Consider the following 861,864-nt stretch of genomic DNA (forward strand, 5'->3'; position numbering starts at 1 on the left):
TGCCCCTCGCTCATGGCCGCCCCGCTCCGCGGGTTGTTCTCGGTGTCCTCCGCCATCTGGCCTTCCAGCATCGTCGAGATACTGATCCGTTGTTCGTCGCGCGGGATGTCCCACGTGCGCTTGCAGGCGACGTAGCAACCGCCACAGTCGATACACGCCTCCACGTCCGGGAAGATTCGCGTCCCTTCGCCGGTGCTGAAGACGCTCTGTCTCATCACCTGTCGGTCCTGGGATTCTTGGTCAGTTGACATTGTTAATGGCTGTCGTTCGGGCGGTCCCTGACGTCGTACGTCTTCTGTCGGCCGAGACCGGTTTCGTCCTGCGGGAAGCCCTCGTTAAGCAGGTGCGTGTCCATGTTCAGTTCGTTCAGCAGGTCCTCGGTCGCCTGACGGACGTTCACCAGCGCGGGTTTCGTCTCCTGCATCTGGGTTTCGGAGTCGTACCCCGGAGACGTGATGATGTTGACACTGTCGCCGATAGCCAGCGGCGTGAGGCCGTCCGGGTAGCGGTCCGAGAGGTCCTGCCCCTTGTAGACGCCGCCCCAGTGGTACGGGAGGAACACCTCGCGGTCGTTCACCCGCCGGGTGACGCGAGCCTTGACGAGGACGGACCCTCGGTTTGTCGTCGAGACGACGACCAGGTCTCCGCCGTCGATGCCGTCGCCGATCTCCTCGGCGAGGTCCGGATGGATCTCCGCGTACATGTGCGGCTGCAGGTCGGCGGTGAAGACGTTGTTCCGCGTCTCCGCCCCGCCGCCCTGGTGTTCGACCTGCCGGCCCGTCGTCATGATCGTCTCGAACCCCTGATCCTGTGCCTCTTGTGTGGCCTGCTCCTGGACGGCGCGGTTGTCCTGGTCGAGGCGATAGAGGTTCGTCTGCGGGCCGAACGCCGGCCACTCGTCGGCCAGATCGGGACGCGGGCTTTCGATCGGTTCGCGGTGGATCGGAACGGGGTCGTAGAAGTTCCACGCGACGGCACGCGCCCGACCGCGGCCGGTCGGCGGGTCGGGCTGTCGGTTCTGGTACTCCTCGTAGTCGGCGGGGTCGAGGTCAGTGATGAACCGGTCCTGGAAGTCCTGTGCGGCGTCGTACGGCGACCGCGCCGGGTTCAGCGCGTACCGGACCGGACCGGCCATCTGGTCGGAGTTCGATGGGTCCGCCGGAAGCGTGTTCGCGAACCCGGGGTACTGCGGGACGCCCTCGACCTCGCTATCCCACCAGTCGGGCTGGTAGGAACTCCGGAGCATGTCCAGTCCCTCGTCGCCCTGCTGGTCGTACGTCTCGCTGAGCGGGTACTCCTCGGCCGGGAACCCGCTTTCGCCGCGGACGGTCTCCCAGTCGTCTGGACTGGGGGCTTCAGTTCCCCACCGTGAGCGGAAGTCGTGGCCCCCCTCTCGCGGGTCCAACCGGTCGCGCCAGATGATCGGGGTGCCGGGGTGGTCGGGGACGTTTTCGTTCGGGCTGGTCCCCCAGCACGGCCACGGCAGTTGCCAGAACTCGCCCTCGTACGGCCCGGCTTTCGCCTGCAGATCCTCGGTACTGAACACCTCGTCGTACTCCTGCTGGGCCTGCAACCGCTCGGGCGACATCTGGTAGCCGATGGTGCGGACACCCAGGTTGATCTCCCTGAGGACCTCCTCGTACGACTCGGTGCCGTTGTACAGTTCCGGCCCCGGACCCCAGTTGAAGTGTTCGCCGAACCCGAGACGGTCGGCGAGTTGCTGGATGATCTGGAGGTCGGGTCGGGTGTTGTGCCCCGGCGGCCGAACCGGCTCCTTCCACTGAACGGAGCGGTGGGAGTTGGTCACGCTACCGGCGTGTTCGTACGGACTGGCACAGGGCAGGAAGATGACGCCGTCGTCCCGCTCGGCCATCACGGACGCCACCGACGGGAACATGTCGATGACGACGAGGAGGTCGAGCGCCTCCATCGCCTGTTTCATCCGGTCCATCTCGGTCAGTGAGTTCGCCGAATGCCCCTGGAAGACGGCCATCTTCGTCTTCTCGGGCTGATAGAGCGTGGACTCGATCAGGCGGTCCTCCTGGTCCAGCGCGGACTCGTACCACCGCGAGACGGTCAGGCCGTTCTGGAACATCATCGAGGTGTCGTCCTCCTGATCGCCCGGGTCGCCGATGACGGCGTCGCCGCCGCCGGCCTGCTCCTGCCAGAGTTCCTCGGGCATGTGGTCGAACTTCTCGTACAGGTCCTCGAAGCTGACCTCCCCCTCCGTGTACGGGCTCTTCGTCCAGACGTTCGCCCAGTGCCGCCACGAGTCCACCGACGAGACGGAGTAGTACCCCGGCAGGATGTGAGCGTTCGGCCCGAGGTCGGTCGTCCCCTGGATGTTCGCGTGGCCCCGCATGACCTGCAATCCGCCGCCCGCACGGCCGATACCGCCCGTCGCCAGCGCAGTGATGGCGTGGGCGCGGATGTTCTGCGTGCCGTTGGTGTGTTGGGTGCCGCCCATCGCCCACTCTATCTGGACGTTGGGCATGTTCTCGATGATGAGATCGCCGACCTCCTCGATCGACTCCTCGCTGATCCAGGTGATGTCAGACACCGTTTCGAGGTCGTAGTTCTCCAGTTCGGCTTCGACGTCGGGCCACCCGTTGACCCGCCCCTCGATGTGGTTCCGGTCGAGCGCGTCGTTGTTGAGGAGGTAGTTGATCAGTCCGAGCATGAACGCCGTGTCAGTGCCGGACCGAAGCCGGTAGAACTGGTCGGCGTGGGCAGCGGTCTTGGTGAACCGCGGTTCCACGACGATCATCGTCCCGCCGCGCTTTTGCCCTTCGAGGATGTGCTGCATCGCGATCGGGTGGGCCTCGGCGGGGTTCTGTCCGATGATGATGTCCAGGTCGTAGTTGCGGTAGTCGTTGATCGTGTTCGTCATCGCGCCGTAGCCCCACGTGTTCGCGAGGCCGGCGACAGTCGGCGAGTGGCAGATCCGCGCCTGATGGTCGACGTTGTTCGTCCCCATAAAGGAGATCAGTTTGCGAAGCGCGTACGCCTCCTCGTTGGAGTGGTGAGCGCTGCCGAGCCAGTAGATGCTGTCTCGGCCGTACTCGTCCCAGATCCGCTCTATCTCGCCGACGATAGTGCTGTACGCCTGTTCCCACGTGATCTTCTGCCACTCGCCGTCGACGCGCTGTAGCGGGTGTTTGACCCGCTTGTCGGAGTGTTCGGTTTCGTAGATGCTCGCCCCTTTCGCACAGACCGACCCGTTGTTGATCGGGTTCTCGAACCAGGGCTCCTGACCGACGAACGCGTTCCCTCGTCGCTCGCCCTTGAAACCGCAGCCGACGGCGCAGTAGTTACACACCGAGTTAACGGTCTCGTTCTCGCCGAGTGCACCGTCCGGCGTCTCGTCTTCGCCCTCCTGAGCGAGAACGTGTCCCGCCGCTCCGCCACCGATGGCGACCGCTCCGGCGAGCGCGCTCGCCTTCATGAACGACCGTCGATCGAGGTCGAGTTGCACTGGTTCGTTGCTCACGGTACCGACCCCCGTCGCCCGGTCGTTCGGTTCGGCACGGTAACTATGGGCATGACTTAGAAGATCAACTGGAGCGCGTAAGAGTCTTCACCCATTTTGTCGAGAGAATACGTGTTTGACCTTATTTATGTACGCTTTCCCCGAGTTTATATAAAATAATATTAATTTATACCACTTCTCCCTTACCATTCTCATTTTTCAAATTCTGCCCGTTCGATCTATTGAGTTCTGGTTTTTGACCATTCGTAACATACTTGCCCTGAGAAGTAGTATCACTGTGGCACATGAACACGGGGGCTTTCGTCTGCACCTGCGGGGACGGGTGCGCCGTAGACCCGGAGGAAGCGCGGGACAGTGTCGAAGGCGTCGACGTAGTCGCGAGTTCGAGCCATCTCTGCGATGACGGCCTGCCCGCGATGTCACAGGTGATAGACGAACACGACCTGGACCAGTTGCTCGTCACCGCGGTCGACGACGGATGCAAGCGCCGGTTACGCGGCCTCGCTGACGAGCATGATCTCCACCCCGAAGCGGTCGACTTCGTCGACCACCGCGAGAGCGCCGGATGGGTACACGGGAGAGACGCGGCGACGGAGAAGACGGCGCGAATGCTGACCGCTCGTCACGCCGGCCTGCGGGAGGAACCGGTGTCCCGTTCGGTCTCTCGCGACGCCGGAAACGACGTGGTCGTCGTCGGCGACGCGGAAACCGCCAGCGCACTGGCGGGGGATACGGGGTCGACCGGGGACGCGGAGGTGACGCTGATCGCAAACGGCGGCGAGTACGCGGGAGTCGACGCAAACTTAGACGACGTGACGGTCGAACGAGGCCGGGTCACCCGCGTCGACGGCGAGTACGGCGAGTTCGAGGTGACCGTCGAATCCCGAGTCACCGAAGACTGCATCTCCTGTATGGACTGCGTCCGCGAAGGGCCGGACGGCATGGTCGCACGCGTTCCCGTCGATATCGCACCCGACGCCCCCGACGGAGAATGGACAGAGTGCTGTCCGACGAACGCCATCGAGATGGACGGCGTCGAACGCGCTATCGAAGCGGACCAGGTGATCTACCCCGCCGCGACGTCCGCCGACCGCGGCGGGCGTATCGGGTTTTATACTGGTCCCGTCGACGCCGGGACCGTCGCGGCGGTCGAACGGCTACTCGGCGGCCTAGAAAAACCGCAGCATCTGGACATCGACATGGACGTCTGCGCGTCCGGGGCGTCGAGCAAGCGCGGATGCAACGAGTGCGTAGAGGCCTGTCCGCACGGTGCGGTCGAACGACCCCGCATCGACGAGGTCGAGTTCGACCCCGTCGCCTGCCAGGACTGCGGGGCCTGCACCAGCTCCTGTCCCACCGGCGCGGTCCGGTTGCGGGACCCCTCGAACGAACGGATCGCCCGCGAAGTCGAGGCGCTCGTCCGGCCCCGCGAATCCGGCGGTCTGTTCGGCGGCGACGACCCCATCGACGAGCAGGTCGTCGCGTTCGTCTGCTCGGAACGCGCCGACGACGCCGTTCGGGAGTACGGCCGCCTTTCGGCGGCGGGACGGGACCTCTCGTATCCGCCGGTGTTGCCGGTCCGGGTCGACTGTACGGACACGGTCGGCGAGGCCCACGCGCTCCACGCGCTCGCGAGCGGGGCCGACGGGGTTGCCGTCGTCGGATGCGGCGGATCCTGTCTCCACTCCGGCCCCGATCCGAAGGCGACACTGGTCGACAGCGTCAACGCAGCGTGTCGCGACCTCGGGCTGGGCGAACGCGTCGACTTCTTCGCGCCCGACCCCCACGACCCAGACGGGTTCGTCGACGCCCTCTCCGCGTTCGTAAACGGGCTCGACGACTCCCCGGTTCCCGCGGGCGAACACGTCGCGACCGGCGACGTAGACGACGGACGAGAGACGCCGCCGTTCGACAACCACGGGTGGGCGCTGGAGAGCGTCCGGGCGATAGTCGACCACACCGATCCTGACCGCGACGTGATCCGAGGGCTATCGGATTTCGGCTGGATGGAGGTCTCCGACGACTGCGCGCTGACGCCTACGTGTACGAACATGTGTCCGACAGACGCGATCCGCAGAGAGGGGAGCGACCTGCAGTTCGACCACGAACGCTGCGTGAACTGCGGGCTCTGCGAGGACGGCTGTCCGGAGGGAGCCATCACGATGCGCGACGGACTGGACCTGTCGCTGTTGCCCGAGAATCGGGAGGCCGTCACAGACGCGGACGCCGAATCGAACGATCCGGCGTGGATCACGGTGTACGACGGTGAGATGCTGTCCTGTCGCCGCTGCGGTCGCGAGTTCACGAGCGTCGGCTCGGCCGAGAAGGTGAAGGCGGCGGTCGGCGAGCGAGTCGAGGGTATCGCGCCGGACTCGGAACACAGCGTGTTCGAGTACTGTAACGACTGCCGTGCCAGACTCCACTTCGATACATGAACACCGACGCCGTCTACGAGGCACGACTCGAACTGTTCGACTTCGCCGTCGACTCGCTCGGCGACGCGCCGAACGAGGCGTTCCTGACTGACCTGTTCTCGGGGGTGACGGTTCCCGACGACGAGGTCCACCCGTCGCTGGACGAGGGGTTCGCCGCGCTCGAGCGGTTCGTCGAGGACAACGAGGACCGACCGATACGCGACGTGGAGGACGACTTGACAACCGAGTACACGCGCCTGTTCGTCGGTCTCAGACCCGTCATCACCCCCCACGAGACGTACTACCGCGACGACACGGAGTACATCGGGGAGGGACTCGCCGAAGTCGAGGAGAGCTATCACGCCGTCGGGTGGGAACCGCCGGAGGACTACCCCGAGGAGAACGATTTCGTCGCGGTCGAACTCGCCTTTCTCAGACACCTGATCCGACGCCAGCGCCGCGGCGAGGCCGAGGCGTTCGGCTACGAACGGGTTTTCCTCGACGAACATCTACTGGAGTGGATAGACGAGTTCGCCGCTGACGTGCGCGAGGAGACGGAGTCGGACCTCTACCTCGCCGCGGCGGACATCGCCGAGGGCGTCGTCGCCTTCGAGGACGAACTCACCGCACAGATGGCACCGTAGCGACAGCGGCGCAGTCTGCGGAGCACCACTTCCGACCCGCGGCGGCGCGGAGGACACGCCCCAGACTGCCGGCCGCGAGACGAAACGGGAGTCGCTCATACGGACTGTTGTAACTGTGAACCGGTATGCGTCGTCCCCGTGTCGGTGCCCTCCGGAACGGACTTACAACAGTCCGTACCAAACGGCTCCGGACCTGGAGTGGGTTTCCTGACTGGACAGCCGTTTCGAAGTGCGGACCGGCGGTCAGACAACAGTTATCGACGCCGGTATCGAAAGAGAGCACAAATCCCGTTCTTCCACGGCCCTTATTCTACTCGATACCGAACCCCGTGGATATGAGTGTCATCGCGGAGTTCACCGTTCCTTCAGACGACTTTGCGCTCCATCACACCCTGACGGCGGCACCGGAGATGATAGTCGAGATAGAGCGCGTCGTCGCGACGATGCAGGACAAAGTCATGCCGTACTTCTGGGTCAGCGGCCTCGAACAATCGGAGTTCGAAGACGCGTTCCGGGAGGACGAGTCGGTGAAGAACGTCGCCAAAATCGACGAGATCGACGACGGGAGGCTCTACCGCGCGGAGTGGACGGAAAACGTCGAGACGATCGTCTACGCGTACGTCGAGATCGGTGCGACGATCCTGCAGGCCGTCGCGAGAGACGAAACCTGGGAACTGCGGATACGTTTCGACGACCGCAGTCGGCTCTCGGATTTCCAGGAGTACTGCGACGAGAACGACATCACCTTCGAACTCAACGAACTCAAGGAACAGGAACAGCCGATGGCGAGCGCCCAGTACGACCTGACGACGAAACAGCGCGAGACGCTGGTGACTGCGCTCGAAGAGGGGTACTACGAGGTGCCTCAACAGGTGACGATGAGCGAACTCGCGAACCGGATGGATATCTCGCAGCAGGCGTTGTCGAAGCGGTTTCACACCGGCCACCGGAACCTGATTTCGAGTACGTTAACTATCAACTACCCGTCGGAAGACAATCCAGAGTAGAGGGCGCTTTCGGACCGGTAAATGGGACGTATATACAACCCTAGTCCCCTTGGGTTACGAGGAATTACCCAGTGATATGACGAACGTCTATCAATCACACGGAGACGTAGACGCGGTCTTCGAGTGTCTCTCTCACACCCGCCGCCGGTACGCGATCCGTTGTTTGCGGGAGTACGAGGAACCGATGGCACTGGCCGACCTCGCTGACGAAATCGCCGTCCGGGAGAACGGGTCACCGATCACCGAGATCCCCGCGGACGACGTAAAGCGGATCTACCTCTCGCTGTACCACAATCATCTTCCGAAACTGGACAGTGCGGGAATAGCACGGTACGACCAAGAGGGCGATATGGTGCGACTCGCCGACGACGAGCGCCTGGAGCGGTTCACGGACCTCGTCGAAGGTCGGTAGCGCCGTCGAACGACTGATTTCTGGCGGATAAGAGGTGGATATCTATCCGTTCTCGTCTCTCGCCGTCGCCACGGTGCCGAACAGAAATACGAGCGACGAACCGAGCAGCCACATCGCGACGGGCGTCGCCGCCGAGATGGTCCGTTCCATGCGGAAGTACCAGGTCCACGTCGCGTGCATCTCCGCGACGAACGCGACGAGACCGACGAGGGCGACTACCAGCAACAGCGCCGTTGCCGAGAGAACGGTTCCCACCCGGCAGACTCGCGTCAGGCTACGCATCGTCGACCCACCACCGCGAGACGAGCAAGAGGCCGAAAAGCGGGACGAGGGCGGTCAACAGGTACGAGATGAACAGTCCGACGTAACTGACAGTCGACTGGAGGTGGATCGCCCAGTGCCAGGTCCCTTTCAGTTCCGCGATGATGGCGATGGTGCCGACGGTCAACAGCGATAGGGCAAGAAGCGTCGCGAGCACGTACACGGCGTATCCGAGGACCCTGACGACCCGCGTGCCGTCGAGACGCTCGCCGCGAGCAACGGTGCGCTCGGACATCTACGCCCCCCAGTGGTACCTGTAGGCATCGTACGCGATGATGCCCAGAACGACTGATCCCACGAGCAGTACCGTCACGGCGTCGTCGGCCGGCAGCGGGAGTTCGGCCGATGAAAGTCCACTGCTAGCGTGTAACATGCGTAGTTGCAAGCAGTGAATTCGCATAAACGCTTGCTACTCTCGGAAAACGTGATACACGACGGGCTTATACGCCGAGATCCAGTACTCTTGTCAAGCGATAGCATGGCAAGTCGACGCACACTCCTCGAACGGATCGCGGGTATCGCCGGAGCCGTCGGCCTGGCGGGGTGTTCGCAGTTCCTACGGCCGGCGCGGTCGGAGACCGACCTCGGATTAGACCCGAACCCGCACGCCGACGGACTGCCGAACCGTCAGCACGCGCAGTCGTCGTTCGTCCGGCGCGACCGCCACGGCAATCCGCTGTTGCCCCGGCATCACCGGGTCCTGTTGCTCGACCTGAGCGCGTCGCCGTCGAAAGAAACGGGCCGCACGATAGAGCGCGCGATGCGAACTCTCGAAGGCGCGTACGAGTGGGGATCCGACGGGCTCTTTCACCTGCTCGCCTGGGGGCCGAACTACTTCGAGCGAGTGGGTGCACTGGATGCGACACCGGTTCGCCGGCCCGAGGTACTCTCGCGTACGGACGACCCGGACCTCCTCGACTTCGACGCCGCGCTCGCCCTGTCGAGCGACGTTCCGTCGCACCTCGACGCCGCGGAGAACGCTCTGTTCGGTCCGAAGGACTCTCTCGGCGACGTTTCGGTCGACGACCGCCTCGGCGACGTGTTCTCGACCAGCGGTCGACGCACCGGGTTCATCGGCGAGGGGTTGCCGGTCGAGCACACGGACGCCGAAGGGCTCCCTGAGGACCCGCCGCTGTCCGACTCCGACCGGATGTTCATGGGCTTTCGCTCGGGAATGCGCGGCACGCAGGCCAGCGAGGACCGCGTCACCATCGACTCCGGGTCGTTCGAGGGGGGGACGACGATGCATCTGAGCCACCTGAGCCAGTCGCTCACTCGCTGGTTCGAGGGGTTCGACCGGAACGAGCGCGTCGCGCGGATGTTCTCCCCGGAGTTCTCCGACGAGGACGTAGACGAGTTCACCGACACCGTCCCGTTCAGCGACGCCGTCTCAGACCACGCGAGCGAACACGACGTCGTCGGCCACCACGAGAAAGTGGCTCGGGTCCGCGAGGACGGCGAACCGATCGTCCTTCGGCGGGACTTCAACACCGTCGACGGCAACCGGGCGGGCGTCCACTTCCTCTCATTCCAGGCGTCGCTCGACGACTTCGAGAAGACGCGAAAGGCGATGAACGGCTGGTACGTCCGCGACGACAGCACCGAAGTGCGCGACCGGCAGAACAACGGCATCCTGGAGTTCATCACCGTCGAGTCGCGGGCGAACTTCTACGTCCCGACCCGCGAGTACCGAGCGCTGCCGATGTTCTAACTCTGGCGGGCAGACCTTCGCGACGATATTCGACATCGCAGTGCGTCGAGGGTCTCCATCCGCCTCGCTCCGACAGCGTAACTCCGGCTGAGCGGGCGACGCTACGTCGGCGGCGCACCCGGCGGCCGCTTCTGGTCGTCGTCGAGGAAGACGCGGGCGAACAGGTCCACGTGGAGCTTCAGGACGCGCTCCGGCGGGAGGCCGCTCTCTTCGGCCTGGGCGTCGAGAAATTCGGCGAGTTCCTCACTCGGGTCGTGTCTGATCTCTGTCCCCTCGACCCCGAAGGCGATGTCGTCCGGGTCCTCGACGTCGCGGACCAGATGTTCGATCTCCAGCAACGCCTGTTCAGCCTTGGTCTCGATAGCCTGCTCGTGGTCCATCATCCGCTGGTCGCTCCAGTCATCGACGGCCTCCAGAAAGCGGTCGCCGGGTTCGAACGCCAGCGTCAAAACGACACCCCCGCGTCCTCGTCGACGAAGGACTCCTCCCAGCGGGTCACCTTGTCGCAGACCGGGCAGGGTCGCACCTGCTCGCTCTCACCCAGCAACGACGCCATCGTCCCGCACTCGGCGCACTCGTAGTACGTCACGTCCTTGACCCTCCTTCGTCGGCGGGACCGCTTTCCTCCGCAGGCACCCACTCAGTCTCCGCGTCGCAGACTTCGCAGTATCGCGCGTGCGGTTCAGCGACGGCTTCGTCGGACGCGGACACCGTTCCGCACTGGGTACACTTGTAGTACGTCTTCGGTTCGACGTGGTCAGTTCGGGCGGAGGCCATCCGCTCGGACCGGTCGGTGTGACGGTGCACCCTCCTCTGTCCGGCCCCGCCGCGCGCCGTCTCCGGCGGGAACGACTCGGGGAGCGGACCAGGCTCGCCCAGTTCCGAGTACAGGACGACGAGGAATCCGAGCAGCGCCACTATCACCGCCAGGCCGGCCCATCCGCTGGCCGGTGTGTGTCCGACGTACCCCTCGAACGGCCCGGTCTGACCCATCGAGACGAACACGTTCATCGCGGAGAGGAGCAGCCACGCACCAAGTAGCACCACGGCCGCCAGAAGCACCGGGTGCTGTCTGAGAGCGTATCGCTTCACCATGCGGTAGCGATCCACGCCGACTGTGAAAACGATTCACCAACCTCTCCGAACGGCGACGTTACTCCGTCAGTTCCCAGTTCGCCTTCGACGCCGCGTCTGCCACGGGGACGAACTCCCAGTCTGCCCGCTCGGCGATGTACTCGTCCTCGCCTTCGACGCCGACGACGACCATGCGCTCCGAGTAGAACATCGAGTGCACGTCGATCTCCGCCAGACGTTCGCCCGGGCCCGTTCCCGTGCCGTTGAAGAAGTCGGCGTCGACGCCGTGGTTGCGCTGGAAGGTGCCGATGACGTGGGATGGCACGTCGCCGACGATACCGATCCAGTCGGACCAGACCTTCGCGTCGGCGACGGCCGCGGCGGGGTTCGCCAGGCGCTTCGCGGCCTCGTAGGTCAGCGCAGTCACCATGTCGTCGACGCCGCCGCCGTGGGGGCCGCTCGCCTCCGCGTCCGGCGGTGCCGCGGCGGTCGCGTCAGACTTGCCCTCGCTCCCGGCACCCGCTCCGCCGGACCGCTTCGGGATCCCGACTGGATCGCCCCGGTTCTCCCGCGGGACGTGCGGGACGCGCGCCTCGCCGCTGGCGTCAGAGGCCTGACCGGCATCGCGGTCGGAACCGTCCGCGACGTCTCGGATCCTCGGCGACGGCACGCCGTCACCACCCGCTTCGGATATCGGTTGGTCGTCCGTCGAGTCGCTGCCGGCAGCGTCTACGGAAGAGTCGCCCGAGGACGACGGCCCGACCGGCGCGTCCTCGGCGGGCTGCGTCGAGACGGGGGCGTCGTCGTCACCGTCGTCCCGCCAGATCCAGTCGCCCGGGTTCGGTTCGCCGTCTTCGGTCCCGTCGTCGGCGTCGATGTCGTCGAGGTCGATGCGTTCTGTCATAGTTCTGGTGCCCCGGCAGGACCGTCCGCGAGGGGCGTGTCGTCGTCGACCGCGTCTGTGAGATCCAACCGTTCGCACAGCGCTCGTGTGGGACGCCCGTCGAACCCCCAGTCGCGGGCCGCGTAATACCGCGTGAGGAGTCGGTCGAACTCGTCCGGGTCGATACCGTCCGAGTCGTCGACTGGGCGCGTCAGTACCTCCGGGAGTTCGTCGTCCGAGCGGTCGAACCCCTCTCGCACGTTGAACAGGCGGACCAGAGTCCAGATCCGCTCGCCGGCGGTCCGCAGTTCGTCCGGCGTCCGGCTCTCGCCCGCGGCCCGGAACCACTCCGCGGCGAGGTCGTCGAGCACCTCGCCGGCGAAGTCGTCCCCCACGAGGCTCCAGACGAGCGACCGGCGGTCCTGTTCAGCGACGACGGCGCGGACGCGGTCGGCGTCGGACCAGTCACCGAACACCTCCTCCTCGACGGGGCGGGCGCGCCGGTGGCACGCGCCGCGGTCGCTGGTGGCGTACGCGAGCGCCATCGCTCTGGACCCGCGGGGGTCGTATCCCGGAAGTTCCATCGCTTTCACGGTCGGGACGAGTCCCTCACCGCCGAACCGCTCTGCGGCCGCCGCGACGCCGTCAGCGAGCGCGTCGCCGAGCGGCGTCGACCGCGACGCTATTTCCTCTATCAGCACGCGGGCACCGTCCTCGTCCCCGAACGAGAGGTCGCGGTCGAGGACGCCCTCCTCGCTGGCGCGGACCGCCCACGCTACCGCGCTGCCGGCGCTGATGACGTCGACGCCCAAGCGGTCACAGGTTTCACCGAGCGCGGCGACGGCGTCGAACTCGCCGACGCCGAGTCCCGCGCCGAGCGACATCGCGGTCCCGCCGCGCGGGACGTACTCGCCGGACTCCGTCTCGACGCGGAAGCCGCCGGGCACGTCGTCGTCCTCGCGTTCGCGCCCGCTCGAAGCCTCGCGGACGGCCGCGACCCCGACCGCGTCCGCGCTCTCGAACTCGCTCTCTTGCCACCCGCGCGTAGAGAGGACGCCGACCTCGTCGGCGAACTCGACCGATTCGACGGTGCCGCTGGCGCGCTGCCACCGGCCGACATCCGCGTTCAGGTAGTCGTCGGTGTATCGCTCGCGCAGGTCGCCGAACCCCTCGGGCGGGTCGCCCCGGGCGACGACGGCTTTCAGGCGCTTCGACCCCATGACTGCACCCGCGCCGCCCCTGCCCGCGTGGTGGTCGGCGTCGTCCGAAGCGATGGTCGCGTACTGGACTTCCTGTTCGCCCGCGGGGCCGACGCAGGCCACCGCGGCGTCCGGACGAGCGGTACACGTCTCGACCGCGTCTTCGCCCCACTGGTCGCTCCGGGCGACCGTCGCATCGCCGTCCGCCACTTCGACCCTGACGGGGTCGTCGGCCCGCCCGGTGACGAGCAGTCCGAGATGGTCCTCAAGGGCACCCGAGAGCCGTTCGGCGAAGCCGCCGCCGCTGTACGAGTCCAGAAACGTGCCGGTCAGCGGCGATTTCGTGACCGCCGCATAGCGCGGTTCGCCCGGCAACACCGCCGAGAGCGGGCCCTGCATGAACAGGAGCGCGTTCGCCGGACCGAGCGGGTCGGTTCCGGGGGCGAGTTCCTCGTAGAGGTAGCGGGCCCCGAGTCCTTTCCCGCCGACGTATCGGCGACGCCACTCCGCCGGCACCCGTTCGCTACTCACGGTAGCCGCGGTGAGATCCACCCGCAAGAGGCGGTCGGGTAGGTCGTACTCCATCTACGTCCGGTACGTTGACGCTGCGCATAAGGATTATCGTAATCGATAACGCACTTCGCGAGAAAGGACGGGAGAGATGCCGACCGGAGTGATAATCGCCGGCGGACGGTCGACCAGATTCGGCGAAGAAGACAAGGCCGTCGCGGAGCTGGACGGAAGGCCGATGATCCGCCGGGTCGCCGACCGGATCGCGGGCGTCGTCGAGTCGCTGGTCGTCAACTGCCGCGAGGACCAGGTCGAACCGATCCGCGAGGCGATGCGAGGCTACGATCACGACGTCTCCTTCGCCGTCGACCCGGATCCCAACCAGGGGCCGATGGCGGGTATCCGGAACGGCCTGCGCGCCGTCGACACCGAGTACGCCTTCGTCGTCGCCTGCGATATGCCCTTCGTCGACCCGGACATCGCGTCGTACCTGTTCGACCGCGCGGCGGACTACGACGCCGCCGTGGTGCAACTCGACGACCAGTGGTACCAGACCACGCAGGCCGTCTACCGCGCGGAAGCGATGGCCGACGCGTGCGACGACGCGCTCGCGGCGGGAAAGCACAAGATACTCGAACCGCTGTTCGACCTGAACTACGTCGTCGTGGAGGGAACCGAGATAGAGTCGGTCGGGTCGACCGAGACGTTCGAGAATCTGAACACCCGCGAGGAGTTCGAGGCGGCGGCCGAGCGGTTTGCGGACGGCGAGAGCGACTCGAACTACAGTGGCCACTGACAGTCATTGCACACCCGATCGCACGACGGTCGTGCGATCGGTGTGTGAATCGTTTCAGTTGTTACTACAACTCCGGAGACGGACCCCGAGCAGCGTTTCCCCTGACCGCGGTTGAACGGCCGCCGGGCGCTCCCGCCGGCTGGTAACTAACCGGGACGTACCTTGATTGGCGCGAACGTGGTACGGCAAGCGATGAGCACGGACGATACGCCCGTACCAGTGGAAGAAGGAGAGGAGTACACCGTGGAAATAGCGGACACCGGGGAGGAAGGCGACGGCGTCGCCACGGTTCAGGACTTCGTCGTTCTCGTCCCCGACGCTACCCTCGGCGAGCGGGTGACGGTCCGTATCGACGAGGTGCAGGAGGACTTCGCCCGCGGTGCGGCCGTCAAATCGGAGTCGGACGTGAGCTAGTCGACGGAAAAGCCCAATCGGCCGCGCGAACATGACGGAGAACCCGGGAACTGTCGGCCGCGACGCAAGTGAACGGTTCGCAACCCTTATCGGCGTTTCCGCGCCTATCACCGGGCATGAACGCAGACGACGTGCTCGACTTGCTGCGCGAGGTGGAGGACCCGGACCTCGGCGACGACATCGTCTCCCTGAACCTCGTCAACGACGTGACCGTCGAGGACGAGACGGCGCACGTCTCGCTGGCGCTCGGCGCGCCGTACTCGCCCAACGAGACGCGGATCGCGGAGCGCGTGCGCGAGGTGCTCGGCGATGCCGGCCTCGAAACGGACCTCTCGGCCGAGGTCGACTCGGGGCTCTCGCCAGAGGAGCAAGTGCTTCCCGACGTAGAGAACATCATCGCCGTCGCCAGCGGGAAAGGCGGCGTCGGCAAGAGCACCGTCGCGGTCAACCTCGCCGCCGGCCTCTCGCAGATGGGCGCGCGGGTCGGCCTGTTCGACGCGGACGTGTACGGGCCGAACGTCCCGCGGATGGTCGACGCCGAGGAGGTTCCGCAAGCCACCGCCGACGAGACTATCATCCCGCCCGAGCAGTTCGGGATGAAGCTGATGAGCATGGCCTTTCTCGTCGGCGAGGACGACCCCGTCATCTGGCGCGGCCCGATGGTCCACAAGATCCTCACCCAGCTCTGGGAGGACGTCGACTGGGGACACCTCGACTACATGGTCGTCGACCTGCCGCCGGGCACCGGTGACACGCAGTTGACCCTGCTCCAGAGCGTCCCCATCGCGGGGTCGGTCATCGTCACGACGCCCCAGGAGGTCGCGCTGGACGACGCCCGCAAAGGGCTGGAGATGTTCGGCAAGCACGACACGCCCGTCCTCGGCATCGCCGAGAACATGGCGACGTTCAAATGTCCCGACTGCGGCAGCGACCACCCCATCTTCGGCGAGGGCGGCGGCGAGCGCTTCGCCGAAGAACACCAGATGCCGTTTCTCGGCTCCGTCCCGCTCGACCCCGAGGTTCGGACCGGTGGCGACGAGGGCGAACCCGTCGTCCTCGACGAGGACAGCGAGACGGGGCAGGCGTTCCGCGACATGACCGAACGAGTCGCGAACAACGTCGGGATCGTCAAGCGGCGCACGCAGTAAACGGGTTGGCTTTCGCCTCGCGACCGCTGTAACGCGGGGGACTGCCGACCCCGACCGAACCGTTTTCCCGAGGCCCCGGAGTTTTCCGTTTCCGTTCCGCGAGATAGAGCATGGACATCGTCGACGCTCTCGACGCGGCAGGCGGGACGACCTGTCTCGTCGGCGCAGGCGGGAAGAAGACGACGCTGTACGCGCTCGCTGACCGGATCGACCGCGCCGTCGTGACGGCGACGGTCCGGATCCCCATCTTCGACCGACACGTCGCGGAGGTCGTCGTGACCGACGACCCGGCCGATGCGGTCCGAACGGCCGACCGCTGGCCGCTCGGACTCGTCCCCGAGCGAAAGCGCGAGGACCGGTACCCAGGCTACGATCCCGAGACAATCACGGCTATCGCGGCGGCGGACGCCGCTGACGCCGTTCTCGTCAAGGCCGACGGCGCGCGGACGAGGGAGTTCAAGGCTCCGAACGACCGGGAACCGCAGGTCCCGCCGTCGGCGGATACGGTCGTTCCCGTCGCGAGCGCCCACGCGGTCGGAAAGCCCCTGACGAGCGAGTACGTCCACCGACCCGAACGCGTCGCGGCGATCACCGGTCGCGACGAGGGCGACGAGATCCGGCCCGTCGACGTCGCGGCAGTGCTCGCCAGCGACGACGGCGGGATGCGGGGCGTTCCTGACGGAGCGACGGCGATACCGGTGATAAACAAGGTCGACGACGAGGAACTGGCGGCGGTCGCGGGTGACATCGCGGCGGAGGTACTCGCCCGGAGCGACGTGCCGAAGGTCGTGCTCGCACGGATGGCCGACCCCGACCCGCTCGTCGCCGTCGAGGAGTAGTCAGCGTTCGCGGCCGCAACCACTGGGAGTCCGCCCGCTGCCGACGAAACTGCTGTCGGACGGCGCGGTATCGGTCCCCCCGCGTTCCCTCCTGCGGCCCGCTCGTCCCCGTCGTAGTCCCGGAGGTCACCGGATCCGATACTCACGGTATCGCCGGACGGCTATCCGGCGTGCGATCACAGCGAGACCGACCGCGACGAGTACGGTGAGACAGAGCGATCCGATCCGGACGGCGACGGCCGGGACCCCGAGGGCTGACGCACCCCCATACACTGGCGGAATGTTCCCCAAAAACCCCGGAAGTGCGGCGAGCAACACGACCACGAAGATCCCCCCGAGCCTGAGAAACGGTGCCGATCCTATCTCCGCGTACACCGGTACGTCAGTGAAGAAAAAGGGGATGGGGACGTACTCAGTGCGGTCGACACCCATTCCGACGGCGACACAGACCGCCGCGGAACACGCACAGACGGCAACGCCGACGAGGACCATCAGGACGGCCTCTACGACGCCGACGGGGCCAACTACTCCGAGCGGAAGGACGACGACCGTAACGACCGGAACGCCGGCGACGAGCGCCGCCAGAACGAGTCCGTCGACGAACTGCCGCCCTCCGACCGTCGTTAACAGCGCGGGCAGGACGCGGTACTTGACTCCGATCGGATCCGTACCGAAAGCGACGCCACCCGCGAGTCCGAGGGAGAACGCGACAAGCAGCAGCATAGTGTTTGCCCCGCCGACGATAGCGACCGCCGGAAACAGGACCAGGGAGGCGAAGACGAGGACGTATCCCGTGGTCAGAACCCCCCGTGGGACCCGTCGCTCCACGAGCAATCGCCCTCTGGCAACGGTGCGGACGGGCCGTGAAACGCGCTCTCCGAGGAACCGTTCCAGCCACCAGTCGTCGACGAGTGAGTGCGAACCGCGGCCCTCCGCCGAACTTGCGGGGTCGGCCTCCCAGATACGGCGGGCCAGAACGGTCGTCACGCCCGCGAGAAGCGGGACCGAGAGGAGAACGACTCCGAGCGCACTCAGACCGCGACGCACTGCGACACCTGCTTGGTGGCTCGTACCCGAAAGTGCGAGGTCGATTACCCACGCCGCCGGCCGGAGTTCGCTCACCGCTATCGCCGGGACGACCGTCGCCAACGTGTCCTGAAAGATGATAAAGACGACTAGCAGTATCGTCCAGCCAAAGACGGTGAACAGGTCCTTGTAGAACCCAAGCCGAACGATCCGCAGTCCGACGAGATGCGCGGCGAGTCTCCCCGCGGTGCCGACCGCGACGGCGAGCGCCGTCAAACTCGCGACTGCGGCGACGACCGTGAGAGCGACCATCGGCGACTGGAGACCGAGCGCGGTCCCGACCGCAATGCCCAGCGACGGCAGGGCGAGCACGGTGATCAGCCGGGCGTACCCGAAGAGGAGGAGGCCCGACGTGACCGTTCGGGCTGGAACAGTAGTCAGAAGCAAGTCGGCGTTCAGACGCTCGAATCGCGCATGCGTCAACGAAGAACTCCGCCACACCATCCAGACAAACAGCGCAGTGACGGCGGTCCACAGACCGGCGGGCGGTGCCGTCTGTCCCGTAGCGAGGTCACGTCCGAGTCGGTAAGCGAACGCACCGAGCAAAACGCCGACACAGAGAAGCAAGCCGGAACGGACGCGTCGCCCGAACCACCGCCCGTCGAGTTCGCGCTGATGGCGCGTCAGTTCGGTCCGTGCGACTCGCGCGCTGTGGTGGATGCGAAATTCGACCATAGGCACTGTGGTCAGTGGTGAGTCCGTACGTCTGGCTGGCATTTATACTTTCCAATAGAGATATTGTATTTTCCATCGACGCCGCCGAACTCGGGCGGCGGAAAGCCGAGCGTTCCGGGACGGGATCACGGGCGGCATCCGCTCACCGACGCGAACAGCCGATATCCGAGATGTCCGCGATAGCTCCGTCCACACCGCACGTCTCTAACAGGCGCGCTACCGGTCGTCGCGTGACTGTCCAAGCGTTCACCGCGAGGTCGGACTCGTGGGCCCGTCGAACGGTGCGGGTCGTCAGGCAGAGGAGAGACGACGGATGAAGCGCGTCACAGCCGAGGTCCGTTGCCGTCCGCACCGGACGGTCGTACTCGTGCGTGCAGACGAACGCGGTCGACACGCTCGGGTCGACGTTCGCTACCTCTCGCAGGACGGCCGGCGAGAACGCGGAGACGAGCAGGTCGTTGTCGGCGGCGGTCGCGGCGGCGAGGGCGTCGGCCGCCAGACCGCCTTCCTTCAGTTCGATATTCACCGCGGTGTCGTCCGGGACCGTCTCCAGGACGGCATGGAGCGTCGGGATAGTCTCGCCGGACCGAAGCACGTCGAACCCGCGGAGTTGAGCCAGCGTCAGATCGCTGACGGCACCGCTCCCGTCCGTCACGCGGTCGACGGTCGCGTCGTGGACGACCACCAGTTCGCCGGACCCGCACCGGCGGACATCCGCCTCGATCATGTCCGCCCGGTCGGCCGCGCGACGCACCGCCGCGAGCGTGTTCTCGGGCGCTTCGGCGGCGAAGCCGCGATGAGCGATGAGGTCCATACCGCCCGTTCGCGTTCCCGGACAAAGTATCGTGGGCCTCTCGACACCGGAACTGCTCCCGTTCGGTCAGGTCCGGTCGCCGAGGATGTGCACGTCCTGTCCCGTCAGGACGAACCAACTATTTTGCCCGTAGATGTGGCAGTTCCAAACGATCACAATGCCCCGTGACGCTGACGAGTCCGCACCAGAGGTCCCGATAGTCTGTACCGTGTGCGAAACGGAGAGTCGAGTCCCGCTTTCGGACGTCGCCGACGTCATCGAAAAACACAACGAGCAGATACACGACGGCGAGGAGGCCGCCGAAGTCGACCCGGCCCTCGCGGACCATCTCGCCGACCTCGTCGCGGAGGAGATGGGTCTCTACGACGAACCGTCGGAGGAGTGACCGAGACGGTTACCCCCACTTGACGGGGCATCCGGGCGTCTCATACTGTCGGCTGTAATCCCTTGGAGAATATCGGACCCACGGGGTCCGAGTATCTTTACGAAGTTACAGCCGACAGTATCAGCGTCGCGTCGGTCGCAATGGCAGTGCGAGCAGTTCGCCACCGCGAAACACGGGTAACGGGACGGATGCGGGTCGACGAGGGCGGCCACGTGTTCGGAGTCAGCGCGTTCGGGACGCTCGACGGTCCCTGATCCTCCCGTTTTATTTCCGTCGCCGCCGTCGAACACGATATGTCTGTGAGTTTCGACTTCGACGGGAGCGTGGCGGTCGTCACCGGCGCGAGCGGCGCGCTCGGAAGCGCTATCGTCGACCGGTTTCGCGCCGCCGGTGCGACGGTGTGCGCCGTCGACATCGTCGCACCCCACGAGGACGGGTCACTGCTGGACCTCGACGAAGACACCCACTTCTACGAGGCGGACCTGACCGACGAGGGCGACGTCGCCGAAACCGTCGACGCCGTGGTCGACGACCACGGCCGCGTCGACCATCTGGCGAACATCGCCGGCACCTGGCGCGGCGGAACGCCCATCGAAGAGACCGATATCGCGGAGTTCGAGTTCCTGATGGACGTGAATCTGAAGTCGGCGTTTCTCACTTCGAAGCATCTCGTCCCGCATCTCCGCGAGGCGGACGGCGCTATTGTCAGCGTCAGCGCCCGCTCCTCGCTGGAGGGCGGCGAGGGCGACGGTCCGTACCGCATTTCCAAGGCCGGAATCCGCCTACTCACAGAGACCCTCGCGGAGGAAAACGAGGGCGACCTCCGGGCCAACGCAATCATGCCCAGCGTCATCGACACGCCGATGAACCGCGAGATGATGCCCGACGCGGACCACGACGAGTGGGTCGACCCGGCAGACATCGCTGACGTCGTTGTGTTCCTCTGTAGTGAGTGCGCGAGCGTGACGAGCGGGGCGGCGGTGCCCGTGTACGGCGAGGCGTGATTCTCGCGGGAGAGGCGTCTATTTTCCGTAGAGGATCACGGTGAATGCGATCTATGTCCTCGTAGAAAATGACGGCGAGGGGTAGACGTATCTCTCATCGCGTTATCCTGTGACATTACTTAACAATGTTGGAATGAAGGGCCAGATACTTTGGTGGCAACGGTGGTTTCACGCATAGATATGCCAGAAAGAGAAGTCTGGGGTACCCGGATCGGATTCATCCTTGCGGCGGTCGGCAGCGCCGTCGGGTTGGGTAACATCTGGCAGTTCCCCTTCAAGACGGCGACGTTCGGTGGGGCAGCGTTTCTGGTCGTGTACCTGCTCGCCGCAGTCGCGATCGGTCTCCCGGCGATGCTCGCGGAGTTCGTCATCGGCCGGCGGTCGAACCTGAACGTCGTGAGCGCGTTCCGAGGCCTGGGACGCCGAGAGTGGCGTTTCGTCGGGATATTCGGCTTGATAACCGGGTTCTGGATCCTATCGTACTACTCCGTCGTCGGCGGATGGGTGATCCGCTACATGGTCGGGAGCGTGACCGGCGCGTACTTCGGCGACCCCGCCGGATACTTCACCACTATCAACGCGGGACTCGCGACCGTTGGCTTCCACGCCGTCTTCATGGCAATTACCGTCGGTATCGTCGCGTTCGGCATCGAGGACGGCATCGAGAAGGCGACGAAGGTGATGGTGCCGAGCATCATCCTGTTGCTCGTCGGTCTGGCCGTCTGGGCGACGACGCTGTCCGGCGGCGGCGAGGGGTACCAGTTCTTCCTCTCGCCGGATTTCGGCGACCTGCGTTCCAACTGGACCGATATCGTTCCGTTCGCCGTGAGTCAGGCGTTCTTCTCGCTGTCGCTCGGGATGGGCGCGATGATCACCTACTCCTCGTATCTCGGCGCGGACGACAACCTCGGACAGGACGGCATCTCGATCGTCGTGCTCAACACGTTCGTCGGCGTGCTGGCGGGGCTGGTCGTCTTCCCCCTGCTGTTCGCACAGGGCGTCGAACCGGGCGAAGGGGGTGCCGGCGCGGTGTTCATCAGCATCGCACAGGCGTTCTCTGAGCTGCCGGCCGGCCGGGCACTCGGCGTCATCTTCTTCGGCGTCGTGCTCATCGCCGCGCTCTCGTCGGCCATCAGTCTGCTCGAAGTCGTCACCGCCTACGTCGTGGACAACTACGACATCTCGCGGCCGTCGACGGCGGTCGGACTCGGTCTCGTGCTGTTTCTCCTCGGCGTTCCGTCGGCGCTCGACATCGCGATGTTCACGTGGTTCGACGCTGTCGCGTACGGGGCGCTTCTGCCGCTTTCGGTCCTGTTGATCCTCGTCTTCGTCGGCTGGGTGCTCGCCGACGAGGCGCTCGACGAACTCCGCAAGGGGACGAACGGCATCCCCACGCTCGGCCCAGTCTGGCTGTGGACGGTGCGCGTCGTCGTGCTCGTCGCCGTGCTGGCGACGCTGATTCTCGGCGTGCAGGGACTCGCCGAAGACCCCGGAATACTGCCGCCGGTCTGAGTCGCCTCGGCCGCCGCTTTTCGACCGTCTCCGGGCGGGATCTGCGGTGATGTGATATCGATTTTCGGCTACCTGTTCTCGGTTCGCAACCCTCTTTTGCGCTCTCGTGAGACTGTTCCCCAGTGACGCGTGAATCCTGGACGACGCGAACCGGTTTCATCCTCGCCGCTGCGGGAAGCGCAGTGGGCCTCGGGAACGTCTGGCGGTTCCCCTGGATGACGGCCCAGAACGGCGGCAGCGCCTTCCTGATGCTGTACCTCGCACTGGTACTGATCGTGGGCGTCCCCGGACTCCTCGCGGAGTTCGTCATCGGACGCAGGGCGCGACGGAACCCGGTCGGCGCGCTCTCGTCGCTCTCCGAGTCGGACCGGTGGGGCGTCGTCGGTCTGATCCCGGTCGTTACGACGGTGTTTCTCCTCTCGTTCTACAGCGTCGTCGGCGGGTGGATACTCCGGTATCTCGTCGGAAGCGCGACCGGCGCGTATTTCGACGCGCCGGGGGCGTACTTCGATTCGATCGCCTTCGGCCCCGAGGCAGTCGCCTTTCAGGCCGTCTTCCTGGCGGCTACGGCGGCCATCGTCTTCGGCGGCGTCCGGCGGGGGATCGAAGCCGCGACGAAGGTGATGATGCCCGCGATAGTCGTGTTGCTCGTGGGACTCGCCGCCTGGGGAACGACGCTTTCTGGCGCGGGGGACGGCCTCAGTTTCTTCCTGTCGTTCGACGCGGCGTACCTGCGCGAGAACTTCTTCGACGTACTCGGAGCCGCCACGGGACAGGCGCTTTTTACCCTCTCGGTCGGTGCCGGAACGATGATCACCTACGCCTCCTACCTCGGCGAGGACCGGTCGCTGGCAGCGGACGGCGCGACCATCGCCGTGTTCAACACGCTCATCGGCGTCGTCGCTGGACTCGTCGTGTTCCCGTTGCTGTTCGCACAGGACCTGCCGGTCGGTGAGAGCGGGCCGGGCGCGCTGTTTGTCAGCCTCGCGGGCGCGTTCTCGACGCTCCCCGCCGGTCGCCTCGTCGGCGTGGTCTTTTTCGGCGTGATGACGCTCGCGGCCCTGTCGAGTTCGATCAGCATGCTCGAACTCCCCGTCGCCTTCCTGGTCGACGAGTACGACGTGGAACGGCGGCGGGCCACGGCCGGACTCGCCGGCCTCTTTCTCGTCTTCGGGGCGGTGAACGCGCTCCGACCGGCGGTGTTCGACTTCGTCGCGTCGACACTGGTCGACCTGCTGCTCTCTCTCGGTCTGCTCTGTTTCCTGCTGTTCACCGGCTGGGTGCTGGGGACGGACGCGACAGAGGAGTTCCGTAACGGCGCGGGGTCGCTCGGCCGGGTACTCGCGTTACCGTGGCTGTACGTCGTCGGCGTCGTCCTTCCGCTTGGCCTCACTTTCACCGTAACGACGGGAGTTCTCGGGGTAGCGAACGTTTCGTTACCGTCGGCCGCGGTCGCCGCGCTGTCTGTCACAGCGGCGGTCGCCGCGTTCGTCGGTCTCCGCCGGTCCCGGTCGGTGCTGTAGTCGAACGCCGGACGCGACCTCCGCCTTACAGGAAACCTTTTCCATCTTCTGGTAGTGGGATCGGTCAACGATGAGACACGGGTGGTTCCGACCATGACGATGGAGGACCGCATCGAGGAACTTAGCGAACTCCAGGAGGAGGCTCGAGAAGGCGGCGGCGAGGCCCGGATCGAGTCCCAGCACGAGAAGGGCAAGATGACGGCCCGCGAACGGATCGAGTACTTCCTCGACGACGGGACGTTCAACGAGTTCGACCAGTTCCGAACCCATCGCTCGCACAACTTCGGGATGGAGGAAAAGCAGATCCTCACCGACGGCGTTGTGACGGGCTACGGGGAGGTCAACGGCCGGAAGACGTTCGTTTTCGCGCACGACTTCACCGTCTTCGGCGGGTCGCTTGGTGAGGTGTTCGCCGAGAAGATATGTAAAGTCATGGACATGGCTATGGAGGTGGGCGCGCCTATCGTCGGTCTGAACGATTCGGCCGGCGCACGCATCCAGGAGGGCGTCGCCAGCCTCGGCGGGTTCACGGACATCTTCCACCGCAACCAGAAAGCCAGCGGCGTGATCCCCCAGATATCCGGCATCATGGGCCCGTGTGCGGGAGGTGCAGTCTACTCCCCGTCGATCACCGACTTCGTCTTCATGGTAAAAGACACGAGCCACATGTACATCACCGGGCCGGGCGTCACGAAGACGGTCACCGGCGAAGACGTGACCCACGAGGAACTCGGGGGTGCGATGACCCACTCGTCCGAGACCGGGATCGCCCAGTTCGCCTGCGAGGACGACGAGGACGCGCTCGACCGGATCCGTCAGCTGTTGTCGTATCTCCCGCAGAACAACGTCGAAGACCCTCCCCGGGTCGAACCGTGGGACGACCCCGAACGCCGCGACGATGACCTGAAAGACATCGTCCCCGACAGCCCGCAGAAGCCGTACGACATGACGAACGTCGTCGACTCGGTCGTCGACGAGGGGTCGTTCTTCGAGGTGAACGCGAACTTCGCGAAGAACATCGTCGTCGGCTTCGGCCGGCTAGACGGCCGCTCCGTCGGCGTCGTCGCCAACCAGCCCCGGGTCAACGCCGGCACGCTCACCGTCAACTCCTCGATGAAGGCCTCGCGGTTCGTGCGCTTTTGCGACTCGTTCAACGTCCCCATCGTCACGTTCGTCGACGTTCCGGGCTACATGCCCGGCACCGACCAGGAGCACCGCGGCATCATCCGCCACGGCGCGAAACTGCTGTACGCCTACAGCGAGGCGACGGTGCCGCTTCTGACCGTCATCACGCGGAAAGCCTACGGCGGCGCGTACTGCGTCATGGCATCGAAGAACCTCGGCGCGGACGTCAACTACGCCTGGCCCACGGCCGAGATCGCGGTCATGGGGCCACAGGGGGCCGTGAACCTGCTGTACGACGACGAACTCGCGGAGGCAGAGGACACCGAGGCACTCCGCCAGGAACTCATCGACGAGTACCGCGAGGAGTTCGCCAACCCGTACACCGCGGCGGACCGCGGGTTCCTAGACGACGTGATCGAACCGACCGAGACGCGGCCGCGACTCATCCAGGACTTAGAGATGCTCAGATCGAAACGCGAGGACCAACCCGACAAGAAACATGGTAACATCCCACTCTGAGGCGGCGACCGCGGAGGAGGCCAACGGGGAGGTACCGGACCTGCTCCCGGAGGACGTGTCGATAGACATCCCCGACGACGCCTCCGAACAGGAGGCCGCGGCCATCGTCGCGGCAGTGGGCGCACACATGCACGACCAGGAGCGTGCGGCCGCCGCCGCGGCCGAGAGCGAACCGACCTGGGAGGGCAAGCGCTGGACGTTCGCCGGACGTATCGAGGCGATGCAGGACCGAAACGTCCGCGTCCCGACCGAGGCCCCGACCGACGAGTGGACGGCCGCGGCGCGGGCCGACCGGTTCTGACCCGCGCCGTCGGTCGCCGTTACGTCTCGCGACGCCGAACGCGCAACCGAACCTCTTCGGGGCGAAGCGTCACGTTCAGCACCGGGTCGAGGGCCTCCGTGGCGCTCTCGACTGCTCGGAGGACACGGCATCCGTGCTGTTTCGCAAGCCCGGGCGGCGCTCGTCGACGCTGCGATCAGCGTGATGGGGCGGGCGACACGTCCGCCCATCTGATTCGTCATCGCCGCGAACGGGAAGTTGCGAAAAAGTAAGGTACCCGCCTATTGAGGTTTCGTGTAGGAATGTTCAGGAAGGTTCTGGTCGCGAACCGCGGCGAGATCGCGGTTCGAGTAATGCGAGCGTGCGAGGAACTGAACATCGGGACAGTCGCCATCTACAGCGACGCCGACAAGAACGGCGGTCACGTCCGCTACGCCGACGAGGCGTACAACGTGGGGCCGGCGAAGGCGAGCGAATCGTATCTGGACCAGGAGGCGATCCTGGATGCCGCCCGGAAAGCCGACGCCGACGCCGTTCACCCCGGCTACGGATTCCTGGCCGAGAACGCCGAGTTCGCGGCGCGCGTCGAGGAGAGCGAGTTCACCTGGATCGGCCCGTCGAGCGAAGCGATGGAGCGGATGGGCGAGAAGACGGAGGCGAGAAAGGCGATGCAGGCGGCCGACGTCCCGATCGTTCCGGGGACCACCGACCCGGTCGAGAGCGTCGATGAAGTCACGGACTTCGGCGACGAACACGGCTACCCCATCGCGATCAAGGCCGAAGGCGGCGGCGGCGGCCGCGGCATGAAAGTCGTTCAGAGCGAGAGCGAGGCCGAAGACCAACTGGAGAGCGCCAAACGCGAGGGCGAGGCATACTTCTCCAACGACTCCGTCTACCTGGAGCGCTATCTGGAGAACCCGCGCCACATCGAGGTGCAGATCATCGCGGACGAGGAGGGGAACGTCCGCCACCTCGGCGAACGCGACTGCTCGCTCCAGCGACGACACCAGAAAGTCATCGAGGAGGGACCGAGCCCCGCGCTCTCGGACGAACTCCGCGAGAAGATCGGCGAATCCGCCCGCCGCGGGGTTAGCGAAGCGGGATACACGAACGCCGGAACCGTCGAGTTCCTCGTCGAGGAGGAAGAGCGCCACCCCGACGAACCGCTCGGTCCGGACGCGAACTTCTACTTCCTCGAAGTGAACACGCGGATACAGGTCGAACACACCGTCACCGAGGAGATAACGAACATCGACATCGTCAAGTGGCAGATCCGGGTCGCCGCGGGCCAGGAACTCGGCTTCTCGCAGGACGACATCACCTTCGACGGCCACGCGATCGAGTTCCGCATCAACGCCGAGAACGCCGCGAACGACTTCGCGCCCGCCCAGGGCGGCGAACTTGAGACGTACGACCCGCCGGGCGGTATCGGCGTCCGGATGGACGACGCCCTGCGCCAAGGCGACGAGATCGTCACCGACTACGATTCGATGATCGCCAAACTGATCGTTCATGGGTCGGACCGTGACGAGTGCATCGCACGAAGCCTCCGGGCGCTCCGCGAGTACGAGATAGACGGCGTCGTGACGATCATCCCGTTCCACCGCCTGATGCTCACTGACGAGCGGTTCACGAACGGGACGCACACGACGAAGTATCTGGACGAGCATATCGACAAGAGTCGGATCGAGGACGCCCAGAATCAGTGGGGCCCCGAGGACATCAGCGGTGCCGGTGCCGAGGACGAAGAGGTCGTCGAACGCGAGTTCACCGTCGAGGTCAACGGCAAGCGGTTCGAGGTCAACCTCGAAGAGCGCGGTGCGCCGCCCATCGCCGCCTCCGGCGGCGGAGGCGCTGGCGGCGCGACCGCCGAACGCCCCGATTCGGCCGGGGGGAGCGACGGCGACTCCGGCGGCACCGAGATAACGGGCGAGGGCGAACAGGTCGCCGCGGAGATGCAGGGCACGATCCTCGAAGTGAACGTCGCCGAAGGGGACGAAGTCGCTGCCGGCGACGTGATCTGCGTGCTGGAAGCGATGAAGATGGAGAACGACGTCGTCGCCGAACGGGGCGGCACCGTCACGCAAGTCGCCATCAGCGAAGGCGAGAGCGTCGACATGGGCGACGTGCTGGTCGTGATGGACTGATAGAGAACGCCCGGCGACCGACCCCCACCCGACTGTGCCGTCACCTTCGGGAACCGTCAGCGCGGCGGGATCTCGGCATTCTCAACCAGGCCTGCTCGCGAGAACTTCGTCCGAGAGTATCCGAATCTACAAACCGGATTCAGATCGGCGATCGTCACGGGACGCGTCGCTACGCGAAGTTACGTCGACAGAAATGCTCCGGCAGGGGTTCGATAGCATCGATGCCATGAATGCCCAAATTGAGGAGTTGAATCAAGAGATGGGTTTGGATCCATATGCAGGTTTAGACTAGGGGTGGGCATTCAATTCAGATCCAGTTTGGTATCAGGGTGAAGACATTGATGCATCTCTTGATGAAGCCATCCGAGATGGAATTGAGGGTTTGAAGGTGTTGTCAAAAAAGACGAAGGAAGTAATTGCCAAGCTTCGAGATTAATGAGCGTACCTGCATATTACGAACAACTATATTGTACCATTGAGGGACATTAAGTGTAAGTGGGCACCCAACTCTGAAAACAGAGTGGATGATCCAGTGCTTGAGTAATTATTTATGGTCGAAATATTAACTATTATATATGAATGGCACTGCGTCACGGTCACTACTGCATGCTAAAGCCGGCAGAGTTTATATTCCGCCACTTGCCGTCCTCTATCTCTATTCGATCTCATCAAACGTTCTATATGGATATGTAGCTACATTTGGAATTGCTGCCGCCGTTGCCGCCCATGCTCACAATGTAGCTATTTTTGGAGCAGATGGTTCATTCACGAACATGGATGCACAGGATGAGAGATTTCAACGTTGGTTGATTGCGATATTCAAACAAGGAAGATTAGAGGATTATCCACGCTCTCGAATAGAATTTATTCGGAATATTGATACTCTCCCTGTCAAATGGAAACGTCTTCCCACGGTTGTACTGACCGTGTTTTCAGAGTGGATGACTTACTTGATGATCGGAACTGCCCTTTTTGGATTCTGGCACTACCGTTCTGGGTTAGATTTTGTAGGTCTGACTTTACTGTTTGCTCTGGCTGTATTCCTTCTCCAACCTCTCATTTGGCCTATGTATTGGGCAGTTAGTAATCAGCGAGATAAGGAACACCCTCCTGTTGACACACCTGATCATAGGAAACTCAATGACTTCACGAAAACCTTGGAATCCAACCAAGGTGTAAGAGTGACGAGGAATGAATATGCCCTTGAGAGTGGCGGTGAGGTTAATTTGGAATGTGAAATTGAGTTCTCAGAGAAAGACCTGATACAATTAGTAATTCAGTCGGTTTCTTTTGCCTACGTAGGATTGGTAGAAAGCACTTCTCTCCCTCAGTCAAAACTGAAGGCTACGTTAATCGATCCTGCTGGCAACAGAACACAGTTTACTATAGACCGCTCTCTGGTCCATCAATATACAGACCATCAAATAACAGAGACAAAATTCATTGAGGAGGTTATCAAGCAGTCAAGATTTCCTAATGAGTACAAATAAACTCTCCAAATATCTGATACAGAACTACTAATTGAGATATAAGAATTCGCTCATTGAGCCGAAATTTCATAATTTGTTTGTTAATAACGTGGAATCGTATTACTGCGTGCGCATCCTGAGAACCCGGCCCGCTTACTTGCCACAGACGGCAATCTATGTTTCAACTTGAGACGGAGCTAAAAGTGCATGACGGAAATAGGAAACGGATGCTCCGGCAGGGATTCGAACCCTGGTCCTTGCCGTGAGAGGGCAAGATGATTGGCCGGACTACACCACCAGAGCGCATTAAATTGTAGGAGGTGTGGGTATTTTAACGGTTGCGTTTTAGTCACGCCGTGAGGCGGTTTCTCGTATCACTCATCGTCGAACGGTGACCCGGCGGCTTCGGGTTCGTCGCCGTCGAGGCTGATGATGTTTTCCCTGCCGACGCGGAGTTTGCTGATAGTCCCTTCCTCTTCCATGTCGGAGAGAAGCATACTGACTTTCGATTTCGACCATCCCGTCCGTTCGACGATCTTGACCTGCTTCAACCGGCCGTCGTTCTCAGTGAGGAGTTTAATGACTCGGTCCTCGTCAGAGAGGAACTCCTCGTTGTCGACGGGAGCATCCGCCGCTCCCGTGGTTCGCGTCCTACCCGTTTCGTCGTCCTCGGACTGGTTCCCTTCTTGGTCGGACTCACCGAATAACGCGTCCCCGCGACGAAGCGCCACGACCGCGACGGCACCGACCAGAAGGACGGCGAGCGCGGCGGCGATAGTGAGGTCACTGCTCAGGACTGTGCTTTCGTCCTCGTCGGGCGAGTCGGTGTTGCCCCCATCATCGGCGACGTTCTCCGTCGTGGGTGTCGCTGTCGTTTTGACGGCGCTCGGAGGGGCAAGGACGACGCGCGGGCGGTTGTCCGTGAACCGCCGTTCGCCGCGCCAGGTCACCGAATCGCTTTCGGACGGCGCTCCGTCAGACAGTTCGCCGTCCGGCGAGACGGACTCGAAGGTCAGGTCATCGCTCGTCTCGATGACGAGCGCCTGCTCTGGGCCGATGTAGAGGCCGCTTTCGAACACGTCGCCGACGATAACGCGGTCACCGTCTCGCTCGGCAAACCCGCGCCAGGTGAACGACATTTCCACGACGCCCGTCGTGTCAGTCCCGAGTTCCTCGGCCACCTCGGCGCGCCGTGAAAACGCCGTGGCGTTCATCGACCGGCCGGTCGCGTTCGTGCCCTTGTCCGCTAGCGCCACACCTTGTTGGCGGAAGTCCGTGAACAGTTGCGTCTCGTTCTCTTCGAACTCCTCGGCGAACTCCCGGAATTGTCTTTCTTCTGAACTGTTAGCCAGTCGGCGCTCGAAGTGGAACGTCCACCGCGCTGACCCGTTCGACAGCATCTCGATCCGGAACTCCGTGTAATCGAACTGCTGGGTTCCGATCACGTTCGACTCTTCGGCCCGCGCAACGTCGGAACTGACGACGCCGCGTTCCTGCCCTCCGGAACCCGGATCGTACACGGCCGCTCCGGCGAGTGCGGCCACGCTGATCAGGAGAGCGATACCGAGCGCCCGATTCATTCGTGTAAGTGAAATCGGGGCGTTGTCAAAGGCTTTGCGACGTGCTTTGTATGAGAATTACTACATTTTAACCGTCTCTTTCCGACCGTGATCGCTCGGGGTTACGGTGCGAGACGGTTCTTCCGGTTTTTCATGTTCTCTTCGTAGTACTCGAACGTGATCGGACACCACTCCGCTGCGAGATCGAGGATGCGTTCTGTCATGTCTCGGATCTCCCACTGGCTATCGGCGGCGGCCCGCATATCAGCCACGTGCATCAACATCCTGGCGTTCATACTCATCACCATGTTCACCTCCGTCCCGATCGGGAGAACGAATCGTGCGTCCTCGGGCGGCATTCCCAGATCGAGCAGTTCCTGGTAATCCACGACTGACTGACGGACGGACCGCTGGAACAGTTCTTCGCGCTTCGCGACGGTGTCTTCGTCGACGGAACCCGACTGCTGATTCCGCCCGACCCAGTCCGGGTCCGACGCAGACGGCGGCGTGACCACCATCTCACCCTCCTCGACATCGGCGGGGTCGACATCGTCGAAGGAGACGTACCGCATCGACTGCACGTCGAAACTGACGTGGCGGTGCCGAGTGATCTGGGCCATGCAGGAACGGCTGATTCCCTTGATGGCGAACGTCACCTGCGGGTGCTCGAACGGACCGAAGTGACCGTGGTCGAGGAGGTGGCCGATGAGCGTCCGCTTTCGCTCGTCCATCGTCTCACCCTCGACGGTAGACATGATCGTTTCGAACGACTGATCGCCGACGAACTCGCCCATGTAGTCGTTTCGCGCCGCCGTACAGATCACGCGCTCCGGGTCCTCAGTCGCCTCGAGGAGTTCGACTTTCATTACAGGGTTTCCACTCGTACTCTGCTGGTAAATGTTTCCTTCGGCACTTCTGGCCCACGCTCGCCGTGCAGACTGCGGTCCGCGAGCGGACGGGAGGAATGGTCGCGGACGCATCTCTCGCGGACTGATGAAGTGGTCACGGATGGCCCCCGCGGATCGGCGAGCGATCCACAGCCGTCTCGGGCGAGGAGAACCGGTACGCAATAAGAAGTCCCAAGCATCGGTGACGAGTAGTGGTGGACATGATATCTAACCTGGCTGCCGACACGCAGGCGTTTACGAGCAACGCGTTTCTCGTCTCCGGCGACCGAACGGTACTCGTAGATACCGGGTCGAACTTCGATGTCGTTTCGAAGGTCAGAGAGCGCGTCGACGGACTGGATGCCGTCGTACTGACGCACACCCATCCCGACCACATCGGTAACCTCTCCGAGGTCGTCTCCGCCTTCGACGACGGTCCGGACGGTGACGGGATCGAGGTGTGGGGGTACGACGGTTCGCGGGACGACGTGGACCGCGCCATCGCCGACGAGGAAACGGTCCGTCTGGGCGACGACGAGTACGTCGCCTTGCACACGCCGGGGCACAAGGACGACCACCTGTGTTTCTACTCACCGGACGCCGACGTGCTGTTCGCCGGCGACCTGGTTTTCCAGAACGGGAGTTTCGGCCGCACGGATCTGGAGGAGGGAGACAGGGAAACCCTGATAGAAAGCATCGATCGTGTGGCCGACCGCGTGAACGGGACGCTTCGGGAGATGCACACCGGTCACGGGCCGAGCGTCAGCAACGACCCGTACTCGCACATCGAACTCGCGGCGAAGATGGCGAGACAGGCCTGATTCCCGTCGGAAACTGAGAACCGAACGAGACGACAGGAACGTCAAGATGCGAGCAAGCAGGTGATCGAGGAGCTATTGTGGGGCGTCTTCGACGACGACCGTCCCGTCGCCGTACACGGTGACGGCGTATCCGACGTGCGTGAACGAGATGTGATCTGGCCCGTCTCCGGTTGACGGACGAAACAGCGAGTCGAGCGTGTCAGGGTCGATAGTCTCGTAGAGCGGCGGTAGTTCGAGCGGTTGAACGCCGGCGCTATCAGCGACGGCGGAGATCACGGTAGTACTCAGTAACTGGTCGCCCCCGAAATCGTGTTCGACCGCGTAGTCGGGCGTGTCCTTCGAGGACAGTGAAAGTGAGTTGCTTTTCGACGTCATCAAACTGTATCCCAACCTTACCGATTATAAACCTACGTCACTGTTTTTCTTTCAGAAGGGAAGCTCCGGCAGATTTTACCGCCGCAAGGTATGCTTGAAGGAAGTGTTTCGAGGGCTCTCGGGTCAAACGTCGATCTGCGGTTGAACTGGTGTTCGACGCCGGTTTCGGTTGGTACAACAGTGCTTGAACGCTGATCGACCGCCGCTGACGCTGTGGGTATCTCATACCGGTGGCTGTAACTTGGTAAAGACAACCGGACCCCGAGGGTCCGATATTCTTCAAGGAATCACAGCCGACATTTCAGTCTTCAGTCTGTTTTAACCCGTAGTACCCCGGTTCCTCTTCCTCGCGCGGTTGCGCGACGACGAGATCGTCCGAATTGCGCATGATCCAGGGGATCGCCCAGTCGAGCAGGACGTTCTCGGTCTCCACGTCGATCTCTGCGTCCGGGTCGAGTTCCTGAAGCATTCGTGCGATCTCGTAGACGGTGTACATCTGCCCCGGTGCCAGCAGTTCGTCCGGCGTGTAGAAGTCACAGGGGTGTAACTGGTCGAACTCGTCTTTCGGAACGGGCATACGGTCGACTACGGCGGAGGCGGGGGTAAATCGCACGATGTCGAGAGGCGGGTATCGAGGGTCTTTCGCGCCGTCGTATTCCCTCTGCGCTGTCGGACGATTATCAGAACGGACCCATCGCTCCGGCGTACGGTCACGAACGCGATAAAAATTCGAAGGTGAACGACTCGTCGCTACGCGGCGACGGTTACTCGAACAGCTGAACGACGTCCTGGTAGTTCTCGGCGGCCGCGTCCCAGTCGACTACGTCGAAGAACCCGTCGATGAAGCTACCGCGGTCCGGACCGTAGTCGTAGTAGTAGGAGTGCTCCCAGACGTCGAGCGCGAGGATCGGGTGACTACCCCACAGCGCGCCCTGGTCGTGCTTATCGACCGCAATGTTGCGCAGTTGCTTGGCGACCGGGTCGTAGACGAGAAGGGCCCAGCCACCCGCGGCGCTCGCGGCGGCCTCAAACTCACCCTTCCAGCCTTCGTAGGAACCGAAGTCCTCCTCGATGCGGTCGGCGAGTTCGCCTTCCGGCTCGCCTCCGCCGTTCGGATCCATGTTCTCCCAGAAGAGCGTGTGGAGGTAATGTCCACAGCCGTTGTGCGTGACGTTGCCGAGCGCGCCCGCAGTGCCGTCGTAGTCGCCGGACTCGCGGTTCTCCGCGAGCGTCTCCTCGGCGCTGTTCAGGCCGTTGACGTAGCCCTGGTGGTGCGTGTCGTGGTGCCAGGTGAGTACCTGTTCGCTAAGAGCCGGTTCGAGCGCGTCGTAGTCGTACGGAAGTGGTGGGAGTTCGTGGTCTGCCATAGTAAATTCCTCCAGAGAGACGTTCGCTAGGATCGTAGTTAAAACCACACGAACCGGTCAACGAACCCGGAAGCAGATTAAAGTAAGGATTGTGATATTAACCGGACGGCGTACATCCACCCGTTACTCGCTCGATTCCGAGGTTTTCGATCGAAGTAACCGGGTCGCTACTCCGCCAGCGATACCAGTCCCCGCGACCAGCGCACCGAACCCGGGCAGGCCGTCGCCAGTATCGGTGTTCGTTCCGTTCTCGTCAGGTTCACCCTCGACCGTGGGGCCACTCCCGGTCGCTACCTCCCCGCGGTCCGGCGGGACCGTCTCTATCGTGAGGCGGATGAACTCGTCCGTGCAATCGCTCTTTCGAGTGATGATAAACGGCGTCCCCTGTTCGGACTCCCAGGTGGTCCCGTCAACGTACATTTCGACTTCCCGTCGCTGGGGGTCGTCCCGGATGCGGTCGACGAGCATACCGTTGTACCGCAGCGCCTCGTTTACCCCCCACTCCATCTCGCAGTCACCCACGGCCGCCGGGATCGACCCCTGATCGTCCGGACGGTACGTGGCGATCATGAACTGTCCGACGTAGTTTCCGGTCCAGGGATCGCCCTGCTCCTGCAAAACGATCTCCCGCGTCGCTTGGACTTCTCCCTCCTCCTCAGTTCCCTGCCCGTCGTCAGTCTCTTGACCGTCTTCCTCCGTTTCCTGTGCGGCGGCGCTGGTCCCCGTCCCGAAACTATACGCGATCCCGCTAACGCCGGCCAGAAACGTCCGCCGGCGGATCCGCAGTCGCCGTCGCTGGTGATGGTTCCCCGTCATTAGAATCCCCCAGTGGTAGTACGACAACGACCCCCCTAACCGTTCGCATTACTACGGTTTCGGAGAGGAACGCGACATCCGTTCACTCGCCGCGTGCGGCCTCGAACATCGCTACCGCGGCTTCGCGCCGTTCGCCGTGGTCGACGATAGGCTCGGGATAGCCCGGCGCGGTGCGGTGCCGTTCAGTCAGGGTCAGGTCGGGCCAGTCATGGATCTGTTCGGCGGTTGCGTTGCCGAGTTCGGGGACGTACTCGCGGACGTACTCGCCGTCGGGGTCGTACCGCTCGCCCTGCGTCATCGGGTTGAATATCCGGAAATATGGTTGTGCGTCAGTTCCGGTGGACGCGGCCCACTGCCAGCCGCCGTTGTCGTTTGCGGTGTCGTGGTCGACGAGTTTTTCGCGGAACCAGTCGTACCCCTCACGCCAGTCTATCAGCAGATCCTTCGTGAGGAAGGCGGCGACGAGCATTCGGACGCGGTTGTGCATCCACCCCTCCGCCCGCAACTGTCGCATCCCCGCGTCGACGATAGGGTACCCCGTCTCGCCGTCCTTCCAGGCGCGAAGCGCGTCCGGGTCGTCGCGCCAGGCGATGTCGTTCTCGTACGACTTGTAGTTCGACCGCACCACGTCCGGATGGAAATAGAGGACGTGCGTGTAGAACTCGCGCCAGGCGAGTTGCGACTGGAACTCCTCGACGGAGTCTCGTTCCGCCTCGGTCTCGGCTTCTGCGAGCGCGTCCGTCGTCGCGTCGTACACCTCGCGAACGCCGATGGTGCCCCACTTGAGATGGGGCGAGAGGCGGGACGTAGCCTCGTCCGCCGGGTAGTCACGGCGCTCCTCGTATCGGTAGATGTCTGACTCACAGAACGCCCGGAGACGTTCGCGGGCGGGGGCCGTACCCGCCGGTGAGATGTCGGCCTCCGGGTCGTCGAATCCGAGGTCGTCTAGCGTCGGCAGTGCGTCGCCCTCTACGTCGGCGAACGCGCCCGCATCCGGCACGTCGTACGGCGCTCCCTTCTCTCGGTCGAGCCACTTTCGTCCGAAGTACGTAAACACCGAGTACGGGTCGCCGTCCGCGGTGGTGATAGCCCCGGGCTCGTGGAAGATTCCGTCGCGTACTGCCTCGCAGGAGAACCCGGCCTCGTCGAGCGAGCGCCGGACGGCGGCATCGCGTTCCTGCGCCAGGCCCGAGTAGTCTTTCGCCCAGAACACCGCTTCCGCCTCGTACGTCTCGGCCAGTTCGGGGAGGACCACTTCGGGTTCGCCGTGTCGGACCAACAGGTCACTCCCGCGGTCGCGATATCGCTCGCGAAGCGACGACAACGCGTCCAGCAGAAACTCGACCCGTGGCGGCGACCCGTGTTCGAGCACGGCGGGATCGAACACGAACACCGGAACGACCGGACCGTCAGTGGTCGCCCGCGAAAGCGCCCGGTTGTCCGCCGTTCGGAGGTCCCGCCGGTGCCAGTGGAGCTGCATACGTTCCGTGAGGACGGTGGGGAGAAAAATCCCGGGCCGCCATTCATGTAACACATATAACATCCGCCGGTCCTGTGCGTCCGCTGTTGGTTCAAATTGTAGTTCTATACAAAGTTTTATGTCATATCCTCGTGAACAGAAATCGCGTTTCAGTGGCTGAAAAAATGTCGATAACAAGAGGTGTACTCTCGAACGCGAATTCACACACCGTGATACTGACCAGACGGTTGAACGCTGCTTCGCGGGAGACCTGTCTCGATATCGTCAGTGGACACCGTCCGACGGAGCGAAACGTGGTGGCAGTCACCTGTGACCTGTCTGCGGAACGCTTCGTCGATCGGTGGAGCGACTACGTCGGCGCGCCGCCTCTCACGTGTGGCATCGTCGACGTGGGAGAGCGGACGCGACCGACTGTTTCGGGAGTAGACCCAGACCGAGTCCGGACCGTCTCCGATCCGGGGAACCTGCAGCACCTCCACGATGCCGTCGAGACGCATCTCAGCGAACTGCCCGACGCGGATCGTACCGTCGTCTACCTCGATACGGTGAACGCCCTATTAGATCACGTTCCGATCCCGTCAGTAACCGGCTTTCTCGACAGACTCACGTCGTCACTGTCGGCGCTCGGAGCGGTCAGTTGTGCGTCGTTCGAAACTGGCGAACGCGGCGAGCGGACGATCCGACCCGTCACGGAGACGTTCGGCACGGTGTTCGAATTGGGGCGACTCGGCCGAAGCCTCGAACCGACTGACGACCAACTGTCCTCCGACGACGTGTTCGAGGTTCTTTCCTCCCGCTCACAACGGCTCGTACTGCGTAGTCTCCTGCGAGCGGAGGGAACGCTCCACGTGCGCGAACTCGCACAGCGTATCGCGGCCGCGCAGACGACCGAGCAACCGGATATCGAACAGATCGTCACCAGACTCCACCACATCGACCTGCCGAAACTCCGAGAGACCGGGCTTGTCGCCGTCGAGGACCGAGTCGTCTCCGCGACCGAGGTGGTCACCGAGGTGGAACCGTATCTCGCGCTGGCGCACCCGGACGAACGGAACTAAGCCGTGGCGGGCAGTCAGCGGTCGGTTCCCCGCCGAGACCGCCGGCGCATAAGCGGCACTCGGCCGCGCGTTTCCAGTCTGAACTGCGCGGCATCCGTACAACTTTATGAGAGTTGATCGTGTATTATCGGATATGCGCTCAGGAGAGGGTCAAACGTGACGGTCGAACAGTTCCACGTCGACGGCGAGGCGGCGGTAGTAACGGGGGCGTCAAGCGGCATCGGAAAGGCCATCGCCGAGCGGTTCGCGGACGACGGCGTCGACGTCGTCGTCTGCTCCCGCGACATCGACAACGTCGAACCGATCGCTGACGGGATCGCCGAGAGCGACCGTCCGGGCGATGCGCTGGCTGTCGAATGTGACGTGACAGAACGAGACGCCGTGGAGGCCCTGATAGCGGCGACCGTCGAGGAGTTCGGCGGGATAGACGTGCTGGTGAACAACGCCGGGGCGAGTTTCATGGCGAACTTCGACGACATCACGCCGAACGGGTGGGGGACTGTCGTCGACATCAACCTCACCGGAACGTATCACTGCACGCAGGTCGCCGGCGAACACCTGAAAGACGGCGGCGGAGTCGTCGTCAACCTCGCCAGCGTGGCCGGTGAGCAGGGCGCACCGTACATGAGTCACTACGGTGCGGCGAAAGCGGGCGTGATCAACCTCACTCGGACGCTCGCCTTCGAGTGGGCGAGCGAGAACGTCCGCGTCAACTGCATCTCGCCGGGATACGTCGCTACGCCCGGCGTCGAGGCGCAGATGGGCGTGTCCGCCGACGAGGTCGACAGGGAGACGGTCGAGCGGCGACTCGGCACTAGCGAGGAGATCGCCGACATCGCGCAGTTCCTCGCCAGTCCCGCCGCCTCGTACCTCGTCGGACAGTCGATCGCTCCGGCCGGCGTTCCCGACATCAAGGAGGATCCCGAGATATGACGGACGAACCGACGGCGGCCGACCGGACAGTCCACCTCCCCGTCGCGGCCCAGCCGAGCGTCGAGACGCTTGTCGACCTCACTCGACGGGCCGAAGACCTGGGGTACGAGCGGGCATGGCTCCCCGAAACCTGGGGCCGGGACGCCGTCACGACGCTTACGAGTATGGCACACGGCACTGAACGGATCGGCATCGGACCGAGCGTTCTCAACGTCTATTCGCGGTCGCCGGCGCTTATCGCCCAGAGCGCGGCGACGCTTCAGGAGGTCGCGGACGGACGACTCCGGGTGGCTGTCGGTCCGAGCGGCCCCGCCGTCATCGAAGGCTGGCACGGCGTCGACTTCGACCGTCCCCTCAGGCGGACCCGAGAGTACATCGACGTGTACCGCACCGTTCTCGACGGGGAGACGCTGAACTACGACGGCGACGTGTTCGATCTCGCCGGCTTTCGTCTGCGCTGTGACCCGCCGGAACAGGTGCCGCCCATCGACGCTGCGGGAATGGGGCCGAAGGCGGTGGAACTCTGCGGACGCTTCGCGGACGGGTGGCACGCGATCGTTTTCACTCCCGAGGGACTCCGGGACCGACTCGGGGACCTCCGTCGCGGCGTCGAACTGGGCGGTCGCGACATCGACGACGTGCGCGTGACGCTCTCTCTCCCTTGCTGTGCGCTTGACGACGGCGAGCGGGCGCGGGAACTCGGCGCTGAACACTGCGCGTTCTACATCGGCGGGATGGGGACGTACTACCGCGACTCGCTGGCCCGGCAGGGGTACGAGGACACCGCCCACGAAGTCGCCACGGCGTGGGCGAACGGCGACCGCGACCGTGCCGTGGAACTCGTCGACGACGCGCTCCTCGACGACCTCGCCGCGGTCGGGACACCTGACGAGGTTCGTGACCGGATCCGGACGTTCGAGAGCATAGACGGCGTCGATGCCGTCGCCGTTAGCTTCCCGCGCGCTGCGACGGTCGATGATGCGCGGCAGACGCTCGACGCGCTAGAACCGTAGGAAACGTCCGCTTTCGTCGTCGTTCGCCGGCAGTCCCGGAGAACGAACGGCAATCTACTCTGGACGGTGCTACGCTTCCGGTGAAACGGCGATACGGCCGCTTAGAGGTCTCGCCTCAGACGGATCTCGTCGTCAGTCACCGCGTCGACGTTCGCCTCCTGAAGGGGGTACGTGTCGTCGTTCGTGTCGCCCCAGCCGAGTTTCGATTTGATCTTGTCTGTGACCCCGGGGTCGGGGTCGACGTGGGCCGTCCCACCGCGTACCTCCGTGACCATTCCGACTTTCTCGCCGTCGGCGTTGACGACGTTTTTGCCCTCGTCGTCGTCCGTGATGTTCGATCTCATTCCGGTTTTACCGGCGACGGAAGGCGCAATAAGAGGACAGAATCGTTTCGTGAACTTGCCGGAGGAAATGACTACTTTCCGAAAACCCCATCCCCGCATCAACCCGGTTTTGCAAGTAACGCCGGCTTACGCCGCCAGGCTACTGAATATCAGTACAGATTCGGAGGGTCGCAGTTCGTAATTCCCGCTTACTGAAGGAAAGCAAGCGTTATCAACTTCCGGTCGTAGTCGGTGGTAGCGAATGGCTGCCCCGACCGACGACCCCCGCGTTCACGACGAATACGTCGAAACGATTCCCTCCGACGCGTCTGCAAACGACCAGGCCGGCGACATCACCCTCGTCGGCGTCGTTCACGACCATCCCGCGAGCGTCCACCGGGTTCGTTCGCTGATCGGATCGAACGACCCCGCGACAGTAGCCCTCGAACTGTCGCCGCTTGCGATCCCCCTCTTCGAGGCGTACGCGACCGGAGAGCGAGACGAGGCTCCGCCCGAGTTCGGCGGCGAGATGAGCGCGGCGATTCAGGCCGCAGACTGCGAGGTCGTCGGCGTAGACGCGCCGAACGCCGCGTTCGTCGTTCGCCTCGCGGCGCGGATACTGGACGAGCGGCCGGATCCCCGGACCGTCTACCGCGTCCTCCGCGGCACGCTCAGCGTGTCGCGTCACGCCCTACAGTGCCGCCTGGGTGCGGTCGTTGCCCGACTCACTGGACGGACTATCGAACTCGACCGCCCCCTCGACCACGAGTGCACTCGCCGGGATCCCCCCGCGGAGCAAGCGGCCGACGAGAAGCGACAGGCGAATCAGAGCCTCTCGCTCCTCCGAGCCTTCGAAACCCCGGAGCCGATGCATCTCCGGGACGCGACACGCGAAGAGTGCATGGCCGCTAAACTCGCTGACCTCCGGACGGCGGGAGACGTTCTCGCGGTCGTCGGCATCGACCACCTCGACGGTGTCACGGCTGCACTCGACAGCTGAGTCCCTTCCGTAGTCGGCTGACGCGCGGGCTGTCGAGCGCAACTCCTCCGCAGTTTGTCACCGTTTACCGCCATTTATCGGCGATCCCGCCCTAGCAGTAACATGGACGCTATTCAGGTCCAGGAGTTCGGGTCTAGTGACGTATTGAGTCTCGTCGAGCGGGAGCGTCCGGAACCCGACGAGGGCGAGGTGCGCGTCGCGGTCGAGGCGGCCGGGATCAACTTCGCCGACATCATGCAGCGTCGCGGACACTACCACGGCGGCCCGGAACCGCCGTTCGTCCCCGGAATGGAGGCGGCGGGCACCGTCGATGCCGTCGGCGAGGGCGTCGACCTGGACGAGGGACAGCGCGTGGTCGCTATGACTGACGGCGAGGCGTACGCCGAATACGTCACCACCGATGCGCAGTCGCTGTTTCCCGTTCCTGAGGGCATGTCGTTCGCGGAGGCCGCCGGCTTTCCGGTCCAGTTCCTCACCGCGCACAGTTGTCTGTTCGAGTGGGGCAGTCTGGACCCGGACGGCGGAGCGTCCGGCGACGGTTCGGACGAGCAGGCGGACCGCGTCCTGATCCACGCCGCCGCGGGCGGCGTGGGCACAGCGGCGGTACAGCTTGCACACCGCGCGGGTGCCGAGGTGTTCGGCACTGCCAGCACGCAGGAAAAACGGTCACTCGCGGAACGGCTGGGCTGTGACCACCCCATCGACTACACGTCAGAGGATTTCGTCGACCGGGTCAACGAGATAACGGACGGCGAGGGCGTCGGCCTGGTGTTAGACGGCGTGGGCGGTGACACGTTCCGAAAGAGCGTCGACGCAGTCCCGCAGTTCGGTCAGATCGTCGCCTACGGCGCTGCGAGCGGCGAACCGGGACAGGTCGACACGGCAACGCTCCTGTTCGGCAATAAGACCGTGACCGGTTTCCATCTCGGCCGGGCCATGGTCGAGGACCCCGACCGCGTGCTCCGCGCCGTTCCCGACCTACAGCGCGGGTTACAGGCCGGCGAACTCGAAGTGGTCGTCGGTGAGGAGTTCGCCCTCGAAAACGCCGCCGAGGCCCACGAGTTCATCGAGGGTCGGAACTCCACCGGAAAAGTCGTCCTGCGGACCTGAATCGGTCGTCACTCCGGGACCGGGTCGATCCCGTCCCGCCGCCCGTCGAGCACGTCGAATCGCTCCTCCCGCCGACGTTCTAACCAACGGAGCAGTCGCTCCGCCCAGTCGAGTTTCTTCGACTTTACGGGATCGACGGCGTCGTCGTCGAAGTCCCACCCCGGAAACCGGAGTTCGGCCGCACCGAAGTGGTCCGCGAGGAAAGCACCCCGGTCGCCGTCGGTGAACCCCCCGAAGTTCCGTACCGGACCGGCCGGTTTCGCCTGCGTCGTCGGGAGAAGGAAATCGGGGTCGAACGAGGGGACGAACGACCGGACCGCCGGGCCGTTGTCGCCGTGGGCGTGGACGGCCACGGGAACGCCGCGTTCGGAGAGGTCGACCGCCGTTCCGACGTTTTTGTCGAGGTCCGTCACCATCAGATCGACGGCTACATTATGCGCTCGGAGTACGTCCGCGGCCGTGGAAGCCGCCACGACCACGTCAGCCTCCCGCGCGACGGAGGTTTCCGCAGAGAGCGACGGCCCCGCACCGGCGACGGCGACAGTCGACCCATCGAACTCGGGGAGTCGGCCCGTATCGAACGGTGACACTAGTTCGGCGAGGCGGTCTCGGACGCGCTCGTCCGCCGACCGCTCGAAACCGAAATCGGCCAGGATCGCCTCGTAAACCGGGTTCCATTCGTCGAAATTCATAGCAGTAGCTGGACGTTAACCATCCTTAGGAACGCGTGATTTCGTGAGCCGGAATGGCTCCTCCAAGTACCCCTACCCGAGGGCCCTTCCGGCTACCAAGCGGGGCTACACATCCATCCGGCATAAGTTTTCTCTTACCCAAGGATGTCACGCAGTTGTCGTTCCGTCGGTCCGAACTCGGGGGCGCGCTCCGCAGTAACGGCCGCGATAGCTGATAGATCTGCGGGCTTACCGGCCAGAAGCACCCCGTCCCCGCCCGTTTCGAACACGGCGTTCCGGTCGGCCGCGGCCGACGCGAGGGCGCGCCGCGCATCGCGTGTCAGTCCTGTCAGTTCGAACACCCGCATCGTACACGCCGTTGCCGCGTCCGGGTCTCCGCCGAGACGTTCGATGTGTCGCCGCGCCTCGTCGGTCGTCGTCACGTCCAGTTCCTCGATGCGGATGCCGTCGCCGTCGCGGATGCGCTCGCGGGCGAACGTGTCACCGACGAGCGCGGCGTCGCGTGTCTCTGCCACGTCGTGGGTCCGGACGATGTGCGCGCCTCGCTCGACGGCCATCGACGTTGCGGCGAGGCTCACCGGTAACGCCTCCTCCGTCGAACGGTCGTTGATACTCCGCAGGAAGTTCTTCCGGTTGATCGAGACGAGCATCGGGCGGTCGAGTCCGCGGAACTCGCGGAGGCGGCGGAACGTCTCGCGGTCGTCCTCTAGCGTCTTCTCCTCGCTCCACCCGCCGAAGGCGGGGTCGACGATGGTCTTGTCCGTGAGACCGTTTTGCTTTAGCGCGTCGTAGATATAGTCCGCGTAGCTGGCGTTACGCTCCCATTCGGCGGACCGTCGCTCCGCCCAGTCTACGTCTTCGAGGGCACCGGGTCGTTCCAGATCCGGCGGGCTAGCCATCTTGGCGACGGCCACATCGTACTCCCGGCACACGTTCGGCATCTCGGGGTCGGCGAATCCGCAGATGTCGTTGACCATATCGAACCCGCGCGAGAGCGCTTCGTCGGCTACCTCGGCGTAGCGGGTTTCGATCGAGAAGACTGCGTCGCCGCTCACACTCTCGATGGCGTTGACGGCGGTGTCTAGACGGTCCAGTTCCTCCTCTGCGGAGAGTACACTGAAGCTCTTGTTCGCCGATTCCAGGCCCACGTCGACGATGTCCGCACCTTCGCCGATCAGGTCCTCGTCCACGTACGCGGCCGCTTCACCGGGGTCGTCGTAGACGCTCGGGTCGTACGGCGACTCCTCGCTGACGTTTAACACGCCCATGATCCGCGGCGGGTAGTCGTCGCCGATCCCCAGCCCCGCGGCGTCAACGTTTCGCATGGCTGTACTGCGGGACCACGGAACCAAAAGGAGTGCGTTCCGAGCGAACCGCTCCCCTGATGTGACCGTGAGTCCCGGTCTCTCCGAGTCGTTGGGGGATGACCGTCCCAGACCGAGAGAGGGTTCCAAGGGCCGGCGTGCGAAGCCGAAACGCGCATCGGTTGGCCGTAGGGTTAACACCGTGGTCATACGGAAAACGACGTATTCACCCGGGAAACGACGAATTCAGACGGGAAACATCGTATTTACGCGAACTCTTCTAGGTCGAGGTCGGTGAACTCGTATTTGAGACGCACCGTATCGTCGGACTGGCTGTATTCGACCACGCCCGCGTCGTCCATCTTCGGGACGTGCGAGTGATACAGGTCCATGTAGATCGATTTGACGGCTGATCCGGGGATCTGAGCGAGGTTCTGCTCGTCGTGTTCGATTCGAGCGACTTCGTCAGCCAGATCGGCGAGCGTCAGCGGGTTCCGGTACTGCTTGAGGCAGTAAAGAGCGTACCGACGGCGTTCGCGCGACAGGATTGAGAAGAGAACATCCGTTTCCACCGTTTCGATTCCACTGTCGCCTTCTTTCACGGGTTTCTGATTCATAGATAGCTGGAATATACGAGGCAGAGAATATCGGAGTGACGCCAAACCCTTTGGGTCTACCGAACCGCGGAACCGTTCTACGTCCGCGTACGAGCCGTTACTGACCCGACCGTCACGGTCCCACGACCGGCCGCTCAGTTGTTTCAATCGCTTTTTACGCCGCGGACGGATAGCATCACGTATGGCAAAGGTCAGCGTCGGACTCCGCGGATGGCGTTTCGAGGAGTCGGAAATATTCACCGAGGACGGCAACTGGCGGCCGTTCGACGAGATGCACGACGAGGACCGCGAACGTCTCCTTCGTCTGCGAACGCTCGTCACCAAGCCGTGTGACGCGTGCTTCCTGGTCCACGGCGAGGAGGATATCGAACGGTGTCGCGAGGCCGAGATAGTCTACGGCGAACCGAAGTCGGAAGTCGTGCTCTGTGACGAACACGAAGCCGATTTCCGCTACTGGTTCAGCGAGGCCGGCGGGGACGACTACCGCGGTGAGGACGAACTGCAGGACGCGTTCCACGGCTGGTTCGACGACGGCAATCGCGCGCCGGAGGCGTTCGGCGGCGTCGACCACGTCGACACCGACCCCGAGGCGCTGCCGGATCCGCCGAACCCCAACGACGACGAGGACCGCTATCGCATCACCCTCCGCGACGCAATGGAACCGGAAGAGACTGACCTCGACGAGGACGCTCTGGATGACATCGACCTCTCCGCGGACTACCCGTCGTGAGACGACGATGACTGCGCCCTCGATCGTGGTCGTGGACGCGGAGACGCCGGGCAACGTCGGAACTATCGCTCGCGCGATGAAGAATTTCGGGTTCTCGGACCTGAAACTGGTGAACCCGCCGGAACTCGACCGGGACGGCGAGGCGTACGGCTTCGCCGGTCAGGCGCGCGAAGACATCCTACCGAACGCCGACACCGTCACCTTCGACGAGGTGGTCGAGAACTACCACACCGTCGGAATGACCGCAACTACCAACGAAGACTGCCGAAAGCACACCCGGTTTCCGTTCTCGACGCCCGACGAACTGGCCGAGGACCTGATCACCGTCGAAACGGACACCGCCATCCTGTTCGGCCGCGAGGACAACGGGTTCACCAACGACGAACTCGAACGCGTCGACCAGATCGGATCGATCCCCGCCAGCGCCGACTACTCCTCGCTGAACCTCGGACAGGCGGCGACGGTGACGCTGTACGAGCTACGGGATCTAGCGATGGCGGAGACGCAGCTACCGGACCGCGAACGGGAGCGCGCCGCCCAACCGGCTATCGAGCGCCTGCACGACGAGTTCTCGGCGTTCCTCGTCGCTGTGGGCCATCCCGAGGTCAAACGGTCGAAAACCGAGCGGATGCTCCGTCGCCTCGTCGGCCGCGCCCACCCCACCGAGCGCGAGGCGTCGCGCCTGACAGGTATTTTCCGTCGCGCGACATCGAGCCTGAACGAGGAGTGATGGCGCGGTCGGCATTCATGGCAATTCAGTATAATTATATATTTCCAGGGCGTTCGTATATCGTATGGTTAACACGAACAGACGAACGGTTCTCAAGACGGTCGGCGCGAGCAGCGCTGCCCTTCTCAGTGGTTGTAGCGGAGTCCTAGACGGTGGAAGCGACGACGACAGTTCGTCGGGCGGTGCGCCCGACTACCGGGACTGGTTCCCGACCGCGTCCAAACTCGAAGGCGAAAGCGGAGGATATCTCTACGGCGTGTTCGACATGTCGGCGCTTGCCGAACTGGAAGACGATTCGGAGGACCAATCGGATTCGGACTCCAGCCAGCCGACGGACCCGCTCGTCGCGAACCCGCTCGGGATCTACCTCGCCGCCGCGTTCCTCTCGCTCAGTTACAGTCAGATGGGCCTCACCTCGGTCATGGAGGGGATAGACAAGAGTTCTAACCCGATAGACCGCTGGATACTCGTCGGCGGGTACAGCGTCTTCGAAGGGTCGTTCGACACGGAGAAACTCGAATCGAACTTCGACCAGATGGGCTACGACGACCCGAGCGAGGTTGGGGACTTCTCCCTGTACGAACACCCCGATAACCCCTACGCCGTTGGGATTCGGAGCGACACTATCGTCGCCGTCTCCGGAAACGACCTGGAGGACCCCGGAAGCGTCGCAACGGCCATCATCGACGCCGAGCGCGGCGAAGTAACCCGAGAGCACGAGGACAACGACACGTTCGACAAAGTAACGAAGGCCGTCACCGACGGCGATCTACTCTACGGCGTGTTGCCCGAGTCGGAGACGTTCGAGTCGGAGAGCGGGTCGGACGACCTCGGCGTCAACGTGAGGCCGTTCACCAACGCGGTCGGTCTCTCGCAGTCGCTAGCGATCGACTCGGACGCGAGCGAGGCGACTGCCCGGGCCGGCGTGGTGTACGACAGCGAGGACGACGTCGATACGGACAAGTTAGAGTCCGGACTCGGAGCCGAAGCGAGCGAGTTCGACCTCCAACAGGACGGCAGCGAAGTGTCTATCGAGGCGACGTACGAAGAAGACGACGTAAGCGGCTAGATCACGCCCGCTGCTGTATCTCTTCTCTAAGGACCTCGCTCACGAGGTCGCCGTCCGCCTTGCCGCGGAGCGCGCCCATTGCCTCGCCCATCAGTCCGGAGAACGCGCCCATACCCTCCGCTTCGACCTGGTCGGCGTTGCGTTCGACGACCTCGGCGACGGCCTCCCGGACCTCGCTCTCGTCGACGCCGCCCAGACCTTCCTCTTCGACGGCTTCCTCGGCGGTTAGCTCCGGGGTTTCCGCGAGTGCGGTCAGCAGGTCCTCTAACCCCTCGTTCGGAACGTCGCCGCCGTCGACGAGCGTAATCGCGTCGCGCAGGTGCGTCTCCGTGAGGTTCTCGACCGGCATGCCGTCCCGGTCGAGGGCAGTCAACGTGGATTCCAGCGTCCCGGCGGCCAGCGTCGGGTCGACGCCGTCCGACGATCCCCCGCTCGAATCACTCACAGCGACGCCGTCACCGACCAGATCCTCGAACAGGGGCATCCGGCGGCCGAACGCGACCTGTTCCGCGAGACCCTCGTCGAGGCCGTGTTCGTCCTGATAGCGCTCTACCTTCTCGGTGAGCAGTTCGGGCGTCTCGACCTCGGTGACGTCCGGTTCGACGGGCGGCACGTCCGTTTCGGGGTACATCCGGGCCGCGCCGGGCAGCGGACGAAGGTAACGGGAGGTGCCGTCGTCGTTCGCGCCGCGTGTCTCCTCCGGGACGTCCTCTATGGCGACCGCCGCGCGCTCCGCGGCGGCCTCGATGGCGGCGGCGGCCGTCTCCTCGTCGTCGGCGACGATGGCGACGGCGTCTTCGGGCCCGGCATCCACCGCGTCTCGGAGCGCGGACACCTCGTCCTCGGTGACGCCGTAGGCGGGGAGTTCGTCGGTGTGGAAGATGCCGCCAGCGCCGTGGCGCTTGGCGTGGTCCGACAGTTCGGTTCCGAGGCGGCGGTCGGGTTGGATCTCGCGGCCGACGAGGCCGTCGAAGCCGTACAGCGGGACGGCTGTGACCGCGCCGCCCGAACTGAGTGCGCCCTGAATGACGTCGCTGTCCGTGTCTGCTCGCGGGCTTTGCCCGCTCGCATGGTCCGAGGCGCTCTGCGCCTCGCTATCCTCGAACACGCTGGTCACGTCCTGCACGTCGCCGACGCTCGCGTCGCGCGCTTGCAGTTCCTCGGCGATGTCGAGCAGTTCGACCTGTCTCCGGACCTCGTTGCGGACGAGGTCGTCGATGTCGTCGAGGCTCTGGACGCCTTTCATCTCGACGCGGGCCCCCTCGGCGATGGAGACGTTCACGTCCTGGCGGATGGTGCCGAGGCCGCGCTTGACCGCGCCGGTCGAGCGCAGGAGCATCCCGATCCGTTCGGCCGCGGCGCGGGCCTGCTCCGGCGAGCGGATGTCGGGCTTGGTGCCTATCTCGACGAGCGGAATTCCCAGCCTGTCTAGCGAGTAGCGGACGCCGTCGTCGGTCTCCTCGACGCGCTGGGCGCTCTCCTCTTCGAGCATGAGATCCTCGATCCCGACGGTCCCGGCGTCGGTTTCGATCTCGCCCTCGCTCGCGACCTTGGTCGTCCGCTGGAATCCGGACGTGTTCGACCCGTCAACGACGATCTTCCGCATGACGTGGGCCTGGTCGACCACGTTCATGTCGAGCAGTTGCGCTATCTCGAGCGCGACTTCCGTCGCCTCGGCGTCGAGGCGGTGGGGCGGTTCGTCGTCCTCTTCGACGAGACAGGTAGTGTCGTAGGCCAGATACTCGAACTCCCGTTCGACCTGGCTCTCCTCCAGTGCGGCCTCGTCTATCTCGCCCAGTTCGCTCTTCGTCGGATGGAGATAGCGGGTGAACGACCGCACCGACTGGTCCGGTTCGCGTAGTTCCGTCGGACACTCGCAGAACAGCTTCGCCTCCGTATCGAGTTGCTGGTGGATTTCCAGCCCAGCCACGAGCCCCAGTTCCTCGTAGTCGTACTCGGTCATTGCTGATGACTCCGGGTGCGAGGGGTAAAAAACCGTTCAGTTCGGCCGCGACTCGTCGTCGCGCTCCGACGGTCCGTCGTCTGTGTCGGCATCGCGGTTCACTGTTTTCTCATCGGTGTCGTCGTCCCGACCCGGCGTTCCGTCGTCGTTCGCCGTCCCGATGCCGTCGGCGGCGTCGGTGTCGGTCCCGCGTTCGGCCACCCGTTCATCGGTCCGGCTATTGGGCTCCGTACGGTCCCGCAGACGCCGCTTCCGCAAGCTCTCCTGCAGACGGTCCCGGAGTACACCGCGGATCCGGGCGGCGTCGTCGGCGTCGATATCGATCGCCGTCGCGTCGCGCTGGCGGATGCTAAACGCCCCCGCGGTGTCGGCAGTGAGATTCGCCAGGTCCCGGCGACGCTGGAAGACGGTCCGCTGCCGGACTACAGTCTGAAGTCGGTAGTACGGCACGACCTTCGTCGTTCGGGTCCAGAACCCCGACCGGGTGAGGACGTGACCGTCCTGGGTCTGGTAGCCCCGGTGCCGCCAGGTCAGGTGTGCGGCGACCGGGACGACTGCGAGCAAGGCGAGCGCCGCGTACCATTGGTCCGGCCCGCCGAGCGTCAGGTCCGCCGCGTACAGCGTCGCGGTCAGCGCGCCGACGACGAGCGAGTACCGAACCGCGTACCGTTCCCGGGCGCGCTTCGGCGACCGGGTGAACGACGGGTCCTCGAACGTTTCCACGGACTGTGCCAGTTCGTAGACGCGCTCGCGAGCGGCGAGCGGTATCGCCGACTCCGTTCCGGCGGACTGGCCGGCGGTGTACCCCGCCGTCTCGACGACGAGGGTCGCGTAGCCCGCGGTGCGCGTGACCGGGTTGTCCGTGACCGTGATCGTTTGGACCTTTTCCAGCGGGATCGAACCGCTGTACCGCTGGATCAGGCCGCGCTCGTACTGGAGTTCGTCGCCGACGCGCGTGAGCTTGAAGCCGTAGTAGCGCGCGAGCGTCATGCCGGCGCTGATGATCCAGGCTCCGAGAACGAGCGCACCGAGTTTCGGAAGGACGAGAGTGATGTCAGGCCGAGCCCCGCCCGGAATGGCGAAGGCCAGAAGCGTCGACACGTCGATGAGTTCGACGTACGGGAAAAAGAGGACCGAGAGAACGAGCGCCCCGGGGTTGACGGACGCGATGCTGAGCAAAACGAGCTCGTAGGGTCGGATCGAAAACAGCAGTTCCTCCGTCGCATCGGTAGAGCGTCTTCGGTCCGTCGAGCCGGCGGTCGGTATCGGGTGTGAGGTCCCGTCTTCGGCGGCAGCGGTTCCATCCACGGCGGTTTCGGCGCTCGTCTCGCCTACCGTGGTGTCGGCGGCGCGGTCGGCCTCCACGCGGTCCGCTCTCCGGCGAAGTTCGTCCTGCAGTCGTTTCGCCTCGTCGTAGCCGACGTACTGCAGCGACGCCTCGGTTTCGCCCCCGCCCGCGGTTTCGATGGTCAGCGTCGCGATGTCGAACGCGCGCTGGACGAGGTTCTGGCTAATGTCGACGTTCTGGATCCGGTGGAGCGGGATCTCGCGTTCGCGGCGGCCGAACACGCCGGACCGGATGTCGAACGTGTCCCCCGTCAGTTCGTACTCGAAGCGTCGGTAGTACGCCAGTTCGTAAGCTCCGCCGAGCAAGGCACCGAGGACGAGCAGGGGGATGGTCAGGGCCGCACTCACCAGATCGAGCGTCCCAGACGCCATAACGCCGGCGAAAAACAGCATGGACGCGCCGGTGATGCCGCGAGAGAGCGCGCGGTACGGCAGCGAGATTGGATGGAGTTTCATACTGCGTCTTGCTGTTCGCTCTCTCTGGCGAGTTCGCGCAGTTCGGACTGTAGTCGCTGCGCGCGGTCCGGCGTCAGTCCCGGAATTGTCACGTCCGCGCCGCGGGACCCGGCGGTGTAGACGACGACGCTCGCGAGTCCCGTCGCGCGTTCGACCGGTCCCCGCTGTGTGTCGACGTGCTGGACGCGGACGAACGGGACTACGGTGTCGATCCGTGTGATGACCCCGCGTTCGAGATACAGCGCGTCCTCTTGGATCTCGAACTGCCAGATCCGGAAGCGGGCGAGTGCGTGGACGAGTCCGAGAACGAACACGACGACGCTGATTCCGAGCGGGAGTTCGATACCGGCGGATACCCCATCGACGACGGCGACACGCTCGCCGAGGACAGTTCCGACCGCGACGACGAGTGCGACCACTGCCGCCGTGACGGCCGCACCGATGCCCCAGACGAACCGCACGCGGGGATGAAGCTTCTCCATGCGGAGGTATGGCATCCGACGGGTCAAGAAACCGTCCCTTCCGACCGGGACATACGCGGTCGATCCGGAGCCGACACGCGGCGGGAGCGTGCGATGACGTGCAGTACTCAGCGTGTACGAACGCTGACACGGGCGTTTATTCGCCCGGACGGAATAACAACGGTGTATGAACGTACGCGAACCCGACTCCGTCGACGGGGAAGCCATTAGAGACATCGCAGGGAGGTCGCTGCGGGCGTCGTACGGTCTGAGCCCGGAGACTATCGAGGCGCTCGTCGAGGAGTACCACGCCGACGAGCGCCTCGACGAGTTAGCGAGCGACGACGACAGCGTCCTCATCGTCGCGGAGGACGACGACGAACCGATCGGGTTCGCTGAAGGGGAGGTCGGCGACGAGTACGGTGAGGTCCACTGGCATCACGTCGCGCCGGAGGGCAGGGGGCGAGGTGCCGGCACCTCGCTCTTCGAACGGATGGAGGAAACGCTCCAGGAGCGCGGCGCTGAGCGCGTCCAGGCGAACGTCCTCTCCGACAACATGGAGGGCGCACAGTTCTTCGAGAAGTTCGGCTACGGGGAGGCGGGAACGGACCAAGTCGAGATAAACGGCGAGGAACACGCGGTCAACGTGTTCGTTCCGGAGGCGGACGCGGAGACGGAGCGGACTGACCCGGGGTCGGTTCCGGAAACGGTCGAGGACGAGGGCGAGACGCTGTACGTCGCCAGAGACGAGGAGATGGGCGGCGAGAAGGGGCCGTTCTACCCGCTGTTTTCGGACAGGGAAGAAGAGAACCCCTACGCGTTCTGGTGTTCGCACTCCGAGACGGTCGTCGCGGCCGGCGACGACCTGGGGCGGCTAGAGTGCTCCGAGTGCGGCAACGTCCACCGCGCCGACGACTGGGACGCGGGCTACCTCTGATAGGGACTGCCGTGAGTCGTTTCTGTAGTTCGCCGACGCGTGGTCGGCGACATCCCGAGGCGGAGATACGACAGTCCCTCTGACGGCGTTTACTGGGTCAGTACTTTCGCGTCCTCGACGGCGAACAGGTCATCGTCTCGGCCCTCGCCGTCGCAGTCATCGTTCGGGCATCGATAGTGCCAGCCGTCCCGCGTGGCCGCGCCCTCCCGGAAGCGCTCGCCGCAAACCTGACAGAACAGGTCGGCGTCGGCGCAGGTGTCGCGGTGTAGGTCGAGGGCGAGTTCCGTTGTGAAGCTCTGATTACAGTTCCGACAGGTATGCATACCTGAAATCACTACGTCATCACTCAAAACTACACCTGTTCGTTTACGCTTCGTGAACGGCTAGCACGGGTCGTGTACGTCCCGATCTGAAAGGATCCGCGGTGGGGCCACCAGGACCTACTCGTCGTCGCCCAAGATACCGCGATGCGTCATTTTCTCGGGATCTAACACGTCGTCCGCTTCCGCCTCGCTGAGATAGCCTTTCTCGATCGCGACTTCGCGGACGGTCTTGCCCTCTTTCAGCGCCGTCTTGGCCGCGTCGCTGGCTTTGTCGTAGCCGATCTGGGGGTTCAGCGCGGTCGCGAGCGCCATGCTCTGTTCGACCTGGGTCTCGCAGTGTTGCTGGTTCGCTTCGAGTTCCCGGACGAACTTCTCCGCGAACGTCTCGCTCGCGTTCGCGAGCATCTCGGCGGACTGGAGGAAGTTGTAGGCGAGAACGGGCTTGTAGAGGTTCAGGTCGATCTGGCCCTCGGCAGCGCCGGCGGAGACGGCGGCGTCGTTGCCGACGACCTGCTTGTGGACCTGGTTGACCGCCTCGGCGACGACGGGGTTGATCTTGCCGGGCATGATCGAGGAACCGGGCTGGTTCTCCGGCTGTTCTATCTCGCCGAGGCCGTTTCGCGGGCCGGAGGCGAGCAGGCGGAGGTCGTTAGCGATCTTGTTGAGCGACCCGGCAACCGTCCGAAGCGCACCGTGGGCCTCGCTCATCGCGTCGTGGGCGGCCTGGGCTTCGAAGTGGTTGTCCGCCTCGCGGAACTGGACGCCGGTCTCTTTCGTGATGTACTCCGCGGCGACGCCGGGGAAGTCCTCGTGGGTGTTCAGCCCCGTGCCGACGGCGGTGCCGCCGAGTGCGAGTTCCGCCAGATGCTCGCGGGTCTTGTCCACTCGGGCGAGGCCCTTCGCGACCTGCGTTCGGTAGCCGCCGAACTCCTGGCCGAGGCGGACGGGCGTCGCGTCCTGCAAGTGGGTCCGACCGGTCTTGACGACGTCGTCGAACTCTTCTTCTTTCGCTTCGAGCGCCTCGCGGAGCGTATCGAGCGCCGGGATCAGGTCCTTTTCGACGGCTTCCAGCGCGGCGACGTGCATCGCCGTCGGGATCACGTCGTTGCTGGACTGGCCGAAGTTGACGTGGTCGTTAGGGTGGATATCGCGGGTCCCGACTTCACCGCCGTAGATCTCGGTCGCCCGGTTGGCGATGACCTCGTTGGCGTTCATGTTCGTCGAGGTGCCCGACCCGGTCTGGAACACGTCGACGGGGAACTGGTCGTCGTGCTTCCCGGCGATGACCTCGTCTGCGGCTTCGACGATGGCCTCGCCTTTGTCCGCCGGGATCAGGTCGAGGTCGAGGTTGGCCTGGGCGGCGGCTTTCTTCACGACCCCGAGCGCACGGACGAACCGCCGTCCGAACGTCAGGCCGCTGATCGGGAAGTTCTCGACCGCGCGCTGGGTCTGTGCGCCCCAGTAGGCGTCCGCGGGTACGCGCATTTCCCCGAGGCTGTCCTGCTCAGTGCGGTAATCATCGGACATACCTGAGTGAGGGACCGGTGAGCGGTAAAAGCCACCGAAACGGTACGGCCGACCAGCCGTTTTGGACGCCCCGTTCCGTGGGTCGCTCTCGTGGGGACCGCCTGTAATTCAGTTCGGTAGTTCGCCGGTTCGGGGTCGACGAGACCCGGTGAACAGCTACAACAGTCCCACTCAGGTCCAGCGGTCCAGACCCGCCTGCGTGACCGACTCCTCTATCCGCTCGAACCCGCGCTCGACCTCGGCGGCGGCGACGCCCCACTCTTCGGTGACGTACTCGCGAGCGGCCGTCAGGTCCGGGTCCAGAGCGGTGTCGAACTCGTACTCGTCGGTAACGGTCGGGTCCAGAAACAGCGTCCGCACCGCGTCGGCGTTTTCCACGTAGGCGTCCCTGGCCTCCAGTACGCCCCAGAGGTCGCCGTGTTCCTTGATAGCGGTGACGGCGGTTTTCGGGCCGATGCCCGTGACGCCGTCGTTGAAGTCAGTCCCGCAGAGGATCCCCACGTCGACGAGTTGCTCCCAGGTGAGGTCGTGGCGGTCGAGCGTCGCCTGAAAGTCCATTCGCTCGGGGTCGCCTTTGCTCGTTAGCTGCCGGAGCGTTACGGGGGCACCGAACAGCAACGCGTCGTAATCCTCGGTTCCCACCGCGTCTATCGCGCCCTGTCGAGCCATGTGGGCGGCCTGCGCCTCGCCCTCGGCGGGGGCCTCGACGACCGGTACGTCGAGACGGCGAAGCAACTCGCGCGTCGTCCGGTGGATGGTGTCGGTGAGACGCTGCGTCTGCGAGTCGAGGCGGGCCGTCTCGACCGCGTCACCCTGTTCTTTCGCCTCTTCCAGTTGCTCCTCCCGGTCCGACCTGGCCTCGCGGCGCTTCTCTATCTCGGCCTGCTTGAGTTCGGACGGCCCGCCGTCGAAGACGAACACCGGCGTTACGTCGTGCTCGAAGAACTTCGGCAGGCCCTGTACGACGCCGATGAGGTTCGCCACTTCGGTTCCCTCGGCGGTGGTGTACGCCTGGTCGTTCGTCCACCGCACCGTGGTCGTCAGATACCTGTACAGCCAGTTGTGCGCGTCGACGCCGACGACGTCCCCGGCCAGATCGTCGAACGGCACCTCCTCGATAGCGGCGAGGTCGCGTAGATCGGAGTTTCCCATTGGAGAGGTGTAGGGGACGGACCGCTTTGAAACGTGGCAATTCGGACCGGATCGCTCCCGGCGGCGATGGGTATATACGCTTGTGGCGAGAAGCCGTGAGTGAAGTTCACATGCCACAAGGAACGGTGGCCTTCTTCCACGACCGGAAGGGGTACGGGTTCATCGAGACGGACGAGGCGGACGACGATATTTTCTTTCACATGGAGGACGTCGGCGGCCCGGACCTGGAGGAGGGACAGGAGGTCGAGTTCGAAATCGAGCAGGCCGAAAAGGGGCCGCGAGCGATCAACCTGACGCGTCTCTGAGCGGACCGCGTAGACGGTCCGACGAGGTTGAACGGGGCAACTAACACGGGAGGGTGGCCGCGGTGAGCAGTGGGTACGGACGGCAGTGCGCCGAGAGTTCACGAACAGTTACGTTCGCATCGGCGCTCGATACAGTCGATCGCTCACAGCGTTTCCGGGGGTGCTTCAGCGTCCGCCAGAAACGCCCGCTCCGCGTCGCTCAGGTTCTCCCGGCCGCGGAACTCGGTCAAACCCGCACGGTAGCGCTCACCGCTCCGATCCCCCGGTCGTTCGAGCACCAACTCCGCGATGCCCGTCGTCTCGCCCGTGTAGCCGAATCCGGCTTTGTACAGCGCCTCGAAGGCGAACGGGTTGTTGACCGCGATTCGGACGCGCTCGTAGCCTCGCTCGCTCGCTCGCTCCGCGACGAATTCGGCCAGATGCGGGCCGAGTCCCTCGCCGCGGCGGTCGTTTCTCGCGGTGATGTAGCGGATCCAGAGCGCGCCGTCGTCCGTTCGGTCCTCGTTGAACGCCGCGGCGGCGACGATGTCGTCTCCCTCCCGGATCACCGCTTTCCCCGTGTTCGACATGACGAACTTCCCGGCGTAGCTGAACCGCTCGTGGTCGAGGCGGAGCGTCGGCCCGTCCAGCGGCCAGCCGAGGAGTTCGGGGTCCATAGGTCGACTTCGTTCGCCGGTCGTTTCACCTTGGCGCTACACCGTCGACGGTGCCGGTAGCCCGCGGAGCTGTTGGAAGAAAAACGTCGTCGCGAAGCCATAGATCGTCCGGTAGCGACCGCGTAACAATATCCAGTGATACCGACACTTTGTCCGAGATGGGACTTCGATTCACGACCGGTATCGAACGGCTGGACCGGGAACTCGACGGGGGGATCCAGGGGGGCAGTCTCGTCGCGCTGGCAGCGCCGCCGGCGAGTCAGTCCGAGCGGTTGCTGTACGAACTCGCGACGCAGCAGCGGACGCTGTACGTCACGACCGAGCGGACGACCGACGCCGTCGAAACGGCACTCCATGACGCTGCAGACCCGGGACGAGTCCGGGTTCACGAGGTAGGCGGGACCGACCCGCTCGACGACCTGCTGGAGATGGTCAGCGCGCTCGCCGAGGGGACGTTCGTCGTCGTCGACCCCGCGGCACCGCTGGAACGAAACGCCGACTACCGCGCGGGGCTGTCGGAACTCCGGTCGCGGCTCCGCGAGAAGGGAAGCGTCGCCGTCTTCCACTGCGTTGACGGCCGCACCGTTCCCGACAGACGCGACGTAACCGAGTACATGGCGGACGTCATCTTCGACCTCTCGGTCGACCTGCACCGGGACCGACTTCGAACCAGATTGACGGTTCCGAAGTGCCGGCGCGGCGACGCGCCCTGCGACGCGCTCAAACTGGACTTCAGTCCACGCATAACTGTCGATAACAGCCGCGATATCGCCTGAGTCGCCGATAAACGGGGTCCGGATTCGGACGCGTAGACACACTATAACAATGGGGAAAAGCGATGTCGACGCTCGTATGGGTGCCACGAATAACTCCCGAACAGATCTGACGTACGCAGCGGATCCCGCGGTGTCGATCTCAGTCGTCGTCGCGGGCGTACGCGTCGAGAAAACAGTCGTCACGGACGCGTTTCCGGTTCCGGCGGTGGCGCTATCCGTGGATTCGCTCCACGACGAACCCGTGACCGTTCGCATCGAGGACGAGGTCCCGGCGAGCGTACCGCTCGCGGACCTCGGCACCGACGGCTGGGAAACGGTCGACGACGAGCGGATCGCCTGGACCGGTCGCCTGGAAAGCGGCGCTGAGCGGGTGACGACGTACGGAATCGACGCCGACCCGAAGGCCGTCGAAGACCTGCAGACGCCGCCGACAGTCGAGACGGTCATGCCGGAATGAGCGGTCAGTCAGCCGGGGACTGGCCTCAGTCCAGCATGTCGCCCGTGATCGTGTTCGGCAGCAACTCACCGAGCGCGTACTCCGTCGCACCGTCGCCCTCGTCACAGACGACGGTCAGGTCGTCGCAGAACTCGGCGAGCGTCTGCCGGCACATCCCGCAGGGGGTAACGCCGTCCCGGCTGTCGGATGTGACAGCGAGGCGGTCGAACTCGCTGTGGCCGTCCCTGACCGCTGACCCGATAGCCACTTCCTCGGCGTGGAGGCTGTTGCTGTAGTTCGCGTTCTCGATGTTACAACCGGTGTACACCGTTCCGTCGCTCGTCCGGATCGCCGCGCCGACGCGGTACTCCGAGTACGGTGCGTACGCCTCCGCCATAGCCTCGCGTGCGGCTTCGACAAGTTCGTCCATGCACCGAGGTTCGAACCCGGGGGAAAAGTAAGCACCGGCGTCCGCGCTGCTTTCCTGCTGTCGTCAGGCGGGTTACCGCGCTCACTGACCGACGGCGTTCTCGACCGCTTCGACCGCTGTCTCCACGAGCGCGTCGACCTCGTCGCTCTCCGCGTAGACGCGAATGTACGGTTCCGTGCCGCTGGGTCGGACGAGCACCCAGGAGCTGTCAGGGAGTTCGACACGGACGCCGTAGTCCGTGTCGACATCTGCGTCGGGGTACTGCTCGGGTAGGCTGACAGAGAGATACTCCATGGCGTCGCTCTTTCGCTCGTCCGGGCACTCGACGCTGACTTTCCGGTACGGTCGTTCGGTGACCGGTTCACGGAGCGGTTCAGTGCCGCCCGCTTCGGCGACCAGCCCCGAGACGACTGCGGCGCTCGCCACGCCGTCTATCCATCCGCCGAAGTTCGTGTGGATGTGTTTCCACGGTTCGGCGGCGAAGACGATCTCCGTGTCGGCGTCGCCGGCCGCTCGTTCCCGGGCGATACCCTCGTGCAGCGACCCGAGGCGGACTCGTTCCACGCGCCCGCCCTCGGCCCGGACCCGCTCGTCGATGCGGGCCGAGGCGTTCGGCGTCGTCACGACGACGGGGTCGCCGGCGTCGCTCGCAGCGGTGTAGTGACTCGCCAGAACCGCCAGGATCGTGTCTTCGTGGATCACGTCGCCGTCCGGGCCGACGATCACGATACGGTCCGCGTCGCCGTCGTGGCCGATACCCAGGTCGGCGTCGCCCTGGACGAACTCGCGGAGGTCGGTGAGCGTTTCCGGCGTGGGCTTGCTCTCGCGGCCCGGGAAGTGGCCGTCGACGTTTGCGTTCAGCGCCACGACGTCGGCTCCGAGTCGCCGGAGAACCTGCGGTGTGGCGAGACTCGCCATCCCGTTGCCGCAGTCTACGGCGACCGACAGCCCCGAGAGCGGCCGCTCAGCCCCAGTTCCGGTTTCGCGGGCGTACGTCGCGACGGCGTCGCAGTAGGCCTCGGTCACGTCGAGTTCCTCGCCGTCTCCCCACTCGCCCCACGGCGCAGGAGAGATCCCGTCGTCGACGCGGCGTTCGACTGCCTTCTCCGCCTCGCGGTCGTACTCGACGCCGTCGTCGAACAGTTTGATCCCGTTGTCTTGCGGAGGGTTGTGGCTCGCGGTGATCATCGCTCCGCGTCGACCTCGGGACGCGAACGCGAGCGTCGGCGTCGGGACCTGGCCGACTCGCCTGACGTCCGCACCGGCGCTCTCAAGTCCCGCCTCCATCGCGGCAGCGAGCGCCGGACCCGTGACGCGGCCGTCGCGTCCGACCACGAACGTCTCGCCGTCCTGCCCGGCCGCCCGCCCGACTGCGAGTGCGAGTTCGGGCGTCACGTCGTCGCGGACGGGACCGCGGATACCTGCGGTTCCGAAGAGGGTCATACGGTGGCGTTTACCCTCCGAGCACTTATACTGCTGGTTGTAGCTGCCGGAGCGAATTCGCCGTCGTTATCCGGCGAATTCGCGCGGTGCGTTACGACCAGCAGTAGTACCGTTGGTTGTAGCTGCTGGAGCGAATTCGTCGACGTTATCCGGCGAATTCGGGCGGTGCGTTACAACTGAATCGGATTTCGGGAGAGTTTAACCGAAGGAGGTGTGAACAGGAGTAAACACAGACAACGGATCAAGTTGACGTAACACATGTATTCTATCGACACCGACTTTCCGGTCGATTCGATCCCATCCGGCACGAACCTGCTGATCACGGGTCCGCCGATGACGGGGAAGTACGACCTGCTCGTCGAACTCCTCGCCGACAGCTATCGATACGACGAGCGTGCCGTCTTCATCACGACCCAGAAGAGCCCGGACCAGATTCACGCCGATTTCGCCGCCGGGCTCGGAGTCGACTCTGTAACTGATCTCGGAATTGTCGACTGCGCGGGGCGGGAACGGTCGGGGAACCACGCCGACGACGAGCATATCCGCTCCGTCTCCTCGCCCGCGGACCTCACCGGCATCGGGATGGCGAGTTCGGAACTGATAGAAACGTTCGGCGACCGGGGCCACAGAGTTCGGACGGGACTGTCGTCGCTGTCGCAGTTGCTGATGTACGCCGACGTGAAGACGGTGTTTCGCTTCCTGCACATCCTCACTGGTCGGATAAGTTCGGCTGACGGGCTGGGACTGTGTACGTTAGACAGCGATGTCCACGACGACCAGACGGTCAACACGGTCAAACAGTTGTTCGACGGAGCGATCGAGACGAGAAACGAGGGGGACGATTCACGGGCGTTCCGCGTTCTCGGCCTCCCGGACGCCGACGACCGCTGGATCGACTTTTAAGTCGGAACCGTAACGCCGTTACAGTTCGACGCCGCTCGGAATGAGACTGTGCTGTCGGAGCAGGTTTCCTTCACTGTTGTACACGAGAAACGTCCGCTTGTCGTAGACGACGAGTTCCTCGCCGTCGACGTAGATGCGGACCTCGTAGCGGCCGTCCGAGTCTGACGCCTCCTCGCCGTACCGTCTGGCGGCCCGAATGAAGGCGAGTACGTTGTCTGCCTCCTCGTTGAGTTCGATGATGAAATCTCCCGTGACCCGGTTAGTGACGCTGACGACGCCCGTGGCGTCCGGGTCATCGAGCGCTGATTGAAGCCGGTACGCGACGTCAGTGCCCTCCGTTTCGAGGAAGTCGCCTTCCGGGCCTGTGAGGCGCTCTTTGAGCGTCGATGCAGGCCCCTCGAAGTCGATCTCGACGGTCGGTTTCGCGGGCTCGCCGTCCTCGTCCACCCAGTCTACGTTGCTCACGTCAAGCGTGAAATAGTCGCGCCTCATTCCCTATGATACGCTACGTTCTCACCGAGTATGAACGTAACGCCCGGGGCGGGAACGGCCCGAGTCGGGAGGAGAGCGTCAGTCTTCGATAGCTTTTAGACCTACCGCTTTCCCCACCAACCATGGACCTGGTTCGCTCCGAGTACGCCGAGGAGGCCGCCGTGCTTTTCGCCTGGCTATCGGCGCTACTCCCCTGGTCGCTGACGTACGGGACGCCCGCAGGCTCCCGGTATGTCGTCATCAGGTTCCCTTTCCTGATGTACGAAAACCTCGCCGGATTGGCGGAGGAACTGGACGGGACCCGACTCGTCACGCCCATCGACGCGCTCGAACGAAGCGTCTCGCTCGGCCTGACACAGACGTTTTCGAGCGCCGAACTGGAATCGCGCTACGGGACGACGGACGTTTCGCTCACTATCGAGACGGTCAGCGACGCGCTGGCCACGTCCAACGGGGGGCAGGTGCTGGCGTATCTCACCTGGACGTTCGGCGTCGTCGTCCTGTTCCTCGCCGTGGCACTCAGCGTTCTGATGTACGTCGAGGCGGACGTTCTCGACACCGCCCCGGTCGACGCCGTCAGACTGATGGGTCTGTTACTTGGCGTCGTCGCCGTCTCGTACGTCGCAGCGACAGTTCTGCTTTACCGGAACTTCCCCGGAACGTTGCTTAATCTCGACCAGTTGTTTCTCCCGCTCGGACCGATGATTTACGTCGTTTTCGCCGGCGTCTTGCTGACAGTCGACCGATAACCGAATCGGCCGCCTGATTTAAGTCCGGTCGACTGATATCCGGTAAGTGAAACGTACCGGTCCCGCTCGGGACCGGAGATACCAATGGTAGGAAACCCAGACAACCAGTCGGGCGATACGTCGCCGCGCGGGGAACCGACGCAGGCCGACCGAAACGACGCGCCCGACCAGTCGGACCCCGGCAGTCAAACGCGGGTCGAGGCCGTCAGACGACAGATCCGTCGGACGGTGGAAATGCTTCGGGGATCGACGATATCTCTGGAGAACTACGATCCGTCGCGCCACGAACGACTCGTCACGTTCGACGGTGTCGACGGCTGCGAAGAAGTCGATCGGTACTGGGTGAACGCCCCCTTTGCGTTCGTATCGATACAACGGGACCCGAAGGAGAACGACCACCAGTATCACGTGGTCGAACCTGAACTCGAAGACCAGGAGTACGCCCTGCTCGAAGCGCTGTTCGACGACATCCGTGACCCGCTCGTCTACCGGAAGGAGGTCGACGACGGTGACGTCGAATCCGTACTCAAAGAGGAACTCAGAGAACATCTGGAACGGTACGGTGCCGAGGTCGACATGCGGACGTTCTACAAGCTGTTTTACTATCTCTACCGGGCGTTCCGCGGCTTCAACAAGATAGACCCGATCATGCGTGACCCTCACATAGAGGACATCTCCTGTGACGGGTACGACCTGCCGATCTTCGTGTACCACGACGATTACACGGACATCGAGACGAACGTTTCGTTCAGCCAGGAAGCGCTGGACAACTTCGTCATCCGACTGGCCCAGCACTCCGGGCGACACATCTCTATCGGCGACCCGATGGTCGAGACGATACTCCCCGACGGGAGCCGCGCCGAACTCGCGCTGGGCGAGGAGGTGACGCCGCGGGGCTCCGCCTTCACGATCCGGAAATACGCTGACGAGCCGTTCACCCCCGTCGACCTGTTAGAGTACGGCACGTTCACCGTGGACCAGATGGCGTACCTGTGGCTCGCGATCGAGAACAACAAGAGCCTCATCTTCGCCGGCGGGACGGCGTCCGGAAAGACCACCTCGATGAACGCGGTTTCGATGTTCATCCCGCCGCGCTCGAAGGTACTCACCATCGAGGACACGCGCGAGTTAGCGCTGTATCACGACAACTGGCTCTCCAGCGTCACGCGGGACCGCATGACCGAAGGGAGCGACATCACGATGTACGACCTGCTCCGGTCGGCGCTCCGACATCGCCCCGAGTACATCGTCGTGGGCGAGGTCCGGGGCGAGGAGGCGATCACGCTGTTCCAGGCGATGAACACCGGCCACACGACGTACTCGACGATGCACGCCGACAGCGTCCGAACGGTGATAAACCGCCTCGAAAACGAGCCTATCAACGTCCCGCGGGCGATGGTCCAGAGCCTCGACATCCTCTGTGTCCAGACGCTCACCCGGTTCGAGGACGAACGCGTCCGCCGGAACAAAACTATCGCCGAGATCGAAGGGATCGACCAACGAACCGGCGAACTCGACTACTCGAACGCCTTCGTCTGGAACCCCGACGACGACTCCGTCTCGCGGGAGGACAGCGAAGTGCTCGACGATATCCGCGACGACAACGGGTGGAATCAGTCCGAACTGCTGCGGGAACTCCAGCGGAGACGCGACTTCCTCCGGTCACTGTGGGACAATGACGTGAACGACTACCGCCGGTTCACCGCCATGGTAAACGAGTATTACGCCGATCCGGAAGCGGCGATGGCGTCGATAGAGGACGGACCGGAACCGGCGACCACGGACTGATGGCAGAACACACGGTGAGTAACTGATGTCTCTCGCGAACTACGTCCCGCTCGTCGTCGCTGTTCTCGTCTTACTTCCGGTCGCCCTCGCGCCGGTTAGCAACCGGGCCGACCGGGTTGTCACGCGGTTCGCGATGTCCCTGTTCGGCGGCTACGTCAGCGATGTCGGACGACGGCGCGCCAAGCGCCGCCAACTGCTCCGCGCCGCACACCTGCCGACGACGTTTCGTATCTACGCGGCAAAGACGCTGCTGTACGCCGCTCTCATCGCTCTCGCGGGAAGCGTTCTCGCGACGTACGTCATCTGGGGGGGCCTCGAACTCCTCGCCATCGACCCGGAGACGATTCGCACAACCCTGCCGGACCAGCTATCGATACTCGCTACGTTCGGCGGCGTGACGGTGGTGTCGCTCGAAAAGTTGTTCGCTCTCCTGCTCGTTGCCGGGGGTACCCTGGGGACTGCGGGCGGGATCTTCACGTACTGGCTCCGCTGGTACTACCCGCGCCACATCGCGGACCAGCGCGCCGACCGGATCGACGTGAGCATGCCCCAGACCGTCGCGTTCATCTACGCCCTCTCCCGGAGCGGCATGGCGTTTCCAAAGGTGATGCGGACCCTCTCCGAAAACCGATCCGTGTACGGCGCTTCCGCCGACGAAGTGAGCGTCGCGGTCAGGAACATGGACATGTTCGGAATGGACATGATCTCCGCGATCAAGACGATGTCCCGCCGGACGCCCAGCGAGGGGTTCAAGGAGTTCAGCGAGAACCTGACGAGCGTCCTGCAGAGCGGACGTAACCTTTCGGAGTTCCTCCATCAGCAGTACGACCAGTATCAGGATGAAGCCGAGGCCCAACAGGAGCAGTTGCTCAACCTCCTTGCGACGATGGCGGAGGCGTACGTGACCGTCCTCGTCGCGGGGCCGCTCTTTCTCATTACGATTCTCGTCATTATCGGCATCACCGTCACCGACACGTTGCCGATGTTACAACTGATCGCGTACTTCGCGTTACCGATCATCAACATCGCTTTCATCCTCTATCTCAGTACGGTGATGGAATCGATGACGGGTACGAACATGTCGGACGACAACACGGAGGGGCCGTCGGAGCTAACGGGGATCCGTCGAACTGAGACGGTGAGACAAGACGGCGGAGGCCCCGAGAATCGTCACCCGAACGTCCAGCGCCTGTCGGCCCATCGGCGGTTTCAGTGGATCCGAACGAGGATCGGCCAACCGGTACAGACGATCCTCGACCGTCCCATCACCCTCCTGTGGGTCACCGTACCGATCGCTGTCGCCGTTACGCTCTGGCGACTGCCGGAGGCGACCACGGGCGGTCAACTGACGGCCGCCGGCGTGGACGACCTGTTTATTCAGGCGGGACTGTTCGTCGTGGGGACGTTCGCGATAGCCTACGAGATCCACGACCGCCGCATCGAAGCTATCGAGGCGTCGATACCCGACTTCCTCGACCGTCTCGCGAGCGTCAACGAGGCCGGGATGACCGTCGTCGAGAGCCTCGACCGCGTCCGCGGAAGCGAACTCGGCGCGCTCAATCAGGAACTCGACCGCGTCTGGGCCGACATTCAGTGGGGTTCGGACGTGGATACGGCGCTCCGGCGATTCGAGGCGCGGATGCGGACGCGAACCGTCTCGCGGATAGTCACGCTGGTGACGCAGGCGATGAACGCGAGCGGGGATCTGGCGACCGTCCTCCGCATCTCCGCCGCACAGGCGAAAGCAGACCGACGGCTCAAGCGTGAGCGGCGACAGGAGATGCTCACCTACGTCGTCGTGGTGTACGTCTCCTTCGGCGTGTTCCTGGTCATCGTGGCCGCGCTGAACAACGTGTTGATACCGAGTCTCCCCGAGGGGAGCGTCGTTCCAAACGCCACGAGCGAGGCGGCAGGTAGCATCGGTGCGATCGATACCGTCAGCAACCTCGGAACGATCAACGAGGAGGCGTACACGCTCGTGTTCTTCCACACGACGCTCATCCAGGGAGTCCTCTCCGGCCTGGTCGCCGGACAGATGAGCGGCGGTGACGTCCGCGCCGGCGCGAAACACGCGGCGATCCTGCTCGCACTGTCGTACGCCGGATTCATCATCATCCTCTGATAGGGAGACTCCGTCAGGTCTGATCGCTGGGGTTTACGGGTTGCGCGTCGAACGTCCGCCATGGACCGGCGTCCCGTCGACGTTCGAGACACTTACGACCGGATCGCGGGTCACTTCGCCGAGACGCGCGAATACCCCTGGCCAGAGGTCGAATCGTTCGTCGAGGACGCCCCTCGCAGCGAGGTCGCTCTGGACCTCGGATGCGGTAACGGACGCCACGCCGAACTCCTCGCCGCACATACCGATCGGGTCCTCGCCTGCGACATCAGTCGCGGACTCCTGGCTACGGCACGGAGCCGTCTTTCCGAGCGAAATATCGACGCCGACCTTCTTCAGGGAGACGCAGGCGCCGTACCGCTCGCCGACGACTCCGTCGGACTGGCGGTGTACGTCGCGACGCTCCATCACCTCCCTACCGGCGACGCTCGCCTGGCCAGTCTCGACGAACTCGCCCGCGTACTTTCCACGGGGGCTCCCGGACTCGTCAGCGCGTGGAGTACCGCTCACGACCGGTTCGACGCCGGCGAGGGGTTCGACACGACGGTCGACTGGACGCTTCCGGGCGGGGAGACGGTCCCGCGTTTTTACCACGTGTACTCGCCGGACGAGTTCGAGTCGGATCTGGCCGAAAGCGACCTCGGCGTTCGGAGCGCGTTCGTCTCCAGCGGGAACTGTTACGCCGTCGTCGAAGGAGCGTAACGCCGGGGGCGCTCACGGTCGTTCGCCTCGGTCGCACGACTGCTCTGAGTTTTTATCCGTCGACCGTCTACGATCTGGTACTTCATGACTGAACGACCCCCCGAGTACGAAGTAGCGGTCGTCGGGGGCGGTCCCGCGGGCCTCACGACGGCGCTGTACACGACCAGACTGGGCCACGACACCGTCCTGATCGACCGCGGCGGCGGCCGCGCCGCGATGATGAAAGACACTCACAACGTCATCGGTATCACCGAGGACGTGTCGGGCAACGACCTCCTCGGTCGCGCGAGGGATCAGGTCGAGGGGTACGGTGCGGATAGCCGTCAGGCGTTCGTCGAGGGCGTGACTGCCGTCGACGGGGACGACGCCCGGTTCAGACTCGAAGCGGGCGACGAGTCGTATCTCGCGGATCGCGTTGTCCTCGCCACGGGGTTTTCGGACGCTCGGCCGGATCCGCCGCTCCCCCGAACTGGGCGCGGCCTGCACTACTGTCTGCACTGCGACGCCTACATGTTCGTCGACGAATCCGTGTTCGTGATGGGCCGCGGCGAGAGCGCCGCACACGTCGCTATGATCATGCTGAACTTCACCGACCGGGTGGACCTGCTGCTCGACGGCGACGACCCGACCTGGGGCGACGAGACGGACGAACTGCTCCGCGCTCACCCCATCGATATCGTCGAGTCCGAGGTCACCGGCGCGTTTCAGGACGAGAACGACCCCGAATGGCTCGGTGGCTTCGAGTTCGCCGACGGTACCGTTCGCGAGTACCGTGGCGGGTTCCCGATGTACGGGTCGAACTACAACAACGAACTCGCCGCCGACCTCGACGCGGAGATCAACGACGACGGCACCGTCGCCGTGGACGACCACGGCCGCACCAGCGTCGACGGCCTGTACGCAGTCGGCGACCTCACGCCCGGCCACAACCAGATCCCCGTCGCCATGGGCCAGGGGGCGAAAGCAGGCATCGCGATCCACAAGAGCCTCCGGACGTTCCCCAAATCCCTCGACGAACTCGAAGACGGCACCGTCGACGAGACGGACGTTCCCGCTATCTCTCCCGGCCTCCGCGACGTCGCCCGTGCTCACGGTGACGACTAGAAAGGGTAACACCCTTATTGCAGGGCGATTTAGCGGTGGGTGAGCGCCGGTGGTCTAGTGGTAGGACCTGAGCCTTCCAAGCTCATGGCCCGGGTTCAAATCCCGGCCGGCGCACTTTCTGAACGGAACCAACAGGTAGCTGTCGGGCTACGAACGGCGTGGAGACGAAGGACGGAACGTGAGAATCCGGGCTATCGCAGTTCCTTTCTCATGCAAACCGCCGAAGCGGGACAGAGATCCGAGAACTCTGTCGTCGCCTGAATACTCGACGGCGCGGCCTCCCGGTCGATTACTTCGTACCCGCGCCGTCGGAAGAACTCGGATGCGGTCGTAGTCAGGAGATACAGCGTCTCTACTCCGTTTTGGCGCGCACGAGCCTCTAACGCGTCACAGAGCGCCGATCCGTACCCTCCGCCACGGTTCGCCTCGGTAATCACCACCGACCGGAGGAGCCCGTCTGAACCGTGTGTTTCGACGCCGCCGATGCCGATTCGCTCCGTATCAGCGTCGGCGACGAAGAAACACTCCGGCTTCGTTCGCACGTCCTGATACGGGAGGTCGTTCGCTCGCAACACGGCTTCGATGCGGTCTAAGTCCTCCGTATCCGCCTGCCGTACGGTTATCGAAGCGTCGGTCATACGGTCTCAGTGAAACCCCTTTCGCGAGGGCGGATTCTGGGGCCGTGCTGCGTTCGCCAGTGAACCATCGATGGGTGAACCGTTTTGGAGAGTCCTATCGTTCGGGTCATCGGTTTACGGCTGCGCGACGGTGATCCGGACTTTCCCACCGAGGTCGACGGTGAACCCCTGGCACTCGTAGAAGCAACGAACCAGGGCAACGGCGCGTCGCGCCCCGGTTATCAGGGTGACGGTGGTCAGGACGGTAACGGCCCCTGCCAGCGGGTTACTTATGACCCAAAGCAATAGCGGAAACGCAGCCACTACGGCGTAGGCCGCGAGGATACTCTGTAACGTGGGTTCGTCCGGAGCCAGGTGATATCGTGGATCGGGTGGCGGTGAGTTCATTGGTCTTCTGATAGCGGATGGTGGCTGTTGTGGTTGTGCCGGTCGACACGTACGGTAGCAGTCGCTCTCTTGAGGACTTCGGGTGTGAGTCCAGTACTCATGCTGTGATCAGGACCTCGTTTTCGGCTTCTCGCCTTCGATCGTTGCTGCGATGACGTAGTCGCTCAGATCGCGGTCGTCGCTCCAGTCGCGGATGAACTCTTCGCTGTCCCCCTTCGGCTCGATAGCGACGTCGGTAAAGCCGGCGTCGGACAGCATCGATTCGAGCGCGGGGATTGACGACGCGCCGCCGATGCAGGCGGCCACCGACGACGGATCCGCGCGGAGGTCGGTCGGGAGTTCGGTGGTCAACACGACATCAGAGATGGCGAGACGGCCGCCCGGCCGAAGGGCGCGAAACGCTTCGCGGAACACCTGTGACTTGTCCGCCGAGAGATTGATGACGCAGTTCGAGAGGATTACGTCGACTGACTCGTCGGCGACCGGAAGGTGTTCGATCTCGCCGAGTCGAAACTCAACGTTCGCCACGTCGTTCGTCTCGCGATTGTCGCGGGCCTTCTCGACCATCTCCGGCGTCATATCGACGCCGATGACGCGACCGGTCGGACCCACTTCCCGTGCCGCGAGGAAACAATCGAATCCAGCGCCGGACCCGAGGTCGAGAACGGTATCGCCCTCGTCAAGGCTGGCGATCGCGGTCGGGTTGCCACAGCCGAGGCCCAGATCCGCACCCGCGCCGACGGCGTCGCGGTCGTCGTCCGAATAGCCGAGTTTGCGCGACTGGGCCGTACCCGTATCGTCGCAACACGACGACGACTCCGTCGCGATGCGCGCGTATCGCTCTCGTACGGCGGTACGCTGTTCCGCGTCGTCGAGACGCGAACCGTCCGTCGGAGTCGGAGTGTCGTCAGTCATCGTCGAGTGACCTCGTGTCGTCGAGGACGCGTAGGATCCGCTCCGCGCGCGGCGTCGCGGTGTAGTAGCGCCATCGGCCTTCTTTTCGCCGTTCGACCAATCCATCGCTGAAAAGCCGTGACAGCGCCTGGCTGACCGCGCCTTGGCTCACTCCGAGCGACGGCTCTAGCTCGCAAACGCAGACGTCGTCGTCGGCCTCGGCGATGAACCGAAGCGCCTCGTATCGGGTGTCGGTTCCGAGGGTCGCGAGGATCTGAACGTCGGCGGCTACCTCTTCGTCCGTCAGGGAGTGGCCGACCGAACAACAGTCAGCCTCCTGTATCCCGTGCGAACCCGCTGTCTCGTTCCCTGTCTGTTGGCCCTTCATCTTAGTACATGCTAATATTAGGGAGAGCTAATATAATGGTTTCGGTGAGAACGACAGTACACGGAGACCAGGTGGATGTTTGAAACGGTGACCGCGCTCAGAGCGTTCGGGTACCAGTCAGATGTCGAGAACCGTCCAGTGGGGCCGAATACGCGCAACGACACTCACTTCCAGTTCGATCTCGATGACGTCTCCCCTGCGGAGAAGGCACAACTCGTCTCGGCGCTGGAAGAAGAGACTGCGGTGATACCGCAGGCGCAAGACTGTCCGAAAGCGGTATCGGCCACGATATAAGTCTGTTTAGGTAGTAGGAAGCACGTAGCAATGTCACGGCCAGACGTAGACGACATAGTCGACGTGGCGACGGCGGAGAAACAGGAGGTGCAACGGGACCTGAAACAGGTTTTCCTGTCTGGAGTGGCGCTCACTATCCCGTTTTTCATCACGATACTGATCCTGATCTGGGCCCTGAACGTCGTTTCGAACGCGCTCACGCCGCTTTCCGACCTTCTGGTCGTTCTGGGACCCGGCGACGGAATGAATCCGCTTATCGTGGAGAGCATGGCCGCAATGCTGGTGTTCGGGCTCATCTTCGTCGTCGGCCTCGCCGCACAGCACGGGCCGGACACCAATCTCGGGAAGCGGGTCGATACGCTCATGGCCGATCTCCCGGGAATCGGGTCGATCTACACGGGCGTCGAACGCATGAGCGACGTCATCGTCGAGGGCGACACCGAGAGCTTTCAGGCGGTCAAGATAGTCGAGTTCCCACGCGAAGGCAGCTTTTCGCTCGCCTTTTTGACCGCTGACACGCCGCCGGAGATCGAGGAAGCCACCGGGGAAGACGAGATGCTGACCGTCTTCGTTCCGATGGCTCCGAATCCGGTGATGGGCGGACACCTCCTGAATCTCCCGCGGGAACGTGTACACGATGTCGACCTTTCCGTCGAGGAGGGGATGCAGGCCATCATGACCACCGGTCTGTCACTCGACGAAAGCGTCCAGACGGAGACGACCTGACCGGCTTCCCGGCTATCAGAGCGAGACCCTCGTACCGGACTCGGCCGACTCGTACGCGCTCTCTATGATCCGGAGATCGGTCACTCCCTCGTTGCCGTCGGATTCGCACTCGCCGCCGTCGAGGATACAGTCGGCGAAGTAGTCGAACTCCTCGCACACTTCGTCGACGGCGGGACCGGTGTAACTCGTCTCGGACTCCCCGCTCGCGATGACGACTCCCTCCGAAACGTGTCCGCCGAACGGCGAATGTATCACTATTTGGCCGTCCGTGCCGAGGATCTGCAGACGGCTGTCGTGGTGAGCGTTGAAACTCGCCGTACACGATGCCGTCGTTCCGGACGGGAACGCGAGCAGAAACGAGACGTGTTCCTCGACCCGGTCGAACGGTGGGCCGGACGAGACGGTTTCTGCCCACACGGACACGGGGTCGGCGTTCAGGAGGAACCGACACGTGTTCAATGGATACACGCCCAGGTCGATCAGTGCGCCGCCGCCAGCGACGCCGGGATCGAGTCGCCACGAGTCAGCCCCGACGTTCGCGAGTAACTTCGACGAGAACCCGGCGTGGATCTGAACGGGGTCGCCGATGACCCCGTCACTGATCGCCTCTCGCATACGGCGGATCGCCGGTTCGGTTCGGAGGCGGTAGGCCGTCATCAGCACGACGCCGGCGTCGGCGCACGCGTCGACCATCTCACGTGCACCTTCTAACTCCGAAGCCAGCGGTTTCTCACACAGTACGTGCTTGCCGAATCTCGCCGCAGACACTGCGTATTCGCGGTGGTACGCCGGCGGGGTTGCGATGTACACCGCATCGTACATGTCGGTCTCCTCGCCGTCGTGAAACGCCTCGTATGAGATCGCTCGGTCGACACCGTACTCGCCGGCGAGAGCGGCCGCCTTGTCGGGCGACCCGCTGACGAGGACGGTTGCCTCGCAGAACTGCCCGTTCCGGATCGCGGGAAGCGCTCGGTTGCGCGCGAACCCCCCGAGTCCGACCACCGCGATACGGACGGTACCGTCGTCGAACGTCTGCCAATCGCGTCGAGTGAAATTCTCGAAGTACGGTCCTAGGTCCACCGCTCTACGTTGGACGTTCAGCGGCTAATGTGTTGGGCCTTGTCACACCGACCTGATACTACCGGGCTATGAACTACGGCCTGACCGAGAGGTGGATATCGGTGGATCGTCTCTGTCGTCGGCGCGGTACGGCGTCACGTTGTTCGTCGGTTTATCCCATATTCTGCCCGTACCGGGAATCAGAGGGGCTGTCAGCCGTCCCGTAAGAGGCGTCGTCGGATGCGAGATCTCGGGCGTACTCGGAGATCCATTCCCACGAGTAGTGGTCGTCGGCGTACACTGGGTCAGCGTCGTCGTCGACGATATCGTCGAGATACGTACCGACCGACCGCAGGAACTCCCCCGGGCCGCCGGTCACGTCGTCGGTTTGGACGATGCCTACGGTTTCGTACTCCGTGTTCAGGACGGCGTCGCCGTTCTCTCGGCTCAGAATGCGGTTTTTCTCCATGACCTCGATGCGGTCGCCGCGCCAGTAGTGAGCGTGATGGTAGGCGTCGATACCGAGAAGGCGTTTACCCTGGAATTCGGTGGGGTAATCGGGTGCCTGTTCTCTTACGGGAATAGGGTCCTCATCGAACATTTGAATACTGTCGGTTATACTCTGTCCGTAGAGTATATCCTCTGTTCATTGGAAGGGGTTGCTCACGGATAAACACCACGCTCGAACAGCCGTGAGAAACCAGCCCGTATTCGGAGGTTGATCGGGCGACTGCGTGACCGTTAGACCAGGCGTGCGTCATGGTCTTACGAGAAGTACTGGGAACGTGACGAAGAGCCGATCCGGTCCACTCCCACCGTGGATACCGTCGGACGCATCTGTTTCAGACTGGGGACGCTCCGCTATCGTGTTCGAGTTAGCCGCCAGTGTACAGTTCCGCTCGAGGCCACCGGGCTATTTGTCCGTCCCCTGCGAACCTCCGGGCGATGCCAGGAGACAGCGAGGACCCGAACGAGGACGTACAGTACCATCTGGAGGTCGGGCCGGACGACGTCGCGAACGCTGTATTGCTGCCCGGTAACCCCGAACGCGTCGACAAGGTCACGGCGCTGTGGGACGAGTCAGAAGAGAAGGGCTACCACCGCGAGTACCGCACCGCCACGGGCACCTACGAGGGCGCGCCGATAAGCGTCACCTCGACCGGTATCGGCAGTCCCTCCGCGGCCATCGCCGTCGAGGAACTGGCGCGCATCGGCGCGGACACGTTCCTCCGGGTCGGGTCCTGCGGGGCCATCCGGCCCGAAGCGGAGGTGGGCGACCTGATACTCACCACCGGCGCGGTCCGACAGGAGGGAACGAGCGACGAGTACGTCCGTGAGGACTACCCGGCCACCGCCGACCACGAAGTCGTCTCCGCGCTCGTCGCCGCCGCGGAGCGCCTCGGCTACGACTATCACACCGGGATCACCGCGAGCACCGACAGCTTCTACGCCGGGCAGGGCCGACCCGGGTTCGAAGGGTTCGAAGCCGCCGGCAGCGACGAACTCGTCGAAAATCTCAAGGACGCGAACGTGATGAACTTAGAGATGGAGGCGAGTTCCATCCTCACGCTCGCCAATCTCTACGGTCTCCGCGCCGGCGCGGTCTGTACCGTGTACGCCAACCGCGAGACCGGCGAGTTCCGAACCGAAGGCGAGTCCCGCGCTGCGGAAACCGCCTCGCTCGCGGTCAAACTGCTCGCGCAGATGGACGAGAAGAAGGCAGAGGCGGGCGTCGATAGCTGGCACGCCGGGATGAGTTTGGACGGCTAACTCCGACCAGAACTGTAATTTGCCTATTTGAATCCAACGTTATCTTTAATCTTATTTTATGGAGTAGCCTTATGTAGTGAATAGTTAATGAGGTCATTCTGGATCTTCAACCCCACAGGGGTTTTCCCTATATATCGGTCCAATTCCAATAGGGGCATTTGGAGTATCAGCGAGGCTCCCGATCTTGACAATAGCACCGATACACCCAGGGTCTTTGTGACTATCCTTGTAGTACATATCATAATCTTCTTTTGTAAATGTATATTCCCAACCAATAGATTCTCTATTTCCAGATTCGTCATAATGGATCGCACGAATAGTATACGGAGCCTGTGTTTTTGGCCACATCGGCTCAATAATCGACAAAGCCGCACTGTCGTCAACATCGATGGCAGTCAGCGTGACCTCGCGGTCAATGAGAAGATCCTCATCACGCTTTACCAGAAGACGAATTCGGTTTGCCACAAATGAGGAATTAATCACTTCTATTTTTCCAAGAACAGTCCCTGAGTTCCCCACGCTAAGAGTTGATATACACCCGGCAACTGAAAGACCCCCTGCTACTGACACACTTTTGAGTACGTCTCGACGCTTCATCAGGGGAAACAACCGGAACGGGACACATATAATTACTCATGTTCCGATTAGATTTAAATAATATACTATAATAATGCATATATGTGCCTTCGACGAGCGACACCAATTCGCCGAGCGCCGAATCGTCGTCCATACGCGCACGCAAGCGCTCGAACACGTTAGCGACCTCTGATCGATCCAATCTCGTAAGCAACTGTCTGCGTCGAAACCGGCGAGCCGGCCCGTGCCAAGTGGGATACTGCAAGCAGTCGACTGGCAACCCTACCGGTGCGGTCGAAATAATCGCTGATCGAGTGCCGTATTGGTAGTCGTCGGATCCAACTCGATACTGGCGATCCGTCAGAAACCGAAAGAGAGTGCGGAACGGGTCTCTCTTTACAGATCAGACCACGCCGTCATCGCACGCTTCCACGAGGTGATGTCGGCGATCCAGCGCGCGGCGATCAGCTTCTTCAGGTTCTCCGCGGGGAACGAGCCGAACGTGTTGATGGGCACGCCCATCACGTCGTGAGCGACGGCCTTGTCGCCGATCGAGATGACCGTTCCTTTGTCCTTGTGCGTCCAGCGCTTCATGGGCCGGTTTTCGATCGCTCGTGCGACGTTCTTGCCCGCAACTTCGGCGGCCTGCCAGGCGGCCTGGGCCGTCGGCGGAGCGGGGTTGTCGTTCTGCTCGATTATCGCCGAGTCACCGATGGCGAACACTCGGTCGTCGCTGGTCTGGAACGTCGCGTCGGCGTTAACGCGGTTGTGCTCTTTCTCCAGGTCAGCGCCGTCGAGCGCGTCGCGACCGGTGATCCCGCCGGTCCAGAGGAACACGTCGTAGGAAAGCGGGTCGCCCTCGTCGAAGTGGATGGCGTCCTCGGTGGCCTCGACGATGGGGTCGTCGGTCATGATCTCGATGTCCGCCTCCTGAAGCCGCTTGCGGAGCGCACCCTGCACTTCGGGGTCGTTCCCAGGGAAGATCTCGTCGAGCGCTTCGACGAGGTAGATGTCGATCGGCGCGCGGTGTTCGTCGCGGAACTTCGCTATCTCGCCGGCGCTCTGGATGCCGGAGAGACCGGCACCGCCGACGACGACCTTCGCGGGATCGTTCCGGGTAGCGTCCTTGGCGGCAGTTTTGACGGCCTGGTGGATCTCCAGAGCGTCGTCAAGACTCTTCAGCGTCAGGGAGTTCTCCCGCATGCCGTCGATACCGTAGTAGGCGGTCTGGCTGCCGAGCGTGACGAGTACGTAATCGTAGTCGATAGTGTCGCCGTCCGCCAGTTCGACCGTCTGGTCGTCGACGTGGAGGTCCACGACCTCGCTCTGAATGAAGCGGGTCGAGGGTGATTTTATCTCCTCGACGGGGATAGTGATGTTCTCCTGCACCGACGGATCGCGGATGCAGCGGTGTGATTCGTGGAGGACGAGGTGGTAGTCCGTATCCGAGACCCACGTTAGTTCTGTAGTGCTATCGAGTTCTTCCTCGAGTTGGTTGATAGCACCTGCACCGGCATAGCCTGCGCCGAGAACGACGACCTTCGCTGTCATGCGTCGAACTCGGGTATCCTCTGATACAAAGGCTTTGAAAGACGAATACCATTGATGCGTGGTACCATACGGCGGTTTTCCGGCGTAGCGCAGTCGCTACACCCCCCTCTCAGTGACGGGACAGAGGAGACGGGAGAAATCCGAGAGACGAGTTTCCGGCCTCAGAGGAACTTGTAATTCAGTTCTGTAATTCGCCGACGCGAGGCCAGCGAACACCGCCATACAGTTACAAGGGCCCTCAGTGTTCAGGGTCGCCAGCCGGAGCTTTCATGCCCTCGATACGCAGGATGAGAATGTTGCTGGTGTCGTCCTTTCCGTCGACGATACCGTCGACGACGAGTTTCGAAAGCGGCGTCGGGCCGACAGTCACGGCGTCGCCCTCGTGGAAGTCCCGGACGGAACCCTGAAGGTGGATCTCCGCGCGGCAGAGTTCGGGATGATGAACGCTGCTGAGATCGATCTCTTCGACGTTAGCGTCATCGACGGGTTCGCCCTCGTGCTGAAGCGGCACGGCCGCGGGCTCGTCCATCTGCTGGATCTCGAGCGCCTCGTACGCCGTCGCGGTGGGCTTGTAGCCGCCTTTCGGCCCGGGCACGCCCTCGACTAGCTGGAGCGCTTTGAGACTCTGCATCTGGTTCCGGATAGTCCCCGGGTTCCGGTCGACCTCCTCTGCGATGTCTTCGCCTTTGACGGCGTCTTCCGTCTCCCTGTGGAGATTAATAAGTGCGTTGAGAATTGTTTTCTGACTGGGCGTCAGTTCGATCGATGACATGCCGAAACCTTCGTAATTGATTTCCTTAAATCCGACGGAAAGCCCGTTCTTCGGGAAAATTGGCGGAGAACGATCATTGGATCCGACTGATCGGTACCGGGCGGTCGCGGTAGTCTCTCCAGTCATTTCCCAAAGCGACACGTTACCGAGGAAACGGGCCGAACGGGAGACCTATCAGTGCGGTTAGAGCGATAGCCATTTGGCGGTGGCCGTCGGTTCCGCGAACATGAAGGAGAAACGTGTCCTCGTCACCGGCGGCGCAGGGTTTATCGGATCGAACCTGGCGAACCACCTCTCCGAGGACAACGACGTGACCGTCGTCGACAATCTCCATCTGGGGACGCCGCAAAACCTCGATGACGACGTGACGTTTCACGAATCGAGCGTTATGGACGACGACCTACCGACGGAGGTGGACGTCGTCGTCCACCTGGCTGCACTGTCTTCGAGGGCGATGCTCGAAGACGAACCCCGAACCGGCGCGCGGGTCAACGTGGAAGGGTTCGTGAACGTGGTCGAACAGGCGTACGCCGACGGCTGTGACACATTCGTGTACGCCTCCACCTCTTCCATCTATGACGATGACCTGCCGTCCAGCGAGGACGAGGCAGTCGCGGCAGACACCGGATACGACGCGTCGATGCTCTCCCGGGAGCGGTACGCGGAGTACTACAACAACTTCTACGACGATATCGCCGTCGCGGGGACGCGTTTCTTCTCCGTCTATCAGGGGTACGGCGGCGCGGAGGAACACAAGGGAGAGTTCGCCAACACCGTCTCCCAGTTCGCGGACCGAATCGCGAACGGCGAGTCCCCAGTACTGTGGGGTGATGGGACGCAAACCCGTGATTTCGTCCACGTCAGCGACGTCGTTCGGGCGATCGTCCGCATCGCAGAAGAACGTCTCGACGGCGTGTACAACGTCGGCACCGGCGAAAACTACACGTTCAACGAAGTGATCGACCAGATAAACGAGGCCATAGGTACGAGTATCGATCCGGAGTACGAGCCCGTTCCGCTGAAGAATTACAACTACCAGCAGCGCGCTGACGCATCGAAACTCCGCGAAGCGACGGGATGGGAACCCGCCGTCGATTTCGAGGACGGCGTGAGGATGGTCTGCGAACCCTACCGATGAGACCGCCGGATTTACTTTCCCCGCTCGGGGAGAGATCTTCATGAACGATTCAGTACGTATCATCGGCGTCCCGGCCGATTACGGTGCGAACCGACGCGGCGTAGACATGGGTCCGTCTGCGATCCGATACGCGGGGTTGGCCGAGTCGGTGAAACGTATCAGAGGCGACTGCGTCGACGCCGGCGACCTCGCCGCACCGCGCGCGGAGGAACGAGACCCCGACCGGCGGGCCCCGGACACCGGCGACGCGAAGTTCCTCAACGAAGTCGAGGATATCAACCGTCGCCTCTCCGACGCGACGGCGGAGGCTATCGCCGACGGTGCAACGCCGCTGGTACTCGGCGGCGACCACTCCGTCGCTATCGGTTCGATCGGAGGCGCAGCGCGCGACGCAGAGGTCGGCGTCGTCTGGTTCGACGCCCACGGCGACTTCAATACGCCCGCGACCTCGCCCAGCGGCAACGTCCACGGGATGCCTCTGGCGGCCGCGCTCGGCCACGGCGAAATCGGTGAGATGGAGTGGGCACGCGCCGACGGACTGGCGGAGGAAAACGTCGCGATCGTCGGTCTCCGAAGCGTAGACGACGCGGAGAAGCGTGCGATCCGGGAGAGCGACGTCACCGCCTTCACGATGTCGGATATCGACGAACGCGGCGTCACCGACGTGGTAGAGGACGCCCTCGATGTCGCGACCGACGGCACGGACGGGATACACGTGAGCCTCGACCTCGACTGGCTCGACCCGAAGGAAGCGCCCGGCGTCGGCACACCGGTTAGAGGCGGAGTCAGTTACCGCGAGGCGCACTCCGCACTGGAGAAAGTCGCCGAACTCGACGAGACCGACGACGTGCTTCGCTCTCTCGAACTCGTCGAGGTCAACCCCATCCTCGACGAGCACAACGAGACGGCGGAACTCGCTGTCGAACTGGCGGCCAGCGCGCTGGGCGAGCGGATCCTGTAGCGGTTCGTCGTCGTATTCGTTGGCTCGTTGTCCCCGTTCGCCCGCCGTCGAACTCGGCTGGTTATCCGTCAGCCGCCGAACCGGGCGTATCGTGCCGTTCCAGTTCGAGCGTCGCCGGGTCCATCGTGTAGTAACTTTCCCACACCGGTTCCAGCCCTACGAGCCGCGTGTCTTCGAACCGCCCCTCGGCGTGGCGGTGGTGGTGACCGACGAGACAGAGTTCCGGGCGAAGCGCCCGCAGGATGTCATCGACGTGTGCGCACCCGCGCCCCATGAACCCCTGAGGTGGTTCGTGTGTGAGGAACACGTCGACGTCGGACAGTTCAATCGCCGACCTGACGTCCTCGTGGGTGAAGTGCCGCCGCCGGTCGCCGGAGAGTTCGTCGCGGGATTTGTCGTACCGCGTCGGCGCGTAGTTCCCGGAGAGGCCGGCGACGCGGAGACCCGATACTTCAACTGCCGTACTCGCAAGCAGACGAGCGTTTCGGTCGCCGAACGTCGCGTTTTGCCGCATCGATTCGACGACATCGAAATCCTCGTTGTTGCCGGCGACGAAGTACGTCGGGACCGGCAGGTCGTAATACTCCAGGTCGCCGACGTGGAGTGCGACATCAGCGTCCGCGGCGTCATAGGCCGAGCGCAGCGCCTCGCGGTTCTCCGGGTCGGCGGCGTGTGCGTCACCGAGGACGAGCATACGGCTCCTACGGCCGCAGGTGGGATAATCGTCCGGCAAGCGCGTGGAGTACTACCCCCAGTGCGGGGTCGTGGACGTGCGCGAGTTGAGTGTGGATGGCTCCGAGAAAAGCGGCCGAGACAGTCTATTCTTCGTTACCGCTCGACTCCTCGATACCGGATTCGTCGTCGCTACCGCCGGGAATGACGTCGACGCTAGCGACGCAGTCGCCCTCTTCTAAGTCCATCACCGTGACGCCCATCGTGTTGCGGCCGACCGATGACACGTCGGCTGCACGGATCCGCATTATCTGTCCCCGGTCGCTCATGGCGACCAGGTCGTCGGCTTCGCTGACGGACTTGGCCGAGACGACGCCGCCGTTCCGGCCGCCGGTCTTGATGTCGATGAGGCCCTTTCCGTAGCGGGACTGCGTCCGGTACTCGGAGAGGGGCGTGCGCTTGCCGAACCCGTTCTCCGTGACGGTCAACAGAGCGCGGCCGTCGCTCTCGTCGGTGGCGACGAGGCCGGCAACTTGGTCGTCGCTGTCGAGTTTGATCGCGCCGACGCCGCGGGCGTTCCGTCCCATCTCGCGGACCTCGGACTCGTCGAAGCGGATGGTCATGCCGTTGCGCGTGGCGACGACGAGATCGTTCGTGCCGTCGGTCACGGCGACGTCTACCAGTTCGTCGTCGCCGTCCAGGTCTGCGGCGATGATACCCGTCGAGAGGATGTTCTCGAACTCGTCGCAGGCGGTGCGCTTGATATACCCGTCGCGGGTGACGGTCGTGACGCACTCGTTGCCGCCGAACTCGTCCGTGGCGACGACGGCGGTGATCTCCTCACCGTCGTCGAAGTCGATGAGATTCACCGCCGATTTGCCCCGAGCGGTCCGGCTCATCTCGGGTATCTCGTAGGTTTTCAGGCGATACACCTGGCCGTGGTTTGTGAAACAGAGCAGGTAGTCGTGCGTGTTCGCGCGGAACACTTTCGAAACGCGGTCGCCCTCCTTCACGTCGACGCCGATGATCCCCTTCCCGCCGCGGTTCTGCGGGTCGAACCGGTCGACGGGCATCCGCTTGACGTAGTCGTCCTCCGTGACGACCACGACGACGTCTTCCTCGGGGATGAGGTCCTCGTGGGTGACGGTGCCGTGGTCCTCGACGATGCTCGTCCGACGGTCGTCGTCGTACTCGTCTTTGATCTCCTGCAGTTCCTCCTTGATGACGGCGAACAGTTCGCTCTCGTCGTTGAGGATCGTTTCGAGGCGCTCGATCCGCGCCTGCACCTCCTCGTACTCCGTCTCGATCTCCGTGGACTCCATCGAGGTGAGGCTGCCGAGTTGCATCCGGACGATGTGGTCGGCCTGGTCCTGCGAGAAGTCGTACGCCTCTATAAGCGCCTCCTTCGCGGCGTCTCGGTCCTCGGAGTTCTGGATTCGCTCGACGACGTCGTCGACGTTTTCGAGCGCTGTCAGTCGGCCTTCGAGGATGTGTGCGCGGTCCTCTGCCTCGGCGAGGTCGAACTCGCTGCGCCGGCGGACGACCTCCTTGCGGTGGGCGACGTACTCCTCTAAGGTCTCTTTCAGCGTCAGCACCTTCGGCTGGCCGTCGACCAGCGCGAGGTTGATGACGCCGAAGGTGGTTTCGAGGTGGTGTTCGAGGAGTTGGTTCTTCACGACGTCGGCGTTCGCCCCTCGCTTGAGTTCGATGACGATGCGGACGCCCTCGCGGTCGGACTCGTCGCGCAGGTCGCGGACGCCCTCAATCTTCCCCTCGTTGACGTCCTCGGCGATCCGCTCGACGATGCGCGCCTTGTTCGCCTGGTACGGCACTTCCGTGATGACGATCCGTTCGTCCTCCTCGACTTCGAACTCCGCACGGACGCGGAGTCGGCCGCGACCGGTCGCGTACGCCGAGTAGATGGCGTCGCGGCCGACGATGTTCGCGCCCGTCGGGAAGTCGGGGCCTTTGATGTGTTCCATCAGGTCCTCGACCTCGCAGTCGGGGTTGTCGATGAGGTGGACCGTCGCGTCGATCACCTCGCCGAGGTTGTGCGGCGGTATCTTCGTCGACATCCCGACCGCGATACCGGACGAACCGTTGACGAGCAGGTTCGGGAACGCCGAGGGGAGCACCTCGGGTTCAGTGAGGCGGTCGTCGTAGTTGGACTGGAAGTCGACGGTGTCTTTCTCGATGTCCTCCAGAAGCTCCTCCGAGATGGGGCTCATCCGGGCCTCGGTGTAACGCATGGCTGCCGCGGGGTCGCCGTCCATCGACCCGAAGTTCCCCTGGCCGTCGACCAGCGGGTACCGCATCGAGAAGTCCTGTGCCATCCGGGTCAGCGTGTCGTAGATGGGACCGTCACCGTGGGGGTGGTAGTCACCCATCGTCTCGCCCACCACGGACGAGGACTTACGGTGGCTGGACCCGCTGGTGACGCCCATCTCGTGCATGGCGTAGAGGATGCGCCGGTGGACGGGTTTGAGGCCGTCGCGGACGTCCGGCAACGCGCGTCCGGCGATGACGCTCATCGCGTAGTCGATGTAACTCTGCTCCATCTCGTCTTCGATGCGGACGCGGTCGACGCGCGCGGCGTCGGCGTCCACGTCCGTCGGGTCTGGCGCTTCAGAACTCATATTAGATATCCACCCACTCGGCTTCCGGCGAGTGCTCCTTGATGAACTGCTTTCGCGGTTCGACTGCATCGCCCATCAGCACGGAGAACATCTTGTCCGCGGCGGCGGCGTCTTCGATGTTTATCTGCTTGAGAACGCGGTTCTCCGGGTTCATCGTCGTCTCCCAGAGCTGATTGGGGTTCATCTCTCCGAGCCCCTTGAACCGCTGCACCTGCGTTGGGTTACCGTTGCATTTCTCCTCGATGATGCGGTCGCGCTCCGCCTCGGTCATCGCGTCGTACGTCTCGCCGCGGTAGCGGACGCGGTAGAGGGGCGGCTGGGCGGCGTACACGTACCCCGCTTCGATCAGGGGCTTCATGTGACGGTAGAGCAGCGTGAGCAGGAGCGTTCTGATGTGCGCCCCGTCGACGTCCGCGTCGGTCATCATGATGATCTTCTCGTAACGGGCGTCCTCGATGTCGAACTCGTCGCCGATTCCCGTCCCCATCGCCGTGATCATGTTCCGGATCTCGTCGTTTTCCAGGATGCGGTCGAGGCGGTGTTTCTCCACGTTGAGTATCTTCCCGCCGAGCGGGAGGATGGCCTGGTTCTCAGGGTTCCGCCCCTGCTTCGCGCTCCCGCCCGCTGAGTCGCCCTCGACGATGAACAGTTCGGAGTCGCTGGGGTCTTTGGTCTGACAGTCCGAGAGTTTGCCCGGCAGTGCCGTTGAGTCGAGCGCGCTCTTCCGACGGGTTAGCTCCTCGGCCTTCTTCGCTGCCTTTCGGGCCTTCGCGGCCTCGACGGCCTTCGCGACGATGGCCTCGGCGGTGTCGGGGTTCTCCTCGAAGAACGTCCCGAGACCGTCGTGGATCGCACCCTCGACGATACCTCTGACCTCGCTGTTGCCGAGTTTCGTCTTCGTCTGTCCCTCGAACTGCGGGTCGGGGTGTTTGATGGAGATGACAGCCGTCAGGCCTTCCCGGATGTCCTCGCCGGTGAGGTTCTCGTCGAGGTCCCCGAGCAGGCCGTTGTCGTTGGCGTAATCGTTGACGATCCGGGTCAGAGCGGTCTTGAACCCGGTGAGGTGTGTCCCCCCCTCGCGAGTGTTGATGTTGTTCGCGAAGGCGTGGAGCGAACCCTGCAGTTCGTCGGTGGCCTGCATCGCCGCCTCGACCTGAATCCCCTCCTCTTCGTCCTCGAAGTAGATGATGTCCTCGTGGAGGGCGGTCCGCGTCTCGTTGAGATACTCGACGAACTCCTTGATTCCGCCTTCGTACCGGAACGTGTCTTCGGTGTCGTCGCGGTCGTCGCGGAGCGTGATCGCGACGCCCGAGTTGAGGAAGGCGAGTTCTCGGAGACGGCTCTCGAGCGTCGAGTAGGTGAAGTCGGTGTGTTCGAAGATGTCGTCGTCGGGCCAGAAGCGGATCGTCGTCCCGGTGTCCTCGTCGGGATCCATGTCCCGGACACGTTCGATCCCCTGTTCGGGTTCCCCGTGGTCGAACCGCTGGTTCCAGACGGCGCCGTCGCGTTTGACCTCGACTTCGAGCCACTTCGAGAGGGCGTTAACCACGCTGACGCCGACGCCGTGGAGGCCGCCGGAGACCTGATAGGATTTGTTGTCGAACTTCCCGCCCGCGTGGAGGACGGTCATGATAACTTCCAGGGCAGGCTTGTCGTGCTCCTCGTGGGTGTCGACCGGGATCCCGCGTCCGTCGTCGTGGATGCTGACGGAGTCGTCGTCGTGGATAGTGACAGTGATCTCGTCACAGTGTCCTGCCAACGCTTCGTCTATCGAGTTGTCGACGACTTCGTAAACGAGATGGTGCAACCCGCGAGAGTCCGTAGAACCGATGTACATCGCCGGGCGCTTCTGAACGGCCTGAAGGCCCTCCAGTACCTGAATCTGCCCGGCGCCGTACTCTGACTCCTCACTCATAAAATCTGTTTCCGTCTATGCCTCCGGGGGTCTTAAAAGTCACGTACGCGCTCGCGCGTGCGTGAGTCAGCTATATATCACGTTCTCGACCGTTCGGGCGCATCGGGGGCACTCGGTGGCGCTCTGTTCGTTCGACCACCGGATCTGTCGTCGGAAAGCGGGCCGTCGTCCGCTCTGAACGCCAGAGGGAACTGCTTCAGAACTTCACTTTCACCCCGGTAGCACACAGGTTTTAAACTCCCCACGTCTAAGTGGGGGCACAGAATGACCTCGTTCCAGTCGACGCTCGGCGAGGAGTCGGAGATCGCAGAGGAGTTGGCCGAGAGCCAGCGCCAGATCTCCATCGCCGAGTTCTTCGAGAAGAACAAGCACATGCTCGGGTTCGACAGCGGGGCCCGAGGGTTGGTTACCGCCGTGAAAGAGGCCGTCGACAACGCTCTCGACGCGGCGGAGGAAGCGGGCGTCCTCCCCGACATCTACGTCGAGATCGAGGAGGTCGGCGACTACTACAAGCTCGTCGTCGAGGACAACGGGCCGGGGATCACGAAGGAGCAACTCCCCAAAGTGTTCGGGAAACTGCTGTACGGGAGCCGCTTCCACGCCCGGGAACAGAGTCGCGGACAGCAGGGTATCGGTATCTCCGCCGCCGTTCTCTACTCGCAGTTAACCAGCGGGAAGCCCGCGAAGATAACGAGTCGGACACAGGGTTCGAGCGAGGCCGAGTACTTCGAGCTGATCATCGACACGGACAACAACGAACCCGAGATCAGCGTCGAGGAGACCACCTCTTGGGACCGCCCGCACGGGACCCGGATCGAGATGGAGATGGAGGGGAACATGCGCGCCCGCCAGCAACTCCACGACTACATCAAGCACACTGCGGTCGTCAACCCCCACGCCCGCCTCGAACTCCGCGAACCGAAAGAGCACTTCAAGTTCGAGCGCGCGACCGACCAGCTACCGGACGAAACCGAGGAGATCCGCCCGCACCCTCATGGCGTCGAACTCGGCACCGTCCTGAAGATGCTGGAGGCGACGAACTCCCACTCTGTCTCCGGGTTCTTGCAGGAGGAGTTCACGCGAGTCGGCTCGAAAACCTCCGACAGCGTCATCGACAACTTCCGCGACCGCCACTTCGGTCGCGAGATGGCGTGGGAGCCGCCGCGTGACGGCGCGGATATCGCGGCCGCGGTCTCGGACGCCACCGCTAACAAGGGTGCCGACGCGACGGACGCCTTCGCCGAGGAGATAGCGGAGGCGCTCACCGACCGCGACCGCGTCGCATACCATCAGATAGTCGAGACGATTTCGGACGCCGCCGAGGCTGTCGGCGACGGGTTCGGCGTGACGTTCGGCTCGACGGTGCAGGAAAACGCCGTCGAGGCCGCCTGGGACGCGGTTCTTGGCGTGAGCGACGAAGCGGACGAGGACGTCCCCGACGGCCGGCGACGCGCCGACCTGTACGGACTCGTCGATGAAGCGACGAGCACGCGGAAAGACGACGCGACGGTCGAGTCGCTCGCCTCTCGGATCGCGAACCGCTTTCGTAACGACGAGGACGACCGCGACCGCCTGACGCACGACGAACTCGCCGAGTACGTCGACTGGGCGGCGGAGCGAACCGCCGAACGGGAGGACACAAGCATCGGCGACACCGCGCGCGAGAACGTCGTCGAGGCCGTCTGGTCGGTGATGGAGCGCGTCCCCGACGAGGTGCCGAAGGTCAGCGACCTCGCCGATAACCGCGACGCGTCGAGCGAACTGCTCGACGCGATGCGCGCGACCGACATCATGGCACCGCCGACGAACTGTCTCGCGCCGATCACCGACGAACTCGTCGAAGCCGGCTTGAAAAAGGAGTTCGACGCGGACTTCTACGCGGCGGCGACCCGCGACGCCGAAGTCACCGGCGGCGACCCGTTCATCGTCGAGGCGGGCATCGCCTACGGCGGCGAACTCCCGACCGACGGCAAGGCCCAAGTGATGCGCTTTGCGAACCGCGTGCCGCTGGTCTACCAGCGGGGAGCGTGTGCGACGACGGACGTGGTCAAGGATATCGGCTGGCGGAACTACAATCTGGACCAGCCGGGCGGCAGCGGCATCCCGAACGGGCCGGTCGTCATCATGGTCCACATTGCCTCCACGAACGTCCCGTTCACCAGCGAATCGAAAGACGCCGTCGCCAACATTCCCGAGATCGAGGACGAGATCGAACTGGCTATCCGGGAGGCCGCTCGCGACCTGAAGAGCTTCCTGAAAAAGCGCCGCTCGATGGAGAAACGCCGGAAGAAACAGGATGTGCTGACGAACATCCTGCCGGAGATGGCCGAGAAGGTGTCCGACGTGACGGGCAACGAGCAACCGGACATCAGCGACGCGATGGCCCGGATCATGAACAACGTCCGGGTCGGACGCGACCTGAAGGAAAACGGCGACGGCCAGAAGGTGTCCGTCACCGTCGAGAACCACTCGAACGCGAGCGAGTCGCTGGAAGTGACGGACATCGTCACTGCCGAACCAACCGACCTGTCGGACGGCGCGACCGCCGTCGAGATGGACGGCGAGTGGTTCGTCAAGTGGTCGGTCGACGTCGGCAGCGGGGACGACGCTACGCTCACCTACGAGACCGACACTGACGCATCGTTCGACCTCGACGTAGACGGGGTCGAGACGGAGAAACTGACTGTCAACAATGAGCACTGATACGAACGCCGACGCACGGGAACAACTGATCGAACTCGCCGCGGAGTTCTACGACCAGTTCGAGGAGGGCGACGTCCCGCAGATGACGCTGCCGACCCGGACGAAAAGCAACATCGAGTACGACGAGGACGAGAACGTCTGGGTGTACGGCGACCGCCAGAGCACGCGGTCGGCAAAGAGCGTCCGCGGCGCGCGCAAACTGCTGAAGGCGATCTACACGATCGACTTCCTCGCCGAGCAACTGGACGAGGACCGCTCGTCGACCCTGCGTGAGCTGTACTACCTCTCGGAGTCGTGGGAGACCGACGAAGCGCAGTTCAACAACCAAGACGAATCGAACCAGCTCATCGAGGACCTGGAGATCGTCTCAGAGGTAAAACGCGAGGACTTCCATATGCGCCCGGAGGAGTCCGGGGCCAAGGTGATGGGGCCGCTGCTCCTCCGCGAGCAGACGAACCGCGGCGACCGGGATATCCACTGCCAGAAAGACGTTGGCCAGGGCGGCTACCAGATCCCGAACAACCCGGACACCATCGAGTTCCTCGACAACGACGCGGAGTTCGTCCTCTGCGTGGAGACCGGCGGCATGCGCGATCGGCTGGTCGAGAACGGCTTCGACGACGAGTACAACGCGCTGGTCGTCCACCTCGGCGGTCAGCCCGCCCGAGCAACCCGACGGCTCATCAAGCGCCTGCACGACGAACTGGATCTCCCGGTCACGGTGTTCACTGACGGTGACCCCTGGTCGTACCGCATCTTCGGGTCTGTCTCCTACGGGTCGATCAAGAGCGCGCATCTCTCTGAGTATCTCGCCACGCCCGAGGCCCAGTTCATCGGCATCCAGCCGGAGGACATCGTGGAGTACGACCTGCCGACGGACCCGCTCGCGGACTCCGACATCAACGCGCTTGAGAGCGAACTCGAGGACCCCCGGTTCCAGACGGACTACTGGGAGGAGCAGATCGAACTGCAGCTAGATATCGGGAAGAAGGCAGAACAGCAGGCGCTCGCGTCACGTGGGTTGGATTTCGTGACGGAGACGTATCTGCCTGAACGACTCTCCGAGATGGGCGTTCTCTGAACGCGCATCGAGGCGTCGTTGAGGTAGAATGGAGGAACGACTCTCCGAGATGGGTGTCCTATAAGGAGACGCATCGAGCAGCGGTTTCGGAAGACTGTGAGCAACGACTGACCGAGCGAACGTTCTTCGAGCGCGTATCAACAGGAGACGGGACAGCCGCGGTCGATCCAGTTCTGAGTCGTTTCGATCACGTCGAACAGTTCCGCTTCGCTCTCGGTGTCGATGCTGACGAACACGCCCTCGTGCTCTCCTAAGGGGAACTGGATCGACATCGCATCGTCCGTATCGTAGATGATCCGCCGCAGTTCCCCCACGTGCGTGAAGTCGGTGAGCCTGTTTTTACCGAGCGCGAGGACGATGATCTCGCGCCGAAGACGCTCGATATCCGACTGGGAGTACTCGTTCCGAAGTTCCTCGTCGAGGTAGATGTGTTTGTACTGGGTTTCTTCGTACACGAGAGCCATACGAAGTCTATCGTCGAGCGTCTCTCGAAGGTCGTCTACCAGTTCGAACCCACCCATAGTGAGCCGATCAACGCCGCGCACAATGAATGTTAACGTACATCATAGTATACTTCTTAAACACGTCCGGAACGTGTTTATTCCGTCTCGTAATCGGCTCTCGCCGCCTCTTCGTCCCGGATCTCGTTCGCGGCGTTGGCCGTGTGGTCGTGAGTGCGCCCGGACACGCAGTCCCGGCAGTACTCGTTCGTACCGCTCTCGTAGGTGTAGACGGGGACCCCGAAGACGACGAACTCGTCGCGGTAATCCCGCTCGACTCCCTCTTCGACCGGGTCGAAACAGACCGAACAGGGTCGTTCTCCCCCGCGAAGTACCGTCTCTTCCACGCGCTGGTGGCGGCCGAAGGTAGTAATAGGGTGTTCGCTCCGGACCCGCTCACGTACAGGCGGAATGAAATACAGGCCGAGGAGGAGCACGATTATCGCGCCAAAGAGAGCGGTTACACCGCTAGCTTCCGTGGTCGCAGCGACGCCAACGAGCGTCAGAAACACGCCAAAGATCCACTGAAACGTCGACCCGCCGGAGTCACCGCCGACGTCCGCATCCGTTATCGACCGGTTGGTCGTCGAACCACTGGCGTTAACGGTTCGGACGCCGCAGTGCGGGCAGATATCGGCGCTGGCGTTTATCTCCGTCCCGCAGGACCGACAGAACAGTTCGTCGGAGATGGATCGCCCGCTCGAAGCCGTGTCGTCGTACACGACCTGTCGGTCGACATCGACGAAGTATTTGTAGGCGGCGTAGGCGGCGTTTCCGATCCCGCCGGTCCACCAGACGGTAAAGAGCGCGATCATGACGTGGGTACCGACCGACCCGACCGACCGCCTGACGAGCACCGCGCCGTCGCTGTATCGGTCCTCGACTTCCCACCCCTGGGCCTGGAGGTTCATCAGACGGTGTTGGGTCGCGGTGTCGGTCGTCCCCGCGCCCATGTTCCGTTCGACGCCGCAGTCCGGACAGATAACCGCCTCGGAGTGGACCACTGCACCGCAACTCTGGCAGAACTCCTCGTCGGGTCCTGGGTCGTCTGCGCGTTCGGCACCGCCGTTGGTCATGTCCAGACGGTGGGCCGACGCGGGCTTATTTGTTCCGACGGATCGGCGAGCCGAGATTAGTTCCCCGGCGACTCGTCGAGGGCGACCGGAACGCCGCGGCTCGCGACGTCGGCGGCGAACGCCCGCGAGTCCGTTTCGAGCGCCTCGAACGTGTCGTAGTGGATCGGGATAGTTAGTGTCGGACTGAGCGCCGCCGCCAGGTCAGCCGCGCTGTGGCGGTCCATGGTGAAACTGCCGCCGATAGGGGGGAGGAAGACGTCGACATCGAACTCCTCGTGGCCCGGGAGAACGTCCGTGTCGCCCGGCCAGAACACGCGAGTGTCGTCGATTGTGAGGTGGAATCCGACGCCGAACCCTTCGGGGTGGTACGGCTCCCCGTTCTCTCGGGTGTGCGGCCCGTCGGGATCGTTGTAGGCGGGGAGCGACCGGACGACCACGTCCGCGAACAGGTCGTCGTCGTGTTCCCCGACGCGGACCACCTCACCCGGCAGGTCGTCGAGTGACGCGACGTCGCGGTCTATCCCGGGGGGATACACCGCCTCGTACACCGCGACGGTCGTGTCGTCGTTCGCGACCCGTTCGATACCGGCGGAGTCGTAATGGTGGTCGTGGGTGACGCAGACGAGGTCGGCGTCGCCGGGCGCGTAGTCACGCGGTTCCGGGTGGGCGACCCCCGGCGTGTCCGGTTCCCACTCGCCCGTGAGCACGCCGTACCGACCAGGGTCCAGATACACTACCGTTCCGTCGCCGGACTCGATTCGGACGGTCGCGTAGCCGAGCCAGTCGATCGCGAGGCTCTCGACGGAGACTGTCATGTCCCTCGCTACTGCGGATCCGTGGAAAAGGGTTCGGCTATCGGACGGCGTTACTGTTGCTCGGCGAGGCGCTCGACGCGCTCCAGCGAGTCGGCGTCGGACGGGTCGACGTCGTCTCGGACGGCGACGAAACGGGGGAAACGCAGGGCGTAGCCCGAAGAGTAGGTCGGCGATTCCTGGATCTCCTCGTACCCAACCTCGAAGACGACTGCGGGTTCGAGGTCGATGTCCTGACCGTCCTCGGACAGAATGTGGGGTTCGAGCAGATCTGTCAGCTCCGCCAGTTCCTCGTCGGTGACCCCCGTCGCAACCTTTCCGAGCGTCTCGTAGCCGGCGTTCGGGACCGTTTCGCTGGCGTCAGCGCCGTTTTTACCCTCAGTCCGGGCGGAGAGCAAGAACGTGCCGAGGACGTTCGCGCGGCGGCCCTCCCCCCACTCCGCGCCGGTGACGACGAGATCCAGCGTCTCCACGTCGGGTTTGCGCTTCCGCCAGTTCCGCCCGCGACGGCCCGGGGAGTACGTCGATCCGGGGTTTTTCAGCATGATCCCCTCGTGGCCGGACTCCAGCGAGTCCGTCTCGACCTCGGCTATCTCGTCCGGGTCGTCAGTAGTCCACAGTTTCGAGAGCCCCTCGCTGCCGTCAAGCACGGATTCGAGGCGTTCGTGTCGCTCGGTCAGCGGCGCGTCGAGCAGATCGGTCCCGTCCGCGTGCAGGCAGTCGAAGAAGACCGGGCGTACCTTGACCGCCTCGCGGGCGGCGGCGACGTCGTGTTTGCGCCGGAAGCGCCGCAGAACCTCCTGAAACGGGAGCGGATCGCCCTCGTCGTCGACGGCGACGACTTCGCCGTCGAGGATGACCGACTCGTCTACGTATTCGTCGGCGAACTCGACGACTTCCGGGAGCGCGTCCGTCACGTCCTCCATGTTCCGGGAGTAGACGCTGGTCTCGTCGGCGTGCGGGTCATGATGTAACTGGACCCGCGCCCCGTCGAACTTCCACTCTACCGCCGCTTCCTCCCAGTCGTCTAGCGCGCCGCGGACGGTGCCCGTCTGGGCGAGCATCGACTGGACGGGCCGGCCGACCGCCAGGGTCATCGCGTCCAGTCCGTCGCGCCCTTCGTCCCGGGCGACGACAGCCACCTTGCCGAAGTCGTTGGACACCTGTAGCGCGCGTTCGACGGATTCCCCCGGGATGTCGAACGCGCCCGCGATAGCGTCGCGGACGGTCCCCTCCCCGACGCCGATGCGCATCTCCGAGAGAACGATCCGCGCGACGTAGCGTGCTTCCGCCGGGTCGCAGCGGTTGAACAGGCCGAACAGGCTGTCTATCTTCGTGTCCTGACTCCCGTCGCCCGAGACGGCGGCGAGCGACGCAAGTTCGTCGGCGACCTCGCCGACTGTCAGGCCGTCCCGCCCGCCGCCGCCGAACGCGTCGAGCCCCCGCTGGCCGCCGAAATCGTAGCTGGCGGCTACCTCGCCGATCTCTCCCCGTTCCGCGAGTCGGTCTTCCACGTCGTCAGCCGAGACATTCCGCCCGGCGGCGCGAGCGATGGCCTCGTAGCAGTAGTTCGGCCCGATGTCGAGCGTCGTCGATTCCCACGCCGGAAAGACCCGACCCTGTACGAAGCGAGCGACTATCGGTAGGTCGTCGTCGGCCGCTCGCAGGAGGTCGGTGACGTGGTCGACGATAGCCAGGTCGGCAGGTTCGTCCTCTATCACCGCCGCGTAGCGGGCGAACTCGTCGAACTCCATCACTTCCTCGTACGGGAGCGGGCACGTAAACGGCGTGGATCGGGAGAGCCGTTGGACCGAGAACGGATGAGAGACGACCGGTCTATCCGTGCGAAGGAAGCCCGAATTAGCCCGGGGTAGCCGCGGGTTTCAAGGAAGTCCGAAGCACATGGACTCCGTATGGTTGGCGACCTGGCGGGCGCGGTTGACGATATCCTCGATGTCGATGCCGAGGCGTTTCAGGCGCGCGTCGAAGACGATGTCGACGTGATCGTCGAGGAGTTACGCGACGGGACGTTCGACAACCCGCAGGCGATTTTGGGTCTGGAATACGAGTTCTACGCGGTGTCGGAACCGCGGCCGGACGCCCGGCGGACGAACCCGGAGACGGAACCGGTCGACACCTGCTCGCTGATGCGGGTTCCCCGGCGGATGCTCGAACTCATCGGATTCGAGAAGGAACTCGGACTGCACAACGCTGAGATGACGGTCAGTCCGCAGCCCATGAACTCACACGGCATCGCCGCACAGGAGTCGGAGGTGAAAGCGCGACTATCGACCGCGCTCTCGACCACCCGCGCCGAAGGGATGCGCCTGATCAGCGACGGTCTCTGGACCATCCCGCCCGAAGGCGAGACGGCCCGTTCGTATCTCACGGACAGCGTCGAGGACCGCGGAATTCGGATCGCGTCGAACATGAGCGACTCGGTGCGATACCACGCGATGGCGAACACCGACCGCGCCGACGCCGCGGGGATGCGTCTCGACGCGCCACACGTGACGCTCGACGCGGACACCGTGATGCCGGAGAGCCTGATCACCTCGATCCAGCCGCACTATCAGGTCCCGCAGGCGGTCGACCTGCCGGAGTATTTCCGGTACGCGCTCCGCATCGCGGGCCCGGTGCTCGCTCTCGGCGTCAACTCCCCGTTTTTCCCGCCGGACCTGTACGACGAGGACGCTGATCCCGAATCCATCCTCGCCGATGCGTGGATGGAACACCGTATCAACGCGTTCGAGACGGTGCTGAACGCCGAACACGACACGGCGGGGAAGGTGCGGTTCCCGCACGATATCGACAGCGTTGAGGGGGCCGTCAGACGCGTCGCCGAAGACGACACGTTCGTCCCGATGCCCGTCGCAGAGGGCGACCGGTTCGACGACAAGTTCGCGCACTTCCGACTGAAACACGGGACGTTCTGGCGGTGGGTCCGCCCGGTGTTCGGCGGCCCGGACCGGTCCTCGGCCAACGCTCGGATCGAGTTTCGGCCGGTCCCCGCCCAGCCGACGGTTCGGGACTCCATCTCCGTCCTCGCGATGTTCGCCGGACTCATGGAAAGCCTGCCGCGACTGGAACACCCCGTCTCGGACCAGGACTGGGCCATCGCCCGAGACAACTTCTACGCCGCGATGCGGGACGGTCTGGACGCCGACCTCCGCTGGATCACGAACGACGGTCACGAGACGCAGGCGTACGACGACATCTACGCCGACCTGTTCGACCACGCCGAAGCGGGCCTGCAGTCGCGCGGTCTCTCCGACGAAGAAGTCGCGAAGTACCTCTGGCCGCTCCGCCAACGCGCGCGCCACCGGCTGACGCCCGCCGGATGGAAACACGAACAGGTGCGCGAGCGGCTATCCGACGGATCGACGTTCGAGGAGGCCGTCTACGGGATGCAGCGCCGCTACATCGACCGCCAGCGCGACACGCTGATCGACGGGAGCTTCGCTGACTGGGTCGACGACCGCTGAACCGGAGGATACGCGGATGTGGCCGGAAACGATTAGGCACCTCCGTGAAATATCGGGACGTATGGTCACGTTTCTCTCCGGTGGCACTGGAACGCCGAAGCTCCTCGACGGTGCCGCGGCCGCGTTCTCCCCGGACGACACGACAGTTATCGCGAACACGGGTGACGACGTCGAACTCGGCGGTCTCATCGTCTGCCCTGACCTCGATACGCTCCTGTTTCAGGGCGCTGGCATTCTCGACAGGGAATCGTGGTGGGGTATCGGCGGCGACACCGAACGGACGAACTCGGCGCTCGACGACCTCGCGAGCGCGTTCGACCTCGAAACGGGGCCGCACTTCCTCGACGACGAGTTACAGACCGAGGGGCGGCCGCTCGCGGCGTGGCGACGGTTCTCCGGCGTCGCGGAGTTCATGACTATCGGCGACCGGGACCGCGCGTTCCACATCACCCGGACCAGTCTACTGGACCAGGGCCAGAGTCTCTCGGAGGTGACACAGACGTTTGCGGACGGCTTCGACCTCTCCGTCGACCTGCTGCCGATGAGCGACGACCCGGTCGCGAGCCTCATCCACACGCCCATGGGGAAGATGCACTTCCAGGAGTACTGGGTCGCCCACGGGGCCGAACCGGAGATCGAACAGGTCGAGTTCCGCGGCGCGTCCTCGGCGGAACCCGCGCCGGGCGTGCTCGACGCGCTCGAAGACGACGTCGTGATCGGCCCGTCGAACCCGGTGACCAGCATCGGCCCGATGCTATCGATCCAGGGTATCGGACAGAAGCTTCAGGAAGCGACCGTCGTTGCCGTCTCGCCGTTCGTCGGAGACGAACTGTTCTCCGGTCCGGCGGGGAAGCTCATGGAGGCGGTCGGCGGCGAGGCGTCGACTGCCGGTCTCGAAACGGCGTACCCCTTCGCCGACGCGTTCGTCCTCGACGAGGACGACGCGACGGAGTTCGAGCAACCGGTCGTCCGGACCGACACGGAGATGAACGATCCGGAAGATTCCGCCCGCGTCGCCAGGGCCGCCGCGGAGGCGCTGGAGGAAGCAAAGACCCTGGAGGAGGCACCGTAGTGTTCACCCCCCGTATCGCGCTGGCCAGCCTCAGCGGCGAGTCGGACGCCGCGTGGGCGCGGGCCGTCGAGGATCACGCCGGGGCGGCGTTTCTGGGCGGCATCGCACTGGACGACGCCGCCCGCGACGCCGCCCGCGAGATCGTGCGGGACCGCGACCGCAACGAGTTCCTGCCGACCGACCCGTACGCGTTCATGGACGAGCAGCTCGCGGCGCTCGACGACGCGCCGCTCCGGCCCGGGTTCAACGTCAGAAGCTCGACCGCCGAGCCCGTTCGAAGGGCCGCCGCGATCTGTGCCGACCACGACGCTGTCATCGAGATAAACGCCCACTGCCGGCAGGCGGAACTCTGCGACGCGGGCTGTGGCCAGACGCTCCTCCGGGACGCGGATAGGCTCTGTACGTACGTCCGGACCGCGTCCGAAACGGGCACAGCGGTGAGCGTGAAGGTGCGAACCGAAGTCGCTGGCGTCGACCTGCCGACGACCGCCCGACGCCTCGACGAGGCGGGCGCAGATATCGTCCACGTGGACGCGATGGACTCCGAGGGCGTCGTCGCGGACATCGCCGACGCGACCGACGCGTTCGTCGTCGCTAACAACGGCGTCCGCGACCGGGAGACGGCAGTCGAATATCTGGAGTACGGCGCGGACGCGGTGAGCGTCGGGCGGCCGAGCGACGACTCGGAAGTGCTGTCGCGGGTTCGGACGGCGGTGGAGGACTGGTTTTCAGCGAGCGCCGTTCAGTCGTGATTTCGGACGGGACGCGCGGCCGATAGTCGTCAGTGACAGTCATTGTACACTCGATCACCTGCTATCGGACGGTCAATATGAGCCGTTTCACTGGCTACTACGGTGTCGGCAGGATGGCTAGCCCAGTGTCTCTCTCAGGCCAGGACAACCCGACTCCGAATACCGTAGCAGTACGTTATACTTCCAGCCTCTCCGGCGGCACTGTTTCGCGGGGACAGCCGACAGTATAAGTAGTCGCACGGGAAAACGCTCATGCCATGAGAACGCCCGCACAGAACGCGGAACTCGCACTCTTGCTCGAAGTAGCGGGAACGCCGAAGCCCGGAAACGTCGACCGCGAGCGGGAGTACCCTGACCTCCGGTTCGAACATTTCCTTGCGGGTGCGGTCGGTGCCCGCCCCGGACTCGAAGACGCGGCCGACGGCGCGCCAGTCGGCGAGGCGTTCGAGCGGGCGGTCCGCGGGATGAGCGACCAGAGCGGCGGTAACACGCAGTTCGGCGCGCTCTTGCTTCTTACCCCCCTGGTCCGGACCGCCGACGCCCTGTCGCCCGAGAACGCCGCCGCCGTCGCCGGAGACACGACCGTCGAAGACGCCGCGAACTTCTACCGCGCGTTCGACCACGTGGACGTGTACGCCGGCGATCTGCCGGACGACGCGGACGCCCTCGACGTCCGCAGAGGAAGCGATGCCGTCCCCGATATCCGGGACCGCGGACTCACCCTCTACGACGTGATGGCGGAGAGCGCCGACTACGACGGTGTCGCCCGGGAGTGGGTCGACGGCTTCGAGCGCACGTTCCGCGCCGCAGACCGCATCGCCGACGCCGACGGACCCGTGTCGGCCCGCGCGGCAGACACGTTCCTGTGGATGCTCTCGCGGGAACCAGACACGTTCGTCGCCAAGCAACACGGCACGGAGGCGGCGCGGAGCGTCATGGTACGCGCACAGGAGGCCCGCGAGGACGGTCCCACGCTCGTCGACGCGTTCTCCGAATCGCTGGTCGAGTCCGGCGTCAACCCGGGGACGACCGCCGACCTCACCGCCGCGGCGCTGTTCGTCGCACTGGAACGCGACGAGGTCGAGGTATGAGCGACCCCTGGCCCGTCGAACTCCGGGGGGTCACGGAGTCGCTCGTGACTACGCTCGGACCGAACGACCGCTGGAACGTCGCGGCGCTCGGCCTTCACGCCGGCGACCCGGTAACGGCGACGACGTGGGGCGACACTCGAACGCGCCGGAACTTCCACCGGCAGGGCGGCGGCTACGTCCAGTTTTCCCGCGACCCCGAGACGTTCGTCGAGGCCGCGCTCTCGATTTACGAGGTCGACGGTCCCGTACTCGACAGTGCGGACGCGTGGGCCGAGGTGACAGCGAACCGATCGGACGCGGGCGACGACGGCGACACGCGCTGGGAGACGTGGGAACTCAGGCCGGCGGACTCCGGCGTCGAGCGCGAGACCGTTCCGACGACCAACCGCGGCTACTACGCCGTCATCGAGGCGACCGTCGCGGCGTCGCGACTGGACGTCGACGCCTATGATACCGCCGCCCTCCGGGACCGACTCGCGTACTTCGAGGAGGTCGTCGAAACCTGCGGCGGCGACCGCGAACGGGCCGCGTTCGAGCGCGTGACGGAACTCTCCGGGTGGAAATCGGAGAACGAATCCTTTTAGGGCCAGTCCGGGCAAGGACAGGGTATGCCGATCAAACCCGACTACGTCAAGAAGACCGGGACCATCCTCCTGGAGCGGTACCCGGACGCGTTCAACGACGACTTCGAGCAGAACAAAAAGAGCGTGCAGGAACTGACCAACATCGAGGCGAAGGGCGTCCGGAACCGCATCGCCGGCTACGTCACGAAGAAACAGAACACCGCCGAAGCGTAGTTCGGCCCGATTCTGGCTCGATAGGCAACGAACGACGGTCCGTAGCGACGCGTTTCTCTCTCCCGGACTCCGGGCCGTCGGCCACGCGAGATAGAACTGCCAGCAAATCGTGGCCTGACCCAAATGGTTTTGCGTCGCCGTTGCCGAAGGTACGTCAATGTCTGTACGCGTAGGCGTTTTAGGTGCAACCGGTGCGGTCGGGCAACGACTCATCCAACTACTCGACCCGCATCCCGAGTTCGAAATCGCAGCGCTCACCGCCAGTGAAAGCTCCGCCGGACGAACGTACCGCGACGCGGCCAAGTGGCGCGTCGACAGCCCGATCCCGGACGGCGTCGCCGACATCACTGTCGGCGCGACGGACCCCGACGAGGTTCCGGACGACGTCGATCTCCTCTTTTCCTCTCTCCCGTCGAGCGTCGGCGAGCAAGTCGAACCCGAGTTCGCCGACGCGGGCTACGTCGTCTCGTCGAACTCCTCGAACGCGCGACTGGCCGACGACGTGCCGCTCGTCATCCCGGAGGTTAACCACGACCACCTCGACCTGATCGAGGTCCAGCGCGACGAGCGCGGGTGGGACGGGGCGCTCATCAAGAACCCGAACTGCTCGACGATCACGATGGTCCCCTCCCTCGCGGTGCTCGACGGGTTCGGCCTCGAGCGCGTCACCGTCTCGACTCTGCAGGCCGTCTCGGGGGCCGGCTACGACGGCGTCTCGTCCATGGAGATCATCGACAACGTCCTCCCGCACATCGGCGGCGAGGAGGAGAAGATGGAGACCGAATCCCGGAAGCTCCTCGGCGAGTTCGACGGGAGCGAGGTGGAGTGGCACGGGATGGACGTCGCCGCCTCGTGTAACCGTGTGCCGACGCTCGACGGCCACCTCGAAAACGTCTGGGCCGAGACCGAGGAGTCGGCGTCGCCCGAAGCGGTCGAGGAGGCGTTCCGCGACGCGTCCGGCCTCGATCTTCCCTCCTCGCCCGACCGGCTCATTCACGTGTTCGACGACCCCAACCGCCCCCAGCCGCGTCTCGACCGCAACATCGACGACGGCCAGGGGATCGCCGTCGGACCCGTGCAGGAAACGTCCGACGGCGTCCAGTACGACTGTCTCGCGCACAACACCATTCGCGGTGCCGCCGGCGCGAGCGTACTGAACGGAGAGTTGCTGGTCGACCAGAACTACATCTGAAAGCCCCGACAGCAGCACGGTGGCCGCTGCTGCTTTTTCAACGTCCCCCGGAGCGGCGAGTTCACGAGCCGTCACTGGCGATGAAACGCACTTCGACCTCTGGGCAGTCAGACGATGCGGATGAATGCAAGCGTTTTTCGTCACGCCGCTCCTAGCCGAAACTATGGCCGAGCGACGGGTGACGTGGTCACTCGGATCCGGGAACTCGCGGATGGCCCGCGGGTTCTGCTACCTCCAGATCGCCGTCTTCGGTGGGATGGCGCTGGTGATCGCCGGCAGCATCGTGGGCCTGTTCGCGCTCACGCTCTGGAGCGGCAACTACCGGGTATTGGGCCTGCTCGTTCTCCTGACGCTCGTCGGCGGGCCGTTCTCGCTGCTGTATCTCCTGCCGCTTCTCACCGACCCGGAGCAGCGGCCGCCGATGCCCGAGACCTGGCGGGAGTTCCGGCGCTTGAGCGTCGGCGGGACGGTTGTCGCAGCCACACTGGGCGCGGTTGCGCTCGTCGCCGCGTTCGCCGTCGGTTCGCCGGCGCTGCTTGCGTCGATGTTCGTGGTTTTGCTCGCCGCCTTCGCCGCCGGGAAGTGGCTCACGAGCGACGGCGTGTTGGATCCGGACGTCGGGTCACTCACGTACGCTGACAGCGAGATAGACATCGACGCCATCACAGATGTCCGGCGGCGTGATATCGGCGTGTACGCTGTCGTGACCCTCTCTCACGATGCGGGTGTCGGGACGCCGCGGTGGCTAGTCCTCCCGGGTACAGTGGCCGACGAAGTGGTCCCCGTGCTCGACCGATCCGCCGAGGACGCGGAAGCGGCCGACACCCAGTCGCTCGCCGCCACCGCGGCGCTCGTCGCGCTGGGGCTGGGGACCATCGCCGGCGGCGCGGGGCTGGCGGTGCTTGGCAGAAACGCCGACAAGCCGGTCGCGCTCTACTGGATAGCTGCGTGGGTCGTCGCGGTCGGCTGTCTCTTCCTTTGGGTCGCGTGGATAGAGTGACTTCGGTGACGACACCGGCCAGATGAGCAAGACACGAACCGTCGTCAGATCACTCGGTTCTCCAGGTCCTCGTCGCCCGCGGCGTATCGCTCGGCGTTACCGGCGACTACGTCCGCCAGACGCTCGTAGTAGTTGGGGGTGTGACCCGCGTTGTGCGGCGTTATCTGGACGTTCTCGAGGTTCCACAGCGGATGGTCCTCGGGGAGCGGTTCGGGGTCCGTGACGTCCAGTGACGCCCCGCGGATCCACCCTTTCCGGAGCGCCGTCTCCATCGCTTCGGTGTCGACGACTGGCCCGCGAGCGACGTTGACGAGGACGGCACTCGGCGGAAGCGTGACGAACTCCTCGTGGCCGACGATACCGCGCGTCTCGTCGGTCAGCGGGCAGGCCAACACGAGGTAGTCCGTGCGGGCCGCAACCTCGCCCAGGTCGTCGAAGCCGAACACCTCGTCGGTCGGACCGCCTTTTTCGGGGCTGTAGCGGACGCCGACGGTGTCGACGCCGAACGGTTCCAACCGCTCGACGACGGCCCGGCCGATAGCGCCGAGGCCGACGACCGTGACCGTACTCCCGGCCAGTTCGTGAGTCTGGTAGTGACGCCACTCGCGGCGCTGTTGCCGACGCCACCCCTCGTGGAACCGTCGGGTGAACGAGAGTATCGCACCCAGAACGTGTTCGCCCATGTTCGGCCCGTGGACGCCCGAAGCGTTCGTCACGGCGACGCCTCGGTCAGCAAGGGCATCGAGCGGCAGGTGGCCCGTCCCGGCGTACGCGCAGGCGAACACGTCGAGTTCGTCAGCGCGTTCCAGCACGCGCTCGTCAAGTTCCATCCCGGTGACGTATCGGGCGTCCCGGATCAGTTCCCGTTCCTCGTCCGGCGTTCGAGCCAGCGTCACGGTTCCGTCCGGCAGTCGGTCACGGAGCGCGTCGGCGTACTGTTCGACCGGATCGCCGTGAGTTCCCTTCCGCAACACCAGAACCTCGGGAGCGTCGACCATACATCGACTCTCTGCGGGGAACCGCTTAATTGTTGAGAAGAGCGGCTCGCCGGCGGATACTCGACTTACTCGCCGGTGAAATCGGGGTCGTCAGCCCCGAAGAACGCGTCGTGACCTCGCGCGTAATCCGACGTTCTCGATAGATCGGAGATGGAGTCGGTTTCGGCGGCGAGCTGGGCCGGGAGGTCCCGCGCGTAGCTCTTGTTCAGCAGGCGTTTCGTCGCGCCGTATGCCCGCGTCGGCCCGTCGGCGAGCGTCGCTGCCAGTTCCGCGAGGCGGTCGTCGAACTCCTCTGCCGGGACGAGTTCCGTCGCGAGGCCCATCTCGACAGCCTCCGCCGGGGGGATCGGTTCGTCGAGCAGGGCGATCTCTCGCGCCCGGCGGTGACCCACCAATCGTGGGAGGAAGTACGTCGACCCGCCGTCGCCGGAGAGCGCGATCTCCGGGTAGGCGAACTCGAAGCGAGCGTCGTCTGCGACGAGGACCAGATCGCCGGACAGCGCGAGGCCGAACCCGCCGCCGGCCGCGACGCCGTTGACGCCCGTCACCGTCGGCATCTTCGCGGTGGCGACGTTCCGGACCGCGCCGTGTAGTCGGCTCGCGAGAGCGCGCAGGCGACGCCCGTCGGTCGCGTCGCCCTCGAACGTCGAGAGGTCGGCACCGGTGTTGAACGTGCCGCCGGATCCCGTGAGGGCGAGACAGCGAACCTCGTCGTCCTCGGCGAGGTCGTTCGTCGCGTCGCGGAGTTCGCCCGCCATCTGAACGGTGAGCGCGTTGTGGTGGTCGGCGCGTTCCATCGCGATCCGTCCGACGCCGTCGATGCGCTCGACTGAGAGATACTCGTACGTCGACATGCGTGCTACTGCGCGGGGGACCGGCAAAAGTCCCCCCGCCTGAGGACTGCCGCTCCGCGGCCGACCCGGACCGGACGAGCGTCGCGGAGTCAGGGGAATTTAATACCGCTCAACCAGTCGGGTTCGCGTATGGAACGGACAGACGTGGCCGTCGTCGGTGGGGGTCCGGCCGGCACCGCCGCGGCGTTGCAGGCGGCCCAACGCGGCGCGGACGTCGTCGTCTTCGAGAAGGGCGTCCCCCGAGAGGACAGGGACGGCCCGGGACCGGATTCGACGGACGCCGCGGGAATGCTGGACTACTGGGTCGACATCATGGACGTCGATTACCGGGAGATCCCGGACGAGGTTATCTTGCAGGAACTGGAGGACGTCGACTTCATCGGTCCGACCGCGTCGTGCACCCTCGGTCGGACGGGGATCGACTCCTCGTACCCGCACTTCGGATTCGCCTTCCACCGCGCCCGAATGGACGACTGGTGGCGCGAGAAAGCGGAGGACGCCGGGGCCGAGTACCGCGTTGGCACTAGCGTTGGGACCGTGGAAACGGACCTCTCGGGCCCCACACATCACCTCACGCTGGCTGACGGCGGCGAGGTCGAGGCGGATTACCTCGTTCTCGCGGACGGTCCACAACGGACCGTGACCAACCGCGTACTAGACCAGTTCACGCCCGAGGACCGGAGCATCACCGACGTGCTGGCGTCGACCGACGCGAACCACATCGCCTATCAGGAGTACCGACGCTTCCCGGAGGACGCCTTCGACGACGACACGCTGAAGTTCTGGTGGGGTGTGATGCCCGGCGAGACGGCCTACCCGTGGGTGTTCCCCAACGACGGCACGGTCGCCCGCGTCGGCCTGACCATGCCTATCGGCATGGACATCGACGACGTCGAGAATCCGGAGGAGTACGACCTGCTCCGGCCGGACGACGAGGAGATCCCCCGCGGCGGCGAGTACATCCGCCGCCTGCTCGAACGCGAGTACGGCGACGAGTACGACATCGAGGAGGACTTCCCGATCGTCGAGGACCGCGGAAAGACGAAGGGGACAGAGACGTACCCGATCTCTTCGACTCGCCCCATCGACTCGCCGACCGCGGCCAACGTCGCCGTCGCCGGCGGCGCGATGGGGACCACCTCGGCGTTCCATGAGGGCGGCTACCACGTCGCCATCCGCTCGGGCAAGATAGCTGGCGAACTCGCCGCGACGGATTCGCTCTCGCGGTACAACGACGCCTGGAAGGAAGCCATCGGCGACGAGATACTGCGAAACGTCACCTTCGCCGACATCGTCGCGGAGTACGAACCTGACGACTGGGACCGTACCTTCTCCGTAGCCACCGACATGCTCTCCGACGACCGTAGCGGTAGCCTTCTCAAGCCGCGGATCCGGAGCGGCGTCAGAGGCCTCAAACTCTACGGCAAGTACAAGTCGACGAAGCGGAAGTACCGAAACGGCAAGTACGTCCAGTTCGACGAATCCGAGTACACACTGTAACGGACTGACGGAGACGCAGTGACGGTTTTCGGCACGGTATAGCTGTTTAGGGCATTCGAAAGGGGTTAACCCGTTGCGCTCCTTGAGACATATGCGCGCCACAAGTCCCCGCCCGAGTTTTCCCGTCAGGGAGCGATGACAGTGCGGAGAACCCAGGCACGCGATAGATTCGGCGCTGCGGACGCCGTAGCGCTGGCCCGGCACGAGGGTTTCCCGACTGACCCGGCACGCCGCCAGGAGTGATGTCGGTCGTTAGTGTTCCGGGCCTACATTACGACCTTTTGCAGCGCTCGCTTCGTTGGACGAGTGACGCGCAAGTCGTCCGTTCGACCCGCGAGACGCGGCGCGTCCGGCGCTGCTCGCTTGCAAAAACTCGACCAAACGGACTCCTCGAGCAAGCGTGCAACCACATACAGAACGCATTGCTGTTTCCAAAGTTTCTAAATAAATGAAAGTTAATGTATTCTTCATGCGTAATTATCGGACCGGACAAGTCAGTGATCACAATGGCTGAAATCCCACAACCTGTCGTCGGCGCCGCAGCGCTCGCCCTCGTCGCCGTCGGCGCGTATATCACCTACCAAGCACTGGGGAACCTACAGAGTGGCTGGACCATCTGGCAGAGCGACCCGATCGATGCAGGGGACGTCGAGTACGAGGACGGTGTCGTCGAGGTACAGGGGAAAGTCGAGCAACTCGAAGCGGAGTTGCTCACCACGAAGTACACCGACACACCCGCCGTGGCCCACGAGTACAAACTCCAAAGGCACGAGGAGAACCGGAGCACCGAAAGCGGAGCCGAGTGGCAAACCGTCGATAGCGGCACAGAGACGCAACCGTTCTACGTGACCGACGAGACCGGGAGTGTCGCCGTCGATCCGGACGGGGCGACCGTCTCGCTGGACACGGAGAAGATCTCGGGGGGCTCCGAAATAGATATCGGACCAGTGGACGCCTCGACGGACAAGCGGTACGAGGGACGACTGGCACCCGGGGATCGTGTGCACGTGTTCGGCCAGAAGCGCCACGCCCAGGGAGATGGTCCGGACGGTGAACGGTTCTACATCGGTGACGGTGGTGAGACGGACACGTTCTCCGTCTCCGATACGACGGAGACCCGAACCATGGTGCGGTACATCGGCGGTGGCCTCACGTCTTTGCTATTGGGTCTGGCCGCACTCGCGGCGGGTGGGTTCCTGGCGCTCGTGCTGCTCGGGTACCTCGAATTTTCTGACATCGTCTTACAGTTGATCGCCCCTCTGGCGTAGCCAGGTCCGTACTGAGTAGCCGACAGACGTGTCCTCTATATTTAATATACGGCTCACGACAACGACTCACTGAGAATCTAATGGCTCGTACCTGTCGTACTCACACCATCACGGCAGCAGAGAGACACACTTCTGCAAGTATGCCTACTTAACGGGATGCAATATATAGCAGAGTCGATTTCGGTTTTACCGAGCCTACTAGTAGAAACTCGCCCGGTAGTGTTCCGGGCCTACATTTAACCCGTTAGTCGTGTCTTTTCAGCGTCCTGTTCTGGCAACGATTCATTACGCGCGGCGTTGTAGGGCTGACGTGACAGACGAAGAGCGACCCGATACCGACGACTCGGAGAATCAGGGCTCCGAACCGGACAGCGGCGTCCGTCGTCGCCAACTGTTACGGACCGGTGTCAACGTCGGCGTGGCGGGTGCGCTCGTCTTCGGTTTCGGTGCGAACTACGTGTCGTCGAACGACCTCGACAGCATCACCTACGCGATGGCCCGGCCGGAACCGGGGGCGACGGCGCTCGAACCCCGAACGAAGGAAGTGCCGGTCGCGTGGCACGAGAGCCTGCGGATAGCGTTACGGGTACAGGAGGAGATCCGGTCGTCGAGCCTGTCGCCGGTGAAGGGTTCGTTCATCGTCCCGGGCAGTTACGACGACCCCCAGGCATCGGTCTCCGTCGACGCGACGGAGGAGAACATCTCCGATTCGCTGGGGAACCTGACGGAGGAGGTCCCCGTCGAGGTGAGTCTCGTCGACGAGATCCCCCCGAAATCCGGAACGGACCACGACTCCGAGGACGCCTACCAGGTGTCCGAACTCGACCCGGCCCACGTTCCCGGTGGCGTCGTGTGTCAGGCTGGAGAGAACTTCGGCACTCTCACCCCGGCACTGTTCGACGCCGAAACCGGCTCTCGGTTTTTCGCCACGTCGAATCACGTGTTCGGCGCTTCGGGGGCGAAATCGACCGAACATCGGGGCGAGTCGCTGTTTCTCCTCCACGACGGGGAACAGCATCAGATCGGAACTGTGGAGCGAGGCTATCCTGAGGCAGATATCGGCCAGATCGCCCCGGCCGAGGAGTACCGTCCGTCGACGGAGATCGAACGGGCCTCGCCGTCGCAGGTCATCGGCCACTACACCAAGATGGGTCTGGCCGACCTGAGTGCACGGGGGGAATCACTCAGAAAAGTCGGTGCGCTGTCAGACGACTCCGCGGGCCGGATCAAGGGGATCGACGGCGTGACCTGTTACACTGGAGCGGTCTGTAAATCCGGACAGCTCAAGTGGGGCGACGAGGGCGATCTCGCCGACGGCGACAGCGGGTCGGTGAACTTCCATCAGGACCCCGAAAACCCGGACGACTACCTCCTCGTCGGCGGCATCAACAACGCCCGGACCTGGTGGCCCGGGTCGAACTTCGCCTGGGGAACCGCCGCGCACCACCTGTACTCCGAGTACGGCCTGCATTTCTAACCAGCGGATCAGCGACCGAGTTCGCCGGATCGACCGGTGACTGACGCACAAACAGTTACAGCCGGCAGTGTACTTTTACTACCGAGAACGTCCACAGAGTAACTATGGCGTTGACCGGGCTTTCGCGGCTACCGCGGCTCGTTCTCGGATCCCTTCCCTGGCGTGTACTGGTGCTGGATCTGGTGGTCATCGTCGCGTGGGTCGGCGTCGTAACGTTCGCCTTCGAGGGCGCGGGCTGGCCAATATGGCTGTACTACGCCGTGATATTCAGCGGCGTGATCATGTACTCGGTTGGTATCGGTCCGTTGCTGTCACGGCGTGGGTCGTGACACAGAGCCCCGGGAGCGGGCATCGCGGTTGTACTCCTTTAGGGACTGTTGTAACTGTGGACCGGTATTCGCCGACCCGTGACGGCGACAGGCCGAAATGACTTACAACAGTCCCTATCAGGGGGTCGGTCGAGGCACCGACGTTATAGCGACCCCTCGTGGAAGAGTTTCTCACAGAGTTTCCGCTGGGCCGCGCGGAGGTGATTGTTGAACGTCGGCTGAGAGATACCCATCGACTCGGCGACTTCGACTGCGGTGCGCTCGCGCGGCGTCTCGAAATACCCGCCGAAGTATGCAGTCTGAAACGCCTCTAGCTGGCGGTCAGTCAGCGCCTCGGTCAGCGATGCTCGCAGTCCAGTGGTCGACTGGTGGGGGCGTTCCTTGTTCCGCTGGGCGACCAGTTCCGAGTTCTGATACTTCGTCTGAAACATGTCGACGAACTCGCGGATGGCCGCATCGGCGGCTAGGTCGACCGTCACTGTGGCGACCCCGTCTTCAACGTACAGTTTGTGCATCCGTCCGCCGTGATCCAGCACGGTCGTTGCGAGGCTCTCGGCGGAGAGGTCAGCCTCGAACAAACTGATTCGAACGCCGTCTTCCTCGTACTCAGAGATCACAGTGAGGTCGAACGCCGGGAAGCGGTGTGTGTATTCGAGGACGTCGTCCGCCGGCACCCCGCGCGTCGAAAAGAAATACCGAACCCCGCCGGCCGACCGCGGGACCACGTTGTCGACAGTGATATCGCAGTCGAGGTCCCGAGCCAACTCAACGAAGGTGAGAGAAGAGTCAGTTACGGAGAACCGCAGTCTCGTGATCTCGTCGTTCACGAGCGCCTTCTTGCTCTCGACCGCGTTGATCGCGTACGCGATGGTGTCGGCCAACTCCGTCAGTACAGTCTGTTCCAGTTCGTTGAACACGCCGGATTCCCCTGCGTAGACGTTGAGGACACCGTACAGCGTGTTTTCGTAACTCAACGGCAGTGCAATGGTGGCGTGGTAGCCCCGTTCGAGCGCCTCCTGACGCCACGGACCCAGCGAACGGTCTACGACGACGTTGTTGACGACCTGAGGTTCGCGTGTCTTCACCGCCTCAGCGGTGGGGTTTTGCGTCTCAGGGAGGTCACCCACGTTTAAATTGACGTTTTCGAGGAACCCCCTCTCGTCGCCGGCGAACTCCCGGGGTGAGAGTTCTTCGGCCATCGCATCGCGTTCGCCGACCCAGGCGAGTTCGTACGGACCGACGTCCGCCAACTGTTCGCAGACGACCGTCTCTATCTCCTGTCTGGTGGACGCCTGAACGAGCGACTGAGCGATGGTCCGAATGATGTCGTTGACCCGGTTCAACCGTTCGAGCGTCTGGTTCTGCGCTTCGAGTGTTTGTTCTCTCTCGTACAGTTCCCGTTCGCGGTCCACCCGGTCGAGCGTGGCCGTAACGTTTCCGGCGACCGTTTCGCCGAACTCGAAATCGGTCGCATTGAACCCGCCGGACTCGGTCGCCCCCGTTATGAATACGCCGTGTTTCGAGAGGGGGAAGATAGCCAACTCGGTAGCCAACGGGTGATCCGAACTCTCCCCGTCGTCGGGCGGGACGGATACGCGGCGCGTGTCGTTCTCGATGAACGCCCCCCAGCCGGACCCCTCGCCGATGTCGAGTATCGAGGTGTCACGCAAGACCTCTGCGGCGTCGTCCGTCATCCTGGACGGGCGGAGGTCGCCTTCCTGGTCGTCGTAAAGCGCGATAGCCGTCACGGGGAGACCGAGCGTCTCCGCGGCCGCCTCGACTACGAACTCGCTCACCTCGTCCGCCGTCTCGGCGTCGGTGAGGGCGCGGTTTAGCGTGTTGAGCGCTTTCAGTTGCTCGTGTCGTCGCGTGCGGTCGCGTTCCTGACGGTTCCGTTCGATAGCGTGGTGGATCGACCGAACCAGCAGGTCACTCGTCACGTCGTCTTTCACGAGGTAATCCTGTGCGCCGTGCTGGATCGCCTCGATCCCGACCTGCTCGTCGCGGAGTCCCGTGAGGACGACTATCGGGACGAACTCCGTCGCATCGACCATCGTACTGAGCGTGTCCAGACCGGTACTTTCCGGCAGGCCGAGGTCGAGGAGGACCACGTCGATATCGGAGTCAGTCAACCGTGCGAGGCCGTCGGAAATGCGCTTTTCGTGGTAGATCCGCGAACCGATTGCAGTTGTCTGGCCGAAGTCGACACGCTGAAGCAGTTCCTCCGCGTTTCTGAGCATCTCTTCGAACAGTCGCGCGTCCCCGGGGTTGTCTTCGATCAGGAGGACGTTGAGCGCGTCGGAAGCGCTCACTCGTTCTCACCCGTAGACGGTGAAAGCTCGTTCTCGTCCGCATACGGCGGAAGGCGGATGACCGAGAGCCAAAACGTCTGCAACGTCTTCACGGTGTCTATGAACTTGTTCGGGTCGACTGGTTTCGTGAGATACGCGTTCGCGTCGAGTTCGTAGGACCTGACGATGTCTTCCTGTGCTTCCGAACTCGTCAGAACGACCACGGGGACGCGCGAGAGTTCGGGATCGCTGTTTATCTCTTCGAGGACCTCGTCGCCGTCTTTTCGCGGGAGATTGAGGTCGAGCAGGACGATATCCGGGCAGGGGGCGTCCGCGTGGTCCCCGCGCCTGTAGAGGAAGTCGAGCGCTTCGACCCCGTCGTTTACGACGTGGAGCGTGTTTGCGATCCTGCCGTCTTCGAACGCCTCCTTCGTCAGGCGGACGTCGCCCGGGTTGTCCTCGACGAGCAGGATGTCCGCCGGATCGCTCGAACTGGCCCGTTCACTCATCGTCGGGGTTTGTGGTGTCGGCAAGCGTTTCGTCCGGGATGGTTCGGTCCGTGGCACGCTGTTCGGTGTTACATTCGAGAGGAGAAACGCAGTCGTCGCGTGGAAGGTAACACATACCGAGAATATTCCCGCACCCGGCAATTACCTCGACGGCGTCGTTGGTCGTGCCGAAGCGATCGAGAGGTCCGGTTTCGCCCGCATCTCGACAGAGGACCCTCCCTGTGTCCCCGACCCGTTCAGTCATATATTCGGTACAGGGCCCCGAAAGGATAAGTTTCCCTATTACCATCCCTCTGACGGCCTGTTATGACAATTTTCACTGTATACTTGTATGATGTATTCCGCTGTTCCGACCGGTTACCGGAGGTCCGGCGACGCGAATAGCAGGGCACTTATCCGGGTAGTTCGCAGGGGAAGGTATGGAGATCAAGAGCCGGGATCGCGCCGAGGAGGGCCGAACGCGGATCACCCTCGTCCCGGAGAGCCTGGACGACCTCTGGCACCTGCAGTACGTGCTCGAACCCGGTGACTCCGTCTCGGGCGACACGACGCGGCGCATACAGCGCGACGACGACAAGATGCGCGATACCGGCGGACAGCGCGAACACATGTACGTCACCATCGAGGTGGACTCCGTCGAGTTCGCCAAGTTCGCCAACCGCCTGCGGGTCGGCGGGGAGATAGTCGACACCTCCCGCGAGGACCAACTCGGCTTCCATCACACGCTCAACGTCGAAGAACGCGACGAGATAACGATCACCAAGCGGTTTCAGCCGGACCAGTTAGAACGCTTAGAGGAGGCCGTCGAGGCGACGGACGCGCCGGACGTCGCCATCGCAACCGTCGAAGAGGGCGAAGCGCACATCCACACAGTCGCCCAGTACGGCACCGACGAGTACGGGTCGTTCACGGGGACAACTGGCAAAGGAGAGTACGCACGCTCCCGCGACGAACTGTTCGGCGAGGTCACCGCCGCGCTGAAGCGACTCGACGTCGACGCGATCATCCTCGCCGGTCCGGGGTTCACGAAGCGGGACCTGTTAGATTTCGTCGAAGAGGAAGCGCCCGACATGGCCGAGAGGGTCACGACCGTGGACACGAGCGCGGTCGGCGACCGGGGCGTCCACGAGGTGCTAAAACGCGGGGCCGTCGCGGACGTGCAACAGGAAACCCGTATCGCCGAGGAAGCGGAACTCATCGACGCCCTCACTCAGCGGATCGGCGAGGGCGCGAAAGCGGCATACGGTCCCGAACAGGTCGCGAAAGCCGCCGACTTCGGCGCGGTCGAACAGTTGCTCGTGCTGGACGAGCGCCTCCGAAAGGAGCGCGGCGCAGTGAGCGAGGACGAGGAGGGGGCCGAGTGGGATGTCGATGTCAACGAGATAGTCAGAGACGTCGAGCAACAGGGCGGCGACGTGACCGTCTTCTCATCGGACTTCGCGCCCGGCGAACAACTCGCGAACCTCGGCGGCATCGCGGCGCTGCTTCGATACCGCCTCGAGTGAGACGGGAGGTCCCGGCGAACGGTCACACCTTCCGGTCGAACGAGTCGAAACTGGAATTCATCAATTCGATCAGGGCGGACGCGAAGTTCGTCTCGACGCTCCAGAACGCCGTCTCCCGGTTGATGCCCGAAACGTCTTCTTCTCCGAGCACGGAGAGGAGGACGCCTTTCCCGTCAACGCGAACGACTCGACCGATGCTCGTGTCGCCGCTAAACGGCGGCGGCGGGACAGTAGTGAGGACCGCATCGTCGGCGAACCGGTTCCGGACCCCCTCGTCGACGCTGACGACGCCCACGTACAGGCCCGCTTTCTCCCGGTCACGAAGCGCCGTCTCGATAGTCTCGGTCATCAGGTCCGGGTCTGGCGTTCCGAAGATGACGCTCTCCTCTGCCTCGCGAATCAGTTCGACGATCCGGTCTTCCACGTGTTCCTGACCGCGGACGGTCCAGATGTCCTCCTGTTCCTCCCCGTCGTCGCTGTGTTCCTCCCGAACGTCCTCGACGTAGTCGAACGCCCGCTCCTGTTCGCGCTCGAAGCGCTCGCGCAGGATCGACCGGGCCGTCTCGATGCTGACCGGCCGGTATCGCATCGGGTTCGACTGTTGGACCTCGACGAGACCGCGCTCTTCGAGGTTCTCGGCGGCGCTGTACACCTGTGACCGGGGCACCTCAGCGACCCTGTGAACGTCGCGTGCGGTCCCGGAACCGAGTTTCTGTAAGGCGATGAACACTCTCGCCTCGTAGCCGGTGAGCCCAAGGCGTTCGAGCGACGACACCGCGTCGCTCTCGGCCATCAGTTCTCACCACCGTCGGGATGGACTGACGCGTCCGTGTCGCCGGTGCCGGCAGTACGGTCCTCGGGTGCGAGATACCTCGTCCAGACGACGAGCAGACTCGGCAGGACGACCACGGACGCGATGAACGCGTAGATGATCGTCAGCCCGGTGATGATACCGAACTGCTGGAGCGCCGGGAAGATGGCGAGGGAGAGGACGCCGAACCCGCCGACTGTCGTCGCGGCGCTGCCGAGCAACGCCCCGCCGGTGCCGGTGATGCTCGTGTCCATCGCCGCCCAGATGTTGTCCCGACGCTTGCGTTCGAGGTTGAACCGCTCGCTCAAGTGGATGCTGTAGGCGACGCCGAGTCCGATGGTCAGGCTGGTGATCATCCCAGTCAGGACGTTAAAGGGCATCCCGATCACGTGCATCGTCCCGAGGATCCACGAGACGGACAGCGCGACCGGCATGAGGGTGACGACGCCCAGCGAGGCGCTGCCGTGCGTGACCCGGTAGGCGATCATCAGGAACCCGAACACGGCGACGAGCGTGATCATCAGGCTCTCGATGACCGTGTCGAGCAGTTGGTCCTGGACGATCTCGTTGACGATCGGCGACCCGGTCGCGGTGGCCGTCCAGATATCGCTCTCGCCGTCGTCGTCGACAGCGCCCGCGGCGTCTCGCATCCGGTCGGTGGTCTCGGCCGTCGACAGACCGCCGCGAACGGACACCTCGACCTGGGCGGCGCGGTACTCGCCGTTATCGCGGTAGATCACCTGCCCGGCTTGGCTGGGTGCCACCTCGTACAGCGTATCGTACACGGCCGTCAGGTTCTCGTCGGGAATGCCGTCGCCGTCGGTGTCAGTCTCGTTGACGACCGCCGCCATCGTCCCGTTGCGATCGGCGACGGACCTGATCACCGAGTTGGGACTCGTCACCGACGGATTGCCGCCGGAGGTGACGAACGCCACGTCGTTTTCCTTGATGCGTTCCTCGGACCGATTGACGCGTTCGAGGGTGTCCGGGTGAGTGATATCACCCTCGACCAGCACCTGCGCGACCTGGTCCTCGCGCTGGAAGTTGTCGTTGATGTAATCGAGGTTCTTCTTCACGGAGTACTCGCCGGGACGGAACGGTTCCGGCAGGTCGTACATGTACTCCGGCGGGTCGTCAGCGATGAAGTCCTCGTTGGAGAAACTGGTGTCGACCTGCGTCGCACCGTACGCGCCCGCGACGCTGACAGTCAGGGCGAGAGCGATGACGACAAACGGCGCGACCTTCGCGGCCGTCGACCCGACCGAAAGCACTCGGCTAAACCGGCCTCCCCCGGTACCGAACGCACGTTTCCGGCGGTCGATGCCGCGCTTTTCCAGCGCACCGTCTATCTCTACTTTCAGCGCCGGAATGAACGCGCCGAACACGAGCAGCGCGACCGCGATGCCGAACGAACTCACGATCCCGAAGTCCTGGATCGGTCCGAGCGGGCTGATGAGATTCGACATGAATCCGATGACCGTCGTCGCCGTCACCCATATCAGGGCGACGCCGACGCCGACGAGCGCCGCTCGCATCGACCCGCGGACGCTTTCGCCGTCGCTGGCCCCGCGCTCCTGACGCTGTTCGCGGTGACGCATGAAGATGTGGATCGCGTAGTCGATAGAGAGCCCGATGAGCAACACGGGCACCGCGATCATGATCTGGTTGAACGTGATGTCGGCCCAGCCCATGAACCCGAACGTCCAGATGAGGACCGTGAAGATGCCGACGAATCCGAGAACGATATCCAGCAGGTCCCGGTAGGCGATCAGGAGGGTGAGGAGAACGAACAGCAGCGCGAGCGGCCCGACGATGGCGAGACTGTCGCCCATCGACTGGTCGGTCTCCTCGCCGATGATGCCGAAGCCGAAGACGATGTACTGTTCCCCGTTGCTCTGACGCTCGGCCTGGTCGCGGATGGCCAACTGAGTGTCGACTAGATCATCTGAAACCTCTCCCGCGTTCTGAACGTTCGACCCGGTGGACTGGAACACGACCATCATCCGCGCGTCCGCGGTGGTCGACCCGGGGTCGTAGTTCGACGCCATCAGTGCGAGCGGCCCGCCGTTCCCACCGTTGTCGCCGCTCAGAAGCGTCTCGACGACGGACTCGACCTGAGAGTCGTTCATCGACTCTACCTGGTCGATCTGCTCGTCGAGGGGCGGGAGAGCGCCCGCCTGAACCGCGGCCTGTCGCTCTTTGAGCTGTTGGCCTCGTTCGGTGAGGGTCTCGCGCCGCTGCTGGAGTTCGTCCGCTCGGTCCCGAACGGCCGCGTACTCCTCGCTGAGGACGCTCTCGTTGCCGGGACCGGCGTAGGTGGCGACGGCGTACGCCAGACGTTGCTCCTCGTCGGTCTCCGCGTTCCGAATCAACCGCGCCGCCCGCTCGAACGTCTCGGCGTCGTCGTCGCTCAGATTCACCGGCGTGTCCCGTCGGACCGATTCGAACACGGCTCGCGGGTCGGCGGACTCATTGCGTGCAACGCCTGCGAGTGCGGCTTCGAGGTCGCTAGCCGTCTGGTTCAGCTTCTCCTGTTGCCGCCCGAGCGCGGCGTAGTCGGCCTGTAAGCTCTCGTTCTCGGCCTCGATGGCGCGCTGTTCCTCCTGAATCCCACCGTACGCGGCGACGTAGTTCGAGACTCCCAGAACGGGGTCCTCGTCGTCGAGCGACTCGTTTATCGTTTCGTTCTCGCGGAACGACTGCTGGAGCCGCAATGAGCGAAGCAACGACTCCTTCGTGAGTACGTTCCCGGTCTCGTTTCGGACTATCACCTGTACCGATGTCGTGTTCTCCCGTCCGGAGGTGAAGTTCTGCTCGACGTAGCTCTGCTTTGCCTCCTCGACGGACCCGGTCTCGAACTGGGCTAGCGACGAAGACTGTTCCACCATCCCGGCACCGCCCCCGACGACAGCGGTGAGGACGATCATCACGGCGATCACGATACGAGTGTGCGTCGCGATCGCGTCCGTGACCGAGTCGGTCAGACCCACGTCGACCACGCTCCGTTCCCGTTGTAGCTGGTTATATCGTGCATTGTAAGCACTGTTGTTATGAGGCTACTAACAACACGTCGTCCTTAAGGGTGATGGTTTCGTTCGAACTGTCGGAAAATCATCGTTCTCGACCGCGGAACCTCATTCGATCCGTAACGTCGTGAGATCGCTTGCGACCCGAACGTCGCCGTCGAACCGCTCGCGAACCGAGGCGACCATCTCATCGTGTCTCCCTTCGGTGTGCGGGTAGAGGTGGGTGAGGTAGAGTCGCCCGATCTCGGTGCCGGCGAACGCGTCGCCGAGCTGTGACGGGGTGGGATGGTTCGACACGTCGACGTCGTCCGGAAACGAGCAGTCGTGCGCGAAGACGGCCACCCCGTCCGCGAAGGTCGCCAACCCTTCGAACGCCTCGGTGTCTCCGCTGAATCCGAACGCGTCCCCGAAGCGGTACGCGAGACAGGGAGTCGAATGGCGCGTCTCGTACCCCTCGATATCGAACCCCGCGACCGAGAACTCGTGCGGGCCGACCTCCCGTATCTGAAGGTCGACGCGGCCGTCGAGATAGTCGAACACGTCGATCAGATCGTCGACCAGCGCCTTCGTGCCGGCCGGACCGACGACCTCCAGATGCGTTTCGCCGGCCAGCCATCTGGCTTTCAACAGGGGAAGTAGGTCGGCGACGTGGTCGAGGTGGTGATGCGTCAGGAGCACCGACGAGATGCCCTCGTAGCCGGGGTCGGTCTGCGAGAGACGATTGAGAACGCCGCTCCCGCAGTCGACGAGGAGGCGTCGGCCGTCGTCTTCGAGGAGGATTCCGGTCTGGGACCTGTCGCCGGCCGGCATCGCGCTACCGGTGCCCAGGAAGGTGACGTCCATGCCTGTGCCTGCGGAGAGCGGAGCGAAAAGGGTTGTGTCGTCCGGCCGGCGTTGGACCCGACTCGCCGACCGCGGACCCGTCCTCCGCTTCACTTTCACTCCGCCTTCCAAACCCTCTTGCCGGGCGACCCCCTGGATCCGCTGATGGATGGGAACCGGCTGCCGGTCGAGAACGCGGACCTGCCGTTCGACCCCGACCGGGCCGAGATCACGGACGCGGACGTTCTCGAACTGCTGGAACCCGCGGTCAGGGAGTGGTGGGTCGAGGAGTTCGGCGAGTTCGTTCCCGAGAACGAGGGCTTTTTCACGCCGCCGCAGGAGGGCGCGATCCCCCTGGTCCACGAGGGGACGAACGCGCTGATCGCAGCGCCGACCGGGTCCGGCAAGACGCTGGCTAGCTTCACCGCGATCATCAACGAACTGTTCCGCCGAGAGAAGGAGGCGGGGTTGGAAAACTCCGTCTACTGCCTCTACGTTTCCCCGCTGAAATCGCTCGCTAACGACATTCACCGGAACCTGGAGGTCCCGCTGGACGGTATCACCGAAATCACGGAACGGCGCGACGAGTCACAGGACGTGGGGAAAGTGCGTCACGCCATCCGCCACGGCGACACCGACGACAGCGAGCGCCGGAAGATGCTGGAGGAGACGCCGCACATACTCAACACGACGCCCGAGACGCTCGCAATCTTGCTGAACTCGCCGAAGTTCCGCGAGAAGCTCCGCACCGTCGAATACGTCGTCGTCGACGAGATACACTCCATCGCGGGGGGGAAGCGCGGCACCCACCTGTCGGTCAGCCTCGAACGCTTAGAGCGACTCGCCCACACCTCGCCGACGCGGATCGGGTGTTCCGCGACCATCGAACCGCTGGAAGACGTCGCGGAGTTCCTAGTCGGGTGCGAGACGCAACGAGTCTCGGACGGAGCGAGTGAGCAACGCCCGCGGGCTGATTCGTCCGGCGGTGACACGCGCGACTACGAGATAGTCGACGCGCGCTTCGCCCGCGCGTTCGACATCGAACTGCACTGTCCGACCGACGACCTGATCAACACCCCGCCGGACGTCGTACAGGAGCGGTTCTACGACGAACTCCACGAGATGGTGCAGGATCACACGAACACGTTGGTGTTCGCAAACACCCGCTCCGGAGCCGAACGCATCCTCCAGAACCTCCGGGAGCGGTACGACGCGTACGACGAGAACAACTCCGGCTGCCACCACGGGAGCCTCTCGAAGGAGGCACGACAGGGGATCGAGGAGCGTCTGAAGGAGGGGTCGCTCGACGTTGTGACGTCCTCGACCTCGCTCGAACTCGGCATCGACATGCCCCACGTCGACCTCGTGGTGCAGGTCGGGTCCCCGAAAAGTGTCGCCTCGCTGCTCCAGCGCGTCGGCCGCGCCGGGCACCGCGTCGGACAGACGGTCACCGGGCGCGTCGTCGCGCTGGACCGCGACGAACTCGTCGAGTGCGCGGTGATGCTCAAGAAGGCCGAAGAGGGGTTCGTCGACAGCGTCTCGATCCCCGAAAACGCTCACGACGTCGCCGCACAGCACGTGTACGGGATGGCGATAGCGGAGGTCCGTCCGGAAGCCGAAATCAAAGCGGTCCTCCGGCGAACGTACCCCTACCGGAACTACGACGAGAGCGACTGGGACCGGCTCATGCGCTATCTCACGGCCGACTACGAGGGGCTAGAAGAGAAAAACGTCTACGCGAAGGTGTGGCGCGACGGCAACGACCCGCCGGACGGCGAGTACCACTACGACGAGTTCGAGGTCGGCGAAACGCTGATGGGCAAGCGCGGGCGACTGGCGCGGGTCATCTACATGACGAACATCGGGACGATACCGGACTCGTTCACCTGCGATGTCTACACTCGCGCCAGCAACGAGTGGGTCGGCAACTTGGACGAGAGCTATCTCGACACGCTGGAGAAAGGCGACGTGTTCGTCCTCGGCGGCCAGAACTTCGAGTTCAGCTACCGTCGCGGGTCGAAGGTGTACGTTGACCCGACGAGCGCTCGGCCGACGGTTCCGTCGTGGTTCTCCGAGCGCCTGCCGCTGTCGTACGACCTGGGCCGGGAGATACTCGCCTTTCAGGGAGAACTGCTCGACCGCCTCGATTCGGGCGGCCCGCCGGCGGTTCGGCAGTGGCTCAGGGAGTATCCGCTGGACGACGACAGCGTGCGGGCCGTCGCCCGGATGTTCGACCAGCAGGTCCGCTTCGCCGGGAGCGAGAGCGTCAGCACCGACCGCCGGATAGCCGTCGAGCAGGAGAAAGACCGCGACGAGTACGAACGCCACTACTACGTCCACTCCAACTACGGCCGGCGGTTCAACGACGGACTCTCCCGACTCCTCGCGTACCGCTGCGCACAGGAGGCAAACGCCAACGTCTCCGTCGCGGTGGCGGACAACGGGTTCACGCTCTCGATGCCGCTGAACCGCAAGGTCGACATCGCGGGGATCCTCCGCGACCTCGACCCGGACGAGGTGCGGGCGCTCCTACGGGAGAGCCTAGACGGCACCGAACTGCTCCAGCGGTACTTCCGGATCAACGCGACGCGGTCGCTGATGATCCTGAAGCGCTACAAGGGGTACGAGAAATCCGCACAGGAGCAACAGGTCTCCAGCGAGATGCTGCTCGGCTTCGCAGAGGACCTAGAGGAGTTCGCCGTCATAGAGGAGACCTACCGCGAGATACTGGAGGACAAACTGAACGTCGACGAGATCGAGGCGGTCGTCGCGGCGATAGCCGACGGCGACGTGACTGTCGCCGAGCAGACGGTCGCCTCGCCGACGCCCCGGTCGTTCGGTCTCGCCACGCTGATGGCGAGCGACGTCGTCCTCGCGGAGGACGAGAGCGCGGCACTCCAGGCGTTTCACGAGCGCGTCGTCGAAGAGATCGGCGACGGCGCCGATGCGGGCGGACCGCTGGCGGCCGACGAGTGAGGTGAGGACTCGCAGACGCTACTATAGTACGACCACCGGCATCACGTAGCCGACACCAGCACCGTGTTCAACGCGTCGGGCACGACCAGAACGTCGCTCCCCGGTTCGACCGCCTCGTCGATGGACGGGCGGGCGTTCATCAGACACTCTTCGACGACCGTCGGCGAGTCGCTGTTCGTCACGTACACGTCGTACTCGCGGAGCACCTGCGCTACCACGAACGCTCGTTGGGCACCGGGGGCGTACCCCTCGCGCATCTCCTCGAACAGCGCAGCAGCGCTCTCAGCCCCCGAAAGCCGGTTATAGAAGCGCCGTTCCCCGGTTCCCCGTCCCGCGCCCTCGGAGAGCGTCGCCGGAATCACGATCCGCCCGCCCTCGCGGAGCGGGTTCTGGTCGCCGAGCGCCACGTACGTCGCGGCCCGCGTCGTCTGGTAGAGGTTCGCGTCCTTCGGCGCGCCGACGCCCGCGATGACCGCGTCGTAGGAGTCGTCCACGGGGACAGAGAGCGCATCTCGGGCGGACGCCGAGAGGTCCCGGACGACTGCTCGGTGGTCGCCCGCGGCCGCGTCGAGGATACCGGTCGGGCCGCGGGTGACGTTGAGACAGAAGTCGAGGCCCGCGAGGTCCCCTGCGCGGTCTATCGCGTCCCTGAACGGGTTCCCCTCGGCTCGGCCGAGTCGGACGCCCTCGCGGGACAGCAGTTCCGGACCGTGCGTGTATCGGATGAGCGGTTCGCCGCCGGCGCCGATAACGGCCGTCTTCGCGCCGCCGGAAAAGCCCGCGTACTGATGCGGTTCGACCATGCCGGTCGAGACGACGCGGTCTGCCTCGACCACCGCGGGGTTCAGTTCGACGGGGCAGTCGTCGACAGTACCCACCTCGACCGCGGCGCTCGCGTCGTGGTTCTCGGCGAGGTCCGCGTGGACGCCGAGAGCATCGCGGAGTTCCGTCTCGTCCATCGGCCTGTGGAGACCGAGACCGACGATAACGGTCACGTCCTCGCGGGCAACGCCGCCGTCGCGGAGTTGGTCGAGCAGTACGTCCAGAAGCACGTCGTCGGGGGTGGCGCGAGTGACGTCAGTGACGACGACCGCAACCTCGTCACCGTGGTCGACGCGCTCGGCGAGCGCCGCGCCGTGCGGGTCCGCGACCGCGGCCTCGGCCGCCTCGCGTGGAGCGACGGCGGTTCCGCCGGACGGCTCGGCGACGGTCACGTCGCAGTCCGGGAGGTCGGCGGAAACGCGGCCCGTTCCCAGTGGGAGGTTCATACCGGGCGTTCGTGGCGGAAGCGGTAAAGGTTCACAGGCTACACTCGGAGTGCAACGACCATCGGGAACCGTCCGAAGCGTCTGCCCCCAGCGAGATATGGCTGGAGACCGTGCTAGCGGATATGACACCGTCGCTCCTGTCGATGCGGTGGCGGGACATCCTGTTCGCACACTATCCGGTCGCGCCGGACCGAGTCCGTTCGAGACTTCCGGACCGCGTCTCCGTCGACACCTACGAGGGGCAGGCGTGGCTCGGCGTCGTCTCGCTGACGATGGACGACGTGCGCCCCCGATTCGCGCCGTTCGGTCTCACATTTCCGCAGGTGAACCTCCGGACGTACGTCACCGTCGACGGCGACCCGGGCGTCTACTTCCTCAGCATGGACGCGGACGAGCGTCTGGCCGTCACCGCGGGCCGGCGGACGCTCGGGATACCCTACTACCGTGCTGAGGCGTCAGTACGCCGTGACGGCACCGACGTCCGCTTCGAAAGCGAGCGCATCCAGGCCGGGGAACCGGACGCGCGGTTCCGGGCGACGTACGGCCCGAACGGGTCACTCGAACCCGTCGAACCCGGTTCGTTCGAGGCGTTCGCCATCGACCGCTACCGGTTCTACCTCCCCGGCCGGTCCGCACTCTACACCGGCGTCGTTGACCACGAACCCTGGCGGCTCCGCACGGCTGCGGCGACCGTCGACGAGAACACGCTGTTCGCCGCTGCTGACATCGGGAGACCAGCCGTGGAACCGCATCTCCACGTTGCACCCCCACGGGCCGTGACGCTCGGAAACGTCGGACGACGGCCGATACGCGCCAGCCCGATCAACGAACCGGTCCGGGTCTGAGAATGGCTCACGCCGCCCCGACTGAACTACGCCCGCGCCCATTCGACCATCCGGGCGTACACGTCGTCGGTCGACAGGGCGTTCGCATCGCCGACGAGTATCAGCGACCGTTTGGCGCGCGTAAGCGCCACGTTCACCCGGCGGTAATCCTCGAAAATAGGGCTGTCGAGGTCGCCGCTGGCGACGAAGGAGACGAGAATGACCTCCTTGGACGAGCCCTGAAACCGGTCGACAGTGTCGACGGTGACGCCGTCCGGAACGCCACGGGATATCTCCGCGACCTGCGCGCGGAACGGGGCGATGACGCCTATATCGGCCAGTTCCACGCCCGCGTCCGCGAGAGTTTCGACGATCTCCGCCACCTCGTCGGCCTCCTCGGCGTCCGTGTGGCGCGCGCCGTCGCCCGGCACGTCGACCATCGTCACCGGGTCCTGCAGGTGGTCGGGGAGCGCGTCCACGTCGACGCCGGACAGGTCAGAGAGTCGCTGGCTCGCCACGTCGCCGGTCGCGGGACGCAACGCGCCGTCGTAGAACTCCCGTGACGCGTACGCCTGGATGCGCTGGGCCATCCGGTACTGGCGGTCGAGCATCACACCCGCATCCGGGTGGTCCTCGATGAGGCGCTCGAACAGCGACTTCGTCAGGTCGTTTTCGGTCCTGACGACCGGTGGTAACTGCTCGTGGTCGCCCACGAGAACGAACCGGTCCGCGAGGTTGATCGCCGCGAGCGTCTCGGGTTCGGTTAGCTGGGCCGCCTCGTCGACGACGGCCACGTCGAACGACTGCTCCCGCATGACGCGCGACCCGCAGGTCGATGTCGTCGCGGCGACGACCGGAGCCTCTCGGAGTTCGCGGGTACGTTCGCCGGGGTCGCCGCGCTCGGCGAGCCGGACGTCCTGCATGTCTTCGCGGATGCCGCTTTCCGTGCCGACGCGGAGGACGTCCTGAAATCCCTGATCCCGCACCGCCTCCAGGGCGTTGTCCACCGCGCGGTTGGTAAAGGCCGAGAGCAGCACGTGGTCGCCGCGCTCCACGAGCGCCCTGACGGTCCGGGCGATGGTGTAGGTCTTGCCCGTCCCCGGCGGACCGTGAACCAGTGCGAAGTCCTCGGCGGCGACGGAACGCGTCACCGCATCGTTCTGAGCCTCGTTGTTGTCGATGAACGTCTCCGTCTCCTCGCGGAATTCGGGGCCTTCGCGGCCGAAGAGCACGTCTTTGCGGCGTTCGCCGCCTTTGAGCAGGCCGTCGTGCAGCGCCGTCAGCATCCGATCGGCCGAAAGCTCAGAAGGATACACGTCGAGCCGTCGGAGTTCGACGGGTTCGTCCGCGGTGACGACCACTTCCTCGTCGAGGCGTTCGACGCGTGCAAGTTCCGCGTGGCCGGTAACGGGGTGGCCGTCGCTCGCCAGCACAACGTCGTCCTCGCGGATCTTCGACACCGCATCGTCAGTTCGGTCGGCGCGGAGTTCCCAGCGGCCGCCGTCGAGTTGCCGGCGGTCGGTCGGTTCGAGGTTGATCAGCGCCCGGTCGTCGTCCGCTCGCTCCTCGCCGGTCTGTTCCCATAGCTTCGCGTACTCTCGGTGTGTCGCGCGGCGCTCCTCCTCGATAGCCCGGTAGAACCGGTCGAAGTACTCGCGTTCCTCCTCGGGGATCGGCCGACCGATCTGGCCGGCTTTGGACTCCTGGTCGAGACGGCCCGAGACGACCTGGCAGGTGTCCTGTTCGAAGCAGTAATCGCAGACTGCGTCCGCCTCGTGCCCCGTCGGGACGCTCACGTCGTGTTCCATCGCCGCTATCTCGTTGCGCGTCCGGACGACGAACTTCAGCAGTCCGTCGCCGACCGAGAACTCCTTGGCGGGCGAGAGGTCGCCGGTCGCCTCGGAGCGGTCCAGCGCGGAGTTTTTGGTGTACAGCAGCGTTCCTGTGTCGACCGGGACGCCGCGCTCCTGCAGGATGAGCGCGTAGCAGGCGGCCTGGATCTTGTCGTGGAACCGCGGGTCGCGCTTGGTGTTTTTGCCCGTTTTGAGTTCGACGGGCATACCGCGCCTGATGGCGTCGGCACGGCCCTTGATGCCGAATCTCTGGCTGATGAGGGTCTGCTCGCTCCGCCACTCGTCCTGGTCGGTCAGGACGCCCTGTTTCAGCCACCCCTCTATTGCCATCGCGTTCTGGCGGACCTCCTCCTCGACCTCCTCGGCCGTCTTGCCCAGCAGTCCGAGTTCGAGCCCCGCCTCCTCGACGCGGTCAGCGATGGAGTCGTCGAGGTCGCGCCCGCGGAGGAGGTCGCCGAACACCTCGTGGACGATGGTCCCCTTGACGACGGGGTAGACCAGCGGAATGCCCGATAGCTTGTTCAGATAGTACATCCGCGGGCACTGCACCCACGAGCGGACGTCGGTGACGTCCACGAGGAAGTCCGGTTCGAGCACGACGTAGGAGTCGCCCGTCGTCGCGTAGCCGCCGTCGTAGTCGTCCTCCTCGGCGTCCGTGACGCGGAGCTCCATCCCCGGTTCGACGAGTTCGGCCGTCTCGGTCCACTTGCCCCATAGCGTCACCGGCACGGGGTCGGCGCCCTCTTCGAGTCGCAGGTCGACCTCCGCGAGGTCGCTCTCGCCGTACTGCGTGGAGACTGTCCGTACCTCCGCTTCGCCGACGGCGGTCCCCCGTATATTCACAGTACCGATACAGACGCGGCGGTCGAAAAACGCTGTCGGTTGGGGCGAGCGCCGCCCGAGATAGCGGCAAAACCGTACGAGGGCGGAAGGGAATGCTTTTCCGAACGACCGGCCTGACGACAGGTCGTGTCGCGTTCGCTCGTCGCGCTCGGACTGGCGTTGCTGGGAACCGCTGCCGTCGGACTGACCGCCGTCGGGGCAGTGAACGCGCTGACCGGCGCGACGCCGGTCGCCCTCGGCGGCGTCGCCGGTCTGACTGTGCTCGGACAGCTCCGCGTCGTTTCCGCGGAGGGAGGCCGGCTGTACCGATCGGGCACCCGGACGGAGTTCGACCGCGGCGGCGCGCTGACCGCCGGCGCGGTCGTCGCCGGCGCGCTCGTGACCTACCCCCTCAGCGTCGACGCGGGCCTCGGACCGGTCGTCGCCGCGGCGCTTGTCGGCGTCATCGCTCCCTTCGTCACCGAGTACGACGTGTCGGCGTACTGCGGCGCGTTCGTCGGAATGGCCTCGGGATCGCTCGTCGGCTACGGGGGACTGGCGCTCGCTGCGGTCGTCGCGGGCGTCGCGTACGTCGTCTCCGGCGACGCGTTCGGCGGGTTCGGCGGCAAGCTCGGTACCGTCGCGTTCGTCGGGTGCACCGCCGCCGTCGCGGCGACCGGCGCGGTGTACCCCGAGGTCGCGACCGACTGGCGCGTCGGCTGGCCGCTGCTGCTCGTCACGACCTTCGCCGCGGTCGCGACTTACCTGGCGCACGCTCGACTCGGCTACAGCGTCGTGCTGTCGTCGGGTGCGGTGGGACTCGCCGGCGGCATCTTGCTTCCCGCCGCCCCGGGGGGCAGACCGCTGGCGGCGGCCGCCTTCTGCGCCACGTTCGCCGGGATGTCGAGCGCCCGTCGCCTACCGACAGCCGTCCACGCCGCGACCGCCGGCCTCCTCTGCGGCGTGCTGTTCGCGGCCGTCGCCGCGCGGTTCCCGGGATCGGGCGGGAAGCTTGGCACCATCGCGTTCGCCGCCTGCCTCGGCGTGTACGGGGTCGACGACCTTCGCTCGGCCGTCCGGACGGGGGCGTAAGCGTCTCTCCGACCGATACGTTCTTTCCCGTCGGTTCGCAACGTCCTGCTATGCGGGTTCGAGAGTGGGACGACATCATGGAGGACGTCGTGGAACAGGACGTCGACCCCGAGGGCTGGCGCGCCGTCGCCGGCGACCGGGCCGGAGGCGTTGGCGAGGACCTCTACCTCGGCCACCCTTCGGGGGGCGTTTTTCACCTGAAGACGTACGCAAAGAACCCGTTCGACGTTCGCGGCGTCGGCGCGCGAGTCGCGCGGAACCTAGACGACGAGATCGGTTCCTACCTGCCCGAGGAGTCCGAGAACGGGCGGTTCGCCGTCCAGTCGCCGCCAGACGACGAGGACGAGGCCGAGGAGCAGGTCACGCATCTGGAAGAGGTGATCAAAGCGCATCAGGACGCCCCGACGACGCCGGGCGACCTGTTCGACGACGTGATGGAGGCGATAGACAGTCCCGCGTTCGGGCCGATGGATTACGACCAGTACGACCGCCCGGACGAACTAGAGGACCTCTCTACGACGTTCGAGGAGGCCGAGGACCTCCTCGAAACCGAGTTCGAGGAGCTAGTCGACGACGACGGCGTCGGCAGAGCGTTCCAGTGACTTCAAGCGGCCTCACGGCGTTCGTGTCCGTATGACTGCTGTCGACACCGTCCGCGAGTACTACGAGTCGCTCCGCCGGGGAGAACCGCTGTACACGTACTTCGCCGAGGACGCACAAACGGCGAAGTTCGGCGTCTCCGAGTCGCTGGTCGGCTACGACGACATCGCGGAGGCGCTGCGGGAACAGACCCGGACGACCGAGGAATGGACGGTCGACACCCGACGGCTCAGCGTGACAGAGCGGGGCGAGTACGCCTGGTTCAGCGACGAGGTCGACCTCGCCTGGACCGACGCCGAGAGCGGCAGACGCTTCGCGTTCCCGACTCGCTGGAGCGGGACGCTCGAACGACGGGACGAGGAGTGGGTGTTCGTCGAACTGCACGTCAGCGCACCTCACCCGGAGCTTTCGGGCGGTGAGGGCGGTGACGGGGACTGAGATGGTCGGGCCTTCTCTCTCCGACGAAGAAAGGGAGCAAAAGCGCAAGCGTCTGATGGCCGGGTTCGTCCTCCTCGTCGGCGGTTCGGCGGGTATGATCGCCGTCCAGGGCGGCGCTGACCTCGTCAGCGTCGCCGCCGTGACGGTCGCCGGACTCCTTCTCGGACTCGTGCTCGTGTACTATCTGGCGACTATCGCCCCGTAGCGAGCGGAGCAGGCGACTCCGCGGTGGACTCACTCGCCCAGTGCGGTCCGGTGCTTCTCGGTGTCGAGATTCCGGCCCGAGATCGGTAGGACGACCGTTTTGCCGCTGAGTTCGTCGCGCATTCCGCGCATCGCAGCGACGCTCGCGGCGGCCGCCCCCTCGGCGACCAGCGACTCCTCGACGAGCAGGTCCCGCACGGCCGTCCTGATAGCGTCCTCGCTAACCAGACAGAAGTCGTCGAGGCGGTCGCGCAGCAGGTCGATGGTCATCGCGAACGGGACGCGCGTCGCGATGCCTTCGGCGAACGTTCCCATTTCGTCGGCCGGGTCGAGATGCCCCTCGTCCCAGGCCCGGTACATCGCGGGGGCCGCCTCGGACTGCGCGCCGACTACGGTCGCGTCCGCGAGTTCGCCGACAGTGAGACAGTATCCGGCGGCGCTCGACCCGCCGCCGACCGGACTGAACAGGTAATCAACCTCGGGGAGGTCTTCCACGATTTCGAGGCCGGCCGTCCCCACGCCTGCGACGAGTTTCGGCTCGTTCGCGGAGTGGACGTACCGATACCCCTCCGCGGCGGCCAGTTCTTCGGCGTGTTCTCGGGCATCGTCGAAGTCGTCGCCGTGGTGGACCACGTCGGCACCGAGTCGCTCCATCGCGGTTACTTTCGACGGGTTCGCGTCTCTGGGGACGGCGACGGTGACCGGCACGTCGAACGTCCGGCCGGCGTACGCCACGGACTGACCGTGGTTTCCGGTACTCGCGGCGATCAGGCCGGGGTCGCGGAACGCGTCGTCGAGGTCTGCGGCCAGCGTGACGCCGCCGCGAACCTTGAACGCGCCCGTCGGGAGGGTGTCCTCGCGCTTCAGGTAGACGTCGGCGTCGAACTCGGCGGAGAGCGGTTCGCTCCGAACCAGGGGCGTCCGCGGAAGGGTACGGCGAACGACGCGCCGAGCGCGATAGACGTCGGCGGTTTTCGGGGGCGTGCGGTCGTGATACGGGAATAGCGTAGTCTCGTCCGGCGATTCGACCGGATCGTACTGCGACGGCATGGTCGTGACTGCGCGGGGACACCTTGTAACGATACCGCCCCGGCAGACCGAACTGTCGGCCCCTCAGCGCTCCGCCAGGAAGAAGGGCTTCTGGGCGCCCTCTTCCTCAGCGCACGTGTCGGCGACGGACCACTCGTCGAGGACGGTAAACCCGGCCTCCCGGAGCTGCTCGCGCGTCGCCTCGGCACCCGCGATGTGCCATTCCATCGCTGCGCCGCTGTCGAGCCAATCCGGGTTCGAACCCTCCCACTCGACGTGGCCCTCGGAGACCAGTAGCGGGCTCCCCGGCTTCAGCACGCGTGCGAACTCGTCGATAACGCGTTGGTGTTCGGAAAGCGGTACGTGAATCAGCGAGTGGTACGCCGTGACAGCGTCGAACGCGTCGTCCTCGAACGGGAGCGCTGCCATGTCGCCCTGAGCGAGCGCCGCGCGGGGAGCGTTCTCCGTCGCCAGGCGGAGCTGCTCGCCGGAGAAGTCGAGGCCGACCGCCGACACCCCCGCGCCGGCGAGAACCGGAGTCCCCTGGCCGCAGCCAGCATCGAGCAACCGCGCGTCGTCCGGGAGGTCAGCCAGCAGATCGTCGAACAGAGTCGTCCCCAGCGTCTCGTCATCGGAGCGCTGTTCGGCGTACGTCTGAGCCAGTGAGTCGTACCCGTCTCGAACGGCTTTCCTGCCAGTCATTCGTTGCTTCTTGTCCCGGTGTTCGCAAAGATATTGTGTTTCGGTCTGCCGCCAGCAACGTCCGCTACGGGCGAACCAAGCGAAAGCCGACCGGAACAGGAGACGAAAGCGGAAAACAGAACGCTGCGACTATTCCGTGGCAGCGAGAGACTCGGACTGTACGCTGGCAGGGTTGACCGGGGTCGCGACGACGCGTCCTGAAGCGTGGACTGCGATGTCGCAGTCGGCGTAGCGGAACTCGACGCGTCCGCGAACCGAGTCCGCGTGGTCATCGGCCGAGCGGAACAGTTGATCCAGCGCGTCCGGGTCCACGCAGTCGTGAAGCGGTTCGAGGGTTAGAGGGTCAGCGTCGACGGCGTCAGCGACGGCGAGTACGACGGCTTCGGTGAGCGTTTCGTCCTCGACATCGCGTTCGACTGGGGAGTGAAGTTCCGTGGTCACGTGTACTCTCCTCTTTGGGGCACACCCGTATGGCCTCCGTGGCTACAGTGATACAGCGGGGACGGCGGCGGGGGCTATATGTATTCAGGTCAGTGCGGCCGCGGTAGGGGATACCTCAGGGATCGACGCGCTGCATCCACGTGTGAGGTGCGTCGATCTCGTCGTTCGTCGGCAGGTTCTCCGGGCGCTCCCACACGGCACCGGCGGCGGCGACGCCGCGTTCCTCGGTGACTCTCTCGAAGAACGCTTTCCCGCGTTCGTACTGCCGGCGCTTCAGACCAAGACCGAGCGCGCGGCGGACGAGGCGGGCGAGGGGCCCCCGGCCCTTCCGTCGCTCGTCGAGTTTCCGGCGGAGGTCCGCGTACTCGTCGTCGAACGCGTGGTCCATCAGCAGTTCGGCGTACCCCTCGACGACGGTCATCGCGGCGTCGAGTTCCTTGAACGATTCGCGGTCCAGAGTGCCGTCGGTGACCGCGCCGATACCGCGTTCGAGTTGGTCTTCGAGGTGGTCGGAGAGCCAGGGTGCGGCCCCGAACTCGGCGGCGTGTGTCACCTCGTGGAAGGCGATCCAGCGGCGGAATCGGGGGTACTCGACGTTCAGACTCTCGGCGGTGCGGACGATGTTCGGGCGGACGAAATACAGCGCGTGGTCGTCCGGGTCGTCCGCGAGCAAGAGGGGGTCGTACTGGCCGAGGACGTTGCGACCCAGAAAACCGAGCATGAAGCTCATCGAACCGGTGTTGACGACGCGTGCGGCACCGGGGAAGAAATCCGCAGTTTCGTCCTCCAGCGGCCGCATGAGCCGGGAGAACGTCTCGACGTTCGCATCGATCCAGTGATGGCGGTGTTGCACCTCGACGGCGCGAGGGAGGTCGAAATTCAGGGCGGACACGTCGCGGACGCGCCGACGAGCGTCGCGGACGTCGTCGGCGTACCCGTCCCGTTCGGCGGCAGAGATATCGAGCGAGCCGGCGTCAGTCGACGCCTTCGCCGCCTCGGCGACTGCACTCCAGTCGATCGGACCGTCGCCCGACGCGGACGTAACGGCCCGGACGCTACGATAGAGACTCACAGTGAATTCACTTGCGTCCGAGAGGACAAAACCCTTCTCCCGGAACCGGGGACGGCCGGCGGTTCGAGATCCTCAGGCGGTCTCTTCGACGGTGTACTCCGGTTCCTCTTCGAACTCCTCGCTACCGTCATCGCCGCCGCGGAACTTCCTGACGACCGCGGCGGTCAAGACGAGCGCAACGAGACCGATCAGCACCTTCCCTCCGTTCCCGCTGCTTTCCTCCTCGACATCGACGGTCGTCCCGCCGTCACCCTCCAGCCTCTCGCTCGTGTCGCGTTCGCCGCTGATCCAACTGGGAGTGAACTGGGGGTCGCCGTCGACGTGTAGTTCGAACAGTGTTATGTCGACCATACTGTACCGTTCGATGGGGACGGACTTATACTGTCGGATGAAACCGGAGTGTGATCCGGCGTCCCGGTTCACCAGTACGACGGCGAACACGTCCGGTGATCGATGGGTGCCGAAGAGACAACGCGGTCGAAAGGACGGCGCGGTCGATGACTGCCGGAACGACAGCGCGTTCGATCACCGGTGATATCGCGTAGACGAGTGAACCTCAACCGGAACCACCGTGTCGAAACGAACAACGTTTCGTATCAGGGGTTCGAAACGACATTCATGAACGACGACCGGCGCGCGTTTCTAAACGACCTGCTCTCATCGGCGACTCCGTCGGGCTACGAGGCACCCGGTCAGCGAGTCTGGATAGACCGCGTGAGCGAGTACGCCGACGAGATACGCACGGACAGCTACGGCAATGCGGTCGCGGTGAGCGAGGGCGATGGACCCGCGGTAGCCGTCGCGGGTCACGCCGACCAGATCGGGTTTCTGGTCCGCGAGATAGACGACGATGGCCACGTCCACGTCGGGCGAGTCGGCGGCATCGACAAGACGGTCACGCGCGGCCAGCAGGTGACGATTCACGCCGCGGACGGACCGGTCCCCGGCGTCATCGGCCAGACGGCGATCCACGTCCGAGCGGACGACGACGAGGACGCCGGCGAGGAAGCTATCGCGGACCAGCACGTCGACATCGGCGCACCGGACGGCGAAACGGCCCGGGAACTCGTCACCGTCGGCGATCCGATCACGGTCGACGGCGCGGTGACGGACTTACAGGGGACGCGCGTCGCCGGCCCGGGGATGGACAACCGCACCGGGATGTGGGTCGCGGCCGAAACGTTCCGGAACGCGGCCCAGGCGGACGTGGACGCCACCGTCTACGCGGTCAGCACGGTTCAGGAGGAGGTCGGTCTTCACGGAGCCGAGATGGTCGGATTCGACCTCGACCTGGACGCGGTCGTCGTCGTCGACGTTGCGCACGCACTGGACTACCCCGACGCACCCAGTGACCGGGCGAGCGACGTGAGACTCGGCGACGGCCCGGTCGTCACCCGCGGGAACGCGAACCACCCCGCACTCGCGGACTCGCTCCGGGAGACGGCCGAAGCCGAAGGGATAAGCGTGCAGTTGCAGTCGTCCCCGACCACCACCGGCACCGACACGAACGCGTTCTTCACGGCCCGTGGCGGCGTGCCATCTGTCTATCTCGGTCTGCCAAACCGGTACATGCACACACCGGTCGAGGTGATCGACACGGACGATATGACGGCTGCAGTTACACTTCTAGAGGCATTTGTTGCCGGTGCAAGCGAGCGCGCACCGTTTAGCGTCCCTATTTGACCGCGCTTACCGGTACGTTTAAGCGTCCGTCGAAAGCCGTTTCCCGTATGAGCGAACGTCCACTCGACGTGCTCGAAGCGTCCGTCGGTGACCAGGTGACCGTCCGACTGAAAGGCGGCGAGGAGTACGACGGGTTTCTCACCGGGTACGACCAGCACATGAACCTCGTTCTGGAGGACGCGGAAGGCGAAGACACAACGATTATACGCGGCGATAACGTCGTAACCATTATCCCATGACTGGTGCAGGAACCCCGAGCCAGGGTAAGAAAAACACCACGACCCACGTCAAATGTCGTCGGTGTGGCGAAAAGTCGTATCACGTCAAGAAAGGTAAATGCTCGTCGTGCGGGTTCGGTAAGTCGAGCAAGCGGCGCGGTTACGAGTGGCAGTCGAAAGCCGGCGAGTAACCGCCGACTGATGAGTTTTCCTTTCTCTCGAAAACCACACGCGTAGCGGTAGCCCCGTGGTTTCGGTGTACGGACGCTTCATTTATATTGTCTGATATAATGCCAGTTCTGGTTTGCAGTGTCTCCCCCAGCAGGTTTCACCGCGCGCTAACGGCGTATGGGTGGAGAGAGGATTGCTGAGTGCAGACGGTCAAAGAGTTGTTCACGAACGTGTATATTTGTCACCGGAGAGACGGAGAATCAGACACGTTTGCGAGGATTTATCCCGGCCCGTTCTCTACAACCGTCCATGTCAAACGGGCGGGCCGAGAGGCGATCCCAGGACGGCATGACCGAAAAGTGCGGCGTCGTCGGTATCTCGCTCGACGGACGCGATGCCGCACGCCCGCTTTACTACTCCCTATACGCGCTTCAGCACCGCGGGCAGGAATCAGCCGGTATCGTCACGCACGACGGGTTCCAGCAACACAGTCACGTAGAGATGGGACTGGTCGGAGACGCGTTCTCGGAGGACGACATCGAGAGCCTGAACGGGCCGGCGGGGATCGGTCACGTCCGATATCCCACTTCGGGCAGCGTCGACTCCAGTTGTGCACAGCCCTTCTCCGTCTCGTTCAAGAGCGGGTCGCTCGGGCTCTCGCACAACGGCAACCTCGTCAACGCCGACGAGATACGCGACGAACTCGCGGACTCCGGCCACGCGTTCACGTCCGACGGCGACACCGAAGTCATCGCCCACGACCTCGCGCGGAACCTGTTAGAGGAGGACCTCGTCCGCGCCGTCAAACAGACGATGACTCGTATCCACGGGTCGTACTCGCTCACTATCACGCACGACGATACGGTGATGGGCGTACGCGACCCGCAGGGCAACCGACCGCTCTGCATCGGCGAACTCGACGACGGGTACATTCTCGCGAGCGAGAGTGCGGCCATCGACACGCTGGACGGAGAACTGGTCCGAGACGTCAAGCCCGGCGAACTCGTTATCCTCCGGGCGGACGGACAAGGGTTCGACAGCTACCAACTCGTCGAGCAGAAACAAACCGCACACTGCTTCTTCGAACACGTCTACTTCGCTCGCCCCGACAGCGTCATCGACGGGAAGCGCGTCTACGAAGTCCGGCGCGACCTGGGACGGAAGCTCTGGGAGGAAAGCGGCATCGACAGCGATGTTGTCCTCCCCGTTCCCGACTCCGGCCGAGCGTTCGCTTCGGGGTACGCCGAGGCCGCGGACGACGTCGAGTTCGCGGAAGGGCTGATGAAAAACCGCTACGTCGGCCGGACGTTCATCATGCCGACGCAGGACGAACGAGAGCGCGCGGTCCGCCTCAAGCTAAACCCCATCAAAAGCACCATCGAAGGGAAGACGGTCACGATCATCGACGACTCAATCGTCCGCGGCACGACGTCGACCCAACTCGTCAAACTCCTCAAGGACGTGGGTGCCGAGGAGGTCAACGTCCGCATCGGCGCACCGCCCATCGTCGCGCCGTGTTACATGGGCATCGACATGGCGAGCCGTGACGAACTCATCGCAAGCGACAAAAGCGTCGAGGAGGTCGCCGACGAGATCAATGCCGATAGCCTGGCGTACCTCTCGAAAGACGCCGTCGCCGAGGTGCTCGAACAGTCCCGCGACGACCTCTGTATGGGCTGTGTCACCGGGGAATATCCCTACGACATCGAGGGCGAAGAGGCGGACCGGGAGATCACCCGGACAGAGGTTCCGGCCGACGACTGAGCTAACTGATAGGGATCCTTATACTTCAGTTCGGTATTTCGCTGACGTGGAGCCGTCGAATACCGGTCTACAGGAACAACGAACACTGTGAATAGGTAGCATACAACCGCCATCCTTTTCGTCCGATCGGAACGACCGACAACTATGCCAGGCGCGACCTTTCTCCGCGGCGAGACTGTATCGCTCCGTACGGTCGAATCGGACGACATCGAGTTCCTCCGCGACGCCGTCAACCACCCCGACGTGTGGCGTTCCACGCTGATGTCGACTCCGAAAAACGCCGAGCAAGAGCGGGAGTTCTTCGAAGAAGTCGTCTCGGACGAGGACTCGGTCGACCTGCTCGTCACCGCGGACGACCGGTCGGTCGGCATGGTATCGCTAAACGCCGTCGACGAGGAGAACGGCGTCGGCGAACTCGGCTACTGGATCGTGCCGGACGAGTGGGGCAACGGCTACGCGACGGACGCCGCCCGGACGCTGACCGAGTATGCGTTCGACCAGCGTCGACTCCACCGCGTGCAGGCCCGCGTCGTGGCGTTCAACGACGCGTCGGCACGCGTCCTGGAGAAGGCTGGGTTCGAACGCGACGGAGTCCACCGCGAAGCCGTCTTCGTCGACGGCGAACATCGGGACGTCGTCTGGTACGCTCGGCTGGTGACTGACCAGTAGAGATCGGACGGCGTCGCGGATCAGTAGAAGAGATACAGCAGCGCGTACACTACCTCGCCGAGCGTGAACGAGATGAGCCACAGCGCGGCGGCGACTCGGCCGACCGTCGCGTGTCTCGTCGACGGAAGCTCCGCCACCGAGTGCGTCCACGCGAGCAGGAGGACGTAGTAGACGAGCGGAATCGTGAGAATTGCGAGCAGAACGTGGATAGCCAGTATCGGGAGGTAGACGTACGTGTAGACGGTCTCCGGCCCGGGAAACGCCGCAGGGCCTTCCAGCACGACCCGGTACAGATACAGCACGAGAAAGGTCGCGAACAGGCTGAACGTGATGAGCATCAGCGCTCGGTGGCGGCCGACTCGCCCGCGACGGATCGCGTGGATCCCGCCAGCGATGGTTCCGATAGCCAGGGCGCTGAGGACGGCGTTTACGTGCGGGATAGCGTCGACGAACCACCCCGGCGCGCGGGGAAGGACGGTTCCCGGTATCGCACCGAGAGCGGCACCGAACACGAGCGCCAGCGAAACGGCAGTGAGCAGGCCCGTCGTCGCCGGAATGTGTTCTCTGACCCGGTGTTGCATAGCCTATCCTTATTGCCGCGGTCCCAAAGACGTTCCTTTCACGACTGGCAGAGATCGCGTTCCGTAGTATAATAATGAGCAAGCGCTACAGAGTTAATTACTATAAGGATTCATAGCGAATACTTGAGACTAGCGCACTGATTTGTGGATCCAGGTGTACTGTCGTGGCGTGTACAGACTCGGAACGGTTCTGATGGTCGTCCTCGTCGTTCTCTCGGGATGCGTCGGTGCCACCGGCGGGGACGGCGGACCCACCGAGAGCAACGTGACCACTTCGGAACTGACACCAACGGCGTCACCCGACGGGTCTGGAAACGGGACGCTTGAACTGCACTTCATCAACGTCGGACAGGGCGCGGCGACGCTCGTGGTCGGGCCGTCGGGCGAGACGATGCTCGTCGACACGGGCCATTGGACGGACGACGGCGACCGCGTGCTTCGGTACCTGCGTCAGCGCGGGATCCACCGGATCGACTATCTGGTGACGACACACGCCGACGCCGACCACATCGGTGGACACGCTGCCGTCATCGAACACTACGAGACGAAAGCGAATGGGGTCGGAGCCGTCTACGACCCGGGGATCGCCGCCAGTACGGCGACGTACGACGAATACCTGTCCGCCGTGGAGAAACACGACGTGACGCTGTACGAGACGCGGGAAGGCGATTCGATACCGATGGAGGGTATCGCTATCGACGTGCTCGGCCCGCCAGAGAAGCGACTCGACGACGGCGCGCGTAACGAGAACAACGTCGTCCTTCGACTGCGACACGGTTCCGTCTCGGCGCTCCTCCCCGGCGACGCCGAACACGTACAGGAAGCGCATCTCGTCGACACGTACGGCGTCGAACTGAACGCGACCGTCCTCGCGGCGGGCCACCACGGGTCCAAGACGAGCACCGGCGACGAACTGCTGACCGCGGTCAGTCCGGAAATGGTGGTGGTATCGAGCGCGTACGATTCTCCCTACGGCCATCCGCACAACGAGACGCTCCGCCGCCTCGCCGACTCGCTGATCCCGACCTACTGGACGGGGGGACACGGCGACGTAGTGGTGATCAGCGGTGGCGACGCCGTCAGCGTCCGAACCCAACAGAGCGCGGTGACCCAACCGTTACGACTCCGCGACGTGTCGCCGGTCGCACCCGAAAACGGAACGGCTCCCGTCACGCGAGCGACGATCAGCGCCGGCGGTCCGGCGGACGACGCTCCGGCATCGACGGTAGTCGCGGACGGCGGTGCGGACCTGCGGATCGCCGCGGTCCACCAAGACGCCGCGGGCGACGATTACGAAAACTTGAACGGCGAGTACGTGACGCTCGAAAACGCCGGCGATGACGATGTCGAACTCTCGGGATGGACGCTCTCGGACGAGTCCGGCGAGACGTACACGGTCCCGGACGGCGTCTCGTTGGCACCCGGCGAGTCAGTGACTATCTACAGCGGCAACGGAACGGACACCGGTACCGATCTGTACTGGGAGGCCGGGCGACCGATCTGGAACAACGGCGGCGACACCGTCACCGTCAGAAACGACCGGGGAGAACTCGTTGTTCAGGAGACGTACGGATGAACGGAACGTACACTGGCGTAGTCGACCGGTTCGAAGACGACAGCGCTGTCCTGTTGCTCGAACGCGACGGAGACGTAGTCGGGCAAGCGACGCTCCCCCGCGATTCCCTGCCCGAAGCGGCGAACCACGCCGACGCCGTGCTCACGGTGACGGTCGAGGATAACGCAGTGGAACGTCTCGAATACCGCCCGGACGAGACGAACCACCGCCGAGAGAACGCACAGGACCGGTTCGACCGGTTGTCCGAGCGTCCGCCCGACGACGATAGTTGATATATTCATGTACCGTTACGGACCTAAAAATATTCTATAACTTCATCTATTAATTTATAAGAAAAATTCAGATAATTTGAAATTATTCTGTCTCGTTGTACCGAGTGCAATGTCAAATCAAGACGCACTCAAGTCGTTCCTCGCAGACCACCCACGAATGATCGGCGCGCTGTTCATGATCCTGCTGCTGACTGCCTCGGCAGGGACGGCCGCAGCAGGAGTGGCTACAGGAACAGGTGGCCCCTAACTAGTTTTCGTCGACGGTCAGATCTACAGGCGACGACAGGTCATTCCAACGGAGTTCTCCGTCGAGTTGGACTGGGCTGCTGTGTGAGGAGAAGTAATCACGAAGTTCGGCCTCCGTCAGTCCTGTAGCTTTGCTTGGGCCCGGTAACAGACAATTCTCCGAGGTCTGTTGCAACTTAAGTAGTACCGTGGATCCGATCTGAAATTCCCTGGTCGGATACATACGAACGGATAGATCATACAAACCGTCATCACGGGGTGTAACCTCGCAGACGCCTGGCGGTCCTCCTTCGGATTGAGCAATATCTGCACCGCCATCACCGACGATAAGATACTGATCACCGATGCGAGTGTGTTCCCGAACGAGGTCGACCGCCGCACGGAGCTTAAAGCCGAGGTTGATCAGATGGGCAAGGGCTTTCCCGATCTCGATAGCGTGTTCGTTCACTACGTCGCTTAGCGTTCCGACACCGCCGGTGGCACCGCGCTTTGCCATCGCTATCGCTTGGTTGTACGACCGACAGGCATTGAGCAGGAATACCTCGACATCGATCTCGTCGAGTTCCCGCACGTCGAGATCCCCATCCGAGCATTCGAGACCATCAGGAGTCGCGTGGCCGATGTAGTGAAGGAAATCTATGTTGCCGTCCAGAAGTAACGTTTCGAGTTCGTCGGTCGAGATCTGGACGTAGGACTCGACATTGTACGGAAGTTCGTCTCTGCGTCCGTACACGCTATCAAGGGAATCGTGTTCGGCTATCATCCGATCGTCATTGCAGACGACAGTGATATCTATTTGACTTGAGCGGTTTTCCCTCGACACCCGGTTCATGAACGCTTCAGTGGTTGCTTTCGTGGCTCCACGAGGAACGTGCTTTCCGAACCAAGAGTGTTCGAGCGACTCGTTCGTCGTTTCCGGTTGGACGAACGTAACGTCGTCGTCGCCCGTCGTCGCCCCGGAACGAACCAGCGGTTGCGAAGTCTCTGATTCAGCGGTGCCACCGCCGGGTGCCCGTGAGTAGTTTGCCGCAGTCGTTCTCGGTCGAGAGATTCGAGTACCGCGCGGTTCCCGCACGATACCTAGTTCGTTCACCACGAAGGGAGTCGGTATGATCCCCTCGGGACTCGACGGAATGTGTGCCGTGAGAGTCCACTGCGGGATGTACTCCGAGACGACTTCGTACGGTATCTGAAGATACTGTTCTAATTGTTCCCGCAGCGGTTTGTCGTACAGTTCCGCGATATCGAACGGAAGGTACTGTTCGACCATTCGCCGCTCTCGGAGGTCCATCTGGTAGATGCCCTCCGTGCGCACGATACAGTCGAGGAAAAACACCTGCCGGAGAAGACACGAGACTTCGTCCTCGAACCACCGTCGACTGGCGAGGTCACGCGTGAAGCCGTTGGTCGTTTCGATCCTCGGTACGTCGCCCGCGACGACCTCTGCACCGAGATAAAAGGCGAGCGAAGAGACCGTATAGATGTACCTGTACTCCGGGGGAACGACGATCCTGATTCCCGTGTCCGGTGGCTCGATATGACTCGGAATCTCCAGAGAATCACCTCGTTCGAACAGCGGGGGATGACCACGGAGGGTCGGGTACGAACGTTCGCACGATGTCGTTTTTAGTGCCGACGAGAGAGTCCCAACGGCAGTCATGAGGTCGTGCGGGTCGTCCGGGACGGTTATCGTCCCTGCCGGCTGTTTATGATACGACCGCATACCGAGGTACATCTCTGTGTTACCGTCGAACTCGATGTACAGATAGTTCCCACCAGTGTTGATCGTCATCCCGCTCGTCACCTGGAGATACACCTTGAGGGGGCCGTGAATATCGATACTGTAGGTAGCGGGTTCGAATTCCTTCGTTTCGTGAGATTTTATTTCAGTTTGGAATTCTCCTTTCCCGTCGTGAATATGGACTCCGTCTAATCTGTCGATATACAGTCCTTTAGTCTCGAAACGACATGCCCGACTTACTGGAAACCAGAATTGGTCTGAGTTTACTTCGTCGAGAGTGACCGGGTCCGGGGTCCGGATCGTAAACTGGCGTTGTTCCGTGAAGTCGACTAACTTGATGCCAGTCGGATTATCCGTAGGCGAGTATTTGATAGTCATTTCCCGGATACCTTCTGATGTAACTTCTATCGCAATGGAACGGTAAAAACGTGTTCCAAGATACTAAGTGTATTAACAATAACACGTTGCGTCGGTCAGCGCTGCATCTATCCAGTGCAGTGCTATTCCGGCAGAAGTTGTGCGTGGGTGATGTCCGCGAAGGGAGATCACCTGCATCGACTTCGATGGGCGCTCGCGGTTTGCTTGCGCCGTTGCGATGCGTGGGACCGGATTTGAACCGGCGGACCCCTACGGGACAGCGCCCTCAACGCTGCGCCGTTGGCCTAGCTTGGCTACCCACGCTCGCGGCGTCTTGCTGCATTCATCTCTATCCAGTGGACTGATTAAAGGACTTTCGTTTCGTTCGCCGTTCCGGCGGCGAATTCCCGCGAGTACGCCCGTCGGTATCAGGGAGCAGTGAAAATCGGGGTGTTAAAACCGGTTCCCCCGTTACGGGGTGTATGGCCAAGTACTCGACGGGCGGATCGTCGGGGTCGAGCGACGGCGACGCATGCGAACTCTGCGGGACCGAGAGCGACTCGCTCCGCGAAGCTAACGTCGCCGGCGCGCAGCTCCAGGTGTGTCAGGAGTGCGCACCCCACGACGATAACGCACACAAAGACGAGAAAAGCGAGACGAACCAGTCCCAGGGCGACGACCGACAGCGCAGGGCGGTACAGAACGCGGCGAAGTCCAGTCCCGCCTGGAACGACGACTCCGAACACTGGGAGGAGGAAGGCACGAACTACGACGACGACCAGTTGCCGTATCTGGTCTCTGACTACGGGAGCGTTCTGCAGGAGGCCAGGCAGGATGCCGGACTCCAGCGGGAGGAACTCGCTGAAGAACTCGACGCTGACGAGGCCGACCTGCTGGCGATAGAGCAGGGCCGAGCGACGCAAGCCGGCGTCGGCGGTAGTCTCGTCCGGGCGCTCGAACAGCGGCTAGACGTCGAACTGGCCGAGTCAACGTGAATTTCGGCACACCTAGGTTGCGGCAGCCGTTCGATAGACGGACCGTCGTTTGAATAGAGTCGGCGGTCAGCTTTTTGCCGGTCCGGCGTGACGGAACGTCTGATGAGCAGACAAGCCGCTGCCGAACCGTACACGACGAGGTTCGAGACGGGGATTTCGGCAGTAGACGGCAGGGACGTGACGCTGGAGACGACGTATTTCTACCCCCAGAGCGGCGGACAGCCCGCGGACCGAGGAAAGATAGACGGCAAGGAAGTGGTGGACGTACAGGTAACCGACGACGGCGTAGTCCACCGTCTGGCCGAGGAACCCGGGTGGCGGCCGGGCCACAGGGCACTCTGTGAGGTCGACTGGTCGTTCCGCATGTACTGCATGCGCGCTCACACAGCCAGTCACGCACTGTACGGTGCCGGCCGGAGGGTGTTAGACGACCTGGGATACGGCGGGTTCGGTATCGACGACAAGAAGATCCGGATCGATTTCCGGACCACGACGGACGTGACGGACGAGACGCTCGTCGAACTCGAACGCCTGGTCAACGAGGCGGTCTGGGACTCCCGGGACGTTTCCTGGGAAGAGGTTCCGGTCGAGGACGCACGCGAACGCGACGATGTCGCGTTCAACACGAAGACCGAGGAGGGAGTGTTCGGCGATAGCGACACCGTCCGCGTGGTCACTATCGAGGGATGGGACGCGGCCGCGTGCGGTGGCACACACGTCCGGAACACGCGGGAGATAGGTCCCGTAACCGTGATCGGCAGGTCGAACCCCGGTGAGGGGCTGACGCGCGTCGAGTTCGCAGTCGGAACGGCCGGTATCGACCGCCGGACGACCGAGAAGTCGGCCGCGTTCGAGGCAAGTACCGTTCTCGGGGCGAACGTGACGGAGGTCCCTCAAGCCGCCCGACGCCTTCAGGACGAGGTCGCCGAATTAGAGGCGGAAGTCGAGGAGTTGCGAGAAGACCTGCTCGACCGACGAGTCGCGGACCTGTGCGAGGATGTCGAAGAGCGCGGCGGACGAACCGTGGTCGCCGGAACGGTCGACGGAGTGGGGCCGAACGACGTCGACGACGTGGTTCGGGAACTGGCCGGAGACGTCGCTGACGTGGTCGCGCTGGTCGGGAGCGACCGTCCGCCGTTCGTGGTGGTGGGGTCGGAAACGGATGCTACAGACGTTATCGACGACGTTACCGCCGAGTTCGGAGGTGGTGGCGGCGGTTCGGACCGCGTCGCACAGGCGGGCGGACTCGACGGTGATCCGGACAGAGTCGTCGAGTACCTGAAGACCAGCGACTCGCCTTGAGAGTGAGGGCCGTTACGGTGGGACAAAACAGGGCGGCGTGAGAACCGCTCTCACGGATCCCCGCTGGCTGCAAGCCAACAGGACAGGCATGACCTGCCAGCGTTAGATTGGATGGGTTTCTTCAACCTAAATTTTTTTATTCCGGGGAGAGTAAAACAGTCCAGACTGGCTGGAAATCAACAATAGGACCGTTGAGGTCTCCGTTATGGAAAAGGAACCGACCACCATTGATATATCCGGAAACCCCCATTTATGAGCAAAGATAATGCACGGAACGCTTGATACGCTGGAGTTCGTCGTCGGGTCCTCGGCACGTCGCGAAGTGTTGTCGAGGTTGGCGTCGGGACCAGCAACCCGACAGACGGTGCTCGACGACACGCCGTCGAGCAAATCCTCGGTGTACGATTCACTGAACAAACTCGACGAACACGGGTTAGTGTACCAACAGGAAGACAACAGATGGGCGACGACGGCGGCAGGACAGGTACTGTCGGACGCGATAGCGCGATGCGAGCGGACTGGGTCGGTCCTCAGCGAGGACGGCGAGTATTGGGAGCGCCACGACGCATCTGGAGTTCCCGATAAGTTCAGAGCGGAGTTCTTCACGCTGGACGATCACGAGATAATTCGGTCGCCGGACTCGGACCCGTACCGGGCGTCCCGACGCGTGGCTGACGAGATCGCCGCCGCGGAATGTATCTCAGTTGTCACTCCCGTCTATCACGACCGGTACGCGGAAGCGCTTAACGAATCACCGGACAGTGACCGACGACTCGTCGTCACCCCGGAGATGATCCAGCGGATAGTCGTGGGCAGTTCCGAAGAGGTCGAGGGCGCAAAACACGTCGAGTCGAGGGTGTACGACGCGTCGTTCGCGATGGCAGTCTCCGACGAGACGCTGTTGCTGTCGCTGCCAAAACTCGACGGCTCGTACGACCCTCAGACCGAGGTAGTTGTAGAGACTGACGCTGCCGTCGATTGGGGGACCCGCCTGTTCGAACATCTCTGGGAGCGGGCGGAAGATACCGAGCAGTTCGTAGCGGACCGGTACGACGAGTCCGAACGGGACGCGTAACGTTCACCTTTTTTACTTCACCATCGAAGAGTATGGTATGGAGTTATCCGCCGAACAACGCGCCGTCCGCGACGTGGTCCGAGAGTTCGCCGAGGAGGAGATCCGTCCCGTGGCACGCGAGGCCGACGAACGCCAGTCGTTCCCGGAGGACGTGTGGGACGGCCTCGCTGAGCTCGATCTCACGGGGCTTACGGTTCCCGAAGAGTACGGTGGATACGACGCGGACCGCCTCACCTACAGCGTGGTCAACGAGCAGGTCGCTTACGGGACGCTCTCGGTCGCGACGGCCCTTTCGGTCCACTGCCTCGCGACCTCCTGCATCGCGACGTTCGGGAGCGAGGACCAGAAGGAGCGCTGGCTGCCGGAGATGGCCGACGGCCGACCGGTCGGCGCGTTCGCGCTCTCGGAGGCGGAGGCGGGGTCGAACCCGGCGGAGATGACCACCGAGGCGCGCAGGGAGGGCGACGAGTACGTCATCAACGGCGACAAGCAGTGGATCACGAACGGGGAGCGCTCCGGTGTCGTTATCCTCTTCGCCAAGACCGACCGGGACGACCCGAACAGTATCACGCAGTTTCTCGTTCCGAAAGACGCCGCTGAGGTTTCCTCGGCGAGTGGCCGGACGCAGTCCGGCGACACGGACGGTCTCGAAGTGGGCAAGAAAGAAGACAAACTCGGCCTGCGGGCGAGCGACACCACGTCTCTCACGTTCGACGACGTTCGGATCCCGGCGGAGAACCGCCTGACTGAGGAGGGGAACGGCCTGAGCGCCGCGCTCTCGATCCTCACCGGCGGCCGGATCGGCATCGCGTCGCAGTCGGTCGGCCTGGCACAGTCCGCACTGGACGAGGCGAAAGCGTACGCCGGGGAGCGCGAGCAGTTCGGCAAACCGATCGGTGACATCCAGACGATACGGCACAAACTCGCGGACATGGCGACGCAGGTTCGGGCCAGTCGCCTGTTGACGCGGGACGCCGCCGCGCGCGAGGACCGCGGCGAATCCGTCCGGATGGGCGCGAGCATGGCGAAGTACTTCGCCAGCGAGGCGGCGATGGACGTGACCAACGAGGCGGTCCAGATCCACGGCGGGTACGGCTACGTCACCGAGGGCGACGTCGAACGCCTCTACCGCGATGCGAAGATCACGACTATCTACGAGGGCACGAGCGAGATACAGAAGACGGTGATCGCCCGGGAGATGCTCGACTAGTCGGCCTGTGCTGTTTCGGACGTATCCTCCCGTTCGGACGTGGTCTGCTGTGTGATGGCTTCCAAGCGCTACTATACTTCGTCGACCGGGGTCGCGGGAACGCCGGTAACCGTCTGGTCAGGTTCGACATCGTCAACGACGACTGCACCGGCCCCGACGGCGGCGTTTTCACCGACGGTGATCGCGCCGAGAAGCGTCACGTTCGCCCCGAGAACCACCCCGTCCTCGACGGTCGGATGGCGTTTGACGGGCCGCGGATCGTTGCCGCCGAGGGTACAGCCGTGGTGCATGTGAACGTCGTCGCCGACCGTCGCCGTCTCGCCGATGACGACGCCCGCGCCGTGGTCGATGAACAGGCGGCGACCGACCGTCGCCGCCGGGTGAATCTCGATACCGGTCAGGAAGCGAGCGAACTGCGAGAGAAGCCGCGCGGTCAGGTGGAAGTTGCGGTTCCAGAGCGCGTGTGCGACCCTGTAGAACCAGACCGCGTGTAGCCCGGGGTAACAAAGCGCCACTTCGATCGCGCTTTTGGCCGCCGGGTCGCGTTCCAGCGCCGCCCGGACGTCTTCGCGAACGGACCTAAACATCGTCCCCCTTCGGAGACTGCGCCGTCCGGATTCGAGACTGGAGCGCAACCGAGAGTCGGGACCCGCAGCAACACCACTCCCGAGAGGCACGCAGTCGGTCGATAACGGTGCCGGTGGAGTGGATAGAAGACACCATGCGATACACTCGTCCGTTCGCCCCCAAAACGGGTTCGGTTCGGCTGTTCGGTTTCGGACCGGTTCGGTAACCCCAGCGGGACCCGGTTCGGATCGTTCCCAGCCGATAGTAACTTGCGAGGGGAGCGCGTACCGCCGCTCGTGCCGTACGAGGAGTACGATGCCGTCGTCTACGACATGGATGGGACCCTCGCCGAACTCGACGTCGATTGGCGGGTCGTCGAGGAGGACGTCGCGGCGGTGTACGAGGCCGCCGGCGTCGACCCCAAGGGGAGGGATCTCTGGGGCCTCCTGGAAGACGCGCGAGACCACGGTCTGTTCGAATCGGTGAACGCCGAGATAGCAGACCACGAGCAGGCGGGCGCACGCCGGTCCCGGCGGCTACCGCTCGCAGACGAGGTCGGGACCCTCGACCACCCGGTAGGAGTCTGTTCGCTGAACTGTTCCGACGCTTGCGACATCGCGCTGGAGCGTCACGGCCTGGCAAAGCACGTTTCGACCGTCGTCGGTCGGGACACGGTCGAGACGTGGAAACCAGACCCCGAACCGCTTCTGGCGGCAGTCGACGCGCTCGGCGTGGACCCGGCCGACGCCGTGTTCGTCGGCGACTCCGAACGGGACGAACTGACGGCCGAACGGGCCGGGACGGCGTTCGTCTTCGAGACGCGACGCTGACACCGTCGTCGCTCGCCTACTGCCGCTGTCGCTCCCGGAGAAACAGGCCCGTTCCAGTCACTAACCACAGTAATGCGCCGACCCTGATGACGAACTCGACTCGGTCGGCCCACGTCGGCAACGTCACGAACAGCGAGAGGACTACGACGAGCGGAACGCCGGCGAGGATAGTCGTGAGGAACGTGAGTTGCATCACGTACGTGTAATCGACGCCCTCCCGGTCGACCGGTTCGCCGTCGTCGACGCGCTCTGGCACTGATACGCTCTGGTCGCCGAGCGGTATAATACGTGACGGTTCGCGCCGGACGCGGTTCACAGCGGCCGTACGGCGATGTACGCGCCGACGCCGACCGCGATCAGGCCGATGGCTCGGACCGGAAGCGTGTACTTCGTGGGCGGACTCCAGTCGTCGCCGTACTGGCCCCTGTCTCTGGGGCCGCGTCCGACCATCTGTAACCGGACGAACGCGGCCGGAAATGCGATCAGGAACAGGCCGAAACCGATGGAGAGGACGACTGCGAGTAGTTCGCGGGTTCCGTACATATCCGAGCGCTCTCACCCACGGTACGAAAAACTATCCGTGATCGAGTCGGTGGCTTTTATCGCGCGGCGCGCCAAGGGAGCGTATGACTACCGTACCGGCGGTCCAGGAGAAAGCCGGAGCGAAGCCGATCACGATGATCACCGCGTACGACGCGCCGACCGCGTCGCTCGTCGACGAGGCCGACATCGACATCGTGCTCGTGGGAGACAGCGTCGGGAACGCGTCGCTCGGCTACGAGTCGACCCTCCCGGTGACAGTCGACGAGATGGCAAGCAGGACGGGCGCTGTCGTTCGCGGCACCGACGAGACGCTCGTCGTCGCCGACATGCCGTTTCTCTCCGTCGGCACCGGTCGAGAGACGAGCATCGAAAACGCCGGCCGGATGATCAAAGAGGAGGGCGCGGACGCGGTGAAACTGGAGTGTGGTCCGCACACGGTCGAACTGACCGAACGGCTGGTGCAACTGGGTATCCCAGTGATGGCGCATCTGGGGCTGACGCCGCAACACGTCAACCAGTTGGGCGGGTACACGCGCCAGGGGACGACGGACGACGCCGCACAGCGGATCATCGATCTCGCCGTCGACCACGAGCAGGCGGGGGCGTTCTCGCTCGTCCTCGAACACGTCCCGTCGAATCTCGCCGCGTCGGTGACGGACGCGCTCGACATCCCGACTATCGGCATCGGTGCGGGCCCGGAGACCGATGGACAGGTGCTCGTGTTCAACGACGTCGTCGGACTTGGCGAGCGGACGCCGCCGTTCGCGAAGCAGTTCGGCGACGTCAGAAGCGAGATCAAAGGGGCGGTCGGCGAGTACGTCGAGGCCGTCGAATCCGGGGAGTATCCGGCGGACGAACACAGTCACGAAACCGAGTACGACGATATCGACTGACTGCGACATTTACCGGGAGATATCGAACGGAACGGATATCGGCCGACGGCCGTCACCTCCGAAGCAACTGACTGGCCTACAGATACTCACAAACGACTCCAGCGGCCGGTCAGAGCCCCTCGAAGAACTGTTCGAGCGCGGAGTTGAACGCGCGAGGCTGTTCGAGCATCGCGAGGTGCGCAGCGTTCTCGACGACGGCGAGCGCCGCGTCCGGCAGTTCGTCGGCGAGATACTCGTGGAACCAGGGGGGCGTGAGGCGGTCGTTCGCGCCGACGACGGCGAGCGCGGGCACGTCTATCTCGTCGAGACGGTCGCGCACGTCGAACGTGTGACATGTCCGGAAGTCCCGTTCCGTCACCGCACGTCCGGACTCGCGCATGGCCTGTTCGGAGAGTTCCGCGAGGTCGCCGGTGGGGTCGTCGAACAGTCGTCCCGGGCCGTGGAGGAATTCCACGACGCGGTCCCAGTCGCTCGCCAGCCATTGCAGGAGGTCCTCGTTGACCGAGAGTCGAGCGCCGGTGCCCGCCAGAACGACCGCTTCGGGATCGAATTCCCGTTCGAGAACGACGTGCATGACGACGGCACCGCCGAGCGAGTTACCGACGAGGACCCCTGCGTCAGTCTCCTCCGCGACCGCGATGACGTCGTCCGCGTACGCCGAGAGCGTGCTGTACCCTGCTGTCGCGTCGATGTCGTCAGAGTCGCCGTGGCCGCTCAGATCCAGCGCGGCGACCGGCCGGTCGTCGGCCAGTCGAAACTGCGACTTCCACACCGCGTTCGTGCCTCCGCTCCCGTGGACGCAAAGCAGCGGCGTCCCGTCGCCGCCCCGGTCTGAGCGGCGGTAGGCCGTCTCACGGCCCTGATGGGTGATTGTTTCCATACGTGACGTTCGTCTGGAACGACCATAAAACTCAACATCGGCGGCGACCGAGTGACGTGTGAACCGCAATTCGGCCGAAGTCCCGAACAACCGGTACGTCGGGGGGACATTTAGCAAACACTTATATACTTTGAACGCTAACTTTTGGTTAGTACCAACATGAATATCACCCAACTTGCCGAGAGCGACGGACGGGTCGTCCGCGAATACGAGTACACCGACAACCTCGTGATCGCGGCCGATCTCGGGCCCTCGGTTGCCGACGCCAACGTCGACGTCGTTGCAGGCACCGCGATCGTCGTCACCGGCGACGGCGACGACGAGTCGCAGATCGAAATCGAACTTCCTGACGGGGACGCGGAAGTGTTTATGAAAAACGGCGTCCTCACTATCGAACTGGAGGAGGAACTATGAATCTCACTGTCAAGCCACTGAAACAGAAAGACGCGGGGCGTGGACTCGCGGCTATTGACCGGGCGACGATGCAGGAACTGGGCCTCGAAAACGGCGACTACATCCTCATCGGCACGGGCGAAGACCGCGCTGTTGCGCGCGTCTGGCCCGGCTACCCCGAAGACGAGGGCAAGGCGATCATCCGGATCGACGGTCGCCTCCGGCAGGAAGCCAACGTCGGCATCGACGACCACATCGAGGTCGAGAAGGCCGACGTCAACCCCGCAACGAGCGTGACGGTCGCACTCCCCCAGAACCTCCGTATCCGGGGCAACATCGGCCCGCTCGTCCGCGACAAGCTCTCCGGGCAGGCCGTAACCGAGGGTCAGACGGTCCCGTTCCCGCTTTCGTTCGGCCCCATGTCGAACAGCGGCCAGTCCGTCCCGCTCAAGATCGCCTCGACCGACCCGAGCGGAACGGTCGTCATCACCGACTCGACCGACATCCAGATCAGCGAGAAACCGGCCGAGCAGATCAGTGGTGCGGAGGCCGGCGCTGGCGGGAGCGACAGCCCCAACGTGACCTACGAGGACATCGGCGGGCTGGACAGGGAACTCGAACAGGTCCGCGAGATGATCGAGTTGCCGATGCGCCACCCCGAACTGTTCCAGCAACTCGGCATCGAACCGCCGAAAGGCGTCCTCCTGCACGGCCCGCCGGGGACCGGGAAGACGCTGATGGCGAAGGCCGTCGCCAACGAGATAGACGCCTACTTCGACACTATCTCCGGGCCGGAGATCATGTCGAAATACTACGGCGAGAGCGAGGAACAACTCCGCGAGGTGTTCGAGGAGGCCGAGGAGAACGCGCCTGCAATCGTGTTCATCGACGAACTCGATTCCATCGCGCCCAAGCGCGAGGAGGCTGGCGGTGACGTCGAACGCCGCGTCGTCGCACAGCTCCTCTCGCTGATGGACGGGCTCGACGAACGCGGGGAGATAATCGTCATCGGCGCGACGAACCGCGTCGACGCCATCGACCCCGCGCTCCGCCGCGGCGGTCGGTTCGACCGCGAGATCGAGATCGGCGTCCCGGACAAGGAGGGTCGCCGGGAGATCCTGCAGGTCCACACCCGCGGCATGCCGCTGGTAGACAGCATCGACCTGGATCAGTACGCGGAGAACACGCACGGCTTCGTCGGGGCCGACCTCGAATCGCTGACGAAAGAGGCAGCGATGAACGCGCTCCGGCGTATCCGCCCCGACCTCGACCTCGATTCCGATCAGATAGACGCCGACGTACTCGACAAACTGCAGGTGACCGAGGCCGACTTCAAGGAGGCGCTGAAGGGGATCGACCCATCCGCGCTCCGCGAGGTGTTCGTCGAGGTGCCAGACACCACGTGGGACGACGTCGGCGGTCTGGAAGACACCAAGGAACGGCTCCGCGAAACCGTCCAGTGGCCGCTCGACTACCCCGAAGTGTTCGACCAGATGGACATGGAAGCCGCGAAGGGCGTGCTGATGTACGGCCCGCCCGGGACCGGCAAGACGCTGATGGCGAAAGCCGTCGCCAACGAATCCCAGAGCAACTTCATCTCCGTCAAAGGGCCCGAACTGCTCAACAAGTTCGTGGGCGAGTCCGAGAAGGGCGTCCGCGAAGTGTTCAGCAAGGCCCGTGAGAACGCCCCGACCGTGGTGTTCTTCGACGAGATAGACTCCATCGCCGGCGAACGCGGTCGCGGGTCCGGCGGCGGGAGCGAGGTCAGCGAACGCGTCGTCTCCCAGTTGCTGACCGAACTCGACGGGCTCGAAGAACTGGAAGACGTCGTCGTCATCGCGACGACTAACCGTCCCGACCTCATCGACAACGCCCTGCTCCGGCCGGGCCGTCTCGACCGTCACGTCCACGTGCCGGTCCCCGAGGAGGAGGCGCGCCGCCGGATCTTCGAGGTCCACACGCGGGACAAACCGCTGGCCGACGACGTCGACCTCGAATGGTTGGCCGCGGAGACGGACGGATACGTCGGCGCTGACATCGAAGCGCTCGTCCGCGAGGCGTCGATGGCCGCGTCCCGCGAGTTCATCAACTCCGTCGACCCCGACGAGATCGGCGAAAGCGTCGGAAACGTTCGCGTGAACCGCGAACACTTCGAGCAGGCGCTCGACGAGGTTACTCCCAGCGTCACCGAGGAGATCCGCGAGCAGTACGAGGAGATAGAAGAGCAGTTCGACCGGACCGAAGTCGATTCCGAGGATCAGGTCACCCGGACGTTCCAGTAGAACGGGTTTGCGACGGGGGCTCCGCGACCTTCCCGCCGCAAAACCGTTCACGAGAACTGCCTCGACACGCGACGGTTACCCGCGTGACGTAACCGTCTCCGTCATTTCCGAGACGCGACAGAGGCGACGAACCTTTTTTGAGCCCTGCACGTAGAGAAACAGTATGAGCCGTTCGCTAAGCGGGGTCCTCCTCAAGGGGATCGGCGTCGTCGTGGTGCTGATGCTCGTTCTGAGCGTCGTCAGCACGATACTCAGCATACTGCTGGGGATAGTTGCCACGATCGTTTCGCTCGTGGTCACCGTTACGGTCCTCCTCGTCGTCGCGCTCGCCGCGTTCGGTCTGGTTTCGTTGCTCGGTGACGACGACCCGTCAGATCCCACGGACCGGCGAGTCCCTGATTCGCGTAGCGGCATGCGGGACGTGGAACAGTCGACCGGATGGCGGAAGTGGCTCCCCCAGGGGAACGGACACAGCGGCGACGCGGCCGAGCGTGACCCGGAGGACCGCCTCCGCGAACGGTACGTCGCCGGAGAGATTAACGAGGCCGAGTTCGAGCGCAAGATGGGCCTCCTCCTCGGGTCGGACGACACGGAAAAGCGTCTCGACGAGCGCAACACCGGAGAGTACGATACGTACGGCCGGGATAGCGACAGACTCTGGGAACGGTAATGTGACGCAGTTCGCGGTGGTTCTCTACTCCAGGTCGTCCAGGATTTCGTCGGCGTGGCCGTCCGGGTCGACGCCCTCGTAAGAGCGCTCTATCTCGCCAGTTTCGTCGATGACGTACGTGTTCCGGAACACGCCGTCGAAGGTGTTGCCGAACATCTGCTTCTCGCCGTACGAGTCGTACAGCGTCGCTACTTCGCCTCGCTCGTCAGAGAGCAGCGTGACGGGGAGGTCGTGGTCCTGCTCGAATTCCTTCAGGTCCTCGACGCTGTCATCGCTGATACCGATGACGGCGACGTCGCGGTCCTCGAATGCGGCCCAGTTGTCCCGAAAGCCACAGGCCTCAGTGGTACATCCGTCCGTGTTCGCGCGCGGGTAGAAATACAGGACGACTCGTTGGCCACGGAAGTCGGACAGCGAAACGGGATCGCCGTTCTGGTCGGGTAATTCGAACTCGGGAGCGGTCTGGCCGTCACAGAGCATAGACGCTTAGCGGGGTTGATATTATAAACTGTTTCCGCTTTCAGTCGAGGCGTTCGGCGGCGTCTCGCTGGACGAGCGGTTCGACGTTCTGTTCCGGGAGTTGCACTACGTCTTCCGCCGCCAGTTCGTACTCTCGCTCGTCGATACCGAGGATCTGACCGACGTCCTGCGTAATGCGGACGGTTGCGCGGTCCGTTTCCGGACCGGCGTCGGCCTCGGCGCCACCGGCGGAAGCGGCGCTGTCGTCCGATTCAGACCCGTCCATGCGTTCGTCGGATGTGGCGCGTCCGTCATCCGACGTACCGCCACTCGTCTTGGGTCCGATGTCACCGTCCACCTGCGTCTCACCGTCGCCTGTGTGCGCCTCAGTGGACTGCGCGCGTTCGCGCTCCGCTTCCGCAATGGCGTCGGGAACGCCGGATTCGGCGTCCACCGGGTGTTCGCTCGACGGTGAATCGGGGTCAGCCGAGGCCGTAGACGAATCCGGTTCGGCGTCCGGACCGTCGCCCATCAGGTCCGCGGCGCTGACGCCGTCGTCCGCGTCCGTCTTCGTTTCCGCGTCCGTCTCCGCTTCGGTGCGGTCGGCCGTCGGCGATTCGGCGGTCGCGTTGCCGGAGAGCACGTCTAACACGTGGTCCTTGTTCGCCTCGATCCGGTCGACGATGTCGCCGAACAGTTCCTTCTCCTCGGTTGTCAGCCCCTCCTCGTCGGCGGGCATGCCGGCGGCGGCGAGGCTTGCGCGCTTGACTATCTTGCCCATCCGGCGCTCATACACCGCTTCGACGACCTCCTCGGCGGTCTCTATCTCGTCGGTTAGTCGGCCGACATCGGGGTTCGAGAAGGGGTCGTCGGCCTCCGCCGCCGCGCTATCTCGCCGGTCTTTGAGTTCAGAAATGTACTCGCCGACGTCCCCGTAGAACGAGTCGCGGAGATGCTGCAGGCTGTCCTTCTGGCGCTCTTTGCTCTGGACAGACCGCAGTTCGTCGAGGTTCATTGTTCTTCACCTTTCTCGGCTTGGCCGCGGGCCATCAAGAAGACGCCCACGTGTTCCGATACGGTCTGTGCTCCCTCTGCGACCGTAAAAGTATCGCCGTTCAGAGACACCTCGCCGAAGTCGGGGTTACCGACCGGCGGAAGGTCGGACACGTCGGTCACATCGACCGCGATCGAGTGGCCGGTGAACGTCTCGGGGACAGCGTCGCGAAGCGGGTCGAAGTCCTCGATCGCCGGTCGGTCGATCCGTTTCACTTCGAGACCGCTTCCGCCGTGGAGGCTCCCGGGAAGGCGGATGAGGCGGTTGGTGTCGGTCGTTACGGGTTCGTCGATGGGTGCCGTCTCCGTTTCGAGTACGTCCTCCGCGAGCGTCCGGGCGATCTGGAAAAAGGCAGGATGGACGTCGACGTTGCCCGCGCGGATCTGGTCCGCGTTCGTCGTCGCGGCGGTGAGAAACGCTTCGGCCCGGCCGGAGCCGATCCGGTCGAACTCCTGTAGGCGGTCCAGAGCGTCGTCCTCGTCCATCGCGAGCAGTTCGTCTACGAACGCGCAGATCCGGTCGTGAACGCGCTTGCTCCACCCGCCGGTCGTATCGAGCGTGCGCTTTTGCGCCGGCGTCTCGCGGCCCATCCCGGCGACTGCCTCCGTGTCGACGAGGTCCTCGAACTCGACGTCGATCCCGCGGACGTAGTCGACGATCTCCCGGCGGCGGTCGCTGTCGAGAGCGCGAACGCCCTCGTCGCGTACGTGGACGTGATAGCCGCGCCCGCCGGAGAAGACGACCGTGAGGTCCTCGAATCCGAAATCCGTTTCGAGAAGGTCGAGTAGACGCAAAAGCGCGTCCTTGCAGGCATCGAGCATCTCGGGGTAGGCAGTCGTCTCGGGGTCGACGGCGGGGAGGTGGTCCGCGTCGAGGTCGAAGATCAGGTCGGCCGACCGCCACCCCTTTTCGCTCATCGAATTCGCGCTCGGGTCCTCGTAGCGCCCGGCCGAGAAGTAGACGTGTCGCGGGCGCTTTCGCTGGAGGAACTCGTCTATCGACCCGATGTCGAACAGCGATCGATGCCGGACCATCGTCGTTCCCGGCCCCTCTGTCCAGGGGATGAACCCCCACTCCCGGTCCGGGGCGTCCGGCGGGGGCGTTATCTCCGCGCGCCGGTAGTGATCGCGAAAGCGGCCGCGGAGGTACCCACGAGTGTGCTCCTCCATGTCGTCACCTCGGTTATCAGGGAGACGGTAAAACGTTGCCGGACCCGACTACGCTCTCGGTCGCCCATCGCGCCAGTCCGTCGACTTATCGGCGGATGATGTCGGAAAGCCGTTCCGTGATCCCGGCGTCGGAGCCGAGTTTCAGGTAGTACGCGTCGCCGCCGTCCTCGTAGTAGTTGTCGATGCGGCGTTTGATCTCGAAGCCGAGATGTTCGTAGAACTGGAGCGCGTTCTCGTTTGTCGTTCGCGCGTGACACGTCACCGTCGCGTGGTCCTCCGCGACACGGGCGACTAGCTGTTCGCCCAGTCCGCCGCCCCGATGTTCCGGATCGACCGCGAGAAAGAGGATATAGCCGTCGCGCCGCGCCGCCGCCAGCCCGATCAGGTCGTCGTCGACGAACGCGACGTGAACTGTCGACCGACGATAGGCATCCGTGAAAAAGCTCCGTCGCTGTTTCAACACGCCGTCCTCTTTCCGGATGCGCTCTTTCAGATCCCACGCCTCCTCGACGTGTTCGTCGCTGCCGGATCCGACGACTCGAATATCGACCTTGACGCTCACTGCTACAGAGTAGTGGTTTCGCGAATATAATTCCACCGGCCCCCCTCTCTCACCCGCTCTCAGTCGACCTCCAGTCTCGCGATCCGAACTCCCAAGCGGGCGGACCGAGAACGGGAACTATGTCCTACGAACTCCGCGACCACACGGCGGACGTCGCGGTGGCCGCCGCCGGCGACACGCTCGGGGAGACGTTCGCGGCCGTCGCCGACGGACTGACGGCGGCAATGTGCGAAACTGTTCCTGACGACGGCGAGCGGTTCGAACTGACGGTCACCGCGGAGAGCAGGGAGGCGCTGCTGTTCGACTTCCTCGACGAACTGATATTTCAGCGCGACGTGCGGAGCGTGCTCCCCGCCGACCACGAGGCGTCCGTCGAGAGCGATGGCGACAAGTGGACGGTGACCGCAAGCGCCCGTGGCGTCCCGTTCTCCTCGGTTCACGCCCGTGAGATCAAGGCCGTTACCTACTCGGAGATGGATCTTTCCCGAACTGGCGACGGGTGGGAGGCCTACGTCGTCTTCGACGTGTAGCGCGCTACCCGGTTCCGGATGCGCGGCAACGCGGTGTTTCGTCACCCGGATCGCGACCTGTCGGACGCGGAGACGAAACGTATTCCGGTCCGCCGGACCGATACTCGGATATGACCACCTACGACGCAGACGGCATCACGCTCGAAAAAGTGCGTGAGTACGTCTGGGAGATCCCGCAGGAAGGAGACATGCGAACCCCGGCACGAGTGCTGGCAAGCGAGGCTCTGCTGGACGAAATCAGCGACGACAAGACCCTCCAGCAGATCAAAAACGCGACGCATCTCCCCGGCATAACGAACCACGCCATCTGCATGCCCGACGGCCACCAGGGGTACGGCTTCCCCGTCGGTGGAGTCGGCGCGTTGGACGCCAAAAACGGCTGTATCTCGCCCGGAGCGGTCGGCTACGACATCAACTGCGGTGTCAGGATGATGACGACAAACCTGACGTACGACGACGTTCGGGGCAACGAGGAGGAACTCGTCGACGCCCTGTTCGCCAACGTTCCCTCGGGACTCGGCGGCGGCGGCATCGTCAAGGGCGACGCCGACGCCATCGAGGGGATCCTCGCCCGCGGCGTCGAGTGGGCCGTCGAAGAAGGGTACGGCGTCGAGGACGACCTGCGAGCGTGCGAGGACGAAGGACGGCGTCCCGACGCCGACCCATCCGCCGTCTCGCAGAAGGCGAAAGACCGGGGGCGAAACCAGATAGGAAGCCTCGGAAGCGGCAACCACTTCCTCGAGATCCAGCGCGTGACGGACGTGTTCCGCGAAGACGTGGGCGACGCGTTCGACCTCCGAGAGGACCAGATAGTCGTCCTGATCCACTGCGGAAGCCGCGGACTGGGCCACCAGGTCTGTAACGACTACCTGCGGAAGATAGAGAAACAACACGCCGACCTGCTCGACCGGCTACCGGACAAGGAACTGGCCGCCGCGCCCGCTGGATCCGAACTGGCCGAGGAGTACTACGGCGCGATGTGCGCCGCGATCAACTTCGCGTGGGTGAACCGCCAGTTGATCATGCACCGCACTCGCCGCGTGTTCGAACGCGTCTTCGACCGGACGTGGGAACAGATGGAGATGCAGTTGTTGTACGACGTCGCCCACAACATCGCGAAAAAGGAGTCCCACGACGTCGACGGTGAGAGCCGCGAATTGTACGTTCACCGCAAGGGCGCGACCCGCGCGTTCCCCGCGGGCCATCCGGAGGTACCCGCGGCGTACCGCGATGTCGGCCAACCGATCATTATCCCCGGGAGCATGGGCGCGGGGAGTTACGTCCTTCGCGGCGGCGACAAGTCGATGACGGAGACGTTCGGATCGACGGCCCACGGCGCTGGCCGACTGATGAGTCGCACGGAGGCCAAGGACACCTACTGGGGCGGTGACGTACAGGACGAACTGGAGCAAGATGGCGTCTACGTCAAGGCCCAGAGCGGCGCGACAGTCGCCGAGGAAGCGCCGGGCGTCTACAAGGACGTCGACGAAGTCGTCCGCGTCTCCGACGCCCTCGGTATCGGCGACAAGGTTGCGCGCACGTTCCCCGTCTGCAACATCAAAGGGTGATCAATTGATCCGGAACTCGCTCCCTTCGTCTTCGTCCACCTCGCTTTCGTCGTCCTCCGCGAACAGTTTCCGCGCGGTGAGCGTCACGGTCGCTTCCGGCGAATCGTCGTCCTCCCACGGGCTCTCGTAGACGGAGAGTTCCGCCTCCGTGACGTCCCAGCCGGCGTCTTCCAGTAACGATACGAGTTCTCGTTGTTCGTCGAGTACGTCCTCGTTCATGGGTTGAAATCGAACCGCGGCGTGTCTTCGAGCGACGGTCCCTCGTCTACCTCGCGCCCCTCGTCGTACTTGACGTAGTTGAGATAGAACGTCCGACCGCACCCGTCGTCCGCGTCCGCACTGCCGATGCAGACGAATTCGATACCGTCGGCGCTCTCGTAGTCACCGGTCGTACTGGCGTACTCGCGGTCGCCCTTCGGGTCTTTCGTGACGGACTTGTCCCGCAGGTAAGGATCGCGGTCTATCTCGACGACCGCGTCGCAGTACGGACAGGTGTAGGTGACGGAGACCACGTCGGCAAGTACGGCCCCCGTGAAGTTATCTCCAGCGGGAGTAGCCGCGGTGCGGGCGTCCCGTATCGGATAGCGAACAGACGGCCACGGATCTCGCGAGGGGGTTCGCCGTACACCCGCCTCGTCCGCCCTCGCGACGGTTCGTCAGGTCACGACGGGTCTGGTTCCGGTATCGGTTATAAACCCTCGGCCCACCAATGGGCCGAGCGCAGGGACGCGAGCGACAGTGAGCGTCCTGCGCTGCGGGGAAGGGCAGGCGCTCGGAGCGTGCCTCCGCGATCGCAGGCTCGCGCAAACTTGCGGGCCTGGGCCAACGCGCGAACGAAGTGAGCGCGTTGCGGAGGACATAGAAAGGGCGCAGCGACCCCTGCCAAGGGGTCGCAAGGGCTTTCCGGGACAAGGGCTTTGTCCGCGGCCGGTTTTGGACGATGTATGATCGACGAGACGGTCGAAGAGATAGAGGAGATGCAGACCCACAGCTCCTCCGTCGTCGCGGTGAACGCGACCCGCGCGTTAGAGGAGTTGCTCGACCGGGAGTTCGCGACCGTCGAGGAGTTCCACAGGGACCTGGAGCGAAACAGCAAGACCCTCCGCCGGGCCAACCACTCGCACGCGTCGCTCCAGAACGCGCTCCGCGAGGTCGAGCGCACGGTGTTGAACTCGGAGGATAGTTCCGTCGATGACGCGAAAGGACGGCTCAAACAGGTGATAGAGCGCGTCGTCGACGACGTGGAAACGGGGAAGGGTCGAGCGGCGGAACACGCCGTGTCGTATCTCGATGACGGGATGACGATCCTGACCCACGACTACTCCTCGACGGTGCTAGAGGCGATAGAGCGTGCCGTCCAGAACGGAACATATCTCGACGTTTATGTGACGGAGGGCCGCCCGCGCTATCTCGGTCGACGGACGGCCCGGACGCTCGCGGAGATGGACCGTGTGGAGACGACGCTGGTCACTGACGCCGCCAGCGGGCACGTGATGTCCGACGTGGACCGCGTCGTGACAGGCATGACCTGTATCGCCGAGGACACGCTGTACAACCGCGTCGGGACCTTTCCCATCGCAGCGACGGCGGACCAGGTCGGCGTCCCGATGACCGTGGTCGGGTCCGGCGCGAAGATAATCGAGGAGGGATTCGTCTTCGAGAACGAGTACCGGTCGGGGAGCGAGGTGATGCGCGAACCGACCGAAGGGTTCGGCATCGAGAACCCGAGTTACGATGCCACGCCAGTCGATCTACTGACCGACGTGGTCACGGACGAGGGTCGGCAGGACCTCTGAACGGCTTCCGCCCGGATTTCGCCCCTGACCTATTTTCTCGCTCGCCGTCGAACGTCCGGTGATGAGCGACGCACTCGCGCGGACCGATTGGACGCACGAACACGTGACCGTCAACGGCGTGCGCCTGCATTACGTCGCCGCAGGACCACGTGACGGAACGCCGGTCGTGCTGCTTCACGGCTTCCCGGAGTTCTGGTACTCTTGGCGGCGACAGATCCCCGCGCTCGCCGACGCGGGCTATCGCGTCGTGGCGGTCGACTTGCGGGGCTACAACGTCTCGGAGAAACCACGCGGCGTAGCGGCCTACCGCGTCGCGGAACTCGCCGCCGACGTGGCGGGACTGATCGACGCGCTGGCAGACGGCGCTGGACACGTCATCGGCCACGACTGGGGCGGTAACGTCGCGTGGGAGACGGCCGCCCGACACCCCGAAACGGTCGAATCGCTCGTCGTCATGAACGCGCCGCATCCGGGACCGCTTCTACGCGAACTGAAGCGCCCGGAACAGGCCCGCCGGATGTGGTATACGCTCCTGTTCCAACTACCGTGGCTTCCCGAACGGCTGTTTCGCGCTGACGACTTCGCACTCGTCGGGCGGATGTTCAGGGAAGCACCAGTACGTCCGAACGCCTTCACCGAGACAGACGTTCGTCGCTACAAGCAGGCGCTGGCCCGATCCGGGGCACTCACGTCGGCACTGAACTACTACCGTGCGCTTGGACGGGGGATGGTCAAGCAGACGGTGGGTGAGTCGGCCGGCGGCGCGACGCTATCGAGGACCCGGATCGATCAGGACACGCTGGTGCTGTGGGGGCTGGAAGACGCCGCGCTTTCCCCGCGCCTGCTTGACGGGATCGAACAGTGGGTGCCGAACGTCCGGATCCAGCGTCTGGTCGACACGAGTCACTGGGTCCAGGCCGACGCACCGGGGGAGGTAAACGCCCACTGTCTGGAGTTTCTCGACGGTGTAACCGTCGCGTGAGGCTGTAGCCGCGACCTACGCGACCTCGACCCATTCCCCGGACTCATCACTCCGTTCGACGGCGTCGAGCACTTTCTGTGCCGCGTATCCGTCCTCGAAGTTCGGTGCGAACTCGTCGCCCGCATCGACGGCAGAGAGGAACTCGTAGTTCTCGTGGACGAACGTGTGCTCCCAGCCGATGACGTGGCCGGGGGGCCACCAGTGGTCGATGTACGGGTCGTCCTCGTCCGTGACGAGGACCGTCTCGTATCCCCGGTTCCCCTCTCGGAGGACTTCGAGTTCGTTGAGCCGCTCCAACGAGAAGCGCACGCTCCCCTTCGAACCGTGGATCTCGATGCTGTGGTCGTTCTTGTGGCCGTTCGCGAACCGCGACGCTTCGAACGTTCCGATCGCACCGTTCGCGAACTCCGCCTGCGCCGAGTAAGCGTCGTCGACCGTTACCGGTCGCGTTTCGTTCCCATCCTCTAGGGGTCGTTCGTCGACGAACGTCTCTAAGTGTCCGCTGACGCGTTCGATCTCGCCGGCTCGGTCCCCGACGAGAAATCGAGCGAGGTCGACCGTGTGCGCGCCGAGGTCGCCGAGCGCGCCGCTTCCCGCCATCTCCTCGTCGTTGCGCCAGGACCAGGGCTCCTCGGGGTCGACCAACCAGTCCTGCAGGTACGTCCCCCGGAAGTGGTGGATGTCCCCGAGTTCGCCTGCCTCGATCATGTTCCGCGCGTACTGGATAGCGGGGACGAACCTGTAGTTGAACGCACAACCGGCCGTTACGCCGGCGTCTCGTGCGGCGTCGCGCATCTCTCGGGCGGATTCCAGCGTCGGAGCGAGCGGTTTCTCGCAGAAAACGGGCGTGCCGGCGTCGAGCGCCGCGATACTGGGTTCCGCGTGGACGTGATTCGGCCCGAGGTTGTAGAACACGTCGACTTCGTCGATAACGTCGCGCCAGTCGGTCGCTGTTCGGGAGAATCCGAGGCGGTCCGCGGCGTCAGCGAGGGCCGACTCGTCACGTCCGACGACCACCTCGCGTTCGATGTCCGGTGCGTCCGGAAAGAACATCGGTAACCGCGCTACCGCGTTCGCGTGGGCTTTTCCCATGAACCCGTACCCGAGAACGCCGACCTGTATGGTCATGGGGTAGTGTTCAATAGGACCGCGTTTCAGTGTTTCTTCAGCGGCGCTAGGTCACTGTTCGGATAGTGTAAGTCCGGGCGAATTACCAGCAATAACTGATATACGACTGGAAACCGTCTCCGCTATTATGGACAAGCGTCGCAGTCACACCGCCGGACGACTCACCCGCCGTCGGCTTCTCGTCGGGATGGGCGTGACTGCGACGGTCGTCGGTGGAGCGTCTATCACTACGGAAGCGTTCTCTTCCGTGACTGGCTCTCGACTGACGAATCTGAACGTCGCCGACGACCCCGACGCACTCATCAGCTTGCTGGTCAACGATACGGTCCGGAAGAACAATCGGGGGCTTCTCGTAGAGATCGAAAACAACACCACTGGAACTGTCAATTTTAGCGTTACGCTTGACGACCCGTCCCACGGAACACTGTACAACAACAATCCGACGCTCGGGGCCGGTAGCTCGCAGCGGGTCGAGATCACAGCCCAAGTCAAGGACGTCCAAGTCCCGTTTACTATCGTCGGTACGTCACCGAACTTTCAGTTCGAGGCGGCGCGAGAAACGACCGCAGTGTCCGGCAACACCAGCGGCGCAGTGACCATCGACAAGGTCAAAAAGTTCAGTGCGAACGACTGGGACGAGAACTGGACGATACAAACGATAAAAGTGAGTAGCCAAAACGAACTCGACCACGTCGAATACGAAGTGACCGACAGCAACGGCGAGACGCGGGCCACTCGAACTGACGCCGCCTCCGGGACGGGGTACGTGCGGAAAGGGCAAGGGAACACCCCCGCGATAACCCTCGAACCCGACGACGGCGGATACGACGTACAGGGAGGCACGACGTACGAACTGACCGTTACCGCGTTCGACGTCCAGAACAACTTCGATTCCGTTACGCGGACAGATACCGCTTGAACGTTTCGGGTCGGAAAGCAGTGTGACCGACAGTCAGATCCGGATCGCCGTCATCGCGGTCGGTCCATCTCTCCGAGGTGGTACTTGTTGCTCGTGTAGGTGTGTACGGCCGCGGAGACGGCGAACAGGGAGACAACCAGCAACCCCCATCCAATCGCCGGGACAGGGTCCGTCGGTAGCACCTCAACCCACACGCCGCCCAGGATCACCGCGCCGACGACGGACAGCCCCAGATAGTAGACGCCCCAGGGTATCGAGCCCTCCGGAACCACGTCCATGTACACGTCTAACTCGTCCGCTGCCTCTGTGAGTTCGATCTCGTGGTTCTCGTATTCGATCATGCCCGAGTCCGCGAGTGCTGGGAGGTGCGTCTGCTGAAGGGACGTGTACACGCGCTTTCGCTCCGCAGAGGTCAGTTCCGGGACGTCTTTCTCTTCTTCCCAGGCCGCGACCTGTTCGGCCAGGTCCGAAAGGGTCACTGGCCCGTCTTCCTGCTTGCAGAACTGGATCGTGTACCGCCGACGGTGGTTGCTGAGCAACGAGAACACCTCGTCTTTGTCCGAGAGGCCACCGTTCTGGGTCGCCATTCTTGTTTCTGGTCAATGAACTAATGTATGATATTGTTTTCGCACTGCCACATCGTTCGACGCGTCACTGAAAATCGGGTTGTATCCAGGTTGGACTGAAACGCTACGAACCGAAGGGAATAACCCCGGACTCTCAGTTGGATCTACAGTCGTACTGCACGTTCTCTGCAGTGACGGCCGCACCGTCAACTGCCACGGAATCGCCCTCCGCCGAAACCCTGACCGTCACGTCCGTCTGCCCGCTCTCCTCGACATCGCCCGTACAGCCGAGTTCGATCGTGTCCGATCCGTCCGGTGCGAGCGTCTCCGGCGTCGATCGAACCTCGAAAAGATCCCCTGTTCCACCGTCGACCGTCGCTTCGGTGACTGTGACATTCTGGTCGAACTGATTGTGAACCGTGACTACCTCCTGCGGTTGCTCGTCTGTGTAACAGAAGAACCACACGCACTCGTAATTGCGTATCTCCCCTCCGGCGTATCCGTCGTCGTGAAGCCCGAGAAACGCGTTTTCAGGAGCAGCGGCGTTCACGTTGACTCCTCGATCCGCCGCTGATGTCGTGAAGCCGCTGCTCTGTGCGGCGAGAATGAGCGCGCCAACCACCAGTAGCACCACTCCCAACCGCTTGAGCACCGTCATCGGTGTACGGAGGTATCTCCCTCGCTGTGAGTCGGTACTCGCTGTTTGCGTCTCGACCGAACGTCGTTGTATTGGAACGTAACCTGTGCAAGCATGTCTGGCTGAGCCACTGAGTCGTTCTCGCGCATGCGTGGTCTGGACGTGAACCGACGACAGTGGGTGGCCACGAGCGGAAAGAGGCAGTCCTTTCGAGCGGTACCACGTTGGAACGACATTTCAATCGTATTTAATTTATATCCCTCCCGCATTATTACTTTCGGGGCCGAAGCGTGTTTTTGGCGTTCAAGAGAGGCTTTCGCGGAGTTCAAGATCGACTTGCGGAACATTCAAGCTCACTAATACAAAGGGGGCGGGCTGTATTTGGAGAAATAAGCACGACCTACCGTGCGAACGGAAACTACAATCATGAGAATGAATCGTCGGAACGTACTAATCGGATTGGCAACGGCAACAGTCGGCGGCGGAGCTGCATTCAGCTCCGGTGCATTTAGCACAGTCGAAGCCGACCGCAGCGTGAACGTGAGCGTTGCGGGCGACAGCAGTGCTTTCTTACAACTGGACCCGACCCCCAGTGATTACGCCCAAGAGAACGGTGGAACGCTCCAGATCGATCTGGACGGGACGAACGCCGGCGGGTCCGGGATCAACACGAACGCGACGACGGCGATCGATCCGCTGTTTACTGCCGAGAATCAGGGCGATTCGGGCGGGATCGACCTCTATATAGACACTGACGACACTAACTCCACAGTCAATGCCGGAACTGCGATAGAAAACACCGTGAAAGACTCCAGCAGTAACACGCTCGGCACTATCGAATTTATCTTCAAGGACTCGAACGATAACGTGATCGTCGACAACAGTACGACCAACTCGGTCAACCTGGCCTCTCAGGGCGCGACCGAGAATATCTCTCTCGAGATCAACGTGCCCGACATCAACCCGAGTAACATTGCCAGCAGTTCGCTACTCAGTTCGATTACCGTAGTCGCCAAAGACGACGGAACGTAGCGACAGATAGTCGCTCTCGTGGGCAGTATCGGGCAGTGATTCGTTCGGCCGCGGTTCGCAATGACCGCGGTACGAAATCCGTCTTCTCTCTTCGAAACCAGCCGTTCAAGGGGACGAATACCGACTCGGGACTGTTCTCAAGCCGACCATTCGCTCCTTCACGCGAGTCAATACAAAGGTAATCTGTTTCTTAGGGTGGAGTAGACCCTCATGCGGCGGAACCTCCTCGTAGTCGGCGCGGTTCTCCTCCTCGGTTTCGCAGTTCCGACTGCGGCAGTAGCGTTCGACGGACCGAGAACTGACGAGGCCGGGGTCGTCTCCCTCGCACCCCACGACGGGGGGAACGGACAGTACGCAAGCGTCGACGACGGCGAACTCGTCGTTGAACTCGACTCCCTGAACGGCGACGCCGAGACGACCGTCGACGACGTGTTCACAGTCACGTTGACCGGTGACGAACCGCGGTACGTCGCGGTGCGACACGACGCCGACGGCGTGACCGTCTATCGCGACGGCGACCCGTCGAACTCCGTCGAGGGCCGTGTAAACGCCGTCAGGCTCTCGCCCGGCGAGACGCTATCGGTCGGGATCGCCGCTGACACCCACGGCCGCGACGGAGTTCTGATGAACGCAATCAGCGTTATGTCGTGGTCCCCTGACGAGGAAACGCCCGGCGGCCAGCATCCGGGAGAGACCAACGGCAGTGGCGATGGCACAGACTCCGGGAACTCTGATCCGGTGTCAGTCAGAACGAGCATCGACCGGACGGAGCTAACCGCCGGCGAGAGCGTGAACGTGACGGCAGTCGTTTCCAACGGCGGGAGCAACTCGGCCGAGGTGCCGGTTCGACTCTACGTCGACGGCGTCGTCGTCGATGAGCGCCGAGTTCTGGTGTCGGGCGGCGAGAACCGAACGGTGACCTTCACCCGGCAGTTCCAGCGGGCGGGCGAGTACACTGTCGGAACGGACGATGCCGATCCGACTATCGTCACCGTTTCACCGGCCCAAGGCCCCGCCCCCCGGTTCGCAGTAACGAACGCGACGGTAGACGACGAGAAGATCGCACCGGGCGACGATATGAGTGTCACAGCGAACGTATCGAACAACGGTAGCGCCGACGGGACGTTCGTCGCGGAACTCGAAGTGGACGGCGTCGTCGTCGCCACGCAGCGAGTCGCCGTTTCCGCCGGCGAAACCAGGACGGTGACGTTCGAGACCCCGGTCGATAGCACCGGTACGTTCGCAGTGAGCGTGAGCGGAACGGACGCGGGTTCGGTAACCGTCGCTTCCTCCGACGAGTCTCCCCTCGGCGACCTGACTGAATATCCCGGCTCCGTTCTCGCCGTGGTGCCGCCGCTCGCTTTCGGGGTGGTTTTTGTCCGATTCAAGCGCCAATGACAGGAGAGAAATAATTACGGTGTAGTAACATCATGGAGGACATGTGAGACTGCGAACCCTACTGAAGGGTACGCTGGAGGCGCTCGCCGTCGTCGTCATAGTGTCGATGCTGCTCGGGCAGGTACTCGGTCAGCCGATACTCCTCGGCTACGTCACGACGAGCAGCATGGAACCGACGGTCGACGCGGGTGACGGTTTCGTCGCAGTCCCGACCGCAGTCACTGGCGACGTGGAGAAAGGCGATGTCGTCGTGTTCGAAGCGAGCGAGATACAGGGCGGCGGTCTGACGACCCATCGGGTCGTCGACAGGACTCCGGAGGGGTACGTTACCAAGGGAGACGCGAACCCCTTCACGGACCAGGACGGGGATGAACCGCCGGTCAAAGACCGCCAGATTCGAGCGGAAGCGCTTCAGGTAGGTGGAACGGTCGTTACGGTCCCGCACCTCGGTACGGCTATCACGACTGTCCGAAGCGCGGTTGGGACGGTCGTAGGCCCGATCGCGGGCGGAAGCATCGGCGGGGTGTTCGTTGCCGTCGGTCTGGCGTTAGTCGCTCTCGCCTGGCTCACAGACGGCGGGGAACGCATCGTCTCCAGGGTGCGGTCCCGACCCAACGTTTTCGACCGACGGCTGCTGTTCGGGTTGCTGTTGCTGGTGGTTGTCGTTCCGACGACGGCGGCGATGGTCGTTCCGTCAGGAGCGACCGAGTACGGCCTTCTTGTCGCCGAGGAACCCGAGGACGAGCAGTTAGTCGTCGAGGCCGGCGGACAGACAAGCGTCGAATACGTCGTGGAAAACGACGGTATCGTTCCCGTCGTCGCGGTCGTTGAACCGAACAGTGAGGGCGTTACTGTCGACGAACGCCGGCAGTACACGTCGGCCAGGGGATCGAGTACCGCAACCCTGACGCTAGAGGGCGGTGAATCGACGGGTGTACACTACCGCGAGGTGACCGAACGACGGTATCTCGCCGTACTACCGATGTCAGTGCTAGTGACGCTGCACGACATCCACCCCCTCGTCGCGATGGCGACAGTCGATCTCATTACCGCGTTCCTCGTCGGGTCGCTCGTCGTCCTCGTCGCGGGAGCGAGAAACCAACGTATCCGGTCCGCCACGCGGGACCGGCCGTTGGCGGCGCGGCTGCGGCGGTGGTTGTTTTGAATGGAATTTCAGTTATAATTATGTATCTTCAGTCACATTCGCTTCGTATGACCGGAGTGTTGGCGCTGAACGGCGGCGAAATCCAGGGAGGTACGGGGTCGCCGTGAGCGACTTCGTCCCGCCACGCGTCCGACTGGTTGCTGCCAGACACGGACGGCAACTGGCTGTCGCGTTCGCTCTCCTGGGACTCGTGGCGCTGGCTCTCTCCGGGTCCGTTGTGACGAACTCGGCGGCGACGACAGTCACCGAACAGCGAAACGTTCAGTCCGTCGAATCGACAGTCGAGACGAGCGCAGTCGTAGCGTCGAACGATTCGCTCTGGGAGGCCGGGACGCGTCTGGAGAACAACCCGCGGTACCTGAAAAACGACACGCCAGTGTTGACGATCACGCCGACGACGACGGCACCAGACGGAACAAGCGTCACGCACGAGGTGCGTCTCGGAACGCGTGCGACGGCCGACGGGGAGGTGTTCTGGGAGGAGTCGGAGACGCTAGTATCAGAGACGACGACAGCGACGAACGGAACGGCGACGTCGAACGCGACGGTAGACATCCGCGAACTCGACCGCCGACTCAACCGGACCGCAACCAGGCTCTCGAACGTCGGGACGATGGAAGTGCGGCTTCACCTGGTGACTACGTACGACACCGGCGATTACGTCGGTGAGATAACTGCGACTGCACCGCTGGAAGTGACGCGGAACGCGTACTGGGTCGACGGCGATGTCGCGGCACAACAGACTCACCAGACGCCGGTGACACGCGAATCGAGTTCCTCGCCGGATTACGCGACCGCGATGTTGCTGTTTGCCGGTTCGACCGGCGCGTTCGCCGCCAGCGCGATCCTCTGGCTCAGACGCGAGGACGCCGTCGACGTGGACGCGATCAGACAGGAGATCCACGAACGTCGCCACGAGGAGTGGATATCGAAGGGTGCGATCCCGATGTGGATGGACAAGGACCACGTCCAACTTGACACGCTAGAGGACGTCGTCGACGTCGCCATCGACGCGAACCAGCGGGTGATTCACGACCCGCGCTGGGACCTGTTCGCCGTCATCGAGGGCGATATGATCTACTACTACTGCAAGAACGGCTCCTGGGAGCAGATGGCGTGGCCGAGCGTCGACTCGATGGAACCGAGCAACGTCGAAGGCATCGAATCGTCGGGCGTCGGGACCGAAAGTTCGCCCGGTGGCGGCCGAGGGGCTCCGCCCGACCCGGACGACGAGGACGCCTGGGAGCAGTTATAGCAAAGTCACCGGCCACCGCGATCAAGACCGTTATCACTCCGCCCAGTACGCTTCGCCGGGCGTCGTCTCGAAGACGGCGCGCTGGAGCACGTCGACGGCTTTCTCCAGGCCTTCGGAGGAACTAGTCAGGGAGTCCTCGTGTTCGATAGAGAGCGCGCCGTCGTAGTCCACCATCCGGAGTGTGGAGACGACGTCTTTCCAGTGATCTTCACCGTGACCGTAGCCGATAGAGCGGAACAGCCACGAACGGTTCGGCTCGTCGGTGTAGGAGGTGGTGTCGAGCACTCCTTTCTCGCGGGCGTTCGCGTCGTACACTTTCGTGTCTTTGGCGTGGAAGTGATGAATCGCGTCGTGGTCGCCGAGCAAGCGGATAGCCTCGGTCACGTCGATACCCTGCCAGTAGAGGTGTGAGGGGTCGAAGTTCGCGCCGATGCGTTCGTTGGTCGACTCCCGCAGGCGCAACAGGCCGTGCGGTTCGTACACCAGCATGTTGGGATGCATCTCGATAGCGACGTTCACACCGTGGTCAGTGGCGTGTTCGGCGATGTCTTGCCAGTACGGGATCGCGACCTCCTCCCACTGATACTCGTGTGCGTCGGCGTGTTCGCTCGGCCAGGGAGCGGTGATCCAGTTCGGCACCTCGTCGTTCGGCCCACCGGCGGGAAGTCCCGAGAAGGTGGTAACCGCGTTTACGTCTAACTGATCGGCCAACGCTATCGCCTCGCGGAGTTCGCGGTCGGCCCGGTTTGCGGTTCCCTCGTCCGGATGGATCGGATTGTTGTGGGTCGCAAGCGCGCTGATCCGCACGTCGTGTTCGTCGAGCACGTCCTGCAACTCGGCCTGGGCCTCTTCGTCGTCCAGATACTCGTCGCGCGGGAGGTGCGTGTCCCCGGGATGTCCGCCGACGCCGGGTTCCACGGCGTCGACGCCGATACCGTCGAGATACGCGAGCGCTTCTTCCAGCGACTTGCCGTAAAGCGGTGGTGTGTGGACGCCGATATCCATGTGTGACGGTGCGTCATCCCGAAGCAAAAAGACGGGGGAAAACAGGACTTCAGGGCCGCTCGCCGGGATCGGGTCGTTCGCCGAGCGTCACGTTCACCGACGTCCGGTTTCCGTCGCGTATCACTGTCAGTTCAACCTCGTCGCCGGGCGACGCCTCGGTCGCGAGGTAACTGCCGAGTTGCTCCTGCGAACTGACGTTCTGCCCGGCGACGGCGACGATCACGTCACCACCGACGGGAACCTCCTGGCCGTCGACGACCTCCGAGTCATCGCTCCCTTGCAACGTTCCGTCCGCGGGGCCGCCCTCGACCGTCTGATAGACGAGTACCCCCTCGCTCACGTTGAGCCCGTTCGCCTCCGCCACCGTCGGCGTCACCGGAACCGAACGGATTCCCAGGTAGGGATTGGCGTACGAGCCGTTCTCTGCGAGTTCCGGAACGACTCGGTTGACCAGTTCGGGCGAGATAGCGAACCCGACGTTGTCCCCGCCGCCGGCGCGGTTCACTCCGACGACGTCACCGTCGCACGTGACTAACGGACCGCCGCTGTTTCCGGGGTTTATCGGCGCGTCAGTCTGGAGCGTGTCGGGAATTCGGAACCCGGTTCCAGTCGCCATCGACCGGTTGACGCCGCTGATGATACCGTGGGTCATCGTCCCTTCCAGACCGAACGGGCTGCCGATCGCGGCCACCCGTTCGCCGACCGACGGACTTTCGTCGGCCACCGAGAGCGCGGCGGCGCTTTCCGGCGTTTCGTTCACGCGGAGCACCGCGAGGTCAGTGTACACGTCCGTCCCCGTCACGTTCGCCGTCACCGTCGTGCCGTCGCTGAACTTGACTTCGACGGTGTCGGGAATGGAACGCTCACCCCCGGCCTGGCCCTGTCTCGCGCCCGTTACGACGTGTTCGTTAGTTACGATCTGTCCCGCGCCGTCGTCCATCTCGTAGACGAACCCGGATCCCTCTCCGCGGTCAGTCATCACCTGGACGACGCCAGGTCTCGTCTCGTCGTACAGTTGCGTGTAATTACAGTCGCCCGTCGCCGTCGCGTTCTCTTCCTGTTGCGCGTACACGTCCTCGTCGGTGGGTATCTGAGCGAACGCGGGAACCGCAACGGCGACCGCGAGCGTGAGAAACACGACGCCGAGAGCGCCGATAGCGACTCCAACCGCCTTCTGAGACATACGACGGATGACGGTCGTGCGAGCGATAAACGGAGCCTATCGTTTAGCGATGTTTCGACTGTTCCATTCAGTAACCTGAACTTACGATTCGCCGGTGTCACGCGATTCCGAGTCAGGTGAGAGAATACGGACCGTTCGCGACCGTGTTTTGTGACCGAGAAGCCAGTCGGTTGTAGAAAACGGTCGTAGAGGATCGTTACGACACCGGATGAGTGAACTAGGTAGATCGGAGAAGTAGATAACTGATAGGTCAGGGAAGCGGCGAACGGTACTGAGAGAGCGGCGGCCGAAACCGCCGAGCTAGTCCACCTGGATCTCCGCGTCGTTGCTCGAACGGATCTCAACTGCTCGGTTTTCCTGGCTGGAACGGTAGATAGCGTCGATGACGCGCTGGACGGTCAGGGCCTGCTTCATCGTATTGCGGTCCGGAGCCTCGCCCGACTCGACCGCGTCGAGGAAGGCCCGCTGTTCGGACTTGTGTGCGTCGTTCGGCTGGGTGTCGACGGACGTGTCCGTCAGGTGGTCGGTACCGACGCCGCTCGATTCGTACAGCGTCAGGTCACCGGTAGCCTTGTCGAACTTCGCCCCGGCCTCGGTGCCCCGGATGATGAAGTCCTGGCTGTTCTCCCGGTTCGTCGCCCAGGCGGCTTCGAGAGAGATCGTTGACCCGTCAGCGCAGCGGATCAGCGCGCTCGCGGAGTCGTCGACGTTGAACCCCTCCGGACCGATGTCTTCGCCCCACATCTCGATGAACGAATACTCCTCGCGGTCGCCGAACTGCGCGCGGGTCTGGCCGGACACCTCGACGACTTCGGGGAAGTCGAGAAAGTAAAGCGCGAGGTCGATCGCGTGGACGCCGATGTCGATCAGCGATCCCCCGCCAGCGATCTCTTTCGAGGTGAACCAGGAACCGCGTCCCGGGATGCCGCGCCGACGGATGTAATTCGCCTCGATGTGGCGAATGTCGCCGAACCGGCCGTTCCGCTGATGCCCCTTTATCACTTCGACGGGGTTGGCGTACCGGTTGTTGAACCCCGCCATGCAGAACCCGTCCGCGGCGTTCGCGGCCTCGACGATGCGCTTCGCGCTCTCGATCGAGTGCGCGAGAGGTTTCTCCAGCAGTACGTCGAGGCCGGCATCCAGAGCGTCCGTGGCGTACTCTTCGTGAAACTTGTTCGGCGTCGTAATGACCACGGCGTCAGCGATGTCGAACAGTTCCGTGTGGTCGTCGTATGCCGCGATGCCGTACGTGCTAGTGAAGTGTGACCGGGCCTCGGCGTCGATATCCATCCCACCGACGACGTTCGCGCCGAGTTCCCGGAGTCGGTCGACGTGGTACTGGCCGATGTTCCCGAGTCCGATAAGCCCGACTCGGGGCGACGTGGTATCAGTCATTGTTTAGGGTTCGCTCGTACCCGCGTTTAACTCTTTCAGGATCAGTATCGGAACCTGTACGACTGTTCGATACGAGTGGCGCATCAGTACAGCTGTTTCTCCTGTTCTTCGGTTTCTTTTTCCTCCTCCGCTTCGCGTTTGAGTCGCCGCCGGCCCCGCCGATACTGGCGGATGCCCGGGATGATCTTGTGCTTTAGGTCGAGACCGAACGATACGATACCGTACACCCAGAAGAAAAACAGTATCGTCCCGCCACCGAAGTAAACGAGTTCGGCCGTACCGACCATCTCAGGCGTCACCTCCCGTTTCGCCGCGCTCGGCCCGCCCTTCGGTGACGGGCGTCGTCGTGATGTCGTGGGTGATCGCTTCGCCCGAGGTAGTGTCGAACAGGTGGACCTTCGAGCGGTCGAGAACGATATTCACCTCTTCGTCCTCCTGTATGTCGGAGTCGGGATCGACACTCATCAGTAGCTGACCGCTGCCGCGACTTTCGGTACCCATCGTCGCCTCCTGGGCACCCTCGAGCAGTAGGTAGACGAATATCTCGTCACCCATCGGCTCCATAACGTCGGTACGTGCGGGGATCCGATTCGTTGGGTACTGCAACCCCTCGTCGACGGAAACCGGGTAGATGTCCTCCGGTCGGATACCCATCGTCACCCGCTGTCCGACCGAGAGACCGTCTATCGTCCCCGGGTCGAGCGCCACGTCGAAATACTCGGTTTCGAGCCCGTTCTGCGTGACTTCCCCGTCGACGAAGTTCATCGACGGCGACCCGATAAATCCCGCGACGAACAGGTTTTCGGGCGAGTTGTAACAGGTCAGCGGCGGGTCGATCTGCTGGAGTTCGCCGGCGTCGATCACGGCGATCCGGTCCGACATTGTCATCGCCTCGGCCTGGTCGTGAGTGACGTACACGATAGTCGTGTCCAGTTCCTTGTGGAGCCGCTGAAGCTCCGTCCGCATGTGAACGCGGAGTTTCGCGTCGAGGTTGGCCAGCGGTTCGTCCATCAGGAACACCTCCGGTTCCCGGACGATCGCCCGAGCGATGGCGACGCGCTGTCGCTGTCCGCCCGACATCTCGTCCGGCATCCGGTCTAACATCCCCTCTAGCTGGACGATGTCGGCCGCGTTGTCGACGCGACGGTCTATCTCCTCCTTGTCGTAATCGCGGAGGCGAAGGCCGAAGCTGATGTTGTCGTACACGTCCATATGCGGGAACAGCGCGATGTTCTGGAACACCATCGCGACCCCGCGGTCTTTCGGCGGTAGTTTGGTAACGTTCCTGTCACCGATGTACACCTCGCCTTCAGTCGGTTTCGTCAGCCCGGCGATCATCTCCATCGTCGTCGACTTCCCACAGCCTGACGGGCCGACGAGACAGACGAACTCCCCGTCCCGGAGGTCGAGGTTCATGTCGTCGACGGCGGTGACGTCTTCGTACCGTTTCGTGATGTGTTCGAGTGTGACTTTTGCCATGGATTACTCCTTGAGCGCACCTGCGGTGAGTCCGCTAACTATCCGTTCCTGTGCAACGACGACGAGGATGACGACCGGCAACACGCCGATGACGCTCGCGGCCGCCATCAGATTGAACGACGTCGTGTACTGCGTCTGGTAGCTCAGTATCCCGCCGACAAGTGGCGACCACTGTTCGGGTTGGTTACTCAGCGCCATGATCGAACTGAAGAAGTACTCGTTGTACACGGCGATGAACGTCAGCACGGATGCGGTCGCGACGCCGGGGGCCGAAAGCGGGATGATGACCCGGAACAGGGCTCCGAGTCGCGTCGTCCCCTCCACGCGGGCGGCGTCCTCCAGCCCCTCGGGTATCTGCCCGTAGAACGTCGTGAGGATGAAGATAGAGAGCGGCAGGAACAGCGCACTGAACGGCAGCACCATAGCTCCGGGCGTGTTCACCAGTCGCGGCGGCTTGAACAGTTCCACGCCGACGAACGGTAGGACGACCACGTTCCCGGTAAACGCCTCGAACAGCGGCACCAGAAACGCCGCCGGAGGGAAATACGAGATCGCGAGGATCCCGAGCATCAACACGCCGCGTCCGGGGAACTCCAACCTGCCGAAGACGTAGCCCGCGAGGCTGGCGATGAACAGGACGATGACCGTGGTGATGAGCGCCAGCACGAAACTGTTGAACACGTAGAGGTGGAACGGTATCTGCTGGAACACCTCGACGAACGCCTCCCAGTTGAACCCCTGCGGACGCAGGAACGGCAGGTCCCAGTTGCCCTGGCGGATGAGGCTGTTCGGCGTCAGCGCCAGAACGAGCAGCCAGTAGAACGGGAACAGGGTCGTCACGAGGAAAAACAGCGTGACGACGTAAAACAGCGACCTGTAGAGCCGGTTCCGCTGCTCGGTGTCCTCGATCACGCCCTGCGTCCACCGTGCCAGCGGCCCGTCTGATGTTTCGGACGCCATGTCAGAACCCCTCCCTGTACTGCTGGTATATCACGCCGAGCACCGCTATCGCGATGACGCCGGCGGTGACGAACGCGACGGCGGACGAGAGGCCGCGCTGGGTTGTGAACGTCGAGACGACCATACAGGACAGCGACGGGACGACGGAGCAACTCGACGAGATGTCGATCAGCCCGTAGATCCGCATCGCGTCGATGGTCCGGAACAGGACCGCGACGCCGAGCGTCGGGAGTATCAACGGGAACGTGATCAACCGAAACTGCTGCCAGCGGGACGCTCCGGCGACTTTCGCCACGTCGTAGAGGCTCCGGTCGATGCTCTGGAGGCCCGCCAGGATCAGCAACGCCATGAACGCCGACGTCTTCCAGATGTCCGCGACGATAGCGAGCAACAGCCCGCTCGCCGGGTCGTTGAGCGTGTTCGTCTCGGCGACGATGCCGTACGGGGCGAGAATGTCCGTCGCGAACCCCGCGCTCGGGTGGAACATCAGGAAGAAGATCATCCCCTGAATGACGATCGGGATCGCCCAGGGAATGATGATCGCCACGCGGACCCACCGCCGGCCGTAGAAGTCCTGGTCGAGAACGAGCGCCTGCCCGAAGCCGATGAGGGTCTCGAAAAAGACGCTGACGACGGTGAAGATGAGCGTTACTGCGAGCGCGCTTCTGAGAAGCCGCTCGACGTGAACGAAGGGAAACTCACCGTTTACCGTCACGTCTCCCCACAGAAACTGCGTGGTTCCGGGGAAGTTGCTGTCGGCCTCGCCGGTGAACAGGTCGACGTAATGCTCGAAGCCGACCCACTCCGCGTCGCCGACTCCGATGACGTTCGTGTACAGCGACAGTTCGAACGTCCGCAGTAGCGGGTACAGTGCGATGGCCCCGAGCAGGATAAAGACGGGTGTCAGTAGTAGGTACGCGAAGCCGGTCTCGCCGAGGTTCTCCATCCAGCGGACGGCAGACACAAGCGCCCCTGATTTCCGCGATTCGCGGGCCGGGGCACTCTCTGGCTCTTCGGCGCTCATCAGTTACCCTTCTTCCGTGTCCTCCAGTGCACCCTGGAGGTCTTCCATCGCCTGGGAGGCGCTTTTCGACCCGGCGACGGCGCTGTTTGCCTCCTGTGCGATGACGCCGGACTGGTTCGGCCACACCTCAGTTACGGGCCGCGGCATCACGTTCTCGCCGGCGAGTCGCAGCGTGTCCATGTACTCGCCGATCGGTTCGATGCTCTCTGCCTCCTGGGACTCGAACAGTTCGGGTTTCGGCGGAAGCCAGCCCCAGATGTCGAGCATCCCGAGATACACCTCGTCCTGCATTGCCGTCCTGATGACCTCCATCGCGGCGTCCGTCCGATTGGAGTTGGGGTTGAGGACGACGTGCCATCCGCCGAGCGCCGCCGTCGTGCCGCCAGTACCGGGTTGTGCAGCCTCCCCCTCCGGGACGGAGTAGGGGATCGGCATTGCCCCGTACGCGTCGGTCCCCAGTTCGTCGGCGTTCAGGGTGATGGCGTACGGCCAGTTCCGCTGCATGACCGCTTCGCCGTTGAGGATCTCCTCGCGAGCGTCCTCCTCTTGCCACGACGTGATCTCGGTGGGGGCGATCCCCTCCGCGTAGTTGCCGAAGCTCTCGTCGACGCCGTCTACGAACGTCCGCATCATGCGGAGCGAGTTGATCGTCTCCTGTTCGTTGACGGTCACCGGCCGGTCACCGACGGGTCCAAAGAGGTTCTCCCGCCCGCCGAAGTACGCGCCGCCCCACGACGACATGACCTCGTTGAACGTACAGCAGGCCGTACCGCCGTAGTTCTCCCACTGCGTGGCGAGGCCGTAACTGGCATCGGATGCCTCCGTTATCTCCGCGGTGAGATGCGACCACTCCTCCCAGGTCATCGGTTCGGTTGCCCACTGCTCGAAGTCGGAGTCGTCGTAGCCGGCCTCCCGCGCGTAGTCCTTTCGGTACTGCATCGTTGGGAAGTCCGGAAAGTACGGGAGGCCGAAGAGGTCGCCGCTGTCGGGGTCGCGGGCGGTGGCCGTGAACCCCTCGAAGAACTCGTCCTCGATGGTCTGGAGTTCGCTATCGTCCAGTTCGTCGCTCATGTTCGCGACCAGACCGTTCTGGATGAACACGTTCAGCCAGCCGTTGTCCATCAGCATCAGGTCGGGTTCCGCTTCTCCGGCGTTGAGCAGTTCCACGTAATTGCTCCGGCGCTCACCGGTATCGTTCGCACCCTGCTGGAATTCGATGCTGATCTCGTCATCGAGCCCGTTCTCGTGGTAGAGATCCCGGATCTGGTCCGGGATCTCCTGTGCGGCGCTCGGGTCGTACCCCCACACGACGGTGTTTTCGCCACCGCCGGAGTCGCCGTAAATACAGCCCGCTAATCCGGTCGCAACCCCCGACGCTCCCGCCGCCTTTACGAACGTCCGACGGGACACCCCCCGTCCGCCGTTTCGCGGATCTTTGCCAGTCATTGCCAACCAGATTATCGGTTGTCTCGGCACTTATAAGTATGGGGGTAAGGTACAACTACTGTTGTTAATAGATCCGACCAGTCCGTGAACGAACCTGTCGGTGCTGAATGGCGCGCGGGAAGGCGGGAGAAGGACCTCGTTACTCGATGGCTGTGATCGTGATACGTTCCGCTTCGACCGATTCGATCATCGCTCCCCACCCGCCGACGGTGTACGTCTCAGTTCCAGTGTGTATCGTCAACTGGACCTGTCCAGCCAGCTGTGAGGGCAGGCGCTCGTCGCGGTCTGACGCCGAGGCGCTCGCGTAGCCGGTTTCGACGATGTTCCCCGAGAGTTCGACTCGTTCGCCGGTCTCCGTGTCGTATCCGTCGACGGTCGCCCGGACGGTCACACCGTCGTCGACGAGCGGGCCAACGTCCCGGACACACTGTCTGATCTCGACATACGTTATCGGCGGGTCCGTCCGTCCTTCGACGTACAGGGAGTCCCACTGTTCCCAGAGACAGGTCAGGAAAAACCAGTGGAAGACGTACGTGTGGGTCCGGTCGTCCACGAGGATGCCGTACTCGTTGACTGAACTTGCGTGCGGCGAGAAACACGTCCACGCGCGGTCGACGAGCGCGACGAACGGCGACGGTAGTTGCCGGTGGCGGGCCTCGGTGCAGGTCGTTTCGAGTTCCGATTCGTCTGGAAGCGCAGTCGCGTCTCCGGCCGGGGCGTACAGGGAGAGTTTGACATCGACGCCCGCCTCGCGGGCCGTCCGGAGCGCGGGAGCCAGACGCTCGTACCGGTTCGCAGGCACCGACAGTTGCACCTGGTTGTCGGCGGATTCGATGCGGGACTCGGCCCTCTCGATCACCGTTTCGAACCGCGTGACGATGCTCACCTTGTGGTCGTCTATCGCGGGACGGTTCCACCGCTCTTCGATCTCCTCGGCGGCGTCGGAGAACCGCTCGGCGAGCGTCTGCAGGTCCTGAAGCACCTCCGCCGGGTCGTGTGCGCGAGCGTGCAAACTATCCTGCTGATACGTTTCGACGTACCCCTTGTCCTCCAGATCGCGGAGAACGTCGTATATCCGCGGGTCAGGCACCGAACTCGCCTCGGCGATGTCGGTCGCCGAGGACGCGCCGAGTTCGAGGACCGCGACGTACGCCTCCGCCTGATACGGCGACAGGCCGGCGTCCTGCAGAGTCTCCGTCAGATCGCTGCTATCCATGCTTCCTCCAGCGTCCGATGGTCGCGTCGCATCTCTGTGTACCTCGTTTCCCACCCCCTCAGTCTTTCCCTTTTGCGGGCCAGGACGGCCGCTTCGGCGCTTCGATGCGCTCTGTCTCAGCCTCGGAGAGTGACACGCGTAGCGCGCCGACGTTTTCTTCGAGATGGTCGACCGAACGCGGGCCGATGATCGGCGCGTCGACAACGTCTTTGTGGAGGAGCCACGCCAGACTCACCTGTGCGGGCGACACGTCTTTCTCGTCTGCGAGATCGCGGATCTCGTCTAACACCTCCCAGTTCGCCTCCGTAAAGCGGTTCTGCGTGTACTCGTCCGCGTCGGCCCGCAGGCCCTCTTCGGGATCCGAACCGCGGTCGTACTTCCCGGTGAGGAACCCGCCCGCCAGCGGCGACCAGGGAATGACGCCGACCCCCTCCTGTTCGCAGACGGGCAGGAGGTTCGCCTCCTCGTGACGGTCCACGGCGTTGTACTCGGGTTGCATGCAGACGAACCGCTCGTAGTTCTCGATATCCGCGGTGTACAGCGCCCGCTGGAACTTCCAGTTCGGCATCGTCGAGGCACCCACGTATCGGACTTTCCCCTCGTTCACGAGGTGGTCGAGCGCCGACAGCGTCTCCTCGACCGGCGTACTGTCGTCCCAGCGGTGGATCTGGTACAGGTCGATGTACTCGGTTCCGAGGCGGTCGAGGCTCTTCTCCACCTGTTCGAGGACGTGTTTTCGCGACAGTCCCTGCCCGTTCGGACCCTCGCGCATCCGACCGTACACCTTCGTCGCGAGGACGAGTTCGTCCCGCCGACCGCTGATCGCGTCACCGACTATCTCCTCGCTCTCCCCTTGCGAGTAGACGTTGGCGGTGTCGAGGAAGTTGATCCCGAGGTCTATCGCCCGGTCGATTATCTCCTTGCTCTGTTCCCTGTCGCCGATCATCCACGGCTCGTCGGACCCGAAGTTCATGCACCCGAGGCAGAACCGCGACACTTCCAGGCCGGTTTCGCCGATCGACGTGTACTCCATCTCACTGTTCGTCATGTGAAGTGCTACCACAGCAGGCAGTAAAATAACTGGCGCGGCGGTGATCGGGAGTTCGGCTGCCGTACCGCTAACTCCATGTGAGAGATCTCCGAACGCTAAGTTATTTTGGCTGGCCCGAACGCTAAGCCAGTTTGGCGGGCCACCCGAACGCTAAGCCAGTTTGGCTGGCCACCCGAACGCTAAACCCGCTCGATGTCGGAGTTCGTGTACATGTCGTCGCCGCTCGGTTCCGTCCGACGACCGGAACACACCGGAGACCGTCGGTGTTGGCCCTGTACCGTCGCCAACGGTCTCGTTCTCGTCGCTGTCAGCGTCGCCGTCGCGTTCGTCAGCCGGGTCGCGGCGCTGGCCGTGCTCGTCCTCGGTGCCGTCGCCATCGCCGTCCGCGGCTATCTGGTGCCGTACACGCCCTATTTCGCGCCGGCACTCGACGCGGTGTTCTCGGTCGATTTCCACGAAGAACCCGGTCCGAGCGGTTCGCTCGGGCGTGAAGCCGACGGCGAGGACGTTCTCGCCGCGCTGGTGGCGGACGACGTGATCGTCGCGGACGGCGAGACGCTGTATCTCACCGACGAGTTCCGCGAGCGCTGGCGTAGGGAGGTGGCCGCCCTTCGTGAACTCGCCGACGGCCGGCTCGTCGCGGCTGTCGCCGACGCCGCGCCGCGGGCTTCCGGGGCGCGCGTCGAGCGGCGACGCGGACACACTACCGTCGTCGTCGAACCGGACACGGGGTCCGTTACCGACGAGCGACGGCTCGCCTATCCCGTCGCGCTCGCGGAGGTCGGTGCCGTGAGAGCGCTTGCGGGGCGAGTCTCCGACCCGGGGATCCGGGCAGCGGCGGCCGAACCACTCCGTCGGTTTCTGGAAACGTGCCCGTCCTGCGAGGGCCGAGTCGAGGAGACGACCGCACAGCAGTGTTGCGGCGCGCCGACGAATCCGCGGGAGGGACCGCAGGCGGTGCTTGCCTGTGCAGACTGCGGCGAACGGCTGGCCACCCTCTGACGCGTCAGATCGGGTGTGCGTCGTGACCGTATGTCGCCGACGCAGGGACAGCGATACCGGTACGCAGTTACAACCGCCACTATCAGGGCTCGAACTCCGGCGGTTCGTCGCGGCCGATCCGTATCTCGTAGGCCTCCAGGTCCTCGAAGGCGGCGACCTGACCGCCGATAGTGACCTCTTCGCCGTCTTGCGATTCAACGGTGAGTCCCGCGACTTCCTCGCTGGCCTCGAACGCGATGTCGACGACTTTCCCCCGGATCAGTCGCGACTCCCCGGTCGTGACGTCTCGCCCCTGGATCGTGGCGTAGAACTCGCCGCCGGCCTCGATCAGGTTCTTCACGCACCGGCGAATCGACGCGTATCGGCGGGGAAACGGCCGTTCCGTGCCGTCCGCGGCGAGCGTCCTCGCCGCGGTCGTCCACAGGACCGTCCCGAAGAATCCCGAGACGAGGAACCCGAGCGCCGACCGGTTGAAGATGACTCCGTAGCGGTCCTGGTCGTCCCGGAGGGCGTCCTGCGTGGCGTAGATGGAATACTCGCCGTCGGCTACGGCGACGACCGGCGTGGTGATACCTCGACGGGCTCGGGCGGTCGTACAGACGCGCATGTAGTCGAACTCGTCAGGGTCCGGCGCTTCCGCGGCGGGCGTTATCAGGAGTTCGACGCTCACGCCGTTTTGCTGGGCGGTCGCGAGTTTATCCTCGAACCGCTCTAGGAGTTCCGGCGTCAGTGAGAGCGCCAGTTCGTACTCCGCCGCCTCGATGACCTCCTCCAGATATCGAAGGATCGTCGACCGCGATTTGACCAGAGATACCGCCTCGGTGTCGCGCGCCGGTGCCGTGTACCGGGACTCCAGTTCGTCGATCATCTCGGTCAGCGACCCCTTGATCTCCGAGTACGCGTCGTCGGGGTCGACGGCGATTATCTTCATCGGTCTGGACTCCCGGAGTTCGACCAGACCCCGGTCGCTGAGGCTTCTGACCGTGTCGTACACGCGCGGTTGCGGTATCTCCGTTCGGTCCGCGATCTCGCTGGCGGTTAGCTGTCCGTGTTCGAGTACTGCCAGATACGCCTCTATCTCGTATTCGCCCAGATTGAACCGTTCGCCCACCCGTTCCATCGTCGAGCGAAGGTCGTCCGTCGTCATATGTCACTCACTGCACTCGCGGCGTAAATGATTTACCGAAAACCGAGTAGCACCTGGTTACGAAAACGAGTTTGTCGCGAACGACAGCGCTCACATGTACATCCGGTCTTCGGGCCGTTCCCCGTCGGGAGCCCGGTCGATGCGCTCGGAGAGGTTGGCGTAGTACTGCTGGACCTGTGTTGCGAACTCCCGGAGCGGGTCGGTATCTATCGGAACGTCGTGGATTGCGCTGACGGTGTCGAGCAATCGAAGGGCGGCCTCGACGTCCGGCGCTTGCGCGTGCACGGGCGTCACGAGGACGCCGACGCGGAGGTCCGTTTCCATCCCGCGCTCCATCAGCGCGGCGTTCGCACCGTCGAGGAAGCCGTTCTGCATCGGCGGTGCGTCGACATCGTCGAGATGGGCCTCCCGGTAGTCGTCAGTCGCCACGTAGAACGTCCGATGAGCGTCCGGCCCGTGAGCGAACGGGATTCCCGAGAGAACCGTCACGTCCGTAACGTCGTTTGCAACGGTCCAATCGACGACGGCCTCGCCGAACGAGTCCGCCGCCCAGACGGGGACGAACAGTTCCGACAGCAGGAGCGTCGCGTCCAGACCGTCGCGAGAGAGGATCTGAGTCGGATGGCGAGGTCTCCCTTCCTCGAACGGCGTGATAGAGGGGATCCCCTCCGCTCTGACGTGACCCTGCGGTTCGAGTTCGAGATGGTCGGCGAGGTAGTCGACTGCCGTCAGTCCCGCGAGACCGAACCCGGAAAATCCCGCGATGACGGTTTCGGACGGCGCACTCTCCTGACTGACGCGGAACGTTGGCTCGCCGCGATCACGTGCGGTCATACCGACTCATACGGGGGCTAGGCATGTCAAACAGGCGGCGAACGAACCACACACCTCTTTTATCCCGGTGCCGAGAGGGGAGACGTGCAACTGAACGGCGTGCTCCAGACGACCGCGCTCCGCTGGGTAGAGGAGAACGTTCCCGGCTATGTCGTCGATGCAGGGATGGCGGTCCTCATCGTCGTCGTCGGGTGGTACCTCTCGATCCTCGCGGTCCGACTGCTCGGTCGGCCGGTCGCGCGTCGGTTCCGGCGGCCGAGCATCACGCGGACCATCCTGCGAAGTATCCGAACCGCCGTTTTGTTACTCGCGGTCAGCGCCGCCGCGGTGCGGATCGGATGGTTCAGGCCGGGGGAAGTCCTCATCTCGGTGACGGTTCTGTCGGCTGTTCTCGGTATCATCCTCGCGCCCATCGCCGGCAGCATCATCAACGGCCTATTCGTTCTCGCGGACCAGCCGTTCGAGATCGGCGACATGATCGAACTGGCGGATAGAGGGGAGCGCGGCTACGTCGAGGAGATCACGCTTCGCTACACGAAGATGTTCACTCTCGACAACACCTTCATCGTCATCCCGAATTCGACCATCCGGGAGCGCGACGTGATAAACCACTCCGCGGAGGACGAGCGAACCCGTCTGTCGCTGTCGATCCTCGTGACGTACGAGAGCGACATCGACCTCGCCCGGACGATCACCGAGCGGGCGGCCCGCGACGTCGAGGAAATCATTTCCGGCGGGCCGAGCATCCGGATCGGCGGCGGTCGCTATCCGGCCGCACCGACCTGTTACGTCGACGAATACGCCGATGACGGAGTGCTTCTCACGTTACGGTACTGGGCGAAACAACCGTACAAACTGTTGACTGTCCGCTCGAAGGTGAACGAGCGGATCTGGTCGTCGCTGGAGGAAACGGACGATGTAACTATCGCTTATCCGCACAGACACCTCATGTTCGACGACACGAGCGGAACCGCGGACGTGACTCTCGGCGAATCGGAACCGAATCAGGAGCGGTCAACCAGTCGGTCGGGTTCCGAGGAGCGCGAGTGATGGTAGCAGTCACAGGAGAAATCGGATGTGCCGTCGCATCTCGACAAGACCACGTAATCGGTGACGAACGGGAATATAGGGCTTCAGTCGCCGCCGACAGTTACTATCTCGCACGAGAGCCGCGCCCTGAGGAATTTCTCGATATCCGGTTCGTTGTACAGTCTCCGGAATATCCGCCGCAGTCGACCGATCTGCTTGTGTCCGATAACCACTACGTCCGCTTCCTCGGCGACGGCTTCGTTCAGTATCGACTCCTCGATCAGAAAGCCCGATCGAACGATGAAACGAGTGTTCGAAAGCGCACCGAACTCCCGTTCGACGGCACGTCTCAGGCTCGCTCGCGTAACGTCTTTCCCGTTCTGATAGAGGTTAACGTGAAGGACGGTGAGTTCGGCGTCGTTTTCGTCCGCGATGCTGATAGCCTCGGCGAGCGTCTCCCGGGAATGCATAGAGAGCGGATAGCGAACAGGGACGACAATGCAGTCCATCAGATAGACTCTCCTCCCGGATCCCAGTAAGTCTTCACAAACGTCGGGCAGAGCGACATCACAGTTTCAGACCAGGTTACGACCGGGTAGGTACGTCGTCGGCGGCGATCAAGGGTTACTGTCGCGAGTCGGTTGACCAGCCACCGCGACGCACAGATAGGGCTTAAACCGCTGTATCTCCTAGTCGTCGGCTATGGAGACGCGTACGACGCCGGCAGGCGAGACGGTGTACGTCGACCGAAGCGACGGCGAACGCGGGTCGGACGGACCCTTCTTTGTCGCCTATCGAACGCCCGAGAGAGAGCAAAAGTACGGGTGGTTCTGCGCTAACTGCGAGACGTTCGACAACGCGATGGACGCGATGGGACGCATCGAGTGCAACGTCTGCGGTAACTTCCGGAAACCGACCGAGTGGGACGCCGCGCACGAGTAACTGAACGATTTCTGTCCTGTGAGAAAGCTTATTACCCGTCCCGTGGTACTCCGACGTGAATGGGACCTGTTAACACGAACCTCGACGAACAGGCCAGATCGATCTTCAGCGACCTTGGGTACACCGTCTCAGGCGACGGGGCGGAGTTCCGCGCCGAGCGAGAGTGGAAGTCCGTTCACGTAACAGTGACCGAAGAGCCCAACGAAACGCCGGACACCGGCCACTTGCGCTGTTTCGTTACCTCCGAGGACCAGGCACCGGGACTCCGACGAAGTCTCACGCGCGCCGACCCGGAGTACGAGTGGGCGATCATCTCCGTCGAGGACGACAACGACTACGAAGTCGTTCGCGCGCCGCCCTGTCGTAGCACCGCGCTTTAGCTGAGGCGGTCGCTCGTCGCCGAGAGACCGTCCTCCACGTCGACGGCCGCTCCCTTCTCGTCTAACACGTCTCCGAGCGCCGAGAGCAGGTAGGACACGTTCTTCGGCCGCGCCGAGTAGCCCATACAGCCGATGCGGAAGATGTCGCCCGACAGGTCGCCGAGGCCGCCGGCTATCTCCAGGTCGTACTGGTCGATCAGCGCCTGGATCACCTCGCCATCGGAAACCCCGTTAGGCACGCGAACGGCGTTGAGGCTGGGGAGCCAGTACTCGTCCGGCGCGTTCATTTCGAGACCCATCGCCTCGACGCCGGCTTTGAGCGCTCGGGCGACGTCGAGATGACGCTCCCAGCGGCTCTCGATCCCCTCCTCGGCGACGAGACGGAGCGCTTCGCGGAGGGCGTACACGTTCGTTATCGGCGCGGTGTGGTGGTACGCTCGCTCCTCCCCCCAGTAACCTTCGAGCAGTGAGAGGTCCAGATACCAGGAGCGCACCGGGTTCTCTCGCCCGAGTACTTTGTCCATTGCCCTGTCGTTCAGCGTGAGCGGACTCGCGCCGGGCGGACAGGAGAGACACTTCTGCGGGCCGGCGTACGCCACGTCGACGCCCCACTCGTCGACCCGCAACTCGACGCCGCCGAGTGACGTGACGCAGTCGGCGATCACGTAGGCGTCGTGTTCGTGTGCGATGCCGGTTAGTTCGGGGACATCGGGCTGTTTGACCCCGGTACTCGTCTCGGCGTGGACGAACCCGAACACGTCCGGCTGGTGCGCATCGAACGCCGCTTCGACGTCTGCCGGGTCGAGCGGTTCGCCCCACGGCGCGTCGACGCGAACCACCTCGCCGCCGGCGCGTTCCGCCATGCTCTCCATGCGGCCGCCGAAGTAGCCGTTCGTTGGCACGAGCATCGTATCGCCGGGTTCGACGACGTTGCCGATGGCCGCCTCCATCGCGGCCGATCCCGTTCCGGAAACCGGGATCGTCCACTGATTGTCGGTTCGAAACGTGTACCGCAACAGCTCCTGCACCTCGTTCATCAGTTCGATAAACGATGGGTCGAGATGCCCGACCAGCGGCGTACTCATTGCTCGGAGAACCCGCGGATGAACGTCGCTTGGGCCCGGCCCCATGAGTGTCCTATCCGGAGGCGTCAACTCGCCGACTTCGGGTGCGTCCTGGGCGTTGCGAACCATGGTCTCACTTGCGCCAGAATCCGTCAAAAAGCCTCGTCTCTCGGATCCCGGACGACACTTAACTTCCCGGACGCTGATAGGACCGTCATGGCACTCGCACAGACCGGCGAGGGCACCGCCAGTATCGTCGAACAGGTGCTCGAACGTTTCGTGGGCGATCTCGTCGCCGCCCTGCCGCAACTCATCGCCGGTGTGATATTTCTCCTCGTCGCGCTCGTCGGCATCAAGTTCGTCATGCTGGTGGTTCGGTGGGGCCTGAAGCGTGTGTTCGCGCGCGAAGAACCGGTGTATCGTCAGTTTCTCGCCCGGATCGTCGCCATCCTCCTGTGGTTCGCCGTCGCGCTCGCGTTTCTCTCCGTCGTCGGACTGGGCCGCATCGCGGCCGCGCTCGGGACGGCGAGCGGGTTCGTCGCGCTGGGCGTCTCCTACGCGCTCTCGGGGATGATCGAGGACGCCGTCGCCGGGATATACCTCCTGCGAGACCCCGACTTCATGCCCGGTGATACGGTTACCTCGGGCGACACGACCGGCGAGGTGAAAGCTATCGAACTGCGCAAGACCCGCCTGACGGTCGACGGCGATACGCTCGTCCGCGCGAACGGCGAGATAGAGTCCGAGTGGACGAAACACGAATCCGAGACATAGAGCGTCTGGCGTGCCACGATCTACCACGACGCCGAGGAACTTATGCGGAGTCGCTGCGTAATCTGGGTATCATGATGGTCGGCCACGCGCTGCTCGCGTTCGCCTTGGTTGCCGGGACACTCTCCCTGGCCGGGCGCTCCCGCGAGCGAGCGCTCTCAGTCGGCCTCATCGCCGCCGGATTCGCCGTCGTCCCTGACGCGGACATGGTGTACGCCCTAGCTGGCCTCCTCGACGCGAACTACGATAGCGTCTTCTCGGTCACAGAGGCCTTCTGGGAGACGAGCACGGTCGTCCATCGCTCAGTGACTCACTCGCTGGTCGTCGCGGTGCCAGCGGCGGTCGCGTTCGGCCTCTGGACGGCGGAGTCCCGTGTCGTGCGCGCCAGTGCCGCCGCGCTGGCCGTTGCGCTCGTCACCGCCGCACACCTGATCACGGGTCCGCTCGCGGCGCTCGTGATGGTCGCGTTTCTCGTCAGCGGATTCGTCGTCTCGTCGCTGGCGGATTCACAGGGGAAAGCTGGGCCGGTGACGGTCTTCGGGGCCGCAGTAGTCGGGATCTGGTCGCACCCCTGGGGAGACATGTTCACCGGGGAGCCGCCGCACCTGTTCTACCCTCTTACCGACAGCGCCGTGGTCGAGCGCGTCGCACTCTCACCGGATCCGACGTTGCACCTGCTCGGCGCGTTCGGCCTGGAGATAGCGACGCTGTGGCTGGCCGCGCTGGTTTACTGTCACATTTCTAATATCTCTATCTCCGAGAACGTTAACCGACGGGCCGCGCTGGGCGTCGTTTACGGCGTCGCCGTGCTGGCAATAGATCCGCCGACGCTCTCGGTGTCGTACCAGTTCGTATTCAGTATCGTCGCCGTCGGTATCCTCGCTGCGGTCCCGTTCAGTCGGGCGCGATTTCGAACGCGATTCCCCGGCGATCTGAGCCTCCCGGACCGGATGACGACGCCGGAAGGTGTACTGAGGGCGCTGTTGACCGGTCTCGCCGGCCTCACTGCGGCACTGCTCGCGTACACCGCTGCGTACGTACTTTTCGTCTGAGCGCCGTCTGTGCGCGTGCCGTTTCCGAACGACCGATACGCCTCGGTTTTTTAAACAGATATTCCGTACCGGTTTCAGCGATGGTCGTGGGTCCCGCCATGACTGGATAATTACAATACCGCAACACCAACCTTTTACCCGTGACGGGTCCACGCAATGCTATGGCAGACGCGGACATCGACATGCTGTTTCGCGACCGGCGAATCAACGCCGGTATCGCGTGGCTCCTCGTCGGGTTTCTGGGAGTGATAGCGGTCGTCGAACTAGTCGACGGCGAGTTCCTCTGGGCGGGGTTCGCGGCGACCGTCTGCGTGCTCTCGTTGCTCCCCATCGTCGCGTACAGGTCGGCTGAAGTGATGCTTCCCTGGGAGGTCGTCGCCGTCGCCGCGCTCCCGGTTCTCGGCCGCACGGTCGCGACAGTGCCGGTGACCGGGAACCTCGCAACGTACCTATCAGTCGCCGCTGTTGCACTCATCATCGCGGTCCAGTTGCAAGTGTTCACGTCGGTCGAGATGACGTACGGGTTCGCAATCCTCTTCGTCGTCGTGACGACGATGGCCGCGGCCGGGACGTGGGCAGTCGTCCGGTGGGCCGCGGATATCCAACTCGGAACCGGATTTCTCGTCGGCTACGAAGACCCCGAATACGCGCTGATGATCGAGTTCGTCTACTCGTTCGTGGTAGGTATCGTCGCCGGCGTCGTGTTCGAACTGTACTTCCGCCGGAGAGTTGACACGCACGAACGAGTTCCTGAAGAGGTCGCGGAGGGGGTACAATGAGACTACGCGACAGAGTCGGGATCTCGGAGAACCGGCAGACACAGATCACGTACGTCATGGAGATCGGTCTGGTCGTCCTCTTTTTCCTCGGGATGGAGCGCGGCAGTGTCGGCGTCATGGTCAACTGCGCGGTGGGTCTAGTCGTCATCCAGTTACCGCCCCTGCTCGAACGGGACTACGACGTTCCGATGGACCCCGCACTGACGCTCTGGATCACGAGCGCCGCGTTCCTGCACGCGCTCGGGACGGTCGGCATTCCCGGCACGGGCGCAACGTTCTACCGATCGACAGGGTGGTGGGACCACATGACCCACGCACTCTCCTCATCGCTGGTTGCGGGAGTCGGTTACGCAACCGTTCGTGCGGTCGAGGAACACAGCGACGACATCTACCTCCCCGACCGGTTCATCTTCGTGTTCATCCTGATGTTCGTGATGGCGTTCGGCGTGTTCTGGGAGGTCGTCGAGTTCGCCATCACTGAAGTCACGGATATCACCGGCGGCCCGCGCGTACTCACTCAGTACAGTCTCGAAGACACGATGAAGGACCTCCTGTTCAATCTGATCGGCGGTGTCATCGTCGCTATCTGGGGAACTGCCTACCTCACCGACATCGTCGGCGCTATCGAGGACCGTCTCGACGCCCGTTCGGGGGCCGAGTGAGCGTCGAATTCATTTCGGCCGTCAAGGAAACAATCAAATAGCGCCCGGTTTTTTGTTTCGGTCATGAACGGATGCGGGTCGAGCATTGGACGGCGGGAGTTGCTGGCTGGTCTCGGTACCGCGGCGGCCGCTGGTTCCGCCGGTTGCATCACGGACCTCTGGGCTAGCTCGGCTCGCGATGCTCCACAGCAGATCTCGCTGAACGTCAAGACTCTCCCCACCGACGCCGACACTCCCTCGATTATAATCGCCCGACAGTTCGCCGAGCGCCTGCAGGAGGTCGGGATCAATGCGACCATCGAACCGAAGTCCGAAGTGGAACTGCTCCGGGACGTTCTCCTCAATCGCGAGTTCGATATCTTTGTCACTCGGCACCCGGGGATAGAGAACCCGGACGAACTCTACTCGACGTTGCACTCCCTCTTCGTGGAAGAACAGGGGTGGCAGAATCCCTTCGGCCTCACGAACGTAACCCTTGACAAGCAGTTACAGCGACAACGCACCTCGTCGGGGCGGACACGGGACGCATCCATCAAAAACGCCCTCCGAACTACCGTCTCGGTCCAGCCGTTTTCCGTACTCACGTCTCCGGAGCATCTGACGGCAGTCGATATCGAACTCGCGACGACGTGGAACGTCACGAGTCTAAAGACGATGCTCGACTATCTCCGGATACGTCCCAAAGAGACCGCGTCTAACGACCTCGACACGCTTCGCGTCGCCCTTCTGAACTCCGAGGTGACCAAGAACCGGAATCCGATCGCCGTGGAGTATCACGACCGGAACAACGTTCTGGGGCTGATCTACGACCAGATCGGTCGTAGGATCGACGGCGATGTCGAACCGTGGCTCGCTCACTCCTGGATGTGGCTGGACAACCGCGACACGCCCACCGCCATCGTTAGACTCCGCGAGGACCTCACGTGGCACGACGGCGAATCGCTCACTGCCGACGATGTCGCGTTCACATTCGAGTTCCTCTCAGACACTTCGATGGGCGGTTCGAACGGCACGGTCCCAGCGCCGAAGTTCCGGTCCCAGTCGAGTCTCGTCGCCAACGCCGAGGCTCTCTCCGACACCCGCTGTCGGATCGAGTTCGAACCGAGCAGCCGCGAGGTAGCCGCTACCGCGTTTACCGTCCCGGTGTTGCCCCGCCACGTGTGGTCGGAAGAAACAGAACTGATTCAGGAGTACCTGACGCAGGCGATGGTCGACGAGAACCGCCAACCCGTCGGCAGCGGTATGTTTGCGTTCGACAGCGCCACGGCGGGTGAACAACTCACCCTCCAGTCGTTCGACGACCACTTCCTCCGTGAAAAGCGGGAATCGGACCTCGAACCCCCGGTCGAGCAGTTCGCCGGCGGACCGTCCTACGACACGCTCGAATACATTGTCACGCCGTCAGGTGCGGCGGCGATCGAACTCATCGAAAACGACGAGATGGACATCGTCGGATCGACGCTCGATCCCGAAGACGCGCCACGTGCCAACAAGTCTGACTCGGTCCGCTTACTCACCGACAGTTCGAGCGAGATGTACATTGCAGGGTTTAACGCCCGCAGGTCCCCCCTCACCAATCCGCATTTTAGACGGTGTCTCGCCCGACTGTTCGACCGCGAGCAGATCGCCGAAGACGTCTTCGACGGGTACGCCACCCCGGCTAATACGCCGCTCCACGGCACCGAATACGTCCCCTCGGATCTCGAATGGAACGGCGAGAGCGCGGTCGGCGCTTTCCCCAGTGAGAACGGAGACATGGACGTAGAGGCCGCAAAGCAACTGTTTCTCGACAAAGGATATCGGTACAGCGACGACGGCGAACTCCTCAGTCAGGGACAGTCCTAATATGTCACGGGCCTTCGTTAAGCGCGGAACCGCCGTTGTTAAATCGTTGAAGACGAACGTACAGGTATGGCACTAGCCGATGTAGTTTTGCGACTGACCGTCATGGTCGCTCTCCTGCTTAGTGTCGCCTCAGTCGCCCTCGTCGGTCCGCGGCGCATTTACCGTGCCCTCCGGGATTACCGCTGGCGTCTCGCCGACATCGGGCCATATCTGACGATACTGGTTCTCATCCTCGCTATCCGGAAATTAACTATGGATTATACGTCGGGGCTCTCCTGGTTGCTCGACCTGAACATCACGGCGTCTATCTACAGCCTCGAAGGCACGCTGGTCGCCGACGTCCAGTCGATACGATCGCCGATGCTAACTGATTACTTCGTGTTCATCTACCTCTACGGCTACGTCTTCCTGTTAGTGTTCCCGTTTATCGCTTACTTCGTGCGAAGCGACATGACCTCGATGAAAGAACTCATCGTGGCCTACGCGTTCAACTACGGCGTCGGTCTGATCTGCTACGTCCTCTTTATCGCATTCGGTCCTCGGAACCTGATTCCGGACATCGTCGACTCGCTCCTCTACGTCACGTATCCGCAGTCACAACTGCTCACCGGCGAGGTGAACCACAACACCAACGTCTTCCCCTCGCTTCACGCCTCGCTAGCGACGACGGTGTTCCTGTTGGCGTGGCGCACCCGCGACCAGTACCGGGCGTGGGTCCCCATCTCGTTCGTTCTCGCCATCAGCGTCTCGATAGCGACGATGTATCTCGGCATCCACTGGGGAACGGACGTCGTCGCCGGCACCATCCTCGCCGTAATAAGCATCTACGTGGCCGAGTACGTCGTCTCGCGGGACATGCTCGCCGGCTGGGGGCCGTTCGACGAGGAGTGGAACCTGTTCGACCGAGCGTAATCGGTCATACCTTTATCATTCCGCCGGATCTACTGGTGGACGCATTATGGTCTTCAAGAAGATCACGCTCATCGGTACGAGCCCGGAGAGTTTCGACGCCGCGGCGGACGACGCCATCGACCGCGCTGAGACGACGCTCGAAAACATCCAGTGGATCGAAGTAGACCAGCTCGGCGTCGAACTCGCCACCGCAGAGGACCGCGAGTATCAGGCCGAGGTGACGGTCGCGTTCGAACTCGAAGAGTAGGCTTCGACCACGTAATTCTTCCGCAACAGCCAGCTATATCCACCCATGTCGTTCGACGGTAACGGCGAAGACAGCGGAGCGACTGCTCGATACCTGCCTGACGCGGGCGAACAGCGTACACTGCGGCGGTGGACCTGATGAGCGACGGGTCACGTCCGGTCGTCTTCACCGTGATAGCCTGCACGTTTTTCGTCGGGTTCGGCGGGGGCGTCGTGTTTCCGATCCTCCCGAATCTGGAAGCGATTCTCGGTATCTCGCCGTTTCTCGTCGGCCTGATCCTGAGCGCGAACCGGTTCACCCGTCTGTTCGCGAACGCACCGTCCGGCGCGCTCGTCGACCGCATCGGAACCCGGACGCCGTTTATCGCCGGCCTGTTCGTCGAGGGGGTCGCCACGTTAGGGTACAACGTCGCCATCGCGTCGGCCGCCCCCGCGGCCTGGTTTCTCATCGCGCGGATCGCGTGGGGCGTCGGAAGCGCACTCGTGTTCGCGACGGCGTACACCATCACAGCAGACGTGAGCCAGGCAGAGTCCCGCGGGACTAGCATGGGCCTCGTCCGCGCGGGGATCACGTTCGGCTTTCCCGCCGGCCTCGTCCTCGGCGGCATCGTCAGTGACGAGTACAGCATCGCCGCGGCGTTCGCTATCGCGGCGGCGGTCGCACTGGTCGCAAGCGCCCTCGCGTATTTTACGGTCCCCGAGACGCACGTCGAGGAGAACCAGGCGGGCGTGAACCCCTGGAACGTCGATCGGAGCGTTCCCGCACTGACGGCCGGACTGGTCAACTTCGGCCTGTACTTCTCCTACGTCGGCGTCCTGTTCGCGACGCTCGTCCTCTTTCTGGACGCCCGGAGCGTGAGTATTCTGGGCTATTCGTCGCAGGGGACATCCGGGTTTCTGATGGGGATCACTGTCCTCGCTGGGTCAGTGTTCATGCTCGTCGGCGGGAAACTCAGTGACGTACTCGGCGCTCGCGTCCCGATCCTGATCGCGTTTCTCGTCACGGCCTGTGGCGGGTTCGCCCTGCTCGCGGACGCGCAGTCGGCGTCGACGCTGACGGTCGCCTGCTGCCTCATCGGCGCGGGACAGGGCGGCGTCGGCGGGCCGCTGCTGGCGCTCCTCGCTGACCTGACGCCACCCGACCGGATGGGCCGAGCGACGGGAACGAACAACGTGCTTGGCGACGTCGGCGGCGGCCTCGGCCCGATGGTCTCTCTGCCCGCCGTCAAAGCCGTCGGGTTTGCCCCGGTGTACGCCGCCTGTGCGATCATCCCGGCGGTAGCGGGGCTAGTGCTACTGGTCGGTGTCTACTCACACACCGGATCGCTGAATCCGCAGGTGAAAGCTGAGTCAGCGGACGAAGTCGGCGGGGCCGACTAAGTTCGGAACGACTCGCCGCAGCCGCACTCGCTGACGACGTTCGGGTTTTCGACGTTGAACCCCTCGCCCTGAAGACCCGTCTCGTAATCGAGAACGCTCCCCTCGATGTAGTTGAGACTGGCCGGGTCGACGAACACCTGAAGGCCGTGGTGTTCGTAGATGGTGTCTTCCTCGTCTGCCTCGTCGTCGAAGCGCATCCCGTAGGAGAGACCGGCACAGCCACCTTGCTGGACGAACAGGCGGAGACCCGCCTTGGTGACGTCCAGGTCCTCGCCCTCTAGCAGGTCCAGAGCCCGTTCCGCGGCCTGTTCCGTGACGGTGATTTCGGGTCGGGTTTCCCCGTTCCCGGCGGCGTCCGTACTCATAGTTCACACGACGTAGCCGAACGTGTTAACCCTGACGCTGATACTGTCGGACGTAACTGTTTCAGATATTTCGCGGGAACGTCCCCGCGAAGTTCTTCACTGACTTCCGTCAGTATGAAATCACTGCGGCAGGCCGGGTTCCGGGCGTCGCCTATCGTTCCGTCCAGCGGGTCGGCATAGTTCGACTCGCCACACGTCGTCAGATCGCCGTCGTGGAGCGCAGCGAAACGACGAGGTTCGTCGCGCTATCGCTCGTCGAACCGCCTCCGGACGCTCTCGGCGTGCGCTTCGAGCCCCTCGGCCTCCGCAAGCGTCGTGATGGTGTCGCGCAGGTCGCCGAGCGAATCCTCGGAGAGGCGCTGGACCGTCGTCGAGCGCAGGAACGTGTCCACTGAGAGGCCGCCGTTTCGCTTCGCACCGCCGTTCGTCGGGAGGATGTGGTTCGTACCGCTGGCGTAGTCGCCGGCCGCGACAGGCGTGTGTGGGCCGAGAAACACGCTGCCCGCGCTGTCGATGCGCTCCAGGATCGTCTCGTCGTCGTCGGCCTGGATCGAAAGGTGTTCGGCGGCGTACGCCTCGGCGAAGAGGATCACTTCGCTCATCGAGCGGGCGTGGAATATTCCGCTGGCGTCGTTTTCCAGCGCCGCGCGGATCGTCTCTTCGCGCTCCCGGCCGGCCGCCTGCGCTTCGACCGCGTCGGCGACTGCCTCGGCGGTCGGTTCGTCGTCAGTCACCGCGACGACGGAGGCGTTCTCGTCGTGTTCGGCCTGTGCGACAAGGTCGGCGGCGACGTACTCCGGGGTCGCGGTGTTGTCAGCGACGACGAGGATCTCGCTCGGCCCGGCGAGGAAGTCGATGTCGACGTCGCCCTGTACCTCGGCCTTGGCGGCCGTGACCCAGCGGTTGCCCGGGCCGACTATCTTCTGGACGCTGTGGACCGATTCGGTGCCGTAGGCGAGCGCCGAGATGGCCTGGGCCCCGCCGACGCTGTAGACGGTGTCAGCGCCGGCGGCGTGGATCGCGGCCAGCGTCACGGGGTTCATCTCCTCGGCAGGCGGCGTGGCGACGGCGACGTTCTCGACACCGGCCACCTTCGCGGGGACGATACCCATGATGGCGCTGGAGGGGTACGCCGCGGTGCCGCCTGGCGCGTACACGCCGACGTGTTCCAGTGGGCGGAACCGACGGCCGAGTTCCCGACCGTCGAACTCCTCGCGCCAGTCTTCGGGCATCTGCGCCTCGTGGAACTCGCGGACGTTACCCGCCGCGCGCTCGATGGTGTCTCGCATGTCGTCGTCTATCTCCTCGTAGGCGCGTTCCGCCTCGTCCGTGACGACGAGGTTTGCGACCTCGACGTCGTCGAACTCCCGGCAGAACTTCCGGACGGCGACATCTCCCTCGGTGCGGACGCGGTCGACGATATCTCTGACATCGCCGCGGACGGTTTCGACGCCGGCGTCGCGGTCGAACAACGCGGCGCGGTCGTCCGGAGCGAGGTCGGGTAGTGACCTGACGTTCATACCTCTGCGTTGGCGGGAGCGCGAAAAACGGTTTCCCATCTGTGCCCCGAGCGAGGCGTCGTATCTCCCCGCTCCCGAGCGGCCGATCCTCCGCCTCGGAGAACTCGAATTCAGGCTTCGCGGACGAGGCGGTCAACGATCCGGATGAGAGCGGACGAGAACGACGAGAGCGAGACTAGGCGCCACAGTATGCCGGCATAAGCCGCTCATATCGGTCTATTCTCGTTGTTTGATCCGTCAGGGCTTACCCACTGTTCTCACGCTCTATACCTCCGAGTTGCTTTCTGCCCGCAATCACCTCTGTTTCCGCGCGTTGTACGAACGGTTCCCGCTCCGAGTCGGTCAGGCAAGCGCGGAGGTCGCGTTCGAACGCTTCCTGCTCGTCGCCGAAGGTTTCGGGCGAACAGTACGACAGCGAGAAGACGTAGCCGACGACGCTATCGACATCCCACTCGCGTTCGGTTTCGAACGTCGCAACCTCGACGTCGTGGAAGCCGAACGCGTCGAGCTTTTCGTCCCACGGGTCGTCGTAATCGACCGGACCGGTTCTGGGAGGTAGGTCGTCGATATACTCGCCAGCGATCTCGTACACCTCGTCCTGCCACCGTTTCTCCCCTCGGGTGAACCACTCGGCGTCGTTGAGTATCGCGACGCCGCCGCCGGGTTCGGTCATCGAACGAAGACGTTCCAGCGTCCGCTCCTGGTCCATCCAGTGGAACGACCGACCCATCGTCGTCAGCCGGACTGGACCCAGGTCCTCGTCCAAATCCGAGTCCGAGCCGACGACCCACTCGATGTTGTCTCGACCGGCCTCGGCGGCTCTCGTTCGAGCCTCTCGGATCATCGCTTGGTTCGGATCCATTCCCACTACTTCGCCGACGAACGCCGCGATCGGGACGGTGATTTGACCGGCACCGCATCCGAGGTCGAGCACGCGAGACGACTCGTCTAAGTCGAATTTCTCTTGCAGATATTCGATAGCCCCGCCGCCGTATCCGGGCCGGTATCTGGCGTAGTACACCTCCGTGCTCGTGAACGGATCGACGTCTGTTGGCGCCATCGGTCGGCTCACTGAACGACTGATCGTTCTCCGGCCATAAGTGTTCCGTGAGCGTGGATCGGACTGAAACGATGACAGGGGGACAAAGCGTCATCTCCGACGGTCAGTCCATGGGTACGAATGATGAAGAACAATACCGCGCGAGTTATAGTATTTCTGTTATAAGTTGGTTTTTGATATTTACCGTTTTACGCATTTGGAATGGATCCGTTCGTGATCCACGGAACGGGTTTCGGCCACTGAAACCGTCCCGGAAACGCTTGCGGATCCGGTATATTAGAAACCGCATCGACACTCCGAATTTGTATCACTTCGTCCCCCTACCGCTACTGAGACGGGGAGGACACGGCGACAGCCGAATTTCTGTAACTGAGATCTCATATCCCCTTATTTGATAAACATACGCCATATAATTATTTCGTATCATCATTTGTCGTTATATATCCGAGAGTTCGTAGCGCGACCGCGCGTTCAGTAGTATCGGACTGTCGGGAGAGTAGACTCAGACGGGTGTACGCGTTGTCGTCCTAAGATCGAAGAATTACTCAGTGGATGGACGAGCATCAGTGAACGGAACTCGACAACAGACAAGGACACGGGAACTCGACGACGATGGTCCCGGCGGGCGAGGTGGACCCAGAATCTTTCGGGGAGTGAGTTCGCGTGGAAACGGTCAGGGGGCCACCAACGGACGGCAGAAAGCCTATCGGGGAGTTCCGCCGGCGGATGCCGGGAACGAGCGGTCGAAGCGGACGCCCACCGAGTTCTTTTCGATCAACTCGTTCGAGCCCAATGAGCGAGCAGTACGTGAATTAATTGATGGTTTGGGAGCGTTCCCTCATCGCGTCACCGGTACTTCGGGTCGCTCGCGATCGGCACGTTTCTTAACTTCACGGCGACAACATCCACAAAAATGGCGCCGGGGATAGTAGGGTCGGACGAGAGGCAGGGTGGTAGGGGAAGAGAGGAGGCCGGACATCCCATACGTCAGCTTCTTCTCGAATACGGATGGGGCTACAAAAAGCAGTTCATCGTCGGACTCTTCTCGGGCGTAGCTGCTCGTGCCATGGGGATCGTTCCACCGTTTATACTCGCGACGGCGATCGACACTATCCTGCTCGAGCAACGCCCGCAGGCGATTCCGCTCGTCTCGACCGGATGGGTGCCCGACCAACCGCTGCAGCAGTTGGTTTTTGCCGTACTCGTCGTTGCGGTCGCCTTCCTTACGGAGTCTCTGTTGCACGTACTCTGCGGTTGGGAGTTAAAATCGTTTGCGCAGAACGTTCAACACGACCTTCGAACGGACCTGTATGAGGGAGTACAGCGGGCAGATATGCGGTTTTTCACCGACGAGAACACCGGCGAACTGATGTCAGTTCTCAACAACGATATCAACAACGTCGAGAGCTTCCTCACCGACGCGCTGAGTGACACGATCCGAACCGCGGCGCTTATCGTCGGCGTCGTCTCCGTTCTCCTCTACACGAACTGGCAACTGGCACTCATCACGCTCCTTGTCGTCCCGCTCATCGCAGGATTTTCGTACAAATTCAGCGAGGCGATCGGGTCGCGGTACGAGCGGGTTCGTGCCAGCGTCGGCCAACTCAATGCTCGACTCGAAGACACTCTCAACGGCATTGAAGTCATTAAAACCCACACCGCTGAAGAGTACGAGTCCACCCGGTTTGCCGAGGCGTCACAGGATTACTACGACGCGAGGTGGGACGTGATCCGGACAGAAGTGACGATGCATCCGGGCATCAGGCTCCCTGCCGGGATCGGCTTCACACTCACCTTCCTCGTAGGGGGCGTATGGATGCTCACCGGTCCTCCGGGGCCACTTGCGGGGACCGTAACCGCCGGAGAGCTAGTTCTCTTTTTCTTTTACACGAGACAGCTCATCTGGCCACTCTCGACGGTCGGCCAGATCATCAACCTGTATCAGCAGGCCCGAGCGTCCAGCGAGCGGATCTTCGGGCTTCTCACGACGCCGAATCAGGTTTCGGAAAGAGACGACGCTGAAGAGTTGACGGTGACTGACGGTCGTGTCTCGTACGACGATGTCACCTTCGGGTACGAAGACACTGCAGTGCTTGAGAGCGTGGATTTCACTGCCGAGGGGGGTCAGTACATCGGTCTCGTCGGACCAACCGGGTCGGGAAAGACGACGCTGCTAAAACTGCTCCCTCGACTGTACGATCCGGACGGCGGAACAGTCAGCGTTGACGGGACCGACATATCTTCGGTAACGCTCGAGAGCCTTCGAAGTACCATCGGGTACGTCGGCCAAGAGACGTTCCTGTTTTCCGGCACTATCAAACAGAACATAGCGTATGGGACACCCGACGCGTCCGAATCGGAGGTTATCGAAGCCGCAAAGGCCGCGGAAGCCCATTCGTTCGTTCGAAAACTGCCCGACGGATACGAAACCCAGATCGGTGAACGGGGGGTGAAGCTGTCAGGCGGGCAGCGTCAGAGGGTCGCGATCGCTCGTACGCTGTTTAAAGATCCGGAGATACTACTCCTCGATGAAGCGACGTCGGACGTCGACACGGAAACGGAACTCCTGATCCAGCGGAGTATCAACCGCTTGGCCGAGAACCGCACGACGTTCGCGATCGCTCATCGGCTTTCGACTATCCGGGACGCGGATCGGATCCTGGTCTTGGAAGACGGGCAGATCGTAGAGCGAGGGACTCACGAGGAACTGCTTGCTCGCGACGGCCTCTACGCGAACCTGTGGGAGATTCAGGCGGGCAACGTGGGCGCTCTTCCGGAGGATTTCACCGAACGAGTACTCAAGCGCCGGTCGGAATCCAGTTGAGTTCGGAGCGAGATTATTCAGTACCCCATAGATAATATTTATATAAATCCTTGTTTAATACATTTTTTATGGATCAAGACGATAAAATTCAGCGGACAGTCAAGAAGTTAAGCGAAGACGGGTACTGCATTCTGAACGATGTTTTTGATACGGACGTAGTGGAGGCCAAACGCGGACTGATAAACGAGATCATTAGCCAGCAAGAAGACGGACTCGTCGACCCGTTCAGTTTACGAGACGAGTACTTACTCCCGCAACGAGATGCAGGCATCGTTCCAGATGCCTACAAGAAGTATCCCGGGTTCAGAGAACTGGCCGAGGACGAACGAATTATCGAAATCGTCGAACGACTACTCGGTGAGAACATCTGTACGAACAGTAACTACATCATATACAAACCATCAGGAACGGACAACGAAGTCAGCGTTCACCGAGAGGTGGATCCCCAGTACACCGGTTCGCCGAGATATATCGCCTGGATCCCGTTGTGCGATGTCACAGAGGAAAACGGCTGTCTGAAAGCGATCGAGGGGTCACATACGCCGGAAGAAGTCGCAACTTGGAGAGAAACGAGTACCGACCGGGGCGTCGAACGCTACGACCCCGAGGCGATGAGCTACATCGAAATGAACGCTGGAGACGTTCTACTGTTTCACCACCATCTCATACACGGTAGCGACGATGTGACAACCGCCCAGCCGCGATACGCGTATCGCGTAATGTATCAACGGCCGGTTCCGGCGGAGTTGCCCGACGTTGGGTGCCCGGTTATGATACGGAGAGGGAACGTTCGAGGGGTCTCCAAAGATGGGTGACTCTGCGACCTTCGCCGTGGATAATTACTTCCTCCACGAGGGCCACGACCATACCCCGAACCGCGATCCGTACAAGATCCATCGAGCGTTAACCGCGGCATCGCGAAGCGAGGTCGTTGATTCCCTCTGCCGGAAGTTGTCCCTCTCGAAACTGAACGACCGGCAGGAAACGGAATCGTCGTTGGAAGACGTACTCGACACGGGGTATACCTTTCGAGGCTACGGCCGGTACTTCACGATTCAACCGATGCAGGTCCGGGAGGAACTAAGGGAACTCGCCGTCCTTCTCGACGAACACGCCCCCGAAAGCATCGTAGAGATCGGTACTGCAACGGGCGGAACGTTCTACGTCTTGTGTCGATACCTCCAAACGACAGATCTGATCGTGAGTGTCGATGTCCCGGGCGGGGTTCCTGGCGACGGAATGGGCGGTGGGTACTCGACGGGGAGAGCGGAGTTCATGCGTTCGTTCGCGACCGACAAACGGCTGGAGTTCGTTCGACAGAACTCCCACAGTTACGATACGGTACGACAGATCGAAAACGTCCTCGGAGACCGGGACATCGATTTCCTATTTATCGACGGGGATCACACGTACGGGGGCGTGAAAGCCGATTTCGACCTGTACAAACGGGTCCTCGCGGACGACGCTATCGTCGCAGTACACGATATTAAGGGGCCGGAAACCCCGTACTGCGAGGTGAGCCGGTTCTGGGACGAAATCAAGGAGAGATACAGGACGAGAGAAATCGTCGGACGCCAGGAGCAAACGTGGGCCGGAATCGGGATCATCTACCTCTGATCTGTTTCTTGGAGTAGCTAACTGCGAGTCCGGTTCTGTCCGCCCGGATCGGCCTCAAGTTATTTGTTTCATTATATTCAATGTTATTTTACCACAGAAAACACGGCTAAACTGTGGGTAAGAACGCGAGCTACATTAATGACCACCGAAACAGTCCTTCTCATCGGCCCCAGCACGAACACCGCATCGGGCGTTCTCGACAGCCACGCAAAACGGCTCGGTCAGCGGAGTTTCGCTGACGAAGTGGACACCGCAACGTTCGAAACAGACCCAGTGCGCGAGCTACGAGGCCAATTCACGGATATCACGACGGAGCGAGTGTACGCGGTTCCAGTGATAACTGCCCACACCAGTACCACAATGGAGAGGCTTCCGACAGCCCTCTCGTACATCTCTGGAGACGTTCGATACTGTGAACCGGTGGGCCGAAGTCCCGCAGTCACCGAGATCATTGTTCGCCGAACGTCGGGGCTGGTCTCGGCTGACGAGGAAGCCTCTATGATACTTATCAGTTCGGGGTGTAGTTCGAAACCGTATCACCGTCAGGCGGCCGAGTACCACGCGGCCCGGATCCGGGATCAGTCCAGCTATGCTGACGTGGTAACGTGCCATCTCGTTCAGGATCCGGCTATCGAATGTGTCCGTTATGAGGTCTCCAACGGTCGTGTAGTCGCCGTTCCGCTGTTTCTCACACGGAACGAGAACACGTCTAAACTGTCGCGTAAGCTCGGATTCGAACGCGGAAACGTCGACTGGATCGACCCGTTCAGTAGCCATCCGCGCATAACAGACGCGATTAGAGCAGAAGTCGAGAAGCAACGGGCTCTCGACGACGGACCGCCATCAACTGCCCGTGAAGATGAGATGCTCCAGAACGGCTCCGTCGAAAGCCACTCAGTCAGATAGTCACCTCGCTACGAGGACAGCCCTATACAGGCCCAGTACCAAAGGGGCTAATACGCCAACCCACAACTGCTACAGCATCCGATGGACGCGCACGACAGAACCCGAAATCGTGCCGCTGCGGAGGGGAACAGTCCCGTAGCACCCCAAGATGAGGACGCACTACTCGCCCGGGCATCGTCATACGCCGCGACGGTCGACATCGCCGTCGACCTCGACGCGGTCTCGTGGGAGATATCCGACCGGGCGAAACGGCGGGCGGGGGTCTGTCTGTACGACGGCGACGGATCCGTAACGATACGGCTGACCTGGGACGCGTACCAGTCGTACGGGTGGACGGAGTTCACCGACGTGATCCGTCACGAACTGGTCCACGCGTGGGAGTTCCAGCAGTACGGTGAGTCGGATCACGGTGAACGCTTCCGCAGGAAAGCCGACGAAGTGGGTGCCTCCAGACACTGTCGGACCTTCGCCGAACCGCGGGTGCGACTCCGCTGTACGGACGACGACTGCAGTTGGACTGCAGACCGACACCGGGCCTCGACGGTCGTCACCGACCCGGCCGACAGGCGGTGCGGAACGTGCGGAGCGCGATATCTCGTCGAACACGTCGAAACCGGCGAACGATGGGAAACGGAGAGGGAGTACGAGAACGCTCGCGAACGGATCGGCGACGAGTGGTGACCGACACACGGCGAGGCCGACGAACTGGATGGCTCAGAATAGGACACAGCCATCCGCGACGGGCAGTCGTCACCGCCACCGTTTCCGAGTGGGAGGAGTCACCCCTCCATTCGGAGGGCGTAGAGTATGCATATCAACCCTGAAAGCTGGGCCGCTTGCGAGACGGCACCCGCGGCGAGTTCGCTCACGTCGAATACGACGTACACCCCGGCCGATATCGCCTGGACGCCGATAATAAGCGTGAAACCGACGGCGATGAACAGCATCGGTCTGCTCCGGTTGCGCCGATACCCCTGGAAAGCGATGTAGACGATAGTGAAACCGAGCAAGATGACCAGTATCTGGCTGGCCATGACGAGCGTCCGCGCGGTGAGTTCGATATCGGAGAGTTGTACGATCATGGTTACATGTCCTCGATGAGACGCGTGAAGCGGTCAGCCATCGATTCGCGACGACGGACCTGTACTTCGAACCCGTCGTCAGTGAGATCAACAGTCAACCGGTCGAGGTTCGTCCGGTACTCCTTGTAATGGTGACCGCCTTCGGCCGGTTTCGTTCGTTCGACGACGAGATCGTGCTCGCGGAGGGGCTCTAACCGTCGATAGATAGTCGCCTCGGACACGCCACACCGCTCGGACAGGTCGCTTGCTGACATAGGTTCGTTCCGGGCACGAAGAAGGATGCAACGGGCGCAGTCGTCCTCGAGAACGGTCGCGACCGCGGTTACATCCGGAGCTTCGCTCACGGACGAGATATGATGGGGAGCCAACTTAAAGTTACAGATGAAATCAGAACCCCTAGCGCGACAGCGGCCGGTAACGCATCCGCACGCGACGGGATGACGTTTTGTCGGGTGTCGCGGGCACTCGCGTCGGCAGGAACGGTCGCTTCGGCTGACGCCGTCCCATCCCGTACCGTTACGTGTTCGTGGGTTCGTTGCTCCGCTATGGACGAGACGGAGAACGGTTCGAAACGCGCCGAACGGTTTGCCTACGATTCGGGCGTGATCCGGTTCGGGCGAGGGTGCGTTGCCCGCCTCGACGACGAACTCGACGCGCAGGGACTCGACCGGGCGCTCGTGGTCTGTGGCGAGACTGTCGGAGCGACGCCGGCGGTGATCGACCCCGTGAAATCCGGGCTCGGCGACCGGTTGGCCGGTGTCTTCGCCGAGACGACGTCGGCCAAGCGCCTGGGGACCGCAGTCGAGGGCGTCGAAGCGATGCGTGCGGCGGACGCGGATGTCGTCGTGAGCCTCGGCGGAGGGAGTAGCCTCGACACGGCGAAAGTCATCGCCGTCCTCGCGGCGTCGGACCGTTCGGCCGCGGCGGTCGGCGAGGAGTTCGCGGAGCGAGGAACGGTTTCAGTTCCGGACGACATCCCGCCTATCGTGGCCGTTCCGACGACGCTTGCCGGCGCGGAGCTCTCGCAGGTCGCCGGTGTCACGGCGTCGCCGGAGAACAGTTTCGTCGAGAAACACGTAAGCGGCGGCGTCAGCGACCCCCAGTTGATGCCGACCGCCGTGTTTTCCGACCCGGAACTGTTCGAAACCACCCCTCGCGATATCCTCACCGGGTCCGCGATGAACGGCTTCGACAAGGGCATCGAGACGCTGTACTCGCAGCGGGCGACCCCCGTCACCGACGCGACAGCGGCCCGGGGTCTGTCGTTACTGCGCTCAGGGCTACCGTCCCTTGGGGGGACCTCCGACGAGAGCGACTCACTGGACCGGATCGTCGAGGGAGTGCTCCTCGTCCAGTACGGCATCTCGCGCCCCGACGGGACGACTCTCTCGCTGATCCACGCGTTCGGTCACGGTCTAACGGCGTACTCCGACGTGCAACAGGGGAAGGCTCACGCTATCGTCGCTCCCCACGCGCTCCGGTATCTGTTCGGAGAGGTCGACGGTCGCCGCGACCTGCTTGCCGAAGCACTCGGCGTCCCGCACGACGGGAAGTCCACAGAGGAGGTGGCGGCGGACGTCGTCGACGCCGTCACAGCGGTCCGGAACTCGCTCGGCTTGCCGTCGCGGCTTCGGACTATCGATGACCTCGACCGCGACGCGTTCCCCGACGTCGCCGAGGTCGTCCTGAACGACAGTTTCACGGCGAACGCCCCGACGGATCTCCACCTGACGCAGGCCGACATCGAGTCCGTACTTCGCGAGGCGTGGTGAGACAGTAGCCGGCCCCGATCCGTTTCACGCTGGATGTCGTATTTCCGTATAGAATGCCAGACGGCGACGTTCCGAACGAACGTGCTCGAACCGGATGGTGGGCGTTCGTCGCCTTGCTCGCCGTGGTGGCGGCGTTCATCGCTTACAACTTCGTAGGGATGATCGCGCTCGGCGCGTTTGGATATTACGCCACTCGCCCGATCAACAGACAGTTAGAACGGTTCATCGACTCGGACGGGGTCGCGGCGTGGGTGACGGTCCTTCTGATCGTCGTCCCGGTTTTTCTGCTGGTGTTTTACACCGGCTTCAGAGCGTTTCAGGAAGTTCAACAGTCTCTCAACGGATCGGCTACCGTCCCGGTTTTCGGAGAGTACCTGCAGTTACTGACGGAGTCGCAGCGACAGACGCTGTTCGCCATCGTCCAGAACCCGGGTCAGTCGATCCAAAATCCCGAGCAGGTACTCCGGACGATACTTCAAACGGGCCAGCGAGTGTTCTCGGCCGTGTTCGGAACGCTCGTGCTACTGGCGCTCTCCCTGACGTTAACGTACTTCCTCCTGGAAAACGACGACGGACTCAGCGAGGGATTCCTCGAGTTAGCGGGTGGTCGCGACACTACGGCCTACGCGTACGCCGCGGCCGTCGACCAGGACCTAGAGTCCGTCTTCTTCGGTAACCTCCTGTTCGTCGTCGCCATGACGATCATCTCGGGGGTCACCTACTGGGGGACGAACGTCCTCGCGCCGCAAGGCCTACACGTCCCCATGATATTCGTCCTCGCCGTCCTGACCGGTATCGCTAGTCTGATCCCGATCGTCGTCGGGAAGGTCGTGTACCTCCCGGTGGTCGCCTATCTCGCGGTCCGGGCGACGGGAACGGACGAGACGCATTTGGTGTTCGTCAGCGGGACCCTTCTCGTCTACTTTCTCCTCCTCGACATCCTCCCGCAGACGTTTCTCCAGCCGTACATCACGGGCAGACAACTCGACATGGTAGTGATGATGTTCGCCTACCTGCTCGGCCCGATCCTCTTCGGCTGGTACGGGTTTTTCCTCCTACCGATCGTCTTCGTGCTGATGATAGAGGCGGTCAGAATCGTCCTCCCGGAACTCGTCCATGGAGAGCGGATCACTCCGTCGACATCTATGGGAGACTCGGTCGGTACTGACCCCCAGTCCGCGGCCGAGGATATCGACAGCAGCGAGGCGGAACCGGATGACGACGGCACGTCAGACGACTAAGTCGTGGGTGTCCGTGGATCTACTGCAAACAACGGGTAGCGACGACATCTCAGGGAGCTATACGTCAGTACCTCACAGACCCAAGTGTTTAGGAGGATAGCTATTCAGTGTCCGTAGCTTCGCATCTGAATATGAAAGGTGTGATCACGATCATAAGGAACACGCTGAGGACGGAAGCACCCGCAGACACCGAGTCAGCGGACGAAGAGCCGAACATCAGTGATGCTCCTTCACAGACTGAGGACGCCTCGAACGCCGACCTGTACGAGTGTCCCTCCTGTGGCTCCGTCCTCATCGAACCCGCGAGCGACAAATGCTCGCAGTGTCCCTCCGAGACCTTAGTCGAAGTGTAACAAGCCCCATACCGGTGTTTTCCGGGTATCGGCGGTCAAGCGGCCTGTTCTCTCAGGAAGCGGGAACCGCTGACTCCGGGACTGAGTATAAATACGGAGTGCCGTGAACCGCCCGGATCCCTACTTTTGAAGCGGTTCGAGAACGTTCGTTCCGACGATGTATCTGGGCGCGGAAGCATGGCCGGACCTGGGCTCGTACTTCGACGACGAATCACTCGCCATAGTTCCGCTCGGTTCGACAGAGCAACACGGCCCCCATCTGCCCGAAGCGACGGACCATCTCATCGCCGAGGCGTTCGCCAGGGAAGCCGCGGAGCGGACCGGCTTTCTCTGCACACCGACAGTCAACATCGGCGTCAGTTCCCACCACCGACAGTTTCACGGTACGATGTGGGTCAGTCCGCCGGCCTTTCGCGAGTACGTCGAGTCGCTCACCCGGAATCTAACGTATCACGGCGTCGACCGCGTCGTCTACGTGAACGCGCACGGAGGAAACATTCCGCACCTGCGCGAAGTCGGACGGCGACTGCGCGAGGGTCACGACGCGTACGCTATCGAGTGGATGTGGAACGAGAGCATCCCGGATCTGGTCGACGAACTGTTCGAACAGAGCGGTCCCCACGGCGGGCCGAAGGAGACAGCGATGATACAGCACTTAGCCCCCGAACTGGTCCACGACGACCGACTCGCCGATGCACGAGACGGGGGCATCCCGAGCGTCGCCGACGCAGGGACGGTACGCCACGGGGCACGGACGTTTTACGACGCCGCGGACAACACGGAAAACGGCGTCCTCGGAGATCAAACTGACGCCACCGCAGCAAAGGGCGAGCGCATGTTTGAGGCGGCCACCGAGCAACTCGTCGCGCTCTGCGAGTGGCTCTCTCGTCAGGAGTTCAACGACCTCCTCCCGCGCGAGCACGTGTGAGAACGCGGCTACACGAAACTATAAAATTTTGGATACCATTATAGGCATTATACATAAAATAGAATTCATATATGCGGATATTATGGTTCCCCCGGTGAATGGAGAGATCCGATTCCTGATTGGAGTCGTGTCGACAGTTCTATGGATATCCGTCCGAACGCAGTCGTGAAGTCGCCGATTTTGGGCCCGCACACAAGGATATCTCTCCGGTAATATCGGATATTACTGTAGGACTACCACAGTGACCACCAATCTGTCTTTATCAACCTGTTTCGAGGCACGTTAATGAGATAATACACCCGATAATAACAGTTCCCTATTATGCCTCCTATATAGTCAAATATAAAGAACGAGATTTGAGATAGTGTAAAAATTATCTATCATTTCCGACCTCGGAGAAGATTACACAAATAGGTTCGTAAAGCAGTTCCCAGATGGGACAGCGGTTTACGACCCGACCTCGGCGACGCGGTGGTGGTCTATCTCCAGTGCATCCGCGTCTTCCGTGAGTAGCGCGACCACGAGGAAGTCGACGTACGTCTCGACGTACTCGACGAGCGCCGCGATGCGGTCGGAGTCGATCGGTTCGAGAGCGTCCACGAGCATGAACGGGACGTTCTCGTACACGTCGTGAACGAGGTATCCGGCCAGTGCGAACACGAGACCGGTGACCTCACGTTCGCTCTCACTCAGGTGGTTGACGGTGTCCTCGTACGCGACGCCGCTGTCGCTGCTGCGGACGACGTGGAGTTCGAAGGCGTTCTGCTGGACCGTTCGACGGCCCTCCCTGATCTCTTTCTCGACGATCTCGATCCATATCCGTTCGATGTTCTCGTAATCGAGGATAGTCAGCACTTCGTCCATATGCTCGTTGAACTGTTCGACTGCGTCCGCCTCGATCCGGTCGATCTTCGTCCTGAGGTCGACCAGTTCCTCTTTGATCTCCTCGCGCTGGTCCTCGAGGACGGATTTGCGCTCGAACTCGGACTCGATCTCGTCTATCTCGGCGGCCACTTCGTCGCGCTGGTTCTCCAGTTTCCCGAGTTCGTACTCCAGTTCGTTCGCGGTTCGGTGGAGGTCAAGCACCTCCTCGTAGGTTTCCGATTCGAGTTCCTCGACCTCGGTTTCGAGGCGTTCGACGTCGTCCATCAACGACTCCTTACGGCCGGTCAGGCGTTCGATATCCTTCTCGGTCTGCTCGATTTCGGTGTCCGTCCGTGCCAGGCGTTCCTGTACCCGGTCGAACTGCCGCTGCCGTTTTTCGAACTCGCTCTGTCGCTGCTTGTACTCTTCGAGTTCGGATTCGAGGTCGCCTTTGGTGTCGTGTTTCTGTCGCCGGAGGTCTCTGAGGTTTTCGAGCGTGTTCTCGATCCGTTCTATCTCCACTTGCGATCCGCACGTCCAGCAGACGGTCTCTTGCTCACCCTCCAGCAACTGATCGGTGAGTGCGCCCTTGTCGCCGCCGCCGTCCGGAACGGTTTCGATAGCAGGGTGTTTCCCCTCGTTGGCCTCGTCGATCATCTTTTCGTTGAAGCGGATCGTGTTCTGGAGTTCGCTGATCTCGGCGTTGACTGACTGCTTCCGCCGCCGGAGGTCCTCGACGTGGTCCTCTATGTTCTCTAGCTTCTCGTTGGGTACCGCTTCGATAGACTCCTCCCGCTCTTCCAGTTCGCGACGTTCCTCTTTCAACGAGGTCAGGCTCTCGCGTTTCGTTTCGATGTCGTATCGGACGTCCTCCAGTTCGGACCGGATGTCACTGAGCTCCGAGAGCTTTTCGTCGAGTTCGTCTTTCTCTTCGCGTTGGTCCTCGACCGACGCGTCGACCTCTTCGAGGTCGTTTTCGGCCGCCTGGAGTTCCTCGCGTTTCGCTTCGATGTCGTCCTCTATCGACTGTTTTCGTTGTTCCAGGTCGGGGAGTTTCCGTTTCAGCGATTCGACCTCGTCGAGTTCGTCGTCCAGTCGAACCTTCTCTTCTTGCAGGCGTTCGATATCGTTCTGGATCGCCGCCGTATCTACGGGACGCATGATGATTTCCCGCAGATCCGCATCCGTCTCGACGGCCCGGCGCGCCTCGTTCGACTTCAGCAGGAACGCAAAGAGGTCCGCGAGGTCGGGGTCGTCGAGATACTGGTCTCCCTCTGCGACGACATCCGATCCGGCGCGGGTGAAAGACCGTTCGTACGTTTCGCCCTGAAGTTCGAGTTCTACGCGCCCTTCGTCAGCGTCGCCCTTGAGCGATACTTCGTTGCTGCCGAGTCCGGCCATGATCGCCCGGAGGAATGATGTTTTATTCGATGCGTTAGGCCCCGCAAGAACCGTCACGCCAGGTGGTAGCTCCGCTTTCGCGGACTCGATGCCACCGATGTTTTCGATAACGATATTAGCCGTTCCCATACCTCGTTTAACGCATCTACGACACTAATAAATTCTGATTCGCCCTGCCCAGTTCGATAAACGGGTCGCTCGCACCGGTTATCCTGCGCTTTAGCCGCTATCGAACGGGTTCCTGTCTGGGTCGAAGGCGACGTACTTGGTGGATATCAGTCGCGTCTGCTCTCCGACGCGGAGACGGTGTCTATCGAAGCACTGCTAACGCACTTTTTGGTGACAGGCAGCGGGGCCCGAGATTTATACTGAACGAGACGGTACTTACGGCGATGAAATCCTGGATCGACGGATACGACGCGCGGGACTGGCAGACCGCGACTGAGGGAGAGATCCGATACGCGCTGCTCGGTCTCGGATGGTGGACGATAGACGTTGCACTCCCGGCGATAGAGTCATCGGACCTCGGAACGGCCACCGTACTGGTAAGTAGTTCGACTGACAAAGCGGAACGCCTTGCGGACGAAAACGACGTCTCCCGAGGCATTAGTTACGACGAGTTCCACGAGGGGGAGGCGAGCGAGGAGTACGACGCGGTTTACGTCGGGACGCCGAACGCGTACCACCTAGAGTACGTCGAGACGGCCGCGGACCTCGGCAAAGCGGTCCTCTGCGAGAAACCCATGGAGGCGTCGGTCGAGCGCGCCGAACGGATGGTGGAGGCCTGCGAATCGGCGGACGTGGCGCTCATGATCGCTTACCGGATGCAGACGGACCCGGCGGTTCGACGCGCCCGCGAGTTGATAGAGGACGGGTTCCTCGGCGATCCCGTCTCCGTCTACGGCCACAACAGCCAGCCGCTCTTGGAGATGATTCCCGACCCCGACCAGTGGCGGCTTGACCCAGACGTTAGCGGCTACGGTACTTCGGTGATGGATCTCGGGATCTACTCGATCAACACTGCGCGATACCTCCTGCGGCGGGAAGCAGTCGCCGTGGAATCCCGCATGGCGTCGCGTCACGAGGCGTTCTCCGAGGTGCCCGACGAGCGGGCATCGACGATGATCGCCTTCGAGGACGACGTTCAGATGGTCTCCACATCGAGTCAGAACGCCCACTCCGACACGCAACTGACGATCACCGGGACCGAGGGACAGGTCGAACTGCGTCCCGCGTTCCACGGCGATGCGACGTTGCACCTCTCCCGAGGGGACGTATCAGTCACGGTAGATCACGACGGGTTCGACGCCGAGCAGGAGATGGAGGCGGAGTTCGATTACTTCGCGGACCGCCTGCTTGGCGACGGCGATATCTACCCTGACGGCCGGCACGGGTTAGCGGATATGCACATAATCGAAGCCATCCACGACTCTGCCGACAGCGGGGAGACTATCGAGCCGTGACCTCAGTCCGGTAAACCCTGCGCCTATTAATTCTCGGATAGTGATAAGTGTGCGCTTTAGACAGGCAGGTAACCATCAATGCTTGCTCTACTCGCTCCAAGCTGTACGGGGTGATCCTCTACGAGCGGCCGTCGCAACTACTCACAGCAGGGAACCGCGAAACGCTACGATCGGTTCAGGCCTGGAGTTCGTCCTCCAGATCGCCTTGTTCGTCGAGTTCCGCCAGAATGTCACTTCCGCCGATGAACTCGCCGTCGACGTACGTCTGTGGGATCGTCTCCCACCCGCTGTGGTCTTCGAGTGCCGCGCGGTACTCGTCGAGCGCATCGAGCGTGTTCACCGTCTCCACGTCGTCCCGATACTGGTTGATCAGGCCGAGCGCGCGACGGGAGAAGCCACACTGGGGCATGAGTTCCGTCCCTTTCATGAACAGTACAACGTCGTTCTCTTCGATGGCGGCGTCGACGCGTTCGCTGACTTCTTCGGCCGAAAGATCGGCTTCTGGTTCGAATCCCATGCGCACTAGTGATGCGTACTCGAATAAATGGCTACCGGCAGAGGATCACTCCGGAGCGTCCGCAGGCGTGTACGTCTTCAGTTCTAGGGCGTGGATGTCCGTCGTCATGTGGTCATCGAGCGCGTCGTACACCATTTCGTGCTGGTCGACGAGCGACTGATCCTCGAAAGCCGGGGAGACGACGACGGCCGCCAGATGGTCGTCGTCCTCCGGTCCGCGCGGTTGAGTTACGTTCGCGTCCGCGTCAGGAACGTTCGATTCGATTATCCGTTCAATATCGTCGAGTTCCAGGTCCATGACAGAGCAGACGGGTCGGAGAGAAAAAACGTTGCCTATCGGGCCCGAGTCCCGCAAGCGTACTGCGGACGAGATCGAAAGGGCACGACGAGAAATCATCGACGAGGGCAGAGGCGGCGAAATATAAGGTATACAGATATAATTCGGGATCTGATTGGTGTGTCGAGACCGCCCGCGAGAGACACCGCGGCCGTGGGTGAAACGACAGCGAAAAGAACCGCGGGTTCAGTCGAAGTGCGGAGCGACTTCGGTACCGAGGCGTTCGATGCACTCCGTCATGGTCTCAGTGCCTATCCCGGGGTGGTACGTCCGGAAGATGAAGTGAACGTCGTCGCCGAGAGCGTCGCGGTACGTTTCGAGTTCGTCGATCACCTGCTCGGGGGTGCCGAAGATAGCCTGGTCTTTCAGTTCCTGTTTCCGCTCGTCGGATAGCTCGTCGACCGTCTCGCCGGAGAATATCTCCGCGTACCGACGCTGGATGAAGAAGTAACCGTCGCGCATCTGTTCCCAGGCGTCTTCCTTCGAGTCGCCGATGAACCCGTGTTGAAGCACGTAGACGGTGAAATCGTCGTCGAGGCCCTCCTCCTCTCGAACGCGTTCGAGGTCCTCTTTCCGCTTGCGGACCCCCTCGACCGAGAGCGAGGACGGTGCACACCAGCCGTCGGCGGTTCTCGCCGCTCGTCGGACTGCGGGTTTTGCGGCACCGCCCAGCATGATCGGGGCCTCCCGCTCCGGTTTCGGCGTGACAGTCACGTCCGGATCGATGTCGTGGAACTCCGATTCGTACTCCAGCGGTCCCTCCGACCACGCGTTCCGAACGACTTCGACGGTGTCAGCGAGGCGTTCCGCTCGTTCCTCGATCGGAACGCCGAACGCCTCGAACTCGTCCGGGTTCGACCCGATAGCGAGGCCGAGCGTCGACCTCCCTTCCGAGAGCAGGTCAACCGTCGCAGCGTCCTCCGCGAGGCGGACGGAGTCATAAAGCGGCGCGAGTCCGATACAGGTCCCGATCTCGATGTCAGTCGTCTCGGCGGCGAGCGCCCCGAGCGACGGCATGGTTCCGGAGAGATAGCCGTCCTCCATGAAGTGGTGTTCCGAGACCCAGGCGCTCGCGAGCCCGGCGTCTTCTATCTCTCGGGCGAGCGTCAACATTTCCTGATAGATCGTACCCATCGACCGGTCGTCGTCAGGCCGCTGCTGACAGGTGAACAACCCAGTGCCGATTTCCATACGTAATAGTGCAGATCGACCGTAATAATAGTTCTGAAGGCACACTTCGTGCAGAGACGGCGAAATTCGGCCCGCTCCGTCCGCCCCAGATCCGAAAGAACGACATCGCGAGATCGGACACAGTATTACAGAGATAATCCTGTAAACGAACCCGTACTCCGCGTGAAAATACGCCGTCTATCGCCCCGTACCGCAGGTATTCGGCTGTATCAAACGCAGTAGCCGACGACAGCCTGATTCGAAAATATCGAATAAAACGGAGACTCGATCGCCTGATTTCGAGTCCGTAACGCAGAGTGAGAAGGCGTCCTGACCGGATAATCGGGGTCGACAGCCCTGAGAGAGGCGTCGGCACAACGCCTTCCCCGGGACGATACATACAGATAACTACAATTTTTGTCCGAGTTATTCGAAGAATATACGAGTTAACATATACCACTGTTTGGGGCGTCGGCGTTCCCGCTCGAACAGGATCGGAACCTGCCGGAATAGGAAGGATATTCACGTCGGCGGCCGAACGCGTACCGTATGCGAATCGCGTTACTCGGAGGGACTGGTGACATCGGTAAAGGACTAGCGCTTCGGTTGGCGCGCGACACGGCCCACGAGGTCGTCATCGGATCGCGGAAAGCAGAGAAAGCCGCCGCGGCGTCGGAGGAGTACGTCGAGCGACTCGGCGACGACCTGACTGCCGACCTCGCAAGCGCGGCGAACGCGGAAGCCGCTTCCGGCGCGGACGTGGTCGTCGTCTGCGTCCCGCCGTATCACGTCTCGGACACCGTCGAAGCCGTCGCGGACGAACTGACCGGAGACACCGTCCTCGTCACGCCTGCAGTCGGCATCGACCGGGACGACGACGGCTTTCACTACGACCCGCCGTCCCACGGAAGCGTCGCCGAGTTGGTCGCCGACGCCGCGCCCGACGAGGTACCGGTAGTCGGTGCGTTTCAGAACCTCGCGGCCGGCGCGTTGACCGATCTCGACCACGAACTCGGGTTCGACGTCATCGTCACCGGCGACGACGACGACGCGAAGGCCACAGTCCTGACGCTGGCCGAGGAGATCGACGGCCTGCGAGCGCTTGACGGTGGTTCGTTGCGAAACAGCGCCGAGGTCGAATCGATGACCCCGCTACTGATCAACCTCGCGATGGAGAACGACGGAATGCACGACCTGGGCGTCTCGTTTCACTGATCCCAGACGGGGAGAGGGTATCGCCGCGTTAGCCGGCGTCGCCGACGGGGTCGTGATCTCTCACACGGTCCGACCCCCACTTGTTCGGAGCGCAAACATTATTGCCGGGATCCGAGAAGTAACCGTAGGATGGATTCGATCAACCCCGCTACCGGTGAGCATCTCGAAACGTACGAAGAAGATGGTCCCGACGCGGTCGAAGCGAAACTCGGGACCGCGGTGAAGACGTTCGAAGACTGGCGCGAGCGCCCCATGCGAGAGCGGGAGGAACTGCTCGCGGCGGCCGCCGACGTCCTTCGCGAGAACGAGGACAAGTACGCGAAACTGATGACCCGCGAGATGGGCAAGCCCATCTCGCAGGCACGCGGCGAGGTGCAAAAGTGCGCGTGGGTCTGTGATCACTACGCCCAACACGCGAGCGCTTACCTCGAAGCCGACCATCACCCGAGCCCGCCCGGGTCGAACGTCAGGACCGTTCACGACCCGCTCGGACCGGTACTTGCGGTGATGCCGTGGAACTACCCCTTCTGGCAGGTCATCCGGTTCGCTGCGCCGTATCTGACCGCCGGCAACGTCGGGCTTCTCAAGCACGCGTCGAACGTTCCCGGCTGTGCGCAGGCGCTCGAAGAGGTCTTCCTCGAAGCGGGCTACCCCGAGGGCGTCTTCCAGACGCTCATGATCGGGTCTGGTGCAGTAGACGACGTGCTCGAAGACGACCGCGTTCGCGCGGCCACGTTGACCGGCAGCGGTCCGGCGGGCCGGGCCGTCGCCGCGACCGCCGGCGAGTCGCTGAAAAAGACCGTGCTGGAACTCGGCGGAAACGACCCCTTCATCGTTCTTGACGACGCTGACATCGACGAGGCGGTGGAAGCGGGCGTCCTCGCCCGCAACAAGAACGGCGGACAGTCCTGCATCGCCGCGAAGCGGTTTATCGTGCACGAGGCCGTCTACGACGAGTACGTCGACCGGCTGATAGCGGCGTTCGAGAGCCAGACCGTCGGCGACCCGATGAACGAAGCGACCGACGTCGGCCCGCAAGCCGACCCGGACCTGATGGCCGAACTTCACGACCAGGTCGCGGCGAGCGTCGACGCCGGCGCGACGCTCCGGACCGGCGGCGAACCCCTCGACCGAGACGGCGCGTACTACCCGCCGACCGTCCTCACGGAGATCCCCGACGGCTGTCCCGTCGATACGGAGGAGACGTTCGGACCGGTCGCCGCCGTGTACGAGGTTTCCGACGAGGAGGAGGCCGTCTCGCTCGCGAACGACAGCCCCTTCGGACTCGGCGCGAGCCTCTGGACGGCGGACCGCGACCGCGGCCAGCGCCTCGCCCGCGATATCGAGGCCGGGTGCGTGTACATCAACCAGCTAACGAAGTCCGACCCGCGCGTGCCGTTCGGCGGTATCGGAGACTCGGGCTACGGCCGCGAACTCTCGGAGGCCGGTATCAAGGAGTTCGTCAACCGGAAGACGGTCTGGGTCGAGTAGTCTGTCAGCCGGGCGGGTGCGCACGGTCACAAGCCGCTGCGGCCGGTCTGCTTCGGCGGCGCACCCGCTGACGGTTCGACTGCCACAGAAGAGATAGACGACGAAACGGAAACGTCACCGAAACCGCAAAGCACCGGCCGCGTCGTCACTGCGTCTGCGAGTACTGGTCGACCCACTCCTGGAGACTGATCCCCATCGCAGCCTGCGTGATAGCGTTGGAAGACGCGGAGTTCGCGCTCTTGACGAGTTCCGCCTCCAGCGTTCGCGTCGGCACCTCGCCGATGAAATGCGGGATGGCGCGCTGGACCGACAGCGGACAGCCGACTTCGTGAGCCAGCGCGTACCCGGATATGGAATGCGGGATCTCCTCGGTCGCGTACTCCGGGTCCGTCCCATCGAGGACCTCCTCGTCGACGTGGTCGACGTACTCGTAGCATTTGCCGACGTCGTGAAGCAAGCACGCGGCCCGTACCACGTCCATGTCCGGGTCTGCGCCGTGGAAGTCCCGCTGCTGTTTCGCGGCGTCGACGGCGATGCGCGTGACGCCGCGGACGTGTTCGACGTTCGTTACCTCGTGGATGTTCCAGGCGTACGGAATGTCGAAGATATCCTGCCATCCGCCGCGTTCGAGACCGAGACGCCACGCTTCGACGACCTTGTCCCGGAGCACCTCGTCGTCGATGCCGTCTAGTTCCGGAAACGCCTCGCGGATCTGCGCCTCGTGATCCGTCATTTTACGACTCGTCTTTCTGGACTGTTTCTTGCCCGATAAACCGTGGGCGCTTCTCCAGAGCGAGGAAGTTGTCCACGTCTTCCCGTGCTTCCTTTGCCTTGCCGCGGTCGGGGTCGTAATCGCGCGACCCCTCGCTCCCTAACGCGTCGTAAAGCGCGTCCTTGTCCTCGAAGTACAGTTCGGCGATGCCGTCGAACTCGGCGTTCTCCGGGTCGGTCGGCAACACGGTCGCGTACCGAACGACGCCCTCTATCTCGCGGGCGATCGGCGTGTGGTTGTTCTGCCAGTAGTCGACGAACTCCTCGTGGCTCATTCCGTCCTGGCGCACGAGGAACGCGGAGTGTTTGTAGAGGTCGGTCGTATCGCCGTCAGTCTCGTCTTTCTGGATGATCTCCTCGCCGATGACTCGGGGTCGTTCCTGCACGTCGAGGAAGTTGTCCACGTCATCGCGGGCCTCGGCCGCCACCTCCTTCGTCGGGTCGTAATCCCGGCTTCCGGGACTCCCGAGCGCCTCGTGAAGGTCGTCGAGGTCATCGAAGTACAGTTCCGCGAGGCCGTCGAACTCGGCGTTTTCCGGATCCGTCGGGAGAACTGTTTGATACCGCGTGACGCCCTCGATGTCGCGGGCGATCGGCGTGTGATTGTTCTGCCAGTAGTCGACGAACTCGTCGTGGCTCATCCCGTCCTTGCGGACGAGCAGGGCTACGTGCTTGTACATGCGTTCACGATCTTAATCGCTACGCCGTATTATAAATCATGTGCCTTCCATCCCTTCGGATCCGTCGACAGACACCGAACAGCGCTTGTCGTCGCGAGTTCGCTAATGGGTGGATCGCTGGAGGGGTTCGCGAGACAGCCACGCGAGCTATCTGAACCAGTTACAGCAGAGATAGCTGCGAAACAGTTATGCTCGAAACAGCTACGGCAGAGAGCGTAACAGACCGCGCAGTTCAGCAGTCGATCTGTGTGATCTCCTCGACGGGCCACTGGCTGAGGATCTCGACGCCGTTCTCGCGGACGACGACCATTTCCTCGACGCGGACGCCCTGATTGTCCGCGGGCTGCATCGTCTCGACGGCCATCGTCATCCCTTCCTCGATCTCGATGGGATGGTCCGGCGAGAGACCGCGCCAGATGAGCGGCTGTTCGTAGAGCTGCAGGCCGAGCCCGTGGGCCCAGTGGTTGGTCGTCATCTGCCAGAACTCGTCGGCGTCGTACCAGTCCATGTGCTCGCCCTCCTCGTCGGGGAACCCTTTGCAGATCTCGTCGGTCGTCGCGCCGGGTTCGATTCGTTCGAGCACGTCGTAGAGGTCGTCACGCGCCTTCTCGTAGGCGTCTTTCTGCGCCTGCGACGGTTCGCCCATGGAGAACGTCCGGTAGTAACAGGAGCGGTAGCCGAGGTAGCCGATGTTGTAGAAGTCGGCGTAGACGATGTCGCCCGGGCGGATCATCCGGTCGGTCGTGTTCGCCTGGTGTTTCGGCCAGGTGTTGGGTCCCGAGGTGACGTAGCCGCCCTGTGCCATCGCGCCGTGTCGCCAGATCTCTCGGACGGCGTCGCCCCAGACTTCGGACTCGCGCTTGCCCGGCTTGGCGTTGTCGACGATCTGCTGGAACCCGGCCTCGCAGATGGCCGCGACCATCCGGAGACACTCGATCTCGTCCTCGGTCTTCACTTTCCGGGCGTCGTGCATCACGTCGACGCACTCCTTGGTCCGGACGTCGACGCCGTCGTTCTCGAACGCGGAGATGAGTCCCTGATTACCCACGTCGAGGCCCATCGGAGCCTTGTCGACGCCGTACTCTTCCATCGCCTCGTAGACGAGGTCGGCCATCTTCTGTTTGAGCCAGGTCCGCGCCGAGTCGCGCCCGGATGCTCGCGGGACGTTACCGAGACCGGGGCAGGCGTACCGGATGTCGTTCAGCCACGGGCAGTTGAACCGCTGGTTCGACGCGTGGTCTGCGGTGTCCCAGTGGACGACATCTCCGTCTTCGGTGAGGAGCGTGTAGTGGTCCGCCCCGGACCCGCCGGTCATCGCCAGACCCGTGACGTACCGGATGTTCGGGTCCGAGACGAGGAGCATCGACCCCATCTCGGAGTCCTGTAGCCGCGAGAGCGCCTTTTCGTATCGCTCCTCGCGGAGACGCTTGACGTCTATCCGTTCCTCCCAGTCGACCGCCTGCGTGCCGCGGGTGCCTTCCATGAAGTCCCGCTCGTACAACGACATGAGTGATACATCTCCGTTGCTCTACTAAGAACCATCGGTCTGGACAATTCCGCGGGACGATCCGTCGGTTCAGGGCGTCGAACGCGACAGTCGAAAACGGAGCCGAGAGTGCGTCAGTCGTCGTCAGACGCACGTTCGTCCGGCATCCGCCGCGACGAGACGCTGCCGCCGCGGGTCCGTCCGAGGTCCATGATCTCCTGGATGTCCGGATCGAGGTCCTCGTAGGTGTTCGTCGACGTCACGAGCGACACGGCGACGAACACGACGTATCCGATGACCATCGCAAGCTGACCGCCGAGGATGCCCATCGGGAGGCTCAGGCTGAGATACTCCACGCCGTAGGCCAGAACGAGCGTGAGGCCGAGACCGGTAAGGCTTCCCCAGAGAGCGCCTTCGGCGGTCGCGCCCTTCCAGTTGTAGGCGATCGCGACACAGGGGAAGATGACGGCGGCGAAGATAGCCCAGCCGGCTGCACCGAGCACGAAGATGAGCCCGGGGAACGTCGCCGCGAGGAGCCCGGCGGCGGCGAGGATGGCGATCGTCGTGACCCGACCGTACAGGACCTCCTGACCGTCGGTGAGGTCCCGGTCGAGGTGTTCGACAAAGTAGTCGTGGACGACTGCCGCCGAACTCATGTTGAGGAACCCGTTGCTCGTCGACATGATGGCGGCGATGACCGACGTAAGGACGAACGCGACGACGATGTCCGGCGCGAACTCGACGAGCGCGAGCGGCAGCGCCGCGTCGGGGTTCCCGGGATCAGGGATCTCCCCGCTGAGGATCCCCGCTCGGACGAACGGCGCAGCAATCCAGTACAGCGCGGTCAGCATGTAACTGAAGGCCGTGATCAGCGCGCCCCACTTGAGAAGCGAGACGTCCTTGATCATGTAGAACTTCGTCGTCGCGTGGGGCTGTCCGGCCACGGTCAACTGGATGACGATGACGGACAGCAAGAGTCCAATCCCGGCGATACCGTCCATCCCCAGGAGCGTGAAGTTGAAGAACTCGGGCTGTTGCGTCGAGATGGTGCTCACCATCGCGTCGGTCCCGCCCGGATAGTTCGTAATGATGAAATAGGCCGTCAGGATCGCTCCCATCACCATCATGGCCCCCTGGATCGCGTCGGACCAGATCGCCGCGAGCATACCGCCCACGACCGTGTAGAAACCGACGATGACGAGGCCGATCAGCAACGCTTCGAAGAAGTTGACCGGGAGGATGAGCGCCCCGATAATCCCTAACGCCGCGTACTGGGCCGCGAGGTAGCCCATACTACCGAGTATCACCGACGCGATACCGAGGAGACGCACCCGTTCGTCCTCGAACCGGTAGTACATCGCGTCCGGGGCGGTCATCGCGTTGCGGAGTTCGCCGAGCATCCGCATCTTCCGCCCGAGCAACCAGTACGAGAGGACGAACCCGAACGGCGTCCCCGCGGCGACGAGCATCAGGTATTCGGGTCCGAGCAGCGAACCGGTTCCGGTCACGCCGATCATCCCCCACCCGCTCTGGATCGACGCGAACATCGACAGCGCGATGACGATGAGGCCACCGCGGCGACCGGCCGCGAAGTACTCCTCCTGATTCGTCTGGTACCGGGAGGCAACGATGCCGATCCCGATCATCAGGAGCGAGAAGATGACGAGAAACAACACGGCGGTCTGGGAGTAGTATTCGACTCCTATCTCGCCGCCCCAGGTCTGAAGCGGCGCGAGCGACGAAGCCGTCATCCGCTCACCTCCGTAACCTGCTCGTCGTCCTCCGGGCCGTCCGTTCGGTCTGCCGTCTCAGTCCTGTCGACGTCTTCGAACGTGAGCGCGAAGTAGAGCGCGAAGGCGATCACCGACCCCGCGAGCAGCAGATAGATCTCCAGAACGGGAGTCGGAAATCCGAGCAGATACAGCATCTTCATCGACCTCCGAGCGAGCGCCGCGATTGTTTACTACGTCGTGCCGTATAGTGATGACAGTCAACGTGTCCCATACAGTTCGAGAGACATAATGTATCTTAATAAAACTTCCTCCGTTCTCAGGCCAGAGTATACGCCCATATGGAAAATTGGCCAAGTTTTTCCAACTCGATAGTGGTGTTAGTTCAACATTTCTCGAACAGCGCGTTCGCCCTCGTGGATCGCTTCCATGATCGTTCGCGGCGCGGCCGCGTCGCCGATAATCTCGACGCGGCGGTCGTCGAGTGCACGCCAGAGGTCGTCGTTCGCACGGTGAAAGCCCGCGAGGACGACGCTGTCGACCCCGTCGATCCGCACCGACTGCCCCTGTTCCTCTAACAGGACATCGGGCCACTCGATCTCGCTCACCGTCGCGAACGTGTGGAGGTCGACCGGGTTGTCCAGCGAGAACAGATCCGCGTGGAGTTTCGACTTGGTCGGCCCGGTCAGATCGCTCGCCGGTTCCGCGCCCGGCATGACGAAGTGGACGTCGCACCCGTCTTCGGCGAGCGTCTTCGCCGTCCCGATACCTTTCCAGTGGTGTTCGCCGTCGTCGACGACGACGACGCGGTCGCCGGGGTCGCTCGCAGCGCCGTCCCCTTCGCCGAGAACGTCGGGGCTGTGGAGGATCCTCGCGTCGTCCCACCCCGTAACGTCCGCTCGTCTAGTTCCGAAGCTCAGGTAGCCGCGGGGGAAATCAGGCGGGCTGGATCCCGTCGCGACGACGACTGCGTGAGGGTCCTGCTCCTCTACTAGCTCCGCTGTCACTTCGGTGCCGGTTTCGACCGTCACGTCCTCTCGCTCCAGCGCCGTCTCCAGCCACATGATCGGTTTCTCGAACTCCTCGCGGTTGGATATCTCCTTCGCCGACCGGACCTGCCCGCCGAGTTCGTCGTCGCGCTCGTACAGCGTCACCCGGTGTCCCATCCGCGCGGCGGCCTCCGCGGCTTTCATCCCGCCCGGACCGCCGCCGACGACGAGGACGGACTTCGGGTCATCGGTGTGTGAGAGCGTCCCCATTCCGAGTTCGTCCTCGAACCCCGTCGCCGGGTTGAGGACGCACCGACACTCCGCACCGTCGTAGATGCGTTCGATGCATCCCTGGTTGCATCCCATGCACTCGATGAGTTCGTCGAGTCGGCCCTCCTTCGCTTTGTTCGCGATAGCGGGGTCAGCGATGTGACCGCGGGTCATCGAGACGAGATCCACGCTCCCCTCCGCGAGGAGACGGTCCGCGTCTCGCGGGTCAGTGACTCGCCCGACCGTCGCGACAGTGACGTCCGGATAGTCGGACTGGACGGTCTCAGCGATCTGGTTCGCCAGCGGCGCGTACAACTCCTGTTCGTGTTGCATATCGGGGATGATGTAATCCTGTCTGAGATACGTCCCCGCTTTCACGACCAGATAGTCGACCTGTCCGGTGGCCGCGAGTCGGCGAGCGACTTCGGTGTACTCGTCGACATCCATCCCGCCAGGTGCGAAATCCTTCGCGTTGATCTGCAGTCCAACGACGAAGTCGTCACCGACGCGCTCCCGCGTCGCATCGAGCGTCTCGCGGACGACCCGAAGTCGGTTTTCGAGACTCCCGCCGTACTCGTCGTCGCGGTCGTTGGAGTACGGCGAGATGAACTGCGAGAGGAAGTAGCCGCCGTAGCCGGAGTGGATCTCCACGCCGTCGAAGCCACCCTGCTGAATCACTTCGGATGTACGTGCGTACGCGTCGACGATCTCACTGATCTCGTCGGAGGTCAGTTCGTGGGGCATCTCCCCGTTTACAGGGCCGGGGATGTCGCTCGCCGAGAGCACCGGTTGCTCGGACTGGAGACTCGTTATCTGTCTGCCGTAGTGGAGGTTCTGGCAGATGATCTTCGCACCCTCGTCGTGAACCGCGTCCGTCAGTTCCCGTAGCTGCGGGGCCATCGTCTCGCCGTCCCACCCGCAGATCGCGCTCCCGCTCATCGACGACGGATGGTTGGCGAGATAGGCCATCACGATGAGACCGATACCGCCTTTCGCGCGTTCGACGTAGTAATCGATCAGTTTGTCCGTTATCTCCGTGCCGCTGGCGTAGTTCGTCGTGTGTCCGGTCATCATCAACCGGTTCCGGAGATCGACGTTCCCGATAGACGTGGATTCGAAGAGTTCCTCGAACTCGTGTTCGTTGGGGGTATCGTCGGCTAATACCGCCTGATCACTGTCCATAATCGTTCGAGAGTCCGCGACGATCTTTAATAGTAGTTTGGGACACGGCAACAGTCAGCAATGAGACGGAGTCGGACAGAGAGACAAGGACACGGCACCAGTACATTCGAATAATACGGACGGACAGGGGCGGATGAGAGAACGGAAACGAAACAGATCAGACTACGAAAGGCGTCCGGACAGGAAAGTATACCGCTCGATACTGCTGATACAGCACCTGTCGGAGCGAACGAAGCAGAGTATACAGACGCGGAAGTCACATTCGAACACCCGAGACCGACCGGATCAAAGTTCAAGTAATTCGAATAGACTTATGCAAGAGGAAAACGATCGATTACCTATGACGACAGATTCGGGGACCGGTCAACGCCGCCCGGTCAAGACGGTCGAAACTGCTGTCGGGATCCTGGAACTCATCAAGGTACGGGACGGGGCGACGCTGCCCGAACTGACGGACGAACTCGACATGGCGAAAAGCACCGTCCACCGTCACCTCAAAACGCTGGAGAACCTGGATTTCGTAGTGGAAGGGGACGACGGATATCGTATCGGCCTCCGGACGCTTGATTTCGGGATCTACGCTCGGGACCAACAGTCGGTGTTTCACGAAGGGAAAGACAGAGTCGAGGAGTTAGCCGACGAGACAGGCGAGAAAGTGTGGCTGATAACCCACGAACGCGGTCGGAGCGTCCACCTGTTCAGCGCGACTGGGGCGCGCTCGGTGCGGACGCCCGCGCGCGAAGGTAATCAGGGGTATCTCCACCAACTCGCCGCAGGCAAGGCAATTCTGGCGTCCTTTTCGGAAGAGCGCGTGCGTTCGATCGCCGACGAGTACGGGCTCCCCGCTGAAACGGAAGCGACGATCACTGATAGGGACAAACTGTTCGACGAACTCGCGAGCATACGGGAGCGAGGAGTCGCGTTCAACCGCGGCGAGTCGATACCGAAACTCAACGCCGTCGGCGCACCGATAACCGATAGCGACGGGGAAGCGATCGCCGCGATCAGCGTTTCCGGACCCTCGAACCGTGTCAAGGGAACGTATCTCACCGAGGAACTCCCCGAACGGCTCCTCGGCGTGACCAACGAGATCGAGATCAACCTCAGCTACGCCGAATCGTAACGGTCAGGGACAGTTCGGCCATCACCTCTCTCGCCGGATTCTCCGCGGCGTCTCGACGGCGATTCAGGCTTCCAGAACTTCGACCATGTTACCCTCCGGATCGCGGAGGAACAGTATCCGGGTGCCGCTTTCCGTCGTCTGCGGTTCGCTCACCGTGTCGATGTGGTCCGGTAACTCGTCGTAGAACGAGTCCAGGTCCGAAACGGAGAGTCCCAGATGCTTCGCGCCGGCCTGGGTGACGTTCTCGGCGGTAGCGTTCTCGTCTGTCGGGCCGTACTCGACCAGTTCGACCCGAGTCTCGCCGGCATCGAGATGCACGAAATCCCCTGAAGCACCATCGACGCCGACGCCGGTCGCGAACGCTTCGCCCGACACGGAAAACCGGTCGACTTCGTCCAGTCCGACGGCGTCGCGGTAGAATTCGACAGCGCGGTCGAGGTCGGACACCGTAATGCCGTAATGGTTTGCGCTGAGTGCCATCGTATCTGGTTTTGAGGTCGTCACGGGCAAATACTCTTCGAACAGGCCGCCTTTCGCTCGCAGCCGGTTTTACAGAGGTAGAACTGTAACCTTCTCTCGGGATCGGACCGTTCGGTTACTTTTTATTCGAATCACTCGGACGGCAGTAGCTGCCGCTATGCCGTCGGACTGGCCGGGGTAGCCTCGAATACAGCCGGAATCGGTCTCTCCCGTGATATGTACCGAACACGCCCGGCAAAGGTTCTCCCCGCGTGTTCCAGGCCAGAACGATCGCGGTACGATTAGATCAGTAAAACGGATAGGCAGTTCTATTTGATTCGATCCTTTCGAATATATCCACGAACCCACGCGTACTGTTCCGCAATGGCCCTATAGCGCGGCGACGGCGAGCAGGGACCCTTCGTCGACTGTGTCACAACTTGTGATTTCGTCCCACACCGTCGAAAACCCCTTTTACGAGCGTGGTAACGTATGGCCTGATGAAATTCGACACTCCACCCGCGCTGTCGCCCGGAGATTCGGTGGCCGTTATCGCGCCCTCTAGCGGCGGCGCGCGGAACGCGCCGCACGTCTTCGAACTCGCGCTGGAACGACTCCGGTCAACGTTCGACCTTAACCCGGTCGTCTACCCGACGGCTCGTCAGAGCGACGAGTTTCTGGCTGCCAATCCGCGGGCCCGCGCAGCGGATGTCCACGCCGCGTTCCGGGACCCCGACATCCGGGCCGTCTTCGCGACTATCGGCGGCTGGGACCAGTTGCGGATACTGCGCCATCTGGACACGGCGGTCCTCCGCGAAAACCCGACCCGCTTCTTCGGGATGAGCGACAACACTAACCTCTCGCTCGCGCTGTGGAACGCCGGTATCGTCTCCTACAACGGGGCGCAACTGATGAACGAACTCGCCGTCCCCGGCGAACTCCCCGACTACACCGAGCGATACTGCCGACGGGCGTTCTTCGAGGACTCCCTCGGAAGCCTAGAGCCCTCCGCCGAGTGGACTGACGAACCGAGCACCTGGTGGACGAACCCCGACGAACTGGAGACGCCGCCCACGTACGAGTCGAACCCCGGATGGCGGTGGGCGGGCGGCACGGAACCGACCGAAGGACGGATCTGGGGTGGCTCTCGCGCGATCATCGAGTGGCAGCTCGCGACCGATCGGTATCTCCCCGACCCAGCGGACCTCGACGGTGCCGTTCTCGCGTTCGAGATGGCCGAGACGATCCCAAGTCCGTCCGAAATCGCCGCCACGCTGATGTGTCTGGGCGAACGCGGCCTCCTCGGTCGGTTCTCGGCCGTTCTCGTCGGTCGGCCGCCGGGCCGAAGCTACCTCGAAGAACCGCCGCGCGAGGAACGCGAGTCCTACCGACGGCGGGTGTACGACGCCATCGTCGACGAGGTCGGGCGATACAACCCCGACGCACCGGTCGTTCTGGGACTCGATTGGGGCCATACGAATCCCGTCGTCCCGCTCCCGGTCGGCGGCCAGGTAAGCGTCGACCCGCAGGCCGAGACCGTGACGTTCCCGGAACGGGACGGCTGAACCCAGCGGAATTTCCGGCCGCGAGCGCGCGGTGTCGAGACACGACACGAACCGCGTGACGTTCGGCAGGAAGATCGTTCGTCCGCCATATTAGTCTAATTTCAATAATATATTTTATTTTGAGAACAGTGAGTTTTGAACGTCCGTGTATTGCTCTCGCCGCTCCCTCGCGACGGCATAGGTCCCAGCGGCAGCGATGTTCGGGACGACCGTAGCCGCGTCGTCTCCGTGGATGATATCAGATATTTTGCGGCATCATCTGTGCCGGAGAGCTTCGCACATAAAGGCGGTTTTGAAACCACTATGGGCGCTTTAGCTTCTTTTCCGTCCACAACAACGATCGCTCTATCGGTAGAATATTCCGTGCTTTTCGGCGATGAATCGCCGTGGATGCTCTACTAGTACAGGCGGTTACTGCCGCGCTAGCCAGGTCCCTCTCGGGTTCGTTTCGAGACGCTGGTGTAGAGAAGACACGAGAATTCGAATACATACATACTGGTATTTCTACGTAATAGTAATAAATATTACTATTGAGTAAGCAGTCGGTCACTGGGTCGAAACTCGTCTCGCAGGCGTCGGTCGCTCCGTCGGAATCGAGGTGTCGATCAACTCGGTCGGTCGCAAACGAAATACCCGTAGTTTCAGTACGGTCGAGGATCGATCTGACGGTATGGCAGCCAAAATGGTCATTCTGGCACAACGCGAGGACGGTACGTCACACGAGGAGTGCATCGAGTACATGGAAACCGAACACGCGCCGCTCGTCGAGGAGATGGACGGCGTCCAGACGTACACGTACTCTATTCCCTTCGACCCCGACCGTAGCGGCGTCGACTACGTCGCTCAGCTTCACTTCGAAAGTCCGGCGGCCATGGACGAAGCGTTCGGCTCCGACGCCGGCAGCCGCGTCCAGGACGATGCCGCTTCGTTCCTCGACATGGACGCGACCGAAATGGTCGCCGTCGGCGAGGAAACGACGTATCTCGACCGGTCCGAGTGAACTTCCCGTAAGCGCTCATCGACAGCGGCGGGCGACGGTGGCGCTTCTGAGCCCGACACCCCAACGGACGTCGACGAGTGAGAGCGACAGGTGTCCGTCTCCGACCGGCGTCAGTCCTCCGAGATTCGACTGCCGCCAGGAGGGAGGAAATGCTGGATCCGGTCGGGACTGGCCACCTTGCGGACGAACGACGTGTCCTCGAAGCGTTCGCGGAACTCGCGGTACAGCTTCTTGCCCACGTCGGCCTGCGCGTACTGGCCGGGTTCCACCTCGATCCACGTCTCGGCCTGGTCGCGGATGGTCGACGGCGGCCCGCCGATAACCCGCGTCGAGGGCTCGCAGGTGATGCCGACCGCGACGCCGACCGCAACGTCACGGAAGTACGTGCGGTCGCCGCGAATGGCGAATCCGCCCTTCTCCAGGAACTCGCCGCTCTCCGGCGTCTTGCTCACTTGGTCCGGGGTGACCATGTACGCGTCCCCGGCGAAGCGCCCGTCTTTCCACACCGAGGAGTACGAAACCGCGAACTGGGCCGCCTCGTCTTTGCTCTGCTGGGGGATATCGACGTTTTTCCCGGACTCGCTCGGCCCCGTCGCCTTGATCACCGTAACGGGGCCGCCGTGGGCCTGCGCGTGGAAGAACAGGTCGCCGGGTTCGAGGTACTTCTTGACGAGTTCCTCGTTCTGGTCGGCGTCGCGGCCGCCGATGACGAGGAAGTCGTCGCTCGTGTAGAACCAGCGGAACCGCTCGTACCACTGTTCGGAGCGCCGGACCGGGATCGAGGGCCGCGAAAGCCAGTCGATGTCTTCCGTCTCTTCCTCGTCCTCGGTCCCCTCGTTGCCCTCGTCGTCGCTTTGCTCCCACTGCTTTTTGCGTTCGCGGACTTCCGCTAACGCCTCGCGGGTGTCCTCGATCGCGGCCTGCGCGCCCTCTTTTTTCTCCTCAATGCGTTTCGCCTCGGTGTAGAGGCGGTCGGCGTTGTGTTCGACGCCCTCGCTGGCGTCGAGTTCCACGTCGGTCCCGTCCAGGCGAACGGTCACCGTTCCCTCGTCGCCGTTTACGTCGACGACTGCCTCGGCGGCCTCGATGCCCCGGTCCGCACCGTCTTCGAAGGTGTCCGCGATCTCTTCCCACGAAGTGTCGCGCTCGCGGGCGTCCTGTACCGTCGAAAGCACGTCGTCCACGAGACCGTAGCGTTCGTAGAGGAGTTCGGCCCGTTGCCGTTCCTCCTGTGCCTGTTGCTCGAACCCTTGGATCGCGTTCTGTTGCTGTTCGATAATACGCTCGTTTTTCTCTATCTCGGACTCGAAGTCGGGCGAGTCGTCGACCGCGGGTTGGTCGTCGTCGTCCGAGCGGTCGAGTTCGTAGAAGTACTCGTCGACGGCCGCGTTGAACGTGTCGGCCGAACGGCTGTCGAGGCCTTCGTACTCGCTGAGCGGGAACGGCGTCACGTCGACGTCCTGTCCATCTTCCTCGTAGATCCGGGGGTCGAGTTCGGCGTTTTCGAGTTGTTCGCGGAGGCGATCCGCGGCGTCGAACAGCGCCTCGTACTGCTCCTCCGTCGCGTCGGCGATGTCCGTCCCCTTCTCGACGCCTGCGCGGGAGCAGAGCTCCTCCGCGTACAGGCCGCCGAGGTTCAACTGCGTCGCGAGCGTCCGCACGATGTCCGAATCCGACTGGTCCATCGACGCGGCGAACTGTTCGAAGTCCATCCGCAAGGGATTCCCCTGTGAATCGGGGAACTCGTACTGCGAACCCGGCGCGACGGTCCGGGACTTGAGACGGACGGTGTCGAGCGAATCCACGACTTCGTCGTTCGCGTCGAGAACGGCGACGTTGCCGGGGCCGAACAGTTCGGCGATTATCGTCGTGTTCTCGTCCCCGCGCTCGAAGTGAAACTCCAGAATCCGGTCGAACTCGAACTGCTCGACGCCCGCGAAATCAGCGCCGGACAACCGGTTTCGCAGCATCATCGCGAAGTTCGGCGGCCGCCCCGGCGCGTCCGGTACGTTGTCCGGATCCGCGACGTGTGCGCGCTTTACGTCTCCGACCTCCACCAGCAGCTCCACCCGCCCGCGGTCGAAATCCCGCATCTTGAGGCGCAAGAAATCGTCGCCGTAGAGGTAGGCCTTGTCGACTTTCGCCCCCTCGTAGCTCCCGAGTTCGCCGACGAGGGCCGCGAGGTCGACGCTCGTCAGTTCCCGCTTTTGCTCCATGTCCGTTCTTCTCGTGGCCGCGGGAAAAGGCTGACCGATCGGCTCTCCCGGTATCGCCTCGGATCACTGTCAGACCGGCCGCCACGCGGGTTTTTTACCGGGGCAATGCGTTGCCGTTCCCATGTCGTCGCTCGGCGAAGTCGTCACGGTCGCCCTTCTGGCGGGAAGCGCCACCGGCATCGGCGCGCTTCCGATCCTCGTCACTTCCCGCATCAGTCACAAAATGTACGACTCGGCGCTCGGGTTCGCCGCCGGGATCATGTTCGGTGCGGCGGTGTTTACCCTCGTCGTCCCGGGACTGGAACTCGGGTCGATGACGGAGGTACTTGTCGGCCTCGCCGGCGGTGGGCTGTTCCTCCTCGGCGCGAATCGACTCGTCCCGCACATCCACCTCCTGTTCGGGCGGGAACGCGGCGAAGGCAAGGGACAAGACGCGACCCCCATAGATGCCGAAGCGGTCGTCGACGTGCCGAAGGAACCGGACATCGACGACAAGATGCGGAAGGCGATGCTGGTCGGCAGCGCGATCACGATCCACAACATCCCAGAGGGCCTCGCCGTCGGCATCGCCTTCGCCAGCGGACAGGAAGGTATCGGGTTCGCTATCGCCGCCGCCATCGCCGTCCAGAACGTGCCCGACGGGTTCGCGATGGCTGTCCCCGCGAGTCAGGCGGGCGTCTCGAAGGCCAAGACCGTGCTGTTTACCACGCTGTCCGGCGGCGTTCCGGAACCAGTCGCCGCCGTCATCGGGTTTTTGCTCGTCGAGTTCGTCGTCGATGCGTTCCCACTTGCCGCGGGCGTCGCAGCGGGCGCGATGATGGCCGTCATCTTCCGCGAGATGATCCCTGAAAGCCACGCACACGGGTACGCAGACGCTGCGACGCTGACGTTTATCGCGGGGTTCGCCGTGATGACGTTTATCGATACGACGTTTACGGTATGAACGGCCCGCACGGACGCGATTTTTCCAGTTCAAATTAATTAGACATAATCCTTATCCGTATTCGCAACACCGTTCTGTACGTGTGGCTGCAAGAACCGGTCACCGATCGGATGGCACCCCGGAACGGTGAGGACGATGGCAGATGAGAGACTCGGATAGGGACACTCCCGACTCCGACGGAGACACCTACGTCGTCCATCACGACTGGGACGAAGACGATTCGCTCAGTTCGACAGTGGTCACTGCCGTCGCCGCCATCAGAAACGTCGAACCGACCGCTATAGATCCGTTGAACGAGGCGGTCGACCCTGACGCGTTAAACACCATCTTCGAGAACAGACACGGCGGGGCTGAGCGCTCGGGGGCGACCCTAACGCTCCGCTTGAACAAGTGTTCGGTGACGATACACGGCGACGGCCGCGTCGTCGTCGAAGCGCCGGGCGAGGCGGCCAGCGGGGGTAACAACGTGCGGTGAAAGACGGTCCCGCCGCTGCTTCTCGGCCTAGTCCGCGTGCCCGACCGCTCGGGTCGCTCTCGGACGCTACAGTCGTTTGCTAACGTACGGCCCGTCCTGATAGTAGCCCAACTTCTCGCGGTAGTACTCCCGCGCGCCGATACCGCTGATAACGCTTACCTTCTCGTAGCCGGCGTCGGCCGCGATGGCCTCGGCCCGTCGGAGGAGTTTCCGGCCGTACCCCTTGTGCTGCCAGTCGTAGCTCTCGTTTCCGACCTCCACCATCGGTCCGTACACGTGGAGTTCACGGACGAGCGCGGCGTCGTGCAGTTCTTCGCGCTGGGTGTTCCCGGGGAACCGTAGACGACAGAAACCGATCAATAAGTCGTTGTCGGGGTCCTCGTAGCTGATGAAGTGTTCCGTCCCGCCCCCGGCCTCGTACGTCGTCACGTCGAGTTCGACGTCCTCCGGGGCTTCGTCGTTCATGCCGACCTCGCGACAGCGGATGCAGTCGCAGGTCCAGCCGTGTTCGTCCATCTTCTTCCGGGCGAGTTGCCGGAGGTTGGATTTCCAGACGCCGGCGTCGATGAAGTCCGCGGGAATGTCCCGCTGGACCCGCTGGAGGCGCGTGTACTTGGGGATCATCGACTTGATCTCGGCGACCAGTTCCGCCGCCTGTTCGTTGCCGAGGGGGTCGTACTCGTCGTTGTGCCACATGTCGTACGTCTGGGTTCCGCGGACGACCAGAGTCGGGTAGATCTTCAGGTAGTCAGGCTTCCACTTCTCGTCCTCGAACAGTCGCCGGAAGTCCTCCAGACACATCTCCTCGGTCATGCCTGGCTGACCCGGCATCATGTGGAATCCGACCTTGAACGCGGCGTCGCGCAAGCGGCGGTTGGCGTCGATAGAGGCCTGTGCACCGTGGCCCCGGTGCATCTCGCGGTTGATCCGCTCGAAGGTGGTCTGGACACCGACCTCGACTTTCGTCCCGCCCAGGCGGAGCATCCGGTCTATCTGCTCCTGGTCGCACCAGTCGGGCTTCGTCTCGAACGTCGTCCCGATGTTGCGGACGTCGGCCGTCTCGTTGCGGGCGATCACGTCCTCGACGTACTCGAAGTCGTACTCCTCGGGCTCTTGAGCAAAGCTTTCGCCCTGGGCGGGTTCGGGCTGTTTGTCCACGTCATATTCGTTCATGGCCTGTAGCGCCCGCTTGACGAACCACTCCTGGTAGTCGTGGCTCCGGGCGGTCATCGTCCCGCCCATCAGGATTAGCTCCACTTTGTCGACAGGATGGCCGATCTCCCGTAACTGCTCCAAGCGGAGGCGGACCTGTCCGTACGGGTCGTAATCGTTCTGTACGCCGCGAGCGGCGGCGGGTTCGTTGCCGGTGTAGCTCTGCGAACTGGAGAACTCCGAGTCGGGACCGCCTGGACAGTAGAGGCATTTCCCGTGCGGGCAGTTGTGCGGGCTCGTCATGATGGCGACGGGCGAAACGCCTGACGCCGTCCGGACCGGCTTGCGCTGTAGCACCGATTCGAGTTCCTCGCGGCGCTCCTGGGGCGCGAAATCGAGGATCTCGGAGTTCTTCGGCACCTTCGGCGAAGAGTGCTCCGAGCAGACCTCCAGTTTCGCCTTCTCGACGTCGTCGCGTTCCAGGTCGCCTTCGAGGATGCGGTCGACCAACTCCTCGCAGACACGCTCGAACGCGTCCGACTCGGTGGCGTCCGACTCGATACTCATTGTGGATAAATGGCTCCGTCGAGCGGTTAAGCGTGTCGCTCGGGGGAGACGGGCGTATCATGTCATCACCGTTTTGTGATTTCACTGCGTATCCCGGATCATGAACGTCGTCCCCCCACGAGACGATGACGCTCCGTTCTGCGTCGTAGCCACAAGAGAAACGACCTCCCGAACCCCGGCGGAAGGTACGCGGGTCGGCTCGACACCACTGCGGACTCGTTCCCGGAGCGGACGCGGATGGTAGACGTCCTGTTCTCGGCAGCGCGTCTCTTGGGCGCGTTGTTTCTGGTGCTTCTGAACGGGTTCTTCGTCGCCGCAGAGTTCGCCTACGTTCGGGTCCGGTCGACGGCCGTCGATATGCTCGTCGAAGAGGGGAGAGCGGGCGCGGACACGTTGCAAGACGCCCTCGAGAACCTCGACGATTACCTCGCGGTCACCCAACTCGGGATCACGATCGCTTCCCTCGGCCTCGGCTGGATCGGGGAACCGGCCGTAGCGGCGCTCATCGAACCAGTCCTCGCTCCCGTCCTGCCGTCGTCAGCCGTTCACCTCGTCGCGTTCGCGGTCGGGTTCGGCTTCATCACGTTCCTGCACGTCGTCTTCGGTGAACTCGCGCCGAAGACTATCGCGATCGCGAAAGCCGAGCGGATCGCCTTGCTCGTCTCGCCGCCGATGAAGTTCTTCTACTACCTGTTCGTCCCCGGTATCGTGGTGTTCAACGGTACGGCGAACTTCTTCACCCGCCTGGTCGGCGTCTCGCCAGCGTCCGAGACGAACGAGACGCTTCAGGAAGAGGAGATACTGACGGTGCTGACTCGCTCCGGACGGGAAGGCCACATCGACAGAGAGGAGGTCGAGATGATCGAGCATGTCTTCGAACTCGACGACACCTCCGTCCGCGAGGTCATGGTCCCGCGGCCGGACGTGGTGACCGTATCCGCCGACCTCCCCCTGTCCGACCTACGCACCCTGATAACCGAGGCGGGACACACCAGATACCCGGTCATCGAGGCGGACGGGGAACAGATAACCGGATTCGTCGACGTCAAGGACGTTCTGCGGGCGATCGACTCCGTCGACGGGGACGCCGTCACGGCCGGCGACCTCGCGCGCGATATCCCCGTCGTTCCGGAGACCGGGCGAGTCAACGACCTCCTGACCGAGTTCCAGACCGAACAGACCCAGATTGCCGCCGTGATCGACGAGTGGGGGTCGTTCGAAGGGATCGCGACGGTCGAAGACGTCGTGGAGGTGATCGTCGGCGACATCAGGGACGAGTTCGACGCAAACGAGCGCGAACCGACGATCGACCGTCGCGGCGAGGGGACGTACGCCATCGACGGCGGCGTGACGATAGCCGAGGTCAACGAGACACTGGACACCGAGTTCGAGGCCGACGAGGTCGGAACGATCGGCGGACTGGTGCTGGACCGACTCGGCCGCGCTCCGGAGATCGGAGACCGGATCACGATGAACGGCTACGACCTGAAGGTCAATGGGTTAGACGGGGTTCGGATCTCGGAGGTCGTCGTTCGAGAGAAAGAGACAGACAGCGAGGCGACGAGCGAGTCGGAGTAGCCGGCGTCGCCGCTGTTCGGAGAGAACGACGGAAAACGCGGTGGCGTCTATTCGCCCAGTTCTTCGGCGACGGCGGTGACGACGCCGTCGAGGACTTCGTCGCGCTCGCCGGTCAGGAATTCGAGATGGCCGTCGCGGCCGCCCACGACGGAGATACCGGCATCGTCGGCGTACTCGCTCGCCGTCTCGGCGACGGCGCGAACGTCGACTGCCTGGGTACTACGGAGGTGGATCTCGTCGTCACCTGCACCGAGAGTGACGAACGGTTCGTCGGCGTCGTCTCGGCGACGACGGTGGAGTTCATCCAGTAGCAGCGTCGTCGGCGGGAAGTCGAAGCGGTGGGTGAAGTCGTCGGTGTCGAGGACGGCGAAGGTGACGCCGTTCTCGCCGCGGACCGAGAGGTTCCGGTCGGCCGTTTCGACTTCGGTGTCTAACTTCTCTCGGAACTGCTCGCTCACGTGGGCGGCGAGGCTCTCCGCGTCGCCGGGAGCCTCGGCCTGCCCGAACAGGAGGTCGGCGACGAGTTCGCGCTTGTCGTCGTAGGACTGGTAGTACGCCTCCAGTGCGATGGCCTCGCGCCGCTCTCGGAGGGCCGTCTCGTCGTAGCCGGCCTCGTCGGCGAGGGCGGCGTACTGTTCGGGTGCGTCGCCCCAGTAGCTCACCGCCGGCAGGTGTCGAAGGTCGTCGCGGATGTCGTCGCGGACGTGCGCGGCGACGTTCGCGGCGAGCGCCGTAGTGGTGAGGTCGTCGTCGGCGTCGCCGTCGGCCAGACCGGGGTTGACGATGGTGTCGACGTCGTCGACGATATCGTCGTCGGGATGGCTGGCGTCGACGACGACGCGGTGAGCGCCGTACACGTCGAGGAGGCGGTAGCCGTCGCTGGATTCCAGGGTGCTACCGGCGTCCACGAGGACGACGAGCGGGAGCTTCTCGCCGTGTCGCTCCTGCGCTTCGAGCATCTGGGTAGCGTCGTTCGTCGCGGCGTCCATGTCGTACACTTCGCCGTCGAGCGGACGGCGTTCGACGTAGTGGTACTCGGCGTCAGCCTTGACGTGTTCATCGCGGACGAGCGGCAGGACCGCACGCTCGATCGCGGCACCGGCGGCGTAGCCGTCAGCCGTCGCACTGTGGCGGACGATGACGGGTCGCGCTTCGAAGACGGCGCGCCGGACCGCCTCGGCGGCGTCGCCGATCGCGGTTTCGACGGTATCGGCGGGGTCGTCGTCGGCGAGCAGGTCGATCTCGCCCGGGCGGGCGCGGTCGGTCATCGCGGCCGTCAACCGCTCGTCGACGGCGGCGGCCTCCTCGTCGTCGAGGACGACCAGCGATTCGGTTTCGACCTGCAGTTCGTCGCGTCGGAGTTCGACCTCGCCGTCGAGGCGGACGTAATCGTCGGTTTCGACGTCGGGGTAGGCCCGGACGCCGGCCTCCTTGAACGCGGCACATTCGACCGTACTGGTCTCGTCGCGGAGTTCGAACACCGTGGGACCGGAGGTCTGCCGAACGCCGGCGACCTCTCCCTCGATCCGGACGCTGTCACCGACCCGCTCCGAGAGGGACTCGATCGTGACCCGCGACGGGTCCGACTCGGGTTCCTCGTCGGTCGCTTCGGTCTCGGCCTCGTCTTCGACCGAGTCGGTCGTCGCTACCGCACTGGCGCTCGCTGCGGCCGCACCGCCTCCTGAGGGCTCTGCGGCCGCGTCTTCATTTCCCGTCGGACTCGCCTCCGGCGCATCGGCGTGGGGGTCGTCTACGAGCGTTCCGCGGAACTCGTCTTCGCCCTGTCGGATCGACCACCCAAGGTCGACGTTGCCGTTGTCTCGAACGTCCGTCACCTGGACGTAGACGGTGTCGCCCGAGTCCCAGTCGAGACTCTCCAGGCGCTTGTCGAGTTCGCTCTTGTGGAGGAGGCCGGTGACGCTGTCACCGACGTCGACGAACACGCCGAATTCGGCGAAGCCGTCGACGGTGCCGCGGTAGTAGCGGCCGGGGGTCAGTTCGTCTGCACTGTCGCCTCTGAATTCGAAGAGGACGTCTTCTTCATGGCTACTGCAGATCCGCCCGTCGGCGGGCGTACCGCAGATGATACAGGTACCCATTTGACAGAGATAAATATCCCTGGCCTAAAACGGTTGTCGAAACGAACTCGCTACTCGAAAACCGGGCTATCGTCCTCCAGCGCCTCCACGTCGTCGACTATCGATCGTACGTCCTCCGGAAACAGCGCCACTTGCACCTCGTTTCCGTCCTCGTCCTCGAAGACCAGTTTGACGCGCTTGTCCCCGAACTCCCTTGCCTCCGCGTCGGTCACGTCGAACAGTTTCGCCGAGGCGGACTTGTTCGACGGACCGACGTTCTTGATAGCGCCGTCTTTCAGTTCGACCATGAAATCGTCCAGTTGGAGCGTTAGCACGAGAGACCGTTGGGGAGACATCGCTAAAACGGTATGCACGAAAACCGCCGGAAGCAGAACCAGTTCGCCGTCGTCGTTCACACGTGTCGGCGGGTAATACGTATCGGCAGGTAGATCCGTGTTCACACGTGTCGAGTGGCAGACTCCGGTTGTTCGCGCCCGTCTACCGCAAACAACCACTGTCTCCGGTTTCTCCGTCCGCGTTTCGGGGTTCGCTCCGCCCACGTTTAAGTGCAGTTCGGACGTATGTCCGGACGACTATGGAACTAACCTGGCACGGCCACGCCACGTGGCACGTCGAAGTCGGTGAAACGTCGCTTCTGATCGACCCGTTCTTCGACAACCCGCACACGTCGCTTGACCCGTCGGACGTCGAGCAACCCGACTACGTCCTGCTGACGCACGGCCACGCGGACCACGTCGGCGACGCGGGTCACTTCTCCGACGCGACGCTGGTCGCGGTACCGGAACTCGCCGCGTTCGCCGAGGACGAGTTCGGCTTCGAGGACGCCGTCGGCGGGATGGGGATGAACCTCGGCGGCACCGTGGAGTGCGGCGACGCGTACGTGACGATGCACCGCGCCGACCACACGAACGGCATCAACACTGGCTACGAGTACTCCGCCGGTCCGCCCGTCGGCTACGTCATCAGCGACACGAAACCCACGCAGGTTTCGGACGAGGAGAGCGAGACGTTCTACCACGCGGGCGACACCGGCCTGATGACGGAGATGCGCGACGTTATCGGCCCGCACCTCGAACCGGACGCAGCCGCCGTCCCGGCCGGCGACCACTTCACGATGGGACCGATGCAGGCCGCCATCGCCGTCGACTGGCTGGACGTCGACCACGCGTTCCCCATGCATTACGACACGTTCCCGCCGATCGAGATAGATACCGACGACTTCGTCAACGAGGTCAAAGGAACCGGTAGCGACGCCGAGGCCCACGTGCTGGACGGCGACGAGACGTTCGACCTGAGCGAAGGGTACTGATACCGACGGCTGTACCCGACTGCGGATCGCCGCCAGATTGGTCGGCGGCGTCTACGCCCGCGTCCTGCTTTACGCCGTTGTACACGGCGACATGCGGCCGTTCTTTCCCGTCGAGGCGAATCCGCTCCTCGGCGTTCCATCGGTCGGTCCCCTCTACGCGGGGTGTATCGCCGCCGGGGGGTCTCGGTGCCATCCTGTGGGTCCGTCGTATTTTCCGAGTGAGCAACGCTTACGACACCGGCCGTTGATGTTGCAGTTGCAATGGCAAAAGAAGTCCACAGCGTCTCCGAAGAGGGGTACAGCACGACGAATCAGATCCGCGATTTCGAGACGACCGTGGACGCGACCGGCGAGGAAGCACCGGACACGCTGGAGGCCCTGCTCGCGGCGTACGCCTCCTGTTACGTTCCCGCTCTCCGCGTCGGAGCCGAGCAACGCGACGCCGGCGACCTGGGTCGCATCGAAATCGACGCGACAGGCGACCTCAACGACGACGACAAACTCGAATCAGTATCGTTCGACGTCACGACTGACGCCGACGTGGACGACGACAAGAAGGAAGCGATCATCGAGCGAGCGGACGAACTGTGCAAGGTCGGCGACGCCGTCAAAGGCGACCTCAAGGCGGAAGTTTCGATCCGCTGAAGTCGGTTCGCCGGTTTCCTGGCGGTTTCCGACCGCAGAACGGCGTACGGCGGGGGAAACCCTGATACCGCTTTGTTACTAATCGACTGGTATGACAGACAGCGAGTGGACCGACCGTATCGTGGGCGACCGAATGGCGGTCGACCAGGAGTTCTCTCAGCACGTTCAGAACTCCCGGTTCTCGAACCAGGAGTGGGGGATGATCATGACCGCCGTCGAACTGGACATAGAGAACCCCGACGACCCGGAAGCGGCGCGCATCGTCGCCGTTACCGACAACATCGATCAGGTGATGCCGGCGATCGAAGAGGCCCGTTCGAAGATGGGCGGGATGGGCGCAGGCGGCGGTGGCGGTCCCAGCGGCGGCGCTCGCTCGGGATCATCAGAGGGGTTTCTCTCCGGAATCAAGGACGCGCTCGGTCTGGGCGGCAGCGAGAGCGGCGGGGACGGGGAACGCGCCGAAGCCGCCGCAACGTTGGCACAGGAGTACGCCGACGAGTTACAGGCGCATCTCGAACAGAAGGGGAAGTGGGAGGAGGTCCGGACGGCTGCGCAGGGGTAGAGTAGCCATCGAAACGGATTACCCATCGATCGCCTGCATACGGGCGACCGAGGAGGCAACGACTGTTAATCGCCGGTCTAGCCGTCGCCCGACCGAAACAGCGTCAGCTCCTCGGCCTGGTAGATGTTGATGAGTTCGTTGACGAGTTCGTCGTAGGATTCGTCGTCGACGCGAAGCGCGTCTAACCGCTCGACGGTGTCCTCGTCAAGATCGATCTTTGGCATGACAGAACCAACGCACGCAAACGGCTTAAACATGAGCCGTCAGTGCATCAGGTGACGGGGCCAGTGCATCGGGTGACGGGCCATCAGTGCGTCAGGTGACGGCGTCTCCGGACGTGCGTCCGCTCCCGTCGACACGGACGGACTGACGGCGTTAGTCCTCGTCGCGGAGTTCTTCCAGTTCCTGTCTGGTCTTCTCGCGCCCTTTCCTGAACTCGCCGATGGCTTCGCCGCTGGACCGTGCGAGTTTCGGGATCTTCTTTGCGCCGAACAGCAGGCCGACGAGCAGCAGTACTGCGACGAGTTCGAGGCCGCCGGGCGCGAACAGCGGTGTTGCTACTGGCATCGTGTAGTACACCTGTTCGAGTGTTAGGTGCGAGAATAGTAATACTTTCTCGTCGTTCCGACTCCGCGGGAACGACCGCCTGCCGAAACGGCCACCGTTACCAGCGGTCTCGCTGTCGTCAGCGCCGGAGAGCTACGCTCAGAGGCGGTCGATCACTGCCTCTGTGACGTCCGACGTAGTCGCGTCGCCGCCGAGGTCCGGGGTTCGCGGCCCCTCGTCGAGAACGCCCTCGACGGCGGCGCGCACGCGGTCGGCCTCGTCACCGTATCCGAGGTGGTCGAGCAGCATCGCGGCCGAAAGGATCATCGCCGAAGGGTTGGCGATGCCCTTCCCCGCGATGTCCGGCGCGGAGCCGTGGACCGGTTCGAACAGCGCGTTCTCCGAACCGACGTTGGCGCTCGGCAAGAGACCGAGTCCGCCGACGAGCCCCGCCGCGAGGTCCGACAGCATGTCGCCGGCGAGGTTCGGGCAGATCACGACGCCGTACTCCTCGGGATGCATGACGAGATGCATCGCCAGCGCGTCCATCAGCGCGGTGTCGTACGCCGCGTCGCGCTCTTCGGCGACGGCCTCGGCCGTTTCGAGGAACAACCCGTCCGTCTCGCGCATCACGTTCGCCTTGTGGGCGACGGTGACATCATCGTAGCCGTTGGCCGCGGCGTAGTCGAAGCCGAACTCGGCGATGTCGCGGGACGCGTCCTCAGTGACGACGCGAGTGAGCGTCGTCACGCCGTCGGCGATCTCGCTCTCGATACCGGAGTAGACACCCTCCGTGTTCTCGCGGATGAACACGATATCGGTATCCGGCTGGACGGCGTCGAGTCCGGGGTACGAGACGGCCGGGCGGACGTTCGCGAAAGAGCCGACCACGTCGCGGAGCGGAAGGATGACGTCCGCCGCCGTCTCGCCCGCCGCGCCGAACAGCGTTGCGTCGCTGTTCGCGGCGATATCTCTGGTGTCCTGCGGCAGCGCCTCTCCGGTCTCTGCTTTCACTGCGTCGCCGGCATCGCCCTCGACGAACTCGAAGTCGGGGGCCAGCGCCTCTAGTACGTCGACTGCGGCGGGCGTCACTTCCTGTCCGATCCCGTCGCCGGGGATGACGGCGATCTGGTGAGTCATAGCTACCGAAACGTAGCGGTGGTTGGAAAGGGATTCGGTACCGGTAGGACTTCTCCAGAGTTCGGCCGCTGGTTCGCGGGGCCGCCGGGCGTGCCGAACGGTGTAGCCGCTGAACACCTCAACAACCACCCCAAGCTATTTATCCCCGGGGAACGAATTATTAAGTAGAGACGGACCGCGGAATTAAATCGGTAGCTTCTTGTATCGGTTCCCAGTATATTCTGTTCCGACGTCTGACCCCAGTAACGGCGCACTCTGAACCGTATCCGTATCGTGAGGATGCGACCGAAACCGACCCGTCACCGCCATCGGCCAGCCTGTTCGGTCCCGTTGACCGACCATCCACGCGCCGCTTTCGGGGAGAGACGCCGGAAAACACCCATCCGAGAGATCGGGTCCCGACCGAAACTGCACCGACACCCGACCGAAACCGCACTGGCATCCAACCATCGCGACACAGATCCATACATGCAAGACCGAACGACAGCAGACGACGCACTCGAATCAGTGACCGACCCCGCCGCGTTCAGCGACCGCGAAGCTATCGACGAAGTCACTGACAGCTTCCCCCACCCGGAGCAGGACCACTGCGAGGCCGACTACGCGGGACGAGCCATCGTCGGCGTGACGAACGAGGACGGGGAGACTCTGATCATCGTCGACCGCGATGCGGGCGCTGCGGTCCTGCCAAGCCCGAAGGTCGAGACCGACGGCGACTACGTCGCCGCCGCGAAGGAAGAGGTCGCCGACGTGGCGGGTATCGACGTCGAGATAACCGGGGTCGAACGCGTTCGACACGCCGAACACGTCGTCGAGGGCGAGGACGACCCCTTCGACGAGACCACCCATCTCGTCTTCTCGGCGACCCCTGCCGACGAGTACACCGAGGCGTCCGTCGACGGCGACGAATCCTGGACGGTCGAGTGGCACGACACCGTCCCTGCCGACCTGCTGGACGACGACGCACCCCCGAGCGACGACGTGCAACTGTTCGTCGACTGACCGACCCCTTCGCAGACACACACCGCGACCAGCGACACGCGGCACCGAACGCGACCAAACCCAACAGACAGCAACAGCTATGTCCGACCGATCTGCACGACACGATCCGAGTTCGACCGGCGACTCAAGTGTGACTGGCGACTCAAATCCGTCTCACGACTCAAGCACGTCCGACAGTTCACGCACGACCGACGGTTCGAGCACGACTACCGGCTTCGCAATACGAGCGCCAGCGACCAGCCCGAACGACGAACCGATCACCGTCAGAATAACGGGTGCGACCCCGAACGCGACGGTCGAGTTCGAGGCGTCACTGGTCGACGACGACGGCGTCGAGTGGCGCTCCCGGGCGACGTTTACCGCGGACGCGGAGGGCGTCGTCGACCTGACCGAACGCTCGCCCGAAAACGGAACCTACGACGGCCTCGAGCCGATGGGCTGGCTGTGGTCCATGACGACCGACGCCGACGCCCTGCTGCCCGAACTGAACACCGATCCCGCGGTCACGGTCGACCTGCGAGCGGCGAGCGGCGATCGTCACGCCAAGCGAACCATCACCCGGCAACTGTACGACGACGGGGTCACGTCGCGGCCCGTCAAACGGGACGGCCTCGTCGGCACGCTCTACGAACCGGCGGGTGACGGCCCGCATTCGGGCGTGCTCTCGCTACACGGGTCCGGCGGCAAGACGCCGGTCCGAACCGTACAGCTACTCGCCTCGCACGGGTACGCTACGTTGGCGGTCCAGTACTTCGGCGAGGACGATGCGATCCCCGACGACCACCGAAGTATCCCGCTGGCGTACTTCGACGAGGCGGCGGACTGGCTCCGCGAGCAACCGGCGGTGAAAGACGCCCGACTCGGCGTCGTCGGCGGGTCCCGCGGCGGCGAACTCGCACTCCTGCTGGGTGCGCGCCGCGACTGGGTCGGGGCGGTCGTCTCCTACGCCGGAAGCGGCGTCGCGTGGGACACGCCGAGCGGCGAACCCGGCTGGGTCGACGGCGGCGAGGCCGTCCCGCACCTCGAAGGCAAGGACATCCCGCGGGAGACGATCCAGGCGGGACTGGAAGACGAACCAGTCGATGCCGCGTCTATCGCGGTCGAGGAGACGCAGGGGCCGGTTCTGCTACTCTCGGGCGGCGACGACCGGCTCTGGGACGCGAGACGACTGTCGAATATCGCGCTGGAGCGTCTGAAAGAGGCTGATTTCCCGCACGAGTACGTTCATCGAACCTACGACGACGCGGGCCACCTCATCTCGGTGCCGTACGTTCCGACGACGGGCTTCGAGAAGGGCGGTGGCACGCCGCGTGGGACCGCACACGCGGCAGTGGACTCGTGGCCGACGGTGCTTGACTATCTCGAACGGGGACTCGACGCCGCGGAGGTGGCGAACGACCGATGAAGAAGACGGTCATCGCACCCGGTCAGGGTACGATAGAGTCCGACGAACTAGACGAACCGCAGATCTCCCTGGCGATCGCAACTCATCGCGAGGACTGCATTCACGTCGAGTGTAACGGGCTCGTCTATCCGGAGGGCGACGTTCGCGAGCAGACTCGCGAACTGTTCGGCCTCGTCGAGAAGATGCTCGACGACCTCGACGGCACCCCGAACGACCTCGTCAAGCTACGCTGGTACGTCGAGACGGGGGTGTACTCTCCGTCGACGCGGGGGACCGTTCAAGAGGTGCAGTCCGAGTTCGTCGACCGGCCCCACTATCCGGCGGGGTGTGTGGTCGAGACACCAGCAATACCTGTTTCGGGAGCGGTTCTCGAACTCGACGCGACGGCGACGATCCCCGACGACGGGTGGACCGTCGAGACGATAGCCGGGGAGAAAGAGTGAACGGTCGCAGGCGCAGCTAACTCAGACGCGCTTGCCGTCCTCGACGTACGGCAGCCGTTCGGCGGTGTCGCGGATCGCCTCCTCGTTCGATTTCATCAGCGCGGTCGTGTCCCAGACGCCGTCGACCAGCGCCTTCCGCTGGGCGTCGTCGACGGTGACGTCGACGGTCGTCTCTCCGTACGTCACCGTCTCGGCCTCGACGTCGACCTCGATGTCGCCGTCGGGATTCTCGTCAACCCAGTCCTGCAGCGCCTCGATAGTCTCGCTGTCGGCCGTGACTGTCGGGATGCCGAGCGCAAGGCAGTTTCCAGCGAATATCTCCGCGAACGACTCGCCGATGATCGCGTCGATGCCCCAGCGCATCAGCGCCTGCGGAGCGTGCTCGCGGGACGACCCGCAGCCGAAGTTGGCGTTGACGACCATGACGTTCGCGTCTTGGTAGCGCTCCTCGTTGAACGGGTGGTCCTTCTGGTTGTCGTCCTCGTCGAACCGCAGGTCGAAAAACGAGAACTGGCCCAGACCGTCGAACGTGACCACCTTCATGAACCGCGCCGGGATGATCTGGTCGGTGTCGATGTCGTTGCCGCGGATCGGGACGCCGGACCCGGAGACGTAGTTGACCTCGGGGATTTCGATGTCGTCGCTCATGCGGACCACCTCGTGCGGTCCGCTTGCGTAGAGAAGTCGCAGCCCGCGTAACGCAGTGAGCCGGACCGTCTTCGCGTGCTCATGCGGAGGTCACCTCCTTCAGGTCGCGGACGTCAGTGACTTCGCCGTTGACCGCCGCCGCGACGACCATCCGGGGGTTCATCAGGACGGTCCGACCGTCCTTGCTTCCCTGTCGGCCGACGAAGTTGCGGTTCGACGAGGAAGCGCAGGCTTCGTCGCCCTCTAGCTGGTCCTCGTTCATGCCGAGGCACATCGAACAACCGGCGTTGCGCCAGTCGAATCCGGCCTCCTCGAAGGTCTCTTTCAGCCCCTCCTCCTCGGCGGCCCGCTGGACGCGCTGGCTGCCGGGGACGACCATCGCGCGGACGTCGTCGTGGACCTCTCGGCCCTCGACGATGCGCGCTGCGCGGCGCAGGTCGGGCAGGCGAGCGTTAGTGCAGGAGCCGAGGAAGGCGACGTCGATGTCGTACCCTTCCATCGTGTCGCCGGGTTCGACGCGCATGTGTTCCTGGGCGCGCCGGGCGGTGTCTCGTTTCTCCTCGGGCAGGGATTCGGGTTCCGGGATCGGTTCGGTGACGCCGACGCCCTGGCCGGGCGTGGTGCCCCAGGTGACGACGGGTTCGAGTTCGGAGCCGTCGATGGTGACGACGTCGTCGTACTCGGCGTCCTCGTCCGAGCGGATGGACTCCCAGTACTCCGTTCGCTCCTCGAACGCCTCGCCCTCGGGGATCTCGTCGCGGCCTTCGAGCCACTCGTAGGTGGTCTCGTCGGGGTTTACGTACCCCGCGCGAGCGCCGCCCTCGATCGACATGTTGCAGATGGACATTCGGCCTTCCATGTCGAGGTTCTCGATGGCCTCGCCGGCGTACTCGTACACGTATCCGACGCCGCCCTCGGTGCCGAGGCGTCGGATGATCTCGAGTATGACGTCCTTCGCCTCGACGCCGTCCGGTAGTTCTCCCGTCACCTCGATCTTCCGGACCTTCTGTTTCTCCATCGCGATGGTGCCCGTCGCGAGCACGTCCCGGATCTGACTAGTGCCGATACCGAACGCCAGCGCGCCGAACGCGCCGTGTGTCGACGTGTGGCTGTCGCCGCAGACGATAGTCGTTCCGGGCTGGGTGAGGCCCTGTTCCGGGCCGATGACGTGGACGATCCCCTGATCGCCCGTCGTCGGGTCGGAGAAGTCGATGCCCGCATCGCGGACGTTCTCCTCCAGTTCGGCCATCATCTCCTCGGCGGAGTCGTCACCGTAGGGCCGTGACTGGTCCGATGTCGGGACGATGTGGTCGACCGTCGCGTGTGTCAGTTCGGGGTAGGCGACCTCGAGTTCGCGCTCGCGGAGCATGCCGAACGCCTGCGGGCTCGTCACCTCGTGAATGAGGTGGAGGCCGACGAACAGCTGGTCCTGACCCGTCGGGAGTTCGGTCACCTTGTGGTTCTCCCAGACCTTGTCGTACAGCGTGCCCTGACTCACGCGAACCACCCGGCTACAGCGAGCGTGTGGTCGGCCGAGGCTGGACTATCGGAACTCATTCTTCGGTCACGTGCTCCGTTACAGCCTCGTCCTCGTCGGAGTCGGTGTGTTCCCGGCCCCGTTCGAAGACGCGGTTCGCACCCTCGCCTTCCGGGTCGTCGTGGCTCACGTCGCGCATCTGGTTTTTAGACTGTTCTTCCGTTTCTTCCGGCTCCGCCTCCGCTTCTCCTCCGTCCGCCGCGACGGTGGGGCCGCGTCGGAACAGTTTGCCGGCCGTACGGTCGTCGTACGGATGCGTGTGGTCGACGTCGTTCATTTTAGTCATCTGCTCTCACCTGTTCTTTATCGGTTTCCTCGGCTTCGTCTTGGGCTTCGGCCCACGCGAACAGGTCGCGCAGGCGCTCGCCGACGTTCTCGACATCGTGGTTCTTCTCGGCCTGCCGAAGCTGGGTGTAGCTCGGGCGGCCGGCCTGGTTCTCCGCGATCCACTCCCGGGCGAACTCGCCGGTCTGGATCTCTTCGAGCGTCGCCTCCATCTTCTCGCGGGCGTGGTCGTCGACGATCTCGTCACCCTTGACGAGGCCACCGTACTCGGCGGTGTCGGAGACGGAGTCCCACATCTCGCCGAGCCCGCCCTCGTACATCAGATCGACGATGAGTTTCAGCTCGTTCATGCACTCGAAGTAGGCCATCTCGGGACTGTACCCCGCGTCGACGAGCGTTTCGTAGCCGTGCTTGACGAGGCTGGTGACGCCGCCACAGAGGACGGCCTGCTCGCCGAACAGGTCAGTCTCGACCTCCTCCTGGAACGTCGTCTCGATGACGCCCGCACGGGTACAGCCGATCCCCTCGGCGTACGCCAGCGCCTCCTCCTTGGCCTCGCCGGAGACGTCCTGATACACCGCGATCAGTCCGGGCGTCCCCTGATTCTGCTCGTAGTTCCGGCGGACGAGGTGGCCCGGCGACTTCGGCGCGACCATCGTCACGTCGACGTGCTCCGGGGGCTGGATCTGATTGTAGTGGATGTTGAACCCGTGGGCGAACTGCAGGGTGTCGCCCTCGTCCAGTTCGTCCTCGATGGCCTCGAAGACGGCGGGCTGGACGGTGTCGGGCACGAGGACGGAGACGATGTCCGCCGCCGCCGCCGCGTCGTCCGGCGTCGCGACCGTCAGTCCCTCGTCCTCGGCGGCCGCACGCGAGGAGGAGTTCTCTCGCAGGCCGACGACCACGTCCACACCGCTTTCGTGTAGGTTGAGCGCGTGGGCGTGGCCCTGGCTACCGTAACCCAGGACCGCTACGGTCTTGTCGTCGATCGCCGCACTGTTCGCATCCTCGTCGTAGTATACCGTGGTAGTGAATTCCTCTGTCATTGGTGTCGGTGGGGGGTGAACGCGTTCATCATCTCGTTTCCTCCGCGCCGCGTTCGAGCGCGGCCGTGCCGGTGCGGACGACCTCCAGTATCTCGAACCGGTGGAAGGTGTCGACAGCGGCCTCTATCTTCTGTCTGCTTCCCGTTATCTCGACGGTGACCGTCTCCTGGCTGACGTCGACGGCCTCGCCGCCGTACATCTCGGCGACGGACTGGACCTGGTCGGGCTTCTCGCCCGACACCTTGATCAACGCGAGTTCGCGCTGGGTAGCGTCGGTTTCCAGTTCCGTCACCGAGACGACGGGGATGAGCTTCTCCAGTTGCTTTTTCGCCTGTTCGATGCCCGGTTCGGGCTCCTCGATGACGAGGGTGATCCGGGCGCGGTTTTCCTCCTCTGTGGGCCCGACCGTGAGGCTCTCGATGTTGAACTGCCGCCGGGAGAACAGCCCCGAGACGGCGGCCAGCACGCCTGGCTCGTGTTTGACCGTCGCCGACAGCACGGCGCGCTGGGCCTCCGGCTCTGCCTCGACCGCGGGGTCGATGCGAGCGCCCTGAGAGTTGCGGCGGCCGTCGGGATGTGGCCGCGCACCCGGATCGGGTCCGGGGAGCCCTCCGGTCATCGTCTGCCCTCCGTTCGTGCGATTTCGACAGTCGTCAGCGGTGATTCGGCGTTCGTCATAGCTTGTCCAGATGGTCCGTTTGCAGTGCGAACTTCCCGTTTTTCCCGCCGCTGGGAACCATCGGGAAGACGTTCTCCTCGGGGTCGATGTGGAAGTCGATGACGGCGGGCCCGTCGTACTCGACCGCGGCTTCCACCGCGTCCTCGACGCCGTCGTAGTCCGCGACGGTGAACCCGCGCGCGCCGAACGCCTCCGCGAGTTTCGCGAAGTCCGGACACCACGAGTACTCCGAGGCCATCCGTCGGCCTTCGAAGAAGCCGTCCTGCCACTGTCGGACCATCCCGACGTACTCGTTGTTCAGGACGGCCACGGTGATATCCAGGTTCTCGCGGACCGCGACAGACAGTTCCTGCACCGTCATCAGGAAAGAGCCGTCGCCTTCGAAGCAGACGACCGACTGGTCGTCGTCGGCCGCGAGGCGGGCGCCGATGGCGGCTGGCAGGCCGTACCCCATCGTCCCCAGGCCGTGCGAAGAGACCCACGTCCGGGGCTCAGTGTACGTCCAGAACTGGAACGCCCACATCTGGTGCTGGCCGACGCCGGTCGTGACGACGGTGTCGTCTTCGGTCGCCTCATCCAGCACTTCGACGACGAACTGCGGCTTCAGCGGCTCGTCGTCGGGTGTGGCGTAATCCATCGGGTACTCTTCCTTCCATGTCCCGACCTGCTCGCGCCACTCGGCGTAGCGGTCGGCGGGGTCGGGGCGGTTATCTAACTCGTCGTCTAGCTGGTCCATCACACGCCCGGCGTCGCCGATCAGCGGGTAGTCCGCGTAGATGTTCTTCGATATCTCGGCCGGGTCGATGTCGACGTGGATGACCTCGGCCTCCGGCGCGAACGAGTCGACGCCGCCCGTCAGGCGGTCGTCGAACCGCGTGCCGACGCCGAGCAACACGTCACAGTGGGTGACCGCCATGTTGGCGTACCCGGTGCCGTGCATGCCGGCGACCTCCAGCGAGAGTTCTTCGTCCTCGGGGAACGCCCCGATTCCGGGCATCGTCGTGATGACGGGGATCTCGTACTCCCGTGCGAACGCCCGCAGTTCGTCGGTCGCCTCGCCTTTTATCACGCCGCCGCCGGCCAGGATAACGGGTTTCTCGGCGGCCGCGAGCGCGTCAGCGGCTGCCTCGACGGTTCCCTCGTCGGCTTCCTCCGGCGGGTTGTACGTGTCCGGCGTCGTCGTCTCGCCGGAGTTCGTTTCGGTCTCTTCCTGCGTGATGTTCTTCGGCAGGTCGACCAGCGTCGGCCCCTGTCGACCTTCGTCCGCGACGGCGAACGCCTCGCCGACTACGTCGCCGATGGTTTCCGCGTCGTCGGCGAAGTAGTTCGTCTTCGTGATCGGGTCGGTGACGCCGGTCGTGTCAGTCTCCTGAAAGGCGTCGTTACCGACGAGATCCGTCGGCACCTGACCGGTCAGCGCGATCAGGGGGTCGGAGTCCATGCTCGCGTCGGCGATGCCGGTCACCAGGTTCGTCGCGCCGGGACCGGACGTCGCCAGGCAGACGCCCGGGTCGCCGGAGACGATGCCGAACGCGTCAGCGGCGTGGGCCGCGCCCTGCTCGTGGGCCATCGTGACGTGGTTCAGGTCGGAGTAGTACAGGGCGTCGTAGACGGGCATGATCGCGCCCCCCTGGACGCCGAAGAGGTGTTCGACGCCCGCGTTTTCGAGGGTCGCGACGACCGACCCCGCGCCGGTCGACACCGCCTGCTTCGCTGCCGCTTCAGCGTCCTCGTCGTCGCTCGCTTGCGCCTCCGCCTTCGTCTGGGTGGTCGGTGGAACTTGCTCGGTCATCTGGTCCCTCCTCCGAACGGTGTCGGTCGGTACGGTCCGGACTCCGCGGTTTCCGGTTGACGGTTTGCGAGGGATGTGGTCGTCGGGCGATACTGTGTGACTGCTGTAGGTGTACTGGACATGGTTGGGGCAGGTGCTGGGTCGAAGGTCGATACGAACGCCGGTCGAGAATGGAGTAGTGTAGGGGCTAGTGTGCCCCTACAATAATCTCGCCGAGAAGAGCTACCAGGACAGCCCCGCCGCTCCGCGACTGCACGGGAGCGGAAGTCAGTGACTGTCTCATTGATAGTGAGGTAGTGAGTTCCGGCAGTATAACTCTTGTGCGAGTCGCAATGATTGCTCACACCGGGTGAACAGTAACACACATCGCGCGAGCGATGAGTTCCCCGCGGTGCGTTGTGAGTCCGGTGGTGTGAGTAACGACTCCGGCAGTGCGAGTTGTCAGTCCGGCGGCGTGAGTGGTGGCTCCCTCGGTTCGAACAGTTGACCCCGAAGGGGTGATCGGATGCGCCCGAGTCGCGGACTGTCCGCTGGCCGATATCGTCTACCTGCCGCTGGCGGACGGGGGCGAACCGGGCGGGCATCATCAGGCGTGGACCTCCTCCTGTTCGCGGTCGACGCCCTCCTCTCGGGCGAACTGTTTCAGGTCGGTCATGGTGACGCGCTGTTTCTCCGCGCCGTAGTCCTTGACGCGTCGAGTGACGGCGCGCACCTCGTCGTCGCTCGGGTCGAAGCCCGCGTCTTGCAGGCGTTCTCGTACCGAGTGATTGCCGGTGTGCTTGCCCAGTACCAGTTCCCGCTGTGCACCGACCATCCCGGGCGTCATGACGCCCGGCTCGAAGGTGTCGGAGTTCTCGATGACGCCCGCGGCGTGGATGCCGCTTTCGTGGGCGAACGCGTTGTCGCCGACGACGGGCTTGTTGCCCGGTACGTCGACGCCCGACTTCTCCTCAACTAGCCGCGAGAGCGCGGTGATACCGGTCGTATCGATGCCGGTGTCGACCTGATAGACGCTCTCTATCGCCATCACGAACTCCTCGTAGGCTGCGTTGCCCGCGCGCTCCCCGATGGAGTTGACGCTGACTTGCGCCTGGTCGGCCCCGGCCTCGATGCCGGAGATGGCGTTTGCGGTCGCCATCCCGAAGTCGTCGTGCGTGTGCACGTCGACGCGGGCGGTCGTGTGCTCACAGACCATCTCGATCAGGTCGTGGAACCGCCGCGGCGTCGCGACACCGCAGGTGTCGGGGACGTTGATCCAGTCGGTTCCCGCCTCGGTGACGGCCTCGATTATCTCGACCAGGAACGCCTCGTCCGTCCGCGTGGCGTCCATCGGCGAGTACATTACTTCGACGCCGGCGTCTCGCAGGCGGGAGACGGCGTCGACGGACCGTTCCATCACCTGCTCGCGGGTCGCGTGCATCGAATCCTCTATCTGCACGTCGCTGGTGGACGCGAACACGTGCACCATCTCGACGCCAGCGTCGAGGGCCGCTTCGATGTCCTTGTCGACGACGCGGGCCAGCCCGCAAACCGTCGTATCTGTGCTTTTAGCGATGTCGCTTACGGCCTCGAACTCGGCGTCGGAGTTGACGGGGAACCCGGCTTCGATGACGTGGGTTCCCATCCGGTCGAGTGCCGTGGCTATCTCGCGTTTGTCCTCATAGGAGAATGACGTGCGCGGCGACTGCTCCCCGTCGCGGAGCGTCGTGTCGAAAACTCGTGCGCTGTCTATCTCGCTAGTGGAATCTAACGTGCCCTGGAAGAACTCGATCCCCCCGGCTTGTACCGGAGGACGAATCCATGGACTGCGTATTGCGCTCAGGCATGGTATCTGTGTAGGGGCCCTTTCCGATATATAAAGGTGTCCCTGTGACAGGTTTCGGCGTACATGTTTCGAACATGATAACACAGTCGTATTCGGTAAATCGCAAGACGTAGACGGCCTTGTTTTCTACATATTCCTTATACACTACGGAAGGCACGGAGGGAGATGAACTACGTCATCGATAGTGATATTGAATTGTTTCCGCCTAGAGCCGTAAAATAATCCGTGCGTGAACTCGCACGCGCTTCGAGCGGTGCAGAGTGATCAGTTGCGGACTGTCGATGACAGTCCGGCCGTCACGTAGAAAACAGTCGGAGACACTCGCTCCGACGCTCCGGCGGAAGGACCGAATAGGGTAGGACATGGCCAAACGGTGGAGGCTTGGGCCGAACGGTGAGGGTTGGGCCGAACGGTGAGGCTTGGCCAAACGGTGAGGGTTGGGCCGAACGGTGAGGCTTGGCCAAACGGTGAGGGTTAGGCCGAACGACGAGTCCGTTTTGATTGAGCAGTTGGCCCGTTCAGGCCCGCAACTAAGCCGCTGGATGTGGTACGTCCGTGGGGATGACGAGCGATCAGGTAACGCAGTTACTCAGAAAGGCGTACGGGGACGAAATCGAGACGGTGATGAACTACTTGACCAACTCAATCGTGCTGGACGGAGTCAGCGCCGAAGAGGTCAAAGAGAGCCTGGAAGTGGACATTCAGGAGGAACTCGACCATGCTCGGATGATCGGCCAGCGACTGAAGCAACTAGACCAGCGGCCGCCGGCGTCGATGGACTTCCAGGCTAACCAACAGAGCCTCCAACCGCCCGAGGATAGCACGGACGTCCTCTCGGTCATCGAGGGGGTTCTGGAGGCCGAGGAAGACGCTATCGAAACGTATCGATCTATCATTACCGCCGCCGAGGATGCCGACGATCCGGTGACTGAGGACCTCGCCGTCACCATCCTCGCTGACGAGGAGGCCCACCGAACCGAGTTCCGCGGGTTCCGGAAAGAGTACCGGAACGACTGACCCAAATCCCCGCCGAACGGTTCTGTGGGGCGAGGATTTTTCTCATGGGGGGACGACCCCGAAGGTATGAGCGACTTCAGTCTCGACCTCAGGTCGGTCGAGGACCACATCGAGGATGAAGACGACGGGATGGGGGCCGCGCGGATCGAACTCGGCGTACTCGACGGGACGACGCCGGACGAGGAGTGGATCGAAACCATCGAACAGGGAACGATACTCGTACTAAACGTCGAGGGAGACGTGAACGAACTCGCCGCCGGGTTCGCACGCGACGTGAGAGACGAGGGCGGCGAACTCGTTCACTTCAGGGGGTTCTTGCTCGCCGCGCCACCCGGCGTTCACATCGACACGGACCGGTTGGAATAGCAGTCGACCGTTCGTATCGCGACGGCGTCCGCCGGTGCCTCGGTCGGACTGTCGGATTTCGGTCTCGGTCCGTGGAGCTCTGAAGCGGTGCTGTAACGTCGACGTGGTAGGGGTGTCGACGTGGTAGGGGGTGTCGACGTGGTAGGGGGTGTCGACAGGGTAGGAGGCGTCGACGTGGCAGTAGGTGGCGACGTAGTAGGGGGATCGATGCCAGGCATCACTCACGGTATAGTTTTTTCCAGCGTCCGCGCGTTCGTGTTCGTACAGACATGGACGCCGTTGTTCTCGCTGCCGGGGAAGGGTCGAGACTCCGACCGCTGACTGACCAACGACCGAAAGGACTCGTCGATGTCGCCGGTAAACCGCTGTTGACGCACTGTTTCGATGCGCTGGTCGACATTGGGGTCGACGAACTCGTCGTCGTCGTCGGCTATCGCAAGGCCGACATTATTGACCACTACGGCGACCAGTACGGCGGCGTACCGATAACGTACGTCCACCAGCGGGAACAGTTAGGACTGGCGCACGCACTGTTGCAGGCCGAACCGTACGTAGACGACGACTTCGTGCTGGTCAACGGCGATAACGTCTTTCGCGCGGATCTGACGACGGCGGTTGACCGGCATCGAGAGAGTGAGTCGGAGGCGACGCTCCTCGTCGAGGATGTTACCGAAGAGAAAGCCAAAACGACAGGTGTCGCGGAAACCGGGGCGGACGGTACGCTCGTTTCGCTGGTCGAGAAACCGGACGACCCGCCGTCGACGCTCATTCAGACCGGGTTTTTCGTCTTTTCGACCTTGATATTCCACGCCTGTCATTTAGTCCAGCCGAGCGACCGGGGGGAGTACGAACTAACCGACGCTATCGGTCTCCTGATCGGAAGCGGCAGGACGTCGAGACGGTCGAACTCGACGGTTGGCGGGCGAACGTCAACACGGTGTCCGACATCGAAGGGGTCGAACGACAACTCGGCCAGTGACCCGACGAAGCTTTTGCTATCACGTCGAGCGCTTACACTCGTTCGACTGCTTCGCGGATCTGGACAGGAACACGATCTGGCCGGACACGAACTCGAGTAGATGGCTGTGACGATCCCTCAGACACCCACCCCACGTTTCCGATGCTTTGAGAGAGATAGAGTGGGGGTAGCGGAGTTCTTCGGCCGGGAGTCGACGAAAGATGTTCGTTTCTAGCTTACCGCCGAATAATCTGCATATTATTTAGAAAAGCTTTAATATGTCATCTTGGAAATAGTCCACTAGCCGAATAAAAGAGCTTAGATGAAGATCGATCTTCGTGCGGATCTGACGATGGTGTCAGTGGTTTCAGTGTTGCTTCGACGTGAGAGAATAGAGTAACTCGCGTTAATCCGGTCGAGCAAAACACGGACGCTCTCTCGGATACCCCTCAGGTAGAAAGACGAGAATGGTGGGAAAAAAGAGAGTCGATGCAGGACTATCGGGACTCACAGGACTGAGTGTCGGTCTACTAAGCCTGATTCTCCCGCAATTGGTGGACTGATATCCTCGAAAGCATCGGAAACGAGGGGTGTGACAGTCAAGGCATTCGATACGGTGGGGATTCGTAACTGACCGATCTTCCCCCCGGCCTTCTCGACCGGAAGCATCGGAAACGTGGGGTGGGTGTAACTGGTTCCCGTACCCACTATCTGTGACCCGGTAGCATCGGAAACACGGGGTGGGCCTCCAGTTCAGGGGAAAATCCCGATCCAGAACCGATCCGAACCGTGAGATCATCCGGCGTGTTCTGTACGCCGAAGCATCGGAAGTCCGGGGTGGGCGAAACCGCGTAGTTTATCAGTGACCCATCGATTGAGGGATACGATGGGAAGTCGAGAGTCAGCGGACATCGCGAAGGAAGTGTTCGAGCAGGAAGACCAGATCTTCGCGAACAAGCAGCTCTTGAGCATCGGGCACGTCCCCGAACCCGACCGGATCGTCGGCCGCGACGACGAGATCCGCGACCTGGCCGAGCAGTTGCGCGGCGCTATCGAGGGGTACTCCCCCGACAACGTCATCGTCTACGGGAAGACGGGGACCGGGAAATCGCTCGTTTCGAAATACGTGATGGGACGTGCGCAAGACCTCTCGGAGGACGACGTCTCGGTCGGAACCGCGTATCTCGACTGCTCCGAGGACAACACCGAAACGCAGGCCGTCTCTTCGCTTGCCAACACGTTAAACGAAGAGATCGAAACGGATATTTCCGTCCCGCAGACGGGTCTCAGCACGTCGAAATACTACAAGCGCCTGTGGCAGATACTCGACCGGCGCTACGACGTGATGATGGTGATCTTGGACGAGGTCGACCTGATGGCCGACGACGACCTCCTGATGAAACTCTCTCGCGCCGAGGAGGCGAACAAGGTCGACTGCCACATCGGCGTCATCGCGATAAGTAACAAGATCCAGTACGCCGAGAACCTGAACGAACGGGTCAAATCCAGCCTTCAGCACAAGGAACTGTTCTTCCAGCCGTACGACGCGACGCAACTCCGCGAGATCATGCGAAACCGCGCGGACGCCTTTCAGGAGGACGTGCTCACCGACGACGTGATCCCGCTCTGTGCGGCGTTCGCCGCACAGGAACACGGTGACGCCAGGAAGGCGATCGACATCCTTCGGCACGCGGGCAAGATAGCCTACAAGAACGGCTCGGACGTCGTGACCGAAGAGCACGTCCGCGACGCCCAGCAACTCGCTGAGAAGGACCGCTTCCGCGAACTCATCGACGGCGCGCCAACCCAGGCCAAAACCGCGCTCCTCTCGCTCGCTGAACTCTCTCTCAACAACGACACCGAGGCGTTTCCGACGCGTGAAGTGTTCAAACAGTACCGCGTCATTTGCGGCGAGATCGACATGGACACGCTCTCCGAGCGCCGTTTCCGCGATATCCTGAAAGAGCAGGCGTTCCTCGGCATCGTCGATGTCGAAAAACTCAACCAGGGTCTGGCCGGCGGTGTGACCCTGAAGAACCGGCTCATCGAGGACCCGGACATCGTCCGAGAGATTCTGCTTGAAGACAACCGAATGACGCAGTGGGCAGACGACGCCGCATAGTCACAAACCGGTCGCCTCCACTACTGCGACCGACGACGCGTCCACTACCACGACTGACAATCCCTCCACTACTGCGACTGACAACCCCTCCACCACCGAAAACGGACGGTTCCAAGCGAGTACCGGAGATGTCGCCGCAACACAGTTATCGCCAACACTGACCGACTGGTAGTCACACTTCAAACGATTCCCGGTCGAGTGCGACCTTCACGTCCCCGTCGAACCGCCCTTCGACCGCCGCTACCATCGCACCTTCCTTTCCTCTGGTCCCCGGATAGAGATGCGTCAGATACACCGTGTCGATGTTTCGTCCGGCGAGCGTCCCGGCTAACTCTGATGGTGACGCGTGGTCACCTCCACCTTCCCCGTCCGGATGCGCGCAGTCGTGAACGAGTACCGACGATCCGTCCGCGAGTTCCGCGACGCTCTCGGTCGCTCTGGTATCGCCGCTAAAGGTGATGCCGTCGGTCTCGGTATCCGACCCATCATCGTCGAACCTGTATCCTAACGTCTGCACGGAGTGGTCTGCCTCACAGGCACGCATCTGGAATCCGGCGGCGTCGAACTGCCCGGGGCCGACTTCCCGAACCGTCAGGTCGGCCCGCTCTTGGACGTTATCGACCGCCAGTAGGTGGTCGAGCGTCTCGTCCGTTCCGTTCGGTCCGACGATCTCCAACTCCGAAACTCCGGAGAGTACTCTGGCTTTCACCAGCGAGGGGAGGTCGGCAACGTGATCGAGATGTGTGTGGGTTAACAGTACGGCGTCGACCGACTCGTATCCTGCATCTGTGTCCGCGAGGCGATGGAGAACGCCGCTCCCGCAGTCTACCAGTATCCGTCGGGACCGGTCAGCAGATTCCACAAGCGCACCGCTCTGGTATCTGTCGCCCGTCGGTAATGCGGTGCCAGTCCCCAGGAGAGTAACGCGCATGCGTTGGGTCACTTCCACGGAGACTGGCAAAAGTCTGTGGCCCCGAAACGTGTGTGTGTGGAAAACGCCGTTTCCTTGATCACGACTCTTCATCGGAAAACCTTAGCTCTTCATCGGAAAATCATAGCTCTTCATCGGAAAATCATAGCTCTTCATTGAAAACCACGGCTGAAAGAGAACGCCGACGCGGATCGCGTTTGACCGGAAGCGGTATCACACAACGGAAGTTCAGCAGAACTGCAAGTGGTGGTTGTCGGGGTCGGTGATCCTGACGTTCTCGCCTATCATGGTGACCTTCGAAGCGCGGTTGAGAACCGCGTCGACGGCCACGCCGGGGCTGTCGTCGGTGTCGAAGCCGAGGTCGACGTGAACGCCGCCGCGGCCGTCGGCGATCCCCAACTGTGGTTCCCACAGTTCGAGATCGACCGGCCCGCCGAGACGGACTCGTCTCCGGTCTTTCCCGCGGTCTACAGTCTCGAAACCGAGCGACGTGTAAAACTCCTCCGCGCGGTCGAGGTCAGCCACTTCCAGAACGACTTCGAAGATCCCGCAGATACCGTCGCCGTCGACCGGTCGCTGAGCGAGTTCGACGCAGTTACCGTCGGGATCGTACAGGTACAGTGATTTCCCCGACCCGAACTGACGTTCCTGCAGATCGAACTCTCGACTGAGTCGGTCCCACCAGTACTGGTATTCGTCAGCGGGAATAGCGAACGCGTAGTGAGTGTGCAGGCCGCCGCGGGGTATCTCCCGCGGACGCCGGAGAATCAGAGTACTGTCTCCTGCCCGCAGTTCGACCTCGCGCTCGCCCTCGCGTTCGACCGTCATATCAAGCGCCTCGGCGTAGAACTCCCTGGCTCGGTCGAGGGATTTCACTTCGAGGGCGAGCCACCGCAGTCCGCTGAGCATACCGTCACTACTTCCGGCGGTGACTTAATATCTCGGCAGAGATTCAACAAGCGGCCGTTACCGGGCTGAAAGGCGATTTTGACGACCGTTTATACACCTCGAATCCCTGTGTCCGTGTATGTCGCCTACAGGTGACGGCCGAACGAGCGGTTTCCGGGAAACTGACCGCTGGAACGGTGGCGTCGGGTGGATCGCTCACCCCGACGAAACCATGCAACGGGCCAGTCACGCCCTCGTAAACGACGGTGAGGTTTGGCTCGTCGACCCAGTCGACTGTGACGGCTTGGACGACCTGATCGCTCCGTTCGGCGACGTGGCAGGAGTCGTTGTCCTCCTCGACCGACACACGCGCGACGCCGACGCCCTCGCATCCCGCCACGACGTGTCGGTCCATCTCCCGCGAACGCTCAGCGGCGTCGCCGACGATATCCACGCGCGAACCAAAACGTTCGATAAAACGCTTGGGAACACGAACTTTCACGCGATACCCGTCGTCGATAACCCGATCTGGCACGAAGTGGCGCTGTACGACGCCGATTCGCGAACGCTCGTCGTTCCGGAAGCTGTCGGGACCGTCGACTACTTCCGGACCGGGTCGGCACGCCTCGGCGTGCATCCGATGCTGCGCGCACTGCCGCCGCGTGACGCACTCAGCGGCCTGGTTATCGACCGGTTGCTCGTCGGTCACGGCGAAGGTGTGTCGAAAGACGCCGAGAAAGCTCTGGACGCCGCGCTCCGCGACGCTCGACGGACAGCGCCGGAACTCTATCTCAAAAACGCCAAGAAACTACTGCCGGTGTAACAGACGCTGTCAGGGTCCCGCGCGGTGTCTCCGATTACGTCGTCGAGTTCTCTGACACTTCGACGGCCGTACCGTTTACCACCGCCGCTTCGGAGACCGTCACGGTTTGTCCACCGGCCGAATACTCGCCCGGTTGGGTGACGACGACGCTGAACGTGCCGTTCTCGACCGCCGCCGTCCGTTCGTAGTCGACCGACGTTTCCCCGAGGTCGACGTCTTCCGTTCTCGAAATGTTCACAGTGTCGTTCGATGACGTCGGTCCGGTTACCGTCGCCCCGGAGACGAGCGTGAAGACCTTTCGAGTGCCGTCGTCGGTAGCGTACACCGCGCGGTAGTGGTCGGTGTCGACGCCATACTCCTCGTGAAGTCGGTAGTACATCGCGTCCTCGGAGACGCTATCACCTATCGTTCGGTCAGCGGTAACGACGTACTGGACCCGACCGTCGAGTCGTTCGTACCACTCGGTTCCGTTCGTCGCCGCGAGGAACCCGTCGTAGTTCGAGCGTGCGAACCAGTAGGAGCGCGAATCACCGCTCGCGAACGCGTTGTACATCCGGTTCCGGTCCCACTGGCTGAACACGTATCGTTCGTTTTCCGCCAGTCCGCGCTCGGCGGCGTCGCCCTGGATCCACGTCGCCGCCTGATAGGACTCCGATTCGACAGTGAGGTCGTTCGTGAGCGGGGGCGTCAGGAACGCGCCGAGACCCGCTATCAGCACCGTTAACGCAAGGAGTAGCCCGAGGCTACGGCCGTCGACGTTGCCGATCTGGACTGTCGAACGACTCGCATCGTTCCGGTTCTCCCCGAAGTCCGAACGGTGATTGTCTGTATCGTCGCTCCCGGAGAGACACGCGGGGCGACGTGCGAGGTCGACCACGCTCGCGAGGTGGACGAAGCCAACGCCCGCGAAGACGGCGACTGGGACCGCGAGGGCACCCGCGAACCGGACCTGAAGGGTTCCGAGGACCAGCAACAGGCCCACGAACGTCGACGCGGCCAGCCAGTCCGGACGGTCGCGCGATCCGGCGACCCACACGCCCCAGACCGCGTAAGGCAGCGCCAGAAAGAGCACGAGTCCGAAGTAGAAGATCGGCGCGAACGGCCCGCCGAGGTCGGCGTCGAACAGCGACGCCGTCTCTACGATCTCGCTCTGGCCGGCTTTCAGCGCGAGACGCTCCGTCTCCTCCCGGAACTCCGTTGCGAACTCCGGGAACTGCGTCCACGCGACTGCGAAGACGCCGACCGACGCGGCGGTTAGAGTACCGCTCGCGGCCTTCCACGAGAGGCCCGCTCTGTGACTCGCCTCGCCGACGAGCGCCGCCGCGAGCCCACCTCCGAACAGGAACACGGGCGTGAGTGCGACGTAACCCGCCTGCCACTGCCACCCCCCGTGGGCGGCCCAGACCAGTGCGGCGGCCAGGCCGGCAGCGGCGAGCGTCGGTGCGACGCCGCGAAGCGGCGACCGGCCGGCGCGCAGTTCCAGCAACGACCGGGCCAGCAGGTAGAGTCCGGCCGGCAGTATCAGGAGCGGTCCGGCGTTCCACGCCAGCACCTGCGCGGCGAGCGCTCCTCCGAGCAGAACAGTCCAGGGGGCGGCACGAGCGGTAAGCGACCGCGGCGACAGGTCCCTGTCGACGCTCGCGAGGCCGACGAGGGCGTACAGCGACACGGCGACGATCATGTAGTCGAACGCGTGGTGGTCGCCGAAGCCCACCGCAGACCGGTAGGCGTGAATCGGCATCACGGCGAGCAAGCCCGTCGCGGCGAGTCCGATCCGCGCGTCGTCCGTGAGGCGGACGGTTGCCCCGTACACGGCTAGCCCCGTGACCAGAGCGGCGACGACTGGATACCACGCGAGTACGAGGTCAACCGCGCGGGCATCACCGCCGACAGCGAGCGTCGCGGTCCAGAGGACGGCGACGAGCAGGGGCTCGCCGTTCAGGACTCCCTCGGGAACCGCGAACGGCCCCGCGCCGTCGGCGACGAGTTCGAGAAGCCAGTAGCGGTAGAAGTACGGATCGTTCGCGAGCAGAACGATGTCGCCGTCCCGGAACACGCTCGGATAGGCGACGAGACGGAAGGCGGCGACGAGAGCGAGTGCGGCGACGATCCCGACAACGGTGTTGCGCGACGGCGACGGAAGACGCTCGCGAAGCCTCGATAGCTCGTCCGCCACGCCGCGTCCGTTCGCGGCCGCGTTCGTCCCCGCAGTGGCGCGGTCTCCGGCCGACGCCGACTCCGAACGGTGTGAATCGCCGGGGGGCGACTCCCCGTCCAGCGCCGTCCGGACTGCCGGCGGGTCGGCCAGTCGATACTCGTCGCCGACGCGTTCGACCACGTCCCGCGAGACGAGTTCGCCGAAGGTCCCGGAGTCGGCAGAAACGTCGTCGAACGTCCACGTCTCCCGACGCTCGTCGACGTCCAATATCTCCCGGAGGGCGGACTCGAACTCGGGGCGGCCCGCGAGGAGGTCGGATATCTCCTCACGCGGAGCAGTCATGTTCTGCCGGAGAGTTCACACTCGCATAAATCCAACTACTCCGCGTCACGACCCGCGACGGTAGTCGGCGCTCCAGTTCGGACGGTGTTCCACCCCGTACTAGGCGACACAGGGAAACCCCGACATCGTAGCCAGTTCAGTCACTCAGAGCCGCCGAACACGCGTCGGTTTAGCGTTCCGACGACGAGGGCTACGAAGAGCACGACGCCGAGTACGGTCGAGTCCGATGAGACGTAGAGGTTCGGCGACGGCGGGTTCCACGGGACGGGGTACAGCCAGTCGCCCGCCCGTCCGTCGGCGTACTTCCGCATCCCGTCGAGGACGAGTGCAGAACAGCCACCGGCCACGAGAAGACAGTACGCGCGATATCGTCGCTCGCCGAACAGGAGCGCGATCGCGCCGGCGACGAGGAGGACACCGCCGAGCGTTCCGACGGCGCTTACGTCGAACGGGACGCCGAGTACCGTCTCGATCGTCCCGCTACCGACCACTATCTCGACTTTGATCAGGTCGGGGATCGCCGCTCCGCCGGTACCGACTGCGATCCACTCGTCAGTCAACCAGTCCGCCTGCCAGCTCGCGACGGTGAAGGCGGCGTACGCGACGAGGACGTGCGAGAGCAGATCAGCCATCAGCGGTCCCCCGATCAATCACGGTTTCTCACCTCGAACGCGACCGTCTCCAGGTTTATCCGCCAGTGTCGGAAGAAGAGGCCGAGAACGAGCGCCGCTCCGGCGACCGAGACGGCGTACTTGTACAGTTTCGAGCCGCCGCTCTCGTTGACGACGACGGTCCGCGAGACGCGGAGCGTCCGCTCGGCTTCGAGCGTGCCGTACGCCTGCACCGTGCCGCCCGGTTCGACGGTCGTGCGAAACTCAGCCAGCGTCATCGTGAACGCCCCGCCGTCGTGATCCACCCGGAGACGCGCCGTTCCGACGTCGCGGTCGACGCTCTCGACGGTGCCGATCAGCAACGCAGTATCCCCGACGTACCGGTCGTAGTCGGCATCGATATCCTCGGCCGCGGGGTAGGGGTCCCGCTGGTCCTCTGTGGCCTCGTAGTGGACGCAGAGCCCGCCGATCGCCCCGACAAGGAGCAGAAACATCACTCCGCGTCGGATCGGTGACATACCCGACGTGTCGTGAGAGTCGAAATGAGCCTGTCGGTTTCATAGGGCTGTTAGAACTGTGTCACGATATTCGCCGCCCCCGCGTCGGCGAAATACTGAACTGACGTACAACGGACCCTATCAGAGCAGGAGCACGACGCCGCCGAGCGTCGCCAGACCGCCGAGGCCGAGACAGACGGCCCAGAAGTCGACGCGTTCGACGACGCGCATGAGGGCGTCGATGGTCAGGTAGCCGACGACCGCGGCGGCCGTCAGGGCGACGAGCGCGGGGAGGGGGTCGACGCTCGGGATCCCGCCCTCGTCGAGAACCGTCAGCGCGCCAGCGCCGAGGGCGGCGGGCACGCTGAGCAGGAACGAGAGGCGGAACGACTCGGGACCGTCGTGGCCGCGCAAGAGTAACGCCCCGACGGTCGTCCCGGACCGGGAGACGCCAGGGAGGACGGCCAGTCCCTGCAGCGCGCCCACGAGTACCGCGTCAACGAGTGTGGGGGTCGTCCGCGTACTGATCGGTTGCTCGTCGGCGAGGCGCTGGAACACTCCGGTCGCAACGAGCAAGACGCCGACGCCCGCGACGAACAGGCCGCCGCTCAGTTCGCCGACCACGTGGTCGAGCGTGAGATACGCGAGAAGGCCCACGCAGAAGGAGGCGAACGTCGCGATCACGAGAAAGGAGAGGTCGGCAGTTTCGCCGTCGAACGCGTCGGATGCTCGCCAGTCAGGAGCGAGGCGTACCGCTTCCAGTATCTCTTCGCGGTAGTAGACGGACGCCGAGAGCGCGGTCCCGACGTGTAGGAACAGGGAAAACTGGACGGCAGCGCCCGGCGAGGAACCGACGGCGGTGAGAAAGACGGCGACGTTGCCCTCGCTCGAGATCGGCAACCACTCGAAGATCCCCTGTAGGATTCCGGCGACGAGCGCGACGAGCGTGGCGCGGTCCATGCGCTACTCCGCTCACCCGTCGGAGAAATGTCTTCGGATCCTCGGTGAAAGCGGGACATCACTTCCGACGTGGGCGCGATACCGCTTCCAATGTGTGGGGATATCCCCCGACCGCCGCGCGAGAACACCTCTGACTGCCGCGCGAGAACGCCCCTGGCCCCCGCGCGATATCACCTCCGGCGAAATCACGAACCGGCGATACATCTTTGCCGCCTGCCGTCCGAACACGAGTGTGGTGTACGTTACCCGCGGTCTCGTAACGGTCCTGCTCGATATCGCCCGCGACGCGGAGCCGGGGTCCGTCACAGCGAGACTGGCGGTCACGGACGCAAGCGAATTGACGGGGGCGGACGACCTGCCGCCGGAGGCACCGGTGTTTACCGATTTCTATCTCCCGGACAGCGGCCGGTCGGTCACGGCGGTGTTCGGCGTGGACCTCTCCACGCCGTCGGGCCAGACGCAGGGCCGGTTCGTCTCGCACCCCCAGGGTGATCTCGAAGTGTCCCGAACGGACGACCTGGCACAGGTCGTGTTCGTTGCAGTCCCGCCCTGGGAGGCGGAGACCCTCGCTGCGTTCGACCGCCGGGGCCGCCGCCAGGAACTGACGATCGTCGACGCAGAACCGCCGCAGGACACGATAGCGTGACCGTCCGAGCGGGCGCAGCGTGATGCGGCGGAAGTCGGATGTGCCTTACTCCGTATAGCTGGGACCCTGATTCTCTCCAGGCAGCCGAGAACCTCGTTCACTCCAGATAGCCGAGGTCCTGTAGCTGGTCCGTTATCTCGTCGAACTCGGCCTCCGTCAGTTCCCCCTGTTGCTGGTGCTGGATGACGATGCTCCGGAGGAGAAACCGGACGAGGTCGCTCGTGCTCTGGAAACTCGTCCCCTCGATGGTCTCGTCGACGCGGTCGGCGAGGTCTTTCGGGATCGAGACGGTCGTGTAGTCAGTCATACCAGAGATGCGGGTCGGCCGACCGAAAGGTTTTGCGTCCCGCAGAGGGCAGGTCCGACGTTTCAGCGAACTTTTTTGCCGCGGCGTTTGTATCCGCGAGCATGGGAGTACGACCGCCCGCGAACGACGACGGTGACGAACCCGACGCGGTCGAGTTCGGTATCGCAGCGGTCGACGCGAGACTCGACGGCGTGGACGTGACGTTCCCGGCGACCAGAGGCGACATCGTCGATGTGCTGAATCACCCCGACGTACCGTACGACGCGACCGGGCGCACCGTTTCGCTCGCAGACGCCATCGAGGAGACGGGCCAACGGGAGTTCGAGTCCGAACAGGACCTCCTGAACGCTCTGCATCCGGTCTTCGAGAAACACCGATCGTCACCCGCGGGCATCATCGACCAGGTGAAGGCGATGCTCCCCTTCTAGTCGTCTCCGGGTTCGGATTCGACGTGTTCGCCTTCGGGTTCGGATTCGACGTGTTCGCCTTCGGGTTCGGATTCGACGTGTTCGCCTTCGGGTTCGGACTCGACGTGTTCGCCCACCGCGTCCGTTCCCGTCTGTGCGGGTTCGTCACGCATCCCAGGCGAATCAGTCCGCTTTTGCTCGGTCTCGATCCGCTCTAACCGGTGCATCTGGTCGCGATGCAGCGTCACCATCACGTCCGATAGGACGCCGAAGATGAGCAACTGGACGCCGAACAGGACGAAAAACGCGGCGACGATGGCGATCACTTCGTGGCTCACGCCCCGAGCGAACCATTCGTAGCCGACGTACGCGGCGAGGCCGCCGCCGATCAGACCCCCCGATAGCCCCACGCTGCCGAAGTAAAACAGCGGGTTGTTGGTTTTCGCGAGGCGATACAGCGTCAGGATGATCGTGCCGCCGTCCCAGAGCGGGTGGAGGTTCGTCTCGGACGATTCGGGCCGAGCAAGATAGCTGATCGGGACCTCGGTAATCTCGACGCCGTTTTTCACGCATTCTACGGCGAGTTCCGTCTCGATGCCGAATCCCTCGGAGTTCAGACGAAGGCGGTCGACCGATTCGTGGGTGAACGCCCGGTAGCCGCTGAGGATGTCGTACTGTTCTTTCCCGTGGATGTAGTGGAACGCGCGGTCGATGATCCCGTTTCCGAACTGGTTGAGGTTAGTCATCGCTCCCTCCTCCATGTCGGCGAAGCGGTTGCCGATGACGTGTTCCGCGTCGCCCGCGAGCAACGGTTCCAGCATCGACGGCGCGTCCTCCGGGCGATAGGTGCCGTCACCGTCGAGCATCAGTACGTATTCGCTGTCGATGTACGAGAGCGCTTCCTGGATCGCCTGTCCCTTTCCTGACCCGGACTGCGTTACGACGCGAGCGCCGTGCTCTTCGGCGATCTCTCGGGTCCCGTCCGACGAATCGCCGTCGATGACGAGGATGGTGTCGAGTCCCTGGTCGCGAAACCCGTCGATGACCTCGCCGATAGTAGCCGCCTCGTTCAGTGTCGGGATCAGCACGCATACGTCCCGGTAGTCCGCCATTACCGTGACTCCGATCCACGGGCGCAAAAGGTTTGCTTTCACAGATATCGGTCGTCGGGCGAGTCCGTCCACTTCGATAGATCGCTCGACAGAGAAAGATCGCTCGGCAGTTCATCAGTAGCGCACTCGCCGTCACTATAGAACGTTCCTAGGCAGTTGCCCGGCGTACAGTCGAACCTCGCAGAGTCGTCAGTCGTAGAACCGTCAGTCGTCAGCCGTAGAACCGTCATCCAGACAGTTACCAGTCGTACATCCGTCTGTCCGTCGTGCGGTCACCGACCGAACGTCCGGTCAGTCGTCCGCCGCCTCGCGACGCTCGCTCAGGTGTTCCCAGATCTCGGTACACCCGCATCCGTCGTCGACGTCGTCGAGGTGGTCGTCGACCCTGCACGCTTCCGGTTCGTCTTCGGGTGTACCGTCGGACATAGTTACTCAGTTCGTGAGTAACAAATGTGGAGCGGGACATAAACCTTTGGGAGCAACGGCCGATTTACGTGGGATGGGTCTCAATCGGTGTCTAATGGCCGCACGTGACCCAACAGAACTTCTCGAACAACTCGATCTGAAAGAGTACGAGGCGACTGCGCTGTCGCATCTGCTCTCCGCCGGCCGGACGACTGCGCCGGACATCGCGGAGGCGACGGGGATTCCGAAGGCTCGCATCTACGGCGTGCTCGACTCGCTCGCGGAGATGGGATACATCAAGGTGTATCCCGGTCGGCCGAAGGAGTACCAGTCGAAACCGCCGGAAACGATCCTCGAACGGGTGAAGGAAAACCGTCGCCAGGAGTACGAACGGTACTGTAACGAGGTAGAGGACCTCCGCGACGAGTTCCTCGCGGAGTTCCGCCCGCGGTTCGAGCAAGCGGACCAGGACCGTTCGCCCACTGCCGAACTGTTCTACGTCGTCGACGTGGGAGAGCCAAGCGAATCGGAGACGCGACAGCTGTACAACTCGGCGACTGATGGCGTCCACGTCATCACGAACAGCTTCGAGTACTTCGACGGGATCGAATCCGCCTTCAGCGACGCGGTCGACCGCGTCGGCGTCGACGTTCTCTTCCTTCACCCGCGGCACCTCCCCGAGGAGAAACAGGAGATCCAGGCGGACATCGTCGACCGGATCGCCGAGGAGTACCCGCAGGTCGACATCCGTTTCTCCGAGGAACGGCTCCCGTGGCGCGGGACGTTCGTCGACCCTAGCATGGAGTACGACAGCGGGAAAGCCCTCTTCCTCGTCGAAGAGCGCGACGTACCGAACCACAGACGGCAGGCGGCGATCACCGAGAACGGATCGTTCGTGGCGGGAATGAAACGGTATTTCGACCTCATCTGGGAGTACGAGAGCGTCACCGAGTACCCAGAGTAACGGTCCGCACTGGTCGCATACGGAACGATTTCCCACGGACTGATTCTCGTATCGACCGCCGCAAGCGTTCGGCCGAGAGTGTCTCGACTGACGAGGTCGCATCGACTGTGGACCGTATTCCTACTGTCGAGTGTGCACCGTCTGTCGAATACGAATCGGTTGCCGAGCCCGTACCGATTGCTGGCCGTAGACCGGCTATCGAGGACGCACCGTCTGTCGTCCACTATCGGGTGATCTGCGGCCTCAGCCCTCGAAACATTGTATGGCAGACAAAAGGCTTATGAACCAAGTTACTCATATCCTGAGTAACTATGACGGTTCTCGTCACCGGTGCAGATGGCTACGTCGGTTGGCCGACCGCTCTCAGACTGGCGCGACGACTCGACGAGCGAGTTGTCGGCGTTGACAACCTCGCACGGCGCGATTGGGTAGAAGACGCGGGGAGCGTCTCTGCGGTCCCTGTCGACGACCCGGAACATCGTTTCGCAGCGGAACCGAACCTGAGTTTCGTCTACGCCGACCTGGCGGACCGCGACGAAGTGACGCAGTTGCTCGACGTTCACGAACCGCACACGGTCGTCCACGCGGCGGCCCAGCCGAGCGCGCCGTACTCCCAGATCAACGGCGAACGCGCGCTGTACACGCAGCGCAACAACCTCTCGATGAACGTCAACCTGCTCTACGGCCTGAAAGAGGCCGGTCTGGAGGACACGCACTTCATCGAGACGACCACGACCGGCGTTTACGGCGCGCCCGAGTTCCCCATCCCCGAAGGCGGCGCGACGATGGAGAACCAGGGCGAGCGAGACGACGTGCCGTTCCCGGCGATGGGCGGGTCCTGGTACCACGTCACCAAGTCCTTCGACAACGCGAACGCGCGCCTCGCCAATACGCAGTGGGGTCAACCCGTCAGTGACGTCCGTACCGCTATCGTCTTCGGGACCGAAACCGGGGAGACGGAGGAACTCGAACTGCCGACCCGGTTCGACTTCGACTACTACTTCGGGACCGTGGTCAACCGCTTCTGCGCTCAGGCCGTCGCGGGCTACCCGCTCACCGTCTACGGCAAGGGCGAACAGCGCAAGCCGATGGTCGGCCTCCGCGACACGGTCGAGAGCCTCGCGACGCTCGTCGAACGCGGTCACAGCGACAGCGGCGACGTCGACGTGTACAATCAGGTCGCACGCCCCGTCTCGATCATCGAACTCGCCGAGACCATCCAAGAGGTGGGCGAGGAGTTCGACCTGGACGTGGAGATAACCCACGTCGAGAACCCGCGCGACGAGGACGAGGAACACAAGATGGAGATGGAAAACGAGGAGTTCGGTGACCTCGTCGGCGAACCGCAGTCGCTCGAAGCGGGGATCCGCGACGTGTTGACCACGCTGACCCGCCACGACGGCCGGATCACCGCGCACGAGGACCGGTTCTTGCCGGAGGTGTTGCTCGATTAACGTCCTCGTCACGGGGGGCGCAGGCTACGTCGGCAGCGCCCTGTTGCCGGTGCTGGACGAGGAGGCCCACGAGATACGGGTCCTCGACGACTTCTCGCTGTCCTCGCCGCGAAACCTGCTCGACGCGCCCGCCGTGGAGTTCGTCCGCGGCGACGTCCGCGACGAGGAACGGGTGCGAGAGGCCATGGCGGGCATCGACGCGGTGATCCACCTCGCGGCGATCACCGGCGCGGCCCAGACTCACGACATCCGGGAAGAGACGTTCGACGTGAACCTCGGCGGCACCGAGACGGTCCTGCGGGCGGCGGAGGACGCCGGCGTCGACCGGGTCGTCCTCGCCAGTTCGTGCAACGTGTACGGCGAAACGTACGAGACGGACCTCGACGAGTCCTCCCCGACTGACCCCGGAAACCCCTACGCGGAGTCCAAACTCGCCGCGGAGGACGCCTGTTTCGACGCCGACGTCGAAACCGTGGCGCTCCGCCTGGCGACGAACTACGGGTGGAGTCCGGGCGTCAGGTTCAACCTCGTCGTCAACTCCTTCGTCTTCCGCGCCACGATGGGCGAACCGTTGACCGTCTACGGCGACGGTCGGAACTGGCGGCCGTTCCTCCACGTCCAGGACACCGCCCGCGCGTTCGCGGCTGCCCTCCACTGGCCGGAAGGCCGATACAACGTCGGCGAGGGCAACTACCGTATCGAGGACATCGCCGCGGCGGTGGCCGACGCGGTCGGTACCGAAGTGGAAACGGACTACCTCGAAGACGAGGACCCGGGACCGTCGTACAGCGTGACGTTCGACCGCATGGCGGACCGAGAGTTCGTCCCCGAGTACACCCTCCACGACGGCATTACGGACCTCTCGAACAGGTTCGACGGACCGGCGAACTGACGAACCGCACGACGAAAACCCACAGAAGGCCTTTCCGACACCACATTGAGAACCCATACATGACAGAAACGCACACCGTAGGCGTGACCGGGGCCGCGGGCTATATCGGCTCCCGCGTCACGAAGATACTGCTCGACGCCGGCCACGAGGTCGTCCCGATCGATGACTTCTCGACCGGCGACGTCGAGGAGATAGACGGGCTACCCGTCGAGAGCGTCGACATCCGCGACCGCGACGCGCTCCGTACCGCCTTCAGCGACACGGATGCGATCATGCATCTGGCCGGCATTAGCGGCGTTCCGGACTGCGAAGAGAACAAAGAGCGGGCGTTCGACGTCAACGTCGGCGGCACCGAAAACGTCGCGTGGCTCTGTCACGAGTGGGGGACGCCGCTCGTGTTCCCCTGCAGCATGGCGATCATCGGCGACCCCGTCGAGTTCCCCATCTCGTCCGACCATCCCCGGAACCCGCTCAACTTCTACGGGCGGAGCAAGGCGCTCTCCGAGGACGACATCCATCAGCTCGCCGACGGGCAGTTCCCCGCACACGTGTACGTCAAATCGAACCTCTACGGCCACCACGAACTCGGCGGCCGCGAGATCGGCAAGAACACCGTCATCAACATCTTCGTCGATAAGGCGCTCTCCGAGGAACCGCTGACCGTCCACGAACCCGGCACTCAGGCCCGCGACTTCATACACGTGAAAGACGTTGCCCGGGCGTACGCCCACTCGCTCGACGAACTCGTCGGGAGCGACGACGGCGCGACGACGTTCACGCTCGCGAGCGGCGACGACCGGAGCATCAAGGACATCGCGGAAGTCGTCCAGGCCACCGTCGCCGAGGAGCGCGGATACGAGGTCCCTATCGAGATGGTCGAGAACCCCCGAGAGAGCGAGACGGACGTGAGCGATTTCACCGTCGACACGAGCGAGGCCGAGACGGCTATCGGCTTCGAGGCCGAGTACGACGTGGAACGCGCGGTCCGGGAGATGATACGATGACCGTCAACCGCACAGTCCGAGAGGTGGCGCGATGAAAGCGGTCGTCGTCGCCGCCGGCGAGGGGACGCGGATGCGGCCGCTGACCGCGAACCGGCCGAAGCCGATGCTCCCCGTCGCGGGCAAACCCATGCTCGAACACGTCATGGACGCCTGCGAGAGCGTCGTCGACGGCTACGTCCTCGTCGTCGGCTATCACGCCGACGCTATCCGCGAGCACGTCGGCGACGAGTTTCGCAACCTCCCGGTCGACTACGTCGAACAGGATGAACAACTCGGAACGGCCCACGCCATCGGGGCAGCCGAACCGCACGTCGACGAGCGGTTCCTCGCGCTGAACGGCGACGTCGTCTTCGACCCCGGCCTCGTCCGACGCCTCGCAGAGACCGGGACGACGACCATCGCCACGATGCGCGTCGACGACCCCACCTCGTACGGCGTGGTCGGACTGGACGGCACCGGTGAGGACGGTCTCAGGCGCGCCGACAGCATCGTCGAGAAACCGGACGACCCGCCGTCTAACCTGGCGAACCTCGGCCTGTACGCGTTCGACCCGGCTATCTTCGACTACATCGAGCGGACCGGAATGAGCCAGCGCGGCGAGTACGAGATAACCGAATCGCTGGAGATGCTGCTGGATGATGACCATCAGGTCGCCGTCGTCGAACACGACGACCGCTGGCTAGATGTCGGCCGTCCGTGGGAGTTGCTTGACGCCACCGAGGCGAAACTCAACGATCTGGAGGGCCGGATCGACGGCGAGGTCGAGGAACGAGCGACGCTGAAAGGCCCCGTCGTCGTCGAGGAAGGAGCTCGCGTTCGCGACGGGGCGTACGTCGAAGGGCCGGTGATCATCCAGTCCGGAGCCGACGTCGGGCCGAACGCCTACGTTCGCGGCGCGAGCGTCATCGGGCCGGACGTCCGCGTCGGCAACGCCGTCGAGGTGAAAAACTCCATCCTGATGGCCGGCGCGTCCGCCGGCCACCTCTCGTACGTGGGCGATTCGGTGGTCGGCCGCGACGCGAACTTCGGGGCCGGGACGACCGTCGCCAACCTCCGGCACGACGACGACAACGTGAAGATGACGGTCAAGGGCGAACGCGTCGACACCGGCCGTCGCAAGCTCGGCGTCGTCTTCGGTGACGGGGTAAAAACCGGGATCAACACGAGTCTCAACCCCGGGACGAAACTCGGTGCCGGCGCGATGACGCGGCCGGGGGAGTCCGTCATGGAAGACAGAGGTGATTCGATATGAATCCGACCGGTGAATCACAATGAGAGGGACCGTGCTATGAAAGCAGTCATCCTCGCGGCCGGGGAGGGCCAACGGCTCGAACCGCTGACGAACCGCCGACCGAAGCCGATGGTTCCCATCGCCAACCAGCCGCTTCTGGAGTACGTCATCGAAGCCGTTTCAGACGCGGGGATCGACGAGATAGTCCTCGTCGTCGGGTACAAGCGCGAACGCATCCAGACGTACTTCGGCGACGGCCACCGCTGGGGCGTCGACATCGAGTACGCGACTCAGGGGAAACAGCTCGGGACCGGTCACGCCGTTTTGCAGGCCGAATCGGCCGTCGGCGACGATTTTCTGGTACTCAACGGCGACCGGATCATCACCGCCGGCCTGGTCGAACGGCTGGTCGAAAACCACGCCGAGACGGACGGGACGCTGATGGCCGTCACGCCCGCCGACGACCCGAGCGAGTACGGCGTCGTCACGCTGGACGGGGACGGCGTCTCGGGGATCACGGAGAAACCGCGCGCGGCCGCTGTCCCGTCCGATATCGTCAACGCCGGCGTGTACGCCTTCGACCAGTCCGTGTTCGAGTATATCCGCGCTATCGACCCTGGTCCCGACGGCGAGCGTGCGCTCACCGCCGCGATAGAGGCCATGATCGGCGACCGTCCGGTACGCGCAGTCCGATACCGTGGCCTCTGGGTCGACGTCTCCTATCTCTGGGACGTTACGGCCGTCACGGCGCAGGTTCTCGATGCGATGGACGACCCGGTACAGAACGGCACCGTCGAGGCGGGCGCCCACGTCGCCGATAACGTTCGGATCGGGTCGGGGACCCGCGTCGGTTCCAACGCGACCATCAGGCGGGGAACCGCGCTCGGAAACAACGTCACTGTCGGCGCGAACGCCGTTCTCTCGAACGTCGTCGCGTTCGACGACGCCACTATCCACGACGGCGCGGTCCTCCGCGACTGCGTCGTCGCGGAGAACGCGACTGTGGGGCCGAATTCCACGTCCCCCGGCGGTCCCGCGGACGTGATCGTCGACGGCACGTACTTCGAGGATGTCGACCTCGGGGCCGTCGTCGGGGACAACGCGAGCGTCGGGGCGGGCGTCGTCCTGGACGAGGGAACGGTCATTGGCGACGGCGCGCACGTCGGAGACGGGGTCACCGTCTCCGGGCGCGTTCCGCCCGACGCGGAGGTGCGGGGGGGATAGCATGTGTGGAATCATCGGTTACGTCGGCGATACGTCCCCCATCTCGGTCGTCGCGACCGGCCTGAAGAACCTGGAGTACCGCGGCTACGACTCCGCGGGGGTCGCCCTCAACGACGGTGCCATCGAGGTGTACAAGCAGCAAGGCGAGATCGACGACCTCCAACTGCCCGAGTCGACGGACGCGAAACTGGGTATCGGCCACACGCGCTGGTCGACTCACGGCGAACCGACCGACGAGAACGCCCACCCGCACACCGACTGCGAGGGGCGGATCGCCGTGGTCCACAACGGGATCATCGAGAACTACGACAGCCTGCAGGACGAACTCTCGGACCACGAGTTCACCAGCGAAACCGACACGGAAGTCATCCCGCACTTGCTGGAAGAGGTGTACGTCGGCGACGACCTGGTCGGCGCGGTACAGGCCGTTCTCGACCGGCTGGAAGGGAGCTACGCCTTCGCGGTTACGGCGGTCGGCCACGACGGCATGGTCGCCGCGCGGATGGACAGCCCGCTCGTCGTCGGCCACGGAGAGGACGGAAACTTCCTCGCCAGCGACGTCACCGCGTTCCTCGAACACACCAGAAAGGTGTCCTATGTCGAGGACGGCGACGTCGTCTCGGCCACGGCCGACGGCATCACGGTGTACGGCGACGAGGGTGTCGTCGACCGGGCCGTCCGGACGGTCGACTGGGAAGCCGAAGCGGCGGAGAAGGGCGGCTACGACCACTACATGCTGAAGGAGATCCACGAGCAGCCCCGCTCGCTCCGACAGACGCTCTCGGGTCGGGTCGACGCGGTCGGCGGAGATGTCGACCTCGAACTCGACATGCCCGAGCAGTATCTCCAGTCCGTCGAGGAGGTACAGGTCGTCGCCTGCGGCACGTCCTATCACGCCGGCCTGTACGCACAGCAGTTGATCGAGGAGTTGGCGGACGTTCGCGTCTCCGTGAAGGTTGCGAGCGAGTACGAGTTCACCGGCGGGCGCGACCCGTGGCGGACGCTCGTCGTCGCCGTCACCCAGAGCGGCGAGACGGCCGACACGCTCTCGGCGATGCGCGAGGCCGCCCGCGCCGGCGCTCGGACGATGGCGGTCACGAACACCGTCGGAAGCACGGCCGCCCGCGAGGCCGACGACGCTATCTACATCCGTGCCGGCCCGGAGATCGGCGTGGCGGCGACGAAGACGTTCGCCGCGCAGGTGACGACGCTGTCGCTTCTGTCCGTCTATCTCGGGCGCGAACGCGGCATGCTGTCGGCCGACGACGCGAGCGAACTGCTCGAAAACGCTCGCGGCCTCCCCGGGGCTATCCAGCAGATCCTGGACGTCGAAGACGAGATCCGCGAGGTGGCGGAGGAGTACGTAGACGGCGAGGCGTTTTTCTTCGTCGGCCGAAAACTCGGCTGTCCGGTCGCGCTGGAAGGCGCGCTGAAACTCAAGGAGATATCCTACGCCCACGCGGAGGGGTTCGCCGCGGGCGAACTGAAACACGGCACCCTCGCGCTGGTGACGCCGAACACGCCCGTGCTTGCGGTTCTCACGGAGGGGGCGAACCCGAAGGCGACGCTCAACAACGTAAAGGAGGTCGAATCCCGCGGCGCGCCCGTCGTCGGCATCTCCTCGTATGAGGGAGCCGAAAAGTTCCTCGATGCGACGTTCGACGTGCCCGAACTCGGGCGACTGGAACCGCTCCTGGCGAACGTCTACCTGCAATTGTTCGCCTACCACGTGGCGAAGATCATGGGGCGCTCTATCGACAAGCCGCGGAACCTCGCGAAAAGCGTCACAGTCGAGTAGCCAGTAGTCCCAGCGGTCGGTGGGGACTGAGGCGGTTCGCGCCCCTTCCGACGCGGTCGGCCACTGATAGGGACTGCTGTGAGTCATTTCGGCATCGACCGCACGTTCTCGTGCGGTCGTAGCGGGAAACAGTTATAGTAGCGCTTGCAACTGTTTACAGATCCGATCGCACGCAGTCGTGCGATCGTGTGTGTGTGTGATGACTTGCAAGCGCTACTATACAGTAGTTCCTCTCAGACGGCGAGACAACCGAAAGGCGGACCCGAGCTGTCGGATTCGTCCGAAGCTAGCTACGTTGCACACCGGCGCTCGAACTGCCGACAAGATTTTTCACCCTTCCGCGTGAGGGTCCCTTTCATGGAGGAAGCGTTTGTCCAGTTGGTCTGTCCTGAATGTACCAAAGATTGGGAGTCGTCGCCGAGCGAACTGCCTCGCTACGACAGTATGTTCCACTGCCCGAACTGTCACGCCACCCGGCGTACGGCAGAGTTCGCGCGGACCAATCGCGACCTGGAGACGTTGAAATCGCTCCAGTAGTCACGAACTGGTCGCCGAGCGCGCGCCGCAAGCCTCACACCGGAGAACCGGGACGCCCTGTTCGCGTTCGATCCGCGTATCGGGTAGGCCGCACTCGTCGCAGAGAACGAACTCCTCAGTGTACTCGTCGACGGCATCTGCGATCCGGTCCTGGCCGAACTCGCCGGTCAGTCTGGCCCGGCCGCTCTCGTCGATGTGGCCGCTGGTTCCGAGTTCGTCCTGCAGATATTTCACGACGTGGTCGTCGTCCCTGCCGAGCGTGTCGACCGTGTCCTGGAAGTTCTCGTACACGGTCGATTTCCCCTCTTGGCGTACGTCGGGTTCCGGAACGTCGAACCGGTCGCTGCTCCCCTCTATCTCCGGTGTCTTTTCGATGGCACGGTTCAGTTGATCGTCGTAATCCATACGCGTACAATGCCGATTCCTGAACAAATTACTGTCGGCTTTCCTCAATTGAGGGTGCTGATGGCTCCTGCATGGGGGCAACGGCGTCACTCGGGGCGGAGAAGTTGCACCCTCTTGGAGTAATATCACCGTCCAATCACTTCGTCGTCCAGGGCTTTGAACTGCAACGTACGTCGAGTTACATCTACAATCCGATCCGAGCAGAATCATTGGTATTAAGCCTCATACTCCGGCTATAGAGAGATATGTGTTAACGGGACTCAAGATAATAATATAACCCTCCAGTCGTAAGCAGTGGATGTCTATGAAAAAGCAGGAGCTCATCCACCTTCACGGCCTGCTTGCAGAGGTTTCCAATCACCACGAAGAGCGACACGAGGTTACCGTCGATCTGAGTGAATACGAGGCTCTCGGTGTACGACCGACATCGATTCACAAATCAAAAACAGACCACAAGGCCGCAGTCTTTGCACTGGCAAACGGCATTACTTCTCAGATGGAAGGCGACGAAGAGTCGGAAACGGTCCACGCAACCGCCGACTGAACGGTAACTCGCGTGCGTTCTGTGGCTCACTACACCCCGTAGCTACTGCGTTCCAGTAGAACTCACGTTCTCTTTCGTTCTCACTGCTACTGCTCGACGTTCGGGAAAACTGCAGAAATGTCGTTTCGTCGACGAGCGGTTCGGAACGACCTGCGTTACTCGATGAGGTCCTCGAACTCGGGGAGAACCTCGTCGTCGTCGCTCTCGGACGCCGCCTCCTCGTCCGTGTCGGCGCTGTCGGTGGTCTGTTCCTCCGAATCCTCGTCGGCCGATTCGTCTTCGATGACTTCGACCTCGATCACCTCCAGCGGGATGTTCTCCAGTCGCTGCCCTATCTCCTTTCGGGCGATGCGAGAGGCGTGCTCTTCGCGCTCGACGTTGAACACCGTCATTTCGAGCTCCAGCGCGACGAGGCTCTCGTCGGCCGCGATGAACGCAGGGTCCTGTCCCTCACCGCAGTGGGGGCAGGTCCGTTCTCCCATATTTATTTCGACGTAGTTGAGATCCGGATTCAACATCTCGCCCGTTTTCGAGATGGCGATCCGGACGGCTTCGTCCGAACTCCCTACGTCGTACACCGGCACTGCCGCCTCAACGACAACTCTGCAGTTCATCTGTATATTGTTCTTCATTGGCCAACAGTAAGAAGCTTAGCCCTCCCCGAACTCGAAACCGACAAGCCCCGTCCCGCCCTGTACACGACCGATGGAATCGGGTGTTATCGACGTGGCGGCGCTCCCCGGCGGCTTCGATCTGCAATCGACTGTCGAGAGCGGTCAATCGTATCTCTGGCGGCGTGAAGACGGACGGATGTACGAGACCGACGACCCCTACGGCGGGTCGGATCAGTATTACACCGTGGTCGACGGCGAGGTGATCCGGGCGCGTCAGGAGGGGACCGAACTACGGTGGGAATCGACGACCGACGCCGAACCGTACCTGTTCGACCTCCTTCGACTCGACGACGACCTGGAGGCTATCGTCGCGGCGTCGCCCAACGACGACCTGATCCGCGAGGCGTACGACGCCTACTGCGGGCTGCGACTCGTCCGGGACCCGCCGTTCGGCTGTCTCGTCTCCTTTATCTGCTCGGCACAGATGCGCGTCTCTCGCATCCACTCGATGGTGACTGCACTCGCCGAGGCTTACGGCACTCCCGTCGAGTTCGACGGCGGGACGTATTACGCCTTCCCGACGCCGGAGCAACTCGCGGGCGCGACCGAGGCGGAACTCCGGGACCTCGGACTGGGCTACCGCGCACCCTACGTCCAGCGCACCGCCGAGATGGTCGCCGACGGCGAGGCACACCCCGCCGACGCGCGGGACCTGCCGTACGAGGAGGCCCGCGACTACCTCACGCAGTTCGTCGGCGTCGGAGACAAAGTGGCCGACTGCGTCTTGCTGTTCTCGCTCGACTTCCTCGAAGCCGTTCCGCTCGACACCTGGATCCGATCGACTATCGAGGAGTACTACCCCGAGGCCGACCGCGGGAACTACGCGGACACCTCGCGCGCGATCCGCCAACGCTTCGGCTCACCGGCAAGCGCCGCGGACGGCGGTTCGTCAGGGTCGGCCGGCGAGGGGACGTACGCCGGTTACGTCCAGACCTACGTATTTCATCATCTCCGGACGGCGTGAGCGACGAGGACAACGGACGCCTGTCTCGAACCCCGATCTGTACGCGATAGCTTCTTACTGTGTGCAGTCGATACGCCAGCCATGAGCGACCGCTCGCGCGCACACGTGTTCGTCTCGGGCCGGGTTCAGGGCGTCTACTTCCGCGCGACCACCCGGGACACCGCCCGGGAGAACGGCGTCGACGGCTGGGTTCGTAACCTGCAAGACGGCCGCGTCGAGGCCGTCTTTGAGGGTCCCGAGGACGCCGTCGAGGAGATGGTCGAGTTCTGTCACGAGGGCAGTTCGAGCGCCGACGTGGAAACAGTCGAGGTAGAGTACGAGGAACCGGAGAGCGAGGACGGGTTCCGGATACGGCGGTAGCGGGTCGTGACACCGGCTGTGACCGTTCACTGGTTTTTCCACTCTCCGGGCTCCTCACCGTGTATTTCGCCCTTTGCTTCGCGGTCGCTCGGCCACTTTGCGATCACGACGATACTGAGGTAAAACGCGCCGAGAACCACGGCCACGACGACTCCGCTAACGCCCGGTAATTCCGCCGCCTCGGTCCACCGCGACTCCGGTGTGAACATCGTAACTTTCGCGACCCACCCGATGCCGAGAATGCCGAACAAGAGCCCGTATACGCGGTGAACGCGCCGAGACAACGCTTCGGTCACCGTCACTTTGAACGTCGGGTTTCGGAGGTCGTCACTCAACTCTTCGCGCCAGTTCGAATGCTCGACGCCGGTCGGTTCTAACGCGTTCGCGTAAACGTTCTCTTCCACGAACCGGACGCGCGAACGGTACAGGTCGAAAAAGCGGTAGCGACGCACCTCGTACGAGAGGAAGACACACAGTATGACGATCCCCACTATTAGCAGATACGCCGGCATATCCGGGCTTGAAAACACGACCGATAGCAGTGCAGCGATGAGGGTTATCGCCCAGTTCGTCGTCTGGTCGATCCGGTTCTGATTGCTGGTCGCCTGGCTGATCCCGCCCCTGTAAAAATCGGAGAGGAGCGTGAGGAGCGTTTCAGTGTCGTCGGCGATTTCGGCGGCGATATCCTCGTCCTCTCGATGAAGCGGTCTATCCGTGTGCTCGTCGTCAGCAGCCATGCGACGACTGTCCACGGCCACAGCCATAGTTCCCGAACTCCCCGTAGCCGACGAGTCCGGCAGTTCCGTTCGGTACGGACCGGACGAGACGAACAGGTTGGGCCAGCCTCGGCTGCCTTTCGCAACTGCAAAGACCCGTCGCCGCCGTTATCGTGGCATGTACGAGGCGGTCCACGCCCACCCGGACGGCGACAGCACCGTCGCCAGGCTCGCCCGAACGGCCGGCGAGTACGGCTACGACGGCGTGGTCGTCCGCAACCGGAGCGACGCACGCCCCGACTACGACGCCGACCGCATCGACGACGAATACGGCGTCGACGTGGTCGACGGGCTGGAAATCCGCGCCGACGGCCCAGAGCAGGCGAGTGGGTACGTCGGAAACTACCGCCGCGACGTGACCGTTCTCCTCTTGGAGGGCGGAACGCCCGAACTGAACCGCTTCGCCGTCGAACAGCCACGCGTCGACGTACTGGCGCGGCCGATGGCCGGTGACGGCGATTTCAACCACGTGCTGGCGAAGGCCGCCCGCGAAAATGGCGTCCGCGTCGAGTTCGACTTCTCGCCGGTCCTGGGCCTCACCGGCGGCCCGCGCGTGCAGGCGCTCTCCGACATGCGGAAACTCCGGGAGGTTGTCGACCAGTACGACGCGCCGTACGTCGTCAGCGCGAACCCCTATTCGCACTTACAGCTCCGCGCGCCACGAGAACTGATCGCGGTCGGCGAACTGGTCGGGTTCTCTCGGGAGTGGATGGCGGACGGCCTCCGGGAGTGGCACCGTCTCGCGGAGCGCAATCGGGAGCGCCAGTCCGAGTCATTCATTGAACCCGGAGTCAAACGAGGTACGTATGAAAAAGAGCCTTGAGGAACACGCAGCGCGGTTCAGCGAGATAGCCGACGAGTACGACGACGATAACTCGCCGGAGTACCGCGCCTGTGCGGACCTTGTGGTCGAACACGCCGCTCCCGAGGCTGACGACACCGTTCTCGACCTCGGTTGTGGAACCGGCGCTATCGCACTGGCGCTTGCCTCCGACGAAAGTGACTCCGGGGCACCGAACGGTCAGTCGGGAACCGCCCCGGCCGGCCGCGTGATCGGTCGCGACATTAGCGAGGGGATGCTCGAACAGGCCGAGTCCAAGGCCGAGGAACGCGGCCTCGGCAACGTCGAGTTCGGGGAGGGACGCTTTCGAGACCCTAGCGCCCCCGCCGACGCGGACGTGGATGTCGTGACAACCAACTTCGCCATGCACCATCTGAGCGACGACGAGAAGCGAGAGGGGATCGCCGCGATCGCCGACCTGGAGCCGCGACGCGTCGTCATCGGCGACGTGATGTTCTTCGGGGAACCGAACCCGGACGTGCCGTTTTACAGCCCCGAGGTCGACGACCCCGCGACGGTCGGCGTCCTCGCTGACGCACTGACCGACTCCGGGTTCGCGCTGACGGCCGTCGAGATGGTCCACGACCAGGTCGGCGTCCTCGCCGCGGAACGCGTCCCGGGCGTGGCGGCCGACACTGACGGCGTCCCGTCTATCGACGAGCCTGACCGGGGCGCATGAAGCACCTCCCGAAACATCTCAGACCGAAATGGCGCTACCTCGCAGTCGGCATCGAGACCTGGCCCGACGGCGAGGTAGAGCGCGGCCCGTTCCAGCGCGAACTGTGGTACGCCGCCCAGAACCTCGTCGGCGATGCCGGGAGCGCGGACGCGGATCTGACGCTGCTCGACTTCGAGTTCGAGGACGGGTACGGCGAGACCATCGTCCGCGTCCGCCACGGTCACACGGACGAGGCGCGGGCGGCGATCGCCTGTATCGACGAGGTCGACGGTCACCCCGTCGGCGTCGTCGTTCGGGGGATGAGTGGGACCATTCGCGCCTGTGAAGAAAAGTATTTAGGACGGCGTGGGGAATTTTCAGCCCAGAGAACGGTCGCGTTCGAGAACCAGGAACGGACTGCCGTCGTTCGAAACGGCACCTACGACGTTCGAACCGACGGATCGTTTTCGGGCGCGACGGAACTCGATTTCGAGTGATACTATGCAGGGACAAGCTAAACAGCAGGCCTACGACCGCGGAATCACTATCTTCTCACCGGACGGCCGTCTGTATCAGGTCGAGTACGCTCGCGAGGCTGTCAAGCGAGGGACGGCGAGTATCGGCGTTCGGACGGCTGACGGCGTCGTTCTCGCCGTCGACAAGCGCATCCGCTCGCCGCTCATCGAGGGAACGAGCGTCGAGAAACTGCACAAGGTCGACGATCACGTCGGCATCGCGAGCGCCGGCCACGTCGCCGACGCGCGTCAGCTCATCGACTTCGCCCGACGCCGCGCACAGGTCAATCAGTTGCGCTACGGCGAACCGATCGGCGTCGAGATGCTGACGAAAGACGTTACCGACCACATACAGCAGTACACGCAGGTCGGCGGCGCTCGCCCGTTCGGCGTCGCCCTCATCGTCGGCGGTATCGAGAACGGCGAACCGCGCCTGTTCGAGACGGACCCGTCGGGAACTCCCTACGAGTGGAAGGCGCTCGCCGTCGGCGCTGACCGCGGCGAGATCCAGGAGTACCTCGAAGAGAACTACGAAGAGGACGGTGATCTCGACGGCGGCATCACGCTGGCGCTCGAAGCGCTCGCTACCGCCAACGACGGCGAACTCTCGCCGCAGCGGCTCGGTCTCGCGACGGTCGACGCTGAATCGGAGTCGTACATCGAACTCACCGACGACGAGATAGCCGAGTACCTTTCGGAGCACGACCTGCTTGCCGACGAGACCGGCGACGAACCCGCCGACGACGAGGAGTCCGACGACGACGGCAGCGAGGAGTAATCTCGCTCGCTTTCGTCAGAGAGTTCTCTCGCGGGAAACACCTTTTAACCGGGCCGCGTTACTGACGGATATGATTTCGCTAGAGGACGCGGTGACGGCGCGGCTCGAGTCCCACGGGGCGCGCTTCGAGGTACTCGTCGACCCCGACGCTGCCCTCGAGATCAAACGAGACGAGTTCGAGGGTGAACTGGAGGACGTTATCGCCGCGGAGGACGTCTTCGAAAACGCGAGCAGGGGAGACCGTCCCGCGGAAGCCGACCTCGAAGAGGTGTTCGGAACGACAGACCCACTGGAGATCATCCCCGAGGTAATACAGCGCGGAGAGATCCAGATCACCGCCGACCAGCGTCGGGAGATGCAAGAGCAAAAGCACAAACAACTCGTTCAGCGCATCGCGCGCAACGCGGTCAACCCCCAGATGGACGACGCTCCCCATCCTCCCGACCGCATCGAGAACGCGCTGGAGGAAGCCGGTTTCACCGTCGACCCGATGGAACCCGTCGAGAACCAGGTCGACGAGGCGCTTGATGACCTCCGCCCGATCATTCCGATCCGGTTCGACGAGGTGACTGTCGCGGTCAGCGTTCCGGCGGACCACGCGGGGAGCGCGCAGGCGAAGATCCGCGAGTACGGCGACTTAGAGCGCGAAGAGTGGCAACCTGACGGGTCGTGGATAGGCGTGCTGACGTTCCCGGCCGGACTCCAGAACGACTTCTACGACACTGTGAACGAACTGACGAGCGGCGAGGCGGAAACTCAGATCGTCCGTGACGAAGACGAGATCAGCACGCGCTGAGAGGGACTATCGTACTTCAGTTCGGGTTTTTCGACGACGCGGTGACGGCGAATACCGGTACACAGTTGCGACGGTCCTTACGAGACGCCGACAGCGTACCGCGAGACGGCGGGAACCGCACGTAGACGCAGAAAAGGCCGGGGTCCGTTCGAACGACTCCTCTCGGTTTCGAATTCCTTCTGAGCGGACTACCCCTTCTTGAACCCGACCAGGAAGCCGCCGGTGAATCCGACGCCGAGAGAGAGCGTGGAGATGATCGGCTGAATCCAGTCGTTTGTGTTCTCGACCGTGTCGCCTGTTTTCAGCAGACCCGCGGAGAGGCGGTTCCAGTCGACGAACAGGATACCTTTCGCTTCGAGGAACTTGAAAAGCGCCAGTTGGACGCCGACGATGACCGCGAGGATCTTGGCTATCTTCTTGGCCGCGAAGCCGATGACCGCGCCGATAAAGGCCCCGCTTCCAAACTCCAGACCCAGCTGTTGTGGGTCGAGTTCTATCATGTTCGATACGACGAGCGCTAGTAGTTATGAGCTTTGTGCCATGAATCGACAGGAACGGAACCCTGCCGGCAGGTATCCGTCACTGCAGATACATCAGCACCAGTATCTCTTGGTCTCTGAACGCATTGCCGCGGGGCGGACCGGGTTTAAATGGGTCGAGCGCGTACTCCCGACAAAGGGTGACAGCGATATCGCACGCACCAGCGGACACACGATGAAGGCCATAATCGCCAAGCGCGTCGACTCAGGGACCGCAGACACCGAGGAGATCGCGGACCTGGCACGCGCTGCAGGATACACCGTCGTCGACGAAGTAACCCAGACCCGCGAGGAGGATTCCGCGCTGGAACTCGGGGAGGGGAAAGTCGAGGAACTCGCGGCGAAGGCGAGACGGACCGGAGCAGAGACCGTTATCTTCGACAACCGACTCGGCCCCTACCAGACGTTCAACCTCGGGAAGAAACTCCCCGGTGGGGTCGAAGTCGTCGACCGCTTCACGCTCATTCTGGACATCTTCGGCCAGCGAGCGCAAACGCGAAAGGCCCAACTTCAGGTCGAACTGGCCGAACTGCGGTACGAACTCCCGCGGGCCGAGGCGAAAGCCAGCCTCGCAAAGCGGGAGGAACGGCCCGGGTTCATGGGTCTCGGCGAGTACGACGAGAGCCGCGAACAGGACCTCAAAGCCCAGATAAGCCGTATCAAGGACGAGCTAGCGAAGATAGAACAGACCGAGAAACACCGGCGTGACCAGCGACGCGAGTCCGGGTTCGACCTCGTCGCTCTCGCCGGCTACACGAACGCCGGCAAGTCGACGCTGATGCGCCGCCTGGCGGAAGACCTAGACGTCGATGAGAACGAGGACCTCCACCCCGACCTCGACGAGACCGCGGAGTCGGAGGACCAGTTGTTTACCACTCTCGGCACGACGACACGCCGAATGGACATGAAACGGCGCGACGTGTTGCTCACGGACACCGTCGGATTCATCAGCGACCTCCCGCACTGGCTCGTCGAATCGTTCAAATCCACGCTCGACGAGGTGTATCAGGCCGACCTCGTTCTGCTCGTCGTCGACGTGAGCGAACCGGTCGCGGACATTCGCGAGAAACTCGTCACCAGTCACGACACCCTCTACGAGCGCAACCAGGCGCCGATCGTCACGGTGTTGAACAAGGTCGACATCGTCGACGACGAGGAACTCGACGAGAAGCGCGAAGCGCTGTCGGCACTGGCTCCGAACCCGATCCCCGTAAGCGGCAAGGAGGGTATCGACATCGACCGCCTCCGCGAGCGAATCGACAGCGAACTCCCGGACTGGGAACACGAGACGCTCGTCATGCCGATGACAGACGACACGATGAGTGTCGTCTCGTGGCTCCACGACCACGCCCGCGTTCAGGACGTGACCTACGGCGATGGCGACGTGGTTATCGAGTTCGAGGCCCGTCCCGCCGTCGTCGAACAGTCCCGCGCGAAGGCGTCCGACCTCTCGGTCGTCGAGTCGGCGTAATTACTCGTTCTCGCCCGCTTTAGCGGCCCGTAGCAGACGTTCGCCGCGGTCGCTTTCGACGGTGAGGTCCGGGACCGTCGTCGGGGTTCCGTTCTCGTCGACGGCGACGAAGACGAACTGCGATTCCGTGGTCTGTTCGCGTTCCCCAGTCCGGGGGTTCTCACGGAACGCCCGGACCCGCGTCCGGACGCTCGTTCGCCCTGACCCGTGAACGTACGCCTCGATGGCGACGGTGTCGCCGGTCGGTACAGGGTTGCGAAAGTCCATGTTGTCGATGCTCGCGGTGACACAGGACTCTCCCGCGAAACGCATCGCCGACATCGCGCCGATCTCGTCCATCCACTTCATGACGTTTCCCCCGTGGACCGTCCCGTAATTGTTGGCGTGGTTCGGCTGCACCCGACTCCGATTCTCGATATACGTGTCTATCAGCGTCGGCATGGGACCGCGTTCGGTCGGGGGGTCAAAGAGCCTTCGTCTCCCGTCTTCAACGGCGCAAGCCAGCGGCTCGGTCTATCGCCGACTCCGTCTCGGCCACCAGTTGCTCGACGACATCGTCAGCCGACAACACGTCGTCAGTCAGACCTGCACTCTGCCCGGCAAACAGCGCCATCTCGTCGATATCGCCGGAGACATCTGGAGTCGCTAGCGCTTCCGAGTACCGCTCTATCGACGTACCGTCCGCGGACTCGGCGACGACAGCGTCCTCGCCTGGGCGGTCCCCCGGTTCAGGTTCGTCTGCTGCTCGCCATTGTCGGACGGTGTCGTTTTCGACGACACGGTGGGACATTCCCGGCCACCCCTTGTCGAACAGACCCGTGTAGACGGTTTCAGTTTCGTCGACCGCAGTTACCCGTTCGCGGTACCCGCGGTGCACGTTCGCCTCCTCCGTGGCCAGGAAACGGGTGCCGAGCCATGCCGCGTCCGCCCCGAGCGACAGGACGGCGGCGACCCCTCGGCCGTCGGCGATGCCGCCGGCCGCAACGACCGGAACGTCGACGGCATCGACCACCCGCGGTACCAGCGGAAGCGTCGCCACCTCGCTCTGTACGTGGCCGCCGGCTTCCCAGCCCTGCGTCACGACTGCGTCGACGCCCGCCGCCTGAGCCGTTCGCGCTTCCGCAGCGCTCCCGACCGTCTGGAGGACCAGACCGTCCGTGTCGTGGACCTGATCGACGTACGGTTCGGCGTCACCGAACGATAGCGAGACGATCCGCGCACCCGCGTCGAGACAGACCGACAGATGTTCGTCGGTCGGTCGCTCCCTCGTCGCATCGTCGAGGACGAGATTAACGGCGAACGGACGGTCCGTCAAGGCACTCGTTCGCTCGATCGCCCGCTGTGTTTCCTCCCGGTCGCGCCAGGTGACTGCGAGGTGGCCGAGACCGCCGGCGTTCGACACTGCAGCGGCGAGTTCGGGACACGTCGCGCTCCCGATTGGTGCCTGTACGATGGGGTGTTCGACCCCTGCCAGTCCCGTGAACGCTGTTTCCATGCGTTTTCCCACAGGGTTCCGAGACGAGTATTTTCCGGCATTCCGTCCATCAGTTTATACACCAGTACGGGGATACCGCCCACTGTGATCTGAGAACTGCCGCGGGACGAAACGCGGTTGCGCGACACGGCGTCCCGCGAACACGAGTGTCGCCTGTTCGCCCAGAACGGAGACCGAGGACGGCCCTACTCCAGCGGTCGCTTTGCCTTCTCGACGACGCTAACGTCATCGATTCCCGTATCCGGATACCCCCCGTCGTCGTCCTTCTCGGCGGCTTTCACCATGTCCCAGACGACGTTCAGGCCCGTCGTCACCCCTTCCAGCGCCTCCATCTCGCATCCGGTCTTCCCCGTCGTCTCCACCGCGACCGTCAGTTCGATACTCTCATCGCTCACGTCGAACTCGGTGTCGACGTTCGTGATCGGGATCTGGTGACACATCGGGATCGTCTCCCAGGTGTGCTTGACGGCCTGAACCGCGCCCACGCGGGCCGTCGCTAACACGTCGCCCTTCCCGATCTCGTCTTCGTGGACAGCGTCGACGGTCGACGCCTGAAGGCGAATCCGGCCACGTGCGACGGCCCGCCGCGCGGTGTCCGGTTTGTCGCCAACGTCGACCATCTGTACGTCACCCTCGTCGTCGGTGTGGGTCAGTTCGTCAGTCATTTGTCGTCACCCCACATCGCCGGAGGGATGCGATCTAACAGGTCCGTCGGGAGTATCCCGTACTCCCGGTCCCCGACCGCGAGATCGCCAGCCCGTCCGTTGACAAAGGCCGCGATGCCTGCTGCTGTCAGGGTGTCGTGTCCGCTCGCCAGCGCACCGGTGATACCGGCGAGAACGTCACCGGTGCCGCCGACTGTCATCCCCGGATTGCCCGTTCTCCCTACGCGAGTCTCTTCGCCGTCCGAAATGATATCGTGAGCGCCTTTCACCAGCAGAGTCACGTCCAGTTCGTCGGCGTAGTTCTCGACGAGACTCATCCGTTCGCGCCAGTCGTCAGCGGTTTCGCCGCCCATCGATTCGAGTTCGCCCTGGTGCGGCGTGCAGATCAGGTCGGCGTCAGTATCGACCTTCGGAACTTCGCGAAGCGGGTCGGCGTCGACGACGCACGTCCCGTCGTAGGCGGAGAGGAACTCCCGGGCGGCCGCGTTCGTCTCTTCGGCGTGGCCGAGGCCGGGACCGAACACGACGGCGTCGTGGTCGTCCGCCAGTTCGAGCAGTCGGTCGACGTGGCCCGGCTGTACTCTGTCGCCCGGTAACTCGCGGACGATGAGGCTCTCTTCGTACCCCTGGATCTCTCGGACGACGGTTTCGGGCGCCGCGACCCGGACGAGGTCCGCACCCGCTCGAAGCGCCGCCTGTGCCGAAAGCGCCGGCGCGCCAGTGTACGGTCCACCCCCGACGACGAGCACCTCTCCGTGGTCGCCCTTGTGACTCTGTGGGTCTCGCGAAAGCGCCAGGAGGTCGCCGCGTTCGACGAACAGTTCGGCGGCGTCGGGGATACCGATGTCAGCGATGCGTACCGCCGCGTCGAGACCGGCCAATCCCGGCTTCCGGTCGTGGAACGTGACGACGCGGTCGGCGTCGACGGCGACGCCGTCGGTTTCGCCGGTGTCCGCGTCAACTCCCGAGGGAACGTCGACGGCGACGACCGTCGCGTCGCTTTCGTTTATCGCCCGGGCCGCCGTCGCTTCGGGTTCGCGGAGGGCCCCCGTCGCACCGGTGCCGAGCATCCCGTCGACGATAACGTCACAGTCGGGGATATCGACTGCCGCCGAGTCGGTGAACTGGCGGGTGTCGCACTCGACCCGTTGTAACGCCTCCCAGTTCTCGCGGGCGATCTCGGTGCCGATGGTGTCGGCGCGGCCGAGGAGAACGGTCGTCACGTCGTACTCGTCGAGAAACCGGGCCGCGACGAACGCGTCGCCGCCGTTGTTCCCACGTCCCGCGACGAGAACGACACTGTCGCCTCGTTCCGCGATATCACGAACTTCGCGGGCGACAGCGTTGCCGCTCGACTCCATGAGTTGCTTTCGCGGTACGCCCAGCGCCTCTGCGTTCGCGTCGATGGCGGCCATCCTGTCGCTCTGTATCATACGCTGCAGTTCGACAGCCGCGGGCGTTAACGTTGCGGGACCGGTCCCGTCTCCCGCGAATCGCTACTCACAGGGCATGTCTTCGTCTTCGGAGACGTCCCCGACGAGCACGAGGCCGCACATCGTTCCCCGTCCGTGGTTCGAACAGTAGTACTCGTATATCCCCTCGAAGTCGAAACTGTGGGCGGCGTTCCCGTCGGGCGCTAACTGGAGCGTCGCGTCCCACGACTCGGCATCGTCGTGAAACTCGGCGCTCGTCACCGTGTGTTCCTCGTCGGTTTCGTTGACCCACTCGACGGTCGCACCTTCGGCGGCGGAGAGCCGGACCGGGTCGAACGATTCGTCGGTTATCGTGACCGTCTCGTCGGCAACGTCCTCTTCGCCGTCGCTTCCGTCGCTGTTGCCGTCACCACAGCCAGCGACCAGGGGAGTCGATAGCGCGGCCGTGGCCGAAAGGAATCTTCGTCGGTTCATTGTAGCGTCGCCGTATTCGCGGCCTAGAAAGGTCCCACGCGACGCTCCTTAGTGGTGTGTGGGCGACAGGACGAAAGCGATCCGGTCAGTCCCCGTTGGTCAGCGCCTCCCGCACGTTCTCGACGGCGGCCTCCTTCTTGGCCGGGTAGGCCTCAACTTTCGCCCGGAACGTGATCCCCTCGCCGAGTGCGGCGTCACCGCCGAACGCCGCCTGTTTATCGAGATGCATGAACAGTTCGGTGTTCTCGGTGACGCGTTCGTCGAGTTCGTCGACGACTGTCTCTATCTCGCTGAGTTCCATGATCCGGTCGAGGGCGTGGCGGATGTCGTCAGCGTTCTCGATGCGGGCCGACAACACGATGATTCGGTCGCCGTGGTGGCCTTCGCTCTCCGCTCGCTCGACTGGGAACTCCTCGGGCAGGAACGTCCGCAACGCTTCCTCGACGCGCTTCTCGTCCTCGGTCGCGTAGCAGAACGTACGGAGGTCGACGTAGTGAAACGGGACGTTCGACATCGAACTGCTGCTTACTCCTCTACGGATTCGAGCGAATCCTCAGGGACACCCGTCTCCTGACCGTCCTCGAAGCTGACGGTGTACGTGCTATCGCCGAACATCGTGTCCATCACCTGGGTGACTGTCCCCTCCTCGCCGTCGTGTTCGCTGTGCTCGTCGTGCAGGACCACGCGGTCGTCCTCTTCGAAGCTCATACGAGTCCGTTCCCTCGGCGTCGACAAAAAGGGATTGATCCGTCCGCCGATTCCGTCGCGGTTCAGTCGCCCGGGACCCCGTTCGAGTCCTCTCGGGGTACGTCGAGCGTCCACACCCTGTAGCTGACGCAGACACTGACCACGATCAGAAGACCGTACAGGGTGACGGTGGCGGTCGTCAACACTGGCGTGACGACGCTCATGACGCCTGCCCTGACGGGGTCGAGCGTATCAGCCATCGCGAGCACCCGGTCGATCTGGGCGGGGAGTACCGGAAACAGCATTGCCAGAGTGCCGATACAGAGGGTGCGCCGGATCGCGGGCCGTTTGATGCCGTACAACAGCGGAAGAAGCGGAACCAGAAGGTAGACAGCGTGATGGATCATCGTCGCCGGCGTGACGAGCAGACTCGCTGTCAGCGTCACGAGGAACGCTACCAGCCGGTCGATGACTGTGACGGTACGCATGAAACAGACCACTATCACGGGAATGAACGCGATAACGGCGATCGCGACGTAGGCGTTCGGTGATAGCTCGGGGAATAGAACTGACAGCGGCCGGTGGAGCGTCAGCGACGAGTAGTTGGGATCGATCCCCGACGCGGCAGTTTCCAGACGGCTCCGCTCGTACAGCACGAAGTGGAGATACCTGCGGTGTGTCTCGACCCCGAAAACGGCGAAACTCGCGATGATCGCTCCGACACCAGTTGCTACGGCGGCGGCGACCGCGCGGTACGCGCGTCGGTAGAGCAACCACGCGCCCACCACTACGGGGAATAGCTTGATCACAGCCGCGACGGCGAACAGGACGCCAGCCCGTGTCTCACGCCCGCTCTCGAGGGCGAGAAAGCCCCCGGCGAGCGTCACACAGACGAGCGGATCGATCTGCCCCTGACCGATGACGACCGCGGAAAACGTGTTCGTGACGATGAACAACGTCAGGAGGAGGCGGTCGACGCGGGTGAGAGGCTCCCGCCGGACCCGTTCGACGATCCGGATCACCAGACGAGCCGTGAGTACGAGGAGGCCGATGTTTACGATGGTGGCGGCCGCATACGCGCCTGTCAAGGTCGGGAAGGCGGCGAATGGAACGAACAGCAGTACGACTATCGGTGGGTACACCCACCTCCCTCCGCCGACGGAGGGGCTCGCTCCGATGAACGGTTCGCCGGAAACGAACAGTTCGGCGGCGTGTCGGTACGCCCGGAAGTCCCATGCGAGCGGTGTCGTGTCCGCAAGGAGGAGGTAATACAGGGGGACGAGCGTTCCGCCGACGATGCCGGCGAGCAACACGGCACGTACGAGCGTGTAGTCGGCGAGGCGGTCACGGATCGGCCGGGAGTCCACATCGAGGTCAGTTATCGTCGTCATCTTGGAGGCGGCTACGTGTCGTGGAGTTGGGGGACGTTTTCTCGGACACGATTTACCGTATAATAAACCCTACCAAGACACGTCTTTTCAACTTTTCGCAATGTTCCCGGAGTAGTACGGTCTCACGATCTGACTCCGAGGCGTCAGGATTTCTCACAGGGACAGAACACGTCGCCTGTCCGATGACGGTCAATAGGCCGATCGAACAGTCGTCTCATGCTCTGACCGACGGGTAGACGGTCGTCTACGGTGGCGGAACGGAGCGCTACCCTGTCGTATCAGCGGTTCACACGCCGTAGCTGGATCACACGGCGATCTGATGGGTATCGGGTTTCACTGGTTACCTTCAGTGCCGTAACTGACGCCGTCCTTGGCGTCCGCCCGCATTCGGCGAAGGGTCGCCTGCGCGTTGCTGGCGTCGTAGCCGAAGAGGACGGATTCGCCGTACTCGTCGGCGACTTTGGCGGCGTGGACCAAGTTGTCGATGTCGACGTCGACGGCGTACAGTTCGACGCTGAACGGACGATCCAGCGCGTCCTCGAACCCGCTGGCTATCGTTTCGAGCCAGTAGGTCGTCTCGTAGGCCATGTCGTACAGGGGGACGACGAACTCGTCGACGTGTTCCGCGAGCGCGTCGAGGTCCAGTCCCGCCCGCTCGTAGAGATGGCCCGGATACGGGTCCGGGTAGAGCGTGAAGTAGGTCGTTCCCGGGATCCGGTCTGCGGCCTCGGCGACGAAGTCCGTGATGACCTCGGCCCGCCAGGCGAACCGGTCGTCGTGGTCGCTTTCCGCGAACCGCTCGTTACACACCTCGCAGTAGCAGTATTCGGGCCGGGGGAAGCCAACGTCGTCCAGACGCACGTCGGGATTGACCGCGGCGCAGTCCTCGACCATCTCCAGTAACCCCTCGCGGTACTTCTCGCGGGAGGGGCAGACGTACCCCCAGTCGAAGTACGTCCGCTCGCGAGTCGCGAGGTCTCCATCCTCGCTGACTGGAACGAGATCAGAGTCGGCCTCGCCCGCCGCGGTGTCGCCGAAGCAGGAGATCATGTTCACACCTTCGGCGACGGGTTCCGCCGCCCGGCCAGTAACGTCTTTGACCTCGTAGAATCCGCGGTCGAACTCCGACCACGCGAGTTCTTCTTCGTTGCGCGTGACGACGCCGTACATACTCACCTGTACTGACCGAACTGGGTAAGGCGTTCCGCTCCGCTTCGAGAAGCGCTAGTCTTCTTCGTACTCTATCTCTGTCGGTGTGCTGTCGGTTGACAGCATCTTGAACGCGATCATAACCAGTGCCACGGCCAACAGGACCTTTACTTTCCTGGACATACCCTTTGTTACGTTCCGAAAGTATATAGAATTTCTGGGGCGTATCCGCTAGGCTGATCCGATGTGATCCGGAATCTTCTCGCGGATGATCGTCTCGCAGTACTCACAACGTACGCCGTCGGGAAGTACTTCGAACTTCGAGTCGACGGGTTCCTCGTCCGTAGTGATGCAGTTCCGGTTCGGACACGAGAGGACGCCGCGGACGTGATCGGGACGTTCTAACCGGTGTTTGTCGATCACTTCGTAATCCCGGACGATGTTGATAGTCGCATCCGGGGCGATGAGCGACAGTACGTCGACCTCGTCCTGACTGAGTTCTCGCCCTTCGACCTTGACGATGTCCTTGCGTCCGAGGCGGTCGCTGGGGACGTTCATTCCGATACTGACCTGTTCGCCGCCCGTCCCGTCGATGTCGAGGATGACGAGCACGTTCAACGCCTGACCGCCGGGGACGTGGTCGATGACGGTACCGTCGCGGATCTTGCTGACGCGGAGTTCGTGGTCGCTCATTCGGAATCACCGAGGAGGAGATCGAGCAGTGCCATGCGTACCGGCACGCCGTTGTGCGCCTGCTCGAAGTATTTCGCGTGGTCGGTGTCGTCGACGTCGGCCGCGATCTCGTCGACGCGCGGCAGGGGGTGCATCACGGTCAGGTCGTCGCTCGCCGCCTCCAGCGTCTCGGCGTCGATCTGATACTCGCCGGCCACGGCGTGGTACTCGTTCTCGTCGGGGAACCGCTCGCGCTGGATACGGGTGACGTACAGCACGTCTAGTTCCGGCAGGATATCCGTCAGGTCGGTGTGCTCGCGGACCATCGCTCCCGACTCGTGCAGGTCGTATCGGACGCTCCGGGGGATCTGGAGGCTCTCGGGGCTGATGAAGTGCTGGTGCGCGTCGAAGTTCGTCAGTGCGTGAGCAAGCGAGTGGACCGTCCGACCGTACTTCAGGTCGCCCATGATACCGATCGTCAGGTCGTCGAGTCCGGCGTTTTCGCGGATGGTGTACAGGTCGAGCAGCGTCTGTGTGGGGTGGTGGCCAGCCCCGTCGCCGGCGTTCAGCAGCGGGACGTCGACGTACTCGCCGGTCAGTTTGGCCGCGCCCTGTCGGGGGTGCCGGAGGACGAGCGCGTCGGCGTACCCTTCGATCACCCGCACGGTGTCGGCGAGACTCTCGCCTTTCTTGACGCTCGAAGACTCGACCGATCCCATGTCGACGACGTCACCGCCGAGCCGTTTCATCGCCGTCTCGAAGCTCATCTTCGTCCGGGTACTCGGTTCGAAAAAGAGCAGGCCTAACAGCGCTCCGGGGTGGCGGTCGCCGTACGCCGCCGGGTCAGCGTCGAACTCCGCGGCCCGGTCGAGGACGGTTTCGATGTCCGCCCGCGACAGTTGTCGTGCCGTGATGAGATGGTCGTGCCGCATCGTGTAGGCTGGGACGCCCCGGCCTATTCAATTCTCCCCATCGGCTCCGGAGGTTGATAGGGGATGACGCGGCGAGGTGCCGTATGCTCGCTATCGCCGGGGGGAAAGGTGGCTGTGGGAAGACGACGACGGCGCTCGGCCTGGCACGGGCGCTGGGGCGGGCGGGTCGAACGGCTCTCGCCGTCGACGCGGACCGTGAAATGCCGAACCTGCACGCACTTGCCGGCGTTCCTGACGAGCCGTCAGTCACGGACGTTTCGGCGACGGCCGACCCCGCAGCCATCGCGCACCAGGACCCCGCCACCGCGGGCGTCAGGATCCTCCCTGCGGCCGGCCGAGACGACCCGGACGCGGCGCAGTCGCTTCGTCACCTCTCTCGGTGCGAACGCCGCGTCTTGCTCGACTGTCCCGCCGGTGCAGGTCCCGACGCCGCCGACCCGCTACGCGTCGCCGACCGCGCTATCGTCGTTTCGTTGCCGACTGAGGAGAGCCTGCGGGACGCCGCGAAAACCGCCGCGATGGCTCGCGCACTTGACACCGCCGTCGTCGCGGGGGCTGTCGTCCGTACCGACGAAATCCCGGAGAGCGTCAACCGACTGCTCGGGACGGATGCGGTCGTCGCGGTTCCCGATGGCGGCGACGACCCGCTCCGGTCCTCGGCGACCGCGAGGGCGTACCGGCAGTTGAACGTAAAAGCCGGCCTCGCAGGCGACTGACCGGTCCGGGGGCGGTCGGCGTTCTCCGCTGGAACACGCTGCCTAGCCAAAGTATTATTTATACCCTGTCCAATTACTTCCCAGTTGAATGGCTGGCCGACTAGAGACCGGAATCGACGTCCTCGACCGGAAACTGAACGGCGGCGTCCCGCCCGGATCTATCGTTGCCCTCACGGCGTCACCGGCTAGCCAGGCGGAACTTCTGTTGTACGAACTCACTGCCGCGCGGGGAACGCTGTATCTCACGACGCAACGCTCCGATCAGGCCGTCAGAGACGCGGTGGAGGGGACGAACACCCAGGTCGGAAGCCCGACAGTCAGAGACGTGGGGGGAAGCGAACCGCTCGACGAGGCCAACCGACTGATCCGCGCGCTCCCGGAAGGCGCGAACCTCATCATCGACCCGGTGGACACGCTGGAACGCCGCGAACCCGCACGTTACCGGAACTTCCTCAACGAACTCCAGACCCACATGGTAAACACCGGCTCTATCGCCGTGTTGCACTGTCTGGACGGCCAAAACCCCCCAGAAAACAGGGATTCGACCCAGCATATGGCCGATCTGGTTTTCGACCTCGACACGCGCGTCGAGGGGACCGATATGGTGAACCGCCTCGCCGTTCCGAAGTTCCGGGGCGGCCGCGCGCTCACGGAGACGATCAAACTCGAACTGACCGAGGAAGTCGCCATCGACACCAGCCGCGACATCGCGTGAGTTATACTGTCGGCTATACTCCCTTGAAGAATATCGGACTCCCCGGAATCCCGAGTATCGTTCCGAAGGTACAGCCGACAGTATTAGTCCGACCGCGGGCCGCGGGTCCGCTGGTGGACGAATCGCATCACGCCAGTCGAGAAGGCCAGGCCGACTCGTGCAGTTACCGCCGCCGCGACCAGAATGCCGACAGGCCCGGCGTTCACCGCCATCAGCGTCGTCGGGATCGATAGCACGAGGACAGCGGCGAGATACTGGAGCGCGAACTTGAAGTAGGGACCGCCGTCGACCGCCCGGGCGTAACTTTCCCTCAGCGCGGCGACCACGGAGGTGTCGCGCGCGACGATCAGGTACGGCGTCGCGAAAAACAGGTAGTTCAACAGGAGAAAGAGAGGGAACAGGAGGAGGACGAGCGGTCCGGTGAGGACGCCGAGAACGACTGCCGCGAACACGACGGTCCACACCAGCGCGTTGTAGGCGACCAACCGGACGAAGTACCGTTCGACGGCGGCCGCGAAGTCGTACCGGCCGTCGTCGAGTCCGTCGCTGATACTGCCGAGGTACCCCGCCGCCAGCACGCTGTGGACGACGAAGATGACCGGAAGCAGCCACAGGGGCGACGTGACGCGGACGCCCGGTCCCGCGGACGGCAAACTCACGAACGACCAGAGGTCGACGACGACAGCAGGAAACCGGATCGCGACGCCGGCATGGAATCTGCCGGGGCCGGCCACGCTCAACGCCTGTTGGACCTTTTCGAACGCCAGCAACGCCGTGACCAGCGGGACGACCGCCAGGTGGATGAGGCGCTCGGACCGCCGCCACGCGTCGGCGAACCAGGTCGGGATGCTACCCACGGTTCAAACCTACGGCGGTCGGACAGCGCGGTTCGATGGCTATCGGCCGGTTGGAGCGAGTGGCTGACATAGGTTTTACCCGTGTGTCTGGTGAGAAAAACCTGCTGGTAGGAGCGGAGAAAACAGAAAAGCGCCGCGGCGTTACTCTTCAGCGTCTTCGAGTTCGTCGACTATCTCGTCGGCGTCGACGTCGGCGTCTTCGAGGGCGTCCTCGATGTCGCCGCCGCCCATGCCTCCGCCCATCATGCCGCCCAGGCCGCCCATCATGCCGGCACCCTCGCCGAGGGTCTCCTGCACGATGATGCGGTCGAGGTCGAGACGGTCGACCACGTCCTGTGCGACCTGCTGTTTCGACATCATCCACTGCTGGTTCATCGCCAGCTGGGGCGTGGACTCGATGTAGAGCGTCTCTTTCTCGACGGTCTGCGTCTCGAACTCGGGTTCGGAGTCATCGTCGTCGTCCTCGTCGTCGACCTGGACCTCCTCTTCCACTTCGTCGGTCTCGATCCACATGTCGAGGTCGAGGTCGACGTACATGCCGATCAGGCCTTTCGCCTGCTCGACGCGGTCCTCGACGAGGTCGAGAATCTCGTACTCGTAGTCGACGGCTTCGCCGGCGAGCGGGTGGTTGAAGTCGACGCGGGCGCGGCCACCGATGATCGTCTCGACGTGGCCGTGTTCGCCGTCGATGTTGACGTGCGCGCCGGGGTAGCGCTCGTCCTCGGGGAGCTTCTCGGCGCTGACGGTGCGGACTTCCTCGTCGTCGCGCTCGCCGAACGCCTCCTCAGCGGGGACGGTCACGCTACCGGAATCGCCGACTTCCTTGCCGTAGATGTCCTCCTCCACCGCGGCGAAGATGTGGCCCTCGCCCAGCACCACGACGCGCGGTTCGAACGTCTGGTCCTGGTCGTCGACGCCCTCTTCCTCGGCGACTTCGGGGTCGGTCGTGTCGACGAGCTGGCCGTCTTCGGTGCGAGCGGTGTAATCGAGACGGACGAAATCACCTTGCTGCAGTCCCTCCTCCTGTTCTACTTCCTCTTCGCTCTCGGTGGCGTCCGCTTCATCGGCCTGTTCGGCCTCTGGTTCTTCGCTCATACATTGTACGTCTCTCGGTCGGCATTTAAGAACCACGTTTTCACCGCGTCAGCGGTCCCGTCGGTCGCGCGAGACGTGGTGGAACTTCGAAACGACGCTCGATCAGGGTCTATCGCCGTCTCCGTAAGCAACCCTTTTTAGCGGCCTCGCCCTCTCCGAGGGTATGTTCGAGGTCGAAGTGAAGGTCCGGGCCGACCACGATGCCGTCCGCGACCGACTGGAGGCGGTCGGCGCGGAATCGGTCGGAGCCGTCGTTCAGGAGGACACGTATTACGACGCCCCGCACCGAAGTTTCGCCGAGACGGACGAGGCGCTTCGTATCCGCCGCGAACGGTCGCCCGAGGCCGAGGCCGAGACCGCGCGCGTCACCTACAAGGGACCGCTCGTCGACAGAGCGTCCAAGACGCGCGAGGAGTTCGAGACCGGAGTCGACGACGGCGAGACGATGGCTGCTATCCTCGACGGCCTCGGTTTCGACCCGGCCGCGACGGTCAGCAAGGGCCGAGACCGATACACCGTCGACGGCTACGCCGTTACGCTCGACGCGGTCGACGGTCTCGGCGAGTTCGTGGAGGTCGAGACCGAAACGGACGAGGCGGGCGTCGAGACGGCCAGGGAGGGCGCGTACGACGTACTTCGGCGACTCGGACTCGACCCCGAGACGCAGATACGAACGTCGTATCTGGGACTGCTGCTCGAAGAGCCGAACGCGGGGGATAACTGATGAACATTACCGGTGAGTCGTAGGTTTCCGCAAGTTATAGAACAGCCGACAGTGAAATTTGGTGCAATGACCGAGCGGAACATCACCGTCGAGTCCATCGAGCGACTCGCAATCGAGGACCAGGAGGTTGAAATCGTCGAGCGGAAAGGTATCGGCCACCCCGATTCGATCTGTGACGGCGTCGCGGAGAGCGTCTCTAGCGCCCTCGCCCAGGCGTATCTCGACCGCGTTGGGAAGGTGTTACACTACAACACGGACGAGACACAGCTAGTCGCCGGCAACGCCGCGCCGGCGTTCGGCGGCGGCGAAGTGATCGAGCCTATCTACCTGCTCATCGTCGGTCGTGCGACGAAAGAGTACGGTGATGTGCGGATCCCGGCCGAAACCATCGCGCTAGAGGCCGCACGCGACTACCTGAACGAGAACATCCCCGAACTCGACGTCGGAACGGACATCGTCGTCGACGTGAAACTCGGCGAGGGGAGCGGCGACCTCCAGGAAGTGTTCGGCGAGGAGGGACAGACGGTCCCGATGGCCAACGACACCTCCTTCGGCGTCGGCCACGCGCCCCTGACCGAGACGGAGCAGATCGTCCGCGAGGCCGAACGCAGCCTCACCGGCGAGTACGCCGACGAGAACCCCGAGGTCGGCCCGGACGTGAAGATCATGGGCAAACGCGAGGGCGACCACATCGACGTGACCGTCGCCGCGGCCATCGTCGACGAGTACGTTGCTGATCTCGACGAGTACGACGCTACCGTCAACGCCATCCGCGAGCACGTTCAGCGTCTCGCGGCGGACTACACCGACCGCGACGTGACGGTCCACGTAAACACCGCCGACGACTACGAGGACGGCTCTATCTACCTCACCGTCACCGGCACCTCGGCCGAACAGGGCGACGACGGCTCCGTCGGCCGCGGGAACCGCGCGAACGGGCTCATCACGCCGAACCGCTCGATGAGCATGGAGGCGACGAGCGGCAAGAACCCCGTCAACCACATCGGAAAGATATACAACCTGCTGTCGACGGACATCGCCGAGAGCGTCGTCGCAGAAGTGGACGGCATCCGCGACCTGCGAGTGCGACTGCTCAGCCAGATCGGCCGTCCCATCGACCGCCCCCACGTCGCCGACGCCCAGGTCGTCACTGAGGAGGGCATCTCCGTCGAGGACATCGAGGACGACGTCGCCGCTATCGTCGAGGAGAAACTCGCGAACGTCACCGACATCACCGAACGAGTGATCGACGGCGAACTCTCTACCTTCTGAGAGGGACTGTTGTAACTGTGTCCCGGTATTCGCCGATCCCGTGTCGGCGAACTACCGAAATGAGGGACAATAGCCCTTATGACCGTAGATGGCGGGTGCGCCCGTCGCCCGAAGGCTGTTTATCTCCCCGCGGTCAACTGGTCGATATGAAACCTCCGGGAGCGGACACCGTCGTCGTGCGGTACGGCGACATCAACCAGAAGAGCGGTAGCGTCCAGCGCGACATGGCGGGACGCCTCGTGGAGAACGTCGAGGCGTTGCTGTCAGACCGCGACATCGCCGCCGAGGTCGAACACCGATGGACGCGTCCGCTCGTTCACACCACCGAATCCCAGGTCGAGGCGGCGACCGACGCCGTCAGCGACGCGTTCGGCGTCGTCTCCGCCAGCCCCGCGCTCGTCGTGTCGGCCGAGCGGGCGGCCATCGAGGACGCGCTGGCTCGCGCCGCACGGGAGCACTACGACGGGGGAACGTTCGCCGTCGACGCACGCAGGGCGGGCGATTCACTTCCGTTCACCAGCAAGGACGTCGAGGAGTTCGGCGGCCAGGCGGTCTGGGAGTCGGTCGAGGACGAGTTCGCGCCCGAGGTCGACCTCGACGACCCTGACCTCACCTTCTTCGTCGAGTGCCGCAAGGAGGGCGACGCGTTCGTCTTTCTGGAAAAGCGGGCGGGGCCGGGCGGACTGCCGCTCGGCAGTCAGGCCCCGGTCGTCGCACTCGTCAGCGGCGGCATCGACTCGCCGGTGGCCGCCTACGAGGTGATGAAACGCGGCGCGCCGATAGTTCCCGTCTACGTCGACCTGGGCGACTACGGCGGCCCGGACCACGAGGCGCGGGCGATGGAGACAGTCAGAACGCTCGCGGAGCGCGCGCCGAACTTCGATTTCCGCGTCCGGCGCGTTCCCGCGGGCGACACCGTCTCCCTGCTGGTCGACGAACTCGAACAGGGCCGGATGCTCGCGTTCCGACGGTTCATCTACCGCGTCGCCGAACGCGTCGCGGAGCGCGAGGGTGCCCACGGCATCGTCACGGGCGAGGCGCTCGGACAGAAGTCGAGCCAGACCGCCCGAAACTTCGGCGTGACGAGTCGGGCGACGGACCTCCCGGTTCACCGCCCGCTCCTCTCGCTCGACAAAAACGAGATCACGGAACGGGCGAGGCGGATCGGCACGTTCAGCGACTCGACGATACCCGCGGGCTGTAACCGCTTCGCGCCGGACCAGGCGGAGACGAACGCCCGGATCGAACCCCTCCGCGAGGCGGAGCCAGACGACCTGTTCGAGCGCGCGGAACGTGCCGCCGAGGCGTCGGAGTACGTCGACCCCTAACGGCCGCCGCAGCGGTCGCGTTCCTCGCGTCCGCCCGCTCTCACGCCTGCTGACTGATCGCGTACGGATGATCGACCTTCAGGTCGACGTATGCGAGCGCCAGATGCACCAGTACCGCCAGCATCAGCAGACCTTCGTTCCACCACGGCGAGTCGTACCAGACCAGGTCGATGAAGTACGGCCTGTCGAAGAACGGCCAGAACGGTTCGAGCGGTTTCGCGATGTCCGGCGCGGACAACGTGTCGGCGAAGAGGTGGCTCATCCCGCCGAGAAACAGGCCGCCTGCGACGAACAGAAACAGCGCACCCGGCGAAGCGCTGTACCCTCGCTCTTTCAGGAACAGTCGGTCGAGACGCTCTTTCAGCGCGTACTCGGTGATCGCGCCGACAATCACTGCGACACCGGTTACGAACACGATAGTGTGTGTCACGCCGTGGTGCGGAACCGGTAGGTACAGGTCGAGGTCGGGTAGATTTGCCGTCGCGACTGTGAATCCGATGAACGCGAGACTCACTCTCCCGTCCCAGAGCAACCAAGCCGGAACGGCAAACAGCAATGCCATTCCGAGGTGTCCAAGCGGAGCAACCATCGATCTGAACGCTGTACAACGCCGAAGCTTAATAACCGTCGCCGAAACGCTGCGGCCGAGGCGAAATTCACATTACTGCGCGAGGCGGATCAACGGACAGTGACCCGCGTCTGTCTCGTCGGTTCCGACGGCGTCGACCTCCGCTTCGAACTCCTCTCCAGGGAGACCGCTCGCGAGGCGCTGGCGACGTACGACCTCTCCCGACCGTACGAGAACACGCTCGCGCTTGAAACCGTCTCGGTCGGCGCGGCCGTCTCTCTGCTCAACGACCTCAACTGGTATCTCGTCCGCTTCGCCGACGCGGCCCTCGTCAGGGACCCGAGCGTCAGCGAGTCGGAGTGGCTCTCTCGCGACCTGGCGGAGGCGCTCCGCAACGACAGAGTATCGCCCGACGCGACCGACGAGTATCTCCGCCTGTACGGCGTCGACGACGGCGAACTCGTCGAACCGCTGTTCGTCACGCGGACGGACGGCGAGACCCCCGAGTACGACCTGCGCGACGTGACCGAGACGGTCACAGTGCGCGTAACGGAGACAGAGTTCGGCCGATGATCACCAACGAACACGTCCCCGCTGCCGATTCGCTGTACGTCACCGTCGACGACCGCCGTCTCCACTACCTGCGGGCCGGCGACTCGGGGCCGCCGCTGGTTTTCCTCCACGGCGGCGGCGTCGACGACGCGACGGTGTCGTGGAAACACGCCGTGCCGTATTTCGCCGAGAGGTATCAGGTGTACGCTCTGGACTGGCCCGGGTACGGAGAGAGCGACGACGCCGGGGTGACTCCGACGACGGAGTTCTACACCGAGACGCTCGCCGGGTTCCTCGACGCCGTCGGTCTGGACTCGGCGACCCTGGTGGGGATCTCGATGGGCGGCGCGGCGGCGCTCACGCTTGCCGTCCGCGATCCGGCCCGGGTCGACCGCCTCGCACTGGTCGACAGTTACGGCCTCAGTGACGCCGTCCCAGGCGGTATCGGGTCGTACTTCCTCGCGAACGCGCCGTTTGCAAACACGTTCGGTCGGTTCGCCTTCGGTGCTAACCGCGCCGCGGCGCGGACGGCGCTGCGAAACATCGTCTATGACGCCGACGCCGTCGACGGGGAGTTCGTCGACGACGTCCGCGACCGCATCCGCCGGCCCGACTCCGGCGAAGATTTCGTCGCTTACCTCCGCCACGAGTTCTCTCCGAGCGGCGTCCGAACCAGTCACGAGACGAACTTCGCGTCGGTTCGGATCCCGACGCTCGTGGCCCACGGCCGCGAGGATCCGTTGCTTCCGGTCGAGTGGTCCGAAGCGGCCGCTCGGTCGCTCCCGAACGGGGAACTCGCCGTCTTCGAGGAGTGTGGTCACTGGCCGCCGCGGGAGCGTCCGGTACAGTTCAACGAGACGCTCGCGGACTTTCTCGCGCGGACTTCCCCGCAACCGTAGCGATACCCGCAGGCGTCGTCCGAGTCCGCTCCCAACCGACAACGTCTCCAGAATACGGGTACGAGCGCCGATACGGCCCTTCTCACCGATAGATCGAATCCACCGACCAAACCTTTTACCGATCACCCTTACGTCCCCGAGGCGGTAAGACAGAACTGAGTGAACACTCACAGTGATCGAAATCCTAGCTCTCCGGTAGACATCCTACTCGTCGAGGACAACCCCGGCGACGTTCGGCTCACGCGAGAGGCGTTCGACACGGCTGACTTCGAGGTGACGATTGACGCAGTCAGCGACGGAGCCGACGCACTGGAGTATCTGAACGACCGCGAGGGAACGGATTCGTCGCCGTATCCGGACCTGATCCTTCTGGACCTGAACCTGCGCCGTATGGACGGGTTCGAAGTTCTTGAAAACATCAGAGACGACCCAGTTCTCTCGCGGCTTCCGGTACTCGTCTTGACTAGTTCTGAAGCCCAAGAAGATATCATACGGAGCTACGAGCTTTCGGCGAACGCGTATCTCACGAAACCGAGCGGCCCGGACGAGTTCGTCTCGCTGGTGCGGGCGGTCAGAGATTTCTGGGTCGAGGCGGTGCATCTTCCGCGCGTCGATCCGTAGCCTTTGCTCGACGACCGACGCGGCGGTCCGTCGCCGTCTCCTTCGGACAGCCTCAGTCGAACAGACCCGTCGTGAGATACCGCTCGCCGCTGTCCCAAAACACCGTGACGACGAGCGGGCAGTCGTCGTAGTCCGCGGACCCCCCGCTTCCCGCCCGCCCGGTCGACGAACGCGGTTCGCCCCCGTCGGACTGGACGGAGGGACCCGTCGCACCGGTCGGGGCGGGCGGGCAGTTCCGCTCCGGTTCAGCGATACGTTCCGCGACCCGCTTTGCGGCGATGCTCGTCGCGCCGCTCGACTGGCCGACGAGGATCCCCTCCTCGCGGGCGAGGCGGCGACACTCCGCCTCGGCGTCTTCGAGCGGCACCGTCTCGACGTCGTCGACGAGACTCAGATTCAGGTTCTCGCTGACGAAGCCGGGACCCATCCCCTGGTAGTCGTCGTTTCCGGATTCGCCGGTCGATAGAACGGCGTTTTTCTCGGGTTCGACGGCGACTATCTCCACGTCCGGGAACTCTTCGCGGAGGCGTTTCCCGGTACCCGACAGCGTTCCGCCCGTACCGACGCCTGCGACGAACGCGTCGATATCTCGGTCCTCGACCTGTTCCAGTATCTCCGCGCCGGTCGTCTCGTAATGGGACTGGGGGTTCGCCGGGTTCTCGAACTGTCCCAACTGAACCGCGCCGGTTTCGGCGACTAACTCGTCGGCACGCTCTCGGGCCGTTTCCATCTCGCCGTCGACGAGTTCGAGTTCAGCGCCGTACGCCTGCATGATCCGACGACGCTCCGGCGATTTCGAGGCAGGCAGCACGATAGTGATGTCGTAGCCCCGCGCGGCGGCGACCAGGGAGAGGCCGATACCGGTGTTGCCGCTCGTCGGTTCGACGAGGTGGTCGCCGGGTTCGATCAACCCCTCGCGTTCGGCGGCCCGCACCATCGCCAGCGCCGGCCGGTCCTTGGCGGACCCCCCCGGGTTGAACGATTCGACCTTCGCCGCGACGGTCGCCCCCTCGGGGGATCCGACCTGGACGAGGGGGGAGCCGATAGCGTCCAGAATGCTCTCTTTCATTGCACAGTCCTAGGGGACTCCACGGTAAACTACTGCCGGACTCCGGCAGGACGTGCCGCCGCCGGTCCCCGGGACCCGGGCACGTTTCGACGCTGCCGCTACAGTTCGACAGCCCCGATCCATCGCTCGTTCCCCTCCACGTCACACCAGTCCGTGTGCGCATCGGCACAGCGGTCGTGGAGCAGTCGACCGCAGTGACACAGGACGCGCTCTTCCCCCGACCCTATCACCTTTCGACAGAGCGTACATCGCTGTTGCATCGTTTGTGGTGTACAGTTTGCACCGCAATAAATCGTGTAACGATTCTCTCGACAGGTGGATCTGCGCAAGAAATAGGATGATATTGCCGGATTCCGGGGTTCGCAGGGAGCGCGGCGGTTAAATCGCTGGAACGCCAACTGCGGTGTATGGAACTCGACACGATGCAGCCGACTCCGACGTTCGACGAAACGGCGTACGAGGACACCGTCGACACACTGGCGGCTCACGACGACCTGACGTACAAAGTGTGGGGCGGCGACTGGTGCAAGGACTGTCGCGCCGCACTTCCCGACTTCGCCGCCGCGCTGGACGCCGCCGGGATACCTGACGACCAGATCGAACACTACCCCGTCGAGCGCGAAGACGGCGAGAAGGTCGGTCCACTGGTCGACGAGTACGGGATCGAACTCATCCCCACGATCATCGTCGAGCGAAACTCGACGGACAGTCAGAACTCTTCGGCCACCGATGACGCCGTCGAACGCGATGGCGACGAGGTCGCCCGTTTCGTCGAAGAAGAGGACCGCCCCGCCGCCGCGTTCATCGCCGAACAGTTAGAGGAACTCGAAACGTCGCCGTAACTACAGTAGCCAGTGAAAGTCATTGCACACTCGATCGCCTGCTATCGGGCGATCACTGTGTGAACCGTTTCACCGGCTACTACACCGCCCGGCACTGTCGGCCGGATCCAACCCCTTCTCTCTGGCCCGCGTGCCTACTTCTCTTCCGTGATAGTGAGGATGCCGTCGTTGACGGTCACGTCGGAAGCGTCGTCCGGTACGTCGAACTCGAACTGGCTCCCGTCCACGACGACGATGGCCGTGCCGTCGACGATGTCGACTACCGGTTTGTCACCCGTCGGTCCAAAATCAACGACGACGACGCTCTCGTCGTCGTACTCACGTTTGCCGATCTCGACGGCGTCCCGTTCCCCGGCTACTTCTTCGAGTGCTGCTGGTGTCTCCATACCGAACGGAAGGGGATTGACGCCCGTAAGCGACATCCCAAAACAGTTGCCTCCCACCCGCCTTCGGGGCCCGAACCGACCTACCGTTCGCTCTACACTCCGTCTCCGTCGCCTGTATCCGCCGTTCCCGGCGCGAGATCCTCCGCCCACTCCATCGCCGCGTCCACGTCGGTCTGGGGCGGCGAACAGGTGAACGAGCGGCAGACGTACAGCGTCGCCTGTCCGCCGTCCTCAGTGCGGTTCGCCCAGATCGGCGGCGCGTCGTCGAGGTCTAACTCGTCCAACCACTCTGCGAGGCCGTCCTCGGTCGGCGGGCGGCGAGACAGGATCCGGTTCGGGAGGTACTCGCCGGCGAACCGGGCGCGCCAGGACTCGGGCACGTCGTCGGCGACGACCGTGAGTTCGAGGCCGCCCGCCTCCACGCGGTCGGCGGCCATCGCCAGCGAGGAGTACTCGACCGGACTCGACCGTATCCGGTCGCCGTGCGTGCCGACGACCGCCTCGGCTATCTCCGCGAAGTCGCCGTGCGGGACGAAGTGGTCGAGCGAGAGCAGGAGGTCGAGCGCCACGCCGACGCTCGAAGGCGTCGACTGGTCGCGGAGTTCCTGCGGGCGCGTGACCAGTTCCTCGCCGCTCTCCGGCGTGTAGTACAGCGTCTCCGCGTCCCCGTCCCAGAACTCCGCCTCGATCGCTCGGGCAAGGTCGAGCGCGAACCGGAGATACTGCACGTCGCCGGTCGCCTCGTACAGGACGAACGCGCCGCGGCCGAGGAAAGCGTAATCCTCCAGGTAGCCGTCGCCTTTGACGTCCCCACCGGGAGACTCCGTCTCCCGAGCCTCCGAGTCCGCGGACTCGGAGACGTCCTTGTACCGACGGCTCAGCCGCCCCGTCTCCTCGTCCCAGAGATGCTGGCGGACGAACGACAGCGCGTCCTCGGCGAGCGTCGCGTACGCCTCGTCCAGCACGATGCCGCCTTCGGCGAGCGCGGCGATCATCAGGCCGTTCCACCCCGCCAGCACCTTCTCGTCACGGCGGGGGCGCGGCCGGTCGGCGCGGGCCCGAAACAGTTCGTCGGTTCCCGCGTCGAGTTGCTTCTCCACGGCGTCTGGGTCGAGGTCGTACTCGTCGGCGAGGCTCTCGACGCTCTCGCTGATCGTCAGCACCGTTGTTCCCCCCTCGAAATTGCCCGACGGCGTGATCCCGTAGCGGTCGCAGATCAGGTCCGCCATCTGCTCGTCGAGGACGGCCCGGACTTCCGCCGGCGTCCAGACGTAGAACGCGCCCTCCTCGTCGCCCGGTTCGTCGTCGCGTTCGTCGGCGTCCGGAACCCGACTCTGGGGGACGGCACTCTGGGCGTCGAGCGTGCTGAAGAACCCACCTTCCGGGTGGGTGAGCTCCCGTTCCACGAACGCGAACGTCTCGCGGGCTACCTCGGCGTACCGCTCCTCTCCGGTCACCTGGTAGCCGGCGAGATACGCCCGCGGGAGCTCCGCGTTGTCGTACAGCATCTTCTCGAAGTGAGGCACTGTCCAGTCGGCGTCCGTCGCGTAGCGGTGAAACCCGCCGCCGACGTGGTCGTACACGCCCCCGTCCGCCATCGCGTCGAGCGTCTCCTCGACGACCTCTCGATACGTGTCTCGACCGGTCCGGGCGTGCGCCCGCAGGAGGAGGTCGATGCGCTGTGGCTGCGGGAACTTCGGTCCTCCGGAGCCGAATCCACCGTGTTCGCGGTCGGCGTTGCGGAGCACGGCGTCGGCGGCCGTCTCTAGTATCTCGCTCCCCGGCGCAGCCCCGCCCGCACCCGGCGTCTCCTCCAGTCGGTCCGTCGCCGCATCGGTCCACTGCTGTGCCCGGTTTTCCATCTCCTCGCGGTCCGTCTCCCAGGAGTTCGCGATGTTATCCAGCAGGTCGCCGAACCCGGGCATCCCGCGCTTTTCCTCTCTCGGGAAGTACGTCCCGACGTAGAACGGCTTTCCCTCCGGCGTCAGCCAGACGGAGAGCGGCCACCCGCCGCGCCCGCTGACGAGTTGGCAGACAGTCTGGTAGATGCTGTCCAGGTCGGGCCGCTCCTCGCGGTCGACCTTTATCGGGACGAAGTCCTCGTTGAGCATGTCGGCTATCTCTCCGTCCTCGAAGCTCTCCTCCTCCATCACGTGACACCAGTGGCAGGCGGAGTAGCCGACCGAGAGGAAGATCGGAACGTCTCGCTCTTTCGCCGCTTCCAGAGCCTGTTCGTCCCAGGGCTGCCAGTTCACGGGGTTGTCCGCGTGCTGGCGCAAGTACGGGCTCTCCTCCTCGTCGAGGCGGTTGCGGTCCGTCGGTGCGCTCATGGCCGGACGTAGTGTCCGGAGACTCGTAAACCCCAAGTCGTCGGTACGACTGCCGCGTATCGGCGGCGTCGGCAAATCCCGCGTTATATCCACGGACATGCATTATACCCCCTGCGCGAAAAGAAAACTTTACACCTCCGTGCTCACCACCAACGTCTATGACGGAGACTGTCCTGCTGGTCGGCGGCGGCGGCCGCGAACACGCTATTGCTCGCTCGCTGTCGGAGTCGGATTGCGACCTGTACGCCTGCGCGGGCAACCGCAACCCCGGCATCACGCGCATCGCCGACGGGTTCGAGAGCCTGGACACGACGAACGTCGACGCGGTGGCCGACTACGCGGAGTCGGTCGACGCGACGCTCGCGGTTATCGGCCCGGAGACGCCGCTCGCCGCGGGCGTCGTCGACGCCCTCGAAGACGTCGGCGTGTACGCGTTCGGCCCGAAACGGGCCGAGGCACGCATCGAGACGGACAAGCAGTTCCAGCGGGAGTTCATGGCCGAACACGATATCCCCGGCTGTCCGGATTTCGCCACGTTCGACGACCCCGAGGACGCGGCGGCGTACATCGACGAGTACGACGGCCACCTCGCGGTCAAGCCCACCGGACTGACGGGCGGGAAGGGCGTCCGCGTCACGGGCGACCAGATCACGAAGGCCGAAGCGATGGAGTACGTCCGCGAGAGCGAGTACGAGGAGTTCGTCCTCGAAGAGCGTCTCGTCGGCGAGGAGTTCACCCTGCAGGCGTTCGTCGCGAACGGCGAGGTACGTACCACGCCCGCCGTGCAGGACCACAAGCGCGCCTACGAGGGCGACGAGGGGCCGAACACCGGCGGTATGGGGAGTTACAGCGACTCGATCCCGCAACTCCCGTTCATGAACGAGGCCGATTACCGCGAGGCAGTTCGGATCATCGAGGCGACCGTCGACGCGCTGGACGGCTACCGCGGCGTCCTCTACGGCCAGTTCATGCTCGGCGCGGACGGGCCGCGCGTCGTCGAGTTCAACGCCCGATTCGGCGACCCCGAGGCGATGAACACGCTACCGGTCCTCGAAACCGACTTCCTCGACGTGCTGACCGCCGCGCGCGACGACGAGTCCCTGCCAGACCTCGATTTCGCCGAAAAGGCGACGGTCTGCAAGTACGCCGTCCCCGAGGGGTACCCGACGGACCCGAAATCCGGTGCGAAAGTCCGGGTCGACGAAGAGAGCGCGGGGGAGGCGTTGCTGTACTACGCTTCAGTGGATGCACGTGATGACGGGATCTACACCACGACGTCCCGGTCGTTCGCCGTCGTCGGCGTCGGCGACACCATCGCCGACGCGGAGGAGATAGCGGAGGACGCGCTCGCCGTCGCCGGCGAGGAGGGCCTGCGGATCCGCCACGACATCGGCACGGCCGACCTCGTTCAGAAGCGCATCGACCACGTGAACGACCTCCGCGGGGCGTAAGCCGCCCTGCGGACCGCCCCAGGTGCGTTTATATCCCGCCGGGACGAACGCCGAGCCGTGACCGACGACGACACCGAGACGCCGGCGGAGTCTCAGGGGACCGCGACCCGCCACGACCGCGTCACCGCACACGCGACACCCGGCCCCTTGAACTCCCTCCAGCACTGGCCCGAGGCGAAACCGTTCCTGCGGGTCGCGCTGAACTACGTCGTGATCTGGATCTGCCGGGTGTCGCCGAGTCTCCGGCTGAAGAACTGGCTGCTCCGTCGGATCGGCGTCACCGTCGGCGAAGGCGTCTCGTGGGGACTGGAGTCGACTCCGGACGTGTTCTGGCCCGAACTGATCACCGTCCGCGACCACGCTATCGTCGGCTACGACGTCACCGTCCTCTGTCACGAGTTCCTGCAAGACGAGTACCGCACGGGCGAGGTCGTCGTCGGCGAACGGGCGATGATCGGGGCCGGCGCGATCCTCCTCCCGGGCGTCCGGGTCGGCGAGGGTGCAAGCGTCGCAGCTAACTCGCTTGTCACCGAAGACGTACCGCCGGGCGAGACGGTGGCTGGGGTGCCGGCGCGGCCGATGAACGGCGACCAGTTGGGCGACGATTAGTTCCGCATCCGGACGATACCTTCCTCCAGCACGCGACTGTTCGGGACGATGAACTCCTCCTCGTCGTTCTCGATATGGGTGACGAACACGTCGACCTCTTGGACGATTCCCTCGTGCTTGCCGATCCGAACGTTGTCGCCGATGCCGTACGGTTCGTTCAGTAGCAGATAGACGCCCGCCGCCCCGGAAGCGAGGAAGTCCTTGAACGCGAGACCGCCGAGAAAGACCAGGCCGAACACGTACACTGCGAGCAGGACGATGAGCGCGTCGGTGTTGACCCCGATCTGGCCGAGCGCGACCAGCGAGGCGATGTAGAGGACGCTGTACTTGACAACTTTCGGCAGGATCGACACTTCGGGGAGCTTGACGCCCCGGAGCCGCTCGCTGATGATCAGTTCCGCCTTGTCGGCGACGACGAACCCGACGATCAACACGAGCGCCGCGATGAACAACTGCGGGACGAAGGAGGTAACGCGTAGCCAGAACGTCTGTGCGTTGACAAGCCGCGCGATGTGGATGGCCGTCAGGACGGCGACGCCGTAAACGAACCAGGAACTCAGTCGCGCGACGATAGTGACCGTCGACGTTCCGAGACTCTGGGCGGTCCGCTCGAACGGCGTTCCCTCGATCGCACCCGGGACGCCCGCGGCGGTGAGCAGGCGCTTGTTGAGTTTCCCGACCAGATACCCGAGTAGGATACCGACAGCGAGTACCGCGGCCGCCAGCGCCGCCGGCTGGTCGGCGACCATTCGCCACTCGACCATCAGTAGTCCTCCGGATCGAGTTCGAGCACTAGTTCGCCTCCTTTGAACGCGCGAACGAGCCCGTCGCTCTCGCTCAGGACGATAGCGGTCGCGTTCGTGTCACGGGTGACGGCACCGCCGGCCATGTGGCGCGCGCCGAGGCCTTTCGGGATGTCGACCCCCTCCGCGGAGGGTTCGAGATAGCGATACGCCGACACTATCTTCCCGGAGTCGCTGATGACGAACGCCCCGTCGAGCCGCGAGAACTCCTTGAGCATCACGTTCACGATGGGGTCGCCGACGTGGACGTGAGACTTCTCGAACGGGTTGTACGACAGGGGGCGGGATTTGTTCATCACCTTCCCCGCGTCGCCGACGACAAACAGCGCGCCGACCGGTTTGCCTTTCTGGCCTTTCTTCCCCAGTTCGATAGCCAGTTCCAGCACGGCGCGAATGACGCTCGCCTCGGCCCGGGAGTCCGAAAACAGGTTGTAAATCCCCGACTCCATGGTCTCGTCGACGCGGACGCGTGTGACCGTATCTATCTCGTCGCTGAACATGGTTACCGCGCAGGCGACCACGTCGCCGTCCTCGACCAACCCCTGTTCGAGCGCTCCCTCGATGCCGAACCGTATCCGGTCTGCCACGTCGTCGAACTCAAGCGGGAGTTCGACGAACTCCTCGGCACCGACGGCGTTCTCGTCGGACACGACAAGCACCGGCACTTGCGCGTCGGCAATCACGTCTTCGTAGTACGAGCCGCTGGGCGAGAACAGCACGACGGCGTCGACGTCCGGCAACAACTCCGCGAACAACTCGCTTGCCTCCGGCATTGCTTGATTCAACTCACCCTCCACGAAAAAGGTTTGCGTCGCGTCATCCGCCCGTCAGACGCCGTTCTCCCGACATCTGTCAGGCCATATCGGCGGTGACAGTCTTATCAGCGAGCTGTCGTAACGGCGCTTCCACGACGTATCCCGGTGTTTCGACGACGATGGGGTCGCTCAGGTCGACATCGATAAACCGGAGCGTGACGCTAAAGCGGCCGTCGGAATCGATGCTCGTCGCCTCGCGCTGTCCGGACGGCTCGTGGCGGGCCCAGATGTCCTCGCCGCCGTACCGGGCGTCGGTTCGCCCCCGCACGGCATATCCGAACGGCGTCTCGGAGAGGTCGTTCCCCGCCATCGCGTAGTCGCGTTCGTGCCACTCCCAGAACCCTTCGTCGATGACGTACACCTCCTCGTAGCCAGCGTCGATGAGCGACGCGGCGCGGACGGAAGACAGGTGATGCGGACACCCGCAGTAACAGACGATCCGGTCGCTTTCGGGCCAGTCACGCACCGGGTCGGAATCGTCCTGGTTCCACGCCGGTGACAGCGCCGCACCGTACACGTGGGAGGTGTCGAACTGCTGTTCGCCGCGGGCGTCGGCGATCCGCGCTTCGCCGCGCCGGTACCAGTAGTTGACGACATCGATGGGCGCGAGCGGTACGTCCACGCCGTTTTGCGTGTTCGTCTCGAAGGCATCGGTGTCGATGGACCGTTCGTTCGGTACGTCGTCGAACTCCGGCGGATAGCCATCTGCAGGGTCCTCATCGGGCGGGAAGTCACCGTTCGTTTCGTACTCGCCGTTTCTCTCTGTCGATGCGGTCGTCTCGGTGTTCGTATCGTCGGTCGACGTATCGCCGGTTGACGTATCGTCGTCCGTCCCGAGACAACCCGCGAGGCTGGCGGTAAACGCCGCGCTCGCGAGAAACGTTCGTCGTCTCATACGGTTTCTTGTCGGATCATATCTGTTTAATCTTCTGCTCGTAGTTCGGTCGAAACTGACCCGCGAAGGCAGTCTCGCCGGTTACTCCGGTCGAGGCCTCGGGAGCGCGCGGTGTCGGCGCGGCGGAACCAGGAAGTTCCCGCGATGTTTCACGAAGATGTACTCTAGGATCCCGTTGTTCACTCGCTGACGAACCGAGGGGCTGTCGACGTCGGTTCCGTTCATGGCCTGACGGACCCGTTCGAACTGGGCGATATCTTGCTGAAGCGACGGGAAGTGAAGGCTCACTTCGTCGTTGTCAGTCGATTCGACGTGGCGGCGGAGCAACAGGGGATTTCCGTCGTCGTCACGGTTCGCACGGGCCATCTTCTGTGCGTGCCCGACCCGGCCGAACTCGCGGGCGTGGTCCGGCATCGCCTCGGTCGTCTCGGGCGTGACTCCGCTGTGGTCTCCCAGTTCGTGTCCGGTCGACTCGACCAACCCTTCCTCCGAGTGGAGCGGACTGAACATCTTCTGAGTGCGTTCCTCGAAATCGTTCTCGACGTACCAGTCGCTGAGCCGCTGGCGGATCGTGGCCAGGTGTTTCGTCGTCCCCTCGGCAAAGGGTCCCTCGTCGATGCTCACGTACTCCTCGGTCGCCTGGTTGCCGACGAAGCCGGCTTTGAACCCCATAAACAGCGGCGACTCCTCGGGGACCGGCTTACTGTCCGGAATTCCCTTGACGTCCTGGCGCTCGGCCGGCATGCCGTCGCCGATGAACCCCGTCCGGCGGTCAGCGTCCGTGACGACATCGAACAGGGGCGTTTCCATCTCGACGCCGTTGGCCTCGACGTTCCCGCGAAGCGCCTCCTCCGCTTCGAGAACCACGTCCGCGCGGTCGCTCGACATGTGTAACAGGGCGTCCTGCGTATCGAGTTCCGGTTCCTCGAACGACGAGAGCCGTCTCGGCTCGGGCAGGTTCACGCTGTCCGGGAGCGACTCGTCGAACCGGTCGAAGTACGACGGCGAGTACGCCACGGAGTAAATGAGCCCCTCGTTCGAGCGCTCGTACGCCCGGTCGAGCGTAGCGAGAGCGGACGCGACCGTCTCGCGGGCCTCCTCGCTCGGTTCGCCCGACTCGTCGAGGTTCAGGTAGAGGAAGACGTGGTGTCGGGGTAACACGGCGTTGCCGTGTTCGTCTTCGGGCAACTGGTCGTTCCAGCCGTGCTGGCTGGCTGGGAGGTCGGCGGGGTCGTCGACCCCGGAGGGGACCGGTCCGGCCGTCGTCTCCGACTCGCCCGACTCGTCATCGCGGTCGAGACACGCGGACAGGGCCGACGCCCCTCCCATCGCGACGGCCGCTTTCATGAACTCGCGGCGCGACTGGTCCGGGGACAGCGTCATCGTCGCCCCCTTGCGTCCCCGAGCAAATGGGGGTTCTGGTGCGATTCTCGAAGGGGGATCCCGCGCTCTCCAACGGTCATCGCCGTCTCACCGCCAGTAGCAGTCCCAGCAGTACGGCGACGACCGTTCCAACGACGCCGACTGCGGGCGTATCCGTTTCCTCGCCGCCCGACGTGCCGTCGTTCGCGTCATCGGACGCTCCCGTCGTATCGTGGCTCGTGGCCGCCCCGGTTGTCGTCGGTTCCGGCGTGTTGACGCCGACGGACATGTCCGATTCGGTCGCGTTCAGTTGCGCGACGATCCGCGACTGTACCGGCGACCCGGCGACGGTGACGGGGTCGTCGCGTTCGGCATCGAATGCCCCGTCGCCGTCGTCGTTGTACACCGACACCCAGAGATACACTGTCGAATCATTGCCGGTGAGCATCTCCCGGTCGACCGGAACGGTTGTGTTCTCGTGCGTCCCGCCTTCGAGTCGCTCCCGGCCGATTACCTCACCCGGTTCGCCCTCCTCGTTCGCCCTGACGACGAGATATCCGTCGTCGGCGAGTTGGACGCGCGGGACCGTCACCGAGTCCTCGACGGCGTGTCCTTCGAACGAGGTTGCGACGACACTGACCGGCTTATCACCCTCCCGAACGTCGAACTCCGCCCCGGCGAGGCTTCCGAACGCGGACACCGGCGTGTCGGCGTCCGGGTCGAACTCGTCGCCGCCTTCTGCATCCCGGTGGAGTACGGCTACGAGAGATTCGTTGTCCGCGGCGGTGTCCCACCACGACTCGTCTAGCGAAACGGAGACGCCCCGGTGGTAGCCTGATTCGATCGCCACGTGTCCGAGTATCTTTCCGGGGTCGCCGTCGTCGCTCTCGTGGATGACGAGGTAGCCGTTTTCGAGGATGAACAGTTCCTCGACGACGACTGTTCCGTCCGCGGCCACCTGCGACCCCGCTGTGACGTGGTTTCCGTGCGCGTCGGCCGGCGCGGAACCGATCCCAAGAAGCGGCGCGACGACCAGCATGAGTGCGACCACGACAACTGCTGACCGTCGGCCGTTCATAATGTCATGTCCACTGTCGGCGTGTCCAGAAACGCCGTTTCGTACCCCTGGTGGCGGGCAACCTGCGGCGGCACGTCGACGGACAGCGAGAGTTCGTCGCCCGTTTCGACGCCGTCGACGAGCGCTCCGTAGTGGTAATCCAGTTCGGGGTCGAGCGTCCGTTCGAACGCCCCGTTGTACACCGTTTCGCCGTCCCGAGTGATCGTTCCGGACAGCCCCATCGCCGGCACCAGAAGGGCGTTGTACCGCGTCCGGGCGGAGACTGCGACGTACGTTCCGTCGCCGAACCGCTCGTCGCCGATACTCGTGACGACGTACGTGATCCCGTCGGCTGTGGTCGATCCGAGTACCGTCCCCGGCAGGTCGGCCGGGTCCTTCGCCCGACCGATCGGAAGCATCCCCATGTCCATCGGTTCGACCGCGCCGGGATCACCGCCGGCATCGATGTCCTGCGTGGTCAACTTATCCCGCTGTTCCTTCGTGAAATCGAAATCGACTGTCGCGCTCGCAGGGTCCTCGAACCGGCCCTCGAACGACCCCGTTCGGCGGAGATCAGTTCCGCCGATACTCACTGTCACCGAGTACGTTCCGTTGTCGCCCAGCTTGAAGTTCGCGCCGTAGTGAAAGCCCATCCGCTGGGAGAACATCGGATAGATGACCTCCTCGGAGACGAGGTCGCCGTCCCGAGTGATCTCGACCGAGAGGCCGGTGTTGGGCAGGACTGTCTCCGTCTCTGAGTCCCAGACGCTCGCCATCAGGTGGAGCGAATGGTCGTCGCTACGCGGTTGCTCGGACCGCTCCGTCCCGGTCACCGTCCAGAACTGGTGCGGGAAGGTGTAAAACACACCGAACTCGTACTCCCCGCTCGCCGTCGTCCCGGCCGTGAGCATGTTCTCGACGAACGGTTGCACGTAGATGCCGTCGGAGTCGGGCGACCCGGGTTCGGTCGACGTGGTACTGTCCGTCGGTTCCGCGTTCGTCGTGTCGCCGTCGTCGGTCTGACCGTCTAAACAACCGGCGAGGAGGGGGACCGACAGGCCGGCGGCGAGATACTGTCGACGCTTCATTCGGCTGCAATTGGGGTCGAAACAAGAAAAGTCTCCGGTTCGTTTTCCCTGCCGACAATGATCCGCTGCTCTCGGACCTTCCGACGGGATGCATTGAGCGGTCTACCGCCGGTCGACCTCTCTTCTCACCGTCTCTGTTCTGGTTGCATACATTTATACTACTCCGAAGTAAAATGACATCTATGGTTCACTCACGACGCACGTTCCTACGCGCAAGCGGAGTGTCCGCCCTCTTGGGTCTCGCCGGTTGCACCGGTATCCTGGAGGACGACGATAGTCTCACGCAGGCTGGCGGTCAGCCCGAATACGCGTCCTGGCTGTACGACCCCAAGGACCTGCTCGGGATCGACACGCGGGGGTTCGCGTCCTACGACGTGGAAAGCGTCATGGAACAGCGCGACGAACTCCCGCAGGACCCGTTCGAGGGTCTGGAACAGGCAAACGAGCAGATAGAGGGCGTCGACCTAACCGAGATCGCAGAGTTGACCGCCGTCGGCGGTAGCACGCTCAACGTCGAGCGCGACGACGCATCCGCCGGGGCGTCGTTCGTCGTCGAAGGGTCGTTCGATGTCGACTCGATCCAGACCCAGATAGAGGAGGAAAGTGACAGCGACGCGGAATATCAGACCGGCTCCTACGAGGGGTACGAGCTGTACTACGGCGACGATGGCAACCAGTACAGCGACATGACCGTCGCTTTCGCCCTCGACAGCGAGCACGTCGTCGTCGGGATGATAGAGGACGCCGACGTGACCGGCCGCGACGCTGTCGAGAAGATGATAGATGCCAATAAGGGCAACGCGGACCGGTACTACGACCAGAGCGAGTACGCCGAACTCCTCATCGACAAGCTAGGCGAAGCGACAGTCGTGATGGGCGGCCAATTCGACCTCGGATCGCCCGTCCGCGACCAAATCTCGGACCCGCGCGCCCGGACACTGGTTGAGGGACTCTACGGCGCCGGTATGTCGGGTACCCTCGACGGCGAAACGACCGACAACGAGATCATTCTCGCCTACGACGAGGAGACGGAGGTTCCCGTAGACACCGCACAGGACCTCGTGGACGAGGCCCGCAATCAATCGCCGCGAGCCTTCGAGAACATAGAGGACGTATCCGTCACCGGCGGTGAACGGACGCTTACTATCTCGATGACTCTGGACGCCGCGGCGTTCTGGGAGAACTATTCGGGGATGACGGGGGCCACCAGCATGTCCGGTTCGGCCAGCAGTAGCAGACAGTCGGAAACCCCGATGGTGTCGTGGGAGGCCGATTGGGAGGAGACATCGAACGGCGGACTGGTCACTATCACGCACCATGGAGGAGACCACGTCGACGCTGACAACCTGTCGATCGAAGGCGACATCCGCAGCACGTCGGAGTGGCAAGGATCCAGTGACGGCCGGATCACCGCGGGGAGTTCCATCGAGGTCGAGGTCGAATCCGGCGGTTACGTCGAACTCGTCTGGGAGGGCGATTCCGGATCCGAAATGGTGCTTGCCTCGTTCGTGAATCCGAACTAGCGGCGGTTTCTACCCTGTTTGTGTGTGACGAGGCCGCTCTCTGCGGCGTCGGAACGCTCGTGACGTTTTCCCGGTCGTGTCTTGGACCCGTTTCGTCGAGTCGAGTTCTCGTGGCTGGACTGTGTCCCGCGGATCGTTCGCACCGGATACTCCCCGTGAACAACGAGTTGCGAAACGATTTTGGGACAGGAATTTAACATAATATCCACGGAGAGTACAAAATATTGTCATTCCAGCGCGGTCCCTCTCGGTGAGAAATAGAACTGAACCACCACTAACAGTTACACCAAATTATGTATAAGAAGTCGAAACTCCTCGCGTTGGCTCTCGGTATCGTAGTGGTCACAAGCGTTGTCGTTGCCGGCACCGCTCTCGGTTCGATGCCCGTACGTGCGACTGACGGTGGCCACGAGTCCATCGACGCCGCGGTCGGATCGTCCGGCTCTCCGGGGTATATCTCGGGACAGGTAGTCGACGAGGAGAACAACGCGATCTCGGGGGCCTCGGTAACTGTCGAAGACGACTCCGGATCGGTCGTCGCGTCTGAGTCGACGTCTGCTTCGGGCGAGTACACCATCGAGGTCGCTCCGGGCGAGTACACGGTCGTCGCCCAGAACGACGGAACCGAGGGACGAACCTCGGTCACCGTCGAGTCAGGGTCGACGATTTCGGCGGACATTGTCCTCGTGACCGCGTCACCGGGATACGCAACGGGGACTGTAACGAACGAGGACAACGACCCGGTTTCGGGGGCCTCGGTAACTGTCGAAGACGACTCCGGATCGGTCGTCGCGTCTGAGTCGACGTCTGCTTCAGGCGAGTACACCGTCGAGGTCGCTCCGGGCGAGTACACTGTGTACGCTGAAGGCGACGGAACGGAGGGGCGAACATCGGTCACCGTCGAGTCAGACCAGACGACGGGAGCAGATATCGTCGTTCGTCCTGTGACCGAATCCGGGTCTATCACGGGCGCGGTGGTCGACGAGGAGAACAACGCGATTTCGGGGGCGTCGGTGACTGTCGAAAACGACTCCGGATCGGTCGTCGCGTCTGCGTCGACGTCTGCTTCAGGCGAGTACACCGTCGAGGTCGCTCCGGGCGAGTACACTGTATACGCCGAGAGCGATGGAACCGAGGAACGAAATTCGGTCACTGTGTACTCTGCGAAGACGACCACTGCGGACTTTGTTCTCGACGTTCCTGACCGTCCCGGTACCATCACCGGCACCGTATTCGACGGCGAGAACGACTCGATTTCGGGAGCGGTGGTGTCTGTCAAAGACACGTCCGGACTGGTCGTCGCAGAGACGACGACAGACGCAGAGGGAGACTACACAGTCCTGATCGCTCCGGGCGAGTACACGGTTGTCGCCGAGAGCGACGGAAACACAGACCAGACGGCGGCAGTCAGTGTCGAGTCCGAACGGACGACTGAGGCGAACTTCGTCGTTTCCTCTGGGTCAGACCCCGGAGAGAACGAGCCGCCAGCAGCGTCGATCACGTGGTCGACAGCGGACCCTGTCCCCGGTCAAGAGGTGACGTTCGACGCCTCGGCGTCCGCCGATTCCGACGGCGAGATCGCGAGTTACACCTGGGACTTCGATGGCGACGGGCAGGCAGATGTACAGACGTCCAGCCCGACAGCTACCCATACGTACTCCGAGGCGGGGACCTACACCGCAGTAGTGACAGTCACTGATGACGACGGCGCGACGGACACCGCATCAGAAACGGCGACGGTCGAGGGTGGTGACTCGTCTGCCGAACGCCATCTCGAATCCACGCAGATAGCACCCGGGGGTGAGACGACGGTCACCGTGGAAGCCACCGCACAGAGTGACGATCTGACCGTCAGCGAATCGTTCTCTCCGGAGGTCGCGGCCGCGTCGATCGAATCCGTTACTGTTGACGGGGAGTCGCGGTCCCCGGTCGTCGAGGTTGCCGATCCCACGGGTGCGCTCGTCGCCGTTGGCGGAGTAAACCCGGGCCAGACAGTTGTAACTGAGTACACGGTCGAAGCGGGCGAGAACGTCGATCCGGGAACGACCTACTCGGTCTCGGGATCGGTGACAAGCGACAGTGAGGTCTCTCTGGGGAGTGACGATATCGTCGTCGTGGAAGGAAGCCCCTTGGACGGCGTATCGGGTGAATACGACGCGGATAACGACGGGGAAATCGATCTCGGTGAACTCTCGCAGGCGGCTACCCAGTACGCGAGTGGCGCGCTCACTCTCGCCGAGTTAAGCGAAGTTGCAACCGCCTACGCTAGCTGACTGTCTCGGCCGCTCGCGAGTCCCCCTCGTTCACGACTGGACTGCCGCGACGCGGTGTTTTGACCCGGTATTGACTGAGGGCGATTCAGGTCTGCTTGGCGAGATTCGAGAGGGAACTGAATGGAAAACGATGAATCCTCGTCAAGTGCAGGAAGACTCAATTGATTAGTTCCGTTCTTTCTCTGCGTTCTCAATCGCTTCCTTGGCTTCTTTTGGCGCCCCCGGTCCTGCTCCCCCTAACTTGCCACAGAAGGGACAGTAAGGAACCGGATCATCTTCCCATTCCCAAGCCCACCCGCATTCACAATGAAGCATTGTTTCTCACAGACGTAGTTGGAGTGCCACGTTCAATACTGTTCGGACGTCTGAGAGGAAATCACCAGACGGTGATCGGGGGTTTCGCCCATCGGGGAGGGACAAGTTTGATTGGGCGTCCGGTACCCGAATCCGCCTCTAATTCATCGTCACAGCCTTTCGTTGGGTTGCCTGACATAGTTGCTTTGACAGGCAGAAAACCGCAAGGAAGCTCCGGATTATTGTATGCGCGGGACCGGATTTGAACCGGCGGACCCCTACGGGACAGCGTCCTAAGCGCTGCGCCGTTTCCTGGCTTGGCTACCCGCGCTCGTCCCCACGTACCCGTGTCTGCAAAAAATACCTGTCGTTCCGACCGCGCGCTTAAGTTCGCCGGACCACAACCACCGCTCATGTATCGGGCCCGTGACAGAGTCGATAACGAGGAGTGGATTGAAGTGCTCCACGCCGCGGCTGACCGCCTCGATCTCGGATCCGAGGCGCGGTCGACGGCGACAGACCTGTTTCTCACGGCCATCCAGACCGAAGACGGGTCCAAACGAACGTCTCTCGCGGCGAGTCTCTACGCCGGATCGTTGATCGCAGGCGAGGAGCGGTCCCAGGGGGCAGTCGCGGATGCGGCCGACGTTTCGCGGCTGAGTATCCAGCAGCGGTGGAAAGACGTACTGGAAAACGCCGGACTCGAACCCCCGGGCTGGTAGATACCGGGCGGATACTGTCGGACAGAATCCCGAACGCTATCGGCCCGGGACTATTCGGGGTCTAAGCGACGGCTGCCGAAAGCGGCGTCGTACGCAGCCTCGTCGATTCGACGAGTTCGGACGGAACGCTGACGCCGTCCCGTACACGACCGCGTCGACATCGGGATCGGTTCAATCATCACCGAGGGTGCGAAGTCGATAGAGTCAGCTATCCTGTCGTTCGCGGCCCTCACGGTCCGGCGTGAGGGTCCCGTGTTCGTCTATCTCGCCGCGGACGATGCGGGTACTCGAGATGATGTCGCCGTCCTCGGCGCGGGCGTACTCGACGACTTCGATGGTAAGCGGAGCGTTGCCAGATTCTTCCCGTATCTCGTTTATCCGCTCGGCGACGTCGACCGTCTCCGGCGAGACGATCAGGTAGTCGAACTGCGGTTCCGTGGCAATGCCTGTCGGTTGCGTCAACGTCCGTATCTCGTACTCGCGGTCGTACTCCTCGGCGAACGAGGCGAGTTCTTCGTCGAGGTCCGCTTCTCGTTCGGAGAAGGGTCTGACGTAGCGGTCCTCCTTGCGGGTCTTCGGCGCGAGTTCGTCACTGGTGAGACCGACGGTAACGTCGCCGAGTTCGAACGCCCGTTCGAACAGCGATCGATGCCCGTCGTGCACCGGGTCGAACGTCCCACCCAGCGCTACCTTCATATCGTCGTAAATCGGGTCCCGGTGCTTAAAAGAGTCGGGTTACGTCTCGGCGTCGTCGTCCCGAGACTCCTCAGTGTCGCTGTCCCTGTCGTCCTTGACGGTGATAGTTACCGGGTCTTCCGCCTCTTCGTCGAGGACTGACTCGGTCTCCGAGAGGTAATCGTCTAGATTGAACACGGTGTTCAGTTCGCTCTGAACCTGTCCGACGATGCCGCCGACCAGGTCGCTCGGGGCGATAGCGGTGTACTCGTACGGGTTGTTGCCCGCGCCGTCGCTCTCGCGTTTGCGCCGGTTCACTATCTCTTCCTCGTGGAGTTCCGCAAGCGCCTCGCGGACCGTACTCGGATACAGACCGGTCCCGCCGGCGATCTCTTCGCTCGTGCTGCCCGGATTCTTTCGCAGGTGGACGTATATTCTCGCGCGAGTCTCCGTGTCGAGTATCCACGAGAGGAGATCGACGACGCCCTGGTCGAACCCGTCGACTGCACGTTGCTTGGTGCTCTCGGTCTCCACGTCAGTGTCTTCGTCCACGACGGTGGTCTCGTCGTCGCCCTCCGAGACGGCCACTTCCTCGTGGACGTCTCCCTCCTCGTCGACTTCCAGTCGTTCCTCGACCTCCACGTCCTCGTCGACGTCGACCGCCGCTTCCTCGACTTCGTCGCCTTCGACCGTCACGTCGTCGTTGTCGTTTTCAGTATCGTCGTCCATTGTCCTTTCTGTAAGGACGGAATAGCCCAACGGTGAAAAACCTTGCTTAGAGGAGGAGCGCTTCGCAGAGCGCGTCGAGACCTTCCGATTCGCGAAGTCGGCGCTGCCGACTGGCCCCGCTTTCGGACCCGTAGATGTCGCGGATGCCCGTCACGCCGAGGCGCTCCGATTCCCTGTCGACGAGTTCGCCGAGGTCTATCGTCTCCGCGCCGCCGCGGGTGACGAACGCGGCGTCGTGACCGCGCCGGAGTGCGCGCCACTTGTTCTCGTCGAGCAGTTCGCGTCGCAGGCCCTCGGTCCCCACGTCTCCGCCCGCGATATCCGGCGGCTCGGGGTTCGCGCTGTCCTCGTACCGTTCGGCCAGGTCAAACACCAGCGCACGCGTGTACTCCACGAACGCCATCACGCGCTCGGGGTCAGCCTGTCCGTCCGGCGTCCGCACCTCGACGGTCCCGTGTTCCGTGTGGGGCCTGACCTCGTGCCAGAGCTCCCCGCGGTCGTGTATCGACTCGGTCGCTAACATCCGTTGCTCGAACTCGTGGTAGGCGTCGAAGTCCTCGAACGCGGTCGGCATCCCCGTGTTCGGCAACCCCTCGAATATCTTGGCACGGGCGGACTGCAGGCCGGTGTCGAATCCGTTCCAGTACGGCGAGTTCGCCGATAGCGCGAGCATTACGGGCAGGAACCAGCGCAACTCGTTGGCTATCCACGTCGCCTTGTCGGCATCGTCGATGCCGACGTGAACGTGCAGGCCGGCCGTGGTGTTGCGGTGTTGCGGGTACTGGATTCGGTCGAGCTGAGACCGGTACCGCGGCTTTTCGGCGTGTTCCAGTTCGCGCCACTTCGCCGTAGGGTGGAGGCCCGCCGCGGCGATTCGGTACCCGTGTCGCTCCGCGTGGTCGACGAGCGCCTCCCGAACCGCGCCCAGCGACTCTTCGGCGTCACCGAGCGACTCGACGGCAGGCGTCTGCGTCTCGATAACGCACTTGAACAGCTCGTGGTCCAGTCGACCGTCGAGTATCTCTGGTGGGTCGTGCCGGTAGACGAGGTCGTCCGTACCGGAGACGGGACGGCCCTCCTCGTCGACGACGTAGAACTCCTCCTCTATCCCAAGCGTCCCGAACTCGTCGAACCTCTCGGCGGCGGCCCGGTCCATCGCCCGAGAGTTTGCAACCCGCGAATAAATAGGGTTTGGAGTCGGCAGGCCTGCCACCGGATCGTCTCAACGCCGGCGAGACGGGCCAGACGTTTGTCGGACGGAGCGGCCGTTTAAGTGCTTCTCGCGACAAGGGGTCATAGTAGAGGATTCTGCCTGAGCTCACTCCGGGAAGCGATGCGCTCGTCGGTCGTACGGACGGCGTTTCTTTAAGTGCTTCTCGCGACAAGGTTTCGTAGTGAAGGATTCTCGGGAGACTATCTGTCTTCGAGCGTAGCGTCTCTCGACCGGCACCGCTGGCCGCGACTACGGATCTCACGTGGGGCCACTGCCCCTTTAAGTGCTTCTCGCGATAAGGGTTCATTGTGAGGAAGTGCGTCGGGTTCTGCGGTCCAGTTTTCTCCCGACAGAGTCGGCTGTACGCCGGTGAAGAACACTGACACCCCAGGTATCGAACATCGTTCCGACGAGACAGCCGACAGTACGAAGCCATGCCTTTCTATACCCTCGGGAGCGTAAACCGCACGAGATGAGTGGCGGCCCGCCGCAGACGTCGACCGGACCACCCACGAGCATCGAACGGGCGTGGCTACGTAGGGACATTAGCACCGGCCCAGGCGACGGATCGCTGTCGCGGTTAGATGCCGTCAAGGACGAACGCATCAGGCGATGGGACGTGGTGACGCCGAGCGCGACGCTCATCGGCCGTGCCGACCGTCCGGACGCGGACGTGGGTGAGAACCTCCGACGACTCCACGACGAGCAACACCCGGCGATGGACGGTCACAGCGCGCGGATGCATCGACTGGAGAAGGCTCGAATCACCCACGCCTTCTGCAGTACGCTCTCGCTCACCGCCTGGGAACGCGACCGCGCGCTCGGGATCATGGTCGACCTCGACCTGACGGCGTTCGGAAGCCAGCGCGCTATCGAGAAGGTCGCGCTGGTCGTCGTCCAGTACGTCGTCGACGACGAGCGACGACGGCAACTCGGCCTCCACGACCAGGGGTGGGTGAGCGACCAGTCGCCGGAGAGGCTCGAATCGCTGTACGAGCGCTTCGAATCCATCAAAGAAAACCCCGAGTATCGAGAGTTGCTGGCGGCCCACGGTCTGGACACGACCAGTGTGAACCGACTGAACCGGACGCTACGGGAGCAACTCGACGAACAGGACCTCGAAGGGAACGTCCTCGGCCGCTCCCCGTATCGGGACCCGAGCATGCCGGCTATCAGGGACCGCTCGAACGGTGACGGGGACGCCCCCGACGGCACTGACTGAGGACGCTCGCCCGACAGAGGGTCTACCGCGGCCGCGCGACGACGGCGAGATGGTCGTCGTGGAACGGTTCCAGCCGCTCCGTTTCGAGCAGTTCGTACGTCTCTTCCAGTTCGGAGAGGACACTGTCGAAGACGCTGTCCGGGTCCCTGGTGACGTCCTCGCTGCGCGCCTTGACTGCGGCGATCAGTCGGCCGTCGTCGGCGAGGAACCGTCGGTTTTCGGCTGCGACGCGGGCCTGCCCGCGCGTCGCAACGTCTTGCACGATAGCGTCCAGTTCGTTCTCGACGACGTGCGCGTAGGTCTCCGGCTTCCGGGCGTCCTTAAGCAGCGGAAACAGGCGGTCGCGGTCGCGCGCGACATCTAACAGGTCCCGCACCGGCCGCGCAGCGAACTCCACGGCGTACGTCGGCCCGGCGAAGTCGGCGACGTGGCTGACGGTCGTCCCGCTCGCTGCGCCCAGATAGAGGACTGCATCGCCGTCCGACAGTCCCGTTTCCATACCGTTCTCGAACATCGCACCGAGTTTCGACCGGCGGGCGTCCCACAGCCGCCACTCCCCGTCGGTTGGCTCGCCGTAGACGGGCGCGCCGCGGGTCGCGAGCCGTTCGGCCCCGTCGATAGTCCGCCGGGCGACGCCGTCGGGACGGCTCATTCGCCGTCACCCCGCGAGCGGATGGACGCGATTCTGTCGTCCAGTTCGTCGTCCAGTTCCGGTTTGCGCTCGCCCGAGTAGTGGTCGACGCGGGCGGCGATAGTCAGTTTCCCGGCGAGCGCACGCGATGCGGACCCGCGCTGGTCGGGAGCGGTGTTGCGGACGTACTCGTGCGTGTAGATGATCCCGTGTTTCGGCGAACTCGCCTGCCCGCGGAGGTGCGCGAACAGCGCGTCCTCGGCACCGAGAACCTGAACGGTGCCACTCGGCATCTTAGCGAGCGACCCCAGGCCGCCCGCGAGTGCGATGAGACGCGCGGAAAGCACCGGGCCGGCCATCGCAGCCAGGTTCGGCGCGACGATGCTCGCCTGTTGCTGGACGAACGTCCGGAGTTCGTCGCGCTCGTCGGCCAGCGACGCCACCCGTCGAGCGAGGTCGACGACCCGTCGCTCGGTGGGGCCGTCAGGGTCACTCTCCGCGAGCGTCCGTGCGTACTCGACGCCGGTCCCAGCATCGTCGAACAGCGTGCCCGCCCACTCCGCGACGCGCTCCGCCAGTTCGTTTGCCGTCCGCTCGCAGTCGTCCATGGCTCGAACCGCGTGTGCGAGCTGGCGGTCGTCGGCCCGCTCGGCCTCCTCGACGGCCGCTGCCGTCGCCGCGAGCGTCGCCTCGCGGAGCCGGTCGTAGTAGTCGTCTTCGCCGTCGGCGAAGCCGGCCTCGACCGCTTGCACCGGCCAATTCCGGGGCGCGGCCGCGCTACCATCGCGTATTCCAGTGGCGGCTCCCTCCACGTCGCCGGGATCTACGCTCTCGAACCATCCCGCCCCGGAGGGGGTCCTATCGTTCATACTCACCCGTTAGACGCCGGCCTTGTATATGCGTTCTCGATACGGCGGTTCGGTAATCGGACTAGAATCTCTAAATCACTGTACACCGAGCCCCCTATATTGCATGCCGAAATCAACGTTACAAACACTGACCGGGAATTCACCAGCTACCACTACTACGCGGCGTCGTCTACTCAAAGGAACGCTGGGCGTTGGGGCTACCGTCGCCGCTCTCCCGGCCCTGAGCGGCGTCGCGGCAGCGCACTTTCCACACGAACTCAGTATCGATATCCAACCGCAGAACGCGGATAACTTCATAGACCTACACACCCACGAGTCCGTCTCCGTTGCCGTCCACCCCGTCGAGTTCCTGAATGAGGACGGCGAACGGAAAACGTTCGACCCGACAGACGAACCCGTACGCTATCGCTTCGGGTCGCGGTTCACGGTGAAAGACGGCGACGGAGCGCGCCCGATGGACGGCGGGACGGTCACTCAGGTCGAGAGCGGACACGGTGACGGTCACGACGCGCTCGTACTGGAGTTCCCGGTCGACGAAACCGGACTCGACGGCGAGGAAGAAACTGCGTGGCTGTACTGGGAGCGCGACGAGTCCGGAGAACACGGCTACTCGGGCGTCGACTCCGTGAGAGTCTACGGATCGGAGTCATCCGAACAGAACCTCCGTGGCCTTCTCGGACGGTTGTTGAACGCACGGGCGACCGGCGAGTGACTGTCGACTAACTGGTTTCTCGTCGCGATTTGTACGACTGCCGGGTCTGTCACCGCTCGGCGTAACGTGACGGAAGCGGTCGACCCAGTTCGGTCGGCTGATAAGATCATACCCACCAGACACATCACGGACGCGACGAGTTTTATGTTCCCACAGGCGAACCGTGAGATACAGTGGGAGTTCCAAGTGACCGTGGCGCGCTAAAAATCGCCTCAGTGTATGCGCTACTCGGCGTACTGTGGGTGACGATGTCCGACATCGTCGTCGTTCAGTTAGTCCCTCAGCCGGAGTCGGCGGTCCGCTTTCAGATCCTCAAGGGGGGCGTTTTCGTCGCCGTTTCCGCGGCGTCGATCTACTTCCTGACGGCCAGAAGTTTCGAATCGCTACACGAGTCAAAGGCGGACCTCGAACGCTCCACGAAGCAGGCACAGATCCTGCGGCGGGTACTCCGACACAACGTCTGCAACGCGACCAACGTGATCCACGGCCGCGCGGAGATGATCGTCGACGAAGTCGACGACACGCAGGCGCAAGTGCACGCGGAGGCGATGCTCGAAACCGCGGAGGACCTCCTGCAATTGACCGAGGAAACCCGTCTCCTCCGGCGAGTGATGAACGATCCGGACCGCCCGAACACGCCTGTCGACGTGGACGAACTGGTATGCAACTGCGTCGAAGAACTGGCTTCCGACTACCCGACGGCAACGATCGCCACGGAACTCGCCGGCGACTCCCGGGCGTTAGCTGACGAGTACGTCGATGTCGCCATAGAGAACGTGGTCGAATTACCGCTGCGGTACACGACGGCGTCGTCTCCGTCGGTACGGGTCGTGACCGAGCACGATGGAAACGACGTGGTCATCCGCGTGACGAGCGACCAGATGTCCGTGCCCGAAACCGAACGCACAGCGCTGGAGGACACGCCTGAGACCCCGATCTCTCACGCCGAAGGTCTGGGACTCCGCGTCGCGCAGGCGGTCGTCGCCCGTTCGGACGGCGATCTATCTATCGTCGACGAGGGCGAGAAGACTGTCGTTCAGGTGACGTTGCCCCAGGTCTGACGGGCCGACAGGTCAGTCTGTCGCCGAGACACGCTTTTATACCCGGCGGCACGGACAATCAGGTAGCGAATGGAAGCGAACAACGACCCCCCTGCAAACCAGGAGGAAGACAGATACTGCGCGTACGAGACTGAGGACGACCGCTTCGTGGTGTACGACGCGGACAACGACGAGGCGTGGATTCACTCGTCGGAAACGGTTGCGGTCGAACGATAGATCCGACCGCTTCGTACGGAACTATTCGTATTTCTCGAACGGCTTTCCGAAGACGGTACACGTGTGGAAACGGACGGAGCGTCGGCTACTTCGGAAGCTTGTGCACTTCGTCGCGGTAGTGTGTCCGGCCAGTCCCGTTAGATGTCGTCCGGGTCCTCGACGATGCGATTGGCTTCCACTCGTTCCCGTTCCCGGTACGCCCGGCGCATCTCGTCGTGGAGGCCGTCCCAGTCGTCAGTGTGATTCTGGGCCCGCCCGCCGACGTCTGACAGGCCGTTCGCGGGAGCAGTTCCCGCTTCGATAGGGAGCCGGAGGCCGTTCGATTCGAGGAACGGTTCGACCGTCGCGAGCCACTCCATGTGAACATCGTCGAGTCCCCTCCGGCGTACGCCCAGGTCGACGATGTCGGTTTCGACGTTCTCGTCGACCGGTTCGAACAGCGTCAGCGCGTGCGGGAACAGGCGGTCGACGGCGTTTTGCAGACGCTCGCGGCCGCGCTCGCCCTCGGCGAGTCGTTCGAGGCAACTGCGGGCACGCTTGCGGTGGTACTCTTCCTCGCCGCGAACCTTCTCCAGGCGGTCGGCGATCGGCGGATAGGTCGAACTCTCCAGCGATGCCAACCGCAGGTCCTCGGCGACGTCGTAGAAGTAGCTCCGCACTACCGCGCCGGCCCAGTTCCCGTCGGCGAGCCGTAGCTCCGGGAGCGTTGAGTGACGGAACTCGCCGGGGTCGCGTTCGTAAATGAGAGACAGTTCCGAGTGTCCGAAGTCCTGTAACAGGTCGTACCAGAGGCGTGCGTGGCTGAATTCGTCTTGAGCGATAGTGGCAAGCGCCAGGCCTGACCTGAGAGAGGGCGCGCGGGCCTCCCACTGGAAGTATCGCTCCGCGAGGACGAGTTCGTCGTCAGCCAGGCGGAACAGCAGGTGTTCGACTGCGGTTCGTTCCCGGTCGGAAAGGTCGTCTGGGTCGAGTGTGGATGTCATGGGCCATCAAATAGCTGTCATACCGTCTCCGCGGCCACCGGTCGACGAGCGATAGGTGTTCGGTTCGGGGGTTGGCAGGTGAGCGGTCGCACCGGAGGCACGCCCACGACCAGACCGATAGAGGGGGATCTGTCTCGTCCGCGGGGTCGCCTCGGACCGAACCCGAGTTCGGGTACTGTACAGGCCGGATCTCCGGAGGGCGACCCGTTCTCCGATCGCGTCTTCGTCCATGTTCGTCCGTTATAGTTACTCGCCCATACTAATTACCTTGTCCATGTCTGTTTTTAAATACAGATACCGGATGAATCATCTCGGCAACGAGTGGTCCGAGGGCGAATCGTCGCCTCGTTCATCTCTCTCGTCCCGCGATGGGCGTCGCTACTCATTCGGTCGGCGTTTCTCGAACGCTCTCAGCGAGAGCAAAGGAACTCTTCGAACAGTGGGTCGTCTCAGCCCGTTTTGTACACGCCGCGAGCGTCAGCGACGACAGTACCGTCCTCCGCGATCACGTCAACGTCGACGACGCCAACGTCGCTCCCGCAACGCACTACGTCGGCCTCCGCCCGCAGGTCCCCGGTCCCGGCTTTGAGATAGTCGATCCGCATGTCGATTGTCGGCACAGGTTGGTCCACGACTGAGACGAGCGCCGCGCCCCCGACGGTGTCAGCGAGCGTGAACGTGACGCCGCCGTGGGCCATCTCGCGGTCGGCGTTCCACGAGAGGTCTTCACGCATTTCGACGCGCCCCTCGGCGTGGCCGTCGTCGACCTCGGTCACTTCGACGCCGAGCAGTTCTGCAAACGGCATCTCCTCGAAGAAAGACTCTACGTCCATGCGGCGGGCTACACAAAGTAACTAATTAAACCCTCAGGATATAGGTCAGGTATGCACGTATCTGACGAGGACGGCGTCCGGACCGTGACGTTCGACCGCCCCGATTCGCGCAACGCGATGACGAGAGAGATAGCGAGCGACCTGGCAGACCGGATCGAGGACGTGTCACACGAGACGTTCGACGCCCTCGTGTTGACCGGTGAGGGCGAGGCGTTCTGCGCCGGCGGCGACATCGAGTCGATGGCGGAACGCGAGATGTCGACCCGCGAGGCGTACGAAGAGGTCCGAGCGACGTTCGGTCGAGTCGTCGAAGCGGCGCTGACGGCGGACGTACCGATCGTCGCGAAGGTAAACGGCGACGCCGTCGGCGCGGGCCTCGCTCTCGCCGCCGTCTCTGATTTCGCGTACGGCGTGGAGTCAGCGTCGTTCGGATGCGCGTTCGTCCATGTCGGACTTATTCCGGACACGGGCGGGACGTTTCTCCTCCCGCAGTTGATCGGACTTCGCGCGGCGAAGCAACTCGCGTTCACCGGCGAGACGTTCTCCGCGGACGCCGCCGCCGAACTCGGCCTGATAAACGAGTCGGTGGCCGACGACGCCATCGACGGGGTAGTCGAGGAACTGCTGTCGACGCTCGCGAACCGGCCAACGCAAACGATCGGCCTGACGAAGCAGGCGCTCCACGAGAACGCGGGGCGACACTGGCGGGAGGCGCTCGACTACGAGAACCATCTTCAGGCGCAGGCGTACGACACGCCGGCCCACGAGGAGGGCGTCGACGCGTTCCTGGAGGGGCGTCCGCCCGAATTCGACTGAAGGGAAGTCGGCCCGGGGTCACGCGACGCGGTTGGTCGCGTCCCAAACACGTCGGCAAAGGGTTCATGTCCGTGGGGGAAATAGCCACCCTACGATGCCTCGCATAGAAGTGACGCTACCGGACGACGTGGAAGTCCAGCTCGATCAGATGGTCGACCAGGGGAAGTTCGTCAACCGCGAGGAGGCGATAGAGGAACTGCTGTCGCTCGGGATCAAGGAACACCAGACGGTCGCGGAAACCGAAGAGCGTGGCGAAGTCGGCTTCGAGGAGGAGATGATGGCGACGGACGAACGGTCGATCGGCGATGACGACGACGGGTACGCCTTCTAACCGGCCAGGAATACTACAGGCCGAGGAACCGCTCCGCGTTCTCCCAGAGGATCTTTCGTTGAACGTCTTCGGGGAGGTCCAGTTCCGCGAACTGCTCCAGCCACGGCCCGGGATCGATCATCGGGTAGTCAGTTCCGAACATCACCTTGTCCGATAGGAGCGTCTTCGCGTAGTGGATCACCTGGTCGTCGATGTACCGCGGCATCCACCCGGAAAGGTCCATATAGACGTTGCCCTTCTGCTGGCAGATGGCCAGTTGTTCTTTCTCCCACGGGAACGCCGGATGCGCGATGAGTATCTGCAGGTCCGGGTGTTCGGCGGCGAGGTCGTCTATCAACATCGGATTGCCGTACTTGATCTTGAGGCCGCGTCCGCCCGGGCTACACGCGCCGAGCGTCGAGTTGCCGCCGTGGAACACGACGGGGACTCCCAGATCCTCGATGGTGGAGAACAGTTCCTCGTGGGCCGGGTCGCTCGGGTCGAACCCCTGTGCGATCTGCTGGAACTTGAACCCGGAGAGGTCGAGGTCTTCGACCGCGCGGCGGGCCTCTTCGGCGCAGTCGTCTTTCAGCGGGTCCACGCCCGCGAACCCGACGAAGAAGTCGTCGTACTCGTCGCGGACCTCGGCGACGTAGTCGTTCGGTACTGGCGGGTTACCCGTATTGGTCTCGGCGTCCCATCCCAGGAGAACCGCGTTGCCGACGCCCGCCTCCTCGTACTCCGCGACCATCTCGTCGTAACCGTGAGTCTCTAGATCCGTTCCGAAACGGTCGGCGGCGTCGCGCATCATCTGTCCGCCCGCGTCGTGGAGGAACTCGGACGTCGGCTGATGGGTGTGCGTATCGATAGCACGAGCGTCGTCCGCGAGTAGGTCCGGCAGCGTCATAGGTGTCTCAACGGCGGTCCCCCCGAAAAATCCCCCCGGTTAGCACTGACCCCGAACTGACGAGACGACCTGTCGCAACTCCGACCGGGGGTGGGCGATGAAACCGCGGACCGTCGATGAAGATGCCGTTTTCGGACGCGTATCCGCCGCTCGGGAGCCACGAGAGGTCGAACACCGGCATAAATTCGGGCTGAGGGGTGACAGAGATACAAGGGGAAGTTTATTTACATATAACAGCGTATCATTCGAAGAATGAAACATCCACACAGAGGAATGAAACGCTCTCCGGAGCGAATGGAACTGCTCCGAGGAGGGGTGTGTCGTGTTCGACCGCGATAACCGGCGCGGACAGTCCGCCGTGATCGCGGTCGTGTTGCTGTTCGGCCTCGCGGCAACCGTCACCGTCGGGATTCTCTTCGTCACGACCGGAGCGGTTAGCGATTCGAAACAGACCGCCGAAACCGAACGCGTCGAACAGGCGTTTCTTCACCTCGACAGCGAAGTCGACGCCGTCTCGCGGAGCGAGACCAACGTGTCCCGCTCCGTCGATATGGACCTCTCTGGGTCCGAAGGTGCCGTTCGACAGTCCGGGACCGGCCGCATCGTCGTCAATACGTCCGGTAGTTCAGACCCCGTAGTCGACCAGCCACTCGGCGCTATCGTCTACGAACAGGACGGGACGACGTTTGCGTATCAGGCCGGTGCGGTCTGGCGTAACGAGGGCAACGAGACACAGGTCATCTCCCGACCCGACCTCAACTATCGGACAAACGGCTCGAACGTCGACCACACGCTGTCGCTCCCTATCACGAGTTTCGAGGGTGACCAACACCTCACTGGCGGGGAAGTCACCGTCACCAAGCAGGAGACCGTGTCACCGCTTTCGGACATCTCGCTGGTCGAGGGAGAGGTAGTTACCGTCAACATCACCAGCCCGTACTACACCGGCTGGGCCGAATATTTCCGCGAGAACGTCGACGATTCGGCCATCCGAGAGCTAGACCACGACGAGAACCGCGTCATCGTCGTACTCGGACAGCGTGAGATCGACGGTAACTTCGATACGGGACTGGTGGCCTCAGGCGATGTCACCGTCGGTAATCGGGGTAATCCGGACGTGACGACCGAGATATCCGCCGGAGGTACCGTCGTCGGAAAAGGCAACGTCGACTGCGACGCTGGAACGGGTACCGACTGCGTTACGGAAGGCGATTCGATGGAAATGATGGCGCTCGACGGCGTCATCAAACAACGGATGCGGTCAGTCCAGAACAACAGCACTGTCGTAACGTCGCTCCCGCCGAACAACGAACTCGACGAGGGGACGTACTATCTCGACGACGATCTCCATCTGAGTAGTCAGGACCTCGAAGTCGACGTGGGGACCGGAAACGTCACCTTGTTCGTCAACGGGAGCGTCGCTCTCGACGGCCAGGCCATCCGCGTGGTCAACGATACGGGGACCGACACGGCCCTGAGAGTGTACATGACCGGCGATATGGCCGTCTCCAACGGCGGAGGTGGAGCGTACGTCGACAGCGGTAATCCGGGTCGGTTGCAGATCTACGGCACCTCCCAGATGCACTTCGCGCTCGGCCAGGGTGATTTCACCGGAAGCGTCTATGCGCCGCGGAACACGCCGGCGACCGGGACGAACGAGGCAGCGGACAGATACGCGTCTTCGGCCACATCGTCCTGTCAGACCGGTATCGACGTCTGCCTGGCGACAGGCGGTGGAAGCGTCACGGGATCGATCATCGCGGGACCGATGGAGGTCGCGAACATCGGCGAGTTCGAATACGACGACCGCCTGGAAAACGTCGAACCGACTCTCCCGACCGCCGGAGTCGTTCCGCCGCCGATCACGTACCTCCACGCATCGGTCCACAAAGTCGAGATAGAGAACTCAGCCTGACCGTCCGCGGGTTTTTGCCGGCCGCATCCGAGAACAGGGTATGGACGGGGAACCGAGCCCAGATATCGACGATTTACTCGACGAACTCGAAGACCTCGAGGAGTCCGTCGACTCGACATCGGAACGGGAACAGGTCCGCGAGACGATGCGAATGGCCAGGCGGGTCGACACCGGTTCCGGGGTCTTCGGCAACGTTATCAAGGGGTTCGACCGCGGCGACGCCGCGGAGGCGCTCGTCGGAAGCGTCGTGTTCGGCATCCCCATGCTGGTCGAGGGCGGAACGCTGGAAGTGGGCGAGTTCATCGCCACCCATCCGGCCTACCTCGCGGGAACGCTTACCTTCGGAGTCGCGATAGTCATCGGGATACTGTACGTCGCAGATATTCAGGACGTCCGGGTGCACGAACCGCTGTTCGGGCTGATACCGCGCCGGCTGGTCGGCGTTGTCGGGATCGCTTCGGTCACGGCGGTAGTGGCAATGACCGCGTGGGGCCGCGTCGATTGGTCGGACCCGCACGTCGCAGCTTCGCAAGTGACTGTCTGTTTCGTGGCGATGGCTATCGGTGGTGCCCTCGGGGATATCCTGCCCGGGAGCTAGTGTTCGATTCCGGTTATGTTCGTGTACGTCTCCGGCTCTTCGTCGACCATCTGCGGGTAGACGGCGATGGGAATGACGATGTCTCCGTCGTGGTCTGTCTGCCCGACGTGAATATACACGGGGACTTCGGTACCGTCGAGGTCGGCGCTGCCTTCGAATTTCGTTATGTCGACGGTGGAGCCGAGGAGTTCGGTTTCGCGGGTTCCGACCTCGTCGCCGACAGTGAGACCTTCGTACTTCCCCTGTGCCTGTTCGATGAGTTCCTTGTTGTCCATTTCGCCGACCGGATTGAGCGTTTTGCCCAGTATCTCGACTTCCGGCGTGGAAAAGGCGATGAACACCGCGGCGCGTTTCTCCTGGCCGAGGAATTCGACGGTTTTCTCGTACTGGCTGATGTAGTTGACCGCGACGATGTCGCGCTCCTGTCCCCCACCCTCCACAGTTCGTTCGATCCGCATCTCCTCGGACTCCGATTCGCTTGCCTGTTCGTAGCCCGTCTCGCCGCTCGCCTCGGCACTGATGGTTGCGGGCGACGCTTCGAACTTCTGGGCTTCGTCACCCAAGATGAATCCGAGACAGCCCGTTCCGGCGACGATAGCACCGCTCACCAACCCACCGAATGCTCGTCGTGTAAGAGTCATGGACTGGTGTTCCGGGTCAGAACATATAAGGTTCGTGGCCTGTTCTCAACGCCGGAACGTCGGTCCGTCGTCGCTGTCTTCGACAGTAACGCCGAGGCGTTCTAGTTCGTTCCGCAGATCGTCGGCGCGCTCGTAGTTGCCGGCCGCGCGTTCGCGTTCGCGCAGGTCCAACACGAGTTCGATGGCTTCGTCGGCGAGGCGGGCGTCACCGTCGGCCGCCTCAGCGCCGAACGCGAGACCGAGTACGTCTCGCCCGAACTCGTCAAACGTCTCGATCGCCGCGTTGAGACTCCCGTAGTCGTATCGGTCGTGTTCGTCGACGTGGCGGTGGACTGCCGAGGCCAGTTCGAGGAGTGCGGACAGCGCCTCGCGGGTGTTGAAATCGTCGTTCATCGCCGCGGGGAACGCGTCTCGGGTCTCGGCGACGGCGTCGCGGAGGTCGTCGTCGACTACCTTGGTCCGAGCGTCTGCGCTGTCGGCGGCGGCGGCGGCCCTGTCGTACGCCCGGTCGAGGCGCTCCCAGCGCTCGCGGGCCTCGTTCAGAGTCGCTTCGGAGAATGTGGCGCGGTTGTGGTACGCCGTCGAGAGCAGGAACGTTCGGACCACGTTCGCACCCTCCTCGGAAACGAGGGTCTCGACGGTTGCGAAGTTCCCCAGCGATGACGACATCTTCTCTCCGCTGGTCTCTAACAGTCGGACGTGGACCCAGTAGCGGGAGAACTGCTCGCCCGTGGCGGCCTCGCTCTGCGCTATCTCGTTTTCGTTGTGCGGGAACACGAGGTCCTGCCCGGCGACGTGGATGTCGATAGTGTCGTCAAGATGCGTCGTCGACATGGCCGAGCACTCGATGTGCCAGCCTGGACGGCCCTCGCCCCACGGCGACTCCCACGTCTCGGCAGTCTCGACGGCTTCGTCGGCCGGTCCGGCATCGTCGTGTCGATGCTCCGCGATGTCGCTCTCGGCGACGCCGTTGGCCTTCCAGAGTGCGAAGTCGGCCGGGTTTCGCTTCTCGGTCCGGTCGCCTTCGTCGCCTTGGGACTCCATCTCCGAGATGTCCTGATTCGAGAGCTTTCCGTAGTCGGGGTACTCGCTCACGTCGAAGTAGACCGAGCCGTTCGACTCGTAGGCGTAGCCCTTCTCGACGAGCGTCTCCACCATATCGATAATTTCCGGGACGTGCTCGGAGACTCGCGGGTAGACAGTCGCCCGTTTCAGGTTCAGCGAGCGCATGTCCTGCAGAGTCTCGTCGACGTAGTTCTCGGCGACATCGGCCTCGCTGTCGCCGTCTTCGCCGACGCGAGCCACTATCTTCTCGTTGATGTCGGTGAAGTTCTCCACGTGGCGAACCTCGTACCCCTCGTGTTCGAGCCATCGGTGGATAACGTCAGTGTGCGTCCACGCCCGGGCGTGGCCGAGATGGGCCGGGTCGGAAACCGTCAGGCCACAGAGATAGAGGAGAACGGAGTCCGGGTCCTGTGGCTCGAACGGTTCCTTCTCGCCGGTGAGCGTGTTCGTCACGTGTACCGTCATTGCCCGCCACTACTTCCCCGCTCCCTTTGAAATCGTCGGAACCGCTTTGCGGCGTCGAAACCGGCGGTAATCCCGCGTTGTGTCTCGGAACACACCCATTGAGAGAGAGAACTGTAAACAACTGTCTCTCGGATTTATTCTCGTAACGGTAGCAGTCCCGGTGGCAATGACTCGAAGCGACTGGAACGGTGCGTCGCGGCGTGACGTACTCAAGTATGCGGCAAGCACCGGCGCTGTCGCCGGGATCGGTGGCGTGACAGCAGCACAGAGTAACGCGTACCGTCAGCAGGGGTCGTACGAACTGCTCGGGGTCGTCGACGGCTGGGAAGGCCAGTCGCCGGAAGAGATAGCCGGCGAGACGAACCCGACGCTCCAGTTCGTCGTCGGACAGACCTACACGCTCACCTGGGAGAACGGCGACGGAGCCCAACACAGTCTGGTCATCGAGGACGCGGACGGGAACGAACTCGAATCGACCGATACGGTGAGCGAGGAGGGCGAAACGGCGTCTCTCGAATTCACCGCGAGCGAGGAGATGGCCGAGTACTACTGTAGCTTCCACCCGACCTCAATGCGCGGAAGCATCGAAAGTTCGTCGGACGGGGGCGACGCCAGTCAAGCTACCGGACAGATACGTCCCGCGTTCGGTTTCCCGGCGCTCTCCGACGACGTCGAACCGCCGGTCGAACCCGACAGAGAGGTCGAACTCTACACAGAAATGCGGGAGGACCGCCCGAACCCCGAGTTCTTTTTCGACCCGACCGGCGTGTACGTGGAACCCGGCGACACGGTGCGGTTCTCGTTAGTTTCGCCGTTCCACAACGTAATGGCCTATCATCCCGGGTTCGGACAGACTCGGCGCGTGCCGGAGGACGTTCCGCCCATCTCCTCGCCGCTGTTCGCCGAGGGCGCGTACTGGCTCTACACGTTCGACGAACCGGGCGTGTACGACCTCTACTGCGGTCCGCACGAGTTCCTCGGCATGGTCGTCCGCGTCGTTGCGGGCGAAGCGTCGGGCCCCGGTGCCGAGGAAGTTCCGGAGCCGGCGTTCTCCGCCAGTCAGGACGCCGGAGAGGGCGTTCCCGCAAACGTAACGGCCGAGAACGCGACAGTCGGCGCGAACGAAACCGCTGGCGGCCAGGCGGACAACGCGTCGGCCGGGAACGAAACGGCGGGCAACGCAACTGCGGACAACGAGACAGCGGGTGACGGCCAACCGTCGGAGGACCAGGAACTGTCGCCGCCGTCGGGCCTTGCAGCGACTGTCCTTCGCGACGACGCTCTCGACCCGGAGAACATCATCGAACAGGAGACGGTCAGTTGGGACGACATCGCCGACGAGAGCAAGGAGATCCCGGGGGGAAGTTCGTAACGTTCCAGTTTTCGTCCGCTAAGCCTCGCTTACTCGTTTCTCCCGTGCCGAAGCCGTCGATTATGGCCCCGCTATTGCCGCTATTTCGAAGTTTCGCCTTCTCACCGGTACTCATTCAAACGCGGCTCGTAGCGATCTATTACCGGACTAAGAACGCGTTTCCGAAGCAGAGACCCCAGTAACCCATGTGAAACGGTTCTAAAGCGTGTTCTACGTTTATCTCCATACCATGACGACGCTGATAGACACTGAGTACAGACGCTCACAGCTACCGAGCCGGCTGACGACGCTCTTCGCGGGCCACGCCCGCAAATCGGGTGTAGCCGCGCTGGCTGTCCTCTTGGTTCTCATCTTCGCTGGACTGCCGGCCGCGGCCACCGGTAGCGATGTGACGAACGAAACGACGGCGGAACGTCAGGATGACGGTCTCACTGAGACGACCGACGACCAACTCGACGATCAGCGATCCCGGTTCGGGACGGCCTCCAGCGTGCCTTCCACCGTTCTGACGGCGTCTGCACCCGAACGACGGTCCACGACGACCAGTAGCACGTCGCCCGCGGTCCCCGCCGCTTCGACGGTGACGCCTGCCGTCGACAGTTGCCGAAGCACCGCTGCGAGCGCCGCGGCGTCGACATCACCTGTCGCTAACACGCCCTGAAGTGATCCCCCTGTCGGCGCGAGGGCGGTGTCGCCGACGACGAACAACGCGTCGCCGTGGTCGGCGACCTCGCCGAGACCGCCCTCCATCGTCACGCGAGCCTCGCGCTCGGCCGTTTCGTACGGCGGTAACTCGTCTGCGAACCGACGGAGCGCGGTCGCCACGGCATCGACATCGCCCTCCACGTCGAGAAACCGGGCGACTGCCGTGTAGTTCGCCACGCCGGCCCTGAGTGCGTCGACGAGAAACGGTCGGTCGGCGACGGCCTCGCGCGTTCGAGCAGCGAGTGACATGAGCCTGTCACGCCGCTCCGAAGGGATAAAACCGACCCCTGTTTGGGTTCGAGGTACGGTACCGTCACCCTGGGATCCGCTGTATGCTGACGGCCCTGGCGAAGTCCCTAAGTTGCTTTGCCCCTTCGATAGACGTATGCAAGCGCTGGTTATCGTGGCACACGGCTCTCACCTGAATCCGGACTCCAGCACGCCGACCTACCGTCACGCGGACACCGTCTGCGAGACGGACGCCTTCGACGAGGTCGTCACCGGGTTCTGGAAGGAACAGCCCCACTTCAGGGAAGTGCTGCGGACGGTCGAGAGCGACGAAGTGTACGTCGTACCGCTGTTCGTCAGTGAAGGGTACTTCACGGAGGAAGTCATCCCGCGGGAACTCCGCGTCGACGACGACGTCGGCCTGGACGACCCCAACCCCGGATGGGAACCGCGAAGCGGCACGCCGGACGACGTCGACAAGACCGTCCACTACTGCGGGCCGGTCGGAACTCACGACGCCATGAGCGATGTCATCGTCCAGCGAGCGGAGAGCGTCACCGGCGACGCGGACCTCAGTGACGGCGTCGGACTGGCCGTGGTCGGCCACGGCACGGAACGCAACGAGAACAGCGCCAAGGCCATCGAGTACCACGCCGACCGCATCAGCGAGCGCGGCGAGTTCGACGAAGTCGAGGCCCTGTTCATGGACGAAGAGCCCGAAGTCGACGACGTGACCGACTTCTTCTCCTCGCCCGACATCGTCGTGGTACCGCTGTTTATCGCGGACGGCTACCACACGCAGGAGGACATTCCCGAGGACATGGGGCTTACTGACGACTACAGAACCGGATGGGAGACGCCTGCTACAGTCGACGGGCACCGCATCTGGTACTCCGGTGCGGTCGGGACGGAGGACCTCATGGCGGACGTGATTCTGGAGCGGGCAGCCGAGGCCGGCGCTGACATCGGCGATGCCGTCGAAACCGTCCGCGACCTGACGGGCGGCACAAAACCGTTAGCAGACGACTGACTGGACATTCGAGCGCTGTGCGGCCCGGTTGCTCCGGTTTTTCTCGCTCGGAAAGTACTCGGGGAATTTAAAACGGAACTGGCCGTTGCTCGACACGTGAGTGAGGATCGGGAACTCGATGACGTGCTCGATCTCATCAGTGACGAGTACGCTCGTTCGATCCTCGCGGAGACCAGTGTGGAACCAATGTCAGCCAAAAGGCTCAGTGACCGCTGCGACGCGTCTCTCCCGACGATATACCGACGTATCGAACGGTTAAAGCAGCACGAACTCATCGAGGAACAGACCAGAGTTGATCCGGACGGCGGCCACCACAAGGTGTTCTCCGCCACGCTGTCGTCTGTGTCGATAGAACTCGAAGACGGAGCGTACGAGGCGCGGATAGAACGCACGGAACGCGCTCCGGCGCTCGACGCCGACGACACGGCTGACCGACTGACGTACATGTGGGAGAACCTCTGACTATGTCACTCGCAACGTCCCCAATCCAGTGGGCCATCCTGGCCGCTTCGTTCGCCTCGACAGTCGTCGGACTGTACGTCGCCTATCAGGCGTACCGCGGCTACCGCCGCCACCAGAGTCGGCCGATGCAGTATCTCTCGCTCGGCCTCGTCATTCTGATGGGTGTCACCTTCGCTTCGGCGTTCGTTGGCTCCTTGTTGCTCCGCGGCGGGGTCGTTCCGAACGACTACCGGCCGGGCTTTACCCTGCTCGTCAGACTGCTTCAACTTCTCGGCGTTGCGTTCATCGCGTACTCGTTGTCGCTGCGTGCCTGATCGGTCGCCCGCTCACAGTCGACCGAGGCGGTGACACCGAGAACGGCCGACCGGCTGGCGTTTCGTCCGGTGACGCTGTACCGCCGTCCCCCACACTCCCAGACCGCTATCCGGACCGACCCGAACTCGGTGTACTGTACCGTCCGTCCGTCGACCGACACGCGTTCGGCGTCGCTGACTCCGCTCGACGTAGTCCGATTCATCTTCGTGACGGTGAGTTCAGACGGCCCGTTAGTGTAGCTGATCGAAACCGAGCGATAGGCTCCGCTCAACCGACGGAACGTTTCGGGTTCGAATCCGGACGGCGGGTCAGGGTCGGGAACAGTCATTTCAGCCGCCTCCGCGAGTGCCTCTCTGGAGTCGTACGTCGTCGTTTCCGGGAACGACTGCTCGGTGACAGTCACGTTCTCCGGCGGATCGAACTCGAACGTTGACTCGTCGAACCCCGGATCGAACGTGACGTTCGAGTACGTCACCCGGGTTTCGTAGCGGTCGCCGTTCATCCACCAGCGCTGGTGGTACTTCAGCGGGAAATACCGCTCCGCGTCGATCCACAGCGTCTGTGTCATGTTCGTCATTCCGAGGCTTGACCCGTTACCCGCCGCCAGCGTACCGTTAATCCGGACGACGTGTGTTTTCCGCTCGTCGACCGTTCCGGTCCCGAGGTAGGTCACCTCGTAATCCGTTTCGTCCGCTGCGGGAGTTTCGATCGACGCCGTCGTCGACTGGGGCGACGATACGACTGGCAACGGTGAGACGCCCCGATCCGTATCGTCCGTGTCGTCTGCCTCCGCCGCTCCGCGTTGTTCGTTGATCCGCGCGAAGATATCGTTTAGTTGGTCCTGCGTTCTCGAGGACCGTTCCATCTGCTCCGGGAGTTCCTGCCGGATCGCTTCGCCCGCGTCACGGTCGTACAGCCACATGACCGAACCGTTGGTGTATATCTCGGTCTCGTTCCTGCTATCGTCGACGGTTCGCTGGTAGAGTTGCTGAGTCCCGGGCCGCTCCTTCGTGACCATCACCGACTGCTCGGAGGTGTTCGGACCCTCGAACTCGGAGGTGACGGTTGCGGCGACGCCGTCTATCTGTGCGTACTTCTCCGAGGCGTTCTCTCCTATCGGCTTCGTCTCCGACGCGCCGGTGTCGCCGCCGAACGCGACGAACACGCCCGCAGAGATCAGGAAAACGGCGAAGATACCCACGATGGCCCGCTGGAGGGGGGACTCTATGAACGGCATATAGTTCGGATGAACAGGGAGACGAAGCAAAAATCCTTGCATCTCGGCGAGAGAACAAGTTCGAAACGAGAGAAAGAAGGGCGTGGCGGAGGGGAAAGCGTCAGCGAGAGTGCCGGCCCGGGTGGCGGCGGCAGGGAGCTATCGGTTCGGCGGTCTCAGTGACAGCCGATGGACTCGGCTATATCGACCAGTCCCGCCTCGTCGAACGGGCCGTGCACGGAGTAGGTTTTGCCGTCGCAGGACCACGTGACGAGCCCTCTGTCGTCGAAGTCAGTGTACCGAGCTTCGTTGCCGTCGATGGTGACGTTCTCGGCGCTACCGTCCGCCGTTTCGTAGGTGGTGTTTATCGCCGTAACGGAGAGTTGTCGGTCCCCGTTGGTGTAGGTGATAGACACCGATTCGGTAGTCCCCTCGACGATCCGTCCGGATTCGAACTCGTACCCTGTGGGAACGTCCGGTGCCGGAACCGACAGGTTCGACTCTCCCGTCATGGCCTCGCGGGAGTCGTAGGTCGAGGTGTCGGGCGTGCTGTACTCTTCCCACTCAACGTCTTCCGGGAGGTCATCGAACGTAAACGTCGTGTCCGGGATCGTCGGGTTCAGGCTGACGTTCTCGTACTCGATGGTGGTCGTCGTGTTGAGTGCGGAGGTCGAACTGGTGGTCTCGACCCGTTTGGGGAAGTACGTCTCGGCGTCGAGCCATGCGGTCATCTCAGCCTCTGCGTTCATCGTACCGTTCGGAACGAGGGTAACGCGGTACGTCCGCTCGCCGTCGATTTGCTCGGTCGCCTCGTACTCGACGGACGCCTCCCGGAGACTGCCGACGATAGTCAATCCGGCCGCGGATCCGCCGTTAAATTCGCGGTCGTACACCGTCACCTTCTGCTCGTCGGCGTCGTACATCGCCATCCTGCTCTCGTTGAGAAGGGACACGTCGCCGGCACGGGACTCCGGAGCGAGCGTTTGACTCCGCATCTCGCCCGACTCCGGGCGGAGCCACACCTTCGTCGCGGCCTTAGTCTCGTCGCCGTCGAAGACGACCGTCATCCGCTGGGTCATCGTCAGGCTCTCTATCTCCGACATCCGCTCGTTGAGCGTGTCGGTCAGTTCCTCGTCGCTCGGGGGTGCGTTGTCGTCGCTGTCGTCAGTATCGTCGTCGGACTGTTCTTCCGGAAGATCTGTGGGCTCAGCAGTCGTCTGGTCCGCGTCCCCGCTGCCGGGAGCGACGGTGCCCAAACAACCGCTGAGCACTAACATGCCGACCAGCATTAGGGCCGGGACGGAGGACCGAAGTGAGTCGGAAACCATTGCATTTCTTCCGTGTCTCCGTATCTACATAAATGGGTCAGCGCTCTCTCCCTATCGGAAAGGCGGGGAAAAATTTATATACTTCATCTGTTCAAAACGGTGAGACGGCGCTTCCGTGGTCGAATAGCCGGGCTTATGCCGTCCCTGTCCTACGACGTACGTATGCAAGCCGAGCAGATCGAGGCGCTCCGCGAAGCGGCGTCCGACGGGATCGCCCTGGACGGCCTCGAAGCCGAGTACGACGGCGACGTGTACCGGTTTGCGGTCCCGGACGACGAGCGGACCGGCCTCTCGGAGTCGGCGTTCGTTCAGGCGGCCGAAGACGCCCCCGCCTACGTCACGAACTGGTACTTCTGGGCGCAGATCGCTCCGACCCACAGCGCCCGACGCGCGTTTCTTCGGTGGCTCGAATGGTCCGACGCCGGTGACGTTCCGACGCGGTACGACGAACTCGCTGCCGGCGTCAGTCGGACCTGGGGCGAACTCGAACTTACGGTGACACTCGGCGACGACGGCCGCCGAGCGTACGACGTTCGCCACGAGAACGACGCCGGCGCGCCGGTCACGGACCTTCGGACGTACGAAGACCCGACCGATGCGCGCGAACTCGTCAAGTACGACCGAAAAGAGCGATACCGACCCCTGAAGACCGCCCCGTCGCTCCGCGACGGGTGGGTGTTCCCCGATCTCACTGCGCCGGAACTGGTCGAAACCGTTGGCGTCGTCTATCCGGCGACGATACCGAACTGGCACCGAGAGCGTGAAGGCGAACTCGACATCTCCCACTGGCGCGAGACGGCGGAGCGACAGACCGGCATCTACGACATCGTCGACGAACTCGACCCCGAGGCGGTCGACCGGATCGCCGCAACCTGTTGTGTCGACTCGCAGTGTCTCAAACGCCGAGAGTGGGAGTTCGACGAGGACCGCGAACTCGATGCCGACGGCGGAGACGGGCAGTTCCCCTGTCGCGAGCCGTGTTCGCTCGTCGTCGCCGCCGCGCGCAAGTGGACCACGCTGGAACGCGAGGAATCGCGCACCTACGAGTTCGACCTCACCCCGAGCGAGAAAGAGCAGATAGAGGACGTGATCGACGCCGTCGCCGACGGCAGGACCGACGATATCCGCGAGGCGGACGTGTACGAGGGAGCGAACCGCTATCGCACCCGCTACCTGCGGGAGAAGCTATTCGACGAGGAGGGACGACTCTGCGGCGTGCCGACCGAGGAAGAGTAGCTCCATCCCTGATCTCGTTCTGGACCGTCCGTAACCGTCTCGCCGTCGCACTGCTTTACGACGAACGTTCAGCCGCGAACCAGAATCGCACCCGCTGCGAAGACACCGACGAGTACGACAGCAAGTCCGAACAGGGCGAACATGGCGTCGACGACAGTCGCGGCGAGCAACGCCACGAACAGGGCGACGCCCGCCAGCGCGACGACTGGCGCACTCTTCGCAAGCGGTGTCGGCAGGAGCGAACGAGCGTCCGTCTGTCGGTCCACATCCGTGTCGGCGGTTCCGCCCGGCTCGGCGAGCGTTTCGTCGATGTCGACGGCATCGACGCTGTTCTCGGCTTCCCTGGCGGTCACGTCGACGTACGCGGTCTCCGCGCCGTAGCCCGTGACGATCTTCAGCTTGCCGCTGGCCGGGAGCGCGCCGTCCACGACGTCGAGAGCGACTCTCCTGACCGTCTCCGTTTCGACGAAGTGATTGGTCGCCTCGAGCGTCGCTCCGCGTTCCAGCCCCTCCATGAGATTGAGGTGAACGTGGACCGCGCGGCCGTGGTTCACCAGTTCGATGTCGAACGCCCCCGCCGTCTCGAACGACCGCGTTTCCACTGTGATGGCGTGGAGAGTCTCGTCATTCACGTGGACCGACAGCGTCCGGGGCACGGCTACTTCGTCGGACCCCGGGAGCAAAAACCTTCAGGCTGGGGCCTCGTCTCGCATGTCCGGCGGAAGGAGGTTGGGGATCCCGTCCTCGATGGGGTAACTCTCCCCGCATTCCGTACAGACGAGTTTCCCAGACATGATCTCGCCGTCATCTCGCTCCTCGTCTTGCAGTTCGAGGTCGTGTTTGTCCATCGGGCAACAGAGTATGTCCATGAGTGATTCTTTCACGACGAACTCACCTGATAGTCGACACCACGGCTCCCCCGGCAAAAAACGTGCCGGGTCGTCCCCGTGCTGACACAAGCTATTTACTTTGCTCACTGCGTGTGAAACTATATGCCCGGAGACGAGTCACTGTACCACGAAATCGGCGGTGAGGAAGCGATCGGAGCAGTCGTCGACGAGTTTTACGACCGCGTCCTCGCCGACGAGAAACTGGCTGGGTACTTCTCGGAGGCGAATCTCGACGAACTCAGGTCGCACCAGACCGCGTTCATCTCCGCGGTGACTGGCGGACCGGTCGAGTACGACGGTGACGACATGCGCGACGCGCACGCTCACCTCGACCTGACGAACGACGATTTCCGGCGGGTCGCCGGTCACCTGCGGGAGAGCCTGGAATCGTTCGACGTTCAACCGGAACACGTCGACGCGATACTCTCCGAAGTGGCGGCTCTCGAATCCGATATCGTCGCGAAGTAGGCGGCCGTCGGAGAGAGCGACGACGGTCCGCGGTTCGCTCCGTGGTCGCTGTCGGTTTCTGGCGTTAGAACGGCTCTTCGACTACGACTGTCTCGTCGCGGTCCGCACCGACTCCGACGGCGTACACCGGCGTGTCGAGTTCGTCGCTTACGTACTCCAGATACGTCTGGGCACCGTCCGGAATGGCGTCGTAGCCGTCCGCGGCGACGGAGGACCAGTCGACGTCCGGCCAGCCGTCGAACGACCGGAAGTTCGGTTCACAGCGCCGCCAGTGTTCGGTCGTCGCCGGCATGCTGAACGTTTCTTCGCCTTCCAGGTCGTAGGAGTGGCCGACTTTCACCTCGTCTAGCCCGGAGAGGACGTCGATGTGATTGACCGCGAGCCCGGTGAAGCCGCTCGTGCGGGCGGCGTGGCGAAGCATCGGCATGTCAAGCCACCCGACGCGGCGGGGGCGACCGGTAACCGTACCGTATTCGCCGCCCTCTTCGCGGATGTACGTCGCGAGTTCCTCGTTCTCGCCCTCGCCCTGCTCGTCGTAGCCGGGCGTGTCGCCGACGACGCCGCCGAGTTCGGTCGGCATCGGTCCGCTCCCGACCCGCGTGAGGTACGCTTTGACGATGCCGATGACCTCGCCGCCACCGACGACGCCGGGGCTGAGGCCGGTGCCGGTCGCCGCCCCGCCGGCAGTCGGGTTGGACGACGTGACGTACGGGTAGTTTCCGTGGTCGATATCGATGATGGTCCCCTGTGCGCCTTCGAGCATGACGCTCTCCTCCTCCTCTATGGCGTCAGTGAGGAAGGAGCCAGCGTTGACGGTCATGTCCTGGTCGTCGAGACGGCGACCGAACTCCCGGTACTGCTCGAACACGGCGTCGATATCGAACGCCTCGGGAGCGTCGAGGTCCGCAACGTCGAGGCCGTACACGTCCTCGACGAGCGCGCGCTTCTGCGGGACGGCGTATTTGAGACGCTCGCGGAGGACATCGGGTTCGAGAAGGTCGCCGACGCGGACTCCGCGACGGCCCGCCTTGTCCTCGTACGTCGGTCCGATACCGCGGCCCGTGGTGCCTACCTCCTGGTCCGACTCGCTCTTTATCTCCTCCTCGATGCCGTCTAACACGCGGTGGTAGGGAAGGATGACGTGGGCGCGGCGTGCTACCCGAACGTCCGGGTCGAGGCCGCGCTCTCGGAGGTCGTCTATCTCGTCGAACAGCGTCGCGGGGTTGACGACACACCCGTTGCCGAGCACCCCCACTTTGCCGCGAACAGCCCCGCTGGGAACCAGCGAAAGCTTGTACTCGGTGCCGTCTTCGACGACGGTGTGGCCGGCGTTGTCGCCGCCCTGGTACCGGGCGACAACGTCGGCCTCGTCGCAGTAGAGGTCGACAATGCCGCCTTTCCCCTCGTCGCCCAGTTGGGCACCGACGATGGTAACGGTCATAACAGGGTTCGATTCTCTCTACCCCGGTAAACCGATTACGATAGTGACGCTCGTCACCGGAGAAGTACCCCACGTTCGTGCATCGCCCGGACTGCGAACGCCGTCAAGCAAGCACTTCCGTGATTACGGCGGGTGCTACCGCGTGACGTGTACGCTAACCCGAGTATCGGCGGCGCTCCGCGGGCCGAATTCTACTGAGAGGCCGATCTTACTGAGAGGCCGATCCGCCGGATCCGAGCAGTCGGGGACCGATGTTCGGACAAGCCGGCCTGCGGTCGCACGTTCCCGTTCGGGTTCTATCGCGCACGTTCCCGGTAGCAGCCGCGATCACCGACCGTGGCTCCGATCCAAAGTGTTAACCTTCATCACGGGAAACGTCTGAGACGTATTCGACGCACCGCTCTGAAGACAACTTTTAAAACCCCGAAAGACAAGTTAACAAATGCCATGATAGACCGACTTGAGAAAGAGGTCGATATGCTTGAACGTCACCTCCAGGTTCTGAAGATGGTCATCGAGAGCGAGCCCATCGGGATCGTCAAGATGTCCAACGAAACTGGGTACCCACATCACAAGGTTCGATACTCCCTTCGCGTTCTCGAAGAAGAGAACCTCATCGAACCCTCCAGCCAGGGTGCCATCAAGACGGAGCGTACCGACGAGTTTGTCGACGAACTCGACGCGAAGTTAGACGAGATAGTCGACAAACTCGACAGCATGAAGATAGACGAGAGCGCCGAAGTCGAAAGTTAGAGTTCCGGCACGTTGAGGTGGAAGTCTCTGCCGCGTGATTCGACGAGACAGAGGTGATAGCCTTTCTTACGGGCCAGTTTCACGAAGCTCTCCTTCGAGTCCCGACTCAGGAAACTCCCACTCGTCGCTTCGGCCGCGGTCTCCAGCGCGCCCGGTTCGAAGAAACTCGACGTGACGACGAACGCCGAACACAGGCGGTCGTTGGTCTCTTTGACCTTCGAAGCGCTGTTTTGAAGCCCGGCCATCCCGTCCTGCGTGACGGGTTGGCGCGAGTCGTTCAGGTCCGCGACGACGAGCGGGTTCCCCATCCGGTCGCGCAAGACGATGTCGAACTGCTGTTGCTCGCGTACTTCGTCCCCGTTTTCGGTGTAGACGAGGCTGACGTTGCCCTTTATCTCGGCGCGGTCGATCTCGGGGATCGCGTTGTAGAGGTCTTCGAGCGCCGTCGCGTGACCGGTGTCGCGGATCTCGTACAACAGACCGCCGACTATCCAGTCAACGAAGTTGAACTCTAAGGTGTTCGTGAGGAACTCGTCGAACGCCTGGCCGTCGACTGCCACGTCGTCGGTTTCGAACTGGGTGTGATGTTCGAGGCGAAGGTTCGCGTTCACCGCTTCGGCGTCGGCTTCGCCGGCCCTCGCGTCGTCCAGCGTCGCGTCTCCTTTCGAGCCGTAGCGGACGAACAAGTTGGTCCCCTGAAGCGCCTCCGCCGGACTGATCCGCTGACTGGCGTTCGGCGTGTCCCCTGCGGCTTGGCGTGCGTCCTCGACTTCCGTTTTCAGGCGGCTGACCGTCTGTTCGAGGCGCTCTATCTCGGATTCGAGCTCCTCGACTTCCCCGCGGAGCGACTCGTTTTTCCCGGCGAGGTCGTCGCGCTCGGACCTGAGCCGGTCCCGTTCGCCCTGGAGGTCCGAAACGCGCTGTTGCAGTTGGTCGATCTTGTCCTCGCGTTCCAGCACTTCCTGTTTCAACGCCTCGCTGTTCTCGGTCGATCGCTGCGTGCTGGACCCGTTATCTCCGGTTCCACGGGCTTTCGCCCGGTCTCGGTCGGCTGTTTGCCCTTGGGACCCTGCACGGTCGCGATTGGTCGGACCACCTCGATTCCCGGCCTGGCGACCCGAAGCGCCGCGTGTTCCGGTTCCCCGGGCGCTGCTTTGTGCCTGTGAGTCGCTCCGTCCTCCGTCGTCACCGGTCGACGTGCGGTCGGGGTCGAGCGCGGGGATCGTCTGGGTCTCGCGCCACTCCGCCTCGTCTTCGTTGCCCGGCTTGGTTCGTTCGGCCTCGGCCGACGGCGCGTCGTCTGACCCGAGGTCGGTGTCCCAACTCTCCTGTTTCGGACCGTCGTCGGCTCTCTGGCCGGGTCCGGCCGTGTCCGTTCGGTCCGCGCCGCTATCGTCCGCGTTTGCCGGCGTTTCAGGCGGTTCCGTGGAAGCCGACGCGGTGTCACTGTCGGGCTCGGGTTCTGTTTCGACCGCGGGGTCAGCGTCCGTCGGATCCGTCGCGTCACCGGCGGCGGTGCCGAACGACTCCCGTTCGGTAGGGTGTGTCGGATCGAGGTCTGGCTCCGAACCGGACGGCGATTCTCTAGTGGTCTCCTCGCTCGGCATCGGATCCGGGGCGTCCTCGTGCGATACCGAGTCCGTGACGCTCTCGGTCGGGGCCTGATCTGCAGTGCTCCCGTCGGTTCGCGCCGCATCGTCACGTTCCGGGGAAGTCGTTACGTCGTCTTCCGGGGAAGGCGTCACGTCGCCTACCTCGGTCGCCCCGCTCTCGCCGGTCGAGGTCTCTGTTCTCTCCGTGGCCGTCGTGTCGGGGGACACGTCCGACTGCCGGTCGGTGGCTGCGTCAGTCGGCGGGGTTTCCCCACCGCTGGATCGCTCTGAACCGGACTGTCGCGCGTCGCTCGTCCCCGTCGTCGCGGCGTCGTCGACGGTCGGTGACCCACCCGTTCCGCTCCCGGCATCGATGTCGTCCGTCACCCCGACACCGCCTGCCTCGTCCGTCACGCCGGTTCCGGCAGTCGAATTCTCAGCCGTCGTGCCCGTGCCGACGCCGGTTCCCGTCTCCGGTTCGGCGTTCGAATCACTGTCGGTCGACCCCACGCCGTCCGCATCGCCGTGTGCGTCGCCGGTTGTACCCGACGCGGACGGGACGTCGGTCACCTCGATATCGACGTTCCGAACCTCGTAGATGCCGACCTCGTCGTTCGCGCGCTCGAACGCCTCGTCGCCGGTCAGGAGGTCCTCGCTGTTGCCGACGAACGCGCATTTCATCGAGCGTCCGCCGTAGTAAACGACGTAGTAGTCGCCGCTCAGAACGTTCTCGCTGAGTTCGATGTAGCCGGTGAACGACCCGGAAGAGAGCGTTCCGTCGGCCTCGGCCACGGGCGTGTCCTCCGTGTAGTATTTGGCCTGCTGTTCGCCGCCCTTTTCGAGCATGGTAAACAGAAGCGGGAGAGAGGGATCCGGTGCCTTGTACGGTGTCGCAGATGCAGACTCGAAGTCCTCTATCTCCCCCTCGAACACCCCCACGATGCGGCCGTTTAGCATGAATAACCACGTGCCGCGCGCGCGCACCGCACCCGAGAATCCGTCGTCCGCGAGGTCTCGTAACCCGTCGTACCCCGTCGTTGTCGGACGGGTACTCCAGTCATCCACCCGCTCCTCCGTGCGCGTTTTCATGCATGGCAAAAGCCACATGCGAAACATATACTTTCCGCCGCTAGCAGAGAATGTGTCCCGCCGTGACAGGTCAGAGGTGGACCTGCGGGCGGCTAGAAGCTACCGCCGACCGAACTACTCGCCTCAGATCTTCTGTTCGGCGTCGTCGGCGAGTTCCTCCATGCGCTTGCCGATACGGCCTGCGGAGGAGAACTCGTCTTCGCTCATCGCGTTTGCGAGTGCGTTTCCGAGCACGAACACGGCGTGTTTGTGCTCGCTTTTCGATTTGTGAACGTGAGACGGATCGACGTCTAGCTGATAGTACGGGTCGAACAGTTCCGGATCGACTTCCTCACGCTCGGCGACGTTCTCCATGATCGTCACCATCTGCTCGTGTAATTCGAGTAGCTCGTCCTTATGCATGGATCCCTCTATGGGGGGTCCGAATTTCAACCTTTTGACCGTGCCACCCCCCGTTCGGTGGAAAATCGGTGACCTGACCCTCCATCGGCGAGTTCTTCGACGGAACCCTTTTTGTCCTCTGTGTGGGAAAGAGTGTGCGAATGAGTACCTGGCGACGACGAACGATACTCTATCTCCTCGGACTGGCGGGTATCATCCTCCTGTACACGCTCGCGTACCACTTCGGGATGGGGATCTTCGAGAATCGGCCGTCGACGTTCCCACACTCGCTTCAGGTCGTCGTCGAGACGTTCACTACGACCGGGTTCGGGTCGGACGCCCCCTGGTCCTCGCCGTGGATGAACGTCCTGGTCATTCTGATGGACCTGACCGGCGTGTTTCTCATTTTCATGACGCTCCCGGCGTTCGTGTTCCCGCTGTTCGAGGAGACGCTGGCAACCGCCGCACCGACCGCAGTCGAGGACCTCTCAGACCACGTCGTCGTCTGCGAGTACACGCCTCACGGAGAGGCGCTCGTCGACGAACTCGAAACGCGCGGACAGGAGTACGTCGTCGTCGAATCGGACGAACCGACGGCGACGGAACTCCACGAGACGGGACTGTCAGTGATTCATGGTGACCCGGAATCGACCGCGACGCTCCGGAACGCGAACGTCTCGGGGGCGACTGCGGTCGTCGCGGACGCCGACGACGAACGTAACGCCAGCATCGTCCTCTCCGTCCGGGAAGTCGACGGCGAGGTACAGACGGTGACGCTCGTCGAGGATACCGCAAACTCGGGGTATCACCGGTACGCCGGTGCGGACCACGTGCTCTCTCCCGAGCGGATCCTCGGCGAGAGCCTCGCCGACAAGATAACGCGGACGGTCGACTCCCGGGTCGGTGAGGCCGTAACGGAGGATTACGAGATAGCGGAACTCATCGTCCAGCGAAACAGCGCTCTCGACGGCACGCGACTGGTCGACAGCGGTATCCGGGAGGGGACTGGGGCGAACGTCGTCGGTATCTGGGAGCACGGTGAGTTCCAAAGTCCGCCGTCCCCCGAAACCGAACTCTCGGAGGGGACGGTCCTCCTTGCCGCGGGACGCGTGTCCAACCTGAAGGCGCTCCGAAGACTGACGCGGTCGAAGCGCCGCCGGCCGTCGCGCTCGGACGTCGTCCTTCTCGGTACCGGTGAGGTCGGGTCGACCGTTGTCGACGTGCTGGCATCAGCCGACATCGATGCGACGGTCGTCGACCACCGGGACACGTCTCTCACGGACGTGGTCGGCGACGCGACGAACGAACGGACGCTTCGGGAGGCAGGCGTTCCCGACGCGACGACAGTGGTTATCACGCTGGGAAGCGACACGGCAACGACGTTCGCGACTCTCGTCGTCGACCAACTCAATCCGGACGCCGAGATCGTCTGCCGGGCCGAGGAGAACGAGAGCGTCCCGAAACTCTACCGGGCCGGCGCGGACTACGTGCTAGCGCTGTCGACGGTCAGCGGTCGCATGCTCGCATCGACAGTGCTCGACAGGGATGTCATCTCGCTCGACACGCAGGTCGAGGTCGTGCGCACCGAGGCACCCGCGCTCTCAGGACAGACGATCCGTGCCGCGGACATCCGCAACCGGACGGGGTGTACCGTCATCGCGGTCGAACGCGACGGAGAGACGATAACTGACCTCGCCCCGAGCTTCCGATTCGAGGTCGGCGACGAGGTCATCGTCGCCGGGATAGACGCCGACGTCAACGAGTTCACGGCGCTTGTCACGGAATCCGAGTAACAGTGTCGCCCAGACCCGTCGCGTTCGGACGTACCAGCCGTGCGGTCTGCTGGTCGGACGTACTGCCCCGCTGTCCGGCGACAGGGCGGGCGGTGACTTCGATGGCTACTGTCGGAGCAGGCGGCGAGCGGTGGCGACCGTCCACACGCCGAAGACGGCCGCGCCGGCGAACTCCGCGCCAGCGAACCAGTCGGGCGCGAGCAGTCCGGCCCAACCGATCCACAGCAGGACGTGACCGATGCCGAGCCAGACTGTCGCCAGTCCCCGTCGAACGTCGCCCGCGAGCGCCTCGCCGCTGCCCCACACCCACAGCGTTACCGTGGCGAAGAGATAGTGGGCGATAGCGGTGATCCCGTGGCCCGCTCTCGGGAGGTGGAAGACGCCGACGAGCCCCATCGAGGCGGTCGCGAGGACGAACGCGACCGCACCCGCGGTCTGTACGGCGTTTTCCGCCCGGCCGTAGAGCGCGTACGCGAACGGCAGTCCGACGACGCCGGCCGCGACGAGTCCGCCGTTGAACAGTCGAAACGTGGGTTCGTTCGGCCGCCCCATATCAGACAGCGCCGCCCCGCTCCAGGTGAACGACGGCGAAAGAAGCGTCGCCACGAGGATGGAACCCAGCGCCAGCGTGGGCGCGGCGAGTCCGGCCGCGGCAGTGACCCGGCGAGTTGATGGCATGGTTTCGTCCATCGAGCCGGGAGTGAAATACGTTCTCACACATCGCGGCTGTTTCTCCGCGTTTCACGCCGTCGCCCGCGAAGTCTCGGACCGCCGACTCCCGACATCAACTGGGCGACGGTCGATCCCCGTTGTTTTTGGCAAACCTAAAAACTCAAGTGCTCCCGAGCGAAACCGCCAGTAATGAGTATACGGGCAGATCGGGACCGCGACGACGGAGACGGGAGCGAGGACCAGTTCACCTTCGACGACCTGAGCGTCGTGATGGGGACGTACAACGAGGCCGAGGCCATCGGAACAGTGCTCGACGACGTCGCCGATGTGACGGACGGACGCGCCGAGGTGGTCTGTGTCGACAGTTCCGACGACGAGACGCCGGAGGTAGCGCGTGAACACGGCGCTCGCGTGGTCAGACAACCCCCGCAAGGGTACGGCGTCGCGGTCCGCGAAGCCATCCTGACGCCGGACCGGCCTATCGTCGTCACCACTGACTGCGACGACACCTATCCGATGGAGCAGTTGCCGGAGTTCCTCGCCGCGATAAACGACGGGTACGACGTGGTCAGCGGGGACCGACTCTACCACGGTGCCGACGCGATGCCGGACCTCAACCGCCGCGGCAATCAGGCGTTTGCCCTGCTCGCGAGCGGTCTGATGGGCCAGCGCGTCCACGACACGACGACGGGGATGCGCGCGTACCGCCGGGACGTGGTCGAGTCAATCGAGTGGACCGAAAACACGGGGCTCTCGGCGGAACTGCTGATCCGGCCGCTGATGCGAGGATACGACGTGAAGGAAGTGCCCATCGCGTACCGCGAACGGAAAGGCGAGACGAAACTCGACCCGTTCTCGGGCGGCGTCGCCATCGCGAAGTCCATCGTCAAAGTCTGCCTCGAAGAGCAGTTCCGGTGAGCCTCTCGGCGTGATTCTATCGGGGGAACACCGTCGAACGGTTCCACCTCACGGGTCGATATGCACCGGACAATAGTGATACAGACCGTCCAGTACCCCGCTGTACGGCTAATATAAACCTATTCCTGTACTATTCGGGAATCCCGAGATGTCGATGTCCAGAGACCTACAACTCGGCCGGCGGGAGGTACTGAAGGTTCTCGGCGTCCTCGGTACACCATGGGGCGTGACGAGCGCGCGGAGTGACAGCACTGCAGGGGTCGACACTGACCCCACGCTGAACCGGTTCGCAACCACGGCAAGCGGTGCTGAGATCACTGGCCTCTTTCTCACCGACGACGGAACGCTGTTTTTCAACGTGCAACACCCGGACGACGACAACATGTGGTGGGGCTACCGACACGGGGGCGTCGGCGTCGTTCAGGACACCTCTCTCCACGACCTGCCGCGTGATTTCGGCAGCGTGCAGACGCCGACGTCCGACTCCTCGGCGGAGATGGTCAGAACCGCGGCCGGCACTCACTCCGTGCTCCGCAACGGCGGCGACGACATCGGCGACGGCGAACGCCTCGGCGTTCCCACGACACCCGATGGTGAACCGCTGACCGACGCCGACACGCCGGATTTCAACGGGTTCATCCCCGCGAACGACGCCGGTGACGAAGGGTATCTGTTCACCAACTGGGAGACTCGTCCGGGGGCCGTCAGCAGGATGCACGTTCGGCGCGAGGGTGGCCGCTGGACCGTCGTCGACGCCATGAACGTCGATTTCCGCGACGTGGAGGGGACGTGGGTGAACTGCTTCGGGACCGTTTCGCCGTGGGAAACGCCGCTCACCTCCGAGGAGAACTACGCCCACACGAGCACAGCACACTGGAACGACCCCGAATGGGACTACGTCGACGGCGTCGAGAACCTGGAACGGTATCTCGGCCACTATCCGAACCCGTACAGATACGGGTATATCGTCGAGATAACGGAGCCTGAGTCCGAGGACCCGACGCCCGAAAAGCGGTTCGCCATCGGCCGATCCGCCCACGAAAACGCCGTCGTCATGCCCGACGAACGAACCGTGTACACAAGCTCCGACGGCACCGGGAAACACCTCTACAAGTTCGTCGCCGACGAGGCGCAGGACCTCTCGTCGGGAACGCTGTACGCCGCCAGTGCGTCTCAGGACGGTCGTGGCGACCCGGCTGATGTCGGCTTCGACCTGGAGTGGGTCGAACTCGGCCACGCGTCGGACGACGAGATAGCGGAGTGGGTGGCCGAATACGACGGCATCTCGCAGGCCGACTACGCGGACGGCGAGACGAGCTACATCACCGACGCCGAGGTAACGGCCTGGGCGAACGGAAACGCCGACGACGACCGCGTCGCGTTCCTCGAATCGCGGAAAGCGGCCGAGGTGGCCGGTGCCACGAGCGAGTTCCGGAAGATGGAGGGGATCAACATCCGTCCCGACGCCGAACCGGGCGACTACATGTACGTCGCGATGTCCGCCGTCAGCGAGACGATGGCGGACGACGAGGGAGATATCCAGCTCCGCGGCAACGAGTACGGAGCCGTCTATCGGATGCAGCTACGACAGAACTACGATGTCGACCGAATGGAACCAGTTGTCACCGGCGGTCCGGACGCCAACATCTGCGGCGGCTGTCCGTACGACGCCGACCCGAATTCGAACGAGTCCGTCTGCCAGGACTGCGGGTACAACCCTCAACAGGACGAAGAGGGCGCGTTCGGCTTCGGCGAGCTATCGCTCTCGCCCGACCAGGACCCCGAGAACACTATCGCGAATCCGGATAACGTCGTCGTGATGCCCGACGGTCGCGTCATCATCGGGGAGGACACCGGATTCCACGACAACAACATGATCTGGGTGTACGACCCCGCGGACGGGTGAGCGGTTCGAACTGATACTGTCGGCTGTAATCCCTTGAAGAATATCGGACTCCCGGGGGTCCGATTATCTTTCCGAAGTTACAGCCGACAGTATGAGCCGTCGGACGGGTTGCCGGCGCGGTCGGCAGGCCAGTTCACCGACCGCCGACAGCCTCCGCCTCCTTCGTCCGGAGCGTACTGTTGATACTCGCGCCGTCGACGCGCGTCTCCGGCCGGTCCGGGAGGTAGGTGCCCTCCGATCCGCAGTCCATGACCAGATTGCACACAGACCGTTCGGGCGGCCAGATCACCTCGACCGTTTCGTCGCCCGTCCGGACTGAAACGTCCTCGCGGTAGGTGATGGACGCCCCGCCCCGCTGGATCATCGTCACTGTCACCGCGACGTTCTCGCTGCCGTCGACCGGGACGAACTCGCCGTCGCCGACGACCCGGGTCAGATTGTCACCGGTCGCGCGAACGCCGCGGGGCGTCAGCTCCCACTCGACCGCGAGTTCGTCGCCGAGTCGTTCCCGGTCGACGGCGTACTCGTGTACCGTTCCATCGGATTCGACTCGGACCGTCACCGATTCGACCGCGCGGATGACGCCGACCCGCGTCACCCCGTCGAACGCCGCCGCTTCGCGGACTCGAAGGCGTTCGAGTTTCGGATCGACCTGCTCAGACGGGTCCGGAGTCCACTCGCCCTGATACGCGTAGCGGTAGAGCGTGCGGTTCGAGTAGGCGTCGACTACCGCGAAGTCCCCGCTTGCGGACCTGTCGAGGGCGTACACGGCCTCCCCGCCGAAATCGGGGTCGTTTCGGATCGACTGGAATGGATGGTTGAGCCAGTCCCCGTACGGTGTGGGGACGAACACCAGCGCGTTCTCGAACTCGGCGTTCTCGACCGGCGCGTACGCCCGCTCGTACTTCTCGGTGTGGGCCGCGTTTCGCTCGACGGGGCCGTCGATGACGGAGCGCTCCGCGACGCCGACGGCGGGAAGGGTGACGACGAGGACCAGCAGGAGCGATAGTTTCGCGTATCGCGTCGGAAAGCGGTTCGCGGCCGCGGAGCGGAGTCGTCGCCACCCGCCTACGGCAGCGCTGGCGGCGAACGCGGACAGTGGGAGGAGCAGGTCGAAGTGATAGAACGGTCCGAAATGAGAGATCAGGCCGTCAGTCGGGTCGTCGAACGTCGCGAGGACGTTGTAGTTGCCCCAGAAGAGCACGTTGCCCGCGACGACGGTGACGAACAGCCCCGCGAGAACGGTCCGAAGTTCGAGGTCAGACAGCGGGGTGTCGGGAGTGCCGCCGCTGGTCTCCCGTCGGGACCGCCGACTGTGCCGGAGCGAAGTGAGGAGGCGCGCGACGCCAGCCGCCGCCAGGAGCGTTCCTATCGGTCCGGCGACCGCCCACCGCGTCGCGAAGTACCACAGCACCCAGGCGTTCGCACGGAGCGCAACCGCCGGCGTGTACCGGAGATCGTGGCTCAGTATCTTCCGGTGGCCGAAGCCGAGACCGTCGAGCGGGGCAAACGCCTCGTACGGGAACAGGAGCGCTGACCCCGTCATCGCGGCGTTGTAGGAAAGCGACAGTCCGACAAACGCGAGTCCACCGGCCGCGATCACTGCGTCGAGCCGAACCCACTCGCGGATATCCCACTCGTCGCGGGTCCCGGCCCGGTACAGCGTCAGGAACGCGTGGGCGATAAACGGCGCGGCGAAAAGCACCGCGGTGTACGGCCGGGCGAAAAACGCCAGGCCGACCGCGACGCCCGCCAACGCGGCGTATCTAGCGCTCCGTTCCCGCACCGCGCGGACGTACGCCAGCGCGAACGTCCAGTTTAGGAGCGCCGTCGGGGCGTACGGGAGGAACACGGACGAAGTCAGCAGAAACAGCGGGGCTCCGAGGAGGGCGAGGACCGCGACGACGCCAGTCCGTCGGTCGTACGCCTCGGCGGTGAGACTGTAGGCAAGTACGGCGTTTCCGGCGGCGACGACGGCGAGGGCGACGCGGAACTCGCCGGTCAGCGCCTTCGCCGTCGCGAACATGGCGGCGGGGACGGGGGTGTACTTGGGATAGAGCCGTCCGCCGTCGTCCACGAAAAACCACGGGCGAACCGCGTCCGGGACTGCCGGAGAGAGAGACAACTGCCCGTTCAGTAGCATCTCGGCCTGCTGAAGATAGACACCCTCGTCGTGGTTGTTTGAGTGATACGGGAACAGATCGTTCGCGACGAGGAACACGACAGCACCGGTTAGCACCGCGAGCAGCGCCGCGACCCGCGCCGGGGTGACGTGGTCACGGAAGCCGCTCGCGGGCGACATCAGCGTTGTGAGGCCGGGAACCAGGCCAGGTCGTGGTTTGCATCGAGTTCGACCGCCACCCGCGTACCGACGGCGACCTGGTCGGTGTGGTCGTGCATGCACTCTAACACGTCGCCGTTGTCCAGTTCGACGCGGTACAGTACCGTCGGTCCCAGATATCTGCGGTGGACAACCTCGCCGTCGGACTGGTCGTCGGGCGCGGGTGACGCCGTGAGGTCGTCGGGTCGGGCGAGAACGTCTAGCTTCGTCCCGTCGTACTCCTCGGCGAGGCCGTGGATGCGGTCGCGAGAGAGCGTCCCGAGTCCCGTCTCTACCTCGTCGCCGGTGACGAATCCGGAGAGGAAACTCGCGTGACCGAGGAACCCGGCGACGAAGCGGGATTCGGGGTGTTGGAACACCTGTTCGGGGCGGTCGATCTGCTCGATCCGCCCGTCGTTCATCACCGCGACGCGGTCGCTTATCGAGAGCGCCTCCTCCTGGTCGTGCGTGACGGAGATGGCCGTGACGCCGGCGTCTTTCAGGATCCGCCGGACCTCCTCGCGCATCTCGACGCGGAGGTCGACGTCGAGGTTCGAGAACGGTTCGTCGAGCAGGAGCATCTCGGGTTCGGGGGCGAGCGACCGGGCGAGCGCGACGCGCTGTTGCTGGCCGCCGGAGAGTTCGTCGGGGTGGCTGTCGCGGTGGGCGTCGAGGCCGACGAGGTCGAGCATCTCGTCGACGCGGTCCTCGCGTTCGCTCTCCGGGGCGTCCTTCAGGCCGAAGGCGATGTTCTCTTCGGCGGTCATGTGGGGAAACAGCGCGAACTCCTGGAACACGACGCCGACGCCTCGCTGTTCGGGCGCGACGAAGTCGCCGTTGCCTGCCACTGGTGCACCGTCGAGGAGAACTTCGCCGCTGCCCGGCCGTTCGAGCCCGGCGATGAGGCGGAGAGTCGTCGTCTTGCCACATCCCGACGGACCCAGGAGCGTCAGTATCTCACCGTCGGTGACCGACAGCGACAGGTCGTCTATCACCCGTTCGTCGCCGTAAGTCTTGCAGACGCCGTCGAGTTCGAGAACCGTCTCCGCCGTCGAATCCGGTTGACTCGTCCCCTCAGTTTCGGACGACCCCTGCGTGAACGTGCTATTTGACATCGTACCCCTCCTGTGAGATTATCACGAAGATAGAGAGCGCCGAGATGGCGACGAGCACGAGCGCGGGGACCGCGGCGTCGCCGTAGTAGCCGTCTTCTTGCATCTGCCAGATGTAGGTGACGAGGGTTTTGTAACCGTGTGGTTGCAGCATCAGTGTTGCCGGTAACTCCTTCATCGTCGTGAGAAAGACCAGCGCCGCGCCGCCGAGCAGTCCGGGCGCGGCGAGCGGGAGCGTCACCGCGCGGAACGCGCCGACGGAACTCCGTCCGAGCGTCCGGGCCGCCTCCGGAAGTGCGGGATTGACCTGCAGGAACGAGGCCCGGGTCGATCCGACGGACTGGGGCAGGAAGCGAACGACGTACGCGAAGATGAGAAGCGGGAGCGTGAGATACAGGTCCGGAAAGAGGTTGATACCGAGGAAGACGAGTGCGAGCCCCATCACGACGCCCGGCACCGCGTAACCGACGTAGGTCACGCGTTCGAACAGGTCGCCGAGTCGGGTGTCGTATCGCGCCGACAGGTACGCGACTGGAATGCCGGCGAGCGTCGCGATCAGCGCGGCGGCGAGCGACACGTCGATGGAGTTAGCGACGTACTCCAATTCGAAGGGAACGCCGCTCCCCGTGGCACTGCCGCGGAGCAGCCACATGCCGAGCGTCCCGATAGGAACAACCAGTGCGAGTCCGACGACGGCAAGCGGAAAGGCGAGGACGGGCCACCGCCACCGGCCGAGTCTCACTCGGCTGGCGGCCTGCCCGCCCCGACTGCTGTGAAGCGTATCGTCGCCGCGAACTCTGGATTCGACGGCGAGGATGAGTACAGTCACTGCGAGCAACTGGAGCGACAGCACGGACACGAACTCGGCGCTGTCCGCCCAGCGGGTGTAGATGATACGTGTGAACACGTGGTACCGCATGATCTGCGGCGTGCCGAAATCGGACAGCGTGTACAGCGCGGTGAGTAGCGACCCGGCGGCGACAGCGGGCCGGATCTGGGGGACGACGACGCGCTTGAACGCCTCCCACCGACTGTGTCGGAGGGTCCGTGCGGCGTCGACGAGACTCGTGTCGAGCGTCTTCAGCGCCGCGCGGGACGTGATGTACACGTATGGGTAGGTGTACAGCGTCAGCACGAGCACCGTACCCTCCAGACCGTAGATCCCGGGAAGCTCCTCCACACCGAGGGGGGCGAGAAGCGACTGCACTTGTCCCTTCGGCGAAAACACCGAGACGAAGGCGAACGCGCCGATGTAACTCGGAATGACCAGCGGCAACATGACGGCGATAGTGAAAAACCGTCGGAACGGGAGGTCCGTCCGAACGGTAAGATACGCTAAGGGGACGGAGATGAGGATGGACGCGGCCGTCACACAGACCACGAGGACGACGCTATTTCTCAGAACCCGTATCGACGCTGGTTCGAGCAACAGCGAGAGCGGGTCCAGAACCCCGAGCCAGGTCGTGGGGTCAGCCAACTGGACCGGCTTCGAGGCCCGGAACGCGGTGTCGAACAACCAGTACAGCGGGAGCACGGTGGCCGCGGCGATCGCACCGGAAAGCAGTGTCAGTCCGACCGGTCGCGAGGACGCCGAACGCCCGGAGTCGGTCGGATCGTCGGTCGTGGTCGTGCCGTTGTCCGTTTCCATGATGACGTTACACGTCGATCCCGGCCTCGCGCATCAGGTCGAGGGTGGGACCGATCTCTGATAGTCGTGTCAGGTCTAACTCCGGCGGGTTCAACTTGTCGATAGTCGGGAGTTCCCCGACGGGTTCAACCTCGGCGATCAGCGGGTATTCGAACGTCCGAACGGCGAAGTACTCCTGGGCTTCGGCCGACAGGAGGTGTCGGATGAAGTTCGCAGCGAGATCTGACTGGTCGGTGGCGCTGACGACCGCCGCGCCCGCAACGTTGAAGATGGTGCCGGCATCGCCCTCGGTGAAGGCCGTCGCTATCGGCGGATCGTCGCGGTTGTCGACCACGCGCTGGATGTAGTAGTGGTTCGTGAACCCCGCGCCGAGTTCGCCGTCGGCGATGCGGCGCGCGACGGTGAACTCGTCGGAGTACGGTTCGACACCCTGGTCGATCATCCCCTCTAGCCAGGACCTCGCTTCGTCCTCGCCGTTGAGGATCCGCATTGCCGTGACGAACGCCTGAAACGACCCGTAAGAGGGGGCCCAACCCATCGAGTCCTGGAACTGGTCGGCGTCCGGAAACGCGAAGATGTCGTCCGGGATGTCGCTCTCTGAGAACTGGTTCGTATTGTACGGGATCGTCCGTGCGCGACCGGATGTACCGACCCACTGGTCGTCGTCGTCGCGGTACACGCTGTCGACTTTCCCGGCCACGTCGTCGGGGAGCGTCGCGGCAAGGTTCTCGTCGGCGAGAAGTCCCAGAGCACCGGCGTTGACCGAGAAGAAGACGTCGGCGGGGCTCGCCTCACCCTCTTGGCGGATCTGGTTCACCAGGTCCGTCGAACTGTTGTAACGAGGTTCGATCTCGAAGTCGTCGTACGTATCGACGATGTAGGAGATGAGTTCTCCGACGAGCGGCTCTCCGCGGCCGGAGTATAGCGTCAGCGTCCCGCTCAGGTCGGGCATCTCGCTCATCGGCGTACCGCCCGGCGCGTCCCGTCCCTCGCGCCCGGATCCGATCAGTCCAGGTTCGTCGTCGCCGCCACTGTCCTCGTCACCCGAGAGAAGATCGAGAGCGGCGCTACACCCGGCGAGAGACGCCATCCCTGCGGCCCCGGTGCCGGCGAGGAACCGGCGTCGGTTCGCCGTTCGACCGTCGGCTCCGTCGTGTCCGTTCATACATAGATTTAGGCCGGCCTAAATCATATATACCTACCGATCCTCAGTCGTCGGCGGTGGCCGGAGCCGGGGCCTGTGCGTCCAGCGGATCGAGGGCGTTCAGGCAGTCAAGCCAATCGCGCATGTACTCGCCGACGTGGGTGAAGAACTCGCCGTTCTCGTACTCGTCCCAGTCGCCCTCGGCGAGCGCGGTCGCCATCGCGTCGAAGGCGTCGGCGTACGACTCGGCGTCGTCGCCAACCTCGTCGACGACCGTCCAGAGGTGTTCGTTCAGTTCGAGGCCGGGCACCTCGTTGTTCAGGTCGTCGAACGTACTGCGCGGTGCCTTGTTGTGTTCGCAAAGCGGTGCGCCGTTGTAGATCCGCTTGCCGAGAGCGTCGCAGGCGCGCTTGAGGAAGACGCCGCTCCAGATGTCGTCGAAGCGTCCAACGTTCCAGGGATTCTCGTCCATCGGACACTGGTAGAACGCGGGGACGACTTCCCGGCGGAAGGCGAGGTTCATCGAGCAGACCGTGAGGTAGTTCCCTCGTGCCGCGACGAAATCGCTTCCGTAGTCCTCCGCGCTCGTGCGCGTCTGGGCCTGTCCCCGAAGGTCGCCGTCCATCAGAATGCGGACCGCGTCGAGGTCGGGAACGTTCGTCCAGAGGCCCTGCGAGGCGACGACCTCGCCGCGGGCTATCTCGGCGGTGTCAGTTTCGACCGTCTCGTCCATCGCGGAGTAGGGGTAGCCGCGGGGGTAGAGACCGTGTTCGTCGAAGTTCTGATAGAGGACGTTTACCCACCGCTCGTCGGAGGCGACCGACTCTATCTCGCCTTCGTACGCCAGGTTCGTCAGGTGGCGGCCGAAGAAATCGTCGTCCTCGTGGGGGAGCGTGTCGTCGTCGATGAAAAAGCCGTAGTCGAAATCGTGGGCCCACATGTAAAGCAGTCCGAAACTCGTCTCCGCGTGACTCGCCGCGGGGACGAGATGCGAATACTCCGCGATGCCCCGGGACTCGTACCACTGGTCGCGACGGGTCCCGTCGAACACTTCGCCGGAAACGCCTTCGTCGTCGAGCATCGCCTCCATCGCCGCCGTGTCACAGAAGTCCTCCGTGACGAGCAACACGTGAAGCCGGTCGAGATCGAACCCGTGGTCCCGGGCGTTCTCGAAGTACGCCCGCATACACTCGTACTCGCGGATAGTCGGGACGATAACGCAGATGTCGCCGTTCATCAGTTACGACGAACTCTTTAGGCCAGCCTAAAATAACTGATCATCTCGGTTCGACGCTTCCCGCGACGGACCGGCCGCGGAGAATCGGCCTTATCGGTCTTCGGGCAAGTCGTCGATGAGGACGACGGCTTCGCCCTCGATGACCTTTTTCTCCTGGTTCTCGTCGGTGATGATCGTCGACAGTCGGAACTGGTTGTCTCCCAGGTCCTCGATGATTTCGACGGTCGCGGTTATCCGGTCGCCGATGTTCACCGGCCCCGTAAACTCGAGGTCCTGGGATAGATAGATCGTCAGGCCGGGGAGACGTGCCAGTGCAGCGCTGATGAGTCCGGACACGAGGGTCCCGTGTGCGATGCGTCCGCCGAACCGCGTCGTCTCGGCGAACTCGTCGTCGAGGTGGAGTCGGTTCGTATCTCCGCTCGCACGCGCGAAATCGTGAACGTCGTCGTCGTCGACTTCCTTCGAGAAGCGTACCGTGTCGCCGACCGTGATGTCCGCGGCGTTCTCTACGGAGCGCTCGGACTCCCAATCGGCCTCGTCATATTCGACGGACGAAACGGACGCTGGCCGCCGGTTCGTCTCGTCGGCGTCGACCTTTCTGTCAGCGTCGAACGCTGTGAGGGCTGCAGTGTTAGCCGCCGCAGCACTCTTGAAAAACGAACCCGTCATCTGGGCCCACGCGTTCGTCATCGTCGACAGCGGGGTTGTCAATTCCTGCGAATGATCGCTCATGGACAAATCCCCCTTTGCGGTTGACTGTTAAGACTTCTTTGGCTGTTCAGCACGATAATCAAACCGAAATCTGACTCGAAGGATCCTACACGCGCCTTAACGCCCTCTCCGACGTAAGTCCACGTTCTATGGCGCCCATTGGTATTGGATGGTATCAGATGGTATTCAGCGGAACTCTTATGTGGAATGGCGTAGTACGTACTGTCGATGACGGAGGACGACGACGACCGCAACGGAATGCCCTGGTCGCCCGCCGCGTTCGCACGGCAGATGCAACAAGCGAGTGAACACGCCGCCGAATCCCAACAGGAACTGTTCGAGCAGTTCCTCTCGGCAAACGCCGGTGGAGTCACCGGAGCGGCCGATCTCGGTCCGATGAGCATGGGAACGGCGACGTTCAAGACACGTGTTCAGAGCGGCGGCCGGATCAGCATTCCCGATGCAGAGCGCGAAGCCCTCGACATCCAGGAGGGCGACATCGTGCAGACAGTCGTCGTCCCCGTTAAACGCAACCGAAGTGATACCAATGAGTAACAACAACCCCATCCAGACCGCGTTCGAATTCCAGCGCACCGCCGTCGAACAGACCCAGCAGGCCGCCCACGACGCCGTCGAGGCACAGCGGACCGCGTTCCAGACGCTCGCCGAGAACCTCGACACCGTTCAGGCGCTCCAGAGCCAGACCAACCAGATGAGCCAGGAAGCCGCCCACGCGTACCTCGACGCCGTCGAGGCCGCCGTCCCCGAGGACGCTGCGCCCGAAGACGCCGCGCAGTTCGACGACCTGCGTCAGATGATCGACGACGGTTTCGAATCCGCCGACGAGGTTCAGGCTGACGCCTGGGACTCCTTCGACGACATCGTCGACGAAAGCGTCGCCGCGTTCGACGAGTACGCCGACAACTACACCGAAGCCGTCGACACCACCTTCGACACCTTCCTTGACGCTCACGAAGAGGTCGAGAACAACGTCGAGGGCGTCGCCGACGACTTCGACGTCGCGGCGAACTAGAAGCGACCCTTTTCACCGACGACCCCGTTCTTTCCAACATGACAGACTCATACACCCCCGATGCGGCCGCACAGAACTGGAACAGCTTCGTCGAGCAGATGAACGAGCAGTTCATGGACGCCTTCGAGCAGAACGTCGAAGCGCAGGCCGAGTTCGTCGAATCCTGGACCGAGACGCTCGAAACGAGCATCGACGACGACGAGATGACGGAGGGCGTCAAAGGCTATGCCCGCGCCTACGAAGCCTGGATGGACGCCGCCCAGCAGATGGTCGACCGCGTCAACGACTCCGCACAGGGCGAGGACGTCGAGGTCGAAGAGTTCCGAGACATCTGGCTCAACACCGCCAACGAGGCGTTCAAGGAAGCGATGAGTACGACGGCCTTCGCCGCCGCGACCGGCGAATCAGTGCAACAGGCGCTCGACATCCGCCAGCAGGCCGACGAGGCCGCCGAGTCCACGCTCCACGACCTCGGCTTCGCCACCGAGGGCGATATCGTCGAGATAGGCGAGCGACTGGTCGAACTCGAACGCCGCCAGCACGCAGTCGAGCAGAAACTCGACCGCATCATCGAGGAACTCGAATGATGAACCCCTACGCCGACGCGATCGATCTCCAGCGCAAAGCCTGGGAGAACGCCACCGAGGTCGTCGAGAAGGCGAGGTCTGCGCCCGAAGCGGGCGAAACGCTCTCCGACGTCGACGTCGGCCAGACGCCGAAGGAGATCGTCTACGAGGAGAACAAGCTCAAACTGTACCACTACGAGTCGAGGACCGAGGAGCAACACGACGTTCCGATCCTCATCGTGTACGCGCTGATCAACCGGCCGTACATCCTCGACCTCCAGCCCGACAGGTCGGTCGTCCAGACGCTTTTGGACAACGGGTACGACGTCTACCTAATCGACTGGGGCGAGCCGTCGAAGATGGACGCCTCGCTCACGCTCGACGATTACGTGGACCGCTACATCGACAACTGCGTCGACGAGGTTCGCGACCGCTCCGGCCAAGACAGCATCAACATCCTCGGCTACTGCATGGGCGGTACGATGAGCGTCATGTACTCCGCGCTCCACCCCGAGAAGGTCCGTAACCTCGGGCTGATGGCCGCCGGTCTCTGTTTCGCAGGCGACGGCGGCGTCCTCGAACTGTGGGGTGCCGAGGACTACTACGACCCGGAGAAGGTGACTGAAACGTTCGATAACGTCCCCGCGGAGTTCCTAGACGTCGGATTCGCGCTGATGGACCCGATAGCGAACGGTATCACGAAGTACGTCCGCCTCTACGAGAACATCGAGGACGAGGACTTCGTCGAGAACTTCGCCCGGATGGAGGAGTGGCTCGGCGACGGTATCGACGTCGCGGGCGAGACGTACAACCAGTTCCTGAGCGACGTGTACCAGCAGAACAAGCTGTACGAAAACGAACTCTATCTGGACGGGAAACACGTCGACATCGACAACATCGAGATGCCCGTGTTGCAGATAGTCGCCGAGTACGACCACCTTATCCCGCCGCAGGCCTCCAAACCGTTCAACGACGTCATCCCGAGCGACGACGTCACGACGATGGAGTTCCCGACGGGTCACATCGGGATGTCCGTCTCTTCGAGTTCGCACGCCGAACTCTGGCCCGACGTCTGCGAGTGGTTCGAGGAGCGCTCGCAGGTCGAGGAGGACCTCCCCGGCGAGGAGCGCTCAGACGAAGAGATAACGGAACTCGGCGAGGAAGACATTCAGGACGAACCCGCGGAACCGGGTGAGATGCACGTCGACGAGGAGGCCGTCGAGGAAGTCGTCGACGGCGAAGAGACAAGCGCCGAAGCGACGACCGACCCCGAGGAACCGGACGCCGCCCTCACGGAGGACGTCGACAAAGACGAAACCGAGGCTGAGGACATCGCATCGGACGGTACACACGTCGAGTCGTCGTCGACTCTCGAAGACATCGAGGGCGTCGGCCCGTCCTACGCCGACGAACTCCGTGGGGCCGGCGTCGAGAGCGTCGCCGACCTCGCTGCGGCGGCTGTCGAGGACGTCGCTGCCGACGCGGCCGTGCCAGTTAGCAATCTCGAAGACTGGATCGATCAGGCGCAGTCCCTGACCGACGGGCAGTAGTTTCGCCTCATTTTTCGTCCCAGTTGGGGGAATCCTTATACGTAGACTGGTTGACTGTGCAACTAGAGTCGGGCGTGGCCAGCGGTTTCGGACCGATTCGACCGACCTGGCCACCCCTACCGTTTCCAACCATGTCAATGGACGACCGCACGTGTTTGATCACTGGATCGGGGCGAGGAATCGGCCGCGGTATCGCTGAACATTTCGGCAAGGAGGGTGCGAACGTCGTCGTCAACTACCGCTCGTCCGAGGCGTCCGCGGTAGAGGCTGTCGACGCGATCAAGGAGTCAGGCGGCGACGCTATCGCCGTACAGGCGGACGTCACGGACCGCGACGAAGTCGACGCGATGCGCGAGACCGTCCACGAGGCGTTCGGCCCCCTAGACGTGCTCGTAAACAACGCCGGCATCACCAAAGACACTCGCTTCACCAAGATGTCTCGCGACGAGTGGGACCAGGTGATGAACGTCAATCTCGGCGGGACGTTCAACTGCACGCAGGCGTTCTACGACGACATCTGGAACGCCGACGAGGGCAGACTAATCAATATTTCTAGCATCGTCGGCAAGCAGGGCAACTTCGGACAGGCGAACTACGCCACCGCGAAAAGCGGCCTGTTCGGCTTTACGCGCACCATGGCGCTGGAACTCGCCAACGGCGGTTCCACCGCGAACTGCATCGCTCCCGGGTTCACGCGCACCGATATGTTAGAAACCGTTCCGGACGACGTGCAGGAGAAGATCATCGCCGAGATCCCGCTTGGCCGCTTCGCCGAGATAGAGGACATCGCCGCCACGGTCTGTTTCCTCGCCGACGAGGATTCCTCGTATATCACCGGCGAGGTACTCGACGTCAACGGCGGGATGGATCTGTGACCACGAGCTTTTTCCCACTCGGGTGTCCTCGCGCGCCTCCGGCGCGCTGTGGGCACCCTCGCGGCAAAAAGCTCGGCCAAAAAGGCCGCTCTCACTACGTTCGCGCGGCGAAACGGCGGCGAAGCCGCCGTACATTCGTTGCCCGCAAGCCTGCCCTTCCCCGAGTTGCGCGGCGCTCGCCGGAGTGGCTCGCGCCGCGCTCCCGGCCGTCTTTGTTTTAGTTCCCATGTGATCTATCCTCGTCTGCCCCATCACCGACATATAAATCATTGCCCCGTGAGCGTTCGTGTATGGAACGCGTAGCGATAATCGGCGCGTCGATGACCCAGTTCGGGCAACGCGACGCCTGGATCCGCGAGTTGCTCGCGCAGGCGGGGGAAGCGTGTCTGGACGACGCGGGGGTCGAGGGCGACGACCTCGACCATCTGTACGTGTCGAACATGGCGAGCGGGGAGTTCGAGGGGATGACTGGCGTCCCGAACGCCCTCGCTCACGACCTCGGTGCGATGCCCGCCTACACCCAGCGTGTCGACCAGACGAGTTCCAGCGGCGGCGCGGGAACATACGCCGCCTGGCAGTCGGTCGCAAGCGGCGCGAGCGACCTCACCATGCTCGTCGGCGGGGAGAAGATGACCCACAAGACAACGGCGGAGGCGACCGACGTCATCGCGTCGCTGACCCACCCGGTCGAGTACAAACACGGCGTCACGCTCCCGAGTTTCGCCGGGATGACCGCGCGACACTACCTGGAGAAGTACGACGCGCCGCGCGAATCTCTGGCCAAGGTCGCCGTCAAGAACCACGAGAACGGCCTCGACAATCCGCACGCGCAGTTCCGGAAGGAGGTCGACCTGGAGACGGTTCTGGAGTCGCCGATCATCGCCGACCCGCTCCGGCTCTACGACTTCTGTCCGATCACGGACGGCAGCGCCGCTCTCTTGCTCTGTCCCGAGTCCGTCGCGGCGGAGTACACCGACGACTACTCCGTCATTACCGGCGTCGCGGGCGCGACTGACACCCACGTCGTCCACGAACGCGACGACCCGACGACGATGGGCGGCGTCGTCGAGAGCGGGCGAGAGGCTTACGAGATGGCCGGCCGCGACCCGGAGGATATCGACGTTGCGGAACTCCACGACATGTTCACTATCCTGGAGTTCCTCCAGATGGAGGGGCTCGGCTTCGCCGAACCGGGCGAGGCGTGGACAGCGGTCGAGGCGGGGAAAACGGAGAAAAACGGCGAACTCCCGATCAACACCTCGGGTGGGCTGAAGTCGAAGGGCCATCCGCTCGGTGCCAGCGGCGTCGCACAGATATACGAGATACACAAGCAGATGACCGGCAACGCCGGACCGCGGCAGGTCGAGGCCGACGTGGGTCTCGCCTGCAACGTCGGCGGGTTCGGCAACTGCGTCACCACGACTATTCTGGAGGAAGCATGAGCCTGAACGCACACCGCTGTCCGAACGGCCACGTAACGTATCCGGGCCACACTCGCTGCCCGGAGTGCGGCGAGAAACAGGTCGAGACGGTCGACCTCAGCGACCGAACTGCGGAGGTCGTCACGTGGACGAAAAGCACCGCGACGCCGCCGGGCGTCCGCGAACCCAACACGCTCGCTATCGTCGAGTTCGAACTGGACGACGATTCCGTCCGCGCGCTCGGCGGGGCGACGACGGACGAGATAGAGACCGGCGATACGGTCGAACCCGTCTACGTCGACGAGGTCCGCGACCCCGATGCAGGCATCCGGGAGCCGGAGAGCCAGGAGTGGGACGGGTATCGCTTTGAACCGGTCTGAGGACCGTTTTATCGGTCCTTTCCCGGTTCAAAGCGAGTCAGGTTCGAACCGGTCTAAGGCGGTTTATCGGTTCTCTCTTCACCGGTCGGTGGTGTGACGCTGCACGTTTCGAACCGTCGCGTCCGGCGCGATTTCGGCGGTGATGGTTTCGCCCTCGTGCGCGAAGATGATCTCCACCCTCGGCGGGTCGTTCGCGACGATCTGGGAGTCGAAGCGGTCGAGGCGACTCCACGCTCGGGACGGGTGCCCGGAGAGCAGGTCGAGGCCGTGGTCCAAGAAGAACCCCTCCACCTCAGGATGATGGGTCACCAGGGTCGAACCGGAGAACCGCATTCCCCCGCCGCACTGCCGGCATTCGAAGGTGATCTGTGTGGGCTTCGGGTCGGACTCAGTACCGCCGGGAAGCCGTTCGAGCCTCCCGTCCACGCGGCCCGCACAGACGTGACAGAACCCGGCGGTGGTCTGTTGGACGAGGTGACGTAGCCACCGCGCGAACGCCGCCGGGAGTTCGTCGCGGTCGAACTGGTCGAGACTCCCTGGCGGAAACGGGAACACGGCACCCTTCTCGCACGCTCGACAGTGAATGCGAGCGTGCTCTCTGAAGTACTCGGCGACCATCGCGCCGCCGCACAGAAGGCAGTCCCAGTCCAGCGGGATCGCGTCGACAGTCGCGTCAGCGGTGTAGGTTCCCGCGAGCATCGCACCGACTATCTGCTCGCCGGCGTGCGTGAGTTCGTAGTCGCCGTCTTTCCGGACGAAAGAGCCGAGTAGCTTCTCCAGGTGGTAGTTGAAGTTCCCGCTATCGTCGATGTCCGCCCGCTCCCGGAGTTCCGAGAACGACAGCGGTTTCTCGGGCGTTTCGCCGAGCACGCGGAGTATTTCGATGCGCACGCCGTTCCCGAGCAGGCCGAACACGTCCTCCGGCGACCGCCGTTCGACGGTCACAGAGTCGTCTTCGGCCGGCGGTTCGTCGAACATGTTCCAGTTCTCAGCCCTGCCGATAATCAATCTGTGGTGAGGGGGCCGAAGGTCGGTCGCGGAGAACGCAACGCCAGTGCAGACGGCCATAGTTGTATTATACTTTACAGTAACGCTCTACAGATTACGTTTATCTCGATGCAGTCGCTGTATCGGAACCACCCCTCGCAGATATGACTCAGTCGCAGTCTCCAGTCGGCTACGTCCTCGACAGGTTCGCGAAACCGCGATGGCGGCGGTTTGCGCTCGGTATCGGCCTGCTCGTCGCGGCAGTGTTCCTCCAGCGCGTCCCGGCGCTCGTCGTCGGTGTCGCTCTCGACGCGCTCCTCCTGGGAAGCCAGTCGTACACGCTTCCATTCGTTCCTTCGGCGTGGATCCCGGCCGCTCCGGCCGGGCAAGCCGTACTCACTGTGAGCGTTCTCGGTACTGCCGTCGCCGCGGAGAGCGCCGCCAAGTGGTACGGAAGCCTCGTGTACGAAACGGCCTCACTGCGGACGCTGCACGAGATCCGGGTCGTTGTCTACGACACGGCTGCGTCGCTACCGATGCCGTTCCACGACGACCGGGACCGCGGCGACGTCCTGAGCGTCGTCAACGACGACGTCGATAACCTCGGGGACCTGTTCGCGGGCGGCCGCGACGGTCTGCTGTACGGCGGTAGCCTCGTTAGCGCGTTCGCGTTCATGGTCGCCTTGAACTGGCAGCTCGCGGCGCTCCTCTTGGTGGTGCCGGTCGCGCTCGTGGCCACCGCCCGCGTCTACGCCGCGCTACTGGAACCGCGGTACGACGCCGTCCGCGAGAGCGTGGGGGCCGTCAATGCCCGAATCCGAGACGCGATCCAGGGGTTGAGCACGGTGAAAGCGTTCACGGGCGAATCCACTGAACGCGCCCGGGTCGCCGACGCCTCGAACGACTTCAGGGAGTCGAAGTGGGCGGCGATCCGACTCCGCGTCGCGTACAACGGCATCTCGTGGTTCTCGGGGACCGTCGGCATCTGGGGGCTGTTCCTCCTCGGCGGCTACTGGGTACTCGCCGGTCCGCCCGCGTTCTTCACGGCGGAGCTGTCTGCGGGCAGCCTGCTCACGTTTCTCATCTACGCCGAGTCGTTTCTCGATCCGACCCGCAGGCTTGCTGTCCAGGTCGTCGACAAGGTCGAGAGCGCGCAGGCGTCCGCCCGGCGCGTCGCCGAAGTACTCCGACATGACACCGAAACCGAGGACGTCGACGCGTCGGAGATAGACGTGACTGCGGGGCGCGTGGAGTACGACGATGTTAGCTTCGCGTACGAGAACGCTGACCGCCAGGGCGGGCAGGACGGCGGGACGCTCGCCGATGTCTCGTTCACCGCCGAACCGGGGGAGTTCGTCGGCGTCGTCGGGCCGACTGGGGCCGGTAAGTCTACCCTTCTACAGTTGTTGTTCCGGTTCTACGAGCCGGATGCGGGGACCGTGCGTGTCGACGGCCAGGACGTCACGACCGCTGACCCCGCGAGTCTCCGGGAACACGTCGGGTACGTCAGTCAGACGCCGTATCTGTTCCCCTGCACCGTCGCGGAGAACGTCGCGTACGGTGACCGCGACCCCGACCGCCGAGAAGTCGTCGCGGCGGCGGAGGCGGCCGACGCCCACGAGTTCGTCACGGACCTCCCGGACGGCTACGACACCGAGGTCGGGGAGCGCGGGGCGAGCCTCTCGGGCGGGCAGCGACAGCGCATCGCTATCGCCCGCGCGCTTTACCACGACCCCGAGATACTCGTCTTCGACGAGGCGACCAGCCACGTCGACAACGAGACCGAAGCCGCGATCAAGCGACGCCTCTCGGCGTCGTCCGGCGACCGAACCGTGTTTGCGATCGCTCACCGCCTCTCGACGGTTCGGGATGCTGATCGCATACTCGTCCTCGACGACGGGGAGGTCGCGGAGTGCGGTACCCACGACGACCTCGTCGCTGCCGGCGGCGTCTACGCGACGCTCTGGCGCATCCAGACCGGCGCTATCGCCGCCGCCAGGGCCGACGATACTCGCGGGCAAGCCGAACCGGAGGCGGTCAAATGACGGACGACACGACCGCCGACATCGCTGACGATGCGTCCGCCAACTACCCGCTACTGAGACTGATACGCCGGTACGGCCGAGCGGATAGCCACTATCTCGCGGCCGGCGTCGGGTTCGACGCCGCGAAATCGTTCATCGGATTCGCGGACGTCTTCATCGTCGGACTCGCCATCGACGCGCTGTTCAACGGCCAGCCGCTCGCGCTGCCGTTACTCCCCGACGCCTGGACGCCCTCGGACCCGCTCCCGATGCTCGTGTTCGTCGGTGCGTTGCTGTTCGCCGTAAACGCCGTGACCGTCCTCGGCAGCTCCCTCGCGGAGTTCAGTTCCGGCGTGTTCGCCCAGCGGCTCCTCCACCGGATCCGCGTCGACACCTTCGACGCTTCCCTGGACCGCGGACTCGACTACTTCGACACTCACCGCACTGGTGACGTGATGAGCGCGCTAAACGACGACGTCAACCAGCTTGAGACGTTTTTTACGGTGTTGCTCGGTGCAGCAGTCTGGATCGCCGTCACGCTCGTCGCCGCGCTCGTCTACATGTCCGTGCTGAACTGGCAGCTCGCGGTCTTCGTGCTTGCGTCCGGCCCGCTGGTCGCGGCAATCAACTACCGGTTCGCGCGGAGGCTCGAACCGCTACAGGACGCCGTCAGAAGAGAGCGCGGCGGGTTGAACGCGCACCTCGAAACCAGCCTCGACGGCGTCGGCGTCGTGAAGGCGTTCACCGCGGAGGACCACGAGCGCGACCGCGTCGAAGACGCCTCGCTGAACCACTTCCGTGCGCGCTTCCGGGCCAAGCGACTGGCGGTCCGGCAAGCGCCCCTGAACCGTCTCGTCGCGGGCGCGTGGTTGCTCGCGACGCTCTCTATCGGGATCTACTGGATACTCGTGGAGCCGCCGTTCGTGTTCTCGGGGCCGTTGACCGCCGGCGAACTCGTCCCGTTTCTGTTCTACATGGAGCGAGTCACGCTCCCGCTGAAGAACCTCAGCGGAGTCATCGACGGGTACAAATCCGCGAAAGCGGCCGCAAAACGTATCGACGGCCTCACGAGCGGCGGGGAGCGCGACGGCGACGAACGCCGAACGGACGCCCGAGAGAGTGAGGACGGCAGCCCCGGGGACGACTCCGTAGCGGTCGAGGACGGTCGCGTTCGCTTCGAGGGCGTGACGTTCCGCTACTCGGACGACGACCAGCCTGCGGTCGAGGACGTACGTTTCGGCGTCGATCCCGGGGAGACAGTCGGGATCGTCGGCGCGACTGGCGCGGGGAAATCTACGGTCGTGAAGCTCCTGCTCGGACTGTACGACCCCGACCGCGGAACCGTGTCCGTGGATCGCGAACCCGTCCGGAACGTTCCGGGGCGGCGTCTCCGGGACGCCGTCGGGTACGTAAACCAGGACTCGTTTCTGTTCAACGGTACCGTCCGGTACAACGTCGCGTACGGCGCTGATGACGACGTGTCCGACGAGCGGGTCCGCGAGGCGGCGCGTCTGGCAGGCGTTCACGACGACATCGAGGCGTTACCCGCTGGCTACGACACCGAGGTCGGCGATCGCGGCGTGAAGCTCTCGGGCGGTCAGCGACAGCGTATCGCCATCGCACGCGCCGTCGTTTCCGACCCAAAGATACTCGTCCTCGACGAGGCGACCAGCCACGTCGACACGGAGACCGAACGGATCGTCCAAGAACGGCTCAGAGAACTCGTCGAAGACCGCACGACGTTCGTAGTCGCACACCGGTTATCGACGGTGCGGACGGCCGACCGTATCCTCGTGCTCGACGACGGCGAGATCGTCGAGCGGGGCACGCACGAGGAACTGCTCGAACACGACGGTGCATACGCTACCCTCTGGAACATTCAGGTCGGGACTATCGATGCCCCTTCCGGCTGATCGCTCCGGTTACTCCTCGCCGTCCTCGCCGTCCTCGCCCTGATCGCCGTTCCCGTCTTCCCCGCCGTCGTCTCGATACTGGTCGCGCAAGGAGTCGAGTTCGGCGTCGACATCGACCTTGACTCCTCGGTCGAGTTCCTCGTCGTCCGCGTCCGTGTCCGCGTCCTCGTACTCGTCGAGTCTGTGGTCCTCCTCGGTCGCCTCGCGGAGGCGACGGTCTATCTCGGCGCGGAGGTTGCGGGCGTCTTCGAGGACGGGACGGGCGGGCGAATCCTCGGGGAGTTCCCCCGACTCGATTGCAGTCTGGAGGTCGGCGAGCGCGCTATCGACCCGTTCGAGCGTGGACTGACTGAGGTCAGCCGCGCGGTTGCGGGCCTCGGTACCGCGCTGGCGAGCGTTCTCGCCTGTTCGTGCCAGCCGGATCGCCTGCTGAAACGCCTCGAGGATCCGGATGTTCGCCTCCAGAACGGCGATGACGGCGGGGAGAGCCGCCTCGTCAGCGAACCGGAGTACTTCACCGGGACGGGGCGGACGGGGGAGCCCCAGCGGACCGCGGGGCGGCTCCACGTCAGTTCTGAGTTCGCGGAGGGCGTCAGCCAGATCTTCGGCTGCCCGGGCGATGTCGTCGTCGGGCGTCGCATCGCTCATACGCTTGCTTCGGTCGGCACTGCCAAAAACCGACTGGTCGGGGCGTGTCTACAGCCTCGGAAACGGCCGTTTCCCCGGGTCTCGGCCCCAATCCTTCGAAATCGCTTGACAGCGGCAGCCATTGCCTGTTTCCACGATTTGAACCGGATCCCGCTCGCCAACTAATACAGTCCAAGCAGATTTAAGTCGTATCTGAAGAATTCCAGAAAGCTATCCAGCATAGACATTCCGATAAAAAATTTGGCCGCAATATTTATTGTATCCTGTTCTCTATTTACTGAAAGAATGCACACCGAGCATGGTGGGGGTGTTCCGGAGAGTACGGCTTTCTCTCAGGAACTAGCGGCGCTGAAACGGGAGGGGAGCAACATTCTATTGGTGGGTAACGAGTGCCAGGATTCCCACGTCCTCGCCTGCCGCCGTCTGCTCGGTGACGCCAGCGACGACCCCCGCCATCGACTGCTCGTTTTCACGGATGGATACGACGCCCGCGAACGCTTCTCTGACGGTGCCAGCGACAACACGAGGGTCATCTTCAAGCAGGTTGAGGAACCAACTGCGGATCCCTGTTTCGAGGAGTCGGTCGTCGACAGCCGACTCCTGAGCGCGCTCGGCAAGGAAATAATCACATCGATAGACGAATTCGAAGAAGGAAACGACGGCCTCGACCCGGGGCAACTCCGGATCTGCGTCGACTCGCTCGTCTCGCTACTCGACAATCACTCCCCCGAAAACGTGTTCCGCCTGCTCCACATGGTGACATCGCGCGTCAGGCAGGCGTCGGGAATGGGGCATTTCCATCTCAGCGTCGACCGAGACTCGGACGCCGTCCACCTCCTCGAACCGCTGTTCGACGCTATCGTCGAGGTTCGGACCGAGGGCGAGGTGACCCAACACCGCTGGCATCTCCGCGACGGGGAAGTGTCCAGCGGGTGGATCAGACTCGAATAACGGTTAGTGCGATACTCGGAAGGAAACGGCCCTGTCGGACACGCGTCGCGACGCTGTTCCGCAGCCGAACTGCCGATACGGTAGGCTAACGGTCGTATGAAATACTGTGTTCTCTCGCCGATTCTCTCCGGGTTCGTCTACAGCCGTTCGAGGTTTTTGGCCCGCGGGCCTTTGTCCGCCTGCTCTATCTCGAACTCGACTTCCTGTCCCTCTTCGAGGTCAGGTCCGCCGATGTCCTCCATGTGGAAGAACACGTCTTCGTCTGCGTCCTCTGTATCGATGAAACCGTAACCGCCAGTGTCGTTGAAGAAATCGACCGTACCTTTCGCCATTGCACGAGAAAAGAGGGCGCGCTTACTAATAATACTTTCCTGCGGACCGGAGGTGTCCGGCCGTTGCGGAGACGCGAAGTTCTTTACGCTGGGAGGAGACAGGGGCAACGAGCGAATGACTGAGAGCCAACACGTCACCGTCGGTGAGCTTCAGGCGGCGGACGACGACCACGGGACGGACGTCACATTGCCGGTAGTGCAACTGCTGACCGGCCGCGGGTTCGTCACCGGGAAAAGCGGTAGCGGGAAGAGTAACACCGCGAGCGTTATCGGCGAAGAACTACTCGAAGCGGGCTATCCGCTCCTGATCGTCGATACCGACGGTGAGTACTACGGGCTGAAAGAGGAGTACGAACTCCTTCACGCGGGCGCGGATGAGGAGTGTGACATACAGATCGGCGCGGAACACGCCGAGAAGATAGCCACGCTCGCTCTGGAGGAGAACGTCCCCGTCATCCTCGACGTATCGGGCTACCTCGACGAGAGCGAGGCCGACGAACTCATCCGCGAGACCGCGCGGCACCTGTTCACGAAAGAGAAGAAACTGAAGAAGCCGTTTCTGCTCGTCGTCGAGGAGGTCCACGAGTACATTCCGGAGGGCGGCGGCCTGGGCGAAACCGGCCAGATGCTCATCAAGATCGGTAAACGCGGACGCAAGCACGGGCTAGGGATCGTCGGCATCAGTCAGCGCCCGGCGGACGTCAAGAAGGATTTCATCACGCAGGCTAACTGGCTAGTTTGGCACCGCCTGACCTGGGAGAACGACACCAAGGTCGTCGGTCGGATCGTCGACAGGGAGTACGGCGAGATGGTTTCGGATCTGGGCGACGGCGAGGCGTTCCTCCAGACGGACTGGACCGAGGCTGACGTGCGTCGGATCCAGTTTCGACGGAAGCGCACGTTCGACGCCGGAGCGACGCCCGGACTAGACGATTTCGAACGGCCGGAGCTCAAATCCGTCAGCGAGACGCTGGTCGGGGACTTACAGGACATCACAGAGCAACAGGAAAAACAGCGTAACCGCGTGGCCGAGTTGGAGTCGAAACTCGAACGGAAGGACGAACGGATCGCCGAACTGAAAAGCGAACTGGAGTCCGCCCGCGACGTCTCCGCCGCCGCCAGGAAGATGGCCAACGCCTTCCGACACGGCGACGTCGAACCGGAGGACACACAGCAGACGGAGTTGCCCACGGGCGATGCGGCCGAGCAGCAGCGCGAGCGGATGGAGACGCTCGAATCCGACCTCGGCGACGCCCGCGACCGAATCGCGGAACTGGAGGCGGAGAACGAGCGGCTACGGTCGGAGAACGAACGGCTCGCAAAGCAGGCGGACAGACCTGAAGTCGACGCGCTGGAGGACCGCGTCGACGAGCTAGAAACCGCGCTCGCGCGAAAGGAGATTAAACTAGAACAGTACCGCGAGTTCGCTGACCGTCAGCGACAGTCGAACGAGGCCCCGTCGCCCGGTACGTCGACCGACCTGTCATCCGCCGGGTCGGCTGGTTCCTCGACTACCGCGTCGGCCGACCCCGCAACGAACGAGAAACGGGCCAACCAGGCCGCCCGGCACTCCGATGACGGCGGGAGCACGACGGACGACGATATGGCGTTGCTTCGCTCCGACCCGGTTAGCCGACGAATCGCGTTCGCCCGCCGGGAGTCGCTGTGTAACGAGGACTACGCCTGGGACGTTCTGACGCTGCTCGCGAGCAACGGCCCGCTTGGGTCCCGGGAGATAGAACCCCGCGTGGACGCGCAGATGGAGTCGGTACGTAGCCTCCTCACCGAACTCCGAACGGATTCGCTCGTGACGCGCGACGGCGACGGACGCTACGATTTCGACCGTTCCCGGCTGCGTCGCATACGGCGAGAAGAATCCTGATGACCGCTGCGCGACGGACGATCCTGGGCCCGTCTGACTCGAAAGCTTTGTGAGACGACCCCGACTCGGTGTACGGTATGTCGCTGCTTTCGGCGCTGACCACGTCGATACTGCCAGTTCTCTCGGTCGCCGGCGTCGGCTATCTCCTGGGGGTCTTCCGGGAGGTGGACGTGGACCCGCTGGCGACTATCACGCTGTACGTGCTGACGCCGGCGCTCGTCTTTCACAGTCTCGTCACGACGCCCATCGCGCGCGGGACGGCCGCGACCCTGTTCACCGGCGTTACCGTCTTCACCGTAGTAATGGCCGGGATTGCGGAGGGGTACGGCCGTATCACCGGTGAAGGGCCACCGACGCTCGGGTCGCTCGTCTTGACGAGCGCGTTCCCGAACGCGGGCAATTACGGCATCCCGCTGTCGGCGTTCGCGTTCGGCGCTATCGGCCGTAGCACCGCGGTGCTTTTCATCGCGGCGCAGTCCGTCCTGATGTACACCGTGGGCGTGTACGTCGCCTCACGAGGACAGGCCGGATCGACTCGCGACGCCGTGACGAAGGTGTTCGAACTCCCGCTCGTCTACGCCGTCGCGGCCGCCGCGACGGTGCGGGCGGCCGGTCTGGTTCCGCCGGCTGACGCGACGGTGATGCAGACGCTCAAACTCACGGGTGACTCCGCTATCCCAGTGATGCTGTTACTCCTCGGTATCCAACTCGCAAACACGACGTACGGGACCGCACTTTCCCGAGTGACTCCCGCCGTAGTGCTGAAGCTACTCGTCGCGCCCGTTCTCGCCGTCGCCGTCGCCGCCGGGATCGGTCTCGGCGGGGATGTCGGCCGGGTGTTTGTTCTGGAGTGTGCGATGCCTGCCGCGGTCACGCCGCTGATGCTCACGGTCGAGTTCGGCGAGAGCGGCGGGGCGGTCTCTGCCGCCGAGTACGTGAGCACGACCATCATGGTCACGACGCTCGCGAGCGTGTTGACGCTCACCGCGCTCATCGCGGTGCTGACGTCGGGAGCGCTGCTCTGACCGCAGTCGGTCCTCGGAGACGACGGGTCGGGCACGACTCGGTCGTGACTTTTTTCGGGCGCGACCGCGGCGAGCGGGGACCCACCCGGTCCCGGTTATACCCTGCTACCGGACATCACTGGTGACGCGGCCGCGGATTCCAGCACGTCGCCGACGACCGATCGGATCTCCTCGGCGAACCGCTCGCGACCGAACCGACGACGGATCGCTTCCGGGTCGCTTCGCAGTTCCTGCTTCCGAACGGGAGAGTCGGACAGGACCCAGTCTATCTTCTCGACGGCGTCGCCGGGGGACTCGTACTGCAGTTCGTCCCGGCCGTCGACGATCACTTCCTGACCGCCGTTGGAGGGGACGAACGGGACCGTCCCGCCGGCGGCAAGTTCCGCGACTGCCATGCCGAAGTGTTCGTACTCCTTCCCGTGGATACCGTACCGGTGGGAGCAGATCAGGTCGACGAGTTCGGCCCGGTCGGTCTCTCCTTCGAGGCTGACGTAGCCTCGCTCGTCGGCCATCCGTTCGACTTCCTCGAAGTACTCCTCGTCGACTGTCGGGCCGACAACGTGGAAGTGGACGTCGTGCCCCCTGTCGCGGACGCCGTCGACGATCCGAATCATCTCGCGTATCCGCTTGCTTCGCTCGATGCGACCAACCGTGACGAAGCCGCGTTCGCGGTCGCCCCATGGTTCCGGATCGAACTCCGTCGTGTCGACCGGCGGGTAGACGACCCGCGGTTCAGTCCCGTAGGCGTCCTCGACCACGTCCGCCGTCCACTCCGAGTTCGCCAGTAGCACGTTCGCCTGGATGTCCTCGCGCGTGACGCCCGCGATTCGCGTACAGAACTGCTCGTACCACGACTCTTCCTCCACCGTCGGATGGAAGATCTGTTCGCGGTTATCGAGACTCACCGTCCAGTCGAACGGAAAGTGAATGTACTGGACGGCGTCGGTCTTCAGTCCGAGTTCGTTGATCGTACTCACGAGGAGGTCAAACTCGTCCGCGTGTTGGCGGGCGTACCGCCCCAGTAACGCGTTCTGCAGGACGTAGTACTTCAGTCCGAACGTCTCGTGGAGTCGCGACGCTATCTGCCCCGCCCGACTGACGGTGACGTTGCGGACGTCGGTGTTGAAATAGTCGTTGAGTTCGTCGAGGTCGGGGTCGGTCAGCGTGAGGAGTGTCACTTCGTAGTCGTCTTGCAATGCTTCCAACACGTTCATCGCCACTGCCTCGCCGCCACCCTTAGCCATCAGATCCATGTGAATAACTGCGATCTCTCTCATGACGGTCCCCCCTGTGAATCGTAGCCACGATGCCGTATAGGGGTTCTGGACGCTCGAAAACAGGTCGCTAGGCCGCCAATACCTCAAGAGGGAAACGTATCCTTTATCGCTGAGAGGTACTGACTCGTAACGACTTCCACCCCTCGTGGACTACTCGGATCGGAGGGCGTTTATCACGAAGCGGAACATTTCCGACCACCGATATATTTTTAAACGGTAAGCGGCGGTAAGGGAGTAGATGAAACTCGCTGCGATCGGTCTCGGCGGTCTCGGTCACTACGAACTGGAAGTGTACGACGAGATAGACGGTGTGGAGATAATCGCCGGCGCGGACGTCGCCTCACCCTCCCGCGAGGACTTCGAGGCGGCGTTCGACGCCCCCGCCTACGAGGACTACGAGCGCCTCCTTGACGACCACGGCGAGGACCTCGATGCGGTCTCCATCGTCACGCCGCACACCCTCCACTACGATCAGGCGATGGCGGCCTTCGAGCGCGGCCTCCACGTCTTCCTGGAGAAGCCAATGGTCACGAGTGTCGACGACGCCGTCGACCTCGTCGAGACGGCGGCCAAGCGGGACCTCGTCTTGGCGGTCGGCTACCAGCGTCACTTCCACCCTGCCTACCGGGAACTTCGGAACGTGGTCCAGAGCGGCCGCATCGGCGACGTTCACATGATCAACTGCTACCTCGGGCAGGAGTGGATCGACGTTCAGAAGGACGCCTGGCGCGCCGATCCGACGCTCTCGGGCGGCGGCCAGTTATACGACTCCGGGGCGCACCTGCTCGACGCGCTCCTCTGGACCACGGGGACGAGGCCCCGCAGCGTCGCCGCGACGATGGACTACCGCGAGCACGACGTTGACGTCAACAGCGCGCTCGCCGCGACGCTGGAGCGGGACGGCGACGTCGTCACCGCGAGCATCGCCGTCAGCGCCGACGGGACGACTGCAACCCCCCACGAGTCCCTCACCGTCATCGGCACGGACGGCCACGCCACGTACCGCGACGGCGAGTTGACCGTCGTCGAGTCGGAGTCAGTGACCTACGAGGCATCGTTCGAACACGAGGACTTCGAGGCGCTCACACGCGCGAAACTGGACGATTTCGTGACTGCCGTCGAGACGGGAGCCGATCCCGCGGTCCCCGGTGAGGTCGGCCTGCAGGTGACCGCGCTCACCGAGGCCGCCTACAACGCGTACGAGTCCGGGCGGTCGGTGGACGTGACGGAACTCGTCGAGTCCGCGCGGAGCGCCGACGCACCGGCGGCGACGTCGGACTAGCCCGCCCGCCCGTCGTCCGGCGAGTGTCCGTCGGCGAGGGACTCCCACCGCGTTTCCAGGGCCGCCGCGGTGTCGTCCCAGTCGTACTTGTCCCGCGCGTACGACCGACAGGTACCCTCAGCGGCGGCGAGTTCCGCGTCTGACGCCTCGGCCCAATCCAGCATCCGGCGGGCGAGCGCTCGCTCGTCGTCAGCCGGGACGAGCACGTCGGCCGGTAGCCCGTCGCTCCGGTCCAGCGGCCCCAGGAGTTCCGGCGTCGCGCCGACCGTCGTGCCGACCACTGGCGTCCCGGACGCCAGGGCCTCGAGCGTCGCCAGCCCGAAGCCCTCCAGTTCCCGGGTCGGCAGGACGAACACGTCGGCGCTCGCGTAGGCAGCGGGGAGGTCGTCGTCGGGCACGTAGCCGAGGAACGTCGTCCGGTCTCCGATCCCGAGTTCGGCCGCCGTCGCCTCCAGCGCCTCGCGGTGTGGGCCGTCACCGGCGAGGTAGAGGCGCGCGTCCGGGCGTCGCTCGACGACCGTCGCGAACGCCGACAGGAGGGTTTCGTGTCCCATCCGCGGCGTCAGTCGGCGGACCGTGAGGAACGCGGTGCCGTCGCTGTCCGGCTCCATTGCGTCGAATTCCCCGGCGTCCGGCCGAAATCGGTCGGCGTCCACGCCACCCGGGATCACGGTCGCCAGCGGGGGATCGTACGTCTCCGTCAACCGGTCCCGCATGTACTCGCTCAGCGTGACGGCCCCGTCGGCGCGGTCCAGCACGTACTGCTCGACGGCCCGTCGCCATTCCACGTGGAACTCCCGAGGTTCGTCCGTCGGCGACTCCGTCGCCCCGGTCTTCACGGCGTACTCCGTCGGCCACGGGCTGTGAAAGGTACAATCTCGCGGCACGTCGTCGGGGACCAGCGCGTCGACGAGGGCAGACGTCACCGGCCCCTGAAAGCTCACTACGGAGGGCGTCCCAACCGCGCCGAGGTGGTCCGCGACAGTCGCCGCGGCGTCCGGGAGGCCGTCCAGTACCGCCGGAAGGTCACGACCGTACACGTCGACCTCGTATCGGTAGACGTCGATGCCGTCGATGGTGTTCCGAACCGGCGCGTCGCCGCGGCGGCGGGTCACGACGGAGACGGAGTGGCCGCGCTCGACCAGCGCGCGTCCGGTCTCGTACACGTATCGGCCCGTGCCGCCGGAACCGGGGTCCGGATAGAAGTCGTGTGCGCAGACCGCGATGTGCATCGTCCGTCTGTCCAACGGCCGGCGATAAATACGCCGGCGACGCCTAAGGTTCTGGCCGGCGTACCTCGTCCATGACGATTTACGACTTTGACGGCCGAGTAGCGTTCGTCACCGGCGCGGCACGCGGCCAGGGACGCTCGCACGTGCTCCGATTCGCGGAGAACGGGGCTGACATCGTCGCCGCGGACATCTGCGAGACGCCGGAGGAGTCGACGTACGAACTCTCCGGCGAAGAGGAACTGGCCGAGACGGTCACGATGGCAGAGGAACGCGGCGCGACGGCGCTCGGCGTGCAGATGGACGTATCGGACGCCGACGATGTCGAACGAGGGGTCGATCGGGCGCTAGACGAGTTCGGCCGGATCGACGTGCTGGTGAACAATGCCGGGGTCGCGCCGGTGTCGGGCCTGCTCGACCTCGACGAGGAGACGTGGGACGCGACGCTCGACGTGAACCTCAAGGGGATGTGGCTCTGCGCCAAGCACGTCGGTCAGCACATGGCCGACCGCGGCGAGGGCGGTAGCATCGTCAACACGTCCTCGACGGCAGGATACGTCTCGTCGCCGGGGCTCGGCCACTACACCGCCGCCAAACACGGCGTTCTCGGGCTGACGAAGACGCTCGCGATGGAACTCGCGCAGTACGACGTGACGGTCAACGCCGTGTGCCCGAGCGCGGTCGACACGCCGATGACCGGCGGTATCGTCGACTCCATCGGCGAGGAGATGGCCGAGATCGCGGAGCAGTCCGGCCCCGACAACGTCCTCGGCGAGATCGTCGAACCCGAGGACGTGAGCGCGGCGGTGCTCTGGCTCGCCAGCGACGACGCGCGCTTCGTCACGGGCATCGGCCTCCCCGTCGCGGCCGGGGCGACCGCGATCTGAGGGCCTCTCGGTCGTCGGGACCGTCGAGTCGGTCCCGCGTTCCGCTATCGCTATGATTCCGAAGAAGAGCCAGGGGTGGGCTTTCAGCCAAACCCTTACAATCCTACTCTTAAACGTATGTATCAGATGAACAACCCAGGGAACCAGATCAACACCCTCCGATCGAAGCTCGACGCCGGCGAACGCGATGTCGACGACAAAGCCGATCGGAAGATCTTGCTGGAGTTCAGCGACGAACTCCAATTGTTGAAGACGCAGTACACCGACCATCGACACTTGAAGCTCCTCCGCCACTGCACGCGCATGGCCGAACACGTCGGTGGTCTTGCCGACGCCCTTGAGGAGAAGGACGCTGCTGAGGATATCGTCCGCTGGATCCACGCGACCTACGACAACGAGGAAACGAACCAGGACTACCGTGTCGCTCTGAAGGTCTTCGGACGCCGCGTTTCCGATGCAAACGGTGATGATCCCCCCGAGAGTCTGGAGTGGGTCCCGTCGACGACGAGTCGGAGTTACAACCCGTCTCCCGACCCGGCCGAGATGCTCGTATGGGACGACGACGTCAAGCCGATGATCGACGCTGCGCGGAACTCTCGCGACAAGGCCCTCATCGCCGTCCAGTTCGACGCTGGTCTCCGCGGCGGAGAACTCTACGACCTGACGATCGGCGATGTGAGCGATAGTGAACACTCGGTGAAACTCCGCGTCGACGGCAAGACCGGGCAGCGCTCCGTCGACCTTATCCCGAGCGTCCCCTACCTCAACCGCTGGATCGCCGACCATCCCGCCGATGGGGACCCGGACGCCTTCCTCTGGTCGAAGCTCTCGACAGCGGAGCGCTACTCGTATCAGCGCTTCCTCCAGGGCTTCAAAGAGCCCGCCGAGCGCGCCGGCGTCACCAAGCCAGTCACGCCGACCAACTTCCGGAAGTCGAACGCGACCTGGCTTGCATCGCAAGGCGCGAACGCTGCCCTCATCGAAGACCGTCAGGGTCGAACGCGTGGAAGCGACGCGGTCGCCCGCTACGTCGCGACGTTCGGCGACGAGGCCGAGAAGCAGTACGCCGCAATGCACGGGCTGGATGTCGACCTCGACGAACCCGAGGAGATCGCGCCGCTCACCTGCCCTCGTTGCGACAAGGAGACACCCCGAGATAAGGATCTCTGCGTCTGGTGCGGACAGGCCCTCTCTCCCGAAGCCGCGGACGAGGTCACTGCGCAGGACCGGCGCTTTTTCGACAGCGCTGCCGGGGCCGAGGGTGACCTCTTGGACGATGTCGCCGAGGCGCGGGAGCTCCTCGATGAGCAGCCCGCGCTCCGCCGGTTGTTGCTGGACGATTGACTTAGTCATCGTCGTCCTCCATGCGGTCGAGGGCGTCGAGAGCCCGTTCGAAGTCCTCGGCGATCGGCAGGTCCGAATCGGCGAGGCGCTCGAACAGGTCGCGATTGTCTTCAGCAATCTCCTCTGGGTCCGTTACGTCGTCGGTGGTCATACTCATGCAGTGGCCTCCTCGAAAACTGGTGCAACATAGCGGTGCGCGTCCTGGTCGAGCTCGCGCTCAGTCAGGACGGTCACGATACGAGAGTTGCAGCGAAGGAGAACGGTCCGCGTCGAGTGATGGACACGGCACTCGTCGGTTCCCGTGGGACGCTCGGGCCCAGAGACGCGCTGGCCCTCTGACCAAGCTGTCTCCGGTGCGACCGAGTCGCTGGGCGAGCGCTTGTCCCAGCGCTGCGCCGCGTGCTGTGTCACGTGGGGGATCATCGACGACCACCCTCCACGATGGTCCCGCATAGGCCGCACCCCCCGCACTCGATGATGCCCTGGTGTGAGCCACTGTCGACCGCGTGTTCACCGTCCTTGGTCCAGTTGGCATGGGTTTCATCACACTCTGGACAGCGCATTCCCTCGCGGTTAGTATCTGTAGAGATGTCACGCTCTCGTGTTATTCCTGCTGTGGTGAACGAATACTTTTGATAGGGATACCCTAATTTGGTCAAGATGACACAGAGAGATGACCAACAACGCGTTATGGGTATTTGCGACGACTGTGGGTCTGTGTACGCCTCTATCGTCTGCTCAGATGGAACGATCCAACCGATTGGAAATCGGACTGGCTGTCTCTGTGGCTCAACCGAGTTCTCCAATATGAGCCAAGAAGACCCGCCTGATCTGTCTGATTCTGAGGAAATCCAAGAGGAGAGCTGAGCGCTACTGGGCCCCGACGGCACGTACCGCCTCCGTTTCGGTCGGGGTCCGGGGATATCTATCGTCTGTCGTGTTTTTCCTGCCTGCTTAAACGAACATTTTTGAAGCCGCTTTCTGAAACCAGAAGGGATGGGGGGAGAGAATGAACAACAGCGTATATTCTGTACTTGTGACCAGTGTGGAGCAGTATACACCTGCAAAGTTAGGACTGACGGGCCACTACAGCCAATGGGAACGCTGGATTGTCGCTGTGGAGGGGAAGAATTCACGAAGGTCACTCGGTCCGAGTTAGCTGAGTCTACCGAGAGTGGCAGGGCCCAGAGCGAGTGACTAATTTCGCTACTGCACTCATCACTTGACATCGGCGACACCCCCGTAGCGGGTCCCGGTCACGTCGCTGACGTGCTGGTAGCACCCGAGAGCGACCGTCACTGTGCGCGCACAGGCGGCCGGGATCTCCAGAACCTCCGCAACCGCGCCGAGAGCTTGGTGCTTCTTGCATGCATCCCGGACATCCTGCTCGGACACACCGTCTGGGAGTGCGATGTCAGCGTCGTCCTCATCGCCGGCGTCTTGGTCGTCGTCACCGTCACCGGGCGTCTCGATGTCGACGGCGCTCAGTTCATCCTCCTCGTCCTGTTCGCCGTCACTGCCCTCGTCAGCGCCCCCGTCTTCAGTTTCGCTATCATCGGGCTCGGTGTCGTCGACATCTTCCAGAACCTCGAAACGTTCGAGATATCCGCGCAGTTTGTCGCCACTGTGGAGCGCGATCTCGGTGTCGCCCTCGGAACAGGAGACGACAAACTCAGTCGAATAGCCGCCTTCAAGTTCGACGGTTCGGGTCGCCCAGGGCTCTCCGTCGGTCGGCGTCCACTCGACGTGCTCGATATCCTGAACATCCATCGGGGACGACCATTCGTATCGGTCAGTCGCGACGCGAACCTCGTCGCCTGGTTCGACGGCGAAAACGCCATCGGTGAGCTCAGACATCAGCGTCACCTCTCAGGCTACTGATCCGCGCCTCGATGTCGGCGATCAGCTCATCCTCGATGCTCTGCGGTCCGTTATCGATTTGTTCGGCCGCGACTTGGCCGCCGAACGGGTGGATGACGCCGGCGGGCCACCGGCCCAGCCAGACTGTCGCACTTCCGGCTTGGACGGTCGTCTCATCACCCTCGCTGGGGATGTCCTCGACGACGTGGTCCTCGTCGACGTCGGCGTTCATCGCGACCGACCAGTCCCGGTCGCGGTCTCGCGCTGGGATGGTTGTCGTCCAGGTACCGTCGATGCCAGATCCATCCTCGGGAACAGCACCCTCGGCATCGGCGAGTTCGGCGAGGCGAGTGAACAGCTTGCTGACCTGCTCAGGCATCGTCCACCTCCAGGCCGACTCGCGGAGCGGTGGCCTTGATGAACTCGCGTAGCTCGTCGGTGGGAAACTGGTGGATGGCGCTTGCCTCATAACCGGCCCAGTCGAAGTCCATCCGCGTCTCGACCATCGTGCCGAAGAACCGAGCGTCGAACTCAACCGGTGGGTCATGATCGTATTTGACGCGGTGTTCGTGTTCGACCTCGCCACCGGATCCGGCGACACGGACGTAGCCCCGTTCGAGTTCGAGCGGTTCATCCAACAGGTCAACGCCAGTCGCGACGTTTTCTTCGCTGTCACCCATCGGAACCACCTCCGAGCTCGTCGACGAGCGTCTCCTGCTCGCAGAAGTAGCACCCGCAGCGCTCGACGTGGCTCTCCGGGTCGTTCGCCGCGTGAAGCGCGTCGTTGACAGCGGCCTCGAAGTTGAGGGGGTCGGGGACACCGCCGTCCGTCGCGACGTCGGGCCCGTCCTCGGCGGCGGCTTTCAGCGAGTCGAGATGGCCCTCCCCGACGCCCGCTGGCTTGTCGATCTCGCCAGCGCAGTGGTCGCACTCCTTGTAGCTGTCGTTGAGCGTCTCACGGGGAACCGACCGAATACTCACTGCTTTCTCTAAGTGATGACAGTCGGGATCCGTGTGGAACGGCCTCTTCGCATCGTACTTCCGAGCCGTGACGTAGACCATCTCTCGGCCGCCGTCGGTAACGATGCGCTGGAAGTCGACATGGTGCTGTTCCTTGCGGGCGTGTGCTTCGAGCTTGTCGGCGACGGTGCCGTGGTCGTCGGCCTCGAATGCCCAAGCACAGTCCGAACAGTCGGCGCGGGGACTCATCGCCAACCACGCTCCTCGTGACCGCCTGCAGTTTCAGGGCGTCCGCCATCTCCCTCGCGCTGGACGGAGAACGTCGCACCACACACCGAACAGATGTAGCGGCCGGGCGTTGCGCCGCGCGTGCGGCCACAACCGGGACAGGAGACCGTTTCTGAGCCGTCAACCAGCCACGTCGAGAGCTCCCCGCGACGGTTGCCGGACCCGTCTGCGACCGCGCAGTCGTGATTCGCGAGTTCCTTCAGCGAGTCGAAGTTCGTGCTACAGATATCGCATCTGTGACACTCGCCGCTGAGGAACGCCTCGGACTGGCTCATCGGCAGTCACCTCCCTGCAGAGCCCAACGAACGTCATCATCGACGGCGTGCCATCCGATCGTCTCCCTGAACCAACCGAGGAACTGCCCGGTCCCCGACCGGTGGACGCGAATACGGTCTCCCTCGCTGAGCGTCCGGTCCACGCGCACGTACGCGACGTGGTCGTCTTCGTCGGGCTGTGTCTGCTCGTAAAGTCCCTGGCCGGTGATGTCGAGCGCGATGCGTCGGAACTCGCCGCCGAGGATCTTCGGCGGGAGATCGTCGAACTCGACGAACCGCTCTTCGCGAGTGGCGAAGTCTTCGGGGTCGGGGACGCCGGTATCGCGCAGTTGCCGCCAGATGTCCAGTCGCAGCGCTCGGTAGCGTGCGAGATGGTAGGCGCAGTAGGCAGTGTCGCCGCCGAAATACGGCCACGGGACGCGGTAGACCGCATCCTCGGGGCAGTTGGAACACGTTTCATCCTCGTCGTCGACGGGCCCGACGTCGGGGGTGAGTTCCGACTGGACGCGCCGGCGATGTTGGTCGCGCCGCTGCTCCTCGGTACTCATCGACTCACCACCTCGTCGTGGTCGCTGGCCAGGTGGATCTCCATGCCGAACTTGGTGAGCCGTTCTTCATCGCAGTCGTCGCGACGACAGGTTCGGGTCACCGAACCACCTCTTGGACGACATCGCTAGAGAGCCAGGCGTCAGACTCGCGCTCGTCCTGGAAGAGAACCCCGCCCGACGGGGTCTGGTGGACGTCGGCGAAGTGCTTGGGGTCGACGCTGTGTGTGTCGGAGTGTTTCTGCTGGGTCGAGTCGGCGGAGTTTTTATCCGTTGACGTACTATCGTTCATGTGTCCTCAGTCGGAGTGTTGCAGTTCGGTTGATGGACTGTTCTGCTGGGGACCGCGGTGGCCGGGCGCGCCGTGATTTGGTACGTTGGGGCGCGTCCGGGGGTGCCGCGAGTCAGTTCGTAGTTCGCTCCCTCGGTATTTAAACGACCATTGAACTTCCGGGAGAACTGGCACTGTCGGTAATCTGTACTTACTGGCGCGCGTCGGGCCGTAGCGCGTCTATTACTAAGCCACTGTGAGCATACGTGCATACGTTGTTATGTTATTCGCTGGTCCGCGTGGGGACGCGGGCCGGTATTCGTTAGTTCGTGAGCGATGCGTCTCGGCTACGCCTCAACAGGGATGTAGGAATCATCGGGATCTACCCACTCTCCCGCGTCTTCTGCGTTGAGTCGGGCAATAACTGCATCCCGGATCCACTCACTACGATCCGTAGTTGAGTGCCGCCGGTCGTCTACTTCGGCGACCAACTCATCTGGCATACTTACACTTGGCTTGGCCATGCTACAGTGCTACGTTATGATCCATAGCACATAGTTCTATCGCACCGTGCTACTGGATGCAAGATGCTCTTGGGGTCACTACTTTAATAGCAACGGGCTAACGTGCTAACATGGCAAGGCCGAGCATTAGCGTACCTGATGAGTTATTGGAAGACTTTGACGACGCTATCTGGGACCGGAAGGTTGAGGGCGAACTCGACCGGGATGCTGATCGGAGTCAAGTCATCCGACAGTTGATGCGCAAATACGTCGAGGAGACGGAGGAGATGAAGGGAAATCCGAAAGCGGAAGCGATGACAGCTGACTGACTACGGAGACGTCAGCTCGATTTTGATCGGCGGCGCGATAGTTTCGTCCTGGACCCAGTAATGTCGGTGTCGGGACTCACCGTCCCAGCTGATCAAGTCATAGCGTTTCAGCTTTTTGAGCTTGCTTCGCCGGGAGCGCCGTGAGATCGGCACCAGATCCCGGCCGTGGTAGTACTTCTCGGCAGTCTCATCGTACCGGCCGTGAAGTTCTCCTGCCCGGATTTCGCCGGCGGCGTGGATGATCGCGTACAGTAGGTGATGGTGAAAGGGCAATGAGAAGAGGTTCTCTTTCCGGATGCGTCCCCGGGCACGTTCGTACCCAGCCTCGACGTCGCCCTCGGTGAGCTCCGACCGGCCCTGCTCCTGGGCTCTCTGGATCGCGGCCTTGAGCGTCTGGATCCCGTCGCGAGCGACGCCCGCAACCGTGTCTGCGATGTGTTCGAGTCGCCGCCGTGGAACCGTCCCCGAGAGCCCCTCCCGCACTCGAATCTCCAGGATATCGGCCAGCTCGTCGACTGCATATCGATTGAGCCGAACGACATCGTCCGAGCGGTAACTGTTCGTGGAGTTCGTCAGCCGGCTCTGCCAGTCTTCGGCATCGTGGCAGATGATGACCGTCGAGATCTCGGGGACTCGATCGAGGTGGTCCAGTGCGCTTGTATCCGGGAGGCCGTCGGCCTCGTCGAGGACGAGGATATACGGCGCATCGACGGTGTCGCGCAGTTCGTGCCGGAGATCCTGGATGGTGTCGTTTTCGTGGAATACACTGGGGCCATCCGGATGCTTGCGCAATGCAGTCCGAAGGATATCTCGCGCTGTCAACCCGAGGCATCTGATATAGGTGCGGTCGACAGCAGTCTGGTCTCGAAGACGGTTAATCGTGTGTCGAGCAAGTACTGTTTTCCCGACCCCGCTCGGGCCAGTGAGAAGGACGTCGAGCGGCCGCTCCCCCATCAAAGCGGGTTGGAATGCCCGGGAGAGTTGTTCGACCTCCGCGTCGCGGTGGAGGATCCGTCGTGGGACAAACCCGTCCTGAAAGACCTCCGGTTTGATAATCATGTCAACCCCCGACGGATTGACGATATTTAAAAAGAGATGCTACTTCCGGGAGACCGCCGGGCCTTAACAGTAGCTAGTAGCGCGATTTCTTTATTCAGAAATACGACTGAATCGGGCAGTTCGGTAACTACGTATACGAGTACAATACTGGAACCTCTTCTATTCGAGTTGAACGAGTTGTTTGAATGGTTGACTGACAACATATCAGGAAATGGTCTAGTTGATGTCAGTTGTGGTAACAATTATCCCGATAGATGATAATTGAATTCAATATGGCACCCCGTGACGAACAGGTCCGGACCGCCCTTCAGATGATGCCTATCAACATTCTCAGAAAATTAATTGAGGAGCGAGAGCTTGGCGTTACATCGCGAAGCTCCGACACCCTCATTAGGCACCTCGTGGAGGATGGCTGGACCGATGATGAGTACGAAGTCCTCAAACGGCGTCTTGCTAAGATACAACGCGAAAAACAACCTTATAGTCGCTATATCGTCGACATCGATTCCCTCGACCAAGGTGTAGACCAAGACCTACCTGACCATGAGCGAATTGCTGATTTACTCACGACTAACACTGCTGAATTCGATGAAATGGGGCTAGCTGATCCCGGATTTGAAGTCGATGAGGTAAAGGAGAATTCCGTCACTGGCATTCACTGGACGAAATCTATCAACTATAAACTCACCCCTCTCTATGAGATCAAAGCTGACGAAACAGTCTACGAGACCGGGTTTAACTTTGACCTTGATAATAATATCCTCCTCATTGATTGTAGTCTACCTGCAAAAGCTAGTAATCTGACTAACGTCCTCAGACACCAAGGGATCGCCACTGACTCAGTGGGACACGATGACTTGGCAACCCAGACTGCAAACCAGTTTGTCCAAGACTTCGTCGATGAATTCAAAGAACGACTGCTTGATCGGAGTAACCAACTCGCCTTGGATCCGTCAGATACCAGTGCAGCCCTGGAGATCGATCTCGTCGAAATGCTCGTCGATGAAGCCGAACTTGAGGACATCCGCATCGGAGGGCGCACCAATATCATTGGAAACCCTACGGTTAAAGAGCTCCGTGAAGACCATGATGCACGAGTTGTTCGGCTAGAGGGCCAGTTCCGTCTGGATGAAACATACTACAATTTCATCACGGGATCTACCGATGGCATGGGGCAAGTTAGTGTCAAAAAACAGGGTCGCGTCGAAGAACGGCCTGAGATTGTAGAAGAAGCGTTTGACTTTATATACGACTCCTACGACCAGCAATTTGTCGATGTCTGAAGGCCGTCGAGACATCCAGTTCGAGATACAGTACCTCCTCTCCCTCACGCTCGTCGTCTTCGGGTTGCTCTCCCTCGCCCCGGTGAAAGAAGGGATGAATAACTGGATCGCCTACCTCGTCATTTTATCTCTCGCCGCTCATTTATCGATATTCAATATTGTCTATAGCCTTGGTCATGCAACGGGCTTAAGCGTCGACATGGTTGAATCGGTGAAGCACTGGAGTGTGCCAACATTGCTGTTCATTGGATGCACCTTCGTATACTTGATTCTACACGCCTCGATTGGCATCATTTACCTCCACTTAAACCAAGTGCTCGGCTCCACCTCCAGTGAGTGGGAAATCGTTATTAAGTACATCGTCCCATTGTTTCTAGTAGGCACAATGGGCTACTCTGTCAAACGGCGCGGGATTGACCCACTCTCGTCATTTGAGGGGATCAATATCAAGGTCGTGCCAGAGTTCGTCCGCGTCTTCCCGACGACGGAAGGCTCGAAAGCCCTCTTAGTGAAAGTCGAGAACAATGGGGATGAAACGTTCGACTACGATCTCGACATCGACATCCCCGAGATTGTTACCCTCCATAAGGATGGCGATACAATCACCGACCACTTTGCTGAGGATAGCGAGGTGGCGCCTGGCCGTGCAGACCGCTACTCGTTCGAACTATCTCACATTGCACAGGAACATAGCGCCGAGGAACTCCAGGTGACAATCAACGCTGACAGTGCCTCCTACACAACTCGTGTTGAGCTAGAACTCGCCTGATATCGTGCTGTTAGATGCTCTGCATTCAGCTGGCCTTTTCTGATAGACAGTAGTATATCGCTGACCAATGTGTTCTCTTGTTCACCTGTACTGAACGCAGGTTTCACGGGTTATCCGGGAAAGAAACTGAGCTACTAATAACCAACAGGCCAGCGTCGCCACTCGCCAGTGTTGGTTAACGAGAAAAAGAAGCCTCGCCGTCAACGGTCGTGGAACTGCTGCCAGTCTCGGGAGTGGACGTCGGCCTGCGGGCAGCCCGCGTCGTGGTCGATCTCGTCAATACAGAGCGCAACGGATCCGCACTCGTCGCACTTGACCTCGCCCGTGGGCTCGTTGAGGGCGAACCCGTCGACGGTGACCGGCGAGTCTGATCGGATGATCTCGAAGTGGGTATTGGCGTCAGTAAACGATCTGTACGTCATGGTCCGCGGAACACCTCCGCCGCGCGGCCGGACGCGTCGCCGGTGCCGCCCTCGACGACCAGGCCGGCGACGATCTCCGACCCGACGAATCGCCACTTCCCTGCCTCGCACCTCTCCTCGACGCGTTTCCATCCGCCGGCGCTCCGGCGCTACTCATCGGCATCCTCCGCGGGCTGGATCGCTCGCACGCCGGCGGCGTACTCGCGCAGGTACGGCTTCAGTTCGTCGAGGTCGGCTTTCGCCTCGTCGAGCGTTTTGGCCTTCACCTTCGCCTTGATCTTGTCCTGGTCGCGCGTACCGCTCCCGCGTTTCATCTCGATCTCGACCGAGACGCCGACGTCCGTGCGCTCGACCGTCTCGTCAGCGTCAGTCATCGCGACCCTCCGCGGGCCGCGCCCAGCCACGGCGGTCGGCGACAAACTTCGTCCAGGTGCGAACGTCGCGGCCGTCGAACTCGTCCTGGTCGACCTCGCGAACGACGTCGCCGTCAGCGTCGAGGACGCGCACGACGTTGTCGATGGGATACCAGACGTGCCGGTCGCCCGCTTGGTCGACGCCGAGTGAAACCTCGCCGGCGAGGACCTCGGCAACCATGCCGACCGGAACGATATCGCTGCGGTCGTAGCGGTCGAACGTGACCCGCACGCGACTGTGGTCGTCGACGAGCTTGCGGGGCGCGTCGATCGTCGCGGGGAGTCGCTGGCCGCGCCAGTACGGGGCGTCGGTGTTGCGCTCGCACACCAGGGCCCGAGCACCGTCCAGCGCTGCGACGGTTGCGTCAGTGTCTATTTCGGACGTTTCGATACCGTTGGTCTCGTTCGTGGCCCGGACGACGGGACCGTCGTCATCGGAACCGTTATTGGCGTTCTGTGGCAAACTCATTGTTGCGGTGTTGGAAACGCGGGCCGGTGGTTGTGACACCGGCCCGGGCTTTTGCCGAGTGTCCCGCGCTTCCTATCTCATAGTACGGGTCGGGGGTACTTAACCCTTAGGGTCTATGGGTTATGGGGCAATGGTTAAGTTCTATGCCAACATCCATTATGGTGTGAGCACGACAACTACCGATCGACGACCGATGTTAGATGAGGATGATGTCGGCCCGGCCGATGAGGCACTGCTCGATATGCTCCAAGAAGGGCGCGTGACAGCTCCCTTCGCCGCCGACGAAACGGGCTACAGTTTGCAGTACGTCCGCGATCGCCTCGGCCGATTGGTCGAGCATGGCAACGCGCGCAAAGTGTACGAGGGGCTCTACGAACTCGTCGAGGATCCGCGAGGAGGAGACGATGCCTAAAACCATGAGCAAACTCGACTGGCCAGAGGGGTTCGAGAGAACGCCACCCGAAGAGCGCGGCGAGTACGACGGCGACATCACGATCGGCCATCGCGCCGCCTTCGAATCGATCGTCGACGAGCTGGAACGCTGGGGAGCCACCGGCGTCGACGTCAAGACGGCAGGACAGCATTACGTGAACGATCCGCAAATCCCCCACAAAAGCGCTGACCCGGAGGATCCGGGGGTTGCCGTGTTTTTCCGGCGTGAGGACGAGCCTGCTGACGACGGGTACGCGATCGCTTGTGATCGCTATGAGTCGCAACGCGAGAACGGCCGGGCGATCGCGCTGTACGCGCGTCGAAAGCGTCTCGCCGAGAAGTGTGGCGTCACGACGGCCGACTCGGAGTTCGAAACGGCCCGCCTCCCGCCCGCTGACGACGACGCTGTTGCTGCGCCACCCGCGCCGAGCGAGGGAGACATCCTCGACGAGGAACCGCACGAGGTCCTGGACGTCTCCCCCGACGCACCCGACGAGATCGTGAGAGCTGCGTTCAAGGCACAGGTTCGGGACCTGGAGGGGCACCCAGACACTGGCGGATCGGCGGGTCGCTTCGAGAAGCTCAAGAAAGCACGCGAGGCGCTACTCGACAAGTAACACCGTTGTATAACAGGATTCAAATTATCACAGCCGATACTTTTACGACGGGGGAAGTGGTAGGCCGTTTCGGATATGAAAAGAAATCCCTATGTATCCATGATCGCGGTCGCAGTTGCTATCCTCGCACTGTTTGCAGTTGTCCCAGGACATGCCGCCGCCGCTCCGAACGACGCGGAAAGGGTGACGTGTCCCGAACTCAGAGATGCTGGACTAGAGGAAGAAGTCACCTTGGATGACTGGAAACAGTGCCAAGCCGAGCAATTCGAGCGGGAGCAAAAGGATCTGTTTCGTGGACATATCGAGCAGGCCCGTGGTATCTCCTCGTGGTTAGATAATCAAGGCCGGAATCTTCAGGAGAGTCGGTGGAGTGGAATACGGACCATCGGCGACGTGTTCAGGGATTTTGCAGATTCCATCGACAGTTTCCTTGACAAACAACTCGAACGTACACGATACTGATCGCTGTAGAATTCCCAGCAGAATATTTTCATATAATGTGATATCTTTATAACGGAGGGAGCACCTTCCGACCAGTCAACATGGTGGCGTCGTAGTCTCTCTGGAACCCGATGTTGCGAGATAATTCAATAGTTTCGTCAACGACTGTCTCCAGGAACTGCATACATTCCGTCGAGGGGAAGGTGGAGAAGAGGACCTCCCGTGACCAGTTCACAGCGTTAATTCCGTCGCACTGCAGTACTACGATCTTGGGACAAACCGGTAGCGATTAACCAGATAAACAGGCAGAGTGAGCAACCCAACCAGTAATCCGCCGAGGTACAACCACTTTCGTGGTTTCCAGTCCGTGCGATCTCGAATATGGTGCATATCGAGGTACACTGCTGCTACCGTTCCGAGTAGAAAAGCCCCGAATAGTGCATCACTCACCTGAACGGTGACGAACGTAAGGAGCCCAGTGCCGGTGGCCACCCAGTGCCAGCGGTCAAACTCGCTAATCTTCGTTCCATCAGCGCTGGTATACACTGTCTTCGACTCGGAGTCATCTCGGGGTTGAGTCTGCGTATTCAGTGAGGGTTTGGTATCCGTTGCGGTGGATTCAGCAACTGCAGACGTTGAATCGACATCCTGAGTCTCGGTTGACTCGCTACCCTGTTTGGTCGTCGTTTTGGTGATGTCGAGGTACTCGTCCACGATATCGTACGCGTCCAGATCCTCGACCATCCCAACGAGATCGTCACCATCGACGAGCTTCACGTTGAGGTCATCAGCGCGGGATTCAGCGCTATTGGTGAACGAGCTCGTCGTGACGATTACGACGGAGTCTGCGTTCTGGACTTGCTGCTTTAGGGACGCGTACTGTTGGATATCTGGACCGCCGACCGTGGTCGAGTCTGCGTACCGCTTTGCTTGAATGACCTTCTTTTGGTGGTACGGCGTGTCCTTTGTCGCGATGACGTCGATACCGGCATCGACTGACGCCTGAGAAACCTCTGTCTTCCAGCCCATTTCTCGCCACAGATCAGCGACGAAGTGTTCAAACTCGTACTCGTCCATCTCCTGGAGTCGTGATTTGAGTGCGTACGTGCCGAGCGTTTCAGCACTGACCGATTTCTCGGTCGTGATGGTCCCTCCCGTCGAGGCGCTCGAATCATCTCGATTCAGAGATTCAGAAAGATCGTGACCGCATTCCCGACAAAACGAGGCCGCTGGCTTCACTTGGTTCCTACAGTTGGGGCAGTAGGGCATATCATAGTCTTTTCACAAGGAAACTTAGTTTCCAACCTTGGACCCGGTACCGAGGATAAGGCAACTGGTCCGTGCCTATGGGCCCGTCCGCCGACGCCATGCCCCGAGACTTATCAGCCATGTGCCCAAAGCACGAGGATATGCGACGCCGCCGATACCTCGCGCTGTCGGCCCTAGTCCTCCCGACACTCCGACCCGGTGTCGGCCGGTGCGCTCGCTGCGGGACACCCATCCGGCTGGGCTCCTGACCCTGGCGATTCCCCAGCCATCGTCATATCCTCATTCTCTCCGGCTATTTGACCGACACGACCGACAACTTATCCCCAAAGCTGATTTGATAGCCTTCAATTGAGAGACACATGTTTGTAATCTCATTTTCGGTAGTGGAATGGGCCCAGATCTCAAATGGAATCTTCACACCACTCCTAACCGGAGCTCTAATTATCGTTTACGTGAGCATATACCGCGAACAGCAACAACAGACACAAGCCCAACTCCTCCCTTATTTACCACGATTAATAATCAGTGGACAAAAGATAAAATCTGATTCAAAAAGCTCCTCAGAGGCCGGTGGTATAGAATACATTGTATTTGAAAACACCGGCGATGTCCCGTTTAATGCAACGGTTAGTATGGCATTAGAAAGCATAGAGACCGTAGATGAAAACTCACCCCTCTTAAATCCAGATAGACCTTACAAGGAGGTACCCGACAGTATGAAAGTTTTCCATGGGGGTGTTGGTGATTGGCGAGATCATGTGATATTTCTCAACCCTGACCAACGGAAGGAATGGCCTTTAAACAATTTTGTTACTGAGTTAAGAACCCGCCATGCATCTTACCGGGATGAGCCATGGTGTTGGCTACGTCTCGATGTGAAATTAGAGTCAACACTTGATCATACAGAGCCCCACGATATGCGACGGTTGTTCCGAGTTGCGTTAGACGAAAACTCAGAAATGAATGCACTATCGTTCTCTGAGGCACGAAAGTACCATAGTGATAAATAGCAACTACATTTGACTTATTTCATTAGAAAATAGGCCAGAGGAGGTTTACTTATTATATGGCATGACTATGAAGGGGACCTGATTGTGGCCTTCTCTGCGAACCTCATCCTCTTGCTTGTCGCCTCATCAGTGATGTACTTCATTGAAAGCCGAGTACAACCAGAAGCATTCTCTTCGATCCCAGCGACACTTTGGTGGGGTGTCGTGATACTAACGACGGTAGGGTACGGCGACGTCTACCCAGTCACAGCGCTGGGCAAGTTGTCGGCGCGATCGTCGCGGTACTCGGGATCGGTCTCTTTGCGCTTCCGGCATCGCTACTCGCGAGTGGCTTCATCGAGGGAGCCGGCACAACATCGGGGGGGATTGCGACTGTCCGAACTGTGGCGAGGGGATCGACTGACGGTTACCTAAACCTACGGATTGCCCTCGACGTTGCTCTTCAATCTCGATCCGCTTCTCGACACTGGCGGTCTCAACTAGAAGCAAGCAGTCACTCCTCTGCGAGCGTGAGTTCGACTCGCCAGCGTCGCGTCTCGTCGAACGACTGCCGCGTGAGCGTCCAGTCACTGACCAGATACGACCCGTCCGGCAGCACTGCGTCACTGGGTGCCGACAGCGTGATCGTCTGGCGGTCGTCAGGCGTCGCATCCGTTACGGTGTCGTCGCCGCCAGCGACCGCCTGGTCGACGACAGCATCCGGGACACCGCACGCGTCCACGAGCGCGGCCGCCTGTGCATCCGACAGTGCCAGCGGCAGCGACCAGTCCCCGCCGGCCGTCGTGCCCGTCTGGCTTATCTGGCCGACTTGCTCGTTCGACAGCGCGAGATCGCCCCGCACCGTCGAGATCGTCCAGTCCCCGCCTGTTTGGTCGACCGCGCTGAAGACATCGCGGCGCTCGTGGAGCCGCTCGACGGAGATGTCGAGTTCCATCCTACCTGGCGCGGCCTGCTGCTCTTCGTAGCTCTGCACGTAACCGGTGAACGCGTCAAACGGTGGCTCGTGGTCCGGCGGCGGGGTGATGTCGACGGCCTCGGCTCGCCCCGCGTCATCGTCGAGTCGCCACCCGCCCCCAAACTGCGTCGTACGAGAATAGTCCCCGGACCGGTCGAACTGCCGCCAGTGACCGATGCCGGACCGGTCAGTCGGGAACGACAGCGAGAGTGCCGTTGGCGTGAGCGTGGCGTCGTTGGCGGCCATCGGCGTCCCGTTGAGCATCCAGGCAGGGGCAGTCAGCGTAGCCGGCTGCGATGCAGTCGTCTGGGCGACCGGGGCTGCATCCAACGTAACGGCATTAGGCAAAACGATCGCAGGGCCGACCGTAGCAGACGTGACGAGGCTAGTCGGCTGGAGGCCGACGCTACCGGGGCTGCACAGCGCCGCGCGGGCCGCACTCGTTGACGCGTGCCGGCCGCCGTCGAGTTGCGTCGCCGCCGGACGCAGCCTCGCCGAGCGCTCAGCGGAGGTTGTTGTGGCAGCTGACGCCGAGAGCACCTGCTCCTCAATATAGACGATCTCCACTGCCCCATCGCCAGCGTTCCCGCCCCCCGACGACGACGTGATCTTGGACCCCTGCCCGAGAACCGTCCCACCCGGCTGGCCAGGGTTGCCGTCTGTGAGCGTGCCATCTCCACCATCGCCGCCAGCTCCAGTCCCCCCGGCGTCCTCGCCGGCACCGTTCGTTCCATCCGAGCCCCCCGAGCCGCCGAGGCCACCACGAGCGCCGCCCCCACCACCGCCACCCTGGTACGAATCTCCGTCACCACCCCCGGCACCACCGCCACCAGCGCCGGCCGACGCGATGATGGCGTCCGACCCATCAAGCACGGCAGTCGCACCTCCCCCGCCGCCACCTTGCCCATCATTGGCAAAATCGGTCCCCCCGCCACTGCCGCCATCTCGATAGCCCCAACCGCCTGCACCCTCGTCGCCAGCTGAGCTGCCTGTTGCGTCGCCCCCGCCCTCACCGACATAGATATCAAGTGTCTCGTCATCAGCGACTGGTATCTCCAATTCGAGATAGCCACCCCTGCCGCCTGCACCGTTACTGCCGACGGTCCCGGGGGATCCAGCCCCACCGCCGGGGCCCCACAACTTGACCGTCACAGTCTGACCGAACGGGGCAGTCCACGATTGAACCCCTCCGGTCGCCCCGAACGTGTCTGTCGTCGTCATTTTTAGAGTGGGGGTTAGCTCACCGTGACGATGCCCTCAGCGTCGAACTGGAGCGTGATGTCCGAGCCGTTCGTCGTGACAAGGTTGCCGTTCGAGTTGGTTACCTCGTCTTCGAGTGCGATGATCGGGTCGTCAGCGGGCGTCGTGTCGTCGCCGCCGATCTGGGCGTAGGCAACCCATCCCTGAATCGTTTCTCCGCCGTCGAGCGATGTCCATGTCACGTCGTCGGCATCGACGACGACCTCGCCGTCAGTTGCGTCGACCGTGACAGAGACGTTGGCGAGATCCCGCCGACTGTAGCTCGCGTCGGCCAGCTCTTGGGCGGTCGTGCCGCCATCGAGCACATCGCTGACGTACTCGTGGTTGACCTGGTCTGGCGAATACGCGACACTGTCGTTAAAGAGCGCGACGCGAAGCGTCGCAGTCTCGACGTCGAGGTTTCCGCGTCGGTACTTCTGGATCGTGGGGTAGGGTTCGATTGCTGTCATTGTTAGTTCGATTGTCCGCGTCGGAACAGCTCGGTCTGGACGATAGCGGTCACGAACCCGAGACTGTCCGATGCAATTTCGATGTCGTTCGTCCCCGGCGAGAACTCACCCGAGATGTCGACCGTCGTTCGGAACTCTCCGGATCCGATGTTCGAGGCGACTGTCGAGCCGCCGATGAGAACGTCGACATTGCTTGCTGTCTCGTTTCCGTACTCGTTGAGCCCAGGGTCAAACGCTGCCTCGCTGCCGGTGGTCGTCGACTCGGTCGCTCCGAGCGAAGCATCGGATGTCTCGGTCGACGTCGTTCCGAGTTCGGCGCTGCTCGTCGTCGCGACGTCGTGATCGTGACGCCCCATCTCCAGGTAATGCGTCTCGTAGTCGACCGAGGCGTCGGATCCCGAGATGTTGTACACGTTCCATGCGAGGTCGTCGCCGTTGACGTTCCCCGGCACGATGCCCGCAACGACGACCGCTTCGTCGGCGACCATTTCGATCGCGTTCGTGTCGACGATACTCGACTCGCCCGTGGTCCGGTTGTTCAGCGAGATTTCAAGCGAGCGTTTCCCGCTGCTGGCGTTTCGGACGTTGATGAGCGACGAGACGAGAAAGGTCGGGTTCCCGACCGTGTACGTGTCGACATCGGAGCCGGACGTCGCAGAGACAGTCACGACGCCACCATCGTTATTCGGGAAGTCTGTCGTCGATGGCGACGTCGACGAACCACTCGTCGTGCTCACGCTGTGGTCGTGCTTCGGATGTGTCACCGAGACACTGTGGCTGTGCTGCGGGTGGGTCACGCTAACCGAATGGTCGTGTCCAGCGGGCGAGACGTATGCTCGGTACGGTAACGAGACGACTGTGATCTCGGCGCGCTCCTCGCGAACGACATCGTCGGGGTAGTCGTACTCGCCGACCGCGTTGTACGATGACGAGACGGGCTGGCGGCCGACTGCTCGGAAGTTGTCTCGGTCGACAAAGCCCTGAAACCCGCGATTAAACCGCTGCAGGTCGGTCTGCGTGCCCGCCGGGTCGCCCCGGGTCGCCAGGCGATTCGACAGTAACGCGACGTACTCTCTCCCCCGTTTCGTCAGTCGTTCGGCGAGTTCGATGATCCTGAGCATCCTATCGATTCCTTCGTCCGGGAGCCGGACGGTGACGCGATCGCCGAGCGACAGCTGCTCGTCGACGACAGTCGCGCGAATGTCCAACCGGGTTGGTTCGCCGTCGTATTCGGTGACCTGCCGATCGATAATCGACTGCAACCGGCTCTGTTCGATGACGTCTTTGTTCTCGTACTTCCGCCAGATCTTTCGGCCGCCGGCGTAACTGTCGGCGACGGCGGTCGCCGTGACCTGGTTGCTTCCCTGCTGCGCACCGTAGCCTTTGATGTGCGTGACGTTATCTCGGGATTCTTCGGTGATCTCGGGGCGACCGATCACGGTCTGGTTCGACGGCGACAGCGTCAGGTTCCGGTCGGCCCCGATCCGCCCAACGTAGTCGAGCGTCGCGTCGGGATGCCAGCGGAACTCCCCGCCCGAGGCTTCGGCAATGTCCTGCAGTTGCTTCGCTCTGTCCGCGTTGCTAAACGTCATCGACAGCGCTGATGCAATCGTCTCGACCGTCCCCGTCGAGACCGCCGGGATCGCGTCGACGACATCCTGGACGATCGTGCTGTCGGCGGCGTTCTGATACACGGTCTCTGCGGGAGACGGTTCGGCGTCGACGAAGTCCAGCGCGACCGAGGCGATGCGGATCGTGCGCGTCCCTGCGCCGCCCTGGACGGTGGCCCCGCGGATCTGTCCGCCGCCCCCGCCGGCCCCCGCGCCGCCCTGGACGCCGTCGAAGCGGCCGCCGAACCAGTCGCTCCCGTCCGATGGATCCTCGATGATGAGGTGGTCGTTGCGGCGGTCGAGGGCGTCGTCGAGCGTCGCCCATTCGTCCCGGGACAGCGCGATCGACGCGTGGGGGAACGACCCCGTCAGCGTCGACCCTTTCGCCGCAGTGTCAGCGCCGACCGTCGTTTTGACTGTGCCGTCCGGAGCCTCCGCTCGGAGTGTGATCGGTCCTGTCATCGGTATGCGTAGCGTCCCGGCTCTTGCTCGACCGTGATGTCGACATCAAGCGCGTCAGCTAACTCGCTGATGACGCGACGGGTCTGTTGCTGTTCGCGGATGAGGTCGTCCGTGCGGTCTGCTTTCGACATCCCACGGGCGACATCGTCGCTGACATCCATCTCACCGGACACCCCACCGCGCTCCTCGCGGTCCCGGTCGACCTCGGCTTTCGGAACGACCTCCTCGCCGGCGTGGAGCATCGCCATCCCCGCTTCCTCGATCATCCCGCCAGTGTTGAGTCGGGGAGCGTCCAACTGTGGCAGGTTGACTGACTCGTCCATCCCGATACTGCCGCCACCGACCGTCACCTCCGGGAGCTCTCTATCGGTCCCGGGGACGTTCTGGCCCCCGATCTCTTCCGACGGGATGTCGATCGAGAATTCGAACTCAAGCTCGTCGGGGAGTTGGTCGTTGACCCACCCGATCGCGTCGGCGATCGTCTGCTTCATATCGCCGACCAACGTGTCTCGTCCCGTCCCGGTGAGGTATCGGAACGCCTCTTTTGCCGCCTCGGCGAGCGCGCCGAACGCCGCCGAGAATAACGATGTGGCGCTGTCGGTTATCCAACTCGCGAGAGAGTCGAGCACCCCTGCGACGTCGTCGTACAGCGTCCCTTCCTCGGTCCCTATGAGGTAGTCGAGAACATCCAACGCACCTTCGACCAGTATCGTTAGGGCGGCCAACAGTGCCGGGACCGCGTCATTCGACAGGAACGACGTTATCCGGTCCCAGGTCCGCTCGAAGAATCCTGCGATAAGGTCCCATGCTTCGCCCCAGTCACCGCGTAATAACGCGAGGGCGACCCGGATAGTTGTCACTATATGGTCAATGTTCTGTGTAATGATGAGATCGACGTAGCCGAACACGGCCTCGACGACAGTCATAATCTCGTCGCCCCACTTGCTCCACGCCGTCTGGATCACCGCCAGGATCGGTTTGATGATGTTATTCCAGAGGAACCCGAGGACAGTTTTGATGTGCCCCATGATTGAGTTGAATGTCTGCTTCGTCTCGCCCATCAGCGCCTTCCCGTGCTGTTTCCAGAACTGTTGAATCGACGTGAGGATCGGCTTGACCAGTTGTTTCCAGACGAACATCAGAACGCCTTTGATCGTGTTCTTGACCGTGTTGAACGCGGACTTAGCTGTCTGGACGATCTGCTTTCCGTTCTGAGACCACCAGGTTCGTATTCGCGTTAGTGTCGTTCGTATCAGGTTTTGGACGAACGACAGGACACGTTTAGTGTGGCTCTGGATGTTGCCCATATCCGCCTTCCACGCGCCGGTGAGGAGCGCGATCGCCGCGATTGCGATCCCGACCGGGCCAGTGAGCACGGTGAGCGCGCTTCCGACAGCGCCGAGGACGGCTGTCATTCCACCGGCTGCTGCGACAGCCGACGACGCGGCGACGGCGAATCCACCAAGCGCGGTCGCCACGAGACCGACGGTCCCGATCATCCCGTCGCTTTCGCTATTCAGTGAGCTGAATGCGGAGATGGCGCGGTTCACGTACTGGAGAACGCCCGAGACAGCAGGAAGCAGGTTCTGACCGATCTGGATGGCAACGTTCCGGAGCCGGTTCTTCGTGATTTGCAGCTCCGAGTTGAACGTCGAACTCGCCGACTCGTATTCCTCTTGGAGGGACGTGCCGTCCTCGACCTGTTCGTTGGCAGTTTCTTGGGCCTCTGCCAGCCCCTCCATGTTCTGCGACAGGCCGGTGAGGGCCTGCTGACTTGTCGTCGACAGTGTTTCACGGAGGGCGTCGGCCTGCTCGTCGCCTTCGCCCATCGTTTCAGCCATCTCTTCGAACAGCGCCGTGGGGTCTTCCTCGCGCATCCGCTCGAACTCGTCGACGCTCATCCCGAGCGCTGCCGCGAGATCTTCGACCTTCGCTGGGTCCTGGATCTCCTGAGCCATCCGGCGGAGTCGAGTACCGGCGCGTTCCGACGACTCGCTCGCCTCGTTCATTGCAGCGTTGAGTGCGAGGATGTCCTCACTCGACGCCCCCATCTGCGAGAGAACGCCGCTCGACCGCAACGCGGAGTCGGTGATCTCCGAACTGGATGTCGCCATCGTGTTCGAGAGCTCGTTGATGACGTTGCCCATGTCGTCGACTTTCTCGATCGGTTCGTCCATCTGCGTCGACAAACGCGCGAAGGATTCACCTGCCTGCTCGGTCGAGAGGTCGGTCGCGACGGACATCTGCGCGACTGTCTCGGTGAACTGGCGGATGTTTTCGGATCCCTCGATCCCGAACCGGCCGGCCTGAGCGGTGATCCCGGCAAGTTCGGATTGGGCGACGGGCATTTCGGCCGCCATGTCGCGGATCGCAGTGCCCATCTCCTCGGCCGTCTCAGGATTGGTGACCTTCTCCACCTCGACCATCTGCTCCTCGAACGCGGCAGCTGACTGCGTCGCCTTCGCGAGCCCGCCGACAGCGAGCGCGCCCAGTGCCGCCCCGGCAAGCCCAGCAGCTGCTTGGACGTTGGTGAGCGACTCGACTGCGGTGTCGGTCGCTTCTTGCAGACTCGACGCATCGCCACCGATGACGACCTGTACCTCTTCTGAAGCTCCTGTTTTTGCCATGATTGTGCTGGTGAAGTTTAGTCGCGAGTCGCAGGCCGCCAGAGAAGTGCGCCGACGGCAGTGAAGGCTGACAGGCAGTGATCTTATCACACTACTCGTCAAATCGGAATGATATGAACCGACGAGAGATGCTCCTCGGGAGCGGTATTGTCCTGTCGACAGTCCTCGCCGGCTGTTCAAGCGGTGGCTCAGACGACGATGACAGTGCAGACGATAACGAAACAGATGATACCGAAACGGACGACGCCGGCGGTGCGGACGAAGACACCACCAATAGCACGGACACCTACGAGAGCGAGAATGCAGAGTTCTCTGCCGTCTACAACTACCGGCGGTACGACAGACTCTCGACGCCCGATAGCGAGGGCGTCTACTACGAGTCCGACGATGAGAATCAGTACGTCGGTGCCCAGATCAAGGTGACGAACGAGACTGATGGCGACCTTTCGATGCAGCAACACGCGCTCTACGTGCTCGCCGATGGGGGCGTTGACGGCGTTTCGATCCACGGCCAGAGTAAGACCGACCCGCTTGAGTCGATCGGTGCTGGGGAGACTATCGAAACGTGGCTGATCTTTGTGACGCCGCCGGGTTCCGAGCTTGATTTCGGGACCACCCAGTGGGCACAACACACGTTCGACCTCACCCACGACGAGAATCTTGAGATCGCCCTCGAAGAGTACGACGAGTAGTTAGTCTTCGCTGAAGTCATCGTTAACCTCGTCGAGGAGCCGGTTCCGTTCGGCCTGTTGCCCTGCCTTGAGCTCCTGCTTTTGCGACGCGACGCCCGGCGACGTCGACGAGGACTGTGTCTGGCGCTGGTCCTGGGCGTGTTGTTTGTCGAGGACGAGCTGCCGGCGTCCTTCGAGATAGCGGCGGACTTCTGCAGCATGCAATTTCGGGATGTCAAAATAGTCGTAGCCACCCTCTTCGTGAAGGACGCCCTCAATGCGCGCTTGTCGCGCGTAGTAGCCTACGTCTCGGCCTTGTCCTCGTCGTCCATCGCCTGGTCCATCGCCTGACTCAGCAGATTGTCGACTGCTTCGTCCCCGATTCCGTCCAGGGCTTCCATCGCCGCGAGATTCTCCTTTGTCTGCTGTTCCTGCACGGCCCGAAAAACTTCGTGACCACTGCCGTTCTTGACGGCCTGAATGAGCCCCGGAGTGACGTATTCGGGCACCTCGTCGTAGCCGTTTGCTCCGATCCCGTCGAGAATGAACGTCTGGAAGAACTCGTCGACGCGATCGTCGTCAGCCTCGTCATCTTCGAGGACATCCTTCCAGTCCTCGTACTCCCCGCCAGCCATCGGCTTGACGAGGACGGCTTTGTCGGTCCCGGGGATGCGCTGTTTAACGCCCTGCAGGTCACCGTCTGCGTTTCGTGCGACGCCGAAATCCTCGGCGTGTGCGATTTCGAGGTCGTTGCCGTCGTTGAGTCGGGTTTCTCGGTCAGTCATTAGTTAGCCACCAGAACGATCGCCGGGTCGCCCGACGCCGCGAACGTCTCACTGATCGCGGCGGTCGCCTGTCCAGACGCCTCGCGTTCACGCGACCCGGGTGATTCGACGACAGTATTCTTGAACCGCACGATGCCACCAGAGAGTTCGTGCTCGATGTCGTTCTGACTCTTCTGCAGTGACTCCATCATGGAGTCGTGCGAGACGGTCGGGCCGGCGACGTCGGCGTCGACGGTGACCGTCCGGTCGGAGACGTCCGCGGTCGGCGCTCGGGTAGTGTGGAGCGCATCCGTCGAGAGGTCGTTCTCGACAGTCCACGATCCCGAGTTGAGGCGCGGTCGAATCGGGGAGCCGACGGGCCGCTCGACGCGGTCGCCGACGAAATGCTCGTAGGAGGTGCCGATCTCAGTCGCGTGCGACCCAGCGCCGAGGGACGGGACGCCACGGTCGCCGTCGACGGGCTGGTCGTCGTCGCTGTAGGTCAGCCCGCCGGCGAGTTCCATCAGCGTGGTTCCGCCGCCGTCGGTGATCGTGATATCGCCCTCGGGTTCATCCGAGAGCCAAACAGAGTCGATGTCGTTGAACGACTCGGTGGTCGTTACGGCAGTCGTGCCGTTGGCCGCGATCGTCTCGGTCGTCCCCGCATCCTCACTCTCGATCGTCACGTCCATCGTGTCGCTGTCCGAGTCCGAGACGATCTCCAGCGTCGTGCCGGCACTGGGCTGATGGATCGCGTACGAGCGTACGCGCCTCGGCTGGAACCCGAGCTCCATGAGAATTGGCTGTTCGCCAGAGGGGTCGAGCGTCGGTTCGACGCTCTCGACTTCCGCGCCACGGACGACGCTGAACATCCGGATCCCGGCACCGTCGTTGCCACCAGGGATTTCAGTACGCTCGACCATCAGCAGCGACCCGACGAGCTGGTTATACTCGTCGCGGACGATCCCGTAGCCGCTGGGATCGATCGGGTCGCCGTTCGTGTCGACCGGGAAGCGTTGCAGGTCGTAGCCCAAATCACAGGAGGGCTCTTCCATTCCTCGGTTGTGGTCGACGGCGTCGGCAGTGCCGACAGCGTCCTGACGGGCGTAGCTGACGCCTGGCTCGGCAGTGAACGACCGAATTACGTCTGAAAATCTGTTCCACTCGGGGTCTGTCGGGACGCTCATCGGGCCGTTGGGTTCGACAACCCATTCGTAGCGGCCAGGGAGCGTCCCGGATTCGGGAGTGTCGTGTGCGTTTGCAGTTTGGCTCATGTGTTAGTCCTCGTCGTCTTTTCGTCGGATGCTATCGTACTCGGAGACGAGCGCCTTGCCGAGCTCCTGGTCTACCTGCGCCGTGCCGGTCGTCTCGGCGAACTCGACAGGCTCGTCCATGATCTCGTCGTTGTAGAGGCGTCTCGTCGCGCTGTTCTCGTTGATAACGAACATCGTCAGGGTGTCTCCGTGTGTTTCGTCTTCGCCACGACGAACCGCCGGTAGTGCGTCGGCGACCGCTTTGTGTCGTTGCTCTCGACTGGTTGCTCGGCGTTGACCCACTCGTAGCCGTCCGGGACCGGCGGGCCCGAGCTGGACTCGTCGGCCTTGAACAGCACACGGTGTGTCTCGCGACCGAGCGCGTTCGCGACGACATCGGGATGGGACCCCTCCGACTGGTAGATGTCGGCGTCGTGGGGACCGCCCCAGCAGTCGATCTGGACCGACGTTACGGCGTCTTGGATGCCGCCACCGCCGCCAGCGTCGATGCCAGAGTAGCCCGTCTGCCCGCCGCCTGGAGTCGTCGGGTCCTCGGAGACGACCGCGACCTGCGGATAGTCGTTCGCGCCGTCGTAGTCGGCAAAGCGGACGCCTTCGACGGTCGTGGGATCAGTGGGATCGCCGGCCTCGAAGGTGACCGGAATCGCCCCACTATCGAAGTGTTGCCGGAGGAACGCGACGAGGTCCGATTTGATGTCTCGAGCCATCGGTCAGTCCTCCACGACGGTCAGAACTGTGACGCCGCCGTCCTCCGGTAGCGTGTCCAGCAACCGGTACGTCTTACCGCTCGGATGCTCGAGGAGCGTCGGATACCCGTCAGCGCTACCCGCCTCGCGGAGCGTCGTCGTGTCGTCCGGGACGGCTCGGATCTCGAGGTCGGTCTCGATCTCTTGCCCGTCCGAGTTGGTCACGGTCTGAGGCATCCCGCGGGACTCGAGGACGCCGACGATCGTGCCATCGTCAGCGTAGGACGGGGTATCCCGTCCGCCGCCTCCGCTGGCGTTCTGGAGTTGGTACTCCGAGCCTCGGGACTGGATCATCCGAGCAACTGGGCCGTGCATCACCGAACCCTCCGTGCCTCGATCGATCCGTGCAGGTTGCCCTGATCCCAAATGTCCTTTCGTTTGACAATCTTCTTCGCCTCACGCTCAATCGCGAGGGCGACAGCGCCAACAAGTTGTTCTTCGCTTTGGATCGGGCCGTTGGCGTACTGTTTGGCGTACTTCATGGGGTCTGCTTTCACCCGTTCAGCAGCCGGGCGCATGAACGGCCGTGCCTCCATCTTGCTAGTTCCGTATTCGTGATGGATTGCGTACTCAACCGACGGGCCGGTGAGGTAGAGGGTGTCACCACTCCAGTTCGTCTCGAGTTGGTCGAACAGGCTGAGGACGTTCGCGACCCCAGTGACTGATACTCCCCAGCCCATCGTCAGAACACCTCGAAGGAGGCTTGCGGTTTGTTCTCCGGCGGCAGTTCCCCGCTTGGGTCAAGATTCCGGATTGTGGCTTCGAGTTGCTCGACGACCGACGATTCATAGTCGACCGACGTGCGGCCGCTTTGCGTGCTCGACTCAGCACGATCGGCGCTCCGAGTCGCGATCCAGTACGCCGCCAGCGCCGCCTCGAGGTCGGTCCGATCGGCATCGGACATCGCCGAAGGGTCGTTGTGCCGGGCGTTCTCGCGAGCCGCCCGCTCGAGGTAGTTGTTGATCGTCGAGTCGTCAAGCGTAGTCGCGTATTCGACTTTGACGTCAGACGGCGAAGCAACTGGATCGACCATGAGTTAGTCTTCCTCCTCGTCTTCGTCGTCTTCTTCCTCGTCTTCGCTGTAGGCGACGCCGAACGGCATGGTCAGGCCTCCTCGAGTTCTTCGCGGCGTTCTTCGACTGCGTCGATCACGGTCTCGCTCGTTTCGACCTCTTCGATCTCATCGAGATAGTCGTCGAGGCCGCCCTCGAGGACTGCGTCGGCGCGATCGCCGTAGTCGTTCTCGAGCCATCCGTTCGTCGAGAAGTCGTCGTTGTCCTCCTCGACAGGTACCATGAGATCGTCGAACGCAGCGAGTTCGGCCTCGGTTGGCTCGAAGACCTCACCGGGTTCGATCGGGTCGGAGTCGTCGCCACGAGCGTGTGGGCGGATACCCGACCACCGGTAGCGATCAACCATGAAGACTCACCTCAGAGTCCCGTGGCGTGGACGATGCCGGACTGTCGGCTCCCGTCGTCGCCCATGTCGCTCTTGATACGGGGAGCGAAGCCGCCGAAGGACTTGACCTTCGTGACGAACGGCGTGTTCTCCCACTCGGCAGCGTCGACCGGGCCACCCTCGATCATCTTGCCATCGACGACTTCCGGCGAGAGATCGACGAGGAACGCCTCGCCGTCCGGGATCTTGTCCGAGACGACGATGTCCGAGATTGCGTTCATCTGTGCGATCTGCTGGCGCAGACGCATGTTGTCGAAGTCCGCCGATGGGGCGAGCAGTTTGTCGTCGACGTCGCCAGCGATGTACAGCCGGTAGGGGCCGTAGTAGTTGTCGTCCTTCGCCTTGCCGATCATGTCCCGGATGTCCTGATCGACGACCGTCTCGTCGCTCCAGCCCGAGCCGGTGTGCGTGTTCCGGTCGGGGTGGTTCGCCAACCCGTAGATGCGGGCCTCGCGACCGTCGGCGTCCGTGATCTTCTGATCCCAGCCCGAGACCGCGAACTCCTCCATCTTCTCGAGGACAGTTCGGACCGCCTTCGGGGCGTTCGTTCCGCGGACGTCATGCTGGTCGCCCTCGCGCCGGTTGAACTTGAAGTCCTTGTGGATGATCGGGACCGGCGCGTACTTGGTCTGGTGGATCGACGCGTCCTCGGAGCCGATCGACTCGGGCGCCATGTCGACGTCGGCGTCGTCGAACGCGTTGGTCTCCTGCCAGCTAGTGACGGTCGTCCCGATGTCGACCATCTCGATCAGGCCAGCAGCCTGCCAGTCAGCGACGATGTTGAGACGCTCCTGAGCGACGCCGACCATCAGGTCGTCGAGTTCGTACCACGTGTCCTCAGGAAGTGCTGAGGCATTCGCCTTGTACGCCGATCGCGCCGACTGACCGGCGAGTACCGGCTCGGCTGCGCCCTGCGCGCCGAAGTTCTGTCCAGTCGAGACCTGTGCGCCACTGCCCATGTTTCCGTTCATGCACTGATCACCTCATGCCGCGACGGGTCAGCATCTCCCGTCGTGTCGATTGCTTCGTTCGCGTAGGCGACGACGAGGTCGTCCGCGATCGTGTCGGTACCGTCGCCGGCGGGATCGAGCCCGGAGTGTGGCTGGAGGGTGCCGTCGCCAGCGCTCTCGAGCGGCGTTCCGGGGTCGATACTGTGACCGGTGGCGATGTACGCTTGTACTGGCGTTCCTCGGGCGGGGTAGCCGAAGTGGCCGTTCTCGCCTTCGTCCGCGGAGCCGTCGTAGCTGTACGTGTCGTCGATCGTCTTGCCGACCTCACGCGCCTCGACCGCGAAGCGCGGAGTAGCCGATCCGTTTCCGTTCAGGTCCGGTGCGGACGAGTGCGGCTGGAGCCGCCCGTCCGCAGCGAACTCGACGAGCTCGCCAGGGTTGACGTCAGCACCGACTTCGCGTTCGTCCGTCTGGTAGTCGCCGGGGCCGATGATGATCTGGTTCGACATGTTCACTCAGCCTCCTCGAGGTAGCGGTCGCCGACGCCGACCGGGATGTCCGAGTCGGCGTCGTTGTTCTGCGTGTTGCTCGCGCCACCCGCACGGCCAGCGTAAACGCCGCCCTGCGGGCCGATCTCGTCGGCCAGCTTCTCGAGGCTCTCGAGGCTGTGTTCCTTGAGGTCCTCTTCGTCGAAGCTGGACTGGCCCGTGATCTGGCCGACCAGCTCTTCGCGCTGGTCTTCCTGGACAGACTGGGTGACGATGTCGTCGACGTCGTCCTCCGTGACCATGTCTTCGCGAAGGCTCTGGATCTCCGCGATGACCGCGTCGTCCGCGTCGTTTTTCTGTGCCTGTCCGTCGCCGCCGTCGTCCGAGATGTCGAGACTCTCCTCGAGGGCGTCGAGCTCGTCGTCGCTCATGCCTTCGAGCGTCTCGGCGTCGAACGCGCTGTTCTCTGCGAGTTGCGTGATTCGTTCGTTCATGGTGGTCGTTGGGTCGTTGTTCGAAGTCGATCCGCCGTCGCTGTCGTGTGCGCCGCAGGTGCCGCCGCATCCGTCGCAGTTGGCACCGAAGTCGATCCCCAGACTCTGGAGCCGTTTGGCCCCGCGCTGGATGATCGACGATGCCTGGGTCTGGTTCATCGCCGCTCCGGCCGCATCGCCGCGACCGGCGCCGCAACCGTCCTCGACCGAGCACTCGCCCGTCCCGTTGGGGAGCAGTGCGAGGTGATCGGGCTGGATGCCGACCTGCACAGCGTCGAACTCGTTGCCGTCGTGTTCGCCGTCCGCCTCGAAGCGCTCGTACCAGTAGCCGACCGAGACCTCGACGGTCTCCCCATCGAGAAGCATCTCAGCCGGATCGTCTCGGTCGAGATCGTCGGCGACCTCACTCGAGCGCTCGCGGTTGATCCAGACCTCACCCTGAAGGGTGCGGCTCTGGGACGACGTCTCGACGCCGAAGACCTGGGCGGTGACGTGAGACTCATACCGGTCCGGGTGCGACGCCGGGACGAAGTCGCCCGACTGGTTCGTCGGGTGTGTGATCGTCGCCGGCTTCGCGTTCCAGGCCAGTTGCGTCGCCTCGATCTCCTCGAGGGGCAGGAACTCGCCTTTGAGGACCATCTCGCGCACCATGTTGACCGGTGCGACGACATGCTCCTGGCCGCGGAGTTCCTCGACGCGGACATCGTCGGCGTTGACACCGAGCGTGGCGCTCTGCGTCGCGTAGTTTGCTTGCATATCTATCCAGAAGTTGCATGCCGGCGCGGCGCCGGCGGACGGGCGTGGGCGGAATCGAACCGCCCTCGAGGACCACCACGCCTTACGACGATCCAGGTGCTGGCATCCAACTACAACGGCACTGAGGGTGGACTGGGATGATGCCCCGTGCCTCCTGCACGGTGTAGACACGCCCCTCGAGCGCGGCGCACCGTTCGCAGACGCGAGAGTCGCCGGCGGTCTGGAGTTCGGCCTTGACAGTGAGGTCGAGGTCGCCGGCGATCGATCCGTAGCGGTCGAGCGAGCCTTCCGAATGTGCCCGAATCACTTCCGTTCTGGCGAGGACCGTCGACCGGGTCTTCCCGACCTTCTCGACGCGGTCGTTGATGTTTCGGGCGATGTCCCGCGGGTGCTTGCCCTGCGAGAGCCCCTCGGTGAGTTCTCGGCGGATCTCCTGAGACGCCGCATCGGTAACTCCCTCAAGTTCCTCGAACGTTCGCGTGTAGAGCAGCTCGAGTTTGTCCTCGTGAACTGGGAGTTGCAGTGTCGTCGCGATATCCTGGTCTGGGGCATCGACGTCGATATCTTGGAGCTGAGAGTCTGCGTGTTTGACGCCTTGACCATACCCCTTCCGCACGAAGCGATCACCGTTGTAGTCCTCAAGGATCTCGTCATCGGTCGCCTCGTTGAGCCAGTCCTCAAATGCCTCCGCCTTGTCGGCGTCGCGGGGGAAGTCGAACTGGCCAGCGCCGGGCGTGAGGTCGTCGTTGGTATCGACGTGCGCCTCGAACTCTCGGTCGAGATCTCCCGACTGAGCCTCGAGTGTGCCTCCGACGTCCGGGCCGCGGAGACCGAGTGCGTCGTTGTCGACGATGCCGCGGTTGACGTGGTACTTGATCGCGTTCCATCGGGATCGGAGGTGCTGGGCGAAACGCCGGCGTGCTGTCTTCGTTCGTGTTGGATCCGCGCGGCGCTGGCCGGCGATCATGATCAGTCGTCACCCTCCGCAGGTTGCCGCCCCATCTGTTCGTTGAACTGGTCCTGGACCTGCTCGTCGTCTTCGTCGATCTCGTCGTCGACGTCGTCGACGTCCTCCGGTGGTGTGACCTCCTCCGGTTCCTCGATCGGGGAGAACTCCCGCAGCGCCTCGAGCGTATGGAGTTGCTCGATATCGCCCATCGGTGCGAGGTTGACCAGCGCCTGCGAGAGTTCCTTCTTGAGCGTGGCTTCCTCGAGTTCGGTCAGCTGGAAGAGGTTTGGCCACTCGAGACTATATGAGCCCCCCTGCGGAGATTCGATGATGCCGTACTCGACGAGGCGATCGATGAACGGCCGAAGCAGGACGGGGCCCGCGAACGACTCCTGCCGGGCGCTGATCATCTCGAGGTAGTTCGCCTCGTCCTGAGAGCTGGCAAGATCTCCCCGTTCGCTCCCCTCGAGTTTCCGTTTCGGGATCTCGATCGTCCCAGCGATCAGCTTCATGATCGAGTCGATTACGCCGCTCGGGTCGACATCCTGGGACTCGAGTTGTTCGACGTCGGTCCCGTACATCTTCAGCACCCGCCGGAAGTTGTTCTCCCACTCGTCGATCTGCTCGTCCATCTGGTCGGTGTCGACATCGGCGAACTCGGGATCGACGGAAAGGGCGAGTCCGGGGTTGCTGACCATCCAGTAGGCCTCGGCGCTGGCGCCGGCGACCTTTTCGATGTCGAACAGCCGGTTCATGATCGGCCGCAGCGCCGGCTCGCCGTTGACGTCGTCGTCGAGTACGCCCTCGGCGATGTGGATGACTCGAGTGTGATGAACGACCTGCGTGTTCGTCTGGTCGCCGTTCGCGAGGTCGAGCTTGTACGTCTTCGGGAGGCCGTTCCGCGAGGCCGTGACGTCCTTGACCCAGGAGTTGATCGATGCGTCCCCCTGCCCGAGTGGCGTCACGTACAGCAGGTCCTTGAGGCCGTCCAGTTCGGACGGGTCGACTGGGTCGGATAGGTCGGACGGTTTGTCGGCGTCGGCGAAGCCGAGGTACAGCACCGAGTACTCGCCGATCCGACCCAGCTTGTCCGCCCGCTCGAAGTAGTGCGAGAGGCCGCGGTCGAGCGTGGTCTTGTCGCTGGCGTCGAACAGCGCCTCAAGGTCCCCTTCGAACGAGGTCTGCTCTTCGTCCCCGACCTCGGCGTCGTCGACGATCTCCGGGCGTTCGCTCCAGGTCGTCGCTGCCGGCTTCTCGATGATCGGCTTCGCGATCCCACCTCGGTCGTACCAGTCGCGGTAATCGGCATAGGTGAACCGCTGCTGATAGCCCAGCGCTTCCCAGAGATCGCGCTCGCCGCCGTGTTGGAGGCCGGACCGGTTCGCGAACTGCTGACGGCCGACCATGTTCGATGCGGTCGCCGCCATCATCACGGCCTGTTCTGCGGACATGCCGCCGAAGGAGCCGGCGGTCTCGGTAGTGTTCTCGTCAGTCATGGCTATCTATGACCCCCAGCCGAGGTCATCGAGTTGGTCCGCTGGGTCGTCCGTCTGGATATCTTTCGCAGCGAGGACGGCCTGGATCGCTGCGTCGAGATGGTCCGGCGAGTGTCCGAGCCGGTCCTTGATCTTCGACTTCGGATCCGCGACGTAGACCTCGTCCTCGCGGCTCGAGTAGTACTTCTCCTCGAGCGTGATCGTCCGGGCGGCGATCTGCAGTTCGCGCCGGAGTCGGGAATCGCAGAACGTACCGCCTTCCTCAAGCCAATTCCCGAGCTCGCACAGCCCCTCCGTCCACCGGTTCTTGTACTCGTCGTCCTGGACGGCGTCCTGCCCGGACTTGAAGCGCTCGACGTTGGGAAACCGGGCGGCCGTGTCGTCAGCCTTCCCCGATCCCTCGCCGATCGCGTCGACCGATATCGGGGCGTTCGGTTCCTCCTCGAGGTTATCCCAGATCGCTTCGAACTGGATCGTGTGATCAGTCCCCGGCTCGGAGTACTCGACTGTGAGGACGCCCATGCACTCGTCGATCTGGACGGTCCGGTCACCGGAGCGGGCAACGTCGATCCCCGACCCTTGTCTCGAGCCAGAGTCGTCGATGCCGTCCTCGACGTAGCCGGCGTCGACGAGGTCAGGCTCGATGGGACGGTTCTTCGTCGCTCCCGCCGGTGGCATGATCCCGGCGAAACGCCGGTACCACAGCGTGTTGAGGTCCTTCCGGAACTCTGAGTTTCCAGGCAGCGACATCGCTCGAGCCTCGTCGTAGCCCGGCCAGACCTCGCCATTGTGCGCCTCCCACTTCTTCTTGAGCTTGTGGGGGCCGGTCAGACCGGGGATCCGCTCGCCGTCGCGATGCCCGAGTTCGACATGGACGTTGTGAGAGTCGAAAGTCGAGAATCGGAGTTTCTCTGGCTTGAGGCCGATCTCGCTCATGTTCGCAACCGCGTTGGTCTCGTCTTCGGGCGGGTTCGAGATGACGACCATGCGGTCGTTCTGGTCGGAGATCAGCGAGTCCATCGAGTCCAGCGTCTCGAGGTCGACGTCCTTCTTGTCGGCTTCGTCGACGATCACCAGGACGTGGTCGTTGTGAACGCCCTCGAGCTCACCGGGATCCTCTGGACTGATGACCTCGAACTGCCACGTCGGCTCACCGTCGACGTCGATATGCGGGTTCGGCGACCACTTCCACTCGCCGAACAGCGGGCTCGAGCCGTGGAGACCCTCGGCGTCGGCACAGAAAGTACGCTTCAGCTTGCCGTAGGTCCCAGAGGTGACCACGACCGAACTCGGGTAGTGGCGCTTGTGGAACGCCAGCGCGAGGGCAACGATCCCGAAGGTCTTCCCGAAGCCGTTGCCACCCTCAAGGTGCGTGTACTGGTGGTCGGCGACGTGCTCGAGGATCTCCCGCTGCTCGGGAGAGAGTGTGACGCCGAACCAGTCCTCCGCAGCCTGCCAGTACTTCTCCGACCCGGTGTAGTGCTCCGGAAGGCGCTGTTCGACGCTATCGGGGAGCTGCTGCGTGCTCATGTGCCATCACCTTGTGCGGACGTCTTCCACGCGTCTTTCAGGCTGCCGAGCGCGTCGGCCTTCTGCGACTCGGGATCCTCGAGGAGGCCGAGGTCCTTGAGCCACTGCCGGCGATCGGTGGAGAGTTTCTTCTGGGCCTGTGTCACGACTGATTCGCGGTACTTTCGTTCCTCGACGATCTCATCGCCGACGGACTTCTGCCGCGTCTCCTTGTCGACCAGCGGGTGGCCACTCTCGAGTTCCTCGGGTTTCTCGTCAGCCCACCGATCGAGGCCAATGTCCTTCGCATGGGTGACCGATATCCGGAAGAGTTCAGACTCGATCCCGAGCGGTGGCTCGCCGTGAAGATCGCAGTACTGCTCGAGGTAGTCTTCGAAGACGTCGTCGACGAACACCCGGAGCGGGTCATCGAGGACATCCTGGTAGTAGGAGTTGTGGTCAGCGTACGCGCCGTGTGTGACGGCGTTCGTGTTGTCCTCGGGAGCGCCGCCGCCGGCGTTGCCCTCAGCATTCGAGTTGCCTTCGGGAGCTCCGGAGTCCTCGTCGCCACCGTGGGTGTTGCACTTTCCGTGCGGACCCTGAGCGTAGCCGCCACACCGGCCACCGTGAGACTTCGCCGTCGCGATGCACTGTCCCCACTCGCCGTACCGGCGCTCGCCAGTGATTTCTCTGGCCTTCTCGTGGGCCTCGTCGTGGAATTCGTCTGGGGCTCCCATGAGGTTGAGTTCGTTTTAGTATTCGAGGTCCAGCGCGTCGAGGACGCGCTGCGCCCGGTTGCTGGTTCATAGCCGGGTTATTCTGCAACAATGAACGTCCATACGAACGCTCCGAGAGCGCCAGCGAGTGTGCCAATTAGGAACGAAACAGCGAACAACGTAGCGACAGCAATAGATGCTGGATCGTATTTCCCTCTGTTTGACGATACAGACCTGTCCTGAAGTGATTCCACAGTCATGGTTGTTGCACTAAGGGTTTTATTTGCGAGTGGTTCAATGCCGTTCCTAGTATGGGATCATTCTCAAAGCCGAAGCGGTGGGTAATCGGGCAAGTTGGTACGAAAGGGTACCAGATTCTGTATGCAGACAAGCAGCGAACGAGTGAGGAGATGGGCCCCAAAGCCGACCACCTCGAAGAGTGGCGACGCGGAATTCTTCCGAATCTCCATTTAGTATTCAAGAAGTTCGATGGATATGCCAGGTACCCACTCGGAGAGAACGAATACGCAGGGACGATCCCCGACAAGCCAGAAACGGTTGAGGAATTGCTCTGGGAGAATGACCTGAGGCGGAACCCGTTGTCAGCACTAAAAACTGACCCATTTGGGAATACAGAAGTTGGGTCCTGGATGTACCGAGACCAACCAACTGCTGAACGACAAGTCCATGTCATGCTATTCGAGGGTGAAGGGGATGGACAGACGACGGACTTGTACGCTCATGAGGAGTGTTCGGCCGGCCATCCCGACCCCGAGATCGCGGTAAAGCACTATAACGCGGTTGATTATAATCCTGAGCAGGGCTGTACGTGGGTGCAGTCGAATTTGCCAGTTGAGAACCGTCGTTCATTCTAAACCCTCAATTTCGAAGCTTCTCCACCGCTGAATGCCCAGACCGAGGAGTGTTCCGCCGCTGGTGTACCACGGCTCAGCCTTAATCTCTCGCTCAGCCACCGTCTCTGCCTCCCGATCACCCAGCGCTACAGCGAGGACGGTATCGCCCTCGCCGGCGACTCCAGCGTGGACGCCGATGATGAACGCGTGCCACTCGGGGAGCGTCGAGAACGGCCCGTCGTAGTCAAGGGCATCCTCCGTGCTGGTGGGGAACGGGATCACGGGTCGGTAGCCTCCTCGACCGTCTCAGAGACCGCTTCGCCGAACACCCACACGACGGTCACGAGGACACTGTACGCAAGCCACCGACCAGTGGGCCCGCCAGCAACAACCGTCTCCGCAGTCTTGGTCAGCCCGAGCACCGGCCACATGGGACTGGACAGGAGCTTGCGCGTGAGTCGTCGAAACCGCTGGCGGGCGGAGTCAAGCATGGCTATTACTCGTTGATGAGATACTCCAGGACCTCGGGCCCGGAGACCATGACTGTGATTAGGGTGAGCGAGGCCAGCGGAGGCGCGCCGAGCTCCATCGCGTAGACACCAGCTGCCGCACCTGCCAGTTGCGTCAGGGCCTTGATCGTCTTGAACGCCTTGAGTGTCATCCCATACCGTCTCCTCAACCGGCAGTCCAGATCGTGGTTGTACGATGCAAGTTCGTCTTTAAGTGATATTTCGTGCGCCGCCATGGTAGCATAACTGCGATGAGCAAGGGTCGGATTCGAACCGACGATGACTCCGTCTTCAGCGGAGCGCCGTCCCAGACTTGGCTACCTCCTCAAACTCGGGTGTGATTGAAACGTGCGCCGGGTCGGGATGAGTACCAGGCCGCGCGTCCCTAACGCCCGCTCCCAGGTTGTCCCCGGGGCCACGGGCACGCGGCGGATCCCGGCGCGGTCAGGACGGGGCGAGTTGTGGGTGCTGAAGCTCGACGATATCGTGATACTGTGTAGCCCCGTCCCGAAACGATACAGTCCCCTCGCCGCGGTCGACCAGTCTGTTCGACTGGCCCGGACGTCATCGGGGCGTGATATCTGCCGGCGCTGCGACCACAGTCGTCGCGCCGACGTCGACAGCAATAGCGGTCGTCTCCTCCGGTGTCGCATTGATCCGGGGCGACCAGCGGATATCGTCGACGACGCCATCGACCATTCGACCGGCGAACTCAACGGCCACCGGTCGATCCTCTTCGAACATCATCAGAGCACCTCGAGAGAGTACGGACCGTCGAGTGCCTCCGATGAGTAGGCCGCATTGAAGGCCCTTTGAACGTGAACTCGGATCGGCCAGTTCACGTAATTGCCGGTGAAGCAGAAGGTCCCGCAACGGGCGGATGCTCCGCGCGGTGACGACTCCCATTTTAGTTTCCCCCCGCATCCCGGACAGACGGGTTCGAGGTTCGATCGAAGCCAGTCGACATCGTGTCCTTGACGTGCTAGCCGTTCGGCGAGCGCGTAGAGAATCCACTCATCGCGAACGTCATCGTTCGCCGACTTGAGTCGGCGGAGTTCGAGCGCGGCCCGTCGGTAGAGCTGGTCATCCTCCTCGCAGTGTTGCGTATGGACACGGCGAACGAAGTTCATCAGCGCCATTTTCGACGAACAGCGTTGGCCCGTAGTCAGTTCGTAGGACGCCTCGCCGTAGTCGTGGTCGTCGTCCGGCACACGCAGCGGACGTGCTTTCTCGCCGACGAAGTGGCGGTCCTCAGAGAGAGACGACCCACTCGACGGGCAGATAGCATTTGCTCCTTTCATAGTTTGGAAGGATAGAGATCGCTGTTGGCCCCCACGTCATCCGACGGCACGACGCCGACGTCGGCAGTTCGGGCGGTCGTTCGCTCTCACGTTGTTGCCAGTTGGTAATAACGCGAATGGTACCCGACATTACGGCGAGTAGTTGATCTGATAGAGCCGTTGCCGAGCATCAGACAGAGATGGTTCCGACTCAACGATACCTGCATCTTCCAGTTTGGTGAGCGCTCGGTACACCGTGCGATCGGGGAGTTGCGTGTGTTCCCGGATCGTGGCCTGTGTGAGGCACTCGTCTGCCTCCTCTAGGACGAGATAGACGAGCTTACAGCTTGGCGTGAGGTCCGCGACCTCGGCGTCGACCTGTACTGAGGTCACGTCGACGGGGGTGACCCCTCCGTTTGAGAGGCCGATTTCCAGTTCCACGTGGACGTCGACGACGGACCACCCCCTGCGTTACCACGTGATGACCCGTTACCCAGCACTGCAGGGTCTCGGATCGCGACGCCCCACGTATAGGGATCCTGTACGTCACCCGTCGCGATGTCGACATCAACCATCCCCTCAACGGGTAGTCCATCGTCAGCGTACAGCGTTGCGCCGTGATCACCCTGCCCCTCGGCAGCATGAACGACACCGTGATCGACGAGCCGCTTCAAGGTCCGCTGGACGTGTCGCTGGGAAACGCCACGCTCCTCGGCAATCTCCCGGGCAGTCCGCGTCCCAGTCGCTTCACGGAGGTCCTCGGCGATCGCCCGCTGCTGCTCGCCGTAGACCCACTCGACGCCAGGCACCTGGACGTCGGCGAAGTCGACCGGCATCGCATCGGTCCGCACGAACACGGTCGCCGTGCTGTCGGGATCGTCGGGGTTTCGGGCGTACCGGCCGGCAGCCTGCGCCGTGTGGTTCTCACGAACGCTGGCGAGGATGGCTTGAGCCTCACCGGCATCGGTGCCCTCAAACCCTCGACCACGAGCTCGGTGTTCGTCGCCAGCGTCGTCGACGGTAGTTTCTGGTTCAGCGTCGAGGTCGAGTTCGGCGAGGAGGTCCAGGACGTAGTCGTCGCCAGGGTCGATGCAGCCCTCGACGATGCCGACAGGCTCGTCGGCGAAGTCGTTCCGAGACTTCTCCTCGCCGTAATGCATGGTCTCGGGGTCGTGAACGCCTGCCTCGTCGAGGATGCGGTCGAACTGGGGTTCGACGGCCGACGTCGTAATCCCGGTTCGGAAGTCCTCGCCGAACTCCCTCCGAAGATGCTCGGCGAGCGCACCCACCTGCTCGGGTTGAAAGTATTCGCCGCTGGCGAGCGGGCGAGTCGCATCACCGACCTGAACGACGCGGAGGCCGCGCTCGTAACGTCGCCATAGCTGACGCTCCTGGGGGTCGAGCACGCTCGACCGCTCGATCCAGGGAACGGAGTTGGCCTGCCAGACGGGGAGCGCGGGATGGGCGTCGAGCCCGACGACGCTGCGGGCCAACTGCAGATCAGGCTTGACCCGGATCTGCCGGATGGTGTTGTCCTCGTCGAGGACGACCGAACACCACTCCCGGTTCCATCCATCTTCTTCGCGCGCCTGCGCGTCCAGGCGCGGCGGCTCGAACGAGACTGTCGCTGCGCGACGTCCGTTCCCACGGTCCTCGGCCTGGAGGATCGCCCTCGCGATGGCGGGAGCCAGCGTGTGAGCGTCGGGGTTCTCTAGGAACCACTCCCGACCGGCACCGTTCGCGAGCGCGTTATGGAGGTCGGTCCAACGCTGATCGAGGTCGCGCTGGTCGTGCTCGTTAAGCGAAAGGCCGTCGCGGGAGACGCGTAGAAGCTCCTCCCAAGTTCGAACCTCGGCGTCGATCTCCTGTAGGTAGGCTGTTACCGCGCGGCGGATCCGGTCCTGCCCCAGATCGTCTTGAACGAAGTCAGGTTGCTCGTCGATCACGACGTTGGTCTGGAGCCGGAGATTCGGGACATGGGCGAACTCGTGGGTCCCGAAGACGAGCGAGTAGTTACCTTCGCGGAGTTCTCGCCACTGGTCGATCGCCGGACACTCGCCACCCTCGCAGCACGGGAGTTCGGCGCGACCCTGGTCGTTGTGCTCGGAGAGGAAGGAGTGTGCGACCGAGAATGGGATACCCTTCCCGTCGCACATCGACGCAAGCCACTCGCTGGCGGGTTCGCCGTTGAGCGTGACGATCGGTCTGTCGTTGCTCTCGTCCTCGTCGGGGTCATGGTCGCCAGCTGCGACTGGGCAGGCCTCGTGACGGGCTTTTAGAACGAACCAGTCGTCCTCGTCAAGTTGGTCGCGAGCAGTCTCGACGTTCTCGTCCCGAGCGTCGCGTGTCTTCGAGAGATGGACGACCTGCCGATTGCCGGTGACATCGTCGAGTGAGGGTTTGCTCCAGTCCGTCGACGCGATGGTGTAGCTCTTCCCGAGGCTGGTCGGAGCGTCGACGACGCGATCGTCCTCGTGGCGCATCACCTCGGCGATACTCGCGAACAGTTCGTCACGGGCCTCCGACGTCGTCGGCCAGTCGAGGCCGCGCTTCTTCGCGAAGCGTCGGCGCTCGGCGGGGTCCAAGGCTTCCAGCTGACCGAGCGGAAGGACCGACGTAGCTTCGCCGTCGTGATGGCCGGCGCTGTCGGTGCCGGGCTCATACTCAGGGATGTCGAACCCGAGCTCTCGAAGGTGCTCGACGCCACGCCACCAGGTCTCACCACGGACTTTGTCGGGAGCGTCCTGCGGGCGGATCTCTCCAGCATCGATGGCGGCCATGGAAACGGGGCCACCGTAGCCGCCGAGTTCGCCGGTGTCCTGCCAGCGCTCAGCGTTGACGATGTTGGCCGTCCCGCCGTCGTTCAGACTCCCCCAGCTAGGCCAGAATGCCCGCTCCCCGCTACTCGTCGAAGCGCTGCCGTTCCACCGCTGAACGATGGTCTGCTCGGCGACTCGCTGGGCGTCGAGTCGGTCGATCGCCGCGAAGAGGTCGCGGATATCGGTCGCCGTCTCGTCGCTCGACGAAGCCGACGGCTCGTACTCGTCAGAGTCATAGTCGTACTCCTCGCGCTCGACATCGATCTCCCCCCGGTCGCGCTCGACGGGGAGCTGGCCGTTCGCATTGAGGATCCCCTCAAGGGCGTCATCGTCCCACTCGCAGATCTCTTTGGGCGTACCGGAGACATGCTCTCCGGTCGCGACGTACACTCGCTTACCGTCGTAGATCTCGATGCTGGGGAGGTCCTCGTTCGCACCCCACGGTTCCTCGCCGATCCGCCAGCTGGCTTCCTTGACGTCCTCGGGGAGGTCACCGCGGAAGACAGCGTGCACACCGGCGCTGGACTGGGAAACATCGCAGTAGGTGGCTCCGAGGAGCTCCAAGAAGGCAATGAACACGGGGTGGACCTCGCCTGTCTCGGGGTCGCGGACATCGTCGCCGTCGATGTACGCGTAGGGGTCGTCCTCCTGCTGCAGGAACGCTCGGCCGTCGAGACGGGGGTCGTCCTCGGCCATCGCGACGGTCGCACCGTCGACGTAGTTCTCCTCGAGGCCCCACTTCCAGCGGGCGTCCTCGTCGGGGGCGGCTTCGGGATGGTCGCGATCAGCCCAGGGGGCGAACGGCATCTTCTCGACGTGGCCCATCCACTGCTCGCGACCCAGCCATTCGTCGGGCCAAACCTTGAGAGTCGGATCCGTGAAGTCGGCCTCCTCGTAGGTGGAGAACCGCGGCTCCACCGGTTCAGAGTCGTCACCATCCTCGTGCTTGGGGTTGCACGAGGTACAGAGGAGCATCCCGCCGAACTGCTCCAACTCCTCGATATCAGTTGCCGACCCGCAGCGGCTGCAGTTGCGGGTCACCGGAACCCACCCCCTTCACCGCTGACGAGAGTGTTCACGCCAAACACCCCTGTGTTTCTGCTGGATATGCAGCAGTCGCTATCGCAAAGTTCTGTTTATGTTGGTCCTCGGAAGTATCGAAAGTCTCTGATCCGAGGGGCTTAGACTCGGGTTTCCAACCCTTAGTTGGGTTGGATTGTAAGCAATTTGATGTAAGCCAGGGGTGGGATTTGAACCCACGAATTCTCGATTACAAGTCGAGTGCTTGAACCGCCCAAGCTCCCCTGGCGCTACGCGTTGCTTACCCGTCTTCCTTTGAGTGATTGTCGTTTTCGGTCGAGAGCGGTTTCTCCAGTTCTACCCGATGCGTATCGTAGCCGTGCCGGCGGTAGAACCGTCGGCCGGCGTCGTTGTCGTCGAGGGCTTCTAGCGCAACGACGTCCGCGCCGGCGTCTTCGAGACCCCTCTCGGCGGCTTCGAGCAGGGCCGTCCCGATTCCGCCGTTGCGGGCCGACGGTCGGACGAACAGGTTGCTGATGACGCCTCGCGTAACGGTTTGGTCGTAGGTGCCGGTTTCTAGCTGATACGTGACGAACCCGATGATCTCGCTGTTCTCTCTCGCGACTATCGCTCGACCAGTCACGACGTTGCGCGCGAGTTGTTCACGGACTGATTTCTTGTTATCTTCGGCTAATATGTGCGATCCGTGCCCTTGTTGTTCGGTAGCTAGTGTCAACCACAGGTCGACGAGCGCGTCGACGTCATCAGTCGTAGGTCGTTCGATAACCATGCTGTGAGCGTACCGACAGATCGGGCGAAGACGGTACGATCACGATCGAACGGTAACATCATAGGTGTTACTACTCGTCGTTGGAGTTGGGTTTTGACGGTTCTTTTCGTAAAAGATCGTTGGTCCGATCATCTAGTCGCTCTAGGAAAAGTTATTATGAGTCCGGAATTCCAGAGAGAAGTAAGGAGTGTTGTAACATGGGTGTGTCAGAAAGATATTCGCGCGGACGGCAGTTCGTCGTCGAGCAACCGCTCGCGCTGGTCGTCGGGTTAGTTGTGATATGGATGGCATGGTTCCTCGTCGAGGGACTGGTAACCGGACGGTTACAGGTCAACAACGTCCTGGGATACCTCTGGGACGGTCTGTTACGTGGACTGATCATCGGCCTCGCCGGGATCGGTCTCTCGATGACGTACAGTATACTCAATTTCGCTAACTTCTCGCACGGCGATTACATCACGTCAGGTGCGTTTGCCGGGATGGCCGTTTCGTACCTCGTCGCCGGTTTTGGCGAGGCTGACATCGGATCGTTACTTCTTGTCGGTGCCGGTGGGTCGGTGTTCGGTGGTGCGCTGGGCGTCGGCATCGCCACGTCGCCGATAGGGATCATCGCAGGAATGGTCGTCGCGGCTATTGCGACGATAGCGCTCTCGCTTGTGATAGACAGGTTCGTCTACAAGCCGATCCGCGACGAGAGCGGTATCGCCCTGCTCATCACTAGTGTCGGCGTGGCGTTCGCTCTGCGCTATCTCATCGTGTTCGTCTTCGGGTCGCGCGTTCGCGGCACCACCGCGGCGGGCAGTCAACCGCAACTCCGCCTGGTGGCTGTCGACGGCTATCTCACGATAAACGCTCACGACGTCACGCTGCTGGTCGTGGCTGTCGGGCTGATGCTCGGCGTCCACTTCCTGCTTCAGCGGACGAAACTCGGCAAGGCGATGCGCGCCATGTCGGACAACGAGGACCTGGCTCGCATTACCGGTATCCCGACCGAACAGGTCGTTCGATCGACCTGGATCGTCGGCGGGGGCCTCACCGGTGTCGCCGGGTACATGTTCGTCCTCTGGAAGGGGACGATCGGGTTCAACGACGGATGGCTGCTGTTGTTACTCATCTTCGCCGCCGTCATTCTCGGTGGGATCGGATCGATCTACGGCGCTATCGCCGGTGGCATCGTCATCGGACTGACGGCGTCGATGTCGGTCATCTGGATCCCGTCCGAGTTCGGCCGCGCTGCAGCGTTCCTCGTGATGATACTGATTCTCCTGTTTAAACCACAGGGGCTCTTCAGTGGGAGGACGACAGCATGAGCGAAAGCAGCCTCCGGAGCCGGTTCGAAAGCCTACTCACCGGAGATCCGGGTCTCGTGATCGCTGTTCTCGGTGCGATCTACCTTGCGTACATCCTCGCGGGGATCGTCTTCGGCTTCACCGTTCGGGGACACATGAACTCCCTGGCGAATCTCACGTTCTACATCGCCGTGTTCGGGATGCTCGCACTGGCGCTAAACCTCCACTGGGGGTACACCGGCATGTTCAACATTGGCGTCGTCGGGTTCATGGGGATCGGCGTCTACGTCACCGCGATCTTCTCCAAGCCGCCGGCGGCTCAGGGGGGCGCGGCCCAGGTCGGTGGTCTCGGACTTCCGCTTGGCGTCGGCGTCGTCGCCGGCGTTCTGGCGGCCGCGGTGTTCGGTGCGATCGTCGCCTTACCCGCGTTGCGTTTGCGCGCTGACTACCTTGCTATCGTGACTATCGCGTTCTCGGAGATCATGCGATTCACGTTCATGTCGTCGACGTTCGAGACGTTCACCGTTCCGGACACTTTCGACCTGACTATACTCGGAACGACGCTGATTAGCTTCGACCCCGTGGCCGACACGGTCGGCTTCGGCGGCGGTAGCGGGCTGATCCTGAACTACGCGTCTCCGCTGGAGGCGCTTTTGAAGTTCCTGTTCCTCTGGGACCCGTATCTCGGCCTCGTCGATTTCGTCGGCGAGTACGCTATCCAGACCAATCCGAAACCGGTCGTTGATAGCCTGGTGTACGGGCTCTTGTTGCTGGTGGTCGTCGGCATCTACTACTGGCTGCTCACCTGGACCGGCGAGTCGCCGTTCGGTCGCGTCCTGAAGGCGATCCGCGAGGACGAAGACGTTGCGAACGCGCTCGGGAAAAACACGGACGTGTTCAAACTGAAAGCGTTCGTTCTCGGATGCGCGCTGATGGGCTTTGCGGGCGTCCTCTGGTACGCCGGCCGCGGGTCCATCACGCCGCCCTCGTTCCGACCGAACATCACGTTCTTCGTCTGGATCGCGCTCATCATCGGCGGAGCAGGGTCGAACACCGGAAGCGTCCTCGGCGGTGCCGTCTTCGCGGCACTGCTCTACGAGGGCCCGCGATACATCAAGAACCTCATCGAGGCGGCTATCGACGTCGGCGATGGGCCGGGAAGCTTCGGACAGGCGATGGCAGCATTCGGGTCGTTCGATCCCGTCCCGTTCCTGGTGTACACGCTGAACAGTATCAGCCAACTCCGGCTCGTCATCATGGGCGTCGTGTTGATCTACCTGATGCACAATCGGCCGGAAGGGATGTTGGGTCACCGGAAGGAAGTCGCATCGAGCATCGACCTGTCGCGGCCCGAAGGTAGCGTCCACGAGGAACCAGCCGCGACCGACGGAGGTGAGAAAGAATGAGCGAAACGACAGAGACTGGAGAGCGGACGACCGCCCCGGACGATGAGGCACAGGGACGCACGCGCTACCCGCTACAAGTCGAGGGACTTCGGAAGACCTTCGGCGGTATCGTCGCCGTCGACGACATCGCGTTCGAGGTCGAAGAGGGGTCGCTGACCGGCCTCATCGGCCCGAACGGGGCCGGGAAGTCGACGACGTTCAACCTCATCACGGGGATGAACGACCCTGACGCCGGTACGGTCCGGTTCAACGGGGAGGACATCACGGGCCGTGCCCCCCACGAGATAGCCAACCGCGGGTTGGCTCGCACCTTCCAGATCGCCCGCGAACTGGAGGAAATGACCGTACTGGAAAACATGATGCTCGCTCCGAAGAACCAGCAGGGCGAGAAGCTCTGGCGCTCGATCACGCCCGGCGTCCGCGACAACGTGCGTCGACAAGAGGAAGAGGTGCTGGAGCGCGTCTGGGAGGTGCTCGACTTCTTCGAGATAGAACACCTCGCCGAGGAGTACGCGGGGAATCTCTCGGGCGGCCAGCGGAAACTGCTCGAAATGGCCCGCGCGCTGCTGACCGACCCCGACATGTTGCTACTCGACGAACCGTTCGCGGGCGTCAACCCGACGCTCGAAAAGCGGTTGCTCGACCACATTCACGAGCTCCGTCAGGACGGCTACACGTTCCTCATCGTCGAGCACGACATGGATCTCATCATGAACAACTGCGAGCGAGTGGTCGTCATGCACCAAGGGAAGATACTAATGAAGGGTACGCCGGCGGAAGTGAAAGAGAGCGAAGACGTCATCGAAGCGTATCTGGGGGGTGAAGTATGAGCCTACTGGACGTTCAGGGTCTCGACGCCGGATACGGGGACCTGCAGATCCTCACCGATGTCGACCTGCACGTCGACGAGGAGGAGTACGTCACTATCGTCGGCCCGAACGGTGCCGGGAAGTCGACGATGATGAAATCCGTGTTCGGCCTGACGACGCATATGGACGGAACGGTAACGTTCGCGGGAGAAGACATCACTGCCGCCCAACCGGAAGACATCATCCACAAGGGGATGGGGTACGTCCCGCAGAGCGACAACGTGTTCGCGGGACTGTCCGTACAAGAGAACCTGGAGATGGGCGCGTACATACTAGACGACGTCCCGCAGGACGCACTTCAGGACGTGTACAACCGCTTCCCGATCCTGGAAGAACGGAACGACCAGAAGGCCGGGACCATGAGCGGTGGTCAACAACAGATGCTCGCGATGGGTCGCGCGCTGATGTTAGACCCCGACTTGCTGTTGCTCGACGAACCGAGCGCCGGTCTCGCTCCCGACCTGGTCGACGAGATGTTCGACAAGATAGACGAGATCAACGAATCGGGAACGGCTATCCTGATGGTCGAACAGAACGCCAAAGAGGCGCTCCGGCGATGTGACCGCGGTTACGTGCTCGCAAACGGCGAAAACCGCTTCGTCGACAGCGGTACGACGCTGCTGAACGACGAGGAAGTGCGGCGGGAGTTCCTCGGCGGATAGGTCCGCCCGCGTTCAGACACGCTTTCTTCCGGCGATACGTCCCGTTCGACGCCCTCTCGAACGCGCTGTACGTCCCAATCCGATGACGGACAGGGGACTGACGAGGGAGAGTATCAGCGAAAAAAACAGCCGTGTCGGAAGCCGCAGGAGTTAGCTCGACAGAGCGTCCTGAATGACCGAGGAGTAGGAGGATTCGCCCTTGTTGAAGCTGACCTGGTTCGTTATCTCGCCGTCGAACTCGTTCTCGAAGACATCGCTGAACCGCTCGGATAGCTGCTGGCCGTAGTCGTTGTTGACGTACAGCGTGGCCGCCGATTCGGCCTCCAGCCGCTCCGAGGCGACCTGGGCCATGACGCGCCCCTGAAGCAGGTCGCTCGGTGCCGTTCGGTAGATGTAGTCGTTGTCGTCGAGATTCGTCACGGACAGCGCCGTACTGGACGGCGAGCAGCCGACGACTTCGTTGGGGATGAACACCTCCTGCGACACCGGGACGTTGACGCCGGACGACGCGGACCCGCAGATCGCGGGAACGCCCGCGCTAACGAGCGACTCTGCGCCGCTGACACCCTGGTCCGGGGAGGTGTTCGTGTCCTCGTAATGCTCGTTGACCGTCAGGTCGAGCCCCGACTCGTTCACCTGCTTGATCGGCAGTTCGGCGGCCTGAATCATCGGAACACCGACCGACGCCAGGTCACCGGTCTCGGGCAGGAGGATGCCGACGTCGACCTCTCGGCCGAGACCGCCGGGCGAATCGTCCGCCGAGGGGCCCGCACCGTCGGGGTTGTCGCCCTCGAAGTTCTGGGTCTCTAACGTGTTGATGCCGTCCATCCCATCGTACTCCCAGATGGAGTAGGCCGCGGAGGCCGGGTCTCCGGCCTCGTTGAAGTTCGTCGCGGACGACGCGCCCTGGAAGTTGATGTTCTCGCCGTTGGCGACCGCCTCGACGGCGTCGAGGTACTCGCCGGGGCCGTATTCGGTTCCGTCGGGGTTGGCGATGCGACGCATCTGGTCGCGGATCGCCGTCCCGTTGTTCTCGCCGGCCGCGACGTTGGCCAGGACAAGGAGAGCGACCGAATCGTACGACTGGGACGTGAACACGCCCGGGCTCTCGTCGTACTCGTCCTCGTAGATACTGTTGAACGCATCCTGGTTCGGACCGCCGGCGGCCGGTGCCGTACCGGTGAGGTTGCTCATTTCGTTGCCGACTTCGTTGGGCAGGTCCTGCTGTCGGAGACCGTCCGGAACGATGATGTCTTCCTCGCCGTCGGACTCGTCGTAGTAGTCCCGGAACAACTGGATCCCGCTCTCCGGGTAGCCGATAACGTTGAGCACGTCCGGGCCGCCGCCGCTGCCGTCGCCGCTCAGGTCGCCAATGCAACCTGCGACTCCAGCGATGCCAGTAACACCTATTCCCTTCAAAACGTCACGCCGCCTCGTACTCCGTGGCATGTCTCTTCATATCGGACCATATGTTATAAGTGTGACTCCTATTCTGGAATTATTCATATATATGGAACTGTAACAAACTATAATTCACGACACTCGGCACATACTAACTGGCCGTTGGCTTCGCGAAGCGTGTCGGCGAGGGACCCACACGTCTCACAGACGCTCTGGTCCGAGTACGCCCGCTCACCGTTCGCCACCGTGTTCGCTCTGCGGTCGTGGGAGTTTTCCACGGCCGAACGGGCTTGGTTCGCCGTTTCAGGTCGGCGGAACGACGCGGCGGCAGCGATAACGTCACGGGCGGTCAACACTCCCTGTATCTCGTCGGCGTCCGTCACGACCAACCGTCTGACGTTCTCGCTCGACATCTTTCCCGCGGCGTTGCGAAGACGTTCGTCGGGAGCGACGGTGAGAACGGGCTCAGACATCACTGACGCGACCGTCGTCTCCCCGGGAGCGGCCTCGTCTGCGACCACACCGAGTACGTCCCACTCCGTGAAGATACCCACGGGGTCGCTTCCTCGGAGGACGACGACGCTCCCGGCTTCCTCCTCGCGCATGAGTTCTACTGCTCCCTGAACCGTATCGGATTCGCTCACGCCGACGTACTCTCTGGTCATCACGTCTCGGATCGTCACGTCGGTCTCCATATGCGGATTGTTACCACGGCATGTCTAAAATCTACCCCCGCTACCTTTATGCGATTCAGCGACGAAGATCCGTGATCGGAAGCGAACGCGGAGGCTGCTATTGTCCCTAGCCCGCGGACGTAGCTAGTCCCTTCCGTCTGCCGTGATCTATCGCGGCCCTACCCGTCCGTCGTCACAGATCCCGGACCAACCCGACGCGACAGATCCCGGACCAACCCGACGCGACAGATCCCGACGCGCTCGCCTAGCGTGGCTGTTACTGTTGAACCTGCGTTCGGTTCGGTCGAAACGCCGGGAAAATTGAACTGCCGATCTACGCCGGATTCGTTCCGGGATCGTCGCCTTTCGGGTGGTACTCCCAGAAGTTGCCGGCGCGCATCGCGCGGCCGACGCCCTTGTGGAACGAGACGATGTCCTCGAACTCGTCTTCCTCGACGTATTCGAACACGTCCGCGACGCTGACGACGCGGCGGTGGTTGAGACGGAGCGGTTCGTCTCCGTGTTCGTCGACGAAGGCCGCGACGTCGAGCGGGAAGTCCTCCTCGTCGTCGAGTTTCTTCGCCAGTATCGCCATCCCGTACTTGCGCTTCCCTTCGCTGCCCTTGTCGTCGTCCGGGTCGTGGGGCCAGTCCATACGCGGGTGTTGGACGGGCGTCGCAAAAGGATTACTCTTACGCGGTGTCGATGCCGCGGCAGTTCTCGATGCGCCGCCGGAGTCGCTACCTCCTGGGAAACCCCGCTTCGGCGGAGACGGTCAGTCGTCGCCGGCTTCCGGAGATCGCCCCGAGATATCGCCGTCCGGCCCCGAACTCTCGCCGAGTATCTCTCTCCGGTGTTCGTCGAGCAGTGGAGCGCGGCCGCCGGGTTCCGGCGGCGTTTCGGTCATCTTGATCGGCGATCCGGCGATGGTAACTTCACGGTCCGCGCCCGGCTGCTCGACCGGGACGAGCATCTCGCGGTCGCGGACGTGGGCGTCCTCGAACACGTCGGCGGTGGTCTGGACAGGCGCGACCGGAATGCCGTCGAGCGCGTCGAGGACGCCGTCCGTCGGGCGTGAGGCGGTCCAGTCCGCGATGGTGTCCCGGAGCGATTCGCGGTGCCGGAGGCGGCTCTCGGGATCCGGGTACTCGGCCGCGAGGTCCGGGCGGTCCATCGCTTCACAGAGCGTCTGCCAGTGCGCGTTTCCGAATGCCGCGACGACGACGTGGCCGTCCGCAGTTTCGAAGGCGTTGTAGGGAAACAGCGTCGGGTGGGAGTTCCCCTGACGAGTCGGCGCGTCGCCGGTGTAGGAGTACTGGTACACTGTCCGCTCGCACAGCGACACCATCGCATCGTACATGCCGGTGTCGACGTACTGCCCCTCTCCGGTTCGGTCGCGGTGGTGGACCGCTCCCAGGATCCCCACGGCGTTCAACACGGCGGTGAAGAGGTCGCCGATTCCAGGGCCGACTTTCGTGGGCGGGCCGTCCTCCGGGCCCGTGATCTCCATCACGCCGCCGAGCGCCTGGGCGACCAGGTCGAACGAGGGTAGCCCCTGTCGATGGGTTTCGCCCGTTCGTGGGTCGCCGAACCCGCGGATAGAACTGTAGATAAGCTCCGAATTACGCTCGGTGAGCGTTTCGTATCCGAGATCGAACTGTTCCATCGTGCCCGCGCTGTAGTTCTCGACGACGATATCCGCGTGTTCGACCAAGTCGAGGAAGGCCGCACGGTCCGTTTCGTCCCCGAAATCGAGTTCGAGACTCCGCTTGCCGCGGTTGACGCTCTGGAAGTACCCTCCGTACGCTTCCGATTCGGGGTCGTCCACGAACGGCGGATTCGACCGGATCAGGTCACCTCCTGGACGTTCGACCTTTACCACGTCCGCGCCCATGTCCGCGAGCAACATCGTACAGTACGGTCCGGCGAGCACTTGCGTCAGATCGAGCACGCGCAAGTCGTCGAGCGCTCCCATGGCCAGGGGTCCGAGGGGAGCGGTGAAAAAAGCACGTTATAGATCATTATGAATGTGGTTGTGTGTCACACCGGTGTCCAAACGTGTTTAATGAGTATTATCATTATAGACCATTAAGTTTATCCGGAACTCTCTCGTCCGCACTGATACCGATGGCCCAGACAGTCATCCTCGGCGTGATCGGTTCCGACGCCCACGTCGTCGGGATCACGATCTTGGAACAGACGATGGAAGCGGCCGGGTTCGACGTCGTCAATCTCGGCGTGCAGTCATCACAGCAGGAGTTCGCCAGCGCGGCGGCTGAACACGACGCCGAGGCTGTACTGGTCTCTTCGCTCTACGGCCACGCCGAACAGGACTGCCAGGGCTTCCACGAAACTCTCCGTGACGCGGGCACCGATGCAGTGACCTACATCGGCGGGAACCTCGCGGTCGGACAGAACGACTTCGAGGCGACGCGCGAACGGTTCCGCCGCCTCGGGTTCGACCGCGTCTTCGACTCCGAAACCGACCCACAGGAAGCTATCGCTGCTCTGCGACAGGACCTCGGACACAGAAACGCGGAGACGGAGGAGCGGGTCAGCGCGTAGATGATACGCGACGAACGCCTCCCCTCCGGCGAGTTGCAACGAATCGACGAGGCGGTCCGCGGGAACTGGCACACGGGCGACGACGTGGACTTCGAGGAAGCGGTCGCGTACCACGAGTCGCTCCCGCGGGAGAAGCAGTTCGCCCGCGTGCTGGAAACGGCGGACCGTCCGCTCCTTCAACCGCGTGCCGGCGTTCCGTGCCTCGACGACCAGATAGACCTCCTCCGACATCTGGAGCAGGACGGCCTCGCTGACCTGCTCCCGACTACCATCGACTCGTACACGCGGGACAACGAGTACGGAAAGGCAAAGCAGGGGCTCGAAGACGCCCGAGAGTCGGGCGACGACACGCTCAACGGCTTCCCGGCGGTCAATCACGGCGTCTCCGGTTGTCGCGAACTGATCGAGGCGCTCGACCGACCGATCGAGGTCCGACACGGCACCCCCGACGCCCGCCTGCTGGCGGCGGTGACGTTCGCGGGCGGGTTCCAGAGTTTCGAGGGCGGTCCCGTCTCCTACAACATTCCCTACACGAAGGAAGGGAGCCTGGAACAGACCATCGAACACTGGCAGTACGTCGACCGCCTCGCCGGCGCGTACACCGAACGCGGCGTGCGGATCAACCGCGAACCGTTCGGGCCGCTGACCGGAACGCTCGTCCCGCCCTGCATCGCCATCGCGGTGATGCTCGTCGAGGGACTGCTCGCGGCCACGCAGGGCGTCCGGTCGCTCACGCTCGGCTACGGCCAGGTCGGCAACGTCGTGCAGGACGTAGCCGCGCTCCGCGCTCTGCGGGAACTGGGCGAGGAGTTTCTCCCCGACGAAGTCACGGTTACAACCGTCTTCCACGAGTGGATGGGCGGGTTCCCGCCCGACGAGGCGCGCGCGAACGGCGTCATCGGCCTCGGCGCTGCTACCGCTGCCATCGCGCGACCGGACAAAGTCATCACGAAGTCACCGCAGGAGTTCCAGGGCGTTCCAACCAAGGAGGCGAACGCCGCGGGGCTCCGTACCACGCGACAGCTGATCGACATGCTAATCGAGCAGGACATCACCATCGACGGTATCGGCGAGGAACAGGAACTCATCGAACGGGCGACCCGCTCGCTGATGGACGCCGTGTACGAACACGGGGACGGCGATGTCGCCCGCGGCGTCGTTCGCGCGTTCGAGTCAGGCGCGCTTGACGTCCCGTTCGCCCCCAGCGACAGCGCGGCGGGGGACGTTCTCCCGGCGAGAGACGACGACGGCCGGGTCCGTATCTTCGCGTTCTCGGATCTCGCCGTCTCCGACGAAACGAAAGAGATCCACGAGGCACGACTCGACGACCGCGCCCGGAGCGAGGACCGGGACCGCTCGTTCGCGATGGTCGCAGACGACGTGGACGCCATCAGCGACGGGAAACTCATCGGCCGTCCCACGGGGGGAGAGACCGATGCGGATTGAAGCGGTCAGCGCGGTCCCCGCCGTCTCGGGCTTTTTCTTCGACGACCAGCGAGCGATCACGTCCGGGGCCGAGCAGAACGGGTTCTCGTACGAAGGCGAGCCCGTGACGCCCGGGTTCGACAGCGTCCGCGAGGCGGGCGAGGCGCTCACCGTGGACCTCGAACTCTCCGACGGCACGGTCGTCTCGGGCGACTGCGCGGCCGTCCAGTACTCCGGTGCGGGCGGTCGGGATCCGCTGTTTCGCGCCGAGCGCTACGCCGATGTCGTCGAGGGACGCGTCGCCGACGCGTTGACCGGCCGTGACCCGGTGACGTTCGCCGAGAACGCGGCGGCCGTCGAAGGCCTCACGTCCCCGGACGGCGACTCGCTCCACACCGCAGTCCGGTACGGCGTCTCGCAGGCGCTGCTCGCCGCCGCGGCCCACGCCCGCAAGGTGACGAGGACGGACGTGCTGGCAACAGCGCTGAACGCGACGCCCGCCGACCGTCCAGTTCCGGTGTTCGGCCAGTCCGGAGACGCTCGCCGCGACAACGCCGAGAAGATGCTGATAAAGGGCGTTCCGGTCCTCCCGCACGGCCTGTTCAACAGCGTCGAGAAGGTCGGCCGGGACGGCGAGAAACTCGCCGACTACCTCGACTGGCTCTCGACCCGCGCCCGGGAACTCGGCCCCGACGAGTACGCGCCCCGGTTCCACGTCGACGTGTACGGCACGTTCGGCGACGTGTTCGGGCCACCGTACGACCGGCCCGAGATATCGGACTACTTCGCCGACCTCCGCGCCGCCGCCGCGCCGTATCCGGTCCAGGTCGAAGGGCCGATGGACGCCGGCGGCCGCGCGGAGCAGATCCACGCAATGGCGGAACTCCGGGACGCTCTGGCCGACGCGGGCGTCGACGTCGACATCGTCGCCGACGAGTGGTGCAACACCTTCGACGACGTGCGGGCGTTCGTCGACGAGGGCGCGGCGGACGTCGTCCAGGTGAAGACGCCGGACCTGGGCGGCATCCACCGAAGCGGCGAGGCCGTCCGCTACTGCGAGGGAACCGACACCCGGGCGTACCTCGGCGGCACGTGCAACGAAACGGTGACCTCTGCCCGCGCCTGCGCTCACGTAGCACTGGCGACCGACGCCGCGCAGGTGCTCGCGAAACCCGGCATGGGGTTCGACGAGGGGTTCATGGTCGTCACCAACGAGATGCGGCGGGCGCTCGCTCGCCGCGACGGCGCGACGCGGGAGGTGACAGCCGATGACTAGAGAGGATAGAGAGGACGAAGCGTTAGCGGAGTCCTCGGTAAAGCGAGCGGGGAGCAAAGCGACCCGCGAGCAAGGGAATCGCGCCACCGGAGGTGTCCGCCAATGACGGAATGGACCGACCCCGACACCTTCGCCGCCGCCCTCGACCGCGCCGAGACGCTGGAGAAGGGCAACTACTTCGAGGCGTTCGGTGAGGGCGATGAGATCGCCCACGACGCCGGGATCCGGCTGTCCCGCCACGGCAACGACCAGTGGATGAGCCAGACGCTCAACCACGACCCGACGTACTGGCGAACCGACGCCGCCAGAGAGCGCGGGTTCGACGAACCGCCGATCCACCCGGACTACCTGCTTGCCTGTACGATGGGGCCAAGCGTCGAGGACCTGAGCGAGAAGGGCGGCTACTTTCTCGGTCGTGACGGCGTCCAGTTGCACGACCCTGAGGTTTATCCGGGGACTGAACTCCGCGTGGAGTCGACGGTCGAGGCGACGCGCTCGTCGAGTTCGCGCCCCGAGTACGGCATCGTCACCTGGGAGACCCGGGGGAGAGACGCCGACACCGGCGAAATACTGCTCTCCTACGAGCGGACGAACATGGTCCCGCGGCGGGAACCGCTCGAAACGGACGGCGGCGAACCGGCGTCCGACACCGTCTCTGACGAGGACGACCCGCCGTCGCTCCCGGGCGAACTGGTCGTGCCCGACGGCCCGTCGTTCGCGGACTTCCGGGCGGTGCTCGACCGCGCCGAGGACCGCGACGCCGCCGTCGCGTACCGCCACGAACGAGGGAGGACGATGGACGACACGCTCGTCTCCGGGCTCCCCCTGTCGACGCTGAACACCGCGAAGCAACATCACGACGCCGACTACATGGCCGACTCGCCGTCTGGCGACATCGTCACCTACGGCGACGTGACGCGCTCCATCGCACTGGGCCACGCCCGCTCCGACGAACGGACCTACCGCGAACTGGCGTACGGCGACGAGCGGTTTCACACGTTCGTCACGCCGGGCGACACCGTGTACGGGTTCACGCGCGTCCTCGGCGCTGATCCGGACCGCGGCCCGGCCGACTGCGGGCTCGTCCGATTCCGTCACGTCGCGTTCAACCAGAACCGGACGCCGGTCTACTCCGGCACCAGAGAGGCGATCATCCGATGACACGACTCTGTCGAACGTTCCAGACCGCACCGGCCGCCGTTCCGAAAGAGAACTCGGCGAAATACCTCGACTCCGGGCTCGACGCGGAAGGGTTTCAGGCCCCCGACTGGCTCGTGCCGGACCTCGAAGACGGTACCGCTCCGAACCGGAAAGACGAGGCGCTGGAAAACACCGTCGAGCGGCTCCGCGGCGGGGTTGACTTCGGCGGCGAGATATGGCCTCGCGTGCAGTGGGGGTACGACAGCGATCGAGACAGGAGCCGGGGCCGCGAGGAGATCGAGACGCTCGTTCGAGAGGCCGGCGACGCTATCGACGGCGTGGTCGTGCCGAAAGTCGGCCGCGCCGAGGACGTCGAACGCGCCGCCAGCGCCGTCGCTGAGGCCGAACGCGAGTACAGCCTGTCCGACGGGAGCGTGGAACTCTCGGTCATCGTAGAGACGGCTCGCGCGAAGTCGGACCTCCGCGAGATAGCGCGGTTCGGCGGCGATTCGCGGCTCGCGGGTCTCGTTTTCGGACCCGTCGACTACACCGCGGAACTCGGCGGACGGGCCATCGACGGCGACCGTCCGATGTGGGACGGTCTCCTCGCCGACCTCTCGAACGAGGCCAGCGCGAACGACCTCGTCGCGGTCGGCGGGCCGTTCGATGACCTGTTCCGCGAGCGTGCCGGCGTCAGGTTTTACAACGGCGACGCCTACGCCGACCAGGTCGAGCGCGAGGCGACGGTCGGCCTGGACGGTAGCTGGTCGCTCTACCCGAAACAGACGGTACAGGCGAACCGGATCCACATGCCCACGAGCGAGGAACTCCGGCGCGACGTGAGCAAGATAGAGCGGTTCGAAGACGCGAAGACCGAGGGGACCGGAGCCGTCACGCTCGACGGCCAGATGGTGGACGAGGCGACGTTCAAGAACTTCGCAAACACGGTGCGGACGGTCCACCACATCGACGCCGTCCGGCCGGAACAGACGGCGACAGCGTACGACGAGAGCCTGTTACGGCGGGCGCTCGACCTCGATCCGGCGTGGTAGAACAGTCGGCCCTCGTCCCGTCAGTCAGGGTTCGACGAGTTCTTCGGGACCCGCGTCATCGTCGAGCGAGTCGTGCTCCTCGATCATCTCCCTGAGGTCGTCGTACAGCGACTCCGCGAGGACGGTCAGCATCTCGAAGCGGTCGCTCTCCACCAGTTCCTCGGAGTCCATCTCCTCTCTGAGAACGTCGATCTTCGATTTCAGCCGTAGATATTCCCGGAAGCGGGTGTCGTAGGTCGCCCGCACGACCTGGGCCTCCACGACCGCTATCAGATCGTCCTTCTGGGCCGGTTTGACGACGTAGTCGTCGAACGGCATGTCGACCACGTCCATCGTCGGTTCCAGCGCCGTCACCATGACGACCTGACAGTTATTCCCGCTGTCCCTGAGTTCGTTCAGCACGTCGTCGCCCGATTTGTCGGGCATCTGCCGGTCGAGCAGTACCACGTCCACGCCGTCGGCGAGTTCTAACGCCTCCGAGCCGTTGTATGCCGTCCGTACGTCGAACTCGGAGTCGAGATACTGGGCGTACAGGTCCGCTACCTTCGGCTCGTCGTCTGCCACGAGAACCGTCGTCCTCTCGCCCGTCCGCTCGCCACTCTCCGCCATTCGGTGTTTACTATCTCACCGGCGTGTAAATATGTTTCTGGTCCGTGAAATCGTCGGCACAGCGATCGGTCTGGAGTTTGGGAAACAACCGGCGTACCGGTAAGAGACGGGATTCGAACTATGCGAAGACGGTTCGCTCGTCACGTCCGTTCCTCGCAAAACGGTGGGGATGGGATTCGAACCCATGAGGCCTTGGGGCCACCTGCTCTCAAGGCAGGCGCAATAGTCCGCTCTGCCACCCCACCTCGTGACCAGCTATGCAGCGGCCGGTTTAAGAAGTATCGGATTTGACCGTTCGCGTCGAGCCCGTGGACGAGCGGAGAGGAGGTGCGCTCGCCGGGACGTTCGGATGACTTCAACCGGGATTGTAGTTTACACAAGGCCCTTTGACGATAGGACGGTATCTTCGGGTATGCCTCCCCTGAACCGAAGAGAAGCCCTCCAGATCGGCGGAATTGCGCTCGGAACGGCGGTCGCCGGCTGTCTCGGCTCGGCTGACGACGAATCCGATCCGACTGACACGACTAACCGGAGTAACCAGGACCGGAAACTGCTTGACTACGAGGTCGTCCAGTTCTCCGGATCTGATGGGACCCCGAACTGGTACGACGACAGCACGACGGCGCGATCGCTCGTGATAGACAGCGAGAAACGCGCACGGGCGGCTTTCGGCTACGATGCGTCCGACAAAGTTCAGAACGCTGTCGAGGGGACCGACTTCGATTCGTCGGTGTTACTCTCAGTCACGGTCGCAGCGCCGACTGCCTGCTATCACGTCGAACTCGACGACCTCTCGCTGGATGACGACCGCCTCGTCGGCTCGGTTTCGGCGGTAGACGACGACGGCCACGAGGACGATATGTGCGTCCAGACCGTCTCGTTCCCCGCAGTGCTCGTCCGGGCGCAGTTCGACGGGACTCCCGTCTCCCGCGCGACGCTCTCCGTCACTGACGGGTGGGACGACGAGACAGAACTGGAGGTGTCGGCGAGCGATTCGCTCTCCCCCGCACCCTCCGAACTCCCCGGACACGTGCGCCCCGACGGCGACCCCGCGAACATCCCACCGGAACTCTCCTGCGAGGACGACGCGTTCGAGCGTCACCCGTCGTGGTTCGACGATAGCGACGTTTCCTGGGGGGAAGCGACGGGCAACGACGGCGAACCCAGCTTCGCCCTGCGCGTGGACGAAACGACGGTCGAACGCGGCGACACAATCGACGTGACGCTGACAAACGTTACCGACGAGGAACAGACCACCGGAAACCGACACAAGTACAGTCTGCAGGTCCGGACGGAAGCGGGGTGGGAAGACGTCCGCGGAAGCACCAGCGCCGAACACTTCGGCTACACTGACGAAGCGATTCTCCACCCGCCCGGCGAGGGGTTCAACTGGACCATCGAGATGACCGAAAACGGCCTCGTCGAGGACCATCCGTTCGATCTGGAGGTCTGCCCGGACCTCCCTGCTGGCCGCTACCGGTTCGTCCACTGGGGGCCGACGGTCGCCGTCGCGTTCGACGTGGAGTGATCAGTCCCGACGGAGCCTCGGCGTCCCGTCGTCCGCGACGTCGACTGTGAGGCCGTAATCGGCGATGACCGTCGCGGTGTACTCCGGGATGATGCGTCCCGCACGGGTCCGCGAGCGGACCAGCGAGACGACGGAAGCCAGGTCTCGCCCGGTTTCGACGACCGGCAGCATCGGGAGATAGTCGACTTCGTGCCCCGCGTCCACGCCGCGGTCCGTCAGCGTCTCCAGAACCGGTGGGGTGTCAGCGCTCTCGAAATCGATCGTCTCGGTGAATCCCGCGTAGTACGTGCGGCCGTCGTCCGCTGGACCGAGGACGACCTCGTTCCTGCGGAGCTTCATCGCCGCGTTGTCGATCTCTTTTCGGTCGACGAGCGGTGCGGCCGGGGAGACGACCGCGGCGGACTGGACGCTCTCAGACTCCAGCAAGTGGGTCATCGTGTTGCCCATTCGGGCGGCGTACGACGACCCGACCTGTACCTCGAAGCGCGCCCCGTCGGCGTCTCCCAGCGCGTCTGCGACGACGGCGCGGAGCTGCGCCTCGGAACGACCGTCACCCTCGGGTAGGTCCTCGTCGTCGCGGTAGTTGACCAACAGCTCCGCCCCGCTTCCCGCCACGGCGGTGACCACGTCCTTCAGCATCGCCTCGTAGAGGTCTACCGCCTCCGCCGCCGAGAGCGGCGACGTGTCGGGCAGGCGTGGCAAGACGACGTCCTCTCGCGGCGGATCGGCCAGTACTGCAACGACTGTCATACCTGTCTATCCGGGTCCCGGAGACTTAGGCGCGCCGTTTTATCCGAGTGGGGGCCGTATCACTGGTCATGCACTGGTCGAAGCCGTCAGCGGGCCTCGCGGTGTTGCTCGTCGGACTGCTCGCGGTCAGCACACTCGGTTTCGTTCTCGCTGACGTCGAAACCGCGGCACTGGCGACGGCCGCTCTTATCGCCGCCACGGTGGCGGCGTTCGTCGCTCTCGGGTGGACGGAGCGGCGGTCCACGCCGTACTGGTGAGGCCGCCCCGGAGGGGGTCTGTCCTATCGGGCCTATCGACTCCGCCGGCCCTTCGTCTGGCGGTAATCGCTCGCCATCAGTTCCGAGAAGCGCTCGACGAACGTCTGCGTCTGTTCTTCGGTCTGGTCCGCGGGGTCGACCATCGGCACCAGTTCGAACCCGCGACCGCGAACCGTCGTTGCGTGGTCGTCTACGACGTCGAACTCGTCCGCCGGGGTCGTCGTGTATTCCGTCGCTAGCTCGCGTAACGCCCGTTCGCCGACCGGGACGAGGATCTCGGGATTTATCATTCGGATCTCGGCGTTGAGATACGGTTCACACGTGATGACTTCCTCGTCAGTCGGCGGGCGTTCCGGGTCGCGACAGCGCGTCAGTAGCGTGAGAAAGGCGTTCGCTAGCTCGGGTTCGTCGCTGTCCGCCGGCGACCCACAGAGGCCGAGACGGCGGAGGATAGAGAGGAACGCCTCGGCCCGTTCGTCGCCGGTGAACGGAACGCCGGTCTCGTCCGCACCCGGGCCGGGACGCTCGCCGACGAAAACGAAGTCCGCGCCGACGTCCCCGTACCCGTGTACTATCTGCGCGCGCGTCTCGCAGAGGGCGGGACAGTTCTCGCAGTCCTCGTCCATGCCGAACGGGTTCGAGGTGTCCTGTTGGTGTGCGTCCACACGTGGGCAAAGCGCATCCAGCGTAAAAACGACCGCGGTGGCTGTTCTCCGCCGTCGTCGCGCTAACCGTTCGCGCGGTCGGGTCGCTACCGTTCGAGGCCGCCGCTCTCTTTCACGTTCAGGATGTTCCGGACGTTCAGGTAGATGTCTTTCGGGGTCGTCTCCTCGTCCGCGTCGTAGAGATCGCTGACGCGGTAGAGGATAGCGGCGATCTGTTCGCTCTCTGAACTGCCGCCGCGGACGTCGTCAGCGATCTCCCGGAGACACTCCACGCGCTCTTCGTCGCTCTCGAACTCTGTCATACGGTCCACTATCGCCGGAAGAACTTGTAACAACTGCGGACCTGACTGCGGCCGGTGCGCCGGGATTTCACTTCCGGAGGTTGGATACGTGTCCAGTAGGTCTGAAGCCGCGTGACGTGGGCCGAACAGATTCACGTCCGTCGGTATTACAGCCGACAGTTAATACCGTCGCCGTCGGAAATCCGGATATGCGAATGGAACTGCGGATCTGCAAGCAGTGTTACGAGGGGACGCACGGCAACCCGGAGAAAACCGCGATCACGCGGGACATGGTGAACTGCGCGGAGCAGATCCGGGAGTACAAGGACCTCATCGGTCTCGACTCGCTGTACATCACCAGAGTCGCGGAGGGTGACCCCGGCGGCGAGGAGACCCTGCCGGCCGTCGTAGCCAGCATCGAAAACGACCAGATCGCCCTGTCCGACACCCAGTTGACGATGGAGGACGACGACCAGAACATGCTGGTGTACCCCGAACCCGAAGATATTCTGGACGTTCTTACGCGAAACCTCGACCAGATCAGCGAGCAGACGCGTCAGGACGTCACTGTCGAACTCTCGGAGGAAGGCGCGCAACTGATCTCCTGACGGCTGCCGCGACGCCGTACTCACCCGGACGAAAGGCAACGAAACGGAACTGCTGCCGTTACCGTTCGACGACGGCCGCCCCGGGCGCGGTTCGTTGCACCGCGGCGATCCCCTTCTTCGCGTTCTGTTTCGACGTGTACCCCTCGCCGCCGTCGGCGACGATGTTTCCGTTGCGGTGGCGAAGCCGCCAGCGGTAGCGGCCGGCGGCGTCCTCGTACACCTCGAAGCCGAGGGGGTCGAACTGTAGCGCGTCCGCCTCGGGCGCGTATCGGCGGACGCGCCCGAAGCCGTCCTGGGCTCCCGACTCTGAAGCGTACCCCTGGCTACTGTCGGCGATGATCTCGCCGTTGTCCGCGACCAGACGCCAGCGGTAGCGGCCGGCGGCGTCCTCGTACATCTCGGGTCCGTCCTCGACGCGGTCGCGGACGCGGTCGACGGCCTCGACGGCGTTGCGTCGGGAGGCGTACCCCTCGCCGCCGTCCGCGATGATGCGGCCGTTACGATGCCGGAGCCGCCAGCGCCATTCGTCCGCGTTGTCGCGGTAGATCTCGAACGCCGCGGGGTCGTGTTCCAGCGTGTCCGCGTCGGCGACCCGGTTCGTCAGTCGGTCGACCGCGTCCTCCAGAGCGCGCCGCGAGGAGTACCCCTCGCCGCCGTCGGCGATGACGTTTCCGTTGTCGTGTCGGAGCCGCCAGCGCCAGTTACCGCCGCGATCCTCGTACACTTCTACGGTTGCGCCGTCCGAGGGTTCATCGTCCGGTTCGGGCAGCGACTCGGCGGGGTCCTCGACCGGTTCGGCGGCGGTCGAGGGGTCGTCTTCACCGTCTACCGCCGGTGCGGCGTCCGCCGGCGGCGTCTCGCGGCGGTCGACAGCCGCACCGGGGGCGTTCTTTCGCACGCTCTCGATGCCTTTCTTCGCGTTACGTTCGTCCGTGTACCCTTCACCGCCGTCGGCGACGACGTTCCCGTTGTCGTGTCGGAGCCGCCAGCGCCACTCGCTCTTCCGGTCCTGATAGAGTTCAAACGTCGCCTTACTCGCGTCGGCGGAACTCTCTCCGGAACCGGTGTCGTCGGTCGCCGCTTCGACGACGCCGGGTCCCGTCGCAGGTTCTACCGGCGCTTCGTTGGAGACCGCGGGGAACAGGAAGGCGGCGACCACTTCGATGCCGATTCCCAGCGCGTACACCGAAAGGATGATCGGGCTGAGATCGCCCGTGTTCACGTTCCAACTATCGGGGTACGCCCAGAGGAAGGCGACCACCGATAAGAGGCTGACCGCCAAGCCCAGATACGCGACCTTCGTAGCCCGTTCGCGCAACGGCAACACGACGACGAACCCGTACATCAGTACCGGCAGCGCCAGCGCGCCGACCGAGAACGACAGCGACCGGTACGTCCAGAAGATAGAGGTCCCCTTCGTCGCCGTTGTACTCAGGAGAAAGAGGACGAAACCGAGGACGCCGAGCACTGACCCGACGACGAACGCCCAGTAGCCGTACGCCTCGTCGGACGTGTGCGGTCTGGCGACGTTGTCGCTGTACCAGTCGACGAGTGCGTTGCCTGTTGCATCGTTGCTCATATTTAACTTTTCAGAGGGTATCGCCGTAATACTTGTGGTAGTTTACCGAGTCACACACTTCTGTCTATGGTCGGTCATCGACCGGGAAAATTACAACTCGCCTCCCGGTGAAAACCCTTTCATGGGGGAACCTCGCTGCGAACGGCCTCGACGGCACCGTCTCAACGCATCCTGTCGGACTCTCTGACGAGGAGAGCACCGCGACGTTCCACCGCTCGGTCTTCCCGGTGCTCTCTTCGTTCAACCGCTACAACGCCGCGCGATGGGAGGCGGAACGCGGGACGCGGTCCGTCGTATCCGTTTGCCGCCTCGACGGGATGGTCGTCGACGGTGAGGTGCCGCCCCCGGCCACCTGAAGGTCGACGTTGACGGACACGCACTCGAACTTCTCCGCGGCGCTCGCCAGACCCTTCCCCGACGCTGTCAGTTAGCTACCGCCACGACGCCGTCAGTCGGTCACCGCAACAGCTACCTCCCGCGACCGCGGGCCGTCGCACTCGACGAGGAGTATCGACTGCCAGGTTCCCAGTTCGAGGTCGCCGTCCGTGACTGGGACGCTGACGTCCGGGCCGAGCACCGTCGCCCGCAGGTGCGAATCCGCATTGTCGTCTATGCGGTCGTGTGCGTGTCCCTCGTCGGGCACGAGGTCGGCGAGGAACCCTTCGATATCGCCCCGGAGGCCGGACTCGTTCTCCTGAACGACCAGCGCGGCAGTCGTGTGGCGGACGAACGCGGTACAGACGCCGTTCGCGCCGTCGGGGACGGCCGCGGCGACGCGGTCGGTCACGTCGACGGTGGTCAGTCGTTCGCCGGTGTCGACGGACAGTCGCTCGGTCATAATCGATGCGACGGCGACGACCGGGAAAAAACGTCGTTACTGGGCGCGAAGCCGCGTCAGCCAGCCGTACACGACCATTGCGACGGTCGGAACGACGACGACGCCGTACGGTTCCGTCCGGGCCGCCATCGACGACGGGCCCTCGACGTACAGGCGCGCGAGGGCGACCGTCCCCACGACGGCAACCGCCGTCGAGAACAGTAACGCGTCGTCTAAGTCCGCGTGAGACCCCGGTGACAGGGACCTGTACGACCGATACCCGCTGACGTACACCGCGAGGACAGCCGCGAACGCTCCGAACACGAGTCCGAGCGTGAAGTCGGGGGTGAGATGGAGCGTCCCAGTCGTGACGTAGACGACGAGTTCGGGCGCGACGGCGATGAGAAAGGCGATGACGGGACCGCCGTTGAACAGCGCGTACACGATAGGCACCACGAACGTCGACAGTACGACGAGGATTATGAGCGCCCAGAAGAGGGTGTCGAATGCCGGCGACAGCGTGGCGATGGGAGCACCGGCCACCGTCGTTCGGGTGGAAACGGTACTCGCGACCACAACTGCGGTGAGAACAACCAGATAGCCGATCCCGACGAGCGTTCGCAGTCGGGTGTCCCCGAGAAGGTGCGTACCGAGCGGTTGCGCCGGGAGCGAGAACCGGCGGTAGTTCACGGCCGGATCACGGTCACGTGACCGTCGTGGTCGGGCGATTTCTCGTTTGCGAACCGTTGAGATTCGTCGACGGTCCATCCCGCCTCGTCGAACAACTGTTCGATACGGCGCTGGGCCTGTCGGTACGATTCGATGCCGTGGTTCGGCGTCGCCGCCGTATCTTCGTGTGCTTGCATCGATACGGCCCCTTCCAGTTCCCAGCACCGCACGTGTCGCCGTCCGACGGTCCCGTAAAACGTCTCGGCGGCGGTGGCCTGCTGGTGTTCGTACGCCTCCCGTTTGCGGTTCCACGCGTATCGGACGTATTCGACCGGAAGCGAGTACCAACCGGCGTCGAACAGGACGTCCATCACGTCGTCTAATCCCCGCTCCGTCTCTGAGAGGGGGAACACGACGTTTATCGGACTCGTCGGCGCGTAGCCGCCGTCCCGTTTCTTGTACTGCCACAGCGCGTACGGCGATGTGTCTTCGGCCGTTACCGAGAGCGACTGATCAGTCGCGTTCGCGGAGGGGGACCGCTCATCCGACATCAGGGCGTCGCTGGCTTCCGGCGTTGACGGGAGGGCAAACACGCCCGCCGCCGTCCCGACGCCGGCGATAGCGGCTTTCCGGAGGAAATCGCGACGACCGGTCACGACGGGACACCTCCGTCGGGAGGCCGCCGCTCGGTGATCTCTATCCTGTTAGATGACGCGGTCATCAACGAATACCGAGACGGACCCGTCGTATAAGTATAACTATATTCTACCCGAAAATTACGGCGGGAACGGATCCGTACAGACGCCTCAGGCGAGCCATTCGTCGGGTTTGGTGTCGTAATCCACGTCGGATGCGGCGATATCTTCGACTTCCTCCCACGAGAGGTCCTCGATAGTGTGTTCTTCCCCGTCGTAGCGGATCAGTTTCCCTCGTTCTTCGGGGTCCGGTTCCTTGTCGCGGCGCTTCGCGACCTCGATGTCGTGTTCGTCGACCTCCTTGACGATGGTCATGAGGTTGACGGGGCGGCCCCACAGTTCGAAGACGCGTTCTAGCGTCCGCTTGGCCTGCTGGATGTCCAGCATGACGCCGTTGTAGTGATGACCTAACAGCAGTTCGTTCCGGTTGTTGTAGTTGCCGTCGTAGACGCCGATAGTCGGCTTGCCGAAGTTAGTGAACTGGAGCAGCAGTTTCTTTTTCACGTCCTCGTACTCCGTGCTGGCGACGCGGTTCTGTCCGGCGGCCTGCGAGTACTCGTACGTGAAGTACTCGTTCTCGTCGACGAACTCCTGGGTGAGGAACTCGTCGAGGAACGTCACGTCGTTGTGGGATTCGCGGATCTCGCGCATCCGGTCCCAGCCGCGGGTGAAGTCGATGTCGTCGAGCGCGGCCTCCACGTCGTCGTACACCGCGTCGTCGAACATATATCGGCCGATGCGTTCGAGGTCGCTCTGGCCGACACTGGCCAGGAATCCGCGGTACTGTGGCTTGACGAGCGAGTAATGCCGACGCGCCAGTCCCTCGTAGGTCAGGACCTTCCAGGGGTAGCGGTCGACATCTATCTCGCCGTCGCGAGCGTTCTCCAGGGCCTCGCGGTCGACGAACTCGTCCGGCAGTTCGGCCACTTCGTCCAGCGTGTCCGAGGAGAGACGGTCCAGCGCTTCCGGCGGTTCCAACGCCGAGAGCACTCGCTCGAAGTCGACGGTGTCGGTGAAGTTACGCCAGGTGATTCCGTCGACTCGCAGGAGCTTCTCGACGACTTCCCGCCGGTTCGTCGTGTTCTCGATGTACTCCCACAGCTCCTTGCCGAGCTTGTACGGGTTGAGCCCCGGCGACCCGAGAACTCTGGCCTGGTGGTCGGCGTAGCTGATGAACTCGTCGGCGGTCGCGAACGCCTCCTCGCCCATCATCATCGACTCCCAGTACGCGGCCCACCCCTCGTTCATCACCTTCGTCATCTTCTGTGCGGCGAAGTAGTACGCCTCCGCCCGGAGCATGTCGAGTACGTCGCGCTGCCACGGCTCCATCTCGGCGGCTTTCTCCGCCTCGCCGTCGTACTGCTTGCCGTGCTTTCGGAGGAACGCGAGCACGTCTTTCTCCGGCACGTCGGGGAACGAGACGCCGTCCTCGTCCTCGTTCTGGCGTTCGAGCCACTCGTCGCTGAACACCTCCTCGCGCACTTCGTCGGAGACGTCGAGTTCGTCGAGCTGTTCGCTCAGTTTGTCGTCCGTATCGCCCTCGATGTCGTCCCCGAGCGTCCCCCGCGGGTCGAACACCTGATGCTGGTCGATGTTGTCCTCTAGCGAGAGCAGGTTGTCGATCCAGCGCTCGACCTCCGCGCGGTCGATGTCGGGGTCTTGCATGTACTCGCTGATGTTCCGGGCGTGGCGTTCGAGCATCGCCGCCGCGTCCAGGTCGTCGGCGAACATGCCGAACCACTCGTTGTTGGCGAAGAAGTCGGCGTGAGCTTCGACGTGGGTGATGACCGCCTTCTGGTCGGCCAGATCATTCGACTCCTGCAGGAAGGCGTGCGATGGGTTGTCGTTGTTGACGATCTCGAACGCCTTGCCGCCGCCGTAGCGGCCCTGCTTTTGCTGCTTGTCGTATTTCATCCCCCACCGCCAGTGCGGATACCGCCGCTGGAAGCCGTCGTAGGCGATGAGCTCGTTCATCTCGTCGTAGTCGACGATCCAGTAGTTCACCGGGTAGGGCTCCAGACCGAGTCGCTCGGCCAGTTCGTTGGCGTCGTCGACCGGGCCCTGTAACTCGGCGGCGATCCGCCGAGCCTCGTAGCGGTCGAAGCTCATCGTTCCTCCGTAGCGGTGGTCGGTTCGTTGGTCATGATTCGTCCTCCGTGCTCAGGATGTCGTAGATCGCGTCGGTCACGTCCTCGGGACCGGTGACATACGTCACGGCGACATCGTCGCTGTCCTCGCCGAAGTGGCGTTCGACCTCCTCGGCGTGGGTGGCGTTAATGGCGTTGCCGCTCGGTTGCGTCTCCACGTAGGCGTGGAGGTTCGCCGGGATCTGCTCCATCAACGGGATGACCCCCTCCTCGGTGTCGTTCGACGAGTTCTCGCTGTCGCCCGCGGCGAACACGTAGCGGTTCCAGTCGCTCCAGGGGAACTCCTGCAGCAACTCGTCGGCCAGTTCGTACGCCGACGAGATCTTCGTGCCGCCGCCAGAGCGAATGCCGAAGAACTCGTCGCGTTCGACCTCCCAGGCCTCCGCGTCGTGGGCGATGTAGACGAACTCGGCGTTGTCGTACTTGCCCTGGAGATACCAGTCGAGCGGCGTGAACGTCCGCTCGACCAGTTCGCGCTTTTTCTCCCGCATCGAACCGCTCACGTCGCGGATGTTGACGACGACGACGTTTTTCTCCTTTTCCTCGATGATCTCGGGGTGACGATAGCGCTCGTCCTCCCGCCGGAACGGAACGTGGCCGATCCCCTCGCGGCGGATCTGCTGTTGGACGGTCTCTCGCTCGACGTTCTCCTCGACCTGCTCGATGCTCTCCCACTCGCCGCGTTCGTTCTCGGGGATGTCGGAGTAGGTCTCGGTCAGCCACGCCTTTGAAACGGGAATGGACTCGCCGCGTGCCCACTCGAACGCCCGGTCCGGGGAGACGCCGTCGACTTTCAGCACTTCGGTGAGGAACTCCTCGTCGAAGTCCATCGCGAGCTTCCGCTTGAGCCCCTTCTTGAACATCCGCTCGAAGTCGAGCGTGCTGTCGGGGCCGGACTTCGTGAGGTCCTTGAACGGCCCCTCCTTTTCCTCGACGACGCTCTTTCCTTTCGGGTCCAGTTCGAGCCCGAGTTCCTCGTCGAGTTCCTCCGCGAACTTCTCGGGGTCCATCTCGTAGTACTCGTGCTCGCCGCTCTCGTCGCCCGGATCGCCCTCCTCGTCTCCGTCGCCGGGTTGAGGTTGGGGCTCGCCGACCGGGTCACCCACGTCGGCGTCGCCCTGCCCGACCCCGCCCTGGTCCCGCTGGTCGTACTGGAACTCGGGGAGGTCGACTATCTTGATCGGGACGCGAACCTCGTTCGGCAGGCTCTGTCCCAGATCGCCGTACTGGATGAAGTCGGAGAGGTCCTCGCGGCGCTGTTCGCCCACCTCGTAGAACCGTTCGAGGTCGTCTTTCAGTCCCATTTGTAACTCACCTGTCCCATGACGTGCCGACTCGTCAGTTCGGCCGACGCCTCGCTGTAGTCGAACATCTCGACCATGTTCTGGATAGTCTCCGCTTTGACCGCGGCCGTCTCGGTGCCGCTCGGCGGGTCGTCCCACTGCCGCGGGTCGAAGTCCTCGAATATCCGGGCGACATCGTCCCAGTCGTGGGATTCGAGGACGCTCTTGATCACCGGGATCTCCGTCAGGTCGACGTTGTGCGACGGCGTCTCGGCGGTCGAGGAGTCCGAACCGTCGCCGTCTCCGACCGAGAAATCCTCGTCGCGGCGCTCCCAGGCGTGGCGGTTCAACGCGGTGATCACCTTCTCGGTCCGGAACTGCCTGACCGCAGGCGACGGCTCGTTGCCGTCGTAGCTCTCCGGAGAGAACCGGCCTAGATGCTCGGTCTCGAACACCTTCATCTTCAGCGGGTCCGGGTCGACGCGTTCGCCGCGTTCGTTCTCCAGCGTCTCGTCGGTCGCCCAGGCGTACACGTGGTCGACGTACTCGGCGACGGTCTCCTCGTCGACCCGCCGGTCGCGCATCATCGCGTCGATGACGTCGTCTTCCTGTCTCTGAAACACGTGGTTTTTCACGGGGACGACGCGGTTCTCGAACTCCGTGCGCTCGCCAGGCGAGAACACCGGCGCGTCAGTCAGCCGTTCGGCCATCGCGTTCAGCACGTCCCGCGGCATGATCACGTCCTCGACGTTCAGTTCGGGATGGTGGCGGTCCGGCCGTTCGTGGAGGAGGTCCGCGATGGTGTCGCGGGTGTACGTCACCGGGATGCCGTGTTCGCCGTTCGCCCCGCCGTCGTCGGCGAACTCGAAGTCGTCTTTTTCGAGGCGCTCGTCGCCGTCCTGAAGGTAGCCCCGGTCGAACAGCAGCGCCTTGTCCACGAGGTCGAGACCGGCGGGCAGGTCCTCGTCGTCGAGGCGCGTGACGACGCTGTACAGCGACGCCGCTTCGACCGTGTGCGGGGCGAGTTCCCGTTCGCGGACGGTTCCGTCGGACCCCTTGATCTCGATGGTCAGCGGTTCCGCGACCTTCTCCTCGACCGCGTCGTCGTCGCCGTCCCACACCGCCGTCTCGTTGGTCAACTCGCGCCGGATGAGTTCTGTCTCTAGGCTCCGGTTCGTGAGATACGTGAACTCGTGTTTGTCGAGGCGGCGCTTGAGCGCTTTCAGCGGGTCCATCCCGTTTTTCTCGGCGTGCTGGTTGAGTTTCGCTTCGAGGTCGGGGTTAGAGATGATGACTAGCTGCGTGTCGATGTCCATCCCGATCCCCTTGTCGAGTTTGACCGTCCCCTCGTCCGGCACGTTCAGCAGCTTCTGGAGGAGGTCGGCGTGCTGAGCCGCGTCCTCGACGACCGTCAGCAGGCCGTTACCCTGCGAGAGGACGCCGTCGTAGGAGAACGCCTGCGGGTTCTTCCGACCGCGCGAGTCGAGCTCCTGGAGCATGCCCCGCATCCAGGTGCCGACTAGTCGCTCCTTCGGTTGTCCCTCGTCCTCGGAGTGGAGGACGCCGATACCCTGCCCCACGTCCACGACGTAGTTTTTCACGCGCAGGTGGGCGTCGTCGGTCACCGTCGAGAACAGGTCTGACGCGCCGCGTCGGCGGTACTGCTTTTCGAGATACTCGTACGCCTCGCGGGAGAACGGGTCAAGGCGTTCGTCGACCTGCAGGTCGATGTGGTCGTCGTTGTCCGCGTTCAACTCGGCGAGGAGCCCCTCGCGAACCTCGGCCGGAAACACGGAGAATGGGTGGGCCTGAACGGGGCTCTCGTACCACTGGTCCTCGTCGACGGGCGACTCCTCGCCGTACGAGAGGCCACGGGTGTCGTCCGCCGTGGCGACGTTCCATTCGACGGTGTAGCGCCGTCCTTCGGGCGTCTTCGAGTACTCGCGCAGCCCGTTTATCAGGCAGCGCTTGAGTTCGGATTTGCCCGTCGCCGTCGGCCCGTCAAACCAGACTATCTTCTCGTCTTTGCCCCGACCGGCCGCGATGGAGCGGAGGTCGTCGACGAACGCGTTCAACACCTCCGTGTTCCCGAGGACGGCGTGTTCGCCGTCGTTGTGCGGATCGTCGAAAAAGCGGTACCGCTCTTTCTCCTCGCCCTCCTCGACGACGGTTCGCGTACCCGCCGCCTCGATAGCTTCGAGGAGGTACTTGCTCGCGTGCGAGGCTATCCGCGGCGTTTCGAACACTTCGTCGACGTACTCCGCCAGGCTCTTCGGCTCCTCGTAGGTCTCTTCGAGCGCGCGGTCGGCCTCGCTGACGAACTCGTCGCCGTGGTTCATCAGTCCTCCATCTCGGCTTTTGCCACCTCGGCGCCGGCGAACTCCAGCACTTCGCGAGCGCCCGCTTCGGAGTAACCCTGCTCGATCAGGGCGTCGATCCACTGGTTGCGCTCGTCGTCGTCGAACTCGTTGCTGGAGACCAGCGCCGAGAAGTTGATGTTGTGTTTCTTGTCCTCCCACAGCTTTCGCTCGAGCGCGCGGCGCAGGCGCTCGTTGTCCTGCGGGTTGAACGCTTCGCCCTCGCGGGCGCGGCGGGAGACCCAGTTCGATACCTCCTGGCGGAAGTCGTCCTTGCGGTCCTCCGGAACGTCGAGTTTCTCCTCGACCGACCGCAGGAACGTCTCGTCGGGCTCTTGCTCGCGGCCCGTGAGTTCGTCCTCGACGGTCTTGTCGTCGATGTACGCCATCACGTGGTCCATGTACTTCTCGCCCTGCCGCTGGATCTCGTCGATGTCGTACGCCAGCGCGTGGCGGACGTCCTCTATCGCCCGCTCCTTGTACTCCTCGCGGACGGTTTCGAGGTAGCGGTAGTACGTCTCGAAGTTGTCCTCCGGGATCGACCCGTGGTGTTCGAGGTTCTCCTCGAAGAAGTTAAACACCGTCAACGGGGAGAGGAACCCCCTGTCGCGGTGTTTCGAGTCCATGATCGCCTCGGATATCTCGTCTCCGATGAACCGGGGCGAGACGCCCTCCATCCCTTCGCCGATGTCGGCCTTGGCTTCGCCTTCCTCCTGTAACTTCTTCACGTCGATGTCGTCGCCCTCGTCGACCTCGCCGTTGTACGCCTTGGTCTTCTGGAGCAGGTCGACGGTTTCGGTGTCGGGCTCCTCGATGCGCGTGAGGACGCCGAACAGACCGGCCATCTCCAGGGTGTGAGGCTCGACGTTGATGTCGGGAACGTCGGCGTTCGACAGCATCTTCCGGTAGATGTCGGCCTCCTGTTCGTAGGAGAGGACGTACGGGAAGTCGATCCGCTTCGTCCTGTCGTTGAACGCCTCCATCTTCTCGTCGCCTTTCTTGTCCTTGTACTCGGGCATGTTCGTGCGGCCGACGATCACCTGGTCGATGTCGATCCGCGGGTTGTTCTTCGGCTTGATCGTCTGTTCCTGCGTCGCGTGCAGGAAGTCATAGAGGAACTCCCGCTGGAGTTTGAGCAGTTCCTCGCCGGAGAAGATACCGCGGTTCGCGTTACAGAACGCGCCCGAATAGTCGAACGCTCGCGGGTCGGACTCGCCGTAGACGGCGATCTTCGAGTAGTTAACGTCGCCCGTAAGTTCGGTCTCGTCCTGGTTTTTCTTGTCTTTCGGTTCGAACGTCTCTAACCCCTGGCGCTTGTTCTCGTCGGCGACGAACCGGACGATCTCGATGTGGTTCGAAAGCACCTGCTGGAGGTCGTCGTCGTAGTACGCGAGCAGTCTGTCCATGTAGAACTCCGACTCCGGATCGAGCGATTGCTCGTTGCGGATGGAGTAGGGGGCGTCCAGACGCTCGTTCAGATCGTCGATGATCGACTCGCGTTGCTCTTGCGGGATCAACACGATCGGGTCCTGGTTCATCGGCGACCGGACCGTGTCGTCGGACGGGTCCTGGTCGTCGACGACGTCACAGAGGTTCGTCCAGCGGAACGTGTACATCCGACCCTCGTCCCGCATGGTGTATTCCTCGTAATACTGCCGGATCTGCTGGTCGAAGGCGGACTTACCGGAGCCGACCGGACCGAGCAGGAGTTTGATCCGTCGTTCCGGCCCCAATCCGCGGGCCGACGACTTCACTTTGTTGACGAATTCGTGGATCGCCTGATGGATGACTCGGCCGTAAAAGGTGTTCTCGCCGTCGTTGACCGGGTCCTCCGACACCATCTTGTATTCGACGACTCCGGCCTCCTCGTCGTACTCCGTGCCGTAGTAGTCGAACATGTCCGCGACGCGCTGATGCGCGTTGCGGGCTATCTTCGGGTCGTCGTACAACTCTTCGAGGTACCAGTCGAACGACTTCGTCGCTCGCAGGTCCTCCGGGACCGATGCCTGGTATTCCTCGCTCAACGCCTCGAGTGTGTCGATGTCTCCTGTCATTGTATCACGGACGGTTAGTTGCCCACCCCGTTTCGATCGGGGGCGACCCCCGTAGATCCACAGTACGACAGGTCGTCGTCACCAACGAGGGGAGAGCGCGGGGCCGAACCCGCGATGTCGGGGCGTGCCCACCGAACCGACCACTCGACGTCTCCGCGGTCACACTACCGACTCCGCCGACCGGACGACGCGACGGACCGACCGTACTTCCGTTGTGGCGTGACATGTGTGGTCGATTACCACGCTCGCGCGCGCGACGACGGGAATCTTCCATGGGAGCGTTCGAAAACGCTTGCGTCTGAAACCGGGTCGGAGCGCGAGAGCGGGACCGGCGGCAGGCGGCCACCGATAGTGTTTAATCTAAAAGTATCCAAGATACTTAAGTGTATACCCAAAACATATTTACAGGTATAATTCTACATATTAAGGTTCCGGAACACGGCGGAGTGATGCGGACCGTTCATCGTTTCCGGCCCTCATAACGAGCGGATTTTATATATCCCACGGTGATACCCGGCGGTCTCAGTAACCCTGTCGACTGTCTGTGTGCGAGTCGGTGGTGCGTGCATCGGCTTTCAGTGGCTACTATAGCTGACGGATACGTCCGTTAGTGTCGTATAGGTCCGAGAAGGCCTTAGGCACCGGGGGTGTACTGTCCACTATGACCGATATCGATACACCCGAGGGATGGGTCGTCTGGAACGAAGAACCGGATGGCCGGGTAATCCTCGCCTATCGCCCCGACGTGTTCGATTCGGACGCGTTTCCCGCGGCCTGTCTCCCGACGCTGTATCTGACGAAGGGCCGCCGGGAGTCCCGCCGGCCCGGGGCCTCGCCCGCACCGGGGGCGGACTGGTACGTCACGCTGTATCTCGAACCCGATGTCGACGACGGCGGCACGTCGTACGGGACGAGAGACGCCGCTGTATCGGGTGTACTCGACACCGCACGGTCGTTCGCAAACGGCGAGATAAACTACCGCGAGATGTATCAGGTCCCCCGCGAGGACTACTTTGAACGTCTCGACGAGCTAATACTGTCGGACGGACCGTCGTGACGACATTCGACACCCCAGTGTGTCCAAATTCGTCATGGGCCTCCGTCCGGCAGTATAACCGGACGAGAGACTTAACCTTCGCGGACAACAACGGGAATCCATGTCCCAGGTCACGCTCATCGGCGCGCGCCTCGCGAACGAAGGCGAGGAGTTCGTCTACCATGGGGAAGCCTCCGGGTGCGAGGGATGTCCGTACCGCGACCAGTGTCTCAACCTCTCCGAGGGCGTCAAATACCGCGTCGACGGCGTCCGCGAGAACGCACAGACGCTCGACTGCGCACTCCACGACGGCGGCGTCCGCGCCGTCGAAGTCGAACCCGCGTCCGTCCGGGCGAACGTCCCCTCCAGAAACGCGTACGCGGGGAGCAAGGCCAGCCTCGCAGGCCCCTGTCCGCACGTCGAATGCCCGAGTCACGAGTTCTGCGTCGCCGACGGCGCGGATGAAAAAGAGGAACGCCAGATCCAGGAGGTCGTCGGCGACCCGCCGCACGATACGTGCGCGCTGGACCGGGATCTGACGCTCGTCGAGTTTGAGTCCGAGGAATAAGCATACACGAACCAACCGACGGGCCGCGCTCGGCGTTCATGTCGAGCGCACGGGGGAGCAGGTACTCGAAGCGTGTCGCGGCGATCGCCGCGACTCGCGCAAACTGGCGGGCCTGGACTGACGCCTGAGGCGGAGCCGAAGGCGTCGTGGAGGACATTGAAAGGGCGAGCGAACACCTGCCAAGGTGTTCGCGAGGGCTTTCTTTTATAAGGTGTCTATTTTCTCTGCCGCGTAGCCGAAGACGTTCGCGTAGCCGTACGGCGACAGCAACACGGGGTAGAAGTCGTCCTCGGCGGTGAGTTCCTCCCCGTCGGCCGCGGCGAACGGTTCGCCGGCGTCGACGCGTTTGAAGTTCTCGGCGAACACCTCGTACGACTCCGCCTGTTCCTTGTCTATCGGCCGGAGCAGTTTGTACGCCGGTACGTCACGCCGCATCGTGTCGCCCGGGAGCACGCCGGTCGCCGTGAGGAACTCCCTGATTATCCGGAGCGCGTTCTCCTCGGCCTGGTCCGACCCCTGGAGGCCGGCCTCTATCTCGATAGCCCGACCCGCGGCGAAGATACGCCCCTCGATATACTCGCTCGTCTCGACGACGGCGGCGACCGACAGTTGCGGGCAGATATCGCGGGCGGTGTCGTCGATCCCGTTGACGACGGCGAACGGCTCGGCGTAGGACTGCGTCGAATGCAGCGCCAGAGTCAGACAGTCCGCTATCTCCGCCGTGATCGCCGCCGCTAGCCGACGCTCGTGTTCGTCGGCGGCGGACTCCCCCGGAAACGCGCGGTTGAGGTCAGTGTCGACGAACCGCTCCCCGCGGTCGAGCGCCTCCTCGTTCGCCACGATGAACTTCACCGGGCGGTCGACGGTGAGCGGTTCGTCGAGCAACCGCTCGACGGCACGCACGCCGCACGGTTCGTCACCGTGAATCCCGGCGACGACCGCTATCTCCGGCGTCCCGTCGCCAACCTGTTCGACTCGCATTAGCGTGTCCCAGGGCCTCCTCGGTGAAGTGGCTTGAGATTCACTCGTCCAGAGAGTCGGCGTAGGCGAAATCCTCCTCGCGGGCGGACGGCCGCTCCCCGTCGAGCGCTATCTGCCAGCCGTGCAACACCGTCGGATCGTCCAGCGCGTTCGAAAGCGTCGTGCGCACGTCCAGTAGGTCGACGCCGTAGAAGTCGTTCGGAACGTCGTAGAAGTACTGGAGTGCGGTGTCGAACAGCGAACGCATCCCGTCGTCGTCCTCGAAGTCGAAGTGTTTGTAGGCACCTGCAGCTACCTGGACCATCCCGTGGAGGAACTTGCTCTCGGTTGAGCCGCGGCCGTAGTTGTACCACTCGTCCTCGAAGCAGTCGTGCGACTCGTGGAATTCGCCCGCGTTGTAGAGGCGGACGCCGTGAACCGTCGCCCGGCGGAGCGTGGCGTGCTCCCAGAGGTCGTCGTCCGGCCGCCATCCGGTCGGCGTTCCGGTCGGCGGGGCGACGGACGAGTCCCGCGTGTGTTCGTCCATGGTCGAGCGATCGCTCCGAAGGCTGGTAACTCCGTCGCCCGCCCGTCAACTCCGGGTTCCGTCAGGACAGTTCGTCCGGAAAAGAGTCTATGAGTCCTCGTCGCTACGTGGAAACATGGCGCATCCGGAACTCGACTCCGTCGACGAGGGGATCCTCTTCTTGCTACAGGAGGACGCTCGCAACGTGACGACGAAGTCGATCGGGGAGAGGTTGAATATCGCTTCGAGTACCGTTGCAAACCGCATCCGAAAACTCGAACAGCGGGGGATAATCCGAAGCTATCAGCCGGACATCGACTACGCGCGAACGGAGTACGACCATCACCTACTCGTGATCGGGTCTGTCCAGCCGGAAGCGGACGTGAACCCGGTCGAAGACACCCTCGATGTCCGAGGTGTTATCGAGGCTCGGGAGCTACTGACTGACGAGCAGAACCTCTCGCTAGAACTGCTCGGATCCAACCAGGAAGACATCGTCCGAACGATAGAGCGACTGCGAGAGGTCGGCGTCTCCGTCGTCCGAACAGAGATACTGAAACGCGAACTCACCCAGCCGTTCGACGAGTTCGGCGAGCATGTCACGGACGAGTGAGGAATTATGTTCGTGGAAAGATGACGAAAAACAACCATTCATCTGGTTAGACGCGGAGAACGCCCGGACGTTGCTGGAAAATGTTTCATCCCCGACAGACTTTAACCGGCGTATCGGGTACGATGTACTAATGGATGCACCTCCGACACCCCGCGATAGCGGAGGCGTAAGTGAGAAAGTAATCGACGCCGTCGCCGAAGCAGAAGGTATCGAACCAGTAGACGTGGCGCCGCCGTTGTACGAGGTGGTCGACCCTGAGGCGCTGGACCGGGTGTTCGCTCCGTCGACGGGGGATCAACTGAGCGGAGAAGTGACGTTCTCGTACAGCGGACACGAGATCACCGTCGGTGCAGACGGCGAAGTGCTCGTTTACTCGGACGCCGCTCGTTCCTCGTAAGACCGAGGACCGTCGCCGCAACTAGGGACTGCAATTCGTGGTAGCTGGTACTGCAGTACATTGGCCGAGAGTCGGGTATCGATCAGTAACCTGAAGGTGTTCGGAAGCAGACCAGCAGTAACCCGTAGATGTATTACGACGCTATCATCTTCGACCACGACGGCGTGATCACGACGCCGCCCGAGATCGACCTCCTCCAGTCGGCCGCCCGCGACGCGTTCGTCGAGGCTGGCGTCGAATCGCCGCCGGACCGCCACGTCGACGGTCTCGCCATCAACGTCACCGTCGATTGGTACGAGGACGTCTGTACGGAACACGGTCTCGACCCGGACGAGTTCTGGGCTGTTCGGGACCGGGTCGCCTCCGCCGCTCAGCAGGCGGCAGTCCGAGACGGAGAGAAGACGCTGTACGACGACGTCTCCGCGCTCGCCGACCTCGACCACGATTTCGGCATCGTCAGTTCGAACCAGCACGAGACCATCGAGTTCGTCCTGGACCACTTCGATCTCACGGACCACTTCGAGACGTACTACGGTCGCGACCCGACCGTCGAGAGCATCCGCCGCAAGAAACCGAACCCGTACTACGTCGAGCAGGCCATGGCTGATCTGGGCGCGGACACCGCTCTGTTCGTCGGGGACAGCGAAAGCGACGTCGAAGCCGCGAGAAACGCCGGCATCGATTCCGCCTACCTCCACCGCCCGCATCGCGACGGCGCGGTGTCGAGCGCGCCGACGTACGAGATCGATTCGCTCGCCGGCCTACACGACATCGTTTCGGACGACTGACCGGGGGTGTTCGGAACTCGCCGAAAGAAACGCGTTTCGTGCAAACTATAAACCGACGAGTACTGACCCTACAGTACGGTTCCGCGAAACCGCAAACAGACACACAGCAGTCGCGTGCGAGGGTAGCCAAGCCTGGAAACGGCGGCGGACTCAAGATCCGCTCCCGTAGGGGTCCATGCGTTCAAATCGCATCCCTCGCATCGCAAGATGCGGAAGACCGTCCCTTCGGGGCGATCTTCCCTCGCAACTTCTCAGGAAAGCACGCAACGTCGAGTCTGTACTCGGTCGAACGACGAACGCCGACTCACTCCGGACACTCGCAGGCGAACACGTCCTCGTGGAGGCGGTCAGTTACCGTCTCCATCAGCGTCGCGAGATTCGCCGTGTCTTCGCGGTTGTACGAGATGAGGGTGTCGAGCGCGTCGTCGTCGCCCGCCTCGTACTCGCGCCAGAGGCGGACCGCGTCCTCGCCTGAGATGTCCGGTCGGTCACGTTCCAGCCCGATGTCCCGTTCGATGGCTTTCAGCCCCCCGGTCAGGCCGAGTTGCTTGCAGGGGTACATGAGGTCGACGTGCGGACAGTCGACGGACACGTCGAACGACGATTCGAGAAACGGGACGTCGAAACGCTTCCCGTTGAACGTCGCCACGAGCGACGCGTCGGCGAACTGTTCCGCGATGCGGTCCGCGGTGAGGTCCTCGCCGCGGACGAGCGTCGTGGTCTCGCCGTCCTGATGGAAACTCACCGTCGTTACCTCGTTGTGGTCGGGGCTCAGCCCCGTCGTCTCGATGTCGAAGTAACAGGTTTCGGACCGGAAGTTCTCGTGGAGTCGCCAGTGCGATCCCTGCGGGAACTGTTCTGCGAAGAACTCCGCGTTACCGTCGTCGAGATGCTCCCAGGCAGTAGCGACGAACGACTCGACGCGGTCGCCGGTTTTGGGACCGACTGCCGACGGGTCGAACTCCTCCCAGCGGGTGATGCCGTCGCGCCAGAGTCGCCGCTCCGTCGTTTCGCCGACGCCGCGGACCGGGATGAAACTGTTCTCGATTCGCACGTGACGGTGGGCGCACCGCGTCGACTAAACGCTTTCTACCGCCGGTCGGTGGACAGTATCGTTTTAACGATGGATCGTCATGTGTCGGACCATGGAAAACGACCTCCTCGCACCGGAGTCAGCCGATCAGATCGCCACGCTCTGTCGCACCGCTATCGGAGACAGCCTCCGTTCTGTCACGTACTTCACCCGCGACGACTTCGAGCAACTGTACCTCCGCGGCGACCTAGAACAGGACGCCGACCTGATGGACTTTATCGGCCACGAGTGGCAGGACTTCAAAAACACGCAGAACGCCTACTCCGGTTCCGAACTCGGCGAATACAAGTTCACGGTCCGCGCGTTCGAAAACGGCTATCTCGTCCGCGTGGCCACGGACCGGGAGGGCGTGTTCGCGACCACAGATAGCCTCACGCTGCAACAGTACGAGGAAGTCGCGACGGCTATCTCGGAGATCCTCGAAGAGCGCTGATACTGTCGGACGGAACGTCGTGAAGTCATTCGACACCTGATCTGTCGAAGTGCTTCATGGGCCACCATCCGACAGTATGATCGCCGGGAGTATTTTCCCTGCCGGCGTCTATGGCGAGGGTATGGCCGCTGGATCACGTGCTGAACTCGTCGAACGGGCCGCTGCCGCCGGCGCGACAGTCGCTCTCGACGCGTTCCGCACCGATGTCGACGTCGAAACCAAAGCCGACGCCGAACCCGTCACCCGGATAGACAGAGACGCACAACGACGGGTGATAGCGGTGATCCGGGAGGAGTATCCCGACGAACCGGTCGTCGGCGAGGAGGGCGACACGCCGAAATCGCTCCCGGAGGGCGAACCGGCGTGGGTCGTCGACCCGATAGACGGGACCAAGAACTTCGTCCGCGGCACGCGGGCCTGGGGAACGAGCGTCGCGACGGCGACAGCGTCGGGGACCGCGGCGAGCGCAAACGCGTTTCCAGCGCTCGGAGACACGTACGTCGGCGGCCCGAACGGGACCCGCAGAAACGGAGAGGCCGTCACGGTAAGCGACGTGACCGACCCGGAGCGCGCACTGGTCGCGCCGCTGATGCTCTGGACCCGAAAGCGCCGCGACGAGTTCGCCGCGGCGACGCGGGCGATAGTCACCGAGTTCGACGACCTGCGGCGGGTCGGGTCGGCGCAGTTGACACTGTCGATGATCGCCGCAGGGGAACTCGACGGTACGATCACCAACCTGTCCCCGCCGCCGTGGGACACCGTCGCCGGCGCTCACATGGTCCGCAAGGCAGGGGGCACTGTAACGAACGTGGCTGGCGACCGCTGGTCGCCGGGTGACGAGGGCCTCGTCGCCTCCAACGGACGGATACACGACGCACTGCTTTCGGCCGCTCGAACCCTCCCGGACGGCGGGTAACTCCCACTGGCAGCGAAAGACCGGAAACGTGATACCGTGTGAGTCGCGTTTTTCCCGCTATGGACGAGGTTCTAGACAAGGTCGACCCCGAGCGAGCGTGGGCGGCGCTTGTCGCAAGCATCGTCGCCGTCTTCGGTCTCGGGTCGGTCCTCTTTCACCGGACCGTTTACGTCGAGTTCATCTGGCACTACTTCTGGGGGCCGGTGTACGCGGACTCCGAGGGTGCGAGTTGCGTCGCCTGGGCGGACGGCGAGCAGCGGTTGCTCGATAGCAGCGAGTGCGCGTCCCTCCAAAACAACCCGGACCGCCTGGCGGATATCGGGCCGGTCGCGGAACCCGGATACACCCTCGTGTCCGAGGTCGGATACGTCGTCGTCCTGCTGGTCGCTCTCGTGGGGGTCATGTTCCTGCTCCGGAGACTCGACATCCAGCGGTACCGAACGGGCTTCTACGCGCTGTTCCCGTTCATGCTGTTCGGCGGGGCGCTCCGCGTCGTCGAGGACGCGAACGTTGCGGCGATCCGCGCCGGCGTGGACCAACCGATCAGTTACCCGCTCAACACGCTGCTCATCAGCCCCCTGATCTACTTCACGATGTTTTTCTTCACGCTGGCTGCGGTCGTAGTCGCGGTCCAGCTCGACAGCCGGGGGTACGTCGATGGGTTCGAGTATCCGCTCGCCGGCATCGGAACGGCCGCGTTGCTCTCCTGTGTCGGCTATCTCGGCTATCTCGCCGGCACGGCGGAGTACGTCTACTTCCATCCACAGGTGCTCGCTGTCGTTCTCGTCGGAGCAACGCTCGCCGCGGGGTTGACCTGGGTCGCCATCGACCGGTTCGCACCCGAGGTCAACCGCGGGACGGGGCTCATCGGACTCGTCCTCATCTGGGGGCACGCGATCGACGGCGTGGCCAACGTCGTCGGTCTCGACTGGGCAGCGGAACTCGGCGTCCACTACGGCGACCTCGGGCCGAAACATCCGGTCAACGAGGCTATCGTCAACGTGACGGGCGCAGTCTTGCCGGCGAGCATCACACACTACACCGGCACGGCGTGGCCGTTCCTGCTCGTCAAACTCGTGGCTATCGTCCTCGTCGTCTGGATATTCGACGAGAACGTGTTCGAGGACAGTCCGCGCTACACGGTCATGCTACTGATCACGGTGCTCGCGGTCGGCCTGGGTCCCGGAACCCGGGACATGCTCCGGGCGACGTTCGGAATTTAGCGCTTCGAGGGCACCTTCGGGAAAGTGCCGACTCCCGCAGTCCGCGCACACGGCGATCTGGACCGACCCGGAAACGTTCGCGTCGAGCGCGTCGGTTTCGACAGTCCGTTCCTGTAGCATCCCCCCACACGTCGCACAGTCCAGATCGAACTCGGTAGTCATACTCCCCCCGTTCTGAAACTGCGTTCGCTCATGATAACAAATAGCACACCGCCAGAAACTACGGCGGTTGTCTTGATAAAGCTACTGTACAGCCGCACAGAGGCGTAATATCGGCAGTCAGGGGTACGGATGGTGGTCGCGCCCGAGTCGGGGGTCGTGCCCGAAGTCCGCGGGGACGGTTCGGGCGCGGTCGCCGAAGACGGGTTCACCCGTGAACAGGGGTTGTGCGCCCGGTACGACGACGCGAACCGCCGCGAGGTCGATCGCGGATACGTCTCGTGGCGTGAGTTCGGCCGCGTACGGCGTCAATCCGGCCTCAGTCACGCGCTCGATCACGGCTTCGAGTTCGGCCGGTCCCGAAGGGAGTTCGTCCGGGCCGACGTCGGCGCTCGGAACGACCCCGTCCGCATCGAGGAACTGCTCGGCCGCGGGCGGACAGTCGGCGTACTCCGCGATTGCGCTCGGGTCCTCGGCCGACTCCTCCGGTCCCATCGACCTGAGTTCCATCCAGTTCTGGAGCGCCTCGGCCAGAGCGGCCGTCGCCGCGGCGTCCGGATCGAGGTCTGCGTCGGACCCGACCGCGAACCGGGGCCACCCGCTCTCGCGGTGAACAGCGACGCTGACCACCGGCACGTCCACGTCCTGTGTCACGAGCAGCGGCGTCACCGACAGGTCCTCGGCGCGGGCCCGCCGGGCGAGCGTGCCGAACCGGTCGTCGTCCACGCGGAGTTCAAGCGGGTCGAACGTCGAGTACCAGGCGATCATCGTCGCGTCGCGCTCTATCACCTCGTACAGGCCGGATAGGAGGGCACCGACGCCGGAACTCCCTAACCCGAGACCGGTAGTGATCGTCTGTAGATACCGCTCCTCCGGCGGCGGGAAGTGGACCGCTTCGGCGGGGAGAAACGCCTCTTCGTCGGTGACGAGATTCGCGCCGGGAACCCATCGGATCCGGTCATCGACCGCCTCGCCGGGTCCCCGAACGAGACTCGCCGGCGAGACGGCATTCGGCAGATCGTCGGATGCGCCGACCGTGAACTCGGAATCGCGGTAGACGCCGGCGCTGTACCGTTCTATCGCCTCGCCCAGCGCCTTCATGAACGCGCCGTCCCAGTCGCCGGCGACGCCGGCCGCCTTCCGTGCGGCCGAAGCGTCGCTGAACCCCTCTGTCTCGGCGTTTTGCGCCAGGTAGTACGGTGCCGGGAAGGACTCGATCTCGCCGACTGAGTTGACGATACCGACTCGCTCGTCCAGCGCTCGCTCCGCGCGCGACAGCGCAGCCTGCAGTTCGACCGACTCGTACTCGCGGTCGAGTGACCAGTCGCGGCCCTCAGCGCACTCGCACCCCGGAACGGGCAAGAATTCGCGACGAGCGTGGGGGAACTCGACGACCCCACCGAGCACCGAGGAGTCCTCGCCGGAGAGCAGCGCTACCGCCTCGTGTCCGGCCACGGCACCGGCGACTCGGACGGCGCTGCGGTCGGCCGAGGGTTCGGCGGCGAGTACGTCCTCCGCGGCGTTCGCCGCGACGCGCTGGCGAAGACATTGGTAGCACCCGGATGACGGGCTGAACCCGGACACCGCCGCGTCGACATCCGACAACGGAACGCCGCCGACGCCGCTGATTTCGACGGCCAGCCACGGCGTCCCGCCGTCGCGCGCCGCGCGGTTTACTGCATCGAACGAGTCGTCGCCGGCGACACCGGTGACGACCGCGAAGTCCGCCGCGGCGACATCCTTCGGGTCGCCCGACTCGGTCCCAACGCCGACGTCCGAAAGCGCGTCCCCGACGGCGTCGAGCGCGGGCCCGCTTCCGACGAATGTGACATCCATGCGCGAGTAGTCTCTAGGAGAGAGCAAAAGCGCGGCGACTCTACGGGACGGACGAAAGTGACCGAGCGGCGCTCGCCAGGTAGCCGTAGAGTAGCCGTACAGCCCGTTTTCAGCGTTCGTGCGGTTCGTTCGATGGCTCTAAAAGCGCACGTACGCAGTGTGGGTCGGGGAGGAGTGCCGCAGGTATCGAGGGAGTGGGCTGCGATCGGAGCGGTCGCAGAGACCGAAGAGTGCGGTAGCTGAGGAGAGCGACGCGGAAACGGAGTGTAGCGGAAGCGGAGTGGAGCGAAAGCAGAGTGGAAGCGGAGTGGAGCGGAAGCGGAGCGGAGTGAAATCAGAGTAGAGCGGTGGCCGCGTTCGGATGCGCGAGCGGAGCGAGCGCGCCGAGCGGACGGGGGAAGGCAGGTACTCGGAGCGTGTCGCGGCGACCGCCGCGACCGCGCAAACTGGCGGCCTTAGCGAGAATCGCGGAGCGATTCTGGCGGTGGACATAAAAAGGGCGACGTGAGCGCCGCCAGGCGCTCACGAGGGCTTTTTAGTGGAGAATCGACTGGGCGACGCTCGCGACCTGGTCGTTGTCGGCGTCGCGGAGACGGTCGTCGCCGAGTTTCAGACGGAGGCGCGGGCGGCCGACGTCGATGGGGACCTTCTCCGTGTCGATGAGGCCCATGTCTTCGAGTTTGGTCTTGGTGCGGGAGAACGTCGCTTTCGAGGCGATGCCCACGTCCTCGCCCCACTTGCTGATGTCGTACAGCAGCGCTTCGTTCTTTGCCGCCACGAGGAGGCTGATCGTCACTTCGTCGAGACCGTCGCCGTCGCCGCGAGCGGTCTCCAGCGTGTCGAGAATTCGCGAGAAGTCCTCTTCTGCCTGCGGGCTGATGTCCTCGGACAGGCTTTCGCGGACGCGGGTGATCGGGGGAGTGCGGAGGTGGTACTCGTCGGCCTCTTCCCACTGAGTGCGGTACGTGTCGTATGCGGCGTCGACGAACTCCTCGTCTTCGGTCGTGAGGCCGCCGACGCGACTGCCGGCGTCGACCAGTGCGATGACGGTGTCGTCGGTGACGAGCAGAGAGTTCTCGCCGCCGTCGTCCATCGTGCGAAGCGAGAGGATCCCCTCGTCGAGGAGGTCTGCCGCGTTACTGGCGACGATGAAGTCGTCCATCACGCCCTTGAGCGTCCGTTCGTCGGCCAGCATTCGGATCTCGGGAACGTCGCCGCCGACGCCCGTCGCAACGCGGATCACGTCTTCGATCGTATCGGCTGCCGGATTGACGACGACGACCTCGTCGTCCGCATCCGCCAGTACTGTGGTCAAGATATCGTCTAACTGCCTGTCGAGTAAATTCGAGGTCATGCCTGTACGGGAGAAAGGGGTCCGTCATACTTAATTTTACTGGCCGGTGATGTGGCAAATCTCGCCTGAGGAACTCTATCAAGCCTATTTACGACAGGTACAACGAGATACATAACAGAATTAGTATGGGATTTATCAGCTGCGGAGACGGATCCACGGTTCGACAGGGTTCTGTCAGCTGTCGGTTCCTGTTCGAGTGTGCCTTGCACGGTGAACGGAGGTTTCGTACTGATACGGACTGTTGTAACTGTGTACCGGTATGCGCCGACCTCGTGTCGGCGCTATCCGGAAATGACTTACAGCAGTCCGTATGAGTCGTTCGGGGGCGTACGCGACCGAAAACACATCCGGTTCGGACCGCGGCTGCAAGGCGGCTGTGGTGGCAAAAGAAAGCTACAGGTTTCCGTACAGTTCGTCCGTCCAGTACACGTCACCGTCGTAAATGACAGGCATCTCTGTCCGGTTGAGAAACGAACGCGTCGAATCGTAGTCGAGGACGTACTCGGATTCGTTCCCGCAGAGATACGCGTACTCGTTCTCGTCGACGGACGGCCGGTAGAACGCGCCCAGTTCGTTCGCAGAGAACTGGTCGTAAGTCAGGAGGAAGTTACCCTCTTCGAGTTTCTGTAGCCGTACCGTCGCCGGAAGGTGGTTGCTACTCTGGGTCAGGACGTGGGTCCCGTCCCCGACGACGGCGTAATCCTTACCCATCATAATGCGGCGTCTCGCGAGTCGCATCGCGCGCTCGATACCGAACCCGTGAACGAGCAGCCGAGCGAACGTCGACCCGACCTTGACCGCGTGATCGTTGAGGACCTCGCAGAACGTGACCGCACCGGCAACGCTCCCCTTCTCGACGAGTTCCTTCCCCTCGTGATACGAGCCACAGGCGTTGAGAAAGAACGTCTCGGCGTTGCACTCGGTCAAACTGCTGGCGGGAAGATATCCGTCGGCGCAGCACAGCCCCTGGTCTTCGCAGTGGCCGATGTAGTGGACGAAATCCGTCTGTGACTCGAAGACGGCTGCGAGGTCGTTTTTCGAGAGACGGTGTTCGACGGTCAGATCGAGCGGGATGTCTTCGCCTCGTTTCCGGTAGATCCGTTCGACATCAGCGTGTTCGGCCGCCATGTCGTCGTCGTTGAGAACGACCGTTACGGAGGTAGTCTCGCTCTCCCGTTGGAGATACGAGAGCCGGTTCTCGTACGCGGTCTTGGTCGATTTGAACACGTCTATCGGCACGCCGTCGGCCAGCCAGCCGTGGATCCGGCCGCCTCGGAGTTCGGGTTTGACGACGTTGACGGACGCGACCGTTCCTGCACTGCCCGGTGTGGCCCGATAGAAGTCGTCGAGCGACCGTTCGATGAGTTCGGGTCCTTCGAGCTCCGAGGTCCGCGGCCTGTACACGAGACTCATGTCGTCCAGCAGGAAGGGGAGGCAGTCGACCCGTTTCGGGCCCGGTTCGACGTACGCCGAGAGGTGCCAGTCGGGGAGGCGCTGTTCGATAGCGCCGTACGGAACGTCGGCGTACTCCGCGAGACGCTCGGCGGGGGATAGCTCGTACAGGGCATCTACGTCGAGACGCAAGGCGTCGAGCAGATTGTTCTCGGCGAGGTTCGTCCCGTACGGTCCCGCGTTGCGCACGAGACAGTCCATGAAAAACACCTTCCTGAGGAGACGCGTCACGTCGCGTTCGAGGTCCGGGAAGGCGTCCAGTTCGTAGCAAAAGCCCGTCGACGGCGCTCGCAGGACGGGCGCGTCGCGGTCCTCGGTAACGACCGACGCCTGCAGGTAGTACGCGAGCGGGGCGAGCACGAACAGTTCCGGAAACGACGGTTCGACGGCGAGTTCGATCCCCGTCTTCGGCGTTTCCGCGGCGATAGCGTCAGGTATCGACGCCTCGGTTTCGTTGGTTTCGACGAGCGGAGGGTGACCGCGAAGGGCCGGATACGACCGTTCGGGTCCGGTAGTTTTGTGAGACGACGAGAGATGCGTGAGGGCCGTGGCTACCCCTTCCGGCGTCGGTGGAACCCGGATAACGCCGGACGGCTGTTCGTGATGGCTTCGGAATCCGACGGTACAGCGACTGTGTTCGGGAAACGTGACGATAACCTCGCCGCCGGATTCGGCCGTCCGCACGGTCACGGGACCGTCGAACTGCGCGTACACCTTGATCTCGGCGTCTGCATCAGCGACGTACTCGTCCGCTGGAAGTTCAAGCGGGGTCGTCCGGCCGTTCAGTTCGTAGCGTTCAGCCGTCGAGACGGACGTGAGAGAGAGGACGTCGACCGGGAACCGTAACTCGTTGGCCGCACAGTCGACGGCCGCGTCGATAGGCCGCGGGAGGTCGGCGTTTCCGGCTCGGAGTTCGAATCCGGGCGCAGCCACCGAAAGTTCGGCGTCGTCGTTGTCGACAACCCGGAGGCCCGATTTCGTCACCTCCCACTCGATCATTCGAGTGGGAAGATGACGTTACAACAGGTTATTCTTTCGGAATGTTAGTTGTTATCATGGCACATACAAACCGCGGGAAAACCCGTCACCGGAAAGATACACTTATGGAGGGCGCTGTCCCGCGTTGAAACATGAACGACGACCACGTTAGCGAGGTCGATCCGGCGGTCGCCGACGCCCTCGCCGACGAGGTGGAGCGCCAGCAGGACACGCTGGCGATGATCGCGAGCGAGAACCACGCCAGCGAGGCCGTCCTCGAAGCCCAGGGGAGTACCCTCACGAACAAGTACGCTGAGGGGTACCCGGGCTCCCGTTACTACGGCGGCTGCGAGAACGCGGACGTCGTCGAGGAACTCGCACGAGAGCGCGCTACCGAACTATGGGGCGCGGAACACGTCAACGTCCAGCCTCACAGCGGTACCCAGGCCAACATGGGCGTCTACCTCGCCATGCTCGACCCAGGCGACAAGATCCTTTCGCTGGACCTGACTCATGGCGGTCACCTCTCGCACGGTCACCAGGCCAACTTCACCGGCCAACTGTACGAGGTCGAACAGTACGAAGTCGACGCGGAAACGGGGTACATCGACTACGATGACCTCCGTCAGCAGGCCGAAGAGTTCGAGCCGGACATCATCGTCTCGGGATACTCCGCCTACCCGCGCGAGGTCGAGTGGGATCGCATTCAGGCGGCCGCCGACGCCGCCGACGCGCTGCATCTCGCCGACATCGCCCACATCACGGGTCTGGTCGCGGCGGGCGTCCACGACTCGCCCGTCGGCGTGGCGGACTTCGTCACCGGCAGCACCCACAAGACGATCCGGTCGGGCCGCGGCGGGATCATCATGTGCGACGAGGAGTACGCAGACGCCGTCGACAGCGCCGTCTTCCCCGGCAGTCAGGGTGGCCCGCTCATGCACAACATCGCCGGCAAAGCCGTCGGCTTCAAGGAAGCGCTCGAACCGGAGTTCGAGGCGTACGCAGAGCAGGTCGTCGAGAACGCGAAAGTCCTCGGCGAAACGCTACAGGACCGCGGATTCAGCCTCGTCTCCGGCGGGACGGACACCCATCTCGTGCTCGCCGACCTCCGCGACTCTCATCCGGACGTAACCGGGAGCGACGCCGAAGAGGCCCTCGAATCGGTCGGCATCGTCCTCAACGCGAACACGGTTCCCGGCGAGACGCGGTCGCCGTTCGTCGCGAGCGGTATCCGGGCCGGCACGCCCGCGCTGACGACGCGCGGATTCGGTGTCGAGGAGATGGAACAGGTCGGTTCCTGCATCGCCGACGTGATCGACAACATCGGCGACGAGGACGTGATGGCTGAAGTTTCCGAGCGCGTGCAGGACCTCTGCGACGAACACCCGCTGTACGAGTAAGCCGCGCCGCTCGGCGCGATGCGCGCGTCGCACGACAGACCCTTTTTCGCCGTCGCGCCTATGGCAATCAGATCCACGAACATGCATAGAATCCGATCCTTCACTCGGAATATAGGCACGAATCCGAGAGTTGAAGGGCACTGCGGCCCCTCGTTCACGCAATGACGCACGTCATCGACGGCAACGCCGTGGCCGACGATATCCGAGACGACCTCTCCGTCGCCATCGACTCGCTCGCCGACGCGGGCGTGACGCCCGGTCTCGCCACCGTCCTCATGAGCGACGACGGCTCCAGCGAGACGTACGTGAAGATGAAACAGCGCGCCTGCGAGGAGGTCGGGATCGACGGCATCCACGTCGAGATAGACGCCGACGCCCCCGCGGAAGAGTTGTACGAGACGATCGACGACCTGAACGACGACCCCGAAGTCCACGGCATCCTCGTTCAGATGCCCGTCCCCGACCACGTCGACACGCGCGAGGTACTGCGCCGGGTCGACCCGATGAAGGACGTAGACGGATTCCACCCCGAAAACGTCGGCCGCCTCGTCGCGGGCGACGCCCGGTTCAAGCCCTGCACACCGCACGGCATCCAGCGACTCCTCGCCGCCGCCGGCGTCGACCCCGAGGGTAAAGACGCCGTCGTCGTCGGCCGCTCCGAGATCGTCGGCAAGCCGATGGCCAACCTCCTCATCCAGAAGGCCGACGGCGGCAACGCGACGGTCACGGTGTGTCACTCCCGCACTGACGACCTCGCAGAGAAGACCCGCAACGCCGACATCGTGATCGCCGCGGCCGGCGTGCCGGAGATGATCGACGGTTCGATGATCGGCGAGGGCGCGACCGTCATCGACGTGGGCGTCAACCGCGTGGACGCTGACACCGACAAGGGATACGAACTCGTCGGCGACGTCGAGTTCGAGACCGCGAAGGAGAAAGCGAGCGCCATCACGCCCGTTCCCGGCGGCGTCGGCCCGATGACCATCGCGATGCTGCTCTACAACACGGCGAAGGCGGCAGGGTTGCAGGAAGGGGTTACCGTGGACCTGCCCTGAAAGCGGTTAATCCGACTCTCCATTTAAGTGTCTCTCGCGACAACGGGTCATAGTGAACGATTCTTCGGAAACGACGCCGCCGAGCGGTGCCGCTCGGTGTCATCCAGTGCCCGCTCAGTCAGCGAGGCGGTCTACCCTGTCCTGCGCGTTCGCCAGCGCGAGTTCGTCGCCGTCCCGCACGTACGCCGCAATACCGCGCATCGCTTCGACCAGCATGTCCGCCGTTCTGGGGTCGACACTCCCCGAGAGCGCCCTGATGCGCTTTTCGTGTTCGCCGACCATCTCCAGCGTGTTCTCGACGGCAGGATCGTCGCCGTCGTGCCACTGGCGGAGGTCCCGGCGGTACTCCCGGACCGCGTTCGCGGCGGCGAGACCGCGAGCCTCGGAGAGCGATTCGGGAACAGTGCTCGCGTCCGGTCGCTCGCCGGCGTCTGCGCCCCGGAGTAGTTCGAGGAAGTAAAGCTCCTCGCGCTCGGTCGGCTGAAACGACCGACCGAACACGTCCGCCGCGTGCTGCAGTTCCGACGCGGCTAGGTACGTGTCGTCGAGGTCCGTCAGTTCGCCGCCGCGGACGAACCCCCGCTTGCGAACGTACTCGCGACACGCTTTTTTTGCGGCCTCCGCCACCCGGTGTAGCGGATCCGTGTCAACCCGTTCGCGCACGTCCGTCAGGTCGAAATCGACGGGGCTGGTCGTGTGGAGTTTGCGCTCGCCGTCGACGCCGACGCTGTGCATGCTCCCGCACTCGGGACAGGAAACGGTTCCAGTCTCGTAGTACGACCACCGCGACCCGCAGTCCTGACACTCGCGTTCGCCGCGGATCTCCATGGCCGGCAGTTCGGGCCGGGCCGTCAAAACTCCGGCGACGTTCGTCCGGGACTCCGAACCCGCTCCGGCGGTCCTGCAGACCGACCTGCACGACCATCGGGGTTTATGATTTGTCCGGGCGTACAGTCGAATACCATGTCGTCTCAGGCTCCGACGACCGACGGTGCGGAGGATAGAGTAAGTCGCCACACGGCGACTGGTCGAGAAATTCTCGACCGAACGTAACGGGGATTTCTCGCACGAATACGCCGACGACCGGCGAGGCAGATCGGACAGTACTGACAGTGATCGACCCGTGGCTGTGCGAAATGACGGGGGGACGCTCGTTCTGGACACTGGAACCGAAACCCGAGAGCTGACGCGTTCGGAGGCCCGGCAACTCCGGACTGCGCTCAGTGACGCGCTAACCGAGCGCCGAGAGTTCGTCAGGACCGCCGGCACCTACCGCGAAGACGGTGCGTACGTCGTCGAACGTCGCGGTGTGGAATCAGCGGGGCACAGGAAGGTGTTCGAGTCGATCGACGAGTGCCGTTGTCTGTACGACCGCCTCCCCGAGGAGTTTACCGCCGACGACGTTCGCCACGCCGGCGTCACCGGCGGGCGTCGGCACATGCTCGTCTGGCACTTCGTCGAACACGACGCGTTCGACTGCGAACTGGTTTCGCGACAACCGCTAACGGCGAGAAAGGAGGGACCAACCAACGGATAAGACTGGGGTTCTTACCGGCGGCGACCGAACCCTCGTCCATGCGCTCAGAAGAAGAAGTCCGCGAACAGTACGAGTTTCTGAAGGAGGAGTTAGAGAGCGAAGATATGAACCACGAGGGCGTCAGACAGATGTTCAGCTATTACCGCCGGGCGCTGGGATGGGTGCTGGAAGAGGAACACATGTGACTCCCCTCGGAAACTATCAGCCGCTCGTCCCGTGTCGTTACATTTAAGGTATCAGCGCGACTTCGTTCAGTTGACGCTTCGCTTGGAGGGCCGAAGCGTCAGCGGGGACCAATTCAGGGCGGCAAGCGAACCACGCGCGCTTTTCACTCGCATGGTTCGCTTTCCATTTCCTATTCGATACGTAAATCACCGTCAGCGTCCGCTCCGTCGCCTTCGTCCCACTCGACTTCGAGTTCGAAACTCATCTCGTCCGGACCGGACCCGGTCTCCCGTTCGACCTTGATCTCGAACGTCGGCGACGCCGGCGGGTCGACGGTGACGTTCTCGTCGCCCGCCGCGAACGTCACGGGGTCGCCGCCGTCAAGTTTGTCAGCGACGTTGCGAAGCGCGGCGGCGATCTCGGAACGACTTCTCGCGCTCTCGGATTCGAAAAGAACGGTTTCTGCCATGGGCTATCGTACGTCTCCCCCGGATATATACTGTTGGTTGTCCCGTCTGTCCACTCGTTGCCGCGGTTTCGTCGGCGGAGTTCGACCGGCGAGCCACGATCGTTTACCGCCGACAGAACTCCCGTATCCGTTGATAACCAGTTCGACATATCGATGAGAATTACCACTTAGGTCAGATTAGTTAAATTTAGGTTGTACCCCAGAAACATCGGATTAGTCGCCCGTTTTCGCCGATACTCGACTGTGAGTCGTTATACTTATTTTATTCCGATAGTAACGTTCTTGCGTACTTAACCAATGTACGACCTGACAGGATTTCAGCGAGATCTGCTGTATGTGATCGCGGGCGAGGAGGAGCCACACGGTCTCGCTATCAAGGAAGAACTCGAAGCGTACTACGAAAAAGAGATCCACCACGGCCGGCTGTATCCGAACCTCGACACGCTGGTGGACAAAGGGCTCGTCGAGAAGGGCCAACGCGACAGGCGGACGAACTTCTACACCCTCACCCGCCGCGGCCGCCGCGAGATAGAGGCCCGGAACGAGTGGGAACAGCAGTACGTCGAAGCATAAGTAGGAATTCGGTCGTTCGGCAGGTCGGTCCGACCGCGTTTCAGGTGGCCCGTCACCGGTTTCCCGGTCCCCAGTCACGCCGCTACTGCAGTCAACTATTAACTATCCGAACGGCGTACCGTCGAAGGTGTTGGGACCAGTCGCGCAGATATCGTCGGTGCCGCTCGAAAGTACCGTCGTCCGGATAGCGCTCGCGGGAGCGCTCGGCCTGTTTCTCGGCCTCGAACGGGAGTGGTCCCACAAGTCCGCCGGTATTCGGACGTTTTCGCTCATCGGACTCCTCGGTGCGGTGTTTGCCGTATTGGACCGCCCCGAACTGCTGGTTATCGGCGGCATACTCGTCATCGTTCAGGGCGTCCTCCTCGCCAGTCAGGGTCTCCTGACTGACCCCGAGGATGCCGGCCTCTCGCTCACCACTTCGGTTTCGATGTTAGTGGCCTACGGCGTCGGGGTACTCGTCGCCACTGGGTTCATCCTGGAGGGCGTTATCGTCGCCGTCCTCTCCTCGCAGTTACTCGTACTGAAGCGGGAACTCCACCGCTTTGCGGGGAACCTCTCGCGGGAGGAGATGCAGTCCGCGACGGAGTTTGCGATCCTCGCGTTCGTCGTTTTCCCACTGCTCCCGACGGGGTCGGTGACGGTGGGGTACGAACCGATTACGGTGTCGTTCGAACCGCGCGTCGTCTGGTTGATGGTCGTCACCGTCGCCGCCATCGGCATCGTCAACTACGTCGTGGTACAGACGTACGGCGGCCGCGGCATCGCCGTTACCGGGTTCTTCGGTGGACTGGCCTCTTCGACCGCCGTCGTCGGGACGATGTTAGACCACGTGCGGCAGACGCCCACCGCCGCCTCGTACGCGGTGGCCGCGATCCTGCTCGCCGACGCGGCGATGGCACTGCGGAACCTGGCTATCGCCATCGCGTTCACCTTTCCGAACGTTCTCGTGGACGCGGTGTTGCCGCTGGGGACCGTGATCGTCGGGAGTTTCGCTATCGCGGCGTACACCGCCGACTGGGGTGAATCTGTCGAGATGGAACTGGACGACCCGTTCTCCCTGAAGAACGCGCTCGCGTTCGGCGCTATCTTCGCGTTCGTCATCGTCGGCGGCGCTGTCGGACAACAGCAGTTCGGTTCGGCGGGGTTCTACGTCGCGACGTTTCTCTCCGGACTCGTTTCTAGCGCTGGCGGCACCACTTCAGCCGTCGTTCTCTACCGGAACGGGACGGTCGACCAGACGACGGCGGTGTTCGGTATTCTGCTCGCCACGGCGTCGTCGATCATGGTCAAAGCGGTCCTCACCCTGATGGGACCGAGCCGCGAGTTCGCCTACCGAGTTGCCCTCTGGAGCGCTGTCCTCCTTCTTACGGCCGGAACCGCGTCGCTTGCGGCCGGCTTGTAAGTATTGCCCGAACCGTAACGAATTATTTATGGGATACGTCGCCATAATGGTGATATGGACCGCCACACTGCGGAGCCCCGGGTGACGGAACTGCCCGGCAAACGGGCACAGGAGTGGGTCGACTACCACCACGACGCGGCCGCCAAGACGACGTACGTCTACGAATTCGTCTGGGACATCACTGAGGACGCCGAAGGACCGTTCTGTACGGACGTCGACGGGAACGTCCTCCTCGACTTCACCAGTCACGTCGCCGCTGCTCCACTGGGGTACAACAACCCCAAGATACTGGAGAAACTCCGCGAGTTCGACATCGTCGACCCGCTGAAGATCGCCGGACAGGACTTCTACGCCAGCGGCGGTTGGCCGCCGGAAGACCCCGAATTCCCCGGACCGACGCAGTTGATGCACGAACTGACAGACCGGACGGACCACTACGACTTGGACACCGTTTTTCTCTCTAACTCCGGCGCGGAAGCGGTCGAAAACGGGATCAAGGCCTGCTACGACCACAGCGACGGCGCGAACTACGCCATCACCTTCGACGGAGCCTTCCACGGACGAACGCTCGGTGCGCTCTCGCTCAATCGCTCGAAATCCGTCCACCGACGGGAGTACCCCGAAGTCGCCGGCGTCCACGACGTACCGTTCTGTGATAGTTCGGGTTGTACGCAGTCGTCTTGCGACTGCGGATTCTTCCCCGGCGACGCCGACGACCCCTCCGTCTTGCGGCGGAAACTCGACCCGCAGCAGGGGCATATCGACCCCGACGAAGTGGCATTCCTGATCATGGAACCGATCCAGGGCGAGGGCGGTTATCGCTTCCCGAGCGACGCGTTTGCCGAAGAGATTCAGGACGTCTGTGCGACCCACGACATCCCGCTGATCGCCGACGAGATCCAGGCCGGCGTCGGCCGAACCGGCGAGATGTGGGGGGCAGACCACTACGCGATCGAACCTGACGTGATCACGAGCGCGAAAGGGCTCCGCGTCGGCGCGACTATCGCCAACGAGGACGTCTTCCCGGATGAGAAGTCCCGCCTCTCATCGACGTGGGGTGCCGGCGACGTGATCGCCGCGATGCAGGGCGTCCTGACGCTGGAAGCTATCGACGAATACGACCTGATGGACAACGCCGTCACGCGCGGCGAACAGCTAATGGACCGTCTCCGCGAGACCGACGACGAGATCGTCACGGACGTCCGCGGGAAGGGGTTGATGGTCGCCGCCGAATTCGACAGCAAGGAACGCCGGGACGACGTGATGGAGGCAGCACTGAATCGCGGTCTGTTGACGCTCGGTTGCGGTCACCGGACGCTCCGTCTGTTGCCTCCGCTCGACGTCACCGAACGGGAGATCGACCTCGCCGCGGACCTGCTGGGCGACGCGATTCAGGACGCCACGCCGACGGCGAGCGTTGGCAGCGAGTGAACCGTCGACTGCGCGCTACAGGCTGACGTGTGGAAACGCGTCGATAGTCGGCGTCCGGTGCGGTCTGCGAGGTGCCCGCAGTTCCTTGTCGGACACCTCTACTGCTCTCTGCCCGGACTATCGTAACCATCGCACGATACAGCAGGTCGCCGGATTGGGTGGAGAACAGTGTGTGAATCGTTTCGATAGTTTTTGCGAGCCGTTCCTCGCGGAGGGCGAGTACGACTTGCGCCGCGCTCCACGCTCGAAACCCTTGGCCAGTTTATATTAGTTTCAATTATCTTATCACGGTGTTCATTGTGGTCCGGGTCGTGAGTTCGCATAGCACAGCGATGGAGAGAGATGAATCGGTTGCCCTCGAAATCATACGAGAGGTCGCAGAGAGAGAGAGATGCGAGTACACCGACCTCCCACCGCTCTACGAAGCAGTGGATCTAGAAGCCGCAACGGATCTTCTCGAATCAAACGACGTGCGGATCGAGTTCGATTACTGTGGCTACGGCATCGTTCTGGAGAATCGAGAATTCACCCTCAAAGGCTGAGATCAGTCACACCTGAGCAACTATCGGTGGATCGGACTGGGATTTCCGTTACAAAGACCGATCTCTGATCGGAGACTCTCCGGAGATTTCATCGGTCTCTATCCACGTACGGCCACGGATCTGTACGTCTACACTATTTCACACGGGGTCAATGTACAACCCTGTGTTCTGTGCCACACAATTAAACAATCCTCGGCAGATCTACGGCTCTAGTTAACTTCCCACACATTTTTGCAAGTTGACCATGACATCACGATCAGATGATGCTGCCTGTCGATAGTCCCTCTGAAGAGGAAACGAATGGTAACGACCGCGGACGTTATTGTCTCATTTCTGACGGAGGGCAGTCCCCGTTAGACAGGATGTTCGATTCTCTCCGGGGGCAGCGCCGTCGGTATCTACTCTATTATCTGGAAGAACGGGACAGCACTCGCATCGAAGATGCGGCCCGTTTCATTGCGGCGCGCGAACGCGATTGCGATCCCGCAGACGTGCCTGCCGATGTCGCTGAGCGGGTGAAAGTCACACTCTATCACGTTCACCTCCCGAAACTAGCCGAGAAGAATATCGTCGAGTACGACCCGCGGAGTGGTGCGATGCAGTTTCAGGACCCTCCGGACGGGATGTCCGATCTGATCGATCTGTGTTATTCTATCGAACAGGGGGAATGAACAGGGGAGCGCATGACTCTTCCCCCGCGGCAACAGAGAGACTCGCTCGCTGAAGGCGGTCAGAGGTCGCGAAGCGGTGAATCACCGGGTATGAGCCGCGAGGCCGGACGGAGTCGAAACACAGTACGCGTCCAGTTGGCGTACTCTGATCGCCGGCTACAACCGCCGGGATCCGAAAAGCGGTCGACCGACCCGCTAGGGAATGAACCAACAGACCGGGTCACTTTTCCGAACTGCACCGGAACTGTGTAAAAATGAGCGGCGTGCAGGAAGTCCGAACACCGGCTGAAACTGTCGGACGTAACTGTTTCAGATATTTCGCGGGGACGTCCCCGCGAAATTCATCACTGACTTCCGTCCGTCAGTATGAGAAACCAGCGGGAGACCGGGAGCCACTACCGGGCGGGCGTAATCGGTGCCGGATGTCTCCGAACGGGAGACGACAGGCGGTCTCTTCTCGGACCGTCCCTGTTCTTACCGTGCGCAGCCGTCGGACCTGGTTCCAGATATGAACAGACTGCAGCGCCTTCTTCCCGGCCTCGGGGTTCTTCTCTCACTCGGCTTTCTCGCACGGGCGATTACGGTGTTCGCTCCGATCGGGAGCCACCTCATCGTCGTCATCGGCCTCGGTGTCATCATCACTAACTCGGTCGGCGTTCCAGACTGGGCGAAACCCGGAGTCGAGACGCATAGCCTCTTGCTCGCGGCCGGCATCGTCTTGATGGGTGCGACCGTCGGGCTCGATCAGATCGTCGATGCGGGCGGTACCGTGCTGCTCGTCGTCGGAACCACCGTCTGTGTAACCGTCGTGACGGTCGAAACCCTCTCTCGGGAGATATTCGATATTCCCGAGAAGATCGGGTCGCTTCTCGCAGTCGGTTCGAGCATCTGCGGCGTCTCGGCAGTCGCAGCAGTCGCGGGGAGCATCAAGCCGGATCAGCAAGACATCGCGTACGCCGTCGCGACCGTGCTGCTATTCGATGCGGTTACGCTCGCGGCCTATCCGATGATCGGGCGTGTCCTCGGCCTCTCTGATGTCGTCTTCGGGATCTGGGCGGGGGCGACGATGTTCAGTACCGGTCCGGTCACGGCGGCCGGGTTCGCCCACTCGGAGGTGGCCGGTGAATGGGCGGTCCTCGTCAAACTCACCCGAAACGCGCTCATCGGGGTGATAGCGATCGGGTATGCGCTCTACTACGCGCGCCGCGGCGGAGCCGAGGCGACGATCGAAAGTAAACCGGTCTATCTCTGGCGAACGTTTCCGAAATTCATCCTCGGGTTCGTCCTCATGATGGTTCTCGGCAGCGTCGGCGTGTTTTCGAACGCACAGACGACCGCCTTCGACACTGCGTCGACCTGGTTGTTCCTCGTCGCGTTCGCCGGACTGGGACTCAGCATCGACGTCCGCGAGTTCCGAGACATGGGTATCAAACCCGTCGGCGTCGTGCTGACGAGCCTACTTCTCGTTAGCACGGTGGTTCTCCTCGTGCTTCTCACTGTTTTCTAATCGCACTCATCCCCGGAATAGACAGGCCTCGCAATAGACGGATATCACCCGTGAGGCGTCCGCGTTACGACGATCAGATTCGCCACCATTCCGCCGATGGTCAGCGTGACGACGCCCGAACCGAGGACGAGCAGCGCGAACGCGACCGTTGCGAACGTTCCGCCGACGTACTGGTTTCCGAGGACTCCGACGAGGCCGACCGCGACCGCCGGCCCACCGACGGCCAGACCGCCGCGAAAGGCGGCGTCGACTCGGCTGTCGAGTCGGTTGACCCCGTTCTCGTCGAACGCGTACAGGCGGTACGTCAGAACTGCCGCGATCAGGACGGCGACGACCAGCAGCGCGAACAGCGATAGACCGCGGTAGAGCGTACTCATCATGTTCGAAACCGGGGGGAGAACACTGAAACCGCTTGCGGAAGATCCCGCACACTCGCGTTAGAACTGGTAGCGACGGTCGTCTTTCTGCTGGTCCTGCGGGAAGGCGTTGCCAGTCATCTCGTCGAACGTCATCCCGGAGAGGTACTCGTCGTACGTGACGTCGTACGCGCTCCGCAGGTGGAAGTCGAGTTTCCCGGATTCGACCGTCGACTGGAAGAGGAGGTGAACGGCCCGCCGGACCAGGTCCTCCGGTTCCTCCGGGTCCAACGCGGCGTCGAGCATCGTCAACTCCCGCTTTGTCTCCTCGTCGAGTGCTCCGTCGAGACCCTCGTCGATGTCGGCGTAGGCGGTTTCCACGTCGGCTTCGAGGTCGTCTAAGCTCATATCGCGATCCAGTAGAGGGGGCCAGATACGGTTTTCGTGTCGAACCGGGACCGCGGGGCGACAGGACGAGCTACAACGGCGAATCGCAGTGCGAACACGCCGCGGCGTCGGGGTCGTTCGGGCTTCCGCAGTTCGGGCAGTTCCGGGGCCGGACGTGCTCCTCGGCGTCCTCGGGCGAAAGTACCGTCACGAGTATTCCGGCGACGACGAGCGCCAGACCGAGTCCGAACCAGAGGAGCGGACCGCCGGCGAGGAATATCAGGGCGACAAGCGGAGCGACGATGACCCCGAGTCCGAGCAGCATCAGGTCGGTTCCGTCCATGCGCGGAGATACCAGCAGACGGAAAATAAGCGTGACGCTCAGGTTGCCAGACGCCGTCCCGCGGACCCGACGCACTGCGACCGGCAGGCGTATGTCGCTCGCGTCGTAAGCGGGGGCCGATGAGCGAGGCCGACGCCCCGACGGTGCCCGCGGACACGGACGCGGTCCGGGACGCCCTTATCGAGTGGTACGAGGACGACCACCGCGACTTCCCCTGGCGGCGGACCGACGACCCCTACGAGATACTCGTCTCGGAGGTGATGAGTCAGCAGACCCAACTGAGCCGCGTCGAGACGGCCTGGGCCGAGTTCCTGAAGCGCTGGCCGACGGCGGCAGACCTCGCCGCGGCGGACCGCGCCGACGTGGTCGGGTTCTGGACCGACCACAGCCTCGGCTACAACAACCGAGCGCGGTACCTCCACGAGGCCGCCGAGCAGGTCGGTTCCGAGTACGACGGAGAGTTCCCGAGCGACCCCGAGGAACTACAGGAACTCATGGGCGTCGGCCCGTACACTGCGAACGCCGTCGCCAGTTTCGCCTTCAACAACGGCGACGCGGTGGTCGATACGAACGTCAAGCGCGTCCTGTACCGCGCGTTCGATATTCCGGACGACGATGCGGCGTTCGAACGGGCAGCGTCGGAGTTGATGCCCGAGGGAGAATCGAGGGTGTGGAACAACGCCGTCATGGAACTCGGCGGCGTCGCCTGCGAGAAGACACCCAAGTGCGACGGGGCCGGTTGCCCATGGCGCGAGTGGTGTCACGCCTACGAGACCGGAGATTTCACGGCTCCGGACGTACCGACGCAACCGAGTTTCGAGGGCAGTCGGCGACAGTTCCGCGGTCGCACGATATCGACGCTGAAAGAGTACGACGAACTCGGGCTGGACGAACTCGGTCCGCGCATCCGCGTCGATTACGCTCCGGACGGCGAGTACGGCCGGGAGTGGTTAGAAGGGATACTCTCTGACCTGGCCGACGATGGACTGGTCGAGGTTGAGAACCGGAACGGCGACACCGTCGCTCGACTCCGTTCCTGAGCGGTCGCCCATCGCACGCCAGTAGGACCACCATAGCGGCGATGAGGCGGCGGATCTCGTTCGCTGGAAAGGTGTTCAGAACGATAGTATTCCATCACATTTCAGTATGTATTATAAATATAGATGTTATTTAATTACTAATGTTTAAATAAAATAGACTGGTTAGAACTGCAACACGATGCAGTACTCGATCGAAAAACGGCCGAGTTACGCGATGCTGGAAGTAACGCTGGCAGAGAGTGAACAGATCCAGACCAAACCCGGGGCGATGATGACTCGGACGGCGGGCATCGGAAACGAGTCGAACGTCGGGGGCGATGAGGGCGTTACGGGCATGGTCAAGCGGGCGGTCAGCGACGAGCGAGGGCTGGTCGATAACACGTACTACGCGGAGGCGGACGACGAGCAGGTGACGCTCGTTCCCGAGCATCCGGGCGACATCAGCGCGATCAACGTCTCCGAATCCGGACCCATCCGGTCGCAGTCCGGATCGCTGCTGGCGTGGGAACCGCTGGTCGAGCGGTCGACGGAGTTTAACAACCGGTCGAACCTCTTTTCGTCGGGCGAACTGACTGTTCTGGGACTCTCCGGCCAGGGACACGCGTTTCTCTCGTCCTACGGTTCCATGCACGAACAGGACGTGACGCCGGAGAATCCGCTGATAGTAGACGAGGACCACATCGTCGCCTGGACCGCCGATCTGAACCTGAACCGGCAGAAAGACGGGAGCATCAAGTCGACCGTGTTCGGTGGCGAGGGATTCGTGACCGAGTTCACCGGCGAGGGCCACGTCTGGCTGCAAACGCGGAATCCGATGACGTTCGCGGTGGGCGGGGCCGAACACGATGACGACGATTCGGCGGGCGGCCCGAGCGTCGGCGACTTCATCTGACGGTGTCGCCCCGGCTTTCCCGTTTCGCGGGGGTGCGGTCGAGCGTTGGCCCTTTGTGACTCCCCCTCTCAGAGTGTTGTATGCCAGATGGACCGCACGTCGTCGCGATAGCCGGGAGTCTCAGGGAGGAGAGCAAATCGCGGCTCGCCCTCGAACACGCTCTCGACGCCGCCGAATCGTCCGGCGCATCGGCCGAACTGATCGACCTCCGGGAGTACGACCTGCCGATGATCGACCCGGACGAGGACGAACCGGAAGACGCGGAGGAACTGATGGCGACGGTCCGTGCGGCCGACTCGATCCTGCTCGGCACGCCCATGTATCACGGGTCCTTTTCGTCGCCGCTGAAGACGGCGCTCGACTACTGCGGGTTCGACGAGTTCGAGAACAAGACCGTCGGCCTCCTCGCCGTCGCCGGCGGGAGCTTCCCCATTTCCGCGCTGGAGCATCTCCGGTCGGTCTGTCGAGCGTTAGACGCCTGGGTCATTCCGCACCAAGCCGCCGTTCCGAAAGCCCACAGCGCGTTCAGCGACGGCGCGTTCGTCGACGACGGACTCGAAGAGCGCGTCCGGACGCTCGGCCGGCGCGCGGTCCAGTACGCCAACATCGAACCCGACCCCGAGTCCTTCGAGAGCGAGGAGAACGTCGGAGCGGTGAACAAGTAACCGTCGGCGACGGGTGAGTGTCATCGAACGGCTCTCTCCCGACTTCTCGGGGTCGGCAAGGGCGAGGTCGTATGGCCGAGCCAGCAGATCGATCCGGCCGCTTCCGTGGTAATGAGCGTCCCCCTCGCGAGCATGTCGTGTTCCCTGACAGCTCTCCTCGTCCACATCTGCACCCAGTCAGAGTGAAAGGGAACGGCTTTACTCCTCGCCCGAACCTGTGGGACCATGGACGCGTTCGACGCTGCCAGTCGCGGAGGGATGTGGCAGTGACCCAGTGGATAGAGAACCCGACCGGCGGGCGCGACCGCGGTCCGCGAGCCGTCGCCCGGGCGTGGTTCGAAGTCCTGACCAGGCCGCACAGGTTCTTCCGGTCAGCGGTCGCAGAGGGGGACCAGGCACCCGGACTGGCGTTCGCGATGAGCGTCGTCATGGTCGAGGAACTGACGCGCTATCTCCTGGTTGCGGACCCGTACCCGGTCGTGGGCGGGCAGGAGATACTGTCGGCCGCTCTGTGGCTCGGTATCGCCGTGTTACTGGTCGCGCCCGCGGCGCTCCACCTGACTGCGGCGCTGCAGACGGTGCTTCTGATGCCGTTCGTTCCCGACCGCGGCGGCATCAGCCAGACGGTCCAGATCATCGCCTACAGCACCGCTCCCTGCGTCTTCGCCGGTATTCCGATCCCGGAGGTTCGGGCGATAACCGGCATCTACGGCGCGTTCCTCCTCGGCCTCGGTATCGCTACCGTCCACGACACCTCCAGCGGGCGTGCGGCCCTGGCGAGCGCCCTGCCGGCGGCCATCGTGTTCGGCTACGGGTTCCGGACGTTCGCCGCGGTGGAGACGCTGCTCCGGCAGTGGTACATCATCTAAACGGTGGGACAGCGCTCGGCTGTCGGTCCGCCCGCGCCGATCAGTACGGTTCGTGGGTGGCCGCATACCCCGTTTCTGTCCGCCGAATCCCGGACATCGAGTACAACTGGAGCGACCGCTCCTGTTTCGTCCGCACGGGAACGTCGTAGTTCTCGGCGTCGTATCCGAACGACCCGCCGTCAGCCCGCTCCTCGGCGACGAACTCGCGGTGGTCGGTCAGTCGGCGCTCGGTGACGCTCCGGGAGAGTTCGGGTAACTCGTCTACGTACTCGTCGAACGCCTCGACGAAGGCCTCGGAGAGTTCGTACCCCACGGAGTTGCGTGCGCTCGCCATCGCCGCGGCCGTCGTCGTGCCGGTCCCCCAAAACGGGTCGAGGACGGTGTCGCCGTAGACCGAATACATGTTGATCAGGCGGTACGGGATGGTCAGCGGGAACGCCCCCGACCGCTCTCGGCGGTCCGGATCCCCGGCGGCGTCGAGCGACTGGTCGCGTCCGCGAACGTCGGTCCACACGTCCGAGAACCACTCGTTTCGCTCCTCCCAGAAGTAGGCGCTCTCGTAGCGCCGGTCGGCCTTCGGTTCGAACGACCGGGAGTCGCCGTTGCGGAACACGAGGACGTACTCGTGTTCCAGTGTCACGTAGGCGTTCGGCGGGAGCATCCCGGACCCCATGAACTTGCTCGCCTTGTTCGTCGGCTTGCGCCAGAGCACGTCGGGAAGCGGGTGAAACCCCAGGTCGCGAAACGTCTCGGTCACCCGGACGTTGTTCGGGAAACACTGGAACCGGCCGCCGATAGAGCGCGTCGCGTCGCCCACGTTGACGCAGGCGATACCGCCCGGGGCCAGCACGCGAGCGACCTCCGCCCACACGTCTTCGAGGACGCCGTGCATTAGATCGAACGCTCGGTCTCCGTCACCTTCGGCGAGCGCTGACTCTACGTCGGGGTCGAGAGCCGCGAACGACTCGTCCCACATCTCGATCATCGGATACGGCGGCGAGGTCACCACGAGTTCGACGGAGTCGTCCGCCAGGCCGTCCATCGAGCGGGCGTCGCCGACAGTCACTTCGTGTGTCGTTTCCACGTCGTCCGGTCCGTCGTCTCCGGTGGTGGTAAAACGGTCGGTTCGATAGGCACGTCCGACCGGAGGAACACAACCGTTAACCTGCTGAATGAACGTTCATTCAACAGTGCCTCCGTCGGATCCGTTCGACGACGACCCTGCTGATACCTGCACGGCGATCATGCAGGCGACCTACCGCGCCCTGAGCGAACACGGTTACACCGGTCTGACGATCCAGCGGATCGGCGACGAGTTCGACAGGAGCAAATCGCTCCTCTATCACCACTACGACGGCAAGGACGACCTGATGCTGGATTTCCTCGCGTTCATGCTCGACTACCACCGGGAGACGGTTTCGGAGTGGGAAACCGACGACCCGGAGACGGAACTCCGCTCGCTGGTGGACCACTTTTTCACCCGCGACAGGGAGGACGACGAGTTCGGAGCCGCGATGGTCGAACTCCGCGCGCAGGCGGCCCACGACGAGGCGTACTGTGACCACTTCACCCGTAGCGACGCGCTGTTTCGGGACCGGATCGCCGAAACCGTCGCGCAGGGCGTTGAGCAAGGCGACTTTCGCGCCGTCGACCCTGAAGCCGTCGCGGAGCATCTGCTGACAGCCATCGTCGGCAGAACGACCAGACGTACGACCGCGGACGCCGCCGCCGCTCTCGAATCACTCCGGGCCGAACTGCACCGGTACATCGACGACAGTCTGCTCGCGGAGGGCAGTACATGAGTTCTCCCGGTGACGACCGCGCGGTCGATGTCGTCAGCGGAGCGCTCGTCAAGCCGCTGATACTCCTCTCTCTTCCCATCGTCGTCACGAACCTCCTCCAGGTCGGCTACAACCTGGCCGACACTTTCTGGGTCGGCCGCCTCGGGCAGGCGGCGGTCAGCGCCATCTCGTACTCGTGGGCGATCGTCTTTCTCGTCATCGCACTCGCCGCCGGGTTCACCGTCGCGGGGACGGTTCTCGTCGCGCAGAACAAGGGTGCGGGGAACACGGAGCGCATCGCGGGCGTGGCGGGCCAGACCATCTCGTTCGTGATCCTCGTCTCGGCCGTGCTGTCGGTCGTCGGCTATCTACTCACGCCCGACTTGCTCCGCCTCGTCGGCGCGACCCCCGGTACGGACGAGTTCGCTCTGTCGCTCGCGTACACCCGGACGATGTTTCTCGGGCTTCCCTTTGTCTTCGGGTTCTTCATCTTCCAGGCGCTCCTCCAGGGGTGGGGCGACACCAGAACGCCGCTGTACCTGATGGCGTTCGGGGTCGTACTGAACGTGATCGCCGACCCGTTTTTCATCCTCGGCTTCGAGGAGAACGTATTGTTCGCCTGGTTGGACATGGAATCGCTCGAATCGTCGCTGTACGCGGCGACGGGATTCTCCGGGTTCGGAGTTAAGGGGGCAGCGCTGGCGACGATCATCACCCGCGGTATCGGGGCCGTCATCGGCATCGCTCTGTTGCTCTCCGGCCGGGTCGGGATTAGCCTGTCCCCGTCGGACTTCGTACTCAGGGCAGACACCGTTCGGAAGATAGTCCGCATCGGCGCGCCGGCGAGCGTCGAACGCAGTATGGTCGCCGTCAGCACGACGGTCGTGACCGCGCTCGTCGCCATCGTGGGCGCGAACGCGGTCGCCGGCTACGGAATCGGCACGCGGATCACCTCGATGGTCGTTCTCCCGGCGCTCGGCCTGGCCCGTGGCGTCGAGACGGTCGTCGGACAGAACCTCGGTGCGAACCAGCCGGACCGGGCCGAACGCGGCGTGTTCGCAGCGGCGGCGCTCATCGTCGTCAGCCTCGTCGCGCTGTCCGCCGCGGTGTACGTCTTCGCCGAACCGGTGGTCGACGTGTTCATCAGCGGCGACAGCGCCGCCGCCGTGATCGGCTACGGTGCCGACTACCTCCGGATCGTCGGCGCGTCGTTCGTCTTTCTCGGCGTCTTCTACGTCGTCCAGGGCGGTTTCCGCGGGAGCGGGAGCACGCGCATCGCGATGGTGTTTGCCTTCCTCGGATTCATCGTCTTCCGGGCGACGCTCGCGTACGCGCTCGTCGGCCCTCTCGACCTCGGCGCGACCGGCGTCTGGTACGGCGTTGCCGCCGCGAACGCGCTGATGGCCGCTATCGCTGCCCTCTATTTCCTCAGGGGAACCTGGGCGGAGGGCGTGGTCGACCCGACGGAGTCGGACGTCGCGCCCACAGACGACTGACCGGGCCGAACATGTTCTCGGACGAGGTTACCGGGCGGGGCCGCGTAGCCCGCGGACGATGACCGCGAACCAGTCCCAGAACGCTCGTGTCTGCATCCGCCGATGAATCGGAGCATCGACCGCTGGACACGACGCTACGTGGCCGCGAGCGCCGTCGGGTTCGCCTGTTGGCGGATCGGTGTGCTCCTCGGCGCGGACCATGGGGTAGAGGTGGCCGCCGCGCTACTGGGGTTCGTCTTGCCCGTCGTCTTCGGGAAGGCGTACCTGTTGATCCCGTCGTTCGCCGGGCGAACGCTGGCGTCCGCGTCCGTCCCGGCAGTCCACTTGCCGCTCGCCGCTGGCGGCGCGATAGCGCTGGTCGGCGCGCGGGCCGGCTTGACTCCACGCGTCGTCGGCGTCGCGGGAAGCGCAGCATGGACGCTCGGCGTCGTCCTCTTTCTCGGCGGCCTGCTGTGGACGGTCGGCCCGGAACTGACACGTTTCGAGCGGTGGGGGTCGGGGGAGGACCGCTGGAGCGCCCGGTTCGCGCTCCCGTTCGTCGGGGTCGCCCTTACCTACCTGCTCGTCGGGACCGCAGGGCTACTCGCGGCGACGACTGACGGAGCGGTCGGCACCGACCCGCGGACCACCCACCTGTTTGCCGCAGGCACCGCCGGCCTGCTGATCGTCGCGCTCGGGACGCGCCTGCTTCCGGGGTTTTGCAGCGCCGATCCGCCGACGGCAGTCGTCGCCGTGACACTCCCCGCCGCTGCCGTCGGGCCGGGGATGCTCGCGGTCCACCTCTGGGGCGGGGCCGACTTTCGCCTCGCGGCCGCGGCCCAGGCCGTCGGACTGCTCGGCTGGGCCGTCATCGTCGGGACCCTCTTCGTCAGGACCTCGCGGTCGTTCGTCGGCTTCTACGGCATCGGTGCGGGGGCGGCGTTCGGCGCTGTCGGAGCCGGCCTCGGCGTCGGGATGGCGACCCGCGCCGGACCGCTCGCCGCGCTCCGCACGGCCCACGTCGATGCGATGCTGGCGGGGTTTCTCAGCCTGACTGTCGTCGGATTCGTCCTCCTGTTCTACCCGCACACCGACGGTAAGTTCCCCGGGAGCGATGCTGCGGCGGCGGCAGTCGTCGCCGCTCTTGCCGCGGGCGTCGCCCTACAGGTTCTCGGACCGCTTCTCGGAGGTGACCCCGTCACAGGGGTCCTATCGGGCATGGGCGACGGACTCGCGGCACTCGGGGCCACGGGGTTCGCCGCGGTCGTCGCCGTCCGACTGTTCTGACGGCTAGCCTGCCGAAGCACGTAAAAAACCAAACCGAACATGTGACGGATAACTCCTTTTCCGGATCGAACTAAACCCCCGGCATGGCTAACGGAACGGCTCAGTTGGTGTTGACGGGGGTGATGGCTCTGGTCCTTCTCACCGTCGGCCGGTGGGTTTCTACGCTCGAAGGGCGTCGTTCGTACGTACCGGCGGGGTCGGGCCAGACAGGAACCGAAGGAGACTACGGTCACGCGGAGAAACCCGGCGGCCTCGTCCGGTGGCTGACGACGGTCGACCACAAGGACATCGGGATCCTCTACGGGGTCTTTGCGATCCTCTCGTTCGCGTGGGGCGGCCTCGCAGTCCTCCTGATGCGGACGGAACTGATGACGCCGACCTCCGACATCGTCACCACGTCCACGTACAACGTCTTGCTGACGAGTCACGGCATCACGATGCTGTTCCTGTTCGGGACGCCGATCCTCGCGGCGTTCTCGAACTACCTGATCCCGCTTCTCATCGGCGCGGACGACATGGCGTTCCCCCGGATCAACGCCATCGCCTTCTGGCTGTTGCCGCCGGGAGCGCTGTTGATCTGGGGCGGTATCCTGCTGGAACCGTTCGGGGCTGTCGAGGGCGCTCAGACCGCCTGGACTATCTACCCGCCGCTGTCGGTCGAGCAGACGAACCCCGGGGTCGACCTGATGATCCTCGGCTTGCATCTTACCGGCGTCTCCGCGACGATGGGTGCGATCAACTTCGTCGCGACCATCTTCACCGAGCGAGGCGAGGAGGTCGGCTGGAGCAACCTCGACATGGTCTCGTGGACCGTGCTGGTCCAGTCCGGGCAGATCATCTTCGCGTTCCCGCTCCTCGGGAGCGCGCTCGTCATGCTCCTGCTGGACCGGAACTTCGGGACGACGTTCTTCGCCGTGGACGGCGGCGGCACTATCCTCTGGCAACACCTGTTCTGGTTCTTCGGACATCCCGAAGTGTACATCCTCGTCCTCCCGCCGATGGGGATCATCAGCTACGTCCTCCCGCGGTTCGCGGGACGGAAGCTGTTCGGGTTCAAATACGTCGTCTACTCGACGCTGGCGCTCGGCGTCCTCTCGTTCGGCGTCTGGGCTCACCACATGTTCGCGACGGGTATCGACCCCCGGCTCCGGGCTAGCTTCATGGCGGTTTCCATCGCCATCGCCATCCCGAGCGCGGTCAAGACGTTCAACTGGATCGCGACGATGTGGAACGGTGCGTTGCGACTGCGAGCGCCGATGCTGTTCTGTATCGGCTTCGTGGCGAACTTCATCATCGGCGGCGTCACCGGCGTGTTCGAGGCGGCGATCCCGGTCGACCTCGTGCTCCACGACACGTACCACGTCGTCGCGCACTTCCACTACGTCATCATGGGTGCCATCGCCTTCGCCGTGTTCGCCGGCATCTACTACTGGTTCCCCCTCGTAACGGGCAGGTGGTACCAGCGCACGCTTGCGAAGTGGCACTTCTGGCTCACGATGGTCGGGACCAACCTCACGTTTTTCCCCATGGTCCTCCTCGGCTACGGCGGAATGCCGCGCCGGTACGCCACCTACAACCTGTCCGTCGGCCCGCAGACCTACTTCATCGACCTGCACCAGGCGGCGACCCTCGGCGCGTTCATCCTGGCGGTCGGCCAACTGATCTTCGTCTGGAACATCGTCGTGTCGTGGCTCGAAGGCGCTCGCATCGACAGCGGCGACCCGTGGAACTTGGCCGAGCGCGGCCTCAAGACGCGCGAGTGGGAGTGGCTCGAAGAACAGCGGGAGACGATGCTCGCGGACGGCGGCGAGTCGTCGGACTGACTCCCCCGGTGCGGTCGAGCGACCGTTTGGGAGCAGGAAACGGAAGCATCTGCGGGGAAGAGAGTGTCTCGTAGGAGAACGCGATCAGTCGGAGGTCGCCGTCTGCGTCGCGGATGCCGTCGGTGCCGGCGTCGGGGAGACGACGACGCGCCGGTCGGCGTACACTGACACGTCACAGCCGGCGTAGGTGAACTCGATACGACCGCTAGGCCGGTCACTCCCGTCGTCGCTCGACTCGAAGAGTCGGTTTAGCGCGTCCGGGTCGATGGTGTCGAAGAGGGGGTCAAGTTCCAGCGGGTCGGCGTCTGTCGCTTCGGCAGTGGCGATGACGACGGCTTCGGTTGCGGACTCGGTCTCGGCGACGCGTTCGACGGGGGTGGTTTGGTCAGCGTTCATTGTCTATTACGACGAACGGTCCCTTTCGGTATGGGGTCCATGGCTACAATCATATCTCCGCCCGTTCGGCGGGGGCTATATGTATTCAGCGGGTCGCACGTTCAGTCGAACTGGTCGAGTACCGCGTCGACGATCCGAACCGTCGCCGGCGCGTGCAGCGGTTCGTTGCCGTTGCCGCACTGCACGTCCATGAGACACGCCGGGCAGCCGTTGACGCCGCCGCAGTCGCAGTCGGCGACACGTTCGCGCGTCCGCTCTAGCACCGACTCGACGTTCTCGTAGATCCCCTTCGCGAATCCGATGCCCCCCTCGACCGTGTCGTGGATGAACCACGTCGGCGCGTCGGTCTCGGGGTGGCGATTGATGCTCAGACCGCCCATGTCCCCCTTGTCCATCCGCAGTTCCAGCGGTGCGAGCTTGATCATCGCGTGTTCGGCCCCGTGGAGGCCGCCGAGGAACGTCCACTCTTTCGTCCCGAGCGACGCGGACGCTGACGGTTCGGCGAGCAGTTCGTCGGGAACGTCCTCGACGACCGTCTCGAACAGCGAGCGCGGCGTCTCGACCCACATCAGTTGCGTCCGCAATTCGATCGGGGGCAGGCCGGTCGGTTCGGGCGCACCCTTCGTCCGACCTGTCTCGATTTCGATCCGCTTGTAGTGGCTGTAGTGGATCGAGACGGTGCCCGTCCCGAAACAGAGCGTGAACCCGCCGCCGAGGTCGCGCTCCCGCCGGCGGTCGAGGTCCGAAACGGACTTCTCGGAGAGCGTCCGCGTGTACTCGTTGGTCCGGGCCTCCCGGACGGTGACGTACGGGCGGGGAACGTCCTCTTCGAGTTCCACCACCTCGTACTCGGTGCCGTCGTGGAGCGTCAGCGCGCCCGGATGGAAGTCGCGGTAGGCCCGTTCGCGGTCTATCGGCTCCATCTCTATCTCGCCGTCCTCGCAGCGGACGTCGAACTGCTCGCCGGAGGTGGCGTACATCGAGATGTCGGCTTGTGGGCGCGGCGGGCCGTCGTACTGGACGCCGTGGTCGAGGTGACCGACGAACCGGCCGGCGTCTTTCCACATCTCGACGCCGCGTTCCAGTCGGTCCTCGCCGTCGAACCACCGGGAATCATTGCGGGTGAGCGGCAGTTCGTCGGCCGCACAGAGCAGGTGTCTCGCGTACACCGCGTTGTTCTCCAGGTCGACTACCGCGTCCTCCATCGCGTCGCCGAGCAGGTAGTCGGGGTTGTCCAGCACGTACTGGTCGATGGCGTCGGCGCGGGCGACAAGCACCGCGAGCGCGTCCGCCGTTCCGCGCCCCGCCCGCCCGACCTGCTGCCAGAAGGACTGTCGCGTGCCGGGGTAGCCCGCGACGACCGCGGCATCGACGGAGCCGACGTCGATGCCGAGTTCCAGCGCGTTCGTCGAGACGACGCCGTCGAGGTCGCCCGACTTGAGGCGGTACTCGGTGCTTCGCCTGCTCTCTTTCCCGTGGCCCGCGTGGTACGGTTCGACCGAGAGGTAGCCGCCCGCCGGGTGGTCGCCCGCGGCGCGCTCCGCCGCCTTCGCTGCGAGTTCCGTCCCTTGCCGGGAGCGAGCGAACAGCAGGGTCTGTACCCCGTTCAGGCCGAGATGGGCAAGCACGTCGCTCGCCTCGCTGTTGGCGCTGCGTTTCGCGCCGAGGAACTCCTCGATGTCGTACTCCTCGGCCGGGTCCTCGTCGAACGGCGGGTCCCAGAACACTATCTCCCGGCGCCCGTGCGGACTGCCGTCCTCGTCGACGACCGAGAACGGTTCGCCGGTGAGCGCCTCGGCGTGGTCGGCCGGGTTGCCGATGGTCGCCGTCGTACAGACGAGACTCGGGTCGCTCCCGTAGTAGTCGAGAACGCGCCGGAGGCGACGGAGCGTCCACGCCACGTGCATCCCGTGAACCCCCGTGTAGGAGTGCGACTCGTCGACGGCGAGGAGTTCGCAGTTCGCCAAGCAGTCGCGCCACTTCCGGTGGTGGCCGAGGTAGACGTTGATCCCGGCGAAGTTAGAGACGATCACGTCCGCGCTCTCGCGGATCGCTCGGCGGCGGTCCCGCGGGGTGTCGCCGTCGTACACCGCGACGGTGACGTCCAGCCCGAGATCGCCGTAGAGGTCGTTCAGCGCCCCCTCCTGGTCGCGGGAGAGCGCCTTCGTCGGGAAGCAGAACAGCGCCCGCGCGTCCGGGTTCTCCCGCTTCAGGAGCGCGAAGTACAGCGCGTAGACGAACGTCTTCCCGGACGACGTGGCCGTCGCGACGGCGACGTTCTCGCCGTCGAGTAACCGCTCTATCGCCTCGGCCTGGTGCTCGTACAGGTCGTGGCCGAGTTCCGCCGCCAGCGCGTCGCCGAGGACGGACGCGGCGTCCACGTAGTCGGCGTCTTCGGCGGTCTGGGCCGCCGTGTGGGCGATCTGGCCCTCGTACTCGGGGAATCGGTCGCGGAGCCGCTCCGGGGAGAGCACGTCGACCCGCTCGCTCCATCCCGCTGTCTCGTCCTCCGCGGTCGCGTTGTCATCTGTCATATCAGAAGTCCGTGAGTGTTCCTTGCGAGGTGTCGTCACCGGTCGCCGACCCGGAGTGGCTCGACGAAGTCCTCTGCTGAGAGCTCCCGCCAGCGGCCGTGAGGGCGTCGTATACGAACGCGAGAGAGCGGACGTCGTCCTCGCAGTACCGTTCGTGACGCTCCCAGTCCGGTTCGGCCTCGGCCGTGCGCTCTCGCATCCACTGTCGGTACGCGCGGCCGACCGCCGCGCCGGTGAGTCCGGTGTCGTCGGTCTCCCAGCCGAGCGCCGCCGCGACGTCGCCGAGTTTGTTCGTGCGCCCCGGAAACACGGCGTTATCCTGGCGGACCGCCCAGTAGTACGGGTCGAACGTGTAGGTACTCTCCCAGTCGTCGAGGTGCTCGGGACAGTGTCGTTCGACGTGGTCGGCGACCGTCGGGAAGTCGAAGGAGAGGCCGTTGTAGGCGACGACCGGACGCCCGCGAGCGTTGGCCGCGTACCACGAGACGAACGCTTCCACGGCCCGGCCCGGGTCGTCGGGGTCGCGGTTCAGGAAGGACATGTACGTCTCCTCGCCCTCGCGGTCGAGAACGCCGATCAGCCAGACGACCGTCGGCGTCAGTCCGTCCGTTTCGATGTCGATAAACACCGGTTCGCGGTCCGGGACGTACTCGTCGCCGTAGCGGACGACCTCGCCGGCCTCTAGCGCCCGGGCGTGGTCACAGATCGTCTCCGCGGACTCCCGTCCGACCCCTGAAACGTCGAGCAGGTCGGCGGGCTGAGCCTCCGCGACCGCCTCGGGGTCGGCGTACCCCGCCTCGCGGAGCCGCCCCGCGGTCGTCTCGCCGACACCGGAGAGCGCCCGAAGGCCGAGCCGCGTCGTTGCGATGGCGGTCGAACAGACCGTCCCGTCCGAGTGAAACTGCAGCGTCGGTATCTCCGTGCCTCCGCGTCCCGTCCCGGTCGCTACGCTGTCGGCGTCCGGCCCAGCGCCGGCGACAGTGAGGCCGTCCCACTCGCGGTAGTAGTCGACCGGTGCGGCCGTCGAAACGTGGGTGTACGACCCGCCGAGCGCGTCAGGTGCGAGCGATTCGCGGTACGTCGTAACGCCGGAAAGCGTGGCCTCGAGGCTCGTCGGGCGAACGGAGACGTCGAGACGGTCGCTAATGACGTACGTCTCCGTCGACGGGTCGACCGTCCCGGCAGATTCGAGCGCTTCGACCTCGGCTAGCCCCTCGTCCGTCGTCGGCACGACGAGGTCGACGCCGCGGATCCGGTGGTGTGCCGGGTCGCCGCGATTCGCGTCGCCGGGGACGAGAAGCGGCCCGAACTCCTCGACCAGATCCGGTGTCGCCGCTCGGAGGCGAACCAGCGCGCCGGGGTCTGAAAGCAAGAGCGCGTCGGGGTTGGCGTAGCTCAGGGCGTCACGGACCTGGGCGGCGCGACAGCGCGTGACGAGGTCGCTCGACAGGACGGTCACGCGAGGCGGGGGCGAAGCCATAGGGTGCGGTACGATGGAAGGAGTCAGACCGGTAAAAAACGTCCGTCGGAGGTGGCAGAAAAGGTATGGTTTCTCGGATAGATATCCGACCGTGACGCTCGGTCTGACCTACCCCGGCGGCCACGCTGTCTTCCTCGCCGTCGCCATCGCCACGCACGCGGTCATCGGGTACACCCTCGGCGCGCGACTGTTCGATGCGCCGAAGGCGGGCCTCGTCGGCGGGCTGCTGGCGGACGCCGACTTCCTCTTCCCCGCGGCCTTTGACTTCCCGCTCGTCCACCGAGGTCTCACTCACACGGGGCTTGCGCTTGCGGTCACGGCGACGCTGACGTGGATCGTCGCCGACCGCCGGGCCGGCGGGGCCACGGCCATCGGCTACGCCTCCCACCTCGCCGTCGACGCGACGACGCCTACGGGTATCCCCGTGCTGTACCCCGTCAGCGATGCGTTCCACGGCGTGGTGCTGTCCGGACACTCGCCGACCGCCACGGCGATACTGTGGTCGTGCTGTCTGAGCGTGCTGTGGGCTGACCGCATCGCGGAGCGGTTGACAGCGATCGGAGACGTTTTCGGCTCATCTAGCGGCTGAGAACGGCCGTTTTACCAGTCCGCCTCACAGTTTCAATCTCTGCAACCGTGACGCCCGTTTTTTTAAGTAGCCGGGGGACTGCTATGCTGTGAGCCGAAACCGTACGTCTCCGCGGAGATATTCTCCGAGGGAACGAACGTATCGACGGAACGAGAACGATCGGCGTCGATGCCGGCCCGGGAACGGGTACCGGAGGCACAGATCGCTGACCGCCTCGCAAGAGACCGATGGAGGGCGATAATGGGGGGTGCATTCGACAAGATCGTCGACTTCGTCACGACGCACAACCGGATCGTCATCCTGTTGATGCTGGCTCTCACGGGCGTGATGGCCGTGGGAATGACCGACCTCCAGACTCAGAGCGAGGCGGGAGACGCCGACGCGTTCAACGACACCGAGATCATGCAGAAGGGGGAGTACATTCAGGATAACTACGATCAACCCGGAAACGAGAACGTCACCGTTTCGTCGGTCTACGTCAGGGACGAGAACGGAAACGCCCTGTCGAAGGAGTCGCTGATCGGGTCGCTCCGGTACCAGCAGTCGGTGCAGGAGAACGATTCGGTGAGTACCGCGCTCGCGACCGACGAGGGAAGTGTCAGTGTTGCGACTATCGTCGCCAAGCGGGCCGCAGAGGACCCCAACGCGAGCCTCGCGACGCAGAGAGAAACCCTCGAATCGATGGACGAAGACGAAGTTCGTCGGGTCGTCTCGGCGACGCTCTCCGAGGATTCGTCCGCGCTTCGCCTGCTGCCGAACGACTACGAACCGGGAACCCCGAGCGCCGAGAGCACGCGCATCCTGTTCCGGTTCGACCAGACGGTCGGCGGTGAGGACGACGATTCCACCGTCGCGGCGGCGCAGAAAGCCCTCTACGACGAGGCGGAATCGCGCGATTCCCCCGAGTACTTCACCCTCGGACAGAACGCTTTCGCCGACTACAGCGAACACCAGTTTACGAACACCGCTGAGCTGATACTCCCGGTCGCGCTGGCGCTCATCCTGGCCGTTCTCGCGTTCTCCTACCGCGACCTGGTCGACGTGATCATCGGATTTACCGGCGTGATCCTCTCGCTGGTCTGGATGTTCGGAATCCTCGGCTGGCTGAAGGTGTCGGCCGGCATGACGCTGGTCATCGGCCCGGTTCTCATCGTGGGGCTGAGCATCGACTTCGGCCTCCACGTGTTCCAGCGCTACCGCGAGGAACGCGGCGAGGACGAAGGCATCAGACGTCCGATGGCCCGGTCGCTACGGGCCGTCGCCGTTGCGCTCGCGCTCGTTACCGTCACGGCCGCTATCGGGTTCCTCTCGAACGTGACGGCCGCGTGGCCGAGCATCCGGAACCTGAGCATCGGAATCACGATGGGCGTCGTCTCGGCGTTCGTCATCTTCGTGACGATCGTTCCCGCGCTCAAGGTGAGCGCGGACGGTCTGCTCGAACGGTTCGGTATCGACCGGCACAAGCGCGCGCTGGGCCGCGGCAGCATAGTCGGGCCGTTCCTCGCTAGCGGCGCGACGCTAGCGCGGAAGGCGGCTCCCGTCGTCATCGTGCTGGCGCTGGTCGCCGGGACCGCCGGGGCCGCCACCTGGACGTCGCTCGACAGGCAGAGCTTCCAGCAACAGACCGACGAAGTGGCCGAGTGGAAACAGGACCTCCCCGGCCCGCTCGGCTGGGACCAGGCAGCGTACGAAAAGCGATCGAGCTACGTGGACGACCAGTACCGCGAGGCCGACGAGAGCCAGCGCAGACAGTCACAGATACTCATCGAAGGCGACGTAACCGCGCCGAAGGCGTTAGAACGCGTACACGAGAGTCAACAGGCGGCACGAGACACCGACGTCGTCTTCGAGCAGGGAGGGACCGCCCCGTTCGTCTCGCCCCTCTCCGTCATGCAGGAGGCCGCCGCCCGGGACGACGAGTTCGCCGAACTCTACCACGAGAGCGATACCGACGGCGACGGCGTCCCCGACAGGAACGTCGAGGCCGTGTACGACGCGCTGTACGAGACCGCCCCGGACCGGGCCGGACTGGTGATCGAGCGGACGGACGGCGAGTACCGTTCGCTGCGCGTTATCGTCCCCATCGATTCGGCGGCCACGTTCGACGACCAGGCCGACGCGATGTACGACGTCGCAGACGTCGCCGACGAGAGCGATGGCGTCAGCGCGACCGCGGTCGGATCGGCGACTATCAACGACACCATCTCGTTCCAGATAGCCGAGAACATTCTGGAGACGATCGTCCTCGCGCTCGGCGCGGTGTTTGTCGTACTGACGATCATCTACCGGCTCGCGACCGGCAGCGCATCGCTCGGCGCGCTCACCGTCGTCCCCATCGTCCTAGTCACCGCGCTTGTCATCGGGGGGATGTACGTTCTCGACGTTCCGCTGACCCTGCTCACCGCGTTGCTGATAAGTCTCGTCATCGGGCTCGGCATCGACTACAGCATCCACATCAGCGACCGATTCGCACACGAACTGGAGCGAGGCCGCGACGCTTACGACGCCATCCGGACCGCTGTCACCGGTACCGGGGGCGCGCTCCTCGGTAGCACGCTCACTTCCGTCGGGGCGTTCGCGACGCTGATACTGCATCCGAGCCCGCAGTTCCAGAGCTTCGGGACGCTCGTCGTCCTCGCACTGCTCACGTCGTTCGTCGTGAGCGTGTTCGTTCTCCCCAGCATGCTGTACGTCTGGGCGGAACGCATCCACACCGGCCCGGTTCGCTCCGAGGCGACGGAGGGGCCGCCCGCGACGCAGGACTGACGACGACGGGCCGGCCGCCGCGCTTTTGATACTGACGGACGGAAGTCAGTGAAGAATTTCGCGGAGACGTTCCCGCGAAATATCTGAAACAGTTACGTCCGACAGTATGAGGCCACCGGCTGGACCCCCGAGCCGTTCTCACTCGTCCGGTTTGACGAGGCTCCCGTCCGGACGTAACGCCCACCAGACATCGTTTGCGCCGTGTCCGTTCGCGTCACCCGGCTCCTCGTCCGGTGCGAAGTAGTACAGCGGCCAGCCGTTGGCGGACACCTGCGTCGACCCGTCGTCACGCTCGAACGTCGTGAGAGCGGCCGACACGCCGTTGCCCGGGCTCGGGTCGCTCTCGACCGTAAGCGGCGGCCAACTCTCCGCACAGCCGTCGTAGCAGGTGCTTTCCCCCGCCCCTTGCGTGTCCTGTTCGAAGTTGTACAGCGTCATGCCGTCCGGCCCGACGAGGATGTCCCCCAACTCCTCGTGTGCGCGAACCGCAACAGTCGCGTTCGAGGAGCCGGTCGTCTCGTCTTCGGCCGACTCCGGGCCAGTCGTCTCGTCGTCCGTTCCCCGCGCGTACGGTCCTCTCTCCGTCGTTTCGTCGCCGCCGTCCGTTTCGTCGTCGTCGCCGAGGCATCCGGCGACTACGACGGTCGTTGCTGCCGTTCCGAGCAGAGCGCGTCGTGTCCAGCGCATACGTCAGAGGTCGCCTGTCCGCTAAATGAGGATTTTCCGAACTGCGTCCAAAATTCGTCCAGGGTTCGGCGGCGGTCGGCCGTCAGCGTACCGTGACGATCGCGTCTCTCGAACGCCGGCGGTCAGGCCCAGGTAATGCGGGTAAGAACGAGCAGAGCAAGCAGTTCCAGTCCGCAGAGGAGGGTGATTCCGATCTGGACATCCGTCCCCACGGAACCGAACCAGCCGACGAACGAGGAGTGAAAGACGTAGAAGTACAGCCACAGGACGTTTTCGACCAGGAGGAAGCCGGCGAACACCAGGAGGCCGAGCGTGTGCCGCGCCCCGTGCTGTCGGTACCCCCGGAGCCAGACGGACCCGAGCGCGACGAGCAGGAGTAAATTCGCCGCTGCGGCGCCCCTAACCGCGTGTATCCAGATCTCCATCGTGCCTCCATTGGTAGTTCGCCGGTTTATGTTCTGTCCAAAGTTCGTCCATGATCAGCTGTCCTCCCCGTCGACCGTATCGAATATCTCCTCGACCGTTTCCCAGTTGGCTCTGACCTGGTCGGTCGGCATGTACACCGCCGCGTACTCGTCACCAGCCTTATCGACGACGTTGTTCTCCATCAGGACGTCGAGGTGGTGGCGGATAGTCGTGTAATCCATGTCCAACTGCTCGGCCAACTGGTTCGCGTTGCTCGGTTGTTCGTCGAGTCGCCGGAGGACGCGAACTCTCGTGGGGCCGCCGCGGGAACTCGCGAGCAGATACCAGAGGACGCCCTCCATTCGGATCCGTGTTCTCCGGGCGGGGTTGTAAACGCTCGGCCAGAAGACAGCTCAGTGCGCGTCTCAGGTACGCGAGTGAGAGAGTCGAGACGACGACAGCGGACGAACGAGGCCCCGTCCTTTCCCGATGGTTTTTCACCTCTCCTCTAACAGTACGTCACAAATGAGTACCACGGCGGGGTTGACAGCCGTCTTCATGCTCGCCGCGGTGACCGGTGTCGCGGTCGCTCGTGTCTCACACCGGCGGGACGCGCCGATGGCCGACGGGCTGACGGTCTCGGCGCTCGGCATCGCCGGCACCTCTATCGACGCCGTTTTCGAACTTCTCGTGCCGACTGTCGCCTTCCATCTCGCCGCCGAAGCGCTGTCGGTGGTCACGTCGGGGCTGATCATCGTCGGGTGGGTCTACTTCATCGCGCACTTCACCAACTACGAACGGGTCGTCGATGGTCGCCGCATCTATCTGCTCGCCGCGCCGTTTCTCGTGATCGGTGCGGCGTTTGGGGTCGAAGGTACGTACTCTCTGTTAGCCGGCGCTCAGTCGGCGTCGCCGTTGATCGTCGACGACCCGGAACCGTGGTACAGCGCGTTCGACGTGTACGGCTACGGTCTCAGTCTGCTCTCGCTCGCCGCTCTCATCGTTCGCGCCGCCGAGCGAAACCGGCTCTACCGACGGCAGGCGGGGATGCTCGTCGCTGCGCTGCTCCCGCCGCTTCTCGTCAATCAGGCTGGCAACGCCGGGATCGTTGAGTCCGCGGCCGAACTGACGCCTATCGGGTTCGCCCTGACCGGACTGATAACTCTGTACGCGCTCTACTACCACGACCTGCTGGAGATCGTCCCGATTGCTCGCGAGACAACGATAAACACCATCGAGGACGGGGTGATCGCGCTCAACAACGACGAGGTCGTCGCGACGGTTAACGACGCTGCCAAAGAGATGTTCGACGTGACCGACGACGTGCTCGGCAAGACGGTCTCGAACGGCTTCTCCGAGTGGCCCGACCTCGTCGAAGCGGTGGAACGGAGCGAGGAGACGACCGCGGAACTGAACGACGGTCGATTCGTGACGGTGTCTCTCCCGCCCATACGGAAGCGGGGGATCAGAATCGGGACTCTGGTCCACCTTCGGGACGTCACGGAGGAAGTCGAGAAACAGCGGGAGATAGCCGAAAAGACGGAACGGCTCGAACGCCAGAACGAATATCTGGACGAGTTCGCCGGCGTTGTCAGCCACGACATCAGAAACCCCCTTTCTATCGCCCAGGGATACACCGAGGAGGTCGCACGACAGGTCGACGACGACGAGGCGATCCGGAAGATACGCCGCTCGCACGAGCGGATCGAGACCATCGTCGACGACCTGCTCACGCTCGCTCGACGGGGCCGACAGGTCGACGACGCGGAATCGGTCGCCGTGAAACCTGTCGCCGAGGCCGCGGCACGGACCGCCGGTGTTCCGGACGGGTCGCTAGCGGTGGAGGACATCGAGACGCTGTGGGCTGACCCCACACGACTGCAGGAACTGTTCGAGAACCTGTTCCAGAACAGCGTCGAGCACGGTTCGACTACCAGCAAGACACTGACCGGCGACTCCGTGGAACGCGGTTCCACGAGCAACTGGACGGAAACCGGCGATAGCGTCGAGGACAAGGTCGGCGACGGGCACGACCGCGACGCCGAGACGACCGAAGTCGGGAGAGACGACCGCGACCGGGGACGCGGTCCCGACCGAAAAGGATACCCCAACGCCGCAGACGGCGGAAAATACGGCGGGTACACCCCGAGACACGGCAACCGTTCGGACCGAGCGTCCCGCCGAACTAGAGGGTGTGATGTCACCGCAGACGACCTGACCGTTCGCGTCGGCCGACTCGACGGACAGGAGGGGTTCTACGTGGAAGACGACGGTCCCGGAATCCCCGAGTCAGAACGCTCACAGGTGCTCGAACGCGGATACACGAACGCTCGGGGCGGTACGGGTCTGGGACTGAGTATCGTCAAGTCCATCGCCGAAGCCCACGACTGGAAGTTACGGATCGCAGAGAGCGAGGCCGGCGGCGCGCGGTTCGAGTTCCTAGCGGGGGGTGATTCCGACGGTATCTCGTCCGCGGAGTTCACGGAGGAGTCTGGTTAGGGGGACAGACCGATAGGTGTGTCCGACACGAGTGCATCGAACCGGGACTGCTGACCGTTTCTGAACGATGGTACCGCAGAGAACGACGAGTTTCGGCAGCCGTTCGTGACTTCAAACTCCCGCCCGAGCGAATAATATTTAAGATCAAACAAAACATAACGAAGCAGACTAACCGACTATGGAGCCACACTCAGACTACAGTGACAGCGACGGGGGTTATCTGTCTCAGTTCGAGAAGAACCGCTTTTTCAAGGGCAAACTGATGACTCCTCGCGACATGGAAGCCGAGCAGGAGTATCACGCGGAACGTCTTCAGACTATCACGCGACTCGTTACCGGAAGCGGGATCCTACAGGGGTTAGGCGTCCAGTCGATCACGGAAACCGACGACGGCCTCGACGTGACGATCGAACCGGGCCTCGCGCTGGACGGGAACGGTCGACCGATCGTCGTCGAACAGGTAGCGACGAAATCTCTTCCGTCTCCCTCCGGCAACGAGGTTCACCTGTATCTACGATACAACGAGGTCGCGATGGAGACGGTTCCGGTTCCCGATACCACCGAAGCCGCGGACGAAAGTGCCACACCGAACCGCGTCGTCGAAGTGTTCGAGTTGACGTACCAGGAGTCACCGCCGGAAAACACCATCGACGTCCCGGACGTCGAGCTACCGCGTATCGGGGACGACGGGGTTGACCGAGAGGCGTTGGCTCGACGCGCCATCGAGCGGTTCCACGAACGACATCGTTCCGCTTCGACCGACGACGAGGACCCGGCGGTGTTTCTCGGGTCGTTCGAACGGAATCCCGACGGCACCTGGGGAGTCGGGGAGGATGCGACGGCACGCCCGTTCGTGTACGACGCGGAACTACTGTTCGGGTTACTCGTCGAGCACGTCACTGACACTGAAAACCCCCATCAAACACCGGTCGACCAGGCGTCCGACGACATTCCGGAAGACATCGTCGGCATCAGCGACAGGCTCACGTTCCTGGAAGAAGAGATGAAAGAGATCAAACGGGACCGAGCGGCCCTAACGCGGTACGTAATGCGCAAAACGATAAAGGACCGCATCCGGTTTTTCGAAGCGCTGGCCGAGCGGTTAGAAGATCACACTGGAGACGGCAGCCGTCTCGCTCGCGAGATCGTCGAACTCTCCCACGAAGAACTACAGTCGTTCGACGCTCGCGAGGAGTCGTATCGTCGCCACGTCCGGACGGTACTCGATCAACTGATCGACCTCGGCGAGTGTCTCGACGAGAACACGACCGAGGACAGTCTCGAACAGTATCTCAAAGCAGTGTCCGAACTACAGACCGTCGTCGAGGACGGCGAACCCGTACTCGAACTAGCGGACGCACACGACCAGGTTTGCGAGGCCGCGGACTCGCTGGAGATCCTGGTCGGCGTCATTCCCGACGAGTAACGCGGCAGTGCTCTCTCAGACCGAACTTTGATCCGATCCAACTTCTGTTCAATACTCTCACATTTACCCTCATGTATTTGTCTTTGATAGATAAGTTTTATATTATAACACCTAAAATTTGGTTCACGTAGATCAGATATTGGAGGCAAGCAGATCAATGCCAGAATACCAATCCCCAGGCGTTTATGTTGAAGAGGTAGACAGCGGATCCAAATCCGTCGAAGGCGTGAGCACGAGTACGGCCGGATTCCTCGGTGAGACTGAACGCGGTCCCGTTGAACCGCGGCTCGTAACGAGCTTCGCGGAGTTCGAACGGATGTACGGTTCGAGCCCGTCGTCGTCGGATCTAGACGCCGCCGTCGACGGGTTCTTCAAGAACGGTGGAAGCCGATGTTACATCGGTCGCGTTACTGCTGCCGAACCGACCGACACCGCGACGGCGACGCTGGTCGACGAGGACCTAAACGACGTGATCGAAGTCGAAGCGAACGGACCCGGTGAGTGGGGCAACTCCATCGCGACGATCGTCGAAGCGGAGGAGAGCGGACACTTCCGACTGACGGTTCGGTACTGGTCGTGCGACTTAGAGGAGGTTAGTAAGCCCAGTTCGAACAAACCCGACCCCGCACCATACGCCGAAGAGATATACGACGACCTCTCGACGGAACCGGAGTCCAGCCAGTTCTACGAGAAGCAACTCGCGAGTTCCGTTCTCGTCGATCTGAACAAGGTCGACGACGGCGTCCCCGTCGAGGGGCTCACGTGGCTAAACCGGGACACCGTCGAGGAAGTCTCGGACGGCGGCGTGCTCGAAGTGCAAGAGGAGGACGACTCAGTCGTCTACATCCCCGAGGACGTCGACGAGTTGGCGTACAACGAGCTACAGTCGATCGCCGGGTCGTTCGATATCGACGGAAGCCAATCCAAAGACGACCTGGTGGAGAGCCTCGAGGAGATCCGGTCTGGAGAAGAAGAGGTCGACGTCGAGGTGATCTCGGACCCCGCGGAAGCGAAACAGTCCGAACCTGACGAGGATGTCACTCTGAGCGACTACGAGGGGACTGAGAAACCCGGGATGCGCACCGGACTTGCCGGATTCAAGAAACTCGACGGCATTTCGATCGTCTGTGTCCCGGACGAAAACGATATCAAGGGCCTGACTGAATCGCTGGTCGCTCACTGTGAGAACATGGGCGAACGGTTCGCGGTCCTGCAGGCACCCCAGACCGCTGGCCCCATCTCGGAGATCGAAACCCCGGTCGACTCGTCGTATGCCGCCTACTACTACCCGTGGGTGTCGGTGAAGGATCCGTTCACGAACCAGGAGAAACTCGTCCCGCCTGGCGGTCACATCGCGGGTCTGTTCGCTCGGAGCGACGCCGAGTACGGCGTTCACAAGGCCCCCGCGAACGAGGTCGTCCGCGGCGTGCTCGGAGTGCAACACGACCTCACGAAGGGTGAACAGGACGTGCTCAATCCGAAAGGCGTCAACTGCATCCGTAGCTTCCAGGGACGAGGGATTCGCCTGTGGGGCGCACGGACCACGTCGAGTGACCCCGAATGGAAATACGTGAACGTTCGACGACTGTTCCTGTTCATCGAGCAGTCCATCGACGAGGGCACCCAATGGGCAGTGTTCGAACCCAACGACGTAGATCTCTGGGCCCGCGTTACGCAGTCGGTCGAGAACTTCCTGACGACGGTATGGCGAGACGGCGGCCTTCAGGGGTCCACTGCCGACGAGGCCTTCTACGTCAGGTGCGGGGAAGAGACAATGACACAGGACGACATCGACAACGGTCGTCTCATCGTCGAAATCGGCGTTGCGCCTGTCAAGCCGGCGGAGTTCGTCATCTTCCGCATCAGCCAGGACACCGGCGATTCGTAGACACCCCTACCTGGGACAGTAGCAACCAACGACGGGAACTAACAAACAAAACATACGATCAACGATGGCAGATACACACGGACCACTCAAGCAAACCGAATTCAAGGTCGAACTCGACGGCGTTAACGTCCCTGGATTCATCGAGGTAGAGCTCCCAGCGAAGCGAACCAAAGAGATAGAGTACCGTGAAGGGAACGACCCCGGACACAACCGGAAGCTCTGGGGCGATACGCAGTACGACGATCTGATCCTCGTTCGAGGGGCGAACAAGGAAAACGAGGCCCTGTACGATTGGCGCAAAACCGTCGAACAGGGAAAAATGGAGGACGCTCGAAAGAACATCGCCGTCATCATCACGAACGAAGTCGGCGATTCCGTCCTCCGTTTCGAGTTCTCGAAAGCGTGGATCAAGGAGTATCAACCGCCTACCCTCAACTCCCACGCCGGGGGCGGACAGGCTAACCTCGCCACCGAACAGTACGTCATCACGTTCGACGAGATGGACCGCAAGAACGTATGACCGGCACGCAGAAGGGTTCGACCCCTGAATTCACTGTACCGCGACACCGACACGGCGACGGGTGGCGGATCGACGACGAGGGGTATCTCCACACCTCTACGTCGGCAGGCCTCACAGAACGCGTCGTACTCACCTGCGTCGGACGGGAGGACCGACGATGACCGACGCGGCATTACAGACCGAGTTCGAGTTCACGCTCCCGCGTGGGTACGTCGACGACGACGGGACACTCCACAAGGAGGGCCGGATCCGACTCGCAACCGCGGCGGACGAGATCAAGCCGCTGAAGGACCCGCGCGTTCAGTCCAACTCCTCCTATCTGACTGTCCTCCTACTCGGCCGGGTCGTCACGGAACTCGGTGATCTGGAGACCGTGGACGAGGGCGTCATCGAAAACCTGTTCGTCACCGATCTGGAGTATCTCCAGGCGATGTACGAGCGGATAAACAACCAGGGAACGAACGCGGTCGAGACGGCCTGTCCGGACTGCGGCGAAGTGTTCGAGATCGACGCAGAGAGCGGCTCTCACGCCACACCCTCGGACACCGGTAGTGGAATGGAGCCAACAGGGATGGACGCTACCGGCGCATCGACTGACGAGATCCGTGCGGAGTTCGGCGGCGGTTCCGCCGCCGGAGGGTCGCCGGAAAGCAAATTCACCGAAGCCACACCCACAGAGGAAGCCGTAGAGACCGACTCGGGAAATCCGACGGAGTGACGCCACTGTACGACCCTGACCGCCTCTACGAGGAGGTCGCGTTCGTAGCGTATCACTTCGGATGGGACCGCGACGACGTACTGACCATGCCACACCGGGAGCGCCAACGCTGGTGCGAAGAGATAAGCCAGATCAACGACCGGATGAACGACGACCCATCGTCCGAAGGCGGTCACCGACTGGGTCGCTCCCGGGGAGACAGTGGCGGCATCGTCCTCCGGAACCCACCCGAGTCCCTCTGAGCATCTTTCGAACTGAACACCATGACGGAATACACCGCCAAAGACGACCCCTACTCGAAATATAACTTCGAGGTCGAGATAGACGGCGAGACCGTCGCCGGTTTCGCCGAAGTGTCGGGACTCACGATGGAGTTGGACACGGTCCAGTACCGTGAAGGCGGGGTCAACGACCACGTCCACCAGTTACCCGGCCAGTTCGCGCACGCGAATCTGGTGTTACAACGAGGGCTGACGAAGGACACGTCGTTCTGGCACTGGATCCAGGAAGTGATGAGCGGCGAGGTCACGCGGAAAAACCTCGTCATCAAGATCAAAGACAGCTTCAAGGGCGACAGCACCTGGGGCTGGGAGTTCAAAAACGCGTATCCCACGAAGTGGCGCGGCCCGGACCTCGCGAGCCACCAACGCGGGATGGCCATCGAGTCGATCGAGTTGGCGTACGAGCGGTTCACCCGGATGTCGGGGATGCCCGAGTAACGGCTTCATCGCCGTCTCGTCCGACCGCCTCCCGTTTTCGACAAAACGCGTTTCGGTAGGGGCGCTGCCGTATCTCCCTCCCGATGGGAAATCCAGAGGTGGGCTGAGCTATCCGTACGCGAAGGCTCGTTCCTCTTCAGGGTCGATGTAGTTAGGGTACATCTCCAGATGCCGGTACTGTTCGGCGGCTTCGAACCGGCCGTATCCGAGTATCCGAAACGGCTCGGGTGGTTCGAGGCCCATCCGGACGAAACAATCCCGGATCTGGCATGAGAGGTTGTGATTGAGGTAGTCGCGAAACGCTTCGAGCGATCCGGGGTCCATCATCGGCAGTTCCAGCAACGCGTCAGGCTCGCGCTCGAACGGTTCGTCGGCGTCAGTAACGTGTTCTTCGCCGCGGTCGTCGAGGTACGCCGTGTACAACGAGGAGACGGAGTCGATCTGGAGTCCTTCGGAGAGGTCAGCATCCGTCTCAACTGCTAACTCGCCCAGGTCTTGCGAGAACGCCGTCCAGCTATCAAGCTCTTCGTCAGAGACGGTATCGAGCGATCTCTCCGAGATCGACCGATCGGAGAAATCGAACCCATGTCGTGCGGCCAGTTCCTGAGCGCCTTCACGGAGTTCCGTCTCCACCGGATCGATGCCAAGGTAGACGTTCTTGCGGTACAGCACCGAGTCGGCATCGGTCGCGTCGGCCGGAACGTCGATCACGCGGTCGGTGTCATGGTGATGACTTCGGAGTTGCCGGTAGAAATCGCCGAAGTAATCGTCAAGTCTGTCCTCGGAAAGCGTCGCAATAGAGACGCGGACGGCGTTGAGCCGTTCCGGGTGGATCGTCGGCGGAACCGTGTCGTAACCTCGTTCAGTGAAGACACAGTACTGAGCAAACTTGCGGGCTTGGTGTACGCGTTCACTTTCCGCTAACGTTCGCTCGGTAGGATCGTCCGGATACCCGTCTTGCGTATGGTATGCGATTTCGCCGGACTCTTTATCGACCGTTAGATCGTGTTCCGTCTCTGTGTTATCAGTAACGTAAATCTTCACGTACTCTTCATCTTCCCCGTCGATATCCCCGTTCATTACGTGTCACCATCAGTAAACGGATCGCTACCCTTTCCAGTTCGAGCCTGGTCGTTGAACCGCATCTTTTCGTCGAGCAGTTCGTCTATCAGGCCTTTGATTCCGCGTAGCGTGTCGCTGTTGATATCCGGCACTTCTGCGTCGGCGACTGCCTGATTTCCCTTGTCGTAGATAGGGTCGTAAACGGTCTTAGTCACGTCGCCGGCGATGCCTTTGGCGACTTCGGAGACGGCCTGTTGACCGGCGACTGCCCCGGCGGCCGTGCCCGCCCCGGGTGCGATCATCGTACCGAGTGCCGCGCCGGCTACTCCGCCGACAGCACCGATCGCACCCTTACCGGTCGCCTTGCCGAGCTTGTCGGCCCAGCCCTCGTTACCGCCGCTGACTGTCTCCTCGATCGAGGATACCCGTTGTTGGAGGTTCGACACCGTCTGTTTGAGCCTCATCCCGTCGCTCTCCGACTCGGCCTGGGCACGAGCGTTTTCAAGCTTCTCCGCTTCGGGCATCCGCTGGATATGCATCTCTACGCCCATGCGATTTATCGTCACCGGCCCGTCCTGCATGGCGTCTTCGGCAGCGTCCTCGGCTTCGCGTTCTAACGCCGGGTCCGGGTCGATTTCGAGGGCGGCGTCCTCCCGAGGCATCATGCTGAGTTGCGCACCGCCGGTTTGTTGTCTGACGTGGGCGAGTTCGTGGGCCAGCAGATGTTGCCCTTCGGGGGACTCCGGTCTGTACTCGCCGTCGTTGAACACGATATCCGACCCGGCTGTGAACGCCCTGGCGTCGATAGCGTCGCAGGCTTCGGCGGCGTCCGCACCCGTGTGAATGCGAACGTCCCAGAAGTCCGCGTCCATGCGCTCGCCCAGAGATTTCGAGATATCCGGGTCGAGCGGGCGGCCCGGCTTGTCGAGGACGCGCTTAACCGTCTCCTGTGCCCCCGCAGACGCGTCGGCGGCGACACTGTCAGTGCTACACTGGACGAAACTCTCGGGCGTGGGGTCGCGGTCGCTGCTGCCGGTGCGCTCGCGGAACTCCCGCATCTTCTCGGGGTCGCCCATCACGTCCGGCGGCATCCCCTCGTCGGCCCACCGATACACTCGCGGGCCATAGGTCTGTTCGAGGCGCTGGAGTGTGCCCGTACGGTCGATTTCGTCGGCCTGGTTGCTGTCGGGTTCTGAGGTGACCGTGGACTCAGCGGTAGAGGTCGTCCCGCCGGCTGAGTCGGCCGAAGTACTCTCCTCTCTGCCCGTCCGACTCGATCGATGTCCCATCTTACTTGGAATAACGTCATATATCAATTCATATAAGTCTTTGTATGGTTGGATAGTGTGTTAGTTGAACACGATGTCTGACGGAACGAACTGTCGAGGCCGGCAACGAGAGGGACGGAACCGATGAGCTACGAGACCACGCAGCAACACCTGTTAGACGAAGTCGATCGCATCGAGACGCTACTCCGAGCCTACGCCGACGAGGCGGACACCCCCGGACTGTCCGAAACCGGGTCCGACGGCGGAGCCGGGATGCACGAAGGCGCACCCGAACAGTTACCGATCGGCGTCTCGGAGTCGGGTCGTGGGGAACTCGAGACACACACCGCGGCCATCGAGCAGCGGTGTCGGGAGACGCCGGAAGAGATACCGCTGCGTCTTCGCGAACTTGCCCACCGGTTTTCCCTGTCGCGGCGGCATCTCGACGTTCTGGTACTCGCCCTCGCTCCGGATGTCGACGACAGCTTCGCGGATACGCTGAAAAGTATTCAGGGGAACGTTGCTCTCCCCCGGCCAACTGTCGGTCTCGTCGAAGACCTCTTCAGTCAAACTCGCCAGCAACGTGTCGCCGCCGGCGCGCTCGTCGGCAGCGACTCGCCGCTCCGTCAGCACGACCTCGTCTCGGTCGCACCCGCTCCTGACGGTACCGGAACCGCACGTGATCGAACGGTCCGTGTCGACGAGCGGATCGCCGAATATCTCAAAGGCTACGCGGGGATCGATACGGACCTACAGGCAGTTCTCGAACAGCAAAGCAGTGACGGAGCCAACGATTCGCTTTCAGTGCGCACAACCGAGGCTTCCCTCTCGGATCTCGCGATCAGCGACGACTGTCACGAGCGCCTGTCGTCGCTCCCCGAAGACGACGGCGGTCGGCGTTTCTACTGGTACGGTCCCGCTGGCACCGAGAAACACCGCGCGGTCGAGGCCGTCTGTGACGAGGGGGTTCTCCGGGCGGATCTCGACGCCGTCATCGAGGCCCGGGCGCTCGATCGGTTGCGCCGAGAGGCGACGATCCTGGACCGGCCGCTCCATCTGATGTCGGCCGCGCGGGCGACGTTCGACGCGCGGGAACGCGATACGACCCTAGAGTCCGTGTTCGACCGGTTCGCGGGCTTCGGGAACGACCTGATCGTGACCGGCGAGGGTGAGTGGACGCCCTCGGAGGCGATGCACACGCCTGTCGACGCGATCGTCGAGTTCCCCCGGCCGTCGATCGACCTCCGCCGGGAGTTCTGGGCAGGTCACGCCGACGAGTTGCCCGACGACATAGAGCCCGAAGTGCTGGCGGGGACGTTCAACCTCACGCCGGGACAACTCGCGGCGGCGTTGTCAACGGCCGAGTCGCTGTCCGGCGACGGCGAACTCACCGCCCAAGCCGTCTACGCTGGCTGTAGCGCCCAGTCCGCCGACGAACTCGACGAACTGGCCCAGAAGATCGAACCGGGCAAGGACTGGGACGACATCGTGTTACGCGAGGAGACGCGACGCAAACTGGAACTGGTTCGCAACCATGTCAGGCATCAGGCCCGGATATACGGGGACTGGGGATTCTCTGAACAGTTTAGCCGCGGCACCGGCGTCGTCGCGTTGTTCAAAGGAGAGTCGGGGACGGGCAAGACGATGGCCGCCGAGATCCTCGCGAACGACGTCGGAATGGACATCTACAAGATCGACCTCTCCAGCGTGGTCAGCAAATATATCGGCGAAACGGAGGAGAATCTCGAACAGATCTTCCAGGCGGCCGAGAACTCGAATGCGATCCTGCTGTTCGACGAGGCCGACGCCGTCTTCGGCGACCGCTCGAAGGTCTCGGATTCGACCGACCGCTACGCCAACGTCGAAGTTAACTACCTGCTCCAGCGGATCGAGGCCTACGACGGAGTGATCCTGCTGACGACGAACTACGCCTCGAACATCGACTCGGCGTTCAACCGCCGGATCGATCACGAGATCGAGTTCAAATCGCCGCGGGAATCGACCCGCGAAACCATCTGGAAGAATATCTTCCCCGACGACGCGCCGACGGGAGATGTCGACTACGAGTTCCTCTCGGAGTTCACTTTCACCGGCGGCCGGATAAAAACCGTCGGACAGACCGCCGCGATCCTGGCGGCGGGCGACGATAGCGAGGCGATAGAGATGTCCCACGCCGTTCGAGCGGTCCAGCTCGAACTCGAGAAGATCGGTCGGCTGTACCAGGTGACGGAGTTCGAGCCGTACGAAGACTATCTCGTCACCGATTGACGCTTGCAGTGAGCGAACGGCTGGCGTATTTTTTATCACGAGATGGGAAATATTAACGTACCCGGATAGAAATGTTCGCGTATGGCGTACTGTCGGCGTTGCTACCGTTCGAGTGTCCCGATATCCGGTCGGCGGGGTGAAACAACGTGACGTTCACCGCCGTGGCGGACGTCAGCCGAACGCTTCTGGAACTGTTTCGGGACGAGATCGACCGTCGCGGCAACGTCGTTTCCATCGACCGTGGCAGCGTCGACCTCGTATCGCCCGAGGAAGTCAGCCAGGACTCGAACGTCCGCCTCGGACTGTACCCGTACAGAGTCACGGAAGACGGAGCGGCGGGGTCGACTACCCATCAGATAGGGGAGTCGACGAAGCGCGACCCACCGCTTCCGTTAGCGTTGCGGTACCTCCTGACCGCCTACCCCGTCGGCGACGATACCGAGCAGTCGTCCGAGATGATCGCACAACAACGAACGCTCGGTCTGGCCCTGCAGATCCTGCACGATAACTCGCGGCTGAACCCCGACGACTGTGCGGGCGGCATCGATCAGGATACCAGCTTGACTCTGTCGCTGACATCGGAACCGCTCGACGAGTTCACGAGCCTTTGGTCGCGGTTCGGCGACGCCACGTACCGGCCTTCGACGACTCTCGAAGTCAGACCGGTGATGATCCAGTCGATGAACGAGGAGGACTTCACCCGCGTCGCCGACCGAGAAACCGGCGTCTCCCGTCGGCCGGACGAGCCGGACGTACTGAACGACGACCCACCGGACCGAGAGCAACCAGAAAAGTGGTGATCACTGTGAATCAAGACACCACTGTCGGCTGAACCGCTGTTCCGGTGTGGGGTTTCATCGCGGAACACTGCCGTTCCGCGACGGTTCCGGCAAGGGGCCCGGGCCGACCGGGATATATTAATACGATCGGTGATTTTATATTTTATCATTACAGGAAGTTACAATAACTAGCAGATATGAATCTCAGAGAGCCGACTGTTACTTTCGAATCATCACGAACCGGTAGCGTCCCGAGGAGCGGTGGGGTGGCAGGTATCGCAAGCCGGTTTCGGATCTATCGGGGGGAAACACGATGAGGCGGATGGCGAAACGGGTAACGAAGCCGCTCAAAAAGAAACTCACGCCGTTCCTGCCGATACTGCTCATCGCCGGGATCGTCGCCACTGTAACGACCCTACTGTTCATGTTCACCGGGTATATGAGTGCAGTCCCCACAGTCCGGGTCCCTCTCCTTGAGTGGCCGATATCGCCCCGATACTTCCTGTTTCTCTCCGTTTTCGTCGTCGTCGTGGTCGTCGGTGGCGCATACCGGTTCTATCGTCGGAACCAGGAGGCTATCCTCGGCCGATGGGAAGCACTGTCGACGTGGTCGCAAGGCACCTTGATCGGGTTCGTCTCTGCGCTGTTTTTTGCCATCGGACTGGCTATCGCGTCGCTGTTTTACACGTTCCCGTTGTATCTGATCCCCGTCGGATTCCTTGTCGCGTGGCCGCTCAGTGCCGCTGTCACGCTTCTCAAGGTCCGGGGCGGGACGAAAGAGGAGTCGCCGTCGACGCTCAGATCGGCGTTCGTGAGAACCGGGTACGCTCAGATGAAAAGCCAGGAGAGTCGGACGCTCGCGGTCCTCGTTGGGTTCCTCGTGGCGATACTCGGTGGTCTGGTGATCCGATACGCGACAGTCTGGTACTTCGGAACGTACTCTCTTCTCGCACCGATCCTCGGCGGACTGCTGGTGTGGCTTCTCGTGGCGATGATAGCGTACAACCGGTACGAATCGACGACCAGCGAACGGACGGACCTCGTCGTCGTGAAAGTGACGGCACCCGAGTCGCGGGCGGGCCGGGAGTTGACCGTTCGGAACGAGGCGAGTCACTCGATCGACCTCGCGAAATCGAAGATCCGCGACACCGAATACGACCTGTTCCGCCTCGGTATCGATGTCATGCTCGGCCCTGGCGAGGTCTGTACGTTCGAGATTCCGGACCAGTTCTCGCTCGCCCCGAACGACGATGCGACGGATCTTCCCCTCGGATACACGCTCAAACAGGGCGGTCAGACCCCGGTCATCTTCACGCAGTCCGGCGAGAAGTTCACGCTCCGACGAGCAGACGACAGTGGTGACCACCTCCCGTTCGCCACCGCCACTGAGGCAAGGCCGGGAGTCGACCCCGCGTCACAGGACTGAAGAGTCCGATCTGTCTCCGGCCGTATCCTCCCGACCGACGATCACCAGTCGGGGTGCTGTGCGGGGGCCTGCCGGGTCCAATCGATGATCGCGTCCGGGTCGTGATAGCGTTGATACCCGTCGTGATGCTCGTACTTATCGGTGAAAGCGTCGATCCCGGTTCCCCGAACTCGCACACCCTTCGGCGGGGAAAACCCCATGCCGACGTAGCAGTCCCGGACCTGACACCGAAGGTGATGAATCAGATGCCGCTGGAACGACTGGACCGTCTCGATACGGTCGTTTTGCACTGTCATCTGCAGTCGGGCATCCGGAGCGCTCTCAGCGCCGGGGTCGGACCCGCCGCCGTACGTGACGCGCTTTCCCTCCGCCGCTTGCCAGTGGACGCGTAACGGCGAGAGACCGCGGAGAAATCGGTTCTCACTGTCGTCTCCGGCAGCGTCTCCCTCATAGCCATCTGGTTCCCCGGGAAGCGCCGCTTCGAGGCGGTCGAACAGGTCGTCGTCGTTTCTGTTCGGTTCCCTGTCGAGCGCTGTCGCGAGCGCGGCGAGCCCATCAAGTTCGACGAGTACGTCGCCGAGCAGCCGCCATTGGTCGTCGTTCAGTGCGAGATACACGTCCTGTTGCACTCGGTGACAGTCCGCGTCCGGTTCCCTGTCGGGAGGACTGACGGGCGGTTCAACGTCCGCGTATGCGCTCGCTATCTGGCGATAACACGCGCCGAAATGGCTTTTGAGCGTCTCCGGTGACATCGCGCCGATGATCAGCGTCGCGGCGGCGAGTCGCTCCGGATGGGTGATGCGGTCCGTCTTACTGTACGGCCTCAGCGTGTTGAGTCCTCGCTTTCGGTCGACGTAGTACTTGGAATACCTGTTTACCTGATCGACGTGCTGGTTTTCTCGCGGTGAGCGGGCCCGTTCTTCCCCGGCGTATGCGCTGCACTGATGCGACGCTATTTCGCCGGTCCCGTCTATCTCGACTCTGTGCTCTATGTCGGCGTTGTCGACGACCCGTACGACGATCCCGTTGTCGGTTTGCGCTTGTATGTTCGCCTTCATTTCGTGTTGTGGTCGAATCTGCACGGACAGTTCTCGATGGGCGGAGCGGATCTCATGTGTATATTTATAGACATTCATTGTAAAATCACCGAGTTGAGGGACAGTTTGAACCCCGATCTACAGTCGAACTATCCGGGTCGGATGTGGCATCTTACCCTGAAAACACGACTTCATTACGGAAGCGGTTCTGTCCGTGCCACGCGGCGGAAGGAGTTCTCCCACCGCTATATATTCTCCCGGATGTTGGAAAATGTTAAGTGAAGCGAATTATATTTTCCCGATACTAACCGTGTATAGATGCGGCCCAGTATCGGCGATCCGGTTGGACCGGCGACCTGTTCGTCGTTCTCCGGGGAGTGACCTGTGATCGGTGACCGCGACCCCTCCGATGCGGCCTCACCGGTCCGAGATATCAGCGTCATCGCGTCGCCCAACGATGGCGAAGAGAGCACCCACTGCACCGGGGCGACGATAGTCGGTGGCCTAGACGCTAGCGTCTCGCCTATCGCGACGCTCGACATCGACGAGTTCGCGGCCGGACTCGGAGTCGGGATCGCGCGGAAACACAGCCCGGTCGATCTGACGTTTCTCTCACTGTCGGAAACGTATCCCGCTACGGACCGTCCGGATGGATCGCTACCGCCGGGCGAGGAGACGTACGTGAACGAGTCCGGGGAGCGCCACGGAGGGTATTCTGCCGGGCTTCAGTACGCGGACGTCCCCGCCCTCGACGGCGATTCTACGGCAACGGAAGGACCGTCCGACGGATCCTGGATCGGACCGTCGGACGCGACGAACGACGCCGTACCTCCTGAGCCGTCTCAGTTGAACGGACTGGGAGCGGCCGGCAGCGAGCGATTCCCTTCTGCGATCGGCCGAACGAGACGGGCCGAGACGGAAACAGTGGCGTCGCCACAGGCGAAACCCGGCACCGATACCTCGACAGAGCCCCGTCCGGACCGGTCCCGTCGAGGCGGACAGACCGGCCGAACCGGCCAGTCGGCGGTTGACCCCGTGAACGCGTCGACTCGATCCGGGACACGTCCGCGACGTACCGAGGCGACTCTCGTCAGTCCCCCGACCGTGTGTACGACCGTCGACAGTCAGCTATCGATCGGTTCGAGCGAGGTCGATGGAGAACGAACCACTGCAGTCAGTTCCCGAACTACACTGACGGACTCACGGCAACCGACAGTTCGAACGCGAACCGTGCCCGTGGCCTCGCGCGAGACGGTGCCGCCTCGCGACGGCGCAAGCGTGACCGACCTCGCGAAAGTGTCCCGCCTGCCGAGTTCCCGGCTATCGGCGAGAGATACTGCGAACACCTCGTTCCACACTGGTCGAGTCGTGGTCCCGGGATCGCCTCACGAGCGAAGTTCAGCTAACTCACGGTCTGACGGGCCGTCTCGCCGCCCGAAGTCGTCGGTCCACGACTGGTCCCGGGGCACTGCCGCCACCCCATCCGATCGGTGGAGCGAGAAACGCCGTTCGACGGACGACCGCCCCGAGTCGCCGAGTCGCGCCGTGTCGACGACGGCACGGCGTCAGACCCCCCGGAGTTCGGACAGTCCCGACCGTTCAAACCGGCGCGCAATCACGAACAGGTCCGGCGACCCGGAAACAGCATCCCGGAGCGCGACTCCTCGAGGTATCCCGGAAACAGTACCGCGAACGGGGGCTCCCAGCGGCGGCTCGCCCGCCGTCGTCGAACGTCGCGGGCCGTCGGCAACCCGCCGCATAGCAACGCTCGAAGCCGCCGTACATCGCGCACCTGTCGACCACAGTTCGGCCGTTACCCCCAGGAGCGCCTCCGACCCCAGTATCAGATACCGAGCGAGCGCGCCTCAAACCGACGACGTCGGACCGAGAGCCACTGGGGTTCCGCAGCTGACGCCGCACATCGACCATCCCCGTCCCGGTGGAACCCACAGTGAGCGAACGACCGACAGCCGTCCGGAACCGTCGCCGGGCACAGCAACCGGTACTGGAAGCGCCGTTCGCTCCCCATCACGAACGGCCGCAGATCGCGACACCGTCGCCGACCGACGAAGCGTACGCTATCGCAACCAGAAACGATCGTCCGGCGATGCCGCGGTCGATAGCGTCGACTACAGCGACGGCTGGCGGACACCGAACGCCGTACGACGGACTGAGCGCCCGAGTTCGCCGACCGAAACCGGCGTAGCCGGCACACGGTCGTCCGGGCGGCGCACACCGGACCAGTCGGCCGCTCCGGTGGCTGTCCAGCGCTCTCTGCCAGTTCGTGGGCCCCGCGTTGCAGGGGACGAAAACGGTCCCGACCCGCCGTCGAACGTCGTGTTCGGAGCGAGAGACTGGTCGTCACCGGAGACGATGCCCGCGGCCGCGGATCCGGATACTCGGGACGGGGCCGGGCGGATCCAGCGACTGGCCGCCCGAGTCTCGGCCGAGGACTCCCGAGTCGTGGTCAGGAATCACCAGACACCTTCCGATAGCCGCACACGGCCACGGCGGTTCGATACGCCAACTCAGCTACGGTTGTCCCCGAGACAGACGGCGATTCCCGGGAGTTGGTCCACCCGCTCGCGATCCCTCCGCACCGGAAGCGGTCAGCAGTCGACGAGCGCGTCTCTCGCCCGCCGACCCGGTACGGGGACGGCCGACCGCGCGACGGCGGAGACCGAACGGGAGCGAACCGCTCCGAAACCGTATCAGACAGCCCACTCTCCGATGCGTCCGAACCCTCGTCGGACCGCCAATTCGGACTCGGCAGCCAGACGAACCGCCCCGCGGTCGGGTACGGTCCTGCGATCACCCTCCGGCGAAGACGGGCGGCGGTCCGATAACAGCCGACGACTGCGCCTCTCGGGGCCTGGACCGGCCGAGACGCCGAACTCGACCCCAGCCCGTCCCACCGAGCGTAACACCGGAACGCCGATCCAGTCTCCGGACAACGCGTCCGGGTCCGAACGCGGTTCAACACCCGCCCCTGTCGCCAGTGATCCGCTGAGCGTCGCCGTATCGACGCCGTGGATGACCCCGTCGACGGAGGGTGATCGTTCCGACACGGGGACCGGACGTGCGGACCGTCCGTCGGCCGGGGAAGGGCAGACACTCGCCTCGGACGAGCGGGAACGACTGCCACGTGCATCCGGTCACGATACTCCCCTCGTTATCCGTAGAGGCCGGCCCAGTCCGTCGCGTGCGCGGTCTGGCAGTTCCGGACAGGACCCGTCTTTCACCGAAGAACTCGACCGCTCCGTCTGGTTCCCGCCCGCCGCGGAGGCCGCCCGCGCTACAGGGCCGACAGCGGAACCACAGCGTCCCGGCAGCGAGCATTCAGACCGTACGCGCGGCGCACGAACGGCTGTCAGAACTGGAACACCTCCACGGAGACGGTCGGCATGGGCAGAGATCCAGGTCATGCGCGATTCGTCTGCGAACCGCTCTCGCGTATCGTCGAACGGTACCCACGGACAGCAGCCGGAATCACGCGCTTCGCGGACTGACGCATCCGTTCGGGGCGGGCAAAGAAAGACAATACACAGGGATGAGACGACGCGCAGGGATGGGTCGACGTGGGGTAGTGACACAATGCAGGAAAGTGAGACGACGCGCGGCGGCGTCACAGACGAGGGCGACCCGGACAGGAACGGCCGCCGATGGGCGCTAAACCGAAGGACCGGGGCATCGGCGTCCCAGACGGGTAGCGCCCGCAGTCGGATCGGTCTCCTCGCGGACGAGGCAGCACGACCGCGCGAGGGGGGAGTCAGTCGGTTACGACGAGTTACCGTTCACCGACTGCCCGAGGCGACCACTGCGTCGAAGGTCGACCGCAGAGACGGGATGGGGGCCGCTGGCGAACGAGCGGGTTCGTCCCCGGGCGTCTCGCTTCGGTACGGAACGGGTGACACCGGGCGTCAGCCCGCGCCTCGTCCGTCCGAGTTCCGACACTCTTCCGGGCTCGCTTTCCAACCCGACGGGGCCTCCTCGACGGCTAGCCCGCAGTCTGCGCCTGCTGCTGGCACGGCGAAAGCGAGTACTCGGCCCGTGTCCCGGACCGATGAGACAAAGGCGAAACCGGGTACGGCCGAACCGGCGGACGAGACCGTCGGGGGCGCGGCGGATCGGTCTGTCGGACGACCGGTTCGATCCCGGCGGAGCGACGGCGAGACCGCACGGAGCCGCTTCGACGTGGGCGTGACGACGCCCGCTCTATCGCTGTCTCGCCCGGACGCTCGAAACCCGGCAGACGGTCTCGCATCCTCTCTGCACTTCGACCGAACGGACGGCCGGGCACCGTCCACCGAACCGATCCGCTCGGCGCGGATGTCGGTCAACGGCCCCGACCGACGCATCGAAGCAGTGTCGGATCCGACGGGCTCGCCCGACCCGCCGGTTTCGTCCGAACCGCGGGCATCGCCAGAACAGCGGACTTCGCCCGGTCCGAGAGTGGACCGGACCGCATCCGACCGGGGGGAACGCCTGCCTGACCACGCTACTGGTCTGATCGGAGCGTCCGGCTCGCCCGCTGAAACCGGTGATGCTCTGACGGCGTCCCGGGAGGGAAGTTCGCCAGTACTGGGGTCAGAGACACAGCCGGCAGTTCAGTCCGGGTCGCAGCCAGCAGTTCAGTCCAGACCATCGTCGGCCGTTCGGTTCGGGCTATCGTCTACTCGTGAGACAGACGGCTCACTGATCCGGGCGAACAGGGCCATAGGAACGAATAGGGAAAGTACTAAATCAAAACCTATCGGATCGAAACAAAGAAGCTCGGTGGAAGGTGGGATGCACACAACCGGACTGTCTGAACGACCGTCGCTGACGTACCGTGACACGGCGACGGCCAGTGAGACGCGGGACGGGAACGAACGGCCAGCGACTGCTGCCGGAGGATCGCAGTCCGTGCAAAGCACCGGAACCGACTCTCGACCGGAGTCCGGCCATGCCAGGCAGAAAACCGGACCCCAGCGTGGGACGGGTCGCCGGCCAGCCCACAGAGGCGGCCTCGACGAACGGTCGGTTGCAGACGAGTCGGACGCGACATCGGGTCCGTTTCGATCGTCGTTCGATCGGAGCGACCGCCGGTCGCCGACGGACAACCTCCCACCGAGTGAGGGGTCGTCCACGCCGGGCCGGCCGACTGAACCCCCGCGTTCCGACCAGCGCTCCGGCAGACGTGATCAACGCCCCGACGACCGTTCTCAACGGGACCGGCGACGGCGTATCGATATTCCGAGAGATACGGGCTCGATGGAGTTCGAATCGGACGTCGATCGGATAGTCGAACGGCTCTATCGGAAGCTCGAACGAAAACAGCGGATCGAACGAAAACGGCGGGGATTGTAGATGGCAAACAGTGGCAAACTCGAGAAAGCACAGATATCCGTCCTCAACGGCAAGAACGAGGGCGAAACGATCGACTGCAAGTTCAACCCGAGTTCGTACACCATCGAAAAGAGCGTCAACTACGGTGAACTGAACGCGACCGGCTCCGGAGCGTCGATCATGCAGTTCGTCGACGGCAACGCGGAGACGCTGTCGATGGAGCTGTTTTTCGACACGACCGACCGGGTCGAGGCAGATAGCTCGTCGAGTTCATCCGAAGTCGACGTCCGCGAGCAGTACACGAAACACATCGACACGCTCCTTTCGGTCGACGGGGAGCTTCACGCTCCGCCAGTCTGTCAGTTCGTCTGGGGCGACGGCATCGCCTTCACGGCGCTGGTCGAGAGCGCCAACAAGCAGTTCACGAAGTTCCTCCCGAGCGGCGTGCCCATCCGCGCCCGGGTGAACGTGGTGTTCAGGGAGTTCAAGACGGCGGACTATCACAAGTCCGAGGTATCTCCTGAGTCGACGGACAAGACCAAGGTCTGGACGGTGAACGACGGCGACACGCTCTGGCTGATCGCGTCCGAGGAGTACGGAGACCCGTCGCACTGGCGTACGATCGCTTTACAGAACGACATCGAAGACCCGCGGACGCTCGAAACGGGCGAGACGCTCGAACTCCCGCCATTGTAGCAATGAGCACCGAAATCAACAACCATCCGCGGTACTCCCCGCGGTTCAAGGTCACCGTCGGCGACGACAAGTTCCAGGAGCCGGGAGGCCGAATCACCGACCTCGTCGTCGAAACGACCCTCGACGGCGCTGACAGGTTCTCGTTCGGACTCAACTTCCCGTTCGACGAGGAACTGGGCGAGTTCGCCGGGTTGACCTGGGACGACTTCGGCATCGGGACGGACGTCGAGATAGCGATGGGGTACGGTGACGACGGCACGTTGACGCCGCTTTTGAGCGGAAGTATCCGCTCGATCGACACCGAGTTCACGACGGACAGGGGGCCGCTGGTCCAGGTCAACGGGTACGGACTGCTCTGGGAAACCATGCAGGGGACCGACTCTCGATCGTGGTCCGAAACCACCGTCGGAGCGGCGGTCGAAGACGTGCTGTCGTCGTACTCGTTTTCTACGATCGACGTCGAGAGCGCGAACGTCAAGCGGGCAAAACTGATCCAGGACAGACAGAGCGACTATCGGTTCATTCAGGACCTGGCCGCGACCTACGGCTTCGAGTTCTACGCCGAACGGGATTCGGTCAGGTTCGTCCCGCTGTCCTCGCACGCCGGAAGCGACGGACCCGTCGCCGAACTCTGGTACGGGGAAGCGCTTCACGAGTTCTTCGCCGAGATAACCCATCGGAAGCGGACGCACGCGGTCGAGGTTCGGTCCTGGGACGTCCAGAAAAAGGAGGAAATCGTCGTCTCCGCGGGGAGTTCGAACGCGAAACACAAGGAGGTCTTTCGAATACCAGCCATGTCACGCGACGAAGCAGACCACATAGCAGAAACGAAGCTGAACCGGTTCTCCGACGGCGTTGTTCAGGGCCACGGAGAGGTCGACGGTACCCCGGAGATCCGAGCGGGGACGACGGTCCGTCTCGAAGAACTCGGGGAGCGGTTCTCCGGCGAGTACCACGTGACGAAAGCGACGCACCGAATGGGCGGTTCCGGCTACCGCACGACGTTCGAGGCCACGGAGGTGGGAACGTGAGCCGTCCCGGGTTTTTCGAGGGGGACGCCGACGACGACGGCGACTCCCGCAACGTCGCCGTCGGTATCGTCACGGACAACGAGGACCCGAAAGACCTCGGCCGCGTGAAACTACGGTTCCCGTGGCGCGACGCCGACGACGAGAGCTACTGGGCCAGAGTCGCCACCGAGATGGCGGGCGATGGGTACGGGACGTACTTCCTTCCGGAGGTCGACGACGAAGTGCTCGTCGCCTTCCAGAACGGCGACATCCACAGACCGTTCGTCATCGGGGCGCTCTGGAACGGCGAGCAGAAACCGCCACAGACGAACGGCGACGGCGGCAACGACGTTCGGGAGGTACGGTCGCGAAGTGATCATCAACTCAGGTTCGACGACGCCGATTCCGGGAGTATAACGATACGGACTGGGGAGGGTCACGAAATCGTCATCGACGATTCCGGCGGTTCGGAGACGATCGTGCTCCGCGACGAGAGCAACGACAACAGTGTCACTCTCGACGCTTCGAGCGGAAACGTTTCGATCGAGGCGAAAAACGAGATCGACATCTCGGCACCGACCGTCTCCATCAGCGGGGGAAAGAAGGTGAAGATATCGGGCAACAAGGGCGTCGCCGTTTCGAGCAAAGCCCAACTCGATCTGGCAAGCAAGGGGCAGTTGAACGTGTCGAGTCGCGGGATAATGGGGATCGACGCTACCGGTCCGTTAACTATTAAAGGTTCTATAATACAATTAAATTAATAGATAATATAGATGAAGCCTGCAGCCAGATTGGGCGATCAGACCGCTCACGGAACGCCACTCACCGGCAGTGCCAGTTCGAACGTCCTGATCGGCGGCAAGCCCGCCTGGCGCGCCATCGCCGACGTTCACAGCTGTCCGCTCACGAGCGGTATCGTTCCGCACGTCGGCGGTTCAGTCGCGATGGGAAGTACGACGGTGTTTGTCAACAAGATGCCGGCGGCTCGGATGGGAGACACCGTCGTCGAGAACGGCCCGCCGAACAAGATCGCGAGCGGGTGTCCCACGGTCTTCATAGGCTGAGCCACGATGTCAGAGGACTTCCTCGGAACCGGGTGGAAGTTCCCGGTCGAAACGGACCACCGCGGAGACGTCCGAACGTCGGACACGGACGAGGACATCCGCGAGGCGATCCGGATCATCCTCGGGACTGCGAAAGGCGAACGTATCATGCGGCCGGAGTTCGGCTGTGAAATACACGATCACGTCTTTTCGGCGGCCACGCCTGCCACGCTGAACCTGATCGAAAGCAGCGTTCGGAAGGCGCTCGTTCGATGGGAGCCCCGGATCGACGTCGAGGACATCGAGGCCCGGACCGCTAGCGAGAGCCCGAACAGGGTCCAGATAGAGATCGAGTACCGCGTTCGGACGACGAACAGTCTGTCAAACATGGTGTACCCCTTCTACATCACTGAGGGCGACGGATGAGTCACGAGCCCGTAATCGACGATAGGAGCCAGGAGGAGGTGTACGAAGAACTCCAGCGTATCGCCCAGATGTACACCGATTCGTGGGACCCGACGTCGGCGGACAACGGGCGGACGCTGTTGCGGATCTTCTCCCATCTCGGAGCTGATATCATCCGCAGGTTGAACGACGTCCCGGAGAAACACCGTATCGCCTTTCTCGACGCACTCGATTTCGAACGACGACCGCCACAGGCCGCCAGATTACCGCTGACCTTCTCTGTCTCGACAGATCTAGACCGGAACGTGGCGATCCCGGGTGGGACGCAGGCGATAGCCGACCCCGACAACGCGGGAACGCAGATATTCGAAGTGCCGCAGGAACGGGGCTTCGAAGCGACGGGGGCTACGCTGATCGACGTGACTGCGGTCGACCCGACCGACGACGCCATCGTCGACCACGACGACTTGCTGGACGACGACGACGGCGTTACGGAGGTGTTCGTCGGCGAGAACGAACAGGAACACGTCCTCTACATGGGTCACGAGACCCTGCTCAACCTCGAATCCGGGTCGTCGGTGACAGTCACGGCCGAAACGAACGTCGATAGCGACGTGTTCCTCGACTCGGTCGTCTGGGAGTACTACGGCGACGACGAGTCCGGCGAGGAAGGCTGGCATCGGCTCGAACAACCACAGGACGGAGACGGCCCCGGCGACGACGCCAGTCTCGAAGAGCTTCAAGAGTTGCTGCAGTCTCGCTCGGACACCGAGCACGAGAGGAGCGACGGCCACGCGATCGAATCGACGTTTCGGCTCCGGGGCGAAACCGTACAGACGACCGTCGACGGTGACGAGAGTCGGTGGCTTCGGTGCCGGCTGGTCGACGACGAGTCGGACCCCTTCTCGGTGAAAATGCAGTCGCTAGCGGTGAGCGTCGGAAGCGGGGCGAGAGAGGGCGGGCTTGCACCGGATTTCCTCCTCGCGAACGATGTCCCCTTGTCGCTCGAAGACGAGGGCGACATTCTACCGTTCGGACGGCTTCCGCAACCCCCGGCGACGTTTTACGTCGCCTCGGAAGAAGCGTTCACCAAAGGGGGTGGAGTCATCGACATCGAGTTCCACGTGCCCGAGGTGGCCGGCCCGTCCGACGCGGGCGACGGTGCGGACGGGTCCGCAGACGGTGGTCCAGGTGGTGTCGGACTCGTCGGCGGCCCTCCGCACATATCGTGGGAGTACTGGAACGGGGACGGCTGGACTCGGATCGACGGTATCACCGACGAGACGAACGCGCTGGCGGACCCGGGTCACGTCCGGTTTCCCGTTCCGGACGACATCGAGGCGACCGCAGTGTCCGGACACGATGACGTGTGGATCCGCGCCCGGCTTGTCAGCGGGAACTACGGGCAGCCGTCTTTCGACGTTACCGACGCCGGTACGCGAGGGGCGCTCACCGACTCTCCGGAGCCGCCGAAGTTCAGTAACGTGTCGATCCACTACGACAGGGGGCTGGAACCCTTCGAGACAGTCCGCAGATACGACAACGCGTCGTTCAGCGAAGATCTCGCGGACCGTTCCGATCCGTTTTCGCCGTTTACCGAACTCCCGGACCGGGAACAGACGATCTATCTCGGGTTCGACGACGTACTTCGGAACGGGCCGCTTTCCGTGTTCGTTCCGGTGAAAGACACGACGTATCCGCGCGCCTTCGACCCCGGAATTCAGTGGGAGTACTGCAACGACCCCGACGCATTCGAGTGGTCGGAGATAGACGTTCAGGACCGGACGGGCGGGCTGACGGAGCGCGGACTCGTACGGTTCACGTTTCCCGAACCGACCACCGCGTTCGATCTGTTCGGCCGACAGCGCCACTGGATACGGGCACGCATCACGCAGGACGAGTTCGAGCGCGAACCCCGACCGACCCGACCGTCGCGGAACAGCGGTGTCGTATCGGAGGTCGAGGGAACCGACCGCACATTAGAGCGGTCGACGACGCCACCGGTTCTGGACGGAATCTACCCGAACACGCAGTGGGCCTACAACACGAACACGGTGGAAAACGAGATACTCGGATCGAGCGACGGGTCACACGACCAGTCGTTCGAATTCGCGTTCGCTCCGGTCATCCAGACAGAGGTCTGGGTCGACGAGTACGCCAGTCTGTCTTCGGGCGAACGGCGAGAACTCGTCGAAACCCGCCCCGATGCCGTCGAACGCGTTACGTCGTCCCGGGGTGAGACCGAGGAGTTCTGGGTTCGCTGGGTGGAAGCGGCGGACTTCCTGGACTCGGGCCCGTCGGACCGGAACTACGTCGTCGACAGGAGCAACGGAACCGTCACGTTCGGCGATGGGAACAGCGGAGCGATCCCGCCGAACGGCCAGGACAACCTGAAGACGACGTACACGACCGGTGGCGGGAGAGACGGCAACGTAGACACCGGGACGATCACCGACCTCAAGAGTTCGATCTCGCTGGTCGAATCGGTTTCGAACCCGGCACCGGCGGACGGGGGTGCGGACATCGAGTCTATCGATGCGCTCGTTTCGCGGACGACGAACCAGATCAAACACCGGGGGAAAGCGGTCACTGCCGCCGACTACGAACAGGTTTCGAAAGCCGAGTTCCGCGAACTCGCGACGGTCAAATGCGATCCGAACCTGTCTAGCAGCGGCGAACGGGCGTCCGGTCAGGTGACATTGTTGATAGTTCCGCAGGCCGAACGAGAAAAGCCGGTCCCGTCAACGGAGCTCAAACAGCAGGTCCACACCGCACTGCGAAAACGGGCGCCGGCGTCGCTCGTCGAATCGGAGAGCGCACGGATCGTCGTCAGGGGACCAAGTTACGCCGAGATGGCCGTCGAGTTGACGCTCCGAGCGTCGGAGGTCAAGAGCGTTTCACAGCTCAAGGGAACGATCAGTCAACGACTCGACGAGTATCTGCATCCGCTGACCGGGAACGGGGGCGACGGGTGGGAGTTCGGAGCGATGCCCGGTATCGAGGAACTGGCCGCGGCTGTCGACGACATCGAGAACGTGTCGAACGTGGTAGATATCGGGGCAAGGATCGACGTGAGCGGCGACCGACAGTCGCTCAGTGGCCGCCAGCGCGATCCGACGCTCCCGAGAGACGCACTCGTCTGTAGCGGAGACCACGAGATAACAGTCACCATGGAGGGTGACCCGTGACCCGCCGAGTCGGAACGGGTCGGCGTCAGCCGAGGATCGCACCCGACGGAGGGCGGTGACCCGTGGGGCTCGACGTTCCGGAACTCGCCGACAGGGAGTACGAGGAGATACTGGAAGAGGCTCAGAAACTGATCCCCGCGTACTCTGACGAGTGGACCGACTTCAACCCGCACGACCCGGGGATAACGATCTTAGAGGTGTTAGCATGGTTGACAGAGACGTACGTCTACCAGCTCGATAGAGTTACAGACGACCATCGCGAGAAGTACCTCCGGCTAATGGGCGAAAATCCGCGTCCACCCGGACAGGCGACGACGCGGGTGGCGTTTACCCCGCAGGGCGATACCGCGGGCTGTCGCGTTCCGGCCGGAACCAAGCTTACGGTGACCGATACCACCGGGGAAACGTGCCGCTTCGAAACTGACCACGACACCGCTCTCACGGCAGCGGCTATCCGACGCGTCGTAACCGTCGGGGAAGCGGGACAGACCGACAACTCGCACGCGAACCGGACCGACGAGATGTACTACCGCGCGTTCGGCGACGACCCGTCGGTCCGCGATACGCTGTATCTGGGGTTTGACGCCGATCCGTTCGGGGCTTCGGACAGACTCACGCTGATGATCGATTACCACGACGAAGATATACCCGACCCGGCTCCGTCTCGAACTGGCGACCCGTCGTTCGACCCGTCTGTCGAACTTGCGTGGGAACACCGGCGGAAGCGCGACGGGGCGTGGGTGGGTCTCGACGTCCGTCGTGACGGTACGAACGCGTTTTACGAAGGCGGGCATATCGAACTGAGCCGTCCGGACGACAGGGAGCAGACGCGGGGAACCGAACTTCCGGTCGACGACGCGCCGTCGGAACACCACTGGATCCGCTGTCGACTAGTGAGGCCCGGCTACGAGATCCCGCCACAGATCGACGCTATCGAGACGAACGCCGCGTCCGCGAGCCACCGTGCGTCAGTCAGCGGCGAACGGTTAGAGCAGGTCGGGACGCTCGACGAACCGACGGCGTTGGACGGACAGACGTTCGCCTTCGAGCACTCTCCTATCCTTTCAGCGCGGGTGACAGTCGACGGCGAGCGGTGGACGGAGGTCCCCGACTTCGACGCATCGGGGCCCGACGACGAGCAGTACGTCCTCGACCGCGACGACGGCAGCGTTCTGTTCGGCGACGGGATCAACGGCAAGGTGCCGCCGTCTGATGCGACCGTCGTCGCCGATTACGTGTACGGCGGCGGCGACGAAGGCAACGTCCCGCAGTCCGCACAGTGGCGGTTTACAGATGGGACGACCTCGCTCGACGGAGCGGGGACGCTTGACGACATCACGGTGTCGCCGACCCGGCCCGCAACCGGGGGGACGGACGGCGAGTCAGTCGAGGCAGCGCTCAAGCGCGTCAGACGGGACCTTCGGACGCCACATCGTGCAGTCACCACGAACGACTATCGCGCCATCGCGTCGCGAACGCCGGGGGTTCGCGTCGATCGGACGAACGTCGTCGTGGCCGACGAGCAGATCACCGTGGTCGCCGTCCCGTACGCGCCTCCGGACGTGCCGAAACCCGAACCCAGTGAGGGGTTTTTGCGAGCAGTCAAACGGTATCTGGACGAACGAAAAGTACTGGCTGATCGCGTTCGCGTGATAGCACCCCGGTACGTCGGACTCGAAGTGACCGTCACGGGCCGAACTCGGTCACAGTACACCGACGAGGGACACGAGGCGGCGGTCCGCGCCGCCGTCGAGGAGTACGTCCATCCGCTCAACGGCTTCGACGGCAACGGGTGGCCGTTCGGCCGACCCCTTTTCGATGCCGAACTGCGCGACCAGATCGCCGGCCACGACGTGATCGACCGGGTGAGCGACATCGATATCTCCGCGCACGGCGGGGCGGTGATCGACGACGGCGTCGTTCGGATCGACGAGATGTCACTGTTTTACGTCGAGGAAGTGATCACGGACCTCGCTGAGAGGGCCACCCCGAGTGGTGGAGGTGTGTAATCGTGGATTTCTCGTACGCCACGACAGCGAGCGAGACGGACTGGGACGAGTGGAACGGTCGCAACGTCGACGTTCGAGACGGCGGAATAACCCTCGAAACGACGACCACGATCCGGCAGTCAGACCTGGAAACGCGGGCCATCGACCACGCCGTCGATCCGAGCGGGGTACTCTACACTGTCCGGCCGTCGGGCGGGCTCTATCGCTACGATCCGGATACAGAACTCGAACAGCAGTTGGTGGACCGGACTGAAGCGACGCTCACCGACCCGGTCGCGGTCTGTGCTACGGCGGACCGCGTCTTCGTCATCGATGCGACCGACGGCCGTATCGCCGTCCTTTCACCGCGATTACAGCGCCTTATCGGAACACTGGAGACGCCGGCGTCCGAGCCCGCGGGGTTAGCGCACTCTGACGGGACGATTTACGTTCTCGACGAGAGGGAAGGGATCGTGACGGTCGAACGCGGTAAGACGACCGACTCGACGACTGGGTGGGATCTCGGAACCCCGACTGACATCGCAGCCGATGACGGCCAACTATACCTCTTAGATCCCCTGAACGGTGTTTCTACCGTCCGAGCTTTCCGTGGGGGTGAGGAGGTCGAGAACGCGTCGGTGCCGGGGGCGACGTTCGAACCCGAAGACGGCCCCGTTTCGCCTGTTGCTCTCTCTGTCACCGCCGGCCGCCTCTTCGTTACTGGAGCAGTAGCCGGAGAAACGGAGAGCGCGCTGTACGAGTGGGATCCTGACTCTGAATCGTTTTCCGAACGCCACCGCTTCGACGACCCCTGTGTCGAACTCGACGGCCGGTTCGTCGAAAATACCGAGCAGTACGAGTTCTATGGACTGCTTGGCGACGACCAGAACTGTCACGCGCTTACTGAAACCTCGTTGAACAAGCGACATCCGAGACGGGACCGGTACGTCGGGACGGCGTTCCAGCGATTCGACTCCGGTGCGCAGGGGAACGAATGGCATCGGTTGTCGCTGGGGATCGGCCGGTCGTCAGCCAGTACTCAGGTCCGCGTTCGATATCTCGCGACGGACTCACCCGCGCTCGTCGAGTTAGACGCTGCCGAGATCACTCGGCTTGCGCCGAAGACGGTCGACATACTTCGAGACGACGGGATCACCAGCGTCTGGGAACTTATCAACTGCGACCCAGATCGGGTCGCTTCGCGTCACGAGGACGTCTTCCCGAGGAACGTCCGCTACTGGCAGGGTGTCGCGCTGAGCAACCTGTCGGAACACGCGGAAGGCAACTGGACGACTGTGGACTCACTCAACCCGACCGATGTCCTGTTCGAAGACGGAAACGGGCGATATCTGTTCGTCAATCTGGAGCTCGTTGGAACTCCGGAATCAGCTCCGCGGGTCGACTCCGTACGGGCATTCTGTCCCCGACAGACGTATCTTCGGTATCTCCCGGAGCTGTATCAGGAAGACGACCAGTCTACGGAGTTTCTCGAACGGTTCCTGTCCGTGTTCGAACGGATATTCGTTGACATCGAGGAGGAGATAGACGGGATCGGACAGTATTTCGATCCGCAGGGTGTTCCGAGCGAATCGCTGGCCTGGCTGGAACGGTGGTTAGCTGTCGACTCACGGGTCGACTGGCCGGAGTCCGCACGCCGAGAACTGCTCGCCAGGGCTCCCGAACTGTACAAGCAGCGAGGAACGAAACGAGGCCTCCGCGAGTTAGTCGAACTGTATCTCAGATACGCGACACCTGTGGGTGAGTCTACGGGCCTGGACCGAGCCGACGGAACTGACCCCGATTCTCCCGCTGCCGGCACTGCCGATACTGGGGATTCCGCGTCCATGACACATGATACGCCGTCTTGCGGGAGCGCCGACACGCCCTCCGGCCACCGATTGTACTTCCTCGACCACAGCAGCCTTGAGAGTATCGAGCGCGAGGCGGCGTGGTCTCAGTACGCTTCGGAACTCCCCGACCGACCCGGGTTTGCGCTCTTTTGCGGCCCGCTCCGAAACGACGACGAACGCGCCGCCGTGGAAGCGCTCGCGAGTTCTCAGAAGCCAGCCCACGTCGGATCAGCCGTCGTCTTTCTGGAAAACGAGTGCACACTCGGATCCGGCACGTTCCTCGGGATCAACAGCAAGTTAACGTCCCGCGAGTTCTCGCTCGGCGAGGCGGCGCTCGGCGGCGAAACGGTGTTAGAACCCAGGAACTGACGGCGTGGTCGCTTCGAGATCAGGTGTCGAACGCACGTAGGTTCGTGCGTGTCACGCGGAGCAGGCGTAAGACGGCGAACCATCAGTCCGCGTCAGTTACGGTGACCGAGTTCCGGTCCACGTGTAGGTACGTAACCCACGGTACGTCGTCCGCGAGGCCGGAGTCAGTCGTCGCTGCAAGCGCCTGGTCGTAATGGACGGCTCCCTTGGTTCCGAGCGTGGTCGTTCCGGAGACCACGGCCCCGTACACGTCCGCCTGTTTGACGTAACTGTACCCCGACCCGTTCCGCGTCGGCGCGTACATCACGCCGGTGAAGGTAGCGCGCGTCGTTGAACTGCCTCCGCCAGCGATAGTCGCGTTGAAGTCCTCGGTGCCGAACGTCCAGAACTGCGAGGACCGGTCACCCGGGACTGTGACGTGGGATTTCTTGCCGACGTGGACGTTGACCTGTCGCTGGCCGAGTCCCGTCGGGGAGACGGTGACATCGCGTTCGCTCGCAACGTACAACCGGACGCTGTTGTTCCCTCTGACGGTGATGTTCGACCCCTGCGCTCCGCCGAGGCGGACGTAGTCCCGGACGCCGACGACGATGTCCCCGTCTGTCGTGTCGAGAACCAGTTCCTCGTTGTCGAGATCGATCGCTTCGACGGAGTACTGACCGGCGGTGATCGTCGTCGTCGAACCGGAAGTGGACAGCGAACTTCCGGAGATAGCGGACGCGTCCGCGTTGTCGTTTTCGTCTGCGAGGCGCGCGACCTGTCGCTCGACGATAGAGCTGAACGGGGTCGCTGTCTCGATGCCGTCTATCCGCTCGGAGCCGTCGTAGTCCGCGCCGTTCCGTTCGAAGCTGTCGGTCCAGTGAACGGTCCCGTCGATCTCCGTCGAGCCGCTGAGTTCGACCGACTCACCGGAGTAGAGGTCTCCCCGTACCGTAGCGTCACCACCGGACGAGACGTTTCCAGCGACCCTGACGGACCCGTGTCCCGTCGCATCGTCCTCGGAGTACGCCGCCTCTGAGGAGTCGTAACTGTCCGTGTACGCGCCGGTGCCAGTCAGACGTAACTCTCCGGTCGGGGCCGTCCCCGTGAGACCGCTCCGGATATCCAGTTGCGGTGACCCGGTAACGAACTGGACCGTCACGGCCTGTGCGGAGTGGTTGACGGAGACCCTTCCCGGCGTTCTCGCCCGGAAGTACGCGGCCCACGCGGTGTAGTACTCGCTTTCGACCGTGACCGTGAGCGCCTGTGGGCTCTCGATCGGATTGGCGACGGCGTCTGTGCCGGTTTCAGCTGATCGGTTCGTCGCCCGAATCTGTAGTCGGTGGTCGAGCGAGGCGTCACCCTCGACGGTGAGGTACTCGACCAGAAGCGTGCCGTCCCGATACTCGATTTCCGGCGTCGACACCATCGTCGTCCCTCCGGACGAGTGTCTGAACACAGCGCCTCCCTGAGTCGCGATCCGCGTCTCTCCGGCGACGTACGCGACTTCTCCCAACGACTCGTTCGCAACCACGACCGACTGACCCGAAGCGAAGTCGACGCTCCGGACCGTGATCTGTCCCCTGTCATCGTTGACGGCGAGTTTCCCGTTCCCGTGGTCGAAGGTTAGACGCTCCGTCGCCGCGGACTGGCGGCCCACGCGCTCGGCCGTCGCGTCCAGTTCGACCATCCCCGTTTGTGCGGCGCGGATCTCCGCGTTTCGCCTGGAGTCATCGAGTACCGGGACGCCAACCGCAACGACGAGAGTTAGCCCGGCGACTACGAGTCCGACGAGCAACACGATCCCGATCACTTCTGATGCGCCCCGGTTCGACCGGTTGGCTGATCCGCTCTGCAGTCGTTTCCGCTCGCTCCCTCCCCCCATGAATTGTAGTTAGGTTACTGACCTGTAACCAAAGTTAGAAGCGCTGTAATCCTAGAATAGACCGACTAATTACGCCGTCTCGCGCAGGATATCAATAGAACTCCGTTATCCTCTCTTTCGCAATGGCTCGGTATCCGGGCTGGGGAACGGGGTGATCCCCCGTATCTTAATCGTTGAAAGAGCACCAGCAGATTCGGCAGATACAGCCGCAAGCTAAACAGAAGATTGCACTTAGTGCCTACAGGAAGAATACCCCAGCATGGATACGACCAGTTCCGCCGAGACCGAAACCGTCCTTGCAGATCTCCAGTTGTCCCGAAGCCTCACCGTCCAGTGGGCGGTCGTAGGGACGATGGGTTTCGGTGTCGCGATGGGCGTGTTCAGCGGACTCTATCAGTTGCTGACTGGACAGTCGGCAACGTACGATTTCTCACCGGCTGGCGTCGGCTGGTGGATCGAACCGCTGAACGTCTTGGTCGTTCTCGTTCTCGCGAGTCTTATTCTCGTTCCACACGAGTGGCTTCACGGACTGGCCATTCGGTATTATGGTGGGGAACCTCGATATGGAGTGGGAGTAGCGCACTTTATTCTCCCGTACGCGTATGCGACCACCGACCACCGATTCACCCGCGACCAATTCCTCGTTGTGCTCCTGACGCCGCTGGTCGTCCTGACGCTGATCGGTGTCCCGCTGATGATTCTCTTCGAGTGGGGCTGGCTTGTCCTCCCGCTTGCCGCGAATGCCGGGGGTGCTGTCGGCGATCTCTGGATGGCACTGACGTTACTGGGATATCCTTCCCACGTTCACGCCGAAGACCACAGAACCGGATTCCGCATCCTCGGTCGAGAAGCAGATCAGCCGCGTGAACTCTCGATGACGGCCGCAGTGTGGGATGCGCTCGTCGGTGCGGCTGTTATGGCGGTCGGGCTCTTGGTCGTTCTGAGCTTCGGCGGGCTATTCATCCTTGACGCTCTCAACGTTGGCTCAGTCACAGTCGGCAGACCCGGTACGATTACGTTTGTCTTCGAGTACATCAATAGGCCCGGGGAAATTTCGATAAGCGTCGGTCTCGGACTCCCAGTTCTCGGCGGGTTACTTGGCTTAGCCTACTCGTTCGTTCGGAGCTACCAGCGAGCGAGGAAGCCAGCCGACAAGCAGTGATCCTGAGTGCCGAATAATTCAGGATTGATAGGCAAATACACGGATGTAATTTTTCTATCCCCCTTATAGTCAAGTAACACAAAATATATTATGGAATTGGCAATTAGTTCGTGATTCACTCCGGCTAAATTCAGCGAAGTTATTCACCGGCCCCGACTATATAGCGGGGTTTAACCTGGTTGGATTGTATATCACGAATATTTGCTAGGAATATTTATCGTGTAGTACAGCGTTCTAGAACCTAGTGTTCACTATGACACAGAAGAGAGAAACCAGTACAAAGTACGTCAGGAACAGTCTCGGACGTCAACCACGTTCTCGACTGGCACGCCGGACGCGGACACGCAGTCCGGGAAACCGGTTCGTGACGGGGCGGTTAGATGAGTGAGCATCTCGACCGAGAAGCGAGGCGACAGGGCGACCTCTGGAATGCGGCGGGCGACGACTGGGCCGAACTTCTCGCGCCAACTGTCTCCCCGGTTTGGGGACCGCTCCTCGACCTAGCCCGAGTGACGAGGAGCAGTCGGGTGCTCGATGTAGGCTGTGGGTCCGGCGAAGTCCTTGCCCAGGCCCGATTCCGAGGCGCAACGGTGTCCGGTCTCGACTTGGCCAGCACTCTCCTTGAAATCGCGGGCGACAGACTTCCCGACGCGGACCTCCGTATCGGGGACATGAAGGACCTGCCGTTTGAGAACGACGCCTTCGACGCTGTCGTCTATCTCAACAGCCTCATGTTCGCCGATGACCCGGTCGAGGCGCTCGGCGAAGCGCACCGGGTACTGGCTCCCGATGGCCGTCTCGCAGTCGCCCTGTGGGCCGAGAAGGACATCAACGAGTTCCGTTACGTCATCCAGACGCTCGTGAGCGTTCTGCCTGAACCCCCGACAGGGGACGGCCCATTCGCACTCTCCGAGCCTGGTGTCTTGGAGACGGTGATCGAAGACAGCGGCTTCGAACCAGTAGAGACGCGACGCCTCCCGGCACCGTTCACGTTTGTCGACAGCGAACACTACCTCCGGGCCGTCCTCGGCATGGCGCCGGGTCAGAGTGTCCTCCGGCAGGTGGACGAGGAGGCGGTGACGGAGGCTCTGCTGGAGGCTGGCGAGAAGTTCCGGCGGGATGACGGTTCGTACCGCTTCGAGAACACGTTCCAGGCCGTAGGTGCGATCCCGCGAGACGAGCAGTAATCCACATACTCTCCTGGTGGCCGGACAGTCACCTCAGATTGTCCCACCAGACCATTTCGTGGAGCATCGACTGACGCTGGTGCGGGCACATCACAGGCGGATAGGACGGAGACGTCGACTGTGTAGGCTCTCGGCGTCATTCAGGTCGTCAGAAGCAGCAAGCGCGTTTACAGGAGAGTAACGTCGATCAGAACACAAAATTCATACCAAATGGTAGTGAGTATTCCCTGAATGAGTGTCGAACCGGTTGCAATTCTGCATATGGGGATCTTTCTTGCAATTGTCAGTGGACTCTGCGGATTACTCGTCGCACTCTTCTGGTCGCCTTTCCTCCTTACGGAACGCTTTCGTCACCTCTTCGGATCGCTTCCTCCCTTCGATTGGCCCATAAACTACTTTCTCTGGATACCGCTACCTGCGGTGTGCTGGGGGTTTCTCTGTGGGAGTGTCGTTTCGATGAGCCTCGACGTCCGACCGCCAACCGATGCGTCGCCGCTCTACGTATCCGGACTGGACGGTATCATCGTGGCGACTGCGGTCTCGCTCCTTTTGTGGCCAGCCCTGCTGCTGTACGTGCTGCCAGCCCGAGGGTTCAACTGGTACTCGAACGAAGATACGTCAACGACGGTTGCGCTCGTCATCGGGGGAACCATCTGGTATTTTCCGTGGCTCGTCATCCCGACATATGTCATCGTCCTTTTTGCTGGCTTCGGGGATGTCATGACCGGAACCTGAGTAACCGAACTACGCTGCCGAATAGCGGGTAAGCCGTCCCGCGAATCACTTCGTGTGATCCATAGCGCCGCGGATATGGGTTAGGGCGGATTCGAACCGCCGGCCTGCTCGCCGCCTCGCGTCGCTCGGCGGCTCCGCACCGCGAAGCGAAGACCCGGGCGCGTAACCACCACGGAAAATCACCGAGTCGGTCGTGGTAGTCTCCAGCGGGGAGCGGTTCGAGAGAACTATGACCCGCAGTATGTCACCCGAACACGCTGTCGAACGGCACCTCAAAGAACGCGAGCCCGAAGTCTTCGCCTCCACTCTCCAGAACAATCGCTATGAGCTGAAACGCTTCGTGGAGTGGACCGATGAGGCTGGCTTGGACGACATCTCGGAGTTAGACGGTTTCCATATCCACGACTTCAAGATCCACCGTTGCGAGGAAGGCGGCGTCAACGAGACGACCCTGCCGAACAATCTCTCCGCGCTCCGCGTCTTCGTGTCGTGGCTGGAGTCCATGGAGGTCATCGACGGCGACCTCTCGGACAAAATGCAGATTCCGAACCCCGATAGCGACGCCCGCGATACGATGATAGACGCCGAGACTGCAGAGGAGATTCTGGACGACCTGGAGAAGTTCGAATACGGAACTCTCCGACACGCGCTCTTTGCCCTGCTGTGGGACACTGGCTTCCGGCTCGGCACGGTTCGGGCGCTCGACCTCGGGGACTACCACCCAGACGAGCGATACGTCGAGGTCGTGCATCGACCCGATGAGGTGACGCCGCTGAAGAACCAAGGAGAGGCCGAACGGGAGGTCAACCTCCACGAGTGGGTCTGCGAGGTGCTGGATGACTACGTCGAGGTAAGCAGACACGACGTGACGGACGATTACGGCAGAGAACCCCTATTGACGACCCAGCACGGAAGGCCGGTGGGGACGCACCTACGCCAGAACATCAACGCCCTCACCCGGCCTTGTCATTACGCCGGGGAGTGCCCGCATGACCGCGACCAAAGCGAGTGCGAGGCCGCAGGTAACTATCGTGAGTTGAGACGGGAAGCGTTCGAGATGAACTAAGACTAACTCGATGAGGCCGCCTTATGGACTCTTACAGCGACCAAATGTTCACGGCAACTTCAGCAAGTTCAGACGTGCGCTGTTGGATTGAATCAAGGTTCCAGTCCTCGTAATCCTCTGCGAGCGCTGTGGTCATTGTTACGTTTGAGGTAGCGTATTCCCTCTTTTTCGATTCAAACGGATTGTTGCTCGCGCGGATGTTCTTGTCTGATTCGAGGAGCGTGAGATTCCCGAGTCGGTCACGATGCTGTTCGAAGGTCTCCTCGGTAGTGTCCAACGTTGTAACCCAAGCGCTGTGCTTCGTAGCGGTATAGGCAGACCGTGGCGCTATGTGTTCCAACTCGTAATCATCCATACGGTCAATAGTACCGCCGTAGTGGACCTCCTCGATACGTTTCAGCATATACTTGGTCCGGTTGTTCAGTTTAACCCGCTTGTTCTCGATGCCGGCCTTGAACTCCTCTTCGCTCGGGTATTTCTCGCGCAGATAATCCGCCATCTGCTCTATTGGGTCGCTCTCGTTGAACACCGTAGAACAGAGTTCAGAATAGATTCGGTCTAACTGACTGCCGGTCGCATAGTTGGCAACTTTCCACCGAATCAGGAAGCGTTCAAGCACACCGAGAGCCTCCATGGCCTTGTTTGGATTGTCGAACTCTCTGAAAATACGGAGCAACAGAGTTCGAGCCTGAACCGATTTGACATGGTGGAGATGGGTCAGTTTCTGGTTGATGGCTTCATTCCCGCTACGGTCAAACTGGTCGATATCCGAGTTCACAACCCGCATATACAATTCGGACTGCTCTGCGATGTCTGCCAGATAGGACTCCAGTGTGATGTCAGAGGACGACCGAACCTCCTCTATGATTTCTTGGAAGATGTCGTAGAGTTTGTAATCTGAAACCGCATCAGTAAAGTCCGGTTCTGGAGCCGACATGAGGTAGTGACGGAAGAATCGACTCGGCTTGTTGAGATTGGGTACGGTGTTATCCACGGCTCTCTGCCATGATTCACGAATGTCGTCGTAATCAACATCGTCGTCCTGAGCAGCGAGACTGAAGACGTGGTTCTTCATCAGGTCGACTGAAGAGAGTTCCAGTCCACGCTCGTTTAGCGTCTCGAAAAGGCGGAAGGCTGACTGTTCCTCCGTACACTCGATAGTGACGAGGGTAATAGAACTCAACAATTCCTTCCGGAGTGTATCCGTCTCTTCAACGCTCAGGCTGTGAATCCGTGAACCATAGAACTCCAGTGCCTCGCTCAGATTCTCCTTTTCTACCTGACCGAAGTTACAGTCCAAAATGGAGGCAAACGAATCGTTGTCGTACCGACTCAGAGAGAGATTCTGATATTCCCGCTGGTCAAGGTCCTGCTCAAAGAGATAGTCGTTTCGGATAGCGTCGGCCTGACTCTGCTCTCCCTCGTCAAGATACTTCTGCCGCATCACGGAGAGCATCGTCAGGATGGTGGCCAAGCGCTGTTGACCATCAACAACTTCGAGCCGGTCCAATTCGTTCAGCCCCTCCGACCGCTCGATTACGACGACTGACCCAAGGAAGTGAGTCTGGCCGTCCTCCAGTGCTTGAAGGTCTTCCCACAGGGCACGCCACTGTTCTTCACCCCACGAATATTGACGCTGATAGTCCGGAACTGTGTAGCGATAGTTGCGGGAAAGGACACTTTCGATGGTATCTTCGTTCGCGGAGATACCGAGACTACCACTCATGCGCAAGTCGAGACAGGAGACGTTATTAGGCATTTCTGTTCAATCATCCCACATACGGACAGATACGGGCGGCTCTGTTCTCTCGTGGTTGCGAACTCTGTCATCGAAGTTTCGGGCAGTCGGTCCACCTGGAGGGATATGGATGGTTTCCTGACTCGATGACCCGCTGGTAATCGCCAGCAGGTAGAAGATGACCTCGAAAATGCCGGTGACAAAGACCACGAGAAACCAGAGTAGGGCACTCCGCCCGTGCCCCTTCGCGTGAAATGCGACAGCGATTGCAAGGACGAATCATAAGAGCTTGATGAAGGCAAGGAGGCCACTCATGAGGACAAGCCGTTTTTCCTATAAGAAGAAACTTCGCACCGAGTCTTAGAAGGCGTTTCTTTGAGTTATTGCCCGGTAGACGTTCTCTCCGGTACTTTCAACTATCTTCCCGTCCTCCTTAATCACGAACCGCACCCCGTCGTGGAGTTTGGACACGAACGACAGGTGACGTGGTGATTGAAACCCGGCGCTGTGCGTAGAATCCCAAGAATGCGTTACGGTCCCGTCCTGAGGGTCCGTACACCGACAAAGTGGGTTAGGGCGGATTCGAACCGCCGGCCTGCTCCGTGTGAAGGAGCCGTCATAACCTGGCTAGACCACCAACCCGCAAGAAAGCGTACCCGCGGGCCGGTGAAAAACGTTCCGGAACCGATCAGTTCGGGCGTTGTCCGCGGATACGTCGCCGCGCCTTTGCGAGGGCGTCTTTCGCCTCTCCTTCAGCACGGTCCTCGATAGCTTCGAGTTCTTCGCGGACGTTGTCGAGGCGACTCGGTTCGGGTTCTTGCTCACTACCGGTCAACTCCCGGAAGCGCGCCTCCACGGGTTCGAGTTCCTCCGTAACGCCTTTCTTAGCGTGTTCACCGGCTCGCTTGATGTAGTACCGTGCGTCTTCGAAGTGCTTGTTCATACCTATCTGTTGTCTTCGAAAGGATATAACCTTTGTGGAGGGACAGAATCCACAGTCGACATTTCTTCGCAGAGTATGAGTTCGCTACTGACACTGACGCCAGCTTTTAGGCTAGCCGAAACCAGTGGTTTTATGTATTTCTTAGGCGTGCCTAAAACCGTGCGGGGCGGCGAACCGTCCGAGTATGTCACTGGTCATGCCGCCTTGACGATTAGCTACCGCCGCAGTCCGGGCACCGTCGCCGTCCCGCCGACTCTGTAAGGGAACGTAACCGTGGGCATCGGTACCGACCCAGCGGATCCGTCTTTTCGTATCGCCGGTTCACAAACAGTTTACCCGCGGACCGTCTTACCGAGCGTGTGATGTTCAAGCGGCTCTCGATCCCGACGCCGTTTCAGGTCGGTCCCGTCAACGCCTACATTTCGGGACGGACCATAGTCGACCCCGGCCCGGACAGCGAGGAGTCCTGGTCGACGATGCTCGACGAACTGGAGAAACGCGACCTCTCGCCCGCGGACATCGAACAGATACTCGTGACGCATCCGCACCCGGACCACTTCGGGTTAGCGAGACGGTTTCGCGACGACGGAGCGAGGGTGCTCGCGAGTCCCGCAACGTCCCGGATCATCGAGAACTTCGAGGGGCGTCTGGCGTACGAACAGTCGTTTTTCGTCGACTGCTTCGAGCGCCACGGAATGGCCCGTTCGACGGCCGAAACCGTGACCGAACTCCCAGAAGTGTATCTGGAGTACTCGCCGTCGTGTGAAACCGACCGACTACTGGAGGAGGGCGAGAAACTCACCGTCGCAGGCGAGACGGTTCGGGTACGCGACGCCGCGGGGCACGCGCCGGGCGAACTGGTGTTCGAGTACGAGCACGACGGCGACGAGGAGGCTATCGTCGGCGACCAGATACTCCCCGATATCACGCCGAACCCGCTCTTGCAACCCCCGGCAGAAGAGGGGGACCCGCGTCCGCGCGTCCTGCCGGCGTTCAACGACTCTCTCGACCGACTTCGCGGCCGGGATTACGACCGCGTTCTCCCCGGCCACCGGGAGGTGATCGACCGCCCATCGGAGCGCATCGGCGAGATACGCGAGTCCCACGATGAACGCACCGAGAACGTCCTCGAACTCGTCGACGGCAAGACAACGGCGATGGACGTGATGGAGGGTCTGTTCGGCGACCTGCCGCTGACCGAGTACTTCCCGGGGATGAGCGAGGCGGTCGGCCACCTCGACGTGCTTGAACGTCGCAGCGAAGTACAGCGATCCGAACGCGGCGGTGTCGTCGTGTACGAACGAACATGAACGGGAACAACCGAGACGAAGACCGGACGGAACCGACGAACAGACAACGTGAACAGGCAGTGGCACTCGGCGCAGACAGCGCGGACCTCGTCATCGAGAACGGCCGCGTTCTGCTCGCCGAACTCGGCGAGTTTCGCGACCGCGACGTGGCGGTCGTCGGCGACCGGATCGCCGCCGTCCCCGAGGACGCGGGCGGGGTCGTCAGCGACGACACGACGGTCGTAGACGCCGACGGGCGTGAGGTCGTTCCGGGATTCGTCGACGCGCACACGCACGCAGACATCTTTCAGACTGTCGAAACCTCGTATCACCGGATCCTCGAAGGCGGAACGACGACGCTCGTCACGGAGGCGACGGCGTTCGGCGGGGTCAGCGGTGCCGACGGCGTTCGGGAACTGCTTGCCGCCAGCGCGGACCTGCCGGTCGATCTCCGCGTGACCGTCCCGCCGCTTGCGTTTTTCGACGCGTTCGGCGCTCCCGCAGACGAAGCCACACGCGACGGCATCATCGACCTGCTCGAAGACGAGCGCGTCGTCGGCGTCGGCGAGTCCGACTGGGTGCAGGTCGTCGGCCGCAACTCCCTCGCCGGGGAACTCTACGAGCGAGCGCGGGAACTGGGGCTCCGTGTCGTCGGTCACGGTGCCGGTTGTTCCGGCGAGAAACTGACGGCTTACGCCAACATCGTCGACAACGACCACGAGGCCATCACGGCCGACGAGGTGACGGCGCGTTACGAACGCGGCATCCACCCCGTCGGTCGCAGCGGATCGATCCGCGACGACAGCGAGGCGATCGCCGAGGCGGTACGGGAAAACGACATCGACGCTTCCCTGTCGACTGACGGTGCCTGGCCGGACGTACTCGCTACGGGCGAAGCGATGGACGCTGCGGTTCGCCGCGTGATAGACCACGGCGTCGCCCCGGAAACGGCGATCGGGATGGCGACGTACGCGCCGGCCAACCACTTCGGCCTGACCGACCGTGGGAGTATCGCGCCGGGCAACGTCGCGGACCTGATCGTCCTAGACGACCTCGAATCGGTTACCGTCGGTTCCGTCGTCGGCGACGGCGAGGTCGTCGTCCGGAACGGCGAAGCGGCCGTCGGCCCGCGAGAACACGACTACTCCGCGGAGTTTTACGACTCGGTGGACATCGACCCGACCGCGGCGACGTTCCGGGTCCCGACGAGTGCGGCCCGCGACGGTTCGGTCCGAGCGCTGGAGTACAGCCACGGCCTCATCACGACCGAAACGACCGTTAGTCCCTCTGTCGACGGAGATGCGCTCGTCGCAGACCCGTCCGACGATATTGCCAAGGCCGCGCTGCTGGACCGCCGGAGCGGTGTCGACGACGCCTTTACCGGCTTTCTCACTGGGTACGGCATCGACGAGGGCGCTGTCGCGACGAGTCTCACCTGGGAGCAAGCGTCGGTCGCCGTCGCCGGCGTCGACGACGCGGCGATGGCCCGTGCCGCATCTCACGTCGCCGACGCCGGCGGCGGATTCGCCGTTGTCCGGGAGGGCGAGGTGCTCGCGGACCTGCCGTTGGCAGTCGCCGGCGTCGCCGCGGACACGCCTCTCGACGAAACAGCGGAACGCATGGACGACGTTCGGGCGGCGCTGAGGGCCGTAGGCGTCGATGTCGAACGGCCGCTGCTTCCGATTCAGACGCTCACCTTCTTCGGGGTGCCGTCGTTGAAACTCACGCCGCGGGGCTACGCGGATATCTTCGGCCGGCGCGTCGTGGGATTGACGCCGCCGGGAGACGGCGGGAACTGATCTCGTCCGCAGTCAGTACGTCGGGTTCTCCTCGGGGACGCCGTCACGCTCGTTTACCGCGCGGCCGAAGGTAAACAGCGCGTCCGAGAGGCGGTTTAGATACTCCACTGTGTGTTCGTTGACCTCCGATTCGCCGGCGAGCGCCACAACTCGGCGCTCCGCCCGCCGACAGACGGTGCGGGCGTGGTGGAGACGGGACCCCGTCTCCGACCCGCCAGGGAGGATAAACGACTCTAGCGGGGCGAGTTCGTCGTCGTAGGAATCGATCCAGTCTTCGACTTCGGCGACGTGAGCCTCGCGAACGACCGGGTCGCCGTCGTCGGGGTCCGGGTTCGCCAGATCCGCCTGCACGATGTGGAGGTGGTTCTGGACGCCGGAGAGCTGTTCGTCGATGTCGTCGTACCCCGTCGGAACGATGGTCCCGATCAGTGCGTTCAGTTCGTCTACCGTCCCGTACGACTCGATCCGGGGGCTCGTTTTCGAGACGCGCGACATGTCTCGCAGGTCCGTCATTCCCTCGTCGCCGCGGCCGGTGTAGATTTTCATACGATCACGGTCGCCTCGGACCCACTTAGTATCAATCACGAACGCCGAGTTTAGTCGCCGCGGCTTGGAGAGCCCGAGAAGTTTGATATATTCCTATAAGGTTTAACTGGGTGCGTAAGTCCGGGGGAAACCAGTATGTTAAACAACGCTCGTAGAAAATATCGGATATGGCCCTCGAACTCGACCACTACTGTCCGGACTGCGAGACAGACCGGACGTTCTGGCGTGCCGCGAGCACGACGCTCCATCTCGGAGAGAAAACGAAGTGGCGATGCCCCGAGTGCAACTACTCCTTCGTCACGATCGACGGCATCGATTCCAGCCAGTCCGACATCGAAGCGTAACACTGGGATCCGCCTGTTCTCCGCGACCGATCACCCTCGAATCAGTGTCGAAGCTATAGTAGCCTGTTCTGGACCGTACCCCCGGGGTAACGTGTCCAGTCCATCGATCTCTCCGGCCTGTTCTCATCGGCCCGGATGTAAGAGTAGAGAAATATCCTCCGGCACACCGATTTTGAAGACTGCTAGTAGCTGAAACGAGCGCCGCCCACAACAGGATCAGTCGGTGTCGTCCGACCGAGGGTCGATGTGGTGGACTGCATGCCGAGACGAGTCTGCCGGTGGGAAGTTCGACCCATCCGTACAAGCGGACCAAACACCCTCTCGCGGAGGGCGTTCTCCCGGTCGAGATCACCGTACGACTGGCGATTCGTACTCCCTGAGCAGCGGATCCTTGCCCTAATCTACTACCGGATCAGCCCTCGCAGAGGCCATACGGTGGATTCGACGGAGAAAATAACACGAGCATAGTCCATTGCGGTGAGGAATAGCCCCGCATCCGTGGCCGGATCCAGGACAGGCTGGCTTGATCTCGACAGGTCGTCCGCGTGCCAGGGCGGTACTCATGAGCTGCCTGAGGTTGAGGGCTCTGAGAGTCATCACCCGTCGACCCTGCACTCGGAGAAGACCATTTAGTTCAGTGAATTCCCCTGGTCTGGGCTGGACGCTTCTGTCACGCACTTTCGGACTGCGTTGGTAAGTGTGATAGCCACAGTTCTCTCGGCACCGACGTACCCCTAGCTTGAGCGCCTGAAGAGTCTCGCAACAACGTCCCGGGAAGTCGTCACCAGGGCGATCAAATAAACCATTAAGTGCGATATCAAATACACCCCTCACCGGTTGGCGGCGGTATACCGCCGTCCGTTCACCACAAACAGCGATCCAAGGACTTGTCCTGAGTCCGGTTCCCGTCCGAGCGGCTCTGGAAGAACTGAACACGAGTCGTGAAAGAAAGTGACTGCACAGGAAGGAACTGTTCGAGAGAACCCCGCCGACCGAGAGATCAGACGCCGCGGAGTGCGATCAGTCCCCGTCCAGGGAGTGCCAGGAGAGCCGCAGGTCTCGCGCGGCGGACGTCTGGTCGATCCGGCGTGCGGTCGTGCGCTCGGGGGCATCGGCGAGCGTCGAGTCGTCCTCGCCGGCGACGGCGTTGAACGCGGCCGCTAGCTGGTCTAACGTCTTGCGGTTCTCGATCTCCGTCGGTTCGGTCATCAGCGCCTCCGGGACGATCTCCGGCCACTTCGTCGTGGGCGGATGGACGCCGTAGTCGAGCATGCGCTTTGCCACGTCCGCGGCGTCTTGGTCGCCGGCACTGGCGACGAACTCGTGGTGGTACGGACCGTACGGCACGTCGTAGTCGGTCCGTTCGCCGAGGTAGTTGGCGTTCAGTACGGCCTTCGCGCTGGCGTCGCGGAGGCCGGGATCGCCCAATCTGGCGATGTAGGCGTAGGCTTTCACGAGGACGAGCCAGTTGCCCTGGAAGCCGTGGACTTTGCCGACCGTCTCTTCGGGTTCGAACAGTTCGTACGCTCCGCTCTCGGCCTGGCGGACTCGCGGCGTCGGCAGGTACGGTTCGAGGTCCGAGACGACGCCGACCGGTCCCGCACCGGGGCCGCCGCCGCCGTGGGGCGTGGCGAACGTCTTGTGGACGTTGTAATGCATGATGTCGAAGCCCATGTCGCCCGGGCGCGCCCGGCCGAGCAGGGCGTTGAGGTTCGCGCCGTCGTAGTACAGCAGGCCGCCCACGTCGTGTACCATCTCGGCTATCTCCTCGATGTCGCGTTCGAAGAGGCCGAGCGTGTTCGGATTGGTGAGCATCAGCGCGGCCGTATCCTCCGAGAGTGCCGCTTCGAGCGCGTCGAGGTCGACCCGGCCGTCGTCGCCGCCCGGGAGTTCGACCACGTCGTACCCGCCGAGAGCAGCGCTGGCGAAGTTGGTGCCGTGGGCACTCTCGGGAACGATCACCTCGTGGCGGTGGCCCTCGCCGTTAGCTTCGTGGTACGCCTCGGCGAGGAGGATACCGGTGAACTCGCCGGCCGCGCCGGCGGGGGGCTGGAGCGTCACGGAGTCCATGCCACCGATACGGGCGAGGTAGTCCTGCAGGTCGTACAGCAGTTCGAGCGTCCCCTGTACGGTGTCCTCGGAGCGGTCCGGGTGGACCGCAGCGTCCGGGATAGCGGCCACGTCCTCGGTGAACTTGGGATTGTACTTCATCGTACAGGAACCAAGCGGGTACGGCCCGTTGTCGATGCCGTAGTTCATCTCCGAGAGCCGCGTGTAGTGCCGGGCGAGTTCGGGTTCGGAAAGCTCCGGCAGGTCGAGGCTGTCCCGTGTCAGGTCGTCGGGGAGCGGCGAGTCGTCGATTTCGACCTCGGTCCCGTCTTTCTCGGAGAGGAGGGGTTCGTAGCGGTCGCCATCGTCGTCGGTCCACCGAGCCTGGTCGAATTTCATTCTGCCACCTCCGCGAGCGCGGCGACCAGATCGTCTGCCTTCCGGGCGTTGGCGTCGGTCACACAGATCTGGAGTTCGTGGTCGGAAAGCGCATGCACCGCGAAGCCCTTTGTTTCGAGATCCGAGGCGATCGCCGGCGCGGGCTGGTCGGTCCGTGCGACGAACTCCCGGAAGTGATGCCGGTCGTGAACGGGAGCGCCGACGCCGTTGATATCGTCGACGCGTTCGGCGAGGTCCTGGGCCTCGGTGACGCACGTTTCGGCCAGGTCGACGAGACCAGAGGGGCCGAGGTCCGCGGCGTGAATCGCCGTCCGGAGCGCGACCCACGCCTGGTTCGTACAGATGTTGCTCGTGGCGCGCTCCTTGCGGATGTGCTGTTCCCGGGTCTGGAGCGTCAGCGTGTACGTCCGGTTGCCGGCTTCGTCCTCGCTCGCGCCCACGAGACGGCCGGGAACCTGTCGGACGAACGAGTCCCGCGTGGCGAACAGGCCAAGCCCCATCCCGTAACTCGTCGGAAGGCCCAGCACGCTGGCGTCGCCGATAACAACGTCGGCACCGACCTCGGACGGTTTCTGGAGCAGTGAGAGCGCGACGATGTCGGAGCCGAGCACGAACAGCGCGTCGTTTTCGTGTGCGATGTCGGCGATGTCGGCGAGTCCTTCCTCGACGGTCCCGCGGACGGACGGGTTCTCGGCGTACACCATCACGGTGTCGCCGTCGACCAGGTCTGCGAGCGCTTCGACGTCGATATTACCGTCGTCACTCGGCACCGTCTCAACGACCATCTGGGTTCCAGCGACGTAGTTCTCCAGCACTTCGCGGCGCTCGTCACGGAGCAGTTCTGGCACGAGCACGCGGTGGCCGTCGGTGGCACGGACGCGGGAGGCGAGCGTCGCCGCCTCGCCGAGCGCAGTCGCGGCGTCGTACATCGAGCAGTTCGCGATCTCCAGTCCGGTCAGTTCGACCAGCAGCGACTGGTACTCGAACAGGACCTGCAGGAACCCCTGGGTGACCTCGGGCTGGTACTGCGTGTACGAGGTGAGAAACTCCGAGCGCAGGGAGAGGTGGTCGACGAGCGACGGCACGTAGTGGTCGTAGTGACCGCGTCCGAGAAACTCCGTCAGGTCGTCGTTGTCACCGAATGTTTCGCGCAGTTCGCGCTTGACTGCGCGTTCGCTTCGTTGTTCGATCCCGAACTCGCCGTCGAATCGAACGGCCTCCGGAATGTCGAACAGTTCGTCGACGTCGTCGGCACCGATCGCGTCGAGCATCGCCTCGGTTTCGTCCGGCGTGTGCGGCGCGAACGGACTGCCAGTGGTTGTGTCGTGTCCAGTCATGGTTGCGTGGGACTCTCGTGTTCGAGGGAAAAGCGTCGCGTAACCCGCGGCGACCCGCGGAGAGTGGTCGAAAGCACAGGTATTGCGTACTTACGACCCATCCCTTATCACATCCTCGGTTTCTCCGGTGTACGGTCCTGGGACCGACGGAACCGCCGTCTCAGTCTTCTCCCCAATGTATAAGTTCGGGTTCACCGTCGGTGAAAGTATGAGCCGGCAAACGGCGCCCGAATCAGACCCTAACCCGCTAGTTCGCGAGGTGTACGACGAACTCGGCGAACTACTTCAAGAGGGAGACGACGCGTTCATCGAGAAGGGGCCCGCCCGCTTAGCTGACGCCATCGAACAGGACGGCTTCTTCGAGAACGTTACCACGGACCCGGCCGCACCCGACGAGTACACGCGAGAGAAAGTCATCGGCGACCCCGGCGAACACGTAATCCGGTTCATGGAGTGGCCGCCCGAATACACGCTGATGCCTCACGAGCATCACGGCCGGCCCTGTTTCGAGGTGCTGGTAGACGGCCATCTCACGCTCTCGAATCTCGAACGCACGGAGGTCGGAGACGGCGAGTACGCCTTCGATGTCGTCGATTCGGAGGTCACGGAACCCGGAGAACCGGCGGTTGTCGACCCGCGGAAAAACGAGATCCACGCCGTGTACAGCCCCGTCCGTAGCAGGTCGCTACACGTGTACCCGAGCGACAACTGGCGGGCGTTCGGGTACGTTCCGAAAGACGACACCCCCGACAACGACGTGTACGAGCGTCGGGAGTTCACGTTGCGGGAACCCGGCGACTGACTCGTCTCGTGTGGTGACTGGGCATCCGCGCGTCGGACATCCCGCGAAGGCAGAGCGCGGTTCACCGCCGAAGCGGAGCTACGTTCCGTGAGGCGGCTTTCGGTCGTGCTTGCCGCTTCGAGCGGTCACACCGTGCGAAACCAGAGGAAAAGGTCGCTTCTACTCGATCTGAGCTCTGTACTCGTCCGCGGACATGAGGTCGTCGAGTTCGCTCTCGTCGGCGGCGTCGACTTCGAGCATCCAACCGTCACCGAACGCGTCCTCGTTGACGAGTTCCGGCGTGTCGAACAGGTTCTCGTTGACAGCCGTCACCTCGCCGGAGACTGGCGCGTACAGGTCCGAGACGGCTTTGATGCTCTCAATGACGCCGAACTCCTCGCCCTCGCTGATCGTGTCGCCGACGTCCGGCAGTTCGACGAAGACGACGTCGCCGAGTTCGTCCTGCGCGAAGTCGGAGATACCGATACGGACGGTTCCGCCGTCGTTGTGTGCCCATTCGTGCGATTCCAGGTAGCCGTGGTCGTCAGGTACGTCGAAGCTCATTGGTCGATGAAAGGTGTGTTCGTGATCTGCGCGTTTTTCGGTCGGTCCCGGACGACGACCCGTACGTCGGTACCGGGGTCGTCGTACTCGACGGGGACGTAGCCGAGTCCGATCGGCTTGTCCAGTGTTGGACTCATCGTACCGCTGGTGACGGTGCCGATGACGTCTCCGTCGGTATCCGTGATGTCGTACCCGTGACGCGGAACGCCGCGTTCTGTGAGTTCGAAGCCGACGAACGCTTCGTCGACGCCGTCGGTCTTCGCGCGTTCGAGCGCGTCCCGGCCGACGAACTCGGTGTCTAACTTGACGGTGAAGCCAGCGCCCGCTTCGTACGGGTTCCGCCGGTTCTCCTCCCGGTCGAAGTCCTGCCCCGAGAGGAGGAACCCGGCCTCGATGCGGAGCGTGTCGCGCGCGCCGAGGCCGCAGGGCTGACAGTCGAACGCCGCCCACACCGTCTCGGCGGACTCCTGCGGAACGACCAGTTCGAAGCCGTCCTCGCCGGTGTAGCCGGTGCGAGCGACCCAGCACTCGACGCCGGAGACGGCCGCCCAGCGGGCCTCGAACCGGGAGAGGTCAGTCACCTCGTCGTCGGCCGCCTCGGACACGAGGGATTCGGCGTCCGGTCCCTGAACGGCGAACATGCCGTACTCCTCGGTTCGGTTCTCGACGGTCGCGTCCAGGGACCACTCGTCGCGGTAGCCCGTCCACCGGTCGTACGCCTCCTCGTCGTGTCCGGCGTTGGGGACGAAGAGATACGACGCCTCGCCGGCCCGTGACTCCGTCCGGATCTCCCCGTCGTCGGGGAGGCGGTACACGACGGTGTCGTCGATGATGCTGCCGTCCTCGTCGGTGATCATCGCGTACTGCGAATCACCGGGCGAGAGCGCCGTCACGTCGTTCGTGACGAGCCGTTGCATCAGCGCCGTCGCGTCGGGACCGCTCACCGTTATCTCCCCCATATGCGAGACGTCGAAGATGCCGGCGGACTCTCGGACGGCGGCATGTTCCGTCTTGATCGAATCGAACTCGACGGGCATCTCCCACCCGCCGAACCCGGTGAATGACGCACCGCGATCGTCGTGGACCGCGTGCAATGGTGGCCTCCGTCGGGACATACCCCAACGGTCGACCGCCTGTAAGTAAGGTTTTGGTATTACGGTCGGAGTCGGGCGAGAACCACGCTGGACTGTAGTCCGGGACGCCAGTTACGCCGGTCGCGAAAAAAGAGACGGAATGACAGTGACACGGAGCGGTTCGGGTGACGGCTTATTGGCCGATCTCTTCGACAGAGAGGGTGTAGCTGCCGCTCCCGCTGTAGGAGTCGACGAGGATACCGAGTTCGGTGCTGCTGTCGACGTCTTCGGCGACGACTGTTTCCTGACTGTCGCGCGTGATCGAGCGCTTGTCGTAGTCGCTCGTCGACGGCGTACGGCCGTCGAGGGTCACGTACAGGTCGAAGTCGGCGTTAGAGGGGCCGTCGAGCGAGACGGTGACCTGGCAGGGGTTGGCCGTGTCTGTCCCGTAGGTGTAGCTGTCCGAATCGGAGTAGCCGGACAGACTCCCGTCGACGCTCCCGGTTTCAGTTTGGCTTCCGCACTCTCCGCCGCCGCCGCCGTCCCCGACGGTCACGGCGACGGAGTCGGTGGTGGACGCGCCCTCGTCGTCGGTAACTGTCAGCGACACGGTGTAATCGCCGGACGAGTCGTAGGTCTTCGTGACGACCTCGCCGGTGTCGGTGGTGCCGTCACCGAAGTCCCACTCATAGCTCGTGATGGTGCCGTCGGGGTCGGACGACGCGCTACCGTCGAACGTGACCTCCTCGCCGACGTTGACGGACGCGGAACTGGCGTCGATAGACACCGTCGGCGAGTCGTTGCCGCCGCCACCGCCGTTGCCGACGATGTTTCCGGCGTCGACTCGGCCGGACCCTTGCTGGTCGCTGGAGAGTCCCACGTCGACCGCGGTCTGTTTGAGGTGCTGGCGCAGTTCCGTTGCGGACAGCGACGAGTCCACCGCTTTGCCGAGCGCGGCGACGCCGGCGGCGGCCGGACAGGCCATCGAGGTACCGGAGATCCGGTTGTAGTCGCTGGTGGTCCAGGCGGAGAGGACGTCCACGCCCGGCGCGGCGACGTCGATCTTGTCGCCGTACTGCGAGAAGTCCGCGAGGTTCTCGTTCTGGTCCAGCGCGGAGACGGCGACGGTCTCGTCGTACCCCGCGGGGTAGGAGACGCCGCGGGAGCCGTTGTTACCGGCCGCACAGATGACGAGCGCACCGTTGTTCGTCGCGTAGGAGACGGCGTTTTTCATCGTGTCCGTGTAGCCGCCGCCACCCAGGGACATGTTGATCACGTCCGCCCCTTGGTCGGTGGCCCACTGCACCGCGTCGGCGATGTCCGCAGTGGATCCGCCGCCATCTCCGAGCGCTCGGGCCGAGAGGAGGCGCGAGTTGCTGATGCCCGCGACGCCCGTGCCGTTGTTCGTCGTCGCCGCGGCGATGCCGGCGACGTGAGTACCGTGATACTCGTTTTGTAGGTCCGTGGGGTACGGATCGCCGTCGTTGTCGACGAAGTCACGTCCCTTGTTGCTCCCGAACTGGTCGGCCAGGTCGGGGTGGTCGTATTTGACTCCCTGGTCGACCACGGCGACGGTGACGCTCTCGGAGCCGAGTGTGGTGTCCCAGGCCGCGGGCGCGTTGACCTGCTGGGGCGCGTACTGGTCGTTGAACCGGGGGTCGTTCGGTTCGGCCAGCGGGTGGTGGGTCGAGTTGTCCTCCGCGTATCGGACGCCGTTTCGGTTTTCCATCGCGGATTTTACCGAATCACGTGCCTGCGTGCTCGCGCGATCCGGCAGTCGTACCGCCATGTAACCGAGCGTCTCGTTCCGGTGAACGACCTCCGCGTCGTCCGGAATATCTCGCTCGACCTGTGTCTGAACGTCGTCCATCGTCGACGCGGCGGAGACGCCGACGAGGATCTCGTCCTCCCGTGGACCGGGAGATCTCCCCGGGGTCGCCGAGGAGACACCGCTGAGGGCGCCTATCGCCCCCATCGTACCGGTTGCTTTGATAAACGATCGTCGTGACCATGATGGGTTGCCATTATTTGACATGGCGGTGGCAATTTTTGCAGTACTTTAATTTAAACCTTTCCAAATAATATATAAAGTGATGATAGATATAAAAATTCAAGGATAATTCATCAGATGGACGACTCAGTCCCACGATCTGGGCCAGATAGAAACGTACTGATAATTTTTAAATCGGCCAACGTGTACCGAAGGCGACTCCGGGAGATGCGGACCCGCTGACGCGACACCGCTACGACTATCGTGGTAAGCAGTCAACGGCGATCCATGAACGGACTACTGCGCCGTCTGGTCGGCGGCGACGAGAGTCGGACGAGGGTCGGACTGTTCGTCGACGGCCCGAACGTCCTCAGAGACGAGTTCGACGTCGACCTGGACGACCTGCGCGACATCGCGGCCGACACCGGCGACCTCGCGGTGACGCGGTTGTACCTCGACGAACACGCGACGCCGGGACTCATCCAGGCCGCCGAGGCGCGCGGCTACGAGGTGATCGTCACGAGCGGCGACGTGGACGTAAAACTCGCCGTCGACGCGGCGGCGGCGGTCGTCGACGGGACGATGGACGTACTGGCTATCGCCTCGCGGGATACGGATTTCAAGCCGGTCGTCGAAACCGCCGGGAAACGCGGGGTCCGGACGCTCGCTATCGCTCCGGGCGAACACGGGAAGTCCGACGCGCTCGGGAACGCGGCCGACGAAGCGCTCGTCGTCGACGCCTGATAGGGGACTGCGACGGGCGTTCGTGACGCCGTGCGCTGGAGGCGAGCCGCCGCGAGCGAGGTCTCGAGCGCGCGGGACCGACCCCTTTTCGGTGCTGGAACGCCCACTGCGGACCGATGACCGATCTCGACATGCCGGTGCTCGACAATCACCTCCACATCGACCCCGACAACGGGCGCGGGATCGAGGCCGTACAGGACTTCGCGCGCCTCGGCGGCACGCACCTGCTCGTCGTGAACAAGCCGTCCTGGCATCTCGGCGTCGAACCCGAGGTCGGCGAGGACTTCCGGGCGGTGTTCGAGCGGACGATAGAGGTCGTCGACCGCGCGAGCGAAGTCGTCGACGGCACGGCATGGCCCGTTCTGGGCGTTCACCCGGGCCTCGTCACGCGTCTCGTCGACGACCGCGGGTTCGCGCCCGAAGACGCGCGTGACCTGATGCAGGCCGGCATCGATGTCGCCGCGGAGTACGTCGCGGACGGTGCCGCAGTCGCGCTGAAATCCGGTCGCCCGCACTACGACGTGAGCGAGGCGGTGTGGGACGCGTCGAACGATGTCATGCGCCACACCTTCGCGCGCGGCGCGGACGCGGACTGCGCCGTCCAGTTGCACACGGAAGCGAGCGAGGAGATGACCGCCGTTGCGGAGTGGGCCGAGGCCGCCGGCCTCCCCCGCCACCGCGTCGTCAAACACTACGCGGGCGGCCGCCTCGTCGGCCCGACGCCGAGCGTGATGAGCGAGAAAGAGCGGCTAACTGTCGCCGCCGAGTCGGGGGAACCGTTTCTCATGGAGACGGACTTCGTCGACGACCCCGACCGGCCCGGCGCGGTGCTGGGGCCGAAAACCGTGCCGCGCCGGGTGCGCTGGATGCTCGAAGAGGGGTACGACGACGCCGTCGAGCGGGCACACGTGACGACGCCTGGCCGCGTGTACGGCCTCGACACCGTCGCCACGCTCGACGGAGACTGATAGGTTTTTGCACCTGTATGCCGGTCCGCGCCGACCCCGCGTCGGCGCACGACCGAACTGAATTACAACTGTCCGTATGAGGAAGTGTCGGTTCGGCCCAACGCACCGGTGAGAGAGAAAGGCATTTCAGGCGGCCAATGTACCCTCATGTATGAGCGAACCGCCGCAGGAGTTCTACTCCGAGGAACGCTGGCAGAACTGGGTCGACCGCATCAAAGACGAGGAGATCGATCCCGAGGACGAGGACTCCGCCCGCCTGCTGTTGAATCTGCAGGACGACGCGGCTATCGCCGTGGCGAAAATCGTCTCCGCGTACGACGACGAGACTCTCGACCAGGAGACGGCCCTAGAGGAGATAGCGGACATCCGCGAGATCGTCCTGAGCGAAGTCGACTTCGAGGACGAGGAGAAACTCATGCTCATCGACGGCGTGCAGACCAGTCTCGTCTGCGTCTTCTACGCCGCCGAGGAGTTCATCGCCAACGGCCCCGCCGAGGAGGCGAGCGTCGAGGAGTACATCCGCGCGGCCGCTGACGCCGAGGCCGAGGAGGACTTAGACGCCGCACTGGGGTACGTCGCCCAGGCCGGCACGCGTATCATCGACGGCGACGAACTCGACATCTCGATCGCCGAGGAGGTCGAGTACGGTCTCGTCACGGAGTGGGTGAACGGTCTCGACAGCCTACAAAGCGCCATGAGCGACCCGGAAGTCGTCGAGGAGGACGAAGCGGAATAACCATCACGGAGGCGACCTGTCTCCGGCAACAAGTGTTTTACTCTCCCCGTCTCTAGGTGTGCCCATGCAGTTCGGGGACGACGAGCGCGCAGCAGCGATCCAGGTCGGAGCGACGCTGCTTTTCGGTATGCTCATCATTTCGATGGCGCTCTACCAGGCCACTGTCGTCCCCGACCAGAACAAGGGAATCGAGTTCAACCACAACCAGAAGGTGCAGGGCCAGATGCAGGACCTCCGCAACGCCGTCGTTTCCGTCCCCGGCGGCGGTAACGGGGGGTCAGTCACGCTCGACCTCGGGACGACGTACCCGTCGCGGACGCTGTTCTTGAATCCCGGCCCGCCGTCCGGATCGCTGCGGACGGTGGGGACGAACGAGGAGAACGTGAACGTCAGCGTTGCGCACGCGGTGGCGACCGACGGCGAGGTCGAGGACTTCTGGAGCGGCGACGCTCGGAACTACACGACGGGCGCGCTCGTCTACGAACCCCGCTACCACGAGTACCAGAACCCGCCGACGACAGTGTACGAACACTCGTTGCTGTACAACAAGTTCCGAGACGCCAACCTCACGGTGTCGGACCAGACCATCGTCAACGACCGACAGATAACGCTCGTCACCCTCGATGGCAACCTCTCGGAGAACGGAATGGGAAGCGCGTCGGTGACAGCCCGGTCCGTGAGCGCCTCGACCAACACCGTCGCCGTCGAAGCTGATAGCGATCCGATCAACATCACCGTGCCGACGCGCCTCGACAACGACACGTGGAGCGAGGCGCTCAGGGAGGAGTACGCGAGCAACGGGGGCCACATCGTGGGGCAGTATCACGAGGACGTAAGCGGCGCACCGTACGCGCTACTGACGATAGAACTCGAAGAGGGCCCGACATACGACCTGCAGATGGCGAGAGTCGGCGTCGGGACAGGCGCGTCGGCCGGGTCGGCGGAGAGATACATCACGGACATCGAGGGCGGCGGGTCCGTCCAGACCGGTAGCACGCAGGAAGTGACGGTCGAGGTTCGCGACACGTACAACAACCCGGTGAGCGGGAAAACGGTGAACCTGAGCGCGACCGACGGCGAGTTCGAAAACGCCTCGGGTCCGCCTGCGGCGGATATCACTCGGACGACGAACAGTGACGGCCGGGTGACGGTCACGTATAACGCGCCCGATAGCAAGGGGACCGACACCGTTACCGCGAACGTCAGCGCGTCGCCGAACGCGAGCGAAAAAGTCGAATTCGAGATGAACGTGGAGAGTTCGGGGGGTGAAGCGTCGTTAGGAGTCGGATCGGGCGGAACGTCCGTCTACTCCCCGAGTTCGAACACGGCACGGATGTCGGTCGCAAACGGAAAGTGGACGGCGATCACGAAGACCGACCAGTTGATCCTCAGTGACACAGACCCGGTGTACGTCAGCGGCGACGACTACGTGAAGCTCCGGTACTCGGTTGAGAACCGGACGACATCGTTCGATATCACTGTCGAGGCGTTCCGTGAACCGGACGGGTCGAACCCGGGCGGGAGTGTCGAGATCTACTCTAGCCGGACCGGCTCCTCGACAACAGCCAACCTCAACGACGGGGCCGTAGACGCGATATTAGACAGTGACAGGTCGTACGACGGGACCGATATCATCAATCGGGAGAGCTACCGGACCCCGTCGGCCGGGTTCGTCGACAACCTTCGTACGATAGCGGATCTCGACAACTCGTCGACGACGTACACCACCACGACGATCAACGGGCAGGTGAACGCGACCTACCGCGGCGAGGCGTTGCTCACTGCCGTCGAGCCGGATCCCAGCACGACGAACGACCGAACCGAGTTCGTTCAGATTCACTTCGAGAACTCGACGGAGACTTCGGGCTGGACCATCGCCGACAGCGACCAGTCTGAGACGCTTCCCGCCGAACGACTGCAGGGCGAGTACTTCCTGACTAAAAACGAGACGGCCTTTCTCAACGCCCACGGGTCCGTTTCAGCGAACCGCGTCTACGAGACCTCGCTAACCCTCGACAACGGAGGCGAGGCGCTGACGCTCACCGACGCGAACGGCGAACTCCGAGACGAAGCGGCGTACGGGTCCGAGAGCACGTCGAACGGCTGGAGCGTCTCGGTTGGTACCAGCGAGGTCGGGTATCGTACCGCTTACAGTGACGAGGGCTACCGGGACACGGACGAAAGGAGCGATTGGGGCACGCAGTCCGAGAGCGTGTTCTTCGGCGGCAGTAGCGGACAGGTACGGTACAACGGCGACGGCTACGCCTACGACGACGACGGGTCGGTCGGGATCCGCGAAGGAGTTACGTTCAGTGTCGAAAACACGGCAACGACTGACGTGACGGTCACCGATGTCACAGTCGATCCGGCAAACGCCAACATCGACGAACTGAGCGACCCCGTCGCAGGCAACGGGATAAACGAGAGCGAACTGTACATCGAAACGAGCAACACCGATGGGGTCGCTGATGCCGACAACGGTGTGACACTCCCGTCGACCCTTGACCTGAGCGGCGGGAGCGGTTACAACGGCGCACAGGAAGCTGTCATCGGAAGCGGTGACGGCGCACGGTTCTGGCTGTACCGGTTCCTCCAGAACGGCGGGGAACACGACATGGTCTGCGAGGAGGTCGAAATCACGGTCGAGTTCGAGAACGAGCCGAGTCAGACGTTCACCGTCACCCCCGAAGACGGTGTCGGCGGGGCTTGCGATGCGACCGGATCGCCGACGGAGGGCATCGCCTTCCGCGGAACGGATAACAGCCTCAAGACGATCGATTCGAACGGCCGTCTCAACGATTACAGCCCGGACAAACCACTGAGTACGGGGCCGATGACCGCCGACCTCGACGACGATAGCGCGACGGACCTCCCGTACATGGACCAGAACAACAACATCGAGATAACGGACCTCAACGGCGACGTGAGACGACTGGTCGACGGGGGTAGCGTGACCCAGACGCGTCTGGCGGTCGGCACCTGGGACGGAGATACCTCTGTCTTCTTCGTCAACGGACAGGGGGAACTGTCCAGAGTTACTGGTGGCAACTCCGCGCAAGCGATCGATAAAAAGCCGTCTAACAGCAACAATTTCAAACCGATAGCGGCGTCCTCCGCGGTCGGCGTCGCCGACATGAACGGCGACGGAGACGCTGATCTGGTGTTCGTCAACAGTAATCAGGACCTGGTGTTCGTCGAGGACAAGAAAAACGGCGGTAGGGAAGTCATCAACACGGGAATCAATCTCAACACCGCTGACGCCACCGGCGCTCCGGCGGAGTACGACGCCGACGGAGCGCCGGAAGTTCCGTACGTAGACGGGAACGGGGTCGTCAACCTGGCGGACGAGAACGGTAACGACGGGGCGCTTACGTCGGGCAGTATCGAATCCCCGGTCGGAACCTTCGACTGGACCGGTGACGGGACTCCCGAAGTGATTTACGTCGGCCTCGGCCCCAACGGTAACAACTACTACCTGAAATACGCGACCGATTCCGGCGATGTCGGATACGTCCGCGATACGAACGGCGACAAGGTAAGGGTCAACGACAACGGCGTCGGTGCCTCCTGACGCAGTTCGACGATCGTCGATCGCCCAGACGACAATAACTTATACCACTGTTTCGTTGGTCGGGGTATGACCGCAGTCGGTATCGACGCCATCGAGATCCGGACCGGGAATCTCAAGCTCGACCTCCCGAACACCTTCGCGCCTGCGAAAGGCGAGGAGCCGGGCAAGTACACGAAAGGGCTGGGTTTGAACGCGAGTTCGTTCCCGGACAGTTACGAGGACATCGTGACGATGGGCGCGAACGCCGCCCACCGCCTGATGGAGCGCAAGGGGCTGACGCCCGACGACATCGGCCGGATCGACGTCGCGACCGAAAGCGCGTTCGACAACTCCAAACCCGTCTCGACGTACATCGCCGGCTGTCTCGAAGACGTGTACGGCGAGAACTTCCACCACGCGAACAAGGGCGAGCGGAAGTTCGCCTGCATCGCGGGCACTCAGAGCTTAGACGACGCGTACAACTGGATCAAGGCGGGGCGTAACCGCGGACGCGCGGCCCTAGTCGTCGCTACTGACACCGCCCTGTACGCGCGCGGCGACGACGGCGAAGCCACGCAGGGTGCCGGTGCCGTCGCCATGCTCATAACCGAGGACCCGTCGGTCGTCGAGATGAGTACGGAGCAGGGGTACGGCAGCGCGGACGAGACCGACTTCCTCAAGCCGAACCAGCAGTTCCCGAGCGTCGACGGCAAGCGCTCGGTGCAGGTGTACCTCTCTCGCATGCGCGAGGCGCTGGAGGACTTCGAGAGCGTCGCGGGCGACACACATCCCGACGACTACGCGTACATCCCGTTCCACACGCCGTTCCCGGGTATGGTCCGAAAGGCCGGCCTCCTCGGATATCGGCACATGATCCGCGACACGTCCGTCGAGGACGAACTCGCCGAGGAGATCGGTCGCCAACCCCGCCGCGAAGCGTTCGACAACGACGAGGCCTACGAGGACGCCGTCCTCGAGTACATGGACGCGCTGAAAGAGACAGACGCCTACCGCGAGTGGTACGCGAACACGATCGACCCGACGCTCACCATCTCCCGCGAGGTCGGGAACTGGTACACCGGCTCGGTCCACGTCGCCCGCGCCAGCGCGCTTCGACACGCGCTGCAAAACGACGTCGACCTTGTCGGAAAGCGCCTGCTCATCGGGTCCTACGGCAGCGGCGCACAGGCCGAAATCCACGCCGAGACGGTCGTCGAGGGGTGGGAAGAGGAGGTTCGCGCGCTGAACGTCGAGGAGCAACTCGCGGACCGCCACGACCTCTCGTACGGCGAGTACGAGTCGATCCACGATTCCCACAACCACGAGAAGGACACGGACATGGACGCCCTGACCGTCCCCGAGGAGGAGTTCACCTTCGACGGGTGGGGTCGGATGGGCGAGCGGAAATACCGGTACGTGGAGTAAGCCGACGACCCTTTTTCTCGGTATCGTCGAAGTATTCGCGACCGAGCGGCCCTCTGTCGCGAGTGGTTTCCGAGCCGAGCGGGCCCAATGGTTCCGCTGTCCGTGCGTACGAGCGCGGCCTATGAACGGAGAGTGGTCGCCGGAGATGACCCGGCGAAAACGGCCGCTACGGCAGTTCCCGCATCGCGTCGAGCATCTCGTCTTTGTCGGCGTCCGTCACTGCCAGCGCGAAGTCGTCGATGGTAGCAAGGTCAGGAGCGTGTTCCCATAGCTCGTCTTCGGTGATCCCGTGGAGGACAACGGCGTTCGGGGTCGGGTTGACGACGCGCATGGCGACCAGCGGCGACTCGCCGCGGGTGATCCCGGTGAACACGAGCGCGCGGTTCGTGCTCTGCCCGTAGAGGCGATAGAACTCCTCGCTGGAGAGGCGGGTGATCGCCTCGATGGAATCGATGACCGTGTGGCCGCTTATCCGGTCTTGCGTGCCGCGAACGAGTTCGGTCGCGCCGACTGTTTCGTAGAACCGCCCCAGCGAGACGGTCGTCGAATATTCGCGGAGGTCCTGGACGATGTCGCTTTCGAACCCGGCCGAGAGGACGCGCGCGTACTGCCGGATCCGACCGCCGCCCCGGCGCTCGTCGATGTCGAGCAGACCAGTGACGACCCGTTCGATGACGCCGATTCCGGGGCTCTTGCGACGGCCGCTCTCGTAGTCGCTGATTACGGACGAGGAGACGTCGAGTTCGTCCGCGAGTTCCGTCTGCGAGACGTCGAAATCGGTACGCCACTTCCGGAGCGTCGCGCCCGGATCGTCGCTCAGGGTTATCTCGCCGGCGATCTTTTCGGCGAGGTCGCGCCGTGCCCCGTTCGTCCGTGCCATGGTACGGGGGTGAAGAGAGCGGGTAATAGCTCTACCGAAACCGCCGTTCGACAGACGACGAAGACGAGCGGCGGGAGACCCGACCGCTCCGGTCTAAGGGACGGGAACGCTGATAGGTTCGGCACACGTGATGTGTGGGTATGCCGTCGACCGTCGTCCACGTCGCGCTGGCCGGTCTCGTCGGGACAGCACTCCTCGGGGACGAGTTCGACGCTCGCGCGATAGCGGTCGTGATGGCCGCAACGGCCTGTATCGACCTCGACGTTTTCCTGGGCTGGTACTTCATCGGGACCCACAGGGCCGCCTTCCACACGTTGCTTTTGCCGCTGACGGCCGCCGCAGTCGTGTACTACGACACTCGGATGAGCGAACAATCGCGGATCCGGACGAGATGGGGTCCGTATGGGTCCCGCGTTGCCTGGTCGACTATCGCGGCCGTGACACTCGCGGGTATCGGCCCAGATCTGACGTTCAACGGCGTGAATCTGTTGTATCCCCTACACGACCAGTTCTACGCGTTCGACGGCGAACTGTACTACTCGACGGACGCCGGTATCGTCCAGACGTTCGTCGACCTCGAAGAATCGGCGCGCGGAACGACTCAGGAGACGCAGTTCTACACCGGCGTCGATCCTGAACCCGGTAGCACTGGCGCTGATGCCGGCGGCGACGGCGGGTCCCCGGAACGGATCTTCCCCGTCGTCGCGAACGGCGACCAGTTGATAGTCGTCGTGGCGGGAGTCGTCACGGTCGCGGCGCGCCTGTTTGAGCGGCGGGCGTGACCGACAGTCCCGGCGACAGACAGACGAGCGCGTTGGTCGGAACCGCACAGATAAACAGGATCGGGCGAGGAGATATGATATGGACGTTCGAGCATACGACTCCGACACCGACGAGAACGACCTCTGGAGACTCAAGCGCGCCTTCGAGCGCGGTCTCGGCGCGAACACCGGCGGCGAGGAGAAGGAAACAGCCTACGAGGACAAACTCACTGACGACTACCGCGAGCGGTATCTCGACTGGGTCGAGCGCTGTACCGAAGACGAACCGGACTGTGTGACCGTCGCAGCGCTGGACGGCGGTCTCGTCGGCTACGCGTTCGTCCTCCCCGAACGTCTGGCGATGATCTGGGACGCCGCCGTCCTCAACGAGATATACGTCGCCCCCGAGTATCGGGGGTCGGGCGTCGCCGACGACCTGATCGCGGCGGCGATTGGTACGGCCCGCGACCAGGACCTACCGCTTGATCGGATCGTGCTCGACGTGGACCCGAAAAACGACCGCGCGCAGGCGTTCTACGACAACTACGGTTTCGAGCCCTGGGGCGAGATGGTCGCCCGGCCGCTGTGATGACCGTCACGACCGGTACGGCCGGCCGTTCACATCGCCGGCCCGTCACGCCGTCGCCTCGCAGTACTCCTCTCTCCGGATCGTGTAGCGGTGCTGGTCGCGGGCCTCGCCGGACTTGACTTCCCAGTTGCGAACGGTCCCGTCGTAGGAGCCGCCGAACCGGTCAGCGTACTTCTCGATCGCACGCTGAGATTTCTCGTTCCCGGCCTGATGTTCGACGGCGACGACATCGAGGTCGAGTCGGTCGAACGCGAGGCGCATGAACGCCGCAGCGCGCTCACCGGAGTACCCGCGTCCCCAGAAGCGCTTGCGGAGCCACACCCCCAGCGTCCCGGTCTTTTGCTCCCAGTCGAACGTCATCCCGGCTCCGCCGGCGATGTCGCCTGAACCGTCTTCGTTCTCACGCGGCCTGAGCAGATAGGCGGCGCTGTCGCCGCGTTCCCACTGTCGCTCGACCATGTCGACGTACTCTCTGGTCTCGCGGATCGACTCGTGCGGGTCCCACGACAGGTACTCCGTCACCTCGTCGATGGCCTCGTCCGAGGAGCAGATCCGATAGTACTCCGGCAGGTCGACGGTCTCGTGGGAGAGGCGTTCGATGCGCAGGCGGTCGGTTTCGATGGTTTCCGGAAACGATTCGTTTCGCCGCCGTTCGAGGAGTTCACCCATCGCGGAACACCAGGTGGTCGTCCGGCCGGTTCGCCTCCCACTGCTCCTGAGTGACCGTGTAACGATACAGGTCGAGTACCTCGTCCCCGTCGGGCACCCAGTTCCGCAACAGGCCGTCGTAACCGCCGCCGACGCGGTCGACGTACTTCTCGATCGCCTGTTTCGATCGCTCGTTCCCCTCGAAATATCCGGTCGAGACGAGGTCGAGGTCGAGGCGGTCGAACGCGAGTCCCATGAACGCGATAGCTCGTTCGCCGGCGTACCCGCGGCCCCAGAACCGTTCCTTGAGGACGAGGCTGAACCGCGCGCTGCGACGGTCCCAGTCCGGCGTCAGCGCCGCCATCCCCGCGAACTCGCCGGCGTTCGGTTCGCCCTCCCGCGGGAAGACGGCGTACCGGGCCTTCTCGCCGTCGTCCCAGTTCCGCTCGGCGGCGACGAAGCGGTCCCGGGTCTCTTTCAGCGTGTCGTCCGGAGTCTTGGTGACGTGCTGTAACTCGCGCTCCGTCTGCTCGTCGCGCGACAGCGCCTCGTAGACCGGTTCGAGGTCGACGTGGTCGCGACTGAACTGGACGAGGCGCAATCGCTCCGTCTCGATTTCCTCCGGGAACATCAACTGATTCCGGAGGTTCCGGCCGTGGTGTGATAAGCGTTCTGGAGGCACGAGAGCGTTCGGCGAGGCGACATGGCCGGGTGATGACAGCCGGAAACGTGTCGTGAAGCGTATACCACGATATGAAATCGGATCAGTAGTCAGGACGCTGTTGCGTAGACACGTTTCGCGGGCTATTCGGATTCCCCAGACGACCCCGGCCCGTCCGTCACAGCCAGATTCGCACTGATCCACTCGACCGCCGCCGCGACCTCGTCGGCGTCCGTCCCAGACAGTTTCAACCGCCCCGGCGTCTCGCCTTTGCCCGGATAGCTTCCGACGGAGACGTCGAAGCGTTTGTCCACGGCGTCGATGATATCACCAAGTGCGCCTTCCGGCGTCGGCGTCCACACCGTCTCCGAGACGGCGTCGCCGACGAACTCCGCTTCGACCAGGTCGAACATCGCCCGCATCTCGTCCGGGAACCCAGGGAACACGTAGACGTTCTCGACGGCGCAACCCGGCGCCCACCCCGCGTCCGTCGCGAGGGCGCGAGCGTCCTCGGGGAGCGACGCCGCCGCGTCGAAATCGAGGTCCAGATCGTACTCCTCGGCCAGTCCGGGGTTCTCCTCACGGAACTCCCGGGCCTTCTCGACCAGTCGCCCGCGCTGATCTTCGTCGAGGAGCATGTCGCGCTCCAGTGCGTCGGCGACTGCCTCCATCGTCACGTCGTCAGGCGTCCCGCCGAGACCGCCCGTGACGACGACGGCGTCGAACCCACCCGACCACTCGCGGACGTGTGCTGCGATGACGTCGCGGTCGTCGGGGACCGTGAGGATCCGCCGTACTCGTCCGCCGCGGTCCGTGATCTCCTCGGCCAACCACGACGCGTTGGTGTTCGTCGTATCGCCGGCAAGTATCTCGTCGCCGACGGTGAGAATAGCGACGTCCATGCGCTAGATCGGTGGAGTACGACTGTCCGTCTTTCGCAACAGCGCGGAGGCTCGTTTACTTGCGGCTCGATGTCGTCGTACCAGACGATGGCCGAGAGCGACGGGACGGACGGGACCGGCGCTGCTACGGGAGGGTCGCGTACACGACCGAAGGAGGCTGTCCGGTGGGTTCTCCGTACCGGCAGCCGCCGACTGCTAGCGGTGCTACTGTTGATCACTATCCTCCTATCGCTCGTCACCGTCGGAACCGTGTGGGAACTGGAGATGCAGACGCTGGTCGACGAAACTCGAGCGGTCCAGACGCTGTTCAACACGCTCCTCGGCGGAATCATCCTCTTCGTCTCCGTCGTCCTCTCGATCAACACTGCCGTCATCTCGGACGAGTTCGGACCCCTCGAAACGAAACAGTCACACGTCGAGGAGTCGATCGAGTTCCAGACGGAACTCGAGGGGATGGGAACGGGAATCAGCCCCGCCGGGTTCGACGATTTCTACCTGTTCGTCCTCGAGACGCTCGACGAGGAGGCAGACACCTTGCGGCGAGAGGCGAAGGCGCTCCTCGACGAGGGTGACCGCGGGGACATCGTGGCGATCGCTGAGGACGTCCAGGAGGAAGTCGCGCTCATCGAAGAGCGGATCCAGTCGTCCGACCGCAGCCTGTCCGCCGTCGTCGTGGCCGGTCTGGACTACGACTACGCCCGACATATCAACGCCGTTCGTCGACTCAGAGCGACTCGCGGCGACAGATTTCCGGAGCCCGTACGCCAGACGCTCGACGACCTCATTTCCGTTCTCACCATCTTCGCCTCCGGTCGGGAGTACTTCACGACGCTCTACTACAAACGCGAAGTACGGGCGCTGTCGGGCGACCTCCTCGTGCTCTCGCTTCCCGTCATCGTGTTCACCTCGTTCGTGTTGCTTGCCATCGACGCGGGCCTGTTCCCCCCGTTCACGGTGTTCGACATCCAGCGACGCCTCCTCTACGTCAGTATCGCCTTCGTCGTCGCGCTCTCACCGTACGTCCTGCTCAGCGCGTACATGGTCCGGATCCTCACCGTCTCGAAGCACTCGCTCGATCCGGGCGGTTTCACCGCGGAGTAGTGAGCCGAGAAGCGCCGGGCGACTCCCGGTACCTAGAAGCTAGGAAGCGCTCCCGGAGAGATCCCCGACGGGTCCGCAACCACTAAACGCGGTTCGTCCGTACGACCGAGCAATGACTGACTGGACGGAGAAGTACCGCCCCTCGACGCTCTCCGAGGTCCGCGGGAACAACAAGGCCCGCGATAAGCTAAAAGAGTGGGCGGAGACGTGGGAGGACCACCGGAAGGCCGCCATCGTCCACGGCAGTCCCGGCGTCGGCAAGACATCCGCGGCGCACGCGCTAGCAAACGACATGGGGTGGCCGGTGATGGAACTCAACGCCAGCGACTCGCGCACAGGGGACGTGGTCGAACACATCGCGGGCGAGGCTGCGCAGTCGGGAACGCTGACCGCGGGCGAATCCGGCCGCCGACTTCTGATCTTGGACGAGGCCGACAACTTCCACGGCAACGCCGACTACGGTGGCTCGCGGGCCGTCACTGGAGTCGTCAAGGAGGCCGACCAGCCGATAGTCCTCGTCGCCAACGAGTTCTACGACATGAGCGACAGCCTCCGGAGCGCGTGCGAGGAAATCGAGTTTCGAGACGTCTCCTCGCGCTCTATCGTCCCCGTTCTCCGGGATATCTGCCGACAGGAGGGCGTCGAGTACGAGGACGACGCGCTCGACGCTATCGCCGACAGCACGAGCGGCGACCTCCGGTCCGCGATCAACGACCTCCAGGCGCTCGCCGAGGAGACCGAACGGCTCACCGAGGACGACGTGGTCACTGGCGCACGCGACGAGACCGAGGGCATCTTCGATTTCCTCGACGACCTGATCAAGAACCTGGACGCCCAGGACGCGCTGTACGCCTCGTACGACGTGGACGAGACGCCTGACGACATGATCAACTGGATCGAGGACAACATGCCGAAGGACTACCACGGGGCGGAACTCGCGGACGCGTACGGGTTCCTCGCGAATGCTGACCGCTGGCTCGGTCGCGTCCGCGCCACGCAGGACTACTCGTACTGGCGCTACGCCGGGGACAACATGACCGCCGGCGTCGCCGCCGCCCGGAAGGAGAGCAAGGGCGGGTGGACTCGATACGGGCCACCGAGTTACTGGTCGAAGTTGGGGCGCACGAGCGCGACGAGGAAACAGCGCGACCGCATCGCCCGCGAGATAGCCGAGCGGTCCGGCACCAGCATCGGCACGGCCCGGCGGGAGATCCTCCCGTTTCTCGCGACGATGACACATCACTGTAAGAACCGCGAACTCACCGTCGCGATGGCCGCAGCCTACGACTTAGACGAGAGCGACGTTTCATTCATCACGGGAAGCGGCGAGACGACGAACAAGGTCCAGAGCGTCGTCGAAGACGCGCGAGAGCGCCGCGACGAAGCGATCGAGCACAACGCGGGCGGCGCGTTCGAAGGAGCAGTACGTGATGCTATCGACGGGGCTACCGAGGGCGACTCCGACGAGGGAGACGTGGACGATACGGGCGGGCCGACCCCGACGAACGGAGACGAGGTCGACGACGCCGCCGACCCCGCCGCGTCGGAGGACCAGTCCGGCCTCGACGACTTCATGTGACCGTCGGCTGAGCGGGGGTACTCACTGCCGTCAGACCGGGTTCGTTCACCAGGGACGGACCGGGAGCAAATCCTCTGCGCGGACTTTCACTGCGTCTCCCTCCCGTGGAATTATCACGTCGATGTCCTCGCCGTAGTCGACTATCATCTCCCGACAGACGCCGCAAGGCGGGATCAACTGTATCTCTTCCGCATCGTGTTCCGGCATCGGATAGCTGACCGCCGCGATCGCATCGAACTCGTCCTCGCCGTCCGCGATAGCTGACCCGATAGCGACCGGCTCGCCGCAGCCGGACGCCCGACCGATGCTCGCCGGAACGCTCACCCCGTCGTACATGGCTCCTGACGCCGTTCTGAGCGTGGAAGCGACGATATGCGCGCCGCCGAACTTCTCGTGGTCGACGCAGTCGGCGACCGTCTCCGATGCCCGGTCGATCAGGTCCCGGTCGGCCGATGAGAGAGATCTCGTTTCCATAGCCATCTCGACCGAGGAGGGAGAATAAGTCTTCGGGTGACGCAAGGGTTTATACTCGAAGGGGCGGCCAGAACCGCCGTGATCTGACCGACCCGCCGCGAAGCGGTCCGCGGTCGTGCGGCCGCCCGCTTCGCGTACGCTACGGCCGCCTGTTCGCCATCGCAGTTATCGAGTTCGTCGCCTCTCGTACTGTCGGGCAGAGGTCTGAAGACTGTCGAGACACCAGGGTGTCGAATCCCGTCACGACGGGACGTTCGACAGTATCACCCGTTTAACGCACCCGCAGGTAGTACCGACGGCGGCAGGTGCTCCCGGAGTTCGTCGACCGCGTCCGCGGGTTCGGAAAAGACAAGCGGCGGTACGGTGTGTACCGGCACGCCAGTCATCCGCTCCAGTTCCGCCGGGTTCGTCCGTTCGGCGACGCTCGCGCCCTCGAACTCGTTCAGAACAACGGCGTGAACGTCGACGCCGCGGCGCTCCAGCGCGCTCACCGACAGCGCCGTGTGGTTCAGTGTCCCCAGCCCCGACCGCGCGACGAGAACCGCTGTACAGTCGAGGTCTGAGACGAGGTCGATCACCTCGCGTTCGCCCGCAAGCGGCACTCGAAGGCCACCGATTCCCTCGACGATCCCGACAGTTGTCGTATCTAGTTCGCGCTCGCACCCGTCGCGGATCACGTCGTAACCGATCGTGACGTCCTCGCGCTCGGCCGCGACCCGCGGTGCGAGCGGAGGCTCTAACCGCCGCAGACAGGTCGCAGCGTCAGCTGTACCGCAGGCCTCGGCGACGAACGCGGCGTCGTCGTCAGGCGGATAGCCGGTCTGGGCCGGCTTGACAGCACTCGCGTCGACCCCTTCCTCTCGAAGCCACCCCGTCAGTCCGGCGGTGACGACGGTCTTTCCGACTCCGGTGTCGGTGCCGACGACGGCGAGTCTCACAGTATCCCGACCTCCGTGCCGGCCTCTCGAAAGACGTCAACACAGTGTGCGATGTCCGATTCCGTGTGAGTCGCCATCGGTGCGACGCGGATACGACTCGTTCCGTCCGGCACCGTCGGCGGGCGGATCGCCGGTGCGGCGACGCAGCGTTCGCGGAGAGCGGCAGCTAGATCGAGTGCGTCGTCGCGGTCACCGACCATGACGGGTAGGATCTGCGTTTCGCCCCTCACGTCGTAGCCCGCGTCCGTCAACCTATCGCGGAGCGTGGCGGCGTTCACCCAGAGCGCGTCGCGGCGGTCGTCCGCACGGGCGATCTGGAGCGCCTTGCGAGCGGCCGCCGCGGCGGGCGGCGCGAGTCCCGTCGAGAAGACGAACGAGCGCGCCGCGTTGACGAGATGCTCGACCAGAGCCTCGTTACCGGCAACGTATCCGCCCTGACTGGCGAGCGCCTTCGAGAGCGTTCCCATCTGTACGTCGACGCGGTTTTCCAGTTCGTCTCGCTGGACGATGCCGCCGCCGTCCCGGTACAGGCCCGTCGCGTGAGCCTCGTCGACCATGAGCCACGCGCCGTATTCCTCGACGATGTCGCAGAGTTCGGACAGCGGCGCGACAGTACCGTCCATACTGAAGACGGAATCGGTGACGACCAGCCACGACTCGTCGCCCGCTGCGTCCGCGGAACGGCGGTCCATCCGCTGTGACAGGTCGTCCGGGTCACAGTGGTCGTACACAACCGTTTCGGCGTCGGCGAGTCGGCACGCGTCGACGATGCTAGCATGGTTGAGTTCGTCCGAGAACACTACGTCCGGGGCGAGCGCTGTGATCGTGCCGACGTTGGCGGCGTAGCCGGACGAGAACGCGAGCGCTCGCTCGGTCCCCTTGGTATCAGCGAGCGCACGTTCCAGTTCCCGATGAACCTCGGTGTCCCCGGTGAGAAGCCGACTCGCGCCGGCCCCGGTTCCGACCGCATCGATGGCCTGTGCCGCGGCATTCCGAACGCGTTCGTCGGTCGTCAGTCCGAGGTAGTTGTTCGCCGCGAAAACCAGCAGTTCGTCGCCGGTGAACGACGGAGGATGGCCGTTCGGGTCGGCGGCCATCCGCGATCGCTCGGCGACGCGGTCGACGGGTTGGAGGTCGCGGCGAAGACCGCGTCGGTCTCGTTCGTCGAGACGCTCCGCGAGGTCGAACCCGCGTTCGTCACCGGGAGTACGGTCGCAGTCGGCCATCAGAACTCCGGTAGCAGGTCTGCGGGGCCGAACACGCCGTATTCGCCAGCACGGTTACGCCGGACTCCGGCCTTTAGGTAGCCGAGTGCGGGGCCGTTGACGTTCGCGGCCATGCTTGTGTCGTCGTCCAACTGGAACGTGTTCGTCCCGCGTTCGCCGTCGAACGTTCGGCCTGTCACGCTGACGGTGGTCGTCGTCGGCTTCTCGTCGCTGCGCACGTCGAGGATGCCGCCGACGCTGACGTCGTCTGCGTCGCAGATGCCCGCCCGTTCGAGCAGTACGTCGTCGGCGTGTTCCATGTCTTCGAACTCGATGATGCCGTCGTGTTCGTCGACGATCGCTTCGATCTCCTCGTCGGAAAGGTCGCGCGCGGTCTCGATGTCGTAGCCGTCGAGGTGTGCGATGTCTTCGCGGACGGTGCCGCGGTTGTCCTCGTAGCCGGATTTGAGGCCGACTCCCCACCAGATCTCGACCTCCTCGACCTCGACGAACGACTGGGCGGCAAGCGCCGCCGCGCCGGTGAGGAACCCAGGGGTCGCGCCCGCGCCACAGACGAACGTGATGCCGCTTTCCTTGAACTCGTCGGCGCGGTCGTCGAGCATCCCGATAACCCGGGAGCGCTTGAGCACGTCCACGAGGACGCCCTCGTAACCCGCCTTTGCGAACTGTTCGCCCACGCGCGGGATGAAATCGTGTTCCAGGTTCGGCAGTGCGATCAGGACCGCATCGATAGCGTCGCTATCGGCGATTATGTCCTCGATCGGCGTCTCCGTAGGCTCTGCCTGTGCCGAGGCGGCGACGCCCGCGTCCTCGCCTCTCTGTTTGACGGCCGCCGTCCCCCCGTCGGTGACGGTCCCGTCGTCAGGACCGCTGGCGATGTTCCCCTCGGTCGCGTCCAGCAGTTCGTCCACGTCGAGGCCGCCGTGGTCGACGGCGATGCCGTTTCGGTCGCAGGCCGCGACGGGAACGAGCGCGTCCTTGTCCTTCGAGACTTCGAGCGTCCGTCTGCCGATACCGCCGGTGCCGAGTACCGCGAAAGTGATTTCGTCCATATCTAATCCTGTGTCGCGTTGCTGGTCGCAGACCCCGCAGCAGTCTCGGCGGCCGCGTCGTCGCCGTCCGTCGACCGCTCTTTCACCCGTTCGGGGTCGAATTCGTTCGCGTCGGTGTTCGGTTCCATCCCCGCGCGTTCCATCACTTCTATGTCGTCGCCGGGGGACTGGCCGCCAGTCGTGAGATAGTCGCCGGTGAGGATCCCGTCAGCGCCCGCTTCGAACGGGAGATGCTGTTCATCCGGCGAGAGGTTGACCTCGCGACCGCCGGTCAGGCGGACGCGGGCCTCCGGGTGGAGCAGTCGGTACACAGCGACTGTCTTGACGATTCCCTCGGTTGTGATGTCCGCCGCCGGAGTGCCGTCTTCGGCGGCGCTAGTTACGTCTCGGGGCTCCTCGCCCAGCGGGGTCCCCGCCACGGGATTGAGCACGTTCACCGGAAGCGATGAAATCCCGATGTCCTGTAGCGCGACGGCCGCCTCCACGCGGTCGGTCGGCGACTCGCCCATGCCGAGGATGACCCCCGCACAGAGGTCCATCCCGGCCTCTTTGGCGATTTCGAGTGTCTTCACGCGGTCCTCGAACTCGTGGGTGCCGACGATTTCGGGGAAGTAGCGCGGCGACGTTTCGATGTTGTGATTGTAATGGTTGATCCCCTCGTCGGCGAGGATAGCGGCCTCCTCCTCCGTGAGGATGCCGAGCGAGGCGTCTACTTCTACGTCCGTCTCGTCGCGGACGAGGCGGATCGCCTCCAGCACTTCGTCCCACTCATCCGGTCGGTGCTCTTTCGAGACGCCTTTCTCGGCCACGACGATACCGAACCGCTGGGCGCCGTCTCGCTCGGCGCGTTTCGCCGCCTCCAGTATCTTCTCGGGCCCGAGAAAGCCGTAGGTGTCGATGCCGGTGTCGAAATGCACCGACTGCGCGCAGAACCCGCAGTCCTCGGCGCAGTCGCCCGCCTTCGCGTTCACGATGGAACAGGCGTCGACCGTGTCGTCGCCGAACTGCGAACGCACGTAGTCGGCGGCCGGCGCGAGGTCGTCGACCGGTTGCGCGTAGAGCGCCAACCCGTCTCGCCGGTCGAGTTGTTCGCCGGCGAGGACACGTTCGACCGCGTCGTCTACCGTCCGATTACCCGTTTCGTAAACCACGCTCTAGCGGTCAGTTGACGAGACTATAATAGTTCGGGATCCCAGGTCGTGGAAACTACCGACACAGTGCAGGACGGTTCGCCTAGTAGTTATATCAGGAACATGAACGAAAGTTTCGAGCTGAGGAGACTACTGTCGCGACGCAGGAGGACTGTCTACTGGCGTCCCTTGATTCGGCCGACACCGGGGATGGACGTCCGACGTTCGACTGTCTCCATCAGTTTCGCGGCCGATATCACCAGCGCGAGATACAGCACGCCGGCCAGGGTGAACACGGCGGTGTACCGGAAGTTGTTCGATGATATGTCCTGTGCCTGGTGGAACAGTTCGGGGACGGTGATGAACGCCGCCAGCGAGGAGTACTTGATGAGGTAGACGAGTTCGTTCGTCCACCCCGGAATGGCGTAGCGAAGGCCCTGCGGCAGAACCACGTACCGGATGCCGTCGAGTTTCGACAGTCCGATAGCTCGCGCGGCGGTCAACTGGCTCTCTTCGACGCTGATGAGCGCCGACCGGATGTACTCTGCCTGATAGGCGGCGCTGTTTATCGTGAAGCCCACGATGGCAACCCACACCGCCTCGTCGGGAACCCAACCCTGACCGACACCGGGTAGGCCGCCGAGGAACGAGGTCAGACCAATACCGTAGTAGAGGACGAACAACTGGACGAGCAGCGGCGTCCCACGGATCAGTTCGGTGAACGCGAGCGAGAGATACGACGAAGTGGTCCCGTACACGCGGGCGATCGAAAGCGGCACCGCGAGGACGAACCCGAACGTGATACCGGCGACGGTCAGCACGACGGTGAGATAGACGCCGCTTGCCATCTGCGGGAGGAACTCGACGGCGAAGGCGACCCACTCAGGGATCCACTCGGGAAGGCCGGCGGGGTCGACGAACGGTTCGTCGGGTGCCGCGCCGGCGTCGACGACTCCCCAGTCGTTCAGCAGGCGGACGGCGAGCCATCCCCAGAACAGGATCCCCGCCGCGGCGGTAATGACCTGGCCGGGCGAGAGCGACCGAAATATGCCCGTGCGGGAGCGCGTCGCCGTCTCGCTCATGGCTGCGCGTCACCGTGGCGGGCCGTGATCCGACTGAGGAACTCTCTCGTTCGTTTCCGCTCCGATCTGTCGAAAAGCTGTTCCGGCGGGCCGCGCTCTACTATTTCCCCCTGGTCGAGGAACGTCATGGTGGAGGCGGCCTCTCTGGCGAAGGTCATCTCGTGGGTAACGACGAGCATCGTCATCCCGCCCGACGCGAGATCGCGCATCACTTCAGTCACCTCGCCGATGAGTTCGGGGTCGAGCGCGCTCGTCGGTTCGTCGAACAGAATCAGTTTCGGGTCCATCGCGAGCGCGCGAGCGATGCCGACACGCTGTTTCTGCCCGCCGGAAAGCTCCGCCGGGTAGGAGTCGGCCTGGTCCCCCAGACCGACTTGGTCGAGATGCTCCATCGCCTTCTCGCGGGCCTCGGCCTTGCCCATGCCGCGGACGCGTCGTAGGCCGAGAGTCACGTTGCCCAGCGCCGTCTTGTGCGCGAAGAGGTTGAAGTCCTGAAACACCATCCCGACGTCGCGCCGGAGTTCGTTCACGTCGGTGTCCGGGGCGGTCACCCGGTCGCCGTCGAGATAGATGTCGCCGTCGTCGATTTCCGTGAGGCGGTTGACACAGCGCAGTAGCGTCGATTTGCCGCTCCCGCTGGGACCGACGACGACCTCCACGTCGCCGACCTCCATGTCGAGGGAGACGCCGCGCAGTACCTCCTCGTCGCCGTAGCTCTTGTACACCGAGTCGAGACGTAGCAGTGGATTCATACTGATTCCTCCGTGGGGATACCGTAGTACTGGCCGAGGTAGTCGAGTCCGCGGTTCGTCGTGAACGTCAGCACGAAGTAGATGGCGCTGGCGAACAGGAACACCTCCATCACGGCGGTCGTCTCCTGGATGAACAGTTCGCGACTCAGCGTCAGGAGTTCCGCGACGCCGATGGCGTACGCGATCGAGGTGTCCTTGAGGACGATAGTCATCTCGTTCTGGAACCCGGGGATCGAACGACGGAGCGCCTGCGGCACGACCACCCACCGGATCGCTTCCAGTTTCGACATGCCGACCGAGCGGGCCCCCTCCATCTGGCCCTCGCTCACGCTCTGGATGGACCCGCGGAATATCTGGGACTGATACGCGGCGCTTCGCAGGCCGAGACCGACGATCGCCGTCTCGAACGCGCCCCCGAAGCGAAACACGAAGTAGCCGAAGAAGAAGATCACCAGGATCGGGGTGCCGCGTAACACGACGCCGGCCGTCCCGACTATCGCCCGCAGTACGCGACCGCCGTACACCTCGACCACCCCGGCGGGAAAGCCGACCAGAAAGCCGAGCAGGACGCTCGCCACGGTGAGCAACACCGTCGTCAGCGTCCCCTCTAGCAGATAGTCGGCGTTTTCGAAGACGAAACCCCAGTCCCCGCTCTGGAGGACCACGGCCCCGAACGACGCGTCGGCGAGGGCCTGTAGCATCGAATTACTCCGAGGCGAACCACTTGTTCGTCAGTTCCTCGTACGTGCCGTTGTCCCGGACTGCCTGCAGACCCTCGTTGAGAGCGGTCCGAACGTCGTCGGCCCCTTTCTGAACGGCGAACCCGTACTCCTCGTCGGTCTCGAAGACGAAGGCGACCTCGACGTCGCGGTTGGATGCGAACGTGTTAGCAACAGGGTCGTCAAGCACGACGGCTTCGATGTTGCCGTTCTCCAGGTCTTCGACGGAGAAGACGTAGTTGTCGTAGGTGTTGTAGTTGGACTCCTCGTACGTGCCGTTCTCGATCCGGTCCTGGATCAGCCCTTCGCCGGTCGTTCCGCCCTGTGCACCGATGTCGTGGCCAGCCAGGTCGTCCATCGACTCCGGCGAGAAATCGCTCCCCTCCTGTACGAGGACAGCCTGATCCGCGCTGTAGTAGGGGTCCGTGAAATCGACCGTCTGTTTTCGCTCGTCGTTTATCGTCATCGCGGCGGCGACGACGTCCGCCCGGTCGTTGTCGAGTGCGGGGACGAGCGACGTGAAATCGAACTCCTGCCACTCGCCGAGTTCGTACTCGGTTTCGTCGATAACGGCGTTGAGCAGGTCCACGTCGAAGCCGACGAGTTCTCCGTTCTCTTTCATCTCGAACGGTGCGAACCCCGGATTGGTTGCGGGCGTGAGAGTCTGGTCGTCGTCACCGCCACCGGTGATCGAGTCGAGACAGCCGGCGATTCCTAGTCCTGCGACGGTACCTACCGATGTTTTAAGATACGTACGTCGATCCATACCGAAAAAGCAGTGGCTATACCTATGTAAATGCTTTAATTCGTGTTCGTCAGGGAAGTGCGTCGGATAACGGGGTTTACGACGACTTCCGGAACGACGAGGCCGATCCGACCTGTCCGGACGGGTCCGACGGCGTGGCGAGTTGCGCTACTCGACGGCGGCGGAGCGACCGCCGGGCGGGTCCGAGCCGTCCCGTCGTGAACTCAACCGGAACGCGGCGAGCGTGGCGACGAGGACGACGAGGTTGAGTCCGACGGCCACTGCCACCGTGTTACCCGTGAGCCAGACGCGGCTGATCAGCAACTGGACCGCGAGCGTCACCGCGGCGGCGAACGAGACAAGCCGGACGTGCGATTGTCCGGCGACGTCGACGTCCCCCAGCCACAGACCGGCGGCGAACAGGGCGGCTAACGCGGCCAGACTCGCGGCGTAGTAGCCGATAGTCGCGCCGAGAGACGTGAGTATCAGTCCGGGCGTGAGCACGACACCGAGCAGGAGCAACGGGAGCGACCCGCCGAGCGCTATCCGCGATCGCGAGCGGCGCGTCCCGCCGGCGAGGCGTCGAACCGTCGGGCCGGACGCGAGTGCGAAGGCGGCGAGGGGGACGGCGGTGGCCGCGACGAGACCGGCGCGGTCGACTGCCGGGCCGTCCGAAAACGACCAGGCGGCGACGGCCACCGGAACGCCGAGTATCACCGGCGGGAGAGCAGCGATCCGGGCCAGTCGGGCGGCGTCTCTGCGCTCGCCGTCGTCGCTTGCGTCGGCGTTTCGGTCGTCCCCGGCGCGGGTAGCGGCCCTCTCCTCACCGCGGGTCGTGTCACCGTCGGCGAGCGCCCAAGCCGCGACCGCGGTCACGGGCAGAAAGATCAGCAACGCCGTGGCGAAGTGCGCCGCGAGGATCAGGAGTTCGTACTCGGTGACGGTGAGCGCCCCGAGAACGATCTGCGTCGGCAGGACGAGCGTCGCCGTCGCCGCCGCGTACCGGACTCGACGGGAGCGACCGCCCCGCCAGGCGGCGGCGGTCAGGCCGAGGATCATGAACCCCGTTGCCATCGCCACCAGCCGGTGGAACCACTCGACGAAACTCCCCCAGTTGGCTGGGAACAGGCCGAACACCGCCCCGTCGCAGAACGGCCAGCGCGTTTCGCAGGTGAGACCGAACCCAGCCGTCGCCGTGTAGAGGCCGATCAGGATCAGGAGGAACGTCATGATCGCCGTGGCGACGGCGAGGCCCCGAAAGCGGTCCGTGCCGTTCGACCCGGAAGTCGAGGACATTGTTTAGAAATCAGTCGCTCGCGCACTTATGTCACGCGGTTTCGGCGAGTGATTTCCCGCGTTAGGGCCGCGGAACCCGACAACCGTCCGGTGGCTTCAAGAACGGGTACGGACTGGTAGCGAGCATGAGAGAGGAGCGACTCGACGCGTATCTGGCGGAGAACGACCTCGAATCCGTCTGGTTCGCGCAACCGAACAGTTTCGCGTGGCTCGCCGGCGGCGACAACGTCGTGGACCGCTCTGCGCCCGTCGGCGTGGCTGCCGCCGGATACGACGGCGAGAGCGTCACCGTCGTCACGGACAACATCGAAGCGCCGCGTCTCGCCGCCGAGGAACTCGATGACGACGTGACCGTCCACGAGACTGAGTGGTACGACTCCTCGCTGGCCGACGGCGTCCGGACCCACGCGACGGAGCCCGCGGCCGCGGACTTCGACGTTCCCGGGTTCGAGACGGTCGACGCTTCGTCGCTCCGGCAGCCGCTGACCGAGGCCGACATCGAACAGTACCGCGAACTCGGGCAGAAGGCGGCCGCCGCGCTGGAGGCGGTGTGCAAGGAGATCGAACCGGAAGACACGGAGCACGAAGTCGCCTCCGCGCTCCGGGTCGCGATGTCGGCGCGGGATCTCGAAGCGCCGGTGGTGCTGGTCGGCGGCGCGGAGCGCGCCCAGACGTACCGTCACTACACGCCGAAACGGGAGGAACTCGGGGCGTACGCACTCGTCTCGATCACCGCGGAGAGCGGCGGTTTACACGCGAGTCTCACCCGGACGGTCGCGTTCGACCCCCCGGAGTGGCTGGAGGAGCGCCACGACGCGGCGATGACCGTCGAGGCGACGGCGCTCGCCGCGACGCAGGAGGCGGCGGCGAACGGCGACGCCGCAGGGACCGTCTTCGACGCGGTTCGGGACGCCTACGAGGCCGTCGGCCACGAGGGAGAGTGGAAACGCCACCATCAGGGCGGTGCCGCCGGGTTCGCCGGACGCGAGTGGATCGCGACCCCGGGCCACGACGGCCCGGTGACGACGCCGATGGGCTACGCCTGGAACCCGACGGTTCAGGGGGCGAAAAGCGAGGACACCGTTCTCGTCACCGAGGACGGCTTCGAGGTCCTCACGCGGACCGGTCGGTGGCCGACCGAGGTCGTCGCGGCGGTCGACCGCGACGTGACTGTCGACCGCCACCGCCCGCTTTCGCCGTGATTTCGACGAATGACGAACTGTCGTTTCGTCAAAGTTTATAACGGCTGATGGCGACGTTCTCCGTACATGGGACTCGACGAGGACTCGCTAGAGTATCACCGCGAAGAACCACCCGGCAAGATAGAGATATCCACGACGAAACCGACGAACACGCAGCGCGACCTCTCGCTCGCGTACTCGCCGGGCGTCGCCGAACCGTGCCTGCGGATCAGTGAGAACCCGGAGGATGCCTACAAGTACACGGCGAAGGGGAATCTGGTCGGCGTCGTGTCGAACGGGTCGGCCGTGCTCGGACTCGGCGACATCGGAGCGCAGGCGTCGAAACCCGTCATGGAAGGGAAAGGCGTGCTGTTCAAGCGGTTCGCCGACATCGACGTGTTCGACATCGAACTCGCCGAGAACGACCCGCACGAGTTCGTCGACACCGTCGTACAGATGGAGCCAACGTTCGGCGGGATCAACCTGGAGGACATCAAGGCTCCGGAGTGTTTCACCATCGAGGAGGAACTCCGGGAGAAGCTGTCTATCCCCGTGTTCCACGACGACCAGCACGGCACGGCCATCATCAGCGGCGCGGCGCTACTGAACGCCGTCGAGATCGCCGAAAAGGACCTCTCCGACCTCGACATCGTCTTCTCCGGAGCGGGGGCGAGCGCGATCGCCACCGCCCGGTTCTACGTCTCGCTGGGCGCGAGCAAAGAGAACATAACGATGTGTGACTCCTCGGGGATCATCACTGAGGAGCGTGCCCGACACGGCGACGTCAACGAGTACAAACAGGAGTTCGCCCGGGACGTTCCCGAGGGTGACCTCGCGGACGCGATGGACAGTGCTGACGTGTTCGTCGGCCTCTCTATCGGCGGCATCGTCGACCAGGAGATGGTCCAGTCGATGAACGACGACCCGATCATCTTCGCCATGGCGAACCCTGACCCGGAGATCGGCTACGAGGAGGCGAAAGCGGCCCGCGACGACCACGTCATCATGGCGACCGGTCGCTCGGACTACCCGAACCAGGTCAACAACGTTCTCGGGTTCCCCTTCATCTTCCGCGGCGCGCTCGACGTGCGGGCGACGGAGATAAACGAGGCGATGAAAGTCGCCGCCGCCGAGGCGCTTGCGGACCTGGCCAAACAGGACGTACCGGACGCCGTGGTGAAGGCGTACGGCGACCAGCCGCTCCAGTTCGGCCCGGACTACATCATCCCGAAACCGCTCGACCCGCGCGTGCTGTTCGAAGTGGCACCCGCAGTCGCGAGGGCGGCGATAGAAAGCGACGCGGCCCGCGCGGAACTCGACGAGGAAGCGTACGTCGAGCGGTTAGAGGCCCGCCTGGGCAAATCCCGCGAGATGATGCGCGTCGTGCTCAACAAGGCCAAGTCCGACCCGAAACGCGTCGCGCTGGCCGAGGGCGACGACGAGAAGATGATCCGCGCGGCCTACCAGATCCAGGAACAGGGGATCGCCGAGCCGATACTCCTCGGCAACGCCGACAGCATCCGGACGACCGCCCGGCAACTCGGACTCGACTTCGAGCCCGAGATAGCCGACCCGCGCAGCGGCGATTACGACGACTACACCGACCACCTCTACGAGATCCGCCGTCGGAAAGGGATCACGGAGAACGAGGCCGAGGAACTGATCCGCGGCGACACGAACTACTTCGGCAGCGTCATGGTCGAACGCGGCGACGCCGACGCCTTGCTCACGGGGCTGACCCACAATTACCCGTCGGCGCTACGGCCGCCGCTACAGGTGATCGGAACCGCCGATGACGCCGATTACGCGGCCGGCGTCTACATGCTCACGTTCAAGAACCGCGTCGTCTTCTGCGCCGACACGACGGTCAACCAGAACCCCGACGAGGACGTTCTCGCCGAGGTCACCCGCCACACCGCCGAACTCGCGCGCCGGTTCAACATCGAGCCGAGAGCGGCGATGCTGTCGTATTCGAACTTCGGCAGCGTCGACAACCAGGGGACGCGCAAGCCCCGCGAGGCCGCTCGCCGCCTCCGCGAGGACAACAGCGTGGACTTCGCCGTCGACGGCGAGATGCAGGCCGATACGGCCGTCGTCGAAGACATTCTCGAAGGGACGTACGAGTTCTCTGACCTCGATGACCCTGCAAACGTGCTGATCTTCCCGAACCTTGAGGCAGGCAACATCGGTTACAAACTCCTCCAGCGCCTCGGCGGCGCGGAGGCCATCGGCCCGATGCTCGTCGGCATGGACAAACCCGTCCACGTCCTCCAGCGGGGCGACGAGGTCAAAGACATCGTGAACCTGGCGGGCGTCGCGGTGGTCGACGCACAACAAGAGGATTGACATCTTCCCCGCCCTGACGGGCGAAACTTTCTCCTTGATTCTCCGTAACGAACGCGAGCGGCCGGATCCCGGGGACGGCCCCGTCGAGGTGTGTCCCGACGGCGTGTTTTAGCCCGTAGAGATAGGTCTTCGCCGGCGTGCGGACAGTGGTGTTCGGCTTAGTCGCTCGCCTCGTTCGCGTGGCGGTCGGCACGCGACGGCGGCGGGAACCGCGGATCGGCCGCGGCGTCCGGTTCGTGCGTTTTCGGCAGGACGCAGCGGGCGGATTCGCGGTTGACGTGTTCGTAGTGGTCCGGCGTGTTGGCGAGCGGGTGGGCCGGGTTCTGCTCGCTCCGGATGCGCGCGGCACGGATCTCGCCGAACGTCGCGAGGCGCGCCCGAATACCGCGCCAGTGGTTGGCGCTCCCGTCCGGGACCGAGTACGGTCGGGGCGGGTCGTTGTCCGGGTGACGCGCGGCGAGTACCGCGGCGTTGACGTTCTCGGCGAGGTCGTCGTGGTCCAACAGGAGACCGACCCGCGCATCGGGCGGCGCGCGAGCGTCGAGCACGTCGAGTCCGAGATGGAGCGCACGGTACTCGGCGACGTTGTTATCAGGAGCGCTATCCGGGAGGGAAAGCCGCGTCACTTTCGTCCCGTCGCGAGTCTCGATGACGACGCCGAGTCCGCCCGGATCCGAGGCTCTGAACGAACCGTCGGTAGCGACGTAGAAGTCCCGATGATGAGTTTCGGGTGGATGGGCGATGTGTGGCGTCGGTGACTCGTCGAAGAGATCCCGCAACGCGGGCCGGCCATGAACGGCCATACTGTTACAAGGACCCGTTTCCGTATAAATACACCGGGCGAACCCGCTCCTTGCCGGCTACCGTGGATTTGCTTGGGGTACCGACTGAGTCGGGTCGTTGTAGTCCCGCGCTCGGACACAGGCGTTTGATATACTGGATATTCGGGTTCGATCCTCACGATATCTAAACTGAAAGGTGGGATAGTTCGGGACAGTACGGTGTTACGGATCGAAACATTCAGTCCGGTGTGTGTAAAACGGCCAGTGTGACCCGCTATCGAAACGTGTTGCTGTTCGTCGTACTGGCGGCCGTCTGGGGGACGGCGTTTATGGCGATCAAGGCCGGGTTGGCGTATTTCCCGCCCGTGCTGTTTGCGGCCATCCGATACGATATCGCCGGGGTGTTGATGCTCGGCTACGCCGCGTACGTCGTCGACGACCCGTTCCCACGCGGGCGCGGCCAGTGGGCTCTGGTCGCCGTCGGCGCGTCGCTGATGATCGCCGCCTACCACGCCTTGCTGTTTATCGGCGAACTGAACACGACGAGTGCGGCCGCCGCAGTGGTCGTCTCGCTCTCTCCCGTTCTAACGGCCGGATTCGCCCGGATGCTGTTACCGAGCGAACGCATGACGACCGCCGGCATCGCCGGCCTCGTCCTCGGCCTTCTCGGCGTTGCTATCCTGGCGCAACCCGACCCGTCGAACCTGCTGGCCGAGGACGTGGTCGCGAAACTACTCATCTTCGGCGCGGCGGCGGCGTTCGCCCTCGGAAGCGTCTTGACGCGTCGGATCGAGGCCGAACTCCCTATCGAGACGCTGGAGGCGTGGTCGATGGTTTTCGGCGCGTTACTGATGCACGTCCTGAGCGCCGCGTTGCCGAACGAGTCGTTCGCGGCGATAACCTGGACCGTCGAAGCGGTCGCGGCCGTCGTCTATCTCTCGGTCGTCGCGAGCGCTCTCGGCTTCCTCGTCTACTTCGATCTGCTCGAGCGTCTCGGCCCCATCGAGATCAATCTCGTGTCGTACGTCGCGCCGATATTCGCCGCAGTGTCGGGGTGGCTGTTCCTCGGTGAGATAATCGGCGTCCCGACGGTCGTCGGCTTCCTCGTTATCTTCGCCGGGTTCGTCCTGATAAAGCGACGGGCGCTGACCGAGGAGGTCGAAGGTATCAGGCGAGCCGTGGTCGACTGACCGCGAGACGAGGGACCACAGGGGACGATAGAAGATGGCGTCAGCAGGGGAGTTCGGGTCCGCGGCTGCCGTCAGGTCGTGTTGTAGGGATGGCCGATCAGAAGCGCCACCATATTGACGACGAGTAGCCCGAGGAAGGTGATCGTCTGTGACGGATCCGTCAGACCACGGAGGAGTAACGGCACGTGGAGGAACGGGAGGGCAACGGCCATCCAGAAGCTTATCATTCTGATCGGCGCGGTGAACAGGGACGAATCGAGCCGGTCGAGCACCGACTGTCGACCGTTGCGGTTGTCACTCGCGTCGGAGGGTGCTTGTTCGCTGTGGAAGGGGGAGGGACGTGACATTGTTGTCGCGCTTGAACAGTCCTACAGTACGTCAGACCATATAACCGTCAGAGCGTTCGCTTTATTTCGCTCCGTTTTACGGATCGTACCAACCTCCTACTACGTTTCACGACGCACTGAGAGGCGGTGAGATCCTTTACAACAGTCTATGAGTCAATATATCGAGTTTACAGTCAGAACGAGCGCTCGAGCGGCTATCGTCTCGAACGCGTCCTCTCGCTCCGCGACCGTTATCGTCGCCTCGATATCCGCGTCGTCCGACTCTACGCCATGAGAGTACTCGCCGGTCGACGCGTTCTCAGCGACCCGCGTCGTTAGATCGACCGTCCGCGACTCTCCGGCGTTTAGTCTGACGTACTCACGGTCGGCCACGGCGTCGTCGAACCGGTATTTCACCCACTGGCCTCCCGGTTCGTTGCCCGCGTTCGTCACCGTCGCCTCGACCGTGACGTTCTCACCGCGCGCCACTTCGTCGGGAGCGTCGAGCGACGAGAGGGTGAAGTCGGCCCCGCGGACGGAAACGGTGTAGCCGTCAGCCTCGAACGTCTCGGTCGCCGTGTCGGTTCGCAGGCCGCGGACGGGCACGGTCCCGGGATCGTCGAACGTCACGTTCACCGTCCCGTCCGCGCCGATTGCGTGGGTCGCGTTACCGACGGACAGTGAGCCGTCGACCGGTTCCCCGGTGTCTTCGCGGGTCAGATCGAACCGTATCACCGCACCCTTCTCGACGCGAGTCCGGTTCGCCGCGAGCGCCAGCGACACCGTCCGGCGGTCGACTGCGACCGTCAGTGCGGCGTCGTCGAACGTGACCGCGGGCGTGTCGGGCGCGCTGGCGGTGAACGCAACCTCGCCAGCGGCTTCGACGGTGACGTTGACGATGCCGTCGTCGTCCGTCTCGTACGTCTTCCCGTCGACGGTAACTGTCGCGTTGGCCGGGCCGCCGGTGTCGTCGCGGGTCACGCGAACCCGGACCGGTTCGTGGGCAACGGGGTCGTCCTCGACGGTGAGCGAGAGCGACGCTCGCCGGCGAGTGACCGATACGTCGACCGAACTCCGGTTGAATCGCGTCGTCGGAGTCCGGCCTTTGATCGCCGTCGCGGTGAACTCGCCCGCTCGCTCGAAGATGACGACGACGGTTCCGTCCGCGCCGGTTGTGTGTCCCTTCCCGGCGACTTCGACGGTTCCCTCGACCGGATCCGTCCCGTCCGTGACGGTAAATCGGACCGCATCGCCGGCCGTCGCACGAGACGCGTTCGCCCGGATGTTCAGGTCGGTGACGTACCGCTCCACCGTGACCGTTCGCCGCGCGTCGATGAAGTTGATCCCGTCAGCTGACGCCGTTGCCCTGACCGTGTACTCGCCGCCGCGGTCGAACCGTACTGTGACGGTCCCGTCGTCGCCGGTTCTGTACCGTTCCCCGCCGACGCGCAACGACGCGTTCGCGACCGGGTCATCCCCCGCGCGTTCGACGGTGAACGTAACGGCGTCGCCGGGTCTGATCGTCGACCTGTTCGCGTGGATCCGAAGTTCGACGGCCGTCGCCGAGTCGCCGTCGTCGAGGTCGGGGAACGGGAAGACCGGCCCGCTCTCGTTTCCAGCCACCGCACCCGGACCGCCCAGACCGATAACCATGGCGACAAGCGTGCCACAGACGATGCCGACGAGGATCACGATCGTCGGGTCCCGGAAGGCGCTGTACGGGTCCTCGCCGCCGGTGAGCGCGTCTTCGTCCGGTTCGCCGGGCGATCGTCCCTTCACGTGATGTTACAACTGGCGTACGTATCAGACGTTTAAAACGTTATCGTCGATCCGCCGCGAAAACGTGTAGCGCGCTGGAAAAAGCGGTTCGCCTGCGAGAGCCGACGGTCGGCCTACTGGAATCCGATGCGACCGCCGGCTTTGTCGTGTGCAGGGTCGCCGGTGCCGCCCTTGAACTGGTCTTCCATCCGCTCGTAGTAATCGAGGATGTCCTCAGTTATCGTCGGCCGGACGTTTTCGAGCGCCTTGCGGAAGTGGCGCATCTCGACGGTTTCGGCGTCGTCGTCCTCGCGAAGCGCCTCGATAGCGGCCTCGCGCGCGATGCTTTCCAGGTCGCTCCCGACGTAGCCGTCGGTTATCTCCGCGATTTCCGGCAGCGACACGTCCGCGGCCAGCGGCGTGTCCGCCGTGTGGATGTCGAGGATACGCTCGCGACCCTCGACGTCGGGCTGACCGATCATCACCATCCGGTCGAACCGCCCGGAGCGGATCAGCGCCGGGTCGATGATGTCCGGCCGGTTGGTCGCGCCGATGACCATGACGTCCTCCATGTCTTCGAGGCCGTCGAGTTCCGTCAGCAGTTGGTTGACGACGCGCTCGCTGACGTTGCTCCCCATCTCACCGCCGCGACCCGGAGCGAGGCTGTCGAGTTCGTCGAAGAAGATGACCGTCGGCGACACCTGCCGTGCCTTCCGGAAGGTCTGCCGGATCGCCTTCTCCGACTCGCCGACCCACTTCGACAGCAGTTGCGGGCCGCGCACCGAGATGAAGTTGGCGTTGGTCTCGTTGGCGACGGCTTTCGCCATCAGGGTCTTCCCGGTTCCGGGCGGGCCGTACAGCAAGACGCCGCTCGGCGGGTCGATGCCGAGGCGCTCGAACTTCTCCGGCGAGGTGAGCGGCCACTCGACGCTCTCTTGAACCTGCTCTTTCGCCTCGTTCAGGCCGCCGACGTCGTCCCAGGATATCTTCGGGAGTTCGACGAGGACCTCCCGTAGCGCGGACGGTTCGACCTCGTTCAGCGCGCCGCGGAAGTCCTGGCGCTTGACGATCATCCGGTCGATGAGACTCGGCGGGATGTCCTCCTCGTCCAAGTCGATCTCGGGGAGGTATCGCCGCAGCGCCTTCATCGCGGCCTCTTTCGTCAGGCTCTCGATGTCCGCGCCGACGAAGCCGTGGGTCTCATCCGCGAGGTGACCCAGGTTCACGTCGTCGGACAGCGGCATGCCGCGCGTGTGGATCTGGAGTATCTCCTCGCGACCCATCTCGTCGGGGACGCCGATCTCGATCTCGCGGTCGAAGCGACCCGGCCGGCGAAGCGCGGGGTCGACCGAGTCGACGCGGTTCGTCGCCGCGATGACGATGACCTGACCGCGCGATTCGAGGCCGTCCATCATCGTCAGCAACTGGGCGACGACGCGGCGCTCGACTTCGCCCGTCACGTCCTCGCGTTTCGGCGCGATGGAGTCGAGCTCGTCGATGAAGATGATAGAGGGAGCTTCCTCCGTCGCGTCCTCGAATATCTCCCGGAGTTGCTGTTCGGATTCGCCGTAGTACTTCGAGATGATCTCCGGACCGGCGATAGAGAAGAAACTCGCAGACGTCTCGTTAGCCACCGCCTTCGCGAGGAGGGTCTTCCCGGTGCCGGGCGGTCCGTGGAGCAACACCCCCTGGGGCGGTTCGATCCCGAGTTTCTTGAATATCTGCGGGTGTTTCATCGGGAGCTCCACCATCTCCCGGACCCGCTGGATCTCCGACTGGAGTCCGCCGATGTCTTCGTACGTGATCCCGCCGCCCGTCTTCTCGAACCCGCTGATCGGCTCCTCGCGGAGTTCGACGTCGGTGTCCTCGGTAATCAGGACGACGCCCTCGGGTTCCGTCTCGACGGCGATGAGCGGGATCGCCTGTCCCGGCGAGCGCATGAACGGGTGGTTCGTCGACGACATCACCGGAACGATGTCGCGCTCGACGACCGGCCGCTTCAGTATCTGCCGTTTCACCATGCCGGCAGCGTCGCTGCCGAACTGGACGCTCGCCTCCTCGGGCGGCGCGAGCACCAGCGAGTCGGCCTTCGTCGCCTCGGCCTTGCGGATCGTCACGCGCTCGCCGATCCCCACGTCCGAGTTCTGTCGCGTGAATCCGTCGATACGAACTGTGTCCGTGTTCCAGTCCTGCCGGTCGGCGCGCCACACCTTCGCCGCGGTCGTGTCAGCACCCTCGATTTCGATGATGTCGCCCGGACTCAGCTTCAGGTGGAGGAGCGTGTCCGGGTCGAGGCGAGCGATACCGCGCCCCGAGTCGTTCGGGTACGCTTTTGCGACCTCGAGTTGAACTTCGTTCATGATTTCACAGCGGTAGAGATGGTTTGCATTCAGACGCCGGTCCCGATATGTCTTTTGTTATGGGGGGGTCACCCCCGCTGTTTACCCTGTCTCGTGTCATATGGTACCACTTGATATTGAACCGGGGAACACAAAGGCGTGACGTTCCCGGACCCGAACTTTGACCAGCCGTCACTTCCGAACGTGTGATATGCGAACGCTCGCCTTCGACGGCCGGATGGGAGCCAGCGGCGATATGCTCCTCGGCGCTCTCGTCGCGGCAGGTGCCGACCCCGACGCGCTTGCTCCCGTAACGGCCGCTCTCGACGTTGAATACGCGGTCGACGACCGAACGGAACACGGGATCGGAGCGACCGACGTCCGCGTGCTCGTCAGCGACGGACGGGACGACGACGATCAAACCCGCGACAGCGATGAACACGACCACAGCCGCGATCACGAAGAGACTCACAGCCACGATCACGAACACTCCCACACTCACGAACACGACCACGAGCGATCCGCCGAGGGTCGCGGCCCCGCCCGAACCTACCCCGAGGTAATCGAGATCGTCGAGGGGATGAATCTCCCGGCCGGCGTCGCGGCGGACGCGAAAGCCGTCTTCGAGATCCTCGGCGAGGCCGAAGCGGCGGTCCACGGGACCGACCTCGCCGAGACGCACTTCCACGAGGTGGGCGCTGACGACGCCATCGCCGACGTGGTCGGGGCGGCGCTGCTGGTCGATGACGTAGGGGTCGACAGGGTTGTCACCACGCCGGTCCGGACCGGCGGCGGGACCGCCGAGATGAGTCACGGCGTGTATCCGGTTCCCGCGCCGGCGGTCGTCGAGATAGTCGAACGTGCGGACTGGGCGATTCAGGGCGGCCCGGTCGACGCTGAACTGCTCACGCCGACGGGTGCGGCGATACTCGCGCACTTCGCCGACGGCGTCGGCCAGTTGCCGCCGCTGGACGTGACGGCGTCGGGGTACGGGGTCGGCGGCTACGACTTCGACGAACGACCGAACGTGCTGCGCGCGTTCGTCGGAGCGGAGCGCGAGGCGGACGCGGCGGACGACGGCCACGGTCACGCACACGGCGCGGACGACGGGCGCTCTGTCTCGGACGCGACGGACGACCGACACGGCGTTGCGGATGCGACGGACGACGGACACCTCGTCCGCGACGATGTCGCGGTTCTGGAGACGAACGTCGACGACGTGACGCCGGAGGTGCTGGGGAGCCTACAGGAATCACTCTCGCAGGCAGGCGCGCGAGACGTGACGATACTCCCGACGACGATGAAGAAGTCCCGCCCGGGCCACCTCGTGAAGGTGATCGCGAAACCCGAGGACGCGCGGGCAGTAGCGCGCCGCCTCGCGGAGGAGACGGGGACGCTCGGCGTCCGACAGAGCGGGGCGACCCACCGCTGGGTCGCCGAACGCGCCTTTCTGACTGCGACTCTCTCGGTGGACGGCGACACCTACGAGGTGGACGTGAAAGTGGCGAGCGACGACGCGGGCGAGACGTACGACGTGAGCGCCGAGTACGACGACGCGCTCGGGGTCGCGCGGGAGACGGGGCTCGCGCTCCGCGAGGTGTTGCGGCGGGCGGAGAACGCGGTGAAAGAATAGGGAAACGGTGAACGCACTCGTGCGTTATTCGGATTCGGGCTCGTTGTTCGTCGTCGGGTCGGCCGGACCGACGCCGGGGGATCCGCCGCCGGGCTGTTCGGCCAGGAACGAGAACTCGCCTTTGCCGTCCGGAGCCTCGCCCTGGGTCCACGGCGTTGCAGGGTCCTCGTGCGGGTCTCTCGCCGTCGACATGAACGAGTAGTTGAACTCCTGGTTCTCCTTCTCCTGCGGGAAACTCGCGGGGATCGGCAGATGGTCCTCGAACGTGTCGAGAACCGTCAGCCACTGGTTCTGATGCATCGTGTCGCGCGCGATGAGATACGCGAGCATGTCTTTCATCCCCTCGTCGTTCGTGTATTCGTACAGCCGGGTCGCCAGCAGTCGCCCGGTCGACTCGGCCATCACGTTCGCGTACATGTCGGCCGCGAGGTTCCCAGACGCGACGACGTAGTTCCCGCTAAACGGCGTGCCGTTGCTGTCGACCGGCATCGCGGACAGCCCGGACGACAGGAAGTGACGGGGGTTCTGTCCCGTCATCGCCGCGGCGACTGCGGCGTCCTCCTGTGCCTCCTCGCGGAGTTCCTGGGGCGCGCCGCGCAAGTTCTTCGTCACCGCCGTCGCCAGCATCTCGATGTGTCCGAGTTCCTCGGCGGCCGTCTCCATCAGCATGTGCCGGAAGTCGCTGTGCTCCTCCGGAAGCGCCATCGCCTGGAACATGTACTGCATCGCCACGCGCATCTCCCCCTCGACGCCGCCGATAGCCTGCTGAAGCAGTTTCGCGAAGTGCGGATCCGGTTCCTCGACCTCGACCTCGTACTGTAGTTCGTCGTTTTGGAAAAACACTGTGTGACCTCCGGACGCTATAGCCACGAGCAGAGGGATAAATTCCACGAGAGTGAAATGGGATGTTATTGCACTTTCTCCGGATGTTTCCCGATGAAAGCCGAAAACAACCCGCTAGGTACTCCGCGCTAACCGGTCCGTACCTTTTTCGCACCGACAGTGGGGAGATGCCTGCGGTGATTCAGAATGGGTGATCATCACTCGGATACGACACTTGGGGCGTCACGATGAACGTTCCTGTACACCGCGCCCGACGCCCTCCCGGAAGGCCAGAAGTACGTGCTTCGGAGGCAGGACGACGGAGTCTCGGACCCCGGTCCGCTGGCGGATATCACGGTAGACCCAGTGAAATGAACGCTACCTGTCCCCGTGTTCGTCGAGCGCTTCGTCGATAGTGAGGTCGCCGCTCGCGACGCGCCGTGCCAGCGCCTCGTCGATAGCGCGGTTCCGGGCCGACTGCTCGCGCGAGCGGTTCTTGATCACCTTCAGTTCGCCCTCGGTCGGTTCGACCTCGCGTTCGTCGACGATGTCGCCCTCGATGCGGGCGATGTTGACCGCCGCGAGCACGTCGCCCATGCCGCGAGCGCCGGTGCCGAGATACGGCGTCGTCCCCGTTTCGTCGACGAGTTCGACCCGAACGTCGTCCAGGTCGTTGACGATAGTCGCCCCCTGAAGGCGCGCACCGTCGCCGACACGGACGACCGGGTCCGGCGCGTCTGCGACCTCCTCCCGGATGACCTCGACCGCGTCCTCTAACGGGACGTGGAACGCGGCGACCACCGTCTCGCCCGTCAAAACGGCGATTCCGGGGCGCGTGCCGGGGTCGACGCCGACGATAGTCCGACCCCCTTCGCCGCGGACGGCGGCAAGCGCCGACTCGACGGCACGGCGGGGGCTCTCCGGGTCGGCGGTGATGACTGCCACGTCGCTCGGGACCGACTCGTCGCCGCCGGCGATCCCTCCCTGAGCGTCCGTGACGAGAACTGTCGTCGACTCGGGGATCGGGTCCCCCGGTTCGATGGTCGTGAACGTCACGCCCCTGTCGCGGAGTTCGTTCACGACGCCGTGGTACAGTTCGAAGTTCTCGGTCGCGACGACTATCACTAGGCGATCGTTCGCAGTCGTCGGAGTTAAAGTCTTCCGCGGACCGGGGGCTTTTTCCCCGAAACCCGCCAAGCGACGGGTGTGAACGACGAGACGCCGATCCCGACCGGCTGTTCGCCCGTCGACGACCTGCTCGGCGGCGGGTTCGAGCGAGGCACCGTCACGCAGGTGTACGGTCAGCCTGCGGCCGGCAAGACGAACCTCGCGCTGTCGGCCGCCGTCGACGTGGCGGCGGACGGTGGTCTGGCGGTGTACATCGACACGGAGGGGCTTTCGCTCGACCGGTTCGAGCAGATAGCGCAGGGGCGTACCGACGGTGATGCCGAGTCAGTGACCTCTCGGATTGTCGTCGAATCGGCCCACAACTACGAGGAGCAGGCGGAGGCAGTTCAGGACGCCAGCGAGTTCGCCGAGGAGGCGGACCTGATCGTGCTTGACAGCGCAACCGGGTTCTACCGTCTCGAACGAACGAAAGAAAGCGATAACGGGGAGTCGCTTCGGGACGTCGCCAGGCAGGTGACGCATCTGCTGTCGCTCGCCCGCCGGCACGACCTCGCGGTCGTGATCACTAATCAGGTGTTCACCGACCCCGAGTCGGACCGAACGCGGGCGCTGGGCGGGCACACCCTAGAGCACTGGACGGGAACGGTTCTTCGAATCGACCGCTTCCGCGGCGGAAACCGCCGAGCGACGCTGGAAAAACACCGGTCGAAGGCCGCCGGAGAGACGGCCACGTTCCGGATCACCGACGAGGGCCTGGCGGCGGCCGACGAGCCCTAGATCTCGCCGAGTTTCCGGAGCAACTGGCCCCGGTACTCCTCGTCGCTCTGGATACCTTTCTGTTCGAGCACGTTCCGTTCGAGTTTGTCGAGGGCAACGTGGAAGCCCTGCTTGGCTCCGTACCCCTCGCCGCTACCCATCATCTGGCCTCTGTTCGTCCGCATCCGGATCTGACAGAGAATGAGCGGCGTGCCGCGGAGTTTCTCCTGGTGTTCCTGGAAGCGGACGTGAGCGTGTCGGACCTGCATCTTGCTGTACTTGTCCGAGACCTGCTCGATGCTCTGGCGGATGTCCTGCCGAGAGATGGTTTCGAGGAGTTCGATGTTGGTGATCTGAACGTCCATGTGTTCCTCCTCGGTGTACGTCAGCGCACGGAGAACGTCAGTTCTCGTGAGGACGCCGCCCACGATGCGGTCGTCGTCTTCGGGCGTGACGACCAGTCCGGAGTAATCGTTGTCGAGCATCCGTTCGACGGCGTCGCGGACGCTCTCGTCGATAGACGTCGTCGCGACGGGACTGGACATCACGTCGTACGCGGGGATGTCGAGCATCCGGTCCAGGTCGCCCGCGCGGTCACCTTTTCCGGTGATGCGTTGCTCGTTGCGGGTGGCGAAGTCGATGATGTCGTGGGTCGTGACGACGCCGGAGAGCATCCCGTCGTCGTCGACCACGGGGAGACGCGAGATGACGTTCTCGCGCATGAGGTTGATCGCCTTTCCGATACCGTCTTCCTCGGTGATCGTGATGACGTTTTCAGTGTATATCTGCCCGACATCGAGGGCGTCGAGGTTCTCCAGTACGGCGGTCAGGATCGCGTCTTCCGTGATGATACCCCACAGTTCGCCGCCCTCGAAGACCGGGGCGACCTTCGTCCCTCCCTCGACGAGCACTCGGGCGGTTTCGCGGATGTCTTCAGTTCGTTCGACCGTCGGTGCGGGTGCGTTCTGGCTCGGTTTGACCAGCGCCGCGACTTTCGTATCGTCCTCGACATGCGATTTGAGGAGTTGCCGTTCGCCGACGACCCCCTCGTACTCGCCGTTTTGCATGACAATGATCCCCTTCGGGTTCTTCTCCTCGAACAACGACCGGACTTTCCCGAGGCGCGTGTCAGCGTCGACTTCCACGTACTCTCGGGTAGCAATGTCAGCAATATCCATCGTACTCACACCGGAATCTTCTCGTCCGACTGCCTTCAAACTTCGTCCCTTGTCAAAGTGTACCACAGGTGTGCATTAGGACGAGGACGCCTAACGTGAGATCGTGTTTCCGGATATCAGCGTTTTCGGTCCGTACACCTATCTGGTGACGGAGATCGCTTTCGGTAGCGTCGCGTTCGCGTTACTCGTGTACGCCAACGCTCTGGGCCGCGCCGCCCGTACCATCGCCGCACTGTATCCCGTAGCGTACGTCTGGGACTGGTATACGCTCCGGGTCGGGGTGTTCGCTATCGAACTACGAACGGGCGTCGACCTCCTCGGGATTCCGGTCGAGGAGCACCTGTTTATCCTGGTTGTTCCGGGGCTCGTTATCGGAGTTCACGAGACGCTTCACGGGTCTACCGGCGAGCAGTAACCCCGTTTTTCATCTCAGTAACAACAGAAACGTCTCAGCATTCGGACTCACGAGAAGAATTTAAGACTGAACGTTGTACTGGGGGCATGAACCAACGAACCCAGAGACAGCGCGAGGCTGAGTGGGGGATCAGCTGAGATGTCAAACGGAAAATCGGATGTCGAGTTAACACCGGAAATCGCCTTCGAACTGCTCTCGAACCCCCGGCGACGCTACGCGCTCGCCTATCTGAGCAAGCGCGGCCTGCCGATGACCGACAGAGAACTCGCCGAGCAGATAGCCGCCTGGGAGGAAGACAAGGCCGTCAGTGAGATCGACGACGAGACAGCGGAGCGTATTCAGATGACGTTGCATCACAATCATCTCCCGAAACTCCACTCCGTTGGCCTCGTCAAACGGTCGGAACGCGGTGACGGGTACGTACTCGAGCCGACGGACAAGGTGAGTCAGGTCGAAGCAGAACTGAGCGTCGGTCTCGACGGCGGACCGACGAAACACTACACGACGTAGTCGTCTTCGGCCGGACCCTGCTCGTCGTTCCAGCCTTCGACGCACTCTGATTCGCAGAAGGGGAGAATTTCGACATCGTCTTCGTCGCTTCGGACGGCTCGAACCGGATGCCACTCGCTAGTCTCTATTTCGCCTTCGCAGTACGTGCACGTTGCAGTGGAAGGAGTATCCATTTTCTGTCCATTCACGGAGTCGCACCCGTCTTACGAGACGGGGACGTAACCGCCGCTGTTGCGGTTCCGTCGGCGTAAACGACGACGGAACAGTCCGCCATCGTGAACTCAACTTTCGCCGGGGCGACCGTCCGCTGGCGTTCCTCTCCGAACAGTTGGTCGAGCGCATCGGGGTCTATGACGTCGTTGAGTCGGGTTTCGAGTTCGGCCGCGTCGACGCCTCGTTCCTCTGCGACGGCCAGTACCGCCGCTGTACTGGGTTTATCGGCGTCGTGACGCGTGCTTCCGTCTGCGACCTCTCGTTGCATATCCGTTCTGAAGCACTACAGATGTATAGGCGACCCAGCTAGCCTCGTACCCTCGTGTAGAGAGAGGGGCTATTAATCTAGATGCTGCCGGAAGGCGGTACGAGTCAGTCCGAACCGTCGCCATCGGACAGCGACGACCCCACGTGTGTTCAGTAAAGATCTGCAGAGACGGCCCGTTCGTATCAGCACACCGTAGTCTGGCCCGCGGCGAGCGATGAAGCCACTTGTCTCGAATCCGTCCGAAGGAGAGTCCTGCTGTCACGCTCGGGGTCGAGCGTCGTGCCGTCGTGTCGGGTCCGGAACCTACTGTTCTTTCTGGGGCGCTTCGAGTTCTTCGAGGTCGACTTCCTCTTCGAGGAGAACGTCCGTCTGTCCGCTGACGTCTCGCTCCTCGCGAACCAGTTGTTTGAACGCGCTCTGGGGGGCGAGGTCGCCGATGAGGACGCCGCCGATTATCTTCCCGTCCTTGAGCGCGAGGCGTCGCCACTCGGTGTCGCTGTACTTGCGCTCGATGTGGTTGTCGCCGAGTGTCGGGTGGCCGAAGGAGAGAAACGGGAAGTCGAAGTGAGTGATAGAGTACGAGGATACCCAGCGGAACGCCTCCGATTCGCCGTCCGCAACCATGTTTTTCGCCGCAACCTGCCCCTGTTCCTTGGCGCTGCCCCAGGATCCGTTCTGACCGTGATCGTTGAGGATCGTGTCGTAAAAGCGTGTGAGGTCGCCGGCCGCGTAGATGTCGTCGACGTTTGTCTGCATGTACTCGTCGACGACGACGCCGTCGTCGGTCTCGACGCCGGTCCCTTGGAGCACCTCGACGTTGAAATCGAGACCGATGGCGACGCCGACGAAGTCGCTGTCGTGTTCCTCGCCGTCGGGCGTGACCGTCGCCGTGACCTTGCCGTCGTCGTCCGTGACGAACGCGTCGACGCCGCTATCGAACACGGGCGTGACGCCTTTCTCGCGCAGGCCGTCGTGGATGATCTCCGCGCCCTCCTCGCTCAGGGCGTAGCGCCACCAGCGATTACCGCGCATGAAGTAGTTCGCGTCGATGTCCTGGGCACCGCAGATGGCCGCGAGGTCGATGCCGAGCAGGCCCGCGCCGACGACGGCACCGGTGTCCGCTCTCTCGGCGTGTTCGGCGATATTTCTGGCGTCCTGAAAGGTCCAGAAGTGGTGGATACCGTCGGCGTCGCTGTTGTCGACGGGCAGTTGGGTCGGCGTGCCGCCCGTGGCGACGAGCAGTTTGTCGTACTCGTAGGTGTCGCTCTCGTGAGTGTAGATAGTGTGAGCGTCGGGGTCTATCTCGGTGACGTGCGTGTTCAGGGCGAGGTCGATCTCGCGTTCGGCGTACCAGTCTTCCTCGTGGATGGAGATGGGGGCTTCCGGAAGTTTCCCTTTCGCGAACTCCTTGATCAGGATACGATTGTACAGGGCTTCTCCTTCATCGGTGATGACTGTGATGTCGGACTCGGGGGCTTCCTCCCGGAGGGTCTCGGCCGCGGAACTCCCCGCGATACCGTCACCGATAATTACGTACGACTGGGTCATGTGCATGGAATTCGGAACGAGGGTTGAAGTGGATTGCTATCTCAGCTGTCGCGGGGTTCAATAGGGTCCTCTCCTAACGACAGCGTATGAAGATCCGCCAGAACGTCCGCCACTGGGCCGCGAAGAAATCGCTCACTACGCCGGTCGTCGGCGACGTCGTGCGGAGCAGACTCGTGGACATGCACACGGGCATCTTCCTCGACAAGGCCGACGAGACCCGCCGCGAGGAACGGCGAGACCACCTCGACGACTTCTTCGACGCCACGTTCGATACGTACGTCGCTGCGCTCGACGCCGGATTCACCGAGGCGCAGGCGCGTGAGATAACGCACATCCAGGCCAACTTCGACTTCTACAACCACGGCTGGACCGAGATGATGGAGTTCCCCGGCGACGAACTGTCCGACCACTACGACCGCTACGCGGCCTTTTTCGAGTGTCACGGCATCTCCATCGACGACCCGCTCGGCGAGTTCCACCCGCAAGAGGGCATCGCCGACGCGCCGTCGACGCCCGAGAAACTCGACGACCCCGACCACCCCCACGCCGAGGGCGGGTTCGCGGACGACGTGTACGTCGAAGACGCCGAAGGCAACCTTGTCGTCGGCGGCCAGGACGAACCCGAGGACGTCGATGTGAGCGAAGCGCCGGGCGTCGAGGACGAGGGCGAGGCCTGACGGTCGCTACTCGAACCGCGGTTTCGCTCCGGCGAGCGGGTTCGACACCTCGCTCGTGACGTACTCGTGACGCTTGCCGCGGAGTCGCATCGCCGTCAGCGCCTTGTGGACGGCCGGGTCCGCGAACAGCGCTCGCTCGTCGCGGCGGACTCGCTCGTCCGCGACGGCGGGGTCCGAGCGGGCGGCGTCGAACCCGTGCTCGCACGCCGCGCGGATCCGCGCCCAGCACGCGCCCTCGTCCACGTCGAGTTCGGTCGCGATCACCGCGACGAGTTCGGCGAGGTGGTTCTGAAACAGCGCGTAGTACAGTTTCCGGTAGAGGTCGGTCTCGCCGTCGGCGTCGAGGTCGGACTCGGGATACGGGTCTATCGAGCGGCCGCGGTCGGCGATGCGGCCGCGGTGGACCCGGATGCCGCCGAAGTCCCGAACGAGCGTTGCGACGGGACGGGGGCCGTCAAACGCGACGAGGCTGTTCTGGAGGTGACTCTCGAGCGCGATTCCGTACTTCGAGAGGAGAAACACCTGCTCGGGCACGACGACGGACGCGTAGTCGGCGACGAACGAGAGCGCGGCGTCGGCCGGGTCCGTCGTTTCGGTCGCTGACGCGTACTCGTCTAACAGGTCGCAGACGAGCGGCCGTCCCGTGGCGAGGGAGTCGGCCACGAGGCTCGACGCGACCACCGGATGCGCTCCGTCGCCGACGAGCGGGTGGTCGTACGGGTTCGCCCGGAGCAGTCCGGAGAGGTGGCGAGCGTCGTCGAACTGGTCGCCGTCGAGGTGGGGCCCGCCGGGCGCGAAGTAGCAGGTCGCCGATAGTTCGTCGAGGAAGCCGAGCGTCTCGAACGACTCCGCCCCCGCCACGTCCGAAAGCAGGTCCGTCACCTGCGGGCCGTTCGTCACCGCGTGCGGCGACAGGGTCCGCTCGACGTTCGTCGTCTGGACGGCGATGGCTAACTTGACGTGCGGCGGCGGACCGCCGTCGATCCGCTCGGTGTCGTACGGCACTACAGTCCGGAGATTGAGGCCCGGCGTCGCCGGATGTGAGAACTCGGATATCGGCACGACGCGACCGTCGCGACGCTGTTCGGCGTATCGATCCGGGATCGTCCGGGCGAACTGCCAGGGGTGGACCGGGACCACAGCGTACTCGCCGGGGTCTCGCCCGCTCGGGAGCTGATTCCCCAGCGCGTCTCGGAGCCCGCCGAATGCGGCAAGGATCCGGCTACTGAACCGCTCGGCGTCCGCCGCCCGGGTTTCGCGGGCGTACGCCCGGTCGACGGCGACGAAGCGGAGGTCGATCCTGTCCGTGAACTCCGGCGCGTAGGCGAGGCCGTCGGCGGCCGTCATCCCGCGCCGAATCTTGCCGCCGTAGTGAAACGGGTGGCCGTCGGTCGTGATCCGCTCGAACGCGGCGACGGGATCCGCGGCAGGAATCCCGTCTGCCACAGCGTCGAGTATCGACCGTCCGGCCGCGCCGGGTCTCGGTGCCGCGGCCGCATCGATCTCCTCCGCGTCGACTGTCTCCGCAGTAAGCCCTTCGGCGTCGACCGCCTCGGCGTGAATCCGCTCGGCGAGTCGAGCGAGCGCGAGGTTCGCGACGCTCTCGGCGAGTTCGCCGCGGACCCGCTCGGCCTGTCTCGCGTCGGCGAATGCGCCTGCACACTCGACGAGCGGGACCAGGTCGACCGGATGGCGAACCGTCGCTGCGTCGTCCTCGCCGCAGTTCCACCGCCGTACCGACCCGCAGAGTCGGGCGCGGTCGTAGCCGTGGACGTTCGCAACTTGCGCGACGACGACGCTCCCGGCGGCGGGAAACGGCAACAGCGCGAGGCGCTGACAGTCGTCCGCGAGGGGGCCGACGGCCGCGAGTAGCCTCGGGCCGTCCAGGTCCGAGAGCGGGGTGGGTTCGTCCGGCACCGACGGCGACGACGCCGAGACGAACTGCGGGTCACAGAGCCCGGCCGGCGACCCGCGCATGATCCCGCGGACGAATCGAAAGAGGATCTCTCGCCGAGCGACGGGAAGCGCCTCGGCGTACGACCGCTCGGGCGGCGAGCCACGGTCGCGGCTGCGGGTGTAGTGGACTGCCGCCCCGAACGCGTCGCGCTCGGCGGCGGTCCGCGGCGTCGCCGTTTCCGGCCGGCCTGAGTTGGCGTCTCCGGGCACGATAGTCACCGGAATAGTACTGTTTCGACGCGCGGCGTGATAATACTCGGTAGCGGTCGGCCAGAGAGGTCAGCCCCGCGTCGAGCGGTGACCGCCAGAACGGATCAGCGTTGCGGCGGCCGCTCCCGTCGCATCCCCTTCTCGGCTATTCGGTCCGCCGCCTCGAACCCGGCGACGATACCGCCGTTGAGGCTGCGTTCGGGATACTGTGCTTCCGACGCCATCCCGGCGTAGTAGAGACCGTCGGCCACCTCGTCAGCCAGATCGTACGGTATCACCATGTCAAGGTACCCCCGTTCGTACACGGGCGCAGTTCTCGGTTTTCGCGCGGTCCGGACCCAGTTCACGTCGTCCCGGCTGAAATCCGGAAAGAGGTCCGCGATGCCGTCCCGCCACGCGTCCTCGACCTCGGCGTTCGACAGTTGCCACAGTTCCTCCGCGGGGTCCTGTACGTAGCTCGCGGTGTAGTAGAGGTGTTCGCCGCCGTAGCGCTCGGGCGGGACGAAGTTCGTGTGTTCGATGAGCACGCCGAACGGCGCTTCGTCGGCGATATTAAGCCAGTAGGCGTCCGACAACGACCGGTCCATGCTCCACACCGAACAGACGGTCCCCTGGAAGTCGATGTCGCAGGCGTAGCCGGTCAGGTCCTCTAGCACGTTCGGCATCGCCGCCACGACTACCGAATCGACCTCGTAGGTCGCCGAGCCGTTCTCCGTCTCCGCGGTGAGCGCTCGGACGGTGCCGCCGGTCGTGTCTACCCCCGTCACACGCGTCCCCGTGGTGACGTTCTCCCGGCCCACCGCGTCGAGCAGCGCGTCGATCAACACCGCAAAACTCCCCCGGAAGTAGCCGAGTTGCTCCCCGCGCAGGAGGTCGCGCTCGCCGCGGAACTTCACGCGTCCGAGCAGCCACGCGGCGCTGACGTCCTCTTTCCTGCTCCCGAACTTGGCATCCAAGAGCGGGACCCAGAACCGCTCGTACACCTGGTCGGTGGTATGTTCGCGCAGGAACTGCTCGACGGGAACGTCCTCGTACGCTTCGATGTCGTCGTAACTGTCCGTCGACGGCGGGAATGTAGTGCAGTCCACCTCCATCGTGAGCATCCCCAGCCGGAACTTGTCGTAGAGGGAGAGATGAGGATAGGCGGCTATCTCCCATAGTTTCTCCAGCGGGTGGACCACGCCGTCGACGTAGTAGGCGTCGGTCTTGTACCGCCACTCCACTCGGTCGCTCAGGCCCAGTTCCTCCGCGAGGTCGACGATAGTCTCTTCGGCCCCCGAGAGGTGGTGATAGAACTTCTCGATGGGGTCGCCCGCCGTCTCGTACACGGCCGCGAGACCGCCCATCTCCTCGTTGGCCTCGAACACGTGAACGTCGTGGCCGCGTTCCTGCAGGCGGTACGCCGCCGCGAGTCCAGCGACGCCGCCGCCGACGATACCGATCATGTCCGTGCGTTGTGGGGGGGCCGAGATGGGTCTTTTGCATGTCACCGTCGGGATCCCTGTTTCGGTATACGTCGCGGGAACGTCACCGAACTCTCCGACGACGCGCGTCTGTCAGGGGATTCTCGGTCCGCTACCTTTTTGCGTTCACTACGGCAACTGACGCGCATGCTTACCGTCCGCGCTCCCGCAACCAGTGCGAACCTCGGGAGCGGGTTCGACGTGTTCGGGGCCGCACTCGACCGGCCCGCCGACATCGTCCGAGTCGAGCGCGCCCCGGAGACGACTATCGAAGTCACCGGCTCCGGGAGTCACTTCATCCCGGAAGACCCGGAGAAAAACACCGCCGGCGCGGTCGCCAAAGCGCTCGACGCTCCCGCCCGGATCGAGATAGACAAAGGGGTGCGGCCGGCCTCCGGTCTCGGGTCCTCCGCGGCGAGTGCGGCCGGTGCGGCGCTCGCGCTGAACGAACTGTACGACCGCGGCCTCTCGCGGGAGGAACTCGTACCGGTCGCCGCCAAAGGCGAGGCGCTCGTCTCCGGCGAGGCGCACGAGGACAACGTCGCGCCTTCGCTGCTGGGGGGCTTTACGGTCGCGACCGGCGACGGCGTCACGCAGGTCGACGCCGACATCCCGCTGGTGGTCTGTCTGCCCGACATCGTCGTCTCGACCCGCGACGCTCGCCGCGTCGTCCCCGAGACTACGTCCGTCGACAAGGTGGTCGACACCGTCGGCCGTGCCGCCACTCTCACTGTCGGCATGGCTCGGGACGACCCGGCGCTGGTCGGCAAAGGGATGGAAGACGAGATAGTCACGCCGGCCCGGGCGGAACTAATCGACGGGTACGACGCCGTCCGCGAGGCCGCCCTGAACGCGGGGGCGACGGGCGTCACGGTCAGCGGCGCAGGACCCGGCGTCATCGCCGCGTGCCGGGAGAACACGCGGCGGGACGTCGCCAGCGCTATGTTGGACGCGTTCGACGACGCGGGCATCGACAGCCGGGCGTACCAGAGCCGGATCGCCGACGGAGCGGAACTGTTCCACTGATAGGGGTAGGTGGGGGTTAGTTCATACTGTCGGCTGTAATTCGTCGAACAGTGATTCGACAGCAAACTGTGTGTAAGCAAGTAACACGGCCATACTTGCGTCGCAGTCTTCACGTACTTACAGCCGACAGTATCAGTCGTTGGCCGACGCCGGGTCGGCGAACACCGGTACGCGGTTACGGCAGTCCCGATGAGAACTGTCGGCGCTGCCCGGTCGGACTCCGATGTGTCCCGAACCGGTTCGGTTCCATGCTTTTATTCGTGTGTGTGAGTAACTACCAAGATATGGCTGGGCGCAGGCCGAACCGCCGGGAACCGGCCCGCGAGAACCCGTCGCTTGTCGCTGTCGGGCGGCGGGCCGTAGCCGTCGGCGTAGCGGCGGTCGCGCTGAGCGCTCCGATCGCGCTACTCGCCGGCGTTTCGCTGTTCGGCGGAACGGCACCGGCCGGAATCGTCCGCGGCGCGGACGCGCTCTTGCGCGCGGACGCCGCGTCGCTTTCCGGTGTCGAACTGGTTTTCCACGTCTCCTCGCTCGTCGCTCTCGTCGGAGCGTGGGTGCTCGGCGCTGGTCTCGTCGTCGAGGGGGTGTTCGAGTGACACGCGAGGCCGACCGACGGAAGGCCTCGGATGGAGCGAGCGGGGAGGAACGACCCGCGGGCCGCGAGGCCGACCGACGGAAGGCCTCGAATAGAGCGAGCGGGGAGGAACGACCCGCGAGCCGCGAGGTCGTCGCGGACGCCGCGAGCGCCCTCGCCGTCGGTTCCGTCGTGGCCGCCGTCGTCCGCTGGCGCGATATCCCGCTCTCGCCGCGAGCAGTCGCCGCCGGAGCAGTCGGTGCGCTCGCGCTTGAGGGCGCGCTTTTGCGACACCGCGACCGCGTGAGAGCCCTCTGGGAGCGACCGAGCGTTCGGTGGGGCGCGACGATAGGCGGCGCGGGAGCGGCGGCAGTCGCGGCCCCGCGAGCACCGGGACGAGTGCTGTGGGCACTCCTCGGCGGCGTCGTGTCGTATCTGACGCTGCTCGCGGTCGTGACAGCGAGAAAAACGACGAACGAATCCGGCTAACTGCCGCGACCCTGTACCGCTTTACTTCGCGGCCTCGAACCGCCTCAGACGCCGCGACCCTGAAGCTTCTCTTCCTCGGGGAGGTCGGCGTTGGCGTCGCCGCGCATGCCGCTGCCGACGTTTTTGCTGATGTCGGCGAGTTCGTCGGAGTCGTCCCAGTTGTTGGTCGCCTGAACGATGGCCTCGCCCATCTGTTCGGGGTCCTCCGCGCCGAAGATGCCGCTGCCGACGAAGATGCCGTCGCAGCCGTGATGCATCATCAGAGCGGCGTCGGCGGGCGTTGCGATGCCGCCGGCGGCGAAGTTAACGACCGGGAGACGGCCCTGTTCGGCCGTCTCGTGGACGAGTTCGGCGGGCGCTTCGTTCTCGCGGGCCCACTTTTCTCGCTCCTCGTGGGTCATCCCCTCCAACTTGCGGATGGACCCCTTGATGTTGCGCTGGTGGTGGACGGCCTGGTTCACGTCGCCTGTGCCGGCCTCGCCCTTGGTGCGGATCATCGCCGCACCCTCGTTGATGCGCCGGAGCGCTTCGCCGAGGTTGCGCGCGCCGCAGACGAACGGCGATGTGAACTCCCGCTTGTCGATGTGGTAGCGGTCGTCAGCGGGCGTCAGCACCTCGCTCTCGTCGATCATGTCGACGCCGACCGACTCCAGGATCTGCGCCTCTTTGGTGTGGCCGATGCGGGACTTGCCCATCACCGGGATCGATACTTCGTCGATGATCGCTTCGACGTCGACGGGGTCCGGCATCCGGGCGACGCCGCCGCGCTTGCGGATGTCCGCCGGAACGGCCTCCAGCGCCATCACCGCGACGGCACCGGCATCTTCGGCGATGCGGGCCTGCTCGCGGTTGACAACGTCCATGATCACGCCGCCTTTCTGCATGCGGGCGAACCCCCGCTTGACGAGTTCCGTCCCTCGCTTGAGTTCCTCCAGATCGGTCTCTTCCGCCATGCGGGTGGCTTGGAACCGCCAGCACTTACCGCTGTCCTTTCGCACACTCCCTTCCGGATCGACTGTCGGCCGTCCGCACCGAAACCGCTACCGTTTTGCTACCCCCATCCGTGGTCCGTCCCGATGCGTTCGCTCCCCGAACGGCCTGATCTCCCCCGGTACGTTGCTCCCGTTCCGCAACGACTGGAGGACCTTGGCCTCCGGTACGCGTGGGTGGTCGTCGCTGTCAACCTCCTCGGCACCGTCTTCGGCTTTTGGTACTACGGCTTCCATCCGCTGCCGCTGTCGGACCCGCTCATCACCGGGCAGTTCGCCATCGAACCGCTGTCGATGTGGCCGCTCGTCCCCGACAGCCCCGTTGCGACGCTGTTTATCGCCCTCGCAGTCGCGTCGTGGAAACTGGGCGAGTCCCGGGAGTGGCTCAACGCGCTGGCGTTTTTCGGCTGCCTCAAACTCGGTTTCTGGACGCCGTACGTCCTGCTCGTGTTCAAAGCCGACTTCTCCTATCTCCACTGGGCGATGTACAACTTCCTCTTCTGGAGCCACCTCGCGATGGTCGTCCAGGGGTTCGTCCTCTACCGCTTCGCCGACTTTCCGGTGCGGGCCGTCGCCGTTGCCCTGTTCTGGTACGGCCTCAACGACATCGTCGACTACTTCGTCCCCATCCTCGGAACGCCGCATCACACCCTCGTCCCCGCCGAAGAGATATCGGCAAGCGGCGTCATCCACACCTCTCCTGCCCACGAGTACGCCGCCGCGGGCGCGGTGGTACTGACACTACTTGCGACGTTCCTGTCGCTTGCGACGCGAGTGAAGAAAGGAGAGACCGGCGCTGTCGAATCTAACTGTGGGTAGAGATTCGACCGCAGGAACTCGACGGTTCGGTCGACGATATCGTCGTCCCAATCGTTGCGGAACGGGACCACGTGGTCGCCGCCGTCCGCGACGAACAGGGCCGTTTCGACGCCCAGGCCCGCCAACCGGTCGCGGTACCGTTCCGACTACGCCACCGGCACAGCCTCGTCGTCGGACCCGTGAACGAGAAGCGTCTGCGGCGCGTCCCCGGTGGCCACCTGACGCGGCGACGCGCGGCGGTACCGCTCCGGCAACTCCTCGCTCGCCCCGCCCAGAAACTGCCGGTAGATGTCCGGACCCCCGTTGGTGATCGTGAGGTCGTACACTCCGGAAATGCCGACGACCGCCCCGACTGCAGTAGACGCCTCGCGGCGCTTGCCGAACGCCGCCTCCCCGGTAGCTCGCGAGCGCCGCGAGATGCGCGCCCGAGGAATGCCCCATCGCCCGATGCGGTCCGGGCCCGCACTCAGTTCCGCACGATGACGATGGCCGATTCGGTCTCGATCATCTCGCCCTCACCGGAGTAGGTGCGTTCGCGCTCGATCTCGAACAGGTCGGAGCCGAGTTCCTCCCCGGCGACGTGCAGGGTGCCGTCCTCGATCTCGAACTCGCCGCTCTCGATGGCGGCGTCGATGTCGCCGACCGTCTCGCCGTACTGCGGGCCGACGGTCGAGTAGTCCAGGTCGACGCTCGTGATCTCGGTTGTCGTCTCGGGCTCTGCGTCTAGAACGTCCAGGTTCCGAACGTGCATGACCTCGGCGACGGCGTCCTCCATCCCGGCGACGTTGCCGTAGACGGAGACGGCGTCGAGCTCTTCGTTCAGCGCAAGCTGGTGGTCGGTCTTGTACTTGCGGAGCGCGGAGACGGTTTCCATCGCCGTCTCACCGGCCTCCAGGTCGGCCTCGTATCCGTGCGGCTCCGGCCAGTCGGTGCGGTGGACGCTCCCGCCGTCGTGCATCTCGCTCCACAACTCCTCCGTGACGTGCGGGAGCAGCGGTGCGAACAGCTGGCAGAACGTCCGGTGAGCCGTCCGAAGCGCGTACGCCGTCGACTCCGTCTCCCGGCTCTTCGCGATCTCGAGGTAGTCGTCGCAGAACGTGTTCCAGAAGAACGTCCGGAGGTTGTCCCGGGCCTTGGCGAACTCGTACTCCTGGAACTGCTCGGTCGTCTCCGCGACGACCGCGTCCAGTTTCGCCAGCAGCCACTCGTCGATCGGGTCGAGTTCGTCGGGTTCGGCGGCCTCGGCGGGCGTCAACTGGTCGACGAGCTTCGAGGCGTTCCAGAGCTTTCGCAGCAGTTTCTCGCCGGCGACGATGTCCTTGTCGTGATACGGGAAGTCGTCGCCGACCGCCGACGACGCCGCCCAGTAGCGGATGGCGTCGACGGGATACTCGTCGACGACCTCCTCGGGCGCGACGATGTTGCCCTTGGACTTGGACATCTTCTCGCGGTTCTCGTCGAGGACGTGGCCGTGGATCATGACGGTGTCGAACGGCACGTCTCCGGTGTGCTCGTAGCACTTGACGACCGTGTGGAACAGCCAGAAGCTGATGATGTCGTGGGCCTGCGGGCGCAGGTCGAAGGGGTACAGTTCGGGGTTGTCGAGGTCACCTGCGGCGAGTTCACCCTCGCCGATCGACTCGGGGTCCCAGCCGGCGTTGATAAGCGGCGTCAGGCTGGAGGTCGCCCACGTGTCGAACACGTCGTCCTCCGGTTCGAACGCCTCGCCGCCGCACTCGGGGCAAGCGTCGACCGGCGGATCGTCCGCGAGCGGGTCGACCGGCAGGGCCTCGCGGTCCGCCATGACCTCCTGACCGCAGTCCTCGCAGTACCACACCGGGAACGGGATGCCGGAGTCGCGCTGGCGGGAGATGAGCCAGTCCCACTCCAGCCCCTCGATCCAGTGTTCGTACCGCGTGAACATCTTCTCGGGGTACCAGTCCATCTCCCGGCCCGCTTCCAGATACTCCTCCTTGTGGTCCAGGATCTCGACGTACCACTGCTCGGAGACGCGGAACTCCACGTCCGTCTCGCAGCGCTCGTGGACCTGAACGGTGTGAGTGTGCTCCTCGCGGTCGACGAGGTGACCCGCCTCGTCCAGGTCCTCGGAGATGGCCTCGCGGGCCTCCGTCGTGCTCATGCCCTCGTAGTCGCCGGCGAGGTCGGTCATCGTCGCGGACTCGTCGATAGCGACCCGTAGCGGCAGGTCGTGTGCCTGGTACCACTCGATGTCGTTCTGGTCGCCGAAGGTACAGCACATGACGACGCCGGTCCCCGTCTCCAGGTCGACGCGGTCGTCCTCGATGATCGGGACGGTGTGACCGAACAGCGGCACCTCGGCCTCCTTCCCGATCAGTTCGCGGTTCTCGTCGTCCTCGGGGTGGACGAAGACGGCGACGCAGGCCGGAAGCAGTTCGGGACGCGTGGTGCCGATGACGAAGGAGTCGCGACCGCTCTCGGTCGGCTCGGCCAGGTCGAACCGCACGTCGTTGAAGTGGGTGTGGCGCTCGGCGTCCTCCTGTTCGACCTGCGAGATGGCCGTCTCGCAGTCGGGACACCAGATCGCGGGGGCCTGCTTGCGGTACTCGCGACCCTGCTCGTACAGGTCGAGGAAGGATAGCTGGGAGATCCGCTGGACCTCCGGACTGATCGTCTTGTACGTCCGGTTCCAGTCGATCGATATCCCGAGACCCTGCATCTTCTCCGTGAACTCGGCCTCGTACTCGCGGCAGACCTCGCGGCACTTCTCCTGAAACTCCCGGCGGGAGAAGTCCTGATGCCGGATGCCGAGTTCCTGTTCGGTGAGCCGTTCGGACGCGATGCCGTTGTCGTCGTAGCCGAAGGGAAACAGCACGTCTTCGTCGGCCATCCGGTGGAACCGGGCGGCGAAGTCCTGAAGCGCCTGACCGTACATGTGGCCCATGTGGAGGTTTCCGGAGACGGTCGGCGGGGGCGTGTCGATGCTGTACACCGTGTTCGGGTCCATTTCGGGGTCGCCGTCGTAGGCGTACGTGTCGTGTTCGACCCAGTGCTCTTGCCACTTCTTCTCGACCGCCTCGGCGTCGTAGTCGCCGTCGGGGCCGTCCTGTCGTTGGTTCGTTTCTGCGCTCATGTGTTGTGTTCCGTGTGTCTGACTGCGTCGCGTTCTGGTCGTCTGTTGGTCGATACTGCCTGGTCGGTTCTCCGCTTTTCCGCGTCTGGAACGACCGTAACCGGACGAAGAATGGGTGGTGGTGGGGCTAGGACGCCCCTACACGTACCAGTCTCACAGCGGCGGCCGACGCCGACCGCTCGACTGCGACGCTCCGGCTCATTACTGGTATCGTGTCGCGCGTTCGGATTTAACTCTTGCGAGACTCGGTTCTCGGCCGGGGAGAGCCCGACTACTCCGACTCCCCGTCGCTCGCCTCGCCCCGCCGTTCGGCCAGTCTGCGTTCGAACCACTGCCACTCCCGGGAGAACTGCCCAGTCTCCTTGAGGTCCCACACGTCGGCGTCCCGCACGGGACGCCCGATCCGGAACGACTGGATCATGTTCACTATCCAGAGGATCACCCCGATCCCGATGAGCAACGCCCCGACCGAGGAGACGAACTGGAGCGGGCGGAACATCTCGGGGTACTCGGCGTACCGCCGCGGCATCCCGGCGTTGCCCATGACCAGCATCGGCATGAACGTCAGGAACGCCCCGACGATCATCGCGAACGCCTGTGTCTGTGCGAGTCGGCGGTTGTACAGGCGACCCGTCAACAGAGGGAACCAGAAGTAACTCGCCGCGAACATCGAGAACGGGATGATCGCCATGATGATGAGATGGAAGTGGCCGACCACGTACAGCGTATCGTGGACCCGAACGTCGTAGGGGACCACGGCGACGAACACGCCAGTGACGCCGCCGATGATGAACAGCCCGACCCCGCCCGCGACGAAGAGAAACGGCGCGGAGAGGCGGATCCGACCCTGCCACATCGTTGTGAGCCAGTTGAACGTCTTGACCGCGCTCGGCACGGCGATAGTGAGCGACGTCATCATGAACGCCGCGCGGAGTTGCGGGGCCATCCCGACGACGAACATGTGGTGAGCCCAGACGCCGAACGAGAGCACGCCGATAGCGAGCGACGAGTAGACGACGAACCGAAAGCCGAACAGCCGCCGGCCCACCAGTTTCGGCAGCATGTAACTGATGAGTCCGAAGGCGGGCAGGACGAGGATGTACACCTCGGGATGGCCGAAAAACCAGAACAGGTGTTGCCACAGTTCCGGGCCGCCGCCCGCCACCGCGAAAAAGGAGGTGCCGAAGTTCCGGTCCAGCAGGAGCATGACGATAGCACTCCCGAGGACCGGAAACGCGAACAGGATGATGCCGCTGGTGGTGAGCATCGCCCACGAGAAGATGTCGAGGTTACTCCACCCGACCTCCTCGTCGCGTTCGACGAATATCGTCGCGATGAAGTTGATCGCCGACATCGTCGTGGCGACCCCGGACAGGTGCAGTCCGAGAAGCGCCATGTCGATCTGCGGGTTCGCCATCTCGATAGTCATCGGCGTGTACATCGTCCACCCCATCGCCACCGGTTCGAGTTCGAACAGGAGCGGGACGGTGTAGCCGACGAACTCCAGTCCCTTCGCGAACACCTCGGTTATCAGGCCGCCGCGGACGAGCGCCAGCCCCGGCGGCAGCAGCCAGAACGCCAGCGCGTTGATCCGCGGGAACGCCATGTCGTCAGCGCCGATCAGGATGGGGAGAAAGTAGTTAGCGATCCCGGTAAACACCGGCGTGACGAAGAAAAACAGCATCGTCAGCCCGTGAGTCGTAAACAGGGCGTTGTACGTTTCCAGGTCCCAGACCGTGGTTTCGGGTGTCAGCAGTTCCGTTCGGATCATCATTCCGTCGACGCCGCCCCACAGCGCCGCGACGGTGCCGAGAACAAGGTAGAGCACGCCGATGTCGCGATGGTCGACCGTGGTGAGCCACCGGAGAACGACGTTCGTCGGCTTCTCCGTTCCAACCTCTAACCCGGTGACGTACCCGCCGTCGCGCGCGCGCCGCCTCGGTCGGCCGTACGCGAGCGCGGCGACGGCGAGTGCGAGCAGTACTCCTCCCGCGATGACGATCCCCGGTATTTGCCCCATTCGTTCCACCCCGGTCCAATATCCAGTGGATCGACGCGCATCCGGAAATACAGGCGGGACACCTCTCGTCGGAGCGAGCGGTCGCGAGCGCGGCGGCACGTAGCGTAGATCCCTCCGCGCACACTGTGGTCGGGTCCCCGTCAGAACGGTCGTGGACCGTCCGCTATCCCGGCGTTTGGTCTCCCCGAGCGCGCGGCGTTTCCCCGGTCAGGTAGCCGTACACCGCACCCATCGTGAACCCGTACGCCCAGTGAGCGAGCAGGGTGAACACGAGATAGACGATCAGGATCGCCCCGTCGAGGTCGCCGCGCCCCGTGATCGCAAACACCACCCATAGCGCCGTGGCGAAGACTGCGCCCTGCGCGGCGGGGTCCGGTCCGCGCGGCAGATACGGCCGTAACACGAGAAAGATCAGCGGCCAGACGACCGCGCCGGCGAACGAGTAGATGACGAACCCGAGAAACGTCTGTCCTGGGAGACCGACGAACCGCGCGACCGCGTCGAACAGGTGGAGGACGTCCCGCATCTGCACCTCCAGCATGACGAGGATCCCGGATATGACGGCCGTCCCCGCCACGCCGCCGACGATGGCGCTTCCCGCTCGCTCGGTGTCCATACGCCGTCGTACCACCTCCGCGGGCAAAAAGGTCTCACAGCCTTGGACGGTGCCCGAGCGGCGCTCGGCGTTCAGCGCTCCAGTTCCCCGTCGGAGTGCGCGCGCACCCACAGTTCGCCGATGCGTGACAGCCGCGTCCGGTAGGACTTGCCGTGTGACTCCTGTTCGATGTACCCCTTCCCGCCCGGCCCGAGTCTGTCGACGTTGTAGATGACTTTCGACCGGAAGCTGTCGGTGTATTCCTCGTTGAGTTCGTCGGCGAGCGACTCCGCCAGTTCCGAGACGGATTCGAACTCGCCGCGCTCTCCGAGTTTGTAGAGGATGAGCTCCTCGAACGGTTTGACGTTCGAGAACGACGCCACGGGGAGTTCGACGATGTGGCCGCCGCCTATCTCCTTCGCTCCGATAGTCGTGCCGCGCTCGTCGAACTCCGAGAGGAGGTCCCGGGCGCTCTCTAAGCGTTCCGTGACGCGGTCGTCGTCGACGGCGTCACCGCCGTTTTCTTCGCGAAGGTCCGCAAGCAGGTCGATCTGGGTCCGCAGTTCCTCGGCGAGTTCCGTCTCCAGATACTTCTCCGGGACGGTGTAGTAGGTGTGGATCTGGTCGCGGTCGCCCTCGCGCTCGACCATGATCGAGTGGGCCGCCGTCGCGAACGCGAAACTGACGGTGCGGGGCATCGCGCTGATGTTCACCCACACCTCGTTCCCGTCGTCGAGTTCGGCGTTTATCAGGTCGAACGCCTGCTCGAACGCGTTGTCGTAATCGTACACGTCCTCGATGACGAACCGCTCGGTCGTCGCCCCCAGGAGGTTCTCGAAGTCCGTCTCCAACTTCTCCGAGAGGTTTCGGGAGTACTCGACGTTGGCCTCGCTCCCGACGGCCCCTTCCAGCAGGATCACGTGGTCGACGTCCAGTTGATCGCGCACCAGCGGCGCGATCAGCCGGTCGTAGTCGAACCCGACCGGGACGATGTGGGTCTGCATACGCTATACTCCGTGGGGACGTTTATTAATCCCCTCAAGTGGAATACCGTTCGACTTCGCATCGTTCGTCCTTACCGGTCACCCCCGGCAGAGGTTTCCCGTTCGATGCGCGCTATCGTCGCCGGGATCAGCGACAGGTCGCGGTCCACGCCGACGAACAACATCCGCCGGTCACCGATCCGACAGAGGAGGTTTATCCCCCGCTCGAACACTCTAATGGTGTATTCGAGTTCCCCGCGCTGAACGAGGTCTTCCTGCCGTTCGCACATCAGCGCCTCGAGGATCGCGCCGTCAAACAGTTCCCGGCGGTCAGGTGGAGAGTACTGCTCGGCGATGTCGTCTCGTATGTACTGTATCTCGAACTCGTCGGCAGCACCGTCTCCGACGCCGATTAATCGAAGCGCGTCTCCGAAGTCCGTGATGAGAGTGGACGTACACTGATCGATGGAACTGTTGAACGTCATCGTTTCTGTCATCAGCCGGCGCAGTAATAAAATCGCGGTCGCCGCTCCGACCCGCGTCCCCCCGAGATTTATAATGCAGTAATATGACCTAGTTATTATGACGCAGATCCGCCGAGCGCGCGATGGAGAAGTCACGCCCGCCATGAAACGAGTCGCCGAACGCGAGCAGGTCGACCCCGAGTTCGTCAGACAACAGGTCGCCGAAGGGCAGGCCGTGATTCCCGCCAACGTCAAGCACGGGAGCCTCGACCCGATGATCATCGGTCGCGAGTTCGGGACGAAAGTAAACGCGAACATCGGCAACAGCGAGACGACCAGCGACATCGAGGGCGAACTCCGAAAACTCCACACTGCCGTCCATCACGGCGCTGATACGGTGATGGACCTGAGCACGGGCGGCGACTTAGACAGCATCCGCGAGGCCAACATCGCCCGCTCGCCGGTCCCCGTCGGTACCGTACCTATCTACGAGGCGGTGAAACAGGTCGACGACGTCACCGACATCACTCACGAGATCCTGCTCGATATCATCGAGAAGCAGGCCGAGCAGGGCGTCGACTACATGACTATCCACGCCGGCGTACTGATGGAGCACTTGCCGCTGACCGACGGCCGGAAAACCGGTATCGTCTCCCGCGGCGGGTCGATCCTCGCGCAGTGGATGGAGGAAAACGGGATGCAGAACCCGCTGTACGCGAAGTTCGAGGAGATCTGCGAGATATTCGCGGAGTACGACGTCACGTTCAGCCTCGGCGACGGTCTCCGTCCCGGTTGTATCGCGGACGCCAGCGACGAGGCCCAGTTCGCCGAACTCGACACGCTCGGCGAACTGACTCGCACCGCGTGGGAACACGACGTGCAGGTGATGGTCGAGGGACCGGGCCACGTGCCGATGGACGAGGTCGCCGACAACGTCGAGCGCCAGCAGGAGGTGTGCGACGGCGCGCCGTTTTACGTTCTCGGCCCGCTCGTCACCGACATCGCGCCCGGCTACGACCACATCACCAGCGCTATCGGCGCGACGGAGGCGGCCCGCGCCGGTGCCGCGATGCTCTGTTACGTGACGCCGAAAGAGCATCTCGGCCTGCCCGAGGAACAGGACGTCCGCGACGGTCTCGCCGCGTACCGCATCGCCGCCCACTCCGCGGACGTCGCGAACGGCCGCGAGGGTGCCCGCGACTGGGACGACGCGCTCTCGGAGGCCCGCTACGAGTTCGACTGGTCGGAGCAGTTCGAACTCGCGCTGGACCCGGAGCGTGCCCGCGAGTTCCACGACCAGACGCTGCCGGGAGATAATTACAAGGAGGCACGCTTCTGTTCGATGTGCGGCGTCGAGTTCTGCTCGATGCGGATCGACCAGGACGCCCGCGACGCCGACGGCGAGATGGAGTCGATCGAGGACGACACCGACGTCGCCGACTCCCCCGCGGCGGAGGTGAACCGGCCGCCGGTCGGCCGCCACGACGCGAGCGACATCGCCGACGAGATAGAGGGCGTCGACCTCTCTCACGAGTATCCGAGCGCGGACGACTAACCGCGGTCGGCTCACCGAAGGAGGCTCGAACGAACAGCACTGACGTCCTCGCCCTTGCCGGGATACTTATTCCTCCGCCCGCCGAAACGACGGCCATGTCGCTGCGGCTTCCGAGCGAGATAGTCGTCGACCGGTTCCTGCCGACCGCGAGGGCGATGCTCGCGGCGGAACTCCACGAGCACGACCTGACCCAGCAGGAGATAGCCGACCAGCTCGGCGTGACGCAGGCTGCCGTCAGCAAGTACGTCGCCGGCGACAGTGCGCTGAACGAGCGGTTCAGCGATAACCGCCGGATGAGAGAGACGATGTCGGCCATCGCCGACGGGCTTGCGACGGGCGAACTCGACCAGTACGAGGCGCTCGCCGAACTGCTCGACCTGATCCGCGAGTTCGAGGACCGAGGGCCGATCTGCGAGGCCCACGAGGAGGCGATGCCCTCGTTGCAGGGGCTCGGCTGCGACCTCTGCGTCCGCGGGCGCGACGACGCCGTTCTCGCGGAGCGAGACGTGCTCTCGACGGTCCGCGAGGCGACCCGCACGCTCGAAAACGAACCCGCTATCGTCGGCCACGTTCCCAACGTCGGAACGAACGTCGGCACCGCACTGCCCGGCGCAACCGACGAAACCGACGTGGCGGCTATCCCGGGCCGGATCCACGCGATGCGGGGGCGGATCAACGTGCCGGCGAACCCCGAGTTCGGCGCGTCCCAGCACGTCGCGGAGACCGTTCTGGCCGCGAGCGCAGTCGACCCCGACGTCGGCGGCGCTCTCAATCTCGCAACGTCCGAGGCCCTGCTCGCCGCCGCCCACGAGGCAGAGATCGACCCGCTGGAGTTCGACGCGGAGTACGACACCCGGCGCGCACGCCTTCGCGAGCGGTTCGAGGAGCGGGGCGGCGTACCGCGGGTGATCTACCACCGCGGCGCGTTCGGCGTCGAACCGATCACCTACGTTCTCGGCGAGACGGCGGTCGAGGCCGCCGCACTCGCCACGTCTCTCACGGCCAGCGCGCAGACGGAGACGCGCGAGTAGACGCGCGGAAAAATACACCGACGACCGGTCGCTATGCTGTGTGTACGGCCGACCGTATATTTCGCTGGTCCGCGTACCCCCAGGTATGCGAACGGCAATCCAGCTGTACACGCTTCGCGACGTAGACGGATCGACGAGCGACCTCGTCTCGCTGGTCGCGGAGACCACGTTCGACGGCGTGGAGTTCGCCGGGACTCCCGACGAGGAGGTGTCCGCCGCCCTGACCGAGACGGGGCTAGATGCGGCCGCAGCCCACGTCGGCATCGAGCATCTGGAGGGACACCGCGGGAGCGTCCTCGAGGCCTGCGAGGCGGCGGGCGTCGACACCGTCGTCGTCCCGTGGCTCGACGAGTCCGAGTTCGAATCCCGCGCTGCCGTCGAGCGAACGGCGAACCGACTGGACGGTATCGGGGACGCCCTCGCGGACCGCGGGTTTCGCCTGGCCTATCACAACCACGACCAGGAGTTCACGGCTCTCGGCGAGACGACTGGGTACGAGCTGCTTCTTTCGGAACTCGGCGACAGCGTCTCCATCGAACTCGACACGGGGTGGGCCCTCGCAGCGGGCCGCGACCCCGTCGACCTGCTACGGCGCATCGACGACGCGCCGCTCGTTCACCTGAAAGACGTCGACGCCGAGACGAAGACGCCCGTCGAACTCGGCGAGGGTGACCTGGACGTGGAGGGATGCGCCGAAGCGGCACGGGACGCCGGGACGGAGTGGATCATATACGAACACGACGAGCCGTCGAACCCCCGTACGTCGCTGGCCCACGGCGGTGCGGTCCTCGACGCGCTCAGGTAGTTGATTCGCCGTTGTCAGCAGGCGTTGACAGGCCTCATCAGGACTCGATGCCCGCGTCAGGCTCCGGCGGCCTCCGGACGCCGTCCGTTTTCCCGTCTCCTTCCTTTCAACCCCAACAGGTATTTGAGGGATCCTCAACAATTACAATGTAGTCCATGGACGCGCATGGAGTCACGGTTCAGCCCGACAAACGGGCAGATCATCTATGGAGGACACATCGAAATATCTCATTCACGCCGAAATCTCCGCCGACGGGGTGGTAGAGCGGAGTGACGTCGTCGGTGCGATCTTCGGTCAGACCGAGGGGCTCCTCGGCGACGAACTCGACCTGCGAGACCTCCAGCAGTCCTCGAAGGTCGGTCGTATCGAAGTCGAGATAGAGAGCGCCAGCGGCCGGTCGGAAGGCACGGTAACCATCGCCACGAGCGTCGACAAAGTGGCGACGGCGACGCTCGCGGCCGCGCTGGAAGCGCTCGACCGGATCGGCCCCTGCCGAGCCGAACTCGAAGTTACCGACATCGAAGACGTCCGGGCGGCGAAACGCCGCCGGATCGTCGAGCGCGCGCAGGAACTCCTACACGACTCGTTCGACGACGGCGTGATGACGAGCGAGGAGATCCTCGACGAAGTGAGACAGAGCGCCCGCGTCGGTACCGTCACCGACCACGAGGGGCAACCGGCAGGCCCCCGCGTCGCGGACAGCGACGCCGTCGTCGTCGTCGAGGGGCGTTCGGACGTCCTCACGCTCCTGCGCTACGGGGTGAAAAACGCCGTCGCCGTCGAAGGGACGAACGTCCCCGACGCGGTCGCGGATCTTACAGCCGACCGGACGGTGACAGCGTTTCTCGACGGCGACCGCGGCGGACACCTCATCCTCCGAGAACTGGGGCAGGTCGCTCAGATCGACTACGTCGCGTTCGCGCCCGACGGCAAGTCCGTCGAAGACCTCTCTCGCGAGGAAGTGTTTGCGGCGCTCCGCGAGAAGGAACCGCACGAGACGGTGGCCGACCGCCCCAACTCTCAGGACACCGTCGCCACGGACGGGAGCCGGTCGCCGTCCCCGCCGGTCGACGAGAACGCCACGACGGCGGAAACCCCGGTTTCACCGGAGACGCTGGAGTCGCCAGGGCCGGACGACGCCGACACGACGGAACCGCTCCGACGCGGCGCCTCGGACGGGTCGGCAGCGACGGACGCGAACACGCCGGAATCGATGCCCGACGAGGCTGAAGCGGCGGAAACCGCCGAGGAAGCGGTTTCGACGGATGCGCTCCCCGAGACGCTCCGCGACCACGTCGCCGAGGTGATCGACGAGGGACGCGGGGTCGTCCGTCTGCTGGACGCCGACCACTCGCCGCTGTCGGAGGCGCCGGCCGACGAGGCGGTCGACGCTGTCGACGACGCTGACCCGGTGCCGACCGCCGTGATTCGCGACGGGGAAGTCACTCAGCGACTCGCAGACGTGGCGGCCGACCGCGGCGTCGACCGTGTCGTCGGGAGCGACCGCGGGGAGTTCACCAAGCGCCCGACGAGCGTCCGCGTCCACGCCGCCCCCGACATCGAACTGTAGCGAACGCGCGCTACAACGGCCGCCGCATGAGCACGGCGGGACCGCCGTCGTCGTAGTACGACTCTATTCGCGTTTTCTCCTCGAACCCGAACTCCTCGTACAGCCGTCTGGCCGCGTCGTTTCCCGGTTCGACGGCCAGTTCTACCGATGTCGCCTCCGTCTCGCGCAGGCGGGCGAGCGCCGCGGCGAGCAACCGCCGGCCGCGCCCCTCCCGTCGGTGCGACGGGGCCACGACGAGTTCAGCGACGTGGGCCGTTTCGGGGCCGTTCATCGCGAGGATGTACCCCACCGGAACGCCGGTATCGTCCGGCCCGTCGACTGACGCGAGCACCACGCCGGGCCCGCGGAGCGCGGTCGTCAGGAGCTGCGGACTCGACGCGGGGAGAAGCGACTGGAGCGCACGAAGCGCGGGCATGTCGGCGGGCGTCGCCGCTCGGATCACGCGACGGCGGCGATGCCCAGTCCGCTCGCCAGGACCGCCCCGACGGCGCCGCCGGACAGGGTGGCGAGGAAGTTCACGCTCTGGTTGCCGAGACGACCGCCCTCGACCGTCGCACCGAGGAGGCTATCGACGGTCATGCCGGCGACGCCGGCGACGAGGATGACGCCTGCGCCTGTCGGCCCGACCGAGTCGAGCAACGCGACGGCGACGAGCGCGATGAGCGTCGCCCCGGCGGTGCCGGCGAGTTCCCCCTGCCAGGTGACGGCACCGTCAGTTCCGGGGTCGACCGGTTTGAGCGTCGTGATCAGTCGCGGCCGGTCGAACACGCCGCCGATCTCGCTGGAGAGCGTGTCGCTCATCGCCGTAGAGATGGAGCCGGCAAACGCGTAGAGGAAGATCCCCCCGGCGATCCCCGTGCCGTCGCCGACCGGGAGATGGATCGGCGCGGCCGCGTACGCGAGGACGGCCGCCAGCGCGACCGCCGCGTTACTGAACACGTTTGAACTCCCGCGCGCGCCCTCGTTTTTCTCCGCGACGCCGCGTTGGGCCTTCTCCTCGTACCGGAACTTGGTCGAGAGGCCGCCGATGCCGAAAAAGACGATGATGACGGCGAACCACCCGATCCCGCCGAGAACGATCGTGAGCAGGCCGAGGAACACGCCCGATAGCATTCCGGAGACCGACGCGGTGTCGAGAGCGTAGGAGGCGTATCCGACGGCGACTGTCACCGCGAGGGCGATCCCGACATCGTGTACCGTCCCCGGGTCCGTCAGTTCCCAGAGGAACCAAAGCAGGAGTCCGACCGAGAGAACGACGACCGGGTCGTCGCGTTCGAACAGGACCGACCGAAGCAACGCGCCGAGTAACGCGCCGCTTGCCGAGAGGAACACGACGAATGCGGGGGCCACCCCCGAGTCACCGTTCAGCAGCGCCGTGGCGAGAATGCCGATCCAGCAGCCGACGGCGCCGCCGAGGACGAACCCGACAGCGCCGACGACGGGGTCGGTCGAGCGCCGGCGGACAACCTGTGCGGCCAGATTGCCGTACACGAGCGTCAGTACCGCACCGACGAACGCGAGTGTCGGCATCGCCTCGACGGTCGACAGGAGTCCGAGACCGGTCGCAGCGAGTGCGAATCCGATCAGTCCGTGCAGGCGGCCCTCTTCCCAGTCGCCGGGCCGCGCAAACAACTCGAACACCGGCCCGTCATCGACGAGCACGGCGATTCCCGCGACCACGGCGAACGGGACGGCGGCCGCCCATCCGAGCAGGGGTGCGACCAGTGCGAGGCTGCCGACCCCCGCAAACGCCCCCGCTCGCCGTACAGTCGATGTCACGCTAACGCGTCCGTTTGTAGGTAGGTCACTTAACCTTCCCGAAGCGAATCACCGCCGACGGCGACCCGTACCACTTATACCGTCGGCCGTATCCGGTTGTGGAGTGCACCGGATCGGTCCGGCGAACGTCCACAAGGACGGACAGCCGACAGTGTACTCTGGCGTCTGTTCTCTCGCGAGAATAGTCGAACCCGGAGCCTCGAAACCGGCCAGCGTCTCACAGCCGACAGTATTAGGCCATCCGCCTGACAAGCGATTCGTGTGGGTCTCTACGATAGATATCTCGCCGCCCGTCTACGCTTCGAGGACGACGTTCGCCCGGACCGCGTCGCGATCGTCATCACGGAACGCGACCTGCTGGAGCAGGGAGCGTACGACACGTTAGAGGACGCCTTCAACTGGGCGTTCGAATACGACGCGGAACGGGTTACCGTCTCCGTGAGCGTACTCGACGAAGCGGCCGTTCCGACGCTGAAACGACAGTTCGACGACATCGACGTTCCCCGTACCATCGACGTTCGCGGACCGGACGACGACGTTCGCGCGGACGCCCCTATCCAGGTGAGCATCGGCCTCGGCGGCAAACACGAGTTCACCACCGCCGTCCGCGGCCTGGCCGAGGAGGTACAGGAGGGCGAACTGGACCCCGACGAGATAGACGCCGACGACATCGAGGACCGACTCGTCTTCCCCGAAGAACCCGACCTGGTCATCAAGACCGGCGCGGAGCGCCTCTCGGATTTCATGATCTGGCAGTCCGTCTACTCCGAACTCTACTTCACCGACGTGAACTGGCGGGACTTCCGGAAGCGCGACTACCTGCGAGCGCTCCGGGAGTACGGGAAGCGAAACCGCCGATATGGGCGGTAGCCTCGACACGGCACGAGCGGAAAACGAACCGACGAGCGTTCATCCGACGGGAGCCGTCAGTCCGCCGGCTTCGGTTCCTCGTCCGCGGGCGGCAGGTCCTCGGGCGCGACCTCGTCGACGGTCGAGCGCTCGCTGCTCGGTAACGAGTCGCGGAACCGCCGGACGACCGACCGGGCCTCGTCGAGTTCGACGCCGCCGAGCGCGCGCAGGAGCGCGAGGCCGCGGCGGGCGCGGGTGCGCCGCCAAGACCGTTCGCGGTGCTCGTAAGTGCGGATTCCCCGCAGAAAGTCGACGCGGGAGAACTCCGGCCAGTACGGCGTACAGAAATAGACGGCCGCCTCGTTTCCGTTCGCGTGCCACGGGAGGAAGTTGCTCGTCCGCTCGTCGCCGCCGGTTCGGAGGATGAGGTCGACGTCGCGAACCGGGCGGTCGTACAGCCTCTTCTCGACGGTTTCGACGTCGACGTCGTCGGCGCGGAGGTCCCCGTCGTCGACCTCCCGGGCAACGCTCTGTGCGGCGGAGAGTAGCTGGGCCCGGCCGCCGTACGCGAGCGCGATGTTCAGAACGAACCGGTCGTAGCCGCGGGTCCGGTCCTCCGCGTACTCGACCGCGTCCCGGACGCGCTCCGGCAGGCGGTCCACGTCGCCAAGCACTCGAATACACACCTCACCGTCGTGGACGCGGTCGGCGTCAGCGAACTCGTGGAGTTTCTCCTCGAGGAGGTCGAACAGCGGTTCGCGCTCCTCCTCGGGACGGTCGAAGTTCTCCGTCGAGAAAGTGTAGAGCGTCAGTTCGTCGATGTTCATGTCCCGGCACCAGTTCAACACCTGTTCGGTCGTCTCCGCGCCGGATCGGTACCCGTCGTGTTTCTCTGTGCCCTGCTTTCGGGCGTATCGTCTGTTTCCGTCCTGAATCACGGCCACGTGCGACGGTGTTCCCGATATTTCGCGTTCGAGCAGTCGCTCGTAGGCATCCTCGGCGCGCTCGCGGAGACCAGACAGCATCTACGTACGGCGACAACGGCGGGGATAATGTGTCTTGTGTGTCGGTAAGTGTCGTATTCTGATGGACGTGCCTGTTTCAGATATTTCGCGGGAACGTCCCCGCGAAATTCTTCACTGACTTCCGTCCGTCAGTATCAGTACGCGTCTGCGGGCCGTGAAAGCATATCTCGGCCTCCACGACGACCGCGAGTCGCATAGCTTATATAGGCGGAGCCACTCTCCAGAGTTGCAATGGCGAAAGGTACGGTTGACTTCTTCAACGACACGGGCGGTTACGGTTTCATTGACAGCGACGACTCCGAGGAAGACGTGTTCTTCCACATGGAGGACGTCGGCGGTCCTGACCTGGAGGAAGGTCAGGAAGTCGAGTTCGATATCGAGCAGGCCGACAAGGGCCCGCGCGCGACGAACCTCGAGCGTCTGTAAACCGGTTTACAGCCCAATTCGCATCCGGGCGCTGTCAGGCGGCGCGGCGACGCGCATCTCTGGGGGTCCACCCCTCTGCAGTCCGCCCGTGCATCGTTTCTCCGTTTTTTCACACACGCCAGCGACGGCTCCGTCCGCGCGCGACGACTGAAACCGCTGGCTCGCGCGGAAACGGGTACCATAAGGGGACGCGACACGTTCGTCCCGCTAATGAGCGACGCTCTCGACGACGACCTGTACCGGCGGACCAAGCAGTTGCTCGAACCCGGCGAGATAGAACTCAACGGTGCCGTCGTCCACACGGACATCGAGTCCCAGGACGACATCGCGATGACGCAGGCGACCATCGACATCGGCGAGGTCATCGCCGACCACGCTACGGACGAGGAGGCGTACGTCTACTCCGGCTCCGACGACCCCGAGTTCGCGTCGAATCAGCATCAGGGGCTTACGCTCGACGACGACGAGTTCGTCTGGGAGTGCCAGCAGCTTCTCCGCAACGGCACGTTCGACGTCGTCTTCTACTACGAGGCCACCGCCGACCACGAGGCCATTCTGGAGGACATTCGCGAGGCGGGCTTCGACGTGACGGGCGTCCGCGGCGACTGACAGTCGCCGGGTGGACGACGGCTGTCCGGCTACCCCCAAACGACTTCCATCGCTCCGTGGTCGGAACGGACGATGGACGCTCGCACCGCGTTTGCGTGGGTACTGGTCGCCGCGCTGACGGCGGTCATCTGGCTGCTCGTCCAGCCGTTCCTCTCGTGGCTCCTCGCGACGGGACTGCTCGCTTTCGTGCTCTACCCCGTCCACCGACGCCTCGAAGACCGGGTCGGACCGCGTCTCTCTGCGGGGCTGCTGGCTCTCCTCGTCACGCTGCTCGTGGTCGTCCCCCTGGCGGCCGGGGTGACCGTCGCAGTCACACGGGGGAGCGCGCTGCTCGAAGGGCTCTCACGGTCCGAACTGGTCGATCAGGTGCGAAGCGTCATCCGCCAGAACACCGGGATCACCCTCCCCGTCCGCTCGCTTGCGGAGCGCGCGTCCGACCGATTGACCAGCCGTGCCAGCGATCAGGCGTCGGACGTGCTGAGCACCGGGATCCACGCCTTCCTCGGGTTTCTGCTGCTGACGTTCGTGCTCTACTACCTCCTCAAGGACGGCCGGGGACTCGTCGCGTGGCTTCGGCGGATGACGCCGCTGGAGGCCCCGGTGCGGGACGAACTGTTCGAGTCAGTGCACGACATGACGTGGGCCGTGCTCAAGGGACACGTCCTCGTCGCGATCGTACAGGGGCTCGTCGCGGGCGTGAGCCTCTTTCTCACGGGCGTTCCGGAGGCGACCCTGCTCACGGTCGCGATGATGGCGCTGGCCATCGTTCCGGTCGTCGGCGTCGCCCCGGTGCTGGGCGGGGCTGTCGTCTACCTCTTCTGGATCGGCCAGCCGCTGTCAGCGGCGTTCGTCGTCCTCTGGGGGATGACCTCCGTCGCCGTCACGGACGACTACCTGCGGGCGATGCTGATCGACCGAGAGTCGGAGATGCACTCAGCCACTATCTTCGTCGGCGTCCTCGGCGGGACGTACCTCCTCGGGGTGATGGGGCTGTTCGTCGGACCGATCCTCGTCGGCACCTTCAAGCGGACCGTGGAGGTCGTCGGGAGTTACTACGGGGTAATCCACGCGCCGGACTCCTGAGCGGCGACCCACCTCGCATCGCTTATACGCCCCCGGTCCTCAGTTTCGACTATGAGCGAGACGGACGTCGACCTGGACGAGCGGGACCGCGCGGTCGTCAACGCCTTTCAGGGCGGGTTCCCGGTCGTCCGCGACCCCTTCGAACCGGCGGCCGCGGCGCTGCGGGACCGGGGGGTCGATGTGGATGCCGACGAACTGTTGGAGCGGGTCCGGCGACTGGACGACGACGGCGTGCTGACGCGGTTCGGCCCGCTGATCAACGCACAGGAGATCGGCGGCACGGCGACGCTGGTCGCCATGCACGCGCCGGAGGACCGGTTCGACGAGGTGGCCGAACAGGTCAACGCCCACCGCGAGGTGGCGCACAACTACGAGCGCGAGCACCCGCACCTGAACATGTGGTTCGTCGTCTCGGTCGCGGACGGCGGGACTCAGGAGGGGTCCCGGTCGAGCGGTGAAACCGCGAGCGACCGCGTCGAAGAGGTTCTGTCTGCTATCGAGGACGAGACCGGCCAGGAGACGTACAACCTCCCCAAGCAGCGGGAGTTCCGCGTCGAAGCGAAGTTCTACGTCGACGGACCGATCCCGGAGGGCGACGTGGACCTCTCGCATCTCGGTCCGGACGTGGCCCCGACCGACGCCGACACGCTGACGCCCGCCGAGCGGGACCTGGTAGTCGAGATACAGGACGGGCTCCCGGTCTCCGCGACGCCGTACCGGGACGTCGCGGACGCGCTGGACGCCGACGTCGACTGGGTGCTGGAGACGATCAAGCGGTTCGACGCGGAGGGGAAGATCCGACGGGTCGGCGTCATCCCGACCCACTACGCGCTCGGCTACACGGAAAACGGGATGACCGTCTGGAACGTTCCGGACGACATCGTCGACGAGGTCGGCCCCGAGATAGCCGCCCTCCCCTTCGTCACGCACTGCTACCGGCGGCCGCGCCACGAGGGCGTCTGGCCGTACAACTTCTTCGCGATGACCCACGGCCGGAGCGAGGAAGAGAGCGAGCGGCGCATCGAGCAGGTGCGCGAGCGCATGGCGGAGTTCTGGGACGTCGACGAAGAACCGTCGTCGGCCCGCCGGACGGAGCCTGACGGCGTCGACGAGGGCGACTGGGACACGCTGTTCTCGACGCGCATCCTGAAGAAGACCGGCATCCGTATCGAGGAGCGCGCGAGCGCAAACACCGTAGAGTGAACCCCGTATGATCCCGCTACTCCACGACTTCTCGGGCGCGACGGTGCTCGTGTTCGGCGGCGGCCCCGTCGGCGCGCGGAAGGCCAGACGGTTCGCACGCGAAGCAAGCGTCGTCGTCGTCAGCCCCGATTTCGCCGACGCGGAGTTCGGCGGGAGCGAGCGAGTGCGGGCGGCCCCCGCCGAAGGGGACGTTCCGAACTGGCTCGACAGGTTCGACCCGGCGCTGGTCGTCGCGGCGACCGACGACGCTACCGTCAACGAGGCGATAGCCGAGGCGGCCCGGGACCGCGGCGTTCTCGTCAATCGGGCGGACAGCCACGGCGACCGCGACCCCGGGAGCGTGGTCGTCCCCGCGACGGTCCGCGACGATCCAGTGGTGGCCGCCGTGGCGACGGGCGGCGCGAGCCCCGCGTTGAGCAAGCATCTCCGCGAAACTATCGAAGCGGAGATAGCGGGAGCGGGAGCGATGGCGACGGTGACGGCCGACCTCCGCGACGAACTGCGCGACGAGGGCGTGCCCGAGGGGGACCGACACGACGCGATCCGAGCCGTCGTCAGGTCTTCCCGGGTTTGGAAGGGTTTACGTAGGGGGGAGTCCAAGGGTCGGCAAGTGGCTCGCGACGTGATCAGCGACAAACTACACTCGTCCGGTGATACTCGATGATCGCAAGCACCGGCGTCATTTCCGGCGTAAGCGTCTCGCACGAACGGGCGTCCGTCGACGTGCTCGCCGAGGCGAGCGGCCCCGACCAGCGGACCGTCGTCTCGGGTCTGCTCGGCGGTGCCGAGGAGGCGTTCGCCCTCCAGACGTGCAACCGCGTCGAAGCGTACGTGGTCACCGAATCCCCTGTGACCGGACGGGCCGTTCTCGACGAGTTGGTCGCGGACGTTCCCGACGATAGCGTCGTCGAGATGGACCACGAGGAGAGCCTTCGCCATCTGCTCCGGGTCGCCTCCGGACTCGAATCGCTCGTCCTCGGCGAGGACCAGATCCTGGGCCAGGTCCGGACTGCCTACGAGGAGGCCCGCGGCGCGGGCGGTATCGGCCCCGTGCTGGAAGACGCCGTCACAAAGGCGATCCACGTCGGCGAGCGGGTTCGCACCGAGACGGCCATCAACGAGGGGGCCGTCTCGCTCGGCACCGCGGCGGCGCGGCTGGCCGAGACGGAGACCGACCTCGGTAACTCGACGGCGCTCGTCGTCGGAGCCGGGGAGATGGGTACGCTGTCGGCCCGGGCGCTCGCCGCCCACGGTTCGGACGAGATGATCGTCGCCAACCGGACCGTCCCCCACGCCGAACACGTCGCTACGGAAGTCGACGCGGACGCGCGGGCTATCGCCTTGCCCGCCGTCCCCGCCGCGGCGGAGCGCGCCGATGTCATCGTCACGGCGACGAGTACGGAGGGGTTCATCCTCGATGCGGACACTCTCACCGACACCGGCGGGACCGTGGTGATCGACCTCGCCCAGCCGCGAGACGTCGCGCCGGCGGCCGACGACCTCGACGCGGTGGCCGTGTACGACCTCGACGAACTGGAGTCGGTGACCGACCGGACCCGAGAGCGCAGACGGGAGGCGGCCGAACGCGTCGAAAGCACGATAGACGAGGAGTTCGAGCGCTTGCTGGACCAGTACAAACGTAAGCGGGCCGACGAAGTCATCGCCGCGATGTACGAGAGCGCGGAACGGGTCAAATCCCGCGAGATCGAAACCGCGGTCTCGAAACTGGAGGCGGAGGGCGACGTTTCCGACCGCCAGCGCGAGATACTCGAATCGCTCGCCGACGCGCTGGTCGGCCAGTTGCTCGCCGCGCCCACGAAGAGTCTCAGAAACGCCGCCGCTGACGACGACTGGACGACTATCCACACCGCGCTCCAGTTGTTCGACCCGGAGTTCGCCGGGGCCGACGGTCCGCCCGACTTCGTTACCGAGGCGATGTCCGACGAGATGCCGGCGGACGCGCGTGACGAACTGCCGGCCGACGCGCCCGTCAGCCCGTTCGACGACGACTGAAGCGGGCACAACGATTATCTTGCTGGCCTCGGGATATCTTCTCCATGGCCGACCTGCTTTCCGACGACGAAGTCGAGGAACAGATCCCGGATGAATGGCACCGCGAAGGTGACGAGATAGTCCGGACCTACGAGTTCGACGACTACCTACGCGGCGTCAACTTCGCGCAACTCGTCGGCGAGATCGCGGAGGCGGAGTTCCACCACCCGGAGATCCGGATCGGCTACGAGGAGGTCGAAGTCCGGTTCACCAGCCACGAGGAGGGCGGTATCACGGACAAGGACGCCGAAATGGCGGAACTCGTCGAGACGGAGTCAGGCCACGAGTGAGAGACCAACTACAACGATGAAGGGGCCTTACGCCTGATGGATGCAGAGTACGTGTTCCGCGTTCGGGTCCGGATCGATCCGGCGGGCGAGCACGTTCGCGTCGACCCCGCTACGTTCGAGACGACGCTGTACCGCCGCGCTGACCCGCCAGGCGATGAGGGGTGGCTGTTCTTCCGCGACAACCTGTGGCGGGGCGAGGTAAACGACGAGAAGCACCACCGGGCGATGGCCGAGGAGGCCCTCGACGTTCCGGTAGACAGCGTCGCGTTCAGCGCACTGCGGACCGACGAAGCGTACTTCGACGGTCTGAAAGCCGAGATCGCAGAGTCACTGGACCTGTTCAATGCGGATTCGGTCTCCGAGGTGATCTCGAAGTATCTCGGCAGCAGCGTCGAGGTGCAAGAGGGTGACGCGTAGGTCGCACTGGCCGTGTTTTGGCTCCGCTTAGGCCGATCCGAACCGTGTTAACACGGCGCGTAGGGGCAGAATACTTATTCTGCTACGGCCTCTATTTTTGCCCCCTATGGTCCCGGAGTACGACTACTGGCTGTTCGATCTCGACGGGACGTTAGTCGACGTCGAAGCCGACTATCGCAACGAGGTGATGTCAAGCGTCGAAGACCGACTCGGCCTTGCGTTTACGGACGACGAGCGGTATCTCCTCTGGCACGCGACGGACGACCTGCGAACGGATATTCTGCCGGCCGAACTCACAGTCAGGGAGTTCTGGGAGGTGTTCGACGAGGTGGACGACCCCATCGCGCGAGCGGAGTCGACGTACCTCTACGACGACGCCGACCGTATCACGAACATCGACGCGCCATCGGGCATCGTCACGCACTGTCCGGCACCGGTCGCCGACGTCGTGTTCGACCACCTCGACATCCGGGACTGGTTCGAGACGGTCGTCTGCTGTTCGGAAGACCTGGGTTGGAAGCCCGACCCCGCGCCCGTGGAACACGCAAAAGAGAAGATGGAGGTCGCGTACAACGGACACGAGGGCGTCCTCGTCGGCGACGGTGCCTGCGACATCGGCGCCGCCTGGAACGCCGGCCTCGACGGCATCCACGTCGAGCGTCACGACCCCGACCTGCTCGGCCACAGCGTGCTCGGGGACTACCGACTCTCCTCGTTCGCCGACCTGTAACCGGGTAGGTCTGCGGCAAGATCGGGCACCCGGTCGAGCGCCGTGATCAGTTCCGTCACGCCGACTTTTTCGGTCCGGTCGGGGTTGCCGTGGACCCGCACTCGCTGCTCGCCGAGCGGGACGAAACCGAGTCCCAGTTTCTCCGCACTCGCCCGTAATCCGACGCCAGCGTCAGCACCGCCCGCAGCGACTTTCCGCGCCGGGCTCTCGTGAGCGCGCACGGCAAGTTCGAACCCGTCGATAGCGTCGACCAGTTCGCGGCGGTCGGCGCCGCGCTCCTCGGCGAGTGCGGCTACCGCCTCGCCGAGGCTCGTCCGCAGGCCGGAGTCGGTCGTTCGGTTGACGAACCGCAGGTCCCGGTCGACCAGGTCGGCGAGTCCGTCGACCCCGTCGGGATCGCCCGTGGGGACGATCAGCCCCCACTCACGGGTCCACTCGCCGAGCGGTTCGGCGTCGACATCTCGCTCGACCGGCCCGGCGGTCACCGCGGCGTCCGGCGTGCCGTCGCGTAGCCGGCGCAGTCCCTCTCGGCTCCCGAGTGACAGGTATCGGGGGTTCGACAGGTCGTCGAGTAGCCGGGAGAAAAGCGGGTCGTCCTCGCCCACGCCGAACAGCGACGGCGGGCGCACGTCCGGGGAGAACAACTCGACGGTAACCGGCTCTCCCTCGGCGAGGTAGTCCGTGTCGGGGTCCACGGCGACGACGCCGTCCGCCTCGACGAGACTGGTCGTCGCGCCGCTTCCCTTGTCGACGGGGTAGACGAGCGTTTCGCCGTTCCCGTCCGCTCCGACGGTGTCACCGTTTCCGCCTCGCTGGTCTTTCGGACCAGCCGTGACGAGGCCGACGGGCATGTACCGGAGACGACCCTCCTGATACCGCTCGCGGCGAGCCATCCGGCCGCTGACGGTCGCGGTCCGCGGTTCGGGGCGGCCGGCAGCGTCGCGGACCGCCGGCGCGACGAACGTCCGGAAGATGGTGAGCGCCGAGACGGGGTAGCCGGGGAGGCCGACGTACGCCGAGTCAGCCAGCCGACCCACGAGCATCGGTTTTCCCGGCTTCACCGCGACGCCGTGGAGCAGGAGTTCGCCCTGGTCTTCGATCACCTGATAGATGACGTCGACGGCGCTGGCGCTCGTCGACCCGGACGAGAGGACGAGGTCACACTCGTCGGCGGCGGTCGTCAGGATCCGCTCCATTTCATCGTAGTCGTCGCCCGCGTGGGGGTAGGTGACTGCTTCGCCGCCGGCCTCTTCGACGGCGCTGGCGACGGTGTAGGAGTTCACGTCGTAGATCTGGCCGCGCTCGCTGTGGAGGTCGCCGCCGGGCCGGACGAGTTCGTCGCCGGTCGAGATGATCCCGACTCGGGGCGTCCCGCGGACGGGCACCTCGTCGACCCCGAGCGCCGACAGCAGGCCGATCTCGCGGGCGGTCAGTCGGGTTCCGGGGCCGAGCGCTCGCTCGCCCGCCGCGATGTCCGCGCCGGCGAGCATCACGTTGTCGCCGGGCGCGACGGAGGTCCGGACGAGGACCTGATCCCCGCTCTCGTCCGTCTCCTCCACCATCACCATCGCGTCCGCTCCGGGCGGCATCACCGCACCGGTCGATATCTCGACGGCCTCGCCCGTTTCCACGTCGACGCCGGGTTCCTCGCCCGCGTGAACCGACCCGACCAAGTCGAGGGCAACGGGGTCAGCCTCGTCCGCGCCGAACGTGTCCCGTGCTCTGAGGGCGTATCCGTCGAGCGACGCGCGGTCGAACCCCGGCACGTCGATACCCGCGTCCACGCGCTCGGCGAGAACGCGGCCCCGGGCGTCTTCGAGCGACACCGTCTCCGGCTCCGGTTCGAGGTCGAGCGAGTCGATGGCCTCCCGGGCGCGCTCCGGGGACGCGAGGTCGCGGAACTCCTTACGGTCGCTCATGCGCTCACCTCCGCGGCGGCGTCTGCGTCCGTCACGCCGACCACTCCCAGTCCTGTACGGCGACGGTTTCGCCCTCCGCGACGCCCTCGCGGTCGTCCGGGATCACCACCCAGCCGTCGGCCTGCGCGACGCTCGACAGGATCCCCGACCCGCTCGCCCGCGTCGGGATGGCGACGCGCTCGCCGTCTCTCGATTCGAGTGTCACGCGGGCGAACGTCCGCGTGCCGGGTTCGCTCGCTATCTTCCGGTCGAGGCGGGCCTCGGTCGTCGGGTGCGGCGGAACGGCCGCGTTCTCGGTCCACTTCATCGCGGGCCGGAGGAACTGGACGGCGTTGACGATGCAGGCCACGGGATACCCCGGGAGCATGAGCACGGGCGTTTCCTCGACGACGCCGAGCGCGACGGGATGGCCCGGCTTCAGCGCGACGCCGTGGACGAACACCTCCCCGAGGTCGTCGACGACGTCGGGGATCAGGTCGCGCTCGCCGACAGAGGACCCGCCGGTCGTGACGACGATGTCTTTCGTCAGGTCGCGCTGGACGGCGGCGCGGAGCGCATCCCGGTCGTCCGTGACGACGTTCCGGTACTCGGCGCGCCCGCCCCAGCGCTCGACGTAGCGAGAAACCGTCAACCCGTTCGTCTCGATCACTTCGCCGGGGTCGGGGTCGTGCTGGACGAGTTCCTCGCCCGTCGGTATCACGCCGACTGACGGGCGGTCGTAGGTCTCGACCTCGTCGACGCCGACCGATTTCAGCAGTCCCAGGTCCGACGGGCGTAGGCGGTGGCCCGGTTCGTACAACACGTCGTCCTGCTCGACATCTTCGCCCACGGGGGCGACGTTCTCGCCCTCGGCGACGGCGTCGAACACTTCGAGGTCGTCGCCGACCGCCTCGACCTGCTCGACCATCACCACCGCATCGGCTCCCTCCGGGAGTTCGCTACCGGTGTGGACGCGGGCCGCACGCTCCGGCCCGACAGCGTCGTCGGCCCGGAGGACCGACGGCGAGCGGTCGCTCGCGCCGAAGGTGTCTGCCGCCCGCACCGCGTAGCCGTCCATCGCGGCCCGCCGGTAGTGAGGGACGGACCGTTCCGCGGTGATTCGCTCGGCCACGACCCGCCCGTCGGCCGCGGTCAGCGGGACCGACTCCGTGCGGTCGATCCCGGCGACGGCCTCGCGGAGGGCGTCGCGCGCCTCGTCGACCCGGGTTCGGTCCTTGAACCCGGCGTCAGTTACTTGATCGCTCATACCACCACGTTCGGACTGCCGCGGGAAAAGTGGGGGTACTCGACGCCGGCGGTGCTGACTGACGGGGCGGCTAATCACCAGACCGCCGGGACACCGTAACGGCGAAATCGGTTTCGACGGACGGTGTCGCTACAGCAGAGCTCTCACAGGCGGCGACGCCACAGCACTACCACGCCGACGGTCGCGAGTGCCGCGGCGACGGCGACACTGGCGGGGACGATATCGACGGGAAGTCCGTTTGTCCCGTCAGCGGTCGCCGGTCCCGTCGTGGCGTCGTCCGTCTCCGCGGAGCCCCCGTCTCCGCCGGTTTCGGTCTCGTTCGCTGAGCCGTTCTCCGTCCCGTTCGTCCCGTTTCGGGCACCGTCCGTACCGTTCCCGTCGCCTGTCGTCGCGTTCTCGACCGGCGAGGTGTCGACGGCGCACTCTCCCTCCAGGAGATAGGCGTGGCCGGTGACGTTCGTCGTGTTCTCGTGCGGTGCGCCGACCAGCGCGTCCCTGGTTTCCCCGCCGGTCGCGTTTGCGACCAGCGCCAGGCGGTAGCCGGCGAAATCGCCCGCGCTCTCGCCGGTCAGCAGCTGCGCTGCGTCGCCCCCGCCACCGGGGACGACGTACGCAGCGCCGGCCTTGTCCTCGGCGTAGGGCGCGCCGACGAGCAGGTCGGGGCGGTCGTCACACGTCACGTCGCCGGCCGTCACGTCCCATCCGGCGCGGTCGCCCGACGAACCGACGAAAACCGGGTCCCTCTCGGCGAGGTCAGTCGACTCTACGGGGCTGACGTACACCGCTCCGGAGTTGCTCCCGTCCCGGTTCGCGCTCGGTGCGCCGACGACGACCTCTCCGCCGTCGTCCGTCCCGACGATATCGACGCTCTGGCCTGCTCTGTCACCGGACTGCGCGCCGCGGACCACGATGTCAGCGTCGGCGAGCGAATGGGTGCCCGTCCAGTTCGAGGAGACGACGTACGCCGCGCCTGCCGCGTCGTCGACGCCGCGCGCACCCACTGCGATCTCGGCCGATCCGTCGCCGTCCGCGTCGGCACCGGCGACGTCCCACCCGGCGGTGTGGCCGGACTCCGCGCCGACCAGTCGCAGGTCGGCGTCGGCGGTGGTCTCGTTGGTGGACGGCGATTCGAAGTAGTACGCGGCACCGGCGTTCTCACCGCCGACATCGCTTCGCGGAGCGCCGATGACCAGTCCCGCGCCGCTCTCACGCTCGACGGGATCGACAGCGAGGCCGAGTTGTTCGTCCTGGTCGACGCCGCTCAGCACGACATCGGCGTCGTCGGGAGTGAGAGTACCGGACAGCGACGGGCCGCCGTAGAAGACGTACACGTACCCCTCCTCGCGAAGCGGCGCGCTCACTATCAGGTCGCCGTAGCCGTCGCCGTCGACATCGTCGACGTTCACGTCGTACCCCGTCCACTGTCCGCCGGCGCTGCCGCGGATCGTGAGATCAGCGTCTTCGATGTCGTACTCGCCGCCCTCGACCGGACCGTAAAACAGGTGCGCCGCGCCGCCGTTCTCGCCCGCTTCGTCGTTGAACGGTTGGCCGACGAGAACGTCGGCAGACCCGTCGCCGTCGACGTCGCCACCGCCGATATCCTCGCCGGTGGAGGGGCCGCCGCGAACCGTCGCGTGAGTCGAGAGCGAATCCTGTGCATTTGTTTCGTTTTCTTGTACGCCTGTTTCGTTTTTCGTCAGCGGGTCGATCGGTCCCTCCACCGCCGCGGCCGTCGCTGCTACCGTGAACGCACCGACAGTCGCGACAGCGAGAAACAAGATGGATCCGAGGACCACCAGGGGAGTCCGTCTGTTCATCGTCCCATCTAACCCCTTCTGGGTGTTTTGTTATCCCCCACCCAAACCGGGGCTTCGAACGGTAAGTTACCCTTATTCAGCGACGGAACGCTTATTTCCTGGGGTTCTCAACCGGAAGCATGACACTGCTCTCGGCCGCGACTGCTCTCATCGCGGTACTCGTCCTCGTTAGTCTCCTCTTACTCGGGGACGCCGGCAGACACGGCGCACGGGCATACCGCGTCTATCGGAACGATCCCATAGACGTCGCGTCCGCGGCGAACGTCTCCGGAATCGTCGAGATCGAGGGGTCAGTCGGGATACACGAGTCGTCGCTCCGTGCGCCGTTTTCGGGAACGAAATGCGTGGTCTGCGAGTACGAAGTACAGGAACTGCGGTCGTCGGGCAAGAACAACCACTGGGAGACTATCCATTCGGGGAGCGGGCGCGTCCCGTTCGTTCTGGACGACGACACCGGGGCGTTACTCGTCGATCCCGACGGCGCGGCCCTGGCGCTCGACGACCACACCACCCGCGTCGACGGCGGAAAGGCTCCGCCCGAACGGATCCGACGGTGGATCGAGGACACTCCGGATGTCGGCTCAGAGGAGAAGTCGTGGGACCTCCGCGTGATCGAGATAGCGACCGGCGACGACCGCAAGTACATCGAACGCCGCCTCGACCCCGGCGACCCCGTCCACGTGTACGGCGGAGTGGAGTACGAACCGTGGTCGAACGCCGCGGGGACCGTCAACGCCGTCGTCCGCGACGGCGAGACGGCGCTCTTCCGGATCACCGACGGCGACGAGGGGGAGGCGGTTCGACGCCTCGCGATGCCCGCCCTGTGGCGAATCGCTGGCGCGGCGGTCGTTCTGGCCGTTCTCTGGGTCGTGGTTTCACCGCTCTAGGCTGGATCGCGGCCTTTTTCGCCACGGACTCCGTACGACCGCGTATGTCAGCGCTGCGTGATGCCTTGCGCGACCTACCCGACGCCGTGTTCGCCGATCTGCTGGAGAGCGACGACGAGTATCTGCTCGTCGTCGACCTCCCCGGTGTCACTGCAGACACGGTCGACATCGCCGTCGATGGCTCTGCGCTCGAAATCGAGGCGCGGCGCGAGAAAAACCTCCCACCGGAGTTCCAGTACCGGACTGAAGACCGGTCCCTGTTTCTGGACGCCGATATCCCGCTCCCGCCGGACGCGACCGACGCCGGGGCGTCTGCGACGGTCGACCGGGGCGTCCTCGAACTCCACCTGCCGAAACGCGGTTCGGAGTCTACTGGCACATCGATAGAGGTCACCGAGGGCGCGTAGCGCGAGGTGGTTACGCTGGTCAACCTCCGGGCCTACTGGCGCTTTTTCGTCGTCGTGCGTCAGTTCCTACCGCTGCTGGTCGCCTACGCGAGAGACCGTCACAGGTTCCTGATCGTCGGCGGTCGCCGCCGCGTCGACGCCGAGATGCGTCGCGAGCGCGCGGACCGCCTGCTCGACTCGCTGCTCACGCTGGGGCCGACGTTTATCAAACTCGGTCAACTGCTCTCGACCCGGCCCGACATCCTCCCGCCGGAGTACATAGACGTCCTCTCGCAACTCCAGGACGAGGTTCCGCCCGCGCCGTGGTCCGACGCCCGGACGGTGGTCGAATCGGAGCTCGGACCCGTCGACGAAGCGTTCGACGGATTCGACACCGAGCCGATAAGCGGAGCAAGTCTCGGGCAGGTGTACACCGCCGAGTTCCAGGGGTCGGAGGTGGCCGTGAAGGTCCGCCGCCCGGACATCGAACCGCTCGTCGAGGCCGACCTACGGGTTATCCGCTGGTCGCTCCCGGTCCTGTTGACGTTCATCGACGAGTCGCGGGCGTTCTCGCTCGAAAACCTCGCCGACGAGTTCGCCAAGACGATCCGCGAGGAAATGGATTACGAGCGCGAAGCCGAGATGCTCCGGGAGATCCGGTCGAATTTCGAGGACGACGACGCGATCGTCGTTCCCCCCGTCGTCGAGGAACGGTCGGGGGCGCGAGTGCTGACGATGGAGTACATACCGGGGACGAAGATAAACGACCTGGAGACGCTCGCGGAAAAGGACCTCAACCGCACGGAAATCGCCGAGAACCTCCAACGCGCGTACCTCCAGATGATCATCGAGGACGGCGTCTTCCACGCCGACCCCCACCCGGGGAACCTCGCGGTGACCGACGAGGGCCGCATCATCTTCTACGACTTCGGGATGAGCGGCCGCGTCGACGACTTCATCCAGGACAAGATAGTCGACTTCTACGTCGCCGTCGCGAACCAAGACATCGACGGCATCCTCGACGCCCTCATCGAGATCGGGACGCTCTCGCCCGAGGCCGACCGACAGGTGATGGGCGAGGTGATGGAACTCGCCATTCAGGATGTCCGCGGCGAGGACATCGAGCAGTACCGCGTCCAGCAGATCGTCGGCCAGATCGAGGACTCCATCTACGAGTTCCCGTTTCGCCTGCCGAAGAACCTCGCGCTCGTCCTGCGGGTCGCCACCGTCGTCGAGGGCGTCTGCGTGACGCTCGACCCCGATTTCGACTTCATCTCTATCGCCACCGACTATCTGACAGAGCAAGGGTATCGCGAGGAGAGCGTCCGGCAGTACATCGACGAGGCGGGCGACCAGGTCCAGCAGTCGGTGCTCTCTGCTGTTCGCGTACCGCCGAAACTGGAGCGCACGCTGGACCGCATCGACCGCGAGAACCTCCACGTCCGCGCCGAGATAGAGGACTCGAACGACGTGTTCGACACGCTTGCGAAGCGGATCGTCTACGGCCTCCTGCTCACCGCGGGCGTCCTCTCGACCTCGGTGCTTTACTCCTTTGCTACTATTCGGTCGACCGCGATCGCAGCCGCGTTCTCCGTCGGCGTCGCCCTGTTGCTCTACCGCTCGTTCCGGTCCCGCAAGGGGATCCGCGCGAAACCCCAGTTCACCCGCCAGAATCTGAAACAGCGCCGCCCGGGCGAGGGCGACTGAGACTGACGAGCGTCGTCTGCCGGAGATCCCCGCCGGCTTTTACCTTCGCTCGCTATCGACCACTATGAACGTCGCCGACTTCGGTCTGGAGCGGTGGTTCGCCGAACACGAACACGAAGCCGATATCATGCTCGCTGAAAGCGGCATCCGTAGCCTCGACGCTGACCGGTTCGACACCGACCCCGGCGAACTCGGCTACGTCATCCCGACCAACGGCGACCCCGAGTTCCGCGCCGAGGTCGCACGGCGGTACGACCGCACCGCCGACGAGGTGCTTTTCACCTGCGGCGCGCAGGAGGCGAACTTCCTCACCTTCCTCTCTCTGCTCGACGAGGGCGACCACGCCGTCGTCGTGACGCCGACGTACCAGGCGCTCCACGCCGTCCCCGAAGCCGTGGCCGAGGTGACGCGCGTCCCTCTCTCGTCGCCGGAGTGGGAACTCGATATCGATGCGGTAGCGGACGCCGTCCGCGAGGACACCGAGGTGATCGTCGTCAACAACCCGAACAACCCGACGGGACAGTATCACTCCGAAGAGAATATCCGCGCGCTCTACGACCTCGCCGAGGACGCGGACGCCTACCTGCTCTGCGACGAGGTGTATCGCCTCCTTGCCGAGAAACCGATCCCGCCGGTCGCCAGCATGGGCAAGCGCGGCATCAGCACGTCTAGCACGACGAAGTCCCACGGCCTCGCCGGCCTCCGGTTCGGCTGGGCCGTCCTTCCCGAGGAACTGGTCGAAACGGCGTGGAACTGGAAGGATTACACGACTATCTCGCCCTCCGTCTTCGGCCAGCACGTCGCGAAGCAGGCGCTAGGCGGTCAGGAGAACCGAATTCTCCGCGAGAACCGAGAGCACGCGAGACGGAACCGAGAGCAAGTCCGCGACTTCGTCGGCGACCACGGCCTGGACTGGCACGACCCGGTCGGCGTCAACGGGTTCGTTACGGTACCGGAGGGGTTCGCGGACGCACGGGATTTCTGCACCGCCGTCGTCGAGGAGGAGAGCGTCGTCCTCGCGCCCGGCGACCTGTTCGGCCATCCGAACCGCTTCCGGATCGGCTTCGGCCTGCCCCGGGACGAACTGACTGAGGGGCTGGAGCGCGTCGGGCGAGTTATCGAGCGTCGGAGCTGAGTGTGTGCGGCGGGTCCGCCGGATCCGCCGGGTCCCCCGGATTGGACCGGCCCGGTTCGGGTCAACAGGGCTGTCGCTCGGCGACGACCACTTCGACTCCGTCGGTCGGTTCGACGTTGACGTTCACGCCGGTCACGTCTTCGACTGACTCCGGGATGTCCCACGTCACTGTCTCCGACCCGGCGTCGCCGGCGTCGACCTCGACGGTGTACGCTCCGCCAGCGTTCACGACGTTCTTCCGCCGGTCCCGCTCGTCCGGTTCGAGAGAGACGGCGGCCGAGAACGGTTCGTCGCCGTCCGGGCCGCGAACGGTCACGGTTATCTCCCGGCTCTCGTCGCCGTCGTTGCGCACGCAGACGTAGAAGTCGCCGTGGTCAGGGTCCGAGATGGGGGGGACGCCAGTCGTCTGTACGGGGGTGGGTTCCGTCGAGTCGTCGCCGCTCAGACAGCCGGACGAAAGGACGACGCAGGCGGCGGTCGCCCGAAGCGCTCGGCGACGCGAAAGGGAACGAGAACTATCCATACAATTCCATCATGCAGTCGGGGAAAAAAGGTGTCGGCGAGTGATTCCGTCCCGACGCCGCCCGGAGCGGGAGAACGGAACTGCGCAACTCCGCCCAGAACTGATTGCGGCGTCATTCGGCGGATTTAGCCCCGGAGAGACCGGTTACACGCTTCCAAATCGTTTATACTGTTACGTTGATTAAGCCGCCCTATGGCGAAACAGCAGAAGCAAGTTCGCGACCTTCAGGAAGGCAACTACGTGATGATCGAGGACACGCCGTGCCAGATCAATGCGTACAGCACGGCGAAACCGGGCAAGCACGGTAGCGCCAAGGCACGTATCGAGGCCGAAGGCGTGTTCGACGGGAAGAAGCGCTCGCTGTCGCAGCCGGTCGACGCGAAGGTATGGGTCCCGATCATCGAGCGAAAGCAGGGGCAGGTCGTCAGCGTCGAGTCGCCCACCGTCGCCCAGGTGATGGACCTCGAAACGTACGAGACGATCACGATCAGCACGCCCGAGGACGCTGACCTCTCGCCGGACGACGACATCGAATACCTGGAGATGGAAGAGCAGCGCAAGATCATATAATGTTTCCCGGAGCCCGCGCCGACCGCGACGACGCGTCGTACGTGGTCGTCGGGGCTCCGCTTGACGTCTCGACGACGTTCCAGCCGGGCGCACGATTCGGCCCGGACCGCGTGCGACGCTTCGCGGAAACGTACGACGACTTCGACCGTCGAACCGACCTCCGTTTCTCGGAACTCTCAGTTCACGACCACGGCGACGTCCGCGCGTGGGACGACGCCGCCGAGTACCTGGAGTATCTCGAAGGGGTCCTGACCGACGCGGTGTGGGACGGAGCCGTCCCGCTCACGATCGGCGGGGAACACACCGTCTCGGTCGCCGGCGTCAGGGCCGTCGACCCCGACGCCGTCGTCGTCCTCGACGCACATCTTGACCTGCGGGAGGAGTACGACGGCAACGAGTTGAGCCACGCCACGGCGACCCGGCACGCGTTAGACGTGGCCGACGAAGCCGTGATACTGGGCGCTCGCACCGGAAGCGAGGCCGAGTGGGAGCGCGCCGACGCGGACGACGTGACCGTCGTCCCGCCTGCAGACGTGTCCGACTGGACGCCGGATTTCGACGACGAATCCGTCTATCTCAGCGTCGACGTAGACGGTGCCGACCCGGGGTACGCCCCCGGCACCGGCACGATGGAACCGTTCGGACTGCGCCCCCACGAGATGCGCGACGCCGTCCGCGCCGTTGCCCCGCACGCCGACGGGTTCGACGTGGTCGAGGTGAACGACCGCGACGACGGCCAGGCCGCGGCGCTCGCCGGCAAACTCCTCCGCGAGTTCGTCTACGAGCACGCTCGGTAGTCAGTGCTGTCCGTCGAGCGTCGACCGCCAGGGGGAGGTTTTTACCGCGTCGCGGTGAGTGTTGGAAGCATGACCCTCTCGTCGTGTTACTTCTGCGGGACCGCGATCGAGGAACCGCTCTCCGAGTATCCCGTCGTCCCTGACGCCTTCGCACCGTCTCCCGAGGAACAGGGGACCGTCGTCCTCTGTCCCTCCTGTCACCGAAAGCTCTCCCGCGTGATGGACCACGTCGTTACCGCCGTCGACGACCGACAGCAGCGTCTCGACCGGACAGCAGGGTCGGTCGAATCCGACCGTGCAACGGCGTCGAACGACGCGGACGCCGCATCGCCGTCCGCGGACTCGGCGGCAGACGCGGCCGGAACGTCGGACGGACTCGGCGTGGACGACCCGCCGTCCATCGACGACGACGTGGCCGAGGGCCTGCTGGGAACGGAGTCGTCGAGCGACGCCGGCGAGTCGGCCGATACCGATCCCTCGGACGAACCGCGTGAGAACACTGATCCGACACACGCGGACGAAACGAGCGAGCCGACCGGTCGGGCACACGCCGACGAGACTGAGGTGTCCGTCGAGGTAGAAACGCCGGACGAGACGCCCGGCGAACCGCAGGCTGACGACGGGATAACCGTCGACGATGGGGGCGCGTCGGGCGAACGCGCCGGTGACGCCGGTGGCGGGGAGTCGAACGGCGACAGCGCCGGTGGTCCCGGAACAACTGGCGGCAGCGCCGACGATTCGGGGACGAGCGCCGCGGGGAGCAGTAACGGCCCGCCGCAGGCGACGTACAACCGCGTCGTGCGCCTGCTCCAGAACCGCGAGTTCCCGGTCGAACGGGGAGAGATAGCGACCGTCGCATCGAACGCCTACGAGATACCGCCGGAGGACTTCGACGCCGTCATCGAAACCGCCGTCGACCGCGGCGTGTTGGTCGAAGACGGGCAGTACCTGAAGCAACCGGAGTAGCGCGCCTGACGGGGGCGACGGCCCGCCTCGTAGGGACTGTTGTAACTCCGCCTCGCGATGTCGCCGGTCCCGTGTCGGCGAACTGCCGAACTGACGTACAACGTCCCCATCAGAGGAAAGCAAGCGGCCGAAGCAAGAGAGCGCAACGCATACGGTGCGGCCGGCGGTACGGCTTCCCATGGACCTCTCCGAGTTCTGCGAGCGCTTCGACGACCGACTGCGAACCGAGGAGTACGCCGACCTCGACGCCGCCGCGAACGGCCTGCAGGTGGGCCCCGACGAAGCGTCCGTCGAGCGTGCCGTCTTCGCCGTCGACGCCGCCACCGAAACTATCGAGGCCGCGTCCGAGGCGGACGCGGACGTGCTCGTGACCCACCACGGCGTCTCCTGGGGCGGGTTCGACCGCGTCACCGGGCGCAAGTTCGACCGCATCGCCCCGCTCATCGAGAACGATATCGCGCTGTACGCCGTCCACCTGCCGCTCGACGGCCATACGGAACTGGGCAACGCGGCCGGCGTCGCAGACCGCCTGGAACTGACCGACCGCGAGCGATTCGCCGAGGTCGGACCGGAGTACATCGGCCTGCGGGGGACGGCGTCCGAGCCGTTCACCGCCGACACTCTCGGTGAGAGGTTGGGCGACGCACTGGACACCGGCGGACAGGACGTTCAGGTGCTCGACTTCGGCCCGGAACCGATCGAAGACATCGCAGTCGTGACAGGTAGCGGCACGGACTGGATCGCCGAGGCTGACGAGAAAGGCGTCGACGCGCTCGTGACCGGAGAAGGCAAGCAGAAGGCCTACCACGAGGCGCGGGAGGCCGGAATCACGCTCGTTCTGGCGGGGCACTACGCCACCGAGACGTTCGGCGTCCGGTCGCTCAAGTCGGCGGCCGAGGAGTGGGGACTGGAGACGGAGTACGTCGACCGCCCGACTGGCCTGTGACGTCGCGGTAACCGGTCCGGCTGGACTGTGACACTGCGGTAACTGGTCCGGCTGGCCGCGCTGGCGAGCGGTGATCGCGGCGTTCAAACCCCTGGCACGCGCAGGCGAACACATGTCCGAGGACCACGAGCCGGCGGAGGACCACGAGCCGGAGCGCGAGGAGTTCTCTCACGACCCTGTCGCCCACGCGGCGGTCCGGGCGGGGATGACAGTCGACGAACTCGTCGGGGAGTACGGCGACGCCGGGATCGGCGCGACGGATATGCACGAGGCCGTCGACGTGTACGCGGAGATGATCGGCGACGACGACGTGACCAACTTCTTCGGCCTCGCCGGCGCGATGGTGCCCGCCGGGATGCGCCGCATCGTCGCCGACCTGATACGGGACGGCCACATTGACGCGCTGGTGACGACCGGTGCGAACCTCACCCACGACGCTATCGAGGCTATCGGCGGGAAGCACCACCACGGGCAGGTCCACGGCGAGGGGACCGAACGCGAACACGACGAACAGCTCCGGGACGAGGGCGTGGATCGCATCTACAACGTCTATCTTCCCCAGGAGCATTTCGCGCTGTTCGAGGACCACCTTCGCTCGCGCGTGTTCCCCGAGTGCGAGGGCGTGGTGAGCATTCAGCGACTCACCGAGGAACTCGGCCGGGCGAACGCCGCCGTCAACGAGGCCGAGGACGTCGACGAACGGCCGGGTATCGCCGCGACCGCGTACGAACACGACGTGCCGATCTACTGTCCCGCGGTCCAGGATTCCGTGCTCGGCCTCCAGGCGTGGATGTACTCCCAGACGAACGAGTTCTCGCTGGACGCGCTCGCCGACATGACGCCGCTGACCGACAAGGCGTTCGACGCCGAGAAGGCCGGCGCGATGGTCGTCGGCGGCGGCGTCCCCAAGAACTTCGTCCTCCAGACGATGCTCGTCGCGCCAGGCGCATACGACTACGCTGTGCAACTGACGATGGACCAGCCGAACACCGGCGGCCTCTCCGGTGCGACGCTCGACGAGGCGCGGTCGTGGGGGAAAATAGAGAGAGCGGGGCGCAACGCGAGCGTCTACGCCGACGCAACGATCACCCTGCCGCTGGTTGTTGCCGCCGCCCGCGAACGGGTCGGCGAGTAGGACTGGACCAGCCGCCAGCGCCGGTGTTCCGGGCTGACGACCAGTCAAGCCCGGAAACCGTTCGGTTCGCTCATACGGGTACCTATCCCGCTCGCCGTCGAACCACTGGTATGGCACAGTTCGACTTCGACGACCCGACCGCCGGTCTGTCGTCCGACGCCGACCGGACGCTCGTCGGCGACGAGGGGGCGGCGATACAACGGATGCGAGCGGTGAGTACGGTTCTCGACGACGCTATCAGGGTCCCCGGAACCGACTTCCGCGTCGGCCTCGACCCGCTCGTCGGAATCCTTCCCGTCGCCGGTGATTCGGTGATGTTCGTGGTTTCGATGTACATCGTCCTCGAAGCGGCCAACCTCGGGGTTCCCGCACCGGTCGTCGCAAGGATGGTCGCGAACATCGCCATCGACGCGGTGGTTGGCTCGGTCCCGCTACTCGGGACGCTGTTCGACGCCGCGTGGAAGGCGAACCGCCGGAACGTCCGCCTCGTCGAGGAACACGTCGACGCGGTGTAACGGACCCGCCGGTCAAGACGCTCGCGGTTAGTAGTCCGTCGTCACCCGACCCCAGTCGAGCCGCAAGTAGTGATACAGCGTTCCGGTCAGTCCCACGTCCGCGATCCGCCGGCCCGAACTCTCGACCAGCACTCTCGGACAGTACCCCGTCTCGGCGACCCTGCCGAGGCGACGACTGAACGCCGTGTCCTCGTTCGGTACGTCCGGAAATCCTCCTGCGTCGCGGTACGCCTCTCGATGCACGAAACAGTTGAATCCCGGCAGGACCGGGCGCAGAAGACGCGGGAAAACGTAGTTTATCGTCCACTCCATCGGCTTCGCCCGCCGCGGTCCGGTCAGTCGACAGCGCGAGGACGCTCCGTCGAGTCCCTCGCGTTCGACGAAGCCGAGCATCGCGTCGAGATACTCCGGGCGGACGACGGTGTCGGCGTCGACGAACGCGAGCCAGTCGCCGCGAGCGTGGGTTGCTCCCAGGTCGCGAGCGGGTCCGATCCCCCGCCCGTTCTGATGGTAGACGCGAGCGCCCTTCGCTTCGGCCACGTCGACGGTGCAGTCATTGCTCTCTCCGTCGACGACGACGACCTCGTACGGTTCGTCGGTCTCTAACTCGCGGATGCTCGCGAGCGTCGCGGGAAGGTAGTCGGCCTCGTTGCGCGCCGGGACGACGAAACTCGCCGTCGGGGCGCAGTCACTCGCCGTCGAGGCCCGTTCGTCGGCCATCGTTCGTCACTGCATCGGAGACGCTGTTAGTTCTTGCGTCGCTCCGGCTCTACCGCCGTCGGGTCCGGCGGCAGCCGCACCGACACGAAAGATTATTATATATGGCGGGGAAGGGGTACGTATCCGATGACGCTGTTCGTACCCGTACGCGCCTGATTCTTTCGACCGTCGTCCAGTGCCGCGACCGCTCCGATTCGACTCACCTTCGATGTACACCAAAACCACGCGATCCGATTCAAGCACAGACTCCGAAACGCCGTCGTCCTCGACTCCCTCACCCGACGCTTCGACACTCGACGGGTCACCCGAAACTCGCTCCGCAAGCGACGACGCACCTGCGACGTTTTCACCGTTTCGCACGTCGAGACTGCCGAATACGACGGACGAAGACAACCAGGCGCTGCCGGACCCCGCCGACGCCTCGTCGGAACCGTGATAACGCGCAGGGCCGTACGTCCGCCCGGCCGATGACGAGGGCACCGGACCGAGTCGGGGTGGCACCCGGCGGTGACGAACCCTATGAGTGCCGAGGCCACCTATTACCGACTCTTCGTTTCGCTCGTTCATCGGAGAACGATAGGTTGCAGACAGCGCACAAGTGAGTGCTGAGACTGAACCATTACTAAGAATCCCTCCCATAATACCGTACAAAAAACCTGCAGAGCGGTCAGCTACTTTTTATTAAATATCATGTTAGTATAAAAATCCAATATACTCTCCATCGGGAAAATTCACCTATAGAGTCGTTCTTGATATATTCGTGAACATATATGAATTCAATTTGCCCCTGAAAACCATGGTTTTCTATCGCCGTTCTTCCCCGTGTCCCATTGGTTTGTCGGGGGTATACAACCGAACCTTGTCGAATTCTTCGTCTATTAACATTTGAGCTGCCAAACCAACGACCTCAGCGTCTGTTTGCTCAATCTGGCGTTCTGGTCGGTCCGTTTTGCTGGCGATTCGACGCCTCGTTTCGTCCATAATATTCGAGATGGTGCCGTTCTCGAAGTCCACCTCTCGCAGCTCTATCCACCCCTGTTCGACGCCCGTATCGATACCGACATTAGACGTTGTGTACCCAGCTGGTCCGGGCGTCACCTCTTCACACACCTTCGGAGGGATAGTGAGTACGACTTCATTCTTCCTAGCTGACCGACTAAGAGTCTGATATTTCTCATGATTCATAATATTTTAACTATAGTCACTCGTCGACGAGCTTCGTGATTAGATGCGGACCCTCATACGCCTCCAAAATTCCGTCAGAGTCATCGAGGTTAGGAGTCGTCGGCTGGCTTAGTTCCCAGTGTATCCAGTCCTCAAATCCTTTCTCGATACATTCGACCACGTCGCCGCCTTCAATGATTCCAAGGTCGTGTAGTTCGCCAGCGTGGTACATCTGAAAGAGAATCCTCATCGGTTTACTCCACGTCCTCTGCCAGCGGAACGGCGTTGATGTAGTGGTTATTGAATGCTCGCCTCAGGTGTTCTTCGTCGTCCAAATTGTATGCTCCCTTCACCGTCTCTTCAAGCTCGCCAGTCGGGTCCTTGACTAACTCTCCATCAACGATCTTCCCGAGGACGTCCCAGCCGTCTCGGTCCTCATTGAGTCCCAGAAAGAGTAATGCCACGTCGAATCACCGTACTCGATAATCGCTCTGTTCCATCATAAGACTCCCGAGCATCGGACTGCTTCAGCCTCTCTCGGTCTAAGACGGCGTTGAGGCCCATGCTGAGGCTACAGGGAACGGCTTTACTACCAATCGAACATTCTACTATCCTCTTCGGTCACAAAGCTGCTTCTGGAGCAGAGACGCACACTTGAGAACTGCGTATTCTGAAATTTGGATTGGCAAATCAGTTAACTGGTGTTGAGGTCAGTCCAAAGGAGTGGTTCGGGGTTCTCTGGGCCGCTACTGCTCAGGAACGCAAGCTTGATGCCCTCAAATTTAGCGCCGTAGACATCCTTTATTATGGCTTCTAAGACCTCCATGTGGTCATCTACTGGTGATTCAGGATTCTGATGAGCAGTCACGGTAGAGGACTCATCGATAGTCTCCTCAAATGTAATCTCGAGTTCGTAATTCTGGATAATTTGATGGAGGGGTTCTCGCTGTGGAGCATTGAGGCCCGTGATGTTATGTTCATTTGGATAGCTCTGATACACGCCCTCCTGGGATTGGAACTGAATTTCGAGGAACGTTTGGTAGTCTCGGGAGTATAGCTCCTGAACGAGCGTCTTGATGCGGTTTCGTTTATCTTCGACCGTCGGCCGGTTATTCTTCGCCGTCATGCGAATTCCTCTCCACCGCCACCATACTTGAAACTTTTTTGTTATATTGGGTTTTCATACATAACCATATGCAAATTATGGATTGCATTCTCGGCCGTTCGGTTCTCGTCTACATTACTCGGTTAATTGGGGCTATGCTCGATGATGGAAATTCTGAATTCGCGAAGGGAATCGACATCTGACCTAGTGTCCGTTATCAGGAACAGATAGCCGGTTCAAGATTATTGAGGGAAGAATCTATTCAATTCACTCAGAAATGCGTGAGCAGTTGAGCAACAGCGACCAGCGTACAGTCTGAGGGATTCAGAGTTGGGTATCGAGCCCGGAATCCTGAACCCAGTCCCGATATGCTTCGTCGCTCAGGTCTTCAACAATTCGCTGGGGCTCCTCGCTATCGTAGCCGGCCACCACATACCCATTCGAATACGAGGCAGTCAGATACCGGAGTAGTTCTCGTCCGTCAGTGTACTCGCTGATGATTGGGTCGCGCTCGTCTTGAATCCGGTCTCGGAGAGATTCTGCTGTTGGTGTCTCGCCCGATACCTCGCCCTCAATGGAAACACGAGCTACCTCCTCAGGGTCCTCCCACGGGTTTCTGTAAATGATGACTTCGACCATCTGTCCGTCCTCGTTAGAGACCGATTTCCTGGATGCAGTTCAGGTACCCTTCTTTCGCTTCGTCTCGGTCAACACGAGTGTAGATATCCATTGTCTCGGTCTTAGCGTCCCCACGAATGTATTTCAGAATGTACGGCTTCATTCCCTGTTTCCGTATTAGCGTCGTGAACACCGTGCGGAACGTGTGGGGTGTGAATTTCTTCTCGAACCGTCGTTCTTCTTTGGGAGCGACGCCGGCGCGGTCGGCTGCGGCTTTCACTTCCCGTCGAATCCGCTCTTTCGAGAGCCGTCCTCCTTTGTTGCTCGTGAAGAGATATGACGAATCTGAATCGGCGTTAACGAACTGATAGCGTTTGATTGCGTAGATGGTCTCGTCATCGGTTGGGACGACAGTCTGTTTGCCGCCCTTGCGCTCTCGGAGTCGAATGAATCCCTTCTCGAGGTCGACATCGTCCTCTTCGATGGAGAGGACTTCCAGCAGTCGAGCGCCAGTCTTTGCGAGGATGATGGTGATAGTCTTGTCTCGGGGGTCTGGGATAGCGTTGATGAGTTTGCAGGCATTCTCCCACGTCGCACAGTCAGGCCGGTCAGGACGAATCCGGGGGATCTCCTCCATCACGACAGCAGCGGGATTACTGGTGATGCCCTCAAACTGCGGTCGCTTCATCGTATAGCCGTAGAAGCTGGAGAGAACTTCTAGGTACTTCTTTTTCGAGTTCTGGGAGACGCCGCGTTCCGTGAGCGCCATCAGATAGTCCCCAACGTGTCGAATCTCGATTTTATCGGGCGAGAGGTCTGGGAACTGGTCGTGAAAGAACTCACGCAGGATGCGACTGTACGAGTTGAGCGTTCTTTCGCTCCGACCAGTCGCGTGCTTTCGAGTGATGAAGTAGTTGACCTCGTCGTGCTTGTTGTCGTAGACTTTCGAGGAACCGGGTTCGGCTCCCATGTTAGTTCCCCTCCTTGAGCCGCCAGCCGTGTCCACACTGAAATTCAACCTGTCCGTTCTCGGCTAAGGCGTACAGCCGGTTCTCGATTTGTCGTTGGAGGTGTTGGGCGACATCGTCACTAGCAGAAACGCGCTCTATGAGTTCGTCTAGTGATTGGTACTGCTGGTCCAGTACCCGAGTGACGAGGTCATCGATATTGAGGTGGGTTCGACCACCGCCGCCTTGTCGAGCCTCTTCAAGTTGCGTTTGGAGGTCGTCGATTTTGTTTTGGAGTTGCTTGACTGTCTGGTCCTGTGTTTGGATGAAGGGTGCGCCGCTGTCCCAATACATCCGGGCTTCCTGAATTAGGTCGTAGAGGTACCGGCTGAGGCTGGACCCTTCGTGTTCGGCTTCTTCCCACCATTCCTCTTTGTGCTGTTTGGCGGGGAAGAGTTCGGCTCTGGTCGTATTCTTGTGGAGCGTTTGGAAGTCCCGTTCGTCGCTGGGGCTGTCCACAGATGTCTCTGTCATACTAGAACCTCCGAATAGTCATTAGGTTGTTAGGTTAATGATATTACCGGTAAAAACGCGGTTTATGTCCCGGTTTCGGAGGAAAACGATGTTTCGGACTTCGCCGTCTCAGTCGTCGTTATGTCTCTGCCAGCGAGCTTCTTGAACGAGTTCGACCAGATAGCGACTCAGGCTGATTCCTTGTTCGTCGGTCTCTTGCTGCCATTGGCCTTTGTGCTGGCGGTGACAGTAGATATCTACGCTGGTCATCCCCTCGCCCAATCCCTTGTTGTCGTCCATCGGTCGACGGGGCGCTAATGGTGCATCAGTCATCGAGAATCGTCATTTAATTGCATGGCTATCAGGATATCAATGATACTGAATTGTTTATTTCGTGGTCTGTAATTATATTCAGCCCTGTCGGTGGTGGATGCACGAATTCCTGACCATCGGTATGCGAGATTCGTATCTCAGAAACAGAGAATTATTCTTTTGTGTTTTCCTCTTTGGGAATCACGCCATTTCTGAGGAGGTGTCTTCGATACACTGGTGAATGCTGACTCATCTGTTCGCGGAGAGATGAGCGAAGTTCATCTTCGTCATCAGACTCTGGTACATCTAAGTCTAAGGCAATCGAACGGTCAATCCCCAGATCCATAAGTTGGAGTCGACCAGAGTCGTACGATCCGCGTTCTAGCCGTTTATCAAAGTTCAGCATAAAGTAGTTCTCATAGTCGTCAATCTCTCCTAGAATATCACATAGGATTTTATAATATTTTACTAGCACATAGCGAACGTCAGTATTAATTATTCTCATTAGTTCTTTGATGACTGAATTTATGTTGTCCTGCTCAAGTGCCTGCTTTCGCAATTCAATCATCTCACTATAGTTCCGCTCACTCAACCAATGATATGCTGTATATGAAAGATGATTGAAATTATATGCGCGGGTTTCTTCAGCTGGTGTTGATTCAATTCCCTCCTCTGGATCAGCAACAAAATTGAAGATAATGTTTAGTCTTCGAGTGACTTGGAAGAAAGTTTCTCTGAGGTTATTAGTTTCCACTTCCCAAGGGCTTGTACTCGACAGGACATTCTCATACAATCTATTCTGTAGAACTGGATCGACTGTAGGATTCTTTTTGAGAATCTTCTCAGGAATCCCAAGCTTGGGAAGTCCTGAATCGAGCTTACTGACAATCTCTTCTGCTTCCCGTTCCTGAACCCCCTTTTGTCTAAGGTATGGCTTGACAGATTCTCGATCCTTGATATACCGATTTCGGAGTAGAATAGTAGTATATCTGAGCCCAGCGTCGTCGATTTCATTTGTGTTAGCTGTGGCTATTTTCTCACGTAGTTCGTCTTGCTTTTCCAAAAGGGCACTAGAAGTGGCTGATGTCACTTCCTTTTCAACTGTTTTGTCAAGCTTCCCCTCAGACCACTCATCATCTTCTCTGTCAATATAATAGATTGTCCCATAGAGTTTACTTCCGACTCGACCTACTCGACCAATGAGATTCTGCAGCTCGAAATCGGAGAGCGTTTTGTTTCTCCCCATCCCTGGATCAATTATGTACATCTTCTCTGCCGGGAGGTTCACTCCTTGTAGAAGCGTAGATGTGCATGCAATGGTGTCTAATTCTTCATTTCGGTATAGATTCTCGATCTCATCCCGAGCAATCTGAGGTACGCTAGCATGATGGAACGCTACACCACGCTGGATTGTGTCGACCAGTGCGTACTCCTTGTGAATCGAACGGCGGAGATATTCGAGAAGTCCTTCTGTTTCAGGGCTTGATTGGTTCGAGCGAGACTCAGCAATCCCTTCGGCCATATTTTCTGCTGCTGCCTGTGATTTCGCGTATACCAGTGATTGATCCTCGCGACCGAATGTCTCTATGAACTTCCTTATCGTCTGCTTTTTGTTAGTTTTTATAGTACTGTAACTTAGCCCAGTCGGTCGATCCACTTCGAGATTTAGGATACTTCCAGAAGCACTCTTTACCTCTACATCGATAACGTCGGAATATTTACGAAATGTAAATCGCGCTTGGAGCTGGAAGACAGGATTAAAGATCGTCTTAATGTCCGACGCATCCCCGTGGACAATCTCTTCGAGGGAACTTGACGGATTATCAATAAACGGACCTGCAGCGATAATTTGTGCATTTTGCCAAACTGACTCTAAGTTTTCAAGGACATTTTCGAATAGTGGTCCTCTTCCTCCGTCTTCCAATTGTTGTATTTCATCAAGGAAAATCAAATCAATATCTACCTTGTCAGATTGCTCGTAATCAAATAATTGGAGACATCGCTCTGGAGTCAGTACGAGTAAAAAACTCTCGCCTGCGTCATCCAAGTGAGCGTTTGTTCGAACGTCTATCTGATCGCCGATTTCCTCTCTGAAGTCTGCACTAACTTCTGAAATCAATGCTCTCGAAGGAACCAAATATATTGCCTGGAAAGTGTCATCATTAGTAACGCGGTGCTCAATATATCGGCGCATCAAGAACGATTTGCCAGAAGAAGTCGGACCTGAGAAAACAACATACTTTTTGTCGAGATTGTTCCAAATCTGTTGCTGGAACCGAGTGAGCACAGTTCCGTCATCCAACCTATGGTACTCTTCTGCAGCGTCTAACTCGGCATCTAGAAGAGTTCCTTCAAAGTCCTGAATAGAGTCGACATCTTCTTTGGCAGTACCATCTGTAAGCGATTGAGCACTGGGTAGACTCCCTAAGCGTGACAGAACCGTATAGAGAAATTTGCGATACAACTGTCTCTGACCCTCATCTTGAGTGATATACAATAGAACTGCTGTGGCTAACGCCTTTTTTTGATGTTCATCATCGGGACTTCCAGCTAATACTGAACTCGCCCAAGCCGCTTTTTTCAATTCTTTATCACCAAGCTCTGGCGCGTACTCACTACCAATATCAGAGTAAAAGACGTGTTTTGTGAGCTCATCTAGTGTATGATTGAGAAAGTCAGCATCTGCAGCAGCATCATAAGTGCTCATGCGCTTCCCTCCTCAGCTTCCGACTTTTCATCGGCGTCCGCTTCTCTGTCGAATAGGTGTCTTAGCCCAGGATCAATAGACACGAGCATTCGCTCACGAAAATCGTCCAGGCTGGGGACCGGCAAAAAGAGGAACAACAGATATGCCCGCCTTAGCCTGTCTGTTCCGTTGCCTACCTGTGTCTGAGTTTTCGACAGTGGGTCGATGTCCTCTAAGCGACTTTTGATTTCCTCTCTGATCTTTTCATTATCTTTAGTAACATCTTCTACAGACCCCAAATCCCCATCCTCATAACATATAAATACGGGGTGTAGGATTGGGTATTGTCCTGGATCACTAACAAGAACCTCAGCCAAATAATCGAACTGCTCTGGCTCAAGGTTGTTAGTAAGATTCTTAGGAGCGACATTTAGTTCTTGAGTGAGATACGTTTTCGACTGCTCCTCATGAAATTCTGAAATGCTGCTTACAGCTTCCCGAATCCCGTCTGTGATATTCCCATAAACTTTGGCTTCACCGATGCCGATACATTCCTCATCTTTGAATTCTCCGAAGAAAAGGTTGTCACACCCATAAACCTCGTGACTGTAGCTTTGCTTATTCGATATTTTGTGTGATATCATCGGTATATCAAGGAACCCATCCGTAAGAAGAAATAGTAAGAATTCTCCAAGCGTCCCATCTTGGCGAAATTGCTTACCAATCCCAGCCATTTCTTGAGCTTTTATACTTGGAGACTTGCCGCTTTTTCGCAGACGTTCAACCTCTTTTTTAGAGAATACATAGTAGGCAAATCGATTCCGCAAGAATTTGCCTAACCCATCGAATGCGAATCCGGCTGGCTGTACCTGTACACAGTAATTTGTTAGGTGAATATTATCAACCTCATCAGTGTCGACTTCATAGACATATTCTCCGAGAGAATCCTGGTCAATTACTGTAGCTTTGGACCAGTCGAATCCGCCCATGTATCTGTCACTCTGTGCTACGGAATTACTTAATCCTTTATGATAGTTGAAAAGTAGCAGTGATAATTCGATTTCAGTTTATCGAGGGTGCAAGTCACACTGGTTGTGTTTCCTCTACTGCATCCGCTAAATCATCAAGAAACTCCGAGTTGTACTCCTCCTCGGTGTGGTTCACATTCCACAGCCCGGATTTTTGGATTTTCTTGCTCCGGCTATGGTAACCGAGCCAATCATCTGAGCGAGCGTCAACGGCCTCTCGCTGGTAGTTACTGAGGAGCGCAATCGTGTTTCGTTCGATGTAGGCCCGTTCACTCTCGGCGCTTGGCTCGTCGTCAACGTTCAACCAGAGGAACGGCAGGTCCCGAAGATAGTCGCTTACTCGCCGCTCCATCTCGAGTTCATCAAGTCGGCGTTCCCGCTTCGCGCTTGAGCCCTTGCCCCAATGAGGATACTCACCATTCAGGGAATCACGCTCAACGAACGCTTCGCCGACTCGTTTCCGGAAGACGGAGCCTCGGTGGTTCCCGCCGCCTTCGTAGGTTCCCCGCTTTGCTCCGCGATGTGTTCTGAGTCGGTCCCAGAGCGAGGTACTGCTTCCCTCGGAGACTGCGTGAGTCCCGATGCGAGTAATCCGAAGCTGGTCGCCGGCGTCGCGGTGTTCGCCTGATGCAAAGAAGAAGTAGACGCCTCTGTCGGGCCAGTCCATATAGCCGGTACAGTCCTTGAGCTTCTGTTTCCCGCCGACGGTCTGCTCTAACTCGTCAAGGAGTTCATAGAGTCGGGTAATATCCTCACGTCGTGCCATCGTTGTTGCTTAGCATATGATTCTCAGGTACGTCCACAAAGAGTTTCGTTCTCTGAGTAGTCATTCAGAATAAGAATACACAAATGGGATTGGATGTGCTCATTATCTCACCTTGTTCAGGAACGAAGCGATTTGATGCTGTTATTGGTCCCGAAGAGATAGACTCGCGGGAGCGGACAGAGTTACTGACCGAGCATCCTAATTCAGTCGCTTCGGCGGCTGAGATGTACACGGGACGCGAGCACGAGCATATCGAATCAGCTGTACAAGAGCTTTCGGAGTTCGCTAATGTGGATTGGCGTATCATCTCTGCCGGGTTTGGTGTCCTCTCTGCTGGAACAGAGATTCCGTCCTATGAATGTACATTCAGCGAGATTGAGCAGGTTCGTCAACGGGCAGAACGGATGAACCTCGACGTAGATACGATGACCAACAACGAGTTAGTAGCGGCTGTTGGCCGGGAGAAGAATATCCCTCAGGACCTCCGGCAAATCCTTGCCAAAGGCTACGACTTGGTCTTCGTCGCATTGGGGACGAAGTATCTAATTGCTGCTCAGGAGGCGTTGACATCGTTGCCCAAAGAGACGACTGCATTCGCATTCGCGTCCAAGGGGAGCAAGGAGTTCATCGGGGATTGCTATTGGATTCCTGCAACCGAGTCTGAGCGGAGCCAACTCGTGACAACGTGGCTTGAACTACGAGGGAGAGAATTGCTCACTTTAGCCGAGAATATCGAGAGTCAGCAGCACCTCGAACAGATACGAGAGAATCCCAAAAGCGCACGAGAACTAAGCACTCCGAATTAATTGATATCGGACCAGAACACAATCACTATCTCTCTTCCTTGTACGTCATCGTACTCTGGGTTGAATTCTTTCGGAAGCTGAGGTGGATTCTCCCCGCATCTTTGGCGGTGAGTGGTGCGACTATCGCATTCAAAATATCGTCTACCCATTCTTCCTGATTACCAGAGTCCACGGACAGCCCACCTGGACTCATAGTGACGCGATGAGCTGAAGCGTGAAGCCTCCCATCAGAACAAAAGCACCCTGTGTTCTAATCCAAGTTAGGTGGCGCTCCAGTCTCTCAATCTCCTCGCCAAGCCATTGATAGAATAGAGTTTGTTGAGCAACCCAATCGTAATCTTCACCGCCGAATACTGCTTCCTCTAAGGAATACTCATCAGGGTCCATGTTCTGAGTTCGTTCTATTGGTGTTTCTGCCTCTTCTGTAGATTTGTACAGGACAAGTATCCCTTTCTCTGAACTACGTCCCTGTCCTGGCGGAAAAACTCTCTTCACATAGACTTCCTGGGATTGGTCTCGGAGGTTCTCTCCCCAGTAGGACTCAATGAGTTTTTCAAGCACTTCAAAAAGTTCAGTTGAATCGTCATTACGGGTCGCATGTCCAACTTGGAATAGCTGGTTTCGAACTTCTCTTAATTTGTTTGGTGTAGTTAGATACTGTCGGACAGCTAGGTCAGGAAGTGCAAGAAGGAGAGCACCAATGATATCGATAGTTAATCCGACAGCGATGACTGTTGGTTTATCGATTCTGTCTTGGCTGAAAGCAAGAACTATGCCTAGAAAAAAGATAGCGAACGGGAACAAGAGATAGTTCAGAAGTGGAACGTCCTCAAACAAGGGCTTACGCTGTTCCTCAATAGGGAGGCTCGTCGACATAATCAGAGTCTCGATACTCTGGATATATTAGATATGCTAAACAGCTCCACTTTCGAGCGTGGGTCAGAGATTTACACGCGGCTTTTGTTTGGTAGAGTATGTCCTACGGAAATCGTTCAGTTTGGCGTGAGTGCCCTGAGTGCGGTGAAAAGCAGAAAGTGAAGGCAGGTCAGTGGGCTACCTGCCGAAATTGTGACGAGAGTTTTCACGCATAATAGAAGCCATTGAAGTAGTCGAACAGCACCGAGTCAATGCCCGAAATCTATTCTTGCCTGAATTCACTCAGTCGAGACCTATGGGCGTCTATCTCCTGCTGAGTGAGTTTCAGAAGCGTTTTCGAGAACAGGTGTCGCCCCGTTTCCCAATCATCCATTTCCTCTAGAAACGAGAATTCGCTTCCGTCTACTGTGTCTCCGACATGGGTGTTAAACTCAGAGACTGCTTCTTCCATGAACTCTCGTGCGTCACTGGGATTATCGGCATCGAATGCCTCGATGTTTTCTGCTTGAGAGTATAATTTCCCAGAAAGAGACTCCACTTCTCTGACCGCCGCGATACTGACTCCGCTTGGAGCTCGGCCTGCAATTCTGGCGAGTTCGTCTGAGACTGCTTCGTGTTCTTCCGCTACCTGTTTGAAACCAATATCAGATGAGGTCAGTTGCTTTTGACAATAGTGTTTGAGTCGGCTCAGTTCTTCGTTTAACTCTCGATGCCATTGGTTCGCCTCTTGCTTTTCGTCTTTCGTGGATTGTCTCCTCACTCGATATTCCGATACGAGAAAGCTGACAGCAAGACTCACACCTCCACTAAGAAGCAACGTTTCGGAAGTAGCCATGGAATCCAATTGAGATAGAATCCAAATAAATATGGGAGTGAATCAAGTGAGGATTCCGCTACAGAGGTCGCATCTCTTCGCTGTCTATCGGTTTGAGTGTGAACTAATTTTATATAAACACCTTCTTAAGTCGGTGATAATTACTGGTTCGAGTGCCGAGGCCAGCTTTCTGTCCATCCAACTTCGAGTTAGTGTGGACGAACGCAGAGAATCACGTCTGCCACGTTCTGGAAAAGTAGCCAGAGCGAACAGCGTTCACTTCGAGATGTCGTATCCGCTCGGTAGTTTCGTCCACGAAACCTCCTGACCAGTCGGGAAATTTATACTTTATCAGCTCTCCCGGCATAGACAGAGTGGAACGTAACCAATGACTGCGCTCACAGATTCAGACGCTGGGGAGACGGAACGGAAAGTTGCACTCATCACCGATGCTTCGTCGGGTATCGGGAGATCGACGGCTGAGGCACTCGTTCGGAAGGGAGTTCGTGTCGCACTCGCCGCTAGACGGAGCGACGAGCTCCAGGAACTCGAGGACCGTATTGAGTCCGAGGGTGGTACTGCACTCGTCGCTGAGACTGACGTCACCGACGAGGACCACGTACAGGAGACCATAGACCAGATAGAGGACGGATTCGGCCGCTACGTGGTCCGTCTTGGAGAACCAGTGGCGGAGTAAATATCTCGAGACGCTCGGTAAATGTACCCACTGTGAGTCGTGAGTGCTGGGGGCTCTCCACCCACATCCGTTCGAGCGCCCTGCGGTACTTATTTATCAGATGATTTCTATCAGCGAGTGTATGGACGTTCGGAACCTGGCCACGGCGCTCATCTTCTTGCTTTTCGGGCTCGGAGTTCTCGGCGGCGTCGTCTACTCCGAATATCCGAAGTACGAACAGCGGACACAGAGCGTCGCTGTCGATGCGGAAGTCCAGTCGTCGGAATTTTCTAGCTATGCTGGCGGGCCAGATTCAGCGGACCAGGAGTCTCATTCCGTCACCGTAGTGTACACGTACACGTACGAGGGCCAGAAGTACGAGAGCGACAGCGTCTTCCCCGGCGGCACGAACGCGGTCTCGTCGGGGAGCAGGGCCGAGGAGGTCGCGGGGAACTACGCCGCTGGCGACCGGATTACGGCCTACGTCCTTCCGGGCGAGCCCGAGCAGTCGTATCTGCTCGAGAAGGGGCACAACTACTGGAACTATCTGTTCGTCCTCGTCGGCGCGCTCATGGCCTTCGCCGGACTGCGGCATATGGTTCGGACGATTCGTGGTAATACACTGGATGTGTAATCCGGGCCGGTGCTGTCAGTGCGCCGCGCTGCAGTCTGGGACGAGTATCGATTTTTAGTTCCCGGACAGGTCGACTGTTTGACCTCTACCCAATACTGAAGTTTCGGAGTGAAAATATAAAGAGTGGATACAAATGGGGTTCAATAAATTCGTTTACGATCTGTTAGAGTGGCTCTGGATAGTCGTCTCTGGATTCGTCTTACTCGCTATTTACACTGGGAACGCAGAGCCGTACGTCGCTGCGTCCCAGCTTCCCGGGGGGGACGCAACGCTCCCGAATATGTACATGTTCGGGACGATTGCGCTGGTGAGTCTCGGACCCCCACTCCTTGCGAAATTGCGCAGCCGGGGTAAGTGGTCGCAGATACAGGACGAGACGTCGCTCACCCTGGAGGATGGCGTGTTCTCGGGCTCGATACACGGGCGACCGGTGCGTGCCCGCACGGAGCGACGGAAGGTCGGTGGCGACTCCAGAAGCTCGAACTACGCTACCTTCACCATCGTCGAAGCAGACCTGGAAGCGCCGACCGCCGAGAGCATGATATTTAGTGTCAAGAGCTCAGACGGTGGGTTGGCGGAGTTCGGTGAGAACATCCCCACGGAGACTACGGTCGTCGACGACGAGTTCGTGGTACTGGGCGAGCCGTCAGACACGCTCGCCAGCGAGATTCTCACGGCGCGAACCAGAGACGCGCTTCGGGCCGCCGAGGATGACAGCGTGAGCATCGGTGCTGCGGAGGAACATATGGCGGACCACATGCCCGATATGTCGGACTCGATCGTCGGGGGGCTGTTCAAGGGGAAGTTCGAGGATGAGTTCAGCAAGCAGTTCGGCGGGACGCCGACGACAGTGGCTATGAACACGAAGGGGCGGCTCGGTGACCCGGACGAACTGGACCGGCGAGCGGAAGCCGTCGCCGCCGTTGCGGACGCCTTCGAGGACGCCAGGGGTGCCTGAACCCTCGTCGGTGTCGCCACACTGCGTGACTCAGCATCCCTCGATGCCCATCGACTCCCCGAAGCGACCCTCTGTCAGTGGGCGGCGGCTGGTCCTGCGCCGCGCCGGCGTCGAGCGCGCCGTTGACCAGAACCATCTGGCTAAGCGCCTGCGCATTGCTCGATAAAGACGGGACGGTAGCACTCGTGTGAGCACTCTAGCGTTAGACGAGCCTCTTTGTGAGCGAGGCGGTGATGGAACACGGCGTCCAGATGCTGGACGAACGGTAACGGAACAAGCGGGCCCGATAGCCGTGCTAAACACAGTCACTATGGATAGATTGTGAGTCGTGAGTGCCGAGACCAGCTTTCTATCCATACAGTTGCGACGATACGTGCACGAACGTCAGGGAAGCGCATCTGCTATCTTCCGAGAGGAGACAGTTGTTAATTGAGTTCGGGTAGAGTGACTTCTGGTTCGACGACAGTCGTGACTATCCACAGGCGTATATTCCATGCTGTTCTAATTCCCTTATGTCTACGCCGAACACAACAGTTACTGGAGCGGTCCAGCAACCCTCTGCGCGGGACACCCGACTCCGGTTGTGGAACGCCGTCATGGCTGTTCTCCACTTTCTGCAGGGGCTGGCGATGGTTCTGCTTGCCGACCGGGTCCTGTGGCCGGTCACGCGCACGAGATACGGATTCGACCCCCAGACGCAGACTATCTTCCCGGAGACAGTCTCGTTCATCGATGCGAACCTCCCACTACTCGTGGCAGGGTTCCTGTTCATCTCCGCGGTCGCGCACACTGCCATTGCGACCGTGCTGTACGACCGGTACGTCGAGTATCTCGACAGGGGAATGAATCCTTACCGCTGGTACGAGTACTCCGTGAGCGCCTCATTGATGATCGTCGTGATCGCCATGCTGGCCGGCGTCTGGGACCTCGGGACGCTCGCTGCGCTGTTCGGACTCATCGCGGTGATGAATCTCGCTGGACTCCTAATGGAACAACGCAACGAGTCGACCGACGACACCGACTGGACGCCCTACTGGGTGGGGACGCTCGCCGGTCTCGTGCCCTGGGTCGTCATCGCGATCACGTTCGTCGGCACCGTGACGGCCAGCGGCAGCGAGTTTCCGGAGTTCGTGATCTACATCTACGTCTCGATTTTCATCTTCTTCAATCTCTTTGCGCTGAACATGGCACTACAGTATCTGGAAGTCTCCCGTTGGACGAATTACCTGTTCGGAGAGAAGGTCTACATCCTGCTGAGTCTGGTTGCCAAGTCCGCCCTCGCGTGGCAGGTGTACTTCGGTACGCTGAATTCCCCGATCTGAGTGTCGAAAGCGCGGGTCGTCGGGGGTGCCACTCGGCCGAACAAGTCTCAGCGTCTGCTGTCAATCAAGTCTCCAGAGCCATGCAGTCTCCGACTGGACGGGCTGGAGGACCTAACCAGAGACTCCCGTGGATAGATTGTGAGTCGTGAGTGCCGAGGCTGACTTTCAGTTTCTGGTAAAAAGAGAGACTTCGAATGGCCGCGGTCACCCTGACTGATCGTCCAGGCCGGCCAGTGCGATCGCCGTCCCGAGTAGCGCGACGTTTTTCAGAAAGTGTATCTGCTGTTGTTGCCTCTCCTGTGGATCATCGAGATTCCAGAAGTCGTGCATTACGGGCGTCACGCTCACGAAAAAGGCAGCGATGAACCCTGCGGCGAGTTTCGGAACGCGTCCCAGCACCGTCGCCACGGACCCCACGAGGAGAAACGAAGTCGTCATCGGGACCGACAGGTCGGCCATCGGCGTGCCTTTCGAGTTCGCGTACTCGATCCGCTCGTCGAGGTTCTGAACGTTGTCGAAGGCCATGACCCCGAGAACGACCCCGTACACTGCGCGCCCGAGGGAGAACAGGGATGCGTTGGTTACTGTCGATTCCGTTCCGGCGGTCGTCTCCGCTTCGGTATTGATTGTCAAGCGTTCCGTCTCTGAGTGTTCGGTGTTCCCCACCACACTCGGCCAACGGGTAGCAGACCCTTAGCTCTATGTTGGTGTCGTCGATCCGGGATCAGCGACAGGCGGAGACGACTCGACTGAGACGGGTCGGGCTACTGCGCCGAACGGAACGCCCGAAGCATGTCTCGCTTGCCCGACTCGCTGTCGACCTGCTCGAAACCGCGTTCGGTGAAGATGCGTTCCCAGTTCCGGTAGTAAAGCGGCACGTCGTCGTTGACGTAGTTCACTTCGGGGTCGCCCTGCGGTCGGTCCGTCGCGCCGCCTTCGTTTTCGACGGTGATGAGTAGCGAGTCCGTGATCCGGGCGAGGTCATCGAACACCCACGCGGTGTCGGGATGGAGGTGTTGCAGGGTCTCGACCGAATAGACGACGTCGAACTGACCGTCCTCGAAATCGGTGACGGCGTCCTCGATGGCGTCGACGCGGAACGTTCCGTTGGCAGCCAGGCCCGGATACATCTCGTCCATCACCTCGAAGGCGTCCGGGTTGATGTCGATGCCGTACAGGTCTTCGAACCCGTTCTCGTGGAGGTGGGCGAGATGCCGTCCCGAACTGCAGCCGAGTTCCAGAACCGTGGCGTCGCGAGCCACGGACGAGTCGAGAACCTCATGGATCCACTCGCTCGACTCGTTCGGTCCGTAGTGGGCGTAATAGTCCGGCGAGTACTCCCCCTGCTGGTCTTCCCAGAGTCGACGGACCTCGGTAGAATCCATTGGCTAGCCGTAGTACATCACGCGTGAAACGTGCTTGGAATCAGTCAGGGGCGACTGACGCCGCGTGGACCGGGACTTCCCGTTCGGTAGCGTCGCTCTGCAGTCGGGGTCGAACGAGTACAACGGAACTGACGCGTTGCTCGCGGTTCGGGTTACGAAGAACAGTACGCTATCGCAGAATCAGTCGATGTGACCTTCGCGGCGGAGCTGGTCCGCGTCCTGGCCGGAGTAGCGCCACTCGATGTTGGCTTTCTCGTCCTGCCAGTCCCACGGTTCGACGAGTACGACGTCGTCCTCGTTGATCCACGTTCGGTATTTCATTCGGCCGGGGATCCGGCCCATCCGGTTCTTGCCGTCCTCACACCGAACGCGGACGTGGTTGCCACCGTTGTGTTCGGTGACGACCGCGAACAGTTCGTCGTCGTCGGGCATCCGCAGGTTCCGCCGCTCTGAATTTTCACTCACTACCGAAGATAGGTTCTCCTCACGTATAAGTCATTGGAGAGTGACGATATCATTTACCACACCCGGCAGAGTCGGCTGAGCAAAGAATGCTTCCGTCGAGAACCGACCGTGACGGTAGTTCGCGCCTCAACCGTTTAGTCAGTACCATCCACGTCCCAGTTCCGTTTCATAATTCCATAGCCGCTGCGCACTGTCACCCCCGAAGGAGCGGTACTGAAACCTCTCACACCCGGGCGAAGAGGGCACACGAGCGCGTCAAACGTATGTGATCCAAAGCTCTAGAAGGTGCCATGTCTGACGATCCTTCGACAGAACCCGTCACCGCAGATCGGCCCGACAGTCCGATCCACGTCACCGGAACCGACCACATCACGCTCATCGGGAGCAACGAGGAGGAGACGATAGAGTTCTACCGCGACGTTCTCGGAATGCCGCTCGTACTCCGGCAACCGAACCTCGACGACCCGGACTCGACGCACCTGTTTTTCGACACCGGCGACGGCCGCATCATCACCTTCTTCGTCCGCGACGACCGGCAGTCGAACCCGCAGCCGCACCGCCACCGCGCCGGGTCGGTCCATCACCTCTCGTTCAGCATCGACCCCGAGCGCTTCGGCGAGGTCAAGCAGGCACTGAACGATGTGGGCCGCGGCTACAACGAGTTCGACCGCGGCATCTTCCACTCGCTGTACACGCAGGACCACAACGGCATGGTGATCGAACTGTCGACCGACAAGTACGACATCCCGAACGACCGCCGCGGCGAGGTGCTGGCGACCGCCCAGCGACTCCGCGTCGAGGACGGGTCGGACTTCGCCGAGGAGGAACATCTCGCGGCCGCGCTGGACGAACTCGGCATCGACAGCGACCCTGTCGAACTCCCCGCCGCGCCGACCGGGTCGGGGGTGGAGTAAGTCCCCCGGCGCGTCGAATTCAACCCGAACAAAGCGCGATCTCGAACGGTTCGCGTTCCGAACGGTCTGCGTTTCGAATGGTTCATCTCGAACGGCGGATACCTCCCCGAGATCGTCGAATGGGTCAACGAGCGCGGTGTTAGCGGTCGTTCGAGCCGGGTGAGCGGTCGCACCGCTGCGGTCGGGTGATGACGTCCGTCGACCGAAAACCATTGCCGTTCGTCGCCCCATTCTCGTCGTGATGCGACTCGCACGGATCCGGACTGACGACGGCGTGCTGACTGGCGAGTACGAGGACGGGACGGTCCACACCGACGGCGAGAGCTACGTTGTCGGCGACGCCGTCGAACGCGGCTCAACGGACGCCCGTTTGCCCGCGTCTCGCGGAGGTTCCGCCGGAACGAGTTCCCGCGACCGCTCGGTCGCTGACACGCCCGAATCCGACGCGGCTGAACTGCTCGCTCCCTGTGACCCGACTGCGGTGTACTGCGTCGGTCGCAACTACGCCGCGACGCTGGACCAGATGGACTACGAGCGCCCGGAGCAACCGGACTGGTTCATCAAGCCGCCGGCGTCAGTGCATCCGCCGGGCAACCCGGTCGCGTACCCGTCGTGGACCAACGAACTGACCTACGCCGGCGAACTCGCCGCGGTCATCGACCGGGAGTGTACGGACCTGGATCCCGGTGACGTAGACGATGTCGTCCGCGGATACACGATACTGAACGACCTCGACGCGCTGGACCAGCCCGGACGGACCGCCCGGAAGGCGTTCGACGGGTCCGGACCTCTCGGCCCGTGGATCGAGACGGATGTCGACCCGTCGGGGCTCGATATGACGACCCGCGTCGGCGGCGAGTTGCGTCAGGAGGCAAACACCGAACTGATGCTGTTCCCGCCGCGGGAGACGATAGCGTTCCTCTCCGAGCGGTACACGTTTCGGCCCGGTGACGTGGTCGCGTTCGGCAGTCCGGCCAACCCCGGCCTGGTCGAACCCGGCGACGACGTCGAGATCTGGTACGAGGGGATCGGAACGCTTCGAAACGCCGTCGTCGGGGGCGAGTAGAGCTGTACAGAGGTATCAGGGCGCGGCGTAGAACGGGACGCTACTCTACCGGTGCAGTCATCGCAGAAGAGATGAGACGCGAACCGTTCGCGGTCGGCTCATAGGACTGACGTAAATCAATTCGGTAGTTCGCCGACACGGGGTCGGCGAATACCGGAAGCAGTTACAACGGCCCTCTCAGTCGTCGCTTTCGCTCGGGACCCGGCGGGGGTATCCGTCCTCGTCGGGACTTTCGGCGGGCGTATCCGCCTCGCGCTGGTTGCGGAGTTTCGCTACCACGTCGTAGCCGAAGATCAGCGTTCCGATGATTATCAGCGTGTCACCCGGAAGTCGGGCCCAGAACAGCCACTGGATGATGTCCTGGTTGTAGAACGCCAGGCCGCGCGCGGTCGCGTAGTTCTCGACGAACGCGGTTTCGAGCTGCAGGAAGCCGACGGGCAGGACCGACACGAACACCATCAGGGCGAGGCCGACGTTCCACGCCCAGAACGCCCAGCGCAGCCGACGGCCGCTCCAGTCGGCCGTCGATATCTGGAGCATGTAGATCGCCATGCCCAGAGCGAGGAAGCCGAACGCGCCGAACATGGCGGCGTGTGCGTGCCCGACGGTGAGGTACGTACCGTGTTCGTAGTAGTTGATCAGCGGGAGGTTGATGAAGAACCCGAGGACGCCCGCGCCAACGAAGTTCCAGACGCCGCTCGCGATGATGAACATGAACGGGAGCTTGTACGGGAACTCCTTCCCGCTCGCGTCGAACGTCCGATACTGGCCGAGCGCCTCGTAGAGGATGAACACCAGCGGGATCAGTTCCAGCGTCGAAAACGCGCTGCCGATGGGAACCCACATGTCCGGCATGCCGACCCACCAGTAGTGGTGTGAGACGCCGATGACGCCGGTCCCCATGACGAGGAGCGATTCGACCAGGACGGCTTTCTCGGCGGAGCGGTACGAGAGCAGGTTCATCGACACCAGCGTGAACGCGACGACGGCGACGATGAAGAACTCGAACGCGCCCTCGACCCACATGTGGACGACCCACCAGCGCCAGAACTCGGTGACAGCGATGTTGGTCGTCGGCGTGAAGAGGAACCCGGCGGTGAACAGGAGCCCGATCGATCCGCCTGCGTAGAGGATCATGTGGGCAAGCCCGTACTTGGATTCCTCCACGAGGAGGGGCTTGAGTGCTCGCGCGACCAGAACCGCCCAGAGGGCGAACCCGACGAGCAGGCCGGCCTGCCAGAACTTCCCGATCTCGAGGTACTCCAGTCCCTCGTTTCCGAATATCCACCAGAGGTCGCCGCCGATGTACCCGTTCGCACCGAGCCAGACGCCTGCCAGTCCGCCGACGGCGACGACAAGCAGCGCGCCCAAGAGTCCGCGGACGTAGGTCTGCTGGCGTTTCGGCTCGTAGCGGGTCACCAGCGCCGGCAGGAACAGCCCCGCGGCGATCCACAGCGTCGCGATCCAGAGGATCGCAAGATCGAGGTGCCACGTCTTGGCCATCGAGAACGGCAGCACCTCGACGATGTTCACGCCGAAGAGCGTTGTCACGCCGAAGAAGGCGTCCCGTTCGACGTAGTAGTGCGCGAGGAGTCCGCCGAGAGCGACCTGTCCGACGAACAACAGCGCGGCCACGGGGATGAACTTCACCGCGGTCTGCTGGCTCGGGTACAGGTCGAACTCGCCGGGGGACGGAACGTCGAACCCCTCAGTGTCCGGTTCGGGAAGTTCGATCGACTTGTAGAGCCAGACGCCGAACCCCGCACCTGCGACGAGAAGTACCATCGATATCACGCTCCACGTCATCGCGGCCCCGATCGGGTTGTTCCCCGAGAGCGGCGCATAGGGCCAGTCGTTCGTGTACGTGTGCGTGCTTTCCGGACGATCCGTATGCGCCGCCCAGGCGGTCCAGAGAGCGAAGTCAGCGAACTGTGACGCCTCCTCCTCGGAGTCGATCATGCCTGCCGGCACGCCCCGTTCCGAATCGCCCTCGTGGTACCGCTCGATGTAGTCCTGGCGAACCGCCTCGTGGGCGTACACTTCCGCCTCGGAGTACGGTATCGCGTTCTCCGACGGCTGGTCGTTGCCGAGGTCTTCCGTGACGCGCTCGTCGACGGCCGCGCGCTCACCCGCTTCGAGGTCGTCGTACGCCGTTCCGTACCGCTGGTCGGCGTAGTACTCCTGCATGTACTGGGTCTTCAACTCCAGGGCGTCCGCCGTGTAGTCGACGCCGTAGTAAGCGCCGTTACCCAGGATCGACCCGTGGTTCATCAGCCCGTACTGCTGGAAGGCTGCCTTTCCGTCCTGAATATCCGCCGTGGTGGCGACCGTCTCACCGTCCGGTCCGTGAATTCGGTCCGGCATCGGTGGCGCCTCTTCGTAGGCGAACCACGCACCTGCGCCCATCACTGCGAGGTTGAACACGAAGACCACCACGAGGATCTTCGCGAGTGTCTGTCTCTGAACTCTCATCGGTAGTTGGATGTACAGTATCGACACAAAATAGGTGACAGACGATTCTCGACAACTGGGAAGGGAACGAGCGTTCTCAGTACCTCGCTTCGCCGGCGCGGTGTTGCTGCTCGCGGAGGCACGAGCGGACGCTACGGCGTCCTAATCGGGATAATTCGAAGGAAAAGTGCGCTGGCCGAGATTTGAACTCGGGTTGTGACCATGGCAAGGTCACGTGATACCACTACACTACCAGCGCCCGTTGCATTTGCTTCTAATTCTCGGATGTCGTATAAGGCTTCCGGATCTGGACACCTTCGACCCGGCGAACCACGGTACTGAGAAACATACGCAAACCGTCGTGAAACCCTACTGAAACCCGTGTGAACGGCCCACAGGATAGATCCGATCCGCTATCCTTTTACGACCCGGACGGAAAACATCGGCACAGTCTAGTGGCGAGGCGTCGAAGCGTCACGGCATGACCGTCAGCGTACTCGTGCCGTCGTCTCTCGTCCGGGAAGCCGAAGACAAACGCGAGGCAACTCGCAAGATCGGTTACGTCGCCCGCGCGGCGACGGTGTTCCGGGCGGACCGCCTGACCGTCTTCCCCGATTCGGAGGGGGAGCGCAGGTGGGGCGGCGGGTTCGTCGAAACCGTACTTCGGTACGCCGCAACGCCGCCGTACCTCCGAAAGGAGGCGTGGGGCAAGCGGGACGAACTGGAGTTCGCGGGCGTACTGCCGCCGCTCCGCGCCGCGTCGCAGACCGGCTCCGGATCCGACGATTCGGGGTCGTTAAGACAGGGAATCGTGACCGAGGTCGGACCTGAAGGGCGCGTACGGGTCAATTGCGGAATGCAACACCCAATTTCGCTCGTCGTCCCTCCCGAAACGGAGGTCGACGAGGGGGAGCGCGTTACCGTCAGGATCTCTTCGAGAGAGCCGGTCCGTGCGAAGATCGTCGACACCCCCCTACCGGGGCTGTCGGTCGACCGCGCGGACCTTTCGGCAGCGCTCGGCCGTGAGGACGCCGGTGTCCGGATCGCAACGTCGCGCCACGGTGAACCGCTCACCGCTGGCCGACTCGGACAACTGGCCGGTCGCATCGAGGGCGACGGAATGACCGTCGCCTTCGGTGCGCCCGAGAGAGGGCTGCCGGCGATGATCGAGGGCGTGACCGCGGAGGCGGTCAGGTCCTCCCGGACTCCCGACGAGGGAGCCGTTGAGACCGAACCGGCGGACGGGACCGACCCGTCCGCGGTCGAACCAGGCGTACCCGGCCGGTTCGACCTCTGGCTCAACGCGATTCCGAACCAGGGCAGCGAGGTCGTGCGAACGGAAGAAGCAATGTTCGCCGCCCTCGGCTGCCTCACACTCACAGAGTGAGACAACAATGCCACAACCAAGCAGACCACGCAAAGGCTCGCTGGGGTTCGGTCCGCGGAAGCGCGCGGAGAGCGAAGTTCCGCGCTTCAATTCGTGGCCGGACGATGACGGACAGCCAGCGCTCCAGGGTTTCGCCGGCTACAAGGCAGGTATGACCCACGTGGTGATGATCAACGACGAGTCAGACTCCCCCCGCGAAGGGATGGAGGAGACCGTCCCAGTCACCATCGTGGAGACGCCGCCGATGCGCGCCGTCGCCCTGCGAGCGTACGAAGACACCGCGTACGGAAAGAAACCGATAACGGAAGTCTGGACCGACGAGTTCCACGACGAACTCGACCGCGTCCTGGACGTTCCCGAGGAGTACAACGCTGACGCCGCGGAGGACGAACTCCGCGACGCCATCGAGGCCGGCGACGTCGCCGACATCCGCGTCATCACCCACACCGTACCGGACGACGTACAGAGCGTTCCGAAGAAAAAGCCCGACGTGATGGAGACGCGCGTCGGCGGCGGTTCCATCGAGGACCGCGCCGATTTCGCCCTCGACATCGTGGCCGACGGCGGCGCACACGAGATGAACGACGTGTTCCGCGCCGGCGAATACACGGACGTCAGCGGCATCACGAAAGGGAAAGGTACCCAGGGCCCCGTCAAGCGATGGGGCGTCCAGAAGCGGAAAGGGAAACACGCCCGTCAGGGCTGGCGGCGCCGGATCGGTAACCTCGGCCCGTGGAACCCCTCCCGCGTTCGCTCGACGGTCCCGCAGCAGGGCCAGACTGGCTACCACCAGCGTACGGAACTGAACAAGCGCCTCATCGACATCGGTGACGGCGACGACGCGTCGGTCGACGGCGGCTTCGTCAACTACGGCGAAGTCGACGGCCCGTACGCGCTCGTGAAAGGCTCGGTCCCCGGTCCGGAGCAGCGTCTCGTACGCCTCCGACCGGCCGTCCGACCGAACGACCAACCGCGCCTCGATCCCGAGGTGCGCTACGTCTCTACCGAATCGAATCAGGGGTAAACAATGCAAGCAACAATCCGTAACCTGGACGGCGAGGACGACGGCACGCTCGACCTCCCCGAGGTGTTCGAGTCGGCTTACCGACCGGACCTCATCAAGCGAGCCGTGCTCGCCGCCCAGGCCAACCGAAAACAGGACTACGGCGCGGACGAGTACGCCGGCATGCGAACGCCCGCCGAGTCGCAAGGGAGCGGCCGCGGCATGGCCCACGTCCCGCGCGAGAACGGACAGGGGCGACGCGTGCCCCAGACCGTGGGCGGCCGCCCGGCCCACCCGCCGAAGTCCGAGAAGGATCGCTCGCTAGATATCAACGACAAGGAACGGAAACAGGCAGTCCGCAGCGCCATCGCGGCGACGGCGGACGAAGACGTCGTGGCCGAGCGAGGCCACGAGTTCGACGACGACCTCGACCTGCCGCTCGTCGTGAGCGACTCGTTCGAGGAACTCGTCAAGACCCAGGCGGTCGTCGACACGCTCGAATCCCTCGGCGTTCACGAGGACATCGAACGCGCCGACGAGGGCCGTTCGGTCCGTTCCGGTCGCGGGAAGACCCGCGGCCGCAAGTACCAGACGCCGCGGTCGATCCTCTTTGTCACGTCCAACGAGGCCGGCCCGTCGAAGGCCGCGCGTAACCTCGCTGGCGCTGACGTCGCGACGGCGGCCGAGGTCAACGCGGAAGACCTCGCCCCCGGCGCGGAAGGCGGTCGACTAACGGTGTTCACCGAGAGCGCCGTCGAGGAGGTGGCCTCCCGATGACGGGAGACATCATCGTCCACCCGCTGGTCACCGAGAAGGCGATGAACCAGATGGACTTCGACAACAAGCTCCAGTTCATCGTCGACCTGGACGCCGCCAAGCCGGAGATAAAGGAGGCCGTTCAGGAACAGTTCGACATCAACGTCGAGAAAGTCAACACCCAAGTCACGATGAACGGGAGAAAGAAAGCGACCGTCCGACTCGCCGAAGAGGACGACGCGCAGGAAGTCGCCTCCCGTATCGGGGTGTTCTAACAATGGGACGGAGAATTCAAGGACAGCGACGCGGTCGCGGTGGCTCGACGTTCCGAGCCCCGTCGCATCGCTACAAGGCGGACCTGACGCACAAAAAAGCCGAAGACAGCGACGTGATTTCCGGCACGGTCGTCGACATCGAGCACGACCCGGCCCGGAGCGCACCCGTCGCTGCCGTCGAGTTCGAGGACGGCGACCGACGCCTCATCCTCGTCGCCGAGGGGATCGGCGTCGGCGAGGAGATCCAGATCGGCGTTTCGGCCGAGATCAAGCCGGGCAACACGCTCCCGCTCGCCGAGATCCCGGAAGGGGTTCCGGTCAGCAACATCGAGCGCCAGCCCGGAGACGGCGGCAAGTTCGCCCGCGCCAGCGGGACGAGCGGCGACCTCATCACCCACGACCGCGACGCCGCGGTCGTCCAGTTGCCGAGCGGCGAGGTCAAGCGACTCGACCCCGAGTGCCGGGCGACCGTCGGCGTCGTCGCCGGCGGCGGCCGCACCGAGAAGCCCCACGTCAAAGCGGGGAACAAGTACCACAAGATGAAAGCCCGCGGCACGAAGTGGCCCAACGTTCGTGGCGTCGCCATGAACGCCGTCGACCACCCGTTCGGTGGCGGTGGCCGCCAGCACCCGGGCAAACCGAAGAGCATCTCCCGCAACGCCCCGCCGGGCCGCAAGGTCGGCGACATCTCGTCCCGGCGCACGGGACGCGGAGGTGACAACTGATGTCTGATTCCGAATACCGAACCGGCCGTGAAGGTGAGTTCACCTACCGCGGTCACACGTTGGACGAACTGCAGGACATGAGCCTGGAGGAAGTCGCGGAACTGCTCCCCGCTCGACAGCGGCGAACCATCAAACGCGGCCTCACCGTGCAGGAGGAGAAACTCCGCGAGGAAGCGCAGACGAAAGGCGACGAGGAGTCGGCGAACGACCCCATCCGCACGCACCTTCGCGACATGCCGGTGCTGCCGGAGTTCGTCGGGAAGACCTTCGCCGTCCACAACGGCCAGGGCTTCGAGCGCGTGCAGGTCGAACCCGAGATGATCGGCCACTACCTCGGCGAGTTCCAGCTGACGCGGACCTCCGTCGAACACGGTCAGGCCGGTATCGGCGCGACACGCTCCTCGAAGTTCGTGCCGCTGAAGTGATACAATCATGGGAATCAACTACAGCGTCGACGCGGACCCGGACGAGACGGCGAAAGCAATGCTCCGGGAGCGTCACATGAGTCACAAGCACAGCAAGGCGATCGCCCGAGCTATCAAGGGCAAGACCGCCGCCGAGGCCGAGGAGTTCCTCCAGGCGGTCGTCGACGGCGACCAGTCGGTCCCGTTCAAACAGCACAACTCCGGCGTCGGTCACCGGTCGGATATCGACGGCTGGGACGCGGGTCGCTACCCGGAGAAAGCCAGCGGCGAGTTCCTCGACCTCATCGAGAACGCCGTCGCCAACGCGGACCATCAGGGGTTCGACGGCGAGGAGATGGTCATCGAGCACGTCGCCGCCCACAAGGTCGGCGAGTCCCAGGGACGCAAGCCCCGAGCGATGGGCCGGGCGTCCGCGTGGAACACGCCGGAGGTCGACGTCGAACTGATCCTGGCGGAGGAGGGTGACGAATAATGGCAGACGAACACCAGTTCATCGAAGACGGCCTGCAGCGCTCCCAGATAGACGAGTTCTTCGCGGACGAACTCGGTCGCGCCGGCTACGGCGGGATGGACGTCGCACACACGCCGATGGGTACGCAGATCGTCCTCAAGGCCGAGAAGCCGGGGATGGTCATCGGCAAGGGCGGCGAGAACATCCGGAAGATCACCACGGCACTCGAGGACCGATTCAACCTCGAAGACCCGCAGATCGACGTTCAGGAGGTCGACGAACCCGACCTGAACGCCCGGATCGTCGCCGACCGCCTGGCGAACGCGCTCGAACGCGGCTGGTACTTCCGGAAAGCCGGCCACACCACGCTCGAACGCATCATGGATGCCGGCGCACTGGGTGCCGAGATCGTCCTCTCGGGCAAAGTGACCGGCGCGCGCTCGCGCGTTGAGAAGTTCAACGACGGGTACATCAAGCACAACGGTGAGCCCGCCGAGACGATCGTCGACCACGGTCAGGGCGTCGCCGTCATGAAACTCGGCACTATCGGCGTGGACGTCAAGATCATCCCGCCGGAGGCTCAGCTCCCCGACGACTTCCGCATCGAGGAGGACGCCGACATCGAAGACCTCGTTCCCGAAGACATCGAGGCCGACGAGGGCGTCGAAGCCCTGCTCGACGAGCCCGAGGAGGGCGAGGTCGCGGAGGACCTCGGCGAGGCCGAGGCCGAAACCGACGAGACCGCCGAGCCCGACGAAGAAGTCGTCGAGGAGGAGGTCATCGAGGAGGCTGCGGAGGCCCCGACCGAGGAGTTCGAGGACGAAGACGTCGAGGTCCCCGGTGGCGAGGAAGAAGACATCGCCGAGGAGCTCGAAGAACTCGACGAGGAAGTCGAGGAGGAGGCCGACGAGCTGATGGACGAGATGGACGACGCGGAAGCGGAGTCCGACGACGAAGACGAGGGAGGTGACGCCTGATGGCTATCCTCTACACCGAAGAGATCCGCGAGATGACGCCCGCCGAGCGTGCCAGCGAGCTTGAGGAACTCGAAACCGAGCTTCTCAACGCGAAGGCCGTGCAGGCAGCGGGTGGTGCGCCGGAAGACCCCGGTCGCATCAGCGAGCTGCGGAAGACGATCGCTCGCATCAAAACGATCCAGCACGAAGAAGACGACGACACGGACGTAGAATAATGGCACTGACACCAGAGACGCTCCCACGACACGAACTCAACGGCCTCCTCGTGGAGGTCGTCGACGCCGCGAACCCCGACCTCGTCGGGATAGCGGGGCGTGTCGTGATCGAGACGACGCAGACGCTGCACATCGAGAGTCGCGACAACGGGGCGTCTCAGGTGCGACAGGTGCCGAAACAGGACTCGACGTTCGAGTTCACGCTTACAGATGAAGCCGCCGCGTCCGAGAGGACTGCGGGGACTGCGTCGGAACCGGGTCGTCCCGACGAGGACGACGAACGTGCCGAGGGGCACGCAGACGGTGCCAACGGGCACTCCGGCAACGACGCGGCCCACGTTACGGTGGATGGAGCACGACTGCTCTCACAACCCGCCCGACGAAGCGAGAACACAGGAGATTCATTATGGCGATAGGACTGAATGTACCGGAACCGGAGGAAACCTGCTCCGACGAGAACTGTCCGTTCCACGGAACCCTTTCCGTGCGCGGCCAGATCCTCGAGGGAGAGGTAGCCTCCACCGACATGGACAAGACCGTGATCGTCGAACGAGAGTACGACGTCACAGTGCCGAAGTACGACCGTTTCATGAAGCGACGGTCGCGCGTTCCGGCCCACGCACCCGAGTGCCTGGGTCTGGAAGTAGGCGACACGGTCCGTATAGCAGAGACACGACCACTTTCGAAGACGAAGAGTCACGTCGTCGTCGAGGAGATCCCAGCGGAAGCCGGAGCTGCCGGCGAGGGAGGTGACGACTGATGGAAGCGCTCAAGGCTGACGTGACGCAGGGACTGGAGAAAGGTTCCCTGCTGACCTGTGCCGACAACACGGGTGCGCGCGAGGTGAAAGTCACCAGCGTGTCGGGGTACTCCGGCGCGAAGAACCGCCACCCGAAAGCCGGCATCGGCGACAAGATCACGGTTTCAGTCACCAAGGGGACGCCCGAGATGCGTCGCCAGGTGCTCGAGGCCGTCATTGTTCGTCAGCGCAAGGCGATCCGTCGACCCGACGGCACCCGCGTGAAGTTCGCGGACAACGCGGCCGTCATCATCGACGAGAACGAGGAGCCGCGCGGGACCGAGATCAAAGGCCCCATCGCGCGGGAAGTCGCAGAGCGATTCGGAAGTATCGCGAGCACGGCGACGATGATAGTATGACACGACAACCACGCAAACAGCGAAACCAGAGCGCGGAAGCGTCGCTCCACGAGCGACACAAGCAGGTCCACGCGACGCTGTCGTCCGACCTCCGCGAGGAGTACGACACCCGGCGCGTTCGCGTGAACGAAGGCGACACCGTCGAGGTCATGCGCGGCGACTTCGCAGGCGAAGACGGCGAAGTCGTCAACGTCGACCTCAAGGACGCCGCCGTTCACGTCGAGGACGTCACTCAGGAGAAAGCCGACGGCGAGGAAGTTCCGCGGCCGCTCGACGCGAGCAACCTCCGCGTGACGGACCTGAACCTGGACGACGAGCGCCGAGAGGCGCGTCTGGAAGGTGATAGCGAATGACGAAACACCAGAAACGACTGTCAGTTCCGAAGTCCTGGCCGGTCGAACGCAAGACGGAGACGTTCACGACGGCGGCCGGCGCAGGCCCGCACGGCAAGGACGGCGTACCGCTCGTCATCCTTCTGCGGGACGTGCTCGGCTACGTCGACTCGAAGAAGGAAGCACGCTACGCCCTGAACCAGGACGCAGTTCTGGTCAACGGCGACGCCGTCTCCGACGAGAGTCGACCGATCGGGATGTTCGACATCCTGGCCTTTACCGAGCGCGAAGAGTTTTACCGCGTCTTCCCCGACGAGGGCGGTCGGCTCTCGCTGACCCCCGTCGACGAGGAAGCCGCCGGCAGCAAACTGAGCAAGATCGAGGACAAGCAGCAGGTCCCCGGCGGGGAGACGCAGGTGAACCTCCACGACGGACAGAACCTGAGCATAGACGCCAGCGAGTACAGCGGCGGTGACTCGATCGTCGTCGACAACGACACCAACGAGGTCGTCGCTCACTTCCCGTACGAGGAAGGGGCGCTCGTGACGGCCGTTCGCGGTCAGCACGCCGGCGATATCGGCGAGATCGCGGAGATTCAGGTCACGCCCGGCAGCGGTTCGAACAACGTTGTCGTCGAAATGGACGACGGCTCCTTCGAGACGATCGAGGAGTACGTCGTCGTCATCGACGAGAACTTCACGGGCGACGACTCGGACGGAGGTGACGCAGAATGAGCGAGGCAGACGACGCCGAGTTCCACGAGATGCGTCGCCCCCAGACCGAGAAGGTCGTCGTCCATATGGGCGTCGGCGAGGGCGGTCGAGAACTCGCCAAAGCAGAGGAGATACTCGAAGAGGTCACCGGCCAGCAGAGCGTTCGAACCCAGGCGAAGGCGACGAACGCCGACTTCAACATCCGGAAGGGCGACCCCATCGGCGCGAAGGTCACCCTTCGCGGCGAGGACGCCGACGAGTTCCTGGAGAAGTCGCTGCCGCTCGCGGACGTCTCCGCGTCGCAGTTCGACGACACCGGTAACTTCAGTTTCGGCGTCGAGGAACACACTGAGTTCCCGAGTCAGGAGTACGACCCGAGCGTCGGGATCTACGGGCTGGACGTCACTGTCAACCTGGTGCGTCCGGGCTACCGCGTCTCCAAGCGCGACAAGGCCACCCGCTCGATCCCGTCGAGCCACCGCCTCGACGAAGGCGATGCAGTCGCCTTCGTGGAGTCGGAGTTCAACGTGGAGATCGACCAATGAGTGAAAGTGAGAACGAAGCCGACGCTACGGGCGAGCACGCCACAAAGCGCACCGAGCAGATGGAGCAGTGCCAGCGCTGCGGGCGCAAGCAGGGCCTCGTCGGCAAGTACGACATCTGGCTGTGTCGACAGTGCTTCCGCGAAGTTGCCCGGAGCATGGGCTTCAACAAGTACCGATAACAATGGCAGGAAACGATCCATTCAGTAGCGCGCTTTCGGGGCTTAACAACGCCGAGAGCGTGGGACATCTGACATACGAGGTAGAACCCGCCTCGAACGAGATCGGCAATGTACTCGAGGTCCTGTACGACCGCGGGTACGTCGACGGCTTCGAGTTCGTCGAAGACGGCAAAGCCGGTAAGTTCGAGGTCGAATTGAAAGGCGCCATAAACGACTGTGGCCCCGTCAAGCCCCGCTACTCCGCGGGCGCGGACGAGTTCGAGAAGTGGGAGAAGCGGTTCCTCCCCGCCCGCGACTACGGTGCGCTCATCGTGACGACGAGTCACGGCGTAATGAGCCACTACGAGGCCCGCGACCAGGGCATCGGCGGCCAGGTCATCGCATACGTCTACTAACAATGCCGCGAACAGAACTACAGATCCCGGACGAGGTAAGCGCCGAGGTAGACCACCTCGACATTACCGTCGAGGGACCCGAAGGTAGTATCACGCGACGCCTCTGGTACCCCGACGTGTCGGTCTCGGTCGACGGCGACACCGTCGTCGTCGAGAGCGACGAGGACGACGCCCAGACCATGTCGACGCTCGGCACGTTCGAGAGCCACGTCGAGAACATGTTCCACGGCGTCACCGAGGGGTGGGAGTACAAGATGGAAGTCTTCTACTCTCACTTCCCGATGCAGGTCAACGTCGAGAACAACGAGGTCGTCATCGAGAACTTCCTCGGCGAGAAAGCGCCTCGGCGAACGCCGGTCCACGGCGACACCGAGGTCGAAGTGAACGACGAGGAACTCGTGCTCCGCGGCCCCGACATCGAAGACGTCGGTCAGACCGCCGCGGACATCGAACAGACCACGCGCGTCACGGACAAGGACGCCCGCGTCTTCCAGGACGGCGTGTACATCACCGAGAAGCCGACAGGAGGTGCCTGATAGATGGCAGACGAAGAACCAGAGGAACTCGAAGACATCAGCGGCGTCGGCGCGAGCAAGGCTGACGCCCTCCGAGACGCCGGCTTCGATTCGGTCGAAGACGTGAAAGGCGCGAGCCAGGACGAACTGGCTCAGGCGGACGGCGTGGGTAACGCGCTCGCCGCCCGTATCAAGGCCGACGTCGGCGACCTCGAAGTCACCGAGGAGACCGAGGCGGAGATAGAAGACGAGACCGAGGAAGAGGCGGAAGCCGAAGAGGAGGTCGAAACCGAACTCCAGCCTCGCGGTCTCGCAGAGAAGAAACCGGACCTGAGCGAGGAAGAAGAACGGCTGCTCACCGAGCGCAAGCGCGTCGGTAAGCCGAAGTTCAACCGCCAGGACCACCACAAGAAAAAGCGCGTGTCCACGTCGTGGCGACGCCCCCGCGGTACGCTCTCCAAGCAGCGCCGCGGCATCAAAGGCAAGGGCGACACTGTCCAGGCCGGCTTCCGAACGCCGACCGAGGTGCGCGGCAAGCACCCCAGCGGCTTCGAAGAGGTGCACGTTCACAACGTCGACGACCTCGAGGGCGTCGACGGCGACCGCGAGGCGGTCCGCATCGCCTCGAAGGTCGGTGCTCGCAAGCGCGAGCGGATCGAAGAACAGGCCGAAGACCAGGACATCCGCGTACTCAATCCGACGTACGTGGAAGTCGAGGTGACAGACGATGAGTGACCTATCCGCACAGAAGCGACTCGCGTCCGACGTGCTGGACGTCGGGAAGAACCGCGTCTGGTTCGACCCCGAGGCCCAGGGCGACATCGCGGAGGCGATCACCCGCGAAGACATCCGCGAGCTCGTAGACCAGGGAACGATTCAGGCAGAGGAAAAGCAGGGCAATTCGCGGGGTCGCGCACGCGAGCGCCAGAAGAAGCGCTCGTACGGCCACCAGAAGGGCCCCGGTTCCCGGAAGGGGACCGCCGGCGCTCGACAGGACCCCAAAGACGACTGGCAGGAACGGATTCGCGCACAGCGCGCTAAACTGAAGGAACTCCGCGCCGAGGGCGAGATCACGTCCTCGCAGTACCGAGACCTCTACAACAAGTCTCGCGGCGGCGAGTTCCGGAGCGTTCAGCGCCTGTTGAACTACATTGACGACCACTACGGAGACCAATAATGGCGACAGGACCACGATACAAGGTGCCGATGCGGCGCCGCCGTGAGGTCCGGACAGATTACCATCAGAGGTTGCGCCTGCTGAAATCCGGGAAACCCCGGCTTGTCGCTCGCAAGAGCAACAAGCACACTACGGCGCAGCTGGTGACCCCCGGCCCCGACGGCGACGAAACGATCGCGAGCGCACACTCCAGCGACCTGGCGGAACACGGTTGGGAGGCTCCCACGGGGAACCTGCCCGCCGCGTACCTGACCGGGTTTCTCGCTGGCAAGCGCGCGTTAGACGCGGATGTCGAGGAAGCAGTTCTCGACATCGGCCTCAACACGGCGACACCCGGAAACAAGGTGTTCGCCATTCAGGAAGGTGCGATAGACGCTGGCCTCGAGATCCCTCACAGCGATGACGTGCTCGCTGACTGGTCGCGTAACCGCGGCGAACACATCGCCGAGTACGCCGAACAGCTCGACGAGCCGCTGTACAGCGGGGACTTCGACGCCACCGAACTGCCGGAGCACTTCGACGAAGTGCGCGAAACACTCCAAGAGCTATGAGCGGCGATAACTACAACGATAGCGGCTGGGAACCCGTCACCCGGCTCGGAAAGCAAGTACAGGAGGGCGAGATCACGACGATGCAAGACGCCCTCAACTCCGGTCTCCCGCTGAAGGAGCCGGAAGTCACCGACCAGCTCCTGCCGGGGTTGGAAGACGAAGTGCTGGACATCAACATGGTCCAGCGAATGACTGACTCCGGACGGCGCGTGAAGTTCCGCTGCGTCGTCGCCATCGGCAACCGCGACGGGTTCGTCGGGTACGCCGAGGGTCGCGACGACCAGGTCGGTGCCGCCATCCAGAAGGCGATCGGTATCGCCAAGCTGAACATCATCAACGTCTCCCGCGGCTGCGGGTCCTGGGAGTGTGGCTGCGGCCGTCCGCACACGGTTGCGCTACGCGCCACGGGCAAGGCCGGCAGCGTCGAGGTCGAGCTCCGGCCCGCCCCGCGCGGTCTGGGTCTCGCCGGCGGTGAGACGGTCCGTAACGTGCTGGAACTGGCCGGGATCGAGGACGCCTGGACACGCAGCTCCGGGAACACGCGCACCACGGTCAACTTCGCGAAGGCGACGTTCAACGCGCTTCGCAACACGGCCGAGGCGCGCGTCCCGCAACACGCATTCGAGCAGCGAGAGGTGATCGAATAATGAAGGCGGTCGTTCAGGTCCGCGGCGAAGTCGACATGAACAACGACATCCAGGACACCCTGGAGATGCTCAACATCCACGCGGTGAACCACTGCGCTCTGGTGCCGGAAACCCCCACGTACGAGGGGATGGTGACGAAGGTCAACGACTACGTTGCTCACGGGCAGCCGAGTCAGGAGTCCGTCGAGACGCTGCTGCGTACCCGAGCGGAACCGCTCGAAGGGGACGCCGATGTCGACGACGAGTGGATCGACGAGCACACCGAGTACGATGACATCACCGCTCTCGCGAACGCTCTCGTCGACGAGGAGACGACCCTCCGAGACGAAGGCCTCGCGCCGGTGCTTCGCCTGCACGCCCCGCGGAAGGGCCACGAGGGCGTCAAGAAGCCGACCGCGGAGGGCGGCCAACTCGGGAAACACACGACCGAGGAGATAGACGACCTCCTCACATCGATGCGATAACAATGACCAGTAAGAAACGACGCCAGCGCGGCTCTCGAACGCACAGCGGCGGTAGTCACAAGAACCGCCGCGGCGCCGGCCATCGGGGCGGGCGCGGGCGCGCAGGCCGCGACAAGCACGAGTTCCACAACTACGAACCGCTCGGCAAACACGGCTTCAAACGGCCGCAGTCCGTTCAGGAGGAGGTCCTGACTATCGACGTCCAGAAACTCGACGAGGACGCCGTCGTCTACGCGGCGGACGACCTCGCCGAGGAGACCGACGGCGGCTACGAACTCGACGTACGCGACATCGTCGAGGACGGGTACGAGGCCGACGCGGTGAAGGTACTCGGTAACGGACAGGTCCGCAACGAACTGACGGTCGTCGCCGACGCGTTCTCCGCGAGCGCTCGCGCGCTCGTCGAGGAAGCGGGCGGCGAGGCCGTTCTCAGCGACCGCGCCGAAACGGCCGACGACGAACCAGAAGACGTATCCCAAGCCGACGAAGACGGAGAGTAAGACATGGGATGGAAGGAGGCTGCCGAACCGGTCCTTACCCGCATGCCCTCTGTGGAGCGACCGGAAGGGCACGTACCGTTCAAACGGAAACTAGGCTGGACCGCGGGCGTACTGGTGCTGTATTTCTTCTTAACGAACGTACAGCTGTACGGTCTCGCGACCGGCGGTGGCGGTGACATCTATCAACAGTTCCGGTCGATCCTGGCCGGGTCGCAGGGGTCGGTCCTGCAAGTCGGTATCGGACCGATCGTCACTGCGAGCATCGTCTTGCAGTTGCTCGGCGGTGCGAATCTGCTCGGACTAGACACCGACGATCCGCGCGACCAGATCCTGTATCAGGGTCTCCAGAAGGTGCTGGTCGTCGTCATGACGGTCCTCACCGCCGCGCCGATGGTGTTCACCGGCGGCTTCTTGCCCGCGGGAACGATCAATCTCGGCGGTACGTCGCTCGGACCGGGTGCCGTCCAGTGGGTCATATTCGGCCAGATCATCGTCGGCGGTATCCTCATCCTGTTCATGGACGAGATCATCTCGAAGTGGGGCGTCGGCAGCGGGATCGGCCTGTTCATCATCGCCGGCGTGAGCCAGCGACTGATGGGCGGTCTCATCGGCTCGAACGGCCTGCTGATGAGCTGGTACGATATCGCCGTCGGCGAGACCGCAATCGGTCCCATCGCCGGTCAGGGTCTGTACGCGCTGATCCTCGGTGAGGGCCAACTGCTCGCGCTGCTGACGACGTTGCTCATCTTCGCAATCGTCGTGTACGCGGAAAGCGTCCGGGTCGAGATACCCCTGAGCCACGCTCGCGTGAAAGGCGCACGTGGTCGCTTCCCCGTCAAGCTCATCTACGCGAGCGTCCTGCCGATGATCCTCGTCCGCGCGCTGCAGGCGAACCTGCAGTTCCTCGGACAGATCCTCCAGAGTACGATGGAGATGCCATCGTGGCTGGGTGTGTACGCCGACGGCCAGCCGGTCGGCGGCCTGTTCTACTACATTGCACCGATCCAGCGACCGGAAGACTGGATGTGGTGGTCCGGAGTCACACAGGAAACCTGGCAGGTGCTCATCCGCATCGGCATCGACCTGACGTTCATGATCGTCGGCGGAGCGATATTCGCCATCTTCTGGGTCGAGACGACCGACATGGGCCCCGAAGCCACGGCGAAGCAGATCCAGAACTCCGGGATGCAGATCCCCGGCTTCCGACAGAACATCGGCGTCATCGAGAAGGTGATGGAGCGGTACATTCCGCAGGTCACCGTCATCGGCGGCGCTCTCGTCGGACTGCTCGCGGTCATGGCGAACATGCTCGGCACCATCGGCGGCGTCTCCGGTACCGGGTTGCTGCTGACGGTCTCTATCACGTACAAGCTGTACGAGGAGATCGCAGAAGAGCAACTCATGGAGATGCACCCGATGATGCGCCAGATGTTCGGGTAGAACGGGCCTCGGCCCGTTCGGAGTTGGTCGGCGGGCATTTCCGCCGACCACGGCGTTTCGCTTTTTCTTTCACGAGACGAGTCGTATCGTTCACGGTGACTGGCGAGTCTCACTGTTGGTTTCGCGTTTCTCCGCGTCACGGGCGAACTGCCGGCTCTCGTCGAGACAGTCTCCCTCGGCGTGAACACCGAGTATCCCGTACTGAGGTCGGATAGCTCTGACCCGGTTCCGACACCGAACGGAACGGTGTGGCTGTGTGAAGACGACAGTCGCGACGTTCTGTTTCTGTAGCTCTGCTCTCTCCATCACATACCCGAGACACCGACGCCCACGACCGGGTCAGCGACTGCGAGTACCGCGGTCCGGTCGAACCCTCGGTGACTCATTCGAATCGGTCGAACTGGGGACCGTCACTGATGACGTACTCGACGACCTGCGGATTCAGATCCGGAAGAGTGGGCAACGTTCACGCTCCCCGTTGCGTGCAAGTACCAGTATGTTCTACCCCGTTCTGACCGCACCTTGCTGTTTCTGGCGCTCGCTCGGGACTCGAACAGTCCGGACGTTACGGCTCGGTAGAAAAGGGATCGACTCGGCCGCTACCTCGACTTCGCCTCGAACAGTTGGCGGTACAGTTTCCGCTGTGCGGCGCGCAGGTGGTTGTTGAACGTCGGCTGGGTGATGTCCATGCTCGCTGCTATCTCGCTGCCGGTTCTGGTCCGGGGATTCTCGAAGTAGCCGCTGAAATACGCCGTCTGTATCGTCTCTAACTGACGCGCTGTGAGTTCGTCGGTCAGCGTGGCGTGGAACTCGGTCTGAGTTCGTTCCGGCCGTTCACGGGTTCGCTTGGCGGTGACTTCCGCGGCCGGGCATTCGGCTTTGAACGCAGAGACGAACTCGCGGATCTCGGCGTCGGCGGCGACGTGCAACGAGACTATCGCGTCGTCGTCCGTCACCTGAAACTCATTGATCCGGCCGCCGTGTGCCAGAACGGTATCGACCAGGCTTTCCGAAGTCAGTTCTGCCTCGAACAGACAGATCTGTTTCCCGTCCTCAGTTCGGTCCGAAAGGAGTTTGAGCCCGTCGACGGGCAAACTGGAGACGTAGTCCCGAACTACGTCGGGGGAGACGCCGCAGGTAGTGAAAAAACCGCGTACTCTGCCGTTTGCCTGCGGAACAGCGTATTCGTAGGCGAACTCACAGCCGGTTTCGTCCACCAGTTCGACGATACCGTTGTCGGTGTCCGAGAGGGAGAACTTCAGCTCCGTCACCTCGTTACTGACAAGCGCCTTCTTGCTCTCGACGGCGTTGATAGCGTACGCGATGGTGTCGCTCAACTCGTCGAGGACGGTCCATTCGAGGTCGTCGAAGACGCCTGACTGGTCGGCGTAGAGGGTGAGAACGCCGAACAGCGTCTCCTCGTGGACCAGCGGTAAGGAGATGACGGCGTGAAAGCCGCGACTGAGCGCCGCCCGTCGCCACGGCTCGAACGGCGGGTCTTCGAGTATCTTGTTTACGACCTGGGGCGTCCCTGTTCTGGCTGCCCGGACTGACGGGGGGCCACCGTCGGTAGAACCGCCGGCGTCTATGTGAACTGCATCGAGATAGCCGTTCTTCGCGCCGGCAGAAGCGTTCGGCGTTAGCTCGCCGGTCACCGGGTCGTGTTTTCCGAACCACGCGAGTTCGTACGGACCGGCGTCCGTCAGTTCGCGACAGACGACGTCGACGATCTCGGCACGCCCCGACGCGCTGACGAGCGCCTGGTCGATCCGCCGGATGGTCGTATTGATCCGTCGAAGCCGTTCGAGCGATCCGTTCTGTTCTTCGAGGCGGTTCTCGCGCTCGTGCAACTGCTGTTCGCGGTTGGCTCTGTCCAGCGCCGCGTTGACGTTGCCTGCGACGGTTTCGACGAATTCGAGGTTGGCCTGGCCGAACCCGCCGTTCCCGGTCGAACCGGCGAGTAACACGCCGTGAGTACCAAGCGGAAGGGCGACGACTTCCGTGACCCGCGGGTGGAGTACCTCGTCGGTCTTGCGGAGTGGGTCCAGCGTCTGCTTTCGCTTGTTCTCGGCGAACGCCTGCCAGCCGATCCCCTGCCCCGTGTCGAACGCGGACGTCGCCCGAACCAGATCCGCTGCGTGGTCGGTCGACGCTTCGGGCTCCAGCGATCCGTCCGCGGGATCGTACAGCGCGACGCTCGCGACGGGAAGATCGAGGTGGTCGCTTGCAGCGTCGATGACGTAGTCGCTTACCTCCGCGGCCGTCTCGGCGTTCATCAACTCCTGTGTTAGGTCGTTGAGCGCCGCCAGCCGGTCCTCCCGCCGTGTCCGTTCGAGTTCGTTGCTCAGCCACTGGCCCATGAATTCGAGGAACGTGTACTCATCGTCGGTGAACGTCCCGCTGTGTGAGTCTTTGGAGGCGAAACACAGCGTTCCGTACGTGTCCTTCCCAGCAGTGACGGTGGTTCCCAGATACGCGTCGAGTTCGTACTTCTCGTACGCAGGGTCTCCTTTCCATCCCTGGGACGGCGCGTCCGTCACGCCGAGGGGGTCGCTCGAACCGAGTAGGCGGTGACAGTAGGTGTCCTCCAGAGTCGCTACTGACCCCGACCGGATCTCGTCGTGGGATCCGACAACGTCGACTACTTCGAACGTCTCGTCGTCGACCCGCGCGAAGAACCCGATGTCGAGGCCGAACCGCTCGCGCCCCACCTCCAGCAGTGCAGTCATTTTCTCATCGAACGAGAGGTCCGGGTCGGACATCGCATCGTACAGGGTTCGGAGGGACCGCTCGCGAGCCTGGAGCGTGGTCCGCGCCTCGGTGCGGTCACCGAGCGTCCGCATCATCTGATCGACCTCGCGATCCGGCCGTTCCGGGCCGAAAAACTCCTCGGGCGGCGTGTAATAGAAGTTCTGGCAGACCATCCCGTCGTAGATCAGATGTGGGTGGGATTTGACGATGTCGCGGATGATCTCTGCCGGGAACCGCTTTCGATTGTACTGACACAGCGCAATGCAGTTCTCGTCGGGAATGAGTCGGTTGAGTTTCCCCTCGTACTCGATCAGGTCGTCCATTTCGGGATCGTCGCCCAAGATCCACGTCATCTCGCCGGTGACCCGAAGCGCTTCGTACTCCTCCTGGGCCGCAGCGATAGTCTCCGAGAGGAACTCGATCATCTCGTCCGGGTCGAACGACCCGTCCCGGAGATAGGTATCTTGCTTCGAATGGATCGTCAGCGCCCCGGATTCCAGCGCGGCGTCGACGTCGACGCCGCCCTCCCGTAACGCGGTCATCACGTCCTCTTTCGAGTTCTCGTCGACGATGTACAGGCACCGCTCGTCGCGTTCGAGCCCCTGGCGCGTAAACGGCACCGCGGCCGCGAACTGCTCCGTCTGGTTCTCGTAGATGAGCGCCAGATGGTCGTTGGACTCGTGTCCATCGAGTTCCTCGACGGGCCCGCGGAACTCAGAACTCGACTGAAGGGCTCGCAGACCGCTTTCGAGACTCAGTACGTCAGTACGATCGGCATTCTTTGAAGTTAGCATGGTGTAGAGTGGTCGAAATCAGCACGTCCTCGCCGCAGGTCGGACCGGGTCGTCGAAGGACCAACGTCACCCGTTCACTGCTGGGGTTTTCAGTGTGCGGACAGATGACTCGATGAACGGGACGGAGCAGTGAATTGGATCCGACATCTAGCCTTGTTGTCCGGTTCGGTCCGCGCACGGGAAACGGGTTACTACCTTCGTTCAGTAGATGGGGAAATGAGCTATTAGGGGATAAACGCAGCGCCAACTGTCGAATAGAGACGATCTTACGGTCGAATAGCTACTCGAAAGATGAGGCGTCAGATCGGGTCACCTATATCTATATCGACATTTCAAACCGAGGAGAAAGCGGCCTCCCGCCGGTGACAAACACGAGGGATCGCCGCTGACGGAGAGTAGTAGAGTTATTACGATGGGTGGTCACGGTCAGATAGATGGTCGAACCTGTCCTGAAGTGGGCGGGCGGCAAACGCCAACTTCTCTCGGAGATAACTGCTCGCTTCCCGGTCGATCCCGACCGTTACCACGAACCCTTCGTCGGCGGCGGCGCGGTGTTTTTCCACGTCGACCCAGACGGGGGGACGATCAACGACATCAACGAACGACTGGTCAACTTCTACCGGGTCATCCGCGAGTCGCCGGACGCGCTCGTCGCGGAGAACCGGACGCACGAACACTCGGACGACTACTACTACGACGCCCGCGACGAGTTCAACGAACTTCACGGGGTCGCCGAGAAAACCGAGACACAGTCCGTTCGCGAGGCGAGTCTCCTCCTCTATTTGAACCGGACCTGCTTCAACGGCCTCTACCGCGAGAACGCCGACGGGGAGTTCAACGTCCCAGTCGGCCGGTACGCGAATCCGAACTGGGTGCAGGCGGAGCGGATCCGTGCGGCGAGCGAGACGCTAGACGGCGTGACGATCAACAACGACGACTTCGAGTACGTGCTGACGGAAGCGACTGCGGGAGATCTCGTCTACTTCGATCCGCCCTATCAGCCGGTTTCGACCACCGCGAACTTCAACGACTATCACGCCGACGGGTTCGACAAGGACGACCAGCGCCGCCTCCGCGACCTGGCCGCGGCGCTCGACGACGAGGGCGTCCACGTCGTCGTCTCGAACTCCCCGCCGGTTGCGGACCTGTACGAGGACCTGCCGTCGTTCGAAGTGGACGTGGTCGATGCGACCCGGGCGATAAACAGCGACGGCGACGAGCGCGGCGAGGTAGCGGAAGTTCTCATCACGAACGTACCTCAGGCAACCCGACGGCGCACCACGCTGTCGGAGTTCTAACCCGCGGCGTCCGAGTCGCGACACCCGTGACGACAGTGCGATGATCTCTCTGCCGTTCGAGGTAGACCATTGGACCGTCTTTCGGAGTCGGCTCCCGGTCTGACGCCGCGTCAAAAAAGTCCGCTCAGCCGTCGTCGGCTACAACAGCAGCGTGACTATCGCCAGGATGATGAAGACGACGATGAAGATCCGGGCGATCTCCATGCTGATCCCGGCGACACCCCGCGATCCGACGACGGCGGCGATGATGGCGAGGACGAAGAACACGATGGCCCACTGCAGGAACTGGCCGCTGAACTGCAGCGGAACCGTGAGCGCGCCACTCATCGGGCCACCCCTCCCGTAACGCATGCAACTGTGAGCATACACCCGTGTTACCAGAGAAGCGTCCTTTGTTATGGCCGTCTTAGCCGGAGAAATCCCGGATTAGGCGTTCAGCCGAACAGCCCTTCGCGTGGGGAAGAGCGCGTACGTAGTTTCCGAGTCGCCTTCGCTCTGCCGGACACGAACGATAGCCTGTCGGTGGGTTCATATCTCCACCACCCAGGCGCGGTACTCCTCGGAGAGGTCGAACGCGTCGACGAAGGCTCGGTCGACGAACTGCGCGATGCGGTTGGCGTCGCCGCGCCCGACGATCCGAACGTTCGTGCCGTCCGCCTCCTCGGGCCGGGTGACTTCGTCGATCGTGAATGAAGGGAACTCGCCGAGGATATCCTTCAGCCGGTCCAGTTCGTCGTCGGTGCAGTCCGTATTGATCCGGTCCTGACTCACCTGGACCCACGGCGCGAGGTCGTCGGGATCGGTCTCCGCCTCTATCGTGAGGAAGGCGCTGTCTCGCTCGCGGTGTGCGGTGATCGCGTCCGCGAACAGTTTCCGGCGCTCAGCTGGCGTCGCGGCGTCGAACACGGTCATGCGTGACCGTACGTGGGGCGGGGACGAAAAACGCCCGGCGTCTCGACGGCACCCGATGTCGGAATCCTTCAAACATTTACCGCGGGAGAGTGAAGTCGGACCATGAGCAACCCGAACATCCTGATCCTCGGTGCGCCGGGGGCTGGCAAGGGGACGCAGAGTAGCAACATCGTAGAGGAGTTCGGCGTCGAACACGTCACCACCGGCGACGCCCTCCGCGCGAACAAGGACATGGACATCAGCCATCTGGACACGGAGTACGACACGCCGCGCGCGTACATGGACGCCGGCGAACTCGTCCCCGACGAGGTCGTCAACGAGATCGTCAAGACCGCGCTCGACGAGGCCGACGGCTACGTGCTCGACGGGTATCCGCGGAACCTCGCGCAAGCCGAGTACCTAGACGAGATCACCGACCTCGACGTAGTGTTGTATCTGGACGTCGACAAGGACGAACTCGTCGACCGGCTCACGGGCCGGCGCGTCTGCGACGAGTGCGGCGCGAACTACCACGTCGAGTTCAACCCGCCGGCAGAAGAGGGCGTCTGCGACGAGTGCGGCGGCGAGTTGATCCAGCGCGACGACGACACCGAGGAGACCGTCCGCGAGCGAATCAACGTGTACGAGGAGAACACGGAGCCGGTTATCGAGCATTTCGAGGAGGAAGGCGAACTCGCTCGGATCGACGGCGAGCAGACGCCCGACGAGGTGTGGTCCGACGTTCGCGATACGGTCGAATCCGAGGCGTAGTGGAGACGGTTGGGTTCGTCGTTCGGAACGTAAACGGCGGTGTCTCCCGCCCGATCTGATCCACTGTTCTCGCGGGCGCAAGGTAAAAGGTTGATTACAGACCGACTCTTAGACTCCGACAATGGCACGGACAGCGGAGAAAGTAGAGTCCCTCATCGAGGAGGACGTGACGATGGCCGACGCCATCGCGGCGGTTCGCCGCGAGACGAAGGCCAACGGGGGCGAGGTCGAGTGGGGCGACGTTCGCGGCGACCTCACGAGCGGTCAGTGGGGCCGCCTCATCGAGAAGGGAATACTCGTCAGCGGCGACGAGGGGTTCGAACTCGCCAACCCCGGGGCCGTCGACGAAGTACTCGACGAGGACGGAACGGTCACCACAACGGTCGACACCGATGTGGGTTCGGAGACGAGCGACGGCTCGGACTCCGACTCTAGCTGGTCCAAGTACGACAAACTGGCCGGCGTCGCCGCACTCGGCATGATGGTCGGGTACTACTACTCGCCGGTTCGCGACGCGGTCGGGGGAGCTATCGACGTGTTGCTCTCGCCGTTGACCCAGACGATGCCGTTCTACGCGGTCATCCTCTCGATAGCGATGCTCACCGGCCTGTACTCGACGCTGTTGCAGTCGAACCTGATGAACATGGAGAAGATGTCCGAGTATCAGGAACAGATGCAGGCGATCAAGGAGAAACAGCAGGCCGCGAAAGAACGCGGCGACGACGAGGCTCTGGAGAAGATCCGTGAAGAGCAGATGGACGCCATGGGCGACCAGATGGGAATGATGAAAGAGCAGTTCCGTCCGATGGTGTGGATCTTCCTGCTCACCATTCCTTTCTTCCTGTGGATGTACTTCAAGATCAGCGACCCGGCTATCGGCGACGCGACTATCGTCATGCCGATGCACGGCGAGGTGAGCTGGAAGGAAGGCGTCGTCGGTCCCATGCAGGCGTGGATCGTCTGGTATTTCCTCTGCTCGATGGGGTTCACCCAGCTGATCCGGAAATCGCTGAATCTGCAGACGACACCCTCGACCTGAACTCGCTCGGCGGAGCCGAGTTCACAATCCCTTTTACTACCTACCGCGGACATAGGGTATGTTACTAACCGTCTCCGGTCCTCCCGGGAGCGGAAAGAGTACGAACGCTGAGCGACTCGCCGACGAGTTCGACCTCGAACACGTAAGCGGCGGCGACATCTTCCGGTCGCTGGCCGACGAACGCGACCTCTCGCTGGCCGAGTTCAACGAACTCGCGGAGGAGGACGACCAGATCGACCGCGACCTCGACCGCCGCCTGCGCGAAATCGCCGTCGACCGGGACGGCGTCGTGCTCGAATCGCGGCTGTCGGGCTGGCTGGCCGGCGACGAAGCCGATCTCCGATTCTGGCTCGACGCGCCGCTTTCCGTCCGCGCCGACCGCATCGCCGACCGCGAGGACAAGTCCGCCGACCGCGCACGTGAGGAAACCGAGACGCGCGAGGAGAGCGAGGCCCAGCGCTACCGGGAGTATTACGGTATCGACATCGCGGACCTCTCGATCTACGACGTCTCGCTGAACACCGCTCGATGGGACGAGGACCAGGCGTTTCGGATCCTCTCCGACGCGGTCGACGCGTACGAACCGGACGGCGACGAGGGCAAGTACCCGGTCACCGGCGTCACGTACGATTTCTGATGACGCTTCGTCCGCCACCCGACGACCGGACGCCCGCCGAACTGCTCGAGTTCGGCGTCGTCAACCTCGATAAACCGCCGGGACCGTCGGCACATCAGGTCAGCGCCTGGGTCCGCGACATGGTCGCCGACCGGGTAGGCGAGGACGTCGTCGACAAGGCCGCCCACGCGGGAACGCTCGACCCGAAAGTGACGGGCTGTCTACCGACGCTGCTCGGCGACGCGACCCGCCTCGCGCAGGTCTTTCTCGAAGGGGCGAAAGAGTACGTCGCCGTGCTCGAAGTCCACGACGCGGTGCCGGCCGACGTCGAGGCCGTCGCCGCCGAGTTCGAGGGACCGCTGTACCAGAAACCGCCGCGCAAGAGCGCGGTCGTGCGGGACCTGCGCGTCCGCGAGGTGTACGACATCGAGGTGCTGGAGGCGACAGACCGCCAGGCGCTCCTGCGCGTGCGCTGTGAGAGCGGCACGTACGTCCGCAAACTCTGTCACGACCTGGGGCTGGCGCTCGGGACCGGCGCGCACATGGGTCATCTCCGCCGGACGGCGACGGATCCGTTCGACGACACGGCTCTCTCGACGCTACACGACCTAGCAGACGGTCTCGCGTTCTGGGCGGACGACGGCGACGAGGGGCTTCTCCGGGACGTGGTCGAACCGGCCGAGCGCGCCCTTGCGCATCTGCCGAGCGTCACTATCGCACCCAGCGCGGCCGAGGAGGTGGCAAACGGCGCGCAGGTGTACGCGCCCGGCGTCATCGACGCCGACGACGCCGCACGCGAGGACGGGACGCTCGTCACCTGCTACCTCCCGAACGGAAGCGCCGTCTGTCTCGGTCGGGCGGTCGGCGAGTTCGATGCCGACGAGGGGGCCGCCGTCGAACTGGAGCGCGTTCTGGTTTAGCTGAACCGAGGCGCTATAGTAGTCACTGAAAGTCAATGCACCCCTGATCGCACGACAGCGATGCGATCAGCTGTAAACCGTTTCTGTGACTACTCTCGGTCTCGGGGCGTTCGCGCGGCAACGTTCGGACGGTCGGTTGATATGTGAACTCGGCATTTCATTAGCGTCCCGACCGATTCACGGGTATGTCGATCGCTACCAACGGTGACGTCGACATCTATTACGAGGTCGACGGCCCGGCCGACGCCGAGACGGTGGTCCTCGTGGAGGGACTGGGCTACGGCCGGTGGATGTGGCAGTGGCAGCGCGAGGCCCTCGCCGAGCGGTACGAGACGATAGTGTGGGATAACCGCGGGACCGGAGACTCCGACGCGCCGGACGGGCCGTACACGGTCGCGGAGATGGCGAGCGACCTAGAGGCCGTCCTAGACGACCGCGGAACCGAGAGCGCGCACGTCGTCGGCGCGAGCATGGGCGGGATGATCGCCCAACGGTACGCTCTTGACCACGACCGGGCGGCGACGCTCTCCCTGCTCTGTACGAGTCCGGGCGGGGACGAGGCCGTGGAGGCGTCAGAGGCGGTGCAGCGGCGGATGGTCGCCGAACCGGAGGGGTACGACGAGCGCGAGGTGATCCGTCACCGAATGGCACCGGCGATGACCGACGAGTTCCGCGAGGCGAACGACGATCTGCTGGAGCGGATCGTCGACTGGCGACTGGCGGGCGACGCCGTCGAGGCCGCGCGCGAGGCGCAACTCGCCGCCGTCGGAGCGTTCGACGTAAGCGACCGGCTGGAGGAGATCGAGATCCCGGCGCTGGTCGCACACGGCACCGCTGACCGGGTCGTCCCGTTTGAGAACGGCGAACTGCTCGCCGACGGCCTCCCGAACGTTCGCTTCGAGCCGTTCGAGGGCGGGCCGCACCTCTTTTTCATCGAGCAGTCGGAGGCCGTCAACGAGACGCTTCTCGGGTTCCTGGACAGCCACGTATGACGGTCCACGACCACGGCGAGCGACCGTACGACTGGGTCGGGGCCTGGAGCGAGCGAAGGGCCGCGCTGTCGCCGGACACTGTCGGTCTGACGGACGCGACGACCGGCGAGTCGTACACGTACGCCGACCTCGACGCGCGGGCCAATCGGACCGCCAGACTGCTCGGCGAACACGGCGTCGGGAAGGGCGACCGCGTCGCCGTCGTCTCCCGGAACCGCGCGGAGCTCGTCGACCTCTTTTTCGCCGGGGGGAAGACCGGATCGGTGCTCGCGCCGCTCTCGCACCGCCTCGCACCGGCCGAGATGGACGAGTTACTCGACAGGGTCGACCCGCACCTCCTCGTCGTGGAAGAACCGTTCCTCGGGCCGGTCCGCGAGGCGGTCGACGGCGAAGTGCCGTGCGATCTGGTAGTGTTGTCGGCGGGCGACGACACAGTTACCACTGATGAACCGGCGGAAGCCCGGGTCGCAGACGAGATCGCGAACCCGCCAACCGCAGACGCCCCGGCCTACGCCGACGCGCTTCCGACGGACGACACGCCGGTCGACGGCCCCGAGTTGGGGTTAGACGATCCCTGCATGTTTCTCCACACCGGCGGGTCGACGGGAACGCCGAAGGAGACGGTGTTGACCCACGGAACCGTCGCCTGGAACTCGTTTAACACCATCACGGCGTGGGGACTTCGACCCGACGACGTGACGCCGATGGTGTTTCCCATGTTCCACACCGGGGGCTGGAACGTGCTGACGATACCGCTTTTCCACCTCGGTGGGACCGTGGTCATCTGTCGGGACGTCGACCCCGAAACCGTCCTCACGATGATCGAGGGTGAGGGGGCGACGCTGTTTGTCGCCGTGCCAGCGGTGTTGCGCATGATGGCCGAACACGACGACTGGGACGCGACGGACCTCTCGTCGCTCCGGTTCGTCAAGAGCGGCGGCGGTCCCTGTCGCGACGCGACGATCCGGGCCTGGCGCGACCGGGGCGTCGACCTCTCGCAGGGGTACGGCCTCACCGAATGTGGTCCGAACAACTTCACCATGCCGGACGGATGGCCCGAGGGGAAGACGGGGACCATCGGCAAGCCCGTGATGCACACGGACGTCCGAATCGTCGACGAGCGGGGCGAACCGGTCGATGACGGAGCGATCGGGGAACTCGAACTCGCCGGACCGCACGCGGCCGACCGGTACTGGCGCGACGAGTCGGAGTCCCGGGCGACGTTCGGAGAACGGGCGACGTTCGGAGAACGGGCGAGCGACGGCGACGACGCCTTCGGCTGGGTGTCGACCGGCGACCTCGCGCGGGTCGACGAGGACGGGTACTACAGCATCGAGGGGCGAAAGAAGAACATGTTCACCAGCGGCGGGGAGAACATCTATCCGCCGGAAGTCGAGGACGCCGTGGCGGACCACCCGGACGTCGAGGAAGTGGTCGTCATCGGCGTCCCGGACGACGTATGGGGTGCAGTCGGGAAAGCGGTAATTCAGGGGGAGACGACGCTGTCGGTCGAGGGCCTCCGGGAGTTCCTCGACGGCCGCCTGGCGGGGTTCAAACACCCACGCCACGTCGCGTTCGTCGACGAGATGCCGACCAGCGGCCCGGAGAAGATAGACCGAACGGCGGTCGAGAACCGGTTCGGCGGTACTACCACCAAAGATAATTGAGGTCTCGTTTGGTACATCATAGTATGATCGACGTTGGCATGGACATGGAACAGTACGACTGTCCGTTCATCGATACGACGGACGACTACGAGGTCGCGTTTACGGCTGTCCACTGGCAGTTCGACGGCGTCTCGAAGCAACTCGAGACGCGTCTCGCCGTCGACGGCGAGAACCGCGAGGAGTTAGAACAGGGGTTGACTGCGCTTCGGAACCACGAGAACATGCGGGAGTGCTCGCTGTTCTCCAAGCGCGAGGACAACGCCGTGATCCGGACGGTCATCGACCAGACGAACGCGATGAAAGTGATCCGCGAGAACGGCGGCTACATCACCGGGCCGTTCCGCATCGAGGACGGGAGCGAACTCTGGGAAGTCGGGTTCGACGACGACAGGGTCGCCGACGACACGCTCGCCGACCTCGAACGCAACAACGAGTTCACGGTCGAATCCCGGGAGTCGTTCGAATCCGAAGAGCTGTTCGACCTCCTCGACAACGCCGAACCCGCGCTTTCGATGTTGAACGGGTGTCGCGACCTCTCGGCCGTCGAGCGGGAGACGCTGCTGACGGCGGTACGGGAGGGTTACTACGAGGACCCCCGCGCCGTGACGCTCCAGAACCTGGCCGACGAGTTCGGCGTGAGCGACACGGCCATCTCGAAGAACCTCCGCCGCGGCGAGCGAAAAGTCGTCCGGAGCGTCGCGAGAGCGCTCACGGAGTTAGAGTCGTGATTGGGCGGTTCGAACAGTACCCTGCTCTCTTATCGACCTCCAGTTCCTGTGTGTGACCATGACTGATGCAAACGTAGTGGGCGTCGGCATGACGGCGTTCGGCGTCCACGGATCGACTCTTCCCGACCTGTTCGCCGAGGCCGCACTTCCCGCGCTCAACGACGCCGGTGCGACGGCCGACGACGTAGACGCGTTCTACCTCGGCAATGCGATGGGCGGGCAGATAGAGGGTGAAAGCCACCTCGCGCCGACGCTCGCGTCTCATGTCGGTCTCGCCGGGGTTCCCTGCCAGCGGTACGAGGACGCCTGCGCGACATCGTCGAACGCGTTCAAAAACGCCGTGCGCGCGGTCGAAGCGGGCCAGCACGACGTAGTTCTGGTCGGCGGCGTCGAGCGGTGCTCGCCGGAGACGGGCAAGGAGACGGACGCGATGACGCGGATCTTTGCCAGCGCCGCACACGGGGCGTACGAACGGCCGACCGGCCTCACGTTCCCCGGCGTGTTCGCCCTGTTGACGAAGCGACACATGCACGAGTACGGAACGACGCCCGAGCAACTCGCGGCGGTGGCCGTGAAGAACCACCGTCACGGGAGTCTGAACCCGCGAGCGCATTTCGGCTCGGAGACGGCCGTCGACGAGGTGCTCTCGGGCCCCGTCGTCGCCGACCCGTTCCGCCTGCACGACTGCTGTCCGTTCTCCGACGGCGCGGCCGCCGCCGTCGTCGCGAGCGCCGACGCCGCCGAGACGCTCAGCGGCGACCCCGTGCGCGTCGCCGGCGTCGGGCACGCGACAGACATCGTTCCGATCGCGGACAAGGCCCACCCCTCTGCGACGCAGGCCGCCCGCGACGCCGCGGGGCAGGCGTACGAGGCGGCGGGCGTCGGACCGGACGACGTAGATGTCGTGGAACTCCACGACTGCTTTACCGGCGCGGAAGTGCTAGCGACGGAGGCACTCGGCCTCGTCGAAGACGGCGAGGGCGGGCCGGCCGCCGCGGCGGGGCGCACGTCGCTGGGCGGCGAGATCCCGGTCAACCCGAGCGGCGGCCTGAAAGCGAAGGGCCATCCCATCGGTGCGACCGGAGTCGCACAGGTCGTCGAACTGACCGAGCAGTTGCGCGGCGACGCCGACAGGCGGCAGGTCGAGGCGGCCGACGTCGGCCTGGCACACAACCTCGGCGGCGACGCGGCGACGACGATAGTCAGCGTTCTGGAGAGCGTCCCGCGGCGCGACTCCGACCAGCGCGGGGAGGTGGCACGATGAGCGAGAGCCTCGACGCCTACCGGTCCGACGGTCGGCTCACGACCAACGGCTGGCGTGCGGCGCTCGAAGACGGCGTTTTGCTCGGCCAGACCTGTGCGGACTGCGAACACGTCACCGCCGCGCCGAAGGCGGCCTGCGCTCGGTGCGGGTCGCGTGACCTCTCGACGGTTCAACTCCCCGAGGAAGGCACGGTGTACTCGGTCAGCAGGATCGAGGTGGCTCCCGCCGGGTTCGACGCGCCGTACCACGTCGGTCTGGTCACGCTCGGCGACGCACGGCTGACGGCACGGCTGTCTGACGCTGCCGAAATCGGCGATAGTGTGTCGTTCCAGGATGCGGTGACGACCCCCGAAGGACCGGCACCGCGTTTCGGCTGATTGGGGTATATGGCCCACGGAATGACCGTTTTCGCCGACTCTGACCGCGGAGAGCCGTTGCCGGATCGGCCGGGTTTGTATATCAACACCGGTGACTTTGCGGGTTTAGTGCGTGGATTGGTACACGATGACACACACGACTCGACGGTCGTTACTCAAAAGCGCAGGTGCGATAGGTCTCGCCAGCGCCGCAGGATGTCTCTCGGAGGACGGCGGCGGCGACGGCGGATCGCTTCGCATCGGCATCATGCAACCGCTTACGACTTCAGTCGATTACTACGGTCAGCAGAGCCTGTGGGGGTTCCTCTCGGGGTTGGCGTACAAACACGACCAGGACCCGCTGTCGGTCGATTCTCCCACCGAGGAGACTATCGAGGGCGACCAGTACGACTACGAACTCCTGATCGAGGACTCGGAGTTCGACGCCGACCAGGCACAGTCAGTCGCCACTGACTTCGTCGAAAACCGCGACGTAGACATCCTGTTCGGAACGGCCTCGTCAGGGTCGGCCAGACGGGTTATCGAGACGGTGGTGAGTAACACGGACACGCCCTTCGTCGCCGGCCCGGCGGCCGCCGCCGACATCACGTCCGACAGCCAGTACTGCCACGAGCGCGTGTTCCGGGCGAGCGAGAACACCGCGATGGACGCCCGGAGCGGCGGCCGGTACGTCGCGAACGAAACCGACGTCGAACGCGTGTTCATCATGGCCGCCGACTACAGCTTCGGACGTGCGGTCGCTCAGAACTACCGGACCGTTCTGGAGGGCGAGGGCATCGAGATAGTCGGCGAGGAGTTCGTTCCCCAGGGCTACTCCGAGTTCGAGGGGTTCTACGAAAACGCCGTCGAGGCCGGCGCAGACGCCGTCATCGGCGGGTTCACGGTACAGACGCTTCCGCAGTTCCTCAGCACTGGCCTTTCCGGCGATTACGGGCTGCGCATGTTCGGCGGCTTCGCGACGCTCATCTCGAACCAGGCGCTCGGCGGCGTTGCCCAGCGCGTGTTCGGCGAGGACTTCACCGCCGAGGACCTTCGAGACGCGGAACTCGGCCCGTTCACGACACGCTACCACTGGAACCAGTACGACAACGACATCAACAGCGACTTCGTCGACATGTACACCGGAGCGTACGATATCGTTCCGGACCTTTTCACCTCCGGGACGTTCACCGCGGCCTCGTCGATCGTCCAGGCCGTCGAGGAGAACGGGTCGACCGACGCCGACGACGTCGTCGACGCGCTCACCGGAATGACTGTCGAAGACACGCCGAAAGGACAGGGCGGGTACACGTATCAGGAGTACAACAACCAGGCCAGGTCCGCGATGACCATCTCGAACCCGGTACCGACGACGGACGAGTGGGCGGGCAACTGGGACGCACCGGTAATGCCCAGTCCTCCCGTCACCGAGATCTCGGCGGACGACGCGACTATTCCACAGAACGCAAGCGGGATGAACTGCGACCTGTGATGATCCGGACGACAGGACTGACCAAGCGGTTCGGCGGTCTCACAGCGGTCGACGGGGTCGATTTCGAACTCGGGCAGAACGAACTCTGTTCGCTCATCGGTCCGAACGGTGCCGGGAAGACGACGTTTTTCAACCTGCTCACGGGCACGCTCGCCCCGACGGCCGGCCGCGTCGAATACCGCGAGAACGACTGGGTCGACGTGACCGACGACGGCCCCCACGAGACGGCGCTACGCGGGATCCACCGCTCGTACCAGATCACGAACGTCTTTCCGACGGCGACGGCGCTGGAGAACGTTCGCGTCGCCGCGCAGGCACACGGCGGCAACGACGCCTGGAAGCTATGGCGCAACGTGTCCGCGTTCGGCGAGTACGAACGGGAGGCCGGCGAGATACTGGACCGGGTCGGACTCGGCGACGAAACGGACACGGTCGCATCGACGCTGTCTCACGGACAGAAGCGACATCTCGAAGTGGCCGTCGCGCTCGCCGGCGACCCTGACGTTCTCCTGCTCGACGAACCGACAGCGGGCGTCTCAAGCGACGCCATCGACCAACTGGTCGAACTGATACGGAACGTCGCCGAGGACCACTCGGTCCTGCTCGTCGAGCACAACATGGACGTGGTGATGGACGTCAGCGACCGCGTGGCCGTCCTCCACCGGGGCGAACTCATCGCGGACGACGACCCGGTCGCGGTCCGCGAGAACCCGGACGTACAGCGGGCGTATCTCGGTGGGTACGAGGCCGACGGGGACGGGTCGAACGCGGGCGGGAACGACACGGGTACAGGGGGTGAACCCGCGTGAGCGGCGATCCCCCCGCGCTCGAACTCGACGGCGTCCACAGCTACTACGGCGAGAGCCACGTCCTTCGCGGCGTGGACCTCTCCGTCGAAACCGGCGAGAACGTCGCTCTCGTGGGTCGGAACGGCGTCGGGAAGACGACGACGCTCCGGTCGATTTTGGGGCTGACGCCGCCCCGCGAGGGGACGGTTCGGATCGACGGCGAGGACGTCACCGGCGAACCCACTCACGAGATCGCGCGACGCGGCGTCGGGTGGGTGCCCGAGGAGCGTCGGATGTTCAAGCACCTCTCCGTGGAGGAGAACCTCCGGGTCGCGACGCCGCCCGGATCCGACATGTCCAAACGAGTTCAGGAAGCGCTCGACGCGTTCCCGGCGCTGCGCGACCACGTCGACAGGGAAGCCGGCGACCTGAGCGGCGGCCAGCAACAGATGGTCGCCATCGCCCGCGTGCTGGTCGGCGACAACGACCTGTTGCTCGTCGACGAACCAAGCGAGGGTCTCGCACCGCTCATCGTCGAGGAGGTCGTCGACGCCCTGGGGACGCTGGCCGAGGACGTGACGTTGCTACTCGTCGAGCAGAACTTCCCGATGGCGATGGATCTCACCGACCGGTTCTACCTGCTCGACCAGGGGAAGGTGGTGGAAACGGGCGACTCAAACACCGCCTCGCGTGACGACGAAACCATCCGGAGGTATCTCTCGGCATGACCGACGCCGCCGTGCTCTCCGTCGTCGACGTTCTCGTCGACCTGCTGGAACCGACGACGCTGGTCCGGATACTACTCGACGCGCTGTCGAAGTCGGCGCTGTACGTGCTCATCGCGAGCGGCCTCTCGCTCATCTTCGGCCTGATGGGCGTGTTGAACTTCGCGCACGGGTCGCTGACGATGCTCGGCGCGTATCTCGGCGGCGCAGTGATGGTCGCACTCGTCTCGGGTAGCACCAGTGAACCGGTCCAATTACTGCTGTTTTTCGTCGCTATCGCCGCGACGTTCGCCGCGCTGACGCTGCTCGGCGGCGCGGTCGAGATGACGCTTATACGCCCGATATACGACCGCGAGCCGCTGTTTCAGATCCTGCTGACGTTCGGGCTGGTGCTGGTGCTCGACGAACTCGCGCGCATCGCCGTCGAACTGTACGGACTCCAGCCGCGGAGCGACTGGCAGGCCGCGCTGGGGACGGCTCCGGGCTTTCTCTCGTCTCGTTACACCGTCGCGGGCGTCACGACGCGGGGGCTCTACCTGTTCGAGGTGTTGATCGGCGCGCTGGTCGTCGCCGCCATCTGGGCGTTCCTCACCCGGACGCGGTACGGCCTGTACATCCGCTCGGGGAGCGAGGACTCGGAGATGACTCGCGCGCTGGGTATCGACGTCCGGCGCACGTTCACCGTCGTGTTCGGCCTCGGATCCGGCCTGGCGGGGCTGGCCGGCGTCGTACTGATGTGGGACCCGCGCTTCGGCGCGAGCGTCCCGCTGTCGGTGGAGACGCTGCTCGTCGCGTTCGTCGTCGTCATCATCGGCGGGCTCGGATCGTTCCGCGGCACCGTGGTCGCCGCGGGAGTCGTCGGACTGACCGACGCGCTCATGACCTGGCTGTTCATCAACCACGTCGACTTCGCCGGCCTCCCCGAGATGGTCACGTTCCTGGTGCTCGTCGCCGTGTTGATCGTTCGCCCGCAGGGATTCTACGGCATCGCGGAGGTGGGCGGCCATTAGCGATCCGACCCAACCGGCTGACACGGCGGACTCGACCGACGTGTCCGAGCCGACCGAAACGTCGGACGCCCCCGCGGTCACAGACCGGCGGGGAGCGTACGCGCGGCGAGTACTCGCCGACCACGCGGTACACGCCGCGGTCGTGGTGGCCTTCGCGCTGTATCCGATAGTGTACACCGTCCTGGGCCAGACGCCGCTCGGGTCCGAGTTCGAGGTCTTCCTGCCGCGAGTTCACGCGATGGTCGCCGTGCTGTACATCGGTCTGTTCGCGATGAGTTTCGACTTCATCAGCGGCTACACGGGCTATCTCTCCTTCGGCCACGCGCTGTTTTACGGGAGCGGCGCGTATCTGGTCGTCCTGACGGCGACAGACAAGGTGCCGCTGCTCGGGCCGGACACGCCGTTCATGCTGCTGATACTCGTCGCTGGTCTCGTCGCGGTCGCGCTGGCGCTCGCAGTCGGTGCCGTCTCCTTTCGTCTCTCCGGCGTCTACTTCGCGATGATCACGCTCGGCTTCGCGGAGGTAGCTCACGTGTTCATCAGGAACTGGGACCACGTGGGGAGCAATCCGAGAGACGGCGCATCGATCGGTGCCGCCGGCGACGCGTTCGCGGTCGGCGTTCCCGGCATCGACGCGCTTCAGGTCGGCATCGGCCGCCTGGTCGGCGACGAGTTCGGCGACGTGTTCGGCATCGGCGTCGAGTTCGGGACGGCGGAGGTCTCCTACTACGCGATAGGCGCTGTCGTGTTGGTCTGTTATCTCCTCATGCAGCGGATTATCCACTCCCCGTTCGGGCGAGTGATGATCGCGATTCGGGAGAACGAAGAGCGCGCCCGGGCGGTCGGCTACGACGTGTTCCGGTTCAAACTCGCCGCGTTCGCGATCAGCGGCTTCTTCGCCGGGGTCGCCGGCGCGCTGTTTGCCGGCTACCGCCGGACCGTCGCACCGGGGAACACGTTCGACCTCTTTTTCACCGCTGAGGCGCTACTGGCCGCCATCGTCGGTGGGTTCGGGACGCTCGCCGGGCCGCTGTTCGGGTATCTGTTCAACGCCTCGGTCGAGGGTGTCCTGTCCACGGAACCCCACGGAATCGCCCGATATCTCCGCGACGTTCTCTCAGAGTCGACCCTGTCGGCGGGCGCTGGGGGAGTCACCGTGGCCGATGTGATCAACGTCCTCGTCGACGGGCGGGCCGACCTCTATCTCGGCATCGTGTTCATCCTGTTCGTGTTGTACGTCCCCCGCGGGATCCTCGGGACGCTTCGCGACCGCCTCGGCGGCCACGTCGCTGACCGACTTCCCGAGCGAGTGCGTTCGCGCTTCCGGGGGCGAAACGAGTGACGGTCGCGTTGACCGGCTACGGCCGCTACCTTCCGGACGACCGCCTCACCGGTGCCGAGATCGCGGACCGGAGCGGCATTCCCGAGTCGGTCGTCGTCGAGAAGATGGGCGTCCGGGAAAAGCGCGTCTGCCCGCCCGATGACGACCATCCCTCGGACATGTGCGTCGCCGCCGCCGAGGACGCACTCGCGGACGCGGCACTGGACCCCGCCGACGTCGACCTCGTGCTGTATCACGGGAGCGAATTCAAAGACTACGTCGTCTGGAGCGCCGCCGCGGATATCGCCGACCGGGTCGGTGCAGACGACGCGTACGCGACGGAGAGCTACACGCTCTGTGCCGGCGCTCCGATCGCCATCCGACAGGTCCGCTCGCAGTTGATCACGGGCGACATCGACACGGCCCTGCTCGTCGCCGCCAACCGCGAGGAGGACCTCGTCGAGTACGAGAACGAAGACGCGTCGTTCATGTTCAACTTCGGGAGCGGCGCGTCCGCGATGGTACTCGAACGCTGTGCCGGCGACCGCGCCCGGGCACAGGTCCACGAGAGCGCGGCAATCACGGACGGATCGTTCTCCCGAGACGTGGTGATGCCCGCCGGCGGTACCCGGCACCCTCCGAGCGGGGAGACGGTGGCCGCCGGCATGCACTCGCTCGATGTGACCGAGCCCGAGGGGATGAAAGAGCGTCTCGCACCCGTCTCGCTCCCGAACTTCGTCGACGTGACTGTCGAGGCGCTGAAGCGGTCGGGGCTCGCCCGCGACGACATCGGGTTCGTCGCACTCACCCACATGAAACGCTCGTTTCACGACCGGTTCTTCGAGGAACTCGGCCTGAACCCGAACTCTGACGGCTACTACCTGAGCGAGTACGGCCACGTCCAGAGCGTCGATCAGGTGCTCGCACTCGACGAGGGGGTGGCCGCCGGACGCGTCGATCCGGGCGACATCGTCTGTTTCGTCGGCGCAGGCACGGGGTACACCTGGGCCGCGACCGTCCTCCGATGGCGCGGATGAAACGAAGCGCTTAATTGTCGTACGCTCTTCGAATCGGGTACGGGACCGTGGGGTAGTGGTATCCTCTGCGGATGGGGTCCGTTGGACCCGTGTTCGAATCACGGCGGTCCCATAAGGATTTCATTTCTTTTCACATCTGGAGAGCATATGGCTTATCGGTCCAAATTACCAGGACATATCCGTAGTAATATTCTCTAACACGGCCCTCGCTGCTCGTCAAAATATTCCTGCGGAACAACGTGTAAAGCGACGAGGTGCGGGGGCTGACCGGGCCGGGAGTCGTGCGACTGACCGACACTACGCTGACGACGGTATCGACGATCCTACTCGACCCGGATCCAGCGAAAAGATAGTTCCCTCGTTCCCCTATGGTCTCAGACGACGTACGAGTTGATAATTCTATGGTGACTGCAAGTTCTCGCGCTGTACACTTCTCAGATCGTACTATCCCCGTGGATCTCCCTTTGGATGTAACTCCTGACCGTCGCGCGTCGATAAGGATCCGTGGTTAGAGGTGGCTTAGGCAGTCAAAAACAAGTGTGGTGGTAGATACAGGGTGCGTGTCTATCGCATTCGGATACTACTTCAACAAATTCGCCGGGACCAACTGGCCTGGCGATGACTGCATCTTCGTTTTACCCCATATCTCGGGCCGTTCAAGGGCTGCTATCCGGGTCACAATTACACATTGAAGGATATATACGTCATCCTGAGTATCTTGATCATAGTAAAGTAACGATAACTTATTTAACTATCCGAGGTATTCCATCGGTGTACGCATTACCACAGCAAAAGCGGGACGGCACGGGATCGGATCATCCATCGCGTGCGTTACTGTCGGTCTAATGGACCGACATATAACCGTTCCGTACACTGTCTGTAATGCGCAATAACAAACCACAACACAATGGATTTAAAAGAATTATTCACAGACGACGACGCGGTTTCGCCGGTGATCGGCGTGATTCTCATGGTCGCCATTACGGTGATTCTGGCTGCCGTGATCGGGGCGTTCGTTCTCGATCTCGGTGGCAGTCAGGAATCGGCTCCGCAGGCTAGCTGGTCATTCGATTACGATGCAGGTGGTGACGGTGCCTACGACAGTAGTCTGGACGACACCGTGACGATCAGTCACGATGGAGGAGACGACATCGACAATAGCACACTAAGCTTCTCCGTTGGTGGGACAAATACGGCCGATTCGAGTGAGCTCAATCCCAATGGTGGTCCTTCTGACTGGAGTGCTGGGACTAGCATGGACATTCAAGAAAATACAAACTCACAGATCAACTCCGGGGATGAGGTTCTGATTATCTGGGAGGGGTCGTCTGGTGACTCCAGTAACACGATCGGCGAAGGCTCGGTCCCGTAACTGACTGCCAACTTCCCGTTCTACGGGGTTCTGTGCGGTTTTTTATTGGTTCTGTAGCACAAAGTGCTCATGCGCTGTATCGGGAGCGATCAACATCAGTTATCACTATCGAGAGAGCGGGGATCCCCGACCGCGGCCGAACCTTCCTGATTGGCGTCCTCATGCCGACATCCAAAAACCAACGAGTAGCAAAGGATCACTTGACTTCGAAGCGTCGTGTACCGATCTACAAGCGTCCGGGCCGATATCCGTATCGAGATCATTCGTTTCCCTGAAGACTTTGGGTGATACGAGATGGGTTTCTCAGGTATGGTTTATAATTGATATGAGCAGCGCTAAATTACCTGTGTGTTAGTGGACACAGATGTTCAATCGGCGGTTGAATCGCCGCAAGTAGTCATTGTTATCACGGCTGATAATTAACGGAAAGAATGATTTAATAGTAATTGGTGTTTTCGGTTTCTTGACGCGCTTACATGAAAACGGCGACAGAGGAGTGGGACGCCGCTTCCTAGTACGTGGTCGGTGGCACAGATCACCGGAACGTAGTCGCCTTCGTGGAGTGCGCAACACATACCATAACACAATGAAACTCAAAGCATTATTCACAGACGACGATGCGGTTTCGCCGGTTATCGGCGTGATTCTCATGGTCGCCATTACGGTGATCCTGGCGGCCGTGATCGGGGCATTCGTCCTCGACCTCGGTGGAAATCAGGAATCGGCACCCCAGGCGAGTTGGAGCTTCGACTACGACGAAGGTACAAACGGTGGCTATGGTGACGGTACGGGTACCAATGACGACGACACCATTACCATTGGCCACGATGGTGGAGACGACATTGATAATAGTACGCTGACCTTCTCAGTGGGTGGGTCATCTACTGGGAGTACTGCCGATATTAATCCTGACAGCACCACGACTGTTTCTAGTTGGTCGGCTGGATCCTCCATGGACATTAATGAAGTGAACGCTGGAGGTATCAATAGCGGCGACGACGTTCTGGTTATCTGGGAGGGGTCGTCCGGTGACTCCAGTAACACGATCGGCGAAAGCTCGGTCCCGTAACTGACTGCCAACTTCCCGTTCTACGGGTTTCTGTGCGGTATCTTTTATTCAGCGCAGCCAACGAAACTGCAGAGGCAGTCGACGCGTCGCTCACCAGTTAGCGGCAGGCCCGCGCCCCTACACGCGAGCCACATGACAACAACAGTTGTAACTGCGCACACAGGGACTTAGTAATAAAGTGGTTAGCGGCATAATCGGGCGTTTAACTCGGTATTATCGGGATTTTCGGAGACAAGGGGAATTCGACCTCGACCCGGACGGAGCCGAGACAAGCGATCGGCCCGGATACGCACATCTTCAGGACGGTCTAACGCGTGGCCAAGTTAGAGCGTCGCGTGACGGAACCGTAGACGTAACAGACGGTCACCTTCTCGACGCTCCGGAAACGCAACTTCCGGTGCCCGCGAAGTTCGATTCCCACTGATCGACATACCAGGTAAGAAACCCCTGTTACCGCCGGCGATATCCTGTGTCGTCGGTTCGCGTCTGAGGGTCAGGGGTAGGTCGACCTACGTCGCAGGAGCGCCCCCGGGGACCGAATGCCGAGGGATTACTCGCTCGGCTAGGTCATCCTCCGAGACGGTCCCGGCGCTGTGATCGCTGTCTGAGCGGGTCTGCTGTGTTACCGCTACGACCGCGCGAGGGCGTGCGGCCGATGCCGAAATAACTTACAGCAGTCCCAAGAGCGGTCAACGCAGTCGAGACAGGACCTCCCTGTGAAGCGATCAGGTCTCCCGACTGGGTAGATAATTCCAGCGCAGGTGGCCGAGAAACACATCTCCCGCTATTTCCGACAGATTCGGCCCGCTCTCCGAACGTGTTCGGCGACGACGGCGACATCCCCGTAACGGATAAGTGACAGCGTGTTCAATAGAAATAAAGAATGTCCCGAACGATGGGTATAGATCCGCCCTTCGGTAAGGGGTTGGTAAACGTTATCGTCGAACACGTCTTGCATTCGGGCGGCGCTGACGACATCCGGACGACGTTCGATATCTTTCGAGAGATATTCCTGGTGTTTCTGGTCATCGGGACGGCCGTCGGCGTCGTCGTCGTCGCGTACATGACGTACAACGCCTACAAGTACCGAGACGGAAACGGGACGGCCGATAGCGGCGACGTCTCCCGGCCGGAACTGGGCGAACTCCCGTCCGGCAGCGGCGGCGGAAAGAAGCTGTTCGTCTCGTTTTTCTTCAGTGCGATCATCGTCGTCTCGCTTATCGGCTGGACGTACGGGGTGCTCGGCTACTACGAGGAGGGACCGACGGAAGCGGAGACGGACGAAGCGCTCGAAATCGAGGTCACGGGCTACCAGTTCGGCTGGCAGTTCACGTATCCGAACGGACACACGAACTCCACGCTGGTCGTCCCGCAGGACCGGCCGATACGCCTGACGGTCACATCTGACGACGTGTTCCACACGTTCGGCGTCCCAGAGCAACGCGTCAAAACCGACGCTATCCCCGGGCAGACGACGAAGACGTGGTTCGTCGCCAACGAGACGGGACAGTTCGAAGCCCGGTGTTACGAGCTCTGCGGGAGCGGTCACTCGTACATGACCGCGGACGTGGTCGTGGTCAGGCAGTCCGAGTTCCACGACTGGTACGACAACCGGAGCGCGGCCGAGAACGAGACGCAAGCTGACGACGAGTCGAACGAGACAGGTACCGATACGGAGGGACGGCTGGCGGGCGGTACCTCCGTTACGACCCCCCACCACGCGATTGAACCGACCCCCATCGAACCATGACCGAAGACGCTCACGCCGAGAACGGCCACGACGGACTGCCCCCACAGACAGCGGTAAAACGGTGGCTGGTAACGACGAACCACAAGGACGTCGGCATCCTCTACATCGTGACCTCGCTCTTTTTCCTCGTGTTCGGCGGCGTCCTCGCGCTCCTGATGCGAGTGGAACTGTGGACAGCGACCCAGACTGTCATCGCGCCGGGCGCGTACAACGAGACGGTCAGCGCCCACGGGCTCATCATGATCTTCTTTTTCATCTCCCCGTTCGCGTTCGGGTTCGCGAACTACGTCGTTCCGCTCCAGATAGGGGCCGAGGACCTCTCGTTTCCCCGTCTGAACGCGCTCTCGTACTGGCTGTATCTCTTCTCGGGGCTTCTGTTCGGTACCTCCTTTTTCCTCGGCGGGACGTTTTCTGGCGGATGGACGATGTACGCCCCGCTGAACATGCCGGCGTACACGCCGACGGTCGGTGGGACGACCGCCGTCCTCGCGCTGATGCTGTTCGTCGCGTCGGTGACGGTGTCGTCCGTGAACTTCCTCACGACTATGCACCGCCAGCGAGCCGAGGGCCTGACGACGCTGAAGCTGCCGCTGTTTAGCTGGACGATCCTGCTGACGGTGTGGATGATGCTGTTCGCCTTCGCGGCGCTTCTGGCGGCGTTGCTCATTCTCGCCTCGGACCGCATCGTCGGCACGGTGTACTTCCAGGCGACCGAGGGGGGATCTCTCCTCTGGGCGCACCTGTTCTGGTTTTTCGGCCATCCGGAGGTGTACATCGTCTTCTTCCCCGCGCTGGGGATCATGGCCGAGTGTTTCCAGACGTTCTGCGGCCGGCGGATCGTCGGCCGGAAGTGGTTCATCGCCGCGATGGTGCTCGTGGCGATCCAGAGCTTCTTCGTCTGGATGCACCACATGTTTCTCACCGCGATCAGCCTGGAGATAAAGACGCTGTTCATGGCGACGACCATCGGCATCTCCCTGCCGTTCGACCTGATGGTGTTCGCGCTGATCTACACGATGGTGAAAGGGAAGATCCGGTACACGACGCCGTTTCTCTTCTCGTTCGGCGCGCTCGTGCTGTTTATCATCGGCGGCATCACCGGCGTGTTCCTCGGCGCGGTCGTGCTTGACTACGAGTTCCGCGGCACCTACTGGGTCGTTGCGCACTTTCATTACGTGATGGTCGGTGGGGCGACGGCGCTGTTCGGCGGCCTCTACTACTGGTATCCGAAGATAACGGGGAAGATGTACGACGAGTTCCTCGGGAAGGTCCACTTCGTGCTGTACTTCGTCGGATTCAACCTGCTGTACTTCCCGATGTTCGTCGCCTGGGAGACGCCCCGGCGCGTGTTCGAGTACCACCAGAGCTTCGTCGCGTGGCACCAGCTCGCATCGATCGGTGGATTCGTCCTCGCGGCGGGCTTTCTCGTGATGTTTTACAACCTCTACAAGAGCCTCTTCGCCGGCGAAGAGGTCGACGGGAACCCCTGGGAGTACGCGTCGTCGGCGGAGTGGTCCGTCTCCTCGCCGCCGCCGTTCGAGAACTTCCCCGGCCTCCCCTCGTACGGTGACGGCCGCCTCCGGTTCCTGACGCCCGGTCGCGGGGGCGAAGTGGCTGACGGCGGCACCGCGCCGGGGGACGACGCCCTCGACGCCGCGGCGGACCCGGCAACCGAATCCGACCGCCCGCAGTCAGACGGCGGGACCGTAACGGCCGAGGCGGCTCGTCCCGAGATCGCCCGCGACGAGACGGCCGATACCGCGCTCCCGGATGCGGAAGCCGAGGAGGAACATCCCGACCACGCGAGCTACTGGCCGCTCGCTATCGGGCTCTCGGCGTACGTGACGTTCCTCGGCCTCTCGGGGATCCGGATGGACACGGCGATGTATCCCGCGCTCACGGGCGTCGGTCTGGTGATGGGCGCGTTCTCGTTCGTTGGCCTCGGCCGGGAGTCGTTTCACGTCCCCGAGATGGCGGTCGCGGAGCGGTGGCCGTTCGAGGGGGTCGAGAACGGGAAGCTCGGGATGTGGATCTTCCTGGCGTCCGACGTGGTGCTGTTCGGCTCACTCATCGGGTCGTACGTGTTCATACGGGTCGCCTACGGGTGGACGGCGTGGCACGTCGTCCCGCACGATCCGATCCCGGGACTAATAAACACGTATCTGCTCTTGACGAGCAGTTTCACGGTCGTGCTCGCGCTGGTCGCGGCCGAGCGAGAGAGCACGCGCGGCCTCGTCGCCAGCCTGGGAGTCACGGTGGCGTTCGGCGTCGGGTTCCTCTACAACAAGGGCATCGAGTGGCAGGAGCTGTTCCACGAGGGGACCACCGTCGGCAGCAGCGTCGAGGCGTCGACGTTCTTCCTGACGACGGGCCTGCACGCTGCACACGTCATTATCGGTCTGCTCATCGCCCTGTTCATGATAGCGCAAGCGCTGAAGGGGGCGTACCTCGGCGAGGAGGGGAGCAGGAAGGTGGAGTACTTCGGGCTGTACTGGCACTTCGTGGACATCGTCTGGCTGTTCCTGTTTCCGCTGTTCTACATCCTGTAGGTGACACCATGAGAAAAATCACACTGTACACGATAATCTACGTGGTCCTGTTCGTGTTCGCGACGGTCCAGGTACTCGTCGAGTTCGCGGGGTTCGACTACTGGACCGGGCTGGTGGCGATCCTCGCGCTGTCGGCAGTGAAGGCGGTTCTCGTCGCCGGATATTACCAGCATCTCGTCCACGAACCGCGGTCGCTCACCGCGCTGATGGTCGGGAGCCTGTTCGTCGCGCTGGTGCTCACGACGGCGGCCGCGTTCTCGATCATGTGAGGTGGCTGTGGTCGGGAATCTACGCGGCCCCGTAGAGGCGAGTGCGCCGGTACGGAGTTCAGATGTAGCGGTCGTTCCAGTTCGGGGTCACCTCCGTAGGAGTCGGTTCGTCGTCGCTTGATTACCAGTCGAAATCGCGGTGAATCTGGCGTCCCGTATCGTTCAGCACGGGACCGACAACCTCACTGATCCCGTCGAGGATCTCTGCCGATCGGACCGACGGCTCGTTGCCGGTGAACTCCGCGATCTCGTCGCTGCCGACGCTGTAGACGACCCGTCCGAATCCGGCTTTGGCCATTCCGCCGGCGCACATCGGGCACGGCTCCGTGCTCGTGTACATGACGGTCTCGGCGCGGTCGTCCGGGTCGAACTCTCGACAGGCCCGATACGCGAGGTGGAGTTCGGGATGACGACGGATGTCGTTCTCGGTAACTACGCGGTTCGAGTCGGCCATGATGACCGTATCGTCGCGGACGAGTACGCTACCGAACGGCCGGTCACCGCGGTCGGCGGCCTCGCGGGCGAGTGTGAAGGCCTTGCGCATGTGCGAGTCGTGATCGAAGTTCGGGTCGGTCACGTCCGGACACAGGTTCGGCCACTACGTAGTTCCACCCCCCGAGCGGTTTTCATCACGAGCGGAATCGACAGCGAAACACTCACACGTACTTGGCAGATAGCGTTCTTCGGATCGCAGTACGGGTTTCGCCGAGCGATCACTCGATCCCCGGTCGCCGGTACAGGAGCGCCACCGTCACGACGAACGCGGCGGTCGCGATGTCGACCGAGTGCGCGTACGCCGCCGCGGCACCGGCGGATCCGGCCACGCCCGCGGCGAGCGTCGTCAACACCGGAAGGCTACAGCCGACGCAGGCGACCAGGCCGAGGCCGCCGAGCGCGGTCGCACTCAGCGCCTTCGTCGTCGCGACGTAGAGGAGATACGAGAGCGAGAGATAGCCGACCGCGAGATAGGGCACGAAGGTGACGTAAAACGAGGGCGAGACGTACGACAGGACCGGACCCCACCCCGGCGAGCGCACGGCGAAGCGGGTTCCGAGCGGCCCCTGGGGGTCGCCGGTCAGCCCCACGAGACCGCCAACCGTCGCCAGGACGGCGAAGTACGCCACGGCGAGGACAAGCGCGACCGCCTCCCGCCGGCGGGACGCGTTCGGCGGGGGCGTCTTCACCGCCGCCAGCACGCCGAGATTGATCCAGACGAACGGGTAGAGGACGTAGCGTAGCGATGTCGGTTCGCCGGGCCGGACCCGGAAGTGAACCGCGACGAGGAGCAACTCCGCCGCGACGGCGAGAACGAGTAGCCGGACATCTCGGCGCGACGTCACCGCGTCGAGTCGGTGCCCGGTCGCGCCGCTCATCGCTCCCACCGCCGTCGCCGGGCGAGGGCGGTCCGTCTCACGCTCATCCGGCCGCGACGAGTTTCACGACGACGCCCGCCACCAGCAACACGCCGAACGCGGTGGCGCTCTCGGCGACGGCGAGCGCGCTGGAATGCCCTCGCTGACGACCGAGGAGGTAGACGCCGGCGAGGAGATACAACGCCAACATGGCGACGAACAGTATCGGGAGCATGTCGCCGAGCGTCGCCGGGTCGCCGAGAGCGAACACGCCGGCGGCCGCGAACCCGACAGTGACGATCACGAAGCCGACGATCCACGCGGCCACGTCGTCGTACAGACGCGCGAGGAGTCGCTCGCCGGGGAGGACTGGATCACCGCTTCTACCGGCGGTTTCCGCATCCCGTGAGCGCGTGGGACTGCCGCCGGACGCCGCGCGGCGCGACCCGACGACCGTCGCGCCGGCCACCGCCACGAGGAACAGCCCCGTCACGACCGTGCTTATGGTGAGTGTTACCATTCCCCTTCCACCTGTAACTCACGTCGTCCGCCCGAGACAATAAGCGTTTGCTCCGCGACGACCCGGCCCCGACTACTAAACGGAGGTTCGTCGTAGGACGGTGGTATGGTGGGATCGTCACAGACGGATCTGCGCGGAGTCACCGTTACGGGAGACTCGGACGCGACCGCTGTCGTGTTCGTTCACGGGGTGACGTTGACGCGAAAGATGTGGCTGCCGCAGGAATCGGAACTCGGCGAGGAGTTCCGGGTTATCTCGTTCGATCTCCCCGGCCACGGTGAGCGCGCCGCGGAGGAGTTCCGATTCGACGAGGCCCTCTCTCTGCTCGACCGGGTTGTCGAGACGGCCGCGGACGGGAACGCGGTGGTAGTCGGCCTCTCGCTCGGGGGGTATCTCGCGACGGCGTACGCCGCACGCCACGGCGAGAAGGTCGACGCGCTGGTTATCTCGGGCAGCAGCGCGAACCCGACCGGTCTGCTCGGCACGCTCACGCGCGTCGTCAGCGTGGTCTCGCGACTGGCGAGCAAGAGCAAACTCGTCCGCAGAGGATACAGTTCGGTCTGGAAGCGGATCATCCGGAAACTGGACCTGCACGAGGACGAAAAGCGGGGGATAATCGACGCGGGGTTTTACTTCCGACCGTTCGGCACGGCCGGGAAAGCGCTGGCCGGCCGGGATTTCCGCCGCGAGTTCGGCGCGTACTCGGGTCCGGCGCTCATCCTCAACGGGGAGGGCGACCTGCTCTCTCGGCGCGGCGAGGACGCCCACGCGGCGGTCGCCCCGAACACCCGCGTCGAGGCCGTCGACGCCGCCGGCCACACCTGTAACCTCCACCAACCGGCCGCGTACAACAGGGCCGTCGAACAGTTCTACCGGGAAGCGCTGTCGGCGTTTCCCTCCGGTGCGGAATGACCGGGCGTCGAGCGCTCCCGGATGTCACGCGGCGCGACTGGCTCCGCACGACCGGCGGCGTCGCGGGCAGTCTCCTCGTCGCTGGTGACGTTAGCGGGCGTAAGACGGCCGGCCGGTCGGTGCCCGCAGTGCGAAACGACGACCAGCAGGACTTCGTCTGGCTGAACGGGTCGCTCCGGACGACGGATCGACTCCGAGACAACGTCCTCGCGTTCGCCGACCGGCACGACCTCGCCGTCGTGCTCGTGAAGACGAACGTGAACGTGCCGGATGTCGTCGACGCCGTCCGCCCGCACGTCGAGGCGGCGGCCGAACGCGGCGTCGACGTCTGGTTGAACACCGGCATCCTGAACCAGCTAACGGCCGAGGAGTTCGTCACCGACGACGACGGACGGGAGCGGCATCTCGACCGACTCCGGAGCGTCGCCGAACTGTACCGCGACCGCGTCGACGGCGGCCGGATCGTCCTCTGGCAGGAAGCCCCCGTCTCAGGCCGGTGGGCCGAGGGGGGCAAGTGGACTGCCGAGTCCGTCGCGAACCTCCGGGAACACGGCCCCGCGGTGTTCGCGGCACAGCGGGAGGCGATACGGGACGTCGCGCCGGACATCGACGTCGGCATCTTCGTCCACTTCCCCTACGTCGTCGACTCGAAGACGCCGGAGACGTACGCGAACCTGCTGTCGTCGCTCCGCGACCGCGACGCGCTGCCGGACTTCGCGTTCGTCGACTTCTACCGCGGCTGGTACGAGAAAGACGCCGGGGCCGAACCGGCGAACGACGCGATCCGAAGCCTGATCGAGAACGCCCGCGAGGGCGTCGACGGCCGCGAGGTGTTCTACATGGGCCAGGCGCACACGATCAACCCGAACCACACGCCGAGCAGGACAGCGATGCGTCAGGACCTGTGGACGGCGCTCGACGCTGATGCCGACGGCGTCGGCTGGTACTCCCGGAACCAGTACAAGCGCACGCGCACCGGGTTCGACCCGTACGTTCCGAACGAGGGCGACGCCGAGGAGTTCGGGGACCGGCCGGACGTCTCCACGTTCACTGTCGCCCGCGACCGGTACCAGTACGCCTGGTCGGGCACCCATCCGACCCGGCAGGGGTACGACCCGCGGGAGCGGTTCGACCTCTGGGTTCACACCGACGCGGTCGGCTTTCACGACCACAGCGTCTCGCTGCGGTCGACGGACGGCGACTGGACGTTCCTCGCTGACATCGGGGGCTACGCCGACGGGGAGTACCGCTTCGACGACGGGCCGCACGTGTCGATACTTCGCGGACTGGACCGCGAGCGGTTTCTTGGCGACACGCTCGACCTGCGTATCGAGTCTCGGGGCGAGACCACGCTCCGGGGCGTCTACGTCCGGCCGTGCGACCCCGACACGTTCGTCTCGGAACGCGAGGCGACCGAGATCGTCCCCGACCGCGGGTTCGGGACGTTCGGCCAGTTCTGTCTGGGGCACTCGACCGGTCGGGCGACCCTCGCCGACGGTGACACGACGCGGGTCGCCGTCAGCGTGGACCGCCGCCGTCCGAGCGTGCCGCTCGACGCGCTCGTCTATCCGGACGCCCTCGACGTTCGGTCGGCGCTGCGCCGGGCGGAGCGCGACGCGGAGTTCCGGCCGCTCGACCGGTTCGACCTCTGGATCGAGGGGGCGGATCTCTCGGCTCTCGACGCCGTGTCTCTCGAGGACCGCGACGCCCTCGATGCGAGCGTCGCCGTCGCTCGGACCGACGCCGCGGCCGTCTGCTACGGGGTACCGCGGTCGCTGCTGGACGGCGGGACGCTCCCGACTGCCGACGCGGCCGGCGGAGCGTCCGTCGGGGCGCTGTACGCGATGCCGTACGGTGGTATCGGCGCGTTCACGACGCCGGACCGCGCCGGAGACCTGATCGCGGCGGACCGCGACGCGGTCGAGACGTTTAGTCTGGCGTACGCGCGGCGCTGACACGGGCGCACGACACCCACAGACAGTCCAGAAACCGCAAGAGGGCGTAAATTAACTCGGTTTCGAATCACAGTACGCTTTTACTCTCGGAGGTCGCACACACGACTAATGCCCGAGATCGAGGTTTCCGACAGCCTGTACGACAAACTCGAAGAGGCGTCCCAGGACGGCGACATGGACGACGCGCTGTGGGAGATGGTGTACCTGTTCGAGCGCGGTAACAACCCCGCGGAATAGACGTTCGACGCCGAGTTTTCTCGCACTGGCCGAGCGGCCGCAGGGGGTTCCTGTAGCCGACCGAGCGGCTTCCGGGTTCTAGCGACCGTCCGAGCGTCTACCGGAGTTCTCGCGACCAGGAAAGTAGCCGCCGTGAGTCGCCCGACTACTGATTCGTCGAGAGGATTTCGACGACCGCACGGTTCTCTAGCTCCCGGTCCGCACCGATCTGGCGCTCGGTCCGACAGTCGACGGCGTGGAGGAACCCGTCGCCGATGTCCGAGTGGAGGTGATAGGCGAAGTCCTCCGCCGTCGACCCCTCGGGCAGGATGAAACAGTCCCGCAACACCTTGCCCTCGTCGGTCACGACGCCGTTCGAGGAGCCGGGAAACACCGCCACGCCGCCGAGTTCGTCGAACAGCGCGGTCTCAAGCGTCCGCTGGACGCCCGTTCCGTCGAACGCGCCGACGAACTCGCGGATCTGCTCTAACCCCTCCGCCTGCTCCTCTGCGATGTCGCCGGTGACTTCGAAATCGTCGTCGCCGGGCCGGTAGTCGACCGAGTCCTCCTCGGCGGCGGTCTTGAGAGCCCTCTCGGCGTGGGCGCTGGTCGGCACGACCGTCAGATGGTCGTACTCGGGGTCGTTCGTGATCTCCTCGTAGTTCGACTGGGCCTCCGGCGTGTCCATCTTGTTCGCGGCGATCACCATCGGCTTCGTCCGCTTTCGGATCTCGCGGGCCAGCGCCGCGCGGTCGTCGGCGTCCCACTCGTCCGGGTCGAGCGGCAGGTCGAGCCACAGGATGGTCTGTTTGATCTCGTCTTTGTTCGTCCGGAAGGCGCTCATCTGCTCCGCGAGGTCGACCTCGACCTTCGACTCTTCCCCGTCGTAGCCGGAGCGGTGGCGCTCGATGCCTTTCTCCAGAACGTCCAGATACCACATGTCGAGTTCGTTCTCCAGGAAATCGATGTCGTCGCGCGGGTCGTGGTCCTCCGTCGGCTCTCCTTCGAGGTCGGTTTTCCCGGAGAAGTCGACGACGTGGACGAGTACGTCCGCCTCGTTCAGGTCCGTCAGGAACTGGTTTCCGAGTCCGTTTCCTTCGTGTGCGCCGGGAATGAGCCCCGCCACGTCTACGAGTTTGACCGGGACGAACCGCTTCCCGTCCTGACAGTAGCCCGTCTCCGGCGTGCAGGTCTCGCCGAACTCCGGTGCCGCGCAGTCGACGCGGACGTACGCCTCGCCGACGCTCGGGTCGATGGTGGTAAAGGGGTACGCGCCCTCCGGCACGTCGTTCATCGTCGCGGCGTTGAAGAAACTCGACTTCCCGACCGACGGTTTCCCGACGAGGCCGATCTTGTGGGTCATTACGCCCCCTGACCGGGCGCGGCAGGAAAGAGTTACCAAACGAATCCGCTTCGTCAAAGCGTCACAGTGCCACGGTCTCCGGCGGGTTACTCTTCGGTTTCCTCCTTGTCGTCCGCTCCGAACGTCGTCTCCTCTCCCTCGTCTGCGTCCACACCTGTCTCCTCGGTGTCGATCTCCTCCGTTTCGTCGTCGAACACCACCTCGGAGTCGTCGCCGGGACTGTCGTCGTGTCCGTCCTCGTCGAGCCCGAAGTCCTCCTCGTCGTCGGTCATCTCGCCGCTCGCTTCCATGTCCGTCTGGATGTCCTCCGGCGGTTCGTCGGTCCTCTCGTCGGACCCTCCGAGTTCGACTTCAGTCATTTCCGTCTCCGCTTCGATCCCTTCGTCCTTGGAACCGGTAATCGTGTCCGTGTATTCGGCGCTAGAGAGCGTCTCCTGTCCTTCCCGGCGGGCGCGTCGCTGGAGCAGACCCACGCCCAGCGCGAGAGTGCCGAGGGCGAGTCTCCGGCCCCGCTTTTCGCGAGAGCGGAGCCCGCGAACGATCCAGACCGCCCCGGTCCAGATAGCGAGCCGTCCCGAACGGAGTTGCCTGCGGAGGCGACCGCCGCTTTCCCCCATCGCCTCGTCGTCGCGTTGGTTCTGTCTCCTTTCGCCTTGCGCCGGTGCGCTGAAGAAATTCTTGAGTTTCATCGGTTCTCTGACGACAGATCTACGACGGCGACTTAGTTAAACGTCGACCCGGGCGATGAACTGGCTCGATGCCCTACCCCGAGTATGACTCGACAACCGTCTTACGAGGTGATCGTGGTCGGCGGCGGTCCGGCCGGGTTGACGACGGCCCTGTACACGACCCGTCTCGGTCACCGCACCGCGCTTGTAACGCGCGAGGGCGGCCGACACGAACTCGTCGACGCCGTCCACAACCTGATCGGCGTCTCCGAGGAGACATCCGGCCCGGAACTCGCGGCCGTCGCGGTTGCCCAGTTAGAGGAGTACGGAGTGGACTACTACGAGGACGCCGTGACGAGCGTCGAGCGGGTTGCCGACGGAGAGACGGGGACGGACGGAGCGGAGACAGGCGGCGAAGAGACGCCTGCCGACAGACCCTCGACGAGTGACGGAGGCGAAGCGGGAGAAGCGACGGACGGCGGCCGCCGGTTTCACGTCGAAGCCGCGCACGCGGACATCTTCGCGGACCGCGTCGTGCTTGCGACGGGTTTCACCGACGAAGCGCCGCGCGTTCCGGATCTCCAGCGGTACACCGGTCACGGCCTTCACTACTGTCTCCACTGCGACGCGTACACGCTGGGCGACGCCAGCGTGTTCGTCGTCGGCCACGACGACCACGCCGCGGAGATCGCGATGACCCTGCTCAACTTCACCGGCGACGTGGATCTGGTGTTAAACGGCGAGGACCCGTCCTGGGACGACGAGACGGCGACACAGGTCGAAACGCATCCCGTCGAGGTCCTCTCACGAACTGTCGCGTCGACGTTTCCGGACGACGGAGCGGCCGACCCGCCGTGGATCGGGGGACTGGAGTTCGGCGACGGCACCACCCGCGAGTACGCCGGCGGGTTCGCCGTCTACGGACGGTCGTACAACTCCGACCTCGCTGCCGACCTCGGTTGCGACATAAACGACGACGGGTCCGTCGCAGTCGACGACGACTACGAGACGAGCGTCGACGGCGTCTACGCCGTCGGTGACGTGACCCACGGGCAGAACCAGACGCCGGTCGCCATCGGCGACGGCGCGTACGCGGGCATCGCCATCCACCACGATATCCGGCGGTTTCCGCTGTCTTCCGAGGAGTGCGCCGACCGCGACGCCGAAGACATCGAAGCCCCTGCCGCAGCAGACGACCTGCGGGCGCGGATGCGTCGCCACCGGACGCTCGACGACCACGCGGGGATGACGCCGGACGAGTGACTGACCCGCGGAGGCCGTCATGCCTCGGCGATAGCCTGTTCGGCGTACCAGACAAGCGAGAAGTCCTGCGGACTGGGCAGCGCACACGCCAACCACGCGACGCTGCCCGTGATTACGTACGGATTACCGGTGCTGACGGGGTCCGGAACGATACCCAGGGGGATCAGGGCGAACGGCGTCGCGAGCGCCAGCGGCATCAGCGCCGACGTGCGGAGTAGCCACGGAGACGTGTTCTCGGGGAGCGCCTGCGGCGTTACCGCGGCCCACGTGCCGAACGCGCCCGCCCGGAGTAGGTCGGCACCGTCGCGGTCGGGGAGCCACTCGGTCTCGTACGGAATGCCGCCCGCTCGGAGTACCGAAGCGTGGGCGTATTCGTGGACGACGGTACCGACGCCGAGAACGACGACGAGAGCGACGACAGCGCCGAGAAATTCGATTATACCCATCGAAAGTCGACCTTACTTACCGGTACACAGGAACCACCACTCATTAATCTCTCGTTTCCGGCCGGCGTTCCGTCGGCCGATGGAGACGCGATCACGGTTCGATTCAAGTGCGTGGACTGAGATCGTCAGCCCATGTACGACGATGTTCTGATGCCGACGGACGGGAGCGAGGGAACGATGACGGCGCTCTCCCACGCCCGCGAGATCGCGGCCAATCACGACGCGACGCTTCACGTCGTCCACGTCGTCGACCGCCGCGTCTACCTCGCCGCGGGGAAAGACGAACAGGACGAGGTCCTGGCGGGGCTGGAAGAGGAGGGAGAGTCGGCGATCACCGCGGTTCTCGACCGACTCGACGAAACGACTCTCGACGTCGAGACCGAACTTCGGGAAGGGGTTCCTCATCGGAAACTGCTGGAGTACGCCGACGATCACGGCGTCGACCTGATCGCTATCGGCACGCACGGTCGCTCGGGCCGGGACCGCATCGTCAACATGGGAAGCATCACGGAGAAAGTCGTCGACGAGTCCGAACGACCGGTCCTGGTCGTCCACATCGAGAACGAGTAGGGAGTCGGTGACGGCTGATACTGTCGGGCGGCGGCCAACGAAGACTGAGAGACACCGGTCGGCGGCCCACGAAGACTGTCGTCACACCGCCGTGTCGAACCTCGTCGAGAAGTTTCATCCGACATGACTCGTCGAACCTTTTGGCCGGCAGTGCGTACTCGGACGCGATGCAGTCTATCGCTATCGTCGGCGGCGGCGTCGCTGGCCTCGGTGCGGCGTACTCGCTCCGCGACAGAGCGGCGCACGTCACTCTGTTCGAACGCGACGACGACATAGGGGGGCGCGCGGCGACTCGCCACCGTGACGGATGTGCGTACGACTACGGTGCGAACTACCTGAAAGACGGCGATTCGCGGGTTACGGAACTCGTTAAGGGACCGCTCTCGGACGGTCTGGTCGAGGTCGACGGCCCGGTGTGGACGTTCGACGCCGCCGGCGAGGTGTCGCCGGGACGGGACGCCGATGAACACAAGTGGACGTACGAGGACGGTATCGCAACGCTCGCCGTCCGTCTCTGCGATGCCGCAGACCCCGCGGTCAGAACCGAGGCGACCGTCGAGTCGCTCGAACGGACGAACGACGGATGGGTCGTGTGGACGAGCGACGGTTCGGCGGACGGGGAACGTGCCGGGCGCGTTCGAAACGGAGCGTTCGACGCGGTCGTGCTGACGCCGACCGCCCCGAACACTGCGGACGTCCTCGCCGCCGCGGAGTGGGATCACCCGGTCTGTGAGCGGATCCGCGAGGCGGTTGCGGCGGTCCCGTACCGTACTATCATCTCGGTCGCCCTCCACTACCCGTTTTCCGTCGACGTGCCGCACTACGCACTCGTCAACACCGACCGCGAGCACGAGGTCGGGTGGCTCTCGCGGGAGGAGTGCAAGCCGGGCCACGTTCCCGGCGGCGAGTCGCTGTTGGTCGTCCAGATGGCACCTGACTGGTCGGCGTCGCGGTACGGCGACGAGGGCGATGCGATAGCCGCGGACGCGGCGGAGCACGCGTCCGAATTGCTCGACGACGACCGCCTCGCGGAGCCGGACTGGCACGACATCGGCGAGTGGCGATACGCGCTCCCGGACGACGGCGTGGCAGAGGGGGCGGTCGAACGAGCGCGGAATCACGACCTCTATCTCGCCGGCGACTGGGTCGCTGGCGACGGCCGGTTGCACGCCGCGCTGGTCAGCGGGATAGAAACCGGAGAACTACTTGGGCAGGGCGGGTGAACTGCGTCAGTCGCGACGGCGAAACGCGACGAGCGTCGCCGCCAGGGCGATCACCGTTACCCAGACGGTGAATCCGGGCAAGCCGCCGCCGTCGCTATCGGTTTCTTCCCCGTCGCCGCTCGTATCGGGGGTCGCAGTCTCGGTCGCTTCGCCGACGCCCTCGACGGTGACGGCGTCTGCGGTCAGGCCGTCGGACTCCGCGGTGATCTCGAACTCGCCGGCGGCGGTGATGGGGACGCTCAGAACGCCGTTACCGTCTGTTTGGCCGACTTCCTCGTCGCCGCGGTACACGACGGCGTCGCCGATCGGTTGCCCGTACTCGTCGGTCACTTCGATGCGGACCGTTCCGCCCACATCGACGCTATCTTGCGCCGGTTCGATCGAGATGCCGGGCGTTCGCGTGATGTTGTACGTGACAGCCACGTCGTCCTGTTCGTCGATCTCCAGTTCGCGTTCGACTGTCTCGTACTCCGGGTGTTCGAGGGTGACGGTGTACTCCGTGTTGACGCCGAGACGGGTCGCCGCTTCGCCGTTCCGTGTATCCGTATGGACCGTCGTCACCTCGTCGCCGTCGTTCGACACCGTGATACTGACATCGCCGACGGGCGTCGAGTTGTTGAAGTGGCCGTCTCGCACGGTCACGTCCACGTTCGTCCGGGCGGATTCGAGTTCGGCGGAGACGGTCGTTTCGCCGTCGGCCGTGAACTCGACTTCGTCCTTCAGATACCCTTCCCTGACTACTCTGGCGGTGTACTCGCCGGCCTCGATACCGTCGGTCCGGTACGTCCCGTCCGCGTCAGTTCGGCCCCGTTCGACGGTTCGAACGTTCCCGTCTTTCTTCAGCGAAACCCGAGCGCCGTCGACGGCACCGCTGTCGTCGCTCACGTCGATAGTCGCGTTCGCACGGGGATGGACCGTCACCTCGATCTCAGTGTTCGATTCCAGAGGCTGGGGCTCGAAGGGGAAGTTCCGAACGTAGTCGTCGTGCTCGATGTAGATATAGGGTGAAACGCCCCGGGGAACGTCCACGAGGGCGCGGCCGTTCGACACTGTCGTGGTTTCGTTGTATCCGCCGTCGTAGGTGACGTTCACGTCCGCTCTCCCGACGGGGGTACCGTCGTCGTCGACGACCGAGAGTTCCAGCGTTACGAGGTCCGGAGTACCGCCGTCAGCTGTCGCGGACGGGGTTGATTCGTCGGAGTCGGCCCCCGCGAGAGGGGCAGTGGCTCCGAGAGCGCTCGTGATCAGGAGGAGTGCAACGAGTACCGCCGAACGGTTCATATTCGCGGTGTTGTTTACTGGTTACTTAAATTTCCCCTCCGTTATAGTAAATAATCTGTCACTTTCTGCGTTCCGGCGGCGTGTCGTCTCCACAACGCTCTTGTCGTCCTCTCGCTATGCCTTCCTCATGACTGCCACGCGTACCGTCGAACTCGAAGGCCACATCATCGACTCCGGGATGATGGGTCGCTGTTTCGGTCTCATCATGGACATGGACGGCTCCTTCGAGGTCGAGCAGTTCGATATCGGCCGACACAAACACGAGGAATCGTATGCACGTCTGGCGGTCTCCGCCGACACCGAACACGACCTCCGCTCGATCCTTCACGAACTCCACCAGAACGGGGCGACGTTGCTCGACCCCTCGGACGCGACGCTCGAACCCGCTCCCGAGGACCAGGTCGTGCCGACGGATTTCTACTCCACGACGAACCACCCCACGAAAGTCCGCGTGGACGACGAGTGGATCCCCGTCGACAACATCGAGATGGACTGTGCGGTAGTCGTCGAGCGCGGAACGCGAGGCGACTCGGACGGAGCGAGCGACGACGAGGAACTGCGAGAGCGGGGGGCTGTCGGACCGAAAGCGTACACGAAAGTCCTCAACGCCGTCGAGGAAGGCGACATGATCGTCACCGGCGAGGCGGGCATCCGCGTCGAACCGCCTGAGCGGCCGCGGGGCGACGAGGGCGGCGCGTTCGGCTTCATGCAGGGCGGGGTCAGCAGCGAACGGCCGTCCGAATCGCTCATCGCGAAGGTCGCGGACGCCGTCGAGGAGACCAAACAGGAGGGCGGAAACGTGCTCGCGGTCTGCGGCCCGGCGCTTATCCACTCGGGCGCGGCCGACGACCTGGCCCGTCTCGTCCGGGAGGGCTACGTCGACGCGATCAGCGCCGGCAACGGGTTCGCCGTCCACGACATCGAGCGCGGCCTCTACGGCACCTCGCTCGGGATGGACATGGAGACGATGGAACACCCCCGGAAAGGCCACAAGCACCACATCTACACCATCAGCGAGATCATTCGCGCGGGGGGGATCGAGGCCGCAGTCGAGGACGGCGTCATCACCGAGGGGATCATGTACGAGTGCGTCGAGAACGACGCCCCCTATGTCCTCGCTGGGTCCATCCGCGACGACGGGCCGTTGCCCGACACCATCACCGACGCCGTCGAGGCGCAAAACGCGATCCGCGAGCAGGCCCGCGACGCCGACATGGTGCTCATGCTCGCGACGCTGCTTCACTCCGTTGCGGTCGGCAACTGCCTGCCCTCGACGACCCGCGTCGTCTGTGTCGACATCAACCCCTCGACCGTCACGCAACTGCTCGACCGCGGGAGCGCACAGGCGATCGGCATGGTCTCGGACATCGGCACGTTCGTCCCGATGCTCGCGGATAACCTACTCGACCAGTAGGAGAACGGAGGCGTTGCCCTACGCCTAAGACGCTCGCGAGTGCACGTTCTACCGGGGATTGGGGACGATGCAAGACGAACAACAGTACTACGAGCGACGCACGTACGGACCGAACGAACACTTCGAACACGCGGACGTCACCGACGAACACGAGGACGTCGGCGACCTCCGCCGCGGCGGCCAGGCCCGCCACTCGCCGGGCGACGAGTCCCACGAAGGCTGGGCGGAGAGAGATATGGCACAGTCGCGACGAGGCGAGAGCGGATCGACAGACCGCGGCGAGTCGAATCAACGACGCGCCGGTTCGAACCACCCTCACGGCGGATCGAACCGGCGCGATACGGATCAGCGCCGGAGCGGATCGAATCAGTCTCAGCGGGGGAGCGAGACCCGGTCCGGAAGCACGAACAAGCGGTACGGACGCCGGTCGCGCGAACTCAGCGGTTCCCGCGGTGACACTCTCTCCGACAGTCAGGAGTCTGACGACGACAGCGGCGGTTTCCTCAGCAGTTTGTTCGGTAGCGACGAGGAAACGACAAACCGCGACCGTGAGGCGGGCGGACGCGACAGGGGTGACCGGACCGAAAGCGGCCGCGGGGTCGGCGACTACGCGAGACGTAACCGCGACATGCCCCAGCACACGAACGCCGGAGAGTCGGCCGGAACCGGCGCGAACGACCGCCAGACCAACCGACGGCAGGCGGGCACGGACGAGGAGGGCCGAACGGACCGCGCCGGGTTCGGCGACATCGGCCCGCTGGGGGGAGAAGACGCCCGTCAGGACGCTCGCCAGCAGGGCGGCGGCGAAACGCCGAACGAGTACCGTGAGACGCGTACTCAGGGACAGATACCAGAAGGCGAGCGACACGGCAGCGTGACCGAGCAGACGCTCGACCGGGGCACCACCAGCCACTCTAGCCGTCACGAGTTCGGCGGTCACAGCGCCGGCGACACCGGGACGACCGGCCGCGCCCACCGCGGAACTGAGTCGGCCGACCGCACCGACAGCGGTACCGACCGCCAGCACGGGTCCCGTCGCCGGAGTCAGAGTCGCAACAGCAACCCGTCGCAGGGGAGCCAGCGCGGGAGTCACCGCGAGGAGGGACTCACCGGCCGCGTCGGCGGCCACTTCGGGAACCCTCCGGCCGAGGAATCGCCCGAACAGGGGGGCGAGCGGCAGTTCGGCGGCGAGCGCGGCCGGAGCGAGCGGGACCACCAGTTCGGCAGTCGACGCGGCCACGGCAGCCAGCGCAGGGCGCGGTTCGGGGAGGACCGCGACGAAGAGGACCGGTCCCGAAGTAGTAGTCACTGAAAGTCAATGTACACCAGATCGTGCGACAGCGATGCGATCAGCGTGTGAATCGTTTCAGTGACTACGATAGTCCGACGCCCGCTACGGGGAACACGGTACCACCGTGACCGGGAGCGGCGGGTCGGCGAGCAGGTCGCCGACTGAGCCGCCCGGTCCGGGGTTTGCGCCCGGGCCGCCCCGCCGCGAGCCGACGACGAGTTCGTCGGCGTCTCGCTCGGCGATAGCCTCGCGTAGTTCCTCGGCCACGGTGCCGTTTCTGACCGCCGTCCCGACGGTTGCCACGGCGCTCAGCCGGACGCGAAGGACGTTTAACGCCTCCTGCCGGTCGCGCTCTGCCGTTCCGCCGTCGGACTCGACGACTGCGATCCCGACCACGTCGTCGCCGTCGAGGCGCGACTCCAGATAGTCACAGATGTCGGCGCTCGTGTGGACCGAGTCCGTTCCGACTAGATACAGCATACGGAGTGGTGGCGAACGGATGGCAATAGCTCTACTGACCGTGCAGTGACCGCGTTGCCTTCCGGGGAGCGTCTCTCGGCGGTCACGTAACCGGACCATACGCGGTCTCCACTCGCCTTTTGTCCTGTCGTTACAGGGGGTATCATTATAATCGATGAATCCTTAGCAATGGAAGATTCATGCATCGTCGAACCAGCCCGACTGGGACACTCGTCAGCCCGTCTGAATCCGCCAATGGCTGACGACCGTCGCGTCCGCGAGAGCAAGGCGATCCAGCGTCGAACGGGGAAGACCTTCCACCTCGCGACGAGGGTCCTCCCAGAGCGGGTCCGTCACCCGACGTACGTCCTCTACGCGTTCTTCCGTATCGCTGACGAGGTCGTCGACGACGCGGAGGGCGTTCCGACCGACGAACAGGCCGCCCGCCTCGAATCGCTGCGAGCGGAAGCGCTCGGTCGGGCGGACCCCGAATCCGAAGTACTGGCGGCGTTTCAGGACGTCCGGGTGGAGTACGGCGTTCCGGACGAGGAGATCGACACGTTCATCGATGCGATGAAGACCGACATCGACAGGAGTCGGTACGAGACGTACGACGACCTCAGGTCGTACATGCGCGGGTCCGCCGCGGCGGTCGGGGCGATGATGACCGCGATAATGGAGACGGACGACGAGGAAACCGCGCTCCCCCACGCAGTCGCCCTCGGCGAGGCGTTCCAGATGACGAACTTCCTGCGCGATGTCCGGGAAGACATCGTCGAAATGGACCGCATCTACCTCCCGCTGGAGTCGCTGGAACGTCACGGCGTCACCGAAACACAGGTCGAGAACCTCCAGTTCACGCCCGAGTTCGCCGACGTGATGCGGGACGAACTCGTTCGGACGGAGCAACTCTACCGCCAGGGGGTTGCCGGGATCAAGTATCTGCCGCGCGACTGCCAGTTTGCCGTCCTGCTGTCGGCGGTGCTGTACGCCGACCATCATCGCCTGATCCGCGCCCGGGACTACGACGTGCTATCCGCGACGCCGAGTCTGGGAACCGCTCGGAAGTTCTGGCTCGCGGCCCGGACCCGCTGGCATTGGCAGTGGGACCACGACCCGGTCGAGGTGTTTCGGCGCGTCAGCGCGCTGCCGGACGCGAACGTCGACAGGTACGAAGTGGATCCGCCGGATCCGGTCCCCGTGCGATGAGTGTCCGCGGGGGACCTGACCGTCCGTCGGTCGTACTGTCGGCCCGTCACCGGTCCGGGAATCCGTCACCCTGCGACCGCCACACGTCGAAGTCGAACCGGTCGGTCCGCAACAGACCGGCGAACAGACAGACCGAGAGCGCAACTGAGGCCCAGTTCCCGTAGACTGCGTTGACGCCGCCCCAGAGGACGACGAAACTCACCAGGTCGTCGAGCGCGAACTCGCAGGATCGCAGGCGGGCGAGCAGTTCCGCGCGGTCGAACGCGAGGTCGAAACAGACGACGGCGACCGTCCCCGACAGCACCCATCCGGCGTAGTTCGAAAGCGGCACGCCGTAGTACGCGCCGCCGTTGCTGTACGACCAGAATCCCAGCGCGACGGCCCCGGGATCCAGCACGAGGTCGACGACCAGCACCGTCGCGAGCGTGGCGAGCAGGCGGACCGCTCGCCGGCGCGTGGCATCGCCCAGCAGGAGCAAAACGAGCAGGTAGCTGTTCAGGACGAGAGGGAGAAAGAAGACGGGCAGTCCGACCGGCACCTCGCCGAACGCCATCGGTCCGAGGTCGATGCCGTACTCGAACTCGCCGTAGGGCCACCCCGTTCGGACGCCGACGAGTTCGATGCCGTACGCGTACGCCGTCAGCGCGAGCACGGCCACGGCGGCCCGCCGGTCGACGACCGGCCCCACGCCGGCGATAAGCGGCAGGCGCATCACGAGCGTTCCGAAGAGGATCAGCGTCGGCTGAAACGCGAGCGGCGGCGGGACCAGGCCCTCCGCGCTGGCGAGCAACAGAACGGCCCCCACCGCGGGAAAGACGACTGCGATGGTGAACCGGTTTCTCTGCACGAGGTCGTCCAGTCGCCGCTGAACCGCCGCCCTATCCATTGACCAGCCCCCACAGGCCGCCCATCGTCAGCGCGGCACCGACGACGGCGTTTATCGCCGGGTAGTACCAGTACGCCCGGTCGACGGCGACGTTCGTCCGGGCGACGGCGACGACGAGAAGAGGATAGACCGCAAGCAGTGCGCCCGCCCGCGGGTCCAGTGCGGCGAACGCCGCTGCAGCCAGCGTCCAGCAGACGGCGCAGTAGGCGTACGTCCGCCGTTCGCCAAGTGCCGTCGCAGTCGTTCGAATTCCCGCACGCCGGTCCGGTTCGATGTCCGGGATCGCGGAGAAGGTGTGCATCGCCATCGACCAGAGCCACCCGCCCGCGACCGCGAGCATGGGCGGGTGCTCGCCGGCGACGGCGGCGTACGCGGCCGCACCCGGCAGGACGTACAGCCCGTTCGACATCGAGTCGAGAAACGGCGTCGTCTTGAACCGCAACGGCGGCGCGCTGTACTCGGTCGCCAGCAACAGGAACGCGACGAGCCAGGGGATCGCAAGTGGCGGTACAACGGCGGCAGGCACGGCGATCAGCGCGCCGGACGCCGCCACGGCGACGACGACGAATCGCTGGCCGCCGTACCGGACCTCCCTGTCCGATTTCTTCGGGTTCTCCGCGTCGATGTCCGCGTCGAACACGTCGTTTATGCCGTACAGATAGACGTTCGCAGGCACGAGAAAGTAAGCGAACAGGGCGACTGCTACGGGCGTAGCGAGGTCGCCGACGAACTGCGCACCGTACGCGACACCGACGAGAACGGGGCCCGCGAGATACAGCCAGAACCGCGGACGCGACAGTTTCAGCAGGTAGTGCCTGCGGTTCATGCGTGGTCGTCGACGACTTTCTCCGCCGTCACGTCCCCGCTTATCAGACACATCGGGACGCCGATGCCCGGGTTCGTGTACGACCCGGTGAAGTAGAGGCCGTCGACCTCCTTCGAGCGGTGCGACGGGCGGAACGCGGCCGTCTGGGTGAGGGTGTGAGCGATACCGAGGGCGGACCCCTTCGTGCTGTTGTACCGTTCGGCGAAATCCGAGACCGAGAACGTCTCCTCGACGACGATTCGATCCCGGAGGTCGACGCCGGTGTTCTCTGCCACGTCGCTCAGCACGACGTCGCGGTACCGCCGGCGCGTCTCCGGTCCATCGTCGAGTCCGGAGGCGATCGGAACGAGCGCGAACAGGGTGCTGTGTCCGTCGGGTGCAACAGTGTCGTCCGTCTTCGACGGCGCACAGAGGTAGTAGGCGGGGTCGTCCGGCCAGGACGGGGTCTCGAATATCTGGTCGAAATGCTCCTGCCAGTCCGTCGGCAGGACGAGCGAGTGGTGGGCCAGTTCCTCGACGTCACCCTCCACGCCGAGATAGAGGAGAAACGCCGACGGCGCGTACGTCCGGGAGTCCCAGTACTCGGCGTCGTACGAGCGCTTCTCCGGGGGGAGTAGCTCCTGTTCCGTGTAGGCGTAGTCGGCGTTGCTGACGACGATGTCGGCCGTGAACCCGTCCGTCTCAGTTTCCACTAGAAACCCGCCGCGGCGGCCCTTGATCTCCGTTACGGGCTGGTTCGCCCGGTACGTCACGCCGAGTTCGTCACCCATCTCGACGATTCCGTCGACGACGCCGCCGATCCCGCCTTCGGGATACCAGACGCCGAGGTTGAAATCGACGTGGCTCATCAGATTGTACAGCGCCGGCGTGTTCGTGGGCGACCCGCCGAGAAACACGAGCGAATACTGCATTATCTGCCGGAGTTTCGGGTGGTCGAAGTAGCGTTCGACGTGGTCCTGCATCGACCCGAGCAGCGAGAGGCCGTCGGCGTTGAGCGCGACGTCGCGGTCCAGAAAATCCCGCAGTCGGCTCCGGTCCTCGTAGACGAAATGTTCCATCCCCACGTCATAGGTGTACTCCGACTCCGTCAGATAGCTCTCCAGCGCCTCTCCGGCACCGTCCTCGTAGGAGTCGAACACCCGTTTGGACTCCGCCAGCGTCGCGGGGATATCCACCGTGTCTCCGTCCTTGAAGAAGATACGGTAATGTGGGTCGAGATGTTCCAGGTCGTAGTAGTCCTCCGGCGTACGGCCGAACGCCCCGAAGAACCGCTCGAACACGTCGGGCATGAGATACCAGGACGGCCCCATGTCGAATTCGAAGCCGTCGACTTCGAGGCGACTGGCCCGGCCGCCGAACTGGCCGTTTTTCTCTAGCACCGTCACGTCGGCACCGTCGTCGGCGAGGTAACACGCCGTCGACAGGCCGCCGAATCCGCTGCCAACGACGACCACAGACTCACCAGCGAGCGGGTCCATACCGAACCCAACGGCGGAATGATAAAAAGCGCTCCCCTCCCGACGGTTTTACCCTTGATTCGTCCGTAGGAGTGGTATGGACGACGATACCGCCGTCGTGACCGGCGCGACTCGTGGAATCGGGAGCGCGGTCGCACGAACGTTCGCCGACGCCGGAGCGAACGTGGTCGTTTGCGCCCGCGACGCGGACGACGTGGACGAAACAGTCGCGTCGATAACCGATGCGGGCGGGTCGGCGACCGGCATCCGTGCCGACGTTCGCGACGAGTTCGACGTCGAACGGCTGATGGAGACCGCCGCTCGGTTCGGCGGTAGCATCGACTACGTCGTCGCGAACGCCGGCGTTTACCACGGCGAACCCGGCGAAACGCCGCTCCCGGACGAGTCTTACACCGCTTTCGATGACCACTTCCGAACCAACGCGCGCGGCGTGTTCGCGACTGTTCGCGAAGCCCTCCCGTATCTCACAGACGACGCCCGCGTTCTCGTGACGACCGGATCCGTCGCCCGCGACCCCGGCCCCGGTCTGGGCTCTTACGCCGTCTCCAAGGCGGGGGCCGAAGCGGTCGTCCGCGGGTTCGCTGCCGACCTCGACGTTCCCGTGGGCTGTGTCGACCCGGGCGTCGTCGCGACTGAACTATCCGGGCCGTCGGGGCGGGACCCCGCGGACGTGGCTCCGATGTTCGCCTGGGCTGCCACCGAAGCGCCGGCAGAGGACCTCGACGGCGACGTGTTAGGCCTGCAGGCCTGGCGACAGGCGACGCGCTGACCGCGGTCTTTATTATTGTCGAGGCGCGCTGTTCTACTATATGAATATTAACGAAGAGGAGGGAGTTATTAATGCGGTGCGGGAGAGTTCGGGCGTTGGCCTCCTCGCTGTCGTACTACTCTGCAGTCTCACGGGATTCGCAGTGATCGCCGCGGACCGGGCACCGGAGATGTGGAAACTGATCGGTATCTCGTGGTTTGCGTTCGTAGCGATGGCCGGGGCGGCCCCGTTCGGTGCGCGTAGCGCAGGCCGGGAACAGGCGCTGACGCTGGTCTGGGGCTACGGCCTCGCCAGCGGTGCGATGGTGACGAGCGCCGCCGTCTTCTTGCTGCCGCAGGCGTTCGGCCTGCATCCGAAGATCGGCGGGTTCGGCGTGGCCGCGGGTCTGCTCACCGGGTTCGGTGCGCACACCGTGGGCCACCGCTTCACGCACGCCGACTTCGGCTTCGACCACACCGCGCTGGAACTGTCTGCCCACGCCCTCTCGGCGGGCGTCATCATCGGCATCATCTACGGCAACATGCCGGAACTCGGCCCGCTGCTCGGCCTCGCAATCGTCTCGCACAAAGGGCCGGCGGGCTACGCGGCGGCGCGCCGCCTCGCGGGCGACGGCCGGTCCGTCTCCGTCCTCCTGTTGCCGGCCGCCGGCGTCGGCATCACCGCTATCCCCGCGGCGCTGGTCCAGTTGCCCGCGAATCAGACGATAAACGCCGCCGTCTTCGGCTTCGCCGCCGGCGTGTTCCTCCACGTCGCCATGGACTTCCTGCCGAGCTGTGAACTCGGCGGCGAGGTGTACGAGGTGGCCCAGGTCAGCGACGACGCACACCACCTGTTAGACCGCCTGCGCCTGCACGCCGTCGGCAGCACCGCGCTGGGCGGTATCGTCGTCTTTCTCGCCTGGTTCGCGCTCAGTTAGAGTCGCCGCTCTCGTCCGGTTCGTCTTCGAGATATTTTCGGGCGGAATCGGAGAGCGACTCGCATCCGGTCACGTCACTGACCACATGGAATTTCACAGTTCCCGGTCGGACTCCGGGTCGTCCAGTTCCCAGAGGTACTCCGGGAGGAAGGCGTCGAGTTCGTCGACCACGCGCCGCTCGCTCACGTTCAGCCCCTCGCAGTGCTCGTGCGCGGAGTCGCGCACGTCGACGTGGATATCGCCGTCCTCGACGGTCACTGCGAGCGGGAATACGGAGCAACGCGCCGGCTTCCAGTCGTGTTCGTCGTGGAGGGCACAGAGGCCGTCCTCGCGCAGGAAGTAACAGGCCGCGCCGTCCTCGGCGACGTGTTCGTCGCGGTCTTTCTCCTCGCGGCGGACGAAGTCCTCGCCGCGGAACTGCGTCGTCGCCCGGTTGACGTTCTCTCGTTCCGCGAGTTCCAGAAAGTCCTTGTCGTACAGCAAGACGCCATGCTGGCAACACCAGGTGCAGTCGTCGACGCACTCGAAGGTCAGATCCGGGTCGAAGTCCACGACGGCCTCCCGTTCCGGGTACACCTCGACGCGCGGCTTTCCGTCCGCGCTCGCGTCGGTGTCACGGTCGTCTGCGCTCACAGGGGGTAGTGAGGTTCCTGCGGGGAAAGGCTACTCGGTCTCGACCTCGGTTTCGTACGTTCGTCGGCCAGCGCGCCAGTTCAGGATGAACGACATGTGGTCCCCGTCGGGATGCTCGTAGCTCCAAGTCGCTGTTTCGCCAGCGGGCACTTCGAGACGAACCGCCGTCTCCGGCGCGTGTGCGACGCGCCCGCCGGCGATGTTGAGTCCGCCGACGAACGTTCCGTCGGCGTCACCGGTGTTGCGCACGGTCAGAGTGATCGGTATCTCCTCTCCGACTGCTATCGTTTCAGGCCCGCCGTACTCGACTACCTCGAACGTCGTCGTCGGACGGGCGAGTTCCGCGGCCACTCCGTCGTCGAGCGCGTACTCGCCGCCGGGCCAGGTTATCGCCGCGTCGTCCGCGTCGAGCGGCTTCGGACACTGGAACAGGAGCCATCCCGCTTGGTCGTCGCCGTACAGCGTTCCGCGTTCCTCGACGTTCCAGAGTTGCGCGACCCGTCTCCCGTCGACCGCGTCCACCGACCCGTACGTTTCACCACCTGTTTCGAGTGCGAACTCGTCGCAGTCCGGTGAACCGTCGCCCGTCGAAGCGGCGGAGGCGAGGAGAAACTGATCGCCGCGTTCGCCGAACGTTCCGATCGAATCAGGCGAGTCAAGCACCACTATCTCGGGGGCGACGGTCACGTCGTCAATGGCGGCACCGGCGGTTTCGCGCTGATCTTCCGGGGACTCGTCTCCGTTGCTCGACCCGGCAGGTCCGGTCGTCGCGGCCTCGGAGTCCGACTGGCCGAGACAGCCACCCACCGCGCCGACCCCCGCGACCGCAGTTGTGAGAAAGCGCCGCCGCCTCATATTTCGACGTTGACCTTTCGAGTCAGGTCGTCACTGCGACATCGGAGGTGAAAGCGCATCGAGAGGTTGTCGCCGTCCTCGCGGTCCAGATGTCGCTCGTCTACCGTGTGGCTGCGTTCCCACGTCGCCGTCTCGCCGGCCGGCACGTCGATTGAGAGCGCTCCGTCGGGCGTGTACGCGACCCAGGGACCGGACCTGTTCCTCGCGGCGACGAACGTCCCGTCGACGTCGCCGACGTTCTCGACCGTCCCCGAAACAGTCGCTTCCTCTCCGACCTCGACCGAGTCAGGGGCGGTGAACTCGCGTATCTCGAACTCGGTCGGCGGCCGCGCCAGATAGTCGACGGCGTCCGAATCGAGCGACCGGCCACCGCCGGGCCAGGTGATCGCCGCGCTCTCGCCGTCGAGCGGTTTCGGCACCGTAAACGCGATCCATCCCTCGGTCGAATCGTTCGATCCGAATCTGGTCTGATATGGACTTTCGAACGTCCACAGGTGACCGTTCATGCCGCCAGCGTCCTCGTCTGGTGAGTGCGTCGTCCCGCCGGCGTCGAGTTCGAACGCGCCGTACTCGGGCGCACTCGATCCCTCCGCGGAGACGGTTGCGACGACGTACTGCTCGTCGCTGTCGCCGAACGTCCCGATAGAGTCCGGGGTGTTCATCGCGACGAGTTCCGGTGTTGCCCGCACGTTGCCGACTTCGACGCCCGCGAACGTCGTCTCGTCGGGCGTCGTTTCGTCGTCGCTGTCGTTGGTATCGTCGGATGCAGACCCGGCCTGGTCGAGACAGCCGGCAACGGCGATTCCGAGAGCGCTCGCGGCGGACCCGAGATAGCGGCGTCGGTTCATGTTCTCTCGGTAACGGTGCCGGAACAAGTGCTTTCAGAAAGCTAAAACGAGTGTTTCACTATCGGTCACTGACCCGGCATCTCCGAAGTTGGAACGCAATGGCAGTCACAACCGTCTGCTGGATACGGGTTCGTGTCAGAGGGACTGCTTTACCTGACGAGTTTTTTCTTTTCCTGGAGGGACGAGTGAAGGTCGCTCGGTGGATCCTCCAGTTCACACAGAATATCCCCGTATTGCTGACTCCCTCTGTCCGAGTACGAGAATCTGCGGTATAGACCTTCTACAGTGCCCACAACGGACTCTATCGAGTCGTACTGCTGTAAGAGATAGACCACTGGCGTCATATCATCGTCTGTCAGGTCGCGTTCGACATCGTAGATATCTTTGAACAATAGACGATGCGCCCGGTATGTGCGGAGATCCCGGAGTAGTTGCTGTTCGTATTCCGGGTCCAGTTCGGACACGACCGCTGCTATGCGAACAAACGCGTCGATATCCCGAGAGCGGTACGCGTAGATCTCCTCCGCGGTCCGCTGGCGCTGCTGTTTCGTCTCTGCATCTCTCAGTGATTCAAACAACTGCTGTTCTACCAACGGGATCTGGAACAGGGCAGTGAAGTAGTTGCGCAGCCGGGAACAGACCTCGCTACGTATGTCTGGAGGACAGTTCTCAGCTAGTAGAGTAGCTGAAAAAGCCGCGTTTACGGTGAGTGCGATCCTACTTTCGGTCGATAGTTCTTGGGTATCTATGATGTCGTCCAGTACGTTTACGCTGGCATCGAGGCTGGTGAGTAGCCGCTTCAGCGGGTCTCCGAGGGGCTGACTACGTTGGCAAGCGAAGACGTTACAGACGGGAAGAGTGCGAAGTGACTTGTGGCCTGTTTTCCAGTCGTCGGCGACACCGCTCAAATGAGTACTGATCCCTGCGGTCGTTTCAATTGGGAGTTCTTTCCGAAGTTGCTCTTCCCGGTCAAACACGTCTCTAGCGAGGTCCTCGTATATTCCACGTATCTCCCTCGGAGGTGTAGAATATTCAACCACTCTGCTGTACAGTTCCTGTCTATTTCATAAATAAATTACTTCTGAGGTGAATATGATACCTACACCGCTCCAGTATCAGAACGGAATTCACTCAAGCGGACATAGCGATCAGTCGGTGTAAACCGCGGCAGGCCCGAACTATTCAATAGCGGTATTTGTAGAGTAAAAACAGGAAGATCAGAAAGAGGGGAACTAGCGGGGCTGCAGCCTCAAACGGCGCTACCAGAAGTATCACGGCGGTAAGTACGACGAATTCCACTGCAATCAATACACTTAGGGCCTCTCCCGACTCGACCATTAGCGGATATATATTCACATCATGGCTGTTTGAAACCACTGGATGATTTACACGCTCTGGTGACTGGGTGTTCTACCGCAGAACGCGCTCAGCGAACGCTCTGCGTGCACCCGCTCAGCCCGTGTTTTTCATTCCCGCCGCGATCCCTTTGACGGTCAGTCGCAGTGTCCGCTCTTCCTCTTCAGTCCGGTGAGTCTGACGCAGCAGGTGCGTCTGGAGCAGGTTCAGCGGGTCGACGTACGGGTTGCGCCGGCGGAGGCTCTCGCGGAGCCAGTCGCGGTCGATGGCGTGGTCGCGGCTCGCGATGTCGGTGACCAGATCGACGGCGGCCTCGTACTCTTCGCTGACCCGCGGGAAGAACTGCTCTCTGAGTTCCGGGCGGGCGAGGTCGGCGTACTCCTCGGCTATCTCCATGTCAGTGCGGCCGAGCGCCATCGCGGCGTTGTCGATGCGCGTCTGGAAGAACGGCCACTCGGCGTACATCTCCTGAAGCGTCTCCACTTTACCGCCGCTGTCGAGATACGCCTGGATACCCGTCGCCAGCGCGTACCAGCCGGGCAGGATGCAACGCGACTGCGTCCACGAAAACACCCACGGGATGGCCCGCAGGTCCTCGACGTTGCGCTCGCCCGTCCGTGACGCCGGGCGCGAGCCGAGGTTCAGGTCCTCGATGACGGTGATCGGCGTCGCCTGCTCGAAGTACTCCACGAAGCCGTCGGTTTCGAGGAGGTCGCGGTACTCGTCGCGGGCGGCGTCGGCCATGGTGTCCATCGCGTCGACCCACTCGTCCTCCACCTCCTCGACGGGCTGGTTCATCGCGCGGTAGCGCGCCTTGACCTGGGCGTTCAGCATCTGCTCCATGTTGCGCTCGGCGATACGGGGATTGGCGTACTTCTCGGCGATAGCCTCGCCCTGCTCGGTGAACTTGACCTGGCCGGTGATGGTGTTGTTCGGGAGCGCGAGGAGCGCGTCGTTCATCGGCCCGCCGCCGCGTGAGATGGAGCCGCCGCGACCGTGGAACAGTCGCATCGTCACGTCGAAGTCGTCGCAGATCTCCGCGAGGTGACGCTGGTTCTTGTAGAGCGACCAGTTGGCGGCGAGGAAGCCGTTTTCCTTGTTCGAGTCGGAGTAGCCCAGCATGATCTCCTGGGTGTCGTCGCGCGCCGACAGCGCCTGCGCGTACGCCTCGTTCTCGAACAGGGTCCCCATGATCCGCCGAGCGCCCGAGAGCGCGCGTTCGGTCTCGAGCAGCGGGACGATATCAAGCCCGCAGTGACCGGGCAGGTCGACGACGTCGGCCTGGTCGGCGAGGAACAACACTTCGAGGACGTGGCTCGGCTCATCGGTCATCGAGATGCAGTACGTGTCGATGGCCTGAATGCCGAACTCCGCTTGCCACGCCGAGAGGGAGTCGAACCGTTCGAGAACCCGCGCCGCGGTGTCGGAAACGTCGCGTGTGTCCTCGATGTCGATGACGCGTTCGTCCTGCAGGATGCACTCGGTCAGTACGTCGACGCGCTCCGGTTCGTCCATCCCGGCGTAGTCGATTTGCTGCCGAGCGAGCGCCTCAGCGACGGCTTCGGTGTGGTTCTCCTGATGGTCGCGCAGGTCCAGACTCGCCAGACTGAACCCGAACGTATCGACGCGGCGGCGGAGCGGGTCGACGTGGGCCTCGGCCACGCTATCGGCGGCGTTGTCCCGGAGGCTCGCCGCGAGCATGTCCAGGTCGGATTCGAGTTCGTCGACATCAGTGTAGCCGCCGGGGCGAACGTCGCCGACGCGGTTCAGACGCTCGCGCATCAGTTTCAGCTTCTGCCTGTATGGCTCGCTGGGGTAGCGCGTTTCGGCCTCCTCCGCGATGCCGGGCAGGCGGTCGCGGTCGGCCGCGAGCGATCGCTTGAACGGTTCGCCGACTTCGATGCGGCTGCCGTCCTGGCTGAGAACGCCGGAGAGTTCTTTCAGCGCGTCGCGGTACTGTTCGAGGACGACCGCTCGCTGGCGTTCGAGCGTGTTCGTCGTGACCTCCGGCGTGACGTAGGGGTTCCCGTCCCGGTCGCTACCGGCCCACGAGCGAAACTCGAACAGTTTCGGCACGTCGATGGGTTCGCCGAACTCGTCGTCGAAGGCGTCTTCGAGTTCGTCGTACACCTCGCCGACGATGTCGAACAGCGTGTTCTCCAGATACCACTGGACGTTTCGCGCCTCGTCCTCCGGACTGGGGCGGCGTCTGCGCACCTGCGGCGTCTGCCAGAGGCTGGTCACTTCGGCATCGATGTCGCGCTCGACCTGGCCCCGTTCCTTGTCCGTGAGGATGCGTTCGTCCAGAGTTTCGAGGTGAGTCGCCACTTCCCTGAGCTTCGACTTGACCGTCTTCCGGCGCGCCTCCGTCGGGTGCGCGGTGAACGTCGGTTCGATGAGTACGTCCGCAAGCACCTGCTCGACCGTCTCGGTGTCCGCCTCGGACAGTTCCGCGGCCGCTTCTTCGAGACTGTCCTCTAGATCGCCGTCTTGCGATCCCTGCCGAATCGACCTGACCCGTTCGCGCTCCTCGGCGAGGTTGATCAGTTCGAAGTACGTCGTAAACGCGCGGGCGACGACGCTCTCCAGTTCGGGCGTTAACCCGTCGAGTTCGTCGTACAGCGGTTGTCTGGAGTCGGTCTTGCCGGCCCGGTAGTCGATCGCGGACGTCCGGATCGTCTCTACCGTGTCGAACGCTGATTGGGAGGCCTGGTCCGCCAGGACGTCCCCGAGCAACGCGCCGAGTTCCCGGACGTCCTGTCTTACCTCCCTGTTGTGCAGTCGCATAGTTTTCAGATCTCCCCCCGGGGCTAAAACGCTCGGGGACGTGGCGAAAAATACCGTCCTGAACCGAAGTTCGTGACAGACTGCTAGTCATGATCACGCCAGAGTTTGCCACACTATTGGTACTGGTACGCGGTTCGCACAGAAGGTTAGTCCTCTGGTCGGGTCTGTATCCACGTCTTCGGTGTATTCGTAATGCCGACAATGTGCCCCTCGAAAGAACTCATTTCCCAAAACGACAAATCTCCTTAAAACGGCAGTGCCAAGTGGGAATTAGTTGTAGTCCCGCCAGCGGTTGCCACACTCTTGGCACTTGAAAAACCGCGTCGGCGGTTCGTCTGCTGACCCTGTCTGTTTGATCGTGTACCAGGCCTTCGTGTGGCCGCAATCGTCACAGATCACGTCGTCTGCGGTCGGTTTCCCTTCGAAGTTCGACCCTTCCTCGGTCTCTATCACGTCGTCGTGAGTCTGGCTTTCGGTGCTGACGAACTCGGCCGCGCGGTCCTCGTCGCGCTCGACGGACGCGCCGCAGTCCGTACACACCATTTCGCCGTCCTGTGATTTCATCATAGAGCCGCAGTCGTCGCAGAACTGCATGGTCGGACGTAGTCGCTCCGGTCGCAAAAACGGTCCGCTCTGTGCGAGGTGGGCTATTGGCCACCGAGGTCGCACTGACTGTCGTCCATCCCCGCCGTCTCCCGACGACACCCGCGTTACCGGTCGGTTCCGGTGCCGATCTTGCCGAGGCGTTCGTCCTCGCGGACGACGGGACAGTTGACCACGCGGAAGCGGTCGAGGTCGACGATTTCCCGTATTTCGGTTCCTTCGTGGCCGCAGTGTACGTTTGGCGGCGCGGAGAAGAACTCGCAACCCTGACAGTAGGAGTGCTTCGATATCTCACGGACGTCTTCGACCGCGTCATCGACCGTCTCGGTCGGGTCGTCGGACGTTGCCTGCTTCCAGAGGCTCTCGCGGTCTATCTCGCCGACCTGCTCTTCGGTGAACAGTTCGTTCCTGTCCGCGCGCTCTCGGTCACTGCGGCGGTCGTCGACGCGGGCCGCGAGGTCGCCGAGGGGGGCATCGGGATCAGACTCGTTGCCGTCGATACCGTCGGGCCCGTCGCTACCGGCGCTGTCCGGAGTATCGCCGTGTCCCTCGTCGCCGTCGGCAGACGGTTTCGCCGCTGTCTCTTCGAACGGGTCCGCGGACCCCTCCTCCTCGTCCGAGATGCGGTCCGTGAGGTCGGAGAGGGGGCCGTCGTCCTCGCTCACGAACGGTCACCCTGGTCGACGCCGAGGCTTCCGGTTCCGTCGCGTTCCCCGACGCCGTCACCGTCCGTCACCATGTCGTCGAGCGACGAATCGAGGCCGGGTTCGACGCTCCCGCTCAGGGCCGGCGGCTGGCCGGTGACGAGCGTCGCCGAGTCGAAGAAGCGGCGTTTCCCTTCGACGTCGCTGAACGTGTTCGCACAGTGGGGGCACTCAGGTGCAGTCAGGAGTGCGATGTCGACCTCCGACCCGCAGTGGTCGCAGTCCGCTGTCCGGACGCCGAGGCGGTTAGCCGCGACCTGTAGCGACTCCGCCTCGGCCCGGCGCTCGGACTCCCCCGCCAGTTGCCGAACTTCGTCCCGAACGTCGACGACGGCGCGTGCCATCAGGTCCGTTCGCTCCTGAAGTTCGTCAGTCGTGTCGGTCAGATACTCCAGAACATCCTCGTAGTTCGCAAACCCGGCGTCGAGGCGGTCGTCGAGGTCCTCCAGATGCGTTTCGACCGCCGCGATGTCGTCGACGAGACGCTCGGTCTCCGCGTCGAGACCGTCCAGACGGTCGAGGACATCTGGATGGTCGTGGTCAGCGGGCGCTTTCCCGTCGGCCTCGCGTTTGACCTGAATGACGCGTTCCCGAACGTCCTCGATGAGATCCATGTATCGGTCGTCGATCTCGTCGAGTCGCTCCTCGACGGCGTCGGACACCCCATCGTCCGCGTTGACGAGTTCCTCGACGACGGCGTCCGGAGAGTCGCCGTTTTCCATCTGGTCGACCGCGTAGTACGATTCGATGAACTGACGGATCACGTCGTCGGGGCTCAGAGCCCGTTCGTCGGCCTGTCGGTCAAGCCACTCCCGCAGTTCGCGAGGAACGCTGACTGACAGGTCCCCCGACTCCTCACTCGACATTCATGCGGAATTCGGTAGCAAGACTCATAAGGGTTATTGCAAATCAGAGAGGTCCTCCGGGACGGCCGTTCGTTTCAACGTATCTTTCGAACGTTACTAATGTTGAAGCCGTCGTCCTCGATGTCAGTCTCGAATCGGACGATGTTTTCCTCCTCTAACCGGGAGAGAACGCCGCGGAACTGCTGGACGACCATCGTCCGGTCGCGTTCGCTCCCGCCGCTTTCCCACTCGAAGCGTATCGTCCCGTCGGCGGCGTCGTTGAGCCGACCCAACTGCGTATCTGTCAGAGCTTCTACATTCACGTGCAGGAGGATGAGACCGCCCCACTGCTGTGATGCCTTCTTCAGTCCTTTCATCAGGAGCGTGATACTCGACCAGTCCATCTGCTCGCTGGCCGCGCTGACGAGGTCGGTCACGGAGTCGATGACGACCAGATTCCCCGAGGCGTTCTCGTCGAGGTAATCGCCCATGGCGTCTAACACGTCGCGCCGGTCGTGGCGCTCGCCGAGCGCGGCGATGTCCTGGGTCTGCTGGGCGTACCAGTTGGTCGGGACCGGTGATAGCTGGAAGTACTCCGGCGACATGTCGGCGAAGGAGATGTCGTCGCTCACCGCGTCTACGATGTCCTCGTCCATGGTGAACGCCATCTCGTCGAGGATAGCCGACTGGTCGCTCGTGAGAGAAAGGTAGTGGACTTCGCTGGGCACGACGGAGTTTGCGTGCAGCGATCCGTAGTACAGGTCGAACAGTTCCGGGTCCGCCTCGACGAGAGTGTTTATCGCCGCGCTGGTGTAGAGGAACTCCCTGGCACCCGCGCCGATGTCGCCGGCGAGGAGGACGACGCTCCCCGGCGGGGCCCCGCCGTGTATCATCGAGTCGAGGCGCGAGATGCCGAAGGGGATCCTGTCCATACCCTCACGTGGCAGCGTATTCGCTTACGTTTTGTGGCGACACGGTAGCGTCAGCGTAGTCGCGGTTGTCGGAGTCGCGAAAGTGCATAGCCGGAGCGTCCCGACTCGCTTGAGAATCGACTCGTTGCGGTCCTCGAACAGTCGCATTCCGTCACTGCGGTCCCCGCTCTCACTCGCTCTCGACGGCCCCGCCGCGCACCGTCGCGCCAGCGTTGCGGACCGGAGCGACCAGCACGTCGCCGTCCACGCCCGCAGTGTCGAGGGCCTCCCGCGCCGCTTCCGTCGCCATGTCGGCCCCGTCGACATCAGTGAGGCCGTACACCGTCGGCCCCCAGGAGGACTGCCCCGCCCCGGTCACGGCGGGACAGTCCGACAGTTCGTCGACGATGGTGCCGACCGGCGGCCGGAACACGCCGCCCTGGGCGTCCGCGTACCAGGCACCGTTCAGTCGGCCTATCTCCGCGACCGCGTCGCCGAAGGCCGACCGCCGGCCTCCGGCGGCCGCGGGGAGGAGTCGCCGCGAGACGACGCCGCTTATCCTGTCGGCGATGGCGGGGTCCGCCCGCTCGATCACCGAGCGCATGCTCGCCTCTTCCTCGTCGCCGCTCCGGCCCGGATCGGCGTCGGGGACGGCGACGACGAACCGCCAGTCGTCGGGGAGTTCGTGCCGCGCCACGACGGCGGGGACCTGCCACTCGCCGTCGGCGGGGCGGTCAGTCGTGAACCGTCCGGTCGGGTGGCCGGCGTCGACGAGAAAGCCGCCGCGTTCGAATCCGGCGATGCCGACGCCGCTCCGGCCGCCGCGGCCCAGCGCCGGCGCGGCCGTCCGAACGTCTGGATCGGTCCCGTACGCCCGAGCGACGGCGGCGTACACTGCCAGTGCGAGTTGCGTGCCGCTCCCGAGGCCAATGTGTCTGGGGAGCGCCTCCGTCACCGACACAGTCGCGCCGGGAACGTCGAGCACGTCCGTCGCACGGCGAGCGTACTCGCGGGCCGCCTCGTGGTCCGCCGCGACCGTCTCCGCCGGGTCCGCCTCGACCTGGAGTCGGGGGGCCGCGAGCGATACGCCGAGGCTCCCGTACAGTCGCTCGTGAGCGAGCGAGAGGTTCTGGAACCCGAAGTGAAGACGCGCCGCCGTCTCGACAGTCGCCATTACCGGCGCTACGGGGTGAAGGGGGTTTTCGGTTTCGGCCCTGGCAACTATAGTAGCGCATTCGTCGCGACGTCTGGGTGCTGTTCAGCGGGGCAACGGTCGCGATGTATTGAGGCCGGCAGCGGGGTACCTCCCTGTTCCGGCGCACACGTTCGGACGCCAGCAACGCTTGTGTCCGTCCAGTTGTCTTAAGGCGTCCCGATTCGTTCACCGTGTATGAGCCAGCAGTCAGAGCCGCGCAGGGAGAAAGACGACGACCTGCGCAGCAGCGAAGTCACCGAAGGGGCCGAACGAGCCCCGCATCGCGCCATGTTCCGGGCGATGGGCTACGACGACGAGGACCTCACGTCGCCGATGATCGGCGTCGCCAACCCCGCCGCGGACATCACGCCCTGTAACGTTCATCTGGACGACGTGGCCCAGTCGGCCTACGACGGCATCGACGAGTCCGGCGGCATGCCGATCGAGTTCGGAACCATCACCATCTCCGACGCGATCTCGATGGGAACGGAGGGGATGAAGGCCTCACTTATCTCCCGGGAAGTCATCGCCGACTCCGTCGAACTGGTCTCGTTCGGCGAGCGTATGGACGGTCTGGTCACCATCGGCGGCTGCGACAAGAACATGCCCGGGATGATGATGGCCGCCATCCGGACGGACCTGCCGAGCGTGTTCCTCTACGGCGGTTCGATCATGCCCGGCGAGCACGACGGGCGCGAGGTGACGATCCAGAACGTCTTCGAGGGCGTCGGCGCGTTCGCCGAGGGCGACATGTCCGAGGACGAACTCGACACCCTAGAGCGCCAGGCCTGTCCCGGCGCGGGCTCTTGCGGCGGGATGTTCACCGCGAACACGATGGCCTCGATCTCCGAGGCGCTCGGGTTCGCACCGCTTGGCAGCGCGAGCCCGCCCGCCGAGGACGACGCGCGATACGACGTGGCACGGGAAAGCGGCGAACTCGCCGTCGAAGTCGTCCAGGAGCAGCGCAAACCCTCGGATTTCCTCTCGAAGGAATCCTTCGAGAACGCTATCGCGTTGCAGGTCGCAGTCGGCGGATCGACGAACGCCGTTCTCCACCTGCTCGCGCTCGCGGCCGAGGCCGGCGTCGACCTCTCGATCGAGGAGTTCGACGAGATCAGCCGACGGACCCCGAAGATCGCCGACCTCCAGCCCGGCGGCGAGAAGGTGATGAACGACCTCCACGAGGTCGGGGGCGTCCCGGTCGTCCTGAACGCGCTCTACGAGGCCGACCTGCTTCACGGCGACGCGCTGACGGTCACGGGCGATACGATAGCGGCGGAGCTCGAACGCCTCGACCCGCCGTCGATCGAGGAATTGGACGAGGACTACCTCTACACCGTCGATGAACCGAAAAACGAGCAGGGGGCGATCCGCATCCTGACGGGCAACCTCGCACCCGACGGTGCCGTCCTCAAGGTAACCGGGTCCGAGGACCTTCACCACGAGGGGCCCGTCCGCGTCTTCGAGACCGAGGAGAACGCGATGAAGTACGTTCAAGAGGGCAACGTCGAGTCCGGAGACGTCATCGTGATCCGGAACGAGGGTCCCCAGGGCGGTCCCGGCATGCGCGAGATGCTCGGCGTCACCTCCGCGGTCGCGGGCCAGGACCACGCCGAAGACGTCGCGCTCATCACAGACGGCCGGTTCTCCGGCGCAACTCGCGGACTCTCGATCGGTCACGTCGCCCCGGAGGCGTTCTCCGGCGGCCCTATCGGCGCGCTGGAAGACGGCGACTACGTGACCGTCGACGTCGCGGACCGGACGCTCGCGGTCGACCTCTCGGACGATGAGATCGAGGGTCGCCTCGACGACCGCGACGACCCCGAGCCCTCCTACGTCTCCGGCGTCCTCGCCAAGTACGGTCTCGCGATGGGGTCGGCGGCCAACGGCGCAGTGAGCAACCCCGGCGTGAAACGGGAGTAAGTCGCTGCGGGACCCGGGTCTGGAACCGGTTCGGGGGCGGCAGTTTGCGGTGACGAGTAGTTACAAGGGGGCGGCGGTCGGACCACGGATATGAGCAAGCAGGAGACGCTCCAGCGGATGCGAGAGAGCGGCGTCGTCGCTGTACTACGCGGTGCCGACGCGGACGTGACCGTCGACATCGCCGAAGCGCTCGCCGAGGGCGGCGTCACGGCGCTCGAACTGACCGCCGACACGCCCGGCGTCATGAGCCTCATCGAGGAGGTCGGCGACGCGCTCGACGACACCGATGTCATCGTCGGTGCCGGCACCGTACTGGACGAGGAGACGGCTCGGGCCGCCATCCTCGCCGGCGCGGAGTTCGTCGTCTCGCCCAGCTTTCACGCGGAAGTAGTCGAGACGTGCAACCGGTACGGCGTGCCCGTCGCCCCCGGCGTCGCCACGCCCACCGAAGCCGTCGAGGCGTACCAGGCCGGTGCTGACATGGTGAAGCTGTTTCCCGCCTCCTGTCTCGGCCCTGATTTCCTCGCCAGCATCAAGGGTCCGCTCGGCCAGATCCCGATCATGCCGACCGGCGGAATCGGCCCGGACAACGCCGGCGACTTCATCGAGGCCGGAGCCGAGTGCGTCGGTGCCGGCGGGTCGCTCGTCGACGACGAGGCCGTCGCGAACGAGGACTTCGATATGATCGCCGCGAACGCGGAGGCGATGGTGCAGGCGGTTCAGGACGCGCGGTAGGTGTTTCGGCGAGTTGCCGGCGCTCCATCACCCGGCCGAGAGCGCGTCGTCGATCCGGCGCTCCAGATCGACGAGGTCGTCGTGGAGGTCCTCGTGCCCGTCGATCTCGTCGATCCGGTCCGCTAGCCCCTGGAGCCGCGAATACTTCTCGCTCTCGTCGACGCCCGTCTTCTGGACGTACACCTGCTCCTCGACGTCGTACACCTCGTCTTCGGTCACGTCGGTGACCGCGAGCACGAGGTCTAGCTTGTCGGGGTCGACTCCGAGCACCCAGTCGTGCGGGATGTCGTGTTCGTCGAGCGCGTCGAGCACCGTCTCGTCGTCTTTCGGCTGCCGCCGCTCGCGGGTGGTCCGCCGGACCGTTCCGAACCGACCGCGCAGTTCCTGGTCGGGACCCAGGCGGTCGAGCAGAGGCCCTTTGGCGGTTCCTCGAACCCGGTTAGCGCCGCGCTGGACGTCCGACAGCAGCACGTACAGGTCTGTCAACGTCTCGGTGTCGAGCGCCGCCGGGTCGTCAGCGTCGAGTCGGTCGAGCATGTCGGCGAGCAACACGGCGTCGTCGTGGACGCGCTCGTGCGGCGTCCGGGCCGCTTCCGGCGGCGTGAGATGCGGGCTCTCCCGGCCGACCGCGTCGTCGGACGACCGGGAGAGCGTCTCCCCGTCAGAGGTGTACTCTGGGGAAAGAGAGAGCACGGTCGCGTACGGCTCGACGCCGGGCGGGAGGTCGTCGAGAGATAACGGCCCCTCGTCGAGGCGGTCGTCGAGGTCGTCGAACTGCCGCCGGCGGAGCGAGCGCTCCTCGCCGCTGTCCTGAAACCGGACGACGATCTGGTTCTCGAACGTGGCCTCGACCCGGAACGGCCGGTCCGAGACGGGGGTTACCAGCTCACTCGCCGGCTCGAGCCCCTCGCACTCCTCCCGAAGCGTGTCCCATAGTTCGCTCATACGGGAACGTTCGTCGCGCATCGGCAAAAGCATCAATCGCCGGATTTCGAACAGTTCCGGCGAGGGCATCGCGAGAGTCGCCGCACGAGGGGGTTCATACTGTCGGACGGTCGTGGCGCGATTCGGCACACGGCTATCGACAGCTTTGGGGCCGCCGTCCGACAGTATCAGTCCGGCCGGTCGCTCTCGTACCGAACGTCCACGCGGACCGCGTCGCCGGCGTCGGGAACCGGGTCGACGCGGACCGCGTCGAGCAGCGAATCGTGGATGCAGTCCGTCCAGACGTCCATCGCCGTCTCGTGATACTCCGCGACGGTTTCGTCGTCGACGGCCTCGCCGTGGTCGCGGCGGGCGGCGTTTCGCGACCCCTGCCGGGTCGGGATCCTGACGGTCGTCCGGTCGGGGTCATCGCCCCGGTAGTTCTCGACGAACCGCTCGGGAGGCAGACAGACCGACGTTGCGTCCGCCGCCGGCAGGGCGGACGTTTCGCCGTCGATGGCGTGCAACTCGGCGCGCGTCTCGCCCTCGAACGGCGACGAGACGCGGAGGCCGTGGCGACGCCGTTCGGACTCGTCGTCCCGGTTGCGCTCGAACGCCGCGATGAGGTCGTCGGGGTCGACGACGACGGTCCCGATCTGTTCTACGCCCCTCGCACCGTCCTGTTCCGACATGCGAGTACAGTCGCACTCCGCGTACTTAGGCTACGGCACTACTGCAAAACTGGTTCTGGGCCTCGGACGATGGGTCTCGTGGGCGCGGACCCCCACTGTTAGGCCGCTCGGCGTGGGACGGTCGACGGATGGACCTCAGACGACGCGTTCGCGACCGAATCGAGATGGATCCGGCCGGGCGGAGCGAGGTGGTCCGGCACTGGTTAGAGAGCGAGGTCGACCAGGACGACAGCAGCCTCGACCCGGAGGCGATAGACGACGAGGCCGAACTCGTCTCGGCACTTGTCGACCGCACGCCGATCGCGGCCCGGACATTCCGACCGCCGCGGCTGGACTGGTACCATCTGAATCTCTCGCCGGGACAGCTCGGCGACCTCAGGGTCGTCGAGGGACCGCCAGACGAGGAGTGGCGGCGTGTCGCCCCCGACGGGATGCTCGCCTCGGCCGCGTACCGGTTGTTCGAGGCCGACGAGCCGGAGCGCATCGACCGGAACGTCTCCCACGACCTGCTCGAAGTCCTCGACCTCGCGGACGACATCACCGCGTCGGGACCGCCGGAGGACCTGATACTCGTTCAGGACCGGCCGGACGAACTCCCGTGGATCGCGGACGGCAACCACACCGCCGCGGCCCAGCAACTCTCCGTGCTCCGCGGCGACGGCTACGTCGGCCAGGCGGCGTACCTCGGCGTCCGGCGCACGGGCGAGACGGAGCGCCCGTAGCGGCCGGCGCTCGCGGACCGCGGCGGGACCGCCTATCGCCGGGCAGTCGAGGCGCTGGCCGACGAGTTCCGGCCTGTCGGCTTGCAGACGGACGAAGGGGATATGGAGGCGCTGTTCGGCGCGGGCGTCCGAGCGCCGTCTGCGTACCGACGCTTTTCGCAGTCGCCGTGGTACGGCCGATATGACTCCCGAACTTTCGGACGTCGACCGGTCCCGCGTCGGCTGGTGGGCGCTCACGCTGGGCATCGCCGTCGCGTTCGCGTTCGTGTTGTACGCGCTCGTCGGAACGTTCGTGCTCGGACTGTTCGTCTACTACGGCACTCGACCGCTAGACCGCAGGTTCCGCCGGCACCTTCCCAAGGGAGTTTCCGCGGGCTTCACGCTCGTCGCTATCGCTTTGCCCGCGTTCGTGCTAGTCGGCTCAGTCGTCGTCGTGGCGGTCCAGGAACTCGGTCCGGAAGGGGTCGAAACCGTCGCTCAAACGGCGGGGTCCTACGCGGGCGTCTCGCTGGGCGAGGACCCCGTCGCGGAACTGCAGACGCTCGCCGCCGACACCGACACCGGAACCGCGATGGGGGTCGTCGCGACCGGTACCGGCGCGCTGGCGTTTCTGGCCGACGGCCTCCTGCACGTCGTCATCGCGCTCGTGGTCGCGTTCTATCTCCTACGCGACGACGACCACCTGCGGTCGTGGTTCGAGAACAACGTCGCGGACGAGGGGGAACCGCTGCACGCGTACGCCACCGCCGTCGACCGGGACCTCGGGACCATCTACTTCGGCAACGTGTTGCTTATCGGGCTGGTCGCCGCCCTCGCGACGGTCGTCTACCACGGGTTCAACCTCCTCGCGCCGCCCTCGCTAGCGATCCCCGTTCCAACGGCGTTGGCGATGCTGACCGGGTTCGCCAGTCTCATCCCTATCGTCGTCGGAAAGGTCGTGTACGTACCGCTGACGCTGTATCTCGCGGCCATCGCGTTCAGAGCGGACCCCGCCCTGCTGGTGTACCCGGCTGCGCTGTTCGCGGTCTGTCTCGCGCTGCTTGACCTGCTTCCGATGACGTATCTGCTCCCCCGGATCGCGGGCCGGAAGACCCACGTCGGGCTGGTGTTGCTCGCGTACGTCCTCGGTCCCGTGTTGTTCGGCTGGTACGGCCTGTTCTTCGGGCCGCTACTGCTGGTGCTCGGCGTCCAACTCGTTCGGATCGCGTTCACTGAACTGATCCACGGCGACGGAGTCACGCCGTACGTGACGGCCGCGGAGTCCATCGGTGCCGACCCCGAGGCCGAGGACTGATATGTCAGACGGCGGCCCCAAGACTGTCGATATCCCCGTGTATCGAACCTTCACGACGGTCCGCCCGACAGTACGAGCGGTCGACCGCAAACACACTGAGAAGTCGATCGCCGACACACCCATAGGCATTCACGGCGCGCCCGCCTTGGGATCAGTATGGCCTACACGTGGAAATACTACGACCTCGTCCTCGTCGGCATCGGATCGAGTATGTTGCTCGGCGGTACAATCGGCTTCCTGACCCCGCTGTCGGTCCAGGTCGCCATCATCGCCGCGGGCCTCGTCGCCATACTCATTATGGCCCACGGGATGTTCGTCAACGGCCCGGTCGACAGCCCCGAGGACCTCACGGAGGAAGTGGACTCGTTGAACTGAGCGGCCGTCACGACCTCGAAACGGACGGTCTTCCGCTCGGTCACTCGAAAAGGTCCGTCGAGAGGTACCGCTCGCCGGAGTCGGGGAGGACCGTGACAACGCGCCCCTTCGGGCGGCGCTCCGCGACGCGCTCAGCCGCGACCAGTGCCGCGCCGGAGGAGATCCCCGAGACGATACCTTCCTCACGTGCGAGGCGGCGGACGGCGGTGACCGCGTCGTCGCGGTGAACCGTCTCGATATCGTCGATCAGCGCCTCGCGGAGCACGTCGGGGACGAACCCAGCGCCGATGCCCTGGATGCCGTGGTCGCCCGGGTCGTCCCCCGAGAGGACCGCCGAGCGCTCCGGTTCGACCGCGACGATCTCGGGGTTCGCGCCGCGGATCTCCGTCAGGTATTCGGCGACACCGGTGATCGTCCCGCCGGTTCCGACGCCGGCGACGAACGCGTCGATCTCGCCGTTTGTCGCCTCGAACACCTCTTTTCCGGTCGTCAGCCGGTGTGCGCGGGGGTTGGCCTCGTTCCGGAACTGCTGGAGCGTGATAGCGTTCCCGTCCCGACACCGCTCTTTCGCGGCGTCGATAGCGCCGTTCATCCCGTCGTCGGCGTCCGTCAGGACGAGTTCGGCGTCGAGGCTGGCGAGCAGCGTTTGACGCTCCTCGCTCATCGACTCGGGCATCGTCAACACGAGATCATAGTCGTTCGCCGCGCAGACGGCGGCAAGGCCGATCCCCGTGTTGCCGCTAGTCGGTTCGACGATGGTGGTATCGCCGTCGAGTTCGCCCGCCGCCTCGGCCGCTTCGACCATCTCGCGGGCGATGCGGTCTTTCACGGAGTAGGGGTTGAACTGTTCCAGTTTCGCGAGCACGCCTCCGAAGGAATCGAGACGAAGAAGCGGTGTCGATCCGACGAGTTCCGTCGCGTCGTCGACGATACGGGGCATATCTGACCGTTGTCGGGAGCGACGGAGACGCTGTCCCCGAACGGGTTCGACCGCCTCCGGTCGGGAGCGTCGGGTCCGTTCGAACGGTTCACTCCGCGTACAGCGAGTAGAGGATGACGCCGAATCCGATCGCCGTCAGGCCGCTCTCGACGATCAGCGCGAGTTGCCGGTTCAGCCCGACCACTTGGTCCATCGCCCCCGCCAGTAACGACCCGACCGTGATCGCGCCGAACCCGATCGTGAGCGCCCGAAGCGCCGGGGAATGCGTCCGCTTGTACGCACGGAAGGCGTAGAAGGTGATCATCCCGCCCAGAAACAGCGTCGCGGTTTTGAGACCAACGATAATGAAGGGGTGAGTCATGTCTCCTTGCGCACCTCCGACCACATGGCGGCGAGCTGTTCGTCCGGAGAGCGCTCGGGTCGGGCGATCCCCACGTCGAACGAGTGGGCCTCGTCCAGTGCGATCCGGACCTCCTCGAAGTCGATATCGTACCGGGTCGTGTGTTGGCCGTCCGAGCGGATCTCGGTCTGTTCCGTCAGAAGCGAGGCCTCCGTGAGGAGGTCGAGCTTCCGGTAGGTAGTCGACAGCGGTACGTCGGCCGCGTCGGAGAGTTCGCTTGCTGTCATGGGCGCTTCGAGTTCCGTGATGATGGCGCGGCAGTCGGGATCGTCCAGCGCATCGAGGATGTTCTGCAGTGCTGGGGGGTCGTCGTCGCGAAAGGGGTCCCGCACCATTGTCAGAGTGGTAGTATGAGAGACGTAAAGTTCGTTCGGGACACGCTCACTGCTCGGGCATCGAGCTGATCTCGTCTAGGTACTGCTTGACTATCTTTTCCTCCGCTCGGTGGAGGGTTTCCGAGCAGGTCGACTTGGCGATGTCGAGCGTCTCGGCGAGTTCGGTGAGCGAGGACGTACGCGGCGTGTCGTAGTATCCGACTTCGACGGCGGTGCGGACGAGTTCGAGTTGGTGGTCGGTGAGCAACTGGCCGGATTCGATCGTCTGTTGAACGTAGTCGACGGTGTAGCTGACGCCGAACGCGTCCAACTGTTCGCCCAGTTGCGAGAGGCGGTCCTGCGGAGCGGTGAGCGTCCACTCGGCTTCCCCGTCGACGATGTCGAACGGCATCTCCAGCGGGACGCCGGAGTCCTGTACCGCGAACAGCAACAGCGGCATCGTCGTCTCGAACTGGATCAGCGCCTCGTTCTCGTACTCCTGGAGGAGGTCGACGTCTGTCACCTCGTCGTACGCGGTCATCTCGCCGATCAGGTCGGGCAGGTTCGGTGACGATATCTCCGCGAGGCCGACGCCAGACGCCTCCCCGGCAAGCGCCGCAACGATCCGGACGCGCGCCTCCGAGTACGATCTGGAGAGGTCGCCGATCCACGTCTTTTCCGGGATCGACAGCGTGAGTTTCGCCTGAGGCATATCTGTGCGTTTGGCCGACGGCCGGCAATAAGTATTCCCGAACATATTCGGGTTTTCTACGGATCGTCGACCGACCCACTACGAACATGGTCGGGAGAACGGCAAGGTACTACCCGTTCGAACGGACGGACGCGATGAGCACCGACACGCCCGACCGCACGCTCGACGCCAGGGAGATCGACGGAGAACCGTTCAGCGATATCGTGACGGAACTCGACGGCCTCGGCGACGACGAAACGCTCGTCCTGGTCAACAGTTTCGAACCGGAACCGCTGTATCAGGTGCTCGAACAGCGAGGATTCACCTACGAGACGGAACAGATCGCCGACGACGAGTGGCACGTCGCGATCGAGCACGCCTGATGACATTCCGAACACGTTCGGAACAATCGGTTCCTCCGACCCGGGACGAGTTGTCCCTGCATGACTGATCGAACGCTCGACCTGCGCGACGTGCCGCCGCCGGAACGCCACCCGAAGATTCACGACGCCTTCGGTGACTTAGACAGCGGCGAGGCGCTGACGCTCGTCAACGACCACGAACCGAAGCCCCTGTTCTACGAGATGAAAGCCGAAGTGGATGCGTTCGACGCCGAGGCGTACGAGGTCGAACGCCGAGACGAGAACGAGTTCGTCGCGACGCTGCCGAAGAAGTAAGGTTGGCCCCGTTTTCGAGTCCGCGACCGACGCGGGCGGAGACGGCTACGGTTTCCACACCGCCGTCACGACGGGCCCATCGCCGTTCCCGTCTCCCTCGTCGAGTTCTGTTTCGAACGTATCGTACTGATACCCCCTCTCCCCGAGTTTCGGGTAGAGGTGCTGTGGCGCGCGGTCGTTCAGTTGCACCAGCACCGTCTCGTCGTCGAGTTCCGCGAGTAGTTCCAGCGTTCGCTTGAGCGGTTGCGGCGGCGGGAGTTCGCGGGCGTCGAGCGTCTCCCGCGGACGGTCAGCCGGCGCGTCCGTCGATGCGAGTTGGTCCTCCAGCGGGTCTGTCGTTCCAGTCATGTGCGACGGTTCGGGTGCCGCCGGGCAAGCCGTTCCCCCGAACACGTTCGGGAGACGGGTTTCGGCCGCCGAGTGTCACCGTACGCATATGGGCTCCGTTTCTCACGACGACGTCGAACCGGTGACCGAGCGCCGACACGACAACTCCTGGTCGGCGAATCTAGAGAAGTCGGTTCACGCGGAAGAACGCGATATCGTCGTCACACAGGCGAAAGACGCCGTAGAGCACACGTTACCGGGTAACCACGTCAATCTCGTAACCCACGGGAACCACGGTCATCCAGAGACGTACCTGTACGACGAACTCCGTGCGGCGTTCGACGGCGTCGACCTGGAGTACGTCGAGCAGTGCGGATGCGGCGGTCACGTCACCCGCGTTCACGTCAGTTCGGACGCGTCGACGAACGCGGCGGAGAGAGACGAGGAAGAGACGATGGAGGATTGACCGTGCGCCCGAGCGCCGTCGACCTCGACGAACGGCCGTTCGTCCTGGTGTGGGAAGTGACCCAGGCCTGCGAACTCGCCTGCGAACACTGCCGGGCGGACGCCCAGGAGCGACGCCACCCCGACGAACTCACGACCGCTGAGGGGAAAGCGCTGCTCGACGAGGCCCGCGAGTTCGGGGACGGTCAGCTCGTCGTCCTCTCTGGAGGCGATCCGCTGGCCCGCGACGATGTCGTCGACCTCGTGTCGTACGGCACCGAGCAGGGGCTACGAATGACGCTCACGCCGAGCGGGACGAGGTCGCTGACACCGCCCGCCATCGAGGCGTTCGCCGACGCCGGCCTCCGGCGGATGGCGCTCAGCCTCGACGGCGGAAGCGCCGGCTCACACGACGCATTCCGCGGCGAATCGGGGAGTTTCGAGCAGACCGTTGCGGCCGCCGAGGCGGCCCGTGACGCGGGGCTACCGCTCCAGATCAACACGACAGTCTGCGCGGAGACGGTCGACGAACTGCCGGCGATCCGGGATCTCGTCGCCGACCTCGGTGCCGTGCTCTGGTCCGTGTTTTTCCTCGTACCGGTCGGTCGCGGTCGGGTGCTCGACCCGGTGTCGCCCGAGAAAGCGGAACGAGTGATGGAGTGGCTCCACGAGGTGAGCGACGCGGCACCGTTCGGCGTGAAAACGACGGAGGCTCCGCACTATCGCCGGGTCGGCCTCGAACGAGCGGACGGCGACGGCACCGCGGCACCCGACCGGGACGCCATCGGCCGCAGGGCGGGGATCCGCGCCGGAAACGGCTTCGCGTTCGTCAGCCACGTCGGCGAGGTGTACCCGTCCGGGTTTCTTCCGGCGGCAGCGGGCGACGTTCGCGAAGACAGCCTCGTCGACGTGTACCGACACGACGAACTGTTCCAGTCGCTCCGGAACCCTGACGCGCTGGGCGGGAAGTGCGGTTCGTGTCCGTTCCGTTCCGTCTGCGGCGGCAGTCGCTCGCGAGCGTACGCCCACACCGGCGACCCGCTGGCGAGCGACCCGCTCTGTGCGTACGTGCCGGCGGAGTACGACGGACCGCTCCCGTGGGACTCACCGTCTGACGCCGTCTCTGCGGACTGACCATGTCGGACGACGAACGGAGTGTCGTCGTCGACCCCGACGCCGCGGCCGACCGGATCCGGCGTCGCGCCGAGTCGGTTCGGCGGGCGGAACTGGACGACGCACTCGGCAAGCTAGAGACAACGGACGGACTCACGCCCGGACAGCGACGGGCGGTTCGACGAATGAGCGAGCGGATCACGGAGACGCTGATCGCGTCGCCGATGTCGTCGCTCCGCACCGCCGACGACGCCGAGACGGTCGCCGTTGCGGTCGAACTATTCGGCGGCGACGACGGCCGAGCGGACCAGTCCTGAGGCCGCCGGACGAGCCATATAACTCTTTCCCCGGTTCTCACTGGGCAGGGACATCGCCACTGTGTTAAATACGTGAGGTGCTTCGATTCGAGTGAAGAGAAATGACCGACAGAGACTCACTCGACAGGCGGCGCTTCCTCGCCGCGACAGGAGCCGGTGCCGCAGTACTGATCGCTGGTTGCTCGTCGGACAGTGACGGTTCCGACGACAACGAGGACAACGGGGACAACGGGAATAACGACGGTAACAACGACGGTAGCGGCGACGCCCCGGCCGCGGTTGACGACTTCCTCGGAGACGCCAACAACTACGACGGCGTCGTCGACGAAACGGGGTCGGACGAGGTGACAGTCTCCGTCGGTGACGGGGGAAGCAACGAGTTCGCCCCTGCCGCGGTCCGTATCTCGACCGGGACGACCGTGACTTGGAAGTGGGACAGCGACACCCACAACGTGTCCGTCAAGGACGCCCCGACGGACTGGAGCGGCCACGAGAACATCGAGAACACCGACTTCACGTACGAGCACACGTTCGACGAGACCGGAGAGTACATGTACGTCTGTACACCCCACGAACAGGTGGGGATGAAAGGCGCTATCGTCGTGGAGTGACTGCGGGAATCCCGCCTCGAACTCCGGTCGCCGCCGGTTCGTCGGCGGTCGCGACACCAGCGCTCGAACGCGGTCACACGCCCGACCACGCGATTGCGTGCGCTCGGATGTAATCCGGTTGTACGCTCCCGTCTTCTGTTATCCCGTCGCGCGGTTGCCGGGCCGTGCGGTTTTCCGATACTGCCGGACGGAGTCCGCGTAGGATTTCGGCACTCCGGAGAGTCTAATATCGTCACGAAGAGCCGCCCGAGACAGTGTCAGTCCCGGCCCACGTCCTGTACGCCCGCCAGCGTCAGGCTCCGGCCGCGCCTGCCGGCCCGTTCGGGCCGGACTCAAACGGAAACGTCGTCGCTTGCGACTTCCTCGTTCGTCAGATAACACTGCGGGTCCGGCCCGAACGGGTGATCGTGGACGCCGAGCGCGCGCAGTCGCGACGCGCCGCGGCAGACGTCCAGATATCGGCAGTCGGCGCACTTCCCGGTCAAATGGCTCTCCCGCTCGCGCAGCGCCGCGAGCAGGGGGTTGCTGTCGTCGTCCCAGATGGCGCTGAACGGGCGGTCGCGGACGTTACCCAGCGAGTACCCCTGCCAGAACTGGGTGAGGTGGACGTTGCCCTGATAGTCCACGTCGGCGACGCGCTCGCCAGCCGGATCGCCGCCGTTCCGTCGGAGGTACTCGCGGACGCGGGCGGCGGTGTCGTCGCCGAGTTCGGCGCGTGCGTACTCGACGAGATAGGCGGCGTCGCAGTAGTTGCCCACCAGCAGCGTCTCTATCTCCTCGCCGCGCTCGTGGTACTCGCGAGTCATCTCGCACACGCGCCGAACGGCACGGCGCTTCTCCGCGGGCGCGAGGTCGGCGTCACGGATCGCCGCGCCCCGACCGCCGTAGTCGAGGTGATAGAAGCAAAAGCGGTCGAGCCCCACGTCGTAGAGGAGATCGACCACGTCCTCCAGGTCCGGCGCGGTGCGCTCGGTGATGGTGTAGCGCAGCCCGGTTTTCAGGCCGGCGTCGAGACAGGCCTCGATACCGCGGACTGCGGCGTCGAACGCGCCCTCTTGCCCGCGGAAGGCGTCGTTGCGCTCGCGGAGGCCGTCGACGGAGACACCGGCGTACGCCAGACCGGCGTCGCGGAGTTCGGCGGCTTTCTCGGGAGTGATGAGGGTGCCGTTGGTCGAGAGGACGGGCCGGATTCCGAGGTCGGCGGCGTACGCGACTAACTCGACCAGGTCCTCTCGGACGAGGGGTTCGCCGCCGGAGAAGAGGACGACCGGAACGCCGTAGTCGGCGAGGTCGTCTAACAGGCGCTTCCCCTCGTCCGTCGAGAGTTCACCGGGGGCGCGCTCCTCAGTCGCCGCGGCGTAGCAGTGCTCGCAGTAGAGGTTACACTGCTTCGTCAGGTTCCAGACGACGACTGGCTTTTGCTGCTTTCGCTCGCGGATCTGGTCGGCATCGGAGTCGGCGGCCGCGTCGTAGCGCAGGCCGTCGCCCTCGGCGTCGAGGTCACAGAGGAGTTTGCTCACGGAGATCATAGTTCGTGTGTCCGGCCCTCCTCGCCGTTCGGATGCGGGGCAGGTGTCGCGTCGTCGTCGAGGTCGTGCGTGGAGAACCGGTGTGTCTCCTCGGCGGGGCAGATCCACACGTCCTCGGCGAACCAGGCGAACAGCCGCGTCGCCTGTTCGTGAGCCACCTCGGGCGAGGGGGCGCTAACGCTGCCGACGTGTCGCATGGGATCAGTATCGTCCTTGCGGACGAACACCTCCCACTCGCGCTGGTCGCCGCCGCGCGGGGAGTCACCGACGTTCGACCGACGTGTTTTCTCGACCATGTGCTGTCGTTCGCCGAAGCGCACAAAACACCTCTCGGGCGTTCCCGGGCGGTGAGAACGCGGTCAAACGTGTTCGGGGTAGCATCGCCTTCACCGCGGGTCGAACTCGCCCCGGCGAAGACCCTCGCGGACGAGTTGGTGGTCGGCGTCGCTCGGCGGCGGCGCGGTCACGAGCGTCGCTTCCAGCCGTTTCCCCTCGGCCCGGACGCCGCGAGCCTCGCCTGCGGGGACGGCGACCACGTCGCCCTCGCTCACGTCGTGTTCGCGTTCGCCGTCTTTGATCGTCCCGCGTCCGGTGCGGACCGTGATGACGACGTCGCTGTCCGGCGCGTGGACGGGGATGAACTGCCCCGGTTCGAAGAAGCCGAGGACCGCTTTCGCGCGCTCGCTCCGAAATATCTCTCTCGCGGTGAACTGGTCCTCGTCGTACGTCCGTTCGGCGTCGAAGTCGGTCGCGACCATGATCGGAGCGTCGCCCGGCGGCCGATTGACGGTTCCCGCGAACACGTTCGGCGGTCGGGGTTCGACGGGTACGAGACGAATCTGGTCGGGGGCGAAGTTATATCGCCGGGACACAGTACGAAAGACATGGATCTGCTGGCGAATCTGACACTCGTGTTCGTCGCCGGCCTCGTCACCGCTCTCGCGACCGGTCTCGGGGCGGTACCGTTTTTCCTGGTCGACGACGTGAGCGACCGCTGGAACGTTGCTCTCTGGGGGCTTGCGTCGGGAATCATGGTGTCGGCGTCGGTGTTCGGCCTGATCTTCGAGGGCCTCGCCGAGGGGACGATGAGAGACGTCGCTCCCGGACTCCTCGCCGGGGTCGTCCTCGTCGTGGCTGCCCACCGCGTCATCAGCGGGATGGAGGTCGACCCGCACGAGTACGAGGAGGCCGACTTCAGGAAACTCGTGTTGATACTCGGCGTACTCACGGTCCATAGCTTCCCGGAAGGCGTCGCCGTCGGCGTCTCCTTTGCGGATCTGAACGTCGGACAGGGGCCGGCCGTGCTCGGGTTCACCGTCCCGGTTCTCGCTATCTTCATGACCGTTGCTATCTCCATCCACAACGTCCCCGAGGGCGTCGCTGTCTCTATCCCGCTTCGCGGCCTCGGCGTGAGCGAGTGGAAGATGGTCTGGTGGGCCGTCTTCTCGAGTCTCCCCCAACCGATCGGCGCGGTGTTAGCCTTCGCGTTCGTCCGGGTCGCGCGGGAGTTTCTCCCGTTCGGATTCGGCTTCGCCGCCGGAGCGATGATCTATCTCGTCGTCACCGAGTTCATTCCGGAGGCGCTTTCCATCGGGGCGTCGCTCCCCGACGGAGGCCGACCGGAGTTGATCGGCGGCCTGTTAGCAGGGGTCACTCTCATGCTACCGCTCGCGTTCGTGTAGCCGTCGACACGAAAGCGCTACCTTCGGTCCGTCTCACCCGCTGAGCTACCGGTCTCTCAGCGGTCTGTCACAGGAGAAAAAACGACGCGGTGTCAGCCGAGCAGGTGTCGTAGTTTCGGGTACCGCTCGACCAGGTCCAGGTCTTCGAGGCGGGCGTCGAGGCCCGCGATACGGCCCGCGCCGAACGCCCCGAGACCGAACAGGAGCAGGGCGTACACGACGTGGTCGTCGATCACGATTCCGTTCTCCAGCGGCAGGCTGGCCGCCCAGTAGAACGCCATCATCACCGCGCCCCAGAACGCCGCGAAACGGACGAACCCGCCGACGAGCAACGCCGCTCCGATGAGCGTCAGCCCCCAGGCGTTGAGGGGGTCGATCAGCCACAGCCAGTCGGCCGCCAGCGTCGCCCAGAGCCCGCCGAAGGGGTTGCCCTCCGGCACGGCGTGAACGAGAAAGCCCTCGGCGGTCCACGCGGGGTCGAGGAGTTTGTCGACGCCCGCGTAGAAGAACGTCCAGCCCATCACCAACCGCAGGGTGAGCAGGGCGTACCCCACGGTGTTGCCCGAGTATTCTACGTCGCGCTCCCGACCGAACAGGTCGGCTTCGAACCGGTTAGTTGCCATCGGTGGTCACCTCTACATGTAAAACACGTTCGGGGACGCACCTAAATCGGCCAGCAGGTTCTCATCGCGTGGGAACACGCGGAGGGAGTAATGAGCCGCGGCTACCAATCATCGAATACGCTCCTAATCATGGGCACTACCCGGTTCCTCTCGGCGATACGCCGCCAGCTCCCCAGTCCCGTCGAGGCCCGGTCACGCGCGCTGGTCATACTGTCGGCTGTAATCCCTTGAAGAATATCGGACCCTCGGGGTCCGAGTATCTTTACGAAGTTACAGCCGACAGTATCAAGACCCTGCTCTACCGCGGCCTGATGGTGGCAATCACGGTAACCATCGCGTTCGTCGTCACGGGAAACACCGGTGACGCCCTCCAGATCGGTTTCGTAACGAATCTCGTGAAGACCGGGACGTACTACGGCTACGAGCGACTGTGGGCACGCGTCTCCTGGGGCCTCGCGGCGGACTGATAGAGCCGGTCGCCGGGGGTTCGGTGTTCGACAGAGCCGGTTGTTTCCGCGGATCGAGGGCGGTGAAATCCGCCACCGGACCACGGCAGACCCTGTGGCCATGCACGGAAGGCCCAGCGGCCGAACAGGTTCGCCCCGGTTCTCGGGCTCTGAAAACCCGCTCGTCGTTTGAACAGGGAATAGGCCAGACGTGTGTTTGTATGCCAACCGAACGTACCGCCACCGGAGGTGATCCGCGGTGAGCCTCTCGCGGCGCGACTTCCTCGCGGCCGCCGGCGCGGGCGCGGTCGGTGCTCTCGTCGGAACGTCCTGGAACGCGACCGAAGCGGTCGACACCGTGACCCAGGTGGACAACCCCCTCAAGTCGTACCCCAACCGGGAGTGGGAGCAGGTCTACCACGACATCTACGCGTACGACAGCGTAGACTGGACCGTCTGTCATCCCAACTGCACGCAGTCGTGTGCGCTGAACTTCTACATGAAAAACGGGGTGCCGATCCGGGCCGAGCAGATCTACCACGAGGAGGAGGGTAGCCCCGGTCCGGGCGGCCCCGGCGGGTACGAGAACGCGGGCGTCACCCGCCACTGGAACCCCCGCGGGTGCATGAAGGGGCTGACGCTCCACCGGCGGACGTTCGAGCCCAGTCGGATCAAGTACCCTATGGTCCGCAAGGGCTGGGATCCCGACGACCCCAACCCGGAGGGGCGTGGCGAGGACGAGTTCGAGCGAGTCTCGTGGGACGAGGCGATAGACCTCATCGCCGAGAAGATGGCGAGTCTCGAGGACGAAAAGCGGTTCCACATTTTCAACGCCATCAAGTCCGACGGGCTGATCACGCGCCACGGTGCCGGCCGACGGCTGGCCTCTATCTTCGGCGGCTGCGAGTGGACGGAGTACGACTGGTACGCCGACCTGCCGCCAGGCCACGTCATCACGACCGGGTATCAGACGAGCGACTCCGATGCGTCAGCATGGCGAGCCGCCGATTACACCATTATTCAGGGGAAGAACCTGATCCACAACAAACTCGCGGACAACCACTTCCTCCAGGAGACCCGCGAGCGCGGCGGGAAGATGGTCGGCGTCTACCCGGACTACTCGCCGACGGTTCAGAAGTGCGACCGGTGGCTGCCCGTCCGGCCGGGCAGTGACCCGGCGTTCGCGCTGGGCGTCGCCCACGTCATCATCGACGAGGAACTGTACGACGCCGAGTTCATGCGGAAGTTCACTACCCTGCCGCTTTTGATCCGGCAGGACAACGGGAAGTACCTCCGCGCACACGAGGTGTTCTCGGACCACGAGCCCCCCGCCGAGGACAGCGAGAAACGCCACGAGGAAAACGACTGGGGCGACTTCGTCGCCCTCGACGAGAACGGCGACCCAGTCCCCATCACCCGAGAGGAGGTCGGCGACGAGACACCCGTCACACCCCAACTCGAGGCCGATACTGAGATCAGGCTGGCAGACGGCGAGTCGGTCGGCGTCCACACGGACTTCACCCGGCAGAAGGCGAACATCATGGCGAACTACGATCCGGAGACGGTCGAGGATATCACGACGATCCCGGCCGACGCGCTCCGGACGACAGCCCGGGAGTTCGCCGACGCCGACAAGGGGCAGTGGTTCACCGGCGAAGGGATCAACCACTGGTTCCACTCGAACGACTCGCTCCAGCGGACGATCTTCTTCGTCCAGTCGATGCTCGGCAACATCGGCGAGCGGGGGGCCGGCTACTACAACTACTCCGGCCAGTACAAGATCGAGATGCTCGACGGCTACCCGTCTTACGTCAACCCCGACGGAAACTCGGCCCACGGGATGTATCCCGGCTACGCGTTCGCGTTCTTCGGCGGCGAGAAACTCGACGCCCACGAGATCCGCGGGGACTTCGACCGCGAACTCGACCTCGTGCCACAGGGTGACGCCGAGGAGCCGGTGATGCCGACGAACGCGGAGTCGTACACGATGTCGAAGCCGACGATCCTGTGGACGATGAACTGCAACCTCCTGAACCAGACCAAACATCAGGAACACGTCATCGAGAACTTCGTCAAACATCCCGACACGAGCAACGAACTCTCGATCGTCTCGGACATGCACATGACGTACTCCGCGCGCCACGCGGACATCGTGCTCCCGGTTCCCTCCTGGCTCGAGTGTGACTATCCCGATATTACGGTCGGCCCGGAGAACCCGTTCATCCACATGGACCACGGGGTCATGGACTCGCTGTACGACACGAAACAGGACGGCGAGGCCGTTGCACTCGTTGCCGAGAAGTTAGACGAGAAGATCCCGCCGGAGGAGCGAAACGTCGACTCCTACCGGGCGTACTTCGACAAGTTCCTCGACGACGACAAGGACGTCCGCGACTACATCCAGCAGACGCTGGATGCGGGGATGACGACCCGCGACATCGACGTCGAAGACATCGAGGACGGCCCGGAGCGTCTCCAACTGAAGACGTATCCGCGGATCCCGTTCTACTCGCAGATCCACGAGGACCGCCCGTTCTACACGAAGACCGGGCGGATGGAGTTCCACAAGGAGGAAGACCGGTTCCTCGAACTCGACCGGGCCGACCTCGACCACATCGAGAGTCCCGAGGGAACACCTTACGGGGTGAACCAGAAGTGGGGCGAGGCGAAAGACGAGGAGAACCCGCTGTACCACGACGAGGAGTACCAGTTCTACTACAACACGCCCCACCCGAAGTACCGGACCCACTCCTCGTGGGGGATGACCGACTGGAACCTGATCTGGTCGGCGCGGGACTTCGGGTCGACTAGCGGCGATCCGGACGGAACCGAGCGACTCGTCGACGACTTCTCGTTCCCCACGGGCGAGGGCGACACGGAGGACGCGCCGCCGCTCGGCGAGGCGTTTGTCGAGATGCACCCCGAAGACGCCGCGGACATCGACGTCGAGAACGGCGACTACGTCCGCATCAGCGGGAAGCGCGGGGACCTCGTCGTTCGCGCGATGGTGAGCGAGCGCCAACGGCCCCGGTCGGCCGGCGACATGGGCCAGCTAACCATCTGGCACGGCTGGTGGCCGCAGCACTTCCCCGACGACGAGGAGGACGAGGACGGAATCAAGGGGTACAACGTCACGACGAACATCTGGCTCGACCCCGCACAGGAGACCGACGACCTCGTTCACAAGGCGGTCTTCGGCGACCCGAACATCTCCGAGGAGGTCGAGGACGACATCGCCTGGCACGGGGCCGAACTGGAACACGGGTACGAAGAAACCGTGTGGGCACCGACCGGGACTAACCGCGACGACCTCGTGGAAGTCGAGAAGTACGAGGAGGCGGACTGGTGGCCCGGCGACGCGCGCCGCGACGATCTCGTCCAGAACTACATCGACGGAACGCTGCAGGGAGGTGACAGCTGATGCCCGAAACCTACAACCCCCAACTCGGCCGCGAGCACAGCTACCCCTACGAACACCGCGACGAGGAGCGCGACTGGCACTGGGGGATGATCATCAACACGAACCGGTGCATCAACTGCAACACCTGCTCGTTCGCCTGCAAGTCCACGTGGACCAGCGGACGCGGCGAGGAGTACATGTGGTGGATGAACGTCGAGACGGAGCCCTACGGCGGCTATCCGATGGGCTGGGACATGCGTCTGCTCGACGACCTCGACGGAGACGAGACGATCTTCGACGCCGCTGACCAGACTGAGCAGGTCAAGGGGTACGTCGCCCAGAAGGAGGAGTGGGAGTACCCCGCACTCGGCGACGACCAGGTTCACGGCGAGTATCCGACGGGCGATGTCGTCGAGAGCGACCCCGAGAACGAGCAGTACCACGACATGTGGCAGTTCTACCTGCCCAGGCTCTGTAACCACTGTAAGAACCCGGCCTGCCTGGCGGCGTGCCCGCGGAAGGCCATCTACAAGCGCGAGGAAGACGGCATCGTCCTGCTCGACCAGGAGCGCTGTCGCGGCTACCGGAAGTGCGTGAAGGGGTGTCCGTATCACAAGCCGATGTACAATCCGGAGACGGGCGTGTCGGAGAAGCCGGTCGGCTGCTTCCCGCGCATCGAGGAGGGCAACGTCCCGCGCTGTGTCTCCTCTTGCATCGGGAAGACGCGCCTGCACGGCAACATCAATCGCGGGCCGGACGCGGGACACCCCAACGGCGTGAAGTCGGCGGCGGACGGCCGGAGTCCGACGAATTACCTCGCCAAGAGCGACGAGAAGGTCGCGCTGCCGCTGTACCCGCAGTTCGGCACCCGCCCGCAGGTGTTCTACATGCCGCCGTACCACGTGCCGCCGGAGTTCCTCACCCAGATGTTCACCCCGAACACGGACCAGAAGCGCAACGACTGGCCCGGAAGCACCTACGAGGAGTCGGTGAAGATCGTTCAGGAGCGCGTCCGCGACCCCAGTCACCACGTCCTCGGGATACTCCAGTTGTTCGGCGCGACGACCCGTCTCATCGAGACGTACACCGTGAAAGAACACCGCGTGAAGGGGTGGGACCGCAAGGGGAACCAGGTCGTCGACATCCCGTTCGAGGAGGAACTCGAGGTCCGCGAGGGCGAGATGTGGACCAACCAGCCCTAAAGCCATGCACCGAAACACCGACCCAGAGTACCACGCCGCGCGGGCGACGCTTTACTGCGCCGCCGCCGCGGCGTTTACCTATCCGGACGAGCGTACCGTGAGCGAACTGACCGATTCGGAGGCCCGAGAGGGGATCGAACGCGCCGCCGAACGACTCACCGTATCCGAGGAGGCGAGCGCGCTACTCGCCGGCATCGCGCAGACGCCGCTCGACGAGTTGCAGTCGGCGTACAACGACCTGTTCGGCGTCCCGGCCGACGAGGGGACGTACGCGGTGATCCCGTACGAGGCCCACTACACGACCCGGGACGAACTCAGCATCGAACAGCGCCGGATCGCCACCGTCGTCGGACTGATGGAGGAGTTCGGCGTCGAGCCGAGCGACGACTTCGCGGAGCGCCAGGACCACGTCGCGGCCGAACTCGAACTGGCACAGGTGCTCGCCGGCCAGCGGGCCGTCGCCCTCGACGGCGGCAACGCCACCGCTGCCGACCGCATCGCACAGGCGGAGGCGACCGTGCTCGCGGACCACCTCGTCGAGTTCGTGCCGGCGTTGGCGTACGACCTGCGCCGGGCTACCGACGACACGGCGTACGTCGCCGCGGCGGATCTGGTCGAGGAGCTGGTGACCTACGACAACGGGAAACACCCGGAACAAGAGGAGCCCGCAGTCGGGGGTGAAGCACCGTGAAACGCCGCCTCCGCTCGCTCCTAGGCGTTTCGGTCGACCGCCGCGCTGCCCGGCGCGCGACGAAGTTGGCAGTCGTCGTCATGTGTCTGGTGATGGTCGCTCAGGTGGCGCTGGTCAGCGTCGTCACTGCGGGCACACAGCCCGTCGAGTCGGTCGAGCAGGTTCCCGCCGCGCCTGACGCGGCGAAGTGGGAGGACGCGCCGACCCGCGACGTGTCGCTGTCGCAACAGCAGATGGCGCTCCCCTACGGCGGGGGAAGCGTCGACGAGATGACGGTCCAGACCGTCACGAACGACACGCACGTCGCCTTCCGTCTGGAGTGGGAGGACCCGACGAGCGACATGAACATCAGCGAACCCGGGGCCTACAGCGACGGCGTCGCGGTGATGATGCGCGGCGGTAGCAAACCGCCGATCACGATGGGTGCGAACGGCGACCCAGTCAACATCTGGTACTGGCGGGCCGCGTGGCAGAACTCCGGCGACGAAGGCGGCGGGGACATGTACAGTTACCCCCACCCCGACGACGAGACTCGACCCGGAACGGCCGCCGGGAATCCGATGTCGCAGTCCGACTACGAGCAGAACGCCCAGAACTATTACGCGAAGGGGTACGGCTCGCTGACCCACGCGCCGACACAGGACGTCTCGGCGAACGCCGAGCGCACGGACGACGGCTGGGAAGTCGTCTTCGTCCGCGAACGCGGCGCTGACGGCGAGTTCGACGCCGCCTTCGAGGAGAGCGACCAGATGTATCTCGCGTTCGCCGTCTGGAACGGGAGCGCGGACGAGGTGAACGGACAGAAGTCGATCACGCTCCAGTACTCCGTCCTCGACACAGAGAACAACGAACTGAGCGCCGCGGAGAACGGCGGCGACGGTGGCGCGACCGAGGTCGCCGAGGAGACCGGCGAGTCGGTGATGTGGCTGGCGCGGTCGGCGACGAACTGGATCACCGCGCTCGTCCTGGCGACGGTCGCCGCGTGGCTAGTCAGTTACTGGAGGCTCAGACGATGACCGAGTACGCGAACCGCAGCGCCCGCGGCCGGGCGGTCGCGGAAGACGAGGCCGAACTGTGCGACCAACTCGACGCCCAAGGGGAGCGCGACCCCGAACGCGCCGCCCTGGGGCTCGTCGATATCGCCGATAGCGCCGGTCTGGAGCCCGAGACGACCGTTCGACTGGCCGAGCGGGCGACCGGAGACGAATCGGAGGAAGTCCGGCAGTTCGCCGTCGAAGCGCTCGGCCACGCGGCAAGCGCGGGATCGGAGGCGGACGGAACTGCCGAGGCAGCGATTCGGACGGCACTGGACGACGGGCACGAGTGGGTGCGAGCCGAAGCCGTCGTCGCACAGTCACGGGCCGCGCCGGGCGACGAAGAGACGCTCCGCGCGGCGCTTTCCGACGAGAGCGGGTGGGTGCGGCGCAACGCCGTCGTGGCGCTCGCGAAGACGGGAGCGGCGTCCCAAGAACTGCTCGTCGAGCGGATCAAGTCGGACCCGCATCAGGGCGTTCGGGAGTACGCCGCCGACTTCCTGCGGGAGTACGCCGACGACACGGGCGAAGCCGTGCGAATTCTCGCCGCCGTGCTGGCCCGCGACCCGGAGGCGTTCGTCCGGGCGAAGGCGGCGAGTAGCCTCGGCGACCTCGGCACGGACCGCGCAGAGGAGGCGCTGGAGCGTCACGGCCTGAACGACCGGAGCGACGACGTACGGCGGTCGGCCAAGCGGGCGCTCGCGACGGCCCGCGGCGTGGACCCCGAGCAGATAGACGCCGACCTGGACGGTCCGGCCGCCCCCGGCGGCGGCCCGGGGTCGAAACGCGACCGCGGCCGGCAAGGCCCCGGCGGCGGTCCGGCCGACGTGAACGACGGCCTGACTCAAGGACAGCGTGACCGACGATGACTGACACCTACGACCTCGACACTTCGACGGACGAAACGCACCGCGACCACGAACACGGCGACGCCGCCGAAAGCGACCGTAGCGACGAAACCGCGAGCCTCGACGAGTCGCTCGGCGTCACCGTTCCGGAGGACTACGTCGGCGCGTTCGTCGCGGAGGCGTTCGAGGACGTCGAACGCTCGACGGAGTGGGCCGACGCCGTCGACGCCGTCGTGGCGGACGGGGCCCGCGACGACTGGGAGGCGCTTGCCCCCCGGGAACAGGTCGTCGAGATGTTGCGGATGGCAGACGAGTTCGACCGGAAGGCCGTCGAACGGTTCGACGGTATCCCCCTCGACCGCGGCAGTCCGACCGACGAGATGCGCGAGCGGTTCGAGGAGGGGAAACGTCTGCGTCGGAACGCCGACGTGCTCCGGGACGGCATCGCCGCGGCGTACGCCGACGGGTACGTGAGCGACGACGACCTCGTCGAGGCAGTCGAGTCGTTCGGCTTCGACACCGACCGGGTCGGCGCGCGCGAGGACGCGCTCGACACCGTCGCCAACGCGTACGACATGGATTTCCGCCCGTACGGAGGAACCCTGATGACCGAGCGCGAACCGGACGAGGACGCGGAAGAGTTCGAGGCGTGGTAGCATGGCCGAAGAGAACGTAACGCCGGACAGAGGCGACCGAGTCCGCGACGCGCTGACCGCCGTCGAGGACCCGGACCTCGGGACGGACGCGGTCGAATCGGGTCTGGTGACCGACGTTAACGTGCGCGACGGCACGGTGACGATCGGCGTCGACCTCGCCGGGTTCGACGAGGCGACCGCGGAGGACGTGACCGAAGCGCTCCGCCGCGAGGCCCTGGCCACGCCGGGGGTCGAACGGGCGATCATCGAGGGCGAGACGCCCGACGCAGACGGTGACGGCCGAGTCGACCGTCCGGACGGTATCGACGCGGTGATCGCCGTCGCGAGCGCGAAAGGCGGCGTCGGCAAGACCACCGTCTCGACGCAACTCGCCCGGGCGCTGGCGGCGGACCCCGACCGCGACGTCGGTCTGTTCGACGCCGACCTGTACGGTCCGAACGTGCCCGAACTGCTCGACGTGGCGGGGCCGGTGTCGGCCAACGACGAGGGGGACGCCGAACCGATAGACGTCGGCGGACTAACCGCGATGAGCGTCGGCCTCATCGCCAACGACGCGCCCATAGCGTGGCGGGGCGCGATGGCCCACGAAGCCGTGACGGAACTGTTCGAGGACACGGCGTGGGGCGACCTCGACGTCCTCGTGGTCGACCTTCCGCCGGGCACCGGCGACATCGTCCTGACGGTGTTGCAGACGCTCCCCGTCGACGGCGCGTTGCTGGTCACCACTCCGTATCCCACGAGCGTGTCGGACACGGGCCGGAGCGCCACTCTGTTCGAGGAAAACGGCGTTCCGGTACTCGGCACTGTCGTCAACATGGCCGGGTTCACCTGCGACTGCGGACGCGAACACGACCTGTTCCCGGCCGCGGACGTCGAGGGGGAACTGGACCTGCCGGTACTTTGCGAACTCCCGTTCGACGACGACGTGCGGGAGATGGACGGCGACGTACCGGACGCCGTGGCGACGGTCGGCGACGAAGTACTCGAACGCCTCGACGACCGAGCGGAGTTCGATGTTCCGGACCACGCGCTCGACATTCGCGGGCTCCCCCCGTCCATTCGGCACGAGCAAGCGATCGAGGAGTTCCGGGCGCTTGACCCGGGTGAGACGTTCTACCTCGTCAACGACCACGATCCGTCGCCGCTGGCCTCGATGCTCGCAGAGGCGGTGGGCCACGACGGCCCCCTCGAAGACGCGTTCGACCGGTGCGACGTGCGGCGTGCGGCCCCCGACGAGTGGGTCATAGCCGTCTCGCGGCCCGCCGGGAGCGCCTGATCCGTCGACGGCAGTCGCACTTCCCGTCGGGCTTTCTGTTTCAGCTATGTCGCGGTGGCATCCCCGCGAAGCGTTCAGCGACTCACGACAGCCAGTATCAACAGCAGAAGATGAACGGGTAGATCAGGGCCACGCGGTCGCCGTCGTCGAGTTCCGTGTCGAACCCGTCGAGATGCTCGTTGAACTTGCCGTTGACGGCGACTCGAGCGTAGGTCCGCGTCTGCTCGCCCTCCGGGTTCTTCTCCCAGGTTCCTGGCAGTTCCTCGGGCGGGTCGGCCCACCCGTCCGTCGACGCCTCCTCTTCCGTCTCCGCGACGAGCATCTCCTCGACGTCGTACGACTCGAAGAAGTCGTCGAGGAACTCTCCCAGCGTGTCCCCCTCGAACGCGTACGAGAACTCCGGTTCGCCGACCTCCGTGCGGACGTGGCCGGTGCATTTCACCGTGACCGTCGTCCGTGCCGTCTCGGTCGATTGCGTGGCCGTGGTCATGTCGGAGAGTTCGGGCGGGTCCCCTCTGGTTCCCAGTGCGAACACGTTCGGGAGTACGGGGAGGGCGCGCGACGCCGAACGAACCACCATGAGCGTCGTTCCCGGCAACGTCGAAACCGATACCCAGCCGCCGATGTCGGTGCCGCTCCGCCACTTCGTCGTCGCACTCGGGTTTCTCGTCGCCGCGGTCGTGGCGAGCGAGTTCACGGGCGAACCGTCGGAACCTCTCGCTCACGTCCATCTCCTGCTCGCCGGGTGGGTCTGTATCACGATCATGGGCGCGATGACGCAGTTCGTCCCGGTGTGGTCCGGAACCGAACTGCACTCGCGTCGCCTGGCGACGGCCCAGTTGTGGCTCGTCACGGCCGGGCTGGCGGGGTTCGCCGGTAGTCTGCTGACGGACAGGTACGACCTTCTGCCGTACGCAGGGGGGTTCATGCTCGCCGGCTTCTGGACGTTCGTCTACAACGTCGGCCGTACGCTGGCGACGGCGCGACCGCTTGACGTGACCGAGCGCCACTTCGCGCTGGCGCTGGCGTACTTCCTCGTCCTGACGGTTCTCGGGCTGTCGCTGGCTGTCGGATTCACCCGCCCCCTGTTCTACGACAGCCCGGTCGCGCGGGGCGACGTCGTCGCGACCCACGCGACGCTCGCCGTCTTCGGCGCGGTTCTGACGACGGTGTTCGGCGCGCTCTACCAGCTCGCGACGATGTTCACCCAGACGGAACTCCACGGGATCGACAGCTCTCTTCGGACTGTCGAGGAGGTCGGCTATCCGGTCGGCGTCGTCGCGCTCGCAGTGGGGCGACTGTTCGGGAACGTCTCACTGGCGCGCGTCGGCGGCGTGCTCGTCGTCGGAAGCGTCATCTGCGTCGCCGTTATCCTCGCCCGGAAACTGACCGAAACGAGCGTCGAGTGGACGCCGATGCTCTCGCGCTACGCCGTCGCCGCAGGCGCGATGGCGGTCTGGGCGCTCCTGACGCTTCCCGCATGGGTCGCCGACCCGCTCGCCCGCGACGCGACGTTCGGCGCGCCCGGAGCGAGAACGCTCCTGTTGTTCGGCGTCGTCGGGTTCGTCGTGTTCGGCACCCTGTACCACGTCGTTCCCTTCATCGTGTGGGTCCACAGGTACAGCGACCGCCTCGGCTTCGAACCGGTCCCGATGATCGACGACCTCTACGACGACCGGATCGCCGCGGTCGACTTCGTCGCCCTCGTCGTCGGCGTCGGCGTGCTGGCGGCGGCGGACCTGCTCGCGGCGGCGGACGCGCAGTCGGTTCCCCGATTCGGCGTCGCCGCCGCCGGCGCGCTCGTTCTGGTCGGCAGTCTCGCGTTCGCGACCAACCTCCTGCTCGTACTGCGGCGTCACGGCCCGCAGTCGCTCCCCGCGGTTCTGGTCGGAGGACGCGTCGGAAACGGCGATGCCGCCGGCGACGACGGGGGAGACGCTAGCGATACCCTCTCGTCCGGCGGCGAGCCGTGACCGGTGCCCGCTCTCGGCAGCAGAGACTGATACTGTCGGCTGTACTCCCTTGCAGAATATCGGACCCCCCGGAGGCCCGAGTATCGTTCCGAAGGTACAGCCGACAGTATGACCAACTGGCGAACTGTGGCCGACCACAGGCGAACGGGCGCCGAACTGGTTCGGGTGAACGCGGAGGCACCCGGCGGACGTTCTTTCGAACGATGCCAGAACAGACAGCAGTCGACGAACTCGAAGAAGCCCCCCACGCCGAGGTGTTCGAGGAGCGGAGTCCGCGGACGGTCCGCCTGCAACTGGACGCCGGCGAAGCTGTGCCCCCACATCAACACCCCGGACACGACATCGTGCTGTACGGGATCGAGGGGTCGATCGATCTCCGACTGGACGACGACAGCTACGGCATAGACCCCGGCGACGCCGTCAGGTTCAGCGGCGAGCGCGAGATATCGCCGAAGGCCGTCGACGACGCGACGGCGCTGGTCGTGTTCGCGCCGTCGGAGTGATACTGACGGCGAACGTCGGATAACGTATCGCACGGCCGACGAGCGATCTGATGACCTTTTTCGGACGAACGTGTTCGTCCCGTTCTCGCGCCCTGGGAACAGTGAAACCGTTTGATAGTGGTTAGGCGACTATCTCCACCTGTAAGGGAGGAAAAAGACAATGCTCGAAACTTCGCGGCGACGCGTGCTCCAGGCAGTCGGGATCGGCGGTGCGACCGCCGTCGCCGGCTGTGCGAACGCCCCCACTGCCCAGGAGCGCACGGAACAGCGCGACCGAATGGAACAGGCGGAGACGCCGACCGTCGAACGGGTCGCCGCGGATCCCACCGACATCCCGGGACCCATCGAGCGGGACGAACCCGCCGAGGTCGACGTCGAACTCGTCCCCAGAGAGGTGACCGCCGAGGTCGAGGACGGTGTCACCTTCGACTACATGACCTACAACGGTCAGGTGCCCGGACCGTTCATCCGAGTCCGGCGGGGCGACACGGTGAACGTGACGTTCCGCAACCCCGAGGAGAACACGATGCCGCACAACGTCGACTTCCACGCCGTGGCCGGCCCCGGCGGCGGCGCGGAGGCGACGATGACTATGCCCGGCGAGACGGAGCACCTGCGGTTCAAGGCGACGTACCCCGGTGCGTACATCTACCACTGCGCCGTGGCGAACCTGGACATGCACATCAGCGCGGGCATGTTCGGCATCATCCTGGTCGAACCCGAGGACGGCATGCCGGACGTCGACGAGGAGGTGTATCTCGGACAGCACGAGATCTACACGGACACGGACGCCGGCGAGGAGGGTCACCACGGGTTCGACATGCAGGCGATGGCCGACGAGGACCCCACCTACGTGGTGATGAACGGCGAGGCGTACGCCACGACGCCCAACAGGTACGGTCCGGCGGCGACCGTCGATACGGGCGACACCGTTCGGACGTACTTCGTCACCGGCGGCCCGAACCTCACCAGCAGCTACCACCCCATCGGCAACGTGTGGGAGAAGCTCTACCCGGAGGGGTCGCTGAGCACTGACCCGCAGACCCACATCCAGACCAAGCCGGTCGCCCCCGGGAGCACGACCATCGCGACGATGGGCTTCCAGGTCCCCGGCGATTACAAGCTGGTCGACCACGCGCTGAGCCGGGTGGCGCGCCGCGGCTGCATGAGCGTCGTCCGCGCCGAGGGTGAGGAGAACCTCGACGTGTTCGACCCCGACCCGAACTGAGCGGCCGTCCCTCGCTGTTGTTTTTCGGCTTTCGATACGTCTCATAGCTCGTTGTAACTGTGTGCAGGTGTTCGCCGACCCCGCGTCGACGGACTCCCGGACTGACTAAACAGCCCCTATCACGGCGTTGGAACCGCCCGAAAACGCGGCGTCAGAACGGAGACGTTGGACCGCTGCTCGGTTCGTCTCCCGTCGATCCCCTGCTCGGTTGGCGCGTCGGCGAATCGGCGGCCTCGCCGACCGAATCGGTCTCCAGATACGTCGCTTCGAGGTCGCGCATGTCCCCGTTTATCTCCTCGCTGTTGTGATGCATCCCGTCGACCCGTACCCGGACGAGGTCGTAGTCGTGTCGCTCCGACAGCCCGTTCCACGCGCGGAACGACCCCCGGGCGAGCGTGTCACTCTGGGGGCAGAACTCCGTCGTCGGCGTGAATTCGGCGCGGAGAACCGTGCTGTCGGCTCCGTTCGAGTCAGACCCCGGCGCGCTTTGCTCTACGGCGTACCGGTACCCCGCACCGGGATGCCGGCGGTCGAGATTCAGTCTCGCGAGGTTGTAGCCGAACGTCATGTCGTAGACGCCGCGCTCCTCGAAGAGGTCGCGCGTCAGTTCGTGGAACTCAAGGTGCGCGTCGTCGGCGAGAACGTCGTGGCCGTCGAGGAACGACCCCGGTTCCGGGAGGGACTCAGGAACGTACTCGTCGTATTCGTCGAACGTCTCGTCGTCCGCCTCGTCGGTCGAGAACGGCGAGGGGATTCCGGCCATACCGAACGTCGGTCCGCAGCGTCCCTTGGCGTGCCCCCGAACGTGTTCGGTAGCGCCCGGAGACCGATCGGTCGTTCTCACTTGGCACGACAGCCGCGGAACGTCCGCCGGCGAGAACGGTCGGTCTGACGGGCGCGGTCACGGGTCCGTTCGCCGTTCCACGACGCTGGTGTCGCTGTCCGGTTCGGAGCGAGCGTACAGCGAGTAAGCCAGAACGACGTAACCGAGAGCGCTGAAGGTACTCTGGACGGCGACGCCGGTTCTCAGCGACATGCCTACCAGACGGTGGAGTGCGCCCGCAACCAGTGCGCCGACGGTGACGAGACCGAGACCGAACGCGAGCGCCCGCAACGCCGGCGATCCCGTCCGTTTGGAGGCTCGGTAGGCAAGCGACGTGACGAGACCGCCACACAGTAACGTCGCCGTTTTGCTCGCGACGATCAACAGTTCCTGAGGCCGCATAGATAGGTATTGGGCGACACAGCGTCGTAAGTAGCGGTGTGCGTTATCAGTCCGTGAGAACGGGAGCGACGTTCAAGGGGTGTACTACCGATTCAGTACCATGGAGACCGTTTCCGTTACGCGAACGACCGACGGGTCCGCGGCAGCGGTGACTGAACGATTCGACGACAGAAAGGAGTTCATGGAAGCGGCGGGGTTCGACGAGGTGACGGTCGACGGCGACCGCATCCAGATCGCGAACAACGTCGGCCTCGCGACGATGGAACTCACGGTGGACGTAGTAGAGACGGACGCCGCGTTCGCCTACGAGCAGGTCGACGGGCTCTTCGAGGAGATGGTGACTCGCTACGAGATCACAGAGGCAAACGGGGAGACGACGATCGCCGCGACGACGGAGTTCGAAATCGCCGCGCCGTTCGTCGGGAAACTGCTCGACGCCACCGTGATCACGAGACAGCGACGGCGTGAACTGGTCGCACAGCTATCGTATCTTGACCCGAACGACAGCGCGGAAACGTAACCGCCCTCGATGTGCCCGCTCCCGGAAGTTTGGCCTACCAGTCCCGGACCGGGAACGGGTTTCGGGGGCGGCCCCGCGAGACACCGAGTGTCCGACTCCGCTACCGACGCCGTGACGGCAACCGCTTTGTCCCCGGCGCGTCTCCACCGAACCATGACGACTGTAGCGCTCCTGTCGGTCGCACCGGTCATCGAGGACAGCATGGCGAGCGAGGTCGCGAAGGCCGTCGAGGCCCTCGAAGGGTTCGACGTGACGTACGAGACGAATCCGATGGGGACGGTTATCGAGGCCGAGGCGGCGAGCGAGGTGTTCGCCGCCGCGGAGGCCGCCCACGAGGCGGTCGACGGCGACCGCGTCTCGACGTTCCTGAAGATAGACGACAAGCGCGAGAGAGACAGCAGCGCCGGGGCGAAAGTCGAGGCCGTCGAGGACGAACTCGGCCGAGACGCGCGAAGCGACCGGGAGTAGGCGTCGGGGTCACCGGGCCGGTCACGCCGCTCGCTGGGCCTCGATCTCGTCGAACAGTTCCGCGACTCGGCGCTCGATCTCGTCGCGTTGTTCGCGGGTCTCGTTGGCCTCCAGATCCCACTTCCGACTCTCTCCCGACCATCCCTCGGGTCGGAACTGGTCGACCGAACAGCCCATCGTCACGACGTAGTCGGCGTCCTCGATGTCCTCAGGCGATATCTCTCGGGGAGCGCGGTCGCCGATGTCGATATCGACCTCTCGGAGCGCCGCGACGACCTCGTCGTGTACGCTTTCGGCCGGGTCGACGCCACCGGTGACGATCGCAGCGTTCACCCCTCGCTGGTCCCGTTCCCGTTCGGCCAGCGCGGCCGCCATCTGGCTCCGACCGGCGTTGCCGACACAGACGAATGCGAGCTTCATCGGGAGAACGTAGGAGGCGAAGCGCCAAGAACGTGGGTGCTCGTATCCGGTCGCGAGCGCTGCGCCGACTGACAAAGCCCTTGTGCCGGGCGCTCTTTCTCCGCATATGGACAGTCTCAACCGGATGGCCATCGAACTCGTCGACGAGGCCATCGACTTCGCCGAGGAACTCGGCATCGGGGCGTACGAACTCGACAACGATGCGACGGTGCTCGACTTCGGCGTCGACGTCGAAGGCGGCATCGAGGCGGGCCTCCTGCTCGGCGAGATACAGACCGCGGGTCTCGCGACGATCCAGACCCGGATGGACGACGTCGCGGGCGCGCCGCTCCCCCACGTCGAACTCTCGACGGACCACCCCGGACTCGCGATGCTCGGCTCCCAGAAGGCCGGCTGGGAGGTAAGCGTCGGCGAGTTCGAGGGCCTCGGCAGCGGCCCCGCTCGCGCGCTCGTCGCCGAGGAGGACGAGTACCGTCAGATCGGCTATCACGACGCCTTCGAGTTCGCCGTCCTCGCGGTCGAGGCGGACGAGTATCCCGACGAGGCCGTCGCCGAACACGTCGCCGACCTCGCTGAGGTCGATCCGGGCGGCGTGTTCCTCGCCGTCTTTCCCACCGCGAGCGTCGCCGGAAGCGTCACGATGGCCGCTCGCGCCGCCGAACTCGCCGTCTTCCGCCTGACGGAGCTCGGATACGACCCCCTCGACATCGTCACCGCGACCGGGAGCGCGCCGGTCGCACCCGTCGCGGAGTCCGAGGAGGCCGCTATCGGACGGACGAACGACGCGCTGGCGTACGGCGGGCAGGTCCACGTCGTCGTCGAGGAGGAGTTCGACCGCTTCGACGAGGTGCCGTCGACCGCGACGGCGGAGTACGGCACGCCGTTCGAGCAGGTGTTCGAGGACCACGACTGGGAGTTCTACGACGTGCCCGAGAGCGTCTTCGCGCCGGCGCAGGTGACGATCGACGTGGTCGGCGGCGGGACGCACGTGCTCGGCGAGCGAAACGAGGACCTGCTGGCGGAGAGTTTCGACCTGTGAGGTGACCCATCCGTGAGATTCAAGGAGATCCCGGCCCCGCCGGAATCGCTCGATTTCCTCGCCGAGGCCCAGCGCGCGGTCCCGCTCGTCCCCGAACCCGAGAACGACTGCTGCGCCCGCCTGACGGACCGCACGTCGGTCAGCGACCGCGAGACCGCCCGGACGTGGCTTACGTTCCTCCGGGCACTGGAACTCGTCGAGGAGACGGACCGCGGCTACGCCCGCGTTCGCGGGGATCCGGACCCCGACGAACTGGCGGGGGCGTTCCGCGAGCGCGTCTTCGGCGCGAGAGAGGTGCTGTCGCTGCTGGGGGACCACCCGCTGACCGTCGCGGAGGTGTTCGAGCAGTTCGAGCCGACGGTCCCGCAGTGGGAGCGCCACCGGAACCCGCAGACGTGGCGGTCGCAGTGGAAAACGCGGGTCGAGCGACTGCTGGAGTGGGCCGCGCTGCTCGGTCTGGCGGAGCGGACCGGTTCGGGGTACGAAGCCGCCTGATTTTTACCGGTTCGCTGCCACTCTCCGCGTAATGACTGCCGTCGACGCCGTCCTGTTCGACCTGGACGACACTCTTTGTGAGTACCGGCGTAGCGGCGAGGAGTTGCTCGCCGCCGCGTTCGACGACGTCGGTGTCGAACACTTCTTCGACGCGAGCGAGTATTACGCCCGCTACGAGGAGTTCCTGGAGGCGACCGACTCGATGGTCGACCTCCGTCGGGAGTGTTTCGCCGCTATCGCCGAGGAGTGCGACCGCGACCCCGCTCTCGGGCGCGCCGTCGCGGACGCCTACGCCGCCGAGCGCGACCACACGAACGTCCGCCCGCTGCCGGGCGCGGGCGATGCCGTCGAGGCGCTATCGGCGGACCATCGGCTCGCAGTTCTGACCAACGGCGCGCCGGAGATGCAGGGCGAAAAGCTGTCGCAACTACCCTTCCGCGACGCTTTCGAGGCGGTCGTCCACGCGGGTTACGACGCGCCGCGGAAGCCGCAACCGGACCCGTACCACCACACGCTCGAACTGCTGGACGCGACGCCCGAACGGGCCGTCCACGTCGGCAACTCGCTGACGACGGACGTCCCCGGCGCACACGCCGCGGGCGTCCGGTCAGTGTGGCTTTCGGACGGCTCCGACCCCGACCCGGAGCCCGACTATCATCTCGACTCGATGAGCGATCTGGCGACGCCCCCGTGGCAGGAGTAGTCCGCGGCCCTACCGCCAGTCGCCCAGAGAGACGCTCGCGGTCTCGACTGTCGAGATCCAGGCGTCGTCCCGCGCCACGTCGGCGATAACGAGATGCGGGCGACCCTCGATCTCGTCGACCGCCGCCATCACATCGCCGTTTTCGCCTCCGCGCCTCATGACCGACTCCATTTCTGAGGCCATGTTTGTGTTTCTTCTCTACTACGGGATGAACGTTTTGATGTGTATTATCCGACTGGACGAATGGCCATATATATCCGAATATAGTCATTGGATCCACCGTATTGATCTCCGCAGCCGTCTCCGGCTGCAGACCGGCGGTTCGGCGCGTCGTCGTCCGTGTCACCGGACGAGGGTCCCGTTCGGCGTCCGCTCGGCGCGCTCGACCATCCGCTCGATGCGGTCGTCCATCGGCGGGTGCGTGGCGAGCAGTCGCGCGAGCGCGTCTTCCTCCTCCTGGCCGTAGATGTACAGCGACGAGAGCGGACCGTGTCGCGGCCGCGAGGCGCGCTGGATGCGCGTCAGCGCCCGGGCCAGCGCGAGGGGGTCTCCCGTCACCGCGACGGCGCGGTCGTCGGCGGCGAGTTCGCGACGCCGGGAGTGCGCACGGAGCGCCAGCGTCAGGGCGAGCAGGAAAACGAGGACGAACTGCGCTACGCGGAGGTGGATCCGGACCAGGTGGCGGTCGAACGGGTCCGGACGGCGTCCCAGGAGCCACGCCGTCGCGCGCTGGACGCCGGCGACGACGAGTCCGACCGGGAGGAGGAGAACGAAGAGGACGCCGCTGACAGTCTGGACGAGACTCGACCCGAGCGTCTGGAGGAGGGCGTCCCGCGTTTCGAGGTGGGCGAGTTCGTGGGCGAGGATCGCCTCCATCTCGTCGCCGTCGAGGATGCGGAACAGGTCGCGGTCGAGCACTACCACGCCCTCGCCCGCGCCGACCGCAAGTGCGTTCGGTGCCGGAAGCGCGGCGACGTAGATTGAGGGGTTCCCCGCGTCCATCTCGGCGGAGAGGCGGTCGAGGCGGCGGTAGAGCCACGGCGCTCGCGAGCGCGGCAGTTCGACGGCACCCAGTCCCGAGACGATCCGCTTCGCCCCGGCGCGGTAGCTCGTGTAGCCGAACACCAGCGCCGACCCGACCATACCTCCGACGAGAACCCACGGGTCGGGTCGCACCGCGAACAGCCACGCGGCCATCTCCACGACGACGAGACCGACCGCGAGGTAGACGCCGAGCAGGCCGAGACCGACGGTCGCCATCAGAATCCGCGCCACGAGCCGTCGCATACCTCGGGATACGAAAGGCGGCGAGAAAAACGACCCGGAGCGGGACAGTCCGGCGTCTCCGGCCCGCCCGGCGGTACTCGCTGGCGGCCGAATCGCCCCTGCGCGGTCCCGTCACGACGGCGACGCGGACGGACTCGTCGCCGGACCCTCGGAGCCGTACCGCTCCGCCAGCCACCGCTCCCACGTCACCGTCCCGACGGCACGGTCCGGGCGCGTTCCGTCGCCGGCCCGGAACCCGCCGGCGACGTTTCCGGGGATCGGCAGGCGAACGATCGGCCGCCGCAACCCCCTTGCGCTCCGGTAGGCCGACGCGATCTCGCCGAGGGTCAGCACTTCAGGGCCGCCGCAGGGGGCGACTCGGCCGCCGGGTTCCGTGGTCGCGTGCTCGACGACCGCGTCGGCGGCCTCGCCGACGTCGATCGGTTGCAGCCGAAACCGGGTCGGCAGCGGCCAGACGGGGAGACGCGACAACCCACCGAGGAGGCCGTCGATGAACGAATGGAACTGCGTCACCCGCAGGACCGTCCCGGGGACGTCGCTTTCCTCGACGGCTCGCTCGGCCGCCAGTTTGTGCTCGTAGTACGATAGCGGTATCTCGTCGACGCCGACGATCGAGACGTACAGGACGTTCGCGACGCCGGCCTCGGCGGCCGCCGCCAGCAGCCGCTCAGTCCCCCGAACGTCGACCGCCTCGCTGTCACCCCGCGGCGCGGTGGCGGCGTGGACGACGACGTCGACGTCCGCGACTGCGGCGTCGACGCCGCTCCCGTCGGCCAGGTCCAGTTCCACCCACTCCGCGTCGCCGTCACTCGGGGGTGAACGGCTCGCCGCGCGCACGTCGTGGCCGGCGTCCGCCAGCCGCGGTCGCAGCGCGCTCCCGAGCGTTCCGGTCGCACCGGTCAGTAGCGTTCGAACCATACCGTACCGTACGTTCGACTCCACCGAACCGATGGTGCAGGAGTGGCACGGGGGATTTAAGTCGCGGCTCTCGAACGGTGACGCTATGAAACACGTCCGGCTACGGATCAGCGCGGGCGGCCGGGAGGACGAGATCCACCCGATGTACGACGTGATGGCGAACGCCGAGTTCGTCGAGTACGCGACGGCGCTCCAGTGGAACTTCACGGGGGAGGAACTCGGCATCCTGCACTACGTCGAAGGCGACCCCGAGCGGTTCGAGGCCGCGGTGCAGTCTTTCCCGGAAGTGCTTGACTACGAACTCGAACGCGCGGGCGACCGGGCGTTCTACGCCTACATCCGGGACGACACGAACGCTGCAGTGCAGGAACTCTGGGGCGTAACGGCCTGGCGCAGTCTCGTGTCGGTTCCGCCCATCGAGTACCGCCCGGACGGGACGGTCACCTTCTCTATGTTCGGGCCGAGCGACGAGATACAGGCCGCCATCGACGCCGTCCCGGACCCGGTGTCAGTCACCGTCGAGGAGATAACCGGGTTGCAGGCGATGCCACACACCGTCGCGTCGTCGGTGACCGACCGTCAGCGCGCGGCCGTCGAGGCGGCAGTGGGCGTCGGGTACTACGACGTGCCCCGAACCGGGTCGCAGGCGGACGTTGCCGAGCGCCTCGGCTGTGCGCCCTCGACGGCGGCGGAACACCTCAGGAAGGCGGAAAGCAGGATACTACGCGGCCTGTTCGGTTAGTCGACGTCGGTCACGTCCGTCACCGTTCCGACGCCTTTCGACCGGCCCTCGCGGAAGACGAACCGCTGGCCCTCCTCGACGAGGTACGGGCGGAACTTGAACCGGACGCGGGTCTTTCCCGTGTCGCCGGGGAGTAGCCGGCCGCCTTCGGGGTAGAACGCGGCGGCCTCGCTGACGGTTTCGAGGTGGACGACCGGTTCGTAGCCGTCGCCGATGCGGGTCGGATGGTTCAGCACCATCACCTCGGCCTCGAACTCGCGGACCGGGTCGGGGTCGGCCTCGCGCGGCAGCAACACCATTCCGCGCTCGATATCGGCCTCGCGGACGCCCTTGAGCGCGATGCCGACGATGCGTCCGGCCTTGGCCCGGTCGACGCGGTGGTAGTGCATCTCGATGGAGCGGACCTCAACCTCGCGGAACGCGCCGTCGGCCATCGGGCCGATCAGGAGTTCGTCGCCGGCCTCCACTTCACCGGACATGATCGTTCCGGAGGCGACGGCCCCGACGCCGGTGACGCTGTACGTCCGGTCGATGTACATCCGGAAATCCCCGTCGACGCCGGCGGTCTTGGGGAGGCGCTCGAACAGTTCGTCGAGCGTGTCCAGGCCCTCTTTCGTCACGGCGCTCGTCGTGAGGACGGGGACGACGGTGTCGTTTATCTCCTCGACGGCGGCGTCGACGCCGTGGCGGTCGACCCGGAGCGGCGTCTTGTCTACGTCCCGGAGCACGCGTTCGACCTCGCGTTCGACCTCGGCGACGCGCTCGTCCGAGACGGCGTCGGCCTTCGTGATCGCGACGATGGTCGGCAGTTCGGTCGCAAGCAGCACGCCGAGATGCTCGCGAGTGGTCTTCGTCGGCCCGTCGTCGGCCGCGACGGTCAGCAGGCCGTAGTCGAGTTTCTGCCCGACCAGCCCGCGGATGGTGGTGCGGAGCCACGGTTCGTGGCCGACGGTGTCGACAAAGGACACTAGCCGGTCCGACTCCTCGACCACGCGGGCACGGTCGGACTTGCGGTGCGGGTTGTCCATCCTGACCGGGCCGTCTCCGTCGAAGCCGTAGACGCCGTACGAGAGGTCGGCCGAGAGACCGCGTTCGACCTCGTGGGGCTGGACGTCCATGTAGCCGCGCGTGCTCCCCTCGCCGTCGTCGGCCTGACCGGTGACGAGACTGCCGACCAGCGTGCTCTTGCCGTGGTCGACGTGGCCGGCGGTGCCGATGACGATGTGCTCGTCGTCGGTGTCCAACATGGCCCCCTCGCGGACGGTCGCGACGCCGACGATGCCCCGCCCGTCCCCGTCGTCTGCGACGCCGTCGACTCCCCACGTCTGCACGTCTTCGATGTGAGCCCCGGCCTCCTCGGCCAGTAGCGAGAGCACGTCCATGGATTCGGAGAATTCGTCAGGTTCGATCCCGGCGAGGCCGCCGTCGTCCGTCACGCCGACCACGTAGGTCGCCTCGCCGTCGCCGGAGAGAACGCGGTGGCGAAGCTGTGCGGCCAGACTTTCAAGTCGCCCCTCGGAGAGGTGGAGGTCCTTGGTGAGTCGCTCTTTGAACTCGACGTTGCCGCCTTCCTGCTCGCCGCGGTCCAGGGCCTGTTGAAGAACGGCCCGGTCAGGGCTCATATCCCCGGGTTAGTGGACGGTAGACAAAAACCTTCGCGTCACGCGGTAACGCACCTCATACGGACGTTCGAAGGGAGCGCCCGCGGCCGTCGCTGACGCGTCGCGTTCAGCGGTTCCGCGCTCCGCTCGTCCGCCGGGAGTCCCCGTCGGTGAGACGTTCGTAAGCGGCGTTGACTCGCTTGAACCTCTCCTCGTCCCCGCCCTCGGCGTCCGGGTGAACTTCTTTCACCTTCTCTCGATAGGCGGCTTTCACTCGGTCGTCGCTCGCGTCGGGCGACAGGTCGAGTATCTCGTAGGCCGTTCGCTCCGATGGTCCACTGGACGGTTGCGGTCCGGGAGGCCGACGGCTTCTGCGGCGTTCTCTCCGGGCCCGCTGTCTGGCCTCTCGGCGGCCGCGAGTCTCGCGGGCGGCACGCCGCGCACCGGCCCCGAAGCCCGCGTCGCGGGTCGACTGACGGCCGTTCGTCGCCGCCCGTCTGCGCGCTCGCTCGGCGAGTTTCCCGGTCCCCTGGTACCACAGCACGTACGACAGGAACGCAAATGGCGCGGCGAGAATCAGGACGAACGGGTTGCGTTGGACGAGCGTTAGGATACCGAGTACGGCGGCTAATCCCGCGAACACCGCCGCGAGTCCGACGAGGAGAGGTCCTCGCGACACGGGGCCACATTAGGTCTACAGCCAAGTAAGCCTCCCGCCCGGGCGGTCGCCCGCCCTAGGTACAAGCCCATCGATGTGGTATCAGTCCACATGAGCGTTACCGGACTGTGTCAGATCTGTCAGTCGCGCGAGGCCGAGGCGCGCTGTGACCGCTGTGGCACTATCGTGTGCAGCCAGCATCTAGAGGAGTCACTCGGGATCTGTGCGGACTGCGCCGCCGAGTCCGACCCCACGGGCGGCCGAACGTTCTAACGGGATCCGACCGCCGAGACCGGGACGAGTTCTAACGCGACCTAACCGCCCAAGCGGGGACGAATTCTAACGCGACTCGGCTCCCGAGGCCGGGTCGACGCCTCCGCGCTATCGGTACCGGTTCAACCGCTCCTTCAGTCGCTTCGCCGCCTGTCCGGCGGCGCGGTCGAAGTCCTCGCCGGCGTCTTCCCCGGCGAAGATGATCCCCCGCGACGAGTTGACGAGGCCGACGCCGGCGGAAAGGCCGTATTCGACGGCCGCCTCGGCGTCGCCGCCCTGCGCACCGACGCCCGGGACGAGAAACGGGATATCCGGCACCCGCTCGCGGATCGCTTCCAGTTCGTCGGTCGTCGTCGCGCCGACGACGAGGCCGACGTTGTCGCGTTCGTTCCACAGGTCCGCGAGGGCGGCGACACGTTCGTACACGGTCTCGCCGGAGGCGAGTTCGAGGTCCTGCAGGTCGGCACCGCCGGGGTTAGACGTACGACAGAGGACGAACACGCCGCGGTCCGCCTTCGAGAGGAACGGCTCAAGCGAGTCCCGGCCCATGTACGGGTTGGCAGTGATGGCGTCCGCGGTCGGCCCCTCTGCGTCCTCGTCAAGCAGTTTCGCGTACTGGCGGGCGGTGTTGCCGATGTCCGCCCGCTTGGCATCGAGCAGGACGGGCACGTCTTTGCCGTGCGCGTAGGCGATGGTCTCGCGGAGCGCACGCCACCCGTCCGGGTCCTCGTAGAAGGCGGCGTTGGGTTTGAACGCCGCCGCGTGTTCGTGGGTCGCGTCGATGATCCGGCGGTTGAACGCCCATCGTGGCAGGTCGTCGTCGCGCAGATGGGCCGGTAGCCTGTCCGGGTCCGGGTCGAGGCCGACGCTCACAACGCTGTCGACAGCGTCGATCCGGTCTCCGAGCCGTTCGAAAAAGGTCATACCCCCGCGTCTGCAGCGCCTGCACTACAAGGTTCCTATTTTCCGCGTATCGAGGCCCGGAACCGCAACGTCCTCGTCGGCCAGCGCCGCGATCCCGTCGTCGACGGTGTAGATATCGTCTCCGTCGGAACAGGGAAGCAGCGTCCGGAGACCGTCGTCGTACACTGCGAGACACATGATCGGTAGCTCGACGATCTCTGTCGGCTCTTCGTTCGGGTCTATTCGGCTGGTCCGTCTCGTGAACGCGGGTTCGAGGCTGCAGTCGTGCTCGTCGGCCCAGGATTCGAATGTTCGGAACTTCTCTCTCGCCGTCTCGGTCGCGTGGTGACTCCAGTCGTCACCGTCCAGATCGAGTCGCTTGCCCCAGATCTCGACGTCGAAGTCCGAGATGTAGTCCTCCTCGTCCAGTTCTTGGAGTCTGCGCACCATGGACTGTTGTCTGTTGTGCGTGCCGTACACCGGTTCTCGCATCAGTAGCTCAACGCTCAGAGTTGTTGACATCTATCCCCTTCCCCTGTGGTGCATTACCGCGATCCAGTACTTAGTCTTTTCCCGGATAGAATTGCCTGTTTCCGGACGGGCACTGATACCGCCGGACGCCCTGTTTCAGCTACTTCGAGGGGTGTCTCGGCGGCATTCCCACTGCCGTACGTCCGCCAGTATGAAACCGCCGGCCGCCGTACGCTGGGACGAATGGCGATAGGAGCAGTCGTCTTCGACCTGGACTACACGCTCGCGGTACCGAACCGAACCCGCGAGACGCTACTCGACGAGGCGACGGCGACCGTCGGCGCGCCGGAGATCGACCGCGAGTCGTATCTGGCGGCCCACCGACGCAATCTCACCGGCGAGACGCGCGAACCGATCTTCGCGTCCCTGCTCGAAGACCGCGACGCCGACGCGGACCCCGACGAACTCACCCGAGCGTACAGGACGGCCATCGCCGATGCGCTGGAACCCGTCGAGGGCGCTTCGTCCCTCGTGAGCGACCTGCGCGAACGGTACCGCGTCGGCCTCCTGACGAACGGCCCGGTCCGCGCTCAGCGGAACAAACTCCGGACGCTCGGGTGGGAGGACCTGTTCGACGCTGTCGTCATCTCCGGCGATCTCGACGCCGGCAAGCCCGACCCGCGCGCGTTCGAGGCCGCGCTCGACGCGCTGGGCGTCACCCCAGACGAGGCCGTGTACGTCGGCGACGAACCGACGGCCGACATCCGCGGCGCGACCGAAGCGGGCATGGCCGTGATACAGGTCGTCTCTCCCAACGGACCGGATCCGGACACACGTGCGACGGCACACGTCGACCGCGCCGAACTCGCTGCGCGGTTACCGTCGGTGATCGAGGATCTGGACCGTTATTAGGCGCTAACCGCTTCCGTCACAGACTCGACTACGTCGACCGCGCGCTTGACTTCGGCCCCGCTCTCGACGAACACGAGCGTCTGCGGCGGTCGAACCGCCTTCGGCCGCACGCGCAGTTCCAGTTCCTCGGCCGTCTCGGCGGCCGTATCCTGTCCGTCGCGGAACTCGATCCTCGCGCGGTCCTCGTGAATGTACACTTCGGCCAGCAGTTCGCTCCGTGAATCGTCGGGCGCGTGTTGCGTTCGAGCGTCGTCCCAGGCCCCGTCGACGGCCCGCGCCACGTCGTAGGCGCGTTCGCCGTCGGGCGATCCGGTCGCTGACCGGTCGGGGTTCACCACCGCGAGGGCGTCGAGAACGCCGTCGACGCGACCGTCTACCTCGGACGCGAGCAGTTCGGCGATGCGGCGGCCGTCGGCCACGCTGTCTTCGACCATGCAGGTCTCTCGGCGGGCGCGGTTTATCAGTGGTTGGTAGTCGTCCTCCGACGGTCGCGAGACGGCGCTCGCGCGCCGACTTCAGTCGCTATCGCCCAACTCCTCGATGGCCGCCTCCGCCGGGTCGTCGATGTCCAGTCCGCGCCGTCGAGCGTAGACGACCGCGGCGGCTTCGACGGTAACGGCCAGTTCGGTCTGGAGTCGGTTGATGCTCGCGACGGCGTCCTGTTTCTCGATGCCGTCCGCGACGACGTGGTCGAGTACCTGTTCGAACGTCGACTGCGCCTGCAGGATCGATTCGTCCGGGACGAACTCCTCGGGGACGGCAACGTCGTCGGGATCGAACTCGACGACCAGCGTCCCGTCGTCGCGAGAGAGCAGGCCCTGTCCCGTCGCCACGTCGATCAGCCGCTTCGCCTGGTCGGGCGAGAACCAGTCGCGGTCGAGCGACAGCGCCACGACGTACTCGTTTTCGCCGATGCGCTCGACGCCGCGCTGGCGGAACGGTGCGGCGACTGCCGTCCGGAGACTCATCGGCTCGGACTGTCGGCTGTACTCACGTAAAGAGTTTCGGAACGTCGGGTCCGATAGCTCTCGATAACGGGACAGCTGTCGGTGGCTGGCACCGCTCACGCGCCGGAGGAACCACTCGGTTCACCGCCTCGGTTCGCCCGCCCGATCCCTCCACCGGGAAGTCGTACGATTCAAGTAGTTCCTGGGACTCTGTTCGGGTATGACAGACCAGGGACGCTCCACGCGCAAGCGAACTGGCGGCCGACTCCGACCGAACTCCGACCGCAAGAAACACCAGATCGGGCGCAGCCCGACCGAGACACAGGTCGGCGAACCGAACCTGAAAACGACCGACGCTCGTGGGAACACGACGAAGACCCGCGCGCTCGCGACGAACATCGCGCAGGTCGCCGACGCCGGCGAGACGGTCGAGGCCGACATCCAGGACGTCGTCGAGAACGAAAGCAACCCGAACTACGTGCGCCGAAACATCATCACGAAAGGCGCGGTCATCGAGACGAGCGAGGGACGCGCCCGCGTCACCTCGCGCCCCGGTCAAACCGGTCAGGTCAACGCCGTCCTCGTCGAGGAATAACGCGGTTACTTCTCTCCGAGCGCAACCACGTTGCCGTACTCGTCGCCGTAGAACACCCGTCCGTCGCTGACACTTAAAGCGCCGGTGACGGCGTAGTCGGCGTCGTGGTGCCACAGTTCCCGACCCTCTGCTACGTCGACGGCGAACACCGCCTTGGATTCGTGGCCGAAGTAGAGGACGCCGTCGGCGACGACGGGCGGGGAGCCGAAGATCCCGTCCGTCTCGAACGTCCAATCGACCGTCCCGTCAGTGGCATCGACCGCCGCAGCGCTACCGTGAGAGAGGTACACAGTCCCGTCGACGACAGCGGGCGTTCCGCCGGCGGCCCGCTCGCGCACCTCCCAGTCTAAGTCGCCGCTCTCCGCGTCGATGGCGTACAGGTACGAGTCGGTGTCGGCGATGTACACCGTCCCGTCGACGACCGTCGTGCCGTGTCCGCCGCCGTTGCGGACCTCGTATTTCCATCGTTCGTCGCCGCTCGTGACGTCTATGGCGTACACGTAGTCGTCGTGACTCCCGACGTAGATGGTACTGTCCGTCACGGTCGGGTGTGAAGCGACTGGGGCCGCGGTGCGGAACCGCCAGTTCGTCTGTCCGTCGGCGACGTCCAATGCGTACAGATGGTCGTCGCTACAGCCGACGTACAGCGTCCCGTCGACGACGATAGGGGTACTCCGAACGGGGGCTCCAAGGTCCGTCCGCCAGTGAACATCGCCGCTTGCGGCGTCGACCGCGAGCAGCCGTCCGTTCGAGTTCCCGACGAACGTCACCAGTCCATCGCTCGCGCCTTCGACGCCGCCCGGAACCACGACCGGCGGCCCCGTCGAGACGCCGCCGCCGGTGTCGACAGTCCATTCGGTCGTCCCCTCCGTCGCGTCGACGGCGTACAGCGTGTCGTCCCAGCTTCCGACGTAGACGGTGTCGTCAGCGACGACCGGCGCCCGCGTCACCCGGTCCTCGGCGGTTACGCGCCACAGTTCCTCGACGGAGTCCGTCGGACCGCTCGGTTCGTCGAGGGACCCGGAGTTCGCCGGGGTTCGCTGGAACGACGGCCACGAACCTTCGACGCGTACGTCTCGGTCGTCAGTTTCCGAGTCATCCCCGTCAGTCGTGGACTCCGCACGAGCCGTTTCGTCTGCCGACGGCTCGGCGTCAGTACCTCCGTCGCCCGACAGCGATTCGACACACCCCGAGAAACACCCGATACCAGCGACGCCCGCCGCGCGCAGGAGCGTTCGTCTGCTCGTACGTTCCATACAGCACCGATTCGTATTTAAGCTGATAAATGGTCGGATATCCTAGCGCTGTACCTAAGCGGCGGCAGTCAGGGGCGCGGTGCGGCCTTCTGCAGCGCCGTCTCTGCGATGTTGCCGCCGTAGTCGGCACTCCGCGACAACGAGTCGACGACCAGCCCCAGCAGTTGCGCCGCCGCGGGGTCGAGGTCGCGGAGTAATTCCCGGAGGTCGCGGGTGCGCTCGTCGATAGCGAGAATGGACTCGCGCGCCTCGTTGGCCAGTGCAGTCGAGCGGTCCGGGTCCTCCATGAACAGCGCATCCATCGCCTTGTTGATGACGTCGGCGGAGTCGTCGTGGACCGTCTGCAGGCCGTCAGTGACGCCGTCGGGAACGTCGCCGAGTTCCAGCGCGAGGTGGGCTATCTTCGCGGCGTGGTCGGCGATCCGTTCGAGTTGGCGGGCGGAGGAGTGATAGTCGAAACACACCTCTCGCGGGAGTCCGAGTTCCTTGGCCGCTCGCGGCGAGCGCAGCGTCGCCCGGAAGATGCGCGACACCACGAAGTACAGCCTGTCCACGTCGTCGTCGCGCTCGATCACGTCCCGGGCCAGGTCGTCGTCGTTCTCGACCAGCGCCGTCACCGCGTCTTCGAGCATCGACTGGGAGATCAGCCGCATCCGCGTCACCGCGTTTTCGATGGACAGTTCGGAGGAGTCAAGCAGGTCCTGGAGAACGACGCGTTCGCTGGTCTCTTCGAGTACTTCCACGCCGACGAGGCCCTGGACCGCGTCGCGGATGGCCCGGCGCTGGTCCGTCGTGATGCGATTGGCCTCCAGCGCGATGATATCGAATCCGCTGACGTACATCGTCATCACCGCGCGGGTCAGCTGTTCGCCCTCCAGTTCCGACACGTCGAGTGACCCTTCGACTCGTTCGGAGTCGCTGCGCGGCGTGAGCAAGAGCGTATCATCTTCCGGATAGAACTCGACCTCGCTTCCGGCGCTAACATCGTTGTCTGTCGCCCACGATTTGGGGAGCGAGACAGTGAACGTCGATCCGCCGGTGACCTGGACCTTTCGGGTCTCCATATCCGTCAGTACGGGAACGACAATATAAAAATACACGATTATATATATCCGCACGGAGTCGGCTCGTTGATTTTCCGCTCATTCCTCGGCGGGCGATTACGCGTTCGGAGCCGTCAAACCCAAACCGAGCCGCCGTTCTTGTTTTCCGCAGTATCTATCCGAAAACGCGGGGGAGAGCGCGTCGTTTCCGCGCACCGTTTGCCGAATACGCGCTATAGACAGAATAAATATGTAGCTCTATATAGCGATCATAGCAGACTACTTATTAGTCATTCCCCGTCTTTCAAGCGATGTCGGAAGACACGTCGCGTCGCCGGTCAGAGTTCTCTCGACGGGGGTTTCTGGCTGCGGCGGGAGTTGCGAGCGTTACCGGGTTAACTGGATGCGCTCGGGTGTTCGGCAGTGAGAACAGGCAAGTAAACATCGCCGGTAGCAGTACAGTGTTTCCGATCGCCGAGGCGGTCGCGTCCGACTACACGCAGAAGAACCCCACCGTAAACGTCTCGGTCAGCAAGACCGGCAGCGGCGGCGGGTTCTCGAACTTCTTCTGTCCCGGTATGACGGACATCAACAACGCCAGCCGTCCGATCGCCGATGCGGAGCGAGAGCAGTGCGCCGACAACGGCGTCGACCCCGTTGAGTTCGTCGTCGGGACGGACGCCCTCACGGTGGTCGTCAACGACGAGGCCAACTGGGTCGACTGCATGACGGTCGACGAACTCCGCCAGGTGTGGATGTCGGGCGGGGCCAAACAGTGGAGCGACATCCGCGACGAGTGGCCCGACGAGGAGTTCGAACTGTTCGGACCGGCCACCGTCAGCGGCACGTTCGATTACTTCCGCGAGACGATCGTCGGCGAGGAGGAGAACCACCGGAACGACTACTCGGCGACCGAGAAGGACCGCACTATCGTTCGCGGCGTGCGCGGGTCGCAGTACGCGATGGGCTACTTCGGTTTCGCCTACTACAGCGAGAATCCGGAGACGGTGAAAGCGGTCGCCATCGACGACGGATCGGGCTGTGTCGAGCCGTCGCTCGAAACGGCCAAGGAAGGCACCTACCGGCCGCTTTCGCGCCCACTGTTCACGTACGTCTCGAAGCAGTCGCTGGCGGACGAGACGGTTCGGGATTTCGTCCGGTTCTATCTGGAGAAGGCGGCGACGGACCTCGTTTCCGAGGTCGGCTACGTGCCGATAACGGACGAGACGCTAGAGGAGAACCTGAACAAACTCGACGCGGCCGTGGAGGACGTGCAATGACCGAGCCGACTTCGACCGAACCCGAGGTGTTCGAATGAGCAGCGCGAACGCCCCCGACCTGTCCCGAGACGACGGGCGGACGAGACGAGAGGCCGTGGTCAGACTGGTGTTTTTCGTCTGTGCGGTACTTTCGGTGCTGACGACTATCGGTATCGTCCTGACGCTGCTGTCGGACTCTGTGGCGTTCTTCGCCGAGGTGTCACCGGTACAGTTCCTGACGGGAACGTCGTGGAGTCCGGCGAACGACCCCGTCAACTTCGGCGTCCTACCGCTCGTCACCGGGACGCTCGTCATCACCATCGGGGCCGCCGCCGTCGCGCTTCCGATCGGACTGCTCACCGCTATCTACCTGAGCGAGTACGCGAGCGACCGCGCGCGGTCGGTGCTGAAGCCGGCTCTGGAGGTCCTCGCTGGCGTCCCGACGGTTATCTACGGCTACTTCGCGCTGGTGTACGTCACGCCGGCGCTCGCAACGATATTCCCCACTATCGACACGTTCAACGCGCTCTCCGCGTCGCTCATCGTCGGCATCATGATAATCCCGATGGTGTCGTCGATCAGCGAGGACTCGATGAGCGCGGTGCCGGACTCGCTCCGCAACGCGAGTTACGGCCTGGGAGCGACGAAGTTCACCGTCTCGACGAGCGTCGTCGTCCCGGCGTCCGTGTCGGGTATCGCCTCCTCGTTCATCCTCGCGCTCTCGCGCGCCATCGGCGAGACGATGGCCGTCACCATCGCCGCGGGGAACACGCCGCGTCTGGTCGACCTCACCGACCCCGCGGGCGTGTTTCTGAACTCCATCCAGACGATGACCGCTGCGATGGTACAGCTCGGCGCGAGCGACGTGACAGGACAGTCTATCGCGTACAAGAGCCTCTTCGCCGTCGGGCTCACGCTCTTCGTAATCACCTTCGCAATGAACCTCGTCAGTGAATGGATCGCTTCGCGCTACAGGGAGGAGTACAGATAGATGGCGACTGATACGCGAGATTCAACGTCGTTCGAGCGGGTCAGTCGCGCGAAAGACATCGCGTTCGAGTATCTGACGCTCGGAGCGACGTTGCTCGGCATCGTCGCACTCGCGGTGTTGCTGAGCTACGTCGCGGTCGACGCGGTCGGGTGGCTGGACTGGCAGTTCCTCACCAGCCCGCCCCATCCAATGCCGGAGAAGGCCGGTATCTTCCCGGCGCTCGTCGGCTCTATCTTCCTGATGCTGCTTATCGCTCTCATCACGTTCCCCCTCGGTGTCGGCGCAGCCGTCTACCTGGAGGAGTACGCGCCTGACAGCCGCCTCACGAAGTTCATCCAGCTCAACATCGCAAACCTCGCCGGCGTTCCGTCCGTCGTGTACGGACTGCTCGGGCTCGGGCTGTTCGTCCAGTTAGTCAGCCTGGGCTACGGGTCGCTGCTGGTCGCCGGCTTTACCATCTCGCTGCTCATCCTGCCCATCGTCATCATCTCCGCCCAGGAGGCGATCCAGTCCGTGCCGGACTCGATGCGACAGGCCTCGTACGGGATGGGCGCGACGAAATGGCAGACGATCAAAAACGTCGTCTTGCCCGAGTCGCTCCCCGGGATCCTCACAGGGACTATCCTGGCGCTCGGTAGAGCGATCGGCGAGACGGCTCCGCTGATCATGATCGGCGCGCCGACGACGGTGTTCGGGGTTCCGAACGGACCGCTGGCCAAGATCAGCGCGATGCCCATGCAGATATACACGTGGGCGGAGTACCCTGACAAGGCGTTCCAGCACGGGGTTCTCGCCGCTGGCGTGGTGACGCTGCTGGTCGTACTGCTTTCGATCAACTCCATCGCGATACTCATCCGCAACAGATACCAGACCCAGAGCTAACAATGACACAGCAAAACGTGACGACATCGGAATCGGACGACGACAGTTCGACCGCGTCGCCGGAACCGGGTTCCGGCATCGCTTCGAACGGTACCACAGAAGCCGAGACAACCACGACTCGCTCCGTCATCGAATCCCGCAATCTCGATGTCTACTACGGCGAGGAGCGAGCGCTTCAGGAGATAGACATCGAGATACCCGCGGAGAAGGTGACGGCGATAATCGGGCCGTCGGGCTGTGGGAAGTCGACGTTCCTGCGGTGTATCAACCGGATGAACGACCTGGTTGATTCGGCGCGCGTCGAAGGCGAGTTGCTGTTCGAGGGGAAAAACGTCTACGACGCGGACGTGGACCCGGTCGCGCTCCGGCGGCGGATCGGGATGGTGTTTCAGGCACCGAACCCGTTTCCCAAGAGCATCTACGACAACGTCGCGTACGGACTCCGAGTGCAAGACGACACGGAGAACCTCGACGAGCGCGTGGAGACGGCGCTGCGCCGCGCGGCGCTGTGGGACGAGGTCAACGACCGCCTCGACGAATCGGCGCTCGACCTCTCGGGGGGCCAACAGCAGCGACTCTGTATCGCCCGCGCCATCGCGCCCGACCCCGACGTCCTCCTGATGGACGAACCCGCCAGCGCGCTCGACCCCGTCGCCACCTCCCAGATCGAAGACCTCATCGAAGAACTCGCCCAGGACTACACCGTCGTCATCGTCACCCACAACATGCAACAGGCCGCACGCATCTCCGACAAAACCGCCGTCTTCCTCACCGGCGGCGAACTCGTCGAGTTCGACGACACCAGCGTCGTCTTCGAAAACCCCGAACACCAGCGCGTCGAAGATTACATCACCGGTAAGTTCGGATAATCACCTATGGCGAGACAGAACTACCAGGACAAACTGGACGAACTCCGTGAAGACGTCCTGTACATGAGCGAGGTCGTCCTCGAACGTCTCAGGATGGCGCTCGACGCGCTGGAGCGCAAGGACAAGGAGATGGCCAACGAGGTCATCGACGGCGACGACGAGATAAATCAGATGTACCTGGACCTCGAACAGGACTGCATCGACCTCCTCGCTCTCCAACAGCCCGTGGCGAGCGACCTCCGCTTTATCGCGGCGACGTTCAAGATCATCACCGACCTCGAACGGGTCGGCGACCTCGCCACCAACATCGGCGAGTACACCTTCCGTGCGACCAAGGACGTGTTCCCCGAGGTAGACGTACAGGAGATCGGGACCGTCACCCTCGACATGGTCGAGGAGGCGATGGACGCGTACGACCGCGAGGACACCGGTCTGTGCCGCGACATCGCGGCGGCGGACGACGACCTCGACCAACTCTGCGAACGGGCGAGCGAGATAGTCGTCCGTGACCTGATCGAACGCGAACTCGAAACGACCGACGAAGAAGACGTAGAGGACCTTCTGCAGGACGTTTCCCGTCTCCTGCTCACTATCCGCGACCTGGAGCGTGTCGGCGACCACGCCGTCAACATCAGTGCGCGGACGCTGTACATGGTCGAAAACGACGACGAACTGATCTACTGAGCGGGCTGTCTCTACTGGTCGTCTATCGCAACGACGTCGTCCTCGAACCGCCACGTCGTCTCCGACCGCCAGGTCGGTGCGTCGACGCCCGGGAGCGTTTTCAGGCGCGGCCGAACCATCGCCCACCACGGTTCCGGGTCGTCGTAGCCCGCCGACTGCGCCGGATACACGTCCTCCCTGAACGACGGTTCCTCGACGGGGCCGTTCGCCGCCAGATAGTCGAAGGCGGCGCGGACGGCGTCTCGCCGCCAGTCTCGCATCATCCTACTCGTCCCAGGAACCTCCAGGTCGTCGATCGCCGACGACAGCGAACGCTCTGTTCTCTCGTCGCTCGGCCCGAACGCGGAAACCGGTCGAAACCAAACGGATCGGTCCTCGTCGACCGTCTTCCGCCGGACCTGCCGCTTCCCGGCGAGTTCGGTCAGTTTGGCCGCCGCCGTCTGGTCGGAAACCTTGGCGGCAGACGCGATCTCACCCGTCGATAGCGGGTCCGCGTCCCGAAAGACGCCGAGGATCCGCTCGTCCGACACCCCCTCGACGTATCCCCACGCGCTCTCGTCGTCACCGCTCATACGCGAGGATACGGACCTCCTCCTCTTGGGCTTTTGGTGTCACTGGTTCCGCCTCAGCGAGCACCGACGACGGCCGTAGCCCAGCCGAAACCGGTTACTGAAACGGGGTAATCGCCGCTTGAACTCGCTGTACGTCGGACAGTGCCCGCGTCTCCGGCTACTAACCTCCCAAAGTGATTTGGCTTCGGACTTTTTCCCCTGTCGCTTGAAGAGATGAGTATGGCAGAGAGTAATCAGCAGGTCTCACAGAAACGTTTCACTAACTCAGCAACCGACCTGCCGCTCGACAATGTATTCGAGGTTCTCGCGGACCAGCGGCGGCGAAACCTGTTACGCTACCTGCTAGAGTGCGATCCTCCGGCGACAGTCACGGAGATGGCTGACGCCCTCTTGGCGGATGCCGGAACCGAAGAGGTCGAGGAGCGGCGAAACCTGCGAATCTCGCTCCATCACGTCCACCTCCCGAAACTGGACGAGACGGGCTTCGTCGACTACGACGCGGAGACGAACCGAGTCGTCGGCCGGAACGGCATCGACCAGATAGCGCCGTATCTCGACATCACCGAGACTCTCGAACGCTGACACGACCGACCGCGAGTCGCCGGTGTGCCATCCGCGCTCGGAACTGAGTCGCCTCTCGTTCTCGTCGGACTGGGACGACAGATACAGAGACGCGTACGGACGCCCGACAGTATAACTTGTTCAGCGTGGTAGTGGGCCGTATGGAGCTGGGACGTCCAACGCGCGATTCCGAGGCTGACCGCGAATGCCCGGAGTGCAACAGCCAGAACACGGTTCGGCGCGGCGAGGAACGCGAAACGTTCGAAAACGGGCAGACCGTCGTCAAGCGCGAGCACTACACCTGTAAAGACTGTAACGCTAGCTGGTGGGTGGACATCTGGCCGGACGACCGCGTGTACGTCAGCGGGTGACGGTCACGCCGGAGAAACGTTCGCGGTTTCAGGCAGTGAGTCGACACCGTCGGTACAGCTCGATACGTGAGGTCCGCCATCTCCGCGCCGTAGTTTGACAGGGTAGTTACTCGCCGCCGACGCACTGCGAGCGTGCGGAGATTCTCGGATCGGCTGATACTGTCGGCTGTAACTTCGAAACGATACTCAGCTCCCGGAGCCCGAGGTTCTTCAAGGGATTACAGCCGACAGTATGAAGCCTCTCTGTCGACCTCGGCCGGTCGGCGAAATCGCAGAAACGGAAAACCCGTTTCAGAACGACCCGACTTCGTCCCCGTCGACGTAGCGGTGCTGGTCGTAGCCGAGCGCGTTCGTTAGCATGGACTGAGCGAAGAACGAGGCCGTGTAGCTCTCCATGCCGAAGGGGTGGAGTTCGGTCTGGTTCGCCGGCGGGAGCATCCCGCTGATGAAGTGGATGTCTCCGCTCTTCCGGCCGTCAGTGATCGATCCGGCTGCGACCGGCGGGTCGTCCGGGACGGGCGCGAACACGTTCTGGTGGCAATAGCCGGCGGCGGTCCCGCCGGCGTCTTCGAGCGCGCCTTCGTCGAGCACCGTCATCGGGGACGCGCCGGTGAAGTCCGCCGGATAGCCGATCGGCGAGGGCTTCCAGAGCTCCCGCTGAATGTCTCGGGTCCCCTCTAGCAGCGGGTGTCCGAGGTTTTTGTCGGTGAGTTGCGCGACGTACACCTCCTGTTCGGTGATCGCGTCCGACGAGAACCCGGAGACAAGGTCGTTGTCCATCGCTGCGAGCAACTCGACGCCGGTGTCGGTCAGCACCACGTCTCCGCCGGCGTCGACGAACCGATCGAGCGCGTCCACATAGGCGTCGTCGTCTCCGCCGTGCGCGTGGACGACGACGACGTTGTCGTACGCTCTCCTGTGGCTGTTGCCACGGAAGAGAGCACCATCAGCCACGTCATCGACGCTGACGGGAGCGACCGTCGCGTTCCCGCCGCCGTTGCCGCGACCGCGGCCGTTCGAGCGACCGGATCCGCCGCCGGACCCGTCGGCGATATCGGCGTAGTCCTCGAAGAAGTCGAACGGCGTGGATTCGTACGACCGCTGTTCGTACCCGAGGACCTCCCGCGGGTCCGGTGCTTCGACGCCCGATCCCTCCGACAGGACCGTATCGACGGAGACCAGAACGGTGTTGTGAGCGGTTCCTTTCAGGTTCTGAAGCTCGATCGTCCACTCGCCGGGAGTCGGGTCGCTGACGAACCACTCGCCCCGCTCGCTCTGGTCCCGTAGCTGGTTGAACCGAGCGACGGTCGCGCCGTCGGGGTCGCGCAACGACGCCTTCAGGTGGTCGGTTTCCGGGTCGAGAGTGAACGAGACGCTGTTCGTCCCCGGAGCGATATCGACTGTCGTCGTCTCCGTACCGCGGGTCACCGTGATCTCATCTCTGGTGCTGACGGACTCGGTGCCCGCGAAAGAGAGCGACCCGGACGTCCGCGTCAGCGCGTCAGACGTCACGTACGCCGTCCTCGTCCCACCGGTCTCGACCTCGGCCTCGACGTCCCGGGCCGCGTGGACCGCGAGTTCCCGCAAAACGACCGTGTAAGCGGCCACGTTAATGTCGACCAGTTCCGGAACCGCGGGGTTGACCGCCGGGAGTTCGTACGCGACGGTCTTCACGTCGAGTCCGCCCATCTCACTGGACTGTGACATCCACCCCATCAGGCTCCCGGTGGTCGAGTAGCCAAGCGTGGACAGCAAGGTACCGTACTCGAACGGCACCGTCGCGACGTCAGACCCCTCGTCTTCGCCCAGGAACTCGAGGATCGTGTCCCGGCGTTCGTCGAGGAGCGCACCGACCTCGTCGTCGAACTGTGGTTTGATCTGCCGGTTCAGCTCGTAGATCTCGTGGAGGTGTTCGAGGTCGTACTCGCCGTTGATGACGAAGCCGTAACAGTAGGTCTCGGGCCAACCCATGTTGTGGAGGTCGGCGCAGTACTCCAGGTTGTCGTAACTCCGGACGTGCTCCGCGATGGCCAGCCCGTCCGGCATATGCTCTTTGACGGCCGGCGGAACGTCGTCGTCGATCCCCGGCTCGTCGTCGACGAGGTTCGCACCGTCCGGCTCCGAGGGGTAGTTGCTCTGGCTGATCCAGCCGAGCGAGGGATACTGGCGGTTCGTGTCTCCGACGCCCGCGTTCCCCCGGGTGTTCTCTCCGAGGTAGTCCTCGATGGAGTCGTCTGCCGTCCGCGTGAACTGTGGCTCGCCGAGCCGCCAGCCGTCGGGGTTCGGCAACAGGAAGACGAGGGCAACGTCGTCCAGTACCGCTTCGACCTCCGGTTGTTCGCCGGCCAGGAGCCCCTCGATGAACCGCAGGCCCCCCTCGACACCCGCGCGTTCGTTCCCGTGGATCGACAGCACGGACATCGCCTTCGTCTTCTCCCGGAAGCTATCCTCGTCCCCGACGTCGTTCGTGACCTCCGCGACCAGAACGTCGTCGCCATCTCCGTCGTCGAGGAACTGGTCGTAGAACCCCGGCGACTCGCCGATAGAGTAGACGTCCATCCGGTCGCTGTGATGGCCCCCGAGGTGCTGTAGTCCGGCGACGGCTTCCTCGTAGCCGATGTGGTCGACGCTCTCGATGGCGTCGGGGAAGACGACGCCGTCCGGATACCCGTCGAGCCGCCAGAACGGGTTTGCCCCGTGAGTGAACTGCAGAGCGGCTACGGCATCGACATCGAGGACCGTCTTCACCTCTGAGGGCGTCAGCTCTGCGTAGGCCGCCGTCTCGGGATCAGTCGTCGTTCGGATTTCGATCCCTGCCGACTCGAGTTCCGCGAACCCGCTCTCGTCGTCGAGGCGAACGAGCGTCGACACGGCGTAGTCGTCGGGCGTGTGATCGACGACGAACTCGTAGAGGTCAGTCGTCTTCGGGGACGACAGCTGGCCCGCGGCCGTGCCAGGCAGTGCGATCGCGCCGCCGGTTATCGCGACGAGCCGACCGAACTCTCGTCGTGATACCGGACTGTTAGCAAAACGGCTTTGTTCGTCGGTGTGTGTACTCTCTGACGGTTTCTTTTCCATGGTGGAATCCGATAGAAGTGTCGAAATATCGCCCCTTCGTTATACGCTGTATAATATATCTTATAATTTCTGGTTCCGTGTGAACGGAATAATCGGGAGTTTATACGGGATATAACCGCTTCTGTCGCAGTTTTCCGAGCAGATAGTTCGCAGTAGCCGTCAGACGGTCATCGGTTACGATGCGGCTACGTTGCACGCCGGCGGAGGGGACTCCGAACGGGGGGAAGGGCAGGCTCCTCTCATCTGCGCTCGCTTCGCTCGCGCAGATCCGACGGGTACGTCACCGGGTCCGGCGACGAGGCAATACGCGTCGCTCACACGAGGTTCGCGACGATAGTAGAACCATGCCCGGGGAGGGCTCCGAACCCTCGATCTCCGCATGTCCCAGGTTCGAGGCTCGGCGGGCCTCAGGGACACGGAGGCTTCCTAGGCGAGATACCGCACCGAATCTCTGAACCCTATGAGTGCGGCGCTATGTCCAGCTAAGCCACCCGGGCTCACTCTCCGATAGTTGACTGGTAGTCTTTAAACTTCTCATATCCGGCAACGGAACGCGGCCGACGGCCCTCGGTTTTAAGACACATCCAGCGAACACTGTTTGCATGGACGTTCCCGGAATCGTGGAGTCTTCCCTCGGCGACGAAAACGTCGCCGCCCGGGTATCGATCGGCGGCGAGGACGAACTGTTCGTCACGCCGACGCGGACGCTGATCTATCGAGCGGACGGGCTCCTGAGCGACGAAACGGTCAACGAATACCCCCACGACGCCGAGCGACTGACGCTGTCGGAGGGCCGACGCAAGACGAAGGTCCAACTGGAGTATCCGATCGACGGCGTACGCGAGTTCTCGCTGTCGTCGTCGGAAGCCGACAAGGCGCTCCATCCGGTGCTTGCGGGGATGTTGAACGCAAGCGGCGTCACCGACCCCGGCGAGTCGGTGAATCAGACGTTCCGGTTCAGCGAACTCACGCTCGTGATCACGAGCGAGCGTCTCGTCAAACACGTCGGTGAGGTCGTGTGGGACGACGAGTACGAGGAGTACCACTTCGACGACGTTACCGGGCTGGATTTCGAGGAGGGCAGCGTCGCCACCCAGATCGTACTGGAAGTGAACGGTCGCCCCCAGCGCATCAAGACGCCGAACAACGAGATCGGCGAGGTCAGACAGCGCCTGACGCAGGCGCTGTGTACGTACTACGACGTCTCCAACGAGTCAGAACTCGCCGAAGCCCTCGCCTCTGTCGAGGACGACGACGAGCCCGCCGAGACCGGCGGCATGGGCTTCGGCGAGGGCGTCGACCCGCTCAACGCCGACCCGGAACCGATTGAGGGACGCGACGGAAGCGCCGAGTCCGCGTCGGAACCCGCCGACGCCGACGGCAACGAGACGCGCGTCGGGACGGTAGAGTCCCAGAGCGACGGCGAAAACGACGCGGGGAGCGACGAGGGATTCGACGAAGCCGGCTTCGAACCGGCGACCGCCGACACCGAAGCGGACGACAACGACGTAGCCGAGGAGATCGCCGACCTTCGGGACGTAGTCGAACAGCAGAACGAACTGCTGAAGCGCCAGCAGGAGACGATAGAGCAACTGATCGACGAACTTCGCCGCGGTCGGTGATCCGGCGGCCGTAGCCGTCACGCCGAAGCTACTCCCGTCCGGTCACCTTCCGGATGCAGGAACTTCCGAAGGGGCCGACTTCGCCGGACTCGAACTCGATGAAGTGACCCGTCGACAGCCCAGCGCCGCAGCGCTCACACGTAAACTCCCCCTCCTTCTGAACGACCTGCCGCTCGTACCGAACGAAAACGCCACCGGACGGGCGGATGATACCGTCCTCTCGCTCGATGACGCCGCGTTTCTCCGCTTCGTCGAGGATGGTCCGCGTGAGCGTGGGGTTGGTCGTTATCGTCTCGATCCGGTCGACGGCCTCGGCTACCGATAGCTCCTCGTGTTCCAGGTTCCGCAGGAGTTCGACGCCGAGTTCGACCGCGTCGTCCATCTCCCCGAGAGTCGCTCGCCGACCGGATTAAAACTTGCGCGGCGACCACAAGGCGTTCAAGGGACGACGACGAACTCAGGCCGATGCGTTCGCTCGACCGACGTACCGTCGCCGGATTCGTCCTCCTCGGCGCGGTCGTCGCCGCCGGACTCTTCTCGTCGCCCGAAGCGACCCTGCGGGCGGCGTCGCGGGCGGCGGCGGACCCGTTTCTGTTCGCCGTCGTCCTCGTCTGTCTCTATCTCGCGCGCCCGTTCGTCGCGTGGCCGACGACGGCCGTCGCGATCGTCGTCGGGTACGGATACGGAATCGCTCTCGGCGTCCCCGTCGCCCTCGCCGGCGCCGTCCTCACATCGATGCCACCGTTTCTGGGCGTGCGCCGGTTCGCCGGTGACGCCGGGTTCTGGGGACGCCTCGGCGACGCCGGCGACCGGTTTTTCGATTCGGCAGGGCACGTACGCGGCGTCACCGTCGCTCGACTACTCCCCGTTCCGGCCGACGCGGTCACCTGCGCCGCTGCGGCAAGCGGCGTCTCGCTTCCCGCGTTCGCGGTGGGGACCGTTCTCGGCGAACTCCCGTGGACCGTCGCCGCCGTCGCCGTCGGGAGTTCGGCCGAACGCGTCGCGACGCAGGGCCTCGGCGAGGTGGGATTCCCGGTCGTCGTCGCCGCGGTCGCGGCCGCGGGGCTACTGCTCGCCGGGCCGGCGTACCAGTATTTCGGCGAGTCTGATATAGCGGTGTGAGTCGCGTCCGCACGACCTGTGCTCCGACACGATCAGAGGTCGACCTGACAGCGGGCACCCGTTACTAACCCCTCGTCGTCGATGTGGGCTGACAGACAGGCGTAATTGCAGAACTGCCCCGCCGGTTCGCGGTCGTCACCCGTGCCCTCTTCGACGAAGACGGGGTCGTGATCGTACACGTCGCTCCCACAGTACGTGCAGTCGTTGCTCATACGGGTGCGTGGAGATCCGGGCCCTCCAACGTTACTCGCTCGTGTTCCCGCCGCGCGATAGCGCCGGAGAGTGATCTACACCCAGAAATTGTCGCTACAGTCCATCACGACGCCGTGTTGCGGACAGACGTACTTGCAGTGCCGGCGGTACATCGGCGTCTCGCACATCGGGCAGGGTCGCCCGCCGTCGCCGCTGGCGTCGTCGTCCATCGCGTACAGGTTCGGGGCGGACGGTGCTAAACGCTTCGGGCGAGGGACAGAGAGAAACGGAAAAGAACCGCAGGTAAGCCGCGCTATCTCAGCACTCGCTCCAGCCGCAGGACTCGCACGTCTTGCAGCCTTCGGAGTAGTAGAGACTCATCGAACCGCAGTCCGGACACTCCGGGCTCTCGCCGGCGTCGATGATATCCTGCTGGTCGGTGTCGCCGGCGTCGGCGTGCGGACCGCTTGACTGCTCTCTCGTCTCGCCGGACCCGACCTGCGTTCCGGAGTCCATCGACTCCAGTCCGCCGTCCGGTTCCGGCTCGGCGGGGCTCTCGCCCTCGTCTATCTCGGTGAGGTTCTTCTGCTGCGGGTAGGCCTTCTCGATCTCGCCGTCGAGGTAGCGACGCAGGCCGGTGCCGATGGCGTCCGGGATGGACTGGATCTGCTCGCCCTTGTCCCACGCCACCTTCGGCGACCGGATCCCCTGGAGGTCGTCGGCGATCTCGTACGGGTCGACGCCCGAGCGCAGGGCGAAGCTGATGATCTTCGCCAGCGCCTCGGTGAATGAGGCGGTGAAACCGCCGGAGTTGCCGATGTTAGCGAACAGTTCGAACGGTTCGCCGTTCTCGTCCTCGTTGATGTTGACGTACAGTTTCCCGTAGCCGGTGTCGATGCGCTGGGTGACGCCGTGGAGCACGTCGGGGCGCGGGCGCTCCTTGGCGTAGGCGTCGCCGGTCCCGTCGGCTCCCGAGAGGATCTCGTCGACCTCCTCGTCCAGCGCGGCGCGGACGTCCTCGTTGTCGAGGAACGCGTCGACGCCGCCGAAGACCTCGTTGATCTGCTCGACGAGGGCCTCCGCGGCCTCGCTCTCGTCGGCGAACTCCTTGTTCTCGGCGCGGGTCGTCAGCACCTGCTTCGAGCGGGTGCCGTCGCGGTAGACGGTGACTCCCTTGCCGCCGTTCTGGTAGATGTAGCGGTACACCTCGTCCATGTCCGCCTTCGAGGCGTCGTTCGGGAAGTTACAGGTCTTCGAGATGGCGGAGTCGACGCCCTCCTGGCAGGCGCACTGGACCGCTGCGTGGTCCTTGCCGGCGAGGTCCGAGGTGACGACGAACAGCTCGCCGATGGGGTCCGGAACCGTCTCCAGCCCTTCGACGCCGTCGAACTCGTTTTCGGCCATCTGCTCCTGGGCTTCCTTTTTCACCGCGTCGACGTCGAGGTCGTTGTCCTCCAGCACGCGGAGGAAGTAGTCGTCGAACTCGACGAGCATCTCGTCGCCCTGAACGTCGTCGGAGACGTTCTTGTAGTAGGCGACGTTGTAGATGGGCTCGCAGCCGCCCGTCGTGTTGCCGACCATCGACGTGGTGCCGGTCGGCGCGATGGTCGTCGTGTTGTGGTTGCGGATGGCGAAGCCGTCCGCCCACTCGTCGGCGTCGAGGCCGGTCTGCTTCTCGAACCACTCGGCGTACTCGGTGGGGTTCGCGTACTTCGATTTGTCCCACTCGTCGAACGTGCCGCGCTCCTCAGCGAGTTCGTGGGAGGCCCACTTCGAGCCGTGGTTGATGTGGCGCATGACCTGCCGGGCGACCTCGTTGCCCTCGTCGCTGCCGTACTTGATGCCGAGCTGGATGTACAGCTGTGCGAGGCCCATGACGCCGAGGCCGATCTTCCGCATCTCGCGGACTTTCTGCTCGATGTCGTCGACCGGGAAGTCCGACATGGTGACGACGTTTTCGAGGAACCGCGTCCCCATCTCGATGCGGCGGTCGAGTTCCTCGACGTCGATGGCGTCTTCGAGGAAGTCGTCGACGGCCGCCGAAAGCGAGTCGTACTCGTCGGCGTGGTCGTCGTACCAGACGCGCCAGTCCGGCGCGTGGTCGTCCGCGAGCGTCGAGAGGTTGATGTGGCCGAGGTTACAGGCCTCGTACTCTTCGAGCGGCTGCTCGCCGCAGGGGTTCGTCGCGAGGATGCGGTGGTCGGGGTGTTCCTCCACGTCGAAGGAATGCTCCTTGTTCACCCGCTCCAGATAGATGACGCCGGGTTCGCCGTTCTCGTGCGCGCCCTCGACGATGTCCTCCCAGACGACCTCCGCGGGCATCGACAGTTCCTCGCCGACATCGACGTAGTCGCCGAGGTCGAACATCTCGTACAGCTCTTTCGTCTCCTCGGTTGCGATGTGTGGTTCGCCCGTGCGCGGGTTGGTGAACGTGAACTCCTCGCCGGCTTCCAGTGCCTCCATGAAGTCGTCGGTGACGCCGACGGAGATGTTGAAATTAGAGAGATGTCCCTCGGCGGCGTTGCGGAGGTGTTTGGGGACTTTGCCGTCGTCGGTGATGAGTTCCCGGGCTTCCGCCAGCGCGTCCTTGAACGAGTTGTGGGTGTAGTCGTCGGGGTCGTTCAGTCGGAGCGAGTGCGCCAGCGAGACGTCCTTGTTCTTGGCGTGAATGAACTGAATGACGTCCGGATGCGAGATGCGCATCACGCCCATCTGCGCGCCGCGGCGGGCCCCGCCCTGGGCGATGGTTTCGCACATCTGGTCGTAGGTGCGCATGAACGTGATCGGCCCGGACGCGATGCCGCCGGTCGATCCCACGGCGTCGCCGTAGGGGCGCAGACGCCAGAACGCGTAGCCCATGCCGCCGCCGCTCTGGAACACCTGCGCGGCCTCCTTGGCGGTCTGGTGGATGTCGTCGATGTCGTCTTCGGGGCTGTCGACGAAACAGGCCGATAGCTGCTGGAGTTCGTCGCCGGCGTTCATCAGCGTCGGCGAGTTCGGCATGAAGTCGAGGTTCTCCATCATTCCCTGGAACTCGTCGGCGACTTCCTCGACGTGGTCGCGAACGTCGTCGGGGAGTTCCGGGACGATAGTCTCGTAGGAGAACTTGTTGACGTTGTAGACAGAGAGCGTCGTCTCCGCGTCGTCAGTCGCGGTGGTACCCGCACCGAACACTTCCTCGGCGAGTTCGTCTCGCCGGGGGTGGTCGGGCTTTAACTGGTCGGGGGTGACGGTGATAGTCCCGCCCTGTTTCTCCGCCTCGTAGACGGCCTCGGCGAGCGCGATGTTTTCGCCGACGCGTTCGAACAGGTCCTCCTGTTGCTCGATGAGTTCGCCGTCGGCGTCTTTCCGGAGGTAGCGGGCGGGGAGGATGTTGTGGTAGGCGTTGCCCGTCAGGCGTTCTTCGAGAGTGTCGCCCTCGGTCCGTTTGATCGGGAGCGTCACTTCGTCGGCCGAGAGGTCCGCACCACTCATGTGTCACGTACCTCCGCTGGTCGTCGTGCGATTCGGTCGTCAAACTGGGTCGTATGTCCGTTCATTCGTAACGAGGATTTCTTACTGAAGCCTGCTAATTAACAGTTTGCTTTGATCGCTGCAACCTGATTTGGATTGGGCTGTCGCTGTACGGTGAATTGCGGTCGTTTTTGCCGGCCGATCGTCCCCAGACGGTGGCCGTTCGCTACGACGAATACTCTCTCCGGACGTATAATAATCCTGTGCAAATACCGGGGTGAAAGTAGAGAGTCGATATTCGCCTGCCGCCGCTCCGAAACGGTAGATGCTGCCGGTGTGAGTGGTAGCATCTCCCCCCGAGAACGCCCGTCGTCGCCGGCGGGGTCGGGACACGCGGTAGCGTTCCATCGATCGAGGGTAGGGGCGCAGTCGTGGTAACGCTACCCCGATCCGACAGCAAACTTATGGTACGGGAGTGAGGTGGTGGAGGTATGCTGTCAACGCTCCCCCTCGCGCTGTTGCAGGTCCCCGGCGTCCTGAACTCGCCGCTCGGCAAACTGTTCGCCGCTATCGTGGCGCTGCTCGTCATCATCACCGTCGGCCGGGTCGTACTGAGCGTCGCCTGGAAGCTACTGGTGGTCGCGGGTATCGGCGTCGGCGTTCTGTACGCCGCGAGTCTCGTCGTCTGATCGGTCAGTCGAGTCGGTACTCCCGCAGGAAGTTTTCGATGACGTCGTGACCGACAGCCGTGAGGACGCTCTCCGGATGGAACTGAACTCCTTCGATGGGGTACTCCTCGTGGCGAACGCCCATCACCAAGTCGGTTCCCTCGTGGGCGGTCGTCGCCGTCACGTCGAAGCAGTCGGGAACCGCCGTCGCGACGAGCGAGTGGTAGCGGCCGCCGCGAAAGCCCTGATCGAGGCCCGCGAAGACGCCCACTCCGTCGTGTTCGACCGGGAACGCTTTGCCGTGGATCGGTTCGGGCGCGCGCCCGACCTCGCCGCCGTACGCGTAGACGGCCGCTTCGAGGCCGAGACAGACGCCGAGAGTCGGAACCTCGGGGCTCACCTCCCGCAAGACGTCGTTCGTGACGCCGATGTCCCGTTCGTTCGCCGGGTGGCCTGGCCCCGGGCTGATAACGATGGCGTCCGGGTCGACCGCGCGGACCTCGTCGAGCGTCGCTGTGTTTCGCAGGATTTCGGTGTCGACGCGTTCGCTCACGGCTTCAGAACCGCGTTCCGAACGGCCCGAAGAGGCGAGCAACGACTCCTCGACGTACTCCACGAGGTTGTACGTGAACGAGTCGAAGTTGTCGACGAAGAGGACGGTCGGCCGGGTCACGCGTCGCCCTCCGGGGTTGTCCCCGCGTCGGCACCGGCGGCGTCGTCCGCCGTTTCGATCTCCTCCAGGGCGACCAGCACGCCGCCCATCTTCTTCTCAGTTTCCTCGTACTCCGCGGCGGGGTCGCTGTCGGCGACGATACCCGCGCCGGCCTGTACGGTAACTCGGTCCGCGGTGCCGTCGCCGGATAGGGGTTCGGCGTCGGCCCTGTCGGGCGGAGTCGCGTCGCTTTCGACCGTCGCGGTGCGGATGACGATGGCGAAGTCGGCGTCGCCGGTCCACGAGTAGTACCCCACGCCCCCGCCGTAGAGGCCGCGCGGTTCGAGTTCGAGGTCGTCGATGATCTCCATGGCGCGTATCTTCGGCGCGCCCGAGAGCGTGCCGGCGGGGAAGGAGGCCCGCGTCGCGTCGAAGGCGTCGGGTGGCTCAGTCTCCCGACCCGCCGAACGCGGGGCGGCACCGTCCGACTCGTCCGCGGCGAGCGTCCCCGTCACAGTGCTTTCGATGTGCTGGACGTGGCTGTACTTCAGCACGTTCATGAACTCGTCGACGCGGACGCTTCCGGACTCGCTCACCCGCCGCACGTCGTTTCTCGCCAGGTCGACGAGCATCGTGTGTTCGGCCCGTTCTTTTCCGTCTGCAAGCATCTCCCCGGCGAGGCGGCGGTCCTCGACGGGACTCGCGCCGCGGTCGCACGTGCCGGCGATCGGGTTCGCCATCACTTCGCGTCCGCGGACCGAGACGAGCGTCTCGGGGCTCGCGCCGACGACGTGCACGTCGTCGTAACCGAGCAGGTACATGTACGGCGAGGGGTTCACGTCCCGCAGCGCGTCGTACAGGCCGAGCGGGTCGATGTCGCCGTACAGCTCGCGCTTGCGGGAGATGACGCCCTGATAGATGTCGCCGTCGAGAACGTGTTCTTTGGCTTTCCGGACGCTCTCCTCGTAGTCGGCCTGCGGACCGGCGGTCTCGGCCGCCTTTCGGAAACCGCCGGGGTCCGGGTCCGCAGCGTCGGCGAGCAGCGACTCGACGCGCTCGACCTCCGCACACAGGTCGTCGTAGGTCGCTCCGGCGTCGTCGCCCGGGCGGAGGACGGGCGTACAGACGAGTTCTAACGTCCCCGCTACGTCGTCGAAGACGAGCGTCTTCGTGTTCAGCACGAACTGCGCGTCGGGAAACCGAGACGGCGGCCGCTCCAGGCCGACTTCGTCCAGCCAGAGGTCGTACACCGCGTCGTACGAAAGGAACCCGACGAGTCCGCCTTCGAGATGCTGACGGTCGTGGTCCGGGAAGCCGACCGGGTCGGCGTCCGGCAGCGCTGACCGGAGGCAGTCGACCGTATCGCCGCCGTTCGGGTCGATCAGGTCGGCGTACCGGTCGTCGGTCAGCACGTCGACCGTCGTCTCCTCCGAACCGACCGTGACGGCGGCGACGGGGTCGTACCCCACGAACGAGTAGCGGGCGTGACGGTCGGCGGTCGACGACGTGGGGCGGAACGCCCCGTCCGGGTCGCTAGACGCGGTCTTCCCGGCGCTCTCTAGCAGAAACGAGTACTCCGCTGCCTCGGTGTCGGCCGACCGTCCGGTCAACGCGGCGTAGGCCGAAAGCGGCGACGTGTCGACGTCGAGTTCGGCGGCCGCGCGAACGACGACCGGACCGTCCGCGTCCGCCATGTCGACGAACGCCTCGCGGTCGACGTTCACGCTTCGGACCCCCGTTTCGCCGGTTCGGATCTCCCGGTCGCGGAGTCGACGAACCCGCTCACTGCGTCGTGGTCCTTGCGCCCCGGTGCGTTCGCTCGCTCGACGCCGCTCGCGACATCGACGGCGTACGGGTCGACGGTCCGGACCGCCGTCGCCACGTTTTCGGGCGTGAGACCGCCGGCGAGAACCAGCGGCGTCTCGAGGTCGGCCGTCGCGTCACGGGTTCGCTCCCAGTCGTGCGTCTCGCCGGTTCCGCCGCCGCCGTCCTCGCTGACGGAGTCGACGAGCAGGGCGTCAGCGACGCCGTCGTACTCGGCGGCGCGCTCCGGTTCCGCGGCGTCGACCGATTTGATCACGTCGGCGTCGACGGCGTCGCCGAGCGCCGCGACGGCCTCGGCCGAGAGGTCGCCGTGTTCCTGAACGGCGTCCGGGCCCACGCGGCCGACCAGTTCGGCCGCCGACTCCCGGTCCTCGACCATCGTCACCAGCACGCTCGTCACGAACGGCGGAACGGCAGCGACGAGTTCCGCGGCGCGGTCGGGCGAAACCTCGCGCGGCGTATCGACGGGAACGTCGCAGATCACCCCGATGGCGTCCGCGCCGGCGTCGACGGCCGCCCGGAGATCCGTCTCGCGGGTGATCCCGCAGATCTTCGCCCGCGTCATTTCGCTACGCCGGCACAGAGGTCAGCGAGTTTCTCGGCGGCTGCGCCGGAGTCGATAGCCGCTCGCGCGGCGTCGACGCCCGCCTCCAGGCTCTCGGCCTCGCCCGAGACGTAGATCGCCGCGCCGGCGTTCGCCAGTATGATATCCTGTTTCGCGCCCGTCACCTCGCCCTCGACGATGCCGCGCATGTCGGCGGCGTTCTCCTCTGGAGTGCCGCCGGAAACGGCCTCTATCGGGTGGGCGTCGACGCCGAGGTCGGCGGGCGTCAAGGTGTACTCGGTCGTCTCGTCGCCGCGAACCTCGGCGACGGTCGTTTCGTCGTGGACGGCGATCTCGTCCATCCCGGAGCCGTGGACGACCATCGCGCGCTCTACGTCCATCTGCGCGAGCGCTCGGGCAAGTACGGGGACGAGGTCGGGGTCGTACACGCCCACGACCTGCGCGTCGGCGCCGGCCGGGTTGGTGAGGGGGCCGAGTACGTTGAACACCGTCCGCATGCCGAGTTCCTTCCGCGGCCCGATGACGGCTTTCATCGCCGGGTGGAACACCGGCGCGAGCATGAACCCGATGCCGTCGGTCTCGATGGCGTCCTCGACCGCCGGAGGTTCGGCTTCGATGTGGACGCCGACCGTCTCCAGAACGTCCGCGCTCCCCGAGGACGAGGAAACGGAGTAGTTGCCGTGCTTGGCGACCGGCACGCCCGCGCCGCTGGCGACGATCGCGCTGGTCGTCGAGACGTTGATCGTGTTGTAGTCGTCGCCGCCCGTTCCGCAGGTGTCGACCAGCGGCGTCCGGTCGGGGTCTATCGTCCGCGCGGCGTCGCGCATCCCTTCCGCGAACCCGGCGATCTCGGCCTCCGTCTCGCCCTTCGAGCGGAGTCCCGCCAGCAACGCGCCGATCTGTGCCTCCGTCGCTCCCTCGAAGACGGCGGTCGCCGCCTCCCGCGCCTCCGCTTTCGTCAGGTCGGTTCCGTCGGTGACTCGTTCGATATGTTCCTGCATGTTAGGGAACCAATGGACTAGTCCGTGTTAGAATGTACAAATGAGTACATCATATTAAGGCTGTCGGCGCGTCCGGAGGACCGGAACGTTGGCGATCCACATACGGCGGCCCAATTCGAAACCTTCAATTAGGGTCGCCGGATACAAAGAAGTGGAAGCAAGCGCCAGACCGGGTTTGTGGTCTAGTCTGGTTATGACACCTCCTTGACATGGAGGAGGCCGGCAGTTCAAATCTGCCCAAACCCATACGATATAAAAGTAAACCGGCACGTTCTGCCGGTTTTGTCCCTCCTCAAACAGCCACCGCTCCGCAAAACTCGGGGTGGTCGGCGTGAGCGTCGAAACCGCCAAGGACTACCGCGATCCTGAGAAACTCCGCGAGGCGTACGAGCGCCACGACGGAACTCTGAGGGATGTCTTCGACGAGTTCGACGCGAGCGACCGCCACCTCCGCCGCCTCCTAATCCAACACGATATCCACGAGGGTGACGAGCGCCAGTACTACCGCGACCTCGACGAACTGAACCCGGAGGACCTCGGTCTCTCTCCGCTCGCGGACGACCACAACGGAGGCGAGAACTGATGGGGTGCAACCGCTGCGGACGCCGCACGTCGCGACGCCTCTGTCGGGACTGCGACCGAGAACAGCGCCAAGCCGAGCGCGTCGACACTGACTACGGTTGGGCCACCGACACCGAGACTGACGAATCCGACGACAGTGCCGACGACGAGGAGATCGTCCCCGACGGCGGACACGAGATCCTCGGGGATGCACTCGAACTCGTCCAGGAAGCCTCGTCACCGCTGGTCGACACCAGTGACCGCCTCGACGCGCATCTCTCGCTCGCCCATTCAGGCCTCGTCAACGCTGGCTTCGTCGACGGCCATCGCGAACAGCGCCTCGAGGAAGTCGACCGCCACCTCACCGCCGCTGCTGACCTCACCGACGCCGAGAGCGTCGTCGTCCCGACGCGGAACGCACGCCAGTTGCTCCGAGTGGTTACGGGGGGTGGTCGCGATGACTGAGGCCAGCGTCGGCGTCACGCTCGACGACGGCCTCGCGAAGACCGAGTTCGGTCTGTGGACTGGACTGGTCGCACTGATCGCGATCGATCTTGGGACGACTACGCTCGGACTGGCCGTCGGCGGAATAGAACTCAATCCCATCATCAGAGCGGCCGTCGACGCCGGCGGGGTTGTCGGCATGATCGTCGCGAAGGGCGTGGCGCTGGCCGCCGTCGCCGCGATCGTGGTATGGGCGGGTGATCGGATCGTTCGACTGTACGCGTTAGGAGTCGGGACCGTTCTCCACGCGATAGCCGTCGCGAACAACCTCGCCTGGTTGCTCGTTATCGGCGGTGGTGTCGTATGAGCGACGAGAGTGGTACGTGTACGGGCGGTGCTGAGCGTCGAGAGGGTGCCGGTCAGGCCCAGCTCGTCGGCGACCTCGTGGAAGGGTCGGACAAGGCGAATACACCGCTTGAATACGTCTCGGACATCTCCGAGATCCTCAGTGGCTTCGACCTCGACCCGTGCGCTTCGCAGTCGTCGAATCTTGCCGCCGAGAACATCCGCGAGAACGGCGGTTTGTCCCGTTCGTGGGACGAATACGGGACTGTCTGGCTGAACCACCCGTTCAGTGACCCCGGCCCGTGGCTTCGCAAGGCTGTCGAGTGCCAAGCCGAGACGGTCGTCGCGCTGTCGAAGTGTGACCCGTCGGCGGACTGGTTCCACGACTACGCGCTTCAGGCCGATCTCTTGGCGTTCCCCGACGAGCGCGTGAACTTCATCGGCTACGAATGGGACGCGGCATTCCCGGTGGTATACAGCGTCTACGGCCATGTTCCCGGCACGCTTCGGGACTGGTTCGAGCAAAACGAGGAGTTCAGCGGCTGGGTGGTGATTCCATGACGGACGACCCTGAGCGCTCCATCTACCTCGCTGGCTCTGGCTACGTTGAGGTCTACGAGCCCGACCTGGAGACGCCCGAGTTCCTCGAACTCGTCGCTAACGACGTTCTCCCCTTCGCCTCGGGAGGTGACGGCGCGTGAGCGAACGGAAGATCGCCGAGTGGCAGGAGCGTCCGTACACTGCCCACGACCGGCGGCGAGCGACGGTCTACCACCGCGTCATGCTGTTCGTCTACGAGCACGGCGTCGACATCGAGCACCAAGCGAAGGGCGACGAGGACGCTACTGTCCCGACCGAGTGGACGCCGGTGAACGTCTGGGAGGTTCGGAACGGCCGCGTATCGAAACTCCGCGGCCGGGAGGTGCTACGGTCGTGACCGATCTCGATGAGCAGGACGCGACCATCTTCGAGGCCGCGGCCCAGCAGTCCGGGACCTCCGATCCCGACGCTGGCGATCCGAACTATGTCGGCGACCGTCCCGACGTCTTCGCTGCCTGTCGTTGGTGCGAAGAGGAGTTCGAGACGCTCACCGCCGAGCGATCGCACGAGTGTTCCGAACGCCGGCGACACTCTCGCTGGAAGCCGGAGGAGACGATCCCGACTATCCGGCCGGGGACGCACGAACTCGGCGCACACGTCCTGTTCGCCGACGAGGATCACGGACTCTCGCCGTTCTTCGCGGTCGCGAACGCCTTCGACGACGTGATCAACCAGCGCGTCGATCTCTTCGAGTTCGACGACGAGGACTGGACGTTCTGGTACAAGGACGACGGTCCAGAGAGTGACTCCTCCGGGTGCAAGTACTGGGAGGGGAAGATTGCCGCTCGCCTCGAGGATTCCTTCGAGGCCAACAACGAGTACCAGATCAAGGTGGTCCAGGAGGACGACGTCGAGCGGCGGTACGCGAACTTTCAGTTCCGTCCCTCGCTTCCCGATCCGATGCACGTCGACACGGGAGACCCCATTCAGAGCCTTCCGGACGACCTTCCCGAGGGCGTCCGCGTGCAGGTCGACAGCGCGAACCTCGATCCTGACGAGGTCCTCGAACTCCTCCGGACGGTCGCCGAACACCTCGACGTGAATACGGACTACTTCGGCGACGACCAGATCCACCCGTGGAGCCGCTGCTACAACCTCGCGCAGTACGTGCGCACGAAGCGGGAGATCTCCGAGGAGAAGATCACGAACGTCGACGGTCTACTCGACCAACTCGCCCGCTTCGGACGGCAATCTGGCGGACGCGGTGAGTACGTCTGGGACAACGTCGAGATACAGGGCCATCGCAACGCCGTCGCGATGGACGAGATGACCTGGGAGAAGCTGATGGCGGGACGCACCCGCGAGATCGCGACCCTCATCAAGTCCTACCACATGCAGGACCCGAACAAGGTTCCTCAGCGCGTTACCGACCACCCGAAGCTCGAGGTCCAGTACTCGACGGAATACAGCGAGCGCGGGACGATCCCCTGGACCGCTGAAGAGGACGGCGTCTTCGACGTCCGGGACCTCCAGCGAGAACTCGATGAGAACCTCGTGAACGCCCTTCACTGGGCTGGCCTGGACACGCGGGCGAATCCTGACCACTACGTCCCGGACCAGTACTGGGACGTGACGGAAGACGAGCGCGAGGTGGCGCTGCACGAGTGTCCGTTCGACGCTCTCGAAGAGATCGAGGGCGACATCGCGACCCAGCACTTTAACCGACCCGACGCGACGGACGCCGAGCGAGACGTCCTGCGTGCATTCGCCGACGGCGGGATGCTGACCTACGAGGAGGCTGCTGTACGCTCCGACACGTCGACGTCCACGGTCTCGCGTGCGGTCCAGCGCTTCGAGTCCGTGCTGGCGAAGATGGGGAGCAAGGTTGGCCTCGAGGACGATGTCGTCCGGACGAAGGTCCAGCAGCTGTTCGAGAGCGTCGAGCGAGCGGTGAAGTACGTCGACCGAAGTCTCTCCGACGTCGTCGACGAGATGGATGTCCTGAAGACGGAGGACACCCCGTTCGCCCGCTGGATGCGGAAGTACGGCGTCACGGGCGGGGAGAAACGTGATGGCCTGGAACTGGAGATCACCGCCGGGAAGATGTCGAAGTACGATGTCCAGAGGATCCTCCGCCAGGGTCTCGACGCTGCTCGGGCGACCGGCTCGCACGTCGTCGAGACGGTCCTGGAGTCAGAGCTGACGTGGCACAGTCTCAGCGAGGGCCGCCGGACCGAGGTCTCGCCGTTCACCTTCGCCGGCGGTGTCGTGCGCATCCTGGGTAACCCCACCCGGTAGCGCACGACGTCCGAGTGGCAACACTACTCTGATCCCTCTGTTTTGCAACCCTACTTGAGTAATTCTGCTTTGAGGACAAGTCAGATAGTCCGACGATGATTTCGACCGCCAGATTTTGGGTTGCGATCCTGTATCATCTATATGGTATGTTCCGGAGATTGGGCGGGGACCCCTTAGGGAGTGTGCCTAAGGGCACAATAGAATAAGAACCACCGCACCGCTACAGCTCCACCTGATCCACATGAAACACTGGAAACGGAGGATCTCCCGCAGGGATAAACTGCCCTGTGAGATTCTAAACCGTCCACGGAACTACTCCCAGAAATGATCTGATGCTATGACTGTTCGTCAGCGTCGTTGAAGGGATTCCGGTCGCCTCGCGACGGGTACGCGTACACGATCCAGTTCACGAGCAGGCAGACCGCGATAAGCAGAGACAGTTCCGAGGCGGCCGAGGGAGCGCCGAGTAGCCGAGCCACCGCGACACCCAGACTCCTGACCGCTCCAGCAAGAAGCGGCAGGAACGGAACACTGAGCAACCCCATCGCCACACCGACGATCGTCGGCGCGAGATGAGTCACGCGAACCCAGACCACCGGCGTTCCCCGCTCCCAGTCGATACGTGTCTGTGCGCTCGCGCCGTCCCACTCGAACGATGTCGACGCGAACGGACGGGCAAACAGCGCGTGCGTGACTTCGTGTAACGGCTCTGCCGGCGTCAGGAGCGTCCCAAGCAGACCGAGGAGACTCATGCCGCCGACACCTCTCGATCCATGTCGCTCGGAGTCTCCGGGCCACGGAGCGCCAGCACGAGCGGATCGAACGCAAGGACGAACAGCCAGTTCACCGCGAGGTACGTCCACGCAACTCCACCCAGAACCGTCGGGAACCCTGCGAACGAGGTCTCCATTACATATCCCAGCACCGGGATAGCTAACGCGATCATTGTCGAGGAGAGATGGACGATGACGACGGCCCAAGGCTCGATGCGCGTCAACTCGCAGGCAGGAGCCGCCCGCAGGACCGTCGTATCTCGGCACTCTGGATGATTCCCAGATATCCAGAAGAAGCCGAGTTGCGTCGACGCGTTCCGGACGAAGATGCCCGCGAGGAACAGCATCTCGACGACATCGCGAAGTTCAGCGCGCCAGTTCATCGGAACCTCTGGATCAGTCCAAGAACTGCGATTGCTCCGGCGATCCAGAACACTCCCCAGGCGACTCGGGAAAGGCCGCCCGGAAGCATCGGGATCAACGTCCCGGCGAACAGCGTCAGCAATATCGCCGGGAGCGATGCGTCTCCCGTTCGCGAGTAGATCGGGATCACGATGATACCGACGACGAACATCGCGAACGTCCCCTCGCCGAGTGACTGGACGACCGAGTCGAACAGCAGATCAAACCAATCGCCCTCGACGAGCTTCCGCATCGGTTCGGACTGGTTCATTCGACGACCACCCCGCGGATGAGTTGGATCGCTGCGAGTGTGTAGATCGGTCTGATGACCAGGTTCATCACCGGCCAGACCATCCATCTTGGGAACCCGACGGTGATGAACGCTGACTTGGTCGCTCCTAACAGAATGAACGAGTCGACGAAGTAGCCGACTGCGGCGACGGTGAACCCGAGATAGTCGCCGATTCCGCTCCCGGCGCTCTCGAGTTCACCATCGGACCGGTCGAACTCCTGGACCTCGTCAGAGAGTCCCGTGTCGGGGGAGACTCCGACAACGTCGTTCATCCCGGAGAGGTCCATGACGACTGCGGACGTGTTCAGACAGAGGATGACGATGAGAATCGTCACAGCTCTCATCCCCATCTTACCCACCCCCCAGCGGTTTGACCGCCGAAAACAGGGCGAGGAACCCGGCGAATCCCAAGGCCGCGGGATGGATGACAACCCAGCCGAACCACGATAGCACGAACGCCATCGAGACGACGATGATACCGCCGGTGCGATGCAGGACGCCGGCGACGAGTCCCGTCGTGGCGACGATGAGAACCTGCCCCATCAGCGAGAGCCATCTCGAATCTATCGGGAGGGGTTGCTCGGGGACTTCGCCGAGTTGCACTGTCAAGTTGAAGTCCTCCCCGCTCCGGTTTCCGTAGACCTCGACAACGAGATTCATGTCGGACTCGTTGTCCGTCAACGGGAGCGTCTCGACGTACTCGCCGATATTGTGCTCCGTCGTCTCGTAGATAACGTTCGACTCGTTCCCGCGCTCATACACGGTGATCTCCAGGCGGTCGGTCTGAGCAGAGTCATTGTACTCGAGGCGCAGTTGGTCCTCGTCTTGACGTAACCTGGCATCAAACTGGACGTTCTCGTCATCCCCTGGGTCCCAGACGATCGTCCCGATGGTCAGCGTCGTCGTCTCTGATTCCTCGGCGATATAGCTTCCCAGAACGCGCTGGTCGCCTTCGTCGTTCCGGATGATGAGTCGGTAGCGTTGCCCGGTTTCCAGCGTCGCAGTAAACGACTGGTCGGCCGCGAAGTAGTCTCCCAGGACCGTCTGCCACTCCGACCCGCTGGTCCCGGAGTAGTTCATCGACCGCTGGATGATGAGCTGCGAGGACGTCGACGGGAAGTTGCCAGTCTTGTCCTCCAGGAGGAACGTTACCTCTGCTGCTGAGGTGTTGTCTCGAAACAGATAGATGCTCTGCTGGCGGGTGATGTCCCGGATGAGGATCCGGCGGTTCTGCCACCCGTCGGCCCGTGCCGTCGCGACCAGGGTCTCGTCGGCAGGCAGGCCAGTCAGATCGATTGAGCCATCCGAAGTTGTTCGCGTGATCGTCTCGTTGCCGGCGTAGAACGTCACCGAGACGGTGACGTTCGTTCCGTTGATCAGCTCCTCCGGGTTCGCCTGGTCGCGGATGTACAGCGTGAACATATCGTTCGCACCCACGAACACGGACTTCGACTCGGAGTCGGTCTGTCCCTGGTCGTCTTCGACCTCGAGGGTGACCTCGTGGACTCCGTTATTGCTCGGCGTCCAGGTGGGAGTCGCTCCGGTTGCGACTTGCTCGCCGTCGACGTACCAGCGGTAACTCTGGACGCCGCTCTCGAGGTCTCGCGACAGCGTGCCGTTGAGAGCAACCTCTTCACCGACGATCGGATTGTCCGTCGACACCTCGAAGTCCGCTATCGGCGGGTTGTCGAAATGGACCGTGTCGTCGTCATCGTCACCCTCGTTCCGGTCGACGGGATTGTCGCTATCCTCCGACCCGACGGTCACCGTCACGATGTGATCCGGGTCGTCGGACCAGTCCTCGGGGACCAATTCGCCAGCGGTCGCTCGGTCCCCGTTTTCGTTCTGGACGTAGAGCCGATACGTCTCGCCCTCGCGAATCTGGATGGTCGGCTCGTCGAGTCCGAAGTGTGTCCCGTCGACGACCTCCCAGCTGGAAGAGTCACTATCGGACGCCTCGACGATGAGATAGCTCTCAGACAGATCGAACAGTCCCGTGTGGTCGATGAGGTTGACCTCCTGGGACCAATGCGATGAGTTCTCGTCGTTGAGGGTGACCGTGAAGCTCCCTTTCGTGTCGTTGATCATCACCGTCCGATTGCGGTAGCCGGACGTAGAGACCGTTAGCTCGTAGGTCTCGTTGTTCGGGTGGGAGGCATCGTCAAATGCATCGTCGAGTTTAGCGTACCCGTCACTCATTCCCCAGCTTGTTTCGTAATCCGACTCTGTCGAGCTGAAATCGAGCGAGATCGATTGATTATCGATCAGTTCGCCGGAGGCGTTCACGACGGTGACATCGCCGCTCGCGTAATACTTGTCGAGCTGAAGGTTGACCGTCTCGCCCGGCGTCGTGTAGTTGACTGTTTTGTTCGCCTGAACGTTGTCGTGGACCGCTCGCACACGATAGGTTCCGTTCTCAGTGAGTTGGTACTCGTACTGTCCGCTGCTATCAGTAACAAGTCTCTCGACGGTGTCGCCCGTGCTTTCGTTGATGATCGTGACCGAGGCATCGGCGATCGGCTCACCAGTTCGGTCTGTGACGGTCCCCTCAAGGAGGTAGCCCTGGAGAGTAAAATCGACACCAGTGATGTCGCTCCCAGCGACAGTGACAGTCGTCGTATTTGCGGAGTATCCCGACGCTCGAGCTTCGATCTCATACTCGCCATCCTCAAGGCTGAGCGAGTATTGACCGTTCGAATCCGTTGTCGTCTGAGCGATTAACTCTCCATTGCTATCATACGCGTCGACTTCCGCGCTCTCGATCGGGTCCCCTGCGTTATCGGTCACTTGTCCGTCAATTTGTGAGCCTGACGGACGACGCACATATGATACCGTCCAGACATCGTCGCTATGAACGGATGCGTTAAACATCAAACTGAGACTGCTATCATAGACACGGGGTCCATTATTGCTGGACCTGTCTCCGACGATCATCTCGTTATTTGGCGAGATCGCCACGTCGAGATCTCCATTATCTACGCTATTGAGTAAAGTTCCGTCTGGCTCATACGTTTCAAGAGACCCGCCGTTTGCCATTGTGACTCTGAGGGTATCGTCTGGAGCATACCCCATCCCGTAAGCAACATATGAGACACTAAAATTAGTAAACTGAGTGCCGTTACTCCTCTGATATCCGTGGACTGCATTGTTGTCTGAGTCTCCAAACCAGTAATGAGATCCGTTAGTGGTGACCGCGTCAGATCGATATAGATGTGAATAAATTTCGCTTCCCGAGTTATTCAGAACATATGCTCCATCCTTGCCACCCGCAGCGTAGACATATCCGTTCGGTCCAACATCGATCGACTGTCCGAACGCTCCGTTTGATCCTCGACTGAAATTCCAGTTTTCGGAGCCCCCTGTTGTGAACTCCTTAACGGTAAACCCGGATTTGACCGTGATTGTGTAAAGTCGGTCGTCGTGATACTCTACACCGAAACCGGCTCCTCCGATTGGCTGGCTCCACTGTTGATTTCCATTGCTATCGTATTGGAACAGGTCACCCGATTCCGTAAGGGCATAGACATTGCCGTTCGGATCTGTTGTCGTCCCGCGGACGGGCGAGCCGAGGTCTCGCGACCAGACTACAGTTCCAGTACTGTCCAACTTCTTAAGCGTGCCATCGTCCGACCCCGATATCCAGTATTCCGTTTCAGTTTGAGTAGTCGACATTGTTGCGTTAGCGGTATCCCCTGCTGCGAGAGGAATTGCAGAAAATCCGCTACCGATCAGTACCAACACTAACGCAATTGCCAGTCGTTTTCTGGACCGGTTCCGCGTCATCGTGGGAACTGCCTCCGATTTCGTTCCTCCTGGACGCCGCCGACGATCCAGTACACGATCGGCGTGAGGATCAGTATCGCCGGGACCAGGTAGGTCCCGACCCATTTCAGTTGCTTCGCGATTTCCCAGAACGGACCGTTTTTCACCGAGTCCATCGACAGCATCAGGCCCCAGATCTCCGGGACCGCTCCCGCGATGAACAGCACGTAGATGCCGGCCATCAGCAAGTACACCGACGCCATGACGGCGCGCCAGATATGGCTCATGTGAGTGGCCTCCGGTTCTCGAGGATGCCGACCGCCAGCATCGAGATGAACACGCCGATGAGACCGATCAGCGCCCAGTGGTCGATGATCGACCAGAGCCAGCCGATCGGTTCGCCGACCGTGTTGCCTCCGAGGTCTTCCGCTATCGGGAGCATCACGCGGAAGATCTCGCTCAGGATGGCGTAGCAGATCATCCAGACGGCCCAGGTGAGCGCGGCGATTACGTAGCTCTCGAAGGTCGCCATCGGCTACCACCTCCCGAAGACGTCTTCGGCGAGGTCGTCCGCGTCAGCGAACTTGGTGTCCCACCGGACGTCCGCGGACTCGATTGAGCCACCCCCACCTCCGAAGTCGCCGTTCGGGTCCGGATCCGGACGAGGGAGTCGCCGGTTCGACGAACTCCCTGACCTCGTCGTTGTTCTGGTTGCGGTTCGTGTTCCGGTTCTGGTCGCAGTCAGGGCGCTTTCCGCATCGAGTAACGACGTAGCCGTCGTATCGAACGTTCCCCGAGTGTCAGTCAGTGTCTCCGTCCGAATTCGCGTATCAGGTCGTTCTCGGGTTGCCTGTCCCTGTGTGGCGTAGAGCCCGCGCTGGTCCTCCTCGAAATCGGTTCTGGTGGTCGTCAGCTCCTCGTCCGGTGTCGTCTGTGCGAGAGCGGAGCGCTCGTCAGTCGACGTATCAGGCCGAACAGCCGCGGTCGCGGCGAGTGTTTCAGTCGGACGTCCTCCTGTCGCACCCGTTGCGCGAGTCTTCTCTGCCACGCGGGTTTTCTGCCGAGTGCGCGTCTCGGTCTCCGCCAGGCTTTTGGTCGATTGCTCCGACCGGCGGCGTTCCTTCAGGAGGTCGAGTTCCCGCTGATAGGCCTCTTCGCTCGGGTACGTATCTTTCGGCGGTAGCTCGTCCTCGACAGTCCGTGCTCGCTGATCCTCCCCCATTTGAACCCGGATCTCCTCGTCGAGACCCTGTTGGTTTGAGGATCCTGTCGTTTGGCTACTGTCTCCCTCGAACTTCTGTCGAGCCCATTCTTCGGGGGTTGGATCCGATGGGTCTGCTTCGGGATGGTCGCGAGATATCGTTTTCGTGACTTCGGATTTCGACTCCGTCTCGCTTCGCCGCTTCCGCTTGAAATTCGCTTGTGCCCGTGTATCGCCAGATAGCTCCCTGGCCCGTCCGAACTCAGATTTGACTCGCGCTCTCGCCGATTGAGTTCGCTGACCGAACTCCTGCCGAACACGGCTCCCCGCCGCACGAGATCTCTGACTCAGCTCTTGTCGGGCTCGCGAACTCGCTGCACGTGCCCGTTGTCCCGTTCCAGAGGCACGTCGGACAGCGCTACTTGCTGCCGTCCCTGTCAGTACACCGCCGACCACTGTTCCTCCCGTCTCGACTGGGTTGTTCGCGGCATACCGACCAGCGAGGCCTGCGGCGACGGCCCCCTGATTGACGACGGTATTCGTTCGATCGATAGTTTCGCCAGGATTGACAGACACGGCCGCACTCCCGACGTACGCGCCAGCTTCTGCCACTTCCTTCGTTGCCGACCCGATAGCGTACGGATTTACGCTCCGCCCGACGCCGGAAACGACTGCCTCGGTGCCGCTCTCGACCGGTCCTGCCCCTCGATTGTTGGTTTCGACGCCGGCTGCATCGTACGCGGACGTATCCGCAATTGGAACATCTGTCTGGCCGGCCTGGTCGACAACTTGGGCCGCATCTCCCGCTCGGTCGCCGACGTAGGCCGAGGCGTCATCCCATCGTTCGGATCCCTCGTTCAGCACTGATTCGAGGGACCGGTCGTTGATCGATATATCGATATCGCCGACATCCTCGACGTCTTCGCCGAGGTTCGCGTTCGGGTTGAGTTCGTTCCGCTGGTCGGCCAGCAGGCCCTCGTCAGTTGCCATCCCCGGCGCGGCAATGTCCGTCCGAGTGCTTTGAGTCGGAGTCTCCGGACCTGTCTCTATCGCGTCCTCTGCCGAGATCGGCTTGGTGTCCGCACTGTCGACGGATTCGGAGCCAGTGGAGACCTCGACCTCGTACTGGTCCACCATTAGGGTGTCTGCCTCCGATCCGGCCTCGTCGAGAAGCCGCCGGTCACCACCTGCCTGTGAGGCCATCCCTTCGCCCGCTTCTGACACGGTGACATCTTCGGGATCGACGCCCTCGCGCTGGCTCGCGACCTGGTGGCGGATCTGCTCGCGCTCGCCTTGGTCAGTCAGCGCGATCTGGTATCCTTCGTCGGTCTGTTCGATCTGGTAATCCTCTCCGCGGTCGAGGTTCAGGTTCTGTTCCTCGACCTGCTCTGCTACGAGGTCGCGCTGCGAGGATTCGCGAACGTCGACGTTATACTGACCGTCCTCGCGAGAGACGGTCAGGTCCTCCGGGTCGAGGGAATCGTTCCCTGCCGCGACCTCCTCCTTGACTTCCTTCCGACGCTCCATCTCCACGACCTGGTCGCCCGTCATCGTCCGCTCCGCTACCAGCTGATCATCCTCGCGACGGACGGCGACCTGTGACGGGTCGTCGAGCCTGTTCGACTGTTCCAGGACTTGCTGTTCAAGCTCGCTCGCCTGTTGGGCTACGTCGCCGTCGCCCGCCTCGACGCCCTGCCGTGGCTCGTGCTGCGCATCTGGATCGTAGTCCGCCGGGACGTTCACGCCCGGTTGTGGTTCGCCACCGCCGGTCGTCGGTGTGTCGGGCGACCCGCCAGAGTTACTGGACCCACTTGACGAGCCGTCAGTCTCACTACCGCCGCTCGACGAATCGCCGACGCTGTCTTCTGTCGTCCCGGCAGTGCCCGGGTCACGGACGTGCCCTCCCGGAGAGCCATCTCCAGGCGTGTTGGCTTGTGAACTGGCCCCGTCTCCAGTCGACGTACTCGTATCGGCCTCGTCGGAAACGTCGACCGTCTCTTCGTCGGGGTCGTCCCCGCCACTGCCGGTACCGGGCGCGGTCTGGTTCGCCATTACAGACCCCCCGTCAGGAGACTACTCCAGCGGAGCGAGTCCAGCATGAGGGAGATCTCGGAGCCACCCCCACCGCCGCCGCCACCGGCGATGAACTTGTTCATCGCGAACAGGATCGCCAGCGTCAGCGCGACGCCGAGGACCACCGCGCCGATCAGGTAGAACGCGAACTTATTCCCGCCGTCGTCCATCTCGGCCATCCGACCGAGGTCGTTCTGCTCCTCGAGGTCCTCCTGGGTGATCTTCTGGTAGTGCATCTCGAACGCCTTCTCCCAGCTGAGAACGAGGCCATCTGCGCCGCCCGGCGCTTGTGCGTCGACGAGAACGTCTTTCCCGCCGTCGGCCATCGGACGCTCGGCGTAGCGGCCGAGATCGCGCTCGGCGGCGAGATAGGCCTGGACTGGCTCGAACACCTCGGCGCTCTCGCGGAGCGTCCAGACGACCGGCACCTGGCCGAACATCTGGTACGGCGAGTGGCCTTCGCCGGCGGCACTGTAGCTTTCACCGTTCAGTGTCTGGTACTCCGTTTCTTCGGAGTTCCAGCGAGCGGCGCGGGGGTAGACCTGACGGTCCCCGTACGCGGCCATCACGAGCGCGTCAGCGCCCGTGACTTTCCGCTTCATGTTCATCCCGCCCTTGATCATCCCGTCGGCGATGTTACCCGACTTCGGGATGTAGCGCAGGACTTTGTACACCGGCGCCGTGACGAGTTTCTTGACTCCGGTGCCGAGAGCCCGAAGCGAACTCCCCGAGTCCTCCACGTCTCTGGCGAGGTCGTCGTAGTTCGTCTCGTCGGCGTCTTCGATCTCGTCCGGCTGTTTCACATCCTGTTCGTCTTCAACAAGCGCTTTCGCCTCATCGCGCAGTTCCGCGTACAGGTACTCTCCTTCCTGCCAGACGGACACCTGTTCCCGGTCGTCAACCTCGTCGTACTGCGCGAGGACCTCATCCTCTATCTCTTTTTTCTGCTCGACGAGTCGATCCTCGTCGAGGGACTGGCACGCATCGTACTGATCTGGTATACTCATGAGTTATCCGAAGAACCGCTTTTGAGCCTTCCCGAGACGGCTCTGGGACTCGCTGTCGTCGACCCGCCGCATCTGGGTCTCGATATGCGTGTCCGCCGTCTTCGAGAGGCCGGTGTGGTTGATTCCCAGGTACTGCATCGCCGTCCGGACCTCCATCAGCGACGTCCGGATCGCGGCGCGCTCGTCGTCGGTCCACTTCTGTTTGACCGACTTGTCGTCGCGTCCGTCGACGCGCTGCGCGACCTCGAGGAACGGCCCCGTGCAGAGCCGTCCGTGGTTTCGCTCCTTGATCACGCGCTTGGTCAGCGCCATGTTCAGGAGCTCCAGCTTCTCTCGGTCGTCCGGGTCGTGATAGGTTGTAACGTGCTGACCCGACAGATACGGCCCGAGCACGTCCTCGATCTCCGAAAACTCGGGCGACGTGATGTCCGGGTCCCGAAGGGAGTCGAGGAAGTCCTCCGGGTCCATGTTCGCCATCGGGCTGTTTTCGGCCGCTTCATCGGCACCGAGCCGGGCGGCCTGTGCCTGCGTCTGTTCCTCTTGCCGGAGTTGGGATTCTTCCTCCGGCGACGGTCGGTTAGGTTGTGTCATCGTCTGGAGTCATCTCTGACGTAGGGTATTTGCCGAACACTGCTCCAACGAGGGCGAAGGCGGAAATCAGCGCCATAAACAGGGCAATGCCCTGTGCGGGCTGAGAACTGAACGCGACCCGCGCACCCTCAGACGCAACCTCGACGTTCGCGCTCGCCGGGACGAGAACTCCCCACGCGAGAACGCTCACCAAGAGCGGCGGCTCGACGTGGACGTCGTACTGGTACAGCGCCAGATACGACGACCCGCAGGCCAGCGCGAACACGAGGCCGTATTGTATGATTTGCATAGCTGTCTCTATCGACCACCTGCCCCACCTCCGAGCAATCCGAACGCTCCGATGAGAACACCTCCCGCGACGGGTATCACAAGGGCCGCGATGACCCACAACACCACCTCAAATACGGACTGTCCGAGTGCGGTGAACTCCGTGTCTCGGTCGAGAGAGTACGTGATATCGATGTTCGACGCGTTCGCGAGCGAGCCGTTTTCGTCGGCCCGTATCGACCCGTTATCGGTCAACCACTCGTACTCGGATTCGCTAACGGTCGATCCGTTGTAGTAGACGGTCTCGTTATCGTAGAACGATGTCGTCGCGTCCGCCTCGGACACTTCCGTCCAGGAGGACGTCGAGATCGCGACCGTCTCGTTGTCGACGGTCTCGGTCGTTTCGGGAGCCTCGGCGAAGGCAGTGCTGAGTGTTGGCACTGCGATGACGCCGAATAGCACGAGGACTGCCAGAACGTAGACCGTGTTTTTCATCGAGGATCAGGAGATGGGACGGCGTGTTCGGTGCTTAGCGACCACCGGAACCGCCGAACATGTTCATCGCAACCGATGCCGCACCGACGATGATCGCGACGCCGATGAGACCGAGTGCCGCGGTCCCATACGTGACGTAGTCGCTGGTGAGGTTCGCGAACGGCCCATTCTGGGAACTGATGATGTCCAGCTGGTAGACCTGCGACAGCACGACGATAACCATGAACGCCGTGATCAGCGCTCCTCCGATGCCCTTGATCATCTGCTGCATCGGGGCCGTCGTCATCGTCGGGCCGTCGAGCCGTTGCATCCCTTCGTCATAACATCGTCCGAGAAGCGTCTCGGACTGTGACTCTCCGGGAGATGCCGGACCGTTCGGGTCAGTACTTGTACCGCCAGGATGGGACTGAGCAACACCCATGATTCCGGGCTATCTGTCAGAGGGTATAAATCCGCATACCCGTCATAATATTCGGTTGTAACTGGGTTATACGTCGGATATTCGTCAGTGTGATATTGAGGTATGTCAGGTTGCATGTATTATGTTGTAGTACCCGGCTCGTTCTGATATGTCGCTCCAAGAACAGCCAGTCGTGATCGAAGCGACGAACAAGCCGCAGATCATCGGGACCTCGATCCGAATCACCCTCGATCAGGATTCGCTCAAGAAAGCGGGGATCGACGTGAACGACCCGGAGACAGTGCCCGACGAGATGACGATGCAGTACCACAAAGGCGGACAGCGCGATGGAGAACTCGTCATCGATCTCAAGGAGGCCGCGCCCGATGACCAGTGATTCAGGCGGTGCCGGACCGAAAACCGCCCGCCAGCGCATCATCGAAGATGCGCAGTTGCGGTGCTATGATGCGCGATCCGAATACCAGCAGTCCTCACTACTGCTGTCCGGCCAGGTGTCGCGCGAGCAGGTGTATCGTCTCCAGCAGGCTGTCGCGGACTACTACTGGGCGATCCGGCCACTTCGCGACGAAGACCCGATTCGGGACTGGTGGGATGATGTCACCCTCTCCGAGCAGTGGACGTACACGGTGACCACAACCGAATACGAAGTTCAGGGGTCGCGGGCCGTCCCGGTCGAGGTGACCGAGGAGGTCCCGTACACGGGCCTCGAAACGCTCCGTGACCATCTCGACCAGACTGAGACAGTTACGAAAACGCGGACCGGGATGCGAGGACGTCGGACGGAGCAAGTCACTCGACAGAAGGTTCTCGATGCGGGGGTCCTCGTTGACATCTCCGGGGTCCTGGACGACGCCGCCGACAAGCTCGGATTCAGTCCGGAGGTGAAATCTATCGACCATACCGACGAGGTCGACGAGGAGGACCTCGAGCAACTGTTCGAGCAAGGGCCGCAACCGGTTGCCACTGACGGAGGTGATGGCGATGGCGAGTAGGAACGTTTCCTTCGCCGGCGGGGAATACACAGAACAGTTCGAGGCGGTCGCCGACATCCTCCTCCTGATGGGATTCGGCCTGTTCTTCGCCGGGGTCTCCGCGTTCGTCACGAGCGAACTCATCGTCGCCGAAACGAACGTTTCGGAGCCGGCAGCGCTTCTCATCGGGTACCGCAGGGCCGCCGCGTTGCTGATGCTCGCCATCCACGCGTGGGTCGCGTCAGTTCTCGTTGTCGAGTACCGCGACCAGCAGGAGGTGAGCGATTGATGGCGATCTGCACGGGGCCGTTCTTCAGGCGCGTTGCTGCTCGGAAGAAGAAGGGGATGGACGTGAAGATCACCATCTCGGCGCGAGACGGGGAAACCGGCGTCGGGAAGACGTCACTGGCCGTCTTTCTCGGGAAGTATTTCAACACGTCTTCGAAGCCGTACCGGGCAGAGGAGAACGCTACGTACGACGTCGGCGAGTTCAACGCACTGTACGACCAACTCCCTCGTGGAAGTACGGCGAATCTCGAAGAGGCGGAGCAGTTGGACGCGCGGCGGTCGAACAGTAACCAGAACGTGGAGACCGCCCGGACCTGGGAGACGCGTCGTGTCGACGAGATCACCTCGATCATGACGCTTCCTTCCGTCGCGGAACTCGACCGGCGGATGGAACGACTGCACAACTTCTGGATCAACGTCACGGCTCGAGGCCAGTGTAAGATCTACGCGGCCCACATCAACGACTGGACGCACGACGTGTACTACGAGGGCCTCCAGCAGTTCCGATGGCCGAACATGGACCACGACGAGGACTATCAGAAGCTGGTGGAGATGAAGGAAGAGTGGAACGCCGGTGACGACACCAGCGACTGGGTGCGTGAGCACGAGGTCCGTGAGGAGTTCGAGAAGGAACTGGAGCAGAAGCAGCAGGAAATGCGCGACCGCATCGTCACCAGCGTCTACGAAAATACGGACCTCTCACAGGGTGAAGTGGGGGAGTCACTGCCCGAAGATATGCGCATTAAGCAGCAGCGTGTCGGGCAAATCGTCAACGGTGGCTAAAAACGCATGAGTGCGTACACTATTTGTATTCGGGGCGAAACGGAATCGCCATACGGCAACTGGTTAGAAACAACCCTACCAACCACCAGCGACCAAGACAGTGTAATAGTCACAACACGCGTTATGGTAGAGAAATCTGATTCGTTTGTAGGGACGGTGGGGGGCCGGGGCGGCACCACGCGTGTGATCTCTCCCCCGCTGGGTGGGGGCTCAGACGGGGTTAGTGATCGTCGACGCGGTCTCTCTCGAGGCGGCAAACAAGTTCGATCTCGACGGCTCCAGGAGGGATGCTTGTGACGCTCCTCGGTTCTCTCCAAGAGTACCTCTCTCCCGCTGCTCGTTGTCCCAGCTGCGGCGAGGACGTCACGGAGTTCGACGGCGAAGAGTTCTGTCTCACCCTTGCGTGCGAGTCGATGGTCGTCGAGGCAGAGCAGCCAGAGCCACCGGATCTCGCGCGTGAGGTGGTCGTTCCGATGTGGCCGATGTTCGCGTGGATGCTGCTCGGAGTGTTCGTCCTCCCGTGGAGTACGCCAGACGCGACGCTCTTCGACTTAGAGTTGCATCAACAAGTCTACTCACTGCTCGGTTGGCCTGTGATAATCTACAGTCTCTACCGCGTCTGCCGTGACTGGGGGAGGGCTGAGAATGTCGACTGAGACGCGCGTCTCGGACGGCGACGCGATTCTCCTGTTCTTCATCATCGAGGCGTTGATCCTCTTCGCCTCGCTGGTGGCCTCGGTCTCGCATCCCATCCTCGGCGCGACGATAGCCGCCGTGCTGTTCTGCTACGTTCTCCACCAGTTCCCGTTTCTTGCAAGGGTTTTCTGATTCATCACCCCAAGAAGGTATTTATAGGGTAACACTCACCCACCAGACATGGAACCAAACACTATGCTCCTTCTGGGATTTGGGGCCCGGTAGTAGTCGGAGCTGGGGGGTTCGCTGCTTGGCTCCTCTTCGAAGGACAGGACCGATAGATATCGGTGTCCGACTGTTCCGGGAACTGAGGGCTGAGGCCCGACTGAACCTATCAGTAAGATATAAACAAATTTATTATCAGTCTAGGTTCCACGGTTAATGTAGAATCGTAGCATAGAACAGCCCGTAGAACAACGGACCTGTACGGAGTACATCTAGTATGGATATCTCCCCATCCGACGTCGAGGGCAAGACCACACGGGAAGTCCTCCACGAACTCATCCAATACGTCGTCCAGAGTGACGAAGAGATGGAGGGAAAAGCGACGCGGAGCGGGGACAAAACCGATCTGAACATCTACCTCTGTGATAACCAGGGCTACGAGATCGGCGAGCTCGACGAATGGGTCACTCAGCTCGTCGAAAGCAACAACATCACCGGACACGCTGACAACTACGTCGACAACCACACCTTCTCCGAAACGGTCACGGATGACAATATCTCTCTCGTCACCATCTCAACCCCCGCGAAAAATCGGGAAGACGAGTTCGTCTTTGTGACAAACAACGGGTACTTGTGGGTGTTGACGACGATTCATAGCGATTGGAGGGAGAAGACAATCGAAAATCTGCTCGGGTACCTTCCGTGCGTCGAACGTCTCTACCTCTCCTCTGATGACTTGGAGGACCTTACCGAGCGCATCCGCGACTCACGTATCTCTGGATTCACCGCAAAATACCACGCACCAAACCGGGAACGTGATGCGACACTCACATTCTCCGGCGCGGAACCTGGAGACCTGCAACGGGCCGAAGAGACGTTCGATGCGAAGCCGACCCGCATCGAATTCGATCAGAAAAATAGCCCAACCACGGCGATTCAGGGTGCGAACACGAATGAAGGCCGATTGACGATGCGGTCCGTACGGCGCGGCTCGGAAGCGAAAGCCGTAGAAACACTCCTTGGACTCACTAACGGTTACCAAAGACTCGACCGGCAGAGCTTCGACGTTGACCTTGACCCTACGCTCCGCCCCCTCGAAAACGGTTTTGCCGTAGACGGCTTCACCGCGGTCGAACTCACGAACCCAGATCGCGAAGACGCTACTGAACAGGAACTTATCGCGGAACTCGAAGCCAATGTCCTCAACGGAAACCAGTACCGGTACGGCATCCGCGACGGTGGACGGAAGATCCGTGTGTTCGACAAAGACCACGGCGAGACCTTTGATGTCGCGTTAGAACCGCCGAACATCATCCTTTACGCGCGCGACACCACTACCGCACTCTCTCTCCGCAGCTTCGTCCGCGAAGTCTATGATGACCTTGACTCGACCTACTCGCTGAGTAAAGCGCAGAACCCGGTGGCGATTAAGTAGTCATGGATGAGCTGGCGGAGGGGGAACGACAACGACGCGAAGTAAACACGTATAACCTATTTTACTCCGCGACCACTGCCCGCGCCAATCCGTCACTCGCCGCGCACGACGTCCGCATCCCGATGATGTTCCCCGTCATCGAAGACCGGACTAACGGCGTAAGTGCTGAACCCGACTTCGTCTTGTACGACGGCGCAACGTGCGTACTCGCCGAAATCAAGAGCGGGAACAACATCAACAGACGGCACACCAAGCAGATGCGTGAATGTGCCGGTGTTGACATCGAGACCGCAGAAGACGCGCTCAAAGCCGCACAAATACAGGAGAAGACCGGGTACGACGGCACCGTAACCGCTGTCGAACCAATCATCGTCTACCAGGATCTCGACGAAGTGTACATCGACGAGGCACGCGCGGAATCAGACAATTTCCGTGATACACTGGACGAACTCACCGAATACGCCGTCCTAATGACTCAGGACTACGGCGGTGACCTTCGCGTGCTCGACGGCAGATTCAACGACGATGGCAACCTACAATCCTTGCTGAACCGCGGGGTGGAGCTCCCACGGAATCCGCCAGACACGATCATGCTCACCGAGGGAATGGAACACGAAATCCTCGCGATGGCGATCGTGGATATCTGGGGAGAGCAAGCCGTTGACCACGATAACGGCGTCACTGTGACACGCACCGAAGTTCGCGACTACTTCGCTCCGCAGCATAATGTCGGACTCAGTGAGCTTGACCTTGTCTTCGAATTCTTGGAGGATTTCGGCGCGTGTGACCGCGTGGAGAATCACATGTATGAGTTCACCCGCGACCATATGGGTGCGATTCTTGAAGTCGAATCACAGGTGATGAGCGAATCTGTTGAAGACTATCTGCACGGGGCGGACCAATCGTCGCTTGACGATCACTTCGGTAATGACGACGATGAGGATGACGGCGACGATTCCGAAGAAGAGTAATTTGCGCGCTGCGGGTTACCGTGAGTGGCTCTCTCACGTGTCACTCTAACCCCGCCCGTTCGAACTCGTCGACGATCGTACTCGGGCTCGGCTTCGAGAGGTACGGTTCAAGGCTCTTGTAGTCGTCCCAGCCGCCGATGTCCATCACCACTCTCGGGTTCATCCGCTCCTCGACGAGACACGTGTGCGCGAAGTACCGGCGCAGGTCGTGCGAGCGGACTAACTCGAAGTCCTGGTTACCCGTCTCGTCCGCGGCGGTCTCGGCGGTGCGCTGGACGACGCGCTGGACCGACCGAGACGTGAGATCGACGAGCGGATCGTCGCGGCCGAGGTCGTGCTGCTCGGCGTAGCGATGGATCAGGCGCTCAACGTCAGCTGGCAGGTACGCGTCGCGGGCCTTCCCGCCACCTCCGGTCGTGTCCTTGCCCTCGGGTACGCGCAGGAAGAAGTAGTCCTCATCATCAATGACCTCACGCTGAACGTGACGGCGCTTGATCTGCGGTATCTCGAACGAGCGTAGGCCGACCTCGCCGCCGAGACGGATGATTATCTCGTCGCGGAAGCTCTCGGCGCGGCGTTGGAGTTCCTCGTAGTCGTCCTCCGAGAGCCACACCTTCGGTCGCGGCTGGGCGACATCGTCGTGACTCTTCTCTGTCTCAATTCGCATGTCGGTATTCTCTGGGACAAACAGTCACTTAAGCAGACGAACCCGACATGATCGGCCTGTCGCGAGGGCCGTTTCGGGGCATCCGTGTCTGAGTTATGGGAGAAGAAGTTAATCATTTCAGGATTAAACTCAACCACTAGAATATGACGAGATTCGGGTGAAGACTTCACCATTCTCCGACGGGAGGCTATCAAGTCAACTGGTATATACTATCTTGAGGACGAGAAGGTCCTCTACGAATTCTCTTGTTCGGCGTAACCTTGGTCACATAATTCTGATAAGTGAGGGAGCTATCGATCTATGGAATAATTAAATCTCGCTGTAGACCATCCCACCCAGTTTCACTACTGTGAGTCCACCGAGTAGGAAAACGGACAATGGCACCACCGCTTCAAATATAGATCCAGCAATGAAGCCCCCTGCGGCCATAAGTGCGACACCGACAACAGACATAATGAACGCTGGTGGTTCTGTTATATCCACGTCATCAGGTTGGAGGATTTTCTTGACGCCATAGAAGAGTTTCAGTACGATTCCAGAAAGTAGCAATGTCGTGCCCAATAATATCACCAGCCCTCCAATTTCGAATGATGCCCCTGAGATACCAGCCATTAGAGTTCCGTTCGATCCGTCATCTGCATCTATTCTATCACTTACAGATGTAGTGCTTGCCGTAGCTGTCTGTGCATCGATCTCTAACATCCCTAAATCGTTGGAGTTAACGTGCGTACGAACACTACTCCCAGAGAATCTATCTGTGACCTGGTGTTCAAGACGAACTTCTTTCGTCTCACCAGCGGCAACGCTTACGATTGTTTCTTCTACTGTATCCGAAACAAACCGCCAGCTTAGTGTGATCATCCCGTCAGCGGTGCCGGTGTTTTCAACAGTAATGACAGCAACCGCAGTTGTCCCTGGCTGAATTGGATTCTGTTCATATTCAGTGTTAATAATAGCTATTGAGGAGGATCCAGATACACCACCTGCCTGATCACCGCCATTGCCCGACCCCGACATCGTTCGCCACTCTTGTTGACTGGTATTCAGCTGTGCTTTCAGCCGGTCGGTTACCTGTGTCGCGTACTCCTCGGCTTGGGCCTCGACATCACCATGAGTCTGGAGATCGCCCTGACGGTCCATTCCATACACGACGACTCCATACTGACCCTCTAGCGACGGATCGATCTCACTTGCTGCGACTACTCGGCCGGTAACAATGTACGTCCCTGTTTCAGACTCGGTCACTGTATCTTGGTGGTAATTAGAGATCCCTGCATACGGAACCACATCAGATCTAGAATCAGGCGGTCCCGACAGTAACACCCCGGCATGAACCGTACTATCGCTTACAACCGGAACACATGTCGGTCCTGCTGGTACAAGCACGCTATCGCCACCGCCACACGGCGCAACGGTGGTTAGGAACTCTTGGGTGCTAGTCGTACTACCAACGACCTGTGTTTCGAACCGGACCACTTCGCCGGATAAGTGCTCTCCACGCTGGTTAATTTCGTTCGGGCCGCTGATTTCGTCCGCGACGGGTGTTGTGTCTGCGATAATCAGCCTCGATTCGTCAGAGCCCGCGGCTACGATAGCGTCGACCGTCACCTCTCCACGCATCCAAAACTCCGAATGGAGGCCCAAAACAGGCATTGCTGAATTCATCTCAGCAAACCGCTGTTCGAGTTCCGCATCCGCACTACCGCCGAACTCGTCATTCGAGAGGTTCAGAACGCTCCATCGAGCACTTTGAGCCGGAGATTGCGCCAAATCCAAACTCTGCCTTTCAGCTGAAATTCTCCCGTGATTTTGGTGTACTATTATCTGATTTTGAGTTTCATAGGTGGCAGAGAGTTGTTGGTAGCTCCCAGTCACGCGGATATGCTGTCCATCGTACTGCGATGGATCCGCCTGAACATTTGATAAGGGAACAGGTTCTCCCTCGGTTTCAAAGGAAACATTGTCAGCGAGAATATACGAATTGTAGTGGTTTGGAGGGTCTTCTATTACTGTGCCTTCAACAGTAGCAGTGCCTGTTTGCGGTTCCTGGTCTGTGAACACGATATACCGTTCCCCATCAACGAAGAGAGTAAAGGTGTAATCTCGAACTTCATACGGTGTTGTCTCTGCTAACTCTTCAAGATCATTGAGATGCGACTGTTCCACAGTTGCATACTGACCGACTGAAATCCCTGTAAGCGTCTCAGTCTGAGTCACGTTGTCCGTTGTATTCCTCAAAGTTCGGTCTGCCGCTCCAACGCCTGAGAATCCAGCAATCAGGAGAACCAGTACGGCTGCAACGAGAAGGAAACGACGATCCATATCAACGAGAAATCACGGATATCCTATAAATCTAGGACAACACTACACGAAAATGCGTAAGCCAATTGTTTTCCACTCCTTGTCGGTTACAGAAAGGTCCTTTAGCGGTGTTGGCGTCCATATAAGGTAAACAAAGAATTATCACGTTCCTCTAAGATATCGGGAGTAATGGAACAGTGCCGAATATGTGGGGACGAGGCACGTCACCCGTACACGTGCAACTACTGTGGCGGGACTCACTGTTCGAGTCATCGCCTTCCCGAGAACCACAGCTGTAGCGGTCTTGACGGAGCAAGTAGCGACCAATGGATGTCAGAGAAACACAAAACGCACAAGCGACGCGGAACCACTGTGAGAAGTAGCAGCAACCGTTCAAAGGCCGATTCGTCGACAACCATCCCGAAGTGGGTGATCACAGTCTCCGTAGTCCTTGTTATACTGATTCTCGTCGGCATATATCTCGCTTAGACCGGACCGGAAGGACCGGAAACAACCCCAGTTCGCTTTTATATCCTGTCTGAACAGTATGACTCATGCTTCGGCCGGACCTGTTGTCCCACGATCTCATTCCCGAGCGCGACCTGGTCGTCCACCGTTCCGACGAACTGAACGAGATCACGCAGGCGTTCGATCCCGTCCTGGACGGTCGCGCTCCGATGAATCTCTTCCTCTTTGGCCCGAGCGGCGTCGGCAAGACGATGACGGCGCGGATCGCCGTCGACGAACTGGAGCAAGAAGCGGCCGTTTCGACATCGTACGTGAACTGTCGCTCGACGACCTCGCACCTTTCTTCCCGTTCAGATCTGACGAGGGTGACGACGAGGAGAAGTCGGACAGGCGGAAGTGAAGACTGCATTTGAAATGCAGCGGACTCAGTATCCGAAATTAGGTGTCTTCGTCGAGATGTTCCAGTGCAGAGTTCTCTTCATCGATTTCTTTCACAAACTGTAGAAGTCGCCGAGTTGCCGTCGGATTCTCCTCAACGTGCTCAAGGAAGTGGACCATTCCTTGGAGAGCGAGATCCTGCTTATGGTAGTCCCAAGCTCGTAGCTGAATAGTGAGGTCTTTGTCGGTCATCACTTTCACTCCTGCATCCTCTAAGATTTCTCTTGCATCTTCGCTGACCTCTCGACAGATCGCGATCGAAAGGGCTGTCGACTTCTCGGCGAGCTTCATCATCGTACCAAGCTCACTATCGACATTGTCCTCGGTAATGTCTCGGTCTTTCACCTCAACCGAAATCATCAGATCCGGACCGTGATAACCATCTATATCACCAAATCGATGTTGTCTAGCAGAACCCGTTCGGACGCTACTAGCTCGAAGCGATAGATGTGGCCATTCCGTCTTTACATACCCGTAAACGAGTGCCTGATAAGCTAACCCGCCCATCTCGTTATCATGTGACCGCTCGTAGTTCTTGAGAACCTCCAGAAACGGCTGCGAGAACGGTGGATCACGTCTCGGATAGTCCTTTGATTCTAGATCGGTTAGTCCGAACTCGATTATCCGTTCAGCTGCCTCTCGACGACCTGATTGAGAGAGCGCGAAACACGATTCTAAGAGGCCAATATAGTCTTCCCAGTTTCCAGTATAATGTCCCGGTGAGTTCGGGAAGTTCGTCCGGTTCATCGTTTGGTGGAAGAACGTACCGATAGCATTAATCTTCGAACGCAGGCCAGCCTCTGTATCTCCCTGTCGGAGCGTCAGTGTATCAATATTACTCTCAGTGCGATAGTCCTCTCCTTTCTTTTCGTATCGGGGGAGAATATCGTCTTCCCAGTCTAAATCTGAATGCGATGTCCTGATCCAAGGATCGACTTCAGAAAGCTGCTCAACTGCCAGAATGAAGGACAGAGATAGCCCTAAATAGCCCGTTCCTCGGTCGTAGATATTACGAGTCTGCTCAACGACTTTCTCTATGGATTCCTCCTCACTGAGTTCCTGCTCATCAGAGATCTCGACTCCAAAATCCTCTAAGCTCTTGTCTTCGTCCGACGTGATGTGTTTAGAAAGAAATTCGTCAATCTTCTCGCGCTCGGTTTCTGTGATTTCCTCGGACATCGGTTTTATCTGCTCAAAGTGATTGTGTGGCCTAGGACATCTCTCGGTTCGTGGCCCCATTCAGTGTACTTCGATATAGTGTCTCTAGATATGATACATGGTTAAAAACGCTTGCGTCCTTCTGGTCGGTAGATAGAAGCCGCAGAGGCAATGATTAAATACGGCCGGTGACAGTTTCGAATAGATGGGCGAACAGGATTTGACCTACGTAGACCTGTTTGCGGGGGCGGGCGGGTTATCTGTCGGGCTCGAACGCGCAGGATTTGATTTGATCCATGCGGTCGAGGTCGATGAAGACGCCCGAGAGACATTTGCGGAGAACCGGGAGGGTTGGGTCCCAGAAGACATAACCGGAGATATCCGTGAGGCGGACAAGGCAGAGGTGACTGACATTGTCGGCCGTGACTCCGTAGACCTCATTGCGGGTGGACCTCCCTGTCAGGGGTTCTCTGAAGTTGTGAGCCCGGACGGTTCGGACGATCGAAACCACCTATTCGTCAACTTCATCAATTGGGTTGACAAGTTAGAGCCAAAGGCTGCCCTGTTCGAAAACGTTCGAGGGATGCAGAATACGGCAGACGGGAAGTTTCTATCTGCCGTTGAGGAGTCCTTCGAACAGATGGGCTACGAGGTGACACCTCGAGTTGTGAGGGCTTCCGACTTTGGGGTTCCCCAGCATCGACGACGCCTACTTGTTCTGGCGACGAAGAAGTCTGACACCGAACACCCGTTCGACGGCTTCGAACTGGACCCCGTCGAAACGCCGGGCGTGATGGACGGGATCGGTGATCTTCCAGAAGTCGATCCTGGTGAGGAGAAAACCCGTTATGACGTGGATGCCAAGACGGTTCTTCAGAAAGATCTCCGTGGCGATAACCAAGAACTCACGCTCCACCAAGCCGCGAATCACTCCGACGACATGGTGGAGATGATTTCGCATATTCCGGATGGAGGTGACCGAACCGCCATTCCGGATGAACTACAACCCTCTTCAGGGTATCACAATTCGTACTCTCGCCTCGACTCTCAGGAGCCGGCGGTCGCGATTACCTCTAACATGTCGAAGCCGTCGAGTGCGCGGTGTATTCATCCGTTTCAACATCGCGGCTTGACCCCACGGGAAGGGGCACGACTCCAGACGTTCCCTGACTCATATCGCTTCGAGGGGGGACTCGTGTCTGTTCGCCAGCAGATCGGAAATGCCGTTCCGCCGTACTTGGGCGAAGCAGTCGGATATTATCTCAAGCAGAGTGTGTACCAACAGGAGTTGTCCGACCGAGAACGACACCGTATCTACAAACTCCGATGCGGTACCATGACGCCGGAAGAGTTTGAGGAGAAACGATCTGAACTGGGTGGCCACGCTCAACAGGTCACCCTCGACTTCGCAGACTAAGCGTTCTGTTCGTCTGAACTCGATACCGCCATAGACCGCCGAGAGGCCTACCTATGGACAATGGACCAACAACGCCGTAGTCCGAACGTTCTGTGAGCGGCTTCTGAACTGGGTGGGGAAAGGGAATTTCCACGAGCCTACGAGCTTCGTACCGATACAGACCGGATAGAATGGTACGGATCCGTTATATGTACTGGCTATTGAAGTCAATATAACTCCGCTATGTTAGAAGAGACTAATGGAAGTTTACCAGAAGTGGACGACCTTGATTGGGAGGAGTTAATTGAGGATCTGTTTGAATTTGCTGACCTGTATTTACTTTCTAAAGAGCTGAATGAGACCAAGGAAAGAGCAGAGGAAGCAGCTGAGACCTTAGAACAACTCTATTCTTCCCCTTCAGAGATAGATCTCGAAAACTTCTATGCTGATGTTTTTCAAGCAAAAAGGAATTTCACGGTGTACTTTTTACTGACCAATGAAGTCATAGAGGAGCTCGTCGTGAATATCGCATACAGTGAAATAGTCGATCCAAACCGGAAATCAAGTGCAGTGAAAGACACATTCACTAACCAGCTGAACTTCTGGAACCACCTCGAGCTCCTTCACGATGCAGAGATTATAGACGACGGTCTCAAGGGGGAGATAACGCAGGTACGGAAGACTCGAAACCAGATGGCCCATGGACTGGAATCGGCAATGTCGGAGTTATCATCAAGAAAGCCTACAAAGGAGATCGAGCGAGCAGAGAGAGTCAAAGACCGGCTTGAAGATTTGACTGACGATGATTTCTTAGGACTGCCCAATTCCCCCGATAGCTGAGTTCTTATGAATAGGACAGAAATTATCAGGGTGCTGTTTAGGAATTACTTCACCTGATAATGAAACAGCGAGATTTGGCGTATGAAGTGGTTGTCACCGATGACGGGGAAGTCTTCGCGATGCAGAACTTCTGCTAGTTCGTGTAGAGAGTAACGGCTTGAGGAGGAGATGAGCTGTTCTCGAGGTAGAATCACGGACGTGGTCGTCGATAGCGTTGGCCGACACGTAGGGTTCGTCGCCTACACTGCCGCGCAATTGGTGTCGAGTGTACGGGAGCGTACGCTGGCTCTCGTCGGGACCGACACGCCGCTGATCCTGGTCGTGCTCCCGCTCAAAGACAAGAGCAAGACGCCAGAATACATCCGTCGGATGCTCCGGCTGGCCAGGCAACACCTGAATATCGGCCGCGTCTACCTTGACGCAGGAACGGAGTTCTACAACTCGGACACGATTTCGACCATCACCGAGCAGGGCCTGGAGCTGGTGATGCAGGGCCGGAAGTCAGGGAAGACGGTCAAGCACTTCCTGAACGGGATGGCGCGTGCCGATCTGCGGTCGTCGTACTACCCCTACGGCGTGGGCAACCTCGACGAAGACAGCTACTACGCGGTCGGACTAAAGTCGGACAAGACGGTGAAACTGCGAAAGTCAGACGCTGATGAGCCGATGGACGACTACACGTACTTCTACACGAACCTCCACCCGGAAGAGGTCCCGCCGGAAGAGTTGGGGGAGGCATATCGTCGTCGGTGAGGCATTGAAACGGACTTCCGCGTAATCAAAGAGGAGTTCCTTGCCAAGTGTGGATCTCGAAACCCGGCGCTTCGAGCCTTCTATTTCAACTTCGCGGCACACCTGTTCAACATCTGGACGGTGGCGAACATCCTTCGTACCGAGGAGGCGGGTGAAGCCCTGAGCGAGGGGAAGCAACTGACTGCTGGTGAGCTGATGCAGGCCATCGAGGACGACCCGCGCGACCTTCGACTTCCGGCCGAACCACCAGAGACCAAGCAGATATTTGGGGACCTTCTCGGAGAAGGGATGGGAAACAAAGGTCAACGAGTCCGACCACAGCTGGGCAGCCAAAATTTGGCGTTGGTAGCTTCTCTCTTTCGTGGGTTCACGGTGGGATATCTAATCCGGGACCGTCACCGCCGGCGTTAACCGCGATATCGCAGGCTATCTCAAGCGACTCAACGAGATTCTCGACGTCCTCTTCGCTGGAGATCACGCTACGGTTCCCGTGCATCACCTTGTTCCGATACTTCTCAACCGTGTCGAACGCCTGCTTACACTGAGTCTTCGAGGGGAAACCCAATTCGTCCAGGTGATCTTCGTTATCCCGAACTACTTCTTTCAGGTCTGCGATGGACATGAACTCGACCGGATGAAGATTCACGTTCTCGTCGATAGCGTCACTCCATCGATCTATCGCCCCTCCCCCTGGACGGGCCTCTTCGTAGACCTCCTGAAGCTCATCAATACTGTACTCCTCCTTGATCAGATCGGATACTGCCTTCGCCGTCTCCGCATAGTAAGTGAACAAGAACTCCTTTGCAGTCCTCGTATTCAAATCGGCAGGCGTCACAATCCGCCAAGAATCTCGATCAGGGTGCGTAGCTAACGCGAAGGGATACTCGGTCAAGATATTAATACAGTACAGCATTATCTCGTTGTACCTGACGTACTGATCCTCATCGGTAGAGTGGACTTCCCCGGTCTCCACCTCATAATATTCGCGTGTATTGTAAGGTCTGAGCGGTGCGTAATCGTACCCCTTCTCCTCAAGATCGTTGATTAAATCCTCCATCAAATCATCTTGCTCAAGCTCATTCTGACCAATGAAATAGATCGGAGACCCAAGTTCCTCTGCACTTCCCTCACTCGGGTATCGAATGTTGTCCTCGACCTCTTCCTCGCTCCAATACATATTAAAATACGGTGAGACCAGGAATCAAAATACTACCTGTTCCTCGACCGTTCTACCTCTCGGGCCTATGTTCTCGTAGAATACACCACGAATATCGGGTGACAGGTTAAAACCGGAATTATGACTGATGACAGCGACGATGAAATATCGGCTGTGGAAATCGATCCAGAGATGCTAAATGAGCCGTCAGAGCAAGTCCTTGAGGGAATTGAGGAAAATCGAGAGCAGATCAACGTCGAAAATTGTATGTGGTGATAATGTGAAGCGAGTCGGTAGTGAATCTGTCTGCAGGAATTACCCGTTTAAAAGATTCGGTTTCTGCTTTCAGGACACGGCCACGGCGATTTGCAGATGAATATCCCCGCGTCACTCAATACTGGATTCTTATCGCCGTCGCATCAATCATTATCGCAGTTTCCGCTACCCTGTTCTCGAATCAACCGACACGACAGAACGCCGTACGTCCGCTTCTGATCGGTGTTATCACACTGTTCACAATCAGCTTGACCGTCACGATAATGGGTATCCGAGTTGCGTCCAACCGTTACTCGCACAGAGTTGATTCTACAGTCCTGCAGAAATCGGCTATCTGGCTTCACTTCACGCCGCACCTGATCGCGATACTCTTCGCCATCTTTCTGATATCGACCGGCCGGTACGTTTACTGGGCATTCGGTACTTTCATCTTCTTCATCTCGGCCTCGATTTTGAGCATCTTCCCTTTCCTCCGATGGCTTCTCCGTTCGCTGTCCCCAGAGGTGATGCTGGATACCTCGATCAACAGGATCAACTCTGACTTCCTCGATAGGGTAGAGAACGTCGTCCAAGAAGAGAGAGCCGAGATCTACAAAGGCCAGGATCGAGACCAGATCCGTGACATCTATCGCACTGTCTCCTATCTGGATATCTCGGAAGATGACCCGGTCGACATGTTCATGGACATCGTCCGGTCTAGGATAATCGAAGACGATACCGAGACCGTCACTGCGTTGCTCGACCGGTATCAGGACCATGTGGAATCCCAACTGGAAAACCGGTACCGGGAATTCCTGGTCTCGCACAGTGATTCCCAGCTCGTCGCCTGGTACCTTCTTAGCCCATTCGAGGACACTTTCCGGATTGCTGTCAAGGAGGAGAACCACCGTGTAGCAGAGCACGTCATCTCCCTGCTTAGAGCATCCATCCAATCCTGGGCAGAGAATATACCTAAGGGAGTTCCAGAGGTGTTCTTCCGCGTCTTCGGGGCTATAACCGTTGAATATGTTTCTGAGTGTGATGCTGGCCAGGCCAATTCGATCGCCGAGGACTACAGCAAGATTGCAAGTGTCGTGGCCTCCGATATTGACTCCCCGATTAACGAGGTCACATCGGCTATGGCAATGACATTCGTCAACTCCTGCCTGAACTTCGCGATAAGCTCCTTGGAGGAAGGGTACTATGAACCGGCCTCGACGATCAACAACGGTCTCCGGTCTATCGTAGAGGCAAGATTGCGGTTCCCCAGCGGTAATCCTGATCGCACACTACTTGTTATGGGGTTGATCGGGGAGCAGTTCGGCATCGAGGAGGCAAAGTCGAAGAAGATTGTCGAAATCGCTAACGAGGTATCGGTGATGGACCAGGCGGAGTGGACTGTAACGACGCTGGTAACCTTCAAGGACAAAATCGAGGAGTACGGTAATGGCTATTCTTTCCGCGACGAGCATCTGGATATGGTGATGCGGGAAATCGACCGTGTGAACGAAGCTTTGGAGGAGAAAGACAGCGGAATCGCTGAACGGGTGGACCATGACGAGGACTTGGTGTTGCAGGTTATCCGGGGAGCGCGTTTGTTCAGAAGCCCATTTTCAGCTGAGGACCTGATATCGGAGTTGGAACTTTCCGAGTCAAAGGATAAGGTCGAGGAGATCTGTGATTCTCTTGAGGATATCGGTGCTTTTGAGCCACGGGACGATGGACAGTATGTGCAGTCGTACGATGAGTTCTAATTGGAATATCTGTCCCCGGATTACTTATGTAAATCTGATATTTTGTCTTCTATAAATTGATTAACTCGTTTGATATCGGCTTGACTTACTGCTTTCAGCCCGTGTCGGAGATCGGTCGAGGGTAGTAGGATGTTTTCTCTGTTCACTTTATCGTAGAAATAGAACTTATAAGAATTCCTTTATGTTAGTCATTGAACCCTTCTGTTTTGTTTCCTCTACTTCAGCTGAGAAGGATTCAGGAGACACTGATCGGCGCATTTCTTTGAGGCGGCTGCGGAGCGGACCTAATGTTTCCTTCAGTAATTCTCTATCCGGCCAGGAGTGAATCTGAAGGCCTCCAATTTCATCAGATAACGCCTGAACCAGACTAATCTGTTCCAAGGCGTATTGGACCCAATAGTCCTTGTCTTGGAGGTTCTGGAGTTCCTCCGCAAGTCGTTCGTCGCCGAGTTCCTCCGCAGCTTCGAGACACATCTGGAAGTTCTTTCCTCGAGGATTGATCGGTTCGTGGAAGATGACTTCTGGATCTAAGGCTTTCAGATAGGTGAGTAGCTCCCAAAGATCGTCCTCGTCCATTGTCGGATACGTCGGGGACATCGAGACAAAGACTCGAACTCCAGCACGACTGAGTGTATCCAGCGCCTCCCATCTCGCCATCGGCGGAGGAGCATTTGGCTCCATCGCCCGGACAAGTGGTGCATCAAGTGACGGTATTGAGGATCCCACCGTAACCAAATCACCAGCTTCCTTGAACAGGTCGAGGTCCCTGGTCACAGCTGGACTGCGGGTAAGGATACGAACCGGACGGTCGTGTTTGACTAACTCCGCGACACAACCGCGAGTAATCTGCGCCGCGCGACGGTCCTGATAGCAATCCGTGCCGCTAGAAAGCATTACAACTCCTCGCCCTCGATCAGTCGTTTCCCAGTCGTCTTCATCGGTGTTCTCCAGTTCGTTTCCGAGACGCTCTGGGAGGTCGTCACGATATAGCAGGTAGCTCCCCCAATCTCCTTGAGGATCTTCGACACCAGCCTGTTCATTCAGCATCTCATCTCGGTTCTCTATCGCCGGCGTCGTCGGGACGTAACAGAACTTGCAACCGTGCCGACACCCCGTAGCGACATTGATTACGTAATCACAGAGGCTCTTCTTGTAGAGGCGTGATTCGCTGATGATGGCCTTCGTGGGATCAGTGTTCACGCTGATCCCCGATTTCTCCTGCTCTTCTGTTTGAGATGCACATTCCCAGCAGAGGAGATCTCCCTCGGGAGATGCGGCGAACCGGCCATTAATAGCATCACTACACTCGGCACAGAGAAGGCCTGCTTGCCACAGATCTAAACGGTCAAGGGAATCTCCGTGTTTTCGACTTCCCTCCCGTAATTGGTCCAAGGTAGGATCATCGAAGGATTCCAGGGCCTCCTCAGAGTTGACCAATTCGTACGAGCGATCAAACCAGTCGTCTCCGACCCTGTATTCCAGTTCCATTGGCCGCTCACTGTTTGATCATTGAAGCAATATCGTATAAAAGCGAGCCAACCGCACAGTGAAAGTAAAAGTGAAACTTAGGCAGAGCGCTTCGGTGAGGGGTAATCTTCAGGCGACGTCGTCGTTTCTAACTGCGCTCGAAGTTCCTCGCTCTTCTCCCCGTCAAGGTACTTGATCAGCTGTTTATCGGGCCAGAGATGGATCGGAAGATCGAGTTCGTCGCCGATCTCTTCGACCCATTCCAGTTGATTCAACGAGTACTCTACCCAATGGTCTCGGTCCTTCAGTTTCTCAAGCTCGTCCGCTAGTTCCTCTTGGCCTGCCTCACGAGCCGCCCGGACAGTCATATCGAAGTTCTGTCCGCGGGGATTGATCGGTTCGTGGAAGATCACGTCTGGATCAAGCGAGACAAATTCCTCCATGAGATTCCGAATTTCCTCTTTGTCTTGGATGGGGTACGTGGGCGACATAGATACATAGACAGGAACACCTGCGTCGCTGAGTTCTTGGAGTGCATTCAATCGAGTTGTCGGTGCTGGTGCACCAGGTTCGATCGAACGGACCATCTCGTCGTCAAGGCAAGGGATAGACGATCCAACAGTCACCAATCCGTCGGCAGCTTTGAATATGTCCTTGTCACGGACGACTGCAGGGCTGCGGGTTAGAATACGGACGGGACGGTTGTGCTTCACTAGTTCGATCACACATCCGCGAGTTATCTGTGCTGCTCGACGGTCCTGGTAACAGTCTGTCCCGCTAGAGATCATGACGACACCGCGTCCACCTTGCTCCTTCTTCCATTTCTGCTTTCGATCTAAAATTCGAGCAAGTCGTTCCGGCATATCGTCGCGGTAGAGAAGATAACTACCCCACTCTCGTTGACCGCTTTCCACATTGGCTTGGTTCTCTAACATTTCGCCTCGCATCTTGATATTTGGTGTACTCGGGACATAGCAGAATTTGCAACCATGAGTACAACCAGTGGCGACGTTGATAACATAGTTACAGAGGTTTTTATGATAAAGAGCTGACTCAGACAGAACAGCTTTCGTCGGATCTGTTGTTTGAGAAACGCCGCGCTGGTCAGTCTCTGCTTCTTGTCCCATCGCACAGTCCCAACAAAGGAGATCGCTATCTGAATTTGCTCCGAATCGGTCCCCTAACGATGTGTTGCAGTTACTGCAGACCAGCCCTGCATCCAAGATATTAATTCTCTCTAGAGGATCACCATACTCTTGAGATGCTTCACGTAATTCATTGAGGTTCGGTTGTTCAGAGAAGGTTGTTCTGAATTGTCCGCTAGAGTCTCTGAGGGCGAACTTTTGTAGGGGTCCTGCGCCGACCTCAGCCAGTTCCATTTAGTTATATTGGCTATGCTAAAAGTCAATAAAGGTTCCCACAGCACTTACTGCTAATATGACCGTTCGATACAATAATGTAGTTAGAAATACAATCCGAAGTCACCTCACCATCATGCCGCTTTCTGACAACGATGATGATAAATGGAAATATAAAGAACATACAGCAGCTAAACATGAAGTTTACCAGAAATATCTAACACCTTGGACATACAAGCTAACTTACTCTAATGAGAAACAAGGTAAGTACAACAAGATACGGATTGTCGACTGTTTCTCGGGACGAGGCTCATATACAGAAGCTATTGATTGCACTGGACCCGAAATGCACCATATCGACACTCCTGCTGATATTCCAGGTTCTCCGCAGATAATCCTTGATAAGCTCACTCAACACACCGACCAATTTAAAGAAGCAGAAGCGATATTCATAGAAGCTGATGAGGAGAATTTCGATATACTCAACGATAATTTAGGCAGAACCTCCAGGATTGCGGATAATATTAATAAAAGCTGCATCAATGGGAAGTTTCAGGAGGAAATTTTTGACGTGATCAACTCTACAGACGGTAGTGATTGTCCAACGCTATTTTTTATTGACCCTTTTGGATTCAAATCCTTGGATTACGACGTAATCACTGAGATCGGTTCAACATCCCAGTTTGAATTCCTGATAACCTTCATGTCAAGGGACATTAACAGGTTCTTTGACGTAGAATACCATGAAGATGCAATTGAGACTGTATTTGGCCATGCAGAATATAAAGATGAGGTTGACCAATATTCTGCTGAAAACTGGGAAGCGCTTGTAGAATATTATACAGACCGATTAGAAGAAAATGGTCCTGAACATACGTTTGAATACCTTATCACGGAGCCAGACACTCGACAAACTGTTTACTACCTGGTGTTCGGAACAAACCATTCTAATGGCCTACACACGATGAGAGAAATAATGCATAACTGCGGGACTGGAAACTTTGGTTATGCACCAAGGCACGTAGAGCATGACCGTCAGCAAACGGGTTTGGGTGCATTTGGTGGAGGTGCAGATAATACTGAGCAATTCCTACTCGATAATTTCGAAGACTTCAGGATTGAATTCGGGAATTTAGTCGAAAAATGTTCGGAGATAAGAAAATACCAAGATACAGTTGAGTCTGACTATCGTCAGGCAATTAAAAATCTGGAGGCGAAAGGTGAATTGGAAGTGATCAGATTCACTTCTGTAGAAGGTGGCAGTGGAGTTCAGAGAGGAGATCTAATAGACTTTCGTAACCGTGAACACGAAGACTAAATCACCTATTCTACAAGAACCCTCTGGGTAGGAATCGCTGTGTTGCAATTTTGTGTTTATACTTCGCCCCATTCTCATTACTAAATAAAACGGACCGGAAGGATCAGAAACATCCCGGTTTCGTCCTTATTTATTCGAGACAATGGCAGATGCCCTAGGGGTAGATAGAACGGACGACAGTCAAAGTTGAGTCGAAGGGTAGGATCATCAACTTATCGCCACACTAGAACAGATGTACGCCGAGCGGACGATTGAAGGGTTAGAAGGCCTATCTATTGACTCATTATTTGTCCATGGGAGGGGATAATTGATGAATAGCTCTGAATTTGCTAATCAGATTCTCCTTCTTTTTCTCGTTCTAAATCTTCAGCGTCTATGTCGCCAGAGAGATACGCCCCGCCCTTGTCAGTGATTCTATAATACCCTCGCTGCTCATCTACTTTCTCTAGCAGTCCTGCTTTGTCGAGGCCACGCATCCGACGAGCAACAGTATCTCTACTTTTGTCGGTCACTTCGAATATCTCTGCTAAATTGTACCAGACCGCAGTTGGTGGAAGGGATACCTGATCGCCTTGGCTGTTGAAGAACTCCAAAATGGAGTCATCAACCTCGTTCATCCAAGGCACTCGAGGCCGCATACCCCGAGATTCTTTCTCCGGAGGTTAGTAGCATCGATTGATTGGCCTGGTAAGGTTATATTACTCATGTATGAGCTATATTGTGCAAAACTATTAGTAGTTGGTATCTAAACGTGGCTGTTACGGAAGTGTTCGCGGACCCGTCATTACTCGGTCGGGTCCATCAAAAGCGGACCTCGATGCTGGGACATCGGGCCCGCGACGCTCCCGTAAGCACGGTACGGAAGCATGAAAGCCTACACGCAGACGGGAATTAAAACTCCCGCACGACGAACGGTTCACGAACAGAATTCTGTAAGAAGTCCTACCACTTCCACTGGCGGTCAGTGGGAGGGCACGGCGGCGTATAGTTCGCTGCGACCAGAGAAACGGCGTCTCAGCGCGTTTCGGCACCACTTTCACTTTCGCGCCGCGTCCAAGGCTCTCGCCTTTTATCAGGTGTGTCATCAGACCGACCTGATGACGGAAGGCAAAACGACGATTCGGCTGGACGACGACGTGGACCGCTGGAAGTGGGTCTGCCCGCGGGGGCATCGGCAGTGGGAGCCGGTCAATCATCACTTCTGGTGCGCCTCGTGCGCGCGGCAGACCAACGAGGATGCCGAACCGACGTTCACGGCGCTGCGGAACAGGGCGACGGACGAGGTCGTGGACCGTGACGACGTGCGTCTGGTAACGCCCGCCGGCCGCTACGAGTCCGAGGAGGGGTCAGCATGAACGGGACCTGTCCCGAGTGCGGCGAGGCGCTCTTCGGTATTGACACGCGCGGCCGCCACGAGGCTGAACCGTGCGGGTGTCCCGTCTCGGATATGCACCTCGACCAACCGCGCGTCATGACCGACGGCGGCGTCGACATCGGCCGTGTTCGTCAGGCCGTCGATCTGGAGGTGCTCGATCCCGCCGACGATCTGGAGTACTTGGTCGCGCTGACGGTCGAGCCGGACGAGTACTTCGAGGACTCGGCGGCGGCCGCCGAGTGGGCGGTCGCGCAGTGGTGTCAGGAACTGCAGTGGGTGCCGGATCTCAGCGACTACGACACCGGCCAGTCGGTCCCGCCAGGCGCGGATACCGATCGCCTCCACGAAGCGTTCGCGAAGTTGGCGGCAGGCGACGAGGACGACCAGATCGTCACCGATGGCGGCACGTCGTTCACCGACCTCCACGCGTTCCTGCGCGACGCGCTCCTAGTCGTCCGCACGCTCGAACGCGATAGCGACGAGGCTCCGATGGGCCTCGACATCTACGACGAACTGTGCGAGCGCTACGGCGAGGCGCTGAACCACAGCCGCGTGTACCACAACCTCGACAGGCTCGCCGACCAGGGTCTCGTCGAGAAGGGCAGCCACGACAGACGCACGAACGCCTACGCGACCACGCAGGCCGGGCGCTCCCTGCTTGAACGCCGCGCCCGGACGATCGAAACCGCGATCGCCGCGACGGACGGTGGTCGCGATGAGTAGTCGCGTGCGGACGACGACGGTCGCTGGCTCGCTGCTCGACCGGCTTCACTCGTTACTTGGGGTAACCAGCAAGTCGGTCGACCTGCCGAAGGATGTCGTCTTCGAGGTGCTCGCGAACGAGCGCCGGCGTCGCGCAGTCACACACGTCGCCGCACTTGACGACGACGAGACGATCACGAAGGGCGACCTCGCCGAGCAGATCGCCGCCGACGAGAACGGCAAGCGCGTCGGCGAGGTCACCACCACTGAGCGCAAGGCGGCGTACGTTGCCCTTTATCAGCATCATCTGGATATCCTCGAGACGGCGGAGGTCCTCGACATCGACCGCGACGAGATCAGCCGTGGTCCTGCGGCGCGTGATGTCGCGACGGTGCTGTATCAGGTCGAAGGGTCGGACCTGGGGGGAGAGTGATGCAACCAGAGGATCTCTCGCCCCGCGAGGCGTGGGAGTCGTACGTCGACCAACGCCAGACGGAGACCACTGACCAGAGCCAGGCTACGTATCACTACCGCCTGAAGCTCTGGGTTGAGTGGTGCGAGGAGCAGGATATCGAACGTGTCGGTGACCTCTCAGGGTGGACTCTGGAGCAGTTCCGGAGCCATCGCTCCGGCGAGGGGATCGCGGCGACGACGCTCCGCGGCGAGATGCAGACAATGAAGAATTTCGTCGAGTATCTGGAGCGCATCGAGGCCGTCGACGAAGATCTCGCCGAGAAGGTGAAGGTGCCTAACGTTCCCGATGGCGAGGAGTCTGACGACACCCGCCTCATCACTGACGACGCGTATCGACTCATCGAATACTACCGGAACGACGCCACCGACTACGGAACGCGCAATCACGTGATTTTAGAGCTGGTCTGGCATACCGGCGCTCGCCTCGGCGCGGTCAGGGCGCTCGATGTCCGGGATTACCATTCCGACGATCAGTACGTCGAGTTTGTCCACCGTCCTGACCAGGGGACTCCGCTGAAGAATAAGACGAACGGCGAGCGGATGGTCAGCCTTCGCCACCGTGTCTGCGATGTCTTGGACGCGTACATCCAGAACGAACGCAGGAACAAGCACGACGAGCACGGTCGGCAGCCGCTACTCTGTTCCGCGCAGGGGCGGCCCTCGCGGAACACGGTTCGCGTCTGGATGTATCACGCGACGCTTCCCTGCATCTACGGCCCGTGCCCGCACGGCCACGATCCGGTGACGTGCGAGTTCACGGATTACAATCAGGCCAGCAAGTGCCCGTCCTCGAGGTCGCCGCATCAGGTTCGGACGGGCTCGATCACGTGGCATCGGAACCGCGGCGTTCCGAAGGAGGTCACTCGGACGCGCGTCAATGCGTCTGAGCGCGTCATCGATCAGCACTACGACAAGGCGGAGGCTCGTGACCGGATGGAACTTCGGCGGCGTCCGCACTTAGAGAAACTCGATTTCGGGGATCAGGAGAACTCAGAATGATTAGCATTAGCACCGCGGCTGGACAGCTGTATAGCGCCTACCAATCATCAGAAAATTCCGAACTGCCCAAACCCACTTTTCCGAACGCTTTACGACGAGCGAAGCGAGTCATTAGCATTCAGTAAACGCGATCGTAGATTCGAATAGGAGAGCCCCGGCCGCCGAACGAAGTGAAGCGACCCGTTTCTTCAAAGTGCAGGCGCGAGCGTCGAAACCGCCAGAGGACTATCGCGATCCGGAGAAACTCCGAGGCATACGAGCGCTACGACGGCAATCACAGCGGTTGAAAACCTTCACCGCGACACCGAGCAACGGAGCGAAATTGCGGAGGAGCGCCGTCCGAGACCGACGTTGCGCCGACGGTCGAGACCGAAGGCGTTTTGCACACCCCGCGACGACGATATCGCATGGAAAGCGGCGGAGACGGCGAGATGACCCTCGCGTTCGAACTCGCTGCACTGCAGGAACTGGCGAGTCCGTCGGCCGTGTTCGACGGCGCACGCCGGTGGAGCAAGTACGTGGGCGTCGTCTCGGACAAGCCGACGTACGTGGTAACGAACTTCACGCGGAAGGAGCGGATCCGCCAGGACTTCTTCTCGGGCCCCCGCGGGAAAGCCGAGAGCCTGGAGAGCGTGCGAGAGCAGTTCGACACCGACCGCCACGTGTTCGTCGGGGCGACCGACGAGGACAGGGAACTCGCCGAGGAGGTCGACTGGGAGTACCTCACCGTCGAAGACGCGGCCGAAGCCGCCGGGTGGGACCTCGCCGACGAGGTCGAGGAACCCGAGACGGAGACGGACGACCGGGACGACTGGCCCTGAGATGGACGTCGTCGAGACGCTCCGTACCGGGTTCGACCGCACGGCGTCACGGACCGGCGCGGCTCTGGTTCTGGCCGCCTTCGTCGCGCAACTCGCCAGTACGGTCGCGCTCCACAGCCAGCCGCCGGAGGCGACCGCGCCCATCAGAGAGGAGTTTCCGGCGCTCGCCCCGCCCGCGGAGTCGCCGCTCGCGTTCCCGCTGTCCGCACTCGGCGCGGCGGCGCTGTCGTTCGCCGCGATGGTCGCCGCGGTCGCCGTTTTCGTCGTCGGGTTCCGGGCGCTCTCCGACGACGGTATTCCCTCACCGAGGACGGTGACGCGCAACGTCGGGTGGGCGACGCTCCACGGGATCGCCGGCTATCTGCTACTGTTGGCGCTCACCAGCGTCGGTATCGTCCTGTTCGTCCTCCCCGGCGTGTTCGTGCTCGTCACCTTCGCCTTCTTCGTCGGGTTCGTAGCACTCGAAGACGACGGCGTCGTGAGCGCGTACCGGGAAAGCTGGGCGCTGACGAGCGGCCGTCGCGTCGGTGTCTCCCTGTTTTTCGGGGCGCTGCTCGTCGTGGTGCTACTTGGCAACACCCTGGCCGGGATCCCGGTGACGCTGCTGTTCGGCGTCTCCGAGACGCTGGGGTGGATCGCGAACGTTGCTGTCAGCGCCGTCACCATGGTCTACACCGCCGCGGTCCTCGCGGTCGGCTTCGTTCAGTTACGCGACGGGGACGAGGACGACGACGAGTTCAGCGACATCGACGACGAACTGTTGCCCTGACGGTCGTCCCGGCCGATATCGCTGTCGTCGCCGCCTTCCCCCGCGCTTTTTTCGCCGGCCGCCGTTGTCTCGTCTATGGCACCGGAGACCGAAGTCGACGTGGAGGTCGAAGTGGAGGTCGACAGCGACGAACTGGAGATAGAGGTCGGCGAGACGACCGAGGCGGAGGCCGAACTTGAGACCGACGGCCTGGAGATAGAGGTAGAGGTGGAAGTCGAAATCGAAGAGGAGGAGTCCGACGCGAGCGGCGGCGAGGAGGGGGAATCCGACACGAACGGCGACGAGAAGTACGAGGACCCGGAGGCGACCGGGTTCGACGGGTCGGACGAAGACGAGGACGCCGGCGTTTCGGAGTGATCGATTCGGGGCGCTTTTACCCGTGAACGACCAATCACCGGTCATGGCTGAACCGCGCGTACCGGGCGAGTCGCCGGACGGCGACGTGAGCCTCCCGTGCGGGGAGACGATCCGGATCCGCGACCTCGACATGGGTGTACGCGACTTCGACTGCGCCTGCGGAGCGACTCACGCGGTCGTGATGGACGTCCACCCGCCGTCGCGGTTCTTCCCGGAGTTCCTGGTCGAGATACTCCGGGAGACGATAGAGACCGACGAGGACGACATGGGGGAGTTCGGGACGACTCACCTCATGGGGATCGTCATGGAGGAGTTTCCCGACGAAATAGTCAGCGAGGACCTCTCGGAGAACGGGGACGTCGGGTACTCGCTGCTGTGGCTCACCGACTTCGACTCGCGCCGCCTCCACGAGATCGCCGTCGAACTGGTCGTCGAACTGATGGAACACGCGATCAGTCACGCGGACGACGACACCGCGATGACCGAGTTCGAGGAACAGATGCTCGACTTCGATGTCGCGGAGTTCGTCGCCGAGTACCGCCGACAGCGGGATTTCGCGGACGAACACGACACGGCGGTGTAGCGGCGGAACCGGCGCTGTCACCGCTGACAGACCGCACCCGCTGAAGTGACGAGTGCTAACAGATAGCACCGGCCGACAGTATATGTCATATTACTTGACGGTTGTCTGACGATCTTTTATTACAGGTGACGTGGTAGCGTCGCTCATGCGCTCTCACTGGGGGAAAAGCGAGCACATCAGAGAGGTACTCGCGGAGGTGGATCCGGACGAGGCGATGACGGCGAGCGAGATACGCGAACTGCTGGCGGACCACGGGGTAGACGTCGATAGCTCGCACCGCGTCGCAACAGTGCTCGGCCGGTGGGCCGAACAGGGGGAGATAGACGTGATCCGCGACCGCCCCTACCGGTACCGGTTCGACGACTGGTCCTGACTCCCGTGGCGTTACAGTCCGCCGGCGGCGGACACACGCCGGTGAACGAATCGGTCTATCGAGCAGAGAGCGACCCGAATTCTCCCGTCGAATCCGGTCCCGTTCATCGGCGTCACACTGCCGTTCGCTGTCGGCGGTACCTGACCCGGAGACGCGCCGTGATAACCTTTATTGTGTAACTATACCGATTGCTTCGCATGGAATATTGTCCCGAGTGCGGAACCGAAGTGCGGGCCGGCGTGGCGTACTGTCCGGGGTGTGGGACCGACCTCACCGAGTATCGGGGGTGGGAGTCGGCGACCGGCGTCGGGACGGACATCGATGGGCTGGACGACAGATCGGAGACCGACGCGAACGGTTCGGATAGCGGAGTTGCGGCCGACGACCGTGCTGTTTCAGACGAGAACCAGCCCGGTGAACGGCAACGGGACCACCGGGGACAGGACGCAGGACAGCCGACAGCCGGTCGGGAACAGGATACGGGACAGTCGCAAACCGGACGAGGACGCGACGGCCGAGACGGACGCGGTGCCGGTGGGTCCCGAAGGAACCCGCAGAGCGGTCACCCCCGGCAAAGCGCACCGGACGAACAGTCCCACGGGGGCGCACGCGACGGTCATACCGCCCCGTCGTCTCAGGGAAACAACGCCCCGCCACCCCAGGGGAGCCAGTCTGAACGCGGCCATCAGGCTGGCGCGGCGGCCGGCACGGACCAGCAGTGGCACGGTCAGGACAGACGTACTCCTACGGGGGCTGATGCCGCCCCAGCCACGGGTGCCGTCAGCCGGGGGCCGTCGCTGTTCGACCGGATCAAAGCCCTGCCGTTCAAACGGAGCGCGGCCGCGGGCGCGGCGCTGTACGTCGTCACGTTTCTGGTGACCTACGTCACGTTCGTCGTGGACGCGCTGGTGATACACTCGGACCACGACCTCTCGGTGTCGACCTTTCTGCCGCTGACGGATATTACGTCGTGGATGTCGCTGGACATGTGGCAGTTCGTCGGCTGGCTACTGTACAGCGGTCACAACGTACCGATAGAGCGGACGGCCGGCGATAGCGCGGAACCCATCGAAGTGCTCGGCGCTGACTTCTGGATGCAGTTTCCCCACGTCCCGCAACTCGTGACGCCCGCGCTGTACACGCTGATCCCGATCGTCGTCCTCGCCGCAGGCGGTCTCGTGTTCGTCAGGCGTCTCGACGCGGACGGGACGGCGGTGTCGGAAACGTCCGACGCGGCACTACTCGGCGGCAGTGTTCTCGTGGGGTACGTGGCGCTTGCCGCCGCCGGAACGTTCCTCGTCGGAATCAGCGACGGCGCTACGTCGTCCGGACCCGTTCTCCAGGACGCCGTCCTCTGGACCGCGCTGTTCGCGGGCGGCGCTGGAGCGGCCGGCGGCGTCGCGGCCCACTCGCTCGGCGACGACGCGTCTGTCGAGACCGCTCCGTCGAGCGACTCGGGATAACGGAACCACTGTTTTCCGCATCCACAGCGCGGCCGTGTTTTCCGACGACGACCGTTCGCGTGGAGCGGCGACCGCGATCCTCGTCTGTTCGAAATTCGAAATTCTATTTCGCCTCTCGTAATCTATCGTGTGGCTTATTACGATGTACGAACTTCGAACAGGTAAGCATGACCGGCCAGACAGAAGACAGAACGATCCTTCTCATCGGAAGTGGGCCGATACAGATAGGACAGGCGGCAGAATTCGACTACTCCGGGGCGCAGGCGTGCCGGGCGCTGCAGGAGGAGGGCGCGCGCGTCGTCCTCGTGAACTCGAACCCGGCGACTATCATGACCGACCCGGAGATGGCAGACGAGGTGTACATCGAACCGATCACGACCGAGGCCATCGCCGAGGTCATCCGGATGGAGGAACCCGACGGCGTCATCGCCGGCCTGGGCGGCCAGACCGGCCTGAACGTCACGGCCGAACTCGCCGAGGAGGGCATCCTCGACGAGTACGACGTCGACATCATGGGCACCCCGCTCGACACCATCTACGCGACGGAGGACCGCGACCTGTTCCGCCAGCGGATGCGCGAGATGGGCGAGCCGGTGGCCAAATCGACGACTATCTCGCTCGACGAGGACGAGTTGGTCTCCGAACTGACCGAGGACGACCTCGAAGAACGCGTCCACGCCGCCGTCGACGAAGTCGGCGGACTCCCCGTCATCGCACGCACGACGTACACGCTTGGCGGCTCCGGGTCCGGCGTCGTCGAGGAGATGGACGAACTGCTCCAACGCGTCCGGAAAGGCCTGCGCCTCTCGCGTAACAACGAGGTCCTCATCACCGAGTCCATCGCCGGCTGGGTCGAACTGGAGTACGAAGTGATGCGCGACGCCGACGACTCCTGTATCATCATCTGCAACATGGAGAACCTCGACCCCATGGGCATCCACACGGGCGAGTCCACGGTCGTCACGCCCTCGCAGGTCATCCCGGACGAGGGCCACCAGGTGATGCGCGACACCGCGCTCGATGTGATCCGCGACCTCGGCATTCAGGGCGGCTGTAACATCCAGTTCGCGTGGCGCGACGACGGCACGCCCGGCGGCGAGTACCGCGTCGTCGAGGTCAACCCCCGCGTCTCCCGCTCCTCTGCGCTCGCCTCCAAGGCGACCGGCTACCCGATAGCCCGCGTCACGGCGAAGGTGGCGCTCGGCAAGCGCCTCCACGAGATCGACAACGAGATCACCGGCGAAACGACCGCCGCCTTCGAACCGGCGATCGACTACGTCGTGACGAAGGTGCCGCGCTGGCCTATCGACAAGTTCCCCGACGTCGACTTCGAACTCACGACGGCGATGAAATCGACAGGGGAAGCGATGGCTATCGGCCGGACGTTCGAGGAGTCGCTGTTGAAGGCGCTTCGCTCCTCCGAGTACGAACCGGACGTCGACTGGGCCGACGTGGACGACGACACCCTCGAAGCCCACTACCTCGAACGGCCGTCGCCCGACCGCCCGTACGCGATGTTCGAAGCGTTCGAGCGCGGCTACACAGTCGAGGAGGTCGTCGACCTGACGGGGATCTACGAGTGGTACGTCGAGCGCTATCAGAACATTTCCGACGCGGCCGTCGCTGCGCAGGACGGCGACTTGGCGTCGGCCACGGAACTCGGCTTCACGAACAGTCAGGTAGCAGCGGGCGTCGACCCGAGCGAGGCCTCCGAGCTACCGCAGACCGACGGCGGACAGGTTGACGAGGTAGAAGCGTCCGCGCCCGACCGCTCGTTCAAACAGGTCGACACGTGCGCCGGCGAGTTCGCCGCGTCGACGCCGTACTACTACTCCGCCCGCGAACCCGCCGCGAGCGGAACGTCGACGGGGTACGACGAGGTGCAGGTCGACACGGACGCCGAGAGCGTCGTCGTGGTCGGCGGCGGTCCCATCCGCATCGGGCAGGGCGTCGAGTTCGACTACTGCTCCGTCCACGCCGTTCGCGCGCTGCGCGATCAGGGTATCGACGCCCACGTCGTCAACAACAACCCCGAGACGGTCTCGACCGACTACGACACCTCCGACGGCCTCTTTTTCGAGCCCATAACCGCAGAGGAAGTGGCCGACGTCATCGAGACGACGAGCGCCGACGGGGTGATGGTGCAGTTCGGCGGGCAGACCTCCGTCGACATCGGCGAGCCGCTGGAAGCGGAACTGGAACGCCGCGACCTCGACTGCGATATCATGGGGACGAGCGTCGAGGCGATGGACCTCGCGGAGGACCGCGACCGGTTCAACCGCCTGATGGACGACCTCGGTATCGCCCAGCCAGAGGGCGGAACCGCGACGAGCGAGTCGGAGGCCCTGGAACTCGCCCACGAGATAGGCTACCCCGTTCTGGTCCGCCCCTCCTACGTGCTCGGCGGCCGCGCGATGGAGGTCGTCGACGACGACGAGGAACTCGAACGGTACATCGAGGAAGCGGTCCGGGTCAGCCCGGACAAACCGATCCTCGTGGACGACTTCCTGGCCGACGCCATCGAACTCGACGTCGACGCCGTTGCGGACGGCGAGGACGTCGTCATCGGCGGCGTCATGGAACACATCGAGAGCGCGGGCGTCCACTCAGGCGACTCCGCCTGCATGATCCCGCCGCGCTCGTTGGACGACGAGACGATGGCTCGCGTGCGCGAAGTGACCGAAGACATCGCCACCGCACTCGACACCGTCGGACTGCTGAACGTTCAGCTCGCAGTACAGGACGGAGAGGTGTACGTCCTCGAAGCCAACCCGCGCTCCTCGCGCACCGTTCCGTTCGTCTCGAAGGCGACTGGCGTTCCCATCGCCAAACTCGCGGCGAAGGTGATGGCCGGAACGACGCTCGACGAACTGGACGTGCAAGAACAGGTGCCCGAGCGGACCAGCGTCAAGGAGGTCGTCCTCCCGTTCGACCGCCTGCCGGGAAGCGACCCGCGCCTCGGCCCGGAGATGAAATCGACCGGCGAGGTCATGGGGACCGCCGACACGTTCGGCAAGGCGTACGACAAGGCCCAGGACTCGACGGGGAAGCCGATCCCGCGCGAGGGGACCGCCGTTGTCGACCTCTCGGCCGACGAGTTCCCCGACCCCGACACCGAGGCGGGCGAGGCGCTCGTCGAGGGCTACACGGACCACTTCTCGCTGTCCGAGGCCGTCGACCTGCAACAGGCCGTCCGCGACGGCGAGGTAGACATCATCATCTCGCGCGACCGCGACCTGCTCGAAGTCGCCGTCGAGGAGGAGATCACCTACTTCTCGACGGAGGCGAGCGCCAAAGCGGCGCTGGAGGCGCTGGACGCGGCCGACGACCCGCTCGACGTCGCGTCGGTCGACAGCCGTCCGAAGACCCGCGCCGACTGGGGCGAGTAACGCCGCGTCTCGCGGTTTTCGCACGTCTGATTTCGTCCGCCGCCGGGGTCAGCGTCGATCGTAACCCCTAACCGTTGGATTAGGGTAACCTAAAACAACATGGGTAGTTCGGAGACGGTCGCGACCCCCACGTCTATCGAGGACCGACGGGGGTGGTTCACTCGGACGCTCGCGCTGTTCTGTCTCGGGTGTACGGCGATCACGGTCGCAAGCGGACTAGCACAGGTGACTTTCGGGGCGTACACGATGGGCGTCAGCGACGCGTGGCGGACGGTGTTCGACCCCGGCGTCGTGTTCAACCTCCGCTTCTGGAACGGGTTCTTGCTCGGGGGCGACCTTCCGGAGATGAGCCCCGAGACCGTCGTCGTCTGGACGTTGCGTCTCCCGCGAGTGTTCGTCGGGATCATCGCCGGCGCGTCGCTGGCGGTCTCCGGAGCGGTGTTTCAGGCGGTGACGCGCAACGAACTTGCCAGTCCCTTCATCCTCGGAGTGAGTTCAGGGGCCGGGTTCGCCGTGCTGGTGACGCTCGTCCTGTTCACCGGGTTGGCCCCGTTCCTCCCGCTCATCGCGGCGGCGGGTGGGGCGGCCGCGTTCCTGCTCGTCTACGCGATCGCCTGGAAGGGCGGGACGAGTCCGGTCCGCCTGGTGCTTGCCGGCGTGGTCGTCAACATGGTGTTCCAGTCGCTCCAGCGCGCGCTGTTTTTCTTCGCCGACGACATCGGCGTCGTCCAGACGGCCATCGCGTGGACCACCGGGTCGCTCACCGGCACGGGTTGGGAGCAGGTCCGGATCGCCATACTGCCGGCGTCGATCGCTATCGTCATTGCGCTGGCGGGTGCCCGGCAGCTGAACGTCCTGTTGCTCGGCGAACAGACGGCGGCCTCGCTCGGGATGCGGGTCGAACGCGTCCGGTTTCTCCTCTCCGGCGTCGCCATCCTTGCGGCGAGCGCCGCCATCGCCGTGGCGGGGATCGTGGGCTTTTTCGGCCTCGTCGTCCCCCACATCGTCCGGAACGTCGTCGGGAGCGACTACCGGCGGCTGATGGTCGGCTGCCTGTTCGCCGGCCCCGCGCTGATGGTGTCCGCTGACGTTGGCGCGCGCCTCGCGCTGGACACCGTCCAGATGCCCGTCGGCGTCGTCACGGGGCTGGTCGGCGGCCCGTACTTCCTCTATCTGATGCGGAAACAGCAGTCAATGGGTGAGCTCTGATGGCACGAAAGAACGCGAACGCGGAACCGGAACGGACTGAGGAGGAGACACGCGTCACCGACGGCGACGGCGCGGTCGTAAAGAGCGCGCTCGTCGGGGACGACCTCGCGCTCAGCTACCCCTCCACCGACGGCACCGTCGTCGACTGCGCTCGCCTCGACATTCCTGAGGGGGCTGTCACGGCGCTCGTGGGACCGAACGGGAGCGGGAAGAGTACGCTACTGAAGGCGCTCTCCGACCGCCTCTCGCCGGACGAGGGGGACGTGCAGGTCCTCGGGGACGACCTCGACTCGTTCGGAAAGAAGGAACTCGCGCGTAAGCTGGGCGTTCTCTCGCAGGAGAACGATTCCTTAGAGAGCATTAGCGTCGAGGACCTGACCTATCACGGCCGTTACCCCTACCGGGGGTTCTTCGACGGCACCACGGTGGAAGACCGGGAAGCGGTCGAGCGCGCGCTCGACCTTGCAGGTATCGACCACCTTCGGGACGCCGAACTCGGACAGCTCAGCGGCGGGCAGAAGCAACTCGCCTGGATCGCCATGGTGCTAGCACAGGAGACTGACGTGCTGTTGCTCGACGAGCCGACCACGTTTCTCGACCTGTATCACCAGTTCCGTGTGTTAGAGACCATCCGCCAGCTAAACGAGCGCGAGGGCGTCACCGTCGCGGTCGTCCTCCACGACATCTCGCAGGCCGCCCGCTTCGCCGACTACCTCGTGGCGATGGACGACGGGGAACTGTACGACTGGGGGCCACCCGAAGAGGTGGTAACCGAGCAGCTACTGGCCGACGTGTTCGGCGTCGAGGCCACAGTCGAATACGAGCCGGAACTGCAGGTGTTGCCCCGGCGAGCGCTCCCCGACGACCGGACGTGACCACCGGGGGATTTCAGAACGCTTAAGAACATTTAGGCCAGCCTAAAAATTGATGACCGACCAACGCAGTTTGACGAGACGGAACGCACTCCGAGCGACTGTCGCCGCCGCCGGGATCGGTTCGGTGGCCGGTTGTATGACGTACGGCGGCACGGACGACGACTCCAGCGACGACGGCGACAACAGCTACTCGGTGACGATGGAACCCGTCGGCACCGTCGAGTTCAACGAGGTCCCGGAGACCTGGGTCGCAAACAACGGGAGCTGGGCGGACATGGGCATCGCGCTCGGCGTCGAACCACCCGAGGGCGTCTGGCTCCCGTCGCGGTATCACACTCAGTACTACGATGATATCCCGGACGTCAGCGTCGACATCGAGGAGATAACGCGGCTGTCCGACGACGGCGTCGACCCGGAGAAGTTCATCGAACTCGACGGCGACGTCCACGTCATCGACCCGAACTTCCTCATGAATCGGTTCAAATCGTGGGAACAGAGCGACATCGACGATATCGAGGAGACCGTCGCCCCCTTCTTCGGCAACAGCATCTTCTCGACGGGGTACGAGTGGCACGAGGACTACCGGTATCTCTCGCTGTACGAGGCGTTCGGGAAGCTCGCGGAAGTGTTCCAGCGAGTCGACCGGTACGAGGCGTTCGTCGACCTCCACGACGAGTTCCAGTCGAGCGTCGAAGAGATCGTCCCGCCCGAAAGCGAGCGTCCCGCGGTCGCGACCATGTGGGCCGGCGGCAACGAGCCCGATGCCTTCTCCCCGTATCTGATCAGCGAGGGGACCAGCTTCAAGCAGTGGCGGGATCTGGGCGTTCGCGATGCCCTGGCCGAGACTGACGTACAGGACTTCCACTCGACTCGCGGCCAAGTCGACTACGAGACGCTGCTCGAAATCGACCCCGACGTGCTCCTGTTCCGCGGTCACGAGGGCCAAACACAGGAGGAGTTCCAGAACACCATCGTCGCGTACATGGAGGACCACAACGTCGCCAGCGAGTTGACCGCCATACAAAACAACGACGTGTACCGCGGCGGTCCGCTGTACCAGGGACCGATCACGAATCTCGTCGTCACCGAGCGCGCCGCGCGGCAGGTGTACGACGTCGACGCGGAACTGTTCGACCCCCAGCGCGTCGCCGACATCGTCGCCGGAGACCTGTAACGTCTCGCGATTCCACTCCGATTCCGAATTCCGACTGTACCGAAAGCGCTGCCGACCGAGAAACCGGTACGTGCGACCGCCTCAGTATGCTTCTGACTGTTCGACCGGCCCCCAGATAACGTACTCCTCGCACTCGGGACAGCGAAGCGGCGGCATCTCGTGGACGCTGCCCGAAAGCTGTCTGTTGTCGACGACAACCCCGCAGTTCGCGCACTGTTTCGCCATACGCGATCAGTGCGTACGGGCCGGGTTAATCCGACCACATCGTTGCACTCTGTTCCGTCCGTTTCAGGCAGAACGACCGTCTGGGAACGGCCATATGTAAGGATGGAACCGCAAGAAAATCCGCAAGCACCTTCACCGCCGGAGCGTGTTCGAATCGCCGGAGCAGCGACGGGAAACCGCTGTGAGCGCAGACTACGTCAGTCGTCGGCGGGCGCGGCCTCGATGTGGTGATTGGTCATCGCCAGCACGTCGTCGAAGAAGTCGAGGGAGTCGTTGGGTCCCGGGTTCGCCTCGGGGTGGTACTGGCGCGTGATTACGTCCAGTTCGTCGCTGTCTAAGCCCTCCGGCGTGTCGTCGTTGACGTTTCTCTGCGTCACTTCGAGGACATCGCCGGGGTCGCCCACCGTGTAGCCGTGGTTCTGCGTGGTCATTACCACGCGGTTGGTCTCCAGGTCGCGAACCGGCTGGTTGACGCCGCGGTGTCCGAAGTCCATCTTCTCGGTGGTGCCGCCGAGCGCGCGGGCGACGACCTGCTGACCGAGGCAGATGCCGGCGAGGGGCACCTCGCCGACGAACGCGTCGACGAGTTCCTCGGCGGCTTCGAAGTTCGCAGGATCACCGGGGCCGTTCGAAATGAACAGGAGGTCGGGGTCGACAGCCTCGACGTCCGCCTCGGTCGCGTCGTAGGGGAGTACGTGAACGGTGGCACCGCGAGCAACCAGCGAGTCGACGATAGAACCCTTCGCGCCGCAGTCGACCAGTGCGACGTCCGTTCCGGCGTACTCGCCGTCGGCGTCGCCCTCGTGAACGGTCGCGTTCGCGACGCTGACCTGCGCGCCGATGTCTTTGTGTTCGCTCATCCCGCGACAGGATTCTAGTTCGGCGAGCGCGTCCGCTTCGGTGACGTCCTCGCCGACGGCGATACCGCATTTCATCGCACCGCCCTCGCGGATGTCGGTCACCAGGTCTCGCGTATCGATGTGGTCGACGGAGGGAACGTCCTCCTCGGTCAGCCACTCCGCGACGTCATCGGTGAGTTCGCGGGCGACGACAGCACGCGGGTGGACACGGTCGGATTCGAAGCGGTCCTCTCGCACACCGTAGTTGCCGATCAGGGGGTAGGAGAAGGTGAGCACCTGCTCCTCGTAGGACGGGTCGGTGAGGCTCTCCTCGTATCCCGTGTACGCTGTCGTGAAAACCAGTTCGCCGCGGGTAGTCCCCGGGGAACGGCCGCGTGCCTCGACCACGCGACCACCTTCGAGCGCTACGTAGGCGTTCATCGTTACGAAGTGCGTACAGGTCCGGGCGTCATAAACCTTGCTTTCGAAGCTATGTTACGAATTTCGTAATCGTCAAGTGAGGGGACACGGTACGTACACATCTCAATGGACAGCCTGGACCAGAAGATACTGAACGTGCTTCGACGCGACGCGCGAACGCCGTACACCGAGATCGCGAACGAGGTCGGAACGTCGGAAGGGACGGTCCGCAACCGCGTCGAACGGATGACCGAAGAGGGAGTCATCGAGCGGTTTACGGTCGCCACCCGGACGGGCAACGTGAAGGCGATGATCGAGGTCAGCGTCGCCGTGGACGTGGACACGACGGCCGTTTCGGAACGGATCGCCGAGTGGGAGGAAGTCGATTTCGTCTGGCAGGTCAGCGGCGAGGAAGACGTCGTTCTCATCGTCGACGCCTCCGACACGCAGGGCGTGAACGAACTGATCACGCAGGCCCGCGAACTGGAGGAAGTCGTCAACACGAAGACGCGGCTGATACTGAATGAGAAACGGGGGTGAGGCCGGTAGAAGTCCTGGCCGGGGCTGTTCACGAAGATTCAGTATGGGTGTCGCCTCTCGAACCTTGATCGGGACGTTTCCCGTGTTTGGTGGGGGCCTTTATTGCGCTTTGCCGGGGGATATATCTATGCCGGATTTCGGCAATCCTGCTGGTTTCGACATCTCAACGGTCCTGAGCGGTGCCGTACTCGTCGTACTCGGCGTCGTCTTCGGACTCGTTCTGGTCGTGAACGGCTACCGATAGCTCGCGCCCTCGCACGTCGTCACGGCTGGTTTTCCTGTTCGCCGGGCGGCGCGCCGACGCCGGGGGTCAGCCACTCGGGCTTGTCGAGGTAGCCTTTCCACTCGTGGATCTTCCGGTAGGCCGGCCTGAGGAGTCCGTTCGGGAACCCGTGGCCGACCTGCGCCTCGATTCTCCCGTCCCGGATGGCCGCCACGACGCTTTCCGGGGTGAGTTCCGTGGTGTCGACGGTCGTGAAGGCCCGGCCGACCTCGAACGGGTAGTGCGCGTCGCTGCCGCCGGTCATCGGGAGGTCGTGCCCTCTGGCGAGATGCTCGACCCACGGTCGCGTTCTCGGGTGCTTGCCGTTGATTTCGATGGCGTCGAACGGCGCGTCGACGTCCCGAACCGTGCTGTTCCGGTAGGGGTGCGCGATGATCGCCGCACAGTCGCGTTCGTGGGCTAAATCGACGGTTTCACGGGGAGTGAGCGTCTCCGGACGCGTCTCTTTCGGCGGGTCGGGACCGATAACGAGAACGTGTCCCCGAGTCGTCGTGACCTCGATTCCGGGGATGACCACGAAGTCGTCCGGCGTCTCGAACTGTCGATAGTAGTCGTGATTGGTCGTGGCGAGGCCGTGGAGGCCGCGGCGCTTGGCCGCCCAGACCAACATCCGAAACCCGATCGGATCGTAGAACTCGCCGAGGCGCGGTCGACCGTGGAAAAACCGCGTATGGGAGTGAAGGTCGATAGCGAACACGCTAGCCGTACGACCGCGGTAGCCTTAACTGTCGGTTGGTCCGCTCTCCGGCAGCCCCCGGTCCATTTGCACGTCGACCACGTACGTCCGGTCGAGGGGATCGGAGTGAGTGACACAGAAGCGGCCGACGAACGACGCGTGCTCGTGATGAATCCACAGAGCGGTAGCGCCGACCACGGCCCGGAAATCCACGGCCGGGCCGCCGACCACGGGTTCGACGTGCGGGAGACGGAGGGTGAAGGAGACGCCGCCGATCTGGCGGCCGAGGCGGCCGAGGCGGGAGCCGATGTCATCGCTGCGGCCGGCGGGGACGGGACGCTGAACGAGGTGGTCCGCGGCATCGACCGGGCCGACGCTTTCGAGGACGTGACGTTCTGCGCCGTTCCCGCGGGCACCGGCAACAACTTCGCGGGGAACGTCGGCGTGACGAGCATCGCCGACGCGTTCGACGTGATAGAACGTGGTGAGGAGCGCGTGATCGACCTCGGACGAGCGAACGACGAGCCGTTCATCAACTCCTGTGTCGGCGGCCTCACGGCCGACGCCAGCGTCAACACCAGTTCGGAACTGAAAGAGCGGATCGGCGTCGTCGCGTACGTCGTCAGCACGCTACGAACGCTGCCGGAGTTCGACGCCGTCCCGCTGCAGGTCCAGACGAGCGACGAGATCGCCGAACCCTGGAGCGGCGAGGCGCTGATCGTCTTCGTGGGGAACTGTCGTCGCCCGATGCGAGACGGCCGAACGCAGGCGAACGTCGAGGACGGCCTGTTCGAAGTGACCGTCATCGAGGACGAACCGGCGATAGACCTGGTCGGGGACGCTGTCGGACGGCGGCTGTTCGGCGGCGACGCCGTCGACATCGTTCAGCGCCATACGCCCGAACTGACGATCACGACCGACGCCGACGAGTCGATAAATTACAGCCTCGACGGGGAAATGATCTCGGCGGCCGACCTCCATCTCGTCACGGAACGCCGCCGTCTCAAAACCAGAGTGGGCGAAACGTACGACCCTAACCCGGACTGATCCGAAGACTGTTTGACCCACCCAGACAATCTGTCTGCCATGAGTGCCAACGAGGGGACTGCGGACGAGGCAGTCCACGAGAACGCCGGACAGGATGTCATCGGCGTCGACGCGGACGACAACGAGCAAGGACTGGTTAACAGATTAGCGGCCCACACGGGAGACGGTATCCGCCACCGCGCGTTCACCGCTCTCGTCTTCGACGAGGAGGGACGGATCCTGCTGGCACAGCGGAGTCCGGACAAGCGTCTATGGGACACCCACTGGGACGGTACCGTCGCTTCGCATCCGGTCGAGGGCCAGACGCAGAAAGAGGCGACGCGCCAGCGCCTCGAAGAGGAACTCGGGATCACGCCGGACCAGTACGACGAATTACGTCTGACCGATAAGTTCGAGTACAAGCGATACTACGAGAACGCCGGCGTCGAACACGAGGTCTGTGCGGTCCTTCAGGTAACACTCAGCGACACGACTCTCGACCCCAACGAAGAGGAGGTCGCCGGCCTCATGTGGGTCCCCTACGAGCGCCTTCACCGGAACCCCCAGTGGTATCGACAGCTCCGTCTCTGCCCCTGGTTCCAGATCGCGATGCGCAGGGACGTAGAGTGACTGAAGGGAACTGATCGACTGGTTTCGGTATTACCTTGTAACCATACATTCGTATTAATCAAACGAACTAAAACGCCTGTCCAGTCTGAAAAAACTCAAATTACTTTGGAATAGTAAGACCTCAATGACAGGTTTAATAGTCCGCCGGCCCGTAGGAGAACGTAGGGAACCATCCCTGATAACCAATGAGTACGACCACGCCGGACACTGGCGCAGAACCGCTCGATCTGACGCGGGCGGAGCGGTGGGTCCTTCACGACGTGATGCTCCGCGAACTCGAAGCGGCGGCAGAAGCAGAGGAATCGCCGCCGTGGTGGGCTCACGCCGTCCTCGAACAGGTCGAAGCGAACGACCTGGCACTGACGTGCTTCGAAGCCTGGCGGATCAAGCGGGCGCTCGAAACGTACGTCAAAGATGCGCCCGAACGGGACCTCGAGCCGACGGCATCCGTTATCGACCAACTGGACGCCGCGTACGAAGCGCCGCCGGCCACGGTTCTGGGGTGACGAACATCCGATTTTCTCGGGTTACAGCGTACACGCCTCGCCTGTGACCCTCTTTTAGGCGACAGGACCTCCTCACGACAGGTAGGAACGCTAATCGTTCGTTTTTCCACGGTTCGGTACGTCTCATCGGCCGAGTAACACCGAATTACCGGGTTCTGACGGCCGTATACGCTGTTACCGATGGTCCGAACTGCACCGTTCAGCGGTCGACCACGCCGACGACACCGGACGGATCGAACTACTGTCAGTGTTACGTCGCAGTTTATCTCCGCGGTCGATCTAAACGTTCGACGGCGTTTATTTTCGTCGTCGTGGACCGTTTCAAGCGCGCATGAGACGAAAAACAACCAAATTCAGTGCCGTTTTTGTAGCCGTCTTGATGGTCCTATCGACGGGGGTAGCAACCGCTGCCGCCGCACCGACAGCCCAAGACGAGTCGCCGAACGTATCGATACAAGATCAGACAACGGCGGGAGATTCGATCCAGATCGAGTCCGCATACGTCCCGGAGGGGGGCTTCGTCGTCCTCCACGAGGGGTCAGTGGACGGTGAGGTCATCGGTGTCTCCGAGTTCCGGCCCGCCGGCGAGCACAACGACTTCCAGATCCAGCTAAACCAGTCGATAGAATCGGACACGACCGTGGTCGCGGTGCTTCACCGGGACACGAACGTTAACCGCGTGTTCGATGGAGTCGACGCGTCGACGGACGACGCGTACACTACCAACGGCGAGGTAGTCACCTCGACGGCAGGCGTAACGGTCGAAACGGAGGAAGACGGAGCTATCGAGGATGAAGAGACCGGGGAAGGGAACGACACGGAAGCCGTAACCGAGTTCGAATCGACTGCCAACGTCACGTTCGAGAACCAGAGTTCTGAGGGGACGAGCGTGGTGATCGATTCGGTCAACAGCACGAACGGGACGTTCGTCGCCATCCACGACGCTACCCTGCTGGAAGGGAACGTCATCGGCAGCGTCATCGGCGTCTCCGAGTTCCTCCCCGCCGGCGAACACGAGAACGTGACGGTCGAACTGTTCGACGTGCCCGGTGCGGAGTTCGAAGATACGGAGCTGACGGAGAGCCAGACGCTCATCGCGATGCCGCATCAGGACACGGACGACAACCGGAACTACGACTTCGTCGCCTCGAACGGCAGTGAAGACGGCCCGTACGTCAACGAAACCGGTGTACCCGTCACTGACGACGGGTTCGTTCTGATCGAGGTGCCCGGTGAAGACAACGTGACGGAGGACAACGTCACCGAGAACGTGACGGAGGACAACGTCACCGAGAACGTCACCGAAGACAACGTGACGGACAATGTCACCGAGGACAACGTAACTGAAGCCATCACTGAAGAGAACCGGACGGTCGAGAACGTCACTATCGAGAACCTGACCGTCGAAAACCTCACCGTCGAGAACGTTACGGTCCAGAATCTCACCGTGGAGAACCTCAGTGTCGAAAACTTCGTCGTCATCATCGACCTTGGAGACGGACCGATGAACTTGACGGACAATATCCCTGCGAACTTGTCAGAGAACATTTCCGCGAATCTGACGGATAACATCACCGCAAACCTGACGGACAACGTGACTGAAGACAACGTGACTGACAACGTCACCGAAGACAACGTCACCGAGAACGTCACGGACAATGACAGTGAAGAAGCACCGACTGCGAACGTCACCTTCGACGATCAGATGTCGAACGGGACCGCAGTCAATGTCAACTCGACGAACCTCTCAGACGGGGGTTTCATCGCCATCCACGAGGTGACCGAATCCGACGAGACGACCCCGGCGGACGAGACTGACGACTCAGACGACCGTGACGTCAGTGTCCAACCCGTCGGCGAAGAGGACGACTACGAGATCGGGGCCGTCATCGGTTCCTCGGAGTACCTGACCGCGGGTGCACACGAGAACGTGACGGTCACGCTGAACGAGACGCTTAGCGAGGATCAGCGACTCGTCGCGATGCCGCATCAGGACACGAACGACAACCTCGAGTACGATTTCGTCGCCACGAACGGCAGCGAAGACGGACCGTACACCTACGAGAACGGTACGCCCGTCACGGACGACGGATTGGTGACGATCGAGGACGACGTAGCGGAGGACAACGCCACTGAAGACAACGTCACTGAAGACAACGTTACCGAGGATAACGTCTCCGAGGATAACGTCACCGAAGACAACGTTACCGAGGACGGCGAAGAACAGCAGATAGCTACTGACGACGCCTACATCACCATCGAAGTACCCGGAGCGGACAATGTGACGGAGGACAATGCGACGGAAGACAACGTGACGGAAGACAATGTCACTGACGACAACGTCACCAACGTGACACAGGACAACGTGACGGACAACGTCACCGAGGACAATGTCACGAACATGACCGAGTTCGAACCGAACGCCAACGTCACGTTCGAGAACCAGAGTTCTGAGGGGACGAGCGTGGTGATCGATTCGGTCAACAGCACGAACGGGACGTTCGTCGCCATCCACGACGCAACCCTGTTAGAAGGGAACGTCATCGGCAGCGTCATCGGCGTCTCCGAGTTCCTCCCCGCCGGCGAACACGAGAACGTGACGGTCGAACTGTTCGACGTGCCCGGTGCGGAGTTCGAAGATACGGAGCTGACGGAGAGCCAGACGCTCATCGCGATGGCACACCAGGATACGAACGACAACCTGGTCTACGACTTCGTCACCTCGAACGGTACCGAAGACGGACCCTATCTCGAAGAGACCGGTGAGTTCGTCACCGGCGGTACGAACGAGACGATCAGCAACGAGACGATGGAGAACGCGACGGAAGACAACGTGACTGAGGACAACGTCACTGAAGACAATGTGACGGACGATGTCACGGAGGACAACGCCACTGAGGACAACGTCACCGGTGACGCCGCGGTTGAACTGGAAGCCAACGCGACTGTTCAGTTCGACAACCAGACCACGTCTGGCGAGATAGTCGGCATAGAGTCTGTGAATCTCTCCGAGGGTGGCTTCGTCGCGATCCACAACGAGAGCCTACTAGAGGGGGACGCCATCGGCAGCGTCATCGGCGTCTCCGAGTATCTCGAACCCGGCGAACACAGCGACATCCCGGTCAGACTGTTCAACGTCTCCGGCGCGACGTTCGAGAACACGACGCTCGGCGAGAACGAGACGCTGATCGCGATGCCGCACCTCGACACGAACGAGAACGAGACGTACGACTTCGTCGCCACGAACGGCAGTGAAGACGGTCCGTACATCAACGAAACGGGCGCTCCCATCGTCGACGACGCGATGGTGAGTGTCGAGACGTTCGGAGGAGTGATCGACGACAACGAGACCGACGACAACGAAACCGACGACGAGATTACCGCCAACGAGACGTCAAGCGCCGTTTCGCTGCACGGCTAACGGCCGCTACGACCCGCCGCTTTCTTTTCCGCTGCGTACCGCCGACCAGACCGCAGTCCCGCCGAGTAAAAACGCGGGCAGGAGCGGGAGTACGAGTAGCGCGACCTCCCACGGTAAGGCGGGGGGCCGAACCAGGATGATCGCCGGCACGACCAGAAACGAGACGATGATGACGCCGACCAGCGTCCAGCCACGCCAGTCGAACTCGCGGCCCTGTTCCGGACCGGGTTCGACCGTCGCGGAGTTCGTTCCGACCGCTGCAGCGTCGTCGTCGGGGTCGTGGACGTAGCCGCCCGCGTCGTCAGAGCTCACTGTCTGGTTTTACGACCACTTTGCCAAAGCCCTCACGGTTCTCCAGCATCTCGTGGGCGCGAACCGTCCGGCTCATCGGCAAGACATCGCGGATGCGCGGTTCGAACGTTCCGTCCCAGACGAGTTCGAGGACGTCGTCCGCCTCGCCCGGCGTCGCCATCGTCGACCCGATGACCTGCAACTGGTTCCAGAAGATGCGATTGATGTTCGTCTCCGGCGCGGGACCTGTCGTCGCGCCGCACGTGAGCAGGCGACCGCCCTTGGCGAGACTGGCGAGCGAGTCCGTCCACGTGGCCGCGCCGACGTGGTCGACGACGACGTCGACCCCGCGCTTGCCCGTGAGGTCGCGGATCTCGCTCGCGAAGTCCGCCGTTTCGTAGTTGACGACGTGGTCCGCGCCGCACTCGCGGGCGTATTCGAGTTTCTCGTCGCTGCTGCCGGTCGCGTACACCGTCGCGCCGGCGTGATCGGCGATCTGAACGGCAGCGTGGCCGACGCCGCCGCTGGCACCGAGGACGAGAACGTCCTCGCCCGGCGACACGTCGCCGCGGGAGATGAGCATCCGCCAGGCGGTCTGGAACACGAGCGGCGCGGCCGCGGCCGTCTCCCAGTCGACTCCCTCGGGGACGGGAACGAGATTTCGCTCGGGGATAGCCGCAAACTCGCTGTGAACGCCGGGTTTGTGTTCGCCGATCACGCCGAAGTTCACGCACATCGCGACGTCGCCGTCGCGGCAGTACTCGCACTCGCCGCACCACGTGCCGGCGAGCAGAGCGACGCGGTCGCCGGGTTCGAACCGCGAGACGCCGTCGCCGACAGCGTCGACGACGCCGGCGGCGTCGCTCCCCGGAACGTGGGGCATTTCGAGGTCGATATGGGGGAGGCCGCGGCGCGTCCAAACGTCGAGATGGTTCAACGCGCCGGCTTTCACGTCGACCAGGACCTCGTCGTAAGCCGGGTCCGGGTCCGGGAACTCGCCGTACTCGATGACGTCGGTGTCGCCGTGGCCGGTGAATTTGACCGCCTGCATGGGAACGCCGTCGACCGCCGGAGGCAAAACGCTGCCGCTCGACTCCGCCTACCGCTGGGTCGAATTCGGGCCGCCGTGACTCGGGAGACACTTTAGTGGCGTCCGCTGGAAGTGACGGGTATGGTCGATTTCCAGTCACGCGATACGCGACGGGGGGTGGAGGACGACGAACCCGACGAAGCGGAGACGGACTCCGAGTCCGAAACGGAGGAAGCCGAGAGCGAGACAACTGAAGGCGATGACGAAGTCGAAACCACAGCCGAACCGGACGATGAAGCCGAAACCGGGGTAGACGAAGCTGTCGACGAGTCCTCGGAAGCGTCAGAGAGCCAGAATCACTCAGCGGGTCAGTTGGACGATGGGGGATCCGAAAGCCGCGACGACGAGCAGGCCGACCACGGCGGCGACGGACACGGAGACAATAGCGGCCATCACGCCGGCCACGACCACAGCCACGACCATCACGCCCACGACCTCGACACGCTCGGCGTTGCGGTCGTTACGGTGTCGTCGTCCCGGACGCTCTCTGACGATCCGGCAGGCGACACCATCACTGCGGCGATGGAGGCGGACGACGACGAGGTGGTGACGCGGGAACTGATCCCTGACGAGTACGACAGAATCGAAGGAACGCTCGACAATCTCGTCGGTCGGGGTGATGTCGACGTGATCGTCACGAGCGGAGGTACCGGAGTCACGCCCGACGACGTCACGATAGAAGCGGCAAAACGGCTGTTCGACAAGGAACTCCCCGGGTTCGGCGAGCTGTTTCGACTGTTGTCCTACGACGAGATCGGGACGAGAGTCGTCGGCACGCGGGCGACCGCGGGTATCGTCAACGGCGTTCCGGTCTTCTGTCTCCCGGGGAGCGAGAACGCCGCCCGTCTCGGTGCCGAAACGATCATCTCGGAGGAGGCGGATCACCTCGCGGGGCTGGCGAAGCGTCCGGAAAAGTAATAACATATACGTGACGCAAAACAGGATTGGAAAGATTCTTCTCGTCGGCGTGGGAGGGTCCGGACGACGATGTACACCGGAGTGGTGGAGACGACAGGCGTACTGCGATCGATCGACCGTACCGACGGGGGTTGTCGGCTACGTGTAGCGACGGACACAGCCGACCTCGACGCGGAAGACAGCGTCGGCATCGATGGCGTCTGTCTGACCGCCGAACGGGTCGGAGACGGGTGGTTCGAGGCGTTTTGCTCGCGGGAGACCGTGACTCGAACGTACCTCGCCGACCGCTCCGCGGGCGACGAGGTCAACGTCGAGCGGCCGGTCGCTCTCGACGACGCCCTCGACGGTCACGTGGTCAGGGGGACGGTCGACACCGTTACACGGGTCGCGGCTATCGAACCGGACGGCGACGGCTGGCGCTACGAGTTCCGGCTTCCGGACGGGTACGAGCAGTATCTCGTCGAGAAGGGCGCGGTGGCGATAGACGGCATCAGTCTCACCGTCGCGGACGTCGGCCGTGAGACGTTCGCCGTCGCCGTGGTGCCGACGACGCGCGAGGTGACCACCCTCTCGGAGAAGTCGGTGGGCGATCCGGTCCACTTCGAGGCGGACCTGCTCGCGAAGTACGTCGAGCGACAGCGGACCGTCGCGGACGGGCCGGCGTAACTACCCCGGCATCGGACAGAGGCTCGCGGTCAGGACCGCCGTCTCATCGCCGTCGTTGCGAGCGCCGTGACCGACGCCCCGCTCGTGGAGGACCACGCCCGGCGCGCTCACCTGCTCTTCCTCGCCGTCTTGCAGGACGGTGACGGTTCCCTCGACGACGTGGAAGACGTTCGTCGAATCGGCGTGTTCGTGCGGGTCGAGCGTCGCGCCCGGGCCGAGGGCGAACGCCTTGACGAGTACGTCGTCTGTCACCGCGACTTCGGCGTCGACAACCTCGCCCTCGTCAGCGTCGAGCTCAGGATACCGATCGAGTGCCATACGATGACGTACCGCCGCCTCGGAGATATATCTGGCCGTTATGCGTCGCGATGATGTTGTTCTGCTTCGGGGCACTGGTGAATCGCTGTAAGGCGACGGGATAGGTCGTCAAATCAAAGGAAGTGAAGCGGGAAATCGCCGATGCCT

At 63.4% G+C, this 861,864-nt stretch carries 886 protein-coding genes, 13 tRNA genes and 6 pseudogenes (1 of these 905 running past the window's edge); 473 read left to right on the forward strand and 432 right to left on the reverse strand.

The features are described from left to right. Positions 1-251, reverse strand: the beginning of a protein-coding gene (locus SM753_RS00675; protein ID WP_323190162.1) for a 4Fe-4S dicluster domain-containing protein. 439 nt of this gene lie to the left of the window's left edge; 251 of the gene's 690 nt are visible here — the first part of the coding sequence; its start codon is at positions 249-251; its stop codon lies beyond the left edge, outside the window. 2 nt (positions 252-253) lie between these two features. After that, on the reverse strand, positions 254-3,490 hold the full coding sequence (locus SM753_RS00680; protein ID WP_323190163.1) for a formate dehydrogenase subunit alpha: 3,237 nt from the start codon (positions 3,488-3,490) through the stop codon (positions 254-256). A 284-nt stretch (positions 3,491-3,774) separates the two neighbouring features. Here SM753_RS00680 and SM753_RS00685 point away from each other — a divergent pair, with 284 nt between their 5' ends. From SM753_RS00685 to SM753_RS00700, 4 genes are all read left to right on the forward strand, one after another. After that, on the forward strand, positions 3,775-5,925 hold the full coding sequence (locus SM753_RS00685; protein WP_323190164.1) for a hydrogenase iron-sulfur subunit: 2,151 nt from the start codon (positions 3,775-3,777) through the stop codon (positions 5,923-5,925). After that, on the forward strand, positions 5,922-6,548 hold the full coding sequence (locus SM753_RS00690) for a molecular chaperone TorD family protein (protein ID WP_323190165.1): 627 nt from the start codon (positions 5,922-5,924) through the stop codon (positions 6,546-6,548). Before SM753_RS00685 ends, SM753_RS00690 begins: the two co-directional genes overlap by 4 nt. A 335-nt stretch (positions 6,549-6,883) precedes the next feature. Further along, positions 6,884-7,555 carry a bacterio-opsin activator domain-containing protein gene (locus SM753_RS00695; RefSeq protein WP_323190166.1) on the forward strand — a complete coding sequence of 224 codons (672 nt, stop codon included), beginning with the start codon at positions 6,884-6,886 and terminating at the stop codon, positions 7,553-7,555. Between the two features lie 76 nt (positions 7,556-7,631). Further along, complete coding sequence (locus SM753_RS00700; protein ID WP_323190167.1) at positions 7,632-7,967, forward strand: hypothetical protein; 336 nt, start codon at positions 7,632-7,634, stop codon at positions 7,965-7,967. A 42-nt stretch (positions 7,968-8,009) separates the two neighbouring features. On the opposite strand, the gene SM753_RS00705 is transcribed toward SM753_RS00700, so the two are convergent. Genes SM753_RS00705 through SM753_RS00715 form a run of 3 tightly spaced genes read right to left on the reverse strand, consistent with a single transcriptional unit; the run spans position 8,010 to position 8,661 of the window. Next, positions 8,010-8,249 carry a hypothetical protein gene (locus SM753_RS00705; protein WP_323190168.1) on the reverse strand — a complete coding sequence of 80 codons (240 nt, stop codon included), beginning with the start codon at positions 8,247-8,249 and terminating at the stop codon, positions 8,010-8,012. Then, positions 8,242-8,523, reverse strand: a complete 282-nt coding sequence (locus tag SM753_RS00710) for a hypothetical protein (protein WP_237561281.1) — start codon at positions 8,521-8,523, stop codon at positions 8,242-8,244. The genes SM753_RS00705 and SM753_RS00710 overlap by 8 nt, the downstream gene beginning before the upstream one ends. Further along, entirely contained in the window at positions 8,524-8,661 is a 138-nt protein-coding gene (locus SM753_RS00715; protein ID WP_168192958.1) for a hypothetical protein, read from the reverse strand. It abuts the gene before it with no gap. A gap of 105 nt (positions 8,662-8,766) precedes the next feature. On the opposite strand from SM753_RS00715, the gene SM753_RS00720 reads away from it, so the two are divergent. Beyond that, a complete protein-coding gene (locus SM753_RS00720; RefSeq protein ID WP_323190169.1) occupies positions 8,767-9,999 on the forward strand; it encodes a hypothetical protein in 1,233 nt (410 codons plus the stop codon). Between the two features lie 101 nt (positions 10,000-10,100). Here the strand turns inward: SM753_RS00720 and SM753_RS00725 are convergent, their stop codons facing one another. From SM753_RS00725 to SM753_RS00745, 5 genes are read right to left on the reverse strand one after another with little or no spacing between them, the layout of a single operon-like run. Next, a complete protein-coding gene (locus SM753_RS00725) occupies positions 10,101-10,448 on the reverse strand; it encodes a hypothetical protein (protein ID WP_138797470.1) in 348 nt (115 codons plus the stop codon). After that, complete coding sequence (locus SM753_RS00730) at positions 10,445-10,588, reverse strand: hypothetical protein (protein ID WP_161972910.1); 144 nt, start codon at positions 10,586-10,588, stop codon at positions 10,445-10,447. The genes SM753_RS00725 and SM753_RS00730 overlap by 4 nt, the downstream gene beginning before the upstream one ends. Further along, the gene (locus SM753_RS00735) at positions 10,585-11,094 is read right to left on the reverse strand and encodes a hypothetical protein (RefSeq protein WP_323190170.1); all 510 of its coding nucleotides are present in this window, start codon (positions 11,092-11,094) and stop codon (positions 10,585-10,587) included. The genes SM753_RS00730 and SM753_RS00735 overlap by 4 nt, the downstream gene beginning before the upstream one ends. Before the next feature lie 58 nt (positions 11,095-11,152). Further along, on the reverse strand, positions 11,153-11,977 hold the full coding sequence (locus tag SM753_RS00740) for a hypothetical protein (protein WP_323190171.1): 825 nt from the start codon (positions 11,975-11,977) through the stop codon (positions 11,153-11,155). After that, a complete protein-coding gene (locus tag SM753_RS00745) occupies positions 11,974-13,740 on the reverse strand; it encodes an aldehyde ferredoxin oxidoreductase C-terminal domain-containing protein (protein WP_323190172.1) in 1,767 nt (588 codons plus the stop codon). The genes SM753_RS00740 and SM753_RS00745 overlap by 4 nt, the downstream gene beginning before the upstream one ends. Positions 13,741-13,816: 76 nt before the next feature. Between SM753_RS00745 and SM753_RS00750 the strand changes: the two genes are divergently transcribed. The 4 genes from SM753_RS00750 to yqeC all read left to right on the forward strand — a co-directional run bounded on the left by SM753_RS00750 (position 13,817) and on the right by yqeC (position 16,862). Then, the gene (locus SM753_RS00750; RefSeq protein WP_323190173.1) at positions 13,817-14,461 is read left to right on the forward strand and encodes a molybdenum cofactor guanylyltransferase; all 645 of its coding nucleotides are present in this window, start codon (positions 13,817-13,819) and stop codon (positions 14,459-14,461) included. Between the two features lie 192 nt (positions 14,462-14,653). Then, positions 14,654-14,875 carry a TRAM domain-containing protein gene (locus SM753_RS00755; protein ID WP_323190174.1) on the forward strand — a complete coding sequence of 74 codons (222 nt, stop codon included), beginning with the start codon at positions 14,654-14,656 and terminating at the stop codon, positions 14,873-14,875. Positions 14,876-14,991: 116 nt separating this feature from the next. After that, the gene (locus SM753_RS00760) at positions 14,992-16,023 is read left to right on the forward strand and encodes an Mrp/NBP35 family ATP-binding protein (RefSeq protein WP_138797475.1); all 1,032 of its coding nucleotides are present in this window, start codon (positions 14,992-14,994) and stop codon (positions 16,021-16,023) included. A 110-nt stretch (positions 16,024-16,133) separates the two neighbouring features. Further along, complete coding sequence (gene yqeC / locus SM753_RS00765) at positions 16,134-16,862, forward strand: selenium cofactor biosynthesis protein YqeC (protein WP_323190175.1); 729 nt, start codon at positions 16,134-16,136, stop codon at positions 16,860-16,862. Between the two features lie 126 nt (positions 16,863-16,988). Here the strand turns inward: yqeC and SM753_RS00770 are convergent, their stop codons facing one another. Together SM753_RS00770 and SM753_RS00775 are read right to left on the reverse strand one after the other, a co-directional pair. Further along, the gene (locus SM753_RS00770) at positions 16,989-18,623 is read right to left on the reverse strand and encodes a hypothetical protein (RefSeq protein ID WP_323190176.1); all 1,635 of its coding nucleotides are present in this window, start codon (positions 18,621-18,623) and stop codon (positions 16,989-16,991) included. Positions 18,624-18,765: 142 nt separating this feature from the next. Beyond that, the gene (locus SM753_RS00775; RefSeq protein WP_323190177.1) at positions 18,766-19,437 is read right to left on the reverse strand and encodes a glycerophosphodiester phosphodiesterase family protein; all 672 of its coding nucleotides are present in this window, start codon (positions 19,435-19,437) and stop codon (positions 18,766-18,768) included. 133 nt (positions 19,438-19,570) lie between these two features. Between SM753_RS00775 and SM753_RS00780 the strand changes: the two genes are divergently transcribed. The 8 genes from SM753_RS00780 (at position 19,571) to SM753_RS00815 (ending at position 29,422) form a co-directional block, all read left to right on the forward strand. Next, on the forward strand, positions 19,571-19,822 hold the full coding sequence (locus SM753_RS00780) for a hypothetical protein (RefSeq protein WP_323190178.1): 252 nt from the start codon (positions 19,571-19,573) through the stop codon (positions 19,820-19,822). A gap of 293 nt (positions 19,823-20,115) precedes the next feature. Continuing rightward, positions 20,116-20,826: an SDR family oxidoreductase gene (locus tag SM753_RS00785; RefSeq protein WP_135534178.1), complete on the forward strand. Its 711-nt coding sequence runs from the start codon at positions 20,116-20,118 to the stop codon at positions 20,824-20,826. A gap of 180 nt (positions 20,827-21,006) precedes the next feature. Continuing rightward, positions 21,007-22,338: a sodium-dependent transporter gene (locus SM753_RS00790; protein ID WP_135534179.1), complete on the forward strand. Its 1,332-nt coding sequence runs from the start codon at positions 21,007-21,009 to the stop codon at positions 22,336-22,338. A 122-nt stretch (positions 22,339-22,460) separates the two neighbouring features. Continuing rightward, the gene (locus tag SM753_RS00795) at positions 22,461-23,861 is read left to right on the forward strand and encodes a sodium-dependent transporter (RefSeq protein WP_135534180.1); all 1,401 of its coding nucleotides are present in this window, start codon (positions 22,461-22,463) and stop codon (positions 23,859-23,861) included. A 99-nt stretch (positions 23,862-23,960) separates the two neighbouring features. Continuing rightward, positions 23,961-25,505: an acyl-CoA carboxylase subunit beta gene (locus tag SM753_RS00800; RefSeq protein WP_135534747.1), complete on the forward strand. Its 1,545-nt coding sequence runs from the start codon at positions 23,961-23,963 to the stop codon at positions 25,503-25,505. Beyond that, positions 25,486-25,806 carry an acc operon protein gene (locus tag SM753_RS00805; protein ID WP_323190179.1) on the forward strand — a complete coding sequence of 107 codons (321 nt, stop codon included), beginning with the start codon at positions 25,486-25,488 and terminating at the stop codon, positions 25,804-25,806. Before SM753_RS00800 ends, SM753_RS00805 begins: the two co-directional genes overlap by 20 nt. Before the next feature lie 281 nt (positions 25,807-26,087). After that, a complete protein-coding gene (locus SM753_RS00810) occupies positions 26,088-27,932 on the forward strand; it encodes an acetyl-CoA carboxylase biotin carboxylase subunit (protein ID WP_138797479.1) in 1,845 nt (614 codons plus the stop codon). A gap of 575 nt (positions 27,933-28,507) precedes the next feature. Next, entirely contained in the window at positions 28,508-29,422 is a 915-nt protein-coding gene (locus SM753_RS00815) for a hypothetical protein (protein ID WP_323190180.1), read from the forward strand. A 207-nt stretch (positions 29,423-29,629) separates the two neighbouring features. Here SM753_RS00815 and SM753_RS00820 read toward each other — a convergent pair. The 3 genes from SM753_RS00820 to thyX all read right to left on the reverse strand — a co-directional run bounded on the left by SM753_RS00820 (position 29,630) and on the right by thyX (position 31,826). Continuing rightward, positions 29,630-29,704, reverse strand: a tRNA-Glu gene (locus SM753_RS00820). Positions 29,705-29,775: 71 nt separating this feature from the next. After that, positions 29,776-30,981 (reverse strand): helix-turn-helix domain-containing protein, encoded by a 1,206-nt coding sequence (locus SM753_RS00825; RefSeq protein WP_323190181.1) that lies wholly within the window; start codon positions 30,979-30,981, stop codon positions 29,776-29,778. Between the two features lie 101 nt (positions 30,982-31,082). Then, on the reverse strand, positions 31,083-31,826 hold the full coding sequence (gene thyX, locus SM753_RS00830; protein WP_323190182.1) for an FAD-dependent thymidylate synthase: 744 nt from the start codon (positions 31,824-31,826) through the stop codon (positions 31,083-31,085). 242 nt (positions 31,827-32,068) lie between these two features. On the opposite strand from thyX, the gene SM753_RS00835 reads away from it, so the two are divergent. After that, positions 32,069-32,668, forward strand: coding sequence for an MBL fold metallo-hydrolase (locus SM753_RS00835; RefSeq protein WP_323190183.1), 600 nt, complete (start codon positions 32,069-32,071; stop codon positions 32,666-32,668). A 72-nt stretch (positions 32,669-32,740) separates the two neighbouring features. Here the strand turns inward: SM753_RS00835 and SM753_RS00840 are convergent, their stop codons facing one another. From SM753_RS00840 to SM753_RS00860, 5 genes are all read right to left on the reverse strand, one after another. Next, entirely contained in the window at positions 32,741-33,043 is a 303-nt protein-coding gene (locus SM753_RS00840) for a HalOD1 output domain-containing protein (protein ID WP_135534185.1), read from the reverse strand. A 301-nt stretch (positions 33,044-33,344) separates the two neighbouring features. After that, entirely contained in the window at positions 33,345-33,620 is a 276-nt protein-coding gene (locus SM753_RS00845) for a DUF5827 family protein (protein WP_135534186.1), read from the reverse strand. 187 nt (positions 33,621-33,807) lie between these two features. Beyond that, complete coding sequence (gene sod / locus SM753_RS00850; protein ID WP_135534187.1) at positions 33,808-34,410, reverse strand: superoxide dismutase; 603 nt, start codon at positions 34,408-34,410, stop codon at positions 33,808-33,810. Positions 34,411-34,533: 123 nt separating this feature from the next. Continuing rightward, complete coding sequence (locus tag SM753_RS00855) at positions 34,534-35,226, reverse strand: hypothetical protein (protein ID WP_323190184.1); 693 nt, start codon at positions 35,224-35,226, stop codon at positions 34,534-34,536. Between the two features lie 82 nt (positions 35,227-35,308). Then, positions 35,309-36,706 carry a deoxyribodipyrimidine photo-lyase gene (locus tag SM753_RS00860; protein ID WP_323190185.1) on the reverse strand — a complete coding sequence of 466 codons (1,398 nt, stop codon included), beginning with the start codon at positions 36,704-36,706 and terminating at the stop codon, positions 35,309-35,311. A gap of 296 nt (positions 36,707-37,002) precedes the next feature. On the opposite strand from SM753_RS00860, the gene SM753_RS00865 reads away from it, so the two are divergent. The 3 genes from SM753_RS00865 (at position 37,003) to SM753_RS00875 (ending at position 39,710) form a co-directional block, all read left to right on the forward strand. Continuing rightward, complete coding sequence (locus tag SM753_RS00865) at positions 37,003-37,764, forward strand: hypothetical protein (RefSeq protein ID WP_323190186.1); 762 nt, start codon at positions 37,003-37,005, stop codon at positions 37,762-37,764. A 156-nt stretch (positions 37,765-37,920) separates the two neighbouring features. Next, positions 37,921-38,697 (forward strand): glucose 1-dehydrogenase, encoded by a 777-nt coding sequence (locus SM753_RS00870; protein WP_323190187.1) that lies wholly within the window; start codon positions 37,921-37,923, stop codon positions 38,695-38,697. Continuing rightward, on the forward strand, positions 38,694-39,710 hold the full coding sequence (locus SM753_RS00875; RefSeq protein ID WP_323190188.1) for a TIGR04024 family LLM class F420-dependent oxidoreductase: 1,017 nt from the start codon (positions 38,694-38,696) through the stop codon (positions 39,708-39,710). Before SM753_RS00870 ends, SM753_RS00875 begins: the two co-directional genes overlap by 4 nt. 101 nt (positions 39,711-39,811) lie before the next feature. Here the strand turns inward: SM753_RS00875 and SM753_RS00880 are convergent, their stop codons facing one another. Continuing rightward, positions 39,812-40,054, reverse strand: coding sequence for a PRC-barrel domain containing protein (locus SM753_RS00880; protein WP_323190189.1), 243 nt, complete (start codon positions 40,052-40,054; stop codon positions 39,812-39,814). 241 nt (positions 40,055-40,295) lie between these two features. On the opposite strand from SM753_RS00880, the gene SM753_RS00885 reads away from it, so the two are divergent. Both SM753_RS00885 and SM753_RS00890 read left to right on the forward strand, forming a co-directional pair. Then, the gene (locus tag SM753_RS00885; RefSeq protein WP_323190190.1) at positions 40,296-41,033 is read left to right on the forward strand and encodes a hypothetical protein; all 738 of its coding nucleotides are present in this window, start codon (positions 40,296-40,298) and stop codon (positions 41,031-41,033) included. 102 nt (positions 41,034-41,135) lie between these two features. After that, positions 41,136-42,143: a zinc-binding dehydrogenase gene (locus SM753_RS00890; RefSeq protein WP_323190191.1), complete on the forward strand. Its 1,008-nt coding sequence runs from the start codon at positions 41,136-41,138 to the stop codon at positions 42,141-42,143. Positions 42,144-42,151: 8 nt separating this feature from the next. On the opposite strand, the gene SM753_RS00895 is transcribed toward SM753_RS00890, so the two are convergent. The 3 genes from SM753_RS00895 to SM753_RS00905 all read right to left on the reverse strand — a co-directional run bounded on the left by SM753_RS00895 (position 42,152) and on the right by SM753_RS00905 (position 44,756). Further along, complete coding sequence (locus tag SM753_RS00895; RefSeq protein WP_323190192.1) at positions 42,152-42,835, reverse strand: 6-hydroxymethylpterin diphosphokinase MptE-like protein; 684 nt, start codon at positions 42,833-42,835, stop codon at positions 42,152-42,154. Positions 42,836-42,969: 134 nt separating this feature from the next. Beyond that, positions 42,970-44,160, reverse strand: a complete 1,191-nt coding sequence (gene folP / locus SM753_RS00900; protein WP_323190193.1) for a dihydropteroate synthase — start codon at positions 44,158-44,160, stop codon at positions 42,970-42,972. A gap of 245 nt (positions 44,161-44,405) precedes the next feature. Next, entirely contained in the window at positions 44,406-44,756 is a 351-nt protein-coding gene (locus SM753_RS00905; protein WP_323190194.1) for a hypothetical protein, read from the reverse strand. A gap of 181 nt (positions 44,757-44,937) precedes the next feature. Between SM753_RS00905 and SM753_RS00910 the strand changes: the two genes are divergently transcribed. The 3 genes from SM753_RS00910 (at position 44,938) to SM753_RS00920 (ending at position 47,285) form a co-directional block, all read left to right on the forward strand. Beyond that, positions 44,938-45,486, forward strand: coding sequence for a hypothetical protein (locus tag SM753_RS00910; RefSeq protein WP_135534199.1), 549 nt, complete (start codon positions 44,938-44,940; stop codon positions 45,484-45,486). 7 nt (positions 45,487-45,493) lie between these two features. Then, positions 45,494-46,216 carry an RNA methyltransferase gene (locus tag SM753_RS00915; RefSeq protein ID WP_138797493.1) on the forward strand — a complete coding sequence of 241 codons (723 nt, stop codon included), beginning with the start codon at positions 45,494-45,496 and terminating at the stop codon, positions 46,214-46,216. Between the two features lie 64 nt (positions 46,217-46,280). Continuing rightward, positions 46,281-47,285, forward strand: a complete 1,005-nt coding sequence (locus SM753_RS00920; RefSeq protein WP_323190195.1) for a hypothetical protein — start codon at positions 46,281-46,283, stop codon at positions 47,283-47,285. A 1-nt stretch (position 47,286) separates the two neighbouring features. On the opposite strand, the gene gatE is transcribed toward SM753_RS00920, so the two are convergent. The 3 genes from gatE to SM753_RS00935 are packed head-to-tail and all read right to left on the reverse strand — an operon-like array spanning position 47,287 to position 51,533. Further along, positions 47,287-49,248, reverse strand: a complete 1,962-nt coding sequence (gatE, locus tag SM753_RS00925) for a Glu-tRNA(Gln) amidotransferase subunit GatE (RefSeq protein WP_323190196.1) — start codon at positions 49,246-49,248, stop codon at positions 47,287-47,289. 36 nt (positions 49,249-49,284) lie between these two features. Beyond that, positions 49,285-51,051, reverse strand: a complete 1,767-nt coding sequence (locus SM753_RS00930; RefSeq protein WP_323190197.1) for a PH domain-containing protein — start codon at positions 51,049-51,051, stop codon at positions 49,285-49,287. After that, complete coding sequence (locus SM753_RS00935) at positions 51,048-51,533, reverse strand: PH domain-containing protein (RefSeq protein WP_323190198.1); 486 nt, start codon at positions 51,531-51,533, stop codon at positions 51,048-51,050. The genes SM753_RS00930 and SM753_RS00935 overlap by 4 nt, the downstream gene beginning before the upstream one ends. Positions 51,534-51,699: 166 nt before the next feature. Here SM753_RS00935 and SM753_RS00940 point away from each other — a divergent pair, with 166 nt between their 5' ends. Further along, positions 51,700-52,449, forward strand: coding sequence for a GNAT family N-acetyltransferase (locus SM753_RS00940; RefSeq protein WP_135534205.1), 750 nt, complete (start codon positions 51,700-51,702; stop codon positions 52,447-52,449). Between the two features lie 89 nt (positions 52,450-52,538). On the opposite strand, the gene SM753_RS00945 is transcribed toward SM753_RS00940, so the two are convergent. The 3 genes from SM753_RS00945 to fen all read right to left on the reverse strand — a co-directional run bounded on the left by SM753_RS00945 (position 52,539) and on the right by fen (position 55,451). Beyond that, positions 52,539-52,772 carry an HVO_2901 family zinc finger protein gene (locus tag SM753_RS00945; RefSeq protein ID WP_135534206.1) on the reverse strand — a complete coding sequence of 78 codons (234 nt, stop codon included), beginning with the start codon at positions 52,770-52,772 and terminating at the stop codon, positions 52,539-52,541. 117 nt (positions 52,773-52,889) lie between these two features. Continuing rightward, on the reverse strand, positions 52,890-54,299 hold the full coding sequence (locus SM753_RS00950) for an aspartate ammonia-lyase (RefSeq protein ID WP_135534207.1): 1,410 nt from the start codon (positions 54,297-54,299) through the stop codon (positions 52,890-52,892). A 171-nt stretch (positions 54,300-54,470) separates the two neighbouring features. After that, positions 54,471-55,451: a flap endonuclease-1 gene (gene fen, locus SM753_RS00955; protein ID WP_323190199.1), complete on the reverse strand. Its 981-nt coding sequence runs from the start codon at positions 55,449-55,451 to the stop codon at positions 54,471-54,473. 110 nt (positions 55,452-55,561) lie between these two features. Here fen and SM753_RS00960 point away from each other — a divergent pair, with 110 nt between their 5' ends. Next, entirely contained in the window at positions 55,562-55,756 is a 195-nt protein-coding gene (locus SM753_RS00960) for a cold-shock protein (RefSeq protein WP_135534209.1), read from the forward strand. 143 nt (positions 55,757-55,899) lie between these two features. Here SM753_RS00960 and SM753_RS00965 read toward each other — a convergent pair whose 3' ends face one another. Further along, positions 55,900-56,412 carry a GNAT family N-acetyltransferase gene (locus SM753_RS00965; protein WP_323190200.1) on the reverse strand — a complete coding sequence of 171 codons (513 nt, stop codon included), beginning with the start codon at positions 56,410-56,412 and terminating at the stop codon, positions 55,900-55,902. Positions 56,413-56,570: 158 nt separating this feature from the next. On the opposite strand from SM753_RS00965, the gene SM753_RS00970 reads away from it, so the two are divergent. Then, a complete protein-coding gene (locus SM753_RS00970) occupies positions 56,571-57,188 on the forward strand; it encodes a transcriptional regulator (protein WP_323190201.1) in 618 nt (205 codons plus the stop codon). 76 nt (positions 57,189-57,264) lie between these two features. Next, positions 57,265-57,645: a hypothetical protein gene (locus tag SM753_RS00975; RefSeq protein ID WP_135534212.1), complete on the forward strand. Its 381-nt coding sequence runs from the start codon at positions 57,265-57,267 to the stop codon at positions 57,643-57,645. A 25-nt stretch (positions 57,646-57,670) separates the two neighbouring features. Here SM753_RS00975 and cdd read toward each other — a convergent pair whose 3' ends face one another. Together cdd and SM753_RS00985 are read right to left on the reverse strand one after the other, a co-directional pair. Further along, on the reverse strand, positions 57,671-58,054 hold the full coding sequence (gene cdd / locus SM753_RS00980; protein ID WP_135534213.1) for a cytidine deaminase: 384 nt from the start codon (positions 58,052-58,054) through the stop codon (positions 57,671-57,673). 81 nt (positions 58,055-58,135) lie between these two features. Next, the gene (locus SM753_RS00985; protein ID WP_323190202.1) at positions 58,136-59,497 is read right to left on the reverse strand and encodes a phosphopentomutase/phosphoglucosamine mutase; all 1,362 of its coding nucleotides are present in this window, start codon (positions 59,495-59,497) and stop codon (positions 58,136-58,138) included. Between the two features lie 258 nt (positions 59,498-59,755). Between SM753_RS00985 and SM753_RS00990 the strand changes: the two genes are divergently transcribed. Then, positions 59,756-60,400, forward strand: a complete 645-nt coding sequence (locus tag SM753_RS00990) for a recombinase RecA (RefSeq protein ID WP_323190203.1) — start codon at positions 59,756-59,758, stop codon at positions 60,398-60,400. An 18-nt stretch (positions 60,401-60,418) separates the two neighbouring features. On the opposite strand, the gene SM753_RS00995 is transcribed toward SM753_RS00990, so the two are convergent. Continuing rightward, entirely contained in the window at positions 60,419-60,892 is a 474-nt protein-coding gene (locus SM753_RS00995; RefSeq protein WP_135534215.1) for a DUF5793 family protein, read from the reverse strand. A 122-nt stretch (positions 60,893-61,014) separates the two neighbouring features. On the opposite strand from SM753_RS00995, the gene SM753_RS01000 reads away from it, so the two are divergent. The 6 genes from SM753_RS01000 (at position 61,015) to SM753_RS01025 (ending at position 67,468) form a co-directional block, all read left to right on the forward strand. Then, entirely contained in the window at positions 61,015-61,641 is a 627-nt protein-coding gene (locus tag SM753_RS01000) for a hypothetical protein (protein WP_138797505.1), read from the forward strand. Positions 61,642-61,725: 84 nt separating this feature from the next. Beyond that, positions 61,726-63,429: a type II/IV secretion system ATPase subunit gene (locus SM753_RS01005; protein WP_323190204.1), complete on the forward strand. Its 1,704-nt coding sequence runs from the start codon at positions 61,726-61,728 to the stop codon at positions 63,427-63,429. Positions 63,430-63,454: 25 nt separating this feature from the next. Further along, the gene (locus SM753_RS01010) at positions 63,455-65,551 is read left to right on the forward strand and encodes a type II secretion system F family protein (protein ID WP_323190205.1); all 2,097 of its coding nucleotides are present in this window, start codon (positions 63,455-63,457) and stop codon (positions 65,549-65,551) included. A gap of 60 nt (positions 65,552-65,611) precedes the next feature. Further along, the gene (locus SM753_RS01015; RefSeq protein WP_323190206.1) at positions 65,612-66,250 is read left to right on the forward strand and encodes a class I SAM-dependent methyltransferase; all 639 of its coding nucleotides are present in this window, start codon (positions 65,612-65,614) and stop codon (positions 66,248-66,250) included. Positions 66,251-66,334: 84 nt separating this feature from the next. Next, positions 66,335-67,354: an NAD(P)/FAD-dependent oxidoreductase gene (locus tag SM753_RS01020; protein ID WP_323190207.1), complete on the forward strand. Its 1,020-nt coding sequence runs from the start codon at positions 66,335-66,337 to the stop codon at positions 67,352-67,354. A gap of 43 nt (positions 67,355-67,397) precedes the next feature. Beyond that, a tRNA-Gly gene (locus tag SM753_RS01025) sits at positions 67,398-67,468 on the forward strand. A gap of 77 nt (positions 67,469-67,545) precedes the next feature. Here the strand turns inward: SM753_RS01025 and arsN2 are convergent. From arsN2 to SM753_RS01045, 4 genes are all read right to left on the reverse strand, one after another. Next, a complete protein-coding gene (arsN2, locus tag SM753_RS01030; RefSeq protein WP_323190208.1) occupies positions 67,546-67,992 on the reverse strand; it encodes an arsenic resistance N-acetyltransferase ArsN2 in 447 nt (148 codons plus the stop codon). A 114-nt stretch (positions 67,993-68,106) separates the two neighbouring features. Continuing rightward, the gene (locus SM753_RS01035; protein WP_323190209.1) at positions 68,107-68,379 is read right to left on the reverse strand and encodes a hypothetical protein; all 273 of its coding nucleotides are present in this window, start codon (positions 68,377-68,379) and stop codon (positions 68,107-68,109) included. Between the two features lie 108 nt (positions 68,380-68,487). Continuing rightward, positions 68,488-69,294, reverse strand: coding sequence for an arsenite methyltransferase (locus tag SM753_RS01040; RefSeq protein ID WP_323190210.1), 807 nt, complete (start codon positions 69,292-69,294; stop codon positions 68,488-68,490). Continuing rightward, positions 69,287-69,661, reverse strand: coding sequence for a winged helix-turn-helix domain-containing protein (locus SM753_RS01045; protein WP_323190211.1), 375 nt, complete (start codon positions 69,659-69,661; stop codon positions 69,287-69,289). The genes SM753_RS01040 and SM753_RS01045 overlap by 8 nt, the downstream gene beginning before the upstream one ends. A 75-nt stretch (positions 69,662-69,736) precedes the next feature. Between SM753_RS01045 and SM753_RS01050 the strand changes: the two genes are divergently transcribed. Together SM753_RS01050 and SM753_RS01055 are read left to right on the forward strand one after the other, a co-directional pair. After that, the gene (locus SM753_RS01050; RefSeq protein WP_323190212.1) at positions 69,737-69,955 is read left to right on the forward strand and encodes a hypothetical protein; all 219 of its coding nucleotides are present in this window, start codon (positions 69,737-69,739) and stop codon (positions 69,953-69,955) included. Between the two features lie 30 nt (positions 69,956-69,985). Further along, positions 69,986-70,681, forward strand: coding sequence for a DUF502 domain-containing protein (locus SM753_RS01055; RefSeq protein ID WP_323190213.1), 696 nt, complete (start codon positions 69,986-69,988; stop codon positions 70,679-70,681). Positions 70,682-70,696: 15 nt separating this feature from the next. Here the strand turns inward: SM753_RS01055 and gfo6 (SM753_RS01060) are convergent, their stop codons facing one another. Both gfo6 (SM753_RS01060) and SM753_RS01065 read right to left on the reverse strand, forming a co-directional pair. Next, a complete protein-coding gene (gene gfo6 / locus SM753_RS01060) occupies positions 70,697-71,761 on the reverse strand; it encodes a D-xylose 1-dehydrogenase Gfo6 (RefSeq protein ID WP_323190214.1) in 1,065 nt (354 codons plus the stop codon). 151 nt (positions 71,762-71,912) lie between these two features. Further along, positions 71,913-72,341: a hypothetical protein gene (locus tag SM753_RS01065; RefSeq protein WP_323190215.1), complete on the reverse strand. Its 429-nt coding sequence runs from the start codon at positions 72,339-72,341 to the stop codon at positions 71,913-71,915. Between the two features lie 344 nt (positions 72,342-72,685). Between SM753_RS01065 and SM753_RS01070 the strand changes: the two genes are divergently transcribed. Continuing rightward, a complete protein-coding gene (locus SM753_RS01070) occupies positions 72,686-73,510 on the forward strand; it encodes a nucleoside phosphorylase (RefSeq protein WP_323190216.1) in 825 nt (274 codons plus the stop codon). 93 nt (positions 73,511-73,603) lie between these two features. On the opposite strand, the gene SM753_RS01075 is transcribed toward SM753_RS01070, so the two are convergent. The 3 genes from SM753_RS01075 to SM753_RS01085 form a co-directional block, all read right to left on the reverse strand. Beyond that, positions 73,604-74,107, reverse strand: coding sequence for a hypothetical protein (locus tag SM753_RS01075; protein ID WP_323190217.1), 504 nt, complete (start codon positions 74,105-74,107; stop codon positions 73,604-73,606). Between the two features lie 375 nt (positions 74,108-74,482). Then, positions 74,483-75,637 (reverse strand): FAD-dependent oxidoreductase, encoded by a 1,155-nt coding sequence (locus tag SM753_RS01080; RefSeq protein ID WP_323190218.1) that lies wholly within the window; start codon positions 75,635-75,637, stop codon positions 74,483-74,485. Between the two features lie 238 nt (positions 75,638-75,875). After that, a complete protein-coding gene (locus SM753_RS01085; protein ID WP_323190219.1) occupies positions 75,876-76,409 on the reverse strand; it encodes an Rrf2 family transcriptional regulator in 534 nt (177 codons plus the stop codon). Positions 76,410-76,635: 226 nt separating this feature from the next. On the opposite strand from SM753_RS01085, the gene SM753_RS01090 reads away from it, so the two are divergent. Both SM753_RS01090 and rocF read left to right on the forward strand, forming a co-directional pair. Beyond that, positions 76,636-77,547 (forward strand): NAD-dependent epimerase/dehydratase family protein, encoded by a 912-nt coding sequence (locus SM753_RS01090; RefSeq protein WP_323190220.1) that lies wholly within the window; start codon positions 76,636-76,638, stop codon positions 77,545-77,547. Between the two features lie 40 nt (positions 77,548-77,587). After that, complete coding sequence (gene rocF / locus SM753_RS01095; RefSeq protein ID WP_135534233.1) at positions 77,588-78,508, forward strand: arginase; 921 nt, start codon at positions 77,588-77,590, stop codon at positions 78,506-78,508. A 61-nt stretch (positions 78,509-78,569) separates the two neighbouring features. On the opposite strand, the gene SM753_RS01100 is transcribed toward rocF, so the two are convergent. From SM753_RS01100 to gyrB, 3 genes are all read right to left on the reverse strand, one after another. Then, positions 78,570-79,202 (reverse strand): metallophosphoesterase, encoded by a 633-nt coding sequence (locus SM753_RS01100; RefSeq protein WP_323190221.1) that lies wholly within the window; start codon positions 79,200-79,202, stop codon positions 78,570-78,572. A gap of 124 nt (positions 79,203-79,326) precedes the next feature. Continuing rightward, the gene (gyrA, locus tag SM753_RS01105) at positions 79,327-81,816 is read right to left on the reverse strand and encodes a DNA gyrase subunit A (RefSeq protein ID WP_323190222.1); all 2,490 of its coding nucleotides are present in this window, start codon (positions 81,814-81,816) and stop codon (positions 79,327-79,329) included. A 1-nt stretch (position 81,817) separates the two neighbouring features. Continuing rightward, positions 81,818-83,731 carry a DNA topoisomerase (ATP-hydrolyzing) subunit B gene (gene gyrB / locus SM753_RS01110; protein WP_135534236.1) on the reverse strand — a complete coding sequence of 638 codons (1,914 nt, stop codon included), beginning with the start codon at positions 83,729-83,731 and terminating at the stop codon, positions 81,818-81,820. A gap of 264 nt (positions 83,732-83,995) precedes the next feature. Here gyrB and SM753_RS01115 point away from each other — a divergent pair, with 264 nt between their 5' ends. Both SM753_RS01115 and SM753_RS01120 read left to right on the forward strand, forming a co-directional pair. Further along, positions 83,996-86,434 (forward strand): DNA topoisomerase VI subunit B, encoded by a 2,439-nt coding sequence (locus SM753_RS01115; RefSeq protein WP_323190223.1) that lies wholly within the window; start codon positions 83,996-83,998, stop codon positions 86,432-86,434. Next, a complete protein-coding gene (locus SM753_RS01120) occupies positions 86,424-87,515 on the forward strand; it encodes a DNA topoisomerase IV subunit A (protein WP_135534238.1) in 1,092 nt (363 codons plus the stop codon). Before SM753_RS01115 ends, SM753_RS01120 begins: the two co-directional genes overlap by 11 nt. Positions 87,516-87,652: 137 nt before the next feature. Here SM753_RS01120 and SM753_RS01125 read toward each other — a convergent pair whose 3' ends face one another. The 4 genes from SM753_RS01125 to ligA form a co-directional block, all read right to left on the reverse strand. Further along, on the reverse strand, positions 87,653-88,036 hold the full coding sequence (locus SM753_RS01125) for a hypothetical protein (protein ID WP_323190224.1): 384 nt from the start codon (positions 88,034-88,036) through the stop codon (positions 87,653-87,655). A gap of 77 nt (positions 88,037-88,113) precedes the next feature. Next, positions 88,114-89,091, reverse strand: a complete 978-nt coding sequence (locus SM753_RS01130; protein ID WP_323190225.1) for a hypothetical protein — start codon at positions 89,089-89,091, stop codon at positions 88,114-88,116. Between the two features lie 56 nt (positions 89,092-89,147). Further along, positions 89,148-89,906, reverse strand: coding sequence for an MBL fold metallo-hydrolase (locus tag SM753_RS01135; protein ID WP_323190226.1), 759 nt, complete (start codon positions 89,904-89,906; stop codon positions 89,148-89,150). A gap of 50 nt (positions 89,907-89,956) precedes the next feature. Next, positions 89,957-91,657 carry an ATP-dependent DNA ligase LigA gene (gene ligA / locus SM753_RS01140; protein ID WP_323190227.1) on the reverse strand — a complete coding sequence of 567 codons (1,701 nt, stop codon included), beginning with the start codon at positions 91,655-91,657 and terminating at the stop codon, positions 89,957-89,959. Between the two features lie 159 nt (positions 91,658-91,816). Here ligA and SM753_RS01145 point away from each other — a divergent pair, with 159 nt between their 5' ends. From SM753_RS01145 to SM753_RS01180, 8 genes are all read left to right on the forward strand, one after another. Continuing rightward, complete coding sequence (locus tag SM753_RS01145; RefSeq protein WP_323190228.1) at positions 91,817-93,388, forward strand: hypothetical protein; 1,572 nt, start codon at positions 91,817-91,819, stop codon at positions 93,386-93,388. A gap of 61 nt (positions 93,389-93,449) precedes the next feature. Beyond that, positions 93,450-94,460, forward strand: coding sequence for a 2-phospho-L-lactate transferase (gene cofD / locus SM753_RS01150; protein ID WP_323190229.1), 1,011 nt, complete (start codon positions 93,450-93,452; stop codon positions 94,458-94,460). After that, positions 94,460-95,212: a tRNA-dihydrouridine synthase gene (locus tag SM753_RS01155; protein ID WP_323190230.1), complete on the forward strand. Its 753-nt coding sequence runs from the start codon at positions 94,460-94,462 to the stop codon at positions 95,210-95,212. Before cofD ends, SM753_RS01155 begins: the two co-directional genes overlap by 1 nt. A gap of 257 nt (positions 95,213-95,469) precedes the next feature. Then, positions 95,470-96,303: a triphosphoribosyl-dephospho-CoA synthase gene (locus tag SM753_RS01160; protein ID WP_323190231.1), complete on the forward strand. Its 834-nt coding sequence runs from the start codon at positions 95,470-95,472 to the stop codon at positions 96,301-96,303. After that, a complete protein-coding gene (locus SM753_RS01165; protein ID WP_323190232.1) occupies positions 96,300-96,887 on the forward strand; it encodes a DUF447 domain-containing protein in 588 nt (195 codons plus the stop codon). Before SM753_RS01160 ends, SM753_RS01165 begins: the two co-directional genes overlap by 4 nt. Before the next feature lie 24 nt (positions 96,888-96,911). Then, positions 96,912-97,100, forward strand: a complete 189-nt coding sequence (locus tag SM753_RS01170; protein ID WP_135534248.1) for a 30S ribosomal protein S17e — start codon at positions 96,912-96,914, stop codon at positions 97,098-97,100. Between the two features lie 157 nt (positions 97,101-97,257). Continuing rightward, a complete protein-coding gene (asd, locus tag SM753_RS01175; RefSeq protein ID WP_323190233.1) occupies positions 97,258-98,292 on the forward strand; it encodes an aspartate-semialdehyde dehydrogenase in 1,035 nt (344 codons plus the stop codon). Positions 98,293-98,455: 163 nt separating this feature from the next. Beyond that, on the forward strand, positions 98,456-99,292 hold the full coding sequence (locus SM753_RS01180; protein ID WP_323190234.1) for a hypothetical protein: 837 nt from the start codon (positions 98,456-98,458) through the stop codon (positions 99,290-99,292). 44 nt (positions 99,293-99,336) lie between these two features. Here the strand turns inward: SM753_RS01180 and SM753_RS01185 are convergent, their stop codons facing one another. Together SM753_RS01185 and SM753_RS01190 are read right to left on the reverse strand one after the other, a co-directional pair. Further along, positions 99,337-100,290: a D-2-hydroxyacid dehydrogenase gene (locus SM753_RS01185; RefSeq protein ID WP_135534251.1), complete on the reverse strand. Its 954-nt coding sequence runs from the start codon at positions 100,288-100,290 to the stop codon at positions 99,337-99,339. Positions 100,291-100,355: 65 nt separating this feature from the next. Then, positions 100,356-101,144 carry an enoyl-CoA hydratase-related protein gene (locus SM753_RS01190; RefSeq protein ID WP_323190235.1) on the reverse strand — a complete coding sequence of 263 codons (789 nt, stop codon included), beginning with the start codon at positions 101,142-101,144 and terminating at the stop codon, positions 100,356-100,358. A gap of 129 nt (positions 101,145-101,273) precedes the next feature. Here SM753_RS01190 and SM753_RS01195 point away from each other — a divergent pair, with 129 nt between their 5' ends. From SM753_RS01195 to SM753_RS01210, 4 genes are all read left to right on the forward strand, one after another. After that, positions 101,274-102,644: an NAD(P)/FAD-dependent oxidoreductase gene (locus SM753_RS01195; protein WP_323190236.1), complete on the forward strand. Its 1,371-nt coding sequence runs from the start codon at positions 101,274-101,276 to the stop codon at positions 102,642-102,644. Positions 102,645-103,150: 506 nt separating this feature from the next. Then, positions 103,151-103,912 (forward strand): GIDE domain-containing protein, encoded by a 762-nt coding sequence (locus tag SM753_RS01200; protein WP_323190237.1) that lies wholly within the window; start codon positions 103,151-103,153, stop codon positions 103,910-103,912. A 310-nt stretch (positions 103,913-104,222) separates the two neighbouring features. Next, positions 104,223-105,389: a hypothetical protein gene (locus SM753_RS01205; RefSeq protein WP_323190238.1), complete on the forward strand. Its 1,167-nt coding sequence runs from the start codon at positions 104,223-104,225 to the stop codon at positions 105,387-105,389. 104 nt (positions 105,390-105,493) lie between these two features. Next, complete coding sequence (locus tag SM753_RS01210) at positions 105,494-105,718, forward strand: hypothetical protein (RefSeq protein ID WP_135534255.1); 225 nt, start codon at positions 105,494-105,496, stop codon at positions 105,716-105,718. 143 nt (positions 105,719-105,861) lie between these two features. Here SM753_RS01210 and SM753_RS01215 read toward each other — a convergent pair whose 3' ends face one another. The 3 genes from SM753_RS01215 to SM753_RS01225 are packed head-to-tail and all read right to left on the reverse strand — an operon-like array spanning position 105,862 to position 108,762. Further along, complete coding sequence (locus SM753_RS01215) at positions 105,862-108,030, reverse strand: bacterio-opsin activator domain-containing protein (protein WP_323190239.1); 2,169 nt, start codon at positions 108,028-108,030, stop codon at positions 105,862-105,864. Next, positions 108,027-108,518 (reverse strand): response regulator, encoded by a 492-nt coding sequence (locus SM753_RS01220; protein ID WP_323190240.1) that lies wholly within the window; start codon positions 108,516-108,518, stop codon positions 108,027-108,029. Before SM753_RS01220 ends, SM753_RS01215 begins: the two co-directional genes overlap by 4 nt. Further along, positions 108,511-108,762 (reverse strand): hypothetical protein, encoded by a 252-nt coding sequence (locus tag SM753_RS01225; protein ID WP_138797541.1) that lies wholly within the window; start codon positions 108,760-108,762, stop codon positions 108,511-108,513. The genes SM753_RS01220 and SM753_RS01225 overlap by 8 nt, the downstream gene beginning before the upstream one ends. A 175-nt stretch (positions 108,763-108,937) precedes the next feature. On the opposite strand from SM753_RS01225, the gene SM753_RS01230 reads away from it, so the two are divergent. Then, positions 108,938-110,023, forward strand: coding sequence for an mRNA surveillance protein pelota (locus SM753_RS01230; protein WP_135534259.1), 1,086 nt, complete (start codon positions 108,938-108,940; stop codon positions 110,021-110,023). Positions 110,024-110,045: 22 nt separating this feature from the next. Here SM753_RS01230 and SM753_RS01235 read toward each other — a convergent pair whose 3' ends face one another. From SM753_RS01235 to SM753_RS01245, 3 genes are all read right to left on the reverse strand, one after another. Then, on the reverse strand, positions 110,046-110,816 hold the full coding sequence (locus SM753_RS01235; RefSeq protein ID WP_323190241.1) for a helix-turn-helix domain-containing protein: 771 nt from the start codon (positions 110,814-110,816) through the stop codon (positions 110,046-110,048). Beyond that, on the reverse strand, positions 110,816-113,833 hold the full coding sequence (locus tag SM753_RS01240; protein WP_323190242.1) for an MMPL family transporter: 3,018 nt from the start codon (positions 113,831-113,833) through the stop codon (positions 110,816-110,818). The genes SM753_RS01235 and SM753_RS01240 overlap by 1 nt, the downstream gene beginning before the upstream one ends. A 135-nt stretch (positions 113,834-113,968) precedes the next feature. After that, positions 113,969-114,703 carry an MBL fold metallo-hydrolase gene (locus SM753_RS01245; RefSeq protein WP_323190243.1) on the reverse strand — a complete coding sequence of 245 codons (735 nt, stop codon included), beginning with the start codon at positions 114,701-114,703 and terminating at the stop codon, positions 113,969-113,971. 144 nt (positions 114,704-114,847) lie between these two features. Between SM753_RS01245 and SM753_RS01250 the strand changes: the two genes are divergently transcribed. Then, positions 114,848-117,658, forward strand: coding sequence for an ATP-dependent helicase (locus tag SM753_RS01250; protein ID WP_323190244.1), 2,811 nt, complete (start codon positions 114,848-114,850; stop codon positions 117,656-117,658). A 41-nt stretch (positions 117,659-117,699) separates the two neighbouring features. On the opposite strand, the gene SM753_RS01255 is transcribed toward SM753_RS01250, so the two are convergent. After that, positions 117,700-118,926: a lactate racemase domain-containing protein gene (locus SM753_RS01255; RefSeq protein WP_323190245.1), complete on the reverse strand. Its 1,227-nt coding sequence runs from the start codon at positions 118,924-118,926 to the stop codon at positions 117,700-117,702. Positions 118,927-119,048: 122 nt separating this feature from the next. Here SM753_RS01255 and SM753_RS01260 point away from each other — a divergent pair, with 122 nt between their 5' ends. Further along, positions 119,049-119,771: a DUF2071 domain-containing protein gene (locus tag SM753_RS01260; RefSeq protein WP_323190246.1), complete on the forward strand. Its 723-nt coding sequence runs from the start codon at positions 119,049-119,051 to the stop codon at positions 119,769-119,771. Positions 119,772-119,797: 26 nt separating this feature from the next. On the opposite strand, the gene SM753_RS01265 is transcribed toward SM753_RS01260, so the two are convergent. Then, complete coding sequence (locus tag SM753_RS01265; protein ID WP_323190247.1) at positions 119,798-122,446, reverse strand: AAA domain-containing protein; 2,649 nt, start codon at positions 122,444-122,446, stop codon at positions 119,798-119,800. 126 nt (positions 122,447-122,572) lie between these two features. Here SM753_RS01265 and SM753_RS01270 point away from each other — a divergent pair, with 126 nt between their 5' ends. The 4 genes from SM753_RS01270 to SM753_RS01285 are packed head-to-tail and all read left to right on the forward strand — an operon-like array spanning position 122,573 to position 124,760. After that, complete coding sequence (locus SM753_RS01270; RefSeq protein ID WP_323190248.1) at positions 122,573-123,517, forward strand: hypothetical protein; 945 nt, start codon at positions 122,573-122,575, stop codon at positions 123,515-123,517. A 50-nt stretch (positions 123,518-123,567) separates the two neighbouring features. Beyond that, positions 123,568-124,119, forward strand: a complete 552-nt coding sequence (locus tag SM753_RS01275) for a hypothetical protein (protein WP_323190249.1) — start codon at positions 123,568-123,570, stop codon at positions 124,117-124,119. A gap of 31 nt (positions 124,120-124,150) precedes the next feature. Next, a complete protein-coding gene (locus tag SM753_RS01280; protein WP_135534269.1) occupies positions 124,151-124,555 on the forward strand; it encodes a nuclear transport factor 2 family protein in 405 nt (134 codons plus the stop codon). A gap of 1 nt (position 124,556) precedes the next feature. Then, positions 124,557-124,760, forward strand: a complete 204-nt coding sequence (locus tag SM753_RS01285; protein WP_138797555.1) for a hypothetical protein — start codon at positions 124,557-124,559, stop codon at positions 124,758-124,760. A 29-nt stretch (positions 124,761-124,789) separates the two neighbouring features. Here SM753_RS01285 and SM753_RS01290 read toward each other — a convergent pair whose 3' ends face one another. The 5 genes from SM753_RS01290 to SM753_RS01310 form a co-directional block, all read right to left on the reverse strand. Continuing rightward, positions 124,790-125,809, reverse strand: a complete 1,020-nt coding sequence (locus SM753_RS01290; RefSeq protein ID WP_323190250.1) for a pyridoxal-phosphate dependent enzyme — start codon at positions 125,807-125,809, stop codon at positions 124,790-124,792. Positions 125,810-125,872: 63 nt separating this feature from the next. Further along, complete coding sequence (locus SM753_RS01295; protein WP_323190251.1) at positions 125,873-126,490, reverse strand: class I SAM-dependent methyltransferase; 618 nt, start codon at positions 126,488-126,490, stop codon at positions 125,873-125,875. A 129-nt stretch (positions 126,491-126,619) separates the two neighbouring features. Beyond that, positions 126,620-126,931, reverse strand: a complete 312-nt coding sequence (locus SM753_RS01300; RefSeq protein WP_323190252.1) for a HalOD1 output domain-containing protein — start codon at positions 126,929-126,931, stop codon at positions 126,620-126,622. A 115-nt stretch (positions 126,932-127,046) separates the two neighbouring features. Continuing rightward, a complete protein-coding gene (locus SM753_RS01305) occupies positions 127,047-128,003 on the reverse strand; it encodes a zinc-dependent metalloprotease (RefSeq protein ID WP_135534273.1) in 957 nt (318 codons plus the stop codon). Positions 128,004-128,075: 72 nt separating this feature from the next. Further along, complete coding sequence (locus SM753_RS01310) at positions 128,076-128,354, reverse strand: hypothetical protein (RefSeq protein WP_323190253.1); 279 nt, start codon at positions 128,352-128,354, stop codon at positions 128,076-128,078. Positions 128,355-128,621: 267 nt separating this feature from the next. Between SM753_RS01310 and SM753_RS01315 the strand changes: the two genes are divergently transcribed. From SM753_RS01315 to SM753_RS01335, 5 genes are all read left to right on the forward strand, one after another. Next, positions 128,622-129,686: a M20/M25/M40 family metallo-hydrolase gene (locus SM753_RS01315; protein ID WP_138797559.1), complete on the forward strand. Its 1,065-nt coding sequence runs from the start codon at positions 128,622-128,624 to the stop codon at positions 129,684-129,686. Between the two features lie 47 nt (positions 129,687-129,733). After that, positions 129,734-129,925 carry an LSM domain-containing protein gene (locus SM753_RS01320; protein WP_135534276.1) on the forward strand — a complete coding sequence of 64 codons (192 nt, stop codon included), beginning with the start codon at positions 129,734-129,736 and terminating at the stop codon, positions 129,923-129,925. Further along, positions 129,922-130,095: a 50S ribosomal protein L37e gene (locus SM753_RS01325; protein ID WP_323190254.1), complete on the forward strand. Its 174-nt coding sequence runs from the start codon at positions 129,922-129,924 to the stop codon at positions 130,093-130,095. Before SM753_RS01320 ends, SM753_RS01325 begins: the two co-directional genes overlap by 4 nt. Positions 130,096-130,423: 328 nt before the next feature. After that, positions 130,424-131,839, forward strand: a complete 1,416-nt coding sequence (gene purF, locus SM753_RS01330; RefSeq protein WP_323190797.1) for an amidophosphoribosyltransferase — start codon at positions 130,424-130,426, stop codon at positions 131,837-131,839. Positions 131,840-131,983: 144 nt separating this feature from the next. After that, a complete protein-coding gene (locus SM753_RS01335; protein WP_323190255.1) occupies positions 131,984-132,508 on the forward strand; it encodes a GNAT family protein in 525 nt (174 codons plus the stop codon). 20 nt (positions 132,509-132,528) lie between these two features. Here the strand turns inward: SM753_RS01335 and SM753_RS01340 are convergent, their stop codons facing one another. Next, positions 132,529-133,089 (reverse strand): DUF420 domain-containing protein, encoded by a 561-nt coding sequence (locus SM753_RS01340; RefSeq protein ID WP_323190256.1) that lies wholly within the window; start codon positions 133,087-133,089, stop codon positions 132,529-132,531. 169 nt (positions 133,090-133,258) lie between these two features. Here SM753_RS01340 and SM753_RS01345 point away from each other — a divergent pair, with 169 nt between their 5' ends. From SM753_RS01345 to SM753_RS01355, 3 genes are all read left to right on the forward strand, one after another. Continuing rightward, positions 133,259-134,665, forward strand: coding sequence for a lamin tail domain-containing protein (locus SM753_RS01345; RefSeq protein ID WP_323190257.1), 1,407 nt, complete (start codon positions 133,259-133,261; stop codon positions 134,663-134,665). Further along, the gene (locus SM753_RS01350; protein ID WP_323190258.1) at positions 134,662-134,937 is read left to right on the forward strand and encodes a DUF3006 domain-containing protein; all 276 of its coding nucleotides are present in this window, start codon (positions 134,662-134,664) and stop codon (positions 134,935-134,937) included. The genes SM753_RS01345 and SM753_RS01350 overlap by 4 nt, the downstream gene beginning before the upstream one ends. Before the next feature lie 109 nt (positions 134,938-135,046). Further along, complete coding sequence (locus SM753_RS01355) at positions 135,047-135,184, forward strand: hypothetical protein (RefSeq protein WP_168192961.1); 138 nt, start codon at positions 135,047-135,049, stop codon at positions 135,182-135,184. Here SM753_RS01355 and SM753_RS01360 read toward each other — a convergent pair whose 3' ends face one another. Together SM753_RS01360 and SM753_RS01365 are read right to left on the reverse strand one after the other, a co-directional pair. Then, the gene (locus tag SM753_RS01360; protein WP_323190259.1) at positions 135,185-136,975 is read right to left on the reverse strand and encodes a hypothetical protein; all 1,791 of its coding nucleotides are present in this window, start codon (positions 136,973-136,975) and stop codon (positions 135,185-135,187) included. Positions 136,976-137,520: 545 nt separating this feature from the next. Then, positions 137,521-137,605, reverse strand: a tRNA-Leu gene (locus SM753_RS01365). Positions 137,606-137,763: 158 nt separating this feature from the next. Here SM753_RS01365 and SM753_RS01370 point away from each other — a divergent pair. From SM753_RS01370 to SM753_RS01385, 4 genes are all read left to right on the forward strand, one after another. Then, on the forward strand, positions 137,764-138,276 hold the full coding sequence (locus SM753_RS01370) for a multiprotein-bridging factor 1 family protein (RefSeq protein WP_135534282.1): 513 nt from the start codon (positions 137,764-137,766) through the stop codon (positions 138,274-138,276). A gap of 102 nt (positions 138,277-138,378) precedes the next feature. Further along, positions 138,379-139,578 carry a DHHA1 domain-containing protein gene (locus tag SM753_RS01375; RefSeq protein ID WP_323190260.1) on the forward strand — a complete coding sequence of 400 codons (1,200 nt, stop codon included), beginning with the start codon at positions 138,379-138,381 and terminating at the stop codon, positions 139,576-139,578. A gap of 265 nt (positions 139,579-139,843) precedes the next feature. Further along, positions 139,844-140,653, forward strand: a complete 810-nt coding sequence (locus SM753_RS01380) for a transcriptional regulator FilR1 domain-containing protein (protein ID WP_323190261.1) — start codon at positions 139,844-139,846, stop codon at positions 140,651-140,653. A gap of 37 nt (positions 140,654-140,690) precedes the next feature. After that, positions 140,691-141,863 (forward strand): acyl-CoA dehydrogenase family protein, encoded by a 1,173-nt coding sequence (locus SM753_RS01385; protein ID WP_323190262.1) that lies wholly within the window; start codon positions 140,691-140,693, stop codon positions 141,861-141,863. 71 nt (positions 141,864-141,934) lie between these two features. Here the strand turns inward: SM753_RS01385 and cysE are convergent, their stop codons facing one another. Continuing rightward, the gene (gene cysE, locus SM753_RS01390; RefSeq protein ID WP_323190263.1) at positions 141,935-142,450 is read right to left on the reverse strand and encodes a serine O-acetyltransferase; all 516 of its coding nucleotides are present in this window, start codon (positions 142,448-142,450) and stop codon (positions 141,935-141,937) included. Positions 142,451-142,762: 312 nt separating this feature from the next. Between cysE and SM753_RS01395 the strand changes: the two genes are divergently transcribed. Continuing rightward, positions 142,763-143,260, forward strand: coding sequence for an HAD hydrolase-like protein (locus SM753_RS01395; protein WP_323190798.1), 498 nt, complete (start codon positions 142,763-142,765; stop codon positions 143,258-143,260). Between the two features lie 16 nt (positions 143,261-143,276). On the opposite strand, the gene SM753_RS01400 is transcribed toward SM753_RS01395, so the two are convergent. Together SM753_RS01400 and SM753_RS01405 are read right to left on the reverse strand one after the other, a co-directional pair. Continuing rightward, positions 143,277-143,516 (reverse strand): DUF5822 domain-containing protein, encoded by a 240-nt coding sequence (locus SM753_RS01400; RefSeq protein WP_135534287.1) that lies wholly within the window; start codon positions 143,514-143,516, stop codon positions 143,277-143,279. 56 nt (positions 143,517-143,572) lie between these two features. Continuing rightward, the gene (locus SM753_RS01405) at positions 143,573-143,803 is read right to left on the reverse strand and encodes a hypothetical protein (RefSeq protein ID WP_323190264.1); all 231 of its coding nucleotides are present in this window, start codon (positions 143,801-143,803) and stop codon (positions 143,573-143,575) included. Positions 143,804-143,886: 83 nt separating this feature from the next. Between SM753_RS01405 and panB the strand changes: the two genes are divergently transcribed. Further along, positions 143,887-144,696: a 3-methyl-2-oxobutanoate hydroxymethyltransferase gene (panB, locus tag SM753_RS01410; protein ID WP_135534289.1), complete on the forward strand. Its 810-nt coding sequence runs from the start codon at positions 143,887-143,889 to the stop codon at positions 144,694-144,696. A gap of 109 nt (positions 144,697-144,805) precedes the next feature. Here panB and SM753_RS01415 read toward each other — a convergent pair whose 3' ends face one another. Beyond that, entirely contained in the window at positions 144,806-145,576 is a 771-nt protein-coding gene (locus SM753_RS01415) for an alpha/beta hydrolase (RefSeq protein WP_323190265.1), read from the reverse strand. A gap of 159 nt (positions 145,577-145,735) precedes the next feature. Here SM753_RS01415 and SM753_RS01420 point away from each other — a divergent pair, with 159 nt between their 5' ends. The 3 genes from SM753_RS01420 to SM753_RS01430 all read left to right on the forward strand — a co-directional run bounded on the left by SM753_RS01420 (position 145,736) and on the right by SM753_RS01430 (position 148,921). Beyond that, positions 145,736-145,990 (forward strand): Hsp20/alpha crystallin family protein, encoded by a 255-nt coding sequence (locus SM753_RS01420; protein ID WP_138797565.1) that lies wholly within the window; start codon positions 145,736-145,738, stop codon positions 145,988-145,990. Further along, positions 145,987-148,251: a CDC48 family AAA ATPase gene (locus SM753_RS01425; RefSeq protein ID WP_323190266.1), complete on the forward strand. Its 2,265-nt coding sequence runs from the start codon at positions 145,987-145,989 to the stop codon at positions 148,249-148,251. Before SM753_RS01420 ends, SM753_RS01425 begins: the two co-directional genes overlap by 4 nt. 163 nt (positions 148,252-148,414) lie before the next feature. Continuing rightward, positions 148,415-148,921 (forward strand): SHOCT domain-containing protein, encoded by a 507-nt coding sequence (locus tag SM753_RS01430; RefSeq protein WP_323190267.1) that lies wholly within the window; start codon positions 148,415-148,417, stop codon positions 148,919-148,921. A 24-nt stretch (positions 148,922-148,945) separates the two neighbouring features. Here the strand turns inward: SM753_RS01430 and bcp are convergent, their stop codons facing one another. The 4 genes from bcp to SM753_RS01450 all read right to left on the reverse strand — a co-directional run bounded on the left by bcp (position 148,946) and on the right by SM753_RS01450 (position 152,165). Further along, the gene (bcp, locus tag SM753_RS01435) at positions 148,946-149,401 is read right to left on the reverse strand and encodes a thioredoxin-dependent thiol peroxidase (RefSeq protein WP_323190268.1); all 456 of its coding nucleotides are present in this window, start codon (positions 149,399-149,401) and stop codon (positions 148,946-148,948) included. Between the two features lie 40 nt (positions 149,402-149,441). After that, complete coding sequence (locus SM753_RS01440; RefSeq protein ID WP_323190269.1) at positions 149,442-150,395, reverse strand: hypothetical protein; 954 nt, start codon at positions 150,393-150,395, stop codon at positions 149,442-149,444. Continuing rightward, positions 150,392-151,603: a DNA primase small subunit PriS gene (gene priS / locus SM753_RS01445; RefSeq protein ID WP_323190270.1), complete on the reverse strand. Its 1,212-nt coding sequence runs from the start codon at positions 151,601-151,603 to the stop codon at positions 150,392-150,394. Before priS ends, SM753_RS01440 begins: the two co-directional genes overlap by 4 nt. An 85-nt stretch (positions 151,604-151,688) precedes the next feature. Further along, complete coding sequence (locus SM753_RS01450; RefSeq protein ID WP_135534297.1) at positions 151,689-152,165, reverse strand: N-acetyltransferase; 477 nt, start codon at positions 152,163-152,165, stop codon at positions 151,689-151,691. Between the two features lie 119 nt (positions 152,166-152,284). On the opposite strand from SM753_RS01450, the gene SM753_RS01455 reads away from it, so the two are divergent. Next, positions 152,285-152,695: an archease gene (locus SM753_RS01455; protein ID WP_323190271.1), complete on the forward strand. Its 411-nt coding sequence runs from the start codon at positions 152,285-152,287 to the stop codon at positions 152,693-152,695. Between the two features lie 110 nt (positions 152,696-152,805). Next, complete coding sequence (locus SM753_RS01460) at positions 152,806-154,263, forward strand: RtcB family protein (protein WP_323190272.1); 1,458 nt, start codon at positions 152,806-152,808, stop codon at positions 154,261-154,263. Here the strand turns inward: SM753_RS01460 and SM753_RS01465 are convergent, their stop codons facing one another. Both SM753_RS01465 and SM753_RS01470 read right to left on the reverse strand, forming a co-directional pair. After that, positions 154,264-154,482, reverse strand: a complete 219-nt coding sequence (locus SM753_RS01465) for a hypothetical protein (protein WP_138797570.1) — start codon at positions 154,480-154,482, stop codon at positions 154,264-154,266. Beyond that, the gene (locus SM753_RS01470; RefSeq protein WP_323190273.1) at positions 154,479-154,775 is read right to left on the reverse strand and encodes a hypothetical protein; all 297 of its coding nucleotides are present in this window, start codon (positions 154,773-154,775) and stop codon (positions 154,479-154,481) included. Before SM753_RS01470 ends, SM753_RS01465 begins: the two co-directional genes overlap by 4 nt. A 432-nt stretch (positions 154,776-155,207) precedes the next feature. Here SM753_RS01470 and SM753_RS01475 point away from each other — a divergent pair, with 432 nt between their 5' ends. Continuing rightward, positions 155,208-156,059: a translation initiation factor eIF-2B gene (locus SM753_RS01475; RefSeq protein ID WP_138797571.1), complete on the forward strand. Its 852-nt coding sequence runs from the start codon at positions 155,208-155,210 to the stop codon at positions 156,057-156,059. Positions 156,060-156,120: 61 nt separating this feature from the next. Then, a complete protein-coding gene (locus tag SM753_RS01480; protein ID WP_323190274.1) occupies positions 156,121-157,041 on the forward strand; it encodes an alpha/beta hydrolase in 921 nt (306 codons plus the stop codon). A gap of 15 nt (positions 157,042-157,056) precedes the next feature. On the opposite strand, the gene SM753_RS01485 is transcribed toward SM753_RS01480, so the two are convergent. Then, a complete protein-coding gene (locus SM753_RS01485) occupies positions 157,057-158,169 on the reverse strand; it encodes a Gfo/Idh/MocA family oxidoreductase (protein WP_323190275.1) in 1,113 nt (370 codons plus the stop codon). A gap of 127 nt (positions 158,170-158,296) precedes the next feature. Here SM753_RS01485 and SM753_RS01490 point away from each other — a divergent pair, with 127 nt between their 5' ends. After that, entirely contained in the window at positions 158,297-159,088 is a 792-nt protein-coding gene (locus tag SM753_RS01490) for a hypothetical protein (protein ID WP_323190276.1), read from the forward strand. A gap of 50 nt (positions 159,089-159,138) precedes the next feature. Here SM753_RS01490 and SM753_RS01495 read toward each other — a convergent pair whose 3' ends face one another. Together SM753_RS01495 and SM753_RS01500 are read right to left on the reverse strand one after the other, a co-directional pair. After that, positions 159,139-159,675, reverse strand: a complete 537-nt coding sequence (locus tag SM753_RS01495; protein WP_323190277.1) for a hypothetical protein — start codon at positions 159,673-159,675, stop codon at positions 159,139-159,141. 133 nt (positions 159,676-159,808) lie between these two features. Then, positions 159,809-160,312 carry a hypothetical protein gene (locus SM753_RS01500; RefSeq protein WP_323190278.1) on the reverse strand — a complete coding sequence of 168 codons (504 nt, stop codon included), beginning with the start codon at positions 160,310-160,312 and terminating at the stop codon, positions 159,809-159,811. Between the two features lie 513 nt (positions 160,313-160,825). Here SM753_RS01500 and SM753_RS01505 point away from each other — a divergent pair. The 4 genes from SM753_RS01505 (at position 160,826) to SM753_RS01520 (ending at position 165,141) form a co-directional block, all read left to right on the forward strand. Next, positions 160,826-161,323: a hypothetical protein gene (locus SM753_RS01505; protein WP_135534308.1), complete on the forward strand. Its 498-nt coding sequence runs from the start codon at positions 160,826-160,828 to the stop codon at positions 161,321-161,323. A 210-nt stretch (positions 161,324-161,533) separates the two neighbouring features. Further along, entirely contained in the window at positions 161,534-162,721 is a 1,188-nt protein-coding gene (locus tag SM753_RS01510) for a CARDB domain-containing protein (RefSeq protein ID WP_323190279.1), read from the forward strand. A 43-nt stretch (positions 162,722-162,764) separates the two neighbouring features. Next, positions 162,765-163,886 carry a signal peptidase I gene (locus SM753_RS01515; protein WP_323190280.1) on the forward strand — a complete coding sequence of 374 codons (1,122 nt, stop codon included), beginning with the start codon at positions 162,765-162,767 and terminating at the stop codon, positions 163,884-163,886. A 103-nt stretch (positions 163,887-163,989) separates the two neighbouring features. Further along, positions 163,990-165,141 carry a DUF5305 domain-containing protein gene (locus SM753_RS01520; protein WP_323190281.1) on the forward strand — a complete coding sequence of 384 codons (1,152 nt, stop codon included), beginning with the start codon at positions 163,990-163,992 and terminating at the stop codon, positions 165,139-165,141. 33 nt (positions 165,142-165,174) lie between these two features. Here the strand turns inward: SM753_RS01520 and SM753_RS01525 are convergent, their stop codons facing one another. The 10 genes from SM753_RS01525 to SM753_RS01570 all read right to left on the reverse strand — a co-directional run bounded on the left by SM753_RS01525 (position 165,175) and on the right by SM753_RS01570 (position 175,882). Then, the gene (locus SM753_RS01525) at positions 165,175-166,146 is read right to left on the reverse strand and encodes a sugar phosphate isomerase/epimerase (RefSeq protein ID WP_323190282.1); all 972 of its coding nucleotides are present in this window, start codon (positions 166,144-166,146) and stop codon (positions 165,175-165,177) included. Between the two features lie 49 nt (positions 166,147-166,195). Further along, positions 166,196-167,329, reverse strand: coding sequence for a trypsin-like peptidase domain-containing protein (locus SM753_RS01530; RefSeq protein ID WP_323190283.1), 1,134 nt, complete (start codon positions 167,327-167,329; stop codon positions 166,196-166,198). 300 nt (positions 167,330-167,629) lie between these two features. After that, entirely contained in the window at positions 167,630-168,724 is a 1,095-nt protein-coding gene (locus tag SM753_RS01535) for a Gfo/Idh/MocA family protein (protein ID WP_135534313.1), read from the reverse strand. Between the two features lie 83 nt (positions 168,725-168,807). Further along, positions 168,808-169,011 carry a hypothetical protein gene (locus SM753_RS01540; protein ID WP_135534314.1) on the reverse strand — a complete coding sequence of 68 codons (204 nt, stop codon included), beginning with the start codon at positions 169,009-169,011 and terminating at the stop codon, positions 168,808-168,810. A 1-nt stretch (position 169,012) separates the two neighbouring features. After that, the gene (locus tag SM753_RS01545; RefSeq protein WP_323190284.1) at positions 169,013-170,203 is read right to left on the reverse strand and encodes an ABC transporter ATP-binding protein; all 1,191 of its coding nucleotides are present in this window, start codon (positions 170,201-170,203) and stop codon (positions 169,013-169,015) included. A gap of 3 nt (positions 170,204-170,206) precedes the next feature. Further along, positions 170,207-171,163: a carbohydrate ABC transporter permease gene (locus tag SM753_RS01550; protein WP_135534316.1), complete on the reverse strand. Its 957-nt coding sequence runs from the start codon at positions 171,161-171,163 to the stop codon at positions 170,207-170,209. A gap of 1 nt (position 171,164) precedes the next feature. Continuing rightward, positions 171,165-172,187 carry a sugar ABC transporter permease gene (locus tag SM753_RS01555; protein WP_323190285.1) on the reverse strand — a complete coding sequence of 341 codons (1,023 nt, stop codon included), beginning with the start codon at positions 172,185-172,187 and terminating at the stop codon, positions 171,165-171,167. A gap of 3 nt (positions 172,188-172,190) precedes the next feature. Further along, complete coding sequence (locus tag SM753_RS01560; RefSeq protein WP_135534318.1) at positions 172,191-173,633, reverse strand: substrate-binding domain-containing protein; 1,443 nt, start codon at positions 173,631-173,633, stop codon at positions 172,191-172,193. Between the two features lie 139 nt (positions 173,634-173,772). After that, on the reverse strand, positions 173,773-174,849 hold the full coding sequence (locus tag SM753_RS01565) for a TrmB family transcriptional regulator sugar-binding domain-containing protein (protein ID WP_323190286.1): 1,077 nt from the start codon (positions 174,847-174,849) through the stop codon (positions 173,773-173,775). Between the two features lie 58 nt (positions 174,850-174,907). Beyond that, on the reverse strand, positions 174,908-175,882 hold the full coding sequence (locus tag SM753_RS01570; RefSeq protein WP_369335317.1) for an aldo/keto reductase: 975 nt from the start codon (positions 175,880-175,882) through the stop codon (positions 174,908-174,910). A 228-nt stretch (positions 175,883-176,110) separates the two neighbouring features. On the opposite strand from SM753_RS01570, the gene SM753_RS01575 reads away from it, so the two are divergent. Then, the gene (locus SM753_RS01575) at positions 176,111-176,902 is read left to right on the forward strand and encodes a hypothetical protein (protein WP_323190288.1); all 792 of its coding nucleotides are present in this window, start codon (positions 176,111-176,113) and stop codon (positions 176,900-176,902) included. Between the two features lie 82 nt (positions 176,903-176,984). Here the strand turns inward: SM753_RS01575 and SM753_RS01580 are convergent, their stop codons facing one another. Then, positions 176,985-178,049 carry an HTH-type sugar sensing transcriptional regulator TrmB gene (locus SM753_RS01580; protein ID WP_323190289.1) on the reverse strand — a complete coding sequence of 355 codons (1,065 nt, stop codon included), beginning with the start codon at positions 178,047-178,049 and terminating at the stop codon, positions 176,985-176,987. A 90-nt stretch (positions 178,050-178,139) separates the two neighbouring features. Then, positions 178,140-178,883 (reverse strand): PAC2 family protein, encoded by a 744-nt coding sequence (locus tag SM753_RS01585; RefSeq protein WP_323190290.1) that lies wholly within the window; start codon positions 178,881-178,883, stop codon positions 178,140-178,142. Positions 178,884-178,967: 84 nt separating this feature from the next. Here SM753_RS01585 and SM753_RS01590 point away from each other — a divergent pair, with 84 nt between their 5' ends. Beyond that, entirely contained in the window at positions 178,968-179,933 is a 966-nt protein-coding gene (locus tag SM753_RS01590; protein ID WP_323190291.1) for a mechanosensitive ion channel family protein, read from the forward strand. A gap of 83 nt (positions 179,934-180,016) precedes the next feature. Here the strand turns inward: SM753_RS01590 and SM753_RS01595 are convergent, their stop codons facing one another. Then, a complete protein-coding gene (locus tag SM753_RS01595; RefSeq protein WP_323190292.1) occupies positions 180,017-180,421 on the reverse strand; it encodes a universal stress protein in 405 nt (134 codons plus the stop codon). Between the two features lie 193 nt (positions 180,422-180,614). On the opposite strand from SM753_RS01595, the gene SM753_RS01600 reads away from it, so the two are divergent. Next, positions 180,615-180,854, forward strand: coding sequence for a DUF5816 domain-containing protein (locus tag SM753_RS01600; RefSeq protein ID WP_138797585.1), 240 nt, complete (start codon positions 180,615-180,617; stop codon positions 180,852-180,854). A 59-nt stretch (positions 180,855-180,913) separates the two neighbouring features. Beyond that, a complete protein-coding gene (locus SM753_RS01605) occupies positions 180,914-181,234 on the forward strand; it encodes a hypothetical protein (protein ID WP_135534326.1) in 321 nt (106 codons plus the stop codon). Here SM753_RS01605 and SM753_RS01610 read toward each other — a convergent pair. Continuing rightward, on the reverse strand, positions 181,231-182,427 hold the full coding sequence (locus SM753_RS01610; protein ID WP_369335311.1) for an alanine--glyoxylate aminotransferase family protein: 1,197 nt from the start codon (positions 182,425-182,427) through the stop codon (positions 181,231-181,233). The genes SM753_RS01605 and SM753_RS01610 overlap by 4 nt on opposite strands. A gap of 87 nt (positions 182,428-182,514) precedes the next feature. Between SM753_RS01610 and SM753_RS01615 the strand changes: the two genes are divergently transcribed. From SM753_RS01615 to SM753_RS01650, 8 genes are all read left to right on the forward strand, one after another. Then, positions 182,515-183,072: a mechanosensitive ion channel domain-containing protein gene (locus SM753_RS01615; RefSeq protein ID WP_323190293.1), complete on the forward strand. Its 558-nt coding sequence runs from the start codon at positions 182,515-182,517 to the stop codon at positions 183,070-183,072. Positions 183,073-183,143: 71 nt separating this feature from the next. Beyond that, positions 183,144-184,121 carry a metal-dependent hydrolase gene (locus tag SM753_RS01620; RefSeq protein WP_323190294.1) on the forward strand — a complete coding sequence of 326 codons (978 nt, stop codon included), beginning with the start codon at positions 183,144-183,146 and terminating at the stop codon, positions 184,119-184,121. 161 nt (positions 184,122-184,282) lie between these two features. Beyond that, positions 184,283-184,900, forward strand: a complete 618-nt coding sequence (locus SM753_RS01625) for a hypothetical protein (protein ID WP_323190295.1) — start codon at positions 184,283-184,285, stop codon at positions 184,898-184,900. Continuing rightward, on the forward strand, positions 184,897-185,562 hold the full coding sequence (locus SM753_RS01630; protein WP_323190296.1) for a hypothetical protein: 666 nt from the start codon (positions 184,897-184,899) through the stop codon (positions 185,560-185,562). The genes SM753_RS01625 and SM753_RS01630 overlap by 4 nt, the downstream gene beginning before the upstream one ends. A gap of 63 nt (positions 185,563-185,625) precedes the next feature. After that, complete coding sequence (locus SM753_RS01635; RefSeq protein WP_323190297.1) at positions 185,626-187,407, forward strand: ABC transporter substrate-binding protein; 1,782 nt, start codon at positions 185,626-185,628, stop codon at positions 187,405-187,407. A gap of 66 nt (positions 187,408-187,473) precedes the next feature. After that, positions 187,474-188,319, forward strand: a complete 846-nt coding sequence (locus tag SM753_RS01640; RefSeq protein ID WP_323190298.1) for a phosphatase PAP2 family protein — start codon at positions 187,474-187,476, stop codon at positions 188,317-188,319. Positions 188,320-188,365: 46 nt separating this feature from the next. Further along, entirely contained in the window at positions 188,366-188,566 is a 201-nt protein-coding gene (locus SM753_RS01645; protein ID WP_323190299.1) for a dodecin, read from the forward strand. A 137-nt stretch (positions 188,567-188,703) separates the two neighbouring features. Next, entirely contained in the window at positions 188,704-189,945 is a 1,242-nt protein-coding gene (locus SM753_RS01650) for an MFS transporter (RefSeq protein ID WP_323190300.1), read from the forward strand. On the opposite strand, the gene SM753_RS01655 is transcribed toward SM753_RS01650, so the two are convergent. The 3 genes from SM753_RS01655 to SM753_RS01665 all read right to left on the reverse strand — a co-directional run bounded on the left by SM753_RS01655 (position 189,942) and on the right by SM753_RS01665 (position 192,902). Beyond that, positions 189,942-190,310 (reverse strand): iron-sulfur cluster assembly accessory protein, encoded by a 369-nt coding sequence (locus SM753_RS01655; protein WP_323190301.1) that lies wholly within the window; start codon positions 190,308-190,310, stop codon positions 189,942-189,944. The genes SM753_RS01650 and SM753_RS01655 overlap by 4 nt on opposite strands. Positions 190,311-190,555: 245 nt before the next feature. Then, positions 190,556-191,830, reverse strand: a complete 1,275-nt coding sequence (gene hisD / locus SM753_RS01660; RefSeq protein ID WP_323190302.1) for a histidinol dehydrogenase — start codon at positions 191,828-191,830, stop codon at positions 190,556-190,558. 244 nt (positions 191,831-192,074) lie between these two features. Then, positions 192,075-192,902, reverse strand: a complete 828-nt coding sequence (locus tag SM753_RS01665; RefSeq protein ID WP_323190303.1) for a class I SAM-dependent methyltransferase — start codon at positions 192,900-192,902, stop codon at positions 192,075-192,077. Positions 192,903-193,803: 901 nt separating this feature from the next. On the opposite strand from SM753_RS01665, the gene SM753_RS01670 reads away from it, so the two are divergent. The 5 genes from SM753_RS01670 to SM753_RS01690 all read left to right on the forward strand — a co-directional run bounded on the left by SM753_RS01670 (position 193,804) and on the right by SM753_RS01690 (position 198,918). Further along, the gene (locus SM753_RS01670) at positions 193,804-195,714 is read left to right on the forward strand and encodes an ABC transporter ATP-binding protein (RefSeq protein ID WP_323190304.1); all 1,911 of its coding nucleotides are present in this window, start codon (positions 193,804-193,806) and stop codon (positions 195,712-195,714) included. Positions 195,715-195,782: 68 nt separating this feature from the next. After that, a complete protein-coding gene (locus SM753_RS01675) occupies positions 195,783-196,529 on the forward strand; it encodes a phytanoyl-CoA dioxygenase family protein (RefSeq protein WP_323190305.1) in 747 nt (248 codons plus the stop codon). After that, on the forward strand, positions 196,522-197,331 hold the full coding sequence (locus SM753_RS01680; RefSeq protein WP_323190306.1) for a class I SAM-dependent methyltransferase: 810 nt from the start codon (positions 196,522-196,524) through the stop codon (positions 197,329-197,331). Before SM753_RS01675 ends, SM753_RS01680 begins: the two co-directional genes overlap by 8 nt. 243 nt (positions 197,332-197,574) lie before the next feature. Next, the gene (locus tag SM753_RS01685; RefSeq protein ID WP_323190307.1) at positions 197,575-198,237 is read left to right on the forward strand and encodes a sirohydrochlorin chelatase; all 663 of its coding nucleotides are present in this window, start codon (positions 197,575-197,577) and stop codon (positions 198,235-198,237) included. 81 nt (positions 198,238-198,318) lie between these two features. After that, entirely contained in the window at positions 198,319-198,918 is a 600-nt protein-coding gene (locus tag SM753_RS01690) for a SprT-like domain-containing protein (RefSeq protein WP_323190308.1), read from the forward strand. Between the two features lie 98 nt (positions 198,919-199,016). On the opposite strand, the gene SM753_RS01695 is transcribed toward SM753_RS01690, so the two are convergent. Then, the gene (locus SM753_RS01695) at positions 199,017-199,319 is read right to left on the reverse strand and encodes a hypothetical protein (protein ID WP_323190309.1); all 303 of its coding nucleotides are present in this window, start codon (positions 199,317-199,319) and stop codon (positions 199,017-199,019) included. Between the two features lie 2 nt (positions 199,320-199,321). Beyond that, positions 199,322-199,663 (reverse strand): helix-turn-helix domain-containing protein, encoded by a 342-nt coding sequence (locus SM753_RS01700; protein ID WP_138797596.1) that lies wholly within the window; start codon positions 199,661-199,663, stop codon positions 199,322-199,324. A 201-nt stretch (positions 199,664-199,864) separates the two neighbouring features. On the opposite strand from SM753_RS01700, the gene SM753_RS01705 reads away from it, so the two are divergent. The 4 genes from SM753_RS01705 (at position 199,865) to SM753_RS01720 (ending at position 203,613) form a co-directional block, all read left to right on the forward strand. Continuing rightward, positions 199,865-201,091, forward strand: a complete 1,227-nt coding sequence (locus SM753_RS01705; protein WP_323190310.1) for an iron-containing alcohol dehydrogenase family protein — start codon at positions 199,865-199,867, stop codon at positions 201,089-201,091. Positions 201,092-201,144: 53 nt separating this feature from the next. Beyond that, positions 201,145-202,332, forward strand: a complete 1,188-nt coding sequence (locus SM753_RS01710; RefSeq protein WP_323190311.1) for an AI-2E family transporter — start codon at positions 201,145-201,147, stop codon at positions 202,330-202,332. 131 nt (positions 202,333-202,463) lie between these two features. Continuing rightward, on the forward strand, positions 202,464-202,685 hold the full coding sequence (locus SM753_RS01715; RefSeq protein WP_138797599.1) for a hypothetical protein: 222 nt from the start codon (positions 202,464-202,466) through the stop codon (positions 202,683-202,685). Positions 202,686-202,842: 157 nt separating this feature from the next. Continuing rightward, a complete protein-coding gene (locus SM753_RS01720; protein WP_323190312.1) occupies positions 202,843-203,613 on the forward strand; it encodes a creatininase family protein in 771 nt (256 codons plus the stop codon). Between the two features lie 447 nt (positions 203,614-204,060). On the opposite strand, the gene SM753_RS01725 is transcribed toward SM753_RS01720, so the two are convergent. Beyond that, positions 204,061-206,007 carry an archaea-specific SMC-related protein gene (locus tag SM753_RS01725; protein WP_323190313.1) on the reverse strand — a complete coding sequence of 649 codons (1,947 nt, stop codon included), beginning with the start codon at positions 206,005-206,007 and terminating at the stop codon, positions 204,061-204,063. A 263-nt stretch (positions 206,008-206,270) separates the two neighbouring features. Here SM753_RS01725 and gfo6 (SM753_RS01730) point away from each other — a divergent pair, with 263 nt between their 5' ends. After that, positions 206,271-207,341 carry a D-xylose 1-dehydrogenase Gfo6 gene (gene gfo6, locus SM753_RS01730; RefSeq protein ID WP_323190314.1) on the forward strand — a complete coding sequence of 357 codons (1,071 nt, stop codon included), beginning with the start codon at positions 206,271-206,273 and terminating at the stop codon, positions 207,339-207,341. A 175-nt stretch (positions 207,342-207,516) separates the two neighbouring features. Here gfo6 (SM753_RS01730) and SM753_RS01735 read toward each other — a convergent pair whose 3' ends face one another. The 3 genes from SM753_RS01735 to SM753_RS01745 form a co-directional block, all read right to left on the reverse strand. Beyond that, positions 207,517-207,858 carry a glutaredoxin gene (locus tag SM753_RS01735; protein WP_135534350.1) on the reverse strand — a complete coding sequence of 114 codons (342 nt, stop codon included), beginning with the start codon at positions 207,856-207,858 and terminating at the stop codon, positions 207,517-207,519. Between the two features lie 45 nt (positions 207,859-207,903). Further along, positions 207,904-208,149 carry a BolA family protein gene (locus SM753_RS01740; protein WP_323190800.1) on the reverse strand — a complete coding sequence of 82 codons (246 nt, stop codon included), beginning with the start codon at positions 208,147-208,149 and terminating at the stop codon, positions 207,904-207,906. Between the two features lie 231 nt (positions 208,150-208,380). Beyond that, on the reverse strand, positions 208,381-209,385 hold the full coding sequence (locus tag SM753_RS01745) for an LLM class flavin-dependent oxidoreductase (protein WP_135534351.1): 1,005 nt from the start codon (positions 209,383-209,385) through the stop codon (positions 208,381-208,383). 528 nt (positions 209,386-209,913) lie between these two features. Here SM753_RS01745 and npdG point away from each other — a divergent pair. Both npdG and SM753_RS01755 read left to right on the forward strand, forming a co-directional pair. Further along, positions 209,914-210,579 carry an NADPH-dependent F420 reductase gene (gene npdG, locus SM753_RS01750; protein ID WP_323190315.1) on the forward strand — a complete coding sequence of 222 codons (666 nt, stop codon included), beginning with the start codon at positions 209,914-209,916 and terminating at the stop codon, positions 210,577-210,579. A 126-nt stretch (positions 210,580-210,705) separates the two neighbouring features. Then, positions 210,706-212,070 (forward strand): annotated as a pseudogene (locus SM753_RS01755) (NAD-dependent succinate-semialdehyde dehydrogenase); the annotation flags it as partial. A gap of 145 nt (positions 212,071-212,215) precedes the next feature. Here SM753_RS01755 and SM753_RS01760 read toward each other — a convergent pair. From SM753_RS01760 to SM753_RS01785, 6 genes are all read right to left on the reverse strand, one after another. Further along, complete coding sequence (locus SM753_RS01760; protein WP_135534354.1) at positions 212,216-212,803, reverse strand: HD domain-containing protein; 588 nt, start codon at positions 212,801-212,803, stop codon at positions 212,216-212,218. Between the two features lies 1 nt (position 212,804). After that, positions 212,805-213,521: an EthD family reductase gene (locus SM753_RS01765; RefSeq protein ID WP_138797605.1), complete on the reverse strand. Its 717-nt coding sequence runs from the start codon at positions 213,519-213,521 to the stop codon at positions 212,805-212,807. A gap of 232 nt (positions 213,522-213,753) precedes the next feature. Next, a complete protein-coding gene (locus tag SM753_RS01770) occupies positions 213,754-215,022 on the reverse strand; it encodes a Xaa-Pro peptidase family protein (protein ID WP_135534757.1) in 1,269 nt (422 codons plus the stop codon). A gap of 119 nt (positions 215,023-215,141) precedes the next feature. After that, positions 215,142-216,758, reverse strand: coding sequence for a hypothetical protein (locus SM753_RS01775; protein WP_323190316.1), 1,617 nt, complete (start codon positions 216,756-216,758; stop codon positions 215,142-215,144). Continuing rightward, the gene (locus SM753_RS01780) at positions 216,755-216,934 is read right to left on the reverse strand and encodes a hypothetical protein (RefSeq protein ID WP_323190317.1); all 180 of its coding nucleotides are present in this window, start codon (positions 216,932-216,934) and stop codon (positions 216,755-216,757) included. Before SM753_RS01780 ends, SM753_RS01775 begins: the two co-directional genes overlap by 4 nt. A gap of 183 nt (positions 216,935-217,117) precedes the next feature. After that, entirely contained in the window at positions 217,118-219,178 is a 2,061-nt protein-coding gene (locus SM753_RS01785; protein ID WP_323190318.1) for an FAD-dependent oxidoreductase, read from the reverse strand. 340 nt (positions 219,179-219,518) lie between these two features. Between SM753_RS01785 and SM753_RS01790 the strand changes: the two genes are divergently transcribed. After that, positions 219,519-220,301 (forward strand): IclR family transcriptional regulator, encoded by a 783-nt coding sequence (locus tag SM753_RS01790; RefSeq protein WP_323190319.1) that lies wholly within the window; start codon positions 219,519-219,521, stop codon positions 220,299-220,301. A gap of 63 nt (positions 220,302-220,364) precedes the next feature. On the opposite strand, the gene SM753_RS01795 is transcribed toward SM753_RS01790, so the two are convergent. Beyond that, positions 220,365-220,781 carry a VOC family protein gene (locus tag SM753_RS01795; protein ID WP_323190320.1) on the reverse strand — a complete coding sequence of 139 codons (417 nt, stop codon included), beginning with the start codon at positions 220,779-220,781 and terminating at the stop codon, positions 220,365-220,367. 476 nt (positions 220,782-221,257) lie between these two features. Here SM753_RS01795 and SM753_RS01800 point away from each other — a divergent pair, with 476 nt between their 5' ends. Both SM753_RS01800 and SM753_RS01805 read left to right on the forward strand, forming a co-directional pair. Next, positions 221,258-222,325 (forward strand): S66 peptidase family protein, encoded by a 1,068-nt coding sequence (locus tag SM753_RS01800; RefSeq protein ID WP_369335318.1) that lies wholly within the window; start codon positions 221,258-221,260, stop codon positions 222,323-222,325. A 670-nt stretch (positions 222,326-222,995) separates the two neighbouring features. Beyond that, positions 222,996-223,325, forward strand: a complete 330-nt coding sequence (locus SM753_RS01805; protein ID WP_323190322.1) for an EthD family reductase — start codon at positions 222,996-222,998, stop codon at positions 223,323-223,325. 110 nt (positions 223,326-223,435) lie between these two features. Here the strand turns inward: SM753_RS01805 and rqcH are convergent, their stop codons facing one another. Beyond that, positions 223,436-225,541, reverse strand: a complete 2,106-nt coding sequence (gene rqcH, locus SM753_RS01810) for a ribosome rescue protein RqcH (RefSeq protein ID WP_323190323.1) — start codon at positions 225,539-225,541, stop codon at positions 223,436-223,438. 121 nt (positions 225,542-225,662) lie between these two features. Here rqcH and SM753_RS01815 point away from each other — a divergent pair, with 121 nt between their 5' ends. Both SM753_RS01815 and SM753_RS01820 read left to right on the forward strand, forming a co-directional pair. Beyond that, positions 225,663-226,484, forward strand: a complete 822-nt coding sequence (locus tag SM753_RS01815) for a ZIP family metal transporter (RefSeq protein ID WP_138797613.1) — start codon at positions 225,663-225,665, stop codon at positions 226,482-226,484. Between the two features lie 142 nt (positions 226,485-226,626). Beyond that, on the forward strand, positions 226,627-226,959 hold the full coding sequence (locus SM753_RS01820; protein ID WP_323190324.1) for a HalOD1 output domain-containing protein: 333 nt from the start codon (positions 226,627-226,629) through the stop codon (positions 226,957-226,959). Between the two features lie 66 nt (positions 226,960-227,025). On the opposite strand, the gene SM753_RS01825 is transcribed toward SM753_RS01820, so the two are convergent. Next, complete coding sequence (locus SM753_RS01825; RefSeq protein ID WP_135534365.1) at positions 227,026-228,678, reverse strand: tRNA uridine(34) 5-carboxymethylaminomethyl modification radical SAM/GNAT enzyme Elp3; 1,653 nt, start codon at positions 228,676-228,678, stop codon at positions 227,026-227,028. A gap of 237 nt (positions 228,679-228,915) precedes the next feature. Between SM753_RS01825 and SM753_RS01830 the strand changes: the two genes are divergently transcribed. Then, complete coding sequence (locus tag SM753_RS01830) at positions 228,916-230,256, forward strand: hemolysin family protein (protein WP_323190325.1); 1,341 nt, start codon at positions 228,916-228,918, stop codon at positions 230,254-230,256. Positions 230,257-230,303: 47 nt separating this feature from the next. Here SM753_RS01830 and SM753_RS01835 read toward each other — a convergent pair whose 3' ends face one another. Continuing rightward, positions 230,304-232,355, reverse strand: coding sequence for an OB-fold nucleic acid binding domain-containing protein (locus tag SM753_RS01835; RefSeq protein ID WP_323190326.1), 2,052 nt, complete (start codon positions 232,353-232,355; stop codon positions 230,304-230,306). Between the two features lie 50 nt (positions 232,356-232,405). After that, on the reverse strand, positions 232,406-232,669 hold the full coding sequence (locus SM753_RS01840; RefSeq protein WP_135534368.1) for a hypothetical protein: 264 nt from the start codon (positions 232,667-232,669) through the stop codon (positions 232,406-232,408). A gap of 260 nt (positions 232,670-232,929) precedes the next feature. Here SM753_RS01840 and SM753_RS01845 point away from each other — a divergent pair, with 260 nt between their 5' ends. From SM753_RS01845 to SM753_RS01855, 3 genes are all read left to right on the forward strand, one after another. After that, positions 232,930-233,664, forward strand: coding sequence for a metal-dependent hydrolase (locus SM753_RS01845; protein ID WP_138797619.1), 735 nt, complete (start codon positions 232,930-232,932; stop codon positions 233,662-233,664). A gap of 261 nt (positions 233,665-233,925) precedes the next feature. Then, positions 233,926-234,309, forward strand: a complete 384-nt coding sequence (locus tag SM753_RS01850; protein ID WP_135534370.1) for an OsmC family protein — start codon at positions 233,926-233,928, stop codon at positions 234,307-234,309. A 91-nt stretch (positions 234,310-234,400) separates the two neighbouring features. After that, positions 234,401-234,871 (forward strand): DUF5799 family protein, encoded by a 471-nt coding sequence (locus tag SM753_RS01855; protein ID WP_323190327.1) that lies wholly within the window; start codon positions 234,401-234,403, stop codon positions 234,869-234,871. Between the two features lie 77 nt (positions 234,872-234,948). On the opposite strand, the gene SM753_RS01860 is transcribed toward SM753_RS01855, so the two are convergent. The 3 genes and pseudogenes from SM753_RS01860 to SM753_RS01870 all read right to left on the reverse strand — a co-directional run bounded on the left by SM753_RS01860 (position 234,949) and on the right by SM753_RS01870 (position 236,557). Next, a complete protein-coding gene (locus SM753_RS01860) occupies positions 234,949-235,095 on the reverse strand; it encodes a hypothetical protein (protein WP_323190328.1) in 147 nt (48 codons plus the stop codon). Positions 235,096-235,249: 154 nt separating this feature from the next. Further along, positions 235,250-235,438: pseudogene (locus SM753_RS01865) on the reverse strand (twin-arginine translocase TatA/TatE family subunit); the annotation flags it as partial. Between the two features lie 138 nt (positions 235,439-235,576). Then, positions 235,577-236,557, reverse strand: a complete 981-nt coding sequence (locus SM753_RS01870) for an isocitrate/isopropylmalate dehydrogenase family protein (protein ID WP_135534373.1) — start codon at positions 236,555-236,557, stop codon at positions 235,577-235,579. A gap of 468 nt (positions 236,558-237,025) precedes the next feature. On the opposite strand from SM753_RS01870, the gene SM753_RS01875 reads away from it, so the two are divergent. The 3 genes from SM753_RS01875 (at position 237,026) to SM753_RS01885 (ending at position 239,407) form a co-directional block, all read left to right on the forward strand. Continuing rightward, positions 237,026-237,559 carry a hypothetical protein gene (locus tag SM753_RS01875; protein ID WP_323190329.1) on the forward strand — a complete coding sequence of 178 codons (534 nt, stop codon included), beginning with the start codon at positions 237,026-237,028 and terminating at the stop codon, positions 237,557-237,559. A gap of 130 nt (positions 237,560-237,689) precedes the next feature. Beyond that, on the forward strand, positions 237,690-238,964 hold the full coding sequence (locus tag SM753_RS01880) for an acyl-CoA thioesterase/bile acid-CoA:amino acid N-acyltransferase family protein (RefSeq protein ID WP_323190330.1): 1,275 nt from the start codon (positions 237,690-237,692) through the stop codon (positions 238,962-238,964). Next, positions 238,961-239,407: a Rid family hydrolase gene (locus SM753_RS01885; protein WP_323190331.1), complete on the forward strand. Its 447-nt coding sequence runs from the start codon at positions 238,961-238,963 to the stop codon at positions 239,405-239,407. The genes SM753_RS01880 and SM753_RS01885 overlap by 4 nt, the downstream gene beginning before the upstream one ends. Positions 239,408-239,428: 21 nt before the next feature. Here the strand turns inward: SM753_RS01885 and leuD are convergent, their stop codons facing one another. From leuD to SM753_RS01920, 7 genes are all read right to left on the reverse strand, one after another. Then, on the reverse strand, positions 239,429-240,055 hold the full coding sequence (gene leuD / locus SM753_RS01890; RefSeq protein ID WP_135534377.1) for a 3-isopropylmalate dehydratase small subunit: 627 nt from the start codon (positions 240,053-240,055) through the stop codon (positions 239,429-239,431). Positions 240,056-240,134: 79 nt separating this feature from the next. Then, positions 240,135-241,553 carry a 3-isopropylmalate dehydratase large subunit gene (leuC, locus tag SM753_RS01895; RefSeq protein ID WP_138797624.1) on the reverse strand — a complete coding sequence of 473 codons (1,419 nt, stop codon included), beginning with the start codon at positions 241,551-241,553 and terminating at the stop codon, positions 240,135-240,137. A gap of 55 nt (positions 241,554-241,608) precedes the next feature. Next, positions 241,609-241,878 (reverse strand): hypothetical protein, encoded by a 270-nt coding sequence (locus SM753_RS01900; RefSeq protein ID WP_138797625.1) that lies wholly within the window; start codon positions 241,876-241,878, stop codon positions 241,609-241,611. Further along, complete coding sequence (gene ilvC / locus SM753_RS01905) at positions 241,871-242,923, reverse strand: ketol-acid reductoisomerase (protein ID WP_135534380.1); 1,053 nt, start codon at positions 242,921-242,923, stop codon at positions 241,871-241,873. Before ilvC ends, SM753_RS01900 begins: the two co-directional genes overlap by 8 nt. Positions 242,924-242,951: 28 nt before the next feature. Continuing rightward, positions 242,952-243,542 carry an acetolactate synthase small subunit gene (gene ilvN, locus SM753_RS01910; RefSeq protein ID WP_135534381.1) on the reverse strand — a complete coding sequence of 197 codons (591 nt, stop codon included), beginning with the start codon at positions 243,540-243,542 and terminating at the stop codon, positions 242,952-242,954. A gap of 55 nt (positions 243,543-243,597) precedes the next feature. After that, positions 243,598-245,394, reverse strand: a complete 1,797-nt coding sequence (ilvB, locus tag SM753_RS01915) for a biosynthetic-type acetolactate synthase large subunit (protein WP_323190332.1) — start codon at positions 245,392-245,394, stop codon at positions 243,598-243,600. 586 nt (positions 245,395-245,980) lie between these two features. Next, positions 245,981-247,225, reverse strand: coding sequence for a 2-isopropylmalate synthase (locus SM753_RS01920; RefSeq protein WP_135534759.1), 1,245 nt, complete (start codon positions 247,223-247,225; stop codon positions 245,981-245,983). Between the two features lie 555 nt (positions 247,226-247,780). Here SM753_RS01920 and SM753_RS01925 point away from each other — a divergent pair. From SM753_RS01925 to SM753_RS01940, 4 genes are all read left to right on the forward strand, one after another. Continuing rightward, complete coding sequence (locus SM753_RS01925) at positions 247,781-248,236, forward strand: ferritin-like domain-containing protein (protein WP_323190333.1); 456 nt, start codon at positions 247,781-247,783, stop codon at positions 248,234-248,236. Positions 248,237-248,302: 66 nt separating this feature from the next. Next, positions 248,303-248,602, forward strand: coding sequence for a DUF5779 family protein (locus SM753_RS01930; protein ID WP_135534384.1), 300 nt, complete (start codon positions 248,303-248,305; stop codon positions 248,600-248,602). A 269-nt stretch (positions 248,603-248,871) separates the two neighbouring features. Beyond that, positions 248,872-249,681: a sugar phosphate nucleotidyltransferase gene (locus SM753_RS01935; RefSeq protein ID WP_369335312.1), complete on the forward strand. Its 810-nt coding sequence runs from the start codon at positions 248,872-248,874 to the stop codon at positions 249,679-249,681. Between the two features lie 765 nt (positions 249,682-250,446). Continuing rightward, positions 250,447-251,682: a Cdc6/Cdc18 family protein gene (locus SM753_RS01940; RefSeq protein ID WP_135534386.1), complete on the forward strand. Its 1,236-nt coding sequence runs from the start codon at positions 250,447-250,449 to the stop codon at positions 251,680-251,682. A 172-nt stretch (positions 251,683-251,854) separates the two neighbouring features. Here SM753_RS01940 and SM753_RS01945 read toward each other — a convergent pair whose 3' ends face one another. After that, on the reverse strand, positions 251,855-252,613 hold the full coding sequence (locus tag SM753_RS01945; RefSeq protein ID WP_323190334.1) for an MBL fold metallo-hydrolase: 759 nt from the start codon (positions 252,611-252,613) through the stop codon (positions 251,855-251,857). Positions 252,614-252,841: 228 nt separating this feature from the next. After that, positions 252,842-253,522 carry a VOC family protein gene (locus SM753_RS01950; RefSeq protein WP_323190335.1) on the reverse strand — a complete coding sequence of 227 codons (681 nt, stop codon included), beginning with the start codon at positions 253,520-253,522 and terminating at the stop codon, positions 252,842-252,844. A gap of 118 nt (positions 253,523-253,640) precedes the next feature. Between SM753_RS01950 and SM753_RS01955 the strand changes: the two genes are divergently transcribed. Next, complete coding sequence (locus SM753_RS01955) at positions 253,641-254,324, forward strand: hypothetical protein (protein ID WP_323190336.1); 684 nt, start codon at positions 253,641-253,643, stop codon at positions 254,322-254,324. A gap of 34 nt (positions 254,325-254,358) precedes the next feature. Here the strand turns inward: SM753_RS01955 and SM753_RS01960 are convergent, their stop codons facing one another. From SM753_RS01960 to SM753_RS01975, 4 genes are all read right to left on the reverse strand, one after another. Continuing rightward, entirely contained in the window at positions 254,359-256,824 is a 2,466-nt protein-coding gene (locus tag SM753_RS01960; protein ID WP_323190337.1) for an STT3 domain-containing protein, read from the reverse strand. 140 nt (positions 256,825-256,964) lie between these two features. Continuing rightward, a complete protein-coding gene (locus SM753_RS01965) occupies positions 256,965-257,456 on the reverse strand; it encodes a hypothetical protein (protein WP_323190338.1) in 492 nt (163 codons plus the stop codon). Positions 257,457-257,470: 14 nt separating this feature from the next. After that, entirely contained in the window at positions 257,471-257,929 is a 459-nt protein-coding gene (locus tag SM753_RS01970; protein WP_323190339.1) for a hypothetical protein, read from the reverse strand. A gap of 144 nt (positions 257,930-258,073) precedes the next feature. Next, the gene (locus SM753_RS01975; protein ID WP_323190340.1) at positions 258,074-258,892 is read right to left on the reverse strand and encodes an undecaprenyl-diphosphate phosphatase; all 819 of its coding nucleotides are present in this window, start codon (positions 258,890-258,892) and stop codon (positions 258,074-258,076) included. Positions 258,893-259,124: 232 nt separating this feature from the next. On the opposite strand from SM753_RS01975, the gene SM753_RS01980 reads away from it, so the two are divergent. Further along, a complete protein-coding gene (locus SM753_RS01980) occupies positions 259,125-259,538 on the forward strand; it encodes a hypothetical protein (RefSeq protein ID WP_135534393.1) in 414 nt (137 codons plus the stop codon). A gap of 97 nt (positions 259,539-259,635) precedes the next feature. Here the strand turns inward: SM753_RS01980 and SM753_RS01985 are convergent, their stop codons facing one another. Beyond that, complete coding sequence (locus tag SM753_RS01985) at positions 259,636-259,845, reverse strand: ribbon-helix-helix domain-containing protein (RefSeq protein ID WP_135534394.1); 210 nt, start codon at positions 259,843-259,845, stop codon at positions 259,636-259,638. 101 nt (positions 259,846-259,946) lie between these two features. On the opposite strand from SM753_RS01985, the gene SM753_RS01990 reads away from it, so the two are divergent. Continuing rightward, positions 259,947-260,273, forward strand: a complete 327-nt coding sequence (locus SM753_RS01990; RefSeq protein ID WP_323190341.1) for a hypothetical protein — start codon at positions 259,947-259,949, stop codon at positions 260,271-260,273. Here SM753_RS01990 and aglJ read toward each other — a convergent pair. Then, positions 260,270-261,364, reverse strand: a complete 1,095-nt coding sequence (gene aglJ, locus SM753_RS01995; protein ID WP_323190342.1) for an S-layer glycoprotein N-glycosyltransferase AglJ — start codon at positions 261,362-261,364, stop codon at positions 260,270-260,272. The genes SM753_RS01990 and aglJ overlap by 4 nt on opposite strands. A 291-nt stretch (positions 261,365-261,655) precedes the next feature. After that, positions 261,656-261,790, reverse strand: coding sequence for a hypothetical protein (locus SM753_RS02000; protein WP_259371278.1), 135 nt, complete (start codon positions 261,788-261,790; stop codon positions 261,656-261,658). Positions 261,791-261,884: 94 nt separating this feature from the next. Here SM753_RS02000 and SM753_RS02005 point away from each other — a divergent pair, with 94 nt between their 5' ends. The 8 genes from SM753_RS02005 (at position 261,885) to SM753_RS02040 (ending at position 270,873) form a co-directional block, all read left to right on the forward strand. Further along, the gene (locus SM753_RS02005) at positions 261,885-262,733 is read left to right on the forward strand and encodes a helix-turn-helix domain-containing protein (protein WP_138797636.1); all 849 of its coding nucleotides are present in this window, start codon (positions 261,885-261,887) and stop codon (positions 262,731-262,733) included. 311 nt (positions 262,734-263,044) lie between these two features. Further along, positions 263,045-264,187, forward strand: a complete 1,143-nt coding sequence (locus tag SM753_RS02010) for an NAD-dependent epimerase/dehydratase family protein (protein WP_135534398.1) — start codon at positions 263,045-263,047, stop codon at positions 264,185-264,187. Continuing rightward, on the forward strand, positions 264,183-265,079 hold the full coding sequence (locus SM753_RS02015) for an SDR family oxidoreductase (protein ID WP_323190801.1): 897 nt from the start codon (positions 264,183-264,185) through the stop codon (positions 265,077-265,079). The genes SM753_RS02010 and SM753_RS02015 overlap by 5 nt, the downstream gene beginning before the upstream one ends. A gap of 59 nt (positions 265,080-265,138) precedes the next feature. Beyond that, entirely contained in the window at positions 265,139-266,083 is a 945-nt protein-coding gene (locus SM753_RS02020) for an NAD(P)-dependent oxidoreductase (protein ID WP_135534400.1), read from the forward strand. A 31-nt stretch (positions 266,084-266,114) separates the two neighbouring features. After that, complete coding sequence (gene glmU / locus SM753_RS02025; RefSeq protein ID WP_323190343.1) at positions 266,115-267,335, forward strand: bifunctional sugar-1-phosphate nucleotidylyltransferase/acetyltransferase; 1,221 nt, start codon at positions 266,115-266,117, stop codon at positions 267,333-267,335. A 36-nt stretch (positions 267,336-267,371) separates the two neighbouring features. Continuing rightward, positions 267,372-268,538, forward strand: coding sequence for a bifunctional sugar-1-phosphate nucleotidylyltransferase/acetyltransferase (glmU, locus tag SM753_RS02030; RefSeq protein ID WP_323190344.1), 1,167 nt, complete (start codon positions 267,372-267,374; stop codon positions 268,536-268,538). Between the two features lies 1 nt (position 268,539). Beyond that, on the forward strand, positions 268,540-270,336 hold the full coding sequence (gene glmS / locus SM753_RS02035) for a glutamine--fructose-6-phosphate transaminase (isomerizing) (RefSeq protein WP_323190345.1): 1,797 nt from the start codon (positions 268,540-268,542) through the stop codon (positions 270,334-270,336). 357 nt (positions 270,337-270,693) lie between these two features. After that, positions 270,694-270,873, forward strand: a complete 180-nt coding sequence (locus tag SM753_RS02040; RefSeq protein ID WP_135534404.1) for a hypothetical protein — start codon at positions 270,694-270,696, stop codon at positions 270,871-270,873. Here the strand turns inward: SM753_RS02040 and SM753_RS02045 are convergent, their stop codons facing one another. After that, positions 270,874-271,278, reverse strand: coding sequence for a translation initiation factor IF-2 subunit beta (locus SM753_RS02045; protein WP_138797640.1), 405 nt, complete (start codon positions 271,276-271,278; stop codon positions 270,874-270,876). A 304-nt stretch (positions 271,279-271,582) separates the two neighbouring features. Between SM753_RS02045 and SM753_RS02050 the strand changes: the two genes are divergently transcribed. Next, the gene (locus SM753_RS02050; RefSeq protein WP_135534406.1) at positions 271,583-271,822 is read left to right on the forward strand and encodes a UPF0058 family protein; all 240 of its coding nucleotides are present in this window, start codon (positions 271,583-271,585) and stop codon (positions 271,820-271,822) included. A 155-nt stretch (positions 271,823-271,977) separates the two neighbouring features. Here SM753_RS02050 and SM753_RS02055 read toward each other — a convergent pair whose 3' ends face one another. Further along, positions 271,978-272,436, reverse strand: coding sequence for a DUF555 domain-containing protein (locus tag SM753_RS02055; protein WP_135534407.1), 459 nt, complete (start codon positions 272,434-272,436; stop codon positions 271,978-271,980). Between the two features lie 91 nt (positions 272,437-272,527). On the opposite strand from SM753_RS02055, the gene SM753_RS02060 reads away from it, so the two are divergent. Continuing rightward, a complete protein-coding gene (locus SM753_RS02060) occupies positions 272,528-273,460 on the forward strand; it encodes a DNA glycosylase (RefSeq protein WP_323190346.1) in 933 nt (310 codons plus the stop codon). An 81-nt stretch (positions 273,461-273,541) separates the two neighbouring features. Next, on the forward strand, positions 273,542-273,820 hold the full coding sequence (locus SM753_RS02065) for an acylphosphatase (RefSeq protein ID WP_135534409.1): 279 nt from the start codon (positions 273,542-273,544) through the stop codon (positions 273,818-273,820). A gap of 26 nt (positions 273,821-273,846) precedes the next feature. Here SM753_RS02065 and SM753_RS02070 read toward each other — a convergent pair whose 3' ends face one another. Next, positions 273,847-274,557: a DUF2270 domain-containing protein gene (locus SM753_RS02070; RefSeq protein ID WP_323190347.1), complete on the reverse strand. Its 711-nt coding sequence runs from the start codon at positions 274,555-274,557 to the stop codon at positions 273,847-273,849. A 157-nt stretch (positions 274,558-274,714) separates the two neighbouring features. On the opposite strand from SM753_RS02070, the gene SM753_RS02075 reads away from it, so the two are divergent. From SM753_RS02075 to SM753_RS02095, 5 genes are all read left to right on the forward strand, one after another. Beyond that, positions 274,715-275,419: an RNase P subunit p30 family protein gene (locus SM753_RS02075; RefSeq protein WP_323190348.1), complete on the forward strand. Its 705-nt coding sequence runs from the start codon at positions 274,715-274,717 to the stop codon at positions 275,417-275,419. Then, the gene (locus tag SM753_RS02080) at positions 275,403-276,116 is read left to right on the forward strand and encodes a class I SAM-dependent methyltransferase (RefSeq protein WP_323190349.1); all 714 of its coding nucleotides are present in this window, start codon (positions 275,403-275,405) and stop codon (positions 276,114-276,116) included. The genes SM753_RS02075 and SM753_RS02080 overlap by 17 nt, the downstream gene beginning before the upstream one ends. After that, on the forward strand, positions 276,113-276,592 hold the full coding sequence (locus SM753_RS02085) for an Rpp14/Pop5 family protein (RefSeq protein ID WP_135534413.1): 480 nt from the start codon (positions 276,113-276,115) through the stop codon (positions 276,590-276,592). Before SM753_RS02080 ends, SM753_RS02085 begins: the two co-directional genes overlap by 4 nt. Before the next feature lie 4 nt (positions 276,593-276,596). Next, complete coding sequence (gene psmA, locus SM753_RS02090; protein WP_323190350.1) at positions 276,597-277,388, forward strand: archaeal proteasome endopeptidase complex subunit alpha; 792 nt, start codon at positions 276,597-276,599, stop codon at positions 277,386-277,388. A gap of 70 nt (positions 277,389-277,458) precedes the next feature. Next, the gene (locus tag SM753_RS02095; RefSeq protein WP_135534415.1) at positions 277,459-278,184 is read left to right on the forward strand and encodes a ribosome assembly factor SBDS; all 726 of its coding nucleotides are present in this window, start codon (positions 277,459-277,461) and stop codon (positions 278,182-278,184) included. A 188-nt stretch (positions 278,185-278,372) separates the two neighbouring features. On the opposite strand, the gene SM753_RS02100 is transcribed toward SM753_RS02095, so the two are convergent. Continuing rightward, positions 278,373-278,684, reverse strand: a complete 312-nt coding sequence (locus SM753_RS02100; RefSeq protein ID WP_138797645.1) for an FUN14 domain-containing protein — start codon at positions 278,682-278,684, stop codon at positions 278,373-278,375. A 214-nt stretch (positions 278,685-278,898) separates the two neighbouring features. Between SM753_RS02100 and hflX the strand changes: the two genes are divergently transcribed. Beyond that, entirely contained in the window at positions 278,899-280,194 is a 1,296-nt protein-coding gene (gene hflX / locus SM753_RS02105; protein ID WP_323190351.1) for a GTPase HflX, read from the forward strand. On the opposite strand, the gene SM753_RS02110 is transcribed toward hflX, so the two are convergent. The 11 genes from SM753_RS02110 to pyrB all read right to left on the reverse strand — a co-directional run bounded on the left by SM753_RS02110 (position 280,195) and on the right by pyrB (position 289,092). After that, the gene (locus tag SM753_RS02110) at positions 280,195-280,635 is read right to left on the reverse strand and encodes an acyl-CoA thioesterase (protein ID WP_323190352.1); all 441 of its coding nucleotides are present in this window, start codon (positions 280,633-280,635) and stop codon (positions 280,195-280,197) included. Between the two features lie 46 nt (positions 280,636-280,681). Beyond that, positions 280,682-281,689, reverse strand: coding sequence for a nitronate monooxygenase (locus SM753_RS02115; RefSeq protein ID WP_323190353.1), 1,008 nt, complete (start codon positions 281,687-281,689; stop codon positions 280,682-280,684). Positions 281,690-281,874: 185 nt separating this feature from the next. Further along, positions 281,875-282,354, reverse strand: coding sequence for a cyclic pyranopterin monophosphate synthase MoaC (moaC, locus tag SM753_RS02120; protein WP_323190354.1), 480 nt, complete (start codon positions 282,352-282,354; stop codon positions 281,875-281,877). Next, the gene (locus SM753_RS02125; RefSeq protein ID WP_323190355.1) at positions 282,351-283,787 is read right to left on the reverse strand and encodes an NAD(P)H-hydrate dehydratase; all 1,437 of its coding nucleotides are present in this window, start codon (positions 283,785-283,787) and stop codon (positions 282,351-282,353) included. Before SM753_RS02125 ends, moaC begins: the two co-directional genes overlap by 4 nt. 63 nt (positions 283,788-283,850) lie before the next feature. Then, entirely contained in the window at positions 283,851-284,261 is a 411-nt protein-coding gene (locus SM753_RS02130) for a plastocyanin/azurin family copper-binding protein (protein ID WP_323190356.1), read from the reverse strand. An 85-nt stretch (positions 284,262-284,346) separates the two neighbouring features. Continuing rightward, positions 284,347-284,775 (reverse strand): RNA-binding protein, encoded by a 429-nt coding sequence (locus SM753_RS02135; RefSeq protein WP_135534422.1) that lies wholly within the window; start codon positions 284,773-284,775, stop codon positions 284,347-284,349. Positions 284,776-284,786: 11 nt separating this feature from the next. Then, positions 284,787-284,969, reverse strand: coding sequence for a DUF1918 domain-containing protein (locus tag SM753_RS02140; protein ID WP_135534423.1), 183 nt, complete (start codon positions 284,967-284,969; stop codon positions 284,787-284,789). 62 nt (positions 284,970-285,031) lie between these two features. Next, a complete protein-coding gene (locus tag SM753_RS02145) occupies positions 285,032-286,339 on the reverse strand; it encodes a glycosyltransferase family 87 protein (protein WP_323190357.1) in 1,308 nt (435 codons plus the stop codon). Between the two features lie 333 nt (positions 286,340-286,672). Continuing rightward, complete coding sequence (locus SM753_RS02150; protein WP_138797651.1) at positions 286,673-287,509, reverse strand: hypothetical protein; 837 nt, start codon at positions 287,507-287,509, stop codon at positions 286,673-286,675. Positions 287,510-287,719: 210 nt separating this feature from the next. After that, entirely contained in the window at positions 287,720-288,181 is a 462-nt protein-coding gene (gene pyrI, locus SM753_RS02155; RefSeq protein WP_135534426.1) for an aspartate carbamoyltransferase regulatory subunit, read from the reverse strand. Beyond that, entirely contained in the window at positions 288,178-289,092 is a 915-nt protein-coding gene (gene pyrB, locus SM753_RS02160; protein ID WP_135534427.1) for an aspartate carbamoyltransferase, read from the reverse strand. The genes pyrI and pyrB overlap by 4 nt, the downstream gene beginning before the upstream one ends. A gap of 83 nt (positions 289,093-289,175) precedes the next feature. Here pyrB and SM753_RS02165 point away from each other — a divergent pair, with 83 nt between their 5' ends. Both SM753_RS02165 and SM753_RS02170 read left to right on the forward strand, forming a co-directional pair. Next, entirely contained in the window at positions 289,176-289,808 is a 633-nt protein-coding gene (locus SM753_RS02165; RefSeq protein ID WP_323190358.1) for an AAA family ATPase, read from the forward strand. A gap of 88 nt (positions 289,809-289,896) precedes the next feature. Continuing rightward, a complete protein-coding gene (locus SM753_RS02170) occupies positions 289,897-290,523 on the forward strand; it encodes an RAD55 family ATPase (protein WP_135534429.1) in 627 nt (208 codons plus the stop codon). A gap of 83 nt (positions 290,524-290,606) precedes the next feature. Here the strand turns inward: SM753_RS02170 and SM753_RS02175 are convergent, their stop codons facing one another. Together SM753_RS02175 and SM753_RS02180 are read right to left on the reverse strand one after the other, a co-directional pair. Further along, positions 290,607-291,380, reverse strand: coding sequence for a hypothetical protein (locus tag SM753_RS02175; protein ID WP_323190359.1), 774 nt, complete (start codon positions 291,378-291,380; stop codon positions 290,607-290,609). A gap of 141 nt (positions 291,381-291,521) precedes the next feature. Further along, entirely contained in the window at positions 291,522-292,475 is a 954-nt protein-coding gene (locus SM753_RS02180; protein WP_323190360.1) for a peptidylprolyl isomerase, read from the reverse strand. Positions 292,476-292,638: 163 nt separating this feature from the next. Here SM753_RS02180 and cyaB point away from each other — a divergent pair, with 163 nt between their 5' ends. The 3 genes from cyaB to SM753_RS02195 all read left to right on the forward strand — a co-directional run bounded on the left by cyaB (position 292,639) and on the right by SM753_RS02195 (position 295,799). Then, positions 292,639-293,199 carry a class IV adenylate cyclase gene (cyaB, locus tag SM753_RS02185; protein WP_135534432.1) on the forward strand — a complete coding sequence of 187 codons (561 nt, stop codon included), beginning with the start codon at positions 292,639-292,641 and terminating at the stop codon, positions 293,197-293,199. A 66-nt stretch (positions 293,200-293,265) separates the two neighbouring features. Then, positions 293,266-294,471 carry a methionine adenosyltransferase gene (locus tag SM753_RS02190; RefSeq protein ID WP_138797654.1) on the forward strand — a complete coding sequence of 402 codons (1,206 nt, stop codon included), beginning with the start codon at positions 293,266-293,268 and terminating at the stop codon, positions 294,469-294,471. A gap of 146 nt (positions 294,472-294,617) precedes the next feature. Beyond that, positions 294,618-295,799, forward strand: a complete 1,182-nt coding sequence (locus tag SM753_RS02195; protein ID WP_323190361.1) for a tRNA sulfurtransferase — start codon at positions 294,618-294,620, stop codon at positions 295,797-295,799. Positions 295,800-295,839: 40 nt separating this feature from the next. On the opposite strand, the gene SM753_RS02200 is transcribed toward SM753_RS02195, so the two are convergent. Continuing rightward, the gene (locus tag SM753_RS02200) at positions 295,840-296,388 is read right to left on the reverse strand and encodes a metal-dependent hydrolase (protein WP_135534435.1); all 549 of its coding nucleotides are present in this window, start codon (positions 296,386-296,388) and stop codon (positions 295,840-295,842) included. A 99-nt stretch (positions 296,389-296,487) separates the two neighbouring features. Between SM753_RS02200 and SM753_RS02205 the strand changes: the two genes are divergently transcribed. From SM753_RS02205 to SM753_RS02215, 3 genes are all read left to right on the forward strand, one after another. Continuing rightward, complete coding sequence (locus SM753_RS02205; protein ID WP_323190362.1) at positions 296,488-296,940, forward strand: DUF5804 family protein; 453 nt, start codon at positions 296,488-296,490, stop codon at positions 296,938-296,940. Continuing rightward, positions 296,937-297,818: an alpha/beta fold hydrolase gene (locus tag SM753_RS02210; RefSeq protein ID WP_323190363.1), complete on the forward strand. Its 882-nt coding sequence runs from the start codon at positions 296,937-296,939 to the stop codon at positions 297,816-297,818. The genes SM753_RS02205 and SM753_RS02210 overlap by 4 nt, the downstream gene beginning before the upstream one ends. Positions 297,819-297,977: 159 nt before the next feature. Further along, entirely contained in the window at positions 297,978-298,439 is a 462-nt protein-coding gene (locus SM753_RS02215; protein ID WP_323190364.1) for a response regulator, read from the forward strand. 52 nt (positions 298,440-298,491) lie between these two features. On the opposite strand, the gene SM753_RS02220 is transcribed toward SM753_RS02215, so the two are convergent. Together SM753_RS02220 and SM753_RS02225 are read right to left on the reverse strand one after the other, a co-directional pair. After that, complete coding sequence (locus tag SM753_RS02220; RefSeq protein WP_323190365.1) at positions 298,492-299,508, reverse strand: PLP-dependent cysteine synthase family protein; 1,017 nt, start codon at positions 299,506-299,508, stop codon at positions 298,492-298,494. A gap of 98 nt (positions 299,509-299,606) precedes the next feature. Then, positions 299,607-299,768: a hypothetical protein gene (locus SM753_RS02225; RefSeq protein WP_161972917.1), complete on the reverse strand. Its 162-nt coding sequence runs from the start codon at positions 299,766-299,768 to the stop codon at positions 299,607-299,609. 147 nt (positions 299,769-299,915) lie between these two features. Here SM753_RS02225 and SM753_RS02230 point away from each other — a divergent pair, with 147 nt between their 5' ends. After that, a complete protein-coding gene (locus SM753_RS02230) occupies positions 299,916-300,350 on the forward strand; it encodes a thioredoxin family protein (RefSeq protein ID WP_323190366.1) in 435 nt (144 codons plus the stop codon). Positions 300,351-300,484: 134 nt separating this feature from the next. Here the strand turns inward: SM753_RS02230 and SM753_RS02235 are convergent, their stop codons facing one another. Further along, positions 300,485-300,736 (reverse strand): hypothetical protein, encoded by a 252-nt coding sequence (locus tag SM753_RS02235; RefSeq protein ID WP_323190367.1) that lies wholly within the window; start codon positions 300,734-300,736, stop codon positions 300,485-300,487. Between the two features lie 92 nt (positions 300,737-300,828). Next, positions 300,829-303,066, reverse strand: a complete 2,238-nt coding sequence (locus SM753_RS02240; protein WP_323190368.1) for a thioredoxin domain-containing protein — start codon at positions 303,064-303,066, stop codon at positions 300,829-300,831. Between the two features lie 158 nt (positions 303,067-303,224). Here SM753_RS02240 and purD point away from each other — a divergent pair, with 158 nt between their 5' ends. Then, positions 303,225-304,517: a phosphoribosylamine--glycine ligase gene (purD, locus tag SM753_RS02245; protein ID WP_323190369.1), complete on the forward strand. Its 1,293-nt coding sequence runs from the start codon at positions 303,225-303,227 to the stop codon at positions 304,515-304,517. 57 nt (positions 304,518-304,574) lie between these two features. Then, a complete protein-coding gene (locus tag SM753_RS02250) occupies positions 304,575-305,126 on the forward strand; it encodes an acyltransferase (RefSeq protein ID WP_323190370.1) in 552 nt (183 codons plus the stop codon). On the opposite strand, the gene SM753_RS02255 is transcribed toward SM753_RS02250, so the two are convergent. The 6 genes from SM753_RS02255 to SM753_RS02280 form a co-directional block, all read right to left on the reverse strand. Continuing rightward, positions 305,123-305,890, reverse strand: a complete 768-nt coding sequence (locus tag SM753_RS02255; protein WP_323190371.1) for a mechanosensitive ion channel domain-containing protein — start codon at positions 305,888-305,890, stop codon at positions 305,123-305,125. The two genes, SM753_RS02250 and SM753_RS02255, sit on opposite strands and share 4 nt — an antisense overlap. Beyond that, entirely contained in the window at positions 305,890-306,702 is an 813-nt protein-coding gene (dacZ, locus tag SM753_RS02260; protein WP_323190372.1) for a diadenylate cyclase DacZ, read from the reverse strand. The genes SM753_RS02255 and dacZ overlap by 1 nt, the downstream gene beginning before the upstream one ends. Before the next feature lie 79 nt (positions 306,703-306,781). Next, positions 306,782-307,639, reverse strand: coding sequence for a rhodanese-like domain-containing protein (locus SM753_RS02265; protein ID WP_323190373.1), 858 nt, complete (start codon positions 307,637-307,639; stop codon positions 306,782-306,784). Positions 307,640-307,720: 81 nt separating this feature from the next. Continuing rightward, positions 307,721-309,022: a twin-arginine translocation signal domain-containing protein gene (locus SM753_RS02270; RefSeq protein ID WP_138797664.1), complete on the reverse strand. Its 1,302-nt coding sequence runs from the start codon at positions 309,020-309,022 to the stop codon at positions 307,721-307,723. 76 nt (positions 309,023-309,098) lie between these two features. Next, positions 309,099-310,079, reverse strand: a complete 981-nt coding sequence (locus SM753_RS02275) for a hypothetical protein (protein ID WP_138797665.1) — start codon at positions 310,077-310,079, stop codon at positions 309,099-309,101. After that, the gene (locus tag SM753_RS02280; RefSeq protein WP_323190374.1) at positions 310,076-311,146 is read right to left on the reverse strand and encodes an iron transporter; all 1,071 of its coding nucleotides are present in this window, start codon (positions 311,144-311,146) and stop codon (positions 310,076-310,078) included. Before SM753_RS02280 ends, SM753_RS02275 begins: the two co-directional genes overlap by 4 nt. 182 nt (positions 311,147-311,328) lie before the next feature. Between SM753_RS02280 and SM753_RS02285 the strand changes: the two genes are divergently transcribed. Both SM753_RS02285 and SM753_RS02290 read left to right on the forward strand, forming a co-directional pair. Continuing rightward, the gene (locus SM753_RS02285) at positions 311,329-312,669 is read left to right on the forward strand and encodes a twin-arginine translocation signal domain-containing protein (protein WP_323190375.1); all 1,341 of its coding nucleotides are present in this window, start codon (positions 311,329-311,331) and stop codon (positions 312,667-312,669) included. Positions 312,670-312,962: 293 nt separating this feature from the next. Next, positions 312,963-314,942 (forward strand): carboxypeptidase regulatory-like domain-containing protein, encoded by a 1,980-nt coding sequence (locus tag SM753_RS02290; RefSeq protein ID WP_323190376.1) that lies wholly within the window; start codon positions 312,963-312,965, stop codon positions 314,940-314,942. A gap of 541 nt (positions 314,943-315,483) precedes the next feature. Here SM753_RS02290 and SM753_RS02295 read toward each other — a convergent pair. After that, positions 315,484-315,567: transfer RNA gene (locus tag SM753_RS02295), tRNA-Leu, on the reverse strand. A gap of 82 nt (positions 315,568-315,649) precedes the next feature. Between SM753_RS02295 and SM753_RS02300 the strand changes: the two genes are divergently transcribed. Continuing rightward, positions 315,650-315,958, forward strand: a complete 309-nt coding sequence (locus SM753_RS02300) for a transcription initiation factor IIB family protein (RefSeq protein ID WP_138797669.1) — start codon at positions 315,650-315,652, stop codon at positions 315,956-315,958. Positions 315,959-316,162: 204 nt separating this feature from the next. On the opposite strand, the gene SM753_RS02305 is transcribed toward SM753_RS02300, so the two are convergent. Genes SM753_RS02305 through SM753_RS02315 form a run of 3 tightly spaced genes read right to left on the reverse strand, consistent with a single transcriptional unit; the run spans position 316,163 to position 318,518 of the window. Further along, entirely contained in the window at positions 316,163-316,654 is a 492-nt protein-coding gene (locus SM753_RS02305; protein WP_138797670.1) for a phosphopantetheine adenylyltransferase, read from the reverse strand. Between the two features lie 39 nt (positions 316,655-316,693). Beyond that, positions 316,694-317,362, reverse strand: a complete 669-nt coding sequence (locus SM753_RS02310; protein ID WP_323190377.1) for a winged helix-turn-helix transcriptional regulator — start codon at positions 317,360-317,362, stop codon at positions 316,694-316,696. Positions 317,363-317,408: 46 nt separating this feature from the next. Then, positions 317,409-318,518 (reverse strand): glutamate--cysteine ligase, encoded by a 1,110-nt coding sequence (locus tag SM753_RS02315; RefSeq protein ID WP_323190378.1) that lies wholly within the window; start codon positions 318,516-318,518, stop codon positions 317,409-317,411. Positions 318,519-319,047: 529 nt separating this feature from the next. On the opposite strand from SM753_RS02315, the gene SM753_RS02320 reads away from it, so the two are divergent. Then, positions 319,048-319,797 (forward strand): DNA-directed RNA polymerase subunit epsilon, encoded by a 750-nt coding sequence (locus tag SM753_RS02320; protein WP_323190379.1) that lies wholly within the window; start codon positions 319,048-319,050, stop codon positions 319,795-319,797. 22 nt (positions 319,798-319,819) lie between these two features. Here the strand turns inward: SM753_RS02320 and SM753_RS02325 are convergent, their stop codons facing one another. After that, positions 319,820-320,449 (reverse strand): fibrillarin-like rRNA/tRNA 2'-O-methyltransferase, encoded by a 630-nt coding sequence (locus tag SM753_RS02325; RefSeq protein WP_323190380.1) that lies wholly within the window; start codon positions 320,447-320,449, stop codon positions 319,820-319,822. After that, positions 320,446-321,297, reverse strand: coding sequence for an NOP5/NOP56 family protein (locus SM753_RS02330; RefSeq protein ID WP_323190381.1), 852 nt, complete (start codon positions 321,295-321,297; stop codon positions 320,446-320,448). Before SM753_RS02330 ends, SM753_RS02325 begins: the two co-directional genes overlap by 4 nt. A gap of 103 nt (positions 321,298-321,400) precedes the next feature. On the opposite strand from SM753_RS02330, the gene SM753_RS02335 reads away from it, so the two are divergent. From SM753_RS02335 to SM753_RS02345, 3 genes are all read left to right on the forward strand, one after another. Further along, on the forward strand, positions 321,401-322,009 hold the full coding sequence (locus SM753_RS02335; RefSeq protein WP_323190382.1) for a hypothetical protein: 609 nt from the start codon (positions 321,401-321,403) through the stop codon (positions 322,007-322,009). Positions 322,010-322,182: 173 nt separating this feature from the next. Continuing rightward, positions 322,183-323,070, forward strand: a complete 888-nt coding sequence (locus tag SM753_RS02340) for a hypothetical protein (protein WP_323190383.1) — start codon at positions 322,183-322,185, stop codon at positions 323,068-323,070. Positions 323,071-323,139: 69 nt separating this feature from the next. Next, positions 323,140-323,286, forward strand: coding sequence for a hypothetical protein (locus tag SM753_RS02345; RefSeq protein ID WP_168192967.1), 147 nt, complete (start codon positions 323,140-323,142; stop codon positions 323,284-323,286). A gap of 137 nt (positions 323,287-323,423) precedes the next feature. Here the strand turns inward: SM753_RS02345 and SM753_RS02350 are convergent, their stop codons facing one another. After that, the gene (locus SM753_RS02350) at positions 323,424-324,269 is read right to left on the reverse strand and encodes a Phenylacetic acid catabolic protein (RefSeq protein ID WP_323190384.1); all 846 of its coding nucleotides are present in this window, start codon (positions 324,267-324,269) and stop codon (positions 323,424-323,426) included. A 449-nt stretch (positions 324,270-324,718) separates the two neighbouring features. Beyond that, positions 324,719-325,102: a PaaI family thioesterase gene (locus SM753_RS02355; RefSeq protein ID WP_135534486.1), complete on the reverse strand. Its 384-nt coding sequence runs from the start codon at positions 325,100-325,102 to the stop codon at positions 324,719-324,721. Positions 325,103-325,153: 51 nt separating this feature from the next. Between SM753_RS02355 and SM753_RS02360 the strand changes: the two genes are divergently transcribed. Together SM753_RS02360 and SM753_RS02365 are read left to right on the forward strand one after the other, a co-directional pair. Then, positions 325,154-325,918, forward strand: a complete 765-nt coding sequence (locus SM753_RS02360; RefSeq protein WP_323190385.1) for an enoyl-CoA hydratase-related protein — start codon at positions 325,154-325,156, stop codon at positions 325,916-325,918. Positions 325,919-326,012: 94 nt separating this feature from the next. Beyond that, positions 326,013-326,249 carry a CopG family ribbon-helix-helix protein gene (locus tag SM753_RS02365; RefSeq protein WP_135534488.1) on the forward strand — a complete coding sequence of 79 codons (237 nt, stop codon included), beginning with the start codon at positions 326,013-326,015 and terminating at the stop codon, positions 326,247-326,249. 13 nt (positions 326,250-326,262) lie between these two features. On the opposite strand, the gene SM753_RS02370 is transcribed toward SM753_RS02365, so the two are convergent. Further along, the gene (locus SM753_RS02370) at positions 326,263-327,135 is read right to left on the reverse strand and encodes an amidohydrolase family protein (protein WP_323190386.1); all 873 of its coding nucleotides are present in this window, start codon (positions 327,133-327,135) and stop codon (positions 326,263-326,265) included. Positions 327,136-327,457: 322 nt separating this feature from the next. Between SM753_RS02370 and SM753_RS02375 the strand changes: the two genes are divergently transcribed. Beyond that, complete coding sequence (locus tag SM753_RS02375) at positions 327,458-329,050, forward strand: hypothetical protein (protein ID WP_323190387.1); 1,593 nt, start codon at positions 327,458-327,460, stop codon at positions 329,048-329,050. A 40-nt stretch (positions 329,051-329,090) separates the two neighbouring features. Further along, entirely contained in the window at positions 329,091-329,648 is a 558-nt protein-coding gene (locus SM753_RS02380) for a DUF2391 domain-containing protein (protein ID WP_323190388.1), read from the forward strand. On the opposite strand, the gene SM753_RS02385 is transcribed toward SM753_RS02380, so the two are convergent. Then, entirely contained in the window at positions 329,645-330,289 is a 645-nt protein-coding gene (locus tag SM753_RS02385) for a DUF6517 family protein (RefSeq protein ID WP_323190389.1), read from the reverse strand. The two genes, SM753_RS02380 and SM753_RS02385, sit on opposite strands and share 4 nt — an antisense overlap. Before the next feature lie 45 nt (positions 330,290-330,334). Then, complete coding sequence (gene cysS / locus SM753_RS02390; protein ID WP_323190390.1) at positions 330,335-331,819, reverse strand: cysteine--tRNA ligase; 1,485 nt, start codon at positions 331,817-331,819, stop codon at positions 330,335-330,337. Between the two features lie 166 nt (positions 331,820-331,985). Between cysS and SM753_RS02395 the strand changes: the two genes are divergently transcribed. Then, entirely contained in the window at positions 331,986-333,191 is a 1,206-nt protein-coding gene (locus SM753_RS02395; protein ID WP_323190391.1) for a plastocyanin/azurin family copper-binding protein, read from the forward strand. 459 nt (positions 333,192-333,650) lie between these two features. On the opposite strand, the gene SM753_RS02400 is transcribed toward SM753_RS02395, so the two are convergent. After that, positions 333,651-334,145, reverse strand: a complete 495-nt coding sequence (locus tag SM753_RS02400) for a hypothetical protein (RefSeq protein WP_323190392.1) — start codon at positions 334,143-334,145, stop codon at positions 333,651-333,653. Between the two features lie 136 nt (positions 334,146-334,281). Here SM753_RS02400 and SM753_RS02405 point away from each other — a divergent pair, with 136 nt between their 5' ends. The 3 genes from SM753_RS02405 (at position 334,282) to SM753_RS02415 (ending at position 335,930) form a co-directional block, all read left to right on the forward strand. After that, positions 334,282-335,154, forward strand: coding sequence for a CbiX/SirB N-terminal domain-containing protein (locus tag SM753_RS02405; RefSeq protein ID WP_323190393.1), 873 nt, complete (start codon positions 334,282-334,284; stop codon positions 335,152-335,154). Positions 335,155-335,250: 96 nt separating this feature from the next. Further along, complete coding sequence (locus SM753_RS02410) at positions 335,251-335,616, forward strand: helix-turn-helix domain-containing protein (RefSeq protein WP_135534498.1); 366 nt, start codon at positions 335,251-335,253, stop codon at positions 335,614-335,616. Between the two features lie 2 nt (positions 335,617-335,618). Continuing rightward, the gene (locus tag SM753_RS02415; RefSeq protein WP_323190394.1) at positions 335,619-335,930 is read left to right on the forward strand and encodes a hypothetical protein; all 312 of its coding nucleotides are present in this window, start codon (positions 335,619-335,621) and stop codon (positions 335,928-335,930) included. On the opposite strand, the gene SM753_RS02420 is transcribed toward SM753_RS02415, so the two are convergent. Next, positions 335,879-337,168, reverse strand: coding sequence for a hypothetical protein (locus SM753_RS02420; RefSeq protein WP_323190395.1), 1,290 nt, complete (start codon positions 337,166-337,168; stop codon positions 335,879-335,881). The two genes, SM753_RS02415 and SM753_RS02420, sit on opposite strands and share 52 nt — an antisense overlap. 155 nt (positions 337,169-337,323) lie before the next feature. Beyond that, positions 337,324-338,475, reverse strand: a complete 1,152-nt coding sequence (locus SM753_RS02425) for a DUF4367 domain-containing protein (RefSeq protein WP_323190396.1) — start codon at positions 338,473-338,475, stop codon at positions 337,324-337,326. 162 nt (positions 338,476-338,637) lie between these two features. Between SM753_RS02425 and SM753_RS02430 the strand changes: the two genes are divergently transcribed. Continuing rightward, positions 338,638-339,711, forward strand: coding sequence for a DR2241 family protein (locus tag SM753_RS02430; protein ID WP_135534502.1), 1,074 nt, complete (start codon positions 338,638-338,640; stop codon positions 339,709-339,711). Positions 339,712-339,779: 68 nt separating this feature from the next. Here the strand turns inward: SM753_RS02430 and SM753_RS02435 are convergent, their stop codons facing one another. Both SM753_RS02435 and SM753_RS02440 read right to left on the reverse strand, forming a co-directional pair. Then, positions 339,780-340,367, reverse strand: a complete 588-nt coding sequence (locus SM753_RS02435) for a hypothetical protein (RefSeq protein ID WP_323190397.1) — start codon at positions 340,365-340,367, stop codon at positions 339,780-339,782. A gap of 33 nt (positions 340,368-340,400) precedes the next feature. Beyond that, positions 340,401-340,595, reverse strand: coding sequence for a methytransferase partner Trm112 (locus SM753_RS02440; RefSeq protein ID WP_135534504.1), 195 nt, complete (start codon positions 340,593-340,595; stop codon positions 340,401-340,403). A gap of 108 nt (positions 340,596-340,703) precedes the next feature. Between SM753_RS02440 and SM753_RS02445 the strand changes: the two genes are divergently transcribed. Further along, entirely contained in the window at positions 340,704-341,069 is a 366-nt protein-coding gene (locus tag SM753_RS02445; protein WP_323190398.1) for a group 1 truncated hemoglobin, read from the forward strand. Positions 341,070-341,133: 64 nt separating this feature from the next. On the opposite strand, the gene SM753_RS02450 is transcribed toward SM753_RS02445, so the two are convergent. Next, complete coding sequence (locus tag SM753_RS02450; protein ID WP_323190399.1) at positions 341,134-342,510, reverse strand: adenylosuccinate synthase; 1,377 nt, start codon at positions 342,508-342,510, stop codon at positions 341,134-341,136. Positions 342,511-342,957: 447 nt separating this feature from the next. Between SM753_RS02450 and SM753_RS02455 the strand changes: the two genes are divergently transcribed. Further along, a complete protein-coding gene (locus SM753_RS02455; RefSeq protein ID WP_323190400.1) occupies positions 342,958-343,263 on the forward strand; it encodes a hypothetical protein in 306 nt (101 codons plus the stop codon). Here the strand turns inward: SM753_RS02455 and SM753_RS02460 are convergent. Both SM753_RS02460 and SM753_RS02465 read right to left on the reverse strand, forming a co-directional pair. Then, the gene (locus SM753_RS02460) at positions 343,260-345,944 is read right to left on the reverse strand and encodes a hypothetical protein (RefSeq protein ID WP_323190401.1); all 2,685 of its coding nucleotides are present in this window, start codon (positions 345,942-345,944) and stop codon (positions 343,260-343,262) included. The two genes, SM753_RS02455 and SM753_RS02460, sit on opposite strands and share 4 nt — an antisense overlap. Before the next feature lie 123 nt (positions 345,945-346,067). Then, positions 346,068-346,346 (reverse strand): UPF0058 family protein, encoded by a 279-nt coding sequence (locus tag SM753_RS02465; RefSeq protein ID WP_135534509.1) that lies wholly within the window; start codon positions 346,344-346,346, stop codon positions 346,068-346,070. A gap of 140 nt (positions 346,347-346,486) precedes the next feature. Between SM753_RS02465 and SM753_RS02470 the strand changes: the two genes are divergently transcribed. Beyond that, entirely contained in the window at positions 346,487-348,118 is a 1,632-nt protein-coding gene (locus SM753_RS02470) for an NAD-binding protein (RefSeq protein ID WP_323190402.1), read from the forward strand. 105 nt (positions 348,119-348,223) lie between these two features. Here the strand turns inward: SM753_RS02470 and SM753_RS02475 are convergent, their stop codons facing one another. Further along, positions 348,224-348,796 (reverse strand): DUF998 domain-containing protein, encoded by a 573-nt coding sequence (locus SM753_RS02475; RefSeq protein ID WP_161972919.1) that lies wholly within the window; start codon positions 348,794-348,796, stop codon positions 348,224-348,226. Positions 348,797-348,979: 183 nt separating this feature from the next. Here SM753_RS02475 and SM753_RS02480 point away from each other — a divergent pair, with 183 nt between their 5' ends. After that, entirely contained in the window at positions 348,980-349,708 is a 729-nt protein-coding gene (locus tag SM753_RS02480; RefSeq protein ID WP_138797695.1) for a dolichyl-phosphate hexose transferase, read from the forward strand. Positions 349,709-349,862: 154 nt separating this feature from the next. Continuing rightward, positions 349,863-351,614: an alkaline phosphatase PhoX gene (locus tag SM753_RS02485; RefSeq protein WP_323190403.1), complete on the forward strand. Its 1,752-nt coding sequence runs from the start codon at positions 349,863-349,865 to the stop codon at positions 351,612-351,614. 133 nt (positions 351,615-351,747) lie between these two features. Here SM753_RS02485 and SM753_RS02490 read toward each other — a convergent pair whose 3' ends face one another. The 6 genes from SM753_RS02490 to SM753_RS02515 all read right to left on the reverse strand — a co-directional run bounded on the left by SM753_RS02490 (position 351,748) and on the right by SM753_RS02515 (position 359,807). Beyond that, on the reverse strand, positions 351,748-353,916 hold the full coding sequence (locus tag SM753_RS02490) for a glycosyltransferase family 39 protein (RefSeq protein WP_323190404.1): 2,169 nt from the start codon (positions 353,914-353,916) through the stop codon (positions 351,748-351,750). Further along, entirely contained in the window at positions 353,916-355,049 is a 1,134-nt protein-coding gene (locus SM753_RS02495) for an ABC transporter ATP-binding protein (RefSeq protein WP_323190405.1), read from the reverse strand. The genes SM753_RS02490 and SM753_RS02495 overlap by 1 nt, the downstream gene beginning before the upstream one ends. Next, entirely contained in the window at positions 355,039-356,694 is a 1,656-nt protein-coding gene (locus SM753_RS02500) for an iron ABC transporter permease (protein WP_323190406.1), read from the reverse strand. The genes SM753_RS02495 and SM753_RS02500 overlap by 11 nt, the downstream gene beginning before the upstream one ends. Positions 356,695-356,701: 7 nt before the next feature. After that, positions 356,702-357,859, reverse strand: a complete 1,158-nt coding sequence (locus SM753_RS02505; protein WP_323190407.1) for an extracellular solute-binding protein — start codon at positions 357,857-357,859, stop codon at positions 356,702-356,704. Between the two features lie 43 nt (positions 357,860-357,902). Next, complete coding sequence (locus tag SM753_RS02510; protein WP_323190408.1) at positions 357,903-359,075, reverse strand: alpha-1 4-glucan-protein synthase; 1,173 nt, start codon at positions 359,073-359,075, stop codon at positions 357,903-357,905. 90 nt (positions 359,076-359,165) lie between these two features. Beyond that, on the reverse strand, positions 359,166-359,807 hold the full coding sequence (locus SM753_RS02515; RefSeq protein ID WP_323190409.1) for a MaoC family dehydratase: 642 nt from the start codon (positions 359,805-359,807) through the stop codon (positions 359,166-359,168). Positions 359,808-360,014: 207 nt separating this feature from the next. Between SM753_RS02515 and SM753_RS02520 the strand changes: the two genes are divergently transcribed. From SM753_RS02520 to SM753_RS02550, 7 genes are all read left to right on the forward strand, one after another. Continuing rightward, positions 360,015-360,341: an AbrB/MazE/SpoVT family DNA-binding domain-containing protein gene (locus SM753_RS02520; protein ID WP_135534519.1), complete on the forward strand. Its 327-nt coding sequence runs from the start codon at positions 360,015-360,017 to the stop codon at positions 360,339-360,341. Further along, positions 360,334-360,819 carry a hypothetical protein gene (locus tag SM753_RS02525; protein WP_323190410.1) on the forward strand — a complete coding sequence of 162 codons (486 nt, stop codon included), beginning with the start codon at positions 360,334-360,336 and terminating at the stop codon, positions 360,817-360,819. The genes SM753_RS02520 and SM753_RS02525 overlap by 8 nt, the downstream gene beginning before the upstream one ends. A gap of 38 nt (positions 360,820-360,857) precedes the next feature. Continuing rightward, complete coding sequence (locus SM753_RS02530; RefSeq protein ID WP_135534521.1) at positions 360,858-361,406, forward strand: poly(R)-hydroxyalkanoic acid synthase subunit; 549 nt, start codon at positions 360,858-360,860, stop codon at positions 361,404-361,406. Then, on the forward strand, positions 361,403-362,935 hold the full coding sequence (gene phaC, locus SM753_RS02535; protein ID WP_323190411.1) for a class III poly(R)-hydroxyalkanoic acid synthase subunit PhaC: 1,533 nt from the start codon (positions 361,403-361,405) through the stop codon (positions 362,933-362,935). Before SM753_RS02530 ends, phaC begins: the two co-directional genes overlap by 4 nt. Before the next feature lie 131 nt (positions 362,936-363,066). Beyond that, positions 363,067-363,810 (forward strand): 3-oxoacyl-[acyl-carrier-protein] reductase, encoded by a 744-nt coding sequence (fabG, locus tag SM753_RS02540; protein ID WP_323190412.1) that lies wholly within the window; start codon positions 363,067-363,069, stop codon positions 363,808-363,810. A gap of 290 nt (positions 363,811-364,100) precedes the next feature. Continuing rightward, positions 364,101-365,252 carry a thiolase family protein gene (locus tag SM753_RS02545; RefSeq protein WP_323190413.1) on the forward strand — a complete coding sequence of 384 codons (1,152 nt, stop codon included), beginning with the start codon at positions 364,101-364,103 and terminating at the stop codon, positions 365,250-365,252. Beyond that, positions 365,249-365,611 carry a Zn-ribbon domain-containing OB-fold protein gene (locus SM753_RS02550; RefSeq protein ID WP_135534525.1) on the forward strand — a complete coding sequence of 121 codons (363 nt, stop codon included), beginning with the start codon at positions 365,249-365,251 and terminating at the stop codon, positions 365,609-365,611. The genes SM753_RS02545 and SM753_RS02550 overlap by 4 nt, the downstream gene beginning before the upstream one ends. 78 nt (positions 365,612-365,689) lie before the next feature. Here SM753_RS02550 and SM753_RS02555 read toward each other — a convergent pair whose 3' ends face one another. Then, the gene (locus SM753_RS02555) at positions 365,690-366,589 is read right to left on the reverse strand and encodes a helix-turn-helix domain-containing protein (protein ID WP_323190414.1); all 900 of its coding nucleotides are present in this window, start codon (positions 366,587-366,589) and stop codon (positions 365,690-365,692) included. Between the two features lie 173 nt (positions 366,590-366,762). Between SM753_RS02555 and SM753_RS02560 the strand changes: the two genes are divergently transcribed. Together SM753_RS02560 and SM753_RS02565 are read left to right on the forward strand one after the other, a co-directional pair. Continuing rightward, positions 366,763-368,643, forward strand: coding sequence for an ABC transporter ATP-binding protein (locus SM753_RS02560; RefSeq protein ID WP_323190415.1), 1,881 nt, complete (start codon positions 366,763-366,765; stop codon positions 368,641-368,643). Next, positions 368,640-370,535 carry an ABC transporter ATP-binding protein gene (locus SM753_RS02565; protein WP_323190416.1) on the forward strand — a complete coding sequence of 632 codons (1,896 nt, stop codon included), beginning with the start codon at positions 368,640-368,642 and terminating at the stop codon, positions 370,533-370,535. The genes SM753_RS02560 and SM753_RS02565 overlap by 4 nt, the downstream gene beginning before the upstream one ends. A 9-nt stretch (positions 370,536-370,544) precedes the next feature. On the opposite strand, the gene SM753_RS02570 is transcribed toward SM753_RS02565, so the two are convergent. Further along, positions 370,545-371,183: a hypothetical protein gene (locus SM753_RS02570; RefSeq protein WP_323190417.1), complete on the reverse strand. Its 639-nt coding sequence runs from the start codon at positions 371,181-371,183 to the stop codon at positions 370,545-370,547. Positions 371,184-371,468: 285 nt separating this feature from the next. Between SM753_RS02570 and SM753_RS02575 the strand changes: the two genes are divergently transcribed. Next, positions 371,469-372,134 (forward strand): hypothetical protein, encoded by a 666-nt coding sequence (locus tag SM753_RS02575; RefSeq protein WP_323190418.1) that lies wholly within the window; start codon positions 371,469-371,471, stop codon positions 372,132-372,134. 137 nt (positions 372,135-372,271) lie between these two features. On the opposite strand, the gene SM753_RS02580 is transcribed toward SM753_RS02575, so the two are convergent. Further along, the gene (locus SM753_RS02580; RefSeq protein ID WP_128476257.1) at positions 372,272-372,466 is read right to left on the reverse strand and encodes a cold-shock protein; all 195 of its coding nucleotides are present in this window, start codon (positions 372,464-372,466) and stop codon (positions 372,272-372,274) included. 115 nt (positions 372,467-372,581) lie between these two features. Between SM753_RS02580 and SM753_RS02585 the strand changes: the two genes are divergently transcribed. Beyond that, on the forward strand, positions 372,582-374,348 hold the full coding sequence (locus tag SM753_RS02585; protein ID WP_323190419.1) for a DUF87 domain-containing protein: 1,767 nt from the start codon (positions 372,582-372,584) through the stop codon (positions 374,346-374,348). 77 nt (positions 374,349-374,425) lie between these two features. Continuing rightward, positions 374,426-375,373 (forward strand): AEC family transporter, encoded by a 948-nt coding sequence (locus SM753_RS02590; RefSeq protein WP_323190420.1) that lies wholly within the window; start codon positions 374,426-374,428, stop codon positions 375,371-375,373. A 95-nt stretch (positions 375,374-375,468) separates the two neighbouring features. On the opposite strand, the gene SM753_RS02595 is transcribed toward SM753_RS02590, so the two are convergent. Then, entirely contained in the window at positions 375,469-376,650 is a 1,182-nt protein-coding gene (locus SM753_RS02595) for a glycosyltransferase family 4 protein (RefSeq protein ID WP_323190421.1), read from the reverse strand. Positions 376,651-376,888: 238 nt separating this feature from the next. Here SM753_RS02595 and SM753_RS02600 point away from each other — a divergent pair, with 238 nt between their 5' ends. Further along, positions 376,889-377,932, forward strand: a complete 1,044-nt coding sequence (locus SM753_RS02600; protein ID WP_323190422.1) for a Gfo/Idh/MocA family oxidoreductase — start codon at positions 376,889-376,891, stop codon at positions 377,930-377,932. Here SM753_RS02600 and SM753_RS02605 read toward each other — a convergent pair. After that, a complete protein-coding gene (locus SM753_RS02605; protein ID WP_323190423.1) occupies positions 377,929-379,164 on the reverse strand; it encodes a glycosyltransferase family 4 protein in 1,236 nt (411 codons plus the stop codon). The genes SM753_RS02600 and SM753_RS02605 overlap by 4 nt on opposite strands. Before the next feature lie 71 nt (positions 379,165-379,235). Here SM753_RS02605 and SM753_RS02610 point away from each other — a divergent pair, with 71 nt between their 5' ends. Both SM753_RS02610 and SM753_RS02615 read left to right on the forward strand, forming a co-directional pair. After that, positions 379,236-380,048 (forward strand): mycofactocin-coupled SDR family oxidoreductase, encoded by an 813-nt coding sequence (locus tag SM753_RS02610; RefSeq protein WP_323190424.1) that lies wholly within the window; start codon positions 379,236-379,238, stop codon positions 380,046-380,048. A gap of 126 nt (positions 380,049-380,174) precedes the next feature. Then, on the forward strand, positions 380,175-381,392 hold the full coding sequence (locus tag SM753_RS02615; protein ID WP_323190425.1) for a tyrosine-type recombinase/integrase: 1,218 nt from the start codon (positions 380,175-380,177) through the stop codon (positions 381,390-381,392). Between the two features lies 1 nt (position 381,393). On the opposite strand, the gene SM753_RS02620 is transcribed toward SM753_RS02615, so the two are convergent. From SM753_RS02620 to SM753_RS02660, 9 genes are all read right to left on the reverse strand, one after another. After that, entirely contained in the window at positions 381,394-381,549 is a 156-nt protein-coding gene (locus SM753_RS02620) for a hypothetical protein (protein WP_323190426.1), read from the reverse strand. Beyond that, positions 381,546-381,815: a hypothetical protein gene (locus SM753_RS02625; RefSeq protein ID WP_323190427.1), complete on the reverse strand. Its 270-nt coding sequence runs from the start codon at positions 381,813-381,815 to the stop codon at positions 381,546-381,548. The genes SM753_RS02620 and SM753_RS02625 overlap by 4 nt, the downstream gene beginning before the upstream one ends. A 795-nt stretch (positions 381,816-382,610) precedes the next feature. Further along, entirely contained in the window at positions 382,611-383,249 is a 639-nt protein-coding gene (locus SM753_RS02630) for a hypothetical protein (protein ID WP_323190428.1), read from the reverse strand. Next, positions 383,242-383,631, reverse strand: a complete 390-nt coding sequence (locus tag SM753_RS02635) for a hypothetical protein (RefSeq protein ID WP_323190429.1) — start codon at positions 383,629-383,631, stop codon at positions 383,242-383,244. The genes SM753_RS02630 and SM753_RS02635 overlap by 8 nt, the downstream gene beginning before the upstream one ends. After that, positions 383,624-383,932, reverse strand: a complete 309-nt coding sequence (locus tag SM753_RS02640) for a hypothetical protein (RefSeq protein ID WP_323190430.1) — start codon at positions 383,930-383,932, stop codon at positions 383,624-383,626. Before SM753_RS02640 ends, SM753_RS02635 begins: the two co-directional genes overlap by 8 nt. Next, positions 383,925-384,461, reverse strand: a complete 537-nt coding sequence (locus tag SM753_RS02645; protein ID WP_323190431.1) for a hypothetical protein — start codon at positions 384,459-384,461, stop codon at positions 383,925-383,927. Before SM753_RS02645 ends, SM753_RS02640 begins: the two co-directional genes overlap by 8 nt. Continuing rightward, complete coding sequence (locus SM753_RS02650) at positions 384,458-384,775, reverse strand: hypothetical protein (RefSeq protein WP_323190432.1); 318 nt, start codon at positions 384,773-384,775, stop codon at positions 384,458-384,460. Before SM753_RS02650 ends, SM753_RS02645 begins: the two co-directional genes overlap by 4 nt. Continuing rightward, on the reverse strand, positions 384,772-385,323 hold the full coding sequence (locus SM753_RS02655; RefSeq protein WP_323190433.1) for a hypothetical protein: 552 nt from the start codon (positions 385,321-385,323) through the stop codon (positions 384,772-384,774). Before SM753_RS02655 ends, SM753_RS02650 begins: the two co-directional genes overlap by 4 nt. Positions 385,324-385,420: 97 nt before the next feature. Then, positions 385,421-385,612, reverse strand: a complete 192-nt coding sequence (locus tag SM753_RS02660) for a hypothetical protein (RefSeq protein WP_323190434.1) — start codon at positions 385,610-385,612, stop codon at positions 385,421-385,423. A 649-nt stretch (positions 385,613-386,261) separates the two neighbouring features. Between SM753_RS02660 and SM753_RS02665 the strand changes: the two genes are divergently transcribed. Beyond that, on the forward strand, positions 386,262-386,423 hold the full coding sequence (locus SM753_RS02665; RefSeq protein WP_323190435.1) for a hypothetical protein: 162 nt from the start codon (positions 386,262-386,264) through the stop codon (positions 386,421-386,423). On the opposite strand, the gene SM753_RS02670 is transcribed toward SM753_RS02665, so the two are convergent. Continuing rightward, positions 386,424-387,482 carry a Cdc6/Cdc18 family protein gene (locus SM753_RS02670; protein WP_323190436.1) on the reverse strand — a complete coding sequence of 353 codons (1,059 nt, stop codon included), beginning with the start codon at positions 387,480-387,482 and terminating at the stop codon, positions 386,424-386,426. It lies immediately after the preceding gene. A gap of 272 nt (positions 387,483-387,754) precedes the next feature. Between SM753_RS02670 and SM753_RS02675 the strand changes: the two genes are divergently transcribed. Next, positions 387,755-388,765: a hypothetical protein gene (locus SM753_RS02675; protein ID WP_323190437.1), complete on the forward strand. Its 1,011-nt coding sequence runs from the start codon at positions 387,755-387,757 to the stop codon at positions 388,763-388,765. Continuing rightward, positions 388,758-389,534 (forward strand): hypothetical protein, encoded by a 777-nt coding sequence (locus tag SM753_RS02680; RefSeq protein ID WP_323190438.1) that lies wholly within the window; start codon positions 388,758-388,760, stop codon positions 389,532-389,534. The genes SM753_RS02675 and SM753_RS02680 overlap by 8 nt, the downstream gene beginning before the upstream one ends. Positions 389,535-389,734: 200 nt before the next feature. Here the strand turns inward: SM753_RS02680 and SM753_RS02685 are convergent, their stop codons facing one another. The 3 genes from SM753_RS02685 to SM753_RS02695 all read right to left on the reverse strand — a co-directional run bounded on the left by SM753_RS02685 (position 389,735) and on the right by SM753_RS02695 (position 390,838). Continuing rightward, the gene (locus SM753_RS02685; protein WP_323190439.1) at positions 389,735-389,956 is read right to left on the reverse strand and encodes a hypothetical protein; all 222 of its coding nucleotides are present in this window, start codon (positions 389,954-389,956) and stop codon (positions 389,735-389,737) included. A gap of 149 nt (positions 389,957-390,105) precedes the next feature. Further along, positions 390,106-390,330 carry a hypothetical protein gene (locus SM753_RS02690; protein ID WP_323190440.1) on the reverse strand — a complete coding sequence of 75 codons (225 nt, stop codon included), beginning with the start codon at positions 390,328-390,330 and terminating at the stop codon, positions 390,106-390,108. Next, positions 390,323-390,838, reverse strand: a complete 516-nt coding sequence (locus tag SM753_RS02695) for a hypothetical protein (RefSeq protein ID WP_323190441.1) — start codon at positions 390,836-390,838, stop codon at positions 390,323-390,325. The genes SM753_RS02690 and SM753_RS02695 overlap by 8 nt, the downstream gene beginning before the upstream one ends. Before the next feature lie 193 nt (positions 390,839-391,031). Between SM753_RS02695 and SM753_RS02700 the strand changes: the two genes are divergently transcribed. The 3 genes from SM753_RS02700 to SM753_RS02710 all read left to right on the forward strand — a co-directional run bounded on the left by SM753_RS02700 (position 391,032) and on the right by SM753_RS02710 (position 392,349). Further along, positions 391,032-391,250, forward strand: a complete 219-nt coding sequence (locus tag SM753_RS02700) for a MarR family transcriptional regulator (protein WP_369335319.1) — start codon at positions 391,032-391,034, stop codon at positions 391,248-391,250. A gap of 4 nt (positions 391,251-391,254) precedes the next feature. After that, a complete protein-coding gene (locus SM753_RS02705; RefSeq protein WP_323190443.1) occupies positions 391,255-391,887 on the forward strand; it encodes a hypothetical protein in 633 nt (210 codons plus the stop codon). A gap of 75 nt (positions 391,888-391,962) precedes the next feature. Beyond that, positions 391,963-392,349, forward strand: a complete 387-nt coding sequence (locus SM753_RS02710) for a hypothetical protein (RefSeq protein WP_323190444.1) — start codon at positions 391,963-391,965, stop codon at positions 392,347-392,349. 240 nt (positions 392,350-392,589) lie between these two features. On the opposite strand, the gene SM753_RS02715 is transcribed toward SM753_RS02710, so the two are convergent. Both SM753_RS02715 and SM753_RS21305 read right to left on the reverse strand, forming a co-directional pair. Next, on the reverse strand, positions 392,590-393,405 hold the full coding sequence (locus tag SM753_RS02715; RefSeq protein WP_323190445.1) for a restriction endonuclease: 816 nt from the start codon (positions 393,403-393,405) through the stop codon (positions 392,590-392,592). A gap of 123 nt (positions 393,406-393,528) precedes the next feature. Further along, positions 393,529-393,597, reverse strand: a pseudogene (locus tag SM753_RS21305) (zinc-ribbon domain-containing protein); the annotation flags it as partial. Positions 393,598-393,956: 359 nt separating this feature from the next. On the opposite strand from SM753_RS21305, the gene SM753_RS02720 reads away from it, so the two are divergent. Both SM753_RS02720 and SM753_RS02725 read left to right on the forward strand, forming a co-directional pair. Then, complete coding sequence (locus tag SM753_RS02720) at positions 393,957-394,607, forward strand: hypothetical protein (protein WP_323190446.1); 651 nt, start codon at positions 393,957-393,959, stop codon at positions 394,605-394,607. 75 nt (positions 394,608-394,682) lie between these two features. Next, positions 394,683-395,010 (forward strand): annotated as a pseudogene (locus tag SM753_RS02725) (potassium channel family protein); the annotation flags it as partial. A 90-nt stretch (positions 395,011-395,100) separates the two neighbouring features. Here the strand turns inward: SM753_RS02725 and SM753_RS02730 are convergent. The 4 genes from SM753_RS02730 to SM753_RS02745 are packed head-to-tail and all read right to left on the reverse strand — an operon-like array spanning position 395,101 to position 401,970. Beyond that, a complete protein-coding gene (locus SM753_RS02730; RefSeq protein WP_323190447.1) occupies positions 395,101-396,783 on the reverse strand; it encodes a hypothetical protein in 1,683 nt (560 codons plus the stop codon). Positions 396,784-396,797: 14 nt separating this feature from the next. Continuing rightward, complete coding sequence (locus SM753_RS02735) at positions 396,798-397,271, reverse strand: hypothetical protein (protein WP_323190448.1); 474 nt, start codon at positions 397,269-397,271, stop codon at positions 396,798-396,800. Positions 397,272-397,273: 2 nt separating this feature from the next. Further along, positions 397,274-399,343, reverse strand: a complete 2,070-nt coding sequence (locus SM753_RS02740) for a hypothetical protein (RefSeq protein ID WP_323190449.1) — start codon at positions 399,341-399,343, stop codon at positions 397,274-397,276. Then, on the reverse strand, positions 399,340-401,970 hold the full coding sequence (locus SM753_RS02745) for a phage tail tape measure protein (RefSeq protein ID WP_323190450.1): 2,631 nt from the start codon (positions 401,968-401,970) through the stop codon (positions 399,340-399,342). The genes SM753_RS02740 and SM753_RS02745 overlap by 4 nt, the downstream gene beginning before the upstream one ends. Before the next feature lie 113 nt (positions 401,971-402,083). On the opposite strand from SM753_RS02745, the gene SM753_RS02750 reads away from it, so the two are divergent. Further along, positions 402,084-402,662, forward strand: a complete 579-nt coding sequence (locus SM753_RS02750; RefSeq protein ID WP_323190451.1) for a hypothetical protein — start codon at positions 402,084-402,086, stop codon at positions 402,660-402,662. Here the strand turns inward: SM753_RS02750 and SM753_RS02755 are convergent, their stop codons facing one another. From SM753_RS02755 to SM753_RS02830, 16 genes are all read right to left on the reverse strand, one after another. Beyond that, positions 402,663-402,866: a hypothetical protein gene (locus SM753_RS02755; protein ID WP_323190452.1), complete on the reverse strand. Its 204-nt coding sequence runs from the start codon at positions 402,864-402,866 to the stop codon at positions 402,663-402,665. Positions 402,867-402,943: 77 nt separating this feature from the next. Beyond that, entirely contained in the window at positions 402,944-403,426 is a 483-nt protein-coding gene (locus SM753_RS02760; RefSeq protein WP_323190453.1) for a hypothetical protein, read from the reverse strand. Further along, positions 403,426-404,679 carry a hypothetical protein gene (locus tag SM753_RS02765; RefSeq protein WP_323190454.1) on the reverse strand — a complete coding sequence of 418 codons (1,254 nt, stop codon included), beginning with the start codon at positions 404,677-404,679 and terminating at the stop codon, positions 403,426-403,428. Before SM753_RS02765 ends, SM753_RS02760 begins: the two co-directional genes overlap by 1 nt. Positions 404,680-404,682: 3 nt before the next feature. Continuing rightward, entirely contained in the window at positions 404,683-404,853 is a 171-nt protein-coding gene (locus SM753_RS02770) for a hypothetical protein (RefSeq protein ID WP_323190455.1), read from the reverse strand. 2 nt (positions 404,854-404,855) lie between these two features. Next, positions 404,856-405,386 (reverse strand): hypothetical protein, encoded by a 531-nt coding sequence (locus SM753_RS02775; protein ID WP_323190456.1) that lies wholly within the window; start codon positions 405,384-405,386, stop codon positions 404,856-404,858. Positions 405,387-405,389: 3 nt separating this feature from the next. Beyond that, the gene (locus SM753_RS02780; RefSeq protein ID WP_323190457.1) at positions 405,390-405,740 is read right to left on the reverse strand and encodes a hypothetical protein; all 351 of its coding nucleotides are present in this window, start codon (positions 405,738-405,740) and stop codon (positions 405,390-405,392) included. Further along, positions 405,740-406,105, reverse strand: a complete 366-nt coding sequence (locus SM753_RS02785) for a hypothetical protein (protein WP_323190458.1) — start codon at positions 406,103-406,105, stop codon at positions 405,740-405,742. Before SM753_RS02785 ends, SM753_RS02780 begins: the two co-directional genes overlap by 1 nt. A gap of 2 nt (positions 406,106-406,107) precedes the next feature. Beyond that, complete coding sequence (locus SM753_RS02790; protein WP_323190459.1) at positions 406,108-406,458, reverse strand: hypothetical protein; 351 nt, start codon at positions 406,456-406,458, stop codon at positions 406,108-406,110. 71 nt (positions 406,459-406,529) lie between these two features. After that, the gene (locus tag SM753_RS02795; RefSeq protein WP_323190460.1) at positions 406,530-406,844 is read right to left on the reverse strand and encodes a hypothetical protein; all 315 of its coding nucleotides are present in this window, start codon (positions 406,842-406,844) and stop codon (positions 406,530-406,532) included. 11 nt (positions 406,845-406,855) lie between these two features. Further along, positions 406,856-407,854 (reverse strand): major capsid protein, encoded by a 999-nt coding sequence (locus tag SM753_RS02800; RefSeq protein WP_323190461.1) that lies wholly within the window; start codon positions 407,852-407,854, stop codon positions 406,856-406,858. Beyond that, positions 407,851-408,342, reverse strand: a complete 492-nt coding sequence (locus SM753_RS02805; protein ID WP_323190462.1) for a hypothetical protein — start codon at positions 408,340-408,342, stop codon at positions 407,851-407,853. Before SM753_RS02805 ends, SM753_RS02800 begins: the two co-directional genes overlap by 4 nt. A 2-nt stretch (positions 408,343-408,344) precedes the next feature. Continuing rightward, positions 408,345-409,571: a DUF2213 domain-containing protein gene (locus SM753_RS02810; RefSeq protein ID WP_323190463.1), complete on the reverse strand. Its 1,227-nt coding sequence runs from the start codon at positions 409,569-409,571 to the stop codon at positions 408,345-408,347. An 82-nt stretch (positions 409,572-409,653) separates the two neighbouring features. Further along, positions 409,654-410,538, reverse strand: coding sequence for a phage minor head protein (locus SM753_RS02815; protein ID WP_323190464.1), 885 nt, complete (start codon positions 410,536-410,538; stop codon positions 409,654-409,656). A 2-nt stretch (positions 410,539-410,540) separates the two neighbouring features. Then, positions 410,541-412,016 (reverse strand): phage portal protein, encoded by a 1,476-nt coding sequence (locus SM753_RS02820; protein ID WP_323190465.1) that lies wholly within the window; start codon positions 412,014-412,016, stop codon positions 410,541-410,543. 6 nt (positions 412,017-412,022) lie between these two features. Continuing rightward, the gene (locus SM753_RS02825; RefSeq protein WP_323190466.1) at positions 412,023-413,546 is read right to left on the reverse strand and encodes a hypothetical protein; all 1,524 of its coding nucleotides are present in this window, start codon (positions 413,544-413,546) and stop codon (positions 412,023-412,025) included. Further along, positions 413,543-414,262 carry a hypothetical protein gene (locus SM753_RS02830; protein ID WP_323190467.1) on the reverse strand — a complete coding sequence of 240 codons (720 nt, stop codon included), beginning with the start codon at positions 414,260-414,262 and terminating at the stop codon, positions 413,543-413,545. Before SM753_RS02830 ends, SM753_RS02825 begins: the two co-directional genes overlap by 4 nt. A 290-nt stretch (positions 414,263-414,552) precedes the next feature. On the opposite strand from SM753_RS02830, the gene SM753_RS02835 reads away from it, so the two are divergent. Continuing rightward, positions 414,553-415,116 carry a hypothetical protein gene (locus SM753_RS02835; RefSeq protein WP_323190468.1) on the forward strand — a complete coding sequence of 188 codons (564 nt, stop codon included), beginning with the start codon at positions 414,553-414,555 and terminating at the stop codon, positions 415,114-415,116. Here SM753_RS02835 and SM753_RS02840 read toward each other — a convergent pair. The 10 genes from SM753_RS02840 to SM753_RS02885 all read right to left on the reverse strand — a co-directional run bounded on the left by SM753_RS02840 (position 415,108) and on the right by SM753_RS02885 (position 421,513). Next, a complete protein-coding gene (locus SM753_RS02840) occupies positions 415,108-415,377 on the reverse strand; it encodes a hypothetical protein (RefSeq protein WP_323190469.1) in 270 nt (89 codons plus the stop codon). The genes SM753_RS02835 and SM753_RS02840 overlap by 9 nt on opposite strands. Continuing rightward, the gene (locus tag SM753_RS02845) at positions 415,374-415,586 is read right to left on the reverse strand and encodes a hypothetical protein (protein WP_323190470.1); all 213 of its coding nucleotides are present in this window, start codon (positions 415,584-415,586) and stop codon (positions 415,374-415,376) included. Before SM753_RS02845 ends, SM753_RS02840 begins: the two co-directional genes overlap by 4 nt. A 5-nt stretch (positions 415,587-415,591) precedes the next feature. Further along, entirely contained in the window at positions 415,592-415,840 is a 249-nt protein-coding gene (locus SM753_RS02850; RefSeq protein ID WP_323190471.1) for a hypothetical protein, read from the reverse strand. Positions 415,841-415,857: 17 nt separating this feature from the next. Continuing rightward, positions 415,858-415,930 (reverse strand) — tRNA-Phe (locus SM753_RS02855). Positions 415,931-416,168: 238 nt separating this feature from the next. Continuing rightward, the gene (locus SM753_RS02860) at positions 416,169-416,351 is read right to left on the reverse strand and encodes a hypothetical protein (protein WP_323190472.1); all 183 of its coding nucleotides are present in this window, start codon (positions 416,349-416,351) and stop codon (positions 416,169-416,171) included. Next, positions 416,351-416,905 (reverse strand): hypothetical protein, encoded by a 555-nt coding sequence (locus SM753_RS02865; RefSeq protein WP_323190473.1) that lies wholly within the window; start codon positions 416,903-416,905, stop codon positions 416,351-416,353. The genes SM753_RS02860 and SM753_RS02865 overlap by 1 nt, the downstream gene beginning before the upstream one ends. Before the next feature lie 129 nt (positions 416,906-417,034). After that, the gene (locus SM753_RS02870; RefSeq protein WP_323190474.1) at positions 417,035-417,325 is read right to left on the reverse strand and encodes a helix-turn-helix domain-containing protein; all 291 of its coding nucleotides are present in this window, start codon (positions 417,323-417,325) and stop codon (positions 417,035-417,037) included. Beyond that, positions 417,274-420,744: a hypothetical protein gene (locus SM753_RS02875; RefSeq protein ID WP_323190475.1), complete on the reverse strand. Its 3,471-nt coding sequence runs from the start codon at positions 420,742-420,744 to the stop codon at positions 417,274-417,276. The genes SM753_RS02870 and SM753_RS02875 overlap by 52 nt, the downstream gene beginning before the upstream one ends. Positions 420,745-420,938: 194 nt before the next feature. Beyond that, positions 420,939-421,012: transfer RNA gene (locus SM753_RS02880), tRNA-Thr, on the reverse strand. Positions 421,013-421,024: 12 nt separating this feature from the next. Further along, positions 421,025-421,513: a GNAT family N-acetyltransferase gene (locus SM753_RS02885; protein WP_323190476.1), complete on the reverse strand. Its 489-nt coding sequence runs from the start codon at positions 421,511-421,513 to the stop codon at positions 421,025-421,027. A 197-nt stretch (positions 421,514-421,710) separates the two neighbouring features. Between SM753_RS02885 and SM753_RS02890 the strand changes: the two genes are divergently transcribed. Genes SM753_RS02890 through SM753_RS02905 form a run of 4 tightly spaced genes read left to right on the forward strand, consistent with a single transcriptional unit; the run spans position 421,711 to position 425,739 of the window. Beyond that, positions 421,711-422,823 (forward strand): branched-chain amino acid ABC transporter permease, encoded by a 1,113-nt coding sequence (locus SM753_RS02890; RefSeq protein WP_323190477.1) that lies wholly within the window; start codon positions 421,711-421,713, stop codon positions 422,821-422,823. Beyond that, the gene (locus SM753_RS02895) at positions 422,820-424,208 is read left to right on the forward strand and encodes a branched-chain amino acid ABC transporter permease (protein ID WP_323190478.1); all 1,389 of its coding nucleotides are present in this window, start codon (positions 422,820-422,822) and stop codon (positions 424,206-424,208) included. Before SM753_RS02890 ends, SM753_RS02895 begins: the two co-directional genes overlap by 4 nt. Further along, on the forward strand, positions 424,205-425,038 hold the full coding sequence (locus SM753_RS02900) for an ABC transporter ATP-binding protein (protein WP_138797720.1): 834 nt from the start codon (positions 424,205-424,207) through the stop codon (positions 425,036-425,038). The genes SM753_RS02895 and SM753_RS02900 overlap by 4 nt, the downstream gene beginning before the upstream one ends. Continuing rightward, positions 425,035-425,739, forward strand: a complete 705-nt coding sequence (locus SM753_RS02905; protein ID WP_138797721.1) for an ABC transporter ATP-binding protein — start codon at positions 425,035-425,037, stop codon at positions 425,737-425,739. The genes SM753_RS02900 and SM753_RS02905 overlap by 4 nt, the downstream gene beginning before the upstream one ends. A gap of 150 nt (positions 425,740-425,889) precedes the next feature. On the opposite strand, the gene SM753_RS02910 is transcribed toward SM753_RS02905, so the two are convergent. The 4 genes from SM753_RS02910 to mct all read right to left on the reverse strand — a co-directional run bounded on the left by SM753_RS02910 (position 425,890) and on the right by mct (position 429,789). Next, entirely contained in the window at positions 425,890-427,188 is a 1,299-nt protein-coding gene (locus SM753_RS02910; RefSeq protein ID WP_323190479.1) for an ABC transporter substrate-binding protein, read from the reverse strand. A 77-nt stretch (positions 427,189-427,265) separates the two neighbouring features. Then, positions 427,266-427,835: a cyclic nucleotide-binding/CBS domain-containing protein gene (locus tag SM753_RS02915; RefSeq protein ID WP_135534539.1), complete on the reverse strand. Its 570-nt coding sequence runs from the start codon at positions 427,833-427,835 to the stop codon at positions 427,266-427,268. 313 nt (positions 427,836-428,148) lie between these two features. After that, entirely contained in the window at positions 428,149-428,469 is a 321-nt protein-coding gene (locus SM753_RS02920) for a DUF5785 family protein (RefSeq protein ID WP_138797723.1), read from the reverse strand. Between the two features lie 120 nt (positions 428,470-428,589). Beyond that, entirely contained in the window at positions 428,590-429,789 is a 1,200-nt protein-coding gene (gene mct / locus SM753_RS02925) for a succinyl-CoA:mesaconate CoA-transferase (protein WP_323190480.1), read from the reverse strand. A 152-nt stretch (positions 429,790-429,941) separates the two neighbouring features. Here mct and glmS (SM753_RS02930) point away from each other — a divergent pair, with 152 nt between their 5' ends. The 5 genes from glmS (SM753_RS02930) to citE all read left to right on the forward strand — a co-directional run bounded on the left by glmS (SM753_RS02930) (position 429,942) and on the right by citE (position 435,272). Next, on the forward strand, positions 429,942-430,379 hold the full coding sequence (gene glmS / locus SM753_RS02930) for a methylaspartate mutase subunit S (protein WP_135534542.1): 438 nt from the start codon (positions 429,942-429,944) through the stop codon (positions 430,377-430,379). Further along, on the forward strand, positions 430,380-431,825 hold the full coding sequence (locus SM753_RS02935) for a methylaspartate mutase subunit E (RefSeq protein ID WP_323190481.1): 1,446 nt from the start codon (positions 430,380-430,382) through the stop codon (positions 431,823-431,825). Then, on the forward strand, positions 431,815-433,080 hold the full coding sequence (locus SM753_RS02940; protein ID WP_323190482.1) for a methylaspartate ammonia-lyase: 1,266 nt from the start codon (positions 431,815-431,817) through the stop codon (positions 433,078-433,080). The genes SM753_RS02935 and SM753_RS02940 overlap by 11 nt, the downstream gene beginning before the upstream one ends. A gap of 102 nt (positions 433,081-433,182) precedes the next feature. Further along, positions 433,183-434,241: a 2-methylfumaryl-CoA hydratase gene (gene mch, locus SM753_RS02945; RefSeq protein ID WP_323190483.1), complete on the forward strand. Its 1,059-nt coding sequence runs from the start codon at positions 433,183-433,185 to the stop codon at positions 434,239-434,241. Next, the gene (citE, locus tag SM753_RS02950; RefSeq protein ID WP_323190484.1) at positions 434,238-435,272 is read left to right on the forward strand and encodes an L-malyl-CoA/beta-methylmalyl-CoA lyase; all 1,035 of its coding nucleotides are present in this window, start codon (positions 434,238-434,240) and stop codon (positions 435,270-435,272) included. Before mch (SM753_RS02945) ends, citE begins: the two co-directional genes overlap by 4 nt. 24 nt (positions 435,273-435,296) lie before the next feature. On the opposite strand, the gene SM753_RS02955 is transcribed toward citE, so the two are convergent. Both SM753_RS02955 and SM753_RS02960 read right to left on the reverse strand, forming a co-directional pair. Continuing rightward, a complete protein-coding gene (locus SM753_RS02955; protein ID WP_323190485.1) occupies positions 435,297-435,881 on the reverse strand; it encodes a response regulator in 585 nt (194 codons plus the stop codon). 161 nt (positions 435,882-436,042) lie between these two features. After that, positions 436,043-436,126: transfer RNA gene (locus SM753_RS02960), tRNA-Ser, on the reverse strand. Positions 436,127-436,293: 167 nt separating this feature from the next. Between SM753_RS02960 and SM753_RS02965 the strand changes: the two genes are divergently transcribed. After that, positions 436,294-437,409, forward strand: a complete 1,116-nt coding sequence (locus tag SM753_RS02965; protein WP_323190486.1) for a hypothetical protein — start codon at positions 436,294-436,296, stop codon at positions 437,407-437,409. Here SM753_RS02965 and SM753_RS02970 read toward each other — a convergent pair whose 3' ends face one another. Further along, entirely contained in the window at positions 437,410-438,159 is a 750-nt protein-coding gene (locus tag SM753_RS02970) for a DUF2064 domain-containing protein (protein ID WP_323190487.1), read from the reverse strand. It lies immediately after the preceding gene. Positions 438,160-438,227: 68 nt separating this feature from the next. On the opposite strand from SM753_RS02970, the gene SM753_RS02975 reads away from it, so the two are divergent. After that, a complete protein-coding gene (locus SM753_RS02975; RefSeq protein ID WP_138797733.1) occupies positions 438,228-438,416 on the forward strand; it encodes a hypothetical protein in 189 nt (62 codons plus the stop codon). A 32-nt stretch (positions 438,417-438,448) separates the two neighbouring features. Here the strand turns inward: SM753_RS02975 and SM753_RS02980 are convergent, their stop codons facing one another. Together SM753_RS02980 and SM753_RS02985 are read right to left on the reverse strand one after the other, a co-directional pair. Further along, positions 438,449-439,081, reverse strand: a complete 633-nt coding sequence (locus tag SM753_RS02980; RefSeq protein WP_323190488.1) for a uracil-DNA glycosylase — start codon at positions 439,079-439,081, stop codon at positions 438,449-438,451. 86 nt (positions 439,082-439,167) lie between these two features. After that, positions 439,168-439,377 (reverse strand): annotated as a pseudogene (locus SM753_RS02985) (hypothetical protein); the annotation flags it as partial. A gap of 194 nt (positions 439,378-439,571) precedes the next feature. Between SM753_RS02985 and SM753_RS02990 the strand changes: the two are divergent. Further along, positions 439,572-439,970, forward strand: a complete 399-nt coding sequence (locus SM753_RS02990) for a hypothetical protein (RefSeq protein WP_135534553.1) — start codon at positions 439,572-439,574, stop codon at positions 439,968-439,970. Positions 439,971-440,028: 58 nt separating this feature from the next. On the opposite strand, the gene SM753_RS02995 is transcribed toward SM753_RS02990, so the two are convergent. Beyond that, complete coding sequence (locus SM753_RS02995; RefSeq protein WP_323190489.1) at positions 440,029-441,549, reverse strand: HVO_2922 family protein; 1,521 nt, start codon at positions 441,547-441,549, stop codon at positions 440,029-440,031. A 107-nt stretch (positions 441,550-441,656) separates the two neighbouring features. On the opposite strand from SM753_RS02995, the gene SM753_RS03000 reads away from it, so the two are divergent. Continuing rightward, positions 441,657-441,905, forward strand: a complete 249-nt coding sequence (locus SM753_RS03000; protein WP_323190490.1) for a hypothetical protein — start codon at positions 441,657-441,659, stop codon at positions 441,903-441,905. A 92-nt stretch (positions 441,906-441,997) separates the two neighbouring features. Here the strand turns inward: SM753_RS03000 and SM753_RS03005 are convergent, their stop codons facing one another. The 7 genes from SM753_RS03005 to SM753_RS03035 form a co-directional block, all read right to left on the reverse strand. Further along, entirely contained in the window at positions 441,998-442,387 is a 390-nt protein-coding gene (locus SM753_RS03005) for a secondary thiamine-phosphate synthase enzyme YjbQ (protein ID WP_323190491.1), read from the reverse strand. Between the two features lie 36 nt (positions 442,388-442,423). Beyond that, positions 442,424-443,056: a hypothetical protein gene (locus SM753_RS03010; protein WP_323190492.1), complete on the reverse strand. Its 633-nt coding sequence runs from the start codon at positions 443,054-443,056 to the stop codon at positions 442,424-442,426. Then, a complete protein-coding gene (locus tag SM753_RS03015) occupies positions 443,053-443,691 on the reverse strand; it encodes a twin-arginine translocation signal domain-containing protein (RefSeq protein WP_323190493.1) in 639 nt (212 codons plus the stop codon). Before SM753_RS03015 ends, SM753_RS03010 begins: the two co-directional genes overlap by 4 nt. A gap of 150 nt (positions 443,692-443,841) precedes the next feature. Next, complete coding sequence (locus SM753_RS03020) at positions 443,842-445,839, reverse strand: SpoVR family protein (protein WP_135534558.1); 1,998 nt, start codon at positions 445,837-445,839, stop codon at positions 443,842-443,844. Positions 445,840-445,870: 31 nt separating this feature from the next. After that, positions 445,871-447,181 carry a YeaH/YhbH family protein gene (locus SM753_RS03025; RefSeq protein ID WP_323190494.1) on the reverse strand — a complete coding sequence of 437 codons (1,311 nt, stop codon included), beginning with the start codon at positions 447,179-447,181 and terminating at the stop codon, positions 445,871-445,873. Then, positions 447,172-449,499 carry a kinase anchor protein gene (locus tag SM753_RS03030; protein WP_323190495.1) on the reverse strand — a complete coding sequence of 776 codons (2,328 nt, stop codon included), beginning with the start codon at positions 449,497-449,499 and terminating at the stop codon, positions 447,172-447,174. Before SM753_RS03030 ends, SM753_RS03025 begins: the two co-directional genes overlap by 10 nt. Further along, entirely contained in the window at positions 449,499-451,571 is a 2,073-nt protein-coding gene (locus tag SM753_RS03035; RefSeq protein WP_323190496.1) for a serine protein kinase PrkA, read from the reverse strand. The genes SM753_RS03030 and SM753_RS03035 overlap by 1 nt, the downstream gene beginning before the upstream one ends. A gap of 661 nt (positions 451,572-452,232) precedes the next feature. On the opposite strand from SM753_RS03035, the gene SM753_RS03040 reads away from it, so the two are divergent. Together SM753_RS03040 and SM753_RS03045 are read left to right on the forward strand one after the other, a co-directional pair. Next, positions 452,233-452,628 (forward strand): DUF5820 family protein, encoded by a 396-nt coding sequence (locus SM753_RS03040; protein WP_323190497.1) that lies wholly within the window; start codon positions 452,233-452,235, stop codon positions 452,626-452,628. A 100-nt stretch (positions 452,629-452,728) separates the two neighbouring features. Then, positions 452,729-453,175: a UPF0179 family protein gene (locus SM753_RS03045; protein WP_138797743.1), complete on the forward strand. Its 447-nt coding sequence runs from the start codon at positions 452,729-452,731 to the stop codon at positions 453,173-453,175. 204 nt (positions 453,176-453,379) lie between these two features. On the opposite strand, the gene SM753_RS03050 is transcribed toward SM753_RS03045, so the two are convergent. Together SM753_RS03050 and SM753_RS03055 are read right to left on the reverse strand one after the other, a co-directional pair. Continuing rightward, positions 453,380-454,156: a succinylglutamate desuccinylase/aspartoacylase family protein gene (locus SM753_RS03050; protein ID WP_323190498.1), complete on the reverse strand. Its 777-nt coding sequence runs from the start codon at positions 454,154-454,156 to the stop codon at positions 453,380-453,382. A gap of 40 nt (positions 454,157-454,196) precedes the next feature. Continuing rightward, positions 454,197-454,682, reverse strand: a complete 486-nt coding sequence (locus SM753_RS03055) for a DUF309 domain-containing protein (RefSeq protein WP_323190499.1) — start codon at positions 454,680-454,682, stop codon at positions 454,197-454,199. A gap of 115 nt (positions 454,683-454,797) precedes the next feature. Here SM753_RS03055 and SM753_RS03060 point away from each other — a divergent pair, with 115 nt between their 5' ends. The 4 genes from SM753_RS03060 (at position 454,798) to SM753_RS03075 (ending at position 456,659) form a co-directional block, all read left to right on the forward strand. After that, positions 454,798-455,274 carry an Lrp/AsnC family transcriptional regulator gene (locus SM753_RS03060; RefSeq protein WP_323190500.1) on the forward strand — a complete coding sequence of 159 codons (477 nt, stop codon included), beginning with the start codon at positions 454,798-454,800 and terminating at the stop codon, positions 455,272-455,274. Positions 455,275-455,404: 130 nt separating this feature from the next. Beyond that, positions 455,405-455,671, forward strand: a complete 267-nt coding sequence (locus tag SM753_RS03065; RefSeq protein WP_138797746.1) for a HalOD1 output domain-containing protein — start codon at positions 455,405-455,407, stop codon at positions 455,669-455,671. Positions 455,672-455,799: 128 nt separating this feature from the next. After that, positions 455,800-456,459, forward strand: coding sequence for an HAD-IA family hydrolase (locus SM753_RS03070; RefSeq protein WP_323190501.1), 660 nt, complete (start codon positions 455,800-455,802; stop codon positions 456,457-456,459). A gap of 116 nt (positions 456,460-456,575) precedes the next feature. Further along, positions 456,576-456,659: transfer RNA gene (locus SM753_RS03075), tRNA-Leu, on the forward strand. 104 nt (positions 456,660-456,763) lie between these two features. On the opposite strand, the gene SM753_RS03080 is transcribed toward SM753_RS03075, so the two are convergent. Continuing rightward, complete coding sequence (locus tag SM753_RS03080; RefSeq protein ID WP_135534569.1) at positions 456,764-457,513, reverse strand: ribonuclease H-like domain-containing protein; 750 nt, start codon at positions 457,511-457,513, stop codon at positions 456,764-456,766. A 91-nt stretch (positions 457,514-457,604) separates the two neighbouring features. Here SM753_RS03080 and SM753_RS03085 point away from each other — a divergent pair, with 91 nt between their 5' ends. The 3 genes from SM753_RS03085 (at position 457,605) to SM753_RS03095 (ending at position 460,124) form a co-directional block, all read left to right on the forward strand. Then, entirely contained in the window at positions 457,605-457,985 is a 381-nt protein-coding gene (locus SM753_RS03085; RefSeq protein WP_135534570.1) for a hypothetical protein, read from the forward strand. A 121-nt stretch (positions 457,986-458,106) separates the two neighbouring features. Further along, positions 458,107-458,901, forward strand: a complete 795-nt coding sequence (locus tag SM753_RS03090) for an inositol monophosphatase (protein WP_135534571.1) — start codon at positions 458,107-458,109, stop codon at positions 458,899-458,901. A 59-nt stretch (positions 458,902-458,960) separates the two neighbouring features. Then, entirely contained in the window at positions 458,961-460,124 is a 1,164-nt protein-coding gene (locus tag SM753_RS03095; RefSeq protein WP_138797749.1) for a DUF63 family protein, read from the forward strand. Between the two features lie 279 nt (positions 460,125-460,403). On the opposite strand, the gene SM753_RS03100 is transcribed toward SM753_RS03095, so the two are convergent. The 3 genes from SM753_RS03100 to SM753_RS03110 form a co-directional block, all read right to left on the reverse strand. Beyond that, positions 460,404-462,119 carry a YcaO-like family protein gene (locus SM753_RS03100; RefSeq protein WP_323190502.1) on the reverse strand — a complete coding sequence of 572 codons (1,716 nt, stop codon included), beginning with the start codon at positions 462,117-462,119 and terminating at the stop codon, positions 460,404-460,406. Positions 462,120-462,654: 535 nt separating this feature from the next. Continuing rightward, the gene (locus SM753_RS03105) at positions 462,655-463,473 is read right to left on the reverse strand and encodes a transcriptional regulator TbsP (RefSeq protein ID WP_323190503.1); all 819 of its coding nucleotides are present in this window, start codon (positions 463,471-463,473) and stop codon (positions 462,655-462,657) included. A gap of 393 nt (positions 463,474-463,866) precedes the next feature. Then, a complete protein-coding gene (locus SM753_RS03110; RefSeq protein WP_323190504.1) occupies positions 463,867-465,924 on the reverse strand; it encodes a hypothetical protein in 2,058 nt (685 codons plus the stop codon). A gap of 131 nt (positions 465,925-466,055) precedes the next feature. Here SM753_RS03110 and glyA point away from each other — a divergent pair, with 131 nt between their 5' ends. Continuing rightward, positions 466,056-467,303, forward strand: a complete 1,248-nt coding sequence (gene glyA / locus SM753_RS03115; protein ID WP_323190505.1) for a serine hydroxymethyltransferase — start codon at positions 466,056-466,058, stop codon at positions 467,301-467,303. Between the two features lie 161 nt (positions 467,304-467,464). Beyond that, a complete protein-coding gene (locus tag SM753_RS03120; RefSeq protein ID WP_323190506.1) occupies positions 467,465-468,358 on the forward strand; it encodes a bifunctional methylenetetrahydrofolate dehydrogenase/methenyltetrahydrofolate cyclohydrolase in 894 nt (297 codons plus the stop codon). Between the two features lie 114 nt (positions 468,359-468,472). Here SM753_RS03120 and SM753_RS03125 read toward each other — a convergent pair whose 3' ends face one another. Next, the gene (locus SM753_RS03125) at positions 468,473-469,186 is read right to left on the reverse strand and encodes a TFIIB-type zinc ribbon-containing protein (RefSeq protein WP_323190507.1); all 714 of its coding nucleotides are present in this window, start codon (positions 469,184-469,186) and stop codon (positions 468,473-468,475) included. A gap of 295 nt (positions 469,187-469,481) precedes the next feature. Between SM753_RS03125 and SM753_RS03130 the strand changes: the two genes are divergently transcribed. Both SM753_RS03130 and SM753_RS03135 read left to right on the forward strand, forming a co-directional pair. Continuing rightward, entirely contained in the window at positions 469,482-469,895 is a 414-nt protein-coding gene (locus SM753_RS03130) for a hypothetical protein (RefSeq protein ID WP_323190508.1), read from the forward strand. A gap of 38 nt (positions 469,896-469,933) precedes the next feature. After that, on the forward strand, positions 469,934-470,080 hold the full coding sequence (locus SM753_RS03135) for a hypothetical protein (protein ID WP_168192974.1): 147 nt from the start codon (positions 469,934-469,936) through the stop codon (positions 470,078-470,080). A 170-nt stretch (positions 470,081-470,250) separates the two neighbouring features. Here SM753_RS03135 and SM753_RS03140 read toward each other — a convergent pair whose 3' ends face one another. Then, positions 470,251-470,529 (reverse strand): amphi-Trp domain-containing protein, encoded by a 279-nt coding sequence (locus SM753_RS03140; protein WP_323190509.1) that lies wholly within the window; start codon positions 470,527-470,529, stop codon positions 470,251-470,253. Positions 470,530-470,826: 297 nt separating this feature from the next. On the opposite strand from SM753_RS03140, the gene SM753_RS03145 reads away from it, so the two are divergent. From SM753_RS03145 to SM753_RS03170, 6 genes are all read left to right on the forward strand, one after another. Continuing rightward, a complete protein-coding gene (locus SM753_RS03145; protein WP_135534582.1) occupies positions 470,827-471,102 on the forward strand; it encodes a PadR family transcriptional regulator in 276 nt (91 codons plus the stop codon). A gap of 130 nt (positions 471,103-471,232) precedes the next feature. Continuing rightward, a complete protein-coding gene (locus SM753_RS03150) occupies positions 471,233-472,504 on the forward strand; it encodes an MgtC/SapB family protein (protein WP_135534763.1) in 1,272 nt (423 codons plus the stop codon). 54 nt (positions 472,505-472,558) lie between these two features. Continuing rightward, positions 472,559-473,935 carry an aminotransferase class III-fold pyridoxal phosphate-dependent enzyme gene (locus SM753_RS03155; protein ID WP_323190510.1) on the forward strand — a complete coding sequence of 459 codons (1,377 nt, stop codon included), beginning with the start codon at positions 472,559-472,561 and terminating at the stop codon, positions 473,933-473,935. 311 nt (positions 473,936-474,246) lie between these two features. Next, positions 474,247-474,477, forward strand: coding sequence for a HalOD1 output domain-containing protein (locus tag SM753_RS03160; protein ID WP_323190511.1), 231 nt, complete (start codon positions 474,247-474,249; stop codon positions 474,475-474,477). A gap of 362 nt (positions 474,478-474,839) precedes the next feature. After that, complete coding sequence (locus SM753_RS03165) at positions 474,840-475,148, forward strand: hypothetical protein (protein WP_323190512.1); 309 nt, start codon at positions 474,840-474,842, stop codon at positions 475,146-475,148. Positions 475,149-475,656: 508 nt separating this feature from the next. Continuing rightward, positions 475,657-476,655, forward strand: a complete 999-nt coding sequence (locus tag SM753_RS03170) for a putative sulfate exporter family transporter (protein WP_323190513.1) — start codon at positions 475,657-475,659, stop codon at positions 476,653-476,655. Positions 476,656-476,699: 44 nt separating this feature from the next. Here the strand turns inward: SM753_RS03170 and SM753_RS03175 are convergent, their stop codons facing one another. The 3 genes from SM753_RS03175 to SM753_RS03185 all read right to left on the reverse strand — a co-directional run bounded on the left by SM753_RS03175 (position 476,700) and on the right by SM753_RS03185 (position 477,741). Continuing rightward, positions 476,700-477,035: a hypothetical protein gene (locus SM753_RS03175; protein ID WP_323190514.1), complete on the reverse strand. Its 336-nt coding sequence runs from the start codon at positions 477,033-477,035 to the stop codon at positions 476,700-476,702. A 57-nt stretch (positions 477,036-477,092) separates the two neighbouring features. After that, positions 477,093-477,419 (reverse strand): hypothetical protein, encoded by a 327-nt coding sequence (locus SM753_RS03180; RefSeq protein ID WP_323190515.1) that lies wholly within the window; start codon positions 477,417-477,419, stop codon positions 477,093-477,095. A 70-nt stretch (positions 477,420-477,489) separates the two neighbouring features. Continuing rightward, the gene (locus tag SM753_RS03185; RefSeq protein WP_323190516.1) at positions 477,490-477,741 is read right to left on the reverse strand and encodes a zinc ribbon domain-containing protein; all 252 of its coding nucleotides are present in this window, start codon (positions 477,739-477,741) and stop codon (positions 477,490-477,492) included. Between the two features lie 119 nt (positions 477,742-477,860). On the opposite strand from SM753_RS03185, the gene SM753_RS03190 reads away from it, so the two are divergent. From SM753_RS03190 to SM753_RS03205, 4 genes are all read left to right on the forward strand, one after another. Further along, positions 477,861-478,781 carry an A/G-specific adenine glycosylase gene (locus SM753_RS03190; RefSeq protein WP_323190517.1) on the forward strand — a complete coding sequence of 307 codons (921 nt, stop codon included), beginning with the start codon at positions 477,861-477,863 and terminating at the stop codon, positions 478,779-478,781. Positions 478,782-478,959: 178 nt separating this feature from the next. After that, complete coding sequence (locus SM753_RS03195) at positions 478,960-479,673, forward strand: TIGR00266 family protein (RefSeq protein WP_323190518.1); 714 nt, start codon at positions 478,960-478,962, stop codon at positions 479,671-479,673. A gap of 80 nt (positions 479,674-479,753) precedes the next feature. After that, a complete protein-coding gene (locus SM753_RS03200) occupies positions 479,754-480,338 on the forward strand; it encodes an NADPH-dependent FMN reductase (protein WP_135534591.1) in 585 nt (194 codons plus the stop codon). Between the two features lie 266 nt (positions 480,339-480,604). After that, a complete protein-coding gene (locus tag SM753_RS03205; protein WP_323190519.1) occupies positions 480,605-481,207 on the forward strand; it encodes a YIP1 family protein in 603 nt (200 codons plus the stop codon). Between the two features lie 40 nt (positions 481,208-481,247). On the opposite strand, the gene SM753_RS03210 is transcribed toward SM753_RS03205, so the two are convergent. Next, positions 481,248-482,291, reverse strand: coding sequence for a site-specific DNA-methyltransferase (locus tag SM753_RS03210; RefSeq protein ID WP_138797764.1), 1,044 nt, complete (start codon positions 482,289-482,291; stop codon positions 481,248-481,250). A 106-nt stretch (positions 482,292-482,397) separates the two neighbouring features. Between SM753_RS03210 and SM753_RS03215 the strand changes: the two genes are divergently transcribed. From SM753_RS03215 to SM753_RS03230, 4 genes are all read left to right on the forward strand, one after another. Then, positions 482,398-483,009 (forward strand): TetR/AcrR family transcriptional regulator, encoded by a 612-nt coding sequence (locus SM753_RS03215; RefSeq protein WP_323190520.1) that lies wholly within the window; start codon positions 482,398-482,400, stop codon positions 483,007-483,009. After that, positions 483,006-484,484, forward strand: a complete 1,479-nt coding sequence (locus tag SM753_RS03220) for an MATE family efflux transporter (protein WP_323190521.1) — start codon at positions 483,006-483,008, stop codon at positions 484,482-484,484. Before SM753_RS03215 ends, SM753_RS03220 begins: the two co-directional genes overlap by 4 nt. A gap of 102 nt (positions 484,485-484,586) precedes the next feature. Beyond that, positions 484,587-485,750, forward strand: a complete 1,164-nt coding sequence (locus SM753_RS03225; protein WP_323190522.1) for a hypothetical protein — start codon at positions 484,587-484,589, stop codon at positions 485,748-485,750. An 83-nt stretch (positions 485,751-485,833) separates the two neighbouring features. Further along, positions 485,834-487,573 carry a cbb3-type cytochrome c oxidase subunit I gene (locus tag SM753_RS03230; protein ID WP_323190523.1) on the forward strand — a complete coding sequence of 580 codons (1,740 nt, stop codon included), beginning with the start codon at positions 485,834-485,836 and terminating at the stop codon, positions 487,571-487,573. A gap of 84 nt (positions 487,574-487,657) precedes the next feature. Here SM753_RS03230 and SM753_RS03235 read toward each other — a convergent pair whose 3' ends face one another. The 3 genes from SM753_RS03235 to SM753_RS03245 all read right to left on the reverse strand — a co-directional run bounded on the left by SM753_RS03235 (position 487,658) and on the right by SM753_RS03245 (position 491,983). After that, the gene (locus tag SM753_RS03235) at positions 487,658-487,969 is read right to left on the reverse strand and encodes a HalOD1 output domain-containing protein (protein ID WP_323190524.1); all 312 of its coding nucleotides are present in this window, start codon (positions 487,967-487,969) and stop codon (positions 487,658-487,660) included. Between the two features lie 101 nt (positions 487,970-488,070). Beyond that, complete coding sequence (locus tag SM753_RS03240; RefSeq protein ID WP_323190525.1) at positions 488,071-490,503, reverse strand: DEAD/DEAH box helicase; 2,433 nt, start codon at positions 490,501-490,503, stop codon at positions 488,071-488,073. Position 490,504: 1 nt separating this feature from the next. Next, the gene (locus SM753_RS03245; protein ID WP_323190526.1) at positions 490,505-491,983 is read right to left on the reverse strand and encodes a ribonuclease H-like domain-containing protein; all 1,479 of its coding nucleotides are present in this window, start codon (positions 491,981-491,983) and stop codon (positions 490,505-490,507) included. Positions 491,984-492,074: 91 nt separating this feature from the next. On the opposite strand from SM753_RS03245, the gene SM753_RS03250 reads away from it, so the two are divergent. Together SM753_RS03250 and SM753_RS03255 are read left to right on the forward strand one after the other, a co-directional pair. Beyond that, positions 492,075-492,572 carry a metal-dependent hydrolase gene (locus tag SM753_RS03250; RefSeq protein WP_323190527.1) on the forward strand — a complete coding sequence of 166 codons (498 nt, stop codon included), beginning with the start codon at positions 492,075-492,077 and terminating at the stop codon, positions 492,570-492,572. A gap of 240 nt (positions 492,573-492,812) precedes the next feature. Continuing rightward, positions 492,813-495,338: an MMPL family transporter gene (locus tag SM753_RS03255; protein WP_323190528.1), complete on the forward strand. Its 2,526-nt coding sequence runs from the start codon at positions 492,813-492,815 to the stop codon at positions 495,336-495,338. A 138-nt stretch (positions 495,339-495,476) separates the two neighbouring features. Here the strand turns inward: SM753_RS03255 and SM753_RS03260 are convergent, their stop codons facing one another. From SM753_RS03260 to SM753_RS03270, 3 genes are all read right to left on the reverse strand, one after another. Further along, on the reverse strand, positions 495,477-496,025 hold the full coding sequence (locus tag SM753_RS03260; RefSeq protein WP_323190529.1) for a hypothetical protein: 549 nt from the start codon (positions 496,023-496,025) through the stop codon (positions 495,477-495,479). A gap of 122 nt (positions 496,026-496,147) precedes the next feature. After that, a complete protein-coding gene (locus tag SM753_RS03265; protein ID WP_323190530.1) occupies positions 496,148-496,450 on the reverse strand; it encodes a hypothetical protein in 303 nt (100 codons plus the stop codon). Positions 496,451-496,504: 54 nt separating this feature from the next. After that, on the reverse strand, positions 496,505-496,792 hold the full coding sequence (locus SM753_RS03270) for a winged helix-turn-helix domain-containing protein (protein ID WP_135534605.1): 288 nt from the start codon (positions 496,790-496,792) through the stop codon (positions 496,505-496,507). Between the two features lie 163 nt (positions 496,793-496,955). Here SM753_RS03270 and SM753_RS03275 point away from each other — a divergent pair, with 163 nt between their 5' ends. The 8 genes from SM753_RS03275 (at position 496,956) to SM753_RS03310 (ending at position 504,200) form a co-directional block, all read left to right on the forward strand. Next, positions 496,956-498,929 carry a histidine kinase N-terminal 7TM domain-containing protein gene (locus SM753_RS03275; RefSeq protein ID WP_323190531.1) on the forward strand — a complete coding sequence of 658 codons (1,974 nt, stop codon included), beginning with the start codon at positions 496,956-496,958 and terminating at the stop codon, positions 498,927-498,929. A gap of 178 nt (positions 498,930-499,107) precedes the next feature. Beyond that, positions 499,108-500,355, forward strand: coding sequence for a hypothetical protein (locus SM753_RS03280; RefSeq protein WP_323190532.1), 1,248 nt, complete (start codon positions 499,108-499,110; stop codon positions 500,353-500,355). Between the two features lie 157 nt (positions 500,356-500,512). Continuing rightward, positions 500,513-502,243: a phage tail sheath family protein gene (locus SM753_RS03285; protein WP_323190533.1), complete on the forward strand. Its 1,731-nt coding sequence runs from the start codon at positions 500,513-500,515 to the stop codon at positions 502,241-502,243. A gap of 64 nt (positions 502,244-502,307) precedes the next feature. Continuing rightward, positions 502,308-502,763, forward strand: coding sequence for a phage tail protein (locus tag SM753_RS03290; protein ID WP_138797777.1), 456 nt, complete (start codon positions 502,308-502,310; stop codon positions 502,761-502,763). Continuing rightward, complete coding sequence (locus SM753_RS03295; protein WP_161972924.1) at positions 502,760-502,924, forward strand: hypothetical protein; 165 nt, start codon at positions 502,760-502,762, stop codon at positions 502,922-502,924. Before SM753_RS03290 ends, SM753_RS03295 begins: the two co-directional genes overlap by 4 nt. Continuing rightward, the gene (locus SM753_RS03300; protein WP_323190534.1) at positions 502,921-503,481 is read left to right on the forward strand and encodes a hypothetical protein; all 561 of its coding nucleotides are present in this window, start codon (positions 502,921-502,923) and stop codon (positions 503,479-503,481) included. Before SM753_RS03295 ends, SM753_RS03300 begins: the two co-directional genes overlap by 4 nt. Further along, a complete protein-coding gene (locus tag SM753_RS03305; RefSeq protein ID WP_135534611.1) occupies positions 503,478-503,723 on the forward strand; it encodes a DUF6760 family protein in 246 nt (81 codons plus the stop codon). The genes SM753_RS03300 and SM753_RS03305 overlap by 4 nt, the downstream gene beginning before the upstream one ends. A gap of 21 nt (positions 503,724-503,744) precedes the next feature. After that, positions 503,745-504,200: a phage tail protein gene (locus SM753_RS03310; protein ID WP_138797778.1), complete on the forward strand. Its 456-nt coding sequence runs from the start codon at positions 503,745-503,747 to the stop codon at positions 504,198-504,200. Positions 504,201-504,308: 108 nt separating this feature from the next. Here SM753_RS03310 and SM753_RS03315 read toward each other — a convergent pair whose 3' ends face one another. Beyond that, positions 504,309-505,280, reverse strand: a complete 972-nt coding sequence (locus tag SM753_RS03315) for a hypothetical protein (RefSeq protein ID WP_323190535.1) — start codon at positions 505,278-505,280, stop codon at positions 504,309-504,311. Continuing rightward, the gene (locus tag SM753_RS03320; protein ID WP_323190536.1) at positions 505,280-506,551 is read right to left on the reverse strand and encodes a DUF4157 domain-containing protein; all 1,272 of its coding nucleotides are present in this window, start codon (positions 506,549-506,551) and stop codon (positions 505,280-505,282) included. The genes SM753_RS03315 and SM753_RS03320 overlap by 1 nt, the downstream gene beginning before the upstream one ends. 123 nt (positions 506,552-506,674) lie before the next feature. On the opposite strand from SM753_RS03320, the gene SM753_RS03325 reads away from it, so the two are divergent. From SM753_RS03325 to SM753_RS03335, 3 genes are all read left to right on the forward strand, one after another. Continuing rightward, positions 506,675-508,798, forward strand: coding sequence for an ATP-binding protein (locus SM753_RS03325; protein ID WP_323190537.1), 2,124 nt, complete (start codon positions 506,675-506,677; stop codon positions 508,796-508,798). Between the two features lie 146 nt (positions 508,799-508,944). Then, positions 508,945-509,598, forward strand: coding sequence for a DUF4255 domain-containing protein (locus tag SM753_RS03330; protein WP_135534615.1), 654 nt, complete (start codon positions 508,945-508,947; stop codon positions 509,596-509,598). Positions 509,599-509,899: 301 nt separating this feature from the next. Then, positions 509,900-511,003, forward strand: coding sequence for a hypothetical protein (locus SM753_RS03335; RefSeq protein ID WP_323190538.1), 1,104 nt, complete (start codon positions 509,900-509,902; stop codon positions 511,001-511,003). Between the two features lie 41 nt (positions 511,004-511,044). Here the strand turns inward: SM753_RS03335 and SM753_RS03340 are convergent, their stop codons facing one another. Continuing rightward, complete coding sequence (locus SM753_RS03340) at positions 511,045-512,061, reverse strand: hypothetical protein (protein ID WP_323190539.1); 1,017 nt, start codon at positions 512,059-512,061, stop codon at positions 511,045-511,047. A gap of 1,930 nt (positions 512,062-513,991) precedes the next feature. Between SM753_RS03340 and SM753_RS03345 the strand changes: the two genes are divergently transcribed. From SM753_RS03345 to SM753_RS03385, 9 genes are all read left to right on the forward strand, one after another. Then, positions 513,992-514,246 (forward strand): hypothetical protein, encoded by a 255-nt coding sequence (locus tag SM753_RS03345; protein WP_323190540.1) that lies wholly within the window; start codon positions 513,992-513,994, stop codon positions 514,244-514,246. Between the two features lie 3,143 nt (positions 514,247-517,389). After that, positions 517,390-518,064, forward strand: coding sequence for a LysM peptidoglycan-binding domain-containing protein (locus SM753_RS03350; RefSeq protein ID WP_323190541.1), 675 nt, complete (start codon positions 517,390-517,392; stop codon positions 518,062-518,064). Between the two features lie 2 nt (positions 518,065-518,066). Further along, positions 518,067-519,095 (forward strand): phage late control D family protein, encoded by a 1,029-nt coding sequence (locus SM753_RS03355; protein ID WP_135534620.1) that lies wholly within the window; start codon positions 518,067-518,069, stop codon positions 519,093-519,095. Beyond that, complete coding sequence (locus SM753_RS03360; RefSeq protein ID WP_323190542.1) at positions 519,092-519,835, forward strand: phage baseplate assembly protein V; 744 nt, start codon at positions 519,092-519,094, stop codon at positions 519,833-519,835. Before SM753_RS03355 ends, SM753_RS03360 begins: the two co-directional genes overlap by 4 nt. A 12-nt stretch (positions 519,836-519,847) precedes the next feature. Then, complete coding sequence (locus SM753_RS03365) at positions 519,848-520,138, forward strand: PAAR domain-containing protein (protein WP_323190543.1); 291 nt, start codon at positions 519,848-519,850, stop codon at positions 520,136-520,138. Between the two features lie 6 nt (positions 520,139-520,144). Then, complete coding sequence (locus SM753_RS03370; protein WP_135534623.1) at positions 520,145-520,543, forward strand: GPW/gp25 family protein; 399 nt, start codon at positions 520,145-520,147, stop codon at positions 520,541-520,543. Next, the gene (locus SM753_RS03375; protein ID WP_323190544.1) at positions 520,540-523,710 is read left to right on the forward strand and encodes a putative baseplate assembly protein; all 3,171 of its coding nucleotides are present in this window, start codon (positions 520,540-520,542) and stop codon (positions 523,708-523,710) included. The genes SM753_RS03370 and SM753_RS03375 overlap by 4 nt, the downstream gene beginning before the upstream one ends. Before the next feature lie 62 nt (positions 523,711-523,772). Next, complete coding sequence (locus tag SM753_RS03380; RefSeq protein ID WP_323190545.1) at positions 523,773-525,719, forward strand: putative baseplate assembly protein; 1,947 nt, start codon at positions 523,773-523,775, stop codon at positions 525,717-525,719. Between the two features lie 2 nt (positions 525,720-525,721). Then, positions 525,722-527,917, forward strand: coding sequence for a phage tail protein (locus tag SM753_RS03385; RefSeq protein WP_323190546.1), 2,196 nt, complete (start codon positions 525,722-525,724; stop codon positions 527,915-527,917). An 82-nt stretch (positions 527,918-527,999) separates the two neighbouring features. Here SM753_RS03385 and SM753_RS03390 read toward each other — a convergent pair whose 3' ends face one another. After that, positions 528,000-529,781, reverse strand: coding sequence for a hypothetical protein (locus tag SM753_RS03390; RefSeq protein WP_323190547.1), 1,782 nt, complete (start codon positions 529,779-529,781; stop codon positions 528,000-528,002). A 259-nt stretch (positions 529,782-530,040) separates the two neighbouring features. On the opposite strand from SM753_RS03390, the gene SM753_RS03395 reads away from it, so the two are divergent. From SM753_RS03395 to SM753_RS03410, 4 genes are all read left to right on the forward strand, one after another. After that, positions 530,041-530,943 (forward strand): DUF3267 domain-containing protein, encoded by a 903-nt coding sequence (locus SM753_RS03395; protein WP_323190548.1) that lies wholly within the window; start codon positions 530,041-530,043, stop codon positions 530,941-530,943. A gap of 380 nt (positions 530,944-531,323) precedes the next feature. Next, entirely contained in the window at positions 531,324-532,130 is an 807-nt protein-coding gene (locus SM753_RS03400; protein ID WP_323190549.1) for a class I SAM-dependent methyltransferase, read from the forward strand. 231 nt (positions 532,131-532,361) lie between these two features. After that, a complete protein-coding gene (locus tag SM753_RS03405) occupies positions 532,362-532,865 on the forward strand; it encodes a hypothetical protein (RefSeq protein ID WP_323190550.1) in 504 nt (167 codons plus the stop codon). Between the two features lie 193 nt (positions 532,866-533,058). After that, entirely contained in the window at positions 533,059-533,931 is an 873-nt protein-coding gene (locus SM753_RS03410) for a tyrosine-type recombinase/integrase (RefSeq protein ID WP_323190551.1), read from the forward strand. A gap of 31 nt (positions 533,932-533,962) precedes the next feature. On the opposite strand, the gene SM753_RS03415 is transcribed toward SM753_RS03410, so the two are convergent. The 3 genes from SM753_RS03415 to SM753_RS03425 form a co-directional block, all read right to left on the reverse strand. After that, the gene (locus tag SM753_RS03415; protein ID WP_323190552.1) at positions 533,963-535,657 is read right to left on the reverse strand and encodes a DUF262 domain-containing protein; all 1,695 of its coding nucleotides are present in this window, start codon (positions 535,655-535,657) and stop codon (positions 533,963-533,965) included. Positions 535,658-536,236: 579 nt separating this feature from the next. Beyond that, positions 536,237-536,311 (reverse strand) — tRNA-Val (locus SM753_RS03420). 46 nt (positions 536,312-536,357) lie between these two features. Next, the gene (locus SM753_RS03425) at positions 536,358-536,612 is read right to left on the reverse strand and encodes a hypothetical protein (protein WP_323190553.1); all 255 of its coding nucleotides are present in this window, start codon (positions 536,610-536,612) and stop codon (positions 536,358-536,360) included. A 362-nt stretch (positions 536,613-536,974) separates the two neighbouring features. On the opposite strand from SM753_RS03425, the gene SM753_RS03430 reads away from it, so the two are divergent. Continuing rightward, positions 536,975-537,922, forward strand: coding sequence for an MBL fold metallo-hydrolase (locus SM753_RS03430; protein WP_323190554.1), 948 nt, complete (start codon positions 536,975-536,977; stop codon positions 537,920-537,922). Then, positions 537,919-539,700: an adenine deaminase C-terminal domain-containing protein gene (locus tag SM753_RS03435; RefSeq protein WP_323190555.1), complete on the forward strand. Its 1,782-nt coding sequence runs from the start codon at positions 537,919-537,921 to the stop codon at positions 539,698-539,700. Before SM753_RS03430 ends, SM753_RS03435 begins: the two co-directional genes overlap by 4 nt. A 12-nt stretch (positions 539,701-539,712) precedes the next feature. Here SM753_RS03435 and SM753_RS03440 read toward each other — a convergent pair whose 3' ends face one another. Beyond that, a complete protein-coding gene (locus tag SM753_RS03440; RefSeq protein ID WP_323190556.1) occupies positions 539,713-540,246 on the reverse strand; it encodes a cob(I)yrinic acid a,c-diamide adenosyltransferase in 534 nt (177 codons plus the stop codon). Positions 540,247-540,413: 167 nt separating this feature from the next. On the opposite strand from SM753_RS03440, the gene SM753_RS03445 reads away from it, so the two are divergent. Beyond that, positions 540,414-540,590: a hypothetical protein gene (locus SM753_RS03445; RefSeq protein ID WP_202613827.1), complete on the forward strand. Its 177-nt coding sequence runs from the start codon at positions 540,414-540,416 to the stop codon at positions 540,588-540,590. A gap of 1,020 nt (positions 540,591-541,610) precedes the next feature. Here SM753_RS03445 and gcvPB read toward each other — a convergent pair. Then, entirely contained in the window at positions 541,611-543,038 is a 1,428-nt protein-coding gene (gene gcvPB / locus SM753_RS03450) for an aminomethyl-transferring glycine dehydrogenase subunit GcvPB (RefSeq protein WP_323190557.1), read from the reverse strand. Then, a complete protein-coding gene (gene gcvPA / locus SM753_RS03455) occupies positions 543,035-544,375 on the reverse strand; it encodes an aminomethyl-transferring glycine dehydrogenase subunit GcvPA (protein WP_323190558.1) in 1,341 nt (446 codons plus the stop codon). The genes gcvPB and gcvPA overlap by 4 nt, the downstream gene beginning before the upstream one ends. Before the next feature lie 208 nt (positions 544,376-544,583). Between gcvPA and SM753_RS03460 the strand changes: the two genes are divergently transcribed. Next, positions 544,584-545,177 carry a hypothetical protein gene (locus tag SM753_RS03460; RefSeq protein ID WP_323190559.1) on the forward strand — a complete coding sequence of 198 codons (594 nt, stop codon included), beginning with the start codon at positions 544,584-544,586 and terminating at the stop codon, positions 545,175-545,177. 159 nt (positions 545,178-545,336) lie between these two features. On the opposite strand, the gene gcvH is transcribed toward SM753_RS03460, so the two are convergent. The 3 genes from gcvH to SM753_RS03475 form a co-directional block, all read right to left on the reverse strand. Beyond that, positions 545,337-545,720 (reverse strand): glycine cleavage system protein GcvH, encoded by a 384-nt coding sequence (gene gcvH, locus SM753_RS03465; RefSeq protein WP_138797817.1) that lies wholly within the window; start codon positions 545,718-545,720, stop codon positions 545,337-545,339. After that, entirely contained in the window at positions 545,717-546,835 is a 1,119-nt protein-coding gene (gcvT, locus tag SM753_RS03470) for a glycine cleavage system aminomethyltransferase GcvT (RefSeq protein ID WP_323190560.1), read from the reverse strand. Before gcvT ends, gcvH begins: the two co-directional genes overlap by 4 nt. A gap of 151 nt (positions 546,836-546,986) precedes the next feature. After that, a complete protein-coding gene (locus SM753_RS03475; RefSeq protein ID WP_323190561.1) occupies positions 546,987-548,768 on the reverse strand; it encodes a S8 family serine peptidase in 1,782 nt (593 codons plus the stop codon). Positions 548,769-549,071: 303 nt separating this feature from the next. On the opposite strand from SM753_RS03475, the gene SM753_RS03480 reads away from it, so the two are divergent. From SM753_RS03480 to hmgB, 5 genes are all read left to right on the forward strand, one after another. Continuing rightward, the gene (locus tag SM753_RS03480) at positions 549,072-549,527 is read left to right on the forward strand and encodes an NYN domain-containing protein (RefSeq protein WP_323190562.1); all 456 of its coding nucleotides are present in this window, start codon (positions 549,072-549,074) and stop codon (positions 549,525-549,527) included. Positions 549,528-549,643: 116 nt separating this feature from the next. Continuing rightward, positions 549,644-550,495, forward strand: coding sequence for a TatD family hydrolase (locus tag SM753_RS03485; protein WP_323190563.1), 852 nt, complete (start codon positions 549,644-549,646; stop codon positions 550,493-550,495). A gap of 151 nt (positions 550,496-550,646) precedes the next feature. Further along, the gene (locus SM753_RS03490; RefSeq protein ID WP_135534655.1) at positions 550,647-551,231 is read left to right on the forward strand and encodes a DUF2150 family protein; all 585 of its coding nucleotides are present in this window, start codon (positions 550,647-550,649) and stop codon (positions 551,229-551,231) included. A gap of 64 nt (positions 551,232-551,295) precedes the next feature. Continuing rightward, complete coding sequence (locus SM753_RS03495) at positions 551,296-554,802, forward strand: invasin domain 3-containing protein (protein ID WP_323190564.1); 3,507 nt, start codon at positions 551,296-551,298, stop codon at positions 554,800-554,802. Positions 554,803-554,868: 66 nt separating this feature from the next. Next, positions 554,869-556,206, forward strand: coding sequence for a hydroxymethylglutaryl-CoA synthase (gene hmgB, locus SM753_RS03500; RefSeq protein WP_135534657.1), 1,338 nt, complete (start codon positions 554,869-554,871; stop codon positions 556,204-556,206). 166 nt (positions 556,207-556,372) lie between these two features. On the opposite strand, the gene SM753_RS03505 is transcribed toward hmgB, so the two are convergent. Continuing rightward, a complete protein-coding gene (locus SM753_RS03505) occupies positions 556,373-557,086 on the reverse strand; it encodes a helix-turn-helix domain-containing protein (protein WP_135534658.1) in 714 nt (237 codons plus the stop codon). A gap of 140 nt (positions 557,087-557,226) precedes the next feature. Between SM753_RS03505 and SM753_RS03510 the strand changes: the two genes are divergently transcribed. After that, on the forward strand, positions 557,227-557,868 hold the full coding sequence (locus SM753_RS03510) for a metal-dependent hydrolase (protein ID WP_323190565.1): 642 nt from the start codon (positions 557,227-557,229) through the stop codon (positions 557,866-557,868). A gap of 79 nt (positions 557,869-557,947) precedes the next feature. Then, a complete protein-coding gene (locus SM753_RS03515; protein WP_323190566.1) occupies positions 557,948-558,436 on the forward strand; it encodes a GNAT family N-acetyltransferase in 489 nt (162 codons plus the stop codon). A 45-nt stretch (positions 558,437-558,481) separates the two neighbouring features. Here the strand turns inward: SM753_RS03515 and SM753_RS03520 are convergent, their stop codons facing one another. From SM753_RS03520 to SM753_RS03530, 3 genes are all read right to left on the reverse strand, one after another. Then, positions 558,482-559,105 carry a GNAT family protein gene (locus SM753_RS03520; protein WP_323190567.1) on the reverse strand — a complete coding sequence of 208 codons (624 nt, stop codon included), beginning with the start codon at positions 559,103-559,105 and terminating at the stop codon, positions 558,482-558,484. Further along, complete coding sequence (locus SM753_RS03525) at positions 559,098-559,715, reverse strand: GNAT family N-acetyltransferase (RefSeq protein WP_323190803.1); 618 nt, start codon at positions 559,713-559,715, stop codon at positions 559,098-559,100. The genes SM753_RS03520 and SM753_RS03525 overlap by 8 nt, the downstream gene beginning before the upstream one ends. A 173-nt stretch (positions 559,716-559,888) precedes the next feature. Continuing rightward, positions 559,889-560,647 carry a molybdopterin-binding protein gene (locus tag SM753_RS03530; RefSeq protein WP_323190568.1) on the reverse strand — a complete coding sequence of 253 codons (759 nt, stop codon included), beginning with the start codon at positions 560,645-560,647 and terminating at the stop codon, positions 559,889-559,891. Between the two features lie 87 nt (positions 560,648-560,734). Between SM753_RS03530 and SM753_RS03535 the strand changes: the two genes are divergently transcribed. Continuing rightward, positions 560,735-561,748 carry a hypothetical protein gene (locus SM753_RS03535; protein ID WP_323190569.1) on the forward strand — a complete coding sequence of 338 codons (1,014 nt, stop codon included), beginning with the start codon at positions 560,735-560,737 and terminating at the stop codon, positions 561,746-561,748. Positions 561,749-561,860: 112 nt separating this feature from the next. Then, complete coding sequence (locus SM753_RS03540; protein ID WP_323190570.1) at positions 561,861-563,327, forward strand: replication factor C large subunit; 1,467 nt, start codon at positions 561,861-561,863, stop codon at positions 563,325-563,327. 45 nt (positions 563,328-563,372) lie between these two features. Here the strand turns inward: SM753_RS03540 and SM753_RS03545 are convergent, their stop codons facing one another. The 10 genes and pseudogenes from SM753_RS03545 to SM753_RS21315 all read right to left on the reverse strand — a co-directional run. Continuing rightward, on the reverse strand, positions 563,373-563,801 hold the full coding sequence (locus SM753_RS03545) for a cytidine deaminase (protein ID WP_323190571.1): 429 nt from the start codon (positions 563,799-563,801) through the stop codon (positions 563,373-563,375). Between the two features lie 263 nt (positions 563,802-564,064). Then, positions 564,065-564,739 (reverse strand): dethiobiotin synthase, encoded by a 675-nt coding sequence (gene bioD / locus SM753_RS03550; protein ID WP_323190572.1) that lies wholly within the window; start codon positions 564,737-564,739, stop codon positions 564,065-564,067. After that, on the reverse strand, positions 564,736-565,965 hold the full coding sequence (locus SM753_RS03555) for an aminotransferase class I/II-fold pyridoxal phosphate-dependent enzyme (RefSeq protein ID WP_323190573.1): 1,230 nt from the start codon (positions 565,963-565,965) through the stop codon (positions 564,736-564,738). Before SM753_RS03555 ends, bioD begins: the two co-directional genes overlap by 4 nt. Further along, positions 565,965-567,017, reverse strand: a complete 1,053-nt coding sequence (locus SM753_RS03560) for a transcriptional regulator (RefSeq protein WP_323190574.1) — start codon at positions 567,015-567,017, stop codon at positions 565,965-565,967. Before SM753_RS03560 ends, SM753_RS03555 begins: the two co-directional genes overlap by 1 nt. Positions 567,018-567,019: 2 nt before the next feature. Beyond that, entirely contained in the window at positions 567,020-568,168 is a 1,149-nt protein-coding gene (bioB, locus tag SM753_RS03565; RefSeq protein WP_135534669.1) for a biotin synthase BioB, read from the reverse strand. 155 nt (positions 568,169-568,323) lie between these two features. Further along, positions 568,324-569,229: an amino acid ABC transporter permease gene (locus tag SM753_RS03570; RefSeq protein ID WP_323190575.1), complete on the reverse strand. Its 906-nt coding sequence runs from the start codon at positions 569,227-569,229 to the stop codon at positions 568,324-568,326. Further along, positions 569,226-569,981 carry an amino acid ABC transporter ATP-binding protein gene (locus SM753_RS03575; protein ID WP_323190576.1) on the reverse strand — a complete coding sequence of 252 codons (756 nt, stop codon included), beginning with the start codon at positions 569,979-569,981 and terminating at the stop codon, positions 569,226-569,228. The genes SM753_RS03570 and SM753_RS03575 overlap by 4 nt, the downstream gene beginning before the upstream one ends. Then, complete coding sequence (locus SM753_RS03580) at positions 569,978-570,682, reverse strand: amino acid ABC transporter permease (RefSeq protein ID WP_135534672.1); 705 nt, start codon at positions 570,680-570,682, stop codon at positions 569,978-569,980. The genes SM753_RS03575 and SM753_RS03580 overlap by 4 nt, the downstream gene beginning before the upstream one ends. 4 nt (positions 570,683-570,686) lie before the next feature. Next, a complete protein-coding gene (locus SM753_RS03585) occupies positions 570,687-571,466 on the reverse strand; it encodes a basic amino acid ABC transporter substrate-binding protein (protein WP_323190577.1) in 780 nt (259 codons plus the stop codon). Positions 571,467-572,288: 822 nt separating this feature from the next. After that, positions 572,289-572,741 (reverse strand): annotated as a pseudogene (locus SM753_RS21315) (COX15/CtaA family protein); the annotation flags it as partial. Between the two features lie 125 nt (positions 572,742-572,866). Here SM753_RS21315 and SM753_RS03595 point away from each other — a divergent pair. Next, complete coding sequence (locus SM753_RS03595) at positions 572,867-573,943, forward strand: M24 family metallopeptidase (RefSeq protein ID WP_323190579.1); 1,077 nt, start codon at positions 572,867-572,869, stop codon at positions 573,941-573,943. 66 nt (positions 573,944-574,009) lie between these two features. After that, the gene (locus SM753_RS03600; protein WP_135534675.1) at positions 574,010-576,268 is read left to right on the forward strand and encodes an NADP-dependent malic enzyme; all 2,259 of its coding nucleotides are present in this window, start codon (positions 574,010-574,012) and stop codon (positions 576,266-576,268) included. Between the two features lie 158 nt (positions 576,269-576,426). Here the strand turns inward: SM753_RS03600 and SM753_RS03605 are convergent, their stop codons facing one another. Further along, entirely contained in the window at positions 576,427-577,071 is a 645-nt protein-coding gene (locus SM753_RS03605; RefSeq protein ID WP_135534676.1) for a ribonuclease H, read from the reverse strand. 245 nt (positions 577,072-577,316) lie between these two features. Here SM753_RS03605 and SM753_RS03610 point away from each other — a divergent pair, with 245 nt between their 5' ends. After that, positions 577,317-578,240, forward strand: coding sequence for an EamA family transporter (locus SM753_RS03610; RefSeq protein ID WP_323190580.1), 924 nt, complete (start codon positions 577,317-577,319; stop codon positions 578,238-578,240). A gap of 71 nt (positions 578,241-578,311) precedes the next feature. Here the strand turns inward: SM753_RS03610 and SM753_RS03615 are convergent, their stop codons facing one another. The 3 genes from SM753_RS03615 to SM753_RS03625 all read right to left on the reverse strand — a co-directional run bounded on the left by SM753_RS03615 (position 578,312) and on the right by SM753_RS03625 (position 582,684). Beyond that, positions 578,312-578,587 carry a hypothetical protein gene (locus SM753_RS03615; protein WP_138797833.1) on the reverse strand — a complete coding sequence of 92 codons (276 nt, stop codon included), beginning with the start codon at positions 578,585-578,587 and terminating at the stop codon, positions 578,312-578,314. Positions 578,588-578,740: 153 nt separating this feature from the next. Continuing rightward, positions 578,741-580,345: a CARDB domain-containing protein gene (locus SM753_RS03620; protein WP_323190581.1), complete on the reverse strand. Its 1,605-nt coding sequence runs from the start codon at positions 580,343-580,345 to the stop codon at positions 578,741-578,743. A gap of 113 nt (positions 580,346-580,458) precedes the next feature. Then, positions 580,459-582,684 carry a CDC48 family AAA ATPase gene (locus tag SM753_RS03625; RefSeq protein WP_135534680.1) on the reverse strand — a complete coding sequence of 742 codons (2,226 nt, stop codon included), beginning with the start codon at positions 582,682-582,684 and terminating at the stop codon, positions 580,459-580,461. A gap of 190 nt (positions 582,685-582,874) precedes the next feature. Here SM753_RS03625 and larC point away from each other — a divergent pair, with 190 nt between their 5' ends. Beyond that, positions 582,875-584,296, forward strand: coding sequence for a nickel pincer cofactor biosynthesis protein LarC (gene larC / locus SM753_RS03630; protein WP_323190582.1), 1,422 nt, complete (start codon positions 582,875-582,877; stop codon positions 584,294-584,296). Between the two features lie 24 nt (positions 584,297-584,320). Here larC and SM753_RS03635 read toward each other — a convergent pair whose 3' ends face one another. Then, positions 584,321-585,139, reverse strand: coding sequence for a manganese catalase family protein (locus tag SM753_RS03635; protein ID WP_135534682.1), 819 nt, complete (start codon positions 585,137-585,139; stop codon positions 584,321-584,323). A gap of 357 nt (positions 585,140-585,496) precedes the next feature. After that, positions 585,497-586,243, reverse strand: coding sequence for a hypothetical protein (locus SM753_RS03640; protein WP_323190583.1), 747 nt, complete (start codon positions 586,241-586,243; stop codon positions 585,497-585,499). Positions 586,244-586,324: 81 nt separating this feature from the next. On the opposite strand from SM753_RS03640, the gene radB reads away from it, so the two are divergent. After that, on the forward strand, positions 586,325-587,023 hold the full coding sequence (radB, locus tag SM753_RS03645; RefSeq protein ID WP_323190584.1) for a DNA repair and recombination protein RadB: 699 nt from the start codon (positions 586,325-586,327) through the stop codon (positions 587,021-587,023). Here radB and SM753_RS03650 read toward each other — a convergent pair. Continuing rightward, complete coding sequence (locus SM753_RS03650; protein ID WP_323190804.1) at positions 587,020-588,180, reverse strand: CBS domain-containing protein; 1,161 nt, start codon at positions 588,178-588,180, stop codon at positions 587,020-587,022. The genes radB and SM753_RS03650 overlap by 4 nt on opposite strands. Before the next feature lie 103 nt (positions 588,181-588,283). On the opposite strand from SM753_RS03650, the gene SM753_RS03655 reads away from it, so the two are divergent. Continuing rightward, positions 588,284-588,595, forward strand: coding sequence for a lycopene cyclase domain-containing protein (locus SM753_RS03655; protein ID WP_323190585.1), 312 nt, complete (start codon positions 588,284-588,286; stop codon positions 588,593-588,595). A 138-nt stretch (positions 588,596-588,733) separates the two neighbouring features. Continuing rightward, positions 588,734-589,105 carry a hypothetical protein gene (locus tag SM753_RS03660; protein WP_323190586.1) on the forward strand — a complete coding sequence of 124 codons (372 nt, stop codon included), beginning with the start codon at positions 588,734-588,736 and terminating at the stop codon, positions 589,103-589,105. Here the strand turns inward: SM753_RS03660 and SM753_RS03665 are convergent. The 3 genes from SM753_RS03665 to SM753_RS03675 all read right to left on the reverse strand — a co-directional run bounded on the left by SM753_RS03665 (position 589,093) and on the right by SM753_RS03675 (position 591,134). Then, positions 589,093-589,278: a hypothetical protein gene (locus SM753_RS03665; RefSeq protein ID WP_323190587.1), complete on the reverse strand. Its 186-nt coding sequence runs from the start codon at positions 589,276-589,278 to the stop codon at positions 589,093-589,095. The genes SM753_RS03660 and SM753_RS03665 overlap by 13 nt on opposite strands. Positions 589,279-589,289: 11 nt before the next feature. Continuing rightward, complete coding sequence (locus tag SM753_RS03670; protein ID WP_323190588.1) at positions 589,290-589,586, reverse strand: HalOD1 output domain-containing protein; 297 nt, start codon at positions 589,584-589,586, stop codon at positions 589,290-589,292. A gap of 303 nt (positions 589,587-589,889) precedes the next feature. Beyond that, complete coding sequence (locus SM753_RS03675; protein WP_323190589.1) at positions 589,890-591,134, reverse strand: FAD-dependent oxidoreductase; 1,245 nt, start codon at positions 591,132-591,134, stop codon at positions 589,890-589,892. Between the two features lie 86 nt (positions 591,135-591,220). Here SM753_RS03675 and SM753_RS03680 point away from each other — a divergent pair, with 86 nt between their 5' ends. Further along, positions 591,221-591,811, forward strand: a complete 591-nt coding sequence (locus SM753_RS03680; RefSeq protein ID WP_323190590.1) for a DUF6149 family protein — start codon at positions 591,221-591,223, stop codon at positions 591,809-591,811. Positions 591,812-591,817: 6 nt separating this feature from the next. Here SM753_RS03680 and SM753_RS03685 read toward each other — a convergent pair whose 3' ends face one another. Both SM753_RS03685 and SM753_RS03690 read right to left on the reverse strand, forming a co-directional pair. Then, the gene (locus tag SM753_RS03685) at positions 591,818-593,986 is read right to left on the reverse strand and encodes an IucA/IucC family protein (protein WP_323190591.1); all 2,169 of its coding nucleotides are present in this window, start codon (positions 593,984-593,986) and stop codon (positions 591,818-591,820) included. 95 nt (positions 593,987-594,081) lie between these two features. After that, positions 594,082-595,422, reverse strand: a complete 1,341-nt coding sequence (locus SM753_RS03690; RefSeq protein WP_323190592.1) for an NAD(P)/FAD-dependent oxidoreductase — start codon at positions 595,420-595,422, stop codon at positions 594,082-594,084. A gap of 165 nt (positions 595,423-595,587) precedes the next feature. Here SM753_RS03690 and SM753_RS03695 point away from each other — a divergent pair, with 165 nt between their 5' ends. The 3 genes from SM753_RS03695 (at position 595,588) to SM753_RS03705 (ending at position 597,529) form a co-directional block, all read left to right on the forward strand. Next, positions 595,588-596,466 carry a homoserine kinase gene (locus tag SM753_RS03695; RefSeq protein ID WP_323190593.1) on the forward strand — a complete coding sequence of 293 codons (879 nt, stop codon included), beginning with the start codon at positions 595,588-595,590 and terminating at the stop codon, positions 596,464-596,466. A gap of 284 nt (positions 596,467-596,750) precedes the next feature. After that, on the forward strand, positions 596,751-597,062 hold the full coding sequence (locus SM753_RS03700) for a hypothetical protein (protein ID WP_323190594.1): 312 nt from the start codon (positions 596,751-596,753) through the stop codon (positions 597,060-597,062). Beyond that, positions 597,059-597,529, forward strand: a complete 471-nt coding sequence (locus SM753_RS03705; protein ID WP_323190595.1) for a hypothetical protein — start codon at positions 597,059-597,061, stop codon at positions 597,527-597,529. Before SM753_RS03700 ends, SM753_RS03705 begins: the two co-directional genes overlap by 4 nt. Before the next feature lie 44 nt (positions 597,530-597,573). On the opposite strand, the gene pdxS is transcribed toward SM753_RS03705, so the two are convergent. Beyond that, the gene (pdxS, locus tag SM753_RS03710; RefSeq protein ID WP_323190596.1) at positions 597,574-598,482 is read right to left on the reverse strand and encodes a pyridoxal 5'-phosphate synthase lyase subunit PdxS; all 909 of its coding nucleotides are present in this window, start codon (positions 598,480-598,482) and stop codon (positions 597,574-597,576) included. Positions 598,483-598,605: 123 nt separating this feature from the next. On the opposite strand from pdxS, the gene SM753_RS03715 reads away from it, so the two are divergent. After that, positions 598,606-599,337, forward strand: a complete 732-nt coding sequence (locus SM753_RS03715; protein WP_138797843.1) for a DUF1405 domain-containing protein — start codon at positions 598,606-598,608, stop codon at positions 599,335-599,337. Positions 599,338-599,483: 146 nt separating this feature from the next. On the opposite strand, the gene SM753_RS03720 is transcribed toward SM753_RS03715, so the two are convergent. The 6 genes from SM753_RS03720 to SM753_RS03745 form a co-directional block, all read right to left on the reverse strand. After that, positions 599,484-599,831: a hypothetical protein gene (locus tag SM753_RS03720; RefSeq protein ID WP_323190805.1), complete on the reverse strand. Its 348-nt coding sequence runs from the start codon at positions 599,829-599,831 to the stop codon at positions 599,484-599,486. Next, positions 599,804-602,449 carry a valine--tRNA ligase gene (locus SM753_RS03725; protein WP_323190597.1) on the reverse strand — a complete coding sequence of 882 codons (2,646 nt, stop codon included), beginning with the start codon at positions 602,447-602,449 and terminating at the stop codon, positions 599,804-599,806. Before SM753_RS03725 ends, SM753_RS03720 begins: the two co-directional genes overlap by 28 nt. A 271-nt stretch (positions 602,450-602,720) precedes the next feature. Continuing rightward, the gene (locus SM753_RS03730) at positions 602,721-604,469 is read right to left on the reverse strand and encodes a cbb3-type cytochrome c oxidase subunit I (protein ID WP_323190598.1); all 1,749 of its coding nucleotides are present in this window, start codon (positions 604,467-604,469) and stop codon (positions 602,721-602,723) included. 163 nt (positions 604,470-604,632) lie between these two features. Further along, positions 604,633-605,085, reverse strand: a complete 453-nt coding sequence (locus SM753_RS03735; protein ID WP_135534699.1) for a DUF6789 family protein — start codon at positions 605,083-605,085, stop codon at positions 604,633-604,635. Positions 605,086-605,156: 71 nt separating this feature from the next. Beyond that, entirely contained in the window at positions 605,157-606,068 is a 912-nt protein-coding gene (locus tag SM753_RS03740) for a DUF6293 family protein (RefSeq protein WP_135534700.1), read from the reverse strand. 71 nt (positions 606,069-606,139) lie between these two features. Beyond that, positions 606,140-606,532, reverse strand: coding sequence for a hypothetical protein (locus SM753_RS03745; RefSeq protein ID WP_323190599.1), 393 nt, complete (start codon positions 606,530-606,532; stop codon positions 606,140-606,142). A 97-nt stretch (positions 606,533-606,629) separates the two neighbouring features. Here SM753_RS03745 and thiC point away from each other — a divergent pair, with 97 nt between their 5' ends. From thiC to dnaG, 4 genes are all read left to right on the forward strand, one after another. Then, on the forward strand, positions 606,630-608,066 hold the full coding sequence (gene thiC / locus SM753_RS03750; RefSeq protein WP_138797846.1) for a phosphomethylpyrimidine synthase ThiC: 1,437 nt from the start codon (positions 606,630-606,632) through the stop codon (positions 608,064-608,066). A 95-nt stretch (positions 608,067-608,161) separates the two neighbouring features. Beyond that, positions 608,162-609,097: a thiamine-phosphate synthase family protein gene (locus SM753_RS03755; RefSeq protein WP_323190600.1), complete on the forward strand. Its 936-nt coding sequence runs from the start codon at positions 608,162-608,164 to the stop codon at positions 609,095-609,097. Positions 609,098-609,182: 85 nt separating this feature from the next. Then, on the forward strand, positions 609,183-609,902 hold the full coding sequence (locus SM753_RS03760; RefSeq protein ID WP_323190601.1) for a sugar phosphate isomerase/epimerase: 720 nt from the start codon (positions 609,183-609,185) through the stop codon (positions 609,900-609,902). Between the two features lie 205 nt (positions 609,903-610,107). Further along, complete coding sequence (gene dnaG, locus SM753_RS03765; protein ID WP_323190602.1) at positions 610,108-611,472, forward strand: DNA primase DnaG; 1,365 nt, start codon at positions 610,108-610,110, stop codon at positions 611,470-611,472. A gap of 10 nt (positions 611,473-611,482) precedes the next feature. On the opposite strand, the gene SM753_RS03770 is transcribed toward dnaG, so the two are convergent. Next, a complete protein-coding gene (locus SM753_RS03770) occupies positions 611,483-611,887 on the reverse strand; it encodes a GNAT family N-acetyltransferase (RefSeq protein WP_323190603.1) in 405 nt (134 codons plus the stop codon). 23 nt (positions 611,888-611,910) lie between these two features. Beyond that, on the reverse strand, positions 611,911-613,251 hold the full coding sequence (locus tag SM753_RS03775) for a DUF92 domain-containing protein (RefSeq protein WP_323190604.1): 1,341 nt from the start codon (positions 613,249-613,251) through the stop codon (positions 611,911-611,913). A 261-nt stretch (positions 613,252-613,512) separates the two neighbouring features. Here SM753_RS03775 and SM753_RS03780 point away from each other — a divergent pair, with 261 nt between their 5' ends. Continuing rightward, the gene (locus tag SM753_RS03780; protein ID WP_138797851.1) at positions 613,513-614,121 is read left to right on the forward strand and encodes an undecaprenyl diphosphate synthase family protein; all 609 of its coding nucleotides are present in this window, start codon (positions 613,513-613,515) and stop codon (positions 614,119-614,121) included. 56 nt (positions 614,122-614,177) lie between these two features. On the opposite strand, the gene uppS is transcribed toward SM753_RS03780, so the two are convergent. Further along, the gene (uppS, locus tag SM753_RS03785) at positions 614,178-615,125 is read right to left on the reverse strand and encodes a polyprenyl diphosphate synthase (RefSeq protein WP_323190605.1); all 948 of its coding nucleotides are present in this window, start codon (positions 615,123-615,125) and stop codon (positions 614,178-614,180) included. 231 nt (positions 615,126-615,356) lie between these two features. Between uppS and SM753_RS03790 the strand changes: the two genes are divergently transcribed. The 9 genes from SM753_RS03790 (at position 615,357) to SM753_RS03830 (ending at position 621,935) form a co-directional block, all read left to right on the forward strand. After that, positions 615,357-615,551 carry a cold-shock protein gene (locus SM753_RS03790; protein WP_121817324.1) on the forward strand — a complete coding sequence of 65 codons (195 nt, stop codon included), beginning with the start codon at positions 615,357-615,359 and terminating at the stop codon, positions 615,549-615,551. Between the two features lie 210 nt (positions 615,552-615,761). Beyond that, the gene (locus SM753_RS03795; RefSeq protein ID WP_138797852.1) at positions 615,762-616,160 is read left to right on the forward strand and encodes a DUF5778 family protein; all 399 of its coding nucleotides are present in this window, start codon (positions 615,762-615,764) and stop codon (positions 616,158-616,160) included. Positions 616,161-616,232: 72 nt separating this feature from the next. After that, on the forward strand, positions 616,233-617,243 hold the full coding sequence (locus SM753_RS03800) for an AI-2E family transporter (protein ID WP_323190606.1): 1,011 nt from the start codon (positions 616,233-616,235) through the stop codon (positions 617,241-617,243). 51 nt (positions 617,244-617,294) lie between these two features. After that, positions 617,295-618,446, forward strand: a complete 1,152-nt coding sequence (locus SM753_RS03805) for an Lrp/AsnC family transcriptional regulator (RefSeq protein ID WP_323190607.1) — start codon at positions 617,295-617,297, stop codon at positions 618,444-618,446. Between the two features lie 7 nt (positions 618,447-618,453). Next, positions 618,454-619,110 carry a bifunctional precorrin-2 dehydrogenase/sirohydrochlorin ferrochelatase gene (locus SM753_RS03810; RefSeq protein WP_323190608.1) on the forward strand — a complete coding sequence of 219 codons (657 nt, stop codon included), beginning with the start codon at positions 618,454-618,456 and terminating at the stop codon, positions 619,108-619,110. Beyond that, positions 619,110-620,459, forward strand: a complete 1,350-nt coding sequence (hemA, locus tag SM753_RS03815; protein WP_369335320.1) for a glutamyl-tRNA reductase — start codon at positions 619,110-619,112, stop codon at positions 620,457-620,459. The genes SM753_RS03810 and hemA overlap by 1 nt, the downstream gene beginning before the upstream one ends. A 44-nt stretch (positions 620,460-620,503) precedes the next feature. Beyond that, the gene (locus SM753_RS03820) at positions 620,504-620,788 is read left to right on the forward strand and encodes a 4a-hydroxytetrahydrobiopterin dehydratase (protein ID WP_135534713.1); all 285 of its coding nucleotides are present in this window, start codon (positions 620,504-620,506) and stop codon (positions 620,786-620,788) included. Between the two features lie 36 nt (positions 620,789-620,824). Further along, a complete protein-coding gene (lwrS, locus tag SM753_RS03825) occupies positions 620,825-621,205 on the forward strand; it encodes an LWR-salt protein (protein ID WP_323190610.1) in 381 nt (126 codons plus the stop codon). A gap of 106 nt (positions 621,206-621,311) precedes the next feature. Continuing rightward, on the forward strand, positions 621,312-621,935 hold the full coding sequence (locus SM753_RS03830; protein WP_323190611.1) for an HAD family hydrolase: 624 nt from the start codon (positions 621,312-621,314) through the stop codon (positions 621,933-621,935). Here the strand turns inward: SM753_RS03830 and SM753_RS03835 are convergent. The 3 genes from SM753_RS03835 to SM753_RS03845 form a co-directional block, all read right to left on the reverse strand. Further along, a complete protein-coding gene (locus tag SM753_RS03835) occupies positions 621,905-623,854 on the reverse strand; it encodes a molybdopterin biosynthesis protein (protein ID WP_323190612.1) in 1,950 nt (649 codons plus the stop codon). The genes SM753_RS03830 and SM753_RS03835 overlap by 31 nt on opposite strands. A 31-nt stretch (positions 623,855-623,885) precedes the next feature. Beyond that, on the reverse strand, positions 623,886-625,100 hold the full coding sequence (gene glp, locus SM753_RS03840; protein WP_323190613.1) for a gephyrin-like molybdotransferase Glp: 1,215 nt from the start codon (positions 625,098-625,100) through the stop codon (positions 623,886-623,888). 143 nt (positions 625,101-625,243) lie between these two features. After that, positions 625,244-626,917, reverse strand: a complete 1,674-nt coding sequence (locus tag SM753_RS03845) for a hypothetical protein (protein ID WP_323190614.1) — start codon at positions 626,915-626,917, stop codon at positions 625,244-625,246. A 119-nt stretch (positions 626,918-627,036) separates the two neighbouring features. On the opposite strand from SM753_RS03845, the gene SM753_RS03850 reads away from it, so the two are divergent. The 4 genes from SM753_RS03850 (at position 627,037) to SM753_RS03865 (ending at position 631,032) form a co-directional block, all read left to right on the forward strand. Next, positions 627,037-627,804: a GIDE domain-containing protein gene (locus SM753_RS03850; protein WP_323190615.1), complete on the forward strand. Its 768-nt coding sequence runs from the start codon at positions 627,037-627,039 to the stop codon at positions 627,802-627,804. Between the two features lie 44 nt (positions 627,805-627,848). Next, positions 627,849-628,211: an Hsp20/alpha crystallin family protein gene (locus tag SM753_RS03855; protein WP_135534720.1), complete on the forward strand. Its 363-nt coding sequence runs from the start codon at positions 627,849-627,851 to the stop codon at positions 628,209-628,211. A gap of 6 nt (positions 628,212-628,217) precedes the next feature. Further along, positions 628,218-629,897: an AarF/ABC1/UbiB kinase family protein gene (locus SM753_RS03860; protein WP_323190616.1), complete on the forward strand. Its 1,680-nt coding sequence runs from the start codon at positions 628,218-628,220 to the stop codon at positions 629,895-629,897. A 64-nt stretch (positions 629,898-629,961) separates the two neighbouring features. Further along, on the forward strand, positions 629,962-631,032 hold the full coding sequence (locus SM753_RS03865) for an aminotransferase class I/II-fold pyridoxal phosphate-dependent enzyme (RefSeq protein ID WP_323190617.1): 1,071 nt from the start codon (positions 629,962-629,964) through the stop codon (positions 631,030-631,032). A 61-nt stretch (positions 631,033-631,093) separates the two neighbouring features. On the opposite strand, the gene SM753_RS03870 is transcribed toward SM753_RS03865, so the two are convergent. Continuing rightward, a complete protein-coding gene (locus SM753_RS03870) occupies positions 631,094-631,555 on the reverse strand; it encodes a hypothetical protein (protein ID WP_323190618.1) in 462 nt (153 codons plus the stop codon). A gap of 192 nt (positions 631,556-631,747) precedes the next feature. On the opposite strand from SM753_RS03870, the gene SM753_RS03875 reads away from it, so the two are divergent. The 6 genes from SM753_RS03875 (at position 631,748) to SM753_RS03900 (ending at position 636,484) form a co-directional block, all read left to right on the forward strand. After that, positions 631,748-632,125 carry a translation initiation factor IF-5A gene (locus tag SM753_RS03875; protein WP_135534724.1) on the forward strand — a complete coding sequence of 126 codons (378 nt, stop codon included), beginning with the start codon at positions 631,748-631,750 and terminating at the stop codon, positions 632,123-632,125. Next, complete coding sequence (gene speB / locus SM753_RS03880; protein WP_323190619.1) at positions 632,125-632,922, forward strand: agmatinase; 798 nt, start codon at positions 632,125-632,127, stop codon at positions 632,920-632,922. The genes SM753_RS03875 and speB overlap by 1 nt, the downstream gene beginning before the upstream one ends. Before the next feature lie 69 nt (positions 632,923-632,991). Next, the gene (locus SM753_RS03885) at positions 632,992-633,888 is read left to right on the forward strand and encodes a hypothetical protein (RefSeq protein ID WP_323190620.1); all 897 of its coding nucleotides are present in this window, start codon (positions 632,992-632,994) and stop codon (positions 633,886-633,888) included. Between the two features lie 178 nt (positions 633,889-634,066). Further along, positions 634,067-634,834 (forward strand): Nif3-like dinuclear metal center hexameric protein, encoded by a 768-nt coding sequence (locus SM753_RS03890; RefSeq protein WP_323190621.1) that lies wholly within the window; start codon positions 634,067-634,069, stop codon positions 634,832-634,834. 112 nt (positions 634,835-634,946) lie between these two features. Beyond that, positions 634,947-635,969, forward strand: a complete 1,023-nt coding sequence (locus tag SM753_RS03895) for a deoxyhypusine synthase (RefSeq protein WP_323190622.1) — start codon at positions 634,947-634,949, stop codon at positions 635,967-635,969. 110 nt (positions 635,970-636,079) lie between these two features. Beyond that, a complete protein-coding gene (locus SM753_RS03900; protein ID WP_323190623.1) occupies positions 636,080-636,484 on the forward strand; it encodes a DUF4112 domain-containing protein in 405 nt (134 codons plus the stop codon). Positions 636,485-636,511: 27 nt separating this feature from the next. Here SM753_RS03900 and SM753_RS03905 read toward each other — a convergent pair whose 3' ends face one another. From SM753_RS03905 to SM753_RS03955, 11 genes are all read right to left on the reverse strand, one after another. Continuing rightward, positions 636,512-637,204 (reverse strand): glycosyltransferase, encoded by a 693-nt coding sequence (locus SM753_RS03905; protein WP_323190624.1) that lies wholly within the window; start codon positions 637,202-637,204, stop codon positions 636,512-636,514. 1,201 nt (positions 637,205-638,405) lie between these two features. After that, entirely contained in the window at positions 638,406-638,618 is a 213-nt protein-coding gene (locus SM753_RS03910; protein WP_323190625.1) for a hypothetical protein, read from the reverse strand. Between the two features lie 4 nt (positions 638,619-638,622). Beyond that, complete coding sequence (locus SM753_RS03915) at positions 638,623-638,832, reverse strand: hypothetical protein (protein WP_323190626.1); 210 nt, start codon at positions 638,830-638,832, stop codon at positions 638,623-638,625. 230 nt (positions 638,833-639,062) lie between these two features. Continuing rightward, a complete protein-coding gene (locus SM753_RS03920; protein ID WP_323190627.1) occupies positions 639,063-639,494 on the reverse strand; it encodes a hypothetical protein in 432 nt (143 codons plus the stop codon). A 303-nt stretch (positions 639,495-639,797) separates the two neighbouring features. Next, complete coding sequence (locus SM753_RS03925) at positions 639,798-640,112, reverse strand: hypothetical protein (protein WP_323190628.1); 315 nt, start codon at positions 640,110-640,112, stop codon at positions 639,798-639,800. Positions 640,113-640,125: 13 nt separating this feature from the next. Then, on the reverse strand, positions 640,126-641,061 hold the full coding sequence (gene xerA / locus SM753_RS03930) for a site-specific tyrosine recombinase/integron integrase (RefSeq protein WP_369335321.1): 936 nt from the start codon (positions 641,059-641,061) through the stop codon (positions 640,126-640,128). A 1-nt stretch (position 641,062) separates the two neighbouring features. Continuing rightward, positions 641,063-641,572, reverse strand: a complete 510-nt coding sequence (locus SM753_RS03935; RefSeq protein ID WP_323190630.1) for a hypothetical protein — start codon at positions 641,570-641,572, stop codon at positions 641,063-641,065. A 108-nt stretch (positions 641,573-641,680) separates the two neighbouring features. Beyond that, positions 641,681-641,884 carry a hypothetical protein gene (locus tag SM753_RS03940; RefSeq protein WP_323190631.1) on the reverse strand — a complete coding sequence of 68 codons (204 nt, stop codon included), beginning with the start codon at positions 641,882-641,884 and terminating at the stop codon, positions 641,681-641,683. A 151-nt stretch (positions 641,885-642,035) separates the two neighbouring features. Then, complete coding sequence (locus SM753_RS03945) at positions 642,036-644,570, reverse strand: DEAD/DEAH box helicase (protein WP_323190632.1); 2,535 nt, start codon at positions 644,568-644,570, stop codon at positions 642,036-642,038. Then, the gene (locus tag SM753_RS03950; protein WP_138797871.1) at positions 644,567-645,538 is read right to left on the reverse strand and encodes a DUF1837 domain-containing protein; all 972 of its coding nucleotides are present in this window, start codon (positions 645,536-645,538) and stop codon (positions 644,567-644,569) included. The genes SM753_RS03945 and SM753_RS03950 overlap by 4 nt, the downstream gene beginning before the upstream one ends. Before the next feature lie 94 nt (positions 645,539-645,632). Next, a complete protein-coding gene (locus SM753_RS03955; protein WP_323190633.1) occupies positions 645,633-646,343 on the reverse strand; it encodes a hypothetical protein in 711 nt (236 codons plus the stop codon). A gap of 95 nt (positions 646,344-646,438) precedes the next feature. On the opposite strand from SM753_RS03955, the gene SM753_RS03960 reads away from it, so the two are divergent. Next, the gene (locus SM753_RS03960) at positions 646,439-647,149 is read left to right on the forward strand and encodes a hypothetical protein (protein WP_138798661.1); all 711 of its coding nucleotides are present in this window, start codon (positions 646,439-646,441) and stop codon (positions 647,147-647,149) included. Positions 647,150-647,338: 189 nt separating this feature from the next. Here the strand turns inward: SM753_RS03960 and SM753_RS03965 are convergent, their stop codons facing one another. Continuing rightward, positions 647,339-648,025 (reverse strand): hypothetical protein, encoded by a 687-nt coding sequence (locus SM753_RS03965; protein WP_323190634.1) that lies wholly within the window; start codon positions 648,023-648,025, stop codon positions 647,339-647,341. Between the two features lie 262 nt (positions 648,026-648,287). Further along, entirely contained in the window at positions 648,288-648,860 is a 573-nt protein-coding gene (locus SM753_RS03970; protein ID WP_323190635.1) for a hypothetical protein, read from the reverse strand. A 367-nt stretch (positions 648,861-649,227) separates the two neighbouring features. Between SM753_RS03970 and SM753_RS03975 the strand changes: the two genes are divergently transcribed. The 4 genes from SM753_RS03975 to heR all read left to right on the forward strand — a co-directional run bounded on the left by SM753_RS03975 (position 649,228) and on the right by heR (position 652,429). Next, positions 649,228-649,536 carry an SDR family oxidoreductase gene (locus SM753_RS03975; RefSeq protein ID WP_135535887.1) on the forward strand — a complete coding sequence of 103 codons (309 nt, stop codon included), beginning with the start codon at positions 649,228-649,230 and terminating at the stop codon, positions 649,534-649,536. Between the two features lie 121 nt (positions 649,537-649,657). Then, positions 649,658-650,149, forward strand: coding sequence for a DUF3592 domain-containing protein (locus tag SM753_RS03980; RefSeq protein ID WP_168192979.1), 492 nt, complete (start codon positions 649,658-649,660; stop codon positions 650,147-650,149). A 430-nt stretch (positions 650,150-650,579) separates the two neighbouring features. Next, positions 650,580-651,107 carry a hypothetical protein gene (locus tag SM753_RS03985; RefSeq protein WP_138797876.1) on the forward strand — a complete coding sequence of 176 codons (528 nt, stop codon included), beginning with the start codon at positions 650,580-650,582 and terminating at the stop codon, positions 651,105-651,107. A gap of 581 nt (positions 651,108-651,688) precedes the next feature. Then, entirely contained in the window at positions 651,689-652,429 is a 741-nt protein-coding gene (heR, locus tag SM753_RS03990; protein ID WP_323190806.1) for a heliorhodopsin HeR, read from the forward strand. A gap of 204 nt (positions 652,430-652,633) precedes the next feature. On the opposite strand, the gene SM753_RS03995 is transcribed toward heR, so the two are convergent. The 3 genes from SM753_RS03995 to SM753_RS04005 form a co-directional block, all read right to left on the reverse strand. Continuing rightward, positions 652,634-653,098: a DoxX family protein gene (locus SM753_RS03995; protein ID WP_323190636.1), complete on the reverse strand. Its 465-nt coding sequence runs from the start codon at positions 653,096-653,098 to the stop codon at positions 652,634-652,636. A 95-nt stretch (positions 653,099-653,193) separates the two neighbouring features. Beyond that, complete coding sequence (locus SM753_RS04000) at positions 653,194-653,814, reverse strand: class I SAM-dependent methyltransferase (protein ID WP_323190637.1); 621 nt, start codon at positions 653,812-653,814, stop codon at positions 653,194-653,196. Positions 653,815-653,994: 180 nt separating this feature from the next. Beyond that, positions 653,995-654,279, reverse strand: a complete 285-nt coding sequence (locus SM753_RS04005) for a translation initiation factor eIF-1A (RefSeq protein ID WP_135535882.1) — start codon at positions 654,277-654,279, stop codon at positions 653,995-653,997. A gap of 290 nt (positions 654,280-654,569) precedes the next feature. Here SM753_RS04005 and SM753_RS04010 point away from each other — a divergent pair, with 290 nt between their 5' ends. Together SM753_RS04010 and SM753_RS04015 are read left to right on the forward strand one after the other, a co-directional pair. Continuing rightward, the gene (locus SM753_RS04010) at positions 654,570-655,193 is read left to right on the forward strand and encodes a VOC family protein (RefSeq protein WP_323190638.1); all 624 of its coding nucleotides are present in this window, start codon (positions 654,570-654,572) and stop codon (positions 655,191-655,193) included. A 241-nt stretch (positions 655,194-655,434) separates the two neighbouring features. Next, complete coding sequence (locus SM753_RS04015; protein WP_323190639.1) at positions 655,435-656,259, forward strand: fumarylacetoacetate hydrolase family protein; 825 nt, start codon at positions 655,435-655,437, stop codon at positions 656,257-656,259. Between the two features lie 177 nt (positions 656,260-656,436). On the opposite strand, the gene SM753_RS04020 is transcribed toward SM753_RS04015, so the two are convergent. Continuing rightward, complete coding sequence (locus tag SM753_RS04020) at positions 656,437-658,731, reverse strand: cbb3-type cytochrome c oxidase subunit I (RefSeq protein WP_323190640.1); 2,295 nt, start codon at positions 658,729-658,731, stop codon at positions 656,437-656,439. A gap of 167 nt (positions 658,732-658,898) precedes the next feature. Continuing rightward, a tRNA-Gly gene (locus tag SM753_RS04025) sits at positions 658,899-658,969 on the reverse strand. 222 nt (positions 658,970-659,191) lie between these two features. On the opposite strand from SM753_RS04025, the gene SM753_RS04030 reads away from it, so the two are divergent. Genes SM753_RS04030 through secY form a run of 25 tightly spaced genes read left to right on the forward strand, consistent with a single transcriptional unit; the run spans position 659,192 to position 673,540 of the window. Next, positions 659,192-660,097, forward strand: coding sequence for an RNA methyltransferase (locus SM753_RS04030; protein ID WP_323190641.1), 906 nt, complete (start codon positions 659,192-659,194; stop codon positions 660,095-660,097). A gap of 7 nt (positions 660,098-660,104) precedes the next feature. Further along, a complete protein-coding gene (locus SM753_RS04035) occupies positions 660,105-661,121 on the forward strand; it encodes a 50S ribosomal protein L3 (protein ID WP_135535878.1) in 1,017 nt (338 codons plus the stop codon). Positions 661,122-661,124: 3 nt separating this feature from the next. After that, a complete protein-coding gene (rpl4p, locus tag SM753_RS04040; RefSeq protein WP_138797882.1) occupies positions 661,125-661,877 on the forward strand; it encodes a 50S ribosomal protein L4 in 753 nt (250 codons plus the stop codon). After that, positions 661,874-662,131: a 50S ribosomal protein L23 gene (locus tag SM753_RS04045; protein ID WP_135535876.1), complete on the forward strand. Its 258-nt coding sequence runs from the start codon at positions 661,874-661,876 to the stop codon at positions 662,129-662,131. The genes rpl4p and SM753_RS04045 overlap by 4 nt, the downstream gene beginning before the upstream one ends. A gap of 2 nt (positions 662,132-662,133) precedes the next feature. After that, on the forward strand, positions 662,134-662,856 hold the full coding sequence (locus tag SM753_RS04050; RefSeq protein WP_135535875.1) for a 50S ribosomal protein L2: 723 nt from the start codon (positions 662,134-662,136) through the stop codon (positions 662,854-662,856). Beyond that, complete coding sequence (locus SM753_RS04055) at positions 662,856-663,281, forward strand: 30S ribosomal protein S19 (RefSeq protein ID WP_135535874.1); 426 nt, start codon at positions 662,856-662,858, stop codon at positions 663,279-663,281. The genes SM753_RS04050 and SM753_RS04055 overlap by 1 nt, the downstream gene beginning before the upstream one ends. Positions 663,282-663,288: 7 nt before the next feature. Beyond that, positions 663,289-663,753, forward strand: coding sequence for a 50S ribosomal protein L22 (locus tag SM753_RS04060; protein WP_135535873.1), 465 nt, complete (start codon positions 663,289-663,291; stop codon positions 663,751-663,753). Then, positions 663,753-664,709: a 30S ribosomal protein S3 gene (locus SM753_RS04065; protein ID WP_135535872.1), complete on the forward strand. Its 957-nt coding sequence runs from the start codon at positions 663,753-663,755 to the stop codon at positions 664,707-664,709. Before SM753_RS04060 ends, SM753_RS04065 begins: the two co-directional genes overlap by 1 nt. After that, entirely contained in the window at positions 664,709-664,924 is a 216-nt protein-coding gene (gene rpmC / locus SM753_RS04070) for a 50S ribosomal protein L29 (RefSeq protein WP_323190642.1), read from the forward strand. Before SM753_RS04065 ends, rpmC begins: the two co-directional genes overlap by 1 nt. Next, positions 664,924-665,340, forward strand: coding sequence for a ribonuclease P protein component 1 (locus SM753_RS04075; protein ID WP_135535870.1), 417 nt, complete (start codon positions 664,924-664,926; stop codon positions 665,338-665,340). The genes rpmC and SM753_RS04075 overlap by 1 nt, the downstream gene beginning before the upstream one ends. After that, positions 665,331-665,684 (forward strand): 30S ribosomal protein S17, encoded by a 354-nt coding sequence (locus SM753_RS04080; protein ID WP_135535869.1) that lies wholly within the window; start codon positions 665,331-665,333, stop codon positions 665,682-665,684. Before SM753_RS04075 ends, SM753_RS04080 begins: the two co-directional genes overlap by 10 nt. Beyond that, entirely contained in the window at positions 665,684-666,082 is a 399-nt protein-coding gene (locus SM753_RS04085) for a 50S ribosomal protein L14 (protein WP_138797883.1), read from the forward strand. The genes SM753_RS04080 and SM753_RS04085 overlap by 1 nt, the downstream gene beginning before the upstream one ends. Then, the gene (gene rplX, locus SM753_RS04090) at positions 666,079-666,435 is read left to right on the forward strand and encodes a 50S ribosomal protein L24 (protein WP_135535867.1); all 357 of its coding nucleotides are present in this window, start codon (positions 666,079-666,081) and stop codon (positions 666,433-666,435) included. Before SM753_RS04085 ends, rplX begins: the two co-directional genes overlap by 4 nt. Then, positions 666,432-667,148 carry a 30S ribosomal protein S4e gene (locus SM753_RS04095; protein WP_135535866.1) on the forward strand — a complete coding sequence of 239 codons (717 nt, stop codon included), beginning with the start codon at positions 666,432-666,434 and terminating at the stop codon, positions 667,146-667,148. Before rplX ends, SM753_RS04095 begins: the two co-directional genes overlap by 4 nt. Then, complete coding sequence (locus SM753_RS04100) at positions 667,145-667,672, forward strand: 50S ribosomal protein L5 (RefSeq protein ID WP_135535865.1); 528 nt, start codon at positions 667,145-667,147, stop codon at positions 667,670-667,672. The genes SM753_RS04095 and SM753_RS04100 overlap by 4 nt, the downstream gene beginning before the upstream one ends. Then, complete coding sequence (locus tag SM753_RS04105) at positions 667,669-667,851, forward strand: 30S ribosomal protein S14 (RefSeq protein ID WP_135535864.1); 183 nt, start codon at positions 667,669-667,671, stop codon at positions 667,849-667,851. The genes SM753_RS04100 and SM753_RS04105 overlap by 4 nt, the downstream gene beginning before the upstream one ends. A gap of 2 nt (positions 667,852-667,853) precedes the next feature. Then, entirely contained in the window at positions 667,854-668,246 is a 393-nt protein-coding gene (locus SM753_RS04110; protein WP_135535863.1) for a 30S ribosomal protein S8, read from the forward strand. A 2-nt stretch (positions 668,247-668,248) separates the two neighbouring features. Then, positions 668,249-668,782, forward strand: coding sequence for a 50S ribosomal protein L6 (locus SM753_RS04115; RefSeq protein ID WP_323190643.1), 534 nt, complete (start codon positions 668,249-668,251; stop codon positions 668,780-668,782). Positions 668,783-668,785: 3 nt separating this feature from the next. Beyond that, a complete protein-coding gene (locus SM753_RS04120) occupies positions 668,786-669,496 on the forward strand; it encodes a 50S ribosomal protein L32e (protein ID WP_135535861.1) in 711 nt (236 codons plus the stop codon). Beyond that, entirely contained in the window at positions 669,489-669,938 is a 450-nt protein-coding gene (locus SM753_RS04125; RefSeq protein WP_135535860.1) for a 50S ribosomal protein L19e, read from the forward strand. Before SM753_RS04120 ends, SM753_RS04125 begins: the two co-directional genes overlap by 8 nt. Next, positions 669,938-670,489, forward strand: a complete 552-nt coding sequence (locus SM753_RS04130; RefSeq protein ID WP_135535859.1) for a 50S ribosomal protein L18 — start codon at positions 669,938-669,940, stop codon at positions 670,487-670,489. The genes SM753_RS04125 and SM753_RS04130 overlap by 1 nt, the downstream gene beginning before the upstream one ends. After that, a complete protein-coding gene (locus tag SM753_RS04135) occupies positions 670,486-671,136 on the forward strand; it encodes a 30S ribosomal protein S5 (RefSeq protein ID WP_135535858.1) in 651 nt (216 codons plus the stop codon). Before SM753_RS04130 ends, SM753_RS04135 begins: the two co-directional genes overlap by 4 nt. Then, on the forward strand, positions 671,136-671,600 hold the full coding sequence (rpmD, locus tag SM753_RS04140; protein WP_323190644.1) for a 50S ribosomal protein L30: 465 nt from the start codon (positions 671,136-671,138) through the stop codon (positions 671,598-671,600). Before SM753_RS04135 ends, rpmD begins: the two co-directional genes overlap by 1 nt. Before the next feature lie 2 nt (positions 671,601-671,602). After that, positions 671,603-672,100 carry an uL15m family ribosomal protein gene (locus SM753_RS04145; protein WP_135535856.1) on the forward strand — a complete coding sequence of 166 codons (498 nt, stop codon included), beginning with the start codon at positions 671,603-671,605 and terminating at the stop codon, positions 672,098-672,100. A gap of 3 nt (positions 672,101-672,103) precedes the next feature. Further along, complete coding sequence (gene secY, locus SM753_RS04150) at positions 672,104-673,540, forward strand: preprotein translocase subunit SecY (RefSeq protein ID WP_323190645.1); 1,437 nt, start codon at positions 672,104-672,106, stop codon at positions 673,538-673,540. 599 nt (positions 673,541-674,139) lie between these two features. On the opposite strand, the gene SM753_RS04155 is transcribed toward secY, so the two are convergent. Then, a complete protein-coding gene (locus SM753_RS04155; RefSeq protein ID WP_323190646.1) occupies positions 674,140-677,085 on the reverse strand; it encodes an MEDS domain-containing protein in 2,946 nt (981 codons plus the stop codon). Between the two features lie 434 nt (positions 677,086-677,519). Here SM753_RS04155 and SM753_RS04160 point away from each other — a divergent pair, with 434 nt between their 5' ends. Next, positions 677,520-678,383: a DNA adenine methylase gene (locus SM753_RS04160; protein WP_323190647.1), complete on the forward strand. Its 864-nt coding sequence runs from the start codon at positions 677,520-677,522 to the stop codon at positions 678,381-678,383. 138 nt (positions 678,384-678,521) lie between these two features. On the opposite strand, the gene SM753_RS04165 is transcribed toward SM753_RS04160, so the two are convergent. Together SM753_RS04165 and SM753_RS04170 are read right to left on the reverse strand one after the other, a co-directional pair. After that, positions 678,522-678,710: a DUF1328 domain-containing protein gene (locus SM753_RS04165; RefSeq protein WP_135535852.1), complete on the reverse strand. Its 189-nt coding sequence runs from the start codon at positions 678,708-678,710 to the stop codon at positions 678,522-678,524. 201 nt (positions 678,711-678,911) lie between these two features. Further along, positions 678,912-679,295: a hypothetical protein gene (locus SM753_RS04170; protein WP_138797890.1), complete on the reverse strand. Its 384-nt coding sequence runs from the start codon at positions 679,293-679,295 to the stop codon at positions 678,912-678,914. 102 nt (positions 679,296-679,397) lie between these two features. Here SM753_RS04170 and SM753_RS04175 point away from each other — a divergent pair, with 102 nt between their 5' ends. The 21 genes from SM753_RS04175 to SM753_RS04275 all read left to right on the forward strand — a co-directional run bounded on the left by SM753_RS04175 (position 679,398) and on the right by SM753_RS04275 (position 701,009). Continuing rightward, a complete protein-coding gene (locus tag SM753_RS04175) occupies positions 679,398-680,045 on the forward strand; it encodes an adenylate kinase (RefSeq protein ID WP_323190648.1) in 648 nt (215 codons plus the stop codon). Positions 680,046-680,166: 121 nt separating this feature from the next. Further along, on the forward strand, positions 680,167-681,084 hold the full coding sequence (locus SM753_RS04180) for a DUF106 domain-containing protein (protein WP_135535849.1): 918 nt from the start codon (positions 680,167-680,169) through the stop codon (positions 681,082-681,084). A 58-nt stretch (positions 681,085-681,142) separates the two neighbouring features. Next, positions 681,143-681,721: a (d)CMP kinase gene (gene cmk / locus SM753_RS04185; protein ID WP_138797892.1), complete on the forward strand. Its 579-nt coding sequence runs from the start codon at positions 681,143-681,145 to the stop codon at positions 681,719-681,721. Further along, the gene (locus tag SM753_RS04190; RefSeq protein ID WP_323190649.1) at positions 681,721-682,620 is read left to right on the forward strand and encodes an RNA-guided pseudouridylation complex pseudouridine synthase subunit Cbf5; all 900 of its coding nucleotides are present in this window, start codon (positions 681,721-681,723) and stop codon (positions 682,618-682,620) included. Before cmk ends, SM753_RS04190 begins: the two co-directional genes overlap by 1 nt. Positions 682,621-682,805: 185 nt before the next feature. Then, positions 682,806-683,612 (forward strand): alpha/beta hydrolase, encoded by an 807-nt coding sequence (locus SM753_RS04195; protein WP_323190650.1) that lies wholly within the window; start codon positions 682,806-682,808, stop codon positions 683,610-683,612. Further along, a complete protein-coding gene (locus tag SM753_RS04200) occupies positions 683,609-685,279 on the forward strand; it encodes an AMP-binding protein (RefSeq protein WP_323190651.1) in 1,671 nt (556 codons plus the stop codon). Before SM753_RS04195 ends, SM753_RS04200 begins: the two co-directional genes overlap by 4 nt. Before the next feature lie 23 nt (positions 685,280-685,302). Next, positions 685,303-686,007, forward strand: a complete 705-nt coding sequence (locus SM753_RS04205) for a helix-turn-helix domain-containing protein (RefSeq protein ID WP_323190652.1) — start codon at positions 685,303-685,305, stop codon at positions 686,005-686,007. Positions 686,008-686,065: 58 nt separating this feature from the next. Beyond that, entirely contained in the window at positions 686,066-687,271 is a 1,206-nt protein-coding gene (locus tag SM753_RS04210) for a thiolase domain-containing protein (RefSeq protein WP_323190653.1), read from the forward strand. Beyond that, a complete protein-coding gene (locus SM753_RS04215; protein WP_323190654.1) occupies positions 687,268-687,648 on the forward strand; it encodes an OB-fold domain-containing protein in 381 nt (126 codons plus the stop codon). Before SM753_RS04210 ends, SM753_RS04215 begins: the two co-directional genes overlap by 4 nt. Positions 687,649-687,775: 127 nt before the next feature. Next, a complete protein-coding gene (locus SM753_RS04220; protein ID WP_323190655.1) occupies positions 687,776-689,119 on the forward strand; it encodes an ABC transporter substrate-binding protein in 1,344 nt (447 codons plus the stop codon). After that, the gene (locus SM753_RS04225; RefSeq protein ID WP_323190656.1) at positions 689,119-689,928 is read left to right on the forward strand and encodes an ABC transporter ATP-binding protein; all 810 of its coding nucleotides are present in this window, start codon (positions 689,119-689,121) and stop codon (positions 689,926-689,928) included. Before SM753_RS04220 ends, SM753_RS04225 begins: the two co-directional genes overlap by 1 nt. Beyond that, positions 689,925-690,635 carry an ABC transporter ATP-binding protein gene (locus SM753_RS04230; RefSeq protein ID WP_323190657.1) on the forward strand — a complete coding sequence of 237 codons (711 nt, stop codon included), beginning with the start codon at positions 689,925-689,927 and terminating at the stop codon, positions 690,633-690,635. Before SM753_RS04225 ends, SM753_RS04230 begins: the two co-directional genes overlap by 4 nt. Continuing rightward, positions 690,632-691,642 carry a branched-chain amino acid ABC transporter permease gene (locus SM753_RS04235; RefSeq protein ID WP_323190658.1) on the forward strand — a complete coding sequence of 337 codons (1,011 nt, stop codon included), beginning with the start codon at positions 690,632-690,634 and terminating at the stop codon, positions 691,640-691,642. Before SM753_RS04230 ends, SM753_RS04235 begins: the two co-directional genes overlap by 4 nt. A 40-nt stretch (positions 691,643-691,682) precedes the next feature. Continuing rightward, complete coding sequence (locus SM753_RS04240; protein ID WP_369335314.1) at positions 691,683-692,984, forward strand: branched-chain amino acid ABC transporter permease; 1,302 nt, start codon at positions 691,683-691,685, stop codon at positions 692,982-692,984. Then, a complete protein-coding gene (locus SM753_RS04245; RefSeq protein ID WP_323190659.1) occupies positions 692,981-694,000 on the forward strand; it encodes a 3-oxoacyl-ACP synthase in 1,020 nt (339 codons plus the stop codon). Before SM753_RS04240 ends, SM753_RS04245 begins: the two co-directional genes overlap by 4 nt. A gap of 41 nt (positions 694,001-694,041) precedes the next feature. After that, positions 694,042-694,112 (forward strand) — tRNA-Pro (locus tag SM753_RS04250). A 795-nt stretch (positions 694,113-694,907) separates the two neighbouring features. Then, entirely contained in the window at positions 694,908-695,372 is a 465-nt protein-coding gene (locus tag SM753_RS04255; RefSeq protein ID WP_323190660.1) for a type IV pilin N-terminal domain-containing protein, read from the forward strand. 586 nt (positions 695,373-695,958) lie between these two features. Continuing rightward, entirely contained in the window at positions 695,959-696,441 is a 483-nt protein-coding gene (locus tag SM753_RS04260; protein WP_323190661.1) for a type IV pilin N-terminal domain-containing protein, read from the forward strand. 895 nt (positions 696,442-697,336) lie between these two features. Then, complete coding sequence (gene coxB, locus SM753_RS04265; RefSeq protein WP_323190662.1) at positions 697,337-698,191, forward strand: cytochrome c oxidase subunit II; 855 nt, start codon at positions 697,337-697,339, stop codon at positions 698,189-698,191. Continuing rightward, positions 698,188-700,740, forward strand: coding sequence for a cbb3-type cytochrome c oxidase subunit I (locus SM753_RS04270; RefSeq protein ID WP_323190663.1), 2,553 nt, complete (start codon positions 698,188-698,190; stop codon positions 700,738-700,740). Before coxB ends, SM753_RS04270 begins: the two co-directional genes overlap by 4 nt. 8 nt (positions 700,741-700,748) lie before the next feature. Beyond that, positions 700,749-701,009: a cytochrome C oxidase subunit IV family protein gene (locus SM753_RS04275; RefSeq protein ID WP_323190664.1), complete on the forward strand. Its 261-nt coding sequence runs from the start codon at positions 700,749-700,751 to the stop codon at positions 701,007-701,009. 121 nt (positions 701,010-701,130) lie between these two features. Here the strand turns inward: SM753_RS04275 and SM753_RS04280 are convergent, their stop codons facing one another. From SM753_RS04280 to SM753_RS04290, 3 genes are all read right to left on the reverse strand, one after another. Then, complete coding sequence (locus SM753_RS04280) at positions 701,131-701,586, reverse strand: nucleoside deaminase (RefSeq protein ID WP_323190665.1); 456 nt, start codon at positions 701,584-701,586, stop codon at positions 701,131-701,133. A gap of 136 nt (positions 701,587-701,722) precedes the next feature. Next, positions 701,723-702,382: a hypothetical protein gene (locus SM753_RS04285; RefSeq protein ID WP_323190666.1), complete on the reverse strand. Its 660-nt coding sequence runs from the start codon at positions 702,380-702,382 to the stop codon at positions 701,723-701,725. Between the two features lie 43 nt (positions 702,383-702,425). Next, positions 702,426-702,881: a hypothetical protein gene (locus SM753_RS04290; protein WP_323190667.1), complete on the reverse strand. Its 456-nt coding sequence runs from the start codon at positions 702,879-702,881 to the stop codon at positions 702,426-702,428. Positions 702,882-702,986: 105 nt separating this feature from the next. On the opposite strand from SM753_RS04290, the gene SM753_RS04295 reads away from it, so the two are divergent. From SM753_RS04295 to SM753_RS04305, 3 genes are all read left to right on the forward strand, one after another. Beyond that, entirely contained in the window at positions 702,987-703,793 is an 807-nt protein-coding gene (locus tag SM753_RS04295; RefSeq protein WP_323190668.1) for an alpha/beta hydrolase, read from the forward strand. Continuing rightward, entirely contained in the window at positions 703,790-705,748 is a 1,959-nt protein-coding gene (locus SM753_RS04300; RefSeq protein ID WP_323190669.1) for a hypothetical protein, read from the forward strand. The genes SM753_RS04295 and SM753_RS04300 overlap by 4 nt, the downstream gene beginning before the upstream one ends. 108 nt (positions 705,749-705,856) lie before the next feature. Further along, positions 705,857-705,985, forward strand: coding sequence for a phosphohydrolase (locus SM753_RS04305; protein WP_135535825.1), 129 nt, complete (start codon positions 705,857-705,859; stop codon positions 705,983-705,985). A 145-nt stretch (positions 705,986-706,130) separates the two neighbouring features. On the opposite strand, the gene SM753_RS04310 is transcribed toward SM753_RS04305, so the two are convergent. Together SM753_RS04310 and SM753_RS04315 are read right to left on the reverse strand one after the other, a co-directional pair. After that, the gene (locus SM753_RS04310) at positions 706,131-707,327 is read right to left on the reverse strand and encodes a redox-regulated ATPase YchF (protein WP_135535824.1); all 1,197 of its coding nucleotides are present in this window, start codon (positions 707,325-707,327) and stop codon (positions 706,131-706,133) included. Between the two features lie 86 nt (positions 707,328-707,413). Continuing rightward, positions 707,414-708,016 (reverse strand): hypothetical protein, encoded by a 603-nt coding sequence (locus SM753_RS04315; RefSeq protein WP_323190670.1) that lies wholly within the window; start codon positions 708,014-708,016, stop codon positions 707,414-707,416. 84 nt (positions 708,017-708,100) lie between these two features. Here SM753_RS04315 and SM753_RS04320 point away from each other — a divergent pair, with 84 nt between their 5' ends. Further along, positions 708,101-709,258 carry an NAD(P)/FAD-dependent oxidoreductase gene (locus tag SM753_RS04320; protein WP_323190671.1) on the forward strand — a complete coding sequence of 386 codons (1,158 nt, stop codon included), beginning with the start codon at positions 708,101-708,103 and terminating at the stop codon, positions 709,256-709,258. Between the two features lie 17 nt (positions 709,259-709,275). Here SM753_RS04320 and SM753_RS04325 read toward each other — a convergent pair whose 3' ends face one another. After that, positions 709,276-709,704 carry a hypothetical protein gene (locus SM753_RS04325; protein ID WP_323190672.1) on the reverse strand — a complete coding sequence of 143 codons (429 nt, stop codon included), beginning with the start codon at positions 709,702-709,704 and terminating at the stop codon, positions 709,276-709,278. A 132-nt stretch (positions 709,705-709,836) separates the two neighbouring features. Here SM753_RS04325 and SM753_RS04330 point away from each other — a divergent pair, with 132 nt between their 5' ends. Next, complete coding sequence (locus SM753_RS04330; RefSeq protein WP_323190673.1) at positions 709,837-710,274, forward strand: universal stress protein; 438 nt, start codon at positions 709,837-709,839, stop codon at positions 710,272-710,274. A 167-nt stretch (positions 710,275-710,441) separates the two neighbouring features. Further along, positions 710,442-711,497, forward strand: a complete 1,056-nt coding sequence (locus tag SM753_RS04335; protein WP_323190674.1) for an FAD-dependent oxidoreductase — start codon at positions 710,442-710,444, stop codon at positions 711,495-711,497. A 6-nt stretch (positions 711,498-711,503) separates the two neighbouring features. Here SM753_RS04335 and SM753_RS04340 read toward each other — a convergent pair whose 3' ends face one another. Continuing rightward, positions 711,504-712,778, reverse strand: a complete 1,275-nt coding sequence (locus tag SM753_RS04340) for a carboxypeptidase-like regulatory domain-containing protein (protein ID WP_323190675.1) — start codon at positions 712,776-712,778, stop codon at positions 711,504-711,506. A gap of 127 nt (positions 712,779-712,905) precedes the next feature. Here SM753_RS04340 and SM753_RS04345 point away from each other — a divergent pair, with 127 nt between their 5' ends. Beyond that, a complete protein-coding gene (locus SM753_RS04345) occupies positions 712,906-714,192 on the forward strand; it encodes a TIGR00300 family protein (protein WP_323190676.1) in 1,287 nt (428 codons plus the stop codon). Positions 714,193-714,259: 67 nt separating this feature from the next. Continuing rightward, entirely contained in the window at positions 714,260-715,504 is a 1,245-nt protein-coding gene (locus SM753_RS04350; protein WP_323190677.1) for a hypothetical protein, read from the forward strand. Positions 715,505-715,585: 81 nt separating this feature from the next. Here SM753_RS04350 and SM753_RS04355 read toward each other — a convergent pair whose 3' ends face one another. Beyond that, entirely contained in the window at positions 715,586-715,963 is a 378-nt protein-coding gene (locus SM753_RS04355) for a universal stress protein (RefSeq protein WP_323190678.1), read from the reverse strand. A gap of 234 nt (positions 715,964-716,197) precedes the next feature. Here SM753_RS04355 and SM753_RS04360 point away from each other — a divergent pair, with 234 nt between their 5' ends. Then, a complete protein-coding gene (locus tag SM753_RS04360) occupies positions 716,198-717,151 on the forward strand; it encodes a phytoene/squalene synthase family protein (protein ID WP_323190679.1) in 954 nt (317 codons plus the stop codon). 46 nt (positions 717,152-717,197) lie between these two features. Here SM753_RS04360 and cruF read toward each other — a convergent pair whose 3' ends face one another. From cruF to SM753_RS04375, 3 genes are read right to left on the reverse strand one after another with little or no spacing between them, the layout of a single operon-like run. Beyond that, positions 717,198-718,037 carry a bisanhydrobacterioruberin hydratase gene (cruF, locus tag SM753_RS04365; protein ID WP_323190680.1) on the reverse strand — a complete coding sequence of 280 codons (840 nt, stop codon included), beginning with the start codon at positions 718,035-718,037 and terminating at the stop codon, positions 717,198-717,200. After that, entirely contained in the window at positions 718,030-718,863 is an 834-nt protein-coding gene (locus SM753_RS04370) for a prenyltransferase (RefSeq protein WP_323190681.1), read from the reverse strand. Before SM753_RS04370 ends, cruF begins: the two co-directional genes overlap by 8 nt. After that, positions 718,860-720,341: a phytoene desaturase family protein gene (locus SM753_RS04375; protein WP_323190682.1), complete on the reverse strand. Its 1,482-nt coding sequence runs from the start codon at positions 720,339-720,341 to the stop codon at positions 718,860-718,862. Before SM753_RS04375 ends, SM753_RS04370 begins: the two co-directional genes overlap by 4 nt. Before the next feature lie 76 nt (positions 720,342-720,417). Between SM753_RS04375 and SM753_RS04380 the strand changes: the two genes are divergently transcribed. Both SM753_RS04380 and SM753_RS04385 read left to right on the forward strand, forming a co-directional pair. Continuing rightward, on the forward strand, positions 720,418-721,110 hold the full coding sequence (locus SM753_RS04380) for an SDR family oxidoreductase (protein WP_323190683.1): 693 nt from the start codon (positions 720,418-720,420) through the stop codon (positions 721,108-721,110). Between the two features lie 76 nt (positions 721,111-721,186). Further along, positions 721,187-722,026, forward strand: coding sequence for a ZIP family metal transporter (locus SM753_RS04385; RefSeq protein ID WP_369335322.1), 840 nt, complete (start codon positions 721,187-721,189; stop codon positions 722,024-722,026). A gap of 93 nt (positions 722,027-722,119) precedes the next feature. On the opposite strand, the gene SM753_RS04390 is transcribed toward SM753_RS04385, so the two are convergent. The 11 genes from SM753_RS04390 to SM753_RS04440 all read right to left on the reverse strand — a co-directional run bounded on the left by SM753_RS04390 (position 722,120) and on the right by SM753_RS04440 (position 732,742). Then, entirely contained in the window at positions 722,120-722,659 is a 540-nt protein-coding gene (locus SM753_RS04390) for a hypothetical protein (protein WP_135535808.1), read from the reverse strand. 30 nt (positions 722,660-722,689) lie between these two features. Further along, positions 722,690-723,514: a hypothetical protein gene (locus SM753_RS04395; protein ID WP_323190685.1), complete on the reverse strand. Its 825-nt coding sequence runs from the start codon at positions 723,512-723,514 to the stop codon at positions 722,690-722,692. Beyond that, entirely contained in the window at positions 723,511-724,362 is an 852-nt protein-coding gene (locus tag SM753_RS04400) for a hypothetical protein (protein WP_323190686.1), read from the reverse strand. The genes SM753_RS04395 and SM753_RS04400 overlap by 4 nt, the downstream gene beginning before the upstream one ends. Before the next feature lie 149 nt (positions 724,363-724,511). Beyond that, the gene (locus SM753_RS04405; protein WP_323190687.1) at positions 724,512-725,402 is read right to left on the reverse strand and encodes a hypothetical protein; all 891 of its coding nucleotides are present in this window, start codon (positions 725,400-725,402) and stop codon (positions 724,512-724,514) included. Between the two features lie 142 nt (positions 725,403-725,544). Next, positions 725,545-725,739, reverse strand: a complete 195-nt coding sequence (locus SM753_RS04410) for a hypothetical protein (RefSeq protein ID WP_323190688.1) — start codon at positions 725,737-725,739, stop codon at positions 725,545-725,547. Positions 725,740-725,814: 75 nt separating this feature from the next. Next, positions 725,815-728,505 (reverse strand): phosphoenolpyruvate carboxylase, encoded by a 2,691-nt coding sequence (ppc, locus tag SM753_RS04415; protein ID WP_323190689.1) that lies wholly within the window; start codon positions 728,503-728,505, stop codon positions 725,815-725,817. A gap of 270 nt (positions 728,506-728,775) precedes the next feature. Then, entirely contained in the window at positions 728,776-729,099 is a 324-nt protein-coding gene (locus SM753_RS04420) for a transcription factor S (RefSeq protein WP_135535803.1), read from the reverse strand. 116 nt (positions 729,100-729,215) lie between these two features. Beyond that, positions 729,216-729,773: a hypothetical protein gene (locus tag SM753_RS04425; RefSeq protein WP_323190690.1), complete on the reverse strand. Its 558-nt coding sequence runs from the start codon at positions 729,771-729,773 to the stop codon at positions 729,216-729,218. Beyond that, positions 729,770-730,678, reverse strand: a complete 909-nt coding sequence (locus SM753_RS04430; protein WP_323190691.1) for a hypothetical protein — start codon at positions 730,676-730,678, stop codon at positions 729,770-729,772. The genes SM753_RS04425 and SM753_RS04430 overlap by 4 nt, the downstream gene beginning before the upstream one ends. A 74-nt stretch (positions 730,679-730,752) precedes the next feature. Further along, complete coding sequence (locus tag SM753_RS04435) at positions 730,753-731,589, reverse strand: HTR-like protein (RefSeq protein WP_138797949.1); 837 nt, start codon at positions 731,587-731,589, stop codon at positions 730,753-730,755. A 169-nt stretch (positions 731,590-731,758) separates the two neighbouring features. After that, positions 731,759-732,742, reverse strand: a complete 984-nt coding sequence (locus tag SM753_RS04440) for a beta-ribofuranosylaminobenzene 5'-phosphate synthase family protein (protein ID WP_323190692.1) — start codon at positions 732,740-732,742, stop codon at positions 731,759-731,761. Positions 732,743-732,958: 216 nt separating this feature from the next. On the opposite strand from SM753_RS04440, the gene ilvD reads away from it, so the two are divergent. After that, positions 732,959-734,686, forward strand: coding sequence for a dihydroxy-acid dehydratase (gene ilvD, locus SM753_RS04445; RefSeq protein WP_323190693.1), 1,728 nt, complete (start codon positions 732,959-732,961; stop codon positions 734,684-734,686). A gap of 90 nt (positions 734,687-734,776) precedes the next feature. Continuing rightward, positions 734,777-735,421, forward strand: coding sequence for a bifunctional 4-hydroxy-2-oxoglutarate aldolase/2-dehydro-3-deoxy-phosphogluconate aldolase (locus SM753_RS04450; RefSeq protein WP_323190694.1), 645 nt, complete (start codon positions 734,777-734,779; stop codon positions 735,419-735,421). A gap of 27 nt (positions 735,422-735,448) precedes the next feature. Here SM753_RS04450 and SM753_RS04455 read toward each other — a convergent pair whose 3' ends face one another. Both SM753_RS04455 and SM753_RS04460 read right to left on the reverse strand, forming a co-directional pair. After that, positions 735,449-736,366: a hypothetical protein gene (locus SM753_RS04455; protein WP_323190695.1), complete on the reverse strand. Its 918-nt coding sequence runs from the start codon at positions 736,364-736,366 to the stop codon at positions 735,449-735,451. 167 nt (positions 736,367-736,533) lie between these two features. Beyond that, the gene (locus tag SM753_RS04460; protein WP_135535795.1) at positions 736,534-737,037 is read right to left on the reverse strand and encodes a hypothetical protein; all 504 of its coding nucleotides are present in this window, start codon (positions 737,035-737,037) and stop codon (positions 736,534-736,536) included. 128 nt (positions 737,038-737,165) lie between these two features. On the opposite strand from SM753_RS04460, the gene SM753_RS04465 reads away from it, so the two are divergent. The 3 genes from SM753_RS04465 (at position 737,166) to SM753_RS04475 (ending at position 739,428) form a co-directional block, all read left to right on the forward strand. After that, positions 737,166-737,759: a hypothetical protein gene (locus tag SM753_RS04465; protein WP_138797953.1), complete on the forward strand. Its 594-nt coding sequence runs from the start codon at positions 737,166-737,168 to the stop codon at positions 737,757-737,759. Positions 737,760-737,940: 181 nt separating this feature from the next. Beyond that, the gene (locus SM753_RS04470; RefSeq protein ID WP_323190696.1) at positions 737,941-739,053 is read left to right on the forward strand and encodes an AI-2E family transporter; all 1,113 of its coding nucleotides are present in this window, start codon (positions 737,941-737,943) and stop codon (positions 739,051-739,053) included. Positions 739,054-739,209: 156 nt separating this feature from the next. Next, complete coding sequence (locus SM753_RS04475) at positions 739,210-739,428, forward strand: hypothetical protein (RefSeq protein WP_135535792.1); 219 nt, start codon at positions 739,210-739,212, stop codon at positions 739,426-739,428. Positions 739,429-739,468: 40 nt separating this feature from the next. On the opposite strand, the gene cysK is transcribed toward SM753_RS04475, so the two are convergent. The 4 genes from cysK to SM753_RS04495 form a co-directional block, all read right to left on the reverse strand. Beyond that, on the reverse strand, positions 739,469-740,368 hold the full coding sequence (gene cysK / locus SM753_RS04480; RefSeq protein ID WP_323190697.1) for a cysteine synthase A: 900 nt from the start codon (positions 740,366-740,368) through the stop codon (positions 739,469-739,471). Positions 740,369-740,456: 88 nt separating this feature from the next. Then, positions 740,457-740,729: a hypothetical protein gene (locus SM753_RS04485; protein WP_138797956.1), complete on the reverse strand. Its 273-nt coding sequence runs from the start codon at positions 740,727-740,729 to the stop codon at positions 740,457-740,459. Next, positions 740,726-741,103 carry a helix-turn-helix domain-containing protein gene (locus tag SM753_RS04490; protein WP_323190698.1) on the reverse strand — a complete coding sequence of 126 codons (378 nt, stop codon included), beginning with the start codon at positions 741,101-741,103 and terminating at the stop codon, positions 740,726-740,728. Before SM753_RS04490 ends, SM753_RS04485 begins: the two co-directional genes overlap by 4 nt. Before the next feature lie 46 nt (positions 741,104-741,149). Next, positions 741,150-741,794, reverse strand: coding sequence for a helix-turn-helix domain-containing protein (locus SM753_RS04495; protein ID WP_323190699.1), 645 nt, complete (start codon positions 741,792-741,794; stop codon positions 741,150-741,152). Positions 741,795-741,928: 134 nt separating this feature from the next. Between SM753_RS04495 and SM753_RS04500 the strand changes: the two genes are divergently transcribed. Both SM753_RS04500 and SM753_RS04505 read left to right on the forward strand, forming a co-directional pair. Beyond that, complete coding sequence (locus SM753_RS04500) at positions 741,929-742,156, forward strand: DUF2249 domain-containing protein (RefSeq protein WP_323190807.1); 228 nt, start codon at positions 741,929-741,931, stop codon at positions 742,154-742,156. Between the two features lie 60 nt (positions 742,157-742,216). Next, a complete protein-coding gene (locus SM753_RS04505; RefSeq protein ID WP_135535786.1) occupies positions 742,217-742,450 on the forward strand; it encodes a DUF2249 domain-containing protein in 234 nt (77 codons plus the stop codon). Positions 742,451-742,495: 45 nt separating this feature from the next. On the opposite strand, the gene SM753_RS04510 is transcribed toward SM753_RS04505, so the two are convergent. Further along, positions 742,496-742,798 (reverse strand): DUF2249 domain-containing protein, encoded by a 303-nt coding sequence (locus SM753_RS04510; RefSeq protein ID WP_138797957.1) that lies wholly within the window; start codon positions 742,796-742,798, stop codon positions 742,496-742,498. A gap of 88 nt (positions 742,799-742,886) precedes the next feature. On the opposite strand from SM753_RS04510, the gene SM753_RS04515 reads away from it, so the two are divergent. The 4 genes from SM753_RS04515 (at position 742,887) to SM753_RS04530 (ending at position 745,262) form a co-directional block, all read left to right on the forward strand. Further along, positions 742,887-743,243 carry a CGCGG family rSAM-modified RiPP protein gene (locus SM753_RS04515; RefSeq protein ID WP_323190700.1) on the forward strand — a complete coding sequence of 119 codons (357 nt, stop codon included), beginning with the start codon at positions 742,887-742,889 and terminating at the stop codon, positions 743,241-743,243. Positions 743,244-743,245: 2 nt separating this feature from the next. After that, positions 743,246-744,355: a TIGR04053 family radical SAM/SPASM domain-containing protein gene (locus tag SM753_RS04520; protein ID WP_323190701.1), complete on the forward strand. Its 1,110-nt coding sequence runs from the start codon at positions 743,246-743,248 to the stop codon at positions 744,353-744,355. Between the two features lie 2 nt (positions 744,356-744,357). Beyond that, positions 744,358-744,651: a hypothetical protein gene (locus tag SM753_RS04525; protein WP_135535782.1), complete on the forward strand. Its 294-nt coding sequence runs from the start codon at positions 744,358-744,360 to the stop codon at positions 744,649-744,651. A 101-nt stretch (positions 744,652-744,752) separates the two neighbouring features. Next, on the forward strand, positions 744,753-745,262 hold the full coding sequence (locus SM753_RS04530) for a halocyanin domain-containing protein (protein WP_323190702.1): 510 nt from the start codon (positions 744,753-744,755) through the stop codon (positions 745,260-745,262). 332 nt (positions 745,263-745,594) lie between these two features. Here the strand turns inward: SM753_RS04530 and SM753_RS04535 are convergent, their stop codons facing one another. From SM753_RS04535 to SM753_RS04545, 3 genes are all read right to left on the reverse strand, one after another. After that, positions 745,595-746,791, reverse strand: coding sequence for a TIGR04347 family pseudo-SAM/SPASM protein (locus SM753_RS04535; RefSeq protein ID WP_323190703.1), 1,197 nt, complete (start codon positions 746,789-746,791; stop codon positions 745,595-745,597). Beyond that, on the reverse strand, positions 746,788-747,087 hold the full coding sequence (locus tag SM753_RS04540) for an Htur_1727 family rSAM-partnered candidate RiPP (RefSeq protein WP_135535779.1): 300 nt from the start codon (positions 747,085-747,087) through the stop codon (positions 746,788-746,790). Before SM753_RS04540 ends, SM753_RS04535 begins: the two co-directional genes overlap by 4 nt. Before the next feature lie 90 nt (positions 747,088-747,177). After that, positions 747,178-747,549 (reverse strand): cupin domain-containing protein, encoded by a 372-nt coding sequence (locus SM753_RS04545; RefSeq protein WP_323190704.1) that lies wholly within the window; start codon positions 747,547-747,549, stop codon positions 747,178-747,180. Between the two features lie 126 nt (positions 747,550-747,675). Between SM753_RS04545 and SM753_RS04550 the strand changes: the two genes are divergently transcribed. Beyond that, positions 747,676-748,473 (forward strand): ZIP family metal transporter, encoded by a 798-nt coding sequence (locus tag SM753_RS04550; RefSeq protein WP_135535777.1) that lies wholly within the window; start codon positions 747,676-747,678, stop codon positions 748,471-748,473. 92 nt (positions 748,474-748,565) lie between these two features. Here the strand turns inward: SM753_RS04550 and SM753_RS04555 are convergent, their stop codons facing one another. Then, positions 748,566-749,096, reverse strand: a complete 531-nt coding sequence (locus SM753_RS04555; RefSeq protein ID WP_138797963.1) for a DoxX family protein — start codon at positions 749,094-749,096, stop codon at positions 748,566-748,568. A gap of 236 nt (positions 749,097-749,332) precedes the next feature. Here SM753_RS04555 and SM753_RS21320 point away from each other — a divergent pair, with 236 nt between their 5' ends. From SM753_RS21320 to SM753_RS04595, 8 genes are all read left to right on the forward strand, one after another. Further along, entirely contained in the window at positions 749,333-749,563 is a 231-nt protein-coding gene (locus SM753_RS21320; protein WP_369335323.1) for a DUF2061 domain-containing protein, read from the forward strand. 238 nt (positions 749,564-749,801) lie between these two features. After that, complete coding sequence (locus SM753_RS04565; protein WP_323190706.1) at positions 749,802-752,963, forward strand: molybdopterin-dependent oxidoreductase; 3,162 nt, start codon at positions 749,802-749,804, stop codon at positions 752,961-752,963. Beyond that, positions 752,963-754,144, forward strand: a complete 1,182-nt coding sequence (locus SM753_RS04570) for a 4Fe-4S dicluster domain-containing protein (protein WP_135535774.1) — start codon at positions 752,963-752,965, stop codon at positions 754,142-754,144. Before SM753_RS04565 ends, SM753_RS04570 begins: the two co-directional genes overlap by 1 nt. 4 nt (positions 754,145-754,148) lie before the next feature. Beyond that, on the forward strand, positions 754,149-754,835 hold the full coding sequence (locus SM753_RS04575; RefSeq protein WP_135535773.1) for a molecular chaperone: 687 nt from the start codon (positions 754,149-754,151) through the stop codon (positions 754,833-754,835). A gap of 80 nt (positions 754,836-754,915) precedes the next feature. Beyond that, complete coding sequence (locus tag SM753_RS04580; RefSeq protein ID WP_135535898.1) at positions 754,916-755,851, forward strand: ethylbenzene dehydrogenase-related protein; 936 nt, start codon at positions 754,916-754,918, stop codon at positions 755,849-755,851. Continuing rightward, entirely contained in the window at positions 755,848-756,738 is an 891-nt protein-coding gene (locus tag SM753_RS04585) for a HEAT repeat domain-containing protein (protein WP_323190707.1), read from the forward strand. Before SM753_RS04580 ends, SM753_RS04585 begins: the two co-directional genes overlap by 4 nt. Continuing rightward, positions 756,735-757,373 carry a hypothetical protein gene (locus SM753_RS04590; protein WP_138797967.1) on the forward strand — a complete coding sequence of 213 codons (639 nt, stop codon included), beginning with the start codon at positions 756,735-756,737 and terminating at the stop codon, positions 757,371-757,373. The genes SM753_RS04585 and SM753_RS04590 overlap by 4 nt, the downstream gene beginning before the upstream one ends. Before the next feature lies 1 nt (position 757,374). After that, a complete protein-coding gene (locus SM753_RS04595) occupies positions 757,375-758,649 on the forward strand; it encodes a P-loop NTPase (RefSeq protein WP_323190708.1) in 1,275 nt (424 codons plus the stop codon). Positions 758,650-758,746: 97 nt separating this feature from the next. Here the strand turns inward: SM753_RS04595 and SM753_RS04600 are convergent, their stop codons facing one another. Continuing rightward, entirely contained in the window at positions 758,747-759,139 is a 393-nt protein-coding gene (locus SM753_RS04600; RefSeq protein WP_369335324.1) for a MoaD/ThiS family protein, read from the reverse strand. 88 nt (positions 759,140-759,227) lie between these two features. Between SM753_RS04600 and SM753_RS04605 the strand changes: the two genes are divergently transcribed. The 3 genes from SM753_RS04605 (at position 759,228) to nirK (ending at position 762,353) form a co-directional block, all read left to right on the forward strand. Further along, positions 759,228-760,622 carry a hypothetical protein gene (locus SM753_RS04605; RefSeq protein ID WP_323190710.1) on the forward strand — a complete coding sequence of 465 codons (1,395 nt, stop codon included), beginning with the start codon at positions 759,228-759,230 and terminating at the stop codon, positions 760,620-760,622. A gap of 203 nt (positions 760,623-760,825) precedes the next feature. Next, positions 760,826-761,125 carry a cupin domain-containing protein gene (locus SM753_RS04610; RefSeq protein ID WP_323190711.1) on the forward strand — a complete coding sequence of 100 codons (300 nt, stop codon included), beginning with the start codon at positions 760,826-760,828 and terminating at the stop codon, positions 761,123-761,125. A gap of 160 nt (positions 761,126-761,285) precedes the next feature. Further along, the gene (nirK, locus tag SM753_RS04615) at positions 761,286-762,353 is read left to right on the forward strand and encodes a copper-containing nitrite reductase (RefSeq protein ID WP_323190712.1); all 1,068 of its coding nucleotides are present in this window, start codon (positions 761,286-761,288) and stop codon (positions 762,351-762,353) included. A 151-nt stretch (positions 762,354-762,504) separates the two neighbouring features. On the opposite strand, the gene SM753_RS04620 is transcribed toward nirK, so the two are convergent. Beyond that, positions 762,505-763,116 carry a hypothetical protein gene (locus SM753_RS04620; RefSeq protein ID WP_323190713.1) on the reverse strand — a complete coding sequence of 204 codons (612 nt, stop codon included), beginning with the start codon at positions 763,114-763,116 and terminating at the stop codon, positions 762,505-762,507. Between the two features lie 138 nt (positions 763,117-763,254). Continuing rightward, a complete protein-coding gene (locus SM753_RS04625; RefSeq protein WP_138797972.1) occupies positions 763,255-763,578 on the reverse strand; it encodes a hypothetical protein in 324 nt (107 codons plus the stop codon). A 100-nt stretch (positions 763,579-763,678) separates the two neighbouring features. On the opposite strand from SM753_RS04625, the gene SM753_RS04630 reads away from it, so the two are divergent. After that, positions 763,679-764,098 (forward strand): SRPBCC family protein, encoded by a 420-nt coding sequence (locus SM753_RS04630; protein WP_135535765.1) that lies wholly within the window; start codon positions 763,679-763,681, stop codon positions 764,096-764,098. Positions 764,099-764,251: 153 nt separating this feature from the next. Then, on the forward strand, positions 764,252-764,566 hold the full coding sequence (locus tag SM753_RS04635; RefSeq protein WP_135535764.1) for an MTH1187 family thiamine-binding protein: 315 nt from the start codon (positions 764,252-764,254) through the stop codon (positions 764,564-764,566). Positions 764,567-764,587: 21 nt separating this feature from the next. Here SM753_RS04635 and SM753_RS04640 read toward each other — a convergent pair whose 3' ends face one another. Then, on the reverse strand, positions 764,588-764,986 hold the full coding sequence (locus SM753_RS04640; protein ID WP_323190714.1) for a low molecular weight phosphatase family protein: 399 nt from the start codon (positions 764,984-764,986) through the stop codon (positions 764,588-764,590). 106 nt (positions 764,987-765,092) lie between these two features. Between SM753_RS04640 and mch (SM753_RS04645) the strand changes: the two genes are divergently transcribed. From mch (SM753_RS04645) to SM753_RS04655, 3 genes are read left to right on the forward strand one after another with little or no spacing between them, the layout of a single operon-like run. After that, entirely contained in the window at positions 765,093-766,025 is a 933-nt protein-coding gene (gene mch / locus SM753_RS04645) for a methenyltetrahydromethanopterin cyclohydrolase (RefSeq protein WP_135535762.1), read from the forward strand. A gap of 12 nt (positions 766,026-766,037) precedes the next feature. After that, a complete protein-coding gene (locus SM753_RS04650) occupies positions 766,038-766,520 on the forward strand; it encodes a hypothetical protein (protein ID WP_323190715.1) in 483 nt (160 codons plus the stop codon). Between the two features lie 31 nt (positions 766,521-766,551). After that, complete coding sequence (locus SM753_RS04655; protein WP_323190716.1) at positions 766,552-767,223, forward strand: HAD family hydrolase; 672 nt, start codon at positions 766,552-766,554, stop codon at positions 767,221-767,223. Between the two features lie 9 nt (positions 767,224-767,232). Here SM753_RS04655 and SM753_RS04660 read toward each other — a convergent pair whose 3' ends face one another. The 3 genes from SM753_RS04660 to SM753_RS04670 all read right to left on the reverse strand — a co-directional run bounded on the left by SM753_RS04660 (position 767,233) and on the right by SM753_RS04670 (position 769,428). Then, the gene (locus SM753_RS04660; protein ID WP_323190717.1) at positions 767,233-767,406 is read right to left on the reverse strand and encodes a hypothetical protein; all 174 of its coding nucleotides are present in this window, start codon (positions 767,404-767,406) and stop codon (positions 767,233-767,235) included. A 159-nt stretch (positions 767,407-767,565) separates the two neighbouring features. Continuing rightward, the gene (locus SM753_RS04665) at positions 767,566-768,510 is read right to left on the reverse strand and encodes a M48 family metalloprotease (RefSeq protein ID WP_323190718.1); all 945 of its coding nucleotides are present in this window, start codon (positions 768,508-768,510) and stop codon (positions 767,566-767,568) included. A gap of 111 nt (positions 768,511-768,621) precedes the next feature. Further along, positions 768,622-769,428: an NAD(P)-dependent oxidoreductase gene (locus tag SM753_RS04670; protein WP_323190719.1), complete on the reverse strand. Its 807-nt coding sequence runs from the start codon at positions 769,426-769,428 to the stop codon at positions 768,622-768,624. Between the two features lie 85 nt (positions 769,429-769,513). Between SM753_RS04670 and SM753_RS04675 the strand changes: the two genes are divergently transcribed. Beyond that, the gene (locus SM753_RS04675) at positions 769,514-770,170 is read left to right on the forward strand and encodes a helix-turn-helix domain-containing protein (protein ID WP_135535758.1); all 657 of its coding nucleotides are present in this window, start codon (positions 769,514-769,516) and stop codon (positions 770,168-770,170) included. Here the strand turns inward: SM753_RS04675 and SM753_RS04680 are convergent. Beyond that, complete coding sequence (locus SM753_RS04680; protein WP_323190720.1) at positions 770,167-771,792, reverse strand: GTPBP1 family GTP-binding protein; 1,626 nt, start codon at positions 771,790-771,792, stop codon at positions 770,167-770,169. The two genes, SM753_RS04675 and SM753_RS04680, sit on opposite strands and share 4 nt — an antisense overlap. A gap of 106 nt (positions 771,793-771,898) precedes the next feature. Beyond that, complete coding sequence (locus tag SM753_RS04685; protein WP_323190721.1) at positions 771,899-772,450, reverse strand: J domain-containing protein; 552 nt, start codon at positions 772,448-772,450, stop codon at positions 771,899-771,901. Positions 772,451-772,540: 90 nt separating this feature from the next. Between SM753_RS04685 and SM753_RS04690 the strand changes: the two genes are divergently transcribed. Next, positions 772,541-772,702: a zinc finger HIT domain-containing protein gene (locus SM753_RS04690; RefSeq protein ID WP_135535755.1), complete on the forward strand. Its 162-nt coding sequence runs from the start codon at positions 772,541-772,543 to the stop codon at positions 772,700-772,702. Positions 772,703-772,810: 108 nt separating this feature from the next. Here the strand turns inward: SM753_RS04690 and pyrF are convergent, their stop codons facing one another. Together pyrF and SM753_RS04700 are read right to left on the reverse strand one after the other, a co-directional pair. Further along, positions 772,811-773,626, reverse strand: coding sequence for an orotidine-5'-phosphate decarboxylase (gene pyrF, locus SM753_RS04695; protein ID WP_135535754.1), 816 nt, complete (start codon positions 773,624-773,626; stop codon positions 772,811-772,813). Between the two features lie 24 nt (positions 773,627-773,650). Beyond that, the gene (locus SM753_RS04700) at positions 773,651-774,127 is read right to left on the reverse strand and encodes an HTH domain-containing protein (protein ID WP_323190722.1); all 477 of its coding nucleotides are present in this window, start codon (positions 774,125-774,127) and stop codon (positions 773,651-773,653) included. 192 nt (positions 774,128-774,319) lie between these two features. Between SM753_RS04700 and SM753_RS04705 the strand changes: the two genes are divergently transcribed. Continuing rightward, positions 774,320-774,988 carry an HAD family hydrolase gene (locus tag SM753_RS04705; protein WP_323190723.1) on the forward strand — a complete coding sequence of 223 codons (669 nt, stop codon included), beginning with the start codon at positions 774,320-774,322 and terminating at the stop codon, positions 774,986-774,988. Here the strand turns inward: SM753_RS04705 and SM753_RS04710 are convergent. Together SM753_RS04710 and SM753_RS04715 are read right to left on the reverse strand one after the other, a co-directional pair. Next, positions 774,985-775,422 (reverse strand): hypothetical protein, encoded by a 438-nt coding sequence (locus SM753_RS04710; protein ID WP_323190724.1) that lies wholly within the window; start codon positions 775,420-775,422, stop codon positions 774,985-774,987. The genes SM753_RS04705 and SM753_RS04710 overlap by 4 nt on opposite strands. An 81-nt stretch (positions 775,423-775,503) precedes the next feature. After that, a complete protein-coding gene (locus SM753_RS04715; protein ID WP_135535750.1) occupies positions 775,504-775,956 on the reverse strand; it encodes a DUF2240 family protein in 453 nt (150 codons plus the stop codon). 199 nt (positions 775,957-776,155) lie between these two features. Here SM753_RS04715 and SM753_RS04720 point away from each other — a divergent pair, with 199 nt between their 5' ends. After that, entirely contained in the window at positions 776,156-776,530 is a 375-nt protein-coding gene (locus tag SM753_RS04720) for a 30S ribosomal protein S8e (RefSeq protein ID WP_135535749.1), read from the forward strand. A gap of 5 nt (positions 776,531-776,535) precedes the next feature. Here SM753_RS04720 and SM753_RS04725 read toward each other — a convergent pair whose 3' ends face one another. Beyond that, a complete protein-coding gene (locus SM753_RS04725; protein WP_323190725.1) occupies positions 776,536-777,786 on the reverse strand; it encodes a PQQ-binding-like beta-propeller repeat protein in 1,251 nt (416 codons plus the stop codon). Positions 777,787-777,854: 68 nt separating this feature from the next. Beyond that, on the reverse strand, positions 777,855-778,850 hold the full coding sequence (locus SM753_RS04730) for a PhoU domain-containing protein (RefSeq protein WP_323190726.1): 996 nt from the start codon (positions 778,848-778,850) through the stop codon (positions 777,855-777,857). Positions 778,851-779,140: 290 nt separating this feature from the next. Here SM753_RS04730 and SM753_RS04735 point away from each other — a divergent pair, with 290 nt between their 5' ends. The 5 genes from SM753_RS04735 to phoU are packed head-to-tail and all read left to right on the forward strand — an operon-like array spanning position 779,141 to position 783,514. Then, positions 779,141-780,109 (forward strand): PstS family phosphate ABC transporter substrate-binding protein, encoded by a 969-nt coding sequence (locus SM753_RS04735; protein ID WP_323190727.1) that lies wholly within the window; start codon positions 779,141-779,143, stop codon positions 780,107-780,109. A gap of 34 nt (positions 780,110-780,143) precedes the next feature. Continuing rightward, positions 780,144-781,079 (forward strand): phosphate ABC transporter permease subunit PstC, encoded by a 936-nt coding sequence (pstC, locus tag SM753_RS04740; RefSeq protein ID WP_323190728.1) that lies wholly within the window; start codon positions 780,144-780,146, stop codon positions 781,077-781,079. Beyond that, positions 781,080-781,961, forward strand: coding sequence for a phosphate ABC transporter permease PstA (gene pstA / locus SM753_RS04745; RefSeq protein WP_323190729.1), 882 nt, complete (start codon positions 781,080-781,082; stop codon positions 781,959-781,961). Between the two features lie 2 nt (positions 781,962-781,963). Further along, entirely contained in the window at positions 781,964-782,830 is an 867-nt protein-coding gene (gene pstB, locus SM753_RS04750) for a phosphate ABC transporter ATP-binding protein PstB (protein ID WP_323190730.1), read from the forward strand. A 6-nt stretch (positions 782,831-782,836) separates the two neighbouring features. After that, positions 782,837-783,514: a phosphate signaling complex protein PhoU gene (phoU, locus tag SM753_RS04755; protein ID WP_323190731.1), complete on the forward strand. Its 678-nt coding sequence runs from the start codon at positions 782,837-782,839 to the stop codon at positions 783,512-783,514. Between the two features lie 11 nt (positions 783,515-783,525). Here the strand turns inward: phoU and SM753_RS04760 are convergent, their stop codons facing one another. Continuing rightward, entirely contained in the window at positions 783,526-784,086 is a 561-nt protein-coding gene (locus tag SM753_RS04760) for a hypothetical protein (protein ID WP_323190732.1), read from the reverse strand. A 219-nt stretch (positions 784,087-784,305) separates the two neighbouring features. Between SM753_RS04760 and SM753_RS04765 the strand changes: the two genes are divergently transcribed. Both SM753_RS04765 and SM753_RS04770 read left to right on the forward strand, forming a co-directional pair. Further along, positions 784,306-784,668 carry a hypothetical protein gene (locus SM753_RS04765; protein WP_323190733.1) on the forward strand — a complete coding sequence of 121 codons (363 nt, stop codon included), beginning with the start codon at positions 784,306-784,308 and terminating at the stop codon, positions 784,666-784,668. A gap of 140 nt (positions 784,669-784,808) precedes the next feature. Continuing rightward, complete coding sequence (locus SM753_RS04770) at positions 784,809-785,018, forward strand: hypothetical protein (protein WP_135535739.1); 210 nt, start codon at positions 784,809-784,811, stop codon at positions 785,016-785,018. A 291-nt stretch (positions 785,019-785,309) separates the two neighbouring features. Here SM753_RS04770 and SM753_RS04775 read toward each other — a convergent pair whose 3' ends face one another. Both SM753_RS04775 and SM753_RS04780 read right to left on the reverse strand, forming a co-directional pair. Then, the gene (locus SM753_RS04775) at positions 785,310-788,096 is read right to left on the reverse strand and encodes a M14 family zinc carboxypeptidase (protein ID WP_323190734.1); all 2,787 of its coding nucleotides are present in this window, start codon (positions 788,094-788,096) and stop codon (positions 785,310-785,312) included. Positions 788,097-788,441: 345 nt separating this feature from the next. Beyond that, positions 788,442-788,593 (reverse strand) — tRNA-Met (locus SM753_RS04780). 105 nt (positions 788,594-788,698) lie between these two features. On the opposite strand from SM753_RS04780, the gene SM753_RS04785 reads away from it, so the two are divergent. Next, positions 788,699-789,718: a hypothetical protein gene (locus tag SM753_RS04785; protein WP_323190735.1), complete on the forward strand. Its 1,020-nt coding sequence runs from the start codon at positions 788,699-788,701 to the stop codon at positions 789,716-789,718. Between the two features lie 28 nt (positions 789,719-789,746). On the opposite strand, the gene SM753_RS04790 is transcribed toward SM753_RS04785, so the two are convergent. Continuing rightward, positions 789,747-790,100: a DUF5830 family protein gene (locus SM753_RS04790; protein ID WP_323190736.1), complete on the reverse strand. Its 354-nt coding sequence runs from the start codon at positions 790,098-790,100 to the stop codon at positions 789,747-789,749. Positions 790,101-790,183: 83 nt separating this feature from the next. Between SM753_RS04790 and SM753_RS04795 the strand changes: the two genes are divergently transcribed. Further along, positions 790,184-790,840, forward strand: a complete 657-nt coding sequence (locus SM753_RS04795; protein ID WP_135535735.1) for a TVP38/TMEM64 family protein — start codon at positions 790,184-790,186, stop codon at positions 790,838-790,840. A 32-nt stretch (positions 790,841-790,872) separates the two neighbouring features. On the opposite strand, the gene SM753_RS04800 is transcribed toward SM753_RS04795, so the two are convergent. The 3 genes from SM753_RS04800 to SM753_RS04810 all read right to left on the reverse strand — a co-directional run bounded on the left by SM753_RS04800 (position 790,873) and on the right by SM753_RS04810 (position 794,506). Then, a complete protein-coding gene (locus SM753_RS04800) occupies positions 790,873-791,052 on the reverse strand; it encodes a hypothetical protein (protein ID WP_135535734.1) in 180 nt (59 codons plus the stop codon). Positions 791,053-791,127: 75 nt separating this feature from the next. After that, positions 791,128-791,262 (reverse strand): HVO_2523 family zinc finger protein, encoded by a 135-nt coding sequence (locus SM753_RS04805; protein ID WP_259371295.1) that lies wholly within the window; start codon positions 791,260-791,262, stop codon positions 791,128-791,130. Between the two features lie 88 nt (positions 791,263-791,350). Beyond that, complete coding sequence (locus SM753_RS04810; protein WP_323190737.1) at positions 791,351-794,506, reverse strand: adenosylcobalamin-dependent ribonucleoside-diphosphate reductase; 3,156 nt, start codon at positions 794,504-794,506, stop codon at positions 791,351-791,353. A 470-nt stretch (positions 794,507-794,976) separates the two neighbouring features. Here SM753_RS04810 and SM753_RS04815 point away from each other — a divergent pair, with 470 nt between their 5' ends. Then, positions 794,977-795,174, forward strand: a complete 198-nt coding sequence (locus SM753_RS04815) for a hypothetical protein (RefSeq protein ID WP_138797990.1) — start codon at positions 794,977-794,979, stop codon at positions 795,172-795,174. A gap of 4 nt (positions 795,175-795,178) precedes the next feature. Here SM753_RS04815 and trpG read toward each other — a convergent pair whose 3' ends face one another. The 4 genes from trpG to trpD are packed head-to-tail and all read right to left on the reverse strand — an operon-like array spanning position 795,179 to position 799,195. Beyond that, positions 795,179-795,826 (reverse strand): anthranilate synthase component II, encoded by a 648-nt coding sequence (gene trpG, locus SM753_RS04820; protein WP_323190738.1) that lies wholly within the window; start codon positions 795,824-795,826, stop codon positions 795,179-795,181. After that, entirely contained in the window at positions 795,823-797,499 is a 1,677-nt protein-coding gene (gene trpE, locus SM753_RS04825) for an anthranilate synthase component I (protein WP_138798668.1), read from the reverse strand. Before trpE ends, trpG begins: the two co-directional genes overlap by 4 nt. A gap of 26 nt (positions 797,500-797,525) precedes the next feature. Next, complete coding sequence (locus SM753_RS04830) at positions 797,526-798,194, reverse strand: phosphoribosylanthranilate isomerase (protein ID WP_323190739.1); 669 nt, start codon at positions 798,192-798,194, stop codon at positions 797,526-797,528. After that, positions 798,191-799,195 (reverse strand): anthranilate phosphoribosyltransferase, encoded by a 1,005-nt coding sequence (gene trpD / locus SM753_RS04835; protein WP_323190740.1) that lies wholly within the window; start codon positions 799,193-799,195, stop codon positions 798,191-798,193. The genes SM753_RS04830 and trpD overlap by 4 nt, the downstream gene beginning before the upstream one ends. A gap of 171 nt (positions 799,196-799,366) precedes the next feature. Between trpD and SM753_RS04840 the strand changes: the two genes are divergently transcribed. The 8 genes from SM753_RS04840 to SM753_RS04875 all read left to right on the forward strand — a co-directional run bounded on the left by SM753_RS04840 (position 799,367) and on the right by SM753_RS04875 (position 803,383). After that, positions 799,367-799,441, forward strand: a tRNA-Val gene (locus SM753_RS04840). An 85-nt stretch (positions 799,442-799,526) separates the two neighbouring features. After that, a complete protein-coding gene (locus tag SM753_RS04845; RefSeq protein WP_138797993.1) occupies positions 799,527-799,778 on the forward strand; it encodes a hypothetical protein in 252 nt (83 codons plus the stop codon). Next, the gene (locus SM753_RS04850) at positions 799,778-800,221 is read left to right on the forward strand and encodes a hypothetical protein (protein ID WP_323190741.1); all 444 of its coding nucleotides are present in this window, start codon (positions 799,778-799,780) and stop codon (positions 800,219-800,221) included. The genes SM753_RS04845 and SM753_RS04850 overlap by 1 nt, the downstream gene beginning before the upstream one ends. Beyond that, positions 800,214-800,567: a DUF5658 family protein gene (locus tag SM753_RS04855; RefSeq protein WP_323190742.1), complete on the forward strand. Its 354-nt coding sequence runs from the start codon at positions 800,214-800,216 to the stop codon at positions 800,565-800,567. Before SM753_RS04850 ends, SM753_RS04855 begins: the two co-directional genes overlap by 8 nt. Continuing rightward, a complete protein-coding gene (locus tag SM753_RS04860) occupies positions 800,564-801,106 on the forward strand; it encodes a DNA N-6-adenine-methyltransferase (RefSeq protein WP_323190743.1) in 543 nt (180 codons plus the stop codon). Before SM753_RS04855 ends, SM753_RS04860 begins: the two co-directional genes overlap by 4 nt. Beyond that, positions 801,103-801,246 carry a hypothetical protein gene (locus tag SM753_RS04865; protein ID WP_323190744.1) on the forward strand — a complete coding sequence of 48 codons (144 nt, stop codon included), beginning with the start codon at positions 801,103-801,105 and terminating at the stop codon, positions 801,244-801,246. The genes SM753_RS04860 and SM753_RS04865 overlap by 4 nt, the downstream gene beginning before the upstream one ends. Beyond that, positions 801,243-801,482, forward strand: a complete 240-nt coding sequence (locus SM753_RS04870) for a hypothetical protein (protein ID WP_323190745.1) — start codon at positions 801,243-801,245, stop codon at positions 801,480-801,482. The genes SM753_RS04865 and SM753_RS04870 overlap by 4 nt, the downstream gene beginning before the upstream one ends. Then, positions 801,479-803,383 carry a hypothetical protein gene (locus SM753_RS04875; protein WP_323190746.1) on the forward strand — a complete coding sequence of 635 codons (1,905 nt, stop codon included), beginning with the start codon at positions 801,479-801,481 and terminating at the stop codon, positions 803,381-803,383. The genes SM753_RS04870 and SM753_RS04875 overlap by 4 nt, the downstream gene beginning before the upstream one ends. A 335-nt stretch (positions 803,384-803,718) precedes the next feature. Here SM753_RS04875 and SM753_RS04880 read toward each other — a convergent pair whose 3' ends face one another. From SM753_RS04880 to SM753_RS04940, 13 genes are read right to left on the reverse strand one after another with little or no spacing between them, the layout of a single operon-like run. After that, positions 803,719-804,135 carry a hypothetical protein gene (locus SM753_RS04880; RefSeq protein ID WP_138798000.1) on the reverse strand — a complete coding sequence of 139 codons (417 nt, stop codon included), beginning with the start codon at positions 804,133-804,135 and terminating at the stop codon, positions 803,719-803,721. Continuing rightward, positions 804,132-804,539, reverse strand: coding sequence for a hypothetical protein (locus SM753_RS04885; protein ID WP_323190747.1), 408 nt, complete (start codon positions 804,537-804,539; stop codon positions 804,132-804,134). Before SM753_RS04885 ends, SM753_RS04880 begins: the two co-directional genes overlap by 4 nt. Then, the gene (locus SM753_RS04890) at positions 804,536-804,829 is read right to left on the reverse strand and encodes a hypothetical protein (RefSeq protein ID WP_138798002.1); all 294 of its coding nucleotides are present in this window, start codon (positions 804,827-804,829) and stop codon (positions 804,536-804,538) included. Before SM753_RS04890 ends, SM753_RS04885 begins: the two co-directional genes overlap by 4 nt. Then, the gene (locus tag SM753_RS04895) at positions 804,826-805,200 is read right to left on the reverse strand and encodes a hypothetical protein (protein WP_323190748.1); all 375 of its coding nucleotides are present in this window, start codon (positions 805,198-805,200) and stop codon (positions 804,826-804,828) included. The genes SM753_RS04890 and SM753_RS04895 overlap by 4 nt, the downstream gene beginning before the upstream one ends. A 1-nt stretch (position 805,201) precedes the next feature. Beyond that, the gene (locus tag SM753_RS04900; protein ID WP_323190749.1) at positions 805,202-808,738 is read right to left on the reverse strand and encodes a carboxypeptidase regulatory-like domain-containing protein; all 3,537 of its coding nucleotides are present in this window, start codon (positions 808,736-808,738) and stop codon (positions 805,202-805,204) included. Further along, positions 808,630-808,899: a hypothetical protein gene (locus tag SM753_RS04905; RefSeq protein ID WP_323190750.1), complete on the reverse strand. Its 270-nt coding sequence runs from the start codon at positions 808,897-808,899 to the stop codon at positions 808,630-808,632. Before SM753_RS04905 ends, SM753_RS04900 begins: the two co-directional genes overlap by 109 nt. Next, positions 808,896-809,144 (reverse strand): hypothetical protein, encoded by a 249-nt coding sequence (locus SM753_RS04910; protein ID WP_138798006.1) that lies wholly within the window; start codon positions 809,142-809,144, stop codon positions 808,896-808,898. The genes SM753_RS04905 and SM753_RS04910 overlap by 4 nt, the downstream gene beginning before the upstream one ends. 3 nt (positions 809,145-809,147) lie before the next feature. Next, positions 809,148-811,865, reverse strand: coding sequence for a hypothetical protein (locus SM753_RS04915; protein ID WP_323190751.1), 2,718 nt, complete (start codon positions 811,863-811,865; stop codon positions 809,148-809,150). Continuing rightward, the gene (locus SM753_RS04920; protein WP_323190752.1) at positions 811,865-812,893 is read right to left on the reverse strand and encodes a hypothetical protein; all 1,029 of its coding nucleotides are present in this window, start codon (positions 812,891-812,893) and stop codon (positions 811,865-811,867) included. Before SM753_RS04920 ends, SM753_RS04915 begins: the two co-directional genes overlap by 1 nt. A gap of 3 nt (positions 812,894-812,896) precedes the next feature. Beyond that, positions 812,897-813,484, reverse strand: coding sequence for a hypothetical protein (locus tag SM753_RS04925; protein ID WP_138798009.1), 588 nt, complete (start codon positions 813,482-813,484; stop codon positions 812,897-812,899). Continuing rightward, positions 813,471-813,773 (reverse strand): hypothetical protein, encoded by a 303-nt coding sequence (locus SM753_RS04930; protein ID WP_138798010.1) that lies wholly within the window; start codon positions 813,771-813,773, stop codon positions 813,471-813,473. The genes SM753_RS04925 and SM753_RS04930 overlap by 14 nt, the downstream gene beginning before the upstream one ends. 8 nt (positions 813,774-813,781) lie before the next feature. Beyond that, the gene (locus tag SM753_RS04935; RefSeq protein WP_138798011.1) at positions 813,782-814,246 is read right to left on the reverse strand and encodes a hypothetical protein; all 465 of its coding nucleotides are present in this window, start codon (positions 814,244-814,246) and stop codon (positions 813,782-813,784) included. A gap of 34 nt (positions 814,247-814,280) precedes the next feature. Beyond that, complete coding sequence (locus tag SM753_RS04940; RefSeq protein WP_323190753.1) at positions 814,281-814,667, reverse strand: hypothetical protein; 387 nt, start codon at positions 814,665-814,667, stop codon at positions 814,281-814,283. A gap of 148 nt (positions 814,668-814,815) precedes the next feature. Here SM753_RS04940 and SM753_RS04945 point away from each other — a divergent pair, with 148 nt between their 5' ends. The 8 genes from SM753_RS04945 (at position 814,816) to SM753_RS04980 (ending at position 819,976) form a co-directional block, all read left to right on the forward strand. Next, entirely contained in the window at positions 814,816-815,043 is a 228-nt protein-coding gene (locus SM753_RS04945) for a hypothetical protein (protein WP_138798013.1), read from the forward strand. Beyond that, the gene (locus SM753_RS04950; protein WP_323190754.1) at positions 815,033-815,659 is read left to right on the forward strand and encodes a hypothetical protein; all 627 of its coding nucleotides are present in this window, start codon (positions 815,033-815,035) and stop codon (positions 815,657-815,659) included. The genes SM753_RS04945 and SM753_RS04950 overlap by 11 nt, the downstream gene beginning before the upstream one ends. Beyond that, positions 815,649-815,927 carry a hypothetical protein gene (locus SM753_RS04955; RefSeq protein WP_323190755.1) on the forward strand — a complete coding sequence of 93 codons (279 nt, stop codon included), beginning with the start codon at positions 815,649-815,651 and terminating at the stop codon, positions 815,925-815,927. Before SM753_RS04950 ends, SM753_RS04955 begins: the two co-directional genes overlap by 11 nt. Beyond that, the gene (locus SM753_RS04960) at positions 815,927-816,709 is read left to right on the forward strand and encodes a hypothetical protein (RefSeq protein ID WP_323190756.1); all 783 of its coding nucleotides are present in this window, start codon (positions 815,927-815,929) and stop codon (positions 816,707-816,709) included. The genes SM753_RS04955 and SM753_RS04960 overlap by 1 nt, the downstream gene beginning before the upstream one ends. 293 nt (positions 816,710-817,002) lie before the next feature. After that, a complete protein-coding gene (locus SM753_RS04965; protein WP_323190757.1) occupies positions 817,003-817,365 on the forward strand; it encodes a hypothetical protein in 363 nt (120 codons plus the stop codon). Continuing rightward, a complete protein-coding gene (locus SM753_RS04970; protein WP_323190758.1) occupies positions 817,355-817,537 on the forward strand; it encodes a hypothetical protein in 183 nt (60 codons plus the stop codon). Before SM753_RS04965 ends, SM753_RS04970 begins: the two co-directional genes overlap by 11 nt. 310 nt (positions 817,538-817,847) lie before the next feature. Continuing rightward, on the forward strand, positions 817,848-819,005 hold the full coding sequence (locus SM753_RS04975; RefSeq protein ID WP_323190759.1) for a hypothetical protein: 1,158 nt from the start codon (positions 817,848-817,850) through the stop codon (positions 819,003-819,005). Between the two features lie 2 nt (positions 819,006-819,007). Beyond that, the gene (locus SM753_RS04980) at positions 819,008-819,976 is read left to right on the forward strand and encodes a hypothetical protein (RefSeq protein ID WP_323190760.1); all 969 of its coding nucleotides are present in this window, start codon (positions 819,008-819,010) and stop codon (positions 819,974-819,976) included. A gap of 40 nt (positions 819,977-820,016) precedes the next feature. Here the strand turns inward: SM753_RS04980 and SM753_RS04985 are convergent, their stop codons facing one another. Both SM753_RS04985 and SM753_RS04990 read right to left on the reverse strand, forming a co-directional pair. Beyond that, positions 820,017-820,643 carry a site-specific integrase gene (locus SM753_RS04985; RefSeq protein ID WP_323190761.1) on the reverse strand — a complete coding sequence of 209 codons (627 nt, stop codon included), beginning with the start codon at positions 820,641-820,643 and terminating at the stop codon, positions 820,017-820,019. Between the two features lie 309 nt (positions 820,644-820,952). Continuing rightward, the gene (locus SM753_RS04990) at positions 820,953-822,965 is read right to left on the reverse strand and encodes a hypothetical protein (protein WP_323190762.1); all 2,013 of its coding nucleotides are present in this window, start codon (positions 822,963-822,965) and stop codon (positions 820,953-820,955) included. A gap of 168 nt (positions 822,966-823,133) precedes the next feature. On the opposite strand from SM753_RS04990, the gene SM753_RS04995 reads away from it, so the two are divergent. Together SM753_RS04995 and SM753_RS05000 are read left to right on the forward strand one after the other, a co-directional pair. Next, positions 823,134-823,433: an AN1-type zinc finger domain-containing protein gene (locus SM753_RS04995; protein WP_210416400.1), complete on the forward strand. Its 300-nt coding sequence runs from the start codon at positions 823,134-823,136 to the stop codon at positions 823,431-823,433. Positions 823,434-823,498: 65 nt separating this feature from the next. Next, a complete protein-coding gene (locus SM753_RS05000) occupies positions 823,499-823,825 on the forward strand; it encodes an AAA family ATPase (RefSeq protein ID WP_323190763.1) in 327 nt (108 codons plus the stop codon). 25 nt (positions 823,826-823,850) lie between these two features. Here the strand turns inward: SM753_RS05000 and SM753_RS05005 are convergent, their stop codons facing one another. Beyond that, entirely contained in the window at positions 823,851-825,029 is a 1,179-nt protein-coding gene (locus SM753_RS05005) for a hypothetical protein (protein ID WP_323190764.1), read from the reverse strand. A gap of 184 nt (positions 825,030-825,213) precedes the next feature. Between SM753_RS05005 and SM753_RS05010 the strand changes: the two genes are divergently transcribed. From SM753_RS05010 to SM753_RS05020, 3 genes are all read left to right on the forward strand, one after another. Beyond that, positions 825,214-826,425 carry a DNA cytosine methyltransferase gene (locus SM753_RS05010; RefSeq protein WP_323190765.1) on the forward strand — a complete coding sequence of 404 codons (1,212 nt, stop codon included), beginning with the start codon at positions 825,214-825,216 and terminating at the stop codon, positions 826,423-826,425. Positions 826,426-826,647: 222 nt separating this feature from the next. After that, a complete protein-coding gene (locus SM753_RS05015) occupies positions 826,648-827,244 on the forward strand; it encodes a hypothetical protein (RefSeq protein WP_323190766.1) in 597 nt (198 codons plus the stop codon). 198 nt (positions 827,245-827,442) lie between these two features. Further along, the gene (locus tag SM753_RS05020) at positions 827,443-827,997 is read left to right on the forward strand and encodes a hypothetical protein (protein ID WP_323190767.1); all 555 of its coding nucleotides are present in this window, start codon (positions 827,443-827,445) and stop codon (positions 827,995-827,997) included. A gap of 367 nt (positions 827,998-828,364) precedes the next feature. Here the strand turns inward: SM753_RS05020 and SM753_RS05025 are convergent, their stop codons facing one another. Beyond that, positions 828,365-829,174, reverse strand: coding sequence for a hypothetical protein (locus SM753_RS05025; RefSeq protein WP_323190768.1), 810 nt, complete (start codon positions 829,172-829,174; stop codon positions 828,365-828,367). A 120-nt stretch (positions 829,175-829,294) separates the two neighbouring features. Here SM753_RS05025 and SM753_RS05030 point away from each other — a divergent pair, with 120 nt between their 5' ends. Both SM753_RS05030 and SM753_RS05035 read left to right on the forward strand, forming a co-directional pair. Beyond that, positions 829,295-829,429 carry a hypothetical protein gene (locus tag SM753_RS05030; RefSeq protein ID WP_323190769.1) on the forward strand — a complete coding sequence of 45 codons (135 nt, stop codon included), beginning with the start codon at positions 829,295-829,297 and terminating at the stop codon, positions 829,427-829,429. Positions 829,430-829,692: 263 nt separating this feature from the next. After that, positions 829,693-831,162: a hypothetical protein gene (locus SM753_RS05035; protein WP_323190770.1), complete on the forward strand. Its 1,470-nt coding sequence runs from the start codon at positions 829,693-829,695 to the stop codon at positions 831,160-831,162. Positions 831,163-831,327: 165 nt separating this feature from the next. Here the strand turns inward: SM753_RS05035 and SM753_RS05040 are convergent, their stop codons facing one another. Both SM753_RS05040 and SM753_RS05045 read right to left on the reverse strand, forming a co-directional pair. Next, positions 831,328-832,650, reverse strand: coding sequence for a radical SAM protein (locus SM753_RS05040; RefSeq protein ID WP_323190771.1), 1,323 nt, complete (start codon positions 832,648-832,650; stop codon positions 831,328-831,330). Positions 832,651-832,727: 77 nt separating this feature from the next. Continuing rightward, a complete protein-coding gene (locus SM753_RS05045) occupies positions 832,728-834,008 on the reverse strand; it encodes a radical SAM protein (protein WP_323190772.1) in 1,281 nt (426 codons plus the stop codon). Between the two features lie 115 nt (positions 834,009-834,123). Here SM753_RS05045 and SM753_RS05050 point away from each other — a divergent pair, with 115 nt between their 5' ends. Further along, positions 834,124-835,305, forward strand: coding sequence for a three-Cys-motif partner protein TcmP (locus SM753_RS05050; protein WP_323190773.1), 1,182 nt, complete (start codon positions 834,124-834,126; stop codon positions 835,303-835,305). Between the two features lie 329 nt (positions 835,306-835,634). Here the strand turns inward: SM753_RS05050 and SM753_RS05055 are convergent, their stop codons facing one another. Further along, complete coding sequence (locus tag SM753_RS05055) at positions 835,635-835,922, reverse strand: transcriptional regulator (RefSeq protein WP_323190774.1); 288 nt, start codon at positions 835,920-835,922, stop codon at positions 835,635-835,637. A gap of 480 nt (positions 835,923-836,402) precedes the next feature. Between SM753_RS05055 and SM753_RS05060 the strand changes: the two genes are divergently transcribed. From SM753_RS05060 to SM753_RS05125, 14 genes are all read left to right on the forward strand, one after another. Next, the gene (locus SM753_RS05060) at positions 836,403-836,660 is read left to right on the forward strand and encodes a hypothetical protein (RefSeq protein ID WP_323190775.1); all 258 of its coding nucleotides are present in this window, start codon (positions 836,403-836,405) and stop codon (positions 836,658-836,660) included. After that, the gene (locus SM753_RS05065; protein ID WP_323190776.1) at positions 836,657-837,403 is read left to right on the forward strand and encodes a helix-turn-helix transcriptional regulator; all 747 of its coding nucleotides are present in this window, start codon (positions 836,657-836,659) and stop codon (positions 837,401-837,403) included. Before SM753_RS05060 ends, SM753_RS05065 begins: the two co-directional genes overlap by 4 nt. Beyond that, positions 837,396-837,815 carry a hypothetical protein gene (locus SM753_RS05070; RefSeq protein ID WP_323190777.1) on the forward strand — a complete coding sequence of 140 codons (420 nt, stop codon included), beginning with the start codon at positions 837,396-837,398 and terminating at the stop codon, positions 837,813-837,815. The genes SM753_RS05065 and SM753_RS05070 overlap by 8 nt, the downstream gene beginning before the upstream one ends. Continuing rightward, positions 837,812-838,855, forward strand: a complete 1,044-nt coding sequence (locus tag SM753_RS05075; protein ID WP_369335315.1) for a tyrosine-type recombinase/integrase — start codon at positions 837,812-837,814, stop codon at positions 838,853-838,855. The genes SM753_RS05070 and SM753_RS05075 overlap by 4 nt, the downstream gene beginning before the upstream one ends. Before the next feature lie 407 nt (positions 838,856-839,262). After that, positions 839,263-839,676 carry a hypothetical protein gene (locus SM753_RS05080; protein ID WP_135535728.1) on the forward strand — a complete coding sequence of 138 codons (414 nt, stop codon included), beginning with the start codon at positions 839,263-839,265 and terminating at the stop codon, positions 839,674-839,676. Position 839,677: 1 nt separating this feature from the next. Continuing rightward, positions 839,678-840,445, forward strand: coding sequence for a hypothetical protein (locus SM753_RS05085; protein WP_323190779.1), 768 nt, complete (start codon positions 839,678-839,680; stop codon positions 840,443-840,445). A 75-nt stretch (positions 840,446-840,520) separates the two neighbouring features. Further along, on the forward strand, positions 840,521-840,802 hold the full coding sequence (locus SM753_RS05090) for a hypothetical protein (protein WP_323190780.1): 282 nt from the start codon (positions 840,521-840,523) through the stop codon (positions 840,800-840,802). 43 nt (positions 840,803-840,845) lie between these two features. After that, positions 840,846-841,385: a DUF5815 family protein gene (locus SM753_RS05095; protein ID WP_135535725.1), complete on the forward strand. Its 540-nt coding sequence runs from the start codon at positions 840,846-840,848 to the stop codon at positions 841,383-841,385. 145 nt (positions 841,386-841,530) lie between these two features. Beyond that, positions 841,531-841,758, forward strand: coding sequence for a DEK C-terminal domain-containing protein (locus tag SM753_RS05100; RefSeq protein ID WP_135535724.1), 228 nt, complete (start codon positions 841,531-841,533; stop codon positions 841,756-841,758). A 197-nt stretch (positions 841,759-841,955) separates the two neighbouring features. Beyond that, positions 841,956-843,221 (forward strand): zinc ribbon domain-containing protein, encoded by a 1,266-nt coding sequence (locus SM753_RS05105; RefSeq protein ID WP_323190781.1) that lies wholly within the window; start codon positions 841,956-841,958, stop codon positions 843,219-843,221. A 167-nt stretch (positions 843,222-843,388) separates the two neighbouring features. Next, positions 843,389-846,610 (forward strand): carbamoyl-phosphate synthase large subunit, encoded by a 3,222-nt coding sequence (carB, locus tag SM753_RS05110; RefSeq protein WP_323190782.1) that lies wholly within the window; start codon positions 843,389-843,391, stop codon positions 846,608-846,610. A 99-nt stretch (positions 846,611-846,709) separates the two neighbouring features. Then, a complete protein-coding gene (locus tag SM753_RS05115; protein WP_323190783.1) occupies positions 846,710-847,819 on the forward strand; it encodes an iron ABC transporter permease in 1,110 nt (369 codons plus the stop codon). Continuing rightward, positions 847,819-848,694, forward strand: a complete 876-nt coding sequence (locus tag SM753_RS05120) for an ABC transporter ATP-binding protein (RefSeq protein WP_323190784.1) — start codon at positions 847,819-847,821, stop codon at positions 848,692-848,694. Before SM753_RS05115 ends, SM753_RS05120 begins: the two co-directional genes overlap by 1 nt. A 52-nt stretch (positions 848,695-848,746) precedes the next feature. Further along, entirely contained in the window at positions 848,747-849,868 is a 1,122-nt protein-coding gene (locus SM753_RS05125) for an ABC transporter substrate-binding protein (RefSeq protein WP_323190785.1), read from the forward strand. A gap of 81 nt (positions 849,869-849,949) precedes the next feature. Here SM753_RS05125 and SM753_RS05130 read toward each other — a convergent pair whose 3' ends face one another. Further along, positions 849,950-850,093, reverse strand: a complete 144-nt coding sequence (locus tag SM753_RS05130; RefSeq protein WP_161972948.1) for a hypothetical protein — start codon at positions 850,091-850,093, stop codon at positions 849,950-849,952. A gap of 197 nt (positions 850,094-850,290) precedes the next feature. After that, the gene (carA, locus tag SM753_RS05135; protein WP_323190786.1) at positions 850,291-851,373 is read right to left on the reverse strand and encodes a glutamine-hydrolyzing carbamoyl-phosphate synthase small subunit; all 1,083 of its coding nucleotides are present in this window, start codon (positions 851,371-851,373) and stop codon (positions 850,291-850,293) included. Between the two features lie 105 nt (positions 851,374-851,478). Between carA and SM753_RS05140 the strand changes: the two genes are divergently transcribed. Beyond that, entirely contained in the window at positions 851,479-851,892 is a 414-nt protein-coding gene (locus SM753_RS05140; protein WP_323190787.1) for an Lrp/AsnC family transcriptional regulator, read from the forward strand. 263 nt (positions 851,893-852,155) lie between these two features. Here SM753_RS05140 and SM753_RS05145 read toward each other — a convergent pair whose 3' ends face one another. Then, a complete protein-coding gene (locus SM753_RS05145) occupies positions 852,156-852,872 on the reverse strand; it encodes a CehA/McbA family metallohydrolase (RefSeq protein ID WP_323190788.1) in 717 nt (238 codons plus the stop codon). A 105-nt stretch (positions 852,873-852,977) separates the two neighbouring features. Here SM753_RS05145 and SM753_RS05150 point away from each other — a divergent pair, with 105 nt between their 5' ends. From SM753_RS05150 to SM753_RS05165, 4 genes are all read left to right on the forward strand, one after another. Then, the gene (locus tag SM753_RS05150; protein WP_237561329.1) at positions 852,978-853,898 is read left to right on the forward strand and encodes a diacylglycerol kinase family protein; all 921 of its coding nucleotides are present in this window, start codon (positions 852,978-852,980) and stop codon (positions 853,896-853,898) included. 39 nt (positions 853,899-853,937) lie between these two features. After that, a complete protein-coding gene (locus tag SM753_RS05155) occupies positions 853,938-854,507 on the forward strand; it encodes an NUDIX domain-containing protein (protein ID WP_323190789.1) in 570 nt (189 codons plus the stop codon). Between the two features lie 185 nt (positions 854,508-854,692). Continuing rightward, on the forward strand, positions 854,693-855,013 hold the full coding sequence (locus tag SM753_RS05160) for a hypothetical protein (protein WP_138798045.1): 321 nt from the start codon (positions 854,693-854,695) through the stop codon (positions 855,011-855,013). A gap of 379 nt (positions 855,014-855,392) precedes the next feature. Beyond that, the gene (locus tag SM753_RS05165) at positions 855,393-858,434 is read left to right on the forward strand and encodes a hypothetical protein (protein ID WP_323190790.1); all 3,042 of its coding nucleotides are present in this window, start codon (positions 855,393-855,395) and stop codon (positions 858,432-858,434) included. 6 nt (positions 858,435-858,440) lie between these two features. On the opposite strand, the gene SM753_RS05170 is transcribed toward SM753_RS05165, so the two are convergent. Both SM753_RS05170 and SM753_RS05175 read right to left on the reverse strand, forming a co-directional pair. Further along, complete coding sequence (locus tag SM753_RS05170; protein ID WP_323190791.1) at positions 858,441-858,746, reverse strand: hypothetical protein; 306 nt, start codon at positions 858,744-858,746, stop codon at positions 858,441-858,443. Beyond that, positions 858,736-859,776, reverse strand: a complete 1,041-nt coding sequence (locus SM753_RS05175; RefSeq protein ID WP_323190792.1) for a zinc-binding dehydrogenase — start codon at positions 859,774-859,776, stop codon at positions 858,736-858,738. Before SM753_RS05175 ends, SM753_RS05170 begins: the two co-directional genes overlap by 11 nt. A 351-nt stretch (positions 859,777-860,127) precedes the next feature. Between SM753_RS05175 and SM753_RS05180 the strand changes: the two genes are divergently transcribed. Together SM753_RS05180 and SM753_RS05185 are read left to right on the forward strand one after the other, a co-directional pair. Beyond that, positions 860,128-860,733, forward strand: a complete 606-nt coding sequence (locus SM753_RS05180; RefSeq protein ID WP_237561337.1) for a molybdenum cofactor biosynthesis protein B — start codon at positions 860,128-860,130, stop codon at positions 860,731-860,733. A gap of 69 nt (positions 860,734-860,802) precedes the next feature. Then, positions 860,803-861,399, forward strand: coding sequence for a riboflavin synthase (locus SM753_RS05185; RefSeq protein WP_323190793.1), 597 nt, complete (start codon positions 860,803-860,805; stop codon positions 861,397-861,399). On the opposite strand, the gene SM753_RS05190 is transcribed toward SM753_RS05185, so the two are convergent. Then, the gene (locus SM753_RS05190) at positions 861,400-861,717 is read right to left on the reverse strand and encodes a cupin domain-containing protein (protein WP_323190794.1); all 318 of its coding nucleotides are present in this window, start codon (positions 861,715-861,717) and stop codon (positions 861,400-861,402) included. Positions 861,718-861,864 lie beyond the last annotated feature (147 nt).

Source organism: Halostella sp. PRR32 (genome assembly GCF_034808085.1).
Classification (GTDB): domain Archaea; phylum Halobacteriota; class Halobacteria; order Halobacteriales; family Natronoarchaeaceae; genus Halostella; species Halostella pelagica.

Excerpts from the sequence above, each read along its gene's own strand:
- SM753_RS04610 (WP_323190711.1), top strand. The coding sequence starts at position 760,826 with ATGCCAGAACAGACAGCAGTCGACGAACTCGAAGAAGCCCCCCACGCC.
- SM753_RS03400 (WP_323190549.1), top strand. The coding sequence starts at position 531,324 with ATGAGTGAGCATCTCGACCGAGAAGCGAGGCGACAGGGCGACCTCTGG.
- SM753_RS03980 (WP_168192979.1), top strand. The coding sequence starts at position 649,658 with ATGGACGTTCGGAACCTGGCCACGGCGCTCATCTTCTTGCTTTTCGGG.
- SM753_RS03070 (WP_323190501.1), top strand. The coding sequence starts at position 455,800 with ATGTATTACGACGCTATCATCTTCGACCACGACGGCGTGATCACGACG.
- SM753_RS01440 (WP_323190269.1), bottom strand. The coding sequence starts at position 150,395 with ATGAACCTCGACGAACTGCGGTCTGTCCAGAGCAAAGAGCGCCAGAAG.
- SM753_RS05095 (WP_135535725.1), top strand. The coding sequence starts at position 840,846 with ATGGCTGAACCGCGCGTACCGGGCGAGTCGCCGGACGGCGACGTGAGC.
- SM753_RS04945 (WP_138798013.1), top strand. The coding sequence starts at position 814,816 with ATGTCGCTCCAAGAACAGCCAGTCGTGATCGAAGCGACGAACAAGCCG.
- SM753_RS03200 (WP_135534591.1), top strand. The coding sequence starts at position 479,754 with ATGCCAGATGGACCGCACGTCGTCGCGATAGCCGGGAGTCTCAGGGAG.
- SM753_RS01735 (WP_135534350.1), bottom strand. The coding sequence starts at position 207,858 with ATGGGATTCGAACCAGAAGCCGATCTTTCGGCCGAAGAAGTCAGCGAA.
- SM753_RS04400 (WP_323190686.1), bottom strand. The coding sequence starts at position 724,362 with ATGAACCGACGCCGCTATCTCGGGTCCGCCGCGAGCGCTCTCGGAATC.
- SM753_RS04290 (WP_323190667.1), bottom strand. The coding sequence starts at position 702,881 with ATGGTAACACTCACCATAAGCACGGTCGTGACGGGGCTGTTCCTCGTG.
- SM753_RS02560 (WP_323190415.1), top strand. The coding sequence starts at position 366,763 with ATGACTCAGTCGCAGTCTCCAGTCGGCTACGTCCTCGACAGGTTCGCG.
- SM753_RS04175 (WP_323190648.1), top strand. The coding sequence starts at position 679,398 with ATGAGCAACCCGAACATCCTGATCCTCGGTGCGCCGGGGGCTGGCAAG.
- SM753_RS03740 (WP_135534700.1), bottom strand. The coding sequence starts at position 606,068 with ATGCAGACCCACATCGTCCCGGTCGGGTTCGACTACGACCGGCTGATC.
- SM753_RS04760 (WP_323190732.1), bottom strand. The coding sequence starts at position 784,086 with ATGAGCGGTGACGACGAGAGCGCGTGGGGATACGTCGAGGGGGTGTCG.
- SM753_RS00920 (WP_323190195.1), top strand. The coding sequence starts at position 46,281 with ATGGTTAACACGAACAGACGAACGGTTCTCAAGACGGTCGGCGCGAGC.
- SM753_RS04625 (WP_138797972.1), bottom strand. The coding sequence starts at position 763,578 with ATGCGGCCTCAGGAACTGTTGATCGTCGCGAGCAAAACGGCGACGTTA.
- SM753_RS03585 (WP_323190577.1), bottom strand. The coding sequence starts at position 571,466 with ATGGATCGACGTACGTATCTTAAAACATCGGTAGGTACCGTCGCAGGA.
- SM753_RS00940 (WP_135534205.1), top strand. The coding sequence starts at position 51,700 with ATGAACGTACGCGAACCCGACTCCGTCGACGGGGAAGCCATTAGAGAC.
- SM753_RS00855 (WP_323190184.1), bottom strand. The coding sequence starts at position 35,226 with ATGACGGGGAACCATCACCAGCGACGGCGACTGCGGATCCGCCGGCGG.
- SM753_RS04620 (WP_323190713.1), bottom strand. The coding sequence starts at position 763,116 with ATGGCCGGAATCCCCTCGCCGTTCTCGACCGACGAGGCGGACGACGAG.
- SM753_RS04690 (WP_135535755.1), top strand. The coding sequence starts at position 772,541 with ATGAGCGTTACCGGACTGTGTCAGATCTGTCAGTCGCGCGAGGCCGAG.
- pyrF (WP_135535754.1), bottom strand. The coding sequence starts at position 773,626 with ATGACCTTTTTCGAACGGCTCGGAGACCGGATCGACGCTGTCGACAGC.
- npdG (WP_323190315.1), top strand. The coding sequence starts at position 209,914 with ATGCGAATCGCGTTACTCGGAGGGACTGGTGACATCGGTAAAGGACTA.
- SM753_RS03310 (WP_138797778.1), top strand. The coding sequence starts at position 503,745 with ATGACGGAATACACCGCCAAAGACGACCCCTACTCGAAATATAACTTC.
- SM753_RS01100 (WP_323190221.1), bottom strand. The coding sequence starts at position 79,202 with ATGCTCGTCCTCGGTGACGCACACGCCGCCGACCCGGAGAACCGCGAG.
- SM753_RS00720 (WP_323190169.1), top strand. The coding sequence starts at position 8,767 with ATGGCAAGTCGACGCACACTCCTCGAACGGATCGCGGGTATCGCCGGA.
- SM753_RS03355 (WP_135534620.1), top strand. The coding sequence starts at position 518,067 with ATGAGCACCGAAATCAACAACCATCCGCGGTACTCCCCGCGGTTCAAG.
- SM753_RS02385 (WP_323190389.1), bottom strand. The coding sequence starts at position 330,289 with ATGACTCTTACACGACGAGCATTCGGTGGGTTGGTGAGCGGTGCTATC.
- SM753_RS01260 (WP_323190246.1), top strand. The coding sequence starts at position 119,049 with ATGACACCGTCGCTCCTGTCGATGCGGTGGCGGGACATCCTGTTCGCA.
- SM753_RS05165 (WP_323190790.1), top strand. The coding sequence starts at position 855,393 with ATGGTCCTATCGACGGGGGTAGCAACCGCTGCCGCCGCACCGACAGCC.
- SM753_RS04995 (WP_210416400.1), top strand. The coding sequence starts at position 823,134 with ATGGAACAGTGCCGAATATGTGGGGACGAGGCACGTCACCCGTACACG.
- SM753_RS04580 (WP_135535898.1), top strand. The coding sequence starts at position 754,916 with ATGTGTCTGGTGATGGTCGCTCAGGTGGCGCTGGTCAGCGTCGTCACT.
- SM753_RS03350 (WP_323190541.1), top strand. The coding sequence starts at position 517,390 with ATGGCAAACAGTGGCAAACTCGAGAAAGCACAGATATCCGTCCTCAAC.
- SM753_RS01220 (WP_323190240.1), bottom strand. The coding sequence starts at position 108,518 with ATGAGTGAACGGGCCAGTTCGAGCGATCCGGCGGACATCCTGCTCGTC.
- SM753_RS04260 (WP_323190661.1), top strand. The coding sequence starts at position 695,959 with ATGAAACTCAAAGCATTATTCACAGACGACGATGCGGTTTCGCCGGTT.
- SM753_RS03300 (WP_323190534.1), top strand. The coding sequence starts at position 502,921 with ATGACCGACGCGGCATTACAGACCGAGTTCGAGTTCACGCTCCCGCGT.
- SM753_RS02310 (WP_323190377.1), bottom strand. The coding sequence starts at position 317,362 with ATGGACGACGATACTGAAAACGACAACGACGACGTGACGGTCGAAGGC.
- SM753_RS01315 (WP_138797559.1), top strand. The coding sequence starts at position 128,622 with ATGAACGACGACCGGCGCGCGTTTCTAAACGACCTGCTCTCATCGGCG.
- SM753_RS01430 (WP_323190267.1), top strand. The coding sequence starts at position 148,415 with ATGAGCCGTTCGCTAAGCGGGGTCCTCCTCAAGGGGATCGGCGTCGTC.
- SM753_RS02200 (WP_135534435.1), bottom strand. The coding sequence starts at position 296,388 with ATGGTTGCTCCGCTTGGACACCTCGGAATGGCATTGCTGTTTGCCGTT.
- SM753_RS02990 (WP_135534553.1), top strand. The coding sequence starts at position 439,572 with ATGCGAATGGAACTGCGGATCTGCAAGCAGTGTTACGAGGGGACGCAC.
- SM753_RS04715 (WP_135535750.1), bottom strand. The coding sequence starts at position 775,956 with ATGAGTCTCCGGACGGCAGTCGCCGCACCGTTCCGCCAGCGCGGCGTC.
- SM753_RS04235 (WP_323190658.1), top strand. The coding sequence starts at position 690,632 with ATGACCGACGCCGCCGTGCTCTCCGTCGTCGACGTTCTCGTCGACCTG.
- SM753_RS02255 (WP_323190371.1), bottom strand. The coding sequence starts at position 305,890 with ATGGTCGAGTGGCGAATGGTCGCCGACCAGCCGGCGGCGCTGGCGGCC.
- SM753_RS05130 (WP_161972948.1), bottom strand. The coding sequence starts at position 850,093 with ATGGCGAAACAGTGCGCGAACTGCGGGGTTGTCGTCGACAACAGACAG.
- SM753_RS04660 (WP_323190717.1), bottom strand. The coding sequence starts at position 767,406 with ATGGCCTCAGAAATGGAGTCGGTCATGAGGCGCGGAGGCGAAAACGGC.
- SM753_RS02865 (WP_323190473.1), bottom strand. The coding sequence starts at position 416,905 with ATGAAAGGAGCAAATGCTATCTGCCCGTCGAGTGGGTCGTCTCTCTCT.
- SM753_RS04270 (WP_323190663.1), top strand. The coding sequence starts at position 698,188 with ATGACCGAAGACGCTCACGCCGAGAACGGCCACGACGGACTGCCCCCA.
- SM753_RS03025 (WP_323190494.1), bottom strand. The coding sequence starts at position 447,181 with ATGGGACTGAAAGACGACCTCGAACGGTTCTACGAGGTGGGCGAACAG.
- SM753_RS03005 (WP_323190491.1), bottom strand. The coding sequence starts at position 442,387 with ATGACCGAGCGACTGTCCGTCGACACCGGCGAACGACTGACCACCGTC.
- SM753_RS01255 (WP_323190245.1), bottom strand. The coding sequence starts at position 118,926 with ATGAACCTCCCACTGGGAACGGGCCGCGTTTCCGCCGACCTCCCGGAC.
- SM753_RS04985 (WP_323190761.1), bottom strand. The coding sequence starts at position 820,643 with ATGCGAATTGAGACAGAGAAGAGTCACGACGATGTCGCCCAGCCGCGA.
- glmU (WP_323190344.1), top strand. The coding sequence starts at position 267,372 with ATGAAAGCAGTCATCCTCGCGGCCGGGGAGGGCCAACGGCTCGAACCG.
- SM753_RS05105 (WP_323190781.1), top strand. The coding sequence starts at position 841,956 with ATGGAATATTGTCCCGAGTGCGGAACCGAAGTGCGGGCCGGCGTGGCG.
- SM753_RS03495 (WP_323190564.1), top strand. The coding sequence starts at position 551,296 with ATGCAGTTCGGGGACGACGAGCGCGCAGCAGCGATCCAGGTCGGAGCG.
- SM753_RS00790 (WP_135534179.1), top strand. The coding sequence starts at position 21,007 with ATGCCAGAAAGAGAAGTCTGGGGTACCCGGATCGGATTCATCCTTGCG.
- SM753_RS00880 (WP_323190189.1), bottom strand. The coding sequence starts at position 40,054 with ATGAGATCGAACATCACGGACGACGACGAGGGCAAAAACGTCGTCAAC.
- SM753_RS01555 (WP_323190285.1), bottom strand. The coding sequence starts at position 172,187 with ATGAGCGCCGAAGAGCCAGAGAGTGCCCCGGCCCGCGAATCGCGGAAA.
- thyX (WP_323190182.1), bottom strand. The coding sequence starts at position 31,826 with ATGAAAGTCGAACTCCTCGAGGCGACTGAGGACCCGGAGCGCGTGATC.
- SM753_RS04980 (WP_323190760.1), top strand. The coding sequence starts at position 819,008 with ATGGATGAGCTGGCGGAGGGGGAACGACAACGACGCGAAGTAAACACG.
- SM753_RS02320 (WP_323190379.1), top strand. The coding sequence starts at position 319,048 with ATGAGTGGCGGCCCGCCGCAGACGTCGACCGGACCACCCACGAGCATC.
- SM753_RS00800 (WP_135534747.1), top strand. The coding sequence starts at position 23,961 with ATGGAGGACCGCATCGAGGAACTTAGCGAACTCCAGGAGGAGGCTCGA.
- SM753_RS02060 (WP_323190346.1), top strand. The coding sequence starts at position 272,528 with ATGGAATCGGGTGTTATCGACGTGGCGGCGCTCCCCGGCGGCTTCGAT.
- SM753_RS01790 (WP_323190319.1), top strand. The coding sequence starts at position 219,519 with ATGACGACAGATTCGGGGACCGGTCAACGCCGCCCGGTCAAGACGGTC.
- SM753_RS03690 (WP_323190592.1), bottom strand. The coding sequence starts at position 595,422 with ATGATCGGTATCGTCGGCGGCGGCGTCGCTGGACTCGCGGCGGCGTAC.
- SM753_RS04210 (WP_323190653.1), top strand. The coding sequence starts at position 686,066 with ATGACTGATGCAAACGTAGTGGGCGTCGGCATGACGGCGTTCGGCGTC.
- SM753_RS04225 (WP_323190656.1), top strand. The coding sequence starts at position 689,119 with ATGATCCGGACGACAGGACTGACCAAGCGGTTCGGCGGTCTCACAGCG.
- SM753_RS01170 (WP_135534248.1), top strand. The coding sequence starts at position 96,912 with ATGCCGATCAAACCCGACTACGTCAAGAAGACCGGGACCATCCTCCTG.
- SM753_RS04525 (WP_135535782.1), top strand. The coding sequence starts at position 744,358 with ATGTCGGACGACGAACGGAGTGTCGTCGTCGACCCCGACGCCGCGGCC.
- SM753_RS05035 (WP_323190770.1), top strand. The coding sequence starts at position 829,693 with ATGGGTATCCGAGTTGCGTCCAACCGTTACTCGCACAGAGTTGATTCT.
- SM753_RS04340 (WP_323190675.1), bottom strand. The coding sequence starts at position 712,778 with ATGAACCGTTCGGCGGTACTCGTTGCACTCCTCCTGATCACGAGCGCT.
- SM753_RS04370 (WP_323190681.1), bottom strand. The coding sequence starts at position 718,863 with ATGAACCGCAGGCACTACCTGCTGAAACTGTCGCGTCCGCGGTTCTGG.
- ligA (WP_323190227.1), bottom strand. The coding sequence starts at position 91,657 with ATGGAGTTCGACGAGTTCGCCCGCTACGCGGCGGTGATAGAGGACGAA.
- SM753_RS03035 (WP_323190496.1), bottom strand. The coding sequence starts at position 451,571 with ATGACAGGAGACATCGACACACTCGAGGCGTTGAGCGAGGAATACCAG.
- SM753_RS00975 (WP_135534212.1), top strand. The coding sequence starts at position 57,265 with ATGGGTGCCACGAATAACTCCCGAACAGATCTGACGTACGCAGCGGAT.
- SM753_RS02075 (WP_323190348.1), top strand. The coding sequence starts at position 274,715 with ATGTACGAGGCGGTCCACGCCCACCCGGACGGCGACAGCACCGTCGCC.
- SM753_RS02165 (WP_323190358.1), top strand. The coding sequence starts at position 289,176 with ATGCTCGCTATCGCCGGGGGGAAAGGTGGCTGTGGGAAGACGACGACG.
- gcvH (WP_138797817.1), bottom strand. The coding sequence starts at position 545,720 with ATGAGCTTCGACGTACCTGACGACCACGGCTACCTGGAATCGCACGAA.
- SM753_RS04420 (WP_135535803.1), bottom strand. The coding sequence starts at position 729,099 with ATGCAGTTCTGCGACGACTGCGGCTCTATGATGAAATCACAGGACGGC.
- SM753_RS03845 (WP_323190614.1), bottom strand. The coding sequence starts at position 626,917 with ATGAACAGACGGACTCCCCTGGTGGTCCTCGGATCCATCTTGTTTCTC.
- SM753_RS02420 (WP_323190395.1), bottom strand. The coding sequence starts at position 337,168 with ATGCCGTTCATAGAGTCCCCCCTCCAGCGGGCCATCGTGGGTATCTTC.
- SM753_RS04805 (WP_259371295.1), bottom strand. The coding sequence starts at position 791,262 with ATGGACGACGACGCCAGCGGCGACGGCGGGCGACCCTGCCCGATGTGC.
- SM753_RS02595 (WP_323190421.1), bottom strand. The coding sequence starts at position 376,650 with ATGAGAGAGATCGCAGTTATTCACATGGATCTGATGGCTAAGGGTGGC.
- SM753_RS01850 (WP_135534370.1), top strand. The coding sequence starts at position 233,926 with ATGGCAAAAGAAGTCCACAGCGTCTCCGAAGAGGGGTACAGCACGACG.
- SM753_RS02450 (WP_323190399.1), bottom strand. The coding sequence starts at position 342,510 with ATGACCGTTACCATCGTCGGTGCCCAACTGGGCGACGAGGGGAAAGGC.
- ilvB (WP_323190332.1), bottom strand. The coding sequence starts at position 245,394 with ATGACCGAGCAAGTTCCACCGACCACCCAGACGAAGGCGGAGGCGCAA.
- SM753_RS05155 (WP_323190789.1), top strand. The coding sequence starts at position 853,938 with ATGAGTGCCAACGAGGGGACTGCGGACGAGGCAGTCCACGAGAACGCC.
- SM753_RS02290 (WP_323190376.1), top strand. The coding sequence starts at position 312,963 with ATGTATAAGAAGTCGAAACTCCTCGCGTTGGCTCTCGGTATCGTAGTG.
- SM753_RS03295 (WP_161972924.1), top strand. The coding sequence starts at position 502,760 with ATGACCGGCACGCAGAAGGGTTCGACCCCTGAATTCACTGTACCGCGA.
- SM753_RS00895 (WP_323190192.1), bottom strand. The coding sequence starts at position 42,835 with ATGAATTTCGACGAATGGAACCCGGTTTACGAGGCGATCCTGGCCGAT.
- SM753_RS03875 (WP_135534724.1), top strand. The coding sequence starts at position 631,748 with ATGGCGAAACAGCAGAAGCAAGTTCGCGACCTTCAGGAAGGCAACTAC.
- SM753_RS03725 (WP_323190597.1), bottom strand. The coding sequence starts at position 602,449 with ATGAGCGCAGAAACGAACCAACGACAGGACGGCCCCGACGGCGACTAC.
- SM753_RS04605 (WP_323190710.1), top strand. The coding sequence starts at position 759,228 with ATGAGCGTCGTTCCCGGCAACGTCGAAACCGATACCCAGCCGCCGATG.
- SM753_RS04295 (WP_323190668.1), top strand. The coding sequence starts at position 702,987 with ATGGTGGGATCGTCACAGACGGATCTGCGCGGAGTCACCGTTACGGGA.
- SM753_RS04640 (WP_323190714.1), bottom strand. The coding sequence starts at position 764,986 with ATGAAGCTCGCATTCGTCTGTGTCGGCAACGCCGGTCGGAGCCAGATG.
- SM753_RS01235 (WP_323190241.1), bottom strand. The coding sequence starts at position 110,816 with ATGGCCGAGAGCGACGCGGTGTCGTCGCTCGAACGCCTTGGGCTCACC.
- SM753_RS04190 (WP_323190649.1), top strand. The coding sequence starts at position 681,721 with ATGACGCTTCGTCCGCCACCCGACGACCGGACGCCCGCCGAACTGCTC.
- SM753_RS02380 (WP_323190388.1), top strand. The coding sequence starts at position 329,091 with ATGGACGGGGAACCGAGCCCAGATATCGACGATTTACTCGACGAACTC.
- SM753_RS02660 (WP_323190434.1), bottom strand. The coding sequence starts at position 385,612 with ATGAACGATAGTACGTCAACGGATAAAAACTCCGCCGACTCGACCCAG.
- SM753_RS02325 (WP_323190380.1), bottom strand. The coding sequence starts at position 320,449 with ATGAGCCGTCCCGACGGCGTCGCCCGGCGGACTATCGACGGGGCCGAA.
- cofD (WP_323190229.1), top strand. The coding sequence starts at position 93,450 with ATGGTCACGTTTCTCTCCGGTGGCACTGGAACGCCGAAGCTCCTCGAC.
- SM753_RS02705 (WP_323190443.1), top strand. The coding sequence starts at position 391,255 with ATGAGCAAACTCGACTGGCCAGAGGGGTTCGAGAGAACGCCACCCGAA.
- SM753_RS04530 (WP_323190702.1), top strand. The coding sequence starts at position 744,753 with ATGACCGACAGAGACTCACTCGACAGGCGGCGCTTCCTCGCCGCGACA.
- SM753_RS02580 (WP_128476257.1), bottom strand. The coding sequence starts at position 372,466 with ATGGCGAAAGGTACGGTCGATTTCTTCAACGACACTGGCGGTTACGGT.
- SM753_RS04470 (WP_323190696.1), top strand. The coding sequence starts at position 737,941 with ATGACTCCCGAACTTTCGGACGTCGACCGGTCCCGCGTCGGCTGGTGG.
- cyaB (WP_135534432.1), top strand. The coding sequence starts at position 292,639 with ATGTTCGAGGTCGAAGTGAAGGTCCGGGCCGACCACGATGCCGTCCGC.
- SM753_RS01635 (WP_323190297.1), top strand. The coding sequence starts at position 185,626 with ATGAACGGATGCGGGTCGAGCATTGGACGGCGGGAGTTGCTGGCTGGT.
- SM753_RS01725 (WP_323190313.1), bottom strand. The coding sequence starts at position 206,007 with ATGGGAACGGCTAATATCGTTATCGAAAACATCGGTGGCATCGAGTCC.
- folP (WP_323190193.1), bottom strand. The coding sequence starts at position 44,160 with ATGCGAAACGTTGACGCCGCGGGGCTGGGGATCGGCGACGACTACCCG.
- SM753_RS04735 (WP_323190727.1), top strand. The coding sequence starts at position 779,141 with ATGTCGGAAGACACGTCGCGTCGCCGGTCAGAGTTCTCTCGACGGGGG.
- SM753_RS03135 (WP_168192974.1), top strand. The coding sequence starts at position 469,934 with ATGCGCTCAGAAGAAGAAGTCCGCGAACAGTACGAGTTTCTGAAGGAG.
- nirK (WP_323190712.1), top strand. The coding sequence starts at position 761,286 with ATGCTCGAAACTTCGCGGCGACGCGTGCTCCAGGCAGTCGGGATCGGC.
- SM753_RS05090 (WP_323190780.1), top strand. The coding sequence starts at position 840,521 with ATGGCACCGGAGACCGAAGTCGACGTGGAGGTCGAAGTGGAGGTCGAC.
- SM753_RS01560 (WP_135534318.1), bottom strand. The coding sequence starts at position 173,633 with ATGACTGGCAAAGATCCGCGAAACGGCGGACGGGGGGTGTCCCGTCGG.
- SM753_RS01045 (WP_323190211.1), bottom strand. The coding sequence starts at position 69,661 with ATGAAGGGCCAACAGACAGGGAACGAGACAGCGGGTTCGCACGGGATA.
- SM753_RS04375 (WP_323190682.1), bottom strand. The coding sequence starts at position 720,341 with ATGGACCCGCTCGCTGGTGAGTCTGTGGTCGTCGTTGGCAGCGGATTC.
- SM753_RS02545 (WP_323190413.1), top strand. The coding sequence starts at position 364,101 with ATGGAACGCGTAGCGATAATCGGCGCGTCGATGACCCAGTTCGGGCAA.
- SM753_RS00995 (WP_135534215.1), bottom strand. The coding sequence starts at position 60,892 with ATGAGGCGCGACTATTTCACGCTTGACGTGAGCAACGTAGACTGGGTG.
- SM753_RS00750 (WP_323190173.1), top strand. The coding sequence starts at position 13,817 with ATGCCGACCGGAGTGATAATCGCCGGCGGACGGTCGACCAGATTCGGC.
- SM753_RS01500 (WP_323190278.1), bottom strand. The coding sequence starts at position 160,312 with ATGACGGTGCTCAAGCGGTTGGGAGTGGTGCTACTGGTGGTTGGCGCG.
- SM753_RS00990 (WP_323190203.1), top strand. The coding sequence starts at position 59,756 with ATGTATTCTATCGACACCGACTTTCCGGTCGATTCGATCCCATCCGGC.
- SM753_RS02900 (WP_138797720.1), top strand. The coding sequence starts at position 424,205 with ATGAGCGAAACGACAGAGACTGGAGAGCGGACGACCGCCCCGGACGAT.
- SM753_RS02835 (WP_323190468.1), top strand. The coding sequence starts at position 414,553 with ATGGGATCATTCTCAAAGCCGAAGCGGTGGGTAATCGGGCAAGTTGGT.
- SM753_RS01250 (WP_323190244.1), top strand. The coding sequence starts at position 114,848 with ATGGATGGGAACCGGCTGCCGGTCGAGAACGCGGACCTGCCGTTCGAC.
- SM753_RS04095 (WP_135535866.1), top strand. The coding sequence starts at position 666,432 with ATGACGAAACACCAGAAACGACTGTCAGTTCCGAAGTCCTGGCCGGTC.
- SM753_RS04925 (WP_138798009.1), bottom strand. The coding sequence starts at position 813,484 with ATGACACAACCTAACCGACCGTCGCCGGAGGAAGAATCCCAACTCCGG.
- SM753_RS03595 (WP_323190579.1), top strand. The coding sequence starts at position 572,867 with ATGAGAGAGGAGCGACTCGACGCGTATCTGGCGGAGAACGACCTCGAA.
- SM753_RS04585 (WP_323190707.1), top strand. The coding sequence starts at position 755,848 with ATGACCGAGTACGCGAACCGCAGCGCCCGCGGCCGGGCGGTCGCGGAA.
- SM753_RS02635 (WP_323190429.1), bottom strand. The coding sequence starts at position 383,631 with ATGCCTGAGCAGGTCAGCAAGCTGTTCACTCGCCTCGCCGAACTCGCC.
- SM753_RS02225 (WP_161972917.1), bottom strand. The coding sequence starts at position 299,768 with ATGCAACAGCGATGTACGCTCTGTCGAAAGGTGATAGGGTCGGGGGAA.
- SM753_RS04810 (WP_323190737.1), bottom strand. The coding sequence starts at position 794,506 with ATGAGTGGTGCGGACCTCTCGGCCGACGAAGTGACGCTCCCGATCAAA.
- SM753_RS01375 (WP_323190260.1), top strand. The coding sequence starts at position 138,379 with ATGAGCAGACAAGCCGCTGCCGAACCGTACACGACGAGGTTCGAGACG.
- SM753_RS03965 (WP_323190634.1), bottom strand. The coding sequence starts at position 648,025 with ATGTCGACGAGCCTCCCTATTGAGGAACAGCGTAAGCCCTTGTTTGAG.
- SM753_RS01490 (WP_323190276.1), top strand. The coding sequence starts at position 158,297 with ATGGACAAGCGTCGCAGTCACACCGCCGGACGACTCACCCGCCGTCGG.
- lwrS (WP_323190610.1), top strand. The coding sequence starts at position 620,825 with ATGGATGCAGAGTACGTGTTCCGCGTTCGGGTCCGGATCGATCCGGCG.
- SM753_RS02230 (WP_323190366.1), top strand. The coding sequence starts at position 299,916 with ATGGAACTCGACACGATGCAGCCGACTCCGACGTTCGACGAAACGGCG.
- SM753_RS02365 (WP_135534488.1), top strand. The coding sequence starts at position 326,013 with ATGCCTCGCATAGAAGTGACGCTACCGGACGACGTGGAAGTCCAGCTC.
- SM753_RS03230 (WP_323190523.1), top strand. The coding sequence starts at position 485,834 with ATGGCTAACGGAACGGCTCAGTTGGTGTTGACGGGGGTGATGGCTCTG.
- SM753_RS02315 (WP_323190378.1), bottom strand. The coding sequence starts at position 318,518 with ATGGACCGGGCCGCCGCCGAGAGGTTCGACGAGTTCGGGACGCTTGGG.
- SM753_RS02655 (WP_323190433.1), bottom strand. The coding sequence starts at position 385,323 with ATGAGTACCGAGGAGCAGCGGCGCGACCAACATCGCCGGCGCGTCCAG.
- SM753_RS02415 (WP_323190394.1), top strand. The coding sequence starts at position 335,619 with ATGTCACTCGCAACGTCCCCAATCCAGTGGGCCATCCTGGCCGCTTCG.
- SM753_RS04120 (WP_135535861.1), top strand. The coding sequence starts at position 668,786 with ATGGCAGACGAAGAACCAGAGGAACTCGAAGACATCAGCGGCGTCGGC.
- SM753_RS01825 (WP_135534365.1), bottom strand. The coding sequence starts at position 228,678 with ATGAGTATCGAGTCGGACGCCACCGAGTCGGACGCGTTCGAGCGTGTC.
- SM753_RS03220 (WP_323190521.1), top strand. The coding sequence starts at position 483,006 with ATGAGTTCTCCCGGTGACGACCGCGCGGTCGATGTCGTCAGCGGAGCG.
- SM753_RS04060 (WP_135535873.1), top strand. The coding sequence starts at position 663,289 with ATGGGAATCAACTACAGCGTCGACGCGGACCCGGACGAGACGGCGAAA.
- SM753_RS01310 (WP_323190253.1), bottom strand. The coding sequence starts at position 128,354 with ATGGTCGACATAACACTGTTCGAACTACACGTCGACGGCGACCCCCAG.
- SM753_RS01900 (WP_138797625.1), bottom strand. The coding sequence starts at position 241,878 with ATGACTAAAATGAACGACGTCGACCACACGCATCCGTACGACGACCGT.
- mch (WP_323190483.1), top strand. The coding sequence starts at position 433,183 with ATGACGGAATGGACCGACCCCGACACCTTCGCCGCCGCCCTCGACCGC.
- SM753_RS02910 (WP_323190479.1), bottom strand. The coding sequence starts at position 427,188 with ATGCCACGGAGTACGAGGCGGCGTGACGTTTTGAAGGGAATAGGTGTT.
- SM753_RS00960 (WP_135534209.1), top strand. The coding sequence starts at position 55,562 with ATGCCACAAGGAACGGTGGCCTTCTTCCACGACCGGAAGGGGTACGGG.
- SM753_RS04360 (WP_323190679.1), top strand. The coding sequence starts at position 716,198 with ATGGCTGACGACCGTCGCGTCCGCGAGAGCAAGGCGATCCAGCGTCGA.
- SM753_RS02505 (WP_323190407.1), bottom strand. The coding sequence starts at position 357,859 with ATGAACGGACACGACGGAGCCGACGGTCGAACGGCGAACCGACGCCGG.
- SM753_RS02265 (WP_323190373.1), bottom strand. The coding sequence starts at position 307,639 with ATGAGACGACGAACGTTTCTCGCGAGCGCGGCGTTTACCGCCAGCCTC.
- SM753_RS03165 (WP_323190512.1), top strand. The coding sequence starts at position 474,840 with ATGTTCGATTCTCTCCGGGGGCAGCGCCGTCGGTATCTACTCTATTAT.
- rpl4p (WP_138797882.1), top strand. The coding sequence starts at position 661,125 with ATGCAAGCAACAATCCGTAACCTGGACGGCGAGGACGACGGCACGCTC.
- SM753_RS04135 (WP_135535858.1), top strand. The coding sequence starts at position 670,486 with ATGAGCGGCGATAACTACAACGATAGCGGCTGGGAACCCGTCACCCGG.
- SM753_RS04665 (WP_323190718.1), bottom strand. The coding sequence starts at position 768,510 with ATGCGACGGCTCGTGGCGCGGATTCTGATGGCGACCGTCGGTCTCGGC.
- SM753_RS05100 (WP_135535724.1), top strand. The coding sequence starts at position 841,531 with ATGCGCTCTCACTGGGGGAAAAGCGAGCACATCAGAGAGGTACTCGCG.
- SM753_RS01475 (WP_138797571.1), top strand. The coding sequence starts at position 155,208 with ATGATCGACGAGACGGTCGAAGAGATAGAGGAGATGCAGACCCACAGC.
- SM753_RS05015 (WP_323190766.1), top strand. The coding sequence starts at position 826,648 with ATGTTAGAAGAGACTAATGGAAGTTTACCAGAAGTGGACGACCTTGAT.
- SM753_RS03850 (WP_323190615.1), top strand. The coding sequence starts at position 627,037 with ATGACACTGCTCTCGGCCGCGACTGCTCTCATCGCGGTACTCGTCCTC.
- SM753_RS03660 (WP_323190586.1), top strand. The coding sequence starts at position 588,734 with ATGTCAAACGGAAAATCGGATGTCGAGTTAACACCGGAAATCGCCTTC.
- SM753_RS03540 (WP_323190570.1), top strand. The coding sequence starts at position 561,861 with ATGACTGACTGGACGGAGAAGTACCGCCCCTCGACGCTCTCCGAGGTC.
- SM753_RS00905 (WP_323190194.1), bottom strand. The coding sequence starts at position 44,756 with ATGAATCAGAAACCCGTGAAAGAAGGCGACAGTGGAATCGAAACGGTG.
- SM753_RS01595 (WP_323190292.1), bottom strand. The coding sequence starts at position 180,421 with ATGGACTGCATTGTCGTCCCTGTTCGCTATCCGCTCTCTATGCATTCC.
- SM753_RS01540 (WP_135534314.1), bottom strand. The coding sequence starts at position 169,011 with ATGGTCGGTACGGCCGAACTCGTTTACTTCGGTGGCGGGACGATACTG.
- SM753_RS03885 (WP_323190620.1), top strand. The coding sequence starts at position 632,992 with ATGACCCTCTCGTCGTGTTACTTCTGCGGGACCGCGATCGAGGAACCG.
- SM753_RS01870 (WP_135534373.1), bottom strand. The coding sequence starts at position 236,557 with ATGACTCACCAGATCGCCGTCATCCCCGGCGACGGGATCGGACAGGAA.
- SM753_RS05005 (WP_323190764.1), bottom strand. The coding sequence starts at position 825,029 with ATGTCCGAGGAAATCACAGAAACCGAGCGCGAGAAGATTGACGAATTT.
- SM753_RS05010 (WP_323190765.1), top strand. The coding sequence starts at position 825,214 with ATGGGCGAACAGGATTTGACCTACGTAGACCTGTTTGCGGGGGCGGGC.
- SM753_RS01715 (WP_138797599.1), top strand. The coding sequence starts at position 202,464 with ATGAAAGGTGTGATCACGATCATAAGGAACACGCTGAGGACGGAAGCA.
- SM753_RS02620 (WP_323190426.1), bottom strand. The coding sequence starts at position 381,549 with ATGAGTATGACCACCGACGACGTAACGGACCCAGAGGAGATTGCTGAA.
- larC (WP_323190582.1), top strand. The coding sequence starts at position 582,875 with ATGCGAACGCTCGCCTTCGACGGCCGGATGGGAGCCAGCGGCGATATG.
- SM753_RS03805 (WP_323190607.1), top strand. The coding sequence starts at position 617,295 with ATGAGCGAGACGGACGTCGACCTGGACGAGCGGGACCGCGCGGTCGTC.
- SM753_RS02370 (WP_323190386.1), bottom strand. The coding sequence starts at position 327,135 with ATGACGCTGCCGGACCTACTCGCGGACGACGCTCGTGCTATCGATACG.
- SM753_RS04335 (WP_323190674.1), top strand. The coding sequence starts at position 710,442 with ATGCAGTCTATCGCTATCGTCGGCGGCGGCGTCGCTGGCCTCGGTGCG.
- SM753_RS03195 (WP_323190518.1), top strand. The coding sequence starts at position 478,960 with ATGCAGTACTCGATCGAAAAACGGCCGAGTTACGCGATGCTGGAAGTA.
- SM753_RS03730 (WP_323190598.1), bottom strand. The coding sequence starts at position 604,469 with ATGGGGCAAATACCGGGGATCGTCATCGCGGGAGGAGTACTGCTCGCA.
- SM753_RS02530 (WP_135534521.1), top strand. The coding sequence starts at position 360,858 with ATGACAGACTCATACACCCCCGATGCGGCCGCACAGAACTGGAACAGC.
- SM753_RS03030 (WP_323190495.1), bottom strand. The coding sequence starts at position 449,499 with ATGAACCACGGCGACGAGTTCGTCAGCGAGGCCGACCGCGCGCTCGAA.
- SM753_RS05085 (WP_323190779.1), top strand. The coding sequence starts at position 839,678 with ATGGACGTCGTCGAGACGCTCCGTACCGGGTTCGACCGCACGGCGTCA.
- SM753_RS05120 (WP_323190784.1), top strand. The coding sequence starts at position 847,819 with ATGGCACGAAAGAACGCGAACGCGGAACCGGAACGGACTGAGGAGGAG.
- SM753_RS02405 (WP_323190393.1), top strand. The coding sequence starts at position 334,282 with ATGCAAGCGCTGGTTATCGTGGCACACGGCTCTCACCTGAATCCGGAC.
- SM753_RS02055 (WP_135534407.1), bottom strand. The coding sequence starts at position 272,436 with ATGAACTGCAGAGTTGTCGTTGAGGCGGCAGTGCCGGTGTACGACGTA.
- SM753_RS04030 (WP_323190641.1), top strand. The coding sequence starts at position 659,192 with ATGACCGTCAGCGTACTCGTGCCGTCGTCTCTCGTCCGGGAAGCCGAA.
- pdxS (WP_323190596.1), bottom strand. The coding sequence starts at position 598,482 with ATGGCGGAAGAGACCGATCTGGAGGAACTCAAGCGAGGGACGGAACTC.
- SM753_RS02735 (WP_323190448.1), bottom strand. The coding sequence starts at position 397,271 with ATGACAGCAATCGAACCCTACCCCACGATCCAGAAGTACCGACGCGGA.
- SM753_RS04575 (WP_135535773.1), top strand. The coding sequence starts at position 754,149 with ATGCACCGAAACACCGACCCAGAGTACCACGCCGCGCGGGCGACGCTT.
- SM753_RS01510 (WP_323190279.1), top strand. The coding sequence starts at position 161,534 with ATGCGGCGGAACCTCCTCGTAGTCGGCGCGGTTCTCCTCCTCGGTTTC.
- SM753_RS01885 (WP_323190331.1), top strand. The coding sequence starts at position 238,961 with ATGAAGAAGACGGTCATCGCACCCGGTCAGGGTACGATAGAGTCCGAC.
- SM753_RS00770 (WP_323190176.1), bottom strand. The coding sequence starts at position 18,623 with ATGGTCGAATTTCGCATCCACCACAGCGCGCGAGTCGCACGGACCGAA.
- SM753_RS03955 (WP_323190633.1), bottom strand. The coding sequence starts at position 646,343 with ATGGCACGACGTGAGGATATTACCCGACTCTATGAACTCCTTGACGAG.
- gyrA (WP_323190222.1), bottom strand. The coding sequence starts at position 81,816 with ATGAGTTCTGAAGCGCCAGACCCGACGGACGTGGACGCCGACGCCGCG.
- SM753_RS04315 (WP_323190670.1), bottom strand. The coding sequence starts at position 708,016 with ATGAAACTCAAGAATTTCTTCAGCGCACCGGCGCAAGGCGAAAGGAGA.
- SM753_RS04085 (WP_138797883.1), top strand. The coding sequence starts at position 665,684 with ATGGAAGCGCTCAAGGCTGACGTGACGCAGGGACTGGAGAAAGGTTCC.
- SM753_RS03440 (WP_323190556.1), bottom strand. The coding sequence starts at position 540,246 with ATGAAAATCTACACCGGCCGCGGCGACGAGGGAATGACGGACCTGCGA.
- SM753_RS02130 (WP_323190356.1), bottom strand. The coding sequence starts at position 284,261 with ATGAACCGACGAAGATTCCTTTCGGCCACGGCCGCGCTATCGACTCCC.
- SM753_RS02400 (WP_323190392.1), bottom strand. The coding sequence starts at position 334,145 with ATGTCACTCGCTGCTCGAACGCGCGAGGCCGTCGCCGACCGACCGTTT.
- SM753_RS02715 (WP_323190445.1), bottom strand. The coding sequence starts at position 393,405 with ATGGACGAGTACGAGTTTGAACACTTCGTCGCTGATCTGTGGCGAGAA.
- SM753_RS03245 (WP_323190526.1), bottom strand. The coding sequence starts at position 491,983 with ATGGCTTCGCCCCCGCCTCGCGTGACCGTCCTGTCGAGCGACCTCGTC.
- SM753_RS02095 (WP_135534415.1), top strand. The coding sequence starts at position 277,459 with ATGATTTCGCTAGAGGACGCGGTGACGGCGCGGCTCGAGTCCCACGGG.
- SM753_RS04680 (WP_323190720.1), bottom strand. The coding sequence starts at position 771,792 with ATGAGCCCTGACCGGGCCGTTCTTCAACAGGCCCTGGACCGCGGCGAG.
- SM753_RS03095 (WP_138797749.1), top strand. The coding sequence starts at position 458,961 with ATGGACGAGGTTCTAGACAAGGTCGACCCCGAGCGAGCGTGGGCGGCG.
- SM753_RS00970 (WP_323190201.1), top strand. The coding sequence starts at position 56,571 with ATGGGACTTCGATTCACGACCGGTATCGAACGGCTGGACCGGGAACTC.
- SM753_RS01650 (WP_323190300.1), top strand. The coding sequence starts at position 188,704 with ATGAGCGACGGGTCACGTCCGGTCGTCTTCACCGTGATAGCCTGCACG.
- SM753_RS03820 (WP_135534713.1), top strand. The coding sequence starts at position 620,504 with ATGGCCGACCTGCTTTCCGACGACGAAGTCGAGGAACAGATCCCGGAT.
- SM753_RS01015 (WP_323190206.1), top strand. The coding sequence starts at position 65,612 with ATGGACCGGCGTCCCGTCGACGTTCGAGACACTTACGACCGGATCGCG.
- SM753_RS04535 (WP_323190703.1), bottom strand. The coding sequence starts at position 746,791 with ATGATCTCCGTGAGCAAACTCCTCTGTGACCTCGACGCCGAGGGCGAC.
- SM753_RS04500 (WP_323190807.1), top strand. The coding sequence starts at position 741,929 with ATGAGCACCGACACGCCCGACCGCACGCTCGACGCCAGGGAGATCGAC.
- SM753_RS02100 (WP_138797645.1), bottom strand. The coding sequence starts at position 278,684 with ATGATAGAACTCGACCCACAACAGCTGGGTCTGGAGTTTGGAAGCGGG.
- SM753_RS03920 (WP_323190627.1), bottom strand. The coding sequence starts at position 639,494 with ATGACGGCGAAGAATAACCGGCCGACGGTCGAAGATAAACGAAACCGC.
- SM753_RS00890 (WP_323190191.1), top strand. The coding sequence starts at position 41,136 with ATGGACGCTATTCAGGTCCAGGAGTTCGGGTCTAGTGACGTATTGAGT.
- SM753_RS03715 (WP_138797843.1), top strand. The coding sequence starts at position 598,606 with ATGCGTTCGCTCCCCGAACGGCCTGATCTCCCCCGGTACGTTGCTCCC.
- SM753_RS04545 (WP_323190704.1), bottom strand. The coding sequence starts at position 747,549 with ATGGTCGCGACCGACTTCGACGCCGAACGGACGTACGACGAGGACCAG.
- SM753_RS01225 (WP_138797541.1), bottom strand. The coding sequence starts at position 108,762 with ATGACTGAACGGGTCGGGGACACAGGGAGGGTCCTCTGTCGAGATGCG.
- SM753_RS04830 (WP_323190739.1), bottom strand. The coding sequence starts at position 798,194 with ATGACGCGGGCGAAGATCTGCGGGATCACCCGCGAGACGGATCTCCGG.
- SM753_RS02650 (WP_323190432.1), bottom strand. The coding sequence starts at position 384,775 with ATGAGCCAGTCCGAGGCGTTCCTCAGCGGCGAGTGTCACAGATGCGAT.
- SM753_RS04065 (WP_135535872.1), top strand. The coding sequence starts at position 663,753 with ATGGCAGACGAACACCAGTTCATCGAAGACGGCCTGCAGCGCTCCCAG.
- SM753_RS01775 (WP_323190316.1), bottom strand. The coding sequence starts at position 216,758 with ATGACGGCTTCGTCGCTCGCGCCGCTTCAGACCTGGGGCGGCGAGATA.
- SM753_RS00780 (WP_323190178.1), top strand. The coding sequence starts at position 19,571 with ATGTGGCAGTTCCAAACGATCACAATGCCCCGTGACGCTGACGAGTCC.
- SM753_RS02280 (WP_323190374.1), bottom strand. The coding sequence starts at position 311,146 with ATGAAGCGTCGACAGTATCTCGCCGCCGGCCTGTCGGTCCCCCTCCTC.
- SM753_RS04550 (WP_135535777.1), top strand. The coding sequence starts at position 747,676 with ATGGATCTGCTGGCGAATCTGACACTCGTGTTCGTCGCCGGCCTCGTC.
- SM753_RS04075 (WP_135535870.1), top strand. The coding sequence starts at position 664,924 with ATGGCACTGACACCAGAGACGCTCCCACGACACGAACTCAACGGCCTC.
- SM753_RS01280 (WP_135534269.1), top strand. The coding sequence starts at position 124,151 with ATGACTGCTGTCGACACCGTCCGCGAGTACTACGAGTCGCTCCGCCGG.
- SM753_RS05060 (WP_323190775.1), top strand. The coding sequence starts at position 836,403 with ATGACGGAAGGCAAAACGACGATTCGGCTGGACGACGACGTGGACCGC.
- SM753_RS01130 (WP_323190225.1), bottom strand. The coding sequence starts at position 89,091 with ATGACCAACGGCGGTGCCGAACGCGCAGACGACCCAGGACCCGACGAG.
- SM753_RS01355 (WP_168192961.1), top strand. The coding sequence starts at position 135,047 with ATGTCAAATCAAGACGCACTCAAGTCGTTCCTCGCAGACCACCCACGA.
- dnaG (WP_323190602.1), top strand. The coding sequence starts at position 610,108 with ATGGAGGACACATCGAAATATCTCATTCACGCCGAAATCTCCGCCGAC.
- SM753_RS02525 (WP_323190410.1), top strand. The coding sequence starts at position 360,334 with ATGAGTAACAACAACCCCATCCAGACCGCGTTCGAATTCCAGCGCACC.
- SM753_RS04275 (WP_323190664.1), top strand. The coding sequence starts at position 700,749 with ATGAGAAAAATCACACTGTACACGATAATCTACGTGGTCCTGTTCGTG.
- SM753_RS00695 (WP_323190166.1), top strand. The coding sequence starts at position 6,884 with ATGAGTGTCATCGCGGAGTTCACCGTTCCTTCAGACGACTTTGCGCTC.
- SM753_RS01090 (WP_323190220.1), top strand. The coding sequence starts at position 76,636 with ATGAAGGAGAAACGTGTCCTCGTCACCGGCGGCGCAGGGTTTATCGGA.
- SM753_RS04350 (WP_323190677.1), top strand. The coding sequence starts at position 714,260 with ATGCAAGACGAACAACAGTACTACGAGCGACGCACGTACGGACCGAAC.
- SM753_RS02590 (WP_323190420.1), top strand. The coding sequence starts at position 374,426 with ATGTCGCTGCTTTCGGCGCTGACCACGTCGATACTGCCAGTTCTCTCG.
- SM753_RS01670 (WP_323190304.1), top strand. The coding sequence starts at position 193,804 with ATGGCGCCGGGGATAGTAGGGTCGGACGAGAGGCAGGGTGGTAGGGGA.
- SM753_RS04915 (WP_323190751.1), bottom strand. The coding sequence starts at position 811,865 with ATGGCGAACCAGACCGCGCCCGGTACCGGCAGTGGCGGGGACGACCCC.
- SM753_RS03600 (WP_135534675.1), top strand. The coding sequence starts at position 574,010 with ATGGGACTCGACGAGGACTCGCTAGAGTATCACCGCGAAGAACCACCC.
- purF (WP_323190797.1), top strand. The coding sequence starts at position 130,424 with ATGACCGAAAAGTGCGGCGTCGTCGGTATCTCGCTCGACGGACGCGAT.
- SM753_RS04630 (WP_135535765.1), top strand. The coding sequence starts at position 763,679 with ATGGAGACCGTTTCCGTTACGCGAACGACCGACGGGTCCGCGGCAGCG.
- SM753_RS03275 (WP_323190531.1), top strand. The coding sequence starts at position 496,956 with ATGAGTACCACGGCGGGGTTGACAGCCGTCTTCATGCTCGCCGCGGTG.
- SM753_RS01830 (WP_323190325.1), top strand. The coding sequence starts at position 228,916 with ATGGTAGACGTCCTGTTCTCGGCAGCGCGTCTCTTGGGCGCGTTGTTT.
- SM753_RS03475 (WP_323190561.1), bottom strand. The coding sequence starts at position 548,768 with ATGGGGGCGATAGGCGCCCTCAGCGGTGTCTCCTCGGCGACCCCGGGG.
- purD (WP_323190369.1), top strand. The coding sequence starts at position 303,225 with ATGACGGAGACTGTCCTGCTGGTCGGCGGCGGCGGCCGCGAACACGCT.
- SM753_RS01370 (WP_135534282.1), top strand. The coding sequence starts at position 137,764 with ATGGCCAAGTACTCGACGGGCGGATCGTCGGGGTCGAGCGACGGCGAC.
- SM753_RS04850 (WP_323190741.1), top strand. The coding sequence starts at position 799,778 with ATGGGGTGCAACCGCTGCGGACGCCGCACGTCGCGACGCCTCTGTCGG.
- SM753_RS04395 (WP_323190685.1), bottom strand. The coding sequence starts at position 723,514 with ATGAGGCGGCGGCGCTTTCTCACAACTGCGGTCGCGGGGGTCGGCGCG.
- SM753_RS02080 (WP_323190349.1), top strand. The coding sequence starts at position 275,403 with ATGAAAAAGAGCCTTGAGGAACACGCAGCGCGGTTCAGCGAGATAGCC.
- SM753_RS02780 (WP_323190457.1), bottom strand. The coding sequence starts at position 405,740 with ATGCACGGCCCAGTTGCTCGGATGATCCAGTCCCGAGGCTCGGAGTAC.
- SM753_RS02585 (WP_323190419.1), top strand. The coding sequence starts at position 372,582 with ATGACTGAGAGCCAACACGTCACCGTCGGTGAGCTTCAGGCGGCGGAC.
- SM753_RS00715 (WP_168192958.1), bottom strand. The coding sequence starts at position 8,661 with ATGTTACACGCTAGCAGTGGACTTTCATCGGCCGAACTCCCGCTGCCG.
- SM753_RS01425 (WP_323190266.1), top strand. The coding sequence starts at position 145,987 with ATGAATCTCACTGTCAAGCCACTGAAACAGAAAGACGCGGGGCGTGGA.
- SM753_RS02785 (WP_323190458.1), bottom strand. The coding sequence starts at position 406,105 with ATGGGCTGGGGAGTATCAGTCACTGGGGTCGCGAACGTCCTCAGCCTG.
- SM753_RS04710 (WP_323190724.1), bottom strand. The coding sequence starts at position 775,422 with ATGGTCGAAGACAGCGTGGCCGACGGCCGCCGCATCGCCGAACTGCTC.
- SM753_RS03575 (WP_323190576.1), bottom strand. The coding sequence starts at position 569,981 with ATGAATCCACTGCTACGTCTCGACTCGGTGTACAAGAGCTACGGCGAC.
- SM753_RS03065 (WP_138797746.1), top strand. The coding sequence starts at position 455,405 with ATGGATGCACCTCCGACACCCCGCGATAGCGGAGGCGTAAGTGAGAAA.
- SM753_RS02915 (WP_135534539.1), bottom strand. The coding sequence starts at position 427,835 with ATGGAGACCGACGTGACGATCCGAGACGTGATGACCAGAGAGTACGTC.
- pyrB (WP_135534427.1), bottom strand. The coding sequence starts at position 289,092 with ATGCGGCACGACCATCTCATCACGGCACGACAACTGTCGCGGGCGGAC.
- SM753_RS01620 (WP_323190294.1), top strand. The coding sequence starts at position 183,144 with ATGATGGTCGGCCACGCGCTGCTCGCGTTCGCCTTGGTTGCCGGGACA.
- SM753_RS04975 (WP_323190759.1), top strand. The coding sequence starts at position 817,848 with ATGGATATCTCCCCATCCGACGTCGAGGGCAAGACCACACGGGAAGTC.
- SM753_RS01815 (WP_138797613.1), top strand. The coding sequence starts at position 225,663 with ATGTCGTCGCTCGGCGAAGTCGTCACGGTCGCCCTTCTGGCGGGAAGC.
- SM753_RS04435 (WP_138797949.1), bottom strand. The coding sequence starts at position 731,589 with ATGGACAGGATCCCCTTCGGCATCTCGCGCCTCGACTCGATGATACAC.
- SM753_RS03580 (WP_135534672.1), bottom strand. The coding sequence starts at position 570,682 with ATGCTACAGGCCCTCGCCGACGCGTCGTTCGGGGCCGTGGTCCTCCAG.
- SM753_RS02455 (WP_323190400.1), top strand. The coding sequence starts at position 342,958 with ATGATAGACCGACTTGAGAAAGAGGTCGATATGCTTGAACGTCACCTC.
- SM753_RS04440 (WP_323190692.1), bottom strand. The coding sequence starts at position 732,742 with ATGGCGACTGTCGAGACGGCGGCGCGTCTTCACTTCGGGTTCCAGAAC.
- SM753_RS03695 (WP_323190593.1), top strand. The coding sequence starts at position 595,588 with ATGCTTACCGTCCGCGCTCCCGCAACCAGTGCGAACCTCGGGAGCGGG.
- SM753_RS01970 (WP_323190339.1), bottom strand. The coding sequence starts at position 257,929 with ATGTTTCTGCTCCTTGTCGGGGCGATCGGCGGGCTCTGCGTCCACTAC.
- SM753_RS02125 (WP_323190355.1), bottom strand. The coding sequence starts at position 283,787 with ATGATACAGAGCGACAGGATGGCCGCCATCGACGCGAACGCAGAGGCG.
- SM753_RS03675 (WP_323190589.1), bottom strand. The coding sequence starts at position 591,134 with ATGACCCAGTCGTACGTAATTATCGGTGACGGTATCGCGGGGAGTTCC.
- SM753_RS02690 (WP_323190440.1), bottom strand. The coding sequence starts at position 390,330 with ATGACTGACGCTGACGAGACGGTCGAGCGCACGGACGTCGGCGTCTCG.
- SM753_RS01585 (WP_323190290.1), bottom strand. The coding sequence starts at position 178,883 with ATGACCGCACGTGATCGCGGCGAGCCAACGTTCCGCGTCAGTCAGGAG.
- SM753_RS02675 (WP_323190437.1), top strand. The coding sequence starts at position 387,755 with ATGGCACCCCGTGACGAACAGGTCCGGACCGCCCTTCAGATGATGCCT.
- SM753_RS00840 (WP_135534185.1), bottom strand. The coding sequence starts at position 33,043 with ATGACGTCGAAAAGCAACTCACTTTCACTGTCCTCGAAGGACACGCCC.
- SM753_RS05065 (WP_323190776.1), top strand. The coding sequence starts at position 836,657 with ATGAACGGGACCTGTCCCGAGTGCGGCGAGGCGCTCTTCGGTATTGAC.
- SM753_RS00785 (WP_135534178.1), top strand. The coding sequence starts at position 20,116 with ATGTCTGTGAGTTTCGACTTCGACGGGAGCGTGGCGGTCGTCACCGGC.
- gatE (WP_323190196.1), bottom strand. The coding sequence starts at position 49,248 with ATGACCGAGTACGACTACGAGGAACTGGGGCTCGTGGCTGGGCTGGAA.
- SM753_RS04105 (WP_135535864.1), top strand. The coding sequence starts at position 667,669 with ATGAGTGAAAGTGAGAACGAAGCCGACGCTACGGGCGAGCACGCCACA.
- SM753_RS00805 (WP_323190179.1), top strand. The coding sequence starts at position 25,486 with ATGGTAACATCCCACTCTGAGGCGGCGACCGCGGAGGAGGCCAACGGG.
- SM753_RS03435 (WP_323190555.1), top strand. The coding sequence starts at position 537,919 with ATGAACGGGAACAACCGAGACGAAGACCGGACGGAACCGACGAACAGA.
- SM753_RS04795 (WP_135535735.1), top strand. The coding sequence starts at position 790,184 with ATGCGTTCGCTCGACCGACGTACCGTCGCCGGATTCGTCCTCCTCGGC.
- SM753_RS02220 (WP_323190365.1), bottom strand. The coding sequence starts at position 299,508 with ATGAAAGAGAGCATTCTGGACGCTATCGGCTCCCCCCTCGTCCAGGTC.
- SM753_RS04460 (WP_135535795.1), bottom strand. The coding sequence starts at position 737,037 with ATGTCGGAACAGGACGGTGCGAGGGGCGTAGAACAGATCGGGACCGTC.
- SM753_RS00915 (WP_138797493.1), top strand. The coding sequence starts at position 45,494 with ATGACTGCGCCCTCGATCGTGGTCGTGGACGCGGAGACGCCGGGCAAC.
- SM753_RS02895 (WP_323190478.1), top strand. The coding sequence starts at position 422,820 with ATGAGCGAAAGCAGCCTCCGGAGCCGGTTCGAAAGCCTACTCACCGGA.
- SM753_RS03185 (WP_323190516.1), bottom strand. The coding sequence starts at position 477,741 with ATGGACGGAACCGACCTGATGCTGCTCGGACTCGGGGTCATCGTCGCT.
- SM753_RS04950 (WP_323190754.1), top strand. The coding sequence starts at position 815,033 with ATGACCAGTGATTCAGGCGGTGCCGGACCGAAAACCGCCCGCCAGCGC.
- SM753_RS01690 (WP_323190308.1), top strand. The coding sequence starts at position 198,319 with ATGGACGCGCACGACAGAACCCGAAATCGTGCCGCTGCGGAGGGGAAC.
- SM753_RS01935 (WP_369335312.1), top strand. The coding sequence starts at position 248,872 with ATGGACGCCGTTGTTCTCGCTGCCGGGGAAGGGTCGAGACTCCGACCG.
- SM753_RS02995 (WP_323190489.1), bottom strand. The coding sequence starts at position 441,549 with ATGAGCAACGATGCAACAGGCAACGCACTCGTCGACTGGTACAGCGAC.
- SM753_RS01820 (WP_323190324.1), top strand. The coding sequence starts at position 226,627 with ATGAGAGACTCGGATAGGGACACTCCCGACTCCGACGGAGACACCTAC.
- SM753_RS02965 (WP_323190486.1), top strand. The coding sequence starts at position 436,294 with ATGCCTCCCCTGAACCGAAGAGAAGCCCTCCAGATCGGCGGAATTGCG.
- SM753_RS00945 (WP_135534206.1), bottom strand. The coding sequence starts at position 52,772 with ATGCATACCTGTCGGAACTGTAATCAGAGCTTCACAACGGAACTCGCC.
- SM753_RS04910 (WP_138798006.1), bottom strand. The coding sequence starts at position 809,144 with ATGGCGACCTTCGAGAGCTACGTAATCGCCGCGCTCACCTGGGCCGTC.
- glp (WP_323190613.1), bottom strand. The coding sequence starts at position 625,100 with ATGAGCGATCAAGTAACTGACGCCGGGTTCAAGGACCGAACCCGGGTC.
- SM753_RS01065 (WP_323190215.1), bottom strand. The coding sequence starts at position 72,341 with ATGTTCGATGAGGACCCTATTCCCGTAAGAGAACAGGCACCCGATTAC.
- glmS (WP_323190345.1), top strand. The coding sequence starts at position 268,540 with ATGTGTGGAATCATCGGTTACGTCGGCGATACGTCCCCCATCTCGGTC.
- SM753_RS02770 (WP_323190455.1), bottom strand. The coding sequence starts at position 404,853 with ATGTTCGTTATCAACGAGAACAGCGCGACGAGACGCCTCTACAACGAC.
- SM753_RS01360 (WP_323190259.1), bottom strand. The coding sequence starts at position 136,975 with ATGACGATCAACACTGGTGGGAACTATCTGTACATCGAGTTCGACGGT.
- SM753_RS01005 (WP_323190204.1), top strand. The coding sequence starts at position 61,726 with ATGGTAGGAAACCCAGACAACCAGTCGGGCGATACGTCGCCGCGCGGG.
- SM753_RS02775 (WP_323190456.1), bottom strand. The coding sequence starts at position 405,386 with ATGGCTCGAGACATCAAATCGGACCTCGTCGCGTTCCTCCGGCAACAC.
- glmU (WP_323190343.1), top strand. The coding sequence starts at position 266,115 with ATGAAAGCGGTCGTCGTCGCCGCCGGCGAGGGGACGCGGATGCGGCCG.
- SM753_RS00690 (WP_323190165.1), top strand. The coding sequence starts at position 5,922 with ATGAACACCGACGCCGTCTACGAGGCACGACTCGAACTGTTCGACTTC.
- SM753_RS01795 (WP_323190320.1), bottom strand. The coding sequence starts at position 220,781 with ATGGCACTCAGCGCAAACCATTACGGCATTACGGTGTCCGACCTCGAC.
- SM753_RS04450 (WP_323190694.1), top strand. The coding sequence starts at position 734,777 with ATGAGCAAGCAGGAGACGCTCCAGCGGATGCGAGAGAGCGGCGTCGTC.
- SM753_RS02955 (WP_323190485.1), bottom strand. The coding sequence starts at position 435,881 with ATGGCGGAGAGTGGCGAGCGGACGGGCGAGAGGACGACGGTTCTCGTG.
- SM753_RS03315 (WP_323190535.1), bottom strand. The coding sequence starts at position 505,280 with ATGAACGGGGATATCGACGGGGAAGATGAAGAGTACGTGAAGATTTAC.
- SM753_RS04330 (WP_323190673.1), top strand. The coding sequence starts at position 709,837 with ATGTACGACGATGTTCTGATGCCGACGGACGGGAGCGAGGGAACGATG.
- SM753_RS04130 (WP_135535859.1), top strand. The coding sequence starts at position 669,938 with ATGGCGACAGGACCACGATACAAGGTGCCGATGCGGCGCCGCCGTGAG.
- SM753_RS03110 (WP_323190504.1), bottom strand. The coding sequence starts at position 465,924 with ATGATCGAGTGGGAGGTGACGAAATCGGGCCTCCGGGTTGTCGACAAC.
- SM753_RS03515 (WP_323190566.1), top strand. The coding sequence starts at position 557,948 with ATGGACGTTCGAGCATACGACTCCGACACCGACGAGAACGACCTCTGG.
- gfo6 (WP_323190314.1), top strand. The coding sequence starts at position 206,271 with ATGAAATCCTGGATCGACGGATACGACGCGCGGGACTGGCAGACCGCG.
- SM753_RS04020 (WP_323190640.1), bottom strand. The coding sequence starts at position 658,731 with ATGAGAGTTCAGAGACAGACACTCGCGAAGATCCTCGTGGTGGTCTTC.
- SM753_RS01530 (WP_323190283.1), bottom strand. The coding sequence starts at position 167,329 with ATGTCTCAGAAGGCGGTTGGAGTCGCTATCGGCGCTCTCGGCGTCGTG.
- SM753_RS04155 (WP_323190646.1), bottom strand. The coding sequence starts at position 677,085 with ATGCTAACTTCAAAGAATGCCGATCGTACTGACGTACTGAGTCTCGAA.
- SM753_RS02730 (WP_323190447.1), bottom strand. The coding sequence starts at position 396,783 with ATGACGACGACAGACACGTTCGGGGCGACCGGAGGGGTTCAATCGTGG.
- SM753_RS02070 (WP_323190347.1), bottom strand. The coding sequence starts at position 274,557 with ATGGCTGCTGACGACGAGCACACGGATAGACCGCTTCATCGAGAGGAC.
- SM753_RS03855 (WP_135534720.1), top strand. The coding sequence starts at position 627,849 with ATGTCAGCGCTGCGTGATGCCTTGCGCGACCTACCCGACGCCGTGTTC.
- pyrI (WP_135534426.1), bottom strand. The coding sequence starts at position 288,181 with ATGAGCGACCACGAACTCCGCGTCAGCAAGATCCGCGACGGTACCGTC.
- arsN2 (WP_323190208.1), bottom strand. The coding sequence starts at position 67,992 with ATGACCGACGCTTCGATAACCGTACGGCAGGCGGATACGGAGGACTTA.
- SM753_RS01550 (WP_135534316.1), bottom strand. The coding sequence starts at position 171,163 with ATGGCGTCCGAAACATCAGACGGGCCGCTGGCACGGTGGACGCAGGGC.
- SM753_RS02975 (WP_138797733.1), top strand. The coding sequence starts at position 438,228 with ATGCACTGGTCGAAGCCGTCAGCGGGCCTCGCGGTGTTGCTCGTCGGA.
- SM753_RS01655 (WP_323190301.1), bottom strand. The coding sequence starts at position 190,310 with ATGAGTACGGACGCCGCCGGGAACGGGGAAACCCGACCCGAAATCACC.
- SM753_RS03335 (WP_323190538.1), top strand. The coding sequence starts at position 509,900 with ATGGCGAAACGGGTAACGAAGCCGCTCAAAAAGAAACTCACGCCGTTC.
- SM753_RS05030 (WP_323190769.1), top strand. The coding sequence starts at position 829,295 with ATGACTGATGACAGCGACGATGAAATATCGGCTGTGGAAATCGATCCA.
- SM753_RS01120 (WP_135534238.1), top strand. The coding sequence starts at position 86,424 with ATGAGCACTGATACGAACGCCGACGCACGGGAACAACTGATCGAACTC.
- SM753_RS01055 (WP_323190213.1), top strand. The coding sequence starts at position 69,986 with ATGTCACGGCCAGACGTAGACGACATAGTCGACGTGGCGACGGCGGAG.
- citE (WP_323190484.1), top strand. The coding sequence starts at position 434,238 with ATGACACGACTCTGTCGAACGTTCCAGACCGCACCGGCCGCCGTTCCG.
- SM753_RS03105 (WP_323190503.1), bottom strand. The coding sequence starts at position 463,473 with ATGACCTCGAATTTACTCGACAGGCAGTTAGACGATATCTTGACCACA.
- panB (WP_135534289.1), top strand. The coding sequence starts at position 143,887 with ATGACTACCGTACCGGCGGTCCAGGAGAAAGCCGGAGCGAAGCCGATC.
- SM753_RS02445 (WP_323190398.1), top strand. The coding sequence starts at position 340,704 with ATGCCCGGAGACGAGTCACTGTACCACGAAATCGGCGGTGAGGAAGCG.
- SM753_RS03490 (WP_135534655.1), top strand. The coding sequence starts at position 550,647 with ATGAGCGAACCGCCGCAGGAGTTCTACTCCGAGGAACGCTGGCAGAAC.
- SM753_RS00710 (WP_237561281.1), bottom strand. The coding sequence starts at position 8,523 with ATGTCCGAGCGCACCGTTGCTCGCGGCGAGCGTCTCGACGGCACGCGG.
- SM753_RS01010 (WP_323190205.1), top strand. The coding sequence starts at position 63,455 with ATGTCTCTCGCGAACTACGTCCCGCTCGTCGTCGCTGTTCTCGTCTTA.
- SM753_RS04380 (WP_323190683.1), top strand. The coding sequence starts at position 720,418 with ATGGACGACGATACCGCCGTCGTGACCGGCGCGACTCGTGGAATCGGG.
- SM753_RS01495 (WP_323190277.1), bottom strand. The coding sequence starts at position 159,675 with ATGGCGACCCAGAACGGTGGCCTCTCGGACAAAGACGAGGTGTTCTCG.
- SM753_RS01765 (WP_138797605.1), bottom strand. The coding sequence starts at position 213,521 with ATGTACAAGCACGTAGCCCTGCTCGTCCGCAAGGACGGGATGAGCCAC.
- SM753_RS02670 (WP_323190436.1), bottom strand. The coding sequence starts at position 387,482 with ATGATTATCAAACCGGAGGTCTTTCAGGACGGGTTTGTCCCACGACGG.
- SM753_RS02750 (WP_323190451.1), top strand. The coding sequence starts at position 402,084 with ATGAACCGACGAGAGATGCTCCTCGGGAGCGGTATTGTCCTGTCGACA.
- SM753_RS01965 (WP_323190338.1), bottom strand. The coding sequence starts at position 257,456 with ATGGCTGATCTGCTCTCGCACGTCCTCGTCGCGTACGCCGCCTTCACC.
- SM753_RS01115 (WP_323190223.1), top strand. The coding sequence starts at position 83,996 with ATGACCTCGTTCCAGTCGACGCTCGGCGAGGAGTCGGAGATCGCAGAG.
- SM753_RS03280 (WP_323190532.1), top strand. The coding sequence starts at position 499,108 with ATGGAGCCACACTCAGACTACAGTGACAGCGACGGGGGTTATCTGTCT.
- SM753_RS02800 (WP_323190461.1), bottom strand. The coding sequence starts at position 407,854 with ATGAACGGAAACATGGGCAGTGGCGCACAGGTCTCGACTGGACAGAAC.
- SM753_RS04590 (WP_138797967.1), top strand. The coding sequence starts at position 756,735 with ATGACTGACACCTACGACCTCGACACTTCGACGGACGAAACGCACCGC.
- SM753_RS01405 (WP_323190264.1), bottom strand. The coding sequence starts at position 143,803 with ATGTACGGAACCCGCGAACTACTCGCAGTCGTCCTCTCCATCGGTTTC.
- cysS (WP_323190390.1), bottom strand. The coding sequence starts at position 331,819 with ATGACGGTACACGTGACGAACACGCTCACCGGCGAGAAGGAACCGTTC.
- gcvPA (WP_323190558.1), bottom strand. The coding sequence starts at position 544,375 with ATGACTGGACACGACACAACCACTGGCAGTCCGTTCGCGCCGCACACG.
- SM753_RS01720 (WP_323190312.1), top strand. The coding sequence starts at position 202,843 with ATGTATCTGGGCGCGGAAGCATGGCCGGACCTGGGCTCGTACTTCGAC.
- cdd (WP_135534213.1), bottom strand. The coding sequence starts at position 58,054 with ATGGACGAACTTGTCGAAGCCGCACGCGAGGCTATGGCGGAGGCGTAC.
- SM753_RS03225 (WP_323190522.1), top strand. The coding sequence starts at position 484,587 with ATGAATCGGAGCATCGACCGCTGGACACGACGCTACGTGGCCGCGAGC.
- SM753_RS03970 (WP_323190635.1), bottom strand. The coding sequence starts at position 648,860 with ATGGCTACTTCCGAAACGTTGCTTCTTAGTGGAGGTGTGAGTCTTGCT.
- SM753_RS02810 (WP_323190463.1), bottom strand. The coding sequence starts at position 409,571 with ATGCAAGCAAACTACGCGACGCAGAGCGCCACGCTCGGTGTCAACGCC.
- yqeC (WP_323190175.1), top strand. The coding sequence starts at position 16,134 with ATGGACATCGTCGACGCTCTCGACGCGGCAGGCGGGACGACCTGTCTC.
- SM753_RS03085 (WP_135534570.1), top strand. The coding sequence starts at position 457,605 with ATGGAAAACGACCTCCTCGCACCGGAGTCAGCCGATCAGATCGCCACG.
- SM753_RS03505 (WP_135534658.1), bottom strand. The coding sequence starts at position 557,086 with ATGGCACGGACGAACGGGGCACGGCGCGACCTCGCCGAAAAGATCGCC.
- SM753_RS04930 (WP_138798010.1), bottom strand. The coding sequence starts at position 813,773 with ATGCAAATCATACAATACGGCCTCGTGTTCGCGCTGGCCTGCGGGTCG.
- SM753_RS02905 (WP_138797721.1), top strand. The coding sequence starts at position 425,035 with ATGAGCCTACTGGACGTTCAGGGTCTCGACGCCGGATACGGGGACCTG.
- SM753_RS00930 (WP_323190197.1), bottom strand. The coding sequence starts at position 51,051 with ATGAAACTCCATCCAATCTCGCTGCCGTACCGCGCGCTCTCTCGCGGC.
- SM753_RS03285 (WP_323190533.1), top strand. The coding sequence starts at position 500,513 with ATGCCAGAATACCAATCCCCAGGCGTTTATGTTGAAGAGGTAGACAGC.
- asd (WP_323190233.1), top strand. The coding sequence starts at position 97,258 with ATGTCTGTACGCGTAGGCGTTTTAGGTGCAACCGGTGCGGTCGGGCAA.
- SM753_RS04705 (WP_323190723.1), top strand. The coding sequence starts at position 774,320 with ATGGCGATAGGAGCAGTCGTCTTCGACCTGGACTACACGCTCGCGGTA.
- SM753_RS03405 (WP_323190550.1), top strand. The coding sequence starts at position 532,362 with ATGAGTGTCGAACCGGTTGCAATTCTGCATATGGGGATCTTTCTTGCA.
- SM753_RS02820 (WP_323190465.1), bottom strand. The coding sequence starts at position 412,016 with ATGACTGACGAGAACACTACCGAGACCGCCGGCTCCTTCGGCGGCATG.
- glmS (WP_135534542.1), top strand. The coding sequence starts at position 429,942 with ATGGCCCAGACAGTCATCCTCGGCGTGATCGGTTCCGACGCCCACGTC.
- SM753_RS02000 (WP_259371278.1), bottom strand. The coding sequence starts at position 261,790 with ATGTCCGACGGTACACCCGAAGACGAACCGGAAGCGTGCAGGGTCGAC.
- SM753_RS04765 (WP_323190733.1), top strand. The coding sequence starts at position 784,306 with ATGGCAGAGAGTAATCAGCAGGTCTCACAGAAACGTTTCACTAACTCA.
- rpmC (WP_323190642.1), top strand. The coding sequence starts at position 664,709 with ATGGCTATCCTCTACACCGAAGAGATCCGCGAGATGACGCCCGCCGAG.
- SM753_RS03460 (WP_323190559.1), top strand. The coding sequence starts at position 544,584 with ATGAGCCGGCAAACGGCGCCCGAATCAGACCCTAACCCGCTAGTTCGC.
- SM753_RS03940 (WP_323190631.1), bottom strand. The coding sequence starts at position 641,884 with ATGACTGATGCACCATTAGCGCCCCGTCGACCGATGGACGACAACAAG.
- SM753_RS04160 (WP_323190647.1), top strand. The coding sequence starts at position 677,520 with ATGGTCGAACCTGTCCTGAAGTGGGCGGGCGGCAAACGCCAACTTCTC.
- SM753_RS03910 (WP_323190625.1), bottom strand. The coding sequence starts at position 638,618 with ATGAGGATTCTCTTTCAGATGTACCACGCTGGCGAACTACACGACCTT.
- SM753_RS01085 (WP_323190219.1), bottom strand. The coding sequence starts at position 76,409 with ATGTCATCGATCGAACTGACGCCCAGTCAGAAAACAATTCTCAACGCA.
- SM753_RS01605 (WP_135534326.1), top strand. The coding sequence starts at position 180,914 with ATGGGACCTGTTAACACGAACCTCGACGAACAGGCCAGATCGATCTTC.
- glyA (WP_323190505.1), top strand. The coding sequence starts at position 466,056 with ATGAACGACGACCACGTTAGCGAGGTCGATCCGGCGGTCGCCGACGCC.
- SM753_RS02710 (WP_323190444.1), top strand. The coding sequence starts at position 391,963 with ATGAAAAGAAATCCCTATGTATCCATGATCGCGGTCGCAGTTGCTATC.
- SM753_RS01955 (WP_323190336.1), top strand. The coding sequence starts at position 253,641 with ATGTCGCCTACAGGTGACGGCCGAACGAGCGGTTTCCGGGAAACTGAC.
- SM753_RS02760 (WP_323190453.1), bottom strand. The coding sequence starts at position 403,426 with ATGACTGACCGAGAAACCCGACTCAACGACGGCAACGACCTCGAAATC.
- SM753_RS02350 (WP_323190384.1), bottom strand. The coding sequence starts at position 324,269 with ATGACATCCACACTCGACCCAGACGACCTTTCCGACCGGGAACGAACC.
- SM753_RS04145 (WP_135535856.1), top strand. The coding sequence starts at position 671,603 with ATGACCAGTAAGAAACGACGCCAGCGCGGCTCTCGAACGCACAGCGGC.
- SM753_RS02510 (WP_323190408.1), bottom strand. The coding sequence starts at position 359,075 with ATGAACGGCGACATCTGCGTTATCGTCCCGACTATCCGCGAGTACGAG.
- SM753_RS04655 (WP_323190716.1), top strand. The coding sequence starts at position 766,552 with ATGACTGCCGTCGACGCCGTCCTGTTCGACCTGGACGACACTCTTTGT.
- SM753_RS04905 (WP_323190750.1), bottom strand. The coding sequence starts at position 808,899 with ATGAGCCATATCTGGCGCGCCGTCATGGCGTCGGTGTACTTGCTGATG.
- SM753_RS04180 (WP_135535849.1), top strand. The coding sequence starts at position 680,167 with ATGGCACGGACAGCGGAGAAAGTAGAGTCCCTCATCGAGGAGGACGTG.
- SM753_RS01210 (WP_135534255.1), top strand. The coding sequence starts at position 105,494 with ATGGCGTTGACCGGGCTTTCGCGGCTACCGCGGCTCGTTCTCGGATCC.
- SM753_RS02040 (WP_135534404.1), top strand. The coding sequence starts at position 270,694 with ATGGAGGAAGCGTTTGTCCAGTTGGTCTGTCCTGAATGTACCAAAGAT.
- SM753_RS04900 (WP_323190749.1), bottom strand. The coding sequence starts at position 808,738 with ATGGGTCGGGACCTACCTGGTCCCGGCGATACTGATCCTCACGCCGAT.
- SM753_RS01195 (WP_323190236.1), top strand. The coding sequence starts at position 101,274 with ATGGAACGGACAGACGTGGCCGTCGTCGGTGGGGGTCCGGCCGGCACC.
- SM753_RS04880 (WP_138798000.1), bottom strand. The coding sequence starts at position 804,135 with ATGAGTCTCCTCGGTCTGCTTGGGACGCTCCTGACGCCGGCAGAGCCG.
- pstB (WP_323190730.1), top strand. The coding sequence starts at position 781,964 with ATGACACAGCAAAACGTGACGACATCGGAATCGGACGACGACAGTTCG.
- SM753_RS01805 (WP_323190322.1), top strand. The coding sequence starts at position 222,996 with ATGGCAGCCAAAATGGTCATTCTGGCACAACGCGAGGACGGTACGTCA.
- SM753_RS02085 (WP_135534413.1), top strand. The coding sequence starts at position 276,113 with ATGAAGCACCTCCCGAAACATCTCAGACCGAAATGGCGCTACCTCGCA.
- SM753_RS01645 (WP_323190299.1), top strand. The coding sequence starts at position 188,366 with ATGGTCTTCAAGAAGATCACGCTCATCGGTACGAGCCCGGAGAGTTTC.
- SM753_RS03375 (WP_323190544.1), top strand. The coding sequence starts at position 520,540 with ATGAGTCACGAGCCCGTAATCGACGATAGGAGCCAGGAGGAGGTGTAC.
- SM753_RS03510 (WP_323190565.1), top strand. The coding sequence starts at position 557,227 with ATGCCGTCGACCGTCGTCCACGTCGCGCTGGCCGGTCTCGTCGGGACA.
- SM753_RS04305 (WP_135535825.1), top strand. The coding sequence starts at position 705,857 with ATGCCCGAGATCGAGGTTTCCGACAGCCTGTACGACAAACTCGAAGAG.
- SM753_RS01415 (WP_323190265.1), bottom strand. The coding sequence starts at position 145,576 with ATGGAAACAATCACCCATCAGGGCCGTGAGACGGCCTACCGCCGCTCA.
- SM753_RS02490 (WP_323190404.1), bottom strand. The coding sequence starts at position 353,916 with ATGTCGCCCGCGAGCGGCTTCCGTGACCACGTCACCCCGGCGCGGGTC.
- SM753_RS04890 (WP_138798002.1), bottom strand. The coding sequence starts at position 804,829 with ATGAACCAGTCCGAACCGATGCGGAAGCTCGTCGAGGGCGATTGGTTT.
- SM753_RS04800 (WP_135535734.1), bottom strand. The coding sequence starts at position 791,052 with ATGAGCAACGACTGCACGTACTGTGGGAGCGACGTGTACGATCACGAC.
- SM753_RS03320 (WP_323190536.1), bottom strand. The coding sequence starts at position 506,551 with ATGGGACATCGATCGAGTCGGACGGGCAGAGAGGAGAGTACTTCGGCC.
- SM753_RS03340 (WP_323190539.1), bottom strand. The coding sequence starts at position 512,061 with ATGAAGGCGAACATACAAGCGCAAACCGACAACGGGATCGTCGTACGG.
- SM753_RS01930 (WP_135534384.1), top strand. The coding sequence starts at position 248,303 with ATGAGCGACTTCAGTCTCGACCTCAGGTCGGTCGAGGACCACATCGAG.
- SM753_RS04770 (WP_135535739.1), top strand. The coding sequence starts at position 784,809 with ATGGAGCTGGGACGTCCAACGCGCGATTCCGAGGCTGACCGCGAATGC.
- gcvT (WP_323190560.1), bottom strand. The coding sequence starts at position 546,835 with ATGTCCCGACGGAGGCCACCATTGCACGCGGTCCACGACGATCGCGGT.
- SM753_RS04055 (WP_135535874.1), top strand. The coding sequence starts at position 662,856 with ATGTCTGATTCCGAATACCGAACCGGCCGTGAAGGTGAGTTCACCTAC.
- SM753_RS01745 (WP_135534351.1), bottom strand. The coding sequence starts at position 209,385 with ATGGAAATCGGCACTGGGTTGTTCACCTGTCAGCAGCGGCCTGACGAC.
- SM753_RS04465 (WP_138797953.1), top strand. The coding sequence starts at position 737,166 with ATGGACCTCAGACGACGCGTTCGCGACCGAATCGAGATGGATCCGGCC.
- SM753_RS01855 (WP_323190327.1), top strand. The coding sequence starts at position 234,401 with ATGACAGACAGCGAGTGGACCGACCGTATCGTGGGCGACCGAATGGCG.
- SM753_RS02005 (WP_138797636.1), top strand. The coding sequence starts at position 261,885 with ATGGCCGCACGTGACCCAACAGAACTTCTCGAACAACTCGATCTGAAA.
- SM753_RS00835 (WP_323190183.1), top strand. The coding sequence starts at position 32,069 with ATGATATCTAACCTGGCTGCCGACACGCAGGCGTTTACGAGCAACGCG.
- SM753_RS04045 (WP_135535876.1), top strand. The coding sequence starts at position 661,874 with ATGACGGGAGACATCATCGTCCACCCGCTGGTCACCGAGAAGGCGATG.
- SM753_RS02850 (WP_323190471.1), bottom strand. The coding sequence starts at position 415,840 with ATGGCGGCGCACGAAATATCACTTAAAGACGAACTTGCATCGTACAAC.
- cmk (WP_138797892.1), top strand. The coding sequence starts at position 681,143 with ATGTTACTAACCGTCTCCGGTCCTCCCGGGAGCGGAAAGAGTACGAAC.
- SM753_RS05080 (WP_135535728.1), top strand. The coding sequence starts at position 839,263 with ATGGAAAGCGGCGGAGACGGCGAGATGACCCTCGCGTTCGAACTCGCT.
- SM753_RS01325 (WP_323190254.1), top strand. The coding sequence starts at position 129,922 with ATGACTGGTGCAGGAACCCCGAGCCAGGGTAAGAAAAACACCACGACC.
- SM753_RS03155 (WP_323190510.1), top strand. The coding sequence starts at position 472,559 with ATGGACCGCCACACTGCGGAGCCCCGGGTGACGGAACTGCCCGGCAAA.
- SM753_RS03950 (WP_138797871.1), bottom strand. The coding sequence starts at position 645,538 with ATGGGCGGATTCGACTGGTCCAAAGCTACAGTAATTGACCAGGATTCT.
- SM753_RS00775 (WP_323190177.1), bottom strand. The coding sequence starts at position 19,437 with ATGGACCTCATCGCTCATCGCGGCTTCGCCGCCGAAGCGCCCGAGAAC.
- gyrB (WP_135534236.1), bottom strand. The coding sequence starts at position 83,731 with ATGAGTGAGGAGTCAGAGTACGGCGCCGGGCAGATTCAGGTACTGGAG.
- SM753_RS03180 (WP_323190515.1), bottom strand. The coding sequence starts at position 477,419 with ATGAGCTTAGACGACCTCGAAGCCGACGTGGAAACCGCCTACGCCGAC.
- SM753_RS01160 (WP_323190231.1), top strand. The coding sequence starts at position 95,470 with ATGAGAACGCCCGCACAGAACGCGGAACTCGCACTCTTGCTCGAAGTA.
- SM753_RS00985 (WP_323190202.1), bottom strand. The coding sequence starts at position 59,497 with ATGACCCTCTTCGGAACCGCAGGTATCCGCGGTCCCGTCCGCGACGAC.
- SM753_RS04815 (WP_138797990.1), top strand. The coding sequence starts at position 794,977 with ATGCTGTCAACGCTCCCCCTCGCGCTGTTGCAGGTCCCCGGCGTCCTG.
- cruF (WP_323190680.1), bottom strand. The coding sequence starts at position 718,037 with ATGGATAGGGCGGCGGTTCAGCGGCGACTGGACGACCTCGTGCAGAGA.
- SM753_RS01340 (WP_323190256.1), bottom strand. The coding sequence starts at position 133,089 with ATGCAACACCGGGTCAGAGAACACATTCCGGCGACGACGGGCCTGCTC.
- SM753_RS01455 (WP_323190271.1), top strand. The coding sequence starts at position 152,285 with ATGTCCTACGAACTCCGCGACCACACGGCGGACGTCGCGGTGGCCGCC.
- SM753_RS01460 (WP_323190272.1), top strand. The coding sequence starts at position 152,806 with ATGACCACCTACGACGCAGACGGCATCACGCTCGAAAAAGTGCGTGAG.
- SM753_RS02720 (WP_323190446.1), top strand. The coding sequence starts at position 393,957 with ATGTTTGTAATCTCATTTTCGGTAGTGGAATGGGCCCAGATCTCAAAT.
- SM753_RS04725 (WP_323190725.1), bottom strand. The coding sequence starts at position 777,786 with ATGGAACGTACGAGCAGACGAACGCTCCTGCGCGCGGCGGGCGTCGCT.
- SM753_RS03020 (WP_135534558.1), bottom strand. The coding sequence starts at position 445,839 with ATGAGCTTCGACCGCTACGAGGCTCGGCGGATCGCCGCCGAGTTACAG.
- SM753_RS01185 (WP_135534251.1), bottom strand. The coding sequence starts at position 100,290 with ATGGTCGACGCTCCCGAGGTTCTGGTGTTGCGGAAGGGAACTCACGGC.
- SM753_RS02345 (WP_168192967.1), top strand. The coding sequence starts at position 323,140 with ATGGAAGCGAACAACGACCCCCCTGCAAACCAGGAGGAAGACAGATAC.
- SM753_RS04170 (WP_138797890.1), bottom strand. The coding sequence starts at position 679,295 with ATGACCGTGTTCGACGCCGCGACGCCAGCTGAGCGCCGGAAACTGTTC.
- SM753_RS03975 (WP_135535887.1), top strand. The coding sequence starts at position 649,228 with ATGACTGCGCTCACAGATTCAGACGCTGGGGAGACGGAACGGAAAGTT.
- SM753_RS02640 (WP_323190430.1), bottom strand. The coding sequence starts at position 383,932 with ATGGGTGACAGCGAAGAAAACGTCGCGACTGGCGTTGACCTGTTGGAT.
- SM753_RS05190 (WP_323190794.1), bottom strand. The coding sequence starts at position 861,717 with ATGGCACTCGATCGGTATCCTGAGCTCGACGCTGACGAGGGCGAGGTT.
- SM753_RS02050 (WP_135534406.1), top strand. The coding sequence starts at position 271,583 with ATGAAAAAGCAGGAGCTCATCCACCTTCACGGCCTGCTTGCAGAGGTT.
- SM753_RS01950 (WP_323190335.1), bottom strand. The coding sequence starts at position 253,522 with ATGCTCAGCGGACTGCGGTGGCTCGCCCTCGAAGTGAAATCCCTCGAC.
- SM753_RS03425 (WP_323190553.1), bottom strand. The coding sequence starts at position 536,612 with ATGAACAAGCACTTCGAAGACGCACGGTACTACATCAAGCGAGCCGGT.
- SM753_RS00700 (WP_323190167.1), top strand. The coding sequence starts at position 7,632 with ATGACGAACGTCTATCAATCACACGGAGACGTAGACGCGGTCTTCGAG.
- SM753_RS02145 (WP_323190357.1), bottom strand. The coding sequence starts at position 286,339 with ATGACGACGATAACTGACCTCGATGTGGACTCCCGGCCGATCCGTGAC.
- SM753_RS02395 (WP_323190391.1), top strand. The coding sequence starts at position 331,986 with ATGACTCGAAGCGACTGGAACGGTGCGTCGCGGCGTGACGTACTCAAG.
- SM753_RS04920 (WP_323190752.1), bottom strand. The coding sequence starts at position 812,893 with ATGAGTATACCAGATCAGTACGATGCGTGCCAGTCCCTCGACGAGGAT.
- SM753_RS01875 (WP_323190329.1), top strand. The coding sequence starts at position 237,026 with ATGCAAGACCGAACGACAGCAGACGACGCACTCGAATCAGTGACCGAC.
- SM753_RS01275 (WP_323190249.1), top strand. The coding sequence starts at position 123,568 with ATGCGGGTTCGAGAGTGGGACGACATCATGGAGGACGTCGTGGAACAG.
- moaC (WP_323190354.1), bottom strand. The coding sequence starts at position 282,354 with ATGACTGACGAACTGACCCACACCGACGACGAGGGTGACGTACAGATG.
- SM753_RS04515 (WP_323190700.1), top strand. The coding sequence starts at position 742,887 with ATGGGCTCCGTTTCTCACGACGACGTCGAACCGGTGACCGAGCGCCGA.
- SM753_RS04895 (WP_323190748.1), bottom strand. The coding sequence starts at position 805,200 with ATGGGGATGAGAGCTGTGACGATTCTCATCGTCATCCTCTGTCTGAAC.
- SM753_RS04300 (WP_323190669.1), top strand. The coding sequence starts at position 703,790 with ATGACCGGGCGTCGAGCGCTCCCGGATGTCACGCGGCGCGACTGGCTC.
- SM753_RS03145 (WP_135534582.1), top strand. The coding sequence starts at position 470,827 with ATGTACGACCTGACAGGATTTCAGCGAGATCTGCTGTATGTGATCGCG.
- SM753_RS03925 (WP_323190628.1), bottom strand. The coding sequence starts at position 640,112 with ATGGTCGAAGTCATCATTTACAGAAACCCGTGGGAGGACCCTGAGGAG.
- SM753_RS04670 (WP_323190719.1), bottom strand. The coding sequence starts at position 769,428 with ATGGTTCGAACGCTACTGACCGGTGCGACCGGAACGCTCGGGAGCGCG.
- SM753_RS03835 (WP_323190612.1), bottom strand. The coding sequence starts at position 623,854 with ATGAGCGACCGTAAGGAGTTCCGCGACCTCGCGTCCCCGGAGCGCGCC.
- SM753_RS04860 (WP_323190743.1), top strand. The coding sequence starts at position 800,564 with ATGAGCGACGAGAGTGGTACGTGTACGGGCGGTGCTGAGCGTCGAGAG.
- SM753_RS01630 (WP_323190296.1), top strand. The coding sequence starts at position 184,897 with ATGAGACTACGCGACAGAGTCGGGATCTCGGAGAACCGGCAGACACAG.
- SM753_RS04540 (WP_135535779.1), bottom strand. The coding sequence starts at position 747,087 with ATGGTCGAGAAAACACGTCGGTCGAACGTCGGTGACTCCCCGCGCGGC.
- SM753_RS04320 (WP_323190671.1), top strand. The coding sequence starts at position 708,101 with ATGACTCGACAACCGTCTTACGAGGTGATCGTGGTCGGCGGCGGTCCG.
- SM753_RS05070 (WP_323190777.1), top strand. The coding sequence starts at position 837,396 with ATGAGTAGTCGCGTGCGGACGACGACGGTCGCTGGCTCGCTGCTCGAC.
- carA (WP_323190786.1), bottom strand. The coding sequence starts at position 851,373 with ATGAACGCCTACGTAGCGCTCGAAGGTGGTCGCGTGGTCGAGGCACGC.
- SM753_RS04855 (WP_323190742.1), top strand. The coding sequence starts at position 800,214 with ATGACTGAGGCCAGCGTCGGCGTCACGCTCGACGACGGCCTCGCGAAG.
- SM753_RS03935 (WP_323190630.1), bottom strand. The coding sequence starts at position 641,572 with ATGACAGAGACATCTGTGGACAGCCCCAGCGACGAACGGGACTTCCAA.
- ilvD (WP_323190693.1), top strand. The coding sequence starts at position 732,959 with ATGAGCCAGCAGTCAGAGCCGCGCAGGGAGAAAGACGACGACCTGCGC.
- SM753_RS04310 (WP_135535824.1), bottom strand. The coding sequence starts at position 707,327 with ATGACCCACAAGATCGGCCTCGTCGGGAAACCGTCGGTCGGGAAGTCG.
- SM753_RS03140 (WP_323190509.1), bottom strand. The coding sequence starts at position 470,529 with ATGGCAGAAACCGTTCTTTTCGAATCCGAGAGCGCGAGAAGTCGTTCC.
- SM753_RS04115 (WP_323190643.1), top strand. The coding sequence starts at position 668,249 with ATGCCGCGAACAGAACTACAGATCCCGGACGAGGTAAGCGCCGAGGTA.
- SM753_RS01350 (WP_323190258.1), top strand. The coding sequence starts at position 134,662 with ATGAACGGAACGTACACTGGCGTAGTCGACCGGTTCGAAGACGACAGC.
- SM753_RS03745 (WP_323190599.1), bottom strand. The coding sequence starts at position 606,532 with ATGACGTTCAACAGTTCCATCGATCAGTGTACGTCCACTCTCATCACG.
- xerA (WP_369335321.1), bottom strand. The coding sequence starts at position 641,061 with ATGGGAGCCGAACCCGGTTCCTCGAAAGTCTACGACAACAAGCACGAC.
- leuD (WP_135534377.1), bottom strand. The coding sequence starts at position 240,055 with ATGAGCGACGACATCGAAATCCCCGAGGTCAACTACGTCTCCGGGTCC.
- SM753_RS03555 (WP_323190573.1), bottom strand. The coding sequence starts at position 565,965 with ATGGCCGACTGCGACCGTACTCCCGGTGACGAACGCGGGTTCGACCTC.
- SM753_RS03485 (WP_323190563.1), top strand. The coding sequence starts at position 549,644 with ATGACCGATCTCGACATGCCGGTGCTCGACAATCACCTCCACATCGAC.
- SM753_RS00845 (WP_135534186.1), bottom strand. The coding sequence starts at position 33,620 with ATGCCCGTTCCGAAAGACGAGTTCGACCAGTTACACCCCTGTGACTTC.
- SM753_RS01285 (WP_138797555.1), top strand. The coding sequence starts at position 124,557 with ATGGTCGGGCCTTCTCTCTCCGACGAAGAAAGGGAGCAAAAGCGCAAG.
- ilvN (WP_135534381.1), bottom strand. The coding sequence starts at position 243,542 with ATGACCGGAGGGCTCCCCGGACCCGATCCGGGTGCGCGGCCACATCCC.
- SM753_RS01050 (WP_323190212.1), top strand. The coding sequence starts at position 69,737 with ATGTTTGAAACGGTGACCGCGCTCAGAGCGTTCGGGTACCAGTCAGAT.
- SM753_RS02235 (WP_323190367.1), bottom strand. The coding sequence starts at position 300,736 with ATGGAGACACCAGCAGCACTCGAAGAAGTAGCCGGGGAACGGGACGCC.
- SM753_RS02630 (WP_323190428.1), bottom strand. The coding sequence starts at position 383,249 with ATGTCTGAGCTCACCGATGGCGTTTTCGCCGTCGAACCAGGCGACGAG.
- SM753_RS02010 (WP_135534398.1), top strand. The coding sequence starts at position 263,045 with ATGACGGTTCTCGTCACCGGTGCAGATGGCTACGTCGGTTGGCCGACC.
- SM753_RS02805 (WP_323190462.1), bottom strand. The coding sequence starts at position 408,342 with ATGTCGAACCAGATCATCATCGGCCCCGGCGACTACCAGACGGACGAA.
- SM753_RS02210 (WP_323190363.1), top strand. The coding sequence starts at position 296,937 with ATGATCACCAACGAACACGTCCCCGCTGCCGATTCGCTGTACGTCACC.
- SM753_RS02140 (WP_135534423.1), bottom strand. The coding sequence starts at position 284,969 with ATGAGCTTCGAAGAGGACGACCGCGTGGTCCTGCACGACGAGCACAGC.
- SM753_RS01545 (WP_323190284.1), bottom strand. The coding sequence starts at position 170,203 with ATGGCAAAAGTCACACTCGAACACATCACGAAACGGTACGAAGACGTC.
- SM753_RS04960 (WP_323190756.1), top strand. The coding sequence starts at position 815,927 with ATGGCGATCTGCACGGGGCCGTTCTTCAGGCGCGTTGCTGCTCGGAAG.
- SM753_RS01480 (WP_323190274.1), top strand. The coding sequence starts at position 156,121 with ATGAGCGACGCACTCGCGCGGACCGATTGGACGCACGAACACGTGACC.
- SM753_RS02885 (WP_323190476.1), bottom strand. The coding sequence starts at position 421,513 with ATGGTTATCGAACGACCTACGACTGATGACGTCGACGCGCTCGTCGAC.
- SM753_RS02495 (WP_323190405.1), bottom strand. The coding sequence starts at position 355,049 with ATGTCAAATAGCACGTTCACGCAGGGGTCGTCCGAAACTGAGGGGACG.
- SM753_RS03370 (WP_135534623.1), top strand. The coding sequence starts at position 520,145 with ATGTCAGAGGACTTCCTCGGAACCGGGTGGAAGTTCCCGGTCGAAACG.
- SM753_RS02845 (WP_323190470.1), bottom strand. The coding sequence starts at position 415,586 with ATGCTTGACTCCGCCCGCCAGCGGTTTCGACGACTCACGCGCAAGCTC.
- SM753_RS04790 (WP_323190736.1), bottom strand. The coding sequence starts at position 790,100 with ATGGACGACGCGGTCGAACTCGGCGTCGAACTCCTGCGGAACCTGGAA.
- SM753_RS02605 (WP_323190423.1), bottom strand. The coding sequence starts at position 379,164 with ATGCACATCGCGGTCTGCGCACACGACTTCTATCCGGACCCCGGTTCC.
- SM753_RS01420 (WP_138797565.1), top strand. The coding sequence starts at position 145,736 with ATGAATATCACCCAACTTGCCGAGAGCGACGGACGGGTCGTCCGCGAA.
- SM753_RS02740 (WP_323190449.1), bottom strand. The coding sequence starts at position 399,343 with ATGACAGGACCGATCACACTCCGAGCGGAGGCTCCGGACGGCACAGTC.
- SM753_RS04355 (WP_323190678.1), bottom strand. The coding sequence starts at position 715,963 with ATGCTGTATCTAGTCGGAACGGACTCGGTCCACACGAGCGCCGACATC.
- SM753_RS01465 (WP_138797570.1), bottom strand. The coding sequence starts at position 154,482 with ATGAACGAGGACGTACTCGACGAACAACGAGAACTCGTATCGTTACTG.
- SM753_RS03120 (WP_323190506.1), top strand. The coding sequence starts at position 467,465 with ATGACGCACGTCATCGACGGCAACGCCGTGGCCGACGATATCCGAGAC.
- SM753_RS01760 (WP_135534354.1), bottom strand. The coding sequence starts at position 212,803 with ATGACGGATCACGAGGCGCAGATCCGCGAGGCGTTTCCGGAACTAGAC.
- SM753_RS04325 (WP_323190672.1), bottom strand. The coding sequence starts at position 709,704 with ATGGGTATAATCGAATTTCTCGGCGCTGTCGTCGCTCTCGTCGTCGTT.
- SM753_RS02615 (WP_323190425.1), top strand. The coding sequence starts at position 380,175 with ATGAACAACCCAGGGAACCAGATCAACACCCTCCGATCGAAGCTCGAC.
- SM753_RS01615 (WP_323190293.1), top strand. The coding sequence starts at position 182,515 with ATGGCACTCGCACAGACCGGCGAGGGCACCGCCAGTATCGTCGAACAG.
- SM753_RS02680 (WP_323190438.1), top strand. The coding sequence starts at position 388,758 with ATGTCTGAAGGCCGTCGAGACATCCAGTTCGAGATACAGTACCTCCTC.
- SM753_RS04125 (WP_135535860.1), top strand. The coding sequence starts at position 669,489 with ATGAGTGACCTATCCGCACAGAAGCGACTCGCGTCCGACGTGCTGGAC.
- sod (WP_135534187.1), bottom strand. The coding sequence starts at position 34,410 with ATGGCAGACCACGAACTCCCACCACTTCCGTACGACTACGACGCGCTC.
- SM753_RS01610 (WP_369335311.1), bottom strand. The coding sequence starts at position 182,427 with ATGGTTCGCAACGCCCAGGACGCACCCGAAGTCGGCGAGTTGACGCCT.
- SM753_RS02940 (WP_323190482.1), top strand. The coding sequence starts at position 431,815 with ATGCGGATTGAAGCGGTCAGCGCGGTCCCCGCCGTCTCGGGCTTTTTC.
- SM753_RS02305 (WP_138797670.1), bottom strand. The coding sequence starts at position 316,654 with ATGAAGGTAGCGCTGGGTGGGACGTTCGACCCGGTGCACGACGGGCAT.
- SM753_RS01035 (WP_323190209.1), bottom strand. The coding sequence starts at position 68,379 with ATGAACTCACCGCCACCCGATCCACGATATCACCTGGCTCCGGACGAA.
- mch (WP_135535762.1), top strand. The coding sequence starts at position 765,093 with ATGGACAGTCTCAACCGGATGGCCATCGAACTCGTCGACGAGGCCATC.
- SM753_RS01575 (WP_323190288.1), top strand. The coding sequence starts at position 176,111 with ATGTCGTCGCCGCTCGGTTCCGTCCGACGACCGGAACACACCGGAGAC.
- SM753_RS01180 (WP_323190234.1), top strand. The coding sequence starts at position 98,456 with ATGGCCGAGCGACGGGTGACGTGGTCACTCGGATCCGGGAACTCGCGG.
- SM753_RS00705 (WP_323190168.1), bottom strand. The coding sequence starts at position 8,249 with ATGCGTAGCCTGACGCGAGTCTGCCGGGTGGGAACCGTTCTCTCGGCA.
- thiC (WP_138797846.1), top strand. The coding sequence starts at position 606,630 with ATGACGCAGATCCGCCGAGCGCGCGATGGAGAAGTCACGCCCGCCATG.
- SM753_RS03045 (WP_138797743.1), top strand. The coding sequence starts at position 452,729 with ATGTCCCAGGTCACGCTCATCGGCGCGCGCCTCGCGAACGAAGGCGAG.
- SM753_RS01845 (WP_138797619.1), top strand. The coding sequence starts at position 232,930 with ATGGAACTAACCTGGCACGGCCACGCCACGTGGCACGTCGAAGTCGGT.
- speB (WP_323190619.1), top strand. The coding sequence starts at position 632,125 with ATGTTTCCCGGAGCCCGCGCCGACCGCGACGACGCGTCGTACGTGGTC.
- SM753_RS02610 (WP_323190424.1), top strand. The coding sequence starts at position 379,236 with ATGACGATTTACGACTTTGACGGCCGAGTAGCGTTCGTCACCGGCGCG.
- SM753_RS00815 (WP_323190180.1), top strand. The coding sequence starts at position 28,508 with ATGAATGGCACTGCGTCACGGTCACTACTGCATGCTAAAGCCGGCAGA.
- SM753_RS02360 (WP_323190385.1), top strand. The coding sequence starts at position 325,154 with ATGCACGTATCTGACGAGGACGGCGTCCGGACCGTGACGTTCGACCGC.
- SM753_RS02475 (WP_161972919.1), bottom strand. The coding sequence starts at position 348,796 with ATGCCATCAACTCGCCGGGTCACTGCCGCGGCCGGACTCGCCGCGCCC.
- SM753_RS04940 (WP_323190753.1), bottom strand. The coding sequence starts at position 814,667 with ATGGGTGTTGCTCAGTCCCATCCTGGCGGTACAAGTACTGACCCGAAC.
- SM753_RS05125 (WP_323190785.1), top strand. The coding sequence starts at position 848,747 with ATGACCGACCAACGCAGTTTGACGAGACGGAACGCACTCCGAGCGACT.
- SM753_RS01625 (WP_323190295.1), top strand. The coding sequence starts at position 184,283 with ATGGCAGACGCGGACATCGACATGCTGTTTCGCGACCGGCGAATCAAC.
- SM753_RS02150 (WP_138797651.1), bottom strand. The coding sequence starts at position 287,509 with ATGTACGGCGTCGTCACGCGCAACGAAGAAGAACTCGCGTGGTCGGAG.
- SM753_RS03530 (WP_323190568.1), bottom strand. The coding sequence starts at position 560,647 with ATGGACGTCGCTATTCTCACCGTCGGCGACGAGATACTTGCCGGCGAT.
- SM753_RS02115 (WP_323190353.1), bottom strand. The coding sequence starts at position 281,689 with ATGGAAACAGCGTTCACGGGACTGGCAGGGGTCGAACACCCCATCGTA.
- SM753_RS02685 (WP_323190439.1), bottom strand. The coding sequence starts at position 389,956 with ATGACGTACAGATCGTTTACTGACGCCAATACCCACTTCGAGATCATC.
- SM753_RS04495 (WP_323190699.1), bottom strand. The coding sequence starts at position 741,794 with ATGCCTCAGGCGAAACTCACGCTGTCGATCCCGGAAAAGACGTGGATC.
- SM753_RS04035 (WP_135535878.1), top strand. The coding sequence starts at position 660,105 with ATGCCACAACCAAGCAGACCACGCAAAGGCTCGCTGGGGTTCGGTCCG.
- SM753_RS00760 (WP_138797475.1), top strand. The coding sequence starts at position 14,992 with ATGAACGCAGACGACGTGCTCGACTTGCTGCGCGAGGTGGAGGACCCG.
- SM753_RS03760 (WP_323190601.1), top strand. The coding sequence starts at position 609,183 with ATGCGAACGGCAATCCAGCTGTACACGCTTCGCGACGTAGACGGATCG.
- SM753_RS02460 (WP_323190401.1), bottom strand. The coding sequence starts at position 345,944 with ATGAAAACGCGCACGGAGGAGCGGGTGGATGACTGGAGTACCCGTCCG.
- SM753_RS03545 (WP_323190571.1), bottom strand. The coding sequence starts at position 563,801 with ATGGAAACGAGATCTCTCTCATCGGCCGACCGGGACCTGATCGACCGG.
- SM753_RS04010 (WP_323190638.1), top strand. The coding sequence starts at position 654,570 with ATGTCTGACGATCCTTCGACAGAACCCGTCACCGCAGATCGGCCCGAC.
- gcvPB (WP_323190557.1), bottom strand. The coding sequence starts at position 543,038 with ATGAAATTCGACCAGGCTCGGTGGACCGACGACGATGGCGACCGCTAC.
- SM753_RS03240 (WP_323190525.1), bottom strand. The coding sequence starts at position 490,503 with ATGACAGATGACAACGCGACCGCGGAGGACGAGACAGCGGGATGGAGC.
- SM753_RS03480 (WP_323190562.1), top strand. The coding sequence starts at position 549,072 with ATGAACGGACTACTGCGCCGTCTGGTCGGCGGCGACGAGAGTCGGACG.
- SM753_RS05140 (WP_323190787.1), top strand. The coding sequence starts at position 851,479 with ATGGACAGCCTGGACCAGAAGATACTGAACGTGCTTCGACGCGACGCG.
- SM753_RS02480 (WP_138797695.1), top strand. The coding sequence starts at position 348,980 with ATGAGTATACGGGCAGATCGGGACCGCGACGACGGAGACGGGAGCGAG.
- hmgB (WP_135534657.1), top strand. The coding sequence starts at position 554,869 with ATGACCGCAGTCGGTATCGACGCCATCGAGATCCGGACCGGGAATCTC.
- SM753_RS04000 (WP_323190637.1), bottom strand. The coding sequence starts at position 653,814 with ATGGATTCTACCGAGGTCCGTCGACTCTGGGAAGACCAGCAGGGGGAG.
- SM753_RS01335 (WP_323190255.1), top strand. The coding sequence starts at position 131,984 with ATGCCAGGCGCGACCTTTCTCCGCGGCGAGACTGTATCGCTCCGTACG.
- SM753_RS03680 (WP_323190590.1), top strand. The coding sequence starts at position 591,221 with ATGAAGATCCGCCAGAACGTCCGCCACTGGGCCGCGAAGAAATCGCTC.
- SM753_RS01695 (WP_323190309.1), bottom strand. The coding sequence starts at position 199,319 with ATGATCGTACAACTCTCCGATATCGAACTCACCGCGCGGACGCTCGTC.
- SM753_RS05160 (WP_138798045.1), top strand. The coding sequence starts at position 854,693 with ATGAGTACGACCACGCCGGACACTGGCGCAGAACCGCTCGATCTGACG.
- SM753_RS02485 (WP_323190403.1), top strand. The coding sequence starts at position 349,863 with ATGTCCAGAGACCTACAACTCGGCCGGCGGGAGGTACTGAAGGTTCTC.
- dacZ (WP_323190372.1), bottom strand. The coding sequence starts at position 306,702 with ATGCCGGAGGCAAGCGAGTTGTTCGCGGAGTTGTTGCCGGACGTCGAC.
- SM753_RS00810 (WP_138797479.1), top strand. The coding sequence starts at position 26,088 with ATGTTCAGGAAGGTTCTGGTCGCGAACCGCGGCGAGATCGCGGTTCGA.
- SM753_RS02430 (WP_135534502.1), top strand. The coding sequence starts at position 338,638 with ATGCAAGCCGAGCAGATCGAGGCGCTCCGCGAAGCGGCGTCCGACGGG.
- trpD (WP_323190740.1), bottom strand. The coding sequence starts at position 799,195 with ATGCAGGAACATATCGAACGAGTCACCGACGGAACCGACCTGACGAAA.
- SM753_RS03175 (WP_323190514.1), bottom strand. The coding sequence starts at position 477,035 with ATGATGAGTACGCTCTACCGCGGTCTATCGCTGTTCGCGCTGCTGGTC.
- SM753_RS03795 (WP_138797852.1), top strand. The coding sequence starts at position 615,762 with ATGAGCGACGCTCTCGACGACGACCTGTACCGGCGGACCAAGCAGTTG.
- SM753_RS04100 (WP_135535865.1), top strand. The coding sequence starts at position 667,145 with ATGAGCGAGGCAGACGACGCCGAGTTCCACGAGATGCGTCGCCCCCAG.
- SM753_RS03790 (WP_121817324.1), top strand. The coding sequence starts at position 615,357 with ATGGCGAAAGGTACGGTTGACTTCTTCAACGACACGGGCGGTTACGGT.
- SM753_RS03260 (WP_323190529.1), bottom strand. The coding sequence starts at position 496,025 with ATGCGCTGGACACGACGCGCTCTGCTCGGAACGGCAGCAACGACCGTC.
- SM753_RS01640 (WP_323190298.1), top strand. The coding sequence starts at position 187,474 with ATGGCACTAGCCGATGTAGTTTTGCGACTGACCGTCATGGTCGCTCTC.
- carB (WP_323190782.1), top strand. The coding sequence starts at position 843,389 with ATGACCGGCCAGACAGAAGACAGAACGATCCTTCTCATCGGAAGTGGG.
- SM753_RS04285 (WP_323190666.1), bottom strand. The coding sequence starts at position 702,382 with ATGAGCGGCGCGACCGGGCACCGACTCGACGCGGTGACGTCGCGCCGA.
- SM753_RS02110 (WP_323190352.1), bottom strand. The coding sequence starts at position 280,635 with ATGCCGACGCTGATAGACACGTATATCGAGAATCGGAGTCGGGTGCAG.
- SM753_RS01525 (WP_323190282.1), bottom strand. The coding sequence starts at position 166,146 with ATGGATATCGGCGTCCACACACCACCGCTTTACGGCAAGTCGCTGGAA.
- SM753_RS04595 (WP_323190708.1), top strand. The coding sequence starts at position 757,375 with ATGGCCGAAGAGAACGTAACGCCGGACAGAGGCGACCGAGTCCGCGAC.
- SM753_RS02190 (WP_138797654.1), top strand. The coding sequence starts at position 293,266 with ATGACCGAGCGGAACATCACCGTCGAGTCCATCGAGCGACTCGCAATC.
- SM753_RS04600 (WP_369335324.1), bottom strand. The coding sequence starts at position 759,139 with ATGACCACGGCCACGCAATCGACCGAGACGGCACGGACGACGGTCACG.
- SM753_RS00745 (WP_323190172.1), bottom strand. The coding sequence starts at position 13,740 with ATGGAGTACGACCTACCCGACCGCCTCTTGCGGGTGGATCTCACCGCG.
- SM753_RS03890 (WP_323190621.1), top strand. The coding sequence starts at position 634,067 with ATGGACCTCTCCGAGTTCTGCGAGCGCTTCGACGACCGACTGCGAACC.
- SM753_RS03060 (WP_323190500.1), top strand. The coding sequence starts at position 454,798 with ATGGCGCATCCGGAACTCGACTCCGTCGACGAGGGGATCCTCTTCTTG.
- SM753_RS04785 (WP_323190735.1), top strand. The coding sequence starts at position 788,699 with ATGGACGTTCCCGGAATCGTGGAGTCTTCCCTCGGCGACGAAAACGTC.
- SM753_RS02520 (WP_135534519.1), top strand. The coding sequence starts at position 360,015 with ATGACGGAGGACGACGACGACCGCAACGGAATGCCCTGGTCGCCCGCC.
- SM753_RS04255 (WP_323190660.1), top strand. The coding sequence starts at position 694,908 with ATGGATTTAAAAGAATTATTCACAGACGACGACGCGGTTTCGCCGGTG.
- SM753_RS02065 (WP_135534409.1), top strand. The coding sequence starts at position 273,542 with ATGAGCGACCGCTCGCGCGCACACGTGTTCGTCTCGGGCCGGGTTCAG.
- SM753_RS01940 (WP_135534386.1), top strand. The coding sequence starts at position 250,447 with ATGGGAAGTCGAGAGTCAGCGGACATCGCGAAGGAAGTGTTCGAGCAG.
- pstA (WP_323190729.1), top strand. The coding sequence starts at position 781,080 with ATGGCGACTGATACGCGAGATTCAACGTCGTTCGAGCGGGTCAGTCGC.
- SM753_RS03050 (WP_323190498.1), bottom strand. The coding sequence starts at position 454,156 with ATGCGAGTCGAACAGGTTGGCGACGGGACGCCGGAGATAGCGGTCGTC.
- SM753_RS03190 (WP_323190517.1), top strand. The coding sequence starts at position 477,861 with ATGAGCGAGGCCGACGCCCCGACGGTGCCCGCGGACACGGACGCGGTC.
- SM753_RS02970 (WP_323190487.1), bottom strand. The coding sequence starts at position 438,159 with ATGACAGTCGTTGCAGTACTGGCCGATCCGCCGCGAGAGGACGTCGTC.
- SM753_RS02170 (WP_135534429.1), top strand. The coding sequence starts at position 289,897 with ATGGCTGGCCGACTAGAGACCGGAATCGACGTCCTCGACCGGAAACTG.
- SM753_RS02270 (WP_138797664.1), bottom strand. The coding sequence starts at position 309,022 with ATGACGCTGTCCCCGGACCAGTCGCGCCGCGAGTTCATGAAAGCGGCC.
- SM753_RS01565 (WP_323190286.1), bottom strand. The coding sequence starts at position 174,849 with ATGGATAGCAGCGATCTGACGGAGACTCTGCAGGACGCCGGCCTGTCG.
- SM753_RS03650 (WP_323190804.1), bottom strand. The coding sequence starts at position 588,180 with ATGGATATTGCTGACATTGCTACCCGAGAGTACGTGGAAGTCGACGCT.
- SM753_RS01245 (WP_323190243.1), bottom strand. The coding sequence starts at position 114,703 with ATGGACGTCACCTTCCTGGGCACCGGTAGCGCGATGCCGGCCGGCGAC.
- SM753_RS02600 (WP_323190422.1), top strand. The coding sequence starts at position 376,889 with ATGAAACTCGCTGCGATCGGTCTCGGCGGTCTCGGTCACTACGAACTG.
- SM753_RS04990 (WP_323190762.1), bottom strand. The coding sequence starts at position 822,965 with ATGGATCGTCGTTTCCTTCTCGTTGCAGCCGTACTGGTTCTCCTGATT.
- SM753_RS01125 (WP_323190224.1), bottom strand. The coding sequence starts at position 88,036 with ATGGGTGGGTTCGAACTGGTAGACGACCTTCGAGAGACGCTCGACGAT.
- ilvC (WP_135534380.1), bottom strand. The coding sequence starts at position 242,923 with ATGACAGAGGAATTCACTACCACGGTATACTACGACGAGGATGCGAAC.
- SM753_RS00755 (WP_323190174.1), top strand. The coding sequence starts at position 14,654 with ATGAGCACGGACGATACGCCCGTACCAGTGGAAGAAGGAGAGGAGTAC.
- SM753_RS01230 (WP_135534259.1), top strand. The coding sequence starts at position 108,938 with ATGGAGATCAAGAGCCGGGATCGCGCCGAGGAGGGCCGAACGCGGATC.
- SM753_RS04455 (WP_323190695.1), bottom strand. The coding sequence starts at position 736,366 with ATGAGCGAACTATGGGACACGCTTCGGGAGGAGTGCGAGGGGCTCGAG.
- SM753_RS04935 (WP_138798011.1), bottom strand. The coding sequence starts at position 814,246 with ATGAAAAACACGGTCTACGTTCTGGCAGTCCTCGTGCTATTCGGCGTC.
- SM753_RS03265 (WP_323190530.1), bottom strand. The coding sequence starts at position 496,450 with ATGGAGATCTGGATACACGCGGTTAGGGGCGCCGCAGCGGCGAATTTA.
- SM753_RS01945 (WP_323190334.1), bottom strand. The coding sequence starts at position 252,613 with ATGCGCGTTACTCTCCTGGGGACTGGCACCGCATTACCGACGGGCGAC.
- SM753_RS04205 (WP_323190652.1), top strand. The coding sequence starts at position 685,303 with ATGATCGACGTTGGCATGGACATGGAACAGTACGACTGTCCGTTCATC.
- SM753_RS04970 (WP_323190758.1), top strand. The coding sequence starts at position 817,355 with ATGTCGACTGAGACGCGCGTCTCGGACGGCGACGCGATTCTCCTGTTC.
- SM753_RS01570 (WP_369335317.1), bottom strand. The coding sequence starts at position 175,882 with ATGGAGTACACGTCGATCGGCGAAACCGGCCTGGAAGTGTCGCGGTTC.
- SM753_RS03125 (WP_323190507.1), bottom strand. The coding sequence starts at position 469,186 with ATGGAGATCCGCGGCGAACGCGAGTGTCAGGACTGCGGGTCGCGGTGG.
- SM753_RS02470 (WP_323190402.1), top strand. The coding sequence starts at position 346,487 with ATGAGTACCTGGCGACGACGAACGATACTCTATCTCCTCGGACTGGCG.
- SM753_RS02695 (WP_323190441.1), bottom strand. The coding sequence starts at position 390,838 with ATGAGTTTGCCACAGAACGCCAATAACGGTTCCGATGACGACGGTCCC.
- SM753_RS02765 (WP_323190454.1), bottom strand. The coding sequence starts at position 404,679 with ATGAGCCAAACTGCAAACGCACACGACACTCCCGAATCCGGGACGCTC.
- SM753_RS04555 (WP_138797963.1), bottom strand. The coding sequence starts at position 749,096 with ATGGCAACTAACCGGTTCGAAGCCGACCTGTTCGGTCGGGAGCGCGAC.
- SM753_RS01580 (WP_323190289.1), bottom strand. The coding sequence starts at position 178,049 with ATGACGACGGACGACCTTCGCTCGACGATGGAACGGGTGGGCGAACGG.
- SM753_RS03895 (WP_323190622.1), top strand. The coding sequence starts at position 634,947 with ATGTCCGAGGACCACGAGCCGGCGGAGGACCACGAGCCGGAGCGCGAG.
- cysE (WP_323190263.1), bottom strand. The coding sequence starts at position 142,450 with ATGTTTAGGTCCGTTCGCGAAGACGTCCGGGCGGCGCTGGAACGCGAC.
- SM753_RS04485 (WP_138797956.1), bottom strand. The coding sequence starts at position 740,729 with ATGACTCACCCCTTCATTATCGTTGGTCTCAAAACCGCGACGCTGTTT.
- phaC (WP_323190411.1), top strand. The coding sequence starts at position 361,403 with ATGATGAACCCCTACGCCGACGCGATCGATCTCCAGCGCAAAGCCTGG.
- SM753_RS02285 (WP_323190375.1), top strand. The coding sequence starts at position 311,329 with ATGGTTCACTCACGACGCACGTTCCTACGCGCAAGCGGAGTGTCCGCC.
- SM753_RS00685 (WP_323190164.1), top strand. The coding sequence starts at position 3,775 with ATGAACACGGGGGCTTTCGTCTGCACCTGCGGGGACGGGTGCGCCGTA.
- SM753_RS02935 (WP_323190481.1), top strand. The coding sequence starts at position 430,380 with ATGATACGCGACGAACGCCTCCCCTCCGGCGAGTTGCAACGAATCGAC.
- SM753_RS03325 (WP_323190537.1), top strand. The coding sequence starts at position 506,675 with ATGAGCTACGAGACCACGCAGCAACACCTGTTAGACGAAGTCGATCGC.
- SM753_RS00965 (WP_323190200.1), bottom strand. The coding sequence starts at position 56,412 with ATGGACCCCGAACTCCTCGGCTGGCCGCTGGACGGGCCGACGCTCCGC.
- SM753_RS01785 (WP_323190318.1), bottom strand. The coding sequence starts at position 219,178 with ATGGACAGTGATCAGGCGGTATTAGCCGACGATACCCCCAACGAACAC.
- SM753_RS03800 (WP_323190606.1), top strand. The coding sequence starts at position 616,233 with ATGGACGCTCGCACCGCGTTTGCGTGGGTACTGGTCGCCGCGCTGACG.
- SM753_RS03170 (WP_323190513.1), top strand. The coding sequence starts at position 475,657 with ATGAACAGACTGCAGCGCCTTCTTCCCGGCCTCGGGGTTCTTCTCTCA.
- SM753_RS01990 (WP_323190341.1), top strand. The coding sequence starts at position 259,947 with ATGGGAGTACGACCGCCCGCGAACGACGACGGTGACGAACCCGACGCG.
- SM753_RS01925 (WP_323190333.1), top strand. The coding sequence starts at position 247,781 with ATGACGAGCGATCAGGTAACGCAGTTACTCAGAAAGGCGTACGGGGAC.
- SM753_RS04730 (WP_323190726.1), bottom strand. The coding sequence starts at position 778,850 with ATGGAGACCCGAAAGGTCCAGGTCACCGGCGGATCGACGTTCACTGTC.
- SM753_RS01070 (WP_323190216.1), top strand. The coding sequence starts at position 72,686 with ATGCCAGGAGACAGCGAGGACCCGAACGAGGACGTACAGTACCATCTG.
- SM753_RS01320 (WP_135534276.1), top strand. The coding sequence starts at position 129,734 with ATGAGCGAACGTCCACTCGACGTGCTCGAAGCGTCCGTCGGTGACCAG.
- SM753_RS03735 (WP_135534699.1), bottom strand. The coding sequence starts at position 605,085 with ATGGACACCGAGCGAGCGGGAAGCGCCATCGTCGGCGGCGTGGCGGGG.
- SM753_RS04720 (WP_135535749.1), top strand. The coding sequence starts at position 776,156 with ATGACAGACCAGGGACGCTCCACGCGCAAGCGAACTGGCGGCCGACTC.
- SM753_RS01960 (WP_323190337.1), bottom strand. The coding sequence starts at position 256,824 with ATGACTGCTCCGCGTGAGGAGATATCCGACCTCCTCGCGGGCCGCCCC.
- SM753_RS03870 (WP_323190618.1), bottom strand. The coding sequence starts at position 631,555 with ATGGATAGTTCTCGTTCCCTTTCGCGTCGCCGAGCGCTTCGGGCGACC.
- SM753_RS01080 (WP_323190218.1), bottom strand. The coding sequence starts at position 75,637 with ATGACAGCGAAGGTCGTCGTTCTCGGCGCAGGCTATGCCGGTGCAGGT.
- SM753_RS02515 (WP_323190409.1), bottom strand. The coding sequence starts at position 359,807 with ATGAGCGATCATTCGCAGGAATTGACAACCCCGCTGTCGACGATGACG.
- SM753_RS02860 (WP_323190472.1), bottom strand. The coding sequence starts at position 416,351 with ATGATGTTCGAAGAGGATCGACCGGTGGCCGTTGAGTTCGCCGGTCGA.
- SM753_RS04675 (WP_135535758.1), top strand. The coding sequence starts at position 769,514 with ATGAAACACGTCCGGCTACGGATCAGCGCGGGCGGCCGGGAGGACGAG.
- SM753_RS00885 (WP_323190190.1), top strand. The coding sequence starts at position 40,296 with ATGGCTGCCCCGACCGACGACCCCCGCGTTCACGACGAATACGTCGAA.
- SM753_RS03670 (WP_323190588.1), bottom strand. The coding sequence starts at position 589,586 with ATGCAACGAGAGGTCGCAGACGGAAGCACGCGTCACGACGCCGATAAA.
- SM753_RS03090 (WP_135534571.1), top strand. The coding sequence starts at position 458,107 with ATGGCCGCTGGATCACGTGCTGAACTCGTCGAACGGGCCGCTGCCGCC.
- SM753_RS03445 (WP_202613827.1), top strand. The coding sequence starts at position 540,414 with ATGGCCCTCGAACTCGACCACTACTGTCCGGACTGCGAGACAGACCGG.
- SM753_RS03430 (WP_323190554.1), top strand. The coding sequence starts at position 536,975 with ATGTTCAAGCGGCTCTCGATCCCGACGCCGTTTCAGGTCGGTCCCGTC.
- SM753_RS03055 (WP_323190499.1), bottom strand. The coding sequence starts at position 454,682 with ATGGACGAACACACGCGGGACTCGTCCGTCGCCCCGCCGACCGGAACG.
- SM753_RS01165 (WP_323190232.1), top strand. The coding sequence starts at position 96,300 with ATGAGCGACCCCTGGCCCGTCGAACTCCGGGGGGTCACGGAGTCGCTC.
- SM753_RS01835 (WP_323190326.1), bottom strand. The coding sequence starts at position 232,355 with ATGGGTACCTGTATCATCTGCGGTACGCCCGCCGACGGGCGGATCTGC.
- pstC (WP_323190728.1), top strand. The coding sequence starts at position 780,144 with ATGAGCAGCGCGAACGCCCCCGACCTGTCCCGAGACGACGGGCGGACG.
- SM753_RS01675 (WP_323190305.1), top strand. The coding sequence starts at position 195,783 with ATGGATCAAGACGATAAAATTCAGCGGACAGTCAAGAAGTTAAGCGAA.
- SM753_RS01780 (WP_323190317.1), bottom strand. The coding sequence starts at position 216,934 with ATGCTGTATCTGCTCGGATTTCCGACTCCCGTTCTGGAGATCTATCTG.
- fen (WP_323190199.1), bottom strand. The coding sequence starts at position 55,451 with ATGGGAAACTCCGATCTACGCGACCTCGCCGCTATCGAGGAGGTGCCG.
- SM753_RS02555 (WP_323190414.1), bottom strand. The coding sequence starts at position 366,589 with ATGTTCGACGAACCGCCGGCCGAAGACGACTCTGTGACCGTCGAACGG.
- SM753_RS02275 (WP_138797665.1), bottom strand. The coding sequence starts at position 310,079 with ATGAACGGCCGACGGTCAGCAGTTGTCGTGGTCGCACTCATGCTGGTC.
- rqcH (WP_323190323.1), bottom strand. The coding sequence starts at position 225,541 with ATGGAGCAAAAGCGGGAACTGACGAGCGTCGACCTCGCGGCCCTCGTC.
- SM753_RS04505 (WP_135535786.1), top strand. The coding sequence starts at position 742,217 with ATGACTGATCGAACGCTCGACCTGCGCGACGTGCCGCCGCCGGAACGC.
- SM753_RS01985 (WP_135534394.1), bottom strand. The coding sequence starts at position 259,845 with ATGACTGACTACACGACCGTCTCGATCCCGAAAGACCTCGCCGACCGC.
- SM753_RS02790 (WP_323190459.1), bottom strand. The coding sequence starts at position 406,458 with ATGGTCGATCCAGTTGCTTCGCCGTCTGACGTCAAAGTCGAATACGCG.
- SM753_RS03945 (WP_323190632.1), bottom strand. The coding sequence starts at position 644,570 with ATGAGCACTTATGATGCTGCTGCAGATGCTGACTTTCTCAATCATACA.
- SM753_RS03900 (WP_323190623.1), top strand. The coding sequence starts at position 636,080 with ATGGCACAGTTCGACTTCGACGACCCGACCGCCGGTCTGTCGTCCGAC.
- bcp (WP_323190268.1), bottom strand. The coding sequence starts at position 149,401 with ATGCTCTGTGACGGCCAGACCGCTCCCGAGTTCGAATTACCCGACCAG.
- hisD (WP_323190302.1), bottom strand. The coding sequence starts at position 191,830 with ATGAACGTCAGGTCACTACCCGACCTCGCTCCGGACGACCGCGCCGCG.
- SM753_RS02195 (WP_323190361.1), top strand. The coding sequence starts at position 294,618 with ATGAAACCTCCGGGAGCGGACACCGTCGTCGTGCGGTACGGCGACATC.
- SM753_RS05050 (WP_323190773.1), top strand. The coding sequence starts at position 834,124 with ATGCCGCTTTCTGACAACGATGATGATAAATGGAAATATAAAGAACAT.
- ppc (WP_323190689.1), bottom strand. The coding sequence starts at position 728,505 with ATGCGACTGCACAACAGGGAGGTAAGACAGGACGTCCGGGAACTCGGC.
- SM753_RS04865 (WP_323190744.1), top strand. The coding sequence starts at position 801,103 with ATGACGGACGACCCTGAGCGCTCCATCTACCTCGCTGGCTCTGGCTAC.
- SM753_RS02625 (WP_323190427.1), bottom strand. The coding sequence starts at position 381,815 with ATGATCCCCCACGTGACACAGCACGCGGCGCAGCGCTGGGACAAGCGC.
- SM753_RS03520 (WP_323190567.1), bottom strand. The coding sequence starts at position 559,105 with ATGGGTGAACTCCTCGAACGGCGGCGAAACGAATCGTTTCCGGAAACC.
- SM753_RS04700 (WP_323190722.1), bottom strand. The coding sequence starts at position 774,127 with ATGTCAACAACTCTGAGCGTTGAGCTACTGATGCGAGAACCGGTGTAC.
- SM753_RS03535 (WP_323190569.1), top strand. The coding sequence starts at position 560,735 with ATGGCCGAGAGCGACGGGACGGACGGGACCGGCGCTGCTACGGGAGGG.
- SM753_RS05045 (WP_323190772.1), bottom strand. The coding sequence starts at position 834,008 with ATGGAACTGGCTGAGGTCGGCGCAGGACCCCTACAAAAGTTCGCCCTC.
- SM753_RS03810 (WP_323190608.1), top strand. The coding sequence starts at position 618,454 with ATGATCCCGCTACTCCACGACTTCTCGGGCGCGACGGTGCTCGTGTTC.
- SM753_RS03525 (WP_323190803.1), bottom strand. The coding sequence starts at position 559,715 with ATGTTCCCGGAGGAAATCGAGACGGAGCGATTGCGCCTCGTCCAGTTC.
- uppS (WP_323190605.1), bottom strand. The coding sequence starts at position 615,125 with ATGCTGTCTGGTCTCCGCGAGCGCGCCGAGGATGCCTACGAGCGACTG.
- SM753_RS02500 (WP_323190406.1), bottom strand. The coding sequence starts at position 356,694 with ATGGAAACGGACAACGGCACGACCACGACCGACGATCCGACCGACTCC.
- SM753_RS04635 (WP_135535764.1), top strand. The coding sequence starts at position 764,252 with ATGACGACTGTAGCGCTCCTGTCGGTCGCACCGGTCATCGAGGACAGC.
- SM753_RS03255 (WP_323190528.1), top strand. The coding sequence starts at position 492,813 with ATGGGGGGTGCATTCGACAAGATCGTCGACTTCGTCACGACGCACAAC.
- SM753_RS01385 (WP_323190262.1), top strand. The coding sequence starts at position 140,691 with ATGGAGTTATCCGCCGAACAACGCGCCGTCCGCGACGTGGTCCGAGAG.
- SM753_RS03395 (WP_323190548.1), top strand. The coding sequence starts at position 530,041 with ATGGATACGACCAGTTCCGCCGAGACCGAAACCGTCCTTGCAGATCTC.
- SM753_RS01710 (WP_323190311.1), top strand. The coding sequence starts at position 201,145 with ATGCCAGACGGCGACGTTCCGAACGAACGTGCTCGAACCGGATGGTGG.
- SM753_RS02645 (WP_323190431.1), bottom strand. The coding sequence starts at position 384,461 with ATGAGTCCCCGCGCCGACTGTTCGGACTGTGCTTGGGCATTCGAGGCC.
- SM753_RS01290 (WP_323190250.1), bottom strand. The coding sequence starts at position 125,809 with ATGCCGTCGCAGTACGATCCGGTCGAATCGCCGGACGAGACTACGCTA.
- SM753_RS03615 (WP_138797833.1), bottom strand. The coding sequence starts at position 578,587 with ATGTCACGTCCCTCCCCCTTCCACAGCGAACAAGCACCCTCCGACGCG.
- SM753_RS02920 (WP_138797723.1), bottom strand. The coding sequence starts at position 428,469 with ATGGACTGGCCCCACGACCCGGACGACGACAAGGGCAGCGAAGGGAAG.
- SM753_RS03290 (WP_138797777.1), top strand. The coding sequence starts at position 502,308 with ATGGCAGATACACACGGACCACTCAAGCAAACCGAATTCAAGGTCGAA.
- SM753_RS02020 (WP_135534400.1), top strand. The coding sequence starts at position 265,139 with ATGACAGAAACGCACACCGTAGGCGTGACCGGGGCCGCGGGCTATATC.
- SM753_RS04510 (WP_138797957.1), bottom strand. The coding sequence starts at position 742,798 with ATGACTGGAACGACAGACCCGCTGGAGGACCAACTCGCATCGACGGAC.
- SM753_RS05025 (WP_323190768.1), bottom strand. The coding sequence starts at position 829,174 with ATGTATTGGAGCGAGGAAGAGGTCGAGGACAACATTCGATACCCGAGT.
- SM753_RS01705 (WP_323190310.1), top strand. The coding sequence starts at position 199,865 with ATGGACGAGACGGAGAACGGTTCGAAACGCGCCGAACGGTTTGCCTAC.
- SM753_RS05000 (WP_323190763.1), top strand. The coding sequence starts at position 823,499 with ATGCTTCGGCCGGACCTGTTGTCCCACGATCTCATTCCCGAGCGCGAC.
- SM753_RS03830 (WP_323190611.1), top strand. The coding sequence starts at position 621,312 with ATGGTCCCGGAGTACGACTACTGGCTGTTCGATCTCGACGGGACGTTA.
- SM753_RS04200 (WP_323190651.1), top strand. The coding sequence starts at position 683,609 with ATGACGGTCCACGACCACGGCGAGCGACCGTACGACTGGGTCGGGGCC.
- SM753_RS03390 (WP_323190547.1), bottom strand. The coding sequence starts at position 529,781 with ATGGGGGGAGGGAGCGAGCGGAAACGACTGCAGAGCGGATCAGCCAAC.
- SM753_RS01395 (WP_323190798.1), top strand. The coding sequence starts at position 142,763 with ATGGATGGGACCCTCGCCGAACTCGACGTCGATTGGCGGGTCGTCGAG.
- SM753_RS01000 (WP_138797505.1), top strand. The coding sequence starts at position 61,015 with ATGGACCTGGTTCGCTCCGAGTACGCCGAGGAGGCCGCCGTGCTTTTC.
- SM753_RS01200 (WP_323190237.1), top strand. The coding sequence starts at position 103,151 with ATGGCTGAAATCCCACAACCTGTCGTCGGCGCCGCAGCGCTCGCCCTC.
- SM753_RS02575 (WP_323190418.1), top strand. The coding sequence starts at position 371,469 with ATGCACACCGAGCATGGTGGGGGTGTTCCGGAGAGTACGGCTTTCTCT.
- SM753_RS03755 (WP_323190600.1), top strand. The coding sequence starts at position 608,162 with ATGTCGCTGCGGCTTCCGAGCGAGATAGTCGTCGACCGGTTCCTGCCG.
- SM753_RS01975 (WP_323190340.1), bottom strand. The coding sequence starts at position 258,892 with ATGGACCGCGCCACGCTCGTCGCGCTCGTCGCCGGAATCCTACAGGGG.
- psmA (WP_323190350.1), top strand. The coding sequence starts at position 276,597 with ATGCAGGGACAAGCTAAACAGCAGGCCTACGACCGCGGAATCACTATC.
- SM753_RS02355 (WP_135534486.1), bottom strand. The coding sequence starts at position 325,102 with ATGGACGTAGAGTCTTTCTTCGAGGAGATGCCGTTTGCAGAACTGCTC.
- SM753_RS02180 (WP_323190360.1), bottom strand. The coding sequence starts at position 292,475 with ATGAGCGAAGAACCAGAGGCCGAACAGGCCGATGAAGCGGACGCCACC.
- phoU (WP_323190731.1), top strand. The coding sequence starts at position 782,837 with ATGGCGAGACAGAACTACCAGGACAAACTGGACGAACTCCGTGAAGAC.
- SM753_RS02830 (WP_323190467.1), bottom strand. The coding sequence starts at position 414,262 with ATGGGAGCCCCAGACGAATTCCACGACGAGGCCCACGAGAAGGCCAGA.
- SM753_RS04570 (WP_135535774.1), top strand. The coding sequence starts at position 752,963 with ATGCCCGAAACCTACAACCCCCAACTCGGCCGCGAGCACAGCTACCCC.
- priS (WP_323190270.1), bottom strand. The coding sequence starts at position 151,603 with ATGGAGGAGCACACTCGTGGGTACCTCCGCGGCCGCTTTCGCGATCAC.
- SM753_RS04015 (WP_323190639.1), top strand. The coding sequence starts at position 655,435 with ATGCGACTCGCACGGATCCGGACTGACGACGGCGTGCTGACTGGCGAG.
- cysK (WP_323190697.1), bottom strand. The coding sequence starts at position 740,368 with ATGCCCCGTATCGTCGACGACGCGACGGAACTCGTCGGATCGACACCG.
- secY (WP_323190645.1), top strand. The coding sequence starts at position 672,104 with ATGGGATGGAAGGAGGCTGCCGAACCGGTCCTTACCCGCATGCCCTCT.
- SM753_RS05055 (WP_323190774.1), bottom strand. The coding sequence starts at position 835,922 with ATGAACGAGGTTGATGACTCCATTTTGGAGTTCTTCAACAGCCAAGGC.
- SM753_RS04195 (WP_323190650.1), top strand. The coding sequence starts at position 682,806 with ATGTCGATCGCTACCAACGGTGACGTCGACATCTATTACGAGGTCGAC.
- rocF (WP_135534233.1), top strand. The coding sequence starts at position 77,588 with ATGAACGATTCAGTACGTATCATCGGCGTCCCGGCCGATTACGGTGCG.
- SM753_RS02240 (WP_323190368.1), bottom strand. The coding sequence starts at position 303,066 with ATGAGCGCACCGACGGACCGCAACCGCCTCGACGAGGAGGAGAGCCCG.
- SM753_RS02465 (WP_135534509.1), bottom strand. The coding sequence starts at position 346,346 with ATGCATAAGGACGAGCTACTCGAATTACACGAGCAGATGGTGACGATC.
- SM753_RS05175 (WP_323190792.1), bottom strand. The coding sequence starts at position 859,776 with ATGCAGGCGGTCAAATTCACCGGCCACGGCGACACCGACGTCATCGAG.
- SM753_RS03560 (WP_323190574.1), bottom strand. The coding sequence starts at position 567,017 with ATGGACGAAATCACTTTCGCGGTACTCGGCACCGGCGGTATCGGCAGA.
- SM753_RS01020 (WP_323190207.1), top strand. The coding sequence starts at position 66,335 with ATGACTGAACGACCCCCCGAGTACGAAGTAGCGGTCGTCGGGGGCGGT.
- SM753_RS03605 (WP_135534676.1), bottom strand. The coding sequence starts at position 577,071 with ATGGCCGTTCATGGCCGGCCCGCGTTGCGGGATCTCTTCGACGAGTCA.
- SM753_RS00950 (WP_135534207.1), bottom strand. The coding sequence starts at position 54,299 with ATGTCCGATGATTACCGCACTGAGCAGGACAGCCTCGGGGAAATGCGC.
- SM753_RS01600 (WP_138797585.1), top strand. The coding sequence starts at position 180,615 with ATGGAGACGCGTACGACGCCGGCAGGCGAGACGGTGTACGTCGACCGA.
- SM753_RS00875 (WP_323190188.1), top strand. The coding sequence starts at position 38,694 with ATGACGGACGAACCGACGGCGGCCGACCGGACAGTCCACCTCCCCGTC.
- SM753_RS03625 (WP_135534680.1), bottom strand. The coding sequence starts at position 582,684 with ATGAACGAAGTTCAACTCGAGGTCGCAAAAGCGTACCCGAACGACTCG.
- SM753_RS03040 (WP_323190497.1), top strand. The coding sequence starts at position 452,233 with ATGACCGATATCGATACACCCGAGGGATGGGTCGTCTGGAACGAAGAA.
- SM753_RS04345 (WP_323190676.1), top strand. The coding sequence starts at position 712,906 with ATGACTGCCACGCGTACCGTCGAACTCGAAGGCCACATCATCGACTCC.
- SM753_RS03365 (WP_323190543.1), top strand. The coding sequence starts at position 519,848 with ATGAAGCCTGCAGCCAGATTGGGCGATCAGACCGCTCACGGAACGCCA.
- SM753_RS01485 (WP_323190275.1), bottom strand. The coding sequence starts at position 158,169 with ATGACCATACAGGTCGGCGTTCTCGGGTACGGGTTCATGGGAAAAGCC.
- SM753_RS02565 (WP_323190416.1), top strand. The coding sequence starts at position 368,640 with ATGACGGACGACACGACCGCCGACATCGCTGACGATGCGTCCGCCAAC.
- SM753_RS01535 (WP_135534313.1), bottom strand. The coding sequence starts at position 168,724 with ATGACTGATACCACGTCGCCCCGAGTCGGGCTTATCGGACTCGGGAAC.
- SM753_RS02330 (WP_323190381.1), bottom strand. The coding sequence starts at position 321,297 with ATGAACGATAGGACCCCCTCCGGGGCGGGATGGTTCGAGAGCGTAGAT.
- SM753_RS03415 (WP_323190552.1), bottom strand. The coding sequence starts at position 535,657 with ATGAGTGGTAGTCTCGGTATCTCCGCGAACGAAGATACCATCGAAAGT.
- SM753_RS03100 (WP_323190502.1), bottom strand. The coding sequence starts at position 462,119 with ATGGATGTCACATTCGTCGGAAGCGGGCCCGCGCTCGACGCCGTCGGG.
- SM753_RS01680 (WP_323190306.1), top strand. The coding sequence starts at position 196,522 with ATGGGTGACTCTGCGACCTTCGCCGTGGATAATTACTTCCTCCACGAG.
- SM753_RS02335 (WP_323190382.1), top strand. The coding sequence starts at position 321,401 with ATGCCGAAATCAACGTTACAAACACTGACCGGGAATTCACCAGCTACC.
- SM753_RS01860 (WP_323190328.1), bottom strand. The coding sequence starts at position 235,095 with ATGCCAAAGATCGATCTTGACGAGGACACCGTCGAGCGGTTAGACGCG.
- SM753_RS04215 (WP_323190654.1), top strand. The coding sequence starts at position 687,268 with ATGAGCGAGAGCCTCGACGCCTACCGGTCCGACGGTCGGCTCACGACC.
- SM753_RS05185 (WP_323190793.1), top strand. The coding sequence starts at position 860,803 with ATGTACACCGGAGTGGTGGAGACGACAGGCGTACTGCGATCGATCGAC.
- SM753_RS03865 (WP_323190617.1), top strand. The coding sequence starts at position 629,962 with ATGAACGTCGCCGACTTCGGTCTGGAGCGGTGGTTCGCCGAACACGAA.
- SM753_RS01190 (WP_323190235.1), bottom strand. The coding sequence starts at position 101,144 with ATGTCGACGTACGAGTATCTCTCAGTCGAGCGCATCGACGGCGTCGGA.
- SM753_RS00735 (WP_323190170.1), bottom strand. The coding sequence starts at position 11,094 with ATGGTGAAGCGATACGCTCTCAGACAGCACCCGGTGCTTCTGGCGGCC.
- SM753_RS04475 (WP_135535792.1), top strand. The coding sequence starts at position 739,210 with ATGGCCTACACGTGGAAATACTACGACCTCGTCCTCGTCGGCATCGGA.
- coxB (WP_323190662.1), top strand. The coding sequence starts at position 697,337 with ATGGGTATAGATCCGCCCTTCGGTAAGGGGTTGGTAAACGTTATCGTC.
- SM753_RS04885 (WP_323190747.1), bottom strand. The coding sequence starts at position 804,539 with ATGAACTGGCGCGCTGAACTTCGCGATGTCGTCGAGATGCTGTTCCTC.
- mct (WP_323190480.1), bottom strand. The coding sequence starts at position 429,789 with ATGGGAGCGCTCGACGACTTGCGCGTGCTCGATCTGACGCAAGTGCTC.
- SM753_RS04490 (WP_323190698.1), bottom strand. The coding sequence starts at position 741,103 with ATGGTGCGGGACCCCTTTCGCGACGACGACCCCCCAGCACTGCAGAAC.
- SM753_RS03700 (WP_323190594.1), top strand. The coding sequence starts at position 596,751 with ATGGCTGGGCGCAGGCCGAACCGCCGGGAACCGGCCCGCGAGAACCCG.
- SM753_RS04050 (WP_135535875.1), top strand. The coding sequence starts at position 662,134 with ATGGGACGGAGAATTCAAGGACAGCGACGCGGTCGCGGTGGCTCGACG.
- SM753_RS04220 (WP_323190655.1), top strand. The coding sequence starts at position 687,776 with ATGACACACACGACTCGACGGTCGTTACTCAAAAGCGCAGGTGCGATA.
- SM753_RS05040 (WP_323190771.1), bottom strand. The coding sequence starts at position 832,650 with ATGGAACTGGAATACAGGGTCGGAGACGACTGGTTTGATCGCTCGTAC.
- SM753_RS04775 (WP_323190734.1), bottom strand. The coding sequence starts at position 788,096 with ATGGAAAAGAAACCGTCAGAGAGTACACACACCGACGAACAAAGCCGT.
- SM753_RS04165 (WP_135535852.1), bottom strand. The coding sequence starts at position 678,710 with ATGAGTGGCGCGCTCACGGTTCCGCTGCAGTTCAGCGGCCAGTTCCTG.
- SM753_RS02135 (WP_135534422.1), bottom strand. The coding sequence starts at position 284,775 with ATGTCGAACGTCCCGTTTCACTACGTCGACCTCCGTACGTTCTGCTAC.
- SM753_RS00935 (WP_323190198.1), bottom strand. The coding sequence starts at position 51,533 with ATGGAGAAGCTTCATCCCCGCGTGCGGTTCGTCTGGGGCATCGGTGCG.
- SM753_RS05115 (WP_323190783.1), top strand. The coding sequence starts at position 846,710 with ATGGGTAGTTCGGAGACGGTCGCGACCCCCACGTCTATCGAGGACCGA.
- SM753_RS01040 (WP_323190210.1), bottom strand. The coding sequence starts at position 69,294 with ATGACTGACGACACTCCGACTCCGACGGACGGTTCGCGTCTCGACGAC.
- aglJ (WP_323190342.1), bottom strand. The coding sequence starts at position 261,364 with ATGGCGGACTACCGGGACGTATGCGTGCTGATCCCGACACTGAACGAG.
- rpmD (WP_323190644.1), top strand. The coding sequence starts at position 671,136 with ATGAAGGCGGTCGTTCAGGTCCGCGGCGAAGTCGACATGAACAACGAC.
- SM753_RS00825 (WP_323190181.1), bottom strand. The coding sequence starts at position 30,981 with ATGAATCGGGCGCTCGGTATCGCTCTCCTGATCAGCGTGGCCGCACTC.
- SM753_RS03770 (WP_323190603.1), bottom strand. The coding sequence starts at position 611,887 with ATGCCCGCGCTTCGTGCGCTCCAGTCGCTTCTCCCCGCGTCGAGTCCG.
- SM753_RS01075 (WP_323190217.1), bottom strand. The coding sequence starts at position 74,107 with ATGAAGCGTCGAGACGTACTCAAAAGTGTGTCAGTAGCAGGGGGTCTT.
- SM753_RS02570 (WP_323190417.1), bottom strand. The coding sequence starts at position 371,183 with ATGAGCGATGCGACGCCCGACGACGACATCGCCCGGGCAGCCGAAGAT.
- SM753_RS04430 (WP_323190691.1), bottom strand. The coding sequence starts at position 730,678 with ATGTCGAGTGAGGAGTCGGGGGACCTGTCAGTCAGCGTTCCTCGCGAA.
- SM753_RS02045 (WP_138797640.1), bottom strand. The coding sequence starts at position 271,278 with ATGGATTACGACGATCAACTGAACCGTGCCATCGAAAAGACACCGGAG.
- SM753_RS01135 (WP_323190226.1), bottom strand. The coding sequence starts at position 89,906 with ATGACAGTCTCCGTCGAGAGCCTCGCGATCGACTGGCTCGGCTACGCG.
- SM753_RS02825 (WP_323190466.1), bottom strand. The coding sequence starts at position 413,546 with ATGAGCACGCAGCAGCTCCCCGATAGCGTCGAACAGCGCCTTCCGGAG.
- SM753_RS03570 (WP_323190575.1), bottom strand. The coding sequence starts at position 569,229 with ATGAGCGAGACGGCGACGCGCTCCCGCACGGGCATATTTCGGTCGCTC.
- SM753_RS02550 (WP_135534525.1), top strand. The coding sequence starts at position 365,249 with ATGAGCCTGAACGCACACCGCTGTCCGAACGGCCACGTAACGTATCCG.
- SM753_RS01145 (WP_323190228.1), top strand. The coding sequence starts at position 91,817 with ATGGTTGGCGACCTGGCGGGCGCGGTTGACGATATCCTCGATGTCGAT.
- SM753_RS03905 (WP_323190624.1), bottom strand. The coding sequence starts at position 637,204 with ATGGCCGACGAACGGGCCTCGACGGCGAGTGACTGCGCCCCGACGGCG.
- SM753_RS02300 (WP_138797669.1), top strand. The coding sequence starts at position 315,650 with ATGTATCGGGCCCGTGACAGAGTCGATAACGAGGAGTGGATTGAAGTG.
- SM753_RS00860 (WP_323190185.1), bottom strand. The coding sequence starts at position 36,706 with ATGCAGCTCCACTGGCACCGGCGGGACCTCCGAACGGCGGACAACCGG.
- SM753_RS02425 (WP_323190396.1), bottom strand. The coding sequence starts at position 338,475 with ATGGTTTCCGACTCACTTCGGTCCTCCGTCCCGGCCCTAATGCTGGTC.
- SM753_RS03270 (WP_135534605.1), bottom strand. The coding sequence starts at position 496,792 with ATGGAGGGCGTCCTCTGGTATCTGCTCGCGAGTTCCCGCGGCGGCCCC.
- SM753_RS03665 (WP_323190587.1), bottom strand. The coding sequence starts at position 589,278 with ATGGATACTCCTTCCACTGCAACGTGCACGTACTGCGAAGGCGAAATA.
- SM753_RS01295 (WP_323190251.1), bottom strand. The coding sequence starts at position 126,490 with ATGACTGGCAGGAAAGCCGTTCGAGACGGGTACGACTCACTGGCTCAG.
- SM753_RS03235 (WP_323190524.1), bottom strand. The coding sequence starts at position 487,969 with ATGAACGCTGACCAAACCACCCCCGTCGAACGCGTCGCCGAGACCGAG.
- SM753_RS02890 (WP_323190477.1), top strand. The coding sequence starts at position 421,711 with ATGGGTGTGTCAGAAAGATATTCGCGCGGACGGCAGTTCGTCGTCGAG.
- SM753_RS02815 (WP_323190464.1), bottom strand. The coding sequence starts at position 410,538 with ATGATCGCCGGCCAGCGCCGCGCGGATCCAACACGAACGAAGACAGCA.
- SM753_RS00740 (WP_323190171.1), bottom strand. The coding sequence starts at position 11,977 with ATGACAGAACGCATCGACCTCGACGACATCGACGCCGACGACGGGACC.
- SM753_RS04955 (WP_323190755.1), top strand. The coding sequence starts at position 815,649 with ATGGCGAGTAGGAACGTTTCCTTCGCCGGCGGGGAATACACAGAACAG.
- SM753_RS02795 (WP_323190460.1), bottom strand. The coding sequence starts at position 406,844 with ATGGTTGATCGCTACCGGTGGTCGGGTATCCGCCCACACGCTCGTGGC.
- SM753_RS00910 (WP_135534199.1), top strand. The coding sequence starts at position 44,938 with ATGGCAAAGGTCAGCGTCGGACTCCGCGGATGGCGTTTCGAGGAGTCG.
- SM753_RS02745 (WP_323190450.1), bottom strand. The coding sequence starts at position 401,970 with ATGGCAAAAACAGGAGCTTCAGAAGAGGTACAGGTCGTCATCGGTGGC.
- fabG (WP_323190412.1), top strand. The coding sequence starts at position 363,067 with ATGTCAATGGACGACCGCACGTGTTTGATCACTGGATCGGGGCGAGGA.
- hflX (WP_323190351.1), top strand. The coding sequence starts at position 278,899 with ATGAAGGCCATAATCGCCAAGCGCGTCGACTCAGGGACCGCAGACACC.
- SM753_RS04110 (WP_135535863.1), top strand. The coding sequence starts at position 667,854 with ATGGCAGGAAACGATCCATTCAGTAGCGCGCTTTCGGGGCTTAACAAC.
- SM753_RS01380 (WP_323190261.1), top strand. The coding sequence starts at position 139,844 with ATGCACGGAACGCTTGATACGCTGGAGTTCGTCGTCGGGTCCTCGGCA.
- rplX (WP_135535867.1), top strand. The coding sequence starts at position 666,079 with ATGACACGACAACCACGCAAACAGCGAAACCAGAGCGCGGAAGCGTCG.
- trpE (WP_138798668.1), bottom strand. The coding sequence starts at position 797,499 with ATGGCGGACGCGGACGGTCCGGTCGTCGTTCGCGCGGCCGCCGAACTC.
- SM753_RS02700 (WP_369335319.1), top strand. The coding sequence starts at position 391,032 with ATGTTAGATGAGGATGATGTCGGCCCGGCCGATGAGGCACTGCTCGAT.
- SM753_RS04080 (WP_135535869.1), top strand. The coding sequence starts at position 665,331 with ATGGCGATAGGACTGAATGTACCGGAACCGGAGGAAACCTGCTCCGAC.